The following is a 922746-nucleotide window of genomic DNA, read 5'->3' on the forward strand; positions in this document are numbered from 1 at the left end:
GTGTCAGTGGAACTTTGGCAGCAGTGCGTGGAGCTTTTGCGCGATGAGCTGCCTGCCCAGCAATTCAACACCTGGATCCGTCCGCTACAGGTCGAAGCCGAAGGCGACGAGTTGCGTGTCTACGCGCCTAATCGTTTTGTTCTCGACTGGGTCAACGAGAAATACCTGAGCCGCGTTCTCGAATTGCTCGACGAACATGGCAACGGGCTTGCTCCGGTGCTCTCCTTATTAATAGGCAGCAAACGCAGCTCGGTACCTCGTGCTGCGCCGAATGCACCGTTGGCAGCAAGTGCCTCGCAGGCTCAGGCCGCAGCGGCACCTGTTAATAACTCGCCTGCATCGGTTGCCCAGACGCCTTCGAAATCCTCGTCGCAGAAAAACGCGCCTATAAATGAAGAGCCGTCCCGCGACAGCTTTGACCCAATGGCCGGCGCCAGCTCACAACAGGCTCCGGTTCGTGCTGAACAGCGCACCGTTCAGGTTGAAGGTGCGCTCAAGCACACCAGCTATCTGAACCGCACGTTCACCTTTGAGAACTTTGTCGAAGGTAAATCCAACCAGCTGGCCCGCGCGGCTGCCTGGCAGGTCGCCGACAACCCCAAGCACGGTTACAACCCGCTCTTCCTTTATGGTGGCGTTGGCTTGGGTAAAACTCACTTGATGCACGCCGTGGGTAACCACCTATTAAAGAAGAACCCGAATGCCAAGGTCGTGTACCTGCACTCGGAGCGCTTCGTGGCCGACATGGTCAAGGCGCTGCAGCTCAATGCAATCAACGAGTTCAAACGGTTCTACCGTTCCGTTGATGCCTTGCTGATCGATGACATTCAATTCTTCGCCCGCAAGGAACGTTCCCAGGAAGAGTTTTTCCACACGTTCAACGCGTTGCTCGAAGGTGGCCAACAGGTCATCTTGACCAGTGACCGTTATCCGAAGGAAATCGAAGGCCTGGAAGAGCGCTTGAAGTCGCGCTTCGGCTGGGGCCTGACCGTTGCGGTAGAGCCGCCGGAACTGGAAACCCGCGTCGCGATCCTGATGAAAAAGGCCGACCAGGCTAAAGTCGACCTGCCTCACGACGCCGCGTTCTTCATTGCCCAACGCATTCGTTCCAACGTGCGTGAGCTGGAAGGCGCACTCAAGCGTGTCATCGCTCACTCGCACTTCATGGGCCGCGACATCACCATCGAGTTGATTCGCGAATCTCTGAAAGATCTGCTGGCGTTGCAAGACAAGCTGGTGAGTGTGGATAACATCCAGCGTACTGTGGCCGAGTACTACAAGATCAAGATCTCCGATCTGCTGTCCAAGCGCCGTTCGCGCTCGGTGGCACGTCCCCGTCAGGTAGCGATGGCGCTCTCCAAAGAGCTGACCAACCACAGCCTGCCGGAAATTGGTGATGTGTTTGGCGGTCGCGACCACACTACGGTTTTGCACGCGTGCCGCAAGATCAACGAACTTAAGGAATCCGACGCGGATATTCGCGAGGACTACAAGAACCTGCTGCGTACACTGACTACTTGATGAACACCAGCGCAGCTTATTAAGGCAAGGGACTAGACCATGCATTTCACCATTCAACGCGAAGCCCTGTTGAAACCCCTGCAACTGGTCGCAGGCGTCGTCGAGCGCCGACAGACCTTGCCGGTGCTTTCCAACGTCTTGCTGGTTGTCGAAGGCCAGCAATTGTCCTTGACCGGTACCGACCTCGAAGTCGAACTGGTTGGTCGTGTCCAGCTCGAAGAACCCGCCGAACCTGGCGAGATCACCGTGCCGGCGCGCAAGCTGATGGACATCTGCAAGAGCCTGCCCAACGACGCGCTGATCGACATCAAGGTTGATGAGCAGAAGCTGGTGGTCAAGGCCGGTCGCAGCCGTTTCACCCTGTCGACCTTGCCAGCCAACGACTTCCCGACCGTGGAAGAAGGTCCTGGTTCGCTGACCTGCAGCCTGGAGCAAAGCCGACTGCGCCGTTTGATCGAGCGCACCAGCTTCGCCATGGCCCAGCAGGACGTGCGTTACTACCTGAACGGCATGCTGCTGGAAGTCTCCGAAGGCATCATCCGCGCCGTGGCCACTGACGGTCACCGTCTGGCCATGTGCTCGATGAAGGCCGATATCGGTCAGCCGGATCGCCACCAGGTGATCGTGCCGCGTAAAGGTATTCTGGAACTCGCGCGCCTGCTGACCGAGCCGGATGGCATTGTCAGCATCGTCCTGGGCCAGCACCACATCCGTGCGACCACTGGCGAGTTCACCTTCACATCCAAGCTGGTTGACGGCAAGTTCCCGGATTACGAGCGTGTCCTGCCTAAAGGCGGCGACAAACTGGTGATCGGTGATCGTCAGGCCCTGCGTGAAGCGTTCAGCCGTACCGCCATTCTTTCCAACGAGAAGTACCGCGGTATTCGCCTGCAATTGGCCAACGGCCAGCTGAAAATTCAGGCGAATAACCCTGAGCAGGAAGAAGCGGAAGAAGAAGTGGGTGTCGACTACAACGGCGGCAACCTGGAAATCGGCTTCAACGTCAGCTACTTGCTGGACGTGCTGGGTGTGATGACCACCGAACAGGTTCGCCTGATCCTGTCTGACTCCAACAGCAGCGCCCTGGTGCAAGAATCCGATAACGATGACTCGGCTTACGTTGTCATGCCGATGCGCCTGTAATCATGTTCAGCAGAAGCTAGATGTCCCTCAGTCGCGTCTCGGTCACCGCGGTGCGCAATTTGCACCCGGTGACCTTCTCCCCTTCCCCCCGCATTAATATCCTCCACGGCGCCAACGGCAGTGGCAAAACCAGCGTGCTGGAAGCCATTCACCTGCTGGGGCTTGCCCGTTCCTTTCGCAGTGCCCGCTTGTTACCGGTGATCCAGTACGAGCAACTGGCGTGCACGGTATTTGGCCAAGTCGAATTGGCGGAAGGCGGTCATAGCAGCCTGGGGATTTCTCGTGATCGTCAGGGGGAGTTTCAAATACGCATCGACGGGCAGAATGCTCGCAGTGCTGCGCAATTGGCGGAAATCCTGCCACTGCAACTGATCAACCCGGACAGCTTTCGTTTGCTGGAAGGCGCGCCAAAAATCCGCAGGCAATTCCTCGATTGGGGAGTGTTCCACGTGGAACCGCGTTTTATGGCCACTTGGCAGCGCCTGCAGAAGGCCCTGCGGCAGCGGAACTCATGGCTGCGGCATGGTACACTTGACGCCGCTTCGCAAGCTGCTTGGGACCGGGAACTGTGCCTGGCCAGCGCTGAAATAGATGAATACCGCCGCGCCTATATCAAAGCCTTGAAACCAGTCTTTGAGCAGACCTTGAGCGAGTTGCTTGAACTCGAGGGGCTGACGTTGAGCTACTACCGTGGTTGGGACAAAGACCGGGAACTGAGTGCAGTGCTCGCGACGTCCTTACAGCGGGATCAGCAAATTGGTCACACCCAGGCCGGACCACAACGGGCTGATTTGCGCCTTAGATTGGGCGCACATAATGCCGCGGACATCTTGTCCCGCGGTCAGCAGAAGTTGGTGGTCTGTGCCCTGCGTATCGCCCAAGGGCATCTGGTTAGCCAGGCCCGGCGCGGGCAATGTATTTATCTGGTGGATGACTTGCCGTCCGAACTGGACGAGCAGCACCGCCGCGCGTTATGCCGCTTGTTGGAAGACTTACGCTGCCAGGTGTTTATCACCTGTGTAGACCACGAATTATTGAGGGAAGGCTGGCAGACGGAAACGCCAGTCGCTTTGTTCCACGTGGAACAAGGCCGTATCACCCAGACCCACGACCATCGGGAGTGAAGGCATGAGCGAACAAAATACGAATACGTACGACTCGACCAGCATTAAAGTGCTTAAAGGTTTGGATGCCGTACGCAAACGTCCCGGTATGTACATCGGTGATACCGATGATGGCAGCGGTCTGCACCACATGGTGTTCGAGGTGGTCGATAACTCGATCGACGAAGCTTTGGCCGGTCACTGCGACGACATCAGCATCATCATCCACCCGGACGAATCCATCACCGTGCGCGACAACGGTCGCGGCATCCCGGTAGATGTGCATAAAGAAGAAGGCGTTTCGGCAGCTGAGGTCATCATGACCGTGCTCCACGCCGGCGGTAAGTTCGATGACAACTCCTACAAAGTATCCGGCGGTTTGCACGGTGTAGGTGTTTCCGTGGTGAATGCCCTCTCCGAACTGCTGGTGCTGACCGTGCGTCGCAGCGGCAAGATCTGGGAGCAGACCTACGTTCACGGCGTTCCGCAAGAGCCGATGAAGATCGTTGGCGAAAGCGAAACCACCGGTACCCAGATTCATTTCCGCCCTTCTGACGAAACCTTCAAGAACATCCACTTCAGCTGGGACATCCTGGCCAAGCGGATTCGTGAACTGTCCTTCCTCAACTCCGGTGTGGGTATCGTCCTCAAAGACGAACGCAGCGGCAAGGAAGAGCTGTTCAAATACGAAGGTGGCCTGCGGGCGTTCGTTGAATACCTGAATACCAACAAGACTGCGGTCAACCAGGTGTTCCACTTCAACATCCAGCGTGAAGACGGCATCGGCGTGGAAATCGCCCTGCAGTGGAACGACAGCTTCAACGAGAACCTGTTGTGCTTCACCAACAACATTCCTCAGCGCGATGGCGGCACTCACCTGGTGGGTTTCCGTTCGGCACTGACGCGTAACCTGAACACTTACATCGAAGCAGAAGGCCTGGCGAAGAAGCACAAAGTCGCCACCACCGGTGACGATGCCCGTGAAGGCCTGACCGCGATTATTTCGGTCAAGGTTCCGGATCCGAAGTTCAGCTCCCAGACCAAAGACAAGCTGGTATCTTCCGAAGTGAAGACCGCCGTTGAACAGGAAATGGGTAAGTACTTCTCCGACTTCCTGCTGGAAAACCCGAACGAAGCCAAACTGGTTGTCGGCAAGATGATCGACGCGGCGCGGGCTCGTGAAGCGGCGCGTAAAGCCCGTGAGATGACCCGTCGTAAAGGCGCGCTGGATATCGCTGGCCTGCCGGGCAAACTGGCTGACTGCCAAGAGAAAGACCCTGCCCTGTCTGAACTGTACCTGGTGGAAGGTGACTCTGCTGGCGGTTCCGCCAAGCAGGGTCGTAACCGTCGCACCCAGGCCATCCTGCCGTTGAAGGGTAAGATCCTCAACGTCGAGAAGGCGCGCTTCGACAAGATGATTTCCTCGCAGGAAGTCGGCACGTTGATCACCGCCCTGGGCTGTGGCATCGGCCGCGACGAGTACAACATCGACAAGCTGCGCTACCACAACATCATCATCATGACCGATGCTGACGTCGACGGTTCGCACATCCGCACCCTGCTGCTGACGTTCTTCTTCCGTCAGTTGCCTGAGCTGATCGAGCGTGGCTACATCTACATCGCCCAGCCGCCGCTGTACAAAGTGAAAAAGGGCAAGCAAGAGCAATACATCAAAGACGACGACGCCATGGAAGAGTACATGACGCAGTCGGCCCTGGAAGATGCGAGTCTGCACTTGAACGACGAAGCCCCGGGGATCTCCGGTGAAGCGTTGGAGCGTCTGGTAAACGATTTCCGCATGGTAATGAAGACTCTCAAGCGTTTGTCGCGCCTGTACCCTCAGGAGCTGACAGAGCACTTCATCTACCTGCCAGCCGTCAGCCTTGAGCAATTGGGCGACCACGCTCACATGCAGAATTGGCTGGCCCAGTACGAAGTCCGTCTGCGTACCGTCGAAAAATCCGGCCTGGTTTACAAAGCCAGCCTGCGTGAAGACCGTGAACGTAACGTCTGGCTGCCAGAGGTCGAACTGATCTCCCACGGCCTGTCGAACTACGTCACCTTCAACCGCGACTTCTTCGGCAGCAACGACTACAAGACTGTTGTCACCCTTGGCGCGCAACTGAGCACCCTGCTGGACGATGGTGCTTACATTCAGCGTGGCGAGCGTAAGAAAGCGGTCAAAGAGTTCAAGGAAGCCCTGGACTGGTTGATGGCTGAAAGCACCAAGCGTCACACCATTCAGCGATACAAAGGTCTGGGCGAAATGAACCCGGATCAGCTGTGGGAAACCACCATGGACCCAGCTCAGCGTCGCATGCTGCGTGTGACCATCGAAGACGCCATTGGCGCGGATCAGATCTTCAACACCCTGATGGGTGATGCGGTCGAGCCTCGTCGTGACTTCATCGAGAGCAACGCCTTGGCGGTGTCCAACCTGGACTTCTGATCAGGTTGCAGCGCAAACAAAAAGGCCAACGCTAAGCGTTGGCCTTTTTTATTGAGTGGGATTTGGGCACTTTATAAATGCTCCACGTGGAACATCTCACTCTTCGGAGGCAGCCGTCACGCTCTCCAACCGGTACCCGTACCCATAGATCGTGAGCAGCTGCCACCCCCGCTCCGCCGTCAGCCCGAGCTTATTCCGTAGCCGATAAATATGCGTATCCAGCGGACGAGACGAGACCATTTCCTCATGGGTCCAGAACCGCTCATACAGATATTCACGAGACAGTGGCCGCGCCAGGTTCTCAAACAGACACCGAGCCAAGCGGTATTCGCGTTCTGTCAGGTTGATAGGTTTCCCCGCCCTGCTCACCGTGAGTTCAGCATCATCGAACGTCAGGTCGTTGAAGGTCAGCACTTCGCTGGCTGCAGACTTTTGCAGTCCGTGGCGGCGCAGCACCGCATTGACCCGTGCCTTAAGCTCGTTAGGGCGAAATGGCTTACTGACGTAATCATCGGCGCCACTGTTCAACGCCTGGACGATATCGCTCTCGGCATCGCGGCTGGTGAGCATGATGGCGGCCGGTGGCGCTTCCATGTGCTCGCGGGTCCAGCGCAATAATGCCAGGCCGCTGAGGTCAGGCAGTTGCCAATCCAGGATCAGCAGGTCAAAGGTTTCCCGGCGCAGTTGGCGCAGCAGGTCTTCTCCACGCTCGAAGCAGTGCAGGCTCCAAGGCTGATCCGCGGCGCTGGGGATTTGTCGCAGTGTCTGTTCCACCCGCCGCAGTTCGGCAGGTTCGTCATCCAGTATTGCGACACGCATGGCAGGGTCCTTTCTGATTAAGAATGCAGGCATGAATCTGAACAATTATGGCCAGATTCTCAGGCCCTTTGAATCTCTCGGTACGCTGATATCAAATGGCCGTAAGCCATTGGAAATCGTAATACCCAAGCTGGGAAGATACCGGCTCGGGACCTTCAGGAAAAGGATCAATGGCAATCTGGTTTTATGCTGTTTCGAGACGTGCGGCGGCTCTGGAGAAGATTAATGTATGGGGGCGAATGGTATTGGTGGTAATGGCGGCAACCTTGGGGACGGAAACGGTAGGGGCATCCAAACCGGTAATACCTGCTTCGTTCGATGAACGTCAAACCCTGAGTGAACCGGGTAACGGTATGGGCTTCGCCAGCTCGCCGCTTCAGCAACTCGGTCAACAACAGCAGAATCAACGCTGGGTGTTTTAAGCACCGCCAAATCTGAATAAATGTTGCGATTCGGTCCTACGCACCTATCTTGTAGGTAAATTCGCTCTCGCTGGATGACACACGGATTGGAGCGAGGGAATTGCTCCGGCACAAGGATGTGTCATCTTCTGCCATAGATCCCATGCCCCAGACATTTCGGCTATCGACTGGATACCTCATCGAGTATCGTAGGCGGTATTCAAGGTCTTCCCGCGCAAGACGCTTCCTGAAAGTGCTTTCTGATGCCCCATTAGAACTAGAATCTTGATGAGCGCCATGACCTTTTTCACCTGCCGATTTCGCTTTGCCATTTCTACGCTGTTGGGCTCAGGCTTGATTGTTACGCTTGGCGTAGTGAGCTTGCCGGCCTTGGCACGTCCCGCCCCTCCCCGCGCCCCCTACATTGACGACAACCAGATGTGCCGCGCGCAGCCTCTGCCGGCGGTGGTGCAGCACCTGACAGGCGAAGCCTGGAAGCTGGATGCCAAGGGCGTTTCCACGGCCTTGGCAGAAGGCATGGTCATTGATGAACAAGAGAGTGTGAAAACCTCACCGGACGCGTTCGTCAGCCTTTTGCTGGGAGACGGTACGCGGGTTGTCTTGCCGTCCAGCTCCCAGGTTCGACTGCACCTGGTCGAGGAGCAATCTATTCCCCAGGTCATTCTTGAAGAAGGTCAGGTTGAGGCTTATGTCATCAAGCGTGCCAGTGACTACGACCGTTTCCAGATCGTGACCCCGGTGGGCGTGCTCGGTGTGCGCGGCACACATTTCCGCGTGCGCAACGACGGCGAACAATCGCTGGTGGAAGTGCTCAATGGGCAGGTTGCGGTCAATCGGGATGACGCTCCACCGACTCTACGACCCATCAAGAAGAAGCCCATTACCGGGCCGGTTGCGGGTGAAGTGAAGGTCGGTGCGAGGCAGGGTTTGGCATTCAAGAAACAAGGTGAACTCAAGCCCGTGGAACTGCTGGATGCTCCACGTCTGGTGGGCCAGGATGGGCAAAAAGGCGATGCGCCGATATGGACGCTTTTTCTGCGTCCGTTAGCCGGCGCCCAGCGTTACAGGGCCCAGGTCGCGACCGATAAGGAGTTTCTGAACATCAAGCAGGAAAACTTCTCCGACAAGCCGCAAATGCGCTTCACTGGGCTGAAAGCATCGTTCTATCACGTTCGTTTGTCGGCCTATGATGAACACGGGCTTGAGGGAGAAACCGGGGTCTATGACATCTTCTATTACCCGCCCGCGAACCGCGTGCAATAGCGCTCCGGACGCTCGCCGGTGAGGCTTTGGCGCCGGGCTGAAAAGCGCCAACCGACCCAGGCTCAGCGGCTGTTCAATGGCCTGGTGCGCGAATGGCTCTGGGTCAGCCTGTTGCTGTTACCTATCACGGCATTCCTGTCCCTGAGCCCGGGCTTTTCCCTCAACAACCTGCTGTACGACAGCCTTCGCCGCCTGGCCCCCTTGCCGGTGGATCCACGCATCTTGCTGGTGACCATTGATGACCGAAGCCTGAAGGAGCTCGGCCAATGGCCTTGGTCCCGGCGCGTACACGCCGACCTGCTTGATCGGCTGAGCGTTGCCAAACCCGCAGGCATTCTGTTCGATGTGATCTTCAGCGAACCTGCCCGGGAGCCGGCCAATGACCTGCGCCTGGCCGAGGCTATGTGCAACGCCGGTACTGTTCTGTTGCCCTTGATTCGTGAAGGCTCGCCCCGCTACGAGCAACCTGTGGCGCAAATCCTGCCGGTGCTGCCCTTGCGCGATTGCGCCAGGGGCGTCGGCCATATCAACGTTGAAGCGGACAGCGACGGTATTGTACGAAGCCTGTATTTGCGTGAAGGCCCGCCAGGGAACATGACGCCCCAACTGGCCTGGTTGGCGTTTGAACTGAGTGGCCAGCAAGCCGTTATGCCGGGCGCGCTTGGCCCGGTGGACAGCAACCATTGGCAGCGGGAAAACTCCATTCGAATTCCGTTCATCGCCAGCCATGCCGGCTTTCCCAGCGTGCCGTATATCAGCGTTTTACGCGGTGAGGTACCGCCTGAGTTGCTGCGAGACCGTTTGATCCTGATCGGTGCCACCGCACCGGGCATGGGCGATCGATATGTCACGCCGCTGTCGGCCAGCGTTGGCACCACACCAGGCGTGGAGATCCAGGCCAACATCCTCAATGGCTTGCTGCAAGGGCGCAGCATCGTTGACCTGCCAGCCTGGATGGCAACGCTGCTGGCCACTGCCATGGTCGCGCTGCTATTGGGCTTGCTGTTGTTTCGCCCGCGTTATGCGCTGTGGTTGACCGTCGGTTGCATGGGCGCCGCGCTTCTCGGTTCTTGGGGCCTGTTGCGCCTGGGCCATTGGTGGTCACCGGCGGCGTGCCTGATCGGCATGCTGCTCAGCTACCTGATCTGGAACTGGCGGCGCCTGAGCGTGATCCTGGCTTACTTCGGTTGGGAACTGGCACGGTTGGACAACGAACCCAAAGTGCTCCCGGAGCGGCGTAGAGCGCCCGCCAGCCAGGGTGATGTATTACAGGGACGGATCTTCGCCCTGGAACAAGCAGTCAGCCGCACCCGGGACACGCGCCGCTTTATGGCCGATGGCCTGGAATGTTTGCCGGTAGCGACCTTGATTACCGATCCCAAGGGCAATGTCCTGCTGGCCAACCGGATTGCTCGTGATGTATTCGGCAATGAATTGGTGGCTGAAAACCTGTTGGAGCAACTCGCTGCGTTGGGTTATCCACCGCTGCAGGACGGCATTCGCCCTGCCCTGTCGGCGCTGGAGATCGTCGAATTTCGTGACACCCTTGATCGCAGCCTGCGCCTCGACCTGGCCCCGCTGCTGCCCGCAGACGGGGATGTGGCCCTGGGCTGGCTGTTGAGCCTCACAGACTTGAGTATCGAGCGCGAAGCCCAGCAGCAGCGGGAAACCTTGTTGCGTTTCCTATCCCATGACCTGCGTGCTCCGCACTCGGCGATCCTGGCCCTGTTGGACGTCCAGGACACCGCTGCGCCGATATTTGCCCAGATCGAGCAGCAAGTCCGCCGTGCCCTGAACCTGACAGAATCCTTCGTGCAACTTGCGAAAGCTGAATCTGACGGATACCAATTCCAGCCCAGTCTGTTCGCCATGCTGGTGCTCGACGCGTTTGATCAAGTCGCTGTGCATGCCCAGCTGAAAGGTATCCACCTGGCCCGCAACCTGGATGACGACGGCGAGGAGATGGTCTGGGCGGATCAATCGCTGCTGACCCGCGCCTTGTTTAACCTGTTGGAGAACGCGGTCAAATACAGCCTTTCAGGCACCACCGTCACATTAAGACTGACTAGCAGTGAAGATCGCCTGGAATGCCGTATCAGCGATCAGGGGCGAGGAATCGCTGAGCAGGATTTGCCCGAATTGTTCGGCCAATACCGGCGCTTCGCCTCTGCTCAAGGCAGTGAAGGATTGGGGTTGGGCCTGACCATGGTCAAGGCCGTCGTAGATCGCCATGGTGGGCGAATCGGCTGCGAAAGTGTGGTGGATAAAGGTACGACCTTCATCCTTCAACTGCCGTTATGGAAGGAGTGAACCGCTGCTTTTTACCTGTGCATAAAAAACCGGTCTCAAGGACCGGTTTTTTAATGCGGAAAAAACTTATGCACCTTTTCCGCTGTTTTATGAGCTTAGGAAATATGTAAGTAAATCAGCAGCCTATAATCGAAAAAGCATGATTCGCCAACAAACCGTACACAGGTTATCCACAGAAACTTAAATCACCGGAGTGTCGATGACGACCGGCTCCGGCGGCAGCGAACCCATGGCTCTTTGTTGCGCTTCATTCCATGCCTGGGCACGGTCGTTCAGCGCTGCAATAGCGCGTGGGCCTTCACCCTCTGCATACATCGGTTCGCCAATGACCACCGTGATGGTGCCTTCACGCTTGGCCCAGCCGGTCTTTGGCCAGAACTTGCCGGCGTTGTGGGCAATTGGCAGCACCGGCAGGCCGGCGTTTACCGCCAAAGCCGTACCGCCGCGTGAGAACTTGCCCACAGTGCCGTAGGGCACGCGTGTACCTTCGGGGAAGATCAGCACCCAAACGCCGTCCTTGAGCAGCTCGTCGCCCTTCTTCGCTACATGCTTGAGCGCCGCCTTGGGGTTGTCGCGGTCGATGGCGATCGGACGCAGCATGGCCATGGCCCAGCCGAAGAACGGCACGTACAGCAGCTCACGCTTCAGCACTTGGCTAAGGGGCGAGAAATACGCAGACAGGAAGAAGGTTTCCCAGGTGCTCTGGTGGTTCGACAGAATCACGCAGGGCTGGTCCGGGACGTTTTCGGCGCCCTTGATCTCGAAACGAATGTTCAGGAACACCTTGGTCAACCACAACGCGCAGTTGCACCAAAAGACGTTGATGAAACGATAGCGCGCCTTGAACGGCAAAAACGGCGCGATAAAAAAGCTCAGGGTGCACCAGAGGAGGGAACTGGTGCCCAGCAGCAGGTAAAAGAAGAAGGTTCTGATGGCCTGCAAAATCGACATGGCGGCATTTACCGTTGCGGGACAAGGCCCGCCTGTTAAAAGCGCGCTCCCGAACAGTCCTTGGTCAGGAAGTCGAGAAGTGCTGCTAGTTGTTGATAAGTTCTGCGGCAACCGCCGCCAGATCGTCAAAAATCAAGGTGCCTACCGGCAGGGTTTTAGCCTGGGTCTTTTCGCCTTTCCCGGTTTTTACCAAAACTGGCTGAGAGTCGACGGCCTTGGCGGCTTCCAGGTCACCGAGGCTATCCCCGACAAACCAAAGCCCAGCCAATGGCACGTTGTAATGTTCAGCAATAGTTTTAAGCATACCCGGTTTGGGCTTGCGGCAATCGCAACCTTCATCCGGGCCATGTGGGCAATACACCACCAGCCCTACTTCACCGCCCTGCTCGGCCACCAGCATGCGCAGGCGCGCGTGCATGGCGTCGAGGGTGGCGATGTCGTAGTAGCCGCGGGCGATGCCGGACTGGTTGGTGGCGATGGCCACCGTCCAGCCCGCTTTGCTCAACTGCGCGATGGCCTCGATCGAGCCGGGCAGTGGAATCCATTCCGCCACCGATTTGATGTAAGCGTCGGAGTCGTAATTGATCACTCCGTCCCGGTCGAGAATCAGCAGTTTCAACATGATCAGCTCAGGGTCGAAATGTCAGCAATGTTGACGAACAAACCACGCAGACGCGCCAGCATGGCGTAGCGGTTTTTCCGTACGCCCGCGTCTTCGGCATTGATCATCACCGCTTCAAAGAACGCATCCACCGGCTCACGCAAGGTGGCCAGGCGCGCCAGTGCTTCGGCGTAGTTGCGTTCGGCGATCAGCGGCTTCACTGCGTTTTCTGCCTTGGCGATGGCCGAGTTCAGCGAGAACTCCTTGGCATCGGCAAACAGGCCCGGGTCGACTTCGGCATTGCCGAGGTTGTCGGCCTTGCTCAGCAGGTTCGATACACGCTTGTTCACAGCGGCCAGGGCACCGGCTTCCGGCAATTTGCGGAAGGCCTGAACGGCTTGTACACGTTGGTCGAAGTCCAGCGCCGAACCCGGTTGCAGGGCACGTACCGACAGGTACACCGAAACGTCAACGCCTTCGTCTTCGTAACGCGCACGCAGACGATCGAACACGAACTCCAGCACTTGCTCGGCCAGGCCCGCTTGCTTGACCTTGGCACCAAACTGGCCGACAGCGAATACCACGGCCTGTGTCAGGTCGAGGTCGAGCTTCTTGTCGATCAGGATCCGCAGCACACCCAGGGCCGCACGGCGCAGGGCATACGGGTCTTTGCTGCCGGTAGGCAACATGCCGATACCGAAGATACCGACGAGGGTATCCAGCTTGTCAGCGATGGCTACGGCCGCACCGGTGAGGGTGGTTGGGAGCTCGGCGCCAGCACCGCGCGGCATGTACTGCTCGTTCAGCGCCAGGGCGACGTCTTCCGGTTCGCCATCATTGAGGGCGTAGTAGTAACCGGCAACACCTTGCATTTCCGGGAACTCGCCGACCATCTCGGTGGCCAGGTCGCACTTGGACAGCAGGCCGGCACGCGCCGCCCAGGCAGCATCGCCACCAATGCGTGGCGCGATGTAGGCCGCCAGCTTGGAGACGCGCACGGCCTTGTCGTAGACGCTGCCGAGTTTTTCCTGGAACACCACGTTCTGCAGGCGCAGGTTGAAGTCTTCGAGCTTCTGCTTTTTGTCTTGCTTGAAGAAGAACTCGGCGTCGGTCAGGCGCGGGCGAACGACTTTCTCGTTACCGGCGATGATCTGCTGCGGGTCCTTGCTTTCGATGTTGGCCACGGTGATGAACCGCGGCAGCAACTTGCCGTCGACGTCCAGCAGGCAGAAATACTTCTGGTTGTCCTGCATGGTGGTGATCAGCGCTTCCTGCGGCACGTCGAGGAAACGTTCTTCGAACGAGCACACCAGCGGCACTGGCCACTCAACCAAAGCGGTCACTTCGTCCAGCAGGCTTGGCGGCACGATGGCGGTGCCTTCCTGCAGGCGGGCCAGTTCTTCAGTGCGTTTGCTGATCAGCTCGCGACGCTCATTGGCATCGGCCAGCACGTAGGCGGCACGCAGGTCAGTGGCGTAGTTGGCCGGCGAGGTGATGCGCACGGCTTCAGGATGGTGGAAGCGGTGACCACGGGAATCACGGCCGGCCTTCTGGGCGAGGATGGTGCAGTCGACGACGTCGTCACCGAGCAGCATCACCAGCCATTGGGTTGGACGCACGAACTCTTCCTTGCGGGCACCCCAGCGCATGCGCTTCGGGATCGGCAGGTCGTTCAGGGAATCTTCAACGATGGTCGGCAACAGGCTGGCAGTCGGCTTACCGGTGATGACCTGGCTGAAACGCAGTTTCGGGCCGCTCTGGTCGATCTCGCTCAGCTCGACGCCACACTTCTTGGCAAAACCAAGGGCGGCTTGAGTCGGGTTGCCTTCAGCATCGAAGGCGGCCTGGCGTGGCGGGCCGTCGAGGTTGATGCTGCGGTCCGGCTGCTGGGTTTCCAGCGCGGTGAGCAACACCGCCAGGCGACGCGGCGCGGCGTAGACCTTCTTCGCGGCGAACTTCAGGCCAGCGGTTTGCAGGCCTTTTTCGATACCGGCCAGAAACGCATCGGCCAGCGTGTTGAGTGCCTTGGGTGGCAGCTCTTCGGTGCCCAGTTCAACCAGGAAATCTTGAGCACTCATTGTGCAGCCTCCAGCTTAGCCAACACTTCATCACGCAGGTCCGGGGTTGCCATCGGGAAGCCCAGTTTGGCCCGAGCCAGCAGGTAGGCTTGGGCGACGGAACGCGCCAGGGTGCGTACACGCAGGATGTATTGCTGGCGCGCGGTGACCGAGATGGCACGGCGAGCATCCAGCAGGTTGAAGGTGTGGGATGCCTTCAGCACCATTTCATAGCTTGGCAACGGCAGCGGCTGATCCAGTTCGATCAGGCGCTTGGCTTCGCTTTCATAGAAGTCGAACAGCTCGAACAGTTTCTCGACGTTGGCGTGTTCGAAGTTGTAGGTCGACTGCTCCACTTCGTTCTGGTGGAACACATCGCCGTAGGTGACCTTGCCGAACGGGCCGTCAGCCCATACCAGGTCGTAGACCGAGTCCACGCCTTGCAGGTACATGGCCAGACGCTCGAGACCGTAGGTGATCTCGCCGGTCACCGGGTAGCACTCGATGCCACCGGCTTGCTGGAAGTAAGTGAACTGCGTCACTTCCATGCCGTTGAGCCAGACTTCCCAGCCCAGGCCCCAGGCGCCGAGGGTTGGCGATTCCCAGTTGTCTTCGACGAAACGGATGTCGTGGACCAGCGGGTCCAGGCCGACATGTTTCAGCGAGCCCAGGTACAGCTCCTGGAAGTTGTCCGGGTTCGGCTTCAGAACCACCTGGAACTGGTAGTAATGCTGCAGGCGGTTCGGGTTTTCGCCGTAGCGGCCGTCAGTCGGGCGACGACTGGGCTGCACATAAGCGGCGTTCCAGGTTTCCGGGCCGATGGCCCGCAGGAAGGTAGCGGTGTGGAAAGTGCCGGCGCCTACTTCCATATCGTAGGGCTGAAGTACCACACAACCTTGCTCGGCCCAGTATTGCTGGAGGGCGAGGATCAAGTCTTGGAAGGTACGCACGGCTGGCGTAGGCTGGCTCACGAAATTCACCTGTTACTTGGGCTGCGATTTAAAGAGCGGGAGTATACCCGATTCGGCCGCGCCACCATCCCCTGGAGCCTTATGCCACGCTGCTTTTGGTGTTCTGAAGATCCGCTGTACATGGCTTATCACGATCAGGAGTGGGGAACGCCGCTGCGCGATGCGCAGGGACTGTTCGAGTTGCTTTTGCTCGAAGGGTTCCAGGCGGGCCTGTCCTGGATCACCGTTTTACGCAAACGCGAGCACTATCGAAAGGTCTTGTTTGGATTTGATGCACAGCGTTTGGCGCAACTGAGCGATGCCGAGATTGAAGCGCTGATGCTCGATCCGGGCATCGTGCGTAACCGCCTGAAACTCAATGCCACCCGGCGCAATGCCGCCGCCTGGCTGACGCTGGAGGATCCTGTGGGGTTGCTCTGGTCGTTTGTTGGCGGCGTGCCCAAGGTCAATCATTTCAAGGATCGCAGCCAGGTTCCGGCGATTACGCCTGAAGCGGAAGCCATGAGCAAAGCCCTGAAAAAAGCCGGCTTCACGTTCGTCGGACCGACCATCTGCTACGCGTTCATGCAGGCCTCGGGCATGGTCATGGACCACACCCAGGACTGCGACCGTTACGCGGACTTGGCCAACGCCGGTTAGAATGGCGGCTTTGCGCACCACAAACGATCAGGAGTGACCTGTGGAAAAGTTTAAAGGCGCCTTGCTGGTAGGCGCTCTTCGGTTGTTTGCCCTGCTGCCTTGGCGCGCGGTGCAAGCGGTCGGTTCGGCAATTGGCTGGATCATGTGGAAAACCCCCAACCGCTCCCGCGAGACGGTGCGGATCAACCTGTCCAAATGCTTCCCCAACATGGACCCGGCCGAGCGCGAGCGCTTGGTGGGCCAGAGCCTCAAGGATATCGGCAAGTCCCTGACCGAAAGCGCTTGCGCCTGGATCTGGCCGGCCCAGCGCTCCATTGACCTGGTGCGTGAAGTCGAAGGCCTGGAAGTGCTGCACGAAGCCCTGGCCTCGGGTAAAGGCGTGGTGGGTATCACCAGCCACCTGGGCAACTGGGAAGTGTTGAACCACTTCTATTGCAGCCAGTGCAAACCGATCATTTTCTACCGTCCGCCGAAGCTCAAGGCGGTGGATGACTTGCTGCGCAAACAGCGGGTGCAACTGGGCAATCGTGTGGCGGCGTCCACCAAGGAAGGCATCCTCAGTGTGATCAAGGAGGTGCGTAAAGGTGGCCAGGTGGGCATTCCTGCCGACCCGGAACCGGCGGAATCCGCCGGGATTTTTGTGCCGTTCTTCGCCACCCAGGCGCTGACCAGCAAGTTCGTACCGAACATGTTGGCGGGGCACAAGGCGGTCGGGGTGTTCCTGCATGCCCTGCGGCTGCCGGATGGCTCGGGCTACAAAGTGATCCTGGAAGCGGCACCGGAAGACATGTACAGCACGGACACTGCGACTTCGTGTGCGGCGATGAGCAAGGTGGTGGAGCGGTATGTGGCCGCTTACCCAAGCCAGTACATGTGGAGCATGAAGCGCTTCAAGAAACGCCCGCCGGGTGAGGCGCGGTGGTATTGACCCGCTTCCTGTAGGAGCGAGCTTGCTCGCGAAGGTCGTTAACGATTATGCGGTCTTTCTGATTTGACGCGGCGCTCTCGGGTTTTTCGCGAGCAAGCTCGCTCCTACAGGTGTTTATCGAGTTTCTTCAGGAATACGGTCATTTCTTTTTCGGCTTGCTTGTCGCCATGGGCCTGGGCCGCTGTAATCCCCTGCTCCCACGCCAACCGCGCCGCAGCACTATCACCCTGCCCCAATTGCGCCTTGCCCAACAGCTTCCAAGCCGCCGAATACTTCGGATCGAACTCGACGCATTTCTGCAAATGCTCCGCCGCCTTGGCGTTGTCCTTCAGGTCCAGATAACCCTTGCCCAACCCAAACCGCAGCAGTGAGTTATCCATACCCTTGGCGAGCATTTTTTCCAGGGATTCGAGCATGTCGGTCACTACGATTGATCAGAAAAAGCTCAGGCCCACGTGGAACAGCTTCTCCACATCGCGGATATGTTTTTTATCCACAAGGAACAGAATCACATGGTCGCCGGTGGCGATCACCGTGTCGTCGTGGGCGATGATCACTTCTTCATCGCGAATGATTGCGCCAATGGTAGTACCCGGTGGCAGGCCGATATCGCGGATCGCCTTGCCAATCACCTTGCTCGACTTCGAGTCGCCGTGGGCAATCGCCTCGATGGCTTCCGCCGCGCCCCGGCGCAATGAATGCACGCTGACGATATCGCCGCGCCGCACGTGGGCCAGCAAGGTACCGATGGTTGCCAGTTGCGGGCTGATGGCGATGTCGATATCGCCACCCTGGATCAGGTCGACATAGGCCGGATTGTTGATGATGGTCATCACCTTCTTCGCCCCCAGCCGCTTGGCCAGCAACGACGACATGATGTTGGCTTCATCATCGTTGGTCAGGGCCAGGAAAATGTCGGCGTCGGCGATGTTTTCTTCCAGCAGCAGGTCACGGTCCGAGGCGCTGCCTTGCAGGACCACGGTGCTGTCGAGGGTGTCGGACAAGTACCGGCAGCGTGCCGGATTCATCTCGATGATCTTCACCTGATAGCGGCTTTCGATGGCCTCGGCCAGGCGCTCGCCGATCTGCCCGCCGCCGGCGATGACGATGCGTTTGTAGGTCTCATCCAGCCGGCGCATTTCGCTCATCACCGCGCGAATATTCGCCTTGGCCGCGATGAAAAATACTTCGTCGTCGGCTTCGATCACCGTATCGCCCTGCGGCAGGATCGGCCGGTCGCGACGGAAGATTGCCGCCACCCGCGTCTCGACGTTGGGCATGTGCTCGCGCAGCTGGCGCAGTTGCTGGCCCACCAACGGCCCGCCGTAGTACGCCTTGACCGCCACCAGTTGCGCCTTGCCTTCGGCAAAGTCGATTACCTGCAAGGCGCCCGGGTGTTCGATCAGGCGCTTGATGTAGTGGGTCACCACCTGTTCCGGGCTGATCAGCACGTCCACCGGGATCGCGTCATTGTCGAACAGTCCCGCGCGCGTCAGGTACGCGGCCTCACGCACCCGAGCGATTTTGGTCGGGGTGTGGAACAGGGTGTGGGCCACCTGGCAGGCGACCATGTTGGTCTCGTCACTGTTGGTGACTGCCACCAGCATGTCGGCATCGTCGGCACCGGCCTGGCGCAGCACCGTAGGAAACGAGGCACGGCCTTGTACGGTACGGATATCCAGACGGTCGCCCAAATCCCGCAGGCGCTCCGCGTCGGTGTCGACCACGGTGATGTCGTTGGCTTCGCTGGCCAAATGCTCGGCCAGCGTACCGCCGACCTGCCCTGCGCCGAGGATGATGATTTTCATCCGGTCACTCCCTTAAAACCATTCAGCCGCGAGCGGCGGCAATCTTGATCAGCTTGGCGTAATAGAACCCGTCGTGGCCGCCTTCCTGGGCCAGCAACTGGCGGCCATGAGGCTGCTTGATCCCGGCCTGGATGTCGAGGTCCAGTTCTCGTACGCCGCTGGTGCGGGCCAGGAAGGCTTCGATGACTTCGGTGTTTTCGGTGGGCAGCGTTGAGCAGGTGGCGTATAGCAGGATGCCGCCGACTTCGAGGGTCGGCCACAACGCGTCCAGCAATTCACCTTGCAGCACGGCCAGGGCGGCGATGTCGTCGGGTTGGCGGGTCAGCTTGATGTCCGGGTGGCGGCGGATCACGCCGGTGGCGGAACACGGCGCGTCCAGCAGGATGCGCTGGAAGGGCTTGCCGTCCCACCAGGTGGCAGTGTCGCGGCCATCGGCGGCGATCAGTTCGGCGCTCAGGCCCAGGCGCGCGAGGTTTTCCCGCACGCGCACCAGGCGCTTGGCTTCCAGGTCGACGGCGACGACGCCGGCCAGGTCCGCTTGCACTTCCATGATGTGGCAGGTTTTGCCGCCGGGAGCGCAGCAGGCGTCCAGCACGCGTTGGCCAGGCGCCAGGTCCAGCAGGTCGGCGGCCAGTTGTGCGGCTTCGTCCTGCACGCTGATCCAGCCTTCGGCGAACCCGGGCAGGTTACGGACATCGCCCGGTTCTGTAAGAACGATGCCGTCCTGGCTGTAGACACAGGCCGTGGCTGCTACGCCGGCTTCGCCAAGCAGCGCGAGATACGCATCGCGAGTGTGATGACGGCGATTGACCCGCAGGATCATCGGCGGGTGCGCGTTGTTAGCGGCGCAGATGGCTTCCCATTGCTCGGGCCAGAATGCCTTCAGGGATTTTTGCAGCCAGCGCGGGTGGGCGGTACGCACCACCGGGTCATGTTCCAGTTCGGCCAGCAGCGCTTCGCTTTCGCGCTGGGCGCGGCGTAGCACGGCGTTGAGCAATGCCTTGGCCCAGGGCTTTTTCAGTTTGTCGGCGCAACCGACGGTTTCGCCGATGGCGGCGTGGGCCGGCACGCGGGTATAGAGCAGTTGATAGAGGCCCACCAGCAACAGCGCCTCGACATCGGCATCTGCGGCCTTGAACGGCTTTTGCAGCAGCTTGGCCGCCAGCGCCGACAACCGCGGCTGCCAGCGGGCGGTGCCGAAAGCCAGGTCCTGGGTGAAGCCGCGATCGCGGTCTTCGACTTTATCCAGCTGGGTCGGCAACGAACTGTTGAGGGAAGCCTTGCCGTTGAGTACGGCGGCCAGGGCCTTGGCGGCTGCCAGACGTGGGTTCATTGGGTGTCTACCGCTTGGCCGAGGACGATGCCGACGGCAAATTTCTCACGACGGCTGTTGAACAAATCGCTGAAGTTCAGCGCCTTGCCGCCGGGCAATTGCAGACGGGTCAGGCACAGCGCCTGTTCGCCGCACGCTACCAACAGGCCGTCTTTGCTGGCGCCGATGATCTCGCCGGGGGCGCCCTTGCCTTCGGCCAGGGTGGCGGCCAGTACTTTCAAGGCTTCGCCATTGAGGGTGCTGTGGCAGATTGGCCAAGGGTTGAAGGCGCGCACCAGGCGCTCCAGCTCAACGGCCGGGCGGCTCCAGTCGATGCGGGCTTCGTCCTTGTTCAACTTGTGGGCGTAGGTGGCGAGGCTGTCGTCCTGCACTTCGCCTTGCAGGGTGCCGGCGGCGAGGCCGGCGATGGCCTGGACTACCGCCGGCGGGCCCATTTCGGCGAGGCGATCGTGCAGGCTGCCGCCCGTGTCTTGACCAGTGATCGGGGTGGTGACTTTCAGCAGCATCGGGCCGGTGTCCAGGCCTGCTTCCATGCGCATTACGGTCACACCGCTTTCGGCATCACCGGCTTCAACGGCACGCTGTATCGGTGCCGCGCCACGCCAGCGAGGCAGCAGCGAGGCGTGGCTGTTGATGCAGCCCAGGCGCGGTATATCCAGCACGGCCTGCGGCAGGATCAAACCATAAGCCACCACCACCAGCAGGTCCGGCTTCAGCTCAGCCAGTTCGGCTTGGGCATCGGCGTTGCGCAGGGTTGGCGGCTGCAGCACGACAATGTTGTGCTCAAGTGCAAGCTGCTTGACCGGACTCGGCATCAGCTTTTGCCCACGACCGGCCGGGCGATCGGGCTGGGTGTAGACCGCCACGATTTCATACGGGCTGGCGAGCAGGGCCTTGAGGTGTTCGGCGGCGAATTCGGGGGTGCCGGCAAAAACGATGCGCAGTGGCTCGGTCATGGGAAACGTCTCACAAAAGAAAAAGGCTTGCCGGAGCAAGCCTTTGAAAGAAGGGAATCAAGCTTGCTGGCGATGCTTCTTTTCCAGCTTCTTCTTGATCCGGTCGCGTTTAAGCGTGGACAGGTAATCGACAAACAGCTTGCCGTTGAGGTGGTCGCATTCGTGTTGGATGCACACCGCCAGCAGGCCTTCGGCAATCATCTCGAACGGCTTGCCGTCACGGTCCAGGGCCTTGATCTTGACGCGCTGGGGACGGTCGACGTTCTCGTAGAAGTCGGGTACCGACAGGCAGCCTTCCTGATACTGGCCCATCTCGTCGGTCAGGGTTTCGAACTCAGGGTTGATAAACACCAAGGGCTCGCTGCGGTCTTCGGACAGGTCCATGACCACGACGCGCTGATGCACGTCGACCTGAGTCGCGGCGAGGCCGATACCCGGGGCTTCATACATTGTTTCAAACATGTCATCGACCAACTGACGAACCTTGGCGTCCACTACGGCCACTGGCTTGGCAATGGTGCGCAGGCGTGAGTCCGGAAATTCGAGGATGTTCAAAATAGCCATAAGCGTAATTGCTGCACATGTGAGGTAAAGGCAAGTCGGCGCCGGGGATGGACCCCTGCTGTACCGGTGTAAGTGCCGTGGGAGAACGTCCGAGAGCCGCGAAGGCCAAGGCGTTTCACGCGAATGCACATAATAAAGGAGATTCACCCCATGAGGAAATCGCTACTCGTCTTGCTGCTGTGGGCCCAGGCCGTTGTTGGCCAGGTTCCCGCGAGCTTTCCACAGGCGGGTCAACCGCTGCCGCTTCATACGCAGCAAGCCATCCAGCGCTTTTTACTGCACAACCGCATTCTCGATACGCCCCAGGAACTGGACCACGCTCCCTATATTGTTGCAGCAGATGCCGGCCGAGTATTGGGCGCCAATGGCGAACGTGTTTATGCGCGTGGGCCCCTGGACCCTGCCGTCCAAAGTTACGGGATTTTCCGCCGGGGCCAGGCTTATACCGACCCCGATAGCCAGGAATTGCTGGGCATCAACGCCGACGACATAGGCACCGCACGTTTTGTGACAGCGGGCGACGTCAGCACATTGGGTGTGCAGCGGGTGACCCAGGAGGTGCGTCCCGGGGACCGGTTGCTCGGCCAGCAAGCACCCACGGACCTGGCCAGCCTGGTGGTTCAGTGGCCTGCCCGCGCCATTGCCGGGCACATCATCGACATACCCCGGGGCGTGACGCAGATCGGTGTGCTGGATGCGGTGACGTTGAACAAGGGCCGCCGTGACGGGCTGATGGAAGGTCATTTGCTGGCGGTGGTGAAAGCCGGTGAAACCATTCGGGACAGAGTGACCGGCGCGCCGGTGAAGATGCCTGACGAGCCAGCCGGAACGCTGGTGGTGTTTCGCACCTACGAAAAGCTCAGTTACGGCCTGGTGCTCAGCGCGTCCCGATCCCTCGCGGTAATGGACCGTTTTGAGGTGCCTGATTGAAGGCAATAATTAGGTTGCTAAATAAGTTACCAACAGAGTTATCCACAGCTTGTTCCGATCAAGGACGATCAAATGTTACCGACGAATAACCGCGAAATTTCCCCGGCAGAGCTGGAAGCCCGACTACGCTTGCACAGGCTGCCGGAACTGGGTCCCAAAGGTTTTCAAAAGCTCATCGAGGCGTTTGGTTCTGCGTCAAAAGCCATCAGCGCACCGGCGAGTGCCTGGCGTTCACTGGGACTCAAGGTGGCCAGCGCCGACGCCCCGCGCAGTGAGGAAGTACGTGATGGTGCCAGTGCGGCACTGGCCTGGCTGGAGTGTCCGGTCCAGCATTTGCTGATGTGGGACCAGCCCGACTACCCGGCGCTGCTGGCAGAATTGGATGACGCACCCCCGCTATTATTCGTCGCCGGCAACCCGGCGATTCTGGAAAAACCGCAACTGGCGATGGTCGGTAGCCGTCGTGCCTCCAGGCCAGGAATGGACACCGCCGCCGCGTTTTCCCGCAGCCTGGCCAGTGCCGGTTTTGTCATCACCAGCGGCCTTGCCCTGGGTATCGATGGCGCTGCTCACCAGGCGGCGTTGGATGTTGGTGGACATACAATCGGCGTGCTGGGCACCGGGCTCGAAAACTTTTATCCACAGCGCCACCGACGCCTGGCCGAAGCGATGATTGCCCAAGGCAGCGCCGTGGTTTCCGAGTTTCCGTTGGACGCCCCGCCCCAGGCCGGTAACTTCCCGCGGCGTAACCGCATAATCAGCGGCCTGTCCCTTGGAGTGCTGGTAGTGGAAGCCAGCATGGCCAGCGGTTCGCTGATCACCGCACGCCTGGCGGCGGAGCAAGGGCGCGAGGTATACGCCATCCCCGGCTCGATCCATCACCCCGGGGCCAAAGGCTGCCATCAACTGATCCGCGATGGGGCGGTGCTGGTGGAAACCATTGAACACATCCTCGAAAACCTGCGCGGCTGGCAGGCACTTTCCCGCCCGGCGCCGATTGCAGTCACTCACCCGCTGGTGGCGCTGTTGCACGCGGCGCCCCACACCAGCGAAGCCTTGGCGATTGCCAGCGGAAGGGCCTTGTCCGAGGTGCTGGCCAGCCTGACGGAACTCGAGCTGGAAGGCCGGGTAATCTGCGAAAGTGGGCGCTGGTTTGCGCGCGGCTAGGTTTTGTAACGAAGATCGGTAAACTGCGCAGAGCTTTAGTCCGGAGAGTGAGCAATGGTCAACAGGTGGCGTGTGCGAGAAGCCGCACGAGAAATTCGCGCAGGCGCGGTGATTGCCTATCCAACCGAGGCGGTCTGGGGCCTGGGCTGTGACCCTTGGAACGAAGAGGCCGTGGATCGGTTGCTGGCGATCAAGGGCCGGTCTGTGGATAAGGGGCTGATCCTGATTGCTGACAATATCCGTCAGTTCGATTTTCTCTTCGAAGACTTTCCTGATGAGTGGATGGACCGCATGGCCAGTACCTGGCCGGGTCCCAATACGTGGCTGGTGCCCCATCAGGATTTGTTGCCCGAGTGGATCACCGGTGTGCATGACACGGTGGCGCTACGGGTGACTGATCATCCGCAAGTGCGGGATCTGTGCTCGCTGGTCGGGCCGCTGATTTCCACCTCGGCCAACCCACAGGGCCGCCCGGCGGCGCGCACGCGGATTCGTGTGGAGCAGTATTTCCGTGGGCAGGTGGATCTGGTGTTGGGCGGGAATCTGGGGGGGCGCAAGAACCCGAGTTTGATTCGGGATCTGGCGACGGGCGAGGTTGTGCGGCCTTCCTGAGACCGAGTCGCCTTCATTCGCGAGCAAGTCGAATCGTCGCACCGCCGCTCCCACATTTGACCGAGTCCAATTTTTGGAACGTGGACAAATGTGGGAGCGGCGGTGCGACGATTCGACTTGCTCGCGAAGAGGCCCTCAAAGCCGCTGAAAATCCAACGCCCTATGGCAACAGAATGGTCGACCCAGTCGTCCGCCGCGCCGACAACTCAATTTGCGCCTTCGCCGCATCCCCCAACGAAAACCGCTGGTTAATATCAATCTGCAACTTGCCACTGATGATCATCGAAAACAGATCATCCGCCATCGCCTGTAGATTTTCCGGGTTGTTGGCATAGGTCGCCAAAGTCGGCCGGGTGACATACAGCGAGCCCTTGGCCGCCAGAATCCCCAGGTTAACCCCATCCACAGCGCCCGACGCATTCCCAAAACTCACCACCAACCCGCGGGGTGCCACGCTGTCCAGCGAGGTAAGCCAAGTGTCCTTGCCTACGCCGTCGTACACCACCGGGCATTTCTTGCCGTCAGTCAGTTCCAGCACGCGCTGTGCGACGTTTTCCTTGCTGTAGTCGATGGTTTCCCAGGCACCGAGGGATTTTGCCAGCGCTGCCTTTTCCGGCGAACTGACGGTACCGATCAGCTTCACGCCCAAGGCTTTGGCCCATTGGCACGCCAGCGAGCCCACACCACCGGCAGCGGCGTGGAACAGGATGGTTTCGCCGCCCTTCAACTCATAGGTCTGACGCAGCAGGTACTGCACGGTCAGGCCCTTGAGCATCGCGCCAGCGGCCTGTTCGAAGCTGATGTCGTCTGGCAGGTGCACCAGGTTGGCAGCCGGCAACACATGCAATTCGCTGTAGGCACCCAGCGGGCCGCTGCCGTAGGCCACGCGATCACCGACCTTGAACTGAGTGACTTCGCTGCCCACCGCATCAACCACGCCAGCGCCTTCCGCGCCCAGGCCCGACGGCAAGGCCGGTGGCGCATACAGGCCGCTGCGGAAATAGGTGTCGATGAAGTTCAGGCCAATGGCCTTGTTCTGCACGCGAACCTGCTGCGGGCCGGGTTCTGCCGGGGTGTAGTCCACATACTCAAGTACTTCGGGGCCGCCATGGGCACGGAACTGGATACGTTTGGCCATCTGCACTCTCCTCAAGTCAATTTCGCGTAGCCCCCTATCGGACTCCTAAGCTTGATCTTCGTCAACTGCGGCAATACGGGGTGCAGTGGTATCCTGTGCGCCCATTTGCCGCCGACGCCCAATGGCCTCGCGTAGCTTTGCCCGATTCAAGGTGATGTCATGACTACCCGCACCGAGGCTGTCAAAGCCTACCTGCTCGACCTGCAAGACCGCATTTGCAGCGCCCTGGAATCCTTTGAGACGGACACTCGCTTTATCGAAGACGCCTGGACCCGGCCTGCCGGCGGCGGTGGTCGCACCCGTGTGATCGAAAACGGTTCGGTGATCGAAAAAGGCGGCGTTAACTTTTCCCACGTATTTGGCAGCGGCCTCCCACCGTCCGCCAGTGCCCATCGCCCAGAATTGGCCGGTCGCGGTTTTGAAGCCCTCGGCGTGTCGCTGGTGATCCACCCGCACAACCCGCATGTGCCGACCTCCCACGCCAACGTACGGTTTTTCATCGCTGAAAAAGAAGGCGAAGAGGCGGTGTGGTGGTTCGGTGGCGGTTTCGACCTGACGCCCTACTACGGCAACGAAGAAGACTGCATCCACTGGCACCGCGTCGCCGAACAGGCCTGTGCGCCGTTTGGCCCGGACGTGTACTCGCGCTACAAGGCCTGGTGCGACACCTACTTCCACATCAAGCACCGCAACGAACCCCGAGGCATCGGCGGTTTGTTCTTCGATGATTTGAACGAGTGGGACTTCGACACCAGCTTCGCCTTCATGCGCGCCATTGGCGATGCCTACATCGACGCCTACCTGCCGATCGTCCAGCGCCGCAAGGCCATGGCCTATACCGAGCAGCAGCGAGAGTTCCAGGAATTCCGCCGTGGCCGCTACGTCGAGTTCAACCTGGTCTACGACCGTGGCACCCTGTTTGGCCTGCAATCCGGCGGGCGCACCGAGTCAATCCTGATGTCGCTACCACCGCAAGTGCGTTGGAGCTACGACTGGAAGGCCGCGCCTGAAAGCGAAGAAGCACGTCTTACCGATTACTTCCTGCAAGACCGCGACTGGCTGGGCGTGCTGCCCAAGGCGGCGGTCTGATGGATCGTTATGTCGTCTTCGGCAACCCCATCGGCCACAGCAAGTCGCCGCTGATTCACCGCCTGTTCGCCGAACAGACCGGTGAGCAACTGGACTACAGCACCCTGCTCGCGCCGCTGGAGGATTTCACTGGCTGTGCCCGCGAGTTTTTCCAGCAAGGCCGTGGTGCCAACGTCACCGTGCCGTTCAAGGAAGAGGCCTATCGCCTGGCCAACACCCTCACCGAGCGCGCGCAACGTGCCGGCGCGGTGAATACCCTGAGCAAACTCGCCGATGGCAGCCTCTTGGGAGACAACACCGACGGCGCCGGCCTGGTGCGGGATTTGACGGTGAATGCCGGGTTCAGCCTGCAAGGGAAACGCATCCTGCTGCTGGGTGCTGGCGGTGCCGTGCGCGGTGCGCTGGAGCCGTTACTGGCAGAGCAACCGGCGTCGCTGATCATCGCCAACCGCACCGTGGAAAAAGCCGAACTGCTCGCCGAGCTGTTCGACGACCTCGGGCCGGTGTCCGCCAGCGGTTTTGACTGGCTGCGTGAGCCGGTGGACCTGATCATCAACGCCACGTCCGCCAGCCTGTCAGGCGATGTACCGCCGATTGCCGGCAGCCTCGTTGAGCCGGGCAAGACCTTTTGCTACGACATGATGTACGCCAAGGAGCCTACGGCGTTTTGCCGTTGGGCCAATGATCAGGGCGCCGCGGTAGCGATGGATGGCCTGGGAATGTTGGTGGAGCAGGCGGCGGAAGCGTTCTACCTGTGGCGCGGCGTGCGCCCGGATTCGGCGCCGGTTTTAGCTGAACTGCGCAGGCAACTGGCCTGATGCAAATCTAAATGTGGGAGCAGGCAAGCCAGCTCCCACAGTTTCAACCGCGTTCAGTCTTCGAAATGGATGGGGCATTTATCGGCCCCTTCCAGTTTCTTCAACTCTTCCACCACCTGCGGCCGGGCCTTGCGCAACGCCAGGCTGCGCCCCAATCCGTTCAATCGGCGCGCTTCCTGGTGCAGCATCTCCACCCCGGAATAGTCGATAAAGTTGATCTGCTGCGCCTCGATCACCACCCGCTGGCCGTGCAGGCTTTGCAGCCGCACCTGCAGGTAATGGCTGGCGCCGAAAAAGATCGAGCCGCCGACCCGCAGCACATCGTCCTCACCGTCACGCCATTGCTGGACTCGCGGCTGCGAGGTGCGCTTGAGATAGAAAAACAGCGACGCCAGCACACCCGCATAAATCGCCGTCTGCAATTCCAGCAGCAGCGTGGCGATGCAGGTCAGGCTCATCACCACGAACTCTGCGCGGCTGACCCGGAACAGCGCCCGAATACCGCGATGGTCCACCAACCCCCAGCAAATCAGCAGGATGCTCGCGGCCATGCTCGGGATCGGGATATGCGCAATCAGGGCCGCGCCGAACAGCGCAAACAGCGCCACCCACAGCGCAGAAAACACCCCGGCCAGCGGCGAGCAAGCACCTGCTTCATAGCTCAGGCCCGAACGGGTGAAGGAACCTGCCGACAAGTACCCGGAGAAAAATCCGCCGACGATGTTGGATAAACCCTGCGCACGCACTTCCTGATTCGCATCGAGCAATTGCTGGGAGCGGGCCGACAGCGAGCGCGCAATCGACAGGCTGGTCACCAGCCCGAGCATGCCCACCGCCACGGCACTCGGCAGCAGGCGCAAAACCATGTCCAAATCCATCGGCAGCGGGCTGAAGGGCGGCAGTTTGCCGATAAATGAACTGACCAACGCCACCTGCCCGAACATCGCCGGCCATAGCCAAGGGATGAGGCTACCCAAGGCCAGCGCGATCAACAGTGTGGGCCAGCGCGGCACCCACAGTTTCAGCAGCACCCCCACCAGCAAGGTGCCGAGCCCGAGCACCAATGAAGGATGATTCCATTCCCCTGCATGGTTGATCAGCGCCAGCAGGCTGTTGATCGCCGTGGCCTGGCTGGGCAGGTCCAGCCCCAGCAGATTGGGCAGTTGCCCCAGTGCGATCACCACCGCAGCGCCGAGGGTGAAGCCGAGCACCACTGAGTGTGAGACGAAGTTCACCAGGGCACCGAAGCGCAGCATGCCCAGCAGCCATTGGAAGACGCCGGCCAGGAAGGTCAGCAACAGGATGAGCGTGATGTAGTCCTGGGAGCCGGGCACGGCCAGCGGGCTGACGCTGGCGTACAGCACGATGGAAATCGCGGCCGTAGGACCGCAGATCAGGTGCCAGGAAGAGCCCCACAAGCAGGCGATCAATACCGGAAGGATTGCGGCGTACAGGCCGTATTCCGGTGGGAGACCGGCGATCAGTGCGTAGGCAATGGATTGCGGTAATGCCAGGACTGCACCGCTCAGGCCGACGATTGCATCTCGCCCGACGCTGGCGCGGGTTTGGCGCGGGAGCCAGCCGAGGAAGGGGAAGAGTGTATGGCGGTTGGGCCAGGGCATTGGAAACTCGGGCTGGAAGGATTGGGTCAGGATATCAGTTGGTCAGGCGTAGCAGCTGCCGAGCCTTGGCGAGGCTGCGTTGGCGGCGTATCTGACACACCGCGGACGCAGCCTCGCCAAGGCTCGACAGCTGCTACGCGGGTTTTAGCGTTAGAGCTTGGCTTTTACGGCAGCCAGCGCATCCTGGCCATCGACGGTTTTAACCCCGTCCAGCCACTTGTCCAACACCGCCGGATTTGCCTTGATCCAGGCCTTCGCCGCATCAGCGTTGCTCACCTTCTTGTTCACCACCTCTGCCATGATGGCGTTCTCCATCTCCTGGGTGAAACTCAGGTTGGTCAGCAATTTCCCGACATTCGGGCAGGCCTGCGCATAGCCCTTGCGGGTCAAGGTATACACGCTGCCGGTGTCACCAAAGTACTTTTCCCCGCCTTTGAGATAATGCATCTTCAGTTGCACGTTCATCGGGTGCGGCGTCCAGCCGAGGAAGGTCACGAACTTCTGCTTCTTCACCGCCCGGGACACTTCGGCGAGCATCGCCTGTTCACTGGACTCGATCAGCTTCCACTGGCCCAGGTCAAAGTCGTTTTTCTTGATGATTTCCTGCAACGAGATGTTCGCCGGCGCACCCGAACCGATGCCATAGATCTTCTTGTCGAACTTGTCGGCAAACTTGTTCAGGTCGGCAAAATCATGCACCCCGGCGTCCCACACGTAGTCCGGCACGGCGAGGGTGAACTCGGTGCCGTCGAGGTTCTTCGCCAGTTGCACCACATCGCCATTGGCCACGAACTTGTCGTAGAAGCCCTGCTGCGCCGGCATCCAGTTACCCAGGAACACATCCACCTGGCCGTCCTTGAGCCCGCCAAAGGTGATCGGCACCGCAAGGGTATCGACCTTGGCCTTGTAGCCCATGCCGTTCAACAGGAAGCCGGTAATGGCATTGGTGGCGGCGATATCGCTCCAGCCCGGATCGGCCATCTTCACGGTGTCGCAGCTTGAGTCCGCGTAGGCACCGGCACTGCTCAATGCCAGCAGCGCAACGCTCAACACGGTGGATAACTTTTGCATGGCCTTCCCCTCAGTTTTATTGGTTTTGGCAGGGTTGTGGAAAACGTGCCTTGCGCTCCAGATCGTCGAGGTCGATATGGTTGCGCATGTATTGCTGACTGGCGTCTACCAGTGGCTGGTGGTCCCAGCTCTTCAGCTTGCCCTGGGTCAGCGCCTCGAATACCAGGCGGCGACGGCGTTGGCTGGCGAGCACCTGCTGGTGGATCGCCGGGATGTCCCATTTGGTCCGCGCCTCACTCAAAAACGCCTCGAACAGTGGCCGGTGTTCCGGTGACTGGCTGAGTTCTTCCCGCTCGTGCGGGTCGTTGTGCACATCGAACAATAGGCAAGGATCGTCCTCGCTGTAGATGAACTTGTAAGCGCCACGGCGAATCATCATCAGCGGGCTGATGGTGCCCTCGGCCATGTACTCGCCGAACACTTCGTCGTGCCCGCCCTGCCCTTGCAAGTGCGAGACCAGCGAGCGGCCGTCCAGTGGCAGGTTGGCGTCGAGTTGGCCGCCGGCCAGTTCCACCAAAGTCGGCAGCAGGTCGGCGGTGGACACGGCAGCCGTCACGCGGCCCGCAGCAAACTGCCCCGGCGCGCTGATCAGCAGCGGCACCCGGGCGGCCATTTCAAACCAGTGCATTTTGTACCAGAGCCCGCGCTCGCCGAGCATGTCGCCGTGGTCACCGGAGAAGATGATGATGGTGTCGTCGGCCAGGCCGGTGTCTTCCAGGGTTTGCAGCAGCTTGCCGACGTTGCTGTCGATGTAGCTGCACGCACCGAAGTAGGCGCGGCGCGCATCGCGGATCTTGTTCACCGGCAGCGGCTTGTCCCACAGGTCATAGACCTTGAGCAGGCGTTGGGAGTGAGGGTCCAAGTCAGCCTGCGGCGGCGTTGTAGGCAACGGGATGTCGTTGTCGTCGTACAGGTCCCAGAACGGTTTGGGAATCGTGTACGGGTCGTGTGGGTGCGTCATCGACACGGTCAGGCAGAACGGCTGGTCGCCATCCTCGCGGATATGGTCGAACAGGTACTGCTGGGCCTTGAACACCACCTCTTCGTCGAAATCCAGCTGGTTGGTGCGCACGCACGGCCCGGCTTGCAGCACCGACGCCATGTTGTGGTACCAGGTGGGACGCACGTCCGGCTCATCCCAGTTCACCGCCCAGCCATAGTCGGCGGGGTAGATGTCACTGGTCAGGCGTTCTTCATAACCGTGGAGCTGGTCGGGGCCGCAAAAATGCATCTTGCCCGACAGCGCCGTGCGGTAGCCGAGGCGACGCAGGTAGTGGGCATAGGTCGGCACGTCGGCGGGGAAATCGGCTGCGTTGTCGTAGGCGCCGATCTTGCTCGGCAGTTGGCCACTCACCAGGGTAAAGCGCGATGGCGCACACAGCGGGCTGTTGCAGTAAGCGGCGTCGAACACCACGCCCTCAGCGGCGAGGCGGCTCAAGTTCGGCAGTTTGATAGGCGAAGGACCGTAGAACGGAAGCATCGGCGCGGCCATTTGATCGGCCATGATAAAAAGAATGTTCTTGCGCTTCATGGTTTCGCGGCATTCCATAGTCAACGTTTATGCGAATGAGCATGCAGGCCATGGAAATCGTGGTAAAGCCCATGAGAATCAATGTCTAGGATAAGAACAGCTTATGTATGAATCCCTCGGTAACCTGTCACTCGACCTGCTGCGCGCGTTTGAAGCGGCGGCTCGCCAACGCAGCTTTACGGCGGCGGCGATGGAACTGGGCACCACCCAGCCGGCCATCAGCCAGCAGATCAAGCGTTTGGAAGCACAACTGAAGGTGCGCCTGTTTGATCGCATTTACCGTGGCATTGAACTGACCGACGCGGGCGCCCTGTTGTTCGAGCAGGTGCAGGCCGGCTTGCAGAGCATCAACCAAGGCTTGAGTGCGATTGCCGAGCAGGACCAGCACGAAGTCCTGCAGGTGGCGACCGACTTTGCGTTCGCCGCTTATTGGCTGATGCCGCGCCTGCATCGTTTCCACGAGGCGAACCCGCAGGTGGACGTGAGCCTGGTCACCAGCGAGCGCAATCACGCCTCGTTGCGCAGCGATATCGATGTGGCGGTGTTATTCGGCGACGGCCGTTTCAAACAGGGCGACAGCCTGTGGCTGTTCAACGAGGAAGTGTTCCCGGTGTGCAGCCCGCAGTTGCTCCAGGACCGCACCGCGCCGCTGCCGGTGCAGAGCCTGCTGGAGTTTCCCTTGCTGCACCTGCGCCAGCAAAACAACAACCAGTGGTTCGACTGGAGCGGCGTGTTTCGCGAGCTGGGCATCAACACGGCGCCCACCCCGGGCCAACTGCGTTTCGACAATTACACGCTGTTGATCCAGGCCGCGATCGCCGGCCAGGGCGTGGCCATCGGCTGGCGCCACCTTGTGGATAACTTGCTCGAGCAAAAGTGGCTGTGCCGGCCGATTGGCGACACCGTGATCTCACGCTTCGGCTATTACGTGGTGCTGCCCCAGCGCAAACGTCGCAGCCAGTTGATCGAACGTTTCGTCGACTGGCTGATGGCCGAACAAGCCAGCAGCGCACAATCGCTGACCGGTCTGGCCCTGCCGTCCATTGCGGTCTAGGATTTGCCGATCATTGAGCCCGGAGCCTGTCATGCAACGTATCAAGGGCTACCACGCCCACATCTACTTCGACGCCAACACCATCGACCAGGCGCGCAAACTCTGCGAGGACGCCGCGCAAATGTTCCCGCTGCGCATGGGACGGGTGCATGAGCGCCCGGTAGGCCCGCACCCGGACTGGAGCTGCCAGCTGGCGTTCGAGCCTGAATACATCGGCGTCGTGCTGCCGTGGCTGGCCCTTAACCGCAACGGCCTGGTGGTGTTCCTGCACCCCACCACCGGCGATGACCTCAAGGACCACACCGAACACGCTATCTGGATGGGGGCGATGCGCACGTTGGACCTGTCGATATTCTAAGTTTGCATATTCCCTATATATGGGACTGATATTTATATATTGAGACTTTGCCGGTCTTGGGTTTATATTCGCCTCATCCGCTCAGAACACTCAGGTGAAGCGATGCAGGCGCAATTGATCGCGCTCGATTGGGGAACCAGTTCCCTTCGTGCTTACAAGCTCGGCCCGGCAGGTGTCGTGATCGAACGACGCGCCCTGGCGTCGGGGATCATGCACTTGCCCACCGAACCCCGGGACATTGCCGGTGTTCGCTGTAGCAATGGCTTCGAGCTGGCATTCGATGCGGCCTGCGGTGACTGGCTCGATGCCCAGCCCGGCCTTCCGGTCATCGCCTGCGGCATGGTCGGCAGCGCCCAAGGCTGGAGCGAAGCGGCTTACCGCGACACCCCGGCGGATGTTTCCACCCTCGGCCAGGCGCTGCATGTTGTGCGCAGCCTGCGGGGCACAGCGGTGCACATCGTGCCCGGCGTGATTCAACGCGGCGCGTTGCCCAACGTGATGCGCGGCGAAGAAACCCAGGTGCTTGGCGTGCTGCAAAGCGTATCCGCCACTACCGGGAGCGACGTACTGATCGGCCTGCCGGGCAGCCATTCCAAGTGGGTCGAGGTGGTGGAAGGCTGCATCACCCACTTCGACACCTTCATGACCGGCGAGTTGTTCGCCGTGCTCAGCCAACACAGTATTTTGGGGCGCACCCAGCGACCTTCCGAAGAGTTCCAGGCGGCCGCTTTTGATCGCGGCGTGCAGGTGGCGCTGTCGGTGGACGGCCAGGCCGGGCTGTTGTCGAACTTGTTCAGCGCCCGCACCTTGGGATTGACCGGTGAGCTGGCGCCCGACGAGCAGCCCGACTATTTGTCCGGCCTGATGATCGGCCACGAACTCATGGGCCTGCGCACCCGCCAGGCTGCCCAGCAGCGCGACATCGTTCTGGTGGGCGCTACCCAACTCTGCACCCGCTACCAGCGTGCACTCCAACTCTGTGGCTTCCCCCGCGCGACCCTGGCACAGGAGGCTACCGAGCGTGGCCTTTGGCAGCTGGCCATGGCGGCGGGGCTGCTGCCTGCAACCTGACGAGAGGCTCGACATGCTCAAGCAAGCACTGACACACAACGGTTTGATCGCGATCCTGCGCGGCCTGCGACCGGAGGAGGCGTTGGCGATCGGCGAGGTGTTGTACACCGCGGGCTTCAGGGTGATCGAAGTGCCGCTCAACTCACCGGACCCTTATTCCAGCATCCGCATCCTGCGGGACAGCCTGCCCGCCGATTGCCTGATCGGCGCAGGCACCGTGCTGACCCCGGAACAGGTTGATCAAGTTAAAGCCGCCGGCGGCCAGGTGATCGTCATGCCCCATAGCGATGCCAAGGTGCTGCGTGCCGCCAAGGCTGCGGGCCTGTATCTGTCGCCGGGTGTCGCCACGCCCACCGAAGCCTTTGCCGCGCTGGCCGAAGGCGCCGACGTGCTGAAGCTGTTCCCCGCCGAGCAAATGGGCCCGGCCGTGGTCAAGGCCTGGCTCGCGGTACTGCCCGCGGGCACGGTGTTGCTGCCGGTGGGCGGCATCACTCCGGACAACATGCAGGTATTTTTCGACGCGGGCGTCAAAGGCTTCGGCCTGGGCTCCGGGTTGTTCAAGCCGGGCATGAGCGTCGCCCAAGTGGCGAGTAACGCCCAGGCCTACGTCGCGGCCTGGCACGCCTTGGGCTGATCAGCGTTCTCCATCTACAAGAGAGATAAGAAGATGAAAATCACCAAACTGACCACCTTCATCGTCCCGCCGCGCTGGTGCTTCCTCAAGGTTGAAACCGACCAGGGCGTGACCGGTTGGGGCGAACCTGTGGTCGAGGGCCGCGCCCACACCGTGGCTGCCGCCGTCGAAGAACTGTCCGACTACTTGATCGGCAAAGACCCACGCAATATCGAAGACATCTGGACGGTGCTCTATCGCGGCGGTTTCTACCGTGGCGGCGCGATCCATATGAGCGCCCTCGCCGGTATCGACCAGGCGCTGTGGGACATCAAGGGCAAGGCTCTCGGTGTGTCGGTCAGCGACCTGCTGGGTGGCCAGGTGCGCGACAAAATCCGCGTGTACTCGTGGATTGGTGGCGACCGCCCGGCCGACACTGCCCGCGCCGCCAAGGAAGCCGTGGCCCGTGGTTTTACTGCGGTGAAAATGAACGGCACCGAAGAGCTGCAATTTCTCGACAGCTTCGAAAAAGTCGACCAGGCCCTGGCCAACGTCGCCGCCGTGCGTGATGCGGTAGGCCCCAACGTCGGCATCGGCGTCGACTTCCATGGCCGGGTGCACAAGCCCATGGCCAAGGTGCTGATGAAGGAGCTCGATCCCTACAAACTGATGTTCATCGAAGAGCCGGTGCTCAGCGAAAACTACGAAGCGCTGAAAGAGCTGGCGCCGCTCACCAGCACCCCGATTGCCCTTGGCGAGCGCCTGTTCTCGCGCTGGGACTTCAAGCGCGTGCTCAGCGAAGGTTACGTCGACATCATCCAGCCGGATGCTTCCCACGCCGGCGGTATCACCGAAACCCGCAAGATCGCCAACATGGCCGAAGCCTACGACGTGGCCCTTGCCCTGCACTGCCCGCTCGGCCCGATTGCCCTGGCGGCGTGCCTGCAACTGGATGCGGTTTGCTACAACGCGTTCATCCAGGAACAGAGCCTGGGCATTCACTACAACGAGAGCAACGACCTGCTGGATTACGTACGTGACCCGGGCGTTTTCGACTACGACCAGGGCTTCGTGAAAATCCCCAACGGGCCAGGCCTGGGCATCGAGATCAACGAGGAATACGTGATCGAGCGCGCGGCCATCGGGCATCGCTGGCGCAACCCGATCTGGCGTCATGCCGATGGCAGTTTTGCGGAGTGGTAAATACCGCGAATTTGAGGTGAAAACCCGATCAATGTGGGAGCGGGCTTGCTCGCGAAGGCGGAGTGTCAGTCAACACATCCGCTGCTGGTAGACCGCTTTCGCGAGCAAGCCCGCTCCCACATTTGATCCGGTTTCTTCAGTAAGACCTGTCCTCAATAACCATAAGAAGAGGCAACCCCCATGCAATCCGAGTCCTTTACCGGGCAGGCTTCTCTCGTCACGCCTAGCCGAAAGCGCTACTTCATCATGGTGCTGCTGTTCATCACGGTAGTGATCAATTACCTGGACCGCAGCAACCTGTCGATTGCCGCCCCGGCCCTGACCAGCGAGTTGGGGATCGACCCGGTGCATGTCGGGCTGATTTTCTCCGCGTTCGGCTGGACCTACGCTGCCATGCAAATCCCCGGCGGCTGGCTGGTGGACCGGGTGCCGCCGCGCATTCTCTACAGTGTCGCCCTGCTGCTGTGGTCGATCGCCACCGTGATGCTCGGCTTTGCCGCCAGCTTCATCGCGCTGTTCGTATTACGCATGGCGGTCGGTGCCCTGGAAGCCCCGGCCTACCCGATCAACAGCCGCGTGGTCACCACCTGGTTTCCCGAGCGTGAGCGGGCCACGGCGATTGGCTTCTACACCTCCGGGCAGTTTGTCGGGTTAGCGTTTCTCACACCGGTGCTGGCTTGGCTGCAACACGCTTTTGGCTGGCATATGGTGTTTGTCGCCACCGGCGGCGTGGGCATTCTGTGGGCGTTGATCTGGTACGCGGTGTACCGCGAACCACGGGATTTCAAGGGCGCGAATGCGGCGGAAATCGAGCTGATCCGCGAAGGCGGCGGGTTGGTGGATATCCAGGCACAAGCGGCCAAGGCGCCGTTCAGTTGGGTCGACCTTGGCATCGTGCTGAGCAAGCGCAAGTTGTGGGGTATCTACCTGGGGCAGTTCTGCCTGAACTCCACGCTGTGGTTTTTCCTGACGTGGTTTCCGACCTACCTGGTGAAATATCGCGGCATGGACTTCATCAAGTCCGGCCTGCTGGCGTCACTGCCCTTTCTCGCCGCGTTTGTCGGGGTGCTGTGTTCGGGGTTGTTTTCCGACTGGCTGATTCGCCGGGGAACGTCGGTAGGGTTCGCGCGCAAGTTGCCGATCATTGGCGGCCTGTTGATTTCCACAGCGATCATCGGCGCCAACTTTGTTGACTCCACGGCATGGGTGATTGCGTTTCTGGCGGTGGCGTTTTTCGGCAATGGCCTGGCGTCGATCACCTGGTCGCTGGTATCGACCCTGGCACCGGCAAGGCTGCTGGGGCTGACGGGCGGGGTGTTTAACTTCATCGGCAATCTGTCGGCGATTACCACGCCGATTGTGATTGGCTTTCTGGCCACCGGGGATTCGTTTGCACCGGCGATTACGTACATCGCGGTGTTGGCGTTGCTGGGGGCGTTGTCCTACATCTTGTTGGTCGGCAAGGTCGAGCGCATAGAGATTTAGGCGACTGGTTAATACCTGTGGCGAGGGAGCTTGCTGTGGCGAGGGAGCTTGCTCCCGCTGGAGTGCGCAGCGCTCCCAAGATTTTGGGGCCGCTGCGCAGCCCAACGGGAGCAAGCTCCCTCGCCACAGTGGGTCAAACTCGCGCGACTAGTACAGCGCGCCATCCAGAATCTGATAAACGATACTGGTGCCAATCGCGATCAACACGATGTCCCCACCCGAGCGGCGCCATTCATAACCAGGGTATTGCGGCAGATGTCCCAGCGCCCGTGGGTCCAGGCGCTCGCCGTAGTAGTTCGGCGGCAGGCGCTGGCCGCGCACCAGGTGGATACCGGGAGGCGGCGGTGCGCCACGGCGGAAGTCGCCATGGTTATCGCGGATGACCTGTCTCACAGGGCCGAAGTCCTGAGGAGGCCCGCCACGGTGATTGTCCTGGGGCCCGCGACGGTCATCGCCACGGTGATCGTTCTGCTGGCCCGGCGGGCCGCCACGGTCAGGTCCGCCGCCTTGGTCATACGGTGCGGCTTGCACCAGCGCGCTGGCGCCGAGCAACAGCACACCCAGACCGGCTATCACACGTTTAGGCATTTTCATCAGGGGTTTCCTCAACTGCACAAACAACAAAAAGGGATTTCGAACCACGTTCGAAATCCCTTGGTCTTGTTAGCTTAGGTGCTGATTTCCCGGCTTGATTCCTCTGTATCAGGAACTTTACCTACCGCTTACGAGCCGCTTACTTACGGGCGTTGCGCACACCTTCCGACAGCGCTGAACAGAGGGTCAATACACCGTCGATGGCCTGTTGATCGTTGCTGGCATTGGCGATGTGATCGATCAGTGCCGAACCCACCACCACACCGTCTGCCAGGCGGGCGATTGCAGCGGCCTGCTCCGGGGTGCGGATACCAAAACCGATGCTGATCGGCAGGTCGGTATGCCGACGCAGACGGGTCACGGCTTCTTCAACGTGTTCCAGGGTTGCGGCACCGGCACCGGTCACACCGGCCACCGAAACGTAGTACACAAACCCGGAGCTGCCGTTGAGTACGGTCGGCAGGCGCACGTCATCGGTGGTCGGCGTGGTCAGGCGGATAAAGTCGATACCGGCAGCCTGGGCCGGGTCGCACAGCTCGCCGTTATGCTCGGGCGGCATGTCGACCACGATCAGGCCGTCGACGCCGGCTTCTTTTGCATCGCTGATAAAGCGTGGCACGCCGTACATGTGGATCGGGTTGAAGTAGCCCATCAGCACCAGCGGCGTGTCGCTGTTGCCCTCGCGGAACTCGCGAACCATTTGCAGGGTTTTCGTGAGGTTCTGCTTGGCGGTCAGTGCACGGATGTTGGCCAGCTGAATCGCTGGGCCATCGGCCATCGGGTCGGTGAACGGCATGCCCAGCTCGATTACATCGGCGCCGGCCGCCGGCAAGCCCTTGAGGATCGCCAGCGAGGTGTCATAGCCCGGGTCGCCAGCGGTGACGAAGGTCACCAGGGCGGCGCGGTTTTGTTCTTTCAGTTGCGCAAAACGTGTTTGCAGGCGGCTCATCAGTGTTTCTCCTGCTGGGACTGTTCCATGTGGTGCATCACGGTTTGCATGTCTTTGTCGCCACGGCCGGACAGGTTGACCACCATCAGGTGATCTTTCGGCAAGGTCGGCGCGCGCTTGAACACTTCGGCCAGGGCGTGGGCGCTTTCCAGTGCAGGAATAATCCCTTCCAGGCGGCAGCATTTGTGAAAGGCGTCGAGGGCTTCGTCGTCGGTCACCGAGGTGTACTGGACGCGGCCGATGTCGTGCAACCAAGCGTGTTCAGGGCCGATGCCCGGGTAGTCGAGGCCAGCGGAGATCGAGTGGGCATCGATGATCTGGCCATCGTCGTCCTGCAACAGGAAGGTACGGTTGCCGTGGAGCACACCCGGTACGCCGCCGTTGAGGCTCGCCGCGTGTTTGCCGGTCTCGATGCCGTAGCCGGCCGCTTCAACGCCGATGATTTCGACGCTGGTGTCATCCAGGAATGGGTGGAACAGGCCCATGGCGTTGGAACCGCCGCCGATGCACGCCACCAGGCTGTCGGGCAGACGGCCTTCCTGGGCCTGCAGTTGGGTACGGGTTTCCTTGCCGATCACGGCCTGGAAGTCGCGAACCATGGCTGGGTACGGGTGCGGACCGGCCACGGTGCCGATCAGGTAGAAGGTGCTGTCGACGTTGGTGACCCAGTCGCGCAGGGCTTCGTTCATCGCATCTTTCAGGGTGCCGGTGCCGGCGACTACCGGGATCACTTCAGCGCCCAGCAGCTTCATGCGGAATACGTTGGCCTGCTGGCGCTCGATGTCGGTGGTGCCCATGTAGATCACGCAGTCCAGGCCAAAACGCGCGGCGACGGTGGCGGTGGCCACACCGTGCATGCCGGCGCCGGTCTCGGCGATGATGCGTTTTTTGCCCATGCGCCGCGCCAGCAGGATCTGGCCGATGCAGTTGTTGATCTTGTGGGCGCCGGTGTGGTTCAGCTCTTCGCGCTTGAGGTAGATCTTGGCGCCGCCGCAGAATTCGGTCAGGCGTTCGGCGAAGTACAGCGGGCTTGGGCGTCCGACGTAGTCGCGCTGGAAGTAGGCCAGTTCTTCATTGAAGGCCGGATCGATCTTGGCCGCTTCGTATTCGCGGGCCAGATCAAGGATCAACGGCATCAGGGTTTCCGCCACGTAGCGGCCGCCGAACGAACCAAACAGGCCATTGGCGTCTGGGCCGTTGCGTAAATCGGTCTGGGTCTGAGTCATGGGACGCTCCAGGTAGAAAATGTGTAATTGGCAATGACGGTCACTCTACCCCTGACGCTTCCACGTGAAAACCGATAAGATCGCCACAACCCGTCAGGAAAACTCACAGATGAGCCGAGACCTCCCACCACTGAACGCCCTGCGCGCTTTCGAGGCGGCTGCACGCCTGAACAGCGTCAGCCAGGCCGCTGAGCAACTGCACGTGACCCATGGCGCGGTCAGCCGGCAGCTCAAGGTGTTAGAAGAACACCTCGGTGTCAGCCTGTTCGTCAAGGACGGGCGCGGCCTCAAACTCACAGATGCCGGCATCCGCCTGCGGGATGCGAGTTTCGAGGCCTTCGAGCGACTGAGGGACACCTGCGCCGAACTCACGCAAAGCAGTGCCGACGCGCCGTTTGTGCTCGGCTGCTCCGGCAGTCTGCTGGCGCGCTGGTTTATTCCGCGTTTGGGGCGCCTGAACGCCGATCTGCCGGATTTGCGCCTGCACCTGTCGGCGGGCGAAGGCGACCTCGACCCGCGCCGCCCCGGGTTGGACGCGCTGCTGGTGTTCGCTGAGCCGCCGTGGCCGGCGGATATGCAGGTGTACGAATTGGCCAGCGAGCGCATCGGCCCGGTCATGAGTCCGCGATTTGCCGATTACGAGCGTTTACGCCAGGCACCTGCCGAAGCCCTGCTGGATCAAGCCTTGTTGCACACCACTTCGCGCCCACAAGCCTGGCCCAGCTGGGCGCAGCACCACGGAATCGACGCTGGCGCGTTGAAATACGGTCAGGGTTTCGAGCATTTGTATTATTTGTTGGAGGCGGCGGTGGCCGGGCTGGGGGTGGCAATTGCGCCTGAGCCGCTGGTGGCAGAGGACCTGCGAGCGGGTCGACTGGTTGCGCCGTGGGGTTTCAGTGAAACCCCGGCGCAACTGGCGTTGTGGCTACCCAAGCGCGCCGCGGATGGGCGCGCCCGGCAACTGGCGCAGTGGCTCAAGGCTGAGCTTGCGCGCCAGGTTGTTTAGTCGCCGCGTTTGCACAGCAAGTAAGCAGCCAGCAGGCCCAGCGCGCCAACGGCGACGCCAGCGGTAGTCCAAGGGTGCTCTTGCGCGTAGTCCCGTGTCGCAACACCGGTTTCGCGGATTTTGACTTTGCTTTCTTCGTAAGCATCGCTGATCAGGTGACGGGAATGCTTTAGGGCATTCTCGGCATTGCTTTTCAGGGCCTTCAGGGTTTTGCGCGACTCGTCAGACGCATCGTCCTTGAGGCTTTCCAGAGATTTGAGCAGGCTCGAAATCTCGGCTTCCATGCTTTCCAATGACGCTTTGCGTAAAGAGGTGTTGGCCATGTGGGCTCTCCTGGAGTGATTGAGTGGCGTGTGTTGTTTCCGACTGCGGCGGTTTCAGAAAGTGCAGTAAATCTGAACTTTCGTATGGGAATGGTCGCCAGAAGCAGTACGAGAATTCACTGCTAGGCTTCATTAACGACCCCAGGAGAAAACCTTATGAGTGATCATCACACCTACAAGAAAGTCGAACTGGTGGGCTCTTCCACCACCAGCATCGAGGAAGCCATCAACAATGCCCTGGCCGAAGCCAGCAAGAGCATCAAGCACTTGGAGTGGTTTGAAGTGACCGAAACCCGCGGTCATATCAAGGACGGCAAGGCCGCGCATTTCCAGGTCACCCTCAAGGTGGGGTTCCGAATTGCCAGTAGTTGATTGAGCCGGTTGAACTTGCGCGCTGGCCGATTGCCATAAACTCCGCTACAACCTTTAGGCACATCGACGTGGTGAGCGGCGATGTGCTTCCTTTCGATCAACCCAAGGAAGTGACGGATGAAGAACTTTTTGTTGGCGGTAGGTTTGTTGAGCATTGCGGGCACAGCCCTGGCGGCGGGCAAGCCTTGTGAAGAGCTGAAAAGCGAGATCGCGGCGAAAATCGACGCGAAAGGCGCTTCGGGCTACTCCCTGGAAATCGTGGACAAAGGTGCTGCACCTAGTGACCACACGGTTGTCGGCAGCTGTGAAGCCGGTACCAAGGAAATCGCCTACAAGCGCGGGTGATCCCGTGTTGCAGACGTAAAAAACCGACGCAAGTGCGTCGGTTTTTTTATGCCTGCGATTCAGCCCTTCATGATCTGGGCCAGCAGCTCGTAGGAATGAATCCGGTCGGCATGCTCGTACAGGTCACAGGTGAAGATCAGCTCATCAGCGCCGGTCTGCTCCACCAGCACTTCCAGCTTGGCGCGGATCTTCTGCGGGCTGCCCACCATGGCCAGGCCAAGGAAACTGCCTACAGCGTCTTTCTCATGGGGCAGCCACAGGCCGTCCATGGTCTTGACCGGCGGGCGCTGCACCAGGCTTTGCCCACGCATCAAAGCGAGGATTCGCTGGTACACCGAGGTGGCCAGGTAATCAGCCTGTTCATCCGTATCGGCGGCCACCAACGGGATGCCGAGCATCACGTAGGGCTTGTCCAACACGGCCGAAGGCTTGAAGTGGTTGCGATAGACGCGAATCGCTTCATGCATCAGGCGCGGTGCGAAATGTGAGGCAAAGGCGTAAGGCAAACCGCGCTCGCCTGCCAGTTGCGCACTGAACAGGCTCGAGCCCAGCAGCCACACAGGAACGTTGGTGCCGGTGCCGGGCACGGCGATCACTCGCTGGTCCGGGGTGCGCGGGCCGAGGTAGGCCATCAGTTCCGCTACATCTTCCGGGAAGTCATCGGCGCTGCCGGAGCGTTCACGGCGCAGGGCGCGGGCGGTCATCTGGTCGGAGCCAGGTGCGCGGCCCAGGCCCAGGTCGATGCGGCCCGGGTACAGGCTTTCCAGGGTGCCAAACTGCTCGGCGATCACCAACGGCGCGTGGTTGGGCAGCATCACGCCACCGGAACCGACACGAATCGTCGAGGTGCCGCCCGCCAGATAACCCAGCAATACCGAGGTCGCCGAGCTGGCGATGCCGTCCATATTGTGGTGTTCGGCCACCCAGAAACGGTTGTAGCCGAATTTTTCCACGTGCTGGGCCAGGTCCAGGGAATTGCGCAGCGACTGCGCCGGGCTGCCGTTGGCGCGCACTGGCACGAGGTCGAGGGTCGAGAACTTTACGTCGGACAGCGATTTCATAAGCCTGCTTCTCCAATGGGGGCGCAGGCTTCTTAGACGAACCAAAACCTGCCGCTTCATGTGCATGTTCTATGCAATGAGGGCATATACCCGAGATTCAATAGCGAAGGTGAAATTTCCTACTTAATCGCTAGGTTTCTCCGACAAGATGAACTTTGCCGGGGCGTCTATCCTCAGAACCCTTACTGAGGCAAAACCACCGTTCGAGGAGACCGCTATGAGTATCGTTAAAAAAGCATCCGCGCATTGGGAAGGCGACCTGAAGACTGGCCTGGGTTCCATCTCCACGGAAACCGGCGTGCTGCGCGAAGCGCCCTACGGTTTCAAGGCCCGTTTTGAAGGCGGCAAGGGCACCAACCCTGAAGAACTGATCGGCGCCGCCCATGCCGGTTGTTTCTCCATGGCCTTTTCCATGATTCTCGGCGACGCCGGGCTCAAGGCCGATAGCATCGACACCCAGGCCGAAGTGACCCTGGACCAAGTGGACGGTGGCTTTGCGATTACAGCTGTGCACCTGATCCTCAAGGCAAAGATCCCAGGCGCCAGCCAGGCCCAGTTCGATGAGCTGAGCAAGAAAGCCAAGGAAGGATGCCCGGTATCCAAGGTACTGAACGCAACCATTACCCTGGATGGCACCCTCGTTAATTGATCGAGCCTTGTAGGAGCGAGCGTGCTCGCGAAGACCTCAAAGGCGCCGCGCCCTTCCAGGCGGCACGCGTTATCGTTGAGGTTTTTCGCGAGCACGCTCGCTCCTACACGTTCAGGTATGGTCGAATAGCCGATTGCAGACTCAGCGCACACCCGTGCGCGTGCATTCAGGGAGCTTCACACATGAAACGTATTGCCTTGGCGGTTATCTGCGGTGCACTGGCCACGTCGGCCCTGGCGGCGCCGAAAGATTGTGAAGAGCTCAGGAAAGAGATCGAGGTCAAAATCCAGGCGAATGCCGTTCCGTCCTACACCCTCGAAATCGTCACCAAGGAAGAAGCAGACAAGCACGACAGCGCCATGGTTGTCGGCAGCTGTGAGAATGGCACCAAGGCCATCGTCTACCAGAAGAACAACGACTGATCAGATGCAGTTGACGCTACGTTCTTCGGCCAGCAATTGACCCGCTTTGTTGTACAGCCGGATATTCGGGTTGTAGCCCAGTGAGCGCCCTTCCAGGCGATAGCGCTGGCCTGCCTCGAAACGGTCGTATTGCAGGGTCATGAAGCAGGTTCGGTCGGTAGTTTGGCCAAATCCGCTGAAACTGCCGCCAGTGGGCACCTCGAAATCAAATCGCACCATCAATTCGTGGCTGCCAGGTGGCACCTGGAAGTAGCGCCCGTCGTTCAGGTTTTTCCCGTCCAGGCGTTGCGCCATGACCAGCTTGGCGCCGGGTGTCGGGGTGGCGAAGTCGACCCAGGCTTGCTGCGGATCAACCGCGGGTAGCGGCGTCGACGTGCAGGCACTGAGAAAGATCGCGGCGACGGGAAGCAGTAGCTGACGCATGTTAAGCACTCAACTGTAGGAATGGTCGTTTGAGCGGCTGCGCTCGGCAACACGCTCCCTGAGTATAAACACGCCACGCCATGGAAAAATTCCCCACAGGCGAGATAGTCTGGCGGGATAGTTACCTGCGAGAGGTTTTAATGGTCAGGCGTTTACTTCCCGGGTTGATGCTGCTGTTGCTCAGTGGCTGTTCCAGCGTCAGTTACTACAGCCAACTGGCAGGCGGGCAATTGCAACTGCTGCGGACCCGGGAGCCGGTCTCCGTGGTCATCGCCGATCCGTCTCGTCCACAGGTGCTGCGCGAGCATTTGGTGCAATCGCAGAAAGCCCGCACCTTCGCCAGCGAACACCTGCACCTGCCGGATAACCAGAGTTACCGCTTGTATGCGGATATTGGCCGCCCTTATGTGGTCTGGAACGTCTTCGCCACGCCTGAATTTTCCCTGTCGCCACAGACTCACTGCTTCCCGATTGCCGGGTGCGTGGCCTATCGCGGTTATTACAACCAAGGCGCCGCGCGCGGCCAGGCGGCGTTGTTGAAACAGCAAGGCATGGACGTGTCGATTGGTGGCGTGGAGGCCTATTCCACCCTCGGCTGGTTCAATGATCCGATCATGAGTTCGATGATGAGCTGGGGCGACGAGCGCCTGGCCACGCTGATTTTTCATGAGCTGGCGCACCAGCGGTTTTATGTGAAGGACGACACTGAGTTCAACGAGTCGTACGCCACCTTCGTCGAGCAGGAAGGCACCCGGCAATGGCGCGCGGCCCGGGGCTTGCCGCCTGCCAGCGAGTCGGCGTTGAAACAGCGTGACCAGTTCACCCGGCTGGTGCTCGATACCCGCAAGCGCCTGGAGCAGTTGTACGCGCAGCCGCTGGCGGCAGATGCCATGCGCCAGGCCAAGGCGGCTGAATTCGAACGCCTGCGCCGTGACTACCGGCAAATGCGCGATAGCCAGTGGGGTGGCGACAAGCGTTATGACGCCTGGATGAACTTGCCGATGAACAACGCCAGGTTGTTGCCGTTTGGCCTGTATGACCAGTGGGTGCCGGCGTTTGCCGCGTTGTTCCGGCAGGAAGGCGGGGATTGGCCGAAGTTCTTTGCGGCGGTGGAGAAGCTGGGCGGGTTGCCGGTGGAACAGCGCAAGGCGTCACTAAAAACACTGGAAGCCCCTTCCCCGTAGCAGCTGTCGAGCCCCAGCGAGGCTGCGTAGGCCGCACCGCAGCTCTCAAACCAGGCTTGGGACCGAGTCGCGCCCGACGCAGCCTCGCTGGGGCTCGACAGCTGCTACGGGATGGTTTTATGGCCGCTGCAAAAAGGCCTGATGCATCTCATCCAGCGTTTCGAAGTGCCAGGTCGGCGCTTCGGCATTCAACTCTTCATAGCTACCAAAGCCATACCCTACAGCCGCCGCATCCAGCCCATTGCTGCGCGCGCCGATCAGGTCGTGTTTGCGGTCGCCAATCATCAAGGTGCCGGCCGGGTCCAGGCCTTCTTCGGCCATCAGGTGGGCGATCAGCTCGACCTTGTTGGTGCGGGTGCCGTCCAGCTCGCTGCCGTAGATCACCTTGAAGTGTTTGGCGAGATCGAAATGCCGGGCGATTTCACGGGCGAACACCCAAGGCTTGGACGTGGCCACATACAGCTGGCGGCCCTGGCCATTCAACGCTTCCAGCAGCGGCATCACGCCGTCGAATACGCGGTTTTCGTACAGGCCGGTAACCTTGAAGCGCTCGCGGTAGAAATTCACTGCTTCCCAGGCCTTGGCTTCGTCGAAGTCATAAAAATGCATGAACGCTTGCAGCAGCGGCGGGCCGATGAAGTGCTCCAGCTTGGTCAGGTCCGGTTCATCAATCCCCAGTTTGGCGAGGGCGTACTGGATCGAGCGGGTGATGCCTTCGCGCGGGTCGGTGAGGGTGCCATCGAGGTCGAACAGAACGGTTTGGTAATGCATGGGTGTCCTTGTCATTGGTCGAAGCCTTCGGCCAGGTGCAGGTCTTTGAGCTTCACGTAGTTCGCGGCGCTGTAGGTGAAAAACGCCCGTTCCTTGTCAGTCAGCGGGCGGATCTGTTTAACCGGGCTGCCGACATACAAGAAACCGCTCTCGAGTTTCTTGCCCGGCGGCACCAGGCTGCCGGCGCCGATGATCACGTCGTCTTCCACCACGGCGCCGTCCATCACAATGCTGCCCATGCCGATCAGAATCCGGTTGCCCACGGTGCAGCCATGCAGCATGACCTTGTGGGCAATGGTCACATCGTCGCCGATCAACAGCGGGAAACCATCAGGATTGAAGGGCCCGGCATGGGTAATGTGCAGCACGCAGCCGTCCTGCACGCTGGTGCGCGCACCGATGCGGATACGGTGCATGTCGCCGCGAATCACCGTCAGCGGCCATACCGAGCTGTCGGCGCCGATTTCGACGTCGCCGATCACCACCGCCGATGCATCGACGAAAGCCCCGGCAAGCAAGGCCGGCGTGTGATTCTGGTAGGTGCGAAGGGTCACGATAGGCTCTCTCTCTTCTGCTGATAGCTGCGGTGGGCGTTGATTGTAATTAAGATGGCCCCATCTTTGTTCTTACATGTTTCTTCAGCCAAGGTGCCAACCGTGAGCGCGAACAACCCTCTTCTGCAGTCCTACGACCTGCCGCCGTTCTCGGCGATCCGTGCCGAGCACGTACAGCCGGCCATCGAACAGATCCTCGCCGACAACCGCGTCGCCATCGAAGGCATCCTGCAAAGCCAGGGTAAAAATCCGACCTGGGCCGGCCTGATCCTGGCCATGGACGAACTCAACGACCGCCTGGGTGCCGCCTGGAGCCCGGTCAGCCACTTGAACGCCGTGTGCAACAGCGCCGAACTGCGCGAAGCCTACGAGGCTTGCTTGCCGGCACTGAGCGCCTACTCCACCGAAATGGGCCAGAACCGTGAACTGTTCCAGGCGTTCGAAGCCCTGGCTAACAGCCCGGAAGCCGCCGGCTTCGACGTGGCGCAAAAAACCATTCTGGAACACTCGCTGCGGGACTTCCGCCTGTCGGGTATCGATTTGCCGCCTGAGCAGCAAAAGCGTTATGCCGAAGTGCAGAGCAAGCTTTCCGAGTTGGGCAGCAAGTTCTCCAACCAATTGCTCGACGCCACCCAGGCCTGGACCAAGCACGTCACCGACGAAGCGACCCTCGCCGGCCTGACCGATTCGGCCAAGGCGCAAATGGCGGCCGCTGCCCAGGCCAAGGGCCTCGACGGCTGGCTGATCACCCTGGAATTCCCGAGCTACTACGCGGTGATGACCTACGCTCACGACCGCGCCCTGCGTGAAGAAATCTACGCGGCCTACTGCACCCGTGCGTCGGACCAAGGCCCGAATGCCGGTAAGAACGATAACGGCCCGGTCATGGAACAGATCCTCGACCTGCGTCAGGAGCTGGCGCAACTGCTGGGCTTCGCCTCGTTCTCCGAACTGAGCCTGGCCACCAAAATGGCCGAGTCCAGCGACCAGGTGCTGAGCTTCCTGCGGGACCTGGCCAAGCGCAGCAAGCCGTTCGCCACCCAGGACCTGCAACAGCTCAAGGCCTATGCCGCCGAACAAGGCTGCCCGGACCTGCAAAGCTGGGACAGCGGTTTCTACGGCGAAAAGCTGCGTGAACAACGCTACAGCGTGGCCCAGGAAACCCTGCGTGCCTACTTCCCGATCGACAAAGTGCTCAGCGGCCTGTTCGCCATTGTGCAGCGCCTGTACGGCATCGAAATCGCCGAGCAGAAAGGCTTCGACACCTGGCACCCGGACGTCCGCCTGTTCGAAATCAAGGAAAACGGCCAGCACGTCGGCCGCTTCTTCTTCGACCTGTACGCCCGCGCCAACAAGCGTGGCGGTGCCTGGATGGACGGCGCCCGTGACCGTCGCCGCACCGTTGATGGCGTGCTGCAAAGCCCGGTGGCCAACCTGGTGTGCAACTTCACCCCGGCTGACAGCGGCAAGCCTGCCCTGCTGACTCACGATGAAGTGACCACACTGTTCCACGAATTCGGCCACGGCCTGCACCACCTGTTGACCCGTGTCGACCACGCTGGCGTGTCCGGCATCAACGGCGTGGCCTGGGATGCGGTGGAGTTGCCGAGCCAGTTCATGGAGAACTGGTGCTGGGAGCCGGAAGGCCTGGCGCTGATTTCCGGTCACTACGAAACCGGTGAGCCGCTGCCTCAGGACCTGCTGGAAAAAATGCTCGCGGCGAAGAACTTCCAGTCTGGCCTGATGATGGTTCGCCAGTTGGAGTTCTCGCTGTTTGACTTCGAACTGCACGCGACCCACGGCGATGGTCGCAGTGTGCTGCAGGTGCTGGAAGGCGTGCGTGACGAGGTGTCGGTGATGCGTCCGCCGGCCTACAACCGCTTCCCCAACAGCTTTGCGCATATCTTTGCCGGCGGTTACGCGGCGGGTTACTACAGCTACAAGTGGGCCGAAGTGCTGTCGGCGGATGCCTTCTCCAAGTTCGAAGAAGACGGCGTGCTCAATGCCGAGACTGGCCGCGCGTTCCGCGAGGCGATCCTGGCCCGTGGCGGTTCCCAGGCACCGATGGTGCTGTTCGTCGACTTCCGCGGACGTGCGCCGTCGATTGACGCACTCTTGCGCCACAGCGGCCTGAGTGAGGACGCGGCAGCATGAGTGAAGCGCCTGTGAAAACCAAAAAACGCTTTATCGCCGGGGCGGTCTGCCCGGCGTGCAGCGAGCCGGACAAGTTGATGATGTGGAACGAGGACGACGTGCCGCACCGCGAATGCGTGGCCTGCGGCTATTCCGACACGCTGAATGAGCAAGGTCTGTCAGTGCCCAAGGAATTGGGTACACGGGTCAATACATCAGCGTTGAAAGCACCGGATCCCAAGGTGCAGGCGGTGCAGTTCTTCCCTAATCCGAAGCTGAAAAAAGACTGACTGGCATGCGCGCCCTGAGTTGATGGCTCAGGGCGCGATCACCCAGGCTGTTTTTTCCTGGGCCGGGTCTTTGGCGTTGTCCGCGGTATTCAGCCAGCTTTTCATCGAGCACAGCGCAAAAGCGCTGGTGCTGCATTCACCGCTGGCCAGCGCCGTGCGTAACTTGTCGACATCGGCCTTCATCATGTAGCGAACGCCGTCCTTGAAGCCACTGCTGGCGCCAAACCCGCCCAGGGTCATTTCGTTCAGCGCGTCTTCCTTGCTCCATCCCTGAATCACCACCCGATACATCGCCGCCATCAGGCCCGTGCGGTCGGAGCCGTGTTTGCAGTGCATCAGCACCGGGCCACTGGCTTCGGCGTCTTGAATGGCACGCAGCGCCGCGAGCACATCGGCGTCGTCGACATGGTTGGTGCGATAAGACAATTGCACCTGGTTGATGCCGGGTGATTTCAGCCAGCTGGCATCGGACTCTGGCAGAAAGTTGATCACCGTTGCGATCTTGAGTTTTTCCAGTACAGGAACAGCACCGCTATCCGGCAGCGCGCTGCGATAGAGCGTGGGCGTCATCTGGTACAGGTTGTATTGATCGCCTACCGGCTGGGCCCATTCCAATGAACGCATGGGCGTGAGTTCTTCGGCTTGGGCAGGGGCGGTTGTGAACAGCGCCATGAACACGAGGCTGAGAGCTGGCAGCAATTGATTCTTGAACATGCGCGATGTAACCGAATAGGGAGAGGGCTGATAGGGCCCAGATTCGCTTACAGGGGGTCAATGCCGTGTGAGGTGCTCGTCAAAGAATCGTGAATAAGCCGGCTGCCGGTATGTTTTTTCCCGTTGAATCGATTTTCATCGATCCTTAGCCTGCTATCATTTGTAACTATTGATTACTACTGTGTTCTATCTTTTGGGTCCTTTGGATCCCATTTGCTGCCAAAACTATAAGTCGTTCCTTGAAGCGGCTGATAAACCCGTGACCACATGATGAGGTGCCACCATGTCTGATCAAGATCAAGACAACCCCAGGCGTGAGTTTTTGCGCAAATCCTTGACCTTGATCCCCGTGGTCACTGTCGCCAGCACGGGCCTGGGCGGTTCGATGCTGATGGCGGTTCCCGAGCCGGCTCAAGCCAGCCCCGAAAAGGCGCCTGTCAGCAGCAAGGCCTATGAGCCGAGCTATTTCACTGCCGAGGAATGGGCGTTTATCAACGCGGCCGTAGCCCGCTTGATCCCGGCGGACGACCAAGGCCCAGGCGCCCTGGAAGCCGGCGCGCCGGAATACATCGACCGTCAGATGAACACCCCCTACGCGGCTGGCGCCCTCTGGTTCATGCAAGGCCCCTTCAATGCCGATGCGCCGCCTGAAATGGGCTGGCAGAGCAAGTTGGTGCCCAAAGAGATCTATCGCCTGGGCATTGCTGCCACGGATGCCTGGTCGAAAGCGATGAACGGTAAGCTATTTGCTGAGCAAGACAGCGCTACCCAGGAAAAATTGTTGCAACGACTGGAAGCCGGTGACGCGCAGTTCGACAGCGTACCGCCGAAGATTTTCTTCAATCTGTTGCTGCAAAACACCAAGGAAGGGTTCTTCTGCGACCCGGTCCACGGTGGCAACAAAGGCATGGTCGGCTGGACCATGATCGGCTTCCCCGGCGCCCGCGCCGATTTCATGGATTGGGTTGAACGCAACGAGCAATACCCCTTCCCGGCTGTATCGATCCGTGGCGAGAGGGCATAAACGTGGCGACCATCATGAAGAAAGTGGATGCGGTGATCGTCGGCTTCGGCTGGACCGGCGCGATCATGGCCAAGGAGCTGACGGAAGCGGGTCTCAACGTGGTAGCGCTGGAGCGCGGCCCGATGCAGGACACCTACCCGGATGGCAACTATCCCCAGGTCATCGACGAACTGACCTACAGCGTGCGCAAGAAACTCTTTCAGGACATCTCCAAGGAAACCGTGACCATTCGCCATAGCGTGAATGACGTGGCGATGCCCAACCGACAACTGGGCGCCTTCCTGCCTGGCAATGGTGTCGGCGGTGCCGGCCTGCACTGGTCCGGCGTGCACTTTCGGGTGGACCCGATCGAGTTGCGCATGCGCAGCCATTACGAAGAGCGTTACGGGAAAAACTTCATTCCCAAGGACATGACCATCCAGGATTTCGGCGTCAGCTATGAAGAGCTGGAGCCATTTTTCGACTATGCCGAGAAAGTCTTCGGCACCTCCGGGCAAGCCTGGACGGTGAAGGGCCAGTTGGTAGGCGAAGGCAAGGGCGGCAACCCTTATGCGCCGGATCGCTCCAATCACTTCCCGCTGGAATCGCAGAAGAACACCGTCTCCGCACAGCTCTTCCAGAAGGCCGCTACGGCCGTGGGGTACAAACCTTACAACCTGCCTTCCGCGAATACGTCCGGGCCGTACACCAACCCTTACGGTGCGCAGATGGGGCCGTGCAACTTTTGCGGCTTCTGCAGCGGTTATGTCTGCTACATGTATTCCAAGGCTTCGCCGAACGTGAACATCCTGCCGGCATTACGCCAGGAGCCCAAGTTCGAACTGCGGCCCAATTCCCACGTGCTGAAGGTCAACCTCGACAGCACCAAGCGCAAGGCCACCGGCGTGACGTATGTCGACGCCCAAGGTCGGGAATGCGAGCAGCCGGCGGATCTGGTGATCCTTGGTTCTTTCCAGTTCAACAACGTGCGGCTGATGTTGCTGTCGGGCATTGGCAAACCCTACGACCCGATCTCCGGCGAGGGCGTGGTGGGCCGTAATTTCGCCTACCAGAACATGGCCACCATCAAGGCGTTCTTCGACAAGGACGTGCACACCAACAACTTCATCGGCGCCGGCGGCAATGGCGTGGCGATTGATGACTTCAACGCCGACAACTTCGACCACGGGCCTCACGGCTTTGTGGGCGGCTCGCCGATGTGGGTCAACCAGGCGGGCAGCCGGCCGATTGCCGGCACCTCCAACCCGCCGGGCACGCCGGCCTGGGGCAGCGCGTGGAAGCGCGCCACGGCTGATTACTACACCCACCAGGTGTCGATGGATGCCCACGGCGCCCATCAATCCTACCGTGGCAACTACCTCGACCTGGACCCGGTCTACCGCGATGCCTACGGCATGCCGCTGCTGCGCATGACCTTCGACTGGCAGGAAAACGACATCAAGATGAACCGCTTCATGGTCGACAAAATGAGCAAGGTTGCCGAAGCGATGAACCCCAAGGCGATCGCCTTGCTGGGCAAAAAAGTGGGCGAGCACTTCAATACCGCGGCCTACCAGACCACCCACCTCAACGGTGGCGCAATCATGGGCACCGACCCGAAAACCAGTGCCTTGAACCGCTACTTGCAGTGCTGGGACGTACACAACGTGTTTGTCCCGGGCGCTTCCGCGTTCCCACAAGGCTTGGGCTACAACCCTACGGGCCTGGTGGCGGCGTTGACCTACTGGTCGGCGCGGGCGATTCGCGAGCAGTACCTGAAAAACCCCGGCCCACTGGTTCAGGCATAAGGAGCGATGACCATGAAAGCATTTGTGATTGCCTCCCTCGCCTTGATCAGCAGTTGCTCGGTAAGTGCGGCTGATACCGACCTGGTCAAACAGGGCGAATACCTGGCGCGCGCCGGTGACTGCGTGGCCTGCCACACCGCCAAGGGCGGCAAGCCGTTCGCCGGCGGCCTGCCGATGGAAACCCCGATCGGCACCATTTACTCCACCAACATCACCCCGGATAAAACCGGCCTGGGCGACTACAGCTTCGAAGACTTCGACCAGGCCGTGCGCCATGGCGTCGCCAAGAACGGTAGTACGCTTTACCCGGCGATGCCCTACCCGTCTTACGCGCGCGTCAGCGAAAGCGACATGCAGGCGCTGTACGCGTACTTCATGAAGGGTGTGGAGCCGGTGGCGCAGGTGAACAAGGACAGCGACATTCCCTGGCCGTTGAGCATGCGCTGGCCGTTGACTGGGTGGCGCTGGATGTTCGCGCCCAAGGTTGAGGACTATCAGGCTCAGGCGGGCGCAGACCCCGTGATCAGCCGTGGCGCGTATCTGGTAGAAGGCCTTGGCCACTGCGGCGCCTGCCACACGCCACGGGCGCTGACCATGCAGGAAAAATCCCTGAGTGCGTCGGACGGCAGCGATTTCTTGTCCGGCAGTGCACCGCTGGAAGGCTGGATTGCCAAAAGCCTGCGGGGCGACCACAAGGACGGCCTGGGTAGCTGGAGCGAAGACCAACTGGTGCAATTCCTCAAGACCGGTCGCAGTGATCGCAGCGCGGTGTTTGGCGGCATGAGCGACGTTGTGGTCCACAGCATGCAGTACATGTCGCAAGATGACCTGACGGCTATCGCCCGCTATCTCAAGAGCCTGCCGGCGGTGGATCCCAAGGATCAGCCGCACCAGTACGACAAGCAGGTCGCCGACGCGCTTTGGAAAGGCGATGACAGCAAGCCCGGGGCATCGGTGTATATCGACAACTGCGCGGCGTGCCACCGTACCGACGGCCATGGCTACACCCGGGTATTCCCGGCGTTGGCGGGCAACCCGGTGTTGCAGACGGCGGATGCCACGTCGTTGATCAATATTGTGTTGAACGGCGGTACGCTGCCGGCGACCCACACCGCGCCTTCGACCTTCACCATGCCGGCGTTTGCCTGGCGTTTGTCGGATCAGGAAGTGGCGGATGTCGTCAGTTTCATTCGGGGCAGTTGGGGTAACAAAGGCGAGCCGGTGAAAGCCAGTGACGTGGCGAACCTGCGCAAAAATGATATGCAGACCACCTCCGGCGATGACCTTGGCCAAGTGACCTCCAAGCATTGATTGGAGGTTGACCGCCCAACGGCACTGGTCAGAAACCCTGCGCCTCTATACTGTACAAAAAAACAGTATAGAGGCGCTTTCATGTCTACTCCTCTGCCGCCTCGCGGGCGCGGCACGGCCACCAACCTGCACAACCGTTTTGCGCCCACCGTCAGCGTGGCGGAAGACGACGGCTGGTATCAGGAAGTGCCACAGACCCAGGGCACCGAAGTCCGTATCGAAACCGCGAAAACCATCATCACCCGCAACAGCTCGCCGGATATCCCGTTTGATCGGGCGATCAATCCGTATCGCGGCTGTGAGCATGGCTGTATCTACTGCTACGCGCGGCCCAGCCACGCCTATTGGGACCTGTCACCGGGGCTGGATTTCGAAACCAAGCTGATTGCCAAGACCAACGCTGCCGACGTGCTGGAGCAGCAACTGTCGAAGCCGGGCTACACCTGCGCGCCGATCAACCTGGGCTCCAACACCGACCCGTACCAGCCTATCGAACGCGAGTACAAGATCACCCGCCAAACCCTCGAAGTGCTGCTGCGCTATCGTCACCCAGTGACGATCATCACCAAGGGCTCGCTGATCCTGCGGGACCTCGACCTGCTGACCGAGCTGGCGCAGCAGCGGCTAGTGGCGGTGATGATCAGCCTCACCAGCCTGGACGACGAGCTCAAGCGCATCCTGGAACCGCGTACGGCTGCGCCCAAGGCGCGGCTGAGGGCGATTCGGGTGATGCGTGAGGCGGGAATCCCGGTCGGCGTGTTGTGTTCACCGATGATTCCGATGATCAACGACAGCGAGCTGGAAAGTTTGCTGACCGAGGCGCATGCCGCTGGCGCACAAAGTGCGGCGTACATGATGCTGCGCCTGCCCCTGGAGGTTGCGCCGCTATTTGAAGGATGGCTGGCGGCCCACTACCCGCAGCGCGCGGCCCATGTGATGAGCCTGGTGCGGCAGGTGCGCGGTGGTGAGGTCTATGACAGTCGCTTCGGGGTACGCATGCGTGGCGAAGGGCCGTTTGCCGATCTGTTGGCGCAACGTTTCGCCAAGGCGATCAAACGATTGGGGCTCAATCGCCGGGAAGGGTTTAATCTGGATTGCACCGCGTTTTGTCCGCCTGGCAGGCAGATGGCATTATTGTAAACTGCTGGGTAAAGCGCACGGCCCTGTAGGAATAGTCGCGTTTTGACATCACTGAAAGCCCCGATCTAGAGCGGTTCATTCAGTTTGAGTTAAGTTTCGGCGGGTACCTTGTTCATCGAGTGACTAATGAGTCGGCGCTTCGGTTTGGGCGCCAACCACACTGGAAAACGCCCCTGCTCCAACCAAGAGGATGAATCATGAGTGACAAGGATAAACAGCCGTTGGCTGCGTCGGCTTCAGCCCCTCACGAGGCGGAGTCCGCCGATGCAGCGCTGCAGCACATCGTTGAAGGCTTTTTGCATTTCCATAACGAGATCTTTCCGCAGCAGGAAGAGCTTTTCAAAAAACTCGCCACGGCCCAGAGCCCACGAGCGATGTTCATTACCTGCGCAGATTCGCGCATCGTTCCCGAACTGATCACCCAGAGCTCCCCCGGGGATTTGTTTGTGACCCGTAACGTCGGCAACGTCGTGCCGCCTTATGGGCAGATGAACGGCGGTGTATCCACGGCTATCGAGTACGCGGTACTGGCCCTTGGCGTGCAGCACATCATCATTTGCGGCCACTCCGACTGCGGCGCCATGCGCGCAGTGCTCAACCCTCAAAGCCTGGAAAAAATGCCCACGGTAAAGGCCTGGCTGCGCCACGCCGAGGTCGCCAAGACCATGGTCCAGGACAACTGTGACTGCGCCAACGAACACGAAAGCATGCACGTGTTGACCGAAGAAAACGTGATCGCCCAGTTGCAGCACCTGCGCACTCACCCGTCGGTAGCCTCGCGCATGGCCAACGGGCATCTGTTTATCCATGGCTGGGTCTACGACATCGAGACCAGTGAAATCAGGGCCTACGATGCGGATCAGGCGGCGTTCCTGCCGTTGAACGGTACTCAGCCGATCCCGTCCGCGACGCCTAAAGCGCGCTTCTAAAACAATCCCCTGTCGGGTAACGCGATGGTTGCCATTCGAGCAGCCAGGCGTTGCCACGCCCGGCAAATGCCTCGGGAGAGTCATCATGCGTGCTGCTCAATTAAAAGCTGTGCTGCCACGGGAGCTGCTGGCCTCCGTGGTTGTGTTTCTGGTCGCCCTGCCGCTGTGCATGGGGATCGCAATCGCGTCAGGGATGCCGCCTGCCAAAGGCCTGATCACTGGGATCATCGGTGGGCTTGTGGTGGGTTGGTTGGCGGGATCGCCGCTGCAAGTCAGCGGCCCGGCCGCGGGCTTGGCGGTGCTGGTGTTCGAACTGGTGCGCCAGCATGGCATGGCCATGCTCGGGCCGATCCTGTTGTTGGCGGGCTTCCTGCAGTTGGTGGCCGGCCGATTGCGCCTGGGCTGCTGGTTTCGCGTGACGGCGCCTGCGGTGGTCTACGGGATGCTGGCGGGGATCGGGGTGCTGATTGTCCTGTCGCAGGTCCATGTGATGCTCGACGGTGTGCCAAAGCCCTCGGGGCTGGATAACCTCGCCGGCTTTCCGGCGGCGTTGGTCCAGGCGATTCCTACCCTCGGTGGCGGCCTCGGTTGGCAGGCCGGTTTGCTTGGGCTGTCGACGATTCTGGTGATGTGGCTGTGGGACAAGTTCCGTCCGCAAAAACTGCGCTTTGTGCCCGGCGCCTTGCTTGGCGTGGGATTGGCGACGGTCACCAGCCTGGTGCTGGCGTTGCAGGTCAAGCGTGTGGAAGTGCCGGAAAACCTGGCGGACGCCATCGACTGGCTGCGGCCCAGCGACCTGTTGAACCTGGCGGATCCCAACCTGTTGATCGCCGCGTTCGCCGTCGCCTTTATCGCCAGCGCTGAAACGCTGCTTTCGGCAGCAGCCGTTGATCGTATGCACAGTGGCCAGCGTTCCGATTTCGACAAGGAACTGTCGGCACAAGGCGTGGGCAACATGCTGTGTGGCCTGGTCGGCGCCCTGCCGATGACTGGCGTGATCGTGCGCAGTTCGGCCAACGTCCAGGCCGGCGCTACCACGCGCTTGTCGGCGATGTTCCACGGGTTGTGGCTGCTGGCGTTCGTGCTGTTGCTGTCCAGTGTGCTGCAAAGCATTCCGGTGGCGAGCCTGGCGGGTGTCCTGGTGTACACCGGGATCAAGCTGGTGGACATGAAGGCGTTTCGTGGCCTGGCGCGTTACGGGCGGATGCCGATGTTTACCTACGCAGCGACGGCCCTGGCGATCATCTTTACCGACTTGTTGACGGGTGTGTTGGTGGGCTTCGGGCTGACGCTGGTCAAGTTGGCGTTCAAGGCTTCGCGCCTGAAAATCAGCCTGGTCGACCTGCCACAGGACGGCGAGATGGAGTTGCGATTGACGGGGGCTGGGACCTTTCTCAAGGTGCCGGCATTGACCCAGGTGTTGTCGACGGTACCCGCCGGGACCACCTTGCATGTGCCACTCAATAACCTGAGTTACATCGACCACTCCTGCCTGGAATTGCTGGAAGAATGGGGTCGGGCCAACGCGGCCAAGGGCTCGAAGCTGATGATTGAGGCGCGGGGGTTGAAGCGCAGGTTGGAAGGACGGGTAAGAACGACGACCGGAATAGGCTCGGCTGCGTTGTGACCTTCTGTAGGAGCGAGCTTGCTCGCGAAAAACTTCAGCACGCCGCGTGCATTCAGAATGCCCGCGTTATCGTTGACGTCCTTCGCGAGCAAGCTCGCTCCTACAGTGAATCTGCGTCAGCGATAAAAATCAGGCAGGCTGATCCAGCTCCAACCCAACCCCCAACTGCCGCGACAGGCACGGCCAGCGCTTCCACGCCGCTTCCGTGTCCGGGCTCTTGAGCTTGTCGCGGTATGCTTCGACCGATTCCAGCGCAAAGCTCTCTTCGTTGAGCATCTCATCCACCGCGTGGTGCACCGCTTCATCCAGCTGATTGGCAAAGGTCTCGCCGATCAATTGGTGAGCAATCACGTTCGCCACCGTGGTATCCAGCGGAATCAACGGCTGGCCGAAGTGCTTGATATACAGATCGTTGACCTCTTCCACCAGGCGATGAGCCAGGTAGGCCTCGTCCAGCAAACCGTCCAGGCCTTCATGCCCGGCCAGGATCGCTGGCGGCTGCAGGAAGAAATGCTCGGCGATTTTCAGCACCGGTTTGATCTGGCTTTCAATACCGGCTTCACGGGCAACATCATTGGCCGCATCCAGCAAATCCGGGACCTGGTCAATGTAGGCGCTGACAAAGCGCGTCATCACGCCCTTGGCGTCAACGTCCGGCAGGGCAATCGCCGGGTGCAGGTGCGGTAACTGGACTTCCAGCTGCTGAGCAAGCTGGCCAGTGCTGGATTCGTGTTGATGGGCACGGGAAATCTGCTCGCGCAAAGCGGCGGTGTTCATGAAAGCTCCAGTGATGCAGGCGTAGGAAATAGGGAGAGGATAAGGTAGCTCGTTTATACGAGCGCCTAAGACACATTTGTCATAATTATTTCATGGTTATGCGCTGCCGTTATATCAAATTGCCAGCGTTCGTCGGATAACTCGCGCCACCGGTCCTGTTGTGTGGTCGCTTCACCCATTTTCGTTCATTTGCCCGATCACATTGCGGGGTGGCGGTCGGTGTCTATACTCGGTTTTGTACGCAATTAGCTGATGACGCCCGACTGCATGAGCAGGCAAGGCTTGGCGGTTGTAAGCAGTATGGAAGCCGCTCCCTTGGCCGCAGGTGCAAACCGGCGGGATAACAAGAACGATAAGGGGAACCCGCAATGACGCGACATCCACATGTTTGGATGGGCCTACTGTTGTGGTCAGTATTCAGCCAGGCGCAAGCCGCCTGGACAACGAATATGGCACCAGGGGCCACTGAAGTCAGTCACGCCGTGTTTGACCTGCACATGACCATTTTCTGGATTTGTGTGGCGATTGGCATCGTTGTGTTTGGCGCGATGTTCTGGTCGATGATTGTTCACCGGCGCTCAACGGGCCAAGTGGCGGCCAAATTTCACGAGAGTACGACGGTGGAGATTCTATGGACCGTGGTGCCCTTGCTGATCCTGGTGGCGATGGCCATTCCGGCCACCAAGACGCTGATCAACATCTACGACAGTACGGAATCGGATATCGATATCCAGGTCACCGGCTACCAGTGGAAGTGGCATTACAAATACCTGGGCCAGGACGTCGAGTTCTTCAGCAACCTGGCTACGCCCGCCGAGCAGATCCATAACCAGGCCGTCAAAGGCGAACATTACCTGTTGGAAGTCGACCAGCCGCTGGTGCTGCCGGTGGGCGCCAAGGTGCGCTTCCTGGTGACTGCCGCCGACGTGATCCACTCCTGGTGGGTGCCCGCGTTTGCGGTCAAGCGTGATGCGATTCCAGGCTTCGTCAACGAGGCGTGGACCCGGGTCGAGAAGCCCGGCATCTACCGTGGCCAGTGCGCCGAGCTGTGCGGCAAAGACCATGGTTTCATGCCGATCGTCGTGGAGGTCAAGTCCAAGGCGGACTACGACACCTGGCTCGGCGAGCGCAAGGCAGAAGCCGCCAAGCTCAAGGAATTGACCTCCAAGGAATGGACCCTGGATGAGCTGGTGGCCCGTGGCGACAAGGTTTACCACACCACTTGCGTGGCCTGTCACCAGGCTGAAGGCCAGGGCCTGCCGCCGATGTTCCCAGCACTCAAAGGCTCGCCGATTGCCGTCGGGCCCAAGGAAGACCACCTGCACCGCGTGTACTTCGGCAAACCCGGCACCGCCATGGCGGCGTTCGGCAAGCAACTGTCGGAAGTCGATATCGCGGCGGTCGTGACCTACGAACGTAACGCCTGGGGCAACAACAAAGGCGACATGGTCACTCCTAAAGACGTGCTGGCTCTGAAACAGGCGGAAAGCAAATGACTTCCTTCATTGCGTATTCCCTGAACCGTTCCGCCCACTCGTTCGCAGGAGAAAGGCCATGAGCGCTGTGATCGATGACCATGGTCATGCCGGTGAGCACGCTCACGGCCCCGCCAAGGGCCTGATGCGTTGGGTGCTGACCACCAACCACAAAGACATCGGGACCATGTACCTGTGGTTCAGCTTTGCCATGTTCCTGCTTGGCGGCTCGTTCGCCATGGTGATCCGCGCCGAGCTGTTCCAGCCGGGCTTGCAGATCGTGGAGCCGGCGTTCTTCAACCAGATGACCACCATGCACGGCCTGGTGATGGTGTTTGGTGCGGTGATGCCGGCGTTTGTCGGCCTGGCCAACTGGATGATCCCGTTGATGATCGGCGCGCCCGACATGGCCCTGCCGCGTATGAACAACTTCAGTTTCTGGCTGTTGCCGGCGGCGTTCCTGATGCTGGTGTCCACGCTGTTCATGCCCGGTGGCGGGCCGAACTTCGGCTGGACCTTCTACGCTCCGCTCTCCACCACCTACGCGCCGGAAAGCGTGACCTTCTTCATCTTCGCCATCCACCTGATGGGTATCAGCTCGATCATGGGCGCGATCAACGTGGTCGCCACCATCCTCAACCTGCGTGCCCCTGGCATGACCTTGATGAAAATGCCGCTGTTCGTCTGGACCTGGCTGATCACCGCGTTCCTGCTGATCGCGGTGATGCCGGTGCTGGCAGGCTGCGTGACCATGATGCTGATGGACATCCACTTCGGCACCAGCTTCTTCAGCGCTGCCGGTGGTGGTGATCCGGTGCTGTTCCAGCATGTGTTCTGGTTCTTCGGCCACCCTGAGGTGTACATCATGATCCTGCCGGCCTTCGGTGCCGTCAGCTCGATCATCCCGACCTTCTCGCGCAAGCCGCTGTTCGGCTACACCTCGATGGTGTACGCCACGGCGAGCATCGCGTTCCTGTCGTTCATCGTGTGGGCGCACCACATGTTTGTGGTGGGCATCCCGCTGGTGGGCGAGTTGTTCTTCATGTACGCCACGCTGCTGATCGCGGTACCCACGGGCGTGAAGGTGTTCAACTGGGTCAGCACCATGTGGCAAGGCTCGCTGACCTTCGAGACGCCGATGCTGTTCGCGGTGGCCTTCGTGATTTTGTTCACCATCGGCGGCTTTTCCGGGCTGATGCTGGCCATCGCTCCGGCGGACTTCCAGTACCACGACACCTACTTCGTGGTAGCGCACTTCCATTACGTACTGGTGCCCGGCGCGATCTTCGGGATCTTCGCCTCGGCCTACTACTGGCTGCCGAAATGGACCGGCCACATGTACGACGAAACCCTGGGCAAGCTGCACTTCTGGCTGTCGTTCGTCGGGATGAACATGGCGTTCTTCCCGATGCATTTCGTAGGACTTGCCGGCATGCCGCGTCGGGTGCCGGACTACAACCTGCAGTTCGCCGATTTCAACATGGTCTCCTCCATTGGTGCCTTCACCTTTGGTGCGACGCAGATCTTCTTTCTGTTCATCGTCATCAAGTGCATCCGCGGCGGTAAGCCTGCGCCCGCCAAGCCGTGGGATGGTGCCGAAGGCCTGGAGTGGAGTGTCCCTTCACCTGCGCCGTACCACACCTTCACCACGCCGCCGGAGGTCAAATGATCACCCTGACGGGAGACGACCATGCTTGAGTCCGTGCCTATCAAGCGCCTGGTCACGCGGCTGCTGATCCTGGTGGTGGCGATGTTCGCCTTCGGCTTTGCTTTGGTGCCGATCTACGACGTGATGTGCAGGGCGTTCGGCATCAATGGCAAGACTGCCGGGCAGTACGAAGGCGAGCAGGTGGTGGACCCGACGCGCCAGGTGCGGGTGCAGTTCCTGTCCACCAATGCCATCGACATGGTCTGGGAGTTCCACTCCAAGGCCGACGAGGTGGTGGTCAATCCCGGAGCGGTTACCGAGATGCTGTTCGTGGCCTACAACCCCACTGACAAGCCGATGACCGCCCAGGCGGTGCCAAGCATTTCGCCCGCCGAGGCGGCGATGTACTTCCACAAGACCGAGTGTTTTTGCTTCACCCAGCAAGTGCTACAGCCAGGTCAGCGCATAGAAATGCCGGTGCGCTTCATTGTCGACCGCGACATGCCGAAGGATGTGAAGCATTTGACCCTGGCGTACACGCTGTTCGATATCACCGCGCGCCAACCGCCCGTGGCTGTCCATACCGGCGGCTAGGCGTTGCTTGCGGGCTCGATTAGGAGAACGAATACATGTCGACTCATGATACGTACTACGTACCAGCGCAAAGCAAATGGCCAATAATTGCCACGTTGGGCATGCTGATTACGGTGGTCGGGCTGGCTATCTGGTTTAACGATTTGAAGGCCGCACGTCCGGAATCCCACGGCCCGCTGATCTTTTTCGTCGGCGGACTGCTGCTGGCCTACATGATGTTTGGCTGGTTCGGCGCGGTGATCAAGGAAAGCCGCGCCGGTTTGTACAGTTCACAGATGGATCGCTCCTTTCGCTGGGGCATGACCTGGTTCATCTTCTCCGAAGTGATGTTCTTCATCGCGTTCTTCGGCGCACTGTTCTATGTGCGGCACATGTCGGCGCCCTGGCTGGCGGGAGAAGGCTCAAAAGGCGTTGCCCACATGCTGTGGCCGAACTTCGAATTCGCCTGGCCGCTGCTGAACAATCCTGACCCGAAACTGTTCCCTGCACCCAAGGGCACCATCAGCCCCTGGGGCTTGCCGCTGATCAATACGATCTTGCTGGTCAGTTCCAGCGTGACCATCACCATCGCCCACCACGCCTTGCGCAAAGGCCATCGCGGCGCGCTGAAGATCTGGCTGGCGATCACCGTGTTGCTGGGTTGGGCGTTCCTCGGGTTCCAGGCCGAGGAATACATCCACGCTTATAAAGAGTTGGGCCTGACCCTCGGTTCCGGCGTGTACGGCGCGACCTTCTTCATGCTCACGGGTTTTCACGGCGCCCACGTGACCATCGGCACGATCATTTTGTTTGTGATGCTGATGCGCATCCTGAAGGGGCATTTCAATGACGAGCACCAGTTCGGTTTCGAGGCGGCCAGTTGGTATTGGCACTTTGTGGATGTGGTGTGGATTGGGTTGTTTTTCTTCGTTTACGTGCTTTGAGGTCGTTCACCAAGGCGCATGAGACACAAGCTGGCCGCTGAAGAAACCCCAGGTGATCAAACCCAGGGTGATCACGGCCAGCACCACACGCACGGTCAAGGCAGTGACGAGGCGATTGGAGTTGCCCTCGTCCTTGACCAGGAAGAACAAGCCACTGAACAGGCTCACGACGGTAGCAATCAGCATCAGGGCAATGGCTGCTTTGAGCATGGTGGGCTCCGGGGCTCTTTTTTGGAGGGGGCGAGCAATGAGATTCAGTATAGCCAGCGCAGCACCGACCTCTGCGGCAATGCCATGAAACCCTTTCGCCCCGGTATTGCGCCGACGCTGGTGGTGCTTGTGCTACTGCCGCTGATGGTGTTTCTCGGCTTCTGGCAGCTGTCTCGCGGCCAGGAAAAACAGGCGCTGCTGGAAACCTACGCCGAGCGCCGCGCTGCCGAGCCCATGAGCAGTACGCAATTACAGGCCACCGAAGATCCGGCCTTCCGCCGCGTGCATTTGCGCGGGCAATTCGATGCCGAGCACAGCGTGCTGCTGGATAACCGCTTTCGTGACGGCAAGGTCGGTGTGGAGGTGCTGCAACCGTTCCACGATCAGGCCAGCGGGCAGTGGCTGCTGCTCAATCGAGGCTGGCTGCCTTGGCCAGACCGGCGCACACCGCCCGTTTTCAATACCCCCGAACAACCGCTGAATCTCGACGCCTGGGTCTATGTGGCCCCGGGCGAGACCTTCCAGCTGCACGCCGATCCAGCGGGCGCACAGTGGCCGCGATTGTTGACTGCCCTGCATCCCGAAGCGCTGTGGACAGAGTTGGGCCGCAGCGGATTCGCCTATGAAGTCAGGGCCGAAGCGGGACCGGCAACCTTTGAAACCAATTGGCCTGTGGTCGCCATGGGCCCGGAAAAACACTTGGGCTACGCCGTGCAGTGGTTCGCCATGGCGCTGGCGCTGTTCGGTCTTTACCTCTACCTCGGATGGCACAACACAAAGGAGAAGCGCCATGGGAGCGGCCATGAATCCACTCAACATGTCTGACGCGCCAGCAGCGCCCAACCGGCGCAAGGGTCGCTGGCAACTGATTCTGATCCTGCTGATGGTGATCGGCCCGATGGTGCTCGCCACCTTCATGTACAAGTTGCAGTTCTGGGTACCGGACAACCGCAGCTACCACGGCGAGATGATCGGCAACGGCCAGACTCGTGCCGACATTGGGGTGCAGGCCGACGAAGATCGCTGGCAGCTGCTGGTGACTGCGCCCACTGCCTGCGCCGCCGACTGCCAGCAACTGGTTTACCTGGCTCGCCAGCTGCAAATCGGTCTGGGTCGCGATGCCTCTCGTGCCAGCCACGCCCTGGCCAGCGCGCAGCCGGTGAACACTGCGTATGACGCCAAGCTCAAGGCCGAATACCCGCAACTGCAGCGTTATTCCCTGGACCTGTCGACCTTCAACAAAGACGCCGCCGCCCAAGGCAGCGGCGATGCCCAGCTGTGGATCGTCGACCCCCACGGCAACCTGGTGCTGCGCTACGACGCCCGGGTCAAGGGCAAGGACCTGCTCAACGACCTGCGCCTGCTGCTGAAACTGTCGAACATCGGCTAAGGACACCGTCATGGCCAAACCTGGATTTCGCCTCGCGCTGTTTGCCACCCTGTTGGCCCTGATCGTGGTGCTGCTGGGTGCTTATACCCGGCTGACCCACGCGGGCCTCGGTTGCCCGGATTGGCCGGGTTGCTATGGCTTTATCAGCGTGCCAAAAAGCGAAGCCCAGCTGGCCCATGCTGAACTGCATTACCCGGACACGCCGGTCGAGGCAGACAAAGGCTGGAACGAGATGACCCATCGTTATTTCGCCGGCGCCCTCGGCCTGCTGATCGTGCTGCTGGCGGCGCGTGCCTGGACCCATCGGCGTCATCCGGGGCAGCCATTGAAGTTGCCGTTGTTTCTGCTGGCGGTGGTGTTTGCCCAGGCGGCGTTTGGCATGTGGACGGTGACGCTGAAGCTCTGGCCGCAAGTGGTTACCGGGCATTTATTGGGCGGGTTTGCGACGTTGAGCCTGCTGTTCCTTCTGACGCTGCGATTGTCCGGCGTGCTGCCGGCGCTGATCGTGCCCAGGCGTTTGCAGTATTGGGCGACGGCCGGGCTGGTGCTGGTGATCGGCCAGATTGCCTTGGGCGGATGGGTCAGCTCCAACTACGCGGCCGTGGCCTGTATCGACCTGCCGACCTGTCACGGGCAGTGGTGGCCGGCGGCGGATTTTGCCAATGGCTTTCACCTTACCCAGCATATCGGACCCAATTACCTCGGTGGGCAACTGGACAGTGATGCGCGCACGGCGATTCACCTGACCCATCGGATTGGCGCGCTGCTGGTCACCGTCGTACTGCTGGGCCTGGCCTGGCAACTCAAGGTGGTCGGCATGACCCGCTTGGCCGGCCTGTTGTTGATCGCCCTGGCGGCGCAAATCTGCCTGGGCTTGAGCAACGTGTACTTTCACCTGCCGCTGCCGGTTGCCGTTGCGCATAACGCCGGCGGCGCGGCGTTGCTGCTGACGCTGGTGCTGGTCAATTACCACGCCCGCACCAGCCTGGTCCGGGTGCGCCATCAGTTGCCGTTCGGCTGGCGCTTCAGCCCGCGTAAACACGTGTCGGGCCTCATAACCCTAAAAGGAGAGATGCCATGGCGACCTTGATCGGCGAGCGTCATAGCCAGGCTATCTGGCGTGACTATCTTGAGCTGACCAAGCCAAAAGTGGTGGTGCTGATGCTCATCACCTCGCTGGTGGGTATGTTTCTCGCCACCCGCGCCGGGGTGCCTTGGCCGGTGCTGATTTTTGGCAACCTGGGAATCGCCCTGTGTGCCGGTGGTGCGGCGGCGGTGAACCATGTGGTGGATCGGCGCATCGATGCGCTGATGGCGCGCACCCATAAACGTCCGCTGGCGGAAGGGCGCGTATCACCTGCGGCGGCGCTTGTTTTCGCGATGGTGCTGGCGGTGGCCGGGCTGGCGTTGTTGCTGGCGTTTACCAATCCGCTGGCCGCCTGGCTGACCCTGGCTTCGCTGTTGGGCTACGCCGTGATCTACACCGGTTTCCTCAAGCGTGCGACGCCGCAGAACATCGTGATCGGCGGCCTTGCCGGCGCCGCGCCGCCGTTGCTGGGTTGGGTTGCCGTCACTGGCCACGTCAGCGCCGAACCGTTGCTGCTGGTGCTGATCATCTTCGCCTGGACTCCGCCACACTTCTGGGCCCTGGCGATTCACCGCAAGGAGGAATACGCCAAGGCCGACATCCCGATGCTGCCGGTGACCCATGGCGAGCACTACACCAAGGTGCATATCCTGCTCTACACCTTCGCCCTGCTGGCGGTCAGTCTGATGCCGTATGTCATCCATATGAGCGGCATGCTGTATCTGGTGTGCGCACTGGTTCTGGGCGGGCGCTTTCTGCAATGGGCCTGGGTGCTGTACCGTGGCAGTCGGCCGCACGCGGCGATCAACACCTTCAAGTACTCTATCTGGTACCTGTTCGCGCTGTTTATCGCCCTGCTCGTAGACCATTACCTATTGTTGAACCTATGACTCGAACTCAAAAAACTGTCTTTATTCTGGTGGCCATTGTCGCGTTGATCATGGGCCTGACCGTCAACAAAGTACTGAGCGGCAAAGGCCAGGGCGACCCGACTGCCTTGATCGATGCCGGCATCATTCTGCTGCCGCAAAGCCGCCAGTTGCCGCCGGTGACCATGACCAACCAGGACGGCCAGCCGGTGGTGGTCAACGAGCTGAAAGGCAAGTGGAGCGTGCTGTTCTTCGGCTACACGTTCTGCCCGGACATCTGCCCGACCACCCTCGCCCAACTGCGCCAGATCAAGAGCGAGCTGCCTAAAGACGTGGTGGATAAGTTGCAGGTGATCCTGGTCAGCGTTGACCCGAACCGTGATACGCCGGCGCAGCTCAAGCAGTATCTGGGCTACTTCGATCCGCAGTTCGAGGGCCTGACCGGTGCGAACGTGGACGATGTGCAGAAGGTTTCGAATGCGGTGAGCATTCCGTTTATTCCGGCGGACACCAGCAAGCCCAACTACACCGTCGACCACAGCGGCAATCTGGCGCTGATCGGGCCGGACGGCACCCAGCGCGGGTTTATCCGGGCGCCGTTGAACAACCAGAAGTTGGTGGCGCAGTTTCCGGGGTTGTTGCAGCGTAAATAAGCCTGCCGACAATTTCCTGAGCGACACAAATCAAATGTGGGAGCGGGCTTGCTCGCGAAGGCGGTGTGTCAGTCAACAGATGTATCGACTGAACCACCGCCTTCGCGAGCAAGCCCGCTCCCACAGGGTTATGTGCACGGTGCCTGAACGGTGTGTCGTCGGACTTTTCCCGCAACGTGTAGCGGTCGGCGCGAACTTGTTTGGCATGCGTCGACTGACTAGTCTTTGCCCTGTCGCTGCAAATTCAGTGACAGGGTGTGGAAGCCCTTATATCGTTAGGCGCACAAAGCGCCACCTAGAGTCAGGCGCTTTTTATCGTCTGTGTTTTATGGTGGTTGTGCGCGGGGCGCTTTCGAGCGCGCCGGGTGCCTAACGTCCCGGTCTTCCACACCTGCGTACAGCCGCCACCCATTACGTGGAAGTAGTGCTTGGCGGCTCCTCAATACGTTAGGAGCCAGATCATGAAAGTACACACCCCCGACCCGCCCTGCACCCCCGAAGTCTTCACCCGCCATCGCCAGCAACTGCACGCCATCCTCATCGACGGCCAAGCCTGGTTCAGCGCCCGCGACATTGGCCATCTGATGGGTCTGCATCTCAACGAAGCTCTGCTGCGCAAGCTCGATCCTGACCAACAACAAACATTAACCGCGATTACCCACGGTCACGCTGCACCGACGTTGATGCTCAGCGAGTCCGGGGTTTACGCGATGTTGATCTATCACTACTGCCCTGAAAACCGCGCCCTGCGCCAATGGCTGACCCATGAAGTGGTGCCCGCCCTGCATGGTAAACAGCAGGCAAGCGAAGGCCCGGCCCTGAGTTGGTTGGCTTGGTCGACGGCAAGTTTGAGTGTGTTGCAGTGGCGCAATGAGCCGTGGATCCGGCTGCGAGATATGCCCAAGGTGTTGCCGGGCGTGTAGCGCTTAAAAGTGTGGGAGCTGGCTTGCCTGCGATACAGGCGGCGCGGTGTTACTGATACACCGCAGCGATGCCATCGCAGGCAAGCCAGCTCCCACATTTGATCTCCAGTGTTTGGGAGATCGGGGTTTCAGCTTTGGATCAGAACGCCGGCAGGATCGCGCCTTTGTACTTCTCGGCAATGAACGCTTTCACTTCCGGGGTGTGCAGGGCTGCTACCAGCTTCTTCACTGCATCCGAATCCTTGTTGTCTTCGCGGGTCACCAGGATGTTCACGTAAGGCGAGTCTTTGCCTTCGATGGCCAATGCGTCCTTGGACGGGTCCAGTTTGGCTTCCAGCGCGTAGTTGGTGTTGATCAGCGCCAGGTCGACCTGGGTCAGCACGCGCGGCAGGGTGGCGGCTTCCAGTTCGCGGAACTTCAGGTTTTTCGGGTTTTCAGTGATGTCCTTGATGGTCGACAGGATGTTGGTCGGGTCCTTCAGGGTGATCAGCTTGTTGTTGGCCAACAGCAACAGCGCACGGCCGCCGTTGGTGGCGTCGTTCGGGATCACCACGTTGGCGCCGCTTGGCAGTTCGGCCAGGGTTTTGTATTTGCTGGAGTAGGCGCCCAGAGGCTCTACGTGAACAGCGCCGACGCTCACCAGGTGAGTCCCCTTGGCTTTGTTGAATTCATCCAGGTACGGCTGGTGCTGGAAGAAGTTGGCGTCCAGGCGTTTTTCGGCAACCTGTACGTTTGGCTGGACGTAGTCGGTGAAGACTTTGACCTGCAAATCCACGCCTTCTTTAGCCAGAACCGGCTTCACGAATTCGAGGATTTCAGCGTGGGGCACCGGGGATGCGGCCACGGTCAGGGTTTCGGCGGCGTGGGCGGAGAACGCGGCAACGGCGGCGAAAGCAACCAGTAGTTTTTTCATTCAACAAGCTCCTTGTTCGGGAATTGGCCGGCTTCGCGCCGGCAATAGCCGTTATTTTCGAGAAAAGTGCACCACCAGCTTGTCGCCGACGGTTTGCAGAATTTGTACCAGGATCAACAGCAGCACCACGGTGACCACCATCACATCGGTCTGGAAGCGTTGATAACCGAAGCGGATCGCCAGGTCACCCAAGCCACCGGCACCCACCACACCAGCCATGGCCGTGTAGGAAACCAGTGTAATCGCCGTCACCGTAATCGCCGCGAAGATGCCGGGGCGGGCTTCGGGCAGCAAGGCGTTGGTGATGATCTGGCGAGTGGTGGCGCCCATGGCCTGGGTCGCTTCGATAATCCCGCGGTCCACTTCACGCAGTGCGGTTTCCACCAGGCGTGCAAAGAACGGCGTGGCCCCCACCACCAGCGGCGGAATCGCACCGGCAACACCCAGCGAGGTGCCGGTGATCAGCACCGTGAACGGAATCATCACGATCAGCAGAATAATGAACGGCAGCGAACGCAGGATGTTCACGATCAACGACAGCATCGCGTACAGGCCTTTTTGTTCGAACAGCTGGCGCGGGCTGCACAGGAACAACAGCACGCCCAGCGGCAGGCCCAACAACACGGTGAACAGCAGCGAGCCGAACAGCATGGTCATGGTGTCGCCGGTGGCCAGCAGGATTTCGGACCAGTCGATGTTCGAGAAAAAGCTCAAGAAGATTTCCATTAGCGCAGCACCTCCATGTGGACGTCTGCGGCGGTGAAGGCGGCGAACGCGGCCTCCATGTCACCACCGGTGACGGCGAGGGTCAGTTGCCCGTAGGGAATGTCTTTGATGCGGTCGATACGACCGGCAAGGATGCTGTAGTCCACACCCGTTTCACGGGCGACGGTACCCAGCAGCGGTGCGTAGGTCGCTTCGCCCTGGAACGTCAGGCGCACGATGCGGCCCGGTACGTGAGCGAAGTCATCACGCTGCTCGCCTTCGTCAACCTGCTCGGACTCTTGCACGAAACGCTTGGTGGTCGGGTGCTTGGGGTGCAGGAACACGTCGGCGACGGTGCCTTGCTCGACGATCACGCCCGCGTCCATCACGGCCACGTGGTCGCAGACCCGGCGGATCACGTCCATTTCATGGGTGATCAGCACGATGGTCAGCTTCAGCTCACGGTTGATCTCGGCCAGCAGTTGCAGCACCGAGGCCGTGGTTTGCGGGTCGAGGGCGCTGGTGGCTTCGTCGCACAGCAGGATCTTTGGCTTGGTGGCCAGGGCGCGGGCGATGCCGACGCGCTGCTTCTGGCCGCCGGACAGCTGCGCCGGGTACTTCTTGGCATGGTCGGACAGGCCGACCCGGGCCAGCAGTTCGGCCACGCGCACGTCGATTTCCTTGCGGGAAAGTTCGCCGGCGAGGGTCAGCGGAAGCGCCACGTTGTCGGCCACGGTCTTGGATGCCAGCAGGTTGAAGTGCTGGAAGATCATCCCGACCTGTTGCCGGAAACGGCGCAGGCCGTTGGCGTCGAGGGCGGTGACTTCTTCGTCATCGACCTTGATCTGGCCGCCGCTGGGTTCTTCCAGGCGATTGATCAGGCGCAGCAAAGTACTTTTTCCCGCACCGGAATGGCCGATCAGACCAAACACCTGGCCATTTTCGACGCGCAGGTTGGTGGAATGCAGTGCGGGGATATCCTTACCGGCGACCCGGTAGGTTTTATGGACGTTATGAAACTCGATCACGTAGCGAACCTTGTGGGGCGCATTAAAAAGGGATCAGCGGTTAGCCGGGCGCGCATTTTAGCCTGTCCGTATAGCGTTTCTTAGCATTTATTTCTCATCCGACCAGCGATTTGGCAATAACGCGATCAAAGGTCATAAAAAAGGAACGGTAAAAAACCGTGTCAGTCACTACATAAGCAACTCGAAATTCCCAGGTGCCGTGCCTGGGGTTTTGCTCAAGAAGAGCCGGGGATCGCTCTGGCCTACGCAAACGAGGAGTTTTTGTCTGATGAGCACTAAAAAGCCAGTCACCCCGCCCAAGAGCGAACTTGCGGGTACCGACACTCTGGACCGTGGCAATACCAACGCCAAGCTGCAAAGCCTGGAAACATTTCGCTCCGACGCTACCGGCCAGGCGCTGCGTACCAACCAGGGCGTGAAGGTTTCCGACAACCAGAACAGCTTGAAGGTCGGCTCCCGCGGTCCTTCGCTGCTGGAAGACTTCATCATGCGTGAAAAAATCACGCACTTTGACCATGAGCGCATCCCGGAACGTATCGTTCATGCCCGGGGTACCGGTGCCCATGGTTATTTCCAGACCTATGAAAACCATTCGGCGCTGACCAAGGCCGGGTTCCTGCGTAACCCCGAACACAAAACCCCGGTATTTGCGCGTTTCTCTACGGTTCAGGGCCCTCGCGGCTCGGGTGATACCGTGCGTGACGTGCGTGGCTTTGCCGTGAAGTTCTTCACCGACGAGGGCAACTTCGACTTGGTGGGTAACAACATGCCGGTGTTTTTCATTCAGGACGCGATCAAGTTTCCTGACTTCGTGCATGCGGTAAAACCTGAGCCGCATAACGAGATTCCTACAGGCGGCTCGGCCCACGATACGTTCTGGGATTTTGTTTCGCTGCAGCCAGAGTCGGCGCATATGGTGATCTGGGCCATGTCTGACCGGGCGATTCCGAAAAGCCTGCGGACCATGCAGGGTTTTGGCGTGCATACCTTCCGTTTGGTGAACGCCGAGGGGAAATCCAACTTCGTCAAATTCCACTGGCGGCCGACAGTCGGCACTTGTTCCCTGGTGTGGGACGAGGCGCAGAAGCTGGCGGGCAAAGACACTGATTTCCACCGGCGCGACCTATGGGAATCCATTGAAGGCGGCGATTACCCGGAATGGGAATTGGGCGTGCAGATCATCGCGGAAGAAGACGAGCATAAGTTCGACTTCGACATTCTCGACCCGACCAAGCTGATCCCCGAAGAGCTGGTGCCGATCACGCCGCTGGGCAAGATGGTGCTCAACCGCAACCCGGACAACTACTTTGCCGAGACCGAGCAAGTGGCGTTCTGCCCGGGCCATATCGTGCCGGGCATCGACTTCTCCAATGACCCGCTGCTGCAGGGTCGGTTGTTTTCCTACACCGACACGCAGATCAGCCGACTGGGTGGGCCGAACTTTCACGAGCTGCCGATCAACCGTCCGGTCGCGCCGTTTCATAATGGCCAGCGCGATGCCATGCATCGCACCACCATCGACAAGGGTCGCGCGTCCTACGAGCCGAACTCGATTGATGGCGGCTGGCCGAAAGAGACGCCGCCTGCTGCCGAAGACGGCGGTTTTGAGACGTATCCGGAGCGAATCGACGCCCACAAGATCCGTGAGCGCAGCGAGTCGTTCGGTGATCACTTCTCCCAGGCGCGGTTGTTTTTCCGCAGCATGAGCAAGCACGAGCAGGAGCACATCATTGCGGCCTACAGCTTTGAGCTGGGCAAGGTGGAGCGTGAATTCATCCGGGCCCGGCAGGTGAACGAGATCCTCGCCAACATCGACCTGGAGCTGGCCAAGCGCGTGGCGCAGAACCTGGGCTTGCCGGCGCCGAAGAAAGGCACCGTGCCGGAGCGCAAGACCTCTCCGGAACGTTCGCCAGCGTTGAGTCAGGCAAACTTGTTGTCGGGTGATATCAAGACTCGCAAGGTGGCGATTCTGGCCGCCAACGGCGTTGATGGTGCGGCGATTGCTGCCTTGAAGGCGGCGCTGGAAGCCGAAGGTGCGCACGCGAAGCTGCTCGGGCCGACATCGGCACCGGTGACGACGGCAGATGGCAAGAGTCTGCCGGTGGATGCGTCCATGGAAGGTTTGCCGTCAGTGGCGTTCGATGCGGTGTTTGTGCCGGGCGGGGCCAAGTCGGTGCAGGCACTGAGTGGCGACGGCGTTGCTTTGCATTACCTGCTGGAGGCGTACAAGCACCTGAAGGCGATTGCCTTGGCCGGTGAGGCGAAGCAGTTGCTGGATGTGCTGAAGCTTGAGGCGGATGCGGGGCTGATAGTGGGCGGCGATGCGAAGGCGTTGAAGGCGTTTTTTGCGGCGATTGCCCAGCATCGGGTCTGGGATCGGGAGCCGAAGGCTAAAGCTGTTCCGGCTTAAGTCATTGGTTGATTGTTAGACCGCTTTCGCGAGCAAGCCCGCTCCCACATTTTGAGTTGTGAATACATTCAAGTGTGGGAGCGGGCTTGCTCGCGAATGGCGTTATTCAGTCTTACGCGGAATCAGTACAACCTGCGCCGGAACCTTCTTCAGGATCTGCCGGTGAATCTTCAAGTCATACCCCGAATCGATGCGCTTCACCCGTTTGGTCAGCAACGTGGCCAGCCATGGGTAATCTTCGGTGCGCGGTGCCTGGATGCTCACATCACACTGGTAATTCACCACATCGGTGGCGATCTCATCCAGTTGATGGCGCAGCGCCTCAATATCGGTGAGGTTCAGTGCAACCGTGGTACTGGGTGCTGCCGGGTCGATGACCTTGGCGGGCGGCTTGGCTTCAGCGGCTTTCAAGGCAGCCTCGGCTTTATCCAGCTCGACCTTGCGGGCGTGGGTAATCGCGCTGTTGACGCCACCGGTCAGCGCCGGCGCCTTGGGCATTAATGCACGGGCGCGGCTCAGGGCCGTGGCGGCTGCATTGACGTCACCTTTTTGCAGAACGATCTGGCTGCGCTGCAAATAGGCTTCGGCCAGTTGGCGCTGATAAGGCTCCAGCGCCGGGTCGTTGGGCGATTGGGCCTGCAAGGCGGCCAGCTCGTCTTCGGCGGTGGCCAATTCACTGCTGGCGAGGTTTTGCTCCAGCTGTGCGATGGCCGCAGCACGTGCGTCCGGGGCCTCGGGGGCGGCGGGCGGGGTGCTTTGGCAGGCGCCCAGCAGCAAGGAAAATGCGGCAAGGAGCAGATAACGGGCGTTGAACAGCTTCATTCCTGCGACTCTCTAATTGCGCAAAAAGCGAGCAAGTCTACACCCCACGACGGGGCAGGACAAAACTCAGCAGAAACAGGGCGGCCGCCGTGACCACAATCGACGGGCCGGCCGGGGTGTCCTTGAACCATGACAGCGCCAGGCCACCACACACCGCAAGCATCCCCAACAGGCTGGCGCCGACCGCCATTTGCTCCGGCGAGCGGGCATGACGCTGGGCCGCTGCCGCCGGGATGATCAGCAGTGATGTGATCAACAATACGCCGACAATCTTCATCGCGACAGCAATCACCACGGCGATCAGCAACATCAGGGTCATGCGCAGCGCCGCCACGGGCAAGCCTTCGACAGTGGCCAGTTCTTCGTGGACGGTGATCGCCAGCAGCGGGCGCCACAGCGTCACCAGCAACACGAGCACTGCCGCGCTGCCGCCGAGAATCCAGGCCAGGTCGGTGGGGCTGATTGCCAGCAGGTCGCCGAACAGATAGGCCATCAGGTCGATGCGCACTTCATGCATGAAGCTCAGAACTACCAGGCCCAGGGACAGCGTGCTTGGCGCCAGGATGCCCAACAACGTATCGGAAGCCAGCGGCTGGCGCTGTTGCAGGGTCACCAGCAGTACGGCCAGCAGCAGGCAGCCGACGGTGACGGCAATGGTCGGGCTCACATCCAGCAGAAAGCCCATGGCCACGCCCAGCAGCGCGGCGTGGGACAGCGTGTCGCCAAAATAGGCCATGCGCCGCCAGACCACGAAAGAGCCCAGTGGACCCGCCACCAGCGCCAAAGCCAAGCCTGCCAGCAGGGCGTAGAGCAGAAAATCAGCCATGCTTGCAGCTATCTCCATGAACGTGGGTGTGGGGTGCGGCGGGGTCATCAACTACGGCGCCATGCAGGTCATGGGCGTGGTCGTGATGGTGGTGATAAATCGCCAGGCTCTGGGCGTTCTTGCCGAACAGCTCGACGAAAGCCGGATCGCCGCTGACTTGTTCCGGGTGGCCGGAGCAGCACACGTGGCGATTGAGGCACACCACCTGGTCGGTGGTGCTCATCACCAGGTGCAGGTCGTGGGAGACCATCAGCACGCCGCAGCCATGGCGGTCCCGCAGGCGGGTGATCAGGCTGTACAACTCGGCCTGGCCGGCCACGTCGACACCCTGCACGGGTTCATCGAGTACCAGCAATTCCGGCTCGCGCAACAGGGCGCGGGCGAGTAGCACACGCTGCATTTCGCCGCCGGAGATGCTTTGCACCGGGCTGTCGATCACCTGTTCGGCGCCGACTTCCTTGAGCGCGGACTGCGCGCGGGCACGGTCAACACCGGGCACCAGGCGCAGAAAGCGCAGCACCGACAGGGGCAAGGTCGGGTCCACATGCAGCTTCTGCGGCATGTAGCCAACCCGCAGCTTCGGCTTGCGCCACACGCTGCCGCTGTCGGGCTTGAGCAGGCCGAGCACGGCGCGCACCAGAGTGGTCTTGCCGGCGCCGTTGGGGCCGATCAGCGTGACGATCTGCCCCGGCTCGACGCTCAGCGCAATGTTATCCAGCACGTTTTGCCCGGCGAACGTGACCCCGACCTGTTCCAGGCGGATTAACGCAGTGCTCATCAAGCCCCCTGGCAGCCCGAGCACACACCGACCACTTCGACGGTTTGCCCTTCGACCTTAAAGCCGACGTCGCCGGCGCTCTTGATGATGCTGTCGCTGATGCTTTTTTGCTCAAGCTCGATGGCGGCGTGGCATTCGCGGCAAATCAGGAACTGGCCCTGGTGCGCGTGCTCCGGGTGGTTGCAGCCGACAAAGGCGTTCAGCGACGAGATGCGGTGCACCAGGCCGTTGTCCAGCAGGAAGTCCAGCGCACGGTACACCGTGGGCGGCGCGGCGCGGCGGCCGTCCTGCTCGCTGAGCACGCCGAGGATGTCGTAGGCACCCAGCGGCTTATGGCTTTGCCACACCAGCTCCAGCACCCTGCGACGCAGGGCGGTCAGGCGCAGGCCTTGGCGCGCGCACAGTGCGTCGGCCTCTGACAGCGCGGTGTGCACGCAGTGAGAGTGGTCATGGGGACGGCTGGCAAGCGGTGTTATAGGCATGAGCGGCGACAGATATTTGTGAGAGACGTTATTATGTTACCTGTTCCTGCCTCCTTGAGTGGTCATCGTGTCCAGACTTTTTCCCGTTTTTGTCGTATTTGTCACCAGTTTGCTGCTTGCCGCTGCCGCTCAGGCGGAGGTTCGGGTGCTGACCAGCATCAAACCGTTACAGCTGATTGCCGCTGCCGTGCAGGACGGCGTGGCGGTTCCCGAGGTATTACTGCCTCCGGGCGCGTCGCCGCATAACTATGCGCTGCGTCCATCCGACGTACGGCGCGTGCAGTCGGTAGACCTGCTGTATTGGATTGGCCCGGACATGGAAACCTTTCTGCCGCGAGTCCTGAAAGGCCGTACCTTGCCGACGGTAGCCGTGCAGGACCTTGCGGGTATGAAGCTGCGCCGGTTCACCGAAGACAGCCACTCCCATGCCGAAGATGCCGACGAACATGATCACGATCATCGTCCGGGCAGCCTGGATGCGCATCTATGGTTGTCGACGGTCAACGCCCGAGTGATCGCCAACCGCATGGCAGCGGACCTCAGCGCTGCCGACCCGGCCAACGCAGAGCGTTATCAGAGCAACGTGAAGGCCTTTGATGGCCGTATGGACGCCTTGGATGCGCGCTTGAAAGCACGTATGGCGGATGTCGCCGGCAAGCCGTATTTCGTATTCCATGAGGCATTCGACTACTTCGAAGATGCCTACGGCCTCAAGCACACGGGTGTGTTCAGCGTGGCCGCAGAAGTGCAGCCGGGCGCCCAGCATGTGGCGGCGATGCGCACGCGTTTGCAGGAAGTGGGCAAGACGTGTGTGTTCAGCGAGCCGCCGTTGCGCCCGCGTTTGGCGGAAACCTTGGTGGCGGGTTTGCCGGTGAAGCTGGCGGAACTGGATGCGTTGGGCGGCTACACGCCCGCGACGGCTCAGGGGTATGAGCAGGTGCTGGAGAAGCTGGGGAATGACTTGGCAGGGTGCCTGGAGTCGCTCTGACAGACGCCGCATAACCAATGTGGGAGCGGCTTGCTCGCGAATGCGGAGTTTCAGTCACCAGATGCGCTGACTGATCCACCGCATTCGCGAGCAAGCCCGCTCCCACATTTCTGGCCGCGTACGACCTTTACAACGCAAACGGCAGCGGGGTCTTGACCTGCTGGCGTTGCGCCAGGCGCACTTGAAACTCCCGCGGGTCGTGAATCAGCACGTCCTGCCCGGCGAACGATTCCGCCGCAATCAGGCGTGACAGCCAGAACCGCACACAGGCCACGCGCAACATGGTCGGCCACAGCTCCGCTTCCTTGGCGGTAAACGGTCGCAAGCCCGCATAAGCCCCCAACAATGCCCGCGCCCGTTGGCCGTCGATCACGCCGTCGGCGTCCGAGCACCAGTCATTCAGGGCGATCGCCACGTCATACAGCATCGGGCCGGAGCAGGCATTGTAGAAGTCGATCAGCCCGGTCAGGTGCGTGCCTTCGAACATCGCATTGTCGCGAAACAGGTCGGCGTGGATATTCGCCCGGGGCAGCGCGAGGATCTGCGCCTTATGCGCCTCGATCTCATCCAGCGCGGCTTGCAGCAGGCGCTGTTGTTCTGTGTCGAGGTGCGAAATCAGTTGCGCGCCTTCGCTGAGCATCCAGTCCAGCCCGCGATCGGTCTTGCGTTCCAGTACCTTGTCGCCTTGGGTGGCCAAGTGCAGGTGACCGAGCAATTCGCCCACTTGCACGCAATGCTGGGCGTTGGCGTCCTTGATGTGCTTGCCCGCCAGGCGCGGTTGCAGCAGCGCCGGTTTGCCGGCAAGCGTGCGCAAGGCCACGCCGTCGGTGGTACGCAGGGCGTAAGGCACTGGCAGGTCGGCGTCGTGGAGCACGTCCAGCAGTTCGATGAAGAACGGCATTTCCTGCACCGGGCCACGTTCAACCAGGGTCAGGACAAATTCGCCCTGTTCCAGGCTGATAAAGAAATTGGTGTTTTCACTACCAGCGGCAATCCCCTGGAAATCAAGCAGGCGGCCGAGCCCATAAGGGGCAAGAAAGGTTTCCAGCTCGGGCCGAGCCAGGGGGGTGAACACAGACATGGTTAAAACTGCCGTTACGGGCGCTGCGGGGAGCAGCGCCGATTAAAGTTAAGAAATCATTTCCATTCGAAGATCTTCCATGACGGGATCAGCATATCCGGCTGGTCAGAGCGGATGAAGTTCGCATCGGTTCCGTCGGCGCGCACCAGGAAGTAAGGCGGAAAGCCTTTCTGAGTCACCTTGATTGCGTACAGGAAGCCATTTTGGCGGTATTCCTGGATGGTCTTGTCGCCTTCCGTGCGAATGGTGACTTCCGGGTCGCCTGTAGGGGCAGAATCTGCCGCCATGGCCACCATCGGAGTGAGTGCAATCAAGCCGGTCAACAACAGGCGATTTACTGTACGCATGATAACCTTGTCCCTTTGTCGTCATTGGTCCGGCTATTCTAGCGCCTGACCCGCCGAAAAGGTTGATCCTGCTCATGAGCCAAGCCCCCCTCGTCCTGGTGGACGGTTCTTCTTACCTGTACCGCGCCTTTCACGCGCTGCCGCCGCTCACCACTTCCAAAGGCCTGCCTACCGGCGCGGTCAAGGGCGTGTTGAACATGCTCAAAAGCCTGCGCAGGCAATACCCGAACAGCCCGTTCGCGGTAGTGTTCGACGCCAAGGGCGGGACATTTCGCGATGAGCTGTACGCCGAATACAAGGCCAACCGCGCGAGCATGCCCGATGACATGCGCGTGCAGATCGAGCCGCTGCACCAGAGCGTGATCGCCCTAGGCTTCCCGCTGCTGTGCGTCGAAGGCGTTGAAGCGGACGACGTGATCGGCACCCTCGCCCGCAGCAGCGCGGCCGCCGACCGGCCGGTGGTGATTTCCACCGGTGACAAGGACATGGCGCAACTGGTGGACGGGCACATTACCTTGGTCAACACCATGACCGGTAGCGCCATGGACGTTGAGGGCGTGAAGGAGAAATTCGGTGTCGCTCCCGAGCAGATCATCGATTACCTGGCGTTGATGGGCGATTCGTCCGACAACATCCCGGGCGTTCCCGGCATTGGTCCGAAGACAGCGTCCGGCTTGCTGGTAGGCGTGAACGGCGGTTTGAAAGAGCTCTACGAGCAGCTCGATATCGTGCCGACCTTGCCGATTCGTGGTGCCAAGACGCTGGTCGCCAAACTCGAAGAGCATAAGGCGAGTGCGTTCCTGTCCTACGAGTTGGCGACGATCAAGATCGACGTCCCGCTGGATGTGGGCCTGGACGACTTGCACCTGATCGAGCCGGATCGCGAGAAGCTGCTGGAGCTGTACACGCTGCTGGAGTTCAAGAGCTGGATTGACGAGATTCAGCGCGATGCCAAGCGTGTCGAGTTGAGTGCAGCTCCATCGGTCTCTGTTGCAGAAGAAACGGTTGAGACGATCGCGCCCGCTTCCGTGGAGCCCGTATACGAAACCATCCTCACCCAGGCTCAGTTTGATGCCTGGCTGAAGAAGCTCAACGACGCCAAGCTGTTCGCCTTTGATACCGAAACCACCGGGATCGACGCCCAGAAAGCGCAACTGGTGGGGGTGTCGTTTGCCGTACAGGCCCATGAAGCGGCCTACATTCCGCTGACCCATTCCTATATAGGCGCGCCGGAACAGCTGGATCGCGACACTGTGCTGCTGGCCCTGAAGCCGTTGCTCGAAGACCCGGAAAAACTCAAGGTCGGCCAGCACGCCAAGTTCGACATGAACATCCTGGCCAACTGCGCCATCGGTGGCGACCCGGCACACGGTATCACCGTGCGCGGCATCGCCTTCGACACCATGCTTGAATCCTACGTGCTGAACTCCGTCGCGACCCGCCACGACATGGACAGCCTGGCGAAGAAGTACCTGGACTACGACACCGTCAGCTTCCAGGACATCGCCGGCAAAGGCGCCAAGCAGCTGACCTTTGACCAGATTGCCTTGGAGCAAGCCGGGCCTTACGCGGCGGAAGACGCTGATGTAACCCTGCGCCTGCACCAGGAACTGCATAAGCAACTGTCGGCCATTCCTACCTTGGCCAGCGTCGTGTCCGACATCGAGATGCCGCTGGTGCCGGTGCTGGCGCGCATTGAACGCCAGGGCGCCCTGGTGGATGCCGCCTTGCTGGGTATCCAGAGTATCGAGCTGGGCAACAAGATGGTCGACCTGGAGCGCCAGGCCTACGAGATCGCAGGCGAGGAATTCAACCTGGGTTCGCCCAAGCAGTTGGGCGCGATCCTCTACGAGAAGCTCGGGCTGCCGGTGTTGAAGAAGACCGGCAAGGGCCAGGCCTCGACGGCCGAGGAAGTCTTGGCCAAATTGGCTGAAGACGACTATCCGCTGCCGAAGGTGCTGATGCAGTACCGCAGCATGAGCAAGCTGAAAAGCACTTACACCGACCGCCTGCCGGAGCAGATCAACCCACGCACCGGGCGGGTTCACACGTCCTATCACCAGGCCGTCGCGGCTACCGGGCGTCTGTCTTCCAGCGATCCAAACCTGCAGAACATTCCGGTGCGTACCGCCGAAGGCCGGCGGATTCGCCAGGCGTTTGTCGCACCGAAAGGCTACAAACTGCTGGCGGCGGACTATTCGCAGATCGAGCTGCGCATCATGGCGCATTTGTCCAAGGACGAAGGGTTGCTGAATGCGTTCCGCGACGACCTGGACGTGCACACCGCCACGGCGGCCGAGGTGTTCAAGGTTGAGTTGGCTGAGGTCACGTCCAATCAGCGTCGCAGTGCCAAGGCGATCAACTTTGGCCTGATCTACGGCATGGGTGCCCAGAAGCTCGGCAAGGACATCGGTGTCGACACCAAGACCGCCAAGGCTTACATCGATGTGTATTTCGCCCGCTACCCGGGGGTTCGCGAGTACATGGACCGCACCCGTGCCCAGGCGGCTGATCAGGGCTACGTGGAAACCCTGTTCGGGCGCCGCCTGTACTTGCCTGAGATCAACTCCAACAAGCCTCAGGAGCGTGCTGGCGCCGAGCGTACGGCGATCAACGCGCCGATGCAGGGTACCGCAGCCGATATCATCAAGAAGGCCATGGTCAAGGTCGACAACTGGCTGACGGCCTCGGGCCTGGACGCCAAGGTCATCCTTCAGGTGCACGATGAATTGGTGCTGGAAGTGCGTGAGGATCTGGTGGCTGAAGTCAGCGCGAAGATTCGTGAGCACATGAGCGATGCGGCGAAGCTGGATGTGCCGCTGGTGGTGGACGTCGGCTTGGGCGACAACTGGGACGAGGCGCACTAAGCACGGGCCTGGGCCGCGGCGTCATGCCGCGGCAGCGCTTTAGATCGGAAAACGCGGCGAGTTATTTCCAATAGTTTTTTGAGCGTGCCGGAACTTAACCCGTGAATTGCTACTCAGAGTTACTGAATGGGTGGTGAAGCCCTTCAATGCTCCTATGTTGTGTTAAGTGTTGGCAGATATCTGGACCCCGCCCTAGCGGTCCGGAATTTGGACCCCGAACTTCCCCTCCCCATACGAAGTCCGGGGTTTTTTTTGCCCCGAGTTTTTACTCGGCAGCTTCCGAACCCTTGTCAGCCAGTTCCATCCAGCCTGCCAGTACTGTGTAGGCATCTTCCAGGCCCATGCGTTTTGGCGCCGAGAACAGCTGGATAGTCACCGCATCGCCCCAACCTTTACGGATTTCTGCCTGCACTTTGAGCAGGGTGTTTTTCGCTGCGCCGTAGGTCAATTTGTCGGCCTTGGTCAGCAGGACATGCATCGGCATGCCGCTGGCGACGGCCCAATCGAGCATCAACAGGTCGAAGTCGGTCATTGGATGACGGATGTCCATCATCAGAATCAGACCCTTCAAACTCTCCCGGCCACCCAGATAGGCTTCCAGGTGACGCTGCCAGTGCAGCTTCAGCGGGATAGGTACTTTTGCGTAACCGTAGCCCGGAAGGTCGACCAGACGCCGATCATCGTCTAGCTTGAAGAAGTTGAGGAGCTGTGTGCGCCCCGGGGTTTTCGAGGTGCGGGCCAGGCTGGCGTGGGTCAGGGTGTTCAGCGCGCTGGATTTACCGGCGTTGGAACGGCCGGCGAATGCGACTTCGAAGCCTTCGTCATCGGGGCATTGGTCGACTTTGGCGGCGCTGAGCATGAAGGTGGACTGTTGGCACAGGCCGAGGATGGGATTCTTGAGTTGCATGAGTTTTCCGATGTGGGCGGTGCCGGGAATGGGTGCGGCAAGCGGTGTCGTTTCCGTTTCAGTAGCGCCAGTATATAATGCCGCAGATTTTGTGTGTGCTTTGTCCCAGCGAAGGATGAAGTTCACGGGAGCGATAGACCTTTATTGCGCATTAGAACGCAAAACGCTCTCAAACCCTGAAAAGGTCGATGTATGACCAAGTGGCTGCTAGCCGTCGGTGTCTTGATGCCACTTTACAGTGCTCAGGCTACACAGGATCCGGAGGCTGTGTACAACCGCGTTTGCGGGGCCTGCCATGCCGGACAGTTGCCCAACGCCCCGAAACGGGGTGACCAGGCAGCCTGGAAGCCAAGACTGGCTCAAGGTATGGACACGCTGGTGCAACATGTGACCCAGGGTTTCAAGGCGATGCCGCCGCGTGGTTTGTGCATGGACTGCAGTACCGAGGATTACCATGCCGTCATTCAGTTGATGGTGAGTGAACCCGGTCCATAACTCTTTAACCCTTAGCCGTAGTTGGATTAGCTGATGAACAAACTGATCGTGAGTCTGCTGTTGACCTTGGGCATCACCGGTGTTGCCCATGCCGCAGGCGACGCCACAGCCGGCCAGGCGAAAGCTGCCGTATGTGGTGCTTGCCATGGACCGGACGGTAATAGCCCGGCGCCAAACTTTCCAAAACTGGCCGGCCAGGGTGAGCGTTACCTGGCCAAGCAGATGCACGACATCAAGGACGGCAAGCGTACGGTCCTGGAAATGACCGGCTTGCTGACCAACCTCAGCGATCAGGACCTGGCGGATATTGCGGCGTATTTTGCCAGCCAGAAAGGCAGTGTGGGAGCTGCTGATGCGAAACTGGTGACCCGCGGTGAAGAATTGTTCCGCGGCGGCAACCTGGAAAAAGGCATGCCTTCCTGCATCGGTTGCCACTCGCCTAACGGCGCAGGCCTTGCTGCTGCGGGCTTCCCGCACTTGAGCGGGCAGCATGCGCAGTACATCGGCAAACAGCTGACGGACTTCCGCGAAGGCAATCGCACCAACGACGGCGACACCAAAATCATGCAGAGCATCGCCGGGAAACTCAGCAACAAGGACATCGAAGCCGTGTCCCAATACATCCAGGGCCTGCACTAACTGCCCCGGCTACGTTAACGCTCGATTAATCCGTCGATGCAAGCATAAAAAGGGTGGCCCAGGCCGCCCTTTTTTGTGGCCGGTGCCGTTACACTAACGAACTCATGCCCGCGTAGACCTGTCACAACAAAGGTCGCGTGAGGCGACTTTATTTGTCCAGGAGTAAAGCATGCGTAATCTGATCCTCAGCGCCGCTCTCGTCACTGCCAGCCTTTTCGGCATGACCGCACAAGCAGCCGACGTGCCGCTTGAAGCCGGTAAAACCTATGTCGAATTGACCAATCCTGTGCCGGTTTCCGTACCGGGCAAGATCGAAGTGGTGGAGCTGTTCTGGTATGGCTGCCCGCATTGCTACGCCTTTGAGCCGGTGATCAATCCGTGGGTCGAGAAGCTGCCTGAGGATGTGAACTTCAAACGTATTCCTGCCATGTTCGGCGGCCCATGGGATGCCCATGGTCAGCTGTTCCTGACCCTGGAAGCCATGGGAGTGGAGCACAAGGTCCACAACGCGGTATTCGACGCGATCCAGAAACAAGGCAAGCGCCTGACCAAGCCTGATGAAATGGCTGACTTCGTCGCCACCCAGGGTGTCGATAAAGACAAATTCCTGGCCACCTTCAACTCCTTCGCTATCCAGGGCCAGATCAAACAGGCCAAGGAACTTGCCCAGAAATACGGCGTGCAAGGCGTACCGACCCTGATCGTCGACGGCAAATACCGTTTCGACATCGGCAGTGCCGGTGGCGAAAAGGAAGCACTGAACGTGGCTGACCAGTTGATCGCCAAAGAGCGCGCAGCCAAGTAAGGGGCCTGTCATGCGTCGCTGGGGTACTGAACGTGTCGTTGGCCTGCATGACCCGAAGGTCAACGAACACCACTTGGAATCCACAGGCCTGCCGGCAGACAGCCGGTTGCGCCTGCTCAGTTTCAATATCCAGGTGGGTATCAGCACCGAGAAATACCGGCATTACCTGACCCGTGGCTGGCAGCACCTGCTGCCCCACAATGGGCGTGCCGGTAATCTGCAGAAGATCGGTGACCTGCTGGGCGACTTCGACCTGGTAGCCCTGCAGGAGGCCGATGGTGGCAGCCTGCGTTCGGGCTACATCAACCAGGTCGAGCATCTGGCCCAGCTCGGCGCCTTTCCCTACTGGTATCAACAACTCAATCGCAACCTCGGCAAACTCGGCCAGCACAGCAATGGTGTGCTCAGCCGCCTGAAGCCGTGGGCGATCGAGGATCACCCATTACCGGGCCCAAAAGGCCGCGGGGCGATTCTCGTGCGGTTCGGCGAAGGGCCGGAAGCCTTGGTGGTGGTGATGATGCACCTCGCGTTGGGGGCTCGAACCCGCACCATGCAGTTGGCCTACATCCGTGAGCTGATTGGCAACTACAAACACCAGGTGCTGATGGGTGACATGAACACCCATGCCACAGACCTGCTACAGAATTCCCCGTTGCGCGACCTTGGGTTGCTGGCGCCGCAAGTCGAAGCCACCTTTCCCAGTTGGCGTCCGCAACGCTGTCTTGATCACATCCTGCTCAGCCCGACCCTGACACTCGAAAGTGTGCAGGTACTGGCGCAGCCCATCTCCGATCACCTGCCCGTCGCGGTAGAGATTCGTCTGCCGGGTTCGCTCACGGCTGATGCATTGCCCGCGTTGAGCCCCGGCCCTCGCGGACCTCTTGCATGAGCGACGACGCCCAGCGTTGGAAAGAAAAATACCTTAAAAGCGTCGAGCAACAAGAAAAGCTCGAGCGCCGCTGGGCCGCCCGTCTCGATCTGCTGCGCCGGGGGCTGGTGCGTAGCACCCTGGCGGCGGAAGGCACCGACCGTGCGGTTGACCAATGCATGAAGGAAATGCGCGACGTGGTGCGCACCGACGACATGGACGCTGCCCTCGCCGCATTGTTGCCGCGCCTGGAAAAGGCCGTGCTGGATTCGGAGCAGCGCCGCGAAACCCGGGTTGACCAAATCGGCAGCGCGTTGACGGCCTTGGTCACCCAGTTGCAGAAGCTGCCCTTGCCGCGTGAGGTGAGTCGCCCGCTGAAGGCGTTCGCCAAACAGCTGGATGGTCGGGTCGGCCAGGCGCGGGAGATCCCGCTGTTGCTGAGTGAGTTGAGCGGCCTTCAGGGGCAGGCGTTGAGTAACCTGGAACCAGAGGGCGAAACCAGCCGTTCGAGCCCTGGCCTGTTGCAACGTCTGTTTGGTGTCAAAGATGCAGCGACCGACGCCCCGGAGACCGAGCTACCCGCGCCATCCCGCCCGGCTGTTCAGGCGCCTGCTGTGCCAAAGCCGGTGGATGAAGTTGAAGCGCCGGCGCAATCGGCGGAGCTGACCCAGGCGCTGCGGGCTTTTGCACCGCAGCCGAAGGTCACGGCCCCCGTCGAGTCGTCCCCTGAGCCCGTACCGCAAATAAAGCCTGTCGAGGTTGTCAGCGAAGCAGCGCCAGTGGCACCCGCCGTCGTGGCCAAAGCGCCCGTCATCGAGGTGCCCGCTGCGATTATCGAACCCGTGGAGCCCGAACAACCGCTTGAGCCGGAGGTTGAGCCAGCGCTCGAGAGTGCTTTTGCCGCCATGGTCGAGGCGCCAGAGGTTCAGGCCCGTGAGCCGGAGCAGACGGAAATCGGCAGTCTTTCCTTGCCACCGGTCATGTCCGACGAGTCCGAAGAGTCGCCAGAGCTGAACCCCGACGAGCTGCAAGCGGATCAGACCTACGCCCTGCCCGACACCCCCGAGCCGTCTTACAGTTCGGTGGCCAAACACATCGAAGACACCCTGCTCGGCTTGTTGGAAGACCTGTCGCTGCCCGAGCGTCACAGGCCCCAGGCCGAAGCAATGCGTGAGCGCCTGGCCCACGGATTGAACTGGTACGAACTGCTGCCGATTCTCGATGACCTGGCGGTGTTGATGCTGGCGATTACCGACAGCGGCCAGCACGAGTTTGAAGCCTACCTCAAGCAACTCAACGAGCGTCTCGAGGCATTCCAGGGGCATCTGCAGGTCGCCAGCGACGGCCACGCCGACAGTCGCTCTGCCGCCAGAGAGCTGGATACGCAGATCCGCGAACAGGTGGATGGTTTGCAAACCAGCGTCCAGGATGCCGCGGATCTGGACAGCCTCAAGCACGTGCTGGAGAGCCATCTCGAAGGGCTGTTGGGCACCATGGACCAACACCAGCACCAGCGTGACCAGCGCGAGCAGGAAGTGGCTGCACGCCTCAAAAGCCTGGCCGAACGCGTCGCCAATATGGAGCAAGAGGCTCAGGGCTACCGAGAGCATTTGGAGGTTCAGCGCCAAAAAGCCTTGATTGACCCGCTCACCGGCTTGCCCAACCGTGCCGCCTGGACCGAGCGTCTGGAGCAAGAGGTCAACGCCTGGCACCAGCGTGGTAACAGCCTGTCATTGGCGATGCTGGACCTGGATCACTTCAAGCGCATCAATGACGGCTATGGCCATCTGGCTGGCGACAAGGTGCTGAAGATCATCGCCACGGTGCTGCGAAAACGCCTGCGGCCCAACGACTTCATCGCACGCTTTGGCGGTGAAGAGTTTGTGTTGCTGGTGCCCAACTCATCACTGTCAGATGCGTTGGCCGTGGGTGAAACCCTGCGTGCAGCCATCGAAGCGTGCCCGTTTCACTTCAAGGGCGAGCCGGTGACCATCACGGTTTCCATGGGCGTGGCGCAGTTTCAGCCGGGTGAGCGCAGTGATCTGGCTCTTAAACGTGCCGACGAGGCGCTTTACCGTGCCAAGGCTGCCGGACGCAATCAGGTGCAGGCGGCCTGAAAATGTTCCATTTTGTTTAAAACTTTGCATTTGGCCGCCCGGCAGCAAACGGTACGTTACACTGTTGCATTATCGTCTTAAGCGTATTGTCTGCTGCCATGAAATTTCTGTGCTCCGCTTTTCTGCTTCTCCTGCTCGCCGGCTGCGCGAGTGGCCCTCGCCTGGACACCAGCCATCCGTCGGTGAACCACGACAATCGTGTTCAGTTCGTCATCGTGCACTACACCTCGGCGTCCCTTGAGCGCTCCCTGGCGCTGCTGACCCATGGCCAGGTCAGCAGTCATTACCTGATCGGTGATGACGCCTCGGCCACCATCTATAAACTCGTGGATGAAAGCCAACGCGCCTGGCATGCCGGGGAAAGCGAGTGGATGGGCCGCACCTGGCTCAACTCCAGCTCCATCGGGATCGAGATTGTGAACCCGGGCTATCGAGACCTGCCGACGGGCCGCGTCTGGTACCCGTACTCCGAAGCGCAGGTGCAGTCGCTGGTGGTGTTGCTCAAGGACATCAGCAAGCGCAACGGCATCGACCCGCGAAACATCATTGGCCATAGCGACATTGCTCCGCTGCGCAAGCTGGACCCCGGGCCATTGTTCCCGTGGAAGCGCCTGGCGGATGAAGGGCTGGGCATATGGCCGGACGCCAAGGCGGTTGCCCGTTACCAGGTGCAGTACGCAGCCGAGCTGCCGAGCATTACCTGGTTCCAGGAAGAGTTGGCGAAGCTGGGCTATCCGACGCCGCAGACGGGCGAGCTGGATGTGGCAACGCGGCATGTGGTTGCCGCGTTCCAGATGCATTTCCGGGCGTCGCTGTTTGACGGGACGCCGGATGCCGAGAGTGCCGCGATCCTGCGGGCGTTGAATCACCAGTAACGGTTGGCGCGTGACCCTACAGGGGCAGCGCCATATAGAACTGCGTCCCCTGCCCTGGCCGTGAATAAACCCCCATCCGGCCACCGTGCAATTGCACGATCTCCTTGCACAGCGCCAGGCCCAGCCCGGCGCCGCCTTTCTTGCGGCCTACCTGCACAAACGGTTCGAAGATTCGTCCTTGCTGGCCGTAGGCAATGCCTTCACCGTTGTCCTCGACGCTGACAATCACCCGTTCGCCATGACGACGCGCCTGCAAGCGGATCTGTCCACCGTCCGCCGTGTGCCGCAGGGCATTGCCTAAAAGGTTGTCGAGCACCCGTTCCAGCTGCGCTCGATCAGCATGCAACCTCGGCAGCGGGGATTGCTCCTCAACCAGCAGCTCGATGTTCTGCGCGTTCGCCTGCTCTGCGAAACGCGCGCGGGCATGTTCCAGCAGGTCGCTGATATCGCACGGGCCGAGGGTAAGTTTCTGCAAGCCATTCTGATAGCGCGAGAAGTTGAGCAAGTCGTTGATCAACTGCATCAGGCGCTGCATTTCCTCATTGACCGTATCCAGCAGGTCCGCTTCGCGGGATTCCGCAGGAAACTTCGCCCGTTCCCGGAACAAGCCGAATGCCATGTGCATGCCCGTCACTGGCGTGCGTAATTCATGGGACGCGCGCAACACGAACTCACTGCGTACCCGTTCAAAGGCGCGTTGTTCGGTAACGTCATGCAGCACCATCACCGCGCCCAGAATGTGCCCCTGGGTATGGCTAACCGGCGTCAGGCTGTACGTCAGCAGGCGCAGCTCACCCTCAACCTCCACCTCAAGGTCTTCGGGTGCGCGTTCGAGGTTGCCGCCGCGCAGCACCAGGTGCAGTTGCTCATCCAGTTCCGGGCGGCCCAGTGCTTCGCCAAGGCCTTGGCCAAGGCGGTTCTCGTCCCAACCCAGTTGGCGCTGCGCCACGGGGTTAAGGTGCTCCAGGCGACCTTGGCGGTCGATCATCAGCAGGCCGTCGTCGATGCTGTCGAGCACCGCCTGCAGGCGTTGCTGCCCGGCGAGCAGCTCATCGACATTGGTTGCCTGATGCTGGCGCAACGCTTCGGCCATGATGCCGAAACGCCGGGTGAGCAGGTTCATCTCGGCGGCTGACGAAATGGGCAGCGTGACTTCGAAGTTGCCCTGGCCGATCTTGTCGGCGGCCTTGGCCAGCGCTTCGATCGGCCCGCCAAAGCGCCGGGCGATCCCGTGGGCGGTGACGAAGCCTATGATCAGCACCGCCAGCCCGACCAAACCCAGCAAGCCGGCGATCAACAGCGCGCGCTCACGGGACTTGTGTTCGGTGTCGTTGATGTTATCCAAGGCTTTCTTGTGCTCGGCGATGAGGCCGTTGCGCAAAATGTTGAAACGCTTCGTCAACTCGTCGTTGTTACGCAGCTGCGCCGGAGCATTCTCCTTTTTATCGAATGCCTCGAGAAAGCTCAGGTAATCAGTCTTGGCCTGGGTGAAACCGCTGGTTGCCGCATCCTTTTCTTCGTGTTCGATGCCTTGCTGCAGCAGCGCGAAATAACGTTGCTTGGAATCTTCCAGCGCAGCGGTATTTGGCTGCTCGTTGAGCATGATCATCAGCTGGTCGCCGAGGGTCTGCCGCAGCTTGAGGCCCAGGTCCAGGGTGATGAAGTTGCTGCGAATCAGCGATTCCTGGGTCTTGGCCATTTGCATGACACTCACCAGGCCCAGCAACAATCCCAGCAGGGCAACGGTGATCAGCGCGGAAATGCTCAGGAACAGCCGAGTGCGCAGCTTCATCGCAAGCTTCATAGGCTACAGCTCACAGGTTGTATTGTTTGCGTTTGCGGTACAGCGTTGACGCATCAATGCCGAGGGTTCGTGCCGCCTGGTCCAGGGTGTCACTGGTGGCCAGTACGGCGCCGATATGGGCCTTTTCCAGTTCATCCAGGCTCAACGCCGCACCAATACGCGGGGCGTTGTTGGTCGGCTGTTCGGCCATGCCGAGGTGGCTGATCTCAACCTTTTCCTGCGGGCAGATGATGCTGGCTCGCTCTACCACGTTGCGCAGCTCGCGAATGTTCCCCGGCCAGCGGTAGTTGAGCAGCGCCTCGCGGGCTTCATCGCTGAATCCGCGCGCCGGCCGCGCATATTCCTTCACAAAGCGCGCCAGGAAGCGGTCGGCCAGGGTCAGGATGTCTTCGCTGCGCTCGCGCAGGGGCGGCAGGTGCAAGGTGATGACATTCAGGCGATACAGCAGGTCTTCGCGGAAACGACCGTCGCGGACCATGTCTTCCAGGTTCAGGTTGGTAGCGGCGAGAATTCGCACGTCGGCGCGGCGAGTCACTGGATCGCCGACGCGCTCGTATTCCTTGTCCTGGATAAAGCGCAGCAACTTGGGTTGCAAGGTAAGCGGAAAGTCGCCGATCTCGTCGAGAAACAGCGTGCCGCCATCTGCCTGGTTGACCCGGCCCAGGGTGCTTTCGCTGGCGCCCGTAAACGCACCACGACTATGGCCGAACAGCTCGCTTTCCATCAGCTCCGCCGTCAGCGACGGGCAGTTGATGGTGACGCAGGATTTTTTCGCCCGCTTGCTCCAACCGTGTATCGCACGGGCCAGCTCACCTTTACCGGTGCCGGACTCGCCGAGGATCAGGATGTTGGCATCTGTACCCGCCACCTGGCGTGCCGTTTCCAGCACCACCATCATTGCCGGGCTATGGGAGTCGAGACCGTCCTTGGGTTTGCGCACTTCGCCTTCGAGGGCTTCCAGGCGCGCCGACAGTTGGCGCACCTCCAGCTGCTTGGCGGTGGCCAGGCGCAGTTGGTCGGGGCTGCAAGGCTTGACCAGGTAGTCGGCCGCGCCGGCCTGGATCGCATCCACGGCGGTGTCGACGGCCGAATGGGCGGTGACGATCACCACCCGCATCCATGGCGCCTGGACGCGCATTTGCGCCAGTACGTCGAGGCCGTTGTCTTCGCCCAGGCGCAGGTCCAGGAAGCACAGGTCAAACACCTGGCGTTGCAGCAAGGCGTCGGCTTGGGCGGCGCTGTTGGCGGTGGCTACGGTGTAGCCTTCATCTTCCAGGCAGTAACGGAAGGTGCGAAGGATCGCGGATTCGTCATCCACTAAAAGAATGCGGCCTTGAAGTTCCTTGGCTGATTCCATCTGTCCCGCGCTCCCACTAAGAATGAATGATGTTGTTTAGTCCCAGAATAATCGGGCAAGTTGCATGGTTTATTCTGATTGATTAAAGCCGTCATCGCGCAGCTATCTGCGCTTCTTCTTACAGAGACGCCGATTCATGGCGTTTTTATCTCCCTGTAGCCACTTCGGCAGTCGAACGTTGCTTTCCTATCCCCTCATCCGACCAGTGACCATCGTGCATTTCGCACGGTAAGGATAGGGGCATCGTGCAGGATGCTCGTGGTGTCAAAGCGCTTTTTTTTTAACTTATTGATTTTATTGAGTTTTATTTTGTTAAAAAACTGGCACGCAGGCTGCAATACACCTCATACGAGCGTCACCAACGAATAATCAGATCAGAATGCGGGAGACACACAGCATGACTCGCCAAAGCCTCACTCAACTGCGTGTATCGCCACTGCGTCTGCAACAGGGGCTGTTTGCCAGCCTGGCCCTGTTGGTGACTTTGATCGGCGGTCAGCAATTGGCGCATTGGCAGCAGAGTCAACAGCAAGTCGCGCATTTTGAACGTCCGATGATGACCCAGACCCATTTCCGTTCCGTCGGCAGCACCACCGCCGACGTGACAACCCCGCAACTGACGGCGGTTGAACAAGACTCCACCCTCGGCGACCTGCCTTATCAGGAACGCTGGGTGTTCTAGGCAAGACACGGTCCTTGAATCAAGCGACCGCAAGCATCACCGCTGTTACCCCTAAAAGAAGCGTAAGGAGAATCACCATGTTGAGTTGGGCAATCACATTTCTGATCATCGCCATTGTGGCTGCAGTCCTGGGCTTCGGCGGTATCGCGGGCACCGCCACGGGTATCGCCAAGATTCTGTTTGTGGTCTTCCTGGTGATGTTCATCGCTTCCTTCTTCTTTGGCCGTCGTGGCCGAGGCTAAGCATGTTCAATTCGTCCCTTAAAGCCCTGGCTGCCGCCCTGTTGTTGGGCGGCAGCGGCCTGGCGCTGGCTGCCAATGACGGCCAGTCCCGGGCCAACGAACTGCTGAGCGCGGACCCGCAGTACCGCGAAACCTGGCAGAGCGTGGTCAAGAAGGAAGAGCGCTTGCCGGAATGGGTGATGAACCTGTCGGGCAGCGCGGAACAAATGAATGCCGTTGAAGAGGACGGTGACAAGTACTTGGTAGGGCCGCTGTGTGAAACCGCAGATACGTGCCTTAACAAGCGCCTGATCGTCGCTTTCAGCTTCGACAAGGAAGATGCGTACGCCATGTTGGTGGAAGTTCCTGCAGGCCTGCCTGCGGATAAATCGCCAACGCGGCACGCCGACTACCGCTTTCTTGGCAAGCCCGACGAAGGCATGCAGAAGCTGTTGATGGAACAGCTCAAGAAAGATCCGAATTGGTACTAGGTTTGGTCTGACGACGCTGTCGTCTGCCGGCCTATCGTCCATAGAAAGAAGCGCCATGCTTCTTTCTGTTTGCAGCGCCCGACAAGGGCGGTGCATGACCAAGGGGTCGGGTTGCTCTGATCGTTCGGATCGGCGTGACCTACGGGTACAGGGAGTGCCTGCGCAAGGGCCGGGTCAGGTGAAAAGCTGCGACGCAAGTTCCCAAGCCGATGGTTTGTGGAACTTGCGACGGGCTTGCGGCTCTTACGCCCGCTTCTGTCATACCGCCCATAGCGGCAATTTCCTTTTTTGCTTCGCCTCAACCATTTCTTGGTGTTTCCGCGTGACCATCTATCGAGAAAGTTTGTCTCCTGCCAGACAAGTTTTTCGATGGTATGCGTAGGAATTTTCAGCAGTTTTCAGCCGAAGCCGTAGATTTTCAAAAAACCCTGCGCGAGCCTGAAATGGCCGGTTCGCGGCATTTATGCCTGCCGAAATGTCACATTCGAACTGACCGTTCAGACAGAAAAACTCAAAAAAACTCATGCCGATTCGGCATAGGGTAGGCGTTTACGGCATTAGACGTCGCCTCCTTGCATCGGAATAGTTGCGCCTTTTTTCGCCTGCCAGTGAGCCATATCGGCCAACTGCGGTGACCTTCTACGGGGGCAGATGCACACACTTTTTCGCTTCCGAGCGTTCCAGCTGCTGGCGCATCTGCCTGAGTCCACTTGAAGTAAGGGTAATGACATGAAGAAGGCAAAGCTAAGCCTCGCCTGGCAGATCCTCATCGGTCTGGTGCTGGGGATTGCAATCGGTGCGGTGCTTAACCATTTCAGTGCTGAAAAGGCCTGGTGGATCAGCAACGTGTTGCAGCCCGCTGGCGATATCTTTATCCGCCTGATCAAGATGATCGTTATCCCGATCGTGATTTCGTCGCTGATTGTCGGAATCGCCGGTGTTGGGGATGCGAAAAAGCTCGGTCGGATCGGCGTGAAAACCATTCTTTACTTCGAAGTAGTCACCACCATTGCCATTGTGGTCGGCCTGCTGCTGGCCAACCTGTTCCATCCGGGTACCGGCATCGACATGAGTACCCTGGGTACCGTCGACATCTCCAAATACACGGCCACTGCCGCTGAGGTCCAGCACGAGCACGCGTTCATCGAGACGATCCTCAACCTGATCCCGTCGAATATCTTCGCCGCCGTAGCCCGTGGCGACATGCTGCCGATCATCTTCTTCTCGGTGTTGTTCGGCCTCGGCTTGTCGAGCCTCAAGCCTGAACTGCGCGAGCCCCTGGTAACCATGTTCCAGGGCGTTTCCGAGAGCATGTTCAAAGTCACCCACATGATCATGAAATACGCCCCGATTGGTGTATTTGCGCTGATCGCGGTGACCGTCTCCAACTTCGGTTTCGCCTCGCTGCTGCCGCTGGCCAAGCTGGTGATCCTGGTTTACGTCGCCATCCTGTTCTTCGCCTTTGTGGTCCTCGGCCTGATCGCCCGCCTGTTCGGCTTCTCGGTGATCAAGTTGATGCGCATCTTCAAGGATGAGCTGGTGCTGGCCTACTCCACCGCCAGTTCCGAAACCGTGCTGCCGCGTGTGATCGAGAAGATGGAAGCCTACGGCGCGCCGAAGGCGATCTGCAGCTTTGTGGTGCCGACCGGCTACTCGTTCAACCTCGACGGCTCGACCCTGTACCAGAGCATCGCGGCGATCTTTATCGCGCAGCTGTATGGCATCGACCTGTCGATTGGCCAGCAACTGATGCTGGTGCTGACCCTGATGGTTACCTCCAAAGGCATCGCCGGCGTGCCGGGTGTGTCCTTCGTGGTACTGCTGGCGACCCTGGGCAGCGTAGGTATTCCGCTGGAAGGCCTGGCGTTCATCGCCGGTGTCGACCGCATCATGGACATGGCGCGTACTGCACTGAACGTGATCGGCAACGCCCTGGCCGTACTGGTCATCTCCCGCTGGGAAGGCATGTACGACGACGCCAAGGGCGAGCGTTACTGGAACTCCCTGCCGCACTGGCGTACCAAGCAAGTGATGCCGGCCGGCGAGACCACTCGCGGCTGATCGCCAGAGTTGGCTCCTACACAAACCCCGGAAAATTCCGGGGTTTTTCGTTTCTGCCAGCCCCGCTATCATTCGCCCCATCTTTCGGGGGATTCAACTGATGCTCAATGGCCTGTGGCTTGGCTTTTTTATCGTGGCGATGGTGTCCGCGCTGGCGCAATGGCTGATTGGCGGTAACGCCGGCATCTTTGCGGCGATGGTGGAAAGCATATTCGCCATGGCCAAGCTGTCGGTCGAGGTCATGGTGTTGCTGTTCGGCACGCTGACCTTGTGGCTGGGCTTCCTGCGCATCGCCGAGAAAGCCGGGATCGTCGATTGGCTGGCCAAGGCCCTGGGGCCACTGTTCCGTCGCCTGATGCCGGAGGTTCCCGCCGGCCACCCGGCCATCGGCTTGATCACCCTCAACTTCGCCGCCAACGGCCTGGGCCTCGACAATGCGGCCACGCCCATCGGCCTCAAGGCCATGAAGGCGCTGCAAGAGCTCAACCCCATCCCCAACACCGCCAGTAACGCGCAAATCCTGTTCCTGGTGCTCAACGCGTCTTCCCTGACCCTGCTGCCGGTCACCATCTTCATGTACCGCGCCCAGCAAGGTGCGCCGGACCCGACGCTGGTATTCCTGCCGATCCTGCTGGCCACCAGCGCCTCGACGCTGGTGGGCCTGCTGTCGGTGGCGGTGATGCAACGCCTGCGGCTGTGGGACCCGGTGGTGCTTGCGTATCTGATTCCGGGTGCGCTGGTACTGGGTGGCTTCATGGCCTTGCTGGCGACGCTCTCAGCCACTGCGCTGGCGGGGCTGTCATCGATCCTCGGCAACCTGACGCTGTTCGGGCTGATCATGTTGTTCCTGGTGATTGGCGCGCTCCGCAAGGTCAAGGTCTACGAGGCGTTTGTCGAAGGGGCCAAAGAAGGCTTCGACGTGGCCAAGAATCTGCTGCCGTACCTGGTGGCGATGCTCTGCGCGGTGGGCGTGTTGCGGGCGTCCGGCGCGCTGGATTTCGGCCTGGAAGGGATTCGCCATCTGGTGGCCTGGACCGGCATGGATACACGCTTTGTTGATGCGTTACCGACAGCGATGGTCAAGCCGTTCTCCGGCAGCGCGGCGCGGGCGATGCTGATTGAGACGATGCAGACCCAGGGCGTGGACAGCTTCCCTGCGCTGGTAGCAGCGACGATTCAGGGCAGTACCGAGACCACGTTTTATGTGTTGGCGGTGTACTTTGGCTCGGTGGGAATCCAGCGGGCGCGGCATGCGGTGGGGTGTGCGTTGTTGGCGGAGTTTGCCGGCGTGGTTGCGGCGATTGCGGTGTGCTACTGGTTCTTCGGCTAAATCGCTATCCCTGTAGGAGCGAGCTTGCTCGCGAAAAGCCTGAGAACGACGCGGGGCATCAGGTTCCCCGCGTTATCGTTGACGATTTTCGCGAGCAAGCTCGCTCCTACATTGGTGGGCTATCTTCTCGGTGCTGAATTGCCCTGGCCCACCACCCAATCCACTACCTGTTTATTCAGTACATCCCCAGCCTGACCAAACCCGGCCACCACCGCCGGCACCTTGGTATCCCCCACCGGCTGCCTCACCTCAAACCGCTTGCTGGCAATAATCCGCTGATCACTGCCGCGCACCAGCCGCGCATCCAACCGAATTACCACCTCAACCGCACTGCCGCGATACTCACTCTGAAACGCCTGTAACTGCCCGCCCAGCTCAAAGTCCGCCTGCAGATTGGTCTCATCAGTACTCAGCAACGTCACCCGCCCATCTCGCTGGAACCCGTCCAGCAACCGGTTACGCAACAGCACCGGTGACGGATCGCTCCAGCGGGAATTCGCATAGCTGCTGATCAGGTCGCCATTGGGCACCACCGCAATCCGCGGGCTGTCGAGGAATTCGCTGGTCTGCGGCTTCGCCACGCGCAGTGACCAGGTCACGGGGCTGGCTTGTGTGGTGGTCTGCGCCGAAGGCAACCGGTACACGTCCGAAGGGTCCGCCTTGGGCAAGATCGAACACGCACTGACGAATGCCAGGGCGACGGGGACGATCACTTGGTAAGCACGCTTCATGGCGTGAACTCCTTGTTCTTGTCGCTGCCCAGCAGGTAACCGCTGGGGTTGGCTTCCAGGCGGCGGGAAATGGCGCGCAACGAACCCAGGGTTTCCCGCAGCTCGCGCACCGCTGGCGCCAGTTCGTTGAGGCCCTGCATGCCGCTGTTGAGGGAGTCCTTGTTGTTAGCCAGCAAGGTGTCGATGGTGGCCGTGCTTTGTTGAAGGGACTGCATGGCCTTTTCAGCACTGCCGAAGACCTGCTTGCCTTGATCGTTGAGCAAACCATTGGCGTTGCGCATCAATGCGGTGGTTTGCTCCAGGGTGGCGCTGGCCTGTTTGCTCACCTGCATCAATTGCTGCATCACCACCTTGATATCGCCGCGTTGATCGGCAATCGCGCCGGTGGTCTGTTGCAGGTTATCCAGGGTGTTGCTGAGGCGGTCGACGTTCTCCCGGGAGAACATGTGGTTGGCGTTGTGCAGCAGCAGGTTGATGCTGGTCATCAGGTCATTGCTGTTGTTCAGCAGGCGAGCGATAGGCGACGGCGAGGCAATGATTTGCGGCAGTTCGCCGTCCCTGCCCTTGAGCTCCGGGCTTTGGGGCGTGCCGCCGCTGAGCTGGATGATCGAGGTACCGGTGATGCCGGTCAGCGCCAGCTTGGCCTGGGTGTCTTCCTTGATCGGCGTTTGCCCGGCCAGGCGGATGCGCGCCAACACCCGGCGCGGGTCCTTCGGGTCGAGGCGCAGGCTGGTGACATCGCCGACCTTGATCCCGCTGTACTGCACCGCGCTGCCCTGGGACAAGCCACTGACCGCCTCGTTGAAGATCACTTCGTAATCTTGAAACGCGCTGTCGACGCTGGATTTGGCCAGCCACAGGCCAAACAGCATGGCGCCGACCACGACGATCACGCTGAACAGACCGATCATCACATGATGGGCTCGGGTTTCCATGTCATACCTCGTTGAGCAGTTGAGCGGCATCCAATGCCGCGCGGCCCCGTGGGCCATGGAAGTATTCGTGAATCCAGGCGTCGTCGGTTTCCGAGACGACATCGATGGCATCCGCCACCAGTACCTTTTTCTGCGCCAGCACCGCCACGCGGTCGGTGATGGTGTACAGCGTGTCGAGGTCGTGGGTGACCAGGAACACGCTCAGGCCCAACGCATCGCGCAGGGTCAGGATCAATTGGTCGAAGGCGGCGGCGCCGATCGGGTCAAGGCCGGCGGTGGGTTCGTCGAGAAACAGAATGTCCGGGTCCAGCGCCAGGGCACGGGCCAGGGCCGCACGCTTGATCATGCCGCCGGAGAGTGACGATGGATATTTGTCGGCGGCCGACAGCGGCAGCCCGGCCAACGCCAGCTTTACCGCCGCCAGGTGTTCGGCATCGGGACGGCTGAGGCCGGCATGTTCGATCAGCGGCAAGGCGACGTTTTCGGTCACCGTCAGCGAGGAAAACAGCGCGCCCTTCTGGAACAGCACACCGAAGCGCCGTTCGACCATCGAGCGCTCGTGCTCCGAGAGGCTCGGCAAGTTCTGCCCGAACACCCGCACTTGCCCTTCGCTGGGCTGGCGCAGGCCAATGATGCTGCGCAGCAGCACCGACTTGCCGCTGCCGGAGCCACCGACTACGGCGAGGATTTCGCCCTTGTACAAATCCAGGTCGAGGTTCTCGTGCACGCTTTGCGGGCCAAAGCGGTTGCACAGCCCACGGACTTCGATCACCGCCTCGGTGGGCGCACGGCGTAAACGACTCACCAGCCCATCTCCATGAAGAACAGCGCGGCGACCGCATCCAGCACGATCACCACGAAAATCGATTGCACCACGCTGGAGGTGGTGTGGGCGCCGACGGACTCGGCGCTGCCGCTGACCTTGAAGCCTTCCAGGCAGCCGATGGCAGCAATCAAGAAGGCGAAGATCGGCGCCTTGATCATGCCGACGATAAAGTGCTGTACGCCGATGTCCGATTGCAGCAGCGAGAGGAACATCGCCGGTGAAATATCCAGGGCCACTGCGCACACCACACCACCCCCGATAATCCCCGAGATCATCGCCAGGAACGTCAGCATCGGCAGCGCCACCAGCAATGCCAGCACGCGGGGCAGCACCAGCAACTCCATCGGGTCGAGGCCCAGGGTGCGAATAGCGTCGATTTCTTCGTTGGCCTTCATCGAGCCGATTTGCGCGGTGAAGGCACTCGCGGTGCGGCCGGCCATCAGGATTGCGGTGAGCAACACGCCGAATTCCCGCAGGAACGAGAATGCCACCAAGTCCACGGTAAAAATGCTCGCGCCAAAACTGGCCAGCACCGTGGCGCCGAGAAACGCGACCACCGCGCCCACCAAAAAGGTCAGCAAGGCCACAATGGGCGCGGCGTCGAGGCCGGTCTGTTCGATATGCGCGACCATTGGCGTCACGCGCCAACGCTTGGGCCGGAACACGCCACGGGCGAAGGTTTCGAGGATCAGGCCGATAAAGCCCAGCAACTTCAGGCCGTCTTGCCAGACGGTGTACACCGCGCTGCCGATGCGCGCCAGCAACATGATGCCAGCGGCTTCTTCCGCTTCCTTGACCGGTACACAGAAGTCGTTCAGGGAGCGGTAGACGGTTTTCAGCAGTGCACGGTCGGCGGTCGAGAGGCTGCAGTCGGTCTGTTCGGCGGATTGTTCGATGCGCTCGGGCCCGAGCAATTCCACCAGCAGCGAGGCGCCGGCCGTGTCCAGGGCGCCGAGGCCGTTAAGGTCGATGCGCGCGCCGGCGTCGTACTGGCCATCGAGCTTTTCCGACAGCTTCTTCAGGTTGGCATAGTGGGCAAGCGTCCAATCCCCCGTAATCCTCAGTTGTGGAGGTTGGGTGGACGTGTCCAGATGGGCTGCACCGGCCGTTGTGCTACTGGTCATAAGCTCCGAGCTTGTTTGGCTATTCCAGAATTCCTACGTAATAGCACGATCCTGCCTACTTTGGCGCGTCCGGCGTTGTAGCGCCCTGACCGGGGTCAGTCACCTTGAAGCGCAACACGCCGATCACCTGACCATCTTCGGTCAGCACCCGCACCTGCCAGCGTCCCACCGAGTCGGGTGGGAAGTTCTGCTTGTGGGTCCAGGCCCGATAACCTTCCTTGCGCCCGCCATGGATATCCAGGGCGATACGGTCGACTTCTTTGCCGTTGAATTTCCACACATGGTAGATCCGCTCATCCAGCCCGCGCGGCGCGTTGATCGCGGTGTAGGCATACAACCCGCTGCTGCGCAGTTGGGCGGCGCTGACTTCTTTCAGGTCATCGCCGGGCGTGCGGTCCTGCAATTGAGTGCTGATGGCCACTTCGGTCATCCACAGCGTGGCGGGCGGCACCCAACTGCGCAGGAACCAGCCTGCGCAACCAATTGCCGCGGTAACCCCCAGCAGCATCGCCCAGCCTTTGATGCTGCGCAGCGGCAGGCTGACGGCCAGGCTCGGGATAGATAGCGCCATAGCCACACCGAGGGCCAGTTTGTAACTCTCGGCGGTGGTCAGGTGCAGGATGATCGGCAGCGCGGTCAGCAGGGCTGCGAACAGGGTCAGGGTATGCAGTGCCAGAAACAGCGAGCGTTTGGGCGCCAGCCACTTGTAGTACAGCGGGTCGATGATCGAGACCAGCGCCGCCGCGCCCAGCAGGCCGGTAAAAATCGACTGGCCGCTGTTCCAGGTGGTGGTGACAAAAAAGAACGGCAGGACAAAAAACAGGCTTTCCTGGTGGATCATCTGCGTGGCGTAGCGTAGCAGCGGTTCGGGAATTTCCCGTTTGAAGACTTTGCTGAACAGCTGGGTGAGGCTGTTTTCGAGCATCAGCCATAACCAACTCACCAGCATGATGACCGCGATCCAGCTGGCCATGCCTTGCTGGCGATCCACCAGGATGAAGCTGCCCACACCCGAGATGAAGCCGCCGAGTGCAATCACCCCTGGGTAGCGCTTCATCAGCTCGAGGATGCGCTGGATGTAGTGGGTCAGGATAGGCATTCGGCAGTTCACAGTCTTTGTAGGGGAGATCCCAGACAGAATAACGTTTTAGCCGTTTTCTCGGGGCCTCATTACGCAATCCCTTTGCGATAACGCCACACGCCGAGCAACACAATCGCAATCAGCCCCAGCGCACCGGCGGCGATCCAGTTGAGGGTGTCGTAGCTGAACAACGGTTTCTCGATGCGCCAGTAGCCGTTCTGCTTGAACAGCTCGCGCATCGCCTGGTTGGCTTGCGCCAGGCTGACGGCCTTGATGCGCTTGGACGGGTCACTGAAGCGCCCTTTGGCGTAGTCGCCCGAGGCACTCCAGTAATAGTCGGCCAACGCGCTGTTGCCTTGAACGGCCCAGGCCTGGCGCGCGATGGCGGCTTGTTGCAGGCGGGCAAAGGTGGCGGGGTCGAGGCCGTCCTGCAGCAGTTGGGCCTTGAGGGTTTCCAGCACTTGCTCCGCTTCGGGCAGGTCGTCGCGCTCAACGTCGGCGTTGAGGCTCATGAAGCCGACGCCGCCCAGCACTTCGCGCTCGCTCCATGGGCCGTAGGACAAACCATGCTGCAGCCGCAGCTGGCGATACAGTGCCCAGTCCAGGTAGTCCTTGAGCAGGTCGAAGGTTTCATCGTACTGATCGTCCAGCACCGGCTCGGGGAATAACCAGTGCAGCTTGGCGTTGTCACCGACCCAGCCGTGGATCAGATCGCGGCGGATGGCGGCGGCGTGTTGAATCTCCGGCAGTGGGCGATGTTCGCTGGGGTCAACCGGGTCAAGCGCGCCGTAGGTGCGTTCGAGGTAGGCCGGCAACAGCTTGTCGAGGTCGCCGACGATGATCAGGGTCATGTTGTTGGGGGCGTACCAGGCCTTGCGCAGCTTTTCCAACTGGTCGCGGGTCAGGTGCTCAACTTCGGCCCGCTCGGCGCATTTGAGGCCCAGCTCCACGGCAAGCTGGCTGCTGGCCTTGTGGCCGAGGTCCTGGCGATCCAGCAGGCGTTGCAGGTGTGAGTAATGGCCGCCGTCTTCGCGTTCCACCACTTGTTTGGCGGCGTTGATGTTGGCGTCGGTCAGTTCGGTGCGGGTGACGATGGCCAGCAGCAGGTCGAGCACCTTGCGCTGGTTTTGCGCCGGGGCCTCGATGACGAAGGTGGTGTCGGAGTTGCTGGTGTAGGCGTTCCAGTCGCCGTCGAGGGCTTGCATGCGTTCTTCCAGCTCACCTTCGCCACCGCCGTCGATACCGCTGAACAGCAGGTGTTCCAGCAGGTGCGGCAGCTCCTTGTCTTCGCAATTGAAGTCATCCAGGCCCACGCCCACCACCAGGCGAATGGCTACGTGGCCGCGCTCAGTGCCCGGTTTGAGCAGCAATTGCAGGCCGTTGGGCAGCGTGTAGCCCTCGACTTGCAGGCGGTCAAAGGCAAAGGTGTGTGCCGAGCCGATGAGCAGGCAGGCGAATAGCAGGCGACGCATAACAGGCTTCCTGGCGAATGAGGTCCGTTGTTAACTGACTTCACTCGCCGTCGTACGTTCAGGGCGAATGGGTGATGTCGGCAATATCGTCCGCCGAGAGCGCGCCGGTGTCGGCGGTTTCCAGCACCACATAAGCGCTGCTGCAGAACAGCGAGTTGAGACGCTTCATGTCGGCAATCAGCTCCAGGTGCAGGGAACTGGTCTCCAGGCTCTGTACGATTTTACGTTGCAAGCGGCTGACGTGGGCGTGGGCCAGGCGACGCTCCTGGGCGCGAAAACGACGTTTCTCCCGCAGCAATTGCCGGGCGCTTTCCGGGTCGGCGCTGAGGAACACCGACAGGCCCAGGCGCAGGTTGGCGATCAACTGAGATTGCAGGCCGGCCAACTCCTCCAGGCCGACTTCGGAGAACGAGCGGCGCTGGGAGGTCTTTTGCTGCTGGACCTTGCGCAGCATGCGTTCGATCAGGTCGCCGGCCAGTTTCAGGTTGATCGACAACTCGATGATCTCGGCCCAGCGCCGGCTGTCTTGCTCGCTGAGGTCTTCCCGGGGCATTTGAGCGAGGTAGAGTTTGATCGCGCTGTAGAGCGCCTCGACATCGTCGCTCAGGCTGCGCATTTCCTGGGTGATGGCGGTCTGCTTGCCCCGCAGCACTTCCAGCATTGAGGTCAGCATGTTGTCGATCAGGTCGCCCAGGCGCAGGGTTTCGCGGGCGGCGTTGGCCAGTGCAAGGCTTGGGGTGGCGAGTGCTGCCAGGTCCAGGTGGCGTGGCTTGGCCAAGCCGTTGACCTCCTCGCGCTCCGGCAGCAACCAGGCGCACAAGCGGGACATCGGGCCAATGGTGGGCAGCAGGATCAGGCAGCGAGTGACGTTATAGAGCAGGTGAAAGGTGATCACCATGCCTTGGGCGCTGTAGTCCAGGGTGTCCATCCAGCCGACCAGCGGGTCGAGTACCGGGATGATCAGCAGCAAGCCGATCAGCTTGTACAGCAGGCTGCCCAGGGCCACCTGGCGACCGGCGGCGTTCTGCATGCTGGTACTGAGGAAGGCCAGCACGCCGCTGCCGATGTTGGCGCCGATCACCAGGCCGATGGCCACGTGCAGGCCGATCACGCCGGCACCGGCCAGGGTCGCGGTCAGCAGGACGGCGGCCAGGCTGGAGTAGGAAATCATCGCGAACAGTGCGCCGACCAGGGCATCGAGCAAGATGTCGCCGGTCAGTGAGGCGAACAGGACTTTAACGCCCTGCGCGTGAGTAATCGGGCCCGCAGCTTCGACGATCAGTTGCAGTGCGAGGATGATCAGCCCGAGGCCGATTCCGACGCGGCCCATCTGCCCGGCACGCGTCTGTTTGCGCGACAGGAAGAAAATCACCCCGAGAAAAATCAACAGCGGCGACAGCCACGACAAGTCAAAGGTCAGCACCCGGGCCATCAGCGCGGTACCGACGTCGGCACCGAGCATGGTCGCCAAGGCGGGCATCAGGCCCATCAAGCCCTGGCCGACAAACGAGGTCACCAGCATCGCCGTGGCGTTGCTGCTTTGCACCATGGCCGTTACCAGGATGCCGGCGATAAACGCCAGCCAACGCTTGGACATGTTCTGCCCGATGACCTGGCGCAGGTTGGAACCGTAAACCCGCAGGATCCCGGTACGGACGATGTGCGTGCCCCAGATCAGCAGGGTTACCGCGGAAAGCAGATTGAGCAGGGTCAGCATGCTGGGCCCCCTGTGTTGAGTCGTGCCCCAATCGGAGCAAGTGAATAGTGCCGCGTGCCTTTCTACGTCTTGTACTTAAGCTGTAGTTGGCGAATGGGCTCTGCGCCAGCATCGCATAGCTAAAGTCGGGATTGAAACAAAACTGTCATGAAATCAGCTTTTTGCAGATGAAAAAAAGGGGCTTTGCAGGAGCGAGCTTGCTCGCGAAGCACTCAAGGACAACGCGTTCAATCAGACTGCGCGCGTTATCGTTGGCGATCTTCGCGAGCAAGCTCGCTCCTACAGGAGTTCCAGGTTATTGACCCGGAATGTCCTTGCGCAGTTTCACAGGGTCCTGCTGTTTCTTCTTTTTGTTGATGGCAGTGCGCATCTTGATGTTCACCGCTTCTACCGCCAGGGAGAACGCCATGGCGAAGTAAACGTAGCCTTTTGGCACGTGTACGTCGAAGGCCTCGGCGATCAGCACGGTACCCACCACCAGCAGGAACGACAGCGCCAGCATTTTCAACGACGGGTGTTTGTCGATGAAATCGCTGATGGTGCCAGCGGCCATCATCATCACCAGTACCGCGACGATGATCGCGGCCACCATCACCGGTACGTGGGAAACCATACCAACGGCGGTAATCACCGAGTCCAGCGAGAACACGATGTCGATGATCGCGATCTGGATGATGGTGTAGATGAACTGGCCACCGGCACCTTTCGGTTCGTCGTGGGTTTCGTCTTCGCCTTCCAGCGCGTGGAACATCTCCTGGGAGCTTTTCCAGAGCAGGAACAGGCCACCAAAGAACAGGATCAGGTCGCGGCCGGAAATGCCTTGGCCGAACACCATGAACAGGTCGTCGGTGAGGCGCATCACCCACGTAATCGACAGCAGCAACAGGATTCGCGTGACCATGGCCAGGGCCAGGCCGAAGATCCGGGTGCGGGCCTGCATGTGCTTGGGCATGCGGCTGACCAGGATCGAAATCATGATGATGTTATCGATGCCCAAGACGATTTCGAGGGCAGTCAGGGTGAAGAAGGCAATCCAGATTTCTGGATTGGTCAGCCATTCCATGTGTAGTCCTTTGAACGAGTTTGGACCGCGCCAGCCTTAAGATCCGGCGCGGTGAGTTGTACGATTACAGAGTGCTGAACAGCGGAAAAATCCCCATCAGCAACGCTGCGACCATTATGCACAGGCACACCAGCACCGCCCACTTGAGGGTGAAGCGCTGGTGATCGCCGAATTCGATACCCGCCAGCGCCACCAACAAGTAGGTCGATGGAACCAGTGGGCTCAACAAGTGCACGGGTTGGCCAACGATCGAGGCGCGGGCCATCTCCACGGCAGTGATGCCGTAATGGCTGGCGGCTTCGGCCAGTACCGGCAGTACGCCGTAGTAGAAGGCATCGTTGGACATGAAGAACGTAAACGGCATGCTCACCAGCGCCGTGATCACCGCCAGGTAAGGGCCGAGGGCGTCAGGGATGACTGCGAGCAGGCTCTTGGACATGGCGTCGACCATGCCGGTACCGGACAGAATACCGGTGAAGATACCGGCGGCGAAGATCAACCCGACCACCGCCAGTACGCTGCCGGCGTGGGCGGCGACGCGGTCTTTCTGCATTTGCAGGCATGGGTAGTTGACGATCATCGCGATACTGAAGGCCACCATGAACAGCACGGGCAGCGGCAGTAGGCCGGCGATCAGGGTGCACATCAGGGCCAGGGTGAGCGCGCCGTTGAACCAGATCAGCTTCGGACGGCGTGCATCCGGGTACTGTGAAACGCTGATTTCGCTGTGGTCGATCTCGTCGCCGTGCAGGTGCAGTTCGCCGAGGCGCGCACGTTCGCGTTTGCCGTACATGTAGGCAATCACCAGGATCGCAACCACGCCCGCCAGCATCGCCGGGATCATCGGCACGAAAATGTCCGACGGGTCTACATGCAGCGCACTGGCCGCACGGGCAGTCGGGCCGCCCCACGGGGTCATGTTCATCACGCCGCCGGCGAGGATGATCAGGCCGGCCATGATCCGCGGGCTCATGCCGATGCGCTTGTACAGCGGCAGCATGGCGGCCACGCAGATCATGTAGGTGGTGGCGCCGTCACCGTCCAGCGAGACCACCAACGCCAGTACGGCGGTGCCGACCGAGACCTTCAACGGGTCGCCTTTGACCAGCTTGAGGATCTTGCGCACGGCCGGGTCGAACAGGCCGGAGTCGATCATCAGGGCAAAGTAGAGAATGGCGAACATCAGCATCACGCCGGTCGGCGCGAGCTTGGTGATGCCTTCGAGCATCATCGGGCCGATCTTCGGCGCAAAGCCGCCGAACAGCGCGAACAGGATCGGCACGATGATCAGGGCAATCAGCGCGGACAGGCGCTTGGTCATGATCAGGAACATGAACGTGATGACCATGGCAAAGCCAAGGAAAGTCAGCATAGGAATACTCCAGGCGTAGCGCGGCTAGGGAATGGCGAACCGGTTGGGGTCAGCGCAGAACGAACAGCACGAGGCGTACGGGTGGAGTTGGGGCAAACAGGCGGGTACGAGCGGACATCGGGAATCACCATTGTTGTTGTTAATAACCGGTCTGTTGCCGGTAGTGGTGGGCGATCCTAGTCCCGGAAGCTTTCAGCCAGCTTTCGCTTAAGAAACAGGCTACGTTGAGTGACGACTGGTCCTATATAAAATGAGGATATGGGAGACAAAGCATGCATGAGCAACACCAAGGCGGCTGCCACTGCGGCCGGGTGCGCTATGAGTTCAGCGGGGCGATGGTGGACATTGCCCACTGCCACTGTTCGACTTGCCGGAGGGTCAGTGGAGGGTTGGTGACCACCTGGATCACCCTGCCCCGTTCCGCATTTGCCTGGGTGGCGGGAACGCCGGCGCAGTACGAATCGTCATCGACGTGTGTGCGGTATTTCTGTTCGAACTGTGGGGCGCACCTGGCATTGGTGACCCGCCTGAGCCCCGAGAGTATCGATGTGACCATCGCTACCCTGGATCACCCGGAGCGAGCCCCGGCAGATCGGCATATTTGGGTAGAGAGCCGATTGCCGTGGTTGCATCTGGATGAGCAGTTGCCGGAAGAGGATGAAGAGGCGCTCTAGGGCAGCTCGAATCCGCCGGAGGCCTTGTGCAAGGCGCGCAAGTGTTCGCCCAGCAGCTTGAGGTTGGCTTCACACGCGGCAATCTCTGCGGCGCGGGACGGCTCCAGCAGCGCCCTCACCTCTTTGTCCAGATCGCCCGTCAGCGACTGCAATTGCTTCTGGCGCGCGGCGCTTTCCGATTCCAGGCGCTGGGATTCCGTGGGCTGTGGCAAGCCATAACCGCTGGTGCCCAGCAGCTCTGCCGGGCGACTGAGGAAGCCGCTGTTGGCGAGGATCTGCTGCAAGGTGGCGTTGGCTTTCTCCATGCCGCCGTTTTTCAGCTCGCGGGCGCCGAGGTAGCGTTGTTTGACTTCATCCTGGGCCAGCATGAGCTGCTTGCGAAAGCTCGCCTGCTCCAGCAACAGCAAGGCCGCGCTGGCGCGCAGGTCCGCCTCGGCGAACCATGGGCGACGTTCCTCCGCGCTCAGGGACAACCAATCTTCCACCTCGGCCTGTTTGATCGGCAGGCGCTTTTTCAGCACCTCGAACATCGCCTGGTAACGCTCGCGGAAGGAATCGAAGTGATAGCCGAGGCGCGGCGCGCGCTTTTTGTCATCCAGCACGCTGGTATCGGCCAGGCCCCGGCCCTTGAGGACTTCCAGCAGGCCATTCGGCGTGATGTTGTCCAGGCCGGTCAGTTGCGGGTTGGCGCTGCCGCTGCGTAGCAGTTTCAGGCTTTCGACTGCGCAGTTGTTGGAGATGAAGAAGTAGTTGCCGTCATAGCTCCAGTGCATTTCGGCGGCGTGTTCAACGGTGTCGTTGATCTCCTGGCGCGTGAGTTTCAGGGGCACCGAGGCCAGGCCACGCAGTTCGGTCTTGGTGTACTCGTCGATGACCTGGGACAGCGGCAGCACGAACAGCCGCGACGGGTACTTGCCGATCAGTCCGTACCAGCTTGAAAGCTGTACGTCCCCGACAAACGCGCGGTAAGACAGAACCAAGTGCTGGTCCAGGTCCAGTCGGCAGTCCGGGCCGCGTGGCCGGCCTGGGGCACAGATCACCAGGCGCAACATGCTGTGGCCCCAGCGGCTTACCAGGTTCTGGTTGGCTTCGGCCAGCAGGTAGTCGATTTCATAGACCCGCTCGGGATCGACCTGGCCCAGTGGCGTCTTGGCGAAGTCGTTGCCGGCGTTTAGGAAGGCGTAGGTTTTGGCGCAGGTGTCCTTGGTCGGCGGCGCCCAGCCAAAGTGTTCCTTGTAATAGCGGTACAGCGAAGGCCGGCGGCAGGCGTAGCTCGGGTCGAGGAGGAAGTACTCCATGTTGACCGCGACGAACTCCAGCGGGCTGGTGGTTTCGTAGATGTCCGGGCTGCGGGCGACCTGGTGGTTGTTCTGTTCACGTTCGCCGCGGCGACCGACGTATTGCGGCCACCCGGCGAGGTCCAACAGGCGCGGGTCATCGCTGAGGGTAAAGCGGCGGTCGTTCTGGCCACGGCATTGATCGGGCAGGCCGATCAGGCCAGTGATGTTGTTCTGGCGACTGCAACGCTGGATCAGCTTGCGGTCGGCGCTGGACCACAGGCGGGCGCGGTCGTAAATGTGGGTCAGTTCATGCAGCACGGTGGCGAGCATTTCCCGGCGTACGGTACCGTGGGGGCGATTGGTTTTTTGGGTTGCAGCGCTGCCGTCGGTGAGGCTGACCAGCAGGTTGCTGTTGAGGTCCAGTTCGGACACCAACGAGGCCTGGCCGTAGGCGTTCTCGGGCATCTTGTCGGTCCAGCCGACGTCGATGGTCCGGTCCAGTTGCTGGATGAAACGCGGCGGCAACGCCTGCATCGCTTCATCCAGCAATGCCTGGCTGGCCTGCTGTTGGGCCGGGCTCAAGCCATCGGTCTTGAGCCGTAGTTGCAGGTCGGCCTGAGCCGCGCTGGCGCCCAGCAGCAAGGTGCCGGCCATTAGCCAGGCGGCAATGCGCCTCACAGAGAGAGGATAGCTTCGGCGAGGACCTGGTCGCTGGCGTCGCGGGCTTCCGGCACGCGGGTTCGCAGGGTGTCGAAGGCGGCTTCCAGTTGAGCGCCGCGAATCTCACCATTGCTGGCGACGAAGCTGGCGGCATCGTCATGGGCTTCGCGTACGACTTTCGAGTCGCGGATGGACGTGGTGGTGTCCGAGGTAAAATCAATGGTGCGGGCCGAGGCGCGGACGATGATGTTACTGGTGGCCTTCAGGGTTTGTGCCTGGGCAACACCGGCCAACAACAGCAGGCCGAGAGCGGCGGCGATCAGCGGGCTACGCATGGAAAGACTCCGAAATACAAAGATGATTATTGGACGAGAATTGCTTGCGCCAGTTCAAGGTCACTGGCGTTAAGTTTTGGCTGGGTTTGGCGTAGATAATCCAGCGCTGATTCCAGTCGGGCTCCCCGCCATTGGCCGTCAGTGGCAATGAAAGCGGCAGCGTCATCCTGGGCGGCCAGTATCAGTTTATGGTCGAACGGTGCGGAGGTCACTTTGCTGGTGGCGTACGCACTGACAACGAGGCTCTGGGTGGATAGGTCAAAGGCCAGAACTTGCGTGGACCAGCAGGCGCAAAACATTACGGGAACGATCAACAGGCGGTATGAAAAAGCCATGGGACTCGACAACTGAAAGCGAGCGCCAAGGCTAGCGTAATGCCCGTGCGAGAGCCAGCGCGGAGGTTTCAGGGAGCGTTTGGGCTCCCCTCTTCCTCGCCTGCGGTCAGATGGCCAGGATCGCCTGGGCCAGTTGAGCATCAGTCGCGATGTTCAGTTGTGGGGCCTGTTGGCGGATCTGGGCCAGGGCGCTTTCCAGTTTCACACCACGGATGGCACCTTCGCTGGCCACAAAGCTGGCGGCGTCGTCGCGGGCGGCACGTACGACTTTGTTGTCACGCAGGGAGGATGTAGCGTCGGAGGTCGCATCTGAGGTGGCTTTCAGTGCGCCGACGATCGAGTCCGTGGTCACGATCAGGCTGGAGGCGTTGGCATTGGCAGCCAGGGACAGCAGTGCTGCAGTGCTCAGCAGGCGAAGACGGGACATGGGGTGACTCCTGTGGATGAACGAATAAAGGTGGCACAAAGCCGCTAAGTGAGCAGCGGGACCATGGGCATCAGACGCCCGTTCTACAGGGTTCGCCACGTGGTAACCGGATATTAAGCCGCCGTTTATCCGTTCGGATAGCCACCCGAGCGGATTACTCGCTCCAGAACGATTTGGACAGCTCAGATGCTCGGTCCCCGTGACTGATTCCCGCGTCAGACAATTCCCGCGGATCCAGTTGAGCCAGCAGCCTGCGCGTGCGGGTACGTTGCCCCCAGCGGGCGAGCGCTGCGGTCGTGCGCTTGAGTAGCCGTATCAACAGAGAGCGTTGCTGAATTTGGGTAGTCATGACGAGCGCCTTTCATGGAGTTCTGGAACACCATGTTGGGCCGGAAGGTATTACCGGTACAGATACACCAAGGCTTAATTGTACTGCTTAATTGTTATGTTTTTTAAACTGTACCTGTCCAAATGAAAGCCTTCTGTTTTAGCCCTTGAAAAATCCAAACCCCAGAAACCACAAAACCCGCCTTCGGTTACCCGGGGCGGGTTTTGCTTTATCAATTCGGAGTGCTGGCGGTGGACCCGGTGGGTCAGGGCCAGCGGACGCTAATTAGCGCCAGAACGGCTTGCTCAGCTCTTCGTAGCGTTGTGCTTCGCTGATACCGGCGTCAGCCAGCAGACGCGAATCCAGGCGAGCCAGTTGATGGCGGCTGGAGATGCGGCGCTGCCACAACATCAGGTTGGCGAGAACGCGCAGAGGCAGGGAAGCCTGGGTGTTTACAGCTTTTTCTTCGAAGAACAGATCGGAACTGAGTGTACGTTCCATGATGACATCCTTCCGCTTGTGGCGGGATTAGGTAGTGGTTTAACTGATGCCAATGATCCTCCTCCGGCGCAAGACTCTCTAGATACAGTTCACCTGTATTGTGAGGGGCCAGTTAACTGTTTATAGAGGCTGTACTGTACGAATTTGGGGCAACTGTACCTATGAGCACTTTAATGGTGCGTTTTAGGTGGTTTTGGAGGTGCGGGTAGGATTTTTCGGTAGGAAATGACCGGTACAGCAGTACAGTTTTTTATAAAAATTGGGTTTGGAAGCCCGGACTGATGAAACTGTGTTTGCATCAGTCCGAATCTGTATCAATCACGCCTTCAGCATATGCCCGGTTTCTTCCAGGTTGATGTGCCAACTCAGGGCTTCTCGCAGGATATGCGGGGTGTGACCGCCTAAAGCACAGGCTTGGGTGAAGTACGTGTTCAGGGCATCGCGGTACGCCGGGTGCACGCAGTTGTCGATGATGACCCGAGCCCGCTCCCGCGGCGCCAGGCCCCGCAGATCTGCCAGGCCGACCTCGGTCACGAGGATGTCGACGTCATGCTCGGTATGATCCACATGGCTGACCATTGGCACCACGCTGGAAATCGCGCCAGCCTTGGCGATCGACTTGGTGACAAAGATTGCCAAGTGCGCGTTACGCGCAAAGTCGCCCGAGCCGCCAATCCCGTTCATCATCCGCGTGCCGCAGACGTGGGTGGAGTTGACGTTGCCGTAGATGTCGAACTCCAGTGCGGTGTTGATACCAATGATGCCCAGGCGCCGCACCACTTCCGGGTGGTTGGAGATTTCCTGAGGCCGCAGCACCAGCTTCTCTTTATAGCGTTCCAGGTTGCCGAACACGTCGGCGTTGCGACGCTCCGACAACGTGATCGAGCTACCGGAGGCGAAGCTGAGTTTGCCGGCGTCGATCAGGTCGAACGTGGAGTCCTGCAGAACTTCCGAATACATCGTCAGGTCTTCGAACGGCGACTCGATCAAGCCACACATCACCGCGTTGGCGATGTTGCCGATGCCGGCCTGCAGCGGACCGAGCTTGTTGGTCATGCGCCCGGCGTCCACTTCTTCTTTAAGGAAGTTGATCAGGTGATTGGCGATCGACTGAGTGTCGGTGTCGGGCGGCGTTACGGTGGAGGCCGAGTCCGATTGGTTAGTGATGACGATGGCGACGATCTTCTCCGGCGGGATCGGGATCGCGGTGCTGCCAATACGGTCGTCCACGGCCACCAACGGAATTGGCGTACGGGTCGGGCGATAGCTCGGGATATAGATGTCGTGCAGACCTTCCAGGTTCGGGTTGTGCGCCATGTTGATCTCGACGATCACCTGCTTGGCGAAAATCGCAAAACTGGCAGAGTTACCCACAGAAGTGGTCGGAACAATGTGGCCTTGCTCGGTGATCGCCACGGCCTCGATCACCGCAATGTCTGGCAACTTGAGCTGATTGTTGCGCAGTTGCTCGACGGTTTCGGACAGATGCTGGTCGATAAACATCACTTCGCCGGCGTTGATCGCCTTGCGCAGCGTGCTGTCCACCTGGAATGGCATGCGTCGCGACAGTACGCCGGCTTCGGTCAGTTGCTTGTCCAGGTCGTTGCCCAGGCTGGCGCCGGTCATCAGAGTGATTTTCAGCGGTGATGTCTTGGCGCGTTCGGCCAAGGCGTGCGGCACGGCCTTGGCTTCACCGGCGCGGGTGAAGCCGCTCATGCCGACGGTCATGCCGTCCTGGATCAGTGCGGCAGCGTCAGCCGCGCTCATGACCTTGTTCAACAACGAAGGCAAGCGGATACGATCACGGTACATGGATTGTTATCTCGGGCTACGGAAGCAAGATGCGCAGTCTAGTGATTTCAAAAAGTTTCGTCCCGCTACCATGGTCGAATGCCAGGCAGCGATTTAGAGCCTTTTGTCGGTTTTCTATCGGTAATAAAAAACCCCAGCCTACTAAAGGCCAGGGTTTTGGGTATTGCGCTGGCGCAGTGTTTATTCGACGGCCTTGACCATGTCTTCGATGACCTTCTTGGCGTCGCCGAAGACCATCATGGTCTTGTCCAGGTAGAACAGTTCGTTGTCCAGGCCGGCATAGCCGCTGGCCATAGAGCGCTTGTTGACGATGATGGTCTTGGCCTTGAACGCTTCGAGGATCGGCATGCCCGCAATGGGCGATTTGGGATCGTTCTTGGCGGCCGGGTTGACCACGTCGTTGGCGCCAAGTACCAGCACCACGTCGGCCTGGCCGAACTCGGAATTGATGTCTTCCATCTCGAACACCTGATCGTAAGGCACTTCTGCCTCGGCCAGGAGCACGTTCATGTGGCCAGGCATGCGACCGGCAACCGGGTGGATCGCGTACTTCACGGTCACGCCGCGGTGAGTCAGCTTCTCGGTCAGCTCTTTCAGCGCATGTTGCGCCCGTGCTACCGCCAGGCCGTAGCCCGGGACGATGATCACGGTGTCGGCGTTGGTCAGCAGGAAGGTCGCATCGTCAGCCGAACCGGACTTCACCGGGCGCGCTTCTTTCGAGCCGGCCGGGCCAGCGGCGTCTGCCGTATTGCCGAAACCGCCGAGCAGCACATTAAAGAAGGAGCGGTTCATCGCCTTGCACATGATGTACGAGAGGATCGCGCCGCTTGAACCGACCAGCGAGCCGGCGATGATCAGCATCGAGTTGTTCAGCGAGAATCCGATACCCGCTGCTGCCCAGCCGGAGTAACTGTTGAGCATCGAGACGACCACCGGCATGTCGGCGCCGCCAATCGGGATGATGATCAGCACGCCTAGCACGAACGCCAGGGCCAGCATCAATGCGAACGCGCCGAGGTTGCCGGTGAACATGAAGGCCAGGCCCAGGCCCAGCGTCAACAGTCCCAGCACCAGGTTCAGCTTGTGCTGGCCGCTGAACTGTACCGGTGCGCCCTGGAACAGGCGGAACTTGTACTTGCCCGACAGCTTGCCGAAGGCGATGACCGAGCCGGAGAAGGTAATTGCACCGATGGCTGCGCCGAGGAACAACTCCAGGCGGTTGCCTGCGGGAATCGAATCCCCCAGGTGTTTCACGATGCCCAGGGATTGCGGCTCCACGACTGCGGCGATGGCAATAAACACCGCAGCCAGGCCGATCATGCTGTGCATGAACGCCACCAGCTCCGGCATCTTGGTCATTTCCACGCGCTTGGCCATGATCGAGCCCGCGGTGCCGCCGACCAGCAGGCCGACGATGACGTAGCCGATGCCAGCCGTTGCCAGCTCGGCGCCGAGCTTATAGATGAGGCCCACAGTCGTGAGCACCGCCAGTGCCATGCCGAGCATGCCGAACAGGTTGCCGCGCCGCGAAGTGGTTGGGTGTGACAAGCCCTTGAGGGCCTGGATAAAGCAGATCGACGCGACCAGGTAGAGCGTCGTAACCAGATTCATGCTCATTACTTCGGCGCCTCTTCTTTTACTTTCGGGGCTTTCTTCTTGAACATCTCAAGCATCCTGCGGGTAACCAGGAAGCCACCGAATACATTGACCGCTGCGAGGGCCACAGCCAGGGTGCCCATGGTCTTGCCCAGCGGCGTCACGGTGAGCGCGGCAGCCAGCATGGCGCCAACGATCACGATTGCCGAAATCGCGTTGGTCACGGCCATCAGCGGGGTATGCAAGGCCGGGGTGACGTTCCAGACCACGTGATAACCGACATAAATCGCCAGCACGAAGATGATCAGGTTGTAGATACCGGGGGAGATAAGCTCTTCCATCGTCTGAATCCCTGCTTAGGCGTTTTTGCGGATGACTTGGCCGTCGCGGCACATCAGGCACGCGGCGACGATGTCGTCTTCGAGGTTGATTTCAAACTGCCCTTCCTTGGTGAAGACCAGCTTCAGGAAGTCCAGCAGGTTGCGTGCGTACAGCGCCGAGGCGTCGGCTGCGACGGCGCCTGCCAGGTTGGTCGGGCCGCAGATGGTCACGCCGTTTTCCACGACCACCTGGTCTGCCACGGTCAGCGGGCAGTTGCCGCCTTGGGCTGCGGCGAGGTCGATGACCACCGAGCCTGGCTTCATCTGTGCGACGGTCTCGGCGCTGAGCAGGGTCGGTGCCTTGCGGCCCGGGATCAGTGCGGTGGTGATGACGATGTCGGCTTGCTTGGCGCGCTCATGCACGGCCAGGGCCTGGCGCTGCATCCAGCTTGTTGGCATCGGGCGCGCGTAGCCGCCAACACCGACGGCGCACTCACGCTCTTCATCGGTTTCGTAGGGCACGTCGACGAACTTGGCGCCCAGGGATTCGATCTGTTCCTTTACGGCCGGACGCACGTCGGACGCTTCGATGACCGCACCCAGACGCTTCGCGGTAGCGATCGCCTGCAGCCCTGCTACGCCTGCGCCGAGAATCAGCACGCGGGCGGCTTTCACTGTGCCGGCGGCAGTCATCAGCATTGGCATGAAGCGAGGGTAGTGATGAGCGGCAAGCAACACGGCCTTGTAGCCGGCGATGTTGGCTTGGGAAGACAGCACATCCAGGCTCTGCGCGCGGGAGGTACGCGGCGCGGCCTCAAGGGCAAAGGCCGTGACGCCATGCTCGGCCAGCCGGGTGATGGTTTCGTTGCTGAACGGATTGAGCATGCCCACCAGCACGGCGCCACGGTTGATCAGCGTCAGTTCGCTGTCATTGGGGGCGACCACCTTGAGGATCAACTCGGCGCCGAATGCATCACTGGCGCTGCCAATGGTTGCGCCTGCAGCTTCATAGGCACTGTCGACGACACTGGCATTGACGCCTGCCCCGCTTTGCACAGTGACCTTGTGGCCCTGGCCGATCAGCTTCTTGATGGTTTCCGGGGTGGCAGCCACCCGCGTTTCACCGGTCTGGGTTTCGAGAGGAACACCAATGTGCACGTCAAATCTCCTGCATGATCTTTTTGCTTTGATTTTGTAAAAAGGCCAGTGCACCGCAAGAGGCACATCTGGGCGGCCGATCAGCACGATCCCGCTGAAACACAGCGGGGCGCGGCATTTTGCAGGCGAACTTTACGGCCTTCAAGAGATTATGACGGGTGACGAAAAATTAACTACAAGTCACCCTGTGACTGATTGTCGCAACGCTTGGTTATAAACCTTTCAAATACATACAGTTAAAGGGTTTTAGCTGATCTCAGCGCTTTTTTCCATCGCCGATGTGAATGGCTGTGTATCGCCGGGAATTTATGGCTACAGGCCAATATAAACATGGCTTTAAGCCTTGTTTTGGGATGAAAGTTACGGTCTTCTAAATTGCGACATATATATACATATGTAGGTATTTGTATTTTTTGACTACAGGATCAGCTTATTGATTTTACCCTTTAGATATTGGGGTTATAGCGTTGTGACTGATCAATCAGCCAGTCTCTGAATGCGTGGAGAGAAGCAGATTCGACTTTTCTCTCGGGAATCATCAGGTAGTAAGCCTTCGCGCTCGCCAATACCTGAGGGCTGGCGACCACCAAGTGCCCTTCCTTCAATTCCCCCTGAATAAGGAACGGCGGGATCAGTGCGACGCCCATGTCGTGCATGGCTGCCTGGGACAACATGGAGAATAGCTCGTAACGCGGCCCTGTCATGTCGCGGGGTATGTCCAGCTGTTGCGCGTTGAACCACTGGCGCCAGGCGTAGGGTCGTGTGGTTTGCTGCAGAAGAGGCAGTTCGGCGATTTCCTGCGCGGTGAAGTGCGTGCGCTCGCCCAGCAAGCGAGGGCTGCACACCGGGAGTGGGTTTTCTCCCATCAGTTTGTGGGATTCGGTACCGGACCAGTCGGCATCGCCAAAGTAGATCGCGGCATCAAATTCGGTATCGGCGAACAGGAAAGGCCGTGTGCGGTTGGTGAGGTTGACGGTGACTTCGGGGTGTTGGCGCTGGAAGTCCTTGAGGCGCGGGATCAGCCATTGGGTGCCGAAGGTCGGGACCACCGCCAGTTCGATAACGTTGGTGCCCTGCTGGCCCATGACCGACAAGGTGTCGCGCTCGACCGCGTCCAGCTGTGTAGCCACCCGGCGGCTGTAGGAAAGCCCGGCTTCTGTCAGTTTTACACCTCGGCGCGAGCGTCGAAACAGCTCGACACTCAAAAATTCCTCGAGGCTGGCGATCTGTCGGCAGATTGCGCCTTGGGTGATTGAAAGCTCCTGCGCAGCCTTGGTAAAGCTCTCGTGGCGGGCTGCTGCTTCAAAACTGACCAGGGCTGTCGTGCTGGGAATCTTTCTGCGCATGTACCGTAGCCTCACAAGTAAAGAGCATCTATAGCGCTTATGGATGTTACGGAGTGAGAAATTAGCACAAGGCTATGCAAAAACCTCGTTTGCCCTCTTCGCCTGCCCGGCCTAGGCTCCATGCACGACTTTTGATTTACTTCGCGAGGACTCACTCATGGGCGGTAAGGCAAGCTTCAACTGGATCGATCCACTGCTGCTGGATTCACAGCTCACCGAAGAAGAACGCATGGTGCGCGACAGTGCCGAGCAGTTCGCCCAGGACAAGCTGGCGCCGCGTGTGCTCGAAGCCTTCCGCCATGAAAAGACGGACCCTGCGATCTTCCGCGAGATGGGTGAGACCGGCCTGCTGGGGGCGATGATTCCAGAGCAGTACGGTGGCAGCGGCTTGAACTACGTCAGCTATGGCCTGATCGCACGTGAGGTCGAGCGCGTGGACTCCGGCTACCGTTCGATGATGAGTGTGCAGTCCTCGTTGGTGATGGTGCCTATCAATGAGTTCGGCACCGAAGCGCAAAAGCAGAAATACCTGCCAAAGCTGGCCTCTGGCGAATGGATTGGCTGCTTTGGTCTGACCGAGCCTAACCATGGTTCCGACCCGGGCGCGATGATTACTCGTGCGCGTAAGGTGGATGGCGGCTACAGCCTCACCGGCAGCAAGATGTGGATCACCAACAGCCCGATTGCCGATGTGTTCGTGGTGTGGGGTAAGGACGATGCTGGCGACATCCGTGGCTTCGTCCTGGAAAAGGGTTGGAAAGGCCTGAGTGCTCCAGCGATTCACGGCAAGGTCGGGCTGCGCGCGTCGATCACCGGTGAGATCGTCATGGACAACGTGTTTGTGCCTGAAGAAAACATCTTCCCGGATGTGCGCGGCTTGAAAGGACCGTTCACTTGCCTTAACTCGGCGCGCTACGGGATCTCGTGGGGCGCGTTGGGTGCTGCGGAGTTCTGCTGGCATACCGCGCGCCAGTACACCCTTGATCGTCAGCAGTTCGGGCGACCATTGGCAGCTACCCAGTTGATCCAGAAGAAGCTGGCAGACATGCAGACTGAGATCACCCTCGCCCTGCAAGGTTGCCTGCGGTTGGGCCGTATGAAGGATGAAGGCACTGCGGCTGTGGAAATCACCTCCATCATGAAGCGCAACTCGTGTGGCAAGTCCCTCGACATTGCCCGGATGGCGCGGGACATGCTCGGTGGTAACGGCATCTCCGATGAGTTCGGTATTGCCCGCCACCTGGTCAACCTTGAGGTGGTGAATACCTATGAGGGTACCCACGACGTGCATGCGTTGATCCTGGGGCGCGCGCAAACCGGCATTCAGGCGTTCTATTAATAGGAGAACGACCATGGGCGCGCTATCGCACCTGCGGGTACTGGATTTGTCGCGAGTGCTGGCGGGCCCTTGGGCCGGGCAGATACTTGCGGACCTGGGCGCTGAGGTGATCAAGGTCGAGCGGCCCGGCAGCGGCGACGACACTCGTGCCTGGGGGCCGCCTTTCCTCAAGGATGCCTATGGGGAGAACACCACTGAGGCGGCGTATTACCTGTCGGCCAATCGCAACAAGGAATCAGTGACCATCGACTTCACGCGGCCGGAGGGTCAGAAGCTGGTGCGTGACCTGGCGGCGAAGTCCGACATTCTGATCGAGAACTTCAAAGTGGGGGGCTTGGCGGCTTATGGGCTGGACTATGAGTCGCTCAAGGAGATCAATCCGGAGTTGATCTACTGCTCGATTACCGGGTTTGGCCAGACGGGCCCTTATGCGACGCGGGCGGGCTACGACTTCATGATTCAGGGGCTTGGCGGGCTGATGAGTCTGACTGGCCGCCCGGAGGGTGAAGACGGCGCCGGGCCGGTCAAGGTGGGTGTAGCGCTGACGGATATCCTTACGGGGCTCTATTCGACGGTTGCGATTCTGGCTGCCATGGCTCATCGAGACCATGACGGCGGCGGTCAGCATATCGATATGGCGCTGCTGGATGTACAGGTAGCTTGTCTGGCCAATCAGGCGATGAACTACCTGACGACGGGTGTCCCTCCCAAGCGTCTGGGTAACGCTCATCCGAATATCGTGCCGTATCAGGATTTTCCTACGGCAGATGGCGACTTCATCCTTACAGTGGGTAACGACGGGCAGTTCCGCAAGTTTGCAGAGGTGGCCGGGCAACCGCAGTGGGCAGATGATCCTCGGTTTGCCACTAATAAGCTGCGAGTGGCCAATAGGGCGACGCTGATCCCGTTGATTCGCCAGGCGACTGTATTCAAGACAACTGCTGAATGGGTCGCTCAGCTGGAGCGGGTGGGCGTGCCTTGCGGGCCGATCAATGATTTGGCGCAGGTGTTTGCCGATCCGCAGGTGAAGGCGCGCGGCTTAGCAATGGAGTTGCCTCATGCGCTGGCGGGAATGGTGCCCCAGGTGGCCAGCCCTATGCGCCTGTCCAAGACGCCCGTTGAATACCGTAGTGCACCACCCCTATTGGGTGAGCATACCCATCAGGTGCTACAGCAAGTGCTGGGTTTGACGCCGGCGAGTGTGTCGGCACTTAGGGACGCTGGAGTTATCTGAAGACTCTCTTCTATATAGAGGGCTGTTTAGGCTCTCTATATAAGAGGGGATTGGTCGAATTTTAGTCAGAAGTGCCTATTTGATAGAAATCCTAAATTAAGGGTTGACGGCAGATTCTGGAAGTCTATAATTCGCCCCACTTCCGGCGCAGTCGAAACGGAAAACTCCTTGGTAAACAAAGAGTTATGTAGGTTTCGATAGCGAGCTGCTTCAGATCATCGAAGCCCAGAAGGAGTTAGTAAGGTCGTGTTGTTTAGCCCTATTAACGGTTCGATCTTCTCGGTCGAAAGCGGAGAAAAAGAGGTGTTGACAGCAGCGTGTAACGCTGTAGAATTCGCCTCCCGCTAACGAGAGATCGGAAGCGCAAGTGGTTGAAGTTACAAAGGAAACTTTGAAAACTTCTTAAAAAAACCGCTTGACAGCAACAGAGGCTGCTGTAGAATGCGCGCCTCGGTTGAGACGAAAGATCTTAACCAACCGCTCTTTAACAACTGAATCAAGCAATTCGTGTGGGTGCTTGTGGAGTCAGACTGATAGTCAACAAGATTATCAGCATCACAAGTTACTCCGCGAGAAATCAAAGATGTAACCAACGATTGCTGAGCCAAGTTTAGGGTTTCTTAAAAACCCAAAGATGTTTGAACTGAAGAGTTTGATCATGGCTCAGATTGAACGCTGGCGGCAGGCCTAACACATGCAAGTCGAGCGGTAGAGAGAAGCTTGCTTCTCTTGAGAGCGGCGGACGGGTGAGTAATGCCTAGGAATCTGCCTGGTAGTGGGGGATAACGTTCGGAAACGGACGCTAATACCGCATACGTCCTACGGGAGAAAGCAGGGGACCTTCGGGCCTTGCGCTATCAGATGAGCCTAGGTCGGATTAGCTAGTTGGTGGGGTAATGGCTCACCAAGGCGACGATCCGTAACTGGTCTGAGAGGATGATCAGTCACACTGGAACTGAGACACGGTCCAGACTCCTACGGGAGGCAGCAGTGGGGAATATTGGACAATGGGCGAAAGCCTGATCCAGCCATGCCGCGTGTGTGAAGAAGGTCTTCGGATTGTAAAGCACTTTAAGTTGGGAGGAAGGGCAGTAAATTAATACTTTGCTGTTTTGACGTTACCGACAGAATAAGCACCGGCTAACTCTGTGCCAGCAGCCGCGGTAATACAGAGGGTGCAAGCGTTAATCGGAATTACTGGGCGTAAAGCGCGCGTAGGTGGTTCGTTAAGTTGGATGTGAAATCCCCGGGCTCAACCTGGGAACTGCATTCAAAACTGACGAGCTAGAGTATGGTAGAGGGTGGTGGAATTTCCTGTGTAGCGGTGAAATGCGTAGATATAGGAAGGAACACCAGTGGCGAAGGCGACCACCTGGACTGATACTGACACTGAGGTGCGAAAGCGTGGGGAGCAAACAGGATTAGATACCCTGGTAGTCCACGCCGTAAACGATGTCAACTAGCCGTTGGGAGCCTTGAGCTCTTAGTGGCGCAGCTAACGCATTAAGTTGACCGCCTGGGGAGTACGGCCGCAAGGTTAAAACTCAAATGAATTGACGGGGGCCCGCACAAGCGGTGGAGCATGTGGTTTAATTCGAAGCAACGCGAAGAACCTTACCAGGCCTTGACATCCAATGAACTTTCTAGAGATAGATTGGTGCCTTCGGGAACATTGAGACAGGTGCTGCATGGCTGTCGTCAGCTCGTGTCGTGAGATGTTGGGTTAAGTCCCGTAACGAGCGCAACCCTTGTCCTTAGTTACCAGCACGTAATGGTGGGCACTCTAAGGAGACTGCCGGTGACAAACCGGAGGAAGGTGGGGATGACGTCAAGTCATCATGGCCCTTACGGCCTGGGCTACACACGTGCTACAATGGTCGGTACAGAGGGTTGCCAAGCCGCGAGGTGGAGCTAATCCCAGAAAACCGATCGTAGTCCGGATCGCAGTCTGCAACTCGACTGCGTGAAGTCGGAATCGCTAGTAATCGCGAATCAGAATGTCGCGGTGAATACGTTCCCGGGCCTTGTACACACCGCCCGTCACACCATGGGAGTGGGTTGCACCAGAAGTAGCTAGTCTAACCTTCGGGAGGACGGTTACCACGGTGTGATTCATGACTGGGGTGAAGTCGTAACAAGGTAGCCGTAGGGGAACCTGCGGCTGGATCACCTCCTTAATCGACGACATCAGCTGCTCCATAAGTTCCCACACGAATTGCTTGATTCATTGAAGAAGACGATAAAGAAGCAGCCCGAAATTGGGTCTGTAGCTCAGTTGGTTAGAGCGCACCCCTGATAAGGGTGAGGTCGGCAGTTCGAATCTGCCCAGACCCACCAATTTTGTGTGGGAAACGCCTGTAGAAATACGGGGCCATAGCTCAGCTGGGAGAGCGCCTGCCTTGCACGCAGGAGGTCAACGGTTCGATCCCGTTTGGCTCCACCACTACTGCTTCTGTCATGTAAAGCTTAGAAATGAGCATTCCATCGTTGTGATGGTGAATGTTGATTTCTAGTCTTTGATTAGATCGTTCTTTAAAAATTTGGGTATGTGATAGAAAGATAGACTGAACGTTACTTTCACTGGTAACGGATCAGGCTAAGGTAAAATTTGTGAGTTGCTCTTAATTGAGTATTATCGAATTTTCGGCGAATGTCGTCTTCACAGTATAACCAGATTGCTTGGGGTTATATGGTCAAGTGAAGAAGCGCATACGGTGGATGCCTTGGCAGTCAGAGGCGATGAAAGACGTGGTAGCCTGCGAAAAGCTTCGGGGAGTCGGCAAACAGACTTTGATCCGGAGATGTCTGAATGGGGGAACCCAGCCATCATAAGATGGTTACCTTACACTGAATACATAGGTGTATGGAGCGAACCAGGGGAACTGAAACATCTAAGTACCCTGAGGAAAAGAAATCAACCGAGATTCCCTTAGTAGTGGCGAGCGAACGGGGACTAGCCCTTAAGTGGCTTTGAGATTAGCGGAACGCTCTGGAAAGTGCGGCCATAGTGGGTGATAGCCCTGTACGCGAAAATCTCTTAGTCATGAAATCGAGTAGGACGGAGCACGAGAAACTTTGTCTGAATATGGGGGGACCATCCTCCAAGGCTAAATACTACTGACTGACCGATAGTGAACTAGTACCGTGAGGGAAAGGCGAAAAGAACCCCGGAGAGGGGAGTGAAATAGATCCTGAAACCGTATGCGTACAAGCAGTGGGAGCCCACTTTGTTGGGTGACTGCGTACCTTTTGTATAATGGGTCAGCGACTTATTTTCAGTGGCGAGCTTAACCGAATAGGGGAGGCGTAGCGAAAGCGAGTCTTAATAGGGCGTCTAGTCGCTGGGAATAGACCCGAAACCGGGCGATCTATCCATGGGCAGGTTGAAGGTTGGGTAACACTAACTGGAGGACCGAACCGACTACCGTTGAAAAGTTAGCGGATGACCTGTGGATCGGAGTGAAAGGCTAATCAAGCTCGGAGATAGCTGGTTCTCCTCGAAAGCTATTTAGGTAGCGCCTCATGTATCACTGTAGGGGGTAGAGCACTGTTTCGGCTAGGGGGTCATCCCGACTTACCAAACCGATGCAAACTCCGAATACCTACAAGTGCCGAGCATGGGAGACACACGGCGGGTGCTAACGTCCGTCGTGAAAAGGGAAACAACCCAGACCGTCAGCTAAGGTCCCAAAGTTATGGTTAAGTGGGAAACGATGTGGGAAGGCTTAGACAGCTAGGAGGTTGGCTTAGAAGCAGCCACCCTTTAAAGAAAGCGTAATAGCTCACTAGTCGAGTCGGCCTGCGCGGAAGATGTAACGGGGCTCAAACCATACACCGAAGCTACGGGTATCACCTTCGGGTGATGCGGTAGAGGAGCGTTCTGTAAGCCTGTGAAGGTGAGTTGAGAAGCTTGCTGGAGGTATCAGAAGTGCGAATGCTGACATGAGTAACGATAATGGGTGTGAAAAACACCCACGCCGAAAGACCAAGGTTTCCTGCGCAACGTTAATCGACGCAGGGTTAGTCGGTCCCTAAGGCGAGGCTGAAAAGCGTAGTCGATGGAAAACAGGTTAATATTCCTGTACTTCTGGTTATTGCGATGGAGGGACGGAGAAGGCTAGGCCAGCTTGGCGTTGGTTGTCCAAGTTTAAGGTGGTAGGCTGGAATCTTAGGTAAATCCGGGATTCTAAGGCCGAGAGCTGATGACGAGTGTTCTTTTAGAACACGAAGTGGTTGATGCCATGCTTCCAAGAAAAGCTTCTAAGCTTCAGGTAACCAGGAACCGTACCCCAAACCGACACAGGTGGTTGGGTAGAGAATACCAAGGCGCTTGAGAGAACTCGGGTGAAGGAACTAGGCAAAATGGCACCGTAACTTCGGGAGAAGGTGCGCCGGTGAGGGTGAAGGACTTGCTCCGTAAGCTCATGCCGGTCGAAGATACCAGGCCGCTGCGACTGTTTATTAAAAACACAGCACTCTGCAAACACGAAAGTGGACGTATAGGGTGTGACGCCTGCCCGGTGCCGGAAGGTTAATTGATGGGGTTAGCTAACGCGAAGCTCTTGATCGAAGCCCCGGTAAACGGCGGCCGTAACTATAACGGTCCTAAGGTAGCGAAATTCCTTGTCGGGTAAGTTCCGACCTGCACGAATGGCGTAACGATGGCGGCGCTGTCTCCACCCGAGACTCAGTGAAATTGAAATCGCTGTGAAGATGCAGTGTATCCGCGGCTAGACGGAAAGACCCCGTGAACCTTTACTATAGCTTTGCACTGGACTTTGAATTTGCTTGTGTAGGATAGGTGGGAGGCTTTGAAGCGTGGACGCCAGTTCGCGTGGAGCCAACCTTGAAATACCACCCTGGCAACTTTGAGGTTCTAACTCAGGTCCGTTATCCGGATCGAGGACAGTGTATGGTGGGTAGTTTGACTGGGGCGGTCTCCTCCTAAAGAGTAACGGAGGAGTACGAAGGTGCGCTCAGACCGGTCGGAAATCGGTCGTAGAGTATAAAGGCAAAAGCGCGCTTGACTGCGAGACAGACACGTCGAGCAGGTACGAAAGTAGGTCTTAGTGATCCGGTGGTTCTGTATGGAAGGGCCATCGCTCAACGGATAAAAGGTACTCCGGGGATAACAGGCTGATACCGCCCAAGAGTTCATATCGACGGCGGTGTTTGGCACCTCGATGTCGGCTCATCACATCCTGGGGCTGAAGCCGGTCCCAAGGGTATGGCTGTTCGCCATTTAAAGTGGTACGCGAGCTGGGTTTAGAACGTCGTGAGACAGTTCGGTCCCTATCTGCCGTGGACGTTTGAGATTTGAGAGGGGCTGCTCCTAGTACGAGAGGACCGGAGTGGACGAACCTCTGGTGTTCCGGTTGTCACGCCAGTGGCATTGCCGGGTAGCTATGTTCGGAATAGATAACCGCTGAAAGCATCTAAGCGGGAAACTAGCCTCAAGATGAGATCTCACTGGAACCTTGAGTTCCCTGAAGGGCCGTCGAAGACTACGACGTTGATAGGTTGGGTGTGTAAGCGCTGTGAGGCGTTGAGCTAACCAATACTAATTGCCCGTGAGGCTTGACCATATAACACCCAAGCAATTTGACTACTCCTGACTTGGAAACAAGTAGAAGCATCAGATTGCGGTGTGTGAAGACGAAACGAACCGAAAGTTCGAGATACTCACAAAACACCGAAAGCTATCACATACCCAATTTGCTGAAGCGAGACCAATTGGTCACGACTCAGTACCCGAATTTCTTGACGACCATAGAGCATTGGAACCACCTGATCCCATCCCGAACTCAGCAGTGAAACGATGCATCGCCGATGGTAGTGTGGGGTTTCCCCATGTGAGAGTAGGTCATCGTCAAGATTAAATTCCGAAACCCCTGATTGCTAACGCAATCAGGGGTTTTGTTTATGTAGAAGTCCATGATTTTCACCGGCACGTTGCGAACGCAACGGTCTGGTACACAGAATTTCTTGACGACCATAGAGCATTGGAACCACCTGATCCCATCCCGAACTCAGCAGTGAAACGATGCATCGCCGATGGTAGTGTGGGGTTTCCCCATGTGAGAGTAGGTCATCGTCAAGATTGAATTCCGAAACCCCTGTCTGCTAACGCAGACAGGGGTTTTGTCGTTTAAGGAAGCAAAGAAACAGGACCGACTCAACCTTTGCGTGCCTTCACATTTCGCCTGGCCAGCAACTTGCGCCACCAGATGTAGATCCCGGTTGCCGACAACATCGCGATCACAATCCCCAGCAGCGCAATCAATACCTGCCCCATCAGCCCGATGATCCTGCCTCCATGGATCGGCAGCTGCAGCCGATAAAAGCGCTCTCCCAACGTACCTTGCCCTGCTATTTCCTGCCCTAATAAACGCCCGTCCGTCCCATGGAAAAACAACCAGGATTTTCCATGGGCCTCGGTATCATGTTGCCCAAAACCCGCGCCATAGAAGTTGTACTCGAAGCTGTAGTACAGCTCCCCAATCGCCGCTGTAAGCCCAAGCCGTTTGCCTTCCTCTAACGCCCTTTCATAGGCCTGTTGATAACTCAGCTGCGTCACGCCCAATTGCTCGCTCGGTAGCCTGCCACGAGCCTCATAGATGCTGGCCTCAACCGGTGAAAACAGCGAGACAACTGGTTTGAACACCTGGCTTGGCAAATTCATCGCCACGCTGCTAACTGCAATCGGCAGCAACAACAGCCAAAGCCACAGCCCGCTTGCGCGATGCAGGTCGAAATTCAACCGATAAGCATGACCACCCTTGATCTTCCAAGCCGTGGACCACTTCTTCCAGAATGGTGTGCCCCGCGGCAGGGTCAGCCACAGCGCGATAAAACAATCGAATACCCACGCAATCGCCACCAACCCCATCAGCCACAAACCCCAATTTCCCGGCAGTGTCAGGTTGTAGTGAAACTCCAGAATGAATGGAATGAGATTCTCACGCTGAAAGCAGCAAGCGCCCCAAAAGCGTCGCCCCATTTCTTCACCACTGACCGGATCGAGATAGAAAACCTGGTTAGGTTCATCAAAGGGTTTGCCGGTCGCCGGATCGTTTCTGGCGACTGCCGCCAACATAGCGGTATGACCGGCCTCTTGTGGATATTCCATGTACCAGACCTGCAGCTTGGGATGCTGCCCCTGCAGCGTGTCCACCAGTTCACCTGGCGGCAATGCACGGCCCTTGGCTGTCGCTTCGTAGAACCCGGGATTGAGCCATTCATCCAGTTCATGGTTGAACGCCAGAAGGCTGCCCGTTATCCCCGCCATCATCAGAAACAACGCCGTCGCCAACCCGATGTAACGATGAAATAAAACCAGCAATGCACGCATAAAGTTTTCCTGCAAAGACGACAAAGCCAGCGCCTGGAATCAGGCACTGGCTTTGGATGAATCGAGAGAAATTAGAACTGGTAGCTCACCGTCGCACTGACGTTGCGCTCTTCACCCAGGTAGCAGAAGTTAAGGCTCGCGCACGACGCCACGTAAGACTCGTTCGTCAGGTTGTTGGCATTCAGGCGCACATCCACATCCTTCAACCCCACCTTGCCCAGGTCATAACCCATCGAGGCATCAAACAGCGTGTAGGCGGGCACCTTCATGGTGTTCTCCGCATCCGCCCAGCTGTAGCTGACATAGCGCACGCCACCGCCGAGTCGCAGGCCATCCAGGGCGCCGCTATCGAATTTGTAGTCCGCCCACACCGAAGCCATGTGACGCGGTGCCTGGGTCGGCGAATTTCCCTTGTTCTCGATCACGTTGTCCGCAGTACTCAACGTGCTGACCATCGACTTTGAATACTCGATGTCAGTGAAGGTATAGCTGCCCAGCAACTTGAGATTGTCAGTCAGCTGCATATGCGCCTCCAACTCCAGGCCCTGGGAGCGCACAGCACCTACCGCGCGATAGAAGTTTTCCTGCGGCAGCTTGGTCGCCAGGTTTTCCTGATCGATACGGAACAGCGAAGCGGTGAACAGGTTGTCAGTACCCGGCGGCTGATATTTCAAGCCAACCTCCCACTGGGTGCCGTCGGTAGGTGCCAGGGGATTGCCCGCACTGTCCGAATAGGAGTTCGGGTTGAAGGATTCGGAATAGCTGACGTAGGGCGCAAGACCGTTATCAAATAGATAAAGCGCTCCTGCACGCCCGGTCAGCTTGGTACGTTTATCACTGATCTCCGTGCCCACCGGCCGTCCCGCTTCAGCAATGCGGTTTTCATCAGAGGTCTCAACCCAATCCTGACGCAGCCCGAGGGAGAACCGCCACTTGTCCATCTCAATCAGGTCCTGCAGGTAAACGCCGGTCTGCTCGAGCCGACGCAGATAACTGGTTGGACTGTAATAACTGATCTCGGAATTGCCATACGCCGGAATGAACGCATTGATCGGCGCAAGAGAGCCGCTGCTCCAGTCCACAACGGTTTTGCGCCGCTGATAGTCCGCCCCCATCAACACCGTGTGCTTGGTTGCGCCGGTAAAAAACTCAGCCTGCAGCATATTGTCGATAATGAACGCATGCAGCTTCTCGTCACCGCCTGAGTAGTAGCGATTCAGCTCATTACTGGTGGGCGTGGTCCAGCCATAGGCATACACCTGGTCCAGCCGGACCTTAGAATCCAGATACCGAAAGTTCTGCCGCGCCGTGAAAACATCATTGAAGCGATGCTCAAACTGATAGCCGAACGACTGCTGATCACGTTTGTACCCATCAATGTCCGGCTCACCCTCAAAGAAGTGATTGGAAATTCGCTGGCCATTGCGCTGATGCAGCGCGCCATCCGCTGGCATGCCACCGTGATAGCCACCGTCGGGATCATGCTGTAGATAAGTCTGGAGTGTGAGGGACGTGTCATCGGTAAAGTCGATGCTCAAGGTGGGCGCCAGTGCGTAGCGTTTTTCCTTGGCATGGTCGAACTGTGTGTCGGACTTATCCGCAAGCCCGGTCAGTCGGTAAGCAATACGCTTGTCGTCATCCACCGGGCCGCTGAAGTCGAAACCCATGCCTCGCTGCCCTTGGGAACCCACAGTGGCCTGCACCTGATGGTAGGGCTCAAACAATGGCTTCTTGCTGGTCAACGCCACCAGCCCGCCCGGCGAGCTGCGTCCGTAGAGCACCGATGACGGGCCTTTGAGGATATCCACCCGCTCGAGGAAGTACGGGTCCACCTGCATGGTGCTGTAGGTGCCGCTGTCCCCCATGGATTTCAAACCGTCGAGGTAGATGTTGTCCACCGAACCGTCGTTGAAGCCACGCATCGCCACATAGTCATAGCGGTGAGTCGCGCCATACGGGTTGGTCAACACGCCAGGGGTGTAACGCATGGCCTGGGCAACGGTTTGCGAGCCTTGGTCGTCCATCTGCTCGCGGGTCACCACTGAAACCGTCTGGGACGTTTCCACCAGCGCGGTACTGGTCTTGGTGGCAATCTGGCTGTGAGTCGCGTTGTAGCCGTCCATGCTGCCCAAGGCGTTACCCAGGGCGAAGCCTTTGATATCGGTGGTCGGCAAGGTCAGCGCCTCGCTCTCGGGCTGTGCCTGCAACACGAAACTCACGTCGTCCTGAGCCTGCGCCTGCAAGCCTGACCCGCTGAGCAACTGACTCAAACCTTGTTCGGCAGAGTACTCCCCATGCAGCCCGACAGACTGGCGACCCTGAGTCTGCGCAGGCGTGCTGGAAAGTGTGATGCCTGCCTGACGGGCAAACTGATTGAGCGCATCGCTCAGCGGGCCTGCAGGGATGTCATAGCGCTGGCTGATACGCTCGACGCCGCTATCAGCCGCGGCGCCGGCCACCGGCAGCAAGCCGATGCCCATTGTGGTCGACAGCAACGCTGCACGTACGGCTTTGCTGAGCAAAGGGTAGGAAGAGGGTGAGTTACTGAAAAAACGCACAGTCATTATCGAGATCCGTAGAGGTCGCTGAAGGCAGATTGAATTGCTTACTGTCTAAGCCGGACTCACGGAAAAAAGCCGCCAAAAATAAATCAGGTGCGACAAAAATAATCAGGCCTGACGCTCCAGGCTCACCCACCAGCGGGTGCGATAGCGCAGACGCACAGGCAGCGTCTGCGGAAGGATCGCCAACAGCTTCTCAGTGTCTTCCAGGCGAAAAACACCCGACAATCGCAAGTCTGCGATATCACTTGAACAGCCCAGATAACCCTGGCGATAACGCCCCACCTCCGCCAGGAAGTCGGCAAGACGCATGTTGCGGGTGACGATCAATCCGTCGGCCCAGGCCCCAGTATCCATATCCGAAGGCGGCGCGAGAACGGCCCCGTTCTGATGCACCACGTAGCTTTCTCCTGCATGCACTTGAGTAAACAGCCCGTCGGCGGTATGCGGTGAGTGAATCGCGACGTTGCCTGAGGCCACGCTCAAGCGTGTGCAATCACCGTCCTGGCGCACCACAAACCGCCCGTCGATGCCTTCGAACAAGCCATGGCGGGTGCGAACCAGCAGCGGTGCGGTTGCGACGGCGCCGCAGGTCACCAGGATTTCCCCGCGTACCAACGTGATCAAGCGTTGCTGCGGGTTGAAGTCCAGGTCCACCGCGCTGTCGGTATTGAGCTGCAGGCGTGTGCCATCCGGCAGTTGCACGCTGCGACGCTCGCCGGTGGTGGTCGCCAGGTCCGAGGTCCAACGCTGCCAGCCGGTGAGGTCTCGACTGGCCCAGGCCGCCGAGCCCATCAACAGCACGCCGGACAACACCTTCAACGCTTGCCGGCGGCCAAGGCGCTGGGCACTGTTCTCCAGCGCCACATGGGCTCCGGGAATCGCCGCCAACTGGCTGCTCAATTCATGCTGCAGCGCCTGCACGCGTTGCCAGGCCAACTCGTGTTCATGATGAGCCTCACGCCAGTGCTCGCACTGCGCCTTCAGCCGGACATTGGCGCGATTGTTACGCAAGCGCAGCATCCAGCTGATGGCCTGCTTGACCACCTGCGGGTCGGGCCCGGAGCGCGCTGCGTTATCCATCGAGGTCATGCCTCATACCGCAGCACATAACAGTGATACAGCGCCTCGGCGACATACCGCTCTACCGAGCGCACCGACACGCCCATCTGCTGCGCAATCTGCTTGTATGTCAGCCCGTCGCACTGAGCCAGTAGAAACGCCTTGCGCACCTTGGGCTTGAGTCCGTCCAGAAGCCGGGCGATGGACTCCAGCAATTCCAGAATCAGCGCACGCTCTTCAGCACTCGGTGCCAAGGCGTCGGGCAAATGCGCGATGGACTCCAGATAGGCGCGCTCGATTTCTTCGCGACGCCAATGATCGATCACCAGGCCTCGGGCGATGGTGCGCAGGAAGGCCCGAGGAGCCTTGAGTTCGAAGCGTTCGGTTTTTTGCAGCAGGCGCACGAACGTGTCCTGCGCCAGGTCTGCCGCATCTGCTGCATTGCCCAGTCGGCTGCGCAGCCAGGTGTTCAGCCAGCCATGATGGTTGCTGTAGAGCGTCTGTACTGCGTACTCGGAAGAGGGCATTCACGCGGCCTGGCAAAGCGTCACAAATGATAATTAGTCGCATTGTCGGTAAGGCTGAAAAATTTTGCAACTCCTGCCACCACAGGCCTACCGCTGGTCGGCTTCTGACGCAAAAAGCAGATGCTTCTCACAAATTCCTAAGATTTATCCTGACTTGGCCGACAGCCTGACGAGCCATGCGTGCACCGAAATAGAGCAGTCACAGAGTCTGCCTATCCCGTTACATGGAATGTTGCATCCGGCACGCTCACCCCCTTTTGGCAAAAAGAAGTCAATGAAATGAATCTCAAGTTCAGTCATAAAATTCTGTTGGCCGCGTCAGGCGTAGTGGTTCTGGCCTTCGCGTTATTCACGTTCTACAACGACTACCTGCAGCGCAATACCATCCGGCAAAACCTGGAATCGTCTATTCAGCAGTCCGGTGAACTGACCGCCAGCAGTGTGCAGAACTGGCTCAGCGGCCGGGTACTGGTACTGGAAAGCCTGGCGCAAAACGTGGCCCACCAAGGCAGTGCTGCCGATCTTCCGGGGTTGGTCGACCAGTCGGCATTTACCTCCAACTTCCAGTTCACCTACGTCGGTTCAACCAACGGCGTGTTCACCCAACGGCCCGACGCCAAAATGCCCGATGGCTACGACCCGCGTCAGCGCCCTTGGTACAAACAAGCCGTGGCCGCCGACAAGACCATGCTCACGCCGCCCTATATGGCAGCGGTAGGTGGGCTGATCGTGACCATCGCGATGCCGGTGAAAAAGAATGGCGAACTGCTTGGCGTGGTTGGCGGTGACCTGAGCTTGCAAACCCTGGTGAAGATCATCAACTCGGTGGATTTCGGCGGCATCGGCCATGCGTTTCTGGTCAGGGGTGACGGCCAGGTGATCGTCAGCCCGGACCAGGACCAAGTGATGAAAAACCTCAAGGACATCTATCCGGGCACCAACGTACGCATCGAGAAGGTCAGCCAGGAAGTGGTCCTCAATGGCCAGGAACGGATTCTGTCCTTCACCCCCATCAGCGGGTTGCCGAATGCCGACTGGTACATCGGCCTGTCGATCGACAAAGACAAAGCCTACGCACCGCTGGGCAAGTTCCGCACCTCGGCATTGATCGCCATGTTTATTGCAGTCGCTGCCATCGCGGTGTTCCTGAGCCTGCTGATACAGGTCTTGATGCGCCCGCTGACCACCATGGGCCGCGCCATGCAGGACATCGCTCAGGGCGAGGGTGACTTGACCCGCCGCCTGACAGTGGAAAGCAAGGACGAGTTCGGTGACTTGGGCAGTGCCTTCAACCAATTCGTCGAGCGTATTCACGCGTCAATTTCCGAAGTTTCCTCGGCCACCCGTCAGGTACATGACCTGTCCCAGCGCGTAATGGCCTCGTCCAACGCATCGATCGTCGGCTCCGACGAGCAAAGCGCCCGTACCAACAGCGTGGCCGCGGCAATCAACGAACTGGGGGCTGCCACTCAGGAAATCGCACGCAACGCCGCTGATGCTTCGCAACACGCCAGCGGTGCCAGCGAGCAGGCTGATGACGGTCGCAAGGTGGTGGAGAAAACCATCCTGGCGATGTCGGAGCTTTCGCAAAAAATCAGCCTGTCGTGCACGCAGATTGAAACCCTGAACGCCAGCACCGACAACATCGGCCACATCCTGGATGTGATCAAAGGCATTTCCCAGCAAACCAACTTGCTGGCCCTCAACGCTGCGATTGAGGCTGCGCGCGCCGGTGAAGCGGGACGTGGGTTTGCCGTGGTAGCGGATGAAGTCCGCAACCTGGCGCACCGCACCCAGGAGTCGGCAGAAGAGATCCATAAAATGATCACCTCGCTGCAGATCGGCTCGCGTGAGGCCGTGACCACGATGAACGCCAGCCAGACCTCCAGCGAAGAAAGCGTCGAGGTCGCCAACCAGGCCGGTGAACGCCTGGTCAGCGTGACTCAGCGGATCGTCGAGATCGACGGCATGAACCAGTCGGTAGCGGCCGCCACCGAGGAACAGACTGCCGTGGTGGAAACCCTCAACGTCGACATCAACCAGATCAACCTGCTGAACCAGCAAGGCGTGGCCAACCTCAACGAAACCTTGAAGGATTGCGACGCGTTGTCTCAACAAGCCAACCGGCTGAAGCAGTTGGTCGACAGTTTCAAAATCTGATGATTAACCTGTAGGAGCGAGCTTGCTCGCGAAGAACGTCAACGATAACGCAGCGCTATCAGATAGCCCGTGTTGCCTATTCGTTTTTCGCGAGCAGGCTCGCTCCTACAGTTTTAGCCAAGCATCGCTCGCACATTCTCCAGCGCGCTGTCAGCGAATGCCTGCACGAACGGCTCAAACTCTTCCACACGCTGTTCAACCGGTTCGGCGATGATCGTCCAGGTGACCCGTGAGCAGCCCTCTCCCAATGCTTCGACATCCATGGCTGCCCACAGGCGTGCCACGCCCAAGGTGTTGTAAATCGTTGTCCAGGTCATGTGCATGGCCTGCTCGTCCCGGCTGTTGAGTTGTTCCACCACCAGATTTCCATCGTGGAAGAACTTCTTGCGCAGCGATCCCGTGCCCGCTCCGGTCATTTCGATGTGCGACAAGGCGGGGATAAATTTATCAAATCCAGAAAAATCACCGACTACCGCCCACGCATGGGCGGCATCGCAAGCAACCATTACTGAAGACACCACAGGCTTGCCGCAAGGGTTACGAATCAACGTATCGGGTTTCATAGGGTTTCCTTCAATTGAGAGCCTGGTCGCAGGAAACCGATGCTCTTGAGGTACTCGCAGCCCATGCGTAACAGCGCCGGATTTTTTTCGGGGTAGTGCGTGCCCATCTGCTCGACGCCATGTTGTGCGTTGTCATGCCGGATCATTGAGGTATCGCCGATGTCCTCGCCTACGCCATTCAGGTAGAAACCCAGTACGCCGAACAATGCATTGCGGCTATCCACCGTGTGCAGGTGACGTTGCCAGTGGGCGACGCTCACCAGTTCGAATGCATGGCCTGCCTGGCGAAAGGCGTCGACGTAGGATTCCCAGCTCAAGGGTTGCGGGTTGTGCAGGTTGAACACGGTTCCTCCATCACGACAGCGGCCGCTGTGGAACGCAACAAACCGGGCAAGAAAGTCCACGGGCATCAAGTCAAAGTTCAGCTTGAGGCTGGGCACCAGGCCCAGTTGGAGTGAGCCTTTGAGCATCAACATCAGGCGATTTTTCTGTGGTTCGCAGACACCGCTGCGGCTGTTAAAACTGATGTTTCCGGGGCGATGGATATTGACCCACGCTCCTTGCTCGGCGGCGCGCCCCAGCAAGCGCTCCGCGACCCATTTGGACAGGTTGTAGCCATTCTGGATGTAAAGCGGCGGGGTGGCGGCGTGGGTCTCGAGTACCTGCCCTTGGGCATCGATGCTGCTGGCCGCCGACAGCGTGGAGATAAAGTTGAAGACTTTTTTGCAGCGGGTTTCACACAGGCGCAGGCATTCCAGCACCGGTTCGACGTTGTCCTTGGCCAGCGTGGCGTAATCCATCACATGATTGACGTGGGCGGCGTTGTGCACCAGCACGCCGAACGCCCCGGCGAGGTAGTCATATGCCTGGCTGGACAAGCCAAGGCGCGGCTGACTGATGTCGGCGGCATACACCCGGACTCGGCTCAGGTCCAGGTGTTCCAGGCGGTACTCACGCAGCGCCTCGGCGAACCGTGCGGTCGCCGAATGTCCGGGGTGCTCGCGCACCAGGCACGCCACTTCAAGTGCGCCCTCGGCCAGCAGCGCCTCGACGATATGCACCCCGAGAAAACTGTTGGCCCCGGTCACGATCACCCTGCGGCGTTCTCCCGCCTGGTCCGCCGGCAATGTCTGCACGTCCAGCTCACGGAAGGTACCCCGGGTGGCCTGGCCGGTCGGTGCTTCGGGTGGTGCATCGTCACCCATCAGCGTCGCGAGAGTGCGGACCGTGGGGGTCTCAAAAAAACGGCTGAGGGAGAGGCTGCGCCCGAACTGCTCGCGAATGCGCAGCAGCATCGTCGACAGGAGGATGGAATGGCCACCGAGATTGAAGAAGCTTTCATCCGTCGACAACTGCATGGCCGGCACGCCCAGCAACTCGCTCCACAGGTTGAGCAACTGCACTTGCATCGGCGTGTGCGGTTCGCCGTGAGTGGTGGCCGGCAGCGGTTGAGTCGGTAGCGTAAGCAATGCCTGGCGGTCGACCTTTCCGTTGGGCGTGCACGGCATGCTCGCAAGCTCTGTGCACAGCGTGGGTTGCAGATAGTCCGGCAGTGTTTGCCGGGCATGCTGCTTCAGTGCAGTCAGGGCGTCTGGTGTTTCGGGCTGGGCAACAAAGGCCAGGATTCGCCGATGATGATCAATCACGACTGCCACTTGGCGAAACAGCTGACTGCTACGCAGGCAATGTTCGACCTCTTGCGGCTCGACCCGGAAGCCACGGATCTTCACTTGCTGATCCCGTCGCCCGCCCAGTTCGATCCCGCTTTGCGTCCACTTCGCCAGATCGCCGCTGCGATAGGCCCGCAAGGCCTGACCGTCGGGCAGCGCCAGGTGTACGAAATGCTCGGCGGTCTGCCGAGGCTGGTTAAGGTAACCCAGGCTGACGCCAGGGCCGACGATGTACAGCTCGCCCATCACCTGTTCGTCCACCGGTTGTAGCTGCTCGTCGAGGATCAGTACCTGGCTGTTGGCGATGGGGGTGCCGAGGTTGCGGTTACTGTCGCCTGGCAGCAACGTGCGGTGGGTCGCCAACACGGTGGCTTCGGTGGGGCCATAGAAGTTGTGCAGGCGACACTGCCCCGCCAGTTGCTCGATGACATAGGGCTCGCATAGATCACCGCCGGTGATCACATGGGCCAGGCCAAGGGGTTGATCCAGCGGCAGGATGCTCAGCAACGCGGGAGGCAGGAAGGCGTGAGTGATGCGCTGTTGGCGGATCAGCTCCACCAGTTGCTGCGGGTCGCGACGCTGGTCCTCACTGGGCACGATCAACTCTGCGCCCGCTATCAGGCCCGCGAAGATATCAATCAGTGAAGAGTCAAAACTCAAGGGCGAGAATTGTAAGACGCGGCTCTGTTCGTTCAGTTGTACCTGGCCGCCGAACCAGCTGGTGAAGTGGGCCAGGTTGTACTGACTGAGCAGCACGCCTTTGGGCTGGCCAGTGGTGCCCGAGGTATGGAGCACCATGCAGGGGGCGTCCATAGGCGGGCGCTGGCGCAATAACGGCGGGTTGTCGTGGGTGTCGAGGGTACTGACATCCACTGCAGAAAAACCGTCCCGCAGTGGATGCTTGCCATCATCCAGCAGCACCGAGACGTTGGCGTTTTCCAGCATGGCTTGCTGGCGTTGCAGCGGGTGGCCCTGCTCCAACGGAAGGTACACCGCGCCGCAGGCCAGCACCGCGAGGATGCTGGCGTACAGATCAAGGGACTTGCCCAGGCAGACGCCGATCACCGGCGGCGTGTCGCAGGACCCAAGCAGAGGCCCTAAGTGCTGTCGGATCGCCAGGCTCTTGCGATGCAACTGTCGATAACTCAGCACGCTGCCAGCGATATTCAGCGCCGGCCGGTCGGCGAAGGTTTGAAGACTGCTTTCCAGTCGTTCGATCATTGGCACCTGGGCTTGCTGCCACAACACCGCATCGGCGGTCTGGTTAAAGCGATGCAGGTACGCCAGCGATGCGAGCGCTTGCAGGCTGTGTTCCGGATCATCGGAGGCGACCGTCGTCTGCGAGAAATAGCTCGGGTCTCGGGAGAACCCGCTCACCTGCTGGGCCACCCATTCCACCAAGTCGCTTACTGCCTGTTGACGCAACCGTTGACCATTCCCACAGGCTTCGCCGGCAACGTTCAGAGTCGCCAGAAGTCGCCGTGAGCGGGCGTAACACCTGAACTGCAGGGCTGGCAGCCGGCAGTCTGTCAACGCTGCCATACTCAAGCGCAGGCTCATCAATGCCGTGCAGGCCAAGCCTGGCGGCACCTCCTCGCTACCGTCATCAATCAGCAGATCGACGTGGGTCACGTCCTGTGCTCGCACCAACCCATGACCGTATTGCGCCAGCGTCTTACTGATTTCATTCAACGCTGCACTGGAGCCCGTCAGCCCAATCTTCAGGCGCCTCATGGGTGGCTTCCTGGCGCTGGAAGAAAGGCATCCAACGCCCGAACCACGCTCGGCGTTTGCAGCAGGCCGCTGTGATTCAGGAACCCCATGATATTGCCGACCAGTGGGTGCTGGCGGGTAATGGGAAAGCCCATCGCCTGCACTTCAGCGCGTAGCGCAGAGCGCGTGTCGTCACTGACATCCAGGTGCTCGATCAATTGCAGATCGAAGTTTTTTTGCAGGTCGTGGGTCAAGTAATGCTGGAGAAATACCGGCAGGATCCGAGCGATGCAGTCGCGGTCCGAGGCGTTTGCAGACTGCCAATAAATACGCACCAGACGCGTCCAGAAAACCGCATGACGGCCCTCGTCAAACAAGTGGTCGGCCATCAAACCACGGATGGATTGCTTGACGCTGTCGTCCTTGGAAAACGCCGCGACGTCATGGGTCACGGTATTTTCGGCGATGGCCACGGCGATCAGTTCCACGGCATCGCGCAGGTGTTCGGGGGCCAGCGCCAGCGCGGCAGGCAAGGCGCGGCTCAGCTCGATTTGCCCGGGCAGTTCAAGGGGCGGGATGCCGGTCATCTCGACGGTCTGTTGCATGAAATCGAGGGCGACGAGGGCGTGGTAGTCCTCATCCACCACGACGGTCATGGCGTCGTAGCGGCAGGCGAGCGGAAAGGGCACTGAAAAGCGATTCTTGGCAATGCTGCGTGCGGTCTTGTCGACGATCTCGGTTTCAAAGATCACCACGTCGTTGATGAACTTGTAGAACGTCTGCAACAAGACAGAATCCCGGTGCTGTGGGCATTGATCGACAAAGGTCGCGCTCAGCACCAAGGGTTGTCGGCTCATGGGATAAATCAACTTTTGATCATTTTCCAGCAGGCGGCGCGGGCGCGTGCGGATAGTCGCGCGGCGCTCCCAGTCGTCGGCAAATGAGCGGTAGTCGGCGGGGTTCATACGCTCACCTCCGACAGGCGCAGGTGCAACCCGTCCCATAAGGCCAGGCGGCTTTCCACGGCGCCGAGGGCGGCACTGTTGGCTTGCTGCTCGCGAGTCGGGTCTGCGAGTGTGAGGCGTTGCAGCAATTGTGTTGCCGCCGGGCCATGCTCTTCGGCGTCGATCTCCATATGGCGCTTGAGGTAGTAGCAGAAGGTCGGTGCCTGGCGGTGAGCTATCTCACAGCTTTCCAGGAGGCGGTTGAACATCATCGGGATAACGCTCTCGCGACCGTGCAGAAAGGCCGCGGCGACGCAGTGAGTCGGCGCGTTCAGGGCAACCTGCAGCGTGTTTCTGACGAACCGAGCCACGGCAGGGTGGATATCGACTTTTTGCAGGGCCGTTTCTGCATCGCAGCCGTCACGTTGCAGGCTGACGAACCGCTTGATGGTCGCCGTATTCGCGCCGACTTCACGCATGGCCTCCAGGTACAGCTCGAAGTGGCTACCGTGTCCGTGCCCGGGGTACACGTCCGACTCTTCGCCCAATACGATTTCATTGATCAGGCGAGCGGCTTGTGGGTCCGTTGGCGGTAACCAGGGCAGGCGCATACCGGTCAGGTCATGTTGCAGGCGCTTGGTCAGTGTCATGAAGTCCCAAACAGCGAATACGTGGTTCTCCATAAAGTACTGCAACTTTTGGAGCGTATTGATTTGTGTGAATAGTGGGTGGTTGTGCAACTGCTGCTTTTTTTGTTTAAGCAGGTGTGAGTGTTGGAACATGGTTGATGCCTATAAGTCGTTGTCTCTTCCCTGATAAAAGCGTTTTGCTTTAGCGACAAATAAGTATTGGTTTTCTCGCGCGCGCGGATGCCTTGATCGCGGACAGCCATACGTGAGGCTGGCGCCGTTATTCAACACGCCGCACGCTGTGACAAAACACAAGGCTTTATTTAAAGGAACGCCACTCAGAGTGACGCCCGAGCATGGGTTCACGCTATTGGTTTGGAAGATTTGGAGTATGGATAATTAAAAACAGTAATCTGATTGGGTGTTCAGTGGTTTTTAGTTTTATAAATGGTTGCAGATAAATATGTTGCTGTAGTTAGTGCGCTCTGTGGAGTGTGGGAAGCTTCCTTGAATGTTAAATAATAAGCTGGAGTAGTTGTTTGTTTTGAACTGTAAGTTTCGGCGGGGCAGCACTTCGTTGCTGTGATGCACTGAGCCCCCTGACCCAGGCGGCCTCGCAGCGCTATGTGGTCGAAGGGGGAGGTTCAGTTCCCTGGAGCATTCAAAGCGATGTTTTATCGTCGCTCTGTTCAAGGCTCCTGAGGTAACCCGTAATCACCTCCATGCCGCGGGTGAGGTGGTTACGCAAGGTCAGGATGCTTTCCTCGATTTTCTTTTTCGCCACCAGGTCCAGCAGTTCCCGGTGGTCTTCCTGGGACGTTTTGCCCAGGCCCATGGCTTCGAGGTTGAAGCGCAGGAAACGCTCCTCTTCGTTCAAGCCGTGTTCCACCAACTTGAGCAACCGCTGATTGCCCGCCTTGCCGTACAGCGCCATGTGGAACAGACGGTTGAGGCGGCCGATTTCGGTGTAGTCGCTTTCCCGTTCCAGTGCGTCGATGAAGGCGCCAGCCTGGGCAATGTCATCGGCAGTGAGCAGAGGAATCGACAAGCGCAGTGCTTCGGATTCCAGGAGTATGCGCAGCGCATAGGTTTCTGCCGAATGGTCTTCAATCAGTGGCGCCACCACTGCGCCTTTGTGGGTGACCACATGCAGCAGTGACTGGGCTTCCAGTTGACGCAATGCCTCGCGCACCGGCATCCGGCTGACCCCGAACAAGCTGGCCAGCTCCTGTTGGCGCATGGCGGTGCCGCAGGGCAAGCGACCATCCAGGATGGCGTTGCGCAATGTTTCTTCAATCACGGAGCGAGCAAGATGGGCGGGGATAGGCCCGCTGATCTGGATGCTGCTCAAAGGGTTCGGCTTCTGCGTCACGACTACGCTATCCTCCTTTTCAGGGTGAGGTGGCTAATTGGATCCAATGCACACTAGAGTTTGTCTACAAGCTTGTCAAACAGGCAAGGTTTCGGCTTGTAAGTGACTCAACAATGCGGTCTTTTGACCCACATTTCTGACTTGCCGTGTCTTACGGCTGCTATGGAAAAATGGGTACTGTTGCGGTGATTGCACCGTGCCATTGTTTTTTACCATTCGAACCTTCACCATCCAACGCTACTCCGTCTTCTTCCACGGATTGAACGCTTTGGCGGTACGTTTTATTCCCCCTTGGGTCCTGCGCTGGCTTTTTTCGGTGCTGTTGCTGGCTGGCTTATTGCCTGGCGGGCTGCATGCCGATTGGGATTTCTCCCAGATCAGCCGCAAAGCGACCGCACTGTACGGCCCGTTGGGAGAAGGGCAGCAGCGCATCGATGCCTGGCAACGGTTGTTGGCGACACAGAAACAAGTCAGCGAACTGGAGCAGCTTAAGGTAGTCAACCTGTTCTTCAACAAGCAAATGCACTATGTGGAAGACATCGACCTGTGGCACCAAGTGGACTATTGGGAAACCCCTATCGAAGGCCTGTGGAAGGGCGCCGGGGATTGCGAAGACTATGCAATCGCCAAGTATTTCAGCTTGCGTCATCTGGGCGTCGCCAGCGACAAATTGCGCATTACCTACGTCAAGGCGTTGCGTCAGAATCGCGCCCACATGGTCTTGACCTATTATTCGACGCCGGACGCGATGCCGCTGGTGCTCGACAGCCTGACCGATGAAATCCAGCCGGCAAGCCAGCGTACCGACTTGCTGCCTGTCTATTCCTTCAATGCTGAAGGCTTATGGTTGCCGGGCGCCAAGGGCGACAAAAAAGTCAGTGATACCAAACGCTTGTCACGCTGGCAGGATGTGTTGAAAAAAATGCGTGCGGAAGGCTTTCCAGCCGAGCCTGCCAACTAGGAGTACCTCTACAGATGTCACTGTTCAAACAGCTTTTGATCGCTATCTGTCTGTTTTTGGTGGTCGCCTTCAGCGGCAGCTTCATGGTGAGCCTGGAAAGTTCGCGCACCCAATATGTCAACCAGTTGCGTTCCCACGCGCAGGACGCCGCCACCGCGTTGGCGCTGTCACTGACCCCTAATATCGATGACCCGGCGATGGTGGAGTTGCTGGTCAGTTCGATCTTCGACAGCGGCTACTACGCCAGCATCCGCGTGGTGGACCTGAAGAATGACCAGGTCATTGTCGAGCGCAACGGTACCCCCGACAGCGATGGCGTGCCCAAATGGTTCGTCAACCTGATCGGCCTGGAGCCGGCGGGCGGCGACGCCTTGGTTAACCGTGGCTGGGAGCAGGCGGCACGGGTAGAGGTGGTCAGCCACCCGATGTTCGCCCTGGCCAAGCTCTGGCGAAGCGCGCTTGGCAGCCTTGGCTGGCTGTTGCTGTGTGGCGCTGTCAGCGCCGTGCTGGGAGCCCTGTTGCTGCGCAGACAATTGAAGCCCTTGGACTACATGGTCAAACAGTCCCACGCGATTGCCCGTCGGGAGTTCTTGAGCTTGCCAGAACTGCCGCGCACCCCGGAGCTACGTCGTGTGGTGCAGGCGATGAACCAGATGGTGGAGAAACTCAAGGCGCTGTTTCAGGAGCAGGCCGAGCGCAGTGAAAGGCTGCGGGTCGAGTCATACCAGGACAACCTCACTGGCCTGGCTAACCGGCGCTATTTCGAGATGCAACTTAACGCTCGGGTGAGTAATCCGGAGGAGACCAACTCCGGTTATTTGCTGCTCCTGCGGGTCAAGGACCTGGCCGGACTCAACCAGCGCCTGGGCGGCCAGCGCACCGACCAATTGCTGCAGGCGGTGGGCGAGCAATTGTTGCGTCAGTGCGAGCCGTACCCGGAAACCCACAACCTGGTCACCCGGATCCGCGGCGGCGAGTTTGCCGTGCTGGCGCCGGGGCTGGTACGCGAAGAGGCCTTGCAGCTGGCGCAAAACCTGGAAAGCGTCCTGCTTAGCCTGCAAGCCACGGGTGCCAGCGATGTCACGCCGGTCGCTTACATCGGCCTGGCACCGTTCAACCATGGCGACGCACCGCAAGCCGTGCTGACACTGGCCGACCAGGCCTTGGCCCAGGCGGAGACCCAAGGCGACACCAGTTGGGTCTGCCTGGACCATAGCGCGCCCGCCAGCGTTGGCGATGACCATCATGCCTGGCATACCTTGCTCGACCAGGCGTTGACCGAGCGACGTTTTCAACTGTATTTCCAGCCGGTGGTTGCCAGCCACGACCCGCAGGTTGTGCTGCACTACAAGGTGTTGTCACGCCTGCAGGACGACCAGGGGCAGACGATTGCGGCAGGGCGTTTCCTGCCATGGCTTGAACGGTTCGGCTGGTCGGCGCGTCTTGACCGCATGATGCTGGAGCTGGTGTTCAAGCAGATGGCCGGCCACACGGAATCCCTGGCGCTGAACCTGTCGGCCGCGACCTTGGCCGACCCTCAAGCCCTGAATCGAGTGTTTGAGCTGCTGCGTCAACACTCCAATCTCGGCCCACGGCTGACCCTGGAAATCGGCGAAGAGCAATTGCCGGAACAAGCGGCGCTTGAGCAACTGACCCATCGCCTGCGCGAGCTCAATTTCTCCTTGAGCCTGCAGCGCTTCGGCGGGCGCTTCAGCATGATCGGCAACCTGGCGCGCCTGGGCCTGGCCTACCTGAAGATCGACGGCAGCTACATTCGCGACATCGACCAAGAGAGCGACAAACGCCTGTTTATCGAAGCGATCCAGCGCGCCGCCCACAGCATTGACCTGCCACTGATCGCTGAGCGTGTTGAGACTGAGGGTGAGCTGGCGGTGATCTGCGAGATGGGTGTTTTCGGCGTGCAGGGGCAGTTGTTTGGCGAGCCGGCGCCCTGGAAGTAATGCGGGTAGCCGCTGCTGAGGCAGCGGCTACCGTCTGGGGCCTCAGATCAACCCGGTTTCTTCGTCGTTGATCAAGCTGTTCAGCCCGCCGAGTGCTTCCCGCGCCTGGTTGCGATCCAACAGTTTGGCTTGGGCCGCCGGCGGCAGGTCGGTGACGCGAATCACCCCCTTGCTGGTCAACACCTGAATCAAGTCATCCAGAACCCGAATCATCTCCAGGTCGCTTTGCTTGAGCTGATTCAGGCTGGTTTCCACGAGCGTATTGGCATACCACGCCTCAATCTCATGGTGATCGGCCGGTAGCGTCTCCGTTGACTCGTCGAAGGCGGCGGCCTCTACGCGAATCAGCCCGCCGTGTGCATCACGTTGCACATAAAACATAACAATCCCTCAGCAATGAAGCCCGCAGCCACCAACACAGGCTAACGGTGGGTAATGGGTGCGAGTATGCGGTGCAATCGTCCCACAGAGCCAGTGACGAGCTACTAATGTACATCGGCCGCCCGGTTGGGCGGCCGATGAACGCAGGCTTAGGCGGTGTGATCGATCTTGATGGTCGGGTCGGCACCGCTGATCAGCGAGTTGATGCTGGTGTGAGACCAGTCGTTGCCTTCCAGCTTGATGGTGACATCCGCGTTCGCCAGACCGCCGGCCTTGTTCAGATTGCCTTCGGTACTGACTTGCAGCGTCGAGACACCCTCCACCGTGGTGATCTTGAGGTAGTTGTCGATGGTGCTGTCGCTCTCACCTTTCAACAGATCCCGCAGGTCAATCCGGTCGCCGTCCGCAGCCTTGAAGTCCTTGATCACGTCGTTGCCCAGGTCGCCAGACTTCCACACGAACAAATCAGCGCCGGAACCACCGATCAGGATGTCGTTGCCCTGGCCGCCGACCAACGTGTCGTTGCCGGTGCCGCCCAGCAGGATGTCATTGCCCTTGCCACCGTCGAGGTAGTCGCTGCCGCCCTGGCCGAACAGAATGTCGTCGCCGTTGCCGCCCAGCAGCGTGTCGTTCCCGTCCTTGGCGCCGGACACATCAAAGTCGGCGTAGTGTTCGGTCACGTACTGATGCACGTTCGACGTGGTGACGGCCGTGACGGCCATCCCGGTTTTCTGTGCGACGAAGGCCTGCAGCGCGTTGTAGCCCTCGCCGGTAACCCCACCGAAGCTCACCAGGTCACCGAAGATGATGTCATTGCCGTCGCCACCGTTGATGGTGTCAGAACCCGGCAAGGTCGCCTCGGTGTGACCCAGGATAGCGTTGGCCAAGTCCTTCGGATCGATGTTGCTCTGTGGCTTGCCGTCCGAGTCGTACGGTTTGAGGTCGTTGAGGCTCACCCCGCTGTTGATACCAATGGCTTCCACGCTGGACAAGCCGCTGAGCAATGCAAACCCGCTGCCGGAATTGCTGGTCGTCGCAGAGCTGGTGCTGCTGCCGCTGCCGTCCAGGTACGAGACTTCATAGGTGCCGTCGCCTTGCGCATGCACGGTGCCGATGACGCCGCTGTCGTACCAGCTGCCGTTCCAGTTCTGCATCCACTTGTGAACCTGACCGGCGCTGTCGATCAGTTGCAGCCTGCTGCTGCCGACGGTGATCGAGAACGCGTTGCCCAACTGATAGTTGTTGGTGTTGATGTAGTCATCCAGACGGCCATCGGTGGTGGTGTAGTTGTAGAAGTCGGCGACCACCGGATTGGTTTGTTCGCCGTTCTGGAAGTACGTCGGCTGGCCATCAGTGATGAAGTAAGTCAGGTTGGTCGCGCCGGTGTTGCCGGTCGCCAGGCTGCTCTGGAAGAAGTTGGCGGTGGCCTTGAACACGTCTTCATAGTTGGTGCCGCCACCGGAGACCATCGAATCCAGCACGCCCTTGAGTATCGCCAGCGCGTTCGGATCGTTCAGGTTAATCGCCACCGATTTATTGACCTGGGTATCGAAGTCCGCCACGAAGATATTCACGGTGCCCGAGGTGTTGGCGCCAAGGCTGTTTTTCAGTGAGCTGAACACCGAAGTCAGCGACGCCTTGGCCGCGTTGACCGAGTCGGTGCTCATGCTGCCGGAGCTGTCGACCATGAACGCGATGTTGTAGTTTTTGCCTTGCACCACGTTCAGGCCACCGATGTCCGAGACCACGATGTCATTGCCATCGGTGCCGGTGATGTTGTCGCTGCCCGACGTTGCGGTGATCGAGTTGTAGTTCGCCGGGTAAATCGTGACCGGCAACTGCGCGGTGGTGACGGCCGAGCCGCCCAGGCTTTCAGTCGAGGTCGAGGTCACCGTCAGGTTGAACTGGCCGCTGTAGTAGGTCGGTGGCTTGATGGTCAGGGTGCTCAAGTCCCAGGCCGTTACGTTCACCTCACCGGTGCTCGCGCCGGCGCTATAGGTATGCCCGGCACCATCGGTCAGTACCGAGCCTGCCGGGATCCCGCTGATCTTCACGCTCAGGCTTTCCGAGCCGTCAGTATCGTTCAGGCTGGTGGTGACCTTGGACAGGTGCACCGAGCCATTCTCCAGGCCTTCGTTGAGCTTGTAGCCGGTGTAGTAACCGTCGCCGTTGCTGCCATGCAGGTCGGACACGGTCACGCCGGCATTGATCAGGTCGCTGACGCCGGTGTAGAGCGGTATGCCGCTGGCGTTCAGGGGCTGGACCGCACCGTTGCCGATTTGCACGTTGACGTTATAGCTGCCAGGTCCGGACTGGTTGGCGTGGTAGATCTCGATGCTGTAATAGCCGCTGACGGTCGGGGTGATCGATCCGCTGAACTTGCCGCTGTTGGTGCCCCACAGCGCGCTCGCTACGTCTTTGCCGCCAACGTTGACCACCAGGCTGTCATCGCCGGTGCCGCTGAAGGTGTAGCTCTTCCCGGCTTCCATGTAGATCAGGCCGGAAGTCTTGGAGCCAGAGCCCCCCGCAACGTTCGCTTCAGACACGACCGTGGTCACGGTGGTGCTGGTGTTCGGCGTGCCGGCGTTATCAATCGCGTTTTTCAGGTCTGCTGGTGCAGCGCCGTTGCCGTTGGTGCCCAGGTTCGCAATGCTGTTCCAGCTTTGCTTGGTCAGGCCCACGGAGTTCACGGCGTTATCTGCCACCGTCAGGTTCGGCGCGTCCGCCACAGGGGTGATATCGACTTTCACCGTCGCGGCAGTGCCCAGATCCTTGCCATCGGTTGGCTGGAACTTGAACTGCGCATAGTCGGCCTGTTTATTGCCAATGCCGGTGCCGCCGTAACCATTGGTCCCGGACTCGTTGGCATTGGGCATAAAGCGCAATTGGCCGCCGTCGATCTGGGCCTTGGTAAAGGTCTGGCCGCTGGTCACGTTGGACCAGGTCACCCCGTCCGCTGCCAGGAACTGCAATTTACCGGCAACCGGCAACTCGGTGATTTTCACCCCGAGGCTCGCTTGTGGCGAGTCGACGTCAGTCACGCCGAAGTTCGACCAGGCCAGGGCCAGCGGCGTGTCCTCGGTACCCGTGACGGCGCTACCGGTAGCGACCGGCGCATCGTTGACGGCCACCACGTTGACGGTGGCAGTGGCAACGTTGGAGTAGTTACCGCCATCGGTCACTGTCACGGTAATGATCCGCGGTGTGGTGCTCGGGTCATGGCTGCTGTTGGAGAACGTGATGTTCTGGATCCGCGTCATGTAATCGGCCAGCGTCGCGCTGCCCGACAGCGTCAGGGTGATGGTGCCCGTCTGGTTGTTGGAGTTGATCGTGATGCCGTTGACGCTATTGCCCAGGTTCAGCACGTCGCCCGCTTGCGCGTTGGTCAGGGTGACGGTGGCGCCGGTCAGCATCGTGCTGTCCGGGTCGGTGATCTTGATGTCGGTGTCAGCAATCGACACACCTGGCCCGGTGGTGCCTTCGGTGAACGTCACCTTGTAATCCGCACCGGTGGCGCCGCTGGAATTGTTGGCGTCCAGGTCGATGACCGGCGGGGCGTCGTTGTCGATGATATTGGTGCTGATGCTGCCATTGGTGCCGCTGATCGCCAGCTTCTCGAAGTTGCCACCGGAGGTCTTGTCGATGGTAATCACCAGCGTTTCGGTCGGCTCGGTCAGCTTGTCGTCAAGGGTGTTCACGTTGAAGGTTGCACTGCTGGCGCCAGCCGGGATCTTCACGGTGTAGACGCCGTTGAAGTCCGAACCGTCGGTGGCTGTGCCGCTGTATTTCAGCGTGACGGTCACGTCAGTTGCCGCCGGGTTGCTCAGCGTGAGGGTGTAGTGGGCTGCCTGGCCCTCATTTACCGACGCATCACCGGTGATGCTGATGGTGGTGGTGTCGATCGAGTCGGTAATGGTGGTGACAGCCGGATGGCTGTTATCCGGAACCAGCTTCTCGAAGTTACCGCCAGTGGCCGTGCTGATGGTGGTACTGACGGTGGAGCCGTTGTTGTAGACATCGTTGGGTGGCGTCTGGAAGACCACAGTGCCGGTGGTTTTGCCGGAATCGATAGTGATCACCTGGCCGTTGGACAGGGTCACGGTCACCGGGGCGTGAGCGATGTTGCTCAAGGTCGCGGTGTAGGTGATCTGACCGCCTTCGGTGATGGCGGTGTTGGCTGTCGACAGGGTAACGGTGGTGGTGTCGATCGAATCCGAAATGACGGTGGTCGGCGGATTGGTGTTGTCCGGGACCAGTTTCTCGAAGTTACCGCCAGTGGCTGTAGTGATAGTCGGGCTGACGGTGGAACCGTTGTTGTAGACGTCGTTAGCCGGAGTTTGGAAGACCACGGTGCCGGTGGTTTTACCGGAATCGATAGTGATCACCTGGCCGTTGGACAAGGTCACGGTCACCGGAGCGTGAGCGACGTTGCTCAAGGTCGCGGTGTAGGTGATCTGACCGCCTTCAGTAATGGCGGTGTCAGTGGTGCTCAACTTAACGGTCGTGGTGTCGATCGAGTCGGTGATGGTGGTGACAGCTGGGTGGCTGTTGTCCGGGACCAGTTTCTCGAAGTTACCGCCAGTGGCCGTGCTGATGGTGGTGCTGACGGTGGAACCGTTGTTGTAGACGTCGTTGGCTGGTGTCTGGAAGACCACGGTACCGGTAGTTTTACCGGAGTCGATAGTGATCACCTGGCCGTTGGACAAGGTCACGGTGACCGGGGCGTGAGCGACGTTGCTCAAAGTCGCGGTGTACGTGATCTGGCCGCCTTCAGTGATCGCGGTGTTGGCCGTCGACAGGGTAACGGTGGTGGTGTCGATCGAATCCGAAATGACAGTGGTCGGCGGGTTGGTGTTATCCGGGACCAGTTTCTCGAAGTTGCCGCCAGTGGCTGTGGTGATAGTCGTGCTGACGGTGGAGCCGTTGTTGTAGACGTCGTTAGCCGGAGTCTGGAAGACCACGGTGCCGGTGGTTTTGCCGGAATCGATAGTGATCACCTGGCCGTTGGACAAGGTCACGGTGACCGGGGCGTGAGCGACGTTGCTCAAGGTCGCGGTGTAGGTGATCTGACCGCCTTCGGTGATGGCGGTGTCGGTGGTGCTCAACTTAACGGTCGTGGTGTCGATCGAGTCGGTGATGGTGGTGACAGCTGGGTGGCTGTTATCCGCAACCAGCTTCTCGAAGTTGCCGCCAGTGGCCGTCGTAATGGTGGTGCTGACGGTGGAACCGTTGTTGTAAACGTCGTTGGGTGGTGTCTGGAAGACCACGGTACCCGTGGTTTTACCGGAATCAATGGTGATCACCTGGCCGTTGGACAAGGTCACGGTTACCGGCGCGTGAGCTTCGTTGCTCAAGGTCGCGGTGTAGGTGATCTGGCCACCTTCGGTAATGGCGGTGTCGGTGGTGCTCAACTTAACGGTCGTGGTGTCGATCGAGTCGGTGATGGTGGTCACCGCTGGATGGCTGTTATCCGGAACCAGTTTCTCGAAGTTGCCGCCAGTAGCGGTGCTGATGGTGGTGCTGACGGTGGAACCGTTGTTGTAGACGTCGTTGGCTGGTGTCTGGAAGACCACAGTGCCGGTGGTTTTACCGGCATCAATGGTGATCACCTGGCCGTTGGACAGGGTCACGGTGACCGGCGCATGCGCTTCATTCGAAAGCGTGGCGGTGTAGGTGATCTGACCGCCTTCGGTGATGGCGGTGTCGGTGGTGCTCAACTTAACGGTCGTGGTGTCGATCGAGTCGGTGATGGTGGTCACCGCTGGATGGCTGTTATCCGGAACCAATTTTTCGAAGTTGCCGCCAGTAGCCGTCGTAATGGTGGTGCTGACGGTGGAACCGTTGTTGTAAACGTCGTTGGCCGGCGTTTGGAAAACCACAGTGCCGGTGGTTTTTCCGGAATCAATGGTAATCACCTGGCCGTTGGACAAAGTCACTGTGACCGGGGCGTGAGCGACGTTGGTCAACGTCGCGGTGTACGTGATCTGCCCACCTTCGGTGATCGCAGTGTCGTTTGTCGACAGCGTCACGGTGGTGGTATCGATCGAGTCGGTAATCGTGGTGGTCGGCGGATTAGTATTATCCGGGACCAGCTTCTCGAAGTTGCCACCCGTTGCGGTGGTGATGGTCGTGCTGACCGTCGAACCGTTGTTGTAAACGTCGTTGGCGGGCGTTTGGAAGACTACGGTACCGGTGGTTTTGCCCGTGTCGATGGTAATGACCTGGCCGTTGGACAGCGTCACGGTCACCGGCGCGTGCGCTTCGTTCGAAAGCGTGGCGGTGTAGGTGATCTGACCGCCTTCGGTAATGGCGGTGTCGGTGGTGCTCAACTTAACGGTCGTGGTGTCGATCGAGTCGGTGATGGTGGTCACCGCTGGATGGCTGTTATCCGGAACCAGTTTCTCGAAGTTGCCGCCAGTAGCGGTGCTGATGGTGGTGCTGACCGTCGATCCGTTGTTGTAAACATCGTTGGCTGGTGTTTGGAAGACCACGGTACCGGTGGTTTTGCCTGCGTCGATGGTGATGACCTGTCCGTTAGACAGAGTCACGGTGACCGGCGCGTGAGCTTCGTTGCTCAAGGTCGCGGTGTAGGTGATCTGGCCGCCTTCGGTAATCGCAGTGTCTTTGGTCGACAATGTCACCGTAGTGGTGTCGATCGAATCCGAAATGATGGTGGTCGGCGGATTAGTGTTATCCGGAACCAACTTCTCAAAGTTACCGCCAGTAGCCGCCGTAATCGTGGTACTGACGGTGGAACCGTTGTTGTAGACGTCGTTGACCGGAGTCTGGAAAACCACAGTGCCGGTGGTTTTACCTGCATCAATGGTGATCACCTGTCCGTTGGACAGGGTCACGGTCACCGGCGCATGCGCTTCATTCGAAAGCGTTGCCGTGTACGTGATTTGGCCACCTTCGGTGATCGCAGTGTCAGTGGTCGACAGCGTCACAGTGGTGGTGTCGATCGAGTCCGAAATGACGGTGGTCGGCGGATTGGTGTTGTCCGGAACCAGCTTCTCGAAGTTGCCGCCAGTTGCGGCTGTGATCGTGGTGCTAACGGTCGAACCGTTGTTGTAAACGTCGTTGACCGGAGTCTGGAAAACCACGGTGCCCGTGGTTTTGCCTGCATCAATGGTGATCACCTGGCCGTTAGACAGAGTCACGGTCACTGGCGCATGTGCTTCATTGGAAAGCGTAGCGGTGTAGGTGATCTGACCGCCTTCAGTGATCGCAGTGTCGTTGGTCGACAAGGTCACGGTGGTGGTGTCGATCGAGTCGGTAATCGTGGTGGTCGGCGGATTAGTGTTATCCGGGACCAACTTCTCGAAGTTGCCGCCAGTAGCGGTGGTGATCGTGGTGCTAACGGTGGAACCGTTGTTGTAGACGTCGTTGACCGGAGTCTGGAAAACCACGGTGCCCGTGGTTTTGCCTGCGTCAATGGTGATCACCTGTCCGTTGGACAGAGTCACGGTCACCGGCGCATGAGCTTCGTTGCTCAAGGTCGCGGTGTAGGTAATCTGCCCACCTTCGGTGATGGCAGTGTCAGTGGTCGACAGCGTCACAGTGGTGGTGTCGATCGAGTCCGAGATAACAGTGGTCGGCGGATTAGTGTTATCCGGGACCAACTTCTCGAAGTTGCCGCCAGTAGCGGTGGTGATCGTGGTGCTAACGGTCGAACCATTGTTGTAGACATCGTTGACGGGAGTTTGGAAAACCACATTACCGGTGGTTTTTCCGGCATCAATGGTGATCACCTGGCCGTTGGACAAGGTCACGGTGACCGGCGCATGCGCTTCATTAGAAAGCGTTGCCGTGTACGTGATCTGACCGCCTTCAGTGATCGCAGTGTCGTTGGTCGACAACGTCACCGTCGTGGTGTCGATCGAATCCGAAATGACGGTAGTCGGCGGATTGGTGTTATCCGGGACCAGCTTCTCGAAATTGCCGCCAGTGGCGGTGGTGATCGTGGTACTAACGGTCGAACCGTTGTTGTAGACGTCGTTGACCGGAGTCTGGAAAACCACGGTGCCCGTGGTTTTGCCTGCATCAATGGTAATGACCTGGCCGTTAGACAGCGTCACGGTGACCGGGGCGTGAGCTTCGTTGCTCAAAGTCGCGGTGTAGGTAATCTGACCGCCTTCAGTGATTGCGGTGTCAGTGGTCGACAGCGTCACGGTGGTGGTGTCGATCGAGTCCGAAATCACAGTGGTCGGCGGATTAGTGTTATCCGAAACCAACTTCTCGAAGTTACCGCCAGTGGCCGCCGTAATCGTGGTGCTAACGGTGGAACCATTGTTGTAGACATCGTTGACGGGGGTTTGGAAAACCACATTACCGGTGGTTTTGCCGGCATCAATGGTGATCACCTGGCCGTTGGACAGGGTCACGGTCACTGGCGCGTGAGCCTCGTTGCTCAAGGTCGCGGTATAGGTGATCTGACCGCCTTCGGTAATGGCGGTATCGGTGGTCGACAGCGTCACGGTGGTGGTGTCGATCGAGTCCGAAATGACAGTGGTCGGCGGATTTGTATTGTCCGGAACCAACTTCTCGAAATTACCGCCAGTAGCGGTGGTGATGGTCGTGCTAACGGTCGAGCCGTTGTTGTAGACGTCATTGACCGGGGTCTGGAAAACCACGGTACCCGTGGTTTTGCCTGCGTCGATAGTGATCACCTGGCCGTTGGACAGTGTCACGGTCACTGGAGCATGAGCTTCGTTGCTCAATGTCGCGGTGTAGGTGATCTGACCGCCTTCGGTAATGGCGGTATCGGTGGTCGACAGCGTCACGGTGGTGGTATCGATCGAATCCGAAATGACGGTAGTCGGCGGATTGGTGTTATCCGGGACCAACTTCTCGAAGTTACCGCCAGTAGCCGTCGTAATCGTGGTGCTAACGGTGGAACCGTTGTTGTAAACGTCGTTGATCGGAGTCTGGAAAACCACGGTACCCGTGGTTTTGCCTGCGTCGATGGTAATGACCTGGCCGTTGGACAGAGTCACGGTCACCGGCGCATGCGCTTCATTCGAAAGCGTGGCGGTGTAAGTGATCTGACCGCCTTCAGTGATTGCGGTGTCAGTGGTCGACAGCGTCACGGTGGTGGTGTCGATCGAATCCGAAATGACGGTGGTCGGCGGATTGGTGTTGTCCGGGACCAGCTTCTCGAAGTTACCGCCAGTAGCCGTCGTAATCGTGGTGCTAACGGTAGAACCGTTGTTGTAAACGTCGTTGACCGGTGTTTGGAAAACCACAGTGCCAGTGGTTTTACCCGCGTCGATGGTGATCACCTGGCCGTTAGACAGGGTCACAGTCACCGGGGCATGAGCTTCGTTGCTCAATGTCGCGGTGTAGGTGATCTGACCGCCTTCGGTAATGGCGGTATCGGTGGTCGACAGCGTCACGGTGGTGGTATCGATCGAATCCGAAATGACGGTGGTCGGCGGATTGGTGTTATCCGGTACCAGCTTCTCGAAGTTACCGCCAGTAGCGGTGCTGACGGTGGTGCTGACCGTCGAACCGTTGTTGTAAACGTCATTGGCCGGGGTCTGGAAAACCACAGTGCCGGTGGTTTTGCCCGCGTCGATAGTGATCACCTGTCCGTTGGACAGAGTCACGGTCACTGGAGCATGAGCTTCGTTGCTCAAGGTCGCGGTGTAGGTGATCTGGCCGCCTTCGGTAATGGCAGTATCGGTGGTCGACAGCGTCACGGTGGTGGTGTCGATCGAGTCCGAGATAACAGTGGTCGGCGGATTTGTATTGTCCGGAACCAGTTTCTCGAAGTTGCCGCCAGTGGCAGTGGTGATCGTGGTGCTAACGGTCGAACCGTTGTTGTAGACATCGTTGACGGGAGTTTGGAAAACCACATTACCGGTGGTTTTTCCGGCATCAATGGTGATCACCTGGCCGTTGGACAGAGTCACGGTCACCGGCGCATGCGCTTCATTAGAAAGCGTTGCCGTGTACGTGATCTGACCGCCTTCGGTGATTGCGGTGTCAGTGGTCGACAGCGTCACAGTGGTGGTGTCGATCGAATCGGTAATCGTGGTGGTCGGCGGATTAGTGTTATCCGGGACCAGCTTCTCGAAATTGCCACCAGTGGCCGCCGTAATCGTGGTGCTAACGGTCGAACCATTGTTGTAGACATCGTTGACGGGAGTTTGGAAAACCACATTACCGGTGGTTTTTCCGGCATCAATGGTGATCACCTGGCCGTTGGACAAGGTCACGGTGACCGGCGCATGCGCTTCATTCGAAAGCGTGGCGGTGTAGGTGATCTGGCCGCCTTCAGTGATTGCGGTGTCGTTAGTCGACAAGGTCACGGTGGTGGTATCGATCGAGTCCGAAATAACGGTGGTCGGCGGATTAGTGTTATCCGGGACCAACTTCTCGAAATTACCACCAGTAGCGGTGGTGATCGTGGTGCTAACGGTGGAACCGTTGTTGTAGACATCGTTGACGGGGGTTTGGAAAACCACGGTCCCGGTGGTTTTACCGGCATCGATGGTAATCACCTGGCCGTTGGACAGAGTCACGGTCACTGGCGCATGAGCTTCATTGCTCAAGGTCGCGGTGTAGGTAATCTGACCGCCTTCAGTGATCGCAGTGTCGTTGGTCGACAACGTCACCGTCGTGGTGTCGATCGAATCCGAAATGACGGTAGTCGGCGGATTGGTGTTATCCGGAACCAACTTCTCAAAGTTGCCGCCAGTAGCCGCAGTAATCGTGGTGCTAACGGTCGAGCCGTTGTTGTAAACATCGTTGACCGGTGTCTGGAAGACCACGGTGCCCGTGGTTTTACCCGCATCGATGGTGATCACCTGGCCGTTGGACAGGGTCACGGTCACTGGCGCGTGAGCCTCGTTGCTCAAGGTCGCGGTATAGGTGATCTGACCGCCTTCGGTAATAGCGGTGTCATTAGTCGACAGCGTTACCGTCGTGGTGTCGATCGAATCCGAAATGACAGTGGTCGGCGGATTCGTATTGTCCGGAACCAACTTCTCAAAGTTGCCGCCAGTAGCCGCAGTAATCGTGGTGCTAACGGTCGAGCCGTTGTTGTAAACATCGTTGACCGGTGTCTGGAAGACCACGGTGCCCGTGGTTTTACCCGCATCGATGGTGATCACCTGGCCGTTGGACAGGGTCACGGTCACTGGCGCGTGAGCCTCGTTGCTCAAGGTCGCGGTATAGGTGATCTGACCGCCTTCGGTAATAGCGGTGTCATTAGTCGACAGCGTTACCGTCGTGGTGTCGATCGAATCCGAAATGACAGTGGTCGGCGGATTCGTATTGTCCGGAACCAACTTCTCAAAGTTACCGCCAGTAGCCGTCGTAATCGTGGTGCTAACGGTAGAACCGTTGTTGTAGACGTCATTGACCGGGGTTTGGAAAACCACGGTACCGGTGGTTTTACCGGCATCGATGGTGATCACCTGGCCGTTGGACAGGGTCACGGTCACTGGTGCGTGAGCCTCGTTGCTCAAGGTCGCGGTATAGGTGATCTGACCGCCTTCGGTGATCGCAGTGTCGTTAGTCGACAAGGTCACGGTGGTGGTGTCGATCGAGTCCGAGATCACAGTGGTCGGAGGATTTGTATTGTCCGGAACCAACTTCTCGAAATTGCCGCCAGTCGCGGTGGTAATGGTGGTGCTAACGGTCGAACCGTTGTTGTAGACGTCATTGACCGGCGTTTGGAAAACCACGGTGCCCGTGGTTTTACCCGCATCAATGGTAATAACTTGACCGTTAGACAGGGTCACGGTCACCGGCGCTTGAGCTTCGTTGCTCAAGGTTGCGGTGTAGGTGATCTGACCGCCTTCGGTAATGGCAGTGTCGCCGGTCGACAACGTCACCGTAGTGGTGTCGATCGAATCCGAAATGACGGTAGTCGGCGGATTGGTGTTATCCGGAACCAACTTCTCAAAGTTGCCGCCAGTCGCGGCTGTAATCGTGGTGCTAACGGTCGAGCCGTTGTTGTAGACGTCATTGACCGGCGTTTGGAAAACCACAGTACCCGTGGTTTTACCTGCATCAATGGTGATCACCTGACCGTTAGACAGGGTCACGGTCACCGGCGCTTGAGCTTCGTTGCTCAAGGTTGCGGTGTAGGTGATCTGACCGCCTTCGGTAATGGCAGTGTCGTCGGTCGACAACGTCACCGTAGTGGTATCGATCGAATCCGAAATGACGGTGGTCGGCGGATTGGTGTTGTCCGGAACCAGTTTCTCGAAGTTGCCGCCAGTGGCGGTGGTGATCGTGGTACTAACGGTCGAACCGTTGTTGTAGACGTCATTGACCGGCGTTTGGAAAACCACGGTGCCCGTGGTTTTGCCCGCATCAATGGTGATCACCTGACCGTTAGACAGGGTCACGGTCACCGGCGCTTGAGCTTCGTTGCTCAAGGTCGCGGTGTAGGTAATCTGCCCACCTTCGGTGATAGCAGTGTCGGTGGTCGACAGCGTCACGGTGGTGGTGTCGATCGAGTCCGAAATCACAGTGGTTGGAGGATTTGTATTGTCCGGAACCAATTTCTCGAAATTGCCGCCAGTCGCGGTGGTAATGGTGGTGCTAACGGTCGAACCGTTGTTGTAAACGTCGTTGACGGGGGTTTGGAAAACCACAGTGCCGGTGGTTTTACCAGCATCAATGGTGATCACCTGACCGTTAGACAGCGTCACAGTCACCGGCGCCTGCGCTTCATTCGAGAGCGTGGCGGTGTAAGTGATCTGGCCACCTTCAGTGATCGCGGTGTCGTTAGTCGACAACGTCACCGTCGTGGTATCAACCGAGTCGGTGATCGTCGTCACCGCTGGCGTAGTGCTCGGCACCAGGTTCTCAAAATTACCGCCAGTAGCCGCGGTAATGGTGGTGCTAACCGTCGAACCATTGTTGTAAACGTCATTGGCTGGCGTATCGACGACAACCGTCCCCGTGGACTTCCCGGCTTCAATGGTAATCACCGAGCCATTGCTCAAAGTGACGGTCACCGGCGTCTGCGCGGGGTTGGTCAGGGTCGCGGTGTAAGTAATCTGACCGCCTTCGGTCACGCTTTCGCCCGCTGTCAGGGAGACGGTGGTGTTGTCGATCGAATCGGTAATGGTGGTAACCGCTGGCGTAGTCGCCGGTACCAGGTTCTCGAAGTTACCGCCGGTAGCCCCGGTAATCGTAGTGCTGATGGTTGAACCGTTGTTGTAAACATCGTTGGCTGGCGTATCGACGACAACCGTCCCGGTGGACTTCCCGGCTTCAATGGTAATCACCGAGCCATTGCTCAAAGTGACAGTCACCGGTGTCTGTGCTGGGTTGGTCAAGGTAGCGGTGTAAGTGATCTGACCGCCTTCGGTGACGGTATCACCGGCCGTCAGCGTGACCGTAGTGGTATCGACCGAATCGGTAATGGTGGTAACCGCTGGCGTAGTCGCCGGCACCAAGTTCTCGAAGTTACCGCCGGTAGCCCCGGTAATCGTGGTGCTGATGGTTGAACCGTTGTTGTAAACATCATTGGCTGGCGTATCGACGACAACCGTCCCCGTGGATTTCCCGGCTTCAATGGTAATCACCGAGCCATTGCTCAAAGTGACGGTCACCGGCGTCTGCGCGGGGTTGGTCAGGGTCGCGGTGTAAGTAATCTGACCGCCTTCGGTCACGCTTTCGCCCGCCGTCAGGGAGACGGTGGTGTTGTCGATCGAATCGGTAATGGTGGTAACCGCTGGCGTAGTCGCCGGTACCAGGTTCTCGAAGTTACCGCCGGTAGCCCCGGTAATCGTGGTGCTGATGGTTGAACCGTTGTTGTAAACATCATTGGCTGGCGTATCAACGACAACCGTCCCGGTGGACTTCCCGGCTTCAATGGTAATCACCGAGCCATTGCTCAAAGTGACGGTCACCGGCGTCTGCGCGGGGTTGGTCAGGGTAGCGGTGTAAGTAATCTGACCGCCTTCGGTCACGGTATTGCCGGCTGTCAGAGTGACAGTGGTGGTGTCGACGGTGTCGGTGATTTGGGTCACCGCAGGCGCGGGGTCGGTGGTCAGCACCAGGTTGTTGCCACCGGTGGTGCCGGTGACGGTGACGCTGATCTGGCTTGCATCGATGTACGGGGTGTCGTTGGGGGCCAGAGGCACATTCACGGTGCCCGTCAATTGGCCGGCCGGGATGGTGATCACCGCGCCATTGGACAGGGTGATGCTCAGGTCGCTGGTGGGCGCCTGCGTTACCGTGGCGGTGTAGGTCAGCACGCCGCCAGCTTCGGTGATGGTCGGGGTCGCGCCCAGGGTCAGGGTGGAGGCTTGCAGCACCAGGCCGCCCGCGTCGCTCGCCTGTCCGCCTGTATTCTGGGTCAGGGCCGAGGTGGTCACACCCAGGCCGGCTGTTGGGAAGCCAATGGTCGGCACGACGCTGGCCGCCGTTGCATCCAGCACCACGAAACTATGGCCGCCACCCGCTGCGCCCGTGCCGGCCGCAGTCGGCCCTGCTGCGGTAGCTTCCAGGTCGGTGGTCGGGTCGGCGCCGGCAGCGATGGCTTGCTGCAGCTCGGCAACCGACGGCGCGGCCTGGGCAGTGGCTTGGGCCAGGTCGAGGCTGGAGTCCGGCGTGTCGGCGCTCCACTGGGTATCACGGCCCAGGTCCAGTGTGCGGCCGTCGGCCAGTTCCAGGCTGACGGCGCCCGAGAGGCCGGTGTCTACCTGATCCCCTGCGAACAGTCGGTCGCCTTCGACAAGTACACGTCTGACTCCTTCTGGAGAAATGACGAAAACTTGGCCAACAATGCTTTTGACGATGGCAACAACACTGCTCATTGAAGATTTCTCCGGCGATCCGTTCGGGTAACTTCCATAGACCTGAGCACTAGTTAGCGTCAGTTTGGAGGTGTTAAGACTTTTGACAGGTGACTCGTCAATAATTTGGCTATAATTTTTAGGAATTAACTTTATGCCAAACTATTGACCTTATGGCCGCCATCCTAAACAATCGCCCCACTAATGTCACATTGATATTTATGCGGCGAACCGTCCTACATGTGTGAACCAGTTCCGCTTTTGAACTTTCCGACGTACGGTCATTACGGTTGCCATTTTCCGACACAGCGACTCGATCTGCTGTGATTTGAGACAAGAAGTCCTGGGGAATTTTTGAAATGCGTTTGCATCTGTTTAAGGCACTGCCGTTCGTCCTCGCCGCGAGTTTTGTACACGCCCAAACATTGCCTCAGGCCATGCAACAAGCGCTCGACGTGCATCCTGAAGTCCAGGCCGGCGTAAATAGCCGTATCGCCGCCGACTACCAATTGCGAGCCGCCCAAGGTGGCTACCTGCCGAAGGTGGATTTGGCCGGCGGCTACGGTCGTGAAGGCGTGGACAACTCCACCACTCGTGCCACCAATGGCCGTGGCAACAACCAATGGGACACGCTCAACCGCGGCGAATCGAGCCTGCGCCTGCAGCAAATGATTTTTGACGGTTTTGCCACTTCCAGCGAAGTAGGGCGTCAACAAGCCACCGTTAACTCCCGTGCTTATTCGTTGCTTGGCACCTCCGAGCGCACCGGCCTGACCGTTGCCCAGGTTTACCTGGACGTGCTCACCCGTCGTGAATTCGTACGCCTGGCTGAAGAGAACCTGCGCAACCACGAGCGCATCTACGACCAGATCAAATTGCGCACCCAGCGCGGCGTCGGTAACGGTGCTGACCTGGACCAGGCTGAAGCCCGTCTGGCTCAAGCCCGTAACAACCTGATCACCGAGCAGACCAACTTGGCCGACTCCCAGACTAACTATCTGAGTGCCGTGGGCCAGATGCCTGACCAGTTGGAGCGCCCGGCACCGTTCATGGCAATGCTGCCAGCCGATCTGAACGAAGCGCGTCGCCAGATGCTCGACAACAGCCCGATCCTGCGTTCGGCTGAATCCGACATCGTCGCAACCGAACAGCAGTACCAAGCCGCCAAATCGACGTTTTACCCGCGTTTTGATGCTGAACTCGGCACCAATGCCGACAACAACGTCAGCGGTGACCCGTCCCACAGCAATGGCTGGGAAGCCATGTTGCGCATGCGCTTCAACCTTTACTCCGGTGGCAGCAACAAAGCTGACCTGGAATCCAAATCGGCCCTGTCCAACCAGGCCCTGGATATCCGCAATAACGCCTTGCGCCAGTTGAACGAAGAGCTGGGCCTGGCCTGGAATGCCCTGAACAACGCCAACGCCCAAGTGCCGATCGCCCAGCAATACGTCGATCACAGCACCCGAGTACGCACTTCTTACCAGCAGCAATTCAGTTTGGGCCAACGTACCCTGCTCGATTTGCTCGACAGCGAGAACGAACTGTTCACCGCTTCCCGCCGTTTGGAAGAGATCAAAAATATTCAGTTATTTACTCAGTACCGAATCAAGGCGACCATGGGCGAATTGCTCAAAAGCCAGGGAGTGGTCGCGCCAATGGCCTCCGTCGTGCAAAACGACGTGAAGCCTAAAGTCCAACTGCCCGGGATGAATTGAGTCCCCCCTCAAGCCCCATCTGTTAGTCGAGAGTGCCCCGCGTGGAATCAGAAGTCAGTCGAGTTCATCTCAGTCATGATCCACGCACGCTGCACGACGACCCGTTACTTGACGGGTTGCTTGCGCTTTGCGCATTGCATCAGAAACCTGCCAGCGCGGCGATGCTCACCACTGGGCTGCCGTTGCCTGCGCAACGCCTGAGCGCCGAGCTGTTGCCTCGCGCCGCCGCACGCGCGGGGCTACAGGGGCGTTTGTTGCAACGCAAGCTGGAGCAGATTCCGACCATCGCCCTGCCGGCCTTGCTGTTGCTCAAGGACGGTCGCAGCACGGTGCTGGTCGGTTGGCATGGCGAGGACGAAGCCCGCATTCTGCTCAGCGAAAGCGACGGCGGTGAAGTCATCATCAAGCGCGACGTGTTGGCCGATGATTACACCGGCAAAGTGTTCTTCGCCCAACCCCAGCACAAGTTCGACGTCAACCACGGCACGCTGATTCCCCGTGCCCGCTCCTGGTTCCGCGACACCTTGAAGCGCTCGCGCTGGCTTTATACCGACGCCATCGCGGCCAGCTTCCTGATCAACATCATCGCCATGGCTGCGCCGTTGTTCGTGATGAACGTCTATGACCGCGTGGTGCCGAACCAGGCCACGGCCACTTTGTGGGTGCTGGCTATCGGTATTGCTGGCGCCTACCTGTTCGACCTGATCCTCAAAAGCCTGCGCAGTTTGTGCCTGGACCTGGCCGGGAAAAAAACCGACCTGATCATCTCGGCGACGCTGTTCGAGCGCATTGTCGGGATGTCCATGAAATACCGCCCGGCGCGGGTGGGCAGCTTTGCCCAAAACATCCACGAGTTTCAGAGCCTGCGGGATTTCCTCGCGTCATTGACCCTCACCAGCCTGATCGACCTGCCGTTCACCCTGCTGATTTTCCTGGTGATCGCTATCCTCGGCGGGCACCTGGTGTGGATTCCCGTGCTGGCGTTCCCGCTGGCCCTAGGCATCGGTTATGCCTTGCAAAAGCCCCTGGTGGCGACCATGGAGCGAACCATGGCCCTGGCCGCCGAGCGCCAATCGAGCCTGATCGAAACCCTCGCCGGGCTGGATGCGGTCAAGGTCAATAACGCCGAAAGCGAACGCCAATACCAATGGGAACAGACGATTGGCACCCTCAGTCGCCTGGAGCTGCGGGTGAAGTTGCTGTCGGGCCTGTCGATGAACATGACGCTGCTGATTCAGCAATTGGCGGGCGTCGTGATGATTTGCTTCGGTGTTTACCAGATCATCGACGGCAACCTGAGCATGGGCGGCCTGATTGCCTGCTACATGCTCAGTGGCCGTGCCTTGAGCCCGCTGGCTTCGCTGTCCGGCCTGCTGACCCGCTACCAGCAAGCCAAAGTCACCATGAAATCGGTAGACCAGATGATGGAGTTGCCCCAAGAGCGCAACTTCGAAGAGCGTCCGATGAGCCGCCGCACGCTGCAAGGTGCGATCGAATGCCGGGGCCTGAACTTCACCTACCCGGACCAGCAAAACGCCGCACTGAAAAACCTCAACCTGGTGATCAAGCCCGGAGAAAAAATCGGCATTATCGGCCGCAGTGGCTCGGGTAAAAGCTCACTCGCCAAATTGATTGTCGGCCTCTATCAACCCGACTCCGGCGCCTTGCTGGTGGACGGCGTGGACGTTCGCCAGATCGACGTCAGCGAGCTGCGCCATAACATCGGCTACGTACCTCAGGACATCCAACTGCTGGCCGGCACCCTGCGCGACAACCTGGTATCGGGTGCGCGCTATGTCGAAGACGAAATGGTCCTGCAAGCTGCGGAATTGGCCGGCGTCCACGAGTTTGCCCGCCTGCACCCCCAAGGCTACGAGCTGCAAGTCGGCGAGCGCGGGCAGAACCTGTCCGGCGGCCAGCGGCAGAACGTCGCGCTGGCCCGTGCCTTACTGCTCAACCCGCCTATCTTGCTGCTCGACGAACCGACCAGCGCCATGGACAACACCGGTGAAGAACGCTTGAAACAACGCCTGCTAGCTGTGGTGCAAAACAAGACGGTGGTGCTGGTCACGCACCGCGCCTCGCTGCTGTCCCTGGTGGACCGCCTGTTGGTGGTCGATCGGGGTCAGATCCTCGCGGATGGCCCGAAAGCCGTGGTCATGGAAGCGTTGAAGAAGGGGCAGATCAGTGTCGCTTAAGTCCGTCAAAAACTCGATTGGCCGCTACTTCAAGGGCTCCGAATCCCTGCAAGACCAGCCGCTGCCCGAGGTCAACAAAGCACTGATCGAAGATGCGCCGCGGGTCATCCGCCTGACCATCTGGGCGATCATCGCGTTTTTCCTGTTCCTGGTGGGCTGGGCGTATTTTTCCAGCATCGACGAAGTGACGCGCGGTGACGGCAAGGCGATTCCGTCCTCCAAGTTGCAGAAGATCCAAAACCTTGAAGGCGGCATCGTCGCAGAGCTGTACGTCAAGGAAGGCCAGATCGTCGAAGCCGGGGCACCGTTGATTCGCTTGGACGACACGCGCTTTGTGTCCAACGCCGGCGAAACCGAAGCCCTGCGGCTCTCGATGTTGCTGCGGGTCGAACGCTTGAGCGCGCAGGTGGATGACCGCCCGCTGAACATCCCGGACGACGTGCTCAAGGCCGCGCCAAGCCAGGCCGCCAGTGAGCGCTCGTTGTACGACAGTCGCCGTCAGCAGCTCAAGGACGAAGTCGGCGGGTTGCAGGAGCAACTGGTGCAGCGTCAACAGGAACTGCGCGAGTTCTCCTCCAAGCAAGGCCAATACCGCAGCCAGCTGTCGTTGCAGCGCCAGGAAATCAACATGTCCGAGCCGTTGGTGGCCCAGGGCGCGGTCTCGCCGGTTGAAGTGCTGCGGCTCAAGCGTGCGGAAATGGAAACCCGTGGCCAACTTGATGCAACCACCCTGGCGATTCCACGTGCTGAATCGGCGATCAAGGAAGTGCAGCGCAAGATCGACGAAACCCGCGGCAAATTCCGCAGTGAAGCCCTGACTCAACTCAACGAAGCCCGCACAGAACTGAACAAGGCCGCCTCTACCGGCAAGGCCCTGGAAGATCGGGTCAGCCGCACCCTGGTGACCTCGCCGGTACGTGGCATCGTCAAGCAACTGCTGGTGAACACCGTAGGCGGCGTGATCCAGCCAGGCAGCGACATGGTGGAAATCGTACCGCTGGATGACACCCTGCTGGTGGAAGCCAAGATACGCCCGCAAGACATCGCCTTCCTGCACCCGGGACAAGAAGCGGTGGTCAAGTTCACCGCCTACGACTACACCATCTACGGCGGCCTCAAGGCCAAGCTCGAGCGCATCGGTGCCGACACCATCACCGACGAAGACAAGAAAACCACCTACTACATGATCACCCTGCGCACCGACCGCAGCCACTTGGGCACCGATGAGAAGCCGCTGATCATCATCCCCGGCATGGTGGCTTCGGTCGACATCATCACCGGCAAGAAAAGCATCCTCAGCTACCTGCTCAAGCCGATCCTTCGGGCGCGGGCAGAGGCGTTGCACGAGCGCTGATCCGGATTACACGCCCAGGCAAGCCCGGCCCCACATGGATGAATGTTTCCCTGTGGGAGCTGGGCTTGCCCGCAGTTAGGCCGTCCAAAACACCCTTTACAAAAGCCATATCGATATTCGTTAACGGTATTTAAAATGCCGTTCTTATGACTATAAAGTCACTCTCCTGACCGCCCGGGAGTGAACTCATGTCTGCCACCTCTACTGTTCCAACAGCGAACGACACTGCACAAACCTTTGAGATCCGTCCATTTCCCGGCAGTGTCGGTGCCGAGATCATTGGCCTGGACCTGACCCGCCCGGTCAGCGACCAGGACTTCGCCCGCATTCATCGCGCGCACCTGGACTATCACGTCGTGGTGTTCCGCGACCAACGCATCACCCCCGAACAACAGATCGCCTTCAGCCGCCGCTTCGGTGTGCTGCAAATTCATGTGCTCAAACAATTCCTGCTGGCCAACCATCCGGAAATCCTGATCGTCTCCAACATCATCGAGAACGGCCAATCCATCGGCCTGGGAGACGCCGGCAAGTTCTGGCACTCGGATCTCTCCTACAAAGAGCTGCCGAGCCTCGGCTCGATGCTTCATGCCCAGGAGCTGCCGTCCGAAGGCGGCGACACCTTGTTCGCCGACATGCACAAAGCCTGGGACCACCTGCCCGAGCACCTGCGCAAGGCTGTCGAAGGTCGCAGCGCCGCGCACTCCTACACGGCGCGCTACAGCGAAACCAAATTCGAAGGCAACTGGCGCCCGACCCTCACCCCTGAGCAGCTCGCTCAGGTGGCGGAAGTGGTGCACCCGATCGTACGCACCCATCCGGAAAACGGCCGCAAGGCGTTGTTTGTCAGCGAGGGCTTCACCACCCGTATCGTCGGCCTGCCGGACGATGAAAGCCGTGACCTGCTGGCTCAGCTCTACGCCCACAGCGTGCTGCCCGAAAACATTTATCGCCATCAGTGGCAGCCCCACGACCTGGTGTTCTGGGACAACCGCTCGCTGATCCATCTGGCGGCCGGCTGCCCAAGCCACCTGCGGCGCAAGCTGTTCCGCACCACCATCCAGGGCGACGCGCCTTTCTGATCCGGAGCATGACCATGTCCAAGAAAATCCCATTTGCGCGTCTGGCTGCCACGGTCGGCCTGGGCGTCAGCCTGCTGGCCGGCAGCCTTGTTGCACCTGCCGCCGCCCAGGCCGAAGGCGAGATTCGCATCGCCGAGCAGTTCGGCATCGTCTACCTGTTGCTCAATGTGGTGCGCGATCAGAACCTGATCGAGAAGTACGGCAAGCAGGAAGGCATCGACATCAAGGTCGACTGGACCCAGCTGTCCGGCGGCGCCGCCGTCAACGATGCGTTACTGTCCGGTTCCATCGACATTGCCGGCGCTGGCGTCGGCCCGCTGCTGACCATCTGGGACCGCACCCACGGCAAGCAGAACGTGAAAGCCGTCGCCTCCCTGGGCAACTTCCCTTACTACCTGGTGAGCAACAATCCCAAGGTCAAGACCATTGCCGACTTCACCGAAAAAGACCGCATTGCCGTACCCGCGGTGGGCGTCTCCGTACAGTCGCGCTTCCTGCAATACGCCGCGGCCAAGCAGTGGGGCGACAAGGAATTCAACCGTCTCGACAAGTACACCGTGGCTGTCCCGCACCCGGATGCCACGGCTGCGCTGATCGCCGGTGGTACCGAACTGACCGGGCACTTCTCCAATCCGCCGTTCCAGGAACAGGCCCTGACCAACCCGAACGTGCATGTGGTGCTCAACTCCTACGACATCCTCGGCCCCAACTCGCCGACGGTGTTGTTTGCCACCGAGAAATTCCGCAACGACAACCCGAAAACCTACAAGGCGTTCGTCGAAGCGCTGACCGAAGCGGCCCAGTTCGCCCAGAACGACAAAGGCGCCGCCGCCGATACCTACATCCGCGTGACCAAGGCCAAGATCGACCGCGCCGAGCTGCTGAAAATCATCGAAAACCCGCAGTTCGAATTCAGCGTCACACCGAAAAATACTTACCCGCTGGCGGAATTCCTCTACCGCGTCGGGGCGATCAAAAACAAACCCGAATCGTGGAAGGATTACTTCTTCCAGGACGCCAAACCGCTGCAAGGGAGCTGACATGAACGCGCCCTTGCAAGGCCACACGGCCAGCAACCCGAAAACCCCTTCAGCGCTGCTGTCGGTGGACCACGTCAGCCTTGAATACCGCACGCCGGAACGAGTGGTGCGGGCCACCCACCAGGTCAGTTTCGAGATCGACCCGGCGGACCGCTTTGTACTGCTGGGGCCTTCGGGCTGCGGCAAATCCACGCTGCTGAAATCCATCGCCGGCTTTATCAAGCCCTGCGAAGGCGAGATCCGTTTGCTCGGGCAAAAAGTCGAGCAACCGGGGCCGGACCGCATTGTGGTGTTCCAGGAATTCGACCAACTGCCGCCGTGGAAAACCGTCAAGCAGAACGTCATGTTCCCGCTGCTCGCCTCCAAGACCCTCAAGCGTCGCGAGGCCGAAGAGCGGGCGCTGTACTACCTGGAAAAAGTCGGCCTTACGGCTTTTGCCGATGCCTACCCACACACCCTGTCCGGCGGCATGAAGGCCCGCGTGGCCATCGCCCGGGCGTTGGCCATGCAGCCGAAAATCCTGCTGATGGACGAACCCTTCGCCGCCCTCGATGCGCTGACCCGACGCAAGATGCAGGAAGAGTTGCTGCTGCTCTGGGAAGAGGTGCGCTTCACGCTGTTGTTCGTCACCCACTCCATCGAAGAAGCGCTGGTGGTGGGCAACCGCATCCTGTTGCTGTCGCCGCATCCCGGGCGGGTGCGGGCGGAAATTCACAGCCATCAATACGACCTGCACAGCCTCGGCGGTGTGGCGTTCCAGGCTTCGGCGCGGCGCATTCATCGGCTGCTATTTGATGAAGCGCCCGAGGCGGAAACCGAGCTGGGTTTCGCCGATATCCGCATCGCTTATTGAAGGGTTCCACCATGCGCCAGGAATATGAAATCACTCTCGAACCGTTGCCCGGTGTTCGCGTAGAGCGCGAGTTGCCATGGCGTCAACGCTTGTGGCAACAAGGCTGGCTGCGTAAAAGCCTGATCCTGATCGTGCTCGCGATCCTCTGGGAAGCGGCCGCGCGTTATCAGAACAATGACCTGCTGCTGCCAAGCTTCCTGCAGACCCTGAGCGCGTTCTACGACGGCATGGCCAGTGGCGAGCTGTTGAGCAAGGTCAGCATCTCGCTGGTGGTGCTGATCAAGGGTTACCTGATCGGCATTGTGCTGGCGTTCGCCCTGACCACCCTGGCGGTTTCGACCCAATTGGGCCGTGACCTGCTGAGCACCCTGACCTCGATGTTCAACCCGTTGCCGGCGATTGCCCTGCTGCCGCTGGCGCTGTTGTGGTTTGGCCTGGGGCAGAACAGCCTGATCTTCGTGCTGGTGCATTCAGTGTTGTGGGCGCTGGCGCTCAACACCTATTCCGGGTTTCTCGGTGTCTCGGAAACCCTGCGCATGGCCGGTCGCAATTACGGCCTCAAGGGCATGCGTTTTGTGCTGTTCATCCTGATCCCGGCGGCGCTGCCTTCGATTCTCGCCGGGCTGAAAATCGGCTGGGCGTTTGCCTGGCGCACGCTGATTGCGGCCGAGCTGGTATTCGGCGCCACCAGCGGCAAGGGCGGGCTGGGCTGGTACATCTTCCAGAACCGCAACGAGTTGTACACCGACAAGGTGTTTGCCGGCTTGGCAGTGGTGATCCTGATCGGGCTGCTGGTGGAAAATCTGGTGTTCGACACTTTGGAGCGAGTCACCGTAAAGCGCTGGGGCATGCAACGCTAATCACCTGCTGCTCCCTGTAGGAGCGAGCTTGCTCGCGAAAAATGTCCAGGCGACGCGTCCCTTCAGGATGCCCGCGTTATCGTTAACGTTCTTCGCGAGCAAGCTCGCTCCTACAGAGAAGCCTGCTACGATTGCGCCAAGTTCACTCCCTACCCATCACGAGTGCTTGGCATGCAATTACCGGACATGAACCTGCTGGTCGCCCTCGACGCCTTGCTCGACGAGGGCAGTGTGGTGGGTGCCGCGCGGCGGATGAACCTGAGCCCGGCCGCCATGAGCCGCACCCTCACGCGAATCCGCGAGGCAGTGGGTGATCCGATCCTGGTGCGCGCCGGTCGCGGCCTGGTGCCGACGCCCAAGGCCCTGGAGTTGCAGGGCCAGGTGCGTAACGTGGTGGAACAGGCGGCGCTGCTGTTCCGCTCGGCGGACGAAGTGGACTTGCGCACGTTGCGCCGCCGGTTCAGCGTGCGGGCCAATGACTTTTTTGTCGGGGTGTATGGCGGTCGGCTGTTCGACACCATGGAGCGCATGGCACCGCTGTGCGAGCTGCGCTTCGTGCCCGAAGGCGACACCGATGATGAAGCCCTGCGGGAAGGCAGGCTCGACCTGCGGGTGGGCAACACTATGCCGATCACCCCGGAAGTGAAGGTGCAGAACCTGTTCACCACCACCTTCGTTGGGCTGGCGCGGGAAGGGCACCCGTTGTTCGATGGGGAAATCACCGCCGAACGGTTCGCCAGCTACTCCCACATCAGCATCTCCCGGCGCGGCATCGCCCGTGGTCCGATCGACACCGCGCTCAACGCCCAAGGCCTGGAACGTCGAGTCGCCATGATCGCCCCGGGGTTTCACGGCGCGATGTTCATGCTGCCGGACTCCGACCTGATCCTGCCGGTGCCCAAGGAAGCGCTCTACAGCGCCAATCGCCTGAAGCTGCCGTTGCGCGCATTCACCCTGCCAATCTCCCTGCCGACCCTGGTGTTGACCCAGGCCTGGCACCCGCGTTTCGACAAAGATCCGGCCCATAAATGGCTGCGCGAAACCATGCGTGAATGCTGCGAGGCGACGTGGCAAGAAGCGCAACCCACGTGAGTCGCAAGTGAGCTCGGTCAATGTGGGAGCTGGCTTGCCTGCGATGCGGGCGACCCGGTTTTTCAGGAATAGCGAGGTAATGTCATCGCGGGCAAGCCCGGCTCCCGCAGGGATCGCCTATATTTTGATCATTGCGTCTGGTGCACTTATAAGCTTCCTATAAGTCACTTTTTGTCATGTCTAAGCCTGATTAAACTGCTCGGGTATTTCCTATTCCGAGTTGTAGTTCATGACGTCCCTCGCTGCTCCCGCACCCCTGGCCGCAGCCAAGCCGACCGCCATCACCCCGCCCGTTTTCGGCCCGCGCATCATCATCGGCCTGGTGGGCGTATTGCTCGCAGTGCTGGTGTCCGGCCTCAACGAGATGGTGACCAAAGTCGCCCTCGCCGATATTCGCGGTGCGATGTACATCGGCTTCGACGAAGGCACCTGGCTGGTGGCTGCGTACACCGCCACCTCCGTCTCGGCGATGGCCTTTGCACCCTGGTGTTCGGTGACGTTCTCTCTGCGCCGTTTCACCCTGTGTGCCATTGGCCTGTTCACCGTGCTTGGCGTGCTGTGCCCGTTCGCGCCGAATTACGAAAGCCTGCTGATTTTGCGCACGGTACAAGGCCTTGCCGGCGGCGCTTTGCCGCCGATGCTGATGACCGTAGCGCTGCGGTTCCTGCCGGCCCACGTCAAGCTGTACGGCCTGGCGGGCTACGCCCTGACTGCGACCTTCGGCCCCAGCCTCGGTACACCGTTGGCGGCAATGTGGACCGAATACGTCGGTTGGCAATGGGCGTTCTGGCAGATTGTCGGGCCGTGCCTGCTGGCCATGGCTGCTGTGGCCTACGGCTTGCCTCAGGATCCCGTCCGCCTGGAGCGCTTCAAGCAGTTCAACTGGCGCGGCCTGCTACTGGGGTTCCCGGCGATCTGCATGCTGGTAATCGGCCTGTTGCAGGGCAACCGCCTGGACTGGTTCGAATCACCGCTGATCACCTCGTTGCTGATCGGCGGCCTGGTGTTGCTGGTGTTGTTCATGATCAACGAGTGGTCGCACCCGATGCCGTTTTTCAAGTTGCAGATGCTCGGCATCCGCAACCTGGCGTTCGCGCTGATCGTGCTCGCCGGCGTGCTGATTGTGCTGCTGGCGGTGACCATCATTCCGTCCAGCTACCTGGCTCAGGTGCAAGGCTACCGCCCGCTGCAAACTGCCCCGGTAATGCTGATCATGGCGCTGCCGCAGTTGATTGCGCTGCCGTTGGTGGCGGCGCTGTGCAACCTGCGTTGGGTTGATTGCCGCTGGGTATTGGGCATCGGCTTGAGCATGCTGATCCTGTCCTGCGTGGGCGGGGCGCAACTGACGTCGGCGTGGATCCGCGATGACTTCTACGCGCTGCAATTGCTGCAAATTTTCGGGCAACCGATGGCGGTGTTGCCGCTGTTGATGCTCTCCACCGGCAGCATCACGCCGCAAGACGGGCCGTTCGCCTCGGCGTGGTTCAACACCGTCAAAGGTATGGCCGCCGTGGTCGCTACCGGCGTGATCGACGCCCTGACCACCCACCGCCTGCATTTCCACTCGACCATGTTGGTGGATAGCCTGGGCAACTCGCCCCTGGCCGACAGCGATGCCGCCGGCCTTGCCCATCGCTTGCACCAGCAGGCCGTGGTGCTCACTTCTTCGGATCTCTACTACGTCATGGCCGGTGTCGCGGCGGTGTTGATCCTGCTGATTTTCTGGATGCCGACGCGGATCTATCCGCCCCGCGCGCCGACTTGATTGCTCACTGAGCCAAAGGGATCGTTATGAAACGCAAAGACAAAATCGCTGTAACCGTCATCACCGTGTTCGCCGTGGGTGTGCTGGTTTACCTGCTGGCGCCGGGCGTGTTCGGCAGCAAGCGCCAGAGCACCAACGACGCCTTCGTCGCCGCCGACTACACCCTGGTGGCGCCACGTGTGGCCGGGTTTATCAAGGAGGTGCTGGTGGAAGACAACCAGCGGGTCAAGGCCGGCCAGTTGCTGGCGCTGATCGATGACCGTGACTTCCGCGCCGCAGCCCAGGCGGCCGACGCCGATACCCTGGTGGCCCAGGCGCAGCTGAAAAACGCCACGGCGACCCTGGAGCGGCAAAGCTCGGTGATCGCTCAAGCTCAGGCCACCGTCGCGGCGGACCGTGCCGAAGTGGCGTTTGCCGAGCACGAGCTGAACCGCTACAACCACCTCGCCGGCGTAGGCGCTGGCACCGTGCAAAACGCCCAGCAAGCCAAGACCCGCATCGACCAGGCCACCGCGCGCCTGGCGAATGCCACGGCGGTACTGGCTGCCGAACGCAAGCAGGTGGAAATCCTCAGCGCCCAGCGCGACGCGGCCGAAGGCGGTCTGAAACGTGCCCAGGCGGCGCTGGAAATAGCCAGTTTTCAATTGTCGTACACCCGCATCGTTGCACCCGTGGACGGCATGGTCGGCGAGCGGGCGGTGCGGGTTGGCGCCTATGTGACGCCGGGCAGCAAGATCCTCGCCGTGGTGCCGCTGGCCGAGGCTTATGTGGTGGCCAATTTCCAGGAGACCCAACTGTCCCACATGCACGCAGGCCAAGCGGTTGAAGTGCGGGTCGACAGCCTCGACGGTGACGTGCTCAAGGGGCACCTTGAAAGCCTGGCGCCGGCCACCGGAGTGACGTTTGCCTCGGTCAAGCCGGACAACGCCACCGGCAACTTCACCAAGGTGGTGCAGCGCATTCCGGTGAAAATCATTCTGGAGCCCGGCCAGGCGCTGACCGAACGCCTGCGGGTCGGCATGTCGGTGGAAGCCAGCGTCGACACCCACGCCGCCGCCCAGCCACGCGAGGTCGCCCAGCAATGAGACGTCTCGCCTGGATTACCTTGAGCCTGCTCAGCCTGAGTGCCTGCACCGTTGGTCCGGACTTCCAGCGTCCGCAAAACCCGCTGGGCAAATGGACCGAGCCTCAGGGCCGACAAGCCGCCAGTCATGCGGTCAACGACCCGCTGGAGGAGCGCTGGTGGGAAGTGTTCCACGACGCACAACTCACCGCGCTCACCCGTCGCGCGCTGACCGATAACCTCGACCTGAAACTCGCCAGCAGTCGCCTGCAACAAAGCCGTGCGGCGCGCCAGGTGATCACTTCCGAGCGCTACCCGACCGTCAACGCCACCGGCGATTACCTGCGCCAACGCAACAGCGCCGATGGCTTGAGCGATCCCTCCGGCAAGAATGGCCGCTCGGCCTTTAACCAGTGGGACATGGGCTTTTCCGCCGCCTGGGAACTGGACTTCTGGGGCCGGGTAAAACGCGAAACCGAAGCCGCCGACGCTACCTTGCAAGTCGCCGAAAACGACCGCCGTGCCGTGCTGTTGTCAGTGCTGGCGGAAACCGCCCAGGACTACATCCAACTGCGCGGCGTGCAGAACACCCGGGCCGTCACCGAGCAAAACCTCGACGTCGCCCGCCACAGCCTCAAGCTGTCGCAACTGCGCCTGGCCGACGGGGTTGCCACTGACCTGGACGTAGCCGAAGCCGCCGCTCAAGTCGCCGCCATTGAGGCGCGCCTGCCGGACTTGCAGCAACGCCAGGACCAGTTGATCAACGCCCTGAGCCTGCTGATGGGCGAGCCGCCACAAGCCTTGTATGCCGAACTGTCCAAGGACGCCGCCGTGCCGCAGACCCAGCGTCAGGTTGCCATCGGCCTGCCGTCGCAACTGGCCGAACGTCGCCCCGATATCCGTCAGGCAGAAGCGCGCTTGCATGCCGCCACCGCTTCCATCGGCGTGGCCAAGGGCGACTTCTACCCGCGCATCACCCTGTCCGGCAGCGTGGGCTCCCAGGCGTTGCAGTTGGCGGACTTAGGTTCATGGAGCTCCCGTGCATTCGCCTTTGGCCCACAACTGAGCTTGCCGATTTTCAACGGTGGCCGATTGCAAGGCATGCTCGATCTGCGCGAAGCCCAGCAACAGGAAGCGGCCCTGGCCTACCAGCAAACCGTGCTGCGGGCCTGGCATGAAATCGACGACCAACTGACTCGCTACAACGCCAGCCAACTGCGCCGCGACAGCCTTGCCGAAGCCGTCCGGCAGAACCAGATCGCCCTTGCCACTGCACAGCACCAATACGTCGAAGGCGTAGTGGATTTCGTCAACGTGCTGACGGTGCAAAGCGCGTTGCTGGCGACGCAAGAGCAGTGGGTGGAAAGCTCCACCGGCGTGTCCCTGGCCATGGTCGGGTTGTACAAGGCGTTAGGCGGGGGCTGGGAATCGGTGTATCCGTTGCAGACCGCCGGGCGGTAAACTTTTGGGGCATTTGGCCGTTAGCCTTTTCCAGCCAAATAACTTCCAGGAGCTTCCCAGTGTCAGTGATCGACAACCCCTACGCGCCGCCGCAGGCCGAATTGAGCCAACCGCTCGCCGCTGCATCCACGTTTTTTGTGGTCGCACCGCGCAAGCTGGTGATCATGATTCTGCTGACCTCGGGTATGTATTTCGTCTATTGGTTCTACAAGCAGTGGACCTGCTATCGGCAGGCGACTGGCGCGAACGTCTGGCCGGTTGTGCGGGCGTTCTTCTCGGTGATTTTCCTTTACCCGCTGATCATGAAAATCCGCCGGCAAGTTGAGGTCAAGGCTCCGACGTATCAATGGCAGCCACGCAGCGTGGCCATCGGGTTGGTTGTCTGCGGTGCTTTGCCCTACACGTACTCATGGGCCCTCGCGCCGCTGACCGCGATGAAGATCAGTGCTTGCCTGACGATTGTGCATCTCTACCTGATGGTGCAGGTACAGCGCGCGGTGAACCAAGTGGAGAATGACCTCAGGGGTGAGGTGAACAAGCGCCTGACCTTGGCCAACTGCATCTGGATCGCTATCGGGTTGTGTTTTTACGCGCTCTCGATTGTATCGGCGATGCGGTTAGCTGAGCTGGCGCGGGGTTAGAGATGAGCTGCTTCTGCAGCTTGCAGCAGCATGAAGGTAATGTCGTCGTCGCCTTGGAGATCATCGAGGCTTTGGCCCGCAATAGCCTTAAGTTGTTCCGCAGGTGAGAGCTCAGCCCAAAAACCGTCGGTGGCCAAGATCCACTTCGTATCAGGGCTTGCTTGCAACGATTGGATATGCGGCTCATGCGGCCTGCGATAACTCATGCAGTTCCACAGTATTTTACGTGTAGGGCTGCTGGCGATAAGGTCTTGGCTAAGGTCGCTCTTCCAGTTGGGGCCGCAGTGAGGCGGGCTTAGCCAGTTTACCGCGCGCCCATCTTCCAGCTGTCCCAGGCAACAGTCACCTGCGTGAATGGAAACGGCGGTGTGGCCATGAGTCATGAGTACGAGGTAGCTGGCGGAGGCGAAGGGGTAATTTGCGCAAAGGGTTGAGCGTACTTCGCTGAGTGAAGTGAGTGTCAGATCAAGGGTTTTGTCGGGACAGGAAATCTCAGAGCGCTTGAGGTTGGAAAAGGAAGCCAGCACATAGTGAGTCAGTGCCCGCGCCAAGGCGCCGCTTTCGGGCTTTGAGGTGCCGTCTGCTATTACGTAAAGGTAGGCACCGCTGTTGTATGCCGAGCCGGCGGCGTCCCTGTTTTCCGCTCGGTTGGTTCCTTGGCGGGTTACGCTCACAGGTAGGGTCAAGCGTGCGCTCCGGATGCAATCATTGTGTTCAGCCGTTCATGAATCAACGTTTCACGATCAGGGTCCTGAGCTGTACTTTGAACCACGTCTAAAAACGCCGTAAGCCTCAGGAGTTCAGAAAGTTGTTGGCTGACGAACGTTCGTAGCTCGCTCGGCGCTTGCTTCATTTCTTCACCCAGCTCTTCGCGGCCATCAACCAATGCGATGATGTCTTCAATGTCGTTGGACATCAGAACATCCCCGTTTCCTCGCCCCTTATAGGCCTGCAGTTTCGCGGCAAGAAACCACGGCGCAGCGAATACCTTGATTCGAATGCCGTCGGGCAGGTCGTGGTAAACAGCATTTTCCAACCCGCCCACGAACCAGGTATTTGAAAACCCTAATACCTTTTCATCCGTCGGCATAAAGTCGACTTTCAGGGCGCCCAGGCGCAAGCGGCAGGTAACAGTGTCTTGTCCGGTATTCTTGAAGCCCTTGGATTTGAGATGATCCTCCAGCCGATACCAGTCAGCGGTACTTGTCAGGTGAATGACCAGATCGACATCGTCGGTGCCACGAATGGATTCCTGAGTGAATTCATCGGTGATAAGCAGGACAGTGGTGCATCCGCCGACGAAGGCCACTTGTTCCCGCAGCTCCTCCCCCAGCGCCTCAGCAACCTCTCCAAGCATGCGCAGCATCATTGTTCTGTTTGAGTTCAAAGGATCCACTCCCGCAGCATGGCGTCGGCCACTTTGGTTTCTCGTGGGCCACCGATACGAATGGCGTCGACGAGGGCGAGGAAGTGGTAGAGAAGCTCGTCCTTTTTTACTGCGCCCGGGACAGTTTTATATAAGGGTGTGATTTCCTGACCTTTACTTTTGCCATAGGCATCAGGCCAAACAGGCATGAGGTCGCCGCCACTCATGACTTTCCCTGCCAGGATCGGGGCTGCGAATGCAGTCGGAATGCCTCTCACAATAGGGCCGGGCTTCACGGGAAATATATAGCGAATGCTGTAGGTCACCAGATCGAGAAGCGCTTTGCTTCTAACCAGTGGTGAACCGTCGGAGTGGTTTGTGTAAATCAGGCCAATGTCGCGGCAGCGATTGAGTGACGAGGACACTTCGGTTTTGCTTAGCCCGAGTGCGGAAGATAGAGCTCGCACGGAATAGCTTTGAAGATTGCCCTTCTCTACTTCTTCGTCGCGATCATCCCAGCCACGCCAATCTTCCGGCTCGGAAAACTGATAGGTCTTGAGATAACTGAAGGTGCCGTCAGAGTGCTGCATTCTCTGGGCCCATGGGTCATGCTCGTCATTGGGGACGGTAAATTCGCGCTTTTTTATGCGCTCCCCTTTTGCCCGCAGTTCAAGACTGATTAGTTTGAACAGAACTACGATATCTTGACTTTTCATGGGGCTCCGGTTCCGAGTGTCCTCTGTCCGCGGACAGAGGACACTTTCTTGCATAAAGTCTTAATCCGTGTCAAGCATCAGGTCGGATTCTGCAAAAACACCACATACCCACGAAACCACTCATTCCCCTTCAAATACCCCGGCTCCTCCCATTCCCCACCCTGAATCAACCCAATCTTGAACGGCACCCCCAGCCGATTCATGCGTGGCAGGTACGCCGCGTAATCCGGGATGCTGTGGCGGCCCTGGTAGGTTTGCACCACCACTTCATCAATCACGCCTTTGAGTTGTGCGATGGCGGCCGGGTCAGCATTGCTGCTCCAGTCCATCAGCCCGGTGATGCTCAGGCGCAAATCGTTGGGCAGGCGTTGGCGCAGGTCGCGCAGGAAGTCGGCGTATTCGTTGAGGTATTGCGTGCGTGCGTCGAAGTCGATCTGGATGCCAACCACCGGGTTGCCCGCGTCTCGCCAGCGTTGCACTTGGCCGAGCATCTGGGTGTAGACCGACTCGGGCCAGTGCAGGGTGTGGGCGCGGTACACCACCCAGATTTCACCTTGGGTGATGCGCGGCACACTCATGCCCTGGGCGATGAATTGCACGCCACGCTGGGGCGCGCGGCGGGTTGAGTTGATCTGGCCCTGGAGGATGTACAGGGTTTTCGCCTGCTTGAGCACCGGCTGTGGCGCGACGCCGCTCCACAGCCAGAACGCATCATGGTCGCGGGCGTCTACCGCGCCGAAGGCCGGGCTTGCCAGCAGGAGCAGGGCCAGCCAGAAGCGCTTCACGGCTTACCAGTAGTACTGCTGCGACTTGCCCCACTGGGTATCGGCAAACCCGGTTTTCAGCTGGCGGAACCAGCCTTTGCGCACCGCCTTGTCGACGTCTTCGCCACCGCAGCTGTTGTAGCCCGAAGGCCCATAGCAATTGATGGCGCGAAACAGTGCGTAGGCCTTGTCGTTGTGAGGGGCCTTGGGATTGCCGATCACCCGCTTGTAGCCTTCGAGCCGCGAGAAGGTTTCACCCTTGAAGGGCGAGGCGGTACTGCCCAGGCTGCCGGCGGAGCGCGCTTGTTCCAGGGGCATGCCGTCCAGACCGTTACGCAGGACGAATTCACCGAGGCAGTTCAGGCCCTGCGGGTTTTTCGGATCGGCCTGCAGGGTGCTGGCGATTTGCGCGATGCTCGGGCAGTTGTAGCCGGACTCGGCCTTTTCACCGTTCCATTGGAACAGTTTCAACGACTGGCCGCCGCCGTAGACGTAACCCAGGCTGGTGCCGAGCTTGTCGTCGGGAACCGAGGCAGGCAGTTGTTTCAAGTCCTCGGCGAAGGTCTCGAATTGGCCGCGCATCAGGTCTTTATAAAGCAATGTGAATTGCGCGGTCTGGCGCTCTACCGGGTCGTTGGCATCGGCAAGCTGTTGGCGCAGCAGATCAGGACCGGCGACGTTGCGCAGCAGGATATAGCGCACCTGTTTGGCACTGATCGGCGAGTCGGCGGCGAATACCTTGGCCAGTTGGCCGCTGCGTTCGTAGTTCATCGCCAATGCCAGCTCCAGCTGGTCGCGTTGCAGCGGTTGTTTGGCTAGCGGCAGCAGTTGCAGCCACAGCGCTTCGGCGGCTTTCCAGTCTTCCTTGGCTTCCAGTGCCAGGCCGCGCAAGGTCTGTTGGCTGAAGGCGAAGTAGTCCAGATTCGACGGCACGTCTTGCGGCAACAACTTCAAGGCGCGATCGGGTTGATGCTCGACGTACACGGCAAACGCCGCTTGCACGTAGGCGTACAGCGCCGGTTCCTGGGCGAATATCGACTTTTGCCCGTCAAGGGCTTCGCGAGTGAGCCTTGGCGGTTCACCGGCGCGCATCCACATCAGGTCGTTGAGGGCCAGGATCAACGGATTGCCCACGGGTGCCGTGGTGGTGGTCAGCAGCTTGGTGTCGGCTTCCTGCACAAGTTCATCCAGCGATACGTTGCGCTGGGCATCGGTGGCCTGGGTCAATTGCCAGGCAAAGTCGTTTGCCAGTTTGTCGGGGTTGGGCGCCAGCCAGTACACCCGGCGCAGCAGGCCGCGGGCGGAAGCGGCGTATTCGCCCTGTGGATAAGTTTTCAGGTAATCATCGAATCCAGTCTCGGCCCGTTGCAGCGCGGACTTATCCACATGCTCAAGCGAGGGGGTGCCGTATTCGTCGAAAGCATTTTGCTGGGCGTCGTTCAGCGCGGTGCGCGCCGTCATGTACAACGCCGTTTCCTTGAGCCAGGGCAGCGAACTGCTCGTCAGCGCCGTGAAGCCTTTTTGTGCGTCGCTGAAGCGCCCGCTGTAAAAATCCCCGGCCGCTTGCAGGTAGGCCAGCAATGCCTGGCCGTCTGCCGATTTCAACTGATCGGCCTCGCCCGCAGGGACGCCGTCCGAGGAACAGCGGGTGAGCATCTGCAAGCGCAGTTTGGCCAGCAACTGGCGCTCGGCCTGCGGTACATCGGCCTTCACCACCTGGCTGATAAACGCGGCGGCGCTGTCATCGGCGTTGCTGCGGCAACGGCTGCCTTCGCCGGAAAGGAAGGCTTCACCGGCGGCCTTGTAGTCATCGCGCTTGATGCCCAGTGGGCTGAGCAGTTCATCCAGTTCGGCGGTGCGCGAGTCGTCGGGCTGGTTGTCGGGCTCATCCGCTGCGGGCGTGAGCCGATACGCCGGGAATGGCACCGGGCCAAAGCCTTCGGAAAAATCCTGCTCGCCCAGGGCATTCGGTGCCAGCGGCATGACGTTTTTGTCTGCCAGCAGCAGCCGCAGGTTGACCCGGCTGTCATTGCCCGGGCTCAAAAACGGCAGGTTGCTGCACACGTCCAGGCTGTTACGCGACACCCGCCAATCCGGGTAGCACGAATCATCGCCGCTGGCGTGGGCCTGAAGGGGAAGAGTGGCGAGCAATGCCAGTGCCAGGGGTGACAGAAGACCGATGCGCATGAAGTGTCCTTGATCCTGAATCCATGGAAGGCTGCAATCATAGCCTGATCCGGCCAATGCGTCGGAGATGCCCTGCGCAAAATTCAGATTTGTCCGATTGGCGGATGGCGGCTCAAAACGAGCAAAACAGCGGGCGAATCGAGGTCTTTTCACCTAGAGTGGCGGGTGTTCGCGCAAGCGCAGGTTTGGTAGTGGGTGAGGAAGTAGAGGTGCGACGCTCTGTGGCGGAACAAGACAACAAGGCCGGGGCCTTTCCCGTGGTCAATCCTGGCCTGTGGGAGCATGCCGGTTGGCTCGCTCGATTGTGGTGGGTGCCGTTGGTGGCATTGGCCATGGCCGTGCGCTTCTATGGTTTGACCGCCTCCGCGATTTGGGGAGATGAAGGTTCAAGCCTGCTGCTCGCCGAGTACTCCCTGGAAGACCTGTGGTTTCACGCCGCCCATGACGTTCATCCGCCGCTGTATTTCTTCATGCTGCGCGGCTGGATCGAGCTGTTTGGCGACAGTATTTTCTCCCTGCGCAGCATGAGTGCGATCCCAGGCGTGGTCGCCGTCGGCCTGGGCGTCTGGCTGACACGCCTGGTCGCGACCCGCCGCGCGGCGGTACTGGCCGGAATTCTGTTGGCGTTGCTGCCCACGGCGGTGCGCTACAGCCAGGAAGTACGGATGTATTCGCTGCTGGGCGTGTGGCTGCTGGCTGCCACCCTGGCATTGGTGTATTGGGTCCGCCAGCCTGAGCGCAAGCGGTATCTGGTGGTCTATGCGCTGTTGATGACAGCCGCCTTCTACACCCACTACTTCACAGCGTTGTGCGTGCTGGTGCACTGGACTTGGCTGGTATTGCTGCGGCTGCCACGGGCCGGCGGCCTGCGCCTTGTCACCCGTCCGGGCTGGTGGTTGGCCAACGTGGCGATTGTGTTGCTGTACTTGCCCTGGCTGCCGAACTTGCTCGGCCTGGTGCAGCACACTGAAGAACTCAAGGTGGGGGGTGATATTGGCTGGGAAGACCCGGTCAACCTGTATTCCCTACCGTCGATGGTGTGGCAGTTCCTCATTCAGGACCCGGGCGACCATGTGTGGCGGCCACTGTTTGTCGGGTTTCCGTTGTTGCTGGTAGCGCTGGTGGGCGTGACCGCCTGGCGCGATCAAAGCCGCTATCGCTTTGGCTGGTTGCTGGCGCTTTTCTTCATGCTGCCGGTACTGCTGGTCTATGGGGTTTCGTTTATTTCCCCGGTGTTTATCGAACGTTATCTCACGGCCTACGCGATGAGCTTGCCGATCATCGTGGCGGTGGCTTTCGACCGTCTGTCGCACCGCGTGTCACTGGCCGCGGCGGCGCTTTTCGTGCTGTTTGTCGGGGTCGAACTGGTGGGCGTGAAGACCAACTCCACCGTCGATGAACATGATCAATTCAACGTCGCGGTGGAGTTCGTCAACCGCAACTACCAGGAAGATGACCGCATCGTCATCAGCGACATGCTGTGGTACTTACCCTACGTCTATTACGACGAGACCGACGCCCAGTTGCAGCTCTTCACACCGCCGACCCCCGCCGGCAAATCGACGCGGCCGAATGCCTATGGTTTTGGCACTTTAGTGGACCAGGATGGCGGTCGGATTTACCTGGATCGCCTGTCGGCGTTGCCAGCCGAAATCCAGCGTGTCTGGCTGATCAGCGCCGCTGACGGCCCGGATGATTTTGCCCCATTGCCGGCAGGATGGCGCCAGCTCAGCCAGCAGGATGGCGGTGGCGCACGGGCCCGACTGTTTGTGCTGTGCAACGCGCCGGCAGGTGTTCACCGCACTGGCTGCGATTAATCTGCGCAGCACCTCAGAGGTTCTAGACTCAGGTGAACCCCTCCTTCAGGAACGCACCATGGAATCTCCAGTCCACAGCTTGCCGTCATTGTTCAAACAGCTTGGCTTGCCGGATGACCCGGTGAGCATCGAGCGCTTTATCGCGGTGCATTCCCCACTCAAACCCGAACTGCATCTGGCGGATGCGTTTTTCTGGACGCCAGGCCAGAAGGCGTTTTTGCGTGAAGAGATTTTGGAGGATGCGGATTGGGCGGAGGTGGTGGATGAGTTGAACTTGCGGCTGAGAGAGGGGCGCGGGGTGTAAAAAAAATTTTGTAAAAGCCCCTTAATGTAAAAATAAATGGTGAGAGGTAAAAAAAACTGAGCTTTAATGCCCCTAGTTAATTTTTTCTAGGGACGCTCACCATGCCCGTCGTTGGTTACGCTCATTTATGTGAGGCGTTGAGCCTTAAGGTCATCGCTCCCAAGCGCGTCGCCATGATCAAACCGGTGACCCGCATCACCTTGATTGGTGATTGCCTGGCGGTCCCGCAATCGGTGGCACCCGGACAAGATTCTTTATTCGAGCATGTGCTGTTCGCCCTCAAGCATGAAGGCATCAACCTGCCTGTTTTGGCTCAGACATTTGAGCAGTTTGGCCCTGAGCCTTTTCTGTCTGAACTCGCCAAGTCTCCCAATGGAGTGTTTATTCGCAAAGCCTGCTTCCTATGGGAAGGGCTCACTGGACGCTCGCTGGATTACACGACGCCGGTGCGCGGAAGTGTTGTTTTTTTGTTCGATCCCAAGCGCTATGTAACTGGCCCCAGTACCCGCAATAGCCGCTGGCGAGTCGATTTCAACGGTCTGGGCTCGTTGCATTACTGTGCCACCGTAGAGCGCACTCCCCAGATAGAGACGTTACTCGCGCTGGATGTGTTGGGCCGCGCCAAGTCCTTCATGGCCACCCTCCCGCCTGAAATGATGGACCGCGCCATCCAATGGGCTTACCTGCATGAAACCCGCGACTCGTTCGCCATCGAAAAAGAACAACCTAGCGAAGAAAAGTCCCGTCGCTTCGTTCAACTGCTGCGCCAGGCCCATGAAGGGCGCCTGCTCACCGAGGACTACCTGGTAGAGCTGCAAAACAGCACTGTATCCAATCCCTTCGACAAAGCGGTCGCCTTCCGTCACGAGCAGAATCACCTGCATAACGGTCTGAGGGGCGCTGCGGGCGTCAGCTACGTGCCCCCCGCGCCGGATTTGTGCCAGGAGTTGATGGAAGAGCTAATGGCATTTGCCAACCAGCCAGTGCGGGACGTCGACCCATTGGTGGCAGCAGCAGTGACCGCCTTTGGCTTCGTGTTCTTGCACCCGTTCATGGACGGCAATGGGCGCCTGTCGCGCTTTCTGGTTCATCAGACGCTCTGTCATTACGGTGCTTTGGAAAACGGGCTGTTACTGCCGGTATCGGTCGCGATGAAGCATGAGGAACAAGCCTACCTGCAAGCCCTCAAGGCATTCTCACAACCCTCCCGGGAATTCTGGAATGTCACCTGGCTGGATGGCGACCAGATGGCCTTTGACTTCATTGGTCATCCTTCGATTTATCGCTATTGGGATGCCACTCGCTGCGTTGAATTCACCCTGCAGATGGCCCGCCGGGCGCTTGAAGTAGAGCTACGTGAGGAAACCGAATTCCTGGACCGTTACGACCGTGTGGTTAAAGCGGTGAACGAGCGGTACGACGTGCGCGGCAGCGATCTGTCAAAGCTGGTGATGATGTGCCTGGATAACGAGGGCAAGGTTTCCCGGCACAGGCGTAAGCAGTTCCAGTACAGCGTTGCGCAGGAGGTGTTTGAGTTTATTGAGGAGGAGGTGGAAAGGGTGACGGCATAGCGGTGCTTGGCGCGCTGCAAAAAAACCGAACATCACACTGATGTTTCCCGCTCATGAACTAGGGTAAAGAGCAGCGGTTCCTTGGGCTGCGTCGCTTCGCCACCCATCCGCAAATTTGTATCAAAACTTGACTGCTTTGGATCCATCGACCATATTGATAGTTAGCAAACTAACTGTATGCGAAGAGTCCAGTGTCCCAGACCCTCGAACAACTCCAGATGAACATCAGCAGCAGCATGGTGGTAGGTGCCAGAACCTGGCGCAAAATCTGCCAGACCACGCTCGTCAGCTATGGCATCTCCGAAGCCTGCGCCGTGCCGCTGCTGATGATCGGCCGCCTCGGCGACGGTGTGCATCAGGTCAAGGTGGCCCAGGCCGCCGGGATGGAAAGCCCATCCCTGGTGCGTCTGTTGGACCAGCTGTGCCATTCCGGCTACGTGTGCCGCACCGAAGACATCCACGACCGCCGGGCCAAGGCCTTGAGCCTCACCGAGCGTGGCCGCGAGCTGGTGCAGGCGGTGGAAGAACAGCTGGTGCGCCTGCGCCGCGAGGTGCTGGCGACGATCGATCCCGATGACCTGGAAGCTGCCCTGCGTGTACTGCGAGCATTCGAAGGCGCCAATCAACATCCCATGGTTGTGAGTTCTTGAACGGATTTTTTACCGGCATGCCGCCGGCCAAGGATTGGTTCTATGGCGTAAGGACATTCGCCGCTTCAATGATCGCGTTGTACATCGCCATGCTGATGCAAATGCCGCGTCCGTATTGGGCGATGGCCACGGTGTACATCGTTTCCAGCCCGTTTGTCGGCCCTACCAGCTCCAAGGCGCTGTACCGGGCGGTCGGTACCTTCATGGGCGCCGCCGCTGCGGTGTTTTTTGTGCCGATGTTTGTGCAGACGCCTTACGTGTTGGTGGTGGTGATCGCGCTGTGGACCGGGATTCTGCTGTTCCTGTCCCTGCACCTGCGCACCGCCAACAGCTATGCGCTGATGCTGGCCGGCTACACCTTGCCGCTGATCGCCCTGCCGGTGGTGGATAACCCGCTGGCGGTGTGGGATGTGGCCGAAGCGCGTACCGAAGAAATCTTCCTCGGCATCGCCGTGGCGGCGGTGGTCGGTGCGATGTTCTGGCCGCGACGCCTGGCGCCGGTGTTCGATGATTCGGTGAGCAAGTGGTTTGCCGACGCGCAGGTCTACAGCCAGCGCTTCCTCAGCCGCAACGTGCAGCCCGAAGAAATCAGCACCCTGCGCGGCGGCATGGTTGCCACCTTCAACACCCTGGAATTGATGATCGGGCAACTGCCCCATGAGGGCTCGCGACCGCAAACGGTGCGCAACACCAAGGAACTGCGCGGGCGGATGATCCACCTGCTGCCGGTGATCGATGCTCTCGACGATGCCGTATACGCCCTGGAACACCGCGCGCCGGAATTGCTCGATCGCTTTACGCCGTTGCTGACCGCCGCCAACGAGTGGCTGGACAGCACGCAAAAGGACGCGCCCCTCGAGCGCTGGCGTGTTCTGCGCGACCAGATCGAAGCCCTGCAACCCGATGCCGACGCCCTGGATGACCGCCACCAGTTGCTGTTCTCCAACGCGCTGTATCGCCTCGGCGAGTGGGTGGATTTGTGGCAAGACTGCCGCAGCCTGCAAGCCGCTATCCAGTGCGAAAGCCAGGACAGCTGGCGTGCGGTGTACCGCCACTGGCGCCTGGGCCGGCTGACCCCGTTCCTCGACCGTGGCCTGATGTTCTACTCGGCGTTTTCCACCGTCACCGCGATCATCGTCGCCTCGGTGCTGTGGATCCTGCTGGGCTGGACCGACGGTGGTAGCGCGGTGATCCTCGCGGCGGTGGCCTGCAGCTTCTTCGCCTCGATGGACGACCCGGCGCCGCAGATCTACCGGTTCTTTTTCTGGACGGCGATGTCGGTGCTGTTCGCCAGCCTCTACCTGTTTCTGGTGCTGCCCAACCTGCATGATTTTCCGATGCTGGTGCTGGCGTTTTCGGTGCCCTTTATCTGCATCGGCACGCTGACGGTACAGCCGCGCTTCTACCTCGGCATGCTGCTGACACTGGTCAACACCTCGTCGTTCATCAGCATCCAGGGTGCCTATGACGCGGACTTCCTGGCCTTCGCCAACTCCAACCTGGCGGGCCCGGTGGGCTTGTTGTTCGCCTTTGTCTGGACCCTGATTGCCCGGCCGTTCGGCGCCGAGCTGGCGGCCAAGCGCCTGACCCGCTTCAGTTGGCGCGACATCGTCACCCTGACCGAGCCCGCGACCCTGGCCGAGCACCGCAAGATGGGCGTGCAAATGCTCGACCGCCTGATGCAACACCTGCCGCGGCTGGCCATGACCGGCCAGGACACCGGCATCGCCCTGCGCGAAGTTCGGGTGGCGCTGAACCTGCTGGACCTGCTGGCGTACTCGCCGCGCATCCTCGGTGTTCCGCGTGTGTTGTTGAACCAGGTGGTGGAAGGCGTCGGCGGTTACTTCAAGGCCTGCCTGAAAGCCGGTGAACGTCTGCCGGCCCCCAGCGGTCTGCTGATGACCCTCGACCGTACCCGCCGCGCCCTCAACGGCCAGGGCCTGCAAGGTGAGGACGAAACCCGCCTGCACCTGCTGCACGCCCTCAGCGGCTTGCGCCTGGCGTTGTTGCCCGGCGTGGAATTTCTTGGCGGCACAGAGACGCAAGCGCCGTTACCCGATGGAGCGCCTTTATGATCGGTGATCTGGATATCAGCGGGGTGTTCCTGCCCACGCTGCTGGTGCTGATGGGCATTACGTATGTGTTGTACCTGGTGGTGCACGGGCTGTTGACCCGCGTCCACTTCTATCGCCTGGTCTGGCACCGGGCATTGTTCAATGTGGGTCTCTACGCTCTGTTGCTGGGCGCAGTGGACTCACTCAGTCGATACCTCATGACATGAAAAAACCTTTTTTGACCATCGGCCGTGTAGTCCTGACGTTATTGGTGGTGACTTTCGCCTGCGTCGTGGTGTGGCGCATGGTGATGTACTACATGTTCGCCCCCTGGACCCGTGACGGCCACATCCGCGCCGACATCGTGCAGATCGCCCCGGACGTGTCCGGGCTGATCCAGCAAGTGGACGTGCGTGACAACCAGTTGGTGGTGCGCGGCCAAGTGCTGTTCTCCGTCGACCAGGACCGCTTCAAGCTGGCCCTGCGCCAGGCCCAGGCCGCCGTGGCCGACCGCCAGGAAACCCTGGCCCAGGCCGTGCGCGAGAACAAGCGTAACCGTGGCCTCGGCAACCTGGTGGCCAGCGAGCAACTGGAAGAAAGCCAGTCCCGCGTGGCCCGTGCCCAATCGGCCCTGGCCGAGTCGCAAGTGGCGGTGGATGCCGCGCAGCTCAACCTGGACCGCTCGGTAATCCGAAGCCCCGTGGACGGCTACATCAACGACCGTGCACCGCGTAACCAGGAGTTCGTGACCGCCGGGCGCCCGGTGTTGTCGGTGGTGGACAGCAACTCCTTCCACATCGACGGCTATTTCGAAGAGACCAAGCTCGACGGCATCCATGTCGGTCAGAGCGTCGACATCCGCGTGATCGGCGACAACGCCCGCCTGCGCGGGCATGTGCAGAGCATCGTTGCCGGTATCGAAGACCGTGACCGCACCAGCGGCTCCAACCTGCTGCCCAACGTCAACCCGGCGTTCAGCTGGGTGCGCCTGGCCCAGCGGATTCCGGTGCGCATCGCGTTTGACGATGTGCCGGCGGACTTCCGCATGATTGCCGGGCGCACTGCCACGGTGTCGATCATCGACGACCAACCCAAGTCGGAGAACAAGCCATGAAACGGCTTTTAGCAACCGCCGGGCTGGGGTTGTTGCTGTCGGCCTGCCAAGTGGTGGGCCCCGATTACAAGCTGCCGGACAAGGCGGCCGTGAACCGCGGTGACCTTCAGGGCCAGTTGGCCGGGGAGGGCAACAATGTGGTGTCGGCGCCGGTGCCGGCCGACTGGTGGAAGCTCTATCAAGACCCGCGCCTGGATAAGCTGGTGGAGCAGGCCATGGCCTCCAACACCGACCTGCGGGTGGCTGCGGCCAACTTGCAGCGCTCGCGCTATCAGGTGCAGCAAGCCGAGTCTGCCGGCGGCTGGAGTGCCGGGGCCAAGGCCGAAGCCCAGCGCCTGCAAGAGTCTGGTGAGGCGTATTTGCTGACGGAAAAAGTCCCGGTGGGCAATATCGGCGCTGCGAGCATCAGCACGTCCTACCAATTCGATTTGTTCGGCACCTTGCAGCGCGGCATTGAAAGCTCCCAGGCCAGCGCCGATGCGGCCCAGGCGGCGGCCGATATCGCCCGTATCACCCTGGTGGCGGACGTGGTGCGGTCTTACACCCAGGTGTGCGCGGCCAACGAAGAGTTGGCGATCGCCAACGAGTCCCTCGACCTGCAAGCCCAGAGCACGCACCTGACCCAGCGCCTGCGGGATGCCGGGCGTGGTGATGAAACCCAAGTCACCCGTTCGCAAACCCAGTACAAATCCCTGCGCGCCGAAATGCCGCGCTATGAAGCGTTGCGCCAGGCCGGGCTGTTCCGCCTGTCGATGCTGCTGGCCAAGCCACTGAATCAACTGCCGGCCGGCACCGCCCAATGCGCCGAGCTGCCGCATATCGCGCAATTGCTACCGGTGGGCGACGGCGCCACGCTGCTCAAGCGTCGCCCTGATGTGCGCCAGGCCGAACGCCAACTGGCGGCTGCCACCGCACGCATCGGTGTGGCCACCGGCGCCTTGTACCCGGACATCAGCATCGGGGCCACCGTCGGCACCGTGGGTCTCCTGGATGACCTGGGCACACCGGCCACCAACCGCTGGGGCTTTGGCCCGCTGATCAGTTGGACGCTGCCGACCAACGGTGCCCGTGCGCGTATTCACGAAGCCGAAGCCGCGACCCAGGGCGCCCTGGCGCATTTCGACGGCGTGGTGCTTAACGCCATCCGCGAAACCCAGACGGGCCTGGCGCAGTACACCGCGCAACTGCAACGTCGCGATGCGTTGGCCGATGCTGGCGCGTCGGCCAAAGAGGCCGCGGAGCAGACGCACCGCTTCTTCCAGGCCGGCCGCGCCTCATTCCTGGCCGACCTGCAAGCCACCCGCACCTACACCGATGTACGGGCGCAACTGGCGGCGGCGAACACCCAGGTTGCCATGAGCCAGATCGATTTGTTCTTGGCCCTGGGCGGCGGCTGGGAAAGTGGACGAACGCAAGCCACACAAGCCAGCAAACCCTGAGCTGATTGCTATGCTTTGACAGGCGGACCCCGGTGCTTTTTACAAGTGGGGCATCCGCCTGACACTGCTCGCGTTTGCTCATGGGGATTCCAATAATGAAAAACCCTTATGCTCCCGCTTTCTGGTGCGTGTTCTTCGCACTGGTGTTGCTATCGGCGACGTACTTCTACGGCATCATGCTGGCCCATCAAATCGACAAGGCCATGGTGTTCCTCGACAGCGCCAGCGCGCTGATCGCGGTGCTGTCCATCGGTGTGGTGGCCTGGGCCACCTACCAGGGCCAGCGAATCAAGCGAAGACTGCTCGAACAAGGCAAGACCCGCGTGGCAATCTGGGACACCAAAGTCGCCCTGCGCCGGGTCGAGACGGTGTTCGACCGCTACTTCTGGGGCAGCTACTGGCAACCGGGGCGCACCTTCCAGGAAGTCATGGGTGAACTGACCGGCACCCCGCTGGAAAAAAGCCTCGAAGCCCTGAAAAAACAATGCGTGATGCTTGATCGGCAAGTCGCCGACGGACGGCATTGGCTGAATAACGCCCGGGAATTATCCGACGTGGCCACCGCGATGGCGCGGGAGCGTTACCAGCTGGATTTTTATGATCCCAAGTCGGATACCCCGGGCAACGCGGTGATTCACCGCGAATTTGAAGTGCTGGTGTACACATGGACGGCACGGCTGAAGAGCTTTGATCATCAATTGGATGAGATCGAAACCGAGTATTCCTGAAATCTGTGGTGTCTGTACTGACGCCTTCGCGAGCAAGCCCGCTCCCACATTCGATCGAGTTCCATCTTTGGAATGCAGCCGAATGTGGGAGCGGGCTTGCTCGCGAAGGCGCTTTACCTTTCACCGCTGAAGTCTGCGCCTATTGAAAAATTGGGCTGCATACGCCAGCCAATGCTAATCTTCCCCGGATTTCGGCGGGCTTGAGCCGACACCCTTCGGGGTTCAGGGAAGACAGCCCATTTCACAGGATTTGATCAGGTCACTACATGAATAAGCCAGCAGTCGTTCTCTTGGGTATCGTCGTCGCCATTGGTGCGATCAGTGCAGGCGGTGCCTGGTACACCGGCAAGCAACTGGAGCCGGTGCTGCAAACCGCCATCCAGGATGCCAACAAGGAACTGCAGACCTCCATGGCCGGCGTCGACGGCACCGTGACCCTCGAGCTCGTTTCCCTCGACCGCCAGCTGTTCAGCAGCACCGCGCACTATCGCCTCAAGGCCCAAGGCGCCGTGTTCGGCGAAAACAATCAGGACACCGAGCTGCTGTTCGTCGACCATATCGAACACGGCCCGCTGCCGTTCTCACGCCTGGTGTCGCTGAAGTGGCTGCCGGTCATGGCCACCAGTCACTACGAGCTTGAGAAAAACCCCACCACCGAAAAATGGTTCGCCGCCAGCAAAGACGTGTCGCCGCTCAAGGGCGTGGCCAACATCGGCTACAACCGCTCGGTGAACGGCAATGTTGAACTGCTGCCCCTGGAACTCAAGGACGACAAGTCGGCCGTGAGCTTCTCCGGTGCCAACCTGGACTTCGATTCGACTGCCGAAGGCAAGAAGGTCAAGGCCAGCGGCTACATGGACAGCCTCAAGGTCTCGGTTGTCGATGCCAACAACGCCAAGCTGGATGCCGAACTGAGCGGCCTGACCATCGCCAGCAACCTGGAAAAAACCACCTTTGGTTTCTACACCGGGCAAAACACGGTCGAGCTGACCAACACCAAGGTCACCTTCGGTCCGCAGCAAGCCGTGCTGACCCTCAAGAACTTTGAGCAGAAAGACAGCAGCGAAACCAAGGACAACAACCTGGCCGGCCGTGTCGACTACAAGATCGACGAGATCGGTTACCAGGGCAAGCCAGTGGGTTCGGCGGCCATGGCGGTCAGCATGAAGAACGTCGACATCCCGTCGATGCTGGTGCTGACCAAGCTCTACCAGGAAAAAGTGCAACCGGCCCAAGCCGCTGCCGCTGCCGGCCAGCCAGTGCCTGAGTTGCAACTGACCGAAGCCGAGCAAACCCTGGCCCAGGCCAATGTCAACCAACTGCTGGCTGCCAAGCCGCAAGTGGCGGTAGAAAACCTGTCGCTGAAAACCACCAATGGCGAGAGCCGTTTCAACTTGGTGGTCGACCTGGCCAAGCCGTCGAGCATGGACCTGCCGCCGGTTGAACTGGGCAAGCAAATCGTTGCGCTGCTGGACGCCAACCTGACGCTGTCCAAGCCGATGGTTCAGGACGTTGCCGCCCTGCAAGCGCAGATCGGTGGTGTGACCGACCCGAAAGCCATCGAGCAGCAATCCCAGATGGCCAGCGAGATGATCAGCGGCATGGCCGTGGGTACTCAACTGGCGACCCTGGTGGGCACCGATGTCGTTTCCAAGCTGCACTACGCCAACAATGAAGTGACCTTCAACGGCCAGAAAATGACCGTCGAGCAATTCATTGGTTTTGTACTGGGCAAGTTCGGCGCGGTTAGCGGCGCTCAATAGAACTCGCCTCAAAGTGATGGAGGCCAATTCTGAATAATTGTTCGGAATTGGCCTTTTTTGTACCCCTCTCAAGGATATTGCGCCCCAGGAAAGCTTGGCCGCGTCATCAGATGCTGGCCGCCTGGAGTGTCGTGCAGGTGAATTTATCGCTACAGCTTTCCCAGGTGAGGAAGCTGACGACATGTCGCGTAATGTTCATCCCTTTATCCGTCTGGCCCTGTGTAGCCAGTTGCTCTGGCCTTTCGTGGCGTCGGCGGATGCTGCCTATGATTCGCTGATCAACCAGGCCCGCAGCGGCAACTATGGCCCGGCCCTCAATCTGTTGCGCCAATTGCCCGCCGAGCGTCAGACGCCGGGGCAGGTCAGCGATCACCTGTTGATTGCCAGCTGGGCACGCCAGGACGCCGAAGTGCTTTCGGTCTACGAGACCCAAGGCCGCAGTCGTACCCTTACCACCCAAGCGCTGGCCACCGTCGCCCGCACTTATCGCAACCAGCAGCGTTGGGAGCCGGCAATTGCCGTGTATCGCCAGGCGCTGCAACGCGAGCCGAATAACCCGGACCTGCAATTGGGCCTCGCCCTGACCCAGGCCGACGCCGGCCAAACGGCCGAAGCCGTACAGCGCACCCGCGCTCTTGTGGCCGCCAAACCCGACGACGCCGACCGCCGCATGGCCTTGGGCTACGCCCTGACTCGCGCCGGTTCAACCTATGACGCGCTGTTCGAGTTCGACCAGGCCTTCATCCGCGCCGGCAACAAACCCGAAGTCGCCCGCGAATACATCGTCGCCCTGCAACGCGCGCGCCTGCCGGAACCGGCCCTGCGCCTGGCCGCCCGGCGCCCGGGCCTGTTGGACCCGGTCACCCAGCGCCGCCTCGAAGGTGACCTGGCCGCCGAACGCGTGCGCATGGCCGAGTTCGCCTCACGCAGTGAAAAAGAGCGCTATGTCATCGCCGACCGCGCCCTTAAGGATTACGACCAACTGCTCACCACGTGGACACCGGATGCCACCGCCCATGATGACGTGGTGCGCTGGCGCATCGACCGCCTGGGCGCGCTGAAGGCCCGGGCACGCACCGCCGAGGTGGTCCGCGAGTACGAAGCCCTGACGGCCCAAGGTGTGCAACTGCCGACCTACGCCGTGCGTTGGGTCGCGGCGTCCTACCTCGACCAGCGCCAGCCAGAAAAGGCTGCGCCGCTGTATCGCCAGGCGGTGACCGCTCCGGACGCGGACGTCGGCGACCATGTTAAAGACAGCTCCGCCCTGTTCTACGCCTTGTTGGAAAGTGACCAGGTGGCAGAGGCTCGCGCGGTCGCCACTCACCTGGCCGATACCGAGAAGCCCCGGGTTGAACTCAAGGGCCTGCCCATCGGCAACCCTAACGATGAATGGATGGACGCCCAGCAACTGGCGGCCCAGGCCGGTACCTATGGCGCGGACCTCAACGCCAGCGAAGAAAGCCTGGAGGCCCTGGGCAATAAAGCCCCCGGCAGCATCGGCGTACGTCTGGCCCAGGCCGAGATGTACCGTGCCCGTGATTGGCCGAGGCGCGCCGAAGATTCGCTCAAGGAAACTGAAAACCAGAGCCCGCGCGACATCGGCGTGGAAATGTCCCAAGGCTTCACGGCGTTGGACTTGCAGGAGTGGCGCCAACTCGACCTGCTCACCGACGATGTGGTCGCCCGCGCGCCAGAAAACCGCCAGGTGCAGCGCCTCAAACGCCTGCGCGATGTGCACGACATGGCTGAAGTCCGGGTGGAGGCCTACACCGGTAAAAGCTTCGGTGGCGGCAACGACCAGGAAGCCGGTGCGGTGTCCGGTAGCCGTGACTGGGGCATTGAAACCGTGATCTACACCCCGCCCATTGACGAAGACTGGCGCCTGTTCGCCGGTGTCGGTTATGGCACCGCCGACTTCGCCGAAGGCACCGGCCATCATCGCTGGCAGCGCGTCGGCGTAGAGCGGCGTACCCGCGACATGACCCTCGAAGCGGAGGTCTCCAACCACTCCTATGGCTTTGGTTCCAAACAAGGCGCGCGGGTGTCGATTGCCAGGGACATCAACGACCACTGGCAATACGGGGGCAGCCTCGATTACCTCTCGGCCACCACCCCGTTGCGGGCGCTGAATGCCGACGTCACGGCCAACGGCGGCAGTGGTTTTATCCGTTGGCGCGCCAACGAGAGCCGAGAGTGGAAACTCGCGGTCAGCCCGTCCCATTTCAGCGATGGCAACAACCGGGTCGAAGCCTTGCTCACCGGCCGCGAGGGTGTCTACAGCTCGCCCAAGGTGCAAGTGGAGCTGGGCCTGGATGTCAGTGCCAGCCGCAACAGCAAGGAAGACACGCTGTACTTCAACCCCAAGTCGGACCTCGGCGTGTTGCCCACCGTCACCGTCAACCATGTGCTCTACAACCGCTACGAAACCCAGTGGAGTCAGCAGTTCCAGGTCGGTGCGGGTACCTATAGCCAGCGTGATTACTCCACCGGCGGTATCGGCTTGGTCGGCTACGGTCAACGCTTGCGCTGGAACGACGTACTGGAAGCCGGCGCCAACCTGAGCCTGGTCAGCCGACCTTATGACGGTGAGCGCGAGCGCGATCTGCGCCTGCTCGTCGACCTCACTTACCGTTTCTAGAAGAGCCTGACCATGACCCTCCTCAGCCGTTGCTTGCTGGTCCTGGGCGTATTGCTGGCCGCCGCCTGCGCCCAGCAACCCGCGCCATTCACTCCTCCCGCCGAGCGGCCGACCCTGGCCAGCGAAGCGCCGTGGCCGAAGAACCACTTTTTGGGCATTGCCTACCACGATGTCGAGGATAACGACCCCGATCAGGCGGTGGTGGCCGTGCGCACCGAGCGTTTGATCGAGCAGTTGGCCTGGCTGCGGGAGAACGGTTACCAAGCGGTCAGTGTGGACCAGGTTCTGGCCGCTCGCCGGGGCGGGCCGACACTGCCGCCCAAAGCCGTCATGCTGAGCTTCGACGACGGCTATTCAAGCTTCTATACCCGCGTGATGCCGATTCTGCGGGCGTATAACTGGCCGGCCCTGCTGGCGCCGGTAGGTAGCTGGATTGATACACCGCTCAACCAACCGGTGGATTTCGCCGGAACGCCTCGGCCCCGTGGCGACTTTCTGACCTGGCAGCAGATTCGGGAAGTGTCCCAATCCGGCCTGGTGGAAATCGCCGCCCACACCGATGCCAATCACAAAGGCATCCTGGCCAACCCCCAAGGCAACCTGGAGCCGGCGGCTACCACACGGCGCTTTGATCCGGCGACCCATCGCTATGAAACCGAGGCGCAGTTCCAGGCGCGGATGCGTGCCGACGTGGTCGCGATCTCCAACAAAATCCGCACGGTCACTGGCAAGGCGCCTCGGGTATGGGTATGGCCGTATGGCGCCGCTGACGGCACCTCGTTGGCGGTGGTGGGTGAGCACGGCTATGAGATGGCGCTGACCCTGGACGACGGCCTCGACGACTCGAACAAACTGATGAACAGCCCGCGCTTCCTGGTGGATTCCGACCCGGACGGCGAGCACTTCGCCAGCAGCATTGTCTCGGTGCAGGCCAAGGCCCCGATGCGCGTGCTGCATGTGGATCTGGATCACGTCTACGACCCCGACCCGGTGCAACAGGCGCATAACCTCGACGTGCTGGTACAGCGTGTGGTGGACATGGGCTCTGTGACCGTGTTCCTGCAAGCCTACGCCGACCCCAAAGGTGACGGCCTGGTGCAATCGTTGTACTTCCCCAACCGTCACTTGCCGATGCGCGCTGACTTGTTCAACCGGGTTGCCTGGCAGTTGCACACCCGTGCCCGTGCCAGCGTGTTTGCCTGGATGCCGGTACTGAGTTTCGACCTTGATCCCAAACTGTCACGCGTCACGCGCTGGGATCCGGAAACCGGCAAAGTCAGCCCTGATCCCGACCAATACCAGCGCTTGTCGCCGTTTGATCCGAAAGTGCGGCAGATGATCGGCGAGATTTATCAAGACCTGGCGAGCACCGGCAACAGCGCCATTGATGGTGTGCTGTACCACGATGACGCGCTGCTCAGCGATTTCGAAGATGCCAGCCCGGCAGCGCTCAAGGCCTACGCCGCCAACGGCCTGCCCAACAGCATCGCCGCACTGCGCGCTGACCCGGCCGTCCTGCAGCGCTGGACCCGTTTCAAGAGTCGCTACCTGATCGACTTCACCAAGGAGTTGACCGCCAAGTTCCGCGCCATCCGTGGCCCGCAAATACAAACCGCGCGCAATCTCTTCGCCGAGCCGATGCTCAATCCCGGCAGCGAAACCTGGTTCGCACAGAACCTCGACGACTTCCTCCAGACCTACGACTGGACCGCGCCCATGGCCATGCCGCTGATGGAAGGCGAGACACTCAAAAACTCCAATGCCTGGCTGGAAAGGCTGGTGGCGACGGTCAAGGCCCGTCCCGGTGCGCTTGAGAAAACCGTATTTGAATTGCAAGCCAAAGACTGGCGCACCAAGGCCGCTCCCGACATCAGCGGTACGCAATTGGCCGAATGGATGAATGTGCTCAAACGCCAGGGCGTGACCAGTTTTGGCTACTACCCCGACAACTTCCTGGAGAATTCGCCGGATCTGAAAACCGTGCGTCCGGCCCTTTCCAATCAGTGGAATCCTTGACTCATGTTCGACAGAATCCTTGCGCTTATCGTTTTGTCGTTGGTATTGGGTGTGCCCCTTGGCCTGATCTTTCTGGTCACCGGGCAGTTCCTGATGGACTTCGTATTCTTCTATCCGCTTTTCATGTCTGGCCTGTGGATCGCCGGCGGCCTGTACTTCTGGCTGCACTGGGAGCGCCATTGGCCATGGGCGGATGACACCCCGGAGCCGGTGTTGGCCGGTGAGCCACTGATCTCGATCCTGATCCCTTGCTACAACGAAGGCGACAACGCCGCCGAGACCATCGGCGCCGCGTTGGCCCAGCAATACCGCAACATTGAAGTGATCGCGATCAACGACGGCTCCAGCGACAACACCGCCGCCGTGCTCGATGCGCTGGCGCTGAAAGAACCGCGCCTGCGGGTGCTGCACCTGGCGCAAAACCAGGGCAAGGCCGTGGCCTTGCGCATGGGCGCGGTAGCAGCGCGCAGCGAATACCTGGTGTGTATCGACGGCGATGCGTTGCTCTCGCCGAACACTGCGGCGTACCTGGTGGCGCCGATGCTCGACAACCCGCGCCTCGGTGCCGTCACCGGCAACCCGCGGATTCGCACGCGCTCGACTTTGATCGGCCGGGTGCAGGTAGGCGAGTTCTCTTCGATCATCGGCTTGATCAAGCGCACCCAGCGGGTCTTCGGGCGGATCTTCACCGTCTCCGGCGTGGTGGTGGCGTTTCGGCGGGCGGCCCTGGACCGGGTCGACTACTGGAGCACCGACATGATTACCGAAGACATCGACGTGAGCTGGAAGCTGCAACTGGACCACTGGAGCATCTTCTACGAGCCCCGCGCACTGTGCTGGATCCTGATGCCGGAAACCCTCGGCGGCCTGTGGAAGCAGCGCCTGCGCTGGGCCCAGGGCGGCGCCGAAGTGCTGTTCAAGAATATCCGGGGCATCTGGCAATGGCGCCATCGCTACCTGTGGCCGCTGCTGTTCGAGTACTGCCTGTCCACCGGCTGGGCCTTCACCTTTTTGCTCTCGGTGATCTTCTGGGCCGTGGGCAAATTCGTGACGCTGCCCGCCGCCATCGCCGTCGACTCGCTGATGCCGCCGGCCTTCACCGGCCTGTTGCTGGCAGTGGTGTGCCTGGTGCAATTCGCGGTGAGCATCATGATCGACCGGCGCTATGAAAAGGGCCTGTGGAAAACCCTGTTCTGGACCGTCTGGTACCCGCTGGTGTTCTGGCTGGTCAGCCTGTTCACCACCCTGGTCAGCTTCCCCAAAGTGTTGTTTCGGCAACACCAGAAACGCGCGCGCTGGGTCAGCCCGGATCGCGGTATCAAAGCCCCCACCAAGGAACTGCAACCATGAACCTGATCCGAACCCAACAGCGCCCGGTGATGTGGGCGATCGACGTATTCCTGACCTTGCTGGCCTGGGCCGGGCTGATCCTCCTGCTGGTGCGCGGCATGGTGCCGATGCTCGACAGCCATGGCGGCCCGCGCATCGAAGCACCGATTTTTGCCATGCTGGACACCTTGCAGATCTACCTGTGGATCGCTGTGTTCAACGCGGTGGTACTGATCGGTTGGGCGCGTTACCAGCAGCAACGCGGCAAGCGCTTTGCCCAGCGCCGCTCGGCGGCCAAGGCTTTGAGCGACCAGCGTTTGAGCCACAGTTTCAGCCTGGGGGAAGGTGACTTGGAGCAACTGCGCCGCCCGGGTGTGCTGGTGATTCATAACGACCATGAAGGTGGCGTGCAGGAAGTGACAGCGCACGTATCCCGGCATGTGGAGCGGCCAGGGTTGAAGCTGGTGCCGGGGCAGGAGCGGGCGAAAGAGGTCGGTTAACCTGAATGCCGAAAAGTGGGATCCAATTCACAAAGTAGCCGCGAACTTTTCCGGTTTTTTGGCTACTAACCAGTCGTGATACGGGATTGATGGCTAAGTAATAGCAATTGTAAGCCCCTTAGCCGAAGTTGTATCAATACTGTTACCGCTTGTCGGAATAAAAATTCCAATTGCAAGCGATTAAGCGTTGCATGATTTATTTATTGTTAATAATCAGCAACTTAAAGGCCTATTAAACATAACTTCCAACTAAGTTAGATTCTTGGCCGACCGGAAGTTCGAGGTTAGTTTGCCGGCCCCCGCTTTCTCGACGGATCGAACATGTCTTTATTACTGCCACGGACTCGGCTGCTGCTGGGCGTTTGCCTGCTGACTTGCTTCGCACTCAATAGTGCGACGGCTGCGCCCACGCCTGGCGATCAGGACCTGATCCGTGATCGGCAAAACCGTCTGCTGGAAGAACAGCGCCGGCGCCTTGAAGACCTCAAGGAACTGCCCGGCAAAGAAGCCAAGCCCGAAGCGCCTGCCACCCCGGCCGACACCCGTTGCTTCCCGATCAAAGACATCGAACTCAAGGGCGCCGACAGCCTGCCTGCGTCGGACCGCGAGCGTCTGCTCAAGCCTTATATCGGCCAGTGCCTGGGCGTCTCTCAGCTCAATCAAGTGCTCAAGGCGATCACCGACTACTACATCGACAAAGGCATGGTCACCAGCCGTGCTTACTTGCCGCAGCAGGACCTGTCCACCGGCCACCTCCAGGTGTTGGTGGTGGAAGGCAAACTCGAAGGCTTGAAGGGCGCCGACGGCAGCAACCTGTCCCAACGCGAGCTGGCCATGGCCTTTCCCGGCAAGGTTGGCGAGCAGCTCAACCTGCGGGAAATCGAGCAGTTGGTGGACCAGTTGAACCGCTTGCCGTCCAAGCAGGCACAAATGGAACTGACTCCCGGCAGCCAGGTGGGCGGCAGTGAAGTGCAGGTCAAGAACGTCCCGCAAAAACCCTGGCGCGCCAGCCTGTCACGCAATAACGACGGGCAGAAAAGCACCGGCGAACAACAGTGGGGCGCCGGCCTTGAGTGGGACAGCCCCCTGGGCCTGGCCGACCAGTTGGTGTTGCGTGGTGGCCACGATGCCGTCAGCGACCACCAGAAAACCTCGAAAAACACCATGCTCTACTACAACGTGCCGTGGGGCTGGTGGAACTTCAGCTACACCTACAGCGAGAGTGATTACCGCACCTTTGGCGTAACCAACGACTTTAAATTCAAGCAGAACGGCGACAACGAAAACCACCAACTGCGCGCCGAGCGGGTGATCCATCGTGACGATGTGAGCAAGACGTCGGTGAACGTCAGCCTGTCGCACCTGCGCACCAACAACTACATCCTCGACGTGCGCACCGAGCCCAGCAGCAACCGCCTCAGCGAACTGCAACTGGGCATCAACCACGGCCGCCGCATCGGCAATGCCTTCGTCAACCTCGACCTGGGCGTGCAAAACGGCATCGGCGCTTTCGATGCCCAGCGCAACGACCAACAGCGCGACCGCCTGGGCAACCTCACGCCAACTCCCGACTACCGCAAATACACCGCAACCGTCAGCTACCTGCAACCGTTCACGCTGTGGGGCGAGTCGTTCACGTTCACCAGCCTGGCTACCGGTCAGCGCAGTGAGGATGTGCTGTACAGCCCCCAGCGCATGAGCCTGGGTGGCTCGTCGTCGATCCGTGGGTTTAAGGACCAGCAACTGACCGGCGACAGCGGCGGCTATTGGCGCAATGACGTGCGCTGGGCCCGTCCGGTGACCTTGAGCTGGCTGCGCCCGGCCTTCGCCGAATACGGTGCCAGCGTCGGCTATGACCAGGGCGTTATCCGCAACGACCGCTACAACGACAACCTGCATGGCCGGGTCTCGAGCAACTCCCTGGAGCTGTTCGCCCGTGGCAAATACGTCAGCACCAGCGTGACCTTTGCCCATTCCCTGGAACGCCCGGCAGTGATGAGCGAGCGCGAAGCGCCGATCTACTTCCGCATGGATTTCTTCCTGTAATTCAACGCCCCGTTACATCGAGAATATGACAATGGATGTTCGCCACTTTGCCTTTCTGGCCCGCCAACCTTCTGCTGCGCTGAAACCGCGAGACTCGTTCTTCGGCCTGCCCAAGCGCGGTTTGGTGCTGATCCTGGCCAACGCGCTGTTCTGGCAGCCGCTGCTGGCCCAGGCCGAAGGCATTGTGGTCAGTGCGCCGGGCACCACCGTCGGCCAGGCCGGCAATGGCGTACCGGTGGTGAACATCGCCACCCCCAATGGCAGTGGCTTGTCCCATAACCAATTCAAGGACTACAACGTCGGCCCCAACGGCGTGATCCTCAACAACGCCAACGGCCCGATGACGAACACCCAGCTGGGTGGCTACATCGTCGGCAACCCCAACCTCAAGGGCGGCGCGGCCAGCGTCATCCTCAACGAAGTCAACGGCGGCAGCCCCAGCCAACTGCGCGGCTACACCGAAGTGGCGGGCCAGTCGGCCAAAGTCATCGTCGCCAACCCGTACGGCGTCACGTGCAGCGGCTGCGGCTTTATCAACACCCCCAACGTGACCCTCACCACCGGCAAACCGGTGCTCGACGCGAGCGGCCAGTTGCAGCGCTATCAGGTTGACGGCGGCGCCGTGACCATCGATGGCCAAGGTTTGAATGCCAGCAACGTCGACCGCTTCGAGATCATCACCCGCTCGGCCAAGATCAATGCGCAGATCAACGCACGGGAATTGACCGTCATTGCCGGGCGTAACGACGTCGATGCCAAAAGCCTGAAAGCCACCGCGCGTGCCGATGACGGCAGCGCAAAGCCAGAGCTGGCCATCGATTCCTCGGCATTGGGCGGCATGTACGCCGGTGCGATCAAACTGGTGGGCACTGAAGCCGGCGTAGGCGTGAAGCTCGACGGTACCTTGGCCGCCAGTGGTGGGGATATCCAGTTGGATGCCAATGGGCACCTGAGCATGGCGCAGACGGCGACCACCGGTAACCTCAAGGTCACCGCGCAGAACGTGAACCTGACCGACAAGGTCTACGCCACCGGCAATGTGCAGGTGAGCAGTGCCGAAGAACTGGTCAACCAGAAGAGCCTGGCCGCGGGTCAGCGCATCGAACTCAACGCGATCAAGGTCACCAACCCGGGCATCATCGAAGCGGGCGTGCAGGCAGATAACAGTCGCAATGCCACCGGCGACTTGGTGGTGAACGCGCAGACCGTGAACACCAGCGGCGACCTGCTGGCCAGCCGCGCGTTGGCGATCACCGCCGCGCAGGCGCTGACCAACCAGGGCAGCATCATCCAGGGCAAAACCGTCAGCGTCAGCACCGCCAGGCTGACCAACCAAGGCGCCACCGCCCGTGTGTACGGCGAGCAAAGCCTGGCGATCAGCGCGCCGGCGATCGTCAACCTCGGCGGGTTGATTCGCTTCGGTGAAGGCCAGGCCGCTACCCTCGACAGCGCCTCTTTGGACAACCGCCAAGGCCGCATCGAAATGTCCGGCGGCAGCCTGGTGCTGACCAGCGCCGCACTTAACAACAGCGGCGGGCAAGTGATCGCCAACGCCCTGACCGTCAACGCCGGCAGCCTGAATAACCAGAACGGCAAGCTGATTGCCGGCGCCCTCACGGTGAACGCCAGCGACCTCGACAACAGCCTCAAGGGCCTGATCCAGGCCGACAACGGCGCACTGAACCTCACCGTCGCCAATGGGTTCAACAACAGCCAGGGTTTCGCCCAGGCCAGCACCGACCTGAACCTCAACGCCGGCAGCCTCAGCAGCAACGCCAACGGCGTACTGAGCGCCAACACCGGCAAGTTGACCCTCGTCACCGCGCAACAGCTCAATAATGCCCAAGGCCGCTTGCAGGCCGGGCAGGGCGATGTCGAGCTGCGCGCGGCGAACCTGGATAACCAGAGCGGCGTAATCGTCGGCAAACAACTGCTGCTCGACGTGACTGGCGGTGACATCGACAACCGCGCCGGGCGCGTGGTGGGCGACCAACTCGACGTGCGCGCCTCTGGCCTCGACAACCGCAACGCGGGCCTGCTGGCCGGTGGCGCGCCGGGCGTGAGCCTGCTGCTCAAAGGCCCTGGCCAATTGCTCAATGCCCAAGGCCGTATTCAAAGTGAAGGCCTGTTGCAGGTACAAGGCGAGCGGCTGGACAACAGCGCCGGTATCCTGATCGGCACCTCGATTGACGTCACCGCGCAGAGCCTCAACAACGGCAACAAAGGCTCGCTGGTCAGCAATGGCGGCGACGTGACCCTCAACGTCAGCGACCTGCTGACCAACGCAGGCGGTGTCGTCGACGCAGGCGAGCGAGCCGTGCTGGTCAAGGCGCTCACCACCCTCGACAACAGCGGGGGCACCCTGCGCGGCAAGCGCCTCGACATCGCCGCGCAGCACCTGAACAACGATGGCGGCCAGCTGCTGGCCGGTAACCAGGGCCTGAGCTACAGCGGCCAGGACGCGACCAACCGCAAAGGCCTGATGCTCAGCGGCGGCGCATCTACCCAACTGGATACCGGCAGCCTGGATAACACCGGCGGCACCGTGCAAGGCGACACCCTGACCGTCAACGCCGACAGCGTAAACAACGCCAGCAACGGCACGTTGGCCAGCCTGGTGGGCAACCTGCAACTGACCGTCGAAGCCCTGGCCAACCAAGGTGGCAAGCTGTTCGGTAAAGAACAGGTGACGATCACTGGCAACACCCTCAACAACAGCGCGGGCGGCCAGATCAGCGGCAACCAACTCAACCTGACTTCACGCGACACGCTCACCAACCAAGGCGGCCTGATTGAAGCCAACCAGGGCCTGACCCTCAACGGTGGCAACCTCGACAACAGCGCACGCGGGCAACTGCGTGCGCTGGCCGGTGCCAGCAGCAGCCTCAACCTCAGCGGCACGCTGAACAACCAGGACGGCACCCTCGAGTTCGGCAGCACAGCCTTCAGCCTCGATGCCACGCACCTGAATAACCAGGGTGGCCAGTTGCAGCACGCGGGCAACGGCCTGTTCCGCATCAACACCGCCAGCCTCACCGGCAGCCAGGGCAACATCAATGGCATGGGTACCGCTGACTGGGCATTCGGCAGCGTCGACGGCCTGGGCCGTCTGCAACTGAACGAAGTGCTCACGTACAAAAGCAGCCAGGGCCTGACCCTCAAGGCCGGCGACCGCATGGCCAGCAGCAAGGGCCTGATCCTCGACGTGGCCAGCCTCGACAACGGCGGCGAGCTGCTCAGCGACGGTGACATCAGCATCACCACCGGCGATATAACCAACAGTGGCCGCGTATCGGCCCTGCAAACCCTCACCGTCGCCGCGAACACTCTCAACCAGAACGGCGGCCGCCTGGCGGCAACCAATGCGCGCCTGACGCTCAGCGGCACCCTGGCCAACCTCGGTTTCCTCACCGCCCGCCAGCAACTGGATATCGCCGCCGCGCAAATCGACAACCGTGGCACCCTCGGTGCCCAGGGCGCGGTGAACCTCACTGCGGTCAACGGCATCACCAATGCGGCCGACACGCTGTTGTTCAGCGGCGGCGACCTTACCCTGCGCGGTAACAGCTTCAGCAACCTTTACGGTGATGTCTACACTAAGGGCAACCTGACCTTTGCCGCCGTCAATGGCGCACGCGCGGCAGGTTTCAGCAACCTTTCCGGCACTGTGGAAAGCGAAGGCAATATCGGCATCAACGCCGCCTTCGTGGAAAACGCCAAGGCTGAATTCGAGTTGGGCCAGACCGTCACCACCGGCAGCCTCAATTGGCAGTGCGGCCAGCACTGCGGCGGGCACGACTCGTTCAAGCGCGGTCAAATCACCATTAACCAGACCTTCCTTGAATCCGCGATCAAGGACTCGGCCTCTGCGCACTTGGTGGCGGGCAAAGACCTGCTGATCCAGGGCGATAACGTCCAGAACCGCTACAGCCTGCTGGCGGCCAATGGCAACCTGAGCATCACCGCCAACGACCTGCTCAATCAGGGCGCGGGCACCCGCACCGGCCAAAACACCATCGTCGTGGGTACACCCAAAAGGATCGACATCGATTATTGGGACCAGATGGAGTTTCGTGACGTCCCAGCGTTCAATGCCGCCGTCGCCGCCGGCAACTTCGACCTGGCGCGGTTTGAAGCACTCAAGGCGCGGTCTTCCGATGACCGTTTTGCCGAGGTCAGTAATGTCACCACCTGGACCGACAACGGAGGCCCTGGCTACGCGGCCACGCTACAAGCCGGCGGTACGGTCAACCTCAACGTTGCTCGCACCCTGCAAAACGGCACCCTGCACGAAAACACCCTGGCGCAACTCACTGGCACCCTCGGCGAAGACCAGACCGGCATTCCCGTCGGCGGCATCAACATCAACCTGAGCAAACACGCCAACGACCCGAGCGCTCAGGCGCCCGGCAGCGTATTGCCTGTAGTGGGCGTGGCCCCCGGCGGCGGCTTCGTGCCCGTGGACTACACCGGCACCGCCTTCGCCCCGGTCGACCCCACCACTTCGCCCACCTTCCAACTGCCCAAGGGCGAGTACGGCCTGTTCGTCAAGAACGCCGACCCCACCAGCCACTACCTGATCGAAACCAACCCCGAGTTCACCACTGCATCGGGCTTCTTCAGCTCCGACTACATGCTCGGCAAACTCGGCTTCAACAGCGACAACGCCTGGCGCCGCCTCGGTGACGGCCAGTACGAAACCCGCCTGATCCGCGACGCGGTGCTCGCCCAGACCGGCCAACGCTTCCTCGCCGGTGGCCTGCTCAGCGACGCCGACCAATTCCGCTACCTGATGGACAACGCCCTCGCCAGCAAAGACGCCCTGCGCCTGAGCGTCGGCGTGTCCCTCACCGGCCAGCAAGTCGGCGCCCTGACCCACGACATCGTGTGGATGGAAAACCGCGTGGTCGACGGCCAAACCGTCCTCGTGCCGGTGCTCTACCTGGCCCAGGCCGAATCGCGCAACGTACGCGGCAACAGCCTGATCCAGGGCCGTGACCTCAACCTCGTTACCGGCGGTGACCTGATCAACGTCGGCACCCTGCGCGCCAGCAACAACCTCAGCGCCGCGAGTGGCGGCAGCCTCTACAACGGCGGCCTGATCGAAGCCGGCAACAACCTGAGCCTGCTGGCCCAAGACAGCATCCGCAACGCCATGGGCGGCGAAATTCGAGGCAATCAAGTCAGCCTTACCGCCCTCAAAGGCGACATCACCAACGACAACACCGCGATCCAGGTACGTGACGGCGCTGGCATGCGCACCCTTACCGATGCTGGCGCGAGCACCATCACCGCGCGTGGCAACCTCGCCATCGACGCCGGCCGCGACCTCACCAACCGTGGCGCACTCACCGCCGGCAACGACGCCACCCTGACCGCCGGCCGCGACCTCAACCTCATCGCCGCCAGCGATACGCGCGTGAAACACGAGTTCAGCGACGGCGGGCACAAATCCAGCATCACCACCGACGTCAAAAACCTCGCCGCCAGCGTCACGGCGGGCGGCAACGTCAACATGCAGGCCGGGCAAGACGTCAACATTATTGGCAGCACCGCCACTGCCGGTAAGGACCTGAATATTCAGGCTGGGCGCGACTTTAACGTTGCGTCTGTCAGCGATGTGCACAACGTCGAGGGCAAAGAAAAAGACGGTAAAAAACGCATCAAGACGGCTGATGAGCAGACCACGCAGTTGGCCAGTGTGCTGACGGCGGGCGCGGACTTTAAGAGCCAGGTCGGGCGCGACACTACGATTGTGGCGAGCAAGATCAGTGCGGGGAATGAGGCGTATCTGTACAGCGGGGATAAGTTGAACCTGCTGGCGGCTGAGAACAGTACGCATACGTTGTATGACATGAAAAAGGTCAGCGGTTGGGGCAACAAAAAGACCCAGCGTGACGAAGTGACTCGCGTGACCAACGTCGGTACTGAAATCAAAACCGGTGGTGACCTCGTGCTTAAGAGCGGTGGTGATCAGACTTACCAGCTCGCCAAGCTTCAGAGTGGGAAAGACATCACCCTGGACAGTGGTGGTGCCATCACCTTTGAGGCGGTAAAGGACCTGCATCAGGAAAGCCACGAGAAGACTAACAACAATGCGTTTTGGGTCTCTTCCAAAGGCAAGGGCAATACTGATGAAACCCTGCGTCAGAGCCAGTTGATTGCCGAAGGCAACGTGGCAATCAAAGCCGTCGATGGTTTGAAAATCGACATCAACCAGGTTAACCAGCAAACCGTCAGCCAGTCCATTGATGCGATGGTCAAGGCGGATCCGCAGTTGGCGTGGATCAAGGAAGCGGAAAAGCGCGGTGATGTGGATTGGCGTCAGGTCAAGGAAATCCACGACAGCTTCAAGTACAGCAACTCGGGGTTGGGGCCGGCTTCGCAGATCATTATTGCGATTGTGATGGCAGCAGTGGTTGGGCCTATGGCAGCGGCCGCTGCAGGCGGCGGCACTGTCGGCGCCGTCGCAGGCGCTGTTGCGACGGGTGCTTCAACGAATGCAACGGTCAGTGTGGTTAACAATCGAGGCAACCTTGGTGCTGTGCTCAAGGATGTGACTTCCTCGAGTGCCATCAAAGGCTACGCAATCGCGGGTGCCACCGCTGGCTTGACTACCGCCTATTTTGATGGCTGGACAGGAACTCATACGGAATGGACTTCGGCGGGTGGCAAAGTCGTCGGCCCTCCGCTGAATACATGGACAGGAGTGGGCCAGTTTGCGGCTAACCAAACCTTACAGGCAGGAACATCCACACTCCTTAGCAAAGCATTGGGGCAAGGGGGAAGTGCAAGCGAAGCCTTGAAAGGGGCGCTGTTCAATACGTTGGCGGCTGCCAGCTTCAATGCAGTGGGCGATTACACCAAGGGTGTATACGCCGATGGCTCTGTACAAAAAATTGCGATCCATGCCATGGTCGGAGGACTGCTAGCCGAAGCAACCGGCGGCGATTTCAAGACGGGTGCGCTAGCGGCAGGTGCCTCTGAGGCGCTGGTCGTTGATCTGAATAACTTGGTCAAGGGCAATGAAGGCCTGTTGACCATGAGCTCGCAAATTGTTGGTGTTTTAGCTGCGGCGGCACAAGGTGATGTTGATGCCAGTCAGTTGGAAAAAGGCAGTTGGATTGCCAAGAATGCTACCCAGTACAACTTTCTTGGCGATCATTCCGGTCCTGAGCGGGATAGGGCTCGGGAGGCATTTGAGAAAGATCGAGGAATTAGTGCTGCTCAAAAACTGGTAAGCCTGGAAGGGGCCGATCAGCGTAGCGATAACCTGCTGGCGGCTTACAGAAAAGACCCCTACTCGCTCTCTGCGGCTGACGTAACAGAGCTAAACGCTTACCTGCAGGTCTACACCTATGAACAACTGACTCTGCATGGCGAACAGCAGGCAAAGTCAGACGTGGCAAATCTGCTGAAAAATGGGCCTACGCCGAACTATGAGTATTCCTACGCGGGTACCACCGACGCGAAAAATGCCTACGCGGACTCAGTCCGAGCTGGGCTTGGTCCTTTAGACCAGTTGATGTGGAGCAGAGACAAAAGCTCGAACGAGCTGACATACCGAGATGCTAAAGGCTATTTGCAAATCAACAATGAGCAGCAAGGGCTCGCGAACATCGGTGGACCAGCGATTTATGGCCTTACAGGGCCGTTAGGGGCATCGATTCGAATTGCTGCTGCGGCGAACGGTGTGCTTCAGGCCGGTTATGGTGCAAACCAAGCGATTAATGGCGATACGTGGAATGCCGCTGGCAACATCCTCTTAGGCGTTGCAGGGATGGCGAGTTTGGGCTTGCCGGGTGTAAGGAATCCTAACGCTTCAGGCATTGGCAAAGCATCCGTTGCTGACCGATCACCCCCTACGTTACAAATAGCCGGGGAGGGCGGTAGCGTTTTTGATAAAAATATACTGCGTGTACCAGCAAAAGATGAGCTTGCGGACCAGGCAAGCAAAGAGCTTTTAGATGCGATCTTTGCATTTCCTAGCAATACTCAGGCTTCTAAGGTCGCCACGATGATCGGGGCTTATGACCCTGTGACCGGTAAAATTGCTGTGGGTAGCAGCACCGGTAAGGTAACCGCTGAGAGCTTGGATCCCCGCACAGTTAGCTACGTTGAGAGCAAGCTTGGTGTGAAAATAGGTGAATTAACAAGTTTTTGCAGGAATTCTGCTGGTGCATGTGCAGAGGTATCAGCAGTAGATAAGCTTGTTAGGTCAGGAGGGAATCCAGAAAATATCAAATTCACACAGGCTTTACGTCCTAAAACCATCAGGGATGAAGGTGGATACACCCCTAAAGCAATTATAGAAACATGCCCGAATTGTAAGGTGACTTGGCCGGGGAATAAATGATGGTTATTGATGAACAATGGGTTCCAGGATTTGGAGAAATTGTTACTTGGTTTGCGATGGACAAAGCCGGTGCTATTGCCGTCATGGTGAATAACTGTTTTGGATCGTTACCAAAGGTTTTGTTGGAAGTTACAGCTGTGGAGCAGAAGCTTGATAGCTTAAGTGAGTACTTGTGGGAAGAGTCTGGTGATTACGAAGAGTATCCGAAAGCTAAAAACGGTAAAACAATTCTTGATTTATACTCTGCCTGTGCATATCGTCACCTAGACTCTAGGGCTGAAGTGGAACGATGGATAGCGGATCGATCTTCACTTCAAGCCAGGCTGACAGAATATAACCTTCCAGCAATTAAAGGTGTCTATATATACCATGCTATAGAAGGTAGTGTGCCTGGGGAGGACTTCCCTTCCGGTTATGATGGAGAGTCTAAAATGGGAGACTATTTTCGCTACTTAATCCCTAGCGTTAAGGCTGGTATAGAAGATATTCCTTTTGAGCTTAGGGGGATAGTTGTTGTTTCTGATAGCCTGGAATTTTCAGATGTGAGTTTTTGGTCTGGAAGTTCTATTGATGAGCATTTCTCTCGTATGTATTGACGTAAAGTGACGTAAAAGGGACAGATTTATTTAAATATTAAATTTAAAAAACTCCAGATGGGTCGATTAAATAAATCCGTCCCCTTTGACCCCGGATATCGTCCAACCCTATCCCTAAAGGGGGTTGGGAGCAGCATATTAAAAATATCAACCCAGGCGGAGTGTCAATCTTTGATAAGTTGAAGGGGTTAAAGTAATGGGTGTGACTAGGATTTTAGACTCGGAAGGTGAGCTGCTAAATATTCTTCATGACTTGGGTGCACTTGAGTGGAGAAAGTATAGGCAACGTAATCCAGAGGTCTGGGTGGGTGATCATTTTGAAAGAGAGGACCGTTCAAGATTTCCTCCATATATAGCTTTTCGATTTGAAAAAGAAAATGAATATGTTATCTCTACTTTGAATGAGGTGGTTGGTTCTTATGTTGGCTTGATTTCTTGGGTGCTGATAGGTTTGAGCGTTATGCGTCCTCTGGCATGAATTGGGTAATTGAGCCTGTATATATTAAGGAGGTAGAGGCTAAAGCCAAGTCTTTAGGGCTCTCTTCTGAAAGCTACCTTGCTAAGTATGAACCTGAGTTTGGCTCTATTGCCTTTGAAGACTTGGCTAGGTTGACTAAACATATTCGTAAAAAATTCTAGAGCGTAAAGGGGACGAGCGTAAAGGGGACGGATTTATTTAAGTATTAAACTCAAAAAATTCCAGATGAGTCGATTAAAGAAAGTAGGGGTCAGACCACGTTTTAAGGCTGGCAGAGTTGCTCTTTAAAAACATAGAAGAATAGTGGCCTGACGCCTATTTCCTCGCCTTAATGGGCGGCCTGCTAGCGAAGCGACTGGCAGCGACTTCAAAACCGGTGCTGCGGCTGCCGGACTGAATGAGGCACTGATCAACCAGCTGGCTTGGGCAGCACGCGGTAATGACGACATCACGTTGATGCTGTCGCAGCTGACGGGCTTGTTAGCAGCTGCAGCCGTTGATGGTGATCTTGAAAAGGGCTCGGAGATCGCCCAAAAAGCCTCGACGTACAACTGGCTGACTCACCGTGAAATTGAGGATGCGGACAAGGCGAGAGCTGGGTGTAGTGCGCTCGGAGCGGGAGCGGGTGCGTGCGAGAAGAAAATCATCAGGGATATGGACGAGCTTGATAAGTCCAGAAACCTTGGAATGTTTGATCTTGAGCGCTCATTGCAGCTATCAGTTTTGCGAGATGGAATGACGCAAGGTGAGTACCGTGAAGCACTGCTCGACGGCTTCAATGGCCTTGATCCGAGGGACCTGGTCTTCACGGGCTACGAGCCCGCCAATGAACTGGGTTACCGAGCGGAGGCTTTAGGCAGTCACGTTGTGGACCTTGCCGCCGAATTTCCTGGGCGGTTCAAGGCGGGGCTTGAAGGTCTTATAAACAATTACGACCAAATTCCCGCAGGCATCGCACAGTCGGCCAGGGATGGCGTCGATTGGTGGACGGGCCCGATTCCGGCACAAGCCATCGCCCGGGCTGAGGACAAACTGGTTTTCTCCACACCCGAGCAATTGGGCGACAGATTGTTTGATATGACATTGGGTACTGCGGCGGGTGCTGCCGGCGGACTGGTTGGTGGGAAGGCGATTGAGTGGTTTGCGGGGCGTTGGGCTACACGGGCGGGGGCGGAAGGTGTTGGTGCAAAAGGGCTGGACACAGGAAAGGCGCCATACACCTCGACAGTCTCGCCGGATGCTGAGGCTGGCATGGCGTATGCCCACCCGTTAAAGGAGGCTGGTACAAAAGGTGTACTTCGAATAGATCCAAATGGAAACTTTACTCAGTCAGAGATAAATTCTGCATATTATATGGCGGCCCAAGGTAAAAAAGTTGAGTTGCGCAGCCCTGTTGGTACACGAGCAGAAGGAAATACTTCAGATCTTCTAGTTGACGGTGTTCGCTACGATGTATATACGCCTACAACAGGTAACGCGGGCCGAATAATTTCTGCGATAGCGAAGAAAAATACACAGACTGAGGGGGTTGTCCTAGATTTATCGAAAAGCTCCGTTACCAGAGAGCAATTAGGAGATGTACTGCGTAGAGTTAACGGCTCAGGTGCAAAAAATATTAATGATGTCGTTATTATAGGAAAATAAAATGCCATCAGTTCTCTGCAAGTGTGGTAATAAGTTAAATTTTGGTGAGATACCTAATTCAATTGAATGGCTGATGATTTCAGATGATGGATTTGAAAAATTCCAAGGCTCCGTTGACGCGGAGGCTATTTATCGAGAAATGAATAGTGCACTTAAGTGTTCTTGTTGTGGGCGATTATTAGTGTTTTGGAACGGCTTTGATGTTTCCCCGATTTCATATATGCCGGAATAGTTATTTTTTGTAAGTTAAGTTGGTGCAAAAGGGGCTGGAGACACTCTGGCTACGCTGAGTCAAGGCCAAAAAAGAGCTGTCGGAAAAATTGACAATATTCTTAATAATTTCAAGGATAGTGATATTACGGGTGCCTTAACGTAAAGGGGACGGATTTATTTAAATATATAAACTCCAGATAAGTTGATTAAATAAATCCGTCCCCTTTAACCCAAAGTGGTACGCGCAAACTGGAACCGGTGGCGCTTATACAGCTAAAGGAGATGCTGCTAAATGGGTCGCTTATGAAACTCGTGATGGCGTACGAATGCGAGTTGTATATCAGCCGGCTACAGGAAAGGTTGTTACTGCATTTCCTGATGATGCTCCAATTCCACCTTACAAACCAATCAAGTAGGATTTATGTTTGCGGATCGTATCATTAGGTTTGGGAAAAAATTTGAAGGTCGATTAAATTCCGATCTTCTCCAAGGCGCCTTGGATTATGTCGCGTATAGCGAAGAGAACCTAGCCTTTGAGATATTGTGCGATCATATTTGCGAATATGATATTTCTATAACGGACGAAGAATATAGAGAGGCTGTTCTGCTGATTCTAGATATGGGGCTTGATTTGGATGAAGGGCCATTTAAGCACCTGCTGGGGTTGAAGCAGTAAAGAGCTAGAAGTTAGTTGGTGCAAAAGGGCTGGACACAGGAAAGGCGCCATACACCTCGACAGTCTCGCCGGATGCTGAGGCTGGAATGCCGTATGCCCACCCGGTAAAGGAGGCTGGTGCAAAAGGTATTCAAAAGGTTCCTGGTTTTGGAGAGGTAGATGACTTCTTTGCATCACAGTCGGCTAACCTCAACAAAAAGCTGGGAACAAAAATTGGTGAGGGTCGCCTACCCTATGAAACAAGCAGGGCCGGTGTAGAGCAGGCTAAAGCGACGGTTAAAGAAACCTTAGAGAGCGTTACATCTGTGAGTCCATTGGTCCCCAGCTCAACTGTGCGAGGAAATTATGATCTTATTCATGTGTACAGCTCCAAGACAAATAGCACCGTAAGTCTGCGAGTATTGCCAGATGGGAAGTACGAGTTTGATACATTGATTCCAGAGAAGTCATCTAAATTTTAATGTGGAGGGCGAAAAACTGTGCTGATCAATGAGGTATTGCGCGAAGTCAGATTTCGCTCATTTTTTATGAGTGGAAATTTGGTTTGTGAGTTTTTGGTGTTGTTTTTTAAATTATCTAATTCTGGGTGGGTGTCCCTAACAGTTAGTGAGGGTGTGTCAAGGTTTTTAAAGCTAGATTCAGATCCTGAATTACTGGGGTTGTCTGAAATAAATGATGAGTTTGCGTACCCGATCAACTCGTTAAGTAGGTTGGATAAGTATCTGGGTTTGAAAGTTTTGTCAGTATATGAGTACAGGATTAGTGCTATCGATGAAGGTTGCGTTGGAGTATATTTGGATTTTGGGGGCTGCGGGATTAGTGTGATTGAGTCTAACGAGTGCCTAACAGTTACAGATGATGTGGTTCAGTTTTCAGATGGTAAAATTTTGCTGCGTAAAGTGAGAGTTTAATTGGTGCAAAAGTTCTCACGACGAATCTTTCAGAGGTTTGGAGAGCGTAAAGAGCGTAAAGGAGATGGATTATTATTTAATAAATCCGTCCCCTTTGACCACTTAAGCGTGTCTACGACTATAAATCGGGCGGCACCCAGGCCGCCCGGCTTTTACTCAGGATGGATCGGTATTGAGCCGGCGACTGATGACATCCAGCAAATCACACCCATCGCGCAGCGGGATAGCCAGCAATTGGGCGAAGTCTTGAAGCACCACAGCATTGCTGCTGAGCTGTTCGCGGAAGGCCAGGTTTTCCAGCAGTTGGGTGACGGCGCGAATCCGGTACACGGCGGCGTCGTGGAGGACATCGAGGGGCGCATGGGTGTCGATAAGCAGGGCGGGGACGGTGCAGTCGTGGCCCGTTAGGGGCATGTATCGATTCATTGTCAGTACTCTGTTGGTGGATTAAGCCACCACTCATTCATCGCCAAACGAATGGGTGGCAGCTGTACGCAGGTTGGCGAACCGGCAACAGAGTAAACCGGCAGACCCGAAGGTCTCCCACGCACAGCCGCCATATCATGCACAGCTTTGCGGGTGCAAAAACACCTGCATAGAAGCGGGGTGCTTTTGCGCTCTGTTGTCAGGTCGCCAAACCTGAATCGCCATGTGGGCGACGGCCCGGACTATAAGCCCGCACCCAAACCCACGCAAGGCAGCAAAGTACTGGCCCACTCCCAATGCCTCATGTCTTCACCCCCATTGCCGACACACTGCCGATGATTAAACGCATCCACCCACCACCAACATTAAAGGACTGATGTGAAAAACCTTCTCCTGATTCTCCTCTCCACCCTCATCCTCGGCGGCTGCGTCAGCCAGCCCCTCACGCCCGAGCATCGTGCGCAGGTCAAGACGGTCAAAGTGCTGCCCGTGAAATGGGAAAAGAACATGGTCTACATGGGCCGTGAACAAGCCTGGGGTGCGGCCCTGGGTGCCGGGCTCGGCGCGGGCGTTGGCATGGCCAGCGGTGCGTCCAAGCTGGGCACGTCGGCCTTGAGCGGCGCGGGGTTTGCCGCCGGTATGAAGGCGGGGCAACTGGCCGAGATGTCGACGCCGGCGGCGATCCTCACGGTGATGGACGCCGAAAATATCGACTTGGGCGTGTTGCTCAAGCAGGCCTTTATCGATGCCTTGGGTAAGACGTCATCGCTCAGGGTGGTGGGTGACGACGAGCCGGCCGATGCGCAGATTCAACTGACGGTGGGCGAGTGGGGTTTTCGCCTGACCCAGGGTTTCAGCAGCGTGGTCTACCCAACGCTAACCGTCGTGGCGCGCATGGACCGTGGCGACGAGATGCTCTGGCGCACGGTGGAGACGGTCACGCCGTTCAATGGTCAGAATGTCTACGGCTACACACCGCTCACTTATCGCACTGATCCTGAGGCGTTGCGCCGCGCGTTGACTGGTATTACGCAGATCTCCGGTGGATATCTGGTGAAAGAGCTCAAGTAACTCCGCGAGCAGATCAGGAAATACCAGGAGAGTGACAATGGAAAACACACTTGAAATACGACAGTTGGTCAGCGAGATAACCTCGGCTGTGGGCTATGAAGGGGACTTTGGCGACCGTATAGATAACGTCGACTTGATACTGAGCGAGGTGGATGCCGCGAGTCGCAATGGTGTTCCTGCTGACTATCTGGAGTTCCTTGCCACCTTTGGGTTTGGTGAGCTGGACTGTGCGCTCTATGTGAGTGATGGGCCGGTAAGGTATACCGCTCTAGCCGATGCAGACGCGGGCATCTATGCCGGGCTGTATGTCTTCGCGGGGGACTCCTGTGAGGTTTCATACGCTTTTGATACTCGGAGCAATTGGGCGATCGTTGAGCTGGACGCTGAAATCGATGAGGTTGAAGTCGTGTCTGAAGACTTTTCGAGCTTCATTTTGAATAAGCTGGCTTATGTAAAAGATTTGATCAAAAGGAGACAGGTATGAAGCGCTATAACCTCGTGCGTGATGTGCCCAATCTGTTTGTTCGGTTAGCGCCTTGAGCCTGCCGGATACGCTGCTGGCCTGCGCGCAGGGCGCCATCAGGGTGCCTATCTGCACGCTGGAAGCTCCCGCAGGCTGGTACGGCCACCCACCTGCGCTTACGCCCATCTGGAGCGACGGCTCTGGCCCCACTTACATCGGTTACTGGAAACACTGGTTTGTGGACCGCGAGCCCTGCTTTGTGAAGATGTATGTCGAAGCCGACGGCATGACCTATGAAATCGCCAGGACTCCCGCACAGTTGTTCGCCGTGATCGCGATGATGTCGATGAGCCTGGACGATGGCATCACACCGGAGCTTGAGGCGTTCGCTGACGCGGTAGGGCTTGATTGCCTGGCTGAGTTAGATGCGTTGTCGTTGAAAACCGGTGACGACCCGAAGGGGTTTGCGCAGGCCGAATTGTTTAAAACGCTGACCCCGCTTCACAGCATGCCCGACAGTGTTACACCGTACTCCGGGGACTTCCCTGACCCGTCGAATGCCTCACGAGCCTGGTGGAAGTGCAGTTGCTCCTTCGAAATCGTGGATCGGGACATGCCCACTCCACCCGGTGTGAGACTGCCCGCCTGGTTTGATCCGCTACGGGATAAAAGGACCTTGTTCGATGAGTTCATCGCCGCCGGGCGCCTTGATTGCGCCTGGCTGACGTTGAACTCCGCGGGTTGGTCGATTGCCGATGCCAGACGCGCAATTGTCCAGTTGCAGGTAAAGGCTTGTGATGAGGCTTTTGATCAGGTGGTCGCCGCGTGGCTTGCGGTGGCTGATGTCGACGCGGGTGGTTATTGACCGAACCCGCAGGGCACCTTGAACATTTTGTATATCCCATTGTCTTTACCCCGCCCACCCGCAACCGGTCGGGTTGCATGGACTGCAGCGTTTTCAAATGACATTAAGGATTAATGTGAACCTCGCCCCCAAAACCTCTTCTCTGTCATCGCCGGCTGCGGTGCACATTTGCGCGCCTGCGTTTCAGAAAGGCACCCCGGGGGAATGCATCGGATCAATTGATCCCTCTCTCAGTACACCTACTGCCGCCGGGCCTATTGGCGGCTTTTAATGTAGTTCATGGAGTTTGAAATGAAGCGTAAGCAGTTCCAGAAAAGCCTGTTGGCACTCATGGTCGGCGCAATCAGTGCGCAAGCGCTGGCGGTGGAATTCGACCTGGGGCAGGGCAAGAACATTTGGGTCGGCGAGACCTTTAATGAGTCATTGATTATCAACGGGACGTTCTCCGAAGTAGTGGTGCCGACCACTACCAACCCTGCCGGACTGGGTGTGGCCAACACCACTATCCAGGGTTCGTTGATCAACCGTGCCGACATCACTCTGGATTCCCAGGGCGCCGCCATCCGTGCGATTGCCCTGGACCCGCTGTTCTGGTCGGGCCCGCAAAACCTGAGCCCGGGAACTGTCACCGGGGACGTGGTTCAGGCGGGCAACATTCTTATGAAAAATGGGGGTTACGAGGGCCTTGAGATCGGCGCGACGACCATCGGTGGAAGTGTCATCAACTCCGGCACCATCCGTTCCACGCTGCCCCTGACCCCGCCGGCTTCACCCTCCTACGTGGATGGCGGTGAAGGCATTTACCTGCATGGCACCACCATCGCCGGCGACGTTTCCAACACCGGCGTAATCGACTTGAACGGTGATTACTCAATCGGCCTGATCCTCGACCGTCAGAACAATCTGGGCACCACCGTCGGTGGCAAAATCCTCAACGCCGGCACGCTCAAGGCAACAGGCGAGGGCGCCTGGGGTATCGAGGTGGAAACTGACACCAATCCTCTGCGCATTGAAAACAGCGGACTGCTTTCCGCCAACGGCAATGACGCCAAGACAGTGATGTTTCTAAACGGCACGGTCGACTACATCCTCAACACCGGCACCCTTGAGGCCACGGGCACCAACGCCAATGCCTTCGAGTTTGCCGGGGCAACCTTTGCCCAGAACAGCGCAACCGGTGCGCGTGGCATCGTTAACCGCGGCACGATCAGCGCCGATGGCACAGCCATTCACGTGGACGCTGCCGATCAGACTTCGGCGTTTGAGATCAACCAGCAAGCCGGCGAGATCCGCAGTAACTCCGGCACCGCCATCGACGCCGCCAACCTCGCCACGCTGAACTGGACCGGCGGCAAAATCACCGGCGACCTGCTCAACTTGAGCGCGGTGAATGTCGCAGGCCAAGCCGATTTCACCGGCAGCCGTATCATCGCGCCGGTCTCGATCAACTCCGGCTCGCTGAACCTTTCCGCCCCGGGCACCACGATCACCGGCGATCTTAACGTGGCCAACGGCGCGGGCATCGATATGCACCTGTCCGACAGCGTCGTGCCGACCACGCCGTACCTCAACGTGAATGGCAACGCCACGTTCGCCCAGGCCTCGAAGCTGACGGTGAGCGCGCAGCCAGGCGACTTCGCGCGCACCAACAACGGCACCCAATACACCTTGTTGCAAGCCACCAGCGTGCAGAACAACGGCCTGTCGGTCGCCAGTTCGTCGTCGTTGCTCGACGTGCTCAGCTACTCGGCTGACGCGCAAACCGTCAAGGCGGTGGTGGCGGTCAAGGACAACCAGCAAGTGCAGCAAGAGCTGGCCGGCGTGGGCGCCAGTGCCGCAGCGGCCACGGCGGTCAATACCTTCAAAAATGACGTGCTCGGCGGCCTCAACCAGAACGATCAAGTGTTCCAGGCCCTGGCCAACGCCGGTACTGCGCAGCAACTGGCGCAAGTCAGCGAGCAACTCAAGCCGGACGTCAACCGCGGCGCCCTGGACGTGGCGTTGTCGGGCCAGACCGTGATCAACGGCGCGATCTTCAACCGCCTCACCGACCAGCGCGAAAGCCACCAGGTCGGCGGCGTGTGGGTGCAGGGCCTGAGCAGCAACATGGACCAGGACGGGCGTGGCGGCAACAACGGCTACTCGGCCAACAGCAGCGGCATGGCCGTGGGTGTGGACGGGCGCTTGAACGACACCACCACGTTGGGCGTGGCGTACAGTTACCTTAACTCCAACATCCATTCCGACCTCGGCAACAAGACCGATGTGGAGGGCCATGCGCTGTCGCTTTACGGCAACTGGTCGCTGCAAAACTGGTTTGTCGACGGCAGCCTCAGCTATGGCCATAACGACAACGACAGCAAACGCCATATCGCCGGCACCACAGCCAAGGGCAGTTACGACAGCAATGTGCTGTCTGCCAGTGTGATCGGCGGCTACAGCTTCAAGCCGTCGCAGGCCGTGGTGATCGAGCCGCGCGTAGCAGCGCGTTACGCCAACGTGCGCATGGACGGTTTCGACGAGAAGGGTTCTTCGGCCGCGCTGAGCACCCAGTCGCAACGCTATGAAGTGGGCGAGCTGGGTGCTGGTGTGCGCTTGGCGGGCAACTTGCCAATCGGCGCCGGTAGCCTGCAGCCGGAAGCAACCTTGATGGCGTATCACGACCTGATGGGTGATCGCGTCGCACAAACCTCCAGCTATGTGCTCGGCGGTTCTGCGTTCACCGTTACCGGCGCTTCGGTGGCGCGTGACAGCTATGAAGCCAGTGTCGGCGTGAACTACCAAGTGTCGGACTTTACCGTGGGGGCCAGCTACACCCGCCAGGCCCGCAGTGGGTTTGATGCGGATGGGGTGATGCTCAAGGCGCGGTACGCGTTTTAAGTTTTACAGCCGATAGAAAACGGCGTCGGGCTGCGGTTCTCCCACGTAGCCCGAGCCAGATTTTTAATTGTGTTCAAGGAAGTTACCCATGAAAAAGACCTCACTCCTAATCCTCGCCCTGGCCTTGGCCGGCTGCCACTCCACTGCCAGAAACTCCTCGCCAACCCTGCTTAAGGACGGCGTCCAGTTGCAGCAAAACAAGGTCGAGGTGGACGCCGAACACGCCAAGGTCATCATGAAGGCAACCGGTTTTACCTACCCGGTGCAGTTCTCCGTACGCCGTAGTTCCGATGTGGACCAGCGCCCGGAAATTCTCGGGACGGTGGTTGATTCCGGTCGCGGCAAGGTATTTGGCTGGATCGCCAAGATGAGCGAAGTCACCAACAGCGCTGTCGTCAAACGCTTCCCGCAGTTGGAAGTGCAGGCTGACCCGGGGCAGCCCTTTGAAGTGATCGGTGAGTCTCGGGTCTACAACGCCAACTACGTTGGCCTCGTCAAAACCTATGTGTATGAATGCGGCCCCATGAGTTCTACCTTCAAGCCTGAGAAGCAAAAGGTTTACCTGGTGGAGTTCGTGATTATCGGGAAGGGGTGTGAGCAGCATGTGTATGACGTGACGGTGCCTAACGAGCGTATTCCGGTGGCGACTGTGGCTCCGGCGGCGTGAGCCAGAGCCCGGCGCCAATGCAAATCCGATAGTCGCTCAGGTATCGACGGGTACCGCCGGGCTCCGTGGCAACAGAAGAGGCGCTGATGATTTCTGCAGATGATGTTGATGGCCTGCTTGAAGATATTTTCGAGGGGCACAAGGACTTGGCGGTGTTTGTCGCTGGTGGCAAGTACTACTACCTGGCAGACGACAAGGGAAATTTCTGTATCGATGTCAGGCCTGAATACAGGAGCTATATCGAAAGTGGCGTCATGGACAGTAGCCTCTATGACCAGGCCGTTTCCGAGTTCAGAGGGGGCGTTCCGGTCCTGGAGGTGAACACCTTTCAGCGTTATCTGGATAACAACAGCGTCAACGTTTATTCGCTGGAGTGGATGGTCAGTTTCTTCACCTACGGTTACTCCGCTGCCTACCTTGGCGAATTTCATAACCATATCGAGGCCGTTCTATCTGGCCACGCGAAGCCTCGTCTGGATGAATGCGAAAAAATGCGGATGAGGCTGCCCCGCTTTTATGTGGACCTGGATAGCAAGGTGTTCCGGCATGTTGATTGGGACAGGTTTCATGAGTCCTATGTGCCCTCGGACTGGGACGGGCAAGCGTCTGGATCATTCGCGGAGCTGATCCCGAAAGAGCAAAGATATTGGGTTGTGGATGGCATGGACTTTTGGACGTTGTACGCCTGATGGCGGGTTAGCTTCGTCGCCTTGGCGATAAGTTGGTCTGTGCCGTCGTGCCCCACTCGAAGTAACACACGCACCCGCGCAGGAGAAATACCGTGGTAATGACATTGGTAATGGTTGGACTGGGCCTGGCGATTTTGATGCAGCTGGCCATTTTTTGTGTGGCCGTTAAAAACTCGCTGGGGCATGCACTGCTGTGCCTGTTCATCCCGTGCTATGTGTACGTTTATGCCAAAAAGGATCGCCAGGCCAGGCCGTTCCTTTGGGGGTGGTACACCGGTATTGGCTTGCTGGCCGCTGGGGCTATTGCTTCAAATTGAAGCAGGACTCGAAAAGGCGCCGACAACGTCGTAAAATGAAGTCAAATTGACATCATTCAGGGACGAGTTCAGACATGCGCGTTGTTGCTTTACTCCTGGCATTCAGCTTTCTGGCTGGCTGCGCCTCCAAGCCGGCTTACTACATTTCCCCCGCACCGGTTCACATCCCCAAGACCGCCACCTATTGGCTCGATACCTTCGACGTTGACGTGGTGGGCAAGAACCCACGCTTCCTGCCTGATGACAAAGTTCGCGAGCAACTGGGTGTCGACCTGGTCAATCGCCTGATCACGGCCAAGCGCTACGCCACCAGCAAGGAAAGCGCCGACTATCTGTTGGATGTGAAGGTCGTCTACGCCCGTCATTTCCAGGATTCGAAGGGCGGGATCGCCACCGTGCTCGTTGATGACAACACGGTCCTGACCAGTGTGGATTTCAACTACCTGGTCAAGGTCAAGAAGGCCGGTGCCGAGGTATTACACTTCGCCAAGGACCGCGACAGCCTGGTTCCCGCGGGCTTGTTTGGCCAATGGCAGCAATACAAGACGATCGGCGGGATCGTCAGCAATACCGGCAACACCAGCGTCGAGCCGTTTTACACGGGCGTGTTGAGCCGCTTTATCGTCGATGATTTGCGCGATATTCCGTCACGCTAAGTTGCTTTAACCCGAATCACCCACTCCTTGCGTCTGACCTTGTGAACGGATCATTCACTCACGAGGTTCAGACCATGTCCCGTCCTGTTCTGCTGTTGCGTCCTGCCGCCCAAGGCTTTGCCGTGACCCTGTTGGTGGCGCTCGCCGGGTGTGGGCTTTCTTCATCCCGTGATGTGGCCAAGCCTGCTGAATCGGCACCTGTTGTGGAGGTGCAAAGTGAGCCCGCCAGCGTTCGGGGGGCCATGGTCAAGCGGATGGTTGCTCCTGCACCGATGGCGTCGCGGTTGGTCATGAACGACGCCGTCGCCCTGCAATACCAGGCCGAGCCTCGGGAGCACTATCAGAACCTACCGGACAACCCGATCCGCAGCGTAGCCGAAGCGCCGGTTTCCACCTTCAGCGTCGACGTCGACACCGGCAGCTATGCCAACGTACGACGTTTCCTCAACCAAGGCAGCCTGCCGCCCGAAGGTGCTGTGCGACTGGAGGAAATGGTCAATTATTTTCCCTACGACTACGCCCTGCCCACCGACGGCTCGCCCTTTGGTGTGACCACGGAAGTGGCCCCCTCACCGTGGAACCCCCACACCCGACTGCTGCGCATCGGCATCAAGGCCTCGGACCGCGCCGTGGCGGACCTGGCACCGGCTAACCTGGTGTTCCTTGTGGATGTGTCAGGCTCGATGAATCGCCGCGAAGGCCTGCCACTGGTCAAGAGCACCCTGAAACTGTTGGTGGACCAACTGCGCGATCAGGACCGCGTATCGCTCGTGGTCTACGCTGGCGAATCGCGAGTGGTGCTCAAGCCCACTTCGGGCCGAGACAAAACCAAGATCCGCAATGCCATCGACCAGTTGACGGCCGGCGGCTCCACCGCAGGCGCTTCGGGTATCGAAATGGCCTACCAAATGGCCCGCGAAGGGTTTATCGACAAGGGCATCAACCGCATCCTGCTGGCCACCGATGGCGACTTCAACGTGGGCGTCAGTGACTTCGACAGCCTCAAGCAGATGGCCGTCGACCAGCGCAAAAGCGGTGTGTCCCTGACCACCCTCGGCTTTGGTGTGGATAACTACAACGAACACCTGATGGAACAACTGGCCGATGCCGGTGATGGCAATTACGCCTACATCGACAACCTGCGCGAAGCCCGCAAGGTGCTGGTGGACCAACTCAGCTCGACCCTCGCTGTGGTGGCCCGGGATGTGAAGCTGCAAGTGGAATTCAATCCGGCGCAGGTCAGCGAATACCGACTGCTGGGCTATGAAAACCGCGCCCTGAAGCGTGAGGATTTCAACAACGACAAGGTCGACGCCGGCGAAATCGGTGCCGGGCATACGGTGACCGCGTTGTATGAAATTGTCCCGAAGGGTGAACAGGGTTGGCTGGAGCCACTGCGCTACGCATCGGCGGCCAAGGCTGACGGTAAAACTGATGAGTTGGCGATGTTGCGGGTACGCTACAAACCAGCGGAAGGCGGCAACAGCCGACTGATCGAACACCCGATCAGCAACCAGCAGAGCGGCAAACCCAGCGACGACCTGCGTTTCTCTGCCGCCGTGGCCGCCTTCGCCCAGCAACTCAAGGGTGATGGCCGCTACACTGGCTCCATGAGTTTCAAGGACACGGCCGCACTGGCCCGCTCCGCCCGGGGCGACGACCCCTTCGGCTTGCGCAGCGAGTTTGTGCAACTGGTCGAATTGGCCCAGAGCCTCCAGGCCCCGGCCAAACACTGATCCACCTCAAAGGAGTGCGCCACCTGATGGATTCACCCAGCGACGAAGCCCTGCTGTCCCGCTACCGCAGCGGCGACGGTGCAGCGTTCGAAGCCCTGTACGCGCGGCATCGACAGGGCCTGTACCGTTTTCTGGTGTCCTTGAGCAACAAGGCCGAACTGGCCGAGGAAGTGTTCCAGGACACCTGGCTCAGCCTGATCCGCAGCACCAGCGAGCCACAGGGGCGGGCGAGTTTTCGCACCTGGTTATTCCAGATTGCCCGCAACCGCCTGATCGACCACTGGCGCAAGCACGGCATCCACAACCCGCTGCACGACAGCTACGATGAGCAGCTTCACGGCCAGCCCGACGACAGCGACGGGCCCGAGCAACTACTGAGCCTGAGCCGCGACCAGGCGCGCCTGGACAGCGCACTGCAAGACTTGCCCGAAGACCAGCGCGAAGTGTTCCTGCTGCGCCTGCATGGCGAGCTGGAAGTGCCACAAATCGCCGCACTCACCGGCGCCCCACTGGAAACGGTAAAAAGCCGCTTGCGTTACGCCCAGCAGAAACTGCGCCGACTGCTGGCCGAGGAGGTACCCGCATGACTGACTCCCGACATACCCAGGACTCGAACGACGACCTGCTGATCGAGCATTTCCGTCAACACACCAGCGGCGAGCCGCCGGCTTCCCTGGACGCCTTCATCCTGGCCACCGCCCACCGTGAAGCACCGGTGCGGCAACCCAGCCTGTGGCAGCGCTGGTTACAGGCGTGCCAACGGCCGCGCTGGCAGATGGCTTTTGCGACCGTGGCGGGTGTGGCGCTGATGATTGGTTTGGTCACGCGCTCGCCGGTGCCGCAGCCGGAGTTATCCACAGGGACTTACGCGGCGGCTCCGCAAGAACTGGCCCGTCCGGCACCGGCAGCGGCGCCGATGGCTCGATTCTCAGTGGCTCCGCAGGCCGATAGCGCACCGCAGGTGCAGGCAGAAGTCGCGGGTTCGCTGGCGGATGAGCCGGTGGCGAAGATGAGCAAACGCGCGGCTGTTGTGCTGCCGCCGCTTGAGCAAGGGCTGCAGGAAATCCTGCGGTTGCGGCAGGCGGGAGAGGCGAAGGCGGCGGATGAGAAGCTGCTGGAGTTGCACAAACGCTTTCCCAATGAGGATCTGCCGGCGCGGTTGGAGGCGTTGAAAAATCCTTGAGGTGGAGGTCGCCAGCCGGTGGTTGACGAGAGACTCCCGGCCTTTGTAATCATCCGCAACACGGCCCCTGTCGGTTGATGCGCTTCGGTGCAGCAATTGCTCAGGGGTTTTTTATTGCCTTGATTTTTTCGATTACCAATCGCGCTTCTGCCAGTGGTGATCCACTCCCATGCCCTCCAAATTCAGATCAAGGTGGGACAAGTCTGGAAAGTCATTCTCCAATAGTGCTTTCAGCCGTCGTCCCCAGCTTGATGACGGATTGATGATCTTCATCAAGTGGTGGGTGAGGCGTTATATCGTTCTGTAACGATCATTCCGCGAGCTATCAATATCTCAAGTTGGTCCTGGTAGCTCTGCCAAGGTTTAGGGTAACCCTGGATCATTGGTGCATCACTTTAGGCATGTGCAAGTCCCTCCTGCTTGAAATCGATACAAGCGCCCGCCCTTCGATGTGTGGCGTCACTCGGGCTTTCACTTTGCTGGTCGAGAAACTTATGGTCAGCCATAAAACTGTTACTTTATTTGCATCTTCTTCCTTATCTTGCGCCCACAAAAAAGCCCCAGGTCTTTCGACCTGGGGCTTTTTCATCTGTATATGGTGCACCCGGCGGGATTCGAACCCACGACCCCTGCCTTCGGAGGGCAGTACTCTATCCAGCTGAGCTACGGATGCTTGTGCGGGCGACATCATACCCATGTCGACCTTGGGCGTCCATGCCGCTTTTCGCCCGGCCGCCCGTAGGAATACGCGCCGCTGACGCCCTGTGCCGGGCGTCTCGGCGCAATAGGGCGGAACTCGCCTGAAACACGCTGATCAGAAAAATGGAGCAAATGCGCCGTTTTCGTTCTTTTTTTCGAACAGACTATTGCCCTGCACCCCCATTGATCCTAGGATTCGTTTGAGATTTCAAACGCTCCTGCCTGGGTGCTGAACCGCACATTTGTCCTTTCGTGCGCTATTTACGTGCTTGCGCCCAGTGAATGATTTCCCTGACGGCAGCCCTCAAGGCGCCTTTCAACAACTCTAATTCGCTCCGCGCGTGCGCGGTGCTGTTAAGGAAAGCCGACATGCAGCTCAAAGACACCCAGTTGTTCCGCCAGCAAGCCTTCATTGATGGCGCTTGGGTCGATGCGGACAACGGTCAAACGATCAAGGTCAACAACCCCGCTACCGGCGAAATCCTCGGTACCGTGCCAAAAATGGGCGCCGCCGAAACCCGTCGCGCCATTGAAGCAGCTGACAAGGCCCTGCCGGCCTGGCGTGCACTCACCGCCAAGGACCGCGCCAACAAGCTGCGTCGCTGGTTCGAGCTGATTATCGAGAACCAGGATGACCTGGCTCGCCTGATGACCCTGGAGCAAGGCAAGCCGCTGGCCGAAGCCAAGGGCGAAATCGTTTACGCCGCTTCGTTCATCGAGTGGTTCGCCGAAGAAGCCAAGCGCGTCTACGGTGATGTGATTCCCGGCCACCAGCCGGACAAGCGCCTGATCGTGATCAAGCAACCGATCGGCGTTACCGCTGCCATCACGCCGTGGAACTTCCCGGCCGCGATGATCACCCGTAAAGCCGGCCCGGCCCTGGCCGCCGGTTGCACCATGGTGCTCAAGCCTGCGTCGCAAACCCCGTTCTCCGCGTTCGCCCTGGCTGAACTGGCCCAGCGTGCCGGCATTCCGAAAGGCGTGTTCAGCGTGGTCTCCGGCAGCGCCGGCGATATCGGCAGCGAGCTGACCAGCAACCCGATCGTGCGTAAATTGTCCTTCACCGGCTCCACCGAAATCGGTCGCCAGCTTATGGCCGAATGCGCCAAGGACATCAAGAAAGTTTCCCTGGAATTGGGCGGTAACGCGCCGTTCATCGTGTTTGACGACGCAGACCTGGATAAGGCCGTCGAAGGCGCGATCATTTCCAAGTACCGCAACAATGGCCAGACCTGCGTCTGCGCCAACCGCCTGTACATTCAGGATTCGGTGTACGACGCGTTCGCTGAAAAACTGAAAGTGGCGGTGGCCAAGCTGAAGATCGGCAACGGTCTGGAAGAAGGCACCACCACCGGTCCGCTGATTGACGAGAAGGCCGTGGCCAAGGTTCAGGAACACATCGCTGATGCCCTGAGCAAAGGCGCGACCCTGTTGGCTGGCGGCAAGGTGATGGAAGGCAACTTCTTCGAGCCGACCATCCTGGTCAACGTGCCGAAAGACGCCGCCGTGGCCAAGGAAGAAACCTTCGGCCCACTGGCGCCGCTGTTCCGTTTCAAAGACGAAGCCGAAGTGATCGCGATGTCCAACGACACCGAGTTTGGCCTGGCTTCCTACTTCTATGCCCGCGACCTGGGCCGTGTGTTCCGTGTGGCGGAAGCCCTGGAATACGGCATGGTTGGCGTCAACACCGGGTTGATCTCCAACGAAGTGGCGCCGTTCGGCGGCATCAAGGCTTCGGGCCTGGGCCGTGAAGGCTCCAAGTACGGGATCGAGGATTACCTGGAAATCAAATACCTCTGCCTGGGCATCTAAGCCCGGCGCGAGATTGCAGTAAACGCAAAGGGCACGAGAGCGCTGTCCCTTTGCGTGTTTCACACCGTTATTCGTAGTGGCCGGGAAAGCTGTGGCAGTCGATCATCGCATGCTGCCGTAGTTGCCTCCCCGCCACGTATTCCTTGGACCACGCCACCCGATGAGTGGCGAATGAGGACTTTATGAGCAAGACCAACGCATCCCTGATGAAACGCCGCGAAGCCGCTGTACCGCGCGGCGTTGGCCAGATTCACCCGATCTTCGCCGAGTCGGCGAAGAACGCCACCGTGACCGACGTTGAAGGTCGCGAGTTCATCGATTTCGCCGGCGGTATCGCCGTGCTGAACACCGGTCACCTGCACCCGAAAATCATCGCGGCCGTGACCGAACAGCTGAACAAGCTGACGCACACCTGCTTCCAGGTATTGGCCTACGAGCCGTACGTTGAGCTGTGCGAAAAAGTTAACGCCAAGGTGCCGGGTGATTTCGCCAAGAAAACCCTGCTGGTCACCACCGGTTCCGAAGCGGTAGAAAACGCCGTGAAGATCGCCCGTGCCGCCACTGGCCGTGCCGGCGTAATCGCGTTCACCGGCGCTTACCACGGTCGCACCATGATGACCCTGGGCCTGACCGGCAAAGTCGTGCCGTACTCGGCCGGCATGGGCCTGATGCCAGGCGGCGTGTTCCGCGCGCTGTTCCCGAACGAACTGCACGGTGTGAGCGATGACGACTCCATCGCCAGCATCGAACGCATCTTCAAGAACGATGCCGAGCCGCGTGATATCGCTGCCATCATCATCGAGCCGGTGCAGGGCGAAGGCGGTTTCTACGTCGCGCCTAAATCGTTCATGAAGCGCCTGCGCGAACTGTGCGACAAGCACGGCATCCTGCTGATCGCCGACGAAGTGCAAACCGGTGCCGGCCGTACTGGTACCTTTTTCGCCATGGAACAGATGGGCGTCGCTGCCGACCTGACCACCTTCGCCAAATCCATCGCGGGCGGCTTCCCGCTGGCCGGCGTGTGCGGCAAGGCGGAATACATGGATGCCATCGCGCCGGGTGGCCTGGGCGGCACCTACGCCGGTAGCCCGATCGCTTGCGCTGCGGCCCTGGCGGTAATGGACGTGTTCGAAGAAGAGCACCTGCTGGACCGCTGCAAGGCTGTCGGCGAGCGCCTGGTGACCGGCCTGAAAGCTATCCAGGCCAAGTACCCGGTAATCGGTGACGTGCGTGCCCTGGGCGCGATGATTGCGGTCGAGCTGTTCGAAGATGGCGACAGCCACAAGCCGAACGCCGCTGCCGTTGCTTCCGTGGTGGCCAAGGCTCGCGATAAGGGCTTGATCCTGCTGTCCTGCGGCACCTACGGCAACGTGTTGCGCGTGCTGGTTCCGCTGACCTCGCCGGACGAGCAGTTGGACAAAGGCCTGGCGATCATCGAAGAGTGCTTCTCCGAGCTGTGATCGAAAGTTGACCTGATCGACAAAAAACCCGCTTAGGCGGGTTTTTTTGTGCCCGATGAACGGTATTCAGCCGTTGTTCATTGTACCCAGGCGGCTCCTTTGTCTAAGGTGCTGGTATTGCCGATGGAGCGTGCTGGATGACTGCTGTTGATTTACCTGCTGTACCCCGTGTGCTGATTGCCGAGGCCGACCCTTGGTCCCGGGATTTGCTCAAGCAGGTGTTACTGAATGTGCGCTGTGACGCACGGCTGGATGTGTGTGCCGATGGCCAGCAAGCCGCCGAGTTGCTGCGTGACAAACCCTACGACCTGATCATCGCCGACTGGGAGCTGCCCGGCGTCGATGGCCTGAGCCTGTTGCACAGCGTGCGCCAGCAACGGCGAACGCCGCTGTTGCCGTTTATCCTGCTGGGCACCCGCAACGACAGCGCCAGCGTGCACGAAGTCTTGCCCCTGGCGCCGACGGCGTACCTGACCAAACCCCTGAACATGGAAAGCCTGACCCAGCGCCTGCAAGACTTGCTGCTGAATGAAGGCGAAACGGTGTATTGCGAAGTCCCGGCCCTGGCGCCGGGCATGACCTTGCCGGTGTTTCTGGAGCGGCGCCGCGAAGCGTCCGATGGCGCGCCGCTGCGAGTCGACGTGCAGGCCGCGGTGCAATACAGCCTGGAACCGGAGGGCCTGGACCTCAAGCGCCTGGAAGAGCAGGTGCGCATGGACCCGCAAATCACCGCCGTGCTGATCGCCGCCGCCAACAGCGCCGGGTATCACGGCTCGCCGGTACAAACCCTGGCCATGGCCCTGCACAAGCTGGCGGCCGGGCAGAGCATGAACCTGATCCTGGGGCTGGCCCTCAAGCACAACGTGGTGCTGAGCGACCCTGGCCTCAAGGATTACGCCGAGCGTTACTGGCAGCTGTCCCAACGCACCGCCGATTACGCCCGCAGCCTGGGGCGCATGCTCGACCTTGATCACGAGCGCTGCTACAGCGCTGGCATTCTCCATCGGCTTGGCGACCTGGCTTTGTTGCGATGCCTGCAAGACTGGCTGCAGGGCGGTGGCGAACTCGATGACGAAGCCATTGGCGAGTCCCTCTACACCTTCGGCGCGGCCTATGGCTCGGCGCTGCGCACGCGCTGGCGCTTGCCGCTGGAGTTGCGCCAGTTGATCGCGGCGATTTACTCGCTGGAAGGCGGGGTGTATTCCCGGGAAGCGCTGGTGGTGAACCTGGCGGCGCAGCTGGCGCGGCTGACCGAGCATGAAGGCGTCGAGGCGCTGGCAAAAAGCAAGACGGCGCGCTTGCTCAAGGTGGGTTTGCCGGAATTGGCGCGTATGCGCAAAACTTAGCAGGCGATGCGGGCCAGTGTGGGAGCTGGCTTGCCTGCGATAGCATCATCCCGGTACAACTGACACACCAAGGTGCCTGCATCGCGGGCAAGCCCGGCTCCCACAGGTAATGGTGTAGCTCAGCCGGCGAGTACGCGGTTTTTGCCTTGTCGCTTGGCCTCGTACATCGCGGCGTCGGCGCGGGCGAACAGGCTGTCGACGTTGGCATCCTCGGCCGTCAGGCTGGCGAGACCCTGGCTGACGGTGACCGCGAAGCTCTCACCGTCATGGCTGAAACTCAGTTGCGCAATCTCGTGCCCCAAGCGTTCGGCCACCTGCATTGCCATCTCCGGTGCGCAACCGGGCAGCACGGCGGCGAATTCTTCGCCGCCAATGCGCCCGAACAGGTCGCCACGGCGCAGAACCCCTCGACCGCTCTCGGCGATACGCTGCAACACCTGATCGCCCTCCAGGTGGCCGTAGGTGTCGTTGACCACTTTGAAGTCATCAATGTCCAGCAACAGGAACGCCAAAGGCGTGCCTTGCAGGCAGGCGCGTTCGAACTCGTGGTGGGCGCATTCGAAGAAGTGTCGACGATTACTGCTGCGGGTCAGCACGTCGGTAGTGGCCAGGCGCTGCAACTCAAGCTCAAGCTGCTTCTTTTCAGTGATGTCCTCGGCCATGCCCACGACGATCACCGGCTGGCCGGGCTCGGCCTGCTGGCTGATGTAGCACTTGTCGCTGAGCCAGCGGATCTGCCCGTCGGCGGTGATGATGCGGTACTCGCGGTCTTCCACGGCGCCGCTGAGCAGCACTTGGGCCAGGCTGTGCTCGGCATAGTCGAGGTCTTCGGGGTGAATGCTGTTGCGCCATTCCCGATGGTCCGCCAGCAGCATGCCCGCCGTACGTCCGAAAACCCGCTCATAGGCCGGGCTGACATACAGCACGCGGCGGGTATCCCACTCGATGGCCCAGAGCACGGCATTCACGCTGACCAGCAGTGAACTCAGCAGTTGCTCGCGTTCACTCAAGCGTTCCACTTCGCCCTGGGCATGCATCAGCGCCAGCAACGTAGCGGCGGCTGCCGGTCGTGGCTGGTCGTGGACGGGGGTGTCGGTGAAGGTCTTTTCGGGGACCATCGGCACAACTCTCTCTGGGCATGCCGCGGGGTTGGGCAGCGGTCACAACAAGGGCCGCCGGGATGGCGAAGTGTTGTTTGAGAGGGGGAATTTGCAGCTAAGTTCCGTTATCAGCGCCGATTTGAGGCGACCAAGAAATGGCGCCAGAAACATGTAGGAGCGAGCTTGCTCGCGAAGGGCGTCAACGCTAACGCGTGCTGTCTGGCTTCACGCGGTGTAATTGGGCCCTTCGCGAGCAAGCTCGCTCCTACAATGATCAGACCGCGGCAGGCCGCAGCGAATAGGTCTTCAGTTGATGGGCAAAGTCCCGCAGGGATTGAATCCCGCTGGCCTCGGCCTCGTGTACCCATTCCTTGATCGCCGCCAGCATGTCGTGGCCGTTGGTGCTGGTTTTCAGCCAGATCTGTTGCAGCGCCAGGCGCTTCTCGTAGATCACTTTCAGGGCCTGGCTGTGTTCCAGCATGCTTTGGATGCGCACGTGGTGACGGTCATCCAGCAGGCTGGTTTCCCGCGACAGCAGGCGCTTGGCGCGATGGAATTGGTGACGCACCGAGTGATCGACCTTCTCCAGTTCCTGCTTGACCAGCGGGCCAATCACCAACTTGCGGTACTGGGCCATGATCTGGAAGCGGTTGTTGAGGATCGCCATGGCGGTGTCCATGTCCAGGTGGCCCTTGCCTTCAACCCGGTGGGCGATCGGCGCGACCCGTTGCACCTTGGCCAGGCGCAGGAAGCTGAACACTTTGATCCAGGCCCAGCCCAGGTCGAACTCCCATTTCTTCACCGACAATTTGGCGGAGTTGGGATAGGTGTGGTGGTTGTTATGCAGTTCTTCGCCGCCAACGATGATGCCCCAGGGAATCAGGTTGGTCGCCGCGTCGCGGCATTCGAAATTGCGGTAGCCGATGGCATGGCCCAGGCCGTTGATCACGCCGGCGGCCCAGAACGGGATCCACATCATCTGGATAGCCCAGATGGTGATACCGATGGTGCCGAACAGCAGCAGGTCGATCACGCCCATGATCGCCACGCCCAACAGCGGGTAGGGGGTGTAGAGCTTGCGTTCGATCCAGTCTTCCGGGCAGTTCTTGCCGTAGATGCGCAGGGTCTCGGGGTTTTCGGCCTCGGTGCGGTACAGCTCGGCGCCTTTGCGCAGGACCGTGGACAAGCCCTTGATCACCGGGCTGTGGGGATCGTCGACGGTTTCGCACTTGGCGTGGTGTTTGCGGTGGATAGCGGTCCACTCGCGGGTGTTCTGCGCCGTGGTAAGCCACAGCCAGAAGCGGAAGAAGTGTTTCAGGCCAGCATTGAGCTCCAGGGAGCGGTGGGCTGAATAGCGGTGCAGATAGACCGTGACCCCGACAATGGTCACGTGGGTCATCAACAGGGTGACTGCAACCAGTTGCCAGGCCGACAAGTCAAGAAAACCGTTGTACCACATAGGCTGTATGGCCCTCAGATAAAGAAAAAACCAGCTTGCGCATTATCACTAAGCCTACAGATAAAACCAGCCGCCCTTTCAGATAGGAGTGACTGGATGTTTCTTATTCTATAATCCGTAACCTTTGTAGGGCGAATCTGGTTTTTTAGTAAGGATTACTAAACATATGCTGTTTTCATACCGAGGTGCCCTGCGTGCAGGGCTGGTGTACCTGCTGGTTTCGATTGTGTGGATTCAGCTCAGCCATCAGGTATTGATCAACTTTATCGATGAACCCGGGGAGCTGGACCGCTGGCTTCAGGTGCGCGGCTACGTGTGGGTCAGCCTCAGCGCGCTGGCGATTTACCTGCTCTGCGCGGGTTTTGCCCGGGCGAGCCAGATCCGGCAGCCGCTGGAGGAAAACCGCGAGCGTCTCCGCCAGGCCGCTGCCGTATTCGATTGCACCCGCGAAGGGGTGTTGGTCACGGACGCCAAGGGGCTGATTGTTCACGTCAACCGGGCCTTTATCGAAATCACCGGCTACCAGTGCGAAGACGTCATGGGCCACCAGCCGAGCCTGTTTAAGTCCGGACGCCACTCGGCCAGTTTCTACCAGGCCATGTTCCAGACCCTGGAGCGCGACGGTGAATGGAGCGGTGAAATCTGGAACCGCCGAAAAAGCGGCGAAATCTACCCCCAGTGGCAGACCATCCGGGTGATTCGCGATGACCAGGGCCAGGTCAGCCACTACGTCGCGGTGTTCTCCGACATCAGCGCCATCAAGCACTCCGAGCACGAGTTGGCGCACCTGGCCCACCACGACCCGCTGACCGACCTGCCCAACCGCCTGCTGTTCACCGACCGCGCCGAACAGGCCCTGGCGTCGGCGCAGGCGCATAAACGTGGCTGCGCCTTGCTGCTGCTCGACCTCGACCACTTCAAGATCATCAACGACAGCCTCGGCCATAACGTCGGCGACCAGTTGCTCAAGACGGTCGGCGAGCGTCTGCAAAGCCTGTTCGGCCCCGGCGTGACCTTGGCACGATTGGGCGGTGACGAATTTGCGGTGCTGGCGGAAAGTTGTCCACAGCTGGTCCAGGCCGCCGCACTGGCGCAACGCATCCTTGATGCGATGAAAGAACCCTTTATCTTCGACGGTCATCAACTGTTCATCAGCGCCAGCATCGGCATCAGCCTGTTCCCCGGCGATGCCCTGAGCGCCGAGCAACTGCTGCGCAACGCCGATTCTGCGCTGTTCAAGGCCAAAAGCGCCGGCCGCGAAAGCTACGCGCTGTATACCGAAGAACTCACCGCCCACGCCCAGCATCGGGTGGAAATGGCCGGCGAACTGCGCCGCGCCCTGGAGCAGCAAGAGCTGCGGGTCTACTACCAGCCGGTGCACGAGTTGCAGAACAGTCGCCTGATCGGCGTCGAAGCCCTGGTGCGCTGGCAGCACCCGGAGCGCGGGCTGGTGCCGCCGGGAGAGTTCATCCCGATTGCCGAGCGTACCGGGCTGATTGCCGATATCGACGCCTGGGTCATGGACCAGGCCTGCCGCCAGATGTGCCAGTGGCTGGCCGACGGCGCGCCGCTGACGTTCCTCGCCGTGAATGTGTCCAGCCGCCTGTTTGCCCGGCGTGAGCTGTACGAACAAGTGGCCAAGGTATTGCACGATACCGGGCTGGATCCGGCGTTTCTGGAGTTGGAAGTGACCGAAAGCGCAGTAATGGAAGACCCGGAAGTCGCCCTTGAGCAAATGCACCGCCTGCGGGAGCTGGGCTTGCGCCTGGCGATTGATGACTTTGGCACCGGTTATTCATCGCTGCTGCGGCTCAAGCGCTTGCCGGTGCAGAAGCTCAAGATCGATCAGGGCTTTGTCGCCGGGTTGCCGTGGGATGAGGACGACGCGGCGATTGTGCGGGTGGTAATCGCATTGGCGCAGAGCATGGGCATGCAGGTGCATGCCGAGGGCATCGAGCAGGTCGATCAGGCGCGGTTTCTGTTGGACCAACAGTGCGACCTGGGCCAAGGGTACTGGTTTGGTCGGCCGATGCCGGCCAGTGAGCTGGATTGGGCGACGGCGCCGACAATTCGCTAAACACCGCCTGGCTTGATTTGAAATAGGGCCAAGTGTAGGAGCGGGCTTGCTCGCGAATGCGGTGGATCAGCCAACCTATGTATTGACTGACACGCCGCCTTCGCGAGCAAGCCCGCTCCCACATTTGGATCTCCACACGGCTTTATTTCACGGGTCGTCCCGCAAAACCCCTCGCAACCCCACGTCCCACCAGAAAATTCTTTCTGGTTATATAAACATTCTTAAATAGTATTTTTAAGAATATCCGCGCTTATCTACTATCGCCCTCACGCCGCAAGCAGTGCCGCCACTGCGAGGCACTTCTCATTTCAGGAGCACGACCATGAGCGCATCTCTACGTAGCGTTGACGGCCAGGACGAAGCAGCCATTTTGCGCGAGATCCAGAGCGCTCTGCGCGATCTGCGGTTTGGTGCGGTGGAAATCACTGTGCACAACGCCCAGGTAGTACAGATCGAACGCAAAGAGAAATTCCGTTTGCAGAACCCGGGCAACAAACCGAGCTGAGCAAGATCGGCGATTCGATTGCAAGACCCGCAACTATAAGAAAAAAGCCAACACCCAAGAATTTCAGGAGCCTTCTATGTCGTCGATTCGCCGTTATGCCCTGGCAGCACTGGCCAGTGCCGTGTTTGCCGGTTCCGCCGTTGCCAAGGATTACGAATTGCTCAACGTGTCTTACGACCCGACCCGCGAGCTTTACCAGGACTACAACGCTGAATTCACCAGCTTCTGGAAGCAGTCGCACCCGGGCGACAACGTCAAGATCCAGCAATCCCACGGTGGTTCGGGCAAGCAAGGCCGCGCGGTGATCGACGGCCTGCGTGCCGACGTCGTGACCCTGGCCCTGGCCGGTGACATCGACGAAATCGCAAAACTGGGCAAGACCCTGCCGGAAAACTGGCAAACCCGCCTGCCGGACGCCAGCACTCCGTACACCTCGACCATCGTGTTCCTGGTGCGCAAGGGCAACCCTAAAGGCATCAAGGATTGGGGCGACCTGATCAAGAAAGACGTTTCCGTGATCACCCCGAACCCGAAAACCTCAGGCGGCGCCCGCTGGAACTTCCTCGCCGCCTGGGCCTACGGCCTGAAAGCCGGTGGCAGCGAAGCCAAGGCCCAGGAATACGTGAAAGAGCTGTTCAAGCACGTGCCGATCCTCGACACCGGCGCTCGCGGTTCGACCATCACCTTCGTCAACAACGGTCAGGGTGACGTGTTGCTGGCCTGGGAAAACGAAGCCTTCCTGGCCTTGAAAGAAGACGGCGGCGCCGACAAGTTCGACATCGTTGTACCTTCGCTGTCGATCCTCGCCGAGCCGCCAGTGGCCGTGGTCGACAAGAACGCCGAGAAAAAGGGCAACACCGAAATCGCCACCGAATACCTCAAGCACCTGTACAGCCCGGCTGGCCAGGAGATTGCGGCGAAGAACTTCTACCGCCCACGCGATGAGAAAGTCGCCGCCAAATACGCCCAGCAGTTCCCGAAACTGGACCTGGTGACTATCGACAAAGACTTCGGCGGCTGGAAAACTGCCCAACCGAAATTCTTCAATGACGGTGGCGTGTTCGACCAGATCTACTCGGCCCAGTAAGAGCGAGCTTGCTCGCGAAAAACTTCATGACGCCGCGTGCTTGCTGACTGCCCGCGTTATCGTTGACGTTTTTCGCGGGCAAGCCCGCTCCTACAGGGATCAGGAGCCCGCATTCGTTTGCGGGCTTTGCATGTCCGTTCCGCTAACCAAGGAATCTTATGTCGCGTCGTATCTCCCCCGTCATACCCGGCTTCGGGCTGACGCTGGGCTACACCGTGGTGTACCTCAGCCTGATCGTACTCATCCCCCTGGCGGCGATGTTTGTACATGCCGCTCAACTCACCTGGGATCAGTTCTGGAACATCATCACCGCACCCCGCGTGCTGGCGGCGTTGAAACTGAGCTTTGGCACTGCGTTTTGCGCAGCGATCATCAACGGCATCATCGGTACCCTGCTGGCCTGGGTGCTGGTGCGCTACACCTTCCCGGGTCGAAAAATCATCGATGCGATGATCGACCTGCCGTTCGCACTGCCCACCGCCGTCGCCGGTATCGCGCTCACCGCGCTCTACACGCCCACCGGCCTGGTGGGCCAGTTCGCCGCCGACCTGGGCTTCAAGATCGCCTACACCCCCTTGGGCATCACCCTGGCGCTGACCTTCGTCACGCTGCCATTCGTGGTGCGTACCGTGCAGCCGGTGTTGGCCGATATCCCCCGGGAAATCGAAGAAGCCGCCGCCTGCCTCGGCGCCAAGCCCTTGCAAGTGTTCCGCTATATCCTGGTGCCAGCGCTGTTGCCGGCCTGGTTGACCGGCTTTGCGTTGGCCTTCGCCCGCGGCGTGGGTGAATACGGTTCGGTGATTTTCATCGCCGGTAACATGCCGATGAAAACCGAGATCCTGCCGCTGCTGATCATGGTCAAGCTCGACCAATACGACTACACCGGCGCCACTGCCATCGGCGTGATGATGCTGGTGGTTTCCTTTGTCCTGCTGCTGCTGATCAACTTGTTGCAGCGGCGCATCGAAACCCCATAAGGAGGCGCGGAACATGTCCCAATCGTCTATTTCCGCCGCCTCGTCGGCGAACGCTGCCCGCCGTGGCAGTGCTGTATCCCGGCGCATCCTGATCAGCCTTGGCTGGTTGATCTTCGCGCTGTTTCTGCTGCTGCCGCTGTTTATCGTGGTGTCCCAGGGCCTCAAAAATGGCCTGGGTGCATTCTTCACCGCGATCCTTGAGCCGGACGCGCTGTCGGCGCTGAAACTCACGGTGATCGCCGTGGCGATTTCGGTACCGCTCAACGTGGTGTTCGGTGTCAGTGCCGCCTGGTGCGTGAGCAAGTACTCGTTCCGTGGCAAAAGTATCCTGGTGACCCTGATCGACCTGCCGTTCTCGGTATCGCCGGTAATCGCCGGCCTGGTCTACGTGTTGATGTTCGGCGCCCAAGGCTTCTTTGGCCCGTGGCTGCAAGACCATGACATCCAGATCGTGTTTGCCTTGCCGGGTATCGTGCTGGCGACCATCTTCGTCACCGTGCCGTTCGTGGCCCGTGAGCTGATCCCGCTGATGCAGGAGCAGGGTACCCAGGAAGAAGAGGCCGCGCGCCTGCTGGGCGCCAACGGTTGGCAGATGTTCTGGCATGTCACCGTGCCGAACATCAAGTGGGGCCTGATTTACGGCGTGGTGCTGTGTACCGCGCGGGCCATGGGTGAGTTCGGTGCGGTGTCGGTGGTGTCCGGCCACATTCGCGGCGTAACCAACACCTTGCCGCTGCACGTCGAGATCCTCTACAACGAATACAACCACGTCGCCGCGTTTGCCGTCGCGAGTCTGTTGCTGATCCTGGCGCTCTTCATCCTGCTGCTCAAGCAGTGGAGCGAGAACCGTATTAACCGCCTGCGCGCCGGTGCGGCTGAGGAATAAGTCATGTCGATCGAAGTCCGTAATGTCAGCAAGAATTTCAACGCCTTCAAGGCCCTGAACAGCATCAACCTGGACATCCAGAGTGGCGAGCTGGTGGCGTTGCTGGGCCCGTCCGGCTGCGGCAAGACCACCTTGCTGCGGATCATCGCCGGGCTCGAAACCCCGGATGCCGGCAGCATTGTGTTCCACGGTGAAGACGTCTCCGGCCACGACGTGCGTGATCGTAACGTCGGCTTTGTGTTCCAGCACTACGCGCTGTTCCGCCACATGACGGTGTTCGACAACGTCGCGTTCGGCCTGCGCATGAAACCGAAAAACCAGCGCCCCACCGAAAGCCAGATCGCGGTAAAAGTCCATGAGTTGCTGAACATGGTGCAGCTCGATTGGCTGTCGGATCGCTACCCGGAACAACTCTCCGGCGGCCAGCGCCAGCGTATCGCCCTGGCCCGCGCCCTGGCCGTAGAGCCTAAAGTGCTGTTGCTGGATGAACCGTTCGGTGCCCTGGATGCCAAGGTCCGTAAAGAACTGCGCCGCTGGCTGGCGCGGCTGCACGAAGACATCAACCTGACCTCGGTCTTCGTGACGCACGACCAGGAAGAAGCCATGGAAGTGGCGGACCGCATCGTGGTGATGAACAAGGGTGTGATCGAGCAGATCGGCTCACCGGGGGAAGTCTACGAAAACCCGGCCAGTGATTTTGTTTATCACTTCCTTGGGGATTCGAACCGCCTGCATTTGGGTGAAGACAAGCACGTGCTGTTCCGCCCGCATGAAGTGTCGCTGTCACGCCATGAGCTGGAAGACCACCACGCGGCTGAAGTGCGTGATATTCGCCCGCTTGGCGCGACTACCCGGGTGACCCTGAAGGTCGAAGGCCAGAGCGAACTGATCGAGGCCGAAGTGGTGAAAGACCACGACAGCCTGACCGGCTTGGCACGGGGCGAGACGTTGTTCTTCAAGCCCAAGGTCTGGCAAAAAGCCTAAGACCGATGCAACCCACTGTAGGAGCGAGCTTGCTCGCGAAAATCGTTAACGATAACGCGTTCATGCTGGATGAACGCGGCGCTCTCTGGTTTTTCGCGAGCAAGCTCGCTCCGACAGTGGTCAGGCGGCGACATTTTTCTGATTTGTCCGCACCGGCCCAGAACGCTCTTCAATCTGCCGTTTGAGGTCATGCCGCATCCCCACCAGAAACGCCAACTCCGCCACCACAAACAACGGCCCCACGATCAGCCCGGACACGTCATCGACAAACGCCGGCTTGCGCCCCTCGTAGTAATGCCCCACAAACTGGATCACCCAGCCCACCACGAACATGCCGATGCCGCTGCTCAGCCACACCAGCGTGCTTTGCGCCGCCAGCACATGCCCGGCCCACACCGACAGGCCCATCAGCACGGTCATCAGCACACCGAGTGCCAGCTCCAGGCGCAAATAGAACCACGCCGAGAACAGTGGCAGCAGCACCGCAGGCGACAGCCAGAGCCCGGCCACCGTCCATTCGGGGCGTGACAGCAGCACGGCCACCGCCACCACAATCAGCGGGATGCCGATAAAGTGGCTGGCGATATTGCGCGGGTCACGGTGGTAGGCGGCGTATTGACTGAGATGGTCGACGAGGCTTTTCATTGTTGTTCCTCCTGTAGGATGTTTGATCATGCCCTGTAGGCCCGCGATACACTGTCAACTGGCCGACAATCTTCGGAGTTCGCATGGATGTAGAGAAGTGGCACCCACGGCTGGCCACCGGTCACTGGTACAGCCATCTGCCTGCTGACTTACAGAATAGCTTGCTGGCCAGCGCCCGGTTGCGGCAGCTGACGGCGGGGCAGTACCTGTTCAAGCGCGGCGATCCGCCGTGTGGGTTGTACGCGGTGCTGGAAGGCTCCCTGCGCATCAGCGCGGTGAACGAGCAGGGCAAGGAAGCGGTGTTGAGCCTGGCGGAATTACCGTACTGGTTCGGCGAGATTTCCCTGTTCGACGGGTTGCCCCGTACCCATGACGCCTGCGCCGCCGGGCCTTGTACGTTGTTGCAGGTGCCGCAGCCGGCGTTGCTGCAGATCCTTGAACAGGCTCCGCGTTATTGGCGCGACATGGCCCTGCTGATGAGCCAGAAGCTGCGCCTGACCTTTATCAATATCGAGCAATTGAGCCTGATGCCGGCGTCGGTGCGGGTGGCGCACCGCTTGCTGATGATCGCCGAAGGCTACGGCGACATCGAGCAGGTGCGGCAGGTGCTGCAACTGCCCCAGGAAGACCTGGCCGCGATGTTGAGCCTGTCGCGGCAGACCACCAACGCGTTGCTCAAGGACCTGCAGGGCCAGGGCATCCTGCGCCTGGGCTATGGCGAGATCGAAATCCTCGACCCGCAGCGTTTGCGCGAGGCGGCGCACGCCTGAGGGTGGTAGCCTGCGTTCACGATTATTCGAGGTGTGTTATGCGCGTCCTGTTGGTGGAACACGAGTCAGAGGCGGCCGAGGCGATGGGCCGCAGCCTTGAAGAGGCCAGTTACACGGTGGAGGTGGCGGCCAATGGCATGGCGGCCCTGCGCTTTGTGGAAAACACTGAATACGACCTGGTGATCCTGGATGTGATGCTGCCGGGGTTGAATGCCTGGAAGCTGCAGCAGGCGATTCGGTTGAAAGGTGAGACGCCGATGCTGTTTTTGACCACGCCTGACGGGATTGAAGACCGGCTGCGTGGGCTGGAATTGCATGAGGATGATTATTTGCTCAAGCCGTTTGAGGCCCGGGCGTTGGTGGCGCGGGTGAAGAAGGTGTTGCGGCGGGATCGCGGGCGCTGACTGCCTCTTGTATTTGTGGTGGCTGAACCATCGCCATCGCGGGCAAGCCCGGCTCCCACATTTGAACACTGTTGCCCAAGCCAACTCGGTCAAATGTGGGAGCGGGCTTGCTCGCGAAGAGGCCCTCACAGCCACCGCAACTCCAGCTACCTCAACCCATCCCGAAACTGCCCCGGCGTGATCCCGGTCCAGCGCTTGAACGCCCGGTTGAAACTGCTGGTATCGGCAAACCCCAACAAATGACTGATCTCCGCCAGCGAGCACTCGGGGTCCCGCAGGTGCAGCAGCGCGAGGTTCTCCCGGCACTCATTGAGCAGCGCATCAAACCGGCAGCCCTCATCCGCCAAGTGCCGCTGCAAGCTGCGCAAACTCAAATGCAACGCCTGGGCGATGCGCTCGGCACTCGGCTCACCGTCGGGTAACTGCGCTTCAATGGCCGAACGCACTTTGCGCTCCCAGGTCAGCGGTCGCAGTTGTGCCAAGGTGCGCTTGAGTACGGTTTCATTGTGTTCGGCCAACTCCGGGTTGGCGTCGTCCAGATGACTGTCAAAGTCCTGGGCGGCGAATTCCAGACGGTCTTCCTCGGCGGCGAAAAATACGGGTGCACGAAACACCGTGTGCCACGGCTTGGTATCGGCCGGCTCGGGCCGCCGCAGGTACACCGCCAGCGGCGCATAATCCCGGCCCAGGCGATTGCGGCAGGTGCGCACGTAAATCGCGGCAAACGCATCAATCGCCTCAAACGCCGGTGCGGGTGTGCCGGCAGGCTGTTGCAGGCGAAAGCGGTAACGATCGCCCTCCCGGCTAAGCTCCAGGCTCAGGGCATCGCTGACCACCTGGTGATAGCGCACGATCCGCTCGAACACTTCCCGCAGGCTGCCGCTGGCCACCAGCGCGTAACCCAGCGCATGAAAGGTGGTTGGGCTGACAAACCGCGACACCCGCAAACCAATCGCCGGGTCGCCACTGGCCTGCACCGCCAGCTCCCAAAGACGCGTGGTGGCCGACAACGGATAGCGCGCGTTGGGATCGTCCATCTGCTGCGGGTCGAGCCCGGCCTGGGCGCACAACGCGGCGCTGTCGAGGCCCAAGGCGTCGAGCTGCTTGCGCAGGGCGCGGGTCCAGCTGGCGAGGGAGGTCGGTTCGGTCATGTTGATTGGCGCTTGCGGTCAACAGGTTGGCGTGTGGGGCTAGCGTCCCGCCAGATCGCATAGGGCAGGATGTACGCATCAATAAGACAGAGGATGGAAGCATGGACGGTACTTCTGCAAGCCCCCGGCAGATGAACGCACAACAGCGGTCAGCGCATATTCGTGAAGTGGTGCTGGCCGAGGGCCTGTTATTGCGCCAGCGCCACCCCTGGCTGCTGCATCAGGACGCGTTGGGCGCGGGCATCCTGGCCTTTGCCCTGGTGGGCATGCTGGGTTCGGCGGCGCTGTATATCACCGGGCACATGGCGTGGTGGGTGTGCCTGCTGCTCAACGCGTTCCTCGCGTCATTGACCCACGAGCTGGAACACGACCTGATCCACAGCATGTACTTTCGCAAGCAACGCCTGCCCCACAACCTGATGATGGGCCTGGTGTGGCTGGCGCGACCCAGCACCATCAACCCTTGGGTGCGGCGCCATATTCACCTGAATCACCACAAGGTGTCTGGCAGCGAAACCGACATCGAAGAGCGTGCAATCACCAATGGTGAGCCGTGGGGCTTCGCACGCCTGCTGATGGTCGGCGACAACATCATGTCGGCGCTGATCCGGGTGCTGCGCGCACCGACCTGGAAGCACAAGCTGGGCATTCTCAAGCGCACGGCGCTGGTCTACGCACCGCTGGCGCTGCTGCATTGGGGCGCGTGGTATGTGTTCCTCGGCTTCCATGCCGCCAATGGCATCGCCAGCCTGCTGGGCGCGCCGATCGACTGGTCAGCCAACACCTTGGCGGTGATGCACGTCATCGACATCGCTTCGGTGGTGATCATCGGCCCCAATGTGCTGCGTACCTTCTGCCTGCACTTTGTCAGCTCCAACATGCACTACTACGGTGATATCGAGCCGGGCAATGTGATCCAGCAAACCCAGGTGCTCAACCCGTGGTGGTTGTGGCCGTTGCAGGCGTTCTGCTTCAACTTCGGCAGCACCCACGGGATTCATCATTTCGTGGTCAAGGAACCGTTTTACATCCGTCAGATGACGGTGAAAACGGCGCACAAGGTGATGGCTGAGATGGGTGTGCGCTTCAACGATTTCGGCACCTTTGCGCGGGCCAATCGGTTTGAGCGCGCCACCCATTCATCGGTGGCGATCAATCCGGCTGAAACGGCGACGCACTGAGGATTGCTCCTCGTTAGCAGGCAATAAAGGCCAGGGGCAGGTCGCGGATCTGTTCGCGCACCGGCGGCTGGTAGTGGTCGTCGCTGATCAGTTCGTGCAGCAGTTCTTCACGCAACTGATGGAAGTCGAAACTGCTGCGCTGGCGCGGATGGGGCAGGGCGATGTCCACCACCTGCTTGATCCGCCCCGGGCGGGGCTCCATGACCACCACGCGGTCGGCGAGAAAAATCGCCTCTTCCACGTCGTGGGTCACCAGGATCGTGGTGATTTTCGCCCGCGCGCGGATGGCCAGCAGTTCGTCCTGCATCTGCTGGCGGGTCAGGGCGTCGAGGGCGCCGAAGGGTTCGTCCAGCAGCAGGATGCGCGGGCTGGCCACCAGGCCGCGGGCAATCGCCACCCGTTGCGCCATCCCGCCCGACAGCTGGTGCGGGTAGGCACGAGTGAAGTCGGTGAGGCCCACCAGCTCGATAAAGTCGCCGATGCGCTGCTGCTTTTCGGCAGCGCTCAGGGGCTCGTTGACCAGGCCCAGGCCGATGTTTTCTTCCACCGTCAGCCAAGGGAACAAACGGTGTTCCTGGAACACGATGCCGCGCTCGCCACCAATCCCGCTGACGGCCTTGCCATCGACGCTGATCTGGCCGCGAAACTGTGTGTCCAGGCCTACCAGCAAGCGCAGCAGGGTGGATTTTCCACAGCCGCTGGAGCCGACGATCGCGACGAACTCACCTTCGGCGATATCCAGGTTGAATTCGCGGATGGCCTCCAGTTCGAAGCCGTCGACGTCAAAGGATTTGCCCACATGGGTGAAGCTGACGATAGGTGCGTTCATGCGTGTCTCCAGCGAGTGGCGCGGGTTTCGATGCGTTGGCCGATAAGGTTGAGAGCGGCGCCGGTAAGGCCCACCAGGAGCATGCCGCTCATGATCAAGTCCATGCGCAGCAGTTGCTGGGCACCGATCATCAGGCTGCCGATGCCGCCGTTGGACGGCATGAAATATTCAGCGCCGATGGTGCCCAGCCAGGCGTAGATCAGGCTCAGGCGCAGGCCGGCAAAAATCCCCGCTGCCGCACCCGGCAGCACCAGGCGGCGCAGGCGCTGGCCGAGGCTCAAGCGCAACACCTGAGCTGCTTCATTCAGTTGTGGGGACAGGTTGAGCACGCTGCGTTGAGTGGCGATGAACAGCGGGAAAAACGCGGCCAGGGCGATGAACACCCACTTGGCCAATTCGCCGAGGCCGAACCAGGCAGTGAGCAGCGGTACCCAGGCGAAAATCGCAATCTGGCGCAGGGCGGCGAGTGTCGGGCCGAGTACCCGCTCACTGGTGCGCGACAGGCCCAGCAACAAGCCGACTATGAAGCCCAGGCCGCCGCCCAGCACCAACCCGCCCAAGGTTCGCCCGAGACTCAGGGCCAGGGCGCTGACCAGGCTCATGTCCAGCACCCCGGCAACGGTGGTTTGCAGGACTGCCCATGGGCTGACCAAGATGTTCGGATCCACCCAGGCCTGCTGTGTTGCCAGTTGCCACAGCGCCACTAAACCCAGCGGCAGCAGCCATGGTTGCAGACGTTGCCAGCCGTGGTAGCGCGGGCCACGGCGAATCTGTGCGGTGGCCGGATGCGGCCAGTGCACCCACTTGCGGTCCAGCCAGCCGACGCCGCGGTCCATGACCACGCCCAGCACGCCGATCACCACGATGCACACGAAGACGATATCCAGCATGAACAGTTGCCGCGCCCACACCATCAGGTAGCCGATGCCCTCACTGGAGGCCAGCAGCTCCACGGCCAGCAACGAGGTCCAGCCGGCGGCCAGGGCCAGGCGCACACCGGCCATGAACGCCGGCAATGCGGCCGGCAGAATCAGGCGACGGATCAACAAGTGAGAAGGCAGGCGCAGCACCCGTGCCGCTTCGCGCAGCCCGGGCTGGGCGTCGCGCACCCCCACCAGCGTATGCAGCGTGATCGGCACCACAATCGCCTTCACCAGCACCACCAGCTTGAGGGTTTCGCCAATTCCGAAAAACACCATGAATAGCGGGATCCAGGCCAGGGTCGGGACCTGCGACAAGGCGCTGAACGTCGGGAACACCAGGCGCTCCGCTCGGGGACTGAAACCCAGCAGCGCCCCCAGCAATGCTCCGGCACTCACGCCCGCCAGCAAGCCCCAAAACAGCCGTTGCAGGCTGATCGCCAAGTGGCTCCACAATTCGCCACCGGCCAACTCCACCGCGCTGCTCCAGACCAGCGACGGTGCGGGCAGGATCTGCTCGCTCATCCAGTGATTGCGGCTGGCCAACCACCATAGGGCGAACAACACCAGCGGCAGCAGCCAGGGCAACAGGCGTTCGCCCAGTTGCGGCCAACGTGGCTGCCGCCCTTGGGCAGGGGCCGCCAGTGGCAGGCTCAACAGCGAGATTCGGGCCATGGATGACCTCCGTTGTCCGGTGGGCGTTATGTTTTTTTGATCTTATAAACAAACAATCAAGACGATTGAGGGATAAGAAAAACCATTTAAAGCCGCTACCTGACACGCATCCAATGCATTTGGAGAATATTTTCAATGCTGTTGATGCATAGCCTTCTGGGGCCTGCGTTTGGTGGCCTATAGATCTGAAAGCTATTAAATTGTGAATTTATAGTATTTAAAGTTTTGACCCGCTTATGCCTACTTTCTGCTCCCCAGGCTACCGCCGCCCTCAGGAGCACCCCCTATGAAGCTGCCCTTCAAACGCTTGATCACACTCGTTGCCGGCACGGCGTTGGCCGGGCTGGTGCAGGCTGCCGACCTTAAGGAAATCCGGATTGCCGTGCCCGACCTCACCGCCGGTACTCAACACAGCGGCGGCGGGGTGGTGGACGTGCTGCGTCAACAGCAGATCTTCGAAAAGGCCTTCGCCGACCAGGGCATCAAGATCCAGTGGAATTTCTTCAAGGGCGCGGGCCCCGTGATCAATGAAGCCTTCGCCAATGGCCAGGTGGACCTGGCCTACCTGGGCGACCTGGCGGCAATCATCGGCAAATCCAACGGCCTCGACACGCGCCTGCTGAGTGCCAGCGCCCGAGGCGTCAAACATTATCTGGGGGTGGTGCCGGGTTCGGGCATCAAGACCCTGCAGGACCTCAAGGGCAAGCGCGTTGCGGTGTTCCGCGGCACCGCCAGCCAACTGTCGTTCGACAGCGCTCTGGCCAGCCAGGGCTTGAGTGAAAAAGACCTGAAAGTCATCAACCTGGACTTCAATGCCGCCGTCGCCGCACTGGCCGCCAAGCAGATCGACGCGACCTGGGGCAGTTCGGGCCTGAGCGCATTGCAGGCCAAGGGCCTGGCCGAAATCCCGCTGAGCACCAAGGACCTGGGCGACGCCGGCAGTATCCAGAGCGTGCTGGTGGGCAGTGGCAAGTTTGTCGATGAGCATCCCGAAGCCGTGGCCACGCTACTCAAAGCGCAGCAGCAAGCAGTGCAATGGTTGACCGATGACAACAACAAGCAGGTCTACATCCAGTTGGTGTCGGGGCTGGCCAGTTATCCACCGGTGATTCTCACCAACGATTTGCAAGACCAGAAACTCAGCGAGATATTCCCGTCGACCCTCGACCCGGTGTTCCTCGCCAAATTGCAGGACAAGGTGGACCTGGCATCGCAGCAGCGGTTGATCCGCAAGCCGTTCCAGGTGAGCGATTGGGTGGCGCCGAAGTTGGCGGCCGCCGGAATCTGAAGGCCCCCTATCGCAAGCTTCCTTCGTGGCGGGAGTGAGTGTGGCGGTGCACTAGACCGCCACACTCACCTCCTGCTGATCCACTGCCACCAGCGTCTCGATCATCGCCTTCGCCGCCGGCGACAAGCGAAAACCGGTGCGGCTGACGATCCCGCAACGAGCATTCAGGCTCTCCAGGTTCTGCGGCAGGTTGCGCCAGTGCAGCAGCACCAGCTCACCTTTGGCAATGTCCTCGGCAAACGCCTCTTCGGTGCCCACGCCAATCGCATTCGACTGCAACACGATCTTCACCAATGCCGGGAAATGTTCGGTGTGAATGCTCGGTGAGAAATCCATGCGCCCGCTGAGATTCGCCAGCAGTTTGCGAGTGCCTTGGGAAATCAGCGGCGCGGCCAACGGGTAATCAAACATGTCGTTGGTCGACAGGCTGTCCTTGGCCAGCAGCGGGTGCCCCGGGCGGCAGAAAAACACCCCGCGTTTGGGCGTCAGTGGCCGGGTCTGAAAGTTCGGGTCGGACTCGAACTGGCGGATGTCGGCGATAAAAAATTCGATATCTTCACGGCTCAGGCTGCGGCTGAGCTTTTCCCAGTTATCCACCTGGAAACTGGTGCGGATTTTCGGGTGCGCGGTGATAAAGCGCGCCACCGCATCCGGCACCAGTTTCACCGCCGGCGCCGGGCCGCAACCGAAGCGCAGTTCGCCCGCATCCAGCTTGGTCATGCGCGTGACTTCGCTGCTCAACAAGGCTGCGCCGTGCACCAGGGTCAGGGCGTGTTGCAACACCACCTGGCCTTCGGGCGTGGGGCGCAGGTCCTTGTTGCCCCGGTCTACCAGCACGCAGCCGAACTCCTGTTCCAGCCCCTGGATGCTGCGGCTGAACGCCGGTTGGGTGATGCCCATGGCGTCGGCGGCACGCACAAAACTGCGGTGCTCGTTGAGGGCAATGAAGTAGCGCAGTTGGCGAAGATCCATATGCTTTCCTGGCATTTTAAAAATAGGTCGAAGGCATTTGCGACCGGGGGAGCTGAGGTTTTAAATGCAAGCTCTTATTCCGTCAACGAAGCATTCGTTCATTTGCTAGACCTAAAATGCATATGAATAGAGTCTTGTTGCACGCTACTCCCAACCGAAAGCTGGCACATGAGGGTCATCACCATGAGCAACGCCGCATTAGCTGTTCAACCCGTCGCCCTGGCGCTGGACATCCACCCGGTGGCCGGACGCATCGGCGCCGAGATCCGTGGCATCACCTTATCCGGCGGGCTGGACGCCGCCACTGTCGACGCCATCCAGCAGGCGCTGGTGCAGTACAAGGTGATCTTCTTCCGCGAGCAGACCCACCTCGATGACCAGAGCCAGGAAGCCTTCGCCCATTTGCTCGGCGAGCCGATTGCCCACCCCACCGTACCGGTGCGCGACGGCACGCGGTTCCTGCTGGAACTGGACGGTGCCCGTGGCCAGCGCGCCAACTCGTGGCACACCGACGTGACCTTTGTTGATGCCTACCCGAAAGCCTCGATCCTGCGTTCGGTGCTGGCGCCTGCCTCGGGTGGCGACACTGTCTGGGCCAACACCGCGGCGGCCTACAACGACCTGAATGCCGAACTGCGCGAACTGGCGGACAAGCTCTGGGCCGTGCACAGCAACGAATACGACTACGCCGCGCGCAAGCCGGATGTGTCGCCGGAGAAGCTGGAGGAATACCGCAAGATCTTCACCTCGACGGTCTACGAGACCGAGCACCCGGTGGTGCGTGTGCACCCGGTCAGCGGCGAAAAGACCCTGCTGCTGGGGCACTTCGTCAAACGCCTGAAGGGCTATTCACAGGTGGATTCGGCGCACCTGTTCAACCTTCTGCAAAGCCACGTCACTCGCTTGGAGAACACCGTGCGCTGGCGCTGGAACACCGGCGACGTGGCGATCTGGGACAACCGCGCCACCCAGCATTACGCAGTGGACGACTACGGCACCCAAGAACGCATCGTGCGCCGGGTGACGCTCAAGGGCGATGTGCCGGTGAGCGTGCAGGGGCAGCGTAGCCAGACCACTAAAGGTCTGTAGTCAGACGATCTCTTTGTAATGCTGGAGATCAAAATGTGGGAGCGGGCTTGCTCGCGAAAGCGGTGTACCCGTCACCCTCAAGGTGACGGTCAGTCCGCCTTCGCGAGCAAGCCCGCTCCCACACTGGATTTGTGCTGTTCACCAGACCCCGATCTGCACCACCTTCTCCGCTTCCGGCTCTCCATACCTGAACCATTGGCCACGCAGATCAATCTCGGCGTGGCTGATGGTGGTGCGCCGCTTCAAGCCTCGCAGCCATTCAAACAGATAACCCCGATGCGCCTCGCGCACATCCGCATGCGCCGGGTCGGTGCCCAGGTCGTGCAGTTCCTGCGGGTCATTCTGCAAGTCGAACAACTGCGCGCGGTAACCGTCGTAGGCCAGGTATTTCCAGCGTTCGCTGCGCACCATGGTCATGCGGCAGCGGTCGATGGGCTGGTCGAGGCGTTCCCGGGCCGGGGCCTGGAAGGCGTAGTCGTATTCGGCGATGGCGTAGCGGCGCCAGGTGATGTTTTCACCGTGCAGCAGCGGGATCAGCGAGCGGCCTTCCAGGCGGTGTTCGGCACCGGGTAATCCCAGCGCTTGCAGGAATGTCGGCAGCGCATCGATGGTTTCCACCAGGCGCTCGTCCACCGAGCCACGGCTGATATCGGCGGCAGCCCGAGGGTCGCGCACGATCAGCGGAATACCCACTGCAGGCTCCAGCAGGAATTCTTTTTCACCGAGGAAATGATCGCCGAGGAAGTCACCATGATCGCTGGTAAACACGATCAACGTGTCGTCCCAGCGGCCATTGCTTTCGAGAAAATCAAACAGCCGGCCGAGTTGATCGTCCACCTGCTTGATCAGGCCCATGTAGGTTGGGATCACGTTAAGCCGCACTTCATCCCGGGAGAAATTCAGGCTCTCCTGATGCTGGCGGAAGGCGTGGTACACCGGGTGATCACTTTCCTTTCCGGGCACCGGCCGAATCGGTGCCTGTACATGCTCAGCGGAGTACAGCGCGTGGTACGGCGCCGGGGCGATGTAGGGCCAGTGAGGCTTGATGTACGACAGGTGCAGGCACCACGGTTGCTCGCCTTGCTCGGTGATGAAGTCGATGGCGCGGTCGGTGGTGTAGACGGTTTCCGAGTGCTGTTCATCCACCCGCGCCGGCAGGTGAGCGTTGCGCATGTGCCAGCCGCTGAGGATCTCCCCGGATTTACCGGCCGCCGCATTTGCCCATTCGTGCCACGGGTTGGTGCCGTCGTAGCCTTGTTCGCGCAAGTAGTGGGTGTAGGGCGCGGATTCACGTTTTTCGGTGAACAAGGGGCTGTCGGGAAAGATCCCGTCGTGGCGAAAATAGGCTTCGAAGCCGACCTCATTCAGCGGTTGGGCCTGGGCACTGTCGGGGTCGATGTCCAGGCGTTGCAGGGCTTCGAGATTGGGTGTGGCGTGGGTCTTGCCCACCAGTGCGGTGCGGATGCCGTGGGGCCGCAAATAGTCACCGATAGTCAGTTCTTCCAGGGGCAGCGGCACCGCGTTCCAGGCCACCTGATGGCTGCTGACATAGCGCCCGGTATAAGCCGACATCCGCGACGGGCCGCAGATCGTGCCCTGGGTGTAGGCCCGGCTAAAGCGCACGCCGGCGGCGGCCAGGCGGTCGATGTTGGGGGTGTGCAGATGGGCATGGCCATAGCACGACAGGTAATCGCGGCGCAGTTGGTCGCACATGATGTACAGCACATTGCGTACGGGGTTGGGTTGGGACATGAGGCTTCACCGAACGGAGGACAGGCGAACGATTTCGCCGCTTGGCAGGCCTTGAAGCAAGTGCATTTGGGGAATGGGTTTTATGCAGTGAGTGCATTTGTTTGGCGACTAACGCTTTCGCGAGCAAGCCCGCTCCCACATTCGATCGCGTTTCTACAGGATGTACGCGGTGAAGTGTGGGAGCGGGCTTGCTCGCGAAGGCGGTCGCTCAGACAGCAAAATTCTCCAGCGCGCACACCTCTTCATCCTGCTCATCAATCACCTTGATCTGCTCGATCATCGCCTCCGCCAGCGGTGACAGCCGATACCCCGCGCGACTGACAATCCCATAGCGGGTGTAGCGCTCCTCCAGGTCTTCCGCCAAACCTTCAATCCGCAGGCACACCAGCTCGCCACGGGCCATGTGCAGTACGTCGCTGTTGGCGCTGACGATGCCGATAGCGTCCGAACGCAGCACCACGCCCAGCAGGCTGTAGCCGTTTTCGCATTCGACATTGGGCGTGTAGTCGGGTCGGCCGCTAAGGTCGACGATGACCTTGCGCAGGTTCGGCGGGCGAATCGTCACCGCCAGCGGATAGCTCATCAGCTCGGCAGCGGTCACGCTTTCCAGGCCTGCCAACGGGTGCCCGGCGCGGCAGCAGAAGTGCCATTTACGCGGGCGCAAGCGGTGGGTCTGGTAATCCGGGTGGGCCTCGAAATGCCGGGTGTCGGCGACGAAAAATTCGAACTCTTCGCTGAGCAGGCGCTTGCTCAGGCTTTGCCAGTCGTCCACCTGGAACTGCACCCGGGCCTTGGGGTAGCGCCCGATAAAACTGCCGATGGCCCTCGGGATCAAACCTGCCGCTGGCGCCGGGCCGCAACCGAAGCGCAGCTCACCCGCCTCCAGCCCGTTGAACTGGCTGATCTCATTCGCCAGTTGCTGGGCGCCGCTGACCAGCCGCCGCGCATGTTCGAGCAGCACCTGGCCTTGTTTGGTCGGCGCCAGGTCCTTGCGGCCACGGTCTACCAGCTGGCAACCGGCGCTGAGTTCCAGCGCCTGGATGCTGCGGCTGAAGGCCGATTGCGACAGGTTCACGGTCACCGCCGCCGCGACGAAACTGCGTTGCTCGGCAAGGGCGATGAAGTGGCGAAGTTGGCGCAGGTCGATATGCATTTTTCACATTGAAAATATCGGGGAAATGCATTGGCTATGCATTAGGTCGACTCCTTATAAAGGCTATCTCTTATGCAGTAAATGTTTGTAAAAACATAAATAAATAGCCTTTAGGAATATGCGATCCAGCGTATTTCCTGACACCGGAGCCGCTTATGAGCCTGTTGAATCGCGCTGTCCCTCCCTCTCCCTGGCGCCTTAAACGCCTGCCGATGGCGCTGTTGCTGGCGGGCAGTGCCGGTTGGTCCAGCAGCCAGGCGGCCGATGAGCCCGCGCCGGCGCCCAAGGGTGAGAACGCCAGTGGCCAGTTGGAAACGGTCACGGTGACGGCGCGGCGGCGTACCGAAAGTGCCCAGGACGTGCCCACGCCCATGAGCGTGATCGGCGGCCAGGCCCTGGAGAGCCAGCGGGTCTACCGGATTCAGGATTTGCAGCAGCTGGTGCCCAGCGTCAACGTCGCCTACATGCATGCGCGTCAGTCCAGCGTGTCGATTCGCGGGTTGGGGAACAACCCGGCCAGTGACGGCCTGGAAGGCAGCGTGGGGTTGTACATCGACAACGTGTATCTGGGGCGGCCGGGGATGGCCGTGTTCGACTTGATGGACATCGAACAGCTCGAAGTACTGCGCGGTCCCCAAGGCACGCTGTTCGGCAAGAACACCACCGCCGGGGTGATCAATATCAGCACCCGCGCGCCGAGTTTTACTCCGGAGCGCAGTATTGAGACTTCCTTGGGCGAGGACGGTTATTTCCAGACCAAAGGCACGATTTCCGGCCCGCTGACCGAGGATCTGGCGGGACGTTTTTCCGCGTACCGCACCCGCAGCGACGGCGACATCAAGAACGAGTACGACGGCCACGACCTCAATGGCGGCTCGCGCCAGGGCTTTCGCGGCCAACTGCTGTACAAGCCCAGCGACACGTTCAACCTGCGCTGGATCGGCGACTACAACGAAGAGGACTCCAGCGCCGGCACCCGCGTGCTGTACAGCACCGGGCCGATCATCAATGGCACCAACCTGTATCAATCGCGGGCGGCGGCGGCAGGCGCGACCCTGGTCGACGGCACGCACCGCAAGGTCAACCTCGACAGCGACCAGCACGTCACCGTGTTTCAGGGCGGCACTTCGCTGGAAGCCAACTGGACGCTGCCCAGCGACTTCACCCTGACCTCGGTCAGCTCCTACCGCTGGTGGAATTTCACCCCGCGCAACGACGACGGTCTCAATGTACCGGCCTCCTACAACGCCGGCGTGTCGGTGGAAGACAAGCAGTGGTCCCAGGAATTTCGCCTGGCCTCACCCACCGGTGGCTTCTTCGATTACGTGCTCGGCGCCTACTACTTCGGCTCCGACCTGGACAACAAATCCTTCGCCTATTACGGGCCCAAGGCCGACATCTGGAACGGCACGCCCACGGGCGCCTTGAACAACGTCAGCAGCGTGGGCAACGGGCATATCCGCACCGACAGTTTTGCGCTGTTCGCCCAAGGCACCTGGCACCTGACCGAGCGTCTGGATTTCACCGCCGGCCTGCGGGGTACCTATGAACAGAAAAGTGCCTGGGTCACGCGCAACGCACCTATTGGCGGCGCTGCGGTGACCGGTGCAGCGGCCACTGCACGACGCGGTCGAGCGGGGGCATATGACTCCGGCGACCTCAACCAATACAGCACCAGCCCGTCCGGGTTGTTGAACCTCAGCTATCGGTTCAACGACGACTTGCTGGGCTACGCCACCTTGTCCCATGGCGAGAAATCCGGCGGGGTCAACCTGGCGGTCGGCTCCGCACCCACGGCCGGGCCGGATTCGCTGTTGATCGGTACCGAGCGCGCCAACAATGCCGAGCTGGGTTTCAAAAGCACCCTGTGGGACCGCCGCCTGCAACTCAACGCCAACCTGTTCTGGACCCAGGTCAACGGCTACCAGACCAACGCCTACGACGACAGCAACCGCGTGCAGTACCTGACCAACGCCGGCTCGGTGCGCTCACGGGGCGTGGAGGTGGAGAGTACGCTGATCCCGATCAAGGGCCTGACGCTCAACATCAACGGCTCGTACAACGACGTGCAGTACCTGTCGTACAAAGATGCGCCGTGCCCGCCGGAAGTCAGCCTGCGCCCGGGCGCGCCGGCTTCGTGCGACTTGAGTGGCCATCAGGTGGTGGGCGCTTCGAAGTGGATCGCCAACGCCAATGGCGAATACAAATGGAACCTGGATAACGGCTTCGAACCCTACGTCACCGCCAGTTATGCGTTCCGCTCCAAGGCGGTGGGCACGGTTGAAGATTCCGATTACGGGCAGATCCCGGCCTACGCGGTGGTCAACCTCTCCACCGGCCTGCGGGGTAACTACCAGCAGGGGCAGTGGGACGTGTCGTTGTGGCTGAAGAACGCCTTCGACAAGACCTACTACACCACCCTGTGGACCGGCGGTAACGGGGGGTATGAAGGGCTGTTGGGCACCCCGCGCACGCTTGGGGTGACCGGGCGTTACGACTTCTAGGCCGCCACCGGCGCGGTGCGATACGTCGCAGGGCTAAACACCCGGGTGAGTATCAGCATCGCCACCACCGTCAGCGTCAGCACCAGCCAGGCGCTGACGAAACTGCCGGTCAGTTCCCGCAGCCAGCCGGTCAGCCACGGCGAGATGGCGTTGATCAAAAAGCCCACGCCCTGGACGAACGCGGCCAGTTGGCCGGCTTCCCGAGGGTCGCGGCGGTGATCCAGGGTCAGCAGCAGGCTGAGGGCAAAACATGCGCCCAGGCCGAAGCCGACCAGCGCCACCCACAGGTGCGGGAATTCCAGCGGCGCTACCAGCAGGCCGATATAGCCCACGGTCTGGGCCAGCAGGCTGATGCTCAGCAACGGTCGACGATCAATGCCGCGTTGCGCCAGGGCGGGCATCAACAGCGCGGCGATCACCTGGAAGATCGTCATGAACGCCAGCAGCGAACCACTAGGCAATACGTCCCAACCCAGCTGCTGATAGTAGGCCGGCAACCACGCGACCATGCTCATGTAGCCGCAATTCACCAGGCCGAAATACAACGCCAGCAACCACGCACGACGGTTGCGCAGGCCCTGGAACGGCGCCGTCACCTGCGGGTTTTTCGCCGCGCCCAATGGCAGCCACGCCCACAGCAACAGCGCGCCCAGGGCCGGTAGCAGCCAGATCCCGAGCCCCGCCTGCCAGTGCTGGAAATGCCCCGCCACCAACGGGCTGAGCAGCGCCGCCAAGCCACCGCCGCCCATCAGCGACGCCGAGTAAACCCCCATCGCCAGCGGCACGCGCTGGTGAAACTGGCGCTTGATCATCGCCGGCACCAGCGCCTGGATCAGCGCCACACCCGCGCCGCCGAACAGTGCGGTGGCCAGCAGCGCCGGCGCCTGGCCAAACAGCCAGCGCGCGAGGCATGCCAGCAGAATCATCATCAGGCCGAGGGCAATCCCGCGACGCTCCCCCAGCTTTGCCTCCAGGCGCACACCCACTAATGCCACCAGGCCCATGCAGATGACTGGCAGGCTGGTGAGCAGGGCGCTGCTCTGGAAACTCAGCCCGGTGGCCAAGCGGATTTCCCCCAGCAATGGGCTGATGGAGCTGAGGATGGGCCGCAGGTTCAGGCCCAGCACTACCAGCAAACCCCAGCCGGCGAGTTTGCCGGCGAACGAATTATTCAGCGTCATGCAGGGCCTGCCATTCACCGTAAAGAGCTTGCATCGCCGCCTGTGGCAGATGCTGCACGGGCAATTTTTGCTCCGCCAAAGGCAACGCCATTTGCTGGTAGATCGCCGCTGTCGACAGGCCAAAAGGTGCCGCCACTTCGTTGCTGGCGGCGAATACCACGCGGGACACGCCGCACAGGTACATCGCACTCAGGCACATCGGGCAGGGCTGGCCGCTGGCGTAGATCACGCAGCCTTCCAGGCGCGGGCCGAGTTGTTGGCTGGCGGCGCGGATGGCGAGCATCTCGGCGTGGGCGGTGGGGTCCTGGCTCAAGTGGATTTCGTTGACCGCTTCCACGAGCACCTTGCCGTCGCGCACCAGGACCGCACCAAACGGGCGGCCACCGGCGGCTACGTTCGCCTTGGCCAGTTTTACGGCGTGATGCAGATGCTGCTGATCGTCAGTCATGGAAAACCCCTCGTGCGCAATGAGGCGTGAAGTATGGGCAGCCGCCGGAGTATTCTGAAATTAAATATAACCATGCCAATCAGTGGCAAATGGAATGGTGGGGCCCATGTTCGATCCCGTCTTATTGCGCAGCTTTGTTGCCGTCGTCGATTGCGGCAATTTCACCCGCGCGGCCGAGCGCCTGCATCTGACCCAGTCCACGGTCAGCCAACAGATCCGCCGCCTCGAAGAGGCACTCGGCAGCCAGGTGCTCGACCGCGATCAGCGTCGCGTGGTGGCCACGGTGGAGGGCGAACGCTTGCTGGCTTATGCGCGGCGCATCCTGGCGCTGCACGAAGAGGCGGCTGACGTGCTGATCAACCAGCAGAGCGATGGCGTGCTGCGCCTCGCGGTGCCCGAGGACTTTGCGGCTGAGCGCTTGATGCCATTGCTGTCGGCGTTTGTGCAGGCTTATCCGCGGGTACGCCTGGAAGTCACCAGCGGCTTGGGGCCGGAGTTGCTGCGGGATTATCGCGGCGGTGAATTCGACGTGCTGCTGGTCAAGCAGATGGGCGACAGTGATGACTGCCTGGCGTCTTGGCCAGAGCCGTTGTGCTGGGTCGACAGCCGCAGCGCGCCATCCCTGGGACGTGATCCGTTGCCGCTGGTGGCGTTTCCTGCCGGTGGCCTGTATCGCAATGAAATGTTGCATCACCTGGAGGTGGGTGGCTGGCGCTGGCGCATCGGTTATTCCAGCGCGAGCCTGGCCAGCGTGTGTTCGGCGGTGGCGGCGGGGCTGGGAATCAGCTTGCTGCCGGTGCGGGTCGTGCAGCCCGGGCATGTGGTGTTGGGCGCAGACAGCGGTTTGCCGGCGGTGCAGGGCGTGCGGCTGGCGCTGTATGGCCGCAATGGCCTGGGCGCGGCGGGGCAGGCGTTGCTGCGCCAATTGCAGGATTTATGTGCCAGTAACCCCCGCTGAGCCATGCCTTCAGTGAATATTTTGTATGCCTCAAAAGCATTCGGATTTTGCGCCTCGGCGCCAGGCCACGCAGGCCGTGGCTTCGGCGTTTCTGGATGTTTCGGATATTCAATTTAGATCTATCTATAACTTTAAAGATTACTTTAAGAGATAAGCGTCTGGCCCCGATGATTCAGCCCTCGACGGCCGCCAAGGCAGGCCCGTCGGTTTTTTTGCTTAAGACCGCAGGGGAGTTAATCAATGGGCAATGTCCAGACCGCCGCCAGTGCACAAGAGGCGCAATGGCGCCACGCACCGGGTGGTGAGTTGGTCGACCTTGGCCGGCCGCATCGCGCGCCGTTGGGGCAGTTGCGTACGCAGAAAACCCCCAAGGGTGTGCTGAGTCGGCGTGAAGCGATCCTGTTGGGGATTCTCGCGTTGGCCTTGCATGGTGCGGTGATCTATTGGGTCAGCCAGAAGCCAACCCCGGTGCTGCCGATTGTGCCGCCGGAAATTCCGCCAATGACGATCGAATTTTCCCAGCCGGCGCCGCCGGTTGTGGAGCCGCCACCGCCCGTGCCGCCACCGCCGCCATCACCGGTTGTCGAGCCACCGCCACCGGTGGTTGATGAATTGGCCGCCAAGCCGGCGCCGAAAAAGATTCCGAAACCCAAGCCGGTACCCAAGCCTGTGCCCAAGCCCGCACCGAAACCGGTCGCCGAGCAGCCGCCCGCACCGCCTGTACCTGCGCCACCGGCTCCAGCACCCGCACCGCCTGCGCCAGCGCCGGTAACACCGGCCTCGGCCAACGCCGCGTACCTGAAGAACCCGGCGCCCGAATACCCGTCACTGGCCCAGCGCCGGGGTTGGGAAGGCACGGTGTTGTTGCGGGTGCATGTGTTGGCTACCGGCAAACCGGGTGAGATCCAGATTCAGAAAAGCAGTGGTCGCCAGCAGCTCGACGAAGCCGCACTGGCTGCCGTGAAGCGCTGGAGTTTTGTACCGGCCAAGCAGGGCGATGTGGCCCAGGACGGCTGGGTCAGCGTACCGATCGATTTCAAGATTCATTAATTATTGGATGCGGTGTGTCGGACACATCGCGACCTGCACAGAGGGAATACATCATGGCATTAGCATCTCCAACTGAGTCCATCGAAAGCGCGGTGATCTGGCTGCTGGTGGTTTTTTCGGTCGCCACCTGGGGCCTGGCCCTGCTCAAGGGCGTCCAGTTCGGCCGCCTCAAGTCCCAGGATCGCAAATTTCATAAACAGTTCTGGGCGGCCTCTAGTCTGGATTCGGCCGCTGAACTGGCTGAAACCAAGCCGGGCGCTGCCGCTCGTGTGGCCCAGGCCGGTTACGCCGCGATTCAGGTGGGTGAGGCGCCACACGCTGCTGACCTGAGCCAGGCGATCAATCATCAGGACCGCCTCGAACGTGCACTGCGCCAACAAATTGTGCGTGAGCGCCGCTCCCTGGAAACCGGCCTGGCCGTGGTTGCGAGTATCGGCAGCACCTCGCCGTTTATCGGTCTGTTCGGTACCGTTTGGGGGATCATGGAAGCCTTGAAAGGCATCAGTGCCGCCGGCTCCGCCAGCCTCGAAACCGTGGCCGGGCCGATTGGTGCCGCGTTGGTCGCCACCGGTGTGGGTATCGCCGTCGCGGTGCCGGCGGTGCTGGTTTACAACTACTTCCTGCGTCGCCTGAAACTCACGGCTGCGGACCTGGACGACTTTGCCCATGACTTCTACAGCCTGGCGCAGAAGAACTCGTTCCGTGTGCTGCTGCACCCGACGTTGAGCAAGGCCGGTGCCCAGGGCGGCGTGCAAAAAGTGAAGGAGGCGTCCTGAGATGGCCTTCTCCACGCAAGACAGCGATGAGGTGCTGAGTGAGATCAACGTCACGCCGTTGGTGGATGTGATGTTGGTGCTGCTGGTGGTGTTTATCGTCACGGCGCCGTTGTTGACCAATGCGATTCCGATCAACCTGCCCAAGACTGAGGCCGTGGCGCCGGTGGAGCAGAAAGACCCGCTGGTGGTGAGTATTGATGCTGCCGGCAAACTGTTTATCAACAAGGATGAAATCCAGCCGGATTTGCTGGAATTCAACTTGCAGTCGGCCAAGGCCAAGGACCCGGATGTTCGGGTGCAACTGCAGGCTGACGATGGAGTTAATTATGGCGAAGTGGCGCGAGCCATGGCGTCTATCGAGCGCGCGGGGATTACCAAGCTGTCGGTGATTACTGCACGTTAGTTTCAAATGCCTCGACGATTTTTTTGGCCGTTTCCTTGGCAGGGTGCGGCCTTTTTTTTTGGCTTTGGTTTTTTGGGGGGCTGGGTACATATCCGTTATTTGGGTGATGGCTTCGATTGGTTCCGCTCTTACAGCGGGTCACTTTTGGCAAACGCCCCAAAAGTAACCAAAAGGTCTTTGGCCCACCACTCGGTGCCTCGCCTGGGCTCGGCATGCCCGCACTCCGGCCCGATTCCGCGGGCCGCCGCGACGGGCCATCCATGGCCCGGCGCGGCTAAATCGGCTTCCCTGCCGATTTACCCGCTCCACCGTGCCTACTTGCGGCCATCGTGGTTAACGGGGCCCGCAGATCAAGATCACAAGCAGATCAAAAGCAAGAGCACAGCGGCCTACAGGCCGGCTTGAGTGGTAAAAGCAAAAACAGAGCTGCTTTTCTGTAGGAGCGAGCTTGCTCGCGAAAAACCTGAGGGCGCCGTGTTGAATCAGGATGCCAGCGTCATCGTTAACGACCTTCGCGAGCAAGCCCGCTCCCACATTCGGACCGTGCCCGCTTTAGCTTCTGATTTTGCTGTTGCTGTTGCTGTTGCTGTTGCTTCACCACACTCAAGCCGGCCGGTAGGCCGCTGTGCTCTGGCTTTTGATCTGCTTTTGATCTTGATCTTAGGCGCCCCGTTAAACCACGCTGGCCGAACGTAGGCAGTACGGAGCGGGTAAACCGGCAGGACGCCGGTTTAGCCGCGACGGGGCAGGGACGCCCCGTCGCGGCGGCCCGCTTCGTGCTGCCGGAGCTGAGGGCACACCGAGCCTAGGCGAGGTGCCGAGTGGTGGGGCAAGAGCGTTTTGCTTACTTTTGCGCTCTTCAAAAGTGAGCCGCTGTAAGAGCGGAACCAATCGAAGCCGTTACCTAAATAACGGATATGTACCCCCAACCCCCTAAATCCCCCCCCCACCCTCAAACAAGCATTTTGGTTATTAATAAATAGCTTCTTATTCCTTAACGAATATATACCCCGTGCCTATACTGACCCACAACGTTAAACGCTGCAGGAGGGCACACCCATGCACAGCGAGTCGATTCGTTATCTGATCGTGCCGGGCTGGCAAGGATCGCCAGAAGATCATTGGCAAAGTCATTGGCAGAACAGCCTGCCCAACAGCGCGCGCGTAGAGCAGGCCGACTGGCTCACCCCGCGCCGCGAAGACTGGGTGGCCGCACTGGCCGAAGCCATCGCCGCCGACAGCACCCCGGTGATTCTGATCGCCCATAGCCTGGGCTGCATCACCGTCGCCCATTGGGCCGCCACCGCACCGGTGCAGTTCCTGCGTCAGGTACGCGGCGCTCTGCTGGTGGCCCCGGCCGATGTCGAACGCCCTGCCTGCGCTCCCGCCCTGCGTAACTTTGCGCCCATCCCCAGTGACCTGCTGCCGTTCCCAAGCCAGGTCGTCAGCTCCGACAACGACAGCGCCGTCAGCGCCACCCGCGCCCTGGAACTGGCGCGTAACTGGGGCGCCGAAGCGGGGATTCTCGCAGGGGCCGGGCATATCAATGTGAAGTCCGGCCATCAACGCTGGGAACAGGGTTTCGCCTACCTCTATCGCCTGCAAAATCGCCTGGAACATCACTCCCGGCGCCGTGCATAAAATTTTTTAAACGCCCCTTCCCCTTCGTGGATGGGGCGGGAGTCTGCCATGAGCCTGCATGAAACCTTCGGTCAGCCCCTGCTGACCTTCCCCGACGCCGAAAAAAGCCCCCTGAGCATTCGTGCCAAGGCGCTGGTATTTGTCGACCCACGTTCGCGGCAACTGCGCGAAGACCTCGAAAACCTCGCCCCCCGTGCCTTGCCCGTGTTGATCCGTGGCGAAACCGGCAGCGGCAAGGAATTGCTCGCGCGGCATATCCACCGTGGCAGCGACCGTACCGGTTTGTTTGTCTCGGTGAATTGCGGCGCCATCAGCCCGACTTACGCCGACGCCGAGTTGTTCGGCTATGCCGCAGGCAGCCACAGCGGTGCAGCCAGTAGCCGTGCCGGCTGGTTTGGCTCGGCCAACGGCGGCACGTTGTACCTGGATGAAATCGGCGACCTGCCGTTGCCGATCCAGGTCAAGTTGCTGGCGGCGCTGGAAAACCATGAAGTCACTCGCGTCGGGGCCCATCAGCCAAGCCCGGTGGATGTGCGGCTGGTGGCCGCCACCAGTATCGACCTCGCCCAGGCCGTAGCGGCCGGCAAGTTTCACGAGCGCTTGTTCCATTACCTCAGCGAAGGCCAGTTGGAGTTGCCGGCACTGCGCGAGCGGGTGGGCGATATCCTGTCACTGGCCGAGTATTTCCTCGGCATCTACAGCCAGCGCCTCGACCTGCCGGTGCCGCTGATCAGCGACGAGGCCCAGCGTGTGTTGGAGCATCACACCTGGCCGGGGAACACGCGGGAGTTGGAGAACGTGATTCACTTTGCCCTGTTGGTCAGCAGTGGCGACGAAATTTTGCCGGAGCATTTGAACCTGCCGCTGCCGTCGGTGACGCAGATCGAACATCACGCGCGGCAGATCCTCAGTAGCGGCACCGAGGCCGAGCGCAGTGCGCTGAAGCGTCTACTGGAGGGGTTGGCGTCTACATGAACAAAATGGAATATCAAAGTGAATAAAAAGTATTGTTCTGGAATAAAAAACCTCGGTATTGTCCGCTTCACGCCGCGATAGCACTTCGCTGGCATCCACTAAAAAAGCGGCCGTCCCAGACGACCCGGATTTTCGATAAGGACACTGCATGAAAAAGGTTCTGTTGTTTACCGCACTGGCGGCTGCCCTGACTGCGAGCTTCGCCCAAGCCAACGAGAAGCTGGTAGTTGCGGCCACTCCGATCCCGCATGCCGAGATCCTTGAGCTGGTCAAGCCGGCCCTGGCCAAAGAAGGCGTGGACCTGGAAATCAAAGTCTTCACCGACTACGTGCAGCCGAACGTGCAGGTTGCCGAGAAGCGTCTGGACGCCAACTACTTCCAGACCCTGCCGTACCTGGAAAACTTCAACAAGGGTAAAGGCACCAACCTGGTCACCGTGATCGGTGTGCACGTTGAGCCCTTCGGTGGTTACTCGAAAAAGATCAAAAATATCTCTGAGCTGAAAGATGGCGCCACCGTGGCCATCCCGAACGAAGGCAGTAACTCCGGTCGTGCCTTGCTGCTGCTGCAAAAGGCTGGCGTGATCACCCTGAAAGATCCAACCAACGCCCTGGCCACGCCGAAAGACATCGCCAGCAACCCGAAAAACCTGAAATTCAAAGAGCTGGAATCGGCGCTGCTGCCACGCGTACTGGACCAGGTTGACCTGGACCTGATCAACACTAACTACGCCCTGGAAGCGGGTCTGAACCCTGCCAAAGATGCACTGATCATCGAAGACGCCAAGTCGCCGTACGTGAACTTCCTGGTTGCCCGCCCGGACAACAAAGACAGCGACGCGATCCAGAAGCTGGCCAAAGCCCTGACCAGCCCTGAAGTAAAAGCTTTCATCGAGAAGAAATACAACGGCGCCGTCGTGCCGGCGTTCTGATCGAGCCCCAAAACCTCCTTCAAGGTTTAAACGCCGACGGCTTCTAGAGCGTCGGCGTTTTTTATGGCTGGAATGCAATCGAAATGTGGGAGCGGGCTTGCTCGCGAATGCGGTGGGTCAGCCAACACATCTGCTGACTGATACACCGCATTCGCGAGCAAGCCCGCTCCCACATTGGGTACAGCATCAGCTCAGATATTCCGGCTATTGATGGCCCTGCGCAGCGCTACCAGCCACTTCACCAGCTCCTGCGGATCAATCGGTTTTGCTTTTTTCATCGCTCATTCCCTCGCCTGTTGATTGGCCCTCAGTCTGGCCATGCGCTGCCTGTCCCTGAAGTGCAGCACCGATAAAAAGACCCTTCCTACCTCCCCGGGAACAGTAGCTGTCATCCGCCTGCACCGCGAATCCGCCGGTTATCTATTTGGGTGATATCAATATGCTATTTCGGTATTTAAATTTTACTTTTTATACCTTTAAAGTCGGCGCTACTCGGCGTTACCCACGCTGAACCGGACCGCACCAACGCCGCATTACCCCTGCGGCGTCAGGGATTTCAGATGACCTTCGATTACGCATTTATCCTCAGCACGCTGCCTGCGTTTCTCAAGGCCGTGGCCGTGACCTTGCAAGTCGGCCTGATCGCCATCGGCACCTCGTTAGTGGTGGCCTTGATCAATGCTGCGCTGCTGGTATTTCGCACGCCCTACGTCTGGCGCCTGGTGGCGCTGTACGTCGAGCTGGCGCGCAACACACCGCTGCTGATCCAACTGTTTTTTGTCTACTTCGCGTTGCCGGCCCTGGGCTTGAACATTTCCGGGTTCTGGGCGGCGATCATCACCATGACCTTTCTCGGCGGCGCCTACCTCACGGAAGTGCTGCGCGCCGGGGTCGAGGCGGTGCCGCTGGCGCAGATCGAGTCCGGCAAGTCCATCGGCCTGTCCCACTGGCAGCTGCTGCGGCATGTGATCCTGCCCCAAGCGGGGATCCTCAGCCTGCCAGCGCTGTTTGCGAACTTCATTTTCCTGCTCAAGGAAACCACCATCGTGTCGGCGGTGGCGGTGCCGGAAATTCTCTACACCACCAAAAGCTACATCGCCCTTTATTACAAAACCTATGAAATGCTCGCAGTGCTGACGCTGATCTGCGTGCTGTTATTCCTGCCGTTGTCGCTGCTGCTCAGCCGCCTTGAAAGGAGGCTCCAGCATGGCCAGTTCGGGTCTTGAATTACTCTGGGTGTCGTTGCCGCAACTGGGCAAGGGCGCTGCGCAAACCCTGTCGATCTCATTCTTGAGCATTGCCTTCAGTACCGTCGGCGGCGTGTTGTATGGCGTGCTGCGCACGCTGAATTCAAAAGCGATCAACCTGGTGCTGCGAATTTACCTGGAGCTGTTCCGCGCGATCCCGGTGCTGGTGTGGCTGTACCTGCTGTTCTTCGGCCTGCCGATTTTCTTTGGCCTGAGTATCCCGAGCTTTTGGTGCGCGGTGCTGGTGTTGTCGCTGTGGGGCGCCAGTGAAGTCGGCGAAGTGGTGCGCGGTGCCTTGCATTCGTTGCCCCGCGGCCAGCGTGAAGCCGGCCTGTCGATTGGCCTGTCAGACCCGCAACTGTACGGCTACGTATTGCTGCCCCAGGCCCTGAAACGCATGACCCCGCCGACCATCAACGTCTACACCCGCATCATCAAGACCAGCTCCCTGGCGGTGCTGATCGGCGTGGTGGACGTGATCAAGGTCGGCCAGCAAATCATCGAGCGCACCTACGAGTCGGTGTTGATCTACGGCGCGCTGTTCCTGTTTTTCTTCTTTATCTGCTACCCGTTGTCGGCCGCCTCCAAGGTGCTGGAACGGCGCTGGGCCCAAGCATGAGCGCATTGATCGAGTTTCAGGGTTTCAACAAATACTTCGGCGACCAGCAGGTGCTCAAGGGCATCGACCTGAGCGTGCAAAGCGGCGAAGTGGTGGTGATCCTTGGCCCCAGCGGTTGCGGCAAAAGCACCTTGCTGCGGTGCCTCAATGGCCTGGAAGTGGCCCACAGCGGCAGCCTGCGTTTTGCCGGCAAGGAGCTGCTGGTTAAGGCCACCGACTGGCGCCAGGTGCGCCAGGACGTGGGCATGGTGTTCCAGAGTTATCACCTGTTCCCACACATGAGCGTGCTCGACAATATCTTGCTCGGCCCGCTGAAAGTGCAAAAACGCGAACCCCGCGAAGCCCGTGCCCAGGCTGAAAAATTGCTGGAACGGGTGGGCCTCTCAGACAAGCGTGACGCCTATCCGCGCCAGCTCTCGGGCGGCCAGCAGCAACGCATCGCCATCGTCCGCTCGTTGTGCATGAACCCGCAGGTCATGCTGTTTGACGAAGTCACCGCCGCCCTCGACCCGGAAATGGTCAAGGAAGTACTGGAAGTGATCCAGGGCCTGGCCCGGGACGGCATGACCCTGCTGATCGTCACCCATGAAATGGCCTTCGCCCGCGCCGTCGCCGACCGCGTGGTGTTCATGGAGGCCGGCCGCATCCTCGAACAAAACACCCCCGAGGCATTCTTTACGAACCCGCAAACCGCACGCGCGCAGCAGTTCCTGGAGAAGTTCTCCTTCGTTTCAACACTGCCCAAAAGAACCAAGGAATTGGAGCTGCTATGAAAACTGCCAAGTTGTTATTCCCCCTGTTCGGCCTCGCTCTGCTGGCCGGCTGCAACAAATCCGAAGAGCCCGCCAAGACGGCCGCTGCGGCCACCCCGGCCCCGGCTGCGGTGAGCTACATCGATAAGATCAAGGCGCGGGACAAGCTGATCGTCGGCGTGTTTACCGACAAGCCGCCGTTTGGTTTTGTGGATGAGTCCGGTCGCTACGTCGGCTTCGATACCGACATCGGCCGCCGCTTCGCCAAGGACCTGCTGGGCGACGAGAACAAGGTTGAATTCGTTGCCGTCGAACCGGCGAGCCGCATCCCGTTCCTGCAAAGCGACAAGGTCGACCTGATCCTCGCCAACATGACCGTGACGCCTGAGCGCAAGGAAGCGGTGGACTTCACCAACCCGAACCTGAAAGTGGCAGTGCAGGCACTGGTAGCCAACGCCAGCCCGGTGAAAAGCCTGGACGACCTGGCGACCCGCACCACCATCGTCACCACCGGCACTACCGCGGATATCTGGCTGACCAAGAACCACCCGGACTGGAAACTGCTGAAGTTCGAGAAAAACTCCGAGTCGCTGCAAGCGCTGTCGGCTGGCCGTGGTGATGCCTATGCCCAGGACAACCTGGTGCTGTTCAGCTGGGCCAAGCAGAACCCGGGCTACCGTGTGCTGGAGCAGAAACTGGGGGATGAAGCACCGATTGCGCCGGCGGTGAAGAAGGGCAACATCGAACTGCGGGATTGGGTGAATGCCGAGCTGGCCAAGCTGGGCGAGGAGAAGTATCTGCTCAAGCTGTACGACCAGTATGTTCGCAAGGAGCTGAGCGATGACACCAAGCCTGAGAGTGTGATTGTTGAAGGCGGGAAGTGGCAGGGTTGATCAGTTAGCTGTTGGGTGACTGATCTACCGTCTTCGCGAGTAAGCCCGCTCCCACATTCGACCGAGTTCCACCTTTGGAATGCGGACAAATGTGGGAGCGGGCTTGCTCGCGAAGAGGCCCTCACAGGCACCGCCTAACTCGGCCAATGCCACGCCGGCTGATCCAGCACCCGCTGCCCCACCACCTGCGTCTGCCCCATCACCTTCTCCAGCACGATCGAATTACACCCTTCATCCTGCTGCAACGCCGCAATCAAGCGGCTGGCATGGGACACCACCCACACCTGACACTGCTGCGACACCTGGATGATCAGGCGCGCCAACGCCGGCAACAGGTCCGGGTGCAAACTGGTTTCCGGCTCGTTCAGTACCATCATCGTCGGTGGCCTCGGCGTCAGCAGCGCCGCCACCAGCAGCAAATAGCGCAAGGTCCCGTCCGACAGCTCCGCCGCCGATAACGGCCGCAGCAAGCCTTCCTGATAAAACTCGATGGCAAAGCGTCCACCCTGCAATGGCTCGATATTCAACCGCGCGCCCGGAAACGCATCGCTGATCGCCCGCTGCAAGGCTTCCGGGTCGCCGATTTCGCGAATGGTCTGCAACGCCGCCGCCAAATCGCGACCGTCGTGATGCAACACCGGCGTGCGTGTGCCCAGTTGCGGCTGGCGCACCGGGGCGTCGACGTCGCTGCGAAAGTGATCATAAAAGCGCCAGCCACGAATGCTTTCGCGCAGCAGCAACACCTCCGGCGAACCCCGCAGGCTGCCGACCTGGTCGAACAGGCTGTGGTAGTTCGGCGTGTGCTGGGCCAGCACATCCCAGGCTCGGCCATCGCGGGCGCGCACCATCGGGCCGGAGCGCTGTACCAGCAGGCTCGCCGGGCGAAACACATGCCCGGCCCAGATGCATTCTTTCTTGATCTCAGGGTCCAGGGAGAAATAAGACGCGCCGGGCTCAGGCAACCCCAGGGAAATCGCATAGCTGAAATCCTCCCCGGAAAATCCCAGGCGCAAGCGCTTGGCGCCCTGGCGCACGACGGGCTCTACCGGGACTTCGCCGCTGAGCATGCGCCGGCTGATGTTTTCCGGCCCGGCCCAGAAGGTCGAATCCAGCCCGCCTTCGCGGGCCAGTGCGTTGATCACGCCGCCTTGGGCCGTCTCCGCCAGCAGCCGCAGGGCGCGATACAGGTTGGATTTACCGCTGCCATTGGGGCCGGTGATCAGGTTCAACCGATCCAGCGGCACCACCAATTTGTTGATCGAGCGGTAATTGGCCACCGCGAGGGTCTTGAGCATGGGAAAAATTATCGGCGAGGGAACCATTGGAGTATGGGATTCTCCATGCAGATAAGGAACCCTGTTCTAAGCTCACAGTCGCATAGACACTGGCACGGCGGCATCACGCAAAAGGAGCCTGCATGGGCGGTCCCAACTCCACATTTATTATCCTCGGCCTTGGCTTGCTGGCGCTATTGAGCGGTTGCGGCCAGGAAAAAGCCGAACCCAAGGAACATTCCCGGGTGTTCGTGCAGACCGTGAAGTCCACCGACTTTGCCGCCGCTGTGACCTTGACCGGCGATATCCAGGCGCGGGTGCAGACCGATCTGTCGTTCCGCGTCGGCGGCAAGATCATCCAGCGCATGGTGGATGTCGGTGACCGCGTCAGCGCCAAGCAAGTACTGGCCAAGCTCGACCCGAAGGATTTGCAGACCAACGTCGACTCCGCCCAGGCCCAGGTGGTCGCCGAACAGGCGCGGGTCAAACAGACTGCCGCCGCGTTTGTGCGCCAGGAAAAACTCCTGCCCAAGGGCTACACCAGCCGCAGCGAATACGACTCCGCCCAGGCCGCCTTGCGCAGCAGCCAAAGCGCGTTGACTGCCGCTCAGGCGCAGTTGGCCAATGCCCGTGAGCAGTTGGGCTACACCTCGCTGATCGCCGACGCGCCGGGCATCATCACCGCGCGCCAGGCCGAGGTCGGCCAAGTGGTGCAGGCCACCGTGCCGATCTTCAGCCTGGCTCGGGATGGTGAGCGCGATGCGGTGTTCAACGTCTATGAGTCGCTGCTGGTAGAGCCGCCGCCGGACAAACCGATCACCGTCAGCCTGCTGGAAAATCCGCAGATTACCGCCGTGGGCAAGGTCCGCGAAGTCACCCCGGCCGTGGCTGCAAATACCGGCACGGTGCAAGTCAAAATCGCCCTCGACGTGCTGCCCAAGGGCATGCAACTGGGCTCGGTGGTCAGCGCCACCGCCAACGGGCCGGCCAAGGCCAGCATCGAGTTGCCGTGGGCTGCCTTGACCAAAGACATCAGCGCGCCGGCTGTCTGGCTGATTGACGGCGACGGCAAGGCGCAACTGCACAAGGTCACGGTCGCGCGTTATCTCACCGGCAAGGTGATCATCAGCGACGGCCTCAAGGGCGGTGAAAAAGTCGTGGTGGCCGGCGGGCAATTGCTGCACCCCGGCATGATCGTGGAAATCGCCCAGCCGCCGGATCAGGCTCAGGCCCAAGGAGTGCAGCCATGAAGCGGCTGACGGTATTGCTCGCTGCCAGCCTGCTGTTGATGGCGTGCTCCAAGGAAGAACCTGCGCCGGAACCGGTGCGCCCGGTGCTGTCGATTGAAGTGAAGTCCGAAGACCAGGAAAACCTCGGCCGCTTCGCCGGTACGATCCAGGCCCGTTATGAAAGCAACCTGGGTTTCCGTGTGCCCGGGCGCATTGCCCGGCGCGCCGTCGACGTGGGGGCCGAAGTGGAGCAGGGCGCGTTGCTGGCCGTGCTCGACCCCACCGATCAACAGAACCAGTTGCGTGCTGCCCAGGGTGACCTGGCTCGCGTGCAAGCGCAGTGGATCAACGCCCAGGCCAATGCCCGCCGCCAGCAGGAACTGTTCAGCCGTGGCGTCGGCGCCCAGGCCCAACTGGACATCGCCCAGACCGACCTGAAAACCACCCAGGCCTCCCTCGACCAAGCCAAGGCTTCGGTCAACCAGGCCAAGGACCAGCTCAACTACAGCGAACTGCGCACCGACCACGCGGGCATCGTCACCGCGTGGAATGCCGAGGCCGGCCAGGTGGTCAGCGCCGGTCAGCAAGTGGTGACCCTGGCGCGTCCCGACATCAAGGAGGCCGTCATCGACTTGCCCGCTGGCCTCGCCGAGCGCCTGCCGCCGGATGTGGTGTTCCTGGTCGCCGGGCAAATGGACCCGAACATCAGCACGACTGCCACTGTGCGCGAGATCGAACCCCAGGCCCAAAGCGCCACCCGGACCCGTCGCGCCCGCCTGACCCTGGCCGAAACGCCGTCTGCGTTTCGCCTCGGCACCGCCATCAGCGTGACCTTGAGCTCAGCCATCGCTCCGCGTATCGAACTGCCCCTCAGCGCCTTGCAGGAAGCCGACGGCAAGATCCGCATCTGGGTGATCGACACCCAAAGCCAGACCGTACAACCCCGTGACGTCACCATCGTCAGCCGTGACGCCGACAGCGCCTTGCTCAACGCTGGCGTCAAGCCCGGCGAGCGCGTGGTGAGTGCCGGCGTGAACAGCCTGAAGCCCGGGCAAAAAGTCAAAATCGACGAGGACAGCCCGCGATGAAAGGGAGCTTCAACTTATCCGACTGGGCCCTCAAGCATCAGTCCTTCGTCTGGTACCTGATGTTCGTCGCACTGCTGATGGGCGTGTTCTCTTACATGAACCTCGGCCGCGAGGAAGACCCGTCGTTCACCATCAAGACCATGGTGATCCAGACCCGTTGGCCAGGCGCGACCCAGGAAGAGACCCTGAAGCAGGTCACCGACCGCATCGAGAAAAAACTCGAAGAGCTGGACTCCCTCGACTACGTGAAAAGCTACACCCGGCCCGGTGAGTCCACGGTGTTTGTGTTCCTCAAGGACACCACCAGCGCCAAGGCTATTCCGGAGATCTGGTACCAGGTACGCAAGAAGATCGATGACATCCGCGGCAGCTTCCCCCAAGGCTTGCAGGGGCCGGCGTTCAACGACGAGTTCGGTGACGTGTTCGGCTCCGTGTATGCGTTTACCGCCGATGGCTTGTCGATGCGCCAACTGCGGGATTACGTTGAGCAGGCGCGCGCCGAGATTCGTTCGGTGCCGGGGCTGGGCAAGGTCGAGATGATCGGCCAGCAGGACGAAGTGATTTACCTGAATTTCTCCACCCGCAAACTCGCGGCCCTGGGTATAGATCAGCGCCAGGTGGTGCAGAGCCTGCAATCGCAGAACGCGGTGACCCCGGCCGGTGTGATCGAGGCGGGGCCGGAGCGGATTTCGGTACGCACCTCCGGGCAGTTCGCCTCGGAGAAGGACCTGGCCAACGTCAATCTGCGGCTCAATGACCGTTTTTATCGCTTGGCCGATGTGGCGGAAATTACCCGTGGTTATGTCGACCCGTCGACGCCGATGTTCCGCTTCAACGGCAAGCCGGCGATTGGCTTGGCCATCGCCATGCAGAAGGGCGGCAACATCCAGGATTTCGGCAAGGCCCTGCACAAACGCATGGACGAGCTGACCGCCGACCTGCCGGTGGGTGTGGGTGTGCACAAGGTTTCCGATCAGGCAGAAGTGGTGGAAGAGGCCGTCGGCGGCTTCACCAGCGCGTTGTTTGAAGCGGTGATCATCGTGCTGGTGGTGAGCTTTATCAGCCTCGGCGTGCGTGCCGGGTTGGTGGTGGCGTGCTCGATTCCACTGGTGCTGGCGCTGGTGTTTGTGTTCATGGAATACAGCGGCATCACCATGCAGCGGGTGTCGCTGGGTGCCTTGATCATCGCCCTCGGCCTGTTGGTGGACGACGCGATGATCACCGTGGAGATGATGATCACGCGCCTGGAAAAAGGCGAAACCAAGGAGCAGGCGGCGACCTTCGCCTACACCTCTACGGCGTTCCCGATGTTGACCGGTACGCTGGTGACCGTCGCCGGTTTTGTGCCGATTGGCCTTAATGCCAGTTCGGCGGGTGAGTACACCTTCACGCTGTTTGCGGTGATTGCCGTGGCGATGCTGGTGTCGTGGGTGGTCGCGGTGTTGTTCGCGCCGGTGCTCGGGGTGCATATCCTCAGCAGCAAGGTAAAACCTCATAACGCCGAGCCGGGCCGTGTGGGCCGGGCGTTCAATGGCGGCATGCTGTGGGCGATGCGCAACCGCTGGTGGGCCATCGGCATTACCGTGCTGTTGTTTGTGGCGTCGGTGTTTTCCATGCAGTTCGTGCAGAACCAGTTTTTCCCGTCTTCGGACCGTCCGGAAATTCTCGTCGACCTTAACCTGCCGCAAAACGCCTCGATCAACGAGACCCGCAAGGCCGTCGACCGTCTTGAGGCGATCATCAAGGACGACCCGGACATCGCCCGCTGGAGCACCTATATCGGCGAGGGCGCGATCCGTTTCTACCTGCCGCTGGACCAGCAACTGGAGAACCCGTATTACGCGCAACTGGTGATCGTCAGCAAGGGCCTGGAAGAGCGTGGCGCCTTGATTGCGCGCCTGCAAAAACGCCTGCGGGAAGATTTTGTCGGCGTGGGCAGCTTCGTGCAGCCGCTGGAAATGGGGCCGCCGGTGGGGCGTCCGATCCAGTATCGGGTGTCTGGCAAGGACATCGACCAAGTGCGCAAACACGCGATCGAACTGGCGACCATGCTCGATAAAAACACCCACATGGGCGAAATCATCTACGACTGGAACGAGCCCGGCAAAGTCCTGCGGGTGGACATCGCCCAGGACAAGGCGCGGCAATTGGGGCTGTCGTCGGAAGACGTGGCTCAGTTGATGAACAGCGTGGTCAGCGGTGCGTCGGTGACCCAGGTGCATGACGACATCTACCTGATCAATGTGGTCGGCCGCGCCGAAGATGCCGAGCGCGGTACGCCGGAGACGTTGCAGAACCTGCAGATCGTCACGCCCAATGGCACCTCGATTCCGCTGCTGGCGTTTGCCACCGTGCGCTATGAGCTTGAACAGCCGTTGGTGTGGCGTCGCGACCGCAAGCCGACCATCACCATCAAGGCGGCGGTGCGCGACGACATGCAACCGACCGACCTGGTGAAACAGCTCAAGCCGGAAATCGACAAGTTCAGCGCCGCGTTGCCGGTGGGCTACAAGGTCGCCACCGGCGGTACCGTGGAAGAAAGCGGCAAGGCCCAGGGCCCGATTGCCAAGGTGGTGCCGCTGATGCTGTTCCTGATGGCGACCTTCCTGATGATCCAGCTGCACAGCGTGCAGAAGATGTTCCTGGTGGCCAGCGTCGCGCCGTTGGGGCTGATTGGCGTGGTGTTGGCGCTGATTCCCACGGGCACGCCCATGGGCTTCGTGGCGATCCTCGGGATCCTCGCGCTGATCGGCATCATCATCCGTAACTCGGTGATTCTGGTGACCCAGATCGACGCCTACGAGCGCGACGGCTACACGCCGTGGGACGCGGTGGTGGAAGCCACCGAACACCGGCGCCGGCCAATCCTGCTGACCGCGGCGGCGGCCAGCCTGGGCATGATCCCGATTGCCCGGGAAGTGTTCTGGGGGCCGATGGCCTATGCGATGATCGGCGGGATCATCATCGCCACCTTGCTGACGCTGCTGTTTTTGCCGGCGCTGTATGTGGCCTGGTACAAGATTCGCGAGCCGAAGAAAGAAAGCGCCTGACAGCCACTGCGATGACATTCCTACACGGACGTGGGAATGTTCGCTGAAACATTTTTTTGCCCTTGGCGCCCGGTCAATTGTTTTACCCTCCGTGCCTGATCCTTTTGCCAAGGCTTGCCCCATGCGTTGTTTCCTGCTGGTTTGTACCTTGTTGCTGTCGCCCGTGGCCCTTGCCGGCACGGTGCTGGAGAACGCCCTGTGGCGCGTTGAGCTGGACCCGGCGACTCTCGCGATCCACGTTACCCCCAGCGACAAGATCGCCGTGCAGGCTTCAAGCGGAGTGCCTGCGCACAGGGTCAACCAGCTCTCCCAAAGCGCCAGTCGGGCCAGTTGGCAATGGGACGATGGCGCCTATCGCCTGAGCGCCACCCTCGATCAACGCGATCTCGCCCTGACGATCACCGCCCGTGATGCCGGTGAGTTGGCGATCCTGCGGCAACCCGCCAGCGCCATGGGCAACGGCCTGATCTGGCCCCTGGCCGAAGGGCACTACGTGCCGGCGGGCAATGCCGTGTGGCAAAAATTCCTGCTGGAACAGGGCGACGTCAACACCACTCAAGACCTCAGCCTGCCGCTGTGGGGGGTGGACCACGGCACGTTCACCCTCAACTGGCTGATGACCAATCCTTACAACAACCGCCTGCACTGGCAGGCCGACGGTAAAGGGCTAGCGTTGTCCGCCTTCCATGAATTCACCACGCTGGACCCCGCCGCGCCGATGACCCTGCTGTTGCACCTGGGCGAAAGCGACCCGTTGGCCGGCGCCAAGCGTTATCGCCAGTGGCTGGTGGAGCAGGGACGTTATGAGCCGTTGGCAGACAAACTGCGGCAAACCCCGGAAGCGGAAAAACTGCTGGGCGCCAGCCATATCTACCTGTGGGGCAATGACTTGCTGGCCCCGCGCGATGTTCGGGACTGGCCGCAGCTGCTCAAACTGCTGCGCAGCGGCAAAGGGCTGGCAGCTGAGTTGAATGGCTTGCTGGACAAAGAGGCGGCGCAGGTTCGACAGGTCAAGCAACCGTATGAGCAGGCTGTCCTGCTGCGCGGCCTGAACGCGGCGATCAACACAAAAGCCCGGCAGGGCTGGCAGCCTTCCACCGAGCCGGACATGACTCAGCTCGCTGACGGCTACGGTGCGCTGCGTCGCGAGTTGGCCGTGGCTTTTGCGGGTGCCTTGAGCGCCACGCCTGAGACTTGGGGCAACACCTTGTCCGTCACCAACGCGCTGAAAGGCGCCGGTCTCAAGCGCCTGCTGGTGACCCAGGGCGAAGGCTGGGAAGGCGGGCTCTGGCATCCTGAGGCCGTGAAGGCCGGTGTTGATGCCGGTTACCTGATGGCGCCCTACGACTCTTATGAAACGGCCTTGTCCGCCACTGAAAACCCCGACTGGACCACCGCGCACCTGGGCAGCAAGGCCTACGGCGAGTGCGCGATTGTGTTGAAGGGCGGCCAGTTGAAGACTGGCTTCCAGAAGTCCGGCCACTACACCGACCCGCGTTGCGTGCGGCCATTGCTGGAGGCGCGGATCAAGGCAGTGCAGGCCAAGTCCGGGTTCAACGCCTGGTTTCTCGACGCCTACGCCACCAGCATGTTGTTCGACAGTTACCGCACGGGCGCCAGCATGACCCAGGCACAAAACGCCGAAGGCAATATCGATGCATCTCGCTGGATCAGTACGGTGCTCAAGTTGCCGGTAGGTTCCGAAGACGGCAACGCGATCACCGCCCGAGGCATCCTGTTTGCCCACGGTATGCAAACACCGGTGTTGGGCTGGGGTGATCGGGAGATGACCCAGGACAAGCAGTCGCCGTATTACGTCGGGGCCTGGTACCCGCCGGAACAGCCGGCGGTGTTCTTCAAGTCGGTGCCGTTGAAAGAGCCGTTTCGCACGGTCTACTTTGACCCGGCGATGCGCCTGCCGCTGTATCAGGCGGTGTTCCATGGCTCGGTGATCACCACCCACCATTGGCTGTTCGACAGCCTGAAACTGAGCAACGTGCGGGCCGAGAACGAGCTGACGCAACTGCTCTACAACGTGCCGCCGCTGTATCACCTGAGTGCGGCGACGGTGAAGCAGCGCTTGCCGGTGATTCAGCGCCAGGATGGGTTCTTCCGTCCGCTGCATGAGCGGTTGGCGACTCAGGCCATGACGGATTTTCGCTGGCTGACCGAAGATAAGCAGGTGCAGCAGACTACGTTTGCCGATGGGACGCGGTTGGTGGCGAATTTTTCCGGGGATGCGCGAGAAGGCTATGCGGCTAACAGCCTGACGGTATTAATTTCCGGCGAATCACCGACGATTTATTCCGTAGCAGCTGTCGAGCCTTAGCGAGGCTGCGTTGGCCGCGCTGCCGAGTTTGAGCCAGGCTCGGGCCCGAGGCGCGCCTGACGCAGCCTCGCCAGGGCTCGACAGCTGCTACGGGGGGTCAGGTTTTGCGCCACACACTCGCCAGCCACGGCTGCTGTTCCCGAGGCAACCCGGCGGGTCGGTAGTAATGCTCCAACTCCACAAACCCCGCCGCCGTAAGCAACTCTTGCCACGCCTGCAAGTCGTGATACGAGCCATACCGCGGCCCGTTCCAACCCTCCTGGTTTTCTCCCCGCGGGTTTGAGCTGAACAACACGCCGCCGACCTTCAGTGCCCCGTGAAGCTGTCCAAGAATGCGCGGCAACTCCTGCTTGGGAATATGAAACAGCACCGCGTTGGCGAAGATCCCGTCGAAACGTCCGGCGGGTAAATCCAGCTTCAGGAAGTCCTGTTGCAGCACTTCACAGCCGCTGTCTTCCCGGGCCATCTGTGCGAAGCGCTCCGAACCATCGAGCCCCACGGCGATGTGGCCCATGCGGGTAAACGTCTGCAAATCCCGGCCCGGCCCGCAGCCGAAATCCAGTACGGTAAACGGCGCTTCACCCTGGATATGCCGCAGCAGCGCATCAATGTTCTGGCTCACATCGTGGTCACGGGTGCCTTCACGAAAATCCTCGGCCACCTTGTTGTAGTGGCCGAGGGTGGTGGAAGTGATCTGGTCGAGGTCGTCGGGGGCGAGTTTCATGGCGGGCAATACCGGGCGCTGAGATGGCCCGACTATACCTCACCTCTTGTTCAGAACCCTGGCCAACCGATCGCCGCCCAACTGAATCACCGCCACCAGAATCACCAGCAGCACAATCACCGTCAGCATGATCTGCGTATCAAAGCGCTGATAACCATAGCGGTAGGCAATATCTCCCAGCCCACCGGCGCCAATCGCCCCGGCCATGGCCGAGGAGTTGATCATCGTCACCAGGGTAATCGTGAACCCGCCGACAATCCCCGGCAGCGCTTCCGGCAGCAGCACATGCCAGACGATATGCCAGCGCCGGCAACCCATGGCCTGCGCCGCCTCGATCAAGCCGTGATCGACTTCGCGCAAGCTGACTTCGGCGATCCGCGCAAAGAACGGCGTGGCTGCGATGGTCAACGGCACCACCGCGGCCCACACGCCATAGGTGGTGCCGACGATCAGCCGGGTGAACGGGATCAGCGCCACCATCAGAATCAGAAACGGAATCGAGCGGAACAGGTTAACGAACGCCCCCAGCACCCGGTTCAAGGCGGGCGCCTGATAGATGCCGCCCTTGTCGCTGGTCACCAGGAACACCGCCAGCGGAATCCCCACTAGCAACGCGATCAGCGACGACACACCGACCATCAACAGCGTGTCGATGGCGCCCTGCAATAAACGATCAAACCACATAGCCCAGCACCTCCACCTGTTGTGCCCAGCGCCCGGCGCGGGTGCGCAGTTCTTCAGCGGTCAGGGACGAGCCGCTCACCGCCAGCAGCAATTGCCCCAACGCATGGCCCTGAATGCGCTCCACGCCGCCTTGCAGCAAGCGCACGCGCCCGCCGAGGGCGCTGAATAGCGCGGCAAGGTCCGGCTCGTCTTCGGCACTGCCAGTCAGTTGCAAGCGCAGCACCACGGCGGCGTCCTTTGAGGTCGGATTGGCCTGCAGGCGGCTTTGCAACTCTTCAGGCAAGCCGTGTTGCAGCGGAGCCAGCAGGGTTTTGCTGACGTCGTGCTGCGGGTTGCCAAACACTTCCCACACCGGGCCTTGCTCGACAACATGGCCGTGTTCCAGCACCACGACGCGGTCGCAGATTTCGCGAATCACGGCCATTTCGTGGGTGATCAACACGATGGTCAGGCCCAGGCGTTTGTTGATCTCCCGCAGCAGGCCGAGGATCGACTGGGTGGTCTCCGGGTCAAGCGCCGAAGTGGCTTCATCGCACAACAGAATCTGTGGGTCATGCACCAGCGAACGGGCAATGCCCACCCGCTGCTTCTGCCCGCCGGACAGCTGCGCCGGATAGGACTTGTGCTTGTCCTGCAAACCCACCAGCTCCAGCAGCTCGCGCACCTTCTTCTCGCGCTGCTCCTTGGGCACACCCGCGACTTTCAGCGGCAGTTCGACGTTCTGCCACACGGTCTTGGCCGACATCAGGTTGAAGTGCTGGAAGATCATGCCGATGCGCCGGCGCAGGGCTACCAGGCGGTCTTCGTCGAAGTCGCCGATGTCTACCTGATCAATCAACACCCGACCGCTGCTCGGTTGTTCCAGGCGGTTGATGGTGCGGATCAGCGACGACTTGCCGGCGCCGCTGCGGCCGATGATGCCGAAGACTTCACCGCGCTGGATTGCCAGGTCGATGCCTTGCAGGGCGGGCACGACCTGGCCGTCATAGGTCTTGCCGAGGTTGATGAATCGCACATGGGCATGGTTCTGCGCCGGATGCAGCTCGGTCTGCTGCGCGTCCAGGTGCGGTGGTTGCGTCTCGCGTCGTTGTGCTGTGGCGGCGCTCATATTCAGCCTTCCCAGCCGACTTGGTAGAGCTTGCCAAGGGATTTATCCAGGGCGGCGCGTACCACCGGCGAGTGCTGGTAGATGTCGATGAACTTGATCAGGCGCGGGTCGGTTTTGCTTTTCGGCTGGATCACGAACTGGATCACGTATTCCTTGTGGTCGATGCCGTCGAACAGCAAGGCCGACTCAGGATCGAAGGTCTTGGACAGGCGGATATACGCCGGGTAGCCCTGCACCAGGTCGGCGTCGTCATAGGCGCGTACCAGTTGCACGGCTTCCACTTGCAGGATCTTGATCTTCTTCGGGTTGGTGACGATGTCTTCTTCGGTCGCCTTGTAGCCCACGCCCGGCTTGAGGGTGATCAAGCCCGCCTTGGCCAGCAACTGCAGGCCGCGACCGCTGTTGATCGGGTCGTTGGCAATCGCCACCGTTGCGCCTTGAGGCAGGTCGTTGAAGTTTTTGTACTTCTTCGAATACAGGCCGACGTTATTGATGATCCCCGGGGCGAACGGCACCAGGTCAAACCCGGCGGCGGCCTTGGCGTTTTCCAGGAACGGGATGTGCTGGAAGTAGTTCACGTCGATATCGCCCGCCGCCAGGCTGACGTTGGGCGCGATCCAGTCGGTGAACTCCACCAGTTCGACTTTCAAACCCTGTTTGCCGGCCTCTTCGACGGCGGCCTCCAGGGGAATCGCGAAGGCGGCGGTGGTGCCGACTTTCAAAGGAGCGTCAGCGGCGAATACCGCCGAGCTGAAGAGTCCGAGGGCGAGGGCCAGTGCTTTGACTGGGTGGCGGAGCAATGTTTTTTTCATAATGGATTTCCAATTGTAGGAGCGAGCTTGCTCGCGAAAAACTTGAATGCGCCACGGGGTGTCAGGTGCCCCGCGTTATCGTTGACGATTCTCGCGAGCAAGCTCGCTCCTACAGGGTTCAGTGGCGGTAGGAAGAGCCGGTGTGTTGTTCAGGCAGGTGCGCTGAGTGGTGGAACACTTTTTCCCGCAGCGTCCCGTTGTCATACGCGGTCTTGTACGAGCCCCGACGCTGCAGCTCCGGGATCACCAGTTCGATAAAGTCGACGTAGCTTTCCGGGGTAACGATGCGCGTCAGGTTGAAGCCATCCAGGCCGGTTTCGCTGATCCATGATTCAAGTTCATCCGCCACCTGTGCCGGCGAGCCCACCAGGGTGATGTAGCGGCCGCCGAGGGCGTGTTGCTCCAGTAATTTGCGTCGGGTCCAGTCGTTGTTTTGCAGGTTTTTGGTCGCGGACTGGATGGCGTTGCTCTTCACGTACTGGATCGGTTCATCGATTTCGTACTGGGAAAAATCAATCGCCGTGGACGCCGAGAAATGCGCCACGCCGGCTTCCGCACTGGCGTAGCTCAGGTACTCGGCGTGCTTGGCCCATGCGGCTTCTTCGGTGGCGCCGACAATCACGTTCAGCCCCATGAACACCTTGATGTCGTCCGGGTTGCGCCCGGCTTCCACGGCGCTGGCGCGCACCTTGTCCACCTGGATTTTGGTCGAGGCCTTGTTCTGCCCGCTGATGAATACGCACTCGGCGTGGCGCCCGGCAAACAGCAGCCCACGGTCCGAGCTGCCCGCCTGGAACAGCACCGGCGTGCGTTGCGGTGACGGCTCGCACAGGTGATATCCCTCCACCTGATAGAACTCGCCCTTGTGCTCGACCTTGTGCACTTTCTCCGGCTGGGCATACACCCGCGCCTGCGGATCGTTGATCACCGCGTCGTTTTCCCAGCTGCCTTCCCAGAGTTTGTAGAGCACTTCCAGGTATTCGTCGGCCTGGTCGTAGCGCCGGTCGTGCTCGACCTGCTCGGTCAGGCCCATGGCCTTGGCGGCGCTGTCGAGGTAGCCGGTGACGATGTTCCAGCCCACCCGTCCACGGCTCAGGTGGTCGAGGGTCGACATGCGCCGGGCGAACAGATAGGGCGGTTCGTAGGTGAGGTTGGCGGTCAGGCCGAAGCCGAGGTTTTTGGTCACCGCCGCCATGGCCGAGACCAGCAGCAACGGATCGTTGACCGGCAGCTGGATCGACTCTTTGAGCGGCACATCCACCGAGTTCTGGTAGACGTCGTACACCCCGACGATGTCAGCGATGAACAGCCCGTCGAACAGCCCGCGCTCGAGCAACTGCGCCAGTTCGGTCCAGTATTCGAGGGTCTTGTATTGAGTCGATGTGTCCCGTGGATGGGTCCACAGGCCATGGTTGATGTGCCCGATGCAGTTCATGTTGAAGGCATTGAGCAGGATCTTTTTCTTGGCCATCAGATAGTCCCCCGCAGTGGCGGGTTTTCATCGTTGAGGTAGTAATTGCCCACAGCAAAGTACTTCCAGCGCACCGGGTCGTGCAGGGTGTGCACCCGGGCGTTGCGCCAGTGGCGGTCCAGACCGTGTTCGGCGAGGGTGGCCTGGCTGCCGGCGAGTTCGAACAGGGTGCTGCCGGCGGCGAGGGAAATCTCGGTGCTGAGTGCGCGCACTTCGGCAACGGCGATGGACGCGGCCGCGACGGTGTCGGCATTGCTGTCGGCCTGGGCGCGGTCGAGGAATTCACCGGAGCGCTCCAGCAGGGCTTCGGTGGCGTGCAGGCGGATGCTCAAGTGGCCGAAGCTTTTCAGGGTCAGCGGGTCTTCGGTGGCCTTGTCGCTGGTGGCATCGATCCAGGGCCGGGTCTTGGTGCGCACGAAGTGCAGCGCATCTTCATAGGCCGCACGGGCGATGCCTGTGTCGATGGCGGCGTGAAGGATCTGCGCCAGCGGGCCGACGGTGGTCGGGCGTTCGAAGGCGCTCTGGAACGGAATCACGTCCTGGGCCGCGACCCACACGTTATCGAACACCACCGAACCGCTGCCGGTGGTGCGCTGGCCGAAGCCGCTCCAGTCGTCGATCACGGTCAGGCCCTGGCTGTCACGGGTGACAAAGGCCAGTTGCTGCACGCCGTTTTCGTCCACCACAGAAGTGGGAATGCGTTGGGCGTAGATCGCGCCGGTGGAATAAAACTTGCGGCCGGTGATACGGAAGCCGTCACCGTCGCGGGTGATCTTGGTGATGCGGTCATGGGCGGTCTTGGTGCCCAATTCTGCCAGCGCATTGCCGAAGCGCTGGCCGGCGAGGACTTCGGCGTACAGGCTTTTTTGCTGCGCCGGGCTGCCATTTACCCGCAGTACTTCGAGGGCATAAAAGTGGTTTTGCGGGATCTGCCCCAAGGACGCATCCGCCTGGGCAATCAGTGCCGTGACCTTGGCCAGGGTCACGTTTGAAACGCCGGCACCGCCGAATTCCTTGGGTACGCTGATGCCCCACAGGCCGGAGCGTGAAAACACGTCCAGTTCAGGCAAGGGCAAGCGGCGTTCGCGGTCACGCAAGGCGCTGTCGCGGCGGAAGTCTTCGGCCAGGTCGCTGGCGACAATAAGGGCTTGTTCATCGCTGGTAATAACCGCGACGTGGTGAGAATGGGTCATGTACTTCTCCAGAAGCTTGTAGAAAAAGTGTTCTGGTCGGTTAAATCCAGGAATGCCGGGCAGGCAAAGTGCCGTTCAGGTGATAGGCGCCCACCGCGTGATATTTCCAGCGCACCGGGTCGTGCAGGGTATGCACCCGGGCATTGCGCCAGTGACGGTCGAGGTTGAATTCGGCGAGGGTCGCGCGACTGCCGGCCAGCTCGAACAGCTTCTCGCTGGCGAGCAAGGAAATCTCGGTGGTCAGCACCTTGGCTTCGGCCACGGCAATCGAGGCGCGTGCGGCAGACTGCGCGGTGATCGGCGCGGCACTGACTTGATCCAGTACCTGGCCAGCCTTGCGCAACAGGGCTTCAGCGGCGTGCAGTTCGATCTTCAGCTTGCCGATATCGGCGATCACATACAGGTCATCGCTGGCCCGCTCGACCTTGGCATCGATCCATGGCCGCGAGCGCTCGCGTACAAAACTGATGGTGTCGTCGATTGCACCACGGGCGATGCCGGCGTCGATGGCCGCCTGGATCAATTGCGAAACGGCGCCCTGGATACCCGGCGCTTCGCCGAGGCGCCAAGTCTCCACCACCAGTTCGGCATCCACCGCCACCTGATCGAGAAGCACTGTGCCGCTAGCCGTGGTGCGTTGCCCAAAGCCTGACCAGTCATCGACGATACGCAGGCCTTCGGTGCCACGGCGCACGAACGCCATGACGACTTTGCCTTCATCGTTCAACGCCTTGACCGCCACCCAGTGGGCGAATAGCGCGCCGGTGGAATAAAACTTCTGGCCACTGATGACGTAGCCGTCACCTTCGGCAGTGATGCGTGCCTTGAGGTCCAGGGTGTTTTTGGTGCCGCGTTCCGGACCGCCGTTGCCGATGCGCCAGCCGTCCAGCACGCTCTGGAACAGCTGCTTCTTCTGGCGCTCGCTGGCCGCACCTTGCAGCACGTGCAGGATGCCGAAATGGTTCTGCGGGATTTGCCCCAGCGCCGGGTCGGCCGCGCTGATGATCGCGAACACCTCGGCCAGGGTCACAAAGGACACTTGCGGGCCGCCGTACTCACGGGGAATGGAAATACTGCCAAGGCCGCTGCGGGTGAAGTGCTCGATTTCAGCCCAGGGCAGTTTGCGTTGCTGATCACGCCTGGCCGCTTGCAGGCGCGCAGCCTGGGCAAGCGTATGAGCCGCGCTCAGGGCCTCGGCGTCGTTGCGCAGCACCTTGGCGGGCAACAACAGCGGGGCGACGTCCAGATCACTTTGGGGGGGTGTTTGTGCCAAGTTAGACATCAGCGCCGCTCCTTGGCTGCACGTAATGCCCTGGCGTTACGCACCGGGGTAATTTTGACCATACCTACCTCACATCCGTTGAAAAGATAAAAAAATCAGGAATGTCCGGTGGTCCGGTGCATATACCCTAAGCGTGTTAAATTTTTAAATAAACTAACTTTTAGGAATATGCATAGAAGGTCTGTCACCCCGGCTCACAAGGCGAACCGGGCCGGCGGGGTTGGTAGGCCAGCGCAGGCTTGGCGGGGCTGGTCGGGGCCTTGGGGACGTGCGTGGCGATGCGCAAGGTGCGGGCTGGCGCCCAGCGTGAATTATTGCCGACCCGGTCGCGAATGCAGTAGGTCACTTCGAGGCGATGGTCATCCCCGGCCTCGACGATGATCGTCGACGGCACCCATACTTGCACCGCCTTGCCGACATCGCTGGCCTGGATTTTTGGCAGGTCCAGGCGCACGTCGCCCCAGCGCAGCGTGATCTCGTCGTCGGTCGCCATGTTCAGGTAGGGCTCGATGGTCAGGGGCACGCCGCGGCGGATCTGGCTGCTGTTGACGCCGTGGCGGCGAATGGTCTCGGGCAGGCTGACGGCGGCCAGGTTCTGGTTTTCATCGATGCTCAGTGCCAGGGGCATGCCGCCGGGATAATCGGTCTTGATCTGCACTCGGGTGATGGCTGAACGCGCCGGGCCGTGGCCGACTTGCATGACCCGGTAATGAATTCGCGCCGGACCATTTTGCACAAAGCTTTCCGGCACTCGAAGGCTGGTGGACATGCCGATTTTGCCGGCGGTCACCCGCCGGGAAGCGGCAAAGCAGTTGTTCCAGAACAGTTCGATCAGATCACCTTCGTCCATGCCGCAGTAAGGCGCGATATCGACCTGCAAGTCTGTCGCGGCGAGGGCATTGATGCCTTCTCGATGCGCTTGGGGCAAGGTCGGGGCACAGAGCAACGCCCGAGTGGAAATACGCTTCATAAATAATCTCCTTGATGCAGCCAACAGCAATCGTCCCGGACATTGGGCGCGTGCAGGCGGCGTAGTCCGAAAGGAACGATTTAATGAAAAACCGGAATGGATCCAATTATCTTGGCTCTAGATAAGAGGCTCGGTTAGTTGGCGTCAAGAGGCTGGGCGGGGCAAACAGGGGGTTATGGGATATTCAGAAGGGTCTTACTGGCGGGGCGCTGCAAGTGTGTGTTTCAAGGTGACTTTTACCCAATGAATAAAGGGCTTTTCCCAAAAAACGCCTAAGAGGCGAGTTGCCTTTCGGCAACTCTATAAAGCGAAGTTTCTTACATCCGATGGGCGCAAGTTAGTTATTGATGAACTTGCTGAGAAACTGCCGGGTACGTTCTTCTTTCGGGTTGGCAAACAGTGCCTTTGCATCGCCTTGTTCAACAATTACGCCCTTGTCGAAGAAGATCACGCGATTGGCAACATCCCGGGCAAAACTCATCTCATGGGTCACGATGACCATGGTGCGGTTTTCTTCAGCAAGGCTGCGAATGGTCGCCAGCACTTCGCCTACCAGTTCCGGGTCCAGGGCCGAGGTGGGTTCATCGAACAGGATCACCTCCGGTTCCATCGCCAAGGCCCGTGCAATCGCTACCCGTTGCTGCTGCCCGCCGGACAGGCGCCGGGGGTAGGCGTCTTCCTTGCCTGCCAGGCCGACCCTGGCCAACAGCTTGCGACCGAGGGCGTCCGCAGCGGCCCGGGGCATCTTCTTGACCACGATCGGGCCTTCGATGACGTTCTCCAGAGCGGTGCGATGCGGGAACAGGTTGAAGTTCTGGAACACAAAGCCCACGTGCTGGCGCAGGCGCCGCACCAGGCCTTGCTGTTGGTTGAGCGGGCGGCTGCTGTCGATCTCGATGTCACCGACCTTGATCCGGCCACTGGTGGGTTCTTCGAGGAAATTCAGGCAGCGCAGGAAGGTGGTCTTGCCGGAACCGCTGGGGCCGATGATGGCGACGACTTCGCCTTCCTTGACCTCAAGGTCGATCCCGTTAAGCACCACCTGACCCTTGAATTGTTTGGTCAGTTTTTCAACCACGATCATGCTTCAAGACTCCAGGTCATGCCGGTTGACTCGTGCTTCCAGGCGGTTTTGCACGTGCGCCAGAACGCTGGCAAGAATCCAGTAGATCAAGGCGGCGGACAGATACATGGTGAAAATTTCAAAGGTACGGGCCGAGACCAATTGCGCCTGGCGGAACAGCTCCGGCACCTGGATGGTGGCGGCCAGGGCGGTGTCCTTGACCAGGGAAATAAAGCTGTTGCCCAACGGCGGCAAGGCCGTGCGCATGGCCTGCGGCAGGATGGCCCGGCGCAGGGTCTGCGCACGGGTCATGCCGATGCTGGCCGCAGCTTCCCACTGGCCGCGCTCGATGGAACCGATGGCGGCACGCAGGATTTCACAGGCATAAGCGGCCATGTTCAGCGAGAAGCCGATCATGGCTGCCGGGATCGGATCCAGCTCGATGCCCACTTGCGGCAAGCCGTAGTAGATCAGGAACAGCTGTACCAGCAAGGGCGTGCCGCGAAAGAACGACACGTAGACTCGGGCGGTCCAGCTCAACAGCTTGAAGCGCGACAGGCGCATCAAGGCCAGGCCGAAGCCCAGCAGCAAGCCGAAAAACATCCCGCCAAGGCTAAGAATTACCGTGAAATACGCGCCCTTGAGCAGAAAGGGCGCGGAGTCCAGCGCGAGTTGGAAACCTGCTTCCATTATTGAGTAACGTCAGCGTTGAAGTACTTCTCGGACAGTTTCTTCAAGGTACCGTCGGCGCGCAGTTCGTCGAGGGCCTTGTTCACCGCGGCCAGCAGTTCAGGCTCGCCTTTGCGCAGGGCAATACCGGCTTCCTGACGGGAGAAAGCAGCACCTGCAGCGGCAGTGTCCTTGGCTTTCTTGGCGTATTCCAGCGCCGCCAGGCGGTCGATCAGAATCGCGTCGACACGGCCGATGCGCAGGTCCTGAAACTTGGTTGGGTCATCGTTATAGGTTTTGACGATGGCTTTCGGTTGGTTTTCCTTGAGCCATTGTTCGTAGTTGGTGCCCAGGCCCACACCGATCTTCTTGCCAGCCAGGTCGTCGGCGGTCTTGATGGTGTCGACGTTTTTCGCCAGGGTCAGCGCCTGGATACCGGAGACGGTATACGGCTTGGAGAAGTCGTACTTTTCCTTGCGCGCGTCGGAGATAGTCACCTGGTTGACGACTGCGTCCAGGCGTTTGGATTCCAGGGCGGCGAGGATGCCATCCCACGGCGTGGCTTGCAGCTTGACCTTGACGCCGAGCTTCTTGGCGAGGGCTTCAGACAACTCGACCTCGAAACCGCTGAGCTTGCCGCTTTCATCGACGAAGCTGAACGGCGGGTAGGTGCCTTCCAGGCCAATCTTGATTTCGCCGGCTTTCTTGATGTTATCCAACTGCTCGCCGGCAACCGCCTGACCGAGCCACCCGGCGCCAAGCGCCAGCCCCAACGTACCAACCAGTAACGTGCGACGGAATACAGAAATAGTCATGAAGAGCCCCTGTGTTTTTATGTTGAGCGATGCAGGTGACGCGGTAGTCGTATCCTGCCTTAAAAGCGCGGTGTGTGGGAGCGGGCTTGCTCGCGAATGCATCAACTCGGTGGTGAAGTTTTTACCGAGTTGTGGGCATCGCCAGCAGATTCGCCTTCGGCGCGACTATAAAGCCGGTTTTTAAGACTTGAAAATAATATAAAATCAGATTGATATTTCTTTATGGAATATCAGAAGCTCGAATCATACGCAAACAAGGCGGGTGCGCCACCGGTGTGCAGGAAGATGATCGGTCCCTCTTCAAAGCGCTGCCGGCCAATGCCGTCCAGCAACCCGGCCATGGCTTTGCCAGTGTAGACCGGGTCCAGCAGCAAGCCTTCCTGGCTGGCCACCAGCTTGATCGCCGCCAGCGTGCCGGCACTCGGTTCGCCATAACGGGGGGCGAAGTACTCGTCCCACAGGATCACCTTGAACGCATCGGGCATAGGCACGCCGAGCAATTCGGCGGTGCGTTCGGCCAGGCCTTGCACCTTGGGGCGCTGGGCTTCGTCGGTGCGGGACACCGTGACGCCAATCACTTGCAGGTCCGGCAGTACTTCGGCCAGTGCCAGTGCCAGGCCGCTGTGGGTGCCGGCGCTGCCGGAGGCCAGGACCACGGTGGAGAACTGGATGCCGCTGTCTTCAATCTGCCCGGCCAGTTCCAGCCCGGCGCGCACGTAACCCAGGGCGCCGAGGGCGTTGGAGCCACCGATGGGCACCAGGTACGGCTTCTTGCCGTTGCTGCGCAGGCGGTCGGCGACGGCGTTGAGCTGGTCGTCGACGTTGTCCAGGTTTTCTACCAGCTCGACCTTGGCGTCGAACAGTTCCAGCAACAGGCGGTTGCCGTTGGCCAGGTAGTTGGGGTCTTCGGTGCCCGTCGGGTTTTCCAGCAGGGCGACGCAGCCCAGGCCCAGCTTGGCGGCCAGTGCAGCGGTTTGGCGCACATGGTTGGACTGGATCGCACCGGCGGTGACGAGGGTATCGGCGCCTTGGGCGAGGGCGTCGGCGGCGAGGTATTCGAGTTTGCGCAGCTTGTTGCCACCCAGGGCCAGCGGCGTGGTGTCGTCACGTTTGACGTAGACGTCACGCCCCAGCCAGGCCGACAGCCGTTCGAGTTTTTCCAGGGCGGTGGCGCCGCCCAGCAGTTCCAGACGGTTAAAGCGGTCGAGCTGTTGTTTGATCATGGCTACGCACGGGTGGTCAGATATGCACCGACTATAGGCAGGCACTTTTCAGGGGGCAACCGCCAATCGCTTATGTCTGTGGGTTATTAGCATTGCACTATTGGTTCTTAAGGACGCTCAGGTGCCTTGCCGTAAAGTGGTGGGCATTTCGTCAGGAGTGAAGACCGTGAGTGAGCGTTCCAGTCATTGGCAATTACAGACCATCGTCAGCCAGCTGCGCAGCGCCCGGGACCAGTGGCGCACCCGCAATGGCAGGGTCAGCGGCGAGCAGGGCGGTCGCGAGCTGCCTTCACGGGAAGCCGTGGCGCAGATTCTCGAGGCGTTGTGCGGCGCGCTGTTCCCCATGCGTTTGGGGCCGGTGGACCTGCGTGAAGAAAGTGAAGACTTCTACGTCGGCCATACCCTGGATGTGGCGCTGAATGCGTTGCTCGCCCAGGCGCGGCTGGAGCTGCGGTATGCCGCACGGCAAGGCGGCCAGGATGACAGTGAGGTGGACGCCCATGCCATCCACCTGATCCAGGATTTCGCCCTGGCATTGCCAGCCTTGCGCAGCCTGCTGGACACCGACGTACTCGCCGCCTACCACGGCGACCCGGCGGCGCGCAGCGTGGATGAAGTGCTGTTGTGCTACCCGGGGATTCTGGCGGTGATTCACCATCGCCTGGCGCACCACTTGTATCGGGCGGGGTTGCCGTTGCTGGCGCGGATCAGTGCGGAAATCGCGCACTCGGCGACCGGGATTGATATTCACCCGGGCGCGCAGATCGGCCCGAGCTTCTTTATCGACCACGGGACGGGTGTGGTGATTGGCGAGACGGCGATCATTGGCGAGCGGGTGCGGATCTATCAAGCCGTGACTTTGGGCGCCAAGCGTTTCCCGGCGGATGAAGACGGGCAGTTGCAGAAGGGCCACCCGCGGCATCCGATTGTCGAGGATGATGTGGTCATCTACGCCGGGGCGACGATCCTGGGGCGCATCACGATCGGCAAGGGTTCGACCATTGGCGGCAACGTGTGGCTGACGCGGAGCGTGCCGGCGGGGGCGAACCTGACCCAGGCGAATCTGCAGCATGATGATGGGACGCAGAAGTAGAACCCCTCTCTCAAGATCACACAGATCAAGTGTGGGAGCTGGCTTGCTCGCGAAAGCGGTGTATCAGTCGCCAGAAGTGTTGGCTGACACACCGCATTCGCGAGCAAGCCCGCTCCCACATTTTGACTGCATTTCAAATTCGAGCCGTATTTCGCTCAGCAATCGCTGAACGTTTCGTCATCCCCATACGTCATACCTTTCCTTGAGCTAGTGTAGGAAATACCTACCACTCGGCCCTGCGATTAGTCCTCAAACCCCTATCCATGTTTAACTTGACTGTTCGTTCAAGTTAAATCGGTGGTTCGCTGCCCGCTCACAACAGGAGGCTTACCTTTGCTGAGTCCGTTTTTTACAGCCACATCCCACACCCTTGAGGTGCACCCTTCATGAGTGCATCGTCGATACCTTCAAGCGGTCAGGTCCGCATGAACCCGCCGGTGTTTTACTTCGCCGCGAGCTTCATCCTGCTGTTCGGCCTGACCGTCATCGCTATTCCCGAACAAGCCGGCGCCTGGCTGCTGGCCGCACAAAACTGGGCGGCCAATACGGTCGGCTGGTATTACATGCTGGCGATGACCCTGTATCTGGTCTTCGTGGTGGTCACCGCGTTATCGGGCTACGGCAAGATCAAACTCGGTGCCGACCACGACGAGCCCGAATTCAGTTACCTGTCCTGGGCGGGCATGCTGTTCGCCGCCGGGATCAGCATCACGCTGTTTTTCTTCTGCGTTTCCGAACCGTTGACGCACCTGGTGCAACCGCCTCAGGGCGAGGCGCTGAACGGTGACGCGGCGCGCCAGGCCATGCAGATCCTGTTTCTGCACTGGGGCCTGCATGGCTGGGGTGTGTTCGCCTTCGTCGGCATGGCCCTGGCGTATTTCGCCTACCGGCATAACCTGCCGCTGGCGTTGCGTTCGGCGCTGTACCCGCTGATCGGCAAGCGCATCAACGGCCCCATCGGTTACGCCGTGGACGGCTTCGGCATCATCGCCACGGTGTTCGGCCTTGGCGCCGACATGGGCTTTGGCGTGTTGCACCTCAACTCCGGGCTCGATTACCTGTTCGGCGTGGCCCACACCCAGTGGATCCAAGTCGGCCTCATCACCTTGATGATGGGCGCGGCAATTCTTGTCGCCGTCTCGGGCGTCGACAAGGGCGTGCGAGTGATGTCCGACATCAACATGCTGCTGGCCTGTGCGCTGCTGCTGTTCGTGTTGTTTGCGGGGCCCACCCAGCACTTGCTCAACACCCTGATCCAGAACATCGGCGACTATCTCGGCGCCTTGCCGACCAAGAGTTTCGACCTCTACGCCTACGACAAACCCAGCGACTGGCTGGGCGGCTGGACCGTGTTCTATTGGGCCTGGTGGATCGCATGGTCGCCGTTCGTGGGCCTGTTTATCGCGCGTATTTCCCGCGGCCGCACCATCCGTGAATTCGTCTTCGGCGTGCTGTTGATCCCGTTGGGCTTCACCCTGGCGTGGATGTCGATCTTCGGCAACAGCGCCATCGACCAGGTGCTCAACCACGGCCTCACGGCGCTCGGTCAGTCGGCCATCGATGATCCGTCGATGAGCCTCTACCTACTGCTGGAAACCTACCCGTGGAGCAAGACGGTGATCGCCGTCACGGTGTTTATCAGCTTCGTGTTCTTCGTCACCTCGGCCGACTCCGGCACCGTGGTGCTCTCGACCTTGTCGGCCAAAGGCGGCAACGCCGATGAAGACGGTCCGAAGTGGCTGCGAGTGTTCTGGGGCGCGATGACCGCATTGGTGACCAGCGCGCTGTTGTTTGCCGGCAGCATCGACTCGCTCAAATCTGCTGTGGTGCTGACATCGCTGCCGTTCTCGATGATCTTGCTGCTGATGATGTGGGGGCTGCACAAGGCGTTCTACCTTGAATCCCAGAAGCAGATTGCGCAGATGCATTCCCTCGCGCCGGTGTCGGGCTCACGTAAAGGCACGGGCGGTTGGCGCCAGCGCTTGAGCCAGGCGGTGCATTTCCCGTCGCGGGATGAGGTGTACCGTTTCCTTGAGACCACGGTGCGTCCGGCGATCGAAGAAGTGACGGCAGTGTTTGTCGAAAAAGGCCTGAACGTGGTCGCCCAGCCGGACCCGGCCAACGACAGTGTCAGCCTGGAAATCGGCCACGGCGAACAGCATCCGTTCGTGTATCAGGTGCAGATGCGCGGCTATTTCACCCCGTCATTTGCACGGGGCGGCATGGGTTCCAAGCAGCTCAACAACCGCCGCTACTACCGCGCGGAAGTGCACTTGAGTGAGGGCAGCCAGGACTACGATCTGGTGGGCTACACCAAGGAGCAGATCATCAACGACATCCTCGACCAGTACGAACGGCATATGCAGTTCCTGCACCTGGTTCGCTAAACGAAAAGGCCCTGTTCAATACCTCGAACAGGGCCTTTTTTTTGCTCCTCGTCTCGCCTCCATACCCCTCCACCCTTGGCGCGCTGAAGCGCTCGTCAGCGCCCGCAAAGCCCCGTGCTTGAAGGGTTCCTTAAATTTAATTTCATCCGGGTAAAGGGTGTTTTGACTCCGAACTGTCACATGGCCATCGCCTAATTGTGTGAAGCGTTTGACGCTTTCATTTCAGAACAGTGACGGAGACCGGTACCAATGAAGACGTTATTGAGCCCCATGGTGGGTGCCGCCATGGCGAGCTTTATGCTGTCCGCCCACGCCGATTTTATCGATGACAGCCACGCCGACGTGACCTTGCTCAACCGCTACCTCAATCAGCAGGGGCGCGATGTGGTGAACAGCAATAACAAGGCCCATAGCATCCGTGATTGGGGCCAGGGTTTTGAGTTCAACTTCAAGTCCGGCTACACCGATGGCCCAGTGGGCTTTGGCTTGGACTTGCAGGCGTTCTACGGCTTGAAACTGGATTCCGGTGGCGACCTCAATGACAAGGATCACCAGGGCCGATACCCCGGCAGCATGTTCCCGCTGGATGACGGCAAATCCGCCGACCAGTTCGGCGTGCTCAGCCCGACCTTCAAGATGCGCTTCGCCCAGGATGAATTGCGCGTCGGTACGCTCTACGGCAACAACCCGGTACTGGCCAACACCGACGGCCGCTTGTACCAGCAGACCAACACTGGCGTGCAGTTGGTTTCCAAGGACTTGACCGACTTCACCTTCACCGCCGGTAACATCCTCAAGACCAAGATCCGCAACGAAACCGGCGACCAGGGCATGATCACCGCCGGCGGCACCAAAGAGAGCGATCGTTTCTTGTACGGCGGCGCGGACTACAAGGGTTTGCCGGACACCACCGTCAGCCTGTGGTACTCGAACCTCGAGGATTACTACCAGCAGTTCTTCCTCGGCGCCAAGCGCCATGACGCCTTGCCTGTGGGCGCGATCGACACCGACGTGCGCCTGTACCGCAGCCTGGGTGTGGGTGCAAACGCCGATGGCGACAAGGACTATTCCGCAGCCGGTCTTTATGGCGACGGCACCTCCAAGGGTCGCATCAACCAGTCCACCGTCAGCCTGTTGGAAAGCTACAGCCTGGACGGCCATACCGTCGGCCTGGGCATCCAGAAAAACAGCGGCGAGAGCGACTTCCCGTACCTGGATTCCGGCCTGAACAGCGGTGCCAGCAACCAGGGCCCGGGCTCGGGCGCCGACACCCCGGCACTCACCAACATGCAACTGAACAAGTTCCAGCACGCCGGCGAACGCACCTGGCTGGCGCAGTACAAATATGACTTCGGCAAGCTCGGCCTCAATGGCCTGACGTTCGCCACTTCCTACGCACACGGTGATGACATCCGCACCACCCAGGGCACTACCAGCGAATGGGAACGTAACGTCACTGTGGCTTACCAAGTGCCCACCGGGACCCTCAAAGGCCTCGGCGTGACGTGGCGAAATGCCCACGCCAGCCCGGACATTACTGGCGCCACCGTGCAAGATGAAAACCGTCTGTATGTGAGCTATGTCGTTCCACTCTGGTAGGACTTTGCTGTAAAAGGGAAAGGCAGACTTAAGCGATTCAGCTGCTTAAAAGGCCCGGGAATATGCTTATTCCCGGGCCTTATTTGCCCCAAGTCCAAGAGAGGATTCGATGACTTACATTGCTGCCGAAAACCGCTATGAATCTATTCCTTATCGCCGCGTAGGTCGCAGCGGATTGGTGCTGCCGGCACTGTCCCTGGGGCTGTGGCACAACTTTGGCGACAGCACCCCGATCGACACCCAGCGCGCCCTGCTGCGTACGGCGTTCGACCTGGGTATCAACCACTTCGACCTGGCCAACAACTACGGCCCCCCGTACGGCAGCGCCGAGATCAACTTCGGCCGTTTGCTGCGGGAAGATTTCAAGCATTACCGCGATGAACTGATCATCTCCAGCAAGGCGGGTTGGGACATGTGGCCAGGCCCTTACGGCCAGGGCGGCGGTTCGCGCAAGTATGTACTGGCGAGCCTCGACCAGAGCCTGCAACGCCTGGGCGTCGACTACGTGGACATCTTCTACTCCCACCGTTTTGATGCCGACACCCCACTGGAAGAAACCGCCAGCGCACTGGCCACTGCCGTGCAACAGGGCAAGGCGTTGTACATCGGGATTTCGTCCTATTCCGGCGTGAAAACCCGGGAAATCGCGGCGCTGCTCCAGGAGTGGAAAGTGCCACTGCTGATCCACCAGCCGGCCTACAACCTGCTCAATCGCTGGGTGGAAAAAGACCTGCTGGACGTCACCGAAGAACTCGGTGCCGGGGTGATTGCGTTCACGCCATTGGCCCAGGGTCTGTTGACCGACAAATACCTCAACGGCGTACCGGCGGATGCGCGGGTGAATCGCCCGGGTGGCGGTTCGTTGCAGGCCAAGCATTTGTCCGAGTCCAACATCGCCCACGCCCGTGCGCTGAATGAAATTGCCAAGCGTCGTGGCCAGAGCCTGGCGCAGATGGCGTTGGCGTGGACGTTGCGTGATCCGCGGGTCACCAGTGCCCTGATCGGCGCGAGCCGGCCGGAGCAGATCATTGAAAACGTCGGGGCGTTGCAGAATTTGAGCTTCAGCGCGCAAGAGCTGGCGGAGATCGACGGGTTTGCCCGGGAAGGCGGGATTAACTTGTGGGAGAAGCCGTCGACGGCTGAATAAGCAGTAGAGCCCGATTCCTGCATCAACCTCTACCCAATGTGGGAGCGGGCTTGCTCGCGAAAGCGGAGTGTCAGTCACTGGATATGTCGACTGATTCACCGCCTTCGCGAGCAAGCCCGCTCCCACACTTGATTTGTGGTGTGCCTGCTAGAACGGCACATCTCCAAGAATCGTCGCCCGGTGCATCACCCGCCGTTGCGGCCGGTAATCATCCACCGCGTAATGTTGGGTCACGCGGTTATCCCAGAACGCCACGTCATTTTCCTGCCAGCGCCAGCGAATGGTGAATTCCGGCCGTGTCGCGTGCGCAAACAGCAGCTTCAACACCGCCTCGCTTTCCGCCGGCTCCAGTTCGTTGATCTTGCTGGTGAACCCTTCACTGACGAACAGCGATTTACGCCCGCTCACCGGGTGCGTGCGAATCACCGGATGGGACAGTGGCGGATTCTTGCGCCGGGCTTCTTCCCAGCGCGCCAGGTCTTGCGGCGTATTGCCGTAACGCTCCAGCGGGAAGGAACGGGTGAAGTCATGGGTCGCCGTCAAACCGTCCAGCAGCTTTTTGAACGGCTCCGATAACGCCTCATACGCGGCAATCCCGCTGGCCCACAACGTATCGCCACCGAACTCCGGCAGCAGCTTGGCGCTGAGTACCGCGCCGAGGGCCGGCGTGGGCAGGAAGGTCACGTCGGTGTGCCAGATGGCGTTATCGCGTACATCGGTCACGGCGGTATCGAGGATCAGCACTTCAGGCTGCTCCGGCACGTTGGGGTAGATCGGGTGAATGTGCAGGTCGCCGAAATGCGCCGCGAACCGCGCCTGTTGCTGCGGGTTGATCGGCTGGTTGCGGAAGAACAGCACCGAATGCTTGAGCAGCGCCTGTTCGATGGCGTCGCGTTGTTCGATGTTCAGCGGTTGGGTGGTGTCGACGCCACTGATCTGGGCGCCAAGGGCGGTGCTGAGAGGCGTTACGGTCAGGCTGCTCATGGGATTCTCGTCGAAAATTTCTTAGTGTGCCTGGCCATGCCACGGCACCAGTTTGCGCTGCAGGGCACGCAAGCCCATTTCCATCGCAAAGGCGATCAATGCGATCACCAGGATGCCCAGCACCACCACATCGGTGACCAGGAACTGCGCGGCGGACTGCACCATGAAACCCAGGCCGCTGGTGGCGGCGATCAATTCTGCGGCTACCAAGGTCGACCAACCCACACCGAGGCCAATCCGCACGCCGGTGAGGATGTCGGGCAGGGCGCTCGGCAGGATTACGTGGCGAATCAACTGTGCCCGTGTGGCGCCCAATGACTGCGCGGCGCGCAATTTGGCCGGGTCGACGGTGCGCACGCCGGTGGCGGTAGCAATGGCGATCGGCGCAAAAATCGCCAGGTAGATCAGCAGCACCTTGGACAGCTCACCGATGCCGCACCAGATCACGATCAGCGGCAGGTAAGCCAGCGGCGGGATCGGGCGGTAAAACTCGATCAGCGGATCCAGAATGCCCCGGGCGATGCGATTGGAACCGATTGCAATGCCCACCGGCACGGCGGTCAGCACGGCAAAGCCGAGGCCGAGGCCGATACGCTTGAGGCTCGCGCCCAAGTGCTGCCACAGGGTGGAGTCCATGTAGCCAGTGGTCGCCAGCAGCCAACCTTTTTGCAGCACGGCGGAAGGCGGTGGCAGGAACAGCGGTTCGATCAGCCCGCTGGCGGTCACGGCCCACCAGATAGCGACCAGAGTCACCAGGGTCAGCACGCTGATCCAGCGGGTGCTCAGGCTGCGGCGTACCGGCACCACCGAGGTTTGCGCGGTGCGGGTTGCCGGTAATTCGTAACTGCTCATGCGGACACCTGCCGTTGGGAGAACACCTTGCCCAGCACGTGTTCGCGGGTTTCGATAAAACGTGGGTCGGACTTGATCGCCCGTGCCGACTCACCGGCGGCGTAGCGCTGGCCGAAGTCCAGGCTCAGGCGCTCGACGATCTGGCCTGGGTTGGGCGCCAGCAGAATCAGGTCCGTGGCGAGGAATACGGCTTCTTCGATGTCGTGGGTAATCAGGAACACCGGCTTGGCTGTGCGCCGCCAGACTTGCAGCAACAGCTCCTGCATCTGTTCGCGGGTGAAGGCATCGAGGGCACCGAACGGTTCGTCCATCAGCAGTACGCGCGGGTCAGCAGCCAACGCGCGGGCCAGGCCCACACGTTGCTTCTGGCCACCGGAGAGTTGCCAGATGCGGCGGCTGTCGAAGCCGGCGAGGTCCACCAGGGCGAGCATTTCCCGGGCGCGGATTTCGCGCTTGGCCTTGGGCACGCCCGCCAACTCCAGGCCGAAGCCGACGTTGGCCAGTACGTCCTGCCAGGGCAGCAGGGCGTCGTCCTGGAACACCACGCCGCGTTCGGCGCTCGGTCCTTTTACCGGCACACCGTCAAGGGTGATGCGCCCGGCGCTGGGTTCGACAAAACCGGCAATCAGGTTCAACAGCGAAGTCTTGCCACTGCCGGAAGGGCCGAGGGCTACCAGCAATTGCTGGGGCCCAAGGCTCAGGGAAATATCGGCCAGTACGGGCTCCGGGCTGCCTGGGTACTGTGCGCTGATGCGCTCCAGTTGTAGCAAGGCCATCGCGGTGAACTCCTGGTATCAGTTAGTGATGAACTTCGGGCTGACGTACGGGGCGTAATCCGGCAGTACGGCGTCGACCTTGCCCTGTTCCTTGAGGAACGCGGCGGTGTCGGTGACGGCCTTGGTGGTCGGTGCGCCGAGCAGGGTGACCTGGTCAGCCGCCAGCGGGTAGACGTTGCCTTGCAGCAGCAGCGGAATGTCGCTGGCCTTGGCTCCGGAGAGTTTCACCAGTTTGTCGACGTTGCCTTTGTCCGCCAGCCAGGCTTGTGGGTCTTTGCGGTAAGCGGCGTAGGCATCCAGGGTAACTTTGGCAAAGGCCGTGACGATTTCCGGGTGCTTCTCGGCGAAATCCTTACGCACGATCCAGGCATCGAAAGTCGGTGCGCCAAATTTGGCCAGTTCGCCGGAAGTGATCAGCACTTTGCCGTTTTCCTTGGCTACGCCCAGAGCCGGATCCCATACGTAGGTGGCGTCGATATCACCGCGCTTCCAGGCGGCGATGATGGCCGGCGGGGCGAGGTTGAGGATGGTCACTTTCGAAGGGTCGATATTCCAGTGCTTCAGCGCGGCCAGCAGGCTGTAGTGGCCGGTGGAAACGAACGGCACGGCGACTTTCTTGCCGATCAGGTCCTGCGGGCTGTTGATCCCGGAACCGTTACGCGCCACCAGGGCTTCGGCGCCGCCGATCTGGGTGGCGATCAAGAAGGTTTCCACCGGGACCTTGCGGGTCACGGCAGCAGTCAGCGGGCTGGAACCGAGGTAGCCGATCTGCACGTCGCCGGAAGCGATGGCGGCGATGATGTCGGCACCGTTGTCGAATTTGCGCCAGTCGATCTTGGCGTTGGTGGCTTTTTCGTAGGCGCCGTCGGCCTGGGCGACTTTCGCCGGATCAACGGTGGTCTGGTAAGCGATGGTTACGTCGGCGGCCTGGGCAAACAGGCTGGCACCGGCCAGGGACAACGCCGCCAAGAGGCGAAGGGGGAAGTGCAGTTTCAAGGGGGAAGTCCTCATCAGGCGGCCGGAGGTCGGCGTGTGAGAAGACTAAATGATCTAAGAATCCGAAAATAAATAACATTTTCGAATTAGCTTATTATGTAGGAGCGAGCTTGCTCGCGAAAAACGTCAACGATAACGCGTACTGTCTGGATGAGCGCGTTGTTCTCAGGTTTTTCGCGAGCAAGCTCGCTCCTACAGTAGGTTGCGACTGGTTAGTTGCTGATGGCGAGGATACTCGCCTGGTACGACCCGACAAACACGTCAAAATCGCCCACTTCGTTCTGCTCCAGCTCCGCTTGTTGCGCCAGCGAATTACGCGCCAGCTCTTCAAAACGCGCCTGTTCCTCAGCCTTCAACGGCTCGCTGCGGAAGTGTTCGGCGTGCACCTGGCTCTGATGCAACGAGAACTGCGCAAAGCTCTCTTTACGCTCGCTCATCGCCGCCAACACCTGGGCCGACGGGGTCAGGGACGAATCCTTGACCTTCGCCAACTGGGCGTCCAGTGCCAGGCTGTGTTCATTGATGCCCTGGCTCTGATCCAGCAAGGCAGCCAGCGGAGCAATCTGCTCCAGCAACTCGGCGGCCCATTCTTTCATGTCCACCGATTCGCCACGGCGCTGCAATTGCAGGCCCGGACGGCGACCCTCCTTGACCACGCTGAGGAAGTTGGAGGTGGCGTTGCCGCACTCGTTATCAGCGAACAGCGGGCTGTCATTCAGCGCGCAATACAGCAGGAACGCGTCGAGGAAGCGCGACTCTTGCAAGTCGATGCCCATCGGCAGGAACGGGTTGATGTCCAGGCAGCGCACTTCGATGTACTGAATGCCACGAGCCATCAACGCCTGGATAGGCCGTTCGCCGGTGTAGGTCACGCGCTTGGGCCGGATGTTCGAGTAGTACTCGTTTTCGATCTGCAGGATGTTGGTGTTGAGCTGCACCCATTCACCGTCCTTATGGGTGCCGACTTCGACGTACGGCGCGTAGGGCGTTGCCACCGCTTCGCGCAGGCTGTCGGTGTAGCTCGCCAGGTCGTTGTAGCACGGCGTCAGGCCGGCCTGGGCGTTGCTCTGGTAACCCAGGTCGCTCATGCGCAGGCTGGTGGCGTACGGCAGGTACAGAGTGTCGGCGTCCAGCACTTCCAGCTGGTGCGAGCGACCACGCAGGAAACCCGCGTCCAGGGCCGGCGAGGCGCCGAACAGGTACATCAGCAGCCAGCTGTAGCGGCGGAAGTTGCGGATCAGCGCGATATAGGCCGTGGACTGGTAGTCGCGGTCGGTACCTACAAAGCCTTCGGCTTCCTTGAGCAGCGGCCACAGCTCTTCCGGAAGGGAGAAGTTGTAGTGGATCCCGGCGATGCACTGCATGGTCTTGCCGTACCGCAGGGCCAGGCCCTTGCGATACACATACTTGAGCTGTCCGATGTTGGAGGTGCCGTAGTAGGCAATCGGAATATCTTCCTCGGCCGGCAACGGGCACGGCATCGATGGACTCCACAGGTACTCGTTGCCGAGCTTGCTGTAGGCAAAGCGGTGGATCTTGTCGAGGCTGCTCAGGGTATCGGCCGGGTTGGGCAACGCCGGGGTGATGAACTCAAGCAGCGACTCGGAATAGTCGGTGGTGATTTGTTCGTGGGTCAGTGCAGCGCCCAACGCCTCGGGATGCGGCGTTTGTGCCAGTCGGCCTTCACCGGTGACGCGCAGGCATTCACGCTCGATGCCGTGCAGGCATTGCTCGAGCAAAGAGAGGTGTTCGTGCTTGCCGAGCAGGGCCAGGCGGCGGTTGAGAAGTTCGCTCAAGTTGGATTCCTTCACGCGTCAGTCGCCCCAATATGGGGGTGGGCAGGACGGTCTACAAGGGTGAAGTGGAAACTGGCGTTATCGCCTGGTTTTTGAGCCGGATTGACCCACTCTGAAAGAGCCGCCTTCGTCCCTGAGTCTGGCTATCGCGCACGAAGAAAAGTTCGGCGCAACTTTCGCAGCGCCGAAATTAACTCAAATCGATGACAGGGAGCTATAGGACAGCGAAGGTGCCTTGTGCTTTTGCGACTAATCTTTCGTCCTGATACACATCGGCTTCAACCACCAGCGTGCGCCGGCCTGGGTGAATCACCCGGGCGGTGCACAGCACATCGCCGTCGGAAACGGCGCGGATGTAGTTGATCTTGCATTCGATGGTCGCGCTCTGCTGGTCGAAACCATGGGAGCTGGAGCAGGCCAGCCCCATGGCAATGTCCACCAGGCTGAAGATCGCCCCGCCATGGAGCTTGCCAGCGCGGTTGCGCAGCTGCGGTTCCAGGGTCATGGCCACCTCGGCAACACCGGTTTCCAGGCGTTGCAGGCGGCAGCCAATGAGTTCGCTGAAAGCGCTGTGGGTCAAGCCGGCTGGCAGTTCCATTAACGTTTCTTCAGTTGTTTGGCATTGGCGAACAGCGAAGCCATGGCGTTATTGGCCGGGGCTGGCGCAGCGGTTTCCTTGCGCGGTGCGCTGCCTTGGGACTGGCGTGGCGCCGAGCCAGGGCGTGCGCCGCGGGCACCGTCGATTTTCTCGCCCGGGGTGTCGCTCATGCGCATCGACAGGCCGACGCGTTTGCGCGGGATGTCGACTTCCATGACCTTGACCTTGACCACGTCACCGGCTTTCACCGCTTCGCGCGGGTCCTTGATGAACTTCTCCGAAAGCGCAGAGATGTGCACCAAACCGTCCTGATGCACGCCGATATCCACAAACGCGCCGAAGTTGGTCACGTTGGTGACGACGCCCTCGAGGATCATCCCCAGTTGCAGGTCCTTGAGGTCTTCGACGCCTTCCTGGAACTCGGCGGTCTTGAACTCGGGACGCGGGTCGCGGCCAGGTTTTTCCAGCTCTTGCAGGATGTCGGTGATGGTCGGTACGCCGAAGGTTTCGTCGGTGTACTTTTTCGGGTCCAGGCGCTTGAGGAACGCGGCGTCGCCGATCAGCGAGCGGATGTCACGGTCGGTTTCAGCGGCGATGCGTTGTACCAGCGGGTAGGCTTCCGGGTGGACGGCCGAGGAGTCCAGCGGGTTGTCGCCGTTCATGACGCGCAGGAAGCCGGCGGCTTGTTCGAAGGTTTTTTCGCCAAGGCGTGCGACTTTTTTCAGCGCTGCACGGGTCTTGAACGCACCGTTTTCGTCGCGGTGGGTCACGATGTTTTGTGCCAGGGTGGCGTTGAGGCCGGAGATCCGGGCCAACAGCGCAACGGAGGCGGTATTCACATCCACGCCGACCTTGTTCACGCAGTCTTCCACTACCGCATCCAGGCCGCGTGCCAGTTTCAGCTGCGACACGTCGTGCTGGTACTGGCCGACGCCGATGGATTTCGGGTCGATCTTCACCAGTTCGGCCAGTGGATCCTGCAGGCGGCGAGCGATGGATACTGCGCCACGGATCGACACGTCGAGGTCCGGGAATTCCTTGGAAGCCAGCTCAGACGCGGAGTACACCGAGGCGCCGGCCTCGGAGACCATCACCTTGGTCATCTGCATGCCTGGGTATTTTTTGATCAGCTCGGCAGCCAGCTTGTCGGTTTCGCGGCTGGCGGTGCCGTTGCCGATGGCGATCAGGTCCACCGAGTGCTTGGCGCACAGGGCGGCGAGGATCGCGATGGTCTGGTCCCATTTGTTGTGCGGCACATGCGGGTAAACCGTGGCGTGGTCGAGCATCTTGCCGGTGGCGTCGACCACGGCAACCTTGCAGCCGGTACGCAGGCCCGGGTCGAGGCCCAGGGTGGCGCGTGGGCCGGCTGGCGCGGCCAGCAGCAGGTCGTGCAGGTTGTGGGCGAAAACGCTGATGGCTTCGGTCTCGGCGCCGTCGCGCAGCTCGCCCAGGAGGTCGGTTTCCAGGTGGGTGTAGAGCTTGACTTTCCAGGTCCAGCGCACGACTTCACTGAGCCACTTGTCCGCAGGACGATTCTGATTCTGGATGCCGAATTGTTGACCGATCATGCCTTCGCACGGGTGCATGGTGCCTGGCAGCTCGTCGCCGACTTTCAGCGCGGAGCTCAGGATGCCCTCGTTGCGACCGCGGAAAATCGCGAGGGCGCGGTGGGACGGCATGCTTTTCAGCGGCTCATCGTGTTCGAAGTAGTCGCGGAACTTGGCGCCTTCCTCTTCCTTGCCGGCGATCACGCGGGCACTGAGGGTGGCTTCCTGCTTCAGGTAGTTGCGCAGTTTTTCCAGCAGGTTGGCGTCTTCGGCGAAGCGCTCCATGAGGATGTACTTGGCGCCTTCGAGGGCAGCCTTGACGTCGGCGACGCCTTTTTCGGCATCGACAAAACGTGCAGCTTCGCTTTCCGGAGCCAGGGACGGATCGTTGAACAGACCGTCGGCCAACTCGCCGAGGCCGGCTTCCAGGGCGATCTGGCCCTTGGTGCGGCGCTTCTGTTTGTACGGCAGGTACAAGTCTTCGAGGCGGGTCTTGGTGTCGGCGAGCTTGATGTCGCGTTCCAGTTGCGGGGTCAGCTTGCCTTGCTCTTCGATGCTGGCGAGGATGCTGATACGCCGTTCGTCGAGTTCTCGCAGGTAGCGCAGGCGCTCTTCCAGATGCCGCAACTGGATATCATCGAGGCTGCCGGTGACTTCTTTACGGTAACGGGCGATGAAGGGCACTGTGGAGCCTTCATCCAGTAGAGCGACGGCCGCTTCGACCTGTTGTGGGCGTACACCGAGTTCCTCGGCGATGCGGCTGTTGATGCTGTCCATAAAACCACCTGAAATTCTGAAAGCAGGCTCGCAGGCCCGAAAAACAAGGCTTGCGAGGCTGGTTGAGCGGCCCGACTGGCGCCGCTGCCTGGGTCAAGAAGCAGCCTATTGACCCTCGAAATCGAAAAAATCACGACAAGCGGGTGAAAAAAATCCCCTGGCAGTAAACGGCAGCGAACTGACGTTGCCCTGCACAAAGGCGCCGCATTATAACCAGCGTTCCGCCCTTGGGGGGATTGCGGCCAAGGTTGTAGGGCGCGGCTTAGCTGGCGGTAGAGGAAAAATCTGCTAACAATGCACACGGTGCGTATAACGGCAGCTACGCCATAATGCGCGCCGAGATAAGAGGAGCATCTAATGAGCAGCACTGCACAAACTGCTGAAGGCGAAAAAATTCTCATCGTTGATGACGATCCGGGGCTAAGCAGCCTGCTGGAGCGTTTCTTCAACTCCAAGGGCTATCGCGCACGCGCGGTGCCAAACACCGAACAGATGGACCGCCTGTTGGGACGTGAAGTCTTCAACCTGGTGGTTCTGGACCTGATGCTGCCTGGCGAAGACGGCCTGACCGCCTGCAAACGCCTGCGCGGCGCCAACAATCAGATCCCGATCATCATGCTGACCGCCAAGGGCGATGAGCTGAGCCGTATCAAGGGCCTGGAACTGGGCGCTGACGATTACCTGGCCAAGCCGTTCAACCCGGACGAGCTGATGGCGCGGGTCAAGGCCGTACTGCGTCGCCAGGCCGCCCCGGTACCGGGTGCCCCAGGCAGCGAAGACGAAAGCGTGACCTTCGGTGACTACGAGCTGTCGCTGGCCACCCGTGAGCTCAAGCGTGGCGATGAAGTGCACATGCTGACCACCGGCGAATTCGCCGTGCTCAAGGCACTGGTGATGAACGCTCGCCAGCCGCTGACCCGTGACAAGCTGATGAACCTGGCCCGTGGCCGCGAGTGGGACGCCCTGGAGCGCTCCATCGACGTACAGATATCCCGTTTGCGCCGGATGATCGAACCCGATCCATCCAAGCCGCGTTATATCCAGACGGTGTGGGGTGTGGGTTACGTGTTTGTGCCGGATGGCACTGCAACCAAGTGACCAATGATTTGCAGAAGCGGGCTTGCCGGTGTTGACTCGATAAGAGTCAGCCGGTTGCCCGGCGTTTGCAATTCTGCGAGCCTCGCTCGCTCCTGCAAGGTGTCTAGCTGTCTTCTATGAAAACCCCGTTGTGGTTCCCCCAAAGTTTTTTCTCGCGCACCCTTTGGCTGGTGCTCATCGTCGTACTGTTTTCCAAGGCCCTGACACTGGTTTATCTGTTGATGAACGAAGACGTGCTGGTGGACCGGCAGTACAGCCACGGTGTCGCGCTGACCTTGCGCGCCTATTGGGCCGCAGACCCCGAGAACCGTGAAAAGATCGCCAAGGCCGCCACCCTGGTCCGGGTCGCAGGCGCGGGCGTGCCCGAGGGCGAGCAACATTGGCCCTACAGTGAAATCTACCAAAGACAGATGCAGGCCGAACTGGGTGAAGACACCGAGGTACGGCTGCGCATGCATGTGTCGCCGGCGCTGTGGGTGCGGGCCCCGAGCCTGGGCGAGGACTGGCTGAAAGTACCGCTGTACCCGCATCCACTGCGGGGGCAGAAGATCTGGAACGTGCTGGGCTGGTTCCTGGCGATTGGTTTGCTTTCCACCGCGTCTGCCTGGATTTTCGTGCGCCAGCTCAACCAACCGCTCAAACGCCTGGTGTTTGCTGCACGTCAGCTCGGTCAGGGACGTAGCGTGCGGCTGCCCATCAGCGACACGCCGAGTGAAATGACCGAGGTGTACAGCGCGTTCAACCAGATGGCCGAGGATGTCGAACAGGCGGGGCGCGAGCGCGAGCTGATGTTGGCGGGGGTATCCCATGACCTGCGCACGCCATTGACGCGTTTGCGGCTTTCCCTGGAACTGATGGGCAACCACACCGACCTTACCGACGACATGGTCCGCGATATCGAGGACATGGACGCGATACTCGACCAGTTCCTCGCGTTTATCCGCGACGGTCGCGACGAGGTAGTGGAAGAAGTCGACCTGACGGACCTGGTACGTGAGGTGGTGGCGCCCTACAACCAGAACGGCGAGCAGGTGCGCATGCGCCTGGAGCCGATCCAGCCGTTCGCGTTGCGTCGGGTATCGATGAAACGCCTGCTGAACAACCTGATTGGCAACGCCCTGCATCATGCCGGTTCCGATGTGGAAGTGGCGGCGTATGTCTCCGGGGATACCAGTGCGCCTTACGTGGTGCTGAGTGTCATGGACCGTGGCGCCGGTATCGATCCGGCAGAGCTGGAAGGCATCTTCAACCCGTTCACACGTGGCGACCGTGCCCGGGGTGGCAAGGGCACCGGCCTGGGGCTGGCTATCGTGCGGCGGATTGCTTCGATGCATGGCGGCAATGTCGAATTGCGTAACCGGCCGGATGGCGGTTTGGAAGCGCGAGTGCGCTTGCCGTTGGGGCTGATGTTGCCCAGGGACGCGGTCTAAATGTGGGAGCGGGCTTGCTCGCGAAGGCGGTGGTTCAGTCCATAGAAATGTCGACTGATCCACCGCCTTCGCGAGCAAGCCCGCTCCCACACTGGTTTTGCGGCGCTTTATAGGTCGGGTGTATTCAACCCTTGCCTTTGGTGCGCGTCATATTCGGCCCACCATTCTTCTCCAGATGCTGAATGATGATCCCCGCCACGTCCTTGCCGGTGGTGGTTTCAATTCCTTCCAGACCTGGTGAGGAGTTCACCTCCATTACCAGCGGCCCGTGGTTGGAACGCAAGATATCCACACCCGCGACACTCAACCCCATGACCTTGGCCGCCCGCAGGGCCGTCATGCGTTCTTCCGGGGTGATCTTGATCAGGCTGGCGCTGCCGCCACGGTGCAGGTTGGAGCGAAACTCACCCGGCTTGGCCTGGCGCTTCATCGCTGCAATCACCTTGTCGCCCACCACGAAGCAGCGGATATCTGCACCGCCGGCCTCCTTGATGTACTCCTGCACCATGATGTTCTGCTTGAGGCCCATGAACGCCTCGATCACTGACTCGGCCGCTGTCGCGGTTTCACACAGCACCACGCCGATGCCCTGGGTGCCTTCCAGCACCTTGATCACCAGCGGCGCGCCATTGACCATGTCGATCAGGTCGGGAATGTCATCCGGGGAGTGCGCAAAGCCGGTCACCGGCAAACCAATGCCTCGGCGCGACAGCAGCTGCAGCGAGCGCAGCTTGTCCCGCGAACGGGCGATGGCCACGGATTCATTCAGGGGGAACACCCCCATCATTTCAAACTGGCGCAGTACTGCGCAGCCATAGAACGTCACCGAAGCACCGATACGGGGGATCACCGCATCGAAGCCTTCCAGCGGTTTGCCCCGGTAGTGGATCTGCGGCTTATGACTGGCAATGTTCATATAGGCGCGCAACGTATCGATCACAACCATCTCATGGCCACGTTCGGTGCCGGCCTCGACCAGACGACGGGTGGAATACAGACGCGGGTTACGCGACAGCACAGCGATCTTCATGCAACACCTGTGGCAGAGGTAGTAGAGACCGGGAACACCGGCTTGTCTTGAACGTATTTGAGGCCGGGGTTGACCACCAGTTGGCCGTCAATCAGCGCCTTGGAACCCAGCAACAGGCGATACCGCATCGCCTTGCGGCAGGCGAGGGTAAATTCCACCCGCCATACCCGATCGCCCAGGGCCAGGGTGGTGCTGATCACGTACCGCACCTGGGCTTGGCCGTTGGAGCTTTTAATGGTTTTCATCGCCACCAGCGGCGCTTCACAGCGCCGGTGACGCAGCTGCACCACGCTGCCCAAGTGCGCGGTAAAGCGCACCCACTTTGCACCGTCGCGCTCAAACGGCTCGATCTCGGTGGCATGCAGGCTTGAGGTACTGGCGCCGGTGTCGATCTTGGCGCGCAGGCCAGCCACTCCCAGGTCGGGAAGTGCCACCCACTCACGCAGACCCACAACGGTCAAATGGTCAAATGTCTTCAATATGAATAACCAGCAATTAATTCGCCCAGGCGTCGGGTGATACCTCGGCCAGGGCTTTGAATGCAGGCTTGGCGAACCAGTAGCCTTGCATCAGGAATATTCCGCAGTCGGCGAGAAAGTCCCGCTCACCGGCACTTTCGATGCCCTCGGCGATGACAGTAACGCCCAACTGCTCACAGATTGTGACAATCCCCCGGACGATCACCTGACGGACACGATCACGGTCGACATCGCGGATCAGCGCCATGTCGAGTTTGATCAAGTCGGGTTGGAAATCAGCCAGCAGATTCAGCCCCGAATAGCCCGCACCGAAATCGTCGATGGCGGTCTTGAAGCCGAATTCGCGGTATTCACGCAGAATATTCGTCAAATGGCGATAGTTATCTACGTGCTCGCTTTCCAGGGTTTCGAAAATCAGCCGATCCAGCGGAAAATTATGCTCACGGGCCGCTTCCAGCGTGCTGCGAATGCACAATTCAGGCCGGTAGACCGCGTTGGGCATGAAGTTGATTGAAAGGTACGTCTGCATGCCCAGTGTGGACGCCGTGGCTATCGCCTGCGTTCGGCAGCGCTGGTCAAAGCGATAGCGGTTGCTGTGGTTGACTTGATCCAGCACCGACAGCGCCCCCTCGCCATTGACGCCCCGCACCAGGGCTTCATGGGCAAAGATCGACTGGTCCCGCAGGTCCACGATGGGCTGATATGCAAACGCAAACTCAAAACCCAGCGGTTCACTTTGCTGGCAACCCGCACAGCCTTGTTTGGGTGAGGTGAGTGAAACAGGAAAGTCGGTCACACGTTAACCTCGCGAAAACAGGATGCTACCTGGCGTATCTTAGGTGAGCTCAAGGGTTTATGCGTTGAAGGGCTTCAACGGTAAAGTTGCGACATTTTTCAGAGCGAGGAATTCAAGTGGCTCAGAAGCAGGAAGAGGAAGAAAAAGTCCGTTTGGACAAGTGGTTGTGGGCGGCACGGTTCTTCAAGACCCGCGCCTTGGCCAAGGCGGCGATCGAGAGTGGCAAGGTGCATTGGCGCGGTGAGCGTTGCAAGCCCGGCAAGGAGCCGCGCATTGGCGATGAGTTCCAGATTCGTGCCGGTTTTGATGAGCGAACCGTCGTGGTCCAGGCGCTTTCAATTGTGCGAAAGGGCGCTCCCGAGGCGCAGGCGTTGTATACCGAAACCGAAGCCAGCATCGCCAAGCGCGAAAACGCGGCGGCCATGCGCAAGTCTGGCTCCTTGGGTATGACCACCGACGGCAAGCCGAGCAAGAAACAGCGGCGCGACCTGTTCAAGTTTCGCGGCAGTGGCAATGATGATTAACCGGAAAACCGCAGGAGCCAGGCGGCTCCTGCAACTTCAACTCAAACGCTGCGGATAACGCTCAAGCGATTGACCAACGGTACCCGCTGAAACCAATCCAGCAGCGGCGTCGTCACCCGCACCAATCCCCCGGAAAACTTCGCCGCAAACGGCGTGTAGTAGCCCCAGCCCAACGCCAACAGCGCCAGCAACACCCCGCCGATGTAATCGTCCTGCCCCCAATGCGCGCCGGCCACCAGCCGCGGCATCATGAACAGCAGCGCCAGCCCCCAAATCACCATAATTTGGCTGATCCGTTTGGCAAACACGGTCATAAACATCCCCCAGATCAACAACACCGAGGCGTGATCCCCCGGGAAACTCTGGCTGGAGCGGTCCTTCAATTCCCACGTCTTCTCAAGGCCCGGGAAATAGTCGCTCATCTGAATCGCCCCGCTGATCACCATCGACGGGCTATGGTGTTGCCAGCCCATCTGGGCCGCGAGCTTGGAAAACAGCATGCGGATAAACAGCAACAGCAGCAGAATGCCCAGGAACCCGAAAAACGCCTGGCGCACCTGAATCGCCTTGAACACCCAGTCGCCGCGGATCAACAGTGCGAGCAGAATCACCCCGACCACCGCGTCAAACGGTCGCAAACTGGCTACCGCCCACACATGCAGCCACGCCGAGCTGCTTGCCAAGGGGTCGTTAAGCAGATGAAACAGCCACTCGTCGAAAACCACACAGAGCGCCTGGCCCGCTGGCCAGAGCCAAAAACACAGCAGCCCCACAGCGAATAAATTGCACAGGGCCAATCGCCCGAGGTTCCACTTGGCTTGGAACAAACCCGGATTGTTCATAAACTGTTTCCTCTTTGCTTTAAAGCGCTTCGTTTTTCCGTAGAAGGCCGCACCAAAACGGTGCTAAAGCGTGTAATTCTATAAACGTTGTCATCTTTTTGTCATCAATTCAGATACCCAGACCTATGACTGATCTACCGGATACCGACTTCACCCAACGCTTCATCTTCGACGACAGCGACGCCCGCGGCGAACTGGTCGCCCTGGAGCGAAGCTATGCCGAAGTCCTCGCCAAGCACCCCTATCCGGAGCCGGTTGCACAATTGCTCGGCGAACTGATGGCGGCTGCCTCGCTGCTGGTAGGCACCCTGAAATTCGATGGTTTGCTGATCCTGCAGGCCCGTTCCGAAGGCCCGATCCCGCTGTTGATGATCGAATGCTCCAGCGCCCGCGAAATCCGTGGCCTGGCCCGCTACGACGCCGATCGGATCGCCGCCGATGCAACACTGGCCGACCTGATGCCTGACGGCGTACTGGCACTGACCGTCGACCCGACTGTCGGCCAGCGTTATCAGGGCATTGTCGACCTCGACGGCGAAACTCTGTCTGACTGCTTCACCAACTATTTCGTGATGTCCCAGCAAGTGGGCACCCGCTTCTGGCTCAATGCCGATGGCAAGCGCGCCCGTGGCCTGCTGCTGCAACAATTGCCGGCCGACCGCATCAAGGATGAAGAAGACCGCGCCGAAAGCTGGGCACACATCACCGCCCTGGCCGGCACGTTGAAAACCGAAGAACTGCTGGGCCTGGACAACGAAACCATCCTGCACCGCCTCTACCACGAAGAGGCCGTACGTCTGTTCGATGTGCAATCGTTACGTTTCCACTGCAGCTGCTCCCGCGAGCGCTCGGCCACTGCCCTGGTCAGCCTGGGCCTGGAAGATGCGCAGGATCTGGTGGTGGAACACGGTGGCAACATCGAGATCGACTGCCAGTTCTGCAACCAGCGCTACCTGTTCGACGCCGCCGATATCGCTCAATTATTCGCCGGCGCCGGCGTAGACACCCCTTCAGGCACCCGCCACTAAAACGTTTAAGCACAGGTAAATCACCTGACAAACGCCGGATTTCCGCCGTTCTGACCGGAGGGCCCTACTCTTTTTGGGCTTTTCTGGCATAATCCGGCCCACTTTTTTCGCGGTAGTAGTGCGCAACTTTCTACTACAAAACGTTTGGAGCACTCGGCCATAGGCCGATGGGGAACCTCATGACGCAAGCCAATAACGCCGTATACACTGACCTGAGTGTTGACGATCTGGTCAAAGAAGCCCTGCAGCGCGGTGAAGGCGTGCTTGCCGATACTGGCGCGCTGGTCGTAGAAACCGGTCATCGTACCGGCCGTTCTCCGGTCGACCGCTTCATCGTTGAAGAGCCTTCCACCCAGGCTGCCATTGCCTGGGGCCCGATCAACCGCAAGTTCCCGGCCGACAAGTTCGATGCCCTGTGGGCTCGCGTCGAGGCATTCAACAACGCGCAAGAGCATTTCGTTTCCCACGTTCACGTAGGGGCTGCAGAAGACCACTACCTGGCCGTGAAAATGACCACCCAGACTGCCTGGCAGAACCTGTTCGGTCGTTGCCTGTTCATCAACCCGGCCCAGTACAACCCGGCCGGTCGTGAAGAGTGGCAAGTGCTCAACGTGGCCAACTTCGAATGCGTGCCAGAGCGTGACGGCACCAACTCCGACGGTTGCGTGATCCTCAACTTCGCCCAGAAAAAAGTGTTGATCGCTGGCATGCGTTACGCCGGTGAGATGAAAAAAGCCATGTTCTCGGTGCAGAACTTCCTGCTGCCAGCCTCCGATGTACTGCCGATGCACTGCGCAGCCAACATCGGCGAAGCAGGCGACGTGACCTTGTTCTTCGGCCTGTCCGGCACGGGTAAAACCACCCTGTCCGCCGACGAAAGCCGTTACCTGATTGGTGACGACGAACACGGCTGGGGCGAAGGTGTTGTGTTCAACATCGAAGGCGGTTGCTATGCCAAGTGCATCGACCTGTCCGAGAAGAACGAGCCGGTTATCTGGAAAGCCATCAAGCACGGCGCCGTGCTGGAAAACGTCGTGATCGACGACGCCAAGCACGCCGACTACGCTGACGTCAGCCTGACCCAGAACAGCCGCGCCGCCTACCCGCTGGAACACGTTGCCAAGCGCTCCGAGCAAAACCTCGGTGGCGAGCCAAACGCTGTGATCTTCCTGACCTGCGACCTGACCGGCGTACTGCCGCCAGTCTCGATCCTCAGCGAAGAACAAGCGGCCTACCACTTCCTGTCCGGCTACACCGCACTGGTGGGCTCCACCGAAATGGGTTCGGGCGCCGGCATCAAGTCGACCTTCTCCACCTGCTTCGGCGCACCGTTCTTCCCGCGCCCGGCTGGCGAATACGCAGAGCTGCTGATCAAGCGCATCCGCGGCTTCGGCTCCAAGGTCTACTTGGTCAACACCGGCTGGACCGGCGGCGGCTACGGCGTTGGCAAGCGCTTCAACATCCCGACCACCCGTGGCGTGATTGCAGCGATCCAGAGCGGTGCGTTGATTGGTGCCGAGACCGAACACCTCGACACCATCAACCTGGACGTGCCGTTGGCTGTACCGGGTGTTGATACCGGCCTGTTGAACCCACGTAACACCTGGGCTGACAAGGCTGCTTACGATGAAGCGGCGAAAGCGCTGGCGGGTCTGTTCATTGAGAACTTCAAGAAGTTTGAAGTGAGCGATGCCATCAAGGCTGCGGGTCCGAAGTTGTAAGATTCGGCCGTTGTGAAAAAGCCGCCCTTTGTGGGCGGCTTTTTTGTGGGCGAGGGATTAGTCGACGAGGTGCAGAACGACGGCTCCGACCAACACCAGCACAACACCGGTAACTTGCACTGCCGACAGTCGTTCCTTGAAAAATACAAACCCCAGAATCGCGGCAATCCCGCCGGATAAGGTACTGATCACGGTCACTACCGAAACCGACCCAGCCATTGCGCCCCACGAGAACGCCGAAAACCCGCCGAGGTTCATCAGGCTCGCGCCGGTCAGCGTTGCGCAGTTTTTCAGCGGTGGGATTTTCAGGCCGTCTTTGACTTTAAGCACCATCAGCACCAGTACACACAAACCGACTAGATAACCAAGCCAAAGCATCGTGACCGGGCCGAGTGTCGGCAGCGTGTAGCGGCCCTGCATCCAGAAGCTGGTGCCGTAAAGAAGTGCCGCGAGCATCGCGTAGGCGATCGAGCGAGTGGAGCTGTTGTGAGGGACCCCGTTGTCCTTGTGGATGCTGGAGAGGATCACCCCGACCACGCACAAGGCGATGCAGCCGAGTTGGATCAGGCTGATGTGTTCGCCGCTGGCCCATGACAGCAAAGTAGTCACCACGCCGTAGGACGTCACCAGAGGCGCGACGATGGCCGCTTTCCCAAGGGCGAAGGCCTTGGACAATGCGAGGGCGCCGGAGACGGTCAGCAGGGCTGCTGCGGCGCCCAGGAGCCAGACACTTAAAGGTGCCGCGAGGGATTTGACGAGGAAGGCCGGGAATATGACCAGCAGCAGGGTCATGATCAGGAAGCCCAGGGCCTGGCCGAAGTACACCGCGCGTTTGACGCCGACGGCTCGGGCGTTGAGGCCCACGAGGAAGTCCGTGCCACCCCAAAGCAGGGCGGCCAGCAGGCCCATTAGTACGTCCATGTAAGGTCCTTAGTTGTGGGAGCGAGCTTGCTCGCGAAGGTCGTTAACGATAACGCGGGCTTCCAGGTTTGACGCGGCGCTCTCAGATTTTTCGCGAGCAAGCTCGCTCCTACAGGTTTTCCAGGGTTTGCGTGTCCCAGCGTTGGGCCTTGATAGCCAGGTAAAGCATGCCGATGGTCAGTGGGACTTTGTCGCCGCGGCCTTTGGCTCTTTGTTTCAGGAAGACGTCGAATACGGGAGGTTGGAAGTAACGATAAGCGTCGAAGTCGTTCAAGTCGACAGCGAAGTCTTGCTCCAGCGCTTCCATCAATTGATTGGCCTCAGCGCCGTCGCAGTCCAGGTCGAGGTTGATGGCGGTTTCAAGGCGCAGCGTCTTATGTTCAGGCAAGCCAATTTCTTCATGCAGCAGTTGCAGGAGCTGCTGCATGGCAAGGTCTTCGGGAAAGTTGGGGGCCAGGTTCATGGTGGGCACGCGTGATTGGGTGGAGGCGAGTGACTTTATCGATCGAACCGTGACCCTTCAAACGAAACAGGTCAAATGTGGGAGCCGGGCTTGCCCGCGATAGCGGTGTGTCAGTGGCAGCAGTGTTGTCTGACACACCGCTATCGCAGGCAAGCCAGCTCCCACATTTTTAGCTGTGTGGTTGCTCAGGTGGCGTTCGCTTTACGGCGTCGGCGGTCGTGAGTTGCATCATGCCGGTTTGGGCAGCTTCCAGCAGATCGCAGCCATCCTGGACCAGCAGGTATAACGCGTTGGTGATGTGGGAAATGTCTTTGATATCGGCCTGCTCATAGGTCAGGCAGGTGAAGGTTTCTAACAGATCGGCAGCGGCGCGGATGCGTTGGTGTGCTGCGGACTGGATGTCTTCGGCGGCAGCCTCTGTATCAATGAGCAGAGGATATGTATCGCTGAAGTTGGTACCAAGAGGACGGTAGCGGTTTGTCGCTTCAGGTGTTTGCATTTGAAGTTACTCGGTTTGCTGTTAAGTAACCGTCATCACCGTGGCCAAACGATGGGTGGCGGACTGTGTGCAGGTTGGCCAGCCGGAAACAGCAATCCGGCACGTCCGAGGACGTCCCACACACAGCCGCCATAGCATTGCGCTGAGAAGACGATAGACGTCCGCAAGGCAAGTGATGGCACTTATGTGTGCTGTTTTTCGAGTGACCAAACCCGTTCGCTGAATTTGCAGCGACGGGGCGAACCTTGGCGGGAGTGTGGGGTGAGAGCAATAAACAGATCGTTACCAGCTTTAACGGACACTGATCGTTCCAACGCCCCGCGTGGGAATGCATCCCGTGACGCTCCGCGTCACCAGTGTTCATGACTTGGGTCGTGCGCGGATGGCGGGACGCGGAGCGTCCCAGGCGGCATTCCCACGCGGAGCGTAGGGAGCGATCAGGGGTTAGCGCGGTGTACTGATACACCGCTCAAAAATCGCCTCCAATCCCCGATAATCACACGCCACCGCATCGATATTCGCCGGTATCCACGCCGCGTTCTTAACCAGCCACCAATTCACCGAAAACCCTGCATTGACGATGATCTGCTCGAACAGAATCCTTTGCGCCCGGCCGTTCCCTTCGCGAAACGGGTGGATCACGTTGAGGTCGCCATAAGCTTCGGCGATTTGCGTCACCAACTCGGCCTGCGTCACCCCGACAAACCAGTTAGCCTGCGCCATGTGGTGGATGATCTTGGCCGCCTCGGGGGGAATACGCTCCGGCGTGCAGAACAGCGTGTCGCCTTTCTGGATATTGACCGTACGCAGTTCCCCGGCCCATTCGTAGATGTCCCCGAACAGGGTGCGGTGGATGTGTTGCAGGCGTTCAAGGTCGTAGGGCGGGGGATACAGCGGAAGGCTGCCTACGGCAATTTCAGACAGTTCCCGCTCGGCCTGGTGCAGGCGTTCTTCGTCGAACAAATCGAGGCGGTTGCGCAGGACGCTGCTACCGGGGTAGCAGTACGGGTCCTGGCCCACGCCATATTTGTCGAGCATCAGCGTGGGGTGTTGCGGTACTTGGCGAGGACGGCTTCGCGGGTCGGCAGGGGTTTGTCGACATCGGCGGGCTGGGTGTCGAACCCTTCCAGGCGCAGGCTGGCCAGGTAGTTGGAACGGCGGATCTTGTCGTAGTGATCCTGCTTTTGCTCAAACGTCAGTTCGCTCATTACAGCGTCCTCTCATGGCAAGCGTTGATTGTAGCGCAATGGGTTTCGAGATGCGTCCTGCTTAAGGTTGGAACGTTTCCTACTGGTACCTACTCCATTGCCCAGGCTGTGTATCATCCTGTCTCTTTTTTCCTTGCGACCTTTCTCGATTCGCTGAGTGCGCTGGTCTATGTTTTGGGCTCGTTCAGCGGTCAATGGAGTGACAGCTTATGCACAACACCCTCCAACAGGTCTTTGGTTATCCACAGTTTCGTTTGGGCCAGGAGGCGGCGGTCAGTGCCGTGCTGGCCGGCCGTTCGGCGGCGGCGATTTTCCCCACCGGTTCCGGCAAGTCCTTGTGCTATCAACTTTCCGCCGTCTTGCTCCCGCACCTGACGCTGGTGGTGTCGCCGCTGCTGGCGTTGATGCAGGACCAGTTGGGTTTCTTGCAGCGCCATGGTATCTCGGCAGGCAGCATCGATTCGGCCCAGAGCCGCGATGACGCCAATGACGTCATGGCTCGGGCGCGTTCGGGTGAGCTGAAAATCCTGATGGTTTCCGTGGAGCGCCTGAAGAACGAGCGGTTCCGCAACTTTCTGCAAAGCGTGCCGATTTCGCTGCTGGTGGTGGACGAAGCCCACTGTATTTCCGAGTGGGGCCATAACTTCCGGCCGGACTACTTGAAGCTGCCGGACTACCAGCGCGAGTTCCGGATCCCCCAGGCGCTGCTGTTGACAGCCACGGCGACGCCCAAGGTGATCGCTGACATGCAGGCCAAGTTCGCCATTGCGCCGGACGATGTGATCACCACCGGCTTCTACCGCTCCAATCTCAACCTGCTGGTGGAGCCCGTCAGCGGCCAGGACAAGCGCCGACGCCTGGTGGAATGGATGAAGGAGCGGGCCAATCAGCCGAGCATCGTCTACGTCACCCTGCAGAAAACCGCTGAACACATTGCCGAGCATTTGAATCGCAACGGCATCCAGGCCGAGGCTTATCACGCGGGCTTGGCCCACGATAAACGCGAGGGCATTCAGAAGCGGTTCATGGGCGGCCAATCCAATTGCATCGTCGCTACCATCGCCTTCGGCATGGGCATCGACAAGAGCGATATCCGTAACGTCGTGCATTTCGACCTGCCCAAATCCATCGAGAACTACAGCCAGGAAATCGGCCGTGCCGGGCGTGACGGGCAGCCATCTGACTGTCTGGTTTTGGCTAACCGCGACAGCCTGAATATCCTGGAAAACTTTGTGTACGGCGACACGCCGGAACAGGAAGGTATTCGCCGCGTCCTGGAGGAAATTCAGGCCGCCGGTGGTGATGGGCAATGGGAGTTTCTACTCCGCTCGCTTTCGGACCTCAGCAACATCCGCGAGCTACCGCTCAAGACGTTGCTGGTGCAGCTTGAACTCAAAGGTGTGATCGCGCCGCGCTACGCGTTTTATGCCGAATACCGCTTCAAGTATCTGATTGAACCTGAAGCACTACTGGCGCGCTTTTCCGGTGAGCGGCAGCAGTTTGTCGCGGCGATCATCCAGGTCTGTAAAAGGGCAAAAACCTGGGCGACGGTGGATTTCGACGCGCTGTATCAACAGCATCAGGCCGAGCGCAATCGTGTGGTGAAGGCCCTGGATTATTTCCAGGAGCAGGGCCTGATCGAGATGGAAAGCAAGCAGATGACCGAGGTCTACGCCCTGCTGAATACCGACTTTGATCCACAGGTACTGAGCACGGAGTTATACACAGGCTTCAAGCAGCATGAGGTGACGGAGGTGGCGCGGATTCACGCCATGCTGGATCTGTTCGCGACGGAGGAGTGCCTGGGTTACCGCCTGGCGCATTACTTCGGGGATGAAAACGCGCCCCGGCAGTGCGGGCACTGCTCGGTGTGCCACGGCAACGTCGCCCACTTGCCGGCGCCGCCGAGCTTGCCGCCGCTTGTGGATAAAAACTTTCTGGCGCTGTGCGGTGAATTTATCCACAGGCATCATGAATACAACGGCCACCTGCCGGGCGCTGAGCGTTTGACGCGGTTTCTGGGCGGGATCAGCGTGCCGTTGTTTACCAAGTTGAAGGCGAAAGGGATTCCAGGTTTTGCTGTGCTGGAGGAGTATCCCTACGCTGAGGTGCGTGAGTGGGCAGAGGCGGGTTTGGAAGCGCTCTGATTTCCGGGCCGGGGGTGGTGATTTCCCACCCATTGGCAGACGCCGCCGACAGCTAGGCTTTGCCCGCAGGTGAGAAGGTTTGATGCTCCACTTCTTCTGCAAAGGAACTGCCCATGACTATTGGTTTTTCTCGTGGTGTTGTCCACGGAGCCGTACTGTTCGTCGGGATGCTGGTCGCCCAAAGTACGATGGCGTCCGTCACACCGTTGAGCGTCAATGACTGTCGGCGAATGCAGCTTCGCAACACCATCACCGCCTCCAACCCGCTGCCCTGTGCACGCCTCGCACGAGTCACGTTCAGCTATGTGGACTTTGACGGAGTGCTGCATAACAACGGGCAGCTCGTGGTGCTGGATGCCATCGCCCCCCATATGGAGGAGATCTTCAATCAGTTGGTGCAGCGCCGGTTTCCGGTGAACCAGGCGGTCACACTGGAAACCTATCGAGGCAATGACAAGGTGTCGATGGCCCGCAACAATACCAGTGGTTTTAACGGGCGGCAGGTCAGTGGGGCTTTGGGGTGGTCGCTGCATGCCTACGGTGCTGCAATTGATCTAAACCCGCTGCAAAACCCGTTTGTGCTATTCCGGCGTAGCCCGGGAGGTGAATTCACCGGGCAGGCCACCGTTGAGCCCAAGGCGAGTACTGTGACTGCCGTTAACCGCCTGGATGCTCGCCCTGGCAAGCCTGCGCGTCCTGGCCGGGCAGAGGAGGTGATTGACCTGTTTGCCGAGCACGGCTTTTTGACCTGGGGCGGTTATTGGGATTTTCCACTGGACTACCAGCACTTCCAGATCGGCCGGCGTTCGTTCGTGGAGTACCTGGCACGGGTCACGCCGCAGCAGGCCAGTGCTGCAATCGAGGCGTATATCGCTGCTTACCGCCAGTGCCTGCAGCATTCGGTTGAGACGGATCAAGCTCTCAAGCGTATGGGGTGTGTCCACGAAACGGTTGAGCAAAGTCCAACCTAGGCTTGCGGGTAGGGCTTGAACCCAGTATCAAGATAGCCTCTTCTTACCCGGGCTTTATCGATGACCAATGCCATCCCACTGCGCGCCGATTACCGCCACTTCCAGCCAATCATCACGCGCTGGCACGACAACGACGTTTATGGCCATGTGAATAACGTCACCTACTACAGCTTTTTCGACACGGCGGTGAATACCTACCTGATCGAGCAGGGCGGGTTGGATATTCATGACGGTGAGGTGGTGGGATTTGTGGTGAGTTCGGCGTGCGACTACTTTGCCTCGATTGCCTTTCCGGACCGCATCGAGATTGGCCTGCGGGTGGGCAAGTTGGGCAACAGTTCAGTGCAGTATGAGCTGGCGGTGTTCAAGGCGGGGGAGGATGAGGCCTGTGCGGCGGGGAGGTTTGTGCATGTGTTCGTGGATCGGGGGTCGAACCAGCCGGTGACGATTCCGCAAGCGCTGCGTGAGGCCTTGCAGCGCTTGGCACTGTAGGAGCGAGCTTGCTCGCGAAAAACCCGAGAGCGCAGCGGCGTGTCAGGTTTCCATCGTCATCGTTGACGACCATCGCGAGCAAGCTCGCTCCTACAGGTGGAAGGCCTTAGCGGTGGCGATAGTGATGCTTGTTCTTGCGATGCCCATACGCATGACCGCGCCCGCGATGATCATCGCGGTCATAACGGCGGTTATCACGACCACGGTAACGACGATCATCGTCATCGCTCTTGTTGCCCATGTAGTTGCCCAGCGCGCCACCAGCGCCACCGCCGGCTGCTGCGCCGATCAGGCTGCCGGTGCTGCCGCCGACACTGCGACCCACCACGTTGCCGCCGGCTGCGCCCAATGCGCCGCCAATGGCAGCTTCGCCGCGACTGCGCTTGTCTGCGCCGACCGCACTGCCGCCTGCGCCGCCGAGTGCCGCGCCGATGGCTGAACCGGTGTTACCGCCCAACTGCTGACCTACGACTGAACCTAGAACCCCGCCCAATGCGCCGCCCACACCGGCTTCGGTGGTGCCACCGGCCATGGCTGCGCCACTGACCAGGCCAAGGGACAACAAGAGAATCGAGGAGAACTTCATAGAGGAACCTCAAGAGGATGACGGCGCGATCCTGAGGTTGTATCGAGACGGTGACAATCGAAACCCGACCAGTGGTATGAGTTGTATACAATTCTCTAAGTTGCTGTTTTTTATACGGAACTTAAGTTGTTTTTGTGAGTCTTTACTTACTTCGGAACGGCCGCTTTTATGCAAAAGCGGCCTTTTTTGTGCCCGTAAAAAAGCTCAGGTGCTGTCTGTGGCGAGGGAGCTTGCTCCCGTTGGGCTGCGCAGCGGCCCCAAAATTTCTACGGGCGCTACGCACCCGAACGGGAGCAAGCTCCCTCGCCACAATAAGGTGTCGCTTAGGCCGACTTCGCCATGATCAGCCCGGTCGCGCTCGCCGCTTCCAGCCGAATCGCTACAAACTTCGACGTTGGCGTATGGCTGCCATCCCCCGTGCTCTCCAGCGGCACCAGTGGGTTCACCTCCGGGTAATAAGCCGCCGCCTGCCCCGCCGGAATATCAAACGCCAGCAGGGTAAAGCCCTTCACGCGGCGCTCACGCCCGTCATCCCAGATCGACACGATATCGGCCTTCTGCCCTGGCTTGAAGCCCAGGCGGATGATGTCGGCTTCGTTGACGAACAACACATCCCGCTGACCCTTGACCCCACGATAGCGGTCGTCCAGGCCATAAATCGTGGTGTTGTACTGATCGTGGGAACGCATCGACTGCATGATCAGGTCCGGCAATTGCCCGGTGTTGCGGGTGCGTTCGTGCACCAGGTCCTTGGGCAGGATGTTCGGGCGGAAGTTGGCGCGGCCCGAAGGGGTGTTCCAGCGACGGGCGCCGGCGGAGTTACCCAGGTAGAAACCACCCGGGTTTTTCAGGCGTTCGTTGAAGTCCTTGAAGCCGGGAATGGTGTCGGCGATCAGGTTGCGAATACGGTCGTAATCGGCCACCAGCCAGTTCCAGTCCACCGGCTTGCTGCCCAATGTCGCGGCAGCAATGCCCGCCAGAATCGCAGGCTCGGATTTCATCTGTTTCGACAATGGCTGCAGTTGGCCATTGGAGGCGTGGACCATGCTGAACGAGTCTTCCACGGTCACGGCTTGCGGGCCTTCGGCCTGGATGTCGATGTCGGTACGGCCCAGGCATGGCAGGATCAGTGCGTCCTTGCCGTGCATCAGGTGGCTGCGGTTGAGCTTGGTGCTGATCTGCACGGTCAGGTCGCAATTGCGCAGGGCTTCAAAGGTGCGCGGGCTGTCCGGCGTGGCTTGGGCGAAGTTGCCACCCAGGCCGATAAACACTTTGGAGCGGCCTTCGAGCATGGCGTGAATCGCTTCCACCACGTTATGGCCGTTATCCCGCGGTACCTGGAACTGGAAGCGACGCTCCAGGGAGTCAAGGAACGCCACCGGTGGCCGTTCGTTGATGCCCATGGTGCGGTCGCCCTGCACGTTGCTGTGGCCGCGCACCGGGCACAGGCCGGCGCCGGGGCGGCCGATGTTGCCGCGCAGAAGCATCAGGTTGGCGATTTCCTGGATGGTCGGCACCGAGTGGCGATGTTGGGTGATGCCCATCGCCCAGCACATGATCACGTTCTTGCCTTTGGCATACATGCGCGCGGCTTGCTCGATCTCCACCAGGGTCAGGCCAGACTGCTCGACGATTTCATCCCATGAGGTGTCGTCGATCTTGCCCAGGTAATCCAGCACGTTGGCAGTGTGTTCGTTGAGGAAGTCGTGGTCGAACACGGCCTCTTTGCCTTCGGCCTGAGCTTGGCGTTCCCACAGCAGCAGGAATTTGGCCATGCCGCGCAGGATGGCCATGTCGCCACCCAGCGCCGGGCGGAAGTAGGCGGTGTTGGTCGGTTTGTCACCGTTGGTGAGCATTTCCAGCGGGTGTTGCGGGTGCTGGAAACGTTCCAGACCACGTTCTTTCAGCGGGTTGATGCACACCACTTGGGCGCCGCGTTTTACCGCTTCGCGTAATGGTTCGAGCATGCGTGGATGGTTGGTGCCGGGGTTTTGGCCCCAGACGAAAATCGCGTCCGCATGTTCGAAGTCATCGAAGGTCACGGTGCCTTTGCCCACGCCAACACTTTGCGCCAGGGCGACGCCGCTGGCTTCGTGGCACATGTTCGAGCAGTCCGGGAAGTTGTTGGTGCCGTAGGCACGCACGAATAGTTGATACAGGTAAGCCGCTTCGTTGCTGGCCCGGCCCGAGGTATAGAACTCGGCCATGTCCGGGTTTGGCAGCGCATTGAGGTGCTTGCCGATCAAGTCGAAAGCCGATTCCCAACTGATGGGCTTGTAGCGATCGGTTTCTGCGTCATAGCTCATCGGCTCGGTCAGGCGGCCCTGATATTCCAGCCAGTAATCGCTCTGCTCCAGCAGCGCGCTGACGCTGTGCTTGGCGAAGAATGCGGCATCGACCCGGCGCTTTGTGGCTTCCCAGTTGACCGCCTTGGCGCCGTTCTCGCAGAACTTGACCATGCCGCTTTCCGGCGAATCACCCCAGGCGCAGCCCGGGCAGTCGAAGCCGCCGTTCTGGTTGGTCTTGAGCATCATGCGGATATTTTTCAGCGCGTTGTCGCTGGTCAGCCAGGCTTGCGCCACGCTGATCAGTGCGCCCCAGCCACCGGCCGGGCCTTTGTAGGGCTTGTAGCGCGGGGTAGGTTTGTCGTCGGCTTGATGATGAGTGCTCACGCTTGATTCTCCATCGCAGGGCTATAGACCCGCGGCGCACTTTTCTGCGGCAGGTGGATGAGATTGAGGTTGTGCCGACGGGCCCATTGCAGGGCCAGGCCGGTGGGCGACGACAGGCTGACCAGGGTCTGGATGCCTGCGCGCAATACTTTCTGGATCAGTTCGAGGCTGCAGCGACTGGTGACAATCGCCAGGCCACCGTCGGTCGGAATCTTTTGCCGGATCAGTGCACCGATCAGCTTGTCGAGGGCGTTATGCCGGCCGATGTCTTCACGGCCCAGCAGCAATTCGCCCTGATTGTTCATGAACACTGCCGCATGCACCGCGCCGCTGTACTGGCCCAGGGGTTGGAACGCGCTGATGCGCTGGCGCAGGCCGTCCAGCCAGTCGGCAGGCGGCAAAGACGCGCCGGGCAGCACTTTGAGGTTGGGCAGCGCCTGTTCCACCGCTTCCACGCCGCACAGTCCACAGCCGCTGGTACCCGCCAGTTGCCGGCGCTGCTGCTTCATATTCCAGAAGGCGCGGCTGGAAATCTGCACCTGAGCGTATTGGGTCGAACCCGAGCCGCTGATTTTCAGGTCATAAATGTCGCTAACGTCTTCGATAATGCCGCTACCGATGCTGAAGCCGACGATAAAGTCTTCAAGGTCGGTTGGCGTCACCAGCATCACTGCCTGGCTGATGTCGTTATAGGCAATCGCCAACGCAACTTCCTCGGCGAGCGCGGTGCTGGCCGATTCGGTGTGTTCGAGATTACAAAACTGATAACTCTGGCTGGCGGCGGGCGCGGGCGTTTCGAGGGCGGGCGCCGCGCAGACTGGGCGCTGGGCGTTCATTGGGCATTACCACCGGAAGTATTCAGCTGTAAGACTAGGCGCGACAAAGGGTCGCGTCTAATCGTCAGTACTGATCTACCGATAGATGACGTCGATCAAGGTTCCAGCAGCGATTTCTGGTACAGCGCAAAACAGGCTTCTGCCAGCGCCGAACGCGGCGCACTGCGGCGCATGATCAGCCCCAGGCGGGCCAGCGTGTGAGCGTCTTCAATGGGTTGCAGGCGCAAGTGCTCGGTAAGGGCGTCGAGGCCGCCGTCCAGTGGCATCACCGCGCAGCACAGGCCGCCGTGCACGGCTTGTAACAATTGATGGACGGCGTCGGTCTGCAACAGCGGCTGCGGGCTCAGACCGCGGCTGTGGAAGTTGTGGTCGATGGACTGGCGAAAGTGCATGCCACTGGTAAGCATGCCCAAGGGCAGTTCGATCAGCGCTTCCCAGCTCAGGGGCTTGTCGCCGAAGCTGAAAAACCGTTGGTCGTACAGCAGGCCCATGCGGGTTTCGCCCAAGGCCAGGGAGTCGAAGCGCTCGGCGTCCAGGCGCTCCAGGTACGACACGCCGAGGTCCAGGCGGTTGCTCGCCAGTTGTTCAAGAATTTGTTCGGAGCTCAGCGCTGACAACTCAAAGCGCAGGCTCGGGTGTTCCTTATGCAGCTTCTGCATCAACGCCAGCGGATCGAAACTCGACAACGGCACCACCCCCAGGCGCAAGGTCCCCACCAGATTGCCGCGACAAGCAGCGGCCTCGGCCTGCAAACCGTCATAGGCCGCCAGCACCGTGCGTGCCCAGGCCAGCACGCGTTCGCCGGGGGCGGTAAAGCCTTCGAAACGCTGGCCGCGATTGACCAGCGGCAGCTGAAGCTCTTCTTCCAGGCTGCGCAGGCGCATCGACAGGGTCGGCTGGGTGATGTGGCAGCGCGCCGCCGCCTGGCCAAAGTGACGGGTTTCGTCGAGGGCGATGAGGAATTTCAGCTGTTTGATGTCCATCTTCGCTCCGGGCTTATTCCAATGCGGTGGGATTCTAGCGTGTTTGGGTCTTTGGTCAGGCTGGAACCCAATTCTGTAGGACTGGTCTAGTCTCTGGCATCTGGAAATTAAATCCCAAGGAGAGCGCACCATGAGTATTTTTAGCTTTGTTAAGGAAGCAGGCGAGAAGTTGATTGATCTGTTGACGCCGGGTAATGCCAACGCGAGCAAGCAGTTAAAAGATCACGTGGTCAAGGTCGGGTTGGGTAACCCCAATGTGCAAACCACCGTCGACGGTGACAAGGTGACCGTGACAGGTGAAGTCGCCAGCCAGGAAGAGAAAGAGAAAATACTGCTGGCGCTGGGCAATATTGCCGGCGTTGCCAGTGTTGATGACCAGATCACCGTTTCCGGTCCTGCTGTCGCGGCGGCCCGCTTTGTCGTGGTGAAAAAGGGCGACACCCTGAGCGCTATTTCGCTGGCGGTCTATGGCAACGCCAACCAGTACAACAAAATCTTCGAGGCCAACAAGCCGCTGCTGTCCCATCCGGACAAAATCTACCCAGGGCAGACGCTGCGTATTCCTGTGTAAGCGGTACCCATGTAGGAGCGAGCTTGCTCGCGAAGGTCGTCAACGATAACGCGGGAAGCCTGACACCCCGCGTCGTTCTCGGGTTCTTCGCGAGCAAGCTCGCTCCTACAGTTACAGCCCAACAATCAATTCCCGGTAATCCCCAACCGCCGCAAACTCCGCCGTGTCCTTAGGCCCCTTCCGGCTGTCCGGTTCCTTCACCGCCAGCAAATGCCCCACGCCAAAATCCCGGGCACTGCGCAGGATCGGCAAGGTGTCATCGATAAACAGGCTACGGGCCGGGTCGAAGGCGATGTCGGCGTGCAGGGCGTCCCAGAACTGTGGGTTTTCCTTGGCGAAACCATAGTCGTGTGAACTGATCAGTCGCTCGAAATAAGGCGCCAACTCGATGCGTTCCAGCTTCAACGACAGCGAATCCCGATGGGCGTTGGTGATCAGGATCACCCGCTTGCCGGCCTGTTTGATCGCGGCCAGGAAAGTATCGGCATCCGGGCGCAAGGCGATCAGGTGCGCGGTTTCCAGCTTGAGTTCACGCACCGGGATCTTGAGTTCGGCGCTCCAGAAATCCAGGCAATACCATTGCAACTGTCCGGCGTTACGCTCGAACAATGGTTGCAACTCCATCTCGGCCATGGCCCGGCTCACACCATGCAACTCGGCATAGCGCTGGGGCAGGTGCTCCATCCAGAAATGGTTGTCGAAGTGCAGGTCGAGCAAGGTGCCGTCCATGTCCAGCAGGACGGTGTCGATGGCGTGCCAGGGCAGTGGAGGCATAAAGAACACTCATGTAAGAAAAGATATCCGACACAGACAATCGGAAAAGCCACGGTATAGTAACCCGATCACGCCAAGGAGCCGCTTATGCGCCAGAAACCCACCGTCCTCGCCCGCGAAATAGTCGCCAGTAGCCGTTTGTTCCGCGTGGAGGAAGTGCAATTGCGCTTTTCCAATGGCGTGGAGCGGACCTACGAACGCCTGGTGGGCAGGGGGGCCGGTTATGGCGCGGTCATGATCGTGGCGATGATCGACTCGGACCACGCGCTGTTGATCGAGGAATATTGCGGCGGCACCGATGAGTATGAACTGTCGTTGCCCAAGGGCCTGATTGAGCCGGGCGAGGATGTGTTGGCAGCAGCAGACCGCGAGCTCAAGGAAGAAGCCGGTTTCGGTGCCCACCAGCTGGAGCACATCACCGAGCTTTCGCTGTCCCCCGGCTACATGAGCCAGAAAATCCAGGTGGTGCTGGCCACCGACCTGTATGAAGAACGCCTGGAAGGCGACGAGCCGGAGCCGATGCGCGTCGACCGGGTCAACCTGCGGGAGCTCTCGCAGTTGGCGCAGAACGAGCAGTTCAGCGAGGGCCGCGCCTTGGCGGCGCTGTATCTGGTGCGCGACCTGTTGACTCAACGTGGAGCGTTCCAGCCATGAGCGAACTGTTCCTGGGTCACCCGTTTATTGCCCCCGTGATTGAATTGGCCCGCCAGGCCGGCGAGGTCATCCTGCCGTATTGGCGCGCCGATGTTGCCGTCACCACCAAGACCGATGATTCGCCGGTGACGGCCGCCGACCTGGCCGCTCACCATCTGATCCTCGCCGGGCTGACTGCGCTGGACCCGAGCATTCCGGTGCTCTCGGAGGAAGACGCGGATATCGACCAGAGCGTACGCGCCGGTTGGCAGCGCTGGTGGCTGGTGGACCCGCTGGATGGCACCAAGGAATTCATCTCCGGCAGCGAGGAGTTCACCGTCAACATCGCGCTGATCGAAAAGGGCCGCGTGGTGTTTGGTGTGGTGTCGATGCCTACCAGTGGTCGGTGCTACTTCGGTGGTGCCGGGCTGGGTGCCTGGCGTTCCGATGTGAGTGCTGCGCCCAAGCAAATCCAGGTGCGCCAGACACCGGCGATGGGTGAAGCGTTTACCGTGGTTGCCAGTCGTCGCCACACGAGCCCTGAACAGGACCGCTTGCTCGCAGGCTTGAGCGCCGGGTTGGGTGAGTTGAAACTGGCAAATATTGGCAGTTCATTGAAGTTTTGCCTGTTGGCCGAAGGCAGCGCCGATTGCTACCCGCGTCTGGCGCCGACCTCGCAGTGGGACACCGCCGCGGCACAGGGCGTACTGGAAGGGGCGGGTGGTGAGGTGCTGGAATTGAATGGGCAGCCGTTCAGCTATCCTGCGCGGGAGTCGCTATTGAATCCGTTCTTTTTGGCATTGCCGGCCAAGGCTGAATGGCGTGAGCGGTTGCTGACCCTGGCCCGGTCTTAAACACAACATCGATCAAAAATGTGGGAGCGGGCTTGCTCGCGAAAGCGGTCTTTCAGTGCCAGATGTATCAACTGACAGATTGCATTCGCGAGCACGCCCGCTCCCACATTTGTTATGTGTGCAGGACGTACTGGCCGGTAAAGGCTACGGCCCGCTCTTCACTGCCCTCATTGACGATCCACGTCTCCAGCGCCAAGCGCGCCCGGCCATAACGCTTATAGGTCGCCAAAAACCGCTTCCACACCTTCTCATCAGGTGCCTGGCAAATCGCCGTGGCATCCGTGGTCACCGGCAGCGGATAACTGATCTGCCCTTCCTGAATCACGATATGCCCGTCTTCGATCCCTTCCTCACGCAACTGCAAATGCAGCCAACCCCAACCCGCAAGCACGGCGCCGCAATAAAGGCTGCCACCAAACATGGTGCTCTTGTGGTTGATGTTGGCGTCGAGCGGCAAGTGCAGTTGCAGTCGCCGGTCCTGCCAGTCGATAACCTTGAGGCCCATTTCCCGGGTCAAGGGAATGTCGTGGTGAAGGATCGATTCCAGGTAACGGCTATCGCGACTCATGGTGGCCTCGTGGCAGGTGGAAAAGGGTCATTCGTCGTCAGCGTGGCTGTTGCCGCTGTCTGCGAAATTCAGCCCGTGCTTGCGCAGTTTGTCGTGCAGGGTTTTACGCGGCACGCCCAGGGCCTCGGCGAGGCTGCGCATAGAGTTGTGGGTGCGTGCCAGCTCCGCGGCGATCAGGCTTTTTTCAAACTGCTCGACCTGTTCACTCAAGCCGCCGGGTGTGCTGGTCAGTACGCCGGCAGAAGGGCTGTCCGGGGTGCTGTCCAGCGCCAGTTCAAGGCCCAGGGCGAAACGCTCGGCGGCGTTTTGCAGCTCGCGCACATTGCCCGGCCAGCTGTGACGCAACAGCAATGCGCGTTGCCCCGGTTGCAGCTCCTTCATCGGTAGCCCGTGGCGGGTGCTGGCTTCGTCGGCAAAGTGCTGGAACAGCATCAGCGCATCCTCACCCCGTTCGCGCAGCGGCGGAATGCGCAGGGGCGCGACGTTCAGGCGGTAATACAAGTCGGCGCGGAAGCGGCCCTGGTCGGCGGACTGGCGCAGGTCTTCCTTGGTGGCGGCGATGATGCGGATATCCAGCGGGATCAGCTGATTGCCCCCCAGCCGCTCCACCACACGCTCCTGCAACAGCCGCAGCAGCTTGACCTGCACATCCAGGCTCATGCTTTCGATCTCGTCGAGAAACAGCGTGCCGCCGTTGGCAAATTCGAACTTGCCGATGCGCCGTTTCTGGGCGCCAGTGAAGGCGCCTGGCTCATGTCCGAAAAGCTCGCTCTCCACCACTGACTCGGCCAAGGCACCGGCGTTGATTGCCACAAACGGGCCGGTGCGGCGGTTCGACAGGTCGTGCAGCGCACGCGCCACCACTTCCTTGCCGGCGCCGGTCTCGCCGAGGATTAGCACGTCAGCCTTGGTCGCCGCCAGTGCGCCAATCTGCTCGCGCAAGCGCAGCATTTGCGGTGAGTGCCCCACCAGGCGCGTGCTCAACTGTTGGCGGTCACTCAGGGCCAGGCGCAGGCTGCGGTTGTCCAGCACCAGGCGGCGCAAGGCCAGGGCACGGCGCACGCTGTCGAGCAGGGCGTCGCTGGCGAAGGGTTTTTCCAGGAAGTCGTAGGCGCCGGTGCGCATGGCTTGCACCGCCAGTGGCACGTCGCCGTGGCCGGTGATCAGCAGCACCGGCATTTCCGGGTCTTGGGCGTGGAGCTCCCTCAACAGTTCCAGGCCGTCCATGCCAGGCATGCGGATGTCGCTCACCACAACCCCCGGCCAATCCCGGGACAGGCGCGCGGTCAGGCCCTGGGCTTCGCCGAGGGTCAGGACTTTCAGCCCGGCCAGGTCCAGGGTCTGGCACAGGGCCTGACGCAGGTGCGGATCATCGTCGATCAACACCACCTGAATCTGGTTATCGATACTCATACACTGCGGTCCTCGGACGGTTGCAGACTGACACCCGGTGCTCCGGCGCGCAGTTTCAAGGTTAACAGCGCGCCACCTTCCTTGTGGTTGGCGAACAACAGTTCACCGCCAAAGGCGCGCATCAGGGTGTCGCAGATCGCCAGGCCCAACCCCAGGCCCTGGGTGCGGGTCTTGGTGGTGTAGAAGGGCTCGCTGGCGCGGCCCAGGGCTTCCATACAGAAGCCCGGGCCGTTGTCGCGAATGTACAGGTTGACGCCCTGTTCGGTAGTTTGGGCACTCAACCAGAGTTTGCGCGGCGGGCCTTTTTCGGTCAGGGCGTCGAGGGCGTTGGCCAGCAGGTTGCCCAGTACCTGGCGCAGGCGGGTTTCGCCGGCGGCGACCCACAAGGTGGCCTCGGGCAGGTCGCGGATCAGTTCCACTTCCATCGCCCGGCGCCGCTTGGCCAGCAGCGCCAGCGCATCATCCAGGGCCGGTTGCAGGGCCACGCTTTCCGGCGCATGCCGGTCGCGCCGGGCGAAGGCGCGCAAGTGGGCGATGATCGAGGCCATGCGCCCGGTCAATTCGCTGATCAGCTTGAGGTTGCCACGGGCGTCGTCGGTGCGTTGGTGGTCCAGCAGGATCTCGGCGTTTTCCGCGTAGCTGCGAATCGCCGCCAGCGGTTGGTTGAGCTCGTGGCTGATGCTTGCCGACATGGTGCCCAGCGCGGAAAGCTTGCCCGCCTGCACCAGGTCATCCTGAGCCCGCACCAATTCCTGCTGTGCGTGCTCGCGCTCCAGCACTTCCTGCTTCAGGCGTCGGTTGAGGCCTTCCAGGTCGCTGGTTCGCTCGATCACGCGCATCTCCAGCTCGCGGCGAGCCTTGGCTTCGAAGGCGATGCGTTCCAGGTAGTGACGACGGCGCTGCATCATCAGGCCGAGCAGCAGCATCAGCACCAGCAAGGTTGCGCCACCCACGGCAACCACGGTACGCACCGGGCGGTTGATCAAGGTGCGCGGGGCGAGAATCTCGACCTTCCAGCCGGTCTCGGCAATGTCGGTGGACTGGCGCACCCAGGCTGTGGAACTGAGGTTCAGCGGCTGCGGGTCGCGGGTCGGGTAGGGCTGGATGGCAATGATGGCCTTGCGTTCTTCGTCAGTCAGCGGCCGGGTGGCACGGAATCGCCATTGCGGGCGCGAGGTGAGGATCACCACGCCGTTATGGTCGGTCACCAGCAGTTGTTCCGGCGTGTTGCCCCACAGGCTTTCGGTGTGGTCCAGGTCGACCTTCACCACCAGCACGCCGATGATTCTGTCGCCATCGCGCACGGCAGCGGCGAAGAAGTAGCCGCGCTTGGCCGAGGTGGTGCCCAGGCCGAAAAAGCGCCCCAGGCGCCCGGCCATGGCTTCGCTGAAATACGGGCGGAAGGAAAAATTACGCCCGACGAAGCTGTCCTGCTTGTCCCAGTTGGACGCGGCGAGGGTCTTGCCGGTGGTGTCCATCAGGTACATCACTTCCACCCCGGCCTGGGCGGCGACGTCCTTGAGCAGGTGGTTGGCGTTGACCAGGTTGGTGCTGACCTGAGGTGCGTCGATGGCGGTACGCAGGGCCGGCAGGTCGCCGAGAATTTGTGGCAACACTTCGTAGCGGTGCAGGGTGCCCAGCAGGTTGGCGACGTACAGGTCCAGCGTCTGACGGTTTTGACCGGCCAGTTCGCTGCGGTAATAGCGCTCGGCCAAGTGCTCCAGCGGCCACAACAACGGTGCCAGGCACAGCGCCAGCAACGCCAGGCTGCGCCAGCGGGGTCTTCGCGGAAGGGGTGGAGTCATGGGAGTCATGCGCCTGTGGGTACAGGCGCATTATGCCTAGTGCTGCTCGGCAAGACACTCGCGAAATGCGTCGTGCCACTGCGGTTGCGAGACGTGCCACTGCTGTTGCAGGCGGCTGCAATCCAGGCGCGAGTTCAGCGGGCGCTTTGCCGGGGTCGGATAGGCGCTGGACGGAATCGGTTCCAGCTCGGTGCAGGCACGGCCGCTGGCCCGTAGTTGCTCGCCGATGGCCTGGGCAAAACCGAACCACGAGGTCTCGCCTTGGGCGGTCAGGTGATAGACACCCCAGTCTCCGGCCTGGCCTGCTTGCCAGCGTTCGATCAAGGCACGGGTGCTGTTGGCGATGGTCCCGGCCCAGGTGGGTGCACCGATCTGGTCGGCAACGATGCGCATCTGCGGTTTTTCCTGCAGCAAGCGTTGCATGGTCAGCAGGAAGTTTTTGCCATGGGTCGAGTAGACCCAACTGGTGCGCAGAATCAGGTGTTCACCGCCGACTGCGGCGATCGCCTGTTCACCGGCCAGCTTGCTTGCGCCGTAGACGCCCAGCGGGTTGGTAACGTCGCCCTCGTTGTAGGGCGCGGCCTTGCTGCCGTCGAATACATAGTCGGTGGAGTAGTGGATGAGCGGGATGCCCAGTGCCTTGGCTTCCTCAGCGAGAACGCCGGGCGCGGTGGCGTTGATGGCGAAGGCCACGTCCGGCTCGCTCTCGGCTTGATCCACCGCCGTATGGGCGGCGGCATTGATGATCAGGCCGGGGCGATGGGCGCGTACTTGCTGGCGGATCTGCTCGGGGTGCGTCAGGTCCAACTGGTCGCGGCCCAGCACGATCAACTCGCCCAGGCCCTGGAGGCGCTGTTGCAGCTCCCGGGAGACCTGGCCGTGTTGGCCGCTGATGAGGATTTTCAACGTGCTGCTCATGGGAACAGGTCGGCTTCTTTGAGGCTCATGCCGTTCTGGTCCTTGGTGGACAAGGTGGGCGCGCCGGTCAGTTGCCAGTCGATGTTGAGGTCCTGGTCGTCCCAGCGAATGCACCGTTCTGCCGAGGGCGTGTAGTAATCCGTGGTTTTGTAGAGGAACTCGGCGTAGTCGCTGAGCACCACAAAACCATGGGCAAATCCCGGTGGAATCCACAGTTGGCGATTATTCTCGGCAGACAAGCGTGCGCTTGCCCATTTGCCGAAGTTCGGTGAGCTGCGACGGATATCCACCGCCACGTCCAGCACTTCACCAGCGGTTACACGCACCAGTTTGCCCTGAGCGTGCTCGACCTGATAGTGCAGGCCGCGCAGCACACCTTTTTGCGAACGCGAGTGGTTGTCCTGCACGAACTCTTGTTGCAAACCAGTCGCCTGGGCGAAAGCCCGGGCGTTGAAACTCTCATAAAAAAAGCCGCGCTCATCGCCAAAAACCTTCGGCTCGATGATCAAAACACCGGGCAGTTCAGTGGCGGTCACATTCATTTAGTTTCCCCAGCGAGAGTGAACAAGTATTGACCATAGCCGGTTTTGCCAAAATATTTGGCCCGTTCCAGCAAGTGATCACGGTTGATCCAACCGTTCTCGTAAGCGATTTCTTCCAGGCATGCCACTTTCAAACCCTGGCGGTGCTCGATGGTCTGAACGTACGTGGAGGCTTCCAGCAGGCTATCGTGGGTGCCGGTGTCGAGCCAGGCAAAGCCACGGCCGAAGCGTTCCACGTGCAGATCGCCGCGCTGGAGGTAGGCGTTGTTGACGTCGGTGATCTCCAGTTCGCCGCGCGGTGATGGCTTGACCGCCTTGGCGATCTTGATCACGTCGTTATCGTAGAAATACAGGCCGGTTACCGCGTAGCTCGACTTTGGCTTCGCTGGTTTTTCCTCGATGGACAGCGCGCGCCCCTCGCTGTCGAAATCTATCACGCCGAAACGCTCTGGATCCTTGACCCAGTAACCGAACACGGTCGCACCGGACGGGCGCTCAGCGGCGGTGCGCAGTTGGTCGCCGAAGTGTTGGCCGTGGAAGATGTTATCGCCCAGGATCAGGCACACAGGATCATCACCGATAAACTCTTCGCCAATCAAAAACGCCTGTGCCAGACCGTCCGGGGACGGCTGCTCTGCATAGGTGAAGCGCACGCCAAACTGGCTGCCGTCGCCCAACAGATTGCGGTATTGCGGCAAGTCCACCGGGGTGGAAATCAGCAGGATGTCCTTGATCCCGGCCAGCATCAACACCGAGATCGGGTAGTAGATCATCGGCTTGTCATACACAGGCAACAGCTGTTTCGAGACGCCCAGGGTAATGGGGTGCAAACGAGTGCCGGAGCCACCGGCCAGTACGATTCCCTTCATCATGCGATCAAATCCTTAACGTCAGTGTTGCCCAATCGTTCGCCCTGATAACTGCCGTCCTGGACCCTGCGGCACCATTCCAGGTTATCGAGGTACCATTGCACGGTTTTGCGCAGGCCGGTTTCGAAGGTTTCTTCGGGCACCCAGCCCAGTTCGCGTTCGATCTTGCTGGCATCGATCGCGTAGCGCTGGTCGTGGCCCGGACGATCCTTGACGAAGGTGATCAGGTCGGTAAATTTTTCAACGCCGGCTGGACGCTGAGGCGCCAGCTCTTCCAACAGGCCGCAGATGCTGCGCACCACATCGATATTCTTCTGCTCGTTATGGCCGCCGATGTTGTAGGTCTCGCCTACCACACCTTCAGTCACCACCTTGAACAGCGCGCGGGCGTGGTCTTCGACGAACAACCAGTCGCGCACTTGCAGGCCGTCGCCATACACCGGCAACGGTTTACCGGCCAGGGCGTTGAGGATCACCAGCGGGATCAGCTTCTCGGGGAAGTGGAACGGCCCGTAGTTGTTCGAGCAGTTGGTCAGCAATACCGGCAGGCCATACGTGCGCTGCCAGGCGCGGACCAGGTGATCGGACGCGGCCTTGCTGGCCGAGTAAGGCGAACTTGGCGCATAGGGCGTGGTTTCGGTGAACAGGTCATCGACGCCGTGCAGATCGCCATACACTTCATCAGTAGAAATGTGGTGGAAGCGGAAGGCGCTTTTGGCCGGCTCTTCCAGCTTCTGCCAATAGGCGCGAGCGGCCTCCAGCAGGCTGTAGGTGCCGACGATATTCGTCTGGATAAAATCCGACGGGCCGTCAATGGAACGGTCCACATGGGACTCGGCCGCCAGGTGCATGATCGCGTCTGGCTCAAAGCGCGCGAGCACGGCGCTGACGGTGGCCTGGTCGATGATATCGGCCTGTACGAACTCATAGCGGCTGTTGTTCGCGACGCTGGTCAGCGACTCGAGGTTGCCTGCATAGGTCAGTTTGTCCAGGTTGAGCACTTCGTGCTCGGTGTGTTGAATCAGGTGCCGGATCAGAGCGGAACCGATGAATCCGGCGCCGCCGGTGATGAGAATGCGCATGTCGGAAGCCCTTTTCCTTAGACGGACATTAAGCGAATGGAGCATAGCTTGAGTTGTGGCGCGAGACGGTGCAAGGGGCGATGGCAATTTGCGTGCCGAAACACTGCATTCGCGGGGGTTGCGTAACTCCCTTCAACAATGGCGATATAAGCGCCTGATAAAGACACCAGGGGTCGTCACATGTTGCTCGCCACGTTGATTCATCGCGCCAGCCTGCCATGCCCGCAAGTCGGGCCGGAGCCTGCGGCGCAGCTACTTGAGCAGCATTACGGCCTCGGCGGGGCGATGCAGTCCCTCGGCAGCCAGCAAGACCTTAACTACCGCATCGACAGCGACCGTGGCCGTTTTGTGCTGAAAATCTGCCGGGGCGACTACGCCGCCGTCGAGTTGCAGGCCCAGCACGCCGCCCTCAAGCATCTGCAGGAACATTCGGACGTACGGGTGCCGAGGGTGATTTCGGCTCTTAATGGTGAAGAACTGCTGACCGAGACGGTCGCCGGTCAAACCGTGCACCTGCGGCTGCTGGATTACATCGACGGCCAACCGCTGACTCACTTGCCTCATTTAGGCCGTGAAGTGATCGCAGGCTTCGGCGAACTCTGCGGGCGGATGAGCCTGGCGCTGGCCGGTTTCGAGCATCCGGGCCTGGAACGCACCCTGCAATGGGACCCGCGCCACGCCTTAGAGCTGATCACCCATTTGCTGCCGACCCTCGAAAACCTCCCGCATCGTGCCGAGCTTGAGGACGTGGTGGAGCAGGTCGAGCGCCGCGTGCGGCCTTTGGCCGATCACCTGCCGTGGCAAGCCGTGCACATGGATCTCACCGATGACAACGTGGTCTGGCAGCGCGATGCCCAGCGGCATTGGCAGGTCCAGGGTGTGATCGACTTCGGCGACCTGGTACGCACCTGGCGTATTGCCGACCTGTCGGTGACCTGTGCCGCGCTGCTGCACCACGCCGAGGGCGATCCGTTCGCGATTCTGCCGGCGATTCAGGCATGCCACGCGATTACCCCGTTGCAGCACCAAGAGTTGCAGGCGTTGTGGCCCCTGATCGTCGCGCGGGCCGCCGTGTTGGTGCTGAGCAGTGAACAGCAGCAAAGCCTGGACCCAGATAACGCGTACCTGTTGAAAAACGCCGAGCATGAGTGGGAAATTTTTCATGTGGCTACCTCGGTGCCTTTTGAGCTGATGGAGGCGGCGATTCTTGGCTGTGTCGGTGCCGAGTTGCCACCCATTGCCGGCGAGGGCTTTGCGCCATTGTTACCGGGGTTGGTCGGGCGTGAATTTGCGCTGATCGACCTGGGCGTACTCAGCCCGCATTTCGAGGCGGGGAACTGGGAGCAGGAAGGCATTGATCGGCGGCTTTTAGAGGAGGCGGCCTTGGTGCATGGGCTAGCATCCAGCCGTTATGGTCAATACCGGCTGTCCCGAACCCAGCTCGACAGCGCCGTGGAACCGGAGACTTTCCCGCTTCACGTAGAACTGCATATGCCATTGGGCGCTACGGTGGAAGCGCCGTTCGCCGGCACCTTGCGCTACGCCGCCGACGGCCTGCTGTGCCTGCACAGCGCGCAGTTGAGCGTTCGCTTGTGGGGCGTGAGCGCCCTGTTGCAGCACGGCGCCGCAGTGGTAAAAGGCCAGGTACTCGGCGAAGTGGTTGCGCCGCTGACGGTGCAACTGTGCCGCGCCGAGCTTGAGCCGCCGCTGTTCTGCACGCCTTCCCGGGCCGCGGCCTGGCAGGTGTTGTGCCCGTCCCCGGCCACTTTGCTGGGGCTGGCGTGCGATGCCGAGCCGGAGTTGGACCCCGAAGCCCTGCTGGCCCGGCGCGACGCCAGCTTCGCCCGCTCGCAAAAGCACTACTACGTCGACCCGCCGCGCATCGAGCGCGGCTGGCGCAATCACCTGATTGACATGCAGGGCCGCTCCTACCTCGACATGCTCAACAACGTCGCGGTGCTCGGCCACGGCCATCCGCGCATGGCCCAAGTGGCGGCACGGCAATGGTCGCTGCTCAACACCAACTCGCGCTTCCACTATGCAGCGATTGCCGAATTCTCCGAGCGCTTGCTGGCGCTGGCGCCGGATTCCATGGACCGGGTGTTCCTGGTCAACAGCGGCACTGAGGCCAACGACCTGGCGATTCGCCTGGCCTGGGCCTACAGCGGCGGGCGCGACATGCTCAGTGTGCTGGAGGCTTACCACGGCTGGTCGGTGGCGGCCGATGCGGTGTCGACCTCGATTGCCGACAACCCCCAGGCCTTGAGCAGCCGCCCTGATTGGGTGCACCCGGTGACGGCGCCGAATACCTATCGCGGCGAATTTCGCGGGCAGGACAGTGCCCCGGACTATGTGCGTAGCGTGGAACGCAACCTGGCGAAAATCGCTGCGCAGAACCGCCAGCTGGCGGGCTTCATTTGTGAACCGGTGTATGGCAATGCCGGCGGGATTTCCCTGCCGCCCGGCTATTTGCAGCAGGTGTACGCCCTTGTCCGGGAACAGGGCGGCGTGTGCATCGCCGATGAAGTGCAGGTGGGTTACGGCCGTATGGGCCATTTCTTCTGGGGTTTTGAAGAGCAGGGCGTGGTGCCGGACATCATCACCATGGCCAAGGGCATGGGCAACGGCCAGCCATTGGGCGCGGTAATCACCCGCCGGGAAATCGCCGAGGCGCTGGAGGCCGAGGGTTACTTCTTCTCATCCTCCGGAGGAAGCCCGGTGAGTTGCCGGATCGGCATGGCGGTGCTGGACGTGATGGAGGAAGAAAAGCTCTGGGAAAACGCCCAGGTGGTAGGCGGGCACTTCAAGGCGCGTCTGGAGGCGTTGGTCCAACAGTATCCATTGGTGGGCGCCGTGCATGGTTCCGGGTTTTACCTCGGGCTGGAACTGGTCCGCGACCGACAAACCCTGGAGCCGGCCACCGAACAGACCGCACTGCTGTGCGACCGGCTGCGGGAACTCGGGATCTTCATGCAGCCCACTGGCGACTATCTGAACATCCTCAAGATCAAGCCGCCAATGGTCACCTCCCGGCACAGTGTGGATTTCTTCGTCGACATGCTGGCGAAGGTCTTGGAGGAAGGGCTGTAACATTAAACTCGATTGTTATCGGTAAGATTTGATCATTTTTCGATGGGTGGATATTTATTAGCTTCAAAAGCCGATATTTATCCGCTATAAAGGCGTCCACTTGCCCGCCGCCGAGGAGATGATCCATGAGCCGTATCGTTACCGTTGCCGCGACCCAGATGGCCTGTTCCTGGGACCTTGAAGCCAATCTCGTGAACGCTGAGCGGCTTGTGCGCGAGGCGGCTGCCAAGGGCGCGCAGATCATTTTGATCCAGGAGCTGTTCGAGGCCCCGTACTTCTGCCAGAAGCCGAACCCCGACTACCTGCAATTGGCGACTACGGTTGAAGATAACGTTGCGATCAAGCACTTCCAGAAAGTCGCCCGGGAACTGCAGGTGGTGCTGCCCATCAGCTTCTATGAGCTGGCAGGCCGCGCGCGTTTCAACAGCATCGCGATCATCGACGCCGATGGCTCCAACCTCGGGATTTATCGGAAAAGCCACATCCCGGACGGCCCGGGCTACCATGAAAAGTATTACTTCAACCCCGGCGACACCGGTTTCAAGGTGTGGAACACCCGCTATGCGAAGATCGGCGTGGGCATCTGCTGGGACCAGTGGTTCCCGGAGGCCGCCCGCAGCATGGCGCTGCAAGGCGCGGAAATCCTGTTCTACCCGACCGCCATCGGCAGCGAGCCTCACGACAAGACAATTTCGTCCCGCGACCACTGGCAGCGCGTGCAACAAGGGCATGCCGGTGCCAACCTGATGCCGCTGGTTGCCAGCAACCGCATCGGCAATGAAGAGCAGGACGGCTACGACATCACCTTCTACGGCTCGTCATTCATCGCCAATCAGTTCGGCGAGAAAGTAGAAGCACTCAACGAAACCGAAGAGGGCATCCTGGTGCACCGCTTCGATCTTGATGAACTCGAACACATCCGCAGCGCCTGGGGTTCGTTCCGCGACCGCCGTCCGAACCTGTATGGTGCGCTTAAAACCCTCGACGGTTCCCTGGAGTCCTGAATCGCCATGACCACTTTGCACAGCACCCCCCGCGCCGACGGCTTCTACATGCCTGCCGAATGGACGCCACAAACTCAAACCTGGATGATCTGGCCCGAGCGCCCGGACAACTGGCGTCTGGGCGGCAAGCCGGCGCAAGCCGCCCACGTGGCGGTGGCCAAGGCCATCGCACGCTTTGAACCGGTGACCGTGGCCGTCTCGGCCGGCCAGTACGAAAACGCCCGGGCGCGCCTGGACGTGCCGAATATTCGCCTGGTGGAAATGTCCAGCGACGACGCTTGGGTACGTGATACCGGGCCGACCTTCGTGATCAACAACACCGGCGAAGTCCGTGGGGTGAACTGGGATTTCAACGCCTGGGGCGGCTTCGACGGCGGCCTGTATTCGCCGTGGAACCGCGACTCCCAGGTGGGCGGCAAGATCCTCGAGATCGAGCGCAGCCCGCGTTACCGCACCGAGGGTTTTGTGCTGGAAGGCGGTTCAATCCATGTCGACGGCGAAGGCACCCTGATCACCACCGAAGAATGCCTGCTCAACCGCAATCGCAATCCGCACCTTCAGCGTGAGGAAATCGAAGCAGTGCTCAGCGCCAACCTGGCTGTGGATAAGATCATCTGGCTGCCGGATGGCCTGTTCAACGACGAAACCGACGGGCATGTGGATAACTTCTGCTGCTACGTGCGCCCGGGTGAAGTGTTGCTGGCCTGGACCGACGACCCGCAAGACCCGAACTACGCACGCTGCCATGCCGCCATGGACGTGCTGCAAAGCAGCACCGACGCCCAGGGGCGCTCGTTCACAGTGCATAAAATGCCGATCCCGGGGCCGCTGTATGCCACCGAGGAAGAATGTGCAGGCGTTGATCCGGTAGACGGCAGCCAGGAGCGCAATCCTAGCGTGCGGTTGGCCGGTTCCTACGTCAATTTCCTGATCGTCAACGGCGGCATCATCGCGCCGAGCTTCGACGACCCGCTGGACAGCCGCGCCAAGGAGATTCTGCAGAGCCTGTTCCCGCAGCACGAAGTGGTGATGGTGCCTGGCCGCGAACTGTTACTGGGGGGTGGCAACATTCACTGCCTCACCCAGCAGCAGCCGGCCCCGCACAAAAACTGAGTGCACTTGTAACAGCTTGATGCCGGGTTGAACGGCAATCGGGCGTGTTGCAGTTCGGGCGCTCACAGCAAGCCCACGGCCCGTCAGGTTCGTGGGCTTTTTTGCGTCCATGTGCCGATAAACCGGGCACATTGGCATAGCTCTTGTATCGGTGTTGCGACACAGAGCAGGGTGTATGACTAAGCAGTTCTGTCATAAACCTTGAGTAAGTTAGCCGCTCATGCAGTCGGAGAGAGCGCTGAAATGAATGCCGATATCAACCTGATGTACACGCGCACGTTCCACCCTTTGCGGGTGAACGGTGACGCGATCCATGCGCTGGCGCTCTGGTTGAAGGAAAACGGTTCAAGGCAGATCAGGACGCCCGACCCGCGCCGGGTGATGAGCGAACGGTACCCGGTGGGTCTGTTCAGCGAGGACGAGGTGCAGGCGTTGTGTGAGTTGATGGGCACCTTGTAGGAGCGAGCTTGCTCGCGAAGGGCGATAACGATGATGCGGGGAGCCTGACTCCCCGCAGCGACCTCAGGTTTTTCGCGAGCAAGCTCGCTCCTACAGGAACTGTTAGAAGCTGTAGGTTCCAGTCACCACCAGGCTCCGCGGGTCGCCGAACTGAATCTGCGCCGCACTGGTCGCTGACGCGTAGTACGTCTTGTCGCTGATATTGTTCAGCGCCGCCCGCACATCCCATTCCTTCTGCCGGAACCCGGCCAGTGCATCCCAGCGCCCATAACCCGGCAACACCACCGTGTTGGCGTTATCCGCGTAACGATCACCCACCAATGTCAGCCCGGTTTCCGCATACCAACCCATCTCCGGTTTCCAGGTCACGAACAGGCTGGCATTACGCTTGGCCACATCGCTGATGCGCTTGCCTTCAAAGCCATTGTTGTCCTTCACCACCTTGGCGTCCTGCACGCCAACCCCACCACGCACGTACCAGTTGCCGACGATCTTCCCGGTCGCGGTCAACTCCACGCCACGGGAGCGCTGCTCACCGCTGAGCAAGGTAATGGTCGGGTCCAGCGGGTCGCGGGTGCGGCGGTTGTAGAGTTCCAGTTCGTACACCGCCAGGGTGGTGCTCAGGCGGTCGTCGAGCCAGTCGCTCTTGACCCCGATTTCCTTCTGTTTGGTCAGCTCCGGGCTCAGGTCGTTGGCGTTGCCCGCCGCGTTGGGCGTGATGCCGATCAGGCCACCGCCGGTAGGCGAGAAGGTCTTGCTCCACGAGGCATAGAACGAATGGTGTTCCAGCGGCGTCCAGACCAGGCCTACGCGCGGGCTGGTGCTGTGGCTCACGACCTGTTCCGAGGCGTTGGTCAATTTGTTGGTGGACTCCACATCAAAGCGGTCATAGCGCAAACCGGCGAGCAGTTGCCACTGGTCGTTCAGGCGCAGTTGGTCCTGCACATACAGGCCCTGGCTTTGCGCTTCGGTGTGACTGCTGCTGAAGGCCGGCAGGCGGCCGTAGTGGCGCAGGTCCGGGTTGGGGTTGTACACATCCACGCTCGGCACAGCGGCGAGGGGCGCTCGATAGAGTTTCGGGTCACGGCGCTGATTGCCCAACTCCACGCCGGTCAGCAAGCGATGCTCCAGGCCAAAGGTGGTGAAACCGCCTTCCAGTTCGACGTTGTTGAAGAGGTTGCGTGTGGTCAAGTCCTGCTGCCAGCGCTGGCGCCCGACCTTGTTGGTTTTTGGGTCGTAGCTGACGGCATAGGTGTTATCGAAGTCGCTGTCGAGGGTGAACACCCCTAGCGTATGGCGCAGTTGCCAACTGTCGTTCAGTTCATAGGCAAGCCGGGAGCGCAGGGATTGGGACTTGTCGTCGATGTAATCGCGTTTGTCACCATAAGTAGTGCCGCGGCTGACATCCGCCGGGCGCCCGTTGACCCCGGGAATGCCACGGTCCGGCGTGCGGTTGTAGCGGCTGTATTCGTACTGCACCAGCCAGTTCAGGTCTGGGGTCAGTTGCCAGCTCATGGACGGCGCAAACAGCTGGCGATTGCCGCTGACGCCATCGCGGAAACTGTTGTTGTCCTCGTTGCCCATGTTCAGGCGCAGGCTGATGTTATCGGTGGCGTCGGTGCTGAGGTCGGCGTACAGGCTGCGCAAATCATTGCTACCGCCCTGGGCCTCGATGCTGGAGGCGTGACCGGCCTGGGGCAGCTTGCTCACGCGGTTGACGATGCCGCCCTGGCCGCCTCGGCCGTACAACACCGCTGCCGGGCCCTTGAGTACTTCGATGCGCTCGATGTTGTGCAGGTCGCGCACGTATTGGCTGTCGTCGCGAATACCGTCCAGGTAGAAGTCGTTGCTGGCGTCGAAGCCACGGATGCGCAGGCTGTCGAAACGCGTGTCGGCGCCGCTGCTGACGTTGGGTACGCCGCTCAACGCCTGGCCCAGGTCATTGGTCCCGTAGGAGCGCAGGTTGTCGGTTTTTACCGAGTCGATAGCCTGGGGCACATAACGCACGGGCGTAGAGGTGCGGGTGGCGGTGCTGGTTTCCTTGACGCGCGGGTCGTCCTCGTCGGCTTCGGCACTTACGGAGGTTTCCGGCAGGACGGTTGCAGCGCAGGCAAATCCGGCAGACAGCAGGACAGAAAGCCCAAGGGTAATGGGCGTCAGGCGGAAGGCAGGCATCGGGGTGTGTATCCAAAAAGGTTGGGAGGATAAAAGTACGTTAATGGTAATGCTTACTATTTGCGCAGGTTATCTATTCCTAAACGTACCTTTCTGAAAACTGTTACGGCGTATGTTTTTCAGGGTTATTCGACCGATTCTCGAAACAGTCTGAAAGCCAATCCAGGGTTTTTCCCAACTGTGCGTAAGACTAATCTGCCGTGCATCAACGTCCATCGGAGTCCGTCATGACGGCAGCCACGCTTCACTACATTTATGACCCGCTGTGCGGCTGGTGTTACGGCGCCGAGCCGCTGCTGCACGCCGCCCATAGCGTGTTGCCGATCCAGTTGCACGGCGGCGGGATGATGACCGGCGCCAATCGCCAATCCGTATCGCCGCAGTTACGTGACTACGTCATGCCCCACGACCGGCGTATCGCCGAGTACACCGGGCAACCGTTTGGCGAAGCGTATTTTGAAGGCCTGCTGCGCGATCACGACGCGGTGTTCGACTCAGCCCCGCCGATCACCGCAGTACTGGCCGCCGAAAAAATCGCCGGTCGCGGCCTGGAACTGCTGGCGCGTTTGCAAACGGCGCACTACGTCGAAGGCCTTCGAATCGCTGATCGCGACGTGCTGATTGATCTCGCCGAATCCATCGGTTTGGATCCTCAAATCTTCAACGCCGTCTTCAGTGAAATCCTGGGCGCAGACACTCAAGCACACATCAAAAACAGCCGCCAATGGCTGGCAAAAATTGGCGGCCAGGGCTTTCCCACGTTGGCCCTGGAGCAGGATGAGCAGCTGCATTTGATCGACATCAGCCCCTGGCTGGGCAAGCCCGAAGCCTTCGCTGAGTGGCTGAGACAAAGAGTCGCAATTTCGATTAAACCCACCCAATCGAGTGCACCAATGTGTGGCCTGCACGGGTGCGAAGATCGGAGAGAGGCTAGATAGAGCCTTGGAGGGTGATGGCCATTTAATGTCTCTTAGACTTTTTTAGCCTAAATACAGACGATTCACGAAATTGACACACAGTAAAGGGCGCGGATAGGATTCGCCCCAACGCCTGTGGCTAACCGCCATGACTTCCCCAATAAAAAAAGGCCCGCGGCATTTCACGTCGTCCGCGGGCCTTTTTTTATCTGGGAGAGTCGACACCAGAAAAGCAACACGGAGCCTGGTGTCACAGAGCGTACTCAACCAGTAATAAGGAATATAAGAAAATGTTGAAGCAACGGATGGGGCTGATCGCTCTGGGGATTTTGAGCGCTACGCAAGCAATGGCTGATGACCAATCCCAATCGAAGGGTTTTGTTGAAGACAGCCACCTGAACATCGCGGCACGCAACGCGTACATCAGCCGCGACTACAAAAACGGCAGGCAAGACAAAGCTGAATGGGGCCAGGGCTTCATCGGCAAGTTCGAATCCGGCTTCACCCAAGGCACCGTCGGTGTGGGTGTGGACGTGATCGGCCAATACGCCATTCGCCTGGATGGTGGTAAAGGTCGCAGCGGCGCGGGTGGTATCGACTTCTTCAAACAAGGCGACAGCGGCGCAGCTGCCGACGACCTGGCCAAGGGCGGCGCAGCCGTCAAGGCACGCATCTCCAACACCGTAATCAAATACGGTCAGCAGATGCCAGCGGTGCCGGTCCTGCAGTACGACAACTCCCGTCTGTTGTCGGAAACCTACGAAGGTACTTCGATCGTTTCCAAAGAAATCGCCGGCCTGCAACTGGACGCTGGTCACTTCACCAAGGAAGCTCGCAAGAGCGCCGAAGGTTCCGACAGTGGCGCGCTGAAAAGCATCGACTACATCGGCGGTAGCTACAAATTCACCGAAAGCCTGTCGGCAGCGCTCTACGCTTCCAACATGCAGGACGTGCTGAAGAAGCAATACGTCAACGTCAACTACGTGCTGGCCCTGCCAGAGAAACAATCGTTGACCTTTGACTTCAACGGCTACAAAACCAAGCTGGACCGCAGCTTCGCCCTGGAAAACCAAGGTGATGCCGACGCTCGCGACAACAAAATCTGGAGCCTGGGCGCCACATGGGCCGTTGGCCCGCACAGCTTCACCGTGGCTCACCAGCGCAGCACCGGTGACACCGGTTACCTGTACGGCGGCTACCGCAACGCAGGCGGCATCGGCGACGGTGGCAACACCATCCTGCTGGCCAACTCCTACTGGTCTGACTTCAACGGCAAGGACGAGCGCTCCTGGCAAGCAGGCTACGGCCTGGACTTCAGCGCTTTCGGCGTGCCTGGCCTGACCTACAACATCGCTTACGTGCGCGGCACCAACATTGACGACGGTTCCAACCGCGGCAGTGGCACCGAGCGTGAGATCTTCAACCAGTTCAAATACGTGGTACAGAGCGGCCCGGCTAAAGACCTGAGCCTGCGTGCCCGTGCGTCGTGGTTGCGCGTTTCCAACAACGCCAGCAACTACAACGTGGGTGGTAACGAGATCCGCCTGTTCGCCGACTACCCAATCAACGTTTTCTAATTGATTCGGCGTCGCGCCTGATTCAAAGCGATAAAAAACCCCGACTGGTCGGGGTTTTTTTATGCCTGCGATCCGGGCTATTGATTACACCGCATCACTAATGAAGTACTCCGCCCCACCTTTATCCACCTCAAGCAACCTCATAAATTGGCCTCACTGCCTGCCCACCACACCGATGGGCAAGTCACTGGAGCCTTGTCATGCCATTTGTCAGCGTACGTATCACCCGCGATGGCGTCACCTCGGAGCAGAAAGCCCAGGTCATTGCCGAAATCACCGAAACCCTCGAGCGCGTCCTTAACAAACGCCCCGACCTGACCCACATCGTCATCGAAGAAGTCGACACCGATAACTGGGGCTACGCCGGCATCACCACCACCCAGTACCGCAAGCAGCTCGCGGAAAATCCGTCATGAGCACGCCCGTCACCATCGACTTCATTTCCGACGTGGTCTGCCCATGGTGCGCCCTGGGCGCCACTGCCCTGGAACAAGCCATCGACAACCTGGCGGGCGAAGTGAAGGTTGAACTGACCTTCAAACCCTTCGAACTCAACCCCGACATGCTGGCCGAAGGTGAAAACGCCGTCGCCCACATGATGCGCAAATACGGGCGCAGCGCTGAAGAAGTCGCCAGCGGGAAAAGAATGCTGATGGAGCGGGGCGCGGCCATCGGCTTCACCTTCGACCTGGAAAAACGCAGCCACTTCTACAACACCTTCGACGCTCATCGGTTGCTGTTTTGGGCGTTGCAGCAAGGGCGGCAGATCGAGCTGAAAAAGGCGCTGCTGCATGGGTATTTCACCGATGGCCAAAACGTCAGCGACCACGAAACCCTGGCTCGTTTAGCCGCCGAAGCCGGGCTTGAAATCGAAGGCGCACGACGGGTGCTGGGCTCTGCCGCCTACGGCAATGAAGTGCGCGAGCTTGAAGCGTTCTACCGCGAGCACGGCATCAACTCCGTACCGTCCATGGTCCTCAACGGCCGCCAGTTGGTCTCCGGATCGCAATCCGTCAGTTACTACGAACAGATGCTGCGGGAAATGTCCGCCGCGGCTGCTTGAACCATCCCCTTTTCTATATAGAGGTTTCATCATGAGCAATTCGAAAAAAGTCGTTGTGATCACCGGCGCATCCCAAGGCCTCGGCGCGGCTGCGGTCAAGGCTTACCGCGAGCTGGATTACCGCGTGGTTGCCACCTCCCGGTCGATCAAACCGTCGACGGATCCGGACATCCTCACCGTGGCGGGCGACATCGCCGACCCGGCCACCGCCGAGCGCGTGATCCGCGAAGGCGTGGCGCGTTTTGGCCGCATCGACAGCCTGATCAACAACGCCGGCATCTTCGTCGCCAAACCCTTCACCAGCTACACCCACGAAGACTACGTGAACGTGCTGGCCGTGAACCTCAACGGGTTCTTCTACATCACCCAACTGGCGATTACCGAGATGCTGAAACAGGGCGCCGGGCACATCGTCAACATCACCACCAGCCTGGTGGACCACGCGATTGATGGCGTGCCATCGGTGCTGGCTTCGCTGACCAAAGGCGGACTGAACTCGGCGACCAAATCGCTGGCGATTGAATACGCCAAGCGCGGGATTCGAGTGAATGCGGTGAGCCCCGGGATTATCAAGACGCCGATGCATGGCGAAGAGACGCATGCGGCGTTGGGTAGCCTGCATCCGGTTGGGCATATGGGAGAGGCGCGGGATATTGCGCAGGCGATTGTGTATTTGGAGTCGGCAGGGTTTGTGACGGGGGAAATTCTGCATGTGGATGGTGGGCAGAGTGCTGGGCACTAAGCAACGCGGCTGAACGAAAAACGCCCCGGACCGTGATGGTTCGGGGCGTTTTTGTGGGTGGCGTATAAAGCAGTCAACCGGCTGTTGTAGGGGCGACCTGCTCCAATGCCCGATCTGCCAGCAGTGAACTCAACTCAATCAATTGCTGAATTCCCAATGCCACTGCCCTTTGTGATCCTTCCAGCTCAAATGCCAGGTTCGAAACCATTTCGTTAGCTGACGAGAGGGTTTCTGCCACATTGGCAAGCAGCGTTTCTGTATCCACATCGGGAGAAACAGAGAAAAGATTGCCGCCTGGACGCGCCGCAGGTTCTGCGTCGTCTGATGGGTGCAAGTAATGATCAATCGCCCGTTGTGCTGCCGCATGAAGTTTGGCGTCGGTTGGGGCTTGAGGTGGGTTAGGTGTGACCTTGAACATGGCGAAGCTCCTTTAGCGATTCAGGAACTGCCAATCTCACTTCCACATGAGGGTGGCAGCTGTGCGCAGGTGTGGAAGACCGGGGCTAAAGGAACCCGGCGCACCGAAGTGCCCCGCACACAGCCGCCATAACACAAGAATACAGGCGAAAAAAAACGCCGATAGGTGTTCATGGGCGTTTGAGCGCCTTTAGCCATAGTACGGACTTCCACATCCGGCCGCTGATTTTGCAGCGGCTGGCGGAGGTTAGCGGGGCTCGGGGCGGGGAAGCAACCTGATATGGGTGTACGAAAATTCAGTGGGGAGGAAAATTAATCGGTCATCTTTTCCGTCGTTGAAGCCTATGAGGCTCCATCGTAAAGGGGACGGATTTATTTATCGCTCTGCACTGTTCCGCCTAAACCCAAAATTTCGCATACAAAGATCGATGCGAGCGTGGTTACAGGAGTCGCGGCTTTCGAAAGGTTTGCAGAGGGACGTGGGAGCAGGTAGATGATCAGCAGGAAAGTAGTGAGGCTGCCAGATCAGGATCTGCGGTAGGGACACCCCAGAAACAACAAAGCCCTCACATTTCTGTGAGGGCTTTGTTTTGTATGGTGCCGGCACCAGGAGTCGAACCCGGGACCTACTGATTACAAGCTAGGTGCTCAGAACATATAAATCAATGAGTTACGAGATTCCTTGTTACGTGCGGACGCGCCAAAGCCCGCGTAGATAGCGGGCTCTGGTTCGCTTGTTACGTGGGGTTTGCTCAGTCTGCAGATGGTGAGACTGTGGGGATGCTCAGGTCGTAGACGTCCATCATCTTGGGGTCACGATGGCCGCTGGCCTCTTGCTTGTCCGCTCGGTTGCCAACGGTGTCGGTGATGCCGCGCCGTTTCAGGTCATGGAGGGCAAACCGCTGTTCTGGCGTGATGAACTCGTCCGCGAGTGCCAGGGTGATGAAGCGTTGCCAAGCCGTGTCCAGGCTGGTTTTTCGAAGCGGGCCGCCGTGGCTGGCCACAATGATGTTGCGACGAGACGGCATGATCGGAATCGCGGTTTTGCGTTTGGCCCATATCTTGGCTCGATAGGCCTTCGCGTGGTCCCAGGCTTTGCGCAGCCGTGGCGTCCAACGCACGATGTTGTCGCGGCTGCCCTTACGGCGGTTGGTCAGTATCCCGCTCTCCAGCTCGTTTTCGTCTGTAAGGGTCACGACCTCGATGCCGCGCAACCTGCAGAGGTAAGCCAGCTCCATGACGTAGCCCAGGTATTCAGGACAGCCGCCTTTCTCGTTGCGCTGCAGCAGGCCCCTGGCAATTGCCCGGTCGATAAGGGCGTCCATGACCTGATGATTCGGTAGGCGGCGCTGCTTGCGCTCTACGGGCGCTTCAATGCCCAGGGCAGGGTTCACGTCCAGGAAGCCCCGATTGCGGCCCCACTGCAGTACACGGCGAAGGTAACGCAAAGCGTGAGCGGCCTTCGATGGCGTGCCTTCGTCCGCGATTCGATCAACGATCCGTTGCACCAGGGCAGAAGTAAATTTCCGAACGGCCAGATCCCCCAGTGGTTTCCCCAGCTTGGTGGGGATGTTCAGCAGAACATCGCGGGAGTAGCAGTAATCGTCATGAGTTTTGGAACTGAGCTTCTTGTAACGATCGCTGTCATGAAACTGCGCACAAACGTAGCGAAGCGTTCCACGGTCGACATTGGTGGCCTCGTCCATGATCTGGTGTAGCTCTGCCAGTGAAACGCCAGCTGGCGCAATGTTGCGCCGGCGCTGTGTGCCCGTCTCGTCGCGATGAAGGGTGTACCAAACCCCCTCGTTTCGCTGGTCAAAGTAAACGGCCGCTGGGAGAGCGGCCTGGTCAATGTGAGCGGGAATGTGCGGATTGTGCTTCCGCGTCCGTGCTTTCCTCATAGGATGTCGGCGTCGTATCGCTCTGCAGCGGCAGGCTTCATGCCTGCGGCTTGGTTGATAAGGTCCAGCGTTGTCCAGGGCCCTGTGCGGCCACGGAACAGGCGAACGCCCTGGTCTATCAGCGTCCGCTCAACATCAGACCGGCGTTGGTAGCCGGTAATGCGTTGCAGGTCGGTGAATACCAGGACGTTGTCCGATCGGGAGTTCATTGCTAGCCCTCTGTAAGCTGGAGCACCCCGGGCAGTCTAGCGCTGCAGCCGGGGCATGGTTATTAGAAGTTGGGATGCAAACTGCTGGATCTATTGGGTCGGTGACTCTGTATGGCGTACACCTCAAGCCTTGAAGTGCCAGCACCGCACCGACTGCGGAACCGGTTGCAACGGCGTACGCGCCTGCAGGTTTGCGCGGATAGCACTTTCGGTGGGCTTGCTTGCATCGATCAGCTTGTGGGTCCGACCGTCCTTGAGCATCCGGCGCAGGGTGGCAAGGTCGGGGATACGTTGGCGGTGCTCGTGGGCGACTTCGGCAAACTGGTTGAGGTTGATGGCGATGACGCCAGGGTTTTTGCTGTGGTTGACCAGCGGGCTACCCGGGAGAGTTTCGAGGTAGTCGTACACCTGCCAGAAGTCGTTCAGCTCTTGTGGGTCGGTGGTGATTGCCGCCTGGCGATCGTTGGCCATCCCGGTGATGTACTTGCGTGTTTCACGCACCATGTGTTCAGGCACCTGCAGCACCAGCTGCAGACAGTCGACCAATGCAAGCAACATGCTGTGGTTACGGATGATGCGATCCGACGAGAGTTTTTTACTTGCCCACAGCTCGGCCCGGTACTTCGGATAGGCCTCGGCGAAACGCGCCATTACCTGCGGTTCAGCCTTCATTGCCTTGACCATGAAGTGGCTGACGTCCACCACCTCGGTCTGCACCAGGGAGTCCGCTGCTTTGCGGCTTTCCTCGGTGATGTTGGGCTTCGCGAAGTACAGTTTTGTGATCCGGCTCAGAATCGCTTCATGGCCCGACACACCGGCGTTCTGTGCGATGACGATGGACGCACGGAATGGAGGTTCGTAGGTGTCGTTGCTGTTGTTTTTCACCCCACGGGTCCGCAGCAGACCGCCGCCGTAGTAGTCCTTGAATTCATCCCATTCGAACGACTTAGCATTCTCTGCATCGGTGTTACGGTCGGCCTCAAGCAGTACCAGGGGGATGTTCGACACCTGGCCCATTGCTCGGCTACGACCGGAAATAGAACCCTTGGCCGGGTCGAAACCCTCATAGAGGCGACCGAACAGTTTCCAGAGGAATTTGATCAGCGTGGTTTTGCCTGAGTCAGGTTCGCCAGACATCTCCAGGAATGGAAAACTTTCGTAGTCGGCACGGATCTGCTCCGCAAACAGGGAGCCAAACCAGTATGTCAGCGCTACCAGGCCTTTCTCCCCGAAGCACAACCAAAGGTTGGGCAACCAGTCGTCGCGGTAGCCTTTCGAAGCACTCGCCATGTTGATCTTGATCGACTTCATCAGGCACTTGACGCGGACCTGGCCAAACTCAAAGTAGTCTTCGTCGTTGGCCTTGTAGACGTTTCCGCCCTGTACCGCGATGTCGTTGAAGATGTATGCCTTGTGCTCTTTGCTGTACCCGAGGAAGTCGATCGTCTCGACGGTTTTCAAGCGTTCCGTCTGACGGACGATGATCTGGTCCAGATGCTTTTGGGTGCCAAGCCAGCTCGCGCTGGCGTTCATCAGGCGCGCCTTGAATTCGCTACTGGAGGAGATCTGCTTAGGGGTAAACGTGTGTTTTTCGGGGGCGTTGTCGCTCGGGGTATCCACTTGGAAATAGAACCAGGCATCGCCGGTGACTTCGTTTACCTGCTTGTACAGAGCCTGGAAATTACAGTTGGCGATCAGTTTTAGTCCGCAGACGGACTCCAGCACTTTGTTGCGTGCCTGCCGATCGTTTAGCTGTTGGTCGTCGTGATCGTCGCTGTTGAGAAGAGCGCGCTGTTCATCTTCCAGTTTCGACAGGTCGAACTTTGCCCAGTACATCTTGCTCCCGAACTCAAAGTGGAATTCGGATGTGGCGTCCTCCCAGGTGTACATCAGGATGGCCTTATCGCGTGGCGACGGTGCCAAAAGCAGGTCACCTTCATGGCGTGCGATTTCAAGGTCACGGCTGCGGCGCTGATCGCGCTTGTCAGCTTCTTCAAAGCTCCAGCGCTGATGCTGGTCGTTCCAGTCAACCTTGCGGCCATCGCGTTGTGGAATCAGGGCAGCGGAACAGCTGAATCCAAGCTGGCGGGACATCTTTACCCAGCGCTGCAGGTAGCCGCGGGCCGCTGGCTCATTGTCCAGAGCCCATACCAGGCGTGGGAGGTTGCCTTTACGTTGTTCTGCCAGTTGCTCCAGGGCGTGCGCGGGATAGCTGACGCTCGACATCGCGGACACAGCATCGATCCCGTTGTGCAGCAAGGCAACGGCATCAAAGATCCCCTCAACGATCCACAGCTCCTTAACGGTGGCCAGGTCGACAGTCGGAGGGCACCACCAGTGACCCAAGGCGCTGTACTTGGGCTTGAAGCGAGCCTTCATCTTGCCGAAGCGAGCGGGCCGATCAATCAGCCTTTCCCAATAGCCCTCGTTTGGTAGAGGAAACCGAATCGTGGCGCTGGATTCGCCCGTTTCGTGGTTTACGTAGTTTTCCTGGGTGAACCAGCCGGTCAACGTCCCTACGTCGAAACCGCGTGCAAACTCCAGGTATGCACGCGCCGTTACCGTCGGATCGTTTTCTGTTGCCGGTGCGCGCTTGCTCCAGTCCTCGAACAGGTCGTCGTACAGATCCTTGACATGCTCGATGTGGCCACAGCGTTCAGGCCGGCCACAGCGGATCTGCCAAGGGTTGTCGTGGCGGGCGTACAGCTCTTTCTTTTTGCATTTTGGGCAGGTGCCGCCGCGCATGTAGTTGGAGCCGGTACGGACCTTCAAGTCGAAATCGAACTGCAACCGCTCGATGACTTGGGCGCGGATATCATCTTTCATCATGGACATTATTTCGCTGCCTTTAGGCTATGAGAGAGGGCGGCCATAAGGCGTTTTTGTGCTGCCATCACAGGGACGTGGGCGAGAATTGCGCCGTGGCGCAGACCGTCCGCAACAAGGCGGAACTGGTCGTCGTACCAATGCTCGTTGAGGCTCAAGCGATACTGTTCACGCAGCGCGGCCAGCAACGCCTCGGCCTCGGCCGGGGGCAGTTGAGTGGTGACAATTACGGCGTTTGCCATCGTTAAACCTCGATTTCGGGCGCAGCTCACCCAAACCCATGGGACGTGGGGCAGGCGATTGGTTGGGGTGGTGTTACGAGTTTGCGGAGCGCAAACGCATGTTGTCCGGGGTGTTCAGGACACGTTCATAAATCAGGCTGAGCGGAACAGACCAGCAATGACCCTTCACGGGATCCTTGATCACCACGACGGTGTCGGTGCTGTAGTCCAGGAGCAGGCGCTGGCGGAAAGCGATTTCCACCAGCTCGATGTGGGCGAGGGACACCAGTTTGATTGCAACCGGTTCGGCCACGTTAAAGCTGCTGACCAGGTGATTGATCGTGCGATTGAGCAGCGCGGACAGGTCGGCAAGGTGTTCGGCTTGGTGCCGCTCAAGGAACGCCAGTGCGGCGCTTTGCATGCATTCCTGATAGTCCTGGGTGGTGGTCTGAGATGTCATTGAGCTTTCCCCGATTTGGCGCGATAGAGATCAATGGCGGCGTACACTTCCGCTGTGCGTGCAGCCATGTGCAGGGTGTGAGCATTGATGATTAGCTCTGCTTCATTCTCGGTGATCACACCGTCCTCAAGCGCTTGGGCGATGATCTGGTCGACCGTGCCCTGTTTGGCGGAACTCTGCATAGCCCGTGAATACATCTCTACATTGTCCAGGCTATCCGGGTGGACGACCGGCACGAACATGCCGCCGTACATTGAGGCGATGTAGTTGGCCAAGTGCTGTGTGCCGGTGACTTGCTCCATCTGGAAGATCTGCGCATCTGTCAGCGGACGGCAGTTGTTGTTCTCGTAGGCGTGGTTGTCGAACTTCTTCAGCTGCAAGCCAATACGAGCGGCGGCGCATTCGCGACCACCTTCGTAGGTGCAAATAATTGCGCTGACGACTTCGCGACGTGTTTTTAGAACCCGACTTTTCATTTTCTGCTGTTCCCTCAGAGACCTGGCCATTACTGTGCAATCACGCCGTCTTTGATACCGAGTAACACGGCGGCGCGATGTGCCTCCCCCCGGCGACCTTTGATCCGACCGTTCAATAGGTCGCTGACTAAATTTTTATTCAACCCATGCTTACGGCTGAACTCCGCGATGCTCACTCCCTTGTGATCAAGAGCGGCCCGGGCTTGCTCGGGTGTAATGGTGGCGGGCATCATGTCTACTCTGTTCGTTTGTGGTTGTTTCTGTTTGTCTGTGGTGATTCTTGGTCAAATATTTGATCAGGTCAAGTGTGGTGAATAAAAAAATGCTCATAGCTGACGGAGTAGGTGATCGCCTAAGGGAAGAGCGCGAGCGCTTAGGTTTGAATCAAACTGATTTTGGGACGTTGTTAGGAGTCAGCCGTGGGACTCAAAAAAATTACGAGCTAGGTGCCAATTCATTGGATCTTCGTTACGTTTCGGCATTGGCGGAACATAAGGTTGACGCGGGATACGTGCTTTCTGGGCATCGATCTCCTCCACCTGGTCAGGGGCTCGATCCTGCAGAAGCTGATCTGATCGAGCAGTTCAGGCGCTTGCCTCTGGATGATCAAAAAACTGTGCGACGAATCGTTAAGTCCATGGCCGCTGAGGCGGACGAAGGCTCCAATTAAGTTGTAACAATTTACGTATCTCCATCGAAATGCCAGCGTTAGAACGCGATGGCTGCCCCAATACCGTCGATTCAGCAAATGCATTAACGGAGCAGTACGCATGTTGGATCGCAAGAAACTTGAATGCAGTTATCGCGAGTCGGTTGGCCATGAATGGCTGGAGCTGACGGATCTCGAAGTCCGGCTTATAAAGCTGTACCGACAAGTACCTGAAAAAGAGCGCAAACAAGTTCGGCGTATCGCCGGATACCTTGCACAGCCTTCTGATATTGAATGACGTCCTGGGATTGATGCTCCAGGCCACTTCCCTTTAGCCCAAAATTTAGCGCCGGCCCCCGTATAGCTGGCGCTTCGTCGACTCGTCAGGCGGCGCCAAGCTGATCAAAAAGCTCTCGCTGTTTCGCCCTGGGCATATCCCTCAAACGGTCAAATAACATTCTTTCGTATGACTGAGCCGAAGGGCTAAGGGTGTGCGAAAACGTCAAGTTTGCTACCCATGTGTGCCCGCAAGTTGCGTCCAGGCACTGGCAGTACAACTTCGCAAAGTCCCGCGATAGCTCTTCTCTAGAAGCAATCCGGCCCTTGTTCCCGCATTTGCAGATAACTCTCATCGTGTCCCTCCCCAGGGCAGCCAATAGCCACTATTTTGCCACAATTTGTAGTGGTAATAGCTGCTTTAGCTTGTAGGTGAAGTGTTATCAACTATTGACCAGGCTTCTTGCCAGCTGATTCTCCTGTCATGTCGCAGTGTGTCGTTCAGTTGGTCGAACAGCTGACAGATCGGCCTGATCTCATTGCTGGTGTAAACGCGATCGATCTTTTCAATATCGCCAAATCCCCCGCTGTTTTCCGGGATGATGCCCGCCAGCGCTGGGTTCATACGCCAAGCAGCAATCACGTCATTGCGGGTAATGTTCTTCACCTTCTCCAGCTCGTCCTTGGCCTGGAAGTCGCCGACAGGGATGATCTGGATCGCGTTTTCCTTGCCGTTCGGGATGTTGACGAACATAGAGCGGAAGTTGCCCACGCCCTTGCTGGCGCTGATCTGTGCGCGCAGGTTCTCTTCGTCTTCCTCGGTCAGGTCCGGGTCGTTGGTGTAGAAGATGTAGCCCGCGTGCGCGCCGTTGCTGTAGTAGCGCCGGCGGAACAGGGTCGCGGCTTCGTTAAGCAACAGCGCCTGCAGGCCGCCCAGGTAGTCGGGCACGCCGTAGATGTTCTGTTCCACGTCGTAGTCCAGGACGTGTTCAATTTCGTCCTGGTCGAAGTCCATGAACTTGCTGTCCGGCAGCAGCATCCTGAAACCGCCGTCGACCTTCACGCGCATGTTGATCGCTGGCAGGTGCTGCATCTCCAGCACCTCGCCGAACGCATTGGTATCGCGATAGAAATACGCCTCGCCGAACACCATGTAATCCAGGCTCGCTCGTCCCATGGTCTGCGTGCTGCAGCCCTCGGAGGGGATGAACTCACGCAACAGCAGGTTGCGTTTGAACTTGGGAATGGCGCCGTGGTGCGCGTTGGCGCGCAGCAACTTGGCCAGGCCCGCCCGCGATACCGGCGGTTTGTAGATTTCGCCGTCGTCGCTGAGAAACACCCCCAGATACTCGCCGATGTTGCCGGACAGCACCTGTTCGGGTTCCCCGAACGTAAACGCCCGCATGGGCTGCTGCTGTCGTACCTGCTGACTGGCTTGGGGCTTTCTGCGTTGTGGTTTGGGCATTGTTTCCGCTCGTGACGTAGCGGCTACGGCGCCGCTTGTTGGTATTCAGGGGTTCGTTGGCCAGGGCGTGCATGACGGCCCAGGCGATATCGGCGTGGCCGGTGGCGTCGGTGCGCGAAGCGCTGTAGGTGACCTGGCCGCTGTTGGTGGTGCCGCGCTTGATGGTCAGGAACGCCTGGGCGATGTCCGTCCAGCCGGCGTCCCACTCAATGCGGCTTCCCTGGATCGTGTCCTGGGCCTTGAGTACCAGGGTGTTTTTGGTCTCAAGGCTGTAGTGAATCGGCGTTGCCTTCGCGTAGAAGTCGCGCACCAGGTCGAATACGCCATAGCCCACGCCGGTGATATCGATCCCGATGTGTTGGACGTTGAAATGCTCGGTAAGCTTTTTGACCTGGGCGGCCTGGTAGGTGAACGAATGCCCCCGCCAGCTGTGCTTCTCCAGGATTCGAAACTTCGCCCCGGCCTCTAGCGGCGGGGCGACTACCACGCACGTGGCGTCGTCGCGGGTCCGGCTGGGATCGTATCCAAGCCACACCGGGCTGTTGCCGAAAGGGCGATCCAGTTCGGGGTTGTAGTCCTCCCACAACGACAGGTCGGAATAGCACCGCTCCAGATCCTTGAGGCCGAAGGCGCTCTGGCTGCTGTCGATAAACTTGCAGTAGAACAGCTGCTGGAATTTGTCTTCGTCGTACTCCAGCTGCAGTTGCTCCAGGTCGAACAAATCGCAGCCACCGGCGATGGCATCGTCGATGGTAATGGTCTTGCGCCATTGGCCATCAGGGCACAGCGCGCCCTGGGTGTAGGACGCCTCGGTGGGCCAGGTGCCGCCGGCCTTCTTGCCGCGTTTGCTGTTGCGGAATTCCTCCCCTGACCAGAACGGATAAGCCTGGTGCGACACCGCGCTGGGCGTTGAGAAGTAGGTTTTGCGCCACTTCTTGTGGGTGCCCATGGCGCTGGCCACGGTGCTGAGTTTTTCGAAGTCGCGGATCCAGAAATACTCGTCCACGTACACATGCCCGTGGTACCCCTGGGCGGTGCTGCTGTTGGTGCTGAGAAACCGCAGTTCGGCGCCGTTGCTGAGCGCGATCGGGTTGCCGGTCAGCTCGATGTCAAACCACTGCTTTGCAAACTGGATGATGTAGCTGCGGAAGATTTCCGACTGCGAGCGGCTGGCCGACAGGAACACCTGGTTGTCGCCCGTTAGCACAGCGTCCATGAACGCTTCGCCGGCGAAGTAGTAAGTCAGGCCGACCTGGCGGCTTTTCAGGATGTTGCGGATCCGGCACGTCAGCGGGTTTTGCTTGGCCGCGAACAGCTCCTGCTGATAGCGGTACATCTTGCTGATGAACTTATCCAGGAAGTCGACTTCGGTCAGCTCGCTGATGTCGTTCTTCACCTTCTTTTCGCGCTTCTTGCCGCCGACGTCGCCACGGCTGGAGCGCTCTCCGCGCTGCCCCGGGCGCCGTTCCTGGGGCTCACTGGCTGATTCCCCGATCGGCGCTGGTGTCGGTTTGACGGATTGCTTTAACAGCCGCTCGCGGACAGTGGTAAGCCGGTCCAGCTCGTTCAGTTCGTCCTTGGTGAGGCTGCTGGCTTTGTCCAGGAGCAGAGTGATCCGCCGTCCCACGGCAGTCAGCGGCTCTTCGTCCGACAGCATGTCTTCCCACCCGCCCTGGCGGATCCAGTAATAGACGATGCGGATGTTTGGCAGGTTGAGCTGCGCCTGAATTTCCTTGGCCTTACAGCGGCGCAGAAACAGGCGTTTGGCGGCTTCTTTAACTTCGGTCGAGTAGTACATGGACCGCAGTCTATGCGGCGAAAACGCTGGAAACGCGTGGTTAAATTCCGCGTTTCTCCTATATGCCGAATCTAGGAGGAACGCGCATTTGAACCGTTTGTTTAGGGCTTGGCGGCTCCCTATCTTGGCGGCTCATTCAACCGATTGAGCGCAGTTAACGTCCATGCCCCGTTCCCTTGTTTCGTACTGGAAACGTGTCGCCACCAGCGGCACTACCGCCGATGGTCGCGAGATCCTTCCCCAGGAACTGCGCGACATCGCTGAAACCTACAAGCCTTCGAAATATACGGCAGTGATCTGGTGCGACCACGAACGCTGGAGTGGTTCCCACGGCACCGTCTTTGCGGTGCGCCTGGTGGAAGAGGGCGAAGATCTGGAGCCCGGCCAGATCGCCTTGGAGGCACAGCTCAAGCCGAATGATCGCCTACTGCAGCTGAATGATCAGGGCCAAAAGCTCTTCTCCAGCATCGAGATCACCCCGAACTTCGCCGGCAGCGGAAAAGCCTACCTGACGGGTCTGGGCGTTACCGATGAGCCGGCCAGCCTGGGAACCCAGGAACTCTATTTTTCGAAGCAAACACACCAAAACTCCTTCTATGCCGCCTCCGTCGAACTGGGCTCCTTTGAAGCCGAACCGCAGAGCGAGGTTGGCAAGCTGATCGGCTTGCTCACTGGCCTGTTCAAGCGCTTTGCAACGGACGCCGAGCCCGCCGAACCCACCACCCCAACTGAGAGCAAAACCCCAATGGATGAAGCTACCGCAACGGCCCTCAAAGCCCTGCTGGAGCAGCTGCTTGTCGTCGCTGCCGGCATTCAGGCTGTGATTGAACCCGCCGCCGCAGATGCACCAGAACCCGACCAGGCACCTATCGACGACGTGAGCGCGGCTGTGGACGAGATCGTCACTACTGCCGAGGAAGAACGTGAGTTCCGCCGTAGCGGTGGTTCGAACAAGGCCGTTCTGGTTCAGTTGGAGAAGCTGCAAAAGCAGTTTTCCGCTCTGCAGAACACCTCAACCGGTCGCCAGTTGCCACGCAACCCGGGCCCGGTAACCGCAGCCAAGAAACGGGTGCTCTGATATGGCCCAGCCATTAAGCGCCCGGGGCGCCAAACAGTATGCGGAACTGCAGGAAGCGATGGCTGAAGCGTACGGCGTCGAGCGATCGAGCCGCATGTTCAGCGTGGATCCGACAATTGCCCAGGAACTGAACGACGCGATCACCGCCAAGGCTGATTTTCTGGAGCGAATCAACGTCACCCCGGTCAGTGAAATCAAGGGTGAAAAGGTGTTCATCGGTGTGAACGGCCCAGTCACTGGCCGCACCAACACCAAGACCACCGATCGCGAAGCCAAGGATGCTTCGGCGTTGGACAACACCACCTACGAACTGGCTGATACCCAGTCGGACGTTGGCTTGCCGTACGCCAAGATCGATGCCTGGGCGAAGTTTCCCGACTTCAAAGAGCGCTATTCCGCAGCAGTGCAAAAGCGAATTGCCCAGGACCGGATCGTTATCGGTTTCCACGGCACCCGTGCTGCAACTCAGACCGATCTGGCGGCGAATCCGAAGCTGCAGGACGTGAACAAAGGCTGGTTGCAGCAACTTCGCGAGCAGGCCCCGCAGCAGGTGCTCAAAGAGGGCAAGACTGCCGGTAAGGTTACGTTGGGCGCCGGTGGCGACTACGCCAACCTTGATGCCCTGGTGCATGACACCAAGCAGATGGTGGACGAGATCCTGCGCGAAGACGGCGACCTGGTCGCGATCATCGGCACGGATTTGCTCGCCGCTGACAAGGCCAAGTTGTACACCAAGCAGGGCGACACCCCAACCGAAAAGGAGCGTATCGAAAACGCCCAGGTCATCGCGACCTATGGCGGCCTGCCGGCGTTCAGCGTCCCGAACTTCCCGGTCAACGCGGTGCTGGTCACCAGCTGGGACAACCTGTCGATTTACTACCAGGACACCAGCTGGCGTAAGCAGACGATCGAGAACCCGAAGCGCTCCCGCGTCGAGGACTACAACAGCCGCAACGAAGGCTACGTGATCGAGCAACTGGAAAAGATCGCGTTCACCGAAAACGTTGAGCTGGTGGTCGCGTGAGCCTGGCCCTGGCGCACAAGCGCCGCACCCTGGCCTTGGGCAACACTGCAGTAGCGGCGCTCGCCGCTGCTGCAGGCATGGCCTATTCCCCGGCCGATGCGCTGAGCAGTCCCGCTAATGCGCGCAAGCATCTGCTGTTGCAGGAAGCGTCGTTGGACCAGGACCTGGCGCGAATCAGCGCCATCAACGGCCTGGCCGGACGCCAGGCGCTGAAGCGTGAAGAGCTGCTGCCCAAGTACCAGGAATACGTCCAGCGCTACTGCGAGTCGGGGCTGAACTTTCCCAACCGCGTTGCGGTGCAGGTGATGGTCTGGCTGTTCGACACCGCCCAGTTCGAAGACGCCCTGGAGCTGGCCGACTTCCTGATGGAGCAGGGCCAGGAAATGCCGGAGCGCTTCAAGCGACGGGATATTCAGACCTTTGTGGCCGACGCCGTGTGCGAGTGGGCCTACGCCGAATACAACGCCAACCGCAGCCCGGAGCCCTATCTGTCCGACCTGTTGCCCCGCGTTGACGGCGAATGGCAGCTGACGGAGCAGATCCCGAGCAAGTACCACAAGTTGATCGGCATGCGCGCCATGGAAGCCGAGCAGTGGGAAACCGCGCTCAAGCATTTGGAGCGCTCCACTCAGCTGTACGCGCAGGCCGGCAACGACACGCGCATCAAAAAGGTCCGCAAGGCCTTGGCAAAACAAGCGGCCGCTACCCCGGCTTCCGAATAACCGACTACCCCCCCAGCGGGGACCTGTGGAAGTGAGCCGCCCATTTATGGACCGTCCCACTGAAAACAGGCTCCCCGCCCTATTTGAGCGCCCAGCAATGAGCTTTTCCGGGAAATCCATCACCTTTGTGGAACAGACAATCGAGAACGACGGCTTTTGGCCGGACCTCTCCCTGTCCGAATTCCAGAAGGAATACCGCCTGCCGGCGGAGTACCTGGTAGAGCTGCTGGGCGGTGATTTGACCATGGCCATGATCGAGGTCAACGGCGACCTGGCCAAGTGCAAGGTCCGGTGGCAGGCCTTCGGCATCACGAATGTTGAAGCCGCAGACACGGTGCTGCTGCAGGAGCGTGCATTCAAGGTGAAGCTGTACAAGCGCGCCGTGTACTGCCGCACCAAGGCAAATTTGCTGCCGCAGTTCGCCACGGTCACCCGCAGGGAAAGCGCTGAGAACACCGGCAAAGAAGCCCCGGAGCGAGCTGAAACCTTCCTCGCTTTCAGCCAGCAGGCAATCCGCGCCCTGCAGGGCCGTGGCCGCATCACGGCGTCATTGCAGTGATCCAGCTGCAGGCGCTGACCGCCTACCTAATGGCCCGCAACCTGGTACCGCCTGAGCAGTTCGACAGCTGGACCGAGCAGGTCAGCCTGGAGCTGATCTGGAAGCCCGACCGCGACGGCCTGCACATGAGTGACATGCGATATCGCGCGGTGTTCTCCCTGGAGCGTTTCACCGGCCACCCGGCCAGGCTGATGGCCCTGGTCGGCAGCTGGCTGGAAACACACGATCCCGATCGCCACCGCCACGACCTGCCGGCGCCATTGTTCGCCGTCGAGCCCCTGGACCAGGACAGCTTCGACGTGGAGCTATCCCTGGAATTTATCGAGCCGCAATACCTGGCCGAGGATCCTGCCGGCGAGATCGAGGCGTTTGGCAAGACGTGGGCCTTTGTACCGTTCGATCTGTGGACCGCTGAACAGGGCGAGGTGGGCAGTCATGACCGATAGCCCGCTCGACCTCGATGTCAGGGGCTTGCTCAACGTCGATGCCCAGTTGGCGTTGCTTGATCTTTCGCCCCAGTTGCGCCGGCGGCTGTTGAACAACGTGACCAAGCGCGTGCGCTCGATGAGCCGCAAGCGGGTACGTGAACAAAAGAACCTGGACGGCAGCCCCTTCGCCGAGCGCAAGGGATCTGCCAAGGGCAAAAAGAAGATGGAGGCCGGCCTGGCCAAGCTGCTGCAGGTCACCCGCGTCAGTTCCGATGAAGCCGAACTGGGCTGGAAAAACGCGCTTACCCGCTGGGTCGCGTCCCAGCAGCACAACGGCGTCAGCGAACGGCGCACTGCTGCACAGATGAAGCGCTGGAACAAAGTCCCGCCGGGTATCGCCTGCACCGACAAACAAGCCAAGCGGCTGCGCCGGCTGGGCTTTCGCACCCGCCAGAAAGGCAAAAAGACGCTGACCAGGCCGTCAGTGGCATGGATTCAAGAACACGTGAACTACGCCAAGGCCGGCTTGCTGATCCGCATTTTGAACGACGAAAAGGCCGAGACATCGGGCGCACAAAGCTGGGACATCACCCTGCCGAAACGCCAGTTCCTCGGCGTGGAGACCGGCAACGAAACCCGCGAGCTGGTTAACCAGGTCTTTCAACAAATCCTTAATTCACCCCGCTAACGAGGCACAGCATGGCACTTGGCAAAGTCAGCGTTAACAATCTCAATCTGGGCCAGGGCGCCGTGACTGAGATCGAACGCTATTTTCTGTACATCGGCCCCGGTCCGAAAAACACCGGCAAATTGATCGCCCTCAACACCGACAGCGACCTGGATGCCGCCCTGGGCGTGCCAGCCAGCGACCTGAAAACCCAGATCACTGCAGCACGCTTGAACGGTGGCGATCGCTGGGCCTGCCTGGCGGCGCCGATCGCAGCGGATGGCGAGTGGGCCAAGGCGCTGGAAATGTCCCAGCAGCAGGGCTTTTCCGTCGAAGCCGTGGTGATCACCAAGCCGGTGGCCACCGGTGCCGAACTTTCGGCAATGCACGATGCAGCTGTGTCGATGAATGACACCTATGGTCGTCGTGCTTTCGTCATGGCGGCCACGGCAGGCCTGTCGCTGAGCCCTTTCCAGAGCTGGGCGGAATACCTGGTAGCCCAGAAGGCAATCACTGCCGGCCTGGCTGCGCCCCGGGTGTTGGTGGTGCCTCAACTGCACGGTAACGACCTGGGCGTGTTGGCCGGTCGTCTGGCCAATGCAGCAGTAAGTATTGCTGACAGCCCGATGCGCGTGGCCACTGGCGCGCTGCTGGGCCTGGGGCCAGTACCTGTGGACTCCGAAGGCGTGCCACTGCCGTCCTCGATCCGATCGGAGCTGGATAAGGCGCGTTTCTCCGTATCCCAGACCTATTCCGACTACCCGGGCGTGTACTGGGGTGACGGCAACATGCTGGACGCCCCTGGCAGTGACTACCAGGTAATCGAATACCTGCGCCTGGCCGATAAGGCCGCTCGCCAGGTACGTCCGCTGCTGATTCGCCGCGTGGGTGATCGGCGTCTGAACAACACCCCCAACAGCATGGCCGTGAACATCACCGCGCTGATGGCACCTCTGCGCCGTATGGCCAAGTCGGTGAAGTTCGCCGGCGAGGTGTTCCCGGGCGAGATCGAATCGCCGAAGGACGGCGACATCGTGCTGGTCTGGAAGAGCAAAACCGCCGTAGAGGCGTTCATCAAGATCAAGCCCCACAATTGCCCGAAAGACCTCACGGCGAACATCGCCCTGGACCTTTCCAACGACGATTCGGAGTAACCCCCCATGTCACGTATTGGCGGCAAGAACTTTGACGTGAACCTGGGCGACCTGCAGGTCCACGTCGAGAGCTGCACCCTGGACATCACCGACAACAGCAAGACCGCGCAAACCCGGGGCGTGCCTGACGGCTACGTCGACGGCGATGTGGCGGCTGCTGGCGACCTGGAGCTGGATTCCACCAACTTCAATCTGTTGATCGAGGCGGCGCGCAGTGCAGGCAGCTTTCGCAAGCTGCCGCCCTTCGACACGGTGTTTTTTGCCAAGGCCGGCGACGACGAGCTGCGCATTGAGGCCTTCGGCTGCAAGTTGAAGGTCTCCAGCCTGCTGAGCATCGATCCCAAGGGCGGCGAGAAGACCAAGCACAAGGTGCCGTTTGAGGTCACCAGCCCGGACTTTATCCGCATCAACGGCGTGCCGTACCTCGACGCCACCGAGATCGAGGGCCTGAGCTGATGACCTGCCCGTTCGACCGCGCCCAAGCCCTGGAACAACGTCAGCGGGACCAGGCTATCAACGCCCAGTTGGCCCAGGCCCGGCGTGAGTCAGCGGGCCCAAGCCTTACCCACTGCCAGGACTGTAATAACAAGATTCCTGCAGCGCGCCAGGCGCTCGGCGGCAAAACCCGCTGCGTCCTGTGCCAGTCCTTTTTCGAGAAAGGAGTGCAGCGATGAGCACGAATCAGGCGGCCCAGGACACCGCCATCGCACTGGCGAAGGCGTCACCTGCGATCGGTGTAGCGGCAACTGGAGCGACAGGGGCCGTCGACTGGTCGGCTGTCGCCTACATGCTGACTGCCGTTTACATGGTGCTACAGATCCTGCTGTTGGTTCCGAAGTATCGCCAGATGTTGCGCGACTGGAAGGTGAAGCCATGAGCCTGCGCGGCAAGATCGCCGCCGGCGCGATTGCGCTTTGCAGCTCCACGTTGGTGCTGTTCCTGGGTACTTGGGAAGGCGACGGCCAGAACACCGTCTACGCCGACAAGCTCGCCCGTGGTTTACCCACCGTCTGCAAGGGCATCACCCGCCACACCAGCCCTTATCCGGTGGTTGTGGGTGACTACTGGTCGGACGCCCGGTGCAACGAGGTGGAGCAACTGGTGATCAGCAAGGGCCAGTTGCAGTTGGCGGACTGCATCACCAACCAGGACGTGGGCCAGAACACCTTCGACGCGCTGAGCAGCCATAGCCACAACTTCGGCGTGCCCAGCACCTGCGCCAGTCGTGCCGTCGCGCTGATCAATGCCGGGCGCATCAAGGACGGATGCAACGCGCTGGCGTGGGCCGCTGACGGCAAAACCCCAGTGTGGGCCTACGTCACCACCGCCCCGGGGCAAAAGGAATTTGTACGGGGCCTGCACCGGCGCCGGTTGGCCGAAGCACAGCTGTGCAAGGAGGGTTTGTAATGCGCGACGCCATTTTCCCCCTGGTGCTGTGCCTGGTGGCCTGGTTCGCCTTTGACCTGCTGGAAGGTCAGCGCGATACGGCACGCAGCGAACGCGACAGCGCCTTGTTCGAAGTGGAGCGCCTGCGCGAAGCGGCCCGCATCGCCGGCGAGAGGATGGCCGAGCGTGACGCTATCGACCTTCAACGTACCCAGGAACTGAACAATGAACGCGCCCAAAACGACGGCCTGCGCCGTGCTGTTGACGACGGCCTTAGCCGGCTGCGGATCAAAGCCACCTGCAGCGCCCCCAAGCCCGGCGATGCCGGCGCCGGCGGCGTGGCTGATGCAGGCACCGCCGAACTCTCAGCAGACGCTCGATCGGATTATTTCACCCTCAGAGATCAGCTTGCCCTCAGCAAGCAAATGATCCTGGGGCTGCAGGACCACGTGCGCCGGGTTTGCCTGCGCTGATTCACCCACTTTAAAACCTGAACGGAGCTACACGCATGACCGATAAACGCGAGATCACCCTGGAAGTCGGCGACAAGGAATTCACCTTTGAACTGACCCCGCAAGACGTGACCAAGTACTTCAACGCGGTGACCCAGGCCAACAAGGTCGCGCCGGCGAACAACTTGCTGGTGACCACTGTTAAGCAGGAAGAACGCGCCACCCTCAAGCCGATGCTGGGCAACCCTGTATTTGTGATGCAACTGGCCGGCGCGCTGCTGGAGGAATACAGCCCCGACGTTGAAATCACCGTAAAAAAGCCCTCGACCACGCCGAACGACTGACCGAAAACGGCCTTGGCCAACTGGTGGCCCTGGCCGGTCGTTGGCTACCAGGTGCCGAGCCCACCGCCGAGGTGATGGGCACGGCTAAGTGGCTCGAGGACGAACACTGGCGGCGGATGGAAATCGCCATCGCCAACGGCATCGCCCATGCATTGAACGGATAAACATCGATGGCTGACCAAAGCGCCCGCCTGGCCTTCATTTTGAGCCTGACCGATAAGGTCACCGCCCCGTTGGGCAAGGTGAAAATGGGCTTTTCTGACCTGGCGGAACAGAGCGAAAAGCACATTAAGACCATGGGCCTTGGCCTGGCGGGCTTGGTCGGCGCCGGCGTGGCCATTACCCAGTCGCTGGAACCCGCTCTGGAGATGAATCGCGCCCTGGGCGAGGTCCGATCGCTGAGTGTGGCCGAGGATGCGTTGACCGCACTGAATCGCAAGTCCCTGGAGTTTTCGGTGGCCTACGGGGAAAACGCCCGGGATTTTGTCGCCTCGGCGTACCACATTGAGGGAGCCATAAAGGGGCTGGCGGGCAGTCAGTTGGCCACCTTCACCAACGCCAGCAACCTGTTGGCCAAGGCCACCAAGTCCGACGCGGACACCATGGGCACCTACGTCGGCACCATGTACAACCTGTTCAAGGGCCAGGCCGACGCCATGGGCAAAGGCCAATGGGTTGAGAACCTGGCCGGCCAAACCGCCACGGCGGTGCAGCTGTTTCGCACCAGTGGCGAGCAGATCGGCGAGGCATTTAAAGCCGCCGGCGGCCTGGCCAGCACAGCAGGTGTGAGCCTGGCTGAGCAAATGGCGGTATTGGGCACACTGGGCAGCACCATGGACGGCGGGGAGGCCGGTGGCCTCTATAAGTCGTTCTTTGAGAACGTCAGCGGCGCATCGGAAAAGCTCGGCATGTCCTTTGTCGACCAGCAGGGCAAGTTGCTGCCGATGATGGACATCCTGGACAAGCTCAAAGGCAAGTTTGGCGATCTGTCGATTGAGGCCAACGGCAAAAAGCTGCGTGACGCCTTCGGCGGCGAAGCTGCGCGGCTGATCACCACACTGCTGGGCGATACCGACCGCCTGAAAAACGGCATGGATCGACTGGGCAATGTGCATGGGCTGGAGAACGCCGAACGCATGGCCAAGCAGATGGTGGACCCGTGGCAACAGTTCGGCGCCGCTGTGCAGGCATTGCGTATCGCCTTCGGGCAGTCGCTGATCCCAATCCTGACGCCGCTGATGGATCGCCTGGTGGCCATCGCTGCCACGCTTACCCGCTGGACCCAGCTGTTTCCCAACATCACCCGCGTGATCGGCATCGCTACGTTGGTAGTGTTCGGGATCATTGCGGCCATGTCGTTGCTCACGCTGACCGTGGGCATGTCGAAAATCGTCTGGCTGGGCCTGGTCACTGTGTGGAAAGTCCTGACCATGGCCGGCCTGCGCAGTATCGCCATGTTCCTGTATCACACCGTTATGGTGATCGGGTTCGTTGCGGGCCTGGTGCTGATGGTCGCCTGGATGGGGCTGGTCAAGGGCGCGATGCTGCTGTGGCAGGGCGCCATCTGGCTGGTCAACACCGCGTTGCTGGCCAACCCGGTGACGTGGGTCGTGGTCGGTATTGTCGCCCTGGTCGCGGCGGTGGCGGCAGCGATCATCTACTGGGACGAATGGACCAGTGCACTACTCAACAGCGAGGCGTTCCAGTGGGTCAGTGCCCAGCTGACGGCGCTGTCTGACTGGTTCGACTCGATGGGCGGTTGGTCGGGCATGGCCAGCGCCGCGTGGGACGGCATCGTCAATATCTTTAAGTCGGCCATCAATGGCTTGATCGAGATGCTGAACAAGATCCCGGGCGTGCAGATCGATGCCGCGTTTGGCGACATGCCGTCGGCACCGCAACTGCCAACCATCACTGCACCGACGGTCGAGGCACCGTTGCTGCCGCAGCTGGTGAGCGCTCCCCAGCAACCCATCCAGGCGCCGCCCCTGGTGATGGCTGCCGCACAGAAAGCGCCCGGGCCGGCCATGCCCGCGCTCAACGCATTGCAGCCCCAGGCGCAACCGCCAGCGCTGGTCCTGGCTCCGGTACCGAAAACGCCGGCGCCGATCCCCCAGCCCCTCACGGCTCCTGAGCCACCGCGCACAGCGCCGGCACTGGTGGCAGCGCCTGCCTTGAAGACACCGGCGCCGATCGGACCGCAGCTCAACATCCCGCAGCCGAAGCAGCCGCCGGCGCTGGTGACTGCACCGGCACCCACTGAAAAGGCCGAGCAAAGCCAGCAACGCATGAACGGATCTGTGGTCGGCCTGTCACCGAAGCGGCCCGACGCCGTGCCCCGGGGCGGCCTGCTGAGCAGCATCCAGAACAACAACCAAACCCAGAACAAGGGCACCCACGTGGAGAACGTCAACATTCACACCGGTAAACCGATGAACCCGCTGGAGCTGGAAGGCATGTTGGCCATGGCGGTGGGCGGATGAGCGAATACATCGACCTGCTGATCATCGATAACGACCTGTCGCTGGACCCGTCCCGTCAGCCGTTGCTGATCGAGGACCGGGCCAGCATCGCCCAGGACATCGCGCACATGATCCGCGAAAGCGGCCTGCTGGTAACGCTGGTGGCTGAGCGCAGCCGCCTGCGTCAACGCGACTGCATCCAGCAACTGGAGCTGCTGGTGGAGGCTGATGAACGCCTGGTACCGGGCACCGCACTGATCAACCAGGTGCAGTCCGGCCAGTACCTGGTCACGGCCAAAACGCTGAAGTTTGGCGACATCGAGGTGACCCTGTGAGCGACGTAGATTTTAAACAGGCGCTCGCAGACGCCGGCATTCCCACCACCGAGGACGGCTTGCGTAAGGCCTGGGAAAAGGAAGTAGCCGCCCAGGGCAGCAAGATGAGCAACACCAGCGCCTATTCGCCGTTCTGGCGAGTGATCACGGCCCTGGTGACTAAACCGGTCATGTGGCTGATCAGCTTTGTCAGTGACACGGTCCTGCCCAACTTCTTTGTAAAAACTGCCCGGGACAAGTGGCTGGACATGCTGGCCTGGGCGGTCAACGTCGAGCGCAAAGGTGCGACCAAGGCCCAGGGCATGCTGTTGTTTACCCGGGACGTCGCCGGCGGCGTGCTGGAGCTGCCCGCCGGCGTCCTGGTGCAATCCGCCGCTATCAACGGCCATATTTACCAACTGATCACCACGCATGCCGCAACCTTTGCAGACGGCCTGCAGCAGCTGGAAGTCCCGGTAGAGGCCCAAGAGGTTGGCAGCGGCTACAACCTGGCCCCGGGTTACTACGCGATCCTGCCGGTACCCATTGCCGGCATCGCCCAGGTGGTGAACGTCGACGGTTGGTTGATCGCACCAGGTGCAGATCCTGAACCGGACGGTCAGCTGCGTTTGCGGGTGCGCAACCAGTTCTCGGCGGTCAATCAGTGGCACACCGATTCGGTATACCGCGCCATGATTTCAGCCTTCCCGGGCGTGCGTCCCGATGGTGTGTATTTCCTGCACGGCGCCCCCCGGGGCCCAGGCAGTGCCAATGCCTACGTGCTGTTTGATGCAGACGTGCCGGCGGCGACATACCTGGAGCAAATCAACGCGCATATCCGCGACCAGGGCAACCATGGCCACGGCGATGATCTGTTGGTCATGGTTATGCCTGAAACCCGGCACGCGTTGAGCTTGACCGTGTGGCCACGTCAGCTACTGACCGCAGAGCAGCGCACCAAGCTGCAGGCGGAAGTGGATCTGTTCATTCGTGCGGCCTTCCGCGAAAGCAGCGCCGGCGACTATCAGCCAACGCTGACTTATCCACAGTCGCGCTTTTCATTCAGTCGCCTGGGCGAAGAACTCCACCAACAGTTCGCGGGAATTGAGTCGCTGCACTTCGATAACGCCGACATCGTGTCAGAGCTGACCATTCCCCGGATCAGCAGCCTGCAGGTGGTGTTGGCATGATCAAACTGAATTTGCCGTTCTGGCTCGATGGGCCACAGCTCACCAAGCTGAAAGCCGCCGCCCAGTCCTGGTGGGAGAAGGTCGAAGGCTGGCTGCAATGGCCGCTCCTGCAGATGGACGCCGAGACCTGCCACCTGACCGTCCTCGATCTGCTGGCCTGGCAGCGGGACACCACCCGCTTCAAGGACGAGCCTGAAAGTTTGTATCGCTTGCGGGTCAAGTTCGCCTTTATCAACGCCGTCGACGCCGGCAGCACAGCGGGGCTCAAACGCATCCTGCAGCGTCTGGGCGTGGGCTACGTCGAGATCGACGAGCGTATGCCCGATCGGGACTGGGACGTGGTGCTGCTGCGCCTTTCCGACTCCCAGCTATCGCAGAACCCCGAGCTGCTGCGCGTGCTGATTCAGCAGTACGGCCGCACGTGCCGGCGCTATGACTTTGTGACCATCACCCCCGTATCGCTGCGCATCGTCGCGGCTGACTTTAACGACGATCAGCAAACGCTGATCGCCCGCCTGTAGGAGTCCCCCATGGGAGCCAGTATTACCCTTGCAGGTGAAAGCCTGATCGCCCAAAAAACAGGCGCACAGCAGCGCCTCGATGTCGTGCGCTTTGTCTTCGCCAACGTGCCAGGCCTGAACCCAAATGCTCCGGTCGACCGCGCAGCCGGTAAACCGCCGGCGGCGCAGATCGTCCACACCTACTCGATCCCGAAACAGAACATCGGCTTTGTGAACCCCAACCAGGTGGTTTACAGCTCGATGTTGGGCAGCGATGTCGGCGACTTTGATTGGAACTGGATCGGCCTGGAAACCGTCGAGAATGTATTGCTCGCCGTGGCCTACGTGCCTGTGCAGCAAAAGCGAAAGAACATTCCGCCGCTGCAGCTGGGCAACAACGTTACCCGCAATATCCTGGTGGTTTTCGACGGGGCCCAGGCGCTGACCGGCATCACCATTGATGCCAGCACTTGGCAGCATGACTTCACCGTGCGCCTAAAGGGCCTGGACGAGCGCGAGCGCATGAGCAACCGCGACGTATTCGGTCGAGCCTGTTTCTACCGTAGCGGCCTGCAGGTGGAAAAGGTTGGGGCTGGGTATCAACTCAAGCCTGGGTTGGCCTACATCGAAGGCATCCGCGTGGAGCTGGCCAGCGCCTTGCCGATCGCGCCGCCGGCGGTACCGGCACCGGTGTGGCTGCATGTGTCATTGCGCCGTGAGTTGAACGACGTGCAGGCCAGTTGGAAAGTGGTTTTTGATCCCAACCAAGTCGACTACCTGGACACTGACGGTTCCTGGCACTACTGCATTCCCTTGGCGCACCTGGTGAACGCGAACCAGATCAACGATCTGCGCACGATTGCGCCAATCGACGGCCCGCTGGTGGATCACTTCGCCGCCAAGGTGGGCCATTACCCTGACTTACGGTCGGGGTCCGCCACCAAGCTGGCCAACCCCCGCGCTATCAACGGTGTGCCCTTCGACGGTACCCAAGACATCACGGTGCAGGACGCCACCAAACTGCCGCTGACTGGCGGCACGATGATCGGTGATGTGGTCTACGCCGCCGGCAATTATTTCGGCAGCGCCTGGGCGCGTGGGATGACGTTCACGTCCGGCGGCAACATCGTGGGCAGCATCGGCGGTTACGGCTCGTCTACCGGCTTTAAAACCCTGTTCATGGGCTTGGGCACTGATGGGTATATCTACGGCAACGGCGTGCGTGTTTCTGACGCCGGCGTGGCTATTACCGGGAAACTATCTGGCGACGGTGGCGGACTGGTTAACCTCAACGCCGGCGCCCTTACTGCAGGAACGGTGCCCCGGGTAAACCTGTCCGGCTCCTATGACATCCAGGTCACCGGCAATGCTGGTACGGCCACCCGTTTGGAAACGGCCCGCCTGATCAACGGCGTGGCGTTCGACGGTACCCAAAACATCGCGATTGGCGACGGCTCCAAGTTGCCACTGAGCGGCGGGACGCTGACCGGCGGCGTGCGATTCAACGTGCCCATGATCGGCGGATCATTTGTCAGTTGGCAGGAGCGCCAAACCGCGATCCAGATTGATTGCGCGTCCAACGGCGCCGCTTATTCCGTGTGGAAGGGTACCAATTGGAGCGAGCGACACTTGGCTGCAATGGAGGTGTATGCCGGCGGCACTGCAGCCTCACTTCCATCCGTGGTCATGCATGTCGGCGGAACCGTTGCAGCGTTCACTCTGGACGGTGCGGGGCACCTGACCGTCAAAGGCTCATATTTCGGCGATGGCGGGCAGTTGACGGGTTTGAACGCCAATGCGCTGACCCTGGGAACATTGCCCAGGGCCCGATTGAGCGGCACCTACGACATTGCTGTGTCGGGTAATGCCGCTACCGCTACCAAGCTAACCACGCCTCGACTGATTAACGGTGTGTCGTTCGACGGCACCGCCAACATCGCGATCGCGGATAACTCAAAGTTACCGCTCAGTGGCGGTTATCTGACGGGAACGGCGCGGTTCGATTTTCGTGCAATGGCGGGCGCGTTTGTTGACTGGCGTTCGCGCTCGCCGGCTGTACAGGTCGACTGCCCTGACAACGGCAACGCCTACTTAATATGGAAGGCAACCAACTGGACCGACCGTCACTTGGCATCCATGGATGTTTGGGCTGGCGGTGGCTCCACTACACCGGCAAGCGTGGTCATGCATGTCGGAGGTACCAACGGTGCGCTGACGCTCACTGAAGGCGGCAACTTGCATGTGTCAGGTATGTACAGCGGTAACGCGGCAGGCTTGACCAACCTTCCCCAGGCCACGCCCGATGTTCCCGGGGCAGTCTTCAAGAATACGGCATCCCTTAGCCCTAACGGCTGGTGGAAGTGTGCACAGACCGGCCTGATCCGGCAGTGGGGCATGACCTTGGGCGCCTCTGACTCGGTGACGCACCGTAGTTTCCCAATCGCTTTTCCTAACCGTTGCGTGTCCCTGGTTGCATCCCGAACAAGCCTTTTTTATTCGGACGTTGCCACCGGCACTAACACCCTGATAGTCAGCAATGCCCAGTTCTCGGTTATTTCTGGCCCCTTCAACTCACCAGATGAAATCTATTGGGAGGCCACCGGCTACTAATCATGAGCATATTTTTTCACGCCACAACCGCAGGCTTTTACGACACACGCGCCCACGGCGAGCGCACCTTGCTGGTAGCCGACCCGACCTGGAAACACCCGATGATCAGTGTCCCGGATCCCAGCTGGATGGGCGCCGAAGGCTCGAAGGACAAGGCCCCGACGATCAAAGTGAAAGACCCGAAAGCCGTACCGCCCCTGGTCGAGGTTTCCAACCCGGGCTGCAGCCTGCCACCTGCCGGCGAGCTGTTGGAAATTACCCTGGGCGAGTACCAATCGTTGTTTGCCGCCCAGGCTATGGGAAAAGTCATTCAAGCGGTGAAGGGCCGGCCCGTGGCCGTCGACCCGCCGCCTTTGACCTGGGAGCAGCGCAAATCCGAGTACGTGGCCAGCGTCCAGATGTTCCTCGACAGAACGGCGAAAGCGTCCGGCTACAGCGACCTGAAGGACGTGATCACCTACGCGGATGAACCGTCGGTACCGAAGTTTCAGGCGGATGGGTTGGCGTTCCGCACCTGGCGCTCGTTGTGCTGGGCCTACTGCTATGAGCAGTTGGCCGCCATCGAGCAGAACAAGCGCAAGACACCGACCAGCGCCGAGCTGGTGTCCGAATTACCTGCCCTGGTACTGCCCAATGCCTGACGCGAATTGGGCACCTGTGACAATGCGCTGGCCCGCGCAGGCCACCGAATGGATGGGGCAATTGTCAGCCGCCCAGGGCCTGGCCGGCGGCGAGCTGGCCAGCACGGCTAAACGCTTGGCTGATTTGAGTGGCAAGACCAGTACCAGTCCGGGGCCGGTCGGTGGTGCTGCCCAGGGCGCGATCGCTGCAGGTCGTGCCGCGCTCGCCGACCAGATGGGCGAGGCGCCGGCCTGTCTGGTGGTGACGCCGTTTCAAAGTGGCATTGGGCAGGGCCGCGGCTACCAGCGTTTTCTGTCTGCACCGAACATGCTGCAGCAGCTGGCCAGCAAGCTGGTCGACGTGAGCGATACAGGCCGGCCCGATGGCCAACAGTACGCCCTATGCCTGATGTTCCTGGCCACTCGCTTTGATCAGTTGGCCGAGAGCCTGGCGCGGTTCAATGCCTTGCTGCCGATGCCTGACCTGGTGCGCGCCGAGCGCCGAGCGCGGCACCTGTCAAAGCTGGAGACGGAAAAGTGGGAGATCCCCACCGCCGGCGCGTTGCCGCGCTGGCAGGATCTGCCCCTCGAGCGCTGCACAGTAGTTAAGGCGGCGCAGCAATCCATGGCCGGACAGATCGCCGTCCTGGAGAGCTACGCCGCCGACAGTTCGCCCATGGCCGACCTCTCGGCCCTGGCCAACCGCAAGGTCGCGCAGCAACAGGGCCGTGACAAGCAGTTGGCAGATCTGAAAGCCCTGCTGGCTGATGGCAACCCTGACAGCAGCATGCGCGCGCGGCTGATCGGCCCGGGCAACGCTACCGAGCTGAGCCGCCGGCTGCTGGCCGGTGACGCCCCGGGGCATGAGTGGGTGTTGTGTGCCGGCGCGCTGCTGGTGGGATCTGAGCAGGGCCTGAGCTTTGTTCGTGAACTGGTGGGCCTATGACGCTTCTACTCGACGGGCAAGAGGTGCGCGGTAAGAACCTCAAAGTCACCGGCAACCTGCGCATTGAAAGCGACGATCTGTCAGGCCAGACCAGCAACACCGACAAGGGGCACAAGGGTTTCAAGCCCAAAACCCTGACCGTCAGCCTGATGATTCCGTTTGTTGACCAGGTGCAATTGCGCGACCTGATGCGCCTAGTGGAAGCGACCGAAGGCGGTGGCCAGCTCAAGACATACCGCATCGTCAACGACACCGCTGCCGCGTTCGGCATGCGCCAGGTGACGTTCACCGAAGGCGTCAGCGCCCGGGAAGACGACAACCTGCGCGGCTGGCTGATCCAGTTCACCCTGACCGAAAAGCTCTCCAACCCTGAGAAAGTCGAAGGGCGGCGATCGGGCAACGCAGTGACAGCACAGTCTGGCCCCGGCGGGGCAGTCGGCGGTGGCGGTACCGGCGGCGACACGCCTGGTGGCCCCGAAGAGCTGACCGGCTTTGAAGCCACGCTGAAAAAGGTGGATACCTGGTTAGGCGGGAGTCCCAATCCATGAAGCTGCACAAGGAATTGACCATTAGCGGGGTGCCTTATGTCCTGGTCAAAAACGAAGTCCGGCTGGATGCGAAGAGCCCAGGCCGGGCGACGTTCACGATCCAGGCTACGGCGCCGGTCAAGGGGCTGGTGACACTCGATATCGGCTACAACGGCAGCACGCTGCAGCGACACTTCATTGGCTACGTCGAGCGCAGCAGCACCGCCAGCAGCACCCAGCAGGTGCTGTTCTGTCGCGAGCTAGCCGCGATCCTGGCCAACCCGCTGCCGCTGAACCTGCGTCACGTCGACCTGCGCGCCGTCCTGGTCGAGATCGGCAAGCACACCGGTTTGCGCTTTCGCGTCCCGGAACAGCCGTATGCCAGCGTCAAGGCGCCGTTTTTCTACAGCCTGGCTGCCGGCTATCAAGCCATGGACAGCCTGGCCCGGGTTTTCAACATCCCCGACTTCATCTGGCAGCAACAGGGTGACGGAGAAGTGTTCGTGGGCAGTTGGGCCGACAGCTTCTTCGGCGTTCGCTCGCCGCTGCAGCTGCCGGTGGAACTGTTCGACGATTACCAGGGCAACCAGAGCGCGATGATCGCAGCCCTTCCCGGGTTGCGACCAGGTGCAACGATCAACCACGGCGGGCGCATCACCAGTGTGGCGCTCATCGACAACCAGATGGCCATCCGATGGACGACGCAATCCGCCGCAGCGTAGAACGACAATTCCCCGAACTCACCGGCGGTTACCACCTGCCACGCTTTGCCCGGGTTGTTGCCGTGGCTGATGCGCCCTCCGGTGCCGGGATTTGCGACGACTTCCGGCCACGCTATGCGGTCGACATCGAGGTCATGGGGTCGGACGGCGAGCCAGATACCAAGCTGCCGATCCTGGCCGGTGTACCTTTACCGCTGCCCACCGGTGGTGAGGAAATGGGCATCTACGCGTTCCCCGAGGAAGGCACCCAGGTTGTGGTGTGCTTTGCCTACGGCCTGCCGAACAAGCCCTATATCCAAACCATTCTGCCCCACGGCCTGAGCATGCCCAGCGTCCCGAAGGGTGACCAGGTGTGGCAGCACAGCGAGGCATGTCAGCAGCGTGTCGACGCCGAGGGCAATTGGCTGCGCCAAACCGACGGCAAGATCCTGGACAAGGCGATCGAGCGGGAAGTGGAGGCGATGGGCAACACCGAGAGGTTCCAGAGCCATACCAGGACCGTGGACGACCATTCAACCGAGTCGGTAGGGGGCATTAAGACGCTTGAAGCCCTGGGCGCGCTCAAGCTGCTGTCGGGCGGATCTGCAAGCCTGGCAGCGGTGGATGATCTGCATCAGGCGACCGGGCGAGACTTGAACCTGGTAGTGGGGCAGAAGCACAACGCCACGGTGGGTGGCGACATGGAGGAAAGGATTCAGGGCCTGCGTAAAAGCGTGGCGGCGGTGAGCCAGCGGCTTGTGGCGCCCAAGACCTGGTTGGGATCCGAAGGGGTGAACGTGCTGCAGGTGCTGTGTGATTTGCTCGACCTGGTGCAGCAGATGAATGTCCAACTTGCAAGCCATACACATGGACCAACACCGGCACCGGTGAATGCAGGGGAATTTATAGCTAATGCTGACATTGCCGTGTCGCTTGTTCAGCAGTTGAGGCCAATAACTTCCTAAGTTTTTTAGCAGTTTAGTGCTGCTTGGGGGTATGTATAAAAGTACGTTACGTAACTGTTTAAAGTACTGTTGGTGGCCCGCGAGTATTTACTAAGTCGCAAAAGCTAAGCGGCGAGCTCAGGCTGTTCTGGCTCGCCGAGGCTTTAAAGGAGATAAGTTCATTCAGTTAAAAGATGATAAAATAATTTTGCTTCACTAATCCACTGCTCTATTACTGACTGCGCCCTTCCTGTAACAACATGGCGCAATATGTCATCTGGGTGTTTAGGGCTTTTCGGACCTATTGATGCGCAGCCTGAGCAAGCCTTAAGGTAAGTATCCTTACATCGGTGAGCATAAAAATGACGCACGTATTTCAAGTCTCGAAATAAGTTCGAGTTTAGAGCTAAGGCATTTTGCAACGAGTTTAAATTGCTCGCCCCTGCGGCCATTAGTATTTTTTCTGTTTCCTTTGGGTCTCTTACAGTTGGCTCATCTGTTCGTTTGATTTTTATAGGGTTTCTCATTTTTTGAAACTTTACTGTATTTAGAACCGAGAGGATATATGCTCCAATCTCTTCCTCGGGACCGAGTAAATTGCTAACAGATACTTTATGCCCTTTCGTAGTTTTTGCACCACGTACTGTGCTAATGGTGAATTCTCTTAGCGCACCGATATTTAAATTATCTAGCTCTAAGGCTATATACGCCAACTGCTGGCTCTGTTCAGAGGGCTTGAGCGTAGCCAAATTGTTGTGCAGTCGATGTAATCTTTCTAATCGGTATTGCGCAGCGTCATTTAATCGTCCTAGATTCATAGAGGCGCGCATGATTTATACCAGTTGGCCTAATGCTGTTTTAAAATACAGGAAGCGTGTCGCTCGCGCTGAAGCAGTATTGGTTGCCTCTGAACATGCTTTAATAAAATCGCTTAACGCAGGAAAATCTTCTGGTTCTTGGAGAGATGAAACGAGGGTTTCTAAGTCATAAGTATGCTGGTTTACCGCAGCTACAATCTCGGGGTGCGCTTCGATAGCTTTCGCTTCGTATTTTTCATCATGATCTAGCGATATGGCAGCCATGACTATTGACTGGAAAACATGCATTCGAAGAAGCACGGCCTGATGGAGGGCTTCGTTCTCTATAAAGAAATCTACACCACGTCGAATTTTTTCTTCAAATATCGGTGCATTTTCAAAGTCGGCATTATATTTTTTATAAAGTTTGTCCAGTTGCGCGCCTTTTACAGTAATAAATCCCTCATCTAAAGTTAAAGCAATTTCAGCGTAAAGGCGTAGGTCTGTCATCCTTATTAAATCTCTGCGAGATAGCAGGCCAAGGGCTAGAAGTTTTTCCTTGTACAGTTCAGCGGTCCGGTTTATGAACCATTTGAAGTCACCTTGATACCGAGCGTTTCTCTGTTCCTCTGCGTTCAACGGAACATTGTTTGCATTCATACGCCGAAATGCTTCTCGAACTTCGTCTTCAGGAACACCGGAAAATTGATCGACAGGAAGCTGATAAGACAGGAATTTAGTTTTCCACTCATCCGAGAGTTTATTGTACTTCATCCCTCTAAGCTCTTCGGTCTCAATGTTTTTGGAAAGCGCTAGTTTATTTTCATAGAAAAGCATGAGTGCTTGACTGCGCTGTTGTCCATCTACAATCTCCTTAACAACCGCCCTTGTAAGCAAGTCTAGTTTTGCATATACGAACATTTTTGGAATTGGATATTCCAACAATATTGATTCTATGAAAAAAGATCTCGCTGGTGCATTCCACAGACCATCCTTTCGCTGGTAGTCGGAGTTGACTATGATCTTCTTATCCTGCATCGCGCTGCAATAATCTGCAACTGATATGGGTGAGGCATTGGCTTTCATTGCTTAGTCCTTTTTAGCTAATTTTATGTAAGCAAATCACTGATTCTATGGCGCCTTTCGCTCCACCATAGGTCTTTGATTTGGCATTTATCCCAGATAGCGAATTGCGTTGTGCAAAATCATCTTTTCGTCGAAGTTCAAGTTTAAAATTCGATGCCATTTCGATCAGAATTTTTGGCAGGTCGTTATGGAGATTTTTATAGTACGAGTCCTGTACAACAATCACGGCGTTGCAATTTTTCTTCAAGCTATTTGAGAGGGACTGCATGGATCTGTACATTTTGTCAAAATAATCAATATGAGTTTTGTAATAGTAACCGCTAGATGCTTTAGAGTGATGTGCTTTTAAAGTTTCGATAAAGTCGTTGCATGTTGAACCCCACTGGTTCCTTGGAAGGACCAGCGTTTCAGGAACTTTTGTGGATCCAATCATGCTCTTGCTCAACATCTCACGGCTAATTTTCAATGATGGATGAATGAGTGCAAGCTCAATACGAGTTGCAGCAGTGTAATCAAGTCGGGTGCAATATGGTGGAGAGGTTAATATGAAGTCGGCAAAATTCTTTTTTGAGAATTTTGTAGAGTCGCCCACAACTATATTCGATTTGAGTGTGACTAGTTCTTCTCTGTTCGATGCTCTTAAATTGGACGCAATCTGGATGACTTGTAAATTCAGTTCATCTTTGAGCATGTCTAACGTTACGTGGACTCTGTCTTCGACCTTTTTGGGTACTCGAAGCCAGGTAGGATTTGTTGATCGAAATGGTTTTATAAATTTTCGTATTGCAATGAACATTGCTACGTATAGGTTTGAAATTACGCATGAGTATTGGTTAAACTTTATTGTCTCATCTAACGGGTTGCCTGAAGGAGCTATATTTCTAATTCTTTTCTCAATGCTTCGTATATTTAAAGTGGTTTCGAAGTCAAACCATTGCAAAAGAGGATCATTGTCTTCTAATGCGCTGTAATCTGGCTGAGTTAGTTTGAAGGTTTCTTCTGCTAGGGACTCTAAGTGCGCTACGGAGGTGCTAGGAAGATTGCGAGCGCGCGCAACAATTACCATTACCGGATTCAAGTCAATGCCGTAAGCGTGGTGCCCAAGCTTAATAGCTGCAGATGTAGTAGTGCCACTGCCGTTCCACGGATCAAAGACTATTGAGCCAGGATTAAGCTGGGCGGAGTCGATCACTGCACTTGCAAACGATTCGGGAAAACCGGCGTAATAAGGAAAAAACTCCTTTAATTTCGTCGGAATATTTACCCTCCGTTTCGGCGAGTTGATAACTAATGAATCAAACAAGTAACACTCCACATTATGTGCTTCAGGCTAGTCAACTAACATTTTAGCAGTATGCTCGCTTCTCCCCTAGCCTTTGCTGGGCGCAAAAATACGGCTTTCCGTAGCCTGAAGCTGAGAAATCCTGCCGGTCTGGAGGTGCTTCCCGAATCACCTTCCAGTGACTATCTGCCTAATGCTTTCTGAAGATTTGGTAGATCCTACTGGCTGAGTCTATCGGACACAAACCCAAGAGAGTTCCTCGTCAAGTGCCCCCTCTCTTCCGCTCATGGTCCTTACACTACGCGGCTACGCCGCAGTCCGAGCTGGGTATCCAACCGCCCCTATAACGTATCGCCTAGGAGCGTCAGCGGTGCCGTTGCAGCACATCCAATCAATTTTTCGACGTCTAGGGCTAACGCTGCGATTCAGCCCCGATGGGGCTGATGAAATAAAATTTGAAAGAAAAACCACTTATCCCCCTCCCGCCGACGGGGTTAGCGTCCTTTTTTTGTGCAAACCCGGATGTAGTGCAAACGAACCGGCAGCCCAGGCGGGCCGGGGCGCTCTGCGGGCGACCGGCAGTTTCACAGATTGCAAAGTTTTGAAGAGAAGTGCAGTGCGGTTGCACAACGATGCAACAGACGACCATGAACGGGGCAGGGCTGGAAGCCCCGGTTTCATTGGGTCGAAAATTTTAAAATATTCGAACCAAGCGGTTTTCAGAATCGCAACCCGTCGAAAGTGCACGTCATTGCAGGTACAGGGCGTGTCTCAGGCTATGCAGGGAGTTGCCCGCCGGCTGGGCCTGGCAGGCTGATTACATGGGGGAGAGGGGTTTCAAACTTTTGCAGCGGCGCCGCGTACATGAGGAAGGGTACCGAGGCGTTCCAGGCGGGCGAATTCCGCTTCTACCAACGGGACCAGCAACTGGTTCAATGCGCCATAAAGTGTGTCGGCCTGATGTTGAGTCAGTCTTTTTACCGTGCCGGTCACGCCACTGGCGCAGCACACGCAATTGGGATCAATCCCAAGGATGTCCAGCGCACCATCTATATAGCCCCGCAGGTAGTCAGCGCGGTTGAACAGAATCAGGCTGGCCGGTCCTTCCTGGTAGTCCCAATGGACCTCCCACAGGGCGCCTTTCTTGATGACTTCAATTTTTGGAAGGGGAGCGACTGAGCTGGGCTTTGTCATGGTGTTCTCCGGATTAAAGTCACGAGGCGAGAGCAGTCTGGTGGGGCGTGCCTGAACGGCTGCTGAAAACTTTTTCCAGGTACACCCCCTCCTGACACGTAAGTGGCGTCAGCGGGTCGAGAAACGCCTGAAAAGCCCCGGATTCATTGGGGGGCGTCACTTACAGTCATGTCGTCAAAAAGTGTAAGTCAGGAAAGCGACTTAAAAAAACCCTTTAGAAACAGTAGGTTGCGGTCGACCTCACTTACAGTCACGAACTGTTCGGCGCCGACACTGATCTGACAGTCTACTTACGGTTTAGAGATTGTTCTAAGCTATTGAAATATAAGGGATAGAGATAGATAAAAAATCTCACTTACACTTCTTACGCACTTTTGATGGGTGCACCGGAAAAAAATTCCCGTGTGTCGTAGGGGGTGACACTTGATGCGTGGACACAGTTCGGCGGCGTTCAACTTGGCGGGGTATGCTCGCCGGCTTTAAAGATCATCCGCGAAACTCTCGTTGCTTTCGGTGGCTGGCGGCGTAGCTACTTGAAGCCTCTCTATCAGCCATGCGCAAGACGCTGACATGGACAGTGCGTCGTCAGTGTCGAGTTGCCTATCGGTTAGGTGAGCTGCATCGTTTCTAACCTTGGCCAGCCGCACAAAAGTCGAGTAGGTCAAATCATCGATAAGCCCCTGCTTTTGTAGAATCTTCATCTTGTAGCTGGGACGGTCGTATTTGGCCGCAAACTGCATGCCCCGCCTCGCAAGCAACAGATTGAGCGCGGATTCAACTTCAAACCAAGAATGCAGGATGGCAGCCCGGGGGGCGGTAGCAGCTAATTGAGCTGCGATAGAGGATATCGGCGGGGTGATCAGGGCATCTGAATCGCTAGCTTTGGTAGTCAAGTCCGCCTGGACTGCCTTCAGTTGTTCTTCAAGATCGATCTGGAGGTCGCCATACTTGAGGCTGCGGATTTTTGGCAGAAGCCGAGTGATGTGACGCTTGAACGACAAAAGCACAACAATCACTGCAATTGGCCAAGCCAAAGAGGAAGTCAGTGCGGCCACAAACTGCATCCAATCCATGGTGCTACTCCCGTTCGGGGTCATTGTTACGTGGCTTGTTACGTATGACGCAAAAAACAAAGGCCTGCATCGCTGCAAGCCTTTGATTTTAAATGGTGCCGGCACCAGGAGTCGAACCCGGGACCTACTGATTACAAGTCAGTTGCTCTACCAACTGAGCTATACCGGCGTGTTAGGGCGACGATTATAGCGATTGGCAAGCTTCTGTAAACCCCTGAATTCTGACTATTTTTGCAATCGCCTGGGTTTTCTCTGCCTGGCTTCGTTTCAACCGCCCCAACACCGCAAATTCCATGCGCTGGTCCCCTGGAAAAGCCGCTTGCGTAGCGGCAAGATGAGGTCCTTTCGTCGACCCTGCTGAGGGCGACCCAAGGATGAATAGAGGAAAGCATCACATGAAACGGAATATCTCCCTGGCTATTACCCTGCTGGCCGCCACTCTCGGTGGCTGCGCCGCCAACAAGCCGGCCAACGACCCTGCCCTCGTCGGCCAATGGAAAGGCCTGCGTGCAGAAAGCGGCAAGTGCCAGTTCCTGTCCTGGAAAAACAACTTCAAGCCTGACGGCCGCTTCACCATCACGTTTTTCCGTGATGCGCAGCAAACCCAGTCGATTCAAACCGAGAGCGGCACTTGGTCTGCGGTCAATGGCAAGAATGAGTTGAGAACGGACGGTGTGCGTACGCCGGATATCTACACCTACAAGATGCTCGACACGGACACGGTTCACTACGTGAGTGTGACGGCGGGCCCGACTGGCGATTGCCAGGAGGATTATGAGTTCACCGAGCACCGTATCAGAGGTTAAACCGCGCCGGTGGTAAGGGCCAAACTCCCTAACCACAGGTTTGCTGCTCTCACCGTTAGCTGCCTGCGCTACACGAATCCGCAAACTTCATGTACTCAAACACCTGCTTCTGCCCATGGGAATCCAGGTACGTCATCCGCGCATTCACCACGCCGCACGCCGCGCCGCCATCGTCGACGGTCGACAGCACTTGCTGAATATCCAGCTTGGGGCTGGCCTGGGCCGAGAAGGCGGCGATGTTGAGCAAGGCAAACAAGCCGCTGGCGATGAGGGTGTTCCGGTTCATGGTGGTGTCCTCTGAGGTTCAATAGGAGTGTGTTGCGTTGGAGCCTATTGAGCGCCTGGGAGGTATCCGGCCTGTGTCATGCACCTCGGGGTTTTGCTTCGGCATGTATAGGCGGTGGATTTCATACAACTTGATACACGAGCACCGCCATTAGAGGTATTTGCAGAGTGTTCCGATCCGGCGAGGGCAGTCATTAAATTGACCATTTGCCGCTCGTCGTAAAGATTTCTTCAGAAACACCAAAATAATGACACTTTCATTCCTTTGTCACAGAATGCGTACACAAAGGCGCCCACAAAAAGACCTGCGGTAAGCATCAGTACAGCTGACCTTTCACGTCTTTAAGATGCGTCGTGATGGAGTGTTGGCGATGAGCCGTACTGATGAACTTTTTGAGTTGTTTAATAAGACAACTGCCAATGATGTCCAGGGAATGGATTCGATGCTGCAATTCTTCGAAGACATGCCCATCGACGACAGCACCAGTCTCAACATGGGCAGCGGCGCGTCGTTCCCCCGGCATTCCCCCTGTGCCAACGAGCAGTCCCGCGAAGCCGCGACCGTCCGTGCGAATGTGGTGGCGCTGGTGTCCGTCAATGGCGGCGTTGGCCGCAGCACCCTGGCCACGGCGCTGAGCAGCGGTTTGCAGCGCCTGGGGCGGCCGGTGGTGGCGCTGGACCTGGACCCGCAAAACGCTCTCTATCATCACTTCGGCCTGAGCCACACCTTGCCCGGCATCGGGCGCACCAGCCTGCAGAACGAGCGCTGGAGCCAGATCCTTCATTCGGGCTTCGCCGGTTGCCAGGTGATCACTTTTGGCGAATCCGATATCCGTCAGCAGGAAGACCTGCAGCGTTGGCTCAAGCAGGAACCGCAGTGGTTGGCGCAGCACCTCTCGGCCCTCGGTCTGAGCGAGCAGGACACGGTGATCATCGACACCCCGGCGGGCAACAACGTTTACCTGCATCAGGCACTGAACGTGGCCGATGTGGTGCTGGTTATCGCCCAGGCGGATGCGGCGTCCCTTGGCACTCTGGGGCAAATGGAGCAGTTGCTGGCGCCACATATGGGTCGTCAGCCGGCGCTGCGGTGCCACTTCGTGATCAACCAGCTTGATGAGACCTCCGGCTTCAGCCTCGACATGGTCGAGGTGTTCAAGAAGCGCCTGGGTGAAAACCTGTTGGAAGTGGTGCACCGGGATTCGGCGATCAGCGAAGCCCTGGCCTTCGGCAGCGACCCGCTGGATAGCGAAGCCGCCAGCATGGCCTGTGACGATATCAACGAGCTTTGCCGCCTGTTGATTGCCCGCTGAAAAGACCGGGTTATGCCGCTAGGGCCAGATGCTTATGCACAATCGGTTGGTTCAACCTGTCACGAAACAGCAATTTTGCGGAGCCGTTCTCATCACGCTGCAACTGCCTGTTTTGCGTGCGTTTTATTTTGTGAACAAAAAATGACCAGTCAGCATTTTGCCCTGTAAAGCTTGCCGCCAGGGCTCGCAGCAGAATTCCATCAACAGACTTATCCACAGGGCGCGCTGCGACAAAATGCCCTTTAATCGCGCTCGGCGAGCAGCATCAGGTTACGCGGGGTCAATGGTGTTTCGCAGAAGCTGCCGACTTGAACCCTGTAGCCGTTTTCTTCGAGCAACAATGCTCGGTCCAGTACCAGCCATAGTTCCAGCGGGCGCCGAAACAAACCACGCAGCAATTCCAGGTTTCGCACGTGGGCCAAGCGCTGCCAGCCTTGGGCCTCCAGGGCCGACCAATCCTGTTCACCTGTGGATAATCCCTTGAGCACCGCCAGTTCCCGGCAGTAGTCGGCGAACGGCTTGGTCAGCCAGCTTGCAGGCAATGACGGGGTCGGCAGGTACTCGTCGCTACCGCGCAGTTGCCGCTGCAGCACATCAAAGCCCAAACGCCTGGCCATCGACGTATCGCGCTGCTGGCGTACGCGCGCACCTGCGGTGACGGTTTCGCTCAGCGGCAGGCCGAGGTCTTCCACTGATAAACGTAGTGATGAAGCCTGGGCCGCAAGCGACAGCGGTTGATATTCCTCGGCGCGGATGCGGTTGTAGCAGCAGGGCGCCACAGCCAGTTGCTGGCAGCCGGCGGCGCTGGCCAGTTGGAGCAGGCGTACATGCAAGTCGCCGCACGCATGCAGCGCGACCGGAGTTTGGTCGCGGCTGATCTGCACGTCGGCCATCACGTCTTGCAGGCGATGGGTGACGGGCAATTGATGGTGTTCGCTGAGGGCTTGCCCTGAAGCGATCAGTGCCGGGTCATATTCCAGGCAGGTCAGTTGCTGCCCGGGTTGCAGCAGGCGGCGGCCGAGGTGGCCCTTGCCGGCGCACCAGTCGAGCCAGTGCAGGGGTGTTCTAGAGAATTGCAGGGCCGCGCCGAAGGCTTCTATCTGTTGCCATTTGCGGCCGGGAACATCGACGTTTAAGCGGTGGTGGGCGGCCGGTAGCGCAGTGGACGGTAAGTTATCCACAGCACCGAGATTCAGCGACTGGGCCGCCAGCTCGGGAAACGGCGCGGGCGCCGGCAGGTTATGAGGTTGGTTATGGCTGCTTTCCGCCTCAGCCAGTGAGCGTCCGCGCAGCCAGTTGGCCAGCTCGGGATGCTGGGCTTCCCACGGCAATTGCAGATGGGTAAAGGGCCGTGGTCGCCACAGCCCTTGATGCTCGGTGAGGAACGCGTCCAGTGCCTGGAAGCGGGCGAGCAACTGCTCACCCGTCAACATGGCGTCAGCGCCCTTGGCAGGCATCAACCCGCAACCAGCGTTCCAGCAGCTTGAAGAAGCGCACCAGGACGTAGGACATCAGCAGGTAGAACAGGCCGGCAGCGAAGAAGATTTCCACCGGCAAGTAGGTGCGGGCAATGATCGTGCGGGCCATGCCGGTCAGTTCCAGCAAGGTCACGGTACTGGCCAGGGCGCTCGCCTTGAGCATCAGAATCACTTCGTTGCTGTAGGCCGGCAGGCCGATGCGCGCCGCACGGGGCAGGATGATGTAGAACAGCGCCTTGGGCTTGGACATGCCCAGCGCCCGCGCTGCTTCGATTTCACCCGGCGGGATGGCCTGGATAGCGCCGCGCAGGATCTCGGCGATGTAGGCGGCGGTGTGCAGGGTCATGGTGGCGGTGGCGCACCAGAACGGGTCCCGCAGGTACGGCCACATGAAGCTTTCACGTACGGCGTCGAACTGCGCCAGGCCGTAATACACCAGGAACAATTGCACCAGCAGCGGCGTGCCACGGAAGAAAAAGATGTAGCAGTAGGGCAGGGTGCGCACGTACCACAGGCGCGAAGAACGCGCGATGCCCAACGGGATTGCCAGCAGCAGGCCGGCGATCACGGCGATGGCCACCAGTTCCAGGGTCAGGGTTGCGCCCTGGGCCAACCGGGGCAGCCACTTGATGATTACGGCCCAGTTAAGGCCGAGGTCGAAATGCGACAGCCAGCTGTAGTCGCCACTCATTGCGTGCTCCTCGCAAAGCCGCGCGCGGCACGTTTTTCCAGGAAGTGCATGCCGGTCATCGCCAGGACGGTGAGGCCCAGATACATGAAGGCCGCGACCATAAAGAAGGTGAAGGGCTGCTTGGTGACGGTCACGCCGATCTGCGCGTGGCGCATGATTTCTTCCAGGCCGATCACCGAGACCAGTGCGGTGTCCTTCATCAGAATCATGAACAGGTTGCCCAGGCCCGGTAGGGCGATGCGCCACATCTGCGGCATGATCAACCGGGTGAAGATCCGGAACTTCGACAAGCCCAGTGCGACACCGGCTTCACGGTGGCCCTTGGGAATGGCCAGGATCGCGCCGCGGAACACTTCCGTGGCGTAGGCGCCAAAGCACAGGCCGAGGGCAATGACGCCGGCGGCGAAGGCGCTGAGGGACAGGTCGGGGTTGCCGAAAAACTCCCCGAGGGCACGCATCAAATTGACCGTGCCGAAGTAAATCAGCAGTACCCACAGCAGTTCCGGAATGCCGCGAACCAGGGTGGAGTACGCGCCGCCAAGCCATTGCAGCGGCTTGTACGGGGAAGTCTTGGCCAGGGCACCGGCCAGGCCGAGCACCAGCCCGAGGCACAGGGCGGTGAGCGCCAGCTTGACGGTCATCAGCGCGCCAGCGGCAAGCGCCGGGCCGAATCCGTAGAGGTCGAAATTCATGGTTTAGTCGTTTCGCAAGGCATTGCTAAGGACCGGCGCACTCAAGCGAGCGCGCCGGGCAGGCAATTCAGGATCACTCGATACTGAAAGGGAAGTACTTGTCGTTGATCTTCTTGTAGGTGCCGTCGGCTTTGATTTCTGCCAGGGCTTTGTTCAAGCGCTCGCGCAGTGGGTCGCCTTTGCGTACGGCGATACCGATCTTGTCGCTCTCTACCACCGGGTCGCCCTTGAATTCGTAGGCGGAGCCGTCTTTGCTTTTCAGCCACTCGTACTGCACGTACTTGTCGGCGAGCATCCCGTCCAGGCGGCCGGAAGTCAGGTCGAGGTAGGCGTTTTCCTGGGTGTCGTAGAGCTTGGCGGTGGTGTCCGGCAGCTTGTCTTCCAGGTAGGTACCGGCCAGCGTCGCGCGTTGAGCACCGATGATCTTGCCCTTCAGGTAGTCCGCGTCGGTCTTGAAGTCTTTGGTGGCTTTAGGCGCGATGAACTGCAGCTTGTTGGAGTAGTACGGGTCGGTGAAGTCGACGGCCTGCTTGCGTTCATCGGTAATGGACAGCGAGGAGACCAGGAAGTCGAACTTCTTGGCGTTCAGGGCCGGGATGATGCCGTCCCAGTCCGAGACATACACTTCGCACTTCTCGACTTTCATCTTGGCGCACAGGGCGTCGCCGATGTCCTTGTCGAAGCCGACGACGTTACCGCTGGCATCTTTATTGTTGAACGGCGGGTAAGCCGCTTCGATCCCCATTTTCAAGGTCTCGGCCATCGCCGTGGCGCTGAACGCCATCGAAACGGCGGCAGCCAGGAGGAATTTTTTATAGTTCTGCATGCATGTTGCTCCGTTAGCGGTTGCTGGACATGAATTGTTTGCAGCGCGCCGAAAGCGGGTTTTCAAACACCTGCTGTGGCGATCCTTGCTCTTCGACCAGGCCCTGGTGCAGGAACACCACTTCACTGGACACCTGACGGGCGAAGCCCATTTCATGGGTGACCAGCAGCATGGTGCGGCCTTCTTCGGCCAGTGCGCGGATCACATTAAGTACTTCCTGAACCATTTCCGGGTCAAGGGCCGATGTCGGCTCGTCGAACAGGATGACTTTGGGCTGCATCGCCAGGGTGCGGGCGATCGCGGCGCGTTGCTGCTGGCCGCCGGACAATTGCGCGGGGTAGGCGTGGCGCTTGTCGCTGATGCCGACCTTAGCCAGCAAGGCTTCGGCGATTTCAATGGCTTCGGCCTTGCTCTGGCCGAGCACCCGGCGCGGCGCCTCGATGATGTTGTCGAGGACGCTCATGTGCGGCCACAGGTTAAAGTTTTGAAACACAAAACCGATTTCGCTGCGCAGGCGGTTGATCTGTTTGCCGTCGGCGGCTACCAGCTCGCCGTTTTTTGCGGCCTTCAGTTTGAGTTCTTCACCGGCCACCAGGATTTGCCCCTGGTGCGGGTTTTCCAGCAGGTTGATGCAGCGCAGGAACGTGGACTTGCCGGAACCGGAGGAACCCAGGATCGAGATCACATCGCCGTCGCGGGCGGTCAGCGAGATACCTTTAAGCACCTCCAGCTCACCATAGCGTTTATGCAAGTTGCGGATTTCAAGCGCGGGCGTGGCCTCAGCCATGTGCGGTCCTCATTGTGTTCATTGCGCTCCTGCTGTTGGCCCGCCTTCCTGGCGAGGCGCCAAGCTAGCATAGCGTTTGGATGACAGCCAACAGCCCTGCAGGCGGTAAACAGACGGTGTGCGGCAGGGTGTCGCATCGGCACAGCAGTGTGTCGCGCCATCAACAACCGAACAGCCGTTTGAACCCCGATTCCTACAGGCTTCGCGTAAAAAAAGGCGCGATGGTGCCAGCTTTGGCCGGGTGTTGGAAGGGTTAAACCGGCGAACGGTCCTTATCAGCCCTGTAATGGAGCGTCACGCACAATTTGTGTGTGTTTTTGGTGCGCCTGTTCGTACTTCATGTGGGTCGCACAGTAACGCTATAGCGGAATGCCATTAGTGTCAGTGACTTACGGGAGCTGTTGAGTTTCCCTACAGGCCGCGTCAATCGCGGCTCTGTAACATTTTGGCGCAAATCTTGCGTAAAAAATAAAGAACGCCCCGTTGGTTTCTTTTCACGAGAAAGACCTCAGGCCGGGTGGACCGTATTCGCAATTCCTCGCAAAGGTGTGTCAATGAGTAGTACGCAAAGCTCCAATGACCTCGAACAGGGGCTCAAACCGCGTCACGTCACCATGCTGTCGATTGCCGGCGTTATTGGTGCCGGTTTGTTTGTCGGCTCCGGCCACGCGATTGCTGCCGCAGGCCCGGCCGTGCTGCTGGCGTATGCGGCCGCCGGTACGCTGGTGGTGTTGGTGATGCGCATGCTGGCCGAGATGGCCGTGGCATCGCCCGATACGGGTTCGTTCTCTACTTATGCCGACCGTGCGATTGGTCACTGGGCCGGCTTCACCATCGGCTGGCTGTACTGGTGGTTCTGGGTGCTGGTGATTCCGCTGGAAGCCAACGCCGCCGCGACCATCCTCCACGCCTGGTTCCCCGACGTGGCGATCTGGGCCTTCACACTGATCATCACCTTGCTGCTGACGGCGACCAACCTGTTCAGCGTGAAGAACTACGGCGAGTTCGAGTTCTGGTTTGCGCTGATCAAAGTGGTGGCGATTATCGGTTTTGTGATCCTCGGCATCCTGGCGATTTTCGGCTTCTTGCCGAGCAGCCAGGTCAGCGGCGTTTCGCACCTGTTCGACACCCAAGGCTTCCTGCCAAACGGCATGGGCGCGGTGTTGGCGGCGATCCTGACCACCATGTTCTCGTTCATGGGCACCGAGATCGTGACCATCGCGGCCGCTGAATCGAAGAACCCTGGCCAGCAGATTTCCAAGGCCACCAACTCGGTGATCTGGCGGATCGGCTTGTTCTACCTGGTGTCGATCTTCATCGTTGTGGCCCTGGTGCCATGGAATGATCCTGCGCTGGCAGCGGTCGGTTCCTACCAGACCGTGCTGGAACGCATGGGCATTCCGAATGCCAAGCTGATCGTCGACCTGGTGGTGTTGGTGGCCGTGACCAGCTGCCTGAATTCGGCGCTGTACACCGCTTCACGCATGCTGTTCTCCCTGGGCCGTCGCGGTGATGCACCGGCGGTGTCCAAGATCACCAACAAGAGCGGCACGCCTTATTGGGCAGTGTTGCTGTCTACCGGCGCGGCGTTCCTGGCAGTATTCGCCAACTACGTGGCCCCGGCGGCGGTGTTTGAATTCCTGCTGGCCAGCTCCGGCGCCATCGCGCTGCTGGTGTACCTGGTGATCGCGGTGTCGCAACTGCGCATGCGCCAGAAGCGCACGGAAGCGGGCGAGAAGATTGCCTTCAAGATGTGGCTGTTCCCGGGCCTGACGTATGCGGTGATCGTGTTCATCGTGGGCGTGCTGACGATCATGCTGTTTCAGGAAGCGCATCGGGTGGAGATCATGGCCACCGGGGTTCTGAGCTTGCTGGTGATTGCAGCGGGGCTGATTGTGTCGCGTCGGCGCAAGGGCCGGAAGGTTGGGGCTGCGGTGCTTAACTGACGGAATGCTTTCGTCGGAATACCGTTGATCAAATGTGGGAGCGGGCTTGCTCGCGAAGGCAGTGTGTCAGTCAGCGCAAATGTCGACTGATCCACCGCATTCGCGAGCAAGCCCGCTCCCACAGTTCGTTTTGTATCAGTCTTCGGAATTAGCCAGCGCTTGAGAGGCTGCGACGTAATCAGCCTGAAACTCCGGCGATTCAACCCACGCCAGCGCTGCCGCTTCATCTTCGGTATCCGTGGCCCACTGGCGATACTCGATCAGCGCCGCGAGGATAAAGTCGGTCGCTTCCTCTTCACCTTCCTGCTCCAGCACCACCGCCAACAGCGGGTGCGCCAGGAACACCGCACACAGCGCCTGTTGGCTGGTTTCGCCAGCGGTGCGCATCTCCAGGAACAGCTCGGTCAAATCCACCGACTCAAGATCAATGCGGCTGTCATCGCCGGCAAAGGCGTCCGGCTTGGTAGCGACGGCGCGTTGGGTGCGGTTCTGCTTGGCCTTGGCTTTTGCCCGGTGGGCGCGTTTTTGCTGCTTGTTCGGCGAGGCCATGGGCTCACGTCCTTGGTGTCAGGATCTGGGGGTGGGGTATTGAAGCGCAGGTCTGGGGAAATCCCAAGGCTTTCTAGGTGCGATCCGTCACTTGGCGCCCCGGAGTGTCGTTGGCCAACTCTCCCCGCTGTAGCCAAGCCAACGCAATCGGCCACAACCGATCCTGATACTGGCTGCGAAAGAACGCGAAATGTCCGACCTCTTTTTCGCCGATATCTTCAGGTGCGATCCGCAGATGCGTGCGCTCGCTGCCTTCGAAGTAACCCAGCAGGCGCTCGATTGCTGCGACGGTGCCAAACGGATCATCGGTAATGCTGATGGCCAATACCTGCGCCTTCACCCGAGAAAATGGCAACTCACCCAAGGCTCGCCCGCTCGGGCGCTGTTCATAACCCGGCGTCGGCGTACTCCAATCGCGCACCACACCTGCCGGTGTGTCCTCGAGCCAGCCCATGCGCTTGCCTGGGAAGTAGCCGAACACCGCCGTTACCACTGGCATCACCACATGCCATTTGGCAAACATTCGCCATCGCCCGTTCGCCTCGTAGTCGCGCCAGTAGGCAAACTGCGCGCCCACGGTGACCAGTCGCCGGATCACCGCTCCGGAAGCCCCGAGTCCCGCCGCGCACCCGCCAAAACTGTGCCCGACCACATCAATCGGCTGGCCGGCAAACTCCCGCTGGGCCCGCTGCAGGATCGCTTCGAAGTCCAGCGCGCCCCAATCCGTCCATGAGGCCTTGAACCCCTTCAGCGAGCCGTTGCGGGATTCGCCGATGCCGCGGTAGTCGTAGGTGATGACGTCGAAGCCATTGGCAAACAGGTAATCGGCAAAACGCGAATAGTGCCGGCAGCGTACGGAGGTGGCGGCGTTGATGATCACCACGGGGCGATCGGGATCAGTCCGGATGTGCCGCCAGGTGAAGCCGCCAATGGGATGGCCATCGGCAGCAGGTTCGCGAAAGGCTTCAGGCTGGGGGCGGGTTGGCAGGTTCATGGGCGGGCTCGGTGCTTGCGCTTTCGATGGGGCGTCAAAGGCCCGTGCGCAGTTTTATAAGGACTTGAAGCTAACAAATTTCGCGCAATAAAAAACCCCGAGGATTTCTCCTCGGGGTTTTGGCGCCTGCCGTCCTACTGTGCCAGTGGCAACGTCACCACGAATTCGCTACCCAATCCATCACCGTCACTCATGCCGATCACCGTGCCGCCGTGGGCTTCCACCAGTTCGCGGACCACCGTCAGGCCGATCCCCAGACCGGCACCGTTGAAACCCACCGCATGCACATCCTGGACAAATGGATCAAAAATAAACGGCAGCGCCTGGGCCGAGATACCGATGCCTGTGTCGATCACGCTCAGTACCAGCACTTTGCGCTCCAGCGTCACCGACAGCCGCACAATGCCGCCGGCGGGTGTGTATTTGGTGGCGTTGCCCAGGATGTTGCCGAGGATTTGCGCCAGGCGAATCGGGTCGCCGTTGATCATCAAGGGTTCTTCAGGCACCTGGGAAGTGAAGTGCAATTTCTGGGCGATCATCGACGGCGTGCAGGTTTCAATGGCCCGCTCGATGATTGGCGTCATGTCCAGCACCGTGCAGTCCAGTCGCAGTTTGCCGGTGCTGGCGCGGGACACGTCCAGCAGGTCTTCCACCAGGCGCGACATGTGCTGCACCTGGCCTTCGATCAACGATTGCATGCGGGGCAGTTCGGCGCTGGGGACGCGGGCCAGGCGGCCGGCGATCATGCTGATGGGCGTCAGCGGGTTACGCAGTTCGTGGGCCACGAGTGCCAGGATGTTCTTTTGTTGAATCAATGCCCGTTCGGCAGAGGCTTGCAGTTCCTGGGCGCTGAGGGCCGCAATCACCAGTTGCGCATTGGCTTCGCGCATTTCCTGGGACAGCTGCTGTTGCTCCGTGTGCCTGGACGGCGCGGCGTCGGATTGGGCAAGTAGAATGGCGAGGACCAGTTGTTGATTTGCCTCCACCAGATGCTCGACTTGCTGGTTGTCACCCAAACGATTTTTGACGTCGGCCAGCTCTTGTTGCAGGCCTGCGAGCACGGCACGGGCCTCGACGGTTTTCTGGCCGAGCAGGAACAGTTCGCGCGCGGCACTGGCCACGGCGTTCTTGTTCTTGTCATCGGCCGCGCTCATGAGCGTGATTCACACATTGACGGTACCGGGGTGCTGTCGGGTGGGGCGGCCGCCGAGCAGGCCTTCCTGGTCGGGCAGGCGTTCGCCGATTTGCAGGCCGTCGTCATCGATGTGGTATTGGCGCAGTTCATCGGAGTGCGCGCTGGACCGCACCTTGACCACGGCCATGATGCGCAGCAGGCGGCTTTGCACTTCGATGTAGCGCTGCACAATGATCGCGTCGGTGAGGAACGCCGTGCCGTAGGGGCTGAAGCGCAGGTCGGTGTAGCGGTCTTCCAGCTCGGAGGTCATCAACACGCTGACGCCCGCGCCGGTAAGGGCGGTGACCATGCGTGACAGCGACTCGCGAAAATCATCGCGAAAGGTCGGTGCCAAGGCCAGTTCGAAGCCAGACAGCGAGTCGATCACCACGCGGGTAGCCTTCAGGCGGGTGATTTCATTGAGCAGCAAATGCACCACTTCATCGATCGACAGATCTGGCGCGCGGCTATCCACCAGGCCCACTTGATCGTTTTCAATCAGTTGCGCGAGCACTGCGTTTTGCAGGTGGTTGGGACGCTGTTCAAATGCCGCGATCACGCCGGTTTCGCCGTTGCGCGCGCCCTCGGCAAGGAACGACGAGGCGAGGATGCTTTTGCCGGAGCCGGAAGGGCCGGCCACCAGCAACGAATAACCCCGGGGCAGGCCGCCGCCGAGCATTTCATCCAGGCGCGGTACACCCATTTTCAGGCGCGGCAATAACGGCGTCAGTGCTGCCGGAGCGTTCGCTGCTGCAGGTGGGAACACCTTGATGCCTGACGTCGCGATGCGGAAGGTGTGCAGCCCCGGCAATGTCGGTTGGCCGCGCATCTTCATGATTTCCATTTTGCGCACCATGGAGTTGCGCTGCACGCTCTGGCGCAGCCAGATCAAGCCATCGGCCACGGTGAAAATCGGGTTGGTGTCGGTTTCGGTGAAGTACTCGCCGATCAGGAAGGTGGTGGCCTGCCAGGTGGTCATCAACATGCCCAGTTGCTGGACGAACTGCGGCAGGTTGTTGTTGGGGTTGTCCTGGGTCTGGCTGGCCAGCACCACCGAGCGGAACGAGTCGACAAACACCAGTGCCGGGGCATGGGTTTCCACCGCGACGACGATGCGCCGCAGTACTTCATCAAGGTCACCGGCCAGGGTGTCGTCGGCCAGGTTGATATAGCGGATCGAGTGATTAATGGCCTCGCTGTCGAAAAAATCGAACTGCTGCTGGTAGCGCAGCATCTTCAGCGGTGGCTCACCCAGTACGGTGAAAAACAGTGCCGGGCGTTCCGGGGTGGCCAGGGCGAACATCATCTGGTGGGCCAGGGTGGTCTTGCCGCAACCCGGAGGGCCAGCGATCAGGTTGAACGAAAACTCCGGCAAACCTCCGCCAAGCACCTCGTCCAGGCCTGGCACGCCGGTGGCCAGGCGGTTGATTGTCACTTTGCTGCTCATGGCGAAGTATCCTGCGCAGGGTTGCCGCTCAAAGAGTTTTCCCACACGGCGCGCAGCAAGCGTGCGGTGAGCGAGGGCCCGATCAGTGTGGTCAGCAACTCATAGAGTGTCTTGAGCAGCGTTTCGCCAAAAAACAGGCTGTCGGCTTCGCTTTGCTCAAGCAGTAGGGTTTTGAGGGCGGTCATGTCGCCGGCGGGCAGGCTGTCAAAGCTGCCGGCCAGACGCGGATGGCCGGCGGCGCACAACAGCAGGCTGCGCCGGTACAGGGCGGCAACGCCGTGCTGGCCGATAATCGGGGTGAGGGCGCTGTCGATGTCCTGCAGCGTGGCAATAATTGCATCAGTTGCCCGTGACGGGCCGGAATTACCGCCCATCCGCTGCGCCAGAGAGGCGACTATCTGGCTACTCTCTTCGCTTTCCGGGGGCATGGCTGACTGATTGTGGTTGAATGCAGCCTTGATGGTACACCTTCTATACGGGCATAGAGATTCATTTGCCCGTGTGCTGGCATAACGTTCAATTGGCTTGGTTTGGATGCTCGACATGAGGCCCGCCGATGCTAGGCTTGCGACCTTTTAGCCCGGAATAAAGCGCCAATGAATCGCGATGCACTTGAGCACAATCAGATACCGATCTACTTCTGTGTGGTGATCGTCGCGGTTGTTGCCGGGCTTCTGGCGCCTTCATTTGCGCAGGGATTGAGTGCGTGGGTCACGCCGGCCATTGCGGTGTTGATGTACGCAATGTTCCTGCAAATTCCTTTTCTGGAGTTGCGCCAGGGCCTGAGTAACAAGGGCTTCATGGCCGCGTTGCTGTTGGCCAACTTCATCCTGATCCCGCTGCTGGTGTGGGCGTTGACCCGTGGCCTGGTGGATCACCCGGCGATTCTGATCGGCGCGTTACTGGTGCTGCTGACGCCATGCATCGACTACGTGGTGGTGTTCACCCACATCGGCAAGGGCGACTCGCGGTTGATGCTGGCCGCGACCCCGATCTTGTTGCTGCTCCAGCTGCTGCTGTTGCCGGTGTACCTGGGGTTGATCCTGGGCGCGCAGTCGCAGGTGGTGGTGGCGGTGGGGCCGTTTGTCGAGGCGTTCCTGCTGCTGATCGTTGCACCGATGATTCTGGCGGTGCTGACGACTTCCTTGTCCCGGCGATCAGGCCTTGTCAGCGCCTGGAATGATGCGTGGGCCTGGCTGCCTGTGCCGGCCATGGCGCTGGTGCTGATGGTGGTGATCGGTTCGCAGATTACCGCTGTAGTCCGCGATATCGGCCTGCTGGCGCCGGTGATCCCGGCGTATATCGGCTTCCTGTTACTGGCCCCGCTGATGGGGGCATTGGCTTCGCGACTGTTCAAACTACCGGCGACCACCGCGCGGGCGGTCACCTTCAGCGCGTCCACACGCAATTCTCTGGTGGTACTGCCGCTGGCGCTGGCATTGCCTGAAGACATCCGCGGGCTTGCCGCCGCCGCGGTGATCACGCAAACCCTGGTGGAATTGGTGGGAGAGCTGCTCTACATCCGGCTGATGCCGCTGCTGATCTGGCCCGCTCGTCGTTAGGCTGATGAATGTTTGATTCCGTTCAGGGGGCATTCAGCGTGGGGTTCGGCAACATGGACCGGTTTACACCACCTGACAGGCTGAATAATGGATCAACACAATCGCTTTCGAATGGAATCGCTGGGCATTTTCCTTATCGCCTTGCTGCTGTTTACCCTGGGCATCTGGGACCAGCAGCCGCAAGGCTTCGACGGCCGCTGGGCCGTGTTCATGCAAGAGATGTTTCGCCACGGCGCGAGCCTGTTTCCTACCACCTACGGTGAGCCGTACCCGGACTACCCGGGCACCGCGACCTACCTCAGTTACCTCTTTGCCCGCTTGTTCGGCGCCCCCAACGACCTGGCCAACGTGATGCCCACCGCCCTGGCGTCTGCCGGGGTCATGGCGCTGATCTACCGCTTGCTGGTGCCGTCGGGCCGGGCGTGGGCGCTGCTGACGGTGCTGCTCACCGCATTGACCGCGCAATTGCTGGAGAAGTCGCGCTCGGTGTGCCTGGACCAGATGATCTCGTTGCTGTGCCTGGGCTGTTTCTACCTGCTGCATACCGGCGAGCGCCTGGGCTCGCTGTTACGCCAATACGCGATCTTTCCGTTGTTCGTGGTGGCGTTTGCCATTCGCGGGCCGCTGGGGCTGATCGAGGTGTGTGGGGTGGCCTGCGTCTACTGGGCGCTGGGCACGGCTCGTACGCGGGAAGAGCGGATTTCGTTGCTGAAAAAGGTGATAGCCCACGGCGTGGTCGGCTTGGTCCTGCTGGCCGGCTGTTGGTGGGTATTGCTGAAGCTGGCGCGGATCAGCGGCGGGGATGCCTTCGTCGATGATGTGCTGCGGATGCAATTCGCCGGGCGCCTCGACGAGACCGGCGAGCCGTTTTACTTCTACTTCAAGTTGAGCCTGTACCGCTATTTCCCGGTGGTGCCGCTGGCGCTGGCGACAATGATTGCCCTGCGCCACAAATGGTCGTCGCGTAACGACGATACCGACGTGCAACTGATGCTGCGCCTGGCTGCCTGCGGGCTGATGATTTTGCTGGGCTTGTCCATCCCGCACTTCAAGCGCGCCTATTACATCGTGCCCATGGTGCCGATGTTTGCCGCAGTGGCCGCCTATGGGTTGCTCCAGGCCCAAAGCTGGCTGCTCGGGGTGCGTCGTGGCTATGAGTGGCTGGTGGCTGTGTTGCCGGTGCTGGGCATCGTGGTGGTGTTCGTCTGTCGGCTCCTGTGGCACAAACACGGTTACTGGCCCGAGGTTTCAGTGCCGGCGTTGGTGGGTGTGCTGATTGTGTTGCAACTGGCTGCCGTGATTGCCTGGCGCCGGTTGCAGGGCAGTCTCGGCCAGCGCCTGGTGGTGCTCAGCCTGATTGCGCTGGCGACCCAATGGCTGGTGCTGGTGAAGGTGGTGGAGCCGGCGAAGGACCTGCAATTCGACACCAAGAACTTTGTTGGCGCGGTGGAGAAGCTGCGTGCCGATACGCCGGGGACCCTGGTGTTTGTGGATCTCGCCAAAGACACCTGGGCGATTCGCTACATCATGAACCTGGATCACGACGAGAAGCCGTTGTTCATTGGGCGCAACGAACCGTTGCTCGTGGACACGCTGCCGCGCCCCGCCTGGGTGATTGTGGAGCGCAAGCAAACCGCATTGCTGAGCGGCACGCCGCTGGAGCATATGGCGCCGGTGTTCAATGGGCGGTTGAATGACAATCCACTGCTGGTGTTCCTGCTGAAGTAACTCAGTTGCCGTATTCATCGTGGAGGTGCGTCCATGTGTAGGCGGGCGTGACGATGTCTGGCAGTGCGGTGGTCATGGCGGGGTCCTCGTTCCTTATTGCTGAATTGCTCGGGCTGAGGCGCTATGTCAGGCCGTCTATGTCGTCTATGCGTAGGGATTCTCCAACTGCTCCGGTATGAAGCCTTCTTCGCGAAGTGATTTGATGACGCCTCTTATCAAATAATTGTTTGAGAAGCCGATGGTGTATTGCCGCGCGCCAGGGCTAATGGGCAGTAGCATGCCTTGGTCGACTAATTTCTTTATTTGGTAGGTTCTCTGTGCCGCGGAAAGTTTTGGCAACGCCTTGGCGATATCACCTGACTTGACCACCTTCAACTGGATTGCGGTAGTCAGGATTTTCTCCTCAGACGGCGTAATCCAGCCTCGCTCTTTTGCCATCGCGACAGTGGGTGCCAAAACGTGTTGGGTCAGGTAGCGGTAGTCAGTCAGCCTGTTTACCTTTTCCAGCTCATCTCTAATGCCACCCAGAACATAAATGCACCAGGCTTCAAGGCTTTCTTTGGTGCCTGTGTCGGCGGTCGACAGCATTGAGTAATACCTTTCCCGATCAATACAAAAAACCGCAGTAGGGTTAAGTACTCGACCTTCAGTACTGACATTGAAGCCGTACTTCATCAGCAGCGCATAGGTGAGAAGGCGTACCACTCGGCCGTTTCCGTTGCCGAACGGGTGAACCCAGCCGAATCGATGATGGGCGAGTGCAACCTTCATCAGGTCATATTTGGGTGGGTCTTTTTTATTGATGAAGGCGACCAGCTCTTGCATGTATCCAGGCACCATTACTGCGTCAGGCGGCAGATGCTGTGACTGAGCGATACGGACCCCGCCTTCACGGTAAGCGCCGGGCGTGCGGTCTCCCTCGCGCTGCAGGTCATGAACTGTCATTGAGTGAAGCTCACGGATAGCGAACTCGGTGAGCTCCGTGCCCCCTTCCATGACGCTTTCAATGTATTCCATGGCTTTTTCGATGTTCGCGATTTCGCGCAACTGGTCGGTTGCCTGCGCCGTTCCTTCAACCTTGCTTTCGATATAATCGGCCAAGGTCGTGTGGTTGCCTTCGATTCGTGCGGACCCCAGGCTTTCCAGCGTATGGAAAAGCTCTTTCAGCTGGAAGAAAACGGCAGGCGGTGTGTCCCCACCCAATTGCAGGCGCCGCAGGTGTTCCAGTTCGCTCAATACGTCAACCAGACCCGAATCGAACGACGGGTTCAAAAGCTCGAGATCGTGGTGAAGAAACTCGGCCATGGAAGAATTATCTCGGATGAGTTGAGGAGGTATCTCGAATAGTAGGTGCTTTGGTGCCTATGGATTGGGCACTTGGTACCTAATTAGGAACCACACTATCTCAAAAGCGCCATTGAGATAAGTAGGATTGTCCGTGACTGGAAGTGGAAAACTCTCTGCACCGTGTCGTACGGGTCCGGTCTGGAGACGCTTTTGGAAGCGCACAGCAGATGAAAGTGAGCGACCACAAATCCCAGACAACAAAAAACCCGCACTAGGCGGGTTTCTTGTGTGTTTCAGATGACGTTTGCACCACCTGAAACTAATTAGTGGTGCCCAGAGACGGAATCGAACCGCCGACACGGGGATTTTCAATCCCCTGCTCTACCGACTGAGCTATCTGGGCAACGGGGCGCATTAAACTGGTTTTTCAGGGGGTCGTCAAGCAAGTTTTCAAAAAATATTTAATTATTACCGTCGCTTACGGGCCAACCCCCACATTTGATCAATTATTCAGCAGGTGGAACGTAGCCGTCGGCCTTGGCGTAATCTTCGCCGGAAAAGAACTTGTCCATCTCGCCCTGAAGGTATTTACGGTCTTCGGCGTTCATCATGTTCAGGCGTTTTTCGTTGATCAGCAGGGTCTGGTGCTTTTGCCAGTCGGCCCAGGCTTTGGCGGAGACGTTGTCGAAGATGTCCTGGCCCTTGGCGCCAGGGAACGGGGCGCGTTCCAGGGCGGGCAATTCTTCGTGGTACTTGCGGCAGATGATGGTGCGGGTCATGACGGAACTCCTGCGTTCAATACTTCAGCCGCGCGCTTCAGCAGTTTCTTTACCGGGGCGGCAAGGCCCAGGCGCGGCGGGGTGGCGAGGTTATACCAGAGCCAGTCAGCCTCGGCCACGTGGTGGGCAGACTCCTGGACCTGGACCAGCCAGGGTTCGATAGCCAGTTGGAAGTGGCTGAAGGTGTGAATCAGGCTCGGCAGTTCCTGGTGCTTGCCCAGCGCCAGCGAGTGCTGGTTGGCCAGGTGTTCCAGGTCTGCCAGGTCATTCAGCTCCGGCAAGCTCCACAAGCCGCCCCACAGGCCTGTGGAAGGGCGGCGGTAAAGCAGAATCGCGCCCTCGCCATTGGCCAGCAACGGCATCAGCGTGCGCTTCTGGGGCACGGTCTTGCGCGGTTTGGGGATCGGGTAGCGGGTTTCCAGGCCGAGCATGTGGGCTTCGCAGCCCTTTTCCAGCGGGCACAGCAGGCAACTGGGTTTGCTGCGGGTGCAGAGGGTGGCCCCCATGTCCATCATCGCCTGGGTGTAGGCGTTGACGCGGTCGTGGGGCGTAAAGCGCTCTGCGGTGGCCCACAGCTGTTTGGCGACCTTCGGCTCGCCCGGGTAACCCTCTTGCGCGGTAAAGCGCGCCAGCACACGTTTGACGTTGCCGTCGAGGATCGGCGCCCGCAGGCCCATGCTCAGGCTGGCAATCGCGCCCGCGGTGGACAGGCCGATGCCCGGCAGTTCGGTGAGCTTTTCGACGTCACGGGGAAACTCGCCGCCGTATTCGGCAACGACGATCTTCGCGGTCTTTTGCAGGTTGCGCGCCCGGGTGTAGTAACCCAGCCCGGTCCACAGGTGCAGCACCTCGTCTTCCGGTGCGGCGGCCAGGGCTTCGACCGTTGGCAATGACGCCATGAACCGGTCGAAGTAGTTCAGCACGGTGCTGACCTGGGTCTGCTGCAACATGATCTCCGAGACCCACACCCGGTAAGGCGTGATGCCCTGTTGCCAGGGCAGGTCATGGCGACCGTGGCGGTCGTACCAGTCGAGCACCGCCGTTGAAAACTGCTCGTTTCTCATCGTTTGAACAGGCCTTTCAAAGCGTCTTTCAACTGTGGATTCACCTTGTCGAGCTTCTGTTCAAGCTTCTCGCTGAGCTTGTTGCCCGCCGCCTTGATCGCGACCTGGCTCAAGCCGTCCTTGTCCAGGCGGCACGCCTTGGCGCCCAGTTCCAGCGGGCCACGGCAGCGCAGCGGGACTTCGATGTTCTGGAAGTTGGAGCCCACTTGGCAAGCCGGGTCCGGCACTTCGCGCTGGTCACCTTCGACGATGATACCAACGCGGTAGTCCATGCCCAGTACGCGCAGGTCGACGTCACCGTCGCCGTTGACGGTCAGGCCCGGGATGCGCACTTTCAGGTCGGGGTTGCTGGCCACGCCGTTGCGGAAGGTCAGGTTGCCTTTGAGCTCCTGGAACGGGGTGTCCTTGCCGCGTTGGTCGCCGCTGAGGGTTTTGCGGTTGAGCAGGGCGATACCGGTGCACAGCTGTTGCTCAAGGTTGGCGTTGAGCAGCACGCCATTGTTGATCGCGAAGCTGGCAGTGCCGTTGAGGCTGTCGATCAGGGCTTTCTGGCTATTGCCGCGGCCATTGAGGTTGCTGTCGAGGGTGAGCTGGCCTTTCACCGGCGGGTTCTGCCCCTGGGCTTGCAGGATGCGTTCGATCGGCACTTGCTTGATGCGGGTTTGCAGCGCCAGCAGCGGGATGTCCTGGCGCACGTCAAGGTTGCCGTTGGCCTGGAAGGTGCCGTTGTAGAGGCCGCCGCTCAGGGTGTCGAGCTTGAGCTGGCCATCGAGGCCGGAGGCTTTCAGGGCGGCGTTCTGGATCGGCAAATGGCTCAGGGTGAGCTGGCCGAAGGACAGGTCGGCATTCACGTCCAGGGTGCGCAGGCGGGTCAGTGGCAGCAACTTGTCGTTGCTCCACGCGGCCTTGGTCGGAGCGTCCGGCAGCGGTGTGGTGCCGCCGGCCGCCATGGCGCCGGCTTCGCTGTTCTGTACTTCAGCCTGGCGCGCGGCTGCGGCGCCTTTGGCGGCTTCGGACTTGGCCGGCAAGTAGTTGTCGGCGTTGAAGGTGTCGGCCTTGAGCTGCACTCGCAGGGACTGCTTGGCGAAATCATCCACGGCCACGCGCCCGGTAAAGGTGCTGTCGTCGAGTTTCAGGTTGAGGTCTTCAAGCGCCAGGCTGGTCGGCGTGCCCTTGAGGCGGCTGACCAGTTCGACCTTGCTCAGGCTGCCGGCAGCCATCGGCGGTAGTGGATTGCCGACGCTGTCGAGGAACTTGGCCAGGTCAAACTGGGCAATCGACAGGGCGCCACTGAGTTGCGGGGTCTTGTCCAGGTCGTTGGCCTTCAGCTCGCCCAGGGCGCGCAGTTGGTTCAGCGACAGCTTCATGTTGGTCCATTCGGCAATGTTGGCGGACTGGTCCAGCAGCAATTGGCCTTGGGTCGAAAAGCTCACAGTCTTGCCTTGCAACGGCTCGCCGGTGGCTTCACCGGTGATTTTCATGTCTTCGAACTGGTAGCGCTTGAGGGCCCGCTGAATCCGCAAGTTGCCGTTGACCTCGGTCTTGACGCGCATCAGCGGCTGGTTGGTGCCGAAGAATGCGGTGAGTTTCACCGGGATGCTTGCACCTTCGTGCACGGCGCCGGCGCTCAACTGGATGCTTTCGGCGCTGAACTGCTTGCCGGTCTGCTCGTCGTTGTATTCGACGCGGGCGTTGTTGATGGTCAGGCTGTCGATGTCCAGGCGGATCGGCTGCGGCGGCTTTTCAGGCTTGGGCGGCGTGGCCGCTTCAGTGACGGCGGGCGCTGTGGCGGGAGTGCCCGCGTCGGGCACGTTCTTGCCGATGTCTTCCCAGTTGCCGTGGCCATGCACGTCTTTGTTCAGGCGCAGGTTCAAGCCTTCGACACGCACATCGCTCATCTGCACTTCACGGCGCAGCAGCGGCAGGACGCGCACCGACAAGCCGAGCATCTGCAGATCGGCAAACGGTTGGGTCGGATTGGTCAGGGTCGCAACGCTGGCCTCGTGCAATTCAAGACCGAGCCAGGGGAACAGGCTCCACCCGATGTCGCCATTGAGCGTCAGCTCGATGTGGGCCTTGTCGCGGGCAATCTGGCGAATCTCGTCTTTGTAGTCGTTGGGATCGAAGAGATGGGTCAGGGCAAAGCCTAGAGCCACAATGATCAGCAACAGCCCGAGAAGTACCAGACCCAGGATTTTGCCGAACGCTTTCATGGGCGAGTCCTTGTATGTCGATTTTAAAATTTAGCCGCAGAGTATAACGCTCGTAGCCCTATGGCTGTTTAGGGATCGTTACATGGCGTCAAACAAATCAGATAACTCCAGAAAGGTGATATCAGTTTGGTTTTTCTGTCATCCACAGATGCTAATCTGCACATGTTCGTCTGCCGTCTGCGACTAAACGTCGCGTTAAAAGGAGCTTTACTCAACAAAACGGCCACGCCTTGCGTGTAAGGCCGAGGGAGAGAGCGCCCGACGGACACATACTAATAACTGGGGGAAACACCAATGAGCACTAGCACTGCGGCGGGTCATACTGCTGCACAGCCTGCGGTCCTGTCCAAGGAACGCATTATCGCCAAGCCCGGGTTCAACCGTTGGCTGGTACCACCGGCCGCCCTGGCCATCCACCTGTGTATCGGCATGGCCTACGGCTTCTCGGTGTTCTGGTTGCCGTTGTCCAAGGCGCTGGGTATCACCGCACCGGTCGCCTGTGCGCCGGACATGAGCTTTATCAGCCAGGTCTTCTCGTCTCAATGCGACTGGCCCATCTCCATGCTGGGCTGGATCTACACCCTGTTCTTCATCTTCCTGGGTTGCTCGGCAGCGATCTGGGGCGGTTGGCTGGAACATGCCGGGCCACGTAAAGCCGGTGTCGTGTCGGCCTTGTGCTGGTGCGGCGGCCTGCTGATCTCTGCGCTGGGGATCTATACCCACCAGATCTGGCTGATGTGGATCGGCTCCGGGGTCATCGGCGGTATCGGCCTGGGCCTGGGCTATATCTCGCCGGTCTCGACCCTGATCAAGTGGTTCCCGGACAAGCGCGGCATGGCCACCGGCATGGCGATCATGGGCTTCGGCGGCGGCGCGATGGTTGGCGCCCCGTTGGCAGCTGCCCTGATGGGCCACTTCGCCTCGCCAACCAGCGTTGGCGTGTGGCAGAGCTTCGTGGTCATGGCCGTGATCTACTTCGTGTTCATGATCGGCGGCGCCTTGTCCTACCGCGTTCCGCCCACCGGCTGGAAGCCTGAGGGCTGGACTGCCCCGGCGAAAAAAGCCAGCAACGCGATGATCACCCACCGTCACGTGCACGTGAACGTGGCCTGGAAAACCCCGCAATTTCGCCTGGTGTGGCTGGTGCTGTGCCTGAACGTATCGGCCGGTATCGGCATCCTCGGCATGGCTTCGCCGCTGCTGCAGGAAGTGTTCGGCGGCAAGTTGCTGGGTAACGGCCTGACGTTTGGCCAACTGGATGCCGGTCAACTGGCTTCCATCGCGGCTATCGCAGCCGGCTTTACCGGGCTGTTGAGCCTGTTCAACATCGGTGGCCGGTTCTTCTGGGCGTCGTTCTCCGACTACCTGGGCCGTAAAAACACCTACTTCGTGTTCTTCGCATTGGGCTTTGCCCTGTACGCGTTGATTCCTAACCTGGGTCACCTGGGCAACGTCGCGCTGTTCGTGGCTGCGTTCTGCATCATCCTGTCGATGTACGGCGGTGGTTTTGCGACCGTCCCGGCTTACCTGGCAGACCTGTTCGGTACGCAAATGGTGGGCGCAATCCACGGTCGTCTGCTGACGGCGTGGGCAGCGGCGGGCGTATTGGGCCCGGTGCTGGTGAACTACCTGCGTGAGTACCAGTTGAGCATCGGCGTTGAACGCGCTGCGGCCTACGACATCACCTTGTACATCCTCGCCGGCCTGCTGGTGCTGGGCTTTATCTGCAACCTGCTGGTACGGCCGGTGGCAGACAAGTACTTCATGACCGACGCGGAACTGGCTGCCGAACAGGCGCTGGGCCACGATAAGGGCGCCGATTCCAGCACCGTGCTGGAATGGAAAGCCTCCTCCGGCAGCGTGCCATTGGCGGTTGCCGCCTGGCTGGTGGTGGGTATTCCGTTGGCGTGGGGCGTGTGGGTCACCCTGCAGAAAACCGCAGTACTGTTCCACTAACACCGCGTAAACCTTGTGGGAGCGGGCTTGTGTGGGAGCGGCTTGCTCGCGAAGGCGATGGATCAGTCAGCACATGTATTGGCAGACCCACCGCATTCGCGAGCAAGCCCGCTCCCACACAAAGCTGCTCCCACACTTGTACTGACATGTCTATCCTCGACACTCCATCAGTCTTATCCCCTCCGATGTTTCTGTTTAGCGCCCGCGCCCCTATAATGGCTACCTTTTTCGCCCAATGATTTTGCGGAGCTGGTGATGGCCGAACGTAAGGCGTCCGTCGAGCGCGACACTCTGGAAACCCAGATCAAAGCCTCGATTAACCTGGATGGCACCGGAAAGGCCCGATTTGATATCGGTGTACCTTTTCTTGAGCACATGCTGGACCAGATCGCCCGTCACGGGCTGATCGACCTGGATATCGTCAGCAAGGGCGACCTGCATATCGACGACCACCACACGGTGGAAGACGTCGGTATCACGTTGGGCCAGGCTTTTGCCAAAGCCATCGGCGACAAGAAAGGCATCCGTCGCTACGGCCACGCCTATGTCCCGCTGGATGAAGCGCTGTCGCGTGTGGTCATCGACTTCTCCGGCCGTCCAGGCCTGCAGATGCACGTGCCCTACACCCGCGCCACCGTGGGCGGCTTCGACGTTGACCTGTTCCAGGAATTCTTCCAGGGCTTCGTCAACCACGCGCTGGTCAGCCTGCACATCGACAACCTGCGTGGCACCAACACTCACCACCAGATCGAGACCGTGTTCAAGGCCTTCGGTCGCGCCCTGCGCATGGCCGTAGAGCTGGATGACCGCATGGCCGGGCAAATGCCGTCGACCAAGGGCGTCCTGTAATGCAGACGGTCGCGGTTATCGATTACGGCATGGGTAACCTGCACTCGGTGGCCAAGGCCCTTGAGCACGTAGGCGCCGGCAAGGTACTGATCACCAGCGATGCCGACGTGATTCGCGAAGCCGACCGGGTGGTTTTCCCAGGGGTTGGCGCGATTCGCGACTGCATGGCCGAGATTCGCCGCCTTGGCTTCGACAGCCTGGTACGTGAAGTCAGCCAGGACCGGCCGTTCCTCGGCATCTGCGTGGGCATGCAAGCCTTGCTCGACAGCAGTGAAGAGAACGCCGGCGTCGACTGCATCGGCCTGTTCCCGGGCCAGGTGAAGTTTTTCGGCAAGGACCTGCACGAAGACGGCGAACACCTGAAGGTCCCGCACATGGGCTGGAACGAAGTGCGCCAGACCGTGGATCACCCGCTGTGGCACAACGTGCCGGACCTGGCGCGTTTCTACTTCGTGCACAGCTACTACATCGCCGCCGGTAACCCGCGCCAGGTGGTGGGTGGCGGTCACTATGGCGTCGACTTCGCCGCGGCCCTGGCCGACGGCTCGCGCTTTGCCGTGCAGTTCCACCCGGAGAAGAGCCACACCCATGGCCTGCAATTGCTGCAGAACTTCGCCGCCTGGGACGGGCGCTGGTAATGGCCAAGAAGGTCAAGCCGCCGATCTTGAACCTCACTCCCCAGCAGGAGAGTGAGGCCACCGACAAGATCAAGCGTTTCATGGAAGACCGCTTCGAGCTCAAGCTCGGCTCGTTCGAGGTCGCAGAAATCCTCGAACTGTTCACCACTGAAATTGCTCCGCACTATTACAACAGGGCGATTTTCGATGTGCAGACGCACCTTAAAGAAAGGTTCGAAAGCATCGAAAGCGACTTGTGGGCGCTCGAGAAACCCTGATTTCCCGAGCAACGCTGAATATCGAATAAGGTTTGCCAGATGCTGATTATTCCCGCTATCGATCTCAAGGACGGCGCCTGCGTACGTCTGCGCCAGGGCCGCATGGAAGATTCCACGGTGTTCTCCGATGACCCGGTGAGCATGGCTGCAAAGTGGGTGGAAGGCGGCTGCCGTCGTCTGCATCTGGTGGACTTGAACGGTGCCTTCGAAGGCCAGCCGGTCAACGGCGAAGTGGTGACGGCGATCGCCAAGCGCTACCCGAACCTGCCGATCCAGATCGGCGGCGGTATACGCTCCCTGGAAACCATCGAGCACTACGTGAAAGCGGGCGTGAGCTACGTGATCATCGGCACCAAGGCCGTGAAAGATCCAGCTTTCGTTGCTGAAGCCTGCCGCGAGTTCCCGGGCAAGGTGATCGTGGGTCTGGATGCTAAAGACGGTTTCGTCGCCACCGACGGCTGGGCTGAAATCAGCACCATCCAGGTGATCGACCTAGCCAAGCAGTTTGAAGCCGACGGCGTCTCCGCCATCGTTTATACCGACATCGCCAAAGACGGCATGATGCAGGGCTGCAACGTACCGTTCACCGCTGCGCTGGCCGCTGCTACCAAGATTCCGGTGATCGCGTCCGGCGGTATCCACAACCTGGGCGACATCAAGTCGCTGCTGGACGCGAAGGCACCTGGGATCATCGGCGCCATCACCGGCCGGGCGATCTATGAAGGCACCCTGGACGTCGCTGAAGCCCAGGCTTACTGCGACGCCTATAAAGGCTGAGGACTGACCATGGCGCTGGCCAAACGCATCATCCCTTGCCTGGACGTCGACAACGGTCGCGTGGTCAAGGGCGTCAAGTTCGAGAACATCCGTGACGCCGGCGACCCGGTGGAAATCGCCCGTCGCTACGACGAGCAGGGCGCCGACGAGATTACCTTTCTCGACATCACCGCCAGCGTCGACGGTCGCGACACCACGCTGCACACCGTCGAGCGCATGGCCAGCCAGGTGTTTATCCCGCTGACCGTGGGCGGTGGCGTGCGTACCGTGCAGGACATTCGCAACCTTTTGAATGCCGGCGCGGACAAGGTCTCGATCAACACCGCCGCCGTGTTCAACCCGGAATTTGTCGGCGAAGCCGCGCAGCACTTCGGCTCCCAATGTATCGTCGTCGCCATCGACGCCAAGAAAGTCTCCGGCCCGGGCGAAACTCCGCGCTGGGAGATTTTCACCCACGGCGGGCGCAAGCCTACCGGGTTGGATGCCGTGGAGTGGGCGATGAAGATGGAAGCCCTGGGCGCCGGTGAAATCCTGCTGACCAGCATGGACCAGGACGGCATGAAAAACGGCTTCGACCTGGGCGTGACCCGTGCCATCAGCGACGCGCTGGGCATCCCGGTAATCGCTTCCGGCGGCGTCGGCAACCTGCAGCACCTGGCTGACGGCGTGATCGAAGGCCATGCCAGTGCAGTGTTGGCGGCGAGTATTTTCCACTTTGGCGAATACACCGTTCCCGAGGCCAAGGCCTACATGGCGGCACGCGGTATCGTCGTTCGCTAAACGTCACTGGACACCATGGCAGGCTCGCGGCACTCTCTGGGCTTGCCATGGATTCCGGTAACTTTCATGTTCAGAGACCTGCTGCTCGCCCTCGCCAGTACCACCGTTCTATTGACGGGTTCGGCCCACGCCGATGAGCCGTCCGACGGCACTTCCCTGGTGCTGCTGACGGAAAACTTCCCGCCCTACAACATGGCGAAAAACGGCAAGAATTTCGCCAAGGAAGAGAACGTCGAAGGCATTGCCGTGGACATCGTCCGCGAGACCTTCAAGCGTGCCGGCATCTCCTACAACCTGACCCTGCGCTTCCCTTGGGAGCGAATCTACAAACTCGCCCTGGAAAAACCCGGCTACGGCGTGTTCGTGATGGCACGCCTGCCGGACCGTGAGGCGCTGTTCAAATGGGTCGGCCCCATCGGCCCGGACGATTGGGTGCTGTTGGCCAAGGCCGACAGCAAGATCCAGCTGACCGACCTTGAGCACGCCCGGCGCTACAAGATCGGCGCCTACAAGGGTGATGCCATCGCCGAGAGCCTGGAAAAACAGGGCCTGAAGCCGGTGATCGTGCTGCGGGACCAGGACAACGCGCAAAAATTGCTCGATGGCCAGATCGACCTGTGGGCCACCGGCGACCCGGCGGGCCGTTACCTGGCACGCCAGGTCGGGGTGACCGGGCTCAAGACCGTGCTGCGTTTCAACAGTGCCGAGCTGTACCTGGCGCTGAACAGGAACGTGCCGGACGAGACGGTGGCCAAGCTTCAGGCAGCCCTGGATCAGTTACGGCAGGAGGGTGTCGTCGATGAAATCATGGGGCGTTATCTCTAAGTTGTTTTCTGTCAAAGGGGCTACCTCCTCCCGCACCACTAAGGCGGGGATCGCTGCCTGGGATTGCAGGAACTCGCTGAAGTAGACGTTATCCCCGTTGACATAACTGAGGGTCTCCCCCAGTTGGCTTCCGTCCGCCCTCAGCAATTTGTATTCACTCCTGACCAAGTAGGCCCCGACAGATTGATTCGCGGGAACATAAGCAATCAGGTCCAGCACGCTCGTCTGGCCCCAGCCTTTGGCCGATAAACCCGTGTGTGTGAAGTCAGGGCTTAGCCTGGCGCTGGCGCTCAGCGGGTGCCGGGGTAACCATTCAGCCACTAGATTGACGCCGGTCAAGGACCGCAGGCCTACCGAATGGGTATCGACCTCCCCCTTGGCAACAGCCCAACTGAAGGTCTTGCTGGTGAGTGTGGGGTTTTGCCCGGTGACCACCAAGGTGTACTGGTCCTTTCTTTGCAACCTGTAGATCGGGCAGTTCTGCAGTTGTTCGAGAGGTATCAACTCAGGGTCTCTCACGGTAAACCAAGGCAGTTCGCACACATGAGTGCCATCGTTCTCATGAAAAGGCGTCAGGTTTTCGGGGTCCATGACGGTCGGAAGTGGCGGTAAGGGTTGGGCGTGCAGTGTGAGGTCCAGGCGCAGGGCATGCACCGAGGACTGTCCGGTTGGCTTGGCAAAGCCCTCGATGCCCGTGAAGGTGCCGGGTGCCAGGTAGGCTTCCCCAGGAAGCGATTGTGGCGTGGAAATTCCCCAGGCACTGAAATCCCGGTCAGCGCCGCTGCCCTTGTCGCTCCAGATCAATTGGTCAATGTAGGCGCGAGTCGTCAGGTCTTCTCTGACGCAGCGAATGGTATTGCGCGGTGGTTTTTCATTGCCGACACCGCACACCAGACCCAGCGCTACATACCCTTCGGGAGCTATCGGTCGCCAGATTGAGACAGCGGTGCGGTGCCTTGGCCCTGAATGCTCCCAAACTCTCTCGAAGTCGTCGGGCGCCCGCAAGGCGGTGCCATTCTCCCGGTCAACTTCGCTGACGACGGCGACGATTTTCAGTTGATTGATGTTGTGGTAACCCGCCACTGCGACATCGCCCAATGAGATGAAGCCGCCCAAGGCGTCGGAGGACGTACTCGGGCGCCAGAAGGTGACAGGCTTTTCGGCGCGGGTGCCTTTGTCATTCCACACCGGAACAAACTCGGTGGTGAAATTGATAAGCAGGTCTTTGTATTGCAGTGAGTTCATGAGGAGGCTCTCCAGTTGATCCAGGGATCCACTATCGGTGAGCCTGCCGGGTGATGGGCAGTAGCTATGTAGCGCTAGCGATAGGTGCCGTTTTTACCGTGGCCGGCCATGGCCTGGTTACTGCGCACGCTGATCATCAACTTGATATCGATCCACTCCACGCCCTGGGACTTGAGCTTGGGCAGTTCACGCTCCAGCACCGCCAGCGTTTGTGGATAAGGATGGCCGATCATTACCGCAGAACCCTGTTTGTGGGCCAGCTTGATCGCGGTCTGCAACTGAGTGGTGATGGCCGCTTCGGTGCGTTCGTCATCGAGGAACACGTCCCGCGAGACGCTGGCCAAACCAATCTTCTGCGCCTCGGCGGCGGCGACGGTTTTAGCGCTGGTGCGGCTGTCGACGAAGAACTTGTGGCGCCGTTGCAACTCACCCATCAACCAGGCCATCGCCTCCGGCTGGGCGGTCATGCGGCTGCCCATGTGGTTGTTGATACCGGCGGTGTAGGGCACCGCCTTGAAAGCTGCGTCCAGGCGTTTGCCCAGCTCTTCGATGGGTAGCTCGGGGTGCCAGGCAAACGGGCCGGTGGCCGGGTCCATGGGCATGTGCAGGATGACGATCTTGCCCACCTTATGGGCTTCGCGGGCGAATTCGGCGGCGTGGGGTGTGTCGGGCATGATCGCCGTGGTCACCGGGCCGGGCAGGGCGAGCACGCGACGATCCCGGGGCAGGTTTTGCCCAAGGTCGTCGATGATCAGGGTCAGGTAGGCTTTGTGTTCAGCGGGGGCTGCACTGGCGGGGTTGCCGTGGGCAACTCCCGCCAGACAGCACAGCAACGCGATGATCAGTCCACAACGCATATCAACGGCTGCGCGTAATGCTCAAGCCCTTGAGCAGGCTCAGCGCCTGGGCCAGTTGATAATCGTCGTCCTGCGGCATCGGCTTGGCTTTCGAGCCGCTGCCGGTTGGCTGGTCGGCGCCGCCATTGCCATTGCCCAGGTGGCCCTGCAAGTCAGCTTCCTTGTAGAACTCGCTGTCGACTTCGTTGGTGATCTTGGCCTTGCGCACTTCGATGTCCGGCACGATGCCCTGTGCCTGGATCGAGCGACCATTCGGCGTGTAGTACAGCGCCGTGGTGATCTTCAGGGCGCGCTCGTTGTTCAGCGGCAGCACGGTTTGCACCGAGCCTTTGCCGAAGCTGGTGGTGCCCATCAGCACACCGCGTTTCTGGTCTTGCAGGGCGCCGGCGACGATTTCCGAAGCCGAGGCGCTGCCGCCGTTGATCAGCACAACCATCGGCACGCCTTCGCTGAGGTCGTTGCCGGTGGCCGAGAAGCGCAGTTCGGAGTTGGCGATACGGCCCTTGGTGTAGACAATCAGGCCCTTGGTGATGAAGTGGTCGACCACTTCCACCGCCGCCTGCAACACGCCGCCCGGGTTGTTGCGCAGGTCGAGCACAATGCCGCTGAGTTTCTTGCCGTTGTCTTTACGCAGCTTGGCCAAAGCCTTGGCGACTTCGTCGCCGGTCTTGACCTGGAACTGGGTGATACGAATGTAGCCGTAGCCCGACTCCAGCAGTTGGGCCTTCACGCTCTTGACCGTAATGGTGGCGCGCGCCAGCGTCACGTCAAACGGGTTGCCGCCGTCTCGTACCAGGGTCAGGGTGATTTTCTGGCCGAGCTTGCCGCGCATCTTGTCGACGGCTTCGGTCATGGTCTGGCCGCGGGTCGGCTGGCCGTTGATCTTGACGATCAGGTCGCCCGCCTGGATCCCGGCCTTGGAAGCTGGCGTGTCATCGATCGGCGAGACCACTTTGATCTGGCCGTCTTCGGCGCCGACTTCAATGCCCAGGCCACCGAATTCACCACTGGTGCTTTCCTGCAGCTCGGCGAAATCTTCCGGGCCCAGGTAGGCGGAGTGCGGGTCAAGGTTGCTGAGCATGCCCTTAATGGCATTTTCCAGCAGGATCTTGTCGTCTACAGGTTCGACATAGGCCGCCTTGATCCGGTCCATGACCTCGGCGAAGGTGCGCAACTCGTCCAGCGGCAGCGGGGCCTTGGTGGTCGCGGCCGTGGCTGACTGGGCGGTCTGGTCGGCGAATGCCAAAGGCGCGCCGATCACCAGGGCGATCGTCAGGGCCAGCGATGTGAGGCGGGACAAATGCAGCATGTCGAACGAACTCCTAATGTAGATGCGACCCTTATCCTTGGGTACGGCACCATTGTGCCGGGTCGCTCGGGCGGCCCTGCTGACGAATAGCGAAGTACAGCGCCGGAGTGTCCTGGCCACCACTGTTACCGACAGTGGAGATGGATTCACCGGCTTTTACAACATCACCTGCCGCTTTAAGCAAAGTTTGATTGTGGCCGTAAAGGCTCAAATAGCCATTACCGTGGTCAAGAATCACCAACAAACCTGCGCCACGCAGCCAATCGGCGAACACCACGCGGCCGCCGTGAATGGCGTGGACCTGGGTGCCGGCACCGGCACTGATCATCACACCGTCCCACTTGGCGCGGGTGTCATCGCCACGGGTTTCACCAAAGCGTGCCAGTAATCGACCATCAACTGGCCATGGAAGTTTGCCCCGGGCTGAAGCAAAAGGTCCGCCAAACGACTCACCGGAGCTGGAAACCAGCGGGCCAGGCGCTGCACGCGCCGGTTTACGCGGGGCCGGGGCATCAGTGGCAACTGCCTCGGCGGCCTCACGCTCGCGCTTTTTTTCGGCTTCCTGCTGGGCCAGCAGCGCTTTTTGCCGCGCTTGCTCTGCCTCACGGGCCTGCCGCGCCAGGGTTTCCTCGATGGTTTTCAGGACTTTGCCCAGGTCGGCCTGGTCCTGCTCGCGGGCCTGGAGCTTGGCGTCACGGGCCTTTACGTCGTCATTCAGCTTGGCCAGCGCTTGCTGGCGTTCCTTGCGAACCTTGTCCAGCTCGTCGCGCTGGCTGTCGAGGGCGGTTTTCTGGTCGAGCAACTGCGATTGCTGGTTAGCAATTTCTGTTTCGACGTTGGCCAACTGGCGCAGGGTCTCGTTGAAGCTTTTCAGTTGCTCCAGGCGGGCCTTGCTCAGGTAGTCGTAATAGGTGAGGGTGCGGGCGAATTTTTCCGGGTTCTGCTGGTTGAGCAGCAGCTTGAGGTATTCCTGGCGGCCGTTCTGGTAGGCGGCGCGGGCCTGGATCGCGATCAGGCGTTGCTGTTCAACGCGGGCGCTCTGGAGTTTTTTTTTCTCAGCGTCGAGTCGCTCCAGTTCCGACTCGCTCTTCTTTAATTCTTTTTGCAGCTCCTGGACCTGCTTCTCCAGCTTGCCCATCTCGGTTTCCGTGCCGCGCAGGTCTTTCTGCACACCGGATTTCTCTTCCTGGAGCTTGCCGAGCAGCTTCTTGAGCTCGGTAATGTCCTGACGCGTAGCGTCCAACTGTTGTTGGGTTTGTGCGCGCTCATCGGCAAACGCCGGTTGAAGCAGGCAGACAAGAGCAAGGGTAATCAAGGCGCGAAGCATAGAGGCGGGCGACACCAGGGAAAGGGACGGCCTAGTATGCCCGCCAAGCGCTGCAAAAAAAACGCCTCAAAGCCAACTGCTTTGAGGCGTTCGTCATAAAAAGCCGTTTCGGGCGATTTAATCGGGCGGTTTTGCTATTAAACCAATATCGAAGTGCCAGTCATCTCTTTCGGTTTCTCCAGCCCCATCAGCATCAGCATGGTCGGCGCCACGTCGGCCAGTACGCCGCCGTCACGCACTTTCAGGTCGCGTTTGCCAACGTAGATGAACGGCACCGGCTCGGTGGTGTGGGCGGTGTGGGCCTGGCCGGTGGATTCGTCGGACATTTGCTCGCAGTTGCCGTGGTCGGCGGTGATCAGCGCTTCGCCGCCTACCTTGTCCAGGGCGTCGACAATGCGGCCGACGCACAGGTCGAGGCATTCCACGGCTTTTACCGCCGCTTCGAGGTTGCCGCTGTGGCCCACCATGTCGCCGTTGGCGTAGTTGACCACGATCACGTCGTAACGCTGGTGTTCGATGGCGTCGACGATCTTGTCCGTGACTTCCGGGGCACTCATCTCCGGCTGCAGGTCGTAGGTAGCGACTTTCGGCGACGGGATCAGGATGCGTTCTTCGCCCGGGAACGGTTCTTCACGACCGCCGGAGAAGAAGAAGGTCACGTGGGCGTATTTTTCGGTTTCGGCAATGCGCAGCTGGGTCTTGCCGTTTTTCGCCAGGTAGTCGCCCAGTACGTTTTCCAGGCTGCCCGGGGCGAATGCCGACGGGGCCGGGATGTTGGCGGCGTATTGGGTCAGCATCACGAATTCGACTTTCGGCTGGCGGGCGCGCTGGAAGTCCTTGAAGCCGTCATCGACAAACACATGGCTCAGCTCGCGGGCACGGTCGGCACGGAAGTTCATGAACACCAGGGCGTCGCCATCTTCGACTTTTACCGGTTCACCGATGGTGGTGGCCTTGACGAATTCGTCGCTCTCGCCACGGGCGTAGGCGGCTTCCAGGCCTTCCTGGGCGGTGGCGGCGTTGAATTCGGCCTGGCCGTCGACGATCAGGTTGTAGGCCTGGGCTACGCGGTCCCAGCGGTTGTCACGGTCCATCGCGAAGTAACGGCCGACCAGGCTGGCGATGCGGCCCTTGCCGAGGGTCTTGAAGGTTTCGTCCAGCAGTTCGATGGAGGACTGGGCGCTTTTCGGCGGAGTGTCGCGACCGTCAAGGAAGGCGTGCAGGTAGATTTTTTCGGCGCCGCGCTTGAAGGCCAGTTCGGCCATGGCGATCAGGTGGTCCTGGTGGCTGTGGACGCCGCCGTCAGACAGCAGGCCCATGAAGTGCACGGCCTTGCCGGCCTTGACTGCCTTATCCACAGCCGCGCAAATAGTCGGGTTCTCGAAAAACTCGCCGTCGCGGATCGATTTGGTCACACGGGTGAAGTCTTGATAGACCACTCGTCCGGCACCAAGGTTCATGTGGCCGACTTCCGAGTTGCCCATTTGGCCATCCGGCAGGCCAACATCCATGCCCGAGCCCGAGATAAGGCCGTTCGGTACGGTAGCGCTCAGACGGTCCAGTACTGGCTTCTTGGCCGAGTACACAGCGTTGTCGTGGTGGCTTTCACTGTGTCCGAAGCCATCGAGAATTATCAGGACCAAAGGTTTAGGCGTAGTAGTCATAGATCCTCTCGCGGCGGTAATGAATGAAGGCAATTGAAAAGGGAGTGGCAGTTTAAAGCGAAGTTCCGACCACGTCACCGCTTTACGGGGGTTGGCCGACCATGACGGCTGTGTATACTTACCGCCATTTTAACGCCCTGGAACCTCCTTGATGGTTGATCACCTGATTGCATTTGCCACTACCCACTATTTGCTCGCTGGTGCGTTCGTCGTACTGCTGGCGCTGCTGATCGCTCATGAAATGAGCCGCGGTGGCCGCAGCCTCAGCACATCCGAGCTGACCGCCCTGGTCAACAAGGATGAGGCTGTAGTGGTGGACATTCGTCCCGCCAAGGATTTCGCCGCCGGTCACATTGTCGGCGCGCTGAACATTCCCCAGGACAAGCTGATTTCGCGCCTGGCCGAGCTGGAAAAGTACAAGGGCAAGACCATCATTCTGGTCGACGCCCAAGGCCAGCACTCCGGCACCCACGCCCGCGAGATGCTGAAAACCGGCTTCAACGCCGCCAAACTGTCGGGTGGCATTTCCAGCTGGCGTGGCGACAACCTGCCGCTGGTGAAGTGATATGAGCCAGGTTGTCGTTTATTCCAGCGATTATTGCCCTTATTGCATGCGGGCCAAGGCCCTGCTTGAGAAAAAGGGCATTGCCTTCGAAGAGATCAAGGTTGATGGCAAGCCCCAGGTGCGCGCCGAGATGACCAAGAAAGCGGGACGCACGTCCGTGCCGCAGATCTGGATCGGTGACAAGCATGTCGGTGGATGCGATGACCTGTTCGCACTCGAGCGCGCCGGTAAACTGGATGCGCTGCTTCACGTCTGACTCCTAACCCCTAAAAGACCCCAAGATCACGAAGGATCTGCGATGACTGACCAACAGAACACCGAAGCGGAAGCAGAAGAAGCTCAAGGCCCACAATTTTCCCTGCAGCGTATCTACGTACGTGACTTGTCGTTCGAGGCGCCGAAGAGCCCGGCCATCTTCCGTCAGGAATGGACCCCGAGCGTTGCGCTGGACCTGAACACCCGTCAAAAGGCTCTGGAAGGCGACTTCCACGAGGTCGTGCTGACCTTGTCGGTTACCGTCAAGAACGGCGAAGAAGTGGCCTTCATCGCTGAAGTGCAGCAGGCTGGTATCTTCCTGATCCAGGGCCTGGACGAAGCGTCCATGAGCCACACCCTGGGCGCGTTCTGCCCGAACATCCTGTTCCCGTATGCCCGTGAGACCCTGGACAGCCTGGTCACCCGTGGCTCGTTCCCGGCGCTGATGCTGGCTCCAGTGAACTTCGATGCCCTGTATGCGCAAGAGCTGCAGCGTATGCAACAGGAAGGTTCGCCAACGGTTCAGTAAGCTGTTGCTGCATAAAAAAGCGCCATAACAGGCGCTTTTTTATTGGGCGAGCCCCCTGTAGGAGCGAGCTTGCTCGCGAAAAACCTGAGAGCGCCGTGTCCATTCAGGATGCCCGCGTCATCGTTAACGTTTTTCGCGAGCAAGCTCGCTCCTACAGAGGAATAGGGGGCTATTTGAAACCGAGTTGGCGCCAACCCTCATACACGGCGACGGCCACGGTGTTGGACAGGTTCAGGCTGCGACAGCCTTCGCGCATCGGCAGGCGCAGGCGGTGGCCTTCGGGCAGGGCGTCGAGCACGTCCGCCGGCAGGCCCCGGCTTTCCGGGCCGAACAGGAAGGCGTCGCCTTCGGCAAAGCTGGCATCATGGAACGGCCGCGAGCCCTTGGTGGTAAACGCGAACAACCGTGGGTGGTTCAGGCTTTCCAGGCAACTGGCGAGGTCGGCATGGCGTTGCAGGGTGGCGTACTCGTGGTAGTCCAGCCCGGCGCGGCGCAGGCGCTTGTCGTCCATGTCGAAACCCAAGGGCTCGATCAAATGCAGGTGGCAGCCACTGTTGGCGCACAGCCTGATAACGTTGCCGGTATTCGGCGGAATTTCTGGTTGAAAAAGGATGACGTGAAACATGCACGGCTCCGAAGGCAAAGATGCGCTGCATTCTACCCCCGAAGAAGACCCCAGGCCGAACCTATTGCCACGGGTTTTAGGCTCGTTGGCCATTGTCGGCTTGATGGTGGGCCTGATGATCGGCCGGCTGACCACACCAGACCCGGTCGAGTTGCAGCAGGTAGAGCCTGCCACCGATGGCCTGGTGGTGTGGTTCAACAGCGAACCCAAGCTGCACGGCGAGCATATCGACGGCACGGTGGCGCTGCTGTTCGACGCGCTGGGCAAGGCTCAGGGCGGGCAACTGAAGGTCAACGACAAGGACGTGAACTGGCGCATCCGCAAGACCGATGGCGGCTTGCTGCTGAACCTGGTGGCGGCTCGGCCGTTGCGTGGGACGTGGTCGGGGGAGAAGGTCGAGGGGCGCTGGCGGGTGGAGATCCATCTCCAGGAGCAATAAAAGAGGGAATCCCCGGCCTGCCTGTACCGAGGTTCCCGAAACGGGTGTGGGGCGCGACGCGATCCGCATCAAGCACCCCGGGTGTAAAGAGGGGATTCTCGGCCTGCCTGTACCAAGGTCCCCGAAACTGGGTAGTAACAGGGTTATTGCAGGGGGCGTGCCAGAATTGCAAAGTTGTGCCAAAAAATTTCTTCAGAAAGCGCAAAGCCCCGGAATACGGGGCTTTGGCGTTTTCAGCTTTTAATATTTTTTTAACAAGGCATGTGTTTCAGGGGGCGGATAAGTGCGCGATGCCGGTTCGTGGTGCATTGAAGCGGTGCACGGTGCTGAAACTTTGTGGAGGTCCAAATGTGGGAGCGGGCTTGCTCGCGAAAGCGGCGTGTCAGTTGACACATAGGTTGACTGAATCACCGCCTTCGCGAGCAAGCCCGCTCCCACACTGGATCGTCGGTGTACTTGAGGGATCAATCAGCCCTCATCACCTTCATCGTCATCGCCGCCGTCGACCTTCATCCCCAGCTCCTTGATCTTGCGAGTCAGGGTGTTGCGGCCCCAGCCCAGCAGCACGGCGGCATCGCGACGGCGACCGGCGGTATGCTTGAGGGCAGTTTCGATCATGATCCGCTCGAAAGCCGGCACAGCGCTGTCCAGCAGGTTCGACTGGCCACGTGCCAGGGCCTGGTCGGCCCACTGGCGCAGCGCCTGCTCCCAGTTGGTCACCGGTGCCGAATCCTGCGGCAGGCTCAGCAGCTCAGGCGGCAGGTCGCTGATATGCACTTCGCGACCCGAAGCCATTACGGTGATCCAGCGGCAGGTGTTCTCCAGCTGACGCACGTTGCCCGGCCATGGCAGGTTCTTCAGGTATTCCTCGGTCTCGCTTTTCAGCAGCTTCGGCTCGACGGCCAGCTCCTGGGCGGCGCGGCTGAGGAAGTGACGGGCCAGGGTCGGGATGTCTTCGCGGCGGTCCGACATCCGTGGGATGTGGATGCGGATCACGTTTAGGCGGTGGAACAAGTCTTCGCGGAATTTCCCGGCATGCACCAGGGTTTCCAGGTTCTGGTGGGTTGCCGCGATGATGCGTACGTCGACCTTGACCGGCGTGTGCCCGCCCACCCGGTAAAACTCGCCGTCGGCCAGTACCCGCAGCAAGCGGGTCTGGGTGTCGGCCGGCATGTCGCCGATTTCATCGAGGAACAACGTGCCGCCATCGGCCTGTTCAAAACGGCCACGGCGCAGGTTGGCTGCGCCGGTGAACGCGCCTTTTTCATGGCCGAACAGTTCCGACTCCATCAAGTCTTTCGGAATCGCCGCCATGTTCAATGCAATGAACGGCGACGCCGCCCGTGGGCTGTGACGGTGCAGGGCGTGGGCCACCAGCTCTTTACCGGTACCCGACTCGCCGTTGATCAGCACGGTGATATTGGAATGGCTCAAGCGCCCGATGGCGCGAAACACTTCCTGCATCGCCGGCGCTTCGCCGATGATTTCCGGGGTGCGGGTCAGGGCCGGCGGGGCTTCCTGGTTCTGTTGTTCCTGAGCGTGCTGGTTGGCGCGTTTTACCAGCGCCACCGCCTCGTCCACGTCGAACGGTTTTGGCAGGTATTCGAAGGCACCGCCCTGATAGGACGCGACAGCGCTGTCCAGGTCCGAGTGCGCGGTCATGATGATCACTGGCAAGCGCGGGTGCTGCTCGCGAATCCGCGCCAGCAGGTCCAGGCCACTGGCGCCGGGCATGCGGATGTCGGAGATGATCACGTCGGGCTGCTGGCGAGCCAGGCGGCTCATCACCCCGTCGGCGCTGTCGAAGCTCTGGGTGGTCATGCCTTCCTGTTGCAAGGCTTTCTCCAGGACCCAGCGGATAGAACGGTCGTCATCGACGATCCAGACAGTTTCACTACGGCTCATGTCGATGGGGCTCCTTGTTCCAGTGGCAGAAAGATCGAGAAGGTGGTGTGGCCGGGATGGCTCTCACATTCGATCAAACCCTGGTGCTGGCTGATGATGTTCTGGGTAATGGCCAAGCCGAGCCCGGTACCGTCCGGGCGGCCGCTGACCATTGGGAAAAAGATGGTTTCCTGCAGCTCGGCAGGGATGCCCGGGCCGTTGTCGATGATCTCGACCTTGGTCACCAGGCGATGGCGCACGTGGCCGATGGTGAACTGGCGCAGGGCGCGGGTGCGCAGGCTGATGCGGCCCAGGCGCAGTTCGTTCTGGCTGCTGATGGCCTGCATGGCGTTGCGCACGATATTGAGCACCGCCTGGATCATCTGCTCGCGGTCGATCAATACGTCGGGAATGCTTGGGTCGTAGTCGCGCACCAAGGTAATGCAGCCCTGGCTTTCGGCCTCCACCAGTTGGCAAACCCGCTCCAATACTTCGTGGACGTTGGTCATCGCCAGTGACGGCAGCTTGTTGGAGCCGAGCATGCGGTCCACCAGGTTACGCAGGCGGTCGGCTTCCTCGATGATGACGTTGGTGTAGTCCTTGAGGTTCTCGTCCGGCAGCTCGCGTGCCAGCAACTGCGCGGCGCCGCGAATCCCGCCCAGCGGGTTCTTGATCTCATGGGCCAGGCCGCGCACCAGCATCTTGCTGGTTTCCTGCTTGGACAACTGCGCCTCTTCCTTGGTGATGCGCAGCAGGCGATCCCGGGGATGCACCTCCAGCAGCAGCAGGGTCGCGCCGTGACTCAGGATCGGCGTTACCGCGTAGTCGACGGTCAGGGTCTGGCCGGTGAGGGCGGTGAGCATCGCTTCACGCTTGGTGAACGGGTGCGCCTGCTCCACGGCCTGGCGCAATGAGCTCAAGGCCTCGGCCGACTCAGTGAACAGCTCACTGATGAATTGCCCATGGCTGCGCTGTCCGCTGATGGCCAGCAGCATTTCCGCCGCCGGGTTCATGTACTCAAGGCGAAGTTCGTCATTGAGCAGAATGGTCGCGGTGGTCAGGTTGTCGAGTAGCAGGCGGTGCAGTGCGTCGCTGATGGTCATTAGGACCTCTTTTGGAGCAAGGCGCGGCCTTGAGGCATGCGCTGATACAAGGAAAATGCAAAAACCAAACCAAAGCTCCGAAAAGAAGCGTTAAAGCCCTGAAATGGGGGGTTAAGGCGCGAAACTGTGGCGTTCTGCCAGCTTGAGCGGGAACTTTCGAACCAAAATGGGTTGGGTAAGTGGGAAGGGTGCAGCCTGTTGCACCAATATAGTGCGGTTTTGAAGAGTCTGTTCAGGAAAGCCAAAAGGCTTTCCTGGTGATCAGCCTTTGTAGAGGCACAGCTCGGCGGTGGCGCGGATCATCGCCAGTTGGTGCAGCGGGTCATGTGCCGGCGCGTGATTGGCCTGGGCCAGCCATTGTGGGCATTGCGGGTTGGTGCGCTCCGGGGTGAAGTCCGCCAGCTGTTGCAGCAGGCGTTTTTGCAGCAGGTCCAGTTTCGGGCGAATCTGACCGACCAGATCCGGGCTCGGGTCGCTGGGTGCCTTGCCTTGCAACTGCCAATCGGACAGATGGGCGTACTGCACCAATTTGTTCGCTTCGATCTGGGCCGAAAAAAACTGCTCGGCCTGGGCCGGTGCCAGTATGTAGCTCGGCGCTTGGGCGACGACGCTGGCGATCACGTCCTGCTCCCGCGCACGGTCTTCGACGGGCTTGTGGCTGTCCCATTTGCTCAAGGCCACCTGGTCGGCAATCGCCAGGCGTTCGGCGATGCTGTCGAGCAGTGGGGCGAGGGTGGGCGGCGCGGCGGATGCGCTGGCACTAATGGCCAGCAAGATGAAGGCGAATTTGAATTTCAAGGCAGAACCCTCTTCTGTAGGAGCGAGCTTGCTCGCGAAGGTCGTTAACGATAACGCGTAAATATTGAAGAAATGCGGTGCCTTTGGATTTTTCGCGGGCAAGCCCGCTCCCACAGGGTTTTGCGGGCAAAAAAAAGACCTCCCGAAGGAGGCCTTTTTTCATCACGCCACGTTACGCAGCGCTACCGGATCAGCAGCTGTAGTACAGCTCGTATTCCAGTGGGTGTACGAAGGTACGGACCTTGATTTCTTCTTCGCTTTTCAGGGCGATGTAGGCATCGATAAAGTCGTCGCTGAACACGCCGCCTTTGGTCAGGAACGCACGGCCCTTGTCCAGCTCTTCCAGGGCTTCTTTCAGGCTGCCGCACACTTGTGGGATCTCTTTGGCCTCTTCAGGCGGCAGGTCGTACAAGTTTTTGTCGGCGGCGTCGCCTGGGTGGATCTTGTTCTGGATACCGTCCAGGCCGGCCATTACCAGGGCAGCGAAGGCCAGGTACGGGTTGGCTGCCGGATCCGGGAAACGTGCTTCGATACGGCGAGCGCGAGGGCTGGACACGTAAGGAATACGGATCGAAGCGGAACGGTTGCGAGCCGAGTAGGCCAGCATCACTGGCGCTTCGAAACCTGGGACCAGACGCTTGTAGGAGTTGGTCGACGGGTTGGTGAAGCCGTTCAGGGCCTTACCGTGCTTGATGATGCCGCCGATGAAGTACAGGGCGGTGTCGGACAGGCCGGCATAACCTTCGCCAGCGAAGGTGTTCTTGCCATCTTTGGCGATGGACAGGTGAACGTGCATACCCGAACCGTTATCGCCGTACAGAGGCTTAGGCATGAAGGTAGCGGTACGGCCGTAGGCATCAGCCACGTTGTGTACGCAGTACTTCAGGGTCTGTACTTCGTCAGCCTTGGCAACCAGGGTGTTGAACTTCACACCGATTTCGTTCTGGCCGGCAGTCGCCACTTCGTGGTGGTGAACTTCGATGACCAGGCCCATCTCTTCCATGGCGTTGCACATGGAGGTACGGATTTCGTGGTCGTGGTCGAACGGAGGAACCGGGAAGTAGCCGCCTTTGATACCTGGGCGGTGGCCTTTGTTGCCGCCTTCGATGTCCTGGTCGGACATCCACGAACCTTGTTCGGAGAAGATTTTGAACATGGAGCCAGAGATGTCGGACTTGAACTTGACCGAATCAAAGATGAAGAATTCTGGTTCCGGACCTACGAATACGGTGTCACCGATACCGGTCGACTTCAGGTATTCCTCGGCACGCTTGGCGATCGCACGTGGGTCACGGTCGTAGCCTTGCATGGTCGAAGGCTCGATCACGTCGCAGACGATGATCAGCGTTGGGTCTTCGGTGAACGGGTCGAGTACGGCGGTGCTGTCGTCCGGCATCAGGATCATGTCGGAAGCTTCGATGCCTTTCCAGCCAGCAATGGAGGAGCCGTCGAACATTTTGCCTTCTTCGAAGAAGGCGTCATCCAGCGCGTCGCGAGCTGGCATGGTCACGTGGTGCTGAGTGCCTTTTGTGTCCGTGAAGCGCAGATCAATCCATTTGACGTCATGATCTTTGATGAGTTGAACCGACTTCGACATAGTGTCCTCCGGGTGGCTTCGGGCTGGGGTAGTGGAGTAGCCCTTAGAATGTGGGTGATGCCGGCGCGAATACTCGACCAAGGCAACCTGCCTCACAAGAGAGCAAATTGCATGCCAGTGCCCCGACATGGGTTTTTTGCCACAAAAACGCCCCTATAAAGGTGCAATCCGCTAAAGCGGAAGAAAATGCGCACCGCAATGTAGCGCGAATTTTCGTTTATGACCCGTTTTGGTGCGCGAAAGGTCCGATGCATATTAACTGGTTAAACCTTGAGCGATTTCCGCTATAATCCGCGCCCCCCTTTTTCGGCTGGGCCTGCGCGCGCTGTTTTCATGAAATTAATCGTTAAAGTCTTCCCCGAGATCACCATCAAGAGCCGACCGGTACGGATGCGTTTCATCCGTCAATTGGCCAAGAACATCCGTGCCGTGCTCCGCGATCTGGACCCGGCTGTGGTGGTGAACGGTGTGTGGGACAATCTCGAGCTGGAAACCCGCCTCACAGACCCCAAGGCCTTGAAGGACATGACCGAGCGCCTGAGCTGCGTGCCGGGCATCGCGCATTTCCTGCAGGTCGACGAGTACCCGTTGGGTGACTTCGACGACATCACCGAAAAGTGCAAACAGCACTACGGCGATGTACTGGCAGGCAAGGTTTTTTCGGTGCGTTGCAAGCGTGCCGGCAAGCACCCTTTCACCTCCATGGATGTAGAGAAATACGTGGGCAGCAAGCTGCGTCGCGAGTGCGGCGCCGCCGGAATTTCCCTGAAAGCGCCGCAAATTGAAGTGCGGATGGAAATTCGCGACCAACGGTTGTTTGTGATCCACAGCCAGCACGACAGCATCGGCGGCTACCCGCTGGGTGCCCTGGAGCAGACCCTGGTATTGATGTCCGGCGGTTTCGATTCCACCGTTGCGGCCTACCAGATCATGCGCCGCGGGCTGATGAGCCACTTCTGCTTCTTTAACCTGGGCGGGCGTGCACACGAATTGGGCGTGATGGAAGTCGCGCATTACATCTGGAAGAAGTACGGCAGCTCGCAACGGGTGCTGTTTGTCAGCGTACCGTTCGAGGAAGTCCTGGGAGAAATTCTCGGGAAAGTCGATAACAGTCATATGGGCGTAGTATTGAAGCGTATGATGTTGCGCGCTGCGTCCCGAATCGCGGATCGGCTGGAAATCGACGCACTGGTCACCGGTGAAGCGATTTCCCAGGTGTCCAGCCAGACCCTGCCGAACCTGTCGTTGATCGACTCTGTGACCGAGAAGCTGGTATTGCGCCCGCTGATCGCCAGTCACAAGCAAGACATCATCGACCTGGCGACCCAGATCGGCACGGCGGATTTCGCCAAGCACATGCCGGAATATTGCGGGGTCATCTCGGTGAACCCCAAGACCCACGCCAAACGCAACCGCGTGGAGTACGAAGAACAACAGTTCGACATGGCAGTTCTCGAGCGAGCGCTTGAGAACGCCAAACTGGTGCCGATCGATCGGGTTATCGACGAATTGGGCCAGGATTTGCAGATCGAAGAAGTCAGCGAGGCTCTGGCCGGTCAGATCATCATCGACATCCGTCACCCGGATGCCGCTGAAGACGAGCCGCTGGAAATTGCTGGCATCGACGTACAAACGCTGCCGTTCTATGCATTGAATGCGCGTTTCAAGGAACTGGATGACAGCCGTCAGTACCTGTTGTATTGCGACAAAGGCGTGATGAGTCGCCTGCATGCCCACCATTTGCTCAGTGAGGGGCATGCCAATGTGCGCGTTTATCGACCGAGCTAAGAGCCCGGGGCTGTTTGCCTGTGGCCTGCGTCACCGGCCCCCCGACTCTGCCGTCAAGCTGTAACGGCAAGGCCTGACTCTACTGTTAATCGCTGCCACGACCTGTCAGCACACCGAATCCTCTGATCGAGATACACAAGTGATCGAAAATCTACGCAACATCGCCATCATTGCTCACGTTGACCATGGTAAGACCACCCTGGTAGACAAACTCTTGCGTCAATCCGGCACCCTGGAGCGCAACGAGCTTAACGACGAGCGCGTGATGGACTCCAACGAACAGGAGAAAGAGCGCGGTATTACCATTCTGGCGAAAAACACCGCCATCAACTGGAACGGCTACCACATCAACATCGTGGACACCCCGGGCCACGCCGACTTCGGCGGCGAAGTTGAACGCGTAATGTCGATGGTTGACTCCGTTCTGCTGCTGGTTGACGCTCAAGACGGCCCTATGCCGCAAACCCGTTTCGTGACCAAGAAGGCTTTCGAAGCCGGCCTGCGTCCAATCGTGGTCATCAACAAGGTTGACCGTCCAGGCGCACGTCCGGACTGGGTTCTGGACCAGATCTTCGACCTGTTCGACAACCTGGGTGCTACCGAAGAACAGCTGGACTTCAAAGTCGTCTACGCCTCGGCCCTGAACGGCATTGCCGGTCTGGAACACACCGACATGGCTGAAGACATGACTCCGCTGTACCAGTCGATTGTCGACAACGTACCTGCGCCGAAAGTCGACCGCGATGGTCCGTTCCAGATGCAAATCTCCGCACTGGACTACAACAGCTTCCTGGGTGTTATCGGCGTTGGCCGTATCGCTCGTGGCCGCATCAAGCCGAACACTCCGGTTGTCGCTATCGACGCCGACGGCAAGAAGCGCAACGGTCGTATCCTGAAGCTGATGGGTCACCACGGCCTGCACCGCATCGACGTTGAAGAAGCAGCTGCCGGCGACATCGTCTGCATCAGCGGCTTCGACCAGCTGTTCATCTCCGACACTCTGTGCGACCCACTGAACGTCGAAGCGATGAAGCCGCTGACCGTTGACGAACCAACCGTTTCCATGACCTTCCAGGTAAACGACTCGCCTTTCTGCGGTAAAGAAGGCAAGTTCGTGACCTCCCGGAACATCAAGGAGCGTCTGGACAAAGAGCTGCTGTACAACGTTGCCCTGCGCGTTGAAGAAGGCGACACCGCCGACAAGTTCAAAGTCTCCGGCCGTGGTGAGCTGCACCTCTCGGTACTGATCGAAACCATGCGTCGCGAAGGCTTCGAAATGGGTGTTGGTCGTCCGGAAGTGATCATCCGCATGGTTGACGGCGTGAAGCACGAACCGTACGAAAACGTGACCATCGACCTGCCGGAAGAATCGCAAGGTTCGATCATGGAACAGATCGGTATCCGTAAAGGCGACCTGACCAACATGGTTCCGGATGGCAAGGGCCGTGTGCGCCTTGAGTACAACATCCCGGCTCGTGGCTTGATCGGTTTCCGTAACGAGTTCCTGACCCTGACCTCCGGTGCAGGCATCCTGACCTCGATCTTCGACCGTTACGACGTGATGAAGTCCGGCGACATGTCCGGCCGTCAGAACGGCGTGCTGGTTTCGGTTGCTACCGGTAAGGCTCTGACTTACTCGCTGGAAACCCTGCAAGCTCGCGGCAAACTGTTCCTGGGTCACGGTGAAGACGTGTACGAAGGTCAAATCGTCGGCATCAACAGCCGCGACAACGACCTGGGCGTCAACCCAACCAAAGGCAAGAAGCTCGACAACATGCGTGCTTCGGGTAAAGACGAAACCATCGCTCTGGTTCCGCCTATCCGCTTCACCCTGGAGCAGGCTCTGGAATTCGTTCAAGAAGACGAATTGTGCGAAGTCACTCCTAAGTCCATCCGTCTTCGTAAGAAGATCCTGGGCGAAAGCGAGCGTACCCGCGCTGCGAAAAAAGCCGGTAACTAAGTCTTTTAGTTAGCTGCAAAAAAAACGCCCCCGACCGCAAGGTCGGGGGCGTTTTTGTTTGTCTGGGGATTGTGTGGTGACCGTGCCGGCCTCTTCGCGAGCAAGCCCGCTCCCACATTTGGAATGCATTTCAAATGTGGGAGCGGGCTTGCTCGCGAAAGCGGTAGTTCAAGCAATAAAGCATTCGGATCAGAACTTATCGAGCGTACGCAACTTGGTCTCGCGCACCACTTCCTTCGGCTTATACGCGCAATACCCCGGCCGTGGCCCGATTTTCGGGTGATTGCGGCAAGTATCCGGGCGCTTGTCATAAATAGTGCAGAAGCGGCTCTTACGATCCAGGTACAGGCAATCGTTGTTGCTCATGCGCTGCAGGGTGAAGATCTCGGATTTGGCGTTGAAGCGCTCGACGATGCCTTCCTTCTGCAAGCGCTTGGCGATGTTCTTCGGCGGGTCGCCTCGCTCGAACTCATCGACGATGCCGATGCGGATCAGGTCCTTGATCTTCACCTCAACCGGCAGGGTGCAGCAGCTCGACACACAGCCGCCACACATATGGCTTGAGTATTTCTGCCAGGTCTCGAGACGGTCGAGTTCCGCGGCGGCGATCAGTTGAGGCTTCATCAGGTTTCCAAGAGGGGTGTTATCCGGCGCGGGATCATACCGGAATTGGTGATTTTTTGAACAATATCTTCCAGGTTTCAGCTCGAAGGCTGTGCTGGGCCATAAACGGGCACGGCCCCTGCATCTAAATCACGCAAAGGTGAATGAGTTTAAAAACTGCCGAACCAGAGCGTCTACCGTCTGTCAGACCGTCTAGGCTCTAGCAACTCCTTCTATCTCGCCCGAGGTCGCATTGATGTCTCAGGAACCGCTTGTACGAGAAGCAGAGGTAGCCGCATTTCGCGATGCCGTCTTGACCAAACTTACCTACGCGGTGGGCAAGGACCCCGATCACGCCTTCGACCACGACTGGTTCGAAGCCATCGCACTGGCCGCCCGCGACCACATGGTCGACCACTGGATGAACCACACGCGGCACATCTACCGCAAGGGACAGAAGCGGGTCTATTACCTCTCGCTGGAATTCCTGATCGGCCGTCTGCTCTACGACAGCCTGAGCAACCTCGGCTTGCTGGACGTGGCCCGTGAGGCCATGAGCGAGCTGGGCGTGGACATGGAGCGCATTCGCCTGCTGGAGCCCGACGCGGCCCTGGGCAACGGTGGCCTTGGTCGCCTGGCGGCGTGCTTCATGGAAAGCATGTCGACCCTGGGCATTGCCGGCCACGGTTATGGCATTCGTTATGAGCACGGCTTGTTCCGCCAGGCGATTGTCGATGGCTGGCAGCAGGAACAAACCGAACGCTGGCTGGATTTCGGCAACCCGTGGGAGTTCGAGCGCGCCGAGGTGATCTACCCGATCGGCTTTGGCGGTGGCGTGGAAACCCTGCTGGATGCGTCCGGCAAGTCGATTCAGGTGTGGTCACCGAATGAAACCGTACGCGCGGTAGCGTATGACACCCCGGTCGTCGGCTGGCGTGGCGCGAGCGTCAACACCTTGCGCCTGTGGCGTGCCCGGGCCGTAGAAGACCTGCACCTGGAACGCTTCAACGCTGGTGACCACCTGGGCGCTGTCGCCGAAGTGGCCCGCGCCGAAAGCATCTCCCGAGTGCTTTACCCGGCCGACAGCACCGAAGCGGGGCAGGAACTGCGCCTGCGCCAGGAATACTTCTTCGTTTCCGCCTCGTTGCAGGACTTGCTGCGTCGCCACAAAAACATGCACGGCTCGGTGCTGAGCCTGGGCGAACACGCGGCCATCCAGCTCAACGACACGCACCCGTCGATTGCGGTGGCCGAGTTGATGCGCCAGTTGGTGGACCTGCACGACATCCCGTGGGATGCCGCCTGGGACGTGACCGTCGAAACCCTGTCTTACACCAACCACACCTTGCTCCCGGAGGCGCTGGAAACCTGGCCGGTCGGCTTGATGGAACGCATGCTGCCGCGGCACATGCAGATCATTTACCTGATCAACGCCCAGCACATCGACTCGCTGCGAGCCAAAGGCATCCACGACTTCGACGTACTGCGTGCAGTGTCTTTGATCGAAGAAGACAACGGCCGCCGCGTACGCATGGGCAACCTGGCGTTCCTTGGTTCCCACAGCGTGAACGGCGTGTCTGGCCTGCACACCCAACTGATGCGCAGCACGGTGTTCTCCGAACTGCACAAGCTCTACCCGGACCGCATCAATAACAAAACCAACGGCATTACGTTCCGCCGCTGGTTGTTCCAGGCGAATCCAAAACTCACGGCGATGCTGGTGGAAGCGCTGGGCCCGGACATTCTCGACAACACCGAAACCCGTCTGGTTGAGCTGGAAACCTTCGCCGAGAAGCAAGCGTTCCGCAAAGCCTTCGCCGAACAGCGGCTGCACAGTAAACGGGCACTGGCCGACATCATTCACGAGCGCCTGGGGATTTCAGTCAACCCGGCGGCGATGTTCGATGTGCAGGTCAAGCGGATCCACGAGTACAAGCGCCAGCTGTTGAACCTGCTGCACACCGTCGCGCTGTACCAGGCGATCCGTGCCGAGCCGGGCACCGATTGGGTGCCGCGGGTGAAGATCTTCGCCGGCAAGGCAGCGGCCAGCTATCACCAGGCCAAGCTGATCATCAAGCTGACCAACGACATCGCCCGCACCGTCAACAACGACCCCACTGTGCGCGGTTTGCTCAAGGTAGTGTTCCTGCCCAACTACAACGTCAGCCTGGCGGAAAGCATCATTCCGGCGGCCGACTTGTCGGAGCAGATTTCCACAGCCGGTTTTGAAGCGTCGGGCACCAGCAACATGAAGTTCGGCCTCAACGGTGCGTTGACCATCGGCACCATGGACGGCGCCAACGTCGAGATGCACGAGCGCGTGGGCGCCGAACACATGTTCATTTTCGGTCTCAGCGCCGAACAGGTGGAAGCGCGCAAACATGCCGGTGAATTCAATGCCGGGCCGGATGTTGCCGCATCCCATCGCTTGAACGACGTACTGCAAGCGATTCGCGGCGGCGTGTTCTCACCGGATGATCCGGGCCGTTATGCCGGGTTGGTGGATTCGCTGATCGACTACGACCGCTTCCTGGTCTGTGCCGACTTTGATTCCTACTGGGGTGCCCAGGCGCGGGTCGAGGCCCATTGGCACGATTCCAAGGAATGGTGGCGCTCGGCGGTGCTCAACACCGCGCGCATGGGCTGGTTCTCGTCGGACCGGACCATCCGGGAATATGCGACGGAAATCTGGAAGGCTCTGGACTGAGTTTTCTTAATCTGTGCCCCAAGGCCCAACCTGTGTTGGGCCTTGTCGATATACTAAGCCCCGGTTCCGCCCGCTTCGGGCTGCTTAGGGATATCCGCCATGCAATGGATTTTCATGCTGATTGGCCTGGTGCTCGGCTGGACACTCGATGAGTCGTTCAGTGACGCGGGCATTGGAGCGCTGCTTGGTTTGGGCATTGGCCAGGCGATTCGCCTGTCGATGCTTGCCTCGCGTACGGAGGAGCAAGGCCGTCAGCTGGAGTCTGCCAGGAGCGCCCTTAAAGTAGTCGAGCAACGCCTGGCCTTGCTGGAAAGACCGGGTGCCGTTGAAACCCCCGAACCTGTCTTTGTCGAAGAGCCGCTGCCGGTACCGGCGCCGCCCGAACTCGTCTGGGAATTACCCGCTGAACTGGAACCGGCCTACGCAACTGTGGCGGCCGAGCCCAGCCAGCCATTGCCGGCTGACGTCTGGAGGGCTGAGCCGAGCGAAAAAATCCCTGAACAACCGGCTACGCCTGCGGCACCTCGCGGCCCCAACTTCATCGAACGCGCCATCAGTGGCGCACGCAACTGGCTGTTCGGCGGCAACACCGTGCTGCGGGTCGGCGTGGTGCTGTTGTTCCTCGGCCTGGCGTTCCTGCTGCGTTATGCCACTGAAGGCATGGTGGTGCCGATCGAGCTGCGTTACGCGGGCGTTGCCGGCTGTGCACTGGCCTTGCTGGGTTTGGGTTGGTGGCTGCGGCTGCGCAACAGCAATTACGGGTTGATGTTGCAAGGCACCGGCATCGCCGTGTTGTACCTGACGGTGTTCGCCGCGATGCGCCTGCATCCGCTGCTTGATCCCGGTGCGGCCTTAGGCTTGCTGGTGGCTGTCACGGTGTTCTCGGCGATCCTGGCGATTACCCAGGACGCCCTCGGCCTGGCCTGTGCCGCCGCCCTCGGTGGTTTTGCCGCACCTATCCTCACGTCTACCGGCGCCGGTAACCATGTGGCGCTGTTCAGCTATTTCGCCCTGCTTAACACGGGCATTCTCGCCATCGCCTGGTTCAAGGCCTGGCGCCTGCTCAACCTGATCGGCTTTGTCGGCACCTTCGGTATCGGCTTCGCCTGGGGCATGCGCTCCTATACGCCGGAGCTGTTGTGGAGCACCGAGCCGTTCCTGATTGTGTTTTTCCTGATGTACCTGGGCATTGGCCTGTTGTTCGCCCGGCGCAAGTTGCTGGAGATGCGCGACGCACCGGAGGATGACAGCCGTGGCGCATTGCTGCGCTGGTCAGCGGCCAAGGGCGACTATGTTGACGGCAGCATGCTGTTCGGCCCACCGCTGGTAGGCTTCGGGTTGCAGTTTGCGCTGGTGCAGCACCTGGAGTTTGCCGCCGCGTTCAGCGCGCTGGTCCTGGGCATTATCTACATGGGCCTGGCCCGTTTGTTGAGCGGCGGTCGCGCCTTGCTGCTGGCGGAAACCTGCCTGGCGCTGGGTGTGATCTTTGCCAGCCTGGCAATTCCCCTGGGCCTCGACGCACGTTGGACGGCTGCAGCCTGGGCCGTGGAAGGCGCCGGTATCTTCTGGCTCGGCTTGCGCCAGCAACGGCCGTTGGCGCGGGCGTTTGGCTTGCTGTTGCAAGTCGGCTCGGCGCTGGCGTTCCTCAGCGAATTGCGGGTTGGCGAGACCAGTCTGTTGGATGGCGCGCCGCTCGGTGCGTTGCTGCTCGGTGCGGCATTGCTGTTCAGTTTCTTCCAGCTGCGCAAAGCCCCGACTGAGCAGGCGGCGCTGTGGGAACGTCGTGGCTTGCCGGTATTGGCCAGTGTCGGCCTGGGCTTCTTGTACCTGCTCGCACCGCTGCTGCTGTCGACCCAAGGTACCGCCATCAGTTGGGCGATAGCGGGCCTTGCGACCTTGCTGGTCGGTCTGCGGGTCGGCTCGCGCACGTTCCTCTTCACCGCGTTTGCCGTGCAACTGCTGGGTGGGGCGCTGTTCCTGCTGCGCCTTCAAGCGGGCACTGATTCGGGTGCGGTCTTCAGTGCCGGCTGGAGCGGCTTGCTCACCGCCTCGCTGATTGGCCTGGCGTTGGTCGGCGGCATGTTGCTGGCAGCGCGGGACACGATGGTGCGCAGCGATGTGCGGTTGTTGCGTGGCCTGTCGGTGGTGCTGTTGGCCGGGCTGGTGCTGATCAACCTCGCGGTGCTGTTCGTGCTGCCCTGGGAGACCGCCAGCGGCGTGTGGGCGGCCAGCGGCTTGTTGATCATCTGGCTGAGCCTCTATCTCCAACAGCGCGTCAGTTTTGTCTTTGGGTTGTTGCTGCAAATCGTCGGCGGCGCGTCGTTCCTGATCGCGGTGCCGGACCTGTTCGGGCCGTTGACCAGCGAAGGCTTGCGTCCTTTGGGTCATAGCGGCTTCTGGACGCCGATGGTGCTCGGGCTGGCAGCGCTGGTCGGTGCCTGGCGCTTGCAGCGTCGGCCTCATGCGCCGGTGTTCGAAGCGTTGAGTTTGCAGCGGCTGTCCGACGTGCTGTTGGTGTGGGGCGCGGGTTGGTGGACGTTGGCGTTGGTCAGCGAAGTGCTGCGTTTTGCGCCGTCGATGCTGCAAGGCACTTGGCTGTTGGCAGTAGCGGCAGTGAGTGTGGCGATCTGGGCAGTGCTGGCCCTGCGCCTGCAATGGGCGTCGCTGGGCGTGTTGTGCACGCTGTTGATGCCGGCGGTGGGCGTGGTGTTGCTGGGCGCGTGGGGCTCGCGTTATCACCCGGCAGCGAATTTTGCCTGGCTGGCGTGGGCGGCGGTGTTTGCGGTGCACTTCGTGTCGCTGCGGCGCCTGGCTTCGGTCATTCCGGAGAAAGCCCTGAGCGCCGCGCATGTGCTCGGTTGCTGGCTGCTGATCGGCGTGCTGGCGCTGGAGTTGCGCTACGGCCTGTTGCTGTTGTCCGAGGAATACAACGCCTGGCGCTGGTTGGGCTGGGCGATTCTGCCGAGCCTGTACCTGGTGCTCGCCGCTGCGCCGCGCAGTTGGTCGTGGCCGGTGTCGGCGTACCCGCGCGAGTATCGGTTGTATGCCGCGCTGCCGCTGGCCGTGCTGATGCTCGGCTGGTTCTGGCTGGCGAATATCTTCAGCGACGGCACCGCCGAGCCGCTGCCGTATGTGCCGCTGCTTAACCCGCTGGATCTGGGGTTGTTGTTCGCGCTGCTGGGTGTGTACCTGTGGTCCCGCAGTGCCGCCCCGCAACGCGGGCCGCGCGCCGAATTGATCGCCCAGGGGGTTGCCGGGGTTTCGCTGTTCGCCTTCTTCACCGCCCTGGTGATGCGCACGGCTCACCATTGGGGCGGCGTGCCATTCCATCTGGATGCGCTGCTGGAGTCGATGCTGGTGCAAGCCGGGCTGTCGATCGTCTGGACCCTGATTGCCCTGAGCCTGATGATCGGTGGCCATCTGCGTCATCGGCGTGAGGTGTGGCTGATCGGTGCGGCGTTGATTGCCGTGGTGGTCGCCAAATTGTTCTTCGTCGAATTGAGCAACCGTGGCGGACTGGCGCGGATCGTATCGTTTATCGGTGTGGGCGGTTTGTTGCTGGTGGTGGGCTATTTCGCTCCGCTGCCGCCCAAGCGTCCCGATCCGGTGGTTGAAACTGAAGGAGTGGCCTCTTGATGGGCAAGTTGAGTGTGGCGCTGTTGGGGTTGTGCACAACGTTGTCGGCCTGGGCCCAGGAAACGCCCGCCGATTTCACCACGCGGGTACCGCTGACGGTCAGCGGTGAAGGCCCTTGGTATCGCCTGGAGCTGCCGCTGGCGGTGCAATTGAGTGCCCGTCAGGCCGACTTGAGTGATGCTCGCGTGTTCAACGCAGCCGGCGAACCTCAGGCTTATGCGCTGGCGCGGCAGTCGGCGCAAAGCACCGAAAGCCGCAGCCTGGCTAATGTGAAGTGGTTCCCGCTGTACGCCGCGGCCGACTCCGCTGAAGCAGTGCCCAGCGTGCGCGTGCAATCCACAGCGACCGGCACACTGGTGCAGGTGCAGCCGCCGAGCCAACTGGAGGCCGGCGAAGAAGTGCTGCGCGGCTGGTTGCTTGATGCCAGTGGGATCAAGGCGCCGCTGCAGCAACTGATCCTCGACTGGACCAGCGAGCGCGACGGCTTCCAGCGCTTCAGCATCGAAGCCAGTGATGATTTGCAGCACTGGCGCTCCTGGGGCGAAGGGCAGGTGGCGCGGCTGTCGTTTGCCGACGAACGCGTCGAGCAGCATGAAGTGAGTCTGCCGGGGCAGTCGGCGCGGTATCTGCGCCTGCTGTGGAAAGGCCAGGCGGCACCGACGCTGACGTCGGCGCAGTTGGAGAGTGTCAGTGCCCATAGCTTGCCGTTGCCGCTGGTGTGGTCGCAGCCACTGTCGGGTAGCCGGCTCAAGGCCGGCGAATACAGTTGGCAGTTGCCCAAAGCGCTGAACGTCGAACGTCTGCGTATCGACCTGAGCCAACCCAACAGCCTCGCACCGGTCACTCTGTCGGGCCGTCGGGAAAGCAATCAAGCGTGGCAGCCTTTGAGCAGTGGCTTGCTCTATCGATTGACGCAAAATGGCCAGGACGTTTTACAAAACGAATTGCAGCTGCCCGGCCAGGCCGTTGCGCAACTCAAGCTCAATGTGGACGAACGCGGCGGTGGCCTGGGTGTTGAGGCACCGACTTTGAGCTTTGCAGTGCGGGCCACGCAGTTGGTGTTCCTGGCACGGGGCGAGCCACCGTTCACTTTGGCGTTGGGCAATCCGTCGGTGAAGGGCGCGAACTTGCCGCTGTCGACGTTGATCCCGGATTACAGCGCCGAACGCCTCGCCGCGCTTGGGCAGGCCAAAGTGGCGGGCGGGGCGGTGGTGACTTCGCCAGCGGTTGCGACCCCTGTCGATGCCGGGCCGAACTGGAAAAAGCTCGGCCTTTGGGCCGTGCTGCTGCTCGGTGTGGCGGCACTTGGAGCCATGGCCTACAGTTTGCTGCGCAAGCCGCCGGTGGCACGTTAAATAAAGTCCATGAACTCTATTGGGTTTAAATCCTCTGATAGGAGGAAATACGCCCCGACTCGCGTTAAACTGCGCGGGTTTTTAGCCCCCAATTTCCGGAGCCTTCCATGTCCCGCGTTACCCTGAGTCGCTATTTGATCGAGCAGACCCGCAGCAACAACACGCCTGCCGATCTGCGCTTCCTTATCGAAGTGGTGGCGCGTGCTTGCAAGGAAATCAGCCATGCCGTCTCCAAAGGCGCGCTGGGTGGTGTCCTGGGCAGCATGGGCACTGAAAACGTACAAGGCGAAGTGCAGAAGAAGCTCGACGTGATTTCCAACGAAATCCTGCTCGAAGCCAACGAATGGGGCGGTCACCTGGCCGGCATGGCGTCCGAAGAAATGGACAACGCCTACCAGATCCCGGGCAAATACCCGAAAGGCGCGTACCTGCTGGTATTCGACCCATTGGACGGTTCGTCGAACATCGACATCAACGCGCCGGTCGGCACCATCTTCTCGGTACTGCGTTGCCCGAACGAATACCTGAGCCAGAACGAAGCCCTGAACGAAAAGGCCTTCCTGCAGCCAGGCACCGAGCAGGTAGCTGCCGGTTACGCGATCTACGGCCCGCAGACCATGCTGGTACTGACCCTGGGCGATGGCGTCAAAGGCTTCACCCTGGACCGTGAAATGGGCAGCTTCGTGCTCACCCACGAAGACATCACCATTCCTGCGTCCACCCAGGAATTTGCAATCAACATGTCCAACCAGCGCCACTGGGAAGAGCCGGTTACCCGCTATGTAGGCGAGTTGATGGCCGGCGAAGAAGGGCCGTTGAAGAAGAACTTCAACATGCGCTGGGTAGCGGCGATGGTTGCCGACGTGCACCGCATCCTGACCCGTGGTGGCTTGTTCATGTACCCACGTGACAGCCGCGAGCCGTCCAAGCCGGGCAAGCTGCGCCTGATGTACGAAGCCAACCCGATGTCGTTCCTGGTTGAACAGGCGGGCGGTGCGTCCACCGACGGCCACCAGCGCATCCTCGACATCCAGCCTGAAGGCCTGCACCAGCGCGTGGCAGTGTTCCTGGGTTCGAAGGAAGAAGTTGAGCGTGTGACCGGTTACCACAAGGCGTAAGCCTGGTGACCTGTAGGAGCGAGCTTGCTCGCGAAGAGCGTTAACGATGACACGAGCTGCCTGGTTGCCCGCGCCGCCTGAACGTGTTTCGCGAGCAAGCTCGCTCCTACAGTGATTTGATTCGCTTGATTGAGCCCCGAAACGTTTCAGCGTTTTCGGGGCTTTTTTGTTTTCGCTCGTCGGGAACCAGAAACCCCTTTTCCCTTCTAAGCTTCTGGCAGACCCCCAAGCTGCTTCGTCTCTCCAGGAGTTTTTCCATGTCGTTACGCCGTCTCGCCCTGTTGTCGTTTTGCGTGCTTCTGGCCGCTTGCAGCAAGGTCACTCAAGAAAATTACGCAAAACTGTCGGCCGGCATGCCCAAGGCCGAAGTGGAGTCGTTGCTGGGTAAGCCGACTGATTGTTCCGGCGCACTGGGTATGTCCAGTTGCACCTGGGGCGATAAAAACAGCTTTATCAGCGTGCAATATGCCGGTGACAAAGTACTGATTTTTTCCGGGCAAGGCCTGAAGTAAACCGGGGCGAAAGCCTGCGGGAGAAAAACAACATGATGCGTTTCGTTCTATACCTCTGCGCCAGCCTGTTTTTGGCGGGCTGCGCCAGCCATTCTGGCGATGATCTGCAACCCAAGACTGTTGGCAGCGTCAACCTCAAGCGTTACCAGGGCACCTGGTATGAGTTGGCCCGTCTGCCGATGTACTTCCAGCGCAATTGCGCACAGTCCGAAGCCCGCTACACGCTGCTGCCCGATGGCAATATGTCGGTGTTCAACCGCTGCCTGACGCCTGAGTGGAAGTGGCAAGAAGCCAAGGGCACGGCCACGCCGCAGGTCGCCGGCAGGACCGACAAACTGTGGGTGGAATTCAATAACTGGTTCACCTCGCTGTTGCCGGGCGTGGCCAAGGGCGATTACTGGGTGCTGTACGTCAGTGATGACTACAAGACCGCCATTGTCGGCAGCCCGAGCCGGCGCTACATGTGGTTGTTGTCCCGCACGCCGACAGTCAGCGCCGACACCCGCGAAGACCTGCTGAGCAGGGCGCGGCAACAGGGGTATGACACCACGCGTTTGATCTGGCGTACGTCTGACAAGCAGATGGCGAAGACCTCGCAGTAACGGAAGAACGACATCGTTCCAATGTGGGAGCTGGCTTGCCTGCGATAGCGGTGTTGGATTCACCATCGCTATCGCAGGCAGGCCCGCTCCCACATTTGTTATGTGTCGTCTGTTAGCCCAGCAAATCCCGCAAGACCTGGGTAAACGCCCGGCTGCTGTCTTCTTCGGCGGCGTGATGCCCGTCGCGAATCACCCACTTCCCGTTCACCAGAACGTCGCGCACCTGGCGATCACCACCGGCAAACAGCCAGCGATTGAGAATCCCGTCTTCGTTCGCCGTCGCCAGGTACGGATCGTTGCCATCCAGCACCAGCCAGTCCGCACGCTTGCCGACTTCCAGGCGCCCGATCGGCTGCCCCAGCGCTTCGGCACCGCCATCCAACGCGGCATCGAACAGCGTCCGCCCGACCATCGGCTGATCACTGCGATACAGCCGGTTGCGCCGCTGGTCCCGCAGCCGCTGGCCGTATTCCAGCCAGCGCAATTCTTCCACCACGCTCAGTGACACATGGCTGTCGGAGCCAATCCCCATGCGCCCGCCCTGGGCCAGGAAGTCCACCGCCGGGAAAATCCCGTCGCCCAGGTTGGCTTCGGTGGTCAGGCACAGCCCGGCAATCGCCCGGCTTTTGGCCATTAACGTCACTTCTTCCGGGTTGGCGTGGGTGGCGTGCACCAGGCACCAGCGCTGATCCACGTCAACATTGTCATACAGCCATTGCAGCGGACGCTTGCCGCTCCAGGCCAGGCAGTCGTCGACTTCCTTCTGCTGCTCGGCGATGTGGATATGCACCGGGCACGCCTTGTCGCTGGCGGCCAGCACTTCGCTGATTTGTTGCGGGGTTACCGCACGCAGCGAGTGGAAGCACAGGCCGAGTTGTTGCGCCGGTTGTGCGGCCAGAATCGGTTGCAGGCGTGATTGCAGGTTCAGGTAATGCTCGGTGCTGTTGATAAAGCGCCGCTGGCCTTCATTGGGTGCCTGGCCGCCAAAACCGGAATGGCTGTAGAGCACCGGCAGCAAGGTCAGGCCGATACCGCTGCTGACGGCGGCCTGGCTGATTTGTCGCGACAGCTCCGCAGGGTCGGCATAAGGCTGGCCGCTGACGTCATGGTGCACGTAGTGAAATTCGGCCACCGAGGTGTAGCCGGCCTTGAGCATTTCGATATACAGCTGGCGCGCGATGATCTGCAGTTGGTCGGGGCTGATCTTGCCAACCATCCGGTACATCAAGTCGCGCCAGGTCCAGAAGCTGTCATTCGGGTTGCCGGCCACTTCCGCCAGCCCGGCCATCGCCCGCTGGAACGCGTGAGAATGCAGGTTCGGCATGCCCGCCAGCACCGGGCCCCTGAGCCGTTCGGCACCGTCTGCACTGGCGTTGGGCTCAACCTTGGTCAGCAGGCCGTCGGCGCTGACTTCAAGACGTACATCATTGGCCCATCCATTAGGCAGCAGCGCGCGTTCGGCAAAGAAAGCGGACATGATTCAGGCACCCCGGTCGTGTGTTTATTTGTATATACATATACAGACGTTTGCCTGCTCGGTAAACTCCGGCAAGCTATGCTTCTTTTTCACCTGCAAGGATTTCCTGTGCCGACTCCGCCCGCCAAGTCTCCACTGGCTGCCCACATGGACGAAAGTCCGGCGCCCTTGTACGCCCGCGTCAAACAGATGATCAGCCAGCAGATCCTCAACGGCAACTGGCCGCCGCATTATCGCGTGCCGTCGGAAAGCGAACTGGTCAACCAACTGGGCTTCAGCCGCATGACCATCAACCGTGCCCTGCGCGAGTTGACCGCTGAAGGCCTGCTGGTGCGCATGCAAGGTGTGGGCACATTTGTCGCCGAGCCGAAGAGCCAGTCGGCGCTGTTTGAAGTGCACAACATTGCCGATGAGATCGCCTCTCGCGGTCATCGGCATACGTGCAAGGTTATTACCCTCGGTGAAGAAGCCGCCGGTTCCGAGCGCGCCGTCGCCCTGGAAATGCGCGAAGGCGGGCGGGTGTTCCACTCGTTGATCGTGCACTACGAAAATGACATCCCGGTGCAAATCGAAGACCGCTTCGTCAACGCTCTGGTCGCGCCGGAATACCTGCAGCAGGATTTCACCCAGCAAACGCCTTATGCCTACCTCAACCAGGTGGCGCCGCTGACTGAAGGCGAGCACGTGGTCGAAGCGATCCTCGCCGACGCCCACGAATGCAATTTGCTGCAAATCGAAACCAGCGAGCCGTGCCTGTTGATTCGCCGTCGTACCTGGTCTGGCCGCCAGCCGGTCACGGCAGCGCGTTTGATCCACCCCGGTTCCCGTCATAGCCTGGAAGGACGTTTCAGTAAATGAGTTCGATGAAAGTCTGGCGCGCCGCCGATTACGTCCGCATGCCGTGGAAAAATGGCGGCGGCAGCACTGAAGAAATCACCCGTGACGCGGGCGAGGGCCTGGACGGTTTCGGCTGGCGCCTGTCGATTGCCGATATCGCCGAGTCGGGCGGGTTCTCCACCTTCGCCGGGTACCAGCGCATCATCACCGTGCTGCAAGGTTCGGGCATGGTGCTGACAGTGGACGGCGAGGAACAGCGTGGTTTGTTACCGCTGCAACCGTTCCCGTTCAAGGGTGACAGCCAGGTGTCCTGCCGCTTGATCGGTGGGCCGATCCGCGATTTCAACCTCATCTATTCGCCGCAGCGCTATCAGGCGCGGTTGCAGTGGATGGACGGTACGCAGCGTTTCTTCAGCGCGGCGCACGCCGTGGTGGTGTTCAGCGTGGCGGATGAAGTGAAGGTGCTCGGTGAGCGGCTGAACCGTCATGACTGCCTGCAATTGGACGGTAACACTGGCTTGCTGGACGTCAGCATCACTGGCCGTTGCTGCGTCATCGAACTGACTGCACACTAAACCACTGTAGGAGCGAGCTTGCTCGCGAAGGTATTTCAAGCGTATTGCTACGTTGAATGTACCTTTTTCGAGCAAGCTCGCTCCTACAAAAACTGTTCCCACTTCCCGCACCAACTTGTTACCGAATGCCCCAGCATGGCGCAAAAGCCTGCCTGAGTAACGAGCCTCCCTCGCTGTAAAAACCTTCTGCAAGAAAATTCATCAAGCTGCCAAGCCTTGTTCTTAAAGGCTTGCGCTCCCGTTCGCGGAAAATCTGCAACTGCCCTCCGCCAAGTTGGCCGCTTGATTGCATATGCTTGTATGTACAAGTAAAGATGTGTGCGTAAGAGTCCATGAGTATCCTCTTCGCACCAATCATGTTCGCGCATTGATCGTTGAGGAATTTTTTGTGACCAAGCCTACCAAGTACCGTGACGTTGAAATCCGCGCTGCCCGTGGCAACAAGCTCACCGCCAAAAGCTGGCTGACTGAAGCGCCGCTGCGCATGCTGATGAACAACCTCGACCCACAGGTTGCCGAGAACCCGAAAGAACTGGTGGTGTACGGCGGCATCGGCCGTGCCGCGCGCAACTGGGAATGCTATGACCAGATCGTCGAAAGCCTGACCAACCTCAACGACGACGAAACCCTGCTGGTGCAATCCGGCAAACCCGTCGGCGTGTTCAAGACCCACAGCAACGCCCCGCGCGTACTGATCGCCAACTCCAACCTGGTGCCGCACTGGGCGAGCTGGGAACACTTCAACGAACTCGACGCCAAGGGCCTGGCCATGTACGGCCAGATGACCGCCGGCAGCTGGATCTACATCGGCAGCCAGGGCATCGTCCAAGGCACCTACGAAACCTTCGTCGAAGCCGGTCGCCAACATTACAACGACGACCTCAAGGGCCGCTGGGTACTGACCGCCGGCCTCGGCGGCATGGGCGGCGCACAGCCTCTGGCGGCCACCCTGGCCGGCGCGTGCTCGCTGAACATCGAATGCCAGCAGGTCAGCATCGATTTCCGCTTGAGCAGCCGCTACGTCGACGAGCAAGCCACCGACCTCGACGACGCCCTGGCGCGCATCGACAAATACACCAAGGCCGGCCAGGCGATCTCCATCGCCCTGCTGGGCAACGCGGCGGAAATCCTGCCGGAACTGGTCAAGCGCGGTGTGCGCCCAGACATGGTCACCGACCAGACCAGCGCCCACGACCCGCTCAACGGCTACCTGCCGGCTGGCTGGACCTGGGACGAATACCGCGCCCGCGCCAAGACCGAACCGGCCGAAGTGATCAAGGCCGCCAAGCAATCCATGGCGGTGCACGTTCAGGCGATGCTGGACTTCCAGAAAATGGGCGTGCCGACCTTCGACTACGGCAACAACATCCGCCAGATGGCACAAGAAGTGGGCGTGGAAAACGCCTTCGACTTCCCCGGTTTCGTACCGGCCTACATCCGTCCGCTGTTCTGCCGCGGCATCGGCCCGTTCCGCTGGGCGGCACTGTCGGGCGACCCGCAAGACATCTACAAGACCGACGCCAAAGTCAAAGAGCTGATCCCGGACGACGCCCACCTGCACAACTGGCTGGACATGGCCCGCGAGCGCATCAGCTTCCAGGGCCTGCCGGCACGTATCTGCTGGGTTGGCCTGGGCCAGCGCGCCAAGCTCGGCCTGGCGTTCAACGAAATGGTGCGCAGCGGCGAGCTGTCGGCACCTGTCGTGATCGGCCGCGACCACCTGGACTCTGGCTCGGTGGCCAGCCCCAACCGTGAAACCGAATCGATGCAGGACGGCTCCGACGCCGTGTCCGACTGGCCACTGCTCAACGCCTTGCTCAACACCGCCAGCGGCGCGACCTGGGTTTCGCTGCATCACGGCGGTGGCGTGGGCATGGGATTCTCCCAGCACTCCGGCATGGTGATCGTCTGCGACGGTACCGACGAAGCGGCCGAGCGAATCGCCCGCGTGCTGCACAACGACCCGGCCACCGGCGTGATGCGGCATGCCGATGCGGGTTACCAGATCGCCATCGACTGCGCCAAAGAGCAGGGCCTCAATCTCCCGATGATCAAATAACTAATGTGGGAGCGGGCTTGCTCGCGAATGCGGTGTATCAGTCACCGAAGTCGTTAGCCGACCCATCGCTTTCGCGAGCAAGCCCGCTCCCACATTTGATCTGCGTTTCACCCAAAAACAATCCATCAGAGGTTGAACATAAATGGCTGTAACAGACGCTCGTGCAAGCACCACCCCGTTGATCGAAAGACGTTCGATCGACTACATCCCGGAAGCGGAAAGACACGGCCGTCTATTGAGTCAGTTCACCCTGTGGTTGGGTGCCAACCTGCAAATCACCGCGATTGTCACCGGGGCCCTGGCCGTGGTGCTGGGTGGTGATGTGTTCTGGTCGTTGATCGGTCTGTTGATCGGTCAACTGCTGGGTGGCGGCGTCATGGCGCTGCACGCAGCCCAGGGCCCGCAATTGGGCTTGCCGCAAATGATCTCCAGCCGCGTGCAGTTTGGCGTGTATGGCGCGGTCATCCCGCTGGTGCTGGTGTGCCTGATGTACATCGGTTTTTCCGCCAGCGGCTCGTTGCTGGCGGGGCAGGCGGTGGCGCAGTTGCTCCACGTTGAAGACTGGGTCGGCATCGTGTTGTTTGCGGGGCTGATCATGGTGTTTACGATCTTCGGCTACCGGGTAATTCACGGTATCGGTCGCATCGCCAGCGTGCTGGGCGTGGTTGCTTTTGTTTACCTGTTCTACAAGTTGCTGGCCGGTAACGACATCGGTGCGTTGCTGGGCAACAAGCATTTTTCCCTCAGCAGTTTCCTGCTGGCGATTTCCCTGTCGGCGTCCTGGCAGATTGCGTTCGGCCCGTATGTGGCGGACTACTCGCGCTATTTGCCACGCAGCACTCAAGCGTCGAAAACCTTCTGGGCCGTGGGCCTGGGTTCAGTGATCGGCGCGCAGGCTTCGATGGTGTTTGGGGTGTTTGCGGCGGCCCTGGCCGGTTCGCAATTCGCTCACCACGAAGTGTCGTTTATCGTCGGCCTGGGTGGCACCGGGATCGTCGCGGCGCTGCTGTATTTCAGCATCGCTTTCGGCAAGGTCACCGTGACCACCCTGAATGCTTACGGCAGCTTCATGTCCATCGCGACGATCATCAGCGGTTTCCGTGGCAGCCGGCATATCGGCAGTGGCACGCGCCTGCTGTACATCTTTGTCATGGTGTCGATTGCCGCCGCGCTGGCGTTGCTGGGCAAGGACTCGTTCCTCAAGGATTTCTCCGCGTTCATCCTGTTCCTGCTGGCGTTTTTCACGCCGTGGAGCGCGATCAACCTAGTGGATTTCTACTGCATCACCAAAGAGCGCTACGACATCCCGGCGCTGTCCAATCCCGACGGTCGCTATGGTCGCTGGAACCTGATGGGCATCAGCATCTACGTGTTTGGCGTGCTGATTCAGATGCCGTTCATCTCCACGCATTTCTACACCGGGCCAATGGTCGCCAGCCTCGGCGACACCGATATCTCCTGGATCATCGGCCTGGTGGTGCCGGCTGCGCTGTACTACTGGGCTGCCAGAAAATGGCACAGCCCGACGCCTGAACGTTTGATCCTGCCAGTAGAGCAGGGCGCTGCACCAACGACAAACGGGCTGGCTGCACAGGCCTGAGGGGACGTGGACAAGGCAGGACGCCTTTTGACTGCCGTAATCCATTTCATGATTGGGAGCGTCACACAATGAAAATGCATAAGACCCTGCTGACCACGTTGTTCTCTGCTGGCTTGCTGGCCACCGCCGGCGCCCAGGCGGCAGGTTGGTGCGAGTCCGGCAAGCCGGTGAAATTTGCCGGTTTGAACTGGGAAAGCGGCATGTTGCTGACCGACATCCTGCAAACCGTGCTGGAAAAAGGCTATGACTGCAAAACCGACAGCCTGCCGGGTAACTCCATCACCATGGAAAACGCCCTGAGCAGCAATGACATCCAGGTGTTCGCCGAGGAGTGGGTAGGCCGCAGTGAAGTCTGGAACAAGGCCGAGAAGGCCGGCAAGGTCGTCGGTGTCGGTGCTCCAGTCGTGGGCGCTGTCGAAGGTTGGTACGTGCCGCGCTACGTGATCGAAGGCGACGCCAAGCGCAAGCTGGAACCCAAGGCACCGGACCTGAAAAACATCGCCGACCTGGCCAAATACGCCTCGGTGTTCAAGGACCAGGAAGAGCCGTCCAAGGGCCGTTTCTACAACTGCCCGGCCGGCTGGACCTGTGAGCTGGACAACAGCGAGATGCTGAAAAGCTATGGCCTGGAAAGCACCTACACCAACTTCCGCCCAGGCACAGGCCCGGCGCTGGATGCGGCGGTGTTGTCGAGCTACAAGCGTGGCGAGCCGATCCTGTTCTATTACTGGTCGCCCACCCCGTTGATGGGTCAGGTCGACCTGGTGAAGCTGGAAGAAAAGCCCGGTGTGGATAAAAGCGTGAGCATCAAGGTCGGTCTGTCCAAGACCTTCCACGAGCAAGCCCCGGAGTTGGTGACCGTGCTGGAAAAGGTCAACCTGCCCATCGACCTGCTGAACCAGAACCTGGGCCGCATGGCCAAAGAGCGAATTGAATCACCAAAACTGGCGAAAATTTTCCTCAAGGAACATCCTGAAGTCTGGCACGCATGGGTGAGCGACGACGCAGCCAAGAAAATCGACGCGGCCTTGTAGGTTGAGCGTTTCCGGTTGCCCTCGCAGGCAACCGGACGTCCGGCCACAACCCACTGGATCGAGAGCACACTATGTTTCCTGAGAGTTTTACGTTTTCCATCGCCGATTGGGTCAACAGTTGGGTTGATTCGCTGGTGACCAACTACGGCGATGTGTTCCGGCACATCTCCGATACCCTGTTGTGGGCCATCGTCAATCTTGAAGGTGTGCTGCGTGCAGCACCCTGGTGGCTGATGCTGGCAATTGTCGGCGGCATCGCCTGGCACGCCACGCGCAAGGTCGTCACTACAGCGGTGATTGTCGGTTTGCTGTTCCTGGTGGGCGCCGTTGGCCTGTGGGACAAGCTGATGCAAACCCTGGCGCTGATGATGGTGGCCACGGTGATCTCGGTGCTGATCGGCATTCCCCTGGGAATATTGTCGGCCCGTAGCAATCGCCTGCGTTCGGTGCTGATGCCGCTGCTGGACATCATGCAAACCATGCCCAGCTTCGTGTACCTGATCCCGGTGCTGATGCTGTTTGGCCTGGGCAAGGTCCCGGCGATTTTCGCCACGGTGATCTACGCCGCTCCTCCACTGATTCGCCTGACCGACCTGGGTATTCGCCAGGTAGACGGCGAAGTCATGGAAGCGATCAACGCCTTCGGTGCCAACCGCTGGCAGCAACTGTTCGGCGTGCAACTGCCGCTGGCCCTGCCGAGCATCATGGCCGGGATCAACCAGACCACCATGATGGCCCTGTCGATGGTGGTTATCGCCTCGATGATCGGTGCCCGTGGCCTGGGTGAAGATGTGTTGGTCGGTATCCAGACGCTTAACGTCGGACGTGGCCTTGAAGCCGGTCTGGCGATCGTGATTCTCGCAGTGGTCATCGACCGCATTACCCAGGCCTATGGTCGTCCACGGCATGAGGCGAGCAAATGACTACCGTCAGCAAGATTGAAGTCAAAAACGTATTCAAGATCTTCGGCAATCGTTCCAAGGAGGCGCTGGCGCTGATTGGCCAGGGCAAGACCAAGGACCAGGTGCTGGCCGAGACCGGTTGCGTGGTGGGTGTGAACGACCTGTCCCTGAGCATCGGCACCGGCGAGATCTTCGTGATCATGGGCCTGTCGGGTTCCGGCAAGTCGACCCTGGTGCGCCACTTCAACCGCCTGATCGACCCCACCAGCGGCGCGATCCTGGTGGACGGTGAAGACATCCTGCAACTGGACATGGAAGCCCTGCGCCAATTTCGCCGGCACAAGATCAGCATGGTGTTCCAGAGCTTCGGCCTGCTGCCCCACAAAAGCGTGGTGGACAACGTCGCCTATGGCTTGAAAGTGCGCGGCGAAACCAAGCAAGTGTGCGCCGAGCGTGCGCTGCACTGGATCGAAACCGTGGGCCTCAAAGGCTACGAAAACAAATACCCGCACCAGCTTTCCGGCGGCATGCGTCAGCGAGTGGGCCTGGCCCGCGCCTTGGCCGCCGACACCGACATCATCCTGATGGACGAAGCGTTCAGCGCCCTCGACCCGCTGATCCGCGCCGAGATGCAGGACCAGTTGCTGGAGCTGCAAAAGACCCTGCACAAGACCATCGTCTTTATCACTCACGACCTCGATGAGGCCGTGCGCATCGGCAACCGCATTGCGATCCTCAAGGACGGCAAGCTGATCCAGGTCGGCACGCCCCGGGAAATCCTGCACTCGCCGGCCGATGAGTATGTGGACCGGTTTGTTCAGCGGCGTGCTGCGGTGGTCTGATCCGGATCTTGTGGTGAGCCGGCTGGCCTCTTCGCGAGCAAGCCCGCTCCCACATTTGAAATGCATTCCCCTGTGGGAGCGGGCTTGCTCGCGAAGAGGCCGGTAAGGCTGCACAAGAATTGAAGAAGGTACAACGATGTCCCAGGCTGAAAAAATCATCATCGCCGACGCGCCAATGCGTTGGCAGGACGTGGTCGCGGTGGCCCGCCACGGTGCGATCCTCGAACTCTCGGGCCAGGCCTGGGCTCGCATCGACAATGCCCAGGCCATCGTCCAGCGCATCGTCAGCAGCGGCGAGCGCGCCTACGGTATCAACACTGGCCTGGGCGCCTTGTGCAACGTGTCGCTCAAGGACGAACAACTGAGCCGGCTGTCGCGCAACACCTTGCTCAGCCATGCCTGTGGCGTCGGCGCGCCACTGAGCGTGGAGCAAACCCGCGCAATCATCTGCGCGGCAATCATCAATTACAGCCACGGCAAATCCGGCCTGCATCCGCAGGTGGTGCATTCGCTGCTGGGGCTGCTCAACCATGGCATCACGCCGCAAGTGCCGTCCCAGGGCTCGGTGGGTTACCTGACCCACATGGCGCACATTGGCATTGCCTTGCTCGGCGTCGGCGACGTCAGCTACCGGGGCCGTATCGTTCCGGCGCACCAGGCACTGACCGAAGAAGGTTTGCAGCCGGTGGTGCTCGGAGCCAAGGACGGCCTGTGCCTGGTCAATGGCACGCCGTGCATGACCGGTCTCAGCAGCCTGGCCCTGGCCGATGCACATCGTCTGCTGCAATGGGCCGACGTGATCGGCGCCATGAGCTTCGAAGGCCAGCGCGGCCAGATCGACGCCTTCGATGAAGAGATCATCGCGCTCAAGCCGCACCCGGGCATGCAGCAAGTGGGCATCAACCTGCGGGCGTTGCTGGACGGCAGTGAAGTGATCGCCAGCAGCAAAGGCATTCGCACCCAGGACGCCCTAAGCATCCGTTCGATTCCCCAAGTGCACGGCGCGGCCCGCGACCAACTGGAACATGCGACTCGGCAGATCGAAACCGAACTCAACGGCGCCACGGATAACCCGCTGGTGCTCGGCACGCCGGACGACTACCGCGTGGTGTCCCAGGCCAACCCTCACGGGCAGTCCGTGGCCCTGGCGGCAGACATGCTCGCCATCGCCATGGCGGAAATCGGCTCCATCGCCGAGCGCCGCCTGGACCGCCTGATCAACCCGCATGTCAGCGGCCTGCCGGCGTTCCTGGTGAGCAACCCCGGGGTCAACTCCGGGATGATGATCGTGCAGTACGTCGCCGCCTCGCTGTGCGGGCAGAACCGCCAGTTGGCGCAACCGGCGGTGCTCGACAACTTCGTCACCTCGGGCCTGCAGGAAGACCATCTGAGCATGGGCACCAACGCCGCGCTGAAGCTGTATTCGGTGCTGGAAAACGTCACCCAGATCCTCGCCATCGAGTACCTGCTGGCGTCCCAGGCGTTCGAGTTTCTGCAGGAGCAACGCTTCGGCGCCGGCACCGACGCCGCCTGGCGCTTGCTGCGTGAACACGTCCCGGCCTACGACCAGGACCGTTGGCTGGCACCCGACATCGCGGCCACCGCAGCGCTGCTCAAGAACGCCGATTTACTGCAACACACGCTACCGAATTTGCACTGACCTTTTCCCAACAATAACCAGCGTGCCAAGCCGACTGATCCTCTAAACGAGCACAGCGGCGGATAACGGAAGCATCCGGAGCGACTGGTAGTTAACAACACTCTCAAAAGGAGCATGAATGTGACTGCGCTAAACCTGATTCCAGGCCAACTGAGCCTTGCCCAACTGCGGGCCATCTACCAGCAGCCGGTAACCCTCAGCCTGGATGACAGCGCCTCGGCCCAGATCGAAGCCAGTGTCGCCTGCGTGGAGCAGATTCTCGCCGAGAACCGCACCGCCTACGGCATCAACACCGGTTTCGGCCTGCTGGCCTCGACCCGCATCGCCAGCGAAGACCTGGAAAACCTCCAGCGTTCCCTGGTGCTGTCCCACGCGGCCGGCGTCGGTGAGCCCATCAGCGATGCGCTGGTGCGGCTGGTCATGGTGCTCAAGGTCAACAGCCTGAGCCGTGGTTTTTCCGGGATTCGCCGGCAGGTGATCGACGCGCTGATCGCCCTGATCAACGCCGAGGTGTACCCGCACATTCCACTGAAAGGTTCGGTGGGTGCTTCCGGTGACCTGGCGCCATTGGCCCACATGTCGCTGGTGCTGCTGGGCGAAGGCAAGGCCCGCTATAAAGGCGAATGGCTGGAAGCCACCGAGGCGCTGAAAGTCGCCGGCCTGACACCGCTGACCCTGGCGGCGAAGGAAGGCCTGGCGCTGCTCAACGGCACCCAGGTTTCCACCGCTTACGCACTGCGTGGTCTGTTCGAAGGTGAAGACTTGTTCGCCGGTGCATTGGCTTGTGGCGCCCTGACGGTGGAAGCGGTGCTGGGTTCGCGCTCGCCGTTCGACGCACGCATTCACGCTGCCCGTGGCCAGCGTGGCCAAATCGACTCTGCGGCCGCGTATCGCGCCCTGCTGGGTGAAAGCAGCGAAGTGTCCCAATCCCACGAGAACTGCGACAAGGTCCAGGACCCGTACTCCCTGCGTTGCCAGCCGCAAGTCATGGGCGCCTGCCTGACCCAGTTCCGCCAGGCGGCCGAAGTGTTGGTGGTGGAAGCCAATGCGGTGTCGGATAACCCGCTGGTGTTTGCGGCTGAAGGTGACGTGATTTCCGGCGGCAACTTCCATGCGGAACCGGTGGCCATGGCCGCTGACAACATGGCGCTGGCCATCGCGGAAATCGGCTCCCTGAGCGAGCGTCGTATCTCGTTGATGATGGACAAGCACATGTCGCAACTGCCGCCGTTCCTGGTGGGCAACGGCGGCGTGAACTCCGGCTTCATGATCGCCCAGGTGACCGCGGCGGCATTGGCCAGCGAGAACAAGGCGCTGGCCCATCCCCATAGCGTGGATAGCCTGCCGACTTCGGCGAACCAGGAAGACCACGTATCGATGGCGCCGGCTGCGGGCAAACGCCTGTGGGAAATGGCCGAGAACACCCGTGGTGTATTGGCGGTGGAATGGTTGGCGGCCTGCCAGGGCCTGGACCTGCGCAATGGTTTGAAAACCTCGCCGGCACTGGAAAAAGCTCGCGGGATCCTGCGCAGCAAAGTGGCGTTTTATGAGAAGGACCGGTTCTTTGCGCCGGACATCAATGCCGCCAGTGAGTTGTTGGCGACGCGTTGCCTGAATGAGCTGGTGCCGGCGAAGTTGCTGCCGAGCCTCTAAGGGATGGATGCCCCCTGTAGGAGCGAGCTTGCTCGCGAAAAAAGTACATCCACCGCAGCGATGCGCCTGGAATACCTTCGCGAGCAAGCTCGCTCCTACAGAAAATAAAAACAAATAGGGACGAGAAATGCACCAGCAAGAAAAGACGTTAAAACGCGGGCTATCCGCCCGACATATTCGCTTCATGGCACTCGGTTCCGCGATCGGCACCGGGCTGTTCTACGGCTCTGCCTCCGCCATCCAGATGGCCGGCCCGGCCGTACTCCTGGCCTACCTGATCGGTGGCGCCGCGGTGTTCATGGTCATGCGCGCCCTCGGCGAAATGGCCGTGCACAACCCGGTGTCCGGCTCCTTCGGCCAGTACGCCAGCACCTACCTGGGCCCAATGGCCGGCTTTATCCTCGGCTGGACCTACGCCTTTGAAATGATCATTGTCTGCCTCGCCGACGTCACGGCCTTCGGCATCTACATGGGCTTTTGGTTTCCCGAAGTCGCACGTTGGGTCTGGGTGCTCGGCATCGTGTTGCTGATCGGCGGCCTGAACCTGTGCAACGTCAAAGTCTTTGGCGAAATGGAGTTCTGGCTGTCTCTGCTCAAGGTCGGCGCCATCGTCGCGATGATCCTCGGCGGCTTCGGCATCATGCTGTTCGGTATTCACTCGGCGGGCGACGCGCCGGCCACCGGCCTCAGCAACCTGTGGGCCCACGGCGGCTTCATGCCTAACGGCGTGGGTGGCTTGATCGCGTCCTTCGCGGTGGTGATGTTTGCATTTGGCGGCATCGAAATCATCGGCATCACCGCCGGCGAAGCCAAGGACCCGCAGCGGGTGATCCCGAAGGCGATCAACGCCGTGCCGCTGCGCATCCTGCTGTTCTACGTGCTGACGTTGTTTGTGCTGATGGCGATCTACCCGTGGCCACAGATCGGCAGCCAGGGCAGCCCGTTCGTACAGATCTTCAGCAACTTGGGTATCGGCTCGGCGGCGACCATCCTGAACATCGTGGTGATCTCGGCCGCCGTCTCGGCGATCAACAGCGACATCTTCGGCGCCGGTCGCATGATGTACGGCCTGGCCCAGCAAGGGCAGGCGCCCAAAGGCTTTGCCCAACTGTCGAGCCAGGGCGTGCCATGGATGACCGTGGTGGTGATGGGCGCCGCGTTGCTCGGCGGTGTGGTGCTCAACTACCTGATCCCGGAAAACGTGTTCCTGGTCATCGCCTCGATCGCGACCTTCGCCACGGTGTGGGTGTGGCTGATGATCCTGGTCACTCAGGTCGCCATGCGTCGCTCGATGACCAAGGAACAGATTGCCGAGCTGAAATTCCCGGTGCCGTTCTGGCCGTACGCGCCAGCGGCAGCCATCGTATTCATGCTGTTTATCTTCGGCGTGCTGGGTTATTTCCCGGACACCCAGGCTGCCCTTATGGTCGGTGCCGTGTGGATCGTCTTGCTGATCGTTGCCTATCTGCTGTGGGTCAAACCCTCCGCCGGGCAAGCAGCCAAGGTTCATTACGACCCGGCTTTGTCTCATCGATAACCCAACGGAGGCGTTGATGAAAACGCTTTGGCAACACTGCCACGTCGCAACCATGGCCCAGGGCAAATACTCGATCATCGAGGATGCCGCCATCGTGACCTCGGGCACGCTCATCGAGTGGATCGGCCCGCGCGCCGAACTGCCGAAGGCGGACTACGCAACCACCCATGACCTGCAAGGGGCGTGGGTCACGCCGGGGCTGATCGACTGCCACACCCACACGGTGTTCGGCGGCAATCGCAGCGGCGAGTTCGAGCAGCGGCTGCAAGGCGTGAGCTACGCCGAGATCGCAGCGGCCGGTGGCGGTATTGCCAGCACCGTGCGCGCCACGCGGGCGGCGACCGAAGATGAGTTGTTCGAAAGCAGCCGCAAGCGCCTGCGCAGTTTGCTGCGGGATGGCGTGACCACTGTGGAGATCAAGTCCGGCTACGGCCTGGACCTGGCCAGCGAGCGCAAGATTCTGCGGGTGATCCGCCGCCTCGGCGCCGAGCTGCCGGTGAGCGTACGCAGCACGTGCCTGGCAGCTCACGCATTGCCGCCGGAGTACGTGGACCGTGCCGATGCTTACATCGAACACATCTGCGCCGAGATGCTGCCGGCGCTGGCAGCGGAGGGACTGGTGGATGCGGTCGACGCCTTCTGTGAATACCTGGCGTTCTCGCCGGAGCAGGTGGAGCGGGTCTTTATCGCTGCACACAAGCTCGGCTTGCCGGTGAAGCTGCACGCCGAGCAGTTGTCGTCCCTGCACGGCTCCAGCCTGGCGGCGCGTTATCAGGCGCTGTCGGCGGACCATCTGGAATTCATGACCGAGGAAGACGCCATCGCCATGGCCGCTTCCGGCACTGTCGCGGTGTTGCTGCCGGGGGCGTTCTACTTCCTGCGGGAAACCCAGTTGCCGCCGATGGACGCCCTGCGCAAGCACGGTGTGAAGATCGCCATCGCCAGCGACCTCAATCCGGGCACGTCACCGGCATTGTCGGTGCGCTTGATGTTGAACATGGCCTGCACCCTGTTCCGCATGACCCCGGAGGAAGCCCTGGCCGGCGCCACGCAACATGCGGCTACCGCCTTGGGTCTGGGGAACAGCCACGGTTCGCTGGAGGTGGGCAAGGTCGCGGATTTTGTCGCCTGGCAGATTGATCGTCCCGCTGACCTGGCCTATTGGCTGGGTGGCGAGCTGGAAAAACGCGTCGTGCGCCACGGCGTCGATGTCACCGTTTAAGGAGTACTGCTGTGGATAAGGTTCTGAACTTCAAACAAGGCCGTGTGCCGCTGCTGATCAGCATGCCTCACGCGGGCCTGCGCCTGACGCCGGCGGTGCAAGCCGGGCTGATCCCCGAGGCGCAAAGCCTGCCGGACACCGACTGGCACATTCCCACGCTGTACGACTTCGCCGAAGAGCTGGGCGCCAGCACCCTGGCGGCCGAGTATTCGCGTTTTGTCATCGACCTGAATCGGCCGTCCGATGACAAGCCGCTGTACGTCGGCGCTACCACCGGCTTGTACCCGGCGACGCTGTTCGACGGTGTGCCGCTGTTCCGCGAAGGCCTGGAACCGTCCAAGGCCGAACGCGCCACGTACCTGGAACAGATATGGACGCCGTATCACCGCACCCTGCAGAACGAGCTGGCCCGGCTCAAGGCCGAGTTCGGCTATGCACTATTGTTTGATGCGCACTCGATTCGCTCGGTGATCCCGCACCTGTTCGAAGGCAAGCTGCCGGACTTCAACCTCGGTACCTTTAACGGCGCTGCCTGCGATCCGCAACTCGCCAGCCAGATGGAAGCCACCTGCGCCGGCCACCCGCAGTACACCCATGTACTCAACGGACGCTTCAAAGGCGGGCATATCACCCGGCACTACGGCAACCCGGCCGAGAACATTCATGCGGTGCAACTGGAGTTGGGGCAGTGCACCTACATGGAAGAGTTTGAACCGTTTCGTTATCGCGCCGACCTGGCCGAGCCGACGCGGGTGGTGTTGAAGGAACTGCTGGAAGGGTTCCTGACCTGGGGCAAGCGGCATTACTCCTGATTGGCGTCGCTGCTGAGATAGCCTTCGCGAGCAAGCCCGCTCCCACATTCGACCGAGTTTCTGCAGTCGAAATGCAATCAAATGTGGGAGCGGGCTTGCTCGCGAAGAGGGCTTCACAGCCACACACCTCTCAAGTCGCCTGAGTGCAACTCACAGTCGCCACAGGTCGCTTCTATCGAGGTCTCGCTGGGTAAGGTGTTGGGCACGGCGCGTCAGACGCCACTCCCACAATAAAAACTGCCGAGTGAGACCGCATCGATGAAAAGACTGTTCAACCGTTGCCTGTTGACTCTCACCGGCGCCGCACTCCTGAGCGCCAATGCGATGGCCGCCGATCCGGCCTCGTGCAAGGTCGTGCGCATGGGCGTGGTCAGCTGGACTGACGTGATCGCCACCAGCGGCATGGCCGATGTGCTGCTCAATGGCCTGGGCTATGACAGCAAGCAAACCAGCGCCGTGCAGCAAATCATCTTTGCAGGCATCCGCGACAAGCGCCTGGATATCTTCCTGGGCTACTGGAAGCCGGCGATGGACAACAACATCGCACCGTTCCTCGCGGCCAACCAGGTCAAGGTGTTCGACAAGCCGAGCCTGGCCGACGCCCAGGCGACTTTGGCGGTGCCGCAGTATGTTGCGGACGCAGGCCTGAAGACCTTTGCCGACATTGCCCGTTTCAAGGACAAACTGGGCGGCAAAATCTATGGCATCGAACCGGGCAGCGGCGCCAATACCGATATCCAGAAAATGATCGACAGCAACCGCTTCGGCCTCGGCGGCTTCAAGCTGGTGGCCTCCGGCGAGGCGGGCATGCTGGCAGCCGTGCAGCGCGCAGTGAATCGCAAAGAGTTCGTGGTGTTTGTCGGCTGGACCCCGCACCCGATGAACATCAACATGAAAATGGCTTACCTGACCGGCAGTGAAGATGTGTTCGGCGCCAACGAAGGCATGGCCACGGTCTCCACGGTGACGGCGCCGGATTACGCCGAGCGTTGCCCCAACGTGACACGCCTGCTGGAGAACCTGACCTACACCGCGGCCCAGGAAAGCCAGTTGATGGTGCCGATCATGGATCGCAAGACGCCGCAGGAGGTAGCCAGACAATGGTTGCGGGACAACCCCGAGGATTTGCAGCGCTGGCTGACGGGTGTAACGACCCTGGATGGAAAAGACGGCGTGGCGGCGGTGCAGGCCAGTCTCAAGCCCTGATGCGAACACGATAGATCAAACAACAGAGAACCAATGTGGGAGTCGGGCTTGCCCGCGATGGCGGTGTATCAGTCGACGATGGCGTTGGTTGACACACCGCTATCGCAGGCAAGCCAGCTCCCACATTTGCCTTGTGGTGTGCTTTGAATCTTCCTATCAGGACGATCACCTTCATGTCCCACTACCCGATTTCCGCGCAGATGTGCGCCTTCGTCGAAAAAACCGAATCCTTCACCAGCGACGACACATCGCTGGCCGGATTGCGCCGGAGCTATGACCGCATGTGCCAAGCGTTCACCCCGGCGCGCCCTGAAGGGTTACAGGTGTCAGACGTTTCCCTGAGTGGCGTGGGTGTACGCATGTATCAACCGGCGACGCCAACCCATGATGGCGGATGGCCATGCATCCTTTATATGCACGGTGGCGGCTGGGTGGTGGGCGGGCTGGATTCCCACGACTTTATTTGCGGTGAACTGGCCGACTCGCTGCAGGTGCTGGTGATCGCCATCGACTACCGACTGGCACCCGAACACCCGTTCCCGGCGGCCTTCGACGATTGCCGCGCAGTCTGGCAGGCGATTCAGGCGGGCGAAGCGCCCTGCCAGGTCAACCTGCAACGCCTGTTGGTGGCCGGTGACAGCGCCGGCGGCAACCTGGCGGCCGCCTTGTGCCTGGGCCTGCGGGATGACCATCAACCGCAGCCCTTGGCGCAAATCCTGATCTACCCCGGCCTGGGCGGCCCCGCCGACCTGCCGTCCCGTCGCGACTGCGTCGACGCGCCGCTGCTCAGTACCGCCGACACCGAGTGCTATCTCGCCCTTTACCTGCGTGGGCCGGGCAAGCCGTCGCCCTACGCCATGCCATTGCTGGCCGTGGATTTCAGCGGGTTGCCACCGGCGCTGATCGCCGTGGCACAGTTCGACCCGCTGCGGGACGACGGCATGCTCTACGCCGAGCGCCTCCAGGCTGCCGGGGTGGCTGCCACGCTGTATCCCGGAAAAGGCCTGATCCACGGCTGTCTACGGGCCCGGGGCCAGGTGGCGGAGGTCGATCGGCTCTACGTTTATCTGCTGGATTATCTGCGTGGTGTTTTGCTGACACAGCTCTAAGTCTGCTAGGACATGCTCATTGCACAATTCGGGTTTATGATGCCAGACGGCAAAATAATAGACGTCCCCCCAGGGATGAACTCGACCCCTTACGGAGCGCGCAATGCAGACTTTGTACCCGCAGATCAAACCCTACGCCCGGCACGATCTGGCCGTCGATGAAACCCACGTCCTGTACGTCGACGAAAGCGGTTCCCCGGAAGGCTTGCCCGTTGTGTTCATCCACGGCGGCCCTGGTGCCGGGTGTGACGCCAATAGCCGCTGCTATTTCGATCCAAATCTCTATCGAATTGTTACTTTTGATCAGCGTGGCTGCGGGCGCTCCACTCCACGGGCCAGCCTGGAAAACAACACCACTTGGGACCTGGTGGCCGACCTTGAGCGGATCCGCGAGCACCTGGGCATCGAAAAATGGGTGTTGTTCGGCGGTTCCTGGGGGTCGACCCTGGCCCTGGCCTACGCGCAAACCCATCCGGAGCGCGTGCACGGCTTGATCGTTCGGGGCATTTTCCTGGCGCGCCCCCAGGACATTCAGTGGTTCTACCAGGCTGGCGCCAGCCGCCTGTTCCCGGATTACTGGCAGGACTACCTGGCGCCCATCCCCCAGGAAGAGCGCCACGACTTGCTCAGCGCCTATCACAAGCGCCTGACCGGCAACGACCAGATCGCCCAGATGCACGCCGCCAAAGCCTGGTCCACGTGGGAAGGCCGCATGTTAGGCCTGTGCCCGAACCCGCAGTTGATCGAGCGCTTTTCCGAACCCCAGCGCGCCCTGTCGATTGCCCGTATCGAATGCCATTACTTCACCAACAACTCGTTCCTTGAGCCCGACCAGCTGATTCGCGACATGCACAAGATCGCCCACCTGCCTGGCGTAATCGTGCATGGCCGCTACGACATGATCTGCCCGCTGGATAACGCCTGGGAGCTGCATCAGGCCTGGCCCAACAGTGAGCTGCAGATCATCCGCGAGGCCGGCCATGCGGCGTCCGAACCCGGAATCACCGATGCGCTGGTGCGTGCGGCGAGTGAAATGGCACGGCGCCTGCTTGATTTGCCGCCTGAAGAAGCATGAAGGGGCTTTTGCAACGGGTGCGCGGCGCCCGGGTCGAGGTAGAAGGGCAGGTGGTGGGTGCGATAGACCAGGGTTTGCTGGTGCTGGTGGCCGTCGAGCCTTCAGATACCCAGGCCAGCGCCGACAAGCTCCTGCATAAGCTGCTTAACTATCGGGTGTTCAGCGATGACGAGGGCAAGATGAACCTGTCCTTGAAAGACATTGGCGGCGGTTTGCTGCTGGTGTCGCAGTTCACCCTGGCGGCAGACACCAAGAGCGGCTTGCGTCCCAGCTTCTCCACGGCGGCACCGCCGGCGGTGGGCGAGGCACTTTTCGACTACCTGTTGTTACAAGCGCAACAATTGCATGGCACGGTAGCGGCGGGGCGTTTTGGCGCGGATATGCAGGTGCATTTGGTCAATGACGGGCCGGTCACCTTCCTGTTACAGACGTGAATGTACTGAAAACGACTTGTAATGCCCAAAAAACCGGGTTTTCGCTACAAATACTTCGCTGACCCTGATGCGTTGTCACGCGGGCTACTAGATAATCGCGCGCTACGGGGATCAGCGTTGATTGGTCCATTTTTGACTTAGGTAGAGACTTGTCCGATGGCTGTTGGGGAATCATTTAGCCCCATGGGAGTCGGAACAATGCTCGCCAACCTGGCATATAGATAGCTGGCCGTTGGTTTTTTGATCTGTTTTCGGCGAGGGTTGCTCGTGATTGTTAGTCCCTGTAATGCACCAAAATTGTCTGCCAAACGGTTACGAAACGCACTGGTAACGGGCTCTGCCCTGTTTTGCCTGTTCGGCGCGGGTCAACTGTGGGCATTCAGTCTGGATGATGTGTCGGCCAAGGCAAAAGAGCTGGCCGGGCAGAAATACGAAGCTCCGCGCAGCAATTTGCCAAACGAATTCCGCGAAATGAAATTCGCTGATTACCAGAAAATTCGTTTCCGCAACGAGAAAGCCGAGTGGGCCGATCAAAACACCCCGTTCAAGCTGTCCTTCTATCACCAGGGTATGCACTTCGATACACCGGTGAAAATCAACGAAGTCACTGCCGACAGCGTCCAGGAAATCAAATACGACCCGTCCCGCTTCGATTTCGGCGACGTCAAGTTTGATCCCAAGTCCACCGAACAGCTGGGTTATGCCGGTTTCCGTGTGCTGTACCCGATCAATAAGGGCGACAAGCAAGACGAGATCATGACCATGCTCGGCGCGAGCTATTTCCGCGTCGTGGGTAAAGATCAGGTCTACGGCCTGTCTGCCCGTGGCATGGCGATCGACACTGCCTTGCCGTCCGGCGAAGAGTTCCCGCGCTTCACCGAGTTCTGGATCGAACGTCCAAAGCCGGGTGAGAAGCAGCTGGTGATCTACGCCTTGCTGGATTCGCCACGGGCCACCGGCGCTTATCGCCTGATCCTGCGCCCTGGCACCGACACCATTGTCGACGTCAAATCCCAGATGTACCTGCGTGACAAGGTCACCAAGCTGGGCATCGCTCCGCTGACCAGCATGTTCCTGTTCGGCGCCAACCAGCCGTCCAAGGTTCTTAACTACCGTCGCGAGCTGCACGATTCCAGCGGCCTGTCGATCCATGCCGGCAACGGCGAGTGGATCTGGCGCCCGCTGAACAACCCTAAACACCTGTCGGTCAGCAACTTCACCGTGGAAAACCCGCGCGGTTTCGGCCTGCTGCAACGCGGTCGCAACTTCAGCCACTACGAAGACCTCGACGACAACTACGACAAGCGCCCAAGCGCCTGGATCGAGCCTGAAGGCGACTGGGGCAAGGGCTCCGTCGACTTGGTAGAGATTCCGACCGCCGATGAAACCAACGACAACATCGTTGCCTTCTGGAGCCCGGAAACACTGCCGGAGCCAGGCAAGCCGCTGGACGTTGCCTACCGCCTGCACTGGACATTGAAAGACGCCGAGTTCCATTCGCCTGAAAGCGCCTGGGTCAAGCAGACCCTGCGTTCCACCGGCGACGTCAAGCAATCCAACCTGATCCGTCAGCCAGACGGCAGCGTGGCTTACCTGGTGGACTTCGAGGGCCCGTCCCTGAAGAAACTGCCAGCTGACGCACCGGTTCGCAGCCAGGTCAGCGTGGGCGACAACGCCGAAATCGTTGAAAACAGCGTGCGCTACAACCCGCACACCCAAGGCTGGCGCCTGACCCTGCGCATGAAGATCAAGGACGCAGGCAAGCCGACTGAAATGCGCGCAGCCCTGGTCCAGGACATCGTGCAGCCGGAACCAGAGAAGGTTTCGACCCAAGTGCTGAAAGCCGACAAAGTGCTGGCTAAACAGCACGAGAAAGCGGCCAAGAAAGACGCCAAGGACAAGGACGCCAAGCAGCCGGAAGCGGCTGCCCCAGCCACACCGGAGCCGGCCAAGACAGAGCAAGTCCTGACCGAAACCTGGAGCTATCAGTTGCCTGCCGATGAGTAATTCTCAAGTCCAGCCAGAGACTCTTGCCGAGTACCTGGCGCATCTACCGATGACCGATGAGCAGCGCGCCGAACTGGCGGGCTGCGAGTCCTTCAGTGAATTGCACAAGCGCCTGTCATCGTCCACGTTCGACGCACCTGCCGACGCTGCCCAAGCGTCGGTCGGCGCCCGGCTGACCCTCAACACCGCCGAAGAGCTGCAAGACGCCGAAATGCTGGCGCTCGACGCCAGCGGCCGGGTTTGCCTCAAGGCCACGCCGCCGATCCGCCGGACCAAGGTTGTGCCTGAGCCATGGCGCACCAATATCCTGGTGCGTGGCTGGCGCCGCCTGACCGGTCGCACCAATCCTCCGGCACCGCCGAAGGATGAGCGCGTGCTGCCGGCTGCTCGCTGGCGCACCGTCGGTTCGATCCGTCGGTACATCCTGCTGGTGCTGATGCTCGGCCAGACGATCGTCGCCGGCTGGTACATGAAAGGCATCATGCCGTACCAGGGCTGGTCCTTCGTCGACTTTGACGAGATCCGCAACCAGACCCTGCTGCAAACCGCTACCCAGGTTCTGCCTTACGCCCTGCAAACCAGCATCCTGGTGCTGTTCGGGATTCTGTTCTGCTGGGTTTCGGCCGGTTTCTGGACCGCGCTGATGGGCTTCCTGGAACTGCTGACCGGTCACGATAAGTACCGTATCTCCGGTAAAAGTGCTGGTGACGAGCCGATTCCGAAAGACGCCCGCACCGCCTTGGTGATGCCGATCTGCAACGAAGACGTGCCCCGGGTATTTGCCGGCCTGCGCGCGACGTTCGAATCGGTGGCTGCCACCGGTAACCTGGATCGCTTCGACTTCTTCGTCCTCAGCGACAGTAACGAGGCCGACATCTGCATCGCCGAGCAGCAAGCCTGGCTCGACGTGTGCCGCGAAGCGGGTGGCTTCGGCAAGATCTTCTATCGCCGCCGTCGCCGTCGCGTCAAACGCAAGAGCGGCAACCTCGACGACTTCTGCCGTCGCTGGGGTGGTGACTACAAGTACATGGTGGTGCTCGACGCCGACAGCGTGATGAGCGGCGACTGCCTGACCAGCCTGGTACGCCTGATGGAAGCCACGCCGGATGCCGGGATTATCCAGACCGCGCCACGTGCGTCGGGTATGGACACCCTGTATGCGCGCATGCAGCAGTTCGCCACTCGTGTGTATGGCCCGCTGTTTACCGCCGGCCTGCACTTCTGGCAGTTGGGTGAATCCCACTACTGGGGCCACAACGCGATCATCCGCATGAAGCCGTTTATCGAGCACTGCGCCCTGGCGCCGTTGCCAGGTAAAGGCGCGTTTGCCGGTGCGATCCTCTCCCACGACTTCGTTGAAGCTGCGCTGATGCGCCGTGCCGGCTGGGGCGTGTGGATTGCCTACGACTTGCCGGGCAGCTACGAAGAACTGCCGCCGAACCTGCTGGACGAACTCAAGCGTGACCGTCGCTGGTGCCACGGTAACCTGATGAACTTCCGCCTGTTCCTGGTCAAAGGCATGCACCCGGTGCACCGTGCGGTGTTCCTGACCGGCGTGATGTCGTACCTCTCGGCACCCTTGTGGTTCTTCTTCCTGGTGCTGTCGACGGCCTTGCTGGCGGTCAACACGCTGATGGAGCCGCAGTACTTCATGGCGCCACGCCAGTTGTACCCGCTGTGGCCACAATGGCATCCGGACAAGGCGGTGGCGCTGTTCTCCACCACCATCGTGCTGCTGTTCCTGCCTAAATTGCTGAGTATCATCTTGATCTGGGCCAAGGGCGCGAAAGAGTTCGGCGGCAAGTTCAAGGTGACCTTGTCGATGTTGCTGGAGATGCTGTTCTCCATGTTGCTGGCGCCGGTGCGGATGATCTTCCACACCCGTTTCGTACTCGCCGCGTTCCTCGGCTGGGCTGCGACCTGGAACTCGCCGCAACGTGACGATGACTCCACGCCCTGGAGCGAGGCGGTCAAGCGCCACGGCCCGCAGACTCTGCTCGGCTTCTTCTGGGCACTGCTGGTGGTGTGGTTGAACCCAAGCTTCCTGTGGTGGCTGGTGCCGATCGTCGGTTCGCTGATGCTGTCGATTCCGGTGTCGGTTATTTCCAGCCGGGTCAAGCTGGGCCTCAAGTCTCGCGACGAGAGCCTGTTTTTGATCCCTGAGGAATACAATCCGCCCCAGGCGCTGTTGTCGACCGACAAATACACCCACGAAAACCGTTGGCATGCGCTGAATGACGGGTTTGTGCGGGCAGTGGTCGATCCACAGCAGAACGCCCTGGCGTGTGCCCTGGCGACTTCCCGTCATGGGCAGGCGGAGCCGATCGAATGGCTGCGTATTGACCGTGTTCGCCACGCGTTGAAAGTCGGCCCGGCCGGCCTCAACAACGGCGAACGCCTGGCCTTGCTCAGTGACCCGGTGGCCCTGGCGCGCTTGCACGAGCAGGTCTGGAACGAAGGCAACGCCGAATGGCTCAACGCCTGGCGCGAATCGGTCAAGGCTGATCCGCATGCGCCGTTGCTGCCATTGAAACCACTGTCGTCCCAGGCTCAACCAGCCTGATTCAGACGCCCCCGAGGTAACGCCTCGGGGGCGTTTGCTGCCACTGTCCTACGCTGTTTTTCCCTTCTGTTTCATTTCGCTAACTCCTTGTTATTTCGAAACAAAAGACCCTTCGCCGAGGCGTATTGCCGTGCCGGCGAGTGGGTTAGCATCGCCCCCCAAATCTGACTCGATACCTCTGGTCTACGCGGACTGACGCGTGGCCGGGTGCGCGTGTGTTTAACGGAATAGGGGCTTTTCATGATTAAAAGGTATTTGTCGAAGCTGCTGCTCGGCATCGTCGCGTTTTCCCACGGTTACCTGGCGCACGCGGGGGCCATCGATGAAGCCGTCCAGCGGGGCGTACTGAAAGTCGGCACCAATCCGACCTACGTACCTTTCGAGATGACCGACAAGAAAGGCCGTATTGTCGGATTTGAAATAGATCTGCTGCGGGAGATGAGCAAAGCGCTGGGGGTAAAGCTGGAGCTGGTTTCGGTGCCCTATACCGACCTGATCCCCGGCCTGCTGGACAGCCGGTTCGACCTGATCGGCAGCGGCATGACCGTAACGCAAGAGCGCAACCTCACCCTTAACTTCAGCGACTCGTTCATCATCGTCGGCCAGACCGTGCTGCTGCATCCGCAGTTGGCTAATCAGGTCCAGAGCATCGAAGACCTTGATGAGGCCGGTTACCGGATCGTGGCGGCCGAAGGCACCACGGGCGAAGCGGCGGCGAAAAGGTTTCTCGGCGCTGCACAGCTGCGCAGTTTTCCAACCCCTGAAGAAGGCGTGCGCCAGGTGGTGGAGGGCAAGGCCGACGCTTTCGTCCACGATGCGCCCTATAACCTGATCGCAATCACCAAGCCCCAGAACAGTGCGTTGCTGGCATTGGAGCAGCCTTTCACCTACGAGCCTTTGGCGTTCGGCGTGAAAAAAGGCGATTACGACAGCCTCAACTGGATCAATCACTTCCTCAATCAGGTGGCCCAGGATGGCACCTACGATCGGCTGCATGACAAGTGGTTCAAGGACTCGGACTGGATGGCGGAGGTGGACTGGTAGTCATAACTACTTACACATCAAGCAATTGGCCGACCTGTGGGTTGAAGTGTCTAGCTGCGGCGTTCTCTGCACGGTTGTGGGGCTTTCTGTCATACCTTGGCAACAAATCCCGGCGAAACCTTTGTACCGGGCGGTGAGTGAGTTAGGATCGCACCCCGAAATGGTGCAGCCCTTTTGCGCGCCGATCTCACAATAAAATGAGTTCAGGGGACTTGATGATGAAAAAGTATCTTTCGATGCTGCTGCTAGGCGTCACCGCACTGGTGGCGGTCAACGCGGCCCACGCCGGCGCCATCGATGATGCGGTCAAGCGCGGCACGCTGAAAGTCGGCATGGACCCGACCTACATGCCGTTCCAGATGACCAACAAGCGCGGTGAAATCATCGGCTTTGAAGTCGACATCCTCAAGGCCATGGCCAAGTCCATGGGCGTGAAGTTTGAGCCGATCTCCACCGGCTATGACGGCATTATCCCGGCCCTGCTGACCAACAAGTTCGACATGATCGGCAGCGGCATGACCCTGACCCAGGAACGCAACCTGCGCCTGAACTTCAGCGAACCGTTCATCGTGGTCGGCCAGACCCTGCTGATCCGCAAGGAGCTGGAAGGCACCATCAAGTCCTACAAAGACCTGAACGACGAGAAATACCGCCTGACCTCCAAGCTCGGTACCACCGGCGAAATGGTTGCCAAGAAGCTGATCTCCAAGGCCAAGTACCACGGCTATGACAACGAGCAGGAAGCCGTGCTCGACGTGGTCAACGGCAAGGCTGACGCCTTCGTCTATGACGCGCCGTACAACGTGGTGGCCGTGAACAAGGTCGGCGCCGGCAAGCTGGTGTTCCTCGACCAGCCGTTCACCTTTGAGCCCCTGGCGTTCGGCCTGAAGAAGGGCGACTACGACAGCATCAACTTCATCAACAACTTCCTGCACCAGATCCGTAACGACGGCACCTACGATCGCATCCATGACAAGTGGTTCAAGAGCTCCGAGTGGCTCAAGGACATGGAATAAGGTTGGCTTAATACCGAGTCGAGCCCTTCGCGAGCAAGCCCGCTCCCACATTAGATCGCGGTCGAAATGTGGGAGCGGGCTTGCTCGCGAATAGGGCCTGCCAGGCGATACACATCCCGGAACCTGAAATGAAACAGAAAAAAGCCCAATGGCCCTGGCACCTGCTGACGGTGCTGGTGCTGGTCGGCCTGGCCGGCGCGTTGTATTACGCCACCTCGCTGATGTCCTACGAATGGCGCTGGAACCGCGTGCCGCAATACTTCGTCTACCAGGCCGAAGAATCCCAGCGGGCGGCGGACATTTCCACCGTCAGCGAGTTGGTGCGCAAGGGCGATGTGGCTGAAGTCAGCCTGCGTAATGACGAGGGCAACGAACAGCACCTGACCGTGGCCGAGAACAGCCTGCAAGTGGCCAAGGGCGATGACGTGGCCGAGGGCGATGTAGTCGGCGTTACTCGGCATTGGGCTGCGGGCCCGTTGCTGTGGGGCCTGTGGACTACGTTGTGGCTGTCGGTGGTGTCCGGGGTGCTGGGACTGTTGATCGGCCTGGCGACCGGTTTGTGTCGCTTGTCGAATAACCCGACGTTGCGCGACTTGTCGACGATCTACGTCGAACTGGTGCGCGGCACGCCGCTCTTGGTGCAGATCTTCATTTTCTATTTCTTTATCGGCACGGTGCTCAACCTGTCCAGGGAGTTCGCCGGGATCGCCGCGCTGTCGCTGTTTACCGGCGCCTATGTGGCAGAAATCATTCGTGCCGGCGTGCAGTCGATTGCCCGTGGCCAAAATGAAGCGGCACGTTCCCTGGGGCTCAGTGCTGGCCAGTCAATGCGTCATGTGGTGTTGCCGCAAGCTTTCAAGCGTGTGCTGCCGCCTCTGGCCGGGCAATTTATCAGCCTGGTGAAGGACACCTCCCTGGTGTCGGTGATCGCGATTACCGAACTGCTGAAAAGCGGCCGTGAGGTCATCACCACCTCGTTCTCACCGTTTGAAATCCTGTTCTGCGTCGCAGGCCTGTACCTGCTGATCAACCTGCCGCTGTCGAAAATCGCCAGCCGGCTTGAGCGGAGGCTCGCGCAAAGTGATTGAAGTCCGCGATCTGGTAAAAGTCTTCGACACCCGTGGCCACGTCGTGCGCGCGGTGGACAACGTGACCACCCAAGTGGCCAAGGGTGAAGTGCTGGTGGTGATCGGCCCGTCCGGTTCCGGCAAGTCGACGTTCCTGCGTTGCCTTAACGGCCTGGAGGAATTCGATTCCGGTTCGGTAAGCATCGACGGCCTGCAACTGGCCGACCCGAAAACCGACGTGAACGCCTACCGCCGCGAAGTCGGCATGGTGTTCCAGCACTTCAACCTGTTCCCCCACATGACCGTGCTGGAAAACCTCTGCCTGGCGCAAAAAGTCGTGCGCAAACGCGGTAAGAAAGAGCGTGAAGCCAAGGCACTGGCCCTCCTGGAAAAGGTCGGCATCGCTCAGAAAGCCAACGAGTTCCCGTCGCGGCTTTCCGGTGGCCAGCAGCAGCGTGTGGCGATTGCCCGCGCGCTGGCGATGGAGCCCAAGGTGATGCTGTTTGACGAGCCCACCTCGGCGCTGGACCCGGAAATGGTCGGCGAAGTGCTGGACGTGATGAAGGCCCTGGCCCTGGAAGGCATGACCATGGTCTGCGTCACCCATGAAATGGGTTTCGCCCGGGAAGTGGCTGATCGCGTGCTGTTTTTCGATCACGGCAAGCTGCTGGAGGACGCCGCCCCGGCGCAGTTCTTCGATGCGCCGAGAGACCCCCGGGCCCAAGCGTTCCTGCGCCAGGTGTTGTAACGGCTAGACCTTGAACTTGCCCACCCATACCTGCAAATCCGTGCCCAGGCGCGCCAGTTCGACACTGGCCGCCGCAGTCTCCTGACTCGCGGCCGAGGTCTGTTCCGATACGTCCTTGACCTTCAGCACGCTGCGATTGATCTCTTCCGCGACGGCCGTTTGCTCCTCTGCGGCAGCGGCAATCTGCGGGTTCATCTCCTGAATCACGGACACGGTACGGGTGATGCCAGCCAGCGCATCACCCGCCCGGCGGGTCAGTTGCACGCTGTTGTCGGTGAGGCTGCGACTGTTGTCCATGATGTCCGCGACCTGCTGTGTGCCTCGGTGCAGGCCACTGATCAGTTCCTCGATTTCCTCGGCCGATTGCTGTGTGCGTTGCGCCAGGCTGCGCACTTCGTCGGCGACCACGGCAAAGCCTCTGCCAGCCTCGCCGGCGCGGGCCGCTTCGATCGCGGCGTTGAGGGCCAGCAAATTGGTCTGTTCAGAGACCGATTTGATCACCTCCAGCACGCTGCCGATCTTCCGGCTTTCCTGTTGCAAGCCTTGCATGGCCTGGCTTGACCGGGCCATCTCACGGGCCAGGTGCTCAATGTGCGCAATGGCCTCGGCCACCACCTGATCCCCCGCGCTTGCCTGCTGGTCGGCCTCGGTGGCAGCAAGCGAGGCTTGCTCGGCATGGCGCGCAACCTCCTGGGAGGTGGCGAGCATTTGATTCATCGCGGTGGCGACTTGTTCGGTTTCCTGTTTCTGGCCGTCGACCCCGGCACGGGTGTGTTCGGTGACGGCAGACAGTTGCTCGGCGGCGCTGGCGATCTGCCGGGCGCTGTCGCCGATGCCACCGATCAAGCCTCGCAGATTGACGGTCATCTGCCCGATGCTGCGCTGCAGTTGCCCCAGCTCATCCTGGCGCAAGGTCTGGATGTCGTGGCTCAGGTCACCTTCGGCAACCCGGTTGGCTACATGCAGTGCCTGGCGCAGCGGCGCGACGATCTGGACGGCGATCAACCAGGCGGCTACGACGCCGAGCAACAACGCCGCCGCGGTGACGTTGAGCAACAGGGCGCGGGCGAGGCTGGCTTCCTTGTCACGCTTGGCGGTCTGGTCCTGGCTCAGCAGGTCACTTTCCTTGAGCAACTGATCCAGCCATTGCTCAAGCTGGTTCTGGATGGCCTCGGTGTTGAGTTGGGTGTCCTTGAGGCGTGTCAGGTGAATCCGAAAGTCGAGCAGGGCGTTTTTCAGGGCACTGGCATCAACCGGCAGTGCGCCCACAACCGCTTGGGCGCCATCCAGAGCCAGTAGCGCGTCATTTACGCCGTTGGCATACGCGTCCAATGACGCCGCGGCCCACGCGGGGCTTTGGGTGCGGTCTTCGGCGTGTTCCATGGCCTGGCGCAATTGTTCTACGGCGTCGAGGGCCTTTTCATCGTCTTGATTGGGCAGGTTGCTGGACAGTTCAGAAAGGCTGTCACTGCTCTGTATTGAGCTGCGCTTGAGCTGTTCGCGGGCGTTCTCGCGTTGTTTGATCAGCCCGTCCAGGCTGCTGAAGGCGGTTTTGAAGCGGGTGACAAAACCTCGGCTTTCCTGCAATTGTCGTTGGTTGACCGGGTCTGAAAAACGTGGGGAAAGCTCAACCAGAAACTGGTCGATCCTGTCCATGTGCAGGCCTATCTTGGACAGGCTGGCGGGGTCGTTGAGGGTGCGATAGACAATGCGATCAGCGCGCAACTCTTCGCCGACGACCGCTAGTTGCGAAAGGATCGTGAGTTTTTGTGAGCGATTGAGCGATGCGCTCAAGGCTTGCCAGCCGGTAGACGCGATGATCAGGCTGAGGCTGAGCACCAGGCCAAAGCCCAGGGCAAGTTTGAGGCTGATGCTGATGTTTCCAAGCAGACGGGTCAGTGGACGAAACATGGTGAACCTCCAACGAATCAAAAGGAGCGTCTCAAGTGTCCGGCCGACAATGGTCAGGGGATTTGAAACGCTACTTTTATTCGGCGCCAGGTGTGTGATTCACGACCTGAAAAACGCGTAGGAAATTTCACAAGTTGTCAGGATGGCGGCCCGGATGGCCGCCGCGAGATGGCTAGACCTTGAAGCGGCCCACGAGGGTTTGCAGGTAAATCCCCAGCCGCGCCAGTTCGGCACTGGAAGCGGCGGTTTCTTCGCTGGCCGCCGAGGTCTGTTCGGAAACATCCCGAACGTTGAGCACGCTGCGGTTGATCTCTTCGGCCACGGCGCTTTGTTGCTCGGCGGCGGTGGCGATCTGCTGGTTCATCGCCTGGATGGTCGAGACGGTGCGGGTGATGTTTTCCAGGGCGTTGCCGGCCCGGCGGGTCAGCTCGACGCTGCTGTCGGTGAGGCTGCGACTGTTGTCCATGATGGTCGCCACCTGCTGGGTACCGCTTTGCAGGCCGACGATCAGCTCTTCGATTTCCTCGGTGGATTTCTGGGTGCGTTGGGCAAGGCTGCGCACTTCATCGGCGACCACCGCAAACCCGCGCCCGGCTTCACCGGCGCGCGCTGCCTCAATCGCGGCGTTGAGGGCCAGCAGGTTGGTTTGCTGGGCCACAGACTTGATCACGTCCAGCACGCTGCCGATCTTGTCGCTCTCGCGCTTGAGATGGCCCATGGCCTCGGTGGAGTTGCCCACCTCACTTGCGAGGCGCTCGATCTGGGCAATGGCCTCACCGACCACCTTGTCGCCTTCGCGGGCCTGCTGATCGGCGGCGACAGCCGCTTCGGACGCTTCCTCGGCATTACGTGCGACTTCCTGCACGGTAGCGGCCATTTCGTTCATGGCGGTGGCCACCTGGTCGGTCTCGACCTTTTGGCTGTTGACCCCGGCGCTGGTCTGCTCGGTGACGGCCGACAGTTGTTCGGCGGCGCTGGCAATCTGGGTGACCCCGTCGCTGATACCACCGATCAGCTCCCGCAGGCCTACAGTCATGCTCTGCATGGAGCGTTGCAGTTGGCCCAACTCATCGCGGCGTTCGGAGATCAGGTTGTGGCTGAGGTCGCCAGCCGCTACGCGTTCGGCGACTTTAAGGGTTTGGCTCAGCGGGATAACGATCTGGCGGGTGATGGCCCAGGCGGCGAGTATGCCGAAGGCCAACGCCAGGGCCGTGGCCAGCAGCAACAGGTTCTTGGCGTGGGCCGTGTCGGTATCGCGCACCACGGTTTGCGAGGTGGTGAGTTTGTCGCTGTGGTCGAGCAGGATGTCGCCTTGCTCGGCCATGATTTTCGTCGCGGCAGCGGTGGCCACTTGGGAATCACGGTACTGGCTGACGGCGGCGCGGTAGGCCTGCAGCGAGACGCTGGCTTCTTGCAGGTTGGCCCGATATTGCTCGGGCAACTGGTCGCTGAGGTCGGTGATTTTTTTCAGGGCGTTGTCGATGGCATCCAGGGCCGGCTGTTCGGCTTCGACCTTGCCGCTGTAGGTGTAGCCGCGCACCTGGAAGCGCGCTTGCTGGATCAGCTTGCTCAGGTCGACCACGCTGTTGAACAGGGTGACGCTGTCGCCTTGCAGCAGGGATTTTTCCACTTCGTTGGTTTTTGCCACGGCGTTGTCGGCGGTATCTCCCAGCTTGCTGCGGGCACCTTCGCGCTTGAGGCCGGCCTGCACCATGGCGCCGAAGGCTTTTTTGTATTGGCCCAAGGCCTCCTGTTGTTGTTCCACGACAAGCTTGTCGGCGGGTTGCTCGATCAGTTCTGCGGCGGTTTTCAGGCCGCTGTCCAGCTGTGCGATCAAGTCGTTGACCGCACCGGTACCTTGTTCGCCGCGACGCATTTCGAAGTCCAGGCGCGCCAGGCGCAGGTCTTTGGACAGCCCGTTGAGGCTGGAAATATAGCCCAGCTTGTCGCCACGGCTGATCACGCCGCTGAGGCCGGTCCAGCCGGTGAAGGTGATCAATAGGGTCAGGACCAATACCAGGCCGAAGCCTATGCTCAGCTTGCGGTTGACGCTGACATTCCCCAGTTTCTCGGCTAACCAACGATACATGCTGCGAACTCCCCTGGAACAAGGCTTGGACTTATTCAGAGCGTATCGGCAGGTCAGCAGGATTCTGTAGGAGCGAGCTTGCTCGCGAAGGTCGTCAACGATAACGCGGGCATTCTGAATGAGCGCGGTGTCCTTGAGTTTTTCGCGAGCAAGCCCGCTCCTACAGGAGAGGGCGGTGTCAGAAAAGGCGGGCGAGCAAGGCGGTGACGGCGGTTTCGACCCTCAGGATCCGAGCCCCCAGTTGCACCGGTTGTAACCCGGCCTTGGCCAGCAGATCCACCTCGTAGGGAATCCAGCCGCCTTCCGGCCCGATGGCCAGGGTGACCGGTTCATCCAGGCCACGAGGGCAGGGCGGATAGTCGCCCGGGTGGCCAATCAGGCCGAGGGTGCCGTGCGCCAGGGCGGGCAGGCGGTCTTCGACGAATGGCTTGAAGCGCTTTTCGATAACAATCTCGGGCAGCACCGTGTCTCGGGACTGTTCCAGGCCGAGGATCAGTTGCTCGCGAATGGCTTCCGGCTCGAGGAACGGCGTTTGCCAGAAGCTCTTTTCCACACGATAGCTGTTCACCAGCACTACCCGCGGCACGCCCATGGACGCGACGGTTTGCAGCACTCGGCGGAGCATTTTCGGACGGGGCAGGGCCAGCAGCAGGGTCAGGGGCAGTTTGGCCGGCGGCGGCTGGTCGAAGGTGACTTCCAGCTCGGCTTCCTGGGTTTCCAGGCGCAGCAATTGCGCATTGCCCATCAACCCGCCAATGCGCCCGACCCGCAGGCTATCGCCTACGGCGGCACGGTGGACTTCCTGCATATGCACCAGGCGCCGATCACGCAGCACCACCCGGTCGGCCGCGATAAAGTCGGCCTCCTCAAGCAGCAACAGGTTCACGGCTGGGTCGCTGGCGGCTGGTCGTCGTCGGCGGGTTGGTCATCCGGGTGATCGCCACGCTTGCTCACCAGGCTGCCAAACAGGATGCCAATCTCGAACAACATCCACATCGGTACGGCCAGCAGGGTCTGGGAGAAGATGTCCGGCGGGGTCAGGATCATGCCGACCACGAAGCAGCCGATGATCACGTACGGGCGGATCTTCTTCAGGTATTTGACGTCGACCACGCCGATCCACACCAGCAGCACCACGGCTACCGGGATTTCGAAGGCCACGCCAAAGGCGAAGAACAGCGTCATCACGAAGTCGAGGTAGCTGGTGATGTCGGTCATCATTTCCACACCGGCCGGCGTAGCAGCGGCGAAGAACTTGAAGATGAGCGGGAACACCAGGAAGTAGGCGAAGGCCATCCCGGTGTAGAACAGCAGGATGCTCGACACCAGCAGCGGCACGGCGATGCGTTTTTCATGCTTGTACAGGCCCGGCGCGATAAAACCCCAGATCTGATGCAGGATCACCGGGATCGCCAGGAACAGCGAAACCATCATCGTCAGCTTCAGCGGCGTGAGGAACGGTGACGACACGTCGGTCGCGATCATCGTCGCGCCAGCCGGCAAGTAGTCGCGCAGCGGCGTGGAGACGAAGGTGTAGATCTGCTGGGTGAAGGCAAACAGCCCGGCAAAGATGATGAAGATCGCCGCGACACAGCGCAGCAGGCGGGTACGCAACTCGGTGAGGTGCGAGACCAGTGGCATGTGCTGGTCGGTTTCCGGTTTATCAGCGCTCATGGGGCTCGCGGCGGCAATGTAGGGTCGTGGGGCGCGGGCGACACGGCAGGCGTCGGCGCGGGTTCGGTCGGGGTTGCTGGCGCGGCGGGCGCAGGCTCGGCGGCATGCACGGGCTCAACGACCGGTGCAGGTGCAGGTGCGGCGGGCGGTGCAATCGATTGCTCGGCCACAGGCTCAACCGGCTTGGGCGTTTCCTGCACTGGCGAGAGAATCTTCCGTGCCTCTTGCTCCAACGACAGAATGTGCTCGTTGTGCAGTTGCCGGCGAATCTCGTCGGCGCCTATTTCCCGTTCAACTTCCTGTTTGATGGCGTTGAAACTGCGTTTCAGGCGCCCGATCCACAGGCCGGCCGTGCGCGCGGCACCGGGCAGGCGTTCCGGCCCCAGTACCAGCAGGGCCACGAGGCCGACGAGCAGCAGTTCAGAGAAGCTGATACCAAACATTATTCAGTACTCACGAGTCTTTTTGGTTCTGCTCTTTGACGTGCTCGGCCTGTACGTCGAAGGTGCGACGTTCAGTGATCGGCTGAGTGGCCTGCGGGTGCACAGGCTGCGCCGGTGGCACCGGGTTCACGGTAGGGTCGGCAGGCTTTTCGTCGTCGTTCATGGCCTTGCGAAAGCCCTTGATCGACTCACCGACGTCGGTGCCGAGGTTTTTCAGCTTCTTGGTGCCGAACACCAGAACAACCACTACCAGAATGACGATCCAGTGTTTCCAGTCAAAAATGCCCATGCTGCAATTCCTCTGTAAAAGTTGGTCAGGCGGACGGGCGCGAGGCCTTTTCGGCATGCCCGGACAAGCCGAAGCGACGGTCCAGTTCATCAAGCACTGCCTGTGGATGCTGCCCCAGTTGGGCGAGCATGACCAGACTGTGGAACCACAAGTCGGCAGTTTCGTAGATCACGTCGCTGCAGTCGCCGCTGATTTGCGCGTCCTTGGCAGCAATAATCGTCTCGACGGATTCTTCGCCGAGTTTTTCCAGAATCTTGTTCAGACCCTTGTGGTACAGGCTGGCGACATAAGAGCTGTCGGCGGCCGCGCCTTTGCGGTCTTCCAGCACCTGGGCCAGGCGGTTCAGGGTATCGGTCATGTTCAGTGTCCTGCCGAGTAAATAGCGTGCGGGTCTTTGAGCACGGGCTCGACGGTCTTCCACTCGCCGTTCTCGAACACGCGGTAGAAGCAGCTGTGACGGCCGGTGTGACAGGCGATATCGCCGATCTGCTCGACCTTGAGGATCACCACATCGGCGTCGCAGTCGATGCGCATCTCATGCAGGGTTTGCACGTGCCCGGACTCTTCGCCCTTGCGCCACAGTTTGCCACGGGAACGTGACCAGTAAATGGCACGGTTCTCGGTGGCGGTCAGGCTCAGGGCCTCGCGGTTCATCCAGGCCATCATCAGCACGCGCCCGGTCTTGTAGTCCTGGGCAATGGCCGGCACCAGGCCGTCACTGTCCCACTTGATCTCGTCCAGCCAGTCTTTCATTTTCGGCTCCGGCAATTTGCGACAGTGTATAACCGGATTGGCTATCGACGCACGATCAGATACACGCCCACGGCGACCATGATGCCAGCTGGCCAGTGGCCCAGTTCGTTCAGCGGACCGCCGGCGGCCAGTATCGTGCCGCCCACCAGGTGCGCGGCGCCCAACAGGCGCAGGAACCAGTCGTCCTTGCGCTTGTGCCACGGCGGCGGCGGGTCGTTGGCGTGGGGCTGGGACATGCGCTCCAGCAGGTCGCGGGTCATGTTGGCCAGGTGCGGCAGTTGCTCGACTTGGCTTTGCAGGTTGCCCAGCAGGGTTTTCGGGCTGACACGGTCACGCATCCAGCGTTCGAGGAACGGCTGGGCGGTGTTCCACAGGTCCAGGTCCGGGTACAGCTGGCGGCCCAGGCCTTCGATGTTCAGCAAGGTTTTTTGCAGCAGCACCAGCTGCGGCTGCACTTCCATATTGAAGCGCCGCGCCGTCTGGAACAGGCGCATCAGCACCTGACCGAAGGAAATATCTTTTAACGGTTTTTCAAAGATCGGCTCGCACACGGTGCGGATCGCCGCTTCGAATTCATTGAGTTTGGTTTCCGCCGGCACCCAGCCCGAATCGATGTGCAACTGCGCCACGCGACGGTAGTCACGCTTGAAGAAGGCAAACAGGTTGCGCGCCAGGTAGTCCTGGTCTTCCGGGGTCAGGCTGCCGACGATGCCGCAGTCGATCGCGATGTACTGCGGGCTCCACGGGTTTACGGTGCTGACGAAGATGTTGCCGGGGTGCATGTCGGCGTGGAAGAAGCTGTCGCGGAACACCTGGGTGAAGAAAATCTCTACACCGCGCTCGGCAAGCATTTTCATGTCGGTGCGCTGGTCGGCCAGGGTCGCGAGGTCGGTGACCTGCACGCCGTAGATGCGCTCCATCACCAACACTTTCGGGCGGCACCAGTCCCAATAGACTTGCGGCACGTACAGCAACTGCGAGCCTTCGAAGTTGCGCTTGAGCTGGCTGGCGTTGGCCGCTTCGCGCAGCAGGTCGAGTTCGTCGTAGATGGTTTTTTCGTAGTCCAGCACCACGTCCACCGGGTGCAGCAGGCGCGCGTCGGCCGAGAAGCGCTCGGCGGCGCGGGCGAGGATGAACAGCCACGCCAGGTCCTGGCCGATGATCGGCTTGAGGCCCGGGCGGATCACTTTCACTACCACTTCTTCGCCGCTTTTCAACTGCGCGGCATGCACCTGGGCCACCGAGGCCGAAGCCAATGGCGCAATGTCGAAGCGGCTGAAAACTTCGCTGATCTTCTTGCCCAGCTGTTCCTCGATCAACGTGACCGCCAGTTGCGAGTCGAACGGCGGCACGCGGTCCTGCAGCAGCATCAGCTCGTCGGCGATGTCTTCGGGCAACAGGTCGCGGCGGGTGGAGAGGATCTGCCCGAACTTGATGAAGATCGGCCCCAGGTCCTGCAACGCCAGGCGCAGGCGCGCGCCACGGCTCAGCTCGAGGGTTTTGCGCGGGAACCAGCGCCACGGCAGCACATAGCGCACCGCCAGCAGAAACCACGGCAGCGGCAGGGCGAACAGCAGGTCATCGAGGCGGTAGCGGATTACGACGCGCTGGATACGAAACAAACGGCGGACGGCGAGCAGCTTCATGCGTTATCGCTTGAATCAAGGGAGCGGCTCAGGCGCTCGAAGCGCGCCTCAAGTCGTTCCAGGTCGAGTTTGGCCTGGTCGAGTTCACGAAAGCGCGCTTCCGCTTCCCGTTGTCCGACCAAGGTGCGCGATTCTTCGCTCAGGTATTCGGCGAGGTTCTGGTTCAGGCTGGCGAAACCCTGCTGGTACCAGCGCGTGCGACTGCGCAGGTGACCGCTGATCAGTTGGGTGGCCACCGGGCCGAGCCAACGGGACAGCTCGTACTCCCAGTCCAGTTCCAGGTCTTGCAGCACGGCTGCCAGGTCCATCAGCACCGCGCTGTCGCCTTCGAGTTCCACGTCCGGGCCGTGGAGGATCGCCGTCTTGTCCCGGCTCAGGGCCAGGCGCAGCAGGCTTGAGCCGGAAGCACGCAGGGTGCAGTCGGCATCGGCGGCCCAGTGGGACGCCAGCAACAGGCCTTCATCGCTGGGCAGGATAAACAGCTGCAAGGCGGGGCTGGTGCAATCGACGGCGATGATCCTGCCGTTCAGGTGCGCCAGTCGCGCCAGGGCGGTGCTGTCCAGGCGCAGCACACGGTTGAGGCCGTGTTCGACGCTGGCGAGCAGGCCTGCGAACAACATCAGGGCTTGATGCCGCGGTGCAGGGCAACGATGCCCGAGGTCATGTTGTGGTAGGTCACGCGGTCGAAACCGGCCTCTACCATCATCGACTTCAGGGTTTCCTGGTTCGGGTGCATGCGGATCGATTCGGCCAGGTAGCGATAGCTTTCGGCGTCATTGGTGATCAGCTTGCCCATCAACGGCATGAAGGCGAACGAGTAGGTGTCGTAGACCTTGGACATCAATGCGTTGGTCGGCTTGGAGAACTCCAGCACCAGCAGGCGACCGCCGGGCTTGAGCACGCGCAACATGGAGCGCAGCGCGTCTTCCTTGTGGGTCACGTTACGCAGGCCGAAGGCGATGGTGACGCAGTCGAAATGGTTGTCCGGGAATGGCAGCTTTTCAGCGTCGGCCTGGACGAATTCGATATTGCCCGCCACGCCTTTGTCCAGCAGGCGATCGCGACCGACCTTGAGCATCGAGCCGTTGATGTCGGCCAGTACCACTTGGCCAGTCGGGCCCACCAGCTTGGAAAACTTGGCCGCCAGGTCGCCCGTGCCGCCGGCGATATCCAGCACCCGGTTGCCGGCGCGTACACCCGACAACTCGATGGTGAAGCGCTTCCACAGGCGGTGCATGCCGCCGGACAGCACGTCGTTCATCAAGTCGTACTTGGCGGCTACCGAGTGGAACACCTCGGCGACTTTTTCCGCTTTCTGGCTTTCCGGGACGTTCTTGAAGCCGAAGTGAGTGGTGGGTTCGGCATCGCTGCCTTTGCGCTGATCAGTCATATCGCTGTCACCAAAAGAGAATGGGGGCATTCTAATCCCCAAGGCATGCTTTGTCTTGGCAAGGCTGAAGGTAAGATAGGTGGCCACCGAGACCTTTTGCCGCATGGCGGGTCGACAAGTCTCTATAACGAGGAGTCATTCAAATGGCCCGTATACAGGTTGAACGTGCCCACACACTGGGTAAAGACGCTGCCCGCGAAAAAGCCGACAAGTTGGCGAGCAAACTCAAGGATCAATATGGCCTGGAGTCTTCGTGGGTCGGCGACACGCTGAATCTCAAACGCTCGGGAGTTAAAGGCACCGTGAAAGTGGCTGAAGATTCCCTGCGCATCGAAGTCGAACTGGGCCTGTTGATGTCCGCCATGAGTGGCACCATCAAGTCCGAAATCGAGAAGGCGCTGGATAAAGCCCTGGCCTGATTTTCGTCCTTCTTAGGGTGCCGATTCTAATTTTTCTGCCTACTTTGTGCCCAAGCCCTCAACTTCTGTGGGCAGTTCCTCCCCCCTTTATGCGTGAGGTGCACCATGGCCAAAGTTATTTTGAAGAAAAAAATTGCTACCGGAACTAACGCCCTGATCGACGTTAAATCCTATGCCCGCAAGATCTGGCTGGCCGGTTTGGGGGCTTATGCCAAGGTCGGCAGCGAGGGCGCCGAGTACTTCAAGGAACTCGTTAAGACTGGTCAACATGTTGAAAGTAAAGGCAAAAAAGTTGTGATTGAACAACTTGGTGCGGCCAACAGTCAGATTGATCAAGTCAAGAGCGAACTCTTCGGCGTCAAAGGTCGAGTCGAAGTGCAACTGGATAAAGTTGAAAGCGCTTTTGATAGTCGTGTTGGAAGTGCCTTGAATCGGATCGGCATTCCGTCTAAACATGACGTGGAGACACTCTCTGCTAAGCTCGATGAGCTAACGGCATTGCTCGAACGTGTCGCGCGTAAACACTAAGGAGACAACGGGATGGCTGGTAAAAAGACTACTGATAAAGAAGGCAGCTCGTGGATCGGGGAAGTTGAAAAATACTCCCGCAAGATCTGGCTGGCCGGTTTAGGCGTGTACTCGAAGGTGAGCAGTGACGGCGGTAAATACTTCGAGACTTTGGTTAAAGACGGCGAGAAGGCCGAGAAGTTGACCAAGAGCACAGTGGGTAAACAAGTCGATGCGGCAAAGGCTTCCGCCGGTTCTGCCAAATCGCGTATCAGCGACAAGTGGGGCGAACTGGAAGGGGCTTTCGACAAGCGCCTGAACAGTGCCATTTCGCGACTGGGCGTGCCTAGCCGTACTGAAGTGAAAGCGCTGCACAGCAAGGTCGATACCTTGACCAAGCAAATCGAAAAACTCACCGGCGCGAAAGTTGCGCCCGTTGCGGCTAAAACCGCAGCGGCTAAACCGGCTTCCAAGCCTGCCGCGAAAACTGCAGCGGCCAAACCTGCTGCAAAAACCGCCGCTAAACCGCTGGTCAAGGCCGCCGCCAAACCGGCAGCCAAGCCAGCCGCTAAAGCGCCGGCCAAAGCTGCTGCAAAACCGGCTGCCAAGCCTGCGGCTAAAACCGCAGCGGCTAAACCGGCTGCCAAGCCTGCGGCTAAAACCGCAGCGGCTAAACCGGCCGCCAAGCCTGCCGCTAAACCAGTGGCCGCTAAAGCAGCTGCAAAACCTGCGGCAAAACCAGCCGCCAAGCCGGCAGCAAAAGCCGCAGCCAAGCCAGCGGCTAAAACCGCTGCCGCTAAACCTGCTGCCAAGCCAGCCGCTGCGAAACCTGCAGCCAAGCCGGTCGCTGCAAAACCCGCCGCGAAACCTGCGGCTGCAAAACCTGTAGCGGCCAAGCCGGCTGCCAAAACGGCCGCGGCGAAGAAGCCTGCCGTAGCCAAAAAGCCAGCAGCGCCAAAGCCAGCGGTAGCGGCCAAGCCTGCAACCCCGGCGCCAGCGACCAACTCGGTGACCCCACCGACCCACGCTGCCGCTACCCCGACTGCAACGCCGGCAACCCCGACGCCTACCAGTCAGTCCTGATTTTTACGGGACACATAAAAACGCCCGGCCTGCAAAGGTCGGGCGTTTTTTATGGAATCTACAGAACGACACAAATCCAATGTGGGAGCGGGCTTGCTCGCGAAAGCGGTGGATCAGTCACACATGTGTTGACTGACACTTCGCTTTCGCGAGCAAGCCCGCTCCCACATTTTAGTCCGCGTCGTCCAGGTAACGCAGCGCCAACCGCTCCGTCGCCAGTCTCGCCGGCATCAGCAGATGCGGAGCCACCAGCATCATGATCTGGTACACCACCACCCGCACCTCACCTGCACGGTCGAGAATCCGTTGGTAATCCAGGGAAAACAGCAGGGTCATGGTGATCTGTTCCACCAACTGCCCCAGCGCCTGGGTGTCACTGACCAATTGCCCATCCGTCTTGAGCCTGGCCAGCAACGAGGCCAGTGTGCGCTTGAGCGCCGTCAGCAAGGTGCGAATACCCTTGGCCAGTTTCGGCAAGCGCCCCGCCAGATTCGACAAGTCCTGGAACAGAAACCGGTAGTGCGCCATGCGCTCCACGATCAGGTGCAGAAACAGCCAGTAATCCTCGGCCGCCAGTTGCGCGTTCTCGGGCGGGTCGAGCAACGGCGCCAACTCGGCCTGGAAACGCTCGAACAGCCCGAGCACCAGCGGTTCCTTGCCATGGAAGTGGTAATAGAGATTGCCGGGGCTGATCCCCATTTCATTGGCCACCTCCATGGTCGACACGTTCGGCTCGCCCTTGTGGTTGAACAACTGCAAGGCACATTCAAGGATACGGTCGCGGGTCTTCATCCAGTCTTCTTAAGGTCTTCGTTGGGCTCAGCGGACCCGCACATACGTGCCCGGCGCCGCTTCCATCGGTGGGTAATTCTGGTTGCCCAGGGCGGTCAGGGTTTCGCGCTGCACACCGGAGCGCTGCTGGATCCACGCCAGCCAATTGGGCCACCAACTGCCCTCGACATGATCGGCGTCGTAGTACCAGGCCCGCGGGTCGCTGCTCAGCTTGAGGTTCTCGACGTAGTTGGCCTTGGGGTTGCCTGGCGGGTTGAGGATGCTCTGGATATGCCCGCTGTTGGACAGAATGAAACGCTTGTCGCCGCCCAGCAGTTGGGTGGAGCGGTACACCGCGTCCCACGGCGTGATGTGGTCGTTGATCCCGCCCACGCTGAAGCTGTCCACTGTGACCTTCTGCAAGTCGATGGGCGTGCCGCAGACTTCCAGGCCACCGGGATGGCTCAGCGGGTTGTGCTTGAAGAAGTCCAGCAAGTCGCCATGCAGCGCGGCGGGCAGGCGGGTGTTGTCGTTGTTCCAGTACAGGATGTCGAACGCCGGCGGTTCCTTGCCCAGCAGGTAGTTGTTGATCCAGTAATTCCAGATCAAGTCGTTGGGACGCATCCAGGCGAACACCTTGGCCATGTCCCGGCCATCGAGCACACCTTGTTGATACGAGCGGCGCTTGGCGGCTTCCAGGGTTTGCTCATCGGCGAACAGCGTGGCGGGGCTGTCGAGCTGGCTGTCGAGCAGGCTCACCAGGTAACCGGCACTGGAGATGCGACGCAACTGGCGCTTGGCCTGTAGATGGCCTTGCAGCGCAGCGATGGTCAGGCCACCGGCGCAGGCGCCCATCAGGTTGACCTCGCGGGCACCGGTGATTGCGCGGCACACGTTCAGCGCTTCTTCCAGAGCCGCGACGTAGGTGGACAGACCCCATTCCCGATGCCGTACATCCGGGTTGCGCCAGCTGACCATAAATACTTGCAGGCCGTTTTTCAGGGCGAACTGGACGAAGCTGTTGTTCGGGCTCAGGTCGAAAATGTAGTACTTGTTGATTTGCGGCGGCACGATCAGCAGTGGCTTGGCGTATTGTTTTTCGCTCATGGGTTTGTACTGGATCAACTCCAGCAGTTCGTTGCGAAACACCACCGAGCCGGGCGTGGTCGCCACCGTCTTGCCGACTTCAAAGGCCTGCTTGGTGACCTGCCTCGGCAAGCCATTGTTGTGCAGCAGATCATCGAACAGATTGCTGACACCCCGCACCACGCTGTTGCCGCCGGAATTGAGCAACTCCTTGATCGCCAGCGGGTTGAGCAACGTGTTGGACGGCGACACTGCATCGTTGAGCAGGGAAAAGGCAAATTGCGCCCGGGCCCGGTCGTCGGCGCTCAGGTTGCTGTCGTCGATCCAGTGCCGGGTTTGTTTTTGCCAGCTCAAGTAGGCTTGCAGGCTGCGCCGATAAAACGGGTTGAGCTGCCAGGTCGGGTCGGCGAAACGGCTGTCGGCCGGGTTCGGCTCGTGCACCGTTTCTCCGAGCAGCACACGGCCCAATTGCCCGCCCAACTTCAGGGCGTGGCGGGCGGTGTGCACCGGGTTGCGCAAGCCATGTGCGGCAACGCTGCGCAGAGTCGAGAGCAAATCCCGGCCGCGCAGGCCGGTGATCGCGCTTTGTGCATTGATGAACGCGGCGGGTGTGGGCACCGGGTTCGATACGGGTCTTTCTCGCATGCGCCAACACTCCTTCGTCAAGCCATCAACAAGCACGCCAATTCAGAACCATAGTCGGTTCTGGCCAAGTGACCCTATGCGCGACCAAAATTTCTTCCCAGTAACCCCCGTGATGCGTAATTCCGTAGCAGCTGTCGAGCGCCAGCGAGGCTGCGTTGAGCGCGCCGCCGATGATGAGCCTGGCGCAGGACCGAGTCGCGACTGACGCAGCCTCGCTGGCGCTCGACAGCTGCTACGGAGGGCTTGCTCATAGGGCGGGTTGCGGGTGAATCACCGCCCTCAGGCGTTCTTCCTGGAGAAATTTCATGATGATCGGCGCCACAGCCTCGGCCCGGGTAATCAGGAACAGGTGACCGTCGTCGATGATGTGCAGTTGGGCGTTGGGAATGCGCCAGGCCAGCATGCGCATGTTGATCAGCGGGATCAGCGGGTCATCATCGCCGGCCAGCACCAGGGTTGGTTGCTTGATCTTGTGCAGCCAGTGGATGCTGGTCCAGCCAAGCCCGGCGAACAGTTGCCAGTAGTAACCCAGCTTGCCGGCCGAACGCACTTTGCTGGCGTGTTCGGCGGCCAGCTTCGAATCCCGACGGAAGGAGCCGCCGTAGATCATCGGGGCAATGCGCACCACATGGGACGGCTGGATATAACGTCGAGGGCTGGCCATCAGCCATAAGACTTTCGGTTTGCCCGGCACCATAAAGGCGCCGGCAGCGGTGGCGGCGAGAATCAGCTTCTTGCAGCGTTCCGGGTAGTCATACGCGAACTGCTGCGCCAGCGCCCCGCCCCAGGAAACGCCCACCACGTTGACCTGGCCATAGTCCAGGTAATCGAGCATGCGCGCGGTGAGCTTGGCCAGGCCGGGAAAGCGATAAGGCCGGCTGGGGGTCGACGAACCGCCGACGCCCGGCACATCAAAGGCAATCACTTCCAGGTCCGGGTCCAGGGCCTGGACGAACGGAAACACCAGCTCAAGGTTGGCGCCGATGCCGTTGAAAATCAGCAGCGGCGTCAAGTGAGGCTTGCCCGGGCGTACCGCTGTGCGGATGGCTTGGCCATCCAGGTCGATGGTACGGAAGATGAACGGTTGCGGCATGGGCTTACCCTGCAAAATGGCGCGCTATTCCCTGTCGGAACTCGGTCAGTGTGGGAGCGGCGGTGCGACGATTCGACTTGCTCGCGAAGGCGGTGAATCAGTCTCCAGATGCATCAACTGACACACCGCCTTCGCGAGCAAGCCCGCTCCCACATTTGATCCCGTTCCAGTCACAAAAGTGTGTGTGCTTTATCGTTCATGTACATAAGTGCCCGGCGCCGCTTCAGCCGCTGCGTACGCTTTATTACCCAAGGCAGTCGGCGCCTTTTTCAACTTGCCCGAGCGCTCCGCCTGCCAGGCCTGCCAATGCAGCCACCACGAGTCGGTGTGCTTGGTGGCGTTCTCCTGCCAGTCCAGCGCCTTGCCCGGCATCGTGTCGCTGGTCTGGTAGCGCGATTTAGGATTGCCCGGCGGATTCAGGATGCTCTGGATATGCCCGCTGCTGGACAACACAAACTCGACCTTGCCGCCAAACAGCTGCGCCGACTTGTAGCAGGACTGCCACGGCGTGATGTGGTCGTTGGTGCCGGCCAGGGAATAGATATCGGCGGTGACCTGCTTCAGGTCGATCGGCGTGCCGCACACTTCCAGGGCGTTGGCGCGTATCAGCGGGTTGTTCTTGAACAGCTCGATCAGGTCGCCGTGGAACGCGGCCGGCAAGCGGGTGGTGTCGTTGTTCCAGAACAGGATGTCGAACACCGGCGGTTCGTTGCCCAGCAGGTAGTTGTTGACCCAGTAATTCCAGATCAGGTCGTTGGGGCGCATCCAGGCAAACACCTTGGCCATGTCGCGGCCTTCCAGCACGCCGGCCTGGTAGGAATGGCGCTTGGCCGCTTCCAGGGTCTGCTCGTCGACGAACAGCGCCACCTGGGTGTCCAGGGTGGTGTCCAGCACGCTCACCAGCAGGGTCAGAGCGTTGACCTTCTTCTCGCCCAGCGCCGCGTAGTGGCCCAGCAGGGCGGTGCAGGTGATGCCACCGGAGCAGGCGCCGAGCATGTTGATGTCTTTGCTGCCGGTGATCGCGCTCACCACATCGACCGCTTCTTTCAGCGCCTCGATATAGGTCGACAGGCCCCACTCGCGCTGGGCCTTGGTGGGGTTGCGCCAACTGACGATAAACGTTTGCTGGTTATTGCGCAGGCAGAAGCGCGCCAGGCTCTTGTCCGGGCTCAGGTCGAATACATAGAATTTGTTGATCTGCGGCGGCACCACCAGCAGCGGGCGTTCGTACACCTGCTCGGTGATCGGCCGGTACTGGATCAGCTCCAGCACATCGTTGCGAAACACTACGGCGCCTTCGGTGGTGCCCAGGCTCTTGCCCACTTCAAAGGCGCCCATGTTGACCTGGCTCGGCATGCCGCCGTTGTGCACCATGTCCTTGGCCAGATGCGACAGCCCGTCCAGCAGGCTCTTGCCGCCGGTTTCGAAGAAGCGTTTGACTGCCGCCGGGTTGGCCGCGCTGTTGGTGGGCGCCATGGCTTCGGTCATCAGGTTGATGACGAAGTGGCCGCGGCTGATGTCATGCTCCGACAGGTTGCTGTCACCGATCCAGTCGTGCAGCTCCTTGCGCCACGCCAGGTAGGTTTGCAGGTAACGTTTGTAGAGCGGGTTCTGGGTCCACGCCGGGTCGTTGAAGCGGCGGTCGTCGGCCTCGGGTGTCAGCTGTGATTTGCCGAACACCACGTTCTTCAATTCGACGCCGAAATGGGCGACGTGCTTGACGCTGTGCAACGGTTGTTTGATGGCCTGGGTCAGCACCATCCGAGCGGATGCCAGTAAATCCTTTTTCCGTAACGCGATGATCGGGTTCAGCGCCAGGGTGTTTTCCGAGGCTTGGCGTTTCAAGTCATCGTTGTTCTTGTTACTCATCTACGACGCTCCATTGTCCGACAGACGAGTACCGGGTACCGCTGTGTACCACTACTTGCGACACAGCACAGCCTGGTACTACTGCTCGGGTGACCGTTAATACCGCATCGTCAAATGCAGGGAACTTGCCAGTTCCATTGGTTACCCGAGTTTAATTTTTTTCGCAAGCGGGCCAATCGTTGGCCACGACAGAGGGGCATTCAAGCAGATGGAATTAGAAAATGCCCACTAATGAGCAAGAGGCCTGAGCTAGAGCATCAGCCGCACGACCGACTGGCTCGGGTCGCGGGTTTTTCCGGCGGCTTTCAGTTCGGCAAGATAATCAGCCCACAGCGCGTCCTGACGCACGGCAAGTTGATAGAGGTAGTCCCAGGTGAACAATCCACTGTCATGGCCATCGTCGAAGGTCAATTTCAGTGCGTATTGGCCGGCGGGTTCAATCTTGGTCAAACCGACATTGAGCTTGCCGAATTGCAGGATCGGTTTGCCGTGGCCCTGGACCTCGGCGGAGGGGGAGTGCACGCGAAGAAATTCGGCGGGCAGTTGATACACCTCGTCAGGACCGTAGGTAAGGCCCAGGGTCTTGGAGGCTTTGTGCAGGTTGATGGCGGTAGGCAGTTTGGTCATTTGGGGAACCGCTCAGAGATGATCCTGAAGGAACCGGCTTTAAAATGTGGGAGCGGGCTTGCTCCCACATTAAAGCAGAGCGGTTCCTGCGTAAGCCTTACAGGATATAACGAGACAGATCTTCGTTCTGCGCCAATTCGCCCAAGTGGCTGTTGACGTAGTCGGCGTCGATCTTGATCGCCTCGCCATTCTGCGCGCCCGCCATGTCGCCGGCACTGAAGGACACTTCCTCCAGCAAGCGCTCAAGCAAGGTGTGCAAACGACGGGCACCGATGTTCTCGGTCTTCTCGTTGACCTGCCAGGCAATCTCGGCCAAACGCTTGATACCGTCCGGCAGGAACTCAATGCCCAAACCTTCGGTTTTCAGAAGTTCGCGGTATTGCTCGGTCAACGACGCATGCGGCTCGCTGAGGATGCGTTCGAAGTCGCCCGGCGTCAGCGCTTTCAGCTCAACGCGAATCGGCAGGCGGCCTTGCAGCTCCGGCACCAGGTCGCTCGGCTTGCTCAGGTGGAACGCACCGGAAGCGATAAACAGGATGTGGTCGGTCTTGACCATGCCCAGCTTGGTGTTGACGGTGCAGCCTTCGATCAGCGGCAGCAGGTCGCGCTGCACGCCTTCGCGGGAGACATCGACGCCGCCGGAATTACCGCGCTTGGCCACCTTGTCGATCTCGTCGATAAACACGATGCCGTGCTGCTCGACCGCTTCCAGGGCCTTGGCCTTGAGTTCTTCCTCATTGACCAGGCGCCCGGCCTCTTCGTCGCGCACCAGTTTCAGCGCTTCCTTCACCTTGAGCTTGCGGCTTTTCTTCTTGCCCTTGCCCATGTTGGCGAACAGGTTCTGCAACTGGCTGGTCATTTCTTCCATGCCAGGCGGTGCGGAGATGTCGACGCCGGACACTTCGGCGACTTCGATCTCGATTTCCTTGTCGTCCAGCTGGCCTTCACGCAGGCGCTTGCGGAATAGCTGGCGGGTGTTGGAATCCGAGCTCGGTGCCGCGTCTTCGTTGAAACCCATGCGTGCCGGTGGCAGCAGGGCGTCGAGGATGCGTTCTTCGGCGGCGTCTTCGGCGCGATGGCTGACCTTGGTCATTTCCTGTTCGCGCAGCAGCTTCAGGGCAGCGTCGGCCAGGTCACGAATGATCGATTCGACGTCCCGGCCCACGTAGCCCACTTCGGTGAACTTGGTGGCTTCGACCTTGATAAACGGAGCGTTGGCCAGTTTGGCCAGGCGCCGGGCGATCTCGGTTTTACCGACACCGGTCGGGCCGATCATCAGGATGTTCTTGGGGGTTACTTCAACGCGCAATTCTTCGGGCAGTTGCATCCGGCGCCAGCGGTTACGCAGGGCGATGGCAACGGCGCGCTTGGCATCGTCCTGGCCGATGATATGGCGATTGAGTTCATGGACGATTTCGCGGGGAGTCATGGACATAGTAATTGGCGGTCCTCAAGCGGGAATAAGCCTGCGGCTTATTCGGCTAGGTCCTGCTCCTCAATGGTCAGGTTGTGGTTGGTGAAGACACAGATGTCGCCAGCGATACCCAGGGCCGTCTCGACGACTTCCCGGGCCGACAGGTCGGTTTTCTTCAGCAGGGCGCTGGCAGCGGCCTGGGCGTAACCGCCGCCGGAACCCATGGCGATCAGGCCTTCTTCGGGTTCAACCACGTCGCCGTTGCCGGTGATGATCAGGGAGGCGTCTTTGTTGGCGACGGCCAACATGGCTTCGAGGCGGCTGAGGGAGCGGTCGGTGCGCCATTCTTTGGCGAGTTCGACGGCGGCACGGACCAGGTGGCCCTGGTGCTTCTCAAGTTGGCCTTCAAAGCGCTCGAACAGGGTAAAGGCGTCAGCGGTGGCGCCGGCAAAACCGGCGAGGACCTGGCCGTGGTACAGGCGACGGACTTTTTTCGCGTTGCCTTTCATCACGGTATTGCCAAGTGAAACCTGGCCGTCGCCGCCCATGACGACTTTGCCGTGGCGGCGAACTGAAACGATGGTGGTCAAGGGGAGAGTCTCCACGCTGCGGGGCGAAAATGCCCTGATGGAACTCATATGGGGGTGGCGGGGGGGATTTCAACTGTAGGACGGGAGGGCGGACGAGTGGTGTTTATGTGTCGGACTCGGTCCTGAGGGCGATGAAAATCAAATGTGGGAGCGGGCTTGCTCGCGAATGCGGTGTGTCAGTCACCTAAAATATTGACTGATCTACCGCATTCGCGAGCAAGCCCGCTCCCACATTAACCCGATGCTGTTTCCGCAATCAGCGGCTTTGGCGTTGTTGTAACAACAGGTTGCTAAACCCTGCACCCGCCAGTTGTTTCTGCGCCACGGTCAGCTGTTCACGGTTGCTGAACGGCCCTACCAGCACGCGATACCAGGTCGCATCCTTAACCGTCCCGGACTCCACCGTCACCGCCTGCCCCAGCAGAATGATCTGCGCACGCACGCGGTCCGCATCCGCCTGTTTCGGGAACGAGCCCGCCTGCAGGAAGAACTTGGTCACCGGCGCTGCCTTGGTCGTGGCAACGGGTGGCGGTGGCGGCGGGGTAATCCCGGCCAATGCCGCCTGGGCCCGTGCAGTGTCGATTTTCGCCGCTTCCGCCGGAGTCACAGGTGTGGTCGGCACAGGCTGCGGCGTCGGCAGGGTTTTCTCCGGCACGGCGTCCGGCGGCACGATCACTTCCGATTCCGGCAGCAATGTGTAGAAGTCGTACTTCGGCTTCACCGGCGCAGTCGGGCTCGGGACGGTCTTGTTCGCTTCGGCCATTTTCGTGGCCCTCTGCTGCTCTTGCTTGACCCGTTTGACGTCATCGCCCTTGCCTGGGTCCAGCTTCATCAGGAACACGACAAACGCGCCGACCGTCAGGCCGATCGCCATCCACAACCAGCCCGGAATAGGTTTCTTCGCAGGTGCCTGGTAGCGGCTGGCGCCGCGCTTGGGTGCAGGTTTTTTCTTGGCAGCCAACTTACATACGCTCCAGAGTTTCCAGGCCTAACAATTCCAGGCCTTGCTTGAGGGTCCGTCCTGCCAGTGCGGCGAGGCGCAGGCGGCTCTGCTTTTGAGCTTCGTCGTCTGCGGTCAGGATCGGGCAGTTCTCGTAGAAGCTGGAGAACAAACCGGCGACTTCGTACAAATAGGTGCAGAGGATGTGCGGCGTGCCTTTCTCGCCGACGCTGTTCAGCACTTCGCCGAATTGCGCCAGCTTGGCCGCCAGTTCCTGCTCGTGTGGCGCTTCAAGGTTGATCTGGCCTTCGACTTCACTGAAGTCCTTGCCCAGCTTGCGGAACACACCGGCCACCCGGGTGTAGGCATACAGCAGGTACGGCGCGGTGTTGCCTTCGAAGTTGAGCATCAGCTCGAAGTTGAAGCTGTAGTCGCTGGTGCGGTGCTTGGACAGGTCGGCGTATTTCACCGCGCCAATGCCCACCACGCGGGCGATGTTGCGCAGGTCGGCTTCGGCCAGCTCCGGGTTCTTTTCCTTCACCAGGTTGTAGGCGCGGTCCTGGGCTTCGTTCAGCAGGTCAATCAGCTTCACGGTGCCGCCATCACGGGTCTTGAACGGGCGGCCATCGGCGCCGTTCATGGTGCCGAAGCCCATGTGTTCCATGTGCATCGGGTGGGTGACGAAACCGGCGCGGCGCGCCACTTCGAACACTTGCTGGAAGTGCAGGGCCTGGCGCTGGTCGACGAAATACAGGGCGCGGTCGGCTTTCAGCACGCCGCTGCGGTAGCGCACGGCGGCCAGGTCGGTGGTGGCGTAGAGATAGCCGCCATCGGCCTTGACGATGATCACCGGCAGCGGGTCGCCGTCGGCGGTCTTGAATTCCTCGAGGAACACGCACTGCGCGCCGTTGCTCTCAACCAGCAGGCCCTTGGCCTTGAGGTCGTTGACCACGTTGATCAGGTCGTCGTTGTAGGCGCTTTCGCCCATCACGTCGGCCATGGTCAATTTGACGTTGAGCAGCTCGTAGATTTCCTGGCAATGGGACAGCGAGATCTCGCGGAAGCGGCCCCACAGTTCCAGGCATTCGGCATCGCCGGCTTGCAGCTTGACCACCAGGCCACGGGCGCGGTCGGCGAATTCTTCGGATTCGTCGAAACGCTTCTTGGCGGCGCGGTAAAAGTTCTCCAGGTCCGACAGCTCGTTGCTGGTGATCGGGTTTTCCTGCAGGTACGCCATCAACATGCCGAACTGGGTGCCCCAGTCGCCCACGTGGTTCTGGCGGATCACGTCGTCGCCGAGGAATTCCAGGACCCGCGCCACGCCGTCACCGATGATCGTGGAGCGCAAGTGACCTACGTGCATTTCCTTGGCCAGGTTCGGCGCCGACAGGTCGATAGCCACGCGCTGTGCCGGGCCAGCCTTGCGTACGCCGATCCTGGCATCCGCCAGGGCCGCGTCCAGGCGCGAAGCCAGGGCCTGGGTGTTCTGGAAGAAGTTGATAAAGCCCGGGCCAGCGATTTCAGCCTTGGTCACCTGCGGGTCGGCCGGCAGCGCGGCGATGATTTTTTCCGCCAGGTCGCGAGGCTTCAGGCCGGCCGGCTTGGCCAGCATCATCGCAATGTTGCTGGCGAAATCACCGTGGGTCTTGTCGCGGGTGTTTTCCACCTGGATCGCCGGCGTCAGGCCTTCAGGCAACACACCTTCGTTGACGAGTTGGGTGAGGGCTTGTTGGATCAGCTGGCGAATGGTGTCTTTCATGGTGTTCTCTTTCGACCGCAAGCGGTGGCGCGCGATGCGCAGGTGGAAAAACTGGGCATTATCCGTGGGGAGGGCGGGCTTGCCAACCTTCGCTGGACCTTGACGGACGATTAACCTGTGGCGAGGGAGCTTGCTCCCGCTGGAGTGCGTAGCGCTCCCGGCTTTTTTGGGGCTGCTACGCAGCCCAGCGGGAGCAAGCTCCCTCGCCACAGGGGTCTAGTACAAATCTACCGGGTCTACGTCCAACGACCATCTCACTTGTCGCCCGCTGGGCATTTGCTCCAGGGCAAGTAACCAACTGCTTAATAAACGATGCAGCGGGGCGCGGGCACTGGCTTGCAAGAGCAGTTGGGCACGGTAACGCCCGGCGCGACGTTCCATGGGGGCGGGCACCGGGCCGAGCAGTTCGATGCCGGTCAGACCCAGTTCTCCCAGCAAACGTTCAGCCTCGCTGCACGCTTCATCCAGGAAACCTTCGGCCTGCCCCGGCTTGTGCGCCTCGGCCCGCAGCAGCGCCAGATGCGCAAACGGCGGCAAGCCAGCCGAGCGGCGTTCGCTCAAGGCCTGCTCGGCGAAGGCAAAGTAACCTTGCTCTGTCAGTTGAATCAGCAATGGGTGGTCGGCCAGATGCGTCTGGATGATCACCTTGCCTGGCTCTTCAGCCCGCCCGGCGCGGCCTGCGACCTGCACGATCAGCTGTGCCATGCGTTCGCTGGCGCGAAAATCCCCGGAGAACAACCCGCCGTCGGCATCCAGGATCGACACCAGGGTCACCCGTGGGAAGTGATGCCCTTTGGCAAGCATCTGTGTGCCCACCAAAATGCACGGCTGGCCCTTCTGGATCGTGGCGAACAGCTGATTCATCGCGTCCTTGCGCGACGTACTGTCACGGTCGACCCGCAGCACCGGGTAATCCGGGAACAGAATGCCCAGCCGCTCCTCGGCGCGCTCGGTGCCTGCGCCCACCGGGCGCAAGTCGACCTTGCCGCACTGCGGGCAGTGCCGTGGCACCCGTTCCACATGGCCGCAGTGATGGCAGCGCAACTCGCCGGAACGCTGGTGGACGGTCATTCGCGCGTCGCAGCGCTTGCATTCGGACATCCAGCCGCAGTCATGGCACAGCAGTGTCGGCGCAAAACCCCGGCGGTTGAGGAACACCAGCACTTGCTGGCCCGCCGCGAGGGTTTGGCCGATGGCTTGTTGCATAGGCCCGGAAATACCGCTGTCCAGTGGACGACTTTTTACGTCCAGGCGCAGGAAGCGTGGCTGCTTGGCGCCACCGGCGCGTTCGTTGAGGCGCAGCAGGCCATAGCGCCCGGTGTAGGCGTTGTGCAGGCTTTCGAGGGAGGGCGTGGCCGAACCCAGCACAATCGGGATGTTTTCCTGGCGGGCGCGCACCAGCGCCAGGTCGCGGGCGTGGTAGCGCAGGCCTTCCTGCTGTTTATAGGAGCCGTCGTGTTCTTCGTCGATGATGATCAGCCCAGGATTTTTCATCGGGGTGAACAGCGCCGAGCGTGTTCCAATAATAATGTCGGCCTCGCCGTCCCGGGCGGCAAGCCAGGATTCCAGGCGCTCGCGGTCGTTGACCGCCGAGTGCACCAGGGCGATGCGCGCGTTGAAGCGCTGTTCGAAGCGCGCCAGGGTTTGCGGGCCGAGGTTGATCTCGGGGATCAACACCAACGCCTGTTTGCCGGCCTCGAGGGTTTCGCGGATCAGTTGCAAATAGACTTCGGTCTTGCCGCTGCCGGTGACACCCGCCAGCAGGAACGCGTGGAAGCTGTCGAAACCGGCGCGAATTGCTTCATAGGCGGCGCGTTGTTCCGGATTGAGCGGCAGCTCCGGCTGGGCCAGCCAGTGTTCGTGGCGTTCGCCGGGGGCGTGTTTGCGGATCTCCACCTGCACCAAACCCTTGGCCAGCAGCAAATCCAGGCTGTCCTTGCTCAGCATCAGCTTGCTTAACAGCTGATGGGCGACGCCGTGGGGATGCTGTGCCAGGGTTGCCAGGGCTTCACGCTGGCGCGGGGCGCGGGCGATGCGCGGGTCATCCATGCGCGCCCCGGGCACCATCGACCAGAAACGCTCCTGGCGCGCCTCGGCCAACTCGCCCTGGCGCAACAACACCGGTAGCGCCCAGCTCAAGGTGTCGCCCAGGCTGTGCTGGTAATACTGCGAGGTCCACAGGCACAGCTTGAACAGCGCGGGCGGCAATGGCGGCGTGGCGTCGAGGATGGCCACGGCGGGCTTGAGCTTCTCGGCGGGCACTTCGCTGTGATCGGCGACTTCCACCAGGATGCCGATCATCTCCCGCCGGCCAAACGGCACGCGCACGCGCATGCCAGGCTGCAACTGCGACCGCAATACACCGGCAGGTGCCCGATAATCGAACAGGCGGCGCAGGGGCGAGGGCAGGGCGAGGCGCAAAATGGCGTCGGGCACGCGGGGGTTCTCATATGACAGGCGGCGAAGAAGGGCGGGAGCCTAGCAGACCAGCGGTGGATGTGGGAGCCGGGCTTGCCCGCGATAGTATCGATACGGTGCCCCTGAGAGACCGCAGCGCCTGCATCGCGGGCAAGCCCGGCTCCCACAGGGTGTTGGGTATGCCACGCTTTTCTGATGAAAGGGGCCGTAGTGCTTCTTGCGCGTTTAAAAAGGTCTGGTAGAATCCGCGGCCTAATTACGTGCGGTATTCAACAATAGTGTTGATTGGCGGCACGCTAGCCTGAGGAATACACCATGAAAGCCGATATCCATCCAAACTATGTTGCCATCGACGTTACCTGCAGCTGCGGTAACAAGTTTGAAACCCGTTCGACTTTCGGCAAAGCTCTGCCAATCGACGTGTGCAACGAGTGCCACCCGTTCTACACCGGTAAGCAGAAGACTCTGGATATTGGCGGCCGTGTTGATCGCTTCAAGACCCGTTTCGGTGCTTTCGGCGCAGCTAAAACTGCTGCTCCAGCTCCAGAAGCTGAGTAAGGCGATCGGCTTGAAAAGCCTGTTTGGCTTTTCTTTGTTGATAAAAAAGGCGCCCCTTGTGGGCGCCTTTTTTGTGTCTGCGATTTGGCTGGCGCCCGCCCAGGCCGAGGTGTTCTGCCTGGCGCCCGGCAATGTCGCTACCTTCGATGTGCAGCGAGTGGTGGATGGCGACACGGTGCGCCTCAAGGATGGCCGCAGCGTACGCATGATCGGCGTCAATGCCCCGGAAACCGGCAAGAAGGGACGCACTGACGAGCCTTTCGCCGTGGCCGCCCGCGAGCGCTTGCAAAGCCTGGTGGACGCGAGTGGTGGGCGCGTTGGCGTGGTGCCTGGCCGGGAGAGCAAGGACCGTTACGGTCGCACCCTGGCCCATCTTTACGGCGCCAATGGCGCAAATCTGGAGGCGCAGTTGCTCGCCGAAGGCCTGGGTTTCCAGGTGGCAGTCGCGCCGAATGTGGAACTGGTCGCCTGCCAGCAAGCCGCCGAACGCAGCGCCCGGCAGGCCCGGTTGGGGGTGTGGCGCCAGTCGCCCGTGGTAGACGCGGCGAAGATCCGGCGCTCGGGCTTTGCCGTGGTCAGTGGCCAGGTGAGCAAAATCGAACGCAATCGCGGCGGCGTCTGGATTGAGTTGCGGGGCTCATTGGTATTACGCATTGCACCCAATCTGATGGCCACGTTCGACAGCATGCTGTTGATGGGTTTGCAGGGTCAGTCCATCGAAGCGCGCGGCTGGGTGCAGGACCGTTCCCGGCGCGGCGCCCTGAAAAATGACCAGGCGCGCTGGCTGCTGCCACTGACTGATCCAAGCATGCTTCAGCGGGTGCCGTAAGAAAAAAATTGTAGACATTTTTTATTGCGATTGTGAACAGTTGAGCCCTTGTATCCCGTGGCTCTTGGCCAAAAGTCGTAGGGCAGGGCTCTTGACACCTGTGACTGCCCAGTCTTGTAGGGACTTTGCGACACGCGTATCCTCGGCGGTCCGTCGACCAACAGTAAAAGCGGAATGCCGATATGTCTGATTTGAAAACTGCCGCTCTCGAATATCATGCCCATCCTCGTCCAGGAAAGCTGAGTGTAGAGCTCACCAAAGCCACTGCCACCGCCCGCGACCTGTCGCTGGCCTACAGCCCTGGCGTTGCCGAGCCCGTACGTGAAATCGCCCGGGATCCTGAACTGGCCTACAAGTACACCGGCAAAGGCAACCTGGTTGCAGTGATCTCTGATGGCACCGCGATCCTCGGCCTGGGTAACCTCGGCCCGTTGGCTTCCAAGCCAGTCATGGAAGGTAAAGGCGTGCTGTTCAAGCGCTTCGCCGGCATCGACGTATTCGACATCGAAGTTGATTCCGAAAGCCCGCAGGCTTTCATCGACACCGTAAAGCGCATCTCCATCACCTTCGGTGGCATCAACCTGGAAGACATCAAGGCACCTGAGTGCTTCGAGATCGAAAAGGCCCTGATCGAACAGTGCGACATCCCGGTATTCCACGATGACCAGCACGGCACCGCGATCGTTACCGCGGCCGGCATGATCAACGCCCTGGAAATCGCTGGCAAAACCCTCGGCGAAGCCAAGATTGTTTGCCTGGGCGCCGGCGCTGCGGCCATCTCCTGCATGAAGTTGATCGTGAGCATGGGCGCCAAGCTGGAAAACATCTACATGGTCGACAGCAAGGGCGTGATTCAGTCCGAGCGTACCGACCTGAACCAGTACAAGGCGATGTTCGCGCATCCGTCCTCCAAGCGTACCCTGGCTGACGCCCTTGACGGTGCAGACGTGTTCGTTGGCCTGTCCGGCCCGAACCTGCTGAGCGCCGAAGGCCTCAAGTCCATGGCAGCCAACCCGATCGTGTTCGCGTGCTCCAACCCGGATCCGGAAATCTCCCCGGAACTGGCCCACGCCACCCGTGACGACGTGATCATGGCCACCGGCCGTTCGGACTACCCGAACCAGGTCAACAACGTACTGGGCTTCCCGTTCATCTTCCGTGGTGCCCTGGACGTTCGCGCCAAGCGCATCAACGAAGAGATGAAAGTAGCTGCGGCCAACGCCCTGCGCGAACTGGCCAAGCTGCCGGTGCCTCAGGATGTATGTGATGCCTACGGTGGCGCCAAACTGGAATTCGGTCGTGAGTACATCATCCCGAAACCAATGGACAAGCGCCTGATCACCCTGATCTCCGATGCCGTGGCTAAAGCTGCGATCGAGACCGGTGTGGCTACCCTGCCGTATCCGAAGAACTACCCGCTGCAAAGCGTGGATGATGTGTTCAACGGCTAAGCCGTCGTAGCGCACCAACAAAAAGCCCCGGCTCTTGCGAGTCGGGGCTTTTTTTGTGGCTGGCAATTAGCTCCTGCCTTGCGGTGATCCAACTGTGGGAGTGGGCTTGCCTCGCGAAGGCGGTGTGTCAGTCGGCCTATCTGAGCCTGATACTCCGCTTTCGCGAGCAAGCCCGCTCCCACATTGGATCTGCGTTCAGCCCGCAGATCAGGGTCAGAACAAATCGATCGGCGCTGCCTCATCCGCCGGCAGCGGGCTGCCCGGTGCAACACCATTGCCCAGCTCGTTGACCGACGGCGGCGTGTCTTCGCTCTTGAACAGCTCAAAGTACGCATTCGGCGTGCTCGGCGCTGCCGCACGACCACTGACCGGGTCGATCCGCAAGCTGAGAATGCCTTCTGGCTCCGGCTGGGTATGCGGCGGCATATCCTTCAGCGCAGCACCCATGTAGCTCATCCAGATCGGCAGCGCGACGGTGCCGCCGAACTCCCGGCGACCGAGGCTTTCCGGCTGGTCGTAACCGGTCCATACGGTGGTCACGTAGTCGGCGTTGTAGCCCGAGAACCATGCATCCTTGGAGTCGTTGGTGGTACCGGTCTTGCCGGCGATGTCCGCGCGGCCCAGGGCCAGGGCGCGACGACCGGTACCCTTCTTGATCACGTCTTCCAGGATGCTGTTGAGGATGTAGGTGGTGCGGCCATCCACAATACGTTCGGCCACGGCAGGCGCTTGCGGCGCGGCAGGTGTGGCAGGTGCACCCGCTGCCGGGGCTTCGCCTGGCGTCGGCTCGATGGTGATGCCGCCGTTGGTCGGTGCTGCCTGGCCGTCAGTGGCTGCGACGCCATTGACCACGTCGCCCGGTACCCGTGGCGGGTTGGCGGTGAACAGGGTTTCGCCGTTGCGGCTTTCGATCTTGTCGATCAGGTACGGTGTGATCTTGTAGCCGCCGTTGGCAAAGGTGCTCCAGCCGGTGGCGATTTCCATCGGCGTCAGCGTGGCGGTACCCAATGCCAGGGACAGGTTGGGCGGCAGGTCCGACTTGTTGAAGCCGAAGCGGGTGATGTAGTCGATGGTCTTGCCCACGCCCATCGCCTGTAGCAGGCGGATCGACACCAGGTTACGCGACTTATACAGTGCCTCGCGGATGCGGATCGGGCCGAGGAAGGTGTTGGTGTCGTTCTTCGGACGCCAGACCTTGTCCAGGTACTCGTCGACAAACACGATCGGTGCATCGTTGACCAGGCTGGCGGCGGTGTAGCCGTTATCCAGGGCGGCGCTGTAGATGAACGGCTTGAAGCTGGAGCCCGGCTGGCGCTTGGCCTGGGTGGCGCGGTTGTAGTTGCTCTGCTCGAAGGCAAACCCGCCGACCAGGGCGCGAATCGCACCGTTCTGCGGGTCAAGCGACACCAGGGCGCCCTGTGCCACGGGCACCTGGCTGAATTTCAGACTGTCGTCCTTCTGGCGCTGCACGCGAATCAAGTCACCGACCTGGGCCACGTCCGACGGCTGCTTGGGCATCGCACCCATGCTGTTGGTGTTCAGGAATGGGCGAGCCCATTTCATGCTGTCCCACGACACATGTTCTTCGCCGGTGCGGGTCAGTACCTGCACGCCATCTTTCTTCACCTGGGTGACGATGGCTGGCTCAAGGCCGCTGATCGGGCGTTGTTTGCCCAGCTCAACGGTCCAGGCGCTGAGGGTCTTGCCCGGCAGGCGAGATTCGGGGCCGCGGTAGCCGTGGCGCTGATCGTAGGCGACCAGGCCATCGTGTACTGACTTGTTGGCTATTTCCTGCAGGTTGCTAGGAATCGTCGTGGTCACGCGGAAGCCTTCGGTGTACGCCTCGCTGCCATAACGGCCGACCATCTCGGCACGGGCCATTTCGGCGATATAAGGGGCATTCACTTCCGGCGTCGGCACGTGATAGCTGGCGTTCAACGGCTCTGCCACCGCACTTTCGTATGCGGCCTGGTCGATTTTGCCCAGCTTGTACATGCGGCCCAGGATCCAGTCGCGGCGCTCTTTACTGCGCGCCGGGTTGGCCAGCGGGTTGAAGCGCGAAGGCGCCTTGGGCAGGCCGGCAATCATCGCCATCTGCGCCAGGCTGGCGTCACGAATCGACTTGCCGTAGTAAACCTGTGAAGCCGCCTCGATGCCGTAGGCACGGTTGCCGAGGTAGATCTTGTTGACGTACAGCTCAAGGATCTCGTCCTTGGTCAACTGACGTTCGATCTGCAACGCCAGGAGAATTTCCGTGGCCTTGCGGGAAAAGCTGCGTTCGCTGGTGAGGAAGAAGTTCTTCGCGACCTGCATGGTGATGGTGCTGCCACCGGACTGAATGTGTCCGCTTTTTACCAACTGCGTGGCGGCCCGCACCAGGCTGCTGGGGTCAACGCCATAGTGATTGGCGAAATTATCGTCTTCAGCCGACAGCAGGGCGTTGATGAAATTGGGTGGAATGTCGGCGAAACGGATCGGGGTGCGGCGCATTTCGCCGAACTCCGCGATCAGCTTTTCATCGCTGCTGTAGACCCGCAAAGGAATCTGCAACTGGATACTTCTCAGGGCCTCTACGGAGGGCAAACCCGGACTAAGGTAGAGATAGGCCCCGCTGAGCACGAGCATCAGCCCGCAGACGATCGCGACAATGGAGTACCCGAAAAACTTCAGCAGACGAATCAAGGCTTTTGGATTTCCAAGGAAAAGAATGGGTTAGGCGTCGGGGCATGCACGGCAAGCGGTGGATCGACCCGGCCAGCAGATAAACGCGGGAAAAAACGCTGGGCATTAAAGCATTTTTCGGCTTCGGGCGTCATTCGTGCCGCTCACACAAGCCGACCGAATGCAGGAAGCCTGGCAACAATCAGTCCGTAAGACAGGGAAAGTTTTGGGGAGTTTTATGAGAAAGGGATTTTTCAGGCGAAAAGCCGATGCCGTCCTGGGTATCGACATCAATGACGCCGGCATCAAGCTCGTGGAACTGGAGGTTTCAGGCGTCGGCTACAGCGTCCGGGGTTACGCCACGCAGCAGTTGCCGGTCCATGCGGTGGTCGACAGCAGCGTGATGGATTTCGATGCCGTCGCACAGGCACTGTCCAGGGCGCTGGTACAGGCGCATACCTCGCTCCGACAGGCTGCCGTCGCTGTCGCCGGGCCTTCGGTGATTACCCGTGTGCTCGAGATGGACGCAGGGCTCCCTGAGGCTGAAATGGTGCGTCGAATCTACTCGGAAGCAGACCAGTACATTCCTTATCCGTTGGAGGAGGTGGCCATCGACTTTCAGGTGCAGGGCCCTTCCGCCCGTGATCCTCAGTGCGTGGATGTGCTGCTTGTCGCCTGCCTCAAGGAACAGGTCGAGGCCCGGGAGGCGGTTTTGGCCCTGGCGGGCCTGGGGACGCGGATCGTGGATGTCGAAGCATTTGCATTGGCTCGCGCGGGCAGGCAGGCTTCGGACAGCATCACGCCGGGCCGTCGTGTCGATGGCGCGCAATGGGCCGTGGATGCCCAGGGAATGGGAGTGGCCTGCGGGTTGGCCCTGAGGAGTTTCGACTGATGACACGAATCAACCTGCTGCCGTGGCGCGCAGAACGGAATGAGCGGCGGCGCAAGTATTTTCTGGTGTTCTTGCTGGGTGCTGCGGCTGTGGCGCTGGCTGCGGTATGGCTGGCAGACCAGGTGATCGATCGCGCAATTGATCGGCAATTGGCCCGCAACAGCCAGTTGAGCCAGGGCGTGACCGGGCTCGACTCGCGAATGAAAGCGATCGACGAGCTGCATGAGCAACGCCAGCAGTTGATGGAGCGGATGAAAGTTGTGCAGGGTTTGCAGGACGACCGTTCGGCGGGTGCTCAGTTGTTGGATCAACTGGCCCGTGCCGTGCCGGAAGGTGTGCAATTGCGTGAAGTCAGCGTTGATGGTGGTTCTGTCTCGATCAGCGGCACTGCCGAATCGAACCAGGACGTTGCTCAGTTCATGCGTGGTCTTGAGGCTGCCGACGACTTGCAGTCGCCCCGGCTTCAACGGGTTCGCGGCGCGCAAGCGGGCGACGGCAATGGCTTTCAGTTGACGGTTCGCCATGGTCATTCGGATGAGGCAGGCCAATGAGAGGGGCGTCAGGCCTGTCAAGGCTGACGGAACTCGACATCGCCCAGCTCTACCGAAACGCCGCCGACTGGCCGCTGCCGGGCAAGGCTTTGCTGGGTGGCGCGGTGGTTTGCCTGCTGTGGGTAGCGGGCAACACCTTCTACTTGAGCGGGGCACGAGAGCAATTGCGCCAGCTGGAAGCGCAGGAAGTGGCGCTTGAGCAGCAGGTTGCGTTGAAAACCGTCCAGGTTGCCGGGCTGGAATCTCAGGCCCGCGACCTCAACACGATGCAAGGCCGTTTCACCAACCTGTTGCGGCAGCTGCCTGCCGAGACCGAAGTGCCCGGCCTGCTTGAAGACATTGGCCGCTTGAGTGCAACCAATGGCTTGGTGCTGGAAGCCATCGACCTGCTGGATGACCAGCCTCGCACCCTGTACATCGAGTCGCCCATGCAGATAGGTGTCACCGGAGCCTTTCACGATCTGGCGGCGTTCATCAGCGGCATGGCTGGCATGCCAAGGATTGTCACGGTGCATGACTTGGCGTTCAGCCACGTTGATCCCTCAGGGTTGCGCCTCAGCCTGGTGGCGAAGACTTATCGCTACAACCATCAAGCGGGTGATGATCTGGAGGCTGATTTGCACCAACCGTCGCCGGCGCTCGCCGAGCCAGTTGCCTACGATTTTTCATCCTTGCGCGATCCTTTTCAGTCGCCCTCTCGTCAGCGGGTGCGGCCCGCTGGGCAACCGGCCGCTGGACCTGATTTCGACCGGCCGCGCGGAGTCCTTGAAAGCGTCGCCCTGGATCAGTTTGAAATGGTTGGAACCTTGTCCCTTGGTACACAAACCTTCGTGCTGCTGCGCGGCGCGTCGTCTGTCTATCGGCTGGCAATCGGCGATTACCTGGGGCCGGACCACGGGCGCATCACGGCAATCCACGACTCCCATGTCGAACTGGCCGAGCTTTTCCCGGATGGCCAGGGCGCTTGGTTGGAACGCTTGCAAACCCTTGCACTGAACGTGAACTCATAACGGAAACAAACAATGAAAAGGACTTTTTCGTCCTTCGGTGTGGCGCTATGGATAGCGTTCACGGCACCGATGGTCATCGCTGTGCCCAATCGAATCGACCTGATTCACCTGCCGCCACCTGGTAATACGCCCCTGAGTAACGAGCGCGTGGCATTTACCGGTGACAAGCTGTCCCTCAACTTCCAGAACATCGAACTGCGCGCGGTGTTGCAGCAGATTGCCGACGTTGCCGGCCTCAACCTGGTGGCCAGCGACGACGTGCAGGGTTCGATCACCTTGCGCCTCAAGGATGTGCCGTGGGATCAGGCGCTGGATCTGGTGATGCAAACCAAGGGGCTGGATAAACGTGTGACCGCCAATGTGCTGCTGGTCGCGCCGGCCGAGGAGTTGGCCGCCCGCGAGCTGCTGGTGCTGGAGTCGCGCAAGCAAATGACCGAGCTGGCACCGCTGCGACGTGAGCTGCTGCAAGTGAATTACGCCAAGGCTTCGGACCTGGCCAAGCTGTTTCAGTCGGCCGTGGGCCTGGAAGGTGCCACCGATGAGCGCGGCTCGGTGGCGGTGGATGATCGCACCAACAACATCATCGCCTACCAGACCCAGGAGCGGCTGGAGGAGCTGCGCAAGATTGTGGCGCAACTGGATATTCCGGTAAGGCAGGTGATGATCGAGGCGCGGATCGTTGAGGCCAATGTGGATTACGACAAAAGCCTTGGCGTGCGCTGGGGTGGGCAGGTCAATCGGGGTAACTGGAGCGCTGGCGGGATCAGGAAACCGCTGGCCGAAGGCGCCGAGCCGCCTGAAAACCCGCCCAGCTCGCCGTTTGTGGACCTGGGTACGGTCAACGGCAGCGCCGGCCTGGGCATCGCCTTTATCACCGACAACCTGTTGCTGGACCTGGAGCTCACCGCCATGGAAAAAACCGGTAACGGTGAAATCGTCTCGCAGCCCAAGGTCGTCACTTCCGACAAGGAAACCGCACGAATCCTCAAGGGCACCGAGATTCCCTACCAGGAATCCAGCTCCACCGGTGCTACCTCGGTGTCATTCAAGGAAGCCTCGCTATCACTGGAAGTGACCCCGCAAATCACCCCGGACGGCTGGGTGAAGATGGAGGTCAAGGTCACCAAGGACGAGCCTGACTACCTGAACAAACTCAATGACGTGCCGCCGATCAAGAAAAACGAGGTCAACGCCAAGGTGCTGGTGAGGGACGGCGAGACCATCGTGATTGGTGGAGTTTTCTCCAATACTCAAAGCAAAGTGGTAGATAAAGTGCCATTTTTGGGCGATGTGCCGTATCTTGGCCGCCTTTTCCGGCGGGATGTGGTTTCGGAGAAAAAATCCGAGCTGCTGGTATTCCTGACTCCGCGTATTATGAATAACCAGGCGATTGCTGTGAGTCGTTGATTCTGTGCGAAATTTGATTCTTGTTGGACCGATGGGGGCTGGAAAAAGCACCATCGGCCGTTTGCTGGCCAAAGAGCTGCGCCTGCCATTCAAAGACTCCGATAAGGAAATTGAATTGCGCACGGGCGCCAATATCCCGTGGATCTTCGATAAGGAAGGCGAGCTGGGCTTTCGCGATCGCGAGCAGGCGATGATTGCCGAGCTGTGCGGCTGTGACGGCGTGGTATTGGCCACCGGCGGCGGCGCGGTGATGCGCGATGAGAATCGTCGGGCACTGCATGCCGGCGGTCGCGTAGTTTATCTGCATGCTTCTGTCGAGCAGCAGGTGGGCCGCACCGCTCGCGATCGCAATCGCCCGTTGCTGCGTACCGCCGACCCGGCAAAAACCCTGCGGGACCTGCTGACGCTGCGCGATCCGCTGTATCGGGAAATCGCCGATCTGGTGGTGGAAACCGATGAGCGGCCGCCACGAATGGTCGTTCTCGACATTCTTGAGCGCCTGGCGCAGTTGCCACCCCGTTAAAGCCAGAGCTGAAATGCGCTATTCTCGGCGGCGCGTCATGACCGTCCGAGTTGTGGCGTAGAGCCATCAGGCAGCGTCAGATCCCGACGTTGCCGACAACGTTAACGTAGGGCAATACGCCTGCTTTCATCTTCAACGCGGGGACACATGCAGACACTTAAGGTCGATCTTGGCGAACGCAGCTACCCGATCCATATTGGCGAAGGTTTGTTGGACCAGCCCGAGTTGCTTGCCCCGCATATTGCCGGGCGGCAAGTGGCGATCATCTCCAATGAAACGGTCGCGCCGCTTTATCTTGAGCGTCTGAGCCGCAGCCTCGCGGCGTATTCGGTGATCTCCGTGGTGTTGCCCGACGGCGAGGCCTTCAAGACCTGGGAAACCCTGCAACTGATCTTTGATGGCCTGCTGACTGCCCGTCATGACCGTCGCACCACCGTAGTAGCGCTGGGTGGCGGAGTGATCGGCGACATGGCCGGCTTCGCGGCCGCCTGCTACCAGCGCGGCGTGGACTTTATCCAGGTGCCGACCACGTTGCTGTCCCAGGTCGATTCGTCGGTGGGCGGCAAGACCGGCATCAACCATCCGCTGGGCAAGAACATGGTCGGTGCGTTCTATCAGCCGAATGTGGTGCTGATCGACACCGCCACCCTCAACACCCTGCCGCCCCGAGAGCTGTCGGCGGGCCTGGCGGAAGTCATCAAGTACGGCCTTATCTGCGACGAGCCGTTCCTGACCTGGCTTGAAGAGCATGTCGACGCCCTGCGCTCCCTCGACCAGGTGGCGCTGACCGAAGCGATTTCCCGCTCCTGCGCTGCCAAGGCGTTGGTGGTGAATGCCGACGAGCGTGAGTCGGGCGTACGCGCTACGTTGAACCTCGGCCACACCTTCGGCCATGCGATCGAGACTCACATGGGCTATGGTGTGTGGTTGCATGGAGAGGCCGTAGCGGCTGGCACGGTGATGGCATTGGAGATGTCGCAACGCCTGGGCTGGATCAGCGCCCAGGAGCGTGATCGCGGGATCCGCCTGTTCCAGCGCGCCGGGTTGCCGGTCATTCCTCCTGAGGAGATGACTGAGGCAGATTTTCTCGAACATATGGCAATAGACAAGAAAGTGATCGACGGTCGACTGCGACTGGTGCTGTTGCGCCGAATGGGCGAAGCGGTAGTGACCGACGATTATCCGAAAGAGATTTTACAGGCCACGCTGGGAGCGGATTACCGCGCCCTGGCCCAGCTTAAAGGTTAATAAGATCCCGATGACTAGTTTGCATGCCGACGAGGCGTTCCTCGGCCATTACCAGTTAAGCCACGACCCTTTTGCTCCACGGGTGCCTGGTTTCAAATTTTTCCCTGCGCAACGCAAGCCGGTGCTCGGGCAGTTGCACCACCTCGCGCGCTACAGCCAGCTGTTGCTGGTGGTTACCGGCCCTCTGGGCAGCGGCAAGACTTTGCTGCGCCAGGCGCTGGTGGCCAGTACCAACAAGCAGTCGGTGCAGAGCGTGGTGGTTTCCGCCCGTGGTGCCGGTGATGCGGCGGGCGTGTTGCGCCAAGTGGCCCAGGCCCTGGACGTGTCCACTGCCGAGCCGAATGCGATCCTCAAACAAGTGGTGCAACTGGGCCTGACCGGCCAGGAAGTCTACCTGCTGGTGGACGACGCCGAGCAGCTCGACGAATCCGCCCTGGAAGCATTACTGGCCCTGGCGGCCGGTACGCCTGAAGGTCGTCCGCATGTGTTCCTGTTCGGCGAGTCTTCGCTGATTGCCGAACTTGAGCAGATCAGCGGCGAGCAGGAACTGTTCCACGTCATCGAACTGCAGCCTTACGAAGAAGAAGAAACCCGCGAATACCTCGCCCAACGGCTGGAAGGCGCAGGGCAGGGCATCGAACTTTTCTCTGCTTCGCAGATCTCTGATATTCACGAAAGCTCCGACGGCTGGCCTGGCACCATCAACCAGGTTGCCCGCGATGCCATGATCGAAGCCATGATTGCCAGCCGCTCTGCGGTCAAGCGTCCAAAGATGGGGTTCACTATGCCTAAGAAGCACGTATTGGCAATTTCTGCCGTTGTCGTGGTCGCTGTTGCCGCCGCCTGGTTGATTCCAGGTCGCAACAAGGCCCCGACCACCGCTGGCGCGCCAACCGAACAGGCGCAGTTGCCACTGGGCAAGCCAACACCGAACGTTGAGTTCGCCAACTCCGGCCAACCGACCAACTTGCCGATGGTTGGCCAGCCAGTGATGCGCGGCCCGCTCGCCGAAGAAGCCGGCGGCATTTCCGAAGGTGACGATGGCGTGCCGGTAGAGGGCTCCAGCGCCACGCCGCCGACCGTGACCACCACCGCGCCACCTGCGGGCGTGCCGGCGGGTCAGCCAGCTGCCAAGCCAGCACCGGCACCGACGCCTGCGCCGGCTCAAGTCGCTACCGCCAAGCCAGCGCCAGTTGCGAAGCCAGTAGCCCCGGCGCCGGTGGCCAAACCAGCGCCTGCCGCCAAGCCTGCTGAAAAACCTGTGACCGTGGCCAAGGCCGGCGCTGCCGGCAGCAGCTGGTACACCAGCCAGCCTACCGGTAACTTCGTGGTGCAGATCCTGGGCACCAGCTCCGAAGCCAACGCCCAGGCGTTCGTGAAAGAGCAGGGCGGCGAGTACCGTTATTTCAAGAAAGTGCTCAACGGCAAGCCTCTCTTCGTGATCACTTACGGCAACTTCTCCAGCCGCGCAGCAGCTGAATCCGCTATCAAGGCCTTGCCAGCGAAGGTTCAGGCTGGTAAACCTTGGCCTCGCACTGTCGCCAGCGTCCAACAGGAACTGGCAACAACTCGCTGAAGATTCGGCGGCCTTACCCAGGCCGCCTCTCCCGGCACCTCAAAAAAATCCGCAAGTGCGTGCTGCCTTCCAGGCCGCGCGCTTTGTGGTGTCTGCGCACGTCGCTTTTGAGTCGTAGCGGTCAGAATTAAAAAAGTTTTGACTAGCACAGCATATCGCTTTAAACCTTTCATAAATGCGACATAGATTTGCGACATTTCGTCGCTAAATTTGTGAGCGTCTGTGTCGGTGTGTACAATGACCTCCCTTTTGCCCCCGCTAAGCCGGCGTACGTTCGGCGTGGAAGGTAACCGGTTGAATTGAAAAGAAATTTGCCTCGGAATAAGAGGCAGCCTGGTGAGAAAGTGTCTATGAAAGCAGGTCTGTACCAACCCGATGAATTCAAGGATAACTGCGGTTTCGGCCTGATAGCCCATATGCAGGGCGAGCCCAGTCATACCCTTTTGCAAACGGCCATCGAGGCCCTGACCTGCATGACCCACCGCGGTGGGATCAACGCCGACGGCAAGACCGGTGACGGTTGCGGCTTGCTGATTCAAAAGCCCGACCAGTTCCTGCGCGCAGTCGCCAAGGAGCATTTCGGCGCCGACTTGCCCAAGCAGTACGCCGTGGGCATGGTGTTCTTCAACCAGGACCCGGTTAAAGCCGAAGCCGCTCGCGAGAACATGAACCGCGAGATCCTGGCCGCCGGCCTGCAGCTCGTCGGCTGGCGCAAAGTGCCGATCGACACCAGCGTGCTCGGCCGCCTGGCCCTGGAGCGCCTGCCACAGATCGAACAAGTGTTCATCGCAGGCGACGGCCTGAGCGACCAGGACATGGCGATCAAGCTGTTCACATCGCGTCGTCGTTCGTCCGTGGCCAACGCCGCCGACACCGACCACTACATCTGCAGCTTTTCCCACAAGACCATCATTTATAAAGGCCTGATGATGCCGGCGGATTTGACCGCCTTCTATCCAGACCTGAGCGATGAGCGCCTGCAAACCGCGATCTGCGTGTTCCACCAGCGTTTCTCTACCAACACCCTGCCGAAATGGCCGCTGGCCCAGCCATTCCGCTTCCTCGCCCACAACGGCGAGATCAATACCATCACCGGCAACCGCAACTGGGCCGTAGCCCGTCGCACCAAGTTCGCCAATGACCTGATGGACCTGGAAGAGCTCGGCCCGCTGGTCAACCGCGTGGGTTCTGACTCCTCCAGCATGGACAACATGCTCGAACTGATGGTCACCGGCGGCATCGACCTGTTCCGTGGCGTGCGCATGATCATTCCACCCGCGTGGCAGAACGTTGAGACCATGGACCCCGACCTGCGGGCGTTCTATGAGTACAACTCGATGCACATGGAACCGTGGGACGGCCCGGCCGGCGTGGTAATGACCGACGGTCGCTACGCCGTGTGCCTGCTCGACCGTAACGGCCTGCGCCCGGCGCGTTGGGTGACCACCACCAACGGCTTTATCACCCTGGCGTCGGAAATCGGCGTGTGGAACTACAAGCCGGAAGACGTGATCGCCAAAGGCCGTGTCGGCCCGGGCCAGATCCTCGCCGTGGACACCGAAACCGGTCAGATCCTCGACACCGATGCCATCGACAATCGCTTGAAGTCTCGTCATCCGTACAAGCAATGGCTGCGCAAGAATGCCCTGCGCATCCAGGCGACCATGGAAGACAACGACCACGGTTCGGCTTTCTACGACGTTGACCAGCTCAAGCAGTACATGAAGATGTACCAGGTCACTTTCGAAGAGCGTGACCAGGTGCTGCGCCCGTTGGGTGAGCAGGGTTACGAGGCCGTCGGTTCCATGGGCGACGACACGCCAATGGCCGTGCTGTCCCAGCGCGTGCGCACGCCGTACGACTATTTCCGTCAGCAGTTCGCCCAGGTGACCAACCCGCCGATCGACCCGCTGCGCGAAGCCATCGTGATGTCCCTGGAAGTGTGCCTCGGTGCCGAGCGCAACATCTTCCAGGAATCGCCTGAGCACGCTTCCCGCGTGATCCTCAGCTCGCCGGTGATTTCCCCGGCCAAGTGGCGTTCGTTGATGACCCTGGACCGCCCGGGCTTCGACCGGCAGATCATCGACCTGAACTACGACGAGAGCCTCGGCCTTGAAGCCGCTGTGCGCAACGTCGCCGATCAGGCTGAAGAAGCCGTGCGCGCCGGCCGTACCCAGATCGTGCTGACCGACCGTCATATTGCCCCTGGCAAGCTGCCGATCCACGCCTCCCTGGCCACCGGCGCAGTGCACCATCGCCTGACCGAAAAGGGCCTGCGTTGCGACTCCAACATCCTGGTTGAAACCGCCACAGCCCGCGACCCGCATCACTTTGCGGTGTTGATCGGCTTCGGCGCTTCGGCGGTGTACCCGTTCCTCGCGTACGAAGTACTCGGCGACCTGATCCGTACCGGTGAAGTCCTGGGCGACCTCTACGAGGTGTTCAAGAACTACCGTAAAGGCATCACCAAGGGCCTGTTGAAGATCCTGTCGAAGATGGGCATCTCCACCGTCACTTCGTACCGTGGCGCACAGCTGTTCGAAGCCATCGGCCTGTCGGAAGAAGTCTGCGACATGAGCTTCCGTGGCGTGCCAAGCCGCATCAAGGGCGCACGTTTCGTCGACATCGAAGCCGAGCAGAAAGCCCTGGCAGCCGAAGCCTGGAGCGCGCGCAAGCCGATCCAGCAAGGCGGCCTGCTGAAGTTCGTCCACGGTGGCGAATACCACGCCTACAACCCGGACGTGGTCAGCACCCTGCAAGCTGCCGTGCAGCAGGGCGACTACGCCAAGTTCAAGGAATACACCGCGCTGGTGGATAACCGTCCGGTGTCGATGATCCGCGACCTGTTCAAGGTGAAAACTCTGGACACGCCGCTGGCCATCAGCGAGATCGAGCCACTGGAATCGATCCTCAAGCGTTTCGACTCCGCCGGTATTTCCCTGGGCGCCTTGTCGCCTGAGGCTCACGAGGCCCTGGCCGAAGCCATGAACCGCCTGGGTGCGCGTTCCAACTCCGGCGAAGGCGGTGAAGACCCGGCCCGCTACGGCACCATCAAGAGCTCGAAAATCAAGCAGGTCGCTACTGGCCGTTTTGGTGTAACCCCGGAATACCTGGTCAACGCCGAAGTGCTGCAGATCAAGGTCGCCCAGGGCGCCAAGCCGGGTGAAGGCGGGCAACTGCCAGGCGGCAAGGTCAATGGCCTGATCGCCAAGCTGCGATATGCAGTGCCGGGCGTGACCCTGATTTCGCCGCCGCCGCACCACGACATCTACTCCATCGAGGATTTGTCGCAGCTGATTTTCGACTTGAAACAAGTCAACCCGCAGGCCCTGGTCTCGGTGAAACTGGTCGCAGAAGCCGGCGTGGGCACCATTGCCGCCGGTGTGGCCAAGGCCTATGCCGACTTGATCACCATCTCCGGCTACGACGGCGGCACCGGCGCTTCGCCGCTGACCTCCATCAAGTACGCCGGTGCGCCGTGGGAGCTGGGCCTGGCTGAAACGCACCAGACCCTTCGCGGCAACGACCTGCGCGGCAAAGTCCGGGTGCAGACCGACGGTGGCCTGAAGACCGGCCTCGACGTGATCAAGGCCGCGATCCTCGGCGCTGAAAGCTTCGGCTTCGGCACCGCGCCCATGATCGCCCTGGGCTGCAAATACCTGCGCATCTGCCACCTGAACAACTGCGCCACCGGCGTGGCGACCCAGAACGAGAAGCTGCGCAAGGACCACTACATCGGTACCGTCGACATGGTGGTGAATTTCTTCACCTACGTCGCCGAAGAAACCCGTGAGTGGCTGGCCAAGCTGGGCGTGCGTTCGCTGGAAGAGCTGATCGGCCGTACCGACCTGCTGGACATCCTCGAAGGTCAGACCGCCAAGCAACAACATCTGGACCTGACGCCGCTGCTGGGCAGCGATCACATCCCGGCGGACAAGCCACAGTTCTGCCAGGTTGACCGCAACCCCCCGTTCGACAAGGGCCTGCTGGCCGAGAAGATGGTCGAGATGGCCAATTCGTCGATCAACGACGCAAGCGGCGGCGAATTCGCCCTGGATATCTGCAACTGCGACCGTTCCATCGGCGCACGCATCTCCGGCGAAATCGCGCGCAAGCACGGCAACCAGGGCATGGCCAAGGCGCCGATCACCTTTCGCTTCAAGGGCACCGCTGGCCAGAGCTTCGGTGTGTGGAACGCCGGTGGCCTGAACATGTACCTCGAAGGCGACGCCAACGATTACGTGGGCAAGGGCATGACCGGCGGCAAGCTGGTCATCGTTCCGCCGGTCGGCAGCGTCTACAAGACTCAAGACAGTGCCATCATCGGCAACACCTGCCTGTACGGCGCAACCGGCGGCAAACTGTTTGCAGCCGGTACGGCCGGTGAGCGGTTCGCAGTACGTAACTCCGGTGCCCACACCGTGGTTGAAGGCACCGGCGATCACTGCTGCGAATACATGACCGGTGGTTTTGTCGCGGTGCTGGGCAATACCGGCTACAACTTCGGTTCGGGCATGACCGGCGGTTTCGCCTACGTGCTGGACCAGGACAACACCTTCGTCGACAAGGTGAACCACGAGTTGGTGGAGATCCAGCGGATCAGCGGCGAAGCGATGGAATCCTATCGCAACCACTTGCAGCATGTGCTGGACGAATACGTTGAGGAAACCAACAGCGAATGGGGTCGTAACCTCGCTGAAAACCTCGATGACTACCTGCGTCGTTTCTGGCTGGTCAAGCCCAAGGCTGCCAACCTGAAATCGTTGCTTTCCAGCATCCGTGCCAACCCGCAGTGATATGCGCCTGAAGAGTTTGATGAGGTTTTAACATGGCTGAACGTCTGAATAACGACTTCCAGTTCATCGATGTCGGGCGCAAAGATCCGAAGAAGAAACTGTTGCGTCAACGCAAAAAAGAGTTCGTGGAAATTTACGAACCCTTCAAACCCCAGCACTCGGCCGATCAGGCCCACCGCTGCCTGGGTTGCGGTAACCCGTATTGCGAATGGAAGTGCCCGGTGCACAACTTCATTCCGAACTGGCTCAAATTGGTGGCCGAGGGCAACATCCTCGCCGCCGCCGAGCTGTCGCACCAGACCAACACCTTGCCGGAAGTGTGCGGCCGGGTCTGCCCGCAGGATCGTCTTTGCGAGGGTGCGTGTACCCTCAACGACGGCTTCGGCGCGGTGACCATCGGTTCGGTGGAGAAGTACATCACCGACACCGCGTTCGCCATGGGCTGGCGCCCGGACATGTCCAAGGTCAAGCCAACCGGCAAGCGCGTCGCGATCATCGGCGCGGGCCCCGCGGGCCTGGGCTGCGCCGACGTGCTGGTACGTGGCGGTGTGACCCCGGTGGTGTTCGACAAGAACCCGGAAATCGGTGGCCTGCTGACCTTTGGCATCCCCGAGTTCAAGCTGGAAAAAACCGTACTGAGCCATCGTCGCGAAGTCTTCACCGGCATGGGTATCGAGTTCCGCCTCAATACCGAAATCGGCAAAGACGTGACCATGGAACAACTGCTCGAAGAATACGATGCCGTGTTCATGGGCATGGGCACCTACACCTACATGAAGGGCGGCTTTGCCGGTGAGGACCTGCCGGGCGTGTACGACGCTCTGGACTTCCTGATCGCCAACGTCAACCGCAACCTGGGCTTTGAAAAGTCGCCGGAAGATTTCGTCGACATGAAAGGCAAGAAGGTCGTGGTGCTGGGCGGTGGTGACACTGCGATGGACTGCAACCGTACTTCGATTCGCCAGGGTGCCAAGTCGGTGACCTGTGCCTACCGTCGTGACGAAGCCAACATGCCGGGCTCGCGCAAAGAGGTGAAGAACGCCAAGGAAGAAGGCGTGAGATTCCTCTACAACCGCCAGCCGATCGCTATCGTCGGTGAAGACCGCGTCGAAGGCGTGAAAGTGGTCGAGACCCGTCTCGGCGAACCGGACGCCCGTGGCCGTCGCAGTCCTGAGCCGATCCCGGGTTCCGAAGAGATCATCCCGGCAGACGCCGTGGTCATCGCCTTTGGTTTCCGCCCAAGCCCGGCGCCGTGGTTCGAGCAGTTCGAAATCCAGACCGACAGCCAGGGCCGCGTTGTAGCCCCGGAACAAGGCCAGTACAAACACCAGACCAGCAACCCGAAAATCTTCGCCGGTGGCGACATGGTTCGCGGGTCTGATCTGGTGGTGACGGCCATCTTCGAAGGCCGCAACGCCGCTGAAGGGATCCTGGATTACCTGCAGGTCTGACCCCGATCCCGGATTGAAATGGGATCAAAATGTGGGAGCGGGCTTGCTCGCGAATGCGGTATATCAGTCACCAGATGTGTTGGCTGACCCACCGCTTTCGCGAGCAAGCCCGCTCCCACATTTGTTTTGCGGCGCTTTCATATCCGCGACAAATTGACCCGATAGACAAAAGGCACGGCTCTTGCCGTGCCTTTTGCGTCGCGCTCTGAGAAAATGTCCGCACTTTTTTTGCGGATGCCGACATGACTGCCCTCAAGAACGACCGTTTCCTTCGTGCCCTGCTCAAGCAACCTGTGGACGTCACCCCTGTGTGGATGATGCGCCAGGCCGGTCGCTACCTGCCGGAATACCGCGCCAGTCGCGCCCACGCCGGCGACTTCATGAGCCTGTGCATGAATCCGGAGTTCGCCTGCGAAGTCACGATGCAACCGCTGGACCGCTATCCACAGCTGGATGCGGCCATCCTGTTCTCCGATATCCTGACCATCCCTGACGCCATGGGCCAAGGCCTGTACTTCGAAACCGGCGAAGGCCCGCGTTTCAAGAAAGTCGTCAGCACCCTGGCCGATATCGAAGCCCTGCCGATCCCTGATCCGCATAAAGACCTCGGTTACGTGATGGACGCCGTCAGCACCATCCGCCGCGAGCTCAATGGCCGCGTGCCGCTGATCGGCTTCTCCGGCAGCCCGTGGACCCTGGCCACCTACATGGTCGAAGGCGGCTCGTCGAAAGACTTCCGCAAGACCAAGGCCATGCTCTACGACAACCCGCAAGCCATGCACCTGCTGCTGGACAAGCTGGCGCAGTCGGTCACCTCCTACCTGAACGGCCAGATCATGGCCGGCGCCCAGGCGGTGCAGATCTTCGATACCTGGGGCGGCAACCTGTCGGCGGCGGCGTATCAGGAATTCTCCCTGGCCTACATGCGCAAAATCGTCAGCGGCCTGATCCGCGAACACGAAGGCCGCAAAGTGCCGGTCATCATGTTCACCAAGGGCGGCGGCCTGTGGCTGGAAAGCATCGCCGACGCTGGCGCCGACGCGCTGGGCCTGGACTGGACCTGCGACATCGGCGAAGCCCGTCGCCGCGTGGGCAGCAAGGTCGCGCTGCAAGGCAACATGGACCCGACCGTGCTGTACGCCAAGCCGGAAGCCATCCGTACTGAAGTGGGGCGCATCCTCGCCAGCTACGGCAAAGGCAGCGGTCACGTATTCAACCTCGGCCATGGCATTACGCCGGAAGTTGATCCAGAACACGCAGGCGCGTTCCTGCGGGCGGTGCATGAGTTGTCGGCGCAGTATCACGAGTGATCGCGCGGCAATGAAAAAGCCCGGCAGATGCCGGGCTTTTTTGTGAGCGGTGATTAAGCCTTGGCTTCCTGCAACGGCGGCAACTTCGCCAGTTTCAAGGCCACCAGCAACGCGACGATCAGCAGCGCAACGATAAACCCGCCAATCCCGTTCCACCCGGCGTAGTGCCAGAAGAAACCCCCCGCCGTGCCCGCAATACTCGACCCGACGTAATAACTGAACAGGTACAGCGACGACGCCTGGCCCTTGGCTTTGAGCGCGCGGCGGCCGATCCAGCTGCTGGCCACCGAGTGGGCGCCAAAGAAGCCGAAGGTGAAGATCAGCATGCCGGGCACTACCAGCCACAGCGGGGTAAACAGCGTCAGGGCGATGCCGCCGAGCATCAGCACGATGGTTGCCCACAGTACGCGACGGCGGCCCAGGCGGTCGGCCAGGGAGCCGATTTTCGCCGAGCTGTAGATACCGGAGAGGTACACCAGCGACAGCAGGCCTACCACGGCCTGGCTCAACTCGTAGGGCGAGGCCAGCAGGCGATAGCCGATGTAGTTGAACATCGTCACAAAGGCACCCATCAGCACGAAAGCTTCAAGGAACAGCCACGGCAGGCCGGCGTCCTTGAAGTGCATTGTGAAGCCATCGAGCAAGCTGCGCGGGTTCAGGCGGTTTGCGCGGAAATTGCGCGACGGTGGCAGGATTTTCCAGAACACCGTGGCCGCGATCAGCGCCAGGGCGCCGATGATCAGCATCGCCGTGTGCCAGCTGACGAAGTCGATCAGTACGCCGATGATCAAGCGCCCGCTCATCCCGCCAATGGCGTTACCGCCGATGTACAGGCCCATGGCCAGGCCGATGTGTTGCGGGTGGATCTCTTCGCTCAGGTAGGTCATGGCCACCGCAGCCAGCCCGCTGAGGGACAGGCCCACCAGTGCGCGCATCAGCAGGATGCCTTCCCAGCTCGGCATCAGGCCGCTGGCGATGGTGGCCAGCGCGGCGCAGAACAGCGCGGCAACCATGACCGGCTTTCGCCCAAAGGTGTCGGAAATCGGCCCGGTGATCAGCAGGCCAATGGCGAGCATGCCGGTGGCTACCGAGAGGATCAGGCTGCTTTGTGCGGCATTGATGGAAAATTCGTGGGACAGCGCCGGCATCATCGGCTGTACGCAGTAGAGCAGGGCAAAGGTGGCAAAACCGCCGGAAAACAGCGCCAGCACCGTGCGCATGAACATCGGGGTGCCTTTTTCGATGTACTGCTCGTTGAGCTGTGCCACCACTTCATCGAGGGCGGTGGGCGGTACTTCTTGAGCAAGCGGAGCGACAGCAGATTTCACGCGGGACCTCGGGGAGGAAAGACTGCCAGGGCTGACAATGCAAAAAAGAATATAGCTCGCTAATGATTCTTTCCAATATATTGTTCGACCTGTTTAAGAGCTTTTACGACCTAATGAGGTTTTCATGGAATTGCGCCACCTGCGTTACTTCATCGCCGTGGCTGAAGAGCTGCACTTTGGCCGCGCCGCGCAGGTGCTGGGCATCTCCCAGCCGCCGCTGAGCCAGCAGATCCAGGCGCTGGAGCAGGAGATTGGGGCGCGGTTGTTCGAGCGTACCAATCGTCGGGTCGAGCTGAGTGAGGCGGGCCGGTTGTTCCTGCAAGAGGCGCGTCTGGTGCTGGCGCAGGTGGATAAAGCGGCGGACGTGGCGCGTCGGGCGCAGTTGGGTGAACTGGGGGAGTTGAAGATTGGCTTCACCTCTTCCGCGCCGTTCAACTCCAGCATCCCACAGGCGATCTTCGCCTTTCGCCAGGCGTTCCCGGCGGTGCATTTGAATTTGCAGGAGATGAGCAGTACGGAAGTGGCCGAGTCGCTGGTGGACGAGTCGATACAGGTGGGGTTGATGCGGCCGTTGCCGTTGCCTGATTCGCTGAGTGTCGTGGAACTGATGCGCGAACCCTTGGTGGCCGTGCTGAACGCCGGGCATCCGTTGGTGGAGGGCAGTGAGCGTGGTTTGCACCTGGCGCAATTGGCCGAAGAGCCGTTTGTATTTTTCCCGCGGACTTACGGCAGCGGGTTGTATGCCCAGCTGCTGAACCTGGCGCGTGATGCAGGCTTCAGCCCGCACTTCGCCCAAGAGGCAGGCGAGGCGATGACCATCATCGGTTTGGTGGCGGCGGGGCTGGGTGTTTCGGTGCTGCCGGCGTCGTATCAGCGGATACGCATTGATGGCGTGGTTTACCGCACGTTGTTGGATCAGGAAGCGGTGACGGCGGTGTGGCTGGTGCAGCGTAAGGGCCAGCAAACGCCGATGGCCAAGGCGTTTGTCGAGTTGCTGACCCGTAAAGCGTTGGTATGACCGACGTATAACCTGTGGCGAGGGAGCTTGCTCCCGCCGGGCTGCGCAGCAGCCCCAAAACCCGACGACTGAGTTTTACCAGACAACCCTCAGTCGCAGGTTTTAGGGGCGCTTCGCGCCTCAACGGGAGCAAGCTCCCTCGCCACAGAGAGCGGGCGTTTCAGTTCTGCTTCGAAGTCCCGGTTTGCTGGAACAACTGCGCCGCCGACCCATTGTCACTCACACCATTGGTGCGCAACGCCGCCAGAATATCCCGGTCCAGCATGCTCACCCAACGGTTGTAGTTGCGGTGGATCTTGCCGTCCTTGTAGCCCAGGTCGCGGCTGTCGCGGTAGGTGATGGCGTAGCTGGTAGCGGTGTAGCGGATGTCGATTTCAGCGTGGAATTTGTTGCGCACGTTGATCTCGGCCTGCACCAGCCGCGGGCTCAGGCGCTGTACGACCCATTCGCGTTTGTTCAAGGCCGCGATAATGGTCTGCTTCATCTTTTCTTCGTTGACCTGCGGGTTTGCCGGCAAGTCGTGCTGGGTGTTGAGCACCGGTTTATTGGTGCAGCCAGCGGTGGTGAGCAGGGCCAAAGCGACCAGTGTTGCGCGTAGCAGGGAAGACATTCCATTTCTCCAGTCAGTAAAAAAACTTACGCCCAGCGGCGGAAAATCAGCGAAGTGTTGACGCCGCCAAAGGCAAAATTGTTGTTCATCACGTAGTCGTTGTGCAGCTCGCGGAACTCGCCTTGCAGGTAGTCCAACTCGCCGCAGCGCGGGTCGACCTCGTCGAGGTTGAAGGTGTGCACGTATTGGTTGCGGTTCATCATTTCGATGCTGAACCACGACTCCAATGCGCCGCATGCGCCCAGGGTGTGCCCAAGGAAACTCTTTTGCGAACTGATGGGCATGCGGCTGCCGAACAGGCTGCTGGTGGCCAGGGTTTCGGCGATGTCGCCCTGGTCGGTAGCGGTCCCATGGCCGTTCACATAGCCGATGGCGTCGGGCGCAAGCCCCGCATCTTCCAGGGCCAGTTCCATGGCGCGGCGCATGGTGGCCTGTTCCGGGCGGGTGGTGTGCTGGCCGTCGGCGTTGCTGCCGAAACCGACGATTTCGGCGTGGATGTGCGCGCCACGGGCCAGTGCGTGTTCCAGTTCTTCGAGCACCAGGATGCCGCCGCCTTCGCCGATCACCAGGCCGTCGCGGCCACTGTCATAGGGGCGCGGGCTGGTTTGCGGCGCATCGTTTTTCAGGCTGGTGGCGTACAGCGCATCGAACACCATGGCTTCGGTCGGGCACAGCTCTTCAGCGCCACCCGCCAACATCAGCGGAAGGCGGCCGAACTTGATGGCCTCATAGGCGTAGCCGATGCCCTGGCTGCCGCTGGTGCAGGCGCTGGACGTCGGGATCAGTCGGCCGGTGAGGCCGAAGAAGATGCTGATATTCGCCGCCGTGGTATGGGGCATCATGCGCACGTAGGAGTTGGCGTTCAGCCCCTCGGCCACCGAGTTCAGCAGCATATTGCCGAAGGCCTTGATCTCGTCGGTACTGCCCGTGGACGAGCCGCAGGCAACGCCCATGCGCCCGTCCTTGATCGACTCGTCGCCCAGCAAGCCGGCGTCTTTCAGCGCCTGTTCCGCTGCCCATACCGCCAGGCGCGAAACCCGGCCCATGCTACGCAATTGCTTGCGAGTCCAGTGGGCGGGCACCACGAAATCATCGATCGGCCCGGCCAGCCGCGTGTTCAGTTCGGTGAAGCGCTCCCACTCGTCCATGCGCCGAATGCCGCTGCGGTTGGCGCGGAAGTTGGCGGCGATGGTTGCCCAATCGCTGCCCAGGGACGTAACGCCGGCCATGCCGGTGACCACCACGCGTTTCATCAGCACAGGCCTCCATTCACGGCCAGCACTTGGCGGGTGATGTAGCCGGCTTCCGCCGACATCAGGAAATTCACCGCCCCGGCGACTTCCTCCGGAGTGCCCATGCGTTGGGCCGGGATCATTTTCATCAATTCTTCCACCGGTACGTTTTCATCGAGCATCGCGGTGTCGATCAGCCCGGGAGCCACGCAGTTGACGGTGATCTTGCGCTTGCCGAGCTCGATGGCCAGGGCCTTGGCGGCGCCGATCAAACCGGCCTTGGACGCGCTGTAGTTGACCTGGCCACGGTTGCCGATCAACCCGGACACTGACGTGATGCACACGATCCGCCCAGCGGCGCGGCGCCGAATCATCGGCATCATCACCGGGTGCAGCACGTTGTAGAACCCGTCCAGGTTGGTGCGCATCACTACGTCCCAGTCGTCTTCCGACAGCGCTGGAAACGCGCCATCGCGCGTCAGCCCGGCATTGAGCACCACGCCGTAATAGGCGCCCTGTGCTTCCACGTCGGCTTCCAGAATCTCTTTGCAACTGGCGCGATCCGCCACATCGAATTGCAACACCCGGGCCTTGCGCCCCAGGGCTTCGATTTCGATCTGCACCGCATCCGCCTCGGCGCGCCCGCTGCGGCAATGCAGCACGATGTCGTGCCCGGCCTGGGCCAGGCGCAATGCGATAGCGCGGCCGATGCCACGGCTGGAGCCGGTAACCAGTACGGATTCAGTCATGGCGTGGTGTCCTTCGATTCATCTAAATAGTTGGCCGCCTGGGGCGGTCGAAATACGTTCAAGCGTGCACTCGCCTGGATACCGTCACCGGTGAGGTGGCATTCGAACACACCCATGCCGTTGTCGTCTTCCAGGGAGCGCAGGCCGTGGATGGTCAGCTCAGCGCCTGCGGGGAAATGCTCGACGTTGCACTCGAATTTGCGCGTGCCCAGCAGGAAGCCCAATTCCACGGCTTCACCTTTTTGGCGTGCGCGACAACCGGCGTAGGCCGCGACGCTTTGCGCCATCAACTCAATGCCGACCCACGCGGGCAGGCTGCCGTCGGCGCGGTTGAAAAGACCGCCGGGCGTGACCGTCAAGCGGGTCTGAATCTGTTCTTCATCAAAGCTCAGGACCTGATCGATCAGGATCATGTCACCGGCGTGGGGCAGCAGTTCGGCGAGCGGCCAATGGGTCATGGGGCGTCTCCGATAATCAGGCTGACGTTGTTGCCGCCGAAAGCAAACGAGTTGCTCATCAGGCAGCGTTTTTCCAGGGTGTCGCCGGGCGACGCCCACTTCAGTACGGGCAGGTCGGGGTCAGCCTGGCCGTCCCAGACATGGGGCGGCACCACGCCTTCCGCGAGGCTCAGCCAGCAGAATGCAGCTTCCAGCGCACCGGCGGCGCCCAGGGTGTGGCCGGTCATGGGTTTGGTCGACGAGCAGGCTACGCCGCCCTGGAACAGGGCCGCGACCGCCAGGCTTTCCATGGCGTCATTGTGCTGCGTGGCGGTGCCGTGCAGGTTCAGGTAACCGATCTGCCCGGGCGCCAGTTTTGCGCTGGCCAAGGCCTTGCGCATCGCTTGCAACGCACCCTTACCGGTGGGCTCGGGTGCAGAAATATGGTGGGCATCGCAACTGGCGCCACTGCCCAGCAGCGCGACCGGCGCCGGAGTTTTGCTCATCAGGAACAGCACCGCAGCTTCGCCGATGTTGATGCCGTTGCGGTTCGCCGAGAACGGATTGCAGCGCTGTGCCGACACGGCTTCCAGGGACGAAAAGCCATTGAGGGTCAGCTTGCACAGCGTGTCGACGCCACCGCAAATCACCGCATCGCACACACCCAGGTCCAACAGGCGTTGGGCACTCATCAGTGCCCGTGCGCTGGAGGTGCAGGCGGTGGAAATCACGTAGGCCGGGCCGCTCAGTTGCAGCCAGTCGGCGAGGAAATTGGCCGGGGCGCCGAGTTCCTGTTGCAGGTAGTCGTAGTCGCCGGGGAAGTTTTTTTCCCGCAGGTAGTGGGCGATGCCACGACTGGCTTCATCAATGCCCGAGGTGCTGGTGCCGAGCACGATGCCAATGCGCGACGCACCGAACGTCTGGATCGCTTGCCGGATCTCGTCGTCAATCTGCAACGCCGCTTCCAGCAACAGCTGATTATTACGGCTGTGGTGGGATTCCAGCCCGGGCGGGATCGCCGCGAGTTCACCGTGCACACCCGCCACCGGCAACACACGCTCCGGCACCCAGCCGCTTTCGGCGCGCATGCCGGAACAGTCGCCGGCAAACAGGTTGCGGCTGACTTCGCGCTTGTCGCGGCCCAGGGCGCAGATCACGCCGAGGGCATTGAGGTAGGCGGTCATCGGGTGGCCTCAAGCGGCGAGATGCGGTAGGTCAACGGTTGCCCGATCACGTCCACGCGAAACACCAGGGAGGAGTGGTAGGTGATCTTCCAGTGGGACGGCAGGGTACGGATCAGGTCCATTTCCTGGGTGCCGGGGTACAGCTTGGAGACTTCATCCGCCGAAGTGAGGGCGAACAACAGCGCGGCAAACAACTCTCGCGCCTGGGGATTGGGCGGCAGCAAACCGTCGGCTTGCCACGCACCGTTGATCAGCATCTGGCGGGCCTGGGGAATACCCAGCGGGTCCATCATCGACCAGCGAATCCCGCCGCCTTCGCGCTGCATCACCAGCAGCCAGTCCTGGCGCTGGCCATCCTGTTCGCGCTGCACATGCAGTTGCAACGGCAGGCTCAGCACCGGGTTTTTCGACGGCAACGGCGGCTGGCTGGCGCAGGCGCTCAGCAGCAACAGGCAGCCGATCAACAGCATTCGGATCATGTTTCAGCGCTCGCCAGAGGTTTGCGGGCAACCACGTTGACCAGGGTTTCTTCGCGCTGGCCGGCCGGTTTTGGCTGGCGCAGGCCCCAGCGCTCAAGCAGGCCGAAATCGGTGGCGCGGCTCCACCACAGGTACGGGTACGAAACGTTCTGCGGGCCGAATTCAAAGCCCTGCTCGCGAATCATCTCAAGGTACTCTTCTGCGCTTTTCTGCACATGCATCGGGTGACGGAACAGCCAGCGAATTACCCAGGTGTCGATATAGGCCTCGGTGGATTCGGCAAACAGCAGATAGCCGCCCGGCTTGAGCACGCGATAGAACTCTTTCAGGGCGCGATGTTGTTCTACCAGGTGATGGAAAGTCTGGTGACAGAACAGCACGTCGACACTGGCGTCGGCCACGTCGAGGGTCGCGCAATCGCTGCCGATCAACTCGATGGCGATATCTTGGCGCGCGGCTTCGGCGCGGCTCAGGTCGAGGCTGTGGGGGTCAGCATCCAGGCCGATCAGGCGTTCGGGGGCGAACACCTGCTGCAAATACTGGAACGACTTGCCCTGGCCACAGCCGGCGTCCAGCAGCACCGGGGCAACCGGCAGCGGGTCGCTGAACAGGCTGCGCAGGTCGTTGATTGCCACGCGCAGCACGTGGTGCTGCCAGGTGTGGCTGCGCAGGAACCAGAAGCCGAATTTGGTTTCTTCGACGTAGTTCTTGCTGAGGTATTGGCTGCTCATCGTTTCTTCCTTGTCCCGGACGGGGCGGCCCACGGTGCCAGCATGAAGCTGAATGCCAGCCCCAAGCTTACCGATAGCCCAAAATTACTCACCGCCGGCGTGCTGGAAATGGCCAGCAGGCCGAACGATAGCCAAGTAGTCACGGCCGCCAACAGTGTGCCCAACAGGCTCACCGCGGCGCCGCCAATTTGTTCACGCATCAGGATCGCGTAGTCGACGCTGATCGCGGTCACCAGCAGCAGGCCGAACAGGCTGAACAACGTCAGCGGCTGCCCCAGCCAACCGAGGCTGGCCAGGCTGCACAGCGCCGCCAGCAGCGGCAGGGCGACGATGCGCAGGGCACCGCCGAAGCCGAACGGAAGGATCAGCAACAGTACGATCAACACGCACGACATCAACTTCAATTCGGCGGCGCTGATTTGCGTCGCGGCAAACACCTGGTTCAAGTCGCCCAGGCGATCCACCAGCTGCACACCGGGTAAATCCAGGGCCTGTACCCGCAGCAAGGCCGGGTTGTTCAAACCTTGCAGGCTCACCATCGCTGCCACGCCACCGTCGACATTCCCCAGCCACAGTGTGCGCCACGGCTCAGCCAGCGGGCCGACCAGCGCGGCATCGATGTCTTCGGTGGGCAGTGCCTGCAACTGGGCCACCTCGGTTTGCAGTGCGGCGGCGGGCACGCCGAGGTCCAGCAATGGCTGCCAGTACTGCGGCAGTTGGTTCAGGGCTTCACGCAGTTGCTGTTGCTCGGCCGGCGCGCTGACCAACTGGTTGAGCGCCAGGTAACCCTGGAGCTTGTCCATGTTCACTAACTGATCCAGACGCTGACTCAGCGCGGCCTGGCGCTCCAGCAATTGCGGCTGGTTGTCCGCCCGCACCAGGAAGAACTGGCTGGTGGGCTGGAACCCGGTAATCCGCGCGACGGCCTGGGCTTCCTGCAGCAACTGCGGTGGTGCACCGATCCATTGGCGGATATCGTTTTTGCTGTTCAGATGCCACAGCCCCCCGGCGCAAAACACCAACACCAGTACCAATAACACCGGACTTGGCAGGCGCTTGAGCAGCGACTCGCGCACGCTCAGCAGGAACTCGGCAATGCGCAGCGGCCATTGGGCCGGGCGCAGTTCGACGCCCTTGAGCAAGGCCGGCAGCAGGCATACGGCGGACAGATAGGCGCCCACCAGGCCAGCGGCAGAGAACACCGCGATTTGCGTCAGCGCCGGGAACGGCGTCCAGGCCAGGGCCAGGTAGCCGATGCAACTGGTGGCCAGGCTCAGGCTCAGGCCCGGCAAGGTCAGGCGCAAGGCTGGCCAGCTGCGCCAAGGGCTCATGCTCCAGCTCTTGGACAGGTAATGCAGCGGGTAATCCACCGCCACGCCGATCAGGCTCGAGCCCAACACCAACGTGATCACATGCATATGCCCGAACAGCGCCACACAGGCCACCGCACCAAACAACATGCCCACCAGCACCGGTACAAACGCCAACAGCACACGCCAGCGGCGGAACGCCAACAGCAGCAATAACAGGATCCCGGCAGTCGCGCCGCCGCCGACCCAGGTGATTTCCCGCGTCGCCTGGTGCTGACCGTTGGCCGCGTACAGCAGGCCGCTGGCGGCGAGTAATTGCGCGCCTTGCTGGTCGGCCTGCTCGCGGCTGTCCTTGAGTAATTCAGCCACTTGCAGCGGCAGTTTCATGTCGAAGGCATTGCCAGTGGTGCGCGCCCGCAGCAGCACCCAGCTTTTGCCGTCGGCGTCGGCGATCAACGCGCCGCTGCCGATATCCAGCTGCACCGATCCGTGCTGCGGCTGGCTGTTCTGGATACGCCCGGTGAGGCCCAACCAATCGTCCTGGCTCGGCACCAGGCTGAAGCCGGTGAACGGGTCGAACAGCGCGTGAACCCGTTGCTGAATAAACGCCTGGGGCTCGTCGATCAGTTGCTCGCGATCCTTGGTCGAGAGCATCGCCAGCCGGCCTTGCAGCAGCTGCTGACGCAGTGCCGGCAGGTCGGCTTGCAGGTTCCACTGGACCTTCTCAAACAGGCCGCTGGCTTGCCAGGCTTCGCCCAATTGCGTCGCCACGGCCACGGCTTTTTGCCGATCGGCATGCCCCACCAGCACCAGTATTTCGCGGTTCAGTGGTTCCTGTATGCGTCGTTCGGCACGCAGCTCCAGCGCATCGGGTGCAGTGCCGGGCACCAGCTCCATCAGGTTCGCCGACAGCGGCGCGCCATGGCGCCATTGCCAACCCGCCAGGGCCATTACGGCCACCAGCAGGATCAGGAACAGGCGCGGCAACCAGCGTTCACTCGGCAAAGTCGTGTTGCTCCGCGTCGCTCAGGGGCTGGCTGCTGGTGCTGTCCTGCATGCGCAGTACGGTGCTGTCACCCTGGGTTTCCAGCAGCTCGATTTTTTGCACCCGCTCGCCGCCGTCGATATTGATCTGGTTGAACACCTGCTTGAGCAGCAGAGAGCGCGGGATCAACGTGAGTTTCCACTGGGTGGCTTCGCCTTGCAGTTGCAGTTCGAAGTCACGCTGCAAGCCGCTGCTGTCGCCCTGTAATACCGCGAGGAACAAACGGTTCTGCTCGGCACCGGCACTCTTGTTCGGCAGCAACTGCCAGCCGTTGGCATCACGCCGGGCGATGCCGGTGGCGCTGATGCGGTAGTCCTGTTGCAGCGGGGTTTTCAGCAGCCAGAGCAAGCCGTGGTCCTTGGCCAGGACGAAGGTGCCCTTGCTGGTCAGCGGCTGCGGCAGGGCGCGCAGGTGTTTTTCCTGGATGAAGTTGCCGTGGATCACCGACGGTTTTGCCAACTGATCGCTGAGTTGTTGCAGGTCGAAGGCTTGGGCCAGGCCTGGAATGCCTAAAAACAGCATCAACGCGACCCTTGTAGGAGCGAGCTTGCTCGCGAAGAACCAGAGAGCGCCGCGGGGTGTCAGGCGGCCTGCGTTATCGTTGACGTTTTTCGCGAGCAAGCTTGCTCCTACAGGGGAGGTCATTGCAGGGCCCTCTCGACTGCATCCACAAACACCTTTGGCGATGCCAACTGCATTTCGCGACTGGCAATTTCCACCGCCACTTGCACGGTGCTGGCGCGGGTCAGGCGCTCGCCCGTGGCCTTGTCGCTGATCAGGTAATTGACCTTCAAACGGTTCTCCCACTCCACCAGGCTGGCGCGCACGTTGAGGGTCTGGCCGAAGGTCGCACCGCGCACATAGCGCAGTTGCATGTCGATCACCGGCCAGGCGTAGCCCGCTTCCAGCATCGCCGTGTAGTTGTGGCCGAGCTTGTCCAGCAAGGCGCAGCGGGCGACTTCCAGGTACTTCACGTAGTGCCCGTGCCACACCACGTTCATGGTGTCGATGTCGAAAAACGGCACGAGGATTTCAGTGTCGCAGTGCAACACGCCGGGGCTACGCATGCAGCCTCCAGTGTTGCTCGGCGATGCGCTTCAGGCACAGGCGCAGTTCGCCTTCCAGGGCGCGGTCTTCGATAACCGGCGGGAAGTCTTTGGCCAGATCGATATGCATGGCGGCCAGCGCCGGGGGCAGCGGGCGCGCGTCTTCAACCTGGGCTCGCAGCCATACGCCCTGGTTGGCGGCGAGCAAGGTGGCGGCAGCGACTTGTTCGGTCAGTTCCAGCACACGAATCGCATCGCGGGCGGCGATGGTGCCCATGCTCACCTTGTCCTGGTTGTGGCACTCGGTGGAGCGCGAGAACACGCTGGCCGGCATGGTGTTTTTCAGGGCTTCGGCGGTCCAGGCGCTGGTGCCGATCTGCACGGCCTTGAAGCCATGGTTGATCATCGCCCGCTCGGCTGGCGCGCCCGACAGATTGCTCGGCAGCCCGTGGTTGTAGCGCACGTCCACCAGCAGCGCGAGCTGACGGTCCAGCAGGTCGGCGACGTTGGCCACCAGGGTCTTGAGACTGTCCATGGCGAAGGCGATGTGGCCGCCGTAGAAGTGGCCACCGTGCAGCACGCGCTCTTCTTCCGCGTCGATGATCGGGTTGTCGTTGGCGCTGTTGAGTTCGATCTCGATGAACGAACGCAGCCAGTTCAGGCTGTCGGCCAACACGCCGAGGACGTGGGGGGCGCAACGCAACGAGTAACGGTCTTGCAGGCGATGCAGCGGCGCGGTAGGTGCGTCGATGGCCAGATCCTTGCGCAGCCAGGCGGCAACTTGCATCTGGCCCGGGTGCGGCTTGGCGGCAAACAGGCGCTCGTCGAAATGCTCCGGATTGCCTTGCAGCGCCACCACGTTCAGCGCGGTGATGCGCGTGGCCAGTTGCAGCAGGTAGTCGGCGCGGGCGAAGGCCAGGCAGGCGAGGCCGGTCATCACGGCAGTGCCGTTCATCAGGGCCAGGGCTTCTTTCGGGCGCAGAACCAGCGGGTCCCAACCCAGCTCGCGGTGCACGTCGGCGGCCTGGCGACGTTCGCCACGGAACAGCACTTCGCGCTCGCCTGACAAGGTCGCGGCCACGTAGGACAGCGGCGTCAAATCACCGCTGGCGCCCACCGAGCCTTCTTCCGGAATCAGCGGCAGCACGTCGAATTCCAGGAATGCATGCAGGCGCTCCAGCAACTCCACGCGTACCCCGGAAACGCCATGGCACAGCGACTGCAACCGCGCCGCCAGTACCGCGCGGGTGGCTTGCGCGTCCAGCAACTTGCCGAGGCCGCAGCCGTGGAAGGTGTAGAGGTGGCGCGGCAGCGCTTCGACGTGCTCCAGCGGCACCGCCACCACGCACGAGTCGCCGTAGCCGGTGGTAACGCCGTAGATCACGCCTTCCTTGTCCAGCAACGAATCGAGGAACTGCGCGCCCTTGGCGATACGCTGGCGGTACTTGGCATCAGCTTGCAGTTGAGTCGGCGCCTGACGGTTGGCCAGGGCCAGCACGTCTTCGATGCGCAGGGGTAGTTCGCCGAAGGTTACCGGCTCAAGATGCGTCGTCATCGGTCTTCCAGAAAGGGTAAAAGTTGAACCATTGTTGGGGCGCTTCCAGGCAGAACTGGCCCAGGCGCTCGGCGTAGCGGGCGGTCCATTGCGCGATCACCTGCTGGCGGTCGCTGCGTTTCCATTCGATCAACTGGGCGAACGGCTCGATGATCAGGCGATAACGGCCTTGATGCTTCAAGCACATCAGCAGGTTGACCGGGCATTTCAGCAGGCCGGCCAGCAGCCATGGGCCTTGTGGAAAGGCGGCGTCATGGCCGAGAAAATCCACGCGCACCGTACGCCCGCCATGCAGCGGTACGCGGTCGCCGGCAATCGCCAGCCACTCGCCGTCGTCCAGGCGCTGGCTGAGCATCATCATCACCGCCGGGTCGAGTTCGCTGACCTGGATCAGGCGCAAATTGGTCGCCCCGGCTTCGCCCAATATGCGGTTGAAGCGTTCGGCGTGCTTGGTGTGTACCAGCACGTTCATCGTGACCTTTTCGCCCAGCTCGGCGAGGGCGCGGCACACTTCAAGGTTGCCCAGGTGCGCGCCGACCAGCATCTGCCCGCGCTCGCTGCGCAGCTGGCCGCGCAGTTGAGCCGGGTCGATGATTTCGATCTGCTCCAGGCGCAACTTGCCGTTCCATACGTCGAGTTTGTCCAGCAAGGCATCGGCGAACGCCATGAACTGTCCGAAGACTTTTCTGTGGGTAGGGCGCAGGTCGTCGCGCTGGGTCCAGTCGGCCAGGCGCTGCTGGTACTGCCAGGCGCTTTGGCGGGCTGTGCGACCGAACAGGAAGAAGTACAGAACGATGCCATACAGCAGCGGGCTCAGCAGACGGCGCCCGAGGACCTTGGCGGCGAAGGCGGTGAATTTCATCAGCCAGAAACTGCCGCGTTCTTCGCGGTCGGCCCAGTGTTTGGTGTCTTGGCTCATGCCTGCCACCGGCGCCAGAGGATCATCGGCGCGCGCACCAACATGCCGAAGAACAGCCGGGTGTGCATCGAGGAAATCAGCGCGTTATCGTGGAACAGGCGAAAGTGCGACAGGCCGTCGGCGGGGTAGTGCACCTTGGTCGGCAGCCAGCGCATCGGCTGGTTGCGCCAGGCGAGGCGCACCAGGATGTCCGAGTCGAAATCCATGCGTTTGCCGATGTTGGCCGAGTCCATCAAGGCCAGGGTCGGTGGCAGTGGGTACACGCGAAAGCCACACATGGAGTCGCGGATTTGCAGCGACAAGGTATTGATCCATACCCACACGTGGGTCAGGTAGCGCGCGTATAGGCGGCCCTTGGGTACGCTGTCGTCGTATTCCGGGTAGCCACAGATCACTGCATTTGGGTGGGCGCGGGAGGCATCGAGGAAGGTGCGGACCTCCCGCAGGTCGTGCTGGCCGTCGGCATCCACTTGCAGGGCGTGGGTGAAGCCCAGGCGCGCGGCTTCGCGAAAGCCGGCCATGACGGCGGCGCCTTTGCCCTGGTTGGTGGGCAAGGTCAGCAGGGATACGTTGTCGAGGATCGCCAGTTGCGCCAGCACGGCGGCGCAGGCGGCGCTGCTGCCGTCGTCTACCAACAGGCATGGCAGGCCGCTGGCCAGCACGCTATGAACCACGGCGGGCACGGCGGCTTCGTGGTTGTAGACCGGGATCAGGGCGCAGGGCTTATGCATAACAGGCACCCCATTGGCAGAAGCGCTTTTTGTGGCGAGGGAGCTTGCTCCCGCTGGGCTGCGAAGCGGCCCCAATACAGGCGACACCGATTTGCCTGATAAAACACAGTGCCTGGGTGGGGAGTGCTGCGCACTCCAGCGGGAGCAAGCTCCCTCGCCACAACAGAAGCTTATTCACTCGCCAGCTCCAAAAGAATACGGCCACTGGAGCAGGCTGCCGCCTCATTGCGGTAGGCGAAGTACAACTTGCCGCGCTCCTGATCGAACCGCAGGTGCAGCTCGATCCGGTCATCCGGGCGCACCAGTTGCTGGAATTTGAGCACTTCCATCCCGGTAAATTGCCCCGGCAGGTTGAGCAGTTGCTGGCCCAGGTTCAGCGCCCAATCCACCTGCACCACGCCCGGCAGCACCGGGGTTTGCGGGAAGTGGCCGCTGAAGTAGGCGAGGTCCGGCGGGATCGCCAGTTGCAGGGTCCATTCACCGTTGGTTTCGACTTGTTCCAACACTTCCGGCGCTTTCGGCCGGGGCGCCAGCAGCAGGGCTTCGACGTCGGCCTGGGGCAGCTTGCCTTGGGTGTTCAGTGGCAATTGGCGCAGCAGGCGCCAGCGGCGGGGCAGGGCCAGGGCTTCGCAGTGTTGGCTCAAGTGCTGGCGCAAAGTTTGGGTGACGGTGCGCCGGCCTTGGTTGCGCAGGGCATGCAAACCTTCAGCGCTGAGCACCACGAGAGCACCAAGGGAAGCACGGTTTTCCTGCACCACGCCCAGGCGCGTTTCGGCGACCCAGGCATGGTTCATCAGCGCTTGTTCGAGCATTGGCAGGGAAATGCGTTTTTCTTCCAGCTTGACGATGCGGTCCAGGCGGCCCAGCAATTCGAAGCGGCCGTCAGCATGGATGTTTGCGGCGTCGGCGGTCTGTTCGATATGGCCGGCGGGCAGGTACGGCGAGGCAATGCGCAGCGCCCCTTCGGCGTCCTGGCTCAGTTGCACGTCGGCAAACGGCTGCCACGGTTGTTCGCCCTGGCGCCAGGCGATGCCACCGGTTTCCGAGCTGCCGAGGATTTCCGTCGGCCATTGCTGCAAGCGTTGGTGCAGGCTGCTGGCGGCTTCAAGGGGCAGGGCGCCGCCGGAGGAGAACACCCGCTTGACCGGCGTGAGCGCCGGCCAGTCGAGGTTGTCGCCCATGCGCTTGAGCAATGCCGGGCTGGCGACCCAGGCGAATTGCGAATGCTCACGGCTGGCGCGCTGCAAGTCTTCGGGGAATGCCAACTGCTGGCGCACAAAGGTACGCCCCGCGCACAACGGCCACAGCACCCGGAACAACAAGCCATAGATATGCTGGGTGGCGACGCTGCCAATGATGCAGGCCTCGCCCAGGTCGGCGCCCCACAGAGTTTCCAGCGCCTGGACCTCGTTGGCCATCTGGCGCAGGGTTTTGTCGATGCGCTTGGGCTCGCCGCTGGAGCCGGAAGTGCACAGGCTCAGGCAGTGGGTGTCCAGGTCCAGGGCTGCGGCGCTTAATGGCGCTTGATACAGCGCATCCAGGTCGCCGGCTTCGGTCAGCCAGGCATCGACGACATCATCCCAGCGTTGGCGCGTTTGTGGTTGCAGGTCGGCGGGCAACAACACGCTGACGCCGGCGCGCCACGCACCCAGCAGGGCGATCGCCAGCAAGCCGGCATCCTCAAGGTGCAGCGCCAGGCGCTGGATGCCCCGGGCTTGCAACCCGGCGGCCAGGCTCAGGGACTTCTCCCACAGTTGTGGGTGATCCAGGGCAGGTTCGGTGGTGACCAAACGCTGACCTACAGGCTCAAGCAGCAAGTGCTCAAGATTCAACCAATTCATACGCGGCCTCGAACCCTTTGTCGTACCAGCCATTCCACGGCAAACAACAGCCCCATCAGCCCGTAGGCGATCATGCCGTTGTACAACGTCCACCAGCTCAGCGGCGCCCACAGGGTGAGGGCGGCGGCGAGCAGGCCGTTACACAGAAAAAACACACTCCACACCACGGTGACCTTGCGCGTGTACACAACTGCTTTTTCGGGCAGTTGCGGCTCGGTCATGCGGGCCAGGCGCTCGACCATCGGCGGCCCGTATTTCAGGCTCAGGCCGAACAGCGCCAGCATGAACGCGCTGACCAGGCTCGGGTACCAGCGCAGCATCTGCGGGTTGTCGAACCAGGCGAGCAACAGGCAAAAGACGATGATCGCTGCCGCCATCCAGCGGCTGCCCGGGCGCCTGGCGCCGGTCAGGGCGCGCAACAACCACAGGCTGCCCAGCAGCAGGCCAAATTGCCACGGGGCAAAGTGCTCCGTGCCGTAGTACACCGCAAAAGGGTACAGCAGCCCCGCCAGCAACAGGCCAAGGCTGATCAGCCGGCTCATGCGGCCGGTTGAACCAGACGGTACACCGCCTCAACCACGTCGTTCACGGTGCGCACGGCCTTGAACTCTTCGGCAGCGATTTTCTTGCCGGTCTGGCGCTTGATGTGGTCGATCAGGTCCACCGCATCAATGCTGTCGATCTCCAGGTCCTGGTACAGGTTGGCGTCAAGCGTGACGCGTTCAGGTTCCAGTTCAAACAGTTCCACCAGGGCGTCGCGCAAGGTGTTGAAAATATCGTCACGAGTTTGCATGGTACGGTCTCAAGCTGCCTGTCGGGCCGTGACGAACGCCGCGAGGCTGGCCACGTTGGTGAAGTGATTGCGGGTGTCCTTGGCGTCGGCATCGATCTTGATGCCGTACTTTTTCTGGATCGCCAGGCCCAATTCCAGGGCGTCGACTGAATCCAGGCCAAGGCCTTCGCCGAACAGGGTTTGCTCGTCGCCGATGTCGCTTTCGCTGATGTCTTCCAGGCCCAGGGCCTCGATAATCAGCGTTTTTATGTCGTGCTCAAGGCTGTGTTGGTTGCTCATCTTCGGCGAGCTCCTTAATAAAATACTGGTGCAGGTAATCGTTGAGCTTGCGTGAAGCCTGGGGCGCGGGCCCTTGTGCGGCAAACGCCTGTGGTTCTATATCGGCACCTACGCGCAAACTGAAGTGAAAGCGACGATTCGGGATGCGATACCAGGGTTCGGCCTTGGTCAGGGTGGTGGGGCTGACCTTGATCACCACCGGAGTGATGATGCTCGCACCGCGCAGGGCAATGGCGGCGGCGCCGCGATGAAAGGTCGGCGCCTGGCCCGGCGAGGTGCGGGTGCCTTCCGGGAAAATGATCAGGGTCTGGCCGTCTCGCAGGGCATCGGCAGCCGCATCGAGCATGTCGGCGCTGCCATCGTTGCTGATGTAGCCGGCGTCGCGCACCGGCCCGCGGGTGAACGGGTTTTGCCACAGGCTCTGCTTGACCACGCAGTTGGTCTGGCGCATCTGGGCGATCAGGAACACCACGTCCACCAGCGACGGGTGGTTAGCGATGATCATCTGGCCCGGGCGGCCGAGCTTTTCCGCGCCTTCGACGCTGTAGGTCAGGATGCCCAGGCGATACATCATGCGAATAAACAGCCAGAACAGGCAGCTGATGGTGTGGCGAGCACGCCGTTGATGCTGTTTGGCGTCACCCGGCAGGCAACTGAGCAGCGGGAACACCAGCACGCGCAGGCACAGGCCGCCGAGGCCAAACAGGGCGAAGGCGGTGGCAGTGGCGAACAGGCGCCAGTAGTAGGCCTTCCGAGGCTTTTCGGTCAGGGCTTGCGTTGCCAGTTCCATACTCGGTTCTTCCAGGCATGTTGGCAGGCGCCCTGTTCGTTCAGCAGGGTGCGCAGCAGGTTCAGGGCGTGGGGCCACTGGGCTTTGGTGGTGGGTTGGACAGCGGCTGTATTCAGTTCCAGTTGCCACTCGTCGCCCGGTGTCAGCAGCAGGCCGAGGGCGTAGGGGAAGGGCACGTCATCGATCCAGCGCGCATAGGCTTCGGGTGGCTGTTCCTCGGTAATGATCAGCAATACAGCCGGTGCGCCTTCATTCAGAAGGGCGGCGGCTTCGAGCATGCCGTGTTCCAGGCCGTCGCCGGCAGCGGCGAGGGCGGTCATTTCGCTGGTTTCATTGCGCAGGATCGACCACAGGCCAATCACCGCGTTGTGCACCGACAGGCTGAACTGGGTCGGCGACAGTGGCTCGTCATTGGCCAGGTCGCTGAGAATGTCGAGGGTGCGCGGGGTTTCGCCGTGACGGGAGACAAACACCAACGGAAGTTGTTGCAGGCCTTCGGCCAAGGGCCTGCCCACGCTGAAGGCCATGCGCGCCAGCCGGCTCAGGCGTCGGCGCTGCATGGCCGGCAGGAACGACACGTCGGGGGCCGACTCGCTTCGGGGGAGCACTGTCGGCTGCTGGCACCAGGTGCGCCAGTCGTCCGCGCTTTCGAGCCCGGGAGCCCAGGCACGCCATTGGGCGATGTTGAAATTGATCACTGAGAAGTTATCCCGCCCCTGCGGGCTTCCTTGTGCGGCCATTGGCCCCGAATACCGGGACAGGGTGCAATCGCCGAATGGCGCGCATTATCCCGGTGCTGCGGGGTTCTAGCAAACTTTGGTAAAGAATTGTTCACGACTGATTACAAATTCGCTGGAAAGAATTACGGATTGTCCGTCATGGAAGTGGGGTAGCAGGTGTCAGGCAATTCCTGCTTTGTCGGACAGACGGGAAAATGTTGTGCGAGATAGAGCCTCTGATGCTGTAGTACAGAAGCGAACGAGGTAGCTAACCGGCGCTTTTGCCCTCTACACTCGGTCATTCATTGATACACGGAGGTTTTTCCATGCGGCGCGTGGTGTTCAATCAAAAAGGCGGTGTTGGCAAATCCAGCATTGCCTGCAACCTGGCGGCGGTCAGCGCCAGCGAAGGCTATCGAACCCTGTTGGTGGACCTCGATGCCCAAGCCAATTCAACCCAGTACCTCACCGGGCTGACCGGCGACGATATCCCCATGGGAATCGCCGACTTCTTCAAGCAAACCCTGTCTTCCGGGCCGTTTTCGAAGAAGAACCAGGTGGATATCTACGAAACCCCGTTCGACAATCTGCACGTCATCACCGCCACGGCGGAACTGGCGGACTTGCAGCCCAAGCTTGAGGCCAAGCACAAGATCAACAAGCTGCGAAAGCTGCTGGATGAATTGAGCGAAGACTACGATCGGATCTACCTCGATACACCACCGGCGTTGAACTTCTATGCCGTTTCAGCGCTGATTGCAGCTGATCGTGTGTTGATCCCGTTCGATTGCGACAGTTTTTCCCGGCAGGCGCTGTATGGCCTGCTGGCAGAGATTGAAGAATTGAAGGAAGACCACAACGAAGGGCTGGAAGTGGAAGGGATCGTGGTCAACCAGTTCCAGGCCCGGGCGAGCCTGCCGCAGCAGATGCTGGATGAATTGATTGCCGAAGGGTTGCCGGTACTGCCGGTGTACCTGACCAGCTCGGTGCGCATGCGTGAATCGCACCAGGCGAACATGCCGCTGATCCACCTGGACCCACGGCACAAGCTGACGCAGCAGTTTGTGGAGTTGCATAACTTGCTGGAAAACGCGTGATCTAGCAGGCGTTTGCCCCCTGTAGGAGCGAGCTTGCTCGCGAAAGACGTCAACGATAACGCGGGCTGCCTGGATGAACGCGGCGCTCTCGGGTTCTTCGCGAGCAAGCTCGCTCCTACAAAGAGCCTGTCGTCTTGCGCCGTTGCCTACAGTTACGCCAGAATCCGCCGGCTTGTGCGTCTGGATGGGCGTCTCTAAGGTTGCTCGGTCGCTGAATTCTCAGTGATCGGGTTTAGTAGCCCGAGTGTTTGTCGTTAAGTGCATAAGCTTCATCTTTCAGGCGCTGAGTCTGTGCTTGATGGTAGCTGTGCGTAGGGCGTCTTCGGGCGCGCCGGCTTCGACATTTCCCGGTCTACTAACCTGCGTACAGCTGCCACCCTAATTCGTTTAGTAGCGATCAGATGGCGGCTCCAATCAGGAATGTCGACCATGTTTAAAGCTACTCCAAGTCCCCCGTCGTACCTTTTTACAGTCAGCCCCGGCCAAGCCACCGAAACCCTGATCCTCAACACTTACGAAACCTTCTCCTCAGTCACCACCCTCTTGCTCGACCTTTCCGACGACCTGACCGGCAAGCAGCGCGATGTCGCGTTGGCCATTCATCAATTGAGCGAATTGGGCGTATTGCTGATGGGGCAAGTGATGGACCGGGGTGTCCCGTTACCTCAAACGCCCTGACTGCGCAGCCAGCTCATCAACTGCGGCAACGGAAACGCACCGCTCTGACGCGCCACTTCCCGGCCATTCTTGAACAGGATCAGGCTGGGAATCGAGCGAATCCCCAACTGAGCGGATAACTGCTGATTGGCCTCGCTATCGAGCTTGGCCAACCGGCACTTCCCGGCCAGCTGCCCGGCGGCCTGCTCAAACACCGGCGCAAACGACTTGCACGGCCCGCACCATTCGGCCCACACATCCACCAGCAACGGCAGGTCGCCCTTGATCTGGCTGGCGTAATCGCCCTGTTTCAGCTCAAAGGGTTTGCTCAGCAGCACCGGTTGCTTGCAGCGCCCGCACTTCGGCGCATCGCCCAGGCGTTCATCGGGAATGCGATTGAGACCGTTGCAGTGGGGGCAGGGGATGACGAGAGAGTCGGACATGGTGGGCTCCGTGAAAGTGGCCAATAGGTTCTATTTGGAGCCAGGGCAGAGGTTTATCAAGCGTCGATGCGAATGACTCATGCACATACATTTTCGCCTGTGCTGACGTGAGGTGTTGTATCTAGGCTGTTGAGGTTGTTCCGCAATTGCGCCATTGGTCTGTTTTGGATTATCGCAAGTTGCGATAATTGGGCGCCGAGATTAACCTTCATAGCAAGATGCGATAAGGATGTTGCATGCGAGTAATCAGCGAAAAAAGGATTTGGGAAGCAAAAGAAAAATGGCCGCGATCCGCGACGGCGCTCGATGAGTGGTATCGGCGAGTAAAGCGCAACAGCCCCGCAGACTTTGCGTCGATGAAAGGAATGTTTCCAGCGACGGACAAAGTAGGGCAATTTCATGTGTTCGATATCGGGGGCAATAAGCTCCGGCTGATCGCCTTTGTGCATTATCAGGTGCAACGAATTTATATCAAGTACCTGCTCGATCACCGCGAATATGAGCAAGGTAAGTGGAGGGAGAAAATCAAATGAGTGCACTCATTAAACGCGCTGCCGAGCATTGGGAATTTGTTTCGCCATTGCTGCGCAAACCAAAGAGCGAGGCGGACTACGATGTGTTGGTCAATGCTCTCGACGAATTGTTGGACCTGATAGGCGAGGACGAATCCAGCCCACTCATGAGTCTGGTGGACATTCTCAGCGACTGGATCGAGGCCTACGACCTTGAACACCGCCCGATGCCCGTCGCCAGTGGGGTTGATGTATTGCGGTCAATGATGCGGGAGCACGGCTTGAACCAAAGTGATCTGCCAGGCGTTGGTACGCAATCAGTCGTTTCGGAAGTGCTGAGCGGTAAGCGCCAGCTCAACTTGCGTCAGATTCGTTGGCTGGCGGAGCGTTTTGGCGTTTCAGTGGAAACCTTCATTTAGCTCGCTTACGACGAACAACTAATCTCCAAATGCTTCCCCCAATCCGGCGGCCGCTGGGCGTATTGCTCCATCCCCGGCTGCTCTTCAAACGGTTTGGTCAGCACCTCGTGCAACCGGCGCACTTCACTGTAATCCCCAAGCTCTGCCGCCTGGATGGCGTTCTGCGCCAAATAGTTGCGCAGAATATAAAGCGGATTCACTGCACGCATCCGCTCACGTCGCTGTTCTTCTGTGCCACTGGCTTCCCGCTCGACACGTGCTTTGTACAGGTCGGCCCACTCATCAAACCCCTTGAGGTCGACAAAGTCGTCGCGCAACCGCGCCACGGCCAACGCGGCTGATTCATCCCCCAGACGGCGGAAGAACAGGGTGTAGTCGACGCCGCTGTTCTGCATCAGTTGCAGCAGGCGCTCTACCAGTTTTTGATCGTCATCTTCGGCGGTAGTGAGGCCCAACCGGCGGCGCATCAGGTCCAGGTAGTGGGCCTGGAACAACGGCAGATACAGCCCCAGCGTTTCCCGCAGCGCCTCGACGCTGATAAACGGCGTCAACGCCTGGGCCAGCGCGCTCAGGTTCCACTGCCCGATCAGCACCTGGTTGCTGAAGGAATAGCGCCCTTCATGGTCCGAGTGGTTGCAGATGAACTGCGCGTCGAAATCGTCCAGGAACGCAAACGGTCCGAAGTCGAAGGTGATGCCAAGGATCGACATGTTGTCGGTGTTCATCACTCCGTGGCAGAACCCATAGGCCTGCCACTTGGCGATCAACTCGGCATTACGCTCGACAATTTCTCGGAACATCGCCAGATACGGCTCCGGCTGTTCCATGCATTCGGGGAAGTGCAGGGACAGCACGTGCTCCGCCAATTGCTTCTGCAATTCGGGCTTCTTGGTGTAGTAGAAATATTCGAAATGCCCAAAGCGCACGTGGCTATGGGCCAGGCGCAGCACCATGGCTGCGCGCTCCTGTTTCTCGCGCCATACCGGCGTGGTGGAACCGATTACACACAGTGCACGACTGCTGGGAATGCCCAGTGCATGCAAGGCTTCGGACGCCAGAAACTCGCGAATCGACGACCGCAGCACCGCACGCCCATCGCCCATGCGCGAATACGGGGTTTGCCCTGCGCCCTTGAGGTGCAGGTCCCAATGTTCGCCCGCTTCGTTGTAAACCTCGCCCAGCAGCAATCCACGTCCATCACCCAGTTGCGGGTTGTAGGAGCCGAACTGATGCCCGGAATAGATCATCGCCCGCGGCTCGGCCTCGGCCCACAGTTTGTGCCCGCCGAACAGCTCGGCAAATACCGGCGTTTCGGCCACGGCAGGGTCGAGATCCAGCAGCGCCATGGCCGCTTCGCTCGCGACCACCAAACGCGGTTCGTCGATGGGTTCGGGCAACACGTGGGTTGAGAAGCCGTCGCCCAGGCGGGCGAAGCGGTTGTCGAAGGTCAGTTCGTCGAGGGCTTTCAACGGCCATCTCCCAGCAGAATGTCCGACCATTCTGCTGGGGATAGCGCGTTTAGTCGAGTTTGGCGGGCGGTGGCTCGGGCAGGTCCGGGTCCTTGGCGAGGGGCAGGATGGTTCTTTTTTCTTCTTCCACCGGCACCAGTTTGTATTCCTGGCCATGCAGGTTTTTCAGGTAAACCTCCATCTGCCGGAACGAGATGTTGATGTGGTGGTTCTTGAACTCGCGGTTGATGAAGCGGTTGACCTCATCGATTACCGGGTTGCGGTCGCCCAGGTCGCGCACATGCATGCGCAGTTCGTGGTCGAGGGTGCTTTCACCGAAGTTGAGGAAGTACACATGGGGCGCCGGGTCCTTCAGGACGCGCGGGTTTTCGGAGGCGGCCTTGAGCAGCAGTTCCTTCACCAGGTCCAGGTCCGAGCCGTAGTCCACGCCCAGTTTCAGGGTGACCCGGGTGATGGTGTCGGTCAGCGACCAGTTGATCAATTGCCCGGTGATGAACGTCTTGTTCGGGACAATGATGTCCTTGCGGTCGAAGTCGGTGATGGTGGTGGCGCGGATGCGGATCTTGCTCACCGTGCCCGACAGGTTGCCGATGGTGATGGTGTCGCCGATCCGTACCGGGCGCTCGAACAGGATCATGATGCCGGAGATGAAGTTAGCGAAGATTTCCTGCATCCCGAAGCCCAATCCCACCGAGAGCGCGGCCACCAGCCATTGCAACTTGTCCCAGCTCACGCCGAGGGTCGACAGGGTGGAGACAAAACCCACACCGGCAATCACGTAGGACAGCAAGGTGGTGGTGGCGTAGGCGCTGCCCTGGGCCAGGTCCAGTTTCGACAACACCAACACTTCCAATAACCCGGGCAGGTTGCGCGCCAGGGCAAAGGTAATGCCGATGATAATCAGCGCCCCCAGCAAGTCGCCGATGCTGATGGGCACCATGCTGATATTGGCGCCGGTGCCGCTGGTGTATTCGTAGAGGGTGACGTTGTCCAGGTAGGAAAATACCGAGATCAAGTCAGACCACACCCAATACAGCGCGGCGATAAAGCCGCCGAGCAGCGCCAGGCGAATCAGTCGCATCGACTGCTCGTTGACCTGTTCGATGTCCAGGGTCGGTTCTTCGATCACCGCTTCGCCATCACCCGCTTCCTTGGCGGCCTGGCGTTTGGCCAGGGCCCGCGCGTAGGCCAGGCGCCGTGCGGCAACCCCCAGGCCACGGACGAAGGTGGCTTCGATCACCAGCCAGAACATCAGCAGGTACAGGGTGTTGATCAACCGGTCGCTGAGCTTGAGGGCGGTGTAGTAGTAGCCAAAGCACACGGCAATAAACAGCGCGACCGGCAGCGCGGTAAACATCAGGCCGACGGCTTTGCGAAACAGCGAGGCTTTTTCGTGGGTCGGGCTATTGAGCAGCAGGCGCCCGAGCAGCCACGCCATCAGTGCGTAGCAGGTCAGTACCACGCCGATGCCCAGTACGTCGTCTGCCAGCGCCGCTGGCTGATGCTCGGCGATGGCCACCACGGCCACCAACGCCAGCACCACCAGCCCGAGCTTGCGTATCCAGCCCTGGAGGAATTCGACCTGGGGTTTTTCCCAACGGAAATGCAGTTCGGCGACGCCGCCGGGCGCCAGGATTCGATAGGCGGTGTAGAACACCAGCCACGCCTGGGCGATCTGCAGCAAGGCTGCGCCGAGGTTGGCGTTTTGCCCGCGGGCATCGATCTGCAACGCATAACCGCACAGCGCCAGGCCCAGGGCCACCGGCATTGCCAGGGCGATATTCACCAGGATCGCCACCGGCGTGTGCCATTGGCTGTCGCGCTTGAAGTGGCCGATGTCCTGGTGGATTTTTTTCAGGCGCTCATACAGGTAGCTACGACGCCACAGCAGCGCGCCGATCAACAGCAGCAGGGGCAGGAACAGTAGCGGGCGCTGGGTCAGGCCGTCATACAGTTCGCTGACGCTGGAAGCCCAAGGCAAGGTGGTGACCTGCTTGCTCAGGTGCGCCGGTACGGTTTCCAGCCATTCGGTGTCCAGCGGCTTGTTGCTGGGAATCCAGAACATCTGCTCGTCGAGGGTCGCCCGCAACGTGCTGGCGGTACTCAGCAGTTGTTTCTGGTTCAGTTGCAGGGTGATGGATTCGTTGAGCAGTGCGCTCAGCTCGCGGCTGAGGCGCTCCAGCAAGTCGCTGCGGGTGATTGCCAGTTCCAGCAGGGTGCGGCGCAGTTGTGGTGTGATCTGGTCGGCCGGTTGACTGGCCAGCAGGTTGTCGACGTAGGTGCTCGGGGTGCTGATCAGTTCGCGCTGTTGATTGACCTCGAACTGGTACAGGCGAATGTTGGCGATGTCATCTGCCAGGTCGCGGTCCACGGTCAGGCGCGGGAGGGCCTGCTTCTGTTTGTAGAGGATCTTGGACAACAGCAGGCTGCCCTTGAGCACGTTGATCTGTTCGTCCAGCGCCGAGTCGCTTTGGGTCACGCTGTCCAGTTGCTGCTTGGTTTGCAGGTTTTTCTGGGTCAGTTCGTTGAGCCGGTCGGTGCTTTTGAGCAGGTAGTCGGACAGTTTCAGGTTGGCGGCGCTTTCCGTGGCGAGCAGGCTGCTGCCACCGGCCTTTTGGGCTTCGATGGACTGCTGGGTCACGGTTTCCTGGGATTGGGCCAGGCGTTTCTGGTTGATCAGGGTTTGCAGGTCCTGGATTTCCTGCTCCAGGCGCGCGGTTTTTTCCAGTACCAGATCGTGTTGGCTGTTGCCCAGGTCTTGCAGTTGGCTGTTGCCGGCCAGCTCCTGGCGGCGCAGTGGAATCAGCGCGTTGAGGGCAGCCAGCTCGGCGTTCAGCAGGTTGCGCTGGTCACCGCTGAGGGCCTTGCCATTGTCTTTGCCGGCCTTGAGGATCGAGTTGATTTGCTGGATGCGCGTCTGGCTGCTGCTGATTTCGGTCTGGGCGCGTTCCGGGCGGGTCTGGGCGGCGATGCTCAGGCTGTTGGCGTCGGCCAGGTCCTTCTGCAGGTCGCCTTGCTGGGTGGTGCGCTGCACCAGCAGTTGTTCAAGCTGCGGTACCGGCAAGGTGGCGTAGCGTTGGGCGACCGGAATCACCTTGGTGGCTTTGAGCCTGGTCAGCTCGCGCTGGTTCTCGGCGCTCCGGCGCGGCGCGTCTTCCAGCTGGCGCTTGAGGTCGACCAGGCGCTGCTGGTAATCCTGCTGGTTGCCGAGGAAGGTGAGGGTCTGCTGCAGGATGCTTTGCAGCGCCTTCATGTCGGCGTCGGGCAGCTTGCGGTCTGGCAGCTTGTCCAGGGTTTGCTGGACGGAGTCGATGCTGGGCGGGTCGGCAGCGTGTACGGTGCCGACGCAGAGAGTCAGGCCCAGCAGGGCAGTAGCGAGAAAAGTGCGCAGGGTTGTCATAGAGACCGGTCGAGCAAGGTGATAAATAGGGGGCGTCCCGACATCGACTGGCGCGCCGTCGCCCCGCAGTTTAGAGGAAGAGTCCGGGGCCCGGGCGACTTCCTTCGGGGAATCTGACGCCAACTTTGCCGATCTTGTTCCCGTCCATGACGGCGACGGTCCAAATGGTGTTGTTCCATTCCACCTGGTCGCCGACCACGGGTGCCCCGCCGACTTTCTGGGTGATGAAGCGACTCAGTGGCATGTCCGGGTCGATTCCCTCGAGCTTGAGCCCGTACAGCGCCGAAACCGCGCCCAGCTGGGCGTCGCCTTCCAGGACGAAGTCACCGAAGAAGCGCAGGTCGAGGCCCCGTTGTGGTGCCTGGCTGAACAGTTTGCCGAGGGCCGGCAAGTTGTGTTCATGGCCGATCACGCACAGCAAATCATCGACTTCCAGCACCGTACTACCCGACGGATGGAGCAGTTGCTGGCCACGAAACAGCGCAGCGATCCGTGTGCCCTCGGGCATTTTCAGCTCCCGAAGGGCGGCGCCGATGCACCATTTCTCGGCGCCCAGGCGGTAGACGAACAGCTCCCACTCGCTGGTGACGTGCACTTCCAGGGCCGCCCGGGAGATTGGCGCAGGCTCGGGCGGTACTGTCACCTTCAACAGTTTGGCGACCCACGGCAGGCTCGTACCCTGCACCAGCAGCGACACCAGCACGATAAAGAACGCCAGGTTGAAGTACAGCTGTGCGTGGGGGAGGCCGGCCATCAGCGGGAACACCGCCAGAATGATCGGGACCGCGCCGCGCAGGCCGACCCAGGCAATAAAGGCTTTCTCTCGACCGTGGAAGGCCTTGAACGGCAGCAGGCCGACCATGACCGACAGCGGCCGGGCAAACAGGATCATCCACAGCGCCAGTCCCAGGGCTGGCAGCGCGATGGGCAGCAGATCATGGGGCGTGACCAGCAGGCCCAGCACCAGGAACATGCCGATCTGCGCGAGCCAGGCCATGCCGTCGAGCATATGCAAAATGCCATGTCGGCTGCGCACCGGGCGGTTGCCGATCACCAAACCGCACAGGTAAACCGCGAGGAAGCCGCTGCCGTGCAGGGCGTTGGTCAGGGCAAACACGAACAGGCCGCCGGAAATCACCAGGATCGGGTACAGGCCGTTGGCCAGGTTGATCCGGTTGACCATCTGCAGCATCAACCAACCGCCGCCCAGGCCAATGATGCCGCCGATTCCGAACTCGCGGATCAGGTGGCCCAGCAGGCTCCAGTGCAGGCCGGTCTGGCCGCTGGCGAGCATGTCGATCAGGGTGACGGTAAGGAACACCGCCATCGGGTCGTTGCTGCCGGACTCGATTTCCAGGCTGGCGGTGACCCGTTCGTTCAGGCCCTTGCCGCCCAGCAGCGAGAACACCGCCGCGGCGTCCGTGGAGCCGACGATGGCGCCGATCAGCAGGCCTTGAATGATGTTGAGGTTGAACAGCCAGGCGGCTGCCATGCCGGTGAGGCCGGTGGTGATCAGTACCCCGACCGTCGCCAATGACAGCGCGGGCCAGAGTGCCACGCGAAAACTCGCCACCCGTGTTCGCAAGCCGCCATCGAGCAGGATCACCGCCAGGGCGAGGTTGCCCACTAGGTAGGCGGTCGGGTAGTTATCGAAGATGATGCCGCCGCCGTCGACGCCGGCGATCATGCCCACGGCCAGGATGATCACCAGGATCGGAATCCCCAGGCGGGACGAAAGAGAACTCACCAGAATGCTCGCACCTACCAGCAACGCGCCGATCAAGAACAGGCTGTTGATGGTCGTCGCATTCAAAGGCAGTACTCCATGAGCGGGAAAGACGAGGCGCAAACTGACCATGCAGTCTGCGTGCCAGCGATTCTAACCTGTTGAATTGCTGTGCTGTCAAAAAGGTTTGTAGTGAGCGGGCAAGCCCGCTCACTCCATTCAGTTAAAGCCTGAACCGCCCCACCATCCCGTTCAAATCCACCGCCAACCGCGACAGTTCGCTGCTCGCCGCACTGGTCTGGCTGGCGCCGGTCGCCGATTGCACCGACAAATCGCGAATGTTCACCAGGTTGCGATCCACTTCCCGCGCCACCTGCGCCTGCTCTTCAGCGGCACTGGCGATCACCAGGTTGCGCTCGTTGATTTCAACGATGGCGGTATTGATGGTATCCAGCGACATCCCCGCACCCTTGGCGATATTCAGCGTCGACTCTGCACGCTCGGTGCTGTTACGCATCGAATCCACTGCATGCTCGGTACCGGCCTGAATGCTGCCGATCATCCGCTCGATCTCGCTGGTGGACTGCTGGGTGCGATGGGCCAGGGCCCGCACTTCATCCGCCACCACCGCAAAACCACGCCCGGCTTCACCGGCACGCGCCGCTTCAATCGCTGCGTTCAGGGCCAGCAGGTTGGTCTGGTCGGCCAGGCCACGAATCACGTCCAGCACCTTGCCGATGTCCCGGGACTCTTCCGCCAGGTTGCCGATCAGGGTCGCGGTGGCTTGCACGTCGCTGCTCATACGCTCGATGGCGCCGACGGTTTCCTGCACCAGGTCACGGCCATCGCCGGCCGAGGAGGTGGCGTTTTTCGAAGCTTCGGAGGTGCTGACGGCGTTGCGGGCCACTTCTTCAACCGCGCTGGTCATCTCGTTGACGGCCGTGGCGGCTTGTTCGATTTCGTTGTTTTGCTGGGTCAGGCCACGGGCGCTTTCGTCGGTTACGGCGTTCAGCTCTTCCGCTGCGGATGCCAACTGGGTGGCCGAGCCGGCGATGCGCTGCAAGGTGTCCTTCAACTTGTCCTGCATCTTGGCCATCGCCAACAGCAGTCGGCCGGCTTCGTCGTTGCCTTCGACCTTGATCGGACGCGTCAGGTTGCCTTCGGCAATTTCCTCGGCGGCGTCCAGGGCCTGGGCGATCGGCAGCGTGATGCTGCGGGTCAGCAACCAGGCGAACAGTATGGTCAGTGCAGTGGCCAGGATCAGCAGGATCACCACCAGCTCAAACGCCATGTCGTACTGGTCGGCGGCTTGCTGGTTGGTCGCTGTGGCCATCTTGTTATTGATGTCCAGCAGGCGGTTCAGCACGGCGTTGACCTGCTCCGAGTTGCTCAGCAGCTCGGTGTTCAGCAGGGTGCGCAGCTCGTCCACCTGATTGGCCCGGGACAGGCTCTTCATGCGTTCTTCGATCTGGTGGTACTGGGCCAAAAGACGCACGTATTCGTCATAGGCGGCGCGCTCTTCGCTGCTGTCGATCAGCTTCTCGTAGACCGTCTGGGCGGTACGAATCTGTTGATTGCGCAGATCAAACGCTTCAAGGGTCTTTTGCTGGACGTCGGGCTCGCGGTTGGTGAGCAGGCGATAGGACAGCACCCGCAGGCGCAGGGTCAGCTGGGTGAACTCGTCCAGGGCGCGAATGCTCGGCACGCTGCTGAGGGTGATGTCTTCCGTCGCCGCGCGAATCTTGCTCATCTGGTTCAACGCGAACACGCCGAGAAACAACATCAGCGCGCCAATCAACGCGAAGCCGAGGAAGGCCCGCGGCGCGATATTCATATTACGAAGAGACATGCTGTGATCCTGGGGAGAAGCGCGATCCATGCGGGGTTTGGGCGGGGTGTCCATGACCTATCGGTCATACGACTAAAGTCTTGAGGGGGGTGCGCGCTTTTGTCGCAGGCCGGGACGGTCCGACGGGATTCAGGAACCAGATGCCATAAATGCAGTCACTAAGGCTCGAAAGCGTGGCCTGCCCTGTAAAATCAAGGCCCCGCGCCAGGGATAACCCTGGCATCCGAGGTGATTTTTCTTTATCGTCACCGCCCTTTGAAAAAGCCCGAGAAATCAAAATGTTAGAAGCATCCCTCAGCCAATTGGAACAACTGGTCAGTGACCTGGTACAGCAGAACCAGGATCTGCTGGGCACCAACGAATCCCTCAAGGCCGAACTGGCTCGCGCCAAGGATGAGAACGACAGCCTGCAGCTGAGCCTGATGGAACAGGAAGAAAAGCAGGGCGCCACCGCAGCCCGTATCCAGGCGTTGGTTGAGCGTGTGAGCGCAGGTCCTGTCAGCGCATGAATGAAGGGATAAAGGTCGTTTCGATTCTCGGTGAGGATTACTCGATCAAGGCACCGGAAGGGGAAGACAACACCCTGATGAGCGCCGTGACGATGCTCAAGGCATCCCTGGCCACCACCAAGAAAAAGTACCCGACGCTGATCGGTGACAAGCTATTGGTGCTGGCGGCGCTGAACCTGTGCGCCGAGCAGATCGAAATGCAAAAGCACCACCAGCAGGAACTCGACCGTTACCAAGAGCAAGTCAGCGCCACGGTCGAAGTGATTTCCAAGGCGATCGGAACGCCTTAGAACCACTCATCCTGCATCCCCAGGCACGTGTCATCGCGTGCCTCGAGAATCGCCAGTTCATGATGGCAGCCCGGTATTTCCCACGTCAGGAAGTACCGGGCGGCCTGGAGCTTGCCTTTATAGAAGGCGACATCGGCAGCATTGCCTTTGGCCAGCCCTTCCTCGGCGCGAATCGCCTGTTCCAGCCAGCGCCAGCCAATCACCGTATGCCCAAACACCTTCAGGTACAGCGCCGAATTCGCCAGGCTGCTGTTGACCTTGCCGTGGGCGAGATCCGTCAGCAGGCCGAGGGTGACCTCTTGCAGGCGCGTTACCAGTTGTTCCAGCGGTTCCCGCAAGGCAGTCAGCGACGGGTATTCCTGTGCCCGCGCGCCGGTCTCGGCGATCAGGCGAATCAGTTGTTTCAAGCCCGCACCGCCGTTCTGCGCCAGCTTGCGCCCGAGCAGATCCAGCGACTGAATGCCGTGGGTGCCTTCATGGATCGGATTCAGGCGGTTGTCGCGGTAGTACTGTTCCACCGGGTATTCACGGGTGTAGCCGTGGCCGCCGAGGATCTGGATCGCCAGTTCGTTGGCCTTCAGGCAAAACTCCGATGGCCAGGATTTGACGATAGGCGTCAGCAGGTCCAGCAGTTCGTGGGCCTGTTTGCGCGCAGCTTCGGTTTCCAGGGTGGTGGTGTCGTCGAACAGGCGTGCGGCGTACAGGCCAAGGTCGAAGGCACCTTCCACGTAGGCTTTTTGGGTCAACAGCATGCGCTTGATGTCGGCGTGTTGAATGATCGACACCGGCGCGGTGTTCGGGTCTTTGCTGTCCGGCAGGCGGCCTTGCGGGCGCTCGCGGGCGTATTCCAGGGAGTACAGGTAGCCGGCGTAACCGAGCATCACCGCGCCCATGCCCACGCCGATCCGCGCTTCGTTCATCATCTGGAACATGCAGCTCAGGCCCTGATGCGGTTTGCCCACCAGGTAGCCGACACACTCGCCGTTATCGCCGAAATTCAGCGCAGTCGAGGTGGTACCGCGCCAACCCATCTTGTGAAACAGCCCGGCCAGCAGCACATCGTTGCGCTTGCCCAGGCTGCCGTCGTCGTTGACCAGGAACTTGGGCACGATAAACAGCGAAATGCCCTTCACCCCGGCAGGCGCGTCCGGCAGTTTGGCCAGCACCATATGCACGATGTTTTCCGACAGCGGGTGATCGCCACCAGAGATGAAGATCTTGTTGCCCTTGAGGCGATAGCTGCCGTCAGCCGCCGGCTCTGCCCGGGTACGAATATCCGACAGCGACGAACCGGCGTGGGGCTCAGTCAAGGCCATGGTGCCGAAGAAACGGCCTTCGATCATCGGTTGCAGGAAGCGTTGTTTCTGCTCCTCGGTGCCGAAGCTCTCGATCAGGTTGGCGGCGCCCATGGTCAGGAACGGGTAGGACGTGGAAGCGGCGTTGGCCGACTGGAAATGTGCGAAACAGGCTTGGGACAGCAGGGTTGGCAATTGCATGCCGCCCGCGTCGAAGCTGCGGGCGGCGTTGAGAAAGCCGGCTTCAAGGAAGGCATCCACCGCCGGTTTCACTTCAGGAATCAGAATCGCCTGACCGTTCTCGTAGCGTGGCTCGTTCTCGTCGCCCTTGCGGTTATGCGGGGCGAAGAACTTCTCGGCAATGCTGCGGGCGGTGCCGATGGCGGCGTCGAAGGTTTCACGGTTGTGTTCGGCAAACCGCTCGCGCTGGGTCAGGCCCTCGGCATCGAGGACTTCGTACAGCTCGAAAGCCAGATTGCGGGAACTGAGCAGCGTCTCGGACATGGCGGCTTACCTGTGTGGGAATGGGCCGAGTCTAAGTGCGTAAATAGAGGCTGGATAGCAAGATTGATCTGGGTGATGGAGGGGCAAAACAGGGAGGAAGCTGGGGCGCGGTCAATGTGAGAGCGGGCTTGCTCGCGAATGCGGTGGATCAGTCAATACATCTGGTGACTGACACTCCGTATTCGCGAGCAAGCCCGCTCCCATATTTTGACCGCGTTTCGACAGTTAGCCGATGGTCATCAGACTGGCGTTACCGCCCGCCGCAGCAGTGTTGACGCTCAACGCTCGCTCGATCACCAGGCGCTCCAGGGCAATCCCGGTTTCGCCCGAAGACAAACCGTGAACCCCGACAATCGCCCCGCCACGCTTGGCCACTTGCTGGCAAACCCCGCGCAGTTGGTCGGAATCGCCGTGATGCAGTACGGCATCAAATACGGTTTCATCCTTGGTCCAGTCAGCCACCAGCTTGACCTTCGCCTGAAGCTCCTTCGGCAAGCGTGCGAACACGGCCTTGGTCAATTCAGTTTCCGGCCATACCGCCGAGCCGCCGACTGCCAGTACCGCCGCCAGTTGCGTCAGCAGGTCGCCTTCCACTTCCGCCAGGCACAACACGTGCTCGCGGGGCAGGATGGCGTAGCTGTTGCGCTCGCCGGTCGGGCCGGCCAGTTGGCGGGTGATACCGCTTTGGGATTGCGCGGTGAACTGCACGCACAGGGCGCTCAAGTCGCTGAGCTTGTTGCTGTCGGCCCAGGCTTGCAGGGCGGTCAGCGGCTTGCTCATGGCATCCCGCAGGCGAACATCCGGTGCTGTCACGGCATCACCGCGAACGAAGGATTGCTCGATGGCATCCGTAGGACGGGTCGACAGCAGACGGTACAGGTACAGCGGACCGCCGGCTTTAGGGCCGGTACCCGACAAACCTTCGCCGCCGAACGGCTGCACGCCGACCACGGCACCCACAATGTTGCGGTTAACGTAGACGTTACCGGCATGGACGTTGTCGATCACCTTGGCGATGGTCTCGTCGATGCGAGTGTGCACGCCCAGGGTCAGGCCGTAGCCGGAGGCATTGATCTGGCCGATAAGCTGGTCGATCTCTTTGCGCTTGTAGCGCACCACGTGCAGCACCGGGCCGAAGATTTCCCGTTGCAGTTCGTCGAAGCTTTCCAGTTCGATCAGGGTCGGCATCACGAACGTGCCGCGCTTGACCTCTTCGCTATCGGCAATCGCGACCTGGTAAACGTTGCGGCCTTTGTCGCGCATGGCCTGGATGTGTTTCTCGATGCCGGCTTTGGCTTCGGCGTCGATCACCGGGCCAATGTCCACCGACAGGCGCTCCGGGTTGCCGAGGCGGCATTCAGCCATGGCACCTTTAAGCATTTCGATGACGCGATCAGCGGAATCTTCCTGCAAGCACAGGACGCGCAGGGCCGAGCAGCGTTGGCCGGCACTGTCGAAGGCCGAGGACACCACGTCGATCACCACTTGTTCGGTGAGTGCCGAGGAATCGACGATCATCGCGTTCTGGCCACCGGTTTCGGCGATCAGCGGAATCGGACGACCCTGTGCATCCAGGCGGCCGGCGACATTGCGTTGCAGCAGACGCGCGACTTCGGTGGAGCCGGTGAACATCACGCCCTTGACGCGATCATCACCCACCAGGCGGGCACCGACGGTTTCGCCTTGGCCCGGCAGCAGTTGCAGCACGCCTTCCGGAATCCCGGCTTCCAGCAGCAGGCGCACGGCTTGTGCGGCAACCAATGGTGTTTGCTCGGCAGGCTTGGCCAGCACCGGGTTACCGGCGGCCAGTGCAGCAGCGACCTGGCCACTGAAGATCGCCAGCGGGAAGTTCCACGGGCTGATGCACACCACCGGGCCCAGTGGGCGGTGGGCGTCGTTGGTGAAATCGTTACGGGCCTGCACCGCGTAGTAGCGCAGGAAGTCCACGGCTTCACGCACTTCGGCGATGGCGTTGGCGAAGGTCTTGCCGGCTTCACGGGCCAGCAGGCCCATCAGTGGCTGGATCTCGCCTTCCATCAGGTCGGCGGCACGTTCCAGGATCGCGGCGCGTTCGGCGGGCGGGGTGGCCTGCCAGATTGGCGCAGCGTTCAGGGCGCACTGGATGGCGTTGTCGACGTCTTCGACATTCGCTTCCTGCACATGGCCGACCACGTCACGCAGATCCGACGGGTTCAACACCGGTGCAGCCGCTTCGTTGCTGGAAGCGCAGCCGAGCATCGGCGCGGCTTTCCAGTTGTTGTGCGCGGTGGCCAGCAAGGCGCAGGACAGCGAAGCCAAACGGTGTTCGTTGGCCAGGTCGATACCGGCGGAGTTGGCGCGCTCGGCACCGTACAGGTCGCGGGGCAGCGGGATACGCGGGTGCGGCAGGCCGAAGCCGCCTTCCTGCGTCGCCATCTGCTCGATGCTGGCCACTGGATCGGCCACCAGCTCCTGGATCGAGATGGATTGGTCAGCGATTCGGTTGACGAACGAAGTGTTGGCGCCGTTTTCCAGCAGGCGACGCACCAGGTAAGCCAGCAGCGTTTCGTGAGTGCCGACCGGTGCGTACACGCGGCACGGACGGTTCAGCTTACCTTCGGAGACCTTGCCTACAACCTGCTCGTACAGAGGTTCGCCCATGCCGTGCAGGCATTGGAACTCGTACTGGCCGGGGTAATAGTTCTGACCGGCAATATGGTAAATCGCCGACAAGGTGTGAGCGTTGTGGGTAGCGAACTGCGGGTAGATAACTTCCGGAACCGAGAGCAGTTTGCGTGCACAGGCAATGTAGGAAACGTCGGTGTACACCTTGCGGGTGTAGACCGGATAGCCTTCCAGGCCTTCAACCTGGGCGCGCTTGATTTCGCTGTCCCAGTAAGCGCCTTTCACCAGGCGGATCATCAGGCGATGGCGGCTGCGGCGTGCCAGGTCGATCACGTAGTCGATCACATACGGGCAGCGCTTCTGGTAAGCCTGGATCACAAAGCCGATACCGTTCCAGCCGGTCAGTTGCGGCTCGAAGCACAGCCGTTCCAGCAGGTCGAGCGACAGCTCCAGGCGGTCGGCTTCTTCGGCGTCGATGTTCAAACCGATGTCGTATTGCTTGGCCAGCAGGGTCAGCGACAGCAGGCGCGGGTACAACTCGTCCATCACACGTTCGTATTGCGCACGACTGTAACGCGGGTGCAGGGCCGAGAGCTTGATGGAAATGCCCGGGCCTTCATAAATCCCACGACCGTGGGACGCTTTGCCGATCGAGTGGATGGCTTGTTCGTACGAGGCCAGGTATTTCTGGGCGTCGTGTTCGGTGAGTGCGGCTTCACCGAGCATGTCGTACGAATAGCGGAAGCCCTTGGCTTCGAACTTGCTCGCGTTGGCCAGGGCTTCAGCGATGGTTTCGCCGGTGACGAACTGCTCGCCCATCAGGCGCATGGCCATGTCGACGCCCTTGCGGATCATCGGCTCGCCGCTCTTGCCGATGATGCGGCTCAGGGACGACGTCAGGCCGGCTTCGTTATGGGTGGCGACCAGTTTGCCGGTCAGCAGCAGGCCCCAAGTGGCGGCGTTGACGAACAGCGACGGGCTGTTGCCCAAGTGTGGGTGCCAGTTGCCGGTGCTGATTTTGTCGCGGATCAGCGCGTCGCGGGTGCCTTTGTCCGGGATGCGCAACAGCGCTTCGGCGAGGCACATCAGCGCTACGCCTTCCTGGGACGACAGGGAGAATTCTTGCAGCAGGCCCTGGACGATGCCTGCACGTCCGCCGGCGCTTTTCTGATTGCGCAGTTTCTCGGCGATCGAAGAGGCGAGCTTGTTGGTGGCTTCGGCCATTGCCGCAGGCAGGCGAGCCTGCTCGATCAGCATCGGCACCACTTCCGGTTCCGGGCGACGGTAAGCGGCGGTGATCGACGCGCGCAGTACCGATTGCGGCAGGATGCTCTCGGCGAACTCCAGGAAGCACTGGTGGGCGTGGTCGGTCTGGACCTCGCCGGCTTCTTCTGCGTCCTTGCTGCCCATGCCGTTGAGCTCGGCCAGGGTTGCACCACCCTCGAGTTTCTCCAGGTAATTGAAAATCGCCTGCTTGATCAGCCAGTGCGGCGTGCGATCAATGGAGGTCGCGGCCGCCTTCAGGCGCTCGCGGGTCGGGTCGTCAAGTTTGACCCCAAGGGTGGTCGTAGCCATCTTTTTATCCTCATGGGTGCCACTACTGCGTGGCATCAGCTGGCGGCAAGATTAGCTTTGCGCCGTGAGAGGTGCAACCGGGTGCAACCCTTTTTATCCATGAAATTTTTGATGCTGATCGGGAAAAATTATCGCCGCAGCCGAATCGGCTGTGACTTGGTGCGTTTGCTTCTGACTTTTGCTGTTCTTGCTCCGAAAAGGAGCAAAAACACAGTGTTTTTCGAAAAACACATCAAGGTGCAACTTATTCTCAAGAAACTGGTTGCACCTTATTTACTTTGTTGAATAGCATTCGCGCCCAAGGTGCAACCTCTTACCGGCGGTTCATCGGCTGATGGCTTTCCTGGGGAAACGTCAGTCATAAATGCGCGGCGCCAGGCTTCGTCTATCCACTAGTTAGTGGGTGGCCGTCCGGACAGACCGCCGCTACATAAAAACAATGCCAGGGCGTAACTCAATGAGCGTAAGTAATCCTACCCTGATCACCTTTGTGATCTATATCGCTGCCATGGTGCTGATCGGCTTTATGGCCTATCGCTCCACCAATAACCTTTCCGACTACATCCTGGGCGGTCGCAGCCTCGGCAGCGTGGTCACCGCGCTCTCGGCCGGCGCATCGGACATGAGCGGCTGGTTGCTGATGGGTTTGCCCGGCGCGATTTACATGTCTGGCCTGTCCGAAAGCTGGATCGCCATCGGCCTGATCGTCGGTGCCTACCTGAACTGGCTGTTTGTAGCCGGCCGCCTGCGGGTGCAGACCGAGCACAACGGCGACGCCCTGACCCTGCCGGATTACTTCTCCAGCCGTTTTGAAGATAAAAGCGGCCTGCTGCGGATCATCTCTGCGGTGGTGATTCTGGTGTTCTTCACCATTTACTGCGCTTCCGGCATCGTGGCCGGCGCCCGTCTGTTTGAAAGCACCTTCGGCATGTCCTACGAGACTGCGCTGTGGGCCGGTGCTGCCGCGACGATTGCCTACACCTTCGTGGGTGGTTTCCTGGCGGTGAGCTGGACTGACACCGTACAAGCCACGCTGATGATCTTCGCCCTGTTGCTGACGCCGATCATCGTGCTGCTGGCTACCGGTGGCGTCGACACCACGTTCCTGGCGATCGAAGCGCAGAACCCTGACAACTTCAACATGCTGAAAAACACCACCTTCATCGGCGTCATTTCGCTGATGGGCTGGGGCTTGGGTTACTTCGGCCAGCCGCATATCCTCGCGCGTTTCATGGCGGCGGATTCGGTGAAATCGATCGCTAATGCCCGTCGTATCTCCATGACCTGGATGATCCTGTGCCTGGGCGGCACCGTGGCGGTGGGCTTCTTCGGTATCGCCTACTTCTCGGCGCACCCGGAAGTCGCCGGTCCCGTGACCGAGAACCACGAGCGTGTGTTCATCGAACTGGCCAAGCTGCTGTTCAACCCATGGATTGCCGGTGTATTGCTGTCGGCCATCCTGGCTGCCGTGATGAGTACCCTGAGCTGCCAGTTGCTGGTGTGCTCCAGCGCTCTGACCGAAGACTTCTACAAAACCTTCCTGCGTAAAAACGCCTCCCAGGTCGAGCTGGTGTGGGTCGGTCGCGCCATGGTGCTGCTGGTGGCGCTGATCGCCATCGCCATGGCCGCCAACCCGGAAAACCGCGTACTGGGCCTGGTGAGCTACGCCTGGGCTGGTTTCGGTGCTGCGTTCGGTCCTGTGGTGCTGATCTCGGTACTGTGGAAAGGCATGACGCGTAATGGCGCACTGGCCGGCATCCTGGTGGGGGCGATCACCGTGATCGTGTGGAAGCACTTCAACCTGTTAGGCCTGTACGAAATCATCCCGGGCTTCATCTTTGCCAGCCTGGCGATTTACTTCGTGAGCAAGCTGGGCGCTCCGACGGCTGGCATGCTTCAGCGGTTTGACGCGGCCGAGGCGGATTACAACCTCAACAAGTAATCGGCGGGGGCTTGAATGCCCGCTGAACTGAAAACGGCCCGCATCTTTTGGATGACGGGCCGTTTTTTTGCCTTCCAGATCTCGCAGTGGTGTTTTACAGGTTCAGATGATCACTGAAGTAAACAGCTATCCAGCCCGTCATCCCGGTTATGCCAAAAAAGCTCATCCCGCTAAAGATCGCTTTCAGGCCGCGTGGAAAAGCTTGGACTTGCCGTAAGTCAATAGCGCCACGTCTTGCGTTCCATCCTGGCAGCGTAATGGCCACATGGATGACGCATAGTCGGGTCATTTTTCCTCGTAGGGAGTTTCCCCAGAGACGCCGATGGGCAGCTACCAAGCGGCAGTTATCCAATAGGCCTTCCATGAACTCCAGTTTTCGGTAGGCCAGGAATACACCGATAGTGACGGAAGCGATGATTGCAAGGGACGAGCCCATCGCTAGCTGGGTTTTCACTGGAAGATTGAGAAAGTAGTCAATATTCATAAATGGCTTCTCCGATCTCCTCTCCTGCAACTCCACCAAGGCTGCCGAATGCTGCTCCGCTAGCACCGCTCGCGATTAATATGCAGCTCAGCGCGAGCGGGCCAGTGGTGGGGGCCAGTACCGCGACACATAAAGCTGTTCCCAGGTAGCCGCCGATTAATCCTCCTGCCACTCCGCCCGCCAACTTCCCTGCCTCCACATATTTGGCCTTCCTGCACTGCTCTTCTCTCCCCGTCGAGCAAGCCTCCTTGATTTCCAGTGCCGACGCCGTAGTGCTTAGCGCAATCCCCAGTGGCGTTCCATTTTTCAGCAGATTGGCCGTCTTTGATACCCGCGCAAGCGTGTCGGCATACCTGTTGATTTCTCCGGTACGCAGATAGCTTCGGGTGGATATCCCGAGCATTTTTTTGATCGAGCCCTCATTGCGCAAGTTGGTTCCATAGCGCGCAAAGCCGCGCATTTGCGCCTCCAGCTTGGCGAACAGGGTTCGTCTTCGAGCCAGGAAGTCGTCTCGTACGGCGCCGCCACCCTGGCGCAGGGACTGTTTATGCAGTGCATCAATGTCTTCGAGCGTTTTACCAATGTCCTGCAAATGTCGACTCCATGCATCGCCCGCCGTGCCTATCCCGAGCGAAGCGTAGCCCAGCATTTTTTGCAACAGGTCGTAGTTGTGCAGGGCATAGGTATCGCCGCCTTCGGCCATAACACTATGGCGAATATTCCAGGCGGCGCTCATCAGGCGGGATTCTTCCAGGGTGCAGGCCGCCGTGGAGTCATCGCCGATGATCACCAACTGGCCGGGTAGAACAACAGCATTGCGAATGTGTGTGTTAAGTACGTCGAACTTGGTTAGCGCGTGTTTGCCCAGGCGCAACCTTGCCTTGAGCTCGATTGACGTTTGTTGCCTTTCATTGATGAATGCATAGGGCTGAGGCATTGGGGCGTCCTCAGCAATCTTTGCGGGTGTTGGGGTTATTCAACGCAGGATGGTTGTGTGCCATATATGCGGTCCTTTCCGAATGGAGATGGCACCGCAATTTAAGGGCTTGCCTTGTGGCTCGGAGCGTTGAATGTGGGGCGTTTTTATACTTTGGGAAAACGGCTACAAACTACCGTCAGCTATCTGACAGTAGTTTGTGAAAGGGCATCCACCGATTTCGAATTCGTGGTTTTTCAGTCGTGGTCAGTGTCCGGCTGGTTGAGAAAAATCAGCACACCCAGGATCGCCATATAAAACTTGAACGCAGCTTCCTGGCCGTTCCACTGATGGGATTGCCACATCAGGAACCACTCGCCGCCGATCACCATAAATCCGAAGAACCACACGACAAAACCGAGGGTCAGTCCTACAACTGCGCATTTCTTTGCGCGGTTGAATTCGGTGCCGGTGGCACGACGAGCCCGCCACAAGGCCAGTGCGCCACGCGCCAGCAGCACGGCCGTCAGGGTTTCACCGGCGATGATCAGCCAATACGCACCGTGCCACAGCCATGGGGTGGTGATGGCGCGATACATCGCGGCGTTGCCGGGGAAGGTGGCGTCCATGCTCAGCACATGTTTGACGAAGGCAAAGTTGGAGCCGTAGTCGGTGATGTTGTTGAAGGCGACGAGTGTGGCGAAGGCTGCCAGGGCAAGGGTCAGAACGATTTTTGCGTAGCGGTTGGCCATGTTTTTTTCCATTGTGATGCCGATGAGGTGGGTTGTAACGCTAGCACGCTCATGACGGTGGCTCGACGTTTGAGACATGAAGAATTGGGCACTTGAGATGTAAGGATTTACTGATTTGCCTGCAGCGCACTCAGCTCGGCAAACAGCTGGTGCAGAATCGGCCACCCACTACTCGCAGAGAAACACCGGATGTTCGCTCCTGCCAATCAAAGTGCCTTTACCCTGACCCTCGACGGCGTGCCCAGTGATCTCAAGGTTTTTGAGTTCAAGGGCAACGAAGCCATCAGCGAGCCTTATCGCTTCGACCTTGAACTGGTCAGCGACCAGCCAGACCTCGACCTTGAAAGCCTGCTGCACCGCCAGGCCTTCTTGAGCTTCGATGCTCAGGGGAATGGCATTCACGGCCAAATCTACCGCGTTGCCCAGGGCGATTCCGGCAGGCGCCTGACCCGCTACCAGATCAGCCTGGTGCCACGCCTGGCGTACCTGCAACACAGCAGCCACCAGCGTATTTTCCAGCACCAGAGTGTGCCGCAGATCATCAAGCGGGTGCTGGAAGGGCAGGGCATCCACGGCGATGCTTTCGAATTCAGGTTGGCGGGCGTGTATCCCGAGCGTGAGTACTGCGTGCAGTTTGGTGAAAGCGATTTGGGGTTTATCCAGCGCCTGTGTGCCGAGTTGGGGATTCACTACCATTTCCAGCACAGTCCCGACGGGCACCTCCTGGTATTTGGTGATGACCAGGCGGTGTTCGCGCAGGGTGAGCAGGCGACTGACTATGTGCCTGGCACCGGGATGGTCGCCGATGCACCCGTGATCAAGCGTTTTTCGGTGCGTCTGGAAACCCGCACGACGGGTGTAAACCTGCGCGATTACGACTTTCGCAAGCCGCGACTGCAGCTGGAAAGTGAAGTGCTCGGCGAGCAGCTTCCGTCCCTGGAAGATCACGACTATCCCGGCCACTTCACCGATCGGGCCCACGGCAAGCACTTGGCACAGCGGGCTCTTGAGCGACATCGCGGCGACTATCGCCAGGCCCATGGCAGTGGCGATCAACCATCGTTGGTCAGTGGTCGGCTTTTCAAGATGGCAGCGCACCCCCGCGAGGAATGGAATGATCTTTGGCTGGTGACTCGGGTCGCTCACCGCGGCAGTCAACCTCAAGTACTTGAGGAGTCTATGGGCGATGGGGCGCTCCAGGGATACAGCAACACCTTCGTCGCCACGCCGTGGGACACGGTTTTTCGTCCCGACCTGCCGCCGGCACGCACCCCCCTATCCGGTTATCAGAACGCGGTTGTCACTGGCCCCGTCGACAGTGAAATCCATTGCGACGAATACGGTCGGGTCAAGGTGCAACTGGCCTGGGATCGCGCCGGGGAGCACAACGAACATTCCAGCTGCTGGCTCCGTGTGGCCAGTGGCTGGGCCCATGAACATTACGGCGCGGTGCTGATTCCACGGGTGGGCATGGAAGTGCTGGTGGGCTTCGTCAATGGTGACGCCGATACGCCACTGGTGGTCGGCTGCCTGGCCAATGCGGCGACGCCAGTGCCGCTGGACCTGCCGGCCGACAAGACCCGCAGCATCTTTCGTAGCCAGACCAGCCCCGGCGGCGGTGGCTACAACGAGCTGCGCATCGAGGACCGCAAGGGCGCCGAGGAAATCTACCTGCGTGCCCAGCGCAACTGGACCCAACACGTACTCCATGACCAGCACGTGCGGGTCGACAATCAGCGCAATGTCATTGTGAAAGGTCTTGATCGTCATGACCTTCAGGGCGAAGAACAGCGCACCACCCACGGCAACCGCCTGACGGAACTCAAGCAGGACGATCACCTGATGATCGCCGGCTCGCAGCAAACGCGTGCCGGCATGACCATTCGAATTGGCGCCGGGCAAAGCATCGTTATCGACGCGGGCGCCAGCGTGACCCTTCAGGCTGGCGGGCACTGGATCAATGTTTCAGCGGACGGGATTTTCAGCAGCACAGAGGTTCAGGGTGGCGGCTCGCCGGCATCGGTGGCAGCGCCTCTGATGGCAGGGCTACAGGAAAAGTTGCTGGCGGTGATACCGGCACCGCTGAGTGCCGTGCAGGTGTTCAGCCTGAAACGCAGTGCGCCCTTTTGTGAAGAGTGCGAGCGCTGCAGGAATGGCGTGTGTGACACGCCTCTGCACCGCAACGCATCACTGGCCGGAGGTGCACCATGATTTCTCCAGGGCAATGGTTGGCGTCTGCGCCATTGCAGGCGGGTGAGCAGTTGTTTGCGGTGTTGGGTAATGCCAGCGACTGCAAGCCGCTTGAAGCCTGGCGTCGTACCAGTGGTAGCTCGCTCAGTCCAGTCTGGGCGGACAGCGAATATGCGGCATGGGATGAAGTCATGCCCTACGTTGCGGTGGTTGCCGTTGAAAGCGCTTTTCTGAAATGGGCCGACGAATGCGAAGGTACTGACTGGGGATGGTTGGCTGTGTCGTCCTGTCCCGTGCAAACCGTCGTCGAGCATCTGCGCAGCCTGACCAAGGTAATGTTGCCGGAAGGGCAGGCGGTGTTCTTTCGCTTCTGGGACGGCGCCTATGTACTGCCTGTTTTGCAGGCACTGGGGCCGCAGGCAAAGGCGTTGCTCCCGGTGTTCAGTCGCTACTGGATCAATGGTCACCAGCTTGAGGTAGCCGTCACAACGGTGGGAGCGGCAAAGCCAAGCCCGTGGTGGCAAGTGCCGCCGCAGGTTCTCCAGCACTTGAGTGAGCAATCGAGCGTCACGCTGGTGGACAACCTCCTGCAATGGCTGGAAGAACAGCGCCCGGACCTGCACAGTGCCTTTGCGCCGGCGACCTTGAAGCACAAGGTCGCTCACTTCGTGCACCGGCCGGATGTCAGTCATCAGGCGCTGGCTGCCTGGCTGGGCTCAGAGTTGGGTTGAAGCCAAAGACTGCTGCAAGTCCTCGATCAGGTCCTCAATCGCCTCAATGCCGACTGACAGGCGAATCATCTCCGGCTTCACCCCGGCTTTCGCCTGCTCTTGTTCATTCATCTGACGGTGGGTGGTGGACGCCGGATGGCAGGCCAGGGACTTGGCATCGCCGATGTTCACCAGGCGCTTGAAGATTTGCAGTGAGTCATAGAAACGTACGCCAGCCTCATAACCGCCCTTCAGCCCGAAGGACAGAATCGCCGACGGTTTGCCCTGCATGTATTTCTGCGCCAGATGATGGTGTGGGTGATCCGGCAGGCCGGCGTAGCTGACCCATTCCACCAGATCGTGGTCTTGCAGGAAGTGGGCAATCTTCAAGGCGTTTTCGGTGTGGCGCTCCATGCGCAGGGCCAGGGTTTCCAGGCCTTGCAGCAGCAGGAATGCATTCATCGGCGCCAAGGCCGCGCCGGTGTTGCGCAGGGGCACGGTGCGGGCGCGGGCAATGAAGGCGGCAGGACCGAATTTTTCGGTGTAGACCACACCGTGATAGGCCGGCTCTGGCTGGTTGAGGCCGGGAAATTTCTCCGGGTATTGAGTCCAGGGAAAGGTGCCGCTGTCGACAATCACACCACCCAGCGAGTTGCCATGGCCGCCGACGTATTTGGTCACCGAGTGCACGACGATGTCCGCGCCGAACCGGATCGGTTTGCACAGAATCGGCGTGGCCACGGTGTTGTCCACCATCAGCGGAACACCTCGGGCGTGGGCGACGTTGGCCAGGGCCTCGATGTCGATGATGTTGCCCGCCGGGTTGCCAATGCTTTCGCAGTACACCAGCTTGGTGTTGTCATCGATCAGTTCGGCGATGGCTGCGGCAGAGTCGTCACGGGAGAAGCGCACGTCGACGCCGAAACTCGGCAGCAAATGGGCGAACAGGGTGTAGGTGCCACCATACAACTGCGGGGTGGTGACGATGTTGTCACCGGCCCGGGTCAGGGTCTGGATCGCGTAGTGGATCGCCGCGCTGCCGGCCGACACTGCCAGGGCCGCGATGCCGCCTTCGAGTGCTGCGATGCGTTGCTCCAGCACGTCGTTGGTGGGGTTCATGATGCGTGTGTAGATATTGCCGGGCACGTCGAGGTTGAACAGGTCCGCGCCGTGCTGGGCGTTATCGAATTCGAAGGCGACGTTCTGGTAGATCGGCACGGCGACGGCCTTGGTGGTCGGGTCCGACTTGAAGCCGTGGTGCAGGGCGATGGTGGCGTCTTTCATGAGTTTTTATGACCTCCATGGATAATTGCTGGCCACAATAAATCCGCTTTCGTACCGGCAATTAGACTATTTTCGGCGGCGCCCCTGTGTTTGCGGCATAAGCACCACCTGACGCGCAGCCCTGCACCTTTGCCTGCGTAAAAGGTAAACTTCGCCCCCTGCGCAGGAGCAACCATGAATTATCGTCACGCCTTTCACGCCGGCAACCACGCCGATGTCTTCAAACACCTGACCCTGACCCGCCTCATCGCCCTGATGTCGCGCAAGGAACAGCCGTTTGCCTATCTCGACACCCACGCCGGCATTGGTCTGTACGACCTGCAGGGCGACCAGGCGAACCGCACCGGTGAGTACCTGGAGGGCATCGCCCGCCTGTGGGGCCAGGCCGACCTGCCGCCGCTGACCGCCGACTACATGCGCGTGCTGCACGAGATGAACCCGGATGGCGAGTTGCGCTACTACCCGGGTTCCCCGGAGCTGGCGCGACGTCTGACTCGCCCTCAGGACCGCGTGTTGCTCAACGAGAAGCACCCGGAAGACGGCTTGCTGCTCAAGGACAACATGAAGGGCGACCGTCGGGTGAAAGTGCACCTTGGCGAAGGCTGGCACGTGCCCCGCGCATTGCTGCCGGTACCGGAAAAGCGCGCACTGATGCTGATTGACCCGCCGTTCGAAAAGCTCGACGAGATGCAGCGCTGCGCCGCGTCCCTCAAGGAAGCCGTGAGCCGGATGCGCCAGACAGTGGCCGCGATCTGGTACCCGGTGAAGGACCAGCGCATGTTGCGCCGCTTCTACCAGGACCTGGCCGGTACCGGTGCGCCGAAGTTGCTGCGGGTGGAATTGCTGGTGCATCCGCTGGATACGCCGAATACCCTGACCGGTTCTGGTTTGGCGATTGCCAACCCGCCGTGGGGTTTGGAGGAAGAATTGCGTGAGCTGTTGCCGTGGTTGTCTAAGCAGCTTGGGCAAACCCAGGGTGGCTGGCAGATGGATTGGCTTATCGCCGAGTAAGCCAATCTCAAGGTATTGAAGACCAATGTGGGAGCGGGCTTGCTCGCGAATGCGGTGTATCAGAAACACATTCAGTGACTGATACTCCGCATTCGCGAGCAAGCCCGCTCCCACATTTTTATCGGTGTCGCTCTTAGATCGGGCAGGTCACACCTGTGCCGCCAATCCCGCAATAGCCCTGCGGATTCTTCGCCAGGTACTGCTGGTGATACGCCTCGGCGAAGTACACCGTCGGCGCTTCTTCGATTTCTGTGGTGATGGTGCCTAGGCCGGCCTTGGTCAGTTCATTCTGATAAGCCTGTGCACTGGCCTTCGCCGCTTCCAGATGCTCCGGTTTGACCGCATAGATCACCGACCGATACTGGCTGCCGATGTCATTGCCCTGGCGCATGCCCTGGGTCGGGTTGTGCAGTTCCCAGAACATTTTCAGCAGCTCTTCGTAGCTGATCTTGTCCTGGTCAAACACCACCAGCACCACTTCGCTGTGGCCGGTCAGGCCCGAGCAGACTTCTTCATAAGTCGGGTTCGGCGTGTAGCCGCCGGCATAACCCACCACTGTGCTGACCACGCCGTCGCGCTGCCAGAACTTGCGTTCCGCACCCCAGAAACAACCCAGGCCGAAGATCGCAAACTCTACGTTGTCGACAAACGGGCCGAGCAGCGGGTTGCCGTTGACGAAGTGAGTCTCGGGCAGGGACATCGGGGTTTCACGGCCAGGCAAAGCTTGTTCTTGAGTAGGAAGCACGTTTTTGTTCACCAGAATTTCCGAGCGCAAGACCATGATCAGTCCTCTCAGTCAGATTGAGTTACAGGTAAGAATTCAGACTGCCAGTTTGCCCGAGTGTTACCGCGCTGTCAGGCGATTGGCCCGCGAGGGTAGCGTTTAAGCTTCTCGATCAGCTCGGACCCCGGGATTGGCCGGTCGAACAGGTAGCCCTGGCCGACGTCGCAACGGTGACGGCGCAGGAACGCCAGCTGTTCGGAGGTCTCGATGCCTTCGGCCACGACCTTGAGCTTGAGGTTGTGAGCCATGGCGATCACCGCCGAGGTGATTTCCATGTCGTCCTGGTTGTCCGGGATTTCATGAATAAAGCTGCGATCAATCTTGATGATGTCGATCGGGAATTTCTTCAGGTAGCTGAGCGACGAGTAGCCGGTGCCGAAGTCATCCATGGCCAGGGTCAGGCCAAAACTCTTCAGTTGGTCCAGTTGCAGGCGGGTGTCTTCAGTGGCTTCCAGCAGCAGGCCTTCGGTCAGCTCCAGTTCCAGCAGGTTGGCGGGCAACTGTTCTTCCTTGAGGATCGTGGCTACCGAGGCCACCAGGTCCGGGTCGGAAAACTGTTTGGGCGACAGGTTGATTGCCACTTGCAGATTGCCCATGCCCGCGGCAGTCAGCTGTCGGCTCATGCGGCAGGCCTGGCGGGCGATCCATTTGCCGATGGGGATGATCAGCCCGGTCTCTTCAGCCACGCTGATGAATTGGTCGGGGCGGATCATGCCCTTTTCCGGATGGTTCCAGCGTAGCAGTGCTTCCATGCCCAGCAGGCGACCACTGCGCAGGCACAGCTTGGGCTGGTAGAACACGTCCAGTTCATTCTGGGTCAGGGCGCGGCGCAGGTTGTTTTCCACGAACAGCTTGTAACTGGCTTCGGCGTTCAGTGCCTCGGTAAACACTTGCACCTGGTGCTTGCCGTTGGCCTTGGCCTTGTGCAGCGCCAGGCCTGCGTTGCGCATCAGGGTTTGCGGGTCGCGGCCATGCAGTGGCGCGCAGGCGAGGCCCACGGAGCCGGTGACGCTGATCAGTTGGTTGTCGACGAACATCGGCTTGTCGAGAGTCGCCAGCAATTGGCTGGCGACCTGCTGGCCGGTTTCAAGGTCGGTGTCGTCCAGCAGCACGGCAAACTCGTTACTGGCAAACCGCGCCAGGCTACCGCTGGCCGTCAGGCTGTTGCGCAGGCGCCGGGCCAGGCTGATCAGCAGCTTATCGCCGGTCTGGTGGCCGAGGCTGTCGTTGATCCGTTTGAAGTTGTCGATGTCCACCAGCAGCAGGCTGATGGGGCTGTCGCTGTCCCGGGCAAAGCGTTCGTCCAGGTTGCGGATGAATGCCGGGCGGTTGCCCAGGTTGGTCAGGTTGTCGGTATAGGCCAGGCGCTCGATGCGCTGCTGGGCCAGCTTGGTCTGGGTGATGTCTTCGTAGATACCGATGTAGTGCGTCAGCTCACGGTTGTCGCCATAGACCTTGGAGATCGACAACTGGCCCCAGTAGGGTTCGAGGTTTTTGCGCCGGCTCTTGAACTCGCCTTGCCAACTGTTGCTCTTGGCCAGGCTCGAAGGCGCGTCGAACAGCAGCTCGCTGAGGTTCTCCAGCGCCGGCAGTTCCGACAGCTGATGGCCATGGACTTCTTCGGTGCTGTATTGGGTGATCGCGGTAAAGCTGGGGTTGACGTATTCCACCACGCCGTCGCAATTGACCAGCAGAAACGCATTGGCGCTTTGCTCCACGGCCCGCTGGAACAAGTGCAGCGCGCTGGTGGCGGTGCGGCGATTGTGGTTGTTGATCACTTGGGCGAACTGGTCGGCCAACTCGCCGGCAAAGGCGATCTCGTCGGACTGCCACACGCGGGTGCTGCCACTCTGCTCCAGGCACAACACCCCGACCACGTTGCCATCGACCCGGATGCTGGCATCGAGCATCGCGTGGATGTCCCGTGGGCGCAGGCTCTCGACCATTTCCCGGGTGCGTGGGTCGCGCATGGCGTTGGTGGCATCGATGGCGCGGCTGGTTTGCAGGGCTTCCAGGTAATCCGGGAAGCCACTGGCGTCGATAGGCTCTGGCAGGTGGTGCTGCTGATCGGCGCGGTGATAGGCGGAAATCGGCACCAGGTGCTGGTTTTCGAGGTTCCAGATACTGGCGCAGTCGATCTGGTAGATATCGCAGGCACTGCGGGTGATCAGCTCGGCGGCTTCTTGCAGCGAGTTGTTGGTGCTGTAGCGCTGGCGGGCCAGCAGCAGGATCAGCTCCTGCTGGGCGCGCACCCGCTCCAGGTGTTGCAGTTGTTCCTGCTGGGCGCGCTGGTTGAGTTCCAGGGCGATCTGCAAGCGGCTGTTCTGGCTTTCGAGATCCACGGCAGGGGCCAGCGGGATATCACTGAACAGCCCGTCGACCACCATCAGGTAGCCACGCAGCAGGTGACGGTTGTGTTGTTTGTAGGCCTCACCCAGCTCCAGCAGGCTCAATGGGCCGTCATTGGTGTGGAGGGTGTAGCGCACCAGGTAGTGCGGGCTGATGGTCAGCTGTTGCTGGATCGCATCATGCAACTGATAACGCGCCTGGGGTTCCATCAGGCTGGCGTAGGGCGAGCCGATCAGGGCGCATAGCTCGACGGCGGACAGGCCGAATTGGCGTTCGCAATTGGGATCGAGGTACAGCAGGGCCCAGCTTGCCTCATTAAGCCGCTCGAAACGCAGCATACCGAGGCGCGAAGGCACCGGTAATTGCGTCACTACCTCGGCCGCCGTACGGGCGACATCGGGTTGGCTTTTCATGGGGGAACTCGCTTGGAAAAATGCGCTTCGCGCCGGGCTCACGCCCTCTTTACTGTTGCCTGCGGCAAGGTTGCATCATGCGGCACGGGCTGACAAGAGAGGATGAAGGCTAAGTGCTATAAGTGGGTTATCGGCCAGCGAACGGTTTTCTACAACCGGGGTGATGGGCGGTGTACAACCTCAATTTCCGTGTCCAGGATTTGCCTGGAAAGCAGGCAAAAAAAGCCCCGCCAATTGGCGGGGTTGAGGTACGAGCGTGGCGCTCGGAAATCGTTGAAGCCAGGTCTCCTGCGTGGGCAGGAGACCTGTTGAGGCTTAAAGCAGGATGGTGCGGATGTCGTTCAGCAACTGGCTCAGGCGCTGGGTGAAGCGTGCGGCAGCCGCGCCGTTGATCACACGGTGATCGTAGGACAGCGACAGTGGCAGCATCAGCTTCGGCTGGAACGCTTTACCGTCCCACACAGGCTGGATCGTGGCCTTGGAAACACCCAGGATCGCCACTTCCGGCGCGTTGACGATTGGCGTGAAGCCAGTACCGCCAATGTGCCCCAGGCTGGAGATGGTGAAGCAGGCGCCTTGCATGTCGTCTGCGGTCAGCTTCTTGTCGCGGGCCTTGGCAGCCAGTGCAGCAGCCTCAGCGGCAAGCTGCAACAGGCTCTTTTGATCAACGTTCTTGATCACAGGCACCAGCAGGCCGTCCGGAGTATCGACCGCAAAGCCGACGTTCACGTACTTCTTGCGGATGATCGCCTTGCCACTAGGGGCCAGCGAACTGTTGAAGTCCGGCAGTTCCTTGAGCAAGTGGGCGCAGGCCTTGAGCAGCAGTGGCAGCACGGTCAGCTTCACGCCAGCCTTCTCGGCGACGGCTTTCTGCGCAACGCGGAAAGCTTCCAGGTCGGTGATGTCGGCCTGGTCGAACTGGGTCACGTGCGGGATGTTCAGCCAGCTGCGGTGCAAGCTCGACGCGCCGATTTGCATCAGGCGGGTCATCGGCACTTCTTCGGTTTCGCCGAAGCGGCTGAAGTCCACGACCGGGATCGGCGGAATGCCCGAACCACCGGTAGCGCCACCGGCTGCCGGAGCTTCCTTGGCTTTCTGCATCATGGATTTGACGTAAACCTGCACGTCTTCCTTCAGCACGCGACCGTGCGGGCCAGTGGCCGACACAGCGTTCAGCTCAACGCCAAATTCACGAGCCAGTTGGCGCACGGCAGGGCCGGCATGAACCTTGGCACCGCTTGGCGCAGGTGCAGCCGCCGGAGCCGGTGCGGCCTCGGCTTTTGCAGCAGGCGCAGGCGCGGCAGCCGCTGGTGCAGCTTCAGCCTTGGCGGCCGGAGCAGCGGCGGCTGGAGCGGCAGCAGCAGGAGCCGAGGCGCCTGCTACTTTCAGCTTGAGGATGAAGTCGCCAGTGCCGACTTCGTCTTCCAGCTTCACGGCAATGCTTTCCACCACACCGGCGGCCGGCGAAGGGATTTCCATGGAGGCCTTGTCGGACTCCAGGGTGATCAGCGACTGGTCAGCCTCGACGGTGTCGCCGACCTTAACCAGCAGCTCGATGATCTTGGCCTTGCCCGACGAACCGATGTCCGGAACATGAATGTCCTGGACTGTTTCGGCGGCAGGTGCAGCAGCCGGAGCCGCAGGGGCCTCGGCAGCGGCGGCAGGCTTCTCGGCGGCTGGAGCCGGGGCAGCAGCAGGAGCGGCCGCCGCAGGGGCCGCATCAGCGGCACCTTCGATTTCCAGCTCAAGCAGTTCGTCGCCTTCTTTCAGGCGATCGCCCAGCTTCACTTTCAGGCTTTTGACCACGCCGGCCTTGGGAGCAGGGATTTCCATGCTCGCCTTGTCCGATTCCAAGGTCAGGATGCTCTGGTCGGCTTCGACGGTGTCGCCGACCTTCACAAACAGTTCAATTACTTCACCTTCACCGCTGCCGATGTCAGGTACGCGAATGAGTTCGCTCACAGAAAATCTCCTCAGCAGTCCAGTGGGTTGCGTTTTTCCGGGTTGATCCCGAACTTGACGATAGCGTCTGCTACCACCTTGGGTTCGATTTCACCACGGTCAGCCAAGGCTTCCAGGGCTGCCAACACCACGAAGTGACGGTCGACTTCGAAGAAGTGACGCAGCTTTTTACGGCTGTCACTACGGCCGAAACCGTCGGTGCCCAGGACTTTGAATTCCTTGGACGGTACCCACTGACGAATTTGTTCAGCAAACAGTTTCATGTAGTCGGTAGAGGCGATAACCGGACCTTTACGGCCAGCCAGGCACTCTTCTACGTAGGTCAGCGCAGGCTTCTGGCCTGGGTGCAGACGGTTGCTGCGCTCTACGGCCAGGCCGTCGCGACGCAGCTCGTTGAAGCTGGTAACGCTCCATACGTCAGCACCGACGTTGAACTCTTCACGCAGGATTTTTGCAGCTTCACGCACTTCGCGCAGGATGGTGCCGGAGCCCATCAGTTGCACGTGGTGAGCGGCTTCCTTGGTGTCTTCTTCGAGCAGGTACATGCCCTTGATGATGCCTTCCTCGACACCGGCCGGCATGGCTGGCTGCTGGTAGGACTCGTTCATCACGGTGATGTAGTAGAAAACGTCCTGCTGCTCTTCGGTCATCTTCTTCATGCCGTCCTGGATGATCACCGCCAGCTCATAGCCGTAGGTTGGATCAAAGGTGCGGCAGTTCGGGATGGTGCCCGCCAGGATGTGGCTGTGGCCGTCTTCGTGTTGCAGGCCTTCGCCGTTCAGCGTGGTCCGGCCGGCAGTACCGCCGATCAGGAAGCCACGGGTACGGCTGTCGCCGGCAGCCCAGGCCAGGTCGCCAATGCGCTGGAAACCGAACATCGAGTAGAAGATGTAGAACGGCAGCATCGGCTGGTTGTGGCTGGAGTACGAAGTACCGGCAGCGATGAAGGAGCTCATGGCGCCTGCTTCGTTGATGCCTTCTTCGAGAATCTGGCCCTTCTTGTCTTCCTTGTAGAACATCACCTGGTCTTTATCGACTGGCTCGTAGAGCTGGCCGACGGAGGAGTAGATGCCCAACTGACGGAACATACCTTCCATACCGAAGGTGCGTGCTTCGTCCGGGATGATCGGCACGATACGCGAGCCGATTTCCTTGTCCTTGACCAGCTGCGCGAGGATCCGCACGAAGGCCATGGTGGTGGAGATTTCACGGTCGCCCGAGCCGTCCAGGATAGCCTTGAGGGTATCCAGTGGCGGAGTCGGGATGTTGAAGCTCTTGGCGCGGCGCTGTGGCACGAAACCGCCCAGTGCAGTGCGACGCTCGCTGAGGTAGCGGGCTTCGGCGCTGTTTGGCTCGGGCTTGAAGAACGGCAGGTTCTCCAGCTCTTCGTCCTTGACCGGGATGTCGAAGCGGTCGCGGAACAACTTCAGGCTGTCGACATCGACTTTCTTGGTGTTGTGCGCAGTGTTTTTCGCTTCGCCGGCACCGGTGCCATAACCCTTGATGGTTTTGGCCAGGATGACGGTCGGTTGTTCTTTGTGGTTGACCGCTTCGTGGTACGCCGCGTAGACCTTGTACGGGTCGTGGCCGCCACGGTTGAGTTTCCAGATCTCGTCGTCGGACAGATCAGCAACCATCGCCTTGAGTTCTGGCGAGTTGAAGAAGTGTTCACGTACGAACGCGCCGTCTTTGGCTTTGTAGTTCTGGTATTCGCCGTCGATGACTTCGTCCATGCGGCGTTGCAGGATACCGTCGACGTCTTTGGCCAACAGTGGGTCCCAGAAACGGCCCCAGATGACTTTGGTCACGTTCCACTGAGCACCGCGGAACACGCCTTCGAGTTCCTGGATGATCTTGCCGTTGCCGCGAACCGGGCCGTCGAGGCGCTGCAGGTTGCAGTTGATGACGAAGATCAGGTTGTCCAGCTTCTCGCGGCCAGCCAGGGAGATGGCGCCCAGGGATTCCGGCTCGTCACACTCGCCGTCGCCCAGGAAGCACCAGACTTTCTGCTTGCCTTCAGGGATGAAGCCGCGGGCTTCCAGGTACTTCATGAAGCGTGCCTGGTAGATCGCCTGGATCGGGCCCAAGCCCATGGATACAGTCGGGAACTGCCAGAAATCAGGCATCAGCCAAGGGTGCGGATAGGACGAGAGGCCCTGACCGTCGACTTCCTGGCGGAAGTTGTTCATTTGTTCTTCGGTGATGCGGCCTTCCATGAACGCGCGGGCGTAGACGCCTGGCGAGGTGTGGCCCTGGAAGTAGATCAGGTCGCCGCCGTGTTCTTCGGTCGGGGCCTGGAAGAAGTAGTTGAAGCCAATGTCATACAGGGTTGCGCTGGAAGCGAAGCTGGAGATGTGACCGCCCAGGTCAGAATCTTTCAAGTTCGTGCGCATTACCATCGCCATGGCGTTCCAGCGTACCAGCGAGCGAATGCGGCGTTCCATGAACAGGTCGCCAGGCATGCGTGCTTCGTGGGTAACTGGGATGGTGTTGCGGTACGGCGTGGTGATGGCGTAGGGCAGTTGCGAGCCGCTGCGGGTCGCGAGTTCGCCCATACGGGTCATCAGGTAGTGAGCACGGTCTTCGCCTTCTTTGTCGAGAACCGATTCCAGGGCGTCCAGCCATTCCTGGGTTTCGACGGGATCGAGGTCTTGCATGGCTTGCTCCAGGGCGGAAAGGCTACCAGAATCGGTTGCCTGAAGTTTGCGACTGGCCTTGTGGGCAGACGACATAAATTCTTGGATGGCCGAAGGTTGCTTCGGCGTCCTGTAGTTTTACTACAAATCGTCGGCCATTTCAGCCTTTCGAATGTATATACGAGTAGTAAAACTACACAAGACTGAGCGGATTGCTCGGTCTAGCTGGCGAGCATAATCGTTATTGTTGATCTTTTGCGAACAAGAAAGGGTAGAGATTTGATGTTGACTGCCAAAAAAGAAAAATTTTCAGCTATTTCTAACCTTTGTTCGACAGTCCTTCACCGAGCGTGGTTCTTGCGTTCACAGCTACAAGCCCTTTACGCGCCGATCAAGGATAGACCATGAGCCTTCCAATGCAGGCCGAACTACCGGCCATCCTGCTTCCATTTGCCAAGCGGGCCGAGCAGTCATTTCGTGACGCCGTGGCCGGATTGGACGGCGATAATGGCCTTTCTGAGTGGACGCCGCAACGTTGGGCTGACTTCGCCCGCGTGTGCGCCGCCAGTGATTTCGTCATTGAACAGAGTGTTCGTGACCCTTTGATGTTGCTGGAACTGGTGGCATGGGGCGAGCTGGACCGCGGCTTTGCCCCCGGCGAGCTGTGCGGGCAGATTGCGGTTGCCGTGCAGCAAGCCGAGACAGAAGACGAACTGGGCCGCGTTCTGCGACGCCAGCGCACCCGCCAGCAAGTGCGGATCATCTGGCGCGACCTGACCCGACAGGCGGACCTGGTGCAAACCTGCCGTGATCTATCGGACATGGCCGACGCCAGCATCGATCAGGCGTATCAGTGGTTGTACCAGCGCCACTGCACATTGTTCGGCACGCCCACCGGCCGGCGCAGTGGTGAGCCGCAGCACATGGTCATCCTCGGCATGGGCAAGCTCGGCGCCGTGGAGTTGAACCTGTCGTCTGACATCGACCTGATTTTCGCCTACCCCGAAGGCGGCGACACCGTGGGCGTCAAGCGCTCGCTGGATAATCAGGAATTCTTTATCCGACTTGGTCAAAAACTGATCAAGGCTTTGGACCCAATGACCGTCGACGGCTTCGTATTTCGCGTCGACATGCGCCTGCGGCCCTACGGTTCAGCCGGGGCGTTGGTGCTCAGCTTCAACGCGCTGGAGCAGTACTACCAGGACCAGGGTCGTGACTGGGAACGCTACGCCATGATCAAGGCGCGGGTGGTGGCCGGTGACCAAGTGGCCGGCGCGCAATTGCTCGACATGCTGCGACCGTTTGTCTACCGGCGTTACCTGGACTTTTCCGCCATCGAAGCGCTGCGCACCATGAAGCAGCTGATCCAGCAGGAAGTGCGGCGCAAGGGCATGGCCGAGAACATCAAGCTGGGCTCGGGCGGCATCCGAGAAGTCGAATTTATCGCCCAGGCGTTCCAGCTGATCCACGGTGGCCGCGACTTGAGCCTGCAACAGCGGCCGCTGTTAAAAGTGCTGGGTACCCTGGAGGGCCAGGGTTACCTGCCGCCGGCGGTGATTGCCGAGCTGCGTGATGGCTATGAATTCCTGCGCTACACCGAACACGCGATCCAGGCGATTGCCGATCGCCAGACCCAGATGCTCCCGGACGGCCCCGAAGACCAAGCGCGGATTGCCTTCATGATGGGTTTCCCGGATTGGACCGCGTTCCATGAGCGCCTGATGTACTGGCGCGGTCGGGTGGACTGGCATTTCCGTCAGGTAATTGCCGACCCGGATGAAGAAGAGGGTGAAGAGAGCGAGTTGGTTGTGGGTGGCGAGTGGTTGCCGTTGTGGGAAGAGTCCCAGGACGAGGAAGCCGCTTGCCGTCAGTTGCAGGAAGGCGGCTTTACCGACGCGCCCAAAGCCTTGAAAACCCTGGCTGGCCTGCGCAGCAGCCCGCAATTGCGTGCCATGCAGCGTTTGGGGCGTGAGCGTTTGGATGCGTTCATCCCGCGCCTGCTGGCCCAGGCCGTTGAGCACGCCAACCCGGATCTGGTGCTGGAACGCGTCCTGCCCTTGGTCGAAGCCGTCGCCCGGCGTTCCGCTTATCTGGTGCTGCTGACGGAAAACCCCGATGCGCTGCGTCGCCTCCTGACCCTGTGTGCCGCCAGTCCGTGGATTGCCGAGCAGATCACCCGGTTCCCGCTGCTGCTGGACGAACTGCTTAACGAAGGCCGCCTGTTCAAGCCGCCGCTGGCGCCGGAACTGGCCGCCGAATTGCGCGAGCGCCTGACGCGTATTCCCGAAGACGACCTTGAACAGCAGATGGAAGCCCTGCGTCACTTCAAGCTGGCGCACCGTCTGCGGGTGGCCGCCTCGGAAATCGCCGGTAGCCTGCCGCTGATGAAAGTCAGCGACTACCTGACCTGGCTCGCCGAAGCCATCCTTGAACAGGTGTTGGCCCTGGCCTGGCGCCAGACCGTCGCCCGTCACGGCTCGCCGCAACGGGTGGACGGCACCTTGTGCGATCCTGGCTTCATCATTGTCGGTTATGGGAAAGTCGGCGGCATCGAATTGGGGCATGGTTCGGACCTGGACCTGGTGTTTATCCATGACGGTGACCCGCAAGCCGAAACAGACGGGGCGAAGCCGATCGACGGCGCGCAGTTCTTTACCCGACTGGGCCAGCGGATCATTCACCTGCTGACCACCCAGACCAACTCTGGGCAATTGTATGAGGTGGACATGCGCCTGCGGCCTTCGGGCGCATCCGGTTTGCTGGTGAGTTCCCTGGGCGCCTTTGCGCGCTATCAGGAAAACGAAGCCTGGACCTGGGAGCACCAGGCGCTGGTGCGTGCGCGGGTGCTGGTGGGCAGTCAGGATGTCGGTCGTGCTTTCGAGCAGGTACGGGCGCAAGTGCTGGGCCGCGCGCAGGACCTGGACAAGCTGCGCCAGGAGGTCAGCGAGATGCGCGCCAAGATGCGCGACAACCTCGGCACCAAGTCCACGGCGGCGGGAACGGCGGCGAATGCCTTCGAACCCACGGTGGCGTTCGACCTCAAGCAGGACGCCGGAGGTATCGTCGATATTGAATTTATGGTGCAATACGCGGCTTTGGCGTGGTCTGCGCAACATCCAACGTTGCTGCGCTACACCGACAATATCCGCATTCTGGAAGGGCTGGAGCAGGTCGGGCTGATGCCCGCCGCCGATGCCCATTTGCTGCGCGAGGTGTATAAAGCCTACCGTTCAGCCGCTCACCGCCAGGCCTTGCAGAACGAGGCCGGCACAGTTGCCGGGGACCAGTTCGCTGACGAACGGCGCCAGGTGCAGCGAATCTGGCATGAACTGGGGTTAAGCTAAACATTATATAAGGCGGGGAGGCATGAGCCTCCCCGTATCGTTTGTGGAAACTACATGAATATTCTGATCGTTGGGCCCAGTTGGGTCGGTGACATGGTGATGGCACAGACACTGTTCCAGTGCCTGAAACAACGCCATCCCGACTGCCAAATCGACGTGCTCGCCCCCGAGTGGAGCCGGCCGATTCTTGAGCGTATGCCCGAGGTGCGTCAGGCTTTGAGCTTCCCGCTCGGCCACGGCGCGCTGGAACTGGCGACCCGTCGACGTATCGGCAAGTCCCTGGCCGGCCAGTACGATCAGGCGATCCTGTTGCCCAACTCAATGAAGTCGGCACTGGTGCCGTTCTTCGCCGGTATTCCCAAGCGCACCGGCTGGCGTGGTGAGTTTCGCTATGGCCTGCTCAATGATGTGCGCAAGCTCGACAAGGCCCGTTATCCGCTGATGATCGAGCGCTTCATGGCCCTGGCCTACGCGCCGGGTGCCGAGTTGCCTGCGCCGTATCCGCGCCCGAGCCTGCAAATCGACCCGGTTACCCGTGACGCCGCCCTGGCCAAGTTTGGCCTGGAGCTGGACCGTCCGGTGCTGGCGCTGTGCCCTGGTGCAGAGTTTGGCGAATCCAAGCGCTGGCCATCTGAGCATTACGCCAAGGTCGCGGAGATGAAGATTCGCGAGGGCTGGCAAGTCTGGCTGTTCGGCTCGAAAAACGATCATTCGGTGGGCGAGGATATTCGCCAGCGCTTGATCCCGGGCCTGCGTGAAGAAGCGGTCAACCTCAGCGGCGACACGTCCCTGGCCGAGGCCATCGACCTGCTGTCCTGCGCCGACTCGGTGGTGTCCAACGACTCGGGCCTGATGCACGTGGCTGCGGCGCTGAATCGCCCGCTGGTGGCGGTGTACGGCTCGACGTCTCCCGGGTTTACCCCGCCGTTGGCCGACAAGGTCGAAGTGGTGCGCCTGGGCCTGGATTGCAGCCCCTGTTTCGACCGTACCTGCCGTTTTGGCCATTACAACTGCCTGCGCCAATTGCTGCCGCAACCTGTCAGCGACGCATTGCAGCGGTTGCAGGGCGACGTGGTCGAGGTTCACTGAGTTGCGGGTTCTGGTAATCAAGACCTCATCCCTGGGCGATGTGATTCATGCCTTGCCGGCATTGACCGACGCGGCGCGGGCGATCCCGGGCATCCGTTTTGACTGGGTGGTGGAAGAAGGCTTCGCCGAGATTCCCACCTGGCACCCGGCGGTGGACAAGGTGATTCCGGTGGCGATCCGCCGCTGGCGCAAGAACCTCTGGCAGACCTTCAAGAGTGGCGAATGGCGGCGCTTCAAAAAGAGCGTGCAGTCGACCAAATACGACTTGGTGATCGATGCCCAGGGCCTGCTGAAAAGTGCCTGGCTGACCCGCTACGTGCGCGCCCCGGTGGCCGGTTTCGACAAGCAGTCGGCTCGCGAACCGTTGGCGGCGCACTTCTATTCCCGCCGCCTGGCCGTGGCCCGTGGGCAGCATGCGGTGGAGCGTTTGCGCCAGCTATTTGCCGTCGCGCTGGGCTATGACCTTCCCAAGGGCTTGGGCGATTACGGCCTCAGCGTCGACAAGCTGTTGGGCCTGCCGCCGAAAAAGCCGTTTGTACTGCTGCTGCACGGTACCACCTGGGACACCAAGCACTGGCCGGAAGCCTACTGGCGCGACCTGGCCGAACGCATGGACCGCTTTGGCGTGGACGTGAAATTGCCATGGGGCAATGCCGCCGAAAAGGCTCGGGCTGAACGCTTGGCTCAAGGTCTGAAAAACGCTGAAGTGCTGCCCAAGCTGAACCTGGCGGGCGTGGCACGGGTGCTGGCCAGTGCCAAGGCGTGTGTCGCGGTCGACACCGGTCTTGGCCACTTGGCGGCCGCGCTGGATGTGCCAACGATTTCCCTGTTCGGCCCCACCAATCCCGGCCTGACCGGCGCCTACGGCAAGGCGCAGGTCCACCTGGCCAGCGACTTCCCGTGTGCGCCGTGCCTGCAAAAGAAATGCACCTATCAACCGACGGCTGAAGACCAGCGCCGGTTTGATCTCAAGCGCGAGTGGCCACTGTGTTTCACTCGCCTGAACCCTGAGCGTGTCGCAACGCGATTAAGCACGTTGTTATTGGCTGAGGAGCACTGATGCAACTGGCTTTTGTCCTCTACAAGTATTTCCCCTTTGGTGGCCTGCAGCGCGACTTCATGCGTATTGCCCTGGAGTGCCAGCAGCGCGGCCACAAGATCCGCGTCTACACGCTGATCTGGGAAGGTGACGTGCCGCCGGGCTTTGAAGTGCTGGTGGCGCCGGTCAAGGCGCTGGTCAACCATCGGCGCAATGAGAAACTCTACGCCTGGATCCAGGCCGACCTGGCCAAGCGCCCGGTTGATCGGGTGGTAGGCTTCAACAAAATGCCGGGGCTGGACCTGTACTTCGCTGCCGACGGCGTGTTCGAAGACAAGGCTCAAACCCTGCGCAACCCGATGTATCGCTGGTTCGGTCGGTACAAGCACTTTGCCGAATACGAGCGCGCGGTGTTCGACAAGCACGCCAAGACGCAGATCATGGTGCTGTCCGAGCATCAGCAGCAGCTGTTCACCCAGTATTACGGCACCCAGGCCGAGCGCTTTCATTTGTTGCCGCCGGGTATCGCCCGCGACCGCCGTGCGCCGCCCAACGCTGCCGAGGTCCGTGCCGAGTTTCGTCGCGAATTCGGCCTGGCCGAAGACGATTTGCTGCTGGTGCAGATCGGCTCGGGCTTCAAGACCAAGGGCGTCGACCGCAGCCTCAAGGCCGTGGCCGCGCTACCGTCGAACCTGAAGAAACGCACCCGGCTATTTGTAATCGGCCAGGACGACCCCAAAGTATTCCAATTGCAGAGTGCTGCGCTGGGCCTGGGCGACCAGGTGCAGTTCTTCAAGGGGCGCAGCGATATCCCGCGTTTTCTGCTGGGCGCGGACTTGTTGATTCACCCCGCGTATAACGAGGCGGCCGGCATGGTGCTGATCGAAGCGGTGGTCGCCGGCCTCCCGGTACTGGTGAGCAAGGTCTGCGGTTACGCGTTCTACATCGACAAGGCCCAGAATGGCCGGGTGTTGGACGAGCCGTTCGAACAGGCTCAACTCAACCATTACCTGGTCGACATGCTCGACGACCCACAAGCGCGCGCGGCCTGGAGCCGCAATGGTCTGGCCTTCGCTGAGACGGCCGACCTCTATAGCATGCCGCAGTACGCTGCGGACCTGATTCTGGCGGAGCCAAACCGATGAAGTTGATTCTTGCCGAACCGTTCAAGACCCTGTGGGCCGGACGCGATGCGTTCGCCGAAGTCGAGAAGCTGGACGGCCAGGTGTACCGTGAACTGGATGCCCGCCGTACCTTGCGTACGGAAGTGGACGGCCACGGCTTTTTCGTGAAAATCCACCGGGGGATCGGCTGGGCCGAAATCCTCAAGAACCTGATTACCGCCAAGTTGCCGGTGTTGGGCGCGGGCCAGGAATGGCTGGCGATCCAGCGTTTGCAGGAAGTGGGCGTGCCGACCATGACCGCCGTCGCTTACGGCGAAAAGGGCAGCAACCCGGCGGACCAGCACTCGTTCATCGTCACCGAAGAGCTGGCGCCGACCGTCAGCCTCGAAGACCTGAGCATGGACTGGGTCAAGCAGCCGCCGGTGCCTGTGATCAAGCATGCGCTGATCGCCGAAGTGGCGCGCATGACCGGCATGATGCACCGCGCCGGGGTCAACCACCGCGACTGCTACATCTGCCATTTCCTGCTGCACACCGACAAACCGATGGTAGCCGATGACTTCAAGTTGTCGGTGATCGACCTGCACCGTGCCCAGGTACGTTCGAAGATCCCGCTGCGATGGCGCAACAAGGACCTGGCCGCGCTGTACTTCTCGGCTCTGGACATTGGCCTGACCCGACGCGACAAGCTGCGCTTCCTCAAAGGCTACTTCCAGCAGCCGCTGCGTCAGATTCTCGCTGAAGAAGCCGCCTTGCTGGGTTGGCTGGAACGCAAGGCGGCCAAGCTCTACGACCGTAAGCAACGCTACGGGGATGCGCTCTGATGGCGGGTTGGAACCTGGAGCCCGCTTACGCCGCCCTGGCGGATGACTTTGGTAGCCTGGAAGCAGTGTTCGCCCTGCAAGGCGAGCGGCTGACCCGTGATCCATTGTCCGAAGTGATTCGCGTGGAACGCGGTGGGGTCAACTATTACGTCAAGCGCTACGTCGGTGCGGGCAAGGGGTTGCGCCGCTACCTGGGCAAGCCGCGGGTCAAGTCTGAATGGCAGAACCTCAAGCGCTTCGCCAAGTGGGGCATTCCCACTGCCGACGTGATCGCCTGGGGCCTGGAGCGTAAAGGCCTGGCTTATCACCGTGGGGCGATGATCACGCGCGAGCTGCCAAAGACCGAAGATTTATCGGCATTGGCCGAGCGCAAAGACCCGCAACTGTCTGACCCGGTGTGGGTCAACAAGATCAGTCGCCAGCTCGCTGAATACACGCGGACCATGCACGACAACCGGTTTACCCACAACGATTTGAAGTGGCGCAACTTGTTGGTGGACGACCAGCAAACCCTGTACCTGATCGATTGCCCCAACGGCGATTTCTGGCGCGGGTTCTGGCTCAAATACCGTATCACCAAGGACCTGGCCTGCCTGGACAAGGTCGCCAAGTATCACTTGTCGGCCACCCAGCGCCTGCGTTTCTACATGCAGTACCGTCAGCGTAAACACCTGAGCGTGGCGGACAAACAGCGAATTCGCCACGTGGTGAAGTTTTTCGAGGGGCGAGAATGAGTGATTTCGTGGCGGCCGAAGATCGAGCATTGCTTGAGCGCAACGGCCTCGGCACTTTCGACGCGTTGTGGGCCAAGCAACTGGATGCGGTGGACGAGCCCAATACCAGTCGTGGCGGCTGGAGCAGCGTGTTTCGCCTCGAACTTGAAGGCCAAGGCTACTACCTCAAGCGCCAGAGCAACTACCTGACGCGCACCTTGCACCGCCCGTTTGGCGAGCCGAGTTTTGCCCGTGAGTTTCGTAATATCAGCCGCTATCGGCAGTTGGGAATTCCGGCATTGCAGGCGGCGTTTTTCGGTGAGCGCAAAGTCGCGGGCGAGCACCGGGCGATGTTGCTGACCCGGGCGCTGGATGGTTGGAATGACCTGGATTCACTGCTGGAGCAATGGTCTTCATTGAGTGACTCGCAGCAGCGAGGGATCCTGCTGGCCTGCGGTCAGTTGGCGCGCCGTCTGCACCGCGTGGGTCAGGTGCACGGCTGTTTTTACCCCAAGCATATTTTCCTGCAGGCCGCCGGCGACGGTTATGCGGCGCAGTTGATCGACCTTGAGAAAACCCGCCCGCTGTTGTTCGGCTGGCGTGACCGGGTCAAGGACCTGGAACCGCTGTTGCGCCGTGCGCCGCAGTGGTCTGACGATCAGGTGCGTCAGCTGTTGGCGGCCTACCTGGATCAGCCGCAGGACAGCGCATTGGTTGCCACCTGGCACCAGCGCCTGGTGGCCCGTCGTAGTCACAAGGAGAAGCGTTGATGCGTTTGTCCGAACTGAAAAATGCCGGCCGCACGCCGAGCCTGCCCTTGAGCATCGAGCTGGCAGACGCTGCCGGGCCTGGGCAGTTGCAACTGCTGAGCCTGCTGCGGGTATTGCCGGGCCAGCGCTATGTCGGCGCAGCCGTGTGGCGCGGGCGCCCGGTGCTGGCCAAGCTGCTGGTGGGCAACAAGGCGGCGCGGCATTTTCAGCGTGAACGCAAGGGTGTGCGGCTGCTGGCCGAGCAAGGCCTGACCACGCCGCTGTTGCTGGCTGATGGTCTGCAAGAAGGTGAGGGCGGCTGGCTGCTGTTCGAGTTTCTGGAAGGCGCCGACAGCCTGGCCGATACGTGGCAGGCTGTTGAAAGCTTGCCGCCACTGGCTGACGAGCAGCAAGCGGTGCTCGCCGAAGCGCTGGGTGCGATTGCGCAGATGCACGCCAAAGGCCTGTGGCAGGAAGACCTGCACCTGGACAACCTGCTGCGCCAGGACGGCAAACTGTATTTGATCGATGGTGCCGGGATCTGTGTCGAAGAGGCGGGCAAGCCGCTGTCGCGCAACCGGGTGCTGGAAAACCTCGGGGTGTTTTTCGCGCAACTGCCGAAGAACCTCGAGCCGTTTACCGAAGAGCTGCTGGTGCACTACTTGCTCAGTAATGGCGAACACGGCTTGCCGCTGGAGGCGCTGCAAAAGCAGGTGCGTAAAGTCAGCGTCTGGCGTTTGAAAGACTTCCTGGGCAAGGTCGGTCGTGAGTGCACGTTGTTCAGCGTGATTCGCGGGCCGTTTGCCTTGCGCGCGATTCGGCGTGAGGAAGAAGCGTCGATGCTGCCGGTGCTGGAGCAGGCCGACGCGCTGCTGGATCAGGGCCACCTGTATAAAACCGGCGGGGCGGCCAGCGTCGCCAAGGTCGAGATGGCCGGTCGGCCACTCGTGATCAAACGCTACAACATCAAGGGTTTTGCCCATTGGCTCAAGCGTTTCTGGCGGCCAAGCCGGGCCTGGCATTCGTGGCGTGAAGGCAATCGCCTGGCGTTCCTCGGCATCGCCACGCCCAAGCCGCTGGCGTTGCTGGAAAAGCGTTTCCTGTGGCTGCGCAGCCGGGCGTACCTGGTGACCGAGTACCTGCCGGGGCCGGACATCATCGAGCGGTTTGCGCCCTATGTTGAAACTGGAGAGGCGCCCGAGGCCGAGTTGCAGGCCCTGGATTACTTGTTCGCCGAGCTGATTCGCGAGCGCATCAGCCACGGGGATTTCAAGGGGCACAACCTGTTCTGGCACACGGATCGCTGGGCGCTGATCGACCTGGATTCGATGTGTCAGCACGGCTCCCTGAGCAGCTTCGCCCCGGCCTATGCCAAGGACCGCGCACGGTTTATGCGTAACTGGCCTGAGAGCAGCGCGTTGTATCGGGTGATTGATCAGCGGTTACCAACGAATGTGGGTGGGGTAAATAGCTAGTCCTGTTGGGTAGTTGGGCTGAGGTAGTTTCTCAACTCATTTGTTTTTTCGGAGATCTACCCATGCGCTTGAATGCCCCTGTTGGTGTCACCCATAACGCTGTCGATCCGGCGCACAGTCGGCCGAAACGCGAGGCCGAACCTGATCCTGCGCCTGCGGGCGATCGTCCTCGTAACTGCCCCTCGATTTACTTCGGGCGTCAGCCTGTGCCTCCAGGGTGCAGCCGGCAAACGGGGCGGATACTTTAAACAAGTATGACGCGCGCCCGGCCCAGAATGGGCGGGCGCGTGACGGGTCAAAAGGTGTATTGCGCTCCCGCCCCGGCATACCACGAGCGCCCCGGCGCAGCTTCGTAGTACCGACCGTTCCCGTCCCCGACAATCACCGACCCCACGTACTGGCGATCCAGTAAGTTATCCAGGCGCAAGGTCTGGTGAAAGGTCCAGTGCTCTACCTTCTGCTCAAAGCGCGCACGCCAGTTGAACACGCTGTAGCCCGGTGCCGCGTGCTGCTGGTTGGTGTCTTCGACGTAGACCTTGCTGCGGTACATGCCTTCCAGGGCGGTGCTGACCCAGTCCCGGGGTTTCCAGTTCAGTTCGGCGAATAGTGTGGTTTGCGGAACGCCGGGGAGGTAGTTGCCTTTGTCCACGGGTTTGCCGCCGCCGATGAAGTCGCTGTCGTAGGTGGCTTGCAGGCGGGTGTAGGCGATGTTGGTGCTCCACTGCTCGCTGAGCTGGCTTTCGATACCCAGTTCGAAGCCGCGACGCAGGGTGCGGCCGGCGTTCTGGTAGCTGGTGCGGCCGCCGAAAGATTGGTCCACCACCAACTCATCCTCGGTGGTGATCTGGAAGACAGCGACGTTGACCCGGGTGTCTTTCAGCTGTGCCTTCAGGCCCACTTCATATTGCGTACTTTCGGACGGCTTCAGGCCGAAGTTAAACCCTTCGATACTGCCCGGCGCATACGCCAGTTCAGCCTGGGTCGGCGTCTCGAAACCCTTGCCGGCACTGACGTAGCCGTGCAGGTCGGGCGTGAAGGCGTACATCACGCTGACGGACGGCGTGTTCTTCTGGTAGGTCTTGTTGCCGCTGGAGTCGCCGTTGCTCAGGAACTGGTCGTCGACGTCCAGTTCCATGGTGCTGTGGCGCACCCCGGCTTGCAGGGTCCAGCGGTCGATGGCCCAGTTGGCCTGGATGTAGGGATCGAGGCTGCGGGCGGTGTCGATTTCATCCCGGCGTAGTTGGCCTTTTACGCCAAGGGTGTTGCCGCTGTAGTTCTGGTAGCCGTGGCGGCTGTCTTCGCTCTGGTCGAAATCCAGGCCGGTGATGATCATCAGCTCGCCCGGCACGCTGTCGATTGGCTGCATCCAGCGCACGGAGCCGCCGTAGAACTTGCGGTCGAACTGCACTACGCCGCCGCCGCGTTCGTTGGCGGGCGTTCCCTTGGGAATCGACAAATATTGAATCACGCTCCGTCGCCCGGTGTAGGCATTCACCTGCAGCGTGGCATCGCCTAAATACCGCTCGTAATTCATCCCCACTTGCTGGTGGTCGATGCTTTTGCGGGTGTTGTACAGCTCCGCTGCGGTGCTGACCGAGCGCGGGTCAGCCTTGTACGCCTCCCACGCCTGCCCCAACGGATCCTGCGTGCCGTTCTGCTCCAGGCTGCTGTAGATCAGCGCCAGTTTGCTGTCTTCATCAGGCTCGAAATTCAGCTTGGCAAAGGTCTGGTCGCGGCGGGCGCTGCTGTGGTCGCGATAGCCATCGGTGTCCATGCGCGAGGCGTCCAGCACAAAACCTGCGCCGTCTGCCGCGCCTTCGGCGGTCAGATGGTTCTTGCTCAGGCCATCACTGCCCACCAGCGTCTCGGCGCCGATGCGCGGCGGGCCTTCGCCGTTGCGGGAAAACATCTGGATCACGCCGCCCGCATTGCTGCCATACAGCGTCGCGGCCGGGCCACGCAGGACCTCGATACGCTCGGCGGTGTCGAGGTTGAACGTGGCCGCCTGGCCCTGGCCGTCCGGGGTGCTGGCGGGTATGCCGTCGGCGATCAGCTTGATGCCGCGCACCCCAAAGGCCGAGCGGGCACCGAAGCCACGGGAGGAAATCTGCAAGTCCTGGGCATAGTTCTGGCGGTTTTGAACCACCAGGCCAGGCACGCGGGACAAGGCTTCGGAGGCGTTGATGCCCAGTTGGCCGTCGCTGATTTGCTCCCGGCTGATGCTGTCCACTGAATAAGGCAGGTTAAACGACGGGCTGGCGCTGCGCGAGCCGGTGACCACGCTGGGGTCGAGGACCAACGGCGCCTCGTCGGCCTGGGCGCCGTTACACAGCCCCAGAAGGCCGGAAAGCAACAGGGCGAAGCGTTTGGGGGCAACAACTTTCATGAGTAAACCAGCATCCATGACGCACAAAAGTGCGCGAGTTTAACGATTCAGCCAGCTTTTACCATTTCGGAATCCTCCTACATGGCGCAGCGGTGCGCGGGGTCTGGGGCGCCAGCAGGGCCGATGTTAGCGTTGCTGACCACTCAGGGGGCTGGCCATGACACTAAAACTGACTGCGGCGCTAAGCGTTGGATTCCTTATGTTGAGCGGCTGCGGAACGGCCAATACGGTGTTGCGCGAAGACGCGGCAGCGGCACGTGAACTCAGGAAGCAAAAAACCTACTGCCAGTCCATTCCCCGTGTCTACAGCGGGGTTGCCTTTGATTTCTGCCTGCTGCACGCCGCGCCGGACCTCACTGGCGTGCTGATGCCATTCGTTCTATTGGATATAACGGTTTCGGGCATTGTTGATACAGTGGTCCTGCCCTATACGGTCTACAAGCAAGGTACCGATGGCAACATCAGTATCTATTGGCGCCCGGGTTCATAAACGGATGCAGTAGGGTTGTATGGGCCAGGGGTGAATGCCCACATTTATGCCAAATGGAGTTGTCCATGAGTCTTGCAACCAAATTCCTTCTCGCCGCTGTACTGGTATCCACCACCGGTTGCGGCACCATCAACACGGTGTTTCGCCCGGACGCCGTTGCCAGCCAGAACCTCAAGGAATCGCGCAGTTATTGTGAAAACGTGCCACGTATCTACAGTGGGGTGATCTACGGTTTTTGCACATTGAACGGCGCCCCCGACACCACCAAGGAGCACACCCGCGATGCTTCCGGGTCCTTGCCGATCTTCGCTGCCGAACTCGTGGGCTCCGGCCTGCTCGACACCCTCGTGCTGCCTTACACGGTCTACCGCCAGAACAAGGACGGCAGCATCGAGATTTTCCGCTAGGCCTGCAGTGACAACCGGTCGCCACAATCCCTAGATCATCCCGTGCCGTGTTTACGCTATAATCCCGCCCTTTAGCTGTTTCTCGCCCAGGCGGGGAGCACACTTTTTTCAGGCGTGACGCGCCTGCATGCAGACTAAAAGAGGCTAGACCCCTGTGGCATTGACGATTCTTGGCCTGTCCGGCGCCCTTAGCCATGATCCTTCCGCAGCCTTGTATATCGACGGCAAGCTGATTGCGGCCGCCGAAGAAGAGCGCTTCGTACGCGACAAACATGCAAAGAACCGCATGCCCTATGAGTCGGCGAAGTTCTGCCTGGAACAAGCCGGTATCAAGCCTTCCGACGTTGACGTTGTTGCGATTCCGTTCGCACCGATCAGCCTGTTCGGCGAGGCCCGCTGGCATTATGCCAAGCGTTACTGGTACGCCCCGGACCGCGCCCTCGACGCGATCCTGATGGGCAACCGTCGCTACAAGCGCTATCGCAACAAGATCGTCTGGTGCCTGGAGCAACTGGGCTTCGATCCGAAGAAAATCAAGATCGAACCGGTTGAACACCACCTGGCCCACGCGTCCAGCGCCTATCACTGCTCTGGCTTCCAGGAGAAGACCGCGATCCTCGGGATCGACGGCAAGGGTGAGTACGCCACCACCTTCTTCGGCTACGGCGAAAACGGCAAGATCCACAAGATCAAGGAATTCTACGATCCGGACTCCCTCGGCGGCCTGTATGGCGCGATCACCGAGTTCCTCGGTTTCGAGATGCTCGACGGTGAGTTCAAGGTCATGGGCATGGCGCCGTATGGCGATGCCAGCAAGTACGATTTCTCGCGCCTGGCCTCCTTTGAAAACGGCGAGCTGGTGATCAACACCGACTACGCCAACGTCATCGGCCTGCGCCGCTACAAAGAGAAGGGCAAGGGTTTCTACTTCTCGCCAAAACTGATCGAGTGGCTGGGGCCTAAGCGCGAAGGTGATATCGCCGACGAGCCGTACATCCACTACGCGGCCAGCATGCAGGCACTGTTCGAGAAGCTGGCGTTGCAGATGATCGACCATTACCTGGGCGACATCCTCAAAGACACCGGCAAGCTGGCCTTCGCCGGCGGCTGTGCGCTGAACGTCAAGCTGAACCAGAAGATCATCGCCCGTGACGACGTCAAGGAGCTGTTCGTGCAGCCGGCGTCCGGCGATGCCGGTACTGCGGTTGGTGCAGCCGCCTACGTGTCCCACGCCCGTGGCGTACCGGTTGAGAAGATGGAACACGTCTATCTCGGCCCGTCCTACAGCAACGAAGACGTGATCGCTGCGTGTGCCAAACACCCGAGCAAGCCGGTATGGCGCCAGATCGAAAACACCCCGAAACGCATCGCCAAGATCATGGTCGACGGCAACCCGGTGGCCTGGTTCCAGGGCCGCATGGAGTTTGGCCCCCGTGCCTTGGGCGGTCGTTCGATCATCGGTTGCCCAAGTGCCACCGGCGTGGCTGACCGGATCAACCACCAGATCAAGTTCCGCGAGCGCTGGAGGCCTTTCTGCCCGTCGATGCTCGACACCGTCGCGCCGCAGATGATCAAGGTCGATCACCCGGCGCCGTTCATGACCTTCACCTTTGAAGTCTCGGAAGAGTGGAAAACTCGCGTGCCGGAAGTGGTTCATGAAGACGGTACCTCCCGTGCCCAGGTGCTCAAGCGCGAATACAACCCGCGCTACTACGACATGATGAAAGAGCTGGAAGTGCTGACGGGCAACGGCGTGTCGCTGAACACTTCGCTCAACCGTCGTGGTGAAGCGATGATCTGCTCGCCGACTGACGCGCTGAACATGTTCTTTGGTTCCGACCTGCAGTACTTGATCATGGAAGACATCCTCGTGGTCAAGGACGGCGTGGACCCTTATGACGCTGTCGTCTAAATGCTGAACCGCTTCCAGGGCTGGCGTGAACGTGGCTGGACGCCTGTCGAGGCCGAGGTTTACGCCCAGGCCTGGCAGCGTTTTGGCGGCAGCGTAGCGACTCATCCGCAGATCGTCGAGCGGCTGGCGCACCTGGCGCAGATTCCGGTGCGTTACCTGGGCTGGGAGCAGGACGGCGAGCTGAAGGGTGCAATTGCTACCTGGGGGCGCGACCTGGCCCTGTCCAAGGACGTGCTCAAGCGCAAAGGCAAAAAAGGCCTGTTTGATCTGGGTAACGCCGAGATCATCCTGCCGATTGCCGCCGATGCGCAGTTGCCGCTGCGCCATCGCGCGCGTTATCTCTCTGCACTGAATGAGGGGCGCGTAAGCACCCTCAAGCCCCAGGCCGAGCAGTTGGCCATGGCGCGCACACCGGAAGAGTTGTCGAAAAAGTTTCGCTACAACCAGCGCCGCGAACTGCGTTTGCTGGAAGAGGCGGGCGGCGTGGTGCGGGCGGTCGGCGAGTTTTCCAGCAGCGAACTGGCCGCGATTTATTGCGACCTGTTCCAGCGGCGCTGGGGTTTCCCGGCCGCGGGCGCCGAGCGACTGGCAGAAGTGCTGGAGCTGCTCAAGGAATTCCTGTTCGGCTCGGTGCTGTTTCTCAATGACGCTGCGATTGCCGTGCAACTGGTGTATCAGGTGCAGGCGCCGGAATGGGTCAGCGCCGAGTACGTCAACGGCGGTGTCGACCCGGAAACCAAGGCATTCAGTCCTGGCAGCGTGTTGAGCTTCCTGAATACCCAAAGTGCCTGGGAGCAAGCGCGGGCGAGCGACAAGCCGCTGCGTTTCTCTTTCGGGCGATCCGATCGTGAATACAAGGAGCGCTGGTGTAATCCGGTGCCGGTGTTCAGCGTATGAGTCGCAAACAGCAACTGCTCAAGCAGCATCGGCGCAACAAGCGTATTGCGTTGTTGGTGGGCCTGTTGCTGTTGGTGGCCGTCGGTGTGCTGGTGGCCTGGTGGTTGCCGCTGCTGCTGGCCGTGATGCTGTGGGCTGCGCATGAAGCCTGGTTTGCCGACCATCTGTTCTACTCGCCTAAAGACGACTATGAGTACGCGTTTCCTGAAGGGAGCGAGTGCGCGGGTCTGCGTCTTGAAGCAGGACGCCTGCTGTTGGACATGCCCTTGGTGGGCGATGAAACCCTGATCGTAGGGGTTGAACTAAAAAGCTCGTGGCTGGGGCGTTTTCTCGACCCGGCGGTGGAAGTGTCGGGCCTGGATGCACCAGACCGGCAAGTCTTCGAGCGGGGTGTCGCAGGCCGGCGCTATCTCAACCTGACAGGCATGGGCGAAGCGCTGTCGGGAGGTAAGCTGCGCTTGCGCGGGCGTTTCTGCCGGATCAAGGGGCAGCCGACGCTGTGGTTGTTCCGCCAGCCGGGTTACCATCGCCAGCGTGTGATGGTGATCGCGCCCCATGCCGACGATGCCGAGCTGGCAGCTTTCAGCCTTTACAGCCAGGCCGATGAGAGCTGGATCGTCACCCTCACGGCGGGCGAAATCGAAGCCGATCACTATCAACAAATGGGCATGCCCAAGGCCGAGGCCGCACGGCTCAAAGGCCGCCTGCGTGCCTGGGACAGCGTCACCGTGCCTCGCTGGGCGGGCGTACCCGAGGCGCAGTGCGTGCAGTTGGGCTACTTCTGCATGCAGCTGCCGGCGATGCAGGCCGCGCCGGATCAGCCCCAGGCCTCCCGGGAAGCCCAGTTGGACGATACGCGGCTGTTTCGCCAGTTCAATGCCTTGGCCTTGCCCGGGGATGTGGACGGTGCCCCGACCTGGAATAACCTGATTGCCGATCTGCGGGCGTTGCTGCTCAAGGCGCGCCCGCAGGTGATCGTGTTGCCAACACCGCTGCTGGATCCGCACCCGGATCACATCTGCGCGCACGCTGCGATTCTCGAAGCGCTGCAAGGCCTGGAATGGCAACCCGACACGTTGCTCGGCTACGCCAACCACCTGCATGATAATGATCGTTGGCCCATGGGCGACTCGGGCGCTGGCGTGGCCTTGCCGCCACGCTTTGATGCCACGCGTGAACTGGTGCCTTGCAGCTTGCCGCTGACGCTGAGCCAGCAGCAAGACAAGGCCATGGCGCTGGGCATGATGCACGACTTGCAGCCGCGGGCACCGTTCAAGCGCCGCGTGCGCAGGTGGTTGCAGCAATTACTGGCGGGCCGTAGTCCATCGCCTTACGGAGAGAATGAATTCTTCCGCAAGGCGGTGCGCCGCCATGAGTTGCTCTGGGTTTTAAAGCAGGACTGAGACCTTATTGAAGGCAGGCTTGCAGCGCCTGCCGCCCCTTTTTTCGCCGGGCTGCGTGCCCGCAGCCAGATTGCAGCATGGAGAGTTATGAAACCTCGTTTCAAGGTTTTGCAGTTACAGCCGGACTACAACGTCAAGACCCACGACTTCGCCGACCTCGGCGAGCAGATCGTCAAGGCTTTGCCGGCTGAACGTTTCGAGGTCACATCCGGGTTTCTCAGCGGCCGTCCGCTGCCCGGCCAGCCCCTGAGCGTGGCTGAACACTCCCATTACTTCGAGCTGCCGGAAAAGTCCCTCAAGGGCATCCGTTTCGGCGCCATGTGGCAGATCTACAAATATTGCCGCGAGCAGAAATTCGACGTGGTCATCTGTAACCGCTTCAAGTCGGTGAACATGATGTTGTCCCTCAACCGCTGGTTGAAGATTCCCCTGTGCATCGGCATCTCCCACGGTTTTGGCGAGTACGCCCGTGGCTATCGTCGGCGCCAGACACAGAAGTGGGTCAGCCCGGCGTGGCGATTTGTCGGGGTGTCGGCCGCGGTCAGGGATTACCTGGTGGACCTCAACTGTGGGTTCACCCGTGAAAACACGACCTTTGTCACCAATGCCATCGACATCCCCCAGGCCGAAGCCTTGCAGTTGCCGCGCGATGAAGCGCGCAAGGCCCTGGGCCTGCCGCTGGATGCGCGGATGATTGGTGCCCTGGGTCGCCTGGTACCGATCAAGGGCCACACCCATTTGCTGCAAGCCTTCGCCACCCTCAAGGACAAATACCCTGAGGCTCAGGTGGGGATCATCGGCTCTGGTCGCGCCGAAGCGGACCTGCGTGCCGACATCGAGCGCCTGGGCCTGACCGGCCGTGCACACCTGCTGGGCTTTCGTGAAGATGGCATGAAGTACGTGCGCGGTTTCGACATCTGGACCATGCCCTCGCTGTTCGAGGGCCTGGGCCTGGCGCTGCTGGAAGGCATGAGCGGCCATCTGCCGGTCATCGCCTCCAATGGCCCGGCGATGTTGCCGTTGGTGGACGGTGCGGGCGGCCTGTCCCATGACCCGGGCAACGTCGAGCAACTGGCGGTGGCGCTGGACACATACCTGGCGTTGAGCGATGAGCAGTTGCGTGCCAAGGGCGAGCAAGTGTTCCGCTACCTGGAAAAAAACCACACCCTGGACGAGTTCCGGCACAAGTATTTGAACCTGATCGAAACCGGTCTGCGCGAAGTAGGTAAAGCATGAGTCTGCAGCAACCTTTGGTCACCGTGATCATCGCGTCGTACAACCACGGGCCGTACATCGAGCAGAGCATCCTCAGTGTGCTTGGCCAGACCTACGCCAACATCGAATTACTGGTGGTGGACGACGGTTCCAAGGATGACAGCGTAGAGCGCATCCAGCGCTTGCAGGCCGAGCACGGATTTGATTTCCAGGTCCAGCAGAACCAGGGCCTGACCAACACCCTGAATGGCGCCATCGCCCGCGCCAAAGGCAGCCTGATCGCGCCATTCGGCTCCGATGACATCATGCTGCCCGAGCGTATTGCCACTCAGGTTGCCTACATGGAAGGCAAGCCGAAGGTGGGCATCTGTGCCGGCAATATCGAGTTGATCAATGGTGACGGCAAGCCGTACCCGGAGAAGAAGCAGCGCCGCGATTTGCCGTTTCGCAGCCTGGATTTCGATGACCTGTTCCTGGACCGCAAGCCGTTCCCGCCGGCGCCGACCCTGATGATCCGCCGGCAGGCGCTGGAAGAGGTCGGGGGGTTCGATCCACTGATTCCGCTGGAAGACTTGCTGATCGAATTGAAGATTGCCCATGCCGGCTACACCATCGACGTGTTGAGCGTGGTGATGGCGCGCTATCGCCAGCACGCGACCAACACGTACAAGAATCATCGCTACATGATCCAGAACATCCTCAAGACCTACGGGTTGTTCTGCGATCACCCGGCCTATGATCAGGTTCGCTACAACTTCCTGAACTCGATGTTCCTCAAGACCGCCGACCGCGACCGCCCGCTGGCGCGGGAGATCCTCAAGCAGATTCCCTTGAAGTTCTGGGGTCGCAAGACCTTGCGTGGGTTGGTGCGGCTGTATCTGGCACCGCAGCGCAGTTCATAGGGTTCTGGCCTGGCCATTGCGTATAGCGCAATGGCCAGGGGCTTGGAACCTCAGCGGTTCAAACCATCACTTGGCCGGGTTCGCGACCTGTGCGACCGGACGATTGAGCTTCAGCACCTGTTCACGGATCTTCGCCGTGGCGCTAGGCGAGGCAACCGAGGCATAGCCCTTGGCCAATTGCTCGAAATGCGTTTCGAACAACCAATTGCGATCCTGGGGATAACGCTGCATGTGCCGCAGGTTGCGCTGGCGCAGGGCGTTACGCAGAGCCGACGGGTAGATGCGCATGTCGGCCACGTCAATCAGGCCGAACTCGCCGTCATCCATCAACAGCACGTTGCCCAAATGCAAGGAGCGGAAGTACACCCCGCGCTCGTGAAGCTGGGCCATGAACCCGCCGAAACGCTCAACCAACGATTCCCGCAGGCTGCTGTCCAGGCTTTGCAGGGCCTGGCGCAGGGTCAGGCCGGGCAGCGGCTGATAACGTACGGCGCTGCTGGCGTCCTGCAGTTGGTAGAGATTGAGGATGGCCGGTGATGGAATCCCCAATGTGCGCAACTGCTCGCTGTTGCTGGCAAAGCGTTCCGAATAAGGGTTGAAGCTGCCCGAGGTATACCAGCGACGAGGGCGGAACAGCTTGAGGAAACTGCCATCGTCCAGGCGCAGCACCTTGGGCCCCAGGCCGTCGGCTTCGATCACATGAGCATTGGCGCATAATTGCTCGAAGTCTTGAGGTTTCAGGCGTTGTACCGGCATGCGCAGCAGGCTGCGGCGACGCTGAGCGATGCTCAGGCCGGCGATCAGCGCCAGCGGGATCCACAGCAGGAACCAGTGCTCTTTTGGCCGCGAGAGAATGCCGCCGCCTTCGGTCAGGCCGGCACCGATGCCGTAGGCCAACAGCGAGGAGGCCAGGATGAACAACGGCTGTGCACGTTCCTTGAGGCTTTTGTACAGGCCCCAAACAAGCATGAAGGCCCACGGGATGAAGCCGATGATGCCGACGTAATAGATCACGCCCAGGGCAAAGCTGTGGGGTTCGCGCAGTTCGGTACCGCCTGCGATGGTCAGGTACAGCTCTGAGTCGTAGCTGTGGCCGATCCAGGGATGTTCGGCGATACGCTCAAGTGACATGCCCCAGAGTTCGAGGCGGAAGGAGCTGCCACGATTGGTGATCAGTTCGGGATAGAACAGCAATAGCGCCGCTGCGCCCAGCACCATGCAAGCGATCAGCAGGGCCGAGCGCCGATTGCGAGTGATGAAACTGATCCAGAGTACGGCGAGGACCAGTGCAACCAACGGCGTCCTCGATCCGGTAGCCAGCACCGCAGCGGCCATGATTGCCAGTGCCGGAACGCTGAACCAGAGTACGTGCGCACGCTGGGTGGTCATGCATACGTATAGCCAGTAAACGCAGAAGAATCCGAATACGTGAGAGCTCAGTAGCGGATTATCAAGAGCCCCACGCCCGCCGATCATTCGCGCGCCCTCCGAGAAGTGGGGGGCAAAAGCCACCAGGCTGCAGGCACTGGAGACCAACGCAATCAACGCGGCGCAGAAGAAGATGGGCTTGAACAGTTCGTTGCGGTAATGCAGCAACAGCCCGCAGCCGGCAAACAACATGAAGGTATGCAGGGGTCGTCGATACAGGTCGGCGTCGATGCTTTGTTCCGGGCTCCACAGCATGCTGGTCAGTGCCCAGGCTGAAAACACCAGGAACGCGATCGCCAGGGGCTCGCGCAACACCTGCTTGAATTCCGTCGGGCGCAGGCACAGCAGCAACAGTGTCGGCGCGCTGAACAGCACGTAGTAGAACTTGTGCAGTACGTTTCGATTGGTGACGAAGAACAGGGAACTCAGGAGCAACAACAAGCCGATGGGCAGAATCCACAGACAGAGGAAGTCGAAAACGCGGTTTGAGCCATATATGAGACGCTTGGATTGCATACAGAAAAGCCGTTCCAGAATAAAGAAAGCCGACCATACTAAAGTAGTGGCTATATAATGTCGCCCGTTGGATCCAACGGGGCCGCGGTTGTGCCGCGTGCAAGTACAACAGAGAAGCTGTGCTAAAGTCAGCCTCCTTTTTCAAAACCGCCGCGTGATATGACCGACTCCAGTCCGAGCGCAAGCCCTTCGAGCTTGAAAATATACTTCCGCCTGCTCAGCTACGTTAAGCCTTATGCCGGCTTGTTCGCGCTGAGTATCGTCGGCTTTCTGATTTTCGCATCGACCCAGCCAATGCTGGGGTACATCCTCAAGTACTTCGTCGACGGCCTGTCCAATCCTGAAGCGGTGTTGTTCCCTACGGTACCTGTCCTGCGGGACCTGCAACTGCTGCAGGCCGTGCCGCTGTTGATCATCCTGATCGCCGCGTGGCAGGGCCTCGGTTCGTTCCTGGGCAACTACTTGCTGGCCAAGGTGTCCCTGGGCCTGGTGCATGACCTGCGGGTGCAACTGTTCAACAACCTGCTGACCCTGCCGAACCGCTATTTCGACAATCACAACTCCGGGCACCTGATTTCCCGCATCACCTTCAACGTGACCATGGTCACCGGTGCCGCGACCGATGCCATCAAGGTGGTGATTCGCGAAGGCATGACGGTGATCTTCCTGTTCGCCTCGTTGCTTTATATGAACTGGCGCCTGACCCTGGTGATGATTGCCATCCTGCCGTTAATTGCCGTGATGGTCAGCACCGCGAGCAAGAAATTCCGCAAGCAGAGCAAGAAGATCCAGGTGGCGATGGGTGACGTCACCCACGTTGCCTCGGAAACCATCCAGGGCTACCGAGTAGTGCGCAGCTTCGGCGGTGAGGTGTATGAGCAGAAGCGCTTCCTCAAGGCCAGCCTGAGCAACACCAACAAGCAACTGCGCATGACCCGTACCGGCGCGATCTATACGCCGGCGCTGCAACTGGTGATCTACAGCGCCATGGCGGTGCTGATGTTCCTGGTTCTGTACCTTCGCGGTGATGCTTCTGCAGGTGACATGGTGGCCTACATCACGTTGGCCGGCCTGTTGCCCAAGCCGATTCGCCAGCTCTCTGAAGTCAGCTCGACCATCCAGAAAGGCGTGGCCGGTGCCGAAAGCATTTTCGAGCAACTGGACGAAGACGTGGAAATCGATCGCGGCACCATCGAGCGCGACAAGGTCAGCGGCCGCCTGGAAGTGCGCAACCTGAACTTCACCTACCCGGGCACCGAGCGCCATGTCCTCAAGGACATCACCTTTACCGCAGAGCCCGGGCAGATGGTTGCCCTGGTAGGCCGTTCGGGCAGCGGCAAGTCGACCCTGGCCAGCCTGATCCCGCGTTTCTACCACCACGAGAGCGGCGAGATTCTGCTCGATGGCGTGGAAATCGAAGACTATCGCCTGCTCAACCTGCGTCGACACATTGCCCAGGTGACGCAGCACGTGACCCTGTTCAGCGACACCGTGACCAACAACATCGCCTACGGTGACCTGGCCGGCGCGCCGCGGGCCGATGTCGAGGCGGCGGCGGCCGATGCTTATGCCAAGGACTTCATCGACCAGTTGCCTAAAGGCTTCGATACCCAGGTCGGCGAAAACGGCGTGCTGCTGTCCGGTGGCCAACGCCAGCGCCTGGCAATTGCCCGGGCCTTGCTCAAGAACGCTCCGCTGCTGATCCTCGACGAGGCGACCTCGGCGCTGGATACCGAGTCGGAGCGCCATATCCAGGCAGCCCTGGACAAGGTCATGCAAGGCCGTACGACGCTGGTCATCGCCCACCGCCTGTCGACCATCGAGAAGGCCGACCTGATCCTGGTCATGGACGATGGCCGAATCGTCGAGCGCGGTACCCACGGCGAACTGCTGGCGCAAAACGGTTACTACGCCCGCCTGCACGCCATGGGCCTGGACGCGCCGATCCCGGCCGACATCACCTGATTTGTAGGAGCCGGCTTGCCGGCTCCTACATTGCACAAGCCTTTGACAACCCTGTGGTAATATCGCGCCCCTGTTCATTTTGTATGTGGGTTGCTCCATGAAGTTGTCCATGCCGCGATTCGATCAAGCCCCTGTCTTGGTGGTCGGCGATGTCATGCTCGACCGTTACTGGCATGGCGGTACCTCACGGATTTCCCCTGAGGCACCGGTACCGGTAGTCAAGGTCGAGCAAATCGAAGACCGTCCAGGTGGCGCTGCCAACGTTGCCCTCAATATTGCCGCTCTCGGCGCCCCGGCCTCCCTGGTGGGTGTGACCGGCGACGACGAAGCCGCCGACAGCCTGGCCAACAGCCTGCGCGGCGCTGGTGTGCGTGCGTTGTTCCAGCGCATCCCGCACCAGCCGACCATCGTCAAGCTGCGGGTCATGAGCCGGCATCAGCAATTGCTGCGTATCGATTTTGAAGAACCCTTCGCCACCGACGCCCTGGCCCTCAGTGCCCAGGTCGACGAGTTGCTCGAAGGCATCAAGGTGCTGGTGCTGTCCGATTACGGCAAAGGCGCCTTGAAAAACCACCAGATGCTGATCCAGGCCGCCAAGGCCCGGGGCATTCCGGTGCTGGCGGATCCCAAGGGCAAGGACTTCTCGATTTATCGGGGCGCCAGCCTGATCACGCCGAACCTCAGCGAATTTGAGACCATCGTCGGCGGTTGCGTCGATGAGCACGAGCTGGTGACCAAGGGCGCCAAACTCATGGCCGACCTCGACCTGGGCGCCTTGCTGGTAACCCGTGGCGAACACGGTATGACCTTGCTGCGTCCCGATCAGCCGGCCATGCACCTACCGGCGCGAGCCCGTGAAGTGTTCGACGTGACCGGTGCCGGCGACACGGTAATTTCTACCCTGGCCGCGGCAATCGCGGCAGGCGAGGAGCTGCCCCACGCGGTGGCCCTGGCTAACCTGGCGGCAGGTATCGTGGTCGGCAAGCTCGGTACGGCGGCCATCAGCGCCCCTGAACTGCGTCGTGCTATCCAGCGTGAGGAAGGTTCGGAGCGTGGTGTGTTGAGCCTTGAGCAACTGCTGTTGGCGATTGACGATGCCCGTGCCCACAACGAGAGCATCGTCTTCACCAATGGTTGCTTCGACATTCTCCACGCCGGTCACGTGACCTACCTGGAGCAGGCGCGGGCCCAAGGCGATCGCTTGATCGTTGCAGTCAACGACGATGCATCGGTCAGCCGCCTGAAAGGGCCGGGGCGTCCGATCAACAGTGTCGACCGTCGCATGGCGGTACTGGCGGGGTTGGGGGCGGTGGACTGGGTGATCAGCTTTGCCGAGGCGACCCCGGAAAACCTGCTGGCTCAGGTCAAGCCGGATGTACTGGTCAAGGGCGGTGATTATTCGGTCGACCAGGTGGTCGGTGCCGATATCGTCAGTGCTTACGGTGGCAAGGTCAAAGTGTTGGGGCTGGTGGAAAACAGCTCGACTACGGCGATTGTGGAAAAAATCCGAAATAACGAGTAATGCTCGTATTGGTGTAGGAGCGAGCTTGCTCGCGAAGAACGTCAACGATAACGCGTGTCTTCTGAATAAACGCGGTGACTTTGGGTTTTTCGCGAGCAAGCTCGCTCCTGCATTAAGGCCTCAGCGGTTGGTTTTTTTCGGCACAATCTTGCGCAAGATCTGCCGCGCCTTACCGGTCAACCGCTTCAACTTCGACTCTTTCTCCGGCGCGCTCAGCCCCTGCTGCCGCAGCCAATCCTTCCAGCGGATTCGCTCATCACGCACCACCCAGCCTTCCTGCTGTGCAAAGCTCTCTGCCAGATATAACCCTCGCGTACTCGCCGGATACAGCTGATCCTTCTTCAAGGTATACAGCTCTGCACACGGCTGCCCGTCCTTGAGGGGCATCAGGTACAAGTCCGGACGTTGACGGTCCAGGCGGGCCACCAGTTGATCGCCTTCCAGTCGCTCGTCCACATGAAACAGACTCAGGGACTTTGCTTCCTTGGGCACTTCCAGGCGCAAGTCATAAATCAATTGCAGCGAAGCCGTGGGCAGATGCACATAGGCCCGTGGCCGCTCAATCAATTGCATGGTGGCGCAGCGTACCGGGCGCGCGGCCCCGGACAGCGGCGAGAGGCGAAACGGCAACGCTTCGCGGTAGTGCAGGGCAGACGAGTAGGGCGCCGGTAGCCAGGTGTCGTTGAAGCGCCCGCCCAGCCAGCCTTCCGGGGTTTCCAGCAGGCATTCCTCGGCGATTTCCTGAATGGCGGTGTGCAGTGGCAGGTTCAGTTCGTGGGCCGGCACATAACCGGAGATCAGCTTGAGCACCACATCGCCGCGGTCTTGCCGGCGCTGGCGCACCAGCACCCAGTAATCGCGGTTCTGCCAGTGCAGCGTCAGGCGTACCGAGACGCCAAGGTTGGCCAGTTCCAGTACGAACCGCTCGGTGTCTTCCACCTCTACCGGCTTGCGCCGTTGCAGGGTCTGGGCGAAGTTGAGCGGCATGCCGACGCTCTGGTAACTCAAGCCTTCGGGGGTGGCTTCGACGTGCAGCGGCAGTGTTTTAAAGTTACTCGGGTTTTTTCTAATGAGCGTTCGCGGCATGTCGGCTCCTTCTTGCGTCGGGGTCGGCCGCGTCGGCGGCATCAGAGTTGGCGAATGACCTTGGCAGCGGTCGCCACGTTGTGGGCGAGGTGCAGCGGATTAATGGTCCCGACAATAGCACTGGCCACGCCAGTTTGCGCAAACAACAACATGAAACTGGCGTGAATTGGATCCACTCCTGATTCGAGGCAGACATGGCCACTGGCTAGTGCCTTTTTCACCAGAGTCCCTTTGCCATGGGCAGCGGCATAATCAATGACGGCTTTCTCGGCCTGTTCGTTCAAATTGTAGGTGACCATGGCGCAATCGCCTTGTTCCAGAGCCTTTACGCCGCCCTCGACGGTTTTGCCGGAGAAGCCAAAACCACGGATTTTGCCCTCGCGCTTGAGGTCCGCCAGGGTCTGGTAAACCTCGCAGTCATTAAGGATATGCAGGTCGTTGCCGTCGGAGTGCACCAACACCAGGTCGATAAAGTCCGTTTCAAGTCGTTTCAGGCTGCGCTCCACAGAAAGCCGGGTATGGGTCGCGCTGAAATCGTGATGGGACACGCCCTCGGCGAACTCTTCACCCACCTTGCTGACGATCACCCACTCCTGGCGCTGACCGCGCAACAGCGGGCCCAGGCGTTCTTCGCTGCGGCCATAGGCGGGTGCGGTGTCGATCAGGTTGATGCCCAATTGCCGGGCCTGGCGCAGCAGCATCCGTGCGGCGTCGTCATCGGGAATCTGGAAGCCGCTGGGGTATTTCACCCCTTGGTCTCGGCCCAGCTTGACGGTACCCAGTCCCAGCGGCGAAACCATCAGGCCGGTGCTGCCCAATGGGCGATGAAGGTCGTGCAGGGTCGGCAGGGTCATGGCAGCAGTTGCTCCCAGGCGGGTTGGGCGATGGCGGGTTTCGGCAGCTCAGGCAGTTTTTCGGTAGTGCCGGGCTTGATGCCGTCACGTTCCAGTGCGTTGATCACCCGATCAGCAAAGTCCGGCGCCAATGCCAGCTTGGTCGGCCAGCCCACCAGCAGGCGATCCTGCTCGGCGAGGAAGGCGTTGTCCGGGCGGGTCAGGCCTGATTGCAACGGCTCGGCGCGGTCCACGCGCAGGGTGGCCCACTGGGTCTGGCTCATATCGATCCAGGGCAGCAGCTGCGCCAGCTCTTTTTGTGCCGTGGCGATCTGTTGCTCCGGGGTACGGGCCACACCTTCGGCCTCGGCGATATCGCCGCCCAGGTACCACACCCAATTGCCATCGGCGGCGGGGTGTGTGGTAACGGTGATTCGCGGCTTGGTGCCGCCACCCAGGCAGTGCGCATACAGTGGCTTCAGGCCGGGGCCCTTGGCGATGATCATGTGCAGCGGTCGGCGTTGCATCGCGGGCTGGCTCAGGCCCAGGGCGCCGAGGAGGTCGGCGGTGCCACCACCGGCGCTGAGAACGATACGTTGGGCGCGGATCTCACGGCCATCGACCTTCAGGCCTGCCAGCGTGCCGTCTTCCATTAACGGTTCGATCCTCTCCCCGGCAAGCAAGCCGTCACCGGCCAGTTGCGCCAGGCGTTCGATCAGGCTCGGGACGTCGATCACCAGTTCGGCCAGGCGATAGACCTTGCCCTTGAAGCGGCGGTCTTGCAGGGCCGGTGGCAGGTCATCGCCCTTCACTTGATCCACGCGGCCACGCACGGCCTTGCTGGCGAAGAAGCTGGTGAGGTTGCCGGCAATGGTGCCCGGCGACCACAGATAGTGGGCTTCGGACAGCAGGCGCACGCCGGAAAGGTCCAGCTCACCGTTGCCCGCCAGGGCTTCGCGCCAGCGGCGGGGCATGTCGGCGATGGCTTCGGAGGCGCCGGTCAGGGCGCCGTGCAGTGCGTATTTCGCACCGCCGTGGATGATCCCCTGGGACTTCACGCTTTGCCCGCCGCCGAGGGTGGCGCTTTCCACCAGCACCGTGGAAAAGCCCTGGCGGCGCAGGCGCGCATTGAGCCAGAGGCCGGCAACCCCGGCGCCGACAATCAGAACGTCGGTGGAAATAACGGATGGCATGCAGCGACCTCAGTGTTCAAGACAGGCTGCGGAGTATACAGGCTCATGAAGTGAATCTTCGCCCCAACGCTCCCTAATGACATGCGCACCGTAGGAGCTGTCGAGTGAAACGAGGCTGCGAGTTTCAGCCTCAATTAAGTCTCACGTGAACGCTCAGTGCCCGGCCGTTTTCGAGAACAACTGAATCACCACCACCCCAAGCACAATCAGGCCCATCCCCAGCATCGCCGGGATATCCAGTTTCTGCCCATAGATAAACAGCGCGGCGATGCTGACCATCACGATGCCCATCCCGGCCCACACTGCATACGCGACGCCCACCGGCACGGTGCGCACCACCAGCGTCAGCATCCAGAAGGCCACGCCGTAGCCGACGATCACCAGCAACAGCGGGATCGGCGTGCTGAAACCCTTGATCGCTTTCATGGAAACGGTGGCGATCACTTCCGAGCAGATGGCAATGGCCAGGTAATAGTAGGCGGCGTTCATGGGTAAATCCTCGGTACAGGGGTTCAACCGTAGGAGCGAGCTTGCTCGCGAAAATCGTCAACGATAACGCAGTGCATCTGTTTTAACGCGGCGCTCTCGGGTTTTTCGCGAGCAAGCTCGCTCCTGCAAAGGTCGGCATTTTAGAGAATTACCAGATGCGGTAAAGTCATTACCTATCCGAATTAAAGATGGGTTGAGCCATGAGCGTGCAATGGAGTCTTGAACAAATGCGCCTGTTTGTCAGCGTCGCGGAGCAGCGCTCGTTTTCGGCGGTGGCACGGGATCAGCGCAGGGCGCAGTCGGCGGTCAGCAATGGGATTGCCTTGCTGGAGGCGGACCTGGGCCTGTGTCTGTTTGATCGCAGCAGCGGCCGCCAGCCCCGTTTGACCGAGGCCGGCACGGCATTGCTCGAAGAGGCGCGGGAAGTCTTGCGCCAGTGCGAGCGCCTGAATGGCCGCGCCTTGTCGTTGATGCGCGGCGAAGAGGCGCGCCTGCGCCTGGCACAGGATGAAGCCATGCTCTATCAGCCGGTGCTTGATAGCCTCGAAGCGCTGGCGGGAAAATTTCCCAGCCTGGAAGTGCAGTTGTCCAGCGCGGCCCAAGGCGATGTCGCGCGCAAACTGGTGGAGCGCAAGGCCGATCTGGGCCTGCTGTTCTATCACGATCAAATCCCCGAAGCGCTGGAGCGCCGGGTGCTGGGCAGTGTGGAGATGGTGACCGTGTGCGGTATCGGTCATCCCATGGCCAAGGAACCGTTCGTGGATTGCCAGCGCCTGGCACAGTTTCGCCAGTTGCTGATGGCGACCCAGACCAGTGTGTATCCCGGCAGCGAGGCCGCCAGCCCGCAAGTGTGGCGGGCTGACAGTTTCTACGTGCTGGCCGAATGGCTCGCGCGCGGCCTGGGTTGGGCCTGGTTGCCACGGCATGTGGTGCAGTATCCGGCCTATCAGAACCAGATGGTCGAACTGAACAGCGAATGGACCCCGCCGGCGCTGGTGGTGGAGTTGGTCTGGCGCCGCGACGAACCCCTCGGCCCGGCCGCGAGTTTCCTCGCAGAACGTTTTGCCGAGTGCTTGCAGGCGATCGACTGAAAAAGCCGATAAACTCCGCCGCCATGAATAGAACTCTCTACAGCTGTCTGTTTTACCTGGCGCTGCCGTTGGTGGCTTTACGTCTGTGGCTGCGGGCCCGCAAAGCGCCGGCTTACGCGAAGCGCGTGGGTGAGCGCTTTTCCTATGGCTTGCCGGTGATGCAGCCTGGCGGGATCTGGGTGCACGCCGTGTCGGTGGGCGAAAGCATCGCCGCTGCGCCGATGATCCGCGGGCTGCTGGAACGTTATCCACAGCTGCCGATCACCGTCACCTGCATGACGCCTACCGGTTCCGAGCGCATCCAGGCGTTGTTCGCCAACGAGCCGCGCATCCAGCATTGCTACCTGCCGTACGATTTGCCCTGTGCGGCCAAGCGGTTTCTTGATCGCGTGCAGCCGAAACTGGCGGTGATCATGGAGACCGAGCTGTGGCCCAACCATATTCATCAGTGCGCCCAGCGCGGGATCCCCGTGGCATTGGCCAACGCACGGCTGTCGGCCCGGTCGGCCAAGGGCTACGGGCGTTTCGCCAAGCTGACGGCGCCGATGTTGGCGGAAATGAGCCTGTTCGCCGTACAGACCGAAACCGAGGCCGAGCGTTTTCGCAGCCTGGGCGCACGGCCCGAGACCGTCGAGGTCACCGGCTCGATCAAGTTCGACCTGACCATCGACCCGCAACTGCTGGAGCGCGCCGCCGCCTTGCGTGAGCAATGGCACGCCAGCGAACGCCCGGTGTGGATAGCCGCCAGCACCCACGAAGGCGAAGATGAAGTGGTACTCGCCGCCCATCGCCAGTTGCTCGCCAGCTATCCCAATGCCTTGCTGATTTTGGTGCCGCGCCATCAAGAGCGCTTCAACCCGATGTTCGAGCTGTGCCAGCAGCAAGGTTTCGCCACCGTGCGTCGCTCCAGCGGCGAGGCGGTGACGGCGCAGACTTCCGTGTTGCTGGGCGACACCATGGGCGAGTTGTTGTTCTTGTATGCCTTGGCCGACAGCGCCTTTGTCGGCGGGAGCCTGGTCGCCACGGGCGGGCATAACCCGCTGGAGCCGGCGGCATTGGCCAAGCCGGTTATCTGCGGGCCGCACGTGTTCAACTTCCTTGAAATCAGCGCAATGATGCGTGACGCCGGCGCGTTGCAGGAAGTGGACGATGCCGAGGGTTTGGCGGTGGCGGTGCAGCGCTTGTTCGAGCTGCCGCGTGACGCGCAGAAGATGGGGCAGGCGGGGCTGGCGGTGATGCGCGCCAATCAGGGGGCGTTGAAGCGTTTGCTGGACGGGTTGGGCAGACTGCTTAACGTCTAATAACACAAATCAAATGTGGGAGCTGGCTTGCCTGCGATACAGGCGCCTCGGTACATCAGTTAAACCGAGGTGATGCAATCGCAGGCAAGCCAGCTCCCACATGGGTTATGTGTTGTCTTTAATAAGCGGGGTTAGCCTTCAACTGCGCCGCAGCCGCCTTGGCCAGGTCCGGCGGCAGGAAGTCCTTGTCCGGGTTGTAGTCGGCCTTCAAATACCGCGCCAGATCCTGCAAATCCCCCGGGTTCAGCGTTCCCGCCGCCTGCTTCAAGCGCAGGTTGTCGAGGATGTAGTCGTAGCGGCTGTTGTTGTAGTTGCGCACCGAGGTGTAGAGCTGGCGCTGGGCGTCCAGCACATCAACGATGTTGCGTGTTCCCACCTGGTAACCGATTTCCGTGGCTTCCACTGCGCTCTGGTTGGAGATGATCGACTGGCGGCGCGCCTGCACCTGCTCCACATCGGTGTTCACTGCGCGGTGCAGGTTGCGGGTGTTTTCCACCACCTGGCGACGCAGGCCTTCGCGCTGCTGCTCGGTCTGTCCGAGGCGGGAATAGGATTCGCGCACTTGCGAGCTGGTCAGGCCGCCGCTGTACAGCGGGATCCTCAACTGCAAGCCCACGGTGCGTTGCGACACGTCACCTTGATACGGCTGGCCGAAGGCGCTCGGGTTGCTGAAACCCAGGGCGTCGTTGTCACCTTTTTCATATTGCGCCACAGCGTCCAGGGTCGGCGCGTGGCCGGCCTTGCGTTGCTTGAGGGTTTCTTCGGCGGCGGTGACCGCGTAGTTGCTGGCCAGCAGGTTCAGGTTCTGGCGGCCGGCGGTTTCGACCCAGGCCTTGGCGTCGTTCGGCGACGGTGGCAGCACCGGCAGCGTGTGCACGATGCCCTGGATCGAGTTGTACTGGCGGTTGGTCAGGGTGATCAGCGCTTCAAAGGCGTCGTCCACCTGGCGCTGGGCCAGGATCCGGTTGGCGCGGGCGGTGTCGTAGCTGGCCTGGGATTGCAGCACGTCGGTCTTGTCCGACAGGCCCACGTCAAAGCGTTCATTGGACTGGTCCAGTTGGCGCTTGAATGCGGCTTCCTCGGCCTTGGTCGAGGCCAGGTTGTCCTGGGCTCGCAGCACGGCGAAGTAGTTTTCGGCGCTTTGCAGGATCAGGTTCTGTTCGGTGGCCGAGAGTTGCAGCGAAGCCTGTTCGTTGACGGCTTCGGCAGCCTGCAACTGGAACCAGCGATCGGCGCGGAACAGCGGCTGGCTCAGGGTCGCGCGCCAGGAATGCGCATCGCGGTTGACCGTGGCCGCAGGTTGATCGAGCTGAGTGCGCACGTTATTGATGTCGGCACCGGCCGACAGGTTCGGCAGCAAGCCGGCGCGGGCCTGGGGCACCACTTCTTTCTGCGCGCCATACTGGGCGCGGGCCGCAGCCAGGTCGGCGTTGTTGTCCACCGCTTCCTGGTAGACGCTGACCAGGTCGGTTTTGGTCGTCAGGGGCGCTTCAGCTGCCCAGACCAGTCCGTTGGTCGCACAAGACACGGCGAGAGCCAGTGAAAGTTTGCGCAGCATGAGGCGATCCCTAGAATAATATTACGGCGATAATTTGGTGCCCAAGGCTAAGGCGGCCCATTCCTGGCGTCAAGACCTCAAGCAGTCACCGAGTGTAGTGGCGCTATCACGGCACAACAATCCTGTAATTACGCCATTCATCACGATGAATGCACCGCCGTTGGCAATTTGCCTGCTCCATGGTCTAGACTGGCCGCGTTCTTGTCGGGGTGCCTTGTTGGAAGGCTGAGATCGGTAAATACCGGATCCCGTTGAACCTGATCAGGTTAGCGCCTGCGTAGGGAACAAGATTTCTCGTCACCCGGCGAGTCCTCTTGTGCTTCGTCCGGGATGTTGTTCGACAATCGAACAGCCCGTGCGCCAAGCACAGCACTGTCACAGTGCGTCCATCCGTCACAGGTTCACTCCGACAAAAATCCACCGCCCGGATAGTTGGAGAGCCCGTGATGAGCATCGAATTAAAAAGCCAAAAATCAAAAAACACCGTGCACCTGAGTGAATCGGCCAAGGTCGACTCCGGTTCCGTGCAGCCGTTTACCCGCTCGCAAAAAATCTACGTTCAGGGCTCGCGTCCGGATATCCGCGTTCCGATGCGTGAGATCAGTCTCGATGTCACGCCTACCGAATTCGGCGGTGAAATCAACGCGCCTGTCGTGGTGTACGACACCTCTGGCCCCTACACCGATCCCAGCGTCATCATTGACGTGCGCAAAGGGTTGGCGGATGTCCGTTCGCCGTGGATTGAGGCCCGGGGTGATACCGAGCGACTGGCTTGCTTGAGCTCAAGCTACGGCCAGGAGCGCCTCGATAACCCGGACCTGGCCTACCTGCGCTTTGCCCACCTGCAAAACCCGCGTCGCGCCAAGGCCGGGGCAAATGTCAGCCAGATGCACTATGCGCGCAAAGGCATCATCACTCCGGAAATGGAATACGTCGCCATCCGTGAAAACATGAAGCTGGAAGAGGCGCGCTCGGCCGGGTTGCTCAAGCAGCAACACCCGGGGCACAGCTTTGGCGCGAGTATCCCGAAGATCATTACCCCTGAGTTCGTGCGCGAAGAAATCGCCCGTGGCCGCGCGATCATTCCGGCCAACATCAATCACACCGAACTGGAACCGATGATCATCGGTCGCAACTTCCTGGTGAAAATCAACGGCAACATCGGCAACAGCGCCTTGGGCTCGTCCATCGAAGAAGAAGTGGCGAAGATGACCTGGGGGATTCGCTGGGGGTCGGACAACATCATGGATCTTTCCACCGGCAAGCACATCCACGAAACCCGAGAGTGGATCATCCGCAACTCGCCGGTGCCGATTGGCACCGTACCGATCTACCAGGCCCTGGAAAAAGTTGACGGGGTTGCCGAAGACCTGACCTGGGAGCTGTTCCGCGACACCCTGATCGAACAGGCCGAGCAGGGCGTCGACTACTTCACGATCCACGCCGGCGTGTTGCTGCGTTATGTGCCCCTGACCGCCAATCGTGTCACGGGGATCGTCAGTCGCGGCGGTGCGATCATGGCCAAGTGGTGCCTGGCGCACCATAAGGAAAACTTCGCCTACACCCATTTCGAAGAAATCTGCGAAATCATGAAGGCCTACGACGTCAGCTTCTCCCTGGGAGACGGCCTGCGCCCGGGTTCGATTGCCGACGCCAACGACGCCGCGCAATTCGGCGAGCTGGAAACCCTCGGCGAACTGACCAAGATCGCCTGGAAGCACGACGTGCAAACCATGATCGAAGGCCCGGGCCACGTGCCGATGCAGTTGATCAAGGAGAACATGGACAAGCAGCTGGAATGCTGTGACGAGGCGCCGTTCTACACCCTCGGCCCGCTGACCACCGACATCGCACCGGGCTATGACCACATCACCTCGGGCATCGGTGCGGCGATGATCGGCTGGTTCGGTTGCGCGATGCTCTGCTACGTCACGCCGAAGGAACACTTGGGCCTGCCGAACAAGGATGACGTAAAGACCGGGATCATCACCTACAAGATCGCAGCCCATGCGGCGGACTTGGCCAAGGGGCATCCTGGGGCGCAGATTCGTGACAATGCGTTGAGCAAGGCGCGTTTTGAATTCCGTTGGGAGGACCAGTTCAACCTGGGGCTCGATCCAGATACGGCACGGGCTTATCACGACGAAACATTGCCCAAGGAGTCAGCCAAGGTCGCGCACTTCTGTTCTATGTGCGGGCCGAAATTCTGCTCGATGAAAGTCACTCATGAGGTTCGTGAGTATGCCGCTAACCAGCGTATCGAAGCAGTAGATGTGGACGTTGCCAAGGGACTGGCGGAGCAGGCGGAGCGGTTCAAGCAGGAAGGTAGCCAGCTGTACAAAAAGGTCTGATCCGGGATCGCGGGCGCCTGTAAGGGCCTCTTCGCGAGCAAGCCCGCTCCCACATTTTGATTTGTTAACACATTCAAATGTGGGAGCGGGCTTGCTCGCGAAAGCAATCTCTCAAACAACAAATACTCCTCTGAGATAACACCCTTGAGCATTCAAGCGAGTACCTACTCTCCCGACATCGCAGTCCCCTTAGACAAACGCGTCTTCGGCGCCCGCGATCTCTTTTCCCTGTGGTTCTCCTTGGGCATCGGCCTGATGGTCCTGCAAACCGGCGCGCTGTTGGCGCCGGGCCTGGGCCTCTCCAGCTCGTTGCTGGCGATCTTCCTCGGCACTCTGGTCGGCGTACTGCTGCTGGCTGCCGTCGGCGTGATCGGCAGCGACACCGGGTTGTCCTCCATGGCCGCCCTCAAACTCAGCCTCGGCACCCAAGGCGCAAGCCTGCCGGCGCTGCTGAACCTGCTGCAGCTGATCGGCTGGGGCTCGTTCGAAATCATCGTGATGCGCGACGCCGCCAGCCTGCTGGGCACCCGTGCGTTCAGTGAAGGCAGCCTGCTGGCCAATCCGCTGCTCTGGACCCTGGTATTCGGCGCCCTCGCGACCTTGCTCGCCGTCAGCGGTCCGTTGACCTTCGTACGGCAGATCCTGCGCAAGTGGGGCATCTGGCTGCTGCTGGCCGCCTGCCTTTGGCTGACCTGGAACCTGTTCGCCAAAGCCGACCTGGCCGCACTCTGGGCCCAGGCCGGTGACGGTTCGATGCCATTCGCCGTTGGCTTCGATATCGCCATCGCCATGCCGTTGTCCTGGCTGCCGTTGATAGCCGACTACTCACGCTTCGGCAAACGCGCGAAAAACGTGTTCGGCGGCACGGCGCTGGGTTTCTTTATCGGTAACTTCTGGCTGATGAGCCTGGGCGTGGCCTACACCTTGGCGTTTGCGCCGAGCGGTGAAGTGAATGCGTTACTGCTGGCATTGGCCGGGGCTGGCCTGGGGATTCCGCTGCTGCTGATTCTGCTGGATGAATCAGAAAACGCCTTCGCCGATATTCACTCGGCGGCGGTGTCCAGCGGGATTCTGTTGCGTTTGAAAGTCGAGCACCTGGCGCTGGCCATTGGCGCTATCTGCACGCTGATCGCCTGCTTTGCACCGTTGGCGCAGTACCAGAACTTCCTGCTGCTGATCGGCTCGGTGTTCGCGCCGCTGTTCGGCGTGGTGCTGGTGGATCACTTTATCCTGCGCCGCCGTGGCCTTGGCGTCGCTGCCAACCTGCGCTGGCCGGCGCTGTTGGCCTGGCTCGGTGGCGTCAGTACTTATCACTTGCTGGCGAATCTGTACCCGGATGTCGGCGCGACCCTGCCGGCGCTGGTGCTGGCAGGGCTGTTGCACTTCATCCTGGGCCGGGTCTTCAGTGACGTGCGGGCACCAGCTCAGGCTTGATCACGCCGGTCAGGCGCGCATAGGGGATGGTCATTTCGATCAGCCCCAATGCGTACGGGGCGATGGTGGTCACGTTGTACTTGAGCACCACGCCATTGCTGGTCAACGCCACATTCGGGGTTTTCTGGAACGGCCAGCTCTTCACGAACTCCGGGTCGCGGTCCATCTGCGAGTTGATCAGCCAGTTGTTGTGGGCGACTTTTGCGGTCTTCCAGAACGCATCTTCCTGACCCGGCAACATCATGTCGGTCAGGCTCAGCTCTTTGTGCAGCAGGCGTGAATAGTTGATGAAACCGCGGCCCGGCTCGCCGTGGGCGGTGCCGGTGTCCAGGTAGCTGGACACTTCGATGATCACCAGTCCGTCATGCTGCTCACGTACCTTGGCCTGCAAGTACATGCTGTTGCGGTCAGGCGACTCACGCAAAAACTTGTCGCGGTAGGCATTCAGGGTAGCGGGCATGCTCTGGCTCGGTGAGGTGCGAGCCATCTGCAGCAGGCGCTGTTCGATGATCTGGTCCAGCTGTGGCTCGGACGGGAAGTGCACGGTGTCGATGTTTACCAGCGGGCAATCCGGGCTGCTGCAGCCGGGTTTGATCTGCTCGGAGGCGTCGGCGGTGGTGTCCAGCGGCTTGAGATAGCTCGGTTGGAACAGGCTCTGGCAAGCACCCAGGGTCAAGGCGATACAGGCCATGGAGGCGATTTTTAAAAGCGACATGTGTGTCCTTCATAAATCGAGGAAAGGTGAAAATGTGGAGCTTCGACTACCGACAAGGCAGTCAGTTCGCCACTAAGCTGATTAGAGTGAGTTTGACGCCCGCCGTCTATCCCGGCAACCGGAAAGGGGCTGCATCAAGGGGCACGGGCGCGTTAGGATGGCGCGATGTCGAGGCCGCCTCGATACCGCAAGGCAAAAAACGAGGGTTGATATGACGGACACAGCGAAATCGACGCCGAGCAAGGTTGAGATTGTTCAGCGCGACAATGCCTACAAGGGCTTCTACAAACTGGATCGGCTGAAGCTGCGGCACGAGAAGTTTGATGGTGGCATGAGCCGTGAGCTCAATCGCGAAGTCTTTGTTCGTCATGATGCCGTGTGTGTGCTGCCCTACGACCCACAGCGCGACGAAGTGGTGCTGATCGAACAGTTTCGCGTAGGCGCCATGGGCCGTACCGACAACCCGTGGCTGATCGAAATGGTCGCCGGCCTGATCGATAAAGATGAGCAACCGGAGGAGGTTGCACACCGCGAAGCCGAAGAGGAAGCTGGCCTTACATTCTCTGCACTCTGGCCGATCACGAAGTACTTTCCGTCGCCGGGTGGCAGCACCGAATTTGTCCACTTGTTCCTGGGCCGTTGTGAAAGCGCCGGGGCCGGTGGCGTCCATGGACTGGAAGAGGAAGCCGAAGATATCCGCGTCACCGTCTGGGCCTTTGAAGACGCCCTGCAGGCGGTACGTGACGGTAAAATTTCCAACGCAGCGAGCATTATTGCCCTGCAATGGCTTGCGCTTAATCGCGCGGAAGTGAGGGGGTTATGGCAGTAAAGGCACGGGAGCGATATCGGGTTGACCTGATCGGGCTGCAAGCAGCCTGCGAGGCCAACTATGCACGGCTCATGCGGCTGCTGCCGGACATGCGCCACACCCCCGAGGCGCGGCGCATCGCCGTGACCCACGGCGACCAGATGCTCGGCGTGCTGACCCTGGAAGTGATCGTGAATTGCCCATACACCACCACCCTGCGGGTGCGCCAAGAGCACAGCCTGCCGTGGCTGCCGGTGCCGCAGTTGGAAGTGCAGGTGTACCACGACGCACGTATGGCCGAAGTGATCAGCGCCGAACATGCACGACGCTTTCGCAGCATCTATCCTTACCCCAATGTGTTCATGCACCAGCCCGATGAGAAAGCACAGCTCAATGTGTTCCTCGGCGAATGGTTGAGCCACTGCCTGGCCCTGGGCCACGAATTCGAAGTCGTTCGATAGATGTGAACTGTGTCCGCTTCACGGGTTTCCTCTTTGTGTCCTGCCCCAGCATAATCGCCTCAAATGTCCATTCCTGTGATCACGCCCTGGGAGAACGCCTTGCCGAGCGTATCCGCCTTGAACCCTGACGCTCCGGCGTTGCTGGTGCAGTTGTCCGATAGCCACCTGTTTGCCGAGGCGGACGGCGGGCTGCTGGGCATGAAAACCCGCGAGAGCCTGCAACGGGTTATCGAGTTGGTGCTGGCGCAGCAGCCGCAGATTGATCTGGTGTTGGCCACCGGGGATTTGTCCCAGGACGGTACGCTGGAGTCGTATCAGGCTTTTCGTGACATGACGGGGCAGATTCAGGCGCCGGCGCGCTGGATTCCGGGGAATCACGATGAGCCGCAGGTGATGCTGCAAGCGGCGATCAACAGTGCCTTGCTGGAGCCGGTGGTGGATGTTGGCAACTGGCGGATCACCCTGCTGGACTCGGCGGTGCCGGGCTCGGTGCCGGGGTATTTGCAGGACCAGCAACTGCAACTGTTGGCGCAATCGTTGAGTGAGGCGCCGACTCGGCATCATCTGGTGTGTTTTCACCATCATCCGGTGTCGATTGGGTGCGCTTGGATGGAGCCTATTGGTTTGCGTAATCCTGAGGCGCTGTTTGCGGTACTGGATCGGTTTCCTCAGGTGCGGGCGGTGCTTTGGGGGCATGTGCATCAGGAAATTGACCGGGAGCGTAATGGGGTGCGTTTGTTGGCTTCGCCTTCTACCTGTATTCAGTTCGCTCCCGGGAGTGAGGATTTCAAGGTGAGTGAGCAGGCGCCTGGGTATCGCTGGCTGCGTTTGCATGCCGACGGGCGGTTGGAAACGGGTGTGGAGCGGGTTGAGGGGTTTGTGTTTCAGGTGGATTACGGTAGCAGCGGGTACTGACGGCTTTGGGGGTATATCCGTTATTTGGGTAACGGCCGCCTAGGGTTCCGCTCTTACAGCGGGTCACTTTTGAAAAGCGCAAAAGTAACCAAAACGCTCTGCCCCGCCTGTCGGCACCTCGCCTAGGCTCGGTGTTCCCTCACTCCGGCATTACTCCGCGGGCCGCCGCGACGGGCCATCCATGGCCCGGCGCGGGTAAACCGGCGTCCTGCCGGTTTACCCGCTCCGCAATACCTGCGTTCGGCCTCGGGCTGAATGGGGCAGTCAGATCAAAATCAAAAGCAAAAGCACAGCGGCCTACAGGCCGGCTTGAGTGTTAAAAGCAGAGGCAAGATCCAGAGCGAAAGCAGAGCTGCTTTTCTGTAGGAGCGAGCTTGCTCGCGAAAAACCTGAGACCGCCGCGTTCATTCAGAATGCCCGCGTCATCGTTAACGACCTTCGCGAGCAAGCCCGCTCCCACATTTGGACCGTGCCCGCTTTAGCTTTTGCTGTTGCTTCACCACACTCAAGCCGGCCTGTAGGCCGCTGTGCCCTTGATCTGCTTTTGATCTTGATCTTAGGCGCCCCGTTAAACCACGCTGGCCGAACGTAGGCAGTACGGAGCGGGTAAACCGGCAGGACGCCGGGTTAGCCGCGCTGGGCCAAGGATGGCCCATCGCGGCGGCCCACGCTCCAAAGCCGGAGGAGGGCACACCGAGCCTAGGCGAGGTGCCGAGTGGTGGGGCAAGAGCCTTTTGGTTACTTTTGGGCTCTTTTCAAAAGTGACCCGCCGTAAGGGCGGAACCAATCGAAGCCATCACCCAAATAACGGATATGCCCCCAGAAACCCCGCTAGAGCCTAGCCCCCAAGTTCCCTGTAAACTGGCCCCTCTTTGAGCTGACCCACAGAGGACCCGGAATGTCCGCATCGATCTTGTATATCCACGGCTTCAACAGCGCTCCCGCCTCCAACAAGGCCAGCCAGTTGATCACCGTGATGGACAGCCTCGGTCTAGCCGACCAGTTGCGCGTGCCGGCCCTGCATCACCACCCCCGCCAGGCGATCCACCAGTTGGAGGCGGCTATCCGTGACCTCGGAAGGCCACTGCTGGTAGGCAGCTCCCTCGGCGGCTACTATGCAACCCATCTTGCCGAACGCCATGGCCTCAATGCCTTGCTGGTCAACCCGGCAGTCAGCCCTCATCGGATGTTCGACGGATACCTGGGCACCCAGAAGAACCTCTACACCGATGAAACCTGGGAATTGACCCACGACCACGTTGCGGCCCTGGCCGAGCTGGAAGTGCCGGCACCCCAGGACGCCCAGCGTTATCAGGTGTGGTTGCAGACCGGCGATGAAACACTGGATTATCGGCTCGCCCAGCAGTATTACCGAGCCTGTGCCTTGCGCATCCAGGCCGGTGGCGACCACGGTTACCAGGGCTTTGCCCAGCAGTTACCGGCGCTGTTGAGTTTTGCCGGCATTGGCGCAGATCAGTACCAATCCTTCGATTTCACCGCATTGTGAAACCGCAGGTTACTTTTTAATCGAACGACTCACGACGAGACCCCATGGCCACTCCCAGCGCTAGCTCTTATAACGCCGACGCCATCGAAGTCCTCTCGGGCCTCGACCCGGTGCGCAAACGCCCCGGCATGTACACCGACACCAGTCGGCCGAACCACCTTGCCCAGGAAGTCATCGACAACAGCGTCGACGAAGCCTTGGCCGGGCACGCCAAGTCGGTACAAGTCATCCTTCACGCCGACCATTCCCTGGAAGTGTCCGACGACGGTCGCGGCATGCCGGTGGACATTCACCCGGAAGAGGGTGTGTCGGGCGTCGAGCTGATCCTCACCAAGCTGCACGCCGGCGGCAAGTTCTCCAACAAGAACTACCAGTTCTCCGGTGGCTTGCACGGTGTGGGTATCTCCGTGGTCAACGCCTTGTCGAACCACGTGCGGGTCAAGGTCAAGCGCGACGGCAACGAGTACCAGATGACCTTCGCCGATGGCTACAAGGCCACCGACCTGGAAGTGATCGGCACTGTCGGCAAACGCAACACCGGCACCAGCGTGTACTTCGCGCCGGACCCGAAATACTTCGATTCGCCCAAATTCTCCATCAGCCGCCTCAAGCACGTGCTCAAGGCCAAGGCCGTGCTGTGCCCGGGCCTGCTGGTCAGTTTTGAAGACAAAGGCACCGGCGAAAAGGTCGAGTGGCATTACGAAGACGGCTTGCGTTCCTACCTGGAAGACTCCGTCAGCGAATTCGAACGCCTGCCCAACGAGCCGTTCTGCGGCAGCCTGGCGGGTAATAAAGAAGCCGTGGATTGGGCCTTACTGTGGCTGCCGGAAGGTGGCGACAGCGTTCAGGAAAGCTACGTCAACTTGATCCCGACCGCCCAGGGCGGTACCCACGTCAACGGTTTGCGTCAGGGCTTGCTGGATGCCATGCGCGAATTCTGCGAATACCGCAGCCTGTTGCCACGGGGTGTGAAGCTGGCGCCGGAAGACGTCTGGGAGCGGATCGCGTTCGTCCTGTCGATGAAAATGCAGGAGCCGCAATTCTCCGGCCAGACCAAGGAACGCCTGTCGTCCCGTGAGGCTGCAGCGTTCGTCTCGGGCGTTGTGAAGGATGCCTTCAGCCTGTGGCTCAACGAACACCCTGAACTGGGCCTGGCCCTGGCAGAGCTGGCAATCAACAACGCCGGCCGCCGCCTGAAGGCCAGCAAGAAAGTCGAGCGCAAGCGCATTACCCAGGGCCCGGCACTGCCGGGCAAGCTGGCGGACTGCGCCGGGCAAGACCCGATGCGTTCCGAGCTGTTCCTGGTGGAAGGTGATTCCGCCGGCGGTTCCGCCAAGCAAGCGCGGGATAAGGAATTCCAGGCGATCCTGCCCCTGCGCGGCAAGATTCTTAACACCTGGGAAGTCGACGGCAGCGAAGTGCTGGCCAGTCAGGAAGTGCACAACATCGCCGTGGCCATCGGTGTCGATCCGGGCTCGGCCGATATCGCCCAACTGCGCTACGGCAAGATCTGCATCCTCGCCGACGCCGACTCCGACGGCCTGCACATTGCGACTTTGCTTTGCGCGTTGTTCGTCCAGCATTTTCGCCCGTTGGTGGATGCCGGTCACGTCTACGTCGCCATGCCGCCGCTGTTCCGCATCGACCTGGGCAAAGAGATTTTTTACGCCCTGGACGAAGCCGAGCGTGATGGCATTCTCGACCGCCTGGTGGCGGAGAAGAAGCGTGGCAAGCCTCAGGTCACCCGATTCAAAGGTCTGGGTGAGATGAATCCGCCGCAACTGCGAGAAACCACCATGGACCCGAACACCCGGCGCCTGGTGCAATTGACCCTGGAAGATTTCGCCGCCACCTCTGAAATGATGGACATGTTGCTGGCGAAGAAGCGTGCACCGGATCGCAAGAGCTGGCTGGAGTCCAAGGGCCACTTGGCCGAGGTTGTTGGCTGATGCGCAGCAGTTTCGCCCTGGCGATTCTGTTGTTGAGCGGGTTGGCGGCCACCTCGGTGGTCGCGGCGCCTGTGGCTGAGCTGAAGCTGTTGTCGGAACACCCAGTGGAAGGCATGCGCGGCGGTAACCTGTCGGGCCTGGCCTTATGCGGTAACGAATTGTGGACAGTCTCCGATCGCGATGACGACCAGATCTACCGGCTCGATACCGCTGGTGATGTCTGGAAAGCAGAGAAATACGGGATTGACGTGCCGCCGGTGCCGGAGTCGGGTTTGCCCTTTGGCCTGCGCTCACGCACCAAGGCAGCTGCGTTGATTCGTGGTGGCGACCTGGATTTTGAAGGCATCAGCTGCGATGCGGCGGGCAACCGTTACATCGTCAGTGAGGCTCACGCGGCGGTTCTCAGGGTGCCTTTCTCCGCAGAGCACGGTGATACGGAGTGGCTGAAGATCGCCCCGGGCATGGTTCGCGAGGCTCGCGCCAGTGGCATGCTGCTGCACTTCAATGCATTGTTTGAAGGCATCGTGGTTAACCCGGAAGGCAATCAAATCTGGCTCGCGGCAGAGCGTGAGCGGCGCGGGCTGATCTCCATCAAGCGCCCGCAAACCCTCTGGGATTGTGACGGCCCTTGTGTATTGCTGAGCGAGGCGGGCCAGGAGATGCAGCCGGCGCAGTTCCCGGGCGCCAAGGCGGTGTCCAAGGACTTTGCCGACCTGGCGCTGTTCAATGGCAAGCTGTTTACCCTGGAGCGCAATGCGTTTCAGGTGTGTCGCCGGGATGCGGTCACGGCCCAGGTGGAGTTGTGCTGGTCGTTTGCCGATGAAGCGCTGACGCCGAATCGGCGTTATGCCCAGGCCTATGGATTGGCCGAAGCCTTGGTGGTGGACGCTGACGGTGCCTGGATCGGCATCGACAACAACTTCGGCGCCCGCGCCGATGGCGAAAAGCGGCCGGTGGTCTATCGTTTCGCCGCCCCTGCGGGTGGCTGGAGCGCCAAGCCATGAGTGCGCAACCACCCGGCAAGCGCGCCGGCCGTGTGTTGATGTTCGTCGCGTGGGGCGCGGGATTGTTTTTGGCGACACGATTTTTTGGGCAGTGGGAAGCGCGTCAGGAAAATCCCAATGCCGTGGTGACCTCGGAGCAACACGAGGGTTACATCGAAGTCAAACTGCTGGGCAACGGCCAAGGGCATTTCGTCGCCACTGGCCAGATCAACGGCCAGCCGGTGCAGTTCATGCTCGACACCGGGGCCACCGACGTGGCGGTTCCGGCTGAATTGGCTGACCGTCTCGGGCTTAAACGCGGCCTGCCGGTTGGTGTGAGTACGGCCAACGGGCGAACCCAGGGCTTCCGGACCGAACTGGGCCGCTTGCAACTGGGCGATATCGTTCTGCAGGACGTGCGCGCCCTGGTGGTGCCAGGGTTGGGCGACGAACAGGTATTGCTGGGCATGAGTGCTTTGAAACAACTTGAATTTACCCAGCGCAGCGGCACCTTGCTGCTGCGCCAGACCAAACAATGATGAGGCCCGCATGAGTGACATCCTTGCAGACAGCTTAGACGGCGTAGAACGCCGGTCGCTGGCTGACTTCACCGAAAGTGCCTACCTCAACTACTCCATGTACGTGATCATGGACCGTGCCTTGCCGCATATCGGCGACGGCCTGAAGCCCGTACAGCGGCGCATTATCTATGCGATGAGTGAGTTGGGCCTGGACGCGGACTCCAAGCACAAGAAGTCGGCGCGTACCGTCGGTGACGTGCTCGGTAAGTTCCACCCCCACGGCGACTCGGCGTGCTACGAAGCCATGGTGCTGATGGCCCAGCCGTTCAGTTACCGCTATACGCTGGTGGACGGCCAGGGTAACTGGGGTGCGCCGGATGATCCCAAGTCCTTCGCCGCCATGCGTTACACCGAAGCGCGCTTGTCGCGGTATTCGGAAGTGCTGCTCAGCGAACTGGGCCAGGGCACGGCCAACTGGGGCCCGAACTTTGACGGCACCCTCGACGAACCGTTGGTGTTGCCAGCACGTTTGCCGAATATCCTGCTCAACGGCACCACCGGCATCGCCGTGGGCATGGCCACTGACGTACCGCCCCACAACCTGCGGGAAGTGGCCAGCGCCTGTGTGCGCCTGCTGGATGAGCCGAAGGCTACGGTCGAGCAGCTCTGCGAACATATCCAGGGTCCGGACTACCCGACCGAAGCGGAAATCATCACGCCTCGCGCCGATCTGCTGAAAATCTACCAGACCGGCAAAGGCTCGGTGCGCATGCGCGCCGTGTACCACATCGAAGATGGTGACATCATCGTCACCGCGCTGCCGCACCAAGTGTCCGGCGCCAAGGTGCTGGAGCAGATTGCCGCGCTGATGCAGGCCAAGCCGTCGAAGCTGCCGCAAGTCGCCGACCTGCGTGACGAGTCCGACCACGAGAACCCGTGCCGCATCGTGATCATCCCGACCAACAGCCGGGTCGACCACGAAGTGCTGATGCAGCACTTGTTTGCCAGCACGGAGCTGGAGTCCAGCTACCGGGTCAACGTCAATATCATCGGCCTGGACGGCAAGCCGCAGTTGAAAAACCTGCGGGCATTGCTGGTGGAATGGCTGGAGTTCCGGGTACAGACCGTGCGTCGCCGCCTGCAATTCCGCCTGGACAAGGTCGAGCGCCGCCTGCACCTGTTGGACGGTTTGTTGATTGCCTATCTCAACCTGGATGAAGTGATCCACATCATCCGTACCGCCGAACACCCGAAGGCCGAGCTGATCGCGCGCTTCGAACTCAGCGAGATCCAGGCTGACTACATCCTCGACACCCGTCTGCGTCAGTTGGCGCGGCTGGAAGAGATGAAGCTGCGCGACGAACAGGACGCGCTGCTCAAGGAACAAGCCAAGCTGCAGGCCCTGCTGGGTAGCGAAACCAAGCTGAAGAAGCTGGTGCGCACCGAGCTGATCAAAGACGCCGAAACCTATGGCGACGACCGCCGTTCGCCGATTGTCGAGCGCGCTGAAGCCAAGGCCCTGACTGAAACCGAGCTGCTGCCTAACGAGAAAATTACCGTCGTTCTGTCGGAAAAGGGTTGGGTTCGCTCGGCCAAGGGGCATGATATTGACGCCACCGGCCTGTCGTACAAGGCTGGTGACGGTTTCAAAACTGCTGCAGCGGGGCGTTCCAACCAGTTTGCGGTGTTTATCGACTCCACCGGTCGCAGTTATTCGGTGCCGGCGCATACGTTGCCATCGGCGCGGGGGCAGGGCGAACCGTTGACCGGGCGCCTGACACCGCCGCCGGGTGCGAATTTTGAGTGCGTGCTGCTGCCGGACGATGATTCGCTGTACGTCATCGCCTCCGATGCGGGTTACGGCTTCGTGGTCAAGGGTGAAGACCTGCAGGCCAAGAACAAGGCGGGCAAGGCGTTGTTGAGCCTGCCGAACAACGCCAAAGTGATCCTGCCGCGTCCGGTGGAAGACCGTGAAGGCAATTGGCTTGCATCGGTGACCACTGAAGGGCGCCTGCTGGTGTTCAAGATCAGCGATTTGCCGCAGCTGGGCAAAGGCAAAGGCAACAAGATCATTGGTATCCCCGGGGAGCGGGTGGCCAGTCGCGAAGAGTACGTGACCGACATCGCCGTGATCCCGGAGGGCTCGACCCTGGTGTTGCAGGCCGGCAAGCGCACGTTGTCACTGCGCCCTGACGACCTCGAACACTACAAGGGAGAGCGAGGTCGCCGTGGCAATAAACTGCCGCGCGGCTTCCAGCGAGTGGATGCTTTACTGGTGGAAACGCCGGTTTAACGCGATATAGAGCGCCCGATCTACGATTTAACCCGTAGATCGACGCTTTCGCGCTGGAGTCATGGCGCATATTCACGGATGATATGGCCTTTCCAGCGCCGGCGTGGCTGAGCGCGTATAGGTTATTTTTAAGTATTACATTGTGGTTCGCCTTGTGGCAGCCACCTGGATGGGATGATGACTGCTCCGCGCCTTCCTTTATTTTTGTTGCTCGCTGGCGTTTTGGGCCTGGCGGGTTGCAGCACACATCAACCTGTGTCGCTGTATCAGCTGGACAGTGGAAGTCCGGCTCAGCCTGCACAAAGTGCCGGCATGGCCGTATTGCTTGGCCCGGTTGTGGTGGCCGACTACCTGCAACGTGAAACCCTGCTGCAACGTCAGAATGACGGCAGCCTGCAAGGTTCCACCGATGGTCGCTGGGCCGGTAGCCTGTCGTCCGACATCAATCAGTTGATGTTGCGCCAGGTGGCTGGCCATCTGGACAGCCAGCGTGTGGTATTGGCGCCGGCGCCGTTGGGTTTTGCCCCGGACGTACAGGTGCTGCTGACCATTACGCGGCTGGACTCGGGCGTTTCGCAGCCCGCGATCCTCGACGCGCAGTGGCGCTTGATCGACCGCCGTGGCCAGGTGCGGGATAACCGCATCGTGCACTTGCAGGAAGAACACGCCGGCAGCACCGCGTCCCAGGTCCAGGCTCAGGGTGTGTTGCTGCAGCGTTTGGCTGAGCAGCTGTCCGTTGCTCTCAAGCCATTGGCCAATCAGCCGGCGGTTGCAGAGGCGCCACGCAAACAGGCCCCGGCGCAGCCCAAGGCTGCGGCACCGGAGAAGCCGAAGATGCCGATGGCCGTACCGATTCGTACGGATATGGAAGTGTTCAGGTTCTGACCTGACATACCAACGAAAAGGCCCTCTGTAGGAGCGAGCTTGCTCGCGAAAAACACAAGAGCGACACGTTTTATCAGTGAGCCTGAGTAATCTTGACGCTCTTCGTCGGAACGCCGCCCGGAGCAAGCTCGCTCCTACAGAGAGCCAATAAAAAGCCCGCCAATGAGTGATCATTGGCGGGCTTTTTTATGGCTAAGGTTAGTTCTTCGCCCGCGTCTCATGCATCCGCGCCAACTGGCGCTCAAGCATCGACGGGTAAGGCTCCATCAGCCGCTCTACACAGCACGCACCCTCAGGACTGGCAATCGGGCGGATCCGCGCACGCTGGCGAATCAGCATGTCGTCACTGATCTTGCGCTCCACCAGCAGCAGGTTGCGGCTGTGTTGCGACAAGGCCAGGGCGTCCTGGGCGATCTCGGTCAGCAGCAGATCAATCTGGCTCATGCCATACAGATCGTCACCCACCGTCAGGCCCAATTGCAGCTGCAAGGTGATGCCGCTGTCGGCCACTTCGATCTGCAGCGCATGGCCCAGGGCTCGCAGCAGCTCACCGCAGCAGATGGCGTTGGTCAGGTAGTCTTCGCCGCTGTCTTCGCTGTGGAACAGCATCAGCGTACTGCCATCGTTCAACGTGTGCAGCTCGCTCTGATACAGCGAGGCCGCCTGGTCGAGGCAATCACGATAGCGCTCCAGCAACTCCGTCAGGCGTGCCCGCGGCAAGCGGCGAAGTTGGTCCTGTGCGCCCAGCTGCACGGCCAATACGGCGCTGTGCTGGGGCTGGGTGCTGCGCACAGGTGCCGGTTGCGGCACGGTGGTCGTTGGCGCTGAGTTGTCGCGAAGATCGGCGAACGGGTCTTCTTCGTCCAGTTCGTCTTCTTCGGCCTTGATCACCTGACGGGCCGCCGGTTTGAGACCGGCCACCGGCGCGGACTCATCGAAGCTTGGGTCGCGCAGGTTGCGCACTTCAAACTCGGGCTCGTCGTCTTCGTACTCGGTGTCGTCGAACTCGGGCTCGGGTTCAACCTCGGGCACCACGGGCTCCGGCGCGAAGCTGGTGTGCAGTTGGCGGGCGAGGTCGCCGATTTCGTCCTGGCGGTCGGTGGCCGGTGTGTGCTCGTCGATATCCCGCAGCCAGATGCGCAGTTGCATCAGTGGCGTGGAGATATGCCGGCCCAGGCGCAGGCTCAAGGCCAGGGACAGGGCCAGCAGGATCGCACTCAAGATACCCATGCTTTGCAGGCTGATGGTCATCGGCTGCTGGAACTGTTGCATGTCCAGGCTGATGCGCAGTTGGCCGGCCTTCACATCCTGAAACGTGATATTGCTCTGGTACAGGCCTTCGGCTTCACCCAGCAGGCCGTTTTTCGGGCGTTGCCCGGCTTCGGCCATGATCCGGTTGTCCACGCTATAGATAGCGGCGTGGGCCACCAGCGGGTTCTTGGTCAGGTTGTTGAGCAGCACGTTGAGGCTGAGGATGTCGTTGGACACCAACAACTCAGTCGCCGAGGTGGCGGTCTGGGTGGTCAGGCTCTCGCCCAGGGCGTCGGCTTGCTCATGCATGGCCTGCTTGAATTGCAAACCCATCACGCAGGCGTAGATGACCAGGGCCAGAGCGACCAGGATCACGTTATGGCTGGCGATGCGTAATGCGATCGGTACACGGCGGTGGCGCAGTGCCCGGAAGATCAGCAGGAAGAAGTTATCGGTTTTTACTGGCGTGGGCCGGTTCACTTAAGCTCGGCTCTTTAGTCCGTGAAGTTGACGCGCAGTATAGCGACAGGCCCAAGACCGGCAAAGCGCTGGCTGTGCCCGATGGTCACTGAAAGTGGGTAGAATGCGGTTTTTTTCCAGCTCGGGGGTGCGCTTTGCGCGAAATTGTCCTGATTAACATCACAGGTGAAGACCGTCCGGGTCTCACCGCAGCCATTACCGGTGTTCTGGCCCAGGGTGGTGTGAACATTCTCGACATCGGCCAGGCGGTGATTCACGACACGCTGTCGTTCGGCATCCTGGTGGAAATTCCCAGCACCGAGCAAGCCTCTTCCGTGCTCAAGGACATCCTGTTTACGGCGTATAAGCTCGATCAGCAGGTGCGCTTCACGCCAGTGTCCGAAGAGGATTACCAGAGCTGGGTGGCCGGCCAGGGCAAGAAACGCCATATCGTGACGCTGTTGACCCGCAAGGTGACGGCCGAGCAATTGCAGCGTGTCAGTTCGATCACGGCTCAGTACGGTTTGAATATCGACCATATTGACCGTCTGTCGGGTCGCATGCCATTGGACACGCCAGCAGACAAGGGCAAGGGTTGCATCGAGTTCTCCGTACGCGGTGAGCCGGCAGATCCTCAGGCCCTGCGTGCCGAATTCCTGAGCGTTGCCCAGGAACTGAACGTCGATATCGCCTTCCAGGAAGACTCGCTGTTCCGCCGCAATCGCCGCCTGGCGGTGTTCGACATGGATTCGACGCTGATCGAAGCCGAAGTCATCGACGAGTTGGCCAAGGCTGCCGGTGTCGGTGAGCAAGTCTCGGAAATCACCGAGCGCGCCATGGCCGGTGAGCTGGATTTCCGTGCCAGCTTCAAGGAGCGCCTGGCGCTGCTCAAGGGCCTGGATGTGAGCGTGCTGGACTCCATCGGTGCCTCCCTGCGCCTGACCGAAGGCGCCGAAACCCTGTTCGCCGAACTCAAGCGCCTGGGCTACAAGACTGCGATTCTGTCGGGCGGCTTCACCTACTTTGCCAAGCAATTGCAGGCCAAGCTGGGCATCGACTATGTGTTCGCCAACGAGCTGGAAGTGGTGGACGGCAAGGTGACGGGCGTGGCGGTGGAGCCGATTGTCGACGCGCAGCGTAAAGCTGACCTGCTGCGGGAATTGGCACACAAGGAAGGGTTGCGTCTGGAGCAGACCATTGCGGTCGGCGACGGGGCGAATGACTTGCCGATGCTGGCGATTGCCGGGTTGGGTGTGGCGTTTCGCGCCAAGCCGCTGGTCAAGCAATCGGCCAAACAGGCGATTTCAACCTTGGGGCTGGATGGCGTGTTGTACCTGCTGGGCTTCCGCGACCGCGACGGTCAGTTGTAAGCACCAGAAACAGACATGTGGGAGCGTGCTCCCACATGTGATTTTCAGATCAAGCCTTTGGCAAACCCATGCCCTGACCCATCTGCACCGGCGTCCCCGCCCGCATTTCTGCCGACCATGTCACCTGGTCCGGCCCAAACAGCACGATTGCCGTCGAACCCAGCTTGAAGCGTCCCAGCTCCGCGCCTTTTTCCAGATGGATCGGCCCGCGGGCAGCTTCGTCGTAGCGGAAGGTTTTCAGTTCGCGCTTCGGCGGCGTTACCAGGCCGGCCCATACGGTTTCAATCGACGCCACGATCATTGCACCCACCAGCACCACGGCCATCGGGCCACGTTCGGTGTCGAAAATGCAGGCAACACGCTCGTTACGTGCAAACAGTTCCGGCACGTTTTCGGCGGTGGTCTGGTTTACCGAGAAGATGCGGCCAGGGATGTAGACCATTTCCCGCAGGGTGCCGGCCAATGGCATGTGCACCCGGTGGTAGTCCTTCGGCGACAGGTAGACCGTGGCGAAATCACCGCCCATGAATGGCGCAGCCACCGCCGAATCACCACCGAGCAATTCCAGCACGCTGAAGCTGTGGCCCTTGGCCTGGAACACCCGACCATGTTCAATCGGGCCCAACTGGCTGACGGCGCCATCGGCCGGGCTCAATACCGCGCCTGGGGTTTGATCCAGCGGGCGTGCGCCGTCTTTCAGGGCGCGGGTGAAGAAGGCGTTGAAGTGCTCGTAAGCGGTCACGTCTTCAACCAGGGCCTGGGACATGTCCACTTGATAGCGCTTGGCGAACCAGGTGGTGAACGCATTCTTGAACCAGCGCACGCGGCATTCGGCAATGCAGCCGGCCAGACGCGACAGCAGGTGGTGGGGCAGCAAGTACTGGCTGAGGATGAACAACTGCTTTTTCATTAACTGTCCTTAAACCTTAAATCTCAACGGGGGTGTCGGGGTGGTTGCCCCATTCGCCCCAGGAGCCGGCATAACCTTTGACTCGCGGATAACCGAGCGCCTTGGCCACCAGGTAGGTGAAGCCAGAACGGTGGTGAGTCTGGCAGTGGGTGATGATTTCTTTGCCCTTGGTCAGCCCGAGGTCTTCGAGGATCTGCGGCATGTCGCGGCGAATCCGCAGTTGGCGGGCCTTGTCCATGCCGGCGGTCCATTCGAAGTTCACCGCGCCCGGGATGTGTCCACCCTTGGCCGCGAGGACTTTCTCCCCGGAGTATTCCAGCGGGCCGCGAGCATCCCAGATGCCCAGGTCGGCAGCGCCGAGGCGGCTTTGCAGGTACTCGCGGGTGGCGGTGGGTTCTTCATGCAACGTCAGGCTGACCGGGCCGCCGGCGCTGGCCGGTACGTCGGTGGACACGGGGTGTTTTTCTTCCAGCCACGCCAGCAGGCCGCCGTCGAGGTAGTGGTATTTCTTGTGGCCGATGACGTCGAGCATCCAGATGAATCGCCCGGCCCAGCCGCCGCCTTCGTCGTCGTACACCACGTAGGTGGCATCCGGGGTGTGGCCCAGTTCGCCGAACAGCTTTTCCAGATCAGCCTTGCCCGGCAGCAGGCCCGGCGCTGGCGCCTGTCCCAGTTGGGTGCGCTTGGGGTCGACAAAGCGTGCGCCGGGGATATGCCCTTCGGCGTAACGCGCGGCGCTGGTGAGGTCCACCAGAATCAGGTGTTCGGCATCAAGGCGACCGAGCAGGTCACTGGCCTCGATAACCAGCGGCAAGCCAGAGAAGTCAGGCATGTGAGGTCTCCTGGGCATAAAAGTTGGGCGCTAAAGGACGGCGATTGTAGCGCAAGCTTCAGGCGCTGCGGTTGGTAAAGCTGTGCAGGGCCTTTTCGATGCATTGGGCGGTTTTGCCGAAGGCCTGCACAGTGGTTTCCGAGAACGGCCCGCCGCCCTGGTCGGCCACCATCAGCATCACCACCCGGCCATTGCAACTTACGGAGCGCAGCAGCAGATGTTCGCCCTTGAACAGGCGGTGCAGTTGCGCAGGCAGGAGTGCCGAGAACTGGGCGTGATTGTCGGGGTTGAGGCGCACCTGGGCGGACTTGGCCAGCAGGCGTTGCAGCAGGGTACTTTGTGTCGCGTCGAGGCTCAGGTGGTCGGCGTCCTTGGGCAGGCCGTCGACTTGATGCACCCGCAAGGCGCTCAGGGTTTTGTCCGCCATCAGCAACATCACCCGTTGCATGCCGCAGGCCACGAGGGCTTCCTTGGCGCAGGTGGTCAGGTGCATGGCGTTGGCAAAGCGGCTCGGCTCTACCAGCAATTCGGTGCAGCGCTTGCGCCAGATCGCCAGGGATTCGGCGGTGGGCGGCGGTGCCGGCAGCAACCCGTGGTGAACACGCTGCACATCCCAGGGCCAGATCAACGACAGCGCCGGGTGCCACAGGTCGCGCATAAGGGTGTTGCGGGCACTGATCGCTGCGTGTTGGTGAGACTGTTGTTGCACCTCGGCCAGCGGTTGTTGCAGGTAAAGCGCGGTCAGGTATTGCCAGCGTTGGGTGTGCGGGCAGGTCCACGACTCCTGCGCCGCCAGCGCCAGGCCGTTGGCCAACAGCACGGTATTCGCCGGCTGATTCAGCCAGCGGCGCAGGTTCGGGTCGGCATCCAGCAACTGCTGTTGGCGCAACGGCTCGTCTTCGCGGGCGATGCGCAGCGCCTTGGCCAGCAAACGCTGTTCCGTCAGCAGCAACGTATAACCCTGGGACACCCAGATCGGCAGGCGCCAGGCCTCGGTCAATCCCAGGCACAGGTCCAGCAGGCGTACGCCGAATAATTCCTGTTCGACTGTGCGGGCCGATTCGCCCTTGTGAATCACCCGCAGCTCCCATTCTTCCAACAGCTTGGGGTACGCAATCGCCATCGGCCACAGCGGCGAAAGAAACAGCAGGCTGCCCCAATGGATGTCCTGCCACAACCGGGCCAGGCGGCTGGCGAACAGCCCGCTGGCTTGTTGCGAGGCGTGCTGGCTGATCATCTGCAACTGGCGCAGGGCCACGGGGATTTCATTCAGTGGCACTGAAGGCAGGCGCGACAGCAGTTCCTCGGTGCGTTTGAGGCCGAGGCGATTGATCGCCACTTCGAGGTTTTCCGCCGGTTCCGCCAGGCTGCCGTGGGACTGGTTATTCGCCTCGCGCATCACGCTGAGCACCAGTGCCGGGCTGTTCTGCATCAGCTCCGCAATATCGCGCAACGAATTGCGGTTGTCGCTGATGGCCTTGCAGACCCGGTCGTGGCTCGCCTGCGGAACAGGCAAGAGCACATCGTCCAGACGCTTTATCCATGCGGCCAGCGTCGTGGGTTTTTGAGGTGGGACTGTCGTTTCATTTGCCATGATTGGGGCGCGATCATCACTTGCGGTCAACACGCCCGGGACGGGCCGAACTGGTTTTTCGCCATAACGAGCTATAGTCTGGCGCAGATTTGCCGATAAGTAGAACAAGAGTTTTCAACTCTTGCGAATATGACCCTGAACCCGACGGCGCAAGTACTCATCCCCTATGGCTAAAATTATCGGCATCATCGTCGTCATCGCGAGCGTGCTCGGCGGATACGTCCTTTCCCACGGCAAGATTGCGGCGCTGATCCAGCCCTTCGAAGTGCTGATTATCGGCGGTGCGGCGTTCGGTGCATTCCTGCAAGCCAACCCTGGCTACATGACCATGCACGTGATCAAGAAGTCGCTGGGCATGTTCAGCTCGCGCTTCTCCCACACCTTCTACCTGGAAGTGCTGGGGCTGATCTACGAGATCCTCAACAAGAGCCGCCGCGAAGGCATGATGGCCATCGAAGGCGACATCGAGGACGCTTCGGCGAGCCCGATTTTCGCCAAGTACCCGGCGGTGCTCAAAGACGAGCGCATGACCGCCTACATCTGCGATTACCTGCGCATCATGTCGTCCGGCAACATGGCGCCCCATGAGCTGGAAGGCCTGTTCGACATGGAACTGTTCAGCCTCAAGGAAGAGCTGGAACACCCTTCCCACGCCGTGACCGGCATCGCCGACGGCATGCCCGGTTTCGGTATTGTTGCGGCGGTTCTCGGGATCGTGGTGACCATGGCCTCCCTCGGCGAAGGCGATCAGGCCGCCATCGGCATGCACGTGGGTGCGGCACTTGTGGGTACCTTCTTCGGTATTCTCGCGGCTTATGGATTCTTCGGCCCGCTGGCCACTTCTCTGGCCCACGATGCCAAGGAAGAAGTGAATCTGTACGAAGCGATAAAGGCGTGCCTGGTGGCTTCGGCTTCCGGCATGCCGCCTTCGCTGGCGGTGGAGTTCGGGCGCAAGGTCCTGTATCCGAAGCACCGTCCAAGCTTCGCTGAGCTGGAACAAGCGGTTCGCGGTCGCTAAGCCATGGAAAACAACCAGCCGATCATCATCAAGCGCGTCAAGCGCTTCGCTGCGGGGCACCATGGCGGCGCCTGGAAAATCGCCTTCGCCGACTTTGCGACGGCGATGATGGCGTTCTTTCTGGTGCTGTGGCTGATGTCCACTGCCACGCCGGAACAGAAGATCGCCATCGCCGGTTACTTCAAGGACCCCATCGGTTTCTCCGAGAGCGGCACGCCTTTTGTGATCGACCTCGGTGGTTCGCCGCAACTGGCGCCCGAGCGCACCATCAATCCTGAAATCAAGACTGACTCGCCCCAGGAAAAAATTCCGATCGAGCGCGATACCGTCGAGGCCATGGCTGATCAGGTTGAGCAGGAACGCCTCGAGCTGTTGCTGCAAGAGCTGCAAACCAAGGTTGAGGAAAACCCGCAACTGCTGAAGTTCAAGGACCAGATTTCCTTCGAAATCACGCCAGATGGCTTGCGCATCCAGATCACGGACGCCGCCAACCGGCCGATGTTCGACTCTGGCAGCGCGCGGTTGAAGCCGTACTTTGAAGACATCCTGCTGGCCATGGCCGACACCATCAAGGCCGTGCCGAACAAGATCAGTATCAGTGGCCACACCGACGCCAAGCCATATGCAGGGCAGGGCGACTTCGGTAACTGGGAGCTCTCGGCCAACCGGGCCAATGCCGCGCGTCGTGCACTGGTCGCCGGCAGCTATCCGGACCCGCAAGTGGCACGGGTGGTGGGGTTTGCTTCCTCGCAGCTGTTTGATCCCAAGGATCCGTTCAACCCGATCAACCGACGCATCGATATCGTCGTGCTGACCAAAAAGGCCCAGCGGGCGATTGAAGGTGAACCGCCTGCGACGGCACCGGTACCGACCCAGGGTGAAGGCGCGCCGGGCGAAGTGCCGGCAGACCCGAACGCACTGCCGCCCGACCAGGAGCCGTTGCCGGCCCATGAGCTGCGGCAGAAGCTGAACCTGTTTGATGACGGTGGAATGAAAGACCCGACTCAGCCAGCCACTGGCTCGTAAGCCGGACACAAAAAGGCCGCGATGATCGCGGCCTTTTTGTATCTGCTACATCCTGTAGGAGCGAGCTTGCTCGCGATGGACGTTAACGATGACGCGTGCTCTCTGAATGCACGCGGCGCCCTCACGCTTTTCGCGAGCAAGCTCGCTCCTACCTGTTAATAGCTGGTCTCGGGCAAGCTGGCGATGATCGAGCGATAGCTGTTCATTCGCTGCTGCTGCACGCGGCCGTCTTCCAGGGCCTTGAGCAGGGCGCAACCCGGCTCGCGGTCATGTTTGCAGTCGCGGAAGCGGCAGGTGCCGATCAAGTCGTTGAACTCGATAAAGCCCGCCTCAACATCGGCACGGCTCACATGGCCCAGGCCGAATTCACGAATGCCCGGGGAGTCGATCAGTTCACCGCCGCCCGGGAAGTGGAACAGCCGTGCAGTGGTGGTGGTGTGGGTGCCCTGGCCGGACAGCTCCGACAATGGACCCACACGGGTTTCGACTTCCGGCAACAGGCTGTTGACCAGGGACGACTTGCCCACACCCGACTGGCCGACGAACACGCTGATGCGTCCATCCAGTTCAGTCTGCAATTGTTCCATGCCATTGCCGTGATGCGCCGAGACTTCCAGCACCGGGTAGCCGAGGGTGCGGTACACCGCCAGCAGCGCGTTGAGCGCCGGGGCGTTCTGCTCGTCGATCAGGTCGAATTTGTTCAGCAGCAACAGCGGGCGAATGCCGGCGTGTTCGGCGGCTACCAGGTAGCGGTCGATCAGGTTGGCATGGGGCTCGGGCAGTGGCGCGAAGACGATGACGATCATGTCGACGTTGGCCGCCACCGGTTTGAGCTGGCCACGGCTGTCGGGGCGACGCAGTTCAGTGGTTCGCGGCAACTGGGCGACGATGACGCCGATGCCCTGGTTGCCGGCACGCCATACCACCCGGTCGCCGGTCACCAGCGCAGGCAGGTTCGCGCGCAAGTGGCAACGGAATACCTGGCCGGCGTGGTCGCCTTCTGTGGCCTCGACTTCGACCTGCACACCGAAGTGCGCGATCACCAGCCCCGTTTGCTCGGGGCCCAGGTCGCCGCCCTCAAGCGCTTCCACGGCGGAGGACTCACGTTTGGCGGCGCGGGCAGCGCGTTCGCCCTGAATCTTTTCGATGCGCCAGTTTTGGCGACGGTTGAGCTGGCGTTTGGCCATTGGTGTTCCGTGTCGATAATGCAAAGGTTAGGTAAAACGGTCGCGAGTCTAGCACGCCCTGCCTGCTAAACTGCGCAGCTACGCCAAGGTGCCAAGGAACCACGACATGCAAAACCCACAGAACCTGATTTGGATCGATCTGGAAATGACCGGTCTGAACCCTGACACCGACGTCATCATCGAGATGGCGACCATTGTCACCGACAGCAACCTCAACACCTTGGCCGAAGGTCCGGTGATTGCCATTCACCACAGCGACGCCGTGCTGGCGACCATGGATGAGTGGAATACCCGCACCCACGGTAACTCGGGCCTGACCCAGCGCGTGCGTGACAGCCGCGTCAGCATGGCCGAGGCTGAAGCGGAAACTATCGCCTTCCTGGAAAAGTGGGTGCCCAAGGGCAAGTCGCCGATCTGCGGCAACAGCATCTGCCAGGATCGCCGCTTTCTTTATACCCACATGAAAGCGCTGGAAAGCTACTTCCACTACCGCAACCTGGACGTGTCGACCTTGAAGGAACTGGCAGCGCGCTGGGCGCCGGAAGTCAAAGACAGCTTCCATAAAGGCAGCACCCACCTGGCGTTGGACGATATTCGCGAGTCGATTGCCGAGCTGCAGCATTACCGCAAGCATTTCATCAAGTTCTAAAGCGGTAATACCTGAGCCCAGCGGGCTTTTGTGGCGAGGGGCTTGTCTGTGGCGAGGGGGCTTGTCCCCCGTTGGGCTGCGAAGCGGCCCTAAAATCTGACATCCCGATCTACCTGAAAACTCTATTGCCTTTAAAAGGGGCTGCTTCGCACCCCAACGGGGGACAAGCCCCCTCGCCACAACTTTGCAAGGATCGCCACCATGCTGCTGATGCTCTACCTCGTCGCCATTACCGCCGAAGCCATGACCGGCGCCTTGTCCGCCGGGCGGCGGGGCATGGATTGGTTCGGTGTGGTGCTGATCGCCTGCGTGACGGCACTGGGCGGCGGTTCGGTGCGTGACGTGTTGCTCGGCCATTACCCGCTGACCTGGGTCAAGCACCCGGAATACCTGGTGCTGACCTCCATCGCGGCTCTGGTGACAATCTTCATCGCCCCACTGATGCGCCACCTGCGCTCGCTGTTCCTCGCGCTGGACGCCGTCGGTCTCGTGGCCTTTACCCTGATCGGTTGCATGACCGCCCTGGAAATGGGCCACGGCATGCTGGTGGCGTCGGTCAGCGGTGTGATCACCGGGGTATTCGGCGGCATCCTGCGGGACATCTTCTGCAACGACATCCCGCTGATCTTCCGCCGCGAGCTGTACGCCAGCGTGTCGTTCCTGGCCGCCTGGTTCTACATGCTGTGCATCTATCTGGAACTGCCCAGCGAGCAATCGATCCTGCTGACGCTGTTCAGCGGCTTTCTATTGCGTCTGTTGGCGATCCGCTTCCATTGGGAAATGCCCAAGTTCGTCTACAACGACGACGTACACTGACGTTCGGCGTGCTGGTTCAGCGCCCATTCCACATGTTCGCGCACCAGTTCCGACGGGTATTCCCTTCGCGCCTTCAACGCTTCCAGCACCGGAATGCTTGACGGCGCATTGCCCAGGCCCACCGCCAGGTTACGCAGCCAGCGTTCATAGCCGGCGCGGCGCAGGGGCGAGCCTTCGGTGCTGCTGAGAAATTTGTCTTCGTCCCACATGAACAATTCGGCCAGTTCTGCGTTATCCAGATTGTGCCGTGGCTTGAAATCACCTTCGTCGGTAGGCCGGGCGAAACGATTCCACGGGCAAACGATCTGACAGTCATCACAGCCGAATACCCGGTTGCCGATCAGTGGGCGCAGGTCTTCGGGAATCGCGCTTTTCAGCTCGATGGTCAGGTAGGAAATGCAGCGTCGGGCGTCGAGCACGTAGGGGCCGACGAAGGCGTTGGTAGGGCAGATGTCCAGGCAGGCGGTGCAACGGCCACAGTGTTCGGTGGCGTGGGGTGGGTCGACCGGCAACGGCAGGTCGACAAACAACTCGCTCAGGAAGAAGTAGCTGCCGGCCTTGCGGTTGAGTACCAGGGTGTTTTTGCCGATCCAGCCCAGCCCGGCTTTTTCGGCGATGGCTTTTTCCAGCACCGGGGCGCTGTCGACAAACGCACGGAAGCCGAACGGGCCGATCTGTGCCTGAATCCGGTCGGCCAGTTGCTGCACGCGCTTGCGGATCAGCTTGTGATAGTCGCGGCCCAACGCGTAACGGGAGATGTAGGCTTTTTCGGGTTTGGCCAGCAATTGGGCCATTTGAGTGTCGCCGGGCAGGTAGTCCATGCGCAGCGACACCACGCGCAAGGTGCCGGGAACCAGTTCTTCCGGGTGTGAGCGCTTGCTGCCGTGGGCGCCCATGTAGTCCATTTCGCCGTGGTAGCCGGCGTCGAGCCAGCGCTGCAGGTGCTGTTCATGCTCGGCGAGGTCGAGGCCGCTGATGCCCACTTGTTGAAAGCCCAGCTCGCGGCCCCAGTCTTTGATCGATTGGGCGAGGGCGGGCAGGTCGTAGGTAATAGCAGGCATGAACAAGAGAAACCGCAGGTTAGATGCGTATAATTCTGCCAGACATCGGAGCTTGAAGACGCATGCCGCAGACAAAACACGAAATACCCGACGTTCAGCACCTGTTGCCCGGCCAATTGCCGCAACTCGCTGCGCGTTCCCCGGACGCCCATAAAGGCCAGTTCGGCCATGTATTGCTGATCGGTGGCGACCGGGGTTTTGGCGGCGCCGCCTTGCTCAGCGCCGAAAGTGCCCTGCGCAGTGGTGCCGGCATGGTTTCCCTGGCGACCCGCAGCGAGCACGTTGCAGCGGCGCTGGCGCGGTTGCCGGAAGTCATGACCGTGGGCGTGCACTCGGCCAATCAGTTGATGGGCTTGCTGGAAAAAATTTCCGTGATCGTCATCGGCCCGGGCCTGGGCGAAGCCTCTTGGGGCAAAAGCCTGCTGTCGGTAGCGGCCAACGCCAGGCAGCCGCAGGTCTGGGATGCCGACGCCTTGAACCTGCTGGCGACGGGCAGCGTCAGCTTGCCGGCCAATAGTGTGATCACTCCACATCCTGGCGAAGCCGCCCGCTTGATGGGCATTTCGACAGCCGAGGTTCAGGCCGACCGCCTTAACGTAGCGCGCGCGTTGAGTCAGAAATTCAATGCAGTAGCGATCCTCAAGGGCGCAGGCAGCTTGATCGCTAGCCCGGACGGCCGCGTTGCCCGCTGTGATCAGGGCCATCCGGCGATGGCGACGGCCGGCCTGGGCGACGTGTTGGCTGGCCTGGTCGGTGCTTTATTGGCTCAAGGCATGTCGGCATTTGATGCCGCCTGCCTGGCGGTCTGGCTGCATGCCACTGCCGGAGATCGCCAGGGCATCTACGGTCGCGGGCTGGCCGCCAGTGACCTGATTCCTGCCATTCGTCAGTTGCTGGAGGAGCAATCGCCGTGTCTGAAGTAGTTCTTTTCCTGTCCGATGAAGACGCCATGGTCGCGCTGGGTAACCGTATTGCCCAGGTGACGAAAGGCTCGGGCTTGATCTTTCTGGAAGGCGACTTGGGCGCCGGGAAAACCACCTTGTCCAGGGGCATCATTCGCGGGTTGGGGCATCAAGGTGCTGTGAAAAGCCCTACGTTCACTTTGGTAGAACCCTACGAAATTGGCGACGTACGAGCTTTCCACTTCGACCTGTATCGCCTGGTGGATCCCGAAGAACTGGAATACATGGGCATCCGCGATTACTTCGATGAAGACGCGTTATGCCTGATCGAGTGGCCAGATAAAGGCACAGGCTTTTTGCCAAAGCCGGACCTGACCATTACCATTACCCCGCATAAGCATGGACGTCAGCTGAAGTTGTTGTCCCAGAGCGCGCGCGGCGAGTCGTGGTGCGCCGCTTTGGCATTGGAATTCAAATAATTAATGGGGTTAGGTATGCGCTTTCGCGCGTTGGTTACTGTCGTAGGGGTGTTGCTTGCGGCAATGACTTTCAATGCACTGGCGGCCTCACAGGTGAAAAGTGTTCGCCTGTGGCGGGCACCGGATAACACGCGACTGGTATTCGACCTGTCTGGCCCGGTTCAGCACAGCGTCTTCACCCTTACGGCGCCCGATCGCCTGGTGATTGATATCAACGGTGCGACCCTGGCCGCGCCGTTGAAAGTCGCCATGGCCAATACCCCGATTACCGCGATGCGCTCGGCCCAACGTACGCCGACCGATCTGCGGGTGGTCATCGACCTGAAAAAGGCCGTGACCCCGAAAAGCTTCGTGCTGGCGCCCAACGCGCAATATGGCAACCGGCTGGTAGTCGACCTGTTCGACAACGCCGCCGATGCCGCGCCGCCGCCTGCGCCAACCCCAAGCGTCGCGACGATACCGGCGGTGCCGGTCAACCAGTCGCAACCCCAGGTCAAATTGCCGCCACCGCCACCTGCACCCGCGGGCAAGCGTGACATTATCGTGGTCATCGATGCCGGTCACGGCGGCGAAGACCCGGGAGCCTCCGGCTCGCGCGGCCAGCATGAAAAAGACGTGGTACTGGCCATCGCCCGCGAACTGCAGCGCCAGATCAATGGCATGAAAGGCTATCGCGCCGAGCTGACCCGTACCGGCGACTACTTTATTCCGCTGCGTGGCCGTACCGAAATCGCCCGCAAGAAGGGCGCCGACCTGTTCGTCTCGATCCACGCCGACGCCGCCCCTTCGGCTGCTGCGTTTGGTGCTTCGGTGTTTGCCCTGTCGGATCGCGGCGCCACTTCCGAGACCGCCCGCTGGCTGGCGGACAGTGAAAACCGTTCCGACTTGATCGGCGGGGCCGGCAACGTGTCCCTCGACGACAAGGACAAAATGCTCGCCGGCGTATTGCTCGACCTGTCGATGACCGCCTCGCTGACCTCCAGCCTGAACGTCGGGCAGAAAGTCCTGAGCAATATCGGTCGCGTCACTTCGCTGCATAAACAGCGCGTGGAGCAGGCCGGGTTCATGGTGCTCAAGTCGCCGGATATTCCGTCGATCCTGGTGGAAACCGGGTTTATCTCCAACTCCAACGAAGCCTCGAAACTGGCCTCTTCCAGCCATCAACAGGCGTTGGCGCGTTCCATCAGCTCCGGTGTTCGCCAGTTCTTCCAGCAGAACCCGCCGCCGGGCACCTACATCGCCTGGCTGCGTGATTCCGGGAAGATCGCCCAGGGTCCGCGTGACCATCGCGTGCAACCGGGCGACACCCTGGCAATGCTGGCGGTGCGGTTCCAGGTGTCTGCGGCGACCTTGCGCAGTGCCAACAACCTGAAGACCGATGAACTGAAGGTCGGCCAGGTATTGACCATCCCGGGCACTGAACTGGCGGCGCAATAATGAGCGAAACAGTCTTGAGCAACACCTCGCGCATTGAGCTGCTAAGCCCGCGCCTCGCCAACCAGATCGCGGCGGGCGAGGTGGTCGAGCGGCCAGCTTCGGTGATCAAGGAGCTGCTGGAAAACAGCATCGACTCCGGCGCCAAGCGCATCGACGTCGACGTTGAGCAGGGCGGGGTCAAGCTGCTGCGGGTGCGCGACGACGGCAGCGGGATTTCCTCCGACGACCTGCCGCTGGCCCTGGCCCGTCACGCCACCAGCAAGATTCGCGACCTGGAAGACCTTGAGCGGGTGATGAGCCTCGGGTTTCGTGGTGAGGCCCTGGCTTCCATCAGCTCCGTGGCCCGCCTGACCCTGACGTCCCGCACCCGCGACGCCGATCAGGCCTGGCAAGTGGAAACCGAAGGTCGCGACATGGCGCCCCGGGTCCAGCCGGCTGCGCACCCCGTAGGCACCTCGGTGGAAGTGCGCGACCTGTTCTTCAACACCCCGGCCCGACGCAAATTCCTCAAGGCCGAAAAAACCGAATTCGATCACCTGCAGGAAGTCATCAAGCGCCTGGCGCTGGCCCGGTTTGATGTGGCTTTCCACCTGCGCCATAACGGCAAGACCATCCTCAGCCTGCATGAGGCCCATGATGATGCGGCCCGTGCCCGGCGTGTCTCGGCTATCTGCGGCGCGGGGTTCCTGGAACAGGCGCTGCCGATCGAGATCGAGCGCAATGGCCTGCGCCTTTGGGGTTGGGTGGGTTTGCCGACCTTCTCCCGTAGCCAGGCAGACTTGCAGTACTTCTTTGTGAACGGCCGGGCGGTGCGCGACAAACTGGTGGCCCACGCGGTGCGCCAGGCGTATCGCGACGTGCTGTTCAACGGGCGGCATCCGACGTTTGTGCTGTTTTTCGAGGTCGACCCGTCGGTGGTGGACGTTAACGTGCACCCGACCAAGCACGAAGTGCGCTTCCGTGACGGTCGCATGGTTCACGACTTCCTTTATGGCACGCTGCACCGCGCCTTGGGCGATGTGCGCCCCGATGATCATCTGGCCGCACCGATTGTCACGGCTGTCGTCCGTCCTTCGGGGCCGGAAGCCGGTGAGTTCGGACCCCAGGGCGAAATGAGCCTGGCGGCCAACTTGCTGCAATCGCCGCAAGCCCAGCCGAGCTATACCGCTCCAGGCTCAGGCTCAGGCGCCGGCTATCAATACCAATACACGCCGCGCCCGCAATCAGCGTTGCCAGTGGCCGAAGCCCAGGCAGCCTATCGCGAGTTTTTCGCGCCGCTGCCCGGTGCCGAGTCGGGGGCTGCCGCCTTGCCGGAAGGCCAGGGCGACGTGCCGCCGCTGGGTTACGCGTTGGCCCAGCTCAAGGGCATCTACATCCTTGCGGAAAACGCCCATGGCCTGGTGCTGGTGGACATGCACGCCGCCCACGAGCGGATCATGTACGAGCGCCTGAAGATCGCCATGGCCAGCGAAGGCCTTAGTGGCCAGCCGCTGCTGGTGCCGGAATCCCTGGCGGTCAGCCAGCGCGAGGCCGATTGCGCCGAAGAGCACGTCAGCGTATTCCAGAAACTGGGCTTTGAGCTGCAACGCCTGGGCCCGGAAACCCTGGCTATCCGCCAGATCCCGGCTTTGCTCAAGCAGGCCGAGGCCAACCGGCTGGTGGCTGACGTACTGGCGGACTTGATGGAATACGGCACCAGCGACCGAATCCAGGCTCACATCAATGAACTGCTCGGCACCATGGCCTGCCACGGCGCCATCCGCGCCAACCGCCGGCTGGCCCTGCCGGAAATGAACGGTTTGCTGCGGGACATGGAAAACACTGAGCGCAGCGGCCAATGCAACCACGGCCGGCCGACCTGGACCCAGATGGGCCTGGACGATCTCGACAAACTGTTCTTGCGCGGCCGTTGATGAGTGCCTTGCCCCCCGCGATCTTCCTGATGGGCCCGACAGCCGCCGGCAAGACCGACCTGGCCATCGAGCTGACCAAGGTCTTGCCGTGCGAACTGATCAGTGTCGACTCTGCACTGGTTTACCGGGACATGGACATCGGCACCGCCAAGCCCTCAAAAGAGCTGCTGGCCCAGTATCCGCATCGGTTGATCGACATCATCGATCCCAGCGAGAGCTATTCGGCGGCGGATTTTCGCACCGATGCCCTGGCAGCCATGGCCGATATCACCGCGCGGGGCAAGATTCCGCTGTTGGTAGGCGGCACGATGCTCTACTACAAGGCGTTGCAGGAGGGACTGGCTGATATGCCGCCAGCCGATCCACAGGTGCGTGCCGAACTTGAGGAAGAGGCTGCGCGCCTTGGCTGGCAGGCCTTGCATGACCAGTTGGCCGCTGTGGATTCGGTTTCCGCCGCGCGGATTCATCCCAATGACCCCCAGCGCCTGACACGGGCGTTGGAAGTCTGGCGGGTCAGTGGCCAGACCATGACTGAACACAGGCTGAAACAAACTGCGCAAAGTGCTGAAGCAGGCGCCTCGGGACACTCACAATTGCCCTATACTGTGGCGAATCTGGCCATCGCTCCGACGGATCGCCAGGTGCTGCATGAACGAATTGCACAAAGATTCACAATTATGTTGGAACAGGGGTTTGTGGACGAGGTCGTAGCACTGCGTTCAAGAGGTGACCTGCATGCGGGGTTGCCTTCGATACGTGCTGTAGGCTACCGCCAAGTCTGGGATCATCTGGATGGCAAGCTGACGTCAGCCGAAATGCAGGAGCGCGGCATCATTGCCACGCGCCAATTGGCGAAACGCCAGTTCACATGGCTGCGCAGCTGGACTGATTTACACTGGTTGGACAGTCTGGATTGCGACAATCTGTCACGCGCCTTGAAATACTTGGGAACGGTCTCCATATTGAGCTGAGTCCTTGCAATTGCCGTCTATCCTTGGGGGTGTGACGGCCATAAGCTATCTATTTTCCGATTTTTTATTATTGATCCTTAAAGGAGTGCGGCACATGTCAAAAGGGCATTCGCTACAAGACCCTTACTTGAATACTTTACGTAAAGAGAAAGTTGGGGTTTCCATCTATCTGGTCAACGGTATCAAGCTGCAGGGCACGATTGAGTCGTTCGACCAGTTCGTGATCCTGCTGAAAAACACCGTAAGCCAAATGGTTTACAAGCACGCTATCTCGACCGTAGTGCCGGTTCGTCCGATTCGTCTGCCTAGCGCAACCGAAGAACAGGGTGACGCCGAGCCTGCACCAGGTAACGCCTGATAGGAGTCTCCTTTGTTCTTTGAGCGCCACGGTGGTGGTGAGCGAGTAATCCTCGTTCACTTGGATGGACAGGACCCTGAGGCGCGCGAAGATCCGCAGGAGTTTCAGGAGTTGGCAAATTCGGCCGGCGCCGAGACCGTCGCGTTTTTTAACGTGCCGCGTCATCGGCCAACCGCCAAATTCTTGATTGGCAGCGGTAAGGTCCAAGAGCTGCACGACTTGGTCCATGCCGAAAAGGCCGATCTGGTGATTTTCAATCACATCCTCACGCCCAGTCAGGAACGTAACCTCGAACGAGTTTTCGAGTGTCGCGTGATCGACCGTACGGGTCTGATTCTCGATATTTTCGCTCAACGCGCCCGTACCCATGAAGGCAAGCTCCAGGTAGAACTGGCCCAGCTTGACCACATGAGCACCCGGCTGGTTCGCGGCTGGACTCACCTTGAACGTCAGGGTGGCGGTATCGGCATGCGTGGTCCGGGTGAAACCCAGCTGGAAACCGACCGGCGTCTGCTGCGGGTGCGCCTGCGACAGATCAAGGGCCGCCTGGAGAAGGTGCGCAGCCAGCGCGAACAATCGCGACGTGGCCGTATGCGTGCGGATATCCCGACCGTTTCCCTGGTGGGCTATACCAACGCCGGCAAATCCACGCTCTTCAATAACGTGACGAAATCGGACGTGTACGCGGCCGACCAACTGTTTGCGACCCTCGATCCGACCTTGCGCCGTCTGGAACTGGACGACCTGGGGCCGATTGTCCTGGCCGATACCGTGGGTTTCATTCGTCACTTGCCCCACAAGCTGGTCGAGGCATTTCGGTCTACGCTCGAAGAGTCGAGCAATTCCGACCTCCTGCTGCACGTAATCGATGCGGCTGAACCGGATCGCATGTTGCAGATTGAACAGGTCATGGTGGTGTTGGGTGAGATTGGTGCCCAGGACTTGCCCATCCTCGAGGTCTATAACAAACTCGATTTGCTTGAAGGCGTTGAGCCACAAATCCAGCGCGACGAAAACGGCAAGCCCCAGCGGGTCTGGCTGTCGGCGCGTGATGGCAGTGGCCTGGAATTGCTTGAACAAGCCATTGCCGAGCTGTTGGGCAGCGATTTGTTTGTTGGCACCTTGCGCTTGCCTCAGCGTTTTGCTCGACTGCGTGCACAGTTTTTCGAGCTGGGCGCGGTACAGAAAGAAGAACACGACGAAGAAGGTGTCAGCTTGCTGGCCGTTCGAATACCGCGCACGGAGCTGAATCGGCTGGTCAGTCGGGAAGGTGTTGTGCCGGCGGAGTTCATCGAACAACACACTTTGCAATAAAAGCCTGAAAAAGCGGTTGTGCCGCTGTGACAGGCATTCTGTAGCATTGGTCGGCGCGCCGTGGGTGCGTCTTTGCTTTATCAGATGGAGAGCGCTATGGCTTGGAATGAGCCGGGTGGCAACTCGAATAATCAGGATCCTTGGGGTGGTAAACGCCGCAATAATGGCGACCGCAAGGGGCCACCAGATCTCGACGAGGCCTTCCGAAAGCTGCAGGAAAGCCTGAATGGGTTGTTCGGTGGTGGAAAAAAACGTGGTGGTGACGAAGGCGGTCGTACGAGCAAGGGCGGTGGTTACGGCTTGCTTGGCATCGGCCTCGTCGTGCTGGCGGCCGTTTGGCTGTACAGCGCCGTCTATGTAGTGGACGAGCAGGAGCAGGCCGTGGTGCTGCGCTTCGGCAAATACTACGAGACGGTCGGCCCCGGCCTGAACATCTACTTCCCGCCGATCGACAAGAAGTACATGGAAAACGTCACGCGTGAGCGTGCCTACACCAAGCAGGGCCAGATGCTGACCGAAGACGAGAACATCGTCGAAGTGCCGCTGACCGTGCAGTACAAGATCAGCAATCTGCAGGACTTCGTGCTGAACGTTGATCAGCCGGAAATCAGCCTGCAACAAGCGACCGAAAGTGCCCTGCGTCACGTGGTGGGTTCCACCGCAATGGACCAGGTGCTGACCGAGGGTCGTGAATTGATGGCCAGCGAGATCAAGGAGCGCCTGCAACGGTTCCTCGATACCTATCGCACCGGTATCACCGTAACCCAGGTCAACATACAGAGCGCAGCCGCACCGCGTGAAGTACAGGAAGCCTTCGATGACGTGATCCGTGCCCGTGAAGACGAGCAGCGTTCACGCAACCAGGCTGAAACCTACGCCAACGGCGTGGTGCCGGAAGCCCGTGGTCAGGCCCAGCGTATCCTTGAAGATGCCAACGGTTACCGCGACGAAGTGGTTTCCCGCGCCAAGGGTGAGGCAGATCGCTTCACCAAGCTGGTGGCCGAGTACCGCAAGGCACCGGAAGTCACCCGTGAGCGTCTGTACCTGGACACCATGCAGGAAGTGTTCACCAACACCAGCAAGGTTCTCGTGACCGGCAGCAAGGGCGGGCAGAACAATCTGCTGTACCTGCCGCTGGACAAGATGATCGAAGGTGGTCGTAGCAGCACCAGCGCACCGGCCTCCGGTTCAACGGCTGCTGCCAACGAAGCGAGCGCCCGTGCTGCCGCTGACTTGCTGCAACAGCAAACACGTACCAGGGAGAGTCGTTGATGAGCAATAAATCGCTGACCGCCCTGATTGTGGGCGTCGTCGTGGTCATCGCTGCCTGGAACTGCTTCTACATCGTGTCTCAGACCGAGCGCGCGGTGTTGCTGCAATTCGGTCGCGTGGTCCAGGCAGATGTCCAGCCGGGCCTGCATGTGAAAGTCCCCTACGTCAACCAGGTGCGCAAGTTCGACGGCCGCCTGATGACCCTGGATGCACCGACACAACGCTTCCTGACCCTGGAAAAGAAAGCTGTGATGGTTGACGCCTACGCCAAGTGGCGCGTCAAGGACGCCGAGCGCTTCTACACCGCGACCTCCGGCCTCAAGCAGATTGCTGACGAGCGTTTGTCGCGCCGTCTGGAATCGGGCCTGCGTGACCAGTTTGGTAAACGCACCCTGCACGAGGTGGTATCCGGTGAACGTGATGCGCTGATGGCTGACATCACGCGTTCGTTGAACACGATGGCGGAAAAAGAACTGGGCATCGAAGTGATCGATGTTCGGGTCAAGGCTATCGACCTTCCGAAGGAAGTGAACCGTAGCGTGTTCGAGCGTATGAGCACCGAGCGTGAGCGTGAAGCTCGTGAGCACCGCGCCAAGGGTAACGAACTGGCAGAAGGGATCCGTGCGGATGCCGATCGTCAGCGTCGCGTACTGTTGGCAGAAGCTTATCGTGAGTCTGAAGAGGCTCGTGGTGATGGTGATGCTCAAGCCGCGTCGATCTACTCCAAGGCGTATGGCCAGGACCAGGAGTTCTACGCGTTCTACCGTAGCCTGCGTGCCTACCGTGAAAGCTTCGCGAACAAAACCGACGTCATGGTGCTGGACCCAAGTAGCGATTTCTTCCGCTACCTGGAAAAGTCCAAGTAACCCACATGTAGTCTGAGAATCACTCCGTCGGGCGGCTAAAATGCCGGGCGGGGTGATCCTTTCAGAAAACGGGTGTATGATGCGGCAGCCGGGAAATTCCCGGCTTTTTTGCGTCTGCATGTTTGATTGTGGTTTTGCTCCGCAGGCGCCACAGGTTTTTCGAGGAAAGTGCCCGACGAGGCCGATTGTTGGTCGTTCGTCACGTCGCTCTTGCGCGTGGTTTATGCAGGGGCCGGGTATTTTCTGCTTCACTCAAGGCTCGCCCGAGGGCTGGCCGCCCGGATCATAGGGGAATGGCGTAATGGCAACGGTAGACCGCTGGCTGCTGCCAGATGGCATCGAAGAAGTACTGCCACCAGAAGCTGCGCGCATTGAAATCGCGCGCCGCCAGGTGTTGGATCTGTTCCAGAGCTGGGGTTACGAGTTTGTCGTGACCCCCCATATCGAGTACCTGGAATCCCTGCTGACCGGCGCGGGCCAGGACCTGGATCTGCGCACCTTCAAGGTCATCGACCCGCAATCGGGCCGGCAAATGGGTTTTCGTGCCGACATCACGCCGCAAGTCGCGCGCATTGATGCGCACACCCTGCGTCGCGAAGGGCCAAGTCGCCTGTGCTACGCCGGCAGCGTGCTGCATGCTCAACCGCGTGCCTTGTCGTCTTCCCGTAGCCCGATCCAGTTGGGCGCCGAGTTGTACGGCGATGCGAGCCCGAGCAGCGACGTGGAAGTCATCAGCCTGATGCTGGCCATGCTGCAACTGGCCGATGTGCCGGATGTGCACATGGACCTCGGGCATGTCGGCATCTACCGCGGCCTGGCCCGTGCGGCCGGTTTGTCGGGTGAAGTGGAACAACAGTTGTTCGATGCCCTGCAACGCAAGGCCATCGATGAAGTGATCGCCCTGACGGCGGGCGTGCCTGCTGACCTGGCCGGCATGCTGCGTGCGCTGGTAGGCCTGTGTGGCGGCCGTGAAGTACTGACCGCCGCCCGTGATCGTCTGGCGAACGCGCCGGCTGATGTATTGGCGGCCCTGGACGACGTGGTGGCGATTGCCGAGCAGTTGTCTGCGCGCTTCCCGCAGTTGCCGCTGTACTTTGATTTGGGTGAGCTGCGTGGCTACCACTACCACACCGGTGTGGTGTTCGCGGTGTTTGTCCCGGGTGTTGGCCAAGCCATCGCCCAGGGCGGTCGTTATGACGATATCGGCGCCGACTTCGGTCGCGCCCGTCCGGCGACCGGCTTTTCCACCGATTTGAAAACCCTGGTGACCCTGGGGCGTGCTGAGGTCGTGCTGCCGTCTGGTGGCATCTGGATGCCCGACAGTACGGACGCAGCACTCTGGCAGCAGGTTTGCCAGTTGCGCAGTGAGGGTCAACGTGTGGTCCAGGCCTTGCCTGGGCAGCCATTGGCCGCCGCCCGTGAAGCGGACTGCGACCGGCAATTGATTCTGCAGAACGGGCTTTGGCAAGTATCGCCACTGGCTTCTTGAGTTTTCCTGCCGGCCGCTGCCGGCACCAAGTTTGCGCGAATGAGGACAAGTGTTATGGGTAAGAATGTCGTAGTCCTGGGCACCCAATGGGGTGATGAGGGCAAAGGCAAGATCGTTGATCTGCTGACCGAACATGCTGCCGCCGTAGTGCGCTACCAAGGTGGCCACAACGCTGGCCACACCCTGGTCATCGATGGCGAAAAAACCGTCTTGCACCTGATTCCGTCGGGTGTACTGCGCGAAGGCGTGCAGTGCCTGATCGGCAACGGCGTGGTGGTTGCACCTGACGCCCTGCTGCGCGAGATCACCAAGCTGGAAGAGAAAGGCGTACCCGTGCGCGAGCGCCTGCGTATCAGCCCTTCCTGCCCGCTGATCCTGTCCTTCCACGTTGCGCTGGATCAGGCCCGTGAAAAGGCCCGTGGCGAGCTGAAGATCGGTACTACCGGTCGCGGTATCGGCCCGGCCTACGAAGACAAGGTTGCACGTCGTGGCCTGCGTGTGGGCGACCTGCTCAACATGCCGCGCTTTGAAGACAAGCTGCGTGAACTGGTGGATTACCACAACTTCATGCTGGTGGGTTACTACAAAGAGCCGGCCATCGAGTTTGAAAAGACCCTGGCTGAGTGCAAGGAATACGCTGAGCTGCTCAAGCCGCTGATGCTGGACGTGACTGCCGAGCTGCACGACCTGCGTCGCGCTGGCAAAGACATCATGTTCGAAGGCGCCCAGGGTTCGTTGCTGGACATCGACCACGGCACCTACCCGTACGTCACCAGCTCCAACACCACCGCTGGCGGCGTTGCGACCGGTTCGGGCGTTGGTCCGATGTTCCTGGACTACATCCTCGGCATCACCAAGGCGTACACCACGCGTGTGGGTTCGGGTCCGTTCCCGACTGAACTGTTCGACGACGTCGGTGCGCACTTGGCCAAACAAGGTCATGAGTTCGGCGCAACTACCGGCCGTGCTCGTCGTTGTGGCTGGTTCGACGCCGTTATCCTGCGTCGCGCTATCGATGTGAACAGCATCTCGGGCATCTGCCTGACCAAGCTGGACGTACTCGACGGCCTGGAAACCATCAACATCTGCATCGGCTACAAAGATGCGCAAGGCAACGACGTTGCCCCAACCGACGCTGACAGCTACGTAGGCCTGCAGCCTGTGTACGAAGAAGTGCCGGGCTGGACCGAATCGACCGTGGGCGCCAAGACCCTGGAAGAACTGCCAGCTAACGCCCGCGCTTACATCAAGCGCGTTGAAGAGCTGATCGGTGCGCCAATCGACATTATTTCGACGGGCCCGGACCGCAACGAGACCATCGTTCTGCGTCACCCGTTCGCTTAATAAGCTGTTGATGTAAAAAGCAAAGGGCTCCTTCGGGAGCCCTTTGTCGTTTCAGCCTGGTAAACGGCACGGCCCTTGCTATGGTTCTTTCTTTCGCGGTGCTATCAAATTAATGGCACCCGTGGTGGAGGGATTCCCAGTGTCTGCCGTTCTCTCATTGTTACAAAGCCGACTGTTGCGGCCGGTGTTCGTTACCCTAGGTATCGCTCTTTTGGTGCAAGTGCTGGTGGCTGTCGCTCTGACCCGGAGCACGGTTACGGCCCTGGAAGCCGATTTAGACAATCGGCTGGGTGTCGACAGCCAAAAGCTTTCCGGTGAACTGGCCCAGGCCGGCAAGGAAGTCACCTCGAGTCTGGACAGCCTGTCTTCCAGTACTCGCCAGCGTCTCACCGCGGGGCTTTCCACGCGCCTGCAGGACGAGCAGAAGCAACTGCGTGCGACCCTGGAAAAAGACCTGAAGGACTCCGCCAACGATATGGCGCAACTGCTGGCCTCGGTGGCGCCCCGCGCCATGTGGGACAGCGACGTGCCGACGCTGTCGGAATTTGCTCGGCGTGCCCAGCGCAATCCCAATGTGTTGTTCGTGGTCTACGACGATGCCACCGGCCAGCACCTGACGCGCTACCTGAACCGGGATAACCCGATTAACGCTGCGCTGCTCGAGAAAGGGCAGGGCGAGCGTGCCCTGGATAAGGTGTTGGATGCGGCGAAAAACGATCCGGCGGTCTACTACCTCGAGGCGTCCATCAGCCCCAATGGCGTGGAAATCGGCAAGGTCATCATGGGGGTTTCGACCGCTTCGGTGGACGTTGATCTGGCGGCGCTGGATAAGCGCTTCGCCGCGCTGATTGCCAGCAGTGATCAACTGGTGGGTGACAGCCTCAAAGGTGCCGCCGCTGACAGTGCTGCCGCCATGGGCGCGCGTTTGCAGTCGGCACAAGCAACCGCCACCCAGATGACTGCCAATACCACCAATGCCGTGCAAGAGGCGGCAGGTACCTTGCGCTGGCGCATCGGCATGGGCCTGGCGGTTGTAGGCTTTGGCGTGCTGTTGCTGATTGCCGTGGTGCTCGGGCGTCGGGTGGTCAATCGCCTGAAGCTGCTGATTGCGGCGATGGACGATCTGGCGGCAGGCGAGGGCGACCTGACCAAGCGCGTGCAGATCAACAGCCGTGATGAAATCGGCGACATGGCCTCAGCGGTCAATCGCTTTGTGGATAAGTTGCAGCCCATCGTGCGTGAAGCGGGTGATGTGGCCCAGCGTACCGGCGTGGAAATCGGCGCGATGACCCTGCGTAATGCCGGTGCCGATGCCGCCGCCGGCCTGCAGCGTGATGAGGTTGCCGAAAGCCTGCGGGCGCTGTCGCAAATGGCCGACGAGGCGCAGGCGGAAAGTCATGCGATGCAGGCGGCGTTGCAGCAGGTGGTGGATATTCGCCAGGCCACTGATGAAAACTCGCGTACGTCAGCCGAAGTCGGCAGCCTGATCGAGGCGTTGGCGGGGCAGGTGCAGGCGGGGTCCAAGGTGATCGAGCGTCTGGCGCAGCAGAGCGAGCAGATTGAGGTGGTATTGACGGTGATCCACGGGATTGCCGAGCAAACCAACCTGCTGGCACTCAACGCGGCGATTGAAGCGGCGAGAGCCGGCGAGACCGGGCGCGGTTTTGCAGTGGTGGCGGACGAGGTGCGAGCCCTGGCCAGTAAAACCCAGAGTTCTACCGGTGATATCCAGGCGCACATCGTGGCCTTGCAGCAAGGCGCCCGTGAGGCGGTAGAAACCATCGGCAAGGCCGGGCGCCAGGCCAGCGAAGGTCTGTTGGTATTGCGCGATAGCGTGCGCCTGCAGCAGTCGGTGCAGGCCTCGGTGGAGCAGGTGCATGCAGCGATTGGTCTGGCGACGCGTGCGGCTGAGCATCAGGCGCAAGGCGCGCATGCGGTGCGTGGCCGGGTGGAGATCATTCATGCCCAGGCCGAGCGCGCGGCTCAGGCAGTGGTGGAGACTACCGCCAGTGGCAAGGTGCTGGATGGGTTGGCGGCGCAGTTGAAGGCGAGCCTGGGGCAGTTCCGGGCTTGATGTCGCCTGGTGCGGCCCTTTCGCGAGTAAGCCCGCTCCCACATTCGACCGAGTTCCACTTCTGGAATGCGAGCAAATGTGGGAGCGGGCTTGCTCGCGAAAGCTATTTCAGCGGCTCAGATACATCCGCGTCGTAAGCAGATACACCGGTAACCCCGACACCAGAATCAACAGCGCCGCATACGGCGCGGCAGCCGCGAATTCCACATTCGAGGTATGCGCCCATACGGCAGTCGCCAGTGTGTTCAACCCTGTAGGACTAAGCAGCAACGTCGCCGTCAATTCCTTCATCGCATCCAGAAACACCAGCGCAAACGCCGCGCCCAATGCCGGGAAAATAATCGGCAACGTCACCCGGCAAAACGCACTGAACGACGACGCCCCCAGTGTTCTCGCGGCCTCTTCCAGCTGGGGTGCCGCCTTGTTCAGTGCCGTGCGGATCGGCGCCTGGGCCAGCGGCAAAAACAGCAACGCATAAGCGATCAGCAACAGCGCGGACGTCTGATACAGCGCCGGCACGTAATGCAGCGCGAAGTACACCAGCGTCAGCGCAATCACCAGTCCGGGCAGTGCGTGTAGCAGGTATGGCAAGCGTTCTGCCCACAGCGCGAGCTGACCCTTGTAGCGCACCACCAGCAAGCCCACCGGCACTGCAAACAACAGGCACAGTGCTGCGCCGCCCAGCGATAGCGCCAGGGAAGAAAGCAGCGCCTCGCTGATCTCGGCGACCGGAAACGCCGCCGAACTGCCCACTGCCAGCCAGTAACCGAGCATGCCCAATGGAATGCCGCTGCCAATGATTGCCAGAAGCAGGCAATACAGCTGCCCCAGCGGCGCCCATTTGCCGAGCCGAACCTGCTCGGCATGCCGCGCCGCGCCCTGGCCGGTGCGCACATGCCGGCCTTTGCCGCGCACTCGCAGCTCCAGCCAAAGCAGCGTCAGGCACATCACCAGCAGCACTGCCGAGAGCATCGCTGCATTGGCATTACTGAATTCCAGCTCGAATTGCTGATAGATCGCGGTGGTAAACGTCTGCAGTCCGATGATCGACAGCGCGCCGAATTCCACCAGCATATGCAGGGCTATCAACAGCGCCCCGGCCAGTAGCGATGGCCACAACAGCGGCAAAGTGATGCGAAAGAACACGCCCCAGCGATTCAGACCGAGGGTGCGGGCCGATTCTTCCAGGGATGGATCAAGATTGCGCAGGGTCGCCGCCACCGGCAGAAACACCAGCGGGTATTTGGACAGGGTCATCACCAGGATCGCCCCGCCCAGCCCCTCGAAATTGGCGCTCAACGAAACCCAGGTAAAGCTGCTGACAAACGCCGGCACTGCAAACGGCAGGCACAGGATCACTCCCCAAATACGCCGCCCCGGCAAGTTGCTGCGTTCCAGCAGCCAGGCCAGCGACAGGCCAATCACGCCGCAGGCCACGGTCACACCGACCATCAGCGCCAGGGTGTTGCGCAGCAGCCCGAACACATAAGGCCGCCACAGCAAATGCACCGCCTCGGCCCAACCCGCTTGCCAGGCCTTGAGGCCGACATACGCCAGCGGCAACAGGCTCAGGCCTACCAGCAGCAGGACCGGCAATAACAACCAGATCGAGGGGCGTTTGCGTCTCGGCGTAAAACCCCCGCGCAAGGCGGGGGCGGGGAGCGATGGGTTCATCAGTTCAAGCCAACGTCACGTTCCAGTTCCAGGGCTTCTTCGGCGTTGCCCAGGTCGGCAGGGGTGACTTTCGGCGGTTGCAGCTCGCTGAAAGGCTTGAGGCCGCGGTTGGATTCCATGCCCTTGCGCAACGGGTATTCGGCAGAGGTGTTGGTGATCACCCGCTGGCCTTCCTCGCTGGCCATGAAGGCCAACAGTTGCTGGGCTTCCTTTGGATGCTTGCTGGATTTCAATGCTGCTGCGGCAGACACGGTGATCAGGCCGCCGGCATCACCGTCGGTGAAGTAGTGCAGTTGCGAATCCAGGTTGGTTTTTTCTTTCTTCAGGGCGAACCAGTAGTAGTTGTTCACCAGGACGGTGGCGACCTCGCCATTTTCTACGGCTTTGAGCGCAACCATGTTGTTGCTGTAGACCTTGCCAAAGGCGCGCAGGCCGGTCAGCCACTCTTCAGCTGCTTCGCGACCGTGCAGCTTGATGATCGCCACGGCCTGTTCCTGGAAGGCGCCGCTGGTGGGTACGAAACCAACCTTGCCTTGCCATTCAGGGCCGGCGAAATCCAGCACCGATTTGGGCAGGTCTTTCTCGGCGATCAGTTTCGGGTTGAACGCCACGACGCGGGTGCGTGCGGTCACGCCCATCCAGGCGCCGTTGGCGGCCACGTATTCCTTGGGTAGAACGTCGAGGGTGCTGGCGTCGATGGTCGCCAGCAGCCCTTGCTCGCCGAGTTTATTAAGCGGCGGTGATTCTTCGGTGTAGATCACGTCGGCAGGGGAGCGGTCGCCTTCTTCGACGACCTGGCTGGCCAGCTGGTTGCTGCTGCCCTTGCGCACATTGACGTGGATGCCGGTCTTGGCTTCGAAGGCCTTGGCAAGTTCATCGCCGACCTCCTTGTGTTGGCCGTTGTACAAGGTCAGTGCAGCCTTGTCGGCAGAATAGGCAGCGGGCGAGAGCAGGGTCAGGCCGAGCAGAGTGATGGTCAGGCCACGCAGAAGGGATGTCTTGAGACGGGTATCGCGGATCATCATCCGGGGTGTTCCTCACTTGAGTGCAACAAATCGTTGCTAGGATAAACGATAAAGTTTCTCAGGTGCGGTCATGAGGCAAATCGGCCTGGAAGTTTTCAAACCCCGGAAACGCAAAAACCCGCTTTCGCGGGTTTTTGTGAGACTCAAGGTTAAAACCTCAAGTTTGGAATTGGTGCCCAGAAGAAGACTCGAACTTCCACGACCTTGCGGTCACCAGCACCTGAAGCTGGCGTGTCTACCAATTTCACCATCTGGGCAGCATCAGCAACGTTGCCGCTGTTGATGGAGCGAACTATACGGAGGGCTTTTTGATCTGTAAACCCCTGATTTGATTTTATAAATCAACTTTATGGTTAAAAATCAAAGGCCTGAAACGCAAAAACCCGCTTTCGCGGGTTTTTGTGAGACTCAAGGTTAAAACCTCAAGTTTGGAATTGGTGCCCAGAAGAAGACTCGAACTTCCACGACCTTGCGGTCACCAGCACCTGAAGCTGGCGTGTCTACCAATTTCACCATCTGGGCAGCATCGTCAACGTTGCCGTCGTCGATGGCGCGCACTATACGGACCACTTTTTGCGCTGTAAAGCCCAGTTATCAAAAAAGTCTGGAAAATTTCGCGGGCGGTCGCGCAAGGTGCATTCCGAGGGCTACAAAGTGCTTTTACGGGCTTGTCGACACCTGAAATTTCCCGTTTCAATACGCGTATGCCAAACTAACCCGCATATAGACAAGGTGAAAACTCTCTAATGGCCGATTGGCAGTCCCTCGATCCCGAGGCCGCTCGTGAAGCGGAAAAATATGAAAACCCTATTCCTAGCCGCGAACTGATCCTGGCGCATCTCGCCGATCGGGGTTCGCCTGCTAGCCGCGAGCAGCTGGTTGAAGAATTCGGTCTGACCACCGAAGACCAACTCGAAGCCCTGCGTCGCCGCCTGCGCGCCATGGAGCGCGATGCCCAGTTGATCTACACCCGCCGGGGCACCTACGCGCCTGTGGACAAGCTAGACCTGATCCTCGGTCGCATTGCCGGCCACCGTGACGGTTTCGGCTTTCTGATCCCGGACGACGGCAGCGACGACCTGTTCATGAGCCCGGCGCAAATGCGCCTGGTGTTCGATGGCGACCGTGCCCTGGCGCGCGTTTCCGGCCTCGACCGTCGCGGCCGCCGCGAAGGCGTGATCGTCGAAGTGGTGTCCCGTGCCCACGAGTCCATCGTTGGTCGCTACTTCGAAGAAGGCGGCATCGGTTTTGTCGTGCCGGATAACCCGAAGGTCCAGCAGGAAGTGCTGATCACCCCGGGCCGCAATGGCGCCGCCAAAGTCGGTCAGTTCGTCGAGGTGAAAATCACCCACTGGCCAACTGCGCGCTTCCAGCCACAGGGCGATATCGTTGAAGTGGTCGGCAACTACATGGCGCCGGGCATGGAAATCGATGTTGCGCTACGCACCTACGATATCCCTCACGTCTGGCCTGAGGCTGTGCTCAAAGAAGCCGCCAAGCTCAAGCCGGAAGTTGAAGAAAAAGACAAAGAGAAGCGCATCGACCTGCGTCATCTGCCGTTCGTCACCATTGACGGCGAAGATGCCCGCGACTTCGACGATGCGGTCTACTGCGAAGCCAAGCCTGGCAAGTTGCGCCTGTTCTCCGGCGGCTGGAAGTTGTTCGTCGCGATTGCCGACGTGTCCAGCTACGTGAAGATCGGTTCGGCCCTGGACAACGAAGCCCAGGTGCGCGGCAACTCGGTGTACTTCCCTGAGCGCGTAATCCCGATGCTGCCTGAGCAGCTGTCCAACGGCCTGTGCTCCCTGAACCCGAAAGTCGACCGTTTGGCCATGGTGTGCGAGATGACCATCTCGAAAACCGGCGAAATGACCGACTACCAGTTCTACGAAGCGGTGATCCACTCCCAGGCGCGACTGACCTACAACAAGGTCAGCACCATCCTGGAACAGCCGAAAACCAGCGAAGCGAAAGCCCTGCGCGGTGAGTACGGCCATGTCGTGCCGCACCTCAAGCAGCTCTATGCGCTGTACAAAGTGCTGCTGGGCGCTCGTCACGTGCGTGGCGCGATCGACTTTGAAACTCAGGAAACCCGGATTGTCTTCGGTTCCGAGCGCAAGATCGCCGCAATCACCCCGACCACTCGTAACGATGCCCACAAGCTGATCGAGGAATGCATGCTGGCGGCCAACGTGGCCACCGCAGAGTTCCTGAAAAAGCACGAGATTCCTGCGTTGTACCGGGTGCACGACGGCCCGCCGCCGGAGCGTCTGGAGAAGCTGCGCGCGTTCCTCGGTGAGCTCGGCCTGTCCCTGCACAAAGGCAAGGACGGCCCGACGCCGAAGGACTACCAGGCTCTGCTCGCAAGCATCAAGGATCGTCCGGATTACCACGTGATCCAGACCGTCATGCTGCGCTCCCTGAGCCAGGCGGTGTACAGCGCTGATAACCAGGGCCACTTCGGCCTGAATTACGAGGCGTACACCCACTTCACCTCGCCGATTCGCCGTTACCCGGACTTGCTCACGCACCGGGCGATCCGCAGCGTGATCCATTCCAAGCAGAACACCCCGCACGTCCAGCGCGCCGGTGCCATGACCATTCCGAAAGCACGGATCTATCCGTACGACGAAGCGGCCCTGGAACAGCTGGGCGAGCAGTGCTCCATGAGCGAGCGCCGCGCTGACGAAGCGACCCGCGACGTAGTGAACTGGCTCAAGTGCGAGTTCATGAAAGACCGCGTGGGCGAGTCGTTCCCGGGTGTGATCACCGCCGTGACCGGTTTTGGCCTGTTCGTCGAGTTGACCGATATCTACGTCGAGGGCCTGGTGCACGTCACCGCCTTGCCGGGTGACTACTACCACTTCGACCCTGTGCATCACCGCCTGGCGGGCGAGCGCACCGGTCGTAGCTTCCGTCTGGGCGACACCGTGGAAGTGCAGGTTATGCGCGTCGACCTCGACGAACGCAAGATCGACTTCGGTATGCCCGACAAGCCGGCCGAGCCGACTGGCCGTAAAAAACGTGGCGGCGAAACGACTGCGCCGGCCAGCAAAGGCAAAGGTACTCCTGCGAAAGCAGCGGTCGCCGAACCTGCGCCAGCCAAGCCTGCTCGTCGTTCGTCTGCCAAGGACAAGGCCCCAGAAGCTTATCGTCCAAGCGATGCCGCGGCGAAAAATGCCGAGCTGCGCAAGAGCCGCGAGTTGAAGCAGCAGTTGCTCAACGAAGCCAAAAGCGGTGGTAAAGCGGCGTCTGGGGGAAAGTCCCGCGAGGCGGAAAAACCGTCGAGCAAGCCGAGTAAACACCGTAAAGGCCCGCCAAAAGCGGGTTCGGCCCCCGCGAAAAGCGGCGGGTCGCGCAAAACTAAGGCCAAGTCATGAGTCTGGAAAAAATCTACGGCGTACACGCCGTAGAAGCATTGCTGCGTCACCACCCGAAACGCGTCAAGCAGGTGTGGTTGGCAGAAGGCCGCAGTGAGCCGCGCGTTCAAGCGCTGGTCGAACTGGCCAACCAAAATAAAGTCGCCATCGGCCAGGCCGAACGTCGTGAAATGGACGTCTGGGTCGAAGGCGTTCACCAGGGTGTGGTTGCGGACGTAAGCCCGAGCCAGGTCTGGGGCGAAGCGATGCTCGACGAGCTGCTCGATCGCACCGAAGGCGCACCGCTGTTGCTGGTGCTCGACGGCGTGACCGATCCGCACAACCTCGGCGCCTGCCTGCGTTCGGCGGATGCTGCCGGTGCGCTGGCGGTGATCGTGCCCAAAGACAAGTCGGCTACCTTGACGCCTGTGGTGCGTAAAGTCGCCTGCGGTGCGGCGGAAGTGATTCCGTTGGTAGCCGTGACCAACCTGGCGCGCACCCTGGAGAAACTCCAGCAGCGCGGCCTGTGGGTCGTGGGTACGGCGGGGGAGGCCGAGGTCAGCATTTATGACCAGGACCTCACCGGCCCGACCATTTTGATCATGGGTGCTGAAGGCAAGGGCATGCGTCGCCTGACCCGTGAGCACTGCGACTACCTGGTGCACCTGCCGATGGCCGGTAGCGTCAGCAGCCTCAACGTTTCAGTCGCAACGGGCGTCTGCCTGTTCGAAGCCCGGCGCCAGCGTGGCGCCAAGGCTAAAGCCAAGAAATAAGGCTTGAGAGCGACGCAAGACCCTGTGGGAGCCGGGTTTGCCCGCGATGACGGTGTGTCAGTCAGCAGAGATGTTGCCTGTGCCCTTGTCATCGCAGGCAAGCCAGCTCCCACATTTGTTTTGTGCTTGCCTTGATTCTGCGTTGTTCAAATAATCACCAATCACCTTGCGCCCTTTCTCCCCCTTCTCTACAATTGCGCCCCTTGCCTTCATGGCAGGCACGCATGTGCCTCCCTTCGGCAAGATCCATAAGTGTCATTCACTCCTTGTCTGACCGTTTTTGAGCGGCAGGCTACAACCCGTAAGGAGCATTCATGCGTCATTACGAAATCATCTTTTTGGTCCACCCGGATCAAAGCGAGCAAGTCGGCGGCATGGTAGAGCGTTACACCAAGCTGATCGAAGAAGACGGCGGCAAAATCCACCGTCTGGAAGATTGGGGCCGTCGTCAACTGGCCTACGCAATCAACAATGTTCACAAGGCTCACTACGTGATGCTGAACGTTGAATGCACTGGCAAGGCCCTGGCCGAGCTGGAAGACAACTTCCGCTACAACGATGCAGTGATCCGTAACCTGGTCATCCGTCGCGAAGAAGCCGTTACCGGCCAATCCGAGATGCTCAAGGCTGAAGAAAACCGCAGTGAGCGCCGTGAGCGTCGCGACCGTCCTGAGCACGAAGGCGCTGAAAGCGCTGATAGTGATGACAGCGACAACAGCGATAACGCTGACGAGTAATCCACGGACCTTTTAAGGAGCCTATCAAATGGCACGTTTCTTCCGTCGTCGTAAATTCTGCCGCTTCACCGCTGAAGACGTGAAGGAGATCGATTACAAAGATCTCAACACTCTGAAAGCCTACGTATCCGAGACCGGCAAAATTGTTCCAAGCCGCATCACCGGTACCAAAGCTCGTTATCAGCGTCAGCTGGCCACCGCTATCAAGCGCGCCCGCTTCCTGGCCCTGCTGGCCTACACCGACAGCCACGGCCGCTGAGACCGGGCAGTCGACAAGTAGTAAGGGATTGAATGCATGCGCGCCTTAGCTGAGTTCATCATGCGCGGTCGTGTGCAGGCCACTCTGGTAGTGGCTGGATGTGCAGCGTTGCCGTTGTTGTATTGGTTGGGTGCTGCTGCAGGTTGCCTTGTGCTCCTGCGGCGCGGTTTGAAGGACGCCCTTGGCGTTCTTGCCCTGGGAATGCTGCCGGCCTTGGTCTGGTGGTTGAAATTCGATGATCCACGGGTACTTCTGGTACTGCTCGGTTCATCGGCCCTTGCGTTGGTTTTACGCGCAAGTGAGTCCTGGGTCCGTACGCTGCTGGTCAGCGTGGCATTGGGGTTGGTGTATTCACTGGCGCTTGGCGCGGCTTTCCGCCCGCAAATCGAGGCGCTGGCGCAGGAGATCATAAAGATCCTGCCGCTGGCTCTCGGGGATCTCTACCAGCAGTTATCGGTAGAGGAGCGAGCGCGCTTTGCGTCAGTGGTTGCACCGATGCTTACCGGCCTGATAGCGGCACTGTTGCAGATCGTCAGCGTGCTGAGCCTGATTCTTGGGCGTTATTGGCAGGCGTTGTTGTATAACCCGGGTGGTTTTGGTCGCGAGTTTCGCAGTATCAGAATCCCCGCTGGACCAGCGATGTTGCTGTTGGCGTTCATGGTGGTCGGGCCGACTTTTGGCCTGGCGCTGTTGGTGCCGTTGTGCAGCGTACCGCTGGTATTCGCCGGGCTATCCCTGATTCATGGGCTGGTGGCGCAAAAGCGACTGGGCAGATTCTGGCTGGTGGGGTTGTACGTGACGCTGTTGCTGTTCATGCAGCTGATCTATCCGTTACTCGTGGTCTTGGCCATTGTCGACGGCCTGATTGATTTTCGCGGTCGTCTGGCGCCGAAAGACGCCGATAACGCGAACGGTGAAGGTTAAAAGTTAGAGGATTTTCACATGCAACTGATCCTTCTGGAAAAAGTCGCCAACCTGGGCAACCTGGGCGACAAAGTGAACGTTAAGGCCGGCTACGGTCGTAACTACCTGCTGCCATACGGCAAAGCCACCGCTGCAACCGCTGCCAACCTGGCTGCGTTTGAAGAGCGTCGTGCTGAGCTGGAAAAAGCAGCAGCAGACAAAAAAGCTTCGGCCGAAACTCGCGCTGCCCAACTGGCTGAGCTGGAAGTGACTATCACTGCCACCGCCGGTGACGAAGGCAAGCTGTTCGGTTCGATCGGCACCCACGACATCGCTGATGCACTGACCGCCTCCGGCGTTGAAGTGCAGAAGAGCGAAGTTCGTCTGCCGAACGGCACCATCCGCAACGTTGGCGAATTCGATGTAGCCGTGCACCTGCACGCTGAAGTCGAAGCAACCGTACGCGTTGTTGTGGTAGCAGCTTAAGCAGCACCTAACTGACTGGCACCTCGCGTGCCGGGCGGTTAACATCGGGCACGATCCTGTTTACAGGTCGTGCCTTTTGTTTTTCTGTAGCCCCTGATTCTCCAACTATTCCAAGTGGCCATGAACGATATCTCCGCTCCTGAGCAATATGATCTGCAAACCGCTGCCCTGAAGGTGCCTCCGCATTCCATCGAGGCCGAACAGGCCGTGCTCGGTGGTTTGATGCTGGACAACAACGCCTGGGAGCGCGTGCTGGATCAAGTCTCGGACGGCGATTTCTACCGTCATGACCACCGCCTGATCTTCCGCGCTATTGCCAAGCTGGCCGACCAGAACTCACCGATCGACGTGGTGACCCTGGCCGAGCAACTGGACAAGGAAGGCCAGACATCCCAAGTGGGCGGCCTGGGTTACCTGGGCGAGCTGGCGAAAAACACGCCATCGGTCGCCAACATCAAGGCCTATGCGCAGATCGTCCGTGCGCGGGCCACGTTGCGCCAACTGATCGGCATCGCCACCGAGATCGCCGACAGTGCCTTCAACCCGGAAGGCCGTACCGCTGAAGAGATTCTCGACGAAGCTGAACGCCAGATCTTCCAGATTGCCGAGGCCCGGCCTAAAACCGGCGGCCCGGTCAGCGTCAACGACCTGCTGACCAAGGCTATCGACCGTATCGATACCCTGTTCAACACCGATAACGCCATTACCGGCCTGTCCACCGGCTACACCGACCTCGACGGCATGACCAGCGGCCTGCAGCCGTCTGACCTGATCATCGTCGCCGGCCGTCCGTCCATGGGTAAAACCACCTTCGCCATGAACCTGGTGGAGAACGCCGTGTTGCGCAGCGACAAGGCCGTTCTGGTTTACTCCCTGGAGATGCCAGGTGAATCGCTGATCATGCGTATGTTGTCGTCCTTGGGCCGCATCGACCAGACCAAGGTGCGTGCCGGTCGCCTGGAAGACGACGATTGGCCGCGGTTGACCTCGGCGGTCAACCTGCTCAACGACCGCAAGCTGTTTATCGATGACACCGCGGGCATCAGCCCGTCGGAAATGCGCGCGCGTACCCGACGCCTGGTGCGTGAGCATGGCGACATTGCCCTGATCATGATCGACTACCTGCAACTGATGCAGATCCCGGGTTCCAGCGGCGACAGCCGGACCAACGAGATTTCCGAGATTTCCCGCTCGTTGAAAGCCCTGGCCAAGGAATTCAACTGCCCGGTGGTTGCCCTGTCGCAGCTCAACCGATCTCTTGAGCAACGTCCGAACAAGCGCCCAATCAACTCCGACTTGCGGGAATCCGGAGCGATCGAGCAGGATGCTGACGTGATCATGTTCGTGTACCGGGACGAGGTGTATCACCCGGAAACCGAGCATAAAGGCATCGCCGAAATCATCATCGGTAAACAGCGTAACGGGCCAATCGGCACCACGCGCCTGGCCTTTATCGGCAAATACACCCGCTTCGAAAACCTGGCGCCGGGCAGCTATAACTTCGACGACGAGTAAAAAGTCGTCCTGCCAATTCCGACTGCAAAGGTCGGAATTGGTCAAAATTTGTGCTATATTCCGCGCCCGCGATTTTTCATCTCAACACCGGTCACCGTCATGCAAACAGCCAAGCCGTTATTTGACTATCCCAAGTACTGGGCCGAATGTTTCGGTCCTGCGCCATTCCTGCCGATGAGCAGGGAGGAGATGGATCAGCTTGGCTGGGATTCATGCGACATCATCATCGTCACCGGTGACGCGTACGTGGACCATCCGTCGTTCGGCATGGCAATCATCGGCCGGCTGCTGGAGTCCCAGGGCTTCCGCGTCGGGATCATTGCCCAGCCCAACTGGCAGTCCAAAGACGACTTCATGAAGCTCGGCGAGCCGAACCTGTTCTTCGGCGTCGCGGCCGGCAACATGGACTCGATGATCAACCGCTACACCGCTGACAAGAAAATCCGTTCCGATGACGCCTACACCCCCGGTGGCATGGCTGGCAAACGTCCGGATCGCGCGAGCCTGGTCTACAGCCAGCGCTGCAAGGAAGCCTACAAGCACGTGCCAATCGTGCTCGGCGGCATCGAAGCGTCCCTGCGCCGCATCGCTCACTACGACTACTGGCAGGACCGGGTGCGTAACTCGATCCTGATCGACGCCTGCGCCGATATCCTGCTGTACGGCAACGCCGAGCGGGCCATCGTCGAAGTCGCCCAGCGCCTGTCGTGGGGCCACAAGATCGAAGACATCACCGACGTGCGCGGCACTGCGTTCATTCGCCGTGACACGCCTGAAGGCTGGTACGAGGTGGACTCCACCCGTATCGATCGTCCGGGCAAGATCGACAAGATCATCAACCCGTACGTGAATACCCAGGACACCCAGGCCTGCGCCATCGAGCAGGAAAAGGGCCCGACGGACGACCCGGAAGAAGCCAAGGTCGTACAGATTCTGGCCAGCCCGCGCATGACCCGTGACAAGACGGTAATTCGTCTGCCGTCCGTGGAAAAAGTCCGTGGCGACTCGGTGCTGTATGCCCACGCCAACCGCGTGCTCCACCTGGAAACCAACCCGGGCAACGCCCGTGCGCTGGTGCAGAAGCATGGCGAAGTGGACGTGTGGTTCAACCCGCCACCGATTCCCATGACCACCGAAGAAATGGACTACGTGTTCGGCATGCCTTACGCCCGTGTTCCACACCCGGCGTACGGCAAGGAAAAGATCCCGGCCTACGACATGATCCGTTTCTCGGTAAACATCATGCGTGGCTGTTTCGGCGGCTGCACCTTCTGCTCGATCACCGAGCACGAAGGCCGGATCATCCAGAACCGTTCCGAAGAGTCGATCATTCGCGAAATCGAAGAGATACGCGACAAGGTGCCGGGCTTCACCGGCGTCATCTCCGACCTCGGCGGCCCGACTGCGAACATGTACCGCATCGCCTGCAAGAGCCCGGAAATCGAATCCGCGTGCCGCAAACCATCCTGCGTGTTCCCGGGCATCTGCCCGAACCTGAACACCGACCACTCGTCGCTGATCCAGCTGTATCGCAGCGCCCGTGCGTTGCCGGGTGTGAAGAAGATCCTGATCGCTTCCGGCCTGCGCTACGACCTCGCCGTCGAGTCTCCGGAATACGTGAAAGAGCTGGTGACCCACCACGTTGGTGGCTATCTGAAGATCGCCCCGGAACACACCGAGGAAGGTCCGCTCAACCAGATGATGAAACCGGGCATCGGCAGCTATGACAAGTTCAAGCGCATGTTCGAGAAGTACACCAAGGAAGCGGGCAAGGAGCAGTACCTGATTCCATACTTCATCGCGGCCCACCCGGGCACCACCGATGAAGACATGATGAACCTGGCCCTGTGGCTCAAGGGCAACGGCTTCCGCGCTGACCAGGTGCAGGCGTTCTACCCGTCGCCAATGGCCACGGCCACCGCGATGTACCACTCGGGCAAGAACCCGCTGCGCAAGGTCACCTACAAGAGCGACGCGGTGACCATCGTCAAGAGCGAAGAACAGCGCCGTCTGCACAAGGCCTTCCTGCGCTACCACGACCCGAAAGGCTGGCCGATGCTGCGTGAAGCCTTGACCCGCATGGGCCGTGCCGACCTGATCGGGCCGGGCAAGGAGCAACTGATCCCGTTGCATCAGCCGTCCACCGACAGCTACCAGAGCGCCCGTCGCAAGAACTCGACGCCGGCTGGCAGCCACAAGGTTGCGAAGGAAACCACAACCAAGATCCTCACCCAGCACACCGGCTTGCCGCCCCGTGGCAGTGACGGCAGCAACCCGTGGGACAAGCGTGAGCAAGCCAAGGCCGCGGCCATGGTGCGCAACAAGCAGGCCGCCAAGGAACGCACCGACGCCGCCAAGGGCAAAGGCAAGAAGCCAGCCCGCAAGCCGGTCGTGCCGCGTTGATCGCAGCCTGAAACGCAAAACGCCAGCCTCGTGCTGGCGTTTTGCTTTCTAGCGGGTGGGTAGCCTGTTTGTTAAGGTGGCGCCCATTCGAGCGCCATCGCAGGCAAGCCAGCTCCCACATTTGACCGGGTTCCAGCATGAGAATGCGGTCGAATGTGGGAGCGGGCTTGCTCGCGAAAGCGCCAGTTCAGACACCACCCATTTCAAGGAAGAGCACCCCCATGAGCAGCCCCCTGCTTGGCATCGGCATGGACTCCAACCGCTCCCAGTTCATGGCGCGCCAGCGCATCGAAAGCCAGATCAATCTGCCACGCCTGTTTGCCGCCATCGACGCCGACCCCGGCATAGTGGGGGCGGGTGTGGTGTATATCGATGCTGACTTCAACATCGTGACCCTGCGTGAATTCAAACCCCTCTGCAGCATTACGCCCAAGCGCGTGATTCTGCGGGAGGCGCAGAAGTACATTGCCCCCACGCAATTTGCTGAACATGTTGTGAGTAATCCGCGCGAATCCCGCCTGATTGGTGAGGCGGTGAATACCGGCATTTCTTGTTTTGGCGCCGTCATCAGTTGGGCGGCTATTGCCAGCGGAACCATTTTGGTTCCATTCAGCGCCGGCGCGAGTTCCGTCATCGTCGTGGTCGGATACGCGGCTGCTGGTGCAAGCGCACTCCAGTGTTTCAATGGCATTACTCGAACGGTACTCGAGGTGGCAAGGCCAGAGGGAAATGATTGGCTCGACAGCGAGGCGTGGTATCAGAACACCTCAACGGTTTTGGACGCAGTATCGTTAGCTGGAGTGGGTGCCTCCGCCCTGACGACAATAAAACTTGTCAATGTCGCGAAGGCGGCCACAGGCAAGACGTTGCGCGAAGTGCTTCGTGGCTTGAATCGACAAGAAAGAGCGAAGCTCACAAAAGAACTGCTGACCATCAATGACCCTCGCCTCACATCGAAGATGCTCAAGCTCAAGCAGTTGTCGGGCGAACTGCCCAAGCGTTTTACCCCGACCCAACTTAAACACAGCACCAAAACCCAGATTAAAGACGCCTTAGGCGCAACGGCGGGCCTTATAGGGAGTGCTTACACGGGCAACGTAAAAACCATCGCATTGGGGTTGTATGAGGAGGTCGGAGAATGAGCGAGCTGATGACGCTTCGTGATTTTTTCAGGGATTACTTCCTTACTTTTATCGGTGGTGTATTTGCGGCCTATTTTTCTTTGGGCTTCGCTACAGCGCTTTCCTTTGCGACCTATTTTCGTGATTCGCCTCTCGCTGGCGGTTTGGGCTTTTCGATCATGCTCGTCGGAGCATTGCTGATCCTGTTAACGGTCCATAGCAATTTCATGATTTTGCGCGGGCGCCCGTCGTGGGTGTGGGTAATGGTGGGTATTTACTTCGCCTGCTTTCTGTTTGTGCTTCCCATGATTCAGTACACGCCGCACGCCGTTCTTTATGGCCTGGCGTTGGTTTTTCCGCTGTTTGGCCTCTTGATACTCAACAGCTCTGTTCAGCGAGATATGCGCATTAAACTCGTGGGAATTCGCCACATTCGGCAGGCATCAGAAGCCCGGCATAAAAACCGATAGGTATCACAGCACGGATCGACATCTGGGTACTTTCACCACCCACCCTCACACTCCCGCCACAAATATGTGCAACCCTCGCACCACGACGGCAGCCATCGCGCCGTTTTGGTGCTGTACTGCACCGGGTCCCACGATAAAGCGCAATGACTGCTGCTCTGGCATAAGTCTTGCGCGCTTTGTTTTCATGCCCTGGCTCGCAGGAGGCCGCCGTGTCGATTCATGTCGCGTTGCACCACGTTACGCATTACCGCTACGACCGCGCGGTCGAACTCGGCCCACAGATTGTTCGTCTGCGTCCGGCGGCTCATAGCCGCACGCGGATTCTTTCCTACGCGTTGAAGGTGTTGCCGGAACAGCACTTCATCAATTGGCAGCAAGACCCCCAGGGCAATTACCTGGCGCGTCTGGTGTTCCCGGAAAAAACTGACGAGTTGCGCATTGAGGTCGACCTGGTCGCCGAGATGGCGGTGTTCAACCCTTTCGACTTTTTCCTGGAACCCTACGCCGAAAAAATCCCGTTCAGCTACGCCGCCGATGAGCAGCGCGAGCTGGCGCCGTACCTGGAAACATTGCCGCTGACCCCGCGATTCGCCGCCTACCTGGCGGGTATCGACCGCACGCCGTTGCCGGCCGTGGATTTCCTGGTAGGCCTCAATCAGCGCCTGGCCGCCGACATCGGCTACCTGATCCGCATGGAACCGGGCGTACAGACCCCGGAATTCACCCTTGAAAACGCCTCCGGTTCCTGCCGGGATTCAGCGTGGTTGCTGGTGCAACTGCTGCGCAATCTCGGATTGGCGGCGCGGTTTGTGTCCGGTTATCTGATCCAGCTGACCGCTGACGTCAAAGCCCTCGACGGCCCGTCCGGCACCGAAGTGGATTTCACCGACCTGCATGCCTGGTGCGAAGTGTATTTGCCCGGCGCCGGTTGGATCGGTCTAGATGCCACCTCCGGCTTGTTCGCCGGTGAAGGGCATATCCCGTTGGCTTGTAGTCCTGATCCTTCCTCAGCAGCGCCCATCAGTGGCTTGGTGGAACCCTGCGAGTGCGAATTTACCCACGAGATGTCCGTAGAGCGGATTTGGGAAGCCCCACGGGTTACCAAGCCCTACACCGAAGAGCAGTGGCTGGCGATCCAGGCCTTGGGCCGGCAGATCGACGGTGACCTGCTCAAGGACGACGTGCGCCTGACCATGGGTGGCGAGCCGACCTTCGTCTCCATCGACGACCCCGACGGTGCGGAATGGAACACCGCCGCTCTCGGTCCGGACAAGCGCCGCCTGTCTGCCGAGCTGTTCCAGCGCATGCGCAAGCACTACGCGCCCAAGGGCCTGGTGCACTTTGGCCAGGGCAAGTGGTACCCCGGCGAGCAACTGCCGCGCTGGTCCCTCAACTGCTACTGGCGCCGCGACGGCGTGCCGATCTGGCACAACAGCGCGCTGATCGCCGATGAGCAGGAAAGCTATGGCGCCGACGGCGTGATGGCCGGGCGTTTTCTGGCCAGCGTCGCCGAGCGCCTGAAACTGCCTACGCATTTTGTATTCCCGGCCTACGAAGACAATTTCTATTACCTGTGGCGTGAAGGCGCCTTGCCGCAGAACGTCAGCGCCGAAGATCCGCGCCTGGAGGACAAGCTCGAGCGCGAACGCCTGCGCAAAGTCTTCAGCCAGGGCCTGGATAAAGTCATCGGCCAGGTGCTGCCGCTGGCGCGTACGGCGGCCAATGACCGCTGGCAGAGCGGCCGCTGGTACCTGCGGGACAACCATTGCCGCCTGGTGCCGGGTGATTCGCCACTGGGTTACCGCCTGCCACTGGCCTCGCAGCCGTGGGTGACGGCGGCGGACTATCCGTTCGTGCACCCCACCGATCCCAATCAGGATCTGGCAGACCTGCCGACCACCTCACAGTTGCAAAGCCACGGCGAGGCGGCCGAGAGCAAAGAGCGCACTCCGAAGATCGACGAATCCGCCGACTGGCTGACCCGCACCGCCCTGTGTGCCGAAGCGCGGGAAGGCCGGCTGTACCTGTTCATGCCGCCGCTGGAGCGGGTGGAGGATTATCTGGAGTTGGTGGCGGCCATCGAAGCCACTGCCGAAGAACTGCATTGCCCGGTGCTTCTGGAAGGTTATGAGCCGCCGAGTGACCCGCGCCTGAGCAACTTCCGGGTGACACCGGACCCGGGCGTGATCGAGGTCAACGTGCAGCCGTCCGCCACCTGGGACGAGTTGGTGGAGCGCACCGAGTTTCTCTACGAGGAAGCCCGGCAAACCCGCCTCACCACTGAAAAATTCATGATCGACGGCCGCCACACCGGCACCGGCGGCGGTAACCATTTCGTCCTCGGTGGCGCCACGCCGAAGGATTCGCCGTTCCTGCGGCGTCCCGATCTACTGCGCAGCTTGATCAGCTATTGGCATAACCATCCATCCCTGTCCTACCTGTTTTCCGGCCTGTTCATCGGCCCGACTTCCCAGGCGCCACGGGTCGACGAAGCGCGTAACGATGCGCTGTACGAGTTGGAAATCGCCTTCGCCCAGATGCCCGAAGTGGGCGAAGAATGCCCGCCCTGGTTGGTGGACCGCCTGCTGCGCAACCTGCTGATCGACGTCACGGGCAACACTCACCGCGCCGAGTTCTGCATCGACAAGCTCTACTCGCCGGACGGTGCCACCGGCCGCCTGGGCCTGCTGGAATTGCGCGCCTTTGAAATGCCGCCTCACGCGCGCATGAGCCTGACCCAGCAACTGCTGCTGCGGGCGCTGGTCGCGCGCTTCTGGCGTGAGCCCTATGCGCCGCCGAAGCTGGCGCGCTGGGGCACGGAGCTGCACGACCGCTTCCTGCTGCCGCACTTTATCGAGCAGGATTTTGCCGACGTGATTGTCGAGCTGAACGCTGCCGGTTATCCGCTGCGGGCCGAATGGTTTGCCGCGCACCTGGAATTCCGTTTTCCCAAGGTCGGCGACTATGCCGTCAGCGGTATCGAACTGGAACTGCGCCAGGCCCTGGAACCCTGGCATGTGCTGGGCGAGGAGGGCGCGGTGGGCGGCACGGTGCGTTACGTGGACTCGTCCCTGGAGCGCTTGCAGGTCAAGTTGAGCGGCCTGCCACCCCAGCGTTACCTGCTGACCTGCAACGGCATTCCGGTGCCGTTGCAACCCACCGGGCGTGTCGGCGAGTTTGTGGCTGGCGTGCGCTATCGCGCGTGGCAGCCGGCCAACTGTTTGCAGCCGACCATCCCGGTGCATGCGCCGCTGGTGTTTGATCTTTTGGACACGTGGATGCAGCGCTCGCTGGGTGGTTGCCAGTACCATGTCGCCCATCCGGGTGGGCGCAATTACGACAGCCTGCCGGTGAATGCCAATGAAGCCGAAAGCCGGCGAATGGCACGGTTTTTCCGGCTGGGGCACAGCCCTGGAAAATTGCCGGTGCCGAGCGTGGTGATCAACGATGAATTGCCGATGACCCTGGATTTACGACGTTTCCCCAATAAGAATGACTAAACGCGATTCAAATTGTGGGAGCGGGCTTGCTCGCGAATAGGGTGTGCCAGAAACACATTAAGTGACTGACACTCCGCTTTCGCGAGCAAGCCCGCTCCCACACAAGCCCGCCCCCACAGTTGGATCGCGTGGTTTGTGAGTTAATCTGACTTCCCTTGCCTCTGCCGAGCGTTCCATGCCCGACTTGCTCGACCGTTACCCGCTGACTGCGGGCACTTATCACGAACTGCTGGACGACAGCGGCGCGGTTCGTGCCCATTGGCAGCGCCTGCTCGATCACCTGCAACGCAGCACCCCGGTGCAACTGGCCCAGCGCCAGGCCTTGCTGACCCGGCAGATCCAGGAAAACGGCGTGACCTACAACGTCTACGCCGACCCCAAGGGCGCCGATCGCCCTTGGGAACTGGACCTGTTGCCCCACGTGCTGGCGGCCGATGAATGGAAGCAACTTTCCGCCGGTATCGCCCAGCGGGCGCGCCTGCTGAATGCGGTACTGGCCGACCTCTACGGCCCGCAACGCTTGATCGCCGAAGGTTTGCTGCCGGCAGAACTGGTGTTCGGCCACAACAATTTCCTGTGGCCGTGCCAGGGCATTCAGCCGCCCGAAGGCGCCTTTCTGCACCTGTACGCCGTGGACCTGGCGCGCACGCCGGATGGCCGCTGGTGGGTCACCGCCGACCGTACCCAGGCCCCGTCCGGCGCCGGTTATGCCTTGGAAAACCGCACCATCGTGTCCCGTGCGTTCCCGGACCTGTACCGCGACTTGCAGGTGCAGCACCTCACCGGGTTTTTCCGCACCTTGCAGGAGACCCTGGCCCGCCAGGCGCCGAGCGACGACCAGCCACCGCTGATCGTGTTGCTGACCCCGGGCCGTTTCAACGAAAGCTATTTCGAGCATTTGTACCTCGCCCGCCAGCTTGGCTACCCGCTGGTGGAAGGCGGCGACCTGACCGTGCGCGACGCCACGGTGTACCTCAAGACCCTCAGCGGCCTGCGCCGGGTGCACGCGATCATGCGCCGCCTGGACGACGACTTCTGCGACCCGCTGGAGCTGCGCACCGACTCGGCCCTCGGCGTGCCCGGCCTGTTGGACGCTGTGCGCCAAGGCAATGTGCTGGTGGCCAACGCCCTGGGCAGCGGTGTGCTGGAGTCCCCCGGCCTGCTGGGCTTTTTGCCGAAGATCAATCAATTCCTGTTTGGCGAAGAACTGATCCTGCCGTCCATCGCCACTTGGTGGTGCGGTGAGGCGCCGGTGCTGACCGAAGCCCTGGAAAAACTGCCGGAGCTGCTGATCAAGCCGGCGTTCCCGTCGCAAAGTTTCGCCCCGGTGTTTGGTCGCGATTTGAACGACGAACAACGCGAGGCCCTGGCCGAACGCATGCGCGCGCGGCCTTACGCCTATGTCGCCCAAGAGCTGGCGCAGCTGTCACAGGCGCCGGTCTGGCACACCGTCGACGATCACCTGCAACACCGCGCCATCGGCATGCGCGTGTACGCCGTGGCCAGCGCCGACGGTTACCGGGTACTGCCCGGCGGCCTGACTCGTGTGGCCGCCGAAGCCGATGCCGAAGTGGTGTCGATGCAGCGCGGCGGTGCGAGCAAGGACACATGGGTGCTTGGCGAACGCGCCCTCGGCACCGAGCAATGGCGCGCCCAGCGGGCCATCGGCGCACATGACCTGGTGCGGCGCGATCCGTACCTGCCGTCGCGGGTGGTGGAAAACCTGTTCTGGTTTGGCCGCTATTGCGAGCGCTGTGATGACAGTGCGCGCTGGCTGCGCATCGTCCTCGCCCGCTATGTCGACGGAGACGACCCGCTGGCGCTGCAGGCGGCGGTTGAACTGGGTGAGAACCTGCGACTGTTGCCGGAGGAGGGCGAGTTGCCTGAGCGGCTTCAGGCGGCGTTGCTCGGTGACGATTGGCCGTCGAGCCTGCGGGCCAACTTGCAGCGCTTGCAGTGGGCGGCGTCCCAGGTGCGCGGCAAGCTGTCCCGGGAAAACTGGCAGGCGCTGGTGGAGTTGCAGCGCGAAGCCCTGGAGCTGGAGAGCGAAGAACCGGACTTCGGCGAGCTGCTGGATTTCCTCAACCGCCTGGTGATGTCCCTGGCGGCGCTGTCGGGCTTTGCCCTCGACGACATGACCCGCGACGAAGGCTGGCGTTTCTTGATGATGGGCCGGCGCATCGAGCGCCTGCAATTTCTCAGCAGCAGCCTGGCAGCCTTCCTGCGCGGCGTGGCGGTGTTCGATCAAGCCGGGCTGGAATGGTTGCTGGAACTGGGCAACAGCAGCATCACCTATCGTTCGCGCTACCTCGCGGTGCCGCAATTGATTCCGGTGCTGGACCTGTTGCTGCTGGATGAGCAAAACCCACACGCGGTGCTGTTCCAGCTGAAACTGGTGAGCCGCACCTTGCGCCGCTTGAATGACGATTTCGGCGTGCCCCGGGAAACCGGGTTGGCACCGTTGGTGGAGCGCCTGGCGCGCTTTGACCTGGGCTGCCTGGAGAACCCGCTGTTCGGCGAGTCCAGTGTGCGCGCTGCGCTGGACGGCCTGGCCGACCTGCTGCAAGCGGTGGTCGATGAAAGCGGGCAAGTCTCCGACCGCCTGGCCTTGCGCCATTTTGCCCATGTGGACGATGTCAGCCAGCAAACGGTGTCTGTGTGATGAGTGCCCGCTACCAGATTTTCCACGATACCCATTACCACTACGACAGCCCGGTGTCCCTGGCCCAGCAACTGGCGCACCTGTGGCCGCGGCCTTGCGCCTGGCAGCGCTGCAGCTCGCAGCAACTGGAGATCAGCCCCGAGCCGACCTCGCGCCGGGATGAGCTGGACGTGTTTGGCAATCCGATCACCCGGCTGGCGTTCGAGCGGCCCCACGATGAGCTATTGGTCAACGCCGGGCTGACGGTGGAAGTGTTGGCGCGGCCGGTGCTGGATTTCAGCCTGTCGCCGGCCTGGGACGAGACCCGCAACGGCCTGACCTACAGCAGCCAGCCATTGTCGGCCGAAGTGATCGAGGCCTGCCGCTATCGGTTCGAATCGCCCTATGTGCATTTGAAGAAAAGCTTCGTCGAGTTCTCCGAAGACTGTTTCCCGGCAGGTCGCCCCTTGCTGCTGGGTGTGCAGGCGTTGATGGAAAAGATCTTCAGCGAGTTCACCTTCGACGCCGAAGCCACCCAGGTCGCCACGCCGCTGGTGGAAGTGCTGGAGCGCCGGCGCGGCGTGTGCCAGGACTTCGCCCACCTGATGCTCGCGTGCCTGCGCTCCCGAGGCCTGGCGGCGCGGTATATCAGTGGTTACCTGCTGACCCAGCCACCGCCCGGCCAGCCACGGTTGATCGGCGCGGATGCGTCCCACGCGTGGGTATCGGTGTTTTGCCCGGTGTCGGGTTGGGTGGATTTTGATCCGACCAACAATGTGCAGCCGGCACTGGAACACATCACCCTGGCCTGGGGCCGTGATTTTTCCGATGTTTCGCCGTTGCGGGGGGTGATTCTGGGGGGAGGGAGCCATGACCCGGAAGTGCGGGTGACGGTGATGCCGCTGGAATAAACAAGGCCTGTAGCCACTGCCTGGGCAGTGGCTACAAGTGCGAGGCCTTAGGCGTCTGGCGCCTGATCTTTCGGTGCTTCGGTGTCGTCTGTAGCAACTGTACCTTCAGCATCCGGGTTCAGTGCACCGGCTTCTTCGTCGGCTGCAGTTTTCTTGCGCTGCAGCTTTTCCTCTTTCTTCTGCTCTTTGGCCAAGTCTCTCTGACGTTTGGCGAAGGAGTAATTAGGTTTTGCCATGGGCGATCCTCTGGGGTCGAAGGTGAGGTTGAGCGGCGCGTATTCTGCCTTTAATCGCGTCCCAAGGGTTAATCGGGTTTTTGGTCCACCCATTTGGGCAGGACCAGCGGTTGCCAGGCATCCAGTACGTCAAGCAGCTCAGCCGGCGATTCGCTCATTTGCAGCATGGCACGATGCGGTGCACGGACGAAACCTTCGCCGACGATATGATCAAGAAAATCGGTCAACTTGCGGTAAAAACCATTCACTTCGAGCAAACCCAGCGGTTTTCCGTGGTAACCGAGCTGGCCCCAGGTCCAGACTTCGAACAGCTCTTCCAGAGTGCCCAGGCCGCCCGGCAGTGCAATAAACGCGTCGCTCAGTTCGGCCATGCGCGCCTTGCGCGCGTGCATGCCGTCGACCACTTCCAGGCGGGTCAGGCCTTTGTGGCCGATTTCCAGGACTTTCAGGCTTTCGGGAATGATCCCGATCACTTCACCGCCGGCTTCCAGGGCGGCATCGGCGACGATGCCCATCAGGCCCACGGCGCCACCGCCGTACACCAGGGTCAGCTTGCGCTCGGCCAGCGCGCGCCCAAGGGCCACGGCTGCTTCACGGTAGGCCGGGTTGGTGCCGCTGCTGGCACCGCAAAACACACAGACGGACTTCAAGGACATACCTGACTCCACTCAGTTGTGGCTAAAGAGTAAAGGCTGGCCTGCGTCTCTCAAAGGATTAAACCTCGCGTCGAGGCGTTTCGTAGGTGCCGCTGGCGCCACAGGCATAGGCGGCAAGCAGGCTGCGGAACAGGCTATTGAGGTGCATGGCTCGGACTCCGGAAGGGTGATGAGCCGATCATAGGCCGGCAGCAGTACTTTGGCCGGTAGATTGTGTCGATGAGTCTGATAGCCTAAAGTTGTATACAATCTGTTGACTCAGATCATAAGAATTCCCGCCTGCCTCAGGCACCCTTGTCGCAATACGCGTTTTTTAAACCCTGCCCTGGAGATTCACATGTTTGCCAAACTCGTTGCTGTTTCCCTGCTGACTCTGGCTAGCGGCCAGTTGCTTGCTGCAGAGTGCAAGGTCACTGTCGACTCCACTGACCAGATGTCCTTCAACACCAAGGCCATCGAAATCGACAAGAGCTGCAAGACGTTCACCGTTGAGTTGACCCACTCCGGCAGCTTGCCGAAAAACGTGATGGGCCATAACTGGGTGCTGAGTTCCGCCGCCGACATGCCTGGCATTGCCAGCGACGGCATGGCCGCCGGCATCGACAAGAACTACCTCAAAGACGGCGACACCCGCATCATCGCCCACACCAAGATCATCGGTGCTGGCGAGAAAGACTCTGTGACCTTCGATGTGTCGAAGCTGGCGGCAGGCACTGACTATGCGTTCTTCTGCTCGTTCCCAGGCCACATCTCGATGATGAAAGGCACTGTGACCCTGAAGTAATCACCCTTGTAGGAGCGAGCTTGCTCGCGAAAACCTCAAGGGCGCCGCGCTCATCCAGGATGGGCGCGTTTTCGTTGACGATCTTCGCGAGCAAGCTCGCTCCTACAGTGCTCAGGGTGCAAACGGCATCACCCGCTTGTGCTCGGTCTTGCGATAGGTGTCACAAATGATCCGGAACGCTTCCTCGCGCACCGGCTCGCCGTGCAGGAACGCATCGATCTCGGAATAGGTCACGCCATGGGACGCTTCATCCGGCTTGCCCGGCGAGAGGTCTTCCAGGTCGGCCGTCGGGATTTTCTCCACTAACGATTCCGGTGCACCAAAGTGCCGGGCAATCGCGCGCACCTGGTTCTTCACCAGCCCGCTCAGCGGCGCCAGGTCGCAGGCGCCATCACCGAACTTGGTGAAAAAGCCCATCACCGCTTCCGCCGCATGGTCGGTACCAATCACCAGGCCACCGGCCGCGCCGGCGATGGTGTACTGCGCCACCATGCGCATGCGCGCCTTGGTGTTGCCCAGCACGAAGTCCCGGGAGACTGCGGCCTTGCCTTCAAACGCCGCCACTTCATTGGCCAGGGATTTCACCGCCGGGCCGATGTTCACCGTGTGGCGCTCGTCGGGTTCGATAAAGTCCACGGACGCCTGGGCATCGTGTTCGTCGAACTGGGTTTCGTAGGGCAGGCGCACCGCGATAAAGCGGTAGGCGTCGTCGCCCTTGGCGGCCCGCAACTCTTGCATCGCCCGCTGGGCCAGCAGGCCGGCGGTCAGGGAGTCGACGCCGCCGCTGATGCCCAGCACCAACGTCTTGAGGCCTGAATTGAGCAGGCAGTCCTGGATAAAGGTAACGCGCCGGGCGACCTCCGCCTCAAGGGCGGCCTGGTCCTTGAACGGTGGTTGGACCTTGAGCTGTTCAGCAATCTCGCGCTGTACGGCTTGCATGATTCACTCCTTGCTGGGTAGGGCAGGTACTTTGAAAACGTGGCGCAAATAAGCGACGAAGTTCGGATCGGTGCAGTGGGTCTTGCCCGCTTCATCAGAGATCTTTGCGACGGGCTGGCCATTACAGGCGGTCATTTTAAGCACGATGCTCATCGGTTCCACACCTGGAATGTCACAGGTCAGGTTGGTGCCGATGCCGAAGCTCACATTGATCCGACCACGCAGCGCGCGGAAAATCTCCAGCGCCTTGGGCAGCGACAGGCTGTCGGAGAACACCAGGGTCTTGCTCATCGGCTCGATCCCCAGCTTGTGATAGTGGGCGATTGCCTTTTCGGCCCATTGCACCGGGTCACCGGAGTCGTGGCGCAGGCCGTCGAAGAGTTTGGCGAAGTACAGGTCGAAATCGCCGAGGAACGCATCGGTGGTGATGCAATCGGTCAGGGCGATGCCCAGCAGGCCACGGTATTCCCGCACCCAGCAATCAAGGGCGGCGATCTGGCTGTCGATCAGGCGCGGGCCGAGTTGCTGGTGGGCCATAATCCATTCGTGGGCCATGGTGCCCAGCGGCTTCATATCAAACTCACGGGCCAGGTGCACGTTGCTGGTGCCGACAAAACGCCCGGGGAAGTCGTGCTTGAGCACGCTCACTACTTCTTCCTGCACGCGGTAGGAGAAGCGTCGGCGCGTGCCGAAATCCGCCACCTGCAATTCGGAGAGTTCTTCGACGCTGGCATTCGCCGTCAGCCAGTCGAACTTGCGATACAGCTGCTCGCGGGCCTGTTCGAGGATCACGGTCTGGTAGCGATAGCGGTTACGCACTTCGCTGACGATGGCCAGCATCGGCACTTCAAACAGGATCACATGCAGCCACGGCCCGCGCAGGCGGATAAACAGCTCGCCGTTTTCGATGCCGGTCTGGACGTAGCGCAGGTTGAAGCGAAACAGCCCGAGGAAGCGCAGGAAATCCGGCTTCATGAAGCTGATGCGTTCCAGGAAGCCCAGTTGGTCGGGGCTCAGGCTCAGCTCGGCGAGGCGCTCGATCTGGTAGCGGATCTCCGCCAGGTACGGGCGCAGGTCTTCACTGTTACGGCAACGAAACTCCCATTCAACTTCCACGTTCGGGTAGTTGTGCAGCACCGCCTGCATCATGGTCAGCTTGTAGAAGTCGGTGTCGAGCAGGTTCTGCACGATGCGATCGGCAAACACACTCTCGCTCATAACGGGAATCTCCAGACGGGTCGGCGATGGGCGCCGACCTTTACGCACAATTAAGGAATGGCGCTAGTGGCGCATAGACCTGTGTTGTTTTGCCAGTGTTTTTTCAGCTGGGCATTGTTGTTTGGCCCCTGACGCCTTCGCGAGCAAGCCCGCTCCCACATTTGAAATGCGTTCCAAATGTGGGAGCGGGCTTGCTCGCGAAGGCGGTATTGCAGGCGACGCGCCTCAATCAGACTCAACCTGCTCCATCATCCACTTCACAAAATCCCGCACCTTGGGCACTTCCGCCGAGTGCTCGGGGTAGGCCAGGTAATAGGCATCCTGGCTCGGCATCGCGTGCTGCCAGGGGATCACCAGCTTGCCTTCGGCCAACTCTTCTTCCACCAGAAACCTGGGCAATAGCGCCACGCCACAGCCGACTTGTGCGGCGCGGATGCACATATAAAAGGTTTCGAAGCGCGGCCCGTGGTAGCTGTGTTCGGTGTGATAACCCTGGGCGGCGAACCAGTCGTGCCAGCCCTGGGGGCGCGAGGCGTTTTGCAGCAGCACCAGTTCGCTGAGTTGCGTGGGGTCGGTAAACGGCTGGGAGGGCAGGCTGTCGGGCGAGCACACGGGCACCAGTTCTTCGCTGAACAGCTTGAGGCTCTCGGTACCGGGCCGTGAGCCCTGGCCGAAGTAGAAGGCCAGGTCGGCCTTGCCTTGCAGCAGCTCGTCGGGCTCCTGTTCGTTGCAAAGGTCCAGGTGAATCTGCGGATGCCGCAGTCGCCAGCCCTTGAGGCGCGGCACCAGCCAGCGCGCGCCGAAGGTGTAGGGCGTGGAGACCCGCAGCACTTCGGTCTCGCCGCCGTAGGAGCGCAGGTAGTGGGTGGACATCTCCACCTGGGTGAGGATCTTGCGCACTTCCACCAGGTACAGATCGCCTGCCGGGGTCATCTGCAAGCGGCGGCGCACCCGGCGAAACAGCAGGTGCTGCAGCAGTTCTTCCAGCTGCGCGACCTGTTTGCTGACGGCGCTCTGGGTGAGGTTCAGCTCCTCGGCGGCGCGGGTAAAACTCAGGTGGCGGGTGACCGCTTCGAAACACTGCAAGGCGGTGATCGAGGGCAAATGTCTTTTATTCAGCACGGCACGCCTCTTTTTGTTCTTAGCATGAATAAACGGAATGATATCTCGCCTAATCGTCGTTTGTTGGCAAGTCTTGGGCCAGCTACAAATAAGGTCTGGATCGCCGTGTGAACTGGCGGCGCATATTTCTGTTTGTGGATTGAAGGAGTGACCCATGGTTGCCGCATTGCTTGATCGTCTCGGGGTAAACCCGGCGCTGTACCAGTCGGGTAAACAACCCGTGCATTCGCCGATTGATGGCAGCCGGATTGCCAGTGTGCACTGGGAAGGCGCCGCCGAGGTGGAGCAGCAGGTCAGTCGCGCCGAGCATGCATTCGACGCCTGGCGCAAGGTGCCGGCACCCCGTCGTGGTGAGCTGGTGCGCCAGTTCGGCGACGTGTTGCGCGAGTACAAGGCCGACCTCGGTGAGTTGGTGTCGTGGGAAGCCGGCAAGATCACCCAGGAAGGTTTGGGTGAAGTGCAGGAAATGATCGACATCTGCGACTTCGCCGTCGGCCTGTCGCGCCAACTGTACGGCTTGACCATCGCCTCCGAGCGCCCGGGCCACCATATGCGTGAAACCTGGCACCCGCTGGGCGTGGTCGGCGTGATCAGCGCGTTCAACTTCCCGGTCGCCGTATGGGCGTGGAACACCGCGCTGGCGCTGGTATGCGGCAACGCGGTGATCTGGAAGCCCTCGGAAAAGACCCCGCTCACTGCCCTGGCCTGCCAGGCGCTATTCGAGCGCGTGTTGAAGAACTTCAGCGATGCACCGCCGTACCTCAGCCAAGTGATCATCGGTGGCCGCGACGCCGGCGCCGCGTTGGTGGATGACCCACGCGTTGCGCTGATCAGCGCCACCGGCAGCACCCGCATGGGCCGCGAAGTGGCACCGAAAGTCGCCGCACGTTTTGCCCGCAGCATTCTCGAACTGGGCGGCAATAACGCGATGATCCTCGGCCCAAGCGCCGACCTGGACATGGCCGTGCGCGCCATCCTGTTCAGCGCCGTCGGCACCGCCGGGCAGCGCTGCACCAGCCTGCGCCGCTTGATCGCCCATGAGTCGGTGAAAGAGGAAATCGTCACCCGCCTCAAGGCCGCGTATTCCAAAGTGCGCATCGGCCATCCGTTGGAAGGCAACCTGATCGGCCCGCTGATCGACAAACACAGCTTCGAAAACATGCAGGATGCCCTTGAGCAAGCCTTGAGCGAAGGCGGCCGGGTGTTTGGTGGCAAGCGTCAGCTGGAAGACAAGTTCCCGAACGCTTACTACGTGTCGCCGGCAATTGTGGAAATGCCGGAGCAGAGTGATGTGGTGTGCACCGAGACGTTTTCGCCGATTCTGTACGTGGTCGGCTACACCGATTTTGCTGAGGCGCTGCGCCTGAACAATGCGGTGCCACAAGGCCTGTCTTCGTGCATCTTTACCACTGACGTGCGTGAAGCTGAGCAGTTCATGTCGGCGATAGGCAGTGATTGCGGGATCGCCAACGTCAACATCGGCCCAAGCGGCGCGGAGATTGGTGGCGCGTTTGGCGGTGAGAAAGAAACCGGCGGCGGGCGTGAGTCGGGTTCGGATGCATGGCGCGGGTACATGCGTCGCCAGACCAACACCGTGAACTACTCGCTGGAATTGCCGCTGGCCCAGGGCATTACTTTCGACTAAGTCTCTGTTCGGAGTGCGGTCCATGTGGGAGCGGGCTTGCTCGCGAAAGCGGTGTGTCAGTCAACGAATACTTATCTGATCCACCGCTTTCGCGAGCAAGCCCGCTCCCACATTTGACCGTATTTACAATTCGGAAAAGTGGTTTGTTAGGTCTCATCGGAGTCTGGCAATGGCATTACGCGAAGCGTGTTTGTGGGAGCAACTCACCCCTGGCCGGCCGGATCGCGCCGCGCTAAAGGGCGAGGTCAAGGTGGATGTGTGCGTGATCGGCGCCGGGATCACCGGTTTGTCGGCGGCCATTCATTTGCTGGAACAAGGTAAAAGCGTCGCCGTACTCGAAGCCCATCGCACCGGCCACGGTGGTTCGGGGCGCAACGTGGGGCTGGTCAACGCCGGGATGTGGATTCCCCCGGACGAGATCGAAGCCGGTTTCGGCGAAGCGGTAGGCAGCCAGCTCAACCGCATGCTCGGCGCGGCACCGTCCCTGGTGTTCAGCCTGATCGACAAATACAACATCGATTGCCAACTGCGCCGCGAGGGCACGTTGCACATGGCGCATAACGCCCGTGGCGAGGCGGACCTGCGCAGTCGTGAAGAACAATGGAAGCGTCGCGGCGCACCGGTGGAGCTATTGACCGGCGCGGCCTGCGAGCAAGCCACCGGTACTAAAAAGATCGCTGCCGCCTTGCTCGACCGACGTGCCGGCACCTTGAACCCGATGGCCTACACCAGCGGTTTGGCCAATGCCGCAGTCGTCCTGGGCGGGCAGTTGTTTGACCATTCCCCGGTCACCCAACTGGAACGCCAGGGTCAGCACTGGTCTGTGCAAACTGCCCAGGGCTCGGTGCAGGCTGAGCAGGTGGTGATCGCTTCCAACGCCTACACCGAAGGCGAGTGGACCGAGCTGCGCCGCAACTTCTTCCCCGGTTATTACTATCAGGTGGCGTCGGCCCCGCTGACCGACGCAGCCGCACAACACATCCTCCCCGGCGGACAAGGCTCCTGGGACACCCGTCAGGTACTCAGCAGCATCCGCCGCGACGCCGAAGGCCGGCTGCTACTCGGCAGCCTGGGCAATGGCAACCAGAAACCCGCCTGGTTTCTCAAGGCCTGGGCCGATCGGGTGCAGCAGCACTACTTCCCGTACCTCAAACCGGTGCAGTGGGAGTGCACCTGGACCGGCTGCATCGCGTTCACCCCGGACCACCTGATGCGCCTGTTCGAACCGGCGCCCGGGCTGGTGGCCGTCACCGGTTACAACGGGCGTGGAGTGACGACCGGCAGTGTCGTGGGTAAAGCCTTTTCGGATTACCTGTGTCACCAGGATCCACAGGCGTTGCCAATCCCCTTTGCACCCATGCAGCCGCTGGCCGGTGTGGGCCTGCGTAGCTGTCTATATGAGGCGGGATTCTCGCTGTATCACGCGGGCCAATGCCTGCGGATCGTGATCTGATCAACGAAATACCGCTCAGAAGCCTGCATTTTCTTAGCAGGCTACTAATCTGTATTGGTGCGAGTCGTAGCAGTAACGCACTGTAAATGTGCACTTCCGTTACGCACGCTGTTACAGGTTCAAGGGTGGCCGTTTAATGGCCGGGTTGCAGTGCTTGATTGGTCGGGTTGCACTTTATGGGTCCAATGGTTGCACCCGGTTGAGATAGACGGTTGCACGTCCAATCAAAAGGCGCCCAAAAACCTGTAATAACAATGACACCGTGTCTTTTTGAATAATAAAAACGTAATGGCACGCCGCTTGCTCTGGGCTTTCCTCGAAAGTTTTTGAAGTGAAGCTGCAGTGCCAATTCAACAAAAACCTCGGAGCACCACTCATGTCCCAGACGTTTTACAAGAAAGGTTTTCTAGCCCTCGCCGTTGCTGCGGCGCTGGGTGTTTCTGCGTTTGCTCAAGCTGATGTGAAGATTGGCGTAGCGGGGCCGATGACCGGCGCCAACGCGGCATTTGGTGAGCAGTACATGAAAGGTGCCCAGGCGGCAGCCGATGTCATCAACAAGGCCGGCGGCATCAACGGCGAGCAGATCAAGCTGGTGGCCGGCGACGACGCCTGCGAACCCAAGCAGGCCGTGGCCGTGGCCAACCGCCTGGTTGACCAGGACAAAGTGATTGGCGTGGTCGGGCACTTCTGCTCGTCCAACACCATTCCAGCCTCCGAGGTGTATGCCGATGCGGGCGTGATCATGATCACCCCGGGCTCCACCAACCCACAGGTGACCGAGCGCGGCCTGTCGGCTGTGTTCCGCATGTGTGGCCGTGACGACCAGCAAGGCATCGTGGCCGGCGACTACATCGTCGACGTGCTCAAAGGCAAGAAAGTCGCGGTTATCAACGACAAGGACACCTACGGCAAAGGCCTGGCTGACGCCACTGCGGCTCAGCTGACCAAGCGTGGCGTCAAGCCGGTGCTGGAAGAAGGCCTGACCCGTGGCGAGAAAGACTTCAGCGCGCTGGTCACCAAGATCCGCTCCACCGGTGCTGACGTTGTGTACTTCGGCGGCCTGCACCCGGAAGCCGGTCCACTGGTTCGCCAGATTCGTGAAGCCGGCCTGAAAGACGTCAAGTTCATGTCCGATGACGGCGTGGTCACCGACGAACTGGTGGCGACCGCCGGTGGTGCGCAGTATGTGGATGGCGTGTACATGACCTTCGGCGCCGACCCGCGCCTGCTGCCAGACAGCAAGACCGTCGTGGAAGAGTTCCGCAAAAATGGCACCGAGCCTGAAGGCTACACCCTGTACGCCTACGCGTCGGTCCAGGCCCTGGCGGCTGCTTTCAACGGCGCCAAGTCCGACAAGGGCGAAGACGCTGCCAAGTGGCTGAAGGCCCACCCGGTCAAAACCGTCATGGGCGAGAAGAACTGGGACACCAAGGGCGACCTGAAAATCTCCGACTACGTGGTTTACCAGTGGGACAAGGACGGCAAGTATCACCAGCTGGAAAAGCAGAAGTAATCCGAACTGACTGCATGACCTCTCTGTAGGAGCGAGCGTGCTCGCGAAGAACGTCAACGATGACGCGGGCATCCTGGATGCATGCGTCGCTCTCGGGTTTTTCGCGAGCAAGCTCGCTCCTGCAGTGGGCGAGTGCCGAGCCTCTGTTTTCCTCCTAGAAGATCCGCACACCCACCAGTGTGCAGGCTCTCACTGCGTGAGATTGCGTTATGGATGGTATTTTCCTGCAGCAACTGGTCAATGGGCTGACCCTCGGGTCGGTCTATGGCTTGATCGCCATCGGCTACACAATGGTCTATGGCATCATTGGCATGATCAACTTCGCCCATGGCGAGGTTTATATGATTTCCGCTTACCTCGCGGCGATCAGTCTGGCACTGCTGGCTTACTTCGGCATCGAATCCTTCCCGCTGCTCATTCTTGGCACTCTGATCTTCACCGTCGTCGTCACCGGCGTTTACGGCTGGGTCATCGAGCGTGTCGCCTACAAACCGCTGCGTAACTCCACCCGACTGGCACCGCTGATCAGCGCCATCGGTATTTCGCTGATCCTGCAGAACTACGCGCAGATCGCCCAGGGCGCCAAGCAACAAGGCATCCCGACGCTGCTGGCCGGCGCCTGGAGAGTCGATATCGGCACCGGCTTCGTGCAGTTGACCTACACCAAGGTGTTCATCCTGGTGGCCGCGTTCGTCGGCATGGGCCTGCTGACCTACATCATCAAGTACACCAAGCTCGGCCGCATGTGCCGCGCTACCCAGCAAGATCGCAAGATGGCGTCGATCCTCGGTATCAACACCGACCGGGTCATCTCCTACGTATTCGTGATTGGTGCTGCCATGGCCGCCTTGGCCGGTGTGCTGATCACCCTGAACTACGGCACGTTCGACTTCTATGCCGGCTTCATCATCGGCATCAAGGCATTTACCGCCGCGGTGCTCGGCGGCATCGGTTCCCTGCCTGGGGCCATGCTCGGCGGGATCATCCTGGGTATTTCCGAGTCGCTGTTCTCGGGGTTGATCAACTCTGACTACAAAGACGTGTTCAGTTTCTCCCTGCTGGTGGTGATCCTGATTTTCCGTCCCCAGGGCCTGCTCGGTCGCCCACTCGTGGCGAAGGTGTAACTATGTCTGCTGCCTACTCTATCGATATCAAGAAAAGTGTCGTCGATGCGGTACTCGCCGGGCTGATTTCGCTGATCGTGTTCGGTCCGATCGTCGGCGTGGTCCTCGACGGCTACAGCTTCAACCTGCAACCGGCGCGCGTCGGCATCCTGGTGGCCATCGTGATGATCGGCCGGTTCGCCATGAGCCTGTTCCTGCAAACCCCCAAGGGCCTGCGGATTCTGCAGGGTTTTGAAAGCACCGGCTCCGGTGTGCATGTGCTCAAGCCGGACTACAAATCGCGCCTGCGCTGGATCATCCCGGCGTTGATCGTGATTGCCATCGTGTTCCCGTTCTTCGCCAACAAATACCTGCTGACCGTGGTGATCCTCGGGTTGATCTACGTGTTGTTGGGCCTGGGCCTGAACATCGTGGTGGGCCTGGCCGGGCTGCTCGACCTCGGTTACGTGGCGTTCTACGCCATCGGTGCCTATGGCCTGGCGCTGGGTTATCAATACCTCGGTTTGGGCTTCTGGACGGTGCTGCCGCTGGCGGCGATCTGCGCGGCGTTGGCGGGGTGCATACTCGGGTTCCCAGTGTTGCGAATGCACGGGGATTACCTGGCGATCGTGACCCTGGGCTTCGGTGAGATCATCCGCCTGGTGCTGAACAACTGGCTGTCGTTTACCGGTGGTCCGAACGGCATGCCGGTGCCGTCGCCAACCTTTTTCGGCCTGGAGTTCGTGCGTAAGGCGAAGGACGGCGGGGTGCCGTTCCACGAGTTCTTCGGCATCGACTACAACCCCAACTTCAAATTCCTGTTTATCTACATCGTGCTGTTCCTGGTGGTGCTGCTGGTGCTGTACATCAAGCACCGCCTGACCCGCATGCCGGTGGGCCGCGCCTGGGAAGCCTTGCGCGAAGATGAAATCGCTTGTCGTTCCATGGGCCTCAACCACGTACTGGTGAAGCTCTCGGCGTTCACCATCGGCGCTTCCACTGCCGGTCTGGCCGGGGTGTTTTTCTCCAGCTACCAGGGCTTCGTCAACCCGTCGTCGTTCACCTTCTTCGAGTCGGCGCTGATCCTGGCCATCGTGGTGTTGGGCGGCATGGGCTCGACCGTCGGCGTAGTGATTGCCGCGTTCGTACTGACCGTGGCGCCGGAACTGCTGCGCAGCTTCTCCGAGTACCGCGTGCTGTTGTTTGGCGTGTTGATGGTGGTGATGATGATCTGGCGACCACGAGGCCTGATTCGTATCAGCCGTACCGGTGTAGTCCCACGTAAAGGAGTGGCGCCATGAGCAAGGAAGTCGTCCTCTCCGTGGAACACCTGATGATGCACTTCGGTGGCATCAAGGCCTTGAGCGATGTGAGCCTGCAGGTCAAACGCAACTCGATCTTCGCCCTGATCGGCCCCAATGGCGCTGGCAAGACCACGGTGTTCAACTGCCTGACCGGTTTCTACAAAGCCTCCGGCGGCAAGATCGAACTCAATGTGCGCGGCAAGCAGACCAACGTGATCCAACTGCTGGGCGAGCGCTTCAAGGTCACCGACTTTGTTTCGCCGAAAAGCTTCTTCAGCCGGGTGTTCTACAAGATGTTCGGCGGCACACACCTGGTGAACCGTGCCGGTTTGGCGCGCACCTTCCAGAACATTCGCCTGTTCAAGGAAATGTCGGTGGTGGAGAACTTGCTGGTGGCCCAACACATGTGGGTCAACCGCAACATGCTCGCGGGCATCCTCAACACCAAGGGTTACCGCAAGGCTGAAAGCGATGCCCTCGACCATGCCTTCTACTGGCTGGAAGTGGTGGACCTGGTGGACTGCGCCAACCGCCTGGCCGGCGAGCTGTCCTATGGCCAACAACGCCGCCTGGAAATCGCCCGCGCCATGTGCACCCGGCCGCAGATCATCTGCCTCGACGAACCGGCTGCCGGCCTCAACCCCCAGGAAACCGAAGCCCTCAGCGCGATGATTCGCCTGCTGCGGGACGAGCACGACCTGACGGTGGTGCTGATCGAACACGACATGGGCATGGTAATGAGTATTTCCGACCACATCGTGGTGCTGGACCACGGCAACGTGATTGCCGAAGGCGGCCCGGAAGCGATCCGCAACGATCCTAAAGTGATCGCGGCTTATCTGGGCGCTGATGAAGAGGAGCTGGTATGAGTGAGCCAATCCTCGAACTGAAAGACCTGGACGTGTACTACGGCCCGATCCAGGCCTTGAAGAAAGTCTCGCTGCACATCAACGAAGGCGAAACCGTCAGCCTGATCGGCTCCAACGGCGCGGGTAAATCCACGCTGCTGATGTCGATCTTTGGCCAGCCACGGGCCGAGTCCGGGCAGATCATCTATCGCGGCGTCGACATTACCCACAAGTCGTCCCACTACATCGCCTCCAACGGCATTGCGCAGTCGCCGGAAGGGCGGCGGGTATTCCCCGACATGACCGTCGAGGAAAACCTGCTGATGGGCACCATCCCGATTGGCGACAAGTTCGCTACCGAGGATATGCAGCGGATGTTCGAGCTGTTTCCGCGGCTCAAGGAGCGGCGTAACCAGCGGGCGATGACCATGTCCGGTGGTGAGCAGCAGATGCTCGCCATCGCCCGCGCGCTGATGAGCCGCCCCAAGTTGTTGCTGCTGGACGAGCCGAGCCTGGGGCTGGCGCCGATTGTGGTGAAGCAAATCTTCGCCACGCTGCGGGAGCTGGCGTCTACCGGCATGACCATCTTCCTGGTGGAGCAGAACGCCAACCATGCGTTGCGCTTGTCGGACCGGGCGTACGTGATGGTCAACGGCGAAATTCGCCTTACAGGCACTGGCAAGGAGCTGCTGGTGAATGAGGAGGTGCGTAACGCCTACCTCGGCGGGCACTGATCACCAGTTGGACCCTCTGTAGGAGCGAGCTTGCTCGCGAAGAACCTGAGGGCGCCGCGTTCATTCTGAATGCCCGCGTCATCGTTAACGTTCTTCGCGAGCACGCTCGCTCCTACAGTTTTTTGCGCTTGCGGCAAATTGTGGACAACAAATCCAGCCACCTGCCAAAGCGCGACATATAGCCGCCGCAAATCCCTGTTTTGTCACAGTTTTGACTTGTCCCCAACCACTGTGGAACCGGCTGTGGGTAACGTGGGAGTAGCTGGCTGGAGGCCTTTGTTTTCGTGGCTTGTAGCGCGGTGGTTGTTTATTGATCAGTGAGTTTTTCGCGACCACCCGAGGGTTTTGTCAACCTGTTTAAAGACACAGGTATATGACCGGAATATGTCACTCCGGCCTGTGGATAAGTCTGTGACTAAACTCTGGAAAGAGTGCCGCAGAGGCCGGAATGACTGGCCTGGAGCCATCGCCCTGAGTGCACTGTTTTGAACCGGGCTACATATGGCTTGGTCCAGGTCAAGCAAAAAACTTTTTGAATCGCGCTGAAAGCCTTGTACACCGTGGCTTTCAGCTTTTGCACTTGCCCCCAAAGACTGTGGACGGGGCTGTGGATAAGGTGCGCGCACATGGCTGCACGCCACGGCCTGTATGGGTCCCGGGCGATTGGTTGAATTTCGTACAGTATGAGCGGCATTCACCTGTGTCCACAGCGTGTATCAGTTGCCGCCAGCCCGGCAGCCGGGCATTCTGCTGGCTGATTTTTTACCTCGTAGCCCTGCAAGGAGAACACCATGTCCAATACGCTGTTTATTACTGGCGCGACCTCCGGTTTCGGCGAAGCCTGTGCCCGCCGTTTTGCCGAAGCCGGCTGGAAACTGGTGCTCACCGGCCGTCGCGCAGAGCGTCTGAACGCCCTGTGCGCCGAGCTCTCCAAGCAGACCGAAGTGCATGGCCTGGTGGTGGACGTGCGTGACCGCAAGGCCATGGAAGAGGCAATTGCCAACCTGCCGCCTTCCTTCGCCACGCTGCGCGGGCTGATCAACAACGCCGGCCTGGCGGTGGGCACCGACCCTGCGCCCAAGTGCAGCCTCGACGATTGGGAAACCATGGTCGACACCAACATCAAAGGCCTGCTGACCACCACCAGCCTGCTGTTGCCGCGCCTGATCGCCCATGGCCGTGGCGCCGGCATCATCAACCTTGGTTCCATCGCCGGCAGCTACCCGTACCCGGGCAGCCACGTGTATGGCGGCACCAAGGCCTTCGTCAAACAGTTCTCGCTGAACCTGCGGTGTGACTTGCAAGGCACCGGCGTGCGCGTGACCAACATTGAGCCCGGCCTGTGCGAAAGCGAGTTCTCCCTGGTGCGGTTTGCCGGTGACCAGGCGCGGTATGACGCGACTTATGCCGGTGCCGAGCCGATCCAGCCACAGGACATCGCCGACACGATCTTCTGGGTGCTGAACACCCCGGCGCACGTGAACATCAACCGTCTGGAACTGATGCCGGTCAGCCAGACCTGGGCCGGGTTTGCGATTGAGCGTGGCGCCAAGGGCTAATTTCGTCGAGCTGTTGTGGCGAGGGAGCTTGCTCCCGCTGGGGCGCGAAGCGGCCCTGGCTTTTTTGGGGCGGCTTCGCAGCCCAGCGGGAGCAAGCTCCCTCGCCACAGGTTTTTGTCAGCCTTGAATATGCGGCAAATCGGCCAAAACAGGACATAAGGTACACTCCACTCCTGAAAACCCCGCCGCGCTGTGCGGTTTTAAGGTTTTGACAGGAGGATATGTGAGTAACCGAGGTGAGCAGTCGCTGCTCAAACAATCGACCATCCTGATGTTCGCCGTAGCGATCGCCGGGATTGTCACGGGTGTGGTGTCGGGCGCCCAATCGATTTTATTCGACGGCTTTTTCTCGCTGATCGCCACGGCCATCAAGGTGCTGATGCTGATCACGGCCAAGCTGATCGCCAAGAAAAGCAACGAACGTTTCCAGTTCGGCTACTGGCACCTGGAGCCCATGGTGCTGTTGATCGAAGGCAGTTTCCTGCTGTTGATCGCTATCTATGCGTTTCTCAACGGTGTGTTCGGCATTATCAATGGCGGGCGCGATATCGAGTTGGGCCTGGTGATCATCTACGCGGCGGTGTTTACCGTCGTCGAGTTCGCCTATTTCTTCTATGTGCGTTACCGCAATCGCACGCTCAAGTCGTCGCTGATCCAGTTCGACAACATCAGCTGGCTGGTGGACGCGATGCTGTCGGTGGGGCTGCTGGTGAGCTTCCTGGCTGCGCTGTTGCTCAAGTCCCAGGGCTACGGGCAGTGGGCGGTGTATGTCGACCCGTTGATCCTGATCCTGCTGGCGTTGAGCATGCTGGCGCCGGCCTTCAAGATCCTGCGCCCGGCGCTACGGGATGTGCTGGGGATTGTGCCGGACCAACTGGACGGCAAAGTGCGCGAAGTAATGGATGCGGCCCAGGCCAGGCATGGTTTCGACGACTACGTGTCCTACGTGCAGAAGCACGGGCGGGCGCGGTTTATCGAGATTCATGTGGTGCTGCCGGCGGATTACCCGGTGGATAACGTCGCCACCCTGGACGGGCTGCGCGAAGAAATATCCACAGGGTTGGGCAAGCCGGACGCGGCGCGCTGGCTGACGATCAGTTTTACCGGGGATCGCAAATGGATTGCGTAAGGCCCAGGTAGCACGTCGCCAAGTGGTAAGGCGTGGTCGACGGCATGTCCCGTCGGCTCACTTGCCCCTTGGCATCCAGGCACTCATTCCAGCCTTTGTCGTGCAGGAAGCGCTGTTGCAACGCCAGCAATTGGCGTTGCAGCACGGCTTCACTGTTGGGCCGCAAGGTCAGCGCCCGCAGGTATTCGGCCTGGGCCCAGATACGCTGGGTGCCGTCGCGTACGCTGCCGTCCAGGGCAAGCATGCCGCTGACCGCGCCAGTCACTTTATCCACACCCTTTTGCTCGGCATAGGTGAACGCTTTGTTCAACGATGCGTGCAGCGGCGTGTCCCGCAACAAGTCCGAAGACTCCAGCAGGAAGAACCATTCGAACTGGTGCCCCGGCTCAAACCAGTTATCCACAGCGCCCAGCGGTTTTTCCATCATCACGCCCTGTTGGCGGTCGATGAAGCGCTTTTGCATGGCGTTGGCCAGGTCCACCAGTGCGTCTTGGGTGACGGCGTCTTCACGCACGGCCAGCGTGGCGAGGAAACCTTCGGCAAGGTGCATCAACGGGTTTTGCAGAGGGCCGGACTTGAGGGATGACCAGTTACGTTCCAGCACCGCTTCGTACAGGCCGTCGCCGTTGGCGAAGCGTTCGGCAACCACTTCCAGGGCGGCATCAAGCACCGACTCCACCAGCGATTCACGCACCTTGGCCCAATAGTGGGCGCAGGCAAAGATGATGAAGGCGTGGGTGTAGAGGTCTTTGCGTTTATCCAGCGGCTTGCCGTGGGCGTCGATGCTGTAGAACCAGCCGCCGTGCTCGGCGTCGTGGAAGTGCCGTTGCAGGGAGCGGAACAGCGCGGCGGCGCGCTCCTCGGCAAAGGCTGCGCCGGGCTCGCCGATCAGGCTGGCGAACAGGTACAACTGCCGTGCGCAGGCCATGGCGCGGTAGCGTTGCGGGGGCAAAGGCCGATGATCGGCGTCCAGGGCCTCATAGGGCAGCGCCAGGTCGGCATTCCAGCCCGGGCCATGCCAGAGCGGCACGATCAGGTCGTGGAAGTGCGTCAACACAGCGGTCAATTGAGGCTTGAGGGCGGAGCTTGGAGCGATGGGCATCGGCTGGCGTCGTCACGGCAGGGGTGTTTGCGCGACATGGTATCAGGCTTGGGATCGGTGTTGTCTTTACTGCCGCCTTCGCGAGCAAGCCCGCTCCCACATTCGATCGAGTTCCATTGTTGGAATGCAGTCGAATGTGGGAGCGGGCTTGCTCGCGAAGAGGCCCTCAGGAGCACCGAAAATCAGGCAGCGAGCAACCAGACCCCAGTCGCCGCCGACGCCGCACCAGCCACCCGCACCAACGGCGCTGCCGCCGCTGGCAGGAAACGCACCACGGCATAGCCCGCCGCATGCAAAACCGCCGTCGCACCCACAAACCCTACGGCATACGCCCAAGGGCTGGACATGTCCGGCAGCTCCAAGCCATGCGCCACGCCATGGAACAGCGCAAACAGTGCAGTCGCTGCCACCGCCACGAACAACGGCGGACGCACTGCCAGCGCAACCGCCAGGCCCAGCGCCAGCACCGACGCGGCAATCCCGCTTTCCAGCGCCGGCAGTTCCAGCCCTTCAAAGCCCAGCATCCCGCCGATCAGCATGGTGCCGACAAAGGTGCACGGCAGCGCCCAGCGTGCTGAGCCTTTTTGTTGAGCGGCCCACAGGCCCACGGCGACCATCGCCAGCAAGTGGTCGATGCCGCCCAGCGGGTGACTGATGCCGGCCACCAGGCCGTTGTCGCCATGGCCGGGGTGGGCGAAGGCGAGGGCGGGAGTGAGCAGCAACGCTGCGGCGGCGAGAAGTGTATTGAGGCGCATGGACAGGCTCCTTGTTGGGGTTGATCAGGCTGCGGTCAGCAAGCCCTGGCGTTCGATGAAGGCGACGATTTCTTCCAGGCCGACGCCGGTTTTCTGATTGCTGAAGACGAAAGGTTTACCGCCGCGCATACGCTGGGTGTCGCTGTTCATCAGCTCCAGGGACGCGCCCACCAGCGGCGCCAGGTCGATCTTGTTGATCACCAGCAGGTCGGACTTGCAGATCCCCGGCCCGCCTTTGCGCGGCAGCTTGTCGCCGGCCGACACATCGATCACGTAGATGGTCAGGTCCGACAGTTCCGGGCTGAAGGTGGCCGACAGGTTGTCGCCGCCGGACTCCACCAGGATCAGGTCCAGGCCGGGAAAGCGCCGGTTCAACTGGTCCACGGCTTCGAGGTTGATCGAGGCATCTTCGCGAATCGCGGTGTGGGGGCAGCCGCCGGTTTCCACGCCGATGATGCGTTCGGGCGCCAGGGCCTGGTTGCGCACCAGGAAGTCGGCGTCTTCGCGGGTGTAGATATCGTTGGTGACCACCGCCAGGTTGTAGCGGTCGCGCAGGGCCAGGCACAGGGCCAGGGTCAGGGCGGTCTTGCCGGAGCCGACCGGGCCGCCGATGCCGACGCGCAGGGGTTGGGTGTTCATATGATTCTCCAAGATAAAGTGCCCTAGGAACGGAATAGGCGGCTGTACTGGCGCTCATGGGCCATGCACGCCAGGGACAGGCCAAAGGCGGCGCTGCCGTAGTGATTGGGGTCGAGCTGGCTGGCGCTGTGCTGGGCTTGTTGCAGCAGCGGCAGCAGTTCACTGGTCAGGCGCTGGGCGGCTTGCTGACCCAGTGGCAAGGTTTTCATCAGCACCGCCAGTTGGTTTTCCAGCCAGCTCCACAGCCAGGCGGCCAGGGCGTCATCCGGGCTTATCCGCCAGGCGCGGGCGGCCAGCGCCCAGCCCAAGGCCAAGTGTGGTTCGGGTCGCTGCGCGAGAAACTCCCGTGCGGCGTCGTCCAGTTCCGGCAAGCCGTTGAGCAGTTGATGCAGCGAATAACCCATCTGCCGGCTTTCCTGGTACAGCTCGCGGGTTTCGCGGCTGGCGCGGTGTTCTTCACACAACCGCGCGAGGTGTGGCCAATCCTGTTGCGCGGCGGCCTCGCAGTGGGCGAGCAGCAGCGGCGCTTCGAAGCGCGCCAGGTTGAGCAACAGTTGATCGCTGATCCAGCGCCCGGCACTCGCCGGGTCGGTCACGCGGGCTTGCTCCACGGCCATTTCCAGGCCCTGGGAATAGCTGTAGCCACCAATCGGCAACTGCGGACTGGCCAGACGCAACAGCGCCCAGGCTGGGTTCATAGACGTACGCCGAACTGGTGCAGCTTGGGCGGGTAGTTGAAGTCTTCGTCGCCATGGCGGGAGTGGTGGTGGCCACCGCCATAGGCACCGTGTTCCGGCTGGAAGGGGGCCTCGATGGTTTCGGTCGTCGCGCCCAACTGATCGAGCATGGCCTTGAGCACGTAGTCATCGAGCAGGCGCAGCCAGCCGTCGCCCACTTGCAGGGCGACATGGCGATTGCCCAGGTGATAGGCGGCGCGAGTCAGTTCAAAGGCATTGCCGCAGGTGACGTGCAGCAGTTGTTCAGGCCGGGCACATACGCGTACGACACGTCCGTCTTCGGCCTGTAGGAATTCGCCATCGTGCAGTGGCGATTGGCCGCGCTCCAGGAACAGGCCGACGTCTTCTCCGTCGGCACTGAAACAGCGCAGGCGGCTTTTGCTGCGGGCTTCGAAGTTCAGCAGCAACTCGGCGGCCCAGACGGGTTCGGGCGCGATTCGGCGGTGGATCACCAGCATCAGAAAGCTTCCAGCTATGAGCGATAAGCAAGCTAGAGCAAGGGTCTTGCCAACCACGCGGGGAGTAGGAATTCCCTGTAGGCAGGCGGCGTGTGCCACCTGATGGCGCAGGAAATTATTCCAAAATGTTTCATTTTGGTGCGTGAGTGGATTTATAGCACCGGATTCGGGCGCTCAGCGTTGAATTCCATGGCTCGCTGCATGAAATTTCTTTCATCTTTGGGAGGGTGATGAGTTGTTTCGGATTTGTCCCACGCAGTTTCAGGATTTGGCGTTCATCGGGTTACGCGCTGTTTCATTAGGATTCCGCTCCGTGTTTAATTCTCAGCGGTTCCATCATGTACAAGTCATTTTTCTGTTTAATCATTGTCAGTTTGTCGCTCACCCTTTCATCCGCCTCGGCCAATCTCCAGCGGGCCCCGGCATTTGCCCCGCGGCCTTCTATCGACAACGTGATCGATCGTGCCCATGCACTGCTGGGTACGCCCTACAAGTGGGGCGGAACCTCGGTGCGGCAAGGCTTCGATTGCAGCAGCTTCCTGGTGTACCTGTTCAAGACCGAAGCCAACATTCATCTGCCCCGCACGACTTCTGCGATGCATCGCTCAACGGCAGCCACGATCAAGCGCGATGCATTGCAACCGGGCGATGCGGTGTTTTTCAGGGGCAATGGGCGCGGCCAGGTCAGTCACGTCGGCCTCTATATAGGCGAGGGCAAATTCATTCACTCGCCCCGCACCGGCAAAAGCGTGCGCATCGACTCACTGGCTAACAGTTACTGGAACAAGAACTACACCACCGCCAAGCGTTTCCACGCCGTGCGATGAGTTATTCAGTGCTGCCCAGGCCTTGCCAATGCTTGAGGCCAATGAAGATAAAGCGCAGTTGCTGGGTGATCTTGGCTTGAGGCGTGAGGTGCGCAGGCAGCGCTTCGGCGGGCGGGTCGATGATGTCGGGCAAGGTGGCGAACACGCTCTTGACGATCAGGTCGGCCATTACGTGCAAGCCGTCGGCATCCAGGTGCTGGAGCTTGGGCATCAGGGTCAGGTCGGCGGCGAGGTCGCTGGTGATGTCCTCGCGCAGGGCACCAATGGCTTGGCGAACGGCGAGGCTGCCACCGTATTGCTCGCGGGCCAGGAACAGGAATTGCGAACGGTTGGCGGCGACCACATCCAGGAAAATCCGCACTGAGGCATCAATGATGCCGCCCATCACGAATTCATTGTGGCGAACCAGGCGAATCGTCGCGCGAAAGGTCTGGCCGACTTCACTGACCAATACCAGGCCCAGCTGATCCATATCGGCAAAGTGACGGTAGAAACCGGTGGGCACGATGCCGGCGGTCTTGGCCACTTCACGCAGGCTCAGGCTGCCGAACCCACGGCCACACTCCATCAGATGGCGGGCTGCGTCCATCAGGGCGAGTCGGGTCTGTTGCTTCTGTTCGGCACGGGGCAGCATTGGCAGGCGGGCTTTGTGGACAAGGACAGCGACGCACTCTAGCAAATCAGCTTTGCCAGCGTCGAACTTCAAAAGGGAGAAGGGCGTTGCGGTTCACACAAAGTCAAAGCCCGATCGGGTGATCGGGCTTTTTTCCAGGGCCAGCACGGGCTTAGCTCTGTGCTTGATGCAGTTCTTGCAGACGGTCAGCACCGCCTTCAGCTACAGAACCGGCGTAGGCACGTTCGTTGGCTTGCTCAGCACCGCCTTCAACCAGACCTTTCTGTTCCAGGCGATCACGGCCACCTTCGGCAACAGCGTTGCGTTCCATCAGGCGATCAGCGCCACCTTCAACCAGGCCTTTCTGTTCCAGACGATTACGGCCGTTTTCTACAACACCTTCGGTGTAAGCGCGTTTGTTGGCGTTGTCCGAACCGTTTTCAGTGATGCTGCCGTTGTAGTCGGTGTTGTTCTTGTCCGAAGCACCGCTGCGCGCCAGGGTTTGGCTAACGTGGGAAGCATCGGCTTTCACTTGTGGGGTGGCCTGTTCAGCAGCTGGCAGGGCAAATGCGCTGGTGGCCAGGACGGAAAGTACAAAGCTTGCGAGTAATTGGCGTTTCATGATGGGTTGCTCCTTGGGAGGGCGATAAATTGGGTACAGGGCTAATGCTACTCTTGATAAGTCGATATAAAAGTTCATAAACACAATGGTAATAATCAACAGAATTGATTGTTCTCGCCGAGGGCTCTATCTCGCAGGTCTCAAGCCCGCGCTTTTGCACCGTGGTGGGTATTTTCGACACGACCGTGGGTAACAACGGTGCGTGATTGATGATTGAAACTGTCTGATTGGTCAGGAAAGCCGGTTTTGAGGGCTAATTCATCAATGGGGTTAAACCCCAGCGCCGTTTGTCAGTCGTAGCCATATAAGCTGTAGTCAAAACGCGCGCCGCAATGCGCCCGCTCAGTCGTAACCTGGAGTCCTGTGCAATGACGCGCACTCGTAAAATTCTCGCCTGGAGCTGCGCCAGCTTCGTTCTGTTAATCGCCATTGTGGTGTTGGTCCTGGTGTTCTTTGACTGGAACCGGATCAAGCCGCCGCTCAACGCAAAGGTCTCCGAAGAGCTGCATCGACCGTTTGCCATCAATGGCAACCTGGCAGTGGTTTGGCAGCGCGAGCCCGATGAAGGCGGCTGGCGCGCCTGGATTCCGTGGCCCCATGTGATTGCCGAAGACCTGACCCTGGGCAACCCCGACTGGTCGAAAACCCCGCAGATGGTCACCCTCAAACGCGTGGAATTGCGCGTCTCGCCCCTGGCGTTGCTGGCCCAGCGCGTGGTGATCCCGCGTATCGACCTCGCCGAACCGAGTGCGCAGTTGCAGCGCCTGGCCGATGGCCGCGCCAACTGGACCTTCAAGTTCGACCCCAAGGACCCGAACGCTGAACCCTCCAACTGGGTGGTGGACATCGGCGCGATTGGTTTCGACAAAGGCCACGTGACCCTCGACGACCAAACCCTCAAGACCCAACTCGACGTAGTGATTGATTTGCTTGGCAAGCCAATTCCCTTCGGTGAGATCGTCGGTGATGCCGACGCCAAGAAAGCCCTGGAAAAAGGCTCGGCGCCGCAGGATTACGCGTTCGAGCTCAAGGTCAAAGGCAAGTACCACGGCCAGAAGCTCGATGGCACCGGCAAGATCGGTGGACTGCTGGCATTGCAGGACGCGGCCAAGCCGTTCCCGCTGCAAGCCCAGGCCAGGATCGGCGACACCAGCATCGCGCTGGCCGGCACCCTCACCGACCCGATGAACCTTGGCGCGCTCGACCTGCGCCTCAAGCTCTCCGGCAGCAGCCTGGGCAACCTGTACCCGCTCACCGGCGTGACCTTGCCGGATTCGCCGGCCTATTCCACCGACGGCCACCTGATCGCCAAATTGCATGAGGCCAGCGGTGCGTCGTTCCAGTATGAAAACTTCAACGGCAAGATCGGCAATAGCGACATCCACGGCAACCTTGGCTATGTCGCCAGTCAGCCACGGCCCAAGCTCACGGGCGCGCTGGTTTCCAACCAACTGTTGATGGCCGACCTGGCGCCGCTGATTGGTGCCGACTCCAACGCCAAGCAAAAAGCCCGTGGCGGCGAAAGCAAACAGCCGGCGACCAAGGTGCTGCCGGTGGAAGAGTTTCGCACGGAGCGCTGGCGCGACATGGATGCCGACGTCGAATTCACCGGCAAGCGCATCGTCCACAGTGCCGAACTGCCGTTCACCGACCTTTATACCCACCTGGTGTTGAACGATGGCCAGTTGAGCCTCGAGCCCCTGCGTTTCGGCGTAGCCGGTGGCAAGCTCGACGCGCAGATTCGCCTCAATGGGCGCACCACGCCGATGGAAGGCCAGGCCAAACTCACCGCACGTAACTTCAAGCTCAAGCAACTGTTCCCGACCTTTGAACCGATGAAAACCAGCTTCGGTGAACTCAACGGTGACGCCGACATTTCCGGTCGCGGAAACTCCGTCGCGGCGCTGTTGGGCACGTCGAACGGCGATCTGAAGATGTTGATCAACGACGGCGCCATCAGCCGTAGCCTGATGGAAATCGCCGGGCTCAACGTCGGTAACTACGTGGTCGGCCGCCTGTTTGGCGACAAGGAAGTGAAGATCAACTGCGCGGCGGCGGACTTTGGTATCAAGTCCGGCCTGGCGACGACTCGTCTGTTTGTGTTCGATACCGAGAACGCGATCATCTACATCGATGGCACCGCGAACATGGCCAGTGAGCAGCTTGATCTGACGATCACGCCAGAGTCGAAAGGCTTCCGCTTGTTCTCCCTGCGCTCGCCGTTGTACGTCAACGGGCCGTTTATCAAGCCGAATGCGGGCGTGAAGGCGGTGCCGCTGATGCTGCGTGGCGCGGGAATGGTTGCACTGGGTGTGATTGCCGGCCCGGCAGCAGGCTTGCTGGCGCTGGTGGCACCGAGCGGCGATGAGCCGAACCAATGTGCGCCGTTGCTGCAACAGATGAAGGAAGGCAAGGCGCCGAAGACGGTGAAAGGCTAGCTGACAAAGCAGGGAACCAAATGTGGGAGCGGGCTTGCTCGCGAAGGCGGTGGATCAGTCAAGAATGTTCCGACTGATCCACCGCCTTCGCGAGCAAGCCCGCTCCCACATGGGTTTTGCGGTGTTCGTTGTGTTAGTTACAGGTCCTGCAGAATATCCGCCATGTCATCGGCGTGTTCTTCTTCCTGGGCCAGGATCTCTTCGAAGATCCGGCGAGTAGTCGGGTCTTTATCGCCGATGTACTGGATGATCTCACGATAGCTGTCCACCGCAATACGCTCGGCCACCAGGTCTTCGTAGACCATTTCCTTCAGCGTATTACCGGCCACGTACTGCGCGTGGGAGTTTTTCGACAGCAGGTCGGGGTTGAACTCCGGCTCGCCGCCCAACTGCACGATGCGTTCGGCGAGTTTGTCGGCGTGTTCGGCTTCCTGGGTGGCGTGCTCGAGGAATTCCTCGGCGGCGACATGCGCCTTGACGCCATTGGCCATGAAGTAGTGGCGCTTGTAGCGCAGCACGCACACCAGTTCGGTGGCCAGCGATTCGTTGAGCAGACGCAGGATTTCCTGGCGGTCGGCGTCATAGCCTTCAGTCACGGCACCGTTTTCGACGTTCTTGCGGGCGCGCTCACGTAAGGTGGCTACGTCAGACAAATGTGAGTCAGTCATCTCATTCTCCTGGTACTAATCCGGTTTTGCGCCACGCTCTGCCGGCGTGATCGCTCATTGGTTGTGAGTCCCAGGCAACCCGAAAAGTTTTATCGGATTTTACAGCGCGTGTCCCGATAGCCGCGCTTCGTCCTGCAACCATTCAAAAAACGCCCGGACCGGCGGGTGTCGTTCACGGCCCGGCACGCACAGGGCGCTGTAACCGGCGCCGTCGACATGGACCTGTGGCCGGTAAGGCACCAGTAAACCGCTGGCGACGCTTTCCGAAACCAGGATATTGCTCGCCAACACCAGGCCCTGGCCGGCAATCGCTGCTTGCAAGGCGTAGTGCTCTTCGTCGTATTCGCGCAGTGGCGAGGCGGATTGCAGCCAGTCTTCCCCGGCTTTTTCGCACCAGGCCTGCCAGCCCAGGGCGTACAGCTTGGAGTTGTGCCAACGCACGCTGATCAGGGTCGGGGTGCGTTCGCTCGCCAGGGCGACCTGTTCGGGGGAGCCATACACCGCGAAGCATTCGTCGAACAGGCATAAACCGTACAGGTTCACGTAGTCGTCGATGCTGTAGCGGATCACCAGGTCGACGCTGGCGTCCTGCTGCAAATCGACCACGGCGCAGTGGGTGTCCAGGCGCAGGCTGATATCCGGATGGGCGGCATAGAAGCGGCCGAGTCGCGGCACCAGCCAAAGAGCGGCAAACGCCGGCGTGGTGGAGAGCGTGAGATTGCCGGCGCTGCGCTGCGGGCGCAGGGTGTCGACGCTTTGCGCGACGTCCAGCAGCGCGCCGTGCAGGCTGTGGAACAGGCGCTCGCCGCGTTCTGTAAGTCGCACCTGGCGCGGCAGGCGCTCGAACAGTGGCACGCCGAGCCAGGTTTCCAGGGAGCGAATCTGGTGGGACACGGCCGTCGGCGTTACCGACAGCTCCTGGGCGGCGGCCTTGAAGCTCAGCAGGCGCGACGCCGATTCAAAGGCACGCAGGGCGGTCAGGGGCAGCGAGGCAAACATATGAGGCTCCATGGATGAATTCAGATCATCCAGAACAACTATTGCTCATTTGTGAGGTAAGCCAGGCATCTCTAGATTTGTGGGCAAGAGAGGCGGCCAGTCAGGTTGCCTGAGTCTAGCGTGTGAAGGCCTACAGATGAAAAAAATGCTTGCGATCCATTCCAGCCCCCGCGGCGAACGTTCCCACTCCCGGCGCCTGGCCGAGGTGTTTCTAGGCGCCTGGCACGCCGCCAACCCTGACGCGCAACTGAGCCGCCGCGAAGTCGGCCGTGCATCGATTCCCCATGTCAGCGAAGCCTTTATTGCCGCCAGTTTTCACCCTGAGCCGCAGTCGATGCCCTTGTCCATGCACGCTGATTTGCAACTGAGCAATGAGCTGGTGGCCGAGCTGGTCGAACACGAACTGCTGGTGATTTCCGTGCCGATGTACAACTTCGGGATTCCCAGCGGCCTCAAGGCCTGGGTCGACCAGATCGTGCGCATGGGCCACACCGTGGACATCACCCAGGACAGCCAGGGCATCGCCCAATACCAGCCGTTGCTGTTGGGCAAAAAGGCGCTGATCATCACCAGCCGCGGCGGCAATGGCTTTGGCCCGGGTGGGGAAAACGAGGCGATGAACCACGCCGATCCGCACTTGCGCACCGCGTTGGGCTTTATCGGCATCGAAGACGTCACGGTGATTGCAGCAGAAGGTGAAGAGTCCGACCCGAGCGTGTTCCGTCGCTCCTGCGATGCGGTCGAAGGGCAACTGCGCGATCTGGCCGGGAGCTTCTGAGGTGTCCTGGCTCTTCCTGCTGATCGCTGCCGGGTTTGAGGTGATCTTCGCCATGGGCATGAAGTACGCCGACGGCTTCACCCGGCTGTGGCCATCGCTGATCACCGTCATTGCAGCGGTGGGCGGGATCTATTTCCTGACGCTGGCCATGCGTGAACTGCCGGTGAGCGTGGCCTACCCGATCTGGACCGCCATTGGCTCTCTGGGCACGGTGTTTCTCGGGTTTGCGCTGCTGGGGGAGAGCCTGACGATGATCAAGCTGGTGTCGGTGGGCTTGATCGTCGCCGGCGTGGTCGGCCTTAAGTAGTTTCAGGCACGCTGACATTGCTGCGAACCGGAGTCGTCCAGCGCTCCGACAAAATCACCCCGCCCAAGGTCAGCAAGCCGCCCACCAGGTGATACATCGCCAGTTGCTCCTTCAACACCACTGAGGCAATCAACGCGGTGATCAGCGGCAGCAGATTGAAAAACAGCGTGGTGCGGCTCGGGCCGAGGGTCTTCACCGAATGCATCCACGCCAACGGCGCGAGCATCGAGGCCAGCAGGCAGGCATACAGCACCAGCGGGATATTCGACCAGCCAAGGCCGGCCTTGTCGGAGAACAGGAACAGCGGAAACAGCACCACCACCGCCACCAGCACCTGCAAATACAGCAACACCAGCGGTGGCAAACGCAGCTGCCACTTTTTCAGCAGGGTGCTGTAGACCGCGTAGGCGAGGGTGGCCACCAGCATCATCGCATCACCCATATTCAGCCCGTGTTGCAGCAGCGCGCTGAGACTGCCGGCGGAGACCACCACCGCCACGCCAGCGAACGACAGCACGGCACCGGTCAGGGCGCCGAATGTCAAGCGTTGGCCAAGGCTGATGATTGCGGCGGTGAGGGCCATCAGCGGCATCAGCGAGAGGATGATGCCCATGTTGGTGGCCGAGGTCAGGTTGGCGGCGTAATACGCCAGGCTCTGATACACCGCCATGCCCAGCACGCCGAGGATAAAGATCTTGCCCAGCTTGGGACGAATCAGCGACCAATTGGCGATGACAGGTTTGAGCATGAACGGGGTAAACAGCACGCCGGCCAGCAGCCAGCGATAAAAGCCGATCTCGGCAGGGAAAATTGTCCCCACCGCGAGTTTGTTGACCACGGTATTGCCTGCCCAGATAAAAATGGCCAGTAACGGATAAGCGTATTGCATCGAAAGGAACCTGTTACGTCTATGAGGGGCGATTATCCTTTGTCTGGATCGAAGCCTATACTTCGATCCAGCCATCCGACCTTTGTATCCAGACAATATGCTCAAGAAGTACATCAACCTTCCCGATTTCGATCAGTTGCCGTCCCCGGTGTACTTCCGTTATTCGGAGTTCGAGGCCGACACCCATGCCAGTGCGCACCAGCATGCCTGGGGCTCCCTGGACTACTCGGCCCGAGGCGTGATGCGTTTTGAAGTCGCCGGCAGCCGCTTCATGTCGCCGCCGCAATACGCGGTGTGGATCCCGCCGAATACCCAGCACAGTTCCTACAATGCCCAGGCGGTTGTCTATCGCTCGGTGTACCTAGCGCCCACGCTGTGCGAGCACTTGCCGGCGCAGCCGTGCACCCTGACCATCAGCGATATCCTCAAGGCGATCCTCAGCGATTTCGCCGAGCGTGACGTCAACATTCCCGAGAATGAAGCTGATGTGCGCCTGGCCCAGGTGCTGGTCGACCAGCTCCGGCAGGCCCCGGTGCACGATTGCTTCCTGCCGTACGCCAGCCATCCCGGGTTGCTCAGCGTACTGGAAGGCATGCAGGCCGACCCCGGTGATAACCGCGCGCTGGCCCAGTGGGCGGAGCAGGTACATGTCAGCGAGCGCACCTTGGCCCGGCAATTTGCTCGTGAACTGGGGATGAGTTTCGGCGAATGGCGCCAACGCCTGCGCTTCCTCGCGTCCATCGAAGCCTTGGACAGCCCGCGCAGCGTCCAGGAAGTGGCGTTTGACCTGGGCTACAGCACCGCCTCGGCGTTTATCGCGATGTTTCAGCGCCAGGCCGGCTGCACCCCGGAGCAGTACCGACGGACGAATATTCGTAGCAGGTGAACGTGTAACAAGGTTTGACTACACTGCTGGGGAGGCCGTGCCCCTCGGCACGGTAACAGGGAGAAAACTCCATGAAGATGCTGCGTATTCCGCTGTTGATGATGGGCTTGCTGTTGTGTTCCCAAGGCTTTGCCGCGACTGCCGCACAGACGGCTCAGCAACAAAAAATGACCACTTGCAACGCCGAAGCCAAGACCAGTGGCAAAACCGGTGATGATCGCAAGGCATTCATGAGCACCTGCCTCAAGGCCGCCCCGGCCGCCAACGACGCCAAGACCCTCACGCCACAGCAGCAAAAAATGAAAGACTGCAACGCCACGGCGAAAACCCAGGCGCTGACCGGCGATGCACGTAAAACGTTTATGAGCACCTGCCTGAAGAAATAATAGCCGGGTGCCATAGAAGGCTGCGACACTCGCACACAGCCCTCTGTTGTCTTGTAGGAGCGAGCTTGCTCGCGAAGAACGTCAACGAAAACGCGTTGATCCTGAATAAACGTGGCTTCCTTGCGTTTTTCGCGAGCAAGCTCGCTCCTACAAATAACAGCATCTTTTAACGCCGTTCGTTTTGAGGCTGTATGCCAACGTTTTCTCAGCGTCACGTGTTGTTGTTGGTCAGTTGCGTGCTGATTTTTGGCGGGCTGCTGCTGGTTTTGCCGTTGAAGTTGCTGCCGAGCCTGCTGGCCGGGCTGCTGGTGTACGAGCTGGTCAACATGCTCACCCCGCAGTTGCAGCGGCTGATAGAAGGCCGGCGTGCGCGCTGGTTGGCGGTGGCGTTGTTGGGGACTTTGATCGTCAGCATCCTGACCCTGATCTTCGCTGGGGCCATCAGCTTCCTGCTGCACGAAGCGGAAAACCCGGGGGCTTCCCTCGACAAATTCATGGGCGTGGTTGACCGTGCCCGCGGCCAACTGCCGCCGTTCCTCGACGCCTACCTGCCGGCCAGCGCCGCCGAGTTTCGCGTGGCCATCGGCGAATGGCTGAGCAAACACCTCAGCGAATTGCAGTTGGTGGGCAAAGACGCCGCGCACATGTTCGTGACCTTGCTGATCGGCATGGTGCTGGGCGCGATCATCGCCCTGCAACGGGTGCCGGACGTCACCAAGCGTAAACCCTTGGCTGCTGCGCTGTTCGATCGCCTGCACTTGCTGGTCCAGGCCTTTCGCAACATCGTCTTCGCCCAGATCAAAATCGCCGCGCTGAACACTGCGTTCACCGCGATCTTCCTCGCGGTGGTGCTGCCGCTGTGCGGGATTCACCTGCCGCTGACCAAGACCCTGATCGTGCTGACGTTCCTGCTGGGCCTGCTGCCAGTGATCGGTAACCTGATGTCCAACACCCTGATCACCATCGTGGCTTTGTCGCTGTCGATTTGGGTGGCGGTGGCGGCGTTGGGCTACCTGATCGTGATCCACAAGGTCGAGTACTTCCTCAACGCGCGCATCGTCGGCGGGCAGATCAGTGCCAAGTCGTGGGAATTGTTGTTGGCGATGCTGGTGTTCGAAGCCGCGTTCGGCCTGCCGGGGGTGGTGGCGGGGCCGATTTATTATGCGTACTTGAAGAGTGAGTTGAAGCTGGCGGGGATGGTTTAGGCATTGATGTTGCCTGGACTGGCCCCTTCGCGAGCAAGCCCGCTCCCACATTCGGCTGCATTCCAAAGCTGGAACTCGGTCAAATGTGGGAGCGAGCTTGCTCGCGAAGGGCGCGCCACGGTTTCAGCTAAAACTCAGTAGCCGTACCGCTTGCTGGCCTCAATCGCCAGACCACTGCCAATACTGCCAAAGATATTGCCTTCCACGTGCTGCGCATTCGGCAGCATCGCCGAGATACTGTGGCGCAGCGCCGGAATCCCGCTGGAGCCCCCGGTAAAGAACACAGTGTCCACCTGGGCCACGTCCACCGAGGCGTCGTTGAGCAACTGGGTCACGCTGTTGCGCACCCGCTCCAACAAGCCATCGATGGCCGACTCGAACAATGCCCGACTCAACTCCACGCTCAACCCTGGCTCGACCCGGTCCAGCAGCACATGGCGGCTGTCCTGCTGGGTCAGCTGGATTTTGGTCTCTTCCACTTCCATCGCCAGCCAGTGCCCGGCGCGCTGTTCAATCAGGTTGAACAGGCGGTCGATGCCGCCGGTGTCCTCGATGTCGTAGCGCATGCTGCCCAGCGCCAGCTTGGATTTCTGCGAGTACACCGAGTTGATGGTGTGCCAGGTGGCCAGGTTCATGTGGTGGCTGGTGGGCATGTAGGCGCCGCTTTTCATGCGGCTGCCGTAGCCGAACAACGGCATCATGCCGGCCAGCGAGAGTTGCTTGTCGAAGTCGGTCCCGCCGATGTGCACACCGCCGGTGGCGAGGATGTCGTCGTGGCGGTTGCCGATCTGGCGACGCTCGGGCGACAGGCGCACCAGGGAGAAGTCGGAGGTACCACCGCCGATGTCGACGATCAGCACCAGCTCTTCTTTCTCGATGGTGGACTCGTAGTCGAAGGCCGCAGCGATTGGCTCGTACTGGAAGGAAATGTCCTTGAAGCCGATCTTGCGCGCCACGTCCACCAGGGTGTTTTCGGCTTCCTGGTCGGCCATCGGGTCATCGTCGACGAAGAACACCGGGCGGCCCAGCACCACTTCGTCAAACTCACGCCCGGCGGTGGTCTCGGCACGGCTCTTGAGTTGGCCGATAAACAGCGCCAGCAGGTCGGTGAACGGCATGGCCGTGCCCAGTACGCTGGTGTCGTGCTTGATTAGCTTGGAACCCAGCAGGCTCTTGAGCGAGCGCATCAGCCGGCCTTCGTAGTTTTCCAGGTACTCGTGCAGGGCCAGGCGACCGTACACCGGGCGGCGTTCTTCGAAGTTGAAGAACACCACCGACGGCAGCGTGATCTTGTCGTCCTCCAGCGCGATAAGCGTTTCCATGCCGGGACGAATCCAGCCGACGGTGGAGTTGGACGTGCCGAAGTCGATACCGCAGGCACGGGCTGGGGATGGGTTTTTCATGTCAATCGGGTTCCGGTTGAAAAACGGCCGCGCAGTGTATGCCACCCGCGTGCAGATGCGTAGGCCGACTATCCGCTAAATACAGCGGACTTGTTACCTTGAAAGCCCGGGCTTTGCCCCCAAATCCTCCCCATACGGTTGGTGGCTGCACGATTCTGCCCGCAGCGCCGATAAACTTCTGACGCACCCTTCGGTCACACGATTGAGATCGGTCAATCCAGACGCCGCAAACAGGCGCATGCTGTGACGCTGGCAGTGCGATATCGATAATGGATGGTGATGCCCCCGATGGACTTCAAAGACTATTACAAGATTCTCGGTGTAGAACCCACCGCTGACGACAAGGCGATCAAGGCCGCCTATCGCAAGCTGGCGCGCAAATATCACCCGGACGTGAGCAAGGAAAAGGACGCCGAAGCCAAGTTCAAGGACGCGTCCGAAGCCTATGAAGCGCTGAAAAGCGCCGACAAACGCGCCGAATACGACGATTTGCGCAAATACGGCCAGCATGGCCAGCCGTTCCAGGGCCCGCCGGGCTGGCAGAGTCGTGGCGGCTACGGTGGCGGTGGCCAGGACACCGGCGACTTCTCGGACTTCTTCAGCTCGATCTTCGGTTCGCGCGGCAATGGTTTTGGTGGTGCCCAGGGCCGCAGTGCCGGGCGCCGAGGGCAAGATGTGGAAATGGAACTGCCGGTCTTCCTCGAAGAGACCCTGTCCAACGAGTCCAAGCAGGTCAACTTTCAGGTGCCGCAATACAACGCGGCCGGCCAGCACGTCAGCAACACCACCAAGAGCCTGAACGTGAAGATCCCGGCCGGTGTGGCCGACGGCGAGCGCATCCGCCTCAAGGGCCAGGGCGCGCCGGGGATTGGCGGGGGTGCCGCGGGTGATCTGTACTTGATCATCAAGTTCGCGCCACACCCTAAATTCGATGTGGAAGGCGAAGACCTGATCATCACCCTGCCGCTGGCCCCATGGGAGCTGGCGCTGGGCACGGAAGTGGCGGTGCCGACCCTCACCGGCAAGATCAACCTCAAGGTGCCGGCCGGCAGCCAGAACGGCCAGCGCATGCGCGCCAAGGGCCACGGCTTGTTGAACAAGGCCGGGCAGCGCGGTTACCTGTTTGTACAACTCAAGGCGGTGATGCCGAAAAACACCGACGAAGAGGTCAAGGCGTTGTGGCAGGAACTGGCACAAAAAGCCGCCTTCGACCCAAGAGAATCATGGAGTAGCTAACGATGAGCAATCCCCGTTTGGTTCAAGTGAACATGGCAGAATTCTGTGAGGCCACCGACCTGTCGGTGGCCTACGTGATCGAAATCGTCGAGCACGGCATTGTTGAACCAGTGGGGACGAGTCCCGAGTCCTGGCGCTTTACCGATTACGAACTGGCCCTGGCCAAGCGTGCCTCGGCGCTGCAAAAGGACCTGGAGCTGGAATGGGAAGGCGTCGCCCTGGCGCTCGACCTGCTGGAGGAAGTCCAGCAACTGCGGGCCGAGAACCAGATGCTAAAGCAGCGCCTGGGGCGCCTTGTGCAGAACCCCTGAGTCATTCAGGTGATGGTGCAAACCTCCTGACCTTCGCAGGGTTGAAGCGAGCCCGTCCAGTCGCGGCGGGTGAGTGACTCGGCAAGCTCCGCCTGTTTGATCAACCATTGTGCCTGCAGGTCCTGAGCCTGGGCCTGATACTGCGCTTCACTCAAGTCTGCGCCCAGGTGCTGCTCGAACAGGGCCTGCTCACTCACCCGGAAGGGTTCGGCAAGGGTTTCGAACGACTCCGGGTAGCGGTTTCGGATAAACGTTTGCCAAAAGTCCCGACCCAAGAGCGATCTCAGGTAAGGCTCGGTGTTATCCATCCGTTCTATCCTGGCCGCAGTAGCGTCGAGCATCGGTTGGGTCACGCCTCCCGAGGCGGTGTAGCGGGCCGCGGCCGGTTGGCCGGGTAGCCCCAGGCGTTTGGTCAAGCCCATGCGATAGGCCAGGCGTATTTCGATATCCTCCAGGTTGCGGATTTCTTCGAGCTTTTCTGCTTCCGATTGATTGGACAGGCGAATCTGGCCCTCGCGAATACGGATGTCCTTGCTGGCCGTCATTTCAACTTGATCCAGGCGGAAAAGGCCCTTCGCGAGTTCCATCAATGACGGTCCCGCCTCGCCATCGCCGGCTGCGTGCGTGGCTTTCCAGGTCATCATTTTTATTTCCATATCACTGAACACCAGCGCCGCCCGGTCACCGCAGCGGGGGTCGCCCGCCAGGTTGAACAGCTCTTCACGCAAGTCTTCGTCCTGGGCCGCGTCGAGAAGTTGCCACAGGCGTGACTGCAGGTCCGTGTAGCCGCCGCGGTACTCCGCCGAGTCTTTCAGGTTATCGAGTATGTCGAAGAAGGTTTGCGACCCGGGTTGTTCGGCAATCGATGCCCAGAGGGTGCGTCGGTACGTAATCTGCCGGGAAGACAGCCCATTCATCCAGTGCTCGAATGCGGGCTGCGGGACGTCGTCCGCACTCGGCGACTGTGGGGGCGATTCCGCGGCTGGCACGGGTTCCGGTGCCCGATAGCGCAGGCTACCCGACAATCTGCCGGCCTCGGCCTCAGGGTGGCGTGAAGCAACATTCAGCCAATATTCATTCAGTTGCCCCTGAGCGTCTGCGGTCAGCGGGTTTCCGTGGATAAACGTCACGTTGTTGGTCCGGATGGCAGACGCTGCCCGCTCCGGTACCGGGTTGACCTGTGAGGCCGGCAGCGTCGTGATGCGGTTGTCACGCAGGTCGACCACGTCCAGCGTCTGGTATGGCCCCAAGCCTTGGGGCCATTCGGTGATACCGGTGTTTCTCAACATGACCCCGCTCAGGTTCGGCAGGGTACTGAAGTCGGGCGTGCGCGCCAGCGGGTTACCGCTGAGGTCGATGAGCTTGAGTGTGGCAAGGCTTTCCAGCACACGGGTGTCGGCCTCGGTCAGGGACAGTTGATTGCCCTGAAGGTGCAAGCGGGTGAGCCCGTTCATCCTGCTCATGGAAGGCGGGATAGAACGCAAGTCACACCTCGACAGGTCGAGCCAGCGCGTGTGGCTGAAGTGTCCGAGAAACTCATCCAGGCCGTATAGCGATCGCATGCTCTGCAGCTTGATCGAGCCGACGTGGCTGAAATCTGCCTCGAGCACCGGTAAGTCGCCGACGCTTAAACCGAGCGCCTCAAGCTCGTAGCCGATGGCCGTACCGTCTCTGGCCAGGGCTTTGGGGGTCAAGCGCTGCCAGCATAGCTTCAGGGCTTGGGCAAATTGCTGACGTTGAGTGCTGTCGCCCACCCGAATGCTGTTGCTGGCGCCGTCGACCATGAACCGTTGCGCGGCCCAGGCGTCCAGGTGGGTTTCCAGGGTTTGCCATTGGGCTTCCAGGCGCGTCAGCTCGGCCTCTACCGCGTCGGTGCGCAGTACGAACTGCTCGTTTTCCGCTTCGCTGAAGCCGGGGAACAGAGTTCTGATCCGCAGCATCTCATCAGTGTTGCTCATGGGAACCTCAAACGCACCCGGCACGCCGCCATTGCGCCAACCCGAGCGGGTTTGCGACAGGCGAGTGAGGTAGGCGCGCATCTGCTGATTGGCTTGGGGGGTGAAGGGGTTGTTGTTCAGGCGTGTGATGCGGTTGAGCTGAATGCTGGCTTCCACCGCTTCGGGAGGTGGGTGAAGCAGGCTGTCGGGGAGGGAACTGAGTTGGTTGTCGGCCAAGTCGACCAGGCGCAGCTCTGGCATGCCCAGCAAGCCAACGGGCCACTGGTCGAGCCGGGCTTGCCTTAGCCTGAGCTTGTGCAACTGGGGCATGGCACTGAAGTCGGGCAGGGTGCCCAAAGGGTTTTCGCTCAGGGTCAGCTCTTGCATCCGACTCAGGCCGGCGAGTTTGCTGGCGCTGGTTTCGGTCAGGCGAATGGCATTGGCGGACAGGTCCAGGTGGGTCAAGTCCTTCATCGCCGTGATTGCTTGTGGCAGCTCGGTCAGCGTCCGTTGCACGGGGCCGCCCACGTGCCTGAGGCTCAATCGTTTTACGTTGGGGAAATGGCTGAGGAACAGCTCGGCACTGTCCGTGAACGTCACTTGATCGAGAGCCAACTCCTCGACATGGGCAAAGTCTGCGCTCAAGTTCGGCAGCTTCACCAACGCGCTGATCTCAAGCCGGCGCCCGTTGGTTTCTCCGCTGCGGTCGGCGGTCTGGCGCCGCCAGCAGCTCTTGAGCGCATCTGCGGTCGCGCGCTCCCTGGCGCCTGGGTTTGGCTCCAGTGGGTGTTGGCTCCTCTCGTTTCGCGTGCTGCGTTCAACCCAGCCCTTCAGTTCCTGTTTGAAGGTGGCGTATTGGGTTTCCCGGCGCTTCAATTCGTCGCGTACGTCGCTGCCGTGGGTTTCGATGAAGGCATTGACCTGTTCTTCGCTGAAGCCGGGGTACAGCTTGCGCACCCGGGCCGGCGTGCTGCGCAGGCGGTTGAGGTTGAGTAACGGGGAGCCACCGCGCAGCAGCGGGTGTCCCGCCAGTGGTTTCCTGAACACCGGGTATTCCAGCAGTACCGGGCGAAAAGTCTTCCGGGCCAGCGGCATTTCCTGCACCCGCTGCTTCAAGCTGCCGGCGTCGAGCGCCACCTCACCCAAGGCTCGCCGTTGGCCTTGGGTGAGCTTCGCCAGGATGGCGCCGTAGAGGTTGGTTTCACCGAAGGATCCATCTTCACTCACCGCCAGTACGGTGGATGGCACGTTGGACAGCGGCCCGATGGCATCGAGCAGCGGCCCGCGTTCGTTGCCCAGGCGGATCTCCACACGCAGGTCCGCCTGCCAGCCGGGCAAGGTTGGCAGGGTATGCAGCGCCAGGCGCCGACTGTCCTGGCTCTCCAGTGCGTCCAGATAGAGGCCTTCGTAGGCCCGTGTCATTCGCACCTGTTGTTGGCATTCACGGGCCAGGCCAGTCAGGTTTGGCGACAGGCTTGCGTGTTCGCTGAACGCAGTGACCTCGGCCGCGCTGGCAGTTTCCAGTAGTTGCCTGGCGACGTCGGCGGGCAGGCCGGGGAACTTGTCTTTGAGTTGTTGCACCTGCGGCGATCGGGTCACATCGTGGGCGCGGTAGTCGGTGTCGAACAACGACGTTCGGCTGTCCCTGGCGGCCTGGGCAACTCCCCGGCGCCACTCGATTGCCTGCTCATCCAGGGCCGGCTGGCGACTGCCGGGCAGCGGTTCAGGTTGATAACTCAGCCCCTGTTGCTCGATCACCCGCTCGCTCAAGGCGCTTTCCGCCTGGGTGTAGACCAGCGGGTCATCGCTGCCCATTTGTGCGATAAACGTGTCGATCCGTTGATTGATGCGAAAGCGCGCCAGGCTGTCGGCCAGCGTCGCCGGCAAGGGTTGCTGATCGGCGTGCAGTTCGCGCAGTTGTTCAGGCGTGATGCCATTGGAGACCCGCACATGCTCCAGTTGCGCGTCGCTCAAGCCCCGGGTGCGATGACCCAGGCGGCGCATCAGCAGCGGCCCATCCCAGGTCAGCGGTTCTTCGCCCTCATGGGCCCAGGCGCCCTCACCGTTATGCGTTATTTCAGGCGCATAGGCGTCTGGCCGCGTCGGGTGCTGTATGCGGTACGTGTCGCTGTGGGGTTCGTGCTCGAGGGCATAGAGCTGATCGTCGAGGGGGAGCAGCGGCTGCTGGTCGTGACTGTGCAGGCCCAAATCATCAAGCACCGCGTCCTTGGGCAGCACGACTGCACTGCGGTAGGGGGCCAGGTCGGGTCTCCACAAACGTTGCGTACCGTCGGGCAGCCTGACCGGTTTGAGCGTGCTGACCAACGTGGGCGTCGCGGGCGCGGCCAGCGCTTGCAAACCTTTACCGGCGCCAGCCAGCAAGGCGATGAGCGCAAGGTTCTGGGCCACATCGAGTAAGTGCTGCCGGGCGGTTTCCCGGTCACCTTCACTCCACTCTATCGAGCCCTCGAACGTTTCATACAGCAGCTGTCCCGCCATGGCCGCCATCATCAATTCGCTCAGCACCGGGACGAACATCAGCGCCAGGCCCAGCACGGTGGCGCCGCCCTCCAGCCAATGGGCGTTTTTTGCTGCGCGCACCCGGGCGTCGACATCGGCAGTGGGGACTGCCTGGGTTCGTGCGTCGCCGAGGAGCTTGTCGCGGCCGTGCTCAAATAAATCGACCCACAGGTCGACGTTGGTGGCCCACAAGCCACGCCTGGAAACCACGGACAAATAGACGTCGGGTTTTTCGGCCGGTACCCGCGCGCTGGGTTTGGGCGGCGGAAGCTCCTGGGGCAGGCCCAGTGTTGTGAGTGTCGGGAAGGCGACATGCAGCACCGTGTGGGTCACTGGCGAGCGGGCAACGGCATCGGCTATGGCCCGGGAGCCTGACGCGGGCTGGGTGAAACGGTTGAAGAAGGCAGGCTTGTCGGCTTCAGCGAAAAACTGGCTAAGAAACCGCTGATAGCGGGTGGGCGCGCTACGGCCCTCGCTGACGGTTTCGCTTGGCTGCTTGTCTGGCGCCAGCAGTTGGCGATTGAGCTCTTTTCTCAGGTCGTCAAAACTGTCGTAGCGTTTGAGCGGGTGTTCCGGGTCATGGGGTATGTAGAGGATGAACTCGTCGGCATAGCGGTATTTTTCCACCGGGGTGAATGCAACGCAGCCCTTGAGCGCGTGGTTCATCAGGCTCAGGCAGGCAAACCATACCGGCTTGCCGCCCAGCGTCGGGTGGCGTTCGCCGCCGATGACCTGAAGTATCATGATGAAGTCGTCGGAACGAATGTCCTGCTTGAGCAGCGCCTGATACGCCGCCGCCCTGAGCGCGTCCTTCTGGCTGGTGATGACGGCATCACGCAGCGCACCGTCGTCGGCGGGCAGCAGGGTCGCCTTGAGGTGTGCCTGGTAACGTGCGCCAACGTCCAGCGTACGGCACAGCGTTATGAACCTGGGGACGGTCAGGGTTTGATTGATACCGGGGGCAGCGCCCTCCCTGTCCAGGTGCTGGGTGAACCCCGAGGAAGCATCAAATGCCCCGGCTTCGGCTTCACTGGCTTCAAAGTTGTGTAAGGCCGCCTGTAGAAGTGAAACCTCCATGACCGTGTATCGACTCACCTCGATGCCCAGAGTGCCGAGCTTCAACGGCTTATAAAGCCGCAGGTAAGTGGCTTCGACGTCTACTTCCAGATTGAATTGGCTTTTAAGGGCCTCATTCAGCAGGCGGGCCGCGAATGTGTTGAGTGGCTGTATGGGGGCCAGGTGTTTATCCGCCACGAGTTGAGACTTGAAACTCGTTTCGTTGAACGCTTTCAATGTTTTGCGCTGTAGCGGCGACACGTTGTCCGTCCACCGCGCCAGCTCCAGATTTGCCTCTTTCAACGCGTCGAGCCGGTGGGGCGGCGCCTGTATCAGCCACGGCGCGATGGCCTGGCGAATAACGAGACTGTTGTCGTCGAGCGACGCGTCGCTGGCGACAGAGGGAGCATCCTGCATGGGGCATTCCTTTGAGTAAGCAAAGTAAAAAGCCTACTGAAAACCTTCGCAGATTAATAAGTCGAAAACCCGCTCGGTAGCGTGCAATAGTTAGTGCAGTCGCGGGAAATTACGCATGCATTGACTAGCGGGATACCACCCGGATTTATCTCGTTGGCACCAGGCATGTTTGTGCTGTGGCCCGCATGCTTTTGCTTTATCCAGGGGGCGTGGCAACCTCATTCAAATAGCTACCGCCGAGTACCGGGTGGGACTGACTAAGGTCATCACCTTTATCCCCTTCAAGGTACTCGGATATGTCAGCACCTCAAGCCGTCCCGCCCCCTTCGCCGGGCCGTGTCGGGCGCCACGATGAACAGATCAAGGCCGCCATTCCCCAGAGCTTGATCAAGGCATCGCCTTCATTGCGTGCCGCGATCTTGCGAGTCAAGCCAGAGGCTTTCACGTGGTACGACGCCACTACCCAGGCACAAAAGGACCAACTGAAAAGCCTGTTTGACGCAAGTTTCCAGTCGCATACCGCGATGGAGAAAATCATGTGTCATGTGCAGGGCGCCAGCGAGTTCGGCCAGCCGCTGTTGGAGGCTGCGTTGAAAACCAACGGGTATGATCTGGACGTACACCAGACTTACTTGCGGCTCTACGTACCGGATACGGAGTCGTTGGCTGGGGTGCGCACCGGGTTCAAGGTCAAGACGTTATCCTTGATGCAGGCAGCATTGAATAATTTCGAGGCCGATGAAGCGCAAGCCGGCTTTTTCGACGATGTCTCGGGCTTTGTCACGGCTCCCGATGCCCGCGGTCATTTCGAGCGTCACAGCACCAGCTTGAGAATCGAAACCTTCGCCCAGCTATGTCGCGATCTGGACCTGGGCAAGCGGTACCAGGAGCACCTCGCCACCTACCTGACCCCAGCGGAGACCGTCTCGCGCAACCTGCTGCGTCAATCCTTTATCACCCACCAGAAGGATGCCTTCAAGGCTGCGGCCTACATGGCACTGCTCAAGGGTGATATCGGCAGTGACGATCACAAGTTACTGCTGCGTATCGCCAATGGCGAGCGTCGCATCAGGCTCGACGCAAAGCAGGTCTGGCTTCGCTGGCCCGGCATGATGAACCTGCAGCTGCATGGCTGCATCATGATCGACCCATGCGAGGAGCATCGGTTTGGCACCTGGTTTATCGTCTACATTCCCGACCATCCCGAGCACCCCATCAAACGTTATGAGTGCTTCGCCGACTTCGAGGAGGAAACCACCCGCGAGCTGACGGCATACAAGCCTGAGGATTACCGGGACAGCAGAGGGGTTCCGGTCACGGCTCACCAGCAGTTCTTTTCGCGTTTCATCGGGAAAAAATCCCTCGCTTACTATTACTCGCGCTTCAGTGAAAAAAGGGCCGACGAACCAGGCCGGACAGTCGCCCTGGGACCCGATGCCCAATGGCGCGAGTACTGGAGAAGAAGGTCGACTGGGGAGCTCAGTGCGATCAACGCGGTCATCAAGCACCCTCGACATGTCAGCCGCACACCGCAGGAAAGTCCTGACCTGAACCTCGGTGGCTACCCGATCAAGGGGATGTGGGTTGACGTCGATATCTGGAAAGAGCTGTATGCCGACATGCGCAAACGCGCCTTCAACGATGCCTTGATCATGGCGGTACCCACGGCCTCTACCGACGCTGCAAGCCGCGACCGGCGGATGGCGCATTTGATGAACATTGGCCTGTTCGCGCTGAACCTCGTTTCAATGATCATTCCTCCGTTGGGAGCGGTCATGGCGGCGGTCACCGCCGGGCAACTCCTTTTTGAAGTGCTGGACGGCGTGATTGAACTGAGCGAAGGCGACAGGGAGGCGGGCTGGGCCCACATTGGCGGCGTCCTGGAAAATCTCGCGCAGCTGGCGGTGGGGGGCGCAATACTGCACGTGACGGTGTCGCCCTTTATTGAAGGGCTCAAGGCCGTCAGGCTACCGAACGGCGAGGCGCGCCTGTGGAAACCCGACCTGTCGCCGTACGCGCAGGACATCCCGCTGCCTTCCGGCTCGACTCCAGATGAAGCGGGCTTGCATACCCTCAATGGACGCCAGGTGCTGCCGCTGGAAGGCAATCACTACGCCTTGAGCGCGCAAGCCGAGCCCGGTACCTATCGGATCCAGCATCCTCACCGGTCGGGTGCTTATGAGCCACACATCGCCAGCAATGGTTCGGGCGCCTGGGTTCACGAAGCGGATCAGCCGCTGACGTGGCAAGGCCCGCGGCTGATGCGTCGGCTTGGCCATGCCATGGACGGCCTGAGCGATATTCAGTTGGAGCAGGTGCGCAGGATCAGTGATATCGATGAAAGCGTGCTGCGCCGGCTGCATGCGGAGAATGAGCCGACGCCCGCTATCGTGCTTGATACGGCGCGGCGCTTTCGGGCCTACGAAAACGCCAGTGGCCTGCAGGCGCATATCCTTGGCGGGGCGCTGCCGGCCGACCTGGCTAGTTACGCGGCGTTGTTGATGGTGGAGATGCCCGGTTGGCCGTCCGCCAAGGTCATCGAAGTATTTGAGGGAAGCGGCGATACCCGGACCGCCGTCCGGTATGGCAATCCCAACCCTGGCAGGACGGACCTGATCAGCATCAGTCGCAATGACCTGATCAGCGGCAAGTTGCCGGCGCGGATCATCGACGTGTTGCCCGATGATCTACTCAAAGGCCTGCTCGGCCAGCACCTGCCTAACGAGTCGGTGTCACGTGCCCAAACGTTGAAAGAGCGGCTGGGGGATTATGCAAAACAGTCCCTGCGCCGGGTATTCGACAGCCTCTATCTGGGGCGCTCGACGCCTAAAAGCATAGAAATTCAGGTATTCGAGCGGGATTTTACTGACCTGCCCACGCGCATGGCCCAGGAAATTCTGGACAATGCCACCGCCAAGCAACGGGAGAGCCTGGTCAACAACCGCAAGATACCGCTGGAGCTGGCGCAAGAAGCGCGCCTGAAACTCGGGCAAGTGCGCCTCGCCCGAGCCTATGAGGGGCTCTATCTGGATGTACTGGCCAATGCCGACACCGAAGTGCTGGTACTCAACACACTGGAGCATCTGCCCGGTTGGCGTAACAGTATGCGCATTGAGGTTCGCGAAGAGTCCCAGTACGGGCGTATTCGTGCCAGTTACGGCCCACCCGACTCCGCAGGTCGCAAGATCCTGGTACGGGTGAGTGACGGGCAGTATCAGGCTTTTGACGCTGAAGGTAGCGAGCTGCATGGCATCGACAGCCTTTACAGTTCCTTGCAGCACGCGCTGACGGACGCCCATCGCCAAGCCTTGGGTTTGCCTCACGTGGGGCAAGGTACGCAGTTGAAGGTAAAAATCCAGGCACATGCCCTGTCGCACAGTGCCTTGCGCAAGGCATTAAAGATGCAGCACCTTTCCCCGTTCTTTAAACCGCCATCGCTGTTGTCGGACGGCAGGCGTGGGTATCCCTTGAGTGGGCACGGCGGCTCGGTACTGGAGCAGGGCATACAGTCACGTATTCGCTTTTTGTATCCCGACATCACCGCCGAAGAAATTCTGGAGTTGCGGCCCACGCGCAACCCCCTCATTGATAATTGGTTAATAGAGCTTGAGAACGAATTCAGCGCCCTCACCCAGACGCTTCGGCGTTGGAGGATCAGCGCCCGAGAAGGCACCTCGGCGACCGGCCCGGCGGCGGACCGGATCTATCGGGCCAGAGGGAGGATAATCAAGGTCATCGATGCGGCATGGCGAAGAATCGGACCTCGACATATTGATGCGAACGGCCAATACCTCGGCCAGGCAATCCGGTGGCATGACGTCGAGCTACTTCAGCAGTTGCGCACGCTGCCGCAGCTGCCGGCCGACTTTAGCCATGTCACCAAGGTATCCCTGAGCGAAATGTTCGTGACGAGTGAGGATCTCGATGGGTTTGTTTCCAACTTTCGCGGGCTGAAAAGCTTGTCCGTGGAGGCCTGTCGTTTGACCCGATTGCCGCCTGCCATCGAGCATATGCCAAAGCTGAAGAAGCTTTATTTAGGGGGCAATGAGATTGTCCTGAATCAGCAAAGTGTCGAGATGCTGAGCAATCTGAAACAGCTCGAGGAGCTGGCATTGGAAAACAATCCCTTGGGCTTGCCGCCGGACGTGAGTCGCATGCCGGATCTATGCCAGCTGTGGCTGGCCGGCACTGGCTTGGAGGAGTGGCCCGCCAGCGTGTTTCTCATGAAACGACCGCGCAATTTCGCACTGGATTTGCGTGATAACACACTTGCCCGCGTGCCCGTGGTTGAGCCTGGCTCTGATGACGCGCTGATCATCGCGCGCACCACAGTCTCCCGTGAGCGGATGAGTGAGGACGACGTGCGTGCGTTAAGGGCCTATATCGAGGCTTCTGGCAACGATCCAGATCGTCACTTTCCACCCAGAGGCGAGGCTGACAGCAAGCTTTGGAAAACGGGTTTGACCGAAGAAGAGTGGCAAGCCAGGCAGACACTGTGGCAGAGGCTGGAAGATACCTTTGGCTCCGAAGCTTTTTTCAATGAGATTCGTGCCTTGGCCAAATCCGCGGATGCGGTCGTTGAGGGCGGACGCCACCTGCCCGAGTTGACCGAAAAAGTCTGGCGAATGCTGGAGGCCATGGGGGAAGACGCCGAGTTGCGTGGGGAACTGTTTCGTATGGCGCAGGCTCCCACCGCCTGTGTAGATGCAGGCGCGCAGTTGTTCAATGCCATGGGGGTTGAGGTGTTGTTGCGATCGGCATATGCCAGTGACGACATCAATCTGGTCAGGAGGAGCGTGTTCAAGCTGGCCCGAGGCAAATGGCGGCTTGATGAGTTGGGGCGAATCGCTCATGAGCGCGTCGCAGAACTGGTGAGTCAAGGGGTGAGGTATCCGGAGTATGACGCCGAGGGCAGTTTGGTGATTCATTACGACAATGCGGGCAATGCGGTCTCGCCTATTGATGAAGTCGAGATTTACCTGGCGTATACCGCCCACCTGTCCACCCGCCTGGAGTTGCCGTGGCAGGCTTCCACCATGCTGTACCGCGAAGACTATGTTACGGCCGCCATGGTGGAGGCGGCATACGAGCGGGTGATAGCCCTGGACCAGGGGGAACAGCTCAACACCAATCTGCTTGAGCAGCCGATGTGGAGCAGCTTTTTGCAGCGGGCCAACCAGGCCGAATACGCGGCAATCGCCAGGAAATTCGAGGCGCTGATCGACTACGAGGATGCGCAGACGCAATGGGCCCGGGATGGCGGCTTGTCTGACGCAACCAAACAGACCCTGCTCGAAACCATCGACAAGACCGTCGCAATCCTCGGCCGTTCACGCACTGACAGCCTGCCGGGAACCGTCATGACTCAGGCTGAATACGACGTGTCGTTTGCCAGCATCGACAGCGAGCTCACGACGCTGAACCGGACACTGACCGATCAGGCGATCAGTGCCATTCTCGGGGACTAGAACAAGAAGTAACGCTGCGCCATCGGCAACACATCCGCTGGCTCACACCACAGCAATACCCCATCGGCCTTGACCTGATAGGTCTGCGGGTCAACCTCGATATCCGGCAGGTAATCGTTGTGGATCAAGTCGGTTTTCTGCACCGCGCGGCAACCCTTGACCACGGCGATCTGCTTCTTCAAGCCCAACTGCTCGGGCAAACCCGCCGCCAACGCCGCCTGGCTGATAAAGGTCAGGCTGGTGGCGTGCAGCGAGCTGCCGAAGCTGGCGAACATCGGGCGGTAGTGCACCGGCTGCGGCGTTGGGATCGAGGCGTTGGCGTCGCCCATCAGGCTTGAGGCAATCGCGCCGCCCTTGAGGATCAGCGTCGGCTTGATCCCGAAAAACGCCGGGCGCCACAGCACCAGGTCGGCCCATTTGCCCACTTCGATGGAACCCACTTCATGGCTGATGCCGTGGGTGATCGCCGGGTTGATCGTGTACTTGGCGATGTAGCGTTTGGCGCGGAAGTTGTCGTTGCCTTCGCCGTCTCCCGGCAGCGGGCCGCGCTGTTTTTTCATCTTGTCGGCGGTCTGCCAAGTGCGCGTGATCACTTCACCGACGCGGCCCATGGCCTGGCTGTCGGAGCTGATCATCGAGAACGCGCCGAGGTCGTGCAGGATGTCTTCGGCGGCAATCGTCTCGCGGCGGATGCGGCTTTCGGCGAAGGCCACGTCTTCGGCAATGCTCGGGTCCAGGTGATGGCAGACCATCAACATGTCCAAGTGTTCGTCGATGGTGTTGCGGGTGAACGGCCGGGTCGGGTTGGTGGAGCTGGGCAGCACGTTGGGGAAGCCGCAGGCCTTGATGATGTCGGGCGCGTGGCCGCCACCGGCACCTTCGGTGTGATAGGTGTGGATGGTGCGGCCCTTGAAGGCGGCGAGGGTGGTTTCGACAAAGCCGGATTCGTTGAGGGTGTCGCTGTGGATCGCCACCTGCACGTCGTACTCGTCGGCGACGCTCAGGCAGTTGTCGATACTCGCCGGCGTGGTGCCCCAGTCTTCATGGAGCTTCAAGCCAATGGCGCCGGCCTTCACTTGTTCGATCAACGGCTCCGGCAGGCTGGCGTTGCCCTTGCCGGTGAAACCGATGTTCATCGGGAACGAGTCGGAAGCCTGGAGCATGCGCGCCAGGTGCCACGGGCCGGAGGTGCAGGTGGTGGCGTTGGTGCCGGTAGCCGGGCCCGTGCCGCCGCCGATCATGGTGGTGACGCCGCTGGTCAGTGCCTCTTCGATTTGCTGTGGGCAGATGAAGTGGATGTGGGTGTCGATGCCGCCGGCGGTGAGGATCATGCCTTCACCGGCAATCACTTCGGTGCTGGCGCCGACGCAGATGGTCACGCCGGGCTGGATGTCCGGGTTGCCGGCCTTGCCGATGGCGAAGATACGGCCGTTCTTCAGGCCGACGTCGGCCTTGACGATGCCCCAGTGGTCGATGATCAGCGCGTTTGTGATCAGGGTGTCGACCACCTCATGGGCGAGCAGTTGGCTCTGGCCCTGGCCGTCACGGATCACCTTGCCGCCGCCGAATTTCACTTCTTCGCCGTAGACGGTGAAATCCTGTTCGACTTCGACGAACAGCTCGGTGTCGGCCAGGCGGACCTTGTCACCCACGGTGGGGCCGTACATGTCGGCGTAGGCTTGTCTGGAAATCTTCATGTGTTTAGTTCCTTGATCGTTCCCGATAGGTGGCGAGGGAGCTTGCTCCCGCTGGGCTGCGCAGCAGCCCCAAAAGCCAGGCACCGGGGTGAGTCAGAAAGATTGAGTCAGCTCTTTTGCGGCCGCTGCGCGCCCGAGCGGGAGCAAGCTCCCTCGCCACAGGTCAGTCCAGGTCGCCCATGATGCGTCCGGCAAACCCGAACACCCGGCGCTTGCCGCTCAATTCCACCAGTTCCACCTCACGACTTTGCCCTGGCTCAAAGCGCACGGCGGTGCCGGCCGGGATGTTCAGGCGCATGCCACGGCTGGCGGCACGGTCGAACGCCAGCGCGTCGTTAGTCTCGAAAAAGTGATAGTGGGAACCGACCTGGATCGGCCGGTCGCCGCCGTTGGCTACGCTCAAGGTGGCGGTGCGACGGCCTACGTTGAGTTCGATGTCGCCAGGCTGGATCTGAAATTCGCCAGGAATCATGCGGGTTGTCCCAGGGTCTTGAAGTAGATGGCGGTCGGGGTGTAGCGCCCGTCCGGGCTTTGGCAGTAGTCGGGCAATTCACCGATCTTGGTGTAGCGCAGCGACTGGTAGAACGCTTCGGCGCCGGAGCCGGCTTCGGTGTCCAGGTACAGCAACCCGCGTTTGTACTGGCGGGCACTCAGTTCCAGGGCGCTCATCAGTTGCTGGCCGAGGCCGCGGCGCCGGGCCTCGCTGTGCACCAGCAGCTTCTGCACTTCGGCGCGGTTCAGGCCGTTGGCCTTCAGGCACAGGGCTAACTGCACGCTGGCAACGACCTGCTCATCACGCACCACCACCCACAGCAGCAGGCTGCCGTCGGTGAGACTGGCCTGCACACCGCTGAGATAAGCGCTGGCCTGGGCTTCATCGAAGTCGGCCATGAAACCCACCGATGCGCCGTGCTTCACGGCGTCCAGCAACAGCTCAATCAAACCCGGGCGGTAATGGGCAAAACTTTCGGCATTGACTCGACGCAGTTGGGCAGCGTTCATCGGTATCACTCCTTGGGCGGCACAGCGCCTGGGTTGAGCGTCAGTTGCATGAAGGTCAGGTCCAGCCAGCGCCCGAACTTGGTGCCGACCTGGGGCATCTGCCCGGTGGTGATGAAACCCAGGCGCTCATGCAGGCGAATCGAGGCCTGGTTGCCGCTTTCGATGGCGGCGACCATCACGTGTTTGTCGCAGGTTTTCGCCCGCTCGATCAGCGCCTGCATCAGATGAGGCCCGAGGCCTTTGCCGCGCTGGTCGTTGCGCACGTATACCGAGTGCTCGACGGTGTGGCGAAAGCCTTCGAAGGGCCGCCAGTCGCCGAACGAGGCATAGCCGATGACCTGCTCGTCTTCGACGGCCACCAGGATCGGATAAAACTGCGACTGACGGGCACTGAACCAGGCCTGGCGGTTGCCCAGGTCTACCGGTTGTTCGTTCCAGATCGCCGTGGTGTTCAGCACCGCGTCGTTGTAGATATCGCGAATCCCTGGCAAATCGGCGTGCACCGCATCACGAATCAAAAAGGACATGGCCGGACCTCAGGCGATGGGTTGGTGGACGGTGACCAGCTTGGTGCCGTCGGGAAAGGTGGCTTCCACCTGGATGTCCGGGATCATTTCCGGAATGCCTTCCATCACCTGTTCGCGGGTGAGCAGGGTGGTGCCGAAGTGCATCAGCTCGGCGACGGTGCGGCCATCGCGGGCGCCTTCCATCAGCGCGGCGGAAATGTAGGCGATGGTTTCCGGGTAGTTGAGCTTCACACCGCGTGCCAACCGCCGCTCGGCCACCAGGCCGGCGGTGAAGATCAGCAGTTTGTCTTTTTCCCGTGGGGTCAGGTCCATCGTTCAAGGTCCACTATGAAATACATTCGTAAAAACACCGGAGATCCAATGTGGGAGCGGGCTTGCTCGCGAATGCGGTGTGTCAGTGAATGCATCTTTGCCTGACCCACTGCATTCGCGAGCAAGCCCGCTCCCACATTTTTAATCTTCATGTGCTCCAGATTCTCGGTGATACAGCCTCGCGGCCCAGCACGGCCGGGCGCAACAGGCGCCACAGCGCGATCAGCCAGCCTCGCGCCAGCAGCGCTTCGCTGGCCAGGCAGCGGGCTACCAGCAGGCCGGGCAATTGGGTCAGGTCGCCGCGTACTGCGTGGGGCAGGGAGCGGCATTGTTCGAGCAGGTCAGGGTCGATTTCGCCGGTCACCAGCAAGGTGGCGAACACCGGTTGCCCGTCCAGCCCGATGGGTGAGTCGAGCAAACCGTCGGCGCCCACAATGCGCTGGCGCTCATGCCAAATCAACTGGCCGTCGCGGCGGATATCCAGGTGCGACTGGAAGTGCCCGAGGTCGAAACGCTCGCCACTGGCGGGGCGCCCGAGGGCGACCACGTCCCAGTAGAACAGCCGGGCATCGCCTTGCAGGTCAATGCGGGTGGTGAGTTCGGCCTGGGCGGCGCTGAACACGATGGTCTCCTGCGGCAGCCATTCCAGCGTCGCACCAGCCTCCACCGTCAGCTCCAGTTTCTGATAGGCCGGCCCGCCGGCGCGGTACCACTTGGCCGCGCCGGGGCTGGTCAATTGCGCCCAGGCTCCTTCGGCGACATGGGCCGTGATGTCGAGGCGATCACCGCCGGCAATCCCGCCCGGCGGGTGCACGATGATGTGCTGGCACACCTCGGGGCCTTCGGCGTACAGGTGCTTTTGCACCCGCAGCGGGCCGAGGTGGCGGCGCATCACCGGGCGCGTGGTGTCGCCGAATCGCGCGTAGCCGAGTTCCAGCTCGGCGTGCCAGCTGGGGGTGAACAGCGCGGTGGGGGCAGGTAGAGTCATGGTCAGTGCTTATCGTTAGGACGCTACAGATTAGATCGTAACGAGTCCGCGCACACCCTCGCTTTCCATATTTTCTCCACGCCCCTGCTGGACGATTTCGCCCCGGGACATCACCAGGTACTGGTCGGCCAGTTCAGCAGCAAAATCGTAGAACTGTTCCACCAGCAGAATCGCCATGTCGCCGCGCGCCGCGAGCTTCTTGATCACCGCGCCGATCTCCTTGATCACCGACGGCTGGATGCCTTCGGTGGGTTCATCGAGGATCAGCAGGCGTGGGCGGCTGGCCAGTGCCCTTCCGATAGCCAGCTGCTGTTGCTGGCCGCCGGACAAGTCGCCGCCCCGGCGTTGCTTCATTTGCAGCAGCACCGGGAACAGCTCGTAGATGAAGGCCGGCACTTCCTTGGCTTCGGAACCGGGGAAGCGTGACAGGCCCATCAGCAGGTTTTCTTCCACCGTCAACCGACCGAATATCTCCCGGCCCTGGGGCACATAAGCGATACCGGCGTGCACCCGCTGGTGAGGCTTGAAGCCGGTAATGGCCTTGCCTTCCCAGTTCACCGCGCCTTCCTTGGCCGGTAGCAAACCCATCAGGCACTTGAGCAGGGTGGTCTTGCCCACGCCATTGCGGCCCAGCAAACAGGTGACTTCGCCGACTTTTACCTCAAAGGAAAGCCCGCGCAGGATGTGGCTACCGCCGTAGTACTGGTGCAGCTTGTCGACTTGCAGCATGTTCAAATTCTCCTCAATTCCTTGTGGGAGCTGGCTTGCCTGCGATACAGGCGACTCGGTGTATCAGTTGCACCGTGTCGATGCCATCGCTGGCAAGCCAGCTCCCACATAAAGCATCAGCGGCCGAGGTAAACCTCGATCACCCGCTCATTTTCCTGCACCTGTTCCAGCGACCCTTCGGCCAGCACGCTGCCCTGGTGCAACACTGTCACGTGGTCGGCAATCGAGCCGACAAAGCCCATGTCGTGCTCCACCACCATCAGCGAATGCTTGCCCGCCAGGCGCTTGAACAGCTCGGCGGTGAACTCGGTTTCGGCGTCGGTCATGCCCGCCACCGGTTCGTCCAGCAGCAACAGTTGCGGGTCTTGCATCAGCAGCATGCCGATTTCCAGAAACTGTTTCTGGCCGTGGGACAGCAAACCCGCGGGGCGGTTGACCGAGGCGGTGAGGCGGATGGTGTCGAGCACTTCGCTGATGCGGTCTTTCTGCTCGCCGCTCAAACGCGCCCTCAAACTGGCCCACACCGACTTGTCGGTCTTCTGCGCCAGCTCGAGGTTTTCGAACACGCTCAGGGCTTCAAATACCGTTGGCTTCTGGAACTTGCGACCGATGCCGGCCTGAGCGATCTGCACTTCGCTCATGCTGGTCAGGTCGAGGGTTTCGCCGAACCAGGCCTTGCCGTGGCTGGGCCGGGTCTTGCCGGTGATCACGTCCATCAGCGTGGTCTTGCCCGCGCCGTTGGGGCCGATGATGCAGCGCAATTCGCCGACGCCGATGTACAGGTTCAAGTCGTTCAACGCCTTGAAGCCATCGAAGCTGACGCTGATGTCTTCCAGGGTCAGGATCGTGCCGTGGCGGGTGTTCAGCCCTTTACCCGCAGCCTGGCCGAGGCCGATGGCATCGCGGGCGCTGCCCTGGTCTTTGTTCGGTTCAAGAATGGGTTCGAGCATGAATTCCGCCGTCGCTGTAATTCTCATTGGTCGCCCCGTTTCTTCAGCAGGCCAATCACGCCCTTGGGCAAGTACAGGGTGACGATGATGAACAGCGCACCGAGGAAGAACAGCCAATACTCAGGAAACGCCACGGTGAACCAGCTCTTCATACCATTGACCACACCGGCGCCCAGCAACGGACCGATCAAGGTTCCACGCCCGCCGAGGGCCACCCACACAGCGGCCTCGATGGAGTTGGTCGGCGACATTTCGCTGGGGTTGATGATACCCACTTGCGGCACATACAACGCGCCCGCCAAACCACACAGCACCGCGCTCAACACCCACACGAACAGCTTGAAGCCGCGTGGGTCGTAGCCGCAGAACATCAGGCGGTTTTCCGCATCCCGCAGTGCCGTCAACACCCGACCAAACTTGCTCTGGGCCAGGCGCCAGCCGATGTACAGACTCGCCACCAGCAACGCCACGGTGGCCACAAACAGCACCGCCCGCGTGCCCGGTTCGGTGATACCAAACCCAAGGATGCTGCGGAAATTGGTAAAGCCGTTATTGCCGCCAAACCCGGTCTCGTTGCGGAAGAACAGCAGCATCCCGGCGAAGGTCAGGGCCTGGGTCATGATCGAGAAATACACGCCCTTGATCCGCGAGCGGAAGGCGAAGAACCCGAACACCAGTGCCAGCAAACCCGGCGCCAACACCACCAGGCACATGGCCCAGAGGAAGTGGCTGGTGCCGGTCCAGTACCACGGCAATTCGGTCCACGACAAGAAGGTCATGAACGCCGGCAGCTCATCGCCGGACGCCTGGCGCATCAGGTACATGCCCATGGCATAACCGCCCAGCGCAAAGAACAAGCCGTGGCCGAGGGACAACATCCCGGCATAACCCCACACCAAATCCAGGGCGAGGGCGACAATGGCGTAGCACAGAATCTTGCCCACCAACGTCAGCGCGTAGGCGGAAACGTGCAGCGGGTTTTCCGGTGACAACAGCGAGAACAACGGCAGCGCCAGCAGCAGGATCAGGATCACTGCACCGACCGCAACGGTCACCTTGGGGCCGGCCTTTTGCGCGGCCGTGAGCATCAATGGCTGGTTCATCAGTCGATCACTCGTCCTTTCAGTGCGAAGAGTCCCTGCGGGCGTTTCTGGATGAACAGAATGATCAGCGCGAGGATCAGGATCTTGCCGAGTACGGCGCCGATCTGCGGCTCAAGAATCTTGTTGGCTATCCCTAAGCCGAAGGCCGCCATGACGCTGCCGGCCAACTGGCCGACGCCACCGAGCACCACCACCAGGAACGAGTCGATGATGTAGCTCTGGCCGAGGTCCGGGCCGACGTTGCCGATCTGGCTCAAGGCAACACCGCCGAGGCCGGCGATGCCGGAACCGAGGCCAAAGGCGAGCATGTCCACGCGCCCGGTGGGCACGCCGCAGCAGGCGGCCATGTTGCGGTTCTGGGTCACGGCGCGCACGTTGAGGCCCAGGCGCGTCTTGTTCAGCAGCAGCCAGGTCAGCACCACCACGAACAGCGCGAAGGCGATGATCACGATGCGGTTGTACGGCAGCACCAGGTTGGGCAGCACCTGAATCCCGCCGGACAGCCATTCGGGATTGGCCACTTCAACGTTCTGCGCACCGAACACCAGGCGCACCAGTTGGATCAGCATCAGGCTGATGCCCCAGGTAGCGAGCAGGGTTTCCAGTGGGCGGCCATAAAGGTGACGAATCACCGTGCGTTCCAGGGCCATGCCGATGGCGGCGGTGACAAAAAACGCCACCGGCAGCGCGATCAGTGGGTAGAACTCGATGGCCTGGGGCACGTAGCGCTGCATCAGCAACTGCACCACATAGGTGGAGTAGGCGCCGAGCATCAGCATTTCGCCGTGGGCCATGTTGATCACCCCGAGCAAGCCGAAGGTGATCGCCAGGCCGAGCGCTGCCAACAGCAGGATCGAACCCAGGGACATGCCGCTGAAGGCCTGGCCGAGAATCTCGCCCACCATCAGTTTGCGTTTGACCTGGGCCAGGCTGGTTTCGGCAGCGGTGTGCACGGTGGCGTCGGCTTCGACACCAGGCGCGAGCAGGGCTTCCAGGCGAGTACGGGCCAGCGGGTCACCGGTGCCGCCGAGCAAGCGCACGGCGGCCAGGCGCACAGCCGGGTCGGGGTCCACCAGTTGCAGGTTGGCCAGGGCGAGGCTGAGAGCTGTGTGTACGTCGTCGTTGGTTTCGCCGGCGAGTTGCTGGTCGAGGAATTTCAGCTGCGCAGGTTGTGCGCTTTTTTGCAGGGTTTGCGCTGCGGCCAGGCGCACCTTGGGATCGGCTGCGAGCAATTCCTGGCTGGCTTGCACGTTGTCAATCAGGCCGCGCAGGCGGTTGTTCAGGCGTACGGTTTTGGTTTCACCGTTGACGCTGATCTGGCCTTGTTGCAGGGCGTTCACCAACTCGATACGCGCCGGGTCAGGCTGGGCGGCCCAGTCCTGGAGCAGCTTGGCTTGTTGCATCGGGTTGGCGGCAAGGAAGTCTTCGGCGTCGCTGGCGTGTGCGGCGAAGGGCAGCAACAGCAGGGCGGCGAGGATGAGGCGGTATAGGGCAGTGGGCATACAAAATGTCCTGATTATGCACGGACAATGTGGGAGCGGGCTTGCTCGCGAAAGCGGTGGATCAGCTTCGGATGCGTCGACTGACACACCGCTTTCGCGAGCAAGCCCGCTCCCACATTTAGACCGAGTCGGTCTTAGTTGCTCTTGACGGCGTAATCCGGCTTCTTGTCATTCCCCGGGATATACGGGCTCCACGGCTGCGCACGAATCGGCTCCTCGGTCTGCCATACCACCGAGAACTGCCCGTCGGACTGGATCTCACCGATCATCACCGGCTTGTGCAGGTGGTGGTTGGTCTTGTCCATGGTCAGGGTGAAGCCCGACGGCGCGGCAAAGGTCTGCCCGGCCATGGCTTCACGCACTTTGTCGACGTCGGTGGACTTGGCTTTCTCCACCGCCTGGGCCCACATATGGATGCCCACGTAGGTGGCTTCCATCGGGTCGTTGGTCACGGCTTTGTCCGCGCCCGGCAGGTTGTGGGCCTTGGCGTAGGCTTTCCAGTCGGCGACGAATTTCTTGTTCACCGGGCTCTCCACCGACTGGAAGTAGTTCCAGGCCGCGAGGTTGCCCACCAGCGGCTTGGTGTCAATGCCGCGCAGTTCTTCTTCACCCACGGAGAAGGCGACGACCGGTACGTCGGTGGCCTTCAGGCCCTGGTTCGCCAGCTCCTTGTAGAACGGCACGTTGGAGTCGCCATTCACGGTGGAGATCACGGCGGTCTTGCCACCGGCCGAGAACTTTTTGATGTTGGCCACGATGGTCTGGTAATCGGCATGGCCAAACGGGGTGTAGACCTCTTCGATGTCTTTATCCGCTACGCCTTTGGAGTGCAGGAACGAGCGCAGGATCTTGTTGGTGGTGCGCGGGTACACATAGTCGGTGCCCAGCAGGAAGAAGCGCTTGGCGCCGCCGCCTTCTTCGCTCATCAGGTATTCCACCGCCGGGATCGCCTGCTGGTTCGGCGCCGCACCGGTATAGAACACGTTCGGCGACATCTCTTCGCCCTCGTATTGAACCGGGTAGAACAGCAGGCCGTTGAGTTCTTCGAACACCGGCAATACCGATTTGCGCGACACCGAGGTCCAGCAACCGAACACCACGGCGACCTTGTCCTGGGTCAGCAACTGGCGGCCTTTTTCAGCGAACAGCGGCCAGTTGGAGGCCGGGTCTACTACGACGGGTTCGAGCATCTTGCCGTTCACACCACCCTTGGCGTTGATCTCGTCGATGGTCATCAGCGCCATGTCTTTCAGCGAGGTCTCGGAGATGGCCATGGTCCCGGACAGCGAGTGCAGGATGCCGACCTTGATGGTCTCGGCGGCCTGTACGGTCCAGGCCATGCCCATGGCGGCGATGGACGCCGACAGTGTGAAAGCCTTGATCAAGCTGCGACGCTTCATTGTGCAATCTCCATGACTCAATGATGTGATGAGGGAGTGATTGCAAAGGCTGTGCCGAGGCGCGCAATCGTGGTGCGCCAGAGCTTTGCTTGGGCTATGCGCGCGGGCGACGCACCAATGCGGCGCCAATCGTGGCGACCTGTGCACGCAGGTGCACCCGGATGGTGCCAGGCGCGCCGGGCTACTTACCTACCGCTTGAACGCTGAGTGGGCCACCGAGAATGGACGCCGACGATTACTTGAAAGGAGTTCCCATGGCGATCCGATTAGACCGCGAGCGACGTGCCGCCAGCACCAACCGAGGCGCGGCAAACTTGCCGCCGTTAAGCCCGGTTTTTTTGCATGAAGCGGATGCTGCCTACTGGGCCCATCTGAAAATAGGCGAGCGCCGGGACCGGGAATACGGCGGGGTGATTGTGAAAAATCCGGACGGACAATTTTTGGCCACCGAGCCGGTGCCCGGCGATGAGATGCAGTTCAACCTGCTCAAGGTCCTTGGCGTCGGCACCGATGGTTATTACCAGCAGCCCAAGGGCTACACCTGCGTTGCCAGCTACCACTCACACCCGGCGCAACATCAGCTGATCCAGAGCCGCAACCGCACCTTCGACAGTCGAATGGTCAAAGCCTTCCTCGGTTTTTTTTCGGGTTCGGACTTTACCCATGATGTCGATGATCGCGAGTTTTTTCCGGCCGCTTATCTTTCTGGGCCCGATGGTTCGTTGATTCGCTATGCCCCGAGCGGGTCAGCCCAGGAGCGCAGCTTTGCCTTATGGATCAAGGCTGGAAAACCACTGAAAAATCCCGTCGGGGTATACGGTCCGTTCAGTGAGCTGGTAAAAAAAATCTCCCTGTTGGGCGAGCTCACGCTGGTCGTCCCTACTTCATTGTGGGGCGGTTCTGCCGGCAAGGTTCCGGCCGACTGGGTGGTGTTCGAGCCCTTCACCAACCCGGCGGTAACACTCCCGCCGCTGTGCACCGCGATTTTCCAGCGGGCTGAGGAGGCCGTGCGTGCTGCGCAGTCAGCATCCGGCCAGCGCACGTCGGGTTTTGTGCTCAAACACCGCCAGCGCGAAAGCTATGTGGCGACCTTTGGCCAGGCAGAGCAACTGCCTTTGTTTTCACCCCTGGGCGTGTTTGCGCAACGTGCGGACGGCCTGTGGCAGCTGCCCTCCAGCTATCGCATCGAGGCTATCCACTATCGCCCGGCGTCTTCGTCGGTTGAACGTTCAGTACGAGAGCCCTGGCTGTATTTAAACTTTTTCACGCCTGCCGAAGTGGTTGCCGCGATGATTCAGGCGAAGGCAACCGCAGGCGTGCAAGACAGCAGCCGAGGGCTGGGCCTGTACCGACACGCCACGGATGGCGGGCTGCTTAAGCTTAAGCTGGCAGTCGCCGATACCACTCCCGGGCTGGAAGACAGTAACGCCCAGGCTGCGCTGCTCAACGGCACTTTGACGCCTCGTCAATATGTGCGCCGAGTGATTGCCGCCACCGATGTATCGGTGGTGTACCCCGGCAAACTGTGGCGCGATAAGGGAGCGGTGGATGTCCGCTCGCCTGCGTTGAACGCGGTTTATGGCGCGAGCTGGAATCGCTCGTTTCTCTCGGCCAATGACGCGGCGTTACATGCCCATGAGCTGATTGGCAATCGTCGGGATCGCTACTACGGGGGGTATGTACTCAAGGGCGCAGATGGACGTTTCACCGTGACCAACCCGCTGGAAAGCGCTGCCAACCCGTTTGATGACACCCTGTTTTTCCGGGCGGATAACCAGGGGCCGTTGATTCCTCCTGAACACTATGAAGTGCAGGCGCGTTACGGTTCGCACCCGGCGTTGTCGATGATCGACCCGGAGTGGGTCCGCCAGCGTGGCTGGACCAGGGAACAGGCGCTGATCAATCTGCAGGTGTTTGCTCCGGACGAGGTGCTCTCGATCCTGAGGTCGCGTCACGTCGCCTATCTGTCTGGAGGCGCTGATTGTTTGTTGGCGTATGTCCCAAGTGGTTCACCCAGGGAACAGACGCTACTGGCCAGCCTCGCAGGCAACACCACGCAGTCGCGTGCGCCGGTCAAGTGGGTGAGCGAGCTGGCTGAGAGTGGGGCGCTCAGGGTGATTCAGGGCAATCAGCTGTGGGGACCACGCTCGGTGGTTGGCAGCAGTTGGCTTGCGCATGCCACCTATGCGGCGCGACTCGGCCCGCCCGAATTCACCCTCTTCGGCGCGGTATTCGGCAGTGCCAACGAGGCTGCCCGTGACCTCCACCGGCGGGTTCATGGGCGCAACCTGAGAACGGCTGACTGTTTCGCATTCATTCTCAAGCACAAGGACCAGGAGCAGTACATCGCCAGTGAGGTCGAGTGTGTCGACAGCGTCAATACGCTGTTCAGACTCAACAGCCTGTTCGCCGTAACAGCGCAGGGCGGCTACCGGTTTCCCGAGGGTTTTGTGCTGCACGCGCTGTTTCGTTCCCAGCAGTGGCCACCGAGCGGGCTGGATGCCGCGAATACCTGGCTGACCACGTACTTCGTGACACCTTTGGTGCTGTACATCGCGCTCTACGAATCAATACGCCGAGGCAAGCAATACAACAGCGGCAATAACCTGCCCGTGTACTTTTCGACCCTTGATGGCGCGTTGCTGAGGTACGTAGTGCAACCAATGGTCATCGGCCAGGCAGGGGCGGCGGAGATCGAACTTGAAGAGGCCACTCGGCAGTTGACCGGCGGCCAGCTGACGCCACGGGATTTCCTGCGGCGCTGGGCAGGTCGCGGGCAGTTGGAGGTGGTGCGCACCAGCCAGTGCTGGGACCGGGTCGGCCCCCTCGGTATCACCTGGTCGGGGTATGACAACATTATGCGCCGGCGCTTGAGCCCCGGATTCGCCAATGCCGATGATGCCGCGCGCCACGCCGCAGCGCTGGTGGGGCAAGGGCGAAAGCGGCTGTACGGCGGGGTGATCCTCAGGTTCGCCAATGGCCTGTTTGCCGCGACAGAACCCCTGGCGGTACCGCCCCAGGGGTTCACCTTTAGCTGGATCTACCCGGACCAGATCGTTTCACGAGGGCTTTACCCGACGGGCAGCACGCTGGTGGCACGCTATTCATCCCGTGTGGAGCAGGAGGTGCCGATCCTGTTGTCGGCCACGCAAAAGGCGGTGTACACCAGCATGATACCCAGCGCGGTATTGTCCAACCTGCTGCGCCGCGAAGCGCATATCAAGCGTGAGTACGTATTCGGGCCTCGGGGCTCGATCCTCAGCTATCAGCTGTCGGGTTCCGCGGCTGAAACCGCGCTGAAAAACCAGCTGGCACCGCGCAACCTGGTCAAGGCCGAACTCGCTGACAATGATATTGAGTACGCTATTCGCGCAGGCAGCCTGTTGCCGGAAGAGTTTGTCACCCGAGCGGCCCTTGCAGGTTCGGTGCGGGTGATTGAGGGCAACGCGCTATGGGGCCCTGTCAGGGAGCTCAGCAACGGGTTTGTGCCCTACACTCCGCGAGCGGGCGCGTTTGAGATTCGAGCGTCCGTTGCAGACCCTGCTTACAGCCCGGTGTTTACCCGGGCGTTCGATGCAGTGCGGCATGTGCAGCGGGAGTTTAAGGCCGGCCCGCAGATAACGTTCGGGTATGTGCTCAAGTCCGTGAACAAGCCGCTGTACAGGGTCACTCTGCCGCTGGTCAGAGCGAGTTTTGCGGACTTGAGACAAGTCTTCATTGCTGGCCAGTTACCGTCTGGCTATGCGTTGGATGGCTTGTACCTGGGCGCCGATGAAGATGCTATTGCGATGACCGGCGACGATATGGCTCACAACTTCTTCGGGGCACAAGTCATCGCCAATGCCTTGCACTTTGTCAGTCACGCCATCCGTGGGCAGGTGTTGGCGCTGTACCTGATGTGTGCCGACGGTGCGCTGCTGCGGTATCGTTTTGCCACGCCGGAGCGCCTGCCCGGCTTCATGTCGCAAGCGCCCCGTTTGCGTGCGCAGCTGCAAGACGGGACGTTGCGGGTACGTGACTACGTGCGGCAACTGGCGGGCATGGGAGAGCTGCATGTCAGGCTCACCAGCCAGACCTGGAGCAGGAAGGGGCGGGTCACCGCGCAATGGCAACCCCGGGAGAACCCTCACAGTTTCCTTAACGACCCTTATTTTCATTCGTTCTGCAGCCCGCTGTTCGCCCATGCCGATGATGCAGCGCACTTCGCCCATCGTCAGGTGGGGCCTTACACAGGCAAGCAGTACCTGGCCGCAGTACTGGTGCCGCCCCAGACGCCGGGTTATGTCGCGATAGACCCGGTCAAGGACTTCGATGAGGGGGACGGGGCGAGCACCCTTGAATGGCTGTTCCGGATTGGTCACAGCGGCTTTGATGTGCCGCACACCAATGCACTTTATTTTTACAGCATTGCCGCGGTGCACGCGTTTTACAAAGCCATCCCTTCAACCTCAAGCACCGCAGTCCTGGACCTCGCGTTGCTGGATAACTTTACTGCCCACCAGGACCTGCAGCGTTATATGGACGTGCTGCAGAGCAACCGCCCGCAGGCCGAAAGCTGTTACCTGAGCTGCCGTGACGGCGCGTTGCTGAGGTACATACCCGGTTTTACCACCGAGGAAACCGCGCTGCTCAGCCCCAGCCTGCAGCCGAATCCAAGCGAACTGGTCAGCAGGTTGAGAAGGACGGGCACATTGTCCGTTCTGTCCACCGGCCTGTTCTGGACGCAGGCAGGCCCGCTGCCCGAGACGTGGCAAACAGCTGATGTGCAAGCCCGGCCCGATGGAGACGAGGCTGGCTTCGGCCGGGACAAAGATGAGCTGTAGCCACAGCTAAGTATCTAACGCCTTTCGCTGGCCAGATCCTTGAAAGTTGAACCCTCTGATGCGGCCGTGACGTGCATGGCCGCCTCTTTTTTCTTCTCTCGGATGGTAACGACATGGACAGTACTGAAACGCAAAACGATAGCCCCAACAAACTTCCCCCCTTGGGGCCGGAATTTATCACCGGTAACGACGCGGCCTCCTGGGCTCACAGACAGGTCAGTAACAAACGCGACCATGTCTACGCAGGGCTGATTCTTAAACGCGCCGGTAGGTATGTGCCAACCGTACCTAGCCGCGGCAATGCCCGGGGGGTAGATTTTTCCACCCTGTTGAACCTGGACGCCAAGGGTGATTTTGAGCAGCCTGACGGTTACCAGGTTTACGCCTTCTACAGCTCCCGCTCGGAAAAGGACGACGCACGGGCCGCCGAGTTGACCCATTGGACGCAGGCGCAGCGACGGCTGGAGATCAGTTTTTTTTCCATGGGCGGGCTGCGGTTCGTCATTGAGAATCGCGATTTTTGCCCGATTTACTATTTGTCGGGCCCCCACGATTCGCTGATCAAATACGAAAGCAGCGGCTCCGCTGAGGAGTCACATTTCCTGCGCACCATTAAAGGCAGCCGGGCGTCGGATGTATTTGAAGACTTCATGTTCTTCATCAAAATCACCGCGAGATCGGGAGTGCTGCGTGTCGTGGTACCCAACACAGAATTGGGCGGAAAGGCCGGGCAGATCGTTGAGCCATGGGCCCTCAACCAACCGGTTGCTGATGTTTCCCAGTCCAGACAGTCGCAGCCGTCCACCCAGGTATTTCTCCGCTGGCAGGACGCAATCCGCTCTGCCTTGCCACCTCTGGACGCCCCGACCCAGGATAGCCATTTTGGCTACCTGCTCAAGGATGATGCAGGCGAGTACGTGGCGATGCTGCCTGACGCTGACCTCAAGAGTATTTTTGTGAACCTTCCGGCCGGTGCCTCGTTGCCCAAAGGCCGGCCGAAGTTGCCGAGCGGCTTTTATCTGCACGCGATTTATTGCTCGCTGGCCAAGCAACATTTTCCCAAGGTGCCGAAGGAGCAGTGGCTGAGCGAGAGCTTTTTTACCGCTGATGTCTTAGCGATGGCGGCGGTCCTGGCCGCTTCCGACGAACCGGACCTGGAGCTTTACTTGCGCACCAATGATGGTGCTTTGTTGATGTATCGCTGCACCGGGTCCGAGGCGCAAACCCGGCTATTCGGCAGCAATGGCGCAGATATAGGCAAGCGCTTGAAGGACGGCACCCTGAGCCCCTCCGAGTTTGTCCGGCAAGTCGCTGGCGTAGGCACATTGACTGTGCTGGAGGCCGGGCAGGTATGGGACAAGGTTGGCGTGGTGGATGAACACTGGCGCTCATTTACGCGGATTCATCAATCGTTGAGCCAGGCCTTTGTGAACGGCGATGACGTGGCACGTTACCTCCACTACGCACTCGGCAAGCAGCGGGATGATTTCTACTACGCCTTTATCCTGCAACGCGACGATGGTCGGTTTGTTGCCACGCCGCTATTTGGCGAAACACAGTGGTTCAGCCTCTGGTGGGATGCGCCAACAACCGAAGAGTACCGCATGCGTTTCGGGCTTGAGGGCTACCGTGTGGTCGCGCAATTCAATCGGCCTAAATCCGACCTGACCGAGTTGCGCGCCAGATTCAAAAAGCGCACTCCAAGCCAATTGGACTTTCTGGTCAGTACGCCGCCGCCCCATTCGATTTACATAACCGCTCACTTTTCTGATCTGATCAAGGCGCTCTATACCAGCGGACCGAACGGTACGCTGCTCAAGTACACAGCCAGTGGCTCACGATCCGAGCGTGAGTTTGGCGACTTCCTGCTGCGTGCGCTGCAAGCCAACAGGGTGGTGGTGCGAGCGCAAGGCTATGACGGGACGCCTGAGGGGCTGATCAAGGAGTTGGTCCAACTCGGTGAATTAACTGTGCTGCTGGCCGACGAGAGCTGGTACCACACCCAGGGCCGGGTGCCAGCGACCTGGGCGCCGCAAACTCCCTTCACGGCGGCCGCCTAGTTGGATGCACCGCTGAGCTGGGTATTCACGTACCTGGAGAATGCCCGCAGTTACGCCCATGACCAGTTCAAGGCGTTGCCGCCGGGACGTCGTGTCGGATTTATTCTCAAGCATCGGGAGCGCTCAGAGTACGTGGTCAGCGATCCTTTCGAGGTGATCGGTGACAATGACAGGACCGGGCTGTTCGCGCTCTCGCGCACCTTCCCTGGGCACGCCGGTGCCGCGCCGGCATTGCCACCTGGGTTTATCCTGCACAGTTTTTATTATCACGCCTTACCCGACGGCTCCAGGGTAGTTGGCGAGCCGTGGTTATACGAAAGTTTCATCGCCACCCTTGACCTGGCCGAGGCCGTTGCGAGTGCCCGCGAAACAGGTGCCACGGCGCTTTACATCAGCGCCGCCGACCGCGCGCAACTGGGCTATGAGTTTTCCGCTACGGCCAGGGAAAGTGCGCTCTTTGAGGTGCTGCCCAGCGGTGAGGTCACGGATAATGGGCTGGCAGACGAACTGCAGGCCGGCACCCTCACGGCCCATGATCTGGTCCTGAAAGTGGCGCAAGCTGGCGATTTGGCGGTGCTCACGCGCGGCAAACTGTGGGACGTTGCAGGGCCGGTGGACGTTGATTGGCGACCGCTCGCACTGGCAACACAACCCCGGCTCAGTCCGGGATTCCTCCAGGTGGAAGATGCCGCCCGCTATGCCCATGGCCAGATCGGCAACCAGCGCGAGCGTGAATACTGCGGCTATATCCTGCAGCGGCCCGATGGCCAGTACGTGGCGACGGAGCCGTTGTACGCCAGCGATGCCGGGCGTTTTGTGTTGGGACGGGTTTACCCTCAGGACGTGAAGGGTCGATCCTTGCTGCCGTTACGCCATGTATTGAAAGCCGTGTATGGGTCCAGCCGTGGCGTGTCGCTGCTGGTGCCCGAGCGCTTGGTGCGCCCAGGCTGGTCACGGGATGACGCTTACCTGGCGGCGCACATGTTCAGTGCCGAAGACGTCTACACCCTCATTCAGAATCGCCAGCAGGTGCCCATGGCTTACTTGTCGGCTGCCGAGGATTGTTTGCTGGCCTTTGAACCAGGTGACTCATCCGGGTTGACGAATGTGCTCAAGGCGGTCACCCCTACGGACCAAGGCAGTCCGGCGGCGCGCAATCTGGTCAGCGGTACGCTGACGGCGCCGGAATGGATCCGCCAGGTCGCAACAGCCGGCAGTGTGCGAGTGGTGCTGGGCAACCCCCTGTGGGGGGCATCGGGCCTGATCACCGAGCACTGGCGCCCACGGCTGGTGGTGCCCCGGCTTGAACGTCCGGAGCAGGTTGCCTATGGCCAGGTCTGTGCCAGCGCAGCCGATGCCGCGCGGGCATTGCATGCGCGTGTGGACCGTGGCGCGCCGACGCAAATCAGTTTCGGCTTCATTCTCAAGCACCGCGATCGAAATGCCTTTGTCAGTTCGGAGCTGGTGCCGGCCTGGAACAACGCCGGGTTGTTCGCGTTGAATGGCGTATTTGGGGTCGATGATGAGGGTGAGTTTATCTACCCGACGGGCTATCAACTGCATGCGCTGTTTTACCGGCGCAACTGGATGCCAAAAGGGTTAAGCACTTCAGAGCAGTGGCTGGCAGAGCACTTTATCTCGGCGGCGGATTTGGCCAGTGCAACCCTTCAGGCCAAGCGCCAGCGCGAGACGGGGGCGCTGACCGGATTGCCGGTGTTTATTTCAACCCTGGACCAGGCCCTGCTGCAGATGCAGGCGCCAGTGTCGTCGACCCTGTTCAACCCGATCCGCCAACCTTCAGGGATGTTCGAAGATGTGCAGACCCTGGTCGCCAGCGGGCAACTGACTGCCGTCGGGTTCGTCAACGAGGTGGCGAAGTTGAGTTGGCTGAGTGTATTGGTCACCAATGAGTGCTGGGCGCTGACGGGCAAGCTGGACGTCAGCCAGATACCTTGGACCGCCTTCGCCAGTTTTATGCGCCGAGGGATGAGCCCCTTGTTCAGCAGCCAGGCAGACGCCGTGCGTTACGCCCATCAACAATTGGGCACGCAGCGCGACACGCTGTACGGCGGCCTGGTGCTGCAACGCAACGGCAAGTTTGTCGCGACCCTTGCCATTGCGGTGTTGAGTGAAGATTTCGACCCGAACGTGATCCTGCCCACCATGGACGTTAGCCAGGCGCTGCTGGCACCCGGCTGGAAAGTTGTCGGGCGTTATCGCTCGCGGGCTGCCCGGGTGCTGCCGTTCTGGCTGGCGTCCCAGGAAAACGCGACCTATCAAAACCTGTTCTCCACCAAGACCCTGGAGACCGCGCTGAAGTCTGGCCACCTGTGGACCCACGAATACCTGCTGACGCCGGACGGTTCACTGATCGGTTTCAGTACCCGGGACGCCGAGCGCAACCTGATGAGCAACACCCAGCGAGACGAAGCGACGCAGTTGCTCAACCAGCTGGAAACTTCCCTCGCACCCAACAGCCAGGCACCCCAGGATCCCGACAGTAACGCCATTGAACAGCAGCTGCGAGCGGGCCGTAAAACCCCGACCGAACTGGTTAACCAACTGGCACGAGTGGGTACCTTGCAGGTGATCGAGGGCGGCCCGTTGTGGGGGATTGCCAAGCGCATACTGCCGGGCTGGATGCCGGCCCTGGCGTATATTGCGCCTGAGGTGGCTCTGCATGCCGTGGCGGATCGAGCGTTGGGCCCCGTGTACAAGCATGCCGACGATGCTGCACGCGATGGGCATCAAGGCACCACCGGGCGTGGTGTGCTGACCTTTGGCCTGATCCTCAAGTCTTCCGACAACGGGCATTTTGTCGCGAGTGTGCCGGTCAATTGCGATGATTTGAAGTTCAGCTACGACCGCGTATTCCTGCGTGGCGAACTGCCTAATGGCTACAGCATGCACGGCCTGTATCTGCGGCTACCCGAGAAGGCCGCCGCCGAGCTCCCTCAGGCACAGGGCTATGAGCAACTGCCGGCCCCGGCGTTGGTGCGTGCGGTGCTGAGTTTTCTGCAAGTATTGAATCAGCCTGTGGAACGCTTCCTGCCACTGTATGTGTCCTGTGCCGACGGTTCGCTGTACCGTTATCAGGCCGTCCAAATAGACCGGGACTGGGATTCCAGCCACCGACAAGTGGAGTATCTGCGCCGCCTCAAGGACCGTGGCAGCAATGACAGCCATGTGCTGAAACTGGCTGATTCCGGTGAACTCCGTGTGCTCGACAGTAGCCCGTTCTGGGATGCCCTGCTGCCGCGAGTGAAGCACATCGCAACCACGCTGAAAGACTTCGATACGCGCCTGGCCCTGGGGCCGTTGTGTGGCCATCCGGACGATGCGGCGCGCCTGGTATGGCAGCGTTTCAAAACCCTGCCGAACCCGCCACGATTGGGGGCGATCCTTGGCAATGGCGACAGCGACACCTTTATTGCCGTGCAGCCGGTGGCTGATCCGGGCCCCTCGGTAGCGGTGGGGTTGCGCCCCGATACACCGGCCTACAGCGCCTTGTTCAAAGGCGTGATGAACTTGGGTTACCCCGGCACGTCGACCCGATACCCCGCCGGTTACACGGTCATGGGTGTGCAGCAGTTGTTCAAGCTCGGCGGTGAACGCCAGCGTATGAGCGATCGCTACGAAGAGGGCCTGGCCCATAACTTCATTGACCAGAAAGAAATCCGCGGCTTCGTTGAAATGCTCCGCCAGGACCGGATTGCAGGAGCCCGTTACTACTTCACCCCGGTGCAGGGCGCGCTGATTGTCTACCAGCCCAGCTATCACGAGGATGAAAGCCAGTTGCTGCGCGATGACTGGATTGACGAAACCACAGGTTGGGTAACGGTAAAACCCAGCGAGGTGATCCGTCGGCTGGCGACCTCGGGCAAACTGACGATCCTTGAACCCGACCGTTTCTGGCAACCCCGCAGTCAGGTTGCGCGGCGCATGCTGCATGAGTTCAAGGAGGCCGACCAGGGCGTTTAACGCCGGCGCATCAACCCGATAAAAAACAGACCGCCAATGGCTGCCGTGGCCACACCGATGGGCAGGTCCTCCGGGGCGATCAGGGTGCGTGCGGCCACATCGACCCACACCAGGAACACACTGCCCAGCAGCACGCATACGGGCAGTAAACGGCGATGCTCGGCGCCTACAAGGCGCCGGGCAATGTGCGGCACCATCAGCCCGACAAAGCCGATGGAGCCGCTGATGGACACCAGCACGCCGGTCATCAGCGAGGCGATCAGGAACACCTTGAGCCGCACATTGCGCGCGTTCAGGCCCAGGGTCACGGCGGTCTGTTCGCCAGCCATCAACGCGTTCAACGGACGTGCCATCCCTAACAGCAACACCAGCCCCAGCAACACCGTGGCGAAGGGAATCGCCAGCAGTTCCCAACGTGCCAACCCGAGGCCGCCGAGCATCCAGAACATCACCGCCGAGGCCGCGCGGTGATCACCCATGAACAGCAGCAAATTCGCCACCGCCATCATCACGAATGACACCGCCACCCCGCACAACAGCAGGCGGTCACTCTCCAGCCGACCGTTGCGACTGGCCACCGCCAGCACCACGATCATGCTCAGCAACGCGCCGATGAACGCCGCGATGGGCAGGGTCAGCAAGCCGATCACTTCACCCACATGCAGCACGACGATCACCGCACCGAGGGTGGCGCCGGAAGTCACGCCCAGCAGGTGCGGATCCGCCAGCGGGTTGCGCGTCACCGCCTGCAACACCGCACCGATCAACGCCAGCCCGGCGCCCACCAGAGCACCGAGCAACATGCGCGGCACGCGGATCAGCCACACGATGTGTTCCTGCCCCGCGCTCCAGTCCACCTCGCCAACGCCGAAGGCTTTATGCAGCAGGATCCGCCACACCACGTCCACCGGCACCCGCGCCGAGCCGAACCCCAGCGAGACCACGCAAGAGACCAGCAACAAGGCGCCAAGGGCACTCAGCAGCAGGGCGTAGCGACGGGTAATCATTCGCCGTGGAACCCCTTGGCCAGGGTTTCAACCGCCAGCACGTTGTCGATGCCCGGTGTAGCTTGCACGTAGGGGATGACGATGAAGCGCTGGTTCTTGATGGCGTCCACCGATTGCAGCGCCGGGTTGTTCAGCAGGAACTGCTCTTTCTGATCGGCGGTGATTTCGCTGTAGTCGACGATCACGATGACTTGCGGGTTGCGTTCCACCACGGTTTCCCAGTTGACCCGAGTCCAGCTGGCGTCCACGTCATCCAGAATGTTGCGCCCGCCGGCGGCGTCGATCAGTGCCTGGGGCATGCCCAGGCGGCCGGAGGTCATGGCGCGGTCTTCGCCGCTGTCGTAGAGGAACACGCGGGGTTTGTCGGCCGGCAGGTTTTTCTGCACTTCGGCCACCTGTGCCTGCATCTGTGCGATCAAGGCATTCGCGCGGTCCTGCACGTCGAAAATTTTGCCCAGGTTGCGCAGGTCGTTATAGGTGTCTTCCAGGGTGGCCGCCGGGCGCTTCATCACGAAGGCGCAGGACTCGGTCAGCTCATAGACGTTGATGCCCAACGGTTGCAGGGTTTGCGGGGTGAGGTCGCCGCCCACGCGCATGCCGTAGTCCCAGCCGGCGAAGAAGAAGTCGACGTTGGCGTTGAGCAGGGTTTCCACCGACGGGTATTTGCTTGCCAGTTCCGGCAGGCCGTCGAGGATCTGCGCCATTTCCGGCGTCACGGACTTCCAGCCGGTCACGCCGCTGTAGCCGGCCATGTGCGACTTGAGGCCCAGGGCGAGCATCATCTGGGTCATGTTGATGTCGTGGCTGACCGCGTGTTTCGGGGCTTCGGCGAAGGTTGCTTCGCGGTTGCAGCTTTTGATTTGCAACGGGTAATGAGTCGCTTCGGCGAACGCTTGAGCAGTGCCGAGCAGCAACGCGAGAGACAGCAGGGAGCGCAGGATCATGGTTGGGTTATCCAGGTAATTCGGGGGTAGCCGGACAAGGGGTGAGTGTCGATCAATGCTTCAACGCCGAACACTTCGCGCAGTAATTCGGCGGTCAGCACCTCGTGAGGTGTGCCGCTGGCGACGATGCGCCCGTGGTTGATCACGTAAAGCCGATCACAGAACGCGGCGGCCAGGTTCAGGTCATGAATGCTGGCCAGGGTGCTGATGTTCAGGCGCTTGACCAGTTGCAGCAATTGCAGCTGGTAGCGCGGGTCGAGGTGGTTGGTCGGTTCGTCGAGGATCAGCAGTTGCGGTTGCTGGGCCAGGGCGCGGGCCAGGATCACTCGCTGCTTTTCACCCCCCGAGAGGGTGGCGAAGGAGTGGTCTTCAAAGCCCAGCAGGCCGACGGATTCGAGGGCCTGGCGGATCAGGTTGCGGTCTTCAAGGGTGTCGCTGTCGAACAGGCCCTTGTGAGGCGTGCGGCCCATGGCGACCACTTCATCCACTCGCAGGCCGAACGCATCGGGAAATTCCTGGAGCACCACGGCGATACGTTGCGCGCACCATTTCGAGGATTGCTTCCAGACATTCTGGTGTTCCAGCAGCACCTCACCCGCCGCCGGTTTGCTGAACCGGTAGGCGCACCGCAGCAGGCTGGTCTTGCCGCTGCCGTTGGGACCGATCAGCCCGACAAATTCACCGGCACTCACCCGCAGGCTGGCGTCACGCAGTTGGAACTGGTGATGACAGTGCTCGTGGCCGGGTGGGGCCCAGGCGAGGTCGGTGAGGTTGAGTGAGGTCATCAATACTCTCGGGTCCAACACAGGACAAATGTGGGAGCGGGCTTGCTCGCGAATACGGTATGTCAGTGAATACATCTGTAACTGATCCACCGCATTCGCGAGCAAGCCCGCAAACATTGGACAGTGTCGCATTCAGTTAAAAGGTGTAGTCCGCCGTCACAAAGAACGACCTGGGTTCACCCAGGATCCATTGCTGGCCGTCATTGTATTGGCTGACGGCGTAGGTGCGGTCAAACAGGTTATTCAATTGCAGGCCCAATGTCGTGTTACGCATGGCTTTCCACGACACGGTGGCATCGACCACGGTGTAGCTCGGCACTTCGCTGGTGTTGGCGGCGTTGGCGAAACGCGAGTCTACATAACGCACCCCGGCAGCGGCGCGAACGTCGTCAGTGATGGCCTTGCTCAGCCATAGGTTGGCGGTGCGGCGCGGCACGTCGGTGGGGCGGTTGCCGTTGCGGGACGCGGCCTGGCCGTTGACCACTTCAGAAAAGTCGTCGTACTGCGCACGCACGATGGCTGCGTTGGCCTGCAACTGCCAGGCGTTCGGCAGTTGCAGGTCGAGGCTGGCTTCCAGGCCATTGGAGGATTGCTGGCCGACTTGTTCCTTGAGGGTGGTGCCTGGGATGCTCACCAACAGCTTCTTTTTGACGATGTGGTAGGCCGCCAGCGTCCATTCACCCCGCGAGTCCCAGAACGCCTGCTTGAGGCCGATCTCGGTTTGCCTGGCGGTGGACAGGCCGAACTGCTGCTGGCTCGGGCTCAGGGTAATCAGGCTGCCGACGCCGTCGGTGCTGGTAGCGTACTGGCCGTATACCGAGGTGTCCGGGGTGATCGCGTAGACCAGGCCGGCTTTCCAGTTGTTGCCGGTAAAGGTCTTGTTGGAGTCGCTGCCATCCACCAGGGAGTCGCTGTCGATGTGCACGTAGTCGCGGCGCACGCCGGTGATCAGTGACAGTTGATCAGTCAGTTGCAGGCGGTTTTCGGCGAACGCAGCCAGCTGTTTGGTGGTGCTGTCCGACTGCTGAACGAAGGGGCTGGCGCTTTCAAACGGTTGCGGTACCGGGTGGTTGATGTCCACTGGTTGGCCGGCGTTCGTCAGGTCATCGAACGGCGAGTTGCTGGCCAGGCGGAAGCGAATGCGGTTGTACTCGACGCCGGTCACCGTCTGGCTGTCGAGGCCGAACAGGGTGTGTTTGAAGGTAAAGGTCTGGCGGTCGCCGACCTGTTCCTGGTTGTGCTTGATGCCCAGGTAGCTCTGGCGCACCAGCCCGCCGTCGACGTAGTTGTAGCTTTCGGCGTTCTGCCAGCGGCGCTGGTTTTTCAGGTACGACAGTTCATTGGTGGCGGTGACGTTGTCGTTGATCTGCCACTCGCTGGTCAGGCGTGTCCACTGGTCGTTGTAGTGCTGGATATCGTTGCTGACGTTGTAGTTCTTGTCCCGCAGGCCCTTGTGCAACTGGCCGTTGATCAGCGGCGTGCCGTAGTCGTTTTGCGGGGTCTGGTCGCCGTAGTCGGACGCCAGGGTGAAGCTCAGGTTGTCCGCCGGCTGCCAGCGCAGGGCGCCGCTGACGAAGTCGCTGCTGGAGTCGCCACGGTCGATGAAGCCGTTACTGCGCAGGCGGTTGATGTTCAGGCGATAGCTCAGGGTGTCGGTCAGCGAGCCGCCGCTGTCGAGAGCTTGCTGCTGGCGGTCATAGGAACCGTAGCCCAGGCGGATATGGTTTTCGATCTCGCCTTCGAAGGGTTTCTTCGGGATGGTGTTGATCACCGCGCCGGTGGCGCCCTGGCCGTACATCACCGAGGCCGGACCGCGCAGTACGTCCACCCGCTCCACAGACCAGGTGTCTACCGGGAAGGTGGAAGTGCCCGCGCCATCGAACATGCGGGCGCCGTCGTACAGTTGCAGCACCGAACTCTGGCCAGTGAAACCGCGTGCCGACAACGAGGTGCCGCCGTCGCCCGGCGTGCCGGTGCGGCTGACGCCGGTGGCCCGGGAAATGGCGTCTTGCACCGTGGCATCGCCCCGTGCGCGAATCTGCTTGCCGGTCTGGCTTTCAACGCTGCCCGGGGTTTGCAGGGCAGTGAGGTTCAAGCGCGAACCTGCGGTGGTCGGGGTTTGCAGGTCGACGCGCTCGTCGTCGACGGCGGGGGCGGAGACGGCACTGGTGGGAAGCGTCAGGGCTTGGGCACTGTTTTGCAGGGCGAGCAGGCACAGGCCGGACGCAAGGTACTTGTTCATCGGACGATAAATCGCTTCTTCGAGGCGGTACTCGCCGCTGGGTGCGGCGAGTGGGGGAACGCATTAAGCGTTACAATATAACACTTTGTGCGACGTGGGCGAAAGCCCGCGTAAGACTACATAACGCCTCTAGGTAGGGCATCTCGTCTGTTTCACGCTGAACCTGAAGCAGATTCACGTTGGCCAAACAGACGTGAAAGCACCAGGCGATCCAACGCCCAGACCACGGTCAATGAGGCGCCCACCAGCGGAAAGACAATCGCCAGCCCAAGCATGATCGCCATCGCGGTTTTCCATTTCGGCAGGTCATGGCGCAACGGTGGAACCCCCAGGCTGCCCTGTGGCCGACGCTTCCACCAGATCACCAGGCCGCTGACGGCACTGAGCAGGATCATCAGGCAAATCAGCAGCACGATGATCTGATTGACCACGCCAAACATCTTGCCTTCGTGCAGCATCACGCCGGATTCGGTAACCCGCGCCACGGTGTTGTAGTGCTCCCAGCGCACATCGGCCAGCACCTTGCCGGAGTATTGGTCCACATGCAGGGTGGCGTCGTTGCGCGGGTCGTTGGCGAACACCGCGATGGTGAACACGCCTTCGGCAGTGGTGGGGAAGGTGATGCTGTAGCCGGGCTCGACCTTGCGTGAGTTGGCGAGGTCGACCACCTGTTGCAGGCGGATACTCGGGGCTGCCGGGCCCTGGCTCATGCCGGCGTGCTTCATGTGCTCGGCATGCTCGCCGGACATCGGCATCGGCGTGTTTTCCATGGCCCACGGCACGGTCTGTTGGCTCGCGGTGTTGAGGCTGCGGGCCTGCTGGTCGGACTGCGGTACGTTGTTCCACATCGCCGCCGGGAATGTATTCCACAGTTCGGCATATTGCTTGCCCCAGAAGCCGGTCCAGGTCATACCGCTGAGTAGCATCACCAGCAGGAAAGCCGCGCCCCAGAAGCCGGCGACCGCGTGCAAATCCCGCCAGAACAAGCGGCCGCGACTGCCCAGTCGTGGCCACAGAATGCCGGCCGCCGACTTGCCTCGCGGCCACCACAGATACAGGCCCGAAATCACCAGCATCACGCCCCAGCCGGCGGCCAGTTCCACCAGGCGATCGCCGACGGTGCCGATCATCAACTCACCATGCAGCGCACGAGCGATGGCTTGCAGGTTGTATTTGGAATCCTGTTCACCGAGCACGGTGCCGCGATACGGGTCGACGAATACCGTCGCTTCGTGCCCGTCGTTGCGCATCACGAATTGCGCGCTGCTGGTGGCGTCGGCAGGTGGCAGGTACTTGCTGATTTTGCCTTGGGGATAGGCGGCTTGGGCGCGTTGCAGTTGTTCGTCGGCACTCAGTGCGTGTTCGGCGCTTTGCACCGTCAGCAGGTTGCCGTACATCAGTGGGTCGAGCTGGGGTTTGAACAGGTAGATGATGCCGGTCAAGGCCAGCAGCACCATGAACGGCGCGACAAACAGCCCGGCGTAGAAATGCCAACGCCAGGCCAGGTTGTAGAAGGAAATCTTGGGTGTACTCATCAGGGGCTGCTCCGCAAAGGCATTTTGGTTATTCGTTGATGAACGCAATCCCGTAGGAGCGAGCTTGCTCGCGAAGAACCTGAGGACGCCGCGGTCATACAGAAGCCCCGCGTTATCGTTGGCGATTTTCGCGAGCAAGCTCGCTCCTACACTGGGCATTAGAAGCTCATGTCCACCTTGGTCCAGAGCGTGCGCCCCGGTTCCTTGATGGCTTGCGGGTCATTGGCCGGGTAGCCGAACCCGGCGTTGCCGGCCAGGTTCAGGTGCTCGGCGTATGCCTTGCCGAACAGGTTGTCGACGCCGGTGCTGACCTTGAAATTCTTGTTGATGCGATACGCCGCGTTCAGCGAGAACACGCCAAACCCCGAGCTCTTGTCGAAGTCCTTGCCGACCACGTTGCCCTTGTTCTGGTCGATGCGGTTTTGCGCCGCGACCACCCGCCACAAGGCGCCGGCGCTCCAGTCGTCCTGGCTGTAAGTCAGCCCGAAGCGCGCATCCAGCGGCGGGATCTGCGGCAGCGGTTTTCCGTCGTTGCTGTTCTTGCCCCAGGCGTAGGCGAAGGTGGCATCGGCTTTCCAGTTGTCGGTCAGCTTGTATGCCGCGCCCAACTCACCGCCCATGATTCGCGCATCCACATTGCGCGCCTGGGAAGTGGTGCCCATCATGCCCGGCTGGTAGTCGAACAGGATGAAGTCGCGCACCTGGCCAACGTAGCCCGAGGCCCAGGCGTCCAGGTCTGCGGATTTATATTGCAGCCCGAAATCCAGTTGGGTGGTTTTCTCAGGCTTCACGCCATCGAAGGCATTCACTGAACCGACCGCCCCGGTGTTGGGGGAAAACAGCTCCCAGTAATCCGGGAAACGTTCGGAGTGCCCTAGGCCGGCGTACAGGGTGGTCGGGCTGTCGGCCAGGTCGTGCTCGTAGCGCACAAAGCCCGACGGCAAGGTATCGGCGCGGGTGTTGCCGGCAGTGGGGTTGGGCCTGCTCATCATCCCGGAGCTAATGGTTTGCCGGAAATCCTTGGCCGAGGCGCGGTCCACACGAGCGCCGGTGATCACGCGGTCGCGGTCGGCGGCGTACCAGGTCAGTTCGCCAAATACCCCGTAGTTGTGGAAGTTGGCGTCCTTGCTGCGGGGCAGGTCCTTGTAGGTGTCGACGCCCATGGCGCTGCGTTGGCGGTGCTCGTTGGTTTGTGCATCAAGGCCGCTGATCAACTGCACATCGGCCCAACGCCAGGTGGCCTTGATGCGTGCGCCGAGGGTGCGGCGGTCGACGTTGGACGCCATTGGGCCAGCCATCATCCCGGTGCCCGACGGGACGCGCAGGGTGTAGTTGTCCATCACATGGTCGGCGTAGTTGTAGTAGACCTGCGCTTCGACCTTATCCAGCACTTCGCCGATATTCGACTTCTCGAATCGCAACCCGAGGCTCTCGCGCAAAAACTGCGAGCCATCCATGCCACGCCCGGCGTAGCGGGCTTCGCCATCGCCACGGCCGGCGGTGAGTTCCAGCAGGGTGTCGGCGTCTGGGGTCCAGCCCACGGCCACGTCGCCGTTCCACTTGTCGTAGCGCGAGGCGACGGTGGCGTTGTTGCCGTCCTTGTAGTCATCGGCGTGGGCCTGGTTGCCGATCACCCGCACATACCCCAGCGGCCCGCCGGCTGCAGCGTCGACGACTTTGTCGAAGCGCCCGTTGGAGCCTGCCAGGATGCTGGCGTTGACCCGCGTGCCCAGCTCGCCGAACTGCTCGGGCTCGCGCTCGAACAGGATCGTGCCGGCTGAAGCACCAGGGCCCCAGAGTACGGTTTGCGGGCCCTTGATCACCGTCAGCGTGTCGTAGGTTTCCGGCGAGATATAGGAGGTGGGCGCGTCCATCCGGCCGGGGCAGGCACCGAGCATCATGCTGCCGTTGGTGAGGATGTTCAGGCGCGAACCGAACATGCCGCGCAGCACCGGGTCGCCGTTGGTACCGCCGTTGCGCACCAGGGCGAAGCCGGGGATGGTCTTGAGGTAGTCGCCGCCATCGCTGGCGGGCACTGGCTGGCGCGGGTCTTTCGGGTTAGTGATCACGGTCAGCGGCGAGCTGGGGGCGATCGCCGTGATCACCGTCGGGCTCAGTTCATTGTGGTCGGCATGTTCGTCGGCGTGGGCCTGAGGAACCAGCAGCGCGCCACACAAAACGGCGAACACGGGAGTACGTCCCAAACGGGTGTCAGCAGAAAACCTGGACATGAAAAATTCCATCAATCATTCGTAAACAACACGGCCAGCAGCCTGCGGCTGTCTGTCTAAAGTCGGCCGGGGTGAAGTAACGGTGTGAAGTGCTTACGCGATGATGGGCGGGGCGCGGCTACGGGCGCCGGGGAAGACGGTTTGCCGGGCATGGCCCAGGCGTGGAGCGGGGGTCAGGGCGTTGGCGGGCGGCGGGCTGCCGAGGGTGACGAACGACACGCTGCCGGGCAGCGCCGGGCAACTGAAGAGCAGGCTGCAATAGCCGCACTTTTCCCAGAGCACGTGGTGTTCGTCGGGGGCTTTGTTGTGCTCGGCTGGGGGCTTTGCATCGCCATGGCAGCTCGGGCCGTCCATGGGCATTTCCATGGACATGCCGGCGTGATGATCCATCGGCATCGCTTGGGAAATCAGCGGACCGATAAAGATCATCAGCATGGCGAACAGGCTGATCCAGCTGCCGCGCATAAGGCCTACAGGCTTACGGCGGTGCGGGGACAACCTGGCGCGTGGGGCGCCCATCAAGAATTATCTATTGGGCGTGCATATGCTCGTGGCCAGCCATGGGCGGTTGCTTCTGCACCGACACTTCCACCTTTACAGGCCCGGCTTTCTCGAAATTCAGGGTCAGCGGGAAATGCTGGCCATCGCGCAAAACGCTGCGGTCCTTCAGGTCCAGCAGCATCACGTGGTAGGCCATGGGGGCGAACGTCAGGTCGCCTTTGGCCGGCACCGCGACGCTGGTCACCTGCTGCATCTTCATCAGGTCGCCCTGCATCACATGCTCATGCAGCTCGGCCTTGGCGGCCACGGGCGTGTCGACGCTGAGCAGGCGATCCGCATTCTCGCCCTGGTTATGAATCACGAAATACGCGGCGACGGTCGGCGCGTTGGGCGGCAGCTCCTGGGACCAGGGTTCGCTGACCACCAGTTCGCCGACCTTGAAGTCTTCGGCATTGGCAGCAGCACACACCGGCAGCAACAACGCAGCCAGAAGCAGGGAAGATTTGAGCATGGCAGTTCTCCAGAACGGTTCTAAACGCAGTTCACTTGCGAAGAAATCAGACCGTTGGAGAGGCGCGGGGGTTAAGGCTCGGCCATTGCTGGCGCGGGGTAGGGGATTGCAATGACGGCGGTGGCAGGTCTTGCACCGCGTCGAATCGAGCAAAATACAGGTTGGGTGTGTGCCCAGGCAGCGCGACCAGAGGCGCCGAGCCCGAGCAGCACCAGCAATGCTGCATGGTGGAGTGATCGTCTTGTTGCGGTGCCGGAATCTCCAGCTTGCCCAAGGCAATCGCTGTCAGCTTGTTGGCATTGGAGGAGCAGAAACCGCCCCACAGCAATTGCTTGACCGGGTCATCCGCCTGCTGCATCGCACTCGCCATCGGCATGGCAAAGGCGTTGAACAGCACTGCAAGGCAGGCTATCCAGGCAATTGCAAAGCGTTGACGGGCCATGGCGGACAATCCGTAGGGTTAAACGATCAGGTGGGTATTTAGCCTGATCGGGGGGGATAAGTAAAAAGGCGCGGTGTGGTTTGGTGTCGCAGTGCGATCACGTTATGCCGTAGGGACGCCGTGGACCTGCATATCGACACCTAGCGCTTTGCGGATCACTGCGAATATTGCAGCCAGGTTATCCATGCTGGGGTTACCACTGGCTGACAGCATTCGATGCAGGCTTTTACTCGGTTTTGCTGTCTCTTTCGCGAGCCCTTCAAAGCCCACTGTCGCATTGACCAAGTCACGGAGAATTACGCGTGAGATTTCCGGTTCGCCATTGAGAAACAGCGTAGCAGCCTCATCCAGGAGTGCTTGGGCAAATTCAGGGTCGCGTTGAGCACGTTCGGCAATGGTGTGTTTGTAACTGCGGGTTAGCGCCATGCTGACTACCTCCTTTATTCCGATTTCTTGCCACGCTGATGCTCATTGATCAGCGTTTTCACTACTTTGATATCGCGTTTTTGACTCGATTTATCGCCACCGCCGAACAGGATGATTAATCGGTGGCCTTCTTGTATCAGATAGATTCGAAGGCCTGGCCCCCAGTTAATACGGTATTCGCCGAATCCCTCGAACCATTTGATGTTGCTGGTGTTACCCCTTTCAAGTCGCACCAGCGCAGTTGAAACTTTGGTTGCTGCCGTTACATTCAAGGATGAAAACCACTCATCGAACGGGCTGATCTGGTTATCGCGTCGATATTCTTCAATCTCAATCATTGGCCGTCCTGAAGGTAACAAATAGGTTACTAATCAAGCAAGCGAGCGATCCTGACTTATCGAATGAAATTTGCCAACGCCATGAGTGTTTCCTTGAGCGACAAGAGTTCCCGGTCCACCGCCGCCAACACCGGCCGCCTCAACACCAACACCGGCACGCCCCGCTCCCGTGCCACTCCCAGCTTCGGCTCGGTAGCCGTACTGCCGCTGTTCTTGCTGATCAGCACATCAATCTGCCGCCGCTCAAACAACGCCCGTTCATCCTCGATCAAAAACGGCCCACGGGCGCCGATCACTTCGCAGCGTTCATTGCCGGGGTACACATCCAGTGCACGTAACGTCCAGAACTGCTGGGCGGGGATTTCGTCGAGGTGTTGTAACGGTTCACGGCCCAGCGTGAACAGTGGTCGCTTGAATGGCTTGAGGGCTTCGATCAGCTCTGCCCAGTCACTGACTTCGCGCCAGTCATCACCGGCCTGTGGCTGCCACGCCGGGCGGCGCAGGGCCCAGCAGGGAATGCCACACACACCAGCGGCAAGGGCGGCGTTGGCGCTGATCTGTGCGGCATACGGATGGGTCGCGTCCAGCACCAGTTCGATGCCTTCATCGCGAATAAACTGCGCCAGGCCATCAGCGCCACCATAGCCGCCAACCCGTACCTGACAGGTGAGATCGGTTGGCACTCGCCCTACACCCGCCAGGCTGTAGATATGCTCCGGGCCCAGTGTGCGGGCAATGGCCAGGGCTTCCGTCACACCGCCCAGCAGCAGGATGCGTTTCATAGCGGCTTGATCACTTCCAGCAGGGTGATCGGCAGCGCCTGGCGCCAGGTATCAAAGTCCCCCAGCGGTTGTGCCTGGGCCACATGAATGCGGGTCAGCTCGCCGCCGTGTTGTTCGCGCCAGGCCATCAGGGTCATTTCACTTTGCAGGGTCACGGCATTGGCCACCAGCCGACCGCCGGGGCGCAGGTGTTGCCAGCAGGTGTCGAGCACGCCGTCGCGGGTGACGCCGCCGCCGATGAAGATGGCGTCGGGTGCTTCCAGGCCAGCGAGTGCGTGGGGCGCGGTGCCGCGAATCAGTTGCAGGCCGGGAACGCCTAGGGCGTCACGGTTGTGTTCGATCAACAGTTGCCGACCTTCATCAGCTTCGATCGCCAGCGCGCGACAACTGGGGTGGGCGCGCATCCATTCGATCCCGATGGAGCCGCTGCCCGCGCCCACGTCCCACAGCAGTTCGCCGGGCATTGGCGCGAGGCGGGCGAGGGTCATGGCGCGTACGTCGCGTTTGGTCAGTTGGCCGTCGTGCTTGAAGGCCGAATCCGGCAGCCCCGCCAGGCGTGACAGACGCGCGGTGTTGGCGTCGGCCACGCAGTCGATGGCCACCAGGTTCAAGGCAGCAATCGGTTCACCTGGCCAATCCCGGGCGATGCCGTCGATGCGCCGCTCATCCGGTCCGCCGAGGTGTTCAAACACGCTCAGGCGACTTGCGCCAAACCCGCGCTCAGCCAACTGCGCCGCCATCGCCGCCGGGCTCTGGCCATCATTGCTCAACACCAGCAAACGCACGCCGCTGGCCAGGTGCGCATTCAGCGCTGCCAACGGTCGGGCAACCACCGACAGCGTCACCACGTCCTGCAATGGCCAGCCCAAACGTGCCGCCGCCAAAGACACGGATGAGGGCGCCGGCAGGATCAGCAGCTCATCGGCGGGCACCTGCCGCGCCAGGCTCGCGCCTACGCCATAGAACATCGGGTCGCCGCTGGCCAGCACGCACACCGCTTCACCACGCCTCGCCAGCACCGGCTCCAGGGAAAACGGGCTGGGCCACAACTGGCGTTCGCCACGGATACACACCGGCAACAAGTCCAGCTGGCGTTGGCCGCCAACAATGCGCGAGGCGCGCAACAAGGCGTGCCGGGCGTTTCTGCCCAGGCCCTTGAAGCCGTCTTCACCGATGCCTACTACCGTCAGCCAGGGCGACATATGAATTCCTTGAACGACATCCGACGGGCAGGCTTTTCATGCCGCCGGACAAAGCAGGCATAATACCGCGCCTTTACCCGTGAACCGGTAGCCCTGTGAAACCAACACCACTGTCCAATACCTTGCGTCCCTCGGCCTGTCCGGGGTTGCTGCGTATTGTCCAGGCGTTGGATGGCGGGATTTGCCGGATCAAGCTGGCCGGTGGTTCGATCCGCGCCGAGCAGGCATTTGCCGTGGCCGATGCGGCCCTGGCTCATGCCGGCGGGGTGATCGAGGCGACCAACCGCGCCAACCTGCAAATTCGCGGGATAGGCGCCGGGCACGACGCATTGATCGCCGCGTTGCTGGCCGCCGACCTGGGCCCCCGAAGTGCCGCCGGGGACGATGTGCGCAACCTGATGCTCAGCCCCAGCGCCGGGATTGACCGCGACATGCTGTTTGATACCCGGCCGTTGGCAGACCAGATTCTTGCCACTCTGGAAACCCACCCGCGTTTCCATGAGTTGTCAGCCAAGTTCGCCGTACAACTGGACGGCGGTGAAGCGCTGGCAATGCTCGAACATCATCACGACCTGTGGCTGTCGGCATTCGACGCCAACGGCGAGACGCTGTTGGCGTTCGGCCTGGCAGGCTGCCCGGCGCAGGACTCGCCGTTGGCCGCAGTGCCTTTGGCGCAAGGGCATGCACTGGTGGTGGCGGTTCTGGAGCTATTCCTTGAACTGGCCCGGCCCGATCAAACCCGGATGCGGCACCTGCTGGGCGAAACCGCTGTGGATAGCTTTCTCGGGCGACTAAACCTGCCCTTGCAGCCGGTTGACGGCTTTTCACGCCACTCCAACCCCGCGCCGCTGCACTTGGGAAGTTATCCACAGCGCCAAAAAAACCAGGTCTACGTCGCCGCCGTCGCACCTTTGGGCCGCCTGGATTCGGCGATGCTCAGGGGCGCCGCACAATTGGCTGTCGATCATGGCGACGCCACCCTGCGTGTCACGCCATGGCAGGGCCTGCTACTGCCCAATATCCAGAATGCAGCTGCCGTTACCGAACGCCTCGAACAGCTTGGTTTTTTGTGCTCGGTGGACCAACCCCTGGCGCGCCTGATCGCCTGCACCGGCTCCAGTGGATGCGCCAAAGGCTTGGCCGACACCAAGACCGATGCCCTGCAATTGGCAACGCTCGCGCCCGGCCACACCGTGCACCTGTCCGGCTGCCCGCGTTCCTGCGCCGCCGCACACACCGCGCCCGTCACCTTGCTGGCCGTGAGCCCAGGCCAGTACGACCTCTATTTTCGCGACGCAGGCCAGCCCGGTTTCGGCCGCCTGCACGCGCGCACTCTTTCTATTGAAGCGGCGGGCGCCTTGTTGCGCGCCCACCCACGGAGCAACACCGATGATTGATTACATCCGCGACGGTCAGGAGATCTATCGCAACTCCTTCGCGATCATTCGCGCAGAAGCCAAGCTGGATCGCATCCCTGCCGACCTGGAAAAACTCGCCGTGCGGGTGATTCATGCTTGCGGCATGGTCGACGCCATCGACGGCCTGCAATTTTCCGAAGGTGCCGGCAAGGCCGGGCGTGAAGCCCTGGCCGCCGGTGCGCCGATCCTGTGTGATGCGCGGATGGTTTCCGAAGGCGTGACCCGCACCCGCTTGCCGGCCAATAACCAGGTGATCTGCACCCTGCGCGATGACAGCGTGCCGGAGTTGGCCCGCGAGCTGGGCAACACCCGTTCCGCCGCCGCCCTAGAGCTGTGGCGCCCGCACCTGGAAGGCAGCGTGGTGGTGATCGGCAATGCGCCGACTGCCTTGTTCTACCTGCTGGAAATGCTCGACGCCGGCGCGCCCAAACCCGCACTGATCCTCGGTTTTCCGGTGGGATTTGTCGGCGCCGCCGAATCCAAGGCGATGCTGGCCGCAGACAGCCGCGGCGTACCGTTCGTGATCATGCAAGGCCGCCTGGGCGGTAGTGCGATGGCCGCCGCCGCGGTCAACGCCTTGGCCACGGAGGTCGAATAATGCCGGCACGCGGACGTTTGATTGGGCTGGGCGTAGGCCCCGGTGACCCGGAACTCATCACCCTCAAGGCCCTGCGCCTGCTGCGCGAATCGCCGGTGGTGGCGTACTTCGTGGCCAAGGGCAAGAAGGGCAACGCCTTCGGCATTATCGAAGACCATTTGGTGCCACAGCAAACCCTGATGCCGCTGGTGTACCCGGTGACCACTGAAGTGTTGCCAGCGCCGCTGTCCTACGAGCAAGTGATCAGCGATTTCTACGACACCGCGAGTGTCGACGTGGCCGCACATCTGGACGCCGGGCGCGATGTGGCAGTGATCTGCGAAGGCGATCCGTTCTTTTACGGCTCCTACATGTATTTGCACGATCGTCTGGCCGAGCGTTACGAAGCCCAGGTGATCCCGGGCGTTTGCTCGATGCTCGGCGGCGCGTCCGTGCTGGGTGCGCCGTTGGTGTATCGCAACCAGAGCCTGTCGGTGCTCTCCGGCGTATTGCCCCATGACGAACTCAAGCGTCGCCTGGCGGATGCCGATGCGGCGGTGATCATGAAGCTGGGGCGCAACTTCACCAAGGTGCGTCAGGTGCTTGAAGAGTTGGGGCTGGCGAGCCGGGCGTTGTACGTCGAGCGCGCGACCATGGCCAATCAGAAAATCGTCGCCCTGAGCGACGTTGATCCAACCTCTTCGCCGTACTTCTCGCTGATCATCGTTCCCGGCGAAAGGTGGCAAGGCTGATGACGGCTCCCGCGATTGTCATTCTGGGGCAGGGCAGTCTCGCCACTGCCCGGGCTATCCAGCAGGTGTATCCCGATGCGCTGATCCACGGCTTGGCCGGTCGGGTCGAGGGCGCAGATCAGGCCTATAACGAATTTGGCGCCACCGTGCGCCAGTTGTATCAACAGGGCACGCCGATCATCGCGTTGTGCGCTGCCGGGATTGTGATCCGCACCCTGGCGCCGCTGCTGCTGGAGAAGGGCGTCGAACCTGCCGTGCTGGCGGTTGCCGAAGACGGCAGCGCCGTAGTGCCGCTGCTTGGTGGCCTGGGTGGCGTGAACGTAATGGCGCGGGAAATCGGCGCCGCCTTGGGTGTTGCCGCCGCGATCACCACCAGTGGCGAACTGCGTTTCGACACCTGCCTGCTCAACCCGCCCAGCGGTTATCAGCTCGGCGATCTGGAGCTCGGCAAGCGCTTTGTTTCCGACTTGCTGGCTGGCGAATCGGTACGTATTGAAGGCGCGGCGCCGTGGCTGGATCAGGCCAACTTACCGCAAGATCAGCAGGCGCGTCTGGCGATTCACGTCGGCAGTGCCGAGCGCACGCCTGCAGCCAATGAGTTGCTGATTTATCCGAAGAACGTGTTGGTCACCTGCCAGCCGGGGCCGCAACTGGCCGCGCGCATTCGTGCGGCGTTGCAGAAGGCAGGGCTCGCCGTGCAGTCCCTGGCGTGTTTGCTGGCGGCTGAAACCGAGATGGCCGATTCGTCTTTGCATGAAGCTTCAGTCGAGTTGGGCGTGCCGTTGCGCTTCGCCGGTTTGCCGACCCAAGCGGACATCGCAATCACGGTGGCCGATGCACCTCTGGACCTGTCCCAGGTCGGACGCCCGCGTGGTCGCCTGGCGGTCATTGGTTTAGGCCCCGGCGCTGCCGAACTGATGGTGCCGGCGGTAAAGGCCGAACTGGCCCGCTGCACCGACGTGCTGGGTTACGAAACCTATGTGCGCATGGCAGGGCCGTTCCGCCCGGATCAAATCCAGCACTGCACCGACAACCGCGAAGAAATGCAGCGCGCCCGTCACGCCTTTGAGCTGGCGGCGCAGGGGCGTTCGGTGGTGGTGGTGTCCTCGGGTGACCCAGGCGTGTTCGCCATGGCCGCTGCGGTGATCGAAGCCTTGCACGAATCCAGCGACCCGGCCTGGCATCAGGTCGACCTGGAGATTCTGCCGGGTGTGTCGGCATCCCTCGCCACGGCGGCACAGGCGGGGGCGCCGCTGGGGCATGACTTCTGCGTGATGTCGCTGTCGGACAACCTCAAGCCCTGGTCGATCATCGAGAAGCGTCTGGACCTGGCTTCCCAGGCCGACCTGGCGCTGGCGTTCTACAACCCGATTTCCCGTGCACGGCCCTGGCAGTTGGGGCGCGCCCTGGAGATCGTCGCGCAGCATCGCACGGCCGAAACGCCGGTGGTGTTGGGCCGTGATATCGGTCGCCCGGGCCAGACCTTGCGTGTCACAACGCTGGGGCAACTGACGCCGGACCAGGTGGACATGCGCACCATGGTGCTGATCGGTTCGTCCACCACCTGCGTATTTCCTCGTGCCGGCGGTGGCGAGTGGGTGTACACGCCACGTTGGTATGGCGAGAAGCCGGCCTCCTGAAAAAGGGTGGCCCCGCAATGGGGCTGCCTTGAAAAAGTCATCAGGTGATGGAAGAAAGGTCTGCTTGCCGAGTGCTTTTTGCGTCGGGTCGAGTCATACCTTTCTCTACTGATTGAAGAAAAGTACGACGCCTTTGCGCACCACCGATTCATCCCCAACGTTTACTCACCTGCGCCGCCTGCAGTGATTTTTCCTGCGTGTCGCCGCGCGTTCTGTCGTCAATTCCCAGCAGCTCAAAATTCCCGGCAACTCGACTAGTGTTGGCGTTGAGCCCCATGTTGGGGGTTATGGAGAAATGGATATGGAGCGAAACAACAGACGGATCAACAGCGCAAAAAGGAGGAAGCTGATTGCCACTTACCGGCTTCCGGGCGCGTCCAGCCTGCCGTCGGGTTTGAGCCCGGCGGTGCAGCCCGAAGGGGATGAGGAGATGAACGCGGCGGTGGTGAACAACAGCGTCATGTCGTTCGTGGAGGGCATGACGAGTCTCAACAAGGAGTACACCCGCAAAAGCTATTTGCTGGCGAGCAGCTACGTCAGCGATGTGTTGCGGATCGCCCGGGGCACAGAGGCCTGGTACAACGAATTCATCAACGTGATGAGCAGCCTTGGGTGGATGCCGGTCAGGAGCAGTTTCGAGCGGGTCTACACGACTCGCAAGGGGTTGTCGGTGCAGTTGGCGGCGCTGAACCTGGTGGCGGCCACGGTAGCCTCGACGTTCCTGTCGGGGCCATTGATCAGCGCTCTGCCCAAACGGGTGGGGGAGGCTATCGAAGCCTTGAAGCAACTCCCGGCCTCATTTGAGTTATTCAAACGAAATATCACGACCCATGAGGGCGGTGATTTCGGCTTGGCGTCGTGCTCGGAAACGGCGGGGGAAGTGTCGATGGTGCTGGTGACTTACAGTTCCCACGGCGTCAGCAAGCAGTTGGGCATGCCGTTTCTGGAGTGGGACAGTGCGTCCGTTGAAGCCTTCAGTGGCCGCACGTGCCTGGTGCTGAACAGCTCGGTGGTCAACGAAGCCACGATTCAACTGCTGCGCGACAGCGCAGGGGACAAGGTCCGCCAGGCTATCGCCCAATACAGGATCTGACCTACGGCACCAGGTAACCGCGTACACCGGTGAAGATGATTTGTGCGGCCAGGGCGCACACAAACAACCCCATCAATCGGCTGACAATCTGCAAGCCCTGGTCGCCGAGGATGCGTTCGATACGGTTGGACAGGTACAACACCACGCCCACCGTAAGGCTGGCCAGCGCAATGCTGAGGATCGCGGTGATCTTGTCGTCCCAGTGCGGCTGGCTGACGCCCATCACCAGCAGCGCACCGATGGTGCCGGGGCCGACGGTCAGGGGGATGGTCAGCGGGACGATGGTCACGTCCTGCTGCACGTTGTCGGTCTGCACCGCCGACTTGCCTTGGGCCATGCCCAGCGCGGAGATAAACAGCACACTGCCGGCGCCGATGCGGAAGGCGTCGACGGTGATGCCGAACACACTGAAAATCACCCGGCCGAACAGGTAGAGCAACACGCTCGATACCAGGGTGGCGAGGGCCACTTTCCAGGCCAGGCGCCGCCGCTCCTTGCTGGAGTAACCGCGGGTCAGGCTGATAAAGCAGGAAAGCACGAAGAAGGGGCTGTAGAGCACCAGCATCTTCAGGTAAACGCTGAACAACACGTGGAGCATGGTGGGAGCTCACAGCGAAGGAGGGCGAGCGGGAGTTTATCAGGCCTGTGACGAACGGGCTGCACTGATCCCCTGTAGGAGCGAGCTTGCTCGCGAAGGTCGTTAACGATAACGCGGGCTTTCTGGTTTAACGCGGCGCTCTCAGGTTCTTCGCGAGCAAGCTCGCTCCTACAGGTTGGGCGTGTCAGGAAGTCGGGGCGTGCTCGGGGCGTTGTGCCCGCTGTGCTACCCAATACTCCACCAGCTCGCGCAACTGTGACAGCTCCACCGGCTTGGCCATGTGCCCATCCATCCCGGCCTGGCGTGCACGCTCTTTGTGTTCCGAAAGAATGTGCGCCGTCAGCGCCACGATCGGCGTACGAATGCGCTGGTTGCTGACTTCCCACGCCCGCAGTTGCTGGGTGGCGGAGAAGCCGTCGAGGATCGGCATTTCACAGTCCATCAACACCAGGTCATACCGCTGGGTTTTCATCGCTTGCAGGGCTTCTTCGCCATTGCTTGCAGTGTCCGGCTGCAGGTTGAGCTTGCCGAGCATGCCGCGAATGACCTTGGTGGAGATGCTGTTGTCTTCAGCCACCAGGATCCGGAAATCACTCGGCACCGTCACAGGCGCTGGTGCGCTGATCGCCGGCTGGCGCGGTTGCGCGGTGCCTTTGCTGCGTTGGGTCAACTCGTCGGCCAGTGTGGTCTTGAGGGTGTAGCCGGCCACCGGTTTGGCGAGGATGCGTTTGATCCCGCAGTTGCGCGCGATGATCTTGCTCGGCGCATTGCTGATGCCGGTGAGCATGATCAGCAAGATGTCGTGGTTCAGGCTCGGGTCTTCCTTGATCTTCGCCGCCAGTTGCATGCCGGTCATGCCGGGCATGTTCTGGTCCAGCAGCACCACGTCGAAATAGTCTCGCAGGTGCGCCTTGGTGCGCAGCAGCGCCAGGGCTTCCTTGCCCGAAGGCACGGCACTCACGTTCAGGCCCCAGGCCGTGCATTGCTGCACCAGCACTTTGCGGCAGGTGTCGTTGTCGTCCACCACCAGCACGCGCGCGCCCTTGAGCGGGCCGTCGAGGTCGGAGGTGGGATGTTCGAGACGTTCCGGGTCCAGTGGCAAGGTCAGCCACAGGGTGCTGCCTTGTTGGCTACCACTCTTGATGCCGAACTCGCCGTTCATCAACAGGATCAACTGGCGAGCAATGACCAGGCCCAGATGGCCGCTCAAGCGTGTGGCAGACAGGAAATTCTTGCTGTGCAATTCGCTGTGCAGCAGGGCGTCGCGCTCGGCGGGCTCCATTGGCAGGCCGCTGTCCTGCACCGCAATGCGCAGGCGCGGTTTGCTGCTGCGCTCATCCAGCGCCACCACGATCAGCACTTCGCCTTCATCGGTTTTTTGCAGGGCGTTTTCCAGCAGGCTCAACAGCGCCTGGCGCAGGCGCGTCGGGTCGCCGCTGATCACCCGTGGCACCTGGGGCTGGATAAAGCTGATCAGCTCAACGTTTTGCTGTTCGGCCTTGGCGCGGAAAATACTCAGGCAGTCTTCGATCAACGCGTTGAGGTCGAACTGCACGTCGTCCAGTTCGATCTGCCCGGACTCAAGCTTGGAGATATCGAGAATCTCGTTGATCAGGGTGAGCAATTCGTTGCCGGCACTGTGGATGGTTTGCACGTAGTCGCGCTGCTTGACCGACAGCGGCGTGCCCAGCAGCAGTTCGGTCATGCCTAGCACGCCGTTCATGGGCGTACGGATTTCGTGGCTGATCTTCGCCAGGAACTCGGCCTTGGCGGCGATCTCGGCATTGCTCGCCGCCAGGTCGCGGCTGAGGCTGAAGTTGTCTTCGGTGATGGCGCGCTGGCGTTCGCCCAAGGCCAGGCTCATCAACAGGCCGCTGAGGCAGATAAAACCGAGCAGGGTAACGATCAAGCCTTGGGGCGCTACCAATGTCAGGCCCAGCAAGGCCGGCAGGATAATCAGCGTGCCGATGTTGAAAATCACCATCGCCACCATGAACAGGCGCGCCGGGCGATAACCTTTTTGCCAGTGATAGGCCGAGACGAACAGCATGCTCAGGCCGGCCAGCGCCACCAACGCGTAGGTGATGATGTTCAGCGGCAGCGTATTGACGAATAACAGCAACAGCCCGCTCAGGACGATCAACAGGATGTCCGCCATCAACAGCTTGTTCAGCGGATGCGGGCCCAGAGGCGTAAAGAAGCGATAGGCGAACATCAGCCCGCACGGCGCCGTCAGCAGCAGGGCGAGGTACGCGCCAGGAGTTTGTACCGCGTGCCAGTTCGGCAGCCACGGCCCGACCACGTTGAGCAGCAGCGCCAGGCTGAGCAGCAGCAACACTTCACACGCGGCGAGCCACAGGCTGCTGCGGGAGCGATGGTAGGCGTAGCGGGTCAGGTTGTGCAGGATCAGCATCACCAGGCAGCCGAACAGCAGCCCGTAGATCAGCGTCTGGTTCTGGTTGGCCGCCGCGAGTACGGCGGGCTCCAGGGTGATGTACGGGCGCAGCTCGTGTTCCGAGACCATGCGCAGGTACACGTCCAGCGGCTTCTGGCTTTGGGGCAGCGGCAGCATGAAGTCGCTGCTGGGCAGCGGGCGCTCGGCCTGGGGCTGGCGGGTGCCGGTGGCTTGCTGCTCCACCAGGGTGTCGCCGTCGAGCACGTACAGGTTCAGGTGTGCCAGGTCCGGAGCGAATACCCGCAGCACTTGCTCGTGCTTGCCGGGTTGCAGCCTGAAACGTACCCACAACGCACCGTCCGGTTGCGCGGCGGTAATCCGGTCCAGTTCGATGGGGCTGAATTGATTGATGTAGCGGGGCGAGCGGATATCGCTCAGTTGCAGATCGGCCTGTTCGTCAAGCAATACCGCCCAGCCACTGCCTTGTGCCGCGGCTTGTGCCGGAAGCAAGCAGAGCAAGGTCAGCAGACTGACAGTGAAACCTATGGCGATCCTGAGCCAGCGCACGGCGAAATCCCTTCGTAGGTTTATGCATGGGTATAACTATGCGCGGGGCCACAAGCGTAGGGCAAGGGCCAAGGGCCCCTGCCTAACCGAACGGATAGCTGTTTACTGACTTTCGCCGCGCTCACGGGCAATGGCGCGGTAGCCAATGTCGGTGCGGTAGAAGCAGCCTTTCCAGTCGATCTTCGCCGCCAGCTTGTAAGCCTGTTGTTGGGCGGCATCTACGCTGCTGCCCATGGCGGTGGCGCACAATACGCGACCACCGGCGGTGACAACCTTGCCATCCTTGAGCGCGGTGCCCGCGTGGAACACCTTGCCTTCCAGCGTAGCAGCCGCATCCAGACCTTCAATCACATCGCCCTTGGCGTAGTCGGCCGGGTAGCCGCCGGCGGCCAGCACGATGCCAACGCTTGGGCGCGGGTCCCACTGGGCTTCGACCTTGTCGAGGGCCTGGGCCAGCGCCGCTTCCACCAGCAGTACCAGGCTCGATTGCAGGCGCAGCATCACCGGTTGGGTTTCCGGATCGCCGAAGCGGCAGTTGAACTCGATGACTTTCGGGTTACCGGCTTTATCGATCATCAAGCCGGCATACAGGAAACCGGTGTACACGTTGCCTTCATCGGCCATGCCGCGCACGGTTGGCCAGATCACCAGGTCCATCACGCGCTTGTGCACTTCGGCAGTCACTACCGGAGCAGGGGAGTAAGCGCCCATGCCGCCGGTGTTCGGGCCGCTGTCGCCGTCGCCCACGCGTTTGTGGTCCTGGCTGGTGGCCATCGGCAGCACGTTCTTGCCGTCGACCATCACGATGAAGCTGGCTTCTTCGCCGTCGAGGAACTCTTCGATCACCACGCGCGAACCGGCTTCACCGAAAGCGTTGCCGGCGAGCATGTCGCGCACGGCGTCTTCGGCTTCTGCCAGGGTCATCGCGACGATCACGCCTTTGCCGGCGGCCAGGCCGTCGGCCTTGATCACGATCGGTGCACCGACCTCACGCAGGTAAGCCAGGGCTGGCTCGATCTCGGTGAAGTTCTGGTAGTCGGCCGTCGGGATCTTGTGGCGAGCCAGGAAATCCTTGGTGAAGGCTTTCGAACCTTCCAGTTGGGCGGCGCCGGCGGTTGGGCCGAAGCAGTCCAGGCCACGGCTGCGGAACAGGTCCACAACGCCGGCTACCAATGGCACTTCCGGACCGACGATGGTCAGGGAAACGTTTTTCTCTGCAAAGTCCGCCAGCTGCTCAAGGGCCAGCACGTCGATGGCGACGTTTTCGCACTTGGCTTCAATGGCGGTGCCGGCGTTGCCGGGTGCAACGAAAACTTTCTGGACGCGCGGGTCCTGGGCAACTTTCCAGGCCAGGGCGTGTTCACGGCCACCGCTGCCAATGATCAAAACATTCATTTCAAAAACCTCAAATTCTGTAAGGCGCCGCTGGAGCGCTTTATGTGGGAGCGGGCTTGCTCGCGAAAGCGGTGTGTCAGTCGCAGGATATGTAGCTGATACACCGTATTCGCGAGCAAGCCCGCTCCCACATTTCGATCAAGTTGGATCAGTGGCGGAAGTGACGCATGCCGGTGAAGACCATGGCGATGCCGGCTTCATCCGCCGCTGCAATCACTTCTGCATCACGCATCGAGCCGCCCGGTTGGATCACGGCGGTCACACCGGCTTTCGCGGCGTTGTCCAGGCCATCACGGAACGGGAAGAATGCGTCGGACGCCATCACCGAACCCTGTACCTGCAAGCCGGCATGCTCAGCCTTGATTGCAGCGATACGTGCCGAGTTCACACGGCTCATCTGGCCCGCGCCGACACCGATGGTCTGGCGATTCTTGGCGTAGACGATGGCGTTGGATTTAACGTACTTGGCGACTTTCCAGGCGAAGATCAGGTCGTTGATTTCCTGCTCGGTCGGGGCGCGTTTGGTCACCACTTTCAGGTCTTCGCTGCCGATCATGCCGATGTCGCGGCTCTGTACCAGCAAACCGCCGTTGACGCGCTTGTAGTCCCAGGCAGCGGCACGCTCAGCCGACCACTCGCCGCAGGCCAGCAGTCGCACATTGGCCTTGGCCGCAACGATGGCGCGGGCTTCTTCACTGACGGATGGGGCAATGATCACTTCAACGAACTGACGCTCGACGATCGCCTTGGCGGTCTCGGCGTCCAGCTCGCGGTTGAAGGCAATGATGCCGCCGAAGGCCGACTCGGTGTCGGTGGCGTAGGCCAGTTCGTACGCCTGGCGGATACCGCCTTCAGCGTCCGGGCTCACGGCCACGCCGCACGGGTTGGCGTGCTTGACGATCACGCAGGCTGGCTTGACGAAGCTCTTCACACATTCCAGCGCGGCGTCGGTGTCGGCCACGTTGTTGTAGGACAGCTCTTTGCCTTGCAGTTGGGTCGCGGTGGCGATGCCGACTTCAGCAGGCTTGGCCTCAACGTAGAACGCCGCGCTCTGGTGCGGGTTCTCGCCGTAGCGCATTTCCTGGGCCTTGATGAACTGGCTGTTGAAGGTGCGCGGGAACTGGCTGCGACCTTCAGTGCTCAGGGTTTCAGCCGCCTGGTTCACGGTGCCCATGTAGTTGGCGATCATGCCGTCGTAGGCGGCGGTGTGTTCGAAGGCCTTGAGCATCAGGTCGAAGCGCTGGGCGTAGGTCAGGCCGCCGGCTTTCAGGCTTTCCAGAACGTTGGCGTAATCGCTGGCGTTAACCACGATGGCCACGTCTTTGTGGTTTTTGGCTGCCGAGCGAACCATGGTCGGGCCGCCGATATCGATGTTCTCGATGGCGGTCGGCAGGTCGCAGCCTGGCTTGTTGATGGTGGCTTCGAACGGGTACAGGTTAACGGCCACCAGGTCGATCGGCTTGATGCCGTGCTCGCTCATGATGGCGTCGTCGATACCGCGACGACCGAGGATCCCGCCGTGGATTTTCGGGTGCAGGGTCTTCACCCGACCGTCCATCATTTCTGCGAAACCGGTGTAGTCCGCCACTTCCACTGCGGCCACGCCGTTGTCCTGCAGCAGTTTGAAGGTCCCGCCGGTGGAGAGAATCTCCACGCCCAGGGCTTCCAGCTCCCGGGCAAATTCGAGGATCCCGGTCTTGTCGGAGACACTGATCAAGGCACGGCGGATCGGCAGGCGGGTAGTCTGGTCGGTCATTTCAATTTCCATCAAAAGCAAAGGAGTCAGCAAAAAAGGCGTCCGTTTTTACGCGGGCGCCTTTCTGGTTTGATTGAATGCTTACAGCAAATCGTACTGCTTGAGTTTCTTGCGCAGCGTGCCACGGTTCAGACCGAGCAGCTCACTGGCCTTGGTCTGGTTGCCCTTGACGTAGTTCATTACGCTTTCGAGCAATGGCGCTTCGACTTCGGAGAGCACCAGGTTGTACACGTCCGTGACGGCAGCGCCCTCAAGGTGGGCGAAATAATTGTGCAGCGCCTTCTCGACACTGCCGCGAAGGGTCTGGCCTTCTTCGCTCGGCGTGTTGAGGTGCTGTTTCAAATTGACGTTGTCGCTCACGGGTGTTGTTCCACTCACTAAAGTCTCGGTCATCATCGTCATGCGGCCACCCCTTCTCCGTCCCCTGTCACCAGGCTCTTGTAACGTTCGCTGAAGAACTCACGAACGTTGGCGCACTGTGCTTCCGTATCATCCAAACGATTGAAGTGGGCGCGAAACTCCTTGGCGCCCGGCAAGGTTGCGAGATACCAGCCCACATGCTTGCGAGCAATGCGTACGCCCATCACGTCTCCATAGAAGGCGTGCAGGGCGGCCAGATGCTCTAGCAGAATACGTTCCACCTCGATCAGCTCCGGTGCCGGCAAGGTTTCACCTGTACGCAGAAAATGCTCGATCTCACGAAAAATCCACGGCCGCCCCTGGGCAGCCCGGCCAATCAACAAACCATCGGCGCCGGTCGCGTGCAGCACGCGCCGGGCTTTCTCGGCTGAATCGATGTCGCCGTTGGCAAAGACGGGAATCGACACCGCCTGCTTGATCGCGGCAATGGTGTCGTACTCGGCTTCACCGGTGTAAAGGTCGGCGCGGGTGCGGCCATGCACCGCCAGCGCTGTAATGCCTGCCTGCTCGGCGATCTTCGCCACCGTCAGGCCATTCTTGTTGTCCCGGTCCCAACCGGTGCGGATCTTCAGGGTGACCGGCACATCCACTGCAGCGACAACGGCATGCAGGATCTCGCTCACCAACTGCTCATCCTTCAACAGGGCAGAACCTGCGGCCTTGTTGCAGACCTTCTTGGCCGGGCAACCCATGTTGATATCAATAATCTGCGCCCCCAACTCCACGTTGGCCCGGGCCGCATCCGCCAGCATCTGCGCATCACCGCCGGCGATCTGTACCGAGCGGGGCTCGGGATCACCTTCGTGGATCATGCGCATCCGCGATTTGCGGGTGTTCCACAAGCTCATGTCGCTGGTGACCATTTCCGAGACTACAAGCCCTGCGCCCAAACGCTTGCAAAGCTGACGAAAGGGCTGGTCGGTGACGCCCGCCATAGGGGCGAGGATCAAGCCGTTGTGCAATGTGTATGGGCCGATGCGTACCGCCGACATAGGACTTCCCTGTTGTGGGGCCGGATCATTAGAGTTCGAAAAAGGGTTGGCATGATACCCGCTCTCGATGACTGGATAAAGGCTGAATTGGATAAAATCTGAACAGTTATTTTCTTATCGCCGCTGGTTTGGTCAAGGGCGGAGCAGTCAAGAATCTGCCGTCAAACCTTACTCCTTGGGCCGGATCACTCGGGAGAGTGGAAGCTCAGGCTGTAATTCACCGCTTTGTTGCCCGGGTCGAGGATGTCCAGGGCAATGTGGATCGGCGTCTGGGAGGGCATCTCGGTTACGCCTGCCAACTCGCCGCTGAGGTATTCGGCGGGTTTGAAGCGACGACTGGCGATCATATTCCCGTTCATGTCGGCAAAGCGTAGCTCCAACAGCGGGAACGGTTGGGAGAATGTCGCGCGGTTATAGATGATCGCGTCCACCACCAGGGCGCCAGCGAACTCCGGGTGGCTGCGCACCACCAGGTTGCTGCTCTTGATGTGGGCGATATCGACGCGTGATGGCACCGTGCAGCCCAGTTTCGGGCACAGTTCCTGGAACCACGGGCGGTAGGCGTCCTGGCGTGCCAGTTCGTCGAATTGGTAGGCGACGTATTGTCCCGCCAGGCCGGCGGCGGCCAGCAACACCAGCAAGCCCCAGAACAGACGGCGGCCCCAGCCGGAGGCGCGTTTCTGGGAATACAGGTGAAGCGGATCGTCTTCCAGGTCCTGCAGCATCTCGTCGTGGGCGCCGGCCTCGGGGCGAGGGCGCTTGCGTTTGGGCTGCGGGCGTTCCGGTTGTTCGGGTTCTGGCTCGTCTGCTACGGCGGTTACCGGTGGATCGAGTTCGTCATCGGTGGTGTTGGCGTGCAGCGCTGGTTCTTCGTCGGGCTCGACCGCTTCAAACGACATCGACGGTTCGGTGCGCTTGGGTTTGGCGAGGCTTGCCTTGGCCGGTTGCGGCTCGTCATCGGTCGGTTGTGGGGCTTGCGCCCGTTCATCCCGAGGCTCGCTGAACAGGCTGGCGGCCCATTGCTCTTCCTCGGCCTTAGCCGTGTCGCGGCTGGCGCTGAGGGAGTCTTCTTTTTGCCGACGGTCGGCGCCGGGTTGGCGACGATCTGCACCTACGGGCTGGGTGTGCTGAATCTCGCGACGTTCCAGCTTGGCCAGTTCTTCGTCGAGGTCCAGGTTATCCAGGTCAAGCTCTTCGGCGGTCCATTGCTTCTGGCTGATGGCCCGCGGGGCTTCGGGTGGCAGTTCTACTGCTGGCGGTGGCTCTACCGCTGCTGCTGCCTGGGGCGCGGGCGCACTGGCGCGCTGCTCCAGCAGTTGGCGGGCGGCATTGAACACTTGCAGGCATGAGCCACAGCGCACCACGCCACGGGCCACGCTCAATTGAGCGTGGCTGACGCGAAAGCGTGCTTGGCAATGTGGGCACTGGGTGACGAAACTGTCGGTCATGCGGCCATCCGATTCATGCAGGCGCTCATTCTAGCGCCGACGACCACTGATGCGTACCCAGCCATCGCGGTTGGCGATCGGATCCAGCTCGAAATCCCGGGCGTAGGCAGCGGCAACGTCTTCGCCTTGTTCGACGAGGATGCCCGACAGCGCCAGGCGGCCGCCCGGCTTGACCAGGCTCGACAGCTGCGGCGCCAAAGCAACCAGCGGCCCGGCGAGGATGTTGGCCACCAGTACGTCGGCTTGCACCTGGGGCAATTGCTCCGGCAGGTACAGCGGGAATTTCTCTTCAGCGATGTTATTGCGCCCGGCGTTATCGCGGGAGGCTTCCAGGGCTTGCACGTCGATGTCAGTACCGACGGCTTCCTTGGCGCCCAGCAGCAGGGCGGCGATCGCCAGGATCCCCGAGCCGCAGCCGAAGTCCAGCACGTTGCAGTCTTTCAGGTCCTGGCCGTCGAGCCATTCCAGGCACAGGGCGGTGGTGGGGTGAGTGCCGGTGCCAAACGCCAGGCCCGGGTCCAGCAGCAGGTTGACGGCGTCAGGCTCGGGGGCGGCGTGCCAGCTCGGCACGATCCACAGGCGCTGGCCAAAGCGCATCGGCTGGAAGTTGTCCATCCAGCTGCGTTCCCAGTCCTGGTCTTCGATGATTTCGCTGTGGTGCTCCGGCAGTGGGCCACCGGTGAGCAGTTCCATATGGGCCAGCACGCTGGCGGCATCGGTGCCGTCTTCGAACAGGGCCAGCAGATGGGTGTGGGACCACAGCGGGGTGGTGTTGAGCTCGGGCTCGAAGATCGGCTGGTCTTCGGCGTCCATGAAGGTCACCGACACGGCGCCCACTTCGAGGAACGCGTCTTCGTAGGTTTCGGCTTGTTCTGGGCTGATGGCGAGACGGACTTGCAGCCAAGGCATGGCGGGCACCTTTGAAAAAAATGAGTGTGCAGCGGGGTAGGGCTGCGAAAGACGCGCAAGTTTACGCGAGCGAACAGCAGAAGACGACTGTACTGCTGGTGTACACAGAACAAAATGTGGGAGCGGGCTTGCTCGCGAATGCGGTGTGTCAGTCATGGATGTGTTGACTGGCACACCGCATTCGCGAGCAAGCCCGCTCCCACAAGGGGAATGTATCCATTCAGAAAAATCGGGTGGGCAGAAACAACAAAGCCGCCCGAAGGCGGCTTTGTTGGGTGGATCACTTCGCTTACTGATTAGCCAGCTTGTGTTCCAGGTAGTGAATGTTCACACCACCTTCGCAGAAGCCTTCATCGCGAACCAGATCCCGATGCAGCGGGATGTTGGTCTTGATGCCGTCTACCACGATTTCGTCCAGGGCGTTACGCATACGGGCCATGGCCTCGTCGCGGGTGGCGCCCCAGGTGATCAGCTTGCCGATCAGCGAGTCGTAGTTGGACGGAACCTTGTAGCCGCTGTACAGGTGCGAATCGACGCGAACGCCGTTGCCGCCTGGAGCATGGAAATGCTTGACCAGGCCTGGACTCGGGATAAAGGTTTTCGGGTCTTCGGCGTTGATCCGGCACTCCAGGGAGTGGCCGTGGATCTTCACATCGTCCTGGGTAAACGACAGCTTGTTGCCAGCGGCGATGCTCAGCATCTCCTTGACGATGTCGATACCGGTGACCATTTCCGAAACCGGATGCTCTACCTGCACACGAGTGTTCATCTCGATGAAGTAGAAACGGCCGTTCTCGTACAGGAACTCGAAAGTGCCCGCGCCACGGTAGTTGATGTCGATGCACGCCTTGACGCAGCGAGCCAGTACTTCCTGGCGAGCGGTTTCATCCAGGCCCGGTGCCGGAGCTTCTTCCAGTACCTTCTGGTGACGACGTTGCAGCGAGCAATCGCGGTCGCCCAAGTGGATGGCGTGGCCCTGGCCGTCGGACAGTACCTGCACTTCCACGTGACGTGGGTTGGTCAGGTACTTTTCCAGGTAGACCATCGGGTTGCCGAACCAGGCGGCCGCTTCGGAGCGAGTCTGCTTGGCGGCTTCGATCAGGTCTTCTTCCTTGTGTACCACACGCATGCCGCGACCACCGCCGCCGCCGGCGGCCTTGATGATCACCGGGTAACCGACTTCGCGACCAATGCGCAGGGCGGTTGCCTCGTCTTCAGGCAGCGGGCCGTCGGAACCTGGAACGGTTGGCACGCCGGCTGCGATCATGGCGTCCTTGGCCGATACCTTGTCGCCCATCAGGCGAATGGTTTCGGCTTTCGGGCCGATGAAGGCAAACCCGGATTTCTCTACCTGTTCGGCGAAATCGGCGTTTTCCGCGAGGAAGCCGTAGCCCGGGTGAATACCATCGGCGCCAGTGACTTCAGCGGCGGCGATGATGTTCGAGACTTTCAGGTACGAGTTCGTGGCCAGTGGCGGGCCGATGCAGATGCTTTCGTCCGCCAGTTTCACGTGCATCAATTCGGTATCGGCCGTCGAGTAAACAGCGACGGTCTTGATGCCCTCTTCCTTACAGGCGCGCAGGATACGCAGCGCGATCTCGCCGCGGTTGGCGATCAGGACTTTTTGCAGTTTCTTCGCAGGTTTCAACATCGAAGGCGCTCCGCGGTTCAAACGATGGTGAACAGCGGCTGGTCGTACTCAACCGGCTGACCGTTTTCTACCAGGATGGATTCGATGACGCCGGCTTTTTCAGCCGTGATGTGGTTCATCATCTTCATCGCTTCAACGATGCAGATGGTGTCGCCCACTTTCACGGTTGCGCCGACTTCAACGAAGGCTGGCGAGGTCGGTGCCGGGGTGCGGTAGAAGGTACCGACCATTGGCGACTTGACCACGAAACCGTTCAGTTTTGGAGCGGCAGGGGCTTCGGCAGCAGCCGCAACCGGAGCAGCCACTGGCGCAGCGGCCGGAGCCGGTGCTTGCATCTGAGGTGCGTAGAACTGTTGGGCCGGAGTCTTGCTGTGACGGCTGATCCGTACGGATTCCTCGCCTTCCTTGATCTCCAGCTCGTCGATACCGGATTCTTCCAGCAGTTCGATCAGTTTCTTAACTTTACGGATATCCATGAATCATCAACTCCCAAAGGGTCGGTCAGGGGCGCTTGGCCGTGTCTTCAAGCTGTTCCAGGGCGGCCTCCAGGGCCAGTCGGTAACCGCTGGCGCCAAGGCCGCAGATCACTCCTACCGCAACGTCGGAGAAGTAAGAGTGATGGCGGAAAGGTTCGCGTTTGTGCACGTTCGATAAATGCACTTCGATGAATGGGATGCTCACCGCCAGCAGCGCGTCACGTAATGCAACGCTTGTGTGCGTAAAAGCGGCGGGATTGATCAGGATAAAGTCCACGCCTTCGCTGCGCGCGGCATGGATGCGATCAATCAGTTCGTACTCGGCATTGCTTTGCAGGTAGAGCAGATGGTGGCCGGCATCACGTGCCCGTCGTTCCAGATCGAGGTTGATCTGTTCGAGGGTCACTGACCCGTAGACGCCCGGTTCGCGGGTGCCGAGCAGGTTCAGGTTGGGTCCGTGAAGAACCAGTAAGGTCGCCATCGGCTGTTCCTTGTTATTGATGTGGGCACGGTAGAACCCGGCGACTATGCCGCAAAGGCTTTGTGACTGTCCAGTTCTATGCAGTAGGCAGCACGATTAGCGAGGATTGCGCAAAATATGTGACCGCAAGCCTGAATCCGGTCAGTGTGGGAGCGGGCTTGCTCGCGAAGGCGGTGGTTCAGCCGGCACATGCGTTGGCTGGTGCACCGCCTTCGCGAGCAAGCCCGCTCCCACATTTTGATCTTCACAAGACGGGAGAGCCGGTTAGACGCGGAATGCCTGCACGGCGGTATTGAGTTGCCCGCCAAGTACCAGCAAGTGCTCGCCCTGGCTGCGTCCCTGGCCAATTCGCAGCAAGTTGTCCTCACCCAGTTGGTGAATCCGCTCACTGTTATCGCGGATTTCGCTCACCGCGCCACTTTGCTGGGCGGTGACATCGGCAATCCGCACCGCCGTGTCGGAAATGGTCTGGATTGCTCCGACGATTTCATCCAGCGCGCCGTCAGCCGCCTGGGCTTGCTCGGCGGTGGCTTCTGCGTGTTCGACCTGGGCGCGCATGCCTTCCACCGATTGCCGGGCGGCGGTTTGCAGGCCGGCGATCAGGTGCTGGATTTCAGCGGTGGCGCCGGCGGTGCGCTGGGCCAGGGAGCGCACTTCATCGGCTACCACGGCGAACCCGCGCCCGGCCTCACCGGCCCGGGCGGCTTCGATGGCGGCGTTCAGCGCCAGCAGGTTGGTCTGGTCGGCAATTGAGCGAATCACTGTGAGTACGCCGCCGATGGTTGCGGACTCCTCGGCGAGTTTCTCGATCATCTGCGCATTTATCTGCACTTCGCCGACCAATGCGTGCAACCCGGTGAGGCTCAGGCCGATCACCCGCTGGCCCTGTTCCACGGCTTGGCCTGCACTGCGGCTGGCTTCGGCGGCCTGGCTGGCGTCGCCGGCAACCTGCTGGATAGTGGCTTCCAGTTCACCCAGGGAATCGCGAATCTGCGCGGTGTCACCGGCCTGGCGCTCGGCACCGTCGTGCATGCCGCTGCTCAATTCCGCCAGGGCGCTGCTGGTGCCGGCCACCTGCTCGGCGTTGCCGCGGATGGTACCCACCAGGTCCACCAGGTAGGCGCGCAGGCGATTCAGGGACTCCTCGATATCGTGCAGTTCGCGGTTGGTCTTGCCTAAGGCAATGGGCTGGCTGAAGTCGCCTTCGGCCCACGTGGACAAGGCCGGCGCCAAGTTGGTCAGCACCCGCGCCAGGCGCCGCTGCAAAGTGTCGATCAACAGCGCGATCAGCAAAATCAGGCCGATCATGACGCCTTGTATCAGCCGCACTTCGCCTTGGATCTGCGCATGCTGGGCCCGCACCACCGGCTCCAGCCCGGCGATGGCTTGCTGCACGGCGTTGATTTTCAGGTGGGTGCTGGTGGCCAGTTCGGTACGTTGCTGGATTTGCTCGCGGGTGCGTTTCAGCTCGGCGGGGTAGCGGGTCAGCAGGCTGTTGAGTTCGCGCTTGAGGTCGACGCCGGTGTCCTGGGCTACGGTTTTTTCAGCGTTTTCCAGGCCCATCATGGCCGAGAAGTCGTCGGTATTGGACTCGCTGCTGGCGGTCACCCCCAGTAATGGCAGTTGCCCCAGCACGTCAGCCTGGCTGCGGATATTGCTGACTTCGCGCTCCACATCGTCGGCCAGTTCGCTGCGACCGCTGCTCACCAGCTTGTCCCGGGCCAGGGAGAGTTTGGCCAGGTGCTGGGACGCCGCGAGCAACGGCGGCAGATAACGCGCGGCGTCGGGGGAGGTGACGCCGCTGGCGTATTGGTTGAGTTGCTCCAGATTGGCGCCGAGCTCGCGTTCGGCTTGCAGCAGCAAGGCCTGCGGGTCGCCCGCCAGCTTGCCGGCGGCCAGCAGGTCGGTCTTGCTGAAAGTGTCCAGGTCTACCAGGCTGGGGCGCAGGTTTTGCGCCAGGTCTGCCGGCAGTTCATCCAGATGCTGCAACAGGTTTTCCAGGCTCTGGCTGGCGCTGCTCAGGCGCAGGGCGTCGCCGCTGGCGAGGTAATCGTCGATATTGCGCGCGGCCTGGTTCTGGAAGGTCTGCGACAGGCCCAGGTAGCGCTCCATCAACAGATAGGGCCGTTCCAGGGCGCGTTGCGACCACCAGAGCGTCGCGCCCAGGGCCAGGCAAACGGCGACCAGAAGGAGGGTGTTCAGATTCGTCAGCAGCTTCAGGCGCATGCGTGGTTTCAACCGACAGCAGAAGTAAGTGCCTGAAGTTATTGCGTTTCCATTACAGAGTTATGACGGATTCGGTGGATTCCGGTGAAAAGGTGGCACTTTGCTTTGATGCGCGCGCCGACATCACCCGGTTACGCCCCGCATCCTTGGCGCGGTACAGCGCCTCGTCGGCCTGGGCCGCCATCATCAGGCTGTCGGAGCCATCACACAGCTCCACCACGCCGGCGCTGAAGGTGCACCACAAATCCTGCGGCTGGGCGGGGTAGTGAATCTCGGCAAAGCGCCCACGGATTTCGTCGAGCACTTTGCAGGCCGAGTCGAGATCGGTGTCGGGCATCACGATGGCAAATTCTTCACCGCCGTAACGGCCTATATAGTCGGTCTTGCGCAGGCGCTGCTTGAGAAACAGCGCGAGGCTCTTGATCACCCGGTCGCCCATGGGGTGCCCGTGGCTGTCGTTGACCCGCTTGAAGTGGTCGATGTCGAGCATCGCAAAGCTCAGCGGCTTGCTCTCGCGGCGCGCGCGGAAGCTGCAGTCTTCGAGCAATTGCAGGATGTGGGTGTGGTTGTACAGCCCGGTGAGGCTGTCGCGCACCATCCGCGCCTTGAGGTTTCGCGCCCGCGCCGCACGGTTGCGCACGGTGGTGATCAGGTGTCGGGGCTTGATCGGCTTGGTGAGGAAGTCGTCGCCGCCTTCGCTCATGGCGTCCAGTTGCTTGTCCAGGTCGTCTTCGGCCGAGAGGTAGATGATCGGCACGCTGACGTAGCGGTCGTTGTGGCGGATCACCTTGGCCAGTTCGGTACCGGTGCAGGCCGGCATATACATGTCGAGGATGATCAGGTCCGGCTGAAAATCCGCCAGCTCGGCCATGGCCTGGATCGGTTCGATCAGCGTGCGGGTGACGATGCCTGCGCTGTTGAGCAGGCGCTCGGTGTGCATCGCCTGGGCCCGCGAGTCGTCGATGATCAGTACTTTATAAGGTTCGTACTGGGCGACGCAGGTCAGCACTTCGATTTTTTCCAGCAGGCTCGAGGCCTCCAGGGTTCCGGTGAGGAACTCCTGGCCGCCGGCGCGGACGGCGGCCAGGCGGGTGGGGGTGTCGGTTTCGTGCAGGCTGAAAAACAGCAGCGGCAGTTTTTGCTCCAAGCCTTCCTGGGCTTCGGCGGCGAGCTTCAAGCCCAGGCCGGTGCCGCAGAAATCCACATCCATCACGATGGCCGCCGGCAAGCGCTCGGCCATCGATGAGCGAAATGCTGCCACGCTGTCGAGGGACTGCGCGCTCAAGCCGAAAAATTCCAACTGCTTGGCCAGGCGCTCGGCGCGATCGTGGTCGGCAAGCATCACGTAGATTGGCTTGCGCATCGGCGGCAGGAGGGTTTGCTCCAACTGATCGCCCTGGCGCAGGCCAGTGCGCGACAGGCGCTGCATCAGACGGTTGAGTTCGGTGATCAGATGGCTGCTCAGGCGGCCGCGGTTATCGTCCACCGCCTTGAGTGAAGCGCCGATCTGGTGTGCCAACTGGCCGTGTTCCGGCTGCTCGAAGCGTTCGGCAAAACGCAGCAGGCGCAGGTTGGCCTCGCCGAGTTCGGTCAAGTCGGCGGTCGACCATTCGCTGCGTTGCAGGCGCTGCCAGATCTCAAGAATTTGACGTGCCTGATGAATTACCCGCTGGGCAAAATGGTGCTTGAGACGATCACGGCTGGGGTCTTCTGGCTCGGTCATATCCTGACTACTAGTTAGGCTGCATGCTGAGGTCGAACTGATGGCTCTATGCTAGCACCTCTTTTCCGTTGCACGAGTGTCATACGTCAATTAACTGCGAGGTCTTGGATATTCATTTACCGACCCTGCAGTCGCGCGGGCGTAAACAGCGTGCATCCTTTATAGTCGAGCCGCGCACAAGCGCCACCCTGACTAAAAGCGCCGCACGGCTCGGCACGATGGGGTAGGGTTGTGGTCGTAGCTATTGAACTCAAGTGATTGAAAGGATATCGCCATGCTGGACTGGAAAAACCGCGCAGGCAGTGCAAAGGGCCCGGCCCCTGAAACCAAGTCGGCCCCCCGCAGCTATTTCCGTAACCTGCTGATGAGCCGTGCGTTGCTCTCGCTGGTTGCGTTGTATCTGTTGGTCACCGGTGCCCTGGGGTGGTACTGGAGCGAAGAGCCTGCATTGTTTCCGGTCCAGCAGAACGCGCAGATTGCCGCCGAGAAGGAAGGCAAGCAGATGGTGGTGGGCTTCACCACCGTCGAAACCCTCAAGACCGTGGTGGGCACTTTGCTGAATAAGCCGGGTGGCTACATTTCCAACGACCGTTTCCCGCCGGGCCTGTGGATGGACAACATGCCGAGCTGGGAATACGGCGTGCTGGTGCAGGTGCGTGACCTGACCCGTGCCTTGCGCAAAGACTTCGCCCGTTCCCAGTCGCAGTCGGCGGAAGACGCGGACCTGGCCAAGGCCGAACCGCGTTTCAACTTCGACAACAAGAGCTGGGTGCTGCCGTCCAGCGAGTCGGAATACCAGGAAGGCATCAATTCCCTGAGCCGCTACGAAGCGCGGTTGTCCGACCCGAATCAGCGCGGCGCGCTGTTCTATGCGCGTGCCGACAACCTGAACAACTGGCTGGGTGATGTGGCGACCCGTTTGGGTTCGCTGTCGCAACGGCTGTCGGCCAGCGTGGGCCGGGTCAAGCTCAACACCGCGCTGAAAACTGAAGCGCTGGCGCCGGGTGAAGTGCCGCAGGTCGACGAAGAAGTGGTGGAAACCCCATGGATGCAGATCGACAACGTGTTCTACGAAGCCCGCGGACAGGCCTGGGCCTTGTCCCACCTGCTGCGCGCCATCGAAGTCGACTTCGCCGACGTGCTGGCCAAGAAGAACGCCACCGTCAGCGTGCGCCAGATCATTCGTGAGCTGGAAGCCTCGCAGGAACCGGTATGGAGCCCGATGATTCTTAACGGCAGTGGTTTTGGCGTCCTCGCCAACCATTCGCTGGTCATGGCCAACTACATTTCCCGGGCCAACGCTGCAGTGATCGACTTGCGTCAGCTGCTTAACCAAGGTTGATGATGGACGCTTCCACCAGGGAGGCTGCGCACCGCGCGGCCTCCGACGCCGAACTGATTGCCTGGGTCGACGAGCACGACAACCTGCTCGGCAGCCTGGTGCGTTCCGACCTGCGCCAGCGCGGGCTGATCGGGCGCTGCACCTTTATCTTCCTGTTCAACTCTGCCGGTGAGCTGTGTGTGCACCGGCGCACCCTGAGCAAAGCCATGTACCCGGGGTTCTGGGACACGGCGGCGGGCGGCATGGTGGCGGCCCACGAGTCCTATGCCGAATCGGCGGCCCGGGAGCTGGAAGAGGAACTGGGGGTAAGCGGCGTCGAATTGACCCCGCACGACCACTTCTACTTCGAAGACGGCGACAGCCGGCTCTGGTGCACTTCGTTCTCTGCCGTGTGGGACGGGCCGTTGCGGATCCAGCCGGAAGAAGTCATGGAGGCGCGCTTTCTGCCACTGGCGACGGTGTTGCAGGAGGCCGAACAAAAGCCCTATTGCCCGGATGCGCAGGAAGGCTTGCGTCGTTATTTGGCCCTACGTCGCTAAAGTTGCATAAATTGGCGCCATTTGGCTCTTAGCAAGGGGCCTTTTTGCCGTTACACTGCGCGACTTTTCAGGCTGAACCGCTGTTGTTCCACCCTGTAGGAGCGAGCTTGCTCGCGAAAAATGTAAGCCCGACGCGTGGTGTCTGAATGCCCGCGTTATCGTTGACGACCTTCGCGAGCAAGCTCGCTCCTACAGTGGTTTGAATATCGGCGGCTCAGTAGCGCTGCCCCTGCCTGAGTGGGGCTTCGCGGTCGATGATCCCATCGATCAGTCTTTGTCCTCCCAAGAGGATTGCCGGTGGCCAAAAAAGCCGCATCCTTCGCCGCCCTTGGTGGCCTGGTATTTTCCACCGACGCAGGTCGACACTGCCCGGACTGTCGCCAGCCCGTGGACGCATGTACCTGCAAAACAACCCTGATTCCCGAAGGCGATGGTATTGCCCGCGTCCGTCGCGAGAGCAAGGGCCGTGGCGGCAAGACGGTGACCACCATCACCGGCGTGCCCCTGGCCGAAGACGCCCTGAAGGAGTTGGCCACGACGCTGAAAAAGCGCTGTGGCACCGGTGGTGCCTTGAAAGACGGCATCATCGAGATTCAGGGCGACCACGTCGAGTTGCTGTTGGCCGAGCTGATCAAGCTGGGTTACAAGGCGAAGAAATCCGGTGGTTAGCAGCCTCTGTGAAAACCACCCCGATGACCCGCTTGCTGAACGCAAACTGTCGTCTCCATGGTTTTCACAGAGCCTGTTCCTGACCGGTGTCTAAACTCTGTCCTGCAAGTGGGGTCTACCCCTCTCACAGGCAAATCGTCATTTTCATTCTTTAGACTGCGCCAGCCTCTGATCAGGCCGGTGCACTTCGACTTCATTTATAGGGGACTTCGATGTCCGTACGACGCACACGCAAAGACGATGGCAGCCAATGGACAGTTGCGGACAGCCGCAGTGTTTACGGGATTCGCCATTGGGGGGCCGGGTATTTCGCGATCAATGATGCCGGTCGCGTTGAAGTCCGTCCGAACGGCCCGAACAGCACGCCTGTCGACCTGTACGAGCAAGTAGACCAGCTGCGCAAAAGCGGCCTGTCCCTGCCGTTGCTGGTGCGCTTCCCCGACATCCTGCAAGACCGCGTGCGCCAACTGACCGGTGCCTTCGACGCGAATATCGAGCGCCTGGAATACCAGAGCAAATACACCGCGCTGTACCCGATCAAGGTGAACCAGCAGGAAGCGGTGATCGAGAACATCATCGCCACCCAGGATGTGTCCATCGGCCTGGAAGCCGGCTCCAAGCCCGAGCTGCTGGCCGTGCTGGCCCTGGCGCCGAAAGGCGGCACCATCGTCTGCAACGGTTACAAAGACCGTGAGTTCATCCGCCTTGCGCTGATGGGCCAGAAGCTTGGCCACAACGTGTTTATCGTGATCGAGAAAGAGTCCGAAGTCGGCCTGGTGATCGAAGAAGCCGCCAACCTCAAGGTCAAGCCACAGGTGGGCCTGCGAGTTCGCCTGTCGTCCCTGGCGTCGAGCAAGTGGGCGGACACCGGCGGCGAGAAATCCAAATTCGGTTTGTCGGCGGCGCAACTGTTGTCTGTGGTCGAGCGCTTCCGCGCGGCGGGCCTGGACCAGGGCATCCGCCTGCTGCACTTCCACATGGGTTCGCAGATCGCCAACCTGGCCGACTACCAGCACGGGTTCAAGGAAGCCATTCGTTACTACGGCGAACTGCGCAACCTCGGCCTGCCGGTGGACCACATCGACGTGGGCGGCGGCCTGGGCGTGGACTACGACGGTACCCACTCGCGTAACGCCAGTTCCATCAACTACGACATGGACGACTACGCCGGCGTGGTCGTGGGCATGCTCAAGGAATTCTGCGACGCGCAGAGCCTGCCGCACCCGAACATCTTCTCCGAGAGCGGCCGTTCCCTGACCGCCCACCACGCCATGCTGGTGGTGCAAGTGACCGACGTCGAGAAACACAACGACGACGTGCCGCTGATCGAAAACAAGGAAAGCCTGCCGGAAACCGTGCAATGGCTGGTGGACCTGCTGGGCCCGACCGACATTGAAATGGTCACCGAAACCTACTGGCGCGCCACGCACTACATGAGCGATGTGGCCACCCAGTACGCTGACGGCAAAATGACCCTCGCCGAAAAGGCCCTGGCCGAGCAATGCTACTTCGCCGTGTGCCGCCGCCTGCACAACTCGTTGAAGGCGCGCCAGCGCTCCCATCGCCAGGTGCTGGACGAACTCAACGACAAGCTGGCCGACAAGTACATCTGCAACTTCTCGGTATTCCAGAGCCTGCCGGACACCTGGGCCATCGGCCAGGTACTGCCGATCCTGCCGCTGCATCGCCTCGACGAAGAGCCGCTGCGCCGTGCCGTGCTGCAAGACCTGACCTGCGACTCCGACGGCAAGATCAAGCAGTACGTGGATGAGCAAAGCATCGAGACCAGCCTGCCGGTGCACGCTGTGAACGAGGGTGAAGATTACTTGCTGGGCATCTTCCTGGTGGGTGCCTACCAGGAAATCCTCGGCGACATGCACAACCTGTTCGGTGACACCGATTCGGTGAACATCTACCAGCGTGAAGACGGTTCGGTGTACAGCGCCGGGATCGAGACCCACGACACCATCGAAGACATGCTGCGCTACGTGCACTTGTCGCCGGAAGAGTTGATGACTCACTACCGTGACAAGTGCGCCAGCGCGAAGATCACGGCGGCGGAGCGGACTCAGTTCCTGGATGCGTTGCGATTGGGCCTGACTCGTTCGTCGTACCTGTCCTCGTAAGTACACCGCTCCCAGGCTGACAAAGATCTCAAAGTGACAGAGATCCAGTGTGGGAGCGGGCTTGCTCGCGAAGGCGGTGTATCAGTCTGCCCATGTATTGACTGCCACGCCGCCTTCGCGAGCAAGCCCGCTCCCACATTTGGATCGCCGCAAGTCCTGCAGTTTTTATAGGGCCTGAATAATGTCGAGAAAGCTCTTGCAAGCGCTCACCCTGGCCATAGCCGCGCTTCTTGCGGCTTGTTCGCCCATTAAAGTGCTCAACGCACTCACCCCCACCAGCACCTTCACCAAAACCTCCTCCATCGCCTACGGCGATGACCCCCGCCAGAAACTCGATATCTACCGTCCCGTCACCGCCTTGCCCAACGCCCCCGTCGTGGTGTTTTTCTACGGCGGCAGCTGGAACAGCGGCTCAAAGGATGACTACGGTTTTGTAGGCGAGGCCCTGGCTTCGCGTGGAATCGTGGTGGTGATTGCCGATTACCGGCTTTATCCACAAGTGCGCTACCCGGCGTTTTTGCAGGATGGTGCAAAAGCCGTGTCCTGGACCCATCAACACATCGCCGAATACGGTGCCGACCCCAAGCAGCTTTACCTGATGGGCCACAGCTCCGGCGCTTATAACGCGGCCATGCTGGCGCTGGATCCACGATTACTGGCGGCGGTGGGCCTGTCGCCGTCCATGCTCAAGGGCTGGATCGGCCTCGCCGGGCCGTATGATTTCCTGCCGATTGAAAACCGTGATGTGCGCCCGGTGTTCTTCTACCCGGATTCGCCGCCCGATTCCCAACCCATCAACCACGTCAGCCAGGACGCACCGCCGAGCCTGTTGATTGCTTCGGTGGACGACAGTCTGGTCAACCCCAAGCGCAACACCGGCGGCTTGGCGAACAAACTGCGGGCGGCGGGCGTGCCGGTGGAGGCGTTCTACTTCGCCAAGACCAGCCATGCCACGTTGGTGGCGTCGATGTCCCGGCCACTGCGCTGGCTGGCGCCAGTGCTCGACCGGGTCACGGCGTTTATCACGTTCACGCCGGGCCAGTGAGCCAGCGGTCCTGCTTGTTCAGGCGCCAGGCAATTGCCCACAGCGTGAGGCTGCGCAGGGCCATGAACAGCAGGAAGGTTATCCACAAGCCGTGATTGCCAAGGCTCTGCAATGCCCAGGCGAAGGGCAGCACAATCACCACCGTCAGCAGCATGCCATTGCGCATTTCCCGGGCGCGGGTGGCGCCGATAAACAGGCCGTCCAGCAGGTAGCTCCACACCGCAATCAGCGGCAACACGGCGAGGTAGGGCAGGTAGAGGTCGGCGGTTTCGCGCACGCTCGGGATGTCGGTTTGCATCGCGATAAACAGGTGGCCGAACACGGCGAACAGGATCGCGAAACCGACGCTGGCCAGCAGCGACCAACCACAGGCCACCACCAGCGAGCGGCGCAAGGCCTGGCGGTCGTGGGCGCCGATGGCGTGGCCGCATAACGCCTCCACAGCGTGGGCCAATCCGTCCAGGGCATGAGCGGTCAGCAGTAACCCGTTAAGCAGCAGCGCGTTCGCCGCCACGGTGGCATCCCCCAGACGCGCACCTTGCACGGTAATCATGAAAAACACCGATTGCAGGGCCAGGCTGCGGATGAAGATATCGCGGTTCACCGCCAGCAGCGGGCGCCAGCTTTGCCACAGCTTGAGTGCGGCCCAGGCGATATGGCCGGGGTAGGCACGCAGGGCTTTTTGGGTGAGGGCCAGGCCGAGGAGGGCGCCGGTCCATTCGGCGATCACCGAGGCGCGGGCCGAGCCGACCACACCCCAATCCAGACCCAGCACGAACCAAAGATTGAGGGCGATGTTCACCAGGTTGGTGGTCAGCAAAATCGCCAGCGGTGCGCGGGCGTTCTGGGTGCCGAGGAACCAGCCCACCAGCGCGTAGCTGGCCAGGGCGGCGGGCAGGCCGAAGAGGCGGGTATGGAAGAATTCCCGGGTCAGTTGGTTCAGTTCGGGCGATGGCTGCATCCACTCCAGCACCAGGCCGCTTAACGGAATGCCGATGCTGCCGAGCAACATCGCCAGGCCCAGCGCCAGCAGCAGCCCCTGCAGCAGAATCTGCCGCAGCGCCGCGCCATCACCGCGCCCGGCGGCCTGGGCGGCAAAGCCGGTGGAACCCATGCGCAGGAAACCCATGGCCCAGGCGAGGAAGGTATACAGGCTGGCCCCAACGGCCACGGCACCGAGTTGATGGGCGTGAGGCAGGTGGCCGATGACCATGCTGTCTACCAGCGCTACCAACGGCACGGAGATGTTCGACAGGATCATCGGCGCGGCGAGGGCCCACACGCGGCGGTGGGTGGGGCGATCGCGCCAGTCGGTTAGCAGGGAAGTCATGCGGGCTCCTTTGGGGAGCGGTAGTGTAACTGTCCATTAGCTGCGCCGCAGGTCCAATGTGGGAGCGGGCTTGCTCGCGAAAGCGGTGTGTCAGCCAATACATCCGGCGCCTGACACACCGCCTTCGCGAGCAAGCCCGCTCCCACATTTTTGACCGCGTAGTGTCAGGTTTTACGGGGATGCAGGCATTCGATGGAGCGGTCGACGGTGGTCTTGGCAATTTCCAGCAAGTGCCAAACGGCCAGGATCTTCGCCCGCTGTGGGCTCTCCAGCAGCTCACTGCAATCAAGCGCAGTGGCCGAGGCGCTGCTCAGCAGGCTGGCGGTGTAGAGCAGGGAGTCTTCGAAGCTCAGGTCTTCGTTGATGGTGTGGAAACCCTGCGATGGCAGGTAGTGTTCGAGGGCGCGATTGAAGGCGGCGCGGTCGTTGAGGAAGTCGCTGGGTGGATCGGGGACGAGCTTATGCATGGTGTAACTCCACTAGTAGGTAAGGAGCTGACACCCGCGCGACTAAACGAGGGTGGCGGCTGTACGCAGGTTAGTCGACCGGCTAGTGGAACCCGGCGCACCCGAAGGTGCCCTGCGCACAGCCGCCATGAAGCATGGCGACAACTTGCGCTCACTAATTCCGGGCGACTAAACCCGATCACTGATATGCAGTGAAGGGCCGAAGACTAGCCACCCATCCCAACAGGCACAAGGCCGAAAGATTGTCTCGGAAACGTCTCTCAAATTAAAGGGATTTGCCTTGCTGGCCCTTTATTAATGCACCACCCAACTGAGCACCCAGAGCCCGAGCATCAACCAGATAATCCCCATGATGATCGAAGCTCGCATAAACGCACGCACTGCCGAGTACAACAGCATCAACCCGATAATCAGCATGAGGATGCTGATGATCGAGGTGTCCATCCCTAAGGATCTGGACAGCCCGTCGACAAAGTCGCCGCCCGCGTGGGACAGGGTGTTGAACAGCCCGCTGAACAACTCGACGATAAAGTGGATGATCTGGCCGATCTTGAGACCCAGCCATCCGAAAAAGTCTGTTTGCATGTGTGTGTCCTGATAAGACGGTGGGCGTAGCTGCCGAACCTGAGCCTTTGGTCGTTATTGGCCCAAGCTAGTTCCCTTCTAGCATAGAGGTTTACAGGCCGCAGGGATTCACTTGCCTTCGCGCGGCTTGCGCCCGAAGCTATACACCTTCAGGAGCGCCCCATGAATCTTGACCACCTCACCGAACGCCTGCACCGCATCCGCGATACCAACGACTGGAAGCAGTTCCACAGCCCCAAGAACCTGGCGATGGCCGCCAGCGTCGAAATGGCCGAGCTGGTGGAGATTTTCCAGTGGTTGAGCGAAGACCAGTCGCGCCAGTTACCCGCCGACAAACTCGCCCACGCCGGCCAGGAAGTGGGTGACATTGTGCTGTATCTGCTGCTGTTGTGCAGCGAATTGGGGTTGGACATGGATCAGGTTGTACAGGCCAAACTGGCCGACAGCGAACGGCGGTTTGCCAAATGAGCGACCGTCATTTCGACCAGCTTGCTACCCGTTTCGCCGAGAAGATCTACGGCGGTGCCAAGGGCGCGATTCGCCTGGCGGTGCTACAGGCCGACCTGATTGAAGCGCTGCCGGATTGCCCGCTGCGGGTGCTGGATATCGGCGCAGGGCTGGGCCATATGTCGCTGTGGCTGGCCGAGCGCGGTCACGATGTAACCCTGGCCGAACCCGCCGAGCCGATGCTCGAAGGCGCCCGCCAGCGTTTCGCTGAAGCCGGGCAGACGGCGACGTTCATTCAGGCGCCCTGGCAGGACCTGCTCGGTCAGCTCACCGAGCCCTACGACCTGGTGCTGTGCCACGCCGTGCTGGAATGGCTGGCCGAACCCCATGCGATCCTGCCGGTGCTGCACCAGTTGACTGCGCCCGGTGGCTGGCTATCCCTGGCCTTCTACAACCGCGACGCCTTGATTTACCGCAACCTGCTCAAAGGCCATTTCCGCAAAATGCGCAAGAACGACATGGCCGGCGAAAAGCAGAGCCTCACGCCGCAACAACCCCTGGACCCACGGGAGTTGGCAACGCAACTAGAGGGCCTGTGGCAGGTCGAAACCCAGAGTGGCGTGCGGGTGTTCCACGACTATATGCCGGTGGAATTCCAGGCTCGGGCCGAGTTGCAGGATTTGTTGGAGATGGAGCTCGCACACCGTCGTCACCCAAGCTTTGCCGGACTTGGGCGTTATTTGCACTGGATCTGCCGTCCGGTTTAAGCGGCCCAGTCTGCGGAGGTCGAAATGAAGCGCTGTCTTGGACTGATCCTGCTGGGCCTGGGCCTGGCGGGTTGCCAGAGCAACAACCCGTATGTAGCGGCGTCCGCCCCGATGCCGCCGGCGCCTGCCCAGGCGGCCAACACCTTTGATGCCAGCGCCTACCCGGCGCCGGTGCGCGACTATGGCGCCTATCGCAGTTGGGCCTGGCTCAACAACCAACTACCGGCGGGCTCGGCCTGGGCCGATTCGGCGCAGATTGCCGATGCCGTCAGCGGCGCCCTCGACCAGCGCGGCCTGCGCCCCTTGCATGACAATCGCACCCCCGACCTGCTGGTAAGCGCCGACGTGCGCCTGGAAAAGCGCCTGCGCCAGGTCCAGGACGACTATGGGTACGGTTACGGCGGCTATAACCGCTACGGCAACGGCTACGGCATGTACAACACGGTGCCGGTGGTACGCACCTATGAAGTGACCGTGGCCGTGGCGCGCATCAGCCTGTTCGACGCCCGCACCCGCCAGCCGGTGTGGAGCACCAGCGCCGAAACCACGAGCCAGGGCAGCCTCAGCGAACGCGCCGATTCCCTGCGTGAGGCGATGCAAAAGGCGATGACTGCCTACCCGCCCAGTTAGCAGCTATTCTCATTTCAGGCTCAGTTCGTCTTTTGGAGAAAAACCATGCTTCGTCGTATCGCTGCACTTGCTGTTGTTGTATTGCTGAGCGGTTGCCAGACCAGCCAGGTCAACTATGATTTCGACGCCAGCCGGGACTTTGGCGCGTACCGCAGTTGGAGCTGGAAAGAGCCGGCGTTGCAATACCGCCCGGATGACCCGCGGATCAAGAGTGACCTCACCGAGCAGCGCATCCGCCAGGCCGTGGGCGAGCAGCTCGACCAGCGCGGCCTGCGCCCTGCGGCGCCGGGCACCAAGGCTGACCTGAATGTGCAGACTTACCTGATCGTCGAAGACCGCCAGCAACAAGTCACCACCAACTACGGCGGCGCCTGGGGCGGCCCGTGGAATGGCTACTGGGGCGCGCCGATGTACAACGAAACCCGCAACATCACCTACAAGGTGGCCACCATCCAGATTGATTTGCTCGACGGCAAGGACGGCAAACTGGTGTGGCGCGGCAGCGATGAGCAAATCCTCGCCAGTACCCCCGAGCCACAAGACCGCAGCGCGGCTATTCGTGCGACGGTGACGAAGGTGCTTTCCAACTACCCGCCGCATTGATTCGTTAATACGCCCTCCGCCAGTCGCCTGCCCATGGCGACTGGCCTGCAGCCCCTCAGCCCTTGTCTACACTCTTCTACAACACAGGAGAGGAAGCAGGAGTGCTCGATGTCTCCCCTATTTCGTGACGGCCAGCGTGGTGCAATAGGCTTGATAGCGGTCGGTACTTTGGCGCTGGCGCTGGTGTGCACGTTGCTGGTGGTCGACAGCGGGCGTTTGTACCTGGAAAAGCGCAAATTGCAGGGCGTGGCCGATACGGCGGCGCTGGAGGCGGTGGGCCGCAAAGGTACTTGCCTGCCGGGTTTGACGGCGGCGGCCTATGCCGAGCAGAGCGTGGCGCGCAATAATTTTGTGGTGGGCAATGGCAATACCCTCGTGACCACCTGCGGCTCGTTGACCACCGCCGCGACGGGCATGCGTACGTTCACCGCCAACCCGGCGCAGTCGACAGCGGTGCAGGTGGTGGTCACCAAGCCGGTGACCACCAGCATCGCCGGTGGCATTTGGGCGCTGGTCTCCGGGGCGCCGCTGCGTCTCAACACGGCCTTGTCGGCGACGGCGGTAGCGGCTTCGCCCATGCCGACCGTGGCTCAATTGAGCATCAACAGTACCGTCGCTAATATCAATCTGTTGAACCCGCTGTTCACCGGTTTTCTCGGCGGTAGCGTCACCGTCTCGGTGGCCGGCTGGAATGGGCTGCTCGGTGCCAACATCAACCTGTTGAGCTACCTCGACCAGTTGGCGATAAATCTGGGCGTGTCTGCCGGTAATTACACTCAACTGCTCGCGACCAACGTGACAGCGTCCCAGTTGATTCAAGCTGCGATCAATGTAATGACGCTCAACGGCGCGACAGCTGATGTGTTGACCGCCTTGGGCAACCTGAAAGTCGCCGCGATCAATCAGGCACCACTGAGTATCGGCCAGATCCTGCAATTGCAGACGGGCACCACGGCTGCGGCCTTGAATGCCAACGTGCAGCTTTTTCAGCTGATCCAAGGCGTGGTGCAGCTGTCCAGCAGCAAAAGCGCGGTGGCGGCCACCTTGCCAGTCAGTGTGCTGGGGTTGGCCAATGTCACGACGCAGATCAAAGTCATCGAGCCGCCCCAGGTGTCGGCGGTAGGCAATCCGGTGTTGGCGGCGGCCAACCCGCTGGGGCCCAATGGGATTGTCGTGCGTACCGCCCAAGTGCGTACCCAGGTAACGGTCAGCTTGCCGATATTGTCTTCTCTGTCGGGGCTGACCACGGCGGTGAGTAACCTAGTGGCGCCGCTGACCCCGGTGATCAATGGCCTGTTGAGCCTTAACCTGGTGACCACCATTAATTCGGCCCTTTGCCTGCTGGGCGCCGGTTGCCAGCAGTTGGATGTGCTGGCACTGCCCGGCGCGTTGCCGCTCAATATCGTGCTGGATGCCGGCGGTGCCCAAAGCTATGTGACCGGCTATACCTGCCCTACAGGTACCACCGGTATCAAGAGCGTAACGGCTTACACCAGCACCTCGTTGGCCTCGCTGAACGTGGGCAGTATCACCAATGCGTTCTCCTCCACCTTGCCGATGGTGGTTTCGCCACTGCCGCTGATTGATATCGGTATCAAGACTTGCCACAAGATCCTGGGGATCGGCACCTGTGACCCCCGCGTGCCGTTTGCGGGTGGCGGGATAGGTATCAAAGTGCAAAGCCCGATTGGTGCAACCAATCAGAGCCTGGTGTTTTCCAGCACCACGCCGTTTCCTGCTCCGCCCAATGTGAACCTGCCAACCATCTATCAAGCGGTCGCACCGTCGACCAATGTGGTCAGTAGCCTTTCAACCACGCTCAATGGTGTTGGCATCACGGCCTATCAACCGGTCGGCAACAGCCCGCTGGGCACAGTGATGTCGGGCGCGGTGGCGGCGATCAGTGGCGTTGGGGCGATCGTGACGCCCGTGGTGGACAACCTGCTGGGGCCGCTGCTGGACCCGATTCTGAACAGGCTGCTGAATACCCTGGGAATCAGCCTGGTAAACGTAAACGTTGGCGCCAACCTGACCTGCGGCCAAAAGGGCGGAGCTTACCTGGTGATTTAAGCCCCGATGACGATCGGCAGCTCCACACAAAACCGTGCACCCTGGTCGCTGTTGCTGACGCTTAGTCGCCCGCCCATGTTTTCCACGATGCCGTAGCTGACTGACAGGCCCAGACCGGTGCCCACGCCGATCGGCTTGGTGGTGAAAAACGGCTCGAAAATCCGCTCCAGCAGGCGCGGGTCGATGCCGCCGCCGTTGTCCTCTACCCATATCCGCACGTGGCGATTGTCGTGTTCGCTGTGCACCGAGATCCATGGCTGGAAGCCTTGCTGGTTTTGGCGTTTGCTCAGCAACGCATCGCGCGCATTCACCAGCAAGTTGATCAACACCTGCTCCAACTGGTCGGCATAACCCACCACCTGCACGCTGAAGTCCGGTGCCATGACCCGCAGTTCGACCCCTTTACCGCGCAGTCCTTCATTGAGCAACGACAGCGTGCCTTCCAGTGCCTGCGCCGGGTCGAACGGTTGTTGCTCGACTTCGGAGCGCCTGCCGAACACCCGCATATGGTCCACCACCCGCGCCGCCCGCTGGACCTGTGCGTCAATGCGCTGGAGTTTTTCCGTCAGGTAGTCGATCTGTGCGTCGCCGTTACTCAAGCGCTTGAGCACATTGACGATGGCCATGCGCATCACGTTCAGCGGCTGGTTGATCTCATGCGCCAGGCCCGTAGCCATTTCTCCCAGGGTGGCCATTTTCGCGCTCTGGGTCAGTTGCTGCTGCGAGCGGCGCACTTCGGTGTTGTCGCGCCCCACGGCCTGGATTTCCTGCAACTGGCCGTGCTCGTCGAACACACCCCGGTCCGACCACACCCACCAGGCATGCTCACGCCCTGGCAATTGCAGGCTGATTTCGGCGGTGCTCACCGGAAACTCCGGGGTCAGTTGGCTGATTCGCTGCACAAAGGCGTTGTGTTGCTCGGCTGACAGCCATTGGCTGAGGTTGATCCCGGGCAACTGGGCTGGCGTGCATTCCAGGTAGTTGGCCAGTGGCGTATTGCCGAAGGTCAGGGTCAGGTCCGGGCGGTAGCGGCAGATCATCGCCGGCGAGTCTTCCACGAGGATGCGGTAGCGTTCCTCGCTGTCCTTGACCTGTTGCGCCGCCAGGGTCGCCTCGGTCACGTCGAGCCACAGGCCGACGGCTTCCACCGGCAGGCCAAGGTCGTCGCGCAGCAACTTGGCCTCGTCGAGCAACCAGTGGTAGTTGCCTTGTTTGTCACGCACGCGGTAGCGACTGCGCACGCTGCCTTCACGCAGCAGATGACGTGTGCGCTCGAAGTAGAGGTCGCGGTCTTCGGGGTGGATCAGCGAGGCCAGGGTCTCGTGGGTGCATTCGGCGAGGGTCCAGCCCAGTAATGGCAGCAGACTGCTGCTGAAAAATGCCGGGTGCAGGGCTCCGTTGACGTAGCGCTGTACGTAGATCACCGCAGGCGAGCTGGCAATCAAATTATCCAGGCGGGCATGGGCGGCAGAGGCTTCCAATTGCTGGTTCTTGATGTCGCTGATATCGAGCATAAAGCCGATCCAGCGCCGGTTTTCCCCCACCCCCAGCACCTGGCCCTGCACGCGGTACCAGATCGGTTGGGCGGCTTCTCCACGGCTGAGGCGCACGCTGGTGAGCAAGGGTTTACCCAAGGCCTGCAAATCCCCCAGGCGGCTGTTGAGTTCCTGGCGGTCGGCGGGGTGGATCAGGTTCAGCCAAGTGCCCAGGGCTTGCTGGGTCGGGCCGTCTTCCAGGCTCAGGCTGAGGATTAATTGCGGCGCCAACTGGATCTCGCCGCTGGCGGGCAACAGCTCCCACCAACCGGTACCGAGCAGGCCTTGCAGGGCGTCCTGGCGTTCCAGTTGCTGGTGGTGATGTTGCTCACGCAGACGGCTGAGCAGTGGGGCAGCGAGGGCGGCGCAAAGGTTCAGCCAGTCTCGCTCGCTGTTCTGCTGGTGGCCGTTGTAGCAGCCACACAGCAGCCATGCGGTAATGCCCTGGCCATCGCGATACGGCACCAGGAAGCCGTCGGTGTTACCGAATACGCTGACGAGGCGCGGGTATTCATTGCGCCCGTGGGAAATGTCCAGGTTCAGCGGGGCATTACCATTGGCGCTGTCCAGGCTGGTGCCCAGCCGTTGCCCGTTTTGCCATAGCGTGGGGGCGTCATGGGCGGTGTACTGGCTGTAAATTATCCAGCCCTGTTCCTGCTGATCGAGCAGGGCCAGGGCCACACAAGGGACACGCCAGCGCTGGGCGACGCTACGCAGTTGTTCGTTGAGCACCTCCGGCAACCGGGAGAGGCTACACACGCGCAACTGCTCGCTCATCTGGCTGATCAGTAGATGGTTCTGTTCACGCTGCTGGAACAGTTGGCGGCTGTCGAGCAGGTCGCTGATGTCTAGCGCGCGCAGCAGCCATCCGTGGTCATGGGCCTCAATCGTGCCTCGGGTATGCAGCACTTGCCCGGCGATGCCGATGAAGTCCAGGTCCAGGCTGTGGCGCTTCCAGTCTGCCGGCACGCCTTCAATCACCAGCGCGCTATGAACACACAACAGGTCTCGCAGCAACGGTGGGTCATCGTGCTGGGCCAACTGCTGGCGCAGCGAACCGCTGATCTCGAGCACATTACCTTGATCGTCCAGTTGCAGTTGTAATCCTGTAATGACTGCGCCAGCGGCCGGCGCGATGGGCAGTGCGCTGCTTCGGCCGAGCAGGCGCCCGAAGAGTTTGTCGCCAGGGGTCAAAATTGCAGGCTCGACTGGGCTTGCAGCAGGGTCGGCAAGCGCGGCACCGTGCCCAGTCCTGGCAGCACGATAAAGGGCATCACCGCTTGAAGATTGGCCGAGGGGTAGTTGACCTGTACGGTCAGAACGCTATTGCCGTCGAAGGTCGCTGAGACTTGCGCCGCGGTGAACCCGAAGGTGTTCGGGATCCATCGCAGGCGCGTAACCACTGTGTTTTTGGCAGTGGTGATGACCGCGTTCTGGTAGCCCGCCATAGTGGGGTCCAGCCCCACACTCAGGCGCACGGCTTCGGCGGTGGCTTGATTGAACGACTGCAACAACAGCAACGGCAGGCTATAGCTGATCATCCCGTAGAACACGGCGAAAAAAATCACGAAGACCGCGGCGAATTCGATCGCCACGGCACCTTTCTGCTTTCTAGGGAGGCTTGTTCTCATCACCGCGACTACCCTGACGGCTACTACTTGATATCAGCATAGAATCAATCGACGAAAAGGGATGTTTTTTACGTGATCCAAGGCCTGGTGGTGATGCTCTGGTTGGTGCTGTGTGCGGTGCAGGATATTCGTCGGCGTCAAATCGCCAATCGGCTGACGTTGGGGGCGGCGCTGCTGGCGCTGATCTATTTGCTTTGGACCGGCACCACTTGGCTGGGGGCGCCAGGCAGCTATGGGCTGGGGGCGTTTTTTCTGGCGCTGCTGTTGACCCTGCCGGGTTACGCCCTCGGCCGCCTGGGTGCAGGGGATGTGAAGCTCCTGGCCGCCCTGGGCCTGGGGTCGGATATGAACTACCTGCTGTGGTCGTTCATCGATGCCACGGTGGCCAATGTGCTGTGGTTGCTGGTGGCGCCCAGGCTATGGCCGCTTATGAGTCAAGGGCTTAGAAACGCCCTCGGCTATCTCGCTCCGGGGCCGTCAACTAAACTGCCATTTGCGCCGTTTCTATTGGTGGGTTTTAGCCTGTTCTGGTTTTGGATCCATTAGTCGAAAGCCGCTCTATTGCTATGGAAATAGTCGGAAAGTAGGTCTACGTTTATGAAGTAGTTGTATAGGAATATTTGTCGTGAGGGATGGGTCAATCTTTTGGCTGCCAGGCATGGAGTAGCGTGTGAACAAAGTGAAGTCTGCGATAAAAGTGCTCGTGGTCGACGATCAGCCCCTGATCGTGGAAGAGCTCTGCGAATTTCTCGAAAGCAGTGGTTATCGCTGTGTCCCTTGTGAGTCGAGCCAGGAGGCTTTGCAACGCTTTACCGAAGACGCCGACATCGGCCTGGTGTTGTGCGACCTGCACATGCCGGAGATGGATGGCATCGAGTTGGTGCAGGCCCTGCAACGGGTATCCGGCAAAAAGCGCGCCTTCGAGGCAATCATGTTGACCGGGCGTGCCGACAAGCAGGATGTGATCAAGGCCCTACGCGCCGGGATTGCCGATTACTATCAAAAGCCGATCAACCTTGAGGAACTGCTCGAGGGCCTGCAGCGTCAGGAAGCGGCGCTGGAAGACCGGCGCAAGGACCTGCACCTGGGGAACCTGAACCAGAAGCTGCAATACCTTTCCGAGTCTATCGACGACCTTTACCACGACCTCGACAAGGCGCGTCGCAGCCCGCGTGAGCCAGAAGGCGAAGAGCTGTCCGGCGAGGAATCCGGGTCGGTGGAAGTCCCGGCGATCTTCAACCAGCTGTCGCCCCGGCAGTTGGACGTCGCCAGGCTGGTAGGCAAGGGCCAGACCAACTATCAGATTGCCTGCGAGCTGGGTATCACTGAAAACACCGTGAAGCTGTATGTGTCCCAGGTATTGCGCCTGACGCACATGCATAACCGCACCCAGTTGGCCCTCGCGTTGTCGCCCAACAATTCGGCGATGCGCCAGCGGGTAACGGCGCATTGATATCTGCGCTGTAGGAGCGAGCTTGCTCGCGAAGGGGCGATAACGATAACGCTGGTTGCCTGACACCCAGCGGCGCAGTTGTTTTTTTGGCGAGCAAGCTCGTTCCTACAGGGTTTTTTAATTGCTGCCCTGGGTTTGCCCGCCGACCTTCTGATCAAAATGCTCCGGGATCGGATGCTTGAAGCTGTCCAGCCAGCGCTGGGTGGCCAAGTCGCGTTCGGCGGCGCTGGCCTTCTGCTGTGCCGGTGACGCCACTTGTCCGCTCGACTGCAACGTCAGCCAGGTTTCGGTTTGTTTCTGCTGCGGTGAAGACGGGCCCGGCTCGACGGCCACTACGGTGAGGGGGAGTGTCAGCAAGGCAAGGCTGGCGAGGTAATGAGCTTTCATTGTGAACTCCTCGGATTATTTGGGGCTGGGTGACGGTAAGTCACTCACCGTTGCTATCTGGTCGTTGGCCTTGGCCACAGGCGCGCTTGAACCCTTGAGTTTCTCTGCACGGGCCTGGGCTTCGGTCACCTGTTCAGGGCTCAGGCCCAGTTGACTCACCAGTTGCGCCGCTTGTTTCCAGTTGTCTTGGTAGATCAGCAAGGTCACCAGGTTGATGGCTGCAAGTTGGTCAGTCTGCTTGAGTTCCATGGCGGTCATGAACTCAAAACGTGCGTCTTCGATACGCAGTTGGTTGAGGTACACCACGCCCAGGTCATTGCGGATTTTCTCGTCGGTGGGCGCCAGTCGTGCGGCACGCTGCAAGTGCGCCATGGCTTGCCCGTTGTCGCCCTTGGCCGAGGCCAATTGCCCCAGGCCGTGCTCGCCTTCGGCCGCCATGCAGGTGCCCAGCAGGCTGCGGTACAACGGCTCGGCCTCACTGCGCCCGAGCAAACGATAAGCCTTGGCTTTGCGCAGGCGTACCTGGGGCAGGTTGTCGGGCAGGTTTTGCAGGTTGGCCAGGCTGGCGTGCAGCTTGCCGTCGTTGGCCATCTCATCGGCCAGGTTCAGCGATAGCTCCTGGTCGGCGCCGGGTTTTGGACAACTGGCATTGGACATCAGGGCGCTCCAGGGGGCCTGGCCATTGCTGGCGCACCCGCCGAGCAACAACAGGCTCAAACCGGCTATCAACGCTTTCATCGGGCGCTCCTCATAAGTTAGTCAGGGCGCGGGTGATACCAATGAACGCCGGCCCCCCGAGCACGATCAGCAAGGCGGGAAACAAGAACACCATCATCACGACTGACATCTTTGCCGACATCTTTGAAATGAATTCCTGCAGGCGAGTCAGGCGTCGGTCATCCAGCAGTTGTTTAAGCGCCAGCAACGACTTCATCGCGCCGCCGCCCTGTTGCACCAACTGCTGGAGGATGACGCAGGTGTCGGTAAATTCATCCACGGCCAACAGCTTGGCGGTTTTGCCCAGCTCCTCGCTCAGTTCCAGGCCGGAGTCGACGCGCGTCAGGATCAGGCGCAGCTCATGGGTCAGCGCCGGCAGCAGGCGCTGCGCTTCAACGCTCAGGACCCGCAGCGCCTGTTCGACGGCCATGCCCGATTCGAACAGGATGCGCAGCAGTGGAATGAAGGTAGAAACCTCGCGGGAGATACGCTCCTGGCGGGATTTGGCGATGGCCGCGAGAAAACGCTTGGGCAGCAGATAGCCGATGCCGAGGGACATCAGGGGGGCGATCCAGGGTGAGGCGACCTTGGGAAACAGCAATTCCTGAAGCAGGATGCAAAGTCCCAGCATCACTACGGGCACGCCAATCTGGCAGGCGGCAAACATCGAGCGCTGGCTGGACTTTCTCCAGCCCATGCGGTTGAGCAGAATTTGCGTTTCGTTGTCCAGGCTCACCGAGCGCTGGGCGAGCTGGCTGTTACCCAGTTGGCGCATCATAGTGCCAAGCCGGTTTTCGCGGCCCATCTGGCCCTGCAAGCGCTGGGCAATCAGACGCTGGCCGCGCCGCTGTTTCATCAGGTTGAGCAATACCAACGCCAAGGCGGCCAAGAACATTACGGCGCTGATCAGCAGTGAAGTCCCCATCTCATACGCTCCGTAGCATGCGCCATAGGGCCACGCAACCGAGTACCTGCATGCCCAGTGCGACAAACAGCAGGATGCGTCCGGTGGTGTCATTCCACATGGTCATCAGGTAGCCCGGGTTGATCACCATGAAATACCCCACCATCGCTATCGGCAGGCCCGCCAGCACAAAGGCGGTGACGCGGGTTTCGCCGGTCATGGCCCGCAGTTGCCGGGCGGCTTGCTCGCGCTCGCGAATCATCTTGATCAGGTTCTCCAGGAGTTCGCTGGCATTGCCGCCGTAGCGGTGGTTAACCTTCAAACCAAGGGCGAACAGACGGAACTCGTCCTGCTCGTAGAACTCGGCGAAGTCGTGGGCGGATTCCGGCAGGCTGACGCCCAACTGCACGTTGCGCTGGATACGCCCCATGGCTCTTTTGAGCGGGTCGTCGGCGGCTTCGATACCACCGAGCACTGCGTCGGCCAGGGTGCGGCCCGCCTTGAGACTGCGCACGGTGTGATCCAGCAACTGCGGCAATTGCTCGATCATGCGCTTGAGTCGACGCTGGTAGCGCCAGGCGATGTACACGCGCAACGCCAGCGGCGGCAATACCAGCATCGTCAGCAGGCCGATCCAACTGGCGACCATCAGCCCCAGCAGCGCGCTCAGGGCCCAGGCGGTCAGCCACAGGCCGAGGCTGTCGGTGGGTTTGCCCAAACCGGCGCGTTGAAACATGCGCTCCAGGCCGCTCCACTGGTTAGTCGCTTCGACGAGTTGCGGCTGGCCCTCGGCAAGCCGGTCCAATACCCGCTCGGTTTCGGCCCGGCGTATGCCGTTTTGAAATAGCCGGATCGACAGGCCGATCAGGATCACGCAGATAAGTATCAGAATAGGCCCGGTCATACTCACATCCCTATAAAGGCAATGCCGGCTCGCGGCGCAGTTTGTCGCCGGCAGGGTTGACCGCCTCGCGCAGGAAGCCGAAACCGGTGCGCCGGTCATAGCGAAACAGCGTATTGGTCACATACACGTCTTCACGTACGCCCACCACCTCCACCACTTCACTGACGCAGCGTCGACCGTCTGGCAGGCGCGTCAGTTGAATCACCACATCGAGGGCCGCGCAGATCATTTGGCGCAGGGTTTTTTCCGCGACCACCCGGCCGGTCAAGCCCACCAGGGTTTCCAGGCGCAGCAGGGCGTCCTGGGCATTGTTCGCGTGCAAGGTACTCATGGAACCGTCGTGGCCGGTGTTCATCGCGGTGAGTACATCGAGTACTTCCACACCCCGGATCTCGCCGAGGATGATCCGGTCCGGGCGCATCCGCAGGGCGTTGCGGATCAGGTCGCTAGCCTTTACCTCACCGTGACCCTCGGCATTCGGCGGGCGTGTTTCCAGGCGCACCACGTGGGGATGGCCCAGTTGCAGTTCGGCCACGTCTTCGATGGTGACCAGCCGCTCCTGGGGGTTGATCAATTGGCTGAGAATATTCAACAGCGTGGTTTTACCGGTGCCCGTGCCGCCGCTGATCAGGATATTGCAGCGCTTGCCCACTGCTTCCTGGAAGAACTCGAAAATGTGTTGGTCGATGGTTTGCATCGCTACCAAGTCGCTGCTCTTGAGCATGTCCTTGCGAAATTTTCGGATCGACAGGCAGGGACCGTCGAGGGCAATCGGCGGGATGATTGCGTTGACCCGACTGCCGTCGGGCAGACGCGCATCGACCATCGGCGACGACTCATCGAGGCGTCGGCCCAGGGGCGCAAGGATGCGTTGCATGACGCGCTCCACGTGATGCGCATCGATGAAACGCAGGTCGCTCTGGTGCAGCAGGCCGTCGCGTTCGATAAACACCCGGTGCGGGCCGTTGACCAGAATTTCGGTCACGGACGGGTCGCGCAGAAGCACTTCCAGCGGGCCGAATCCGGTGAGTTCGTCGACGATTTCTTCCGCCAGGCGCTCCATTTCATAACGGGAGATCGCCAGGTGCATGCGGTTGATGTATTCGGCCACCTTGTCGATGACAAATTGCGCCAGGACCTGGCGCGAGCCTTCCAACAGATTTTTTCCCGACTCTTCGATGGCATCGATGATGTAGCGGTGCAGCACCAGTTTCAGACCCTCGTGGTCCGTGTTGCCAGCGCTGCCGCGGGCGGGGGAGCCGAACAACTTTTCACCGTTCATTTGCCGGTACCCAGCAAACGGTCAAGCCAGCGGTTCGAGGGCTTGGACAGGCCTTCGGAGCGTTTTGCCAGGCGTTCACCAAGGGTTTTCAGGCCTTGGGTAAGGCCCTCCCTGGGCGACAAGGCGAACAAGGTCTGGCCCTGGTTTTTCGCGTTCAGGCGAACCTCCGGGCTCAACGGCAGCACCGCGATCACCTCCAGCCCGAAACTCTTGCTCAGGGCTTCGGAGTCCGGCGCGCAGCTTTTCACGTAGCGGTCTACCAGCAGCTTGGCATGCTCCAGCTTCATGCCCTTTTCCCGCCACTGATTCAGCACGGCGAGGTTGCGACGGCAGTCGAGTACGTTCTGGTCGGTGCACCACAGCAGCTTGTCGCAATGGCTGACAAAGGTGCGCAGGGCTTCACTATCCGGCTGGCCGGTGAGGTTCACCACGATGTGATGGAAGTGTTGGCGCAAGGCACTGAGCAGCATGTACAGCTCGGCGGCGCTGGTCAGTTCCAGGGGCTCGTCACTGGCGGTATAGGCCAGGATGCGCAAGCCTTCTTCGGTGGCGGTGAAGGCACTGTTGATCAGGGTAGTGTCGAGGCGCCTGAGGTGGCGCAGGGCGTCACCGAAATTGAATGAGCTTTCCAGCCCCAGCAGCGCCAGGCTGTCGCCCCTGGGCAGGCCCAGGTCCAGCAGCAGGGTTTGCTGCCCGCTCTTTTGCACTACCAGCGCCAGGTGGCTGGCGAGCAGTGCGCCGTCGGCATTGCCCTGGGTGCCATAGAGGACGGTCAGGCCGCCGAGGAGGGCATTGGATGTCACGGGAGGCAGGCGTTTGCTCAGGCGACGCACCAGCCCGGCGACTTCGCTGGAGCGCGAACCGTAGGCGACGAAATCCCGCGCGCCGGCACGCATCGCATTCAGTACCAACTGGTTGTCCATGCCGTCGCCGAGGGCGACGATGGCGAGCATCGGTTTGGCTTCCAGAGCGCCTTCGATGAGTGCGCTCTGGGCCACCACGTGCTCACGGTCGAGACCAACGAACACCAGGTTGGCGAAGGTCACGTCCACCAGGGCGAGTAATTCGTCGAGGCTGCCGCCACCGGCACTCACCACTTGGCCAAGGGGGGCGAGTGCGCCCTGCAGCCATTCCAGGTCGGTGGTATTGCGGGTAATTGCCAGGAAAGTCTGGCTCAGGCTATCGCTCATTGGGACAGCCCATTGCTACGGTCGAAGTTACCGTTTTCCAGGAAGTACAGGCGATACCAGTTCGGGTCGTAGTTGCGTAGGTTCTCGCCAGGTAATGAGGGCAATTGGGCGTTGGCAGCCAAGGGTTGGACCAGGTGCGGGGTGACGATCATCAGCAGCTCCTTTTCCTGGCGGTTGATCGAGGAATCACGAAAGAACGCCCCCAGGATCGGGATGTCACCCAGGCCCGGAAATTTACTGATGGAGGTGGTGTTGTTGCTGCTGATCAGGCCGCTGATGACGAAGCTTTCACCGTCGGCCAGGGACACACTGGTGTCGGTGCGGCGAATGGTCAGGGCCGGCACTGAGATGCCCTGGATGGTCACGGCGTTTGTGTAGTCCAGCTCGCTGACCTCCGGGGCGACCTTGAGGGAAATCCGGTTATGGTCGATGACGGTTGGCGTCAGCGTCAGACGAATCCCAAACTCCTTGTATTCGATCGAGATGGTGTTGCTGGCGGCACTGGGCACCGGGATCGGCACTTCACCGCCAGCCAGGAATGTTGCGCTTTGACCGCTCAGAGCTACCAGGCTCGGGCGCGCAAGCGTATATGCAAAGCCGCTGCTTTCCAGGGCATTGATCATGGCCGAGATCTTGCCTCCGCCGAAGCCGATGTTGAAGGTACCGTTATTGACCGCTTGCCCGCGGAAGCTGTTGGTGGGCGGCGCTGGCGCCGTCCCATTGCCGGGGCTGCCAAACAGGAAGTTGCCGCCTTGGCCGAAGAGCGAGGTACTGGCCTCCTTAAGCTTGGTTCGCGTCACTTCGACGAAGCGAATATCGGTCTGTACCTGGCTCGGCAGCGTGGGGTCGTCCGAGGGTGAAAGTGACAGGCTGGTTAGCGCGGAAGTGGCCTTGCCCTTGACGAACACCATGCTCTGGCGAGGTGCGCTGGCGCAAGCCGTCCATACCATCAGGCTGGTGGTGCCGGAGCCGACGCCGGTCAGCAGGAAACCACGGTCGCCATTGAGGTGTACGTCGGCGACTTTCGGGTCACCGATCGCCAGGCGGGTAATGGCCACGGGCGATTGCAATTCCTGTTGCAAACCTTCGCCCACCGAGAGGGTGGCGGGCAATTGTCCCAGGCTGCTGCAGTTGCCCGGGGCTGCGAAGGCAATACCCGCGGGCAGGCTCGACAGCAGCAGGGCACAGGCCAATCGCGTGAACACCGGTGCGTAACGACGGGTCATTCAAGGCATCCTTGTTCAGTCAGGGCGTTTTTTGGTTCGTTTGATTGCCGCGGATGATCTCAATCTCGGCGCGCGGCTGGCTTCCCTGGGCGACTTTTTTCGGCGCTTGGGCGAAGGCCAGTTGGGTGAATTGATAAAGGTCGCGGTTGGCGCTTTGCACGTTGCCAGGCGAAGTGCTTTCACCGGCCCAGTACTGGCTCAGCAGGTGCTCGTCGGCGCTGCGCACGGCCAGGCGCAAGGTGCCGGCCTGGGAAGCCAGCATCAGACGGCTCAGCAGTTGTTCGGGCACTGCGAGCACCACGGTGCGGGCGGCGTTTCCGCGTTGGGCCTGTTGTTTTTTCTCTTCAGCGGTAAGTGGCTGCGAGGCTGGGGAGCCATCGTTGGCCAGGCCCAGCTGGTCACCGACACTGAGTAGGCGCATGGCCGGAATCACCACTTGTGCCGACTGTTCCAGGTTGGTGGTGTCCTGGCGCAGGTACAGCAGCACGTCCACATAGTCGCCGGGACTCAATTGGCCGGCCACGCCGATGACCTCATCAACGGCCACGGCAAGGGCGCGTTCATCCGGGCGAATCATCCGCGCCAGCGGGCCACCGGGTGTGAAGCTTTCCTCGTTCAACCAGGTGCCGGCGTGCAGGGTTCTCCAAGGGATACGGCCGATGGCTTGGTCGACGCTGGTCAAGCTGCCGGCGGGTACCGTGCGCAGTTTTTCCACGGTCAGGTCGGCAGCATTGAGGGCGACAAAGGGCGGTACATCGTGTGCGAGCACTACCACCGGCTGGCGGGTCTGGTCTTCAACTACCGCGACGGCGGGTTGCGCCGGCGTGGCCTGTGGGGGCGGCTGGACTACGGGCGCTGGTGCGCGACTTAAGACCAGGCCCCAGTAACCGGCAAACAGCGCGCCAACCAAGAGCACTCCGGCCAGTATCATGCTGATACGAGTGTTCATGACGGCTCTCCTTTTCCCTGTTGCACTGCAACCTGTCTATCCGGACAGGCTAATGACGCAACCTGGCTGCTGTGAACATTTAACTAACTATTTCGCTATTTGAAGGTAGTTCAGCTAGGACGAAATGCCATTACTGACAGCAAGATTTCTTAATGGATACAAATGTAGCCCTGAAAACCACGGTTTCAAGGCGTCAGAAAAACCACCACTACTTTGTGATTAATCATTTCTTACAGTTGTGAGGGTGAGGTTTGTTGACAATGCTGAGGTGGCACATCGCAATTATTGTGCGGCATCGTGATAGGGCGCTTGGTCGCCAGAGGAGAAGTCTTATGTTCCTTGATCTTTTGATGAAACTTCACGTTCAACTCCACTTGCTATTTCATCGCAAAGACGGCGCTACAGCGATCGAGTACATTATTCTTGTAGCGGTCGTAGCACTGGTTGTGCTGGCTGCTGGGAATTTGCTTGGGCCGCAGATCACTGCCATGTTTGCCAGGATCCAGGCGGCAATTACTCCCGCTACTCCTTGACCTTCAAGCAGTAGCCTATGAGCACACCCGTCAGCACTTGGCCAAGTTAGGTATTGCTCATGAACACGGCTGCACATGCCCGCCAGCAGATTCTGTTGGTGGACGACGAAGAAGATGCCCTCATTGAACTGGCGGAGTCGCTGGAGAATGAGGGTTTCGTTTGCTTTACGGCAACGTCCGTGACCTTTGCCCTGCAAGAGCTGACCCTGCACCCCGATATCGCCCTCGTCATCACCGACCTGCGCATGCCCGAGGAAAGCGGTATTTCCTTGATCAAGCGCCTGCGCGAACACACCGCTCGCCAACACCTGCCGGTGATCGTCATGTCTGGCCATGCCGATATGGATGATGCCAGCGATATGCTGCGTTTGCAGGTACTGGACCTGTTTCGCAAGCCGATCTATCTGGTGCGCTTGATCGACACCCTCAATAACCTTTTCCCCATCCCCAAAATCAGACTGATGTAGGAGCGCGCTTGTGTGGGAGCGGGCTTGCTCGCGAAAAACGTCAACGATAACGCGGGCAGTCTGGTTCCCCGCGTTGCCTTAACGTTCTTCGCGAGCAAGCTCGCTCCTACAGTAAATAGGGGTCAGAGTTGGTAGCTGAAACTCAGCGTGTACCGCGGCCGGCGATTGAAGCTGTCCAGGGCGATGTCCGACATTGGCTTGGCCGCTTCCAGCGCGATGTTGTAGTACTTGTTGTCCCCGAAACGCAGGCCCACCGCTGCCGATGACATGTTGTTGGCCTTGACCGGCAACTCGTTGAACCAGGTCTTGGCCTTATCCAGTACCACATACGGCTGCAGGATTTTTACCCATTCGCCGCTGCGGTTGAAGCTGTAGTTGACCTCATACGCCACGCCCCAGCCCTTGTCGCCTGAGCCCTGGTCATCCGGGTAGCCACGCCCGAAATTCTGCCCGCCGAACGTCGCGCGTTCGCTGTCGGGCAGGGTGTCGTTGCTCCAGTAAACAGCCGCCGAGGCGACGCCTTGCCAGTTGTCGAAGAACTTGTCGCTCTGCACGCCCGAGAGGCGCAGGCGGAAGAAGTCGATGTCCGGTTTTATGCCTTCGAAGTCGCTGCGCGTCTTGGCGCCCAGGCCGTCGATGCCTTGGTAAAGGCCGGCGCTGAGGATGCGCAGTTGGCGCGTGTCGGACTTGCGCCAGTCGCCCTCAAAAGCCAGGGCGCGCAGGTTGGTTTCCAGGTCGAAACGTTGAGGGAATCCCACCAGTTGATAGCGGGTGGTTTGGTCTACGGCATAGAGCCGTGTGCCCAGGGTCAGCGACTCGGTGGGGGAGGCGATCAGCGGATGGCTGAGGCCAACGGAGTAGCGGTCGATTTCCTGGCGTGGCTTGAGTTCAAAACCGCCGTCCAGTTGCACGTTACTGCGCGGGTCGGCGCGGTAACGTTCGGCGTTCACCACCAGTTGGGTACCCTCGGCGTTGACGAATTGGCTGTAGCCCAGGCGGTAGTAGTGCTCCTTGTCTTCGCCAGGCGGGAACAGGCCGCTGAGGCTCAGTTGCTCACCCATGGAGGTCTGGGAGTTGCTGGTGCCGGTGATCAGGGCTTGCAGGCCACCACGGCTGTCGTCGGTCATGCTCATGCTGCTGGTGAAGGGTTTGCGCGAGGCCTGGATCTGCATGTGTGTGCCGCCATCGGTAGTGCCCGGCGGCGGTACTTGCGCCTGCAGCGTCACACCCGGAATACGCCCCATCAGCGTGGTGTAGCGTTCGAAGGTCTTGCGGGTCAGTGGGCGCTCGCCCAGCAGCTTGGCCGCCAGTTTGTCGACGTAGGCCGAGACTGAGCCGATGTCGCCCTGCACGTTGTAATCCTTGATGTAGCCCTCCACCAGTACCACGTGCACCAGGCCGTTTTCGAAGCGCTGATCAGGCAGGTAGGCGTAGGACAGCAGATAGCCGTCCTGCTGGTAGCGGCGGGTGATGCCGCGGGTGGCTTCGATCAGTTGTGAGACGGTGGTTTCATGACCAATCAGCGGCTCGAAAGCCTGGGCCACGTCCTTGAGCGGGTAGATCGTCCCGCCATCGATTTGCAGCTTGCGGATGGTCACTTTGGTGTCCATCAACAGTGGCTGATTCTGGGTAGCGGCCGGCTCGGGCAACTGGGTCTGCGGCGTGACCGGACGATAGGCGTCGGCGGGTAGATTGGGCACCGGCAGGTTGCGAATGGTGTCGTTGCTGTTGAGGAAGCTGGGCAGGGTCTCGGCGTGGACACTGGCAGCAATCAGGGTGAGTAGAAACAACGGCGTCAAGGCGCGCATAGGACACTCCATGGTCAAACTGCAGCAGCGTTTCGCGGGTTCCCGCCGGGCTCTGGGGCGCGGTTCGGGAAGGCCTTTCACTGGCCAATAAAAAAGACGAGAGACTCATTGGAATCTCTCGTCTCAACCAAGCGTAGGCGCTGGAGGGGAGGCCGTCTAATGGCCAGGTGCAATTCTATTTTTTGCCGGTCAGCCCGCCGAGCAAGCCGCCCAGGCCACCACCGGTGTTTGTGTTTGCAGTGCCTCCAGCGGGAGTGCCACCACCTACATTCAAGCCGCCGAGCAGGCCACCACCGCTACCGCTGGTGCCGCCGGTGACCAAGCCACCCACCGAGCCGACCGTATTGCCGACTGCATTCAGCGTACCGCCTACAGCGTTGGTAATCGGGTTGGCGTTGGCCGCTGTCAGGTTGGTGCCCAGGCCGCTGACTGCGCCGCCGACCTGGGTCACCAGACCGTTCACCGGTGCACCGATACCGGTGGTGGTGCCGATGTTTTGGGTCAGCCCGGCAACGCCCGAAGTCACTGGGTTCAGTGCGGCGCCGACAGTGGTCGCCAGACCGGCGACCGGAGCCGTGGCGCCGGTGTTGGCTACACCGTTGCCGCCAATCAGAGTGCCGAGGGACGCGACGGTGTTGCCCACCGCGCCGCCAGTGATGCCTGCCGCACTGACAGTGCCATTGGTGTTGCCGATATTCAGGCCGTTGCCCACGTTGGCGACAAGGCCACCGACCAGTTCAGGCAGACCCGATTGCGGGGTAGTGGTTGCCGGATTGACGTAGCCACTCGACTTATCAAGGGTGTTGCCAACACCGGTCAGCGCGCCGCCTACGATAGTCCCGAGAGGGTTGCCTGCACCGCCCGCGCTGGCCACTTGGCCACCGAGACCTTTGACCGTGGCCCCGACTTTGTCCAGTACGCCACCGACAGGATTGCCCAGGCCGGTTTTATTACCCAGGTTGCCGGTGGTGTTTTCCACCAGGGAGACGACGGGTACCAGTACGCTTTTGCCGACCGTATTGGTCAAGCCGCCCAGTGGCCCGGTGGTACTGGCCGTGCTCAAGGTGTCGCCGAGCATAGTCACGGTTTGGCCGACCTTATCGACCAGGCCGCCTGCTGCGCCACCCACGCCACCGGTTAAACCACCGACCACGGGAATGCCACCCAATGTAGTGCCCAGGGATTTACCGGTGTTGGAAACGCCGGTACCCAAGTCGGCCACGCCGTTGGCGACGCCGGCAACAGTGATGCCCAGGGAATTGCTATTGGTACCCAGTGTGCCCAGACCGTCGGTCAGGCCGGTGCCGATGCTGTTGACGGCAGTGCCTGTCGCGGTGACGAGCCCGCCAGCAGTGGTGCCGACAATTGGGACAGTGGTGAGGGTTGAACCCAGGTCGCCCACCGCGGTGCCGACGTTGCCGACGACACCGCCGACAGCGCCAACTACCTGGCCGGTGACCAGCGGAGTGGTCGAACCTGTACCGCCACCGGTACCGCCGCCAGTGCCGCCACCTGTACCTCCGCCGGTACCTCCGCCAGTGCCGCCACCTGTACCTCCGCCAGTGCCACCACCTGTGCCGCCGCCGGTACCGCCACCAGTACCGCCATCAGTGCCACCGCCGGTACCACCGCCAGTGCCTCCATCTGTTCCGCCGCCAGTGCCACCACCTGATCCGGCGCCGGCATCCGGAGAGGACGCGGCGACGCTACTGTGATGACCACCACCACCGCTGCTGCAGCCTCCGAGGCTTACTGCCAGAATCAGGGCCAGCGCGGTACTTGCTTTCCACAACACGACTTGAGTTTTCATGATTGAGTTCCTTGCACCTGGTACAGCCTTTGTTGTTATCGAAGTTCGCTGTTTCTAAGGGCAGCGATACATTCGTCCGTTATGGCTATAACAGACCCGGGCACTTCTTCTCGCAATGCTCAACTTGGTATTAACGATTTATATACCCCCACGAGTGGTCCGCTTAGTGATTAATACCAAGGGTATATATAAGAGGGAATTGAAAAGCAGGAGGTGTTTAAAATCATAGGGTTAATAAACTTAGCGGGCTATCGATAGCCCGCTATAACTTAAGGTGTATATATACAATTAATCAGGCGATAGGCCGCCAGCGTCCCGTCATGTGCTCGAGGTCCCCGGTTCCCTTTAGTTGCAACTCACCGCTTGAGCCGGCGGCACTTGCCCATAAGGTCACTTCACTGGGCAAGCGCACCGGCTTTTTAAACTCGACGTCTATCTCAATATTGGCTGCAGGTAAGTGTTCACTCAGTTCGGCCAGTGTGCGTGCCGTGTTCCATAGTCCATGGGCAATTGCCTGGGGGAAGCCAAACAACTTGGCGGTGATCGCACTCAAGTGAATCGGGTTGTAGTCGCCGGACACCCGAGCGTAACGGCGTCCGATATCGGCGGGGGCTTTCCATCGGGTCAACTCGCTGACGCTGACGGGTGCTTGCAACGCGTTATCCGCCGCAACGCCATCGAGTTTCACGCCACGACAGAGCATCCGGCTTTCGGCTTCCCACAGCAGCCCCAATGAATCCTCGACCGTGGTCACGATATCGAAAGTCGCGCCCTTGGCATGGGGTTGCAAGTTCTGCGCGTAGACGCCAACTGTCAGGTCGCTCACACCACCCAAGGGGCGCAGGATGCGGATCCGGTTGCTCAGGTGAATCAACCCCAGCAATGGGAATGGAAACGCCTTGTCGGTGAGCAACTGCATCTGCAGGCCGAACGCCAGGATATGGGGATAAGTGGCCGGCAGCACCGGGCTCTCGGCAAACCCGCAGACCTTGCGATAGGCGGCCACCTCCTTGGGGTTGACGCTGACCCGGCAGCGCAACCCTTGTTCGGGCAACGTGGTGCCGGTGATCTTGCGCTTGAGCGCCGCACGCCAATACAGCGGCGGCAGAAACGGGGTGCTGCCTAATGTTTGCCACTCCATGCTTACGCTCCCAATAGACTTTGCCCACACACTCGCAACGCTTGCCCGCTGACCGCGCCCGAACCCGGTTGACCGAGCCAGGCCACCGCTTCGGCGACGTCCTGGGGCAAGCCGCCCTGGCCCAGCGAACTCATACGGCGCCCGGCCTCACGCAAAGCGAAGGGAATGTGCGCGGTCATTTGGGTTTCAATGAACCCTGGGGCCACGGCATTGATGCTGATCCCGCGTTCCCCCAGCAGCGGCGCCCACGCCTGGGCCAGGCCGATCAGCCCGGCCTTGCTCGCGGCGTAATTGGTTTGCCCGCGATTGCCGGCGATGCCGCTGATGGACGCCAGCAGCACTACGCGGCCATTGTCGTGCAGGGTGCCGTTGTCCAGCAGCGCCTTGGTCAGCACTTGCGGCGCGTTGAGGTTGACCGCCAATACCGCGTCCCAGTATTCCGGGGTCATGTTGGCCAGGGTTTTATCGCGGGTGATGCCGGCGTTGTGCACCACAATGTCGATGCCGTCCGGCAGGTGTTCGATCAACTGCGTGGCGGCGTCTTCGGCGCAGATATCCAGGGCGACGCTGCGGGCACCCAGGCGCGCGGCCAGGGCGTCGAGATCGGCCTTGGCTTGTGGCACGTCCAGCAGAATCACTTCGGCGCCGTCACGGGCCAGGGTTTCGGCGATTGAGGCGCCGATGCCGCGTGCGGCGCCGGTCACCAGCGCCTTGCGCCCGGCGAGTGGTCGGGTCCAATCCTCGACCTGGGTCGCGCAGGCATTCAAACGAATCACTTGGCCGGAGATGTAGGCGCTTTTAGGTGAGAGGAAGAACCGCAGTGCACCTTCCAGCTGGTCTTCGGCGCCGTCGCCCACGTACAGCAGTTGCAGGACGCCGCCGCTGCGCAGCTCTTTCGCCAACGACCGGCTGAAACCTTCAAGGGCGCGCTGGGCGCTGGCGGCAAACGGGTCGCTGAGGCTTTCCGGGGCGCGGCCGAGGATCACCAGATGCGCGCTGTGATCGAGGTTCTTCATCAACGGCTGAAAGAATTCCCGCAGCTGCTTGAGTTGATCGGTGTGCTGCAACTGGCTGGCGTCGAACACCACGGCCTTGAGCTTGGGCCCGTGGCCGGGAATCCAGGTGGTTGCCGTCGACGGTTCGGTGCCGTAGCTATAGATAGCGTCGGTCAGCTTATTGGCGAACGGCAGGATTTTTGTTGCCAGCGGGCCGCCGCCGATCAGCAGCGCACCCTCCACCGGGCGCAGGCGTCCGGCCTGCCAGCGTTCCAGGCGCACCGGTGACGGCAGGCCAATGGCGGCGACCAGGCGATGGCCGAGGCTTGAGTTGGCGAAGTCGATATAACGGTCAGACATGGAACGCTCTCCGAGTGCTGGGGTTCAAACGGTGGACCATCAATAGGTGAAAGTCGTTCGATTGAGCCTAGGCTAGTCTCAAAGACTCACCCCACAACCTTCAGGGAGCTTTCCATGACTCAATTGCGCCGTGTAGCGATCATTGGCGGTAACCGCATTCCCTTCGCCCGTTCCAATGGCCCTTACGCCACGGCGAGCAACCAGGCGATGCTGACCGCGGCACTGGAAGGCCTGATCGAACGCTACAACCTGCACGGCCTGCGTATTGGCGAGGTGGCCGCCGGGGCGGTGCTCAAGCATTCCCGGGACTTCAACCTGACCCGCGAGTGTGTGCTGGGCTCGCGCCTGTCGCCACAGACTCCGGCCTACGATATTCAGCAGGCCTGTGGCACGGGGCTGGAAGCCGCGTTGCTGGTGGCGAACAAGATCGCGCTGGGGCAGATCGAGTGCGGGATTGCTGGCGGCGTCGACACCACGTCAGATGCGCCCATCGGGGTGAACGAGGGGCTGCGCAAAATCCTGCTGCAAGCCAATCGCAGCAAATCCATGGCGGATAAATTAAAAGTCCTGTTACAACTTCGTCCCCATCACCTCAAGCCGGAGTTGCCGCGTAACGGTGAACCGCGCACCGGGTTGTCCATGGGCCAGCATTGCGAGTTGATGGCGCAGACCTGGCAGATTCCCCGCGCCGAGCAGGATCAACTGGCGTTGGAAAGCCACCAGAAAATGGCCGCGTCCTACGCTGAAGGCTGGCACAACGATCTACTCACGCCCTTTCTCGGCCTCACCCGCGACAACAACCTGCGCCCCGACCTGACCCTTGAAAAGCTCGCCAGCCTGAAGCCGGCCTTCGAACGCAGTGAAAAGGGCACCCTCACCGCTGGCAATTCGACGCCGCTGACCGACGGTGCCTCGTTGGTGCTGCTGGGCAGTGAAGCCTGGGCCAAGGAGCGCGGCTTGCCGATTCTTGCCTACCTGCGTGATGGAGAAGCGGCGGCGGTGGATTTCGTCAACGGTGCCGAAGGCCTGCTGATGGCGCCGGTGTACGCCGTGCCGCGCTTGCTGGCCCGCAATGGCCTGACGCTGCAGGACTTCGATTACTACGAGATCCACGAAGCCTTCGCTGCCCAAGTGTTGTGCACACTGAAGGCCTGGGAAGATCCGGAGTATTGCAAGACCCGCCTGGGGCTGGACGCATCGCTGGGCTCCATCGACCGCAGCCGCTTGAACGTCAAGGGCAGCTCATTGGCCGCTGGCCATCCGTTTGCCGCCACTGGCGGGCGTATCGTCGCCAACCTGGCCAAGCTGCTGGACGCGGCCGGCAAGGGCCGGGGCCTGATCTCGATCTGCGCCGCCGGAGGCCAGGGCGTCACCGCGATTATTGAGCGCTGAATTACACTATTGATGAACAACAACCCCTGTAGGAGCGAGCTTGCTCGCGAAGGTCGTTAACGATGACGCTCTCATGCTGAATCAACGCGGCGCCCTCGGGTTTTTCGCGAGCAAGCTCGCTCCTACAGGGGATCGCAGATTAATTTGGCATATTGGATGCATTCTTAAGCGGTCAAAGGTCGGTACCCTCTCCCCGCGGCGAGAGGATTGCCGTATAACGAGTGCCATACGCGTGTTTGGTAATAAAGGACCCACAATAAAAGCTGATGAAGACTCCTAAACGCATTGAACCCCTGATCGAGGACGGTCTGGTCGACGAGGTGCTGCGCCCACTCATGAGTGGTAAAGAAGCAGCTGTTTATGTGGTGCGCTGTGGCAACGAGTTACGTTGCGCCAAGGTCTACAAGGAGGCGAATAAACGAAGTTTTCGTCAGGCGTCCGAATACCAGGAAGGCCGCAAGGTCCGCAACAGCCGTCAGGCCCGGGCCATGGCCAAGGGCTCCAAGTTCGGCAAGAAAGAAACCGAAGACGCCTGGCAGAACGCTGAGGTAGCGGCGCTGTTTCGTCTGGCCGGTGCGGGCGTTCGCGTGCCCAAGCCTTACGACTTCCTTGAAGGCGTGCTGCTGATGGAACTGGTGGCCGATGAATACGGCGACGCCGCGCCGCGTCTGAACGACGTGACGCTGGAGCCGGACCAGGCCCGTGAATACCACGCCTTCCTGATTAGCCAGATCGTGCTGATGTTGTGTACCGGCCTGGTGCACGGTGACCTTTCCGAGTTCAACGTGCTACTGACGCCGACGGGCCCGGTGATCATCGACCTGCCCCAGGCGGTGGATGCGGCGGGCAACAACCACGCGTTCACCATGCTGGAACGGGATGTGGGCAACATGGCTTCCTATTTCGGGCGCTTTGCCCCGGAGTTGAAGAAGACCAAGTACGCCAAGGAGATGTGGGCGCTGTACGAAGCCGGCACTCTGCACCCGGCCAGCGTCTTGACTGGCGAGTTCGACGAGCCGGAAGAGTTGGCTGATGTGGGCGGTGTTATCCGCGAGATCGAAGCGGCGCGGCTCGATGAAGAGCGTCGCCAGGCGATCCGTGCGGCTGATGATGCTCCACCGAGCAAAGCATCAGAAGAGCCTCCGCCGCCGCCTTGGATGCAGTGATCTAACGGCGAGTGGATATCAAATGTGGGAGCGGGCTTGCTCGCGAAAGCGGTGTGACAGTCACCAGATGCATTGACTGATCCACCGCATTCGCGAGCAAGCCCGCTCCCACATTTGGTTCTGCGTGTGCCTGGTTAAGCCTGATCAGGCGCAACAACTGCCCGACGCCAGTTCCTTGAGAATCGGGCAATCCGGCCGATGATCACCCTGGCAGTGTTCCACCAGGTCCTGCAACGTATCGCGCAATTGCCCCAACTCGCGGATCTTCTGGTTCAGCTCATCGATATGCTGGCGGGCCAATGCCTTGACGTCGGCACTCGCACGGCCCCGGTCCTGCCAGAGGGTCAGCAACTTGCCAACCTCCTCAAGGGAAAATCCCAAATCCCGCGAACGCTTGATAAACGCCAGGGTGTGCAAGTCATCGGCGCCATAAATGCGGTAGCCGCTGTCGGTGCGATGGGCGGCTTTCAACAAGCCGATGGACTCGTAATAACGAATCATCTTGGCGCTCAGGCCACTTTGGCGTGCTGCTTGGCCAATGTTCATGGACGTTCGTCCTCCAGATCCTTGGGTTTCCAGGTTTTCAACAGCAGCGCATTACTCACCACGCTGACGCTGGACAGGGCCATGGCCGCACCGGCCATTACCGGGTTGAGCAGGCCGAACGCGGCCAGCGGAATGCCGATCAAGTTATACACAAAGGCCCAGAACAGGTTCTGTCGAATTTTCGCATAGGTCTTGCGGCTGATTTCCAGCGCGGCGGGCACCAGGCGTGGGTCGCCGCGCATCAGGGTGATCCCGGCGGCGTGCATGGCCACGTCGGTGCCGCCACCCATCGCGATGCCGATGTCGGCCGCGGCCAGGGCCGGTGCATCGTTGATGCCGTCGCCGACCATCGCGACCACGCCGGTCTTCTTCAGCTCGGCGACGGTAGCCGCCTTGTCCGCAGGCAACACCTCGGCGTGCACGTCGTCGATGCCCAAGGCTTCGGCGACCACGCGGGCGCTGCCACGGTTGTCGCCGGTCAGCAGGTGGCTGCTGATGTGCCGCGCCTTGAGTGCTTGTATCGCTTGCAGCGCCCCCGGCTTGAGCGTGTCGCCGAAGGCAAACAAACCCAGCACGCGGGGCTGCGGGCCTTGCTCGATCAGCCAGGACAAGGTGCGGCCTTCCGCCTCCCAGGCGCTGGCCGAGTCGGCGAGGTCGCCGGTGCTCAAGCCGGTTTCTTCCAGCAGGCGACGGTTGCCCAATGCCAGTTGCCGACCGTCGAGAGTGCCTGCGATGCCGCGCCCGGTAAGGGATTGGCTGGCGCTGACATCGGCCACGTTCAGGCCCTGTTCGGCACAGGCATCCAGCACCGCCTTGGCCAGCGGATGTTCACTGCCGCGTTGCAGCGCCCCGGCCTGTTGCAGCAGGGCCGCTTCATTGCCATCGACGGCGGCCACGTGCGCAATTTTCGGTGCGCCGGAGGTCAGGGTGCCGGTCTTGTCGAATACCACGGCGCTGACTTCATGGGCGCGCTCCAGGGCTTCGGCATCTTTGATCAGGATGCCGTGGCGGGCGGCGACGCCGGTGCCGGCCATGATGGCGGTGGGTGTGGCGAGGCCAAGGGCGCAAGGGCAAGCGATGACTAACACGGTCACGGCATTGATCAGCGCAACCTCCAACGGTGCGCCATACAGCCACCAGCCGATCAGCGTGGCCAAGGCCAGCACCAGCACCACCGGCACGAACACCTGGCTGACTTTATCCACCAGTTTCTGGATCGGAGCCTTGGCAGCCTGGGCGTCTTCCACCAGGCGGATGATCCTTGCCAATACGCTCTCTGCGCCAAGGGCCAGGGTGCGCACCAGCAGCCGGCCTTCGCCGTTGATGGCGCCGCCAGTGACCGCATCGCCAGGCTGCTTCGGCACCGGCAGGCTTTCACCGCTGATCAACGCCTCGTCGGCATGGCTTTGGCCTTCAACCACTTCTCCGTCCACCGGGAAGCGCTCGCCGGGTTTGACCAGCACCAGGTCATTCAGCTTGAGGGCGGTGATGGCGACGTCTTGCTCGCGCCCGTCGATCACTTGAATTGCCCGCTCCGGGCGCAAGGCTTCCAGGGCGCGGATGGCACTGGCGGTCTGGCGCTTGGCGCGGCTTTCCAGGTATTTGCCCAGCAGCACCAGGGCGATCACCACCGCTGAGGCTTCGAAATACAGGTGGGGCATCGTGCCCGCGGACGCCGTGAGCCATTCATAGATACTCAGGCCGTAACCGGCGCTGGTGCCGATGGCTACCAATAGGTCCATATTGCCGGCCCCGGCGCGTACGGCTTTCCAGGCGGCGATATAGAAGCGCGCGCCGAAGATGAATTGCACCGGGGTGGCCAGGGCAAATTGAACCCAGGCGGGGAGCATCCAGTGCAGGCCGAACGGTTGCACCAGCATCGGCAGCACCAACGGCGCGGCGAGCAGGATCGCCAACAGCAGCGACCAGCGTTCGTGGCTCAGGCGTTGTTCCTGGCTGGCCTGGGTGGCGGTTTCGCTTTGGGGCAGGGTGGCCGTGTAGCCGGCCTTGTCGACGGCGGCGATCAGGACGCTGGGGTCCATTTGGCCGAGCACTTCAATGTGGGCGCGTTCGTTGGCCAGGTTGACGCTGACGCTTTGCACCCCGGGCACTTTGCCCAGTGCCCGTTCAACCCGCCCGGCGCAACTGGCGCAGGTCATGCCGCTGATCGGCAGGTCGAAGGTGGTGGATCCGTTCATGGGCAGTACTCCAAGAGAGATTGCCCATAGGATCAACCTTGACCTGCGGGGAAGGTCAAGGCGCTTTTTACTGTAGGGGCGAGGGGGACGCCTAGTTCTTGCTCGCGAAAAGCCTGGGGGCGCCGCGTTTATCCAGAATAAACGCGTTATCGTTGACGTTTTTCGCGAGCAAGCTCGCTCCTACAAGGTTTTCGGGGCTTAGTACTCCAGTGCCGCCGGTTTCAGATACATGCCGTCTGGACCTTGCGCGATACGCAACTTGCGTACATCACCCGCCTTCAATGTGATGTTTTGTGCGGGTGGCGCGAGCATGCCAGGCAAGCACCCCGGCGACTGCCCCGGCAACAACTTCAGGCGCAACGACACATTCCCGGCCGGCAAGTTGAAGGAGGTGGCCTGCTCCTGGAACAGCCGCCCGGCCAACTGGTCTTGAATGTACAAACCAATCTCGCAGTTGGTCGGCACTTCGAGGCGCTCCCGGGAAATGATCAGCACCGCATAATCTTCATCCGCGCTGGCCGGTGGCACAGCAGTAAACAAGCCCAACAGGCTGACAAGGCCAAAAAACGACCAGCGCATGGTGAATTCTCCGAGGTTTACATCGTGGATAGGTGCAGCTTGGCCGAGGGCGCCAATGAATGCCAGCCCGGCCGATGTTTTCAGAACTTGACCTTGCCATCGTGGCAAGGTCAAAACTGCGGGCAACCTCATCAAAGGAGTCATGTCATGCAAGTATTCAGCGTTGAAGGAATGACCTGCGGCCACTGTGTTCGCTCGGTCACCCAGGCGGTGCAGGATAAGGACCCGGCGGCCAGCGTGCGCGTCGACCTCGCGGCAAAGGAAGTCGGAGTGGAAAGCAGCCTGCTGTCGCCAGCGGAGGTGATCAACCTGATCAGCGAAGAAGGCTACAGCGTCAAGCTCGCCTGATTTTCTGATAGTTAGCGAGCTAACTTAATGTTCAAGGCATCCATGCCCGGCTAGACTGTCGAGCTGCCGACTCACCTGGGTGCCTGATGAACCTTCGTATAATCCTGATTTTGGGGGCCTTGAGCGCGTTCGCGCCATTGGCCATCGACTTCTACCTGCCGGGTTTCCCGGCCATGGCCGTGGCATTCGGCACCGACGAAAAACATATTCAGCTGACCTTGGCCGTGTACTTCACGGGCCTGGCGATCGGCCAGTTGATCTATGGGCCGCTGGCGGACCGTTTTGGCCGACGCGGGCCGCTGCTCAGCGGCGTCACCCTGTTTACCCTGGCCTCGTTCGCGTGTGCATACGCGCCTTCTCTGGAATGGCTGATCGGCGCGCGCTTCGTCCAGGCCTTGGGCGGTTGCGCGGGCATGGTGATCTCCCGGGCGGTGGTCAGCGATAAATGCGACGCGGTGGGCTCGGCCAAGGTGTTTTCGCAACTGATGCTGGTTACCGGGCTGGCCCCGATCCTCGCGCCGCTGGCGGGCGGGGTGATGGTCGGTATCTGGGGCTGGCAGTCGATCTTCCTGGCGCTGACGGCATTCAGTGTGATGGCGGCCATCGCGGTAGCGGTCGGGCTGCCGGAAAGTTTCCCCGCCCATCAACCGCGCCAGCCGCTGTCGGGCGCGCTGCGCCAGTACGGCCGGTTGTTGTCGGACCGGGTGTACCTGGGCTATGCCTTGACCGGTGGTATCTCGATTGCCGGCATGTTTGCCTACATCGCGGGCTCGCCTTTCGTCTTTATCAAACTCTATGGCGTGCCCGCCGAGCACTATGGCTGGGTCTTCGGCTCCAACGCCGCCGGCTTTATCCTGGTGGCACAGGTCAATGCGCGCTTGCTGGCCTCACGCGGCCCGGCGTTTTTGCTGTCGCGCACGGTATGGGTCTACCTGGCGGCGGGCCTGTCGTTGCTGGCAATTACTGCACTGCGCACTGACGCCTTGTGGCCTTTGCTGGTGCCGCTGTTTATCTGCATCGCCAGCCTGGGCTGCATTTTGCCCAACACCTCGGCCTGCGCCATGAGCGGGCAGGGCGCGCGGGCGGGCAGCGCGTCGGCGTTGCTCGGTTGCATTCAGTTTGGTGTGGCAGCAGGCGCTGCATCGTTGGTCGGCGTGTTGCACGATGGCACGGCGATGCCGATGGCAATGGTCATCAGCTTGTGTGGCGTGCTTGCGGTGACGTTCGCGATGCTGACCCAGCGCCTGCAGCGCCAATGGGCACTGCAGGCGGCGGACTGAGCGGGTCAGCCAGCAGAACGCTGCTGGCTTTCGGGGAATCGGTGAGGGGCCTGGATACGGGTTTGCAGGGTGTCGGCAAACGCGCGAGCTTCGGCCTCACTGCGGAAGGTAAAGGCGTTCTGGTCGAGACGGACCTGCCATTTGTTGCCTTCGGATCTTGCTAGCGCTTTTATCAGGATCTTCATTGCTGACTTCCTCACGTAAATTGCGTGGCAAAGGCGGCCAATATAAACCCGAATACGCTCACAAATATGACAAGGATCAAGTCTCTGACTAGCGGTGTCGTCCATTACTCACATGAATAACAGACGACACTGACAGAACCTTTCGTTAGAACCCTTCCAGCACGATCTTGCCCTTGGCCTTGCCGCTTTCCAGCAGTTCGTGGGCGCGGCGCAGGTTGGCCGCGTTGATCACGCCAAAGTGCTTGCCCACCGTGGTTTTCAGGGTGCCGGCGTCGATCAGTTCGGCCACGCGATTGAGCAGGTTGTGCTGCTCGATCATGTCGCTGGTCTCGAACATCGAGCGGGTGTACATGAACTCCCAATGCAGCGACAGGCTCTTGCGCTTGAGCTTGCTGATATCCAGCGCCTTGGGATCGTCGATCAGCGCCAGTTTGCCTTGTGGAATCAGCGCTTCTACCAGTTGGTCCAGGTGCTGGTCGGTCTGGGTCAGGCTGGCGACATAGTTCACCTGCGGATGGCCAGCGTTTTTCAATTCTTCGCTCAACGGTTTGCTGTGGTCGATCACCAGGTCGGCGCCCAGGTCCTTGGCCCATGCTTGGGTTTCAGGCCGGGAGGCGGTGCCGATGACTTTCAGGCCGGTAAGCTGTTTCGCCAATTGGGTCAGGATCGATCCCACACCACCCGACGCACCGACGATCAGCAGGCTCTGGCCTTCATCGGTCTTGCCTTCACGCACTTGCAGGCGTTCGAACAGCAACTCCCAGGCGGTGATGGCGGTCAGCGGCAGGGCGGCTGCGTCGGCAAACCCCAGGGTTTTTGGCATATGGCCGACGATGCGTTCATCCACGGTGTGCAGTTCGCTGTTGCCGCCGGGACGTACCAGGGAGCCGGCGTAGAACACCTTGTCACCGACCTGGAACAGGCTCACTTCACTGCCCACGGCCTTGACCACACCTGCCACGTCCCAGCCCAGCACTTTGGCGGCGCCGTTTTCCGGGGCGACGTTCTGGCGCACCTTGGTGTCCACCGGGTTCACCGAGATGGCTTTGACTTCCACCAGCAGGTCGCGGGGGCCGGCGACCGGTTCTGGCAGTTCGATGTCTTGCAGGGATTTTGGATCGTTGATGGGCAATGCGGCGTAGTAGGCGATGGCTTTCATGATGGTTTCCAAAAAGGGGTCGGTTGATCAGGCAAGAAACTTCAGGCGCTTGAGTTCGAAATGCTCGAGCACGTCGGCAGCCTTGGCGCGGAAATTCTGGATATGGGCGCTCTGGTCGTGGTCGGCCAGCGCGGCGTCGTCGCTCCAGCGTTCGAGCATGTAGAAGGTCTCGGGGTGTTGCAGGTCCTGGTGCAGGTCGTACTGCTGGCAGCCGGCTTCGACGCGGGTCGGTTCCAGCAGCTCGCGCAGCAGGGTTTCCAGGGTGGCTTGTTGGCCGGGTTTGGCGATCAGCGTGGCGATGACGTTAAAGGCAGCAGACATATTCGACTCCAGACACGTGATGAACGGGATGGACAGATGATTGGCTATTTCTCTCGAAGATAAAACCCGCTAAAAGAGCAGTCTCTTTCAACATTTTTTTGATAATGGGCGGTCAGCGTGCTGCGTTTTGATGACTTGCAGTTGTTTGTGCGTGCGGCAGACCTGGGCAGCCTTTCGGCGGCGGCGCGGGTCATGGACATGTCGGCGGCGGTGGCCAGCGCGGCGTTGAAGCGTATCGAACAGCAACTGGGCGCACGTTTGCTGGCGCGCTCCACCCGCAGCCTGCGTCTGACAGCCGAGGGTGAGGGCTTTCTGGAGTACGCCCGTGCCGCCTTGAGCAGCCTGGATGAAGGCCGGCGCTTATTGGCCAGTGGCCAGGACCAGGTCAGCGGGGTGCTGCAACTGTCGGCGCCGTCGGACTTTGGGCGTAACCAGCTGTTGCCCTGGCTGGATGAGTTCCAGCGCGAATACCCCGACCTGAGCGTACGCCTGCTGTTGGGCGACCGGATCGCCGACCTGTTCCGCCAGCCGGTGGACATCGCCCTGCGCTACGGCGAGCCGGAAGATTCCAGCCTGATCGCGCTGCCCATCGCCCCGGACAACTACCGCGTGCTCTGCGCCGCCCCCAGCTACCTGGCGCGGCATGGCGAACCGCGCCATCTGGAACAGCTCACCCAACACAATTGCCTGCTGTATATGCTCGGCAGCCGGGTGCATGACCATTGGGGTTTCAACGATGGCAAGCGCGACATCAGCCTGACCGTGACCGGCGACCGATTCAGTGACGATGCCGATGTGGTGCGGCGCTGGGCGGTGGCCGGGGTGGGTATCGCCTACAAGTCCTGGCTGGATGTCAGCTCTGATGTACTGGCCGGCCGCTTGCGCCTGATCCTGCCGGAGCTGCGAGGCGAGCGTACGCCGCTCAACCTGCTGTGCGCCCATCGCGCGCAACTGAGCAAGCCGATCAATCTTCTGCGGGAAATGCTCGTTGCTCGTTGTGCGACATTGACTGCGCAGTTGCCGGAGCGGTCCGCCTCTACACCCTAACTCCGGGAATATCGGGAAATTTCCTTCAGCCTCTGTCCTTGGTTGCGCTGTAAGACGGCACGGAACCCGGCGTTTTCACGCTTATACTTTTCCGCGAACTGCAGCAGACGAATGATTCAACAGGGAGTGAATGAGCACATGGAACAGGCACCTTGCATCAGTCAGATCGCCACCTTGCTGGCCGACCCGAAACGCACCGCGATGGTGTGGGCATTGATGGACGGCTCGGCCAAACCCTCCGATGAGTTGGCGGCACTTGCCGGGCTGTCATCGGCCTCGGCGAATGCGCATCTGACGCGATTGACGGCCAGTGGCCTGCTGCGCGTCGAAGCCCGTAGCGGCAAACGCTTTTTCCGTATGGCCGCCGCCGACGTGGCGGCCGCCGTGGATGCCCTGGCCTGGACCACCATGGCCAGCGTTGCACGCAGTACGCCCACCCATTCCCAGTCACTGATTGCGCCTCTCGCTTTACGGCGGGCCAGGCTTTGCCATGGCCACCTGGGCGGCGAACTGGCGGCGGGTTTGTATCAACGGATGATGGCAGCAGGGTGGATCGAACGTGCGGAGCAGCGCACTGAAGTGACACCGCTGGGTGCGCGCAAACTCGCTGCGTTGGGGATTTTTACCCAGGCGCTGGTTCAGCCGGTCGTGTGTGATTGTTTTGATTGGAGCGAGCAGCAGCCGCACCTGGGCGGTGCGTTGGGGGTCGCGCTGTTGCAGCTGTGTTTGCAGTCGAACTGGGTCAGTGTGATCAATGAGTCCCAGGTGCTGCAGGTCAGTGAAGCCGGGCAAATGGAAATTGCCCGGCTCGCCAGACCGGTCGTTGGTTAAGGCTTGACCAACCGTGCATCCAGGCTGTTTTGCGCCAGGCGCTTGGCCTGATCCTGGGTCATGCCCAGGGAGGTGTACAGCGCATGGAAGTTCTCGGTGACATAACCGCCGAAGTACGCCGGGTCATCCGAGTTCACCGTGACCTTCACCCCGCGCTCAAGCATGTCGAGGATGTTGTGCTGGGACATGTCGTCAAACACGCAGAGCTTGGTGTTGGACAGCGGGCACACTGTCAGCGGGATCTGCTCGTCGATGATCCGCTGCATCAGGCGTTCGTCTTCAATGGCGCGTACACCATGGTCGATACGCTGGATTTTCAGCAGGTCGATGGCTTCCCAGATGTACTCCGGCGGGCCTTCTTCACCGGCGTGGGCGACGGTCAGGAAACCTTCGTGACGGGCACGGTCGAACACGCGCTGGAACTTGCTCGGCGGGTGGCCCATTTCCGAACTGTCCAAGCCCACGGCAACGAACGCATCACGGAATGGCAGCGCCTGGTCGAGGGTTTTTTCGGCTTCTTCTTCGCTCAGGTGGCGCAGGAAGCTGAGGATCAAACCACTGGTGATACCCAGTTGCTGCTCGCCGTCTTTCAACGCGGCGGCGATACCGTTGAGCACCACTTCGAACGGCACGCCACGGTCGGTGTGGGTCTGCGGGTCGAAGAACGGTTCGGTGTGGATCACGTTCTGCGCCTTGCAGCGCAGCAGGTAGGCCCAGGTCAGGTCGTAGAAGTCCTGGGAGGTGCGCAATACATCGGCGCCTTTGTAGTAGAGGTCGAGAAACTCCTGCAGGTTGTTGAAGGCGTAGGCCTTGCGCAGGGTTTCGACGTCGTTCCACGGCAGCGCGATTTTGTTGCGTTCGGCCAGGGCGAACAGCAGCTCAGGCTCCAGCGAGCCTTCCAGGTGCAGGTGCAATTCAGCCTTGGGCAGGGCGTTGAGCCAATCGTACATTTATAAATTCTCATCAGGTGCAATGGCGGCATTCTACAGGCGCACGCCGAAATAATCGGCAAAACCTGACCAAGCGGTGAGCATCCGCGAACGTCGTGCAAGCGATGCGTGAACTAAGGTGTAACGAAACGTTAGCGGCGCGGTGCAGTCTGTACCCCATCAATGACGGATTCGCCGCGTTCAAAAGGCCTGCAATGCTCACATCTATCAAGCAAGAAAAATTCATGCTGTTGGCGCTGATTGCCGCCATCGCCGCTTACCCGCTGGAGCACTGGATGCTGCACAGCGGGCAGATAGTGGCGCTGCTCGGCGGCATAGCGCTGATCGGTTTTATCGTCGTAGCCTCGATGCGCGTGGCGCATCATGCCGAGCAACTGGCGGAAAAGGTTGGCGATCCCTACGGCACCATGATCCTGACCCTCGCCGCCGTGTTGGTGGAAGTGGTGATCCTGGCGATCATGATGAGCAACGAGCCGTCGCCGACCCTGGTGCGCGACACCATTTATTCGGCGGTGATGCTCGACATCAACGGCATCCTCGGCCTGGCCGCGCTGATGGGCGGGATCAAGCATGGCGAGCAGTCCTACAACGACGATTCGGCGCGGACCTACAGTGTGATGATCCTTACCGCCATGGGTGTGTCGATGGTGGTGCCGGAATTCATCCCCGAGGCCGACTGGAAAATTTACTCGGCCTTCACCATTGGCGCGATGGTGGTGCTGTACACGTTGTTCCTGCGGATGCAGGTGGGGCCTCATAGTTATTTCTTCAGCTACAGCTACCCGGAAAAACGCCGCAAGAAACAGCCGGAAGAAGAGTCGCCGCCGATTAACCTGGCGTTCTCTGTCGGGACTTTGGTGTTTGGCGTGATCGTGATTGGCGCGTTGGCCGAGGTGATGTCCAAGACCCTCGACCTAGGCCTGGAAGGAACCGGTGCCCCTCCCGTGATCACGGCGATCATCGTGGCCGCGATTTCCGCTGCGCCGGAGATTTTGACCGCGTTGCGCGCAGCACTGGCCAACCGAATGCAGTCGGTGGTGAACATCGCGCTGGGTGCGTCGCTGTCGACAGTGATCCTGACGGTGCCGGTGATGGAAGCGATGGCCCTTTACACCGGCCAGCCGTTTCAGATGGCGATGACGCCGGTGCAGACGGTAATGGTGTTTATCACGCTGATTGTCAGTGCGATCAACCTCAACGATGGCGAAACCAACGCCATCGAAGGGATGACCCATTTTGTGTTGTTTGCGACGTTTATCACGTTGTCGCTGCTGGGGTTGTAGCCGATCCTGAAAACACCGCAGAACTAATTGTGGGAACCGGGCTTGTGTGGGAGCGGGCTTGCTCGCGAATACGGAGTGTCAGTCGCCAGATATGCTGACTGACCCAATGCTTCCGCGAGCAAGCCCGCTCCCACATTTTGAGGGTGTTTCTTCAGTTAAGTCCGGTTGATCAGTTCTCGCGCCGCCTGGCTGTGATCGGCAATCAAACCTTTCAAATCCAGGCCCTCAACCTGCCCGTCGATCACCCGCCATTTGCCGCCGACCATCACTCGGTCCGCGCGGTCGGCGCCGCACAGCAGCAGCGCCGAAATCGGGTCATGGCTGCCGGAAAAGCGCAGTTCATCCAGTTTGAACAACGCCAGGTCGGCCTGTTTGCCTACGGCCAGTTCGCCGATATCGCTGCGGCCGAGTAACTGTGCCGAGCCTTTTGTCGCCCAACCCAGCACCAGTTCCGGAGTGATCTTCTCCGCGCCGTAACGCAGGCGCTGGATGTACAGGGCCTGGCGCGTTTCCAGGATCATGTTCGACGCATCATTGGACGCCGAACCGTCCACGCCCAGGCCAATCGGTGCGCCGGCGGCGAGCAGGTCGAGGGTCGGGCAAATCCCCGAAGCCAGGCGCATGTTGGAACTCGGGCAATGGCAGATCCCCGTTCCGGCAGCACCGAGGCGTGCGATTTCTTCCGGGTTGAAGTGAATCCCATGGGCCAGCCACGTACGCGGGCCGAGCCAGCCGACGCTGTCGAGGTAATCCACAGTGCGCAGGCCGAAACGCTGCAGGCAGAAGTCTTCTTCATCGAGGGTTTCTGCCAGGTGCGTGTGCAGGCGCACGTCGAGGTTGTTGGCCAGTTCGGCGCTGGCTTCCATGATTTCCGGGGTGACGGAAAACGGCGAGCAGGGCGCCAGGGCGATCTGGATTTGCGCGCCGTCGCCGCGCTCGTGGTACTGGCGGATCAGACGGCGGCTGTCCTCCAGAATCACTTCGCCCTGTTGCACGGTTTGCTGCGGTGGCAGCCCGCCGTCGGCCTCGCCCAGGCTCATGGAGCCGCGAGTAAGCATGGCGCGCATGCCCAGTTCACGCACGCTGTCGACTTGTACGTCGATCGCATGTTCCAGGCCGTCCGGGAACAGGTAGTGATGGTCTGCCGCCGTGGTGCAGCCTGAGAGCAGCAGTTCAGCCAAGGCCACTTTGCTCGCCAAGGCGAGTTTTTCCGGAGTGAGTCGGGCCCAGACCGGGTACAGGGTTTTCAACCAGGGAAAGAGCGGCTGGTTAACCACCGGTGCCCAGGCGCGGGTCAGGGTTTGATAGAAGTGATGGTGGGTGTTGATCAGCCCCGGAAGGACGACATGCTCACGGGCATCGAAGACTTGTCCGCAGGGCACGGCGGGCTCTTGTCCCCAGCCCAGCACTTCGGTGATCACACCGTCTTGCAGCACCAGGCCACCACGGGCGTCGAGGCCATTGGCAGTGAAAATCGCGAGGGGGTTTTTTAACCAGATACGGGTCGCAGGCATTGGCCGGCTCCTCTGAATGATGGGTTCAGGTTTGCCAGCTCAGTGTTGCCCTGTCTGCTGATCCAGGGTCGCCGGGAAGGGCGAGGTGCGCAGTTTACGTGTGGATCGTTATCGGCGGCAATCGGCCGATAACGATCGCGGTTTTTTACCAGGCGATGGTCTCGCCTTTGTAGTCCACAAAGTGATGGCCGCCCTTGCCGCTGTAGGCATTTACCTGATCGATCAGGCCGCGCACGCTGGTGGGCACGTCGATGTGTGCGTTTTCGCCGCCCATGTCGGTTTTCACCCAGCCCGGGTGCAAGGAAAGCACGGTCAATTTCTGATCACCCAACTGGGTAACGAAGCTGTTGGTCATGGAGTTGAGGGCGGCCTTGCTGGCTTTGTACAGGGCCAGGTCCGAGCCGTCGGGGATGGTCACGCTGCCGAGGATCGAACTCATGAACGCCAGCACGCCAGTATCCGGGCGGATCTGCCCGACAAAACGCTGGGCCAGGTTGATCGGCGCCACGGCATTGGTGAAGAACAGTTGGCCGACTTCGGCCAGGGTGGCGTGGCCCGGTTCCTGATTGGCCGGGCCTTTGACGCCGGCGTTGACGAACAGCAGGTCGAAGGTTTTTGCCTTGAGGCGCTGGCTCAGGGCGATCACGGCCTGTTGGTCATCCATGTCGAGCTTTTCGATCTGAACCGGGCCCAGGGCTTTCAAGGCATCGGCCTTTTGCGGATCGCGCACGGTGGCAGTCACGTCCCAGCCGTCCGCCAGCAGTTGCTTGGCCAGGCCAAGGCCCAGGCCCCGGGAGGCGCCGATAATCAGTGCGGTTTTTGAAGTGGACATGAATGGCTTCCTTTGACGATGGAGGTTCACGGGTTCAGTGGACAACGCTGGCCGAGCCTTTGCTGCAACTCCTGGCGCAGTTGGTCGAGTTCGGCGATGCGGGTTTCGATCAGGTTGAGCTTATCTTGCAACAGTTGGGTTACGGCGCTGTCGGGATCTGGAGCTTGCCATAGTGCGCCGACGCTGTTGCCGATTTCAGCCAGGCTGAAGCCCAGGCGCTGGGCGGTCTTGATGTACAGCACCAACTGCACCATGTCGGCGAGATAGTCGCGGTAGCCGTTGGCACTGCGTTGCGCGGCAATCAACCCGCGTTGTTCGTAGAAGCGCAGGGTGTCGCGGCTGACCTGGCTGGCCTGGGCTAATTCGCCGATACGCATGCGGAGGACTCGAAGGGGCTTGACCCTGGAGCATACTCCAGGCTTTAGCGTGCTGGCTTCTTGAATTGAAGGAGCTTGCTGCTATGTGGACTGCACACCAATACCGTCAACTGGTTCGGGCCAGCGGTTGGTACGATTTGATCGTCACCGCGGCGCTGGTCACCCCTTGGACCTTTGTTCTACTGCATAACGCTTTGGTGGCGTTGAATCTGCCCGGCGAACTGCCGCCGTTCGCGCCTGTGCATATGTTGATGGCCAACCTGATGGGCTCGATTGTGTGCGTGTGGTCGGTGCTGCGAATCCGTGATCCCCAAGCGATATTCGGCCGCTATGACGCCGCCGGCCGGGTGTTATTTGCGACTTGGCAGATTTACGCGCTGGCCCACGGCGCAAGTCTAGTGTTGGTGGTTGTCGTGGTGTTTGAAGTGCTGTGGGCGGTGGCGCAGTTGATGCCGGTGCGCCGGGCAGCAAATTGATCAAAAAACGCTCAGTTGCGCCGGGGCGTTGCGGGCTCTGCTGCCGGCTCACTCTTGCACGGGTTATCCACAGGTTGCTCCACAGTAATTGTGCGCAAGCCTGATCGGTGGATATAAGCGCTGCGACCCTTTGTTCTAAAGGACATAACCCGCCTAACTGACTATTTTTGAGCCGGATTAATACTTTAGTGTGACGGGCTGAGCAAAAACTGAACAACCGGCTGAAAGCCTTGTGACAGAAGGGTTACAGGCGAGTGTGCTCAGGTTATCCACAGGCGGGTGCACAGTAGATGTGGGCAGTTTCAGCGCTCCAGTAGAATGCGCCCGCGGCTCAGGTCGGCGAGCTGGGTTTGCAGGGTGTCAATATGGGCTTCGCCGAGGGCCAGTTGCAGGTCGACGCCATTGGCGGTGAAGACTTCTTCAACCACCAGCCCGCCCAGTTCGGCCACTCGCAGTTTCACCAACTGCAGCTCGGCAAAACCACAGGAGCAACTCAGCGGCACACGTTTGATCAACTCGACGCGTTCGGCGGCTTGCAGGCATTTGTTGGCGCCGCCGCCGTAGGCCCGGGCCAGGCCGCCGGTGCCCAGCTGGATGCCGCCGTACCAACGGATCACCAGCACTACGACTTGGTCGCAATCCTGCGCTTCGATCGCGGCCAGGATCGGGCGCCCGGCCGTGCCGCCGGGTTCGCCGTCATCGTTGCTGCGGTATTGATCGCCGAGTTTCCAGGCCCAGCAGTTGTGCGTAGCGTTCAGGTCGCTGTGCTGGTCGATGAAGGCCTGGGCGTCCTGGGGGCTGCTGATGGGGGCGGCGAGGGTAATGAAGCGGCTTTTGCGAATTTCTTCGCGAAACTCGCAAAGGCCGGTAAGCGTGAAAGGCATGGGTAACTTCGTTTAGAGGGCGGGCTTGATGCCACAGCCTTTGAGAATGATGTGGATAAGGTTGGTGCCGGCGTCTTCCATGTCCTGTTTGGTCAGCTTGGTGCGCCCGGTCACGCGGCAGATCTGCGTGGCGAAGTCGGCATAATGCTGGGTGCTGCCCCACAGCAGGAAGATCAGGTGCACGGGGTCGATGGGGTCCATCTTGCCGGCGTCGATCCAGGCCTGGAACACCGCCGCACGACCGCTGAACCAGGCGCGGTAGTCCTGGCTGAAATATTCGGTCAGGCATTCGCCGCCACTGATGATCTCCATCGCAAAGATCCGCGAGGCTTGTGGCTGGCGCCGGGAGAATTCCATCTTGGTGCGGATGTAGCGGGTCAGGGCCGCAGCAGGGTCATCCTCGGCGGTCAGGGTGTTGAAGGTGCTGTCCCAGAGTTCGAGGATGTTGCTGAGCACGGCAATGTACAGGCCCAGCTTGTTGGTGAAGTAGTAGTGCAAGTTGGCTTTCGGCAACCCGGCACTCGCCGCGATGGTGTTCATGCTGGTGCCTTTGTAGCCATGACGGGCGAACTCGTCTTCGGCGGCCTGCAGAATCGCTTGTTCGTTCTTTTGCCGAATGCGGCTTGCAGGTTTTCCGGCGTGGTTGCTGTGGGCAGGAACTTCGAGGCTCATGGAGGTTTCCGTGCAGATCGATGAATACGACGTGTGCACAGATAACCCACCCTCAAGCCCCAGACAAGTCCCGATACGATAAAACCGTCAAAGCGGCTCCAGAGTGTCGCTTTCCAGGGCCTGGTTTGCGGCATCCGCGGTGGCCTTGGGTTCAGGAAGCAACAGGCACAACACAATGGCGGTCAGGCCGCCGCTGGTGATGGCGGAGTCGAACAGGTTTTGCACCAGCGTTGGCATCAGGTGCAGCAGGTTTGGCTGGGCGGCGATCCCGAGGCCGACGCCGAACGAGGTGGCGATGATCAGCATGCTGCGTCGGTCCAGCGGGGCTTGGGCGAGGATGCGCACACCGGCAGCGGCGACGCTGCCGAACATCACCAGGGTTGCCCCGCCGAGTACCGGTTTGGGGATTTGTTGCAGCACCGCGCCAATCAGCGGAAACAGCCCGAGGCAAAACAGCACCACGCCGATGTACAGGCCAACGTAACGGCTGGCGACGCCGGTCAGTTGGATCACGCCGTTGTTCTGGGCGAAGGTCGTGTTGGGAAAGGCGCTGAAGGTAGCGGCGATCATGCAGCTGATACCGTCCCCCAGCACGCCGCCCTTGAGCCGGCTTATATAAGACGGGCCGCTGATGGGTTGGCGGGCGATCATGCAATTGGCAGTGAGGTCGCCGACGGTTTCGATGGTGCTGATCAGATAAATCAGCGCCACCGGCAGGAAAGCGCTCCAGTCGAAGTTGAAACCGAAGTGGAATGGTGTAGGCAGGCTGATCAATGGCAGGTCAGGCAGGGCCTGCGGCACCAGTTTGCCGCTGAACCAGGCGGCGAGGCTGCCCAAAGCCAGGCCGATGATGATGGCGCTGAGGCGTACCCATGGGGTGTTCGAGCGGTTGAGCAGGATGATGGTCATTACCACGAACACACCGAGTGCCAGGTTGGTCGGGGCGCCGAAGTCCGGGGCGTTGAAGCCGCCGCCCAAGTCGGTGATGCCGACCTTGATCAGGCTGATGCCAATCAGGGTGATGACGATGCCGGTGACCAAGGGCGTGATCACTCTTCTCAGTTGGCCGATAAAGCGGCTCAACACCACCTGCACTGCGGCGCCGAAGAAGCACACGCCGAAGATCATCGCCAGGATGTCTTCCGGGCTCCCGCCGCGTTGCTTGACCAGGAAACCTGCCGACAACACCGCACCGAGAAACGCGAAGCTGGTGCCTTGCAGGCAGATCATCCCGGCGCCAATCCCAAATGGCCTACGCGCCTGGATGAATGTGCCTACACCAGAAACCATCAACGCCATGCTGATCAGGTAGGGCAGGTGGGCGGTGAGACCGAGGGTGGAACCGATGATCAGCGGTGGAGTAATGATGCCGACAAAGGCGGCCAATACATGCTGCAACGCGGCAAGCAATGCAGGCAAAGGTTTGGGCCGATCGTTGAGGCCGTAGATCAGGTCGCTGGGGTTTTCGGATTCTGGCGGCATGGTGGGGAGCTCATGGCTGATGGTTCGAGATCCCCTTGCCTTGCAAAAAGCTGTCCAGTTGCTCAGGTTTTTCTGTAAGGCCCGTGTTAGCGCGTTGCGGCCAGACTTTCGAGAAAACTTTCCAGCACCAAATGAGGGCGACGGCCCTTGCGCGTGACCGAAGCGAGGCTCAAATCGTAAAAACGTGTAGCCGGTTTCAGCGCACGCAGTCGGCCTTGTTGTACCCACAGGCTGGCGTAGTGGTCGGGCAGGTAGCCGATGTAGCGGCCGGTCAGGATCAGGAAGGCCATGCCTTCGCGGTCCGAGGCGCTGGCGGTGCAATTGAGTGCCTGGTAGTGCGCCTGGATATCGGCGGGCAGGCGGAAGGTCGGGGCTATGGCGTCCTGGCTGTTGATGCGTTCGTCGTCCAGTTGCTTGTCGTCGGCGTAAAACAGCGGGTGGCCGACTGCGCAGTAGAGCAGCGAGCGTTCGCTGTACAGCGGCTGGTATTCAAGCCCCGACAGGGCGCTGGCCTGGGGGACTACGCCAACGTGCAGGCGACCGTCGAGCACACCTTGTTCGACTTCATTTGGGGCGATCATGCGGATCTGGATCTGCACGTCCGGGCCGCGCTCCTTCAACTGTGCCAACGCGTGGGTGATGCGCATGTGGGGCAGGGTGACCAGATTGTCGGTCAGGCCGATGATCAGTTCGCCACGTAAGTGTTGGTGCAGGCCGTTGACCTCGGTGCGGAAACTTTCCAGGGCGCTGAGCAGCTGCAACGCCGACTGGTACACCTCGCGTCCTTCTTCGGTCAGGGAAAAACCCGCACGCCCGCGTTGGCACAAGCGTAGGCCAAGGCGCTGTTCAAGATCACTCATTTGCTGGCTGATGGCCGAGCGACCAATCCCCAGAACGGTTTCCGCCGCCGAGAAGCCACCGCATTCCACCACGCTGCGAAAGATGCGCAACAGGCGGATATCGAAGTCGCTGACTTGGGCCAGAGGGTCGGGTCGACGGCTGCTCATAGTTTAGTGAAGGCCTGACTGAAGGTTAGAAGAGTTGGATTTCACCGACTTTATCCCCGTGGCAATTTAGCTGCAACAACGCTTTTCAAATCCCTACGCTGCCTTTCGCCTTGCGAGGTTTTGCTCATGAACATGCCCGAGAACGCTCCGTCCACCCTTGCCAGCCAACTGAAGCTGGACGCGCACTGGATGCCGTACACCGCCAACCGCAACTTCCATCGTGACCCGCGCCTGATTGTAGCGGCCGAAGGCAGCTGGTTGACCGATGACAAGGGGCGCAAGGTGTATGACTCGCTGTCGGGTCTGTGGACCTGCGGCGCCGGGCACACCCGCAAGGAAATCCAGGAAGCGGTCTCCAAGCAGTTGGGGACGTTGGACTACTCGCCGGGCTTCCAATACGGTCATCCGTTGTCGTTCCACCTGGCAGAAAAGATTACCGACCTGACCCCGGGCAACCTGAACCACGTGTTCTTCACCGACTCAGGCTCCGAGTGTGCCGATACCGCCGTGAAGATGGTGCGTGCGTACTGGCGCCTGAAGGGCCAGGCGACCAAGACCAAGATGATCGGCCGTGCCCGTGGTTATCACGGTGTGAACATCGCCGGTACCAGCTTGGGCGGCGTCAACGGCAACCGTAAGATCTTTGGTCAGGCGATGATGGATGTTGACCATCTGCCTCACACCCTGTTGGCGAGCAATGCGTTCTCCCGTGGCATGCCGGAGTTGGGCGGTATTGCCTTGGCGGATGAGCTGCTCAAGCTGATCGAGTTGCACGATGCGTCGAACATCGCCGCAGTGTTTGTTGAACCGATGGCGGGCTCTGCTGGCGTGCTGGTTCCGCCGCAGGGTTACCTGAAGCGTCTGCGCGAGATCTGCGATCAACACAACATCCTGTTGGTGTTCGACGAAGTGATCACCGGCTTCGGTCGTACCGGTTCGATGTTTGGTGCCGACAGTTTCGGTGTGACCCCCGACCTGATGTGCATTGCCAAGCAAGTCACCAACGGCGCGATCCCGATGGGCGCTGTGATTGCCAGTACCGAGATTTATCAGACGTTCATGAATCAGGCGACGCCTGAGTACGCGGTGGAATTCCCACACGGCTACACCTACTCGGCTCACCCGGTGGCGTGCGCGGCCGGCCTGGCGGCACTCGACCTGCTGCAGAAGGAAAACCTGGTGCAGAGCGTGGCCGAAGTCGCACCGCATTTCGAAAATGCATTGCACGGCCTGAAGGGCAGCAAGAACGTGATCGACATTCGTAACTACGGCCTGGCCGGTGCGATCCAGATTGCGCCGCGTGACGGTGATGCGATTGTGCGTCCATTCGAGGCCGGCATGGCCTTGTGGAAAGCCGGCTTCTACGTGCGCTTTGGCGGCGATACCTTGCAGTTCGGGCCAACCTTCAACAGCAAGCCGCAGGACCTGGATCGCTTGTTCGATGCGGTCGGCGAAGTGCTGAACAAGATCGACTGATTTCTCCTTCTATATAGAACAACTTTTCAGGAGCCCTGCATGAGCCTCATCCAGCATTTGATCAACGGCCAACTGGTGACCGAAAACGGTCGCACGGCTGACGTGTACAACCCGTCGACTGGCCAGGTGATTCACCAGGTGCCGTTGGCCAGCCGTGAAACCATTCAAAGTGCCATCGACTCGGCCAAGGCTGCCTTCCCGGCCTGGCGCAACACGCCACCGGCCAAGCGTGCCCAGGTGATGTTCCGTTTCAAGCAGTTGCTGGAGCAGAACGAAGCGCGTATCTCCCAGCTGATCAGCGAAGAGCACGGCAAGACTCTGGAAGATGCGGCGGGTGAGCTGAAGCGTGGGATCGAGAACGTTGAGTATGCGTGCTCGGCGCCGGAGATCCTCAAGGGTGAGTACAGCCGTAATGTTGGCCCGAACATTGACGCATGGTCTGACTTCCAGCCATTGGGTGTGGTGGCCGGTATTACGCCTTTCAACTTCCCGGCGATGGTGCCGTTGTGGATGTATCCGCTGGCGATCGTCTGCGGTAACTGCTTCATCCTCAAGCCGTCGGAGCGTGATCCAAGCTCGACGCTGCTGATTGCACAACTGTTGCAGGACGCGGGCTTGCCTAAAGGTGTGCTGAGTGTGGTGCACGGCGACAAGGGCGCGGTGGATGCGCTGATTGAAGCGCCGGAAGTCAAAGCGTTGAGCTTTGTGGGTTCGACACCGATTGCCGAGTACATCTATTCCGAAGCGACCAAGCGCGGCAAGCGTGTACAGGCGTTGGGCGGGGCGAAGAACCATGCGGTGCTGATGCCGGATGCGGATCTGGACAACGCGGTCAGCGCCTTGATGGGCGCGGCGTATGGTTCGTGCGGTGAGCGTTGCATGGCGATCTCTGTTGCCGTGTGTGTTGGCGACCAGGTAGCGGATGCGTTGATTGCCAAGTTGGTGCCGCAGATCAAGGCGCTGAAGATCGGTGCGGGCACTACCTGTGGCTTGGACATGGGGCCGCTGGTTTCCGGTCAGGCGCGGGACAAGGTCAGCGGCTATATAGAAGACGGCGTTTCTTCGGGGGCCGAACTGGTAGTCGATGGTCGTGGCTTGAGTGTTGCCGGTCATGAAGACGGCTTCTTCCTGGGTGGCTGCCTGTTTGATCGCGTGACGCCTGAGATGCGCATCTATAAAGAAGAAATCTTCGGGCCGGTGTTGTGCGTTGTTCGGGTGAATAGCCTGGAAGCGGCCATGCAGCTGATCAACGATCACGAGTACGGCAACGGTACCTGCATCTTCACCCGTGACGGTGAAGCTGCGCGGTTGTTCTGTGACGAGATTGAAGTAGGCATGGTTGGCGTCAACGTGCCGCTGCCAGTGCCGGTGGCGTATCACAGCTTTGGTGGCTGGAAGCGTTCGCTGTTTGGCGACTTGCATGCTTATGGGCCGGATGGGGTGCGTTTCTACACCCGTCGCAAGGCGATTACCCAGCGCTGGCCGCAACGGGCCAGCCATGAAGCGTCGCAGTTTGCCTTTCCTAGTTTGTAGGTTCGGTAAGTAGAAGGCCGGTCCCTTGGGGCCGGCCTTTGCTTTTCAGGGCTTTTTTGACCGATATGACAGTATTGTGAAAAAAAGGTGTTGACGGCAGATTCTGGAAGTCTATAATTCGCCCCACTTCCGGCGCAGTCGAAACGGAAAACTCCTTGGTAAACAAAGAGTTATGTAGGTTTCGATAGCGAGCTGCTTCAGATCATCGAAGCCCAGAAGGAGTTAGTAAGGACGTGTTGTTTAGCCCTATTAACGGTTCGATCTTCTCGGTCGAAAGCGGAGAAAAAGAGGTGTTGACAGCAGCGTGTAACGCTGTAGAATTCGCCTCCCGCTAACGAGAGATCGGAAGCGCAAGTGGTTGAAGTTACAAAGGAAACTTTGAAAACTTCTTAAAAAAACCGCTTGACAGCAACAGAGGCTGCTGTAAAATGCGCGCCTCGGTTGAGACGAAAGATCTTAACCAACCGCTCTTTAACAACTGAATCAAGCAATTCGTGTGGGTGCTTGTGGAGTCAGACTGATAGTCAACAAGATTATCAGCATCACAAGTTACTCCGCGAGAAATCAAAGATGTAACCAACGATTGCTGAGCCAAGTTTAGGGTTTCTTAAAAACCCAAAGATGTTTGAACTGAAGAGTTTGATCATGGCTCAGATTGAACGCTGGCGGCAGGCCTAACACATGCAAGTCGAGCGGTAGAGAGAAGCTTGCTTCTCTTGAGAGCGGCGGACGGGTGAGTAATGCCTAGGAATCTGCCTGGTAGTGGGGGATAACGTTCGGAAACGGACGCTAATACCGCATACGTCCTACGGGAGAAAGCAGGGGACCTTCGGGCCTTGCGCTATCAGATGAGCCTAGGTCGGATTAGCTAGTTGGTGGGGTAATGGCTCACCAAGGCGACGATCCGTAACTGGTCTGAGAGGATGATCAGTCACACTGGAACTGAGACACGGTCCAGACTCCTACGGGAGGCAGCAGTGGGGAATATTGGACAATGGGCGAAAGCCTGATCCAGCCATGCCGCGTGTGTGAAGAAGGTCTTCGGATTGTAAAGCACTTTAAGTTGGGAGGAAGGGCAGTAAATTAATACTTTGCTGTTTTGACGTTACCGACAGAATAAGCACCGGCTAACTCTGTGCCAGCAGCCGCGGTAATACAGAGGGTGCAAGCGTTAATCGGAATTACTGGGCGTAAAGCGCGCGTAGGTGGTTCGTTAAGTTGGATGTGAAATCCCCGGGCTCAACCTGGGAACTGCATTCAAAACTGACGAGCTAGAGTATGGTAGAGGGTGGTGGAATTTCCTGTGTAGCGGTGAAATGCGTAGATATAGGAAGGAACACCAGTGGCGAAGGCGACCACCTGGACTGATACTGACACTGAGGTGCGAAAGCGTGGGGAGCAAACAGGATTAGATACCCTGGTAGTCCACGCCGTAAACGATGTCAACTAGCCGTTGGGAGCCTTGAGCTCTTAGTGGCGCAGCTAACGCATTAAGTTGACCGCCTGGGGAGTACGGCCGCAAGGTTAAAACTCAAATGAATTGACGGGGGCCCGCACAAGCGGTGGAGCATGTGGTTTAATTCGAAGCAACGCGAAGAACCTTACCAGGCCTTGACATCCAATGAACTTTCTAGAGATAGATTGGTGCCTTCGGGAACATTGAGACAGGTGCTGCATGGCTGTCGTCAGCTCGTGTCGTGAGATGTTGGGTTAAGTCCCGTAACGAGCGCAACCCTTGTCCTTAGTTACCAGCACGTAATGGTGGGCACTCTAAGGAGACTGCCGGTGACAAACCGGAGGAAGGTGGGGATGACGTCAAGTCATCATGGCCCTTACGGCCTGGGCTACACACGTGCTACAATGGTCGGTACAGAGGGTTGCCAAGCCGCGAGGTGGAGCTAATCCCAGAAAACCGATCGTAGTCCGGATCGCAGTCTGCAACTCGACTGCGTGAAGTCGGAATCGCTAGTAATCGCGAATCAGAATGTCGCGGTGAATACGTTCCCGGGCCTTGTACACACCGCCCGTCACACCATGGGAGTGGGTTGCACCAGAAGTAGCTAGTCTAACCTTCGGGAGGACGGTTACCACGGTGTGATTCATGACTGGGGTGAAGTCGTAACAAGGTAGCCGTAGGGGAACCTGCGGCTGGATCACCTCCTTAATCGACGACATCAGCTGCTCCATAAGTTCCCACACGAATTGCTTGATTCATTGAAGAAGACGATAAAGAAGCAGCCCGAAATTGGGTCTGTAGCTCAGTTGGTTAGAGCGCACCCCTGATAAGGGTGAGGTCGGCAGTTCGAATCTGCCCAGACCCACCAATTTTGTGTGGGAAACGCCTGTAGAAATACGGGGCCATAGCTCAGCTGGGAGAGCGCCTGCCTTGCACGCAGGAGGTCAACGGTTCGATCCCGTTTGGCTCCACCACTACTGCTTCTGTCATGTAAAGCTTAGAAATGAGCATTCCATCGTTGTGATGGTGAATGTTGATTTCTAGTCTTTGATTAGATCGTTCTTTAAAAATTTGGGTATGTGATAGAAAGATAGACTGAACGTTACTTTCACTGGTAACGGATCAGGCTAAGGTAAAATTTGTGAGTTGCTCTTAATTGAGTATTATCGAATTTTCGGCGAATGTCGTCTTCACAGTATAACCAGATTGCTTGGGGTTATATGGTCAAGTGAAGAAGCGCATACGGTGGATGCCTTGGCAGTCAGAGGCGATGAAAGACGTGGTAGCCTGCGAAAAGCTTCGGGGAGTCGGCAAACAGACTTTGATCCGGAGATGTCTGAATGGGGGAACCCAGCCATCATAAGATGGTTACCTTACACTGAATACATAGGTGTATGGAGCGAACCAGGGGAACTGAAACATCTAAGTACCCTGAGGAAAAGAAATCAACCGAGATTCCCTTAGTAGTGGCGAGCGAACGGGGACTAGCCCTTAAGTGGCTTTGAGATTAGCGGAACGCTCTGGAAAGTGCGGCCATAGTGGGTGATAGCCCTGTACGCGAAAATCTCTTAGTCATGAAATCGAGTAGGACGGAGCACGAGAAACTTTGTCTGAATATGGGGGGACCATCCTCCAAGGCTAAATACTACTGACTGACCGATAGTGAACTAGTACCGTGAGGGAAAGGCGAAAAGAACCCCGGAGAGGGGAGTGAAATAGATCCTGAAACCGTATGCGTACAAGCAGTGGGAGCCCACTTTGTTGGGTGACTGCGTACCTTTTGTATAATGGGTCAGCGACTTATTTTCAGTGGCGAGCTTAACCGAATAGGGGAGGCGTAGCGAAAGCGAGTCTTAATAGGGCGTCTAGTCGCTGGGAATAGACCCGAAACCGGGCGATCTATCCATGGGCAGGTTGAAGGTTGGGTAACACTAACTGGAGGACCGAACCGACTACCGTTGAAAAGTTAGCGGATGACCTGTGGATCGGAGTGAAAGGCTAATCAAGCTCGGAGATAGCTGGTTCTCCTCGAAAGCTATTTAGGTAGCGCCTCATGTATCACTGTAGGGGGTAGAGCACTGTTTCGGCTAGGGGGTCATCCCGACTTACCAAACCGATGCAAACTCCGAATACCTACAAGTGCCGAGCATGGGAGACACACGGCGGGTGCTAACGTCCGTCGTGAAAAGGGAAACAACCCAGACCGTCAGCTAAGGTCCCAAAGTTATGGTTAAGTGGGAAACGATGTGGGAAGGCTTAGACAGCTAGGAGGTTGGCTTAGAAGCAGCCACCCTTTAAAGAAAGCGTAATAGCTCACTAGTCGAGTCGGCCTGCGCGGAAGATGTAACGGGGCTCAAACCATACACCGAAGCTACGGGTATCACCTTCGGGTGATGCGGTAGAGGAGCGTTCTGTAAGCCTGTGAAGGTGAGTTGAGAAGCTTGCTGGAGGTATCAGAAGTGCGAATGCTGACATGAGTAACGATAATGGGTGTGAAAAACACCCACGCCGAAAGACCAAGGTTTCCTGCGCAACGTTAATCGACGCAGGGTTAGTCGGTCCCTAAGGCGAGGCTGAAAAGCGTAGTCGATGGAAAACAGGTTAATATTCCTGTACTTCTGGTTATTGCGATGGAGGGACGGAGAAGGCTAGGCCAGCTTGGCGTTGGTTGTCCAAGTTTAAGGTGGTAGGCTGGAATCTTAGGTAAATCCGGGATTCTAAGGCCGAGAGCTGATGACGAGTGTTCTTTTAGAACACGAAGTGGTTGATGCCATGCTTCCAAGAAAAGCTTCTAAGCTTCAGGTAACCAGGAACCGTACCCCAAACCGACACAGGTGGTTGGGTAGAGAATACCAAGGCGCTTGAGAGAACTCGGGTGAAGGAACTAGGCAAAATGGCACCGTAACTTCGGGAGAAGGTGCGCCGGTGAGGGTGAAGGACTTGCTCCGTAAGCTCATGCCGGTCGAAGATACCAGGCCGCTGCGACTGTTTATTAAAAACACAGCACTCTGCAAACACGAAAGTGGACGTATAGGGTGTGACGCCTGCCCGGTGCCGGAAGGTTAATTGATGGGGTTAGCTAACGCGAAGCTCTTGATCGAAGCCCCGGTAAACGGCGGCCGTAACTATAACGGTCCTAAGGTAGCGAAATTCCTTGTCGGGTAAGTTCCGACCTGCACGAATGGCGTAACGATGGCGGCGCTGTCTCCACCCGAGACTCAGTGAAATTGAAATCGCTGTGAAGATGCAGTGTATCCGCGGCTAGACGGAAAGACCCCGTGAACCTTTACTATAGCTTTGCACTGGACTTTGAATTTGCTTGTGTAGGATAGGTGGGAGGCTTTGAAGCGTGGACGCCAGTTCGCGTGGAGCCAACCTTGAAATACCACCCTGGCAACTTTGAGGTTCTAACTCAGGTCCGTTATCCGGATCGAGGACAGTGTATGGTGGGTAGTTTGACTGGGGCGGTCTCCTCCTAAAGAGTAACGGAGGAGTACGAAGGTGCGCTCAGACCGGTCGGAAATCGGTCGTAGAGTATAAAGGCAAAAGCGCGCTTGACTGCGAGACAGACACGTCGAGCAGGTACGAAAGTAGGTCTTAGTGATCCGGTGGTTCTGTATGGAAGGGCCATCGCTCAACGGATAAAAGGTACTCCGGGGATAACAGGCTGATACCGCCCAAGAGTTCATATCGACGGCGGTGTTTGGCACCTCGATGTCGGCTCATCACATCCTGGGGCTGAAGCCGGTCCCAAGGGTATGGCTGTTCGCCATTTAAAGTGGTACGCGAGCTGGGTTTAGAACGTCGTGAGACAGTTCGGTCCCTATCTGCCGTGGACGTTTGAGATTTGAGAGGGGCTGCTCCTAGTACGAGAGGACCGGAGTGGACGAACCTCTGGTGTTCCGGTTGTCACGCCAGTGGCATTGCCGGGTAGCTATGTTCGGAATAGATAACCGCTGAAAGCATCTAAGCGGGAAACTAGCCTCAAGATGAGATCTCACTGGAACCTTGAGTTCCCTGAAGGGCCGTCGAAGACTACGACGTTGATAGGTTGGGTGTGTAAGCGCTGTGAGGCGTTGAGCTAACCAATACTAATTGCCCGTGAGGCTTGACCATATAACACCCAAGCAATTTGACTACTCCTGACTTGGAAACAAGTAGAAGCATCAGATTGCGGTGTGTGAAGACGAAACGAACCGAAAGTTCGAGATGCTCACAAAACACCAAAGCTATCACATACCCAATTTGCTGAAGCGAGACCAACCGGTCACGACTCAGTACCCGAATTTCTTGACGACCATAGAGCATTGGAACCACCTGATCCCATCCCGAACTCAGCAGTGAAACGATGCATCGCCGATGGTAGTGTGGGGTTTCCCCATGTGAGAGTAGGTCATCGTCAAGATTAAATTCCGAAACCCCTGATTGCTAACGCAATCAGGGGTTTTGTTTTGGGCGGTCGGAAAGTATCGCGAGCGTCCCCAAGTGTTCCTCACTTGCAGCCTACGGTTGCCTTCAATGCTAAAGTCCATCCCTCGATTTTGCTTTTCCCAAGGAAGCCGTTATGCCGGATGCGACGTCCCTCAGTGCTGGATTCATGGTGGTTCACGGCAACCGCCTGGATGAGCTGCGCAGCCTGGTTGTCAGCTGGATGCGCCGTTACCCACTGGCTCCCCTGGAAAACGAAATCGCCCTGGTACAAAGCAACGGTATTGCCCAATGGCTCAAACTGGCGCTGGCTTCAGACCCTGAAGATGACGACATGGGCGGCTGCGGCATCGCTGCGGCTATAGACGTACAACTTCCCGGCAGCTTCATGTGGCAGCTCTATCGCATGGTCCTGGGCAAAGATGAAATCCCGCTCAAGTCCCTGTTAGATAAAGCCCCACTGACCTGGCGTCTTATGCGCCTGCTCCCCGAGTTGATCAACCAGCCCCACTTCGAGCCCCTGCAACGCTTCCTGACCCACGACACGGACCTACGCAAACGCTACCAACTGGCAGAGCGCCTCGCCGATCTGTTCGACCAATACCAGGTCTACCGTGCCGACTGGCTGGAAGACTGGGCTGACGGTCGCCATCAGCTACGTAACGGCCGAGGCGAATCCAAACCCCTGAGCCCAGCCAACTGCTGGCAAGCCGAACTATGGCGTGCCCTGCTGCTGGATGTCGGAGAGGAGGGCATGGCCCAGAGTCGCGCCGGTGTTCACCAGCGCTTTATCGAGCGCATCAACACCCTCGAAAAAGCCCCGGTTGGCCTGCCTTCCCGCGTGATCGTTTTCGGCATTTCTTCCCTACCAGCCCAGGCCCTGGAAGCGCTCGCCGGCCTCGCCCGTTTCAGCCAAGTGCTGCTGTGCGTGCACAACCCTTGTCGCCACCACTGGTCCGACATCGTCGCCGACAAAGACCTGCTCCGAAACGAATACAAACGCCAGGCGCGCAAAGCCGGAATGCCGGTCACCATCGACCCGCAAACCCTGCACCAGCACGCCCACCCGCTGCTCGCCGCCTGGGGCAAGCAAGGCCGCGACTACATCAACCTGTTGGACAGCTACGACGACCCCAACAGTTACCGCTCGGCATTCCGCGACGGCCGCATCGACCTGTTCAGCGAGACCGAGCCCACCACATTGCTCAACCAGCTTCAGGACGACATTCTCGAACTGCGACCGCTCAACGAAACCCGCGAACTTTGGCCAAGCGTCGATCTGCAGCGTGACACGTCCATCCGCTTCCACATCGCCCACAGCGCCCAACGCGAAGTAGAAATTCTCCACGACCAGTTACTCCAGCGCTTCAGCGCCGATCCCACGCTACGTCCACGGGACATCATCGTCATGGTCCCCGACGTCGACAGCTACGCGCCGCACATTCGCGCCGTGTTCGGCCAGCTTGATAGAAGCGACCTACGCTTTATTCCGTTCACCCTGACAGACCAAGGCCAGCGCGGCCGCGACCCATTGCTGATCGCCGTCGAACACTTGCTCAAGCTCCCCGACAGCCGGTTCCCGGTCAGCGAAATCCTCGACCTGCTCGACGTCCCGGCCCTGCGTGAACGCTTCGCCATCAAGGAGCGCGACCTGCCGACCCTGCACCGCTGGATCGAAGGCGCAGGCATCCGCTGGGGCCTCAACGCCGAACAGCGCGCCGGTCTCGGCTTGCCCCAGGAGCTGGAGCAAAACAGTTGGCGTTTCGGCCTGCGCCGCATGCTCCTGGGCTACGCCGTCGGTACGGGTTCGGCCTGCGATGGCATCGAGCCTTACGATGAAATCGGTGGCCTCGACGCCGCACTGATCGGCCCGCTGGTCGCACTGCTCGACGCACTGCACGACGCCCACCAGGCACTGTCACAACCCGCCGCGCCGAGAGAGTGGGGCGAGCGCCTGCAGAACCTGATGCAGTTGTTCTTCCTCCCGAGCAACGAGCACGACGACTACCTCTTGGGCCAACTCGAGCAACTGAGAGAAACCTGGCTGGAGACCTGCGAGTCCGTCGGCTTGCACGACGAGTTACCCCTGACAGTAGTCCGTGAGGCCTGGCTGGCTGGGCTCGACCAGGGCCGCCTGTCCCAACGATTCCTCGCCGGGGCTGTCAATTTTTGCACTCTGATGCCGATGCGTGCGATCCCGTTCAAGCTGGTGTGTCTGCTGGGCATGAACGACGGCGACTACCCGCGCGCGCAACCGCCGCTGGACTTCGACCTGATGGGCAGCGACTACCGCCCGGGCGACCGCTCACGCCGTGAAGACGATCGCTACCTGTTGCTCGAAGCCCTGCTCTCGGCCCGCGACCAGCTTTACATCAGTTGGGTTGGCCGCAGCATCCGCGACAACAGTGACCGCCCGGCATCTGTCCTGATTGGCCAGTTGCGCGACCACATCGCCAGCGGCTGGCACACCACCAGCGGCGAACCACTGCTGGAAGCCACCACCCAGGAACACCCGCTCCAACCCTTCAGCGCCCGCTACTTCCACGAAGGTGATGAGCTGTTCAGCTACGCCCGCGAATGGCAGTTGCTCCATGCAACAGCGGACAATCTCCCAGATACCGGCAGCCTGGCGCCCTACATCCAGGAAGAACCGCTGAGCCTCGGCCAACTGCAAGACTTCCTGCGCAACCCGGTCAAACACTTCTTCAGCCAGCGCCTGAAAGTGTTTTTCGAAGCCGCCGAAGTCCCGCTGGAAGATGAAGAACCCTTCGTCCTCGACGCACTGCAGCGCTACAGCCTGAGCGACAGTCTGCTCGCCGCCGCATTGACCCGGCCCGACAACCTCGACGAAGCCCTCAACGCCCAAGCCCTGCGCCTGCAAGGCAGCGGCTTGTTGCCCATGGTCGGTTTCGGCGAATGCCTGCGCAAAGAACTGATTGAGCCCTTGCCGGATCTGCTGCAACGTTATCAGCAACTCCTGGCTCTCTGGCCAACACCGCACACCAGTGCTGAACCGATCAGTTTTGAGCATCACGGCATCCAGCTGGAAGGTTGGATCAGCGGCCTGCACCAACGCAGCGACGGCAGCTTTTTAAGCGTCACCGCCATTCCCAACAGTATCGGCTCGATCAAGACCCGCAAGTGGCATCGCCTGATTCGTCCGTGGGTGAACCACTTGGTGGTCTGCGCCTGCGGGCTGCCATTAAGCACCGGCCTGGTTGCGAGCGACGACACGCTGCTATTGGCCCCGCTGGAGCAAGCCACCGCCCAGGAGCTCCTCGGCAACCTGCTGCTCGCGTGGAAAACCGGCATGAGCGAACCACTGCCGATCGCCGTTAAAACAGCGTTCGCCTGGCTCGGTCAAACCGACCCGGCCAAAGCGCAAGCCGCCGCCAGCAAAGCCTATGAAGGCGACGGCCAAACCACCGACGGCGAGCGCCGCGAAAGCCCTGCGCTCACCCGGCAGTTCCCCGACTACGCTGCCCTGCTGGCCAGCGAAGAGTTTGAAGGTTGGTGCGAAACCCTCTATCGACCGTTGATCAACGCCCCCTGGCGATCACTCACCAGCGCGGAGGCCAGCGCATGAGCGGCATAAAACCCCTGGCCCTGGCGTTCCCGCTCAAGGGTAGCCAACTGATCGAAGCCAGCGCCGGCACCGGCAAGACGTTCACCATCTCGGCGCTTTACCTGCGCCTGGTACTTGGCCACGGCGGTGACGAATCGGGCTTCGGCCGCGAGTTGCTGCCGCCGCAAATTCTCGTCGTGACGTTCACCGACGCCGCCACCAAAGAACTGCGCGAACGTATCCGCATCCGCCTGGCAGAAGCCGCGCGTTTTTTCCGCGAAGAAATCGAAGAACCCGATGCACTGATCGCCGAACTGCGCGACCAATACAGCCCCGAACAATGGCCCGGCTGCGCCAATCGTCTGGATATCGCTGCCCAATGGATGGACGAAGCCGCCGTCTCTACCATCCACAGTTGGTGCCAGCGCATGCTGCGCGAACACGCCTTCGACAGCGGCAGCCTGTTCACCCAGACCCTGGAAACCGACCACAGCGACCTGCTCGGCGAAGTGCTACGCGACTACTGGCGATTGTTCTGCTACCCGATGCACGACGACGCATTGAACTGGGTGCGCAACAATTGGGGCGGCCCGGCAGCCCTGATGCCACGGGTACGCGCGTTGTTCAATAGCGAGCGGCCCACGGATGAAACTCGCGACCCCGCCGAGCTGATCAACGAATGCCTACAGGAACGCCGCCAAGCCCTCGTCGCGCTCAAGGCACCCTGGCAACAATGGGCAGAAGAGTTGCGCAACATTTGCTTGCAGGCCGTCGCCGCCAAAGCCGTCGATGGCCGCAAGATGCAAGCGCGTTACTTCGAGCCCTGGTTTGAGAAGATCAGCGCCTGGGCAGCTGACGAGTCCCTTGAACAACTGGACATCGGCACCGGTTTCACCCGCCTGACGCCCGACGGTATGGCCGAAGCCTGGAAAGGCGAACCACCGCACCATCCGGGTATCGACGCCATGGCCAGTCTCAAGGCCAGCCTCGACGCCCTGCCAACGCCGGACGCCGCAGTACTGCAACACGCCGCCGGCTGGGTTGGAAAACGCTTCGAAGAAGAAAAACGTCGTCGCGCCGAAATGGGCTTCGACGACATGCTGATCCGCCTCAACGCCGCCCTGCAGGCCGACGGCGGCGAACGCCTGGCCAGTGTGATCCGTGAGCAATTCCCGGTCGCCTTGATCGACGAATTCCAGGACACCGATCCGGTGCAATACAGCATCTTCGACAGCATCTACCGCATTGAAGAAAACCACCTCGACAGCGGCCTGTTCCTGATCGGCGACCCGAAGCAGGCGATCTACGCCTTCCGTGGTGCCGACATCTACACCTATCTGCGTGCGCGCCAGTCCACCACCGGCCGCCATCACACCCTGGGCACCAACTTCCGTTCCAGCCACGCCATGGTCGAGGCGGTAAACCATGTGTTCCAGCGCGCAGAAAAAGGCCGCGGCGCGTTCCTGTTCCGCGAACCCGACGGGACGAATCCGGTGCCGTTCCAGTCGGTATTGTCCCAAGGCCGCAAAGAACAACTGCAGGTCAACGGTCAGACGTTGCCCGCGCTGAACCTCTGGCACCTGCCCACCGACCAGCCGATCTCCAGCGTGCTCTACCGCCAACAGCTGGCCGCGACCTGTGCCAGTCAAATCGTCGCATTACTCAACGGCGGCCAGCAGGGTACTGCCGGATTCCTGAGCAAAGACGCTAGCTTCAAAGGCGTGCTGCCGTCAGATATCGCCATCCTCGTGCGCGACGGCAAGGAAGCCCAAGCGGTGCGTGGTGAACTGGCCGCCCGTGGTGTGCGCAGTGTCTACCTGTCTGATAAGGATTCGGTGTTTGCCGCCCAGGAAGCTCACGACTTGCTGGCCTGGCTCAAAGCCTGCGCCGAGCCGGACGTCGAGCGTCCGCTGCGTGCTGCCCTGGCCTGCGTTACCTTGAACCTGTCATTGCCCGAACTGGAGCGTCTGAACCAGGACGAACTAGCGTGGGAAAAACGCGTGATGCAGTTCCGCGACTACCGCACGATCTGGCGCACCCAAGGCGTGCTGCCGATGCTGCGCCGCCTGCTGCACGACTTCAAATTGCCGCAAACCCTGATCACCCGCAGCGATGGCGAACGGGTGCTGACCAACCTGTTGCACCTCTCGGAATTGTTGCAACAGGCGGCCGCGGAGTTGGACGGCGAACAGGCATTGATTCGCCATCTGGCTGAACATCTCGCGCTCTCCGGGCAGGCTGGCGAAGAGCAGATCCTGCGTCTGGAGAGCGATGAGCAACTGGTCAAAGTGGTGACGATCCACAAATCCAAGGGGCTGGAATACGACCTGGTCTTCCTGCCGTTCATTTGCTCGGCAAAACCGGTGGATGGCAGCCGCTTGCCGTTGCATTACCACGATGCAAACGGCAAATCCCAAGTCAGCCTCAGGCCCACCGCCGAGTTGATCGCCCAAGCCGACGACGAGCGCCTGGCCGAAGACCTGCGTTTGTTTTACGTAGCGCTGACCCGGGCCAAACACGCTTGCTGGCTGGGGATCGCTGACCTGAAGCGCGGCAATAACAACAGCTCGGTGTTGCACCTGTCGGCCCTGGGCTACTTGCTCGGCGGCGGTGCTTCACTGGGCGAGTCCGCCGGCCTGGCCCGCTGGCTGCTCGACTTGCAGCAAGGCTGCCCTGCGCTGCATTACTCAGAGATGCCCGAAGCCGATGCGGTCATCTTCCACCCGCCGCGCAACGAAGCCACTTTGCTCGCGCCGCTCCTACCCAAACGCAAGGCGGCAGAAAACTGGTGGATCGCTTCCTACAGTGCGCTGCGCATCGGCGAAAGCATGAGCGCCGCCAGCCTCGAAGCACCGGAAAGCTCACAAGCGCAGAAGCTGTTCGACGACGAACGCCTCGACCCGGACGCACCGCGCGAAGTGCCGGCTTCTGGTGGGGATATTCACCGTTTCCCACGCGGGCCAAACCCCGGCACCTTCCTCCATGGTCTGCTGGAATGGGCGGGCGGCGAAGGCTTCGACGTTACCCCGGAGGCCATCGAAGATGCGGTTGCTCGCCGCTGTAACCGGCGTGGATGGGAAGGCTGGATCGGCACCCTCGGCGGCTGGCTCGGGCACCTGTTACAAGCCCGGCTGCCGCTGGGCAACGGGCAGATGGCCCTCAATGAGTTGCAGCACTACCAGATCGAAATGGAATTCTGGTTCGCCAGTCACAAGGTCGACGTCCTGGCGCTCGACAAACTGGTGTGCCAGCACACTCACAATGGCGTATCCCGCGTGTCGGCTGAACCTGTGCTGCTCAACGGCATGTTCAAGGGCTTTATCGACCTGACGTTCGAGCACCAAGGCCGCTACTACGTGGCTGACTACAAATCCAACTGGCTCGGTCCCGACGATTCGGCCTACACACAACAGGCCATGGAACTGTCGATCCTCGATCATCGTTACGACCTGCAATACGTGCTTTACCTACTGGCCCTGCATCGCCAGCTCAAGGCTCGTCTGCCGGATTACGACTACGACCGCCATGTCGGTGGTGCGTTGTACCTGTTCCTGAGGGGCACTCATTCCTCGAGCCAGGGTGCGTACTTCACCCGTCCGCCCCGGGAATTGATCGAAAACCTGGACCTGCTGTTCCAGGGTAAACCGCTACCACCCAAGGCCGAGCCTGCCTGGGAACAAGGAGAGCTGCTATGAGCCTGTCGCCGTTACCGCTCGAGGCGCTGACGCCCCTCAGCCGCGCCGCCGACCTGGTGCAATTGCTCGATCTTTGGGGGCAGCGCGGCTGGTTGCGCGCATTGGATAAAGCCTTCGTCGGCTTCCTCCACGAGCTTGATCCCCAGGCTGACCCCCTGGTGTTGCTGGCCGCCGCCCTGACCAGTCACCAACTGGGCCATGGCCATGTGTGCCTGGACCTGTTCGAAACCCTCAAGACCCCGGATTTCGCCCTGTCGCTGCCGCCCGAAGGTGATGCGCAAACGGGCGTCATGCTGTTGCCATCGCAATTGCTCGACGGCCTGGATGGCGCTCACTGGTGCAACGTCCTGGCTGCCAGCCGCCTGGTGGCACTGGCCGTCGACGGCAGCGCGGACGCGCAAAGCCGGCCACTGGTGCTGTCGGGCAAACGCCTGTATTTGCGCCGCTACTGGACTTACGAACGGCGCATCGACAGCGCCTTGCGCCTGCGACTCGCCACCACCGAAAGCGTTGCCGACGATCTGCCCGAACGCTTGAATCGGCTGTTCGACCAGGCCCCGCCAGACGGTGTCGTCGACTGGCAAAAACTCGCCTGCGCCCTGGCCACACGCGGTGCATTCAGCATCGTCACCGGCGGCCCGGGCACTGGCAAGACCACCACGGTGGTGCGCTTGCTCGCTCTGCTGCAGGCGCCAGCGGTGGAGAACGGCAGCGCATTGCGCATCCGGCTGGCAGCACCCACCGGCAAGGCGGCCGCACGCTTGACCGAGTCCATCAGCCAGCAAGTGCTGTCGCTGAAAGTGCCGGATGCGGTGAAGGAAAAAATCCCGACTCAGGTCACCACCGTCCACCGTTTACTGGGCAGCCGACCCGGCACCCGACACTTCCGGCATCACATCGGCAATCCGTTGCCCCTGGATGTATTAGTGGTGGATGAAGCCTCAATGATTGACCTGGAAATGATGGCCAACCTGCTGGACGCGCTGCCGCCCCATGCCCGCCTGGTGCTGCTGGGGGACAAGGACCAGTTGGCCTCGGTTGAAGCCGGCGCGGTGTTGGGTGATTTGTGCCGCGACGCCGAAGCCGGTTTCTACAGCCCGCAAACCCGCCAGTGGCTGCAACAGGTCAGCGGCGAAGACCTCGGCGCCAGCGGCCTGCAGGAAGACCTCGACGGCCGTCATCCATTGGCGCAACAAGTGGTGATGCTGCGTTACTCGCGGCGTTTTGACGAAGGCAGCGGCATCGGCCAACTGGCCCGTTGGGTCAATCAGCAAAATCCTGAACAGGCCCGCAAACTGCTGGCTGCCCGCAGCCATGCCGATCTGTTTTGCGTCAGCCTCAAGGGCGAGCACGACCATGCCCTGGAGCGCCTGGTGCTGGACGGCCACGGTGACGGAGCCCACGGTTATCGCTATTACCTGAAGCTGCTGCAGACCGCGCGCCCGTCCCTGGAGACGCCACGGGATGCCGAGGCCTGGACGCTCTGGGCGCAAAAGCTGCTGAAAGCCTTCGACGCATTCCAGTTGCTCTGCGCCGTCCGCAAGGGCCCGTGGGGTGTCGAGGGCTTGAACCTGCGCATCACCGCGGCGCTGCTCAAGTCCCGGCTGATCGACAGCGATCAGCAGTGGTACGAAGGCCGCCCGGTGTTGATGACTCGCAACGACTACGGCCTTGGCCTGATGAACGGCGACATTGGCATCGCCCTGAAACTACCCGAAAGCGACGGCGGGCCGCAGGTGCTGCGGGTGGCATTCCCGCGCAACGATGGCCAGGGCGGCGTGCGCTTTGTGCTGCCCAGCCGGCTCAACGACGTCGAAACCGTTTATGCGATGACGGTGCACAAATCCCAAGGCTCTGAATTCACCCATACCGCACTGATTCTGCCGGATGCGCTGAACCCGGTGCTCACCAAAGAGTTGATCTACACCGGCATCACCCGCGCCAAGGACTGGTTCAGCCTGATCGAACCCCGGGGTGGCGTGTTCGAAGAGGCGGTGAGTCGCAAGGTGAAGCGCTTGAGTGGGCTGATGCTGGAGCTGGGCACTTGATCGTTAAAGAACCTGACCAATGGGTCATCTAAATTTTCTGATCCAAATGTGTGATTTTTCTTAATAAAATGTCGGAATCCTCCTGGGTGTCGCCTCGGGGGGGTTCCGCCGTTGTGCTATCGTTGCGGCATCATCCCGAGAAGATCTTAGAGAATCGCTGCATGAACGTGGCTGTCTCGCCCACAGAGCGAAGTTTGAGCTGGAGACGAATGCTGCTGTTGGCGCTTCTGTGGATCTTCACGCCTCTCGCTTTTGCCCAGCCCCCTGCCGACATGGCCGATCACCGGGCCAAGTCTGTCACGCAGGTGGTCCTCGGAATCCTCAGTTATGCCCGCTGGCCGGTAGAGCCCGCGCAATTGCGCCTGTGCATCGTCGGGCCGACCCAATACACCGATGACCTGGTCAAAGGCACCACCCAGGCTACCGGCCGTCCGGTAGTGGTCCAGCGCCTGCTGGCCGACCATCCCGACATTGCCAGCGCATGCGACGCGGTCTACATCGGCCAATTGACCAGCGAGGAGCGCAGCCGCCTGTTCACCACATTGGCCGGCCGTCCGGTGCTCAGCATCAGCGAAGGCGGCGACCAATGCACCGTGGGCAGCCTGTTTTGCCTGCGAGTGGCCGACGAACAGGTCTCCTTCGAGGTCAACCTGGACTCCGTTGCCCGCAGCGGTGTGCGCATTCATCCGAGCGTACTGCAACTGTCCCGCCGTCGAGCGCCGGGCTCATGAGTGTTGATAAGGCGCCAGTGCGCCCTACTTTGCGTTCGGTGATCGGGCGTGGGCACCTGAGCCTGGCGCTGATGGCCGTCAGCATGGCCAGTATCTCCCTGACCCTGCTCGGCGTGCTCGCGCTACGGGTGTATGCCGACCACAACCTGCACCTGATCGCCCGCTCCATCAACTACACCGTGGAAGCGGCGGTGGTGTTCAACGACAGCGCGGCAGCCACTGAAGCCTTGGCTGTGATTGCCTCGGAAGAAGAGGTGGCCGAGGCAGAAGTCTTCAACGTTGAAGGCAAGCAACTGGCACATTGGGAGCGCCCGGAAACCGGGATGCTGTCGATGATTGAGCTGCAGTTGGCGCATGCGCTGCTTGAACAGCCCATCACCCAGCCGATTCTGCACCAGGGCCAGGTCATCGGCAGCGTGCACCTGACCGGCCATGGCGGCAGCCTGTTGCGCTTCCTGCTCAGCGGCCTTGCCGGGATTTTGGTGTGCACCGCCCTCAGCGCCTGGGTTGCGCTGTATCTGGCGCGGCGCCTGTTACGCGGCATCACCGGGCCGTTGCACAGCCTGGCTTCGGTGGCCCACGCCGCCCGCAGCGAGCGGGCCTTTGACCGGCGCGTACCGCCGGCGCAAATCGCCGAACTCGACAGCCTGGGCAACGACTTCAATGCCTTGCTCGACGAGCTGGAAGCCTGGCAGACCCACCTGCAAAGCGAAAACGAAACCCTCGCCCACCAGGCCAGCCACGACAGCCTGACCGGACTGCCCAACCGAGCGTTCTTCGAAGGTCGGCTGATCCGCGCCCTGCGCAGCGCCGCCAAACTCAACGAGAAGGTCGCGGTATTGTTCCTCGACAGCGACCGCTTCAAAGATATCAACGACAACTACGGCCACGCCGCCGGCGACGCAGTATTGGTGGCAGTGGCTGCGCGCATTCGTGCGCAACTGCGCGAACAGGACCTTGTGGCACGCCTGGGCGGCGATGAATTCGCCATCTTGCTGTCGCCCCTGCATAGGCTTGAGGACGCCCAGCGCATTGCCGAAAAAATCATCGCCAGCATGGACGCGCCCATTGCGCTGCCCGGCGACACCCACGTATTGACCTCACTCAGTATTGGCATTGCCATCTACCCTGATCATGGTGCCACCCCCGGTAACCTGCTCAACGCCGCCGACGCGGCGATGTACCAGGCCAAACGGCTCTCCCAGGGTGGCCAGCAAACGGCGGAATCCGAGTCTCCCGCCGCCAACGTTCAACACAGGAGTTGATCCCTTGTTCTCGACCGCACGCTTTTTATTCATCACCTTGCTCGTGGCCATGCTCGCCCTGAGTGGCTGCCAGACACCGCCGCCCAAAGGCCTGACACCGGCGCAAATCGCCGTGCTCAAACAGCAAGGCTTCGAACTGACTGACGAGGGCTGGGCCTTTGGCCTCTCGGGCAAGGTGCTGTTTGGCAGCGACGTCGAGAGCCTGAATGCCCCCAGCACCGAAATCGTCCAACGCATCGGCAAGGCGCTGATGGGTGTGGGCATCGAACGCGTGCGGGTTGACGGCCACACCGACGCCTCGGGCAAGGAAACCTACAACCAGCAACTGTCCCTGCGCCGGGCAAAAAGCGTCGCACAGGTGTTGGTGGGCGTTGGCATGAAAGAAGAAAACGTACAACTGCGCGGGCTGGGCAGCAGCGAGCCGGTGGCGTCCAACACGACAGCGGCGGGGCGCACCGAGAATCGTCGGGTGTCGATTGTGGTGATTGCAGACTAAGCAGAGAGCGAAGGGCTAATACGGTAATGTTACGGTTACACGAAAGTAACTGACAGGCATTACGGTTAGCCCTTGTTAACCTGTCGGCCGTTCTTACTCATGCATAACGTTTGTTGTTACATCAAGGATACTTACCTGCAAAGTGGTGCCGCTCTACAGTAGGTTTGTCAGTGTGTTTACAGGGTTGTAGCACGTTATTCAGGCCACTCACCTCGTTATTTGGCGAGGCATGGAAGTGATGTTCAGAGTGGTTTGAATAAAGGTCGATTGACATCGACACCCGATGCTCACTGATAAAACTTCAGATAAATAGAGGTGACATCATGAACTTCGTAATTATTGAAAAAAACAATAACAACGTGCCGAGTGAGCAGCAACTTGAAGCTGCTCTAAGGGCCGTCGGCGGAAATCCAGTTGCATCCGAGGGGTCACCCGCTTCGCGAAAAGTAACGTTTACCGGTGAGGTCAACCATACGGATTTCGAAAATGAGTTGATCAATACTGTCCCTCGCGGCCGGCGTACCAGCTGGAGTTTTGTGTGGGGTGATGCCTTGCAGACCTCGCTGATCAGCCTGGGAGGCAAGCCCGTTGTAAGTCATACTGACTACGCACAGGCACTCAGCGCCATTTTGCAAGCGACAAGGAAGTCAGTGAAAATTCAAATTGCCCCAGGGGATTTGGAGACGCTTAAAAACGCTGACTACAAATTGTGCTTTGCAAAAAAAGTCGGTGACAATGCTTATAACGTTGTCTGGCAGGCTTATGGTAAATATGCATTTACCACTGGTTTTTCGTGGGTTCCGCAATATCAATTGTTCGGCACCAATAACTTCGACGCCAGCGTTCAGGTCGATGTGTCAACCAATCTGGTGGATATCGGGTTGGGCGAAACTTCAGTCCTGAACAAGGTGGGCACTCTGGAGGATCCACGTACGGGTGGGAAATCCACTGTCATTACAATGGTAAATAATTACGATACCATTCATCCGGGTATTAACCAGGTCTCCACCGGCGCTGATGGAAAACTGGTCAGTACCCCGATCTACGTAGCGACAGAGGAAGTTGTCAAAGGTACTGTTGAACTTGAACCTGTTGAAAAAGTGCTAGTGTGGTTCGAGCAAAAGATCCAAACGAGTACTATGTTCAGTTCGTCGCGCTCTCAGTCGGTTGAGATTGACCTGACTAAAAGTGACAATGCAGTACGCTTGTACTCCGACGGTAAGTGGTCAACTCCGTGATCTATAAAAAATAATGAAGCAGGGCGATATTGATCGCCCTGTTTCGTTTTTATACCACTTGTTGTGCTGGCTGCAGATGCTCGTCAAAGTAGGCTTTCAACGCACAGCAAATAGTGTTCGCCAAGTCCTCCTGGATCGTTATTCCATAGTTGCTATCCCGGTCGAACTGGGCCGACCAGGAAATCAAGCCGATGGAGGTGTCCACAAGACGAACAGACGTTCTCAATCGCGACGGTTCCACCCGAACACTGCCTTCAAGGGTGTATTCCCTGACGACCTCTTCAACGGAGTCAATATAACGAGAAGCCGTGAAGGAGTGCGAAATGATCGGGTTGTCAAACGATTCGAATAACCGGTAACTCAACTCTTCACACAAGCCTTGAGTAAAGACAGCGCCAGCATGAGTAATACATTTGAACTGCCGTACCGACAATCGGTGAATACGTTCCGGTGCTTCTTCAGCTAACGCAATACTGGCAGATGGTATGTAGCTGCCCAGCGGCACGGAAAATCGCAACGTCGGCTGTGGTGCGACGCTGGAATAGTACTCCGTGAGTTTTTTTCGCAGTCGTCCAATCTGCACCCTTACGATAGGGTCATCACACGTTGCGTATTGAGTAGGGTCGCGGTCGAATACCGATAGGCCTACGTCATATTCGGTCAGCTTCTTCGTCGTTTCCTGCAACGCGTTTTCAACCAAAAACCTCAATAATGTGCACAGCCGATCAGACCTCGCGAACCGCTGATCCTCCAGGACTCGTCCTAATGCGGCCCTCACATCCTCCTGAGTGACGTGAGCCTTGTATTGCAATAACGAGAACTCGATGCGTCCAGTCTTTTTGCTTGAGCTACTCATTAGTTTTCCCCTCCCTGAGCCTATGGATTATCAATAAAGCTCAGGAAACCCGAGGGGGGGGCTTAAAGTGCACCTGCTTAGTCTGCGAACTCCATCTGCCGCGTTTCCCCCATCAACAACGGCTGATTCTGCTCCGTCACCTCACGGATGTAATCCCACAACAGGGTGATCCGTTTCAACTTCCTCAAATCCTCGCGGCAGTACATCCAGAACTGCCGCGTAATGTTGATCTCCTTCGAAAGCACCGGCAGCAACCGCGGATCCTGCGCCGCCAAAAAACACGGCAGGATCGCCAGCGAGCGCCCTTGCTGCGCCGCCACGTACTGCGCGATCACGCTGGTACTGCGCAAGCTCGCGCTGGCGCCGGGCACCACATTCGCCAGGTACAACAGCTCCGAACTGAACGCCAGGTCATCCACGTAGCTGATAAACGGATGTTCGGCCAAATCCGCTGCCCGGCGGATGGGTGGGTGTTGGTCCAGGTATTCCTGGGTCGCGTAAAGCTGCAACTTGTAGTCGCACAGCTTGCAGCACACGTACGGCCCGTGTTCGGGCCGCTCCAGGGCGATGACGATATCCGCCTCGCGCTTGGACAGGCTGATGAAGTGGGGCAGGGGCAGGATGTCCACGGAGATCGCCGGGTAGGTGTCGACGAAGTGGCTCAGTTGCGGGGTGACGAAGAAGCTGCCGAACCCTTCGGTGCAGCCCATGCGCACGTGGCCGGACAACGCCACGCCGGAGCCGGAAACCTGTTCACAGGCCATGTGCAAGGTGCTTTCGATGGACTCGGCGTAACCCAGCAAACGCTGGCCTTCGGTGGTCAATACGAAGCCGTTGGTCCGGGACTTTTCAAACAGAAGAGTGCCCAACGATCCTTCAAGGGAGGTAATGCGCCGCGACACGGTGGTGTAGTCCACCGCCAAGCGCTTGGCGGCGACGCTGGCCTTGCGGGTGCGGGCGACTTCGAGGAAAAACTTCAGGTCATCCCAGTTCAGGGAGCCTAGTGACGTGATGTTTTTTTGCATATTGGACCGGCTTTTATGTGCGTTCTTATTAGAAGTTTGCACATCTATACTCCAAAAACAGTCCGAACGCCTCATGTGTAGGAGCGAGCTTGCTCGCGAAGGGCGTTAACGATAACGCGGGGAGCCTGAATGAATGCGGCGCTCTCCGGTTCTTCGCGAGCAAGCTTGCTCCTACAAAAGTCCGAACGCCTCATCCTCAAGGCGATTCAACGCCTTGGTTCTCTGCATACCTACAAGAATTGGAGACCACATGAACGCATCTGCCGATATTTCCGTGAAACAGGTCAAGCTGCTGATCAACGGCGAGTGGGTCGAGTCCAAGACCACCGAATGGCAAGACATCGTCAACCCCGCCACCCAGCAAGTACTGGCCCGTGTGCCTTTCTCCACCCCCGAAGAAGTCAACGCTGCCATCGACGCCGCCCATCGCGCCTTCCAGACCTGGAAGCTGACGCCGATCGGTGCGCGCATGCGCATCATGCTCAAGCTGCAAGCCTTGATCCGCGAGCACTCCAAGCGCATCGCCGTGGTCCTCAGCGCCGAGCAGGGCAAGACCATTGCCGACGCTGAAGGCGATATTTTCCGTGGCCTGGAAGTGGTCGAACATGCGTGCTCCATCGGCACCCTGCAGATGGGCGAATTCGCTGAAAACGTCGCCGGCGGTGTGGATACCTACACCCTGCGCCAGCCGATCGGCGTGTGCGCAGGCATCACCCCGTTCAACTTCCCGGCAATGATTCCGCTGTGGATGTTCCCGATGGCCATCGCCTGCGGTAACACTTTCGTGCTCAAGCCGTCGGAACAGGACCCGCTGTCGACCGTGCTGCTGGTTGAGCTGGCAGTCGAAGCCGGTGTGCCAGCCGGTGTGCTGAACGTGGTTCATGGCGGCAAAGATGTGGTGGATGCGCTGTGCACCCACAAAGACATCAAGGCCGTGTCCTTCGTCGGCTCGACCGCCGTGGGTACTCACGTCTATGACCTCGCCGGCAAACACGGCAAGCGCGTGCAGTCGATGATGGGCGCCAAGAACCACGCCGTGGTGCTGCCGGACGCGAATCGTGAGCAAACCCTCAACGCTCTGGTAGGTGCCGGATTCGGCGCGGCCGGTCAGCGTTGCATGGCAACTTCCGTGGTGGTGCTGGTAGGCGCGGCCAAGCAATGGCTGCCGGACCTCAAGGCCCTGGCGCAAAAACTCAAGGTGAATGCCGGCAGTGAAGCCGGTACTGATGTGGGCCCGGTGATCTCCAAGCGCGCCAAGGCACGCATTCTCGACTTGATCGAAAGCGGCGTGAAAGAAGGCGCCAAGCTGGAACTGGATGGTCGCGACATCAAGGTTCCAGGCTTCGAAGACGGTAACTTCGTCGGCCCGACCCTGTTCTCCGGCGTGACCACCGACATGCAGATCTACACCCAGGAAATCTTCGGCCCGGTGCTGGTGGTGCTGGAAGTCGACACCCTCGACCAAGCCATCGCCCTGGTCAACGCCAACCCGTTCGGCAACGGCACCGGCCTGTTCACCCAGAGCGGCGCGGCAGCGCGTAAATTCCAGAGCGAAATCGACGTCGGCCAGGTCGGCATCAACATCCCGATCCCCGTACCAGTTCCGTTCTTCAGCTTCACCGGTTCCCGCGGTTCGAAACTCGGCGATCTGGGCCCGTACGGCAAGCAAGTGGTGCAGTTCTACACCCAGACCAAGACCGTCACCAGCCGCTGGTTCGACGACGACAGCGTCAACGATGGCGTCAACACCACCATCAACCTGCGCTGATCGAGGAGACGACCATGAAGATTGCATTTATTGGCCTGGGCAACATGGGCGCGCCGATGGCGCGCAACCTGATCAAGGCTGGCCACGCGCTGAACCTGTTCGATTTGAACCAGACCGTGCTCAAGGAACTGGCCGAACTGGGCGGCACCATCAGCGCCTCACCGCGTGCGGCAGCAGAAGGCGCCGAGTTGGTGGTGACCATGCTCCCGGCCGCAGCCCATGTGCGCAGCGTATGGCTCGGTGAAGATGGCGTGCTGGCCGGCATCGGCAAAGGCGTGCCGGCAGTGGATTGCAGCACCATCGACCCGCAAACCGCCCGCGACGTAGCGGCGGCGGCGGCAAAACAAGGCGTGGTGATGGCCGACGCACCGGTGTCTGGCGGGACCGGCGGCGCCCAGGCCGGGACGTTGACCTTCATGGTCGGCGCCACCCCGGAACTGTTCGCCACCCTGCAGCCAGTGCTGGCGCAGATGGGCCGCAACATCGTTCACTGCGGTGAAGTCGGCACCGGGCAAATCGCCAAGATCTGCAACAACCTGCTGCTGGGTATCACCATGGTCGGCGTCAGCGAAGCCATGGCCCTGGGCGATGCGCTGGGCATCGACACTCAAGTGTTGGCGGGAATCATCAACAGCTCCACCGGGCGCTGCTGGAGTTCGGACACCTACAACCCATGGCCCGGGATTATCGAAACGGCGCCGTCGTCGCGGGGTTATACCGGCGGGTTTGGTGCGGAACTGATGCTCAAGGACCTTGGGCTGGCTACTGAAGCCGCCCGCCAGGCGCACCAGCCGGTGATCCTCGGCGCAGTGGCGCAGCAGTTGTATCAATCGATGAGCCAGCGTGGGGAAGGGGGCAAGGACTTCTCGGCGATCATCAACAGCTATCGCAAACCCCAATAGGGGATTTTCCGGGAACTGTGGCGAGGGGGCTTGTCCCCCGTTGGGCTGCGCAGCAGCCCCAAAAAAAGCGGGAGCGCTACGCACTGGAGCGCCAGCCCGGTCCAACGGGGGGCAGGCCCCCTCGCCACAATGGCTGTCAGGCAAACACAAAATACTTACGCACCGTCTCCACCACTTCCCACGTCCCCTTCATCCCCGGCTCTACCACAAAGATATCCCCAGCCCGCAAATGGATCGGCTCCAGGCCGTCGGGGGTGATCACGCAGTAGCCTTCCTGGAAGTGGCAGTATTCCCACTTCACGTACTCCACTCGCCATTTGCCCGGGGTGCAGATCCAGGTGCCCATGATCTTGCTGCCGTCTTCGCTGGTGTAGGCGTTGAGGTTGACGGTGTGTGGGTCGCCTTCGAGTTTTTCCCATTTGCAGGCGTCGAGCACCGGCAGTGGGTGGGTATCGCGCAGTACGGTGATCGGCTTGGACATGATGATTCCGAGGCAGTGGAAGGGAAGTCTGAACCCTATCGCCTTGGGCGGGCCGCCAGTGGTCTGATCTCGACATCGGGATGCCCAGAAGCGCAGGCGGCCGTTGATCTTGATCCCCTGTAGGAGCGAGCTTGCTCGCGAAGGTCGTTAACGATGACGTTGGCATTCTGACTCCACGCGGGGCCCTCGAGTTTTTCGCGAGCAAGCTCGCTCCTACAGGGGGCATTGCCTGACCGGGCGCTTTGAAACATCCAATCACCAATCAGCCATTTCCTCGCAGTAAGTGCGAAAGATTTCCCGCTTTGCGCTGGAATTCGCAAGAATATTTACAGCTGGCCCTCGTATCATTCACCCCAGTAACGACCGAGAGCCTTGAAATGAATCCAATAACAACGTGGTGGGACATCAGCCCGCCCTTGAGCACCGCGACCCCGACCTGGCCGGGCGATACGCCGTTTCAGGAAGAGCGGGTGTGGCAGTTCGGCCCCGAGTGCCCGGTGAATGTCGGGCGCATCACCCTGTCGCCCCACACCGGCGCCCATGTGGACGCGCCGTTGCACTACAGCGCTGACGGGGCGCCCATCGGCGAAGTGTCCCTGGATGTGTACATGGGCCCGTGCCGGGTGCTGCATTGCCTGGGCAGCGGCGCGCTGGTGCAGCCGCATCAGTTGGAAGGCCGCCTGGAAAACCTGCCGGAGCGGGTGCTGCTGCGCACTTATCAACAGGCGCCACTGGATACCTGGGATTCGAATTTCACCGCCGTCGCTCCGCAAACCGTCGAGCTGCTGGCCAGCCTCGGTGTGCGCCTGATCGGCATCGACACGCCGTCCCTGGACCCGCAACAGTCCAAGACCATGGATTCCCACAACGCCGTCGCCCGTCATGGCATGGCGATTCTCGAAGGCATCGTCCTCGACGACATGCCGGAGGGCGATTACGAGTTGATCGCGCTGCCGCTGCGTTTTGCCAACCTCGATGCCAGCCCGGTACGAGCCATTCTCCGCCCGCTCAAGGAGCCCACGCGATGAGCCAGTGTCCTTTCTCCCCTGACTACCAGCCGCCGGAAGAATGGCATAACGCCGAGCTGAATTTTTCCGAGTCCATGAGCTATGGCGACTACCTGGACCTGGGCAAAGTGCTCAGCGCCCAGCATCCGCTGTCGCCGGACCATAACGAGATGCTGTTCATCATCCAGCACCAGACCTCGGAGCTGTGGATGAAGCTGATGCTCCACGAACTCAAGGCCGCCCGCGAACACGTGCGCCTGGGTGAGTTGCCACCGGCGTTCAAGATGCTGGCGCGGGTGTCGCGAATCTTTGATCAATTGGTGCACGCCTGGGCGGTGCTGGCGACCATGACGCCGTCGGAGTACAAGTCGATTCGCCCGTACCTGGGGCAATCCTCTGGCTTCCAGTCGTTCCAGTACCGGGAAATCGAATTCATCCTTGGCAATAAAAGCGCGGCGCTGTTGCGGCCCCACGCCCATCGTCCGGACCTGTTGAACGAGCTGAAAGTGGCGATTGCCACGCCGTCGCTGTATGACGAGGCGATCAACCTGATGGCCAAGGCCGGCCTGGCGATCGACCCCAAGCGCGCCGAACGCGACCCCACGGCGCCGACGGTTCACGATGAATCCGTGGAGGCGGCGTGGCGCGAGGTTTATCGCGACCCGAGCCGTTATTGGGACCTGTACCAACTGGCCGAAAAGTTTATCGACCTGGAAGATTCCTTCCGCCAGTGGCGCTTCCGCCACGTCACCACCGTGGAGCGGATCATCGGCTTCCAGCCCGGTACCGGCGGCACCGAAGGCGTGGGTTACCTGCGCAAGATGCTCGACACCGTGCTGTTCCCCGAGCTGTGGCGAGTGCGTTCCACGCTGTAATCAAGGCCCAACAAAAAGCCCCGGTACTCATCAGTACCGGGGCTTTTCATTTGGAATACGATCCAAATGTGGGAGCGGGCTTGCTCGCGAAGACGGTGGGTCAATAAACACATGTGCTGACTGACATACCGCCTTCGCGAGCAAGCCCGCTCCCACATGGGTTATTGCGCTGTTACTGCCTTCGCGTTATTCAACCGCAACCGGTACGCCACATAGATAATCCCGACCCAAACCGGAATCGCATACACCGATGCCCGCACACCCGGAATCGCCAGCATCACGCAGATAATCATCAGCATGAACGCCAGGCAGAGGTAGTTGCTGAACGGGAACCAGAAGGTCTTGAACGACGGCACCACGCCTTGCTCGCCCATGGCCTTGCGGAACTTGATGTGGGTCAGGCTGATCAGCGCCCAGTTGATCATCAGCGAGGCAACCACCAGCGCAAACAACAGTTCCAGTGCGTCATGCGGCGCGACGTAGTTGATCACCACGCACAGCAGCGTCACCAGGGCCGAAATACCCAGGGCACGCAGCGGCACGCCTTGCTTGTTCAGCTTCATCAGCGCTTTCGGCGCATCGCCTTGCTCGGCCAGGCCGAACAGCATGCGGCTGTTGCAGTACACGCCGCTGTTGTACACCGATAGCGCCGCGGTCAGGACCACGAAGTTGAGGATGTGGGCGGCGGTGTCGTTACCGATCAGCGAGAAGATCTGCACGAACGGGCTGCCGCTGTAGGCATCGCCCGATGCGCCGAGGGTTTGCAGCAGTTGATCCCATGGGTACAACGACAGCAGCACGGTAAGTGCGCCGACGTAGAAAATCAGGATCCGGTACACCACCTGGTTGATCGCCTTCGGGATCACCTTGCGGGGTTCGCTGGCTTCGGCGGCGGTAATACCCACCAGCTCCAGGCCGCCGAACGAGAACATGATGAACGCCATGGACATCAACAGCCCCATGCCGCCATTGGGGAAGAACCCACCGTGGCTCCACAGGTTGCTCACCGAGGCTTGCGGGCCGCCGGTGCCGCTGAACAACAGGTAGCAGCCGAGCACGATCATGCCGACAATCGCCACCACCTTGATGATCGCGAACCAGAACTCGGTCTCACCGAAGAACTTCACGTTGAGGGTGTTGATCAGGTTGACCAGCACAAAGAACACCACCGCACTGGCCCAGGTCGGAATTTCCGGCCACCAGAACTGGATGTACTTGCCCACCGCTGTTAGCTCGGCCATGCCTACCAGCACGTAGAGTACCCAGTAGTTCCAGCCGGCGAGGAAGCCTGCGTAACCGCCCCAGTATTTGTGGGCAAAATGGCTGAAGGAGCCGGCTACCGGTTCCTCGACGATCATCTCGCCCAGCTGGCGCATGATCAGGAACGCGATGAAACCGGCTACTGCATAGCCCAGGATCATCGACGGCCCCGCCGACTTGAGCACGCCCGCCGAGCCGAGGAACAGCCCGGTCCCGATCGCCCCACCCAAGGCAATCAGCTGAATATGCCGGTTCTTCAGGCCACGCTTGAGGCCCACCGGGTTAACCATGTCATCCGCCATTAACATTCCCTTCTACTTGTTTTTTTCAGGGTTGATCGCACACCGAACCAGCCCCTCATACCGCTGAGGGGTCAGATATTACTCTCGGTAAACTTTTCGTAATACAGCTGAACGCCATCAAGTGCCTGATCCAGCAGCCATTGTTTGATGGATTCGACCATCGGAGGTGGGCCGCAGACGTACATATCCGCCGATTGATCCCGCAATTCGGCCAGGTCGAAATGCTCGGTGAGGTAGCCACGCTTGCCGGCCCAGTCGGGCGTCGGGTCGCTGAGTACTTCGGTGTAGCGAAAGTTTGGGATTTTTTCGGCATAAGCGGCGATGCGGGCGGCCTCGCACAAATCGGCCGCACCGCGCACGCCGTAATACAGGTGCACCGGCTGCTGGCAGGCGCTGGCGGCCAGTTCATCAAGCATGCCGAGCAGCGCCGATAAGCCGGTGCCGCCAGCCACCAGCACCAGCGGTCGGGTGACATGCCGTAGGTAGAAGGCACCCAATGGCGCCTCCAGGAGCAGCTCATCGCCCACCTGGCAGCGTTCGCGGATGTAGTTGCTCATGACGCCATCGGGCAGCAGGCTGATCAGGAACTGCAATTGATTGCCCGGGCGGTTGGCGAAAGAGTAAGAACGCCAACAGTCGGTGCCGGGAATCGACAGGCGGGCGTATTGGCCCGGCAAAAAGTCCAATGAGTTTTCCAGCAGCAGGTGCAGGATCGCGGTGCTGGTCGAGATCTGGTGCACATTGCTCACCGTGCTGCGGATTTGCACTGGCCCCGGCGCGTTGCACAGGCTGGAATCAAAATCGAAATAAAACGCCGCGTCGGACTGGACCCGGGTCTGGCAACTGAGCATTTTGCGTTGTTGCAGGTCGAGGCTGGAGAGGGCTTCCTCGTCCACGTAGTCCTGAGTGAAATCGCCGGACTCGCAACGGCCCTGACAGGTGCCGCACACGCCTTCGCGGCAGTCGAGCGGGATCTTGATGCCGTTGCGCAAGGCGGCGTCCAGCAGGATCTCATTGGCGCCCACCGGGAAAAACAGGGTCTTGCCATCGGCAAAACTGAAGGCCACTTTGTGATTCATTCGCAGAACTCCGCGAGTTTGATGGTTATGCCTGACGAGCAAGCTTTTGTGGTGAGGGGGCTTGTCCCCCGTTGGGCTGCGAAGCGGCCCCAAATCCAGGCACCGCGATCCGTCTGTCAGAGCGCGTTTACCTTATTGGGGCCGCTGCGCAGCCCAACGGGGGACAAGCCCCCTCGCCACAAGGTCGCGCTCGCCACAAAAGCTCGCTGTCACAGGTGATAGAAATCCAGCACCGAGTTGATGGTGTCGTTGAGCAGCAGCGCATGCTTGCGGGTGATCAGCCAACTGTCGCCATCGGGCTTGAGGCTGTAAATGGCGCTGCCGTAGAACTGCTCCGACGTCGCCAGCCGATAGAACAGCGTGTGCCAGTTCAGCTTCACTTCCAGCAGCCCGCCCGCCTGCTCGGCAATCCGCACGTTGTTGATCAAATGCAGCGTCCTCGGCATCGGCGTGGCCGACGCGGCCTTGCCCGTGCGCAGGCGAAACACCCGATCCTCCAGGCCCGAGCGGTTGGCGTAGTAGATCAGCGACATCTCGCGCTTCGGGTCGCGGGTGTAGACGTGTTCCGAATCCCACTGCGGCAGGTGGAACTCGCTCTGCGGGTCGAACAGCTGCACATACGCGTCCCAATCCTGTGCATCACACAGCTCGGATTTACGGTAAAAAAACTGTTCGATCTGGTACTGCAATTGCGCATTCATCATTTCACCTCCCGCAGTTTCAGGGCTTGGGCATCAAGCCCGTCCAGCAGGAATTTCTGCCAGTTGCGGTGCTGGTTGACGTACAGCCCTTCGTGGGTGAATTCGGTGCCGGTCATCGCCGGCTGGATGCCGATGGATTCGCTATTGGGCGTCGGCCCGGTTTCCCAGCGATGGCTGCCACGGGAGATATCGCTCCAGCGCTCCAGGCGGCCCTGGAAGCCGCGCTGGGCTTCGCGAAATTCCACCAGGTCATCCGGCGTGCCCATACCGGAGACGTTGAAGAAATCCTCGAACTGTCGAATGCGGTTTTCTCGGTCGGCGTCAGACTCGCCTTTCACCCCCAGGCACTGGCTGATGATCTCGGTCTTGTTCCAGGCGATGGGGCGGATGATCCGCAACTGCGAACTGATCTGGTCGAGGAAAAACAGGCTCGGGTAGATGTTCAGGTTGCGCAGGCGGTGCATCATCCACTCGGCTTTTTGCTGGCCGTGTTCTTCGATCAGGCGCGGCATGATGGTGGCGTAGCCGGAGCGGACCGTCGGATTCGGCATGTCACTGAACAGCAGGCTGTGGCCATTGTTGAAGGCGAACCAGCCGTCATCGGTATTCGCGTCGCCGGCGCCGAGCTTGCTGTAGTCCAGGGTCGTGCCAGAGCCGGTACCGTTTTCAGTGTTGACCTGCTGGCGGTGCTGCACCGTGGCCACGTAGTTGTAGTGCACGGTGCTGACGTGATAACCGTCCAGGCCGTTTTCGTTTTGCAGTTTCCAGTTGCCGTCGTAGGTGTAGGCCGATTTGCCCGGCAGCACTTCCAGTTCACCGGTGGCCGACTGGGCGACCATCATGTCGAAGAACACTTTGGCGTCGCCGAGGAAGTCTTGCAGGCTATTGGTGCCGTTCACGTCCAGGCTGATAAACACGAAGCCCTTGTAGCTCTCGATCCGCGCCTTTTTCAGGCCGCGGGTGGCCTTGTCGAACCCTTCGGGGTATTCCCCCGGCGCCTTGACCTTCACCAACCGGCCGTCGCTTTTGTAGCACCAGGCGTGGAACGGGCAGGTGAAGATGGACTGGTTGCCCTTGCCGACCCGCGTCAGGGTGGTGCCGCGGTGCTGGCAGGCGTTGATCAGTGCGTTGAGCTGGCCCTCACCGTCGCGGGTGATGATCATCGGCTGGCGCCCGGCGCGCATAGTGATGAAGTCATGCTTGTTGGCCAATTCGCTTTCGTGGCAGGCGTAGATCCAGTTCTTTTCGAAGATCAGTTCCATCTCCAGATCAAACAGCTCCGGCTCGGTGAACATGTCCCGGGCGATGCGGAACACTTCATCCACCGGACGAAAGTCCAGGCAGCCTTCGATAAAGCTTTTCCACTGCTCGACGCTTCTTGCACCACTCATGGGAGGCACCTTTTTTGATAATGGCTAAACGGGTAGGCCATTAAGAGGCTGCGGCGGGGTGGTGGGCTATCCGGTTAATGGGGGAAGGTGGGCCACTTAGTTGGGCACCAAATTCCCACGGCGGTGCAGGGCAGTGGTGGAATGCGCTACTGTCTAGCAAGGCGATTGTCGGAAAAGTCGGCGAGTTATCCACTTAATCGACGGTTGCTATCCACCCAGTGGCAATGCCGCTGGCGTGGCGCAAAACTTGCTGTTGCTCTACCAGGACGCGCCGTCAGAGCGCGCCGGCCACAATTGCCGTGGGTGCCCCGTGATGAGTAGCAATACACGCGATATACGTATCGAGCGCTTCGACCTTGAAGGCGCCTGCAGCTGGATGTCCGGCATTTGCGGGCCGCACCGGCTGCAGACCGCGACGCCGGAACGCATCCGCTTTCACCACAGTGCCAATGTGTTCAAGTCCCGCGCCACCACGCTGGGGATTATTGAGTACGGCACCGACGTCACGATCGACATCGAAGACGCCGAGCACTTCAGCAGTTACAGCCTGAGCCTGCCGTTGGTGGGCGAGCAGGAACTGAGCAAGAACGGCGAACGGCTCAGTTCCAACCGCGACCAAGGCGTGATCATCTCGCCCAATGAGCATCAAGTGCTGGCGATTTCCGGCGACTGCCGCAAGTTGCAGGTGGTGATCACCCGCGCGGCGATGTGCGAATCCCTGGAAGGCCTGCTGCAACGGCCGATTGAAGCGCCGCTGCGCTTTGAGTCGGTGATGGATGCGGTGGATGGCGCCTCGGCGTCATGGTGGCGTATGGCGCGGTATTTCATTGCGGAGCTGGAGCGTAGCAGCGAGCTGTATGACCAGGCGGCGTTTACCCGGGATCTGGAAAGCTCGCTGATCAAGGGCCTGATTCTCGCCCAGCCGAATAACTATTCCGAAGAACTGCGGGACGTGCTGGGGGTGAAGCTGCCGCACTATTTGATCCGTGCGCGGCAGTACATCCACGACAACGCCCGGGAAGCGGTGCATCTGGAGGATTTGGAGACGGCGGCGGGTGTGTCGCGCTTCAAGCTGTTCGATGCCTTTCGAAAATACTTCGCCCTGTCGCCCATGGCCTATTTGAAGAAATACCGCCTGGGGGCCGTGCGCCAGGAAATCCTCGAACACGGCTCGACCCGCACCATCTCCGAAATCGCCCTGGGCTGGGGCTTTACCCATTTGGGGCGATTCTCGGCCGAGTACCGCAAGCTGTTCGACGAGTCCCCCAGCCAGACGCTGCAACGCAACGACGCACGGCGCATGCGGGGATGAACACTTTACTCAAAAACAACGGAGATCAAATGTGGGAGCGGGCTTGCTCGCGAATGCGGTGCATCAGCCAGCTCATTCGGTGACTGACACTGCGCATTCGCGAGCAAGCCCGCTCCCACATTGGATGTGTGGTGTTCTTTTAAATCAACTCTTCCACCAATTGCAGGCAATGACTGAGCCCTGGCGACTGGTCATTGATCCGCCGGCTGAGAATGATCGGCGACGTGGCGGTGGCTTCCACCACCGGCGTATAGCCGATGTCCGCCCGATGCAGCACCTGCACCGAGGCCGGCACCAAGGTCACGCCCATGCCCGCGCCCACCAGGCCGATGGCGGTCTGCAATTCATTGGTCCACTGCGCCACCTTCAGGCTCAAACCGTGGGCGTCGAACAGCGCGATCACATGGTCGGCGTAGCTGGGGCGCGGGTTGCCGGGGTAGAGCACGAAAGGTTCTGCGGCCAATTGCGCCAAGGTGGCCGGCGCGCCCAGCAAGGGATGCCCGGCGGGCAACACCGCCACCAGTCGATCCTCCACCAATACCCGCTGCACAATCGCTGGATCGTCGATGCGAATCCGCCCGAAGCCCACGTCTATCCGCCCGGCCTTGAGGGCTTCGACCTGTTGCAACGTGGTCATTTCCGACAGGCCCAATTCCAGCTCGAGGCCATCGTGGCTGCGCAGCCGGCGAATCAACTCCGGCAGCACGCCATACAGCGTCGACGGCGCAAAACCGATGCCCAGCCAGGTCTTTTCGCCCAAGCCAATGCGCCGGGTGCTATCGCACACCTTGCCCAGTTGCTCCAGCAGCACGTTGGCGTGCTCATAGAAAAACCGCCCGGCCTCGGTCAGGCGCAACGGTCGCCCGCGTTCCAGCAGGACCACGCCCAGTTCGTTCTCCAGTTGCTGGATCTGTCGGCTCAACGGCGGCTGGGCAATGTGCAGGCGTTCGGCGGCGCGGGTGAAGTTGAGGGTTTCCCCCAGCACCTGGAAGTAACGCAGATGGCGCAGTTCCATAAGGACTCCTTTCATACCTTGAGGGTATTGCTCGAGACTCATTCTATATTGGAAGCCAGCAGAGATCCGGAACAGAATCAGGCCAAATCTATAAAGAACCCAACGGGTATTGCCATGCCGATTTGCGCCATCGAGTCGATCGAGACCATCATCGTCGATCTCCCTACCATTCGCCCGCATAAGCTGGCGATGCACACGATGCAGAACCAGACCCTGGTGATCATCCGCGTGCGCTGCGCCGACGGTATCGAAGGTATCGGTGAATCCACCACCATCGGCGGCCTGAGCTACGGCAATGAAAGCCCCGACAGCATCAAGATCAACATCGACCGGCACTTCGCGCCGCTGCTGCTTGGCCAGGATGCGAGCAACATCAATGCCGCCATGTTGCGCCTGGAGCGCAGCATCCGGGGCAATACCTTTGCCAAGTCGGGTATCGAAAGCGCCTTGCTGGATGCCCTCGGCAAACGCCTGAACCTGCCGGTCAGCGAATTGCTCGGTGGCCGTGTGCGGGACGCCTTGCCAGTGGCTTGGACCCTCGCCAGTGGCAATACCGAAAAAGACATCGCCGAAGCCGAGAAGATGCTCGACCTGCGCCGCCACCGCATCTTCAAACTGAAGATTGGCGCCGGTGAAGTCAGCCAAGACCTGGCCCACGTCATCGCGATCAAAAAAGCCTTGGGCGATCGCGCCAGCGTGCGGGTTGACGTCAACCAGGCCTGGGATGAAGCCGTGGCCCTGCGCGCCTGCAAGGTGTTGGGCGACAACGGTATCGACCTGATCGAACAACCGATTTCGCGCAATAACCGTGGCGGCATGGTCCGGCTCAACTTGTCGAGCCCGGCGCCGATCATGGCCGACGAATCTATCGAATGTGTGGAAGATGCCTTCAACCTGGCCCGCGAAGGCGCGGCCTCGGTGTTCGCCCTTAAGATCGCAAAAAACGGCGGCCCGCGTGCGGTATTGCGCACCGCGGCGATTGCCGAAGCGGCGGGCATCGGCCTGTACGGCGGCACCATGCTCGAAGGCGGTATCGGCACCCTGGCCTCGGCCCATGCCTTTCTCACCTTGAACAAACTGGCGTGGGACACCGAGCTGTTCGGCCCGCTGCTGCTCACCGAAGACATCCTCGCCGAGCCGCTGGTGTACCGCGATTTCCACCTGCATGTCTCCACCGCTCCGGGCCTGGGCCTGGCCATCGATGAAGAGCGCCTGGCGTTCTTCCGTCGCGATAAATAACCCGAGGACACCTGCGATGTTATTCCACGTAAAAATGACCGTGAACCTGCCCGTCGACATGAACCCCGAGCGCGCTGCCGGCCTCAAGGCTGAAGAAAAAGCCTTCTCCCAGCGGCTGCAACAAGAGGGCAAATGGCGCCACCTGTGGCGCATTGCCGGGCTGTATGCCAACTACAGCGTGTTCGATGTCGACAGCGTGCAGGAACTGCATGACCTGTTGATGCAACTGCCGCTTTATCCTTACATGGCCATCGAAGTGAATGCCCTGTGCCGGCATCCATCGTCGATCCGTGAGGATGATCGCTGAGTCTGTTTTTTCACCTAATAATTACAAGATGAGGATTGCACCATGTCCATCCGACTTTCCCAGACTGCTCACGCCCAACAGTTTCTCGAAGAAGCCAGCGGCAACCTTAACGACGGCGGCAACCCACGGGCCAAGGCGCTGATCTACCGGATCCTGCGGGACACGGTCAACATCATCGAAGACCTGGAAGTGACCCCGGAAGAGTTCTGGAAGGCGGTCAATTACCTCAACGAACTGGGCAAGAATCAGGAAGCCGGGTTGCTCGCGGCCGGCCTGGGCCTGGAGCATTACCTGGACATGCTGATGGACGCGGCAGACGAAGAAGCCGGCAAGTCCGGTGGCACCCCGCGCACCATCGAAGGCCCGCTGTATGTGGCCGGGGCGCCGCTGTCCAAATATGAAGCGCGGCTGGACGACGGGCAGGACCCGGGTGTGCCGCTGTTCATGCAAGGCCAGGTGCGCGACACCAACGGCAAGCCGCTGGCGGGAGCGATTGTCGATGTGTGGCAGGCCAACACGGGCGGCACGTATTCGTGGTTTGACGGCACGCAATCGGAGTTCAACCTGCGTCGGCGGATCGAGACCGATGCCCAGGGCAACTACCGTTTCCGCAGCATCGTACCGTCCGGGTATGGCTGCCCGCCGACCGGTCCGACCCAGCAGTTGCTGGACCAGTTGGGCCGCCATGGCCAGCGGCCGGCGCATATCCACTTCTTCATCTCGGCGCCAGGCCATCGGCACCTGACGACGCAGATCAACCTGTCGGATGATCCGTACCTGCATGATGATTTTGCCTATGCGACGCGGGATGAGTTGATCGCCGAGATTCGCTTCAGCGACGACGCAAACCTGGCGAAAGAGTTTGGGGTGGAAGGGCAGTTTGCGCAGATTGATTTTGACTTTGAGTTGCAGCCGGCGGCGGCGCCGGTGGAGCAGAAGCGCATGCAGCGAGTTCGCGCCCTCGAAGACTGAACGCGGTAAAAAATGTGGGAGCGGGCTTGCTCGCGAATGCGGTGGATCAGTCAATATTTCCGGTGACTGACACTCCGCCTTCGCGAGCAAGCCCGCTCCCACATTGGATCTGTATCGTTTGGCCTACTTGCGAACAACCAGGTCGAGCAAATCATCCCGATCCTTGATCTTCTGCAACACGATCTCCGAGCGAATATCCATCACCCCCGCCGTGCGGTTCAGGTGGTTCACGATAAAGTCCGAAAAGTGCTTGAGGTTACGCGCCTGCACCCGCAGCACATAATTGCTCGCCCCCGTAATCACATACGCACTGGCCACCTCCGGCCATCCCTGCACCTTCTTGATAAACGTCTCGTGCCAATCCTCCACATCCTGGCGCAACGACAGGTGGACGATGGCCTCCAGCTCAATCCCCAGTTGCTCGGCGTTCAACACCGTCCGATAACCGCTGATGATTCCTTCGCTCTCCAGCAGGCGCAAACGCCGCAGGCAAGCCGAGGGCGACAGGGCGACTTTCTCCGCCAGTTCCTGGTTACTGATACGGCCATCCTGTTGCAGGAAATGCAGAAGGCGCAGGTCGGTAGCGTCGAGAATCATGGTTAGAATAAATCCGCGTGTTTGGGGGTTAAATTCGAATTTCCTACAGCTTAATTAGCCTGTTGCCCACCACTTTGCACGAAAATTCTCTAAAGCTTCGTTCATTATTTGGCTCATTGTTACTACAAGAACAGGACTGACCATGACCACCCGCACCCATTGCCTGACCCTCGACGCCCAGGATCCGCTGGCGCCACTGCGCAACCAATTCGCCTTGCCCGCCGGGGTGATCTACCTCGACGGCAACTCCCTCGGCGCCCGCCCGGTGGCAGCGCTGGAGCGGGCGCAAGCGGTGATCGCCGAGGAGTGGGGCAATGGCCTGATTCGCAGCTGGAACAGCGCCGGCTGGGCCGACCTCTCCCAGCGCCTGGGCAATCGCCTGGCACCGCTGATCGGTGCCCGCGACGGTGAAGTGGTGATTACCGATACCACCTCTATCAACCTGTTCAAGGTGCTCAGCGCGGCACTGACCGTGCAGCGCGAACGGGCGCCAAGCCGCAAGGTGATCGTCAGCGAAGCGAGCAATTTCCCCACCGACCTTTACATCGCCGAAGGCCTGACCGAACTGCTGCAACAGGGCTACTCCCTGCGCCTGGTCAACAGCCCGGACGAACTGCCCCAAGCCATCGACCAGGACACGGCCGTGGTGATGCTTACCCACGTCAACTACAAGACTGGCTACATGTACGACATGCAGGCCCAGACCGCGTTGAGCCATGAGTGCGGCGCGCTGACGATCTGGGACCTGGCGCATTCGGCGGGCGCGGTGCCGATCGACCTGCATCAGGCCGGTGCCGATTATGCGATTGGCTGCACCTACAAATACCTCAACGGCGGGCCCGGCTCCCAGGCGTTTGTGTGGGTCAACCCGGCGTTGGTGGATGTGGTCACGCAGCCGCTGTCGGGCTGGTTCGGGCATACCCGCCAGTTCGCCATGGAGTCGCGTTATGCGCCAAGCCAGGGCATCGCCCGCTACCTGTGTGGCACCCAGCCGATTACCTCGCTGGCAATGGTGGAGTGTGGCCTGGATATTTTTGCCCAGACCGACATGGCCAGCCTGCGCACTAAATCCCTGGCGCTGACCGACCTATTTATCGAGCTGGTGGAATCCCGTTGCGCCGCCCACGAACTGACCCTGATCACCCCGCGTGAACACGCCCGACGGGGCAGCCACGTCAGCTTCGAACACCCGGAAGGCTATGCGGTTATCCAGGCCTTGATCGCTCGCGGCGTGATTGGTGATTATCGCGAGCCGCGGATCATGCGTTTCGGCTTTACCCCGCTGTACACCAGCTTTGCTGAGGTGTGGGATGCCGTGGAAATCCTGGGTGAGATTCTCGACCAGAAAACCTGGGATCAACCGCAATTCAAAGTGCGTAACAGCGTCACCTGAGTAAACGCAGAGCAAAAATGTGGGAGCGGGCTTGCTCGCGAATGCGGTCTATCAGTCCCTGATGTATTGACTGACACAGCGCATTCGCGAGCAAGCCCGCTCCCACAGGGGACAGTGTTTCAACCAGAAAGCAGTGCAATCACAATAATAAAGGGGCACGCCACGTGACCACGCCAGACCAAGGCTTTGCCGAAATAACCAATCGCGAACTGGGCCTCAGGCGCCAGCTCACTTCCGGCCAGATGAGCATGATCGCCATCGGTGGCGCCATCGGCACCGGGCTGTTCATGGGCAGCGCCTACGCCATCGGCTATGCCGGGCCCAGCGTGCTGGTGAGCTATGCCATCGGCGCACTGATCACCTTGTTGCTGATGGGCTGCCTGGCGGAGATGACCGTGGCGCATTCCACCTCGGGCTCCTTCGGCGCGTATGCCGAATTTTACGTCAGCCCGCTGGCCGGTTTCCTGGTGCGTTATGCGTACTGGGCGGCGATTGTGCTGGCGGTGGGCGCCGAGGTCACGGCGGTGGCGATGTACATGAAGTACTGGTTCGCCAACGTGCCGGAATGGGTGTGGATCGTGTCGTTTTCCAGCGTGTTGATCGTGCTCAACGCCATCAGCGTCAAGACCTTCGGCAACTTCGAATACTGGTTCTCCACGATCAAGATCAGCGCCATCGTCGGCTTCATCATCCTCGCGGTGTATGTGGTGTTCGGCTCCGGCAACCCGGATTACGGCGTGCAGAACTACACCGCCCACGGCGGCTTTTTCCCGAATGGCTTGAGCGGCATGTGGATCGCAGTGATCGTCTCGATCTTCAGCTACCTGAGCGTGGAGATGATCGCGGTGGCCGCCGGTGAAGCGGCCGACCCGGAGCAGGCGGTGAAGAAAGCCTTCCGCGCGACCATCGTGCGGCTGGTGGTGTTCTACTTGCTGACCCTCGCGCTGATGCTCGCCATCGTGCCGTGGAACCAGGCCGGGCATGCCCAGAGCCCGTTCGTCACGGTGATGCAGACCATCGGCATTCCCGGCGCCACTGGGGTGATGAACTTTGTGATCCTGATCGCGGCCTTGTCGGCGATGAACAGCCAGCTCTACATCACCACCCGCATGATGTTCAGCCTGTCCCGCGCTGGCTTCGCGCCCAAGTCCATGGGCGCCTTGAGCAAGAGCGGGATCCCGTTGAACGCCTTGTTGCTGTCCAGCTCGGGCATTGCCCTGGCGACCTTGCTGAACGTGGTGTACCCGGAAAGCTCGTTCACCTTGATGATGGCGATCTCGATGTTTGGCGCGATCTTCACCTGGTTCATGATTTTCCTTACCCATCTGTTTTTCCGCCGCTACCGCAAGCGTCACGGCGGGCCGAAGCTGTCGTTCCAGCTGGCATTGTTTCCCTACAGCACGCTGCTGGGCCTGGTGCTGATGGGCGCGGTGATGATCACCACGTTCTTCACCGAGGCCTTCAAGATGACGCTGGTGTTCGGGGTGCCGTTCCTGCTGATTCTGTCGCTGGTGTACTACGTGTTTTTTCGCAAGGGGCGCCAAAACCCTGTAGGCGCGAGCTTGCTCGCGAAAAACCCGAGGGCGCCGGGTTAAATCAGAAAGCCCGCGTTATCGTTGACGTTCTTCGCGAGCAAGCTCGCTCCTACAGGGGGAGAGGGCGTTTAGCAGTTGGGCGGCGTAACCGGGCAATTGGTCGAACCCGCGGGCACATAACAGCAGTTTGCGGCAGGCCCAATCCTCGGTCAGGGGTTGGGCCTGGAAGCGCCGCTCCAACGGCCAGCGTTCCAGCGCGGCCAAGGGCACGATCCCCAGCCCGGCGCCCCGGGCGACCATGCGAATCAATCCATCAAAACCGTCCGCGCGGATGCGGGTCTGCAAGCGAAAGCCTGCGTGCAACGCCTGTTCTTCCAGGTACACCGCCAGCGCGCTGTCGGCAGCCAGGCCCACGAAGTCATGCTGCAAGCTGTCGATAAAACTCACGGTGCGGTCTGCCAACGGGTGATCGAGGGGCATGATCAGCACCAGCGGGTCGTCGCGAAAGGGCAGGGTCTGCAAGCCGTGGGTGTCCACCGCATCGGAAATAATCCCCAGGTCTGCCGCACCCTGGCGCAAGGCGTGGGTGATGCGCAGGCTCGGCAGTTCCTGAAGGTCGATATCCAGGTTGGGGTGTTCCCGCAGAAAGTCCGCCAGCAATTCCGGCAGGTATTCGCTCAGGGCCGTGGTGTTGCACAGCAGGCGCACCTGGCCTTTGACGCCGTTGGCGTACTCCGCGAGGTCTTGCTGCAGGTGCTCGGCCTGCTGCAACAGCAGGCGGGCGTGGCGGGCCAGGGCTTTGCCTGCTGCTGTTGGCGTTACGCCACGGCGGCCGCGTTCCAGGAACGCGATGCCCAGCGAGGCCTCCATCGCCCGAATCCGCGCACTGGCGGCGGCCAGGGACAAATGGCTGCGGCTGGCGCCGGCGGTGATGTTGCCGGTGTCGAGGGTGTGCAGGTAGAGGCGCAGGTCGATCAGGTCAAAGTGCATGGGCTGGGGATCTCGGTGTCTGGACGGGCCTCTTCGCGAGCAAGCCCGCTCCCACATTTAGATCTGTGAACCCTTTCAAAATGTGGGAGCGGGCTTGCTCGCGAAGAGGCCATCTGCCTCACGCGAAACAAGAGGCTGCCTTAGTATATGGCGAATTTTCAGACATCACCCAAACCTGCAAAATCGACCCATGAATACCTTACTCGCGTTCTACCAAAATCTCGGCCTGGCCCTGACATTGCTGGTGATAGGCACCTTCCTGCTGGCCGGTACGGTCAAGGGTGTGATCGGCTTGGGTCTGCCCACCGTCGCCATGGGGATGCTCGGCCTGGCTATGTTGCCGGCGCAGGCTGCGGCCTTGCTGATCATTCCGTCCACCGTCACCAACCTCTGGCAACTGGCGTTCGGCGGTCATCTGAGCGCCTTGATCAAACGCCTGTGGCCGATGCTGCTGCTGATTTTCCTCGGCACCGGGCTGGGCTCGTTGTGGCTGGGTATGGACGGCGGGCACTGGGTGGTGCGGGCGTTGGGCGGGGCGTTGCTGGTGTATGCCTTGAGCGGGTTGTTGTTGCCAACCTTCAAGGTCAGCCCGGCCACCGAGCGCTGGCTGGGGCCATTGTGCGGCGTGCTGACCGGGGTCATCACCTCGGCCACCGGAGTATTCGTGATCCCGGCGGTGCCGTATCTGCAAGCGTTGGGCTTGAACCGCGATCAACTGGTGCAAGCGCTGGGGCTATCGTTCACCGTGTCGACCCTGGCGCTGGCGGCCGGGTTGTTCTGGCGCGGCAGCCTGGGCGGTGGGGAATTGAACGCCTCATTGCTGGCATTGGTGCCGGCGCTGCTCGGCATGTGGCTGGGCCAGGCCCTGCGCCAGCGCATCAGCGCGGTGCTGTTCAAGCGGGTGTTTTTTATCGGGATGGCCGCGCTGGGTGGGCATCTGCTGATCAGTGGTTAAGAATCTGCTGTTGATTTGTGTATTTTGGTCAAATGCGTTTTGACTGTCCGGTGCGTATTCCAAAGCACAGGCCCCGTTATCCTGAGCTGTAATGCGGCTAGTATCCGTGTAGCCGCTATAAAGAGGATTCACGTTGAAAGCCCGATCCGATGAGCTACAGATCTTCGTCTGCGTAATTGAATGCGGGTCGATTTCCGCCGCCGCCGAACAGGTTGGGCAGACGCCGTCGGCAGTCAGCCGCACCTTGTCGCGCCTGGAAGCCAAGCTCGACACCACCCTGATCAACCGCACCACACGGCGCATGGACCTGACCGAAGAGGGCAAGTATTTCTTCGAGCGGGCCAAGGTGATCCTCGAGCAAATGGACGACCTGGAAGAACGCCTGTCGTCGCGCCAGCAAACCCCCTCGGGGCGCCTGCGGATCAACGCGGCATCGCCGTTCATGCTGCATGCGATCGTGCCGTACATCGTCGAGTTTCGTGGCCTGTACCCGGATATCCAGCTGGAGCTGAACAGCAACGACCTGATCATCGACCTGCTGGAGCAGAGCACCGACATCGCCATCCGCATTGGCGCCCTCGCGGACTCGACCCTGCATGCCCGCTCACTGGGATGCAGCCCGCTGCATATCCTCGCCAGCCCGGCTTACCTTGAACAACACGGCACGCCCACCACCGTAGCCGAACTGGCCGGACACAGCTTGCTCGGGTTCACCCACACCGAAACCCTCAACCACTGGCCGCTGCGCCATGTGCACGGCGATCGCTGGCAGATCCAGCCGAGCGTCGCCGCTTCCAGCGGTGAAACCTTGCGCCAGCTGGCGCTGGAAGGGCAGGGCATCACCTGTCTGTCGGACTTCATGACCGCCCAGGACATCAAGAGCGGGCGCCTGATACCGGTGCTGGCGGAGTTCAACAGCGGCTATCGCCAGCCGATCAACGCCGTGTACTACCGCAACTCGCAATTGGCCTTGCGCATCCAGTGCTTTCTGGACTTTATCCAAGGCAAGCTGGTCAGCTACGCCAGCTGATTCGTGATCCCTGCGCAAGAGTGAATTGGGCAATACGGACTTATTCGGAATGGATAGGTCCGCAATACTGGCGCCATCAATTATTCACGCAGGGAGACACCTCCATGAACGTATTCATTACCGGCGCTGCCGGTTTTATCGGCGGCTCCATCGCCACTGGCCTGGTCAAGGCCGGCCATAAAGTGACCGGCCTGGTACGCAGCGCCGAACAAGCCGAAGAAATGACTGCACTGGGCATCACGCCGGTGATCGGCACGTTGGATGACAGCGCACTGTTGACTGAGCAGGCGAAGAACGCTGACGCCGTTATCAACGCCGCCAGCAGTGACCATCGCGGCGCCGTGGAAACCTTGCTGGCCGCGTTGCGCGGTTCCAACAAAACCTTCCTGCACACCAGCGGTTCGAGCATCGTCGGCGATGCGTCGGGCGGTAAGTCCAGCGATGTCATCTACTTTGAAGACAACTTGCCGGAGCCGACCGTCGACAAGGCCGCTCGCGTGGCTATCGACAATTTGATCCTTGCTGCCGCCAAAGATGGCGTGAACTCGGCGGTGATCTGCAACACCCTGATCTACGGCCACAGCCTGGGTGTTAAGCGCGACAGCGTGCAGTTGCCACGGTTGCTCAAGCAGGCGCGTAAAAGTGGCGTTGTGCACCATGTGGGCACCGGCCAGAACATCTGGTCCAACGTGCACATCGAAGACGTGGTCGCGCTGTACCTGCTGGCGCTGGAAAAGAATGTGCCGGGCACGTTCTACTTTGTGGAAAGTGGCGAAGCGGCGTTTGTCGACATGACCACCGCGATTGCCGAAGCGTTGAAGCTGGGTAAACCGCAGGATTGGCCATTGGCCGATGCCGAGGCCGAGTGGGGCTATGAAATGGCCAACTATGGCTTGGGCTCCAACAGCCGTGTGCGTGGCAAGCACGCGCGGGAATTGCTGGGTTGGGCGCCGAAGCGGACCTCCGTAGTCGAGTGGATTCGCAACGAGATGGTGTGATGTTCGCTTGAAACCGAGGCGAGCCCTTCGCGAGCAAGCCCGCTCCCACACTTAACCGAGTTCCAAGTTTGGAATGCGGTCAAATGTGGGAGCGGGCTTGCTCGCGAAAGGGGCGACTCGGTCCAACGGTCTTATCCAACACTAGCCCCACTTCACTCATTTCCGTACCATCCCCCGCCTTATCCCTCGCAACTCCCCGGTACTTCAATGAACCTCACCCGTCTGCGCGCCGACGCCCTGGCCGGACTCACCACGTCTTTTGCCTTGCTCCCCGAGTGCATCGCCTTCGCCCTGGTGGCTCACCTCAACCCGCTGATGGGCCTCTATGGCGCGTTCATCATCTGCACCCTCACCGCGCTGTTCGGCGGCCGACCCGGCATGGTCTCCGGTGCCGCCGGTTCGATGGCGGTGGTGATCGTTGCACTGGTGGTGCAGCACGGCGTGCAGTACCTGCTGGCCACGGTGTTGCTGGGAGGCTTGATCATGGTCGCCTTCGGCCTGTTGCGCCTGGGCAAGCTGGTGCGCATGGTGCCGCACTCGGTGATGCTCGGGTTCGTCAACGGCCTGGCAATCATCATCGCCCTGGCGCAGTTGGAGCATTTCAAGAGCGGTGACACCTGGCTCAGCGGCACGCCGTTGTACGTGATGACCGGGCTGGTCGCGGCAACCATGGCCATTGTCTACCTGCTGCCGCGCCTGACCCGCGCGGTGCCGCCAGCCCTGGTGGCGATCCTCGGCGTGGGCCTGGCGGTATACCTGCTCGGCTTGCCGACCCGCACCCTGGGCGATATGGCTCACATCGCCGGCGGCCTTCCGACCTTCGCGTTGCCGCAGATTCCCTGGACCCTCGAAACCCTGCACATCATCGCGCCTTACGCGATCCTGATGGCCATGGTCGGCCTGCTGGAAACCCTGCTGACCCTCAACCTCACCGACGAAATCACCGAAACCCGTGGCTACCCCGACCGCGAAAGCGTGGCCTTGGGCGCTGCGAATATGGTCTCTGGCCTGTTCGGTGGCATGGGTGGCTGCGCGATGATCGGGCAAACCGTGATCAACCTCAGCTCCGGCGGGCGCGGGCGGTTTTCCGGTGTGTTCGCCGGGGTGATGATCCTGTTGTTCATTCTGTTTCTGTCACCGCTGATCGAGCGCATTCCGCTGGCGGCGCTGGTAGGCGTGATGTTCGTGGTGTCCCAGCAGACGTTTGCCTGGGCTTCGTTGCGGGTGATCAACAAGGTGCCGCTGAACGACGTACTGGTGATCATGGCGGTGACGGTGATTACCGTGTTCACTGACCTGGCGACGGCGGTGTTGTGCGGGATTGTGATTGCGGCCCTGAACTTTGCCTGGCAGCAAGCGCGCGAGCTGTACGCGGACGAGCATATGGAAGCGGACGGCAGCAAACTCTATCGCGTACATGGCACGCTGTTCTTCGCCTCGACCACGCCATTTCTCAACCGGTTCGACCCGGCCAACGATCCGGCCCAGGTAACGCTGGATTGTCGTCATTTGAGCTTTGTCGACTATTCGGCGATTGCGGCGTTGATGACCCTTCGGGAGCGCTACACCAAGGCCGGCAAACATCTGCGGGTGCTGCACCTGTCCGAGCGCTGCCGCAAACTGCTCAAGCGTGCGCGGGTGCAGCACGACTGACAGTTGTTGAAGTGCGATTGCGTAGCAGCTGTCGAGCCTTCGCGAGGCTGCGTCCGCGGTGCCTCTGACACACCGAAGTCTCAGGTTTTACGACTGCTGCGCAGCCGAACGCGGCCTCGTTCTACTCGACCGCTGCTACGCAAGGGTGTGCTCGGCCATCATGGTCCGACCAGGTTTTCCAGTTCCTGGGCGCGGGTCTGGGTCATGTCCAGCACGCAGCCGGAGCCGTTGACCTGATCAATGGTGCCGCCGGTTGCTGAGCCGATGAAGCCGCAGTTGGCATCGCGAAACTTGAGCCACTGGCGCTGTACGTCCTGCAACTGCTGCTTGCGGTTGCCTTCCATCGCGGTCATGGCGGCTTTGTAGGCGGTGTTCAGGCGTGCGTCCTGCACCTTGGTTTCCTTGGCGTTGCAATCGACCATGTCGGCGGTGGTGTTGGCGCCGTCCATGCATTTTTTCAGCGCCGGATTCTCGTCGGCTGAAGCCGTGCCGCAAAAGGCCAGCAGCAGTGCGCCGGCAGCGAAAGGAACAAGCAGGTGGTTACGATTCATTCTGGGTTTTCCTGGTCATGAGTCGGTGTGCAGTCTAAGACTCGACCTGCGCAGTTGAGTTTCCAGCCCCGGCGATCTTCATGTAAGAACGCCCCCCGAATTTTCATCCACTGACCCAGGGCATATCCCTGTGCGACAGGGCTTGTCTGTGGGCGAAAATTACTTTCATAAAAATTGAAAATCCACCTCGGTAATGATTTATGAGTTTCACAACCTATTCGACGTGACCCTTTCCGAGGAGTACCGCATGGCCGCATCACCGGGGTATTGGCTGCTGATCTACGCCGCCATCGCCATCATTGCATTGATCGTATTGATCGCGCGTTACCGGCTCAACCCGTTTATCGTCATCACCCTGGTGTCTATTGGCCTGGCGCTGTTGGCCGGGATGCCGGCGGATACGATCATGGGTTCCTACGAGGCCGGCGTCGGCAAGACGCTGGGGCATATTGCGCTGGTGGTCGCGCTGGGCACCATGCTCGGCAAGATGATGGCCGAGTCCGGCGGCGCCGAGCAGGTGGCGCGCACGTTGATCAATCGGTTTGGCGAGCGTAATGCGCACTGGGCAATGGTGTGCATTGCGTTCCTGGTGGGGCTGCCGCTGTTTTTCGAGGTCGGTTTTGTGTTGCTGGTGCCGATCGCCTTTACCGTGGCGCGGCGAGTGGGCGTGTCGATCCTGATGGTCGGTCTGCCGATGGTGGCCGGCTTGTCGGTGGTGCATGCGCTGGTGCCGCCGCATCCGGCAGCGATGATGGCGGTGCTGGCGTATAACGCGTCGGTTGGGCAAACGGTTTTGTATGCGATTCTGGTGGGTATCCCAACGGCGATCATTGCCGGCCCGCTGTACGCCAAATTCATCGTGCCACGCATTCACCTGCCGGCGGAAAACCCGCTGGAGCGCCAGTTCATCGACCGCGAACCGCGCACCCGTTTGCCGAGTTTCGCCCTGACCATGGGCACCATCCTGTTGCCGGTGGTGCTGATGATGATCGGCGGCTGGGCCAACCTGATTTCCACGCCGGGCACCGCGTTCAACCAGTTCCTGTTGTTCATCGGTAACTCGGTGATTGCGCTGCTGGTGGCGACCCTGGTGAGCTTCTGGACGCTGGGCCTGGCCCAGGGTTTCAACCGCGAATCGATCCTCAAGTTCACCAACGAATGCCTGGCACCAACGGCCAGCATCACCTTGCTGGTGGGCGCGGGCGGTGGTTTGAACCGGATTCTGGTAGACGCTGGCGTCACCAATGAAATCCTCGGCCTGGCCCATGCCTTCAACTTGTCGCCATTGGTGATGGGCTGGCTGTTCGCTGCGTTGATGCGCATCGCTACCGGCTCGGCCACCGTGGCCATGACCACTGCCTCGGGCGTGGTAGCGCCGGTCGCCATGGGCCTGGGTTATCCCCATCCGGAATTGCTGGTGCTGGCCACCGGTGCGGGTTCGGTAATCTTTTCCCACGTGAACGACGGCGGCTTCTGGCTGATCAAGGAATACTTCAATATGACGGTGATCCAGACCTTCAAGACCTGGACCGTGCTGGAGACCCTGATTTCGGTAGTTGCCTTCGGTCTGACGTATGGTCTGTCCTGCATCCTGTAACCGGAGACCTCATGGACATCCTCTACCAGATCCGCGCCCGTCAGGATTCCTTCAGTGCCGGCGAAGGGCGTATCGCCAAGTTGATGCTTGATGACGTCGGTTTCGCAGCGTCCGCCAGCCTGGAAGCGTTGTCCCAACGGGCCGAGGTCAGCACCGCCACCTTGTCGCGTTTTGCCCGCAGCGTCGGGTGTCGTGACTTGCGTGACCTGCGCCTGCAACTGGCCCAGGCCAGCGGAGTCGGCAGCCGGTTTCTCGACCCGGCGGGCCTGCCTGAGCAGTCGGCCTTCCACCGGCAGATTCTCAGCGATATCGAATCGACATTGCGTCGGCATTTGTCCGGTTTCAACCAGCGCAGTTTTGTCGACGCCGTGAGCCTGCTGGGCAAAGCGCGGATGATCCACGCGTTCGGCATGGGTGGGCCGTCGAGCCTGTGCAGCGACGAGTTGCAAGTGCGCCTGGTGCGGCTGGGCTACTCGATCGCCGCCTGCCACGACCCGGTGATGATGCGTGTGACGGCCGCCACCTTGGGCCCGGAACACGCGCTGATTGTTTGCTCGCTGACCGGCATCACCCCGGAGGTATTGGGCGTGGTGGCGCTGGCGCGTAACTACGGCGCCAAAATCATCGCCATCACCCTGCCGGATTCCCCGCTGGCGCAGTTGGCCGATGTGCTGCTGCCGCTGCAACCGGCGGAAACCAGTTTCATCTACAAGCCAACGGCGGCGCGCTACGGAATGCTGTTGGCCATCGACGTGCTCGCCACCGAGCTGGCCTTGGCCATGCCGGACGATAACCAGGAACGCCTGCGACGGATCAAGCTGGCCCTGGACGATTATCGCGGCGGCCCCGACAGCCTGCCGCTTGGAGATTGAAATGAAGTACCACACGTTGATCCGCCAGGCGCTGATCATTGATGGCAGCAACACTCCCGGCTATGTCGCCGATGTGGCCGTGCACGAGGGCCGTATCGAGAAGATCGGCGACTTGTCCCGAGACAGTGCCGAGCATGAAATCGACGCCACCGGGCGCGTATTGGCGCCGGGGTTTATCGACGTGCACACCCACGACGACACGGTAGTGATCCGTCACCCGCAGATGCTGCCCAAGCTGAGCCAGGGCGTGACCACGGTGATCGTCGGCAACTGCGGCATCAGCGCTTCGCCGGTCAGCCTGCGGGCCGATCCGCCGGACCCGATGAACCTGCTGGGCAAGCGCGAGGCCTTCGCCTATCCGCGGTTTGCCGATTACCGCGCGGCGTTGGAAAGTGCCCATCCGGCGGTCAACGTGGCGGCGCTGATCGGCCACACGGCGCTGCGCAGCAACCATATGGACGACCTGCACCGCACCGCCACTCCCGATGAAATCGCCGCGATGCGCGTGCAGTTGCAGGAGAGTCTTGCGGACGGTGCCCTGGGGTTATCCACCGGCCTTGCCTACGCCAGCGCCTTCAACGCCGAGACCGATGAAGTGCTGCAACTGAGTGAAGAACTCACGGCGTTCGGCGCGGTGTACACCACCCATTTGCGCAGCGAATTCGAACCGGTGCTGGAGGCCATGGACGAAGCGTTTCAGATTGGCCGGCACGCCAAAGCCCCGGTGATTATTTCCCACCTCAAGTGCGCGGGCGCCGGTAACTGGGGGCGCAGTCCGCAGTTGTTGGCTTCGCTGGAGCACGCGGCGAAGACTCATCCGGTGGGCTGCGATTGCTATCCCTATGCGGCCAGTTCATCGACCCTGGATCTGAAGCAGGTTACCGACGCGTTTCGCATCACCATCACGTGGTCCACGCCGCATCCGGAAATGGGCGGACGGGACCTGCAGGACATCGCCGCCGAGTGGGCGGTGCCGCTGATGGACGCCGCCCGACGCCTGCAACCCGCCGGGGCGGTGTATTACGGGATGGATGAGACCGACGTGCAGCGTATCCTGGCGCACCCGCTGTCGATGATCGGCTCGGATGGTTTGCCGGAAGACCCGTTCCCACATCCACGTTTGTGGGGCGCGTTTCCACGGGTACTCGGGCATTTCAGCCGAGACCTTGGTTTGTTCCCGCTGCACACCGCCGTGCACAAGATGACCGGCTTGTCGGCGGCGCGCTTTGGCCTGGCCGAGCGCGGTGAGATCCGTGAAGGGCATTGGGCGGACCTGGTGCTATTTGACCCGTTGCGGGTGCGGGATGTGGCGGACTTCAAGGAGCCGCAGCGCGCGGCGGAAGGGATTGACGGTGTGTGGGTCAATGGCGTGCTGAGCTACAGCGATGGGCAGGCCAACGGACAGCGGTCCGGACGATTCCTCGCGCGAAACGGGGATTTGCGTAAGGGGTTTGCGGCCGTATAGTGGCCGCTCTCAAATACGGAGCAATCGCCATGCACTTAGGAAAAGTCACCCCCATTTTGCGCAGTTTCGACGAGGCCAGGACACTGGAGTTCTACGTCGACTTCCTAGGGTTCAAGGTCGATTGGCAGCACCGGTTTGAAGACAACTTTCCGCTGTACTTGCAGGTGTCGCTGGGGGAATGCGTGCTGCACCTGTCCGAGCACCATGGCGACTGCACGCCGGGTGCAGCGGTGCGGATTCAGGCTCAAGGGCTGGAAGCGTACCAGCAACAGTTGCTGGCCAAGAATTACCGCAATGCCAAGCCGGGGATTGAAGACACGCCATGGGGCAGTCGCGAGATGAGCATCAGCGACCCGTCGGGGAACCGGTTGGTGTTTGTTGAGGAAATCAGCGGCTGAGGCTGCGTGCATAAATCGCAGGCAATAAAAAACCGCCTTAGTAGGGCGGTTTTTTTGCAAACCCAGTTTAGTGGCTGGGGTTGCGACTCACCGGAAGCATTGACCTGCTAACCGGATATTACTGTCGGTTCAGGCATCACGCAAGGCCTGGTGATGCTCGGTGTTCTCAGTTGTTTGAGATATACGCTATTCAAAGACAACTGCAAAAATTGGCAATAAATTCCTGGAGCGTTACCGGCGGATTAATCCTCCCTGGTCACACCTTTGAGCGGGATGTTGGTTAGTATCGCCCCCGTTCTGTGTATGTCGTTTGTAGGTAGGCTGGGTACGCGCGCGAATTTATGGACCGAACGCCACGGGCTAGTAATCCGTGCCGGATTCATGCGGGAGGACCCAAAGCCCGGCCGCCTCACTGGAAGCATTGACCTGCGTCCGAAGGCTCACGTGTTCCGGTAAGTGTGCTGGAGGTAGGCCCAACTGATGGAGGGCCGAGTATGTCCAAGTTTGCACGACGTACGTGGGACCTCGTAGTGAATTCCCTGCGTGTTTATCACGTGTGGAAATTCCTGCGGGACAGCTTTGATGACCGTTAAGGTCTGAGAAGTGGGCCGCCCCGGTTTCGACCGGGGCGGCTTTTTTGTGCCTGGGATTTATACCCGGAAATGGCTGACCATCTGCTGCAACTGCCCGCCCAAACGCGCCAGTTCCACACTCGACTTGGCCGTTTCATCGCTGGCCGCTGCGGTCTGCTCCGACACGTCCCGCACGTTCACGATACTGCGGCTGATCTCTTCCGCCACGGCGCTCTGCTGTTCGGCGGCGGCAGCAATCTGCTGGTTCATCGACTGGATGTTCGACACCGTACGGGTGATGTTTTCCAGTGATACACCGGCCTTGCGCGTCAGTTCGACGCTGCTGTCGGTGAGGCTGCGGCTGTTGTTCATCACGGCAGCCACTTGCTGGGTGCCATTCTGCAAACCGGCCACCAGGCCTTCGATTTCTTCGGTGGATTTCTGGGTGCGCTGGGCCAGGCCGCGGACTTCGTCGGCGACCACCGCAAAACCCCGACCGGCTTCACCGGCACGTGCGGCTTCGATGGCGGCGTTGAGTGCCAGCAGGTTGGTCTGTTCGGCCACGGCCTTGATCACGTCCATCACGCTGCCGATCTTGTTGCTCTCTTGTTGCAGGTGCGTCATGGCGTCGGTGGAACGCGCCACTTCGGCTGCCAAACGCTCGATCTGGGCGATGGCTTCGGCCACCACCTTGTCACCGGCGCGGGCTTCGCCGTCGGCGGCCGAGGCAGCCTGGGACGCTTGTTCGGCGTTACGGGCGACTTCCTGCACGGTAGCGGTCATCTCGTGCATGGCGGTGGCCACTTGATCGGTCTCGATCTTCTGGCTGTTGACCCCGGCGCTGGTCTGCTCGGTCACGGCCGACAGCTCTTCGGCGGCAGCGGCGATCTGGGTCACGCCGTCGCGGATGCCGCTGATCAATTCACGCAGGGTGGTGCCCATGCGCTGGATGCCTTGTTGCAACACGCCGAGTTCGTCGCGGCGCGTCACCTGGATGTTGTGGCTAAGATCGCCGGAAGCGATGCGCTCCACCACGGCGAGGGTCTCGCGCAAGGGGCGGGTGATCTGGCGGGTGATGATCACGGCAGCCACTATGCCCACCAGCAACGCCAGCAACGTGCTGATCAATTGCAGGCTGCGGGCCTGGGCGCTTTCGGCGTCGCGGCGTTGCAGCTGGATGTCGTACAGCTTGTCGCTGATGGTGACGATGTCGGTGCCCTGGGTGGTCATTTCTGCCCGGGCCGAGACGATGTTGGCGTTGGCTGCCTTGTAGTTCTGGACGGCGCTGCGATAGGCGCCGAGGGCGGTTTCCAGTGAGCTGAGAGCTGTCTGTTGGCTGGCGCCGAACACCGCATGCAGGCCTTTCAAACCGTCGATGGCTTTCTCGATCTGCGCGGCGGCACGGGCTTCAGTCTCGGCGTTGACGTTGCCGGTGTAGCCGCGCACTTCGTAGCGGGCCAACTGGAACTGTTCCTTGGCGGTGTTCACAGCCTCGAACTGAGCGAAGCGTTCGGTGCTCTCGGGCATCTGGCGCACGCTGGAGTCCAGGGCACTGATCTGCGCGTTGGCGATGTCAGCCTTGTCGCCCATGACCTGGCGCGCGGCGTTACCGTTGCGGTACGCCTCGCGCATTTTGTTCAAGGACTGCTGGTAGGCGGTGATGATCGCTTTTTGCTCATTGAGCAGCTTGAGGTTGTCCGGGCTCTTGAAGCTGTCCAGCAGCTTCTGTTGCTGGGCGACAAAACCGTCGAGGTTGGTCTGCACGTTTTGCGCCACGGCTTCGTCGCCGTTGGCCAACATGTATTGCAGGCGCACGATTCGCAGTTTGGTCAGCGAAGCGTTGAGCTGGGTGATGTCGCTCATCCAGTTGCTGCGGTCGATCAGGCCGCCCAGGCTGGTCCAGCCGGTGAGCGCGAGGATCGAGGTGAGTACCAGTACCAGGCCGAAGCCCAGGCCCAGTTTCATGTTGACGCTGATGTTGCCGAACCAACTATTCATCGCATTCCTCCAGGAACAGATTTGCGGGTACATCCGGTTGCTGGAAGTAGCGACCAGCCGATGGGTAGTCAGGAGGTATCGGCAGCCCTGGCGAGAGCTGAAACGGTTTTTTCGTGAGGGCAGGGTTTATGGAAGGTAGGCGACGAGCGGTAACACCGCCCTCCGGGATGCAGAGGGCGGGTACATGGGTTAGTGAACCTGGCGCATGTTCTTACGGGTTTCGATAAAGTGCATCAGCGCTTCACGGCTGCCGAAGCGTCGCTCATCCAGATTCCAACGGTTGACGAAATGCCCCCTGGCATCTTGCTGCAATGAGGTATGGGTCAGTACGCCGTCGCGGTTTTTATGGACGATCTCCATTCCATTGTCCGAGGTGCGCTGCAGCAGGTAATCCCCTTTGCGTTGAAGCCGCTGCTCCAGCCCGCGTACCGGCGTTGGCAGCGCCGGCAGTGGCAGGGGGGCACCCGCGACCTCGACGTTTTTCTTGAAGTCGTAGCGCACCAACGGCCATTGTTGTTCGCGCGACAGCGCCTGGACACTGGCGGGTTCACGCACAAAACCGCTCGCCGAGCCTGGCGGCACATCGTCCAGCAGCAAGCTGACGCCGTTGTTGAGGTCGGCAATGCCCGGCACGCCGCGATGGGTGTTGGCATGCGTTTCACCGACCAGCGCGACCCACTTGTGTGGCCCGTGTTGAAGTTGGTCGGCGCGTATCACCTGGGTTGCAAAGTAGCTGAACATCGATGTTCTCGACGCCGTCATCCCGTCGACCCGCAAGCTGGCGATGCAGTCCAGGGCACGCACACGCACGTTATGCTTGATCGCCACCTGCACCAGGCTGACAAAACTGTGGGGGCTGCTGGCGGGCACACCATGACCGTTGTCGAGCGCTTTGAGGTAGGCCCACAGTTCATCAGTGATAAAGCCAAAGCTGTGGGCGATGTCCAGATCAGCCTGATGCAAGTCGGTGGTGAGTTGCGCCACATAAAGCGTTTTGACCTGGCGTTGGCTACTCAGGTGTTCCATATGCCGGCTGAGGAAGGCTTTGCTTGACGTAATGGCATGGGCCTCGCCCACCACCAGGCCGTCGGCGGTTTCGAGCAGTTGATCAACGAACGCGACCTCGTCGAGGGACGACTCGACGCTGGGTAACGTTGCCCGCACCGACGGAGTGTGGTCGGTAAAAAATTGCTGGGCCTGTGCCTGCAACTTTTTGCGGGTTTGATCGAAGGTGGTTTGTGCTGCCCGGCGGCTGCTGGCGAGCTCCCTGTAGGCCGTGACGAAAAGCGCCTCGCGTGTACCCATTGGCAGGCTGATTTCATGGCTGAACAGGGCCAGGTGTTCTTCGGGTAAATCGAAGGTGTTGAAGTGTTTGGCAGGCTCGGCCGGGCGGGGGCGTATTGGCTGCAGCGTTTGTGTTGGGATGGGGCGCGACACGGGCTGCAGCGCTGGGCTGGCGATGTTCAACGAGAGCTTCAGGTTGCCCTTGGCCAAGGCATCGCCCGGGATGCCGCCGGCCACGTCGGCGAGTAACTGGGTGGGTCTATCAAGGGCATCCTCGACGCGCAGGGCGATGCTCTTTTGCAAGTCCGCCAGGCCCGGCGTGCCGCGATAAGCGCTCATGCGTTTTTGATCGATCAAGGCAATCCAGCGCTCGCCGGGTTTTTTCGCCTGGTCGGCGCTGATGACCGTGTGGGAATAGTAGTTGGTCAGCTTGTTTGAACGCAGGGAGGCCGTGCGAGTGTCGGCCAGGCTGAGTACGTTTTCCAAGTCGTAGGATGTCGAGGCGTTTAACGACCTGACCTCGATTCCGTGACTGTCAGCGGTTTGCACCAGCTGCCAATAACCAAACTGGGTATTCGGGTCTCGGAAGTTTTCTTTGTCGATGGACTTGAGCTGTCTTTCGGCTTGCTCGGAAATCCCGTTGAAAAAGCGTGAGTGGGTTTTCAAGTGATGAATGTCACGCCACAAGGGCTCGACATAGAGAACGGATACATTGATTTCTTTTAAATACTGCATGTTTTCTATCAGTAGTTTTTTACTGACGAGGGAGAAAGAGGCTTCGCCTATGACCAGGTTTTGTGCGTCGTCGAGCAGTTGTTTAAGCAGGTCTCGCAGGGCAATGTCTGGTGCCAGATTCAGGGTGTCTGCACGAGGCACTAAAACAGGCAGTCGGGAAAAAAACTCATCGGCGGCGTCGGTCAGTGACGTGACGAGGTCGAGATGCTGCTTGAGAGCAGGTGCGAGTTGAAGTCTCGCGCTGAAAATACTGGATGCGTACAGGTCGCTCTCACCCTGGATGGCCAGCCGGAAAAAAGCCGCGCGGTCGTCGGGCGGCAGCATGGCGGCAATGTTCTTGCGATATTTATCCGGTAGTTCGTATGGCGCCGGAAGCGGTTCATATTTAGGCGGTGCGCCACCGATTACGCCGGAGCGCTGCCACTGGCCGTCCATGGTTTTATTCACCAGTTTGCCGGTGGAGCGCAACTGCCCGCTGGCGCTGTCGAAACGAAACAACAGGAAGCGCCTCAGGCTGTCAGGGGTATGTGAGGCCCATAGATTGTCGCCACCCAACAGCACGGGCTGCATGCCCTGAGGTACCGGTGGTTGCGGTTGCAGTTGCTTGATCAGGGTGATTGCCTGCTGCTCCTTGGGGGCACGAGCGATATGGCGCAGCGGCGGGCGGATGAGCCGGGTGGGCGCGAACAACAGTGGCCGCAGGTCGGTCAGCAACGCCCCGCCGGCATTGAGCAGCGCTCCCAGGTAGTGGCCCAGTGCGACGGCAGTCTGGTTGCGGCTATAGGCATGCAGCGCGAGCATTGAATCCTTGAACACCAGCAAGCCGCCCAAGGCCAGGCTCAGGGCCGGGAAGGGAGCGGTGAGCACGGCAATGGTGATTTCACCGATGACGCTGACCAGTTCCATGATCATCTGCAGGCGCCCGGGCGTGGTGTTTTTGACTTCATCGATGCGATGGCGCAGTGGCTTGTCGTAGCTGTGATAATGCAGGTCTTTGAGTGGCAGTGCGGTACGGGGCACTTCGTCGAATACGGGCTTGGAGTAAACCCCCTTGAGCTGCGCTGGCAGGCCGGTCACCAATGCTTGCAACTTGGGTTCGAACGCCGCGCGTTCAATGCTGGCAACCCGGCTGATGTAGTAGGTATCCATGCCCACAAGGTTTTTCAGGCGTTCGTTGAATTCCCTTTGCGGCCTGAAGGCGATACCGTCGGGCGCGTTAGGGGTGTAGAGCAAGGGCAGGTCGTTGGCGTGGTGGAACAGGTAGCAGCCATCGATCACTTGGCCGCTGATGTGGAGTGGGTAAAGGCGATACAGGTTGCGTACTGCATTGCTGTTGTCGGCCAGACTGTCGATGCTTTTTTCCAGCCAGACCAGGTCGGCCGATGCCAGGCAGCCTTGCAGGCAACATTCCAGCGCGGCGACTCGCATGTGCAATTGGGTGACTTCCAGGGCCATCCCACGGTGCCAGTCATAGCTGGCATGTTGCGGGTCCAGCAGGGTTTTCTCGACCTCGGCGACGTAGCGATCGCCGACCCAGATGCCCCTTACCGAGTTGCTTACCGTTTGCGCGGTGAGTCGACTCAGGTCGACGCCGGGCGGTCCCTTGAACTGTGCGGTAGTGCTGGCGTCAGGGTTGATAAAACCCAGGCTGGCGTCATAACCATTGCGGTACAGCATGGTGTAGCTGACGCGCTCGCGCGGGGTGATTACGCCCACCAGGTTTGGGTCTACCGCGGGGGTCGGATTACCCAGCAGTTGGTTGAGTGCGGTTTTTGCCGCCTTGTGCAAGTAACGGTCGAAGTCGGGAAACTGTTGTGGGCTACCCGGGCTTGCGCCGTAGGCCTGTGCAGCGCCCAGCGCCTGGTCCTTGAGGTCGGCGAGTTTCTGTCGGTCAGCCGCTGAAGCCTGGCTCAGCCAATTGGGCATCTGATGCAGGTATTCATCGGCCTGCATGGCCAGCGTCGTGGTGCTCATTTCCACCAGGCAGGCTTCATAGGTCGAAGGCGCTCCGAAACTGATCATCAAGTAATCGCGGTTGGCCGGCATAAAACCCAAAGCGGAAAGCATCGCGCTGTATTTGGGCCGGATCCGGCTTACCACTTGTTCAAGCAGGTAATCTTTCATGCTGCGCGAGCCTGGAGCGGACGCCACCTCCTGGCTCCAGCCGAGGATGTGCGCCTGCAATTCCCGCTCGCTGGCAAAGGCCTGGAATTGCTCGGCGCGCGGCGCGTGAGGCGTGCACAACAGCAAGCGTTTGACCGCGCCGGTGGCATCGACCTGGCGTAGCACCCAAAGGTCTTTGAGCGGTGCATTGTGCAGGAACAGGCAGCACGCGGTGAGCGTTTGCGAAGGGCCTGCACTGAGGGTCTGAAGCAGTGCGTAGTCGTCAGTGCTGATGTGGTTTTGCAGCGATGCACTGTAGGCCAGCGCGTGCAGGCGGCTGTCGAGCATCTGCTGCATGGCTTCCTGCACCGCAGGCAAACTGTGGGCGCGCTTTTGTTCTTCGGCGAAGTTCAGGCTCGGTTGCACCCTGGCCAGCAGATCGGCCAGGTAGGCGGGGGTGATGTCCTGAAACTCGGGTGGCAGGGGCTGGTGAGCGTAGGTCAGTTGGGTGTGTTTGAGAAACTCGGAATCCGCCAGCTCATCACCACGGTGCAAGCCACGTACCGCCAGTTGCACCAAATTGTTTTGCTGGGGGTACGAGTTGCCCGACTTCAGGGTGCGCTCAGTGCTGATTTGCAGCTGCTCGGGGATCAGGTTCTGTATCCCCAGGTCTTCATCCAGGTGCTCAAGCAATCGCACACGCGCCATAGCCTCGGGCGAGGCCGCCGGGCCCAGCCGCGCAAGGACTTGCAGGCTGAGGTGTTCATAGCCGCGCAAGTGCGCGGCGAGGGTGCTGCGCTGTGCCTCGCTGGCGCTGCGGTACCAGTCGGGGGCGGATTGGAGCAGCAGTTTTTCGAGCAACTGCTGCGCGCGCAACTCCAGGCGAGACGTCAGGTGCCACGGTGAATTGCGCAGCGCCCGGTCCAGTTCGAGAGCCATTTGGGCGACGTCTGTCGGCGCTGGATGACCGTCCAGGCCAAGGGCAAACGCGATGTCCTGGCGCTGTTTTTCCTGCAGGGCGCTGTAGGTGTGCTCGTTCAGCGGGACGCTGTCGACAGGGCTCAGCACCAGGGGCCAGATACTGGCGGTATGCAGATGCTGGTGGCGGCGCGGCAGGTGCTGCAACAGCTCCTGGCGCCAGGCCGCCTGGTCCATGCGCTCTCGCAACGTGCGGTCCAGATGCTTGAGCGAGGTGAAGGCTTCCAGGCCTCTGGAGGGGGTGAACAGCACCACATCGCCGTCTTCCGTCTCCAGGTGGGTGATCGCTGCCTGACTGCGGGTGAGGACAAACGCCCCGGCGAACTCGATGGTTTGTTGACGGTAGCGAAAGGTCAGGCGATGGATCCCCGGACGAAGCTCGGGGCCGCTGACGATGTTCATCACCAACTGTTGGTCACCGGGGTTGAGCAGGCGATCGGCAACCTTCAATTTGACCTCGGCCTCCAGCATCTGCTGGTGGCTGTCGAGTATCCAGTTCTTGCGCAAATGGCCGTTGGGCCGCCGTTCGATTTCCAGGGCGGCCAACTTCTTGTGCAATGCCAGGCTGATGCGCGTGCGGTTCAGCAGGCCTGGCTCGCCCTGGATCACCCAGTCGCGGGGCACGGTGTAATGCACTTGCGCATTCTGCAGGACCCAGCGGCCTTCCTCTGCCAGTGCCGCGTGCAGCACCTGCACCGCCAGCAACTCGGCAGAGGACTGCGCTGCAGGGGCTTGGCCATTGGGGAAGACCTGCAAACGGTGGCCGATCTGCAGCAGGTAGTTGTTCAGTTGTTCGGGGGTTAGCGGTGATGTTTCAGGGGGCTGGGCGGGCATGGCCGGTCCTCAGGGTTGATTGAGCCCTGAGGGTGCGCAGTCTTGCGGTGTGGATGGCGGTAGTTAGTTACTCGTACTCCACACCACTTTCATCACTGCTCGACGAAATAGTACGGCTGACGGTTGATCGCCATCTCCTTGACCACCGTCACCGGTACGTTCAGCCGCTCAGTATTGTCCACCAATGCCACGTTGCCGGGCTTGGCCGCGAGGTAGCGCTTGAGCTCCTCCGGCGTCTGCAGGATCGTCAAATAACCCTGCATGTAAAACACCCCGGCGCCGGCGATTCGTTCGTTCGCCTGGTATAGCACCACCTCTTTGCCTTGCGCCTGCATGGCCTGGATCTGGCTGATCACCGGCACAAACGACTGACGCACATCGGCCTTGGGCGCGAACCAGAAAGCGGCAACCAGGTAGCAGGCAACCACTACGGTGAAAAAGCCGCCCACCAGGCCACGGCGATGCTCATAAACGTGTTCGGCGATGTTGGAAACCCGCCCGCGACTTTTCAGCCAGCCCAGTAGGACGCCGCCGTATTCGGCGGCCAGCACTGCCGCGGCGGGCGTCAATGCCATCAAGTAAACCGTGCGCTTGCTGGAGGCGAGCGTCAGCAGGGTGAACTGCGCCACCAGCCATAGGCTGAAAAACAGCCGGTAGCGGTTGCGCACCAGGCTTTTGCGGAAGTGCCACAGTCCCAGGTACACCAGGATATTCCAGGGCAAAAAGGCTTCGGGCAGTTTGACGATGTAGTAATAGAACGGCTCGTAGTGACCGGCTTCGACAAACGAACCGCTGAAGCGCCCGACGCTGTTGGTCAGCAGCACTTCACGTACCGCTTGCAGCCCGTCGCGCTGGTACAGGAAACCCAGCCAGATCATCAGCGGCACCAGCGCCAGCAGCGTGAACAGCCCGGGGTTGATCCAGTCGCCGAGCTTGAACCGTTTATCCATCAGGCTGGTGCTGGCCAGATAGACGAAGATCACGACGCCCGGCATGGCCAGGCCTAGAACACCTTTACTCAGCGTGGCGATGACCATCCCCAAGGTGAACAGCAACCAGGTGCCCAGGTTGGAACGGTCGCGCTCCGACTCGGGGCGGTTGGCCTGATAGAACGCCAGCAGGGCCATGGTGACCCCGAGGGTGAGCAGCGAGTCTTCACCCACACCGCGCACGTTGCTCCAGTAACTGGCCATGGTCGCCAGCATCAGCCCCGCGACAAACGCCAGCGTCTTGGGCCGGCCAAACTTGCGCAGCATCCCGTACAGCAGCATCACACTGAACAGCCCGGCAAAGGCCGACGCCAGGCGCACAGCCCAAGTGGTACCGCCAAACAGCCGGATCGCCCCGGCGTCGAGCCACAGGCTCAGCGGCGGTTTTTCCAGGAAGGGTTCACGGAACAGTCGCGGAACCACCCAATCGTTATCCAAGTGCATGGCCATGGCGATCCCGGCCACACGGGCCTCGGTCGAGCCTTGCAACTCGTGATTGCCAAGGGCAAAGAAAAACAACAGCGCAGCAAGCAGGAGCAGCAAAGGAGCGGAACGCGTCATGGATTCTGGCTACCGGGGCAGGGGGCTGTTCGGGGGAACAGTCCGGGCGATCGGCGAGTATACGAGGGCGATTCTTAATAATTCGTGAATGAATGTGAGGTTTTTGTAGGGTTAGGGTTGTTTCAGCAGTGGCCAGTGGGTTAGCCAGCGTTTGGAGGTGATGCGTTGTTGGTAAATGGCGTGTTTCTCTTTGGTGAAGCGGTGCGTCGGCCTGAGTTGAAGATTGAATAAATCTTCCAGGCCGAGTGGTGCCGATACTTCGCAAAAATCTTCAGCGGTTCTTCTGACGGCCACTGCGGTGGCTGTTTCTGGCCAGTGGCGCATGGCATCGCTGACGTCGCGATAGGGCGCGTCGCCGTTTCGCAGGTGCATGCGGGCCTGGTTCTTTACCGACCAGTCGATGGAGGGTTCTGCTGCGCGCAGCAGGGCTTCGAGGCGGCGGTCTTCGTTGGGGTCGGTACAGGAGGCGTCAAACCACAGCACGTCGACGTCGCCAGACGGTGCCGATAGCGGGCGCCCGTGCAGGTGATCCCACACGGCGTTACGGACGAAGCCGGCGCCGATCCAGCAGTCAGGGAGCGCGAGGGCGCGGACGACGTCCAGCAGTTGCCAGCGCTCGGTATCGTCACTGATGAGTGCCTGGAGAGAGGTAAGCATCGTGTATCGGGCTTCCGGTTGTCCGAGGTGGTTAAGGCTACACCGCTTGAGTGAAATGTCTGAAATGCACTGAAAGTCGGATGCCTGCAAACCATCGGCGGGCTGCTTTCGAGTAGGGTCTCAGGCCCGTAACTCCATGTGAGCTTTTCATGAATGATGCTCAGTTTTCCTCGCTTGACTCTCCTGCCACAGCTGATCAAAATCGCCCAACAGCTCAGTACAGCGCGCAGGCATTCGTTAGAACCTGCCCAGCAGTCCTGGGCTTTTTTGTGCCTGGGGGAAAATGAATGAAGCGAACAGCCATTCTTGTTGATGGTGGCTTCTTCTTTCAACGAGTACTGTTTTTCGGTCGAAAATACTTTGGCACGGGGCTTGTACTTACCGCAGACCAGCTAATCCAGATTATAAGGAAGCTGGTGAGGCTCCACGTGGAGGATGAGCGCTCTGTCAGGCGGGAGCTTTATCGGATTTATTATTATGACTGCCCTCCACCTTCGAATCAGGTGCGCCTGCCGATCGTTCAGGCAGGGCACAAAACGCCAGGACACATGAATTTCAAGACGCACCCCCCCTATCAGTTGCGTCGGGACCTGCACGATCAACTGCGCGCCAGCCGAAAAACAGCGCTTCGTCTTGGCGAGCTTGCAAAGAACGGGGAGTGGCAACTGAACTCCCACTCCCTCAAGGCTTTGCTAAGAGGCGAAAAGACCTGGAGCGCTTTATCCAACGAAGACTTCCATTACAACATCGAGCAGAAAACGGTCGATACCAAGCTCGGTATGGATATCACCACGCTCGCATTGGATAAGCTTGTCGATGTTATCGTTTTGGTTGCAGGTGACTCTGACTTTGTGCCCGCCGCAAAGCTGGCCAGGACCAAGGGAATTGATTTCGTCCTCGACCCTATGTGGGCTAATACCACAAGCAGTCTCAGTGAGCATGTCGACGGGCTGCGTTCTTTCGATATCGTAAGAATTATCCGTGATGTCACAGGTGTTCCCGTAGCGACTGGTCCTGAATGGTGGGATGAAAAAACACATACGGCGAGTCAGCATAGTGACGGTTCAATCATCCCGGTCGCGGGGAATCTTGACGCCGACCCCGGGCTTTCACAGGCTGTTGTAAACCATCTCCTATAGTTGGAAATTGACGATTTCTGCCGGGCCAGTGTTAGGCATCCAGCAAACGCCAGCGCAAAGGATCGCCGCCGATCAGCATCTGCACCATCGCGTGATGGTTATGCACTCAAGGCATCTTCAGGCTGGCAAGTGCGGCTTTACCCTTGGCCGACAAAACAGGCTCCAACTGCTCCCAGGTGAAGCTCAGGTCATTGTCGCAACCGTCGCCATTGGCCGGCGTCGACAGCTTCATGCCTTGAGTGTCGAAGCTCAGGTCGAAGCTCGAGTAACTGGTGACCGCCGGGCAACCTTCATCGGTGGTGGTTTGCTTCTCCAGCCATGCGCTGAATGTGGCGGGCAGTTTCAGATGGCCGGAGTAAGCGTCATACCATTCCTGGTGCCCGCCGAGCCAAGTCCATGGGTCAACGCTCTCGCCGGTTTGCAGGTTCCAGGAATGCAGCCCCCAACTGATACCCCTGGCGCCCGTGCCGGCGGCCCATCGGTAAAACCTGACGGTGATCCACTGGGATGACCAATACGTGGGTTCGACGATGATTTCGCTGGTATAGACCGCGCCATGGCGTCCCAGGTATTCCCGTCGTTCGTTGAAGTAATCGGCTTGATCCTCAGTGCTGACGGCCAGGCTCGCCAACTGCCGGTTGATCTTCTGAATTGCCGGACTGTCGCCCTCAAGCTTGAGCGTCACCTGGGCGCCTTGGGTCTTTAGCTGGTAGCTGTGCCCGGCGAAGGATTGCTTCTGCGTCATGACCGGTAGGGGCGCGGCTTCCATGGGAGCGTTATACGCATCGCTGGCACAACCTTCGGGCGGCGTTGCCACGCGCTGCAATGCCAGGGGCAGAGGATTGCCGCCCTTGGTTTTGCTCCAGACGCCCTTGAGCGAGGCGCCCTGTGGCGCCTCCAATTGCCAAACACCGCTATTGCCTTCTTCGGCCCAGGGAGCATCGGGCGTTTCCTGGGTGAGCTGGATCGGTGTCAGAAAGCGCTGGTAATAGTAACTGCCGCCTGTATTGGGCGCGGCGTTGAAACAGGCGGTGATCGGCGTCTTGCCGAGCGTGCCTTGCCAGACCCCTGCGAGGTCGGCGTGGGCGAGCGTGGAGAGCGTGGCGAGGGCCAGGAATAAACAGGGCTTGAGCATGAGGTATCGGACTTCCGGTTGTCTGATAGAGGCGAATTCAGGTGGAGCTGTGCTGGGCACGGGATGGAGAAGTATCACAACCATCCCCAATAGAAAAAGGTGACGGATTTATTTTCGAAGAAAATAGCCCGCTCACCCTTTGGTTACTTTTTGGCGATTTCCTGCTGTGTCGCTATTTTAATACTCGGAAGCCGTCCTTTCCTGCGTTTTCGAGTCTGCCGTTGGCACAAGAATGTCCAGTGCGCGAGTTACCAGCAACTCACCCAGGACGCTCAATTGCTGGGTGGCCAGAAGTTTATGGCGAAAGGCTCCGTCAAGTTCGAAAGCGAGGTCAGTAGTAAGCGCGTTTAGTGAGGCGAGGGTTTCGCAGGCCTGTACGAGCAGGGTTTCTGGGTCGATGCCTTGAGCGATGCAGAAGATATCCGTGCAGGATTGGCTCGGGCTCGGAGGATTGGGACTGTTCTTTTTCATGAGTGCAACTCCTTGATTGGTGGAGTCGCCAGACATCGCTGCTAAACGAAAAGGGTGGCGACCGTACGCGGGTTAGCAGACCAGGAATCAAGGAACCCAGCGCACTCGAAAGTGCCCCACGCACAGCCGCCATAACGTGGACAAGCGGACGCACGATGCTTCGCTTGGACAGATGGTGGCATTGCATGCCTTGATATTAACCGAGCTGCTAAACCCGGTCGCTGATTTTGCAGCGACGTTTCAAGGCTAGTCGTGTCGATTGATGAGCACCAGTTCACCAAGGGCGCGATGTCTTGCGGGAAAAATCCGAAGGCCCATTCGGCGGTGTATTTACAGGCCCCCAGAAACAACAAAACCCGCACAAGGCGGGTTTTGGTGGTGCTTCGTATTTGGTGGAGCCGGGGGGATTTGAACCCCCGTCCGCCAGTACTCCGCTGTCGGTACTACATGCTTAGCCGTATCTATTAAGTTAACCCTCAGCGACCCGAAGGGCAGGGTGCTTTGGGCGAGTTGTGTAAGTTTTAGCCGATTCGTCCACAACGTACTGCACGGCGATTCTGTTCTATATGACAATCACTTTGGGTTTACAGACATCCCCTGGTGATTGCTGGACCCGAAGGTACCAGAAGCTCAGGATCTAAAGCTGCTTACGCAGCGAGAGAGAATTCCTGGCCGTAGGTTTCGTCATTGGCAACTATAAGAAGTTGCAACAGTGGATTTACGAGTTCTGTTACCAACTCGGCATGCACCTAAAGTTTCGCGACCGGCGTCGAATCCTAAACGGCCCCGTGCTTGTAACTCGTTGTTTCTTAGTGAGTGACAAGCCTGTGCAGTGTACGCCAATCGCTCACAGAAGGCCAACCCGAAGGTTGGCCTGAGCAGTCAGCGGGTTACTGATTGCCGCCTTTGTCCGAGTCCTGCAGGCTTTGCAGCGCCTTGGAGGTGATCTCGATGCATTTTTTGTCATCGCCTGCCGCATGGGCTGCCTTGGCTTGGGAAACGGCGGTGTCGATTTCGCCAGATTTGCCGCTGGTGTCGGTGGCGAGCAACGCTTTCCCGTTGTTGATTTTGTCCAGGTTGATTTGGCACAGATCGTCTTTTGTTCCGGCGGCAAACGTGGGGGACGCCAGCATCGCAGCGGTAATGAACAAACCAGCAAGAGCGGAACGCTTCATGGGTATCTCCTTGTGCAAATAGGGCTCGATGCTGCCGGTTTTCCGTGCAGCCAGCGAGGTCACTGATGAGCCTCGTTTGTCGAGGCTTATGCAGATGACTACGCCGGCGCGCAGGGGTTCTGTTTTGTCGCTGGATTAGTCGAAAAACCCCGAAATCATTAGGTTCGGCACCAAAAAGGGGCGGCTCTAATGGGCCCGCGCCTGGGTCACTCGGTCCACCAGGTACACCAGGCCGTGGTAATCAATTCCACCATGTTGCGTCAGGCCAATCTCACACGTACGGCTGGTGGAAATGCCCTCGCTGCAATACTGCACTGCGTCCTTCAGGCTGCGCAGTGAGTGCGCATTCAGCTCCGGCGTGGTGAAGCCTTTGTCGCCGGCAAACCCACAGCAATGAATGCCTTCGGGGATCACCACGTTTTTGCTGCACTGCCTGGCCAAGTCGATCAGCGCCTGGCTTTCTCCCAGGTGCTGGGTGCTGCAGGTGACATGCACGGCGATCGGGGCTTCCTGGGGAGTGAAGTCGAGGCGGTCCATCAGGTGAGTGCGGATAAAACGCACGGGGTCGTAGAGGTCGAGACGGGTTTCGGCCAGGTCCTGGACCAGGCGCAGGGTGCACGGGCTGGTGTCGCAGTAGATCGGGTCGAGGCCGCCACGGCTGGCGTGGAGCAGGGCGCCGATCAGTTCCTGGCGTTTGTGTTCGGCTTGTTCGGCGTAGCCTTTGGACGCGAAAGGCTGGCCGCAGCAGAGGTTGTCCTGATTGTCGGGAAAGACTACCTGGTAACCGGCTTTTTCCAGCAGGCCGCGGGTTTTGTCGTACAGCGACATCTGTTCCTTGTCACCGGCTGCCGGCCCCATCGCACGTGATACGCAGGCAGCGAGGTACACCACGCGTGGTCGCTCATCGCTCACGGCGGGGCTGAAGCGAATGGCCTTTTCCGGTTGCGGCATGGCGTTGGTCCACTGGGGGATTTGCCCCTTGGACAGGCGGGTCAGCGTGGCCGAGAGCTTCGCCAGTCGCGGCGCGCCCAGCAGCATGCGCGCGCCGTTGGCTACGTGCAGGGTGAAGCGCGCGCCTTGCAGTGCCGTGGCGAAGTGCGTCGACAGCCATTCGGCTGTTTTGGTGCGGTCGGCGTCGCGGCTGCGAAGCTTTTTCACAAGGTCGCCGGTATTGATGCCTACCGGGCAGCGTTGGGCGCAAAGCCCGGTGGCCGCGCAGGTGTCGATGCCTTGGTATTGATAGGCCGCTTCCAGTTCGGTGGTGTCGATGCCGGCACGTTTTCGGGCCTGGATATCGCGCCAGATCACAATGCGCTGGCGCGGGCTCAGGGTCAGTCCCTTTGATGGGCAAACCGGCTCGCAGAAGCCGCACTCGATGCACTTATCCACAAGCTCGTCGGCGGCGGGCAGTGGCTTGAGGTGCTTGAGGTGGATTTGCGGGTCTTCGCTGAGCACCACATCCGGGTTGAGAATGCCGTTGGGGTCGAGCAGGCGCTTGAGTTGCCACATCAACTGGTAGGCATCGCTGCCCCATTCCAATTCGACGAAGGGTGCCATGTTGCGACCAGTACCGTGCTCGGCCTTCAGCGAGCCGCCAAACTCCACCGCCACCAACTGGGCGACGTCGTCCATGAACGCCTGGTAGCGTGCGACTTCTTCCGCGCTGTTGAAGCCTTGAGTGAAAACAAAGTGCAGATTGCCTTCCAGGGCGTGTCCGAAAAGGATCGCTTCGTCGTAGTGATGTTTGTCGAACAACTCGATCAGGCGATTAACGCCAATGGCCAGTTGTTCCAACGGGAAGGTCACGTCTTCGATGATCACGGTGGTGCCGGTTTTACGCACGGCGCCGACGGCGGGGAAGGTGTCTTTGCGGATCGCCCACAGGCGGGCGTTTTCCACCGGGTCTTCGGTGAAGTCGACTTGTTTCTCCACCGGGAAGCTGGCCAGGGAGGCCATGATCAGCGCCAGTTGCTCATGCAGCAATGAGGGCGAGGCTGCGCGGGATTCAATCAGCAGTGCGCAGGCCTTTTCCGACAACTGTTGTACGAAAGCCGGCATACCGGGTTTGTCCTGCACGGAGCGCATGCTGCGTCGGTCCAGCAGCTCAACGGCTGAAACAGGTTGGGTTTTGAGGGCGGTCACCGCGTTGCAGCAGGTCTCCACATCGGGGAACACGATCAGGGCCGAGGCTTTGTTCGGGTGATCGATCACCGTGTCGTAAGTCACTGCGCTGATAAAGCCCAAGGTACCTTCGGAACCCACCAGCAGATGGCTGAGGATATCCAGTGGCTCGTCGAAATCCACCAGGGCGTTGAGTGACAACCCGGTGGTATTTTTTAGACGGTATTTGTGGCGGATTTTTGCAGCCAATTCGGCGTTGGCCCGCGTTTCGCGGCCCAGTGTCGCCAGGCGCTCAAGCAGTTCGCCGTGATGTTGGCGAAAGGCCGCAACACTGGCGGGATCTTCCGTGTCCAGGCGGCTGCCGTCGGCCAGCACCAAGCGAATGCCTGCCAGGGTGTGATAGGTATTCTGCGCGGTGCCGCAGCACATGCCGCTGGCATTGTTGGCGACGATGCCGCCAATCTTGCAGGCATTGATCGACGCCGGATCCGGACCGATCTTGCGCCCGAATGGCGCCAGCCAAGCGTTGGCCTGCGCCCCGATCACGCCGGGCTGCAAGCGGATTTGTGTGCCCTGGCCGCGAATTTCGCGCCCGTTCCAGTTGTCCCCCAGTACGATCAGTACCGAGTCGCTGATGGCCTGACCCGAAAGGCTGGTGCCCGCTGCACGAAAGGTCACCGGCACACGGTCGCGCTGGGCCAGTTGCAGCAGGGCCACCACTTCATCTTCCGATTCAACACGGATCACCAGTTGTGGGATCAGTCGGTAAAAACTGGCGTCGGTGCCGAAGGCGAGGGTGGAAAGTGGATCGTCGAAGCGACGATCTTGCGGGATCAGTTGTGCGGCGTCGCTCAGAAAAGCAGCAGGCAGGCTCATCGGTCCTCCAGAAATAGCTGACGCCGGAATCGCTGTCCGGCGTCGGTTCTTACCCTATTACGTGCAGGTCTTAGTGCACCAGCATACCGGTGAACCAGTAGGCCTGGGCCAAAGTGATCAGCCCGACAATCGTCGCGAAGAACAGGCTGTGCTTGAGGGTGAAGCGGAACAGGTCGGACTCCTTGCCTACCAGGCCAGTTGCTGCGCATGCCACGGCGATCGACTGCGGCGAGATCATCTTGCCGGTCACGCCGCCGCTGGTGTTCGCCGCTACCAGCAAGGTGTCGTTGACGCCGATCTGGTGCGCGGTGGTGGCTTGCAGCGAGCTGAACAGCGCGTTGGACGAGGTGTCGGAGCCGGTCAAAAAAACTCCGAGCCAGCCAAGGAATGGCGAGAAGAATGGGAAGGCTGCGCCGGTACCTGCCAGCACCAGGGCCATGGTCGATGACATGCCCGAGTAGTTGGTGACGAAGGCAAAGGCCAGCACCATGCCGATGGAGAGAATCGGCCAGCGCAGCTCATAAAAGGTTTCTTTTAAGGTGGTCAGACCAGTTTTGAAGTCGATCTTCAGCACCAGCATCGACACCAGAGCGGAGAAGAAAATCGCCGTGCCGGTCGCGGAAATCGGATCAAGCTTGAACACCGCAGGGATGGCCGTCGGCATGGTAACGATCGGCGCAACCTTGATCACCAGTTGATCCAGGTGCGGGATCGCAAAGTTGAACACCGAGCTGTACATCGCGCCGCCGGCGGCGAACATCGCCTTGAACGGCTTGAGGGTCCAGATGGTGACCAGCACGGTCAGAATCAGGAACGGCGACCAGGCTTTGAAAATTTCCCCCAGGCTGTAAGGCGAAGCCACAGTATTGCGGGGCAGGCCAAAACCACCGGCGCTGGCGGTGATGGCGGTGCCAGACGTTGCGCCAGCGATTTGCGCGCCGGCACTGCGCTTGGGCTGCCAGACTTTCAGGAACAGGGTCAGGGAAATCAGGCTGGCCAGGGCCGAGGTGATGTCCGGCAGTTCAGGCCCGATGTAGTTCGAGGTGAAGAACTGGGTAACGGCGAAGCTCAGGCCCGCAACCAGCGCGGCAGGCCAGGTTTCCTTGACGCCGCGCAGGCCGTCCATCATGAACACCAGCCAGAACGGCACGAACAACGACAACAGCGGCAATTGGCGGCCGGCCATGGCGCCGATCTTGAACGCGTCGATGCCCGTCACCTGGCCCGCCACGATGATCGGAATCCCCAGTGCACCGAAGGCAACGGGTGCAGTGTTGGCAATCAGGCACAGGCCGGCGGCGTACAGCGGGTTGAAGCCCAGGCCTACCAGCAATGCGGCGGTAATCGCCACCGGTGCACCAAAGCCGGCCGCACCTTCCAGGAAGGCGCCGAAGCAGAAGCCGATCAGCAGCACTTGCAGGCGCTGGTCGTCGGTAATCGACAGCACGGAGCTGCGGATGATTTCGAACTGGCCGCTCTTGACCGTCAGTTTGTAGAGGAATACAGCGGCGACGATGATCCAGGCGATGGGCCACAGGCCGTAGGCAAAGCCGTAACCGGCGGCGGCGAGTGCCATGTCGACTGGCATCTGGAAGGCAAAGATCGCCACCAGGATCGACAGTGCCAAGGTGATGCTGCCCGCAACGTGGCCTTTGAGGCGGAACACCGCCAGGGCCAGGAAGAAAAATACGATGGGAATGACGGCGGCCAGTGCGGACAGGCCGAGGCTGCCGAGCGGGCTGTAGAGCTGTTGCCAGGTTTGCATATGGGGTGGCCCCTAATTGTTGTTGGTCAGGCTCTGCTTTAGCGATTTGGGTAATTGGTAATACCAATTTACAATCGCTGTTGGCTAGGTTAAAAGCCTTCGGGGGGATGTGTCAATTTGCCGCTTGTGAATCTTTGGTCGTAGGTCGGCGTAAACGGGTACTGATCGGATGAAACGAGGGCGTTCTGATAGGTGCCGGATGCGCGGCGATAGGCCAGAATAGGGGCCCCGGCGAGTGGTCGGGATGGTGGAGAGTGAGTTATGGGGTTTGATCAGGTGCGTCAGCGCCGTTTGTCTGACGATATCGTCGAGCAGCTTGAGGGCATGATCCTTGAGGGCACGCTGAAGTCGGGCGAGCGCTTGCCGGCCGAGCGCGCACTGGCCGAGCAGTTCGGGGTGTCGCGTCCGTCGTTGCGCGAGGCGATCCAGAAACTGGCGGCCAAAGGTTTGCTGATCAGCCGTCAGGGTGGTGGCAATTATGTGGTGGAGTCGCTGGGTTCAACCTTCAGTGATCCGCTGCTGCATCTGCTGGAAAATAATCCCGAGGCTCAACGCGACCTTTTGGAGTTTCGTCAGACCCTGGAAGCTTCGTGCGCGTACTACGCAGCGTTGCGCGCCACTGAGGTGGACCGCGAGCGGCTGACGGCGGCTTTCGAAGAACTGCAGGATTGCTATACGCGGTCAGATGAAGTGAGCCGGGCGGAAGAGGGCGCGGCGGATGCGAGGTTTCACCTGGCCATCGCCGAGGCCAGCCATAACGCGGTATTGCTGCATACCATTCGCGGCCTGTTCGATCTGCTCAAGCGTAACGTGGTGACCAACATTGGTGGCATGTATCAGCAGCGTACCGAAACACGGGACATGCTGATCAATCAGCACCGTGATCTGTACCTGGCGATTATCGAAGGGCGTGCCGAGCAGGCGCGGGAGGTTTCAACACGTCACCTGCTGTATGTGCAGGAAGTGCTGGAAGAAGTGCGTCAGGAGGTTCAGCGCATGGCGCGGGCGGAGCGGCGCAAGGGGATCTAGCGATTGTTGTAGCTGAGGGAGCGGGCTCCCTCGGCCACATCAAGTCACAAGAAAATCAGTCTTCCTTGCCCTTGTTACGCACGGCACGCTGCAATTCCCGGTTGGAATCGCGCTCGCGCTCGGTGTCACGCTTGTCGTATTCCTTCTTGCCCTTGCCCAATGCGATTTCGCACTTGACCAGGTGCTTGCTCCAGTACCACGACAGGCAGACGCAGGCGTAGCCCTTTTGCTGCACCGCAGCTTGGAGTTTTTCCAGCTCGCGAGCATTGAGCAGCAGCTTGCGCGTGCGCACCGGGTCGGCAATCACGTGGGTGCTGGCAGTCATCAGCGGCGTGATATGACTGCCGAGCAGCCATGCCTCACCGTCTTTGAGCAGCACATAACTGTCGACCAGTTGCAGCTTGCTGGCACGCAGACTTTTTACTTCCCAGCCGGCCAGGACCAGACCAGCCTCGAACCGATGTTCGATGAAGTAATCGTGTCGCGCCTTTTTATTTTGCGCGATGGTCCCTGTTGGGTGTTTCTTTTGTTTAGCCATAGGGGCGGCATTATAGGGAGTTGCGAGCGCGTCGGCTACGGTCAACCTGCGTGCTTGAGCGTGTTGAATGAATCCCGGACAATGTAGGCTGTTTTTTGATTTTTTCTTTCGCGAATCCTGTTGTCCTTTCGCGATGTTTGCCGCTCAGCTGTGGAAATAACGCTCACATGACGACGCATATTCAACGTTCGGCCCTGTTGCCTTACCCGGCACAAGCGCTCTATGACCTGGTCAACGACGTGGCGCGTTACCCGGAGTTCCTGCCTTGGTGTTCGACTGCCGAGGTATTGGAGAGCAGTGATGAGCATATGCTCGCCAGCGTGGGTGTCGCTAAGGGCGGCTTGAGCCAGCACTTTGTCACGCGCAACACGCTGGTGCCCGGGCAGTCCATCGAGATGAATCTCGAGGAAGGCCCGTTCACTCAGCTGCATGGCGTGTGGGTGTTCAAGGCGTTGAACGAAAAGGCCTGCAAGATCAGCCTGGACCTGTCGTTCGATTATGCCGGCCCTATCGTACGTGCCACCTTGGGCCCGTTGTTCAATCAAGCGGCCAATACGCTAGTGGACGCGTTCTGCCAACGCGCCAAGCAAATGCATGGCTGAGCCATTGGTTGAAGTCGAGGTGGTGTACGCCGCGGTGGATCGCCAGGTGTTGATGAGCCTGGCAGTAGCGCCGGGTTCGAGCCTCAGGGCGGCGGTGCAGGGTTCTGGAATGGCCGCGCAATTCCCGGAACTGAATCTGGAGAGTTGCCCTTTAGGGATTTTCGGCAAGGTGGTGACGGACGCGGATGTTCGTTGTGTGCAGGCAGGAGACCGAATCGAGATCTATCGGCCATTGCTGGCAGATCCGATGGAGATACGTCGCTTGCGTGCGGCGAAGGCTGCCAAGGCAAAACAGCAGAATTCATAGCTTGCGAAACGGCAGGCAACAAAAAGCCCGGCATGCCGGGCTTTTTATCGAGCGTTACAAACTTACTGCGGGCTGGCGTCCAGAGGTTCTGGAGTTGGCACCGGAACGGTTTGCACGCCGTCGACGCCTTTCTGGATCTCGTCCAGCAAGGAGCCAGGCTTGGCCGGTACTTCGGACTTCGGTTTCTCCTCGTTCTGCGCGGGCGCAGGAGCGGTGGTGCCGTTGTCCTTGCCCAGCAAGGCTTCATCGCGGCTTACGCCCGGTTTGAAGTCCCCCGACAGGCTGGTGAGCTGATCATTGCCATTGAAGATGACACTGACCCGCTCCTGCTGGCGTTCACCGCCACCAGGTTGGATGCTATAGAGATAATCCCAGCGATCGGCATGGAATGTGTCGGTCAGCAGGGGATTGCCCATGATAAACCGTACTTGCCGTCGGGTCATTCCCGGGCGTAACTGGTCTATCATGTCCTGCGTGACGACATTGCCCTGCTGGATGTCGATTTTGTAAACCCCGGGGAATGAACAACCGGCGAGTGCGAGCAGTCCCACAAAGGTGAAACTGGTTAGCAAGAGCTTGGTGTTTTGCATCGGTGGGCGACTTCCACTATCTTGGCTGGGACAACGTAAACGCCGATCATACCCGTATTAAGAGAAGCTGCGAAGCAGCATCCGCGAGAAAGCTAACCATGGTTGAAAATAGCGAACTACGCAAAGCCGGTCTTAAAGTGACTCTGCCACGAGTCAAGATTCTACAAATGCTCGATTCTGCTGAGCAGCGCCACATGAGTGCCGAGGATGTATACAAGGCACTGATGGAGTCTAACGAGGACGTCGGCCTGGCCACGGTTTACCGTGTACTGACCCAGTTTGAAGCAGCAGGACTGGTGGTTCGTCATAATTTCGACGGCGGTCATGCAGTATTTGAATTGGCCGACGGCGGTCATCACGACCACATGGTTGACCTGGATACCAATGAGGTTATCGAGTTCACCAGTCCGGAAATCGAGAAGCTCCAGCACATGATCGCTGAGCAGCATGGATTCGATTTGGTGGACCACAATCTGGTTCTCTACATACGTAAGAAAAAGTAAGAAAGCTACGCAGATTCGCTCTGCGAAACGATCGAAGGCGACCCTAGGGTCGCCTTCGTGCTTTCTATAGAAAGAAAAGGATCAGTGAGCTGAGCCTTAGACCTTCGCGGTGACCACCATTTTCTTCGCGTGAGCCAAGGATTCTTTGGTCAGGTCAATGCCTCCGAGCATCCGCGCGACTTCTTCCACCCGTTCGGTCTTGTTCAGCTTGGACACGGCGGTATGAGTGGCATCGCTGCCCCGTACCTTGTGCACGAATAGGTGCTGGTGCCCTTGAGCAGCCACTTGTGGCAAGTGGGTGACGGTCAGTACCTGGCCGCGATCGCCCAGTCGGCGCAACAGTTGACCAACAATTTCGGCAGTCGGGCCGCCGATCCCGACGTCCACTTCATCGAATACCAGCGTTGGCACGCGTGAGGTCTGGGCTGTGATCACCTGGATCGCCAGGCTGATCCGCGACAGTTCGCCGCCGGATGCCACTTTGGCCAATGCCTTGAGTGGTTGGCCTGGGTTCGCACTGACAAGCAGCTCTACCTGCTCAAGCCCGTTAGGCAGCAGCTCGTTGCTGGTGTTGGTGTGCAGTTCGATGGTGAAGCTCCCGCCGGGCATGCCCAAGCGTTGGATTTCCTGTTCTACCGCACTGGCCAGGCCAGTGGCAGCCTGATGGCGCAGATCGCTCAGCTCTCGGGCTTTTTCCTGGTAGTGGCGAGCAAAGGACGCCAATTCTTCGCCCAGTCGCTCAATGGATTCATCATTGGCATTCAGGGTTTCGATTTCATCCAGCAGCTTTTGCTGCATGGTCGCGACTTCGGTCGGCTGGATCCGGTGTTTGCGCGCCAGGGTGTAGATGGTGTCCAGGCGCTCTTCTATATCCTGCAGGCGAGCCGGGTCCGCATCGAAGTGATCGAGGAAACGGTTCAGTTCGCCCACGGCTTCTTCAACCTGGATTTGCGCGCTGGTCAGCAGCGTGGTGGCTTCATTCAGCGAGCCGGAGGCATTGTTCACGCTGGACAGGCGATTAAGGCTCGCCGTCAGGGCGTTGAGCACATTGCCGGAATCACTTTCGCTGCACTGTTCCACCACTTGCCGGCAAATGCCCAGCAGGGTTTCGGCGTTGGTCAGGTTTTTGTGTTCCTGCTCCAGTTGCTCCAGTTCCGTCTCGCCGAGCCCCAGGCTTTCCAGCTCTTCCAGTTGATAGCTGAGCAGTTGGTGGCGGGCGCGCTGCTCATCGCCGGAGTTGGAGAGGCGCTCCAGTTCCTGGCGGGTTTGGCGCCAGCGCTGAGCGGCCAATTGCACCTGGCGTGCAAGGTCGGTGGCACCGGCATACTCGTCGAGAAGTCGGCGATGGGTGTCGGTTTTCATCAGGGATTGGTGTTCATGCTGGCTATGGATATCGATCAGCAGCTCGCCCAGGGCTTTCAAGTCGCCGAGCGGGCAGGGTGTGCCATTTATATAGCCGCGGGAGCGCCCTTCGGCAGTGATCACCCGGCGCAGGATGCACGGGCCTTCATTATTAAGGTCGCGCTCGGCAAGCCAGGCCTCGGCTTCCGGGATGTCGGCCAGGTCAAAGGTGGCGAGGATGTCGGCCTTGTCGGCGCCCGGGCGAACCACGCCGCTGTCGGCGCGATCACCCAGGGTCAGGCCCAGGGCGTCGAGCATGATCGACTTACCGGCGCCGGTTTCGCCTGTGATTACGCTCATCCCGCGATCCAGTTCAAGATCCAGATGTTCAACGATGGCGTAGTTATGTACGGACAGGTGCACCAGCATGACGGCCGCTCCCAGGCTTTATGTCTGGTTATTTATACAGTGTTTTGTTTGGGGGTGACAATCCTGATGCTTAGTCCGATTTGCTTGAATGGCTGGCTTTTTAAGTGCGACGGGGAATGACCGGGAAGAATTGATCCAGGGCAAGTGAAAGACTTTTGGTAACGCCTCAACCCTTGAACCTGAAAATTGTGGCCCCATATACCGGAACAGAAGCGCGAGTCGAGTTCGCGCATGATTTTGAAAGGAGAAATCTATGGCTGACGAACAGACGCAGGATACGCAAAATCCAGACGCCAACCAGGCAGCAGGTGAAGACCTGGCAGCTCGTGTGCAAGTGCTCGAAGAGCAATTGGCCGGCGCACAGGATCAATCGTTGCGTGTTGCCGCTGATCTGCAGAACGTCCGCCGCCGCGCCGAGCAGGATGTAGAAAAGGCTCACAAATTCGCCCTGGAAAAATTTGCCGGTGATCTGTTGCCGATCATCGACAGCCTGGAGCGTGGCCTTGAGCTGTCCAACCCGGACGACGAGAACATCCGCCCAATGCGCGAAGGGATCGAACTGACCCTGAAAATGTTCCAGGACACCCTGAAGCGTTATCAGCTGGAAGCCATCGATCCGCAAGGCGGTGAGCCGTTCAATGCAGAGCATCATCAAGCGATGGCGATGCAGGAAAACGCTGATCTTGAGCCGAACAGCGTATTGAAGGTGTTCCAGAAGGGTTACCAGCTCAACGGTCGCTTGCTGCGCCCGGCAATGGTTGTAGTGAGCAAAGCTCCTGCAACTGTTGCACCTTCGATTGATGAGCAGGCTTGAAATAAGTCGTAACGGCCCCATCTATAAGTCAAGCGTTTAAGTCATGCCGCAGTTAGCCACCACTGCTGCGGCAAAAAAATCTAAGTTTCGGGAGAGTAAATCATGGGCAAAATTATCGGTATCGACCTGGGGACTACCAACTCCTGCGTCTCCGTGCTGGAAAACGGCGTATCCAAAGTTATTGAAAACGCCGAAGGCGCACGTACTACCCCGTCCATCGTGGCTTATGCCAACGACGGCGAAATCCTGGTAGGCCAGTCCGCCAAGCGTCAAGCTGTGACCAATCCGCATAACACCCTCTACGCGGTGAAGCGTCTGATCGGTCGTAAGTTCGACGAAGAAGTCGTACAGAAAGACATCAAGATGGTCCCGTACAAAATCGCCAAGGCTGACAACGGTGACGCCTGGGTTGAAGTGAACGGTCAGAAAATGTCGCCGCCACAAATTTCGGCTGAAATCTTGAAAAAGATGAAGAAAACCGCCGAAGACTACCTCGGTGAAGCAGTGACTGAAGCGGTGATCACCGTTCCGGCCTACTTCAACGACAGCCAGCGCCAGGCGACCAAAGACGCCGGCCGTATTGCTGGCCTGGACGTAAAACGTATCATCAACGAACCAACCGCAGCCGCTCTGGCTTACGGTATGGACAAGGCCAAGGGCGATCACACCGTGATCGTTTACGACCTGGGTGGCGGTACCTTCGACGTTTCCGTGATCGAAATCGCTGAAGTCGATGGCGAGCACCAGTTCGAAGTGTTGGCCACCAACGGTGACACGTTCCTGGGTGGTGAAGACTTTGACATTCGTCTGATCGACTACCTCGTCGACGAATTCAAGAAAGAAAGCGGCATGAACCTCAAGGGTGACCCGCTGGCCATGCAGCGCCTGAAAGAGGCCGCTGAGAAAGCCAAGATCGAACTGTCTTCGAGCAATTCGACCGACGTGAACCTGCCGTACATCACTGCAGACGCCACCGGTCCTAAGCACTTGAACGTGAAAATCTCCCGCGCCAAGCTGGAGTCGCTGGTAGAAGACCTGGTTCAACGCACCATCGAGCCTTGCCGCATTGCGCTGAAAGACTCGGGTATCGACGTTGGCGCGATCAACGACGTGATCCTGGTCGGCGGTCAGACCCGTATGCCACTGGTTCAGAAGCTGGTTACCGAATTCTTCGGTAAAGAAGCGCGTAAAGACGTTAACCCGGACGAAGCGGTTGCCATGGGTGCTGCCATCCAGGGCGCGGTATTGGCCGGTGATGTGAAAGACGTTCTGCTGCTGGACGTCAGCCCGCTGACCCTGGGTATCGAAACCATGGGTGGCGTGATGACCGCGCTGATCGAGAAAAACACCACGATTCCTACCAAGAAATCGCAAGTGTTCTCGACTGCCGACGACAATCAGGGCGCCGTGACCATTCACGTGCTGCAAGGTGAGCGTAAGCAAGCCGGTCAGAACAAGTCCCTGGGCAAGTTCGACCTGGCCGAGATTCCACCAGCACCACGTGGCGTGCCACAAATTGAAGTGACCTTCGACATCGACGCCAACGGCATCCTGCACGTAGGCGCCAAAGACAAGGCCACCGGCAAGACTCAGTCGATCGTGATCAAGGCAAACTCGGGTCTGTCCGAGGAAGAAATTCAGCAGATGATCCGTGATGCTGAAGCCAACGCTGACGAAGACCGCAAGTTTGAAGAGCTGGCCGCTGCCCGTAACCAGGGTGATGCACTGGTTCACTCGACGCGCAAAATGATCGCTGACGCTGGCGACAAAGTGACTGCCGAAGAGAAAACTGCGATCGAAGCAGCCGTAGTAGCCCTGGAAGCCGCCGTTAAAGGCGACGACAAGGCCGCTATCGAAGCCAAGGTTGAAGAGCTGTCGAAAGTCTCTGCGCCAGTGGCTCAGAAAATGTACGCCGAACAAGGCCAGCCGGCTGATGGTGCTGCACACCAGGCAGAACCTGAAGCCAAGCACGACGATGTTGTCGATGCCGAGTTCGAAGAAGTCAAAGACCAGAAGTAACTTGGTCGCCCGGTTGACCGCTCACAAGCGGTGACTGGTAGGATGTCGCCGCGCGGGAGCTTGCTCCCGCGTTGGCGTGTCTGGGGTACGCGAATTTTTACAGCATGCGACAACGCTCGGATGCTGGCGGTGTGATCGGGAATGCTCCTGCTTTCCGGACGACAGTCACCGCGTTTTTGGCCGGTTGCCGGCTGAAAGCAGTAACGACCAGGATCGTTGAATTGACGTGAGTTGGGTCCGGGCCTGTATTGGGGCTCAACGAGTTTGGCAAGGCTCAGGAGGGTTTTGCCGGACGTCCTTAAGAGTGCAAAGACTTATGGCAAAGCGTGACTATTACGAAGTGTTGGGTGTGGAGCGCGGCTCCAGCGAGGCGGACCTGAAAAAGGCTTATCGTCGCCTGGCGATGAAGCACCACCCGGACCGTAATCCGGATAACAAAGAATCCGAAGAGCTGTTCAAAGAGGCCAACGAGGCTTACGAATGCCTGTGTGATCCAAACAAGCGTGCCGCTTACGATCAGTACGGCCATGCCGGTGTTGACCCAAGCATGGGTGGCGGCGGTGCCGGTTTCGGTGGTCAGAACTTCTCCGATATTTTCGGCGACGTGTTCAGCGACTTCTTTGGCGGCGGCCGCGGTGGCCAGCGTGGCGGTGCTCAGCGTGGCAGCGACTTGCGCTACACCCTGGAGCTGAACCTGGAAGAGGCGGTGCGTGGCACCAGCGTTAATATCCGCGTTCCGACGCTGGTAAACTGCAAGCCGTGCGACGGTTCGGGTGCCAAGAAAGGCTCCTCGCCGATCACTTGCCCGACGTGCGGCGGCATCGGCCAGGTACGTATGCAGCAAGGCTTCTTCTCGGTGCAGCAAACCTGCCCGCGCTGCCATGGCCAGGGCAAGATCATTTCCGATCCGTGCGATTCGTGCCATGGCGAAGGGCGTGTCGAAGAGTACAAGACCCTCTCGGTGAAAGTGCCGGCGGGTGTTGATACCGGTGACCGCATTCGTCTGTCGGGTGAAGGCGAGGCGGGTACTCAGGGCGGCCCGACGGGCGACCTGTACGTGGTGATCAATGTGCGCGAGCACTCGATCTTCCAGCGTGACGGCAAGCATCTGTTCTGTGAAGTGCCGATCAGCTTTGTCGATGCAGCCTTGGGTGGCGAGCTTGAGATTCCGACGCTGGACGGTCGGGTCAAGCTGAAGATTCCTGAGGGCACGCAGACCGGCAAGCAGTTCCGTATCCGTGGCAAAGGCGTTGCGCCGGTGCGCGGTGGCGGTGCTGGCGACTTGATGTGTCGTGTGGCGGTAGAGACGCCGGTGAACCTGGGTCGTCGTCAGCGTGAACTGTTGGAGGAATTCCGCAGCTCCCTGGCCGGCGATGACACTCATTCGCCAAAGACCACTGGTTGGTTCGAAGGCGTAAAGCGTTTCTTCGGCGACCTGTAAGGAAGTGAGTATGCGACGTATCGCGGTGATGGGCGCTGCCGGGCGCATGGGCAAAACCCTGGTCGAGGCCGTACAGGCGCGCTCGCCGGCCTCCGGGCTGACGGCGGCGATTGTTCGTCCCGGCAGCACCTTGATTGGTGCGGACGCAGGTGAGTTGGCGTCCCTGGGGCGGATTGGCGTTTCGTTGTCCGGCAATCTGGAACAGGTCGCCGACGAGTTCGACGTGCTGATCGATTTCACCCTGCCGGACGTGATGCTGAAAAACCTGGCGTTCTGCCGCAAGGCGGGCAAGGCCATGGTGATCGGAACGACCGGTCTGAGCGCCGAGCAAAAGCAGCAGCTGGTGGAGGCGGGCAAGGATATTCCTATCGTGTTCGCGGCCAACTTCAGCGTCGGCGTCAATCTGTCGCTGAAGCTGCTCGACATGGCGGCGCGCGTGATGGGTGATGAGGCTGATATCGAGATTATCGAGACTCATCACCGGCACAAGATTGATGCGCCGTCCGGTACGGCGCTGCGCATGGGCGAGGCGATTGCCGATGCCCTTGGGCGTGATCTGTCGAAAGTGGCGGTGTACGGCCGCGAGGGTCACACCGGTGCTCGTGCTCACGACACCATTGGTTTTGCCACTGTTCGCGGTGGTGACGTGGTGGGTGACCATACGGTGCTGTTTGCAACCGAGGGTGAGCGTCTTGAGATCACCCACAAGGCGTCGAGCCGCATGACGTTCGCCAAGGGTGCCGTACGTGCGGCGCTGTGGCTGGAGGGTCGTACGCCGGCCTTGTACGACATGCGTGACGTGCTGGACCTGCATTAAGAAGTAGCTAAAACGGGGCCTCAGGATTATTCTAAGGCCCCGTTTTTACCCGCTAAGCGACGTCCTGTCGCATTCCCCTGCCTTTAAGGCTCATTAGCGGTGGACCAAAAAAGCCTTTTTCTGTAAGCTACAGCTTTAGTGTGTCCACTAAAAGCGCGCAGAATAATTCGGTGAAGAAGCGGGGTGACGTGTCCATACGTCACTCCGCTTTTTTACAACCTGCGATCGCCCTTTCAGGCTTTATTTACGGGAGGTCTTCTTGACTAAGCCAGCCATACTCGCCCTTGCTGATGGCAGCATTTTTCGCGGCGAAGCCATTGGAGCCGACGGTCAGACCGTTGGAGAGGTGGTGTTCAACACCGCCATGACAGGCTATCAGGAAATCCTTACCGATCCTTCCTACGCCCAACAGATCGTTACCCTGACCTATCCGCACATCGGCAACACCGGTACTACACCGGAAGACGCCGAGTCTGATCGTGTCTGGTCGGCTGGCCTGGTCATTCGTGACCTGCCACTGGTTGCGAGCAACTGGCGTAATACGATGTCCCTGTCCGATTACCTGAAAGCCAACAACGTTGTGGCGATCGCCGGTATCGATACGCGTCGCCTGACACGCATCCTGCGTGAAAAAGGTTCGCAGAACGGCTGCATCATGGCCGGTGACAACATCTCCGAAGAAGCAGCGATTACAGCGGCCCAAGGTTTCCCTGGCCTGAAAGGCATGGACCTGGCGAAAGTCGTCAGCACCAAGGAAAAGTACGAGTGGCGCTCCACTGTCTGGGACTTGAAGACCGACAGCCACGCGACCATCGAAGCTTCCGAGCTGCCGTACCACGTTGTGGCCTACGACTACGGTATCAAGCACAACATCCTGCGCATGCTGGTCGAGCGCGGTTGCCGCGTGACCGTGGTGCCGGCGCAAGCCCCGGCCAGCGACGTTCTGGCTTTGCAGCCGGATGGCGTGTTCCTGTCCAACGGCCCGGGTGACCCGGAGCCTTGCGACTACGCCATCAAGGCCATCAAGGAAGTGCTGGAAACCGAGATTCCGGTATTCGGCATCTGCCTCGGCCACCAGCTGCTGGCCCTGGCCTCCGGCGCCAAGACCCTGAAAATGGGCCACGGCCACCACGGTGCCAACCACCCGGTGCAGGATCTGGACACTGGCGTTGTGATGATCACCAGCCAGAACCACGGTTTTGCGGTGGATGAAGCGACGCTGCCGGGCAATGTCCGGGCGATTCACAAGTCGCTGTTCGACGGTTCCCTGCAAGGCATCGAGCGCACCGACAAGAGCGCCTTCAGCTTCCAGGGCCACCCTGAAGCAAGCCCGGGCCCGAACGACGTAGCACCGCTGTTCGACCGTTTCATCAATGAGATGGCCAAGCGACGCTAAGTGAGCGGCCTGAGGGTGGCCCGGGAAACCGGCGGCCCCCTCGGGCTCTTCAAAGATTGTTCAAGACGGCTTGCCGACTGACCTGCGGATTTGAGTGACAAACCCATGCCAAAACGTACAGACATAAAAAGCATCCTGATTCTCGGCGCTGGCCCGATCGTGATCGGCCAGGCCTGCGAATTCGACTACTCCGGCGCCCAGGCCTGTAAAGCCCTGCGCGAAGAGGGCTACCGCGTCATCCTGGTGAACTCCAACCCGGCCACCATCATGACCGACCCGGACATGGCCGACGCCACCTACATCGAGCCGATCAAGTGGCAGACCGTTGCCAAGATCATCGAGAAAGAACGTCCGGACGCGCTGCTGCCAACCATGGGTGGCCAGACCGCCCTGAACTGCGCACTGGACCTGGAGCGTGAAGGCGTCCTGGAGAAGTTCGGCGTAGAGATGATCGGCGCCAATGCCGACACCATCGACAAGGCTGAAGACCGTTCGCGTTTCGACAAGGCCATGAAGTCCATCGGCCTTGATTGCCCGCGTTCTGGTATCGCCCACAGCATGGAAGAGGCCAATGCGGTCCTCGAGAAGCTTGGCTTCCCGTGCATCATCCGTCCGTCGTTCACCATGGGCGGCACTGGCGGCGGTATCGCCTACAACCGTGAAGAATTCGAAGAAATCTGCGCCCGTGGCCTGGACTTGTCTCCGACCAAAGAGCTGCTGATCGACGAATCCCTGATCGGCTGGAAAGAATATGAGATGGAGGTTGTCCGCGATAAAAAGGACAACTGCATCATCGTTTGCTCGATCGAAAACTTTGACCCAATGGGCGTGCACACCGGTGACTCGATCACCGTTGCGCCGGCACAGACCCTGACGGACAAGGAATACCAGATCATGCGTAACGCCTCTTTGGCGGTACTGCGTGAGATTGGCGTGGAAACCGGTGGCTCCAACGTCCAGTTCGGCATCTGCCCGGACACTGGCCGCATGGTTGTGATCGAGATGAACCCGCGTGTATCGCGTTCTTCGGCGCTGGCATCGAAAGCTACCGGCTTCCCGATTGCGCGCATCGCTGCCAAGTTGGCGATCGGTTACACATTGGACGAGCTGCAGAACGAAATCACTGGCGGCGCGACGCCGGCATCCTTCGAGCCGTCGATCGACTACGTCGTCACCAAGCTGCCACGCTTCGCTTTCGAGAAATTCCCGAAAGCCGACGCCCGTCTGACCACTCAGATGAAGTCGGTCGGTGAAGTCATGGCCATCGGCCGGACTTTCCAGGAATCCCTGCAGAAAGCCCTGCGTGGCCTGGAAGTGGGTGTTTGCGGCCTGGACGAGAAACTCGACCTGAGCAACCCGGAAAGCATGAGCGTGCTCAAGCGCGAGCTGACCGTGCCGGGTGCCGAGCGTATCTGGTACGTGGCCGATGCTTTCCGCGCCGGCATGACCGTCGAAGACATCTTCGGCATGAACATGATCGACCCGTGGTTCCTGGTACAGATCGAAGATCTGATCAAGGAAGAAGAGAAGGTCAAGACCCTCGGTCTGTCTTCTATCGACCGCGACCTGATGTTCCGCCTCAAGCGCAAAGGCTTCTCCGACATGCGTCTGGCCAAGCTGCTGGGCGTGACCGAGAAGAACCTGCGCACGCATCGCCACAAGCTGGATATCTTCCCGGTCTACAAGCGCGTTGATACCTGTGCGGCCGAGTTCGCAACCGACACGGCGTATATGTACTCCACCTACGAGGAGGAGTGCGAAGCAGCGCCGTCGGGCCGCGACAAAATCATGATCCTGGGTGGCGGTCCAAACCGTATCGGCCAAGGTATCGAGTTCGATTATTGCTGCGTGCACGCCGCTCTCGCCCTGCGCGAAGACGGGTACGAGACCATCATGGTCAACTGCAACCCGGAAACTGTTTCCACCGACTACGACACTTCCGACCGTCTGTACTTCGAGCCGGTAACGCTGGAAGACGTACTGGAAATCTGCCGCGTCGAGAAGCCAAAAGGCGTGATCGTCCAGTACGGCGGCCAAACCCCGTTGAAACTGGCCCGCGCACTTGAAGCTGCTGGCGTACCGATCATCGGTACCAGCCCTGACGCTATCGACCGTGCCGAAGACCGTGAGCGCTTCCAGCAGATGGTTGAGCGTCTGAACCTGCGTCAGCCGCCAAACGCCACTGTGCGCAGCGAAGACGAAGCGATCCGCGCAGCCAGCAAGATCGGTTACCCGCTGGTGGTGCGTCCGTCCTACGTACTGGGCGGCCGGGCGATGGAAATCGTCTACGAAGAAGACGAACTCAAGCGTTACCTGCGTGATGCGGTGAAAGTGTCCAACGACAGCCCGGTGCTGCTGGACCACTTCCTCAACTGCGCCATCGAGATGGACGTGGATGCGGTCTGCGACGGCACCGACGTGGTGATCGGCGCGATCATGCAGCACATTGAACAGGCGGGCGTTCACTCCGGTGACTCCGCTTGCTCGCTGCCGCCGTACTCGCTGCCTGCGCACATCCAGGACGAGATGCGTGAACAGGTCAAGAAAATGGCCTTGGAACTGGGCGTGGTTGGCCTGATGAACGTACAGTTGGCGCTGCAAGGCGAAGACATCTACGTCATCGAAGTCAACCCGCGCGCTTCGCGTACCGTGCCATTTGTTTCCAAGTGCATCGGTGTGTCCCTGGCGATGATTGCAGCCCGTGTGATGGCCGGTAAGACCTTGAAGGAAATCGGCTTCACCAAGGAAATCATTCCGAACTTTTACAGCGTGAAAGAGGCGGTGTTCCCATTCGCCAAATTCCCTGGTGTGGACCCGATCCTGGGCCCAGAGATGAAGTCCACCGGTGAAGTGATGGGCGTGGGCGATACCTTCGGTGAAGCGTTCGCCAAAGCCCAGATGGGCGCCAGCGAAGTGCTGCCGACCGGCGGTACTGCGTTCATCAGCGTGCGCGATGATGACAAGCCACTGGTTGCGGGCGTGGCCCGTGATCTGATCAACTTGGGCTTCGAAGTCGTGGCTACTGCCGGGACCGCCAAGCTGATCGAAGCTGCCGGCCTGAAAGTACGTCGCGTGAACAAGGTGACGGAAGGCCGTCCACACGTGGTCGACATGATCAAGAATGACGAAGTCACCCTGATCATCAACACCACTGAAGGTCGCCAGTCGATCGCGGACTCCTACTCCATTCGTCGTAACGCCTTGCAGCACAAGATCTACTGCACCACTACCATTGCTGCTGGCGAAGCTATCTGCGAAGCGCTCAAGTTCGGTCCTGAAAAAACCGTGCGTCGCTTGCAGGATCTACACGCAGGATTGAAGGCATGATCAAATACCCAATGACCGTCCAGGGCGCAAAAGCCCTGGAAGAAGAGCACGCTCACCTGACCAAGGTCGTCCGTCCGAAGCTGAGCCAGGACATCGGTACGGCCCGTGAACTGGGTGACCTCAAGGAAAACGCTGAATACCATGCTGCCCGCGAGCAGCAAGGTATGGTCGAGGCGCGTATCCGTGACATTGAAGGCCGTATGCAGAATGCGGTGATCATCGACGTCACGACCATTCCGAAGACCGGCAAGGTGATTTTCGGCACCACCGTGGAAATCGCCAACGTCGAGACTGACGAAAGCGTGGTTTACCACATCGTGGGTGAAGATGAGGCCGACTTCAAACTCGGCAAGATCTCCGTCGGTTCGCCGCTCGCCCGCGCCTTGATCGCCAAGGAAGAGGGTGATGTGGTGGCCGTCAAGACGCCTGGTGGCGTGATCGAGTACGAGATTGTCGAAGTTCGTCACATCTGAAAGACGGCGCCCGCTTCATGCGGGCGCCATGCTTTGGCAGTTTGCCCAGATGCTTTGGGTTGGCGGCCTATGGCTGTTACATATTGGTGTGCTACCGGCGCTGGGCCTGATTGGCCTGGCACCGTTGCTGATCGATGAGGTCGGCGGATTATTAAGTGCGTTGCTGGTGGGTTTTGCAGCGGCGTGCGTGACGCTTCAGGCGCTGGTGCTGATCAAAGCCGAAGGCTTGGAGAGTTTGTGGCGGGATATACGCGGGCAACTGCTGTTGATGGCGCTGTATGCGTGCGCAATGTTTTGCGTAGTGCGCATCTTTCTGCCGGAAGCGTTGCGCTGGCAGCTGTTCAGCTATCTTGTGCTAGGGTTTTCCGGGTTGGTGCTGGTTGTACAGCCGGCGCCAGGATGGAGTGGCAGGGCGCGCGAAGCACGCCCGTGACCCTTGTTTCACTTGAAGCGGTGTACGTTCGACAGTTGCTTGTTGACGCTGAAGTTCTTGCGATACAGCAGCGCCATCTTGCCGATGACCTGAACCAGGTCCGCTTTGCCAGCCTTGCACAGTTCTGCAATGGCTGCCAAGCGCGCCTCGCGATCAAGGATGCTGACCTTGATTTTGATCAGTTCGTGATCGCCCAATGCGCGTTCAAGTTCGGCTAACACACCTTCAGTCAAACCGTTGTCAGCCACAGTCAAAACTGGTTTCAGATGGTGGCCAATGGATTTGTACTGTTTCTTCTGCTCTTGAGTGAGCGGCATAATCTGACCCCTGCGTCTGATCTTGTAAAAAGCGGCGGCCAGTTTACCCGAGCGAGTCCGGGACCGCCCAGTTAATCACGACCCGTTTTATTTTCGAGGTGGCCCGTGGCCCGTTCCAAAACTAGCCTTAAGTGGCTGCAAGAGCATTTCAACGACCCTTACGTCAAAATGGCGCAAAAGGATGGCTACCGCTCCCGGGCCAGCTATAAGCTGCTGGAGATCCAGGAAAAGGACAAGTTGATCCGCCCTGGCATGAGCGTTATCGACCTGGGCGCCGCCCCAGGTGGCTGGTCCCAAGTGACCAGTCGTCTGATTGGTGGGCAAGGTCGCTTGATCGCTTCAGATATCCTGGAAATGGACAGCATCCCTGACGTGATCTTTGTTCACGGCGATTTTACCCAGGATGAAGTGCTGGCACAGATACTGGAAGCCGTCGGTAATTCGCAGGTAGACCTTGTGATTTCCGATATGGCCCCCAATATGAGTGGATTACCAGCTGTTGATATGCCGCGAGCCATGTTCCTCTGCGAATTGGCACTGGATCTGGCGGGACGGGTACTACGTCCGGGTGGTGATTTTCTGGTCAAGGTCTTCCAGGGTGAAGGCTTCGACGAGTATCACAAGAACATCCGCAAGCTGTTCGACAAGGTACAGACACGTAAACCTGACTCTTCCCGGGACAGGTCCCGTGAGCAGTATTTGCTGGGTCGCGGCTTCCGTGGCATTGAAGGCGCTGCGAGTGAAGAGCGTTTTTGAGAAATTTGACGGAGGCGATAGGTTTTTTTATATCGCTTTCGTCACGAAGCTTTACGAATATTGTGTAGTCAAAGTTTCACAAAGGGTTACAGACGGCGCCTGCCAGAGTTGTAGGTAATGTAGTAAGTTAGGCCGGTGAATATCATGCGAAGCACGCGCCAGTAGCGGAGCTTGCTTCAGAGGGTAGTTAATTGAACGATATGGCAAAGAATCTGATCCTGTGGTTGATCATCGCGGCTGTCCTCGTGACGGTGATGAACAACTTCTCCAGCCCTAACGAGCCGCAGACCCTCAACTATTCCGACTTCATCCAGCAAGTTAAGGATGGCAAGGTCGAGCGCGTAGCAGTTGATGGCTACGTGATTACCGGCAAGCGCAACGATGGCGACAGCTTCAAGACCATCCGTCCGGCAATCCAGGACAATGGCCTGATCGGCGATCTGGTGGATAACCACGTGGTCGTTGAAGGCAAACAGCCTGAACAGCAAAGCATCTGGACCCAGCTCCTGGTGGCCAGTTTCCCGATCTTGGTGATCATCGCCGTATTCATGTTCTTCATGCGCCAGATGCAAGGTGGTGCGGGAGGCAAGGGCGGGCCGATGAGCTTCGGCAAGAGCAAGGCGCGCCTGCTCTCCGAAGATCAGGTGAAAACCACCCTGGCTGACGTTGCTGGTTGCGACGAAGCCAAGGAAGAAGTGGGTGAACTGGTTGAGTTCCTGCGGGATCCGGGCAAGTTCCAACGTTTGGGCGGCCGTATTCCACGCGGCGTGCTGATGGTTGGCCCGCCAGGTACCGGTAAAACCCTGTTGGCCAAGGCCATTGCAGGCGAAGCCAAAGTACCTTTCTTCACCATTTCCGGTTCCGACTTCGTCGAAATGTTCGTCGGTGTCGGTGCCAGCCGTGTTCGCGATATGTTCGAACAGGCCAAGAAGCACGCGCCATGCATCATCTTCATCGATGAAATCGACGCCGTTGGTCGCCATCGTGGCGCCGGCATGGGCGGCGGTCATGATGAGCGTGAGCAAACTCTTAACCAGTTGCTGGTTGAGATGGACGGCTTCGAAATGAACGACGGCATCATCGTGATTGCTGCGACCAACCGTCCTGACGTACTCGACCCTGCGCTGTTGCGTCCGGGCCGTTTCGACCGTCAGGTTGTGGTCGGTCTGCCGGACATCCGCGGTCGTGAGCAGATTCTGAAAGTGCACATGCGCAAAGTGCCAATGGGCGACGACGTGGCTCCGGCCGTGATTGCCCGTGGTACTCCAGGCTTCTCCGGTGCTGACCTTGCCAACCTGGTGAACGAGGCGTCGCTGTTTGCCGCACGTACCGGCAAGCGCATCGTCGAAATGAAAGAGTTCGAACTGGCGAAAGACAAGATCATGATGGGCGCCGAGCGCAAATCCATGGTCATGTCCGAGAAAGAGAAGCAGAACACTGCTTATCACGAAGCCGGTCACGCCATTGTTGGTCGCGTTGTGCCCGAGCATGATCCGGTCTACAAGGTGTCGATCATTCCTCGTGGCCGGGCGCTGGGCGTTACCATGTTCCTGCCGGAAGAGGATCGCTACAGCCTCTCCAAGCGTGCCTTGATCAGCCAGATCTGCTCGCTGTATGGCGGCCGGATCGCGGAAGAGATGACCTTGGGCTTTGACGGTGTTACCACCGGCGCCTCCAACGACATCATGCGTGCCAGCCAGATTGCCCGGAACATGGTGACCAAGTGGGGCCTTTCGGAAAAACTCGGTCCTTTGATGTATGCCGAGGAAGAAGGTGAAGTGTTCCTGGGTCGTGGCGGTGGCGGTCAAGCTGCCAGCTTCTCCGGCGAGACAGCCAAGCTGATCGATTCCGAAGTGCGCAGCATCATTGACCAGTGCTACGGCACGGCCAAGCAGATCCTCTCCGATAACCGTGACAAGCTCGACGCCATGGCTGACGCCCTGATGAAGTACGAGACCATTGATGCCGAGCAGATTGACGACATCATGGCCGGTCGTACGCCTCGCGAGCCTCGCGATTGGGAAGGTGGTTCGGGTACTTCGGGCACTCCGCCAGTAGTACAGAGCGAGCGTCCTGAAGCCCCGATCGGCGGCCCGGCTGCTGACCATTAAGGTTTGAAATGACTTCTGCGTTGTCCTCGACCCGGTTGCCTTGCGGCAGCCGGGTTCTTGATTTGGCCCATACACACGTTATGGGCATTCTTAATGTAACCCCTGATTCCTTTTCCGACGGCGGTCGCTTCAGTCAGCTTGATGCTGCGTTGCGCCATGCGGAGGCTATGGCGGCTGCCGGGGCGACCCTGATTGATGTCGGTGGCGAATCGACCCGTCCCGGGGCACGTGCAGTTTCTCCTCTGGAAGAGCTTGAGCGGGTTGCGCCGATTGTCGAGCGCATCCATCGAGAGCTGGATGTGATCATTTCTGTCGACACCTCGACACCGGCCGTCATGCGCGAAACTGCGCGGCTGGGCGCAGGGTTGATCAACGATGTGCGTTCCTTGCAGCGAGACGGTGCCTTGGATGCCGCTGCCGCCACTGGCCTGCCAGTTTGCCTGATGCATATGCTCGGTGAGCCGGGCACGATGCAGGATGACCCGCATTACGACAACCTGGTCGGTGAGGTGAAAGGCTTCCTTGCAGAGCGCATGGCTCAATGTGCAGCCGTGGGGATTGCCCCTGAGCGGATAATCCTCGATCCGGGGTTTGGCTTTGCCAAAACCTTGCAGCACAATTTAAGTCTGTTCAAGCATATGGAATCCCTGCATGCCCTTGGTCGCCCTTTGTTGGTCGGCGTTTCGCGCAAGAGCATGATAGGTCTGGCGTTGAATCGTCCGGTGGGTGAGCGGCTGCATGGCGGCCTGGCACTTGCGGCACTTGCCGTGGTCAAGGGTGCACGTATCTTGCGCGTCCATGACGTGGCCGAGACGGTAGATGTGGTGCGAATGATCGCAGCGGTTGAATCAGCCGAATAAGAATGATGGAGCACTTATGACTAAAAAGTATTTTGGCACCGATGGCATCCGCGGTCGGGTCGGCGAATTTCCGATTACTCCCGATTTCATGCTCAAGCTGGGCTGGGCTGCCGGCATGGCGTTCCGCAGCATGGGTGCCTGCCGCATCCTGGTGGGCAAGGACACGCGTATCTCGGGTTACATGTTTGAGTCCGCGCTGGAGGCAGGTCTGTCTGCTGCCGGCGCTGATGTGATGCTGCTGGGGCCGATGCCTACGCCGGCGATCGCTTACCTGACGCGTACCTTCCACGCTGAAGCCGGTATTGTGATCAGTGCTTCGCACAATCCTCACGATGACAACGGTATCAAGTTCTTCTCGGGCCAGGGCACCAAGCTGCCGGACGAGATCGAGCACATGATCGAAGAGTTGCTGGATGCGCCGATGACCGTCGTTGAATCGAGCAAGCTGGGCAAGGTTTCGCGAATTAACGACGCTTCTGGTCGTTACATCGAATTCTGCAAAAGCAGCGTACCAAGCAGTACCAATTTTGCCGGACTGAAAGTCGTCATCGACTGTGCTCACGGCGCGACCTACAAAGTGGCGCCGAGTGTGTTCAAGGAGCTTGGCGCAGACGTTACTGTGCTGTCGGCCCAGCCAAACGGCTTGAACATCAACGACAACTGCGGCTCGACTCATATGGGGCAGTTGCAGGCGGCTGTGCTGGCTGAGCATGCTGATTTGGGTATCGCGTTCGATGGTGATGGTGACCGGGTGTTGATGGTCGACCATACGGGCGCAATTGTTGATGGCGACGACCTGTTGTTCATCATCGCCCGCGACTTGCACGAGCGTAACAAGCTGCAGGGCGGTGTTGTCGGCACCTTGATGAGCAATCTGGGGCTGGAGCTGGCCCTGGCAGATCTGGGTATTCCGTTTGTGCGCGCCAATGTCGGTGACCGCTACGTGATTGCTGATCTGCTGGAGCGTAATTGGCAGGTGGGTGGCGAAAACTCTGGTCATATCGTCTGCTTCCAGCACACGACTACCGGAGATGCGATCATCGCCGCGCTGCAGGTGCTGCTGGCGCTGCGTCGTCGCGAAGAAAGCCTGGCCCAGGCGCGTCAGGCGCTGCGTAAGTGCCCTCAAGTACTGCTCAATGTGCGCTTTGCGGGCGGTGACAACCCTATCGAGCATCCGGCCGTGAAAGAGGCCAGTGAGCGCGTTACTGCTGCCATGGCGGGTCGTGGTCGGGTCTTGCTGCGCAAGTCGGGTACCGAGCCTTTGGTGCGTGTCATGGTCGAAGGCGAGGACGAAACGCAGGTTCGCAGCTATGCCGAAGAGCTGGCAAAACTGGTAACTGAAGTTTGCGCCTGAATTCGGCTTGCCAGTGATGATGTGGTTGGGTAACATCTGCGCCCACTTTGACCGACGAGGTACAGCATGCGTCGCACTATGGTAGCTGGTAACTGGAAGATGCACGGTACCCGCGCCAGTGTCGCTGAGCTGATCAACGGCCTTCGTCACTTGGCCTTGCCTAGCGGTGTTGATGTCGCGGTATTCCCACCTTGCTTGTATATCAATCAAGTGATTGATGGCTTGAAAGGTAAGTCGATTCAGGTCGGCGCGCAGAACTCTGCAGTGGAATCCATGCAAGGTGCGTTGACCGGTGAGATTGCGCCGAGTCAGCTGGTTGATGCGGGTTGTTCCCTGGTGCTTGTTGGGCACTCCGAGCGCCGCCAGATCATGGGCGAGCGTGATGGGACACTCAATCGCAAATTCGCGGCGGCACAGGCTTGTGGCTTGATTCCGGTGTTGTGCATAGGGGAGACCCTTGAGCAGCGTGAGTCCGGTAAAACTCTTGAGGTTGTCGGGCGTCAGCTGGGCAGCATCATCGAGGAGCTGGGAGTCGGTGCCTTTGCAAATGCAGTAATCGCTTACGAGCCGGTCTGGGCCATTGGTACCGGGCTGACTGCTTCGCCGCAACAGGCGCAGGATGTGCACGCAGCCATCCGCGCGCAGTTGGCGGCAGAGAATTCTGAGGTCGCGCGAGGTGTGCGGCTTCTATACGGCGGCAGCGTGAAGGCGGCCAATGCGGTCGAACTGTTCGGCATGCCGGATATCGATGGGGGGCTCATTGGTGGAGCTTCCCTGAATGCAGATGAGTTCGGTGCGATTTGTCGCGCCGCGGGAAACTGAAAAAATGCTGGAAACAGTCATCGTTGTTTTTCATCTGCTGGGTGCACTGGGCGTAGTTGCTCTGGTTTTGCTGCAGCAGGGTAAAGGTGCGGACGCTGGTGCGTCTTTCGGGGCAGGTGCTTCAAATACTGTGTTCGGAAGCCAAGGTTCCTCTACCTTTCTTAGTAAGTTTACTGCTATACTTGCCGCCGGTTTCTTCATAACCAGCTTGGGGTTAGGTTACTTTGCTAAAGAGAAAGCTCATGTGCTGACTCAAGTAGGTCTCCCAAATCCAGCAGTGTTGGAAGTACCAAAAGCAAAACCGGCTTCTGATGATGTCCCGGTGCTTCAAGAGCAAAAGTCGGCTACTCCAGCGACTGACGTACCTCCAGCTCAAGAGCAGAAGTAAGAAGGTTGTAAACGCTGTATTGCCGAGGTGGTGGAATTGGTAGACACGCAACCTTGAGGTGGTTGTGCCCATAGGGTGTAGGGGTTCGAGTCCCCTTCTCGGTACCAATTATCAGGAGAGCCCGCTGTTGCGGGCTTTCTTGTAGGTGGAAGGTTACATTGACCCTGTAAGGGATCGGTCGTATACTTCCGCCCCAGCTTTGTCGCGGGGTGGAGCAGTCTGGTAGCTCGTCGGGCTCATAACCCGAAGGTCGTCGGTTCAAATCCGGCCCCCGCAACCAGTTTTAGCGGAGCCCCTTTTAAGGGGCTTTTTGTTAGCTGGACACTTTCAACGCCGCTGTTCGACGGCGTTTCAAGGATGGGCGTTTCGCCCATTTTTTTATTTTGCACAGCATGCACATACATGCACGAGGGGGTTCAGGTGTCGAGCAAGCTAGAAGAGTTGCAGGCCTTGTTGGCCCCGGTGATCGTGGCCCTAGGCTATGAATGCTGGGGTATTGAGTTTTCGGCTCAAGGTCGCCACTCAATGTTGCGCGTTTATATCGATAAAGAGGGCGGCGTGCTGGTGGACGATTGTGCCATTGTCAGCCGTCAGATCAGCGGTGTCCTGGATGTTGAAGATCCGATCTCCGTTGAATACACCCTCGAAGTTTCCTCGCCTGGCATGGAACGCCCACTGTTCACTATTGATCAGTTTGCAAAATTTGCCGGTGAACAAGTGAAGATCAAGCTGCGTTCTCCCTTTGAAGGACGACGCAACTTTCAGGGCCTTCTGCGCGGTGTAGAAGAGCAGGACGTCGTGGTGCAGGTAGAAGACCATGAGTTCCTGTTGCCGATCGATATGATCGACAAGGCCAACATTATTCCCAGTTTTGACTGAGACGCGGATCCCGCGGATCCAATGGCTTGCGAAAGGCGAGGCGTACGATGAGCAAAGAAGTACTGCTGGTTGTTGAGTCGGTATCCAATGAAAAGGGCGTACCGGCAAACGTGATTTTTGAAGCGCTGGAGCTGGCCCTGGCCACTGCTACCAAAAAGCGTTTTGAAGACGAAGTTGATCTGCGTGTGGAAATTAACCGCCACACCGGTGCCTACGAGACTTTCCGTCGCTGGACGGTCGTCGAAGAAGCCGATCTTGATGATCCGGCCATCGAAACCTGGCCGAGCAAGGTTGCTGAAACGCATCCGGGCGCCCAGGTCGGTGATGTCGTCGAAGAAAAGATCGAGTCCATCGAGTTCGGTCGCATCGCTGCACAGACTGCCAAGCAAGTCATCGTGCAGAAGGTCCGCGAAGCCGAGCGCGCTCAAGTCGTTGACGCTTATCGCGAGCGCCTGGGTGAAATCATCTCCGGCACCGTGAAAAAAGTCACCCGCGACAATGTGATCGTCGACCTGGGTAACAACGCTGAAGCGTTGCTGGCCCGCGAAGACATCATCTCTCGCGAAACTTTCCGGGTTGGCGTGCGTTTGCGTGCGCTGCTCAAGGAAATCCGCACCGAGAACCGCGGCCCTCAGTTGATCCTGTCGCGTACTGCGCCGGAAATGCTGATCGAGTTGTTCCGCATCGAAGTGCCGGAAATTGCCGAAGGCCTGATCGAAGTCATGGCTGCGTCCCGCGATCCGGGTTCGCGCGCCAAGATCGCGGTCCGCTCCAAGGACAAACGCATCGACCCGCAAGGTGCTTGCATTGGTATGCGCGGTTCGCGCGTCCAGGCAGTGTCGGGCGAATTGGGCGGTGAGCGTGTGGACATCGTCCTGTGGGACGATAACCCGGCGCAGTTTGTGATCAACGCAATGTCGCCAGCTGAAGTGGCGGCAATTATCGTTGACGAGGATGCCCATGCAATGGACATCGCCGTTGGCGCAGACAATCTGGCTCAGGCCATCGGTCGCGGTGGTCAGAACGTACGTTTGGCCAGCCAGTTGACCGGCTGGACCCTGAACGTGATGACCGAATCGGACATCCAGGCTAAGCAGCAAGCAGAAACCGGTGACATCCTGCGCAACTTCATCGACGAGCTGGAAGTCGACGAAGACCTGGCACAGGTGCTGGTAGATGAAGGCTTTACCAGCCTGGAAGAGATTGCCTACGTACCGTTGGAAGAAATGCTCAACATCGACGGCTTTGACGAAGACACCGTCAACGAGCTTCGCGCTCGGGCCAAGGATCGTTTGTTGACTAAAGCCATCGCTACTGAGGAAAAGCTGGCAGACGCCCATCCGGCCGAAGACCTGCTCTCGCTTGAGGGTATGGACAAGGATTTGGCGATGGAACTGGCGGTGCGCGGCGTAATTACCCGCGAAGACCTGGCCGAGCAGTCTATTGACGACCTGCTCGACATCGACGGCATTGACGATGATCGTGCCGGCAAGTTGATCATGGCCGCCCGAGCCCATTGGTTCGAGTAATTAGGCGCGGCCTGAGGAGAGAAGTGCATGACGCAAGTCACGGTGAAACAACTGGCCGATGAGGTCAAAACACCGGTAGAGCGCCTGTTGCAGCAGATGCGTGAGGCAGGTCTGCCGCACACCGCCGCCGACGAAGGTGTGAGCGATAGTGAGAAGCAGTCTTTGCTGACTCACTTGAAGAGCAGCCACAAGGCGAAAGTGGAAGAACCGCGCAAGATTACATTGCAGCGCAAAACCACCAGCACCCTGCGTGTTGCTGGTAGCAAGAGCATCAGCGTTGAAGTACGCAAGAAGAAAGTCTTCGTACAGCGCAGCCCGGAAGAAATCGAAGCCGAGCGCAAACGCGACCTGGAAGAACGTCGCGCAGTAGAAAACGCTGCTCGTCAGAAGGCTGAAGAAGAAGCCAAGCGTCGCGCCGAAGAAGAAGCGCGTCGCCAGCCTGCTGCTGCGCAACCTGCTAACACTGACGCAGTTGCCGCGCCTAGCGCGCCTGTAGAAGCTGTTCGTGAGGCCGCTCCGGTTGCCGCCGCGCCTGCTCCTGCAGCCGACGCTCGCAAACGCGAAGAACCTCGTCGTCCGGACAAACCACGTGCCGACGATAACAATCGTCGTGGCAGTGGCGATGGTGAGCGCAAAAACGCTCCACATCGTGCTTCGGTCAAAGAGAAGGCGCCAGCGCCACGCGTTGCTCCACGTACTACCGACGAAGAAAGCGACAGCTTCCGTCGCGGTGGTCGCGGCAAGGCCAAGCTGAAAAAACGCAACGCCCACGGTTTCCAGAGCCCAACCGGCCCTGTCGTGCGTGATGTGCAGATCGGCGAGACCATCACTGTTGGCGACCTCGCCAATCAGATGTCGGTCAAGGCTGCTGAAATCATCAAGTTCATGTTCAAACTGGGTACCCCAGCGACCATCAACCAGGTACTGGATCAGGAAACTGCCCAACTGGTTGCTGAAGAGCTGGGCCACAAAGTGACCCTGGTCAGCGACACCGCCCTGGAAGATTCCCTGGCCGAGTCCCTGAAGTTTGAAGGCGAGACCTTCTCCCGTGCGCCAGTCGTGACCGTAATGGGCCACGTTGACCATGGTAAGACTTCGCTGCTCGACTATATCCGTCGTGCCAAGGTAGCTGCAGGCGAAGCCGGCGGCATCACCCAGCACATCGGTGCATACCACGTTGAAACCGAACGCGGCATGGTCACCTTCCTCGACACCCCTGGTCACGCTGCGTTTACCGCCATGCGTGCCCGTGGTGCCAAGGCGACTGACATCGTGATCCTGGTAGTTGCAGCGGACGACGGCGTAATGCCGCAGACCATTGAAGCTGTCCAGCACGCCAAGGCCGCTGGTGTTCCACTGGTTGTTGCAGTGAACAAAATCGACAAGCCGGGCGCCGATCTCGATCGCATCCGTAGCGAGCTGTCGGTTCACGGCGTGACTTCTGAAGAGTGGGGCGGTGATACGCCATTCGTTTCGGTTTCGGCGAAAGTCGGTACCGGTGTAGACGAACTGCTCGAAGCTGTTCTGCTGCAAGCCGAAGTTCTCGAACTGAAAGCAACTCCATCGGCCCCGGGTCGTGGTGTTGTGGTTGAATCGCGTCTCGACAAAGGTCGTGGCCCGGTTGCAACCGTTCTGGTTCAAGACGGTACCCTGCGCCAAGGCGACATGGTTCTGGTCGGTTCGAACTACGGCCGTGTACGTGCCATGCTCGACGAGAACGGCAAGCCAATCAAGGAAGCCGGTCCTTCCATCCCTGTCGAGATCCTCGGCCTGGACGGTACCCCGGACGCTGGCGACGAGATGAGCGTGCTGTCGGATGAGAAGAAAGCCCGTGAAGTGGCTCTGTTCCGTCAAGGCAAGTTCCGCGAAGTCAAGCTGGCCCGTGCTCACGCCGGCAAGCTGGAAAACATCTTCGAGAACATGGGCCAGGCAGAGAAGAAGACGCTTAACATCGTCCTCAAATCTGACGTTCGTGGTTCCCTCGAAGCGTTGAACGGCGCCTTGAATGGCCTGGGTAACGACGAAGTGCAAGTGCGTGTTGTTGGTGGCGGTGTCGGTGGTATCACCGAATCCGACGCCAACCTGGCACTGGCTTCCAACGCTGTACTGTTTGGCTTCAACGTGCGTGCCGATGCTGGCGCACGGAAGATCGTCGAGCAGGAAGGCCTGGACATGCGTTACTACAACGTCATCTACGACATCATCGAAGACGTCAAGAAAGCCCTCACCGGCATGCTTGGCAGCGACGTCCGGGAGAACATCCTGGGTGTGGCCGAGGTGCGTGACGTGTTCCGCTCGCCGAAATTCGGCGCGATCGCCGGTTGCATGGTTATCGAAGGTGTTGTGCACCGTAACCGTCCAATCCGTGTACTGCGTGAAGACATCGTTATCTTCGAAGGCGAGCTGGAATCCCTGCGCCGCTTCAAGGATGACGCTTCCGAAGTACGTGCCGGCATGGAATGCGGTATCGGCGTCAAGAGCTACAACGACGTCAAAGCGGGTGACAAGATCGAAGTCTACGAGAAGGTTCAGGTTGCTCGCAGCCTCTAACTCGGGCACTTCAAGGGCCACGCGGCGCCCTGGCATGCAAATGCCTGGCGCCGTGTTCGGACTCTAAACGCAACGCCCGGTCTGGCTTTTGTCAGGCCGGGCGTTTGCCGCTTTCAGACCCCACGGGTTTCACCGTGTGGCAGTAACAGGTAACAAGACATGGCAAAAGAATACAGCCGTACCCAACGTATCGGCGATCAGATGCAGCGTGAGCTGGCACAGCTGATCCGTCGTGAAGTAAAAGACCCACGTGTTGGCCTGGTCACCATCACCGCCGTTGAAGTCAGCCGTGACGTTGGTCACGCCAAGATCTTCATCACCGTGATGGGCCAGGACAGCAGCGAAGAAATCGCGCAAAGCATCAAGGTGCTCAACTCTGCCGCAGGCTTCCTGCGCATGCAGTTGGCCCGTGAGATGAAGCTGCGCAGCGTCCCTCAGTTGCACTTCCACTACGACGAAAGCGTCGTGCGTGGCGCGCACCTGTCGGCACTGATCGAGCGGGCCGTGGCTGAAGACAATCAGCACCCGGTATCCGCCACGCCTGAAGACGCCAAGGAGTAATCGGTGGCTCAGGTCAAACGTATCCGTCGTAACGTCAGCGGCATCATTCTGCTCGACAAGCCCATTGGCTTTACCTCCAATGCGGCGCTGCAGAAGGTCCGTTGGCTGCTCAATGCCGAGAAGGCAGGGCACACCGGTAGCCTCGACCCATTGGCAACTGGCGTGTTGCCGTTGTGCTTTGGCGAGGCCACCAAGTTTTCGCAATACCTGCTCGATTCCGACAAGGGTTACGAAACCCTGATGCAACTGGGCAAGACCACCACCACGGCAGACGCTGAAGGTGATGTTTTGCAGGTTCGCGAAGTGACCGTTGGTCGTGCTGATATCGAGGCTGCCTTACCTGCTTTTCGTGGGCAAATCAGTCAGATACCGCCGATGTACTCGGCTCTCAAGCGTGATGGCCAGCCGCTTTACAAGCTGGCACGTGCAGGTGAAGTGGTGGAGCGCGAACCGCGTTCTGTTACTATTGCGCGCTTGGAATTGCTCGCCGCTGAAGGCGACACTGCCCGGTTGGCGGTGGACTGCAGCAAAGGCACCTATATCCGTACCCTTGTGGAAGATATCGGTGAGCAACTAGGCTGTGGCGCATACGTTGCAGAACTGCGACGCACCCAGGCAGGCCCTTTCACGCTGGCCCAGACGGTCACGCTGGAAGAGTTGGAAGCGGTACATGCCGAAGGCGGCAACGAAGCGGTTGATCGCTTCCTGATGCCATCGGACAGCGGTTTGCTGGATTGGCCATTGCTGCACTTCTCGGAGCACAGCGCGTTCTACTGGCTTAACGGCCAGCCAGTACGTGCACCGGATGCCCCGAAGTTCGGCATGGTGCGGGTACAAGATCATAACGGTCGCTTTATCGGTATCGGTGAAGTGAGCGAAGACGGGCGCATCGCGCCGCGTCGACTGATTCGGTCAGAATGACCGAACGAGGGTGGCTGTTAACAGGCACGGTCACTACTCATTTTTAGATACAGGGATTTGTCCCTGGCCTGTTGAAACCGCCCTTTGGGTGGTTTCCTGAAAAAAGGATTGCCTCATGGCTCTCGACGTTCAAGAAAAAGCTCAAATCGTAGCTGACTACCAGCAAGCTGTTGGTGACACTGGTTCGCCAGAAGTGCAAGTTGCACTGCTGACCCACAACATCAACAAGCTGCAAGGTCACTTCAAGGCCAACGGTAAAGATCACCACTCCCGTCGTGGTCTGATCCGCATGGTAAACCAGCGTCGTAAGCTGCTGGACTACCTGAAAGGCAAGGATCTGGGTCGTTATCAGGCTCTGATCGGTCGCCTGGGTCTGCGTCGCTAATAAGCGATTGCGCTAGAGGTTGGTTGGCTGTCGTGTGTCAGTGGGTTTCCCGCTGGCCCATGGCAGGCTTCCAGCCTCAAGTTTTATCTGGATACACGTTTTACCCTGGACAGGCGTTGGGCCGATTCCCGACATTGCCCAAGAATTTCGCAAGAAGACAAGTTCCCCAAGAGCCACAAAGAAGGTAGGACACCGTGAACCCGGTTATCAAAAAATTCCAGTTCGGTCAGTCGACCGTTACCCTCGAGACAGGCCGTATCGCCCGTCAAGCCTCCGGCGCAGTGCTGGTTACCGTTGACGACGACGTCACCGTATTGGTGACCGTTGTAGGCGCCAAGACCGCTGACCCAAGCAAAGGCTTCTTCCCTCTTTCCGTTCACTACCAGGAAAAGACTTACGCTGCCGGTAAGATCCCTGGTGGTTTCTTCAAGCGCGAAGGCCGTCCTTCCGAGAAAGAAACCCTGACTTCCCGACTGATCGACCGTCCGATCCGTCCGCTGTTCCCAGAAGGCTTCATGAACGAAGTGCAGGTTGTCTGCACCGTCGTTTCCACCAGCAAGAAGACCGATCCGGACGTCGCTGCGATGATCGGTACCTCGGCTGCCCTGGCCATCTCCGGTATTCCTTTCGATGGCCCGATCGGCGCTGCCCGTGTTGCGTTCCACGAAAGCACCGGCTACCTGCTGAACCCGACTTACGAACAACAGAAAGCTTCGAGCCTGGACATGGTCGTTGCCGGTACTTCGGAAGCCGTTCTGATGGTTGAATCGGAAGCCAAAGAGCTGACCGAAGACCAGATGCTGGGTGCAGTACTGTTTGCTCACGACGAGTTCCAGGTCGTGATCAACGCTGTTAAAGAACTGGCTGCTGAAGCTGCCAAGCCAACCTGGACCTGGGCTCCTCAGCCAGAAGCTACCGCACTGCTGGGCGCTATCCGCTCCGAGTTCGGCACCGCTATCTCCGACGCCTACACCATCACCATCAAGGCCGACCGTTACGCTCGCCTGGGTGAGTTGAAGGACCAGGTTGTTGCCAAGCTGTCCGGTGAAGAAGGCCAGCCTTCTTCCAGCGAAGTCAAAGCAGCCTTCGGCGAAATCGAATACCGCACCGTTCGCGAAAACATCGTTAACGGCAAGCCACGTATCGACGGCCGCGACACTCGCACCGTACGTCCGCTGAACATCGAAGTCGGCGTTCTGCCAAAAACCCACGGTTCGGCCCTGTTCACCCGTGGTGAAACCCAGGCTCTGGTAGTCGCGACGCTGGGTACTGCCCGTGACGCACAGCTACTGGACACCCTGGAAGGCGAGAAAAAAGACCCGTTCATGCTGCACTACAACTTCCCTCCGTTCTCGGTAGGTGAGTGTGGTCGCATGGGTGGCGCTGGTCGTCGCGAAATCGGTCACGGCCGTCTGGCCCGTCGTTCGATTGCTGCGATGCTGCCTGCCGCCGACGTGTTCCCGTACACCATTCGTGTTGTGTCGGAAATCACCGAGTCCAACGGTTCCAGCTCCATGGCTTCGGTCTGCGGTGCTTCCCTGGCTCTGATGGACGCTGGCGTACCGATGAAGGCACCTGTTGCCGGTATCGCCATGGGCCTGGTTAAAGAAGGCGAGAAGTTCGCCATCCTGACCGACATCCTGGGTGACGAAGACCACCTCGGCGACATGGACTTCAAAGTAGCCGGTACCGCCAAAGGTGTTACCGCGCTGCAGATGGACATCAAGATCAAGGGCATCACCGAAGAAATCATGGAAATCGCTCTGGGCCAAGCCCTGGAAGCGCGCCTGAATATCCTCGGTCAGATGAACCAGATCATTGGTCAGTCCCGTACCGAACTGTCGGAAAATGCTCCGACCATGATCGCGATGAAAATCGACACCGACAAAATCCGTGATGTTATCGGTAAAGGCGGCGCGACCATTCGTGCGATCTGTGAAGAGACCAAGGCTTCGATCGACATCGAAGACGACGGTTCGATCAAGATCTTCGGCGAAACCAAGGAAGCGGCTGAAGCTGCACGTCAGCGCGTCCTGGGTATCACCGCTGAAGCCGAGATCGGCAAGATCTACGTCGGTAAGGTTGAGCGCATCGTCGACTTCGGCGCATTCGTCAACATCCTGCCTGGCAAGGACGGCCTGGTTCACATCTCCATGCTGAGCGATGCTCGCGTTGAGAAAGTGACCGACATCCTGAAAGAAGGCCAGGAAGTGGAAGTGCTGGTACTGGACGTGGACAACCGCGGCCGTATCAAGCTGTCCATCAAGGACGTAGCAGCAGCCAAGGCTTCGGGCGTTTAATCACCACGTCGCTGTAAGCTGAAAAAAGGACTCTTCGGAGTCCTTTTTTTATGCCTGCGGGAAAGTGTCGCGAAATCAGGCGTTTAGCCAATCTCAAAAGCCGCAACTTGCATGCAGGCACGGTCGTCTTCATGCAAGTTGCACGATTCCGAAAATTGACAGATTTCATAACGTGTTGTTTTATAAGGATTTAATGGATCGTCTCGAGTTGGCACACTGCCTGCAATATCCCTGTTAACGCTGCAGCATCAAGGTTTACGTACTGCAGACTTTTAATAAAACAGGAGTTACTCGTATGAAGAAGTTCGCTCTCGCTACTGCTACCGCTCTGACCCTGGCCATGGGTGCTAACGTAGCCTTTGCTCAGACTTCCCAAGCCCCAATGACGTTGGCGGCCGGTGAAGTCACCAAGGCTAAAGAGTCCACTTCGGATACCTGGATCACCACCAAAGTCAAAGCTGACCTGCTGACCGAGAAAGGTATTCCTGGTTCGGACATTAAGGTAGAAACCAACAAAGGTGTGGTTTCCCTGTCCTCGACAGTCGCTATCTCCGACGCGCAGAAAGCCACTGCTGTAGCGATCACCAAAAAAATCAAAGGCGTAACCGCAGTTTCGGCTGACGGCCTGATGGCTGGCGGTGCTACCAAGGCTGATAACGTCGACAAAACCAAAAGCGCAGCTGCTGGCGCCAAAGAGTCCACCTCGGACACTTGGATCACCACCAAAGTGAAAGCTGACCTGGTAACCGAGAAAGGTATTCCTGGCACCGACATCAAAGTCGAAACCAACAAAGGTGTAGTTTCCCTGTCGTCGACCGTCGCAGTGACTGAAGCACAGAAAACCACCGCGGTGAACATCACCAAGAAAATCAAAGGCGTTAAAGCTGTATCGGCCGACGGCCTGAAAGCAGAGTAACGCTTAACGAATCGCCTGAGCTAGGCGGAGGCGGCCACGAGCGAGTTAGATATCCGCTCAATGCACCTCACAGGTTCATGCGACCGACCACACGGATGTGGTCATTACAGGCCCCGGCACTTGTGCCGGGGCCTGTTCTATTGTGGGTAGAAAAGTGGGGGGTTAGCGAGGCTCTTGTGGCGAGGGGGCTTGTCCCCCGTTGGGCCGCGTAGCGGCCCCTTGGTATGACGACGGTGACCTGCCTGAATGACCGCGACGCCCTGATTGGGGCCGCTGCGCAGCCCAACGGGGGACAAGCCCCCTCGCCACAGGTGCTCAGCAGGCGCCGGATTATTCGGCATCCAGATGCATCGGTGTCACCACCCGACCATCTTTCTCCGCCTGCCCGAGATTGGCATCGATAAAGTAAACCCGATCATCTTCCAGCTGGCCATTGTCCACCAGATAGTCCTTGATCGCGCTGGCGCGGTCCTGGCCCAGTTGGCGCAGCAACACGTCACTGCCACTCCAGAACTTGATCACACCGTCCCGCAGCTTGGCGGTGCGCTCGTCATTGCTCAGGTCTTTCCACTCGGCCGGCGGCTGTTGTTTCAGGCGGGTACGGTAGATGCCTTCCAGCAGCGGGGCCTTTTCCTTTTCCGGGACTTCAAGCAGTGACGCCTGGGCCGGGACCTTATCGCCACGGCGCTGGAGGATCTTGTAGTAGTTGTACTGGTATTCGCGTTCCAGCCGCTGTGCGGCCAACAGCGGACCGTCACTGCTGGCAGCGGCGGTGCCTTCGATCTCCAGGCGCAGGGCAGGGCGCTCCTTGAGGGCCTTGGCCAGGCTGTCCAGTGCCGACTGGGACTCCTTGCTCAGCTCACTGGAACCTGCGGCGAACGACACGTTGCCAAGGTCTTGTGCACCACCACCGCTAATCAACCCGCCAATGAACTTGAAGGGCGCAGTGGCCGCGCGTACCACCAGGTTACGCAGGGTCTGCCAGACAATCGGCATCACGCTGAATTGCGGGTTGTTCAAGTCGCCGGTCACCGGCAGCTCAATGGAGATCTTGCCGTCGGAATCCTTGAGCAGAGCAATCGCCAGGCGTATCGGCAGGTCCACGGCATCAGCACTGTCGACCCTCTCACCCAGTTGCAGTTGCTCGACCACCACCTTGTTCTCGGCCTTCAACTGGCCCTTGGTGATGACGTAATGCAGGTCCAGGTTGAGCCGGCCCTTGCGGATACGGAACCCGGCGAACTTGCCCGAGTAGGGCGTCAGGTTGGTCAGTTCGACACGTTTGAAGCTGGTGGCGATGTCCAGCGCAGCCATTGGGTCAAACGGGTTCACATTGCCCTTGATGGTCACCGGCGCATAACGGTCGACCTTGCCCTTGATGTCGACGCTCGCTGGCTTGGCCTGGCGACTGTCGATGGTGCCGATCTGGCCGTTGAGCTGTTGAATCGCCGTGGCGAAGTTCGGGGTCAGGCTGAAGTCGGCAAAGTTGGCCGAACCGTCGTTGATCGCAATTTGACCAATATGAATGCCCAGGGGCTTCTCTTTGCCGGCCGCAGGTTTGGCCGCGGACTTGCTGCCGCTGTCGGCCGGCTGTGGGATCAGCAGGTCATCGATGTTGGTGGTACGGTCATCGTTGATCATGAAGCGCGCATAAGGCTGCAGCAGGTTGACCTTGTCGATCGACAGGCTGTCGCCATGTTGATAATTCACGCCTTCCAGCACCAGGCGCTGCCATTTCAGGAAGTCGCGGGTCTTCAGGGTGTCCAGGGTGTGCAACTGATCGACCTGTGCCCGGCCAGTCACCTGGAACGCCAAAGGCTCGGTGCTTTTCAGGTTCACGTCGAGGTTGCTGCCGAGCATGCCGCTACGCAGTTCCAGGCGGATAAACGGGCTGATGTAGGACTGGGCGACGCGCAGGTCGATGTCCTTGGTATCCACTTTCAGCTTGGCGCTGACCGGGTTCAGGTTGACCTGGCCGGTCGCCTGGAGCTTGCCCTGTTTGCCTACGCCGGTATCCAGCTTGAGGGTAAACGGGCTTTGGTTGAGGCTGTCGAAATCCTGCAGGTCAAGGTTCAGCGGCCCCACTTCCAGGGCGACTGCCGGCTTGGCGGAACGGTCCGCCAGGTGCACTTGATAGTTGCGCAGTTGCACATCCTTGAGCAGCACTTGCCATGGTTTGCTCGGCGCTGCCGGTGCGGGCTTTGGCGAGTCGGCGGTGGCGGGTGCGGTGGCTGGCTCGGCGGAGGGTGCAGGCTTGCTCGGTTGGCTGGCAAACAGTTTCTGCCAATCCAGTTGGCCGTCTGCTTCAAGGGCTGCCCAGGTTTCGAGCTTGTTGCTGCGGATCTTGCCGACAATTACCTGCTGCTTGGCCAGGTCGACAGTGGTGTCGCTGACTTCCAGCTTCTCAAGGCGGGCAAGTGGCCGGCCATCCGGGGCTTTGATCGCAAACGGCGCGACACTCAGGGCGACGTTGGTCAGGTTCAGCTCGGTTTCCTTGGCCAGGCTCAGCTTGTAGTCGGTGCTGAAATTGAGGATGCCGTCTTCCAGAACCAGCGGTAACGCGTCACGTACATACGGCCACCAGACTTTCATCTTGCCGTCGGTAACCTTGAGTTTGCCCTCGGAGGCAATCGGGATGAGGCTGAAGTTACCGGTCCAATCGATCTGCCCGCCTTCAGGGCCGGCCGCAACCAGCGTCATATCAGCGTTGTCTTCGGGCAGCGTGCTGAGGTGTTTCAGCTCGAAATCCAGCTTGTCGTAGAGAAACTCGATCGGTTCGCTGGGGCGCAAATCCTGGAAGTGCACATAGCCGGCTGCCAGCTTGATGTTATCAATGCGCAGCGGGAACGGCTTGGCGTTGGGGTCGGTGGACGTCGGCTCGCTGGCTGGCAATTTGAACAGTTGCGCCAGGTTGAGTTGGCCGGACTTGTCGAACAGCAGCTCGGTCTTGGGCTTGTCGAGCTGTACGTCAGCCAGGTGCAGGGCGCGGGTCCATAGGCTGTCGATCTGCAGGTTGGCATAGAGGCGTTCAAAGCCCACTTGCTCCTTGCCAGGCTCACCGATATTCAGGCCCCACACGGTCAATTCGAGGCTGAACGGGTTGAGCTCGATACGCTCGATGCGCGCCGGCACGGTGGCGTAATTGGCCAACTGTTGGTTGGCCACGCGAAGGGCGATGCCGGGGAGAATAAGGAAGCCCAGCAAACTGTACAGAGCAAGGGCGGTCAGCAAGGCGCCAGCGGCGCGAATCAATCCTTTGGGCATATGTGACGCCATCTATGTCAATCAAGAGTGCCTTGGAGTATGGCACGGGTTTACGGTTCCGAAGCAACGGGCCTTTATTCCTGCGGCCAGGCTCTTTTGGGACAGATCCTACAACTGCAGGATCAGCGTCTTCAGCGGAGGCTGCTGGTCTTGCGACGGGAAGTCTGCGCCAGGGGGCATGATCTGCCAGTCACGTACCGGGCGCCCGGCCTTTTCGGCGCAGCGCAGGACCTGGTCGCGCCAGTCGTCCATGCTGACTTTTGCCAGGTTGTTGCAGCAGATCAGCACGCCGTTGTCGGCGGTGGCCAGCAGTGCCGGCTTGAGCAGGCTCTGATAGTCGCGCAGCAGGTCGACGGTGCCGAACGCGCTCTTGGCCCAGGCGGGAGGGTCAAGCAGTACCAGGTCGTATTGGCGTTGCTCCAGGCGTGGATAACTCGGTAGTTTCTGGCCGCGACGCTGGCTGATGGGCAGGCCGGCCAGTTGGCGGATTGCCGGGAAGTAGTCGGACTGCACGAATTCCATCGTCGGCAATTGCGGATTGAGCAGGCCGTTTTCGCGACCGACCGCGAGATTACCCTCGGCAAAGTCCAGGTTGCACACCTCACGGGCGCCACCGGCAGCCGCGCTCAGGCCTACGCCACAGGTGTAGGCAAACAGGTTCAGCACGCTTTTACCGGCGCTGTGTGTCTTGACCCAGCCGCGGGTATTGCGCAGGTCGAGGAACAGCAGCGGGTCTTGCCCTGCATGGCGGCCGCGTACGCGGTAGTTGAGGTCCCATTCGTGGCCGATCAAGTCTTCCAGGGCCGCAGGTTCCGCGCGGTACACCGTGTCTTCACGGTCGATGCGCGAGTTGCCCCGGGAGCGGTCGTTGTAGACCAGCAGCAGTTCCAGCCCCAGGTACTGGTTGATCGCCTGGTGCAGTTGCAGCAGGTCGTCGCTTTCCAGCGACTGGTGAAAGCTTTGCACCAGCAGTTGCGGGCCGTAGCGGTCGATCGTCAGGCCGCCGGCGCCTTCCTGGCTGCCGTGGAACAGGCGATAGCAATCGGTGCCTTGGGCATGCAGCTCAGCGAGCAGGTCTTGGCGATGATCGAGGGCGGCGCGCAGCGCCTGATTCAAGGAAGACATATTGCGCGCCTTGCAGAGTAATGGGGGCGCGGGAGTTTAACAGTTATGGCTCCAGCAGGCCCATTCGCCTGTGGGCCCGTTGCACCGAACCGTTGCGCATGGCCCAGCGTAGCAATGGCGCGCTGCGCTTGACCCCGGCGCGAATCATCTGGCGTTGCAGCGGGCTTTGCTTCTGCCCGAGCATGTCGCTGGCCCAGTCTGGCAGCAGGTCGATGCCGGCCTGCATCATCAGCGAGCCAAACGGCTTGGCCAAGGTGCTGGGGGACGGCGCATTCACCAGCAGACGCAGCACTTCGTGGCTGCGGTCGTCACACAGCAGTTGCGGGCGAATGCGCTCAAGGTAGTCGGAAATTTCCTGACGTGAGCGCGGCACATGGCGCGCACCCAGTTGCTCAGCCACCAGGGCGATTTCGCTGTAGTACCGGTCTTGATCCCTGGGGGATAGTTCCGGGTTGCAATAACGCAGGTGGGCCGCAAGAAAGTTACTGACCTCCGCCACATGCACCCACGTCAGCAATTCCGGATCGCTGGCGGCATACGGTCGACCATCAGGCGCATGCCCCACCACTTGCAGGTGGATGGTGCGCACTTTCTCGATCAGCCATTCGGCGTCACGTCGTGAGCCAAACGTGGTGCCGGAAATAAATTGCGAGGTGCGACGTAGCCGCCCCAGCATGTCTTGCCGAAAGTTCGAATGGTCCCACACGCCGGCCAGGGCCAACGGGTGCAACGCCTGCAACATCAGCGCGCTGATGCCGCCAATCAACATGCTGCTGAAGTCGCCATGGACCTTCCAGCTCACCGAGTTCGGGCCAAAGAGACCTGGATCGCCCTTGGGGTTTTCCAGGTCGAGTTGGCCGAGCGATAGGCCGGTCAGGCTCATCAGCTGGTTTTCGATGCGGCTGCGAATGAATTCCATGGGTTCCTATCGGTTGAGGCGTTTGTCGATC

General features: G+C 60.3%; 782 protein-coding genes, 11 tRNA genes, 7 rRNA genes, 1 other RNA gene, 9 pseudogenes and 1 riboswitch (1 of these 811 only partly in view). Of the genes and pseudogenes, 442 read left to right on the top strand and 368 right to left on the bottom strand.

Annotated features, from left to right (window positions below; translation table 11 throughout):
- The 4 genes from dnaA to gyrB are packed head-to-tail and all read left to right on the top strand — an operon-like array spanning nt 1 to nt 6216.
- Complete coding sequence (gene dnaA, locus ACA046_RS00005; protein ID WP_076013268.1) at nt 1–1521, top strand: chromosomal replication initiator protein DnaA; 1521 nt, start codon at nt 1–3, stop codon at nt 1519–1521.
- Between the two features lie 39 nt (nt 1522–1560).
- Nucleotides 1561–2664 (top strand): DNA polymerase III subunit beta, encoded by a 1104-nt coding sequence (gene dnaN, locus ACA046_RS00010; protein ID WP_459024943.1) that lies wholly within the window; start codon nt 1561–1563, stop codon nt 2662–2664.
- Nucleotides 2665–2684: 20 nt separating this feature from the next.
- The gene (recF, locus tag ACA046_RS00015) at nt 2685–3788 is read left to right on the top strand and encodes a DNA replication/repair protein RecF (protein WP_003213585.1); all 1104 of its coding nucleotides are present in this window, start codon (nt 2685–2687) and stop codon (nt 3786–3788) included.
- A 4-nt stretch (nt 3789–3792) separates the two neighbouring features.
- Nucleotides 3793–6216, top strand: coding sequence for a DNA topoisomerase (ATP-hydrolyzing) subunit B (gene gyrB, locus ACA046_RS00020; RefSeq protein WP_076013269.1), 2424 nt, complete (start codon nt 3793–3795; stop codon nt 6214–6216).
- 96 nt (nt 6217–6312) lie between these two features.
- On the opposite strand, the gene ACA046_RS00025 is transcribed toward gyrB, so the two are convergent.
- Nucleotides 6313–7035: a response regulator transcription factor gene (locus tag ACA046_RS00025; protein WP_459024946.1), complete on the bottom strand. Its 723-nt coding sequence runs from the start codon at nt 7033–7035 to the stop codon at nt 6313–6315.
- Nucleotides 7036–7205: 170 nt separating this feature from the next.
- On the opposite strand from ACA046_RS00025, the gene ACA046_RS00030 reads away from it, so the two are divergent.
- From ACA046_RS00030 to ACA046_RS00040, 3 genes are all read left to right on the top strand, one after another.
- Entirely contained in the window at nt 7206–7457 is a 252-nt protein-coding gene (locus ACA046_RS00030; protein ID WP_497675656.1) for a hypothetical protein, read from the top strand.
- A 276-nt stretch (nt 7458–7733) separates the two neighbouring features.
- The gene (locus tag ACA046_RS00035) at nt 7734–8720 is read left to right on the top strand and encodes a FecR family protein (RefSeq protein WP_497677157.1); all 987 of its coding nucleotides are present in this window, start codon (nt 7734–7736) and stop codon (nt 8718–8720) included.
- 18 nt (nt 8721–8738) lie between these two features.
- Nucleotides 8739–11030, top strand: a complete 2292-nt coding sequence (locus tag ACA046_RS00040) for a CHASE2 domain-containing protein (RefSeq protein ID WP_497675657.1) — start codon at nt 8739–8741, stop codon at nt 11028–11030.
- Nucleotides 11031–11210: 180 nt separating this feature from the next.
- Here ACA046_RS00040 and ACA046_RS00045 read toward each other — a convergent pair whose 3' ends face one another.
- From ACA046_RS00045 to glyQ, 4 genes are all read right to left on the bottom strand, one after another.
- Nucleotides 11211–11981 carry a lysophospholipid acyltransferase family protein gene (locus ACA046_RS00045; RefSeq protein ID WP_459024950.1) on the bottom strand — a complete coding sequence of 257 codons (771 nt, stop codon included), beginning with the start codon at nt 11979–11981 and terminating at the stop codon, nt 11211–11213.
- A gap of 85 nt (nt 11982–12066) precedes the next feature.
- Nucleotides 12067–12606, bottom strand: a complete 540-nt coding sequence (gene gmhB, locus ACA046_RS00050) for a D-glycero-beta-D-manno-heptose 1,7-bisphosphate 7-phosphatase (RefSeq protein ID WP_173860314.1) — start codon at nt 12604–12606, stop codon at nt 12067–12069.
- Nucleotides 12606–14660 (bottom strand): glycine--tRNA ligase subunit beta, encoded by a 2055-nt coding sequence (gene glyS / locus ACA046_RS00055; RefSeq protein ID WP_459024952.1) that lies wholly within the window; start codon nt 14658–14660, stop codon nt 12606–12608. The genes gmhB and glyS overlap by 1 nt, the downstream gene beginning before the upstream one ends.
- Nucleotides 14657–15610, bottom strand: a complete 954-nt coding sequence (glyQ, locus tag ACA046_RS00060; protein WP_003213601.1) for a glycine--tRNA ligase subunit alpha — start codon at nt 15608–15610, stop codon at nt 14657–14659. The genes glyS and glyQ overlap by 4 nt, the downstream gene beginning before the upstream one ends.
- A gap of 81 nt (nt 15611–15691) precedes the next feature.
- Between glyQ and ACA046_RS00065 the strand changes: the two genes are divergently transcribed.
- A complete protein-coding gene (locus tag ACA046_RS00065; RefSeq protein ID WP_076013276.1) occupies nt 15692–16249 on the top strand; it encodes a DNA-3-methyladenine glycosylase I in 558 nt (185 codons plus the stop codon).
- A gap of 40 nt (nt 16250–16289) precedes the next feature.
- Nucleotides 16290–17177, top strand: coding sequence for a lysophospholipid acyltransferase (locus ACA046_RS00070; RefSeq protein WP_459024955.1), 888 nt, complete (start codon nt 16290–16292; stop codon nt 17175–17177).
- A 104-nt stretch (nt 17178–17281) separates the two neighbouring features.
- Here ACA046_RS00070 and ACA046_RS00075 read toward each other — a convergent pair whose 3' ends face one another.
- From ACA046_RS00075 to def, 5 genes are read right to left on the bottom strand one after another with little or no spacing between them, the layout of a single operon-like run.
- Entirely contained in the window at nt 17282–17593 is a 312-nt protein-coding gene (locus ACA046_RS00075; protein ID WP_497675658.1) for a tetratricopeptide repeat protein, read from the bottom strand.
- A gap of 18 nt (nt 17594–17611) precedes the next feature.
- The gene (gene trkA / locus ACA046_RS00080; protein ID WP_003213611.1) at nt 17612–18985 is read right to left on the bottom strand and encodes a Trk system potassium transporter TrkA; all 1374 of its coding nucleotides are present in this window, start codon (nt 18983–18985) and stop codon (nt 17612–17614) included.
- Between the two features lie 22 nt (nt 18986–19007).
- Nucleotides 19008–20318 carry a 16S rRNA (cytosine(967)-C(5))-methyltransferase RsmB gene (gene rsmB, locus ACA046_RS00085; protein WP_497675659.1) on the bottom strand — a complete coding sequence of 437 codons (1311 nt, stop codon included), beginning with the start codon at nt 20316–20318 and terminating at the stop codon, nt 19008–19010.
- Nucleotides 20315–21274, bottom strand: a complete 960-nt coding sequence (gene fmt / locus ACA046_RS00090; RefSeq protein ID WP_497675660.1) for a methionyl-tRNA formyltransferase — start codon at nt 21272–21274, stop codon at nt 20315–20317. Before fmt ends, rsmB begins: the two co-directional genes overlap by 4 nt.
- Before the next feature lie 57 nt (nt 21275–21331).
- The gene (def, locus tag ACA046_RS00095; protein WP_003213617.1) at nt 21332–21838 is read right to left on the bottom strand and encodes a peptide deformylase; all 507 of its coding nucleotides are present in this window, start codon (nt 21836–21838) and stop codon (nt 21332–21334) included.
- Between the two features lie 150 nt (nt 21839–21988).
- On the opposite strand from def, the gene ACA046_RS00100 reads away from it, so the two are divergent.
- The 3 genes from ACA046_RS00100 (at nt 21989) to tsaC (ending at nt 24547) form a co-directional block, all read left to right on the top strand.
- Entirely contained in the window at nt 21989–22768 is a 780-nt protein-coding gene (locus ACA046_RS00100; protein WP_167664618.1) for a peptidoglycan-binding protein, read from the top strand.
- A 72-nt stretch (nt 22769–22840) separates the two neighbouring features.
- Nucleotides 22841–23935 carry a DNA-processing protein DprA gene (gene dprA / locus ACA046_RS00105; RefSeq protein WP_497675661.1) on the top strand — a complete coding sequence of 365 codons (1095 nt, stop codon included), beginning with the start codon at nt 22841–22843 and terminating at the stop codon, nt 23933–23935.
- A 54-nt stretch (nt 23936–23989) separates the two neighbouring features.
- Entirely contained in the window at nt 23990–24547 is a 558-nt protein-coding gene (gene tsaC / locus ACA046_RS00110) for an L-threonylcarbamoyladenylate synthase type 1 TsaC (protein WP_003213622.1), read from the top strand.
- Between the two features lie 160 nt (nt 24548–24707).
- On the opposite strand, the gene ACA046_RS00115 is transcribed toward tsaC, so the two are convergent.
- Nucleotides 24708–25685: an NADPH:quinone reductase gene (locus tag ACA046_RS00115; RefSeq protein ID WP_076013283.1), complete on the bottom strand. Its 978-nt coding sequence runs from the start codon at nt 25683–25685 to the stop codon at nt 24708–24710.
- A 159-nt stretch (nt 25686–25844) separates the two neighbouring features.
- Between ACA046_RS00115 and hemF the strand changes: the two genes are divergently transcribed.
- Nucleotides 25845–26774 carry an oxygen-dependent coproporphyrinogen oxidase gene (hemF, locus tag ACA046_RS00120; protein ID WP_459024968.1) on the top strand — a complete coding sequence of 310 codons (930 nt, stop codon included), beginning with the start codon at nt 25845–25847 and terminating at the stop codon, nt 26772–26774.
- On the top strand, nt 26774–27592 hold the full coding sequence (gene aroE, locus ACA046_RS00125) for a shikimate dehydrogenase (RefSeq protein WP_459024970.1): 819 nt from the start codon (nt 26774–26776) through the stop codon (nt 27590–27592). The genes hemF and aroE overlap by 1 nt, the downstream gene beginning before the upstream one ends.
- 53 nt (nt 27593–27645) lie before the next feature.
- Here the strand turns inward: aroE and ACA046_RS00130 are convergent, their stop codons facing one another.
- The 3 genes from ACA046_RS00130 to betC all read right to left on the bottom strand — a co-directional run bounded on the left by ACA046_RS00130 (nt 27646) and on the right by betC (nt 31816).
- Entirely contained in the window at nt 27646–29214 is a 1569-nt protein-coding gene (locus tag ACA046_RS00130; RefSeq protein WP_497675662.1) for a SulP family inorganic anion transporter, read from the bottom strand.
- A gap of 150 nt (nt 29215–29364) precedes the next feature.
- The gene (choX, locus tag ACA046_RS00135) at nt 29365–30285 is read right to left on the bottom strand and encodes a choline ABC transporter substrate-binding protein (RefSeq protein ID WP_167664622.1); all 921 of its coding nucleotides are present in this window, start codon (nt 30283–30285) and stop codon (nt 29365–29367) included.
- A 16-nt stretch (nt 30286–30301) separates the two neighbouring features.
- Complete coding sequence (gene betC, locus ACA046_RS00140; protein WP_459024976.1) at nt 30302–31816, bottom strand: choline-sulfatase; 1515 nt, start codon at nt 31814–31816, stop codon at nt 30302–30304.
- Between the two features lie 103 nt (nt 31817–31919).
- On the opposite strand from betC, the gene ACA046_RS00145 reads away from it, so the two are divergent.
- The 6 genes from ACA046_RS00145 to ACA046_RS00170 all read left to right on the top strand — a co-directional run bounded on the left by ACA046_RS00145 (nt 31920) and on the right by ACA046_RS00170 (nt 37600).
- A complete protein-coding gene (locus ACA046_RS00145) occupies nt 31920–32870 on the top strand; it encodes a choline sulfate utilization transcriptional regulator (protein ID WP_497675663.1) in 951 nt (316 codons plus the stop codon).
- Between the two features lie 31 nt (nt 32871–32901).
- Nucleotides 32902–33228, top strand: a complete 327-nt coding sequence (locus ACA046_RS00150; protein ID WP_459024980.1) for a DOPA 4,5-dioxygenase family protein — start codon at nt 32902–32904, stop codon at nt 33226–33228.
- 102 nt (nt 33229–33330) lie between these two features.
- A complete protein-coding gene (locus ACA046_RS00155; protein WP_497675664.1) occupies nt 33331–34299 on the top strand; it encodes a 2-dehydro-3-deoxygalactonokinase in 969 nt (322 codons plus the stop codon).
- Between the two features lie 13 nt (nt 34300–34312).
- Nucleotides 34313–34933 carry a 2-dehydro-3-deoxy-6-phosphogalactonate aldolase gene (locus ACA046_RS00160; RefSeq protein WP_003213643.1) on the top strand — a complete coding sequence of 207 codons (621 nt, stop codon included), beginning with the start codon at nt 34313–34315 and terminating at the stop codon, nt 34931–34933.
- Between the two features lie 33 nt (nt 34934–34966).
- Nucleotides 34967–36115 carry a galactonate dehydratase gene (gene dgoD, locus ACA046_RS00165; RefSeq protein ID WP_003213645.1) on the top strand — a complete coding sequence of 383 codons (1149 nt, stop codon included), beginning with the start codon at nt 34967–34969 and terminating at the stop codon, nt 36113–36115.
- Nucleotides 36116–36295: 180 nt separating this feature from the next.
- Nucleotides 36296–37600: an MFS transporter gene (locus ACA046_RS00170; RefSeq protein ID WP_497675665.1), complete on the top strand. Its 1305-nt coding sequence runs from the start codon at nt 36296–36298 to the stop codon at nt 37598–37600.
- Nucleotides 37601–37747: 147 nt separating this feature from the next.
- Here the strand turns inward: ACA046_RS00170 and ACA046_RS00175 are convergent, their stop codons facing one another.
- The 3 genes from ACA046_RS00175 to trpB all read right to left on the bottom strand — a co-directional run bounded on the left by ACA046_RS00175 (nt 37748) and on the right by trpB (nt 40369).
- Entirely contained in the window at nt 37748–38194 is a 447-nt protein-coding gene (locus ACA046_RS00175; protein ID WP_497675666.1) for an anti-virulence regulator CigR family protein, read from the bottom strand.
- Nucleotides 38195–38333: 139 nt separating this feature from the next.
- On the bottom strand, nt 38334–39143 hold the full coding sequence (gene trpA, locus ACA046_RS00180; RefSeq protein WP_008439583.1) for a tryptophan synthase subunit alpha: 810 nt from the start codon (nt 39141–39143) through the stop codon (nt 38334–38336).
- Nucleotides 39143–40369, bottom strand: a complete 1227-nt coding sequence (gene trpB / locus ACA046_RS00185) for a tryptophan synthase subunit beta (RefSeq protein WP_088421918.1) — start codon at nt 40367–40369, stop codon at nt 39143–39145. Before trpB ends, trpA begins: the two co-directional genes overlap by 1 nt.
- A gap of 109 nt (nt 40370–40478) precedes the next feature.
- Between trpB and ACA046_RS00190 the strand changes: the two genes are divergently transcribed.
- Nucleotides 40479–41375 carry a LysR family transcriptional regulator gene (locus ACA046_RS00190; RefSeq protein ID WP_076013295.1) on the top strand — a complete coding sequence of 299 codons (897 nt, stop codon included), beginning with the start codon at nt 40479–40481 and terminating at the stop codon, nt 41373–41375.
- Here the strand turns inward: ACA046_RS00190 and ACA046_RS00195 are convergent.
- Nucleotides 41372–41698: an ElaB/YgaM/YqjD family protein gene (locus ACA046_RS00195; protein WP_003170746.1), complete on the bottom strand. Its 327-nt coding sequence runs from the start codon at nt 41696–41698 to the stop codon at nt 41372–41374. The genes ACA046_RS00190 and ACA046_RS00195 overlap by 4 nt on opposite strands.
- Before the next feature lie 156 nt (nt 41699–41854).
- Between ACA046_RS00195 and ACA046_RS00200 the strand changes: the two genes are divergently transcribed.
- Both ACA046_RS00200 and ACA046_RS00205 read left to right on the top strand, forming a co-directional pair.
- Complete coding sequence (locus ACA046_RS00200; protein ID WP_017848986.1) at nt 41855–42070, top strand: dodecin; 216 nt, start codon at nt 41855–41857, stop codon at nt 42068–42070.
- A 117-nt stretch (nt 42071–42187) separates the two neighbouring features.
- Nucleotides 42188–42415 carry a DUF1161 domain-containing protein gene (locus ACA046_RS00205; protein ID WP_003214893.1) on the top strand — a complete coding sequence of 76 codons (228 nt, stop codon included), beginning with the start codon at nt 42188–42190 and terminating at the stop codon, nt 42413–42415.
- Between the two features lie 59 nt (nt 42416–42474).
- Here ACA046_RS00205 and ACA046_RS00210 read toward each other — a convergent pair whose 3' ends face one another.
- Entirely contained in the window at nt 42475–43476 is a 1002-nt protein-coding gene (locus ACA046_RS00210) for an LLM class flavin-dependent oxidoreductase (RefSeq protein WP_008439586.1), read from the bottom strand.
- A 217-nt stretch (nt 43477–43693) separates the two neighbouring features.
- On the opposite strand from ACA046_RS00210, the gene ACA046_RS00215 reads away from it, so the two are divergent.
- Complete coding sequence (locus ACA046_RS00215) at nt 43694–44125, top strand: OsmC family protein (protein ID WP_003170750.1); 432 nt, start codon at nt 43694–43696, stop codon at nt 44123–44125.
- Nucleotides 44126–44307: 182 nt separating this feature from the next.
- A complete protein-coding gene (locus tag ACA046_RS00220; RefSeq protein ID WP_076013297.1) occupies nt 44308–44547 on the top strand; it encodes a DUF1161 domain-containing protein in 240 nt (79 codons plus the stop codon).
- Here ACA046_RS00220 and ACA046_RS00225 read toward each other — a convergent pair whose 3' ends face one another.
- Nucleotides 44548–44970, bottom strand: coding sequence for a PA0061/PA0062 family lipoprotein (locus tag ACA046_RS00225; protein ID WP_459024994.1), 423 nt, complete (start codon nt 44968–44970; stop codon nt 44548–44550).
- A 140-nt stretch (nt 44971–45110) separates the two neighbouring features.
- On the opposite strand from ACA046_RS00225, the gene ACA046_RS00230 reads away from it, so the two are divergent.
- Nucleotides 45111–46154, top strand: a complete 1044-nt coding sequence (locus ACA046_RS00230; protein WP_497675667.1) for an aminopeptidase — start codon at nt 45111–45113, stop codon at nt 46152–46154.
- Between the two features lie 117 nt (nt 46155–46271).
- On the opposite strand, the gene ACA046_RS00235 is transcribed toward ACA046_RS00230, so the two are convergent.
- Together ACA046_RS00235 and ACA046_RS00240 are read right to left on the bottom strand one after the other, a co-directional pair.
- A complete protein-coding gene (locus ACA046_RS00235; protein WP_497675668.1) occupies nt 46272–46925 on the bottom strand; it encodes an HAD family hydrolase in 654 nt (217 codons plus the stop codon).
- A gap of 11 nt (nt 46926–46936) precedes the next feature.
- Nucleotides 46937–47479, bottom strand: coding sequence for a gamma carbonic anhydrase family protein (locus ACA046_RS00240; protein WP_076013301.1), 543 nt, complete (start codon nt 47477–47479; stop codon nt 46937–46939).
- Nucleotides 47480–47533: 54 nt separating this feature from the next.
- Between ACA046_RS00240 and prlC the strand changes: the two genes are divergently transcribed.
- Together prlC and ACA046_RS00250 are read left to right on the top strand one after the other, a co-directional pair.
- Nucleotides 47534–49633 (top strand): oligopeptidase A, encoded by a 2100-nt coding sequence (gene prlC / locus ACA046_RS00245; RefSeq protein WP_459025000.1) that lies wholly within the window; start codon nt 47534–47536, stop codon nt 49631–49633.
- A complete protein-coding gene (locus ACA046_RS00250; protein WP_318304320.1) occupies nt 49630–49902 on the top strand; it encodes a YheV family putative zinc ribbon protein in 273 nt (90 codons plus the stop codon). The genes prlC and ACA046_RS00250 overlap by 4 nt, the downstream gene beginning before the upstream one ends.
- Before the next feature lie 27 nt (nt 49903–49929).
- Here the strand turns inward: ACA046_RS00250 and ACA046_RS00255 are convergent, their stop codons facing one another.
- Nucleotides 49930–50616, bottom strand: coding sequence for a phosphatase domain-containing protein (locus tag ACA046_RS00255; protein ID WP_497675669.1), 687 nt, complete (start codon nt 50614–50616; stop codon nt 49930–49932).
- Nucleotides 50617–50899: 283 nt separating this feature from the next.
- Here ACA046_RS00255 and ACA046_RS00260 point away from each other — a divergent pair, with 283 nt between their 5' ends.
- From ACA046_RS00260 to ACA046_RS00285, 6 genes are all read left to right on the top strand, one after another.
- On the top strand, nt 50900–51640 hold the full coding sequence (locus ACA046_RS00260) for a gluconate 2-dehydrogenase subunit 3 family protein (protein ID WP_003214869.1): 741 nt from the start codon (nt 50900–50902) through the stop codon (nt 51638–51640).
- 2 nt (nt 51641–51642) lie between these two features.
- On the top strand, nt 51643–53427 hold the full coding sequence (locus ACA046_RS00265; protein WP_167664634.1) for a GMC family oxidoreductase: 1785 nt from the start codon (nt 51643–51645) through the stop codon (nt 53425–53427).
- Between the two features lie 12 nt (nt 53428–53439).
- On the top strand, nt 53440–54738 hold the full coding sequence (locus tag ACA046_RS00270) for a cytochrome c (RefSeq protein WP_497675670.1): 1299 nt from the start codon (nt 53440–53442) through the stop codon (nt 54736–54738).
- An 81-nt stretch (nt 54739–54819) separates the two neighbouring features.
- Nucleotides 54820–55878, top strand: coding sequence for a PA0069 family radical SAM protein (locus ACA046_RS00275; protein WP_497675671.1), 1059 nt, complete (start codon nt 54820–54822; stop codon nt 55876–55878).
- A 197-nt stretch (nt 55879–56075) separates the two neighbouring features.
- The gene (locus ACA046_RS00280) at nt 56076–56807 is read left to right on the top strand and encodes a carbonic anhydrase (RefSeq protein ID WP_076013306.1); all 732 of its coding nucleotides are present in this window, start codon (nt 56076–56078) and stop codon (nt 56805–56807) included.
- A gap of 85 nt (nt 56808–56892) precedes the next feature.
- The gene (locus ACA046_RS00285) at nt 56893–58434 is read left to right on the top strand and encodes a SulP family inorganic anion transporter (protein WP_497675672.1); all 1542 of its coding nucleotides are present in this window, start codon (nt 56893–56895) and stop codon (nt 58432–58434) included.
- Between the two features lie 129 nt (nt 58435–58563).
- Here ACA046_RS00285 and ACA046_RS00290 read toward each other — a convergent pair whose 3' ends face one another.
- The gene (locus ACA046_RS00290) at nt 58564–59211 is read right to left on the bottom strand and encodes a hypothetical protein (RefSeq protein ID WP_076013308.1); all 648 of its coding nucleotides are present in this window, start codon (nt 59209–59211) and stop codon (nt 58564–58566) included.
- A gap of 368 nt (nt 59212–59579) precedes the next feature.
- Here ACA046_RS00290 and coxB point away from each other — a divergent pair, with 368 nt between their 5' ends.
- The 4 genes from coxB to ACA046_RS00310 are packed head-to-tail and all read left to right on the top strand — an operon-like array spanning nt 59580 to nt 63851.
- Complete coding sequence (gene coxB / locus ACA046_RS00295) at nt 59580–60707, top strand: cytochrome c oxidase subunit II (RefSeq protein WP_459025012.1); 1128 nt, start codon at nt 59580–59582, stop codon at nt 60705–60707.
- A 58-nt stretch (nt 60708–60765) separates the two neighbouring features.
- Entirely contained in the window at nt 60766–62355 is a 1590-nt protein-coding gene (gene ctaD / locus ACA046_RS00300) for a cytochrome c oxidase subunit I (protein WP_497675673.1), read from the top strand.
- Nucleotides 62356–62376: 21 nt separating this feature from the next.
- Entirely contained in the window at nt 62377–62928 is a 552-nt protein-coding gene (locus ACA046_RS00305) for a cytochrome c oxidase assembly protein (RefSeq protein WP_076013311.1), read from the top strand.
- 35 nt (nt 62929–62963) lie between these two features.
- Entirely contained in the window at nt 62964–63851 is an 888-nt protein-coding gene (locus ACA046_RS00310; protein ID WP_318304317.1) for a cytochrome c oxidase subunit 3, read from the top strand.
- Nucleotides 63852–63857: 6 nt separating this feature from the next.
- Here the strand turns inward: ACA046_RS00310 and ACA046_RS00315 are convergent, their stop codons facing one another.
- Nucleotides 63858–64061, bottom strand: a complete 204-nt coding sequence (locus ACA046_RS00315) for a twin transmembrane helix small protein (protein ID WP_010168612.1) — start codon at nt 64059–64061, stop codon at nt 63858–63860.
- A gap of 84 nt (nt 64062–64145) precedes the next feature.
- On the opposite strand from ACA046_RS00315, the gene ACA046_RS00320 reads away from it, so the two are divergent.
- From ACA046_RS00320 to ACA046_RS00345, 6 genes are all read left to right on the top strand, one after another.
- Nucleotides 64146–64886: an SURF1 family protein gene (locus ACA046_RS00320; RefSeq protein WP_459025017.1), complete on the top strand. Its 741-nt coding sequence runs from the start codon at nt 64146–64148 to the stop codon at nt 64884–64886.
- Nucleotides 64852–65451, top strand: coding sequence for a PA_0111/PP_0108 family redox-active disulfide protein (locus ACA046_RS00325; RefSeq protein WP_459025019.1), 600 nt, complete (start codon nt 64852–64854; stop codon nt 65449–65451). Before ACA046_RS00320 ends, ACA046_RS00325 begins: the two co-directional genes overlap by 35 nt.
- Before the next feature lie 10 nt (nt 65452–65461).
- Nucleotides 65462–66541 carry a COX15/CtaA family protein gene (locus ACA046_RS00330; RefSeq protein ID WP_076013313.1) on the top strand — a complete coding sequence of 360 codons (1080 nt, stop codon included), beginning with the start codon at nt 65462–65464 and terminating at the stop codon, nt 66539–66541.
- Nucleotides 66529–67428: a heme o synthase gene (gene cyoE, locus ACA046_RS00335; RefSeq protein WP_497675674.1), complete on the top strand. Its 900-nt coding sequence runs from the start codon at nt 66529–66531 to the stop codon at nt 67426–67428. The genes ACA046_RS00330 and cyoE overlap by 13 nt, the downstream gene beginning before the upstream one ends.
- On the top strand, nt 67425–68060 hold the full coding sequence (locus tag ACA046_RS00340) for an SCO family protein (RefSeq protein WP_003214837.1): 636 nt from the start codon (nt 67425–67427) through the stop codon (nt 68058–68060). The genes cyoE and ACA046_RS00340 overlap by 4 nt, the downstream gene beginning before the upstream one ends.
- A gap of 461 nt (nt 68061–68521) precedes the next feature.
- The gene (locus ACA046_RS00345; RefSeq protein ID WP_497675675.1) at nt 68522–68983 is read left to right on the top strand and encodes a BRO-N domain-containing protein; all 462 of its coding nucleotides are present in this window, start codon (nt 68522–68524) and stop codon (nt 68981–68983) included.
- Between the two features lie 139 nt (nt 68984–69122).
- Here the strand turns inward: ACA046_RS00345 and ACA046_RS00350 are convergent, their stop codons facing one another.
- The 3 genes from ACA046_RS00350 to ACA046_RS00360 are packed head-to-tail and all read right to left on the bottom strand — an operon-like array spanning nt 69123 to nt 71629.
- Complete coding sequence (locus ACA046_RS00350) at nt 69123–69896, bottom strand: MetQ/NlpA family ABC transporter substrate-binding protein (RefSeq protein WP_076013315.1); 774 nt, start codon at nt 69894–69896, stop codon at nt 69123–69125.
- A 51-nt stretch (nt 69897–69947) separates the two neighbouring features.
- Nucleotides 69948–70622, bottom strand: coding sequence for a methionine ABC transporter permease (locus ACA046_RS00355; protein WP_063033708.1), 675 nt, complete (start codon nt 70620–70622; stop codon nt 69948–69950).
- On the bottom strand, nt 70622–71629 hold the full coding sequence (locus ACA046_RS00360; protein WP_076013316.1) for a methionine ABC transporter ATP-binding protein: 1008 nt from the start codon (nt 71627–71629) through the stop codon (nt 70622–70624). The genes ACA046_RS00355 and ACA046_RS00360 overlap by 1 nt, the downstream gene beginning before the upstream one ends.
- A gap of 268 nt (nt 71630–71897) precedes the next feature.
- Between ACA046_RS00360 and katE the strand changes: the two genes are divergently transcribed.
- On the top strand, nt 71898–74039 hold the full coding sequence (gene katE / locus ACA046_RS00365; protein WP_497675676.1) for a catalase HPII: 2142 nt from the start codon (nt 71898–71900) through the stop codon (nt 74037–74039).
- 102 nt (nt 74040–74141) lie between these two features.
- Here the strand turns inward: katE and ACA046_RS00370 are convergent, their stop codons facing one another.
- From ACA046_RS00370 to ACA046_RS00385, 4 genes are read right to left on the bottom strand one after another with little or no spacing between them, the layout of a single operon-like run.
- Complete coding sequence (locus ACA046_RS00370) at nt 74142–74861, bottom strand: PA5502 family lipoprotein (protein WP_076013318.1); 720 nt, start codon at nt 74859–74861, stop codon at nt 74142–74144.
- A 37-nt stretch (nt 74862–74898) separates the two neighbouring features.
- Nucleotides 74899–75687, bottom strand: coding sequence for a zinc ABC transporter permease subunit ZnuB (znuB, locus tag ACA046_RS00375; protein ID WP_010168631.1), 789 nt, complete (start codon nt 75685–75687; stop codon nt 74899–74901).
- Nucleotides 75680–76465 (bottom strand): zinc ABC transporter ATP-binding protein ZnuC, encoded by a 786-nt coding sequence (znuC, locus tag ACA046_RS00380; protein WP_459025033.1) that lies wholly within the window; start codon nt 76463–76465, stop codon nt 75680–75682. Before znuC ends, znuB begins: the two co-directional genes overlap by 8 nt.
- Nucleotides 76465–76947 (bottom strand): Fur family transcriptional regulator, encoded by a 483-nt coding sequence (locus ACA046_RS00385; RefSeq protein WP_459025035.1) that lies wholly within the window; start codon nt 76945–76947, stop codon nt 76465–76467. The genes znuC and ACA046_RS00385 overlap by 1 nt, the downstream gene beginning before the upstream one ends.
- Before the next feature lie 58 nt (nt 76948–77005).
- Here ACA046_RS00385 and ACA046_RS00390 point away from each other — a divergent pair, with 58 nt between their 5' ends.
- A complete protein-coding gene (locus tag ACA046_RS00390; RefSeq protein ID WP_459025037.1) occupies nt 77006–77935 on the top strand; it encodes a zinc ABC transporter substrate-binding protein in 930 nt (309 codons plus the stop codon).
- A gap of 127 nt (nt 77936–78062) precedes the next feature.
- Here ACA046_RS00390 and ACA046_RS00395 read toward each other — a convergent pair whose 3' ends face one another.
- Nucleotides 78063–79016 (bottom strand): homoserine kinase, encoded by a 954-nt coding sequence (locus ACA046_RS00395; RefSeq protein WP_076013322.1) that lies wholly within the window; start codon nt 79014–79016, stop codon nt 78063–78065.
- 56 nt (nt 79017–79072) lie between these two features.
- Nucleotides 79073–79363 carry a DUF2782 domain-containing protein gene (locus ACA046_RS00400; RefSeq protein WP_459025039.1) on the bottom strand — a complete coding sequence of 97 codons (291 nt, stop codon included), beginning with the start codon at nt 79361–79363 and terminating at the stop codon, nt 79073–79075.
- Nucleotides 79364–79437: 74 nt separating this feature from the next.
- On the opposite strand from ACA046_RS00400, the gene polA reads away from it, so the two are divergent.
- Nucleotides 79438–82230: a DNA polymerase I gene (polA, locus tag ACA046_RS00405; RefSeq protein WP_497675677.1), complete on the top strand. Its 2793-nt coding sequence runs from the start codon at nt 79438–79440 to the stop codon at nt 82228–82230.
- Nucleotides 82231–82495: 265 nt separating this feature from the next.
- On the opposite strand, the gene yihA is transcribed toward polA, so the two are convergent.
- On the bottom strand, nt 82496–83137 hold the full coding sequence (gene yihA / locus ACA046_RS00410) for a ribosome biogenesis GTP-binding protein YihA/YsxC (protein WP_003214811.1): 642 nt from the start codon (nt 83135–83137) through the stop codon (nt 82496–82498).
- Nucleotides 83138–83329: 192 nt separating this feature from the next.
- On the opposite strand from yihA, the gene ACA046_RS00415 reads away from it, so the two are divergent.
- From ACA046_RS00415 to ACA046_RS00440, 6 genes are all read left to right on the top strand, one after another.
- Nucleotides 83330–83632, top strand: a complete 303-nt coding sequence (locus ACA046_RS00415) for a c-type cytochrome (RefSeq protein WP_421525462.1) — start codon at nt 83330–83332, stop codon at nt 83630–83632.
- 33 nt (nt 83633–83665) lie between these two features.
- A complete protein-coding gene (locus tag ACA046_RS00420; RefSeq protein WP_497675678.1) occupies nt 83666–84271 on the top strand; it encodes a c-type cytochrome in 606 nt (201 codons plus the stop codon).
- A 169-nt stretch (nt 84272–84440) separates the two neighbouring features.
- Entirely contained in the window at nt 84441–85076 is a 636-nt protein-coding gene (dsbA, locus tag ACA046_RS00425; RefSeq protein ID WP_421525460.1) for a thiol:disulfide interchange protein DsbA, read from the top strand.
- 10 nt (nt 85077–85086) lie between these two features.
- Nucleotides 85087–85965: an endonuclease/exonuclease/phosphatase family protein gene (locus tag ACA046_RS00430; protein ID WP_177043548.1), complete on the top strand. Its 879-nt coding sequence runs from the start codon at nt 85087–85089 to the stop codon at nt 85963–85965.
- Nucleotides 85962–88061, top strand: a complete 2100-nt coding sequence (locus ACA046_RS00435; protein ID WP_497675679.1) for a GGDEF domain-containing protein — start codon at nt 85962–85964, stop codon at nt 88059–88061. Before ACA046_RS00430 ends, ACA046_RS00435 begins: the two co-directional genes overlap by 4 nt.
- A gap of 98 nt (nt 88062–88159) precedes the next feature.
- Complete coding sequence (locus ACA046_RS00440) at nt 88160–88936, top strand: N-acetylmuramoyl-L-alanine amidase (protein ID WP_459025047.1); 777 nt, start codon at nt 88160–88162, stop codon at nt 88934–88936.
- 16 nt (nt 88937–88952) lie between these two features.
- Here ACA046_RS00440 and ACA046_RS00445 read toward each other — a convergent pair whose 3' ends face one another.
- Together ACA046_RS00445 and algB are read right to left on the bottom strand one after the other, a co-directional pair.
- Complete coding sequence (locus ACA046_RS00445; protein WP_318304556.1) at nt 88953–90740, bottom strand: KinB sensor domain-containing domain; 1788 nt, start codon at nt 90738–90740, stop codon at nt 88953–88955.
- 10 nt (nt 90741–90750) lie between these two features.
- A complete protein-coding gene (gene algB / locus ACA046_RS00450; protein WP_076013329.1) occupies nt 90751–92097 on the bottom strand; it encodes a sigma-54-dependent response regulator transcription factor AlgB in 1347 nt (448 codons plus the stop codon).
- Between the two features lie 397 nt (nt 92098–92494).
- Here algB and ACA046_RS00455 point away from each other — a divergent pair, with 397 nt between their 5' ends.
- The 5 genes from ACA046_RS00455 to ACA046_RS00475 all read left to right on the top strand — a co-directional run bounded on the left by ACA046_RS00455 (nt 92495) and on the right by ACA046_RS00475 (nt 96882).
- Complete coding sequence (locus ACA046_RS00455) at nt 92495–92779, top strand: hypothetical protein (RefSeq protein ID WP_318304555.1); 285 nt, start codon at nt 92495–92497, stop codon at nt 92777–92779.
- Between the two features lie 77 nt (nt 92780–92856).
- Entirely contained in the window at nt 92857–93021 is a 165-nt protein-coding gene (locus ACA046_RS00460; protein ID WP_003170804.1) for a DUF1328 domain-containing protein, read from the top strand.
- A 2-nt stretch (nt 93022–93023) separates the two neighbouring features.
- On the top strand, nt 93024–93491 hold the full coding sequence (locus ACA046_RS00465; protein WP_076013331.1) for an inhibitor of vertebrate lysozyme family protein: 468 nt from the start codon (nt 93024–93026) through the stop codon (nt 93489–93491).
- 729 nt (nt 93492–94220) lie between these two features.
- A complete protein-coding gene (gltP, locus tag ACA046_RS00470) occupies nt 94221–95552 on the top strand; it encodes a glutamate/aspartate:proton symporter GltP (protein ID WP_497675680.1) in 1332 nt (443 codons plus the stop codon).
- Between the two features lie 100 nt (nt 95553–95652).
- Nucleotides 95653–96882 (top strand): nucleoside recognition domain-containing protein, encoded by a 1230-nt coding sequence (locus ACA046_RS00475; protein ID WP_167664657.1) that lies wholly within the window; start codon nt 95653–95655, stop codon nt 96880–96882.
- A gap of 119 nt (nt 96883–97001) precedes the next feature.
- On the opposite strand, the gene ACA046_RS00480 is transcribed toward ACA046_RS00475, so the two are convergent.
- The 9 genes from ACA046_RS00480 to ACA046_RS00520 form a co-directional block, all read right to left on the bottom strand.
- A complete protein-coding gene (locus tag ACA046_RS00480) occupies nt 97002–97613 on the bottom strand; it encodes an ABC-type transport auxiliary lipoprotein family protein (protein WP_459025053.1) in 612 nt (203 codons plus the stop codon).
- Entirely contained in the window at nt 97610–98548 is a 939-nt protein-coding gene (locus tag ACA046_RS00485; RefSeq protein WP_459025055.1) for an MlaD family protein, read from the bottom strand. The genes ACA046_RS00480 and ACA046_RS00485 overlap by 4 nt, the downstream gene beginning before the upstream one ends.
- A gap of 1 nt (nt 98549) precedes the next feature.
- Nucleotides 98550–99353, bottom strand: a complete 804-nt coding sequence (locus tag ACA046_RS00490; RefSeq protein WP_010168669.1) for an ABC transporter ATP-binding protein — start codon at nt 99351–99353, stop codon at nt 98550–98552.
- Nucleotides 99350–100498, bottom strand: coding sequence for an ABC transporter permease (locus ACA046_RS00495; RefSeq protein WP_497675681.1), 1149 nt, complete (start codon nt 100496–100498; stop codon nt 99350–99352). Before ACA046_RS00495 ends, ACA046_RS00490 begins: the two co-directional genes overlap by 4 nt.
- A 55-nt stretch (nt 100499–100553) precedes the next feature.
- Nucleotides 100554–101597 carry a DUF5924 family protein gene (locus ACA046_RS00500; RefSeq protein ID WP_459025059.1) on the bottom strand — a complete coding sequence of 348 codons (1044 nt, stop codon included), beginning with the start codon at nt 101595–101597 and terminating at the stop codon, nt 100554–100556.
- 71 nt (nt 101598–101668) lie between these two features.
- Complete coding sequence (locus tag ACA046_RS00505; protein ID WP_497675682.1) at nt 101669–103051, bottom strand: M16 family metallopeptidase; 1383 nt, start codon at nt 103049–103051, stop codon at nt 101669–101671.
- Between the two features lie 58 nt (nt 103052–103109).
- Entirely contained in the window at nt 103110–104768 is a 1659-nt protein-coding gene (locus tag ACA046_RS00510) for a Na/Pi cotransporter family protein (RefSeq protein WP_459025063.1), read from the bottom strand.
- Between the two features lie 295 nt (nt 104769–105063).
- Nucleotides 105064–105831, bottom strand: coding sequence for a TerC family protein (locus tag ACA046_RS00515; RefSeq protein ID WP_459025065.1), 768 nt, complete (start codon nt 105829–105831; stop codon nt 105064–105066).
- A gap of 64 nt (nt 105832–105895) precedes the next feature.
- On the bottom strand, nt 105896–107203 hold the full coding sequence (locus ACA046_RS00520; protein WP_076013340.1) for a CitMHS family transporter: 1308 nt from the start codon (nt 107201–107203) through the stop codon (nt 105896–105898).
- 272 nt (nt 107204–107475) lie between these two features.
- Here ACA046_RS00520 and ACA046_RS00525 point away from each other — a divergent pair, with 272 nt between their 5' ends.
- On the top strand, nt 107476–107877 hold the full coding sequence (locus tag ACA046_RS00525) for a GFA family protein (RefSeq protein WP_497675683.1): 402 nt from the start codon (nt 107476–107478) through the stop codon (nt 107875–107877).
- Here ACA046_RS00525 and ACA046_RS00530 read toward each other — a convergent pair.
- From ACA046_RS00530 to ACA046_RS00580, 11 genes are all read right to left on the bottom strand, one after another.
- On the bottom strand, nt 107874–109835 hold the full coding sequence (locus tag ACA046_RS00530) for a DUF7844 domain-containing protein (protein ID WP_497675684.1): 1962 nt from the start codon (nt 109833–109835) through the stop codon (nt 107874–107876). The two genes, ACA046_RS00525 and ACA046_RS00530, sit on opposite strands and share 4 nt — an antisense overlap.
- Nucleotides 109832–110152: a DUF2388 domain-containing protein gene (locus tag ACA046_RS00535; protein ID WP_003214760.1), complete on the bottom strand. Its 321-nt coding sequence runs from the start codon at nt 110150–110152 to the stop codon at nt 109832–109834. The genes ACA046_RS00530 and ACA046_RS00535 overlap by 4 nt, the downstream gene beginning before the upstream one ends.
- Before the next feature lie 26 nt (nt 110153–110178).
- Entirely contained in the window at nt 110179–110487 is a 309-nt protein-coding gene (locus ACA046_RS00540) for a DUF2388 domain-containing protein (protein WP_258343044.1), read from the bottom strand.
- Nucleotides 110488–110593: 106 nt separating this feature from the next.
- The gene (locus ACA046_RS00545; RefSeq protein WP_076013345.1) at nt 110594–110914 is read right to left on the bottom strand and encodes a DUF2388 domain-containing protein; all 321 of its coding nucleotides are present in this window, start codon (nt 110912–110914) and stop codon (nt 110594–110596) included.
- A gap of 154 nt (nt 110915–111068) precedes the next feature.
- On the bottom strand, nt 111069–111263 hold the full coding sequence (locus tag ACA046_RS00550; protein ID WP_497675685.1) for a DUF1127 domain-containing protein: 195 nt from the start codon (nt 111261–111263) through the stop codon (nt 111069–111071).
- Between the two features lie 264 nt (nt 111264–111527).
- Nucleotides 111528–111743, bottom strand: a complete 216-nt coding sequence (locus ACA046_RS00555) for a DUF1127 domain-containing protein (protein WP_003214752.1) — start codon at nt 111741–111743, stop codon at nt 111528–111530.
- 318 nt (nt 111744–112061) lie between these two features.
- Nucleotides 112062–113555 (bottom strand): succinyl-CoA:acetate CoA-transferase ScpC, encoded by a 1494-nt coding sequence (gene scpC, locus ACA046_RS00560; RefSeq protein ID WP_459025076.1) that lies wholly within the window; start codon nt 113553–113555, stop codon nt 112062–112064.
- A gap of 180 nt (nt 113556–113735) precedes the next feature.
- On the bottom strand, nt 113736–115172 hold the full coding sequence (locus ACA046_RS00565) for an NAD(P)(+) transhydrogenase (Re/Si-specific) subunit beta (protein ID WP_497675686.1): 1437 nt from the start codon (nt 115170–115172) through the stop codon (nt 113736–113738).
- Complete coding sequence (locus ACA046_RS00570; protein WP_003187417.1) at nt 115172–115492, bottom strand: NAD(P) transhydrogenase subunit alpha part 2; 321 nt, start codon at nt 115490–115492, stop codon at nt 115172–115174. The genes ACA046_RS00565 and ACA046_RS00570 overlap by 1 nt, the downstream gene beginning before the upstream one ends.
- 15 nt (nt 115493–115507) lie before the next feature.
- The gene (locus tag ACA046_RS00575) at nt 115508–116629 is read right to left on the bottom strand and encodes a Re/Si-specific NAD(P)(+) transhydrogenase subunit alpha (RefSeq protein WP_497675687.1); all 1122 of its coding nucleotides are present in this window, start codon (nt 116627–116629) and stop codon (nt 115508–115510) included.
- A 446-nt stretch (nt 116630–117075) separates the two neighbouring features.
- Nucleotides 117076–117975 carry a LysR family transcriptional regulator gene (locus tag ACA046_RS00580; RefSeq protein ID WP_459025082.1) on the bottom strand — a complete coding sequence of 300 codons (900 nt, stop codon included), beginning with the start codon at nt 117973–117975 and terminating at the stop codon, nt 117076–117078.
- 157 nt (nt 117976–118132) lie between these two features.
- Between ACA046_RS00580 and ACA046_RS00585 the strand changes: the two genes are divergently transcribed.
- From ACA046_RS00585 to rrf (ACA046_RS00620), 8 genes are all read left to right on the top strand, one after another.
- Nucleotides 118133–119314, top strand: a complete 1182-nt coding sequence (locus ACA046_RS00585) for an acyl-CoA dehydrogenase (protein WP_010168706.1) — start codon at nt 118133–118135, stop codon at nt 119312–119314.
- Between the two features lie 13 nt (nt 119315–119327).
- On the top strand, nt 119328–120548 hold the full coding sequence (locus tag ACA046_RS00590; RefSeq protein ID WP_497675688.1) for a CaiB/BaiF CoA transferase family protein: 1221 nt from the start codon (nt 119328–119330) through the stop codon (nt 120546–120548).
- Between the two features lie 640 nt (nt 120549–121188).
- Nucleotides 121189–122725: ribosomal RNA gene (locus ACA046_RS00595) — 16S ribosomal RNA — on the top strand.
- A gap of 83 nt (nt 122726–122808) precedes the next feature.
- A tRNA-Ile gene (locus ACA046_RS00600) sits at nt 122809–122885 on the top strand.
- Nucleotides 122886–122915: 30 nt separating this feature from the next.
- Nucleotides 122916–122991 (top strand) — tRNA-Ala (locus ACA046_RS00605).
- A gap of 248 nt (nt 122992–123239) precedes the next feature.
- Nucleotides 123240–126133 (top strand): 23S ribosomal RNA (locus tag ACA046_RS00610).
- Nucleotides 126134–126307: 174 nt separating this feature from the next.
- Nucleotides 126308–126423: ribosomal RNA gene (gene rrf, locus ACA046_RS00615) — 5S ribosomal RNA — on the top strand.
- A gap of 109 nt (nt 126424–126532) precedes the next feature.
- Nucleotides 126533–126648 (top strand): 5S ribosomal RNA (rrf, locus tag ACA046_RS00620).
- Together the 16S, 23S and 5S rRNA genes with 2 tRNA genes alongside form the textbook arrangement of a ribosomal RNA operon.
- 75 nt (nt 126649–126723) lie before the next feature.
- Here the strand turns inward: rrf (ACA046_RS00620) and ACA046_RS00625 are convergent.
- The 4 genes from ACA046_RS00625 to ACA046_RS00640 form a co-directional block, all read right to left on the bottom strand.
- Nucleotides 126724–127899, bottom strand: coding sequence for a PepSY-associated TM helix domain-containing protein (locus ACA046_RS00625; RefSeq protein WP_497675689.1), 1176 nt, complete (start codon nt 127897–127899; stop codon nt 126724–126726).
- Nucleotides 127900–127970: 71 nt separating this feature from the next.
- Entirely contained in the window at nt 127971–130463 is a 2493-nt protein-coding gene (locus ACA046_RS00630; RefSeq protein WP_497675690.1) for a TonB-dependent siderophore receptor, read from the bottom strand.
- A 105-nt stretch (nt 130464–130568) separates the two neighbouring features.
- The gene (locus ACA046_RS00635; protein WP_459025092.1) at nt 130569–131552 is read right to left on the bottom strand and encodes a FecR domain-containing protein; all 984 of its coding nucleotides are present in this window, start codon (nt 131550–131552) and stop codon (nt 130569–130571) included.
- Nucleotides 131549–132049, bottom strand: coding sequence for a sigma-70 family RNA polymerase sigma factor (locus ACA046_RS00640; protein WP_459025094.1), 501 nt, complete (start codon nt 132047–132049; stop codon nt 131549–131551). Before ACA046_RS00640 ends, ACA046_RS00635 begins: the two co-directional genes overlap by 4 nt.
- 279 nt (nt 132050–132328) lie before the next feature.
- Between ACA046_RS00640 and ACA046_RS00645 the strand changes: the two genes are divergently transcribed.
- The gene (locus ACA046_RS00645; RefSeq protein WP_497675691.1) at nt 132329–134209 is read left to right on the top strand and encodes a methyl-accepting chemotaxis protein; all 1881 of its coding nucleotides are present in this window, start codon (nt 132329–132331) and stop codon (nt 134207–134209) included.
- A gap of 113 nt (nt 134210–134322) precedes the next feature.
- Here ACA046_RS00645 and ACA046_RS00650 read toward each other — a convergent pair whose 3' ends face one another.
- The 5 genes from ACA046_RS00650 to ACA046_RS00670 form a co-directional block, all read right to left on the bottom strand.
- On the bottom strand, nt 134323–134772 hold the full coding sequence (locus ACA046_RS00650) for an SRPBCC family protein (RefSeq protein ID WP_497675692.1): 450 nt from the start codon (nt 134770–134772) through the stop codon (nt 134323–134325).
- Nucleotides 134769–138176: an amino acid adenylation domain-containing protein gene (locus ACA046_RS00655; protein ID WP_497675693.1), complete on the bottom strand. Its 3408-nt coding sequence runs from the start codon at nt 138174–138176 to the stop codon at nt 134769–134771. The genes ACA046_RS00650 and ACA046_RS00655 overlap by 4 nt, the downstream gene beginning before the upstream one ends.
- The gene (locus tag ACA046_RS00660) at nt 138173–139120 is read right to left on the bottom strand and encodes a diiron oxygenase (protein WP_497675694.1); all 948 of its coding nucleotides are present in this window, start codon (nt 139118–139120) and stop codon (nt 138173–138175) included. The genes ACA046_RS00655 and ACA046_RS00660 overlap by 4 nt, the downstream gene beginning before the upstream one ends.
- Nucleotides 139117–139881 carry a DUF3050 domain-containing protein gene (locus tag ACA046_RS00665; RefSeq protein ID WP_497675695.1) on the bottom strand — a complete coding sequence of 255 codons (765 nt, stop codon included), beginning with the start codon at nt 139879–139881 and terminating at the stop codon, nt 139117–139119. Before ACA046_RS00665 ends, ACA046_RS00660 begins: the two co-directional genes overlap by 4 nt.
- A 508-nt stretch (nt 139882–140389) precedes the next feature.
- Nucleotides 140390–141100 carry a GntR family transcriptional regulator gene (locus ACA046_RS00670; RefSeq protein ID WP_167665756.1) on the bottom strand — a complete coding sequence of 237 codons (711 nt, stop codon included), beginning with the start codon at nt 141098–141100 and terminating at the stop codon, nt 140390–140392.
- 268 nt (nt 141101–141368) lie between these two features.
- Between ACA046_RS00670 and lapG the strand changes: the two genes are divergently transcribed.
- Nucleotides 141369–142061 carry a cysteine protease LapG gene (lapG, locus tag ACA046_RS00675; RefSeq protein ID WP_459029153.1) on the top strand — a complete coding sequence of 231 codons (693 nt, stop codon included), beginning with the start codon at nt 141369–141371 and terminating at the stop codon, nt 142059–142061.
- A gap of 14 nt (nt 142062–142075) precedes the next feature.
- A complete protein-coding gene (gene lapD, locus ACA046_RS00680) occupies nt 142076–144022 on the top strand; it encodes a cyclic di-GMP receptor LapD (RefSeq protein ID WP_459025101.1) in 1947 nt (648 codons plus the stop codon).
- A 42-nt stretch (nt 144023–144064) separates the two neighbouring features.
- Here the strand turns inward: lapD and ACA046_RS00685 are convergent, their stop codons facing one another.
- Both ACA046_RS00685 and ACA046_RS00690 read right to left on the bottom strand, forming a co-directional pair.
- Nucleotides 144065–144403: a tryptophan synthase subunit beta gene (locus ACA046_RS00685; RefSeq protein ID WP_076015601.1), complete on the bottom strand. Its 339-nt coding sequence runs from the start codon at nt 144401–144403 to the stop codon at nt 144065–144067.
- Nucleotides 144404–144552: 149 nt separating this feature from the next.
- A complete protein-coding gene (locus ACA046_RS00690; RefSeq protein WP_497675696.1) occupies nt 144553–159189 on the bottom strand; it encodes a retention module-containing protein in 14637 nt (4878 codons plus the stop codon).
- A gap of 338 nt (nt 159190–159527) precedes the next feature.
- Here ACA046_RS00690 and ACA046_RS00695 point away from each other — a divergent pair, with 338 nt between their 5' ends.
- The 12 genes from ACA046_RS00695 to ACA046_RS00750 all read left to right on the top strand — a co-directional run bounded on the left by ACA046_RS00695 (nt 159528) and on the right by ACA046_RS00750 (nt 174295).
- Nucleotides 159528–160886: a TolC family outer membrane protein gene (locus ACA046_RS00695; RefSeq protein WP_076015599.1), complete on the top strand. Its 1359-nt coding sequence runs from the start codon at nt 159528–159530 to the stop codon at nt 160884–160886.
- Between the two features lie 41 nt (nt 160887–160927).
- Nucleotides 160928–163084: a type I secretion system permease/ATPase gene (locus tag ACA046_RS00700; RefSeq protein ID WP_167665619.1), complete on the top strand. Its 2157-nt coding sequence runs from the start codon at nt 160928–160930 to the stop codon at nt 163082–163084.
- Nucleotides 163074–164438, top strand: coding sequence for an HlyD family type I secretion periplasmic adaptor subunit (locus tag ACA046_RS00705; protein WP_497675697.1), 1365 nt, complete (start codon nt 163074–163076; stop codon nt 164436–164438). The genes ACA046_RS00700 and ACA046_RS00705 overlap by 11 nt, the downstream gene beginning before the upstream one ends.
- 188 nt (nt 164439–164626) lie before the next feature.
- Nucleotides 164627–165520 carry a TauD/TfdA dioxygenase family protein gene (locus ACA046_RS00710; RefSeq protein ID WP_497675698.1) on the top strand — a complete coding sequence of 298 codons (894 nt, stop codon included), beginning with the start codon at nt 164627–164629 and terminating at the stop codon, nt 165518–165520.
- A 14-nt stretch (nt 165521–165534) separates the two neighbouring features.
- Nucleotides 165535–166560, top strand: coding sequence for an ABC transporter substrate-binding protein (locus tag ACA046_RS00715; protein WP_177042412.1), 1026 nt, complete (start codon nt 165535–165537; stop codon nt 166558–166560).
- A gap of 1 nt (nt 166561) precedes the next feature.
- The gene (locus tag ACA046_RS00720) at nt 166562–167413 is read left to right on the top strand and encodes an ABC transporter ATP-binding protein (RefSeq protein ID WP_497675699.1); all 852 of its coding nucleotides are present in this window, start codon (nt 166562–166564) and stop codon (nt 167411–167413) included.
- An 11-nt stretch (nt 167414–167424) separates the two neighbouring features.
- Complete coding sequence (locus tag ACA046_RS00725; protein ID WP_003218225.1) at nt 167425–168273, top strand: ABC transporter permease; 849 nt, start codon at nt 167425–167427, stop codon at nt 168271–168273.
- 171 nt (nt 168274–168444) lie between these two features.
- Complete coding sequence (locus tag ACA046_RS00730) at nt 168445–169365, top strand: LysR family transcriptional regulator (RefSeq protein ID WP_017478026.1); 921 nt, start codon at nt 168445–168447, stop codon at nt 169363–169365.
- A gap of 229 nt (nt 169366–169594) precedes the next feature.
- Nucleotides 169595–171130, top strand: a complete 1536-nt coding sequence (locus tag ACA046_RS00735) for an MFS transporter (RefSeq protein ID WP_497675700.1) — start codon at nt 169595–169597, stop codon at nt 171128–171130.
- A 26-nt stretch (nt 171131–171156) separates the two neighbouring features.
- Complete coding sequence (locus tag ACA046_RS00740; protein WP_459025121.1) at nt 171157–172215, top strand: HlyD family secretion protein; 1059 nt, start codon at nt 171157–171159, stop codon at nt 172213–172215.
- On the top strand, nt 172212–173654 hold the full coding sequence (locus tag ACA046_RS00745) for an efflux transporter outer membrane subunit (RefSeq protein WP_459025123.1): 1443 nt from the start codon (nt 172212–172214) through the stop codon (nt 173652–173654). The genes ACA046_RS00740 and ACA046_RS00745 overlap by 4 nt, the downstream gene beginning before the upstream one ends.
- Before the next feature lie 65 nt (nt 173655–173719).
- Nucleotides 173720–174295, top strand: a complete 576-nt coding sequence (locus tag ACA046_RS00750) for a hypothetical protein (RefSeq protein WP_497675701.1) — start codon at nt 173720–173722, stop codon at nt 174293–174295.
- Here ACA046_RS00750 and ACA046_RS00755 read toward each other — a convergent pair.
- The 5 genes from ACA046_RS00755 to ACA046_RS00775 form a co-directional block, all read right to left on the bottom strand.
- Nucleotides 174292–174981 carry a protein phosphatase 2C family protein gene (locus tag ACA046_RS00755; RefSeq protein ID WP_497675702.1) on the bottom strand — a complete coding sequence of 230 codons (690 nt, stop codon included), beginning with the start codon at nt 174979–174981 and terminating at the stop codon, nt 174292–174294. The genes ACA046_RS00750 and ACA046_RS00755 overlap by 4 nt on opposite strands.
- Nucleotides 174978–175664, bottom strand: coding sequence for a hypothetical protein (locus tag ACA046_RS00760; RefSeq protein WP_076015586.1), 687 nt, complete (start codon nt 175662–175664; stop codon nt 174978–174980). Before ACA046_RS00760 ends, ACA046_RS00755 begins: the two co-directional genes overlap by 4 nt.
- 14 nt (nt 175665–175678) lie before the next feature.
- A complete protein-coding gene (locus ACA046_RS00765) occupies nt 175679–176377 on the bottom strand; it encodes a hypothetical protein (RefSeq protein ID WP_497675703.1) in 699 nt (232 codons plus the stop codon).
- A 77-nt stretch (nt 176378–176454) separates the two neighbouring features.
- A complete protein-coding gene (locus ACA046_RS00770) occupies nt 176455–177162 on the bottom strand; it encodes a DUF3142 domain-containing protein (protein WP_459025133.1) in 708 nt (235 codons plus the stop codon).
- Between the two features lie 3 nt (nt 177163–177165).
- On the bottom strand, nt 177166–179328 hold the full coding sequence (locus ACA046_RS00775) for a PA5441 family protein (RefSeq protein ID WP_497675704.1): 2163 nt from the start codon (nt 179326–179328) through the stop codon (nt 177166–177168).
- 209 nt (nt 179329–179537) lie between these two features.
- Here ACA046_RS00775 and ACA046_RS00780 point away from each other — a divergent pair, with 209 nt between their 5' ends.
- From ACA046_RS00780 to ACA046_RS00895, 24 genes and pseudogenes are all read left to right on the top strand, one after another.
- On the top strand, nt 179538–181145 hold the full coding sequence (locus ACA046_RS00780) for a glycosyltransferase family 39 protein (protein ID WP_497675705.1): 1608 nt from the start codon (nt 179538–179540) through the stop codon (nt 181143–181145).
- 58 nt (nt 181146–181203) lie between these two features.
- Entirely contained in the window at nt 181204–181449 is a 246-nt protein-coding gene (locus ACA046_RS00785; RefSeq protein WP_497675706.1) for a DUF2789 domain-containing protein, read from the top strand.
- Between the two features lie 101 nt (nt 181450–181550).
- A complete protein-coding gene (locus tag ACA046_RS00790) occupies nt 181551–183020 on the top strand; it encodes a Fic family protein (RefSeq protein WP_497675707.1) in 1470 nt (489 codons plus the stop codon).
- Between the two features lie 218 nt (nt 183021–183238).
- Complete coding sequence (locus tag ACA046_RS00795; protein WP_459029155.1) at nt 183239–183670, top strand: MarR family winged helix-turn-helix transcriptional regulator; 432 nt, start codon at nt 183239–183241, stop codon at nt 183668–183670.
- Nucleotides 183667–185745, top strand: a complete 2079-nt coding sequence (locus ACA046_RS00800; protein WP_497675708.1) for an FUSC family protein — start codon at nt 183667–183669, stop codon at nt 185743–185745. Before ACA046_RS00795 ends, ACA046_RS00800 begins: the two co-directional genes overlap by 4 nt.
- Nucleotides 185742–185951 (top strand): DUF1656 domain-containing protein, encoded by a 210-nt coding sequence (locus tag ACA046_RS00805; protein ID WP_003218193.1) that lies wholly within the window; start codon nt 185742–185744, stop codon nt 185949–185951. The genes ACA046_RS00800 and ACA046_RS00805 overlap by 4 nt, the downstream gene beginning before the upstream one ends.
- Nucleotides 185948–186838, top strand: coding sequence for an efflux RND transporter periplasmic adaptor subunit (locus tag ACA046_RS00810; protein WP_003218191.1), 891 nt, complete (start codon nt 185948–185950; stop codon nt 186836–186838). Before ACA046_RS00805 ends, ACA046_RS00810 begins: the two co-directional genes overlap by 4 nt.
- Nucleotides 186835–188277 carry an efflux transporter outer membrane subunit gene (locus ACA046_RS00815; protein WP_258343092.1) on the top strand — a complete coding sequence of 481 codons (1443 nt, stop codon included), beginning with the start codon at nt 186835–186837 and terminating at the stop codon, nt 188275–188277. The genes ACA046_RS00810 and ACA046_RS00815 overlap by 4 nt, the downstream gene beginning before the upstream one ends.
- 95 nt (nt 188278–188372) lie before the next feature.
- Entirely contained in the window at nt 188373–189005 is a 633-nt protein-coding gene (locus ACA046_RS00820; protein WP_258343094.1) for an NADH:ubiquinone oxidoreductase subunit N, read from the top strand.
- A 266-nt stretch (nt 189006–189271) separates the two neighbouring features.
- On the top strand, nt 189272–190768 hold the full coding sequence (locus ACA046_RS00825; protein WP_459025146.1) for a YdgA family protein: 1497 nt from the start codon (nt 189272–189274) through the stop codon (nt 190766–190768).
- Nucleotides 190769–190949: 181 nt separating this feature from the next.
- Nucleotides 190950–193406 (top strand): poly-beta-1,6 N-acetyl-D-glucosamine export porin PgaA, encoded by a 2457-nt coding sequence (pgaA, locus tag ACA046_RS00830; RefSeq protein ID WP_497675709.1) that lies wholly within the window; start codon nt 190950–190952, stop codon nt 193404–193406.
- Nucleotides 193407–193418: 12 nt separating this feature from the next.
- Nucleotides 193419–195422: a poly-beta-1,6-N-acetyl-D-glucosamine N-deacetylase PgaB gene (gene pgaB / locus ACA046_RS00835; RefSeq protein ID WP_497675710.1), complete on the top strand. Its 2004-nt coding sequence runs from the start codon at nt 193419–193421 to the stop codon at nt 195420–195422.
- Between the two features lie 3 nt (nt 195423–195425).
- Entirely contained in the window at nt 195426–196772 is a 1347-nt protein-coding gene (gene pgaC, locus ACA046_RS00840; protein WP_497675711.1) for a poly-beta-1,6-N-acetyl-D-glucosamine synthase, read from the top strand.
- Nucleotides 196769–197251 (top strand): poly-beta-1,6-N-acetyl-D-glucosamine biosynthesis protein PgaD, encoded by a 483-nt coding sequence (gene pgaD / locus ACA046_RS00845; RefSeq protein WP_497675712.1) that lies wholly within the window; start codon nt 196769–196771, stop codon nt 197249–197251. Before pgaC ends, pgaD begins: the two co-directional genes overlap by 4 nt.
- 321 nt (nt 197252–197572) lie before the next feature.
- Nucleotides 197573–199297 (top strand): ShlB/FhaC/HecB family hemolysin secretion/activation protein, encoded by a 1725-nt coding sequence (locus ACA046_RS00850; protein ID WP_497675713.1) that lies wholly within the window; start codon nt 197573–197575, stop codon nt 199295–199297.
- Nucleotides 199298–199328: 31 nt separating this feature from the next.
- Nucleotides 199329–207653 carry a two-partner secretion domain-containing protein gene (locus tag ACA046_RS00855; RefSeq protein ID WP_497675714.1) on the top strand — a complete coding sequence of 2775 codons (8325 nt, stop codon included), beginning with the start codon at nt 199329–199331 and terminating at the stop codon, nt 207651–207653.
- A complete protein-coding gene (locus ACA046_RS00860; protein WP_459025157.1) occupies nt 207650–208249 on the top strand; it encodes a hypothetical protein in 600 nt (199 codons plus the stop codon). The genes ACA046_RS00855 and ACA046_RS00860 overlap by 4 nt, the downstream gene beginning before the upstream one ends.
- Nucleotides 208250–208445: 196 nt before the next feature.
- Nucleotides 208446–208727 carry a hypothetical protein gene (locus ACA046_RS00865; protein WP_497675715.1) on the top strand — a complete coding sequence of 94 codons (282 nt, stop codon included), beginning with the start codon at nt 208446–208448 and terminating at the stop codon, nt 208725–208727.
- A gap of 456 nt (nt 208728–209183) precedes the next feature.
- Entirely contained in the window at nt 209184–210371 is a 1188-nt protein-coding gene (locus tag ACA046_RS00870) for a CdiA C-terminal domain-containing protein (protein WP_497675716.1), read from the top strand.
- 1 nt (nt 210372) lies between these two features.
- Nucleotides 210373–210603, top strand: a complete 231-nt coding sequence (locus ACA046_RS00875; RefSeq protein ID WP_497675717.1) for a DUF8617 domain-containing protein — start codon at nt 210373–210375, stop codon at nt 210601–210603.
- A 214-nt stretch (nt 210604–210817) separates the two neighbouring features.
- Nucleotides 210818–211000, top strand: a pseudogene (locus ACA046_RS00880) (hypothetical protein); the annotation flags it as partial.
- A 5-nt stretch (nt 211001–211005) separates the two neighbouring features.
- Nucleotides 211006–211260: a MafI family immunity protein gene (locus ACA046_RS00885; protein ID WP_057009905.1), complete on the top strand. Its 255-nt coding sequence runs from the start codon at nt 211006–211008 to the stop codon at nt 211258–211260.
- A gap of 86 nt (nt 211261–211346) precedes the next feature.
- The gene (locus ACA046_RS00890) at nt 211347–211721 is read left to right on the top strand and encodes a hypothetical protein (protein ID WP_497675718.1); all 375 of its coding nucleotides are present in this window, start codon (nt 211347–211349) and stop codon (nt 211719–211721) included.
- A gap of 18 nt (nt 211722–211739) precedes the next feature.
- A complete protein-coding gene (locus ACA046_RS00895; RefSeq protein WP_497675719.1) occupies nt 211740–212171 on the top strand; it encodes a hypothetical protein in 432 nt (143 codons plus the stop codon).
- 156 nt (nt 212172–212327) lie between these two features.
- Here ACA046_RS00895 and ACA046_RS00900 read toward each other — a convergent pair whose 3' ends face one another.
- Complete coding sequence (locus tag ACA046_RS00900) at nt 212328–212585, bottom strand: hypothetical protein (protein WP_497675720.1); 258 nt, start codon at nt 212583–212585, stop codon at nt 212328–212330.
- A gap of 390 nt (nt 212586–212975) precedes the next feature.
- Here ACA046_RS00900 and ACA046_RS00905 point away from each other — a divergent pair, with 390 nt between their 5' ends.
- The 11 genes from ACA046_RS00905 to ACA046_RS00955 all read left to right on the top strand — a co-directional run bounded on the left by ACA046_RS00905 (nt 212976) and on the right by ACA046_RS00955 (nt 223124).
- Nucleotides 212976–213668, top strand: coding sequence for a hypothetical protein (locus ACA046_RS00905; RefSeq protein WP_497675721.1), 693 nt, complete (start codon nt 212976–212978; stop codon nt 213666–213668).
- A 37-nt stretch (nt 213669–213705) separates the two neighbouring features.
- Nucleotides 213706–214152, top strand: coding sequence for an SMI1/KNR4 family protein (locus ACA046_RS00910; RefSeq protein WP_497675722.1), 447 nt, complete (start codon nt 213706–213708; stop codon nt 214150–214152).
- A 52-nt stretch (nt 214153–214204) separates the two neighbouring features.
- On the top strand, nt 214205–214996 hold the full coding sequence (locus ACA046_RS00915; protein WP_459025174.1) for a hypothetical protein: 792 nt from the start codon (nt 214205–214207) through the stop codon (nt 214994–214996).
- Nucleotides 214997–215287: 291 nt separating this feature from the next.
- On the top strand, nt 215288–217876 hold the full coding sequence (locus ACA046_RS00920; protein WP_497675723.1) for an autotransporter family protein: 2589 nt from the start codon (nt 215288–215290) through the stop codon (nt 217874–217876).
- An 88-nt stretch (nt 217877–217964) separates the two neighbouring features.
- On the top strand, nt 217965–218543 hold the full coding sequence (locus tag ACA046_RS00925) for a hypothetical protein (protein WP_497675724.1): 579 nt from the start codon (nt 217965–217967) through the stop codon (nt 218541–218543).
- Nucleotides 218544–218629: 86 nt separating this feature from the next.
- Nucleotides 218630–219232, top strand: coding sequence for a hypothetical protein (locus ACA046_RS00930; protein ID WP_497675725.1), 603 nt, complete (start codon nt 218630–218632; stop codon nt 219230–219232).
- Nucleotides 219233–219330: 98 nt separating this feature from the next.
- A complete protein-coding gene (locus tag ACA046_RS00935; RefSeq protein ID WP_497677031.1) occupies nt 219331–219549 on the top strand; it encodes a hypothetical protein in 219 nt (72 codons plus the stop codon).
- A 74-nt stretch (nt 219550–219623) separates the two neighbouring features.
- On the top strand, nt 219624–220205 hold the full coding sequence (locus ACA046_RS00940) for a hypothetical protein (protein ID WP_177069512.1): 582 nt from the start codon (nt 219624–219626) through the stop codon (nt 220203–220205).
- Between the two features lie 74 nt (nt 220206–220279).
- Nucleotides 220280–221941: a vWA domain-containing protein gene (locus ACA046_RS00945; protein ID WP_497675726.1), complete on the top strand. Its 1662-nt coding sequence runs from the start codon at nt 220280–220282 to the stop codon at nt 221939–221941.
- Nucleotides 221942–221967: 26 nt separating this feature from the next.
- Nucleotides 221968–222528: an RNA polymerase sigma factor gene (locus tag ACA046_RS00950; RefSeq protein WP_497675727.1), complete on the top strand. Its 561-nt coding sequence runs from the start codon at nt 221968–221970 to the stop codon at nt 222526–222528.
- The gene (locus tag ACA046_RS00955) at nt 222525–223124 is read left to right on the top strand and encodes a hypothetical protein (protein ID WP_497675728.1); all 600 of its coding nucleotides are present in this window, start codon (nt 222525–222527) and stop codon (nt 223122–223124) included. Before ACA046_RS00950 ends, ACA046_RS00955 begins: the two co-directional genes overlap by 4 nt.
- A 596-nt stretch (nt 223125–223720) precedes the next feature.
- Here ACA046_RS00955 and ACA046_RS00960 read toward each other — a convergent pair.
- A tRNA-Arg gene (locus ACA046_RS00960) sits at nt 223721–223797 on the bottom strand.
- A 395-nt stretch (nt 223798–224192) separates the two neighbouring features.
- Here ACA046_RS00960 and gabD point away from each other — a divergent pair.
- The 3 genes from gabD to ACA046_RS00975 all read left to right on the top strand — a co-directional run bounded on the left by gabD (nt 224193) and on the right by ACA046_RS00975 (nt 228441).
- A complete protein-coding gene (gene gabD, locus ACA046_RS00965; protein WP_003218155.1) occupies nt 224193–225635 on the top strand; it encodes an NADP-dependent succinate-semialdehyde dehydrogenase in 1443 nt (480 codons plus the stop codon).
- 182 nt (nt 225636–225817) lie between these two features.
- Entirely contained in the window at nt 225818–227095 is a 1278-nt protein-coding gene (gene gabT, locus ACA046_RS00970) for a 4-aminobutyrate--2-oxoglutarate transaminase (RefSeq protein WP_497675729.1), read from the top strand.
- Nucleotides 227096–227232: 137 nt separating this feature from the next.
- Nucleotides 227233–228441, top strand: a complete 1209-nt coding sequence (locus ACA046_RS00975; protein ID WP_497675730.1) for an HDOD domain-containing protein — start codon at nt 227233–227235, stop codon at nt 228439–228441.
- Between the two features lie 119 nt (nt 228442–228560).
- On the opposite strand, the gene ACA046_RS00980 is transcribed toward ACA046_RS00975, so the two are convergent.
- Nucleotides 228561–229559, bottom strand: coding sequence for a sensor domain-containing diguanylate cyclase (locus ACA046_RS00980; RefSeq protein WP_076015549.1), 999 nt, complete (start codon nt 229557–229559; stop codon nt 228561–228563).
- A gap of 256 nt (nt 229560–229815) precedes the next feature.
- The gene (gene desA, locus ACA046_RS00985; RefSeq protein WP_459025250.1) at nt 229816–231000 is read right to left on the bottom strand and encodes a delta-9 fatty acid desaturase DesA; all 1185 of its coding nucleotides are present in this window, start codon (nt 230998–231000) and stop codon (nt 229816–229818) included.
- A 166-nt stretch (nt 231001–231166) separates the two neighbouring features.
- Here desA and dibA point away from each other — a divergent pair, with 166 nt between their 5' ends.
- From dibA to ACA046_RS01015, 6 genes are all read left to right on the top strand, one after another.
- Nucleotides 231167–233077: a phosphodiesterase DibA gene (gene dibA, locus ACA046_RS00990; protein WP_459025252.1), complete on the top strand. Its 1911-nt coding sequence runs from the start codon at nt 231167–231169 to the stop codon at nt 233075–233077.
- Nucleotides 233078–233399: 322 nt separating this feature from the next.
- Nucleotides 233400–233582 carry a sulfur starvation response protein OscA gene (oscA, locus tag ACA046_RS00995; RefSeq protein WP_003170956.1) on the top strand — a complete coding sequence of 61 codons (183 nt, stop codon included), beginning with the start codon at nt 233400–233402 and terminating at the stop codon, nt 233580–233582.
- 76 nt (nt 233583–233658) lie between these two features.
- The gene (locus ACA046_RS01000; protein WP_003218143.1) at nt 233659–234669 is read left to right on the top strand and encodes a sulfate ABC transporter substrate-binding protein; all 1011 of its coding nucleotides are present in this window, start codon (nt 233659–233661) and stop codon (nt 234667–234669) included.
- Between the two features lie 158 nt (nt 234670–234827).
- Nucleotides 234828–235646 carry a sulfate ABC transporter permease subunit CysT gene (cysT, locus tag ACA046_RS01005; protein WP_076015547.1) on the top strand — a complete coding sequence of 273 codons (819 nt, stop codon included), beginning with the start codon at nt 234828–234830 and terminating at the stop codon, nt 235644–235646.
- Between the two features lie 13 nt (nt 235647–235659).
- Nucleotides 235660–236532: a sulfate ABC transporter permease subunit CysW gene (gene cysW / locus ACA046_RS01010; protein ID WP_076015546.1), complete on the top strand. Its 873-nt coding sequence runs from the start codon at nt 235660–235662 to the stop codon at nt 236530–236532.
- 3 nt (nt 236533–236535) lie between these two features.
- Nucleotides 236536–237516 (top strand): sulfate/molybdate ABC transporter ATP-binding protein, encoded by a 981-nt coding sequence (locus tag ACA046_RS01015; RefSeq protein ID WP_063033633.1) that lies wholly within the window; start codon nt 236536–236538, stop codon nt 237514–237516.
- A 120-nt stretch (nt 237517–237636) separates the two neighbouring features.
- Here ACA046_RS01015 and ACA046_RS01020 read toward each other — a convergent pair whose 3' ends face one another.
- Nucleotides 237637–238161: an Mpo1 family 2-hydroxy fatty acid dioxygenase gene (locus ACA046_RS01020; RefSeq protein ID WP_497675731.1), complete on the bottom strand. Its 525-nt coding sequence runs from the start codon at nt 238159–238161 to the stop codon at nt 237637–237639.
- An 83-nt stretch (nt 238162–238244) separates the two neighbouring features.
- Between ACA046_RS01020 and ACA046_RS01025 the strand changes: the two genes are divergently transcribed.
- Both ACA046_RS01025 and ACA046_RS01030 read left to right on the top strand, forming a co-directional pair.
- Nucleotides 238245–238931 carry a Crp/Fnr family transcriptional regulator gene (locus ACA046_RS01025; protein ID WP_497675732.1) on the top strand — a complete coding sequence of 229 codons (687 nt, stop codon included), beginning with the start codon at nt 238245–238247 and terminating at the stop codon, nt 238929–238931.
- A gap of 38 nt (nt 238932–238969) precedes the next feature.
- Nucleotides 238970–239335, top strand: coding sequence for a response regulator transcription factor (locus ACA046_RS01030; protein ID WP_076015543.1), 366 nt, complete (start codon nt 238970–238972; stop codon nt 239333–239335).
- 146 nt (nt 239336–239481) lie between these two features.
- Here the strand turns inward: ACA046_RS01030 and ACA046_RS01035 are convergent, their stop codons facing one another.
- On the bottom strand, nt 239482–240486 hold the full coding sequence (locus ACA046_RS01035; protein WP_497675733.1) for an AraC family transcriptional regulator: 1005 nt from the start codon (nt 240484–240486) through the stop codon (nt 239482–239484).
- Between the two features lie 101 nt (nt 240487–240587).
- Here ACA046_RS01035 and ACA046_RS01040 point away from each other — a divergent pair, with 101 nt between their 5' ends.
- Nucleotides 240588–241667: a fatty acid desaturase gene (locus ACA046_RS01040; RefSeq protein ID WP_459025262.1), complete on the top strand. Its 1080-nt coding sequence runs from the start codon at nt 240588–240590 to the stop codon at nt 241665–241667.
- A 13-nt stretch (nt 241668–241680) separates the two neighbouring features.
- Here the strand turns inward: ACA046_RS01040 and ACA046_RS01045 are convergent, their stop codons facing one another.
- Complete coding sequence (locus ACA046_RS01045; RefSeq protein WP_404607885.1) at nt 241681–242496, bottom strand: ABC transporter ATP-binding protein; 816 nt, start codon at nt 242494–242496, stop codon at nt 241681–241683.
- Nucleotides 242493–244091: an ABC transporter permease gene (locus ACA046_RS01050; RefSeq protein ID WP_497675734.1), complete on the bottom strand. Its 1599-nt coding sequence runs from the start codon at nt 244089–244091 to the stop codon at nt 242493–242495. Before ACA046_RS01050 ends, ACA046_RS01045 begins: the two co-directional genes overlap by 4 nt.
- 286 nt (nt 244092–244377) lie before the next feature.
- Here ACA046_RS01050 and ACA046_RS01055 point away from each other — a divergent pair, with 286 nt between their 5' ends.
- A complete protein-coding gene (locus ACA046_RS01055) occupies nt 244378–245379 on the top strand; it encodes an ABC transporter substrate-binding protein (protein WP_497675735.1) in 1002 nt (333 codons plus the stop codon).
- Nucleotides 245380–245430: 51 nt separating this feature from the next.
- Here the strand turns inward: ACA046_RS01055 and ACA046_RS01060 are convergent, their stop codons facing one another.
- Nucleotides 245431–246351, bottom strand: a complete 921-nt coding sequence (locus ACA046_RS01060) for a LysR family transcriptional regulator (RefSeq protein WP_459025267.1) — start codon at nt 246349–246351, stop codon at nt 245431–245433.
- A gap of 183 nt (nt 246352–246534) precedes the next feature.
- Between ACA046_RS01060 and ACA046_RS01065 the strand changes: the two genes are divergently transcribed.
- The gene (locus ACA046_RS01065; RefSeq protein WP_497675736.1) at nt 246535–247440 is read left to right on the top strand and encodes a TauD/TfdA dioxygenase family protein; all 906 of its coding nucleotides are present in this window, start codon (nt 246535–246537) and stop codon (nt 247438–247440) included.
- A gap of 138 nt (nt 247441–247578) precedes the next feature.
- Here the strand turns inward: ACA046_RS01065 and ACA046_RS01070 are convergent, their stop codons facing one another.
- Together ACA046_RS01070 and ACA046_RS01075 are read right to left on the bottom strand one after the other, a co-directional pair.
- Entirely contained in the window at nt 247579–249192 is a 1614-nt protein-coding gene (locus tag ACA046_RS01070) for an alkaline phosphatase family protein (RefSeq protein ID WP_497675737.1), read from the bottom strand.
- Nucleotides 249193–249400: 208 nt separating this feature from the next.
- Nucleotides 249401–250345 carry a LysR family transcriptional regulator gene (locus ACA046_RS01075; protein WP_318303807.1) on the bottom strand — a complete coding sequence of 315 codons (945 nt, stop codon included), beginning with the start codon at nt 250343–250345 and terminating at the stop codon, nt 249401–249403.
- 155 nt (nt 250346–250500) lie between these two features.
- Here ACA046_RS01075 and ACA046_RS01080 point away from each other — a divergent pair, with 155 nt between their 5' ends.
- Nucleotides 250501–252849, top strand: coding sequence for a TonB-dependent receptor (locus ACA046_RS01080; RefSeq protein ID WP_497675738.1), 2349 nt, complete (start codon nt 250501–250503; stop codon nt 252847–252849).
- Here the strand turns inward: ACA046_RS01080 and ACA046_RS01085 are convergent.
- Nucleotides 252846–254030, bottom strand: coding sequence for a CynX/NimT family MFS transporter (locus ACA046_RS01085; RefSeq protein ID WP_497675739.1), 1185 nt, complete (start codon nt 254028–254030; stop codon nt 252846–252848). The genes ACA046_RS01080 and ACA046_RS01085 overlap by 4 nt on opposite strands.
- Complete coding sequence (locus tag ACA046_RS01090) at nt 254017–254478, bottom strand: nucleoside deaminase (protein WP_459025279.1); 462 nt, start codon at nt 254476–254478, stop codon at nt 254017–254019. Before ACA046_RS01090 ends, ACA046_RS01085 begins: the two co-directional genes overlap by 14 nt.
- A gap of 106 nt (nt 254479–254584) precedes the next feature.
- Between ACA046_RS01090 and ACA046_RS01095 the strand changes: the two genes are divergently transcribed.
- The 11 genes from ACA046_RS01095 (at nt 254585) to ACA046_RS01145 (ending at nt 264723) form a co-directional block, all read left to right on the top strand.
- Entirely contained in the window at nt 254585–255436 is an 852-nt protein-coding gene (locus ACA046_RS01095) for a LysR family transcriptional regulator (protein WP_497675740.1), read from the top strand.
- A 240-nt stretch (nt 255437–255676) separates the two neighbouring features.
- Nucleotides 255677–256486 carry an energy transducer TonB gene (locus ACA046_RS01100; protein WP_497675741.1) on the top strand — a complete coding sequence of 270 codons (810 nt, stop codon included), beginning with the start codon at nt 255677–255679 and terminating at the stop codon, nt 256484–256486.
- Nucleotides 256487–256536: 50 nt separating this feature from the next.
- Nucleotides 256537–257262 (top strand): MotA/TolQ/ExbB proton channel family protein, encoded by a 726-nt coding sequence (locus ACA046_RS01105; protein WP_143503593.1) that lies wholly within the window; start codon nt 256537–256539, stop codon nt 257260–257262.
- A gap of 1 nt (nt 257263) precedes the next feature.
- Nucleotides 257264–257665: an ExbD/TolR family protein gene (locus ACA046_RS01110; RefSeq protein WP_003218118.1), complete on the top strand. Its 402-nt coding sequence runs from the start codon at nt 257264–257266 to the stop codon at nt 257663–257665.
- A 1059-nt stretch (nt 257666–258724) separates the two neighbouring features.
- Nucleotides 258725–259306 (top strand): alpha/beta hydrolase, encoded by a 582-nt coding sequence (locus ACA046_RS01115; protein WP_010168877.1) that lies wholly within the window; start codon nt 258725–258727, stop codon nt 259304–259306.
- Between the two features lie 48 nt (nt 259307–259354).
- The gene (locus ACA046_RS01120) at nt 259355–260281 is read left to right on the top strand and encodes a sigma 54-interacting transcriptional regulator (RefSeq protein ID WP_497675742.1); all 927 of its coding nucleotides are present in this window, start codon (nt 259355–259357) and stop codon (nt 260279–260281) included.
- A gap of 148 nt (nt 260282–260429) precedes the next feature.
- Nucleotides 260430–261212 carry a MetQ/NlpA family ABC transporter substrate-binding protein gene (locus ACA046_RS01125; protein WP_497675743.1) on the top strand — a complete coding sequence of 261 codons (783 nt, stop codon included), beginning with the start codon at nt 260430–260432 and terminating at the stop codon, nt 261210–261212.
- Between the two features lie 560 nt (nt 261213–261772).
- Nucleotides 261773–262438 carry an amino acid ABC transporter permease gene (locus ACA046_RS01130; RefSeq protein ID WP_497675744.1) on the top strand — a complete coding sequence of 222 codons (666 nt, stop codon included), beginning with the start codon at nt 261773–261775 and terminating at the stop codon, nt 262436–262438.
- Entirely contained in the window at nt 262419–263078 is a 660-nt protein-coding gene (locus ACA046_RS01135; protein WP_063033610.1) for an amino acid ABC transporter permease, read from the top strand. Before ACA046_RS01130 ends, ACA046_RS01135 begins: the two co-directional genes overlap by 20 nt.
- Nucleotides 263075–263851 (top strand): amino acid ABC transporter ATP-binding protein, encoded by a 777-nt coding sequence (locus ACA046_RS01140; RefSeq protein WP_497675745.1) that lies wholly within the window; start codon nt 263075–263077, stop codon nt 263849–263851. Before ACA046_RS01135 ends, ACA046_RS01140 begins: the two co-directional genes overlap by 4 nt.
- The gene (locus ACA046_RS01145) at nt 263848–264723 is read left to right on the top strand and encodes a transporter substrate-binding domain-containing protein (RefSeq protein WP_459025294.1); all 876 of its coding nucleotides are present in this window, start codon (nt 263848–263850) and stop codon (nt 264721–264723) included. Before ACA046_RS01140 ends, ACA046_RS01145 begins: the two co-directional genes overlap by 4 nt.
- A 134-nt stretch (nt 264724–264857) precedes the next feature.
- On the opposite strand, the gene ACA046_RS01150 is transcribed toward ACA046_RS01145, so the two are convergent.
- Nucleotides 264858–266018 (bottom strand): AAA family ATPase, encoded by a 1161-nt coding sequence (locus ACA046_RS01150; protein WP_459025296.1) that lies wholly within the window; start codon nt 266016–266018, stop codon nt 264858–264860.
- 122 nt (nt 266019–266140) lie between these two features.
- Between ACA046_RS01150 and ACA046_RS01155 the strand changes: the two genes are divergently transcribed.
- From ACA046_RS01155 to ACA046_RS01170, 4 genes are all read left to right on the top strand, one after another.
- Nucleotides 266141–267247, top strand: coding sequence for an efflux RND transporter periplasmic adaptor subunit (locus ACA046_RS01155; RefSeq protein WP_497675746.1), 1107 nt, complete (start codon nt 266141–266143; stop codon nt 267245–267247).
- Nucleotides 267244–268314, top strand: coding sequence for an efflux RND transporter periplasmic adaptor subunit (locus ACA046_RS01160; RefSeq protein WP_459025298.1), 1071 nt, complete (start codon nt 267244–267246; stop codon nt 268312–268314). Before ACA046_RS01155 ends, ACA046_RS01160 begins: the two co-directional genes overlap by 4 nt.
- Nucleotides 268311–271364: an efflux RND transporter permease subunit gene (locus ACA046_RS01165; RefSeq protein WP_497675747.1), complete on the top strand. Its 3054-nt coding sequence runs from the start codon at nt 268311–268313 to the stop codon at nt 271362–271364. The genes ACA046_RS01160 and ACA046_RS01165 overlap by 4 nt, the downstream gene beginning before the upstream one ends.
- A gap of 121 nt (nt 271365–271485) precedes the next feature.
- Nucleotides 271486–273693: a glycoside hydrolase gene (locus ACA046_RS01170; protein ID WP_497675748.1), complete on the top strand. Its 2208-nt coding sequence runs from the start codon at nt 271486–271488 to the stop codon at nt 273691–273693.
- 97 nt (nt 273694–273790) lie between these two features.
- Here the strand turns inward: ACA046_RS01170 and ACA046_RS01175 are convergent, their stop codons facing one another.
- The 13 genes and pseudogenes from ACA046_RS01175 to ACA046_RS01235 all read right to left on the bottom strand — a co-directional run bounded on the left by ACA046_RS01175 (nt 273791) and on the right by ACA046_RS01235 (nt 285707).
- Nucleotides 273791–274417: a class I SAM-dependent methyltransferase gene (locus ACA046_RS01175; RefSeq protein ID WP_459025304.1), complete on the bottom strand. Its 627-nt coding sequence runs from the start codon at nt 274415–274417 to the stop codon at nt 273791–273793.
- A gap of 39 nt (nt 274418–274456) precedes the next feature.
- Nucleotides 274457–275101, bottom strand: coding sequence for a methionine ABC transporter permease (locus tag ACA046_RS01180; RefSeq protein WP_003211840.1), 645 nt, complete (start codon nt 275099–275101; stop codon nt 274457–274459).
- Entirely contained in the window at nt 275091–276209 is a 1119-nt protein-coding gene (locus ACA046_RS01185) for a methionine ABC transporter ATP-binding protein (RefSeq protein ID WP_497675749.1), read from the bottom strand. The genes ACA046_RS01180 and ACA046_RS01185 overlap by 11 nt, the downstream gene beginning before the upstream one ends.
- Nucleotides 276210–276211: 2 nt before the next feature.
- On the bottom strand, nt 276212–277021 hold the full coding sequence (locus ACA046_RS01190; protein ID WP_497675750.1) for a MetQ/NlpA family ABC transporter substrate-binding protein: 810 nt from the start codon (nt 277019–277021) through the stop codon (nt 276212–276214).
- Between the two features lie 11 nt (nt 277022–277032).
- A pseudogene (locus ACA046_RS01195) lies at nt 277033–277122 on the bottom strand (outer membrane lipoprotein carrier protein LolA); the annotation flags it as partial.
- 17 nt (nt 277123–277139) lie between these two features.
- On the bottom strand, nt 277140–278492 hold the full coding sequence (locus ACA046_RS01200) for an LLM class flavin-dependent oxidoreductase (protein ID WP_459025308.1): 1353 nt from the start codon (nt 278490–278492) through the stop codon (nt 277140–277142).
- Nucleotides 278492–279685, bottom strand: coding sequence for an SfnB family sulfur acquisition oxidoreductase (locus tag ACA046_RS01205; protein ID WP_497675751.1), 1194 nt, complete (start codon nt 279683–279685; stop codon nt 278492–278494). The genes ACA046_RS01200 and ACA046_RS01205 overlap by 1 nt, the downstream gene beginning before the upstream one ends.
- A 40-nt stretch (nt 279686–279725) precedes the next feature.
- Complete coding sequence (locus ACA046_RS01210; RefSeq protein ID WP_497675752.1) at nt 279726–280967, bottom strand: SfnB family sulfur acquisition oxidoreductase; 1242 nt, start codon at nt 280965–280967, stop codon at nt 279726–279728.
- 184 nt (nt 280968–281151) lie between these two features.
- Complete coding sequence (locus ACA046_RS01215) at nt 281152–281937, bottom strand: hypothetical protein (protein ID WP_497675753.1); 786 nt, start codon at nt 281935–281937, stop codon at nt 281152–281154.
- A gap of 337 nt (nt 281938–282274) precedes the next feature.
- On the bottom strand, nt 282275–283021 hold the full coding sequence (gene tcyN, locus ACA046_RS01220; protein WP_457450782.1) for an L-cystine ABC transporter ATP-binding protein TcyN: 747 nt from the start codon (nt 283019–283021) through the stop codon (nt 282275–282277).
- A gap of 3 nt (nt 283022–283024) precedes the next feature.
- Nucleotides 283025–283690 (bottom strand): cystine ABC transporter permease, encoded by a 666-nt coding sequence (gene tcyL / locus ACA046_RS01225; RefSeq protein WP_003211857.1) that lies wholly within the window; start codon nt 283688–283690, stop codon nt 283025–283027.
- Nucleotides 283690–284484 carry a cystine ABC transporter substrate-binding protein gene (tcyJ, locus tag ACA046_RS01230; RefSeq protein WP_003211859.1) on the bottom strand — a complete coding sequence of 265 codons (795 nt, stop codon included), beginning with the start codon at nt 284482–284484 and terminating at the stop codon, nt 283690–283692. Before tcyJ ends, tcyL begins: the two co-directional genes overlap by 1 nt.
- A 230-nt stretch (nt 284485–284714) precedes the next feature.
- Nucleotides 284715–285707 carry a D-cysteine desulfhydrase gene (locus tag ACA046_RS01235; RefSeq protein WP_459025317.1) on the bottom strand — a complete coding sequence of 331 codons (993 nt, stop codon included), beginning with the start codon at nt 285705–285707 and terminating at the stop codon, nt 284715–284717.
- 166 nt (nt 285708–285873) lie between these two features.
- On the opposite strand from ACA046_RS01235, the gene epsC reads away from it, so the two are divergent.
- The 4 genes from epsC (at nt 285874) to mgrA (ending at nt 291933) form a co-directional block, all read left to right on the top strand.
- Nucleotides 285874–286800, top strand: a complete 927-nt coding sequence (gene epsC, locus ACA046_RS01240) for a serine O-acetyltransferase EpsC (protein ID WP_010168915.1) — start codon at nt 285874–285876, stop codon at nt 286798–286800.
- Nucleotides 286801–287225: 425 nt separating this feature from the next.
- Entirely contained in the window at nt 287226–289187 is a 1962-nt protein-coding gene (gene betT, locus ACA046_RS01245) for a choline transporter BetT (protein WP_167663436.1), read from the top strand.
- A 270-nt stretch (nt 289188–289457) separates the two neighbouring features.
- The gene (locus ACA046_RS01250) at nt 289458–290786 is read left to right on the top strand and encodes an OprD family outer membrane porin (RefSeq protein WP_497677032.1); all 1329 of its coding nucleotides are present in this window, start codon (nt 289458–289460) and stop codon (nt 290784–290786) included.
- Nucleotides 290787–290895: 109 nt separating this feature from the next.
- Nucleotides 290896–291933: an L-glyceraldehyde 3-phosphate reductase gene (gene mgrA / locus ACA046_RS01255; protein ID WP_497675754.1), complete on the top strand. Its 1038-nt coding sequence runs from the start codon at nt 290896–290898 to the stop codon at nt 291931–291933.
- 147 nt (nt 291934–292080) lie between these two features.
- On the opposite strand, the gene tauD is transcribed toward mgrA, so the two are convergent.
- The 7 genes from tauD to ACA046_RS01290 all read right to left on the bottom strand — a co-directional run bounded on the left by tauD (nt 292081) and on the right by ACA046_RS01290 (nt 300259).
- A complete protein-coding gene (gene tauD, locus ACA046_RS01260) occupies nt 292081–292917 on the bottom strand; it encodes a taurine dioxygenase (RefSeq protein WP_497675755.1) in 837 nt (278 codons plus the stop codon).
- Between the two features lie 21 nt (nt 292918–292938).
- On the bottom strand, nt 292939–293769 hold the full coding sequence (gene tauC, locus ACA046_RS01265) for a taurine ABC transporter permease TauC (RefSeq protein WP_497675756.1): 831 nt from the start codon (nt 293767–293769) through the stop codon (nt 292939–292941).
- Nucleotides 293766–294545 (bottom strand): taurine ABC transporter ATP-binding subunit, encoded by a 780-nt coding sequence (gene tauB, locus ACA046_RS01270; RefSeq protein ID WP_088424395.1) that lies wholly within the window; start codon nt 294543–294545, stop codon nt 293766–293768. The genes tauC and tauB overlap by 4 nt, the downstream gene beginning before the upstream one ends.
- Nucleotides 294546–294563: 18 nt before the next feature.
- Nucleotides 294564–295541: a taurine ABC transporter substrate-binding protein gene (tauA, locus tag ACA046_RS01275; protein WP_003213167.1), complete on the bottom strand. Its 978-nt coding sequence runs from the start codon at nt 295539–295541 to the stop codon at nt 294564–294566.
- Between the two features lie 212 nt (nt 295542–295753).
- Nucleotides 295754–297337: a glutamate--cysteine ligase gene (gene gshA / locus ACA046_RS01280; RefSeq protein ID WP_497675757.1), complete on the bottom strand. Its 1584-nt coding sequence runs from the start codon at nt 297335–297337 to the stop codon at nt 295754–295756.
- Nucleotides 297338–297551: 214 nt separating this feature from the next.
- Nucleotides 297552–297935 carry a PaaI family thioesterase gene (locus tag ACA046_RS01285; RefSeq protein WP_459025328.1) on the bottom strand — a complete coding sequence of 128 codons (384 nt, stop codon included), beginning with the start codon at nt 297933–297935 and terminating at the stop codon, nt 297552–297554.
- Nucleotides 297935–300259 carry a Tex family protein gene (locus ACA046_RS01290; protein WP_497675758.1) on the bottom strand — a complete coding sequence of 775 codons (2325 nt, stop codon included), beginning with the start codon at nt 300257–300259 and terminating at the stop codon, nt 297935–297937. Before ACA046_RS01290 ends, ACA046_RS01285 begins: the two co-directional genes overlap by 1 nt.
- 357 nt (nt 300260–300616) lie before the next feature.
- Here ACA046_RS01290 and ompR point away from each other — a divergent pair, with 357 nt between their 5' ends.
- Together ompR and ACA046_RS01300 are read left to right on the top strand one after the other, a co-directional pair.
- Nucleotides 300617–301357, top strand: a complete 741-nt coding sequence (ompR, locus tag ACA046_RS01295) for an osmolarity response regulator transcription factor OmpR (protein WP_003213175.1) — start codon at nt 300617–300619, stop codon at nt 301355–301357.
- Nucleotides 301358–301473: 116 nt separating this feature from the next.
- A complete protein-coding gene (locus tag ACA046_RS01300; RefSeq protein WP_003213176.1) occupies nt 301474–302787 on the top strand; it encodes an ATP-binding protein in 1314 nt (437 codons plus the stop codon).
- Between the two features lie 124 nt (nt 302788–302911).
- Here ACA046_RS01300 and rimK read toward each other — a convergent pair whose 3' ends face one another.
- Genes rimK through rimA form a run of 3 tightly spaced genes read right to left on the bottom strand, consistent with a single transcriptional unit; the run spans nt 302912 to nt 305092 of the window.
- Nucleotides 302912–303817, bottom strand: a complete 906-nt coding sequence (rimK, locus tag ACA046_RS01305; protein WP_010214091.1) for a 30S ribosomal protein S6--L-glutamate ligase — start codon at nt 303815–303817, stop codon at nt 302912–302914.
- Nucleotides 303814–304296, bottom strand: a complete 483-nt coding sequence (gene rimB / locus ACA046_RS01310; RefSeq protein ID WP_026078048.1) for a retropepsin-like aspartic endopeptidase RimB — start codon at nt 304294–304296, stop codon at nt 303814–303816. Before rimB ends, rimK begins: the two co-directional genes overlap by 4 nt.
- 16 nt (nt 304297–304312) lie before the next feature.
- Nucleotides 304313–305092, bottom strand: coding sequence for a S6 modification regulatory phosphodiesterase RimA (gene rimA, locus ACA046_RS01315; RefSeq protein WP_459025334.1), 780 nt, complete (start codon nt 305090–305092; stop codon nt 304313–304315).
- A gap of 116 nt (nt 305093–305208) precedes the next feature.
- Here rimA and ACA046_RS01320 point away from each other — a divergent pair, with 116 nt between their 5' ends.
- Nucleotides 305209–305616 (top strand): RNA-binding S4 domain-containing protein, encoded by a 408-nt coding sequence (locus tag ACA046_RS01320; RefSeq protein WP_459025336.1) that lies wholly within the window; start codon nt 305209–305211, stop codon nt 305614–305616.
- Nucleotides 305617–305657: 41 nt separating this feature from the next.
- On the opposite strand, the gene ACA046_RS01325 is transcribed toward ACA046_RS01320, so the two are convergent.
- Nucleotides 305658–306458: a phosphatase PAP2 family protein gene (locus tag ACA046_RS01325; RefSeq protein WP_459025338.1), complete on the bottom strand. Its 801-nt coding sequence runs from the start codon at nt 306456–306458 to the stop codon at nt 305658–305660.
- Nucleotides 306459–306583: 125 nt separating this feature from the next.
- Here ACA046_RS01325 and hslO point away from each other — a divergent pair, with 125 nt between their 5' ends.
- Together hslO and ACA046_RS01335 are read left to right on the top strand one after the other, a co-directional pair.
- Nucleotides 306584–307486: an Hsp33 family molecular chaperone HslO gene (gene hslO, locus ACA046_RS01330; RefSeq protein WP_076018182.1), complete on the top strand. Its 903-nt coding sequence runs from the start codon at nt 306584–306586 to the stop codon at nt 307484–307486.
- Nucleotides 307487–307665: 179 nt separating this feature from the next.
- Complete coding sequence (locus tag ACA046_RS01335; RefSeq protein ID WP_459025340.1) at nt 307666–309207, top strand: phosphoenolpyruvate carboxykinase; 1542 nt, start codon at nt 307666–307668, stop codon at nt 309205–309207.
- A gap of 57 nt (nt 309208–309264) precedes the next feature.
- On the opposite strand, the gene ACA046_RS01340 is transcribed toward ACA046_RS01335, so the two are convergent.
- The 5 genes from ACA046_RS01340 to ACA046_RS01360 all read right to left on the bottom strand — a co-directional run bounded on the left by ACA046_RS01340 (nt 309265) and on the right by ACA046_RS01360 (nt 312298).
- Nucleotides 309265–310116: an EamA family transporter gene (locus tag ACA046_RS01340; protein ID WP_076018180.1), complete on the bottom strand. Its 852-nt coding sequence runs from the start codon at nt 310114–310116 to the stop codon at nt 309265–309267.
- Nucleotides 310117–310237: 121 nt separating this feature from the next.
- The gene (locus ACA046_RS01345) at nt 310238–310591 is read right to left on the bottom strand and encodes a DUF1493 family protein (protein ID WP_497675759.1); all 354 of its coding nucleotides are present in this window, start codon (nt 310589–310591) and stop codon (nt 310238–310240) included.
- A 169-nt stretch (nt 310592–310760) separates the two neighbouring features.
- Nucleotides 310761–311090 carry a hypothetical protein gene (locus ACA046_RS01350; protein WP_459025344.1) on the bottom strand — a complete coding sequence of 110 codons (330 nt, stop codon included), beginning with the start codon at nt 311088–311090 and terminating at the stop codon, nt 310761–310763.
- Nucleotides 311091–311534: 444 nt separating this feature from the next.
- Nucleotides 311535–312128 (bottom strand): putative adenosine monophosphate-protein transferase Fic, encoded by a 594-nt coding sequence (locus tag ACA046_RS01355; protein WP_076018178.1) that lies wholly within the window; start codon nt 312126–312128, stop codon nt 311535–311537.
- Nucleotides 312128–312298 carry a YhfG family protein gene (locus tag ACA046_RS01360; RefSeq protein ID WP_076018177.1) on the bottom strand — a complete coding sequence of 57 codons (171 nt, stop codon included), beginning with the start codon at nt 312296–312298 and terminating at the stop codon, nt 312128–312130. The genes ACA046_RS01355 and ACA046_RS01360 overlap by 1 nt, the downstream gene beginning before the upstream one ends.
- Nucleotides 312299–312507: 209 nt before the next feature.
- Between ACA046_RS01360 and ACA046_RS01365 the strand changes: the two genes are divergently transcribed.
- From ACA046_RS01365 to ACA046_RS01375, 3 genes are all read left to right on the top strand, one after another.
- Nucleotides 312508–314445, top strand: a complete 1938-nt coding sequence (locus tag ACA046_RS01365; protein WP_497675760.1) for a RecQ family ATP-dependent DNA helicase — start codon at nt 312508–312510, stop codon at nt 314443–314445.
- A gap of 113 nt (nt 314446–314558) precedes the next feature.
- A complete protein-coding gene (locus ACA046_RS01370; protein ID WP_497675761.1) occupies nt 314559–315416 on the top strand; it encodes a M15 family metallopeptidase in 858 nt (285 codons plus the stop codon).
- Nucleotides 315417–315476: 60 nt separating this feature from the next.
- On the top strand, nt 315477–315908 hold the full coding sequence (locus ACA046_RS01375; RefSeq protein ID WP_459025352.1) for an acyl-CoA thioesterase: 432 nt from the start codon (nt 315477–315479) through the stop codon (nt 315906–315908).
- On the opposite strand, the pseudogene ACA046_RS01380 reads toward ACA046_RS01375, so the two are convergent.
- The 5 genes and pseudogenes from ACA046_RS01380 to ACA046_RS01400 form a co-directional block, all read right to left on the bottom strand.
- A pseudogene (locus ACA046_RS01380) lies at nt 315901–315981 on the bottom strand (outer membrane lipoprotein carrier protein LolA); the annotation flags it as partial. The gene ACA046_RS01375 and the pseudogene ACA046_RS01380 sit on opposite strands and share 8 nt — an antisense overlap.
- A 33-nt stretch (nt 315982–316014) precedes the next feature.
- A complete protein-coding gene (locus ACA046_RS01385; protein ID WP_076018173.1) occupies nt 316015–316494 on the bottom strand; it encodes a glycine zipper domain-containing protein in 480 nt (159 codons plus the stop codon).
- A gap of 323 nt (nt 316495–316817) precedes the next feature.
- Nucleotides 316818–319166 (bottom strand): FdhF/YdeP family oxidoreductase, encoded by a 2349-nt coding sequence (locus ACA046_RS01390; protein ID WP_497675762.1) that lies wholly within the window; start codon nt 319164–319166, stop codon nt 316818–316820.
- Nucleotides 319163–320002, bottom strand: a complete 840-nt coding sequence (gene fdhD, locus ACA046_RS01395; RefSeq protein ID WP_497675763.1) for a formate dehydrogenase accessory sulfurtransferase FdhD — start codon at nt 320000–320002, stop codon at nt 319163–319165. The genes ACA046_RS01390 and fdhD overlap by 4 nt, the downstream gene beginning before the upstream one ends.
- 95 nt (nt 320003–320097) lie before the next feature.
- Nucleotides 320098–320985 carry a LysR family transcriptional regulator gene (locus tag ACA046_RS01400; RefSeq protein WP_459025359.1) on the bottom strand — a complete coding sequence of 296 codons (888 nt, stop codon included), beginning with the start codon at nt 320983–320985 and terminating at the stop codon, nt 320098–320100.
- Nucleotides 320986–321115: 130 nt separating this feature from the next.
- Between ACA046_RS01400 and lysM the strand changes: the two genes are divergently transcribed.
- Nucleotides 321116–321556 carry a peptidoglycan-binding protein LysM gene (lysM, locus tag ACA046_RS01405; RefSeq protein WP_459025361.1) on the top strand — a complete coding sequence of 147 codons (441 nt, stop codon included), beginning with the start codon at nt 321116–321118 and terminating at the stop codon, nt 321554–321556.
- 23 nt (nt 321557–321579) lie between these two features.
- Nucleotides 321580–321669, top strand: a pseudogene (locus ACA046_RS01410) (outer membrane lipoprotein carrier protein LolA); the annotation flags it as partial.
- Here the strand turns inward: ACA046_RS01410 and yrfG are convergent.
- Nucleotides 321668–322330, bottom strand: a complete 663-nt coding sequence (yrfG, locus tag ACA046_RS01415) for a GMP/IMP nucleotidase (protein WP_010168969.1) — start codon at nt 322328–322330, stop codon at nt 321668–321670. The pseudogene ACA046_RS01410 and the gene yrfG overlap by 2 nt on opposite strands.
- An 87-nt stretch (nt 322331–322417) precedes the next feature.
- On the opposite strand from yrfG, the gene nudE reads away from it, so the two are divergent.
- Both nudE and cysQ read left to right on the top strand, forming a co-directional pair.
- Nucleotides 322418–322984: an ADP compounds hydrolase NudE gene (nudE, locus tag ACA046_RS01420; protein WP_459025365.1), complete on the top strand. Its 567-nt coding sequence runs from the start codon at nt 322418–322420 to the stop codon at nt 322982–322984.
- Complete coding sequence (cysQ, locus tag ACA046_RS01425; RefSeq protein WP_497675764.1) at nt 322981–323817, top strand: 3'(2'),5'-bisphosphate nucleotidase CysQ; 837 nt, start codon at nt 322981–322983, stop codon at nt 323815–323817. Before nudE ends, cysQ begins: the two co-directional genes overlap by 4 nt.
- A 112-nt stretch (nt 323818–323929) precedes the next feature.
- Here cysQ and ACA046_RS01430 read toward each other — a convergent pair whose 3' ends face one another.
- Genes ACA046_RS01430 through rfbB form a run of 7 tightly spaced genes read right to left on the bottom strand, consistent with a single transcriptional unit; the run spans nt 323930 to nt 331014 of the window.
- Nucleotides 323930–324385 (bottom strand): YiiD C-terminal domain-containing protein, encoded by a 456-nt coding sequence (locus tag ACA046_RS01430; RefSeq protein ID WP_459025368.1) that lies wholly within the window; start codon nt 324383–324385, stop codon nt 323930–323932.
- Nucleotides 324386–324412: 27 nt separating this feature from the next.
- The gene (locus ACA046_RS01435; RefSeq protein ID WP_497675765.1) at nt 324413–325798 is read right to left on the bottom strand and encodes a sigma-54-dependent transcriptional regulator; all 1386 of its coding nucleotides are present in this window, start codon (nt 325796–325798) and stop codon (nt 324413–324415) included.
- Nucleotides 325795–327603: a sensor histidine kinase gene (locus tag ACA046_RS01440; protein ID WP_497675766.1), complete on the bottom strand. Its 1809-nt coding sequence runs from the start codon at nt 327601–327603 to the stop codon at nt 325795–325797. The genes ACA046_RS01435 and ACA046_RS01440 overlap by 4 nt, the downstream gene beginning before the upstream one ends.
- A 36-nt stretch (nt 327604–327639) precedes the next feature.
- On the bottom strand, nt 327640–328521 hold the full coding sequence (gene rfbD / locus ACA046_RS01445) for a dTDP-4-dehydrorhamnose reductase (protein WP_497675767.1): 882 nt from the start codon (nt 328519–328521) through the stop codon (nt 327640–327642).
- A complete protein-coding gene (gene rfbC, locus ACA046_RS01450; protein ID WP_497675768.1) occupies nt 328518–329063 on the bottom strand; it encodes a dTDP-4-dehydrorhamnose 3,5-epimerase in 546 nt (181 codons plus the stop codon). The genes rfbD and rfbC overlap by 4 nt, the downstream gene beginning before the upstream one ends.
- A complete protein-coding gene (gene rfbA, locus ACA046_RS01455; RefSeq protein ID WP_076018162.1) occupies nt 329060–329935 on the bottom strand; it encodes a glucose-1-phosphate thymidylyltransferase RfbA in 876 nt (291 codons plus the stop codon). The genes rfbC and rfbA overlap by 4 nt, the downstream gene beginning before the upstream one ends.
- On the bottom strand, nt 329932–331014 hold the full coding sequence (gene rfbB, locus ACA046_RS01460; protein ID WP_318303928.1) for a dTDP-glucose 4,6-dehydratase: 1083 nt from the start codon (nt 331012–331014) through the stop codon (nt 329932–329934). The genes rfbA and rfbB overlap by 4 nt, the downstream gene beginning before the upstream one ends.
- Before the next feature lie 180 nt (nt 331015–331194).
- Between rfbB and ACA046_RS01465 the strand changes: the two genes are divergently transcribed.
- The 4 genes from ACA046_RS01465 to ACA046_RS01480 all read left to right on the top strand — a co-directional run bounded on the left by ACA046_RS01465 (nt 331195) and on the right by ACA046_RS01480 (nt 336680).
- Complete coding sequence (locus tag ACA046_RS01465) at nt 331195–334104, top strand: aminotransferase (RefSeq protein WP_497675769.1); 2910 nt, start codon at nt 331195–331197, stop codon at nt 334102–334104.
- A gap of 125 nt (nt 334105–334229) precedes the next feature.
- Nucleotides 334230–335108 carry an N-carbamoylputrescine amidase gene (gene aguB, locus ACA046_RS01470; protein ID WP_497675770.1) on the top strand — a complete coding sequence of 293 codons (879 nt, stop codon included), beginning with the start codon at nt 334230–334232 and terminating at the stop codon, nt 335106–335108.
- Between the two features lie 6 nt (nt 335109–335114).
- A complete protein-coding gene (aguA, locus tag ACA046_RS01475) occupies nt 335115–336221 on the top strand; it encodes an agmatine deiminase (protein ID WP_497675771.1) in 1107 nt (368 codons plus the stop codon).
- 243 nt (nt 336222–336464) lie between these two features.
- Nucleotides 336465–336680 (top strand): hypothetical protein, encoded by a 216-nt coding sequence (locus tag ACA046_RS01480; RefSeq protein WP_167663014.1) that lies wholly within the window; start codon nt 336465–336467, stop codon nt 336678–336680.
- 102 nt (nt 336681–336782) lie between these two features.
- Here the strand turns inward: ACA046_RS01480 and ACA046_RS01485 are convergent, their stop codons facing one another.
- On the bottom strand, nt 336783–338855 hold the full coding sequence (locus tag ACA046_RS01485) for a TonB-dependent receptor (protein WP_497675772.1): 2073 nt from the start codon (nt 338853–338855) through the stop codon (nt 336783–336785).
- Nucleotides 338856–339082: 227 nt separating this feature from the next.
- Here ACA046_RS01485 and ACA046_RS01490 point away from each other — a divergent pair, with 227 nt between their 5' ends.
- The 5 genes from ACA046_RS01490 to ACA046_RS01510 all read left to right on the top strand — a co-directional run bounded on the left by ACA046_RS01490 (nt 339083) and on the right by ACA046_RS01510 (nt 343154).
- The gene (locus tag ACA046_RS01490) at nt 339083–339793 is read left to right on the top strand and encodes a DsbA family protein (protein WP_497675773.1); all 711 of its coding nucleotides are present in this window, start codon (nt 339083–339085) and stop codon (nt 339791–339793) included.
- A 269-nt stretch (nt 339794–340062) separates the two neighbouring features.
- On the top strand, nt 340063–341349 hold the full coding sequence (locus tag ACA046_RS01495) for an OprD family porin (protein WP_497675774.1): 1287 nt from the start codon (nt 340063–340065) through the stop codon (nt 341347–341349).
- Between the two features lie 200 nt (nt 341350–341549).
- Nucleotides 341550–341765, top strand: a complete 216-nt coding sequence (locus ACA046_RS01500) for a tautomerase family protein (RefSeq protein ID WP_003218111.1) — start codon at nt 341550–341552, stop codon at nt 341763–341765.
- The gene (locus ACA046_RS01505; protein ID WP_497675775.1) at nt 341762–342412 is read left to right on the top strand and encodes a DsbA family oxidoreductase; all 651 of its coding nucleotides are present in this window, start codon (nt 341762–341764) and stop codon (nt 342410–342412) included. The genes ACA046_RS01500 and ACA046_RS01505 overlap by 4 nt, the downstream gene beginning before the upstream one ends.
- A 31-nt stretch (nt 342413–342443) precedes the next feature.
- The gene (locus tag ACA046_RS01510) at nt 342444–343154 is read left to right on the top strand and encodes an SDR family NAD(P)-dependent oxidoreductase (protein WP_003218108.1); all 711 of its coding nucleotides are present in this window, start codon (nt 342444–342446) and stop codon (nt 343152–343154) included.
- A gap of 73 nt (nt 343155–343227) precedes the next feature.
- Here ACA046_RS01510 and ACA046_RS01515 read toward each other — a convergent pair whose 3' ends face one another.
- The 8 genes from ACA046_RS01515 to ACA046_RS01550 all read right to left on the bottom strand — a co-directional run bounded on the left by ACA046_RS01515 (nt 343228) and on the right by ACA046_RS01550 (nt 349894).
- On the bottom strand, nt 343228–343572 hold the full coding sequence (locus ACA046_RS01515; protein ID WP_497675776.1) for a DUF6124 family protein: 345 nt from the start codon (nt 343570–343572) through the stop codon (nt 343228–343230).
- Nucleotides 343573–344323: 751 nt separating this feature from the next.
- Nucleotides 344324–345472: a site-specific integrase gene (locus tag ACA046_RS01520; protein WP_497675777.1), complete on the bottom strand. Its 1149-nt coding sequence runs from the start codon at nt 345470–345472 to the stop codon at nt 344324–344326.
- Nucleotides 345469–345681, bottom strand: a complete 213-nt coding sequence (locus tag ACA046_RS01525) for a hypothetical protein (RefSeq protein WP_063033560.1) — start codon at nt 345679–345681, stop codon at nt 345469–345471. Before ACA046_RS01525 ends, ACA046_RS01520 begins: the two co-directional genes overlap by 4 nt.
- Nucleotides 345682–345804: 123 nt before the next feature.
- A complete protein-coding gene (locus tag ACA046_RS01530; protein ID WP_497677033.1) occupies nt 345805–348507 on the bottom strand; it encodes a toprim domain-containing protein in 2703 nt (900 codons plus the stop codon).
- Nucleotides 348508–348515: 8 nt separating this feature from the next.
- A complete protein-coding gene (locus tag ACA046_RS01535) occupies nt 348516–348749 on the bottom strand; it encodes a hypothetical protein (protein WP_053253829.1) in 234 nt (77 codons plus the stop codon).
- Between the two features lie 73 nt (nt 348750–348822).
- Nucleotides 348823–349188: a hypothetical protein gene (locus ACA046_RS01540; RefSeq protein WP_497675778.1), complete on the bottom strand. Its 366-nt coding sequence runs from the start codon at nt 349186–349188 to the stop codon at nt 348823–348825.
- Nucleotides 349185–349664, bottom strand: coding sequence for a YmfL family putative regulatory protein (locus ACA046_RS01545; RefSeq protein ID WP_497675779.1), 480 nt, complete (start codon nt 349662–349664; stop codon nt 349185–349187). The genes ACA046_RS01540 and ACA046_RS01545 overlap by 4 nt, the downstream gene beginning before the upstream one ends.
- A 29-nt stretch (nt 349665–349693) precedes the next feature.
- Entirely contained in the window at nt 349694–349894 is a 201-nt protein-coding gene (locus ACA046_RS01550) for a DNA-binding protein (RefSeq protein ID WP_178963362.1), read from the bottom strand.
- 92 nt (nt 349895–349986) lie between these two features.
- Here ACA046_RS01550 and ACA046_RS01555 point away from each other — a divergent pair, with 92 nt between their 5' ends.
- Both ACA046_RS01555 and ACA046_RS01560 read left to right on the top strand, forming a co-directional pair.
- Nucleotides 349987–350334 carry a helix-turn-helix domain-containing protein gene (locus ACA046_RS01555; RefSeq protein ID WP_178963363.1) on the top strand — a complete coding sequence of 116 codons (348 nt, stop codon included), beginning with the start codon at nt 349987–349989 and terminating at the stop codon, nt 350332–350334.
- 100 nt (nt 350335–350434) lie between these two features.
- Entirely contained in the window at nt 350435–350611 is a 177-nt protein-coding gene (locus tag ACA046_RS01560; protein ID WP_178963329.1) for a hypothetical protein, read from the top strand.
- Between the two features lie 85 nt (nt 350612–350696).
- On the opposite strand, the gene ACA046_RS01565 is transcribed toward ACA046_RS01560, so the two are convergent.
- The 3 genes from ACA046_RS01565 to ACA046_RS01575 all read right to left on the bottom strand — a co-directional run bounded on the left by ACA046_RS01565 (nt 350697) and on the right by ACA046_RS01575 (nt 353852).
- Nucleotides 350697–350945 carry an ogr/Delta-like zinc finger family protein gene (locus tag ACA046_RS01565; RefSeq protein WP_185712050.1) on the bottom strand — a complete coding sequence of 83 codons (249 nt, stop codon included), beginning with the start codon at nt 350943–350945 and terminating at the stop codon, nt 350697–350699.
- Between the two features lie 65 nt (nt 350946–351010).
- Nucleotides 351011–351862 (bottom strand): phage portal protein, encoded by an 852-nt coding sequence (locus tag ACA046_RS01570; RefSeq protein WP_497677034.1) that lies wholly within the window; start codon nt 351860–351862, stop codon nt 351011–351013.
- A complete protein-coding gene (locus tag ACA046_RS01575; RefSeq protein WP_497675780.1) occupies nt 351801–353852 on the bottom strand; it encodes a terminase large subunit domain-containing protein in 2052 nt (683 codons plus the stop codon). Before ACA046_RS01575 ends, ACA046_RS01570 begins: the two co-directional genes overlap by 62 nt.
- 163 nt (nt 353853–354015) lie before the next feature.
- Here ACA046_RS01575 and ACA046_RS01580 point away from each other — a divergent pair, with 163 nt between their 5' ends.
- The 24 genes from ACA046_RS01580 to ACA046_RS01695 all read left to right on the top strand — a co-directional run bounded on the left by ACA046_RS01580 (nt 354016) and on the right by ACA046_RS01695 (nt 372501).
- Nucleotides 354016–354930 carry a GPO family capsid scaffolding protein gene (locus ACA046_RS01580; protein ID WP_497675781.1) on the top strand — a complete coding sequence of 305 codons (915 nt, stop codon included), beginning with the start codon at nt 354016–354018 and terminating at the stop codon, nt 354928–354930.
- A gap of 1 nt (nt 354931) precedes the next feature.
- The gene (locus ACA046_RS01585; RefSeq protein ID WP_497675782.1) at nt 354932–355954 is read left to right on the top strand and encodes a phage major capsid protein, P2 family; all 1023 of its coding nucleotides are present in this window, start codon (nt 354932–354934) and stop codon (nt 355952–355954) included.
- The gene (gpM, locus tag ACA046_RS01590) at nt 355951–356676 is read left to right on the top strand and encodes a phage terminase small subunit (protein WP_497675783.1); all 726 of its coding nucleotides are present in this window, start codon (nt 355951–355953) and stop codon (nt 356674–356676) included. The genes ACA046_RS01585 and gpM overlap by 4 nt, the downstream gene beginning before the upstream one ends.
- Before the next feature lie 97 nt (nt 356677–356773).
- Nucleotides 356774–357235: a head completion/stabilization protein gene (locus tag ACA046_RS01595; protein WP_497675784.1), complete on the top strand. Its 462-nt coding sequence runs from the start codon at nt 356774–356776 to the stop codon at nt 357233–357235.
- Nucleotides 357232–357681: a phage tail protein gene (locus ACA046_RS01600; RefSeq protein ID WP_497675785.1), complete on the top strand. Its 450-nt coding sequence runs from the start codon at nt 357232–357234 to the stop codon at nt 357679–357681. The genes ACA046_RS01595 and ACA046_RS01600 overlap by 4 nt, the downstream gene beginning before the upstream one ends.
- Complete coding sequence (locus tag ACA046_RS01605) at nt 357671–358351, top strand: phage virion morphogenesis protein (RefSeq protein ID WP_497675786.1); 681 nt, start codon at nt 357671–357673, stop codon at nt 358349–358351. The genes ACA046_RS01600 and ACA046_RS01605 overlap by 11 nt, the downstream gene beginning before the upstream one ends.
- An 11-nt stretch (nt 358352–358362) precedes the next feature.
- A complete protein-coding gene (locus tag ACA046_RS01610; RefSeq protein WP_099312205.1) occupies nt 358363–359484 on the top strand; it encodes a DUF2586 domain-containing protein in 1122 nt (373 codons plus the stop codon).
- Nucleotides 359485–359490: 6 nt separating this feature from the next.
- Nucleotides 359491–359940: a phage protein gene (locus ACA046_RS01615; RefSeq protein ID WP_263273825.1), complete on the top strand. Its 450-nt coding sequence runs from the start codon at nt 359491–359493 to the stop codon at nt 359938–359940.
- Nucleotides 359940–360158 (top strand): TraR/DksA C4-type zinc finger protein, encoded by a 219-nt coding sequence (locus ACA046_RS01620; protein WP_497675787.1) that lies wholly within the window; start codon nt 359940–359942, stop codon nt 360156–360158. The genes ACA046_RS01615 and ACA046_RS01620 overlap by 1 nt, the downstream gene beginning before the upstream one ends.
- Nucleotides 360155–360361: a hypothetical protein gene (locus ACA046_RS01625; protein ID WP_063033543.1), complete on the top strand. Its 207-nt coding sequence runs from the start codon at nt 360155–360157 to the stop codon at nt 360359–360361. Before ACA046_RS01620 ends, ACA046_RS01625 begins: the two co-directional genes overlap by 4 nt.
- Entirely contained in the window at nt 360358–360891 is a 534-nt protein-coding gene (locus ACA046_RS01630; protein WP_497675788.1) for a lysozyme, read from the top strand. The genes ACA046_RS01625 and ACA046_RS01630 overlap by 4 nt, the downstream gene beginning before the upstream one ends.
- Entirely contained in the window at nt 360891–361343 is a 453-nt protein-coding gene (locus tag ACA046_RS01635) for a lysis system i-spanin subunit Rz (protein WP_497675789.1), read from the top strand. Before ACA046_RS01630 ends, ACA046_RS01635 begins: the two co-directional genes overlap by 1 nt.
- Nucleotides 361344–361378: 35 nt before the next feature.
- The gene (locus ACA046_RS01640) at nt 361379–361666 is read left to right on the top strand and encodes a putative phage tail assembly chaperone (protein ID WP_094949951.1); all 288 of its coding nucleotides are present in this window, start codon (nt 361379–361381) and stop codon (nt 361664–361666) included.
- Between the two features lie 20 nt (nt 361667–361686).
- A complete protein-coding gene (locus ACA046_RS01645; protein ID WP_371132008.1) occupies nt 361687–361830 on the top strand; it encodes a DUF6890 family protein in 144 nt (47 codons plus the stop codon).
- Nucleotides 361831–361836: 6 nt separating this feature from the next.
- Nucleotides 361837–364149 (top strand): phage tail tape measure protein, encoded by a 2313-nt coding sequence (locus ACA046_RS01650; protein WP_497675790.1) that lies wholly within the window; start codon nt 361837–361839, stop codon nt 364147–364149.
- Nucleotides 364146–364463 carry a DUF2590 family protein gene (locus tag ACA046_RS01655; RefSeq protein ID WP_178966268.1) on the top strand — a complete coding sequence of 106 codons (318 nt, stop codon included), beginning with the start codon at nt 364146–364148 and terminating at the stop codon, nt 364461–364463. The genes ACA046_RS01650 and ACA046_RS01655 overlap by 4 nt, the downstream gene beginning before the upstream one ends.
- Nucleotides 364460–365632 carry a baseplate J/gp47 family protein gene (locus tag ACA046_RS01660; protein WP_497675791.1) on the top strand — a complete coding sequence of 391 codons (1173 nt, stop codon included), beginning with the start codon at nt 364460–364462 and terminating at the stop codon, nt 365630–365632. The genes ACA046_RS01655 and ACA046_RS01660 overlap by 4 nt, the downstream gene beginning before the upstream one ends.
- Nucleotides 365629–366153: a phage tail protein gene (locus ACA046_RS01665; RefSeq protein ID WP_099312221.1), complete on the top strand. Its 525-nt coding sequence runs from the start codon at nt 365629–365631 to the stop codon at nt 366151–366153. The genes ACA046_RS01660 and ACA046_RS01665 overlap by 4 nt, the downstream gene beginning before the upstream one ends.
- Nucleotides 366154–366162: 9 nt before the next feature.
- Nucleotides 366163–368742 (top strand): phage tail-collar fiber domain-containing protein, encoded by a 2580-nt coding sequence (locus tag ACA046_RS01670; RefSeq protein WP_497675792.1) that lies wholly within the window; start codon nt 366163–366165, stop codon nt 368740–368742.
- Between the two features lie 2 nt (nt 368743–368744).
- A complete protein-coding gene (locus ACA046_RS01675) occupies nt 368745–369383 on the top strand; it encodes a hypothetical protein (RefSeq protein WP_497675793.1) in 639 nt (212 codons plus the stop codon).
- Nucleotides 369376–370308, top strand: coding sequence for a hypothetical protein (locus ACA046_RS01680; protein WP_497675794.1), 933 nt, complete (start codon nt 369376–369378; stop codon nt 370306–370308). Before ACA046_RS01675 ends, ACA046_RS01680 begins: the two co-directional genes overlap by 8 nt.
- Nucleotides 370305–370856, top strand: coding sequence for a baseplate complex protein (locus ACA046_RS01685; RefSeq protein WP_497675795.1), 552 nt, complete (start codon nt 370305–370307; stop codon nt 370854–370856). The genes ACA046_RS01680 and ACA046_RS01685 overlap by 4 nt, the downstream gene beginning before the upstream one ends.
- Complete coding sequence (locus ACA046_RS01690; protein WP_497675796.1) at nt 370853–371557, top strand: hypothetical protein; 705 nt, start codon at nt 370853–370855, stop codon at nt 371555–371557. Before ACA046_RS01685 ends, ACA046_RS01690 begins: the two co-directional genes overlap by 4 nt.
- Nucleotides 371530–372501: a hypothetical protein gene (locus ACA046_RS01695; protein ID WP_497675797.1), complete on the top strand. Its 972-nt coding sequence runs from the start codon at nt 371530–371532 to the stop codon at nt 372499–372501. Before ACA046_RS01690 ends, ACA046_RS01695 begins: the two co-directional genes overlap by 28 nt.
- 158 nt (nt 372502–372659) lie before the next feature.
- On the opposite strand, the gene ACA046_RS01700 is transcribed toward ACA046_RS01695, so the two are convergent.
- From ACA046_RS01700 to ACA046_RS01725, 6 genes are all read right to left on the bottom strand, one after another.
- The gene (locus ACA046_RS01700) at nt 372660–373310 is read right to left on the bottom strand and encodes a hypothetical protein (RefSeq protein WP_497675798.1); all 651 of its coding nucleotides are present in this window, start codon (nt 373308–373310) and stop codon (nt 372660–372662) included.
- 3 nt (nt 373311–373313) lie between these two features.
- The gene (locus ACA046_RS01705; protein ID WP_497675799.1) at nt 373314–374363 is read right to left on the bottom strand and encodes a DUF262 domain-containing protein; all 1050 of its coding nucleotides are present in this window, start codon (nt 374361–374363) and stop codon (nt 373314–373316) included.
- 13 nt (nt 374364–374376) lie between these two features.
- On the bottom strand, nt 374377–375666 hold the full coding sequence (locus ACA046_RS01710) for a DNA methyltransferase (protein WP_497675800.1): 1290 nt from the start codon (nt 375664–375666) through the stop codon (nt 374377–374379).
- A gap of 816 nt (nt 375667–376482) precedes the next feature.
- A complete protein-coding gene (locus tag ACA046_RS01715) occupies nt 376483–376839 on the bottom strand; it encodes a hypothetical protein (RefSeq protein WP_497675801.1) in 357 nt (118 codons plus the stop codon).
- A 479-nt stretch (nt 376840–377318) separates the two neighbouring features.
- A complete protein-coding gene (locus ACA046_RS01720; RefSeq protein ID WP_497675802.1) occupies nt 377319–377912 on the bottom strand; it encodes a hypothetical protein in 594 nt (197 codons plus the stop codon).
- A gap of 93 nt (nt 377913–378005) precedes the next feature.
- A tRNA-Thr gene (locus ACA046_RS01725) sits at nt 378006–378081 on the bottom strand.
- A gap of 226 nt (nt 378082–378307) precedes the next feature.
- Here ACA046_RS01725 and ACA046_RS01730 point away from each other — a divergent pair.
- Nucleotides 378308–378718 (top strand): hypothetical protein, encoded by a 411-nt coding sequence (locus ACA046_RS01730; RefSeq protein ID WP_497675803.1) that lies wholly within the window; start codon nt 378308–378310, stop codon nt 378716–378718.
- Between the two features lie 55 nt (nt 378719–378773).
- Here ACA046_RS01730 and ACA046_RS01735 read toward each other — a convergent pair whose 3' ends face one another.
- Complete coding sequence (locus tag ACA046_RS01735; RefSeq protein ID WP_497675804.1) at nt 378774–379004, bottom strand: DUF2790 domain-containing protein; 231 nt, start codon at nt 379002–379004, stop codon at nt 378774–378776.
- Nucleotides 379005–379374: 370 nt separating this feature from the next.
- Here ACA046_RS01735 and bcsQ point away from each other — a divergent pair, with 370 nt between their 5' ends.
- Nucleotides 379375–380316, top strand: coding sequence for a cellulose biosynthesis protein BcsQ (gene bcsQ, locus ACA046_RS01740; RefSeq protein WP_497675805.1), 942 nt, complete (start codon nt 379375–379377; stop codon nt 380314–380316).
- 10 nt (nt 380317–380326) lie between these two features.
- Here the strand turns inward: bcsQ and ACA046_RS01745 are convergent, their stop codons facing one another.
- The 6 genes from ACA046_RS01745 to ACA046_RS01770 form a co-directional block, all read right to left on the bottom strand.
- A complete protein-coding gene (locus ACA046_RS01745) occupies nt 380327–380533 on the bottom strand; it encodes a hypothetical protein (protein ID WP_497675806.1) in 207 nt (68 codons plus the stop codon).
- Between the two features lie 25 nt (nt 380534–380558).
- Nucleotides 380559–381773 carry a methyltransferase gene (locus tag ACA046_RS01750; protein ID WP_497675807.1) on the bottom strand — a complete coding sequence of 405 codons (1215 nt, stop codon included), beginning with the start codon at nt 381771–381773 and terminating at the stop codon, nt 380559–380561.
- Nucleotides 381754–382485, bottom strand: coding sequence for an ABC transporter permease (locus ACA046_RS01755; RefSeq protein ID WP_017478153.1), 732 nt, complete (start codon nt 382483–382485; stop codon nt 381754–381756). Before ACA046_RS01755 ends, ACA046_RS01750 begins: the two co-directional genes overlap by 20 nt.
- Entirely contained in the window at nt 382482–383177 is a 696-nt protein-coding gene (locus ACA046_RS01760) for an ABC transporter permease (protein ID WP_034117272.1), read from the bottom strand. Before ACA046_RS01760 ends, ACA046_RS01755 begins: the two co-directional genes overlap by 4 nt.
- Before the next feature lie 73 nt (nt 383178–383250).
- Nucleotides 383251–384003, bottom strand: coding sequence for an ABC transporter substrate-binding protein (locus ACA046_RS01765; protein WP_063033521.1), 753 nt, complete (start codon nt 384001–384003; stop codon nt 383251–383253).
- Nucleotides 384004–384016: 13 nt separating this feature from the next.
- The gene (locus ACA046_RS01770; protein WP_017478155.1) at nt 384017–384790 is read right to left on the bottom strand and encodes an ABC transporter ATP-binding protein; all 774 of its coding nucleotides are present in this window, start codon (nt 384788–384790) and stop codon (nt 384017–384019) included.
- 554 nt (nt 384791–385344) lie between these two features.
- On the opposite strand from ACA046_RS01770, the gene gabP reads away from it, so the two are divergent.
- The gene (gene gabP, locus ACA046_RS01775) at nt 385345–386736 is read left to right on the top strand and encodes a GABA permease (protein WP_459025464.1); all 1392 of its coding nucleotides are present in this window, start codon (nt 385345–385347) and stop codon (nt 386734–386736) included.
- Nucleotides 386737–386871: 135 nt separating this feature from the next.
- On the opposite strand, the gene ACA046_RS01780 is transcribed toward gabP, so the two are convergent.
- The 5 genes from ACA046_RS01780 to ACA046_RS01800 form a co-directional block, all read right to left on the bottom strand.
- Nucleotides 386872–387285 (bottom strand): hypothetical protein, encoded by a 414-nt coding sequence (locus ACA046_RS01780; RefSeq protein ID WP_497675808.1) that lies wholly within the window; start codon nt 387283–387285, stop codon nt 386872–386874.
- A gap of 73 nt (nt 387286–387358) precedes the next feature.
- Entirely contained in the window at nt 387359–388279 is a 921-nt protein-coding gene (locus ACA046_RS01785; protein WP_497675809.1) for an alpha/beta hydrolase family protein, read from the bottom strand.
- 134 nt (nt 388280–388413) lie between these two features.
- Nucleotides 388414–389433, bottom strand: a complete 1020-nt coding sequence (locus ACA046_RS01790; protein ID WP_459025470.1) for a sensor histidine kinase — start codon at nt 389431–389433, stop codon at nt 388414–388416.
- A 9-nt stretch (nt 389434–389442) separates the two neighbouring features.
- A complete protein-coding gene (locus ACA046_RS01795; RefSeq protein ID WP_459025472.1) occupies nt 389443–390900 on the bottom strand; it encodes an ATPase domain-containing protein in 1458 nt (485 codons plus the stop codon).
- Complete coding sequence (locus tag ACA046_RS01800) at nt 390897–391445, bottom strand: hypothetical protein (protein ID WP_459025474.1); 549 nt, start codon at nt 391443–391445, stop codon at nt 390897–390899. The genes ACA046_RS01795 and ACA046_RS01800 overlap by 4 nt, the downstream gene beginning before the upstream one ends.
- Before the next feature lie 51 nt (nt 391446–391496).
- On the opposite strand from ACA046_RS01800, the gene ACA046_RS01805 reads away from it, so the two are divergent.
- Both ACA046_RS01805 and ACA046_RS01810 read left to right on the top strand, forming a co-directional pair.
- The gene (locus ACA046_RS01805; protein ID WP_497675810.1) at nt 391497–392462 is read left to right on the top strand and encodes an arsenic resistance protein; all 966 of its coding nucleotides are present in this window, start codon (nt 391497–391499) and stop codon (nt 392460–392462) included.
- A gap of 87 nt (nt 392463–392549) precedes the next feature.
- Nucleotides 392550–394190 (top strand): ArnT family glycosyltransferase, encoded by a 1641-nt coding sequence (locus tag ACA046_RS01810; protein WP_497675811.1) that lies wholly within the window; start codon nt 392550–392552, stop codon nt 394188–394190.
- Between the two features lie 144 nt (nt 394191–394334).
- Here the strand turns inward: ACA046_RS01810 and ACA046_RS01815 are convergent, their stop codons facing one another.
- The 5 genes from ACA046_RS01815 to ACA046_RS01835 form a co-directional block, all read right to left on the bottom strand.
- Complete coding sequence (locus tag ACA046_RS01815; protein ID WP_497675812.1) at nt 394335–395495, bottom strand: Fic family protein; 1161 nt, start codon at nt 395493–395495, stop codon at nt 394335–394337.
- Between the two features lie 309 nt (nt 395496–395804).
- Nucleotides 395805–395880, bottom strand: a tRNA-Phe gene (locus ACA046_RS01820).
- Between the two features lie 103 nt (nt 395881–395983).
- A complete protein-coding gene (locus ACA046_RS01825; RefSeq protein WP_010169058.1) occupies nt 395984–396256 on the bottom strand; it encodes an oxidative damage protection protein in 273 nt (90 codons plus the stop codon).
- Nucleotides 396253–397320, bottom strand: a complete 1068-nt coding sequence (gene mutY / locus ACA046_RS01830; protein WP_497675813.1) for an A/G-specific adenine glycosylase — start codon at nt 397318–397320, stop codon at nt 396253–396255. Before mutY ends, ACA046_RS01825 begins: the two co-directional genes overlap by 4 nt.
- Entirely contained in the window at nt 397317–399533 is a 2217-nt protein-coding gene (locus ACA046_RS01835) for an AsmA family protein (protein WP_459025483.1), read from the bottom strand. Before ACA046_RS01835 ends, mutY begins: the two co-directional genes overlap by 4 nt.
- 294 nt (nt 399534–399827) lie before the next feature.
- On the opposite strand from ACA046_RS01835, the gene ACA046_RS01840 reads away from it, so the two are divergent.
- The 7 genes from ACA046_RS01840 (at nt 399828) to ACA046_RS01870 (ending at nt 405615) form a co-directional block, all read left to right on the top strand.
- Nucleotides 399828–401489 (top strand): OFA family MFS transporter, encoded by a 1662-nt coding sequence (locus ACA046_RS01840; protein ID WP_497675814.1) that lies wholly within the window; start codon nt 399828–399830, stop codon nt 401487–401489.
- A 255-nt stretch (nt 401490–401744) separates the two neighbouring features.
- Entirely contained in the window at nt 401745–402338 is a 594-nt protein-coding gene (gene hisB / locus ACA046_RS01845; protein WP_003218037.1) for an imidazoleglycerol-phosphate dehydratase HisB, read from the top strand.
- The gene (hisH, locus tag ACA046_RS01850) at nt 402338–402976 is read left to right on the top strand and encodes an imidazole glycerol phosphate synthase subunit HisH (RefSeq protein ID WP_017478168.1); all 639 of its coding nucleotides are present in this window, start codon (nt 402338–402340) and stop codon (nt 402974–402976) included. Before hisB ends, hisH begins: the two co-directional genes overlap by 1 nt.
- On the top strand, nt 402976–403233 hold the full coding sequence (locus ACA046_RS01855; protein WP_003218033.1) for a DUF2164 domain-containing protein: 258 nt from the start codon (nt 402976–402978) through the stop codon (nt 403231–403233). The genes hisH and ACA046_RS01855 overlap by 1 nt, the downstream gene beginning before the upstream one ends.
- Nucleotides 403234–403272: 39 nt before the next feature.
- Nucleotides 403273–404010, top strand: a complete 738-nt coding sequence (hisA, locus tag ACA046_RS01860) for a 1-(5-phosphoribosyl)-5-[(5-phosphoribosylamino)methylideneamino]imidazole-4-carboxamide isomerase (RefSeq protein WP_497675815.1) — start codon at nt 403273–403275, stop codon at nt 404008–404010.
- A 9-nt stretch (nt 404011–404019) separates the two neighbouring features.
- Entirely contained in the window at nt 404020–404790 is a 771-nt protein-coding gene (gene hisF / locus ACA046_RS01865; RefSeq protein WP_017138643.1) for an imidazole glycerol phosphate synthase subunit HisF, read from the top strand.
- A gap of 66 nt (nt 404791–404856) precedes the next feature.
- Nucleotides 404857–405615: a substrate-binding periplasmic protein gene (locus ACA046_RS01870; protein ID WP_497675816.1), complete on the top strand. Its 759-nt coding sequence runs from the start codon at nt 404857–404859 to the stop codon at nt 405613–405615.
- On the opposite strand, the gene ACA046_RS01875 is transcribed toward ACA046_RS01870, so the two are convergent.
- From ACA046_RS01875 to gpmI, 5 genes are all read right to left on the bottom strand, one after another.
- A complete protein-coding gene (locus tag ACA046_RS01875) occupies nt 405568–406860 on the bottom strand; it encodes a Vps62-related protein (protein WP_459025489.1) in 1293 nt (430 codons plus the stop codon). The genes ACA046_RS01870 and ACA046_RS01875 overlap by 48 nt on opposite strands.
- Before the next feature lie 74 nt (nt 406861–406934).
- Nucleotides 406935–407717, bottom strand: coding sequence for a divergent polysaccharide deacetylase family protein (locus ACA046_RS01880; RefSeq protein WP_497675817.1), 783 nt, complete (start codon nt 407715–407717; stop codon nt 406935–406937).
- A 1-nt stretch (nt 407718) separates the two neighbouring features.
- Nucleotides 407719–409026, bottom strand: coding sequence for a S41 family peptidase (locus tag ACA046_RS01885; protein ID WP_497675818.1), 1308 nt, complete (start codon nt 409024–409026; stop codon nt 407719–407721).
- Between the two features lie 31 nt (nt 409027–409057).
- Entirely contained in the window at nt 409058–410353 is a 1296-nt protein-coding gene (locus ACA046_RS01890) for a murein hydrolase activator EnvC family protein (RefSeq protein WP_076018131.1), read from the bottom strand.
- Between the two features lie 137 nt (nt 410354–410490).
- A complete protein-coding gene (gene gpmI, locus ACA046_RS01895) occupies nt 410491–412017 on the bottom strand; it encodes a 2,3-bisphosphoglycerate-independent phosphoglycerate mutase (protein ID WP_076018130.1) in 1527 nt (508 codons plus the stop codon).
- 151 nt (nt 412018–412168) lie between these two features.
- Between gpmI and ACA046_RS01900 the strand changes: the two genes are divergently transcribed.
- The 3 genes from ACA046_RS01900 to secB are packed head-to-tail and all read left to right on the top strand — an operon-like array spanning nt 412169 to nt 413366.
- Complete coding sequence (locus ACA046_RS01900; RefSeq protein ID WP_076018129.1) at nt 412169–412582, top strand: rhodanese-like domain-containing protein; 414 nt, start codon at nt 412169–412171, stop codon at nt 412580–412582.
- 1 nt (nt 412583) lies between these two features.
- Nucleotides 412584–412838, top strand: a complete 255-nt coding sequence (grxC, locus tag ACA046_RS01905) for a glutaredoxin 3 (RefSeq protein WP_010169095.1) — start codon at nt 412584–412586, stop codon at nt 412836–412838.
- Between the two features lie 42 nt (nt 412839–412880).
- Nucleotides 412881–413366 (top strand): protein-export chaperone SecB, encoded by a 486-nt coding sequence (gene secB, locus ACA046_RS01910; RefSeq protein ID WP_497675819.1) that lies wholly within the window; start codon nt 412881–412883, stop codon nt 413364–413366.
- 169 nt (nt 413367–413535) lie between these two features.
- On the opposite strand, the gene ACA046_RS01915 is transcribed toward secB, so the two are convergent.
- Nucleotides 413536–413991: a tRNA (cytidine(34)-2'-O)-methyltransferase gene (locus tag ACA046_RS01915; protein ID WP_076018128.1), complete on the bottom strand. Its 456-nt coding sequence runs from the start codon at nt 413989–413991 to the stop codon at nt 413536–413538.
- Here ACA046_RS01915 and ACA046_RS01920 point away from each other — a divergent pair.
- Nucleotides 413990–414430, top strand: coding sequence for a hypothetical protein (locus ACA046_RS01920; RefSeq protein ID WP_497675820.1), 441 nt, complete (start codon nt 413990–413992; stop codon nt 414428–414430). The two genes, ACA046_RS01915 and ACA046_RS01920, sit on opposite strands and share 2 nt — an antisense overlap.
- A 468-nt stretch (nt 414431–414898) precedes the next feature.
- On the opposite strand, the gene ntrC is transcribed toward ACA046_RS01920, so the two are convergent.
- The 4 genes from ntrC to glnA form a co-directional block, all read right to left on the bottom strand.
- The gene (ntrC, locus tag ACA046_RS01925) at nt 414899–416335 is read right to left on the bottom strand and encodes a nitrogen regulation protein NR(I) (RefSeq protein ID WP_003218003.1); all 1437 of its coding nucleotides are present in this window, start codon (nt 416333–416335) and stop codon (nt 414899–414901) included.
- Nucleotides 416332–417417, bottom strand: a complete 1086-nt coding sequence (glnL, locus tag ACA046_RS01930; protein ID WP_003218001.1) for a nitrogen regulation protein NR(II) — start codon at nt 417415–417417, stop codon at nt 416332–416334. The genes ntrC and glnL overlap by 4 nt, the downstream gene beginning before the upstream one ends.
- 261 nt (nt 417418–417678) lie before the next feature.
- Entirely contained in the window at nt 417679–418215 is a 537-nt protein-coding gene (locus tag ACA046_RS01935) for a chorismate mutase (protein WP_497675821.1), read from the bottom strand.
- Nucleotides 418216–418405: 190 nt separating this feature from the next.
- Nucleotides 418406–419812 carry a glutamate--ammonia ligase gene (gene glnA, locus ACA046_RS01940; protein ID WP_076018125.1) on the bottom strand — a complete coding sequence of 469 codons (1407 nt, stop codon included), beginning with the start codon at nt 419810–419812 and terminating at the stop codon, nt 418406–418408.
- Between the two features lie 333 nt (nt 419813–420145).
- Here glnA and thiI point away from each other — a divergent pair, with 333 nt between their 5' ends.
- Nucleotides 420146–421600 carry a tRNA uracil 4-sulfurtransferase ThiI gene (thiI, locus tag ACA046_RS01945; protein WP_318301977.1) on the top strand — a complete coding sequence of 485 codons (1455 nt, stop codon included), beginning with the start codon at nt 420146–420148 and terminating at the stop codon, nt 421598–421600.
- A 139-nt stretch (nt 421601–421739) separates the two neighbouring features.
- On the top strand, nt 421740–423560 hold the full coding sequence (gene typA, locus ACA046_RS01950) for a translational GTPase TypA (RefSeq protein WP_497675822.1): 1821 nt from the start codon (nt 421740–421742) through the stop codon (nt 423558–423560).
- Between the two features lie 189 nt (nt 423561–423749).
- Here the strand turns inward: typA and ACA046_RS01955 are convergent, their stop codons facing one another.
- A complete protein-coding gene (locus ACA046_RS01955) occupies nt 423750–424184 on the bottom strand; it encodes a YkgJ family cysteine cluster protein (protein WP_076018122.1) in 435 nt (144 codons plus the stop codon).
- 235 nt (nt 424185–424419) lie between these two features.
- Here ACA046_RS01955 and ACA046_RS01960 point away from each other — a divergent pair, with 235 nt between their 5' ends.
- The 6 genes from ACA046_RS01960 (at nt 424420) to ACA046_RS01985 (ending at nt 434093) form a co-directional block, all read left to right on the top strand.
- Complete coding sequence (locus ACA046_RS01960) at nt 424420–426870, top strand: glycogen/starch/alpha-glucan phosphorylase (RefSeq protein WP_497675823.1); 2451 nt, start codon at nt 424420–424422, stop codon at nt 426868–426870.
- Between the two features lie 99 nt (nt 426871–426969).
- Nucleotides 426970–430506, top strand: a complete 3537-nt coding sequence (locus tag ACA046_RS01965) for a DUF2339 domain-containing protein (RefSeq protein ID WP_497675824.1) — start codon at nt 426970–426972, stop codon at nt 430504–430506.
- Nucleotides 430506–431861 (top strand): DUF3999 domain-containing protein, encoded by a 1356-nt coding sequence (locus ACA046_RS01970; protein WP_459025509.1) that lies wholly within the window; start codon nt 430506–430508, stop codon nt 431859–431861. Before ACA046_RS01965 ends, ACA046_RS01970 begins: the two co-directional genes overlap by 1 nt.
- Before the next feature lie 107 nt (nt 431862–431968).
- Complete coding sequence (locus tag ACA046_RS01975; protein WP_003217989.1) at nt 431969–432979, top strand: class 1 fructose-bisphosphatase; 1011 nt, start codon at nt 431969–431971, stop codon at nt 432977–432979.
- A 257-nt stretch (nt 432980–433236) separates the two neighbouring features.
- Entirely contained in the window at nt 433237–433491 is a 255-nt protein-coding gene (locus ACA046_RS01980) for a hypothetical protein (protein WP_003217986.1), read from the top strand.
- Between the two features lie 32 nt (nt 433492–433523).
- Complete coding sequence (locus ACA046_RS01985; protein WP_017478186.1) at nt 433524–434093, top strand: lipocalin family protein; 570 nt, start codon at nt 433524–433526, stop codon at nt 434091–434093.
- A gap of 112 nt (nt 434094–434205) precedes the next feature.
- Here ACA046_RS01985 and ACA046_RS01990 read toward each other — a convergent pair whose 3' ends face one another.
- Nucleotides 434206–435570 carry a formimidoylglutamate deiminase gene (locus ACA046_RS01990; RefSeq protein WP_459025512.1) on the bottom strand — a complete coding sequence of 455 codons (1365 nt, stop codon included), beginning with the start codon at nt 435568–435570 and terminating at the stop codon, nt 434206–434208.
- A gap of 78 nt (nt 435571–435648) precedes the next feature.
- Between ACA046_RS01990 and hutC the strand changes: the two genes are divergently transcribed.
- The 22 genes and pseudogenes from hutC (at nt 435649) to ACA046_RS02100 (ending at nt 462572) form a co-directional block, all read left to right on the top strand.
- Nucleotides 435649–436428, top strand: coding sequence for a histidine utilization transcriptional repressor HutC (gene hutC / locus ACA046_RS01995; protein WP_497675825.1), 780 nt, complete (start codon nt 435649–435651; stop codon nt 436426–436428).
- Nucleotides 436425–436982, top strand: a complete 558-nt coding sequence (locus tag ACA046_RS02000; RefSeq protein ID WP_459025514.1) for a HutD/Ves family protein — start codon at nt 436425–436427, stop codon at nt 436980–436982. Before hutC ends, ACA046_RS02000 begins: the two co-directional genes overlap by 4 nt.
- A gap of 388 nt (nt 436983–437370) precedes the next feature.
- Nucleotides 437371–439041: a urocanate hydratase gene (gene hutU / locus ACA046_RS02005; protein ID WP_459025516.1), complete on the top strand. Its 1671-nt coding sequence runs from the start codon at nt 437371–437373 to the stop codon at nt 439039–439041.
- Nucleotides 439042–439183: 142 nt separating this feature from the next.
- Complete coding sequence (locus tag ACA046_RS02010; RefSeq protein WP_497675826.1) at nt 439184–440641, top strand: purine-cytosine permease family protein; 1458 nt, start codon at nt 439184–439186, stop codon at nt 440639–440641.
- A gap of 68 nt (nt 440642–440709) precedes the next feature.
- Nucleotides 440710–441675 (top strand): ABC transporter substrate-binding protein, encoded by a 966-nt coding sequence (locus tag ACA046_RS02015; protein WP_497675827.1) that lies wholly within the window; start codon nt 440710–440712, stop codon nt 441673–441675.
- A 71-nt stretch (nt 441676–441746) separates the two neighbouring features.
- Entirely contained in the window at nt 441747–442598 is an 852-nt protein-coding gene (locus tag ACA046_RS02020) for an ABC transporter permease (protein ID WP_017478193.1), read from the top strand.
- Nucleotides 442595–443419, top strand: a complete 825-nt coding sequence (locus ACA046_RS02025) for a quaternary amine ABC transporter ATP-binding protein (protein ID WP_459025523.1) — start codon at nt 442595–442597, stop codon at nt 443417–443419. Before ACA046_RS02020 ends, ACA046_RS02025 begins: the two co-directional genes overlap by 4 nt.
- Before the next feature lie 136 nt (nt 443420–443555).
- Nucleotides 443556–445079 carry a histidine ammonia-lyase gene (hutH, locus tag ACA046_RS02030; RefSeq protein ID WP_459025525.1) on the top strand — a complete coding sequence of 508 codons (1524 nt, stop codon included), beginning with the start codon at nt 443556–443558 and terminating at the stop codon, nt 445077–445079.
- A 114-nt stretch (nt 445080–445193) separates the two neighbouring features.
- Nucleotides 445194–446732, top strand: coding sequence for a histidine ammonia-lyase (gene hutH / locus ACA046_RS02035; RefSeq protein WP_085984627.1), 1539 nt, complete (start codon nt 445194–445196; stop codon nt 446730–446732).
- 127 nt (nt 446733–446859) lie between these two features.
- Nucleotides 446860–448269: an amino acid permease gene (locus ACA046_RS02040; protein ID WP_459025529.1), complete on the top strand. Its 1410-nt coding sequence runs from the start codon at nt 446860–446862 to the stop codon at nt 448267–448269.
- A 16-nt stretch (nt 448270–448285) separates the two neighbouring features.
- The gene (gene hutI, locus ACA046_RS02045; RefSeq protein WP_459025531.1) at nt 448286–449491 is read left to right on the top strand and encodes an imidazolonepropionase; all 1206 of its coding nucleotides are present in this window, start codon (nt 448286–448288) and stop codon (nt 449489–449491) included.
- Nucleotides 449492–449502: 11 nt separating this feature from the next.
- Nucleotides 449503–450303, top strand: a complete 801-nt coding sequence (gene hutG, locus ACA046_RS02050) for an N-formylglutamate deformylase (RefSeq protein WP_459025533.1) — start codon at nt 449503–449505, stop codon at nt 450301–450303.
- Between the two features lie 258 nt (nt 450304–450561).
- Nucleotides 450562–451509 carry a choline ABC transporter substrate-binding protein gene (locus ACA046_RS02055; RefSeq protein ID WP_497675828.1) on the top strand — a complete coding sequence of 316 codons (948 nt, stop codon included), beginning with the start codon at nt 450562–450564 and terminating at the stop codon, nt 451507–451509.
- 173 nt (nt 451510–451682) lie between these two features.
- Complete coding sequence (locus ACA046_RS02060) at nt 451683–452618, top strand: alpha/beta hydrolase (protein ID WP_497675829.1); 936 nt, start codon at nt 451683–451685, stop codon at nt 452616–452618.
- Nucleotides 452619–452721: 103 nt separating this feature from the next.
- A complete protein-coding gene (gene pip, locus ACA046_RS02065; RefSeq protein ID WP_076018106.1) occupies nt 452722–453693 on the top strand; it encodes a prolyl aminopeptidase in 972 nt (323 codons plus the stop codon).
- Complete coding sequence (gene dtd / locus ACA046_RS02070) at nt 453690–454127, top strand: D-aminoacyl-tRNA deacylase (RefSeq protein WP_008439281.1); 438 nt, start codon at nt 453690–453692, stop codon at nt 454125–454127. Before pip ends, dtd begins: the two co-directional genes overlap by 4 nt.
- A 267-nt stretch (nt 454128–454394) precedes the next feature.
- Entirely contained in the window at nt 454395–456134 is a 1740-nt protein-coding gene (locus ACA046_RS02075; RefSeq protein ID WP_026078060.1) for a glucan biosynthesis protein G, read from the top strand.
- Nucleotides 456127–458717 (top strand): annotated as a pseudogene (gene mdoH, locus ACA046_RS02080) (glucans biosynthesis glucosyltransferase MdoH). Before ACA046_RS02075 ends, mdoH begins: the two are co-directional and overlap by 8 nt.
- A 220-nt stretch (nt 458718–458937) precedes the next feature.
- Nucleotides 458938–459741: a transporter substrate-binding domain-containing protein gene (locus ACA046_RS02085; RefSeq protein WP_497675830.1), complete on the top strand. Its 804-nt coding sequence runs from the start codon at nt 458938–458940 to the stop codon at nt 459739–459741.
- A gap of 218 nt (nt 459742–459959) precedes the next feature.
- Nucleotides 459960–460757 carry a transporter substrate-binding domain-containing protein gene (locus ACA046_RS02090; RefSeq protein ID WP_076018212.1) on the top strand — a complete coding sequence of 266 codons (798 nt, stop codon included), beginning with the start codon at nt 459960–459962 and terminating at the stop codon, nt 460755–460757.
- A gap of 128 nt (nt 460758–460885) precedes the next feature.
- On the top strand, nt 460886–461845 hold the full coding sequence (locus tag ACA046_RS02095) for an amino acid ABC transporter permease (protein ID WP_497675831.1): 960 nt from the start codon (nt 460886–460888) through the stop codon (nt 461843–461845).
- Nucleotides 461838–462572 (top strand): amino acid ABC transporter ATP-binding protein, encoded by a 735-nt coding sequence (locus ACA046_RS02100; protein ID WP_459025542.1) that lies wholly within the window; start codon nt 461838–461840, stop codon nt 462570–462572. The genes ACA046_RS02095 and ACA046_RS02100 overlap by 8 nt, the downstream gene beginning before the upstream one ends.
- Before the next feature lie 3 nt (nt 462573–462575).
- On the opposite strand, the gene ACA046_RS02105 is transcribed toward ACA046_RS02100, so the two are convergent.
- The 12 genes and pseudogenes from ACA046_RS02105 to ubiE form a co-directional block, all read right to left on the bottom strand.
- Nucleotides 462576–464483, bottom strand: coding sequence for a methyl-accepting chemotaxis protein (locus tag ACA046_RS02105; RefSeq protein ID WP_497675832.1), 1908 nt, complete (start codon nt 464481–464483; stop codon nt 462576–462578).
- Between the two features lie 172 nt (nt 464484–464655).
- Nucleotides 464656–465528 (bottom strand): methyl-accepting chemotaxis protein, encoded by an 873-nt coding sequence (locus ACA046_RS02110; RefSeq protein ID WP_412104179.1) that lies wholly within the window; start codon nt 465526–465528, stop codon nt 464656–464658.
- Nucleotides 465514–466572 (bottom strand): annotated as a pseudogene (locus ACA046_RS02115) (methyl-accepting chemotaxis protein); the annotation flags it as partial. The gene ACA046_RS02110 and the pseudogene ACA046_RS02115, both read right to left, overlap by 15 nt.
- 178 nt (nt 466573–466750) lie before the next feature.
- On the bottom strand, nt 466751–467458 hold the full coding sequence (locus tag ACA046_RS02120) for a 16S rRNA (uracil(1498)-N(3))-methyltransferase (RefSeq protein WP_076018098.1): 708 nt from the start codon (nt 467456–467458) through the stop codon (nt 466751–466753).
- Nucleotides 467455–468246, bottom strand: a complete 792-nt coding sequence (tatC, locus tag ACA046_RS02125) for a twin-arginine translocase subunit TatC (RefSeq protein WP_026078063.1) — start codon at nt 468244–468246, stop codon at nt 467455–467457. The genes ACA046_RS02120 and tatC overlap by 4 nt, the downstream gene beginning before the upstream one ends.
- Nucleotides 468243–468689, bottom strand: a complete 447-nt coding sequence (gene tatB, locus ACA046_RS02130) for a Sec-independent protein translocase protein TatB (protein WP_318301988.1) — start codon at nt 468687–468689, stop codon at nt 468243–468245. The genes tatC and tatB overlap by 4 nt, the downstream gene beginning before the upstream one ends.
- 10 nt (nt 468690–468699) lie before the next feature.
- Entirely contained in the window at nt 468700–468978 is a 279-nt protein-coding gene (locus ACA046_RS02135) for a twin-arginine translocase TatA/TatE family subunit (RefSeq protein WP_076018096.1), read from the bottom strand.
- A gap of 25 nt (nt 468979–469003) precedes the next feature.
- On the bottom strand, nt 469004–469336 hold the full coding sequence (locus ACA046_RS02140) for a phosphoribosyl-ATP diphosphatase (protein ID WP_017478214.1): 333 nt from the start codon (nt 469334–469336) through the stop codon (nt 469004–469006).
- Nucleotides 469337–469338: 2 nt separating this feature from the next.
- Entirely contained in the window at nt 469339–469731 is a 393-nt protein-coding gene (gene hisI, locus ACA046_RS02145) for a phosphoribosyl-AMP cyclohydrolase (protein ID WP_076018095.1), read from the bottom strand.
- Between the two features lie 41 nt (nt 469732–469772).
- Nucleotides 469773–471377: a ubiquinone biosynthesis regulatory protein kinase UbiB gene (ubiB, locus tag ACA046_RS02150; protein WP_167662977.1), complete on the bottom strand. Its 1605-nt coding sequence runs from the start codon at nt 471375–471377 to the stop codon at nt 469773–469775.
- Nucleotides 471374–471997 carry a ubiquinone biosynthesis accessory factor UbiJ gene (locus ACA046_RS02155; protein ID WP_003209304.1) on the bottom strand — a complete coding sequence of 208 codons (624 nt, stop codon included), beginning with the start codon at nt 471995–471997 and terminating at the stop codon, nt 471374–471376. The genes ubiB and ACA046_RS02155 overlap by 4 nt, the downstream gene beginning before the upstream one ends.
- On the bottom strand, nt 471997–472767 hold the full coding sequence (gene ubiE / locus ACA046_RS02160; RefSeq protein WP_076961787.1) for a bifunctional demethylmenaquinone methyltransferase/2-methoxy-6-polyprenyl-1,4-benzoquinol methylase UbiE: 771 nt from the start codon (nt 472765–472767) through the stop codon (nt 471997–471999). Before ubiE ends, ACA046_RS02155 begins: the two co-directional genes overlap by 1 nt.
- A 143-nt stretch (nt 472768–472910) precedes the next feature.
- Here ubiE and ACA046_RS02165 point away from each other — a divergent pair, with 143 nt between their 5' ends.
- From ACA046_RS02165 to ACA046_RS02175, 3 genes are all read left to right on the top strand, one after another.
- Nucleotides 472911–473186: a polyhydroxyalkanoic acid system family protein gene (locus ACA046_RS02165; protein WP_076018093.1), complete on the top strand. Its 276-nt coding sequence runs from the start codon at nt 472911–472913 to the stop codon at nt 473184–473186.
- 105 nt (nt 473187–473291) lie between these two features.
- Nucleotides 473292–473714 (top strand): phasin family protein, encoded by a 423-nt coding sequence (locus tag ACA046_RS02170; RefSeq protein ID WP_076018092.1) that lies wholly within the window; start codon nt 473292–473294, stop codon nt 473712–473714.
- Between the two features lie 12 nt (nt 473715–473726).
- Nucleotides 473727–474776, top strand: coding sequence for a phasin family protein (locus ACA046_RS02175; protein ID WP_497675833.1), 1050 nt, complete (start codon nt 473727–473729; stop codon nt 474774–474776).
- A 171-nt stretch (nt 474777–474947) separates the two neighbouring features.
- On the opposite strand, the gene ACA046_RS02180 is transcribed toward ACA046_RS02175, so the two are convergent.
- The 10 genes from ACA046_RS02180 to ACA046_RS02225 all read right to left on the bottom strand — a co-directional run bounded on the left by ACA046_RS02180 (nt 474948) and on the right by ACA046_RS02225 (nt 488006).
- Nucleotides 474948–475568, bottom strand: coding sequence for a TetR/AcrR family transcriptional regulator (locus ACA046_RS02180; protein WP_076018090.1), 621 nt, complete (start codon nt 475566–475568; stop codon nt 474948–474950).
- A 27-nt stretch (nt 475569–475595) separates the two neighbouring features.
- The gene (phaC, locus tag ACA046_RS02185; RefSeq protein ID WP_497675834.1) at nt 475596–477278 is read right to left on the bottom strand and encodes a class II poly(R)-hydroxyalkanoic acid synthase; all 1683 of its coding nucleotides are present in this window, start codon (nt 477276–477278) and stop codon (nt 475596–475598) included.
- Between the two features lie 247 nt (nt 477279–477525).
- Nucleotides 477526–478371: a poly(3-hydroxyalkanoate) depolymerase gene (gene phaZ / locus ACA046_RS02190; protein ID WP_076018088.1), complete on the bottom strand. Its 846-nt coding sequence runs from the start codon at nt 478369–478371 to the stop codon at nt 477526–477528.
- 189 nt (nt 478372–478560) lie between these two features.
- On the bottom strand, nt 478561–480240 hold the full coding sequence (phaC, locus tag ACA046_RS02195) for a class II poly(R)-hydroxyalkanoic acid synthase (protein ID WP_497675835.1): 1680 nt from the start codon (nt 480238–480240) through the stop codon (nt 478561–478563).
- A 249-nt stretch (nt 480241–480489) separates the two neighbouring features.
- Complete coding sequence (locus ACA046_RS02200) at nt 480490–480867, bottom strand: gamma-butyrobetaine hydroxylase family protein (protein ID WP_017478232.1); 378 nt, start codon at nt 480865–480867, stop codon at nt 480490–480492.
- Between the two features lie 97 nt (nt 480868–480964).
- Nucleotides 480965–482302: an ATP-dependent protease ATPase subunit HslU gene (hslU, locus tag ACA046_RS02205; RefSeq protein WP_008439258.1), complete on the bottom strand. Its 1338-nt coding sequence runs from the start codon at nt 482300–482302 to the stop codon at nt 480965–480967.
- Between the two features lie 38 nt (nt 482303–482340).
- The gene (gene hslV / locus ACA046_RS02210) at nt 482341–482871 is read right to left on the bottom strand and encodes an ATP-dependent protease subunit HslV (RefSeq protein WP_497675836.1); all 531 of its coding nucleotides are present in this window, start codon (nt 482869–482871) and stop codon (nt 482341–482343) included.
- Between the two features lie 256 nt (nt 482872–483127).
- Nucleotides 483128–483832 (bottom strand): SPOR domain-containing protein, encoded by a 705-nt coding sequence (locus ACA046_RS02215; protein ID WP_017478234.1) that lies wholly within the window; start codon nt 483830–483832, stop codon nt 483128–483130.
- A 1-nt stretch (nt 483833) separates the two neighbouring features.
- Nucleotides 483834–485570, bottom strand: a complete 1737-nt coding sequence (argS, locus tag ACA046_RS02220; RefSeq protein WP_076018084.1) for an arginine--tRNA ligase — start codon at nt 485568–485570, stop codon at nt 483834–483836.
- Between the two features lie 216 nt (nt 485571–485786).
- Nucleotides 485787–488006 (bottom strand): primosomal protein N', encoded by a 2220-nt coding sequence (locus ACA046_RS02225; RefSeq protein WP_497675837.1) that lies wholly within the window; start codon nt 488004–488006, stop codon nt 485787–485789.
- A gap of 297 nt (nt 488007–488303) precedes the next feature.
- Between ACA046_RS02225 and rpmE the strand changes: the two genes are divergently transcribed.
- From rpmE to ACA046_RS02240, 3 genes are all read left to right on the top strand, one after another.
- Nucleotides 488304–488546, top strand: a complete 243-nt coding sequence (gene rpmE, locus ACA046_RS02230; RefSeq protein ID WP_076018081.1) for a 50S ribosomal protein L31 — start codon at nt 488304–488306, stop codon at nt 488544–488546.
- Between the two features lie 58 nt (nt 488547–488604).
- The gene (locus ACA046_RS02235) at nt 488605–489375 is read left to right on the top strand and encodes a thermonuclease family protein (protein WP_497675838.1); all 771 of its coding nucleotides are present in this window, start codon (nt 488605–488607) and stop codon (nt 489373–489375) included.
- Between the two features lie 182 nt (nt 489376–489557).
- The gene (locus tag ACA046_RS02240; protein WP_076018080.1) at nt 489558–490826 is read left to right on the top strand and encodes a malic enzyme-like NAD(P)-binding protein; all 1269 of its coding nucleotides are present in this window, start codon (nt 489558–489560) and stop codon (nt 490824–490826) included.
- 213 nt (nt 490827–491039) lie between these two features.
- Here the strand turns inward: ACA046_RS02240 and ACA046_RS02245 are convergent, their stop codons facing one another.
- On the bottom strand, nt 491040–493505 hold the full coding sequence (locus ACA046_RS02245) for a penicillin-binding protein 1A (protein WP_497677035.1): 2466 nt from the start codon (nt 493503–493505) through the stop codon (nt 491040–491042).
- Nucleotides 493506–493725: 220 nt separating this feature from the next.
- On the opposite strand from ACA046_RS02245, the gene pilM reads away from it, so the two are divergent.
- The 10 genes from pilM to hemE all read left to right on the top strand — a co-directional run bounded on the left by pilM (nt 493726) and on the right by hemE (nt 508251).
- Complete coding sequence (pilM, locus tag ACA046_RS02250) at nt 493726–494379, top strand: type IV pilus biogenesis protein PilM (protein WP_459025564.1); 654 nt, start codon at nt 493726–493728, stop codon at nt 494377–494379.
- Nucleotides 494379–494930: a PilN domain-containing protein gene (locus ACA046_RS02255; protein WP_459025566.1), complete on the top strand. Its 552-nt coding sequence runs from the start codon at nt 494379–494381 to the stop codon at nt 494928–494930. The genes pilM and ACA046_RS02255 overlap by 1 nt, the downstream gene beginning before the upstream one ends.
- Nucleotides 494927–495940 (top strand): pilus assembly protein PilP, encoded by a 1014-nt coding sequence (locus ACA046_RS02260; protein WP_497675839.1) that lies wholly within the window; start codon nt 494927–494929, stop codon nt 495938–495940. Before ACA046_RS02255 ends, ACA046_RS02260 begins: the two co-directional genes overlap by 4 nt.
- A 69-nt stretch (nt 495941–496009) precedes the next feature.
- Entirely contained in the window at nt 496010–497347 is a 1338-nt protein-coding gene (locus ACA046_RS02265) for a type IV pilus secretin PilQ (RefSeq protein WP_497677036.1), read from the top strand.
- Nucleotides 497348–497351: 4 nt separating this feature from the next.
- On the top strand, nt 497352–497870 hold the full coding sequence (gene aroK, locus ACA046_RS02270) for a shikimate kinase AroK (RefSeq protein ID WP_003209345.1): 519 nt from the start codon (nt 497352–497354) through the stop codon (nt 497868–497870).
- 147 nt (nt 497871–498017) lie between these two features.
- Complete coding sequence (gene aroB, locus ACA046_RS02275) at nt 498018–499118, top strand: 3-dehydroquinate synthase (RefSeq protein ID WP_167662966.1); 1101 nt, start codon at nt 498018–498020, stop codon at nt 499116–499118.
- A gap of 10 nt (nt 499119–499128) precedes the next feature.
- Nucleotides 499129–500694 (top strand): SPOR domain-containing protein, encoded by a 1566-nt coding sequence (locus tag ACA046_RS02280; protein ID WP_459025571.1) that lies wholly within the window; start codon nt 499129–499131, stop codon nt 500692–500694.
- 350 nt (nt 500695–501044) lie between these two features.
- A complete protein-coding gene (gltB, locus tag ACA046_RS02285) occupies nt 501045–505490 on the top strand; it encodes a glutamate synthase large subunit (RefSeq protein ID WP_497675840.1) in 4446 nt (1481 codons plus the stop codon).
- A 32-nt stretch (nt 505491–505522) separates the two neighbouring features.
- Complete coding sequence (locus ACA046_RS02290; protein WP_076015449.1) at nt 505523–506941, top strand: FAD-dependent oxidoreductase; 1419 nt, start codon at nt 505523–505525, stop codon at nt 506939–506941.
- Between the two features lie 242 nt (nt 506942–507183).
- Nucleotides 507184–508251, top strand: coding sequence for a uroporphyrinogen decarboxylase (gene hemE, locus ACA046_RS02295; protein ID WP_076015450.1), 1068 nt, complete (start codon nt 507184–507186; stop codon nt 508249–508251).
- A 53-nt stretch (nt 508252–508304) separates the two neighbouring features.
- Here hemE and ACA046_RS02300 read toward each other — a convergent pair whose 3' ends face one another.
- A complete protein-coding gene (locus ACA046_RS02300; protein ID WP_497677037.1) occupies nt 508305–509522 on the bottom strand; it encodes an MFS transporter in 1218 nt (405 codons plus the stop codon).
- Between the two features lie 181 nt (nt 509523–509703).
- On the opposite strand from ACA046_RS02300, the gene ACA046_RS02305 reads away from it, so the two are divergent.
- Nucleotides 509704–510597 (top strand): LysR family transcriptional regulator, encoded by an 894-nt coding sequence (locus ACA046_RS02305; protein ID WP_076015463.1) that lies wholly within the window; start codon nt 509704–509706, stop codon nt 510595–510597.
- Nucleotides 510598–510757: 160 nt separating this feature from the next.
- Here the strand turns inward: ACA046_RS02305 and ACA046_RS02310 are convergent, their stop codons facing one another.
- The 19 genes from ACA046_RS02310 to ACA046_RS02400 all read right to left on the bottom strand — a co-directional run bounded on the left by ACA046_RS02310 (nt 510758) and on the right by ACA046_RS02400 (nt 527026).
- Nucleotides 510758–511207, bottom strand: coding sequence for a hypothetical protein (locus ACA046_RS02310; protein ID WP_076015464.1), 450 nt, complete (start codon nt 511205–511207; stop codon nt 510758–510760).
- Between the two features lie 26 nt (nt 511208–511233).
- Nucleotides 511234–512460, bottom strand: a complete 1227-nt coding sequence (locus ACA046_RS02315) for a beta-ketoacyl-ACP synthase (RefSeq protein ID WP_076015465.1) — start codon at nt 512458–512460, stop codon at nt 511234–511236.
- Nucleotides 512460–513188 (bottom strand): 3-oxoacyl-ACP reductase FabG, encoded by a 729-nt coding sequence (gene fabG / locus ACA046_RS02320; protein ID WP_459025577.1) that lies wholly within the window; start codon nt 513186–513188, stop codon nt 512460–512462. The genes ACA046_RS02315 and fabG overlap by 1 nt, the downstream gene beginning before the upstream one ends.
- Complete coding sequence (locus tag ACA046_RS02325; protein WP_167662953.1) at nt 513185–513646, bottom strand: hotdog family protein; 462 nt, start codon at nt 513644–513646, stop codon at nt 513185–513187. Before ACA046_RS02325 ends, fabG begins: the two co-directional genes overlap by 4 nt.
- Nucleotides 513643–514809 (bottom strand): beta-ketoacyl-[acyl-carrier-protein] synthase family protein, encoded by a 1167-nt coding sequence (locus ACA046_RS02330; RefSeq protein ID WP_497675841.1) that lies wholly within the window; start codon nt 514807–514809, stop codon nt 513643–513645. The genes ACA046_RS02325 and ACA046_RS02330 overlap by 4 nt, the downstream gene beginning before the upstream one ends.
- Entirely contained in the window at nt 514806–515288 is a 483-nt protein-coding gene (locus ACA046_RS02335) for a hypothetical protein (protein WP_459025581.1), read from the bottom strand. Before ACA046_RS02335 ends, ACA046_RS02330 begins: the two co-directional genes overlap by 4 nt.
- A complete protein-coding gene (locus ACA046_RS02340; protein WP_497675842.1) occupies nt 515285–516019 on the bottom strand; it encodes a class I SAM-dependent methyltransferase in 735 nt (244 codons plus the stop codon). The genes ACA046_RS02335 and ACA046_RS02340 overlap by 4 nt, the downstream gene beginning before the upstream one ends.
- The gene (locus ACA046_RS02345; RefSeq protein WP_497675843.1) at nt 516016–518334 is read right to left on the bottom strand and encodes an MMPL family transporter; all 2319 of its coding nucleotides are present in this window, start codon (nt 518332–518334) and stop codon (nt 516016–516018) included. Before ACA046_RS02345 ends, ACA046_RS02340 begins: the two co-directional genes overlap by 4 nt.
- The gene (locus tag ACA046_RS02350) at nt 518324–519019 is read right to left on the bottom strand and encodes an outer membrane lipoprotein carrier protein LolA (protein WP_497675844.1); all 696 of its coding nucleotides are present in this window, start codon (nt 519017–519019) and stop codon (nt 518324–518326) included. Before ACA046_RS02350 ends, ACA046_RS02345 begins: the two co-directional genes overlap by 11 nt.
- Entirely contained in the window at nt 519016–519441 is a 426-nt protein-coding gene (locus tag ACA046_RS02355) for an acyl-CoA thioesterase (RefSeq protein WP_167662948.1), read from the bottom strand. Before ACA046_RS02355 ends, ACA046_RS02350 begins: the two co-directional genes overlap by 4 nt.
- Nucleotides 519434–520975 carry an HAL/PAL/TAL family ammonia-lyase gene (locus tag ACA046_RS02360; protein WP_459025588.1) on the bottom strand — a complete coding sequence of 514 codons (1542 nt, stop codon included), beginning with the start codon at nt 520973–520975 and terminating at the stop codon, nt 519434–519436. Before ACA046_RS02360 ends, ACA046_RS02355 begins: the two co-directional genes overlap by 8 nt.
- Complete coding sequence (locus tag ACA046_RS02365) at nt 520959–521894, bottom strand: lysophospholipid acyltransferase family protein (RefSeq protein ID WP_497675845.1); 936 nt, start codon at nt 521892–521894, stop codon at nt 520959–520961. Before ACA046_RS02365 ends, ACA046_RS02360 begins: the two co-directional genes overlap by 17 nt.
- A complete protein-coding gene (locus ACA046_RS02370) occupies nt 521891–522625 on the bottom strand; it encodes a glycosyltransferase family 2 protein (protein ID WP_497675846.1) in 735 nt (244 codons plus the stop codon). Before ACA046_RS02370 ends, ACA046_RS02365 begins: the two co-directional genes overlap by 4 nt.
- A 170-nt stretch (nt 522626–522795) precedes the next feature.
- A complete protein-coding gene (locus tag ACA046_RS02375) occupies nt 522796–524466 on the bottom strand; it encodes an ApeI family dehydratase (RefSeq protein ID WP_497675847.1) in 1671 nt (556 codons plus the stop codon).
- Nucleotides 524463–525008 carry a COG4648 family protein gene (locus ACA046_RS02380; protein WP_459025596.1) on the bottom strand — a complete coding sequence of 182 codons (546 nt, stop codon included), beginning with the start codon at nt 525006–525008 and terminating at the stop codon, nt 524463–524465. Before ACA046_RS02380 ends, ACA046_RS02375 begins: the two co-directional genes overlap by 4 nt.
- A complete protein-coding gene (locus ACA046_RS02385; protein ID WP_003209389.1) occupies nt 525005–525259 on the bottom strand; it encodes an acyl carrier protein in 255 nt (84 codons plus the stop codon). The genes ACA046_RS02380 and ACA046_RS02385 overlap by 4 nt, the downstream gene beginning before the upstream one ends.
- 9 nt (nt 525260–525268) lie before the next feature.
- The gene (locus ACA046_RS02390; RefSeq protein WP_459025599.1) at nt 525269–525538 is read right to left on the bottom strand and encodes a phosphopantetheine-binding protein; all 270 of its coding nucleotides are present in this window, start codon (nt 525536–525538) and stop codon (nt 525269–525271) included.
- Entirely contained in the window at nt 525516–526328 is an 813-nt protein-coding gene (locus ACA046_RS02395; protein ID WP_459025601.1) for a lysophospholipid acyltransferase family protein, read from the bottom strand. Before ACA046_RS02395 ends, ACA046_RS02390 begins: the two co-directional genes overlap by 23 nt.
- Nucleotides 526304–527026: a beta-ketoacyl synthase chain length factor gene (locus tag ACA046_RS02400; protein WP_497675848.1), complete on the bottom strand. Its 723-nt coding sequence runs from the start codon at nt 527024–527026 to the stop codon at nt 526304–526306. Before ACA046_RS02400 ends, ACA046_RS02395 begins: the two co-directional genes overlap by 25 nt.
- Before the next feature lie 347 nt (nt 527027–527373).
- On the opposite strand from ACA046_RS02400, the gene ACA046_RS02405 reads away from it, so the two are divergent.
- Nucleotides 527374–528144: a ParA family protein gene (locus tag ACA046_RS02405; RefSeq protein ID WP_003209397.1), complete on the top strand. Its 771-nt coding sequence runs from the start codon at nt 527374–527376 to the stop codon at nt 528142–528144.
- A gap of 429 nt (nt 528145–528573) precedes the next feature.
- A complete protein-coding gene (locus ACA046_RS02410; RefSeq protein ID WP_497675849.1) occupies nt 528574–528822 on the top strand; it encodes a DUF6124 family protein in 249 nt (82 codons plus the stop codon).
- Here the strand turns inward: ACA046_RS02410 and trxC are convergent.
- On the bottom strand, nt 528810–529244 hold the full coding sequence (gene trxC, locus ACA046_RS02415; RefSeq protein WP_497675850.1) for a thioredoxin TrxC: 435 nt from the start codon (nt 529242–529244) through the stop codon (nt 528810–528812). The genes ACA046_RS02410 and trxC overlap by 13 nt on opposite strands.
- Before the next feature lie 236 nt (nt 529245–529480).
- Between trxC and ACA046_RS02420 the strand changes: the two genes are divergently transcribed.
- Nucleotides 529481–529777, top strand: coding sequence for a type II toxin-antitoxin system HigB family toxin (locus ACA046_RS02420; protein WP_010169250.1), 297 nt, complete (start codon nt 529481–529483; stop codon nt 529775–529777).
- Nucleotides 529774–530175, top strand: a complete 402-nt coding sequence (locus tag ACA046_RS02425) for a helix-turn-helix domain-containing protein (RefSeq protein WP_010169251.1) — start codon at nt 529774–529776, stop codon at nt 530173–530175. The genes ACA046_RS02420 and ACA046_RS02425 overlap by 4 nt, the downstream gene beginning before the upstream one ends.
- A gap of 5 nt (nt 530176–530180) precedes the next feature.
- On the opposite strand, the gene selO is transcribed toward ACA046_RS02425, so the two are convergent.
- The 5 genes and pseudogenes from selO to ACA046_RS02450 form a co-directional block, all read right to left on the bottom strand.
- The gene (gene selO, locus ACA046_RS02430) at nt 530181–531644 is read right to left on the bottom strand and encodes a protein adenylyltransferase SelO (RefSeq protein WP_497675851.1); all 1464 of its coding nucleotides are present in this window, start codon (nt 531642–531644) and stop codon (nt 530181–530183) included.
- A gap of 49 nt (nt 531645–531693) precedes the next feature.
- The gene (mscK, locus tag ACA046_RS02435; RefSeq protein ID WP_497675852.1) at nt 531694–535044 is read right to left on the bottom strand and encodes a mechanosensitive channel MscK; all 3351 of its coding nucleotides are present in this window, start codon (nt 535042–535044) and stop codon (nt 531694–531696) included.
- Nucleotides 535045–535114: 70 nt separating this feature from the next.
- Entirely contained in the window at nt 535115–536857 is a 1743-nt protein-coding gene (locus ACA046_RS02440) for a potassium/proton antiporter (RefSeq protein WP_076015486.1), read from the bottom strand.
- A 136-nt stretch (nt 536858–536993) separates the two neighbouring features.
- Nucleotides 536994–537866: a methyl-accepting chemotaxis protein gene (locus ACA046_RS02445; RefSeq protein ID WP_413818048.1), complete on the bottom strand. Its 873-nt coding sequence runs from the start codon at nt 537864–537866 to the stop codon at nt 536994–536996.
- A gap of 33 nt (nt 537867–537899) precedes the next feature.
- Nucleotides 537900–538673: pseudogene (locus tag ACA046_RS02450) on the bottom strand (MCP four helix bundle domain-containing protein); the annotation flags it as partial.
- Nucleotides 538674–538897: 224 nt separating this feature from the next.
- Between ACA046_RS02450 and ACA046_RS02455 the strand changes: the two are divergent.
- Both ACA046_RS02455 and ACA046_RS02460 read left to right on the top strand, forming a co-directional pair.
- On the top strand, nt 538898–539128 hold the full coding sequence (locus ACA046_RS02455) for a hypothetical protein (RefSeq protein WP_459025616.1): 231 nt from the start codon (nt 538898–538900) through the stop codon (nt 539126–539128).
- Nucleotides 539125–539418 carry a cell division protein ZapA gene (locus tag ACA046_RS02460; RefSeq protein WP_003209415.1) on the top strand — a complete coding sequence of 98 codons (294 nt, stop codon included), beginning with the start codon at nt 539125–539127 and terminating at the stop codon, nt 539416–539418. The genes ACA046_RS02455 and ACA046_RS02460 overlap by 4 nt, the downstream gene beginning before the upstream one ends.
- On the opposite strand, the gene ACA046_RS02465 is transcribed toward ACA046_RS02460, so the two are convergent.
- On the bottom strand, nt 539415–541217 hold the full coding sequence (locus ACA046_RS02465; RefSeq protein ID WP_459025618.1) for an acyl-CoA dehydrogenase: 1803 nt from the start codon (nt 541215–541217) through the stop codon (nt 539415–539417). The genes ACA046_RS02460 and ACA046_RS02465 overlap by 4 nt on opposite strands.
- A gap of 225 nt (nt 541218–541442) precedes the next feature.
- Complete coding sequence (putA, locus tag ACA046_RS02470) at nt 541443–545396, bottom strand: trifunctional transcriptional regulator/proline dehydrogenase/L-glutamate gamma-semialdehyde dehydrogenase (protein ID WP_497675853.1); 3954 nt, start codon at nt 545394–545396, stop codon at nt 541443–541445.
- Nucleotides 545397–545853: 457 nt separating this feature from the next.
- On the opposite strand from putA, the gene putP reads away from it, so the two are divergent.
- Nucleotides 545854–547338, top strand: coding sequence for a sodium/proline symporter PutP (gene putP, locus ACA046_RS02475; RefSeq protein WP_497675854.1), 1485 nt, complete (start codon nt 545854–545856; stop codon nt 547336–547338).
- 94 nt (nt 547339–547432) lie between these two features.
- On the opposite strand, the gene ACA046_RS02480 is transcribed toward putP, so the two are convergent.
- The 3 genes from ACA046_RS02480 to ACA046_RS02490 form a co-directional block, all read right to left on the bottom strand.
- Complete coding sequence (locus tag ACA046_RS02480) at nt 547433–547822, bottom strand: hypothetical protein (RefSeq protein WP_459025624.1); 390 nt, start codon at nt 547820–547822, stop codon at nt 547433–547435.
- On the bottom strand, nt 547812–548759 hold the full coding sequence (locus tag ACA046_RS02485) for a hypothetical protein (protein WP_318302793.1): 948 nt from the start codon (nt 548757–548759) through the stop codon (nt 547812–547814). Before ACA046_RS02485 ends, ACA046_RS02480 begins: the two co-directional genes overlap by 11 nt.
- Before the next feature lie 236 nt (nt 548760–548995).
- Nucleotides 548996–549490 carry a DUF2165 family protein gene (locus ACA046_RS02490; RefSeq protein WP_497675855.1) on the bottom strand — a complete coding sequence of 165 codons (495 nt, stop codon included), beginning with the start codon at nt 549488–549490 and terminating at the stop codon, nt 548996–548998.
- 189 nt (nt 549491–549679) lie between these two features.
- Between ACA046_RS02490 and ACA046_RS02495 the strand changes: the two genes are divergently transcribed.
- Both ACA046_RS02495 and ACA046_RS02500 read left to right on the top strand, forming a co-directional pair.
- On the top strand, nt 549680–551701 hold the full coding sequence (locus tag ACA046_RS02495; RefSeq protein WP_497675856.1) for a type VI secretion system Vgr family protein: 2022 nt from the start codon (nt 549680–549682) through the stop codon (nt 551699–551701).
- Complete coding sequence (locus ACA046_RS02500; RefSeq protein ID WP_459025629.1) at nt 551698–552411, top strand: DUF4123 domain-containing protein; 714 nt, start codon at nt 551698–551700, stop codon at nt 552409–552411. The genes ACA046_RS02495 and ACA046_RS02500 overlap by 4 nt, the downstream gene beginning before the upstream one ends.
- Here ACA046_RS02500 and ACA046_RS02505 read toward each other — a convergent pair.
- Complete coding sequence (locus ACA046_RS02505) at nt 552397–553674, bottom strand: O-acetylhomoserine aminocarboxypropyltransferase/cysteine synthase family protein (protein ID WP_459025631.1); 1278 nt, start codon at nt 553672–553674, stop codon at nt 552397–552399. The two genes, ACA046_RS02500 and ACA046_RS02505, sit on opposite strands and share 15 nt — an antisense overlap.
- Before the next feature lie 174 nt (nt 553675–553848).
- On the opposite strand from ACA046_RS02505, the gene ACA046_RS02510 reads away from it, so the two are divergent.
- On the top strand, nt 553849–554685 hold the full coding sequence (locus ACA046_RS02510) for a 23S rRNA (adenine(2030)-N(6))-methyltransferase RlmJ (RefSeq protein ID WP_076015494.1): 837 nt from the start codon (nt 553849–553851) through the stop codon (nt 554683–554685).
- Between the two features lie 133 nt (nt 554686–554818).
- Here the strand turns inward: ACA046_RS02510 and msrA are convergent, their stop codons facing one another.
- The 4 genes from msrA to aceE all read right to left on the bottom strand — a co-directional run bounded on the left by msrA (nt 554819) and on the right by aceE (nt 562850).
- Nucleotides 554819–555466 carry a peptide-methionine (S)-S-oxide reductase MsrA gene (gene msrA / locus ACA046_RS02515; RefSeq protein WP_076015495.1) on the bottom strand — a complete coding sequence of 216 codons (648 nt, stop codon included), beginning with the start codon at nt 555464–555466 and terminating at the stop codon, nt 554819–554821.
- 74 nt (nt 555467–555540) lie between these two features.
- A complete protein-coding gene (locus ACA046_RS02520) occupies nt 555541–558231 on the bottom strand; it encodes a putative bifunctional diguanylate cyclase/phosphodiesterase (RefSeq protein ID WP_459025635.1) in 2691 nt (896 codons plus the stop codon).
- 315 nt (nt 558232–558546) lie between these two features.
- A complete protein-coding gene (gene aceF / locus ACA046_RS02525) occupies nt 558547–560193 on the bottom strand; it encodes a dihydrolipoyllysine-residue acetyltransferase (protein WP_459025637.1) in 1647 nt (548 codons plus the stop codon).
- An 11-nt stretch (nt 560194–560204) separates the two neighbouring features.
- Nucleotides 560205–562850, bottom strand: coding sequence for a pyruvate dehydrogenase (acetyl-transferring), homodimeric type (gene aceE, locus ACA046_RS02530; protein WP_076015498.1), 2646 nt, complete (start codon nt 562848–562850; stop codon nt 560205–560207).
- Nucleotides 562851–563233: 383 nt separating this feature from the next.
- Between aceE and glnE the strand changes: the two genes are divergently transcribed.
- Genes glnE through ACA046_RS02570 form a run of 8 tightly spaced genes read left to right on the top strand, consistent with a single transcriptional unit; the run spans nt 563234 to nt 573186 of the window.
- On the top strand, nt 563234–566173 hold the full coding sequence (gene glnE, locus ACA046_RS02535) for a bifunctional [glutamate--ammonia ligase]-adenylyl-L-tyrosine phosphorylase/[glutamate--ammonia-ligase] adenylyltransferase (protein WP_318302783.1): 2940 nt from the start codon (nt 563234–563236) through the stop codon (nt 566171–566173).
- Nucleotides 566174–566227: 54 nt separating this feature from the next.
- Nucleotides 566228–567262 carry a lipopolysaccharide heptosyltransferase II gene (waaF, locus tag ACA046_RS02540; protein WP_167662929.1) on the top strand — a complete coding sequence of 345 codons (1035 nt, stop codon included), beginning with the start codon at nt 566228–566230 and terminating at the stop codon, nt 567260–567262.
- Between the two features lies 1 nt (nt 567263).
- The gene (gene waaC / locus ACA046_RS02545; RefSeq protein ID WP_167662928.1) at nt 567264–568322 is read left to right on the top strand and encodes a lipopolysaccharide heptosyltransferase I; all 1059 of its coding nucleotides are present in this window, start codon (nt 567264–567266) and stop codon (nt 568320–568322) included.
- Nucleotides 568322–569446, top strand: coding sequence for a glycosyltransferase family 4 protein (locus tag ACA046_RS02550; protein WP_459025642.1), 1125 nt, complete (start codon nt 568322–568324; stop codon nt 569444–569446). Before waaC ends, ACA046_RS02550 begins: the two co-directional genes overlap by 1 nt.
- Nucleotides 569443–570249 (top strand): lipopolysaccharide core heptose(I) kinase RfaP, encoded by an 807-nt coding sequence (rfaP, locus tag ACA046_RS02555; protein WP_459025644.1) that lies wholly within the window; start codon nt 569443–569445, stop codon nt 570247–570249. The genes ACA046_RS02550 and rfaP overlap by 4 nt, the downstream gene beginning before the upstream one ends.
- On the top strand, nt 570249–570983 hold the full coding sequence (locus tag ACA046_RS02560) for a lipopolysaccharide kinase InaA family protein (RefSeq protein ID WP_076015503.1): 735 nt from the start codon (nt 570249–570251) through the stop codon (nt 570981–570983). The genes rfaP and ACA046_RS02560 overlap by 1 nt, the downstream gene beginning before the upstream one ends.
- Nucleotides 570980–571732: a lipopolysaccharide kinase InaA family protein gene (locus ACA046_RS02565; protein ID WP_497675857.1), complete on the top strand. Its 753-nt coding sequence runs from the start codon at nt 570980–570982 to the stop codon at nt 571730–571732. Before ACA046_RS02560 ends, ACA046_RS02565 begins: the two co-directional genes overlap by 4 nt.
- Nucleotides 571732–573186, top strand: coding sequence for a lipopolysaccharide kinase InaA family protein (locus tag ACA046_RS02570; RefSeq protein ID WP_497675858.1), 1455 nt, complete (start codon nt 571732–571734; stop codon nt 573184–573186). Before ACA046_RS02565 ends, ACA046_RS02570 begins: the two co-directional genes overlap by 1 nt.
- Nucleotides 573187–573481: 295 nt before the next feature.
- Here ACA046_RS02570 and ACA046_RS02575 read toward each other — a convergent pair whose 3' ends face one another.
- Complete coding sequence (locus tag ACA046_RS02575; RefSeq protein WP_497675859.1) at nt 573482–575572, bottom strand: TonB-dependent receptor family protein; 2091 nt, start codon at nt 575570–575572, stop codon at nt 573482–573484.
- Nucleotides 575573–575729: 157 nt separating this feature from the next.
- On the opposite strand from ACA046_RS02575, the gene ACA046_RS02580 reads away from it, so the two are divergent.
- From ACA046_RS02580 to ACA046_RS02610, 7 genes are all read left to right on the top strand, one after another.
- The gene (locus ACA046_RS02580; protein WP_497675860.1) at nt 575730–576062 is read left to right on the top strand and encodes a YceK/YidQ family lipoprotein; all 333 of its coding nucleotides are present in this window, start codon (nt 575730–575732) and stop codon (nt 576060–576062) included.
- Nucleotides 576063–576127: 65 nt separating this feature from the next.
- On the top strand, nt 576128–576469 hold the full coding sequence (locus tag ACA046_RS02585) for a YceK/YidQ family lipoprotein (RefSeq protein ID WP_459025655.1): 342 nt from the start codon (nt 576128–576130) through the stop codon (nt 576467–576469).
- Nucleotides 576470–576623: 154 nt separating this feature from the next.
- Nucleotides 576624–578381, top strand: coding sequence for a carbamoyltransferase family protein (locus ACA046_RS02590; RefSeq protein ID WP_076015509.1), 1758 nt, complete (start codon nt 576624–576626; stop codon nt 578379–578381).
- A complete protein-coding gene (locus ACA046_RS02595) occupies nt 578382–579278 on the top strand; it encodes a GNAT family N-acetyltransferase (protein ID WP_063033419.1) in 897 nt (298 codons plus the stop codon). It abuts the gene before it with no gap.
- Complete coding sequence (locus ACA046_RS02600) at nt 579275–580681, top strand: PIG-L deacetylase family protein (protein ID WP_459025658.1); 1407 nt, start codon at nt 579275–579277, stop codon at nt 580679–580681. Before ACA046_RS02595 ends, ACA046_RS02600 begins: the two co-directional genes overlap by 4 nt.
- Before the next feature lie 87 nt (nt 580682–580768).
- Nucleotides 580769–581917, top strand: a complete 1149-nt coding sequence (locus ACA046_RS02605; RefSeq protein WP_497675861.1) for a glycosyltransferase family 4 protein — start codon at nt 580769–580771, stop codon at nt 581915–581917.
- Complete coding sequence (locus ACA046_RS02610) at nt 581914–582798, top strand: glycosyltransferase (RefSeq protein ID WP_497675862.1); 885 nt, start codon at nt 581914–581916, stop codon at nt 582796–582798. The genes ACA046_RS02605 and ACA046_RS02610 overlap by 4 nt, the downstream gene beginning before the upstream one ends.
- Before the next feature lie 66 nt (nt 582799–582864).
- Here ACA046_RS02610 and ACA046_RS02615 read toward each other — a convergent pair whose 3' ends face one another.
- Nucleotides 582865–584742, bottom strand: coding sequence for an O-antigen ligase family protein (locus ACA046_RS02615; RefSeq protein WP_497675863.1), 1878 nt, complete (start codon nt 584740–584742; stop codon nt 582865–582867).
- A 159-nt stretch (nt 584743–584901) separates the two neighbouring features.
- Here ACA046_RS02615 and msbA point away from each other — a divergent pair, with 159 nt between their 5' ends.
- Together msbA and hldE are read left to right on the top strand one after the other, a co-directional pair.
- Complete coding sequence (gene msbA, locus ACA046_RS02620) at nt 584902–586707, top strand: lipid A export permease/ATP-binding protein MsbA (protein WP_076015515.1); 1806 nt, start codon at nt 584902–584904, stop codon at nt 586705–586707.
- A gap of 97 nt (nt 586708–586804) precedes the next feature.
- Nucleotides 586805–588229 carry a bifunctional D-glycero-beta-D-manno-heptose-7-phosphate kinase/D-glycero-beta-D-manno-heptose 1-phosphate adenylyltransferase HldE gene (gene hldE / locus ACA046_RS02625; RefSeq protein ID WP_459025664.1) on the top strand — a complete coding sequence of 475 codons (1425 nt, stop codon included), beginning with the start codon at nt 586805–586807 and terminating at the stop codon, nt 588227–588229.
- Nucleotides 588230–588349: 120 nt separating this feature from the next.
- Here hldE and ACA046_RS02630 read toward each other — a convergent pair whose 3' ends face one another.
- The 4 genes from ACA046_RS02630 to ACA046_RS02645 form a co-directional block, all read right to left on the bottom strand.
- Nucleotides 588350–589315: a metal ABC transporter ATPase gene (locus tag ACA046_RS02630; protein WP_497675864.1), complete on the bottom strand. Its 966-nt coding sequence runs from the start codon at nt 589313–589315 to the stop codon at nt 588350–588352.
- A 41-nt stretch (nt 589316–589356) separates the two neighbouring features.
- The gene (locus ACA046_RS02635; protein WP_497675865.1) at nt 589357–590169 is read right to left on the bottom strand and encodes an aldo/keto reductase; all 813 of its coding nucleotides are present in this window, start codon (nt 590167–590169) and stop codon (nt 589357–589359) included.
- Nucleotides 590166–591341 carry an NAD(P)/FAD-dependent oxidoreductase gene (locus ACA046_RS02640; RefSeq protein ID WP_459025670.1) on the bottom strand — a complete coding sequence of 392 codons (1176 nt, stop codon included), beginning with the start codon at nt 591339–591341 and terminating at the stop codon, nt 590166–590168. The genes ACA046_RS02635 and ACA046_RS02640 overlap by 4 nt, the downstream gene beginning before the upstream one ends.
- A 153-nt stretch (nt 591342–591494) precedes the next feature.
- Nucleotides 591495–591830 (bottom strand): DMT family transporter, encoded by a 336-nt coding sequence (locus tag ACA046_RS02645; protein ID WP_003209492.1) that lies wholly within the window; start codon nt 591828–591830, stop codon nt 591495–591497.
- A 200-nt stretch (nt 591831–592030) separates the two neighbouring features.
- Between ACA046_RS02645 and ACA046_RS02650 the strand changes: the two genes are divergently transcribed.
- Complete coding sequence (locus ACA046_RS02650; RefSeq protein WP_497675866.1) at nt 592031–592921, top strand: LysR family transcriptional regulator; 891 nt, start codon at nt 592031–592033, stop codon at nt 592919–592921.
- 23 nt (nt 592922–592944) lie between these two features.
- Complete coding sequence (gene waaA / locus ACA046_RS02655; RefSeq protein WP_459025674.1) at nt 592945–594222, top strand: lipid IV(A) 3-deoxy-D-manno-octulosonic acid transferase; 1278 nt, start codon at nt 592945–592947, stop codon at nt 594220–594222.
- Between the two features lie 118 nt (nt 594223–594340).
- Here the strand turns inward: waaA and ACA046_RS02660 are convergent, their stop codons facing one another.
- A complete protein-coding gene (locus tag ACA046_RS02660; protein WP_459025676.1) occupies nt 594341–595780 on the bottom strand; it encodes a TolC family outer membrane protein in 1440 nt (479 codons plus the stop codon).
- 195 nt (nt 595781–595975) lie between these two features.
- A riboswitch (TPP riboswitch) is annotated at nt 595976–596081 on the top strand.
- A 145-nt stretch (nt 596082–596226) separates the two neighbouring features.
- Here ACA046_RS02660 and thiC point away from each other — a divergent pair.
- Together thiC and cytX are read left to right on the top strand one after the other, a co-directional pair.
- The gene (thiC, locus tag ACA046_RS02665) at nt 596227–598131 is read left to right on the top strand and encodes a phosphomethylpyrimidine synthase ThiC (RefSeq protein WP_459025678.1); all 1905 of its coding nucleotides are present in this window, start codon (nt 596227–596229) and stop codon (nt 598129–598131) included.
- 144 nt (nt 598132–598275) lie between these two features.
- Entirely contained in the window at nt 598276–599565 is a 1290-nt protein-coding gene (gene cytX, locus ACA046_RS02670) for a putative hydroxymethylpyrimidine transporter CytX (protein WP_497675867.1), read from the top strand.
- Here cytX and ACA046_RS02675 read toward each other — a convergent pair.
- Nucleotides 599534–600280 carry an RsiV family protein gene (locus ACA046_RS02675; protein WP_497675868.1) on the bottom strand — a complete coding sequence of 249 codons (747 nt, stop codon included), beginning with the start codon at nt 600278–600280 and terminating at the stop codon, nt 599534–599536. The two genes, cytX and ACA046_RS02675, sit on opposite strands and share 32 nt — an antisense overlap.
- A 211-nt stretch (nt 600281–600491) precedes the next feature.
- On the opposite strand from ACA046_RS02675, the gene ACA046_RS02680 reads away from it, so the two are divergent.
- The 9 genes from ACA046_RS02680 to ACA046_RS02720 all read left to right on the top strand — a co-directional run bounded on the left by ACA046_RS02680 (nt 600492) and on the right by ACA046_RS02720 (nt 610602).
- Nucleotides 600492–601109: an NUDIX domain-containing protein gene (locus ACA046_RS02680; protein WP_003209505.1), complete on the top strand. Its 618-nt coding sequence runs from the start codon at nt 600492–600494 to the stop codon at nt 601107–601109.
- A complete protein-coding gene (locus ACA046_RS02685; RefSeq protein WP_003209507.1) occupies nt 601100–601549 on the top strand; it encodes a DUF1249 domain-containing protein in 450 nt (149 codons plus the stop codon). Before ACA046_RS02680 ends, ACA046_RS02685 begins: the two co-directional genes overlap by 10 nt.
- 99 nt (nt 601550–601648) lie before the next feature.
- Nucleotides 601649–602464 carry a 3',5'-cyclic-AMP phosphodiesterase gene (gene cpdA / locus ACA046_RS02690; protein WP_497677038.1) on the top strand — a complete coding sequence of 272 codons (816 nt, stop codon included), beginning with the start codon at nt 601649–601651 and terminating at the stop codon, nt 602462–602464.
- Between the two features lie 898 nt (nt 602465–603362).
- Nucleotides 603363–603971, top strand: coding sequence for a YqiA/YcfP family alpha/beta fold hydrolase (locus ACA046_RS02695; RefSeq protein WP_459025683.1), 609 nt, complete (start codon nt 603363–603365; stop codon nt 603969–603971).
- Between the two features lie 44 nt (nt 603972–604015).
- Nucleotides 604016–605920 carry a DNA topoisomerase IV subunit B gene (parE, locus tag ACA046_RS02700; protein ID WP_076018076.1) on the top strand — a complete coding sequence of 635 codons (1905 nt, stop codon included), beginning with the start codon at nt 604016–604018 and terminating at the stop codon, nt 605918–605920.
- Nucleotides 605920–606924 (top strand): esterase-like activity of phytase family protein, encoded by a 1005-nt coding sequence (locus ACA046_RS02705; protein ID WP_076018075.1) that lies wholly within the window; start codon nt 605920–605922, stop codon nt 606922–606924. Before parE ends, ACA046_RS02705 begins: the two co-directional genes overlap by 1 nt.
- Entirely contained in the window at nt 606921–607442 is a 522-nt protein-coding gene (locus tag ACA046_RS02710) for a retropepsin-like aspartic protease family protein (RefSeq protein ID WP_497675869.1), read from the top strand. Before ACA046_RS02705 ends, ACA046_RS02710 begins: the two co-directional genes overlap by 4 nt.
- 10 nt (nt 607443–607452) lie before the next feature.
- Entirely contained in the window at nt 607453–609717 is a 2265-nt protein-coding gene (gene parC / locus ACA046_RS02715; RefSeq protein ID WP_497675870.1) for a DNA topoisomerase IV subunit A, read from the top strand.
- Between the two features lie 177 nt (nt 609718–609894).
- Complete coding sequence (locus ACA046_RS02720) at nt 609895–610602, top strand: PqiC family protein (protein ID WP_026078082.1); 708 nt, start codon at nt 609895–609897, stop codon at nt 610600–610602.
- 198 nt (nt 610603–610800) lie between these two features.
- Here ACA046_RS02720 and ACA046_RS02725 read toward each other — a convergent pair whose 3' ends face one another.
- Complete coding sequence (locus ACA046_RS02725; protein WP_076018071.1) at nt 610801–612333, bottom strand: AhpA/YtjB family protein; 1533 nt, start codon at nt 612331–612333, stop codon at nt 610801–610803.
- A gap of 134 nt (nt 612334–612467) precedes the next feature.
- Between ACA046_RS02725 and serB the strand changes: the two genes are divergently transcribed.
- On the top strand, nt 612468–613682 hold the full coding sequence (gene serB / locus ACA046_RS02730) for a phosphoserine phosphatase SerB (protein WP_003217536.1): 1215 nt from the start codon (nt 612468–612470) through the stop codon (nt 613680–613682).
- 49 nt (nt 613683–613731) lie between these two features.
- On the opposite strand, the gene asd is transcribed toward serB, so the two are convergent.
- Genes asd through ACA046_RS02745 form a run of 3 tightly spaced genes read right to left on the bottom strand, consistent with a single transcriptional unit; the run spans nt 613732 to nt 617018 of the window.
- Nucleotides 613732–614592 (bottom strand): archaetidylserine decarboxylase, encoded by an 861-nt coding sequence (gene asd, locus ACA046_RS02735; RefSeq protein ID WP_076018069.1) that lies wholly within the window; start codon nt 614590–614592, stop codon nt 613732–613734.
- 16 nt (nt 614593–614608) lie between these two features.
- Nucleotides 614609–615424 (bottom strand): rhodanese-like domain-containing protein, encoded by an 816-nt coding sequence (locus tag ACA046_RS02740; protein ID WP_459025691.1) that lies wholly within the window; start codon nt 615422–615424, stop codon nt 614609–614611.
- A gap of 58 nt (nt 615425–615482) precedes the next feature.
- Entirely contained in the window at nt 615483–617018 is a 1536-nt protein-coding gene (locus tag ACA046_RS02745; protein ID WP_497675871.1) for an HDOD domain-containing protein, read from the bottom strand.
- Nucleotides 617019–617184: 166 nt separating this feature from the next.
- Here ACA046_RS02745 and motA point away from each other — a divergent pair, with 166 nt between their 5' ends.
- Together motA and motB are read left to right on the top strand one after the other, a co-directional pair.
- Nucleotides 617185–618036 carry a flagellar motor stator protein MotA gene (gene motA, locus ACA046_RS02750; protein ID WP_258343415.1) on the top strand — a complete coding sequence of 284 codons (852 nt, stop codon included), beginning with the start codon at nt 617185–617187 and terminating at the stop codon, nt 618034–618036.
- Nucleotides 618037–618039: 3 nt separating this feature from the next.
- The gene (gene motB / locus ACA046_RS02755; protein WP_497675872.1) at nt 618040–619062 is read left to right on the top strand and encodes a flagellar motor protein MotB; all 1023 of its coding nucleotides are present in this window, start codon (nt 618040–618042) and stop codon (nt 619060–619062) included.
- A gap of 155 nt (nt 619063–619217) precedes the next feature.
- Here motB and rsgA read toward each other — a convergent pair whose 3' ends face one another.
- Nucleotides 619218–620249, bottom strand: coding sequence for a small ribosomal subunit biogenesis GTPase RsgA (gene rsgA, locus ACA046_RS02760; RefSeq protein ID WP_076018064.1), 1032 nt, complete (start codon nt 620247–620249; stop codon nt 619218–619220).
- Between the two features lie 106 nt (nt 620250–620355).
- Between rsgA and orn the strand changes: the two genes are divergently transcribed.
- Both orn and ACA046_RS02770 read left to right on the top strand, forming a co-directional pair.
- Complete coding sequence (orn, locus tag ACA046_RS02765; RefSeq protein WP_003217529.1) at nt 620356–620898, top strand: oligoribonuclease; 543 nt, start codon at nt 620356–620358, stop codon at nt 620896–620898.
- Between the two features lie 201 nt (nt 620899–621099).
- Nucleotides 621100–621714 (top strand): trimeric intracellular cation channel family protein, encoded by a 615-nt coding sequence (locus ACA046_RS02770; RefSeq protein WP_076018062.1) that lies wholly within the window; start codon nt 621100–621102, stop codon nt 621712–621714.
- Here ACA046_RS02770 and queG read toward each other — a convergent pair.
- Nucleotides 621693–622775, bottom strand: coding sequence for a tRNA epoxyqueuosine(34) reductase QueG (queG, locus tag ACA046_RS02775; RefSeq protein ID WP_318301890.1), 1083 nt, complete (start codon nt 622773–622775; stop codon nt 621693–621695). The genes ACA046_RS02770 and queG overlap by 22 nt on opposite strands.
- Before the next feature lie 62 nt (nt 622776–622837).
- On the opposite strand from queG, the gene ACA046_RS02780 reads away from it, so the two are divergent.
- The 12 genes from ACA046_RS02780 to ACA046_RS02835 all read left to right on the top strand — a co-directional run bounded on the left by ACA046_RS02780 (nt 622838) and on the right by ACA046_RS02835 (nt 637194).
- On the top strand, nt 622838–623698 hold the full coding sequence (locus tag ACA046_RS02780) for an NAD(P)H-hydrate dehydratase (protein ID WP_459025700.1): 861 nt from the start codon (nt 622838–622840) through the stop codon (nt 623696–623698).
- The gene (gene tsaE, locus ACA046_RS02785) at nt 623686–624156 is read left to right on the top strand and encodes a tRNA (adenosine(37)-N6)-threonylcarbamoyltransferase complex ATPase subunit type 1 TsaE (RefSeq protein WP_076018059.1); all 471 of its coding nucleotides are present in this window, start codon (nt 623686–623688) and stop codon (nt 624154–624156) included. The genes ACA046_RS02780 and tsaE overlap by 13 nt, the downstream gene beginning before the upstream one ends.
- A 3-nt stretch (nt 624157–624159) precedes the next feature.
- The gene (locus ACA046_RS02790; protein ID WP_497675873.1) at nt 624160–625593 is read left to right on the top strand and encodes an N-acetylmuramoyl-L-alanine amidase; all 1434 of its coding nucleotides are present in this window, start codon (nt 624160–624162) and stop codon (nt 625591–625593) included.
- Nucleotides 625594–625607: 14 nt separating this feature from the next.
- On the top strand, nt 625608–627506 hold the full coding sequence (gene mutL / locus ACA046_RS02795; protein WP_497677039.1) for a DNA mismatch repair endonuclease MutL: 1899 nt from the start codon (nt 625608–625610) through the stop codon (nt 627504–627506).
- The gene (gene miaA / locus ACA046_RS02800) at nt 627506–628477 is read left to right on the top strand and encodes a tRNA (adenosine(37)-N6)-dimethylallyltransferase MiaA (RefSeq protein ID WP_497675874.1); all 972 of its coding nucleotides are present in this window, start codon (nt 627506–627508) and stop codon (nt 628475–628477) included. Before mutL ends, miaA begins: the two co-directional genes overlap by 1 nt.
- Before the next feature lie 94 nt (nt 628478–628571).
- Entirely contained in the window at nt 628572–628835 is a 264-nt protein-coding gene (gene hfq / locus ACA046_RS02805) for an RNA chaperone Hfq (protein ID WP_003217515.1), read from the top strand.
- 12 nt (nt 628836–628847) lie between these two features.
- On the top strand, nt 628848–630149 hold the full coding sequence (gene hflX, locus ACA046_RS02810; protein WP_088425577.1) for a ribosome rescue GTPase HflX: 1302 nt from the start codon (nt 628848–628850) through the stop codon (nt 630147–630149).
- Nucleotides 630150–630245: 96 nt separating this feature from the next.
- Nucleotides 630246–631421 carry an FtsH protease activity modulator HflK gene (hflK, locus tag ACA046_RS02815; RefSeq protein ID WP_076018054.1) on the top strand — a complete coding sequence of 392 codons (1176 nt, stop codon included), beginning with the start codon at nt 630246–630248 and terminating at the stop codon, nt 631419–631421.
- Nucleotides 631421–632287 (top strand): protease modulator HflC, encoded by an 867-nt coding sequence (gene hflC / locus ACA046_RS02820; protein ID WP_076018053.1) that lies wholly within the window; start codon nt 631421–631423, stop codon nt 632285–632287. Before hflK ends, hflC begins: the two co-directional genes overlap by 1 nt.
- A 301-nt stretch (nt 632288–632588) precedes the next feature.
- Nucleotides 632589–633776 (top strand): ATP phosphoribosyltransferase regulatory subunit, encoded by a 1188-nt coding sequence (locus ACA046_RS02825; RefSeq protein WP_459025706.1) that lies wholly within the window; start codon nt 632589–632591, stop codon nt 633774–633776.
- A gap of 54 nt (nt 633777–633830) precedes the next feature.
- Complete coding sequence (locus ACA046_RS02830; RefSeq protein ID WP_076018051.1) at nt 633831–635120, top strand: adenylosuccinate synthase; 1290 nt, start codon at nt 633831–633833, stop codon at nt 635118–635120.
- 139 nt (nt 635121–635259) lie between these two features.
- Nucleotides 635260–637194 carry a methyl-accepting chemotaxis protein gene (locus tag ACA046_RS02835; protein WP_026078087.1) on the top strand — a complete coding sequence of 645 codons (1935 nt, stop codon included), beginning with the start codon at nt 635260–635262 and terminating at the stop codon, nt 637192–637194.
- A 108-nt stretch (nt 637195–637302) separates the two neighbouring features.
- Here the strand turns inward: ACA046_RS02835 and ACA046_RS02840 are convergent, their stop codons facing one another.
- The 4 genes from ACA046_RS02840 to ACA046_RS02855 all read right to left on the bottom strand — a co-directional run bounded on the left by ACA046_RS02840 (nt 637303) and on the right by ACA046_RS02855 (nt 640415).
- Nucleotides 637303–638868: an ABC transporter permease gene (locus tag ACA046_RS02840; RefSeq protein WP_167664826.1), complete on the bottom strand. Its 1566-nt coding sequence runs from the start codon at nt 638866–638868 to the stop codon at nt 637303–637305.
- Complete coding sequence (locus ACA046_RS02845) at nt 638868–639893, bottom strand: extracellular solute-binding protein (protein WP_459025709.1); 1026 nt, start codon at nt 639891–639893, stop codon at nt 638868–638870. Before ACA046_RS02845 ends, ACA046_RS02840 begins: the two co-directional genes overlap by 1 nt.
- Nucleotides 639894–640063: 170 nt before the next feature.
- Nucleotides 640064–640150 (bottom strand) — tRNA-Leu (locus ACA046_RS02850).
- 178 nt (nt 640151–640328) lie between these two features.
- A tRNA-Leu gene (locus tag ACA046_RS02855) sits at nt 640329–640415 on the bottom strand.
- A 224-nt stretch (nt 640416–640639) separates the two neighbouring features.
- On the opposite strand from ACA046_RS02855, the gene rnr reads away from it, so the two are divergent.
- From rnr to ACA046_RS02920, 13 genes are all read left to right on the top strand, one after another.
- Nucleotides 640640–643273: a ribonuclease R gene (rnr, locus tag ACA046_RS02860; RefSeq protein ID WP_497675875.1), complete on the top strand. Its 2634-nt coding sequence runs from the start codon at nt 640640–640642 to the stop codon at nt 643271–643273.
- Nucleotides 643270–644025, top strand: coding sequence for a 23S rRNA (guanosine(2251)-2'-O)-methyltransferase RlmB (gene rlmB / locus ACA046_RS02865; RefSeq protein ID WP_076018047.1), 756 nt, complete (start codon nt 643270–643272; stop codon nt 644023–644025). The genes rnr and rlmB overlap by 4 nt, the downstream gene beginning before the upstream one ends.
- 314 nt (nt 644026–644339) lie before the next feature.
- Nucleotides 644340–644762 (top strand): 30S ribosomal protein S6, encoded by a 423-nt coding sequence (gene rpsF, locus ACA046_RS02870; protein ID WP_003217491.1) that lies wholly within the window; start codon nt 644340–644342, stop codon nt 644760–644762.
- 28 nt (nt 644763–644790) lie between these two features.
- Nucleotides 644791–645021 carry a 30S ribosomal protein S18 gene (rpsR, locus tag ACA046_RS02875; RefSeq protein ID WP_002551829.1) on the top strand — a complete coding sequence of 77 codons (231 nt, stop codon included), beginning with the start codon at nt 644791–644793 and terminating at the stop codon, nt 645019–645021.
- Nucleotides 645022–645057: 36 nt separating this feature from the next.
- Nucleotides 645058–645945: a YybS family protein gene (locus tag ACA046_RS02880; protein WP_076018046.1), complete on the top strand. Its 888-nt coding sequence runs from the start codon at nt 645058–645060 to the stop codon at nt 645943–645945.
- Between the two features lie 18 nt (nt 645946–645963).
- Nucleotides 645964–646410: a 50S ribosomal protein L9 gene (gene rplI, locus ACA046_RS02885; RefSeq protein ID WP_003171376.1), complete on the top strand. Its 447-nt coding sequence runs from the start codon at nt 645964–645966 to the stop codon at nt 646408–646410.
- Nucleotides 646411–646530: 120 nt separating this feature from the next.
- Nucleotides 646531–647925 carry a replicative DNA helicase gene (gene dnaB / locus ACA046_RS02890; protein WP_064450415.1) on the top strand — a complete coding sequence of 465 codons (1395 nt, stop codon included), beginning with the start codon at nt 646531–646533 and terminating at the stop codon, nt 647923–647925.
- Nucleotides 647926–648024: 99 nt separating this feature from the next.
- Nucleotides 648025–650328: a YgiQ family radical SAM protein gene (locus ACA046_RS02895; RefSeq protein ID WP_459025716.1), complete on the top strand. Its 2304-nt coding sequence runs from the start codon at nt 648025–648027 to the stop codon at nt 650326–650328.
- A 221-nt stretch (nt 650329–650549) separates the two neighbouring features.
- Nucleotides 650550–651470 (top strand): Ssp4 family T6SS effector, encoded by a 921-nt coding sequence (gene ssp4, locus ACA046_RS02900; RefSeq protein ID WP_076018044.1) that lies wholly within the window; start codon nt 650550–650552, stop codon nt 651468–651470.
- On the top strand, nt 651467–651919 hold the full coding sequence (locus ACA046_RS02905; protein ID WP_459025718.1) for a hypothetical protein: 453 nt from the start codon (nt 651467–651469) through the stop codon (nt 651917–651919). Before ssp4 ends, ACA046_RS02905 begins: the two co-directional genes overlap by 4 nt.
- 209 nt (nt 651920–652128) lie before the next feature.
- The gene (locus tag ACA046_RS02910) at nt 652129–655419 is read left to right on the top strand and encodes a transglutaminase family protein (RefSeq protein WP_459025720.1); all 3291 of its coding nucleotides are present in this window, start codon (nt 652129–652131) and stop codon (nt 655417–655419) included.
- A 175-nt stretch (nt 655420–655594) separates the two neighbouring features.
- Entirely contained in the window at nt 655595–658081 is a 2487-nt protein-coding gene (locus ACA046_RS02915; protein WP_497675876.1) for a circularly permuted type 2 ATP-grasp protein, read from the top strand.
- Nucleotides 658081–658971 (top strand): transglutaminase family protein, encoded by an 891-nt coding sequence (locus ACA046_RS02920; protein WP_459025724.1) that lies wholly within the window; start codon nt 658081–658083, stop codon nt 658969–658971. The genes ACA046_RS02915 and ACA046_RS02920 overlap by 1 nt, the downstream gene beginning before the upstream one ends.
- A gap of 47 nt (nt 658972–659018) precedes the next feature.
- On the opposite strand, the gene ACA046_RS02925 is transcribed toward ACA046_RS02920, so the two are convergent.
- Together ACA046_RS02925 and ACA046_RS02930 are read right to left on the bottom strand one after the other, a co-directional pair.
- A complete protein-coding gene (locus ACA046_RS02925) occupies nt 659019–659207 on the bottom strand; it encodes a hypothetical protein (RefSeq protein ID WP_088425563.1) in 189 nt (62 codons plus the stop codon).
- A 68-nt stretch (nt 659208–659275) separates the two neighbouring features.
- Nucleotides 659276–659863, bottom strand: a complete 588-nt coding sequence (locus ACA046_RS02930; protein ID WP_063033377.1) for a cytokinin riboside 5'-monophosphate phosphoribohydrolase — start codon at nt 659861–659863, stop codon at nt 659276–659278.
- Nucleotides 659864–660200: 337 nt separating this feature from the next.
- On the opposite strand from ACA046_RS02930, the gene azu reads away from it, so the two are divergent.
- The gene (gene azu / locus ACA046_RS02935; protein ID WP_008439083.1) at nt 660201–660647 is read left to right on the top strand and encodes an azurin; all 447 of its coding nucleotides are present in this window, start codon (nt 660201–660203) and stop codon (nt 660645–660647) included.
- 111 nt (nt 660648–660758) lie between these two features.
- Here the strand turns inward: azu and nadE are convergent, their stop codons facing one another.
- The 3 genes from nadE to ACA046_RS02950 form a co-directional block, all read right to left on the bottom strand.
- Complete coding sequence (nadE, locus tag ACA046_RS02940) at nt 660759–661586, bottom strand: NAD(+) synthase (protein WP_459025727.1); 828 nt, start codon at nt 661584–661586, stop codon at nt 660759–660761.
- Between the two features lie 3 nt (nt 661587–661589).
- On the bottom strand, nt 661590–662804 hold the full coding sequence (gene pncB / locus ACA046_RS02945; protein WP_076018037.1) for a nicotinate phosphoribosyltransferase: 1215 nt from the start codon (nt 662802–662804) through the stop codon (nt 661590–661592).
- A gap of 225 nt (nt 662805–663029) precedes the next feature.
- Nucleotides 663030–663926 (bottom strand): LysR family transcriptional regulator, encoded by an 897-nt coding sequence (locus ACA046_RS02950; RefSeq protein WP_459025730.1) that lies wholly within the window; start codon nt 663924–663926, stop codon nt 663030–663032.
- Nucleotides 663927–664080: 154 nt separating this feature from the next.
- On the opposite strand from ACA046_RS02950, the gene amaB reads away from it, so the two are divergent.
- The 9 genes from amaB (at nt 664081) to ACA046_RS02995 (ending at nt 675214) form a co-directional block, all read left to right on the top strand.
- The gene (gene amaB / locus ACA046_RS02955; RefSeq protein ID WP_497675877.1) at nt 664081–665571 is read left to right on the top strand and encodes an L-piperidine-6-carboxylate dehydrogenase; all 1491 of its coding nucleotides are present in this window, start codon (nt 664081–664083) and stop codon (nt 665569–665571) included.
- 169 nt (nt 665572–665740) lie between these two features.
- Nucleotides 665741–667024, top strand: a complete 1284-nt coding sequence (gene amaA, locus ACA046_RS02960) for an L-pipecolate oxidase (RefSeq protein WP_497675878.1) — start codon at nt 665741–665743, stop codon at nt 667022–667024.
- Nucleotides 667025–667400: 376 nt separating this feature from the next.
- Complete coding sequence (locus ACA046_RS02965) at nt 667401–668537, top strand: branched-chain amino acid ABC transporter substrate-binding protein (protein WP_167664834.1); 1137 nt, start codon at nt 667401–667403, stop codon at nt 668535–668537.
- A 209-nt stretch (nt 668538–668746) separates the two neighbouring features.
- Complete coding sequence (locus ACA046_RS02970; RefSeq protein WP_003217447.1) at nt 668747–669661, top strand: ABC transporter permease subunit; 915 nt, start codon at nt 668747–668749, stop codon at nt 669659–669661.
- 2 nt (nt 669662–669663) lie between these two features.
- Nucleotides 669664–670941, top strand: coding sequence for a high-affinity branched-chain amino acid ABC transporter permease LivM (livM, locus tag ACA046_RS02975; protein ID WP_497675879.1), 1278 nt, complete (start codon nt 669664–669666; stop codon nt 670939–670941).
- Nucleotides 670938–671813, top strand: coding sequence for an ABC transporter ATP-binding protein (locus ACA046_RS02980; protein ID WP_076018031.1), 876 nt, complete (start codon nt 670938–670940; stop codon nt 671811–671813). Before livM ends, ACA046_RS02980 begins: the two co-directional genes overlap by 4 nt.
- Complete coding sequence (locus ACA046_RS02985; RefSeq protein ID WP_226475855.1) at nt 671810–672526, top strand: ABC transporter ATP-binding protein; 717 nt, start codon at nt 671810–671812, stop codon at nt 672524–672526. The genes ACA046_RS02980 and ACA046_RS02985 overlap by 4 nt, the downstream gene beginning before the upstream one ends.
- Before the next feature lie 791 nt (nt 672527–673317).
- Nucleotides 673318–674085, top strand: coding sequence for an SDR family oxidoreductase (locus ACA046_RS02990; RefSeq protein WP_010173913.1), 768 nt, complete (start codon nt 673318–673320; stop codon nt 674083–674085).
- 223 nt (nt 674086–674308) lie between these two features.
- Entirely contained in the window at nt 674309–675214 is a 906-nt protein-coding gene (locus tag ACA046_RS02995) for a cation diffusion facilitator family transporter (protein ID WP_003217435.1), read from the top strand.
- On the opposite strand, the gene ACA046_RS03000 is transcribed toward ACA046_RS02995, so the two are convergent.
- The 5 genes from ACA046_RS03000 to ureE form a co-directional block, all read right to left on the bottom strand.
- On the bottom strand, nt 675186–676316 hold the full coding sequence (locus tag ACA046_RS03000) for an AGE family epimerase/isomerase (RefSeq protein ID WP_497675880.1): 1131 nt from the start codon (nt 676314–676316) through the stop codon (nt 675186–675188). The genes ACA046_RS02995 and ACA046_RS03000 overlap by 29 nt on opposite strands.
- A 182-nt stretch (nt 676317–676498) precedes the next feature.
- Complete coding sequence (locus tag ACA046_RS03005) at nt 676499–677071, bottom strand: HupE/UreJ family protein (protein WP_459025737.1); 573 nt, start codon at nt 677069–677071, stop codon at nt 676499–676501.
- A 24-nt stretch (nt 677072–677095) separates the two neighbouring features.
- Entirely contained in the window at nt 677096–677710 is a 615-nt protein-coding gene (gene ureG / locus ACA046_RS03010; protein WP_003217431.1) for an urease accessory protein UreG, read from the bottom strand.
- 23 nt (nt 677711–677733) lie between these two features.
- On the bottom strand, nt 677734–678408 hold the full coding sequence (locus ACA046_RS03015; RefSeq protein WP_459025739.1) for an urease accessory protein UreF: 675 nt from the start codon (nt 678406–678408) through the stop codon (nt 677734–677736).
- Entirely contained in the window at nt 678405–678905 is a 501-nt protein-coding gene (ureE, locus tag ACA046_RS03020; protein WP_497675881.1) for an urease accessory protein UreE, read from the bottom strand. The genes ACA046_RS03015 and ureE overlap by 4 nt, the downstream gene beginning before the upstream one ends.
- Nucleotides 678906–679243: 338 nt before the next feature.
- Between ureE and ACA046_RS03025 the strand changes: the two genes are divergently transcribed.
- Nucleotides 679244–679732, top strand: coding sequence for a C40 family peptidase (locus ACA046_RS03025; RefSeq protein ID WP_459025743.1), 489 nt, complete (start codon nt 679244–679246; stop codon nt 679730–679732).
- Nucleotide 679733: 1 nt separating this feature from the next.
- Here the strand turns inward: ACA046_RS03025 and ACA046_RS03030 are convergent, their stop codons facing one another.
- Together ACA046_RS03030 and ACA046_RS03035 are read right to left on the bottom strand one after the other, a co-directional pair.
- Nucleotides 679734–680366, bottom strand: a complete 633-nt coding sequence (locus tag ACA046_RS03030) for a TetR family transcriptional regulator (RefSeq protein ID WP_017478372.1) — start codon at nt 680364–680366, stop codon at nt 679734–679736.
- A gap of 151 nt (nt 680367–680517) precedes the next feature.
- Nucleotides 680518–680967, bottom strand: a complete 450-nt coding sequence (locus ACA046_RS03035; protein ID WP_076018022.1) for a hypothetical protein — start codon at nt 680965–680967, stop codon at nt 680518–680520.
- Between the two features lie 368 nt (nt 680968–681335).
- Here ACA046_RS03035 and ACA046_RS03040 point away from each other — a divergent pair, with 368 nt between their 5' ends.
- Complete coding sequence (locus ACA046_RS03040; RefSeq protein WP_497675882.1) at nt 681336–683405, top strand: AsmA family protein; 2070 nt, start codon at nt 681336–681338, stop codon at nt 683403–683405.
- A gap of 137 nt (nt 683406–683542) precedes the next feature.
- On the opposite strand, the gene ACA046_RS03045 is transcribed toward ACA046_RS03040, so the two are convergent.
- Complete coding sequence (locus ACA046_RS03045) at nt 683543–684073, bottom strand: ferritin-like domain-containing protein (RefSeq protein ID WP_459025748.1); 531 nt, start codon at nt 684071–684073, stop codon at nt 683543–683545.
- A gap of 99 nt (nt 684074–684172) precedes the next feature.
- On the bottom strand, nt 684173–685084 hold the full coding sequence (locus ACA046_RS03050) for a LysR substrate-binding domain-containing protein (RefSeq protein WP_497675883.1): 912 nt from the start codon (nt 685082–685084) through the stop codon (nt 684173–684175).
- 124 nt (nt 685085–685208) lie between these two features.
- Between ACA046_RS03050 and ACA046_RS03055 the strand changes: the two genes are divergently transcribed.
- Together ACA046_RS03055 and ACA046_RS03060 are read left to right on the top strand one after the other, a co-directional pair.
- Nucleotides 685209–685850 (top strand): FMN-dependent NADH-azoreductase, encoded by a 642-nt coding sequence (locus ACA046_RS03055; RefSeq protein WP_497675884.1) that lies wholly within the window; start codon nt 685209–685211, stop codon nt 685848–685850.
- Nucleotide 685851: 1 nt separating this feature from the next.
- Nucleotides 685852–686157, top strand: coding sequence for a DMT family transporter (locus ACA046_RS03060; protein ID WP_459025754.1), 306 nt, complete (start codon nt 685852–685854; stop codon nt 686155–686157).
- Here the strand turns inward: ACA046_RS03060 and ACA046_RS03065 are convergent.
- Complete coding sequence (locus ACA046_RS03065; RefSeq protein WP_459025756.1) at nt 686150–687046, bottom strand: DMT family transporter; 897 nt, start codon at nt 687044–687046, stop codon at nt 686150–686152. The two genes, ACA046_RS03060 and ACA046_RS03065, sit on opposite strands and share 8 nt — an antisense overlap.
- Before the next feature lie 97 nt (nt 687047–687143).
- On the opposite strand from ACA046_RS03065, the gene ACA046_RS03070 reads away from it, so the two are divergent.
- The 3 genes from ACA046_RS03070 (at nt 687144) to ACA046_RS03080 (ending at nt 689523) form a co-directional block, all read left to right on the top strand.
- A complete protein-coding gene (locus tag ACA046_RS03070; RefSeq protein WP_459025758.1) occupies nt 687144–687932 on the top strand; it encodes an AraC family transcriptional regulator in 789 nt (262 codons plus the stop codon).
- Nucleotides 687933–688003: 71 nt separating this feature from the next.
- Entirely contained in the window at nt 688004–688318 is a 315-nt protein-coding gene (locus tag ACA046_RS03075) for a PsiF family protein (protein WP_017478381.1), read from the top strand.
- 191 nt (nt 688319–688509) lie between these two features.
- A complete protein-coding gene (locus tag ACA046_RS03080) occupies nt 688510–689523 on the top strand; it encodes an AI-2E family transporter (RefSeq protein ID WP_076018014.1) in 1014 nt (337 codons plus the stop codon).
- Between the two features lie 134 nt (nt 689524–689657).
- Here ACA046_RS03080 and ACA046_RS03085 read toward each other — a convergent pair whose 3' ends face one another.
- Nucleotides 689658–690926, bottom strand: a complete 1269-nt coding sequence (locus ACA046_RS03085) for an Hsp70 family protein (protein ID WP_497675885.1) — start codon at nt 690924–690926, stop codon at nt 689658–689660.
- Between the two features lie 288 nt (nt 690927–691214).
- On the opposite strand from ACA046_RS03085, the gene ACA046_RS03090 reads away from it, so the two are divergent.
- Nucleotides 691215–692162, top strand: a complete 948-nt coding sequence (locus tag ACA046_RS03090) for a DnaJ C-terminal domain-containing protein (protein ID WP_497675886.1) — start codon at nt 691215–691217, stop codon at nt 692160–692162.
- Between the two features lie 2 nt (nt 692163–692164).
- Nucleotides 692165–692473: a chaperone modulator CbpM gene (locus tag ACA046_RS03095; RefSeq protein ID WP_088425943.1), complete on the top strand. Its 309-nt coding sequence runs from the start codon at nt 692165–692167 to the stop codon at nt 692471–692473.
- 5 nt (nt 692474–692478) lie between these two features.
- Here the strand turns inward: ACA046_RS03095 and ACA046_RS03100 are convergent, their stop codons facing one another.
- The gene (locus ACA046_RS03100) at nt 692479–698403 is read right to left on the bottom strand and encodes an NEL-type E3 ubiquitin ligase domain-containing protein (RefSeq protein WP_497675887.1); all 5925 of its coding nucleotides are present in this window, start codon (nt 698401–698403) and stop codon (nt 692479–692481) included.
- A 296-nt stretch (nt 698404–698699) separates the two neighbouring features.
- On the opposite strand from ACA046_RS03100, the gene ACA046_RS03105 reads away from it, so the two are divergent.
- Nucleotides 698700–703871, top strand: coding sequence for an NEL-type E3 ubiquitin ligase domain-containing protein (locus ACA046_RS03105; protein WP_497675888.1), 5172 nt, complete (start codon nt 698700–698702; stop codon nt 703869–703871).
- Here ACA046_RS03105 and ureC read toward each other — a convergent pair.
- The 11 genes from ureC to urtA all read right to left on the bottom strand — a co-directional run bounded on the left by ureC (nt 703868) and on the right by urtA (nt 714081).
- Complete coding sequence (gene ureC / locus ACA046_RS03110) at nt 703868–705568, bottom strand: urease subunit alpha (protein ID WP_309254712.1); 1701 nt, start codon at nt 705566–705568, stop codon at nt 703868–703870. The two genes, ACA046_RS03105 and ureC, sit on opposite strands and share 4 nt — an antisense overlap.
- Before the next feature lie 163 nt (nt 705569–705731).
- A complete protein-coding gene (locus ACA046_RS03115; protein WP_459025771.1) occupies nt 705732–706040 on the bottom strand; it encodes an urease subunit beta in 309 nt (102 codons plus the stop codon).
- Nucleotides 706037–706570 (bottom strand): GNAT family N-acetyltransferase, encoded by a 534-nt coding sequence (locus ACA046_RS03120; protein ID WP_459025773.1) that lies wholly within the window; start codon nt 706568–706570, stop codon nt 706037–706039. Before ACA046_RS03120 ends, ACA046_RS03115 begins: the two co-directional genes overlap by 4 nt.
- 5 nt (nt 706571–706575) lie before the next feature.
- Nucleotides 706576–707097, bottom strand: coding sequence for a GNAT family N-acetyltransferase (locus ACA046_RS03125; protein WP_459025775.1), 522 nt, complete (start codon nt 707095–707097; stop codon nt 706576–706578).
- Between the two features lie 9 nt (nt 707098–707106).
- Nucleotides 707107–707409, bottom strand: a complete 303-nt coding sequence (gene ureA, locus ACA046_RS03130) for an urease subunit gamma (protein ID WP_003217383.1) — start codon at nt 707407–707409, stop codon at nt 707107–707109.
- Nucleotides 707410–707557: 148 nt separating this feature from the next.
- Complete coding sequence (locus ACA046_RS03135) at nt 707558–708397, bottom strand: urease accessory protein UreD (protein WP_459025778.1); 840 nt, start codon at nt 708395–708397, stop codon at nt 707558–707560.
- A gap of 30 nt (nt 708398–708427) precedes the next feature.
- Nucleotides 708428–709126 carry an urea ABC transporter ATP-binding subunit UrtE gene (gene urtE, locus ACA046_RS03140; protein WP_017478391.1) on the bottom strand — a complete coding sequence of 233 codons (699 nt, stop codon included), beginning with the start codon at nt 709124–709126 and terminating at the stop codon, nt 708428–708430.
- Between the two features lie 116 nt (nt 709127–709242).
- Nucleotides 709243–710103 carry an urea ABC transporter ATP-binding protein UrtD gene (gene urtD / locus ACA046_RS03145; RefSeq protein ID WP_003217378.1) on the bottom strand — a complete coding sequence of 287 codons (861 nt, stop codon included), beginning with the start codon at nt 710101–710103 and terminating at the stop codon, nt 709243–709245.
- On the bottom strand, nt 710100–711179 hold the full coding sequence (gene urtC / locus ACA046_RS03150; protein ID WP_497675889.1) for an urea ABC transporter permease subunit UrtC: 1080 nt from the start codon (nt 711177–711179) through the stop codon (nt 710100–710102). Before urtC ends, urtD begins: the two co-directional genes overlap by 4 nt.
- On the bottom strand, nt 711179–712681 hold the full coding sequence (gene urtB, locus ACA046_RS03155) for an urea ABC transporter permease subunit UrtB (protein ID WP_497675890.1): 1503 nt from the start codon (nt 712679–712681) through the stop codon (nt 711179–711181). The genes urtC and urtB overlap by 1 nt, the downstream gene beginning before the upstream one ends.
- Nucleotides 712682–712815: 134 nt before the next feature.
- Nucleotides 712816–714081, bottom strand: coding sequence for an urea ABC transporter substrate-binding protein (urtA, locus tag ACA046_RS03160; protein ID WP_497675891.1), 1266 nt, complete (start codon nt 714079–714081; stop codon nt 712816–712818).
- Between the two features lie 254 nt (nt 714082–714335).
- On the opposite strand from urtA, the gene ACA046_RS03165 reads away from it, so the two are divergent.
- The 3 genes from ACA046_RS03165 to ACA046_RS03175 all read left to right on the top strand — a co-directional run bounded on the left by ACA046_RS03165 (nt 714336) and on the right by ACA046_RS03175 (nt 724945).
- Complete coding sequence (locus tag ACA046_RS03165) at nt 714336–718904, top strand: DUF4329 domain-containing protein (protein ID WP_497675892.1); 4569 nt, start codon at nt 714336–714338, stop codon at nt 718902–718904.
- 113 nt (nt 718905–719017) lie between these two features.
- Nucleotides 719018–720964, top strand: coding sequence for a hypothetical protein (locus tag ACA046_RS03170; RefSeq protein ID WP_497675893.1), 1947 nt, complete (start codon nt 719018–719020; stop codon nt 720962–720964).
- Entirely contained in the window at nt 720965–724945 is a 3981-nt protein-coding gene (locus ACA046_RS03175; RefSeq protein WP_497675894.1) for a hypothetical protein, read from the top strand.
- On the opposite strand, the gene ACA046_RS03180 is transcribed toward ACA046_RS03175, so the two are convergent.
- The 13 genes from ACA046_RS03180 to cbiE form a co-directional block, all read right to left on the bottom strand.
- On the bottom strand, nt 724942–725952 hold the full coding sequence (locus ACA046_RS03180; RefSeq protein ID WP_459025790.1) for a FecCD family ABC transporter permease: 1011 nt from the start codon (nt 725950–725952) through the stop codon (nt 724942–724944). The genes ACA046_RS03175 and ACA046_RS03180 overlap by 4 nt on opposite strands.
- Entirely contained in the window at nt 725949–726896 is a 948-nt protein-coding gene (locus ACA046_RS03185) for an ABC transporter substrate-binding protein (protein ID WP_497675895.1), read from the bottom strand. The genes ACA046_RS03180 and ACA046_RS03185 overlap by 4 nt, the downstream gene beginning before the upstream one ends.
- The gene (locus tag ACA046_RS03190) at nt 726893–727681 is read right to left on the bottom strand and encodes an ABC transporter ATP-binding protein (protein ID WP_497675896.1); all 789 of its coding nucleotides are present in this window, start codon (nt 727679–727681) and stop codon (nt 726893–726895) included. Before ACA046_RS03190 ends, ACA046_RS03185 begins: the two co-directional genes overlap by 4 nt.
- A gap of 136 nt (nt 727682–727817) precedes the next feature.
- On the bottom strand, nt 727818–729923 hold the full coding sequence (locus ACA046_RS03195) for a TonB-dependent receptor (RefSeq protein ID WP_459025796.1): 2106 nt from the start codon (nt 729921–729923) through the stop codon (nt 727818–727820).
- Nucleotides 729924–730075: 152 nt separating this feature from the next.
- Entirely contained in the window at nt 730076–731458 is a 1383-nt protein-coding gene (locus ACA046_RS03200) for a PepSY-associated TM helix domain-containing protein (protein ID WP_459025798.1), read from the bottom strand.
- A 158-nt stretch (nt 731459–731616) separates the two neighbouring features.
- Nucleotides 731617–733689, bottom strand: coding sequence for a TonB-dependent copper receptor (locus ACA046_RS03205; RefSeq protein ID WP_497675897.1), 2073 nt, complete (start codon nt 733687–733689; stop codon nt 731617–731619).
- Nucleotides 733690–733782: 93 nt separating this feature from the next.
- Nucleotides 733783–734154 (bottom strand): DUF2946 domain-containing protein, encoded by a 372-nt coding sequence (locus ACA046_RS03210; RefSeq protein WP_459025802.1) that lies wholly within the window; start codon nt 734152–734154, stop codon nt 733783–733785.
- A 64-nt stretch (nt 734155–734218) separates the two neighbouring features.
- Nucleotides 734219–734701, bottom strand: a complete 483-nt coding sequence (locus tag ACA046_RS03215) for a copper chaperone PCu(A)C (RefSeq protein ID WP_459025804.1) — start codon at nt 734699–734701, stop codon at nt 734219–734221.
- 46 nt (nt 734702–734747) lie between these two features.
- Nucleotides 734748–735143 carry a DUF2946 domain-containing protein gene (locus ACA046_RS03220; protein WP_459025806.1) on the bottom strand — a complete coding sequence of 132 codons (396 nt, stop codon included), beginning with the start codon at nt 735141–735143 and terminating at the stop codon, nt 734748–734750.
- A gap of 102 nt (nt 735144–735245) precedes the next feature.
- Nucleotides 735246–735569: a helix-turn-helix domain-containing transcriptional regulator gene (locus tag ACA046_RS03225; protein WP_046485680.1), complete on the bottom strand. Its 324-nt coding sequence runs from the start codon at nt 735567–735569 to the stop codon at nt 735246–735248.
- A gap of 14 nt (nt 735570–735583) precedes the next feature.
- Nucleotides 735584–735907, bottom strand: a complete 324-nt coding sequence (locus tag ACA046_RS03230; protein ID WP_459025808.1) for a type II toxin-antitoxin system RelE/ParE family toxin — start codon at nt 735905–735907, stop codon at nt 735584–735586.
- Nucleotides 735908–735963: 56 nt separating this feature from the next.
- On the bottom strand, nt 735964–736689 hold the full coding sequence (locus ACA046_RS03235; protein ID WP_497675898.1) for a cobalt-precorrin-6A reductase: 726 nt from the start codon (nt 736687–736689) through the stop codon (nt 735964–735966).
- On the bottom strand, nt 736686–737891 hold the full coding sequence (cbiE, locus tag ACA046_RS03240; protein ID WP_497675899.1) for a precorrin-6y C5,15-methyltransferase (decarboxylating) subunit CbiE: 1206 nt from the start codon (nt 737889–737891) through the stop codon (nt 736686–736688). Before cbiE ends, ACA046_RS03235 begins: the two co-directional genes overlap by 4 nt.
- Before the next feature lie 95 nt (nt 737892–737986).
- On the opposite strand from cbiE, the gene cobG reads away from it, so the two are divergent.
- The 5 genes from cobG (at nt 737987) to ACA046_RS03265 (ending at nt 743371) form a co-directional block, all read left to right on the top strand.
- On the top strand, nt 737987–739288 hold the full coding sequence (gene cobG / locus ACA046_RS03245; protein ID WP_497675900.1) for a precorrin-3B synthase: 1302 nt from the start codon (nt 737987–737989) through the stop codon (nt 739286–739288).
- Nucleotides 739281–739907 carry a precorrin-8X methylmutase gene (locus tag ACA046_RS03250; protein WP_010174005.1) on the top strand — a complete coding sequence of 209 codons (627 nt, stop codon included), beginning with the start codon at nt 739281–739283 and terminating at the stop codon, nt 739905–739907. Before cobG ends, ACA046_RS03250 begins: the two co-directional genes overlap by 8 nt.
- Complete coding sequence (locus tag ACA046_RS03255; RefSeq protein ID WP_088424735.1) at nt 739907–740638, top strand: precorrin-2 C(20)-methyltransferase; 732 nt, start codon at nt 739907–739909, stop codon at nt 740636–740638. Before ACA046_RS03250 ends, ACA046_RS03255 begins: the two co-directional genes overlap by 1 nt.
- Complete coding sequence (cobJ, locus tag ACA046_RS03260; protein ID WP_497675901.1) at nt 740638–742278, top strand: precorrin-3B C(17)-methyltransferase; 1641 nt, start codon at nt 740638–740640, stop codon at nt 742276–742278. The genes ACA046_RS03255 and cobJ overlap by 1 nt, the downstream gene beginning before the upstream one ends.
- Before the next feature lie 301 nt (nt 742279–742579).
- On the top strand, nt 742580–743371 hold the full coding sequence (locus ACA046_RS03265; RefSeq protein ID WP_497675902.1) for a hypothetical protein: 792 nt from the start codon (nt 742580–742582) through the stop codon (nt 743369–743371).
- Between the two features lies 1 nt (nt 743372).
- Here the strand turns inward: ACA046_RS03265 and ACA046_RS03270 are convergent, their stop codons facing one another.
- The 13 genes and pseudogenes from ACA046_RS03270 to ACA046_RS03330 all read right to left on the bottom strand — a co-directional run bounded on the left by ACA046_RS03270 (nt 743373) and on the right by ACA046_RS03330 (nt 760408).
- Nucleotides 743373–743969 (bottom strand): MarC family protein, encoded by a 597-nt coding sequence (locus tag ACA046_RS03270; protein WP_003217330.1) that lies wholly within the window; start codon nt 743967–743969, stop codon nt 743373–743375.
- A gap of 184 nt (nt 743970–744153) precedes the next feature.
- On the bottom strand, nt 744154–746931 hold the full coding sequence (locus tag ACA046_RS03275) for a hybrid sensor histidine kinase/response regulator (RefSeq protein ID WP_497675903.1): 2778 nt from the start codon (nt 746929–746931) through the stop codon (nt 744154–744156).
- A gap of 102 nt (nt 746932–747033) precedes the next feature.
- Nucleotides 747034–748326, bottom strand: coding sequence for a phosphoribosylamine--glycine ligase (gene purD / locus ACA046_RS03280; protein WP_003217326.1), 1293 nt, complete (start codon nt 748324–748326; stop codon nt 747034–747036).
- Between the two features lie 148 nt (nt 748327–748474).
- Nucleotides 748475–750082, bottom strand: coding sequence for a bifunctional phosphoribosylaminoimidazolecarboxamide formyltransferase/IMP cyclohydrolase (purH, locus tag ACA046_RS03285; protein WP_459025825.1), 1608 nt, complete (start codon nt 750080–750082; stop codon nt 748475–748477).
- Between the two features lie 81 nt (nt 750083–750163).
- Entirely contained in the window at nt 750164–750484 is a 321-nt protein-coding gene (gene fis, locus ACA046_RS03290; protein WP_003186237.1) for a DNA-binding transcriptional regulator Fis, read from the bottom strand.
- Complete coding sequence (dusB, locus tag ACA046_RS03295; RefSeq protein WP_076017982.1) at nt 750481–751494, bottom strand: tRNA dihydrouridine synthase DusB; 1014 nt, start codon at nt 751492–751494, stop codon at nt 750481–750483. The genes fis and dusB overlap by 4 nt, the downstream gene beginning before the upstream one ends.
- A 185-nt stretch (nt 751495–751679) precedes the next feature.
- Nucleotides 751680–752942 (bottom strand): DUF3426 domain-containing protein, encoded by a 1263-nt coding sequence (locus ACA046_RS03300; RefSeq protein ID WP_459025828.1) that lies wholly within the window; start codon nt 752940–752942, stop codon nt 751680–751682.
- Nucleotides 752943–752972: 30 nt separating this feature from the next.
- A complete protein-coding gene (prmA, locus tag ACA046_RS03305; RefSeq protein ID WP_497675904.1) occupies nt 752973–753851 on the bottom strand; it encodes a 50S ribosomal protein L11 methyltransferase in 879 nt (292 codons plus the stop codon).
- A 289-nt stretch (nt 753852–754140) separates the two neighbouring features.
- Nucleotides 754141–755502: an acetyl-CoA carboxylase biotin carboxylase subunit gene (accC, locus tag ACA046_RS03310; RefSeq protein WP_076017979.1), complete on the bottom strand. Its 1362-nt coding sequence runs from the start codon at nt 755500–755502 to the stop codon at nt 754141–754143.
- Nucleotides 755503–755519: 17 nt separating this feature from the next.
- Complete coding sequence (gene accB, locus ACA046_RS03315) at nt 755520–755978, bottom strand: acetyl-CoA carboxylase biotin carboxyl carrier protein (protein WP_177041411.1); 459 nt, start codon at nt 755976–755978, stop codon at nt 755520–755522.
- Nucleotides 755979–756003: 25 nt separating this feature from the next.
- Complete coding sequence (gene aroQ / locus ACA046_RS03320; RefSeq protein ID WP_017478426.1) at nt 756004–756459, bottom strand: type II 3-dehydroquinate dehydratase; 456 nt, start codon at nt 756457–756459, stop codon at nt 756004–756006.
- Between the two features lie 264 nt (nt 756460–756723).
- Nucleotides 756724–757230, bottom strand: a pseudogene (locus ACA046_RS03325) (methyl-accepting chemotaxis protein); the annotation flags it as partial.
- Nucleotides 757231–758737: 1507 nt separating this feature from the next.
- Nucleotides 758738–760408 (bottom strand): diguanylate cyclase, encoded by a 1671-nt coding sequence (locus ACA046_RS03330; RefSeq protein WP_459025833.1) that lies wholly within the window; start codon nt 760406–760408, stop codon nt 758738–758740.
- Nucleotides 760409–760682: 274 nt separating this feature from the next.
- Between ACA046_RS03330 and ACA046_RS03335 the strand changes: the two genes are divergently transcribed.
- The 5 genes from ACA046_RS03335 (at nt 760683) to ACA046_RS03355 (ending at nt 766129) form a co-directional block, all read left to right on the top strand.
- Nucleotides 760683–761750: a DUF2333 family protein gene (locus ACA046_RS03335; protein WP_459025835.1), complete on the top strand. Its 1068-nt coding sequence runs from the start codon at nt 760683–760685 to the stop codon at nt 761748–761750.
- A gap of 2 nt (nt 761751–761752) precedes the next feature.
- Nucleotides 761753–762289 (top strand): NUDIX hydrolase, encoded by a 537-nt coding sequence (locus ACA046_RS03340; RefSeq protein WP_459029180.1) that lies wholly within the window; start codon nt 761753–761755, stop codon nt 762287–762289.
- A 297-nt stretch (nt 762290–762586) separates the two neighbouring features.
- Nucleotides 762587–762958, top strand: coding sequence for a translation initiation factor Sui1 (locus tag ACA046_RS03345; RefSeq protein WP_167664869.1), 372 nt, complete (start codon nt 762587–762589; stop codon nt 762956–762958).
- Between the two features lie 212 nt (nt 762959–763170).
- Entirely contained in the window at nt 763171–765084 is a 1914-nt protein-coding gene (speA, locus tag ACA046_RS03350; RefSeq protein ID WP_459025837.1) for an arginine decarboxylase, read from the top strand.
- A gap of 181 nt (nt 765085–765265) precedes the next feature.
- A complete protein-coding gene (locus ACA046_RS03355; RefSeq protein WP_459025839.1) occupies nt 765266–766129 on the top strand; it encodes an alpha/beta hydrolase in 864 nt (287 codons plus the stop codon).
- Here the strand turns inward: ACA046_RS03355 and ACA046_RS03360 are convergent.
- The 3 genes from ACA046_RS03360 to ACA046_RS03370 all read right to left on the bottom strand — a co-directional run bounded on the left by ACA046_RS03360 (nt 766113) and on the right by ACA046_RS03370 (nt 768511).
- Entirely contained in the window at nt 766113–767459 is a 1347-nt protein-coding gene (locus ACA046_RS03360; protein WP_497675905.1) for an MATE family efflux transporter, read from the bottom strand. The genes ACA046_RS03355 and ACA046_RS03360 overlap by 17 nt on opposite strands.
- Nucleotides 767460–767623: 164 nt before the next feature.
- Nucleotides 767624–767926: a DUF6124 family protein gene (locus tag ACA046_RS03365; protein ID WP_459025843.1), complete on the bottom strand. Its 303-nt coding sequence runs from the start codon at nt 767924–767926 to the stop codon at nt 767624–767626.
- Nucleotides 767927–768220: 294 nt separating this feature from the next.
- A complete protein-coding gene (locus ACA046_RS03370; RefSeq protein ID WP_003212934.1) occupies nt 768221–768511 on the bottom strand; it encodes a hypothetical protein in 291 nt (96 codons plus the stop codon).
- A gap of 162 nt (nt 768512–768673) precedes the next feature.
- On the opposite strand from ACA046_RS03370, the gene ACA046_RS03375 reads away from it, so the two are divergent.
- The 5 genes from ACA046_RS03375 to ACA046_RS03395 all read left to right on the top strand — a co-directional run bounded on the left by ACA046_RS03375 (nt 768674) and on the right by ACA046_RS03395 (nt 773028).
- On the top strand, nt 768674–768979 hold the full coding sequence (locus ACA046_RS03375; protein WP_017478435.1) for a MazG-like family protein: 306 nt from the start codon (nt 768674–768676) through the stop codon (nt 768977–768979).
- Complete coding sequence (locus tag ACA046_RS03380) at nt 768976–769725, top strand: methyltransferase (RefSeq protein ID WP_497675906.1); 750 nt, start codon at nt 768976–768978, stop codon at nt 769723–769725. Before ACA046_RS03375 ends, ACA046_RS03380 begins: the two co-directional genes overlap by 4 nt.
- A gap of 24 nt (nt 769726–769749) precedes the next feature.
- Nucleotides 769750–770355, top strand: coding sequence for a DUF4136 domain-containing protein (locus tag ACA046_RS03385; RefSeq protein WP_459025846.1), 606 nt, complete (start codon nt 769750–769752; stop codon nt 770353–770355).
- 45 nt (nt 770356–770400) lie between these two features.
- Complete coding sequence (locus ACA046_RS03390; RefSeq protein ID WP_497675907.1) at nt 770401–770958, top strand: DUF4136 domain-containing protein; 558 nt, start codon at nt 770401–770403, stop codon at nt 770956–770958.
- A 108-nt stretch (nt 770959–771066) separates the two neighbouring features.
- Complete coding sequence (locus ACA046_RS03395) at nt 771067–773028, top strand: pilus assembly protein TadG-related protein (protein WP_497675908.1); 1962 nt, start codon at nt 771067–771069, stop codon at nt 773026–773028.
- Here the strand turns inward: ACA046_RS03395 and ACA046_RS03400 are convergent.
- The gene (locus tag ACA046_RS03400) at nt 773025–775757 is read right to left on the bottom strand and encodes a PAS domain-containing sensor histidine kinase (protein ID WP_497675909.1); all 2733 of its coding nucleotides are present in this window, start codon (nt 775755–775757) and stop codon (nt 773025–773027) included. The two genes, ACA046_RS03395 and ACA046_RS03400, sit on opposite strands and share 4 nt — an antisense overlap.
- The gene (locus ACA046_RS03405; protein ID WP_076017962.1) at nt 775754–776194 is read right to left on the bottom strand and encodes a TadE/TadG family type IV pilus assembly protein; all 441 of its coding nucleotides are present in this window, start codon (nt 776192–776194) and stop codon (nt 775754–775756) included. Before ACA046_RS03405 ends, ACA046_RS03400 begins: the two co-directional genes overlap by 4 nt.
- A 75-nt stretch (nt 776195–776269) precedes the next feature.
- Here ACA046_RS03405 and ACA046_RS03410 point away from each other — a divergent pair, with 75 nt between their 5' ends.
- Together ACA046_RS03410 and ACA046_RS03415 are read left to right on the top strand one after the other, a co-directional pair.
- On the top strand, nt 776270–776740 hold the full coding sequence (locus ACA046_RS03410; protein ID WP_497677040.1) for a prepilin peptidase: 471 nt from the start codon (nt 776270–776272) through the stop codon (nt 776738–776740).
- Nucleotides 776741–776864: 124 nt separating this feature from the next.
- Nucleotides 776865–777647 (top strand): response regulator transcription factor, encoded by a 783-nt coding sequence (locus ACA046_RS03415; protein ID WP_459025852.1) that lies wholly within the window; start codon nt 776865–776867, stop codon nt 777645–777647.
- A 117-nt stretch (nt 777648–777764) separates the two neighbouring features.
- Here the strand turns inward: ACA046_RS03415 and ACA046_RS03420 are convergent, their stop codons facing one another.
- The 8 genes from ACA046_RS03420 to cpaB are packed head-to-tail and all read right to left on the bottom strand — an operon-like array spanning nt 777765 to nt 785206.
- Nucleotides 777765–778034, bottom strand: a complete 270-nt coding sequence (locus tag ACA046_RS03420; RefSeq protein ID WP_459025854.1) for a DUF3613 domain-containing protein — start codon at nt 778032–778034, stop codon at nt 777765–777767.
- Nucleotides 778035–778049: 15 nt separating this feature from the next.
- A complete protein-coding gene (locus ACA046_RS03425; RefSeq protein ID WP_076017959.1) occupies nt 778050–778772 on the bottom strand; it encodes a tetratricopeptide repeat protein in 723 nt (240 codons plus the stop codon).
- Between the two features lie 10 nt (nt 778773–778782).
- Nucleotides 778783–779676, bottom strand: a complete 894-nt coding sequence (locus tag ACA046_RS03430) for a type II secretion system F family protein (RefSeq protein WP_459025856.1) — start codon at nt 779674–779676, stop codon at nt 778783–778785.
- A 1-nt stretch (nt 779677) separates the two neighbouring features.
- Nucleotides 779678–780559 (bottom strand): type II secretion system F family protein, encoded by an 882-nt coding sequence (locus ACA046_RS03435; protein ID WP_076017957.1) that lies wholly within the window; start codon nt 780557–780559, stop codon nt 779678–779680.
- A 10-nt stretch (nt 780560–780569) separates the two neighbouring features.
- On the bottom strand, nt 780570–781841 hold the full coding sequence (locus ACA046_RS03440; protein WP_459025858.1) for a TadA family conjugal transfer-associated ATPase: 1272 nt from the start codon (nt 781839–781841) through the stop codon (nt 780570–780572).
- Nucleotides 781838–783031 (bottom strand): CpaE/TadZ family protein, encoded by a 1194-nt coding sequence (locus ACA046_RS03445; RefSeq protein ID WP_497675910.1) that lies wholly within the window; start codon nt 783029–783031, stop codon nt 781838–781840. The genes ACA046_RS03440 and ACA046_RS03445 overlap by 4 nt, the downstream gene beginning before the upstream one ends.
- Nucleotides 783028–784257, bottom strand: coding sequence for a type II and III secretion system protein family protein (locus ACA046_RS03450; RefSeq protein ID WP_076017954.1), 1230 nt, complete (start codon nt 784255–784257; stop codon nt 783028–783030). The genes ACA046_RS03445 and ACA046_RS03450 overlap by 4 nt, the downstream gene beginning before the upstream one ends.
- 19 nt (nt 784258–784276) lie before the next feature.
- Nucleotides 784277–785206, bottom strand: coding sequence for a Flp pilus assembly protein CpaB (gene cpaB / locus ACA046_RS03455; RefSeq protein ID WP_076017953.1), 930 nt, complete (start codon nt 785204–785206; stop codon nt 784277–784279).
- A gap of 332 nt (nt 785207–785538) precedes the next feature.
- Between cpaB and ACA046_RS03460 the strand changes: the two genes are divergently transcribed.
- Both ACA046_RS03460 and ACA046_RS03465 read left to right on the top strand, forming a co-directional pair.
- Nucleotides 785539–785739 carry a Flp family type IVb pilin gene (locus tag ACA046_RS03460; protein WP_076017952.1) on the top strand — a complete coding sequence of 67 codons (201 nt, stop codon included), beginning with the start codon at nt 785539–785541 and terminating at the stop codon, nt 785737–785739.
- Nucleotides 785740–785798: 59 nt separating this feature from the next.
- Nucleotides 785799–786206: a response regulator gene (locus ACA046_RS03465; protein ID WP_459025863.1), complete on the top strand. Its 408-nt coding sequence runs from the start codon at nt 785799–785801 to the stop codon at nt 786204–786206.
- A 122-nt stretch (nt 786207–786328) separates the two neighbouring features.
- On the opposite strand, the gene ACA046_RS03470 is transcribed toward ACA046_RS03465, so the two are convergent.
- From ACA046_RS03470 to ACA046_RS03485, 4 genes are all read right to left on the bottom strand, one after another.
- Nucleotides 786329–788014, bottom strand: coding sequence for a ShlB/FhaC/HecB family hemolysin secretion/activation protein (locus ACA046_RS03470; protein WP_497675911.1), 1686 nt, complete (start codon nt 788012–788014; stop codon nt 786329–786331).
- A 175-nt stretch (nt 788015–788189) separates the two neighbouring features.
- Nucleotides 788190–789824, bottom strand: a complete 1635-nt coding sequence (locus tag ACA046_RS03475; RefSeq protein WP_497675912.1) for a collagen-like triple helix repeat-containing protein — start codon at nt 789822–789824, stop codon at nt 788190–788192.
- A 292-nt stretch (nt 789825–790116) separates the two neighbouring features.
- Nucleotides 790117–790965 carry a MaoC family dehydratase gene (locus ACA046_RS03480; RefSeq protein ID WP_497675913.1) on the bottom strand — a complete coding sequence of 283 codons (849 nt, stop codon included), beginning with the start codon at nt 790963–790965 and terminating at the stop codon, nt 790117–790119.
- 2 nt (nt 790966–790967) lie between these two features.
- Nucleotides 790968–792320 (bottom strand): 3-oxoacyl-ACP reductase, encoded by a 1353-nt coding sequence (locus ACA046_RS03485; protein ID WP_497675914.1) that lies wholly within the window; start codon nt 792318–792320, stop codon nt 790968–790970.
- Nucleotides 792321–792434: 114 nt separating this feature from the next.
- Between ACA046_RS03485 and ACA046_RS03490 the strand changes: the two genes are divergently transcribed.
- On the top strand, nt 792435–793712 hold the full coding sequence (locus tag ACA046_RS03490; protein ID WP_497675915.1) for an acetyl-CoA C-acetyltransferase: 1278 nt from the start codon (nt 792435–792437) through the stop codon (nt 793710–793712).
- Between the two features lie 266 nt (nt 793713–793978).
- Nucleotides 793979–794878: a PA4780 family RIO1-like protein kinase gene (locus tag ACA046_RS03495; protein ID WP_076017944.1), complete on the top strand. Its 900-nt coding sequence runs from the start codon at nt 793979–793981 to the stop codon at nt 794876–794878.
- 144 nt (nt 794879–795022) lie between these two features.
- On the opposite strand, the gene cueR is transcribed toward ACA046_RS03495, so the two are convergent.
- From cueR to ACA046_RS03510, 3 genes are all read right to left on the bottom strand, one after another.
- On the bottom strand, nt 795023–795424 hold the full coding sequence (gene cueR, locus ACA046_RS03500; RefSeq protein WP_076017943.1) for a Cu(I)-responsive transcriptional regulator: 402 nt from the start codon (nt 795422–795424) through the stop codon (nt 795023–795025).
- Complete coding sequence (locus ACA046_RS03505) at nt 795421–797622, bottom strand: heavy metal translocating P-type ATPase (RefSeq protein WP_497675916.1); 2202 nt, start codon at nt 797620–797622, stop codon at nt 795421–795423. Before ACA046_RS03505 ends, cueR begins: the two co-directional genes overlap by 4 nt.
- Before the next feature lie 198 nt (nt 797623–797820).
- Nucleotides 797821–798201, bottom strand: coding sequence for a hypothetical protein (locus tag ACA046_RS03510; RefSeq protein WP_497675917.1), 381 nt, complete (start codon nt 798199–798201; stop codon nt 797821–797823).
- 147 nt (nt 798202–798348) lie between these two features.
- Between ACA046_RS03510 and ACA046_RS03515 the strand changes: the two genes are divergently transcribed.
- Together ACA046_RS03515 and ACA046_RS03520 are read left to right on the top strand one after the other, a co-directional pair.
- Nucleotides 798349–798549, top strand: coding sequence for a heavy-metal-associated domain-containing protein (locus ACA046_RS03515; protein ID WP_063033291.1), 201 nt, complete (start codon nt 798349–798351; stop codon nt 798547–798549).
- An 86-nt stretch (nt 798550–798635) separates the two neighbouring features.
- Nucleotides 798636–799829, top strand: a complete 1194-nt coding sequence (locus ACA046_RS03520; protein WP_497675918.1) for a multidrug effflux MFS transporter — start codon at nt 798636–798638, stop codon at nt 799827–799829.
- Nucleotides 799830–799834: 5 nt separating this feature from the next.
- On the opposite strand, the gene ACA046_RS03525 is transcribed toward ACA046_RS03520, so the two are convergent.
- From ACA046_RS03525 to ACA046_RS03535, 3 genes are all read right to left on the bottom strand, one after another.
- Nucleotides 799835–800014: a hypothetical protein gene (locus ACA046_RS03525; RefSeq protein ID WP_003211153.1), complete on the bottom strand. Its 180-nt coding sequence runs from the start codon at nt 800012–800014 to the stop codon at nt 799835–799837.
- Between the two features lie 145 nt (nt 800015–800159).
- Nucleotides 800160–801173 (bottom strand): zinc-binding alcohol dehydrogenase family protein, encoded by a 1014-nt coding sequence (locus ACA046_RS03530; protein ID WP_459025884.1) that lies wholly within the window; start codon nt 801171–801173, stop codon nt 800160–800162.
- A gap of 27 nt (nt 801174–801200) precedes the next feature.
- Entirely contained in the window at nt 801201–801494 is a 294-nt protein-coding gene (locus ACA046_RS03535; protein ID WP_010174107.1) for a putative quinol monooxygenase, read from the bottom strand.
- A 117-nt stretch (nt 801495–801611) separates the two neighbouring features.
- Here ACA046_RS03535 and vimR point away from each other — a divergent pair, with 117 nt between their 5' ends.
- Entirely contained in the window at nt 801612–802541 is a 930-nt protein-coding gene (vimR, locus tag ACA046_RS03540) for a transcription regulator VimR (RefSeq protein WP_459025886.1), read from the top strand.
- Between the two features lie 138 nt (nt 802542–802679).
- Nucleotides 802680–803372, top strand: coding sequence for an ArsR/SmtB family transcription factor (locus tag ACA046_RS03545; RefSeq protein WP_497675919.1), 693 nt, complete (start codon nt 802680–802682; stop codon nt 803370–803372).
- On the opposite strand, the gene ACA046_RS03550 is transcribed toward ACA046_RS03545, so the two are convergent.
- Complete coding sequence (locus ACA046_RS03550) at nt 803369–804322, bottom strand: adenosine deaminase (protein ID WP_008430770.1); 954 nt, start codon at nt 804320–804322, stop codon at nt 803369–803371. The genes ACA046_RS03545 and ACA046_RS03550 overlap by 4 nt on opposite strands.
- A gap of 194 nt (nt 804323–804516) precedes the next feature.
- Between ACA046_RS03550 and ACA046_RS03555 the strand changes: the two genes are divergently transcribed.
- Nucleotides 804517–805605, top strand: coding sequence for a calcium:cation antiporter (locus ACA046_RS03555; protein ID WP_459025890.1), 1089 nt, complete (start codon nt 804517–804519; stop codon nt 805603–805605).
- A 155-nt stretch (nt 805606–805760) separates the two neighbouring features.
- Here the strand turns inward: ACA046_RS03555 and ACA046_RS03560 are convergent, their stop codons facing one another.
- The 3 genes from ACA046_RS03560 to ACA046_RS03570 all read right to left on the bottom strand — a co-directional run bounded on the left by ACA046_RS03560 (nt 805761) and on the right by ACA046_RS03570 (nt 808328).
- Nucleotides 805761–807119: an 8-oxoguanine deaminase gene (locus ACA046_RS03560; protein WP_421552396.1), complete on the bottom strand. Its 1359-nt coding sequence runs from the start codon at nt 807117–807119 to the stop codon at nt 805761–805763.
- Nucleotides 807120–807264: 145 nt separating this feature from the next.
- Nucleotides 807265–807951 (bottom strand): SDR family oxidoreductase, encoded by a 687-nt coding sequence (locus ACA046_RS03565; protein ID WP_076017933.1) that lies wholly within the window; start codon nt 807949–807951, stop codon nt 807265–807267.
- A 26-nt stretch (nt 807952–807977) separates the two neighbouring features.
- Nucleotides 807978–808328 (bottom strand): MerR family transcriptional regulator, encoded by a 351-nt coding sequence (locus tag ACA046_RS03570; protein WP_497675920.1) that lies wholly within the window; start codon nt 808326–808328, stop codon nt 807978–807980.
- 83 nt (nt 808329–808411) lie between these two features.
- Between ACA046_RS03570 and ACA046_RS03575 the strand changes: the two genes are divergently transcribed.
- Nucleotides 808412–808804, top strand: coding sequence for a hypothetical protein (locus ACA046_RS03575; RefSeq protein ID WP_318302799.1), 393 nt, complete (start codon nt 808412–808414; stop codon nt 808802–808804).
- 302 nt (nt 808805–809106) lie between these two features.
- On the opposite strand, the gene ACA046_RS03580 is transcribed toward ACA046_RS03575, so the two are convergent.
- The 4 genes from ACA046_RS03580 to ACA046_RS03595 form a co-directional block, all read right to left on the bottom strand.
- A complete protein-coding gene (locus ACA046_RS03580; protein ID WP_459025894.1) occupies nt 809107–809688 on the bottom strand; it encodes an IMPACT family protein in 582 nt (193 codons plus the stop codon).
- 12 nt (nt 809689–809700) lie between these two features.
- A complete protein-coding gene (locus ACA046_RS03585) occupies nt 809701–810360 on the bottom strand; it encodes a TetR/AcrR family transcriptional regulator (protein WP_003211175.1) in 660 nt (219 codons plus the stop codon).
- 87 nt (nt 810361–810447) lie between these two features.
- A complete protein-coding gene (locus tag ACA046_RS03590) occupies nt 810448–811842 on the bottom strand; it encodes a uracil-xanthine permease family protein (RefSeq protein WP_459025896.1) in 1395 nt (464 codons plus the stop codon).
- Between the two features lie 86 nt (nt 811843–811928).
- Nucleotides 811929–812849 carry a LysR family transcriptional regulator gene (locus ACA046_RS03595; protein WP_010174131.1) on the bottom strand — a complete coding sequence of 307 codons (921 nt, stop codon included), beginning with the start codon at nt 812847–812849 and terminating at the stop codon, nt 811929–811931.
- A 126-nt stretch (nt 812850–812975) separates the two neighbouring features.
- Between ACA046_RS03595 and aptA the strand changes: the two genes are divergently transcribed.
- The 14 genes from aptA (at nt 812976) to ACA046_RS03665 (ending at nt 834780) form a co-directional block, all read left to right on the top strand.
- Nucleotides 812976–814325: an omega-aminotransferase AptA gene (gene aptA / locus ACA046_RS03600; protein ID WP_497675921.1), complete on the top strand. Its 1350-nt coding sequence runs from the start codon at nt 812976–812978 to the stop codon at nt 814323–814325.
- A 39-nt stretch (nt 814326–814364) separates the two neighbouring features.
- Entirely contained in the window at nt 814365–815858 is a 1494-nt protein-coding gene (locus ACA046_RS03605) for a CoA-acylating methylmalonate-semialdehyde dehydrogenase (protein WP_497675922.1), read from the top strand.
- Between the two features lie 627 nt (nt 815859–816485).
- Nucleotides 816486–818022, top strand: a 16S ribosomal RNA gene (locus ACA046_RS03610).
- 83 nt (nt 818023–818105) lie between these two features.
- Nucleotides 818106–818182, top strand: a tRNA-Ile gene (locus tag ACA046_RS03615).
- 30 nt (nt 818183–818212) lie between these two features.
- Nucleotides 818213–818288, top strand: a tRNA-Ala gene (locus ACA046_RS03620).
- Between the two features lie 248 nt (nt 818289–818536).
- Nucleotides 818537–821430 (top strand): 23S ribosomal RNA (locus ACA046_RS03625).
- Between the two features lie 173 nt (nt 821431–821603).
- Nucleotides 821604–821719, top strand: a 5S ribosomal RNA gene (gene rrf / locus ACA046_RS03630).
- A 159-nt stretch (nt 821720–821878) separates the two neighbouring features.
- On the top strand, nt 821879–825328 hold the full coding sequence (gene recC, locus ACA046_RS03635) for an exodeoxyribonuclease V subunit gamma (RefSeq protein ID WP_459025899.1): 3450 nt from the start codon (nt 821879–821881) through the stop codon (nt 825326–825328).
- Nucleotides 825325–829002 (top strand): exodeoxyribonuclease V subunit beta, encoded by a 3678-nt coding sequence (gene recB / locus ACA046_RS03640; RefSeq protein WP_497675923.1) that lies wholly within the window; start codon nt 825325–825327, stop codon nt 829000–829002. The genes recC and recB overlap by 4 nt, the downstream gene beginning before the upstream one ends.
- Entirely contained in the window at nt 828999–831050 is a 2052-nt protein-coding gene (gene recD / locus ACA046_RS03645) for an exodeoxyribonuclease V subunit alpha (RefSeq protein WP_497675924.1), read from the top strand. Before recB ends, recD begins: the two co-directional genes overlap by 4 nt.
- Before the next feature lie 161 nt (nt 831051–831211).
- Entirely contained in the window at nt 831212–831781 is a 570-nt protein-coding gene (yfiR, locus tag ACA046_RS03650; protein ID WP_076013828.1) for a regulatory sequestration protein YfiR, read from the top strand.
- Nucleotides 831778–833046 carry a diguanylate cyclase DgcN/YfiN gene (gene dgcN, locus ACA046_RS03655; RefSeq protein WP_497675925.1) on the top strand — a complete coding sequence of 423 codons (1269 nt, stop codon included), beginning with the start codon at nt 831778–831780 and terminating at the stop codon, nt 833044–833046. The genes yfiR and dgcN overlap by 4 nt, the downstream gene beginning before the upstream one ends.
- Before the next feature lie 4 nt (nt 833047–833050).
- Nucleotides 833051–833542 carry an outer membrane lipoprotein YfiB gene (yfiB, locus tag ACA046_RS03660; RefSeq protein WP_459025907.1) on the top strand — a complete coding sequence of 164 codons (492 nt, stop codon included), beginning with the start codon at nt 833051–833053 and terminating at the stop codon, nt 833540–833542.
- 323 nt (nt 833543–833865) lie between these two features.
- Entirely contained in the window at nt 833866–834780 is a 915-nt protein-coding gene (locus ACA046_RS03665; protein ID WP_459025909.1) for a hypothetical protein, read from the top strand.
- 49 nt (nt 834781–834829) lie between these two features.
- On the opposite strand, the gene ACA046_RS03670 is transcribed toward ACA046_RS03665, so the two are convergent.
- Together ACA046_RS03670 and ACA046_RS03675 are read right to left on the bottom strand one after the other, a co-directional pair.
- A complete protein-coding gene (locus ACA046_RS03670) occupies nt 834830–835636 on the bottom strand; it encodes a hypothetical protein (protein ID WP_459025911.1) in 807 nt (268 codons plus the stop codon).
- A gap of 77 nt (nt 835637–835713) precedes the next feature.
- Nucleotides 835714–836661 (bottom strand): LysR family transcriptional regulator, encoded by a 948-nt coding sequence (locus ACA046_RS03675; RefSeq protein ID WP_459025913.1) that lies wholly within the window; start codon nt 836659–836661, stop codon nt 835714–835716.
- A 250-nt stretch (nt 836662–836911) separates the two neighbouring features.
- Between ACA046_RS03675 and ACA046_RS03680 the strand changes: the two genes are divergently transcribed.
- On the top strand, nt 836912–838429 hold the full coding sequence (locus ACA046_RS03680) for a CoA-acylating methylmalonate-semialdehyde dehydrogenase (RefSeq protein ID WP_076013824.1): 1518 nt from the start codon (nt 836912–836914) through the stop codon (nt 838427–838429).
- Between the two features lie 14 nt (nt 838430–838443).
- Nucleotides 838444–839331, top strand: a complete 888-nt coding sequence (gene mmsB, locus ACA046_RS03685) for a 3-hydroxyisobutyrate dehydrogenase (RefSeq protein ID WP_076013823.1) — start codon at nt 838444–838446, stop codon at nt 839329–839331.
- A 136-nt stretch (nt 839332–839467) separates the two neighbouring features.
- Here mmsB and ACA046_RS03690 read toward each other — a convergent pair whose 3' ends face one another.
- Nucleotides 839468–839812, bottom strand: a complete 345-nt coding sequence (locus ACA046_RS03690) for a cupin domain-containing protein (protein WP_003212331.1) — start codon at nt 839810–839812, stop codon at nt 839468–839470.
- A 377-nt stretch (nt 839813–840189) separates the two neighbouring features.
- Between ACA046_RS03690 and kynB the strand changes: the two genes are divergently transcribed.
- Nucleotides 840190–840840, top strand: coding sequence for an arylformamidase (gene kynB / locus ACA046_RS03695; protein ID WP_497675926.1), 651 nt, complete (start codon nt 840190–840192; stop codon nt 840838–840840).
- The gene (kynA, locus tag ACA046_RS03700; RefSeq protein ID WP_063033266.1) at nt 840837–841694 is read left to right on the top strand and encodes a tryptophan 2,3-dioxygenase; all 858 of its coding nucleotides are present in this window, start codon (nt 840837–840839) and stop codon (nt 841692–841694) included. Before kynB ends, kynA begins: the two co-directional genes overlap by 4 nt.
- Nucleotides 841695–841855: 161 nt before the next feature.
- Here kynA and ACA046_RS03705 read toward each other — a convergent pair whose 3' ends face one another.
- The 4 genes from ACA046_RS03705 to antA form a co-directional block, all read right to left on the bottom strand.
- Complete coding sequence (locus ACA046_RS03705) at nt 841856–843256, bottom strand: amino acid permease (protein WP_459025918.1); 1401 nt, start codon at nt 843254–843256, stop codon at nt 841856–841858.
- A gap of 71 nt (nt 843257–843327) precedes the next feature.
- A complete protein-coding gene (gene antC / locus ACA046_RS03710; protein ID WP_497675927.1) occupies nt 843328–844335 on the bottom strand; it encodes an anthranilate 1,2-dioxygenase electron transfer component AntC in 1008 nt (335 codons plus the stop codon).
- Between the two features lie 209 nt (nt 844336–844544).
- Complete coding sequence (gene antB, locus ACA046_RS03715; RefSeq protein WP_459029184.1) at nt 844545–845036, bottom strand: anthranilate 1,2-dioxygenase small subunit; 492 nt, start codon at nt 845034–845036, stop codon at nt 844545–844547.
- On the bottom strand, nt 845036–846427 hold the full coding sequence (gene antA / locus ACA046_RS03720; RefSeq protein ID WP_497675928.1) for an anthranilate 1,2-dioxygenase large subunit: 1392 nt from the start codon (nt 846425–846427) through the stop codon (nt 845036–845038). Before antA ends, antB begins: the two co-directional genes overlap by 1 nt.
- Nucleotides 846428–846740: 313 nt before the next feature.
- Here antA and ACA046_RS03725 point away from each other — a divergent pair, with 313 nt between their 5' ends.
- Nucleotides 846741–847739 (top strand): AraC family transcriptional regulator, encoded by a 999-nt coding sequence (locus ACA046_RS03725; protein ID WP_497675929.1) that lies wholly within the window; start codon nt 846741–846743, stop codon nt 847737–847739.
- Between the two features lie 139 nt (nt 847740–847878).
- Here the strand turns inward: ACA046_RS03725 and ACA046_RS03730 are convergent, their stop codons facing one another.
- A complete protein-coding gene (locus ACA046_RS03730; RefSeq protein WP_497675930.1) occupies nt 847879–848754 on the bottom strand; it encodes a LysR family transcriptional regulator in 876 nt (291 codons plus the stop codon).
- Between the two features lie 114 nt (nt 848755–848868).
- Between ACA046_RS03730 and ACA046_RS03735 the strand changes: the two genes are divergently transcribed.
- From ACA046_RS03735 to catA, 3 genes are read left to right on the top strand one after another with little or no spacing between them, the layout of a single operon-like run.
- Nucleotides 848869–849993: a muconate cycloisomerase family protein gene (locus tag ACA046_RS03735; RefSeq protein ID WP_008436677.1), complete on the top strand. Its 1125-nt coding sequence runs from the start codon at nt 848869–848871 to the stop codon at nt 849991–849993.
- Nucleotides 849994–850009: 16 nt separating this feature from the next.
- Complete coding sequence (gene catC / locus ACA046_RS03740) at nt 850010–850300, top strand: muconolactone Delta-isomerase (protein WP_093202109.1); 291 nt, start codon at nt 850010–850012, stop codon at nt 850298–850300.
- A gap of 42 nt (nt 850301–850342) precedes the next feature.
- Nucleotides 850343–851272 (top strand): catechol 1,2-dioxygenase, encoded by a 930-nt coding sequence (catA, locus tag ACA046_RS03745; RefSeq protein ID WP_459025927.1) that lies wholly within the window; start codon nt 850343–850345, stop codon nt 851270–851272.
- 123 nt (nt 851273–851395) lie between these two features.
- Here the strand turns inward: catA and ACA046_RS03750 are convergent, their stop codons facing one another.
- Nucleotides 851396–851869 (bottom strand): Lrp/AsnC family transcriptional regulator, encoded by a 474-nt coding sequence (locus ACA046_RS03750; RefSeq protein ID WP_497675931.1) that lies wholly within the window; start codon nt 851867–851869, stop codon nt 851396–851398.
- Nucleotides 851870–852011: 142 nt separating this feature from the next.
- On the opposite strand from ACA046_RS03750, the gene kynU reads away from it, so the two are divergent.
- The gene (gene kynU, locus ACA046_RS03755) at nt 852012–853262 is read left to right on the top strand and encodes a kynureninase (protein ID WP_459025930.1); all 1251 of its coding nucleotides are present in this window, start codon (nt 852012–852014) and stop codon (nt 853260–853262) included.
- Between the two features lie 164 nt (nt 853263–853426).
- Nucleotides 853427–854857: an amino acid permease gene (locus ACA046_RS03760; RefSeq protein ID WP_459025932.1), complete on the top strand. Its 1431-nt coding sequence runs from the start codon at nt 853427–853429 to the stop codon at nt 854855–854857.
- A 15-nt stretch (nt 854858–854872) separates the two neighbouring features.
- Here ACA046_RS03760 and ACA046_RS03765 read toward each other — a convergent pair whose 3' ends face one another.
- On the bottom strand, nt 854873–855787 hold the full coding sequence (locus ACA046_RS03765; protein ID WP_497675932.1) for a LysR family transcriptional regulator: 915 nt from the start codon (nt 855785–855787) through the stop codon (nt 854873–854875).
- A 190-nt stretch (nt 855788–855977) separates the two neighbouring features.
- On the opposite strand from ACA046_RS03765, the gene ACA046_RS03770 reads away from it, so the two are divergent.
- From ACA046_RS03770 to ACA046_RS03785, 4 genes are all read left to right on the top strand, one after another.
- A complete protein-coding gene (locus tag ACA046_RS03770; protein ID WP_459025936.1) occupies nt 855978–856742 on the top strand; it encodes a sulfite exporter TauE/SafE family protein in 765 nt (254 codons plus the stop codon).
- Nucleotides 856743–856875: 133 nt separating this feature from the next.
- Nucleotides 856876–857772, top strand: coding sequence for a LysR substrate-binding domain-containing protein (locus ACA046_RS03775; protein ID WP_497675933.1), 897 nt, complete (start codon nt 856876–856878; stop codon nt 857770–857772).
- Nucleotides 857773–857876: 104 nt separating this feature from the next.
- Nucleotides 857877–858770 carry an NAD-dependent epimerase/dehydratase family protein gene (locus ACA046_RS03780; protein ID WP_497675934.1) on the top strand — a complete coding sequence of 298 codons (894 nt, stop codon included), beginning with the start codon at nt 857877–857879 and terminating at the stop codon, nt 858768–858770.
- A gap of 207 nt (nt 858771–858977) precedes the next feature.
- On the top strand, nt 858978–860423 hold the full coding sequence (locus ACA046_RS03785; RefSeq protein WP_167665290.1) for a SulP family inorganic anion transporter: 1446 nt from the start codon (nt 858978–858980) through the stop codon (nt 860421–860423).
- Nucleotides 860424–860581: 158 nt separating this feature from the next.
- On the opposite strand, the gene ACA046_RS03790 is transcribed toward ACA046_RS03785, so the two are convergent.
- Nucleotides 860582–860974, bottom strand: a complete 393-nt coding sequence (locus ACA046_RS03790) for a lysozyme inhibitor LprI family protein (protein ID WP_167665291.1) — start codon at nt 860972–860974, stop codon at nt 860582–860584.
- A 193-nt stretch (nt 860975–861167) separates the two neighbouring features.
- On the opposite strand from ACA046_RS03790, the gene ACA046_RS03795 reads away from it, so the two are divergent.
- Genes ACA046_RS03795 through ACA046_RS03810 form a run of 4 tightly spaced genes read left to right on the top strand, consistent with a single transcriptional unit; the run spans nt 861168 to nt 865306 of the window.
- Nucleotides 861168–862571 carry a GntT/GntP/DsdX family permease gene (locus ACA046_RS03795; RefSeq protein WP_318302472.1) on the top strand — a complete coding sequence of 468 codons (1404 nt, stop codon included), beginning with the start codon at nt 861168–861170 and terminating at the stop codon, nt 862569–862571.
- A gap of 11 nt (nt 862572–862582) precedes the next feature.
- On the top strand, nt 862583–863443 hold the full coding sequence (locus ACA046_RS03800) for a MurR/RpiR family transcriptional regulator (protein WP_167665292.1): 861 nt from the start codon (nt 862583–862585) through the stop codon (nt 863441–863443).
- 1 nt (nt 863444) lies between these two features.
- On the top strand, nt 863445–864908 hold the full coding sequence (locus tag ACA046_RS03805) for an N-acyl-D-amino-acid deacylase family protein (protein WP_459025942.1): 1464 nt from the start codon (nt 863445–863447) through the stop codon (nt 864906–864908).
- 29 nt (nt 864909–864937) lie between these two features.
- Nucleotides 864938–865306: a glyoxalase superfamily protein gene (locus ACA046_RS03810; RefSeq protein ID WP_459025944.1), complete on the top strand. Its 369-nt coding sequence runs from the start codon at nt 864938–864940 to the stop codon at nt 865304–865306.
- A gap of 650 nt (nt 865307–865956) precedes the next feature.
- Here the strand turns inward: ACA046_RS03810 and ACA046_RS03815 are convergent.
- The 5 genes and pseudogenes from ACA046_RS03815 to ACA046_RS03835 form a co-directional block, all read right to left on the bottom strand.
- The gene (locus ACA046_RS03815) at nt 865957–866820 is read right to left on the bottom strand and encodes a methyl-accepting chemotaxis protein (RefSeq protein ID WP_371857023.1); all 864 of its coding nucleotides are present in this window, start codon (nt 866818–866820) and stop codon (nt 865957–865959) included.
- Nucleotides 866812–867909 (bottom strand): annotated as a pseudogene (locus tag ACA046_RS03820) (methyl-accepting chemotaxis protein); the annotation flags it as partial. The gene ACA046_RS03815 and the pseudogene ACA046_RS03820, both read right to left, overlap by 9 nt.
- A 156-nt stretch (nt 867910–868065) precedes the next feature.
- Nucleotides 868066–873810, bottom strand: coding sequence for a membrane-targeted effector domain-containing toxin (locus ACA046_RS03825; RefSeq protein WP_497675935.1), 5745 nt, complete (start codon nt 873808–873810; stop codon nt 868066–868068).
- A gap of 92 nt (nt 873811–873902) precedes the next feature.
- The gene (locus ACA046_RS03830) at nt 873903–875360 is read right to left on the bottom strand and encodes an ArnT family glycosyltransferase (RefSeq protein ID WP_497675936.1); all 1458 of its coding nucleotides are present in this window, start codon (nt 875358–875360) and stop codon (nt 873903–873905) included.
- A gap of 111 nt (nt 875361–875471) precedes the next feature.
- Entirely contained in the window at nt 875472–876017 is a 546-nt protein-coding gene (locus ACA046_RS03835) for a nucleotidyltransferase family protein (protein WP_497675937.1), read from the bottom strand.
- Between the two features lie 287 nt (nt 876018–876304).
- On the opposite strand from ACA046_RS03835, the gene ACA046_RS03840 reads away from it, so the two are divergent.
- On the top strand, nt 876305–877156 hold the full coding sequence (locus ACA046_RS03840) for an NYN domain-containing protein (RefSeq protein ID WP_497675938.1): 852 nt from the start codon (nt 876305–876307) through the stop codon (nt 877154–877156).
- A 106-nt stretch (nt 877157–877262) separates the two neighbouring features.
- Here the strand turns inward: ACA046_RS03840 and ACA046_RS03845 are convergent, their stop codons facing one another.
- The 6 genes from ACA046_RS03845 to ACA046_RS03870 form a co-directional block, all read right to left on the bottom strand.
- Nucleotides 877263–878291, bottom strand: a complete 1029-nt coding sequence (locus ACA046_RS03845) for a hypothetical protein (RefSeq protein ID WP_497675939.1) — start codon at nt 878289–878291, stop codon at nt 877263–877265.
- Between the two features lie 177 nt (nt 878292–878468).
- The gene (locus tag ACA046_RS03850) at nt 878469–878762 is read right to left on the bottom strand and encodes a DUF6124 family protein (protein ID WP_497675940.1); all 294 of its coding nucleotides are present in this window, start codon (nt 878760–878762) and stop codon (nt 878469–878471) included.
- 390 nt (nt 878763–879152) lie between these two features.
- Nucleotides 879153–879550: a transfer-messenger RNA gene (gene ssrA, locus ACA046_RS03855) on the bottom strand.
- Between the two features lie 102 nt (nt 879551–879652).
- Nucleotides 879653–879937, bottom strand: a complete 285-nt coding sequence (locus tag ACA046_RS03860) for a PA2433 domain-containing protein (RefSeq protein ID WP_497677041.1) — start codon at nt 879935–879937, stop codon at nt 879653–879655.
- Between the two features lie 186 nt (nt 879938–880123).
- On the bottom strand, nt 880124–882934 hold the full coding sequence (locus ACA046_RS03865) for an FAD-binding and (Fe-S)-binding domain-containing protein (RefSeq protein WP_497675941.1): 2811 nt from the start codon (nt 882932–882934) through the stop codon (nt 880124–880126).
- Nucleotides 882935–883004: 70 nt separating this feature from the next.
- The gene (locus ACA046_RS03870; RefSeq protein ID WP_497675942.1) at nt 883005–884699 is read right to left on the bottom strand and encodes a lactate permease LctP family transporter; all 1695 of its coding nucleotides are present in this window, start codon (nt 884697–884699) and stop codon (nt 883005–883007) included.
- 261 nt (nt 884700–884960) lie between these two features.
- On the opposite strand from ACA046_RS03870, the gene ACA046_RS03875 reads away from it, so the two are divergent.
- The gene (locus tag ACA046_RS03875) at nt 884961–885728 is read left to right on the top strand and encodes an FCD domain-containing protein (protein WP_063033222.1); all 768 of its coding nucleotides are present in this window, start codon (nt 884961–884963) and stop codon (nt 885726–885728) included.
- A gap of 55 nt (nt 885729–885783) precedes the next feature.
- Here ACA046_RS03875 and smpB read toward each other — a convergent pair whose 3' ends face one another.
- Nucleotides 885784–886266: an SsrA-binding protein SmpB gene (smpB, locus tag ACA046_RS03880; protein WP_017478553.1), complete on the bottom strand. Its 483-nt coding sequence runs from the start codon at nt 886264–886266 to the stop codon at nt 885784–885786.
- A gap of 167 nt (nt 886267–886433) precedes the next feature.
- Between smpB and ACA046_RS03885 the strand changes: the two genes are divergently transcribed.
- Nucleotides 886434–886868, top strand: coding sequence for a type II toxin-antitoxin system RatA family toxin (locus ACA046_RS03885; RefSeq protein WP_076013763.1), 435 nt, complete (start codon nt 886434–886436; stop codon nt 886866–886868).
- Complete coding sequence (locus ACA046_RS03890) at nt 886861–887175, top strand: RnfH family protein (RefSeq protein ID WP_459025959.1); 315 nt, start codon at nt 886861–886863, stop codon at nt 887173–887175. Before ACA046_RS03885 ends, ACA046_RS03890 begins: the two co-directional genes overlap by 8 nt.
- Before the next feature lie 62 nt (nt 887176–887237).
- On the opposite strand, the gene ACA046_RS03895 is transcribed toward ACA046_RS03890, so the two are convergent.
- Entirely contained in the window at nt 887238–887765 is a 528-nt protein-coding gene (locus ACA046_RS03895; RefSeq protein ID WP_167665363.1) for an outer membrane protein assembly factor BamE, read from the bottom strand.
- A gap of 98 nt (nt 887766–887863) precedes the next feature.
- Between ACA046_RS03895 and fur the strand changes: the two genes are divergently transcribed.
- Nucleotides 887864–888268, top strand: coding sequence for a ferric iron uptake transcriptional regulator (fur, locus tag ACA046_RS03900; protein ID WP_003212228.1), 405 nt, complete (start codon nt 887864–887866; stop codon nt 888266–888268).
- A gap of 96 nt (nt 888269–888364) precedes the next feature.
- On the opposite strand, the gene recN is transcribed toward fur, so the two are convergent.
- Nucleotides 888365–890038, bottom strand: coding sequence for a DNA repair protein RecN (recN, locus tag ACA046_RS03905; RefSeq protein ID WP_497675943.1), 1674 nt, complete (start codon nt 890036–890038; stop codon nt 888365–888367).
- A 253-nt stretch (nt 890039–890291) separates the two neighbouring features.
- Here recN and grpE point away from each other — a divergent pair, with 253 nt between their 5' ends.
- The 8 genes from grpE (at nt 890292) to ACA046_RS03945 (ending at nt 900758) form a co-directional block, all read left to right on the top strand.
- Complete coding sequence (gene grpE / locus ACA046_RS03910; RefSeq protein ID WP_497675944.1) at nt 890292–890852, top strand: nucleotide exchange factor GrpE; 561 nt, start codon at nt 890292–890294, stop codon at nt 890850–890852.
- Between the two features lie 102 nt (nt 890853–890954).
- Nucleotides 890955–892871, top strand: a complete 1917-nt coding sequence (gene dnaK / locus ACA046_RS03915) for a molecular chaperone DnaK (protein WP_063033219.1) — start codon at nt 890955–890957, stop codon at nt 892869–892871.
- Between the two features lie 316 nt (nt 892872–893187).
- Nucleotides 893188–894312 carry a molecular chaperone DnaJ gene (dnaJ, locus tag ACA046_RS03920; RefSeq protein WP_063033218.1) on the top strand — a complete coding sequence of 375 codons (1125 nt, stop codon included), beginning with the start codon at nt 893188–893190 and terminating at the stop codon, nt 894310–894312.
- A gap of 10 nt (nt 894313–894322) precedes the next feature.
- Nucleotides 894323–895129: a 4-hydroxy-tetrahydrodipicolinate reductase gene (gene dapB / locus ACA046_RS03925; RefSeq protein ID WP_459025962.1), complete on the top strand. Its 807-nt coding sequence runs from the start codon at nt 894323–894325 to the stop codon at nt 895127–895129.
- 259 nt (nt 895130–895388) lie between these two features.
- Entirely contained in the window at nt 895389–896525 is a 1137-nt protein-coding gene (carA, locus tag ACA046_RS03930) for a glutamine-hydrolyzing carbamoyl-phosphate synthase small subunit (RefSeq protein WP_497675945.1), read from the top strand.
- Nucleotides 896526–896630: 105 nt separating this feature from the next.
- Entirely contained in the window at nt 896631–899852 is a 3222-nt protein-coding gene (gene carB, locus ACA046_RS03935) for a carbamoyl-phosphate synthase large subunit (RefSeq protein WP_076013758.1), read from the top strand.
- Nucleotides 899849–900325 (top strand): transcription elongation factor GreA, encoded by a 477-nt coding sequence (gene greA, locus ACA046_RS03940; RefSeq protein WP_076013757.1) that lies wholly within the window; start codon nt 899849–899851, stop codon nt 900323–900325. Before carB ends, greA begins: the two co-directional genes overlap by 4 nt.
- Before the next feature lie 28 nt (nt 900326–900353).
- Entirely contained in the window at nt 900354–900758 is a 405-nt protein-coding gene (locus tag ACA046_RS03945; RefSeq protein ID WP_459025965.1) for an MFS transporter, read from the top strand.
- 8 nt (nt 900759–900766) lie between these two features.
- Here ACA046_RS03945 and yhbY read toward each other — a convergent pair whose 3' ends face one another.
- Complete coding sequence (gene yhbY / locus ACA046_RS03950; protein ID WP_076013755.1) at nt 900767–901075, bottom strand: ribosome assembly RNA-binding protein YhbY; 309 nt, start codon at nt 901073–901075, stop codon at nt 900767–900769.
- A 105-nt stretch (nt 901076–901180) separates the two neighbouring features.
- Between yhbY and rlmE the strand changes: the two genes are divergently transcribed.
- From rlmE to ACA046_RS04030, 16 genes are all read left to right on the top strand, one after another.
- Nucleotides 901181–901831 (top strand): 23S rRNA (uridine(2552)-2'-O)-methyltransferase RlmE, encoded by a 651-nt coding sequence (rlmE, locus tag ACA046_RS03955; RefSeq protein WP_497675946.1) that lies wholly within the window; start codon nt 901181–901183, stop codon nt 901829–901831.
- A 200-nt stretch (nt 901832–902031) separates the two neighbouring features.
- A complete protein-coding gene (ftsH, locus tag ACA046_RS03960; protein WP_459025968.1) occupies nt 902032–903942 on the top strand; it encodes an ATP-dependent zinc metalloprotease FtsH in 1911 nt (636 codons plus the stop codon).
- Between the two features lie 8 nt (nt 903943–903950).
- A complete protein-coding gene (folP, locus tag ACA046_RS03965; RefSeq protein WP_497675947.1) occupies nt 903951–904802 on the top strand; it encodes a dihydropteroate synthase in 852 nt (283 codons plus the stop codon).
- Nucleotides 904803–904818: 16 nt separating this feature from the next.
- On the top strand, nt 904819–906156 hold the full coding sequence (gene glmM / locus ACA046_RS03970; RefSeq protein WP_497675948.1) for a phosphoglucosamine mutase: 1338 nt from the start codon (nt 904819–904821) through the stop codon (nt 906154–906156).
- Between the two features lie 66 nt (nt 906157–906222).
- A complete protein-coding gene (gene tpiA / locus ACA046_RS03975; RefSeq protein ID WP_063033212.1) occupies nt 906223–906978 on the top strand; it encodes a triose-phosphate isomerase in 756 nt (251 codons plus the stop codon).
- Nucleotides 906979–906982: 4 nt separating this feature from the next.
- Complete coding sequence (gene secG / locus ACA046_RS03980) at nt 906983–907366, top strand: preprotein translocase subunit SecG (protein WP_026078118.1); 384 nt, start codon at nt 906983–906985, stop codon at nt 907364–907366.
- 21 nt (nt 907367–907387) lie between these two features.
- Nucleotides 907388–907473 (top strand) — tRNA-Leu (locus ACA046_RS03985).
- Nucleotides 907474–907569: 96 nt separating this feature from the next.
- Nucleotides 907570–907646 (top strand) — tRNA-Met (locus ACA046_RS03990).
- Between the two features lie 140 nt (nt 907647–907786).
- A complete protein-coding gene (gene rimP, locus ACA046_RS03995) occupies nt 907787–908245 on the top strand; it encodes a ribosome maturation factor RimP (protein WP_159442625.1) in 459 nt (152 codons plus the stop codon).
- 47 nt (nt 908246–908292) lie between these two features.
- Complete coding sequence (nusA, locus tag ACA046_RS04000; RefSeq protein ID WP_003212187.1) at nt 908293–909774, top strand: transcription termination factor NusA; 1482 nt, start codon at nt 908293–908295, stop codon at nt 909772–909774.
- Between the two features lie 27 nt (nt 909775–909801).
- Nucleotides 909802–912324, top strand: a complete 2523-nt coding sequence (infB, locus tag ACA046_RS04005) for a translation initiation factor IF-2 (protein ID WP_076013750.1) — start codon at nt 909802–909804, stop codon at nt 912322–912324.
- 159 nt (nt 912325–912483) lie between these two features.
- Nucleotides 912484–912885, top strand: coding sequence for a 30S ribosome-binding factor RbfA (rbfA, locus tag ACA046_RS04010; RefSeq protein ID WP_017478568.1), 402 nt, complete (start codon nt 912484–912486; stop codon nt 912883–912885).
- 3 nt (nt 912886–912888) lie between these two features.
- Nucleotides 912889–913806 carry a tRNA pseudouridine(55) synthase TruB gene (truB, locus tag ACA046_RS04015; RefSeq protein ID WP_003212182.1) on the top strand — a complete coding sequence of 306 codons (918 nt, stop codon included), beginning with the start codon at nt 912889–912891 and terminating at the stop codon, nt 913804–913806.
- A 115-nt stretch (nt 913807–913921) separates the two neighbouring features.
- On the top strand, nt 913922–914191 hold the full coding sequence (gene rpsO / locus ACA046_RS04020) for a 30S ribosomal protein S15 (RefSeq protein WP_003176135.1): 270 nt from the start codon (nt 913922–913924) through the stop codon (nt 914189–914191).
- Between the two features lie 194 nt (nt 914192–914385).
- Nucleotides 914386–916491: a polyribonucleotide nucleotidyltransferase gene (gene pnp, locus ACA046_RS04025; RefSeq protein ID WP_076013749.1), complete on the top strand. Its 2106-nt coding sequence runs from the start codon at nt 914386–914388 to the stop codon at nt 916489–916491.
- 295 nt (nt 916492–916786) lie between these two features.
- A complete protein-coding gene (locus ACA046_RS04030; protein WP_003212178.1) occupies nt 916787–917407 on the top strand; it encodes a BON domain-containing protein in 621 nt (206 codons plus the stop codon).
- 330 nt (nt 917408–917737) lie between these two features.
- Here ACA046_RS04030 and ACA046_RS04035 read toward each other — a convergent pair whose 3' ends face one another.
- The 4 genes from ACA046_RS04035 to acs form a co-directional block, all read right to left on the bottom strand.
- Nucleotides 917738–920671, bottom strand: a complete 2934-nt coding sequence (locus ACA046_RS04035) for a DUF748 domain-containing protein (protein ID WP_497675949.1) — start codon at nt 920669–920671, stop codon at nt 917738–917740.
- A gap of 108 nt (nt 920672–920779) precedes the next feature.
- Nucleotides 920780–921796, bottom strand: coding sequence for a class I SAM-dependent rRNA methyltransferase (locus ACA046_RS04040; RefSeq protein ID WP_459025978.1), 1017 nt, complete (start codon nt 921794–921796; stop codon nt 920780–920782).
- Nucleotides 921797–921839: 43 nt separating this feature from the next.
- Nucleotides 921840–922715, bottom strand: a complete 876-nt coding sequence (locus tag ACA046_RS04045; protein WP_459025980.1) for an oxygenase MpaB family protein — start codon at nt 922713–922715, stop codon at nt 921840–921842.
- A 6-nt stretch (nt 922716–922721) separates the two neighbouring features.
- Nucleotides 922722–922746: the end of an acetate--CoA ligase gene (gene acs / locus ACA046_RS04050; RefSeq protein WP_497675950.1), read on the bottom strand. 1913 nt of this gene lie beyond the right edge of the window; only the last 25 of its 1938 coding nucleotides appear in the window; its start codon lies beyond the right edge, outside the window; the stop codon is at nt 922722–922724.

This window comes from Pseudomonas sp. LBUM1641 (genome assembly GCF_059716235.1).

Excerpts from the sequence above, each read along its gene's own strand:
- dnaN (WP_459024943.1), top strand. The coding sequence starts at position 1,561 with ATGCATTTCACCATTCAACGCGAAGCCCTGTTGAAACCCCTGCAACTG.
- recF (WP_003213585.1), top strand. The coding sequence starts at position 2,685 with ATGTCCCTCAGTCGCGTCTCGGTCACCGCGGTGCGCAATTTGCACCCG.
- gyrB (WP_076013269.1), top strand. The coding sequence starts at position 3,793 with ATGAGCGAACAAAATACGAATACGTACGACTCGACCAGCATTAAAGTG.
- ACA046_RS00025 (WP_459024946.1), bottom strand. The coding sequence starts at position 7,035 with ATGCGTGTCGCAATACTGGATGACGAACCTGCCGAACTGCGGCGGGTG.
- ACA046_RS00030 (WP_497675656.1), top strand. The coding sequence starts at position 7,206 with ATGGCAATCTGGTTTTATGCTGTTTCGAGACGTGCGGCGGCTCTGGAG.
- ACA046_RS00035 (WP_497677157.1), top strand. The coding sequence starts at position 7,734 with ATGACCTTTTTCACCTGCCGATTTCGCTTTGCCATTTCTACGCTGTTG.
- ACA046_RS00045 (WP_459024950.1), bottom strand. The coding sequence starts at position 11,981 with ATGTCGATTTTGCAGGCCATCAGAACCTTCTTCTTTTACCTGCTGCTG.
- glyS (WP_459024952.1), bottom strand. The coding sequence starts at position 14,660 with ATGAGTGCTCAAGATTTCCTGGTTGAACTGGGCACCGAAGAGCTGCCA.
- ACA046_RS00065 (WP_076013276.1), top strand. The coding sequence starts at position 15,692 with ATGCCACGCTGCTTTTGGTGTTCTGAAGATCCGCTGTACATGGCTTAT.
- ACA046_RS00075 (WP_497675658.1), bottom strand. The coding sequence starts at position 17,593 with ATGCTCGAATCCCTGGAAAAAATGCTCGCCAAGGGTATGGATAACTCA.
- trkA (WP_003213611.1), bottom strand. The coding sequence starts at position 18,985 with ATGAAAATCATCATCCTCGGCGCAGGGCAGGTCGGCGGTACGCTGGCC.
- rsmB (WP_497675659.1), bottom strand. The coding sequence starts at position 20,318 with ATGAACCCACGTCTGGCAGCCGCCAAGGCCCTGGCCGCCGTACTCAAC.
- fmt (WP_497675660.1), bottom strand. The coding sequence starts at position 21,274 with ATGACCGAGCCACTGCGCATCGTTTTTGCCGGCACCCCCGAATTCGCC.
- def (WP_003213617.1), bottom strand. The coding sequence starts at position 21,838 with ATGGCTATTTTGAACATCCTCGAATTTCCGGACTCACGCCTGCGCACC.
- ACA046_RS00100 (WP_167664618.1), top strand. The coding sequence starts at position 21,989 with ATGAGGAAATCGCTACTCGTCTTGCTGCTGTGGGCCCAGGCCGTTGTT.
- dprA (WP_497675661.1), top strand. The coding sequence starts at position 22,841 with ATGTTACCGACGAATAACCGCGAAATTTCCCCGGCAGAGCTGGAAGCC.
- tsaC (WP_003213622.1), top strand. The coding sequence starts at position 23,990 with ATGGTCAACAGGTGGCGTGTGCGAGAAGCCGCACGAGAAATTCGCGCA.
- ACA046_RS00115 (WP_076013283.1), bottom strand. The coding sequence starts at position 25,685 with ATGGCCAAACGTATCCAGTTCCGTGCCCATGGCGGCCCCGAAGTACTT.
- hemF (WP_459024968.1), top strand. The coding sequence starts at position 25,845 with ATGACTACCCGCACCGAGGCTGTCAAAGCCTACCTGCTCGACCTGCAA.
- aroE (WP_459024970.1), top strand. The coding sequence starts at position 26,774 with ATGGATCGTTATGTCGTCTTCGGCAACCCCATCGGCCACAGCAAGTCG.
- ACA046_RS00130 (WP_497675662.1), bottom strand. The coding sequence starts at position 29,214 with ATGCCCTGGCCCAACCGCCATACACTCTTCCCCTTCCTCGGCTGGCTC.
- choX (WP_167664622.1), bottom strand. The coding sequence starts at position 30,285 with ATGCAAAAGTTATCCACCGTGTTGAGCGTTGCGCTGCTGGCATTGAGC.
- betC (WP_459024976.1), bottom strand. The coding sequence starts at position 31,816 with ATGAAGCGCAAGAACATTCTTTTTATCATGGCCGATCAAATGGCCGCG.
- ACA046_RS00145 (WP_497675663.1), top strand. The coding sequence starts at position 31,920 with ATGTATGAATCCCTCGGTAACCTGTCACTCGACCTGCTGCGCGCGTTT.
- ACA046_RS00150 (WP_459024980.1), top strand. The coding sequence starts at position 32,902 with ATGCAACGTATCAAGGGCTACCACGCCCACATCTACTTCGACGCCAAC.
- ACA046_RS00155 (WP_497675664.1), top strand. The coding sequence starts at position 33,331 with ATGCAGGCGCAATTGATCGCGCTCGATTGGGGAACCAGTTCCCTTCGT.
- ACA046_RS00160 (WP_003213643.1), top strand. The coding sequence starts at position 34,313 with ATGCTCAAGCAAGCACTGACACACAACGGTTTGATCGCGATCCTGCGC.
- dgoD (WP_003213645.1), top strand. The coding sequence starts at position 34,967 with ATGAAAATCACCAAACTGACCACCTTCATCGTCCCGCCGCGCTGGTGC.
- ACA046_RS00170 (WP_497675665.1), top strand. The coding sequence starts at position 36,296 with ATGCAATCCGAGTCCTTTACCGGGCAGGCTTCTCTCGTCACGCCTAGC.
- ACA046_RS00175 (WP_497675666.1), bottom strand. The coding sequence starts at position 38,194 with ATGAAAATGCCTAAACGTGTGATAGCCGGTCTGGGTGTGCTGTTGCTC.
- trpA (WP_008439583.1), bottom strand. The coding sequence starts at position 39,143 with ATGAGCCGCCTGCAAACACGTTTTGCGCAACTGAAAGAACAAAACCGC.
- trpB (WP_088421918.1), bottom strand. The coding sequence starts at position 40,369 with ATGACTCAGACCCAGACCGATTTACGCAACGGCCCAGACGCCAATGGC.
- ACA046_RS00190 (WP_076013295.1), top strand. The coding sequence starts at position 40,479 with ATGAGCCGAGACCTCCCACCACTGAACGCCCTGCGCGCTTTCGAGGCG.
- ACA046_RS00195 (WP_003170746.1), bottom strand. The coding sequence starts at position 41,698 with ATGGCCAACACCTCTTTACGCAAAGCGTCATTGGAAAGCATGGAAGCC.
- ACA046_RS00200 (WP_017848986.1), top strand. The coding sequence starts at position 41,855 with ATGAGTGATCATCACACCTACAAGAAAGTCGAACTGGTGGGCTCTTCC.
- ACA046_RS00205 (WP_003214893.1), top strand. The coding sequence starts at position 42,188 with ATGAAGAACTTTTTGTTGGCGGTAGGTTTGTTGAGCATTGCGGGCACA.
- ACA046_RS00210 (WP_008439586.1), bottom strand. The coding sequence starts at position 43,476 with ATGAAATCGCTGTCCGACGTAAAGTTCTCGACCCTCGACCTCGTGCCA.
- ACA046_RS00215 (WP_003170750.1), top strand. The coding sequence starts at position 43,694 with ATGAGTATCGTTAAAAAAGCATCCGCGCATTGGGAAGGCGACCTGAAG.
- ACA046_RS00220 (WP_076013297.1), top strand. The coding sequence starts at position 44,308 with ATGAAACGTATTGCCTTGGCGGTTATCTGCGGTGCACTGGCCACGTCG.
- ACA046_RS00225 (WP_459024994.1), bottom strand. The coding sequence starts at position 44,970 with ATGCGTCAGCTACTGCTTCCCGTCGCCGCGATCTTTCTCAGTGCCTGC.
- ACA046_RS00230 (WP_497675667.1), top strand. The coding sequence starts at position 45,111 with ATGGTCAGGCGTTTACTTCCCGGGTTGATGCTGCTGTTGCTCAGTGGC.
- ACA046_RS00235 (WP_497675668.1), bottom strand. The coding sequence starts at position 46,925 with ATGCATTACCAAACCGTTCTGTTCGACCTCGATGGCACCCTCACCGAC.
- prlC (WP_459025000.1), top strand. The coding sequence starts at position 47,534 with ATGGCCCCATCTTTGTTCTTACATGTTTCTTCAGCCAAGGTGCCAACC.
- ACA046_RS00250 (WP_318304320.1), top strand. The coding sequence starts at position 49,630 with ATGAGTGAAGCGCCTGTGAAAACCAAAAAACGCTTTATCGCCGGGGCG.
- ACA046_RS00255 (WP_497675669.1), bottom strand. The coding sequence starts at position 50,616 with ATGTTCAAGAATCAATTGCTGCCAGCTCTCAGCCTCGTGTTCATGGCG.
- ACA046_RS00260 (WP_003214869.1), top strand. The coding sequence starts at position 50,900 with ATGTCTGATCAAGATCAAGACAACCCCAGGCGTGAGTTTTTGCGCAAA.
- ACA046_RS00270 (WP_497675670.1), top strand. The coding sequence starts at position 53,440 with ATGAAAGCATTTGTGATTGCCTCCCTCGCCTTGATCAGCAGTTGCTCG.
- ACA046_RS00275 (WP_497675671.1), top strand. The coding sequence starts at position 54,820 with ATGTCTACTCCTCTGCCGCCTCGCGGGCGCGGCACGGCCACCAACCTG.
- ACA046_RS00280 (WP_076013306.1), top strand. The coding sequence starts at position 56,076 with ATGAGTGACAAGGATAAACAGCCGTTGGCTGCGTCGGCTTCAGCCCCT.
- ACA046_RS00285 (WP_497675672.1), top strand. The coding sequence starts at position 56,893 with ATGCGTGCTGCTCAATTAAAAGCTGTGCTGCCACGGGAGCTGCTGGCC.
- ACA046_RS00290 (WP_076013308.1), bottom strand. The coding sequence starts at position 59,211 with ATGAACACCGCCGCTTTGCGCGAGCAGATTTCCCGTGCCCATCAACAC.
- coxB (WP_459025012.1), top strand. The coding sequence starts at position 59,580 with ATGACGCGACATCCACATGTTTGGATGGGCCTACTGTTGTGGTCAGTA.
- ctaD (WP_497675673.1), top strand. The coding sequence starts at position 60,766 with ATGAGCGCTGTGATCGATGACCATGGTCATGCCGGTGAGCACGCTCAC.
- ACA046_RS00305 (WP_076013311.1), top strand. The coding sequence starts at position 62,377 with ATGCTTGAGTCCGTGCCTATCAAGCGCCTGGTCACGCGGCTGCTGATC.
- ACA046_RS00310 (WP_318304317.1), top strand. The coding sequence starts at position 62,964 with ATGTCGACTCATGATACGTACTACGTACCAGCGCAAAGCAAATGGCCA.
- ACA046_RS00315 (WP_010168612.1), bottom strand. The coding sequence starts at position 64,061 with ATGCTCAAAGCAGCCATTGCCCTGATGCTGATTGCTACCGTCGTGAGC.
- ACA046_RS00320 (WP_459025017.1), top strand. The coding sequence starts at position 64,146 with ATGAAACCCTTTCGCCCCGGTATTGCGCCGACGCTGGTGGTGCTTGTG.
- ACA046_RS00325 (WP_459025019.1), top strand. The coding sequence starts at position 64,852 with ATGGGAGCGGCCATGAATCCACTCAACATGTCTGACGCGCCAGCAGCG.
- ACA046_RS00330 (WP_076013313.1), top strand. The coding sequence starts at position 65,462 with ATGGCCAAACCTGGATTTCGCCTCGCGCTGTTTGCCACCCTGTTGGCC.
- cyoE (WP_497675674.1), top strand. The coding sequence starts at position 66,529 with ATGGCGACCTTGATCGGCGAGCGTCATAGCCAGGCTATCTGGCGTGAC.
- ACA046_RS00340 (WP_003214837.1), top strand. The coding sequence starts at position 67,425 with ATGACTCGAACTCAAAAAACTGTCTTTATTCTGGTGGCCATTGTCGCG.
- ACA046_RS00345 (WP_497675675.1), top strand. The coding sequence starts at position 68,522 with ATGAAAGTACACACCCCCGACCCGCCCTGCACCCCCGAAGTCTTCACC.
- ACA046_RS00350 (WP_076013315.1), bottom strand. The coding sequence starts at position 69,896 with ATGAAAAAACTACTGGTTGCTTTCGCCGCCGTTGCCGCGTTCTCCGCC.
- ACA046_RS00355 (WP_063033708.1), bottom strand. The coding sequence starts at position 70,622 with ATGGAAATCTTCTTGAGCTTTTTCTCGAACATCGACTGGTCCGAAATC.
- katE (WP_497675676.1), top strand. The coding sequence starts at position 71,898 with ATGAGCACTAAAAAGCCAGTCACCCCGCCCAAGAGCGAACTTGCGGGT.
- ACA046_RS00370 (WP_076013318.1), bottom strand. The coding sequence starts at position 74,861 with ATGAAGCTGTTCAACGCCCGTTATCTGCTCCTTGCCGCATTTTCCTTG.
- znuB (WP_010168631.1), bottom strand. The coding sequence starts at position 75,687 with ATGGCTGATTTTCTGCTCTACGCCCTGCTGGCAGGCTTGGCTTTGGCG.
- znuC (WP_459025033.1), bottom strand. The coding sequence starts at position 76,465 with ATGAGCACTGCGTTAATCCGCCTGGAACAGGTCGGGGTCACGTTCGCC.
- ACA046_RS00385 (WP_459025035.1), bottom strand. The coding sequence starts at position 76,947 with ATGCCTATAACACCGCTTGCCAGCCGTCCCCATGACCACTCTCACTGC.
- ACA046_RS00395 (WP_076013322.1), bottom strand. The coding sequence starts at position 79,016 with ATGTCTGTGTTCACCCCCCTGGCTCGGCCCGAGCTGGAAACCTTTCTT.
- ACA046_RS00400 (WP_459025039.1), bottom strand. The coding sequence starts at position 79,363 with ATGCGTACAGTAAATCGCCTGTTGTTGACCGGCTTGATTGCACTCACT.
- polA (WP_497675677.1), top strand. The coding sequence starts at position 79,438 with ATGAGCCAAGCCCCCCTCGTCCTGGTGGACGGTTCTTCTTACCTGTAC.
- yihA (WP_003214811.1), bottom strand. The coding sequence starts at position 83,137 with ATGCAACTCAAGAATCCCATCCTCGGCCTGTGCCAACAGTCCACCTTC.
- ACA046_RS00415 (WP_421525462.1), top strand. The coding sequence starts at position 83,330 with ATGACCAAGTGGCTGCTAGCCGTCGGTGTCTTGATGCCACTTTACAGT.
- ACA046_RS00420 (WP_497675678.1), top strand. The coding sequence starts at position 83,666 with ATGAACAAACTGATCGTGAGTCTGCTGTTGACCTTGGGCATCACCGGT.
- dsbA (WP_421525460.1), top strand. The coding sequence starts at position 84,441 with ATGCGTAATCTGATCCTCAGCGCCGCTCTCGTCACTGCCAGCCTTTTC.
- ACA046_RS00430 (WP_177043548.1), top strand. The coding sequence starts at position 85,087 with ATGCGTCGCTGGGGTACTGAACGTGTCGTTGGCCTGCATGACCCGAAG.
- ACA046_RS00435 (WP_497675679.1), top strand. The coding sequence starts at position 85,962 with ATGAGCGACGACGCCCAGCGTTGGAAAGAAAAATACCTTAAAAGCGTC.
- ACA046_RS00440 (WP_459025047.1), top strand. The coding sequence starts at position 88,160 with ATGAAATTTCTGTGCTCCGCTTTTCTGCTTCTCCTGCTCGCCGGCTGC.
- ACA046_RS00445 (WP_318304556.1), bottom strand. The coding sequence starts at position 90,740 with ATGAAGCTTGCGATGAAGCTGCGCACTCGGCTGTTCCTGAGCATTTCC.
- algB (WP_076013329.1), bottom strand. The coding sequence starts at position 92,097 with ATGGAATCAGCCAAGGAACTTCAAGGCCGCATTCTTTTAGTGGATGAC.
- ACA046_RS00455 (WP_318304555.1), top strand. The coding sequence starts at position 92,495 with ATGACTCGCCAAAGCCTCACTCAACTGCGTGTATCGCCACTGCGTCTG.
- ACA046_RS00460 (WP_003170804.1), top strand. The coding sequence starts at position 92,857 with ATGTTGAGTTGGGCAATCACATTTCTGATCATCGCCATTGTGGCTGCA.
- ACA046_RS00465 (WP_076013331.1), top strand. The coding sequence starts at position 93,024 with ATGTTCAATTCGTCCCTTAAAGCCCTGGCTGCCGCCCTGTTGTTGGGC.
- gltP (WP_497675680.1), top strand. The coding sequence starts at position 94,221 with ATGAAGAAGGCAAAGCTAAGCCTCGCCTGGCAGATCCTCATCGGTCTG.
- ACA046_RS00475 (WP_167664657.1), top strand. The coding sequence starts at position 95,653 with ATGCTCAATGGCCTGTGGCTTGGCTTTTTTATCGTGGCGATGGTGTCC.
- ACA046_RS00480 (WP_459025053.1), bottom strand. The coding sequence starts at position 97,613 with ATGAAGCGTGCTTACCAAGTGATCGTCCCCGTCGCCCTGGCATTCGTC.
- ACA046_RS00485 (WP_459025055.1), bottom strand. The coding sequence starts at position 98,548 with ATGGAAACCCGAGCCCATCATGTGATGATCGGTCTGTTCAGCGTGATC.
- ACA046_RS00495 (WP_497675681.1), bottom strand. The coding sequence starts at position 100,498 with ATGACCAGTAGCACAACGGCCGGTGCAGCCCATCTGGACACGTCCACC.
- ACA046_RS00500 (WP_459025059.1), bottom strand. The coding sequence starts at position 101,597 with ATGCCTATCCTGACCCACTACATCCAGCGCATCCTCGAGCTGATGAAG.
- ACA046_RS00505 (WP_497675682.1), bottom strand. The coding sequence starts at position 103,051 with ATGCGTCGCCTGCTATTCGCCTGCCTGCTCATCGGCTCGGCACACACC.
- ACA046_RS00510 (WP_459025063.1), bottom strand. The coding sequence starts at position 104,768 with ATGCTGACCCTGCTCAATCTGCTTTCCGCGGTAACCCTGCTGATCTGG.
- ACA046_RS00515 (WP_459025065.1), bottom strand. The coding sequence starts at position 105,831 with ATGGAATGGCTGACCAATCCAGAAATCTGGATTGCCTTCTTCACCCTG.
- ACA046_RS00520 (WP_076013340.1), bottom strand. The coding sequence starts at position 107,203 with ATGCTGACTTTCCTTGGCTTTGCCATGGTCATCACGTTCATGTTCCTG.
- ACA046_RS00525 (WP_497675683.1), top strand. The coding sequence starts at position 107,476 with ATGCATGAGCAACACCAAGGCGGCTGCCACTGCGGCCGGGTGCGCTAT.
- ACA046_RS00535 (WP_003214760.1), bottom strand. The coding sequence starts at position 110,152 with ATGCGTAGCCCGCTGATCGCCGCCGCTCTCGGCCTGCTGTTGTTGGCC.
- ACA046_RS00540 (WP_258343044.1), bottom strand. The coding sequence starts at position 110,487 with ATGGCTTTTTCATACCGCCTGTTGATCGTTCCCGTAATGTTTTGCGCC.
- ACA046_RS00545 (WP_076013345.1), bottom strand. The coding sequence starts at position 110,914 with ATGTCCCGTCTTCGCCTGCTGAGCACTGCAGCACTGCTGTCCCTGGCT.
- ACA046_RS00550 (WP_497675685.1), bottom strand. The coding sequence starts at position 111,263 with ATGACTACCCAAATTCAGCAACGCTCTCTGTTGATACGGCTACTCAAG.
- ACA046_RS00555 (WP_003214752.1), bottom strand. The coding sequence starts at position 111,743 with ATGGAACGTACACTCAGTTCCGATCTGTTCTTCGAAGAAAAAGCTGTA.
- scpC (WP_459025076.1), bottom strand. The coding sequence starts at position 113,555 with ATGTACCGTGATCGTATCCGCTTGCCTTCGTTGTTGAACAAGGTCATG.
- ACA046_RS00565 (WP_497675686.1), bottom strand. The coding sequence starts at position 115,172 with ATGAGCATGAATCTGGTTACGACGCTCTACCTGGTCGCGTCGATCTGC.
- ACA046_RS00570 (WP_003187417.1), bottom strand. The coding sequence starts at position 115,492 with ATGGAAGAGCTTATCTCCCCCGGTATCTACAACCTGATCATCTTCGTG.
- ACA046_RS00580 (WP_459025082.1), bottom strand. The coding sequence starts at position 117,975 with ATGCGCAGAAAGATTCCCAGCACGACAGCCCTGGTCAGTTTTGAAGCA.
- ACA046_RS00585 (WP_010168706.1), top strand. The coding sequence starts at position 118,133 with ATGGGCGGTAAGGCAAGCTTCAACTGGATCGATCCACTGCTGCTGGAT.
- ACA046_RS00590 (WP_497675688.1), top strand. The coding sequence starts at position 119,328 with ATGGGCGCGCTATCGCACCTGCGGGTACTGGATTTGTCGCGAGTGCTG.
- ACA046_RS00625 (WP_497675689.1), bottom strand. The coding sequence starts at position 127,899 with ATGCGTGCATTGCTGGTTTTATTTCATCGTTACATCGGGTTGGCGACG.
- ACA046_RS00630 (WP_497675690.1), bottom strand. The coding sequence starts at position 130,463 with ATGACTGTGCGTTTTTTCAGTAACTCACCCTCTTCCTACCCTTTGCTC.
- ACA046_RS00635 (WP_459025092.1), bottom strand. The coding sequence starts at position 131,552 with ATGACCTCGATGGATAACGCAGCGCGCTCCGGGCCCGACCCGCAGGTG.
- ACA046_RS00640 (WP_459025094.1), bottom strand. The coding sequence starts at position 132,049 with ATGCCCTCTTCCGAGTACGCAGTACAGACGCTCTACAGCAACCATCAT.
- ACA046_RS00645 (WP_497675691.1), top strand. The coding sequence starts at position 132,329 with ATGAATCTCAAGTTCAGTCATAAAATTCTGTTGGCCGCGTCAGGCGTA.
- ACA046_RS00650 (WP_497675692.1), bottom strand. The coding sequence starts at position 134,772 with ATGAAACCCGATACGTTGATTCGTAACCCTTGCGGCAAGCCTGTGGTG.
- ACA046_RS00655 (WP_497675693.1), bottom strand. The coding sequence starts at position 138,176 with ATGAGGCGCCTGAAGATTGGGCTGACGGGCTCCAGTGCAGCGTTGAAT.
- ACA046_RS00660 (WP_497675694.1), bottom strand. The coding sequence starts at position 139,120 with ATGAACCCCGCCGACTACCGCTCATTTGCCGACGACTGGGAGCGCCGC.
- ACA046_RS00665 (WP_497675695.1), bottom strand. The coding sequence starts at position 139,881 with ATGTTCCAACACTCACACCTGCTTAAACAAAAAAAGCAGCAGTTGCAC.
- lapD (WP_459025101.1), top strand. The coding sequence starts at position 142,076 with ATGTCACTGTTCAAACAGCTTTTGATCGCTATCTGTCTGTTTTTGGTG.
- ACA046_RS00685 (WP_076015601.1), bottom strand. The coding sequence starts at position 144,403 with ATGTTTTATGTGCAACGTGATGCACACGGCGGGCTGATTCGCGTAGAG.
- ACA046_RS00690 (WP_497675696.1), bottom strand. The coding sequence starts at position 159,189 with ATGAGCAGTGTTGTTGCCATCGTCAAAAGCATTGTTGGCCAAGTTTTC.
- ACA046_RS00695 (WP_076015599.1), top strand. The coding sequence starts at position 159,528 with ATGCGTTTGCATCTGTTTAAGGCACTGCCGTTCGTCCTCGCCGCGAGT.
- ACA046_RS00710 (WP_497675698.1), top strand. The coding sequence starts at position 164,627 with ATGTCTGCCACCTCTACTGTTCCAACAGCGAACGACACTGCACAAACC.
- ACA046_RS00715 (WP_177042412.1), top strand. The coding sequence starts at position 165,535 with ATGTCCAAGAAAATCCCATTTGCGCGTCTGGCTGCCACGGTCGGCCTG.
- ACA046_RS00720 (WP_497675699.1), top strand. The coding sequence starts at position 166,562 with ATGAACGCGCCCTTGCAAGGCCACACGGCCAGCAACCCGAAAACCCCT.
- ACA046_RS00725 (WP_003218225.1), top strand. The coding sequence starts at position 167,425 with ATGCGCCAGGAATATGAAATCACTCTCGAACCGTTGCCCGGTGTTCGC.
- ACA046_RS00730 (WP_017478026.1), top strand. The coding sequence starts at position 168,445 with ATGCAATTACCGGACATGAACCTGCTGGTCGCCCTCGACGCCTTGCTC.
- ACA046_RS00735 (WP_497675700.1), top strand. The coding sequence starts at position 169,595 with ATGACGTCCCTCGCTGCTCCCGCACCCCTGGCCGCAGCCAAGCCGACC.
- ACA046_RS00740 (WP_459025121.1), top strand. The coding sequence starts at position 171,157 with ATGAAACGCAAAGACAAAATCGCTGTAACCGTCATCACCGTGTTCGCC.
- ACA046_RS00745 (WP_459025123.1), top strand. The coding sequence starts at position 172,212 with ATGAGACGTCTCGCCTGGATTACCTTGAGCCTGCTCAGCCTGAGTGCC.
- ACA046_RS00760 (WP_076015586.1), bottom strand. The coding sequence starts at position 175,664 with ATGATGCTGCGCATGCTTGGAGAGGTTGCTGAGGCGCTGGGGGAGGAG.
- ACA046_RS00765 (WP_497675703.1), bottom strand. The coding sequence starts at position 176,377 with ATGAAAAGTCAAGATATCGTAGTTCTGTTCAAACTAATCAGTCTTGAA.
- ACA046_RS00775 (WP_497675704.1), bottom strand. The coding sequence starts at position 179,328 with ATGCGCATCGGTCTTCTGTCACCCCTGGCACTGGCATTGCTCGCCACT.
- ACA046_RS00785 (WP_497675706.1), top strand. The coding sequence starts at position 181,204 with ATGGAATCTCCAGTCCACAGCTTGCCGTCATTGTTCAAACAGCTTGGC.
- ACA046_RS00790 (WP_497675707.1), top strand. The coding sequence starts at position 181,551 with ATGCCCGTCGTTGGTTACGCTCATTTATGTGAGGCGTTGAGCCTTAAG.
- ACA046_RS00795 (WP_459029155.1), top strand. The coding sequence starts at position 183,239 with ATGAACATCAGCAGCAGCATGGTGGTAGGTGCCAGAACCTGGCGCAAA.
- ACA046_RS00805 (WP_003218193.1), top strand. The coding sequence starts at position 185,742 with ATGATCGGTGATCTGGATATCAGCGGGGTGTTCCTGCCCACGCTGCTG.
- ACA046_RS00810 (WP_003218191.1), top strand. The coding sequence starts at position 185,948 with ATGAAAAAACCTTTTTTGACCATCGGCCGTGTAGTCCTGACGTTATTG.
- ACA046_RS00815 (WP_258343092.1), top strand. The coding sequence starts at position 186,835 with ATGAAACGGCTTTTAGCAACCGCCGGGCTGGGGTTGTTGCTGTCGGCC.
- ACA046_RS00820 (WP_258343094.1), top strand. The coding sequence starts at position 188,373 with ATGAAAAACCCTTATGCTCCCGCTTTCTGGTGCGTGTTCTTCGCACTG.
- ACA046_RS00825 (WP_459025146.1), top strand. The coding sequence starts at position 189,272 with ATGAATAAGCCAGCAGTCGTTCTCTTGGGTATCGTCGTCGCCATTGGT.
- pgaA (WP_497675709.1), top strand. The coding sequence starts at position 190,950 with ATGTCGCGTAATGTTCATCCCTTTATCCGTCTGGCCCTGTGTAGCCAG.
- pgaB (WP_497675710.1), top strand. The coding sequence starts at position 193,419 with ATGACCCTCCTCAGCCGTTGCTTGCTGGTCCTGGGCGTATTGCTGGCC.
- pgaC (WP_497675711.1), top strand. The coding sequence starts at position 195,426 with ATGTTCGACAGAATCCTTGCGCTTATCGTTTTGTCGTTGGTATTGGGT.
- pgaD (WP_497675712.1), top strand. The coding sequence starts at position 196,769 with ATGAACCTGATCCGAACCCAACAGCGCCCGGTGATGTGGGCGATCGAC.
- ACA046_RS00850 (WP_497675713.1), top strand. The coding sequence starts at position 197,573 with ATGTCTTTATTACTGCCACGGACTCGGCTGCTGCTGGGCGTTTGCCTG.
- ACA046_RS00855 (WP_497675714.1), top strand. The coding sequence starts at position 199,329 with ATGGATGTTCGCCACTTTGCCTTTCTGGCCCGCCAACCTTCTGCTGCG.
- ACA046_RS00860 (WP_459025157.1), top strand. The coding sequence starts at position 207,650 with ATGATGGTTATTGATGAACAATGGGTTCCAGGATTTGGAGAAATTGTT.
- ACA046_RS00865 (WP_497675715.1), top strand. The coding sequence starts at position 208,446 with ATGGGTGTGACTAGGATTTTAGACTCGGAAGGTGAGCTGCTAAATATT.
- ACA046_RS00870 (WP_497675716.1), top strand. The coding sequence starts at position 209,184 with ATGCTGTCGCAGCTGACGGGCTTGTTAGCAGCTGCAGCCGTTGATGGT.
- ACA046_RS00875 (WP_497675717.1), top strand. The coding sequence starts at position 210,373 with ATGCCATCAGTTCTCTGCAAGTGTGGTAATAAGTTAAATTTTGGTGAG.
- ACA046_RS00885 (WP_057009905.1), top strand. The coding sequence starts at position 211,006 with ATGTTTGCGGATCGTATCATTAGGTTTGGGAAAAAATTTGAAGGTCGA.
- ACA046_RS00890 (WP_497675718.1), top strand. The coding sequence starts at position 211,347 with ATGCCGTATGCCCACCCGGTAAAGGAGGCTGGTGCAAAAGGTATTCAA.
- ACA046_RS00900 (WP_497675720.1), bottom strand. The coding sequence starts at position 212,585 with ATGCCCCTAACGGGCCACGACTGCACCGTCCCCGCCCTGCTTATCGAC.
- ACA046_RS00910 (WP_497675722.1), top strand. The coding sequence starts at position 213,706 with ATGGAAAACACACTTGAAATACGACAGTTGGTCAGCGAGATAACCTCG.
- ACA046_RS00920 (WP_497675723.1), top strand. The coding sequence starts at position 215,288 with ATGAAGCGTAAGCAGTTCCAGAAAAGCCTGTTGGCACTCATGGTCGGC.
- ACA046_RS00925 (WP_497675724.1), top strand. The coding sequence starts at position 217,965 with ATGAAAAAGACCTCACTCCTAATCCTCGCCCTGGCCTTGGCCGGCTGC.
- ACA046_RS00930 (WP_497675725.1), top strand. The coding sequence starts at position 218,630 with ATGATTTCTGCAGATGATGTTGATGGCCTGCTTGAAGATATTTTCGAG.
- ACA046_RS00935 (WP_497677031.1), top strand. The coding sequence starts at position 219,331 with ATGACATTGGTAATGGTTGGACTGGGCCTGGCGATTTTGATGCAGCTG.
- ACA046_RS00940 (WP_177069512.1), top strand. The coding sequence starts at position 219,624 with ATGCGCGTTGTTGCTTTACTCCTGGCATTCAGCTTTCTGGCTGGCTGC.
- ACA046_RS00945 (WP_497675726.1), top strand. The coding sequence starts at position 220,280 with ATGTCCCGTCCTGTTCTGCTGTTGCGTCCTGCCGCCCAAGGCTTTGCC.
- ACA046_RS00950 (WP_497675727.1), top strand. The coding sequence starts at position 221,968 with ATGGATTCACCCAGCGACGAAGCCCTGCTGTCCCGCTACCGCAGCGGC.
- ACA046_RS00955 (WP_497675728.1), top strand. The coding sequence starts at position 222,525 with ATGACTGACTCCCGACATACCCAGGACTCGAACGACGACCTGCTGATC.
- gabD (WP_003218155.1), top strand. The coding sequence starts at position 224,193 with ATGCAGCTCAAAGACACCCAGTTGTTCCGCCAGCAAGCCTTCATTGAT.
- gabT (WP_497675729.1), top strand. The coding sequence starts at position 225,818 with ATGAGCAAGACCAACGCATCCCTGATGAAACGCCGCGAAGCCGCTGTA.
- ACA046_RS00975 (WP_497675730.1), top strand. The coding sequence starts at position 227,233 with ATGACTGCTGTTGATTTACCTGCTGTACCCCGTGTGCTGATTGCCGAG.
- ACA046_RS00980 (WP_076015549.1), bottom strand. The coding sequence starts at position 229,559 with ATGGTCCCCGAAAAGACCTTCACCGACACCCCCGTCCACGACCAGCCA.
- desA (WP_459025250.1), bottom strand. The coding sequence starts at position 231,000 with ATGTGGTACAACGGTTTTCTTGACTTGTCGGCCTGGCAACTGGTTGCA.
- dibA (WP_459025252.1), top strand. The coding sequence starts at position 231,167 with ATGCTGTTTTCATACCGAGGTGCCCTGCGTGCAGGGCTGGTGTACCTG.
- oscA (WP_003170956.1), top strand. The coding sequence starts at position 233,400 with ATGAGCGCATCTCTACGTAGCGTTGACGGCCAGGACGAAGCAGCCATT.
- ACA046_RS01000 (WP_003218143.1), top strand. The coding sequence starts at position 233,659 with ATGTCGTCGATTCGCCGTTATGCCCTGGCAGCACTGGCCAGTGCCGTG.
- cysT (WP_076015547.1), top strand. The coding sequence starts at position 234,828 with ATGTCGCGTCGTATCTCCCCCGTCATACCCGGCTTCGGGCTGACGCTG.
- cysW (WP_076015546.1), top strand. The coding sequence starts at position 235,660 with ATGTCCCAATCGTCTATTTCCGCCGCCTCGTCGGCGAACGCTGCCCGC.
- ACA046_RS01015 (WP_063033633.1), top strand. The coding sequence starts at position 236,536 with ATGTCGATCGAAGTCCGTAATGTCAGCAAGAATTTCAACGCCTTCAAG.
- ACA046_RS01020 (WP_497675731.1), bottom strand. The coding sequence starts at position 238,161 with ATGAAAAGCCTCGTCGACCATCTCAGTCAATACGCCGCCTACCACCGT.
- ACA046_RS01025 (WP_497675732.1), top strand. The coding sequence starts at position 238,245 with ATGGATGTAGAGAAGTGGCACCCACGGCTGGCCACCGGTCACTGGTAC.
- ACA046_RS01030 (WP_076015543.1), top strand. The coding sequence starts at position 238,970 with ATGCGCGTCCTGTTGGTGGAACACGAGTCAGAGGCGGCCGAGGCGATG.
- ACA046_RS01035 (WP_497675733.1), bottom strand. The coding sequence starts at position 240,486 with ATGACCGAACCGACCTCCCTCGCCAGCTGGACCCGCGCCCTGCGCAAG.
- ACA046_RS01040 (WP_459025262.1), top strand. The coding sequence starts at position 240,588 with ATGGACGGTACTTCTGCAAGCCCCCGGCAGATGAACGCACAACAGCGG.
- ACA046_RS01045 (WP_404607885.1), bottom strand. The coding sequence starts at position 242,496 with ATGAACGCACCTATCGTCAGCTTCACCCATGTGGGCAAATCCTTTGAC.
- ACA046_RS01050 (WP_497675734.1), bottom strand. The coding sequence starts at position 244,091 with ATGGCCCGAATCTCGCTGTTGAGCCTGCCACTGGCGGCCCCTGCCCAA.
- ACA046_RS01055 (WP_497675735.1), top strand. The coding sequence starts at position 244,378 with ATGAAGCTGCCCTTCAAACGCTTGATCACACTCGTTGCCGGCACGGCG.
- ACA046_RS01060 (WP_459025267.1), bottom strand. The coding sequence starts at position 246,351 with ATGGATCTTCGCCAACTGCGCTACTTCATTGCCCTCAACGAGCACCGC.
- ACA046_RS01065 (WP_497675736.1), top strand. The coding sequence starts at position 246,535 with ATGAGCAACGCCGCATTAGCTGTTCAACCCGTCGCCCTGGCGCTGGAC.
- ACA046_RS01070 (WP_497675737.1), bottom strand. The coding sequence starts at position 249,192 with ATGTCCCAACCCAACCCCGTACGCAATGTGCTGTACATCATGTGCGAC.
- ACA046_RS01075 (WP_318303807.1), bottom strand. The coding sequence starts at position 250,345 with ATGCATATCGACCTGCGCCAACTTCGCCACTTCATCGCCCTTGCCGAG.
- ACA046_RS01080 (WP_497675738.1), top strand. The coding sequence starts at position 250,501 with ATGAGCCTGTTGAATCGCGCTGTCCCTCCCTCTCCCTGGCGCCTTAAA.
- ACA046_RS01085 (WP_497675739.1), bottom strand. The coding sequence starts at position 254,030 with ATGACGCTGAATAATTCGTTCGCCGGCAAACTCGCCGGCTGGGGTTTG.
- ACA046_RS01090 (WP_459025279.1), bottom strand. The coding sequence starts at position 254,478 with ATGACTGACGATCAGCAGCATCTGCATCACGCCGTAAAACTGGCCAAG.
- ACA046_RS01095 (WP_497675740.1), top strand. The coding sequence starts at position 254,585 with ATGTTCGATCCCGTCTTATTGCGCAGCTTTGTTGCCGTCGTCGATTGC.
- ACA046_RS01100 (WP_497675741.1), top strand. The coding sequence starts at position 255,677 with ATGGGCAATGTCCAGACCGCCGCCAGTGCACAAGAGGCGCAATGGCGC.
- ACA046_RS01110 (WP_003218118.1), top strand. The coding sequence starts at position 257,264 with ATGGCCTTCTCCACGCAAGACAGCGATGAGGTGCTGAGTGAGATCAAC.
- ACA046_RS01115 (WP_010168877.1), top strand. The coding sequence starts at position 258,725 with ATGCACAGCGAGTCGATTCGTTATCTGATCGTGCCGGGCTGGCAAGGA.
- ACA046_RS01120 (WP_497675742.1), top strand. The coding sequence starts at position 259,355 with ATGAGCCTGCATGAAACCTTCGGTCAGCCCCTGCTGACCTTCCCCGAC.
- ACA046_RS01125 (WP_497675743.1), top strand. The coding sequence starts at position 260,430 with ATGAAAAAGGTTCTGTTGTTTACCGCACTGGCGGCTGCCCTGACTGCG.
- ACA046_RS01130 (WP_497675744.1), top strand. The coding sequence starts at position 261,773 with ATGACCTTCGATTACGCATTTATCCTCAGCACGCTGCCTGCGTTTCTC.
- ACA046_RS01135 (WP_063033610.1), top strand. The coding sequence starts at position 262,419 with ATGGCCAGTTCGGGTCTTGAATTACTCTGGGTGTCGTTGCCGCAACTG.
- ACA046_RS01140 (WP_497675745.1), top strand. The coding sequence starts at position 263,075 with ATGAGCGCATTGATCGAGTTTCAGGGTTTCAACAAATACTTCGGCGAC.
- ACA046_RS01145 (WP_459025294.1), top strand. The coding sequence starts at position 263,848 with ATGAAAACTGCCAAGTTGTTATTCCCCCTGTTCGGCCTCGCTCTGCTG.
- ACA046_RS01150 (WP_459025296.1), bottom strand. The coding sequence starts at position 266,018 with ATGCTCAAGACCCTCGCGGTGGCCAATTACCGCTCGATCAACAAATTG.
- ACA046_RS01155 (WP_497675746.1), top strand. The coding sequence starts at position 266,141 with ATGGGCGGTCCCAACTCCACATTTATTATCCTCGGCCTTGGCTTGCTG.
- ACA046_RS01160 (WP_459025298.1), top strand. The coding sequence starts at position 267,244 with ATGAAGCGGCTGACGGTATTGCTCGCTGCCAGCCTGCTGTTGATGGCG.
- ACA046_RS01165 (WP_497675747.1), top strand. The coding sequence starts at position 268,311 with ATGAAAGGGAGCTTCAACTTATCCGACTGGGCCCTCAAGCATCAGTCC.
- ACA046_RS01170 (WP_497675748.1), top strand. The coding sequence starts at position 271,486 with ATGCGTTGTTTCCTGCTGGTTTGTACCTTGTTGCTGTCGCCCGTGGCC.
- ACA046_RS01175 (WP_459025304.1), bottom strand. The coding sequence starts at position 274,417 with ATGAAACTCGCCCCCGACGACCTCGACCAGATCACTTCCACCACCCTC.
- ACA046_RS01180 (WP_003211840.1), bottom strand. The coding sequence starts at position 275,101 with ATGTGGTTTGATCGTTTATTGCAGGGCGCCATCGACACGCTGTTGATG.
- ACA046_RS01185 (WP_497675749.1), bottom strand. The coding sequence starts at position 276,209 with ATGAGCGCCGCCACAGCACAACGACGCGAGACGCAACCACCGCACCTG.
- ACA046_RS01190 (WP_497675750.1), bottom strand. The coding sequence starts at position 277,021 with ATGAAAAAAACATTGCTCCGCCACCCAGTCAAAGCACTGGCCCTCGCC.
- ACA046_RS01200 (WP_459025308.1), bottom strand. The coding sequence starts at position 278,492 with ATGGCCAAGAAAAAGATCCTGCTCAATGCCTTCAACATGAACTGCATC.
- ACA046_RS01205 (WP_497675751.1), bottom strand. The coding sequence starts at position 279,685 with ATGACCCATTCTCACCACGTCGCGGTTATTACCAGCGATGAACAAGCC.
- ACA046_RS01210 (WP_497675752.1), bottom strand. The coding sequence starts at position 280,967 with ATGTCTAACTTGGCACAAACACCCCCCCAAAGTGATCTGGACGTCGCC.
- ACA046_RS01215 (WP_497675753.1), bottom strand. The coding sequence starts at position 281,937 with ATGAAGCGTATTTCCACTCGGGCGTTGCTCTGTGCCCCGACCTTGCCC.
- tcyN (WP_457450782.1), bottom strand. The coding sequence starts at position 283,021 with ATGATCGTGGTTGAAAAACTGACCAAACAATTCAAGGGTCAGGTGGTG.
- tcyL (WP_003211857.1), bottom strand. The coding sequence starts at position 283,690 with ATGGAAGCAGGTTTCCAACTCGCGCTGGACTCCGCGCCCTTTCTGCTC.
- tcyJ (WP_003211859.1), bottom strand. The coding sequence starts at position 284,484 with ATGACTATTTCTGTATTCCGTCGCACGTTACTGGTTGGTACGTTGGGG.
- ACA046_RS01235 (WP_459025317.1), bottom strand. The coding sequence starts at position 285,707 with ATGATCAAACAACAGCTCGACCGCTTTAACCGTCTGGAACTGCTGGGC.
- betT (WP_167663436.1), top strand. The coding sequence starts at position 287,226 with ATGAACCCGCCGGTGTTTTACTTCGCCGCGAGCTTCATCCTGCTGTTC.
- ACA046_RS01250 (WP_497677032.1), top strand. The coding sequence starts at position 289,458 with ATGGTGGGTGCCGCCATGGCGAGCTTTATGCTGTCCGCCCACGCCGAT.
- mgrA (WP_497675754.1), top strand. The coding sequence starts at position 290,896 with ATGACTTACATTGCTGCCGAAAACCGCTATGAATCTATTCCTTATCGC.
- tauD (WP_497675755.1), bottom strand. The coding sequence starts at position 292,917 with ATGAGCAGCCTGACCGTAACGCCTCTCAGCACCGCCCTTGGCGCCCAG.
- tauC (WP_497675756.1), bottom strand. The coding sequence starts at position 293,769 with ATGAGCAGTTACGAATTACCGGCAACCCGCACCGCGCAAACCTCGGTG.
- tauB (WP_088424395.1), bottom strand. The coding sequence starts at position 294,545 with ATGGCCTTGCTACAACTGGAGCGCATCAGCGCACAGTACCCAGGCAGC.
- ACA046_RS01285 (WP_459025328.1), bottom strand. The coding sequence starts at position 297,935 with ATGGAACTGCCAGCCGGCTTGACCCACAGCGCTTTCAGCGAACTCATT.
- ACA046_RS01290 (WP_497675758.1), bottom strand. The coding sequence starts at position 300,259 with ATGGACAGCATCAACAGCCGCATCGCCGAGGAACTCGGTGTACGCCCA.
- ompR (WP_003213175.1), top strand. The coding sequence starts at position 300,617 with ATGAGCAGCACTGCACAAACTGCTGAAGGCGAAAAAATTCTCATCGTT.
- ACA046_RS01300 (WP_003213176.1), top strand. The coding sequence starts at position 301,474 with ATGAAAACCCCGTTGTGGTTCCCCCAAAGTTTTTTCTCGCGCACCCTT.
- rimK (WP_010214091.1), bottom strand. The coding sequence starts at position 303,817 with ATGAAGATCGCTGTGCTGTCGCGTAACCCGCGTCTGTATTCCACCCGT.
- ACA046_RS01325 (WP_459025338.1), bottom strand. The coding sequence starts at position 306,458 with ATGAACAATCCGGGTTTGTTCCAAGCCAAGTGGAACCTCGGGCGATTG.
- hslO (WP_076018182.1), top strand. The coding sequence starts at position 306,584 with ATGACTGATCTACCGGATACCGACTTCACCCAACGCTTCATCTTCGAC.
- ACA046_RS01335 (WP_459025340.1), top strand. The coding sequence starts at position 307,666 with ATGACGCAAGCCAATAACGCCGTATACACTGACCTGAGTGTTGACGAT.
- ACA046_RS01340 (WP_076018180.1), bottom strand. The coding sequence starts at position 310,116 with ATGGGCCTGCTGGCCGCCCTGCTTTGGGGTGGCACGGACTTCCTCGTG.
- ACA046_RS01345 (WP_497675759.1), bottom strand. The coding sequence starts at position 310,591 with ATGAACCTGGCCCCCAACTTTCCCGAAGACCTTGCCATGCAGCAGCTC.
- ACA046_RS01350 (WP_459025344.1), bottom strand. The coding sequence starts at position 311,090 with ATGCAAACACCTGAAGCGACAAACCGCTACCGTCCTCTTGGTACCAAC.
- ACA046_RS01355 (WP_076018178.1), bottom strand. The coding sequence starts at position 312,128 with ATGCTCGACAAATATGGCGTGGGCCAGGACCCGTACTGCTACCCCGGT.
- ACA046_RS01360 (WP_076018177.1), bottom strand. The coding sequence starts at position 312,298 with ATGAGCGAACTGACGTTTGAGCAAAAGCAGGATCACTACGACAAGATC.
- ACA046_RS01365 (WP_497675760.1), top strand. The coding sequence starts at position 312,508 with ATGCACAACACCCTCCAACAGGTCTTTGGTTATCCACAGTTTCGTTTG.
- ACA046_RS01370 (WP_497675761.1), top strand. The coding sequence starts at position 314,559 with ATGACTATTGGTTTTTCTCGTGGTGTTGTCCACGGAGCCGTACTGTTC.
- ACA046_RS01375 (WP_459025352.1), top strand. The coding sequence starts at position 315,477 with ATGACCAATGCCATCCCACTGCGCGCCGATTACCGCCACTTCCAGCCA.
- ACA046_RS01385 (WP_076018173.1), bottom strand. The coding sequence starts at position 316,494 with ATGAAGTTCTCCTCGATTCTCTTGTTGTCCCTTGGCCTGGTCAGTGGC.
- fdhD (WP_497675763.1), bottom strand. The coding sequence starts at position 320,002 with ATGAACGCCCAGCGCCCAGTCTGCGCGGCGCCCGCCCTCGAAACGCCC.
- ACA046_RS01400 (WP_459025359.1), bottom strand. The coding sequence starts at position 320,985 with ATGGACATCAAACAGCTGAAATTCCTCATCGCCCTCGACGAAACCCGT.
- lysM (WP_459025361.1), top strand. The coding sequence starts at position 321,116 with ATGAGTATTTTTAGCTTTGTTAAGGAAGCAGGCGAGAAGTTGATTGAT.
- yrfG (WP_010168969.1), bottom strand. The coding sequence starts at position 322,330 with ATGCCTCCACTGCCCTGGCACGCCATCGACACCGTCCTGCTGGACATG.
- nudE (WP_459025365.1), top strand. The coding sequence starts at position 322,418 with ATGCGCCAGAAACCCACCGTCCTCGCCCGCGAAATAGTCGCCAGTAGC.
- cysQ (WP_497675764.1), top strand. The coding sequence starts at position 322,981 with ATGAGCGAACTGTTCCTGGGTCACCCGTTTATTGCCCCCGTGATTGAA.
- ACA046_RS01430 (WP_459025368.1), bottom strand. The coding sequence starts at position 324,385 with ATGAGTCGCGATAGCCGTTACCTGGAATCGATCCTTCACCACGACATT.
- ACA046_RS01435 (WP_497675765.1), bottom strand. The coding sequence starts at position 325,798 with ATGAGTATCGATAACCAGATTCAGGTGGTGTTGATCGACGATGATCCG.
- ACA046_RS01440 (WP_497675766.1), bottom strand. The coding sequence starts at position 327,603 with ATGACTCCACCCCTTCCGCGAAGACCCCGCTGGCGCAGCCTGGCGTTG.
- rfbD (WP_497675767.1), bottom strand. The coding sequence starts at position 328,521 with ATGAGCAGCACGTTGAAAATCCTCATCAGCGGCCAACACGGCCAGGTC.
- rfbC (WP_497675768.1), bottom strand. The coding sequence starts at position 329,063 with ATGAATGTGACCGCCACTGAACTGCCCGGTGTTTTGATCATCGAGCCG.
- rfbA (WP_076018162.1), bottom strand. The coding sequence starts at position 329,935 with ATGATGAAGGGAATCGTACTGGCCGGTGGCTCCGGCACTCGTTTGCAC.
- rfbB (WP_318303928.1), bottom strand. The coding sequence starts at position 331,014 with ATGCGCATTCTCATCACCGGCGGCGCCGGATTCATCGGTTCCGCTCTG.
- ACA046_RS01465 (WP_497675769.1), top strand. The coding sequence starts at position 331,195 with ATGTTGCTCGCCACGTTGATTCATCGCGCCAGCCTGCCATGCCCGCAA.
- aguB (WP_497675770.1), top strand. The coding sequence starts at position 334,230 with ATGAGCCGTATCGTTACCGTTGCCGCGACCCAGATGGCCTGTTCCTGG.
- aguA (WP_497675771.1), top strand. The coding sequence starts at position 335,115 with ATGACCACTTTGCACAGCACCCCCCGCGCCGACGGCTTCTACATGCCT.
- ACA046_RS01480 (WP_167663014.1), top strand. The coding sequence starts at position 336,465 with ATGAATGCCGATATCAACCTGATGTACACGCGCACGTTCCACCCTTTG.
- ACA046_RS01485 (WP_497675772.1), bottom strand. The coding sequence starts at position 338,855 with ATGCCTGCCTTCCGCCTGACGCCCATTACCCTTGGGCTTTCTGTCCTG.
- ACA046_RS01490 (WP_497675773.1), top strand. The coding sequence starts at position 339,083 with ATGACGGCAGCCACGCTTCACTACATTTATGACCCGCTGTGCGGCTGG.
- ACA046_RS01495 (WP_497675774.1), top strand. The coding sequence starts at position 340,063 with ATGTTGAAGCAACGGATGGGGCTGATCGCTCTGGGGATTTTGAGCGCT.
- ACA046_RS01500 (WP_003218111.1), top strand. The coding sequence starts at position 341,550 with ATGCCATTTGTCAGCGTACGTATCACCCGCGATGGCGTCACCTCGGAG.
- ACA046_RS01505 (WP_497675775.1), top strand. The coding sequence starts at position 341,762 with ATGAGCACGCCCGTCACCATCGACTTCATTTCCGACGTGGTCTGCCCA.
- ACA046_RS01510 (WP_003218108.1), top strand. The coding sequence starts at position 342,444 with ATGAGCAATTCGAAAAAAGTCGTTGTGATCACCGGCGCATCCCAAGGC.
- ACA046_RS01515 (WP_497675776.1), bottom strand. The coding sequence starts at position 343,572 with ATGTTCAAGGTCACACCTAACCCACCTCAAGCCCCAACCGACGCCAAA.
- ACA046_RS01520 (WP_497675777.1), bottom strand. The coding sequence starts at position 345,472 with ATGAGGAAAGCACGGACGCGGAAGCACAATCCGCACATTCCCGCTCAC.
- ACA046_RS01525 (WP_063033560.1), bottom strand. The coding sequence starts at position 345,681 with ATGAACTCCCGATCGGACAACGTCCTGGTATTCACCGACCTGCAACGC.
- ACA046_RS01530 (WP_497677033.1), bottom strand. The coding sequence starts at position 348,507 with ATGAAAGATGATATCCGCGCCCAAGTCATCGAGCGGTTGCAGTTCGAT.
- ACA046_RS01535 (WP_053253829.1), bottom strand. The coding sequence starts at position 348,749 with ATGGCAAACGCCGTAATTGTCACCACTCAACTGCCCCCGGCCGAGGCC.
- ACA046_RS01540 (WP_497675778.1), bottom strand. The coding sequence starts at position 349,188 with ATGACATCTCAGACCACCACCCAGGACTATCAGGAATGCATGCAAAGC.
- ACA046_RS01545 (WP_497675779.1), bottom strand. The coding sequence starts at position 349,664 with ATGAAAAGTCGGGTTCTAAAAACACGTCGCGAAGTCGTCAGCGCAATT.
- ACA046_RS01550 (WP_178963362.1), bottom strand. The coding sequence starts at position 349,894 with ATGCCCGCCACCATTACACCCGAGCAAGCCCGGGCCGCTCTTGATCAC.
- ACA046_RS01555 (WP_178963363.1), top strand. The coding sequence starts at position 349,987 with ATGCTCATAGCTGACGGAGTAGGTGATCGCCTAAGGGAAGAGCGCGAG.
- ACA046_RS01560 (WP_178963329.1), top strand. The coding sequence starts at position 350,435 with ATGTTGGATCGCAAGAAACTTGAATGCAGTTATCGCGAGTCGGTTGGC.
- ACA046_RS01565 (WP_185712050.1), bottom strand. The coding sequence starts at position 350,945 with ATGAGAGTTATCTGCAAATGCGGGAACAAGGGCCGGATTGCTTCTAGA.
- ACA046_RS01575 (WP_497675780.1), bottom strand. The coding sequence starts at position 353,852 with ATGTACTACTCGACCGAAGTTAAAGAAGCCGCCAAACGCCTGTTTCTG.
- ACA046_RS01580 (WP_497675781.1), top strand. The coding sequence starts at position 354,016 with ATGCCCCGTTCCCTTGTTTCGTACTGGAAACGTGTCGCCACCAGCGGC.
- ACA046_RS01585 (WP_497675782.1), top strand. The coding sequence starts at position 354,932 with ATGGCCCAGCCATTAAGCGCCCGGGGCGCCAAACAGTATGCGGAACTG.
- ACA046_RS01595 (WP_497675784.1), top strand. The coding sequence starts at position 356,774 with ATGAGCTTTTCCGGGAAATCCATCACCTTTGTGGAACAGACAATCGAG.
- ACA046_RS01605 (WP_497675786.1), top strand. The coding sequence starts at position 357,671 with ATGACCGATAGCCCGCTCGACCTCGATGTCAGGGGCTTGCTCAACGTC.
- ACA046_RS01610 (WP_099312205.1), top strand. The coding sequence starts at position 358,363 with ATGGCACTTGGCAAAGTCAGCGTTAACAATCTCAATCTGGGCCAGGGC.
- ACA046_RS01615 (WP_263273825.1), top strand. The coding sequence starts at position 359,491 with ATGTCACGTATTGGCGGCAAGAACTTTGACGTGAACCTGGGCGACCTG.
- ACA046_RS01620 (WP_497675787.1), top strand. The coding sequence starts at position 359,940 with ATGACCTGCCCGTTCGACCGCGCCCAAGCCCTGGAACAACGTCAGCGG.
- ACA046_RS01625 (WP_063033543.1), top strand. The coding sequence starts at position 360,155 with ATGAGCACGAATCAGGCGGCCCAGGACACCGCCATCGCACTGGCGAAG.
- ACA046_RS01630 (WP_497675788.1), top strand. The coding sequence starts at position 360,358 with ATGAGCCTGCGCGGCAAGATCGCCGCCGGCGCGATTGCGCTTTGCAGC.
- ACA046_RS01635 (WP_497675789.1), top strand. The coding sequence starts at position 360,891 with ATGCGCGACGCCATTTTCCCCCTGGTGCTGTGCCTGGTGGCCTGGTTC.
- ACA046_RS01640 (WP_094949951.1), top strand. The coding sequence starts at position 361,379 with ATGACCGATAAACGCGAGATCACCCTGGAAGTCGGCGACAAGGAATTC.
- ACA046_RS01650 (WP_497675790.1), top strand. The coding sequence starts at position 361,837 with ATGGCTGACCAAAGCGCCCGCCTGGCCTTCATTTTGAGCCTGACCGAT.
- ACA046_RS01655 (WP_178966268.1), top strand. The coding sequence starts at position 364,146 with ATGAGCGAATACATCGACCTGCTGATCATCGATAACGACCTGTCGCTG.
- ACA046_RS01665 (WP_099312221.1), top strand. The coding sequence starts at position 365,629 with ATGATCAAACTGAATTTGCCGTTCTGGCTCGATGGGCCACAGCTCACC.
- ACA046_RS01670 (WP_497675792.1), top strand. The coding sequence starts at position 366,163 with ATGGGAGCCAGTATTACCCTTGCAGGTGAAAGCCTGATCGCCCAAAAA.
- ACA046_RS01675 (WP_497675793.1), top strand. The coding sequence starts at position 368,745 with ATGAGCATATTTTTTCACGCCACAACCGCAGGCTTTTACGACACACGC.
- ACA046_RS01680 (WP_497675794.1), top strand. The coding sequence starts at position 369,376 with ATGCCTGACGCGAATTGGGCACCTGTGACAATGCGCTGGCCCGCGCAG.
- ACA046_RS01685 (WP_497675795.1), top strand. The coding sequence starts at position 370,305 with ATGACGCTTCTACTCGACGGGCAAGAGGTGCGCGGTAAGAACCTCAAA.
- ACA046_RS01690 (WP_497675796.1), top strand. The coding sequence starts at position 370,853 with ATGAAGCTGCACAAGGAATTGACCATTAGCGGGGTGCCTTATGTCCTG.
- ACA046_RS01695 (WP_497675797.1), top strand. The coding sequence starts at position 371,530 with ATGGACGACGCAATCCGCCGCAGCGTAGAACGACAATTCCCCGAACTC.
- ACA046_RS01700 (WP_497675798.1), bottom strand. The coding sequence starts at position 373,310 with ATGCGCGCCTCTATGAATCTAGGACGATTAAATGACGCTGCGCAATAC.
- ACA046_RS01705 (WP_497675799.1), bottom strand. The coding sequence starts at position 374,363 with ATGAAAGCCAATGCCTCACCCATATCAGTTGCAGATTATTGCAGCGCG.
- ACA046_RS01715 (WP_497675801.1), bottom strand. The coding sequence starts at position 376,839 with ATGACAAAGCCCAGCTCAGTCGCTCCCCTTCCAAAAATTGAAGTCATC.
- ACA046_RS01720 (WP_497675802.1), bottom strand. The coding sequence starts at position 377,912 with ATGGATTGGATGCAGTTTGTGGCCGCACTGACTTCCTCTTTGGCTTGG.
- ACA046_RS01730 (WP_497675803.1), top strand. The coding sequence starts at position 378,308 with ATGAAACGGAATATCTCCCTGGCTATTACCCTGCTGGCCGCCACTCTC.
- ACA046_RS01735 (WP_497675804.1), bottom strand. The coding sequence starts at position 379,004 with ATGAACCGGAACACCCTCATCGCCAGCGGCTTGTTTGCCTTGCTCAAC.
- bcsQ (WP_497675805.1), top strand. The coding sequence starts at position 379,375 with ATGAGCCGTACTGATGAACTTTTTGAGTTGTTTAATAAGACAACTGCC.
- ACA046_RS01750 (WP_497675807.1), bottom strand. The coding sequence starts at position 381,773 with ATGCCTGCCAAGGGCGCTGACGCCATGTTGACGGGTGAGCAGTTGCTC.
- ACA046_RS01755 (WP_017478153.1), bottom strand. The coding sequence starts at position 382,485 with ATGAGTGGCGACTACAGCTGGCTGTCGCATTTCGACCTCGGCCTTAAC.
- ACA046_RS01760 (WP_034117272.1), bottom strand. The coding sequence starts at position 383,177 with ATGAATTTCGACCTCTACGGATTCGGCCCGGCGCTTGCCGCTGGCGCG.
- ACA046_RS01765 (WP_063033521.1), bottom strand. The coding sequence starts at position 384,003 with ATGCAGAACTATAAAAAATTCCTCCTGGCTGCCGCCGTTTCGATGGCG.
- ACA046_RS01770 (WP_017478155.1), bottom strand. The coding sequence starts at position 384,790 with ATGGCTGAGGCCACGCCCGCGCTTGAAATCCGCAACTTGCATAAACGC.
- gabP (WP_459025464.1), top strand. The coding sequence starts at position 385,345 with ATGAGTAGTACGCAAAGCTCCAATGACCTCGAACAGGGGCTCAAACCG.
- ACA046_RS01780 (WP_497675808.1), bottom strand. The coding sequence starts at position 387,285 with ATGGCCTCGCCGAACAAGCAGCAAAAACGCGCCCACCGGGCAAAAGCC.
- ACA046_RS01785 (WP_497675809.1), bottom strand. The coding sequence starts at position 388,279 with ATGAACCTGCCAACCCGCCCCCAGCCTGAAGCCTTTCGCGAACCTGCT.
- ACA046_RS01790 (WP_459025470.1), bottom strand. The coding sequence starts at position 389,433 with ATGAGCGCGGCCGATGACAAGAACAAGAACGCCGTGGCCAGTGCCGCG.
- ACA046_RS01795 (WP_459025472.1), bottom strand. The coding sequence starts at position 390,900 with ATGAGCAGCAAAGTGACAATCAACCGCCTGGCCACCGGCGTGCCAGGC.
- ACA046_RS01800 (WP_459025474.1), bottom strand. The coding sequence starts at position 391,445 with ATGTCGAGCATCCAAACCAAGCCAATTGAACGTTATGCCAGCACACGG.
- ACA046_RS01805 (WP_497675810.1), top strand. The coding sequence starts at position 391,497 with ATGAATCGCGATGCACTTGAGCACAATCAGATACCGATCTACTTCTGT.
- ACA046_RS01810 (WP_497675811.1), top strand. The coding sequence starts at position 392,550 with ATGGATCAACACAATCGCTTTCGAATGGAATCGCTGGGCATTTTCCTT.
- ACA046_RS01815 (WP_497675812.1), bottom strand. The coding sequence starts at position 395,495 with ATGGCCGAGTTTCTTCACCACGATCTCGAGCTTTTGAACCCGTCGTTC.
- ACA046_RS01825 (WP_010169058.1), bottom strand. The coding sequence starts at position 396,256 with ATGACCCGCACCATCATCTGCCGCAAGTACCACGAAGAATTGCCCGCC.
- mutY (WP_497675813.1), bottom strand. The coding sequence starts at position 397,320 with ATGAGAAACGAGCAGTTTTCAACGGCGGTGCTCGACTGGTACGACCGC.
- ACA046_RS01835 (WP_459025483.1), bottom strand. The coding sequence starts at position 399,533 with ATGAAAGCGTTCGGCAAAATCCTGGGTCTGGTACTTCTCGGGCTGTTG.
- ACA046_RS01840 (WP_497675814.1), top strand. The coding sequence starts at position 399,828 with ATGAGCACTAGCACTGCGGCGGGTCATACTGCTGCACAGCCTGCGGTC.
- hisB (WP_003218037.1), top strand. The coding sequence starts at position 401,745 with ATGGCCGAACGTAAGGCGTCCGTCGAGCGCGACACTCTGGAAACCCAG.
- hisH (WP_017478168.1), top strand. The coding sequence starts at position 402,338 with ATGCAGACGGTCGCGGTTATCGATTACGGCATGGGTAACCTGCACTCG.
- ACA046_RS01855 (WP_003218033.1), top strand. The coding sequence starts at position 402,976 with ATGGCCAAGAAGGTCAAGCCGCCGATCTTGAACCTCACTCCCCAGCAG.
- hisA (WP_497675815.1), top strand. The coding sequence starts at position 403,273 with ATGCTGATTATTCCCGCTATCGATCTCAAGGACGGCGCCTGCGTACGT.
- hisF (WP_017138643.1), top strand. The coding sequence starts at position 404,020 with ATGGCGCTGGCCAAACGCATCATCCCTTGCCTGGACGTCGACAACGGT.
- ACA046_RS01870 (WP_497675816.1), top strand. The coding sequence starts at position 404,857 with ATGTTCAGAGACCTGCTGCTCGCCCTCGCCAGTACCACCGTTCTATTG.
- ACA046_RS01875 (WP_459025489.1), bottom strand. The coding sequence starts at position 406,860 with ATGAACTCACTGCAATACAAAGACCTGCTTATCAATTTCACCACCGAG.
- ACA046_RS01880 (WP_497675817.1), bottom strand. The coding sequence starts at position 407,717 with ATGCGTTGTGGACTGATCATCGCGTTGCTGTGCTGTCTGGCGGGAGTT.
- ACA046_RS01885 (WP_497675818.1), bottom strand. The coding sequence starts at position 409,026 with ATGCTGCATTTGTCCCGCCTCACATCGCTGGCCCTGACGATCGCCCTG.
- ACA046_RS01890 (WP_076018131.1), bottom strand. The coding sequence starts at position 410,353 with ATGCTTCGCGCCTTGATTACCCTTGCTCTTGTCTGCCTGCTTCAACCG.
- gpmI (WP_076018130.1), bottom strand. The coding sequence starts at position 412,017 with ATGACTACTACGCCTAAACCTTTGGTCCTGATAATTCTCGATGGCTTC.
- ACA046_RS01900 (WP_076018129.1), top strand. The coding sequence starts at position 412,169 with ATGGTTGATCACCTGATTGCATTTGCCACTACCCACTATTTGCTCGCT.
- grxC (WP_010169095.1), top strand. The coding sequence starts at position 412,584 with ATGAGCCAGGTTGTCGTTTATTCCAGCGATTATTGCCCTTATTGCATG.
- secB (WP_497675819.1), top strand. The coding sequence starts at position 412,881 with ATGACTGACCAACAGAACACCGAAGCGGAAGCAGAAGAAGCTCAAGGC.
- ACA046_RS01920 (WP_497675820.1), top strand. The coding sequence starts at position 413,990 with ATGCACGGCTCCGAAGGCAAAGATGCGCTGCATTCTACCCCCGAAGAA.
- ACA046_RS01915 (WP_076018128.1), bottom strand. The coding sequence starts at position 413,991 with ATGTTTCACGTCATCCTTTTTCAACCAGAAATTCCGCCGAATACCGGC.
- ntrC (WP_003218003.1), bottom strand. The coding sequence starts at position 416,335 with ATGAGCCGTAGTGAAACTGTCTGGATCGTCGATGACGACCGTTCTATC.
- glnL (WP_003218001.1), bottom strand. The coding sequence starts at position 417,417 with ATGACCATCAGCGACGCACTGCACCGCCTGCTACTCGACAACCTGACC.
- glnA (WP_076018125.1), bottom strand. The coding sequence starts at position 419,812 with ATGTCGAAGTCGGTTCAACTCATCAAAGATCATGACGTCAAATGGATT.
- thiI (WP_318301977.1), top strand. The coding sequence starts at position 420,146 with ATGAAATTAATCGTTAAAGTCTTCCCCGAGATCACCATCAAGAGCCGA.
- ACA046_RS01955 (WP_076018122.1), bottom strand. The coding sequence starts at position 424,184 with ATGAAGCCTCAACTGATCGCCGCCGCGGAACTCGACCGTCTCGAGACC.
- ACA046_RS01960 (WP_497675823.1), top strand. The coding sequence starts at position 424,420 with ATGTCTCAGGAACCGCTTGTACGAGAAGCAGAGGTAGCCGCATTTCGC.
- ACA046_RS01965 (WP_497675824.1), top strand. The coding sequence starts at position 426,970 with ATGCAATGGATTTTCATGCTGATTGGCCTGGTGCTCGGCTGGACACTC.
- ACA046_RS01970 (WP_459025509.1), top strand. The coding sequence starts at position 430,506 with ATGGGCAAGTTGAGTGTGGCGCTGTTGGGGTTGTGCACAACGTTGTCG.
- ACA046_RS01975 (WP_003217989.1), top strand. The coding sequence starts at position 431,969 with ATGTCCCGCGTTACCCTGAGTCGCTATTTGATCGAGCAGACCCGCAGC.
- ACA046_RS01980 (WP_003217986.1), top strand. The coding sequence starts at position 433,237 with ATGTCGTTACGCCGTCTCGCCCTGTTGTCGTTTTGCGTGCTTCTGGCC.
- ACA046_RS01985 (WP_017478186.1), top strand. The coding sequence starts at position 433,524 with ATGATGCGTTTCGTTCTATACCTCTGCGCCAGCCTGTTTTTGGCGGGC.
- ACA046_RS01990 (WP_459025512.1), bottom strand. The coding sequence starts at position 435,570 with ATGTCCGCTTTCTTTGCCGAACGCGCGCTGCTGCCTAATGGATGGGCC.
- hutC (WP_497675825.1), top strand. The coding sequence starts at position 435,649 with ATGCTTCTTTTTCACCTGCAAGGATTTCCTGTGCCGACTCCGCCCGCC.
- ACA046_RS02000 (WP_459025514.1), top strand. The coding sequence starts at position 436,425 with ATGAGTTCGATGAAAGTCTGGCGCGCCGCCGATTACGTCCGCATGCCG.
- ACA046_RS02010 (WP_497675826.1), top strand. The coding sequence starts at position 439,184 with ATGGCTGTAACAGACGCTCGTGCAAGCACCACCCCGTTGATCGAAAGA.
- ACA046_RS02015 (WP_497675827.1), top strand. The coding sequence starts at position 440,710 with ATGAAAATGCATAAGACCCTGCTGACCACGTTGTTCTCTGCTGGCTTG.
- ACA046_RS02020 (WP_017478193.1), top strand. The coding sequence starts at position 441,747 with ATGTTTCCTGAGAGTTTTACGTTTTCCATCGCCGATTGGGTCAACAGT.
- ACA046_RS02025 (WP_459025523.1), top strand. The coding sequence starts at position 442,595 with ATGACTACCGTCAGCAAGATTGAAGTCAAAAACGTATTCAAGATCTTC.
- hutH (WP_459025525.1), top strand. The coding sequence starts at position 443,556 with ATGTCCCAGGCTGAAAAAATCATCATCGCCGACGCGCCAATGCGTTGG.
- hutH (WP_085984627.1), top strand. The coding sequence starts at position 445,194 with ATGAATGTGACTGCGCTAAACCTGATTCCAGGCCAACTGAGCCTTGCC.
- ACA046_RS02040 (WP_459025529.1), top strand. The coding sequence starts at position 446,860 with ATGCACCAGCAAGAAAAGACGTTAAAACGCGGGCTATCCGCCCGACAT.
- hutI (WP_459025531.1), top strand. The coding sequence starts at position 448,286 with ATGAAAACGCTTTGGCAACACTGCCACGTCGCAACCATGGCCCAGGGC.
- ACA046_RS02055 (WP_497675828.1), top strand. The coding sequence starts at position 450,562 with ATGAAAAGACTGTTCAACCGTTGCCTGTTGACTCTCACCGGCGCCGCA.
- ACA046_RS02060 (WP_497675829.1), top strand. The coding sequence starts at position 451,683 with ATGTCCCACTACCCGATTTCCGCGCAGATGTGCGCCTTCGTCGAAAAA.
- pip (WP_076018106.1), top strand. The coding sequence starts at position 452,722 with ATGCAGACTTTGTACCCGCAGATCAAACCCTACGCCCGGCACGATCTG.
- dtd (WP_008439281.1), top strand. The coding sequence starts at position 453,690 with ATGAAGGGGCTTTTGCAACGGGTGCGCGGCGCCCGGGTCGAGGTAGAA.
- ACA046_RS02085 (WP_497675830.1), top strand. The coding sequence starts at position 458,938 with ATGATTAAAAGGTATTTGTCGAAGCTGCTGCTCGGCATCGTCGCGTTT.
- ACA046_RS02090 (WP_076018212.1), top strand. The coding sequence starts at position 459,960 with ATGAAAAAGTATCTTTCGATGCTGCTGCTAGGCGTCACCGCACTGGTG.
- ACA046_RS02095 (WP_497675831.1), top strand. The coding sequence starts at position 460,886 with ATGAAACAGAAAAAAGCCCAATGGCCCTGGCACCTGCTGACGGTGCTG.
- ACA046_RS02105 (WP_497675832.1), bottom strand. The coding sequence starts at position 464,483 with ATGTTTCGTCCACTGACCCGTCTGCTTGGAAACATCAGCATCAGCCTC.
- ACA046_RS02110 (WP_412104179.1), bottom strand. The coding sequence starts at position 465,528 with ATGCAGAGCATGACTGTAGGCCTGCGGGAGCTGATCGGTGGTATCAGC.
- tatC (WP_026078063.1), bottom strand. The coding sequence starts at position 468,246 with ATGAGCGCTGATAAACCGGAAACCGACCAGCACATGCCACTGGTCTCG.
- tatB (WP_318301988.1), bottom strand. The coding sequence starts at position 468,689 with ATGTTTGGTATCAGCTTCTCTGAACTGCTGCTCGTCGGCCTCGTGGCC.
- ACA046_RS02135 (WP_076018096.1), bottom strand. The coding sequence starts at position 468,978 with ATGGGCATTTTTGACTGGAAACACTGGATCGTCATTCTGGTAGTGGTT.
- ACA046_RS02140 (WP_017478214.1), bottom strand. The coding sequence starts at position 469,336 with ATGACCGATACCCTGAACCGCCTGGCCCAGGTGCTGGAAGACCGCAAA.
- hisI (WP_076018095.1), bottom strand. The coding sequence starts at position 469,731 with ATGAAAGACTGGCTGGACGAGATCAAGTGGGACAGTGACGGCCTGGTG.
- ubiB (WP_167662977.1), bottom strand. The coding sequence starts at position 471,377 with ATGAAGCTGCTCGCCGTCCGCCGTTTGTTTCGTATCCAGCGCGTCGTA.
- ACA046_RS02155 (WP_003209304.1), bottom strand. The coding sequence starts at position 471,997 with ATGTTGTTCGCAGGCCTGCTCGCCAGCGTCGAACACGGCCTCAACCGT.
- ubiE (WP_076961787.1), bottom strand. The coding sequence starts at position 472,767 with ATGACTGATCAGCGCAAAGGCAGCGATGCCGAACCCACCACTCACTTC.
- ACA046_RS02165 (WP_076018093.1), top strand. The coding sequence starts at position 472,911 with ATGGCCCGTATACAGGTTGAACGTGCCCACACACTGGGTAAAGACGCT.
- ACA046_RS02170 (WP_076018092.1), top strand. The coding sequence starts at position 473,292 with ATGGCCAAAGTTATTTTGAAGAAAAAAATTGCTACCGGAACTAACGCC.
- ACA046_RS02175 (WP_497675833.1), top strand. The coding sequence starts at position 473,727 with ATGGCTGGTAAAAAGACTACTGATAAAGAAGGCAGCTCGTGGATCGGG.
- ACA046_RS02180 (WP_076018090.1), bottom strand. The coding sequence starts at position 475,568 with ATGAAGACCCGCGACCGTATCCTTGAATGTGCCTTGCAGTTGTTCAAC.
- phaC (WP_497675834.1), bottom strand. The coding sequence starts at position 477,278 with ATGCGAGAAAGACCCGTATCGAACCCGGTGCCCACACCCGCCGCGTTC.
- phaZ (WP_076018088.1), bottom strand. The coding sequence starts at position 478,371 with ATGCCGCAACCGTTCATCTTCCGTACCATCGACCTGGATGGCCAAGCC.
- phaC (WP_497675835.1), bottom strand. The coding sequence starts at position 480,240 with ATGAGTAACAAGAACAACGATGACTTGAAACGCCAAGCCTCGGAAAAC.
- ACA046_RS02200 (WP_017478232.1), bottom strand. The coding sequence starts at position 480,867 with ATGACCAAACTGCCTACCGCCATCAACCTGCACAAAGCCTCCAAGACC.
- hslU (WP_008439258.1), bottom strand. The coding sequence starts at position 482,302 with ATGTCCATGACTCCCCGCGAAATCGTCCATGAACTCAATCGCCATATC.
- argS (WP_076018084.1), bottom strand. The coding sequence starts at position 485,570 with ATGAAAGACACCATTCGCCAGCTGATCCAACAAGCCCTCACCCAACTC.
- rpmE (WP_076018081.1), top strand. The coding sequence starts at position 488,304 with ATGAAAGCCGATATCCATCCAAACTATGTTGCCATCGACGTTACCTGC.
- ACA046_RS02240 (WP_076018080.1), top strand. The coding sequence starts at position 489,558 with ATGTCTGATTTGAAAACTGCCGCTCTCGAATATCATGCCCATCCTCGT.
- pilM (WP_459025564.1), top strand. The coding sequence starts at position 493,726 with ATGAGAAAGGGATTTTTCAGGCGAAAAGCCGATGCCGTCCTGGGTATC.
- ACA046_RS02255 (WP_459025566.1), top strand. The coding sequence starts at position 494,379 with ATGACACGAATCAACCTGCTGCCGTGGCGCGCAGAACGGAATGAGCGG.
- ACA046_RS02260 (WP_497675839.1), top strand. The coding sequence starts at position 494,927 with ATGAGAGGGGCGTCAGGCCTGTCAAGGCTGACGGAACTCGACATCGCC.
- ACA046_RS02265 (WP_497677036.1), top strand. The coding sequence starts at position 496,010 with ATGGTCATCGCTGTGCCCAATCGAATCGACCTGATTCACCTGCCGCCA.
- aroB (WP_167662966.1), top strand. The coding sequence starts at position 498,018 with ATGCAGACACTTAAGGTCGATCTTGGCGAACGCAGCTACCCGATCCAT.
- ACA046_RS02280 (WP_459025571.1), top strand. The coding sequence starts at position 499,129 with ATGACTAGTTTGCATGCCGACGAGGCGTTCCTCGGCCATTACCAGTTA.
- gltB (WP_497675840.1), top strand. The coding sequence starts at position 501,045 with ATGAAAGCAGGTCTGTACCAACCCGATGAATTCAAGGATAACTGCGGT.
- ACA046_RS02290 (WP_076015449.1), top strand. The coding sequence starts at position 505,523 with ATGGCTGAACGTCTGAATAACGACTTCCAGTTCATCGATGTCGGGCGC.
- hemE (WP_076015450.1), top strand. The coding sequence starts at position 507,184 with ATGACTGCCCTCAAGAACGACCGTTTCCTTCGTGCCCTGCTCAAGCAA.
- ACA046_RS02305 (WP_076015463.1), top strand. The coding sequence starts at position 509,704 with ATGGAATTGCGCCACCTGCGTTACTTCATCGCCGTGGCTGAAGAGCTG.
- ACA046_RS02310 (WP_076015464.1), bottom strand. The coding sequence starts at position 511,207 with ATGTCTTCCCTGCTACGCGCAACACTGGTCGCTTTGGCCCTGCTCACC.
- ACA046_RS02315 (WP_076015465.1), bottom strand. The coding sequence starts at position 512,460 with ATGAAACGCGTGGTGGTCACCGGCATGGCCGGCGTTACGTCCCTGGGC.
- fabG (WP_459025577.1), bottom strand. The coding sequence starts at position 513,188 with ATGACTGAATCCGTACTGGTTACCGGCTCCAGCCGTGGCATCGGCCGC.
- ACA046_RS02325 (WP_167662953.1), bottom strand. The coding sequence starts at position 513,646 with ATGACCCATTGGCCGCTCGCCGAACTGCTGCCCCACGCCGGTGACATG.
- ACA046_RS02330 (WP_497675841.1), bottom strand. The coding sequence starts at position 514,809 with ATGACCGCCTACCTCAATGCCCTCGGCGTGATCTGCGCCCTGGGCCGC.
- ACA046_RS02335 (WP_459025581.1), bottom strand. The coding sequence starts at position 515,288 with ATGATCCGAATGCTGTTGATCGGCTGCCTGTTGCTGCTGAGCGCCTGC.
- ACA046_RS02340 (WP_497675842.1), bottom strand. The coding sequence starts at position 516,019 with ATGAGCAGCCAATACCTCAGCAAGAACTACGTCGAAGAAACCAAATTC.
- ACA046_RS02350 (WP_497675844.1), bottom strand. The coding sequence starts at position 519,019 with ATGACCTCCCCTGTAGGAGCAAGCTTGCTCGCGAAAAACGTCAACGAT.
- ACA046_RS02355 (WP_167662948.1), bottom strand. The coding sequence starts at position 519,441 with ATGCGTAGCCCCGGCGTGTTGCACTGCGACACTGAAATCCTCGTGCCG.
- ACA046_RS02360 (WP_459025588.1), bottom strand. The coding sequence starts at position 520,975 with ATGACGACGCATCTTGAGCCGGTAACCTTCGGCGAACTACCCCTGCGC.
- ACA046_RS02365 (WP_497675845.1), bottom strand. The coding sequence starts at position 521,894 with ATGAGCCAAGACACCAAACACTGGGCCGACCGCGAAGAACGCGGCAGT.
- ACA046_RS02370 (WP_497675846.1), bottom strand. The coding sequence starts at position 522,625 with ATGCATAAGCCCTGCGCCCTGATCCCGGTCTACAACCACGAAGCCGCC.
- ACA046_RS02375 (WP_497675847.1), bottom strand. The coding sequence starts at position 524,466 with ATGAATTGGTTGAATCTTGAGCACTTGCTGCTTGAGCCTGTAGGTCAG.
- ACA046_RS02380 (WP_459025596.1), bottom strand. The coding sequence starts at position 525,008 with ATGAGCCGGCTGATCAGCCTTGGCCTGTTGCTGGCGGGGCTGCTGTAC.
- ACA046_RS02385 (WP_003209389.1), bottom strand. The coding sequence starts at position 525,259 with ATGCAAACTCGTGACGATATTTTCAACACCTTGCGCGACGCCCTGGTG.
- ACA046_RS02390 (WP_459025599.1), bottom strand. The coding sequence starts at position 525,538 with ATGAGCAACCAACACAGCCTTGAGCACGACATAAAAACGCTGATTATC.
- ACA046_RS02395 (WP_459025601.1), bottom strand. The coding sequence starts at position 526,328 with ATGGAACTGGCAACGCAAGCCCTGACCGAAAAGCCTCGGAAGGCCTAC.
- ACA046_RS02405 (WP_003209397.1), top strand. The coding sequence starts at position 527,374 with ATGCGGCGCGTGGTGTTCAATCAAAAAGGCGGTGTTGGCAAATCCAGC.
- ACA046_RS02410 (WP_497675849.1), top strand. The coding sequence starts at position 528,574 with ATGTTTAAAGCTACTCCAAGTCCCCCGTCGTACCTTTTTACAGTCAGC.
- trxC (WP_497675850.1), bottom strand. The coding sequence starts at position 529,244 with ATGTCCGACTCTCTCGTCATCCCCTGCCCCCACTGCAACGGTCTCAAT.
- ACA046_RS02420 (WP_010169250.1), top strand. The coding sequence starts at position 529,481 with ATGCGAGTAATCAGCGAAAAAAGGATTTGGGAAGCAAAAGAAAAATGG.
- ACA046_RS02425 (WP_010169251.1), top strand. The coding sequence starts at position 529,774 with ATGAGTGCACTCATTAAACGCGCTGCCGAGCATTGGGAATTTGTTTCG.
- mscK (WP_497675852.1), bottom strand. The coding sequence starts at position 535,044 with ATGACAACCCTGCGCACTTTTCTCGCTACTGCCCTGCTGGGCCTGACT.
- ACA046_RS02445 (WP_413818048.1), bottom strand. The coding sequence starts at position 537,866 with ATGGCCAAGATGCAGGACAAGTTGAAGGACACCTTGCAGCGCATCGCC.
- ACA046_RS02455 (WP_459025616.1), top strand. The coding sequence starts at position 538,898 with ATGTTAGAAGCATCCCTCAGCCAATTGGAACAACTGGTCAGTGACCTG.
- ACA046_RS02460 (WP_003209415.1), top strand. The coding sequence starts at position 539,125 with ATGAATGAAGGGATAAAGGTCGTTTCGATTCTCGGTGAGGATTACTCG.
- ACA046_RS02465 (WP_459025618.1), bottom strand. The coding sequence starts at position 541,217 with ATGTCCGAGACGCTGCTCAGTTCCCGCAATCTGGCTTTCGAGCTGTAC.
- putA (WP_497675853.1), bottom strand. The coding sequence starts at position 545,396 with ATGGCTACGACCACCCTTGGGGTCAAACTTGACGACCCGACCCGCGAG.
- putP (WP_497675854.1), top strand. The coding sequence starts at position 545,854 with ATGAGCGTAAGTAATCCTACCCTGATCACCTTTGTGATCTATATCGCT.
- ACA046_RS02480 (WP_459025624.1), bottom strand. The coding sequence starts at position 547,822 with ATGAATATTGACTACTTTCTCAATCTTCCAGTGAAAACCCAGCTAGCG.
- ACA046_RS02485 (WP_318302793.1), bottom strand. The coding sequence starts at position 548,759 with ATGCCTCAGCCCTATGCATTCATCAATGAAAGGCAACAAACGTCAATC.
- ACA046_RS02490 (WP_497675855.1), bottom strand. The coding sequence starts at position 549,490 with ATGGCCAACCGCTACGCAAAAATCGTTCTGACCCTTGCCCTGGCAGCC.
- ACA046_RS02495 (WP_497675856.1), top strand. The coding sequence starts at position 549,680 with ATGTTCGCTCCTGCCAATCAAAGTGCCTTTACCCTGACCCTCGACGGC.
- ACA046_RS02500 (WP_459025629.1), top strand. The coding sequence starts at position 551,698 with ATGATTTCTCCAGGGCAATGGTTGGCGTCTGCGCCATTGCAGGCGGGT.
- ACA046_RS02505 (WP_459025631.1), bottom strand. The coding sequence starts at position 553,674 with ATGAAAGACGCCACCATCGCCCTGCACCACGGCTTCAAGTCGGACCCG.
- ACA046_RS02510 (WP_076015494.1), top strand. The coding sequence starts at position 553,849 with ATGAATTATCGTCACGCCTTTCACGCCGGCAACCACGCCGATGTCTTC.
- msrA (WP_076015495.1), bottom strand. The coding sequence starts at position 555,466 with ATGGTCTTGCGCTCGGAAATTCTGGTGAACAAAAACGTGCTTCCTACT.
- ACA046_RS02520 (WP_459025635.1), bottom strand. The coding sequence starts at position 558,231 with ATGAAAAGCCAACCCGATGTCGCCCGTACGGCGGCCGAGGTAGTGACG.
- aceE (WP_076015498.1), bottom strand. The coding sequence starts at position 562,850 with ATGCAAGACCTCGATCCCGTCGAAACCCAGGAATGGCTGGACGCCCTG.
- glnE (WP_318302783.1), top strand. The coding sequence starts at position 563,234 with ATGAGCCTTCCAATGCAGGCCGAACTACCGGCCATCCTGCTTCCATTT.
- waaF (WP_167662929.1), top strand. The coding sequence starts at position 566,228 with ATGAATATTCTGATCGTTGGGCCCAGTTGGGTCGGTGACATGGTGATG.
- ACA046_RS02550 (WP_459025642.1), top strand. The coding sequence starts at position 568,322 with ATGCAACTGGCTTTTGTCCTCTACAAGTATTTCCCCTTTGGTGGCCTG.
- rfaP (WP_459025644.1), top strand. The coding sequence starts at position 569,443 with ATGAAGTTGATTCTTGCCGAACCGTTCAAGACCCTGTGGGCCGGACGC.
- ACA046_RS02560 (WP_076015503.1), top strand. The coding sequence starts at position 570,249 with ATGGCGGGTTGGAACCTGGAGCCCGCTTACGCCGCCCTGGCGGATGAC.
- ACA046_RS02565 (WP_497675857.1), top strand. The coding sequence starts at position 570,980 with ATGAGTGATTTCGTGGCGGCCGAAGATCGAGCATTGCTTGAGCGCAAC.
- ACA046_RS02570 (WP_497675858.1), top strand. The coding sequence starts at position 571,732 with ATGCGTTTGTCCGAACTGAAAAATGCCGGCCGCACGCCGAGCCTGCCC.
- ACA046_RS02575 (WP_497675859.1), bottom strand. The coding sequence starts at position 575,572 with ATGAAAGTTGTTGCCCCCAAACGCTTCGCCCTGTTGCTTTCCGGCCTT.
- ACA046_RS02580 (WP_497675860.1), top strand. The coding sequence starts at position 575,730 with ATGACACTAAAACTGACTGCGGCGCTAAGCGTTGGATTCCTTATGTTG.
- ACA046_RS02585 (WP_459025655.1), top strand. The coding sequence starts at position 576,128 with ATGAGTCTTGCAACCAAATTCCTTCTCGCCGCTGTACTGGTATCCACC.
- ACA046_RS02595 (WP_063033419.1), top strand. The coding sequence starts at position 578,382 with ATGCTGAACCGCTTCCAGGGCTGGCGTGAACGTGGCTGGACGCCTGTC.
- ACA046_RS02600 (WP_459025658.1), top strand. The coding sequence starts at position 579,275 with ATGAGTCGCAAACAGCAACTGCTCAAGCAGCATCGGCGCAACAAGCGT.
- ACA046_RS02605 (WP_497675861.1), top strand. The coding sequence starts at position 580,769 with ATGAAACCTCGTTTCAAGGTTTTGCAGTTACAGCCGGACTACAACGTC.
- ACA046_RS02610 (WP_497675862.1), top strand. The coding sequence starts at position 581,914 with ATGAGTCTGCAGCAACCTTTGGTCACCGTGATCATCGCGTCGTACAAC.
- ACA046_RS02615 (WP_497675863.1), bottom strand. The coding sequence starts at position 584,742 with ATGCAATCCAAGCGTCTCATATATGGCTCAAACCGCGTTTTCGACTTC.
- msbA (WP_076015515.1), top strand. The coding sequence starts at position 584,902 with ATGACCGACTCCAGTCCGAGCGCAAGCCCTTCGAGCTTGAAAATATAC.
- hldE (WP_459025664.1), top strand. The coding sequence starts at position 586,805 with ATGAAGTTGTCCATGCCGCGATTCGATCAAGCCCCTGTCTTGGTGGTC.
- ACA046_RS02630 (WP_497675864.1), bottom strand. The coding sequence starts at position 589,315 with ATGCCGCGAACGCTCATTAGAAAAAACCCGAGTAACTTTAAAACACTG.
- ACA046_RS02635 (WP_497675865.1), bottom strand. The coding sequence starts at position 590,169 with ATGACCCTGCCGACCCTGCACGACCTTCATCGCCCATTGGGCAGCACC.
- ACA046_RS02640 (WP_459025670.1), bottom strand. The coding sequence starts at position 591,341 with ATGCCATCCGTTATTTCCACCGACGTTCTGATTGTCGGCGCCGGGGTT.
- ACA046_RS02645 (WP_003209492.1), bottom strand. The coding sequence starts at position 591,830 with ATGAACGCCGCCTACTATTACCTGGCCATTGCCATCTGCTCGGAAGTG.
- ACA046_RS02650 (WP_497675866.1), top strand. The coding sequence starts at position 592,031 with ATGAGCGTGCAATGGAGTCTTGAACAAATGCGCCTGTTTGTCAGCGTC.
- waaA (WP_459025674.1), top strand. The coding sequence starts at position 592,945 with ATGAATAGAACTCTCTACAGCTGTCTGTTTTACCTGGCGCTGCCGTTG.
- ACA046_RS02660 (WP_459025676.1), bottom strand. The coding sequence starts at position 595,780 with ATGCTGCGCAAACTTTCACTGGCTCTCGCCGTGTCTTGTGCGACCAAC.
- thiC (WP_459025678.1), top strand. The coding sequence starts at position 596,227 with ATGAGCATCGAATTAAAAAGCCAAAAATCAAAAAACACCGTGCACCTG.
- ACA046_RS02675 (WP_497675868.1), bottom strand. The coding sequence starts at position 600,280 with ATGTCGCTTTTAAAAATCGCCTCCATGGCCTGTATCGCCTTGACCCTG.
- ACA046_RS02680 (WP_003209505.1), top strand. The coding sequence starts at position 600,492 with ATGACGGACACAGCGAAATCGACGCCGAGCAAGGTTGAGATTGTTCAG.
- ACA046_RS02685 (WP_003209507.1), top strand. The coding sequence starts at position 601,100 with ATGGCAGTAAAGGCACGGGAGCGATATCGGGTTGACCTGATCGGGCTG.
- ACA046_RS02695 (WP_459025683.1), top strand. The coding sequence starts at position 603,363 with ATGTCCGCATCGATCTTGTATATCCACGGCTTCAACAGCGCTCCCGCC.
- parE (WP_076018076.1), top strand. The coding sequence starts at position 604,016 with ATGGCCACTCCCAGCGCTAGCTCTTATAACGCCGACGCCATCGAAGTC.
- ACA046_RS02705 (WP_076018075.1), top strand. The coding sequence starts at position 605,920 with ATGCGCAGCAGTTTCGCCCTGGCGATTCTGTTGTTGAGCGGGTTGGCG.
- ACA046_RS02710 (WP_497675869.1), top strand. The coding sequence starts at position 606,921 with ATGAGTGCGCAACCACCCGGCAAGCGCGCCGGCCGTGTGTTGATGTTC.
- parC (WP_497675870.1), top strand. The coding sequence starts at position 607,453 with ATGAGTGACATCCTTGCAGACAGCTTAGACGGCGTAGAACGCCGGTCG.
- ACA046_RS02720 (WP_026078082.1), top strand. The coding sequence starts at position 609,895 with ATGACTGCTCCGCGCCTTCCTTTATTTTTGTTGCTCGCTGGCGTTTTG.
- asd (WP_076018069.1), bottom strand. The coding sequence starts at position 614,592 with ATGAAAAAGCAGTTGTTCATCCTCAGCCAGTACTTGCTGCCCCACCAC.
- ACA046_RS02740 (WP_459025691.1), bottom strand. The coding sequence starts at position 615,424 with ATGCCTGACTTCTCTGGCTTGCCGCTGGTTATCGAGGCCAGTGACCTG.
- ACA046_RS02745 (WP_497675871.1), bottom strand. The coding sequence starts at position 617,018 with ATGGCAAATGAAACGACAGTCCCACCTCAAAAACCCACGACGCTGGCC.
- motA (WP_258343415.1), top strand. The coding sequence starts at position 617,185 with ATGGCTAAAATTATCGGCATCATCGTCGTCATCGCGAGCGTGCTCGGC.
- motB (WP_497675872.1), top strand. The coding sequence starts at position 618,040 with ATGGAAAACAACCAGCCGATCATCATCAAGCGCGTCAAGCGCTTCGCT.
- rsgA (WP_076018064.1), bottom strand. The coding sequence starts at position 620,249 with ATGGCCAAACGCCAGCTCAACCGTCGCCAAAACTGGCGCATCGAAAAG.
- orn (WP_003217529.1), top strand. The coding sequence starts at position 620,356 with ATGCAAAACCCACAGAACCTGATTTGGATCGATCTGGAAATGACCGGT.
- ACA046_RS02770 (WP_076018062.1), top strand. The coding sequence starts at position 621,100 with ATGCTGCTGATGCTCTACCTCGTCGCCATTACCGCCGAAGCCATGACC.
- queG (WP_318301890.1), bottom strand. The coding sequence starts at position 622,775 with ATGCCTGCTATTACCTACGACCTGCCCGCCCTCGCCCAATCGATCAAA.
- ACA046_RS02780 (WP_459025700.1), top strand. The coding sequence starts at position 622,838 with ATGCCGCAGACAAAACACGAAATACCCGACGTTCAGCACCTGTTGCCC.
- ACA046_RS02790 (WP_497675873.1), top strand. The coding sequence starts at position 624,160 with ATGGGGTTAGGTATGCGCTTTCGCGCGTTGGTTACTGTCGTAGGGGTG.
- miaA (WP_497675874.1), top strand. The coding sequence starts at position 627,506 with ATGAGTGCCTTGCCCCCCGCGATCTTCCTGATGGGCCCGACAGCCGCC.
- hfq (WP_003217515.1), top strand. The coding sequence starts at position 628,572 with ATGTCAAAAGGGCATTCGCTACAAGACCCTTACTTGAATACTTTACGT.
- hflK (WP_076018054.1), top strand. The coding sequence starts at position 630,246 with ATGGCTTGGAATGAGCCGGGTGGCAACTCGAATAATCAGGATCCTTGG.
- hflC (WP_076018053.1), top strand. The coding sequence starts at position 631,421 with ATGAGCAATAAATCGCTGACCGCCCTGATTGTGGGCGTCGTCGTGGTC.
- ACA046_RS02825 (WP_459025706.1), top strand. The coding sequence starts at position 632,589 with ATGGCAACGGTAGACCGCTGGCTGCTGCCAGATGGCATCGAAGAAGTA.
- ACA046_RS02830 (WP_076018051.1), top strand. The coding sequence starts at position 633,831 with ATGGGTAAGAATGTCGTAGTCCTGGGCACCCAATGGGGTGATGAGGGC.
- ACA046_RS02840 (WP_167664826.1), bottom strand. The coding sequence starts at position 638,868 with ATGAACCCATCGCTCCCCGCCCCCGCCTTGCGCGGGGGTTTTACGCCG.
- ACA046_RS02845 (WP_459025709.1), bottom strand. The coding sequence starts at position 639,893 with ATGATGATCCGCGATACCCGTCTCAAGACATCCCTTCTGCGTGGCCTG.
- rnr (WP_497675875.1), top strand. The coding sequence starts at position 640,640 with ATGGCCGATTGGCAGTCCCTCGATCCCGAGGCCGCTCGTGAAGCGGAA.
- rlmB (WP_076018047.1), top strand. The coding sequence starts at position 643,270 with ATGAGTCTGGAAAAAATCTACGGCGTACACGCCGTAGAAGCATTGCTG.
- rpsF (WP_003217491.1), top strand. The coding sequence starts at position 644,340 with ATGCGTCATTACGAAATCATCTTTTTGGTCCACCCGGATCAAAGCGAG.
- rpsR (WP_002551829.1), top strand. The coding sequence starts at position 644,791 with ATGGCACGTTTCTTCCGTCGTCGTAAATTCTGCCGCTTCACCGCTGAA.
- ACA046_RS02880 (WP_076018046.1), top strand. The coding sequence starts at position 645,058 with ATGCGCGCCTTAGCTGAGTTCATCATGCGCGGTCGTGTGCAGGCCACT.
- rplI (WP_003171376.1), top strand. The coding sequence starts at position 645,964 with ATGCAACTGATCCTTCTGGAAAAAGTCGCCAACCTGGGCAACCTGGGC.
- dnaB (WP_064450415.1), top strand. The coding sequence starts at position 646,531 with ATGAACGATATCTCCGCTCCTGAGCAATATGATCTGCAAACCGCTGCC.
- ACA046_RS02895 (WP_459025716.1), top strand. The coding sequence starts at position 648,025 with ATGCAAACAGCCAAGCCGTTATTTGACTATCCCAAGTACTGGGCCGAA.
- ssp4 (WP_076018044.1), top strand. The coding sequence starts at position 650,550 with ATGAGCAGCCCCCTGCTTGGCATCGGCATGGACTCCAACCGCTCCCAG.
- ACA046_RS02905 (WP_459025718.1), top strand. The coding sequence starts at position 651,467 with ATGAGCGAGCTGATGACGCTTCGTGATTTTTTCAGGGATTACTTCCTT.
- ACA046_RS02915 (WP_497675876.1), top strand. The coding sequence starts at position 655,595 with ATGCCCGACTTGCTCGACCGTTACCCGCTGACTGCGGGCACTTATCAC.
- ACA046_RS02920 (WP_459025724.1), top strand. The coding sequence starts at position 658,081 with ATGAGTGCCCGCTACCAGATTTTCCACGATACCCATTACCACTACGAC.
- ACA046_RS02925 (WP_088425563.1), bottom strand. The coding sequence starts at position 659,207 with ATGGCAAAACCTAATTACTCCTTCGCCAAACGTCAGAGAGACTTGGCC.
- ACA046_RS02930 (WP_063033377.1), bottom strand. The coding sequence starts at position 659,863 with ATGTCCTTGAAGTCCGTCTGTGTGTTTTGCGGTGCCAGCAGCGGCACC.
- azu (WP_008439083.1), top strand. The coding sequence starts at position 660,201 with ATGTTTGCCAAACTCGTTGCTGTTTCCCTGCTGACTCTGGCTAGCGGC.
- nadE (WP_459025727.1), bottom strand. The coding sequence starts at position 661,586 with ATGCAAGCCGTACAGCGCGAGATTGCTGAACAGCTCAAGGTCCAACCA.
- pncB (WP_076018037.1), bottom strand. The coding sequence starts at position 662,804 with ATGAGCGAGAGTGTGTTTGCCGATCGCATCGTGCAGAACCTGCTCGAC.
- amaB (WP_497675877.1), top strand. The coding sequence starts at position 664,081 with ATGGTTGCCGCATTGCTTGATCGTCTCGGGGTAAACCCGGCGCTGTAC.
- amaA (WP_497675878.1), top strand. The coding sequence starts at position 665,741 with ATGGCATTACGCGAAGCGTGTTTGTGGGAGCAACTCACCCCTGGCCGG.
- ACA046_RS02965 (WP_167664834.1), top strand. The coding sequence starts at position 667,401 with ATGTCCCAGACGTTTTACAAGAAAGGTTTTCTAGCCCTCGCCGTTGCT.
- ACA046_RS02970 (WP_003217447.1), top strand. The coding sequence starts at position 668,747 with ATGGATGGTATTTTCCTGCAGCAACTGGTCAATGGGCTGACCCTCGGG.
- livM (WP_497675879.1), top strand. The coding sequence starts at position 669,664 with ATGTCTGCTGCCTACTCTATCGATATCAAGAAAAGTGTCGTCGATGCG.
- ACA046_RS02980 (WP_076018031.1), top strand. The coding sequence starts at position 670,938 with ATGAGCAAGGAAGTCGTCCTCTCCGTGGAACACCTGATGATGCACTTC.
- ACA046_RS02985 (WP_226475855.1), top strand. The coding sequence starts at position 671,810 with ATGAGTGAGCCAATCCTCGAACTGAAAGACCTGGACGTGTACTACGGC.
- ACA046_RS02990 (WP_010173913.1), top strand. The coding sequence starts at position 673,318 with ATGTCCAATACGCTGTTTATTACTGGCGCGACCTCCGGTTTCGGCGAA.
- ACA046_RS03000 (WP_497675880.1), bottom strand. The coding sequence starts at position 676,316 with ATGCCCATCGCTCCAAGCTCCGCCCTCAAGCCTCAATTGACCGCTGTG.
- ACA046_RS03005 (WP_459025737.1), bottom strand. The coding sequence starts at position 677,071 with ATGCGCCTCAATACACTTCTCGCCGCCGCAGCGTTGCTGCTCACTCCC.
- ureG (WP_003217431.1), bottom strand. The coding sequence starts at position 677,710 with ATGAACACCCAACCCCTGCGCGTCGGCATCGGCGGCCCGGTCGGCTCC.
- ACA046_RS03015 (WP_459025739.1), bottom strand. The coding sequence starts at position 678,408 with ATGAACCCAGCCTGGGCGCTGTTGCGTCTGGCCAGTCCGCAGTTGCCG.
- ureE (WP_497675881.1), bottom strand. The coding sequence starts at position 678,905 with ATGCTGGTGATCCACCGCCGAATCGCGCCCGAACCCGTCTGGGCCGCC.
- ACA046_RS03025 (WP_459025743.1), top strand. The coding sequence starts at position 679,244 with ATGTACAAGTCATTTTTCTGTTTAATCATTGTCAGTTTGTCGCTCACC.
- ACA046_RS03030 (WP_017478372.1), bottom strand. The coding sequence starts at position 680,366 with ATGCTGCCCCGTGCCGAACAGAAGCAACAGACCCGACTCGCCCTGATG.
- ACA046_RS03035 (WP_076018022.1), bottom strand. The coding sequence starts at position 680,967 with ATGAAACGCCAATTACTCGCAAGCTTTGTACTTTCCGTCCTGGCCACC.
- ACA046_RS03040 (WP_497675882.1), top strand. The coding sequence starts at position 681,336 with ATGACGCGCACTCGTAAAATTCTCGCCTGGAGCTGCGCCAGCTTCGTT.
- ACA046_RS03045 (WP_459025748.1), bottom strand. The coding sequence starts at position 684,073 with ATGACTGACTCACATTTGTCTGACGTAGCCACCTTACGTGAGCGCGCC.
- ACA046_RS03050 (WP_497675883.1), bottom strand. The coding sequence starts at position 685,084 with ATGGAGCCTCATATGTTTGCCTCGCTGCCCCTGACCGCCCTGCGTGCC.
- ACA046_RS03055 (WP_497675884.1), top strand. The coding sequence starts at position 685,209 with ATGAAAAAAATGCTTGCGATCCATTCCAGCCCCCGCGGCGAACGTTCC.
- ACA046_RS03065 (WP_459025756.1), bottom strand. The coding sequence starts at position 687,046 with ATGCAATACGCTTATCCGTTACTGGCCATTTTTATCTGGGCAGGCAAT.
- ACA046_RS03070 (WP_459025758.1), top strand. The coding sequence starts at position 687,144 with ATGCTCAAGAAGTACATCAACCTTCCCGATTTCGATCAGTTGCCGTCC.
- ACA046_RS03075 (WP_017478381.1), top strand. The coding sequence starts at position 688,004 with ATGAAGATGCTGCGTATTCCGCTGTTGATGATGGGCTTGCTGTTGTGT.
- ACA046_RS03080 (WP_076018014.1), top strand. The coding sequence starts at position 688,510 with ATGCCAACGTTTTCTCAGCGTCACGTGTTGTTGTTGGTCAGTTGCGTG.
- ACA046_RS03085 (WP_497675885.1), bottom strand. The coding sequence starts at position 690,926 with ATGAAAAACCCATCCCCAGCCCGTGCCTGCGGTATCGACTTCGGCACG.
- ACA046_RS03090 (WP_497675886.1), top strand. The coding sequence starts at position 691,215 with ATGGACTTCAAAGACTATTACAAGATTCTCGGTGTAGAACCCACCGCT.
- ACA046_RS03095 (WP_088425943.1), top strand. The coding sequence starts at position 692,165 with ATGAGCAATCCCCGTTTGGTTCAAGTGAACATGGCAGAATTCTGTGAG.
- ACA046_RS03100 (WP_497675887.1), bottom strand. The coding sequence starts at position 698,403 with ATGCAGGATGCTCCCTCTGTCGCCAGCGACGCGTCGCTCGACGACAAC.
- ACA046_RS03105 (WP_497675888.1), top strand. The coding sequence starts at position 698,700 with ATGTCAGCACCTCAAGCCGTCCCGCCCCCTTCGCCGGGCCGTGTCGGG.
- ureC (WP_309254712.1), bottom strand. The coding sequence starts at position 705,568 with ATGAAGATTTCCAGACAAGCCTACGCCGACATGTACGGCCCCACCGTG.
- ACA046_RS03115 (WP_459025771.1), bottom strand. The coding sequence starts at position 706,040 with ATGATTCCTGGCGAATTTCAGATCCAGCCTGGCGACATCGAACTCAAC.
- ACA046_RS03120 (WP_459025773.1), bottom strand. The coding sequence starts at position 706,570 with ATGAACGCTGCCCAACTGCGTCGAGTCAATGCCGAAAGTTTTGCCCAT.
- ACA046_RS03125 (WP_459025775.1), bottom strand. The coding sequence starts at position 707,097 with ATGTCCTTTTTGATTCGTGATGCGGTGCACGCCGATTTGCCAGGGATT.
- ureA (WP_003217383.1), bottom strand. The coding sequence starts at position 707,409 with ATGGACCTGACCCCACGGGAAAAAGACAAACTGCTGATCTTCACCGCC.
- ACA046_RS03135 (WP_459025778.1), bottom strand. The coding sequence starts at position 708,397 with ATGACTCTACCTGCCCCCACCGCGCTGTTCACCCCCAGCTGGCACGCC.
- urtE (WP_017478391.1), bottom strand. The coding sequence starts at position 709,126 with ATGCTGCAAGTCGACAAGCTGCACCAGTACTACGGCGGTAGCCACATC.
- urtD (WP_003217378.1), bottom strand. The coding sequence starts at position 710,103 with ATGAGAATTACAGCGACGGCGGAATTCATGCTCGAACCCATTCTTGAA.
- urtC (WP_497675889.1), bottom strand. The coding sequence starts at position 711,179 with ATGAACCAGCCATTGATGCTCACGGCCGCGCAAAAGGCCGGCCCCAAG.
- urtB (WP_497675890.1), bottom strand. The coding sequence starts at position 712,681 with ATGCCCACTGCCCTATACCGCCTCATCCTCGCCGCCCTGCTGTTGCTG.
- urtA (WP_497675891.1), bottom strand. The coding sequence starts at position 714,081 with ATGAAGCGTCGCAGCTTGATCAAGGCTTTCACACTGTCGGCGTCCATC.
- ACA046_RS03165 (WP_497675892.1), top strand. The coding sequence starts at position 714,336 with ATGGCGATCCGATTAGACCGCGAGCGACGTGCCGCCAGCACCAACCGA.
- ACA046_RS03170 (WP_497675893.1), top strand. The coding sequence starts at position 719,018 with ATGGACAGTACTGAAACGCAAAACGATAGCCCCAACAAACTTCCCCCC.
- ACA046_RS03180 (WP_459025790.1), bottom strand. The coding sequence starts at position 725,952 with ATGATTACCCGTCGCTACGCCCTGCTGCTGAGTGCCCTTGGCGCCTTG.
- ACA046_RS03185 (WP_497675895.1), bottom strand. The coding sequence starts at position 726,896 with ATGATCCTGCGCTCCCTGCTGTCTCTCGCGTTGCTGCTCGGCACTGCT.
- ACA046_RS03190 (WP_497675896.1), bottom strand. The coding sequence starts at position 727,681 with ATGACCTCACTCAACCTCACCGACCTCGCCTGGGCCCCACCCGGCCAC.
- ACA046_RS03195 (WP_459025796.1), bottom strand. The coding sequence starts at position 729,923 with ATGAACAAGTACCTTGCGTCCGGCCTGTGCCTGCTCGCCCTGCAAAAC.
- ACA046_RS03200 (WP_459025798.1), bottom strand. The coding sequence starts at position 731,458 with ATGAGTACACCCAAGATTTCCTTCTACAACCTGGCCTGGCGTTGGCAT.
- ACA046_RS03205 (WP_497675897.1), bottom strand. The coding sequence starts at position 733,689 with ATGTCCAGGTTTTCTGCTGACACCCGTTTGGGACGTACTCCCGTGTTC.
- ACA046_RS03210 (WP_459025802.1), bottom strand. The coding sequence starts at position 734,154 with ATGCGCGGCAGCTGGATCAGCCTGTTCGCCATGCTGATGATCTTTATC.
- ACA046_RS03215 (WP_459025804.1), bottom strand. The coding sequence starts at position 734,701 with ATGCTCAAATCTTCCCTGCTTCTGGCTGCGTTGTTGCTGCCGGTGTGT.
- ACA046_RS03220 (WP_459025806.1), bottom strand. The coding sequence starts at position 735,143 with ATGGCCCGTCAACGCTTTGCAATTGCCTGGATAGCCTGCCTTGCAGTG.
- ACA046_RS03225 (WP_046485680.1), bottom strand. The coding sequence starts at position 735,569 with ATGGCGCTAACCCGCAGTTACAAACACACCATTGCCGAACGTGCTCAA.
- ACA046_RS03230 (WP_459025808.1), bottom strand. The coding sequence starts at position 735,907 with ATGATTGAGATTGAAGAATATCGACGCGATAACCAGATCAGCCCGTTC.
- ACA046_RS03235 (WP_497675898.1), bottom strand. The coding sequence starts at position 736,689 with ATGAAACGCATCCTGCTGCTGGGCGGTGTGACGGAAGCCCTGGCCATT.
- cbiE (WP_497675899.1), bottom strand. The coding sequence starts at position 737,891 with ATGTCGCCCTGGCTGACGGTAGTAGGCATCGGTGAAGACGGCTTCAAG.
- ACA046_RS03250 (WP_010174005.1), top strand. The coding sequence starts at position 739,281 with ATGATTGATTACATCCGCGACGGTCAGGAGATCTATCGCAACTCCTTC.
- ACA046_RS03255 (WP_088424735.1), top strand. The coding sequence starts at position 739,907 with ATGCCGGCACGCGGACGTTTGATTGGGCTGGGCGTAGGCCCCGGTGAC.
- cobJ (WP_497675901.1), top strand. The coding sequence starts at position 740,638 with ATGACGGCTCCCGCGATTGTCATTCTGGGGCAGGGCAGTCTCGCCACT.
- ACA046_RS03265 (WP_497675902.1), top strand. The coding sequence starts at position 742,580 with ATGGAGCGAAACAACAGACGGATCAACAGCGCAAAAAGGAGGAAGCTG.
- ACA046_RS03270 (WP_003217330.1), bottom strand. The coding sequence starts at position 743,969 with ATGCTCCACGTGTTGTTCAGCGTTTACCTGAAGATGCTGGTGCTCTAC.
- purD (WP_003217326.1), bottom strand. The coding sequence starts at position 748,326 with ATGAATGTTTTGATCATTGGCAGCGGTGGCCGTGAACACGCCCTGGCC.
- purH (WP_459025825.1), bottom strand. The coding sequence starts at position 750,082 with ATGACCGACCAGACTACCCGCCTGCCGATCCGCCGTGCCTTGATCAGT.
- fis (WP_003186237.1), bottom strand. The coding sequence starts at position 750,484 with ATGACGATGATGACCGAGACTTTAGTGAGTGGAACAACACCCGTGAGC.
- dusB (WP_076017982.1), bottom strand. The coding sequence starts at position 751,494 with ATGTCGGCGGTACGCATCGGCCCATACACATTGCACAACGGCTTGATC.
- ACA046_RS03300 (WP_459025828.1), bottom strand. The coding sequence starts at position 752,942 with ATGACCGACAGTTTCGTCACCCAGTGCCCACATTGCCAAGCACGCTTT.
- prmA (WP_497675904.1), bottom strand. The coding sequence starts at position 753,851 with ATGCCTTGGCTGCAAGTCCGTCTCGCCATCAGCCCAGAACAAGCCGAA.
- accC (WP_076017979.1), bottom strand. The coding sequence starts at position 755,502 with ATGTTGAAACCTGCGAAGAAACTGCAAAAAGTCCTGATCGCCAACCGC.
- accB (WP_177041411.1), bottom strand. The coding sequence starts at position 755,978 with ATGGATATCCGTAAAGTTAAGAAACTGATCGAACTGCTGGAAGAATCC.
- aroQ (WP_017478426.1), bottom strand. The coding sequence starts at position 756,459 with ATGGCGACCTTACTGGTTCTTCACGGACCCAACCTGAACCTGCTCGGC.
- ACA046_RS03330 (WP_459025833.1), bottom strand. The coding sequence starts at position 760,408 with ATGACCGAGCCAGAAGACCCCAGCCGTGATCGTCTCAAGCACCATTTT.
- ACA046_RS03335 (WP_459025835.1), top strand. The coding sequence starts at position 760,683 with ATGCTGGACTGGAAAAACCGCGCAGGCAGTGCAAAGGGCCCGGCCCCT.
- ACA046_RS03340 (WP_459029180.1), top strand. The coding sequence starts at position 761,753 with ATGGACGCTTCCACCAGGGAGGCTGCGCACCGCGCGGCCTCCGACGCC.
- speA (WP_459025837.1), top strand. The coding sequence starts at position 763,171 with ATGTCCGTACGACGCACACGCAAAGACGATGGCAGCCAATGGACAGTT.
- ACA046_RS03355 (WP_459025839.1), top strand. The coding sequence starts at position 765,266 with ATGTCGAGAAAGCTCTTGCAAGCGCTCACCCTGGCCATAGCCGCGCTT.
- ACA046_RS03360 (WP_497675905.1), bottom strand. The coding sequence starts at position 767,459 with ATGACTTCCCTGCTAACCGACTGGCGCGATCGCCCCACCCACCGCCGC.
- ACA046_RS03365 (WP_459025843.1), bottom strand. The coding sequence starts at position 767,926 with ATGCATAAGCTCGTCCCCGATCCACCCAGCGACTTCCTCAACGACCGC.
- ACA046_RS03370 (WP_003212934.1), bottom strand. The coding sequence starts at position 768,511 with ATGCAAACAGACTTTTTCGGATGGCTGGGTCTCAAGATCGGCCAGATC.
- ACA046_RS03375 (WP_017478435.1), top strand. The coding sequence starts at position 768,674 with ATGAATCTTGACCACCTCACCGAACGCCTGCACCGCATCCGCGATACC.
- ACA046_RS03380 (WP_497675906.1), top strand. The coding sequence starts at position 768,976 with ATGAGCGACCGTCATTTCGACCAGCTTGCTACCCGTTTCGCCGAGAAG.
- ACA046_RS03385 (WP_459025846.1), top strand. The coding sequence starts at position 769,750 with ATGAAGCGCTGTCTTGGACTGATCCTGCTGGGCCTGGGCCTGGCGGGT.
- ACA046_RS03390 (WP_497675907.1), top strand. The coding sequence starts at position 770,401 with ATGCTTCGTCGTATCGCTGCACTTGCTGTTGTTGTATTGCTGAGCGGT.
- ACA046_RS03395 (WP_497675908.1), top strand. The coding sequence starts at position 771,067 with ATGTCTCCCCTATTTCGTGACGGCCAGCGTGGTGCAATAGGCTTGATA.
- ACA046_RS03405 (WP_076017962.1), bottom strand. The coding sequence starts at position 776,194 with ATGAGAACAAGCCTCCCTAGAAAGCAGAAAGGTGCCGTGGCGATCGAA.
- ACA046_RS03420 (WP_459025854.1), bottom strand. The coding sequence starts at position 778,034 with ATGAAAGCTCATTACCTCGCCAGCCTTGCCTTGCTGACACTCCCCCTC.
- ACA046_RS03425 (WP_076017959.1), bottom strand. The coding sequence starts at position 778,772 with ATGAAAGCGTTGATAGCCGGTTTGAGCCTGTTGTTGCTCGGCGGGTGC.
- ACA046_RS03430 (WP_459025856.1), bottom strand. The coding sequence starts at position 779,676 with ATGGGGACTTCACTGCTGATCAGCGCCGTAATGTTCTTGGCCGCCTTG.
- ACA046_RS03435 (WP_076017957.1), bottom strand. The coding sequence starts at position 780,559 with ATGACCGGGCCTATTCTGATACTTATCTGCGTGATCCTGATCGGCCTG.
- ACA046_RS03440 (WP_459025858.1), bottom strand. The coding sequence starts at position 781,841 with ATGAACGGTGAAAAGTTGTTCGGCTCCCCCGCCCGCGGCAGCGCTGGC.
- ACA046_RS03445 (WP_497675910.1), bottom strand. The coding sequence starts at position 783,031 with ATGAGCGATAGCCTGAGCCAGACTTTCCTGGCAATTACCCGCAATACC.
- ACA046_RS03450 (WP_076017954.1), bottom strand. The coding sequence starts at position 784,257 with ATGACCCGTCGTTACGCACCGGTGTTCACGCGATTGGCCTGTGCCCTG.
- cpaB (WP_076017953.1), bottom strand. The coding sequence starts at position 785,206 with ATGAACACTCGTATCAGCATGATACTGGCCGGAGTGCTCTTGGTTGGC.
- ACA046_RS03460 (WP_076017952.1), top strand. The coding sequence starts at position 785,539 with ATGTTCCTTGATCTTTTGATGAAACTTCACGTTCAACTCCACTTGCTA.
- ACA046_RS03465 (WP_459025863.1), top strand. The coding sequence starts at position 785,799 with ATGAACACGGCTGCACATGCCCGCCAGCAGATTCTGTTGGTGGACGAC.
- ACA046_RS03470 (WP_497675911.1), bottom strand. The coding sequence starts at position 788,014 with ATGCGCGCCTTGACGCCGTTGTTTCTACTCACCCTGATTGCTGCCAGT.
- ACA046_RS03475 (WP_497675912.1), bottom strand. The coding sequence starts at position 789,824 with ATGAAAACTCAAGTCGTGTTGTGGAAAGCAAGTACCGCGCTGGCCCTG.
- ACA046_RS03480 (WP_497675913.1), bottom strand. The coding sequence starts at position 790,965 with ATGGAGTGGCAAACATTAGGCAGCACCCCGTTTCTGCCGCCGCTGTAT.
- ACA046_RS03485 (WP_497675914.1), bottom strand. The coding sequence starts at position 792,320 with ATGTCTGACCGTTATATCGACTTCGCCAACTCAAGCCTCGGCCATCGC.
- ACA046_RS03490 (WP_497675915.1), top strand. The coding sequence starts at position 792,435 with ATGACTCAATTGCGCCGTGTAGCGATCATTGGCGGTAACCGCATTCCC.
- ACA046_RS03495 (WP_076017944.1), top strand. The coding sequence starts at position 793,979 with ATGAAGACTCCTAAACGCATTGAACCCCTGATCGAGGACGGTCTGGTC.
- cueR (WP_076017943.1), bottom strand. The coding sequence starts at position 795,424 with ATGAACATTGGCCAAGCAGCACGCCAAAGTGGCCTGAGCGCCAAGATG.
- ACA046_RS03505 (WP_497675916.1), bottom strand. The coding sequence starts at position 797,622 with ATGAACGGATCCACCACCTTCGACCTGCCGATCAGCGGCATGACCTGC.
- ACA046_RS03510 (WP_497675917.1), bottom strand. The coding sequence starts at position 798,201 with ATGCGCTGGTCGTTTTTTGGCCTTGTCAGCCTGTTGGGCTTGTTTACT.
- ACA046_RS03515 (WP_063033291.1), top strand. The coding sequence starts at position 798,349 with ATGCAAGTATTCAGCGTTGAAGGAATGACCTGCGGCCACTGTGTTCGC.
- ACA046_RS03520 (WP_497675918.1), top strand. The coding sequence starts at position 798,636 with ATGAACCTTCGTATAATCCTGATTTTGGGGGCCTTGAGCGCGTTCGCG.
- ACA046_RS03525 (WP_003211153.1), bottom strand. The coding sequence starts at position 800,014 with ATGAAGATCCTGATAAAAGCGCTAGCAAGATCCGAAGGCAACAAATGG.
- ACA046_RS03530 (WP_459025884.1), bottom strand. The coding sequence starts at position 801,173 with ATGAAAGCCATCGCCTACTACGCCGCATTGCCCATCAACGATCCAAAA.
- ACA046_RS03535 (WP_010174107.1), bottom strand. The coding sequence starts at position 801,494 with ATGTCTGCTGCCTTTAACGTCATCGCCACGCTGATCGCCAAACCCGGC.
- ACA046_RS03545 (WP_497675919.1), top strand. The coding sequence starts at position 802,680 with ATGGAACAGGCACCTTGCATCAGTCAGATCGCCACCTTGCTGGCCGAC.
- ACA046_RS03550 (WP_008430770.1), bottom strand. The coding sequence starts at position 804,322 with ATGTACGATTGGCTCAACGCCCTGCCCAAGGCTGAATTGCACCTGCAC.
- ACA046_RS03555 (WP_459025890.1), top strand. The coding sequence starts at position 804,517 with ATGCTCACATCTATCAAGCAAGAAAAATTCATGCTGTTGGCGCTGATT.
- ACA046_RS03560 (WP_421552396.1), bottom strand. The coding sequence starts at position 807,119 with ATGCCTGCGACCCGTATCTGGTTAAAAAACCCCCTCGCGATTTTCACT.
- ACA046_RS03565 (WP_076017933.1), bottom strand. The coding sequence starts at position 807,951 with ATGTCCACTTCAAAAACCGCACTGATTATCGGCGCCTCCCGGGGCCTG.
- ACA046_RS03570 (WP_497675920.1), bottom strand. The coding sequence starts at position 808,328 with ATGCGTATCGGCGAATTAGCCCAGGCCAGCCAGGTCAGCCGCGACACC.
- ACA046_RS03575 (WP_318302799.1), top strand. The coding sequence starts at position 808,412 with ATGTGGACTGCACACCAATACCGTCAACTGGTTCGGGCCAGCGGTTGG.
- ACA046_RS03580 (WP_459025894.1), bottom strand. The coding sequence starts at position 809,688 with ATGCCTTTCACGCTTACCGGCCTTTGCGAGTTTCGCGAAGAAATTCGC.
- ACA046_RS03585 (WP_003211175.1), bottom strand. The coding sequence starts at position 810,360 with ATGAGCCTCGAAGTTCCTGCCCACAGCAACCACGCCGGAAAACCTGCA.
- ACA046_RS03590 (WP_459025896.1), bottom strand. The coding sequence starts at position 811,842 with ATGCCGCCAGAATCCGAAAACCCCAGCGACCTGATCTACGGCCTCAAC.
- ACA046_RS03595 (WP_010174131.1), bottom strand. The coding sequence starts at position 812,849 with ATGAGCAGCCGTCGACCCGACCCTCTGGCCCAAGTCAGCGACTTCGAT.
- aptA (WP_497675921.1), top strand. The coding sequence starts at position 812,976 with ATGAACATGCCCGAGAACGCTCCGTCCACCCTTGCCAGCCAACTGAAG.
- ACA046_RS03605 (WP_497675922.1), top strand. The coding sequence starts at position 814,365 with ATGAGCCTCATCCAGCATTTGATCAACGGCCAACTGGTGACCGAAAAC.
- recC (WP_459025899.1), top strand. The coding sequence starts at position 821,879 with ATGCCGGATGCGACGTCCCTCAGTGCTGGATTCATGGTGGTTCACGGC.
- recB (WP_497675923.1), top strand. The coding sequence starts at position 825,325 with ATGAGCGGCATAAAACCCCTGGCCCTGGCGTTCCCGCTCAAGGGTAGC.
- recD (WP_497675924.1), top strand. The coding sequence starts at position 828,999 with ATGAGCCTGTCGCCGTTACCGCTCGAGGCGCTGACGCCCCTCAGCCGC.
- yfiR (WP_076013828.1), top strand. The coding sequence starts at position 831,212 with ATGAACGTGGCTGTCTCGCCCACAGAGCGAAGTTTGAGCTGGAGACGA.
- dgcN (WP_497675925.1), top strand. The coding sequence starts at position 831,778 with ATGAGTGTTGATAAGGCGCCAGTGCGCCCTACTTTGCGTTCGGTGATC.
- ACA046_RS03665 (WP_459025909.1), top strand. The coding sequence starts at position 833,866 with ATGAACTTCGTAATTATTGAAAAAAACAATAACAACGTGCCGAGTGAG.
- ACA046_RS03670 (WP_459025911.1), bottom strand. The coding sequence starts at position 835,636 with ATGAGTAGCTCAAGCAAAAAGACTGGACGCATCGAGTTCTCGTTATTG.
- ACA046_RS03675 (WP_459025913.1), bottom strand. The coding sequence starts at position 836,661 with ATGCAAAAAAACATCACGTCACTAGGCTCCCTGAACTGGGATGACCTG.
- ACA046_RS03680 (WP_076013824.1), top strand. The coding sequence starts at position 836,912 with ATGAACGCATCTGCCGATATTTCCGTGAAACAGGTCAAGCTGCTGATC.
- mmsB (WP_076013823.1), top strand. The coding sequence starts at position 838,444 with ATGAAGATTGCATTTATTGGCCTGGGCAACATGGGCGCGCCGATGGCG.
- ACA046_RS03690 (WP_003212331.1), bottom strand. The coding sequence starts at position 839,812 with ATGTCCAAGCCGATCACCGTACTGCGCGATACCCACCCACTGCCGGTG.
- kynB (WP_497675926.1), top strand. The coding sequence starts at position 840,190 with ATGAATCCAATAACAACGTGGTGGGACATCAGCCCGCCCTTGAGCACC.
- kynA (WP_063033266.1), top strand. The coding sequence starts at position 840,837 with ATGAGCCAGTGTCCTTTCTCCCCTGACTACCAGCCGCCGGAAGAATGG.
- ACA046_RS03705 (WP_459025918.1), bottom strand. The coding sequence starts at position 843,256 with ATGGCGGATGACATGGTTAACCCGGTGGGCCTCAAGCGTGGCCTGAAG.
- antC (WP_497675927.1), bottom strand. The coding sequence starts at position 844,335 with ATGAATCACAAAGTGGCCTTCAGTTTTGCCGATGGCAAGACCCTGTTT.
- antB (WP_459029184.1), bottom strand. The coding sequence starts at position 845,036 with ATGAATGCGCAATTGCAGTACCAGATCGAACAGTTTTTTTACCGTAAA.
- antA (WP_497675928.1), bottom strand. The coding sequence starts at position 846,427 with ATGAGTGGTGCAAGAAGCGTCGAGCAGTGGAAAAGCTTTATCGAAGGC.
- ACA046_RS03725 (WP_497675929.1), top strand. The coding sequence starts at position 846,741 with ATGAGTAGCAATACACGCGATATACGTATCGAGCGCTTCGACCTTGAA.
- ACA046_RS03730 (WP_497675930.1), bottom strand. The coding sequence starts at position 848,754 with ATGGAACTGCGCCATCTGCGTTACTTCCAGGTGCTGGGGGAAACCCTC.
- ACA046_RS03735 (WP_008436677.1), top strand. The coding sequence starts at position 848,869 with ATGCCGATTTGCGCCATCGAGTCGATCGAGACCATCATCGTCGATCTC.
- catC (WP_093202109.1), top strand. The coding sequence starts at position 850,010 with ATGTTATTCCACGTAAAAATGACCGTGAACCTGCCCGTCGACATGAAC.
- catA (WP_459025927.1), top strand. The coding sequence starts at position 850,343 with ATGTCCATCCGACTTTCCCAGACTGCTCACGCCCAACAGTTTCTCGAA.
- ACA046_RS03750 (WP_497675931.1), bottom strand. The coding sequence starts at position 851,869 with ATGATTCTCGACGCTACCGACCTGCGCCTTCTGCATTTCCTGCAACAG.
- kynU (WP_459025930.1), top strand. The coding sequence starts at position 852,012 with ATGACCACCCGCACCCATTGCCTGACCCTCGACGCCCAGGATCCGCTG.
- ACA046_RS03765 (WP_497675932.1), bottom strand. The coding sequence starts at position 855,787 with ATGCACTTTGACCTGATCGACCTGCGCCTCTACCTGCACACCCTCGAC.
- ACA046_RS03770 (WP_459025936.1), top strand. The coding sequence starts at position 855,978 with ATGAATACCTTACTCGCGTTCTACCAAAATCTCGGCCTGGCCCTGACA.
- ACA046_RS03780 (WP_497675934.1), top strand. The coding sequence starts at position 857,877 with ATGAACGTATTCATTACCGGCGCTGCCGGTTTTATCGGCGGCTCCATC.
- ACA046_RS03785 (WP_167665290.1), top strand. The coding sequence starts at position 858,978 with ATGAACCTCACCCGTCTGCGCGCCGACGCCCTGGCCGGACTCACCACG.
- ACA046_RS03790 (WP_167665291.1), bottom strand. The coding sequence starts at position 860,974 with ATGAATCGTAACCACCTGCTTGTTCCTTTCGCTGCCGGCGCACTGCTG.
- ACA046_RS03795 (WP_318302472.1), top strand. The coding sequence starts at position 861,168 with ATGATTTATGAGTTTCACAACCTATTCGACGTGACCCTTTCCGAGGAG.
- ACA046_RS03800 (WP_167665292.1), top strand. The coding sequence starts at position 862,583 with ATGGACATCCTCTACCAGATCCGCGCCCGTCAGGATTCCTTCAGTGCC.
- ACA046_RS03805 (WP_459025942.1), top strand. The coding sequence starts at position 863,445 with ATGAAGTACCACACGTTGATCCGCCAGGCGCTGATCATTGATGGCAGC.
- ACA046_RS03810 (WP_459025944.1), top strand. The coding sequence starts at position 864,938 with ATGCACTTAGGAAAAGTCACCCCCATTTTGCGCAGTTTCGACGAGGCC.
- ACA046_RS03815 (WP_371857023.1), bottom strand. The coding sequence starts at position 866,820 with ATGGGCACCACCCTGCGTGAATTGATCAGCGGCATCCGCGACGGCGTG.
- ACA046_RS03825 (WP_497675935.1), bottom strand. The coding sequence starts at position 873,810 with ATGCCCGCCCAGCCCCCTGAAACATCACCGCTAACCCCCGAACAACTG.
- ACA046_RS03830 (WP_497675936.1), bottom strand. The coding sequence starts at position 875,360 with ATGACGCGTTCCGCTCCTTTGCTGCTCCTGCTTGCTGCGCTGTTGTTT.
- ACA046_RS03835 (WP_497675937.1), bottom strand. The coding sequence starts at position 876,017 with ATGCTTACCTCTCTCCAGGCACTCATCAGTGACGATACCGAGCGCTGG.
- ACA046_RS03840 (WP_497675938.1), top strand. The coding sequence starts at position 876,305 with ATGAAGCGAACAGCCATTCTTGTTGATGGTGGCTTCTTCTTTCAACGA.
- ACA046_RS03845 (WP_497675939.1), bottom strand. The coding sequence starts at position 878,291 with ATGCTCAAGCCCTGTTTATTCCTGGCCCTCGCCACGCTCTCCACGCTC.
- ACA046_RS03850 (WP_497675940.1), bottom strand. The coding sequence starts at position 878,762 with ATGAAAAAGAACAGTCCCAATCCTCCGAGCCCGAGCCAATCCTGCACG.
- ACA046_RS03860 (WP_497677041.1), bottom strand. The coding sequence starts at position 879,937 with ATGAAGCGTTCCGCTCTTGCTGGTTTGTTCATTACCGCTGCGATGCTG.
- ACA046_RS03865 (WP_497675941.1), bottom strand. The coding sequence starts at position 882,934 with ATGAGCCTGCCTGCTGCTTTTCTGAGCGACGCCGCACAACTGATCCCG.
- ACA046_RS03870 (WP_497675942.1), bottom strand. The coding sequence starts at position 884,699 with ATGCAAACCTGGCAACAGCTCTACAGCCCGCTCGGCAGCCTCGGCCTG.
- ACA046_RS03875 (WP_063033222.1), top strand. The coding sequence starts at position 884,961 with ATGGGGTTTGATCAGGTGCGTCAGCGCCGTTTGTCTGACGATATCGTC.
- smpB (WP_017478553.1), bottom strand. The coding sequence starts at position 886,266 with ATGGCTAAACAAAAGAAACACCCAACAGGGACCATCGCGCAAAATAAA.
- ACA046_RS03885 (WP_076013763.1), top strand. The coding sequence starts at position 886,434 with ATGACGACGCATATTCAACGTTCGGCCCTGTTGCCTTACCCGGCACAA.
- ACA046_RS03890 (WP_459025959.1), top strand. The coding sequence starts at position 886,861 with ATGGCTGAGCCATTGGTTGAAGTCGAGGTGGTGTACGCCGCGGTGGAT.
- ACA046_RS03895 (WP_167665363.1), bottom strand. The coding sequence starts at position 887,765 with ATGCAAAACACCAAGCTCTTGCTAACCAGTTTCACCTTTGTGGGACTG.
- fur (WP_003212228.1), top strand. The coding sequence starts at position 887,864 with ATGGTTGAAAATAGCGAACTACGCAAAGCCGGTCTTAAAGTGACTCTG.
- recN (WP_497675943.1), bottom strand. The coding sequence starts at position 890,038 with ATGCTGGTGCACCTGTCCGTACATAACTACGCCATCGTTGAACATCTG.
- grpE (WP_497675944.1), top strand. The coding sequence starts at position 890,292 with ATGGCTGACGAACAGACGCAGGATACGCAAAATCCAGACGCCAACCAG.
- dnaK (WP_063033219.1), top strand. The coding sequence starts at position 890,955 with ATGGGCAAAATTATCGGTATCGACCTGGGGACTACCAACTCCTGCGTC.
- dnaJ (WP_063033218.1), top strand. The coding sequence starts at position 893,188 with ATGGCAAAGCGTGACTATTACGAAGTGTTGGGTGTGGAGCGCGGCTCC.
- dapB (WP_459025962.1), top strand. The coding sequence starts at position 894,323 with ATGCGACGTATCGCGGTGATGGGCGCTGCCGGGCGCATGGGCAAAACC.
- carB (WP_076013758.1), top strand. The coding sequence starts at position 896,631 with ATGCCAAAACGTACAGACATAAAAAGCATCCTGATTCTCGGCGCTGGC.
- greA (WP_076013757.1), top strand. The coding sequence starts at position 899,849 with ATGATCAAATACCCAATGACCGTCCAGGGCGCAAAAGCCCTGGAAGAA.
- ACA046_RS03945 (WP_459025965.1), top strand. The coding sequence starts at position 900,354 with ATGCTTTGGCAGTTTGCCCAGATGCTTTGGGTTGGCGGCCTATGGCTG.
- yhbY (WP_076013755.1), bottom strand. The coding sequence starts at position 901,075 with ATGCCGCTCACTCAAGAGCAGAAGAAACAGTACAAATCCATTGGCCAC.
- ftsH (WP_459025968.1), top strand. The coding sequence starts at position 902,032 with ATGGCAAAGAATCTGATCCTGTGGTTGATCATCGCGGCTGTCCTCGTG.
- folP (WP_497675947.1), top strand. The coding sequence starts at position 903,951 with ATGACTTCTGCGTTGTCCTCGACCCGGTTGCCTTGCGGCAGCCGGGTT.
- glmM (WP_497675948.1), top strand. The coding sequence starts at position 904,819 with ATGACTAAAAAGTATTTTGGCACCGATGGCATCCGCGGTCGGGTCGGC.
- tpiA (WP_063033212.1), top strand. The coding sequence starts at position 906,223 with ATGCGTCGCACTATGGTAGCTGGTAACTGGAAGATGCACGGTACCCGC.
- secG (WP_026078118.1), top strand. The coding sequence starts at position 906,983 with ATGCTGGAAACAGTCATCGTTGTTTTTCATCTGCTGGGTGCACTGGGC.
- nusA (WP_003212187.1), top strand. The coding sequence starts at position 908,293 with ATGAGCAAAGAAGTACTGCTGGTTGTTGAGTCGGTATCCAATGAAAAG.
- infB (WP_076013750.1), top strand. The coding sequence starts at position 909,802 with ATGACGCAAGTCACGGTGAAACAACTGGCCGATGAGGTCAAAACACCG.
- rbfA (WP_017478568.1), top strand. The coding sequence starts at position 912,484 with ATGGCAAAAGAATACAGCCGTACCCAACGTATCGGCGATCAGATGCAG.
- rpsO (WP_003176135.1), top strand. The coding sequence starts at position 913,922 with ATGGCTCTCGACGTTCAAGAAAAAGCTCAAATCGTAGCTGACTACCAG.
- ACA046_RS04030 (WP_003212178.1), top strand. The coding sequence starts at position 916,787 with ATGAAGAAGTTCGCTCTCGCTACTGCTACCGCTCTGACCCTGGCCATG.
- ACA046_RS04035 (WP_497675949.1), bottom strand. The coding sequence starts at position 920,671 with ATGCCCAAAGGATTGATTCGCGCCGCTGGCGCCTTGCTGACCGCCCTT.
- ACA046_RS04040 (WP_459025978.1), bottom strand. The coding sequence starts at position 921,796 with ATGTCTTCCTTGAATCAGGCGCTGCGCGCCGCCCTCGATCATCGCCAA.
- ACA046_RS04045 (WP_459025980.1), bottom strand. The coding sequence starts at position 922,715 with ATGGAATTCATTCGCAGCCGCATCGAAAACCAGCTGATGAGCCTGACC.